818 protein-coding genes, 5 tRNA genes, 7 pseudogenes and 3 riboswitches (1 of these 833 running past the window's edge) are annotated in these 903,248 nt (G+C 69.5%); of the genes and pseudogenes, 398 read left to right on the top strand and 432 right to left on the bottom strand.

The features are described from left to right. The 4 genes from ACT541_RS07950 to ACT541_RS07935 form a co-directional block, all read left to right on the top strand. On the top strand, window positions 1-28 hold the 3' end of the coding sequence (locus ACT541_RS07950) for a DMT family transporter (RefSeq protein ID WP_476135683.1). The gene continues 869 nt to the left of window position 1, outside the view; only the last 28 of its 897 coding nucleotides appear in the window; its start codon lies beyond the left edge, outside the window; the stop codon is at window positions 26-28. Window positions 29-133: 105 nt separating this feature from the next. Further along, a complete protein-coding gene (locus tag ACT541_RS07945) occupies window positions 134-1,210 on the top strand; it encodes a DUF475 domain-containing protein (RefSeq protein ID WP_476135681.1) in 1,077 nt (358 codons plus the stop codon). A 185-nt stretch (window positions 1,211-1,395) separates the two neighbouring features. Beyond that, window positions 1,396-2,001: a TRAP transporter small permease subunit gene (locus ACT541_RS07940; protein ID WP_476135679.1), complete on the top strand. Its 606-nt coding sequence runs from the start codon at window positions 1,396-1,398 to the stop codon at window positions 1,999-2,001. Between the two features lie 67 nt (window positions 2,002-2,068). Continuing rightward, complete coding sequence (locus ACT541_RS07935) at window positions 2,069-4,069, top strand: TRAP transporter large permease (RefSeq protein ID WP_476135677.1); 2,001 nt, start codon at window positions 2,069-2,071, stop codon at window positions 4,067-4,069. A gap of 75 nt (window positions 4,070-4,144) precedes the next feature. Here ACT541_RS07935 and ACT541_RS07930 read toward each other — a convergent pair whose 3' ends face one another. The 3 genes from ACT541_RS07930 to mobA all read right to left on the bottom strand — a co-directional run bounded on the left by ACT541_RS07930 (window position 4,145) and on the right by mobA (window position 7,408). Next, window positions 4,145-5,239 carry a TRAP transporter substrate-binding protein gene (locus tag ACT541_RS07930; RefSeq protein ID WP_476135675.1) on the bottom strand — a complete coding sequence of 365 codons (1,095 nt, stop codon included), beginning with the start codon at window positions 5,237-5,239 and terminating at the stop codon, window positions 4,145-4,147. A gap of 273 nt (window positions 5,240-5,512) precedes the next feature. Further along, entirely contained in the window at window positions 5,513-6,607 is a 1,095-nt protein-coding gene (locus ACT541_RS07925; protein ID WP_476135674.1) for a TRAP transporter substrate-binding protein, read from the bottom strand. A 147-nt stretch (window positions 6,608-6,754) separates the two neighbouring features. Next, complete coding sequence (gene mobA, locus ACT541_RS07920) at window positions 6,755-7,408, bottom strand: molybdenum cofactor guanylyltransferase MobA (protein WP_476135672.1); 654 nt, start codon at window positions 7,406-7,408, stop codon at window positions 6,755-6,757. A 167-nt stretch (window positions 7,409-7,575) separates the two neighbouring features. Between mobA and dusA the strand changes: the two genes are divergently transcribed. Continuing rightward, complete coding sequence (gene dusA, locus ACT541_RS07915; RefSeq protein ID WP_476135671.1) at window positions 7,576-8,598, top strand: tRNA dihydrouridine(20/20a) synthase DusA; 1,023 nt, start codon at window positions 7,576-7,578, stop codon at window positions 8,596-8,598. Here dusA and ACT541_RS07910 read toward each other — a convergent pair. Then, entirely contained in the window at window positions 8,575-8,817 is a 243-nt protein-coding gene (locus ACT541_RS07910) for a DUF1289 domain-containing protein (RefSeq protein ID WP_476135669.1), read from the bottom strand. The two genes, dusA and ACT541_RS07910, sit on opposite strands and share 24 nt — an antisense overlap. A 149-nt stretch (window positions 8,818-8,966) precedes the next feature. On the opposite strand from ACT541_RS07910, the gene ACT541_RS07905 reads away from it, so the two are divergent. Beyond that, window positions 8,967-10,544: a hypothetical protein gene (locus tag ACT541_RS07905; protein WP_476135667.1), complete on the top strand. Its 1,578-nt coding sequence runs from the start codon at window positions 8,967-8,969 to the stop codon at window positions 10,542-10,544. A gap of 43 nt (window positions 10,545-10,587) precedes the next feature. Here the strand turns inward: ACT541_RS07905 and ACT541_RS07900 are convergent, their stop codons facing one another. After that, window positions 10,588-11,415, bottom strand: a complete 828-nt coding sequence (locus tag ACT541_RS07900; RefSeq protein WP_476135665.1) for an adenosylcobinamide-GDP ribazoletransferase — start codon at window positions 11,413-11,415, stop codon at window positions 10,588-10,590. 131 nt (window positions 11,416-11,546) lie between these two features. Here ACT541_RS07900 and cobT point away from each other — a divergent pair, with 131 nt between their 5' ends. Next, entirely contained in the window at window positions 11,547-12,557 is a 1,011-nt protein-coding gene (gene cobT, locus ACT541_RS07895) for a nicotinate-nucleotide--dimethylbenzimidazole phosphoribosyltransferase (RefSeq protein WP_476135664.1), read from the top strand. 217 nt (window positions 12,558-12,774) lie between these two features. Here the strand turns inward: cobT and ACT541_RS07890 are convergent, their stop codons facing one another. Next, complete coding sequence (locus tag ACT541_RS07890; protein ID WP_476135663.1) at window positions 12,775-13,380, bottom strand: LysE family translocator; 606 nt, start codon at window positions 13,378-13,380, stop codon at window positions 12,775-12,777. A gap of 103 nt (window positions 13,381-13,483) precedes the next feature. Between ACT541_RS07890 and ACT541_RS07885 the strand changes: the two genes are divergently transcribed. After that, a complete protein-coding gene (locus ACT541_RS07885) occupies window positions 13,484-14,845 on the top strand; it encodes an aminotransferase-like domain-containing protein (protein ID WP_476135661.1) in 1,362 nt (453 codons plus the stop codon). Window positions 14,846-14,872: 27 nt separating this feature from the next. On the opposite strand, the gene ACT541_RS07880 is transcribed toward ACT541_RS07885, so the two are convergent. Next, window positions 14,873-16,429, bottom strand: a complete 1,557-nt coding sequence (locus tag ACT541_RS07880; protein ID WP_476135659.1) for a sensor histidine kinase — start codon at window positions 16,427-16,429, stop codon at window positions 14,873-14,875. A 95-nt stretch (window positions 16,430-16,524) separates the two neighbouring features. On the opposite strand from ACT541_RS07880, the gene ACT541_RS07875 reads away from it, so the two are divergent. The 4 genes from ACT541_RS07875 to ACT541_RS07860 all read left to right on the top strand — a co-directional run bounded on the left by ACT541_RS07875 (window position 16,525) and on the right by ACT541_RS07860 (window position 19,609). Further along, window positions 16,525-17,115 (top strand): thermonuclease family protein, encoded by a 591-nt coding sequence (locus tag ACT541_RS07875; RefSeq protein ID WP_476135657.1) that lies wholly within the window; start codon window positions 16,525-16,527, stop codon window positions 17,113-17,115. After that, a complete protein-coding gene (locus ACT541_RS07870; protein ID WP_476135656.1) occupies window positions 17,112-17,774 on the top strand; it encodes a uracil-DNA glycosylase family protein in 663 nt (220 codons plus the stop codon). Before ACT541_RS07875 ends, ACT541_RS07870 begins: the two co-directional genes overlap by 4 nt. 98 nt (window positions 17,775-17,872) lie before the next feature. Then, the gene (locus tag ACT541_RS07865; protein WP_476136066.1) at window positions 17,873-18,364 is read left to right on the top strand and encodes an Lrp/AsnC family transcriptional regulator; all 492 of its coding nucleotides are present in this window, start codon (window positions 17,873-17,875) and stop codon (window positions 18,362-18,364) included. Between the two features lie 72 nt (window positions 18,365-18,436). Continuing rightward, window positions 18,437-19,609, top strand: coding sequence for an alpha/beta hydrolase (locus ACT541_RS07860; protein WP_476135655.1), 1,173 nt, complete (start codon window positions 18,437-18,439; stop codon window positions 19,607-19,609). Window positions 19,610-19,661: 52 nt separating this feature from the next. On the opposite strand, the gene ACT541_RS07855 is transcribed toward ACT541_RS07860, so the two are convergent. Continuing rightward, window positions 19,662-20,303 (bottom strand): ParB-like protein, encoded by a 642-nt coding sequence (locus tag ACT541_RS07855; RefSeq protein ID WP_476135653.1) that lies wholly within the window; start codon window positions 20,301-20,303, stop codon window positions 19,662-19,664. 104 nt (window positions 20,304-20,407) lie between these two features. Between ACT541_RS07855 and ACT541_RS07850 the strand changes: the two genes are divergently transcribed. The 10 genes from ACT541_RS07850 to purU (ACT541_RS07805) all read left to right on the top strand — a co-directional run bounded on the left by ACT541_RS07850 (window position 20,408) and on the right by purU (ACT541_RS07805) (window position 32,107). Beyond that, complete coding sequence (locus ACT541_RS07850) at window positions 20,408-21,184, top strand: transporter substrate-binding domain-containing protein (protein ID WP_476135651.1); 777 nt, start codon at window positions 20,408-20,410, stop codon at window positions 21,182-21,184. A gap of 35 nt (window positions 21,185-21,219) precedes the next feature. Continuing rightward, window positions 21,220-22,095, top strand: coding sequence for an NAD(P)-dependent oxidoreductase (locus ACT541_RS07845; RefSeq protein WP_476135650.1), 876 nt, complete (start codon window positions 21,220-21,222; stop codon window positions 22,093-22,095). 301 nt (window positions 22,096-22,396) lie between these two features. Beyond that, entirely contained in the window at window positions 22,397-23,107 is a 711-nt protein-coding gene (locus ACT541_RS07840) for an HAD family hydrolase (protein WP_476135648.1), read from the top strand. After that, complete coding sequence (locus tag ACT541_RS07835) at window positions 23,104-24,018, top strand: LysR family transcriptional regulator (protein WP_476135646.1); 915 nt, start codon at window positions 23,104-23,106, stop codon at window positions 24,016-24,018. The genes ACT541_RS07840 and ACT541_RS07835 overlap by 4 nt, the downstream gene beginning before the upstream one ends. Before the next feature lie 188 nt (window positions 24,019-24,206). Next, on the top strand, window positions 24,207-24,680 hold the full coding sequence (locus ACT541_RS07830; RefSeq protein WP_476135644.1) for a formate dehydrogenase subunit gamma: 474 nt from the start codon (window positions 24,207-24,209) through the stop codon (window positions 24,678-24,680). Further along, a complete protein-coding gene (locus ACT541_RS07825) occupies window positions 24,677-26,230 on the top strand; it encodes a formate dehydrogenase beta subunit (protein ID WP_476135642.1) in 1,554 nt (517 codons plus the stop codon). The genes ACT541_RS07830 and ACT541_RS07825 overlap by 4 nt, the downstream gene beginning before the upstream one ends. 7 nt (window positions 26,231-26,237) lie before the next feature. After that, window positions 26,238-29,078: a formate dehydrogenase subunit alpha gene (fdhF, locus tag ACT541_RS07820; RefSeq protein ID WP_476135641.1), complete on the top strand. Its 2,841-nt coding sequence runs from the start codon at window positions 26,238-26,240 to the stop codon at window positions 29,076-29,078. 4 nt (window positions 29,079-29,082) lie between these two features. Beyond that, window positions 29,083-29,316: a formate dehydrogenase subunit delta gene (locus ACT541_RS07815; protein ID WP_476135640.1), complete on the top strand. Its 234-nt coding sequence runs from the start codon at window positions 29,083-29,085 to the stop codon at window positions 29,314-29,316. Between the two features lie 122 nt (window positions 29,317-29,438). Then, on the top strand, window positions 29,439-31,109 hold the full coding sequence (locus ACT541_RS07810; protein WP_476135638.1) for an OFA family MFS transporter: 1,671 nt from the start codon (window positions 29,439-29,441) through the stop codon (window positions 31,107-31,109). A gap of 140 nt (window positions 31,110-31,249) precedes the next feature. After that, a complete protein-coding gene (gene purU, locus ACT541_RS07805; RefSeq protein WP_476135637.1) occupies window positions 31,250-32,107 on the top strand; it encodes a formyltetrahydrofolate deformylase in 858 nt (285 codons plus the stop codon). A 6-nt stretch (window positions 32,108-32,113) separates the two neighbouring features. Here the strand turns inward: purU (ACT541_RS07805) and ACT541_RS07800 are convergent, their stop codons facing one another. Both ACT541_RS07800 and ACT541_RS07795 read right to left on the bottom strand, forming a co-directional pair. Further along, entirely contained in the window at window positions 32,114-32,629 is a 516-nt protein-coding gene (locus ACT541_RS07800; RefSeq protein ID WP_476135635.1) for a hypothetical protein, read from the bottom strand. Between the two features lie 73 nt (window positions 32,630-32,702). Continuing rightward, window positions 32,703-34,112: a mannose-1-phosphate guanylyltransferase/mannose-6-phosphate isomerase gene (locus ACT541_RS07795; protein ID WP_476135633.1), complete on the bottom strand. Its 1,410-nt coding sequence runs from the start codon at window positions 34,110-34,112 to the stop codon at window positions 32,703-32,705. A gap of 222 nt (window positions 34,113-34,334) precedes the next feature. Between ACT541_RS07795 and uvrB the strand changes: the two genes are divergently transcribed. Further along, on the top strand, window positions 34,335-37,064 hold the full coding sequence (gene uvrB, locus ACT541_RS07790) for an excinuclease ABC subunit UvrB (RefSeq protein ID WP_476135631.1): 2,730 nt from the start codon (window positions 34,335-34,337) through the stop codon (window positions 37,062-37,064). A 247-nt stretch (window positions 37,065-37,311) separates the two neighbouring features. On the opposite strand, the gene ACT541_RS07785 is transcribed toward uvrB, so the two are convergent. Then, on the bottom strand, window positions 37,312-38,292 hold the full coding sequence (locus tag ACT541_RS07785) for a PQQ-dependent catabolism-associated beta-propeller protein (RefSeq protein ID WP_476135629.1): 981 nt from the start codon (window positions 38,290-38,292) through the stop codon (window positions 37,312-37,314). 68 nt (window positions 38,293-38,360) lie between these two features. After that, window positions 38,361-38,705 carry a hypothetical protein gene (locus ACT541_RS07780; protein ID WP_476135627.1) on the bottom strand — a complete coding sequence of 115 codons (345 nt, stop codon included), beginning with the start codon at window positions 38,703-38,705 and terminating at the stop codon, window positions 38,361-38,363. A gap of 370 nt (window positions 38,706-39,075) precedes the next feature. On the opposite strand from ACT541_RS07780, the gene ACT541_RS07775 reads away from it, so the two are divergent. Both ACT541_RS07775 and ACT541_RS07770 read left to right on the top strand, forming a co-directional pair. Next, on the top strand, window positions 39,076-40,272 hold the full coding sequence (locus ACT541_RS07775; RefSeq protein WP_476135626.1) for an FIST N-terminal domain-containing protein: 1,197 nt from the start codon (window positions 39,076-39,078) through the stop codon (window positions 40,270-40,272). Continuing rightward, window positions 40,269-41,666, top strand: a complete 1,398-nt coding sequence (locus tag ACT541_RS07770; RefSeq protein WP_476135624.1) for an ATP-binding response regulator — start codon at window positions 40,269-40,271, stop codon at window positions 41,664-41,666. The genes ACT541_RS07775 and ACT541_RS07770 overlap by 4 nt, the downstream gene beginning before the upstream one ends. Here ACT541_RS07770 and ACT541_RS07765 read toward each other — a convergent pair. After that, window positions 41,629-42,303, bottom strand: a complete 675-nt coding sequence (locus ACT541_RS07765) for a response regulator transcription factor (RefSeq protein ID WP_476135622.1) — start codon at window positions 42,301-42,303, stop codon at window positions 41,629-41,631. The genes ACT541_RS07770 and ACT541_RS07765 overlap by 38 nt on opposite strands. A 255-nt stretch (window positions 42,304-42,558) precedes the next feature. Between ACT541_RS07765 and ACT541_RS07760 the strand changes: the two genes are divergently transcribed. From ACT541_RS07760 to ACT541_RS07750, 3 genes are read left to right on the top strand one after another with little or no spacing between them, the layout of a single operon-like run. Beyond that, on the top strand, window positions 42,559-43,563 hold the full coding sequence (locus ACT541_RS07760; protein ID WP_476135620.1) for an ABC transporter substrate-binding protein: 1,005 nt from the start codon (window positions 42,559-42,561) through the stop codon (window positions 43,561-43,563). After that, window positions 43,550-44,353 (top strand): ABC transporter permease, encoded by an 804-nt coding sequence (locus ACT541_RS07755; RefSeq protein ID WP_476135619.1) that lies wholly within the window; start codon window positions 43,550-43,552, stop codon window positions 44,351-44,353. Before ACT541_RS07760 ends, ACT541_RS07755 begins: the two co-directional genes overlap by 14 nt. Then, the gene (locus tag ACT541_RS07750; protein ID WP_476135617.1) at window positions 44,328-45,041 is read left to right on the top strand and encodes an ABC transporter ATP-binding protein; all 714 of its coding nucleotides are present in this window, start codon (window positions 44,328-44,330) and stop codon (window positions 45,039-45,041) included. Before ACT541_RS07755 ends, ACT541_RS07750 begins: the two co-directional genes overlap by 26 nt. 247 nt (window positions 45,042-45,288) lie before the next feature. On the opposite strand, the pseudogene pqqE reads toward ACT541_RS07750, so the two are convergent. The 5 genes and pseudogenes from pqqE to pqqA all read right to left on the bottom strand — a co-directional run. Further along, window positions 45,289-46,371: pseudogene (pqqE, locus tag ACT541_RS07745) on the bottom strand (pyrroloquinoline quinone biosynthesis protein PqqE); the annotation flags it as partial. Then, the gene (gene pqqD / locus ACT541_RS07740; RefSeq protein ID WP_476135616.1) at window positions 46,368-46,649 is read right to left on the bottom strand and encodes a pyrroloquinoline quinone biosynthesis peptide chaperone PqqD; all 282 of its coding nucleotides are present in this window, start codon (window positions 46,647-46,649) and stop codon (window positions 46,368-46,370) included. The pseudogene pqqE and the gene pqqD, both read right to left, overlap by 4 nt. A gap of 1 nt (window position 46,650) precedes the next feature. Continuing rightward, the gene (gene pqqC / locus ACT541_RS07735; protein ID WP_476136064.1) at window positions 46,651-47,424 is read right to left on the bottom strand and encodes a pyrroloquinoline-quinone synthase PqqC; all 774 of its coding nucleotides are present in this window, start codon (window positions 47,422-47,424) and stop codon (window positions 46,651-46,653) included. 5 nt (window positions 47,425-47,429) lie between these two features. Then, window positions 47,430-48,344, bottom strand: coding sequence for a pyrroloquinoline quinone biosynthesis protein PqqB (gene pqqB, locus ACT541_RS07730; RefSeq protein ID WP_476135615.1), 915 nt, complete (start codon window positions 48,342-48,344; stop codon window positions 47,430-47,432). A 29-nt stretch (window positions 48,345-48,373) separates the two neighbouring features. Next, window positions 48,374-48,451 (bottom strand): pyrroloquinoline quinone precursor peptide PqqA, encoded by a 78-nt coding sequence (gene pqqA, locus ACT541_RS07725; protein ID WP_476136062.1) that lies wholly within the window; start codon window positions 48,449-48,451, stop codon window positions 48,374-48,376. Window positions 48,452-48,737: 286 nt separating this feature from the next. On the opposite strand from pqqA, the gene ACT541_RS07720 reads away from it, so the two are divergent. From ACT541_RS07720 to ACT541_RS07710, 3 genes are all read left to right on the top strand, one after another. Next, on the top strand, window positions 48,738-49,505 hold the full coding sequence (locus ACT541_RS07720; protein WP_476135613.1) for an ABC transporter ATP-binding protein: 768 nt from the start codon (window positions 48,738-48,740) through the stop codon (window positions 49,503-49,505). Continuing rightward, the gene (locus ACT541_RS07715; protein WP_476135611.1) at window positions 49,502-50,323 is read left to right on the top strand and encodes an ABC transporter permease; all 822 of its coding nucleotides are present in this window, start codon (window positions 49,502-49,504) and stop codon (window positions 50,321-50,323) included. The genes ACT541_RS07720 and ACT541_RS07715 overlap by 4 nt, the downstream gene beginning before the upstream one ends. Before the next feature lie 160 nt (window positions 50,324-50,483). Further along, window positions 50,484-50,876, top strand: a complete 393-nt coding sequence (locus ACT541_RS07710; protein WP_476135609.1) for a c-type cytochrome — start codon at window positions 50,484-50,486, stop codon at window positions 50,874-50,876. 78 nt (window positions 50,877-50,954) lie between these two features. Here the strand turns inward: ACT541_RS07710 and ACT541_RS07705 are convergent, their stop codons facing one another. Beyond that, entirely contained in the window at window positions 50,955-52,142 is a 1,188-nt protein-coding gene (locus ACT541_RS07705) for an ABC transporter substrate-binding protein (RefSeq protein WP_476135608.1), read from the bottom strand. A 224-nt stretch (window positions 52,143-52,366) separates the two neighbouring features. Here ACT541_RS07705 and pedF point away from each other — a divergent pair, with 224 nt between their 5' ends. From pedF to ACT541_RS07685, 4 genes are all read left to right on the top strand, one after another. Then, on the top strand, window positions 52,367-52,846 hold the full coding sequence (pedF, locus tag ACT541_RS07700; protein WP_476135607.1) for a cytochrome c-550 PedF: 480 nt from the start codon (window positions 52,367-52,369) through the stop codon (window positions 52,844-52,846). 1 nt (window position 52,847) lies between these two features. Next, window positions 52,848-53,708 (top strand): substrate-binding periplasmic protein, encoded by an 861-nt coding sequence (locus tag ACT541_RS07695; protein ID WP_476135606.1) that lies wholly within the window; start codon window positions 52,848-52,850, stop codon window positions 53,706-53,708. Window positions 53,709-53,985: 277 nt separating this feature from the next. After that, complete coding sequence (locus ACT541_RS07690; protein WP_476135605.1) at window positions 53,986-55,764, top strand: PQQ-dependent methanol/ethanol family dehydrogenase; 1,779 nt, start codon at window positions 53,986-53,988, stop codon at window positions 55,762-55,764. Window positions 55,765-55,865: 101 nt separating this feature from the next. Continuing rightward, complete coding sequence (locus ACT541_RS07685; RefSeq protein ID WP_476135603.1) at window positions 55,866-56,546, top strand: response regulator; 681 nt, start codon at window positions 55,866-55,868, stop codon at window positions 56,544-56,546. Window positions 56,547-56,562: 16 nt separating this feature from the next. On the opposite strand, the gene ACT541_RS07680 is transcribed toward ACT541_RS07685, so the two are convergent. From ACT541_RS07680 to ACT541_RS07625, 12 genes are all read right to left on the bottom strand, one after another. Further along, window positions 56,563-57,588, bottom strand: coding sequence for an FAD:protein FMN transferase (locus tag ACT541_RS07680; protein ID WP_476135601.1), 1,026 nt, complete (start codon window positions 57,586-57,588; stop codon window positions 56,563-56,565). Beyond that, complete coding sequence (locus ACT541_RS07675; RefSeq protein WP_476135599.1) at window positions 57,585-59,723, bottom strand: 4Fe-4S binding protein; 2,139 nt, start codon at window positions 59,721-59,723, stop codon at window positions 57,585-57,587. Before ACT541_RS07675 ends, ACT541_RS07680 begins: the two co-directional genes overlap by 4 nt. A 167-nt stretch (window positions 59,724-59,890) precedes the next feature. Continuing rightward, complete coding sequence (locus tag ACT541_RS07670) at window positions 59,891-61,912, bottom strand: methyl-accepting chemotaxis protein (protein ID WP_476135598.1); 2,022 nt, start codon at window positions 61,910-61,912, stop codon at window positions 59,891-59,893. 232 nt (window positions 61,913-62,144) lie between these two features. Continuing rightward, window positions 62,145-62,861: a DVU_1556 family methyltransferase gene (gene trsM / locus ACT541_RS07665; RefSeq protein ID WP_476135595.1), complete on the bottom strand. Its 717-nt coding sequence runs from the start codon at window positions 62,859-62,861 to the stop codon at window positions 62,145-62,147. 405 nt (window positions 62,862-63,266) lie between these two features. Then, window positions 63,267-64,103: an XdhC family protein gene (locus tag ACT541_RS07660; RefSeq protein ID WP_476135594.1), complete on the bottom strand. Its 837-nt coding sequence runs from the start codon at window positions 64,101-64,103 to the stop codon at window positions 63,267-63,269. Between the two features lie 70 nt (window positions 64,104-64,173). After that, window positions 64,174-64,371, bottom strand: a complete 198-nt coding sequence (locus ACT541_RS07655) for a 4Fe-4S binding protein (RefSeq protein WP_476135592.1) — start codon at window positions 64,369-64,371, stop codon at window positions 64,174-64,176. A 59-nt stretch (window positions 64,372-64,430) separates the two neighbouring features. After that, the gene (locus tag ACT541_RS07650) at window positions 64,431-65,540 is read right to left on the bottom strand and encodes a hydrogenase large subunit (RefSeq protein WP_476135590.1); all 1,110 of its coding nucleotides are present in this window, start codon (window positions 65,538-65,540) and stop codon (window positions 64,431-64,433) included. Further along, entirely contained in the window at window positions 65,537-66,166 is a 630-nt protein-coding gene (locus ACT541_RS07645; RefSeq protein WP_476135589.1) for an NADH-quinone oxidoreductase subunit C, read from the bottom strand. Before ACT541_RS07645 ends, ACT541_RS07650 begins: the two co-directional genes overlap by 4 nt. Further along, window positions 66,163-66,660: a 4Fe-4S binding protein gene (locus ACT541_RS07640; protein ID WP_476135587.1), complete on the bottom strand. Its 498-nt coding sequence runs from the start codon at window positions 66,658-66,660 to the stop codon at window positions 66,163-66,165. Before ACT541_RS07640 ends, ACT541_RS07645 begins: the two co-directional genes overlap by 4 nt. Before the next feature lie 10 nt (window positions 66,661-66,670). Beyond that, the gene (locus tag ACT541_RS07635; protein ID WP_476135585.1) at window positions 66,671-67,108 is read right to left on the bottom strand and encodes an NADH-quinone oxidoreductase subunit B family protein; all 438 of its coding nucleotides are present in this window, start codon (window positions 67,106-67,108) and stop codon (window positions 66,671-66,673) included. A 10-nt stretch (window positions 67,109-67,118) separates the two neighbouring features. Further along, entirely contained in the window at window positions 67,119-68,078 is a 960-nt protein-coding gene (locus ACT541_RS07630) for a respiratory chain complex I subunit 1 family protein (protein WP_476135583.1), read from the bottom strand. A gap of 14 nt (window positions 68,079-68,092) precedes the next feature. Continuing rightward, entirely contained in the window at window positions 68,093-71,896 is a 3,804-nt protein-coding gene (locus ACT541_RS07625) for a proton-conducting transporter transmembrane domain-containing protein (RefSeq protein ID WP_476135581.1), read from the bottom strand. 169 nt (window positions 71,897-72,065) lie between these two features. On the opposite strand from ACT541_RS07625, the gene hypA reads away from it, so the two are divergent. Then, a complete protein-coding gene (gene hypA / locus ACT541_RS07620) occupies window positions 72,066-72,428 on the top strand; it encodes a hydrogenase maturation nickel metallochaperone HypA (RefSeq protein WP_476135579.1) in 363 nt (120 codons plus the stop codon). Between the two features lie 174 nt (window positions 72,429-72,602). On the opposite strand, the gene hypB is transcribed toward hypA, so the two are convergent. From hypB to ACT541_RS07595, 5 genes are all read right to left on the bottom strand, one after another. Further along, complete coding sequence (gene hypB / locus ACT541_RS07615; protein ID WP_476135577.1) at window positions 72,603-73,253, bottom strand: hydrogenase nickel incorporation protein HypB; 651 nt, start codon at window positions 73,251-73,253, stop codon at window positions 72,603-72,605. Window positions 73,254-73,352: 99 nt separating this feature from the next. Further along, complete coding sequence (locus tag ACT541_RS07610; protein ID WP_476135575.1) at window positions 73,353-74,018, bottom strand: Crp/Fnr family transcriptional regulator; 666 nt, start codon at window positions 74,016-74,018, stop codon at window positions 73,353-73,355. A 330-nt stretch (window positions 74,019-74,348) separates the two neighbouring features. Beyond that, window positions 74,349-76,226, bottom strand: coding sequence for a sigma-54-dependent Fis family transcriptional regulator (locus tag ACT541_RS07605; protein WP_476135573.1), 1,878 nt, complete (start codon window positions 76,224-76,226; stop codon window positions 74,349-74,351). A gap of 148 nt (window positions 76,227-76,374) precedes the next feature. Beyond that, entirely contained in the window at window positions 76,375-77,433 is a 1,059-nt protein-coding gene (locus ACT541_RS07600) for a methyltransferase domain-containing protein (RefSeq protein ID WP_476135571.1), read from the bottom strand. Window positions 77,434-77,507: 74 nt separating this feature from the next. Continuing rightward, complete coding sequence (locus ACT541_RS07595) at window positions 77,508-78,767, bottom strand: NAD(P)/FAD-dependent oxidoreductase (protein WP_476135569.1); 1,260 nt, start codon at window positions 78,765-78,767, stop codon at window positions 77,508-77,510. Window positions 78,768-79,058: 291 nt separating this feature from the next. Between ACT541_RS07595 and ACT541_RS07590 the strand changes: the two genes are divergently transcribed. Next, window positions 79,059-80,417 (top strand): sodium-dependent transporter, encoded by a 1,359-nt coding sequence (locus ACT541_RS07590; RefSeq protein WP_476135568.1) that lies wholly within the window; start codon window positions 79,059-79,061, stop codon window positions 80,415-80,417. Between the two features lie 83 nt (window positions 80,418-80,500). Here ACT541_RS07590 and ACT541_RS07585 read toward each other — a convergent pair whose 3' ends face one another. Next, a complete protein-coding gene (locus tag ACT541_RS07585; protein WP_476135566.1) occupies window positions 80,501-82,441 on the bottom strand; it encodes a potassium transporter Kup in 1,941 nt (646 codons plus the stop codon). A 184-nt stretch (window positions 82,442-82,625) separates the two neighbouring features. Between ACT541_RS07585 and ACT541_RS07580 the strand changes: the two genes are divergently transcribed. From ACT541_RS07580 to ACT541_RS07565, 4 genes are all read left to right on the top strand, one after another. Next, entirely contained in the window at window positions 82,626-84,170 is a 1,545-nt protein-coding gene (locus ACT541_RS07580; RefSeq protein ID WP_476135565.1) for a sensor histidine kinase, read from the top strand. Beyond that, complete coding sequence (locus tag ACT541_RS07575) at window positions 84,167-84,874, top strand: response regulator (protein WP_476135563.1); 708 nt, start codon at window positions 84,167-84,169, stop codon at window positions 84,872-84,874. Before ACT541_RS07580 ends, ACT541_RS07575 begins: the two co-directional genes overlap by 4 nt. Window positions 84,875-85,010: 136 nt before the next feature. Then, window positions 85,011-87,656 (top strand): aminopeptidase N, encoded by a 2,646-nt coding sequence (gene pepN, locus ACT541_RS07570; protein ID WP_476135561.1) that lies wholly within the window; start codon window positions 85,011-85,013, stop codon window positions 87,654-87,656. A gap of 169 nt (window positions 87,657-87,825) precedes the next feature. After that, window positions 87,826-90,201: a sensor histidine kinase gene (locus ACT541_RS07565; protein WP_476135559.1), complete on the top strand. Its 2,376-nt coding sequence runs from the start codon at window positions 87,826-87,828 to the stop codon at window positions 90,199-90,201. Between the two features lie 84 nt (window positions 90,202-90,285). Here ACT541_RS07565 and ACT541_RS07560 read toward each other — a convergent pair whose 3' ends face one another. The 24 genes from ACT541_RS07560 to ACT541_RS07445 all read right to left on the bottom strand — a co-directional run bounded on the left by ACT541_RS07560 (window position 90,286) and on the right by ACT541_RS07445 (window position 117,835). Next, window positions 90,286-90,930, bottom strand: coding sequence for an EF-hand domain-containing protein (locus ACT541_RS07560; RefSeq protein ID WP_476135557.1), 645 nt, complete (start codon window positions 90,928-90,930; stop codon window positions 90,286-90,288). A gap of 148 nt (window positions 90,931-91,078) precedes the next feature. Continuing rightward, window positions 91,079-94,057 carry a bifunctional [glutamine synthetase] adenylyltransferase/[glutamine synthetase]-adenylyl-L-tyrosine phosphorylase gene (locus tag ACT541_RS07555; RefSeq protein ID WP_476135555.1) on the bottom strand — a complete coding sequence of 993 codons (2,979 nt, stop codon included), beginning with the start codon at window positions 94,055-94,057 and terminating at the stop codon, window positions 91,079-91,081. Window positions 94,058-94,282: 225 nt separating this feature from the next. Then, on the bottom strand, window positions 94,283-94,999 hold the full coding sequence (locus ACT541_RS07550) for a carbonic anhydrase (protein WP_476135554.1): 717 nt from the start codon (window positions 94,997-94,999) through the stop codon (window positions 94,283-94,285). Window positions 95,000-95,113: 114 nt separating this feature from the next. After that, window positions 95,114-96,556 (bottom strand): sensor histidine kinase, encoded by a 1,443-nt coding sequence (locus tag ACT541_RS07545; protein WP_476135552.1) that lies wholly within the window; start codon window positions 96,554-96,556, stop codon window positions 95,114-95,116. Then, entirely contained in the window at window positions 96,553-97,233 is a 681-nt protein-coding gene (locus ACT541_RS07540; RefSeq protein ID WP_476135550.1) for a response regulator transcription factor, read from the bottom strand. Before ACT541_RS07540 ends, ACT541_RS07545 begins: the two co-directional genes overlap by 4 nt. 120 nt (window positions 97,234-97,353) lie before the next feature. Continuing rightward, the gene (locus ACT541_RS07535) at window positions 97,354-98,916 is read right to left on the bottom strand and encodes a Do family serine endopeptidase (RefSeq protein ID WP_476135549.1); all 1,563 of its coding nucleotides are present in this window, start codon (window positions 98,914-98,916) and stop codon (window positions 97,354-97,356) included. Window positions 98,917-99,062: 146 nt separating this feature from the next. Continuing rightward, complete coding sequence (locus tag ACT541_RS07530) at window positions 99,063-99,572, bottom strand: cytochrome c-type biogenesis protein (protein ID WP_476135547.1); 510 nt, start codon at window positions 99,570-99,572, stop codon at window positions 99,063-99,065. 5 nt (window positions 99,573-99,577) lie between these two features. Beyond that, window positions 99,578-101,563 (bottom strand): heme lyase CcmF/NrfE family subunit, encoded by a 1,986-nt coding sequence (locus tag ACT541_RS07525; protein WP_476135546.1) that lies wholly within the window; start codon window positions 101,561-101,563, stop codon window positions 99,578-99,580. Between the two features lie 27 nt (window positions 101,564-101,590). Continuing rightward, window positions 101,591-102,049: a cytochrome c maturation protein CcmE gene (gene ccmE / locus ACT541_RS07520; RefSeq protein ID WP_476135544.1), complete on the bottom strand. Its 459-nt coding sequence runs from the start codon at window positions 102,047-102,049 to the stop codon at window positions 101,591-101,593. 31 nt (window positions 102,050-102,080) lie between these two features. Beyond that, the gene (gene ccmI / locus ACT541_RS07515; RefSeq protein ID WP_476135543.1) at window positions 102,081-103,193 is read right to left on the bottom strand and encodes a c-type cytochrome biogenesis protein CcmI; all 1,113 of its coding nucleotides are present in this window, start codon (window positions 103,191-103,193) and stop codon (window positions 102,081-102,083) included. Between the two features lie 169 nt (window positions 103,194-103,362). Next, window positions 103,363-104,766: a hypothetical protein gene (locus ACT541_RS07510; protein ID WP_476135542.1), complete on the bottom strand. Its 1,404-nt coding sequence runs from the start codon at window positions 104,764-104,766 to the stop codon at window positions 103,363-103,365. A 176-nt stretch (window positions 104,767-104,942) separates the two neighbouring features. Then, a complete protein-coding gene (locus tag ACT541_RS07505; RefSeq protein WP_476135539.1) occupies window positions 104,943-105,416 on the bottom strand; it encodes an RT0821/Lpp0805 family surface protein in 474 nt (157 codons plus the stop codon). A gap of 108 nt (window positions 105,417-105,524) precedes the next feature. Then, window positions 105,525-106,901, bottom strand: a complete 1,377-nt coding sequence (locus ACT541_RS07500) for a sensor histidine kinase (RefSeq protein WP_476135538.1) — start codon at window positions 106,899-106,901, stop codon at window positions 105,525-105,527. Further along, entirely contained in the window at window positions 106,898-107,575 is a 678-nt protein-coding gene (locus tag ACT541_RS07495) for a response regulator transcription factor (protein WP_476135537.1), read from the bottom strand. Before ACT541_RS07495 ends, ACT541_RS07500 begins: the two co-directional genes overlap by 4 nt. Before the next feature lie 43 nt (window positions 107,576-107,618). Then, complete coding sequence (locus ACT541_RS07490) at window positions 107,619-107,936, bottom strand: PepSY domain-containing protein (RefSeq protein WP_476135535.1); 318 nt, start codon at window positions 107,934-107,936, stop codon at window positions 107,619-107,621. Between the two features lie 48 nt (window positions 107,937-107,984). Further along, entirely contained in the window at window positions 107,985-108,170 is a 186-nt protein-coding gene (locus tag ACT541_RS07485; protein ID WP_476135533.1) for a hypothetical protein, read from the bottom strand. 25 nt (window positions 108,171-108,195) lie between these two features. After that, entirely contained in the window at window positions 108,196-108,555 is a 360-nt protein-coding gene (locus ACT541_RS07480; protein WP_476135532.1) for a hypothetical protein, read from the bottom strand. Beyond that, entirely contained in the window at window positions 108,552-109,907 is a 1,356-nt protein-coding gene (locus tag ACT541_RS07475; protein WP_476135530.1) for a phage head spike fiber domain-containing protein, read from the bottom strand. Before ACT541_RS07475 ends, ACT541_RS07480 begins: the two co-directional genes overlap by 4 nt. 8 nt (window positions 109,908-109,915) lie before the next feature. Then, window positions 109,916-110,266 (bottom strand): spike base protein, RCAP_Rcc01079 family, encoded by a 351-nt coding sequence (locus tag ACT541_RS07470; protein ID WP_476135528.1) that lies wholly within the window; start codon window positions 110,264-110,266, stop codon window positions 109,916-109,918. A 43-nt stretch (window positions 110,267-110,309) separates the two neighbouring features. Further along, window positions 110,310-111,638 carry a DUF2793 domain-containing protein gene (locus tag ACT541_RS07465; protein ID WP_476135526.1) on the bottom strand — a complete coding sequence of 443 codons (1,329 nt, stop codon included), beginning with the start codon at window positions 111,636-111,638 and terminating at the stop codon, window positions 110,310-110,312. A 309-nt stretch (window positions 111,639-111,947) separates the two neighbouring features. Further along, the gene (locus tag ACT541_RS07460; RefSeq protein ID WP_476135525.1) at window positions 111,948-115,829 is read right to left on the bottom strand and encodes a baseplate multidomain protein megatron; all 3,882 of its coding nucleotides are present in this window, start codon (window positions 115,827-115,829) and stop codon (window positions 111,948-111,950) included. Between the two features lie 4 nt (window positions 115,830-115,833). Beyond that, window positions 115,834-116,304: an NlpC/P60 family protein gene (locus tag ACT541_RS07455; protein WP_476135523.1), complete on the bottom strand. Its 471-nt coding sequence runs from the start codon at window positions 116,302-116,304 to the stop codon at window positions 115,834-115,836. Between the two features lie 2 nt (window positions 116,305-116,306). Continuing rightward, on the bottom strand, window positions 116,307-117,188 hold the full coding sequence (locus tag ACT541_RS07450; RefSeq protein WP_476135522.1) for a DUF2163 domain-containing protein: 882 nt from the start codon (window positions 117,186-117,188) through the stop codon (window positions 116,307-116,309). Continuing rightward, window positions 117,185-117,835: a phage distal tail protein, Rcc01695 family gene (locus tag ACT541_RS07445; RefSeq protein WP_476135520.1), complete on the bottom strand. Its 651-nt coding sequence runs from the start codon at window positions 117,833-117,835 to the stop codon at window positions 117,185-117,187. Before ACT541_RS07445 ends, ACT541_RS07450 begins: the two co-directional genes overlap by 4 nt. Before the next feature lie 87 nt (window positions 117,836-117,922). Between ACT541_RS07445 and ACT541_RS07440 the strand changes: the two genes are divergently transcribed. After that, on the top strand, window positions 117,923-118,180 hold the full coding sequence (locus ACT541_RS07440) for an HP1242/YdcH family protein (RefSeq protein ID WP_476135518.1): 258 nt from the start codon (window positions 117,923-117,925) through the stop codon (window positions 118,178-118,180). A gap of 23 nt (window positions 118,181-118,203) precedes the next feature. Here the strand turns inward: ACT541_RS07440 and ACT541_RS07435 are convergent, their stop codons facing one another. The 15 genes from ACT541_RS07435 to ACT541_RS07365 all read right to left on the bottom strand — a co-directional run bounded on the left by ACT541_RS07435 (window position 118,204) and on the right by ACT541_RS07365 (window position 127,351). Further along, on the bottom strand, window positions 118,204-118,797 hold the full coding sequence (locus tag ACT541_RS07435; protein ID WP_476135516.1) for a phage tail tape measure protein: 594 nt from the start codon (window positions 118,795-118,797) through the stop codon (window positions 118,204-118,206). Then, window positions 118,784-118,966, bottom strand: a complete 183-nt coding sequence (locus ACT541_RS07430; RefSeq protein WP_476135514.1) for a phage tail assembly chaperone — start codon at window positions 118,964-118,966, stop codon at window positions 118,784-118,786. Before ACT541_RS07430 ends, ACT541_RS07435 begins: the two co-directional genes overlap by 14 nt. Beyond that, on the bottom strand, window positions 118,966-119,379 hold the full coding sequence (locus tag ACT541_RS07425; protein ID WP_476135512.1) for a gene transfer agent family protein: 414 nt from the start codon (window positions 119,377-119,379) through the stop codon (window positions 118,966-118,968). Before ACT541_RS07425 ends, ACT541_RS07430 begins: the two co-directional genes overlap by 1 nt. Window positions 119,380-119,389: 10 nt before the next feature. Next, window positions 119,390-119,803, bottom strand: coding sequence for a phage major tail protein, TP901-1 family (locus ACT541_RS07420; protein WP_476135510.1), 414 nt, complete (start codon window positions 119,801-119,803; stop codon window positions 119,390-119,392). Window positions 119,804-119,817: 14 nt separating this feature from the next. Next, a complete protein-coding gene (locus tag ACT541_RS07415) occupies window positions 119,818-120,219 on the bottom strand; it encodes a DUF3168 domain-containing protein (RefSeq protein WP_476135509.1) in 402 nt (133 codons plus the stop codon). Further along, window positions 120,216-120,536 (bottom strand): phage head closure protein, encoded by a 321-nt coding sequence (locus tag ACT541_RS07410; protein ID WP_476135507.1) that lies wholly within the window; start codon window positions 120,534-120,536, stop codon window positions 120,216-120,218. The genes ACT541_RS07415 and ACT541_RS07410 overlap by 4 nt, the downstream gene beginning before the upstream one ends. Then, complete coding sequence (locus ACT541_RS07405) at window positions 120,533-121,108, bottom strand: head-tail connector protein (protein ID WP_476135505.1); 576 nt, start codon at window positions 121,106-121,108, stop codon at window positions 120,533-120,535. The genes ACT541_RS07410 and ACT541_RS07405 overlap by 4 nt, the downstream gene beginning before the upstream one ends. A 142-nt stretch (window positions 121,109-121,250) precedes the next feature. Continuing rightward, the gene (locus ACT541_RS07400) at window positions 121,251-122,537 is read right to left on the bottom strand and encodes a phage major capsid protein (RefSeq protein WP_476135503.1); all 1,287 of its coding nucleotides are present in this window, start codon (window positions 122,535-122,537) and stop codon (window positions 121,251-121,253) included. 3 nt (window positions 122,538-122,540) lie between these two features. Beyond that, window positions 122,541-123,104, bottom strand: a complete 564-nt coding sequence (locus ACT541_RS07395) for an HK97 family phage prohead protease (RefSeq protein ID WP_476135501.1) — start codon at window positions 123,102-123,104, stop codon at window positions 122,541-122,543. Between the two features lie 2 nt (window positions 123,105-123,106). Next, entirely contained in the window at window positions 123,107-123,244 is a 138-nt protein-coding gene (locus tag ACT541_RS07390; protein WP_476135500.1) for a hypothetical protein, read from the bottom strand. Window positions 123,245-123,288: 44 nt separating this feature from the next. Then, window positions 123,289-123,477 (bottom strand): hypothetical protein, encoded by a 189-nt coding sequence (locus tag ACT541_RS07385; protein ID WP_476135498.1) that lies wholly within the window; start codon window positions 123,475-123,477, stop codon window positions 123,289-123,291. After that, window positions 123,474-124,691 (bottom strand): phage portal protein, encoded by a 1,218-nt coding sequence (locus ACT541_RS07380; protein ID WP_476135497.1) that lies wholly within the window; start codon window positions 124,689-124,691, stop codon window positions 123,474-123,476. Before ACT541_RS07380 ends, ACT541_RS07385 begins: the two co-directional genes overlap by 4 nt. Before the next feature lie 29 nt (window positions 124,692-124,720). Beyond that, window positions 124,721-126,034: a DNA-packaging protein gene (locus ACT541_RS07375; protein ID WP_476136061.1), complete on the bottom strand. Its 1,314-nt coding sequence runs from the start codon at window positions 126,032-126,034 to the stop codon at window positions 124,721-124,723. Next, window positions 126,006-126,569, bottom strand: coding sequence for a hypothetical protein (locus ACT541_RS07370; protein ID WP_476135496.1), 564 nt, complete (start codon window positions 126,567-126,569; stop codon window positions 126,006-126,008). The genes ACT541_RS07375 and ACT541_RS07370 overlap by 29 nt, the downstream gene beginning before the upstream one ends. A 290-nt stretch (window positions 126,570-126,859) precedes the next feature. After that, window positions 126,860-127,351, bottom strand: a complete 492-nt coding sequence (locus ACT541_RS07365; protein ID WP_476135494.1) for a YcgN family cysteine cluster protein — start codon at window positions 127,349-127,351, stop codon at window positions 126,860-126,862. A 272-nt stretch (window positions 127,352-127,623) separates the two neighbouring features. On the opposite strand from ACT541_RS07365, the gene ACT541_RS07360 reads away from it, so the two are divergent. The 3 genes from ACT541_RS07360 (at window position 127,624) to ACT541_RS07350 (ending at window position 131,098) form a co-directional block, all read left to right on the top strand. Beyond that, window positions 127,624-129,813 (top strand): transglycosylase domain-containing protein, encoded by a 2,190-nt coding sequence (locus ACT541_RS07360; protein WP_476136060.1) that lies wholly within the window; start codon window positions 127,624-127,626, stop codon window positions 129,811-129,813. Window positions 129,814-129,977: 164 nt separating this feature from the next. Beyond that, the gene (locus ACT541_RS07355; RefSeq protein ID WP_476135492.1) at window positions 129,978-130,547 is read left to right on the top strand and encodes a DUF1214 domain-containing protein; all 570 of its coding nucleotides are present in this window, start codon (window positions 129,978-129,980) and stop codon (window positions 130,545-130,547) included. Further along, window positions 130,544-131,098 (top strand): DUF1254 domain-containing protein, encoded by a 555-nt coding sequence (locus tag ACT541_RS07350; protein ID WP_476135490.1) that lies wholly within the window; start codon window positions 130,544-130,546, stop codon window positions 131,096-131,098. The genes ACT541_RS07355 and ACT541_RS07350 overlap by 4 nt, the downstream gene beginning before the upstream one ends. 6 nt (window positions 131,099-131,104) lie before the next feature. On the opposite strand, the gene ACT541_RS07345 is transcribed toward ACT541_RS07350, so the two are convergent. Then, a complete protein-coding gene (locus ACT541_RS07345; protein WP_476135488.1) occupies window positions 131,105-131,914 on the bottom strand; it encodes a hypothetical protein in 810 nt (269 codons plus the stop codon). 414 nt (window positions 131,915-132,328) lie between these two features. On the opposite strand from ACT541_RS07345, the gene ACT541_RS07340 reads away from it, so the two are divergent. After that, window positions 132,329-133,660: a hypothetical protein gene (locus ACT541_RS07340; RefSeq protein WP_476135486.1), complete on the top strand. Its 1,332-nt coding sequence runs from the start codon at window positions 132,329-132,331 to the stop codon at window positions 133,658-133,660. A 19-nt stretch (window positions 133,661-133,679) separates the two neighbouring features. Here the strand turns inward: ACT541_RS07340 and ACT541_RS07335 are convergent, their stop codons facing one another. The 3 genes from ACT541_RS07335 to ACT541_RS07325 are packed head-to-tail and all read right to left on the bottom strand — an operon-like array spanning window position 133,680 to window position 136,954. Further along, entirely contained in the window at window positions 133,680-134,081 is a 402-nt protein-coding gene (locus tag ACT541_RS07335; RefSeq protein WP_476135484.1) for a DUF1491 family protein, read from the bottom strand. 19 nt (window positions 134,082-134,100) lie between these two features. Further along, the gene (locus tag ACT541_RS07330; protein ID WP_476135482.1) at window positions 134,101-135,123 is read right to left on the bottom strand and encodes a peptidoglycan-binding domain-containing protein; all 1,023 of its coding nucleotides are present in this window, start codon (window positions 135,121-135,123) and stop codon (window positions 134,101-134,103) included. Window position 135,124: 1 nt separating this feature from the next. Then, window positions 135,125-136,954 carry a PAS domain-containing sensor histidine kinase gene (locus tag ACT541_RS07325; protein ID WP_476135481.1) on the bottom strand — a complete coding sequence of 610 codons (1,830 nt, stop codon included), beginning with the start codon at window positions 136,952-136,954 and terminating at the stop codon, window positions 135,125-135,127. 319 nt (window positions 136,955-137,273) lie between these two features. On the opposite strand from ACT541_RS07325, the gene ACT541_RS07320 reads away from it, so the two are divergent. Both ACT541_RS07320 and ACT541_RS07315 read left to right on the top strand, forming a co-directional pair. Then, window positions 137,274-137,672 carry a hypothetical protein gene (locus ACT541_RS07320; protein WP_476135479.1) on the top strand — a complete coding sequence of 133 codons (399 nt, stop codon included), beginning with the start codon at window positions 137,274-137,276 and terminating at the stop codon, window positions 137,670-137,672. 88 nt (window positions 137,673-137,760) lie between these two features. Next, entirely contained in the window at window positions 137,761-138,183 is a 423-nt protein-coding gene (locus tag ACT541_RS07315) for a SufE family protein (protein ID WP_476135477.1), read from the top strand. Between the two features lie 13 nt (window positions 138,184-138,196). On the opposite strand, the gene ACT541_RS07310 is transcribed toward ACT541_RS07315, so the two are convergent. After that, window positions 138,197-139,006 (bottom strand): DUF6456 domain-containing protein, encoded by an 810-nt coding sequence (locus ACT541_RS07310; protein WP_476135475.1) that lies wholly within the window; start codon window positions 139,004-139,006, stop codon window positions 138,197-138,199. Further along, window positions 139,003-139,452: a helix-turn-helix domain-containing protein gene (locus ACT541_RS07305; protein ID WP_476135473.1), complete on the bottom strand. Its 450-nt coding sequence runs from the start codon at window positions 139,450-139,452 to the stop codon at window positions 139,003-139,005. The genes ACT541_RS07310 and ACT541_RS07305 overlap by 4 nt, the downstream gene beginning before the upstream one ends. Window positions 139,453-139,649: 197 nt before the next feature. Between ACT541_RS07305 and ACT541_RS07300 the strand changes: the two genes are divergently transcribed. Further along, window positions 139,650-139,964: a hypothetical protein gene (locus ACT541_RS07300; protein WP_476135471.1), complete on the top strand. Its 315-nt coding sequence runs from the start codon at window positions 139,650-139,652 to the stop codon at window positions 139,962-139,964. Between the two features lie 34 nt (window positions 139,965-139,998). Here the strand turns inward: ACT541_RS07300 and ACT541_RS07295 are convergent, their stop codons facing one another. Continuing rightward, window positions 139,999-140,415, bottom strand: coding sequence for a Ros/MucR family transcriptional regulator (locus tag ACT541_RS07295; protein ID WP_476135470.1), 417 nt, complete (start codon window positions 140,413-140,415; stop codon window positions 139,999-140,001). A 481-nt stretch (window positions 140,416-140,896) separates the two neighbouring features. On the opposite strand from ACT541_RS07295, the gene msrB reads away from it, so the two are divergent. Together msrB and ACT541_RS07285 are read left to right on the top strand one after the other, a co-directional pair. Beyond that, complete coding sequence (gene msrB, locus ACT541_RS07290) at window positions 140,897-141,289, top strand: peptide-methionine (R)-S-oxide reductase MsrB (RefSeq protein WP_476135468.1); 393 nt, start codon at window positions 140,897-140,899, stop codon at window positions 141,287-141,289. Further along, window positions 141,286-143,397, top strand: coding sequence for a S9 family peptidase (locus ACT541_RS07285; RefSeq protein ID WP_476135466.1), 2,112 nt, complete (start codon window positions 141,286-141,288; stop codon window positions 143,395-143,397). The genes msrB and ACT541_RS07285 overlap by 4 nt, the downstream gene beginning before the upstream one ends. Before the next feature lie 101 nt (window positions 143,398-143,498). Here the strand turns inward: ACT541_RS07285 and ACT541_RS07280 are convergent, their stop codons facing one another. The 5 genes from ACT541_RS07280 to ACT541_RS07260 form a co-directional block, all read right to left on the bottom strand. After that, window positions 143,499-143,702, bottom strand: coding sequence for a YgaP family membrane protein (locus ACT541_RS07280; protein WP_476135464.1), 204 nt, complete (start codon window positions 143,700-143,702; stop codon window positions 143,499-143,501). Between the two features lie 122 nt (window positions 143,703-143,824). Further along, a complete protein-coding gene (locus ACT541_RS07275; RefSeq protein ID WP_476135462.1) occupies window positions 143,825-144,499 on the bottom strand; it encodes a Crp/Fnr family transcriptional regulator in 675 nt (224 codons plus the stop codon). A 73-nt stretch (window positions 144,500-144,572) separates the two neighbouring features. Further along, a complete protein-coding gene (locus ACT541_RS07270) occupies window positions 144,573-145,190 on the bottom strand; it encodes a response regulator (protein ID WP_476135461.1) in 618 nt (205 codons plus the stop codon). Window positions 145,191-145,329: 139 nt separating this feature from the next. Continuing rightward, complete coding sequence (locus tag ACT541_RS07265) at window positions 145,330-145,929, bottom strand: superoxide dismutase (RefSeq protein ID WP_476135460.1); 600 nt, start codon at window positions 145,927-145,929, stop codon at window positions 145,330-145,332. Between the two features lie 142 nt (window positions 145,930-146,071). Then, window positions 146,072-146,938 carry a branched-chain amino acid aminotransferase gene (locus ACT541_RS07260; protein ID WP_476135458.1) on the bottom strand — a complete coding sequence of 289 codons (867 nt, stop codon included), beginning with the start codon at window positions 146,936-146,938 and terminating at the stop codon, window positions 146,072-146,074. Window positions 146,939-147,137: 199 nt separating this feature from the next. Here ACT541_RS07260 and ACT541_RS07255 point away from each other — a divergent pair, with 199 nt between their 5' ends. Continuing rightward, the gene (locus tag ACT541_RS07255; RefSeq protein WP_476135456.1) at window positions 147,138-147,800 is read left to right on the top strand and encodes a haloacid dehalogenase type II; all 663 of its coding nucleotides are present in this window, start codon (window positions 147,138-147,140) and stop codon (window positions 147,798-147,800) included. Window positions 147,801-147,888: 88 nt separating this feature from the next. Then, complete coding sequence (locus tag ACT541_RS07250; protein ID WP_476135454.1) at window positions 147,889-148,920, top strand: CorA family divalent cation transporter; 1,032 nt, start codon at window positions 147,889-147,891, stop codon at window positions 148,918-148,920. On the opposite strand, the gene ACT541_RS07245 is transcribed toward ACT541_RS07250, so the two are convergent. The 3 genes from ACT541_RS07245 to ACT541_RS07235 are packed head-to-tail and all read right to left on the bottom strand — an operon-like array spanning window position 148,910 to window position 152,264. Continuing rightward, the gene (locus ACT541_RS07245) at window positions 148,910-149,335 is read right to left on the bottom strand and encodes a hypothetical protein (protein ID WP_476135453.1); all 426 of its coding nucleotides are present in this window, start codon (window positions 149,333-149,335) and stop codon (window positions 148,910-148,912) included. The genes ACT541_RS07250 and ACT541_RS07245 overlap by 11 nt on opposite strands. Window positions 149,336-149,346: 11 nt before the next feature. After that, a complete protein-coding gene (locus tag ACT541_RS07240; RefSeq protein ID WP_476135451.1) occupies window positions 149,347-150,729 on the bottom strand; it encodes a M20/M25/M40 family metallo-hydrolase in 1,383 nt (460 codons plus the stop codon). An 11-nt stretch (window positions 150,730-150,740) separates the two neighbouring features. Then, on the bottom strand, window positions 150,741-152,264 hold the full coding sequence (locus tag ACT541_RS07235; RefSeq protein WP_476135450.1) for a helicase HerA-like domain-containing protein: 1,524 nt from the start codon (window positions 152,262-152,264) through the stop codon (window positions 150,741-150,743). A gap of 324 nt (window positions 152,265-152,588) precedes the next feature. Between ACT541_RS07235 and ACT541_RS07230 the strand changes: the two genes are divergently transcribed. Continuing rightward, entirely contained in the window at window positions 152,589-153,062 is a 474-nt protein-coding gene (locus ACT541_RS07230; RefSeq protein WP_476135448.1) for a hypothetical protein, read from the top strand. 153 nt (window positions 153,063-153,215) lie between these two features. Continuing rightward, window positions 153,216-153,620, top strand: coding sequence for a DUF4332 domain-containing protein (locus tag ACT541_RS07225; protein ID WP_476135446.1), 405 nt, complete (start codon window positions 153,216-153,218; stop codon window positions 153,618-153,620). 138 nt (window positions 153,621-153,758) lie between these two features. On the opposite strand, the gene ACT541_RS07220 is transcribed toward ACT541_RS07225, so the two are convergent. After that, window positions 153,759-154,505, bottom strand: a complete 747-nt coding sequence (locus ACT541_RS07220) for a helix-turn-helix transcriptional regulator (RefSeq protein WP_476135445.1) — start codon at window positions 154,503-154,505, stop codon at window positions 153,759-153,761. Between the two features lie 362 nt (window positions 154,506-154,867). Between ACT541_RS07220 and ACT541_RS07215 the strand changes: the two genes are divergently transcribed. The 3 genes from ACT541_RS07215 (at window position 154,868) to ACT541_RS07205 (ending at window position 159,839) form a co-directional block, all read left to right on the top strand. Next, the gene (locus ACT541_RS07215) at window positions 154,868-156,697 is read left to right on the top strand and encodes a methylmalonyl-CoA mutase family protein (RefSeq protein ID WP_476135443.1); all 1,830 of its coding nucleotides are present in this window, start codon (window positions 154,868-154,870) and stop codon (window positions 156,695-156,697) included. Window positions 156,698-156,831: 134 nt separating this feature from the next. Next, a complete protein-coding gene (gene scpA, locus ACT541_RS07210) occupies window positions 156,832-158,997 on the top strand; it encodes a methylmalonyl-CoA mutase (RefSeq protein WP_476135441.1) in 2,166 nt (721 codons plus the stop codon). 209 nt (window positions 158,998-159,206) lie between these two features. After that, on the top strand, window positions 159,207-159,839 hold the full coding sequence (locus ACT541_RS07205) for a DUF1131 family protein (protein WP_476135440.1): 633 nt from the start codon (window positions 159,207-159,209) through the stop codon (window positions 159,837-159,839). Window positions 159,840-159,885: 46 nt separating this feature from the next. On the opposite strand, the gene ACT541_RS07200 is transcribed toward ACT541_RS07205, so the two are convergent. Together ACT541_RS07200 and ACT541_RS07195 are read right to left on the bottom strand one after the other, a co-directional pair. Continuing rightward, a complete protein-coding gene (locus tag ACT541_RS07200; protein WP_476135439.1) occupies window positions 159,886-160,251 on the bottom strand; it encodes a nuclear transport factor 2 family protein in 366 nt (121 codons plus the stop codon). A gap of 82 nt (window positions 160,252-160,333) precedes the next feature. Then, on the bottom strand, window positions 160,334-160,789 hold the full coding sequence (locus ACT541_RS07195) for a cupin domain-containing protein (RefSeq protein WP_476135437.1): 456 nt from the start codon (window positions 160,787-160,789) through the stop codon (window positions 160,334-160,336). A gap of 342 nt (window positions 160,790-161,131) precedes the next feature. On the opposite strand from ACT541_RS07195, the gene gloA reads away from it, so the two are divergent. Next, a complete protein-coding gene (gene gloA / locus ACT541_RS07190) occupies window positions 161,132-161,650 on the top strand; it encodes a lactoylglutathione lyase (RefSeq protein WP_476135435.1) in 519 nt (172 codons plus the stop codon). Window positions 161,651-161,678: 28 nt separating this feature from the next. Here gloA and ACT541_RS07185 read toward each other — a convergent pair whose 3' ends face one another. Further along, on the bottom strand, window positions 161,679-162,662 hold the full coding sequence (locus tag ACT541_RS07185; RefSeq protein ID WP_476135433.1) for a helix-turn-helix domain-containing protein: 984 nt from the start codon (window positions 162,660-162,662) through the stop codon (window positions 161,679-161,681). A gap of 429 nt (window positions 162,663-163,091) precedes the next feature. Here ACT541_RS07185 and meaB point away from each other — a divergent pair, with 429 nt between their 5' ends. Continuing rightward, on the top strand, window positions 163,092-164,111 hold the full coding sequence (gene meaB / locus ACT541_RS07180; protein WP_476136059.1) for a methylmalonyl Co-A mutase-associated GTPase MeaB: 1,020 nt from the start codon (window positions 163,092-163,094) through the stop codon (window positions 164,109-164,111). Window positions 164,112-164,127: 16 nt separating this feature from the next. On the opposite strand, the gene ACT541_RS07175 is transcribed toward meaB, so the two are convergent. After that, window positions 164,128-164,610 (bottom strand): MarR family winged helix-turn-helix transcriptional regulator, encoded by a 483-nt coding sequence (locus ACT541_RS07175; protein WP_476136057.1) that lies wholly within the window; start codon window positions 164,608-164,610, stop codon window positions 164,128-164,130. Window positions 164,611-164,711: 101 nt separating this feature from the next. On the opposite strand from ACT541_RS07175, the gene ACT541_RS07170 reads away from it, so the two are divergent. Next, window positions 164,712-165,554 carry an EamA family transporter gene (locus ACT541_RS07170; RefSeq protein ID WP_476135432.1) on the top strand — a complete coding sequence of 281 codons (843 nt, stop codon included), beginning with the start codon at window positions 164,712-164,714 and terminating at the stop codon, window positions 165,552-165,554. On the opposite strand, the gene ACT541_RS07165 is transcribed toward ACT541_RS07170, so the two are convergent. Then, entirely contained in the window at window positions 165,544-166,548 is a 1,005-nt protein-coding gene (locus tag ACT541_RS07165) for an asparaginase (RefSeq protein WP_476135431.1), read from the bottom strand. The two genes, ACT541_RS07170 and ACT541_RS07165, sit on opposite strands and share 11 nt — an antisense overlap. 334 nt (window positions 166,549-166,882) lie before the next feature. Here ACT541_RS07165 and pyc point away from each other — a divergent pair, with 334 nt between their 5' ends. Further along, the gene (pyc, locus tag ACT541_RS07160) at window positions 166,883-170,332 is read left to right on the top strand and encodes a pyruvate carboxylase (RefSeq protein WP_476135429.1); all 3,450 of its coding nucleotides are present in this window, start codon (window positions 166,883-166,885) and stop codon (window positions 170,330-170,332) included. Window positions 170,333-170,623: 291 nt separating this feature from the next. Further along, a complete protein-coding gene (locus ACT541_RS07155) occupies window positions 170,624-170,929 on the top strand; it encodes a hypothetical protein (RefSeq protein WP_476135427.1) in 306 nt (101 codons plus the stop codon). A 10-nt stretch (window positions 170,930-170,939) separates the two neighbouring features. On the opposite strand, the gene ACT541_RS07150 is transcribed toward ACT541_RS07155, so the two are convergent. The 4 genes from ACT541_RS07150 to ACT541_RS07135 all read right to left on the bottom strand — a co-directional run bounded on the left by ACT541_RS07150 (window position 170,940) and on the right by ACT541_RS07135 (window position 174,458). Continuing rightward, a complete protein-coding gene (locus ACT541_RS07150; RefSeq protein WP_476135426.1) occupies window positions 170,940-172,262 on the bottom strand; it encodes an ATP-binding protein in 1,323 nt (440 codons plus the stop codon). Next, on the bottom strand, window positions 172,262-172,978 hold the full coding sequence (locus ACT541_RS07145; protein ID WP_476135424.1) for a response regulator: 717 nt from the start codon (window positions 172,976-172,978) through the stop codon (window positions 172,262-172,264). Before ACT541_RS07145 ends, ACT541_RS07150 begins: the two co-directional genes overlap by 1 nt. Window positions 172,979-173,101: 123 nt before the next feature. Next, a complete protein-coding gene (locus ACT541_RS07140; RefSeq protein ID WP_476135422.1) occupies window positions 173,102-173,782 on the bottom strand; it encodes a Crp/Fnr family transcriptional regulator in 681 nt (226 codons plus the stop codon). Window positions 173,783-173,792: 10 nt separating this feature from the next. Then, entirely contained in the window at window positions 173,793-174,458 is a 666-nt protein-coding gene (locus ACT541_RS07135; RefSeq protein WP_476135420.1) for a Crp/Fnr family transcriptional regulator, read from the bottom strand. A 282-nt stretch (window positions 174,459-174,740) separates the two neighbouring features. Here ACT541_RS07135 and ACT541_RS07130 point away from each other — a divergent pair, with 282 nt between their 5' ends. The 4 genes from ACT541_RS07130 (at window position 174,741) to ACT541_RS07115 (ending at window position 179,762) form a co-directional block, all read left to right on the top strand. Continuing rightward, window positions 174,741-175,298 (top strand): SCO family protein, encoded by a 558-nt coding sequence (locus tag ACT541_RS07130; protein ID WP_476135419.1) that lies wholly within the window; start codon window positions 174,741-174,743, stop codon window positions 175,296-175,298. Further along, window positions 175,295-176,038, top strand: a complete 744-nt coding sequence (locus ACT541_RS07125; protein ID WP_476135417.1) for a class I SAM-dependent methyltransferase — start codon at window positions 175,295-175,297, stop codon at window positions 176,036-176,038. Before ACT541_RS07130 ends, ACT541_RS07125 begins: the two co-directional genes overlap by 4 nt. Before the next feature lie 244 nt (window positions 176,039-176,282). Beyond that, the gene (locus ACT541_RS07120) at window positions 176,283-177,911 is read left to right on the top strand and encodes a long-chain-fatty-acid--CoA ligase (RefSeq protein ID WP_476135415.1); all 1,629 of its coding nucleotides are present in this window, start codon (window positions 176,283-176,285) and stop codon (window positions 177,909-177,911) included. Window positions 177,912-178,136: 225 nt separating this feature from the next. Further along, window positions 178,137-179,762, top strand: coding sequence for a hypothetical protein (locus ACT541_RS07115; protein ID WP_476135413.1), 1,626 nt, complete (start codon window positions 178,137-178,139; stop codon window positions 179,760-179,762). A gap of 3 nt (window positions 179,763-179,765) precedes the next feature. Here ACT541_RS07115 and speB read toward each other — a convergent pair whose 3' ends face one another. The 3 genes from speB to ACT541_RS07100 form a co-directional block, all read right to left on the bottom strand. Continuing rightward, entirely contained in the window at window positions 179,766-180,818 is a 1,053-nt protein-coding gene (gene speB / locus ACT541_RS07110) for an agmatinase (protein WP_476135412.1), read from the bottom strand. 62 nt (window positions 180,819-180,880) lie between these two features. After that, window positions 180,881-182,068, bottom strand: coding sequence for an iron-containing alcohol dehydrogenase (locus tag ACT541_RS07105; protein WP_476135411.1), 1,188 nt, complete (start codon window positions 182,066-182,068; stop codon window positions 180,881-180,883). A gap of 93 nt (window positions 182,069-182,161) precedes the next feature. After that, on the bottom strand, window positions 182,162-183,076 hold the full coding sequence (locus ACT541_RS07100; RefSeq protein ID WP_476135410.1) for a LysR family transcriptional regulator: 915 nt from the start codon (window positions 183,074-183,076) through the stop codon (window positions 182,162-182,164). A 119-nt stretch (window positions 183,077-183,195) separates the two neighbouring features. Between ACT541_RS07100 and ACT541_RS07095 the strand changes: the two genes are divergently transcribed. The 4 genes from ACT541_RS07095 (at window position 183,196) to ACT541_RS07080 (ending at window position 187,080) form a co-directional block, all read left to right on the top strand. Then, on the top strand, window positions 183,196-183,654 hold the full coding sequence (locus tag ACT541_RS07095) for a YybH family protein (RefSeq protein ID WP_476135409.1): 459 nt from the start codon (window positions 183,196-183,198) through the stop codon (window positions 183,652-183,654). Window positions 183,655-183,697: 43 nt separating this feature from the next. Then, window positions 183,698-185,158, top strand: a complete 1,461-nt coding sequence (locus ACT541_RS07090; RefSeq protein WP_476135407.1) for an aldehyde dehydrogenase family protein — start codon at window positions 183,698-183,700, stop codon at window positions 185,156-185,158. 33 nt (window positions 185,159-185,191) lie between these two features. Continuing rightward, on the top strand, window positions 185,192-186,694 hold the full coding sequence (locus ACT541_RS07085; protein ID WP_476135405.1) for a purine-cytosine permease family protein: 1,503 nt from the start codon (window positions 185,192-185,194) through the stop codon (window positions 186,692-186,694). A 200-nt stretch (window positions 186,695-186,894) separates the two neighbouring features. After that, complete coding sequence (locus tag ACT541_RS07080; RefSeq protein WP_476135404.1) at window positions 186,895-187,080, top strand: hypothetical protein; 186 nt, start codon at window positions 186,895-186,897, stop codon at window positions 187,078-187,080. A gap of 10 nt (window positions 187,081-187,090) precedes the next feature. Here the strand turns inward: ACT541_RS07080 and ACT541_RS07075 are convergent, their stop codons facing one another. Beyond that, entirely contained in the window at window positions 187,091-187,897 is an 807-nt protein-coding gene (locus ACT541_RS07075) for an IclR family transcriptional regulator (protein WP_476135402.1), read from the bottom strand. 184 nt (window positions 187,898-188,081) lie between these two features. On the opposite strand from ACT541_RS07075, the gene ACT541_RS07070 reads away from it, so the two are divergent. The 4 genes from ACT541_RS07070 to pta all read left to right on the top strand — a co-directional run bounded on the left by ACT541_RS07070 (window position 188,082) and on the right by pta (window position 194,087). Next, window positions 188,082-189,689: a GMC family oxidoreductase gene (locus tag ACT541_RS07070; RefSeq protein WP_476135400.1), complete on the top strand. Its 1,608-nt coding sequence runs from the start codon at window positions 188,082-188,084 to the stop codon at window positions 189,687-189,689. Between the two features lie 45 nt (window positions 189,690-189,734). Next, the gene (locus tag ACT541_RS07065; protein WP_476135398.1) at window positions 189,735-191,018 is read left to right on the top strand and encodes an MFS transporter; all 1,284 of its coding nucleotides are present in this window, start codon (window positions 189,735-189,737) and stop codon (window positions 191,016-191,018) included. Window positions 191,019-191,180: 162 nt separating this feature from the next. Further along, the gene (gene xsc, locus ACT541_RS07060) at window positions 191,181-192,962 is read left to right on the top strand and encodes a sulfoacetaldehyde acetyltransferase (protein ID WP_476135397.1); all 1,782 of its coding nucleotides are present in this window, start codon (window positions 191,181-191,183) and stop codon (window positions 192,960-192,962) included. 165 nt (window positions 192,963-193,127) lie between these two features. After that, the gene (gene pta / locus ACT541_RS07055) at window positions 193,128-194,087 is read left to right on the top strand and encodes a phosphate acetyltransferase (protein WP_476135395.1); all 960 of its coding nucleotides are present in this window, start codon (window positions 193,128-193,130) and stop codon (window positions 194,085-194,087) included. A gap of 25 nt (window positions 194,088-194,112) precedes the next feature. Here the strand turns inward: pta and ACT541_RS07050 are convergent, their stop codons facing one another. Continuing rightward, window positions 194,113-194,373, bottom strand: coding sequence for a DUF3297 family protein (locus ACT541_RS07050; protein ID WP_476135394.1), 261 nt, complete (start codon window positions 194,371-194,373; stop codon window positions 194,113-194,115). Between the two features lie 175 nt (window positions 194,374-194,548). Between ACT541_RS07050 and ACT541_RS07045 the strand changes: the two genes are divergently transcribed. Further along, on the top strand, window positions 194,549-195,328 hold the full coding sequence (locus tag ACT541_RS07045; RefSeq protein WP_476135392.1) for a DUF1499 domain-containing protein: 780 nt from the start codon (window positions 194,549-194,551) through the stop codon (window positions 195,326-195,328). Window positions 195,329-195,332: 4 nt separating this feature from the next. Here the strand turns inward: ACT541_RS07045 and ACT541_RS07040 are convergent, their stop codons facing one another. From ACT541_RS07040 to ACT541_RS07020, 5 genes are all read right to left on the bottom strand, one after another. Next, the gene (locus tag ACT541_RS07040) at window positions 195,333-196,250 is read right to left on the bottom strand and encodes an MBL fold metallo-hydrolase (RefSeq protein WP_476135391.1); all 918 of its coding nucleotides are present in this window, start codon (window positions 196,248-196,250) and stop codon (window positions 195,333-195,335) included. 11 nt (window positions 196,251-196,261) lie between these two features. Further along, window positions 196,262-197,089 carry a sulfite exporter TauE/SafE family protein gene (locus tag ACT541_RS07035; RefSeq protein WP_476135389.1) on the bottom strand — a complete coding sequence of 276 codons (828 nt, stop codon included), beginning with the start codon at window positions 197,087-197,089 and terminating at the stop codon, window positions 196,262-196,264. A 22-nt stretch (window positions 197,090-197,111) separates the two neighbouring features. Continuing rightward, window positions 197,112-198,353 carry an MFS transporter gene (locus tag ACT541_RS07030; protein WP_476135388.1) on the bottom strand — a complete coding sequence of 414 codons (1,242 nt, stop codon included), beginning with the start codon at window positions 198,351-198,353 and terminating at the stop codon, window positions 197,112-197,114. Between the two features lie 152 nt (window positions 198,354-198,505). Then, complete coding sequence (locus tag ACT541_RS07025) at window positions 198,506-199,948, bottom strand: lipopolysaccharide biosynthesis protein (protein ID WP_476135386.1); 1,443 nt, start codon at window positions 199,946-199,948, stop codon at window positions 198,506-198,508. Window positions 199,949-200,104: 156 nt separating this feature from the next. After that, window positions 200,105-201,382: a cellulase family glycosylhydrolase gene (locus ACT541_RS07020; protein WP_476135384.1), complete on the bottom strand. Its 1,278-nt coding sequence runs from the start codon at window positions 201,380-201,382 to the stop codon at window positions 200,105-200,107. Between the two features lie 155 nt (window positions 201,383-201,537). Between ACT541_RS07020 and ACT541_RS07015 the strand changes: the two genes are divergently transcribed. Beyond that, complete coding sequence (locus ACT541_RS07015; protein WP_476135383.1) at window positions 201,538-203,226, top strand: serine aminopeptidase domain-containing protein; 1,689 nt, start codon at window positions 201,538-201,540, stop codon at window positions 203,224-203,226. Here the strand turns inward: ACT541_RS07015 and ACT541_RS07010 are convergent, their stop codons facing one another. Then, window positions 203,227-204,507, bottom strand: a complete 1,281-nt coding sequence (locus ACT541_RS07010) for a VpsF family polysaccharide biosynthesis protein (protein ID WP_476135382.1) — start codon at window positions 204,505-204,507, stop codon at window positions 203,227-203,229. Between the two features lie 292 nt (window positions 204,508-204,799). Here ACT541_RS07010 and ACT541_RS07005 point away from each other — a divergent pair, with 292 nt between their 5' ends. After that, entirely contained in the window at window positions 204,800-205,555 is a 756-nt protein-coding gene (locus ACT541_RS07005; protein ID WP_476135380.1) for a WecB/TagA/CpsF family glycosyltransferase, read from the top strand. Between the two features lie 4 nt (window positions 205,556-205,559). Here ACT541_RS07005 and ACT541_RS07000 read toward each other — a convergent pair whose 3' ends face one another. After that, entirely contained in the window at window positions 205,560-206,648 is a 1,089-nt protein-coding gene (locus tag ACT541_RS07000; RefSeq protein ID WP_476135379.1) for a glycosyltransferase, read from the bottom strand. 74 nt (window positions 206,649-206,722) lie between these two features. Between ACT541_RS07000 and ACT541_RS06995 the strand changes: the two genes are divergently transcribed. The 3 genes from ACT541_RS06995 to ACT541_RS06985 all read left to right on the top strand — a co-directional run bounded on the left by ACT541_RS06995 (window position 206,723) and on the right by ACT541_RS06985 (window position 211,884). After that, on the top strand, window positions 206,723-208,258 hold the full coding sequence (locus tag ACT541_RS06995; RefSeq protein ID WP_476135377.1) for a glucosamine inositolphosphorylceramide transferase family protein: 1,536 nt from the start codon (window positions 206,723-206,725) through the stop codon (window positions 208,256-208,258). Between the two features lie 165 nt (window positions 208,259-208,423). Continuing rightward, window positions 208,424-210,838: a GumC family protein gene (locus ACT541_RS06990; RefSeq protein ID WP_476135375.1), complete on the top strand. Its 2,415-nt coding sequence runs from the start codon at window positions 208,424-208,426 to the stop codon at window positions 210,836-210,838. Then, window positions 210,838-211,884, top strand: coding sequence for a glycosyltransferase (locus ACT541_RS06985; protein WP_476135373.1), 1,047 nt, complete (start codon window positions 210,838-210,840; stop codon window positions 211,882-211,884). The genes ACT541_RS06990 and ACT541_RS06985 overlap by 1 nt, the downstream gene beginning before the upstream one ends. 3 nt (window positions 211,885-211,887) lie before the next feature. Here ACT541_RS06985 and ACT541_RS06980 read toward each other — a convergent pair whose 3' ends face one another. Both ACT541_RS06980 and ACT541_RS06975 read right to left on the bottom strand, forming a co-directional pair. Continuing rightward, window positions 211,888-212,127 (bottom strand): hypothetical protein, encoded by a 240-nt coding sequence (locus ACT541_RS06980; RefSeq protein WP_476135371.1) that lies wholly within the window; start codon window positions 212,125-212,127, stop codon window positions 211,888-211,890. Between the two features lie 290 nt (window positions 212,128-212,417). Beyond that, window positions 212,418-212,494, bottom strand: a tRNA-Pro gene (locus ACT541_RS06975). Between the two features lie 174 nt (window positions 212,495-212,668). On the opposite strand from ACT541_RS06975, the gene ACT541_RS06970 reads away from it, so the two are divergent. From ACT541_RS06970 to ACT541_RS06950, 5 genes and pseudogenes are all read left to right on the top strand, one after another. Further along, window positions 212,669-212,743: transfer RNA gene (locus ACT541_RS06970), tRNA-Gln, on the top strand. A 789-nt stretch (window positions 212,744-213,532) separates the two neighbouring features. After that, window positions 213,533-215,308, top strand: coding sequence for a DEAD/DEAH box helicase (locus ACT541_RS06965; protein ID WP_476135370.1), 1,776 nt, complete (start codon window positions 213,533-213,535; stop codon window positions 215,306-215,308). A gap of 70 nt (window positions 215,309-215,378) precedes the next feature. Next, window positions 215,379-216,136 (top strand): annotated as a pseudogene (locus ACT541_RS06960) (IS5 family transposase). A gap of 170 nt (window positions 216,137-216,306) precedes the next feature. After that, window positions 216,307-216,942 (top strand): plasmid pRiA4b ORF-3 family protein, encoded by a 636-nt coding sequence (locus ACT541_RS06955; RefSeq protein ID WP_476135368.1) that lies wholly within the window; start codon window positions 216,307-216,309, stop codon window positions 216,940-216,942. Window positions 216,943-217,349: 407 nt separating this feature from the next. After that, complete coding sequence (locus tag ACT541_RS06950) at window positions 217,350-218,618, top strand: reverse transcriptase/maturase family protein (protein WP_476135366.1); 1,269 nt, start codon at window positions 217,350-217,352, stop codon at window positions 218,616-218,618. A 10-nt stretch (window positions 218,619-218,628) separates the two neighbouring features. Here the strand turns inward: ACT541_RS06950 and ACT541_RS06945 are convergent, their stop codons facing one another. The 4 genes from ACT541_RS06945 to ACT541_RS06930 all read right to left on the bottom strand — a co-directional run bounded on the left by ACT541_RS06945 (window position 218,629) and on the right by ACT541_RS06930 (window position 221,926). Next, window positions 218,629-219,018 carry a sunset domain-containing protein gene (locus tag ACT541_RS06945; RefSeq protein WP_476135364.1) on the bottom strand — a complete coding sequence of 130 codons (390 nt, stop codon included), beginning with the start codon at window positions 219,016-219,018 and terminating at the stop codon, window positions 218,629-218,631. Window positions 219,019-219,204: 186 nt separating this feature from the next. After that, window positions 219,205-219,933: an IS21-like element helper ATPase IstB gene (gene istB, locus ACT541_RS06940; protein WP_476135362.1), complete on the bottom strand. Its 729-nt coding sequence runs from the start codon at window positions 219,931-219,933 to the stop codon at window positions 219,205-219,207. Next, window positions 219,933-221,432, bottom strand: a complete 1,500-nt coding sequence (gene istA / locus ACT541_RS06935) for an IS21 family transposase (RefSeq protein ID WP_476135360.1) — start codon at window positions 221,430-221,432, stop codon at window positions 219,933-219,935. The genes istB and istA overlap by 1 nt, the downstream gene beginning before the upstream one ends. 59 nt (window positions 221,433-221,491) lie before the next feature. Continuing rightward, a complete protein-coding gene (locus ACT541_RS06930) occupies window positions 221,492-221,926 on the bottom strand; it encodes a phospholipase D-like domain-containing protein (RefSeq protein WP_476135359.1) in 435 nt (144 codons plus the stop codon). Here ACT541_RS06930 and ACT541_RS06925 point away from each other — a divergent pair. The 4 genes from ACT541_RS06925 to ACT541_RS06910 all read left to right on the top strand — a co-directional run bounded on the left by ACT541_RS06925 (window position 221,925) and on the right by ACT541_RS06910 (window position 224,562). Beyond that, complete coding sequence (locus tag ACT541_RS06925; protein ID WP_476135357.1) at window positions 221,925-222,116, top strand: hypothetical protein; 192 nt, start codon at window positions 221,925-221,927, stop codon at window positions 222,114-222,116. The two genes, ACT541_RS06930 and ACT541_RS06925, sit on opposite strands and share 2 nt — an antisense overlap. A 69-nt stretch (window positions 222,117-222,185) precedes the next feature. Continuing rightward, on the top strand, window positions 222,186-222,884 hold the full coding sequence (locus ACT541_RS06920) for a hypothetical protein (RefSeq protein WP_476135356.1): 699 nt from the start codon (window positions 222,186-222,188) through the stop codon (window positions 222,882-222,884). A 140-nt stretch (window positions 222,885-223,024) separates the two neighbouring features. Continuing rightward, window positions 223,025-223,504, top strand: a complete 480-nt coding sequence (locus ACT541_RS06915) for a hypothetical protein (protein WP_476135355.1) — start codon at window positions 223,025-223,027, stop codon at window positions 223,502-223,504. Continuing rightward, window positions 223,501-224,562, top strand: a complete 1,062-nt coding sequence (locus ACT541_RS06910; protein ID WP_476135354.1) for a protein kinase domain-containing protein — start codon at window positions 223,501-223,503, stop codon at window positions 224,560-224,562. The genes ACT541_RS06915 and ACT541_RS06910 overlap by 4 nt, the downstream gene beginning before the upstream one ends. A 63-nt stretch (window positions 224,563-224,625) precedes the next feature. On the opposite strand, the gene ACT541_RS06905 is transcribed toward ACT541_RS06910, so the two are convergent. Then, window positions 224,626-226,149, bottom strand: coding sequence for an argonaute/piwi family protein (locus ACT541_RS06905; protein WP_476135352.1), 1,524 nt, complete (start codon window positions 226,147-226,149; stop codon window positions 224,626-224,628). Next, on the bottom strand, window positions 226,146-227,537 hold the full coding sequence (locus ACT541_RS06900; protein WP_476135350.1) for a toll/interleukin-1 receptor domain-containing protein: 1,392 nt from the start codon (window positions 227,535-227,537) through the stop codon (window positions 226,146-226,148). The genes ACT541_RS06905 and ACT541_RS06900 overlap by 4 nt, the downstream gene beginning before the upstream one ends. A 701-nt stretch (window positions 227,538-228,238) precedes the next feature. On the opposite strand from ACT541_RS06900, the gene ACT541_RS06895 reads away from it, so the two are divergent. The 7 genes from ACT541_RS06895 to ACT541_RS06865 all read left to right on the top strand — a co-directional run bounded on the left by ACT541_RS06895 (window position 228,239) and on the right by ACT541_RS06865 (window position 237,685). Next, a complete protein-coding gene (locus ACT541_RS06895; protein WP_476135348.1) occupies window positions 228,239-228,484 on the top strand; it encodes a hypothetical protein in 246 nt (81 codons plus the stop codon). A 119-nt stretch (window positions 228,485-228,603) separates the two neighbouring features. Beyond that, a complete protein-coding gene (locus ACT541_RS06890) occupies window positions 228,604-228,927 on the top strand; it encodes a DUF6634 family protein (protein WP_476135346.1) in 324 nt (107 codons plus the stop codon). A 2-nt stretch (window positions 228,928-228,929) separates the two neighbouring features. Next, a complete protein-coding gene (locus tag ACT541_RS06885; protein WP_476135345.1) occupies window positions 228,930-231,023 on the top strand; it encodes an AAA family ATPase in 2,094 nt (697 codons plus the stop codon). Window positions 231,024-231,242: 219 nt separating this feature from the next. Further along, window positions 231,243-231,974, top strand: coding sequence for a hypothetical protein (locus ACT541_RS06880; RefSeq protein ID WP_476135344.1), 732 nt, complete (start codon window positions 231,243-231,245; stop codon window positions 231,972-231,974). Next, a complete protein-coding gene (locus ACT541_RS06875; protein ID WP_476135343.1) occupies window positions 231,971-234,376 on the top strand; it encodes an integrase catalytic domain-containing protein in 2,406 nt (801 codons plus the stop codon). The genes ACT541_RS06880 and ACT541_RS06875 overlap by 4 nt, the downstream gene beginning before the upstream one ends. After that, window positions 234,363-235,358, top strand: coding sequence for a TniB family NTP-binding protein (locus ACT541_RS06870; protein WP_476135342.1), 996 nt, complete (start codon window positions 234,363-234,365; stop codon window positions 235,356-235,358). The genes ACT541_RS06875 and ACT541_RS06870 overlap by 14 nt, the downstream gene beginning before the upstream one ends. A gap of 5 nt (window positions 235,359-235,363) precedes the next feature. Next, window positions 235,364-237,685 (top strand): TniQ family protein, encoded by a 2,322-nt coding sequence (locus ACT541_RS06865; RefSeq protein ID WP_476135340.1) that lies wholly within the window; start codon window positions 235,364-235,366, stop codon window positions 237,683-237,685. A 311-nt stretch (window positions 237,686-237,996) separates the two neighbouring features. On the opposite strand, the gene ACT541_RS06860 is transcribed toward ACT541_RS06865, so the two are convergent. Further along, window positions 237,997-238,323, bottom strand: coding sequence for a hypothetical protein (locus ACT541_RS06860; protein WP_476135339.1), 327 nt, complete (start codon window positions 238,321-238,323; stop codon window positions 237,997-237,999). A 467-nt stretch (window positions 238,324-238,790) separates the two neighbouring features. Between ACT541_RS06860 and ACT541_RS06855 the strand changes: the two genes are divergently transcribed. Both ACT541_RS06855 and ACT541_RS06850 read left to right on the top strand, forming a co-directional pair. Next, complete coding sequence (locus ACT541_RS06855; protein WP_476135338.1) at window positions 238,791-238,952, top strand: hypothetical protein; 162 nt, start codon at window positions 238,791-238,793, stop codon at window positions 238,950-238,952. A gap of 112 nt (window positions 238,953-239,064) precedes the next feature. Continuing rightward, entirely contained in the window at window positions 239,065-240,033 is a 969-nt protein-coding gene (locus ACT541_RS06850; RefSeq protein WP_476135336.1) for a magnesium transporter CorA family protein, read from the top strand. Window positions 240,034-240,078: 45 nt separating this feature from the next. Here the strand turns inward: ACT541_RS06850 and pdxH are convergent, their stop codons facing one another. Next, window positions 240,079-240,720 (bottom strand): pyridoxamine 5'-phosphate oxidase, encoded by a 642-nt coding sequence (pdxH, locus tag ACT541_RS06845; RefSeq protein ID WP_476135334.1) that lies wholly within the window; start codon window positions 240,718-240,720, stop codon window positions 240,079-240,081. Window positions 240,721-240,890: 170 nt separating this feature from the next. Here pdxH and ACT541_RS06840 point away from each other — a divergent pair, with 170 nt between their 5' ends. The 3 genes from ACT541_RS06840 (at window position 240,891) to ACT541_RS06830 (ending at window position 243,192) form a co-directional block, all read left to right on the top strand. Next, window positions 240,891-241,244: an RT0821/Lpp0805 family surface protein gene (locus ACT541_RS06840; RefSeq protein ID WP_476135332.1), complete on the top strand. Its 354-nt coding sequence runs from the start codon at window positions 240,891-240,893 to the stop codon at window positions 241,242-241,244. A gap of 136 nt (window positions 241,245-241,380) precedes the next feature. After that, window positions 241,381-242,346, top strand: coding sequence for a DnaJ C-terminal domain-containing protein (locus ACT541_RS06835; protein ID WP_476135330.1), 966 nt, complete (start codon window positions 241,381-241,383; stop codon window positions 242,344-242,346). Window positions 242,347-242,670: 324 nt separating this feature from the next. Then, the gene (locus tag ACT541_RS06830) at window positions 242,671-243,192 is read left to right on the top strand and encodes a DUF4760 domain-containing protein (protein WP_476135328.1); all 522 of its coding nucleotides are present in this window, start codon (window positions 242,671-242,673) and stop codon (window positions 243,190-243,192) included. 221 nt (window positions 243,193-243,413) lie between these two features. Here ACT541_RS06830 and ACT541_RS06825 read toward each other — a convergent pair whose 3' ends face one another. Then, the gene (locus tag ACT541_RS06825; protein WP_476135327.1) at window positions 243,414-244,196 is read right to left on the bottom strand and encodes a crotonase/enoyl-CoA hydratase family protein; all 783 of its coding nucleotides are present in this window, start codon (window positions 244,194-244,196) and stop codon (window positions 243,414-243,416) included. A gap of 153 nt (window positions 244,197-244,349) precedes the next feature. On the opposite strand from ACT541_RS06825, the gene ACT541_RS06820 reads away from it, so the two are divergent. From ACT541_RS06820 to ACT541_RS06805, 4 genes are all read left to right on the top strand, one after another. After that, the gene (locus tag ACT541_RS06820) at window positions 244,350-245,378 is read left to right on the top strand and encodes an L-threonylcarbamoyladenylate synthase (RefSeq protein WP_476135325.1); all 1,029 of its coding nucleotides are present in this window, start codon (window positions 244,350-244,352) and stop codon (window positions 245,376-245,378) included. Window positions 245,379-245,703: 325 nt separating this feature from the next. Continuing rightward, window positions 245,704-246,633, top strand: a complete 930-nt coding sequence (locus ACT541_RS06815; protein WP_476135323.1) for a histone deacetylase family protein — start codon at window positions 245,704-245,706, stop codon at window positions 246,631-246,633. A gap of 112 nt (window positions 246,634-246,745) precedes the next feature. Then, a complete protein-coding gene (locus tag ACT541_RS06810) occupies window positions 246,746-247,207 on the top strand; it encodes a hypothetical protein (RefSeq protein WP_476135322.1) in 462 nt (153 codons plus the stop codon). Window positions 247,208-247,314: 107 nt separating this feature from the next. Further along, window positions 247,315-247,569: an exodeoxyribonuclease VII small subunit gene (locus ACT541_RS06805; RefSeq protein WP_476135320.1), complete on the top strand. Its 255-nt coding sequence runs from the start codon at window positions 247,315-247,317 to the stop codon at window positions 247,567-247,569. Between the two features lie 205 nt (window positions 247,570-247,774). Here ACT541_RS06805 and ACT541_RS06800 read toward each other — a convergent pair whose 3' ends face one another. Next, window positions 247,775-248,227, bottom strand: coding sequence for a MaoC family dehydratase (locus tag ACT541_RS06800; RefSeq protein WP_476135319.1), 453 nt, complete (start codon window positions 248,225-248,227; stop codon window positions 247,775-247,777). Window positions 248,228-248,334: 107 nt separating this feature from the next. On the opposite strand from ACT541_RS06800, the gene ACT541_RS06795 reads away from it, so the two are divergent. The 5 genes from ACT541_RS06795 (at window position 248,335) to ACT541_RS06775 (ending at window position 252,793) form a co-directional block, all read left to right on the top strand. Then, window positions 248,335-248,955, top strand: coding sequence for a TetR/AcrR family transcriptional regulator (locus ACT541_RS06795; protein ID WP_476135318.1), 621 nt, complete (start codon window positions 248,335-248,337; stop codon window positions 248,953-248,955). Between the two features lie 119 nt (window positions 248,956-249,074). Further along, window positions 249,075-251,003: a 1-deoxy-D-xylulose-5-phosphate synthase gene (gene dxs / locus ACT541_RS06790; protein ID WP_476135316.1), complete on the top strand. Its 1,929-nt coding sequence runs from the start codon at window positions 249,075-249,077 to the stop codon at window positions 251,001-251,003. Further along, window positions 250,903-251,634: an SCO family protein gene (locus ACT541_RS06785; RefSeq protein ID WP_476135314.1), complete on the top strand. Its 732-nt coding sequence runs from the start codon at window positions 250,903-250,905 to the stop codon at window positions 251,632-251,634. The genes dxs and ACT541_RS06785 overlap by 101 nt, the downstream gene beginning before the upstream one ends. A 2-nt stretch (window positions 251,635-251,636) precedes the next feature. Further along, the gene (locus ACT541_RS06780; RefSeq protein WP_476135312.1) at window positions 251,637-252,272 is read left to right on the top strand and encodes a LysE family translocator; all 636 of its coding nucleotides are present in this window, start codon (window positions 251,637-251,639) and stop codon (window positions 252,270-252,272) included. Further along, window positions 252,269-252,793: a GNAT family N-acetyltransferase gene (locus ACT541_RS06775; protein WP_476135311.1), complete on the top strand. Its 525-nt coding sequence runs from the start codon at window positions 252,269-252,271 to the stop codon at window positions 252,791-252,793. The genes ACT541_RS06780 and ACT541_RS06775 overlap by 4 nt, the downstream gene beginning before the upstream one ends. 77 nt (window positions 252,794-252,870) lie before the next feature. On the opposite strand, the gene ald is transcribed toward ACT541_RS06775, so the two are convergent. Then, window positions 252,871-253,989: an alanine dehydrogenase gene (gene ald / locus ACT541_RS06770; RefSeq protein ID WP_476135309.1), complete on the bottom strand. Its 1,119-nt coding sequence runs from the start codon at window positions 253,987-253,989 to the stop codon at window positions 252,871-252,873. Between the two features lie 162 nt (window positions 253,990-254,151). Here ald and ACT541_RS06765 point away from each other — a divergent pair, with 162 nt between their 5' ends. Continuing rightward, the gene (locus ACT541_RS06765; protein WP_476135308.1) at window positions 254,152-254,610 is read left to right on the top strand and encodes an Lrp/AsnC family transcriptional regulator; all 459 of its coding nucleotides are present in this window, start codon (window positions 254,152-254,154) and stop codon (window positions 254,608-254,610) included. A gap of 73 nt (window positions 254,611-254,683) precedes the next feature. On the opposite strand, the gene ACT541_RS06760 is transcribed toward ACT541_RS06765, so the two are convergent. Further along, complete coding sequence (locus ACT541_RS06760) at window positions 254,684-255,103, bottom strand: winged helix-turn-helix transcriptional regulator (protein ID WP_476135306.1); 420 nt, start codon at window positions 255,101-255,103, stop codon at window positions 254,684-254,686. A gap of 54 nt (window positions 255,104-255,157) precedes the next feature. On the opposite strand from ACT541_RS06760, the gene ACT541_RS06755 reads away from it, so the two are divergent. Continuing rightward, on the top strand, window positions 255,158-255,484 hold the full coding sequence (locus ACT541_RS06755) for a nuclear transport factor 2 family protein (protein ID WP_476135305.1): 327 nt from the start codon (window positions 255,158-255,160) through the stop codon (window positions 255,482-255,484). Then, entirely contained in the window at window positions 255,481-256,263 is a 783-nt protein-coding gene (locus tag ACT541_RS06750; RefSeq protein WP_476135303.1) for an SDR family oxidoreductase, read from the top strand. Before ACT541_RS06755 ends, ACT541_RS06750 begins: the two co-directional genes overlap by 4 nt. 448 nt (window positions 256,264-256,711) lie before the next feature. On the opposite strand, the gene ACT541_RS06745 is transcribed toward ACT541_RS06750, so the two are convergent. From ACT541_RS06745 to ACT541_RS06735, 3 genes are all read right to left on the bottom strand, one after another. After that, entirely contained in the window at window positions 256,712-257,062 is a 351-nt protein-coding gene (locus tag ACT541_RS06745; protein ID WP_476135301.1) for a hypothetical protein, read from the bottom strand. Between the two features lie 137 nt (window positions 257,063-257,199). Then, the gene (locus ACT541_RS06740) at window positions 257,200-257,994 is read right to left on the bottom strand and encodes a tRNA1(Val) (adenine(37)-N6)-methyltransferase (protein ID WP_476135299.1); all 795 of its coding nucleotides are present in this window, start codon (window positions 257,992-257,994) and stop codon (window positions 257,200-257,202) included. Then, a complete protein-coding gene (locus ACT541_RS06735) occupies window positions 257,991-258,224 on the bottom strand; it encodes a putative signal transducing protein (protein WP_476135298.1) in 234 nt (77 codons plus the stop codon). Before ACT541_RS06735 ends, ACT541_RS06740 begins: the two co-directional genes overlap by 4 nt. A gap of 240 nt (window positions 258,225-258,464) precedes the next feature. Between ACT541_RS06735 and ACT541_RS06730 the strand changes: the two genes are divergently transcribed. From ACT541_RS06730 to ACT541_RS06715, 4 genes are all read left to right on the top strand, one after another. Then, window positions 258,465-259,484, top strand: coding sequence for a polyprenyl synthetase family protein (locus ACT541_RS06730; protein ID WP_476135297.1), 1,020 nt, complete (start codon window positions 258,465-258,467; stop codon window positions 259,482-259,484). An 89-nt stretch (window positions 259,485-259,573) separates the two neighbouring features. After that, entirely contained in the window at window positions 259,574-259,978 is a 405-nt protein-coding gene (locus ACT541_RS06725; RefSeq protein ID WP_476135295.1) for a DUF350 domain-containing protein, read from the top strand. A gap of 1 nt (window position 259,979) precedes the next feature. Continuing rightward, window positions 259,980-260,426, top strand: coding sequence for a hypothetical protein (locus tag ACT541_RS06720; protein ID WP_476135293.1), 447 nt, complete (start codon window positions 259,980-259,982; stop codon window positions 260,424-260,426). Further along, window positions 260,423-261,580, top strand: coding sequence for a glutathionylspermidine synthase family protein (locus ACT541_RS06715; RefSeq protein WP_476135291.1), 1,158 nt, complete (start codon window positions 260,423-260,425; stop codon window positions 261,578-261,580). The genes ACT541_RS06720 and ACT541_RS06715 overlap by 4 nt, the downstream gene beginning before the upstream one ends. Window positions 261,581-261,583: 3 nt before the next feature. On the opposite strand, the gene ACT541_RS06710 is transcribed toward ACT541_RS06715, so the two are convergent. Beyond that, window positions 261,584-262,429, bottom strand: coding sequence for a 4-(cytidine 5'-diphospho)-2-C-methyl-D-erythritol kinase (locus ACT541_RS06710; RefSeq protein WP_476135289.1), 846 nt, complete (start codon window positions 262,427-262,429; stop codon window positions 261,584-261,586). Then, window positions 262,426-264,363, bottom strand: coding sequence for a tetratricopeptide repeat protein (locus tag ACT541_RS06705; RefSeq protein WP_476135288.1), 1,938 nt, complete (start codon window positions 264,361-264,363; stop codon window positions 262,426-262,428). The genes ACT541_RS06710 and ACT541_RS06705 overlap by 4 nt, the downstream gene beginning before the upstream one ends. Before the next feature lie 387 nt (window positions 264,364-264,750). Between ACT541_RS06705 and ppdK the strand changes: the two genes are divergently transcribed. Beyond that, window positions 264,751-267,420 (top strand): pyruvate, phosphate dikinase, encoded by a 2,670-nt coding sequence (gene ppdK / locus ACT541_RS06700; RefSeq protein WP_476135287.1) that lies wholly within the window; start codon window positions 264,751-264,753, stop codon window positions 267,418-267,420. A gap of 99 nt (window positions 267,421-267,519) precedes the next feature. Here ppdK and ACT541_RS06695 read toward each other — a convergent pair whose 3' ends face one another. From ACT541_RS06695 to ACT541_RS06675, 5 genes are all read right to left on the bottom strand, one after another. After that, window positions 267,520-267,963 (bottom strand): hypothetical protein, encoded by a 444-nt coding sequence (locus ACT541_RS06695; RefSeq protein WP_476135285.1) that lies wholly within the window; start codon window positions 267,961-267,963, stop codon window positions 267,520-267,522. After that, a complete protein-coding gene (locus tag ACT541_RS06690) occupies window positions 267,956-268,759 on the bottom strand; it encodes a hypothetical protein (RefSeq protein WP_476135283.1) in 804 nt (267 codons plus the stop codon). The genes ACT541_RS06695 and ACT541_RS06690 overlap by 8 nt, the downstream gene beginning before the upstream one ends. 178 nt (window positions 268,760-268,937) lie before the next feature. Further along, complete coding sequence (locus ACT541_RS06685) at window positions 268,938-270,245, bottom strand: class I SAM-dependent RNA methyltransferase (protein ID WP_476135281.1); 1,308 nt, start codon at window positions 270,243-270,245, stop codon at window positions 268,938-268,940. A gap of 85 nt (window positions 270,246-270,330) precedes the next feature. Continuing rightward, complete coding sequence (locus tag ACT541_RS06680) at window positions 270,331-271,071, bottom strand: TlyA family RNA methyltransferase (RefSeq protein ID WP_476135280.1); 741 nt, start codon at window positions 271,069-271,071, stop codon at window positions 270,331-270,333. A gap of 13 nt (window positions 271,072-271,084) precedes the next feature. Continuing rightward, a complete protein-coding gene (locus tag ACT541_RS06675) occupies window positions 271,085-271,267 on the bottom strand; it encodes a hypothetical protein (RefSeq protein ID WP_476135278.1) in 183 nt (60 codons plus the stop codon). 155 nt (window positions 271,268-271,422) lie between these two features. Between ACT541_RS06675 and ACT541_RS06670 the strand changes: the two genes are divergently transcribed. Further along, window positions 271,423-271,641 carry a hypothetical protein gene (locus ACT541_RS06670; protein WP_476135276.1) on the top strand — a complete coding sequence of 73 codons (219 nt, stop codon included), beginning with the start codon at window positions 271,423-271,425 and terminating at the stop codon, window positions 271,639-271,641. Window positions 271,642-271,696: 55 nt separating this feature from the next. Further along, window positions 271,697-273,019: a nicotinate phosphoribosyltransferase gene (locus ACT541_RS06665; RefSeq protein WP_476135275.1), complete on the top strand. Its 1,323-nt coding sequence runs from the start codon at window positions 271,697-271,699 to the stop codon at window positions 273,017-273,019. Window positions 273,020-273,035: 16 nt separating this feature from the next. On the opposite strand, the gene ACT541_RS06660 is transcribed toward ACT541_RS06665, so the two are convergent. Further along, entirely contained in the window at window positions 273,036-274,982 is a 1,947-nt protein-coding gene (locus ACT541_RS06660; RefSeq protein ID WP_476135274.1) for a methyl-accepting chemotaxis protein, read from the bottom strand. Between the two features lie 131 nt (window positions 274,983-275,113). Between ACT541_RS06660 and ACT541_RS06655 the strand changes: the two genes are divergently transcribed. Next, window positions 275,114-275,602 (top strand): YaiI/YqxD family protein, encoded by a 489-nt coding sequence (locus tag ACT541_RS06655; RefSeq protein WP_476135273.1) that lies wholly within the window; start codon window positions 275,114-275,116, stop codon window positions 275,600-275,602. On the opposite strand, the gene ACT541_RS06650 is transcribed toward ACT541_RS06655, so the two are convergent. The 10 genes from ACT541_RS06650 to ACT541_RS06605 all read right to left on the bottom strand — a co-directional run bounded on the left by ACT541_RS06650 (window position 275,603) and on the right by ACT541_RS06605 (window position 285,502). Then, window positions 275,603-276,304 carry a DsbA family protein gene (locus ACT541_RS06650; RefSeq protein WP_476135271.1) on the bottom strand — a complete coding sequence of 234 codons (702 nt, stop codon included), beginning with the start codon at window positions 276,302-276,304 and terminating at the stop codon, window positions 275,603-275,605. Then, on the bottom strand, window positions 276,301-277,647 hold the full coding sequence (gene ribB / locus ACT541_RS06645; protein WP_476135270.1) for a 3,4-dihydroxy-2-butanone-4-phosphate synthase: 1,347 nt from the start codon (window positions 277,645-277,647) through the stop codon (window positions 276,301-276,303). The genes ACT541_RS06650 and ribB overlap by 4 nt, the downstream gene beginning before the upstream one ends. Before the next feature lie 126 nt (window positions 277,648-277,773). Beyond that, window positions 277,774-279,459 (bottom strand): methyl-accepting chemotaxis protein, encoded by a 1,686-nt coding sequence (locus tag ACT541_RS06640; protein WP_476135268.1) that lies wholly within the window; start codon window positions 279,457-279,459, stop codon window positions 277,774-277,776. A gap of 249 nt (window positions 279,460-279,708) precedes the next feature. Next, on the bottom strand, window positions 279,709-280,812 hold the full coding sequence (aroC, locus tag ACT541_RS06635; RefSeq protein WP_476135266.1) for a chorismate synthase: 1,104 nt from the start codon (window positions 280,810-280,812) through the stop codon (window positions 279,709-279,711). Window positions 280,813-280,898: 86 nt separating this feature from the next. Then, window positions 280,899-281,720, bottom strand: a complete 822-nt coding sequence (locus ACT541_RS06630; protein WP_476135264.1) for a dienelactone hydrolase family protein — start codon at window positions 281,718-281,720, stop codon at window positions 280,899-280,901. Between the two features lie 72 nt (window positions 281,721-281,792). Beyond that, window positions 281,793-282,386, bottom strand: coding sequence for a histidine phosphatase family protein (locus ACT541_RS06625; protein ID WP_476135263.1), 594 nt, complete (start codon window positions 282,384-282,386; stop codon window positions 281,793-281,795). 127 nt (window positions 282,387-282,513) lie between these two features. Beyond that, window positions 282,514-282,921 (bottom strand): hypothetical protein, encoded by a 408-nt coding sequence (locus tag ACT541_RS06620; protein ID WP_476135261.1) that lies wholly within the window; start codon window positions 282,919-282,921, stop codon window positions 282,514-282,516. 1 nt (window position 282,922) lies between these two features. Further along, a complete protein-coding gene (locus ACT541_RS06615; protein WP_476135260.1) occupies window positions 282,923-283,471 on the bottom strand; it encodes a hypothetical protein in 549 nt (182 codons plus the stop codon). 386 nt (window positions 283,472-283,857) lie between these two features. Beyond that, window positions 283,858-284,676, bottom strand: a complete 819-nt coding sequence (gene fabI / locus ACT541_RS06610; protein ID WP_476135258.1) for an enoyl-ACP reductase FabI — start codon at window positions 284,674-284,676, stop codon at window positions 283,858-283,860. 112 nt (window positions 284,677-284,788) lie between these two features. Next, window positions 284,789-285,502, bottom strand: coding sequence for an SOS response-associated peptidase (locus ACT541_RS06605; RefSeq protein WP_476135257.1), 714 nt, complete (start codon window positions 285,500-285,502; stop codon window positions 284,789-284,791). 104 nt (window positions 285,503-285,606) lie between these two features. Here ACT541_RS06605 and ACT541_RS06600 point away from each other — a divergent pair, with 104 nt between their 5' ends. From ACT541_RS06600 to ACT541_RS06585, 4 genes are all read left to right on the top strand, one after another. Beyond that, a complete protein-coding gene (locus ACT541_RS06600; RefSeq protein WP_476135255.1) occupies window positions 285,607-286,137 on the top strand; it encodes a hypothetical protein in 531 nt (176 codons plus the stop codon). A 5-nt stretch (window positions 286,138-286,142) separates the two neighbouring features. Continuing rightward, complete coding sequence (locus ACT541_RS06595) at window positions 286,143-286,646, top strand: NUDIX hydrolase (RefSeq protein WP_476135254.1); 504 nt, start codon at window positions 286,143-286,145, stop codon at window positions 286,644-286,646. Next, on the top strand, window positions 286,630-287,043 hold the full coding sequence (locus ACT541_RS06590) for a TIGR02301 family protein (RefSeq protein WP_476135252.1): 414 nt from the start codon (window positions 286,630-286,632) through the stop codon (window positions 287,041-287,043). The genes ACT541_RS06595 and ACT541_RS06590 overlap by 17 nt, the downstream gene beginning before the upstream one ends. Window positions 287,044-287,271: 228 nt before the next feature. Next, complete coding sequence (locus ACT541_RS06585) at window positions 287,272-287,532, top strand: hypothetical protein (protein WP_476135251.1); 261 nt, start codon at window positions 287,272-287,274, stop codon at window positions 287,530-287,532. Here the strand turns inward: ACT541_RS06585 and ACT541_RS06580 are convergent. After that, on the bottom strand, window positions 287,524-288,165 hold the full coding sequence (locus ACT541_RS06580; protein ID WP_476135249.1) for a LysE family translocator: 642 nt from the start codon (window positions 288,163-288,165) through the stop codon (window positions 287,524-287,526). The two genes, ACT541_RS06585 and ACT541_RS06580, sit on opposite strands and share 9 nt — an antisense overlap. A 141-nt stretch (window positions 288,166-288,306) precedes the next feature. On the opposite strand from ACT541_RS06580, the gene ACT541_RS06575 reads away from it, so the two are divergent. The 5 genes from ACT541_RS06575 (at window position 288,307) to ACT541_RS06555 (ending at window position 292,615) form a co-directional block, all read left to right on the top strand. Further along, complete coding sequence (locus ACT541_RS06575; protein ID WP_476135247.1) at window positions 288,307-289,044, top strand: hypothetical protein; 738 nt, start codon at window positions 288,307-288,309, stop codon at window positions 289,042-289,044. A 397-nt stretch (window positions 289,045-289,441) separates the two neighbouring features. Then, window positions 289,442-290,314 (top strand): CAF17-like 4Fe-4S cluster assembly/insertion protein YgfZ, encoded by an 873-nt coding sequence (gene ygfZ, locus ACT541_RS06570; protein ID WP_476135246.1) that lies wholly within the window; start codon window positions 289,442-289,444, stop codon window positions 290,312-290,314. A 73-nt stretch (window positions 290,315-290,387) separates the two neighbouring features. Beyond that, entirely contained in the window at window positions 290,388-290,999 is a 612-nt protein-coding gene (locus ACT541_RS06565) for an HD domain-containing protein (protein ID WP_476135244.1), read from the top strand. A 105-nt stretch (window positions 291,000-291,104) separates the two neighbouring features. Continuing rightward, a complete protein-coding gene (locus ACT541_RS06560) occupies window positions 291,105-291,629 on the top strand; it encodes a tyrosine phosphatase family protein (protein WP_476135242.1) in 525 nt (174 codons plus the stop codon). Further along, on the top strand, window positions 291,626-292,615 hold the full coding sequence (locus tag ACT541_RS06555) for an NUDIX hydrolase (RefSeq protein ID WP_476135240.1): 990 nt from the start codon (window positions 291,626-291,628) through the stop codon (window positions 292,613-292,615). The genes ACT541_RS06560 and ACT541_RS06555 overlap by 4 nt, the downstream gene beginning before the upstream one ends. On the opposite strand, the gene ACT541_RS06550 is transcribed toward ACT541_RS06555, so the two are convergent. The 3 genes from ACT541_RS06550 to ACT541_RS06540 form a co-directional block, all read right to left on the bottom strand. Next, window positions 292,604-293,551, bottom strand: a complete 948-nt coding sequence (locus ACT541_RS06550) for a hypothetical protein (RefSeq protein ID WP_476135239.1) — start codon at window positions 293,549-293,551, stop codon at window positions 292,604-292,606. The two genes, ACT541_RS06555 and ACT541_RS06550, sit on opposite strands and share 12 nt — an antisense overlap. 73 nt (window positions 293,552-293,624) lie before the next feature. Next, window positions 293,625-293,975 carry an arsenate reductase (glutaredoxin) gene (gene arsC / locus ACT541_RS06545; protein WP_476135237.1) on the bottom strand — a complete coding sequence of 117 codons (351 nt, stop codon included), beginning with the start codon at window positions 293,973-293,975 and terminating at the stop codon, window positions 293,625-293,627. A 79-nt stretch (window positions 293,976-294,054) separates the two neighbouring features. After that, complete coding sequence (locus ACT541_RS06540) at window positions 294,055-295,290, bottom strand: MFS transporter (RefSeq protein WP_476135235.1); 1,236 nt, start codon at window positions 295,288-295,290, stop codon at window positions 294,055-294,057. A gap of 301 nt (window positions 295,291-295,591) precedes the next feature. Here ACT541_RS06540 and nadA point away from each other — a divergent pair, with 301 nt between their 5' ends. The 3 genes from nadA to nadC all read left to right on the top strand — a co-directional run bounded on the left by nadA (window position 295,592) and on the right by nadC (window position 299,425). Further along, window positions 295,592-296,848 carry a quinolinate synthase NadA gene (gene nadA / locus ACT541_RS06535; protein ID WP_476135233.1) on the top strand — a complete coding sequence of 419 codons (1,257 nt, stop codon included), beginning with the start codon at window positions 295,592-295,594 and terminating at the stop codon, window positions 296,846-296,848. 76 nt (window positions 296,849-296,924) lie between these two features. Next, window positions 296,925-298,550: an L-aspartate oxidase gene (locus ACT541_RS06530; RefSeq protein WP_476135231.1), complete on the top strand. Its 1,626-nt coding sequence runs from the start codon at window positions 296,925-296,927 to the stop codon at window positions 298,548-298,550. Further along, entirely contained in the window at window positions 298,547-299,425 is an 879-nt protein-coding gene (nadC, locus tag ACT541_RS06525; protein ID WP_476135230.1) for a carboxylating nicotinate-nucleotide diphosphorylase, read from the top strand. Before ACT541_RS06530 ends, nadC begins: the two co-directional genes overlap by 4 nt. Before the next feature lie 70 nt (window positions 299,426-299,495). Here nadC and ACT541_RS06520 read toward each other — a convergent pair whose 3' ends face one another. Both ACT541_RS06520 and ACT541_RS06515 read right to left on the bottom strand, forming a co-directional pair. Continuing rightward, window positions 299,496-300,521, bottom strand: coding sequence for a hypothetical protein (locus ACT541_RS06520; RefSeq protein ID WP_476135228.1), 1,026 nt, complete (start codon window positions 300,519-300,521; stop codon window positions 299,496-299,498). 187 nt (window positions 300,522-300,708) lie between these two features. Beyond that, the gene (locus ACT541_RS06515) at window positions 300,709-301,671 is read right to left on the bottom strand and encodes an ArgK/MeaB family GTPase (protein WP_476135227.1); all 963 of its coding nucleotides are present in this window, start codon (window positions 301,669-301,671) and stop codon (window positions 300,709-300,711) included. 152 nt (window positions 301,672-301,823) lie between these two features. Here ACT541_RS06515 and ACT541_RS06510 point away from each other — a divergent pair, with 152 nt between their 5' ends. The 4 genes from ACT541_RS06510 to ACT541_RS06495 all read left to right on the top strand — a co-directional run bounded on the left by ACT541_RS06510 (window position 301,824) and on the right by ACT541_RS06495 (window position 305,450). Further along, on the top strand, window positions 301,824-302,351 hold the full coding sequence (locus ACT541_RS06510) for a DUF3124 domain-containing protein (RefSeq protein WP_476135226.1): 528 nt from the start codon (window positions 301,824-301,826) through the stop codon (window positions 302,349-302,351). 308 nt (window positions 302,352-302,659) lie between these two features. Next, window positions 302,660-303,775 carry a branched-chain amino acid ABC transporter substrate-binding protein gene (locus ACT541_RS06505; protein ID WP_476135224.1) on the top strand — a complete coding sequence of 372 codons (1,116 nt, stop codon included), beginning with the start codon at window positions 302,660-302,662 and terminating at the stop codon, window positions 303,773-303,775. Between the two features lie 202 nt (window positions 303,776-303,977). Beyond that, window positions 303,978-304,910, top strand: a complete 933-nt coding sequence (locus tag ACT541_RS06500; RefSeq protein WP_476135222.1) for a ZIP family metal transporter — start codon at window positions 303,978-303,980, stop codon at window positions 304,908-304,910. Window positions 304,911-304,967: 57 nt separating this feature from the next. Continuing rightward, entirely contained in the window at window positions 304,968-305,450 is a 483-nt protein-coding gene (locus tag ACT541_RS06495) for a Dps family protein (protein ID WP_476135220.1), read from the top strand. A 63-nt stretch (window positions 305,451-305,513) separates the two neighbouring features. Here the strand turns inward: ACT541_RS06495 and hutU are convergent, their stop codons facing one another. From hutU to hutI, 4 genes are all read right to left on the bottom strand, one after another. Next, the gene (gene hutU, locus ACT541_RS06490; RefSeq protein ID WP_476135218.1) at window positions 305,514-307,193 is read right to left on the bottom strand and encodes a urocanate hydratase; all 1,680 of its coding nucleotides are present in this window, start codon (window positions 307,191-307,193) and stop codon (window positions 305,514-305,516) included. Window positions 307,194-307,471: 278 nt separating this feature from the next. Continuing rightward, window positions 307,472-308,287 (bottom strand): N-formylglutamate deformylase, encoded by an 816-nt coding sequence (hutG, locus tag ACT541_RS06485; protein WP_476135216.1) that lies wholly within the window; start codon window positions 308,285-308,287, stop codon window positions 307,472-307,474. Beyond that, window positions 308,284-309,840: a histidine ammonia-lyase gene (gene hutH, locus ACT541_RS06480; protein WP_476135214.1), complete on the bottom strand. Its 1,557-nt coding sequence runs from the start codon at window positions 309,838-309,840 to the stop codon at window positions 308,284-308,286. The genes hutG and hutH overlap by 4 nt, the downstream gene beginning before the upstream one ends. Window positions 309,841-309,843: 3 nt before the next feature. Continuing rightward, window positions 309,844-311,055: an imidazolonepropionase gene (gene hutI / locus ACT541_RS06475; protein ID WP_476135212.1), complete on the bottom strand. Its 1,212-nt coding sequence runs from the start codon at window positions 311,053-311,055 to the stop codon at window positions 309,844-309,846. Window positions 311,056-311,165: 110 nt separating this feature from the next. On the opposite strand from hutI, the gene ACT541_RS06470 reads away from it, so the two are divergent. Further along, on the top strand, window positions 311,166-312,533 hold the full coding sequence (locus ACT541_RS06470) for a formimidoylglutamate deiminase (RefSeq protein WP_476135210.1): 1,368 nt from the start codon (window positions 311,166-311,168) through the stop codon (window positions 312,531-312,533). A gap of 3 nt (window positions 312,534-312,536) precedes the next feature. On the opposite strand, the gene ACT541_RS06465 is transcribed toward ACT541_RS06470, so the two are convergent. Both ACT541_RS06465 and ACT541_RS06460 read right to left on the bottom strand, forming a co-directional pair. Next, entirely contained in the window at window positions 312,537-313,271 is a 735-nt protein-coding gene (locus tag ACT541_RS06465) for a UTRA domain-containing protein (protein ID WP_476135209.1), read from the bottom strand. A 91-nt stretch (window positions 313,272-313,362) separates the two neighbouring features. Continuing rightward, complete coding sequence (locus ACT541_RS06460; protein WP_476135207.1) at window positions 313,363-313,683, bottom strand: NIPSNAP family protein; 321 nt, start codon at window positions 313,681-313,683, stop codon at window positions 313,363-313,365. Window positions 313,684-313,898: 215 nt separating this feature from the next. On the opposite strand from ACT541_RS06460, the gene ACT541_RS06455 reads away from it, so the two are divergent. Then, window positions 313,899-314,474 carry a DJ-1/PfpI family protein gene (locus tag ACT541_RS06455; protein WP_476135205.1) on the top strand — a complete coding sequence of 192 codons (576 nt, stop codon included), beginning with the start codon at window positions 313,899-313,901 and terminating at the stop codon, window positions 314,472-314,474. 83 nt (window positions 314,475-314,557) lie between these two features. Continuing rightward, entirely contained in the window at window positions 314,558-314,887 is a 330-nt protein-coding gene (locus tag ACT541_RS06450; RefSeq protein WP_476135203.1) for a ribbon-helix-helix domain-containing protein, read from the top strand. 255 nt (window positions 314,888-315,142) lie between these two features. Here ACT541_RS06450 and glyS read toward each other — a convergent pair whose 3' ends face one another. Together glyS and ACT541_RS06440 are read right to left on the bottom strand one after the other, a co-directional pair. Then, window positions 315,143-317,263 (bottom strand): glycine--tRNA ligase subunit beta, encoded by a 2,121-nt coding sequence (gene glyS, locus ACT541_RS06445; RefSeq protein WP_476135201.1) that lies wholly within the window; start codon window positions 317,261-317,263, stop codon window positions 315,143-315,145. A gap of 137 nt (window positions 317,264-317,400) precedes the next feature. After that, entirely contained in the window at window positions 317,401-318,072 is a 672-nt protein-coding gene (locus ACT541_RS06440) for an NAD(P)-dependent oxidoreductase (RefSeq protein WP_476135200.1), read from the bottom strand. 166 nt (window positions 318,073-318,238) lie between these two features. Between ACT541_RS06440 and ACT541_RS06435 the strand changes: the two genes are divergently transcribed. Further along, the gene (locus tag ACT541_RS06435) at window positions 318,239-318,634 is read left to right on the top strand and encodes a winged helix-turn-helix transcriptional regulator (RefSeq protein ID WP_476136054.1); all 396 of its coding nucleotides are present in this window, start codon (window positions 318,239-318,241) and stop codon (window positions 318,632-318,634) included. A 16-nt stretch (window positions 318,635-318,650) separates the two neighbouring features. Here the strand turns inward: ACT541_RS06435 and ACT541_RS06430 are convergent, their stop codons facing one another. Then, window positions 318,651-319,085 (bottom strand): DoxX family protein, encoded by a 435-nt coding sequence (locus ACT541_RS06430; RefSeq protein WP_476135198.1) that lies wholly within the window; start codon window positions 319,083-319,085, stop codon window positions 318,651-318,653. Window positions 319,086-319,262: 177 nt separating this feature from the next. Continuing rightward, the gene (locus ACT541_RS06425) at window positions 319,263-320,174 is read right to left on the bottom strand and encodes a glycine--tRNA ligase subunit alpha (RefSeq protein WP_476136053.1); all 912 of its coding nucleotides are present in this window, start codon (window positions 320,172-320,174) and stop codon (window positions 319,263-319,265) included. A gap of 216 nt (window positions 320,175-320,390) precedes the next feature. Here ACT541_RS06425 and ACT541_RS06420 point away from each other — a divergent pair, with 216 nt between their 5' ends. Then, complete coding sequence (locus tag ACT541_RS06420) at window positions 320,391-320,723, top strand: hypothetical protein (protein WP_476135197.1); 333 nt, start codon at window positions 320,391-320,393, stop codon at window positions 320,721-320,723. A gap of 107 nt (window positions 320,724-320,830) precedes the next feature. Here the strand turns inward: ACT541_RS06420 and ACT541_RS06415 are convergent, their stop codons facing one another. Then, window positions 320,831-321,109, bottom strand: coding sequence for a hypothetical protein (locus ACT541_RS06415; protein ID WP_476135195.1), 279 nt, complete (start codon window positions 321,107-321,109; stop codon window positions 320,831-320,833). 280 nt (window positions 321,110-321,389) lie between these two features. Here ACT541_RS06415 and ACT541_RS06410 point away from each other — a divergent pair, with 280 nt between their 5' ends. Beyond that, a complete protein-coding gene (locus ACT541_RS06410; protein ID WP_476135193.1) occupies window positions 321,390-321,716 on the top strand; it encodes a hypothetical protein in 327 nt (108 codons plus the stop codon). A gap of 84 nt (window positions 321,717-321,800) precedes the next feature. Here ACT541_RS06410 and ACT541_RS06405 read toward each other — a convergent pair whose 3' ends face one another. Further along, a complete protein-coding gene (locus ACT541_RS06405) occupies window positions 321,801-322,742 on the bottom strand; it encodes a uracil-DNA glycosylase (RefSeq protein WP_476135192.1) in 942 nt (313 codons plus the stop codon). 325 nt (window positions 322,743-323,067) lie between these two features. Here ACT541_RS06405 and ACT541_RS06400 point away from each other — a divergent pair, with 325 nt between their 5' ends. After that, a complete protein-coding gene (locus ACT541_RS06400; RefSeq protein WP_476135190.1) occupies window positions 323,068-324,744 on the top strand; it encodes an electron transfer flavoprotein-ubiquinone oxidoreductase in 1,677 nt (558 codons plus the stop codon). A gap of 57 nt (window positions 324,745-324,801) precedes the next feature. On the opposite strand, the gene ACT541_RS06395 is transcribed toward ACT541_RS06400, so the two are convergent. Beyond that, window positions 324,802-325,461 (bottom strand): DedA family protein, encoded by a 660-nt coding sequence (locus ACT541_RS06395; protein WP_476135188.1) that lies wholly within the window; start codon window positions 325,459-325,461, stop codon window positions 324,802-324,804. Window positions 325,462-325,535: 74 nt separating this feature from the next. After that, window positions 325,536-326,222, bottom strand: a complete 687-nt coding sequence (locus ACT541_RS06390) for a glycosyltransferase (protein WP_476135187.1) — start codon at window positions 326,220-326,222, stop codon at window positions 325,536-325,538. A gap of 163 nt (window positions 326,223-326,385) precedes the next feature. On the opposite strand from ACT541_RS06390, the gene ACT541_RS06385 reads away from it, so the two are divergent. From ACT541_RS06385 to ACT541_RS06375, 3 genes are read left to right on the top strand one after another with little or no spacing between them, the layout of a single operon-like run. After that, window positions 326,386-327,516, top strand: a complete 1,131-nt coding sequence (locus ACT541_RS06385; protein WP_476135185.1) for a PA0069 family radical SAM protein — start codon at window positions 326,386-326,388, stop codon at window positions 327,514-327,516. An 11-nt stretch (window positions 327,517-327,527) separates the two neighbouring features. Further along, window positions 327,528-327,971, top strand: a complete 444-nt coding sequence (locus ACT541_RS06380) for a VOC family protein (protein ID WP_476135184.1) — start codon at window positions 327,528-327,530, stop codon at window positions 327,969-327,971. Then, window positions 327,958-328,686 carry a ribonuclease HII gene (locus ACT541_RS06375; RefSeq protein WP_476135182.1) on the top strand — a complete coding sequence of 243 codons (729 nt, stop codon included), beginning with the start codon at window positions 327,958-327,960 and terminating at the stop codon, window positions 328,684-328,686. The genes ACT541_RS06380 and ACT541_RS06375 overlap by 14 nt, the downstream gene beginning before the upstream one ends. Window positions 328,687-328,845: 159 nt before the next feature. On the opposite strand, the gene ACT541_RS06370 is transcribed toward ACT541_RS06375, so the two are convergent. The 8 genes from ACT541_RS06370 to ACT541_RS06335 form a co-directional block, all read right to left on the bottom strand. Continuing rightward, on the bottom strand, window positions 328,846-329,337 hold the full coding sequence (locus ACT541_RS06370; RefSeq protein ID WP_476135181.1) for a F0F1 ATP synthase subunit B family protein: 492 nt from the start codon (window positions 329,335-329,337) through the stop codon (window positions 328,846-328,848). A gap of 10 nt (window positions 329,338-329,347) precedes the next feature. Beyond that, window positions 329,348-329,890, bottom strand: coding sequence for a F0F1 ATP synthase subunit B (locus tag ACT541_RS06365; RefSeq protein WP_476135180.1), 543 nt, complete (start codon window positions 329,888-329,890; stop codon window positions 329,348-329,350). A 121-nt stretch (window positions 329,891-330,011) separates the two neighbouring features. After that, entirely contained in the window at window positions 330,012-330,236 is a 225-nt protein-coding gene (locus ACT541_RS06360; RefSeq protein ID WP_131311877.1) for a F0F1 ATP synthase subunit C, read from the bottom strand. Between the two features lie 58 nt (window positions 330,237-330,294). After that, the gene (locus tag ACT541_RS06355) at window positions 330,295-331,053 is read right to left on the bottom strand and encodes a F0F1 ATP synthase subunit A (protein WP_476135178.1); all 759 of its coding nucleotides are present in this window, start codon (window positions 331,051-331,053) and stop codon (window positions 330,295-330,297) included. Window positions 331,054-331,196: 143 nt separating this feature from the next. Next, window positions 331,197-331,625, bottom strand: a complete 429-nt coding sequence (locus ACT541_RS06350; RefSeq protein WP_476135176.1) for an AtpZ/AtpI family protein — start codon at window positions 331,623-331,625, stop codon at window positions 331,197-331,199. A gap of 327 nt (window positions 331,626-331,952) precedes the next feature. Next, on the bottom strand, window positions 331,953-335,408 hold the full coding sequence (locus ACT541_RS06345) for a chromosome segregation SMC family protein (RefSeq protein ID WP_476135174.1): 3,456 nt from the start codon (window positions 335,406-335,408) through the stop codon (window positions 331,953-331,955). A 40-nt stretch (window positions 335,409-335,448) separates the two neighbouring features. Beyond that, entirely contained in the window at window positions 335,449-336,075 is a 627-nt protein-coding gene (locus tag ACT541_RS06340) for a DsbA family protein (RefSeq protein WP_476135172.1), read from the bottom strand. A 160-nt stretch (window positions 336,076-336,235) separates the two neighbouring features. Continuing rightward, window positions 336,236-336,712 (bottom strand): DUF721 domain-containing protein, encoded by a 477-nt coding sequence (locus tag ACT541_RS06335; protein WP_476135170.1) that lies wholly within the window; start codon window positions 336,710-336,712, stop codon window positions 336,236-336,238. A 181-nt stretch (window positions 336,713-336,893) separates the two neighbouring features. On the opposite strand from ACT541_RS06335, the gene mutY reads away from it, so the two are divergent. Continuing rightward, window positions 336,894-337,967, top strand: a complete 1,074-nt coding sequence (gene mutY, locus ACT541_RS06330; protein WP_476135169.1) for an A/G-specific adenine glycosylase — start codon at window positions 336,894-336,896, stop codon at window positions 337,965-337,967. Between the two features lie 123 nt (window positions 337,968-338,090). Here the strand turns inward: mutY and ACT541_RS06325 are convergent, their stop codons facing one another. Further along, complete coding sequence (locus tag ACT541_RS06325; RefSeq protein ID WP_476135167.1) at window positions 338,091-339,245, bottom strand: DNA methyltransferase; 1,155 nt, start codon at window positions 339,243-339,245, stop codon at window positions 338,091-338,093. A 183-nt stretch (window positions 339,246-339,428) separates the two neighbouring features. Here ACT541_RS06325 and ACT541_RS06320 point away from each other — a divergent pair, with 183 nt between their 5' ends. Beyond that, a complete protein-coding gene (locus tag ACT541_RS06320; RefSeq protein WP_476135165.1) occupies window positions 339,429-340,106 on the top strand; it encodes an HAD family hydrolase in 678 nt (225 codons plus the stop codon). Window positions 340,107-340,156: 50 nt separating this feature from the next. Then, window positions 340,157-341,659, top strand: coding sequence for an AMP nucleosidase (locus ACT541_RS06315; RefSeq protein ID WP_476135163.1), 1,503 nt, complete (start codon window positions 340,157-340,159; stop codon window positions 341,657-341,659). Window positions 341,660-341,941: 282 nt separating this feature from the next. Here ACT541_RS06315 and ACT541_RS06310 read toward each other — a convergent pair whose 3' ends face one another. From ACT541_RS06310 to ACT541_RS06270, 9 genes are all read right to left on the bottom strand, one after another. After that, entirely contained in the window at window positions 341,942-342,919 is a 978-nt protein-coding gene (locus tag ACT541_RS06310) for a DUF4424 family protein (RefSeq protein ID WP_476135162.1), read from the bottom strand. A gap of 133 nt (window positions 342,920-343,052) precedes the next feature. Further along, a complete protein-coding gene (locus ACT541_RS06305; protein WP_476135160.1) occupies window positions 343,053-344,429 on the bottom strand; it encodes a M16 family metallopeptidase in 1,377 nt (458 codons plus the stop codon). A 20-nt stretch (window positions 344,430-344,449) separates the two neighbouring features. Continuing rightward, window positions 344,450-345,967, bottom strand: coding sequence for a M16 family metallopeptidase (locus ACT541_RS06300; RefSeq protein ID WP_476135159.1), 1,518 nt, complete (start codon window positions 345,965-345,967; stop codon window positions 344,450-344,452). A 59-nt stretch (window positions 345,968-346,026) separates the two neighbouring features. Next, window positions 346,027-346,656: a hypothetical protein gene (locus ACT541_RS06295; RefSeq protein WP_476135158.1), complete on the bottom strand. Its 630-nt coding sequence runs from the start codon at window positions 346,654-346,656 to the stop codon at window positions 346,027-346,029. 95 nt (window positions 346,657-346,751) lie between these two features. Next, window positions 346,752-347,258, bottom strand: coding sequence for a signal peptidase II (lspA, locus tag ACT541_RS06290; protein ID WP_476135156.1), 507 nt, complete (start codon window positions 347,256-347,258; stop codon window positions 346,752-346,754). Beyond that, a complete protein-coding gene (ileS, locus tag ACT541_RS06285) occupies window positions 347,255-350,200 on the bottom strand; it encodes an isoleucine--tRNA ligase (RefSeq protein WP_476135155.1) in 2,946 nt (981 codons plus the stop codon). Before ileS ends, lspA begins: the two co-directional genes overlap by 4 nt. A gap of 339 nt (window positions 350,201-350,539) precedes the next feature. Further along, window positions 350,540-351,235, bottom strand: coding sequence for an outer membrane protein (locus ACT541_RS06280; protein ID WP_476135153.1), 696 nt, complete (start codon window positions 351,233-351,235; stop codon window positions 350,540-350,542). 121 nt (window positions 351,236-351,356) lie between these two features. Further along, window positions 351,357-352,277, bottom strand: coding sequence for a DMT family transporter (locus tag ACT541_RS06275; protein WP_476135151.1), 921 nt, complete (start codon window positions 352,275-352,277; stop codon window positions 351,357-351,359). Next, a complete protein-coding gene (locus tag ACT541_RS06270) occupies window positions 352,274-353,284 on the bottom strand; it encodes a bifunctional riboflavin kinase/FAD synthetase (RefSeq protein ID WP_476135149.1) in 1,011 nt (336 codons plus the stop codon). The genes ACT541_RS06275 and ACT541_RS06270 overlap by 4 nt, the downstream gene beginning before the upstream one ends. Window positions 353,285-353,716: 432 nt before the next feature. Between ACT541_RS06270 and ACT541_RS06265 the strand changes: the two genes are divergently transcribed. Together ACT541_RS06265 and ACT541_RS06260 are read left to right on the top strand one after the other, a co-directional pair. Then, window positions 353,717-354,100, top strand: coding sequence for a response regulator (locus tag ACT541_RS06265; RefSeq protein WP_476135147.1), 384 nt, complete (start codon window positions 353,717-353,719; stop codon window positions 354,098-354,100). 67 nt (window positions 354,101-354,167) lie between these two features. Next, a complete protein-coding gene (locus tag ACT541_RS06260; RefSeq protein WP_476135146.1) occupies window positions 354,168-354,833 on the top strand; it encodes a protein phosphatase CheZ in 666 nt (221 codons plus the stop codon). Between the two features lie 84 nt (window positions 354,834-354,917). Here the strand turns inward: ACT541_RS06260 and ACT541_RS06255 are convergent, their stop codons facing one another. Continuing rightward, entirely contained in the window at window positions 354,918-356,477 is a 1,560-nt protein-coding gene (locus tag ACT541_RS06255; protein WP_476135145.1) for an EAL domain-containing protein, read from the bottom strand. A 248-nt stretch (window positions 356,478-356,725) separates the two neighbouring features. Between ACT541_RS06255 and ACT541_RS06250 the strand changes: the two genes are divergently transcribed. From ACT541_RS06250 to groL, 7 genes are all read left to right on the top strand, one after another. Further along, on the top strand, window positions 356,726-356,920 hold the full coding sequence (locus tag ACT541_RS06250; protein WP_476135143.1) for a heavy-metal-associated domain-containing protein: 195 nt from the start codon (window positions 356,726-356,728) through the stop codon (window positions 356,918-356,920). Between the two features lie 322 nt (window positions 356,921-357,242). Beyond that, the gene (locus ACT541_RS06245) at window positions 357,243-359,000 is read left to right on the top strand and encodes a glucan ABC transporter ATP-binding protein/ permease (protein WP_476135141.1); all 1,758 of its coding nucleotides are present in this window, start codon (window positions 357,243-357,245) and stop codon (window positions 358,998-359,000) included. Between the two features lie 108 nt (window positions 359,001-359,108). Continuing rightward, on the top strand, window positions 359,109-359,744 hold the full coding sequence (locus ACT541_RS06240; protein WP_476135139.1) for a cupin domain-containing protein: 636 nt from the start codon (window positions 359,109-359,111) through the stop codon (window positions 359,742-359,744). Window positions 359,745-360,280: 536 nt separating this feature from the next. Further along, a complete protein-coding gene (locus ACT541_RS06235) occupies window positions 360,281-360,427 on the top strand; it encodes a hypothetical protein (protein ID WP_476135137.1) in 147 nt (48 codons plus the stop codon). A gap of 246 nt (window positions 360,428-360,673) precedes the next feature. Continuing rightward, complete coding sequence (locus ACT541_RS06230; RefSeq protein WP_476135135.1) at window positions 360,674-360,967, top strand: co-chaperone GroES; 294 nt, start codon at window positions 360,674-360,676, stop codon at window positions 360,965-360,967. A 22-nt stretch (window positions 360,968-360,989) separates the two neighbouring features. After that, window positions 360,990-361,145, top strand: coding sequence for a hypothetical protein (locus tag ACT541_RS06225; protein WP_476135134.1), 156 nt, complete (start codon window positions 360,990-360,992; stop codon window positions 361,143-361,145). 1 nt (window position 361,146) lies between these two features. Further along, a complete protein-coding gene (groL, locus tag ACT541_RS06220; RefSeq protein WP_476135132.1) occupies window positions 361,147-362,790 on the top strand; it encodes a chaperonin GroEL in 1,644 nt (547 codons plus the stop codon). A 198-nt stretch (window positions 362,791-362,988) separates the two neighbouring features. On the opposite strand, the gene ACT541_RS06215 is transcribed toward groL, so the two are convergent. Beyond that, entirely contained in the window at window positions 362,989-363,858 is an 870-nt protein-coding gene (locus ACT541_RS06215) for a TIGR01459 family HAD-type hydrolase (RefSeq protein WP_476135131.1), read from the bottom strand. A gap of 150 nt (window positions 363,859-364,008) precedes the next feature. On the opposite strand from ACT541_RS06215, the gene mutL reads away from it, so the two are divergent. Next, window positions 364,009-365,907 (top strand): DNA mismatch repair endonuclease MutL, encoded by a 1,899-nt coding sequence (gene mutL / locus ACT541_RS06210; protein WP_476135129.1) that lies wholly within the window; start codon window positions 364,009-364,011, stop codon window positions 365,905-365,907. Window positions 365,908-366,034: 127 nt separating this feature from the next. On the opposite strand, the gene ACT541_RS06205 is transcribed toward mutL, so the two are convergent. From ACT541_RS06205 to ACT541_RS06195, 3 genes are all read right to left on the bottom strand, one after another. Continuing rightward, window positions 366,035-367,711: a methyl-accepting chemotaxis protein gene (locus ACT541_RS06205; protein WP_476135127.1), complete on the bottom strand. Its 1,677-nt coding sequence runs from the start codon at window positions 367,709-367,711 to the stop codon at window positions 366,035-366,037. Between the two features lie 221 nt (window positions 367,712-367,932). After that, window positions 367,933-368,484, bottom strand: a complete 552-nt coding sequence (gene rsmD / locus ACT541_RS06200) for a 16S rRNA (guanine(966)-N(2))-methyltransferase RsmD (protein WP_476135125.1) — start codon at window positions 368,482-368,484, stop codon at window positions 367,933-367,935. Then, a complete protein-coding gene (locus ACT541_RS06195; RefSeq protein ID WP_476135124.1) occupies window positions 368,481-370,448 on the bottom strand; it encodes a pseudouridine synthase in 1,968 nt (655 codons plus the stop codon). The genes rsmD and ACT541_RS06195 overlap by 4 nt, the downstream gene beginning before the upstream one ends. A gap of 161 nt (window positions 370,449-370,609) precedes the next feature. Between ACT541_RS06195 and ACT541_RS06190 the strand changes: the two genes are divergently transcribed. Beyond that, window positions 370,610-371,038 carry a nucleoside deaminase gene (locus tag ACT541_RS06190; RefSeq protein ID WP_476136051.1) on the top strand — a complete coding sequence of 143 codons (429 nt, stop codon included), beginning with the start codon at window positions 370,610-370,612 and terminating at the stop codon, window positions 371,036-371,038. 4 nt (window positions 371,039-371,042) lie between these two features. Here ACT541_RS06190 and ACT541_RS06185 read toward each other — a convergent pair whose 3' ends face one another. The 3 genes from ACT541_RS06185 to purD form a co-directional block, all read right to left on the bottom strand. Next, complete coding sequence (locus tag ACT541_RS06185) at window positions 371,043-371,888, bottom strand: patatin-like phospholipase family protein (protein WP_476135122.1); 846 nt, start codon at window positions 371,886-371,888, stop codon at window positions 371,043-371,045. Window positions 371,889-371,941: 53 nt separating this feature from the next. Beyond that, on the bottom strand, window positions 371,942-372,859 hold the full coding sequence (locus ACT541_RS06180; RefSeq protein WP_476135120.1) for an alpha/beta fold hydrolase: 918 nt from the start codon (window positions 372,857-372,859) through the stop codon (window positions 371,942-371,944). Window positions 372,860-372,934: 75 nt separating this feature from the next. Beyond that, the gene (purD, locus tag ACT541_RS06175) at window positions 372,935-374,212 is read right to left on the bottom strand and encodes a phosphoribosylamine--glycine ligase (protein WP_476135118.1); all 1,278 of its coding nucleotides are present in this window, start codon (window positions 374,210-374,212) and stop codon (window positions 372,935-372,937) included. A 186-nt stretch (window positions 374,213-374,398) separates the two neighbouring features. On the opposite strand from purD, the gene ubiA reads away from it, so the two are divergent. After that, on the top strand, window positions 374,399-375,352 hold the full coding sequence (gene ubiA / locus ACT541_RS06170) for a 4-hydroxybenzoate octaprenyltransferase (RefSeq protein WP_476135117.1): 954 nt from the start codon (window positions 374,399-374,401) through the stop codon (window positions 375,350-375,352). A 70-nt stretch (window positions 375,353-375,422) separates the two neighbouring features. Here ubiA and ACT541_RS06165 read toward each other — a convergent pair whose 3' ends face one another. Continuing rightward, complete coding sequence (locus tag ACT541_RS06165; RefSeq protein WP_476136049.1) at window positions 375,423-376,019, bottom strand: DUF6101 family protein; 597 nt, start codon at window positions 376,017-376,019, stop codon at window positions 375,423-375,425. Window positions 376,020-376,289: 270 nt separating this feature from the next. On the opposite strand from ACT541_RS06165, the gene ACT541_RS06160 reads away from it, so the two are divergent. The 6 genes from ACT541_RS06160 (at window position 376,290) to lpxK (ending at window position 381,923) form a co-directional block, all read left to right on the top strand. Beyond that, complete coding sequence (locus ACT541_RS06160; RefSeq protein WP_476135116.1) at window positions 376,290-377,633, top strand: TldD/PmbA family protein; 1,344 nt, start codon at window positions 376,290-376,292, stop codon at window positions 377,631-377,633. Beyond that, a complete protein-coding gene (locus ACT541_RS06155; protein ID WP_476135115.1) occupies window positions 377,620-378,417 on the top strand; it encodes an inositol monophosphatase family protein in 798 nt (265 codons plus the stop codon). The genes ACT541_RS06160 and ACT541_RS06155 overlap by 14 nt, the downstream gene beginning before the upstream one ends. 55 nt (window positions 378,418-378,472) lie before the next feature. After that, window positions 378,473-378,709 (top strand): DUF4170 domain-containing protein, encoded by a 237-nt coding sequence (locus ACT541_RS06150; protein ID WP_476135113.1) that lies wholly within the window; start codon window positions 378,473-378,475, stop codon window positions 378,707-378,709. Window positions 378,710-378,905: 196 nt separating this feature from the next. Then, on the top strand, window positions 378,906-379,601 hold the full coding sequence (locus ACT541_RS06145) for a lysophospholipid acyltransferase family protein (RefSeq protein ID WP_476135111.1): 696 nt from the start codon (window positions 378,906-378,908) through the stop codon (window positions 379,599-379,601). Beyond that, on the top strand, window positions 379,594-380,895 hold the full coding sequence (locus ACT541_RS06140; protein ID WP_476135110.1) for a 3-deoxy-D-manno-octulosonic acid transferase: 1,302 nt from the start codon (window positions 379,594-379,596) through the stop codon (window positions 380,893-380,895). The genes ACT541_RS06145 and ACT541_RS06140 overlap by 8 nt, the downstream gene beginning before the upstream one ends. Then, window positions 380,892-381,923, top strand: a complete 1,032-nt coding sequence (gene lpxK, locus ACT541_RS06135) for a tetraacyldisaccharide 4'-kinase (RefSeq protein WP_476135108.1) — start codon at window positions 380,892-380,894, stop codon at window positions 381,921-381,923. The genes ACT541_RS06140 and lpxK overlap by 4 nt, the downstream gene beginning before the upstream one ends. A 7-nt stretch (window positions 381,924-381,930) precedes the next feature. Here the strand turns inward: lpxK and ACT541_RS06130 are convergent, their stop codons facing one another. From ACT541_RS06130 to ACT541_RS06110, 5 genes are all read right to left on the bottom strand, one after another. Further along, on the bottom strand, window positions 381,931-382,152 hold the full coding sequence (locus ACT541_RS06130; protein WP_476135106.1) for a DUF2093 domain-containing protein: 222 nt from the start codon (window positions 382,150-382,152) through the stop codon (window positions 381,931-381,933). Window positions 382,153-382,615: 463 nt separating this feature from the next. Further along, window positions 382,616-384,493, bottom strand: a complete 1,878-nt coding sequence (locus ACT541_RS06125) for a monovalent cation:proton antiporter-2 (CPA2) family protein (RefSeq protein WP_476135104.1) — start codon at window positions 384,491-384,493, stop codon at window positions 382,616-382,618. Window positions 384,494-384,655: 162 nt separating this feature from the next. Next, window positions 384,656-386,083, bottom strand: coding sequence for a metalloprotease TldD (gene tldD, locus ACT541_RS06120; protein ID WP_476135102.1), 1,428 nt, complete (start codon window positions 386,081-386,083; stop codon window positions 384,656-384,658). A gap of 201 nt (window positions 386,084-386,284) precedes the next feature. Next, entirely contained in the window at window positions 386,285-387,040 is a 756-nt protein-coding gene (locus ACT541_RS06115; protein WP_476135101.1) for a hypothetical protein, read from the bottom strand. 274 nt (window positions 387,041-387,314) lie between these two features. Continuing rightward, window positions 387,315-387,833, bottom strand: a complete 519-nt coding sequence (locus tag ACT541_RS06110) for an invasion associated locus B family protein (RefSeq protein WP_476136048.1) — start codon at window positions 387,831-387,833, stop codon at window positions 387,315-387,317. Window positions 387,834-388,263: 430 nt separating this feature from the next. Here ACT541_RS06110 and coxB point away from each other — a divergent pair, with 430 nt between their 5' ends. The 8 genes from coxB to ACT541_RS06070 all read left to right on the top strand — a co-directional run bounded on the left by coxB (window position 388,264) and on the right by ACT541_RS06070 (window position 394,678). Next, window positions 388,264-389,157: a cytochrome c oxidase subunit II gene (gene coxB, locus ACT541_RS06105; RefSeq protein ID WP_476135100.1), complete on the top strand. Its 894-nt coding sequence runs from the start codon at window positions 388,264-388,266 to the stop codon at window positions 389,155-389,157. 34 nt (window positions 389,158-389,191) lie between these two features. Beyond that, window positions 389,192-390,856: a cytochrome c oxidase subunit I gene (gene ctaD / locus ACT541_RS06100; RefSeq protein WP_476135098.1), complete on the top strand. Its 1,665-nt coding sequence runs from the start codon at window positions 389,192-389,194 to the stop codon at window positions 390,854-390,856. Window positions 390,857-390,918: 62 nt separating this feature from the next. Continuing rightward, window positions 390,919-391,845, top strand: coding sequence for a heme o synthase (locus ACT541_RS06095; protein WP_476135097.1), 927 nt, complete (start codon window positions 390,919-390,921; stop codon window positions 391,843-391,845). Between the two features lie 10 nt (window positions 391,846-391,855). Beyond that, entirely contained in the window at window positions 391,856-392,032 is a 177-nt protein-coding gene (locus ACT541_RS06090; protein WP_476135095.1) for a hypothetical protein, read from the top strand. Continuing rightward, the gene (locus ACT541_RS06085; RefSeq protein ID WP_476135093.1) at window positions 392,029-392,655 is read left to right on the top strand and encodes a cytochrome c oxidase assembly protein; all 627 of its coding nucleotides are present in this window, start codon (window positions 392,029-392,031) and stop codon (window positions 392,653-392,655) included. The genes ACT541_RS06090 and ACT541_RS06085 overlap by 4 nt, the downstream gene beginning before the upstream one ends. After that, window positions 392,648-393,520: a cytochrome c oxidase subunit 3 gene (locus tag ACT541_RS06080; protein WP_476135091.1), complete on the top strand. Its 873-nt coding sequence runs from the start codon at window positions 392,648-392,650 to the stop codon at window positions 393,518-393,520. Before ACT541_RS06085 ends, ACT541_RS06080 begins: the two co-directional genes overlap by 8 nt. 10 nt (window positions 393,521-393,530) lie before the next feature. Continuing rightward, entirely contained in the window at window positions 393,531-393,932 is a 402-nt protein-coding gene (locus tag ACT541_RS06075) for a DUF983 domain-containing protein (RefSeq protein ID WP_476135089.1), read from the top strand. Beyond that, window positions 393,929-394,678: an SURF1 family protein gene (locus tag ACT541_RS06070; RefSeq protein WP_476135087.1), complete on the top strand. Its 750-nt coding sequence runs from the start codon at window positions 393,929-393,931 to the stop codon at window positions 394,676-394,678. The genes ACT541_RS06075 and ACT541_RS06070 overlap by 4 nt, the downstream gene beginning before the upstream one ends. Window positions 394,679-394,682: 4 nt before the next feature. Here the strand turns inward: ACT541_RS06070 and ACT541_RS06065 are convergent, their stop codons facing one another. The 5 genes from ACT541_RS06065 to ACT541_RS06045 form a co-directional block, all read right to left on the bottom strand. Then, window positions 394,683-397,532, bottom strand: a complete 2,850-nt coding sequence (locus ACT541_RS06065) for an EAL domain-containing protein (protein WP_476136047.1) — start codon at window positions 397,530-397,532, stop codon at window positions 394,683-394,685. Window positions 397,533-397,620: 88 nt separating this feature from the next. After that, on the bottom strand, window positions 397,621-398,283 hold the full coding sequence (locus ACT541_RS06060; RefSeq protein WP_476135085.1) for a GNAT family N-acetyltransferase: 663 nt from the start codon (window positions 398,281-398,283) through the stop codon (window positions 397,621-397,623). 17 nt (window positions 398,284-398,300) lie between these two features. Continuing rightward, the gene (locus ACT541_RS06055; protein WP_476135083.1) at window positions 398,301-399,569 is read right to left on the bottom strand and encodes a M16 family metallopeptidase; all 1,269 of its coding nucleotides are present in this window, start codon (window positions 399,567-399,569) and stop codon (window positions 398,301-398,303) included. A gap of 22 nt (window positions 399,570-399,591) precedes the next feature. Continuing rightward, on the bottom strand, window positions 399,592-400,992 hold the full coding sequence (gene thrC, locus ACT541_RS06050; protein ID WP_476135082.1) for a threonine synthase: 1,401 nt from the start codon (window positions 400,990-400,992) through the stop codon (window positions 399,592-399,594). 135 nt (window positions 400,993-401,127) lie between these two features. Then, window positions 401,128-401,721 (bottom strand): YqgE/AlgH family protein, encoded by a 594-nt coding sequence (locus ACT541_RS06045; RefSeq protein WP_476135080.1) that lies wholly within the window; start codon window positions 401,719-401,721, stop codon window positions 401,128-401,130. Window positions 401,722-401,905: 184 nt separating this feature from the next. Between ACT541_RS06045 and ACT541_RS06040 the strand changes: the two genes are divergently transcribed. After that, the gene (locus ACT541_RS06040) at window positions 401,906-402,724 is read left to right on the top strand and encodes a protein-disulfide reductase DsbD domain-containing protein (RefSeq protein WP_476135078.1); all 819 of its coding nucleotides are present in this window, start codon (window positions 401,906-401,908) and stop codon (window positions 402,722-402,724) included. Between the two features lie 42 nt (window positions 402,725-402,766). Further along, window positions 402,767-403,252 (top strand): redoxin family protein, encoded by a 486-nt coding sequence (locus tag ACT541_RS06035; protein WP_476135077.1) that lies wholly within the window; start codon window positions 402,767-402,769, stop codon window positions 403,250-403,252. Between the two features lie 203 nt (window positions 403,253-403,455). Here ACT541_RS06035 and rnhA read toward each other — a convergent pair whose 3' ends face one another. From rnhA to ispH, 3 genes are read right to left on the bottom strand one after another with little or no spacing between them, the layout of a single operon-like run. Next, on the bottom strand, window positions 403,456-403,920 hold the full coding sequence (gene rnhA / locus ACT541_RS06030; RefSeq protein WP_476135075.1) for a ribonuclease HI: 465 nt from the start codon (window positions 403,918-403,920) through the stop codon (window positions 403,456-403,458). Next, window positions 403,917-404,888: a homoserine kinase gene (locus tag ACT541_RS06025; RefSeq protein WP_476135073.1), complete on the bottom strand. Its 972-nt coding sequence runs from the start codon at window positions 404,886-404,888 to the stop codon at window positions 403,917-403,919. Before ACT541_RS06025 ends, rnhA begins: the two co-directional genes overlap by 4 nt. 4 nt (window positions 404,889-404,892) lie before the next feature. Beyond that, window positions 404,893-405,861, bottom strand: a complete 969-nt coding sequence (gene ispH / locus ACT541_RS06020; protein WP_476135071.1) for a 4-hydroxy-3-methylbut-2-enyl diphosphate reductase — start codon at window positions 405,859-405,861, stop codon at window positions 404,893-404,895. Window positions 405,862-406,058: 197 nt separating this feature from the next. Here ispH and ACT541_RS06015 point away from each other — a divergent pair, with 197 nt between their 5' ends. From ACT541_RS06015 to ACT541_RS05985, 7 genes are all read left to right on the top strand, one after another. Then, window positions 406,059-406,700: a hypothetical protein gene (locus tag ACT541_RS06015; protein WP_476135070.1), complete on the top strand. Its 642-nt coding sequence runs from the start codon at window positions 406,059-406,061 to the stop codon at window positions 406,698-406,700. 141 nt (window positions 406,701-406,841) lie between these two features. Next, window positions 406,842-406,942, top strand: a riboswitch (glycine riboswitch). Continuing rightward, a riboswitch (glycine riboswitch) is annotated at window positions 406,943-407,064 on the top strand. It abuts the riboswitch before it with no gap. A gap of 55 nt (window positions 407,065-407,119) precedes the next feature. Then, window positions 407,120-408,250 carry a glycine cleavage system aminomethyltransferase GcvT gene (gcvT, locus tag ACT541_RS06010; RefSeq protein ID WP_476135068.1) on the top strand — a complete coding sequence of 377 codons (1,131 nt, stop codon included), beginning with the start codon at window positions 407,120-407,122 and terminating at the stop codon, window positions 408,248-408,250. A gap of 21 nt (window positions 408,251-408,271) precedes the next feature. Next, window positions 408,272-408,640, top strand: coding sequence for a glycine cleavage system protein GcvH (gene gcvH, locus ACT541_RS06005; RefSeq protein WP_476135066.1), 369 nt, complete (start codon window positions 408,272-408,274; stop codon window positions 408,638-408,640). 252 nt (window positions 408,641-408,892) lie between these two features. Next, a complete protein-coding gene (gene gcvPA / locus ACT541_RS06000; protein WP_476135065.1) occupies window positions 408,893-410,236 on the top strand; it encodes an aminomethyl-transferring glycine dehydrogenase subunit GcvPA in 1,344 nt (447 codons plus the stop codon). A 14-nt stretch (window positions 410,237-410,250) separates the two neighbouring features. Beyond that, window positions 410,251-411,816, top strand: coding sequence for an aminomethyl-transferring glycine dehydrogenase subunit GcvPB (gene gcvPB / locus ACT541_RS05995; protein WP_476135063.1), 1,566 nt, complete (start codon window positions 410,251-410,253; stop codon window positions 411,814-411,816). A 333-nt stretch (window positions 411,817-412,149) separates the two neighbouring features. Further along, complete coding sequence (locus ACT541_RS05990) at window positions 412,150-413,568, top strand: bacteriohemerythrin (protein WP_476135061.1); 1,419 nt, start codon at window positions 412,150-412,152, stop codon at window positions 413,566-413,568. A 17-nt stretch (window positions 413,569-413,585) separates the two neighbouring features. Further along, window positions 413,586-414,659, top strand: a complete 1,074-nt coding sequence (locus tag ACT541_RS05985) for an acyltransferase (RefSeq protein WP_476135060.1) — start codon at window positions 413,586-413,588, stop codon at window positions 414,657-414,659. A 28-nt stretch (window positions 414,660-414,687) separates the two neighbouring features. Here the strand turns inward: ACT541_RS05985 and hisG are convergent, their stop codons facing one another. The 3 genes from hisG to hisS are packed head-to-tail and all read right to left on the bottom strand — an operon-like array spanning window position 414,688 to window position 418,435. Then, complete coding sequence (gene hisG, locus ACT541_RS05980) at window positions 414,688-415,653, bottom strand: ATP phosphoribosyltransferase (protein ID WP_476135058.1); 966 nt, start codon at window positions 415,651-415,653, stop codon at window positions 414,688-414,690. Beyond that, complete coding sequence (locus ACT541_RS05975) at window positions 415,650-416,933, bottom strand: ATP phosphoribosyltransferase regulatory subunit (protein WP_476135056.1); 1,284 nt, start codon at window positions 416,931-416,933, stop codon at window positions 415,650-415,652. Before ACT541_RS05975 ends, hisG begins: the two co-directional genes overlap by 4 nt. A 14-nt stretch (window positions 416,934-416,947) precedes the next feature. Next, a complete protein-coding gene (hisS, locus tag ACT541_RS05970) occupies window positions 416,948-418,435 on the bottom strand; it encodes a histidine--tRNA ligase (protein WP_476135054.1) in 1,488 nt (495 codons plus the stop codon). Between the two features lie 278 nt (window positions 418,436-418,713). Here hisS and ACT541_RS05965 point away from each other — a divergent pair, with 278 nt between their 5' ends. Then, entirely contained in the window at window positions 418,714-419,835 is a 1,122-nt protein-coding gene (locus tag ACT541_RS05965; protein WP_476135053.1) for a glycosyltransferase, read from the top strand. Window positions 419,836-419,839: 4 nt separating this feature from the next. After that, the gene (locus ACT541_RS05960) at window positions 419,840-421,333 is read left to right on the top strand and encodes a glycosyltransferase family 39 protein (RefSeq protein ID WP_476135051.1); all 1,494 of its coding nucleotides are present in this window, start codon (window positions 419,840-419,842) and stop codon (window positions 421,331-421,333) included. A 10-nt stretch (window positions 421,334-421,343) separates the two neighbouring features. On the opposite strand, the gene ACT541_RS05955 is transcribed toward ACT541_RS05960, so the two are convergent. The 3 genes from ACT541_RS05955 to ACT541_RS05945 form a co-directional block, all read right to left on the bottom strand. Beyond that, complete coding sequence (locus ACT541_RS05955; protein ID WP_476135050.1) at window positions 421,344-422,150, bottom strand: dienelactone hydrolase family protein; 807 nt, start codon at window positions 422,148-422,150, stop codon at window positions 421,344-421,346. A gap of 110 nt (window positions 422,151-422,260) precedes the next feature. Next, the gene (locus ACT541_RS05950; RefSeq protein WP_476135048.1) at window positions 422,261-422,902 is read right to left on the bottom strand and encodes a DNA-3-methyladenine glycosylase I; all 642 of its coding nucleotides are present in this window, start codon (window positions 422,900-422,902) and stop codon (window positions 422,261-422,263) included. Window positions 422,903-422,997: 95 nt separating this feature from the next. Further along, entirely contained in the window at window positions 422,998-423,702 is a 705-nt protein-coding gene (locus ACT541_RS05945) for a protein phosphatase CheZ (protein ID WP_476135046.1), read from the bottom strand. 275 nt (window positions 423,703-423,977) lie between these two features. Between ACT541_RS05945 and ACT541_RS05940 the strand changes: the two genes are divergently transcribed. After that, window positions 423,978-424,715: a L,D-transpeptidase gene (locus tag ACT541_RS05940; RefSeq protein WP_476135044.1), complete on the top strand. Its 738-nt coding sequence runs from the start codon at window positions 423,978-423,980 to the stop codon at window positions 424,713-424,715. 86 nt (window positions 424,716-424,801) lie between these two features. On the opposite strand, the gene ACT541_RS05935 is transcribed toward ACT541_RS05940, so the two are convergent. Next, window positions 424,802-425,533 (bottom strand): DUF2189 domain-containing protein, encoded by a 732-nt coding sequence (locus tag ACT541_RS05935; RefSeq protein WP_476135042.1) that lies wholly within the window; start codon window positions 425,531-425,533, stop codon window positions 424,802-424,804. Between the two features lie 424 nt (window positions 425,534-425,957). Here ACT541_RS05935 and ACT541_RS05930 point away from each other — a divergent pair, with 424 nt between their 5' ends. Then, window positions 425,958-426,347, top strand: a complete 390-nt coding sequence (locus ACT541_RS05930) for a hypothetical protein (RefSeq protein WP_476135040.1) — start codon at window positions 425,958-425,960, stop codon at window positions 426,345-426,347. Between the two features lie 88 nt (window positions 426,348-426,435). Here the strand turns inward: ACT541_RS05930 and ACT541_RS05925 are convergent, their stop codons facing one another. After that, window positions 426,436-427,746 carry a DUF3422 family protein gene (locus tag ACT541_RS05925; RefSeq protein ID WP_476135038.1) on the bottom strand — a complete coding sequence of 437 codons (1,311 nt, stop codon included), beginning with the start codon at window positions 427,744-427,746 and terminating at the stop codon, window positions 426,436-426,438. A 298-nt stretch (window positions 427,747-428,044) separates the two neighbouring features. Here ACT541_RS05925 and ACT541_RS05920 point away from each other — a divergent pair, with 298 nt between their 5' ends. From ACT541_RS05920 to ACT541_RS05895, 6 genes are all read left to right on the top strand, one after another. Continuing rightward, a complete protein-coding gene (locus ACT541_RS05920; RefSeq protein WP_476135037.1) occupies window positions 428,045-428,833 on the top strand; it encodes a (Fe-S)-binding protein in 789 nt (262 codons plus the stop codon). After that, complete coding sequence (locus ACT541_RS05915) at window positions 428,830-430,266, top strand: LutB/LldF family L-lactate oxidation iron-sulfur protein (protein ID WP_476135036.1); 1,437 nt, start codon at window positions 428,830-428,832, stop codon at window positions 430,264-430,266. The genes ACT541_RS05920 and ACT541_RS05915 overlap by 4 nt, the downstream gene beginning before the upstream one ends. Continuing rightward, on the top strand, window positions 430,263-430,931 hold the full coding sequence (locus ACT541_RS05910) for a LutC/YkgG family protein (RefSeq protein WP_476135034.1): 669 nt from the start codon (window positions 430,263-430,265) through the stop codon (window positions 430,929-430,931). The genes ACT541_RS05915 and ACT541_RS05910 overlap by 4 nt, the downstream gene beginning before the upstream one ends. 13 nt (window positions 430,932-430,944) lie before the next feature. Then, window positions 430,945-431,430, top strand: coding sequence for a hypothetical protein (locus ACT541_RS05905; RefSeq protein WP_476135032.1), 486 nt, complete (start codon window positions 430,945-430,947; stop codon window positions 431,428-431,430). Window positions 431,431-431,544: 114 nt separating this feature from the next. After that, window positions 431,545-432,483, top strand: coding sequence for a DMT family transporter (locus ACT541_RS05900; protein WP_476135030.1), 939 nt, complete (start codon window positions 431,545-431,547; stop codon window positions 432,481-432,483). 167 nt (window positions 432,484-432,650) lie between these two features. After that, on the top strand, window positions 432,651-433,046 hold the full coding sequence (locus tag ACT541_RS05895; RefSeq protein ID WP_476135029.1) for a hypothetical protein: 396 nt from the start codon (window positions 432,651-432,653) through the stop codon (window positions 433,044-433,046). A 12-nt stretch (window positions 433,047-433,058) separates the two neighbouring features. Here ACT541_RS05895 and ACT541_RS05890 read toward each other — a convergent pair whose 3' ends face one another. Continuing rightward, window positions 433,059-433,943: a LysR substrate-binding domain-containing protein gene (locus tag ACT541_RS05890; RefSeq protein WP_476135028.1), complete on the bottom strand. Its 885-nt coding sequence runs from the start codon at window positions 433,941-433,943 to the stop codon at window positions 433,059-433,061. 181 nt (window positions 433,944-434,124) lie between these two features. Here ACT541_RS05890 and ACT541_RS05885 point away from each other — a divergent pair, with 181 nt between their 5' ends. Next, on the top strand, window positions 434,125-434,502 hold the full coding sequence (locus ACT541_RS05885) for a DUF1127 domain-containing protein (protein WP_476135027.1): 378 nt from the start codon (window positions 434,125-434,127) through the stop codon (window positions 434,500-434,502). Here ACT541_RS05885 and ACT541_RS05880 read toward each other — a convergent pair. Beyond that, complete coding sequence (locus ACT541_RS05880) at window positions 434,484-435,314, bottom strand: DUF937 domain-containing protein (RefSeq protein WP_476135026.1); 831 nt, start codon at window positions 435,312-435,314, stop codon at window positions 434,484-434,486. The genes ACT541_RS05885 and ACT541_RS05880 overlap by 19 nt on opposite strands. 172 nt (window positions 435,315-435,486) lie before the next feature. Here ACT541_RS05880 and ACT541_RS05875 point away from each other — a divergent pair, with 172 nt between their 5' ends. Continuing rightward, window positions 435,487-436,860 (top strand): glutamate--cysteine ligase, encoded by a 1,374-nt coding sequence (locus tag ACT541_RS05875; RefSeq protein ID WP_476135025.1) that lies wholly within the window; start codon window positions 435,487-435,489, stop codon window positions 436,858-436,860. A 43-nt stretch (window positions 436,861-436,903) separates the two neighbouring features. Further along, the gene (locus ACT541_RS05870; protein WP_476135024.1) at window positions 436,904-438,220 is read left to right on the top strand and encodes a hypothetical protein; all 1,317 of its coding nucleotides are present in this window, start codon (window positions 436,904-436,906) and stop codon (window positions 438,218-438,220) included. A 2-nt stretch (window positions 438,221-438,222) separates the two neighbouring features. Here ACT541_RS05870 and ACT541_RS05865 read toward each other — a convergent pair whose 3' ends face one another. Further along, window positions 438,223-438,969 (bottom strand): 16S rRNA (uracil(1498)-N(3))-methyltransferase, encoded by a 747-nt coding sequence (locus tag ACT541_RS05865; RefSeq protein ID WP_476135023.1) that lies wholly within the window; start codon window positions 438,967-438,969, stop codon window positions 438,223-438,225. A gap of 151 nt (window positions 438,970-439,120) precedes the next feature. Here ACT541_RS05865 and xseA point away from each other — a divergent pair, with 151 nt between their 5' ends. Next, window positions 439,121-440,593 (top strand): exodeoxyribonuclease VII large subunit, encoded by a 1,473-nt coding sequence (xseA, locus tag ACT541_RS05860; RefSeq protein WP_476136045.1) that lies wholly within the window; start codon window positions 439,121-439,123, stop codon window positions 440,591-440,593. A 20-nt stretch (window positions 440,594-440,613) separates the two neighbouring features. Beyond that, window positions 440,614-441,393, top strand: coding sequence for an SDR family NAD(P)-dependent oxidoreductase (locus ACT541_RS05855; RefSeq protein WP_476135022.1), 780 nt, complete (start codon window positions 440,614-440,616; stop codon window positions 441,391-441,393). A 20-nt stretch (window positions 441,394-441,413) separates the two neighbouring features. Here the strand turns inward: ACT541_RS05855 and ACT541_RS05850 are convergent, their stop codons facing one another. Continuing rightward, complete coding sequence (locus ACT541_RS05850) at window positions 441,414-441,545, bottom strand: hypothetical protein (RefSeq protein ID WP_476135021.1); 132 nt, start codon at window positions 441,543-441,545, stop codon at window positions 441,414-441,416. On the opposite strand from ACT541_RS05850, the gene ACT541_RS05845 reads away from it, so the two are divergent. Next, window positions 441,529-442,389 (top strand): universal stress protein, encoded by an 861-nt coding sequence (locus ACT541_RS05845; protein WP_476135020.1) that lies wholly within the window; start codon window positions 441,529-441,531, stop codon window positions 442,387-442,389. The two genes, ACT541_RS05850 and ACT541_RS05845, sit on opposite strands and share 17 nt — an antisense overlap. Window positions 442,390-442,574: 185 nt before the next feature. Further along, window positions 442,575-445,301 carry a bifunctional acetate--CoA ligase family protein/GNAT family N-acetyltransferase gene (locus tag ACT541_RS05840; protein ID WP_476135018.1) on the top strand — a complete coding sequence of 909 codons (2,727 nt, stop codon included), beginning with the start codon at window positions 442,575-442,577 and terminating at the stop codon, window positions 445,299-445,301. Here ACT541_RS05840 and ACT541_RS05835 read toward each other — a convergent pair. Continuing rightward, the gene (locus ACT541_RS05835; RefSeq protein ID WP_476135016.1) at window positions 445,295-446,914 is read right to left on the bottom strand and encodes a bifunctional aminoglycoside phosphotransferase/ATP-binding protein; all 1,620 of its coding nucleotides are present in this window, start codon (window positions 446,912-446,914) and stop codon (window positions 445,295-445,297) included. The genes ACT541_RS05840 and ACT541_RS05835 overlap by 7 nt on opposite strands. Window positions 446,915-447,050: 136 nt before the next feature. Between ACT541_RS05835 and ACT541_RS05830 the strand changes: the two genes are divergently transcribed. The 3 genes from ACT541_RS05830 to ACT541_RS05820 all read left to right on the top strand — a co-directional run bounded on the left by ACT541_RS05830 (window position 447,051) and on the right by ACT541_RS05820 (window position 450,857). After that, window positions 447,051-447,422 (top strand): hypothetical protein, encoded by a 372-nt coding sequence (locus tag ACT541_RS05830; RefSeq protein WP_476135014.1) that lies wholly within the window; start codon window positions 447,051-447,053, stop codon window positions 447,420-447,422. Window positions 447,423-447,521: 99 nt separating this feature from the next. Continuing rightward, window positions 447,522-449,198, top strand: coding sequence for a thiamine pyrophosphate-binding protein (locus ACT541_RS05825; protein ID WP_476135012.1), 1,677 nt, complete (start codon window positions 447,522-447,524; stop codon window positions 449,196-449,198). Window positions 449,199-449,318: 120 nt separating this feature from the next. Then, entirely contained in the window at window positions 449,319-450,857 is a 1,539-nt protein-coding gene (locus ACT541_RS05820) for an MDR family MFS transporter (protein ID WP_476135011.1), read from the top strand. A gap of 237 nt (window positions 450,858-451,094) precedes the next feature. Here ACT541_RS05820 and ACT541_RS05815 read toward each other — a convergent pair whose 3' ends face one another. The 16 genes from ACT541_RS05815 to ACT541_RS05740 form a co-directional block, all read right to left on the bottom strand. Then, window positions 451,095-452,327, bottom strand: a complete 1,233-nt coding sequence (locus ACT541_RS05815) for a M20/M25/M40 family metallo-hydrolase (protein ID WP_476135009.1) — start codon at window positions 452,325-452,327, stop codon at window positions 451,095-451,097. Window positions 452,328-452,355: 28 nt separating this feature from the next. Next, window positions 452,356-453,657 carry a guanine deaminase gene (gene guaD, locus ACT541_RS05810; protein ID WP_476135008.1) on the bottom strand — a complete coding sequence of 434 codons (1,302 nt, stop codon included), beginning with the start codon at window positions 453,655-453,657 and terminating at the stop codon, window positions 452,356-452,358. Further along, complete coding sequence (locus ACT541_RS05805) at window positions 453,654-454,919, bottom strand: allantoate amidohydrolase (protein ID WP_476135006.1); 1,266 nt, start codon at window positions 454,917-454,919, stop codon at window positions 453,654-453,656. Before ACT541_RS05805 ends, guaD begins: the two co-directional genes overlap by 4 nt. Beyond that, window positions 454,916-455,428, bottom strand: a complete 513-nt coding sequence (gene uraD, locus ACT541_RS05800) for a 2-oxo-4-hydroxy-4-carboxy-5-ureidoimidazoline decarboxylase (protein ID WP_476135004.1) — start codon at window positions 455,426-455,428, stop codon at window positions 454,916-454,918. Before uraD ends, ACT541_RS05805 begins: the two co-directional genes overlap by 4 nt. 9 nt (window positions 455,429-455,437) lie before the next feature. Then, the gene (locus ACT541_RS05795; RefSeq protein WP_476135002.1) at window positions 455,438-456,616 is read right to left on the bottom strand and encodes a urate hydroxylase PuuD; all 1,179 of its coding nucleotides are present in this window, start codon (window positions 456,614-456,616) and stop codon (window positions 455,438-455,440) included. A gap of 253 nt (window positions 456,617-456,869) precedes the next feature. Continuing rightward, complete coding sequence (locus ACT541_RS05790; RefSeq protein ID WP_476136043.1) at window positions 456,870-457,922, bottom strand: BMP family ABC transporter substrate-binding protein; 1,053 nt, start codon at window positions 457,920-457,922, stop codon at window positions 456,870-456,872. 118 nt (window positions 457,923-458,040) lie between these two features. Then, window positions 458,041-458,967: an ABC transporter permease gene (locus ACT541_RS05785; RefSeq protein WP_476135000.1), complete on the bottom strand. Its 927-nt coding sequence runs from the start codon at window positions 458,965-458,967 to the stop codon at window positions 458,041-458,043. Continuing rightward, a complete protein-coding gene (locus tag ACT541_RS05780) occupies window positions 458,964-460,043 on the bottom strand; it encodes an ABC transporter permease (protein WP_476134998.1) in 1,080 nt (359 codons plus the stop codon). Before ACT541_RS05780 ends, ACT541_RS05785 begins: the two co-directional genes overlap by 4 nt. Further along, the gene (locus ACT541_RS05775) at window positions 460,033-461,646 is read right to left on the bottom strand and encodes an ABC transporter ATP-binding protein (protein WP_476134996.1); all 1,614 of its coding nucleotides are present in this window, start codon (window positions 461,644-461,646) and stop codon (window positions 460,033-460,035) included. The genes ACT541_RS05780 and ACT541_RS05775 overlap by 11 nt, the downstream gene beginning before the upstream one ends. Then, window positions 461,643-462,635, bottom strand: a complete 993-nt coding sequence (xdhC, locus tag ACT541_RS05770; RefSeq protein WP_476134995.1) for a xanthine dehydrogenase accessory protein XdhC — start codon at window positions 462,633-462,635, stop codon at window positions 461,643-461,645. Before xdhC ends, ACT541_RS05775 begins: the two co-directional genes overlap by 4 nt. Next, entirely contained in the window at window positions 462,632-464,971 is a 2,340-nt protein-coding gene (xdhB, locus tag ACT541_RS05765; RefSeq protein WP_476134993.1) for a xanthine dehydrogenase molybdopterin binding subunit, read from the bottom strand. The genes xdhC and xdhB overlap by 4 nt, the downstream gene beginning before the upstream one ends. Beyond that, entirely contained in the window at window positions 464,964-466,448 is a 1,485-nt protein-coding gene (xdhA, locus tag ACT541_RS05760) for a xanthine dehydrogenase small subunit (RefSeq protein ID WP_476134991.1), read from the bottom strand. Before xdhA ends, xdhB begins: the two co-directional genes overlap by 8 nt. A 5-nt stretch (window positions 466,449-466,453) precedes the next feature. Continuing rightward, a complete protein-coding gene (uraH, locus tag ACT541_RS05755; protein WP_476134990.1) occupies window positions 466,454-466,810 on the bottom strand; it encodes a hydroxyisourate hydrolase in 357 nt (118 codons plus the stop codon). Window positions 466,811-466,981: 171 nt separating this feature from the next. Next, window positions 466,982-467,911: a LysR family transcriptional regulator gene (locus tag ACT541_RS05750; RefSeq protein ID WP_476134988.1), complete on the bottom strand. Its 930-nt coding sequence runs from the start codon at window positions 467,909-467,911 to the stop codon at window positions 466,982-466,984. Window positions 467,912-468,009: 98 nt separating this feature from the next. Further along, the gene (gene murJ, locus ACT541_RS05745) at window positions 468,010-469,398 is read right to left on the bottom strand and encodes a murein biosynthesis integral membrane protein MurJ (RefSeq protein WP_476134986.1); all 1,389 of its coding nucleotides are present in this window, start codon (window positions 469,396-469,398) and stop codon (window positions 468,010-468,012) included. A gap of 80 nt (window positions 469,399-469,478) precedes the next feature. Continuing rightward, the gene (locus ACT541_RS05740; protein ID WP_476134984.1) at window positions 469,479-469,976 is read right to left on the bottom strand and encodes a response regulator; all 498 of its coding nucleotides are present in this window, start codon (window positions 469,974-469,976) and stop codon (window positions 469,479-469,481) included. A 318-nt stretch (window positions 469,977-470,294) separates the two neighbouring features. Here ACT541_RS05740 and hemA point away from each other — a divergent pair, with 318 nt between their 5' ends. After that, the gene (hemA, locus tag ACT541_RS05735; protein WP_476134983.1) at window positions 470,295-471,581 is read left to right on the top strand and encodes a 5-aminolevulinate synthase; all 1,287 of its coding nucleotides are present in this window, start codon (window positions 470,295-470,297) and stop codon (window positions 471,579-471,581) included. 437 nt (window positions 471,582-472,018) lie between these two features. Here the strand turns inward: hemA and ccoS are convergent, their stop codons facing one another. From ccoS to ccoN, 8 genes are all read right to left on the bottom strand, one after another. After that, on the bottom strand, window positions 472,019-472,198 hold the full coding sequence (gene ccoS / locus ACT541_RS05730) for a cbb3-type cytochrome oxidase assembly protein CcoS (RefSeq protein WP_476134981.1): 180 nt from the start codon (window positions 472,196-472,198) through the stop codon (window positions 472,019-472,021). Window positions 472,199-472,218: 20 nt separating this feature from the next. Continuing rightward, the gene (locus ACT541_RS05725) at window positions 472,219-474,441 is read right to left on the bottom strand and encodes a heavy metal translocating P-type ATPase (protein WP_476134980.1); all 2,223 of its coding nucleotides are present in this window, start codon (window positions 474,439-474,441) and stop codon (window positions 472,219-472,221) included. Between the two features lie 52 nt (window positions 474,442-474,493). Further along, entirely contained in the window at window positions 474,494-475,021 is a 528-nt protein-coding gene (locus tag ACT541_RS05720) for a FixH family protein (RefSeq protein ID WP_476134978.1), read from the bottom strand. Window positions 475,022-475,073: 52 nt separating this feature from the next. Then, window positions 475,074-476,516 carry a cytochrome c oxidase accessory protein CcoG gene (gene ccoG, locus ACT541_RS05715; RefSeq protein WP_476134977.1) on the bottom strand — a complete coding sequence of 481 codons (1,443 nt, stop codon included), beginning with the start codon at window positions 476,514-476,516 and terminating at the stop codon, window positions 475,074-475,076. A gap of 239 nt (window positions 476,517-476,755) precedes the next feature. Next, a complete protein-coding gene (gene ccoP / locus ACT541_RS05710) occupies window positions 476,756-477,616 on the bottom strand; it encodes a cytochrome-c oxidase, cbb3-type subunit III (protein ID WP_476134975.1) in 861 nt (286 codons plus the stop codon). A 3-nt stretch (window positions 477,617-477,619) separates the two neighbouring features. Beyond that, a complete protein-coding gene (locus ACT541_RS05705) occupies window positions 477,620-477,769 on the bottom strand; it encodes a cbb3-type cytochrome c oxidase subunit 3 (protein WP_476134973.1) in 150 nt (49 codons plus the stop codon). A gap of 16 nt (window positions 477,770-477,785) precedes the next feature. Next, window positions 477,786-478,514, bottom strand: coding sequence for a cytochrome-c oxidase, cbb3-type subunit II (ccoO, locus tag ACT541_RS05700; protein ID WP_476134972.1), 729 nt, complete (start codon window positions 478,512-478,514; stop codon window positions 477,786-477,788). Between the two features lie 12 nt (window positions 478,515-478,526). After that, window positions 478,527-480,182: a cytochrome-c oxidase, cbb3-type subunit I gene (gene ccoN, locus ACT541_RS05695; protein WP_476134970.1), complete on the bottom strand. Its 1,656-nt coding sequence runs from the start codon at window positions 480,180-480,182 to the stop codon at window positions 478,527-478,529. Window positions 480,183-480,959: 777 nt separating this feature from the next. On the opposite strand from ccoN, the gene hemN reads away from it, so the two are divergent. Beyond that, on the top strand, window positions 480,960-482,312 hold the full coding sequence (hemN, locus tag ACT541_RS05690) for an oxygen-independent coproporphyrinogen III oxidase (protein ID WP_476134968.1): 1,353 nt from the start codon (window positions 480,960-480,962) through the stop codon (window positions 482,310-482,312). Between the two features lie 69 nt (window positions 482,313-482,381). On the opposite strand, the gene ybaK is transcribed toward hemN, so the two are convergent. From ybaK to mscL, 7 genes are all read right to left on the bottom strand, one after another. After that, on the bottom strand, window positions 482,382-482,858 hold the full coding sequence (gene ybaK / locus ACT541_RS05685; RefSeq protein WP_476134966.1) for a Cys-tRNA(Pro) deacylase: 477 nt from the start codon (window positions 482,856-482,858) through the stop codon (window positions 482,382-482,384). A 122-nt stretch (window positions 482,859-482,980) separates the two neighbouring features. Continuing rightward, a complete protein-coding gene (locus tag ACT541_RS05680) occupies window positions 482,981-483,685 on the bottom strand; it encodes a Crp/Fnr family transcriptional regulator (protein WP_476134965.1) in 705 nt (234 codons plus the stop codon). A gap of 294 nt (window positions 483,686-483,979) precedes the next feature. After that, complete coding sequence (locus ACT541_RS05675; RefSeq protein ID WP_476134963.1) at window positions 483,980-484,360, bottom strand: response regulator; 381 nt, start codon at window positions 484,358-484,360, stop codon at window positions 483,980-483,982. 194 nt (window positions 484,361-484,554) lie between these two features. Continuing rightward, the gene (locus tag ACT541_RS05670; protein ID WP_476134962.1) at window positions 484,555-485,178 is read right to left on the bottom strand and encodes a response regulator transcription factor; all 624 of its coding nucleotides are present in this window, start codon (window positions 485,176-485,178) and stop codon (window positions 484,555-484,557) included. A gap of 63 nt (window positions 485,179-485,241) precedes the next feature. Continuing rightward, on the bottom strand, window positions 485,242-486,384 hold the full coding sequence (locus ACT541_RS05665) for a two-component system sensor histidine kinase NtrB (protein ID WP_476134960.1): 1,143 nt from the start codon (window positions 486,382-486,384) through the stop codon (window positions 485,242-485,244). A 106-nt stretch (window positions 486,385-486,490) separates the two neighbouring features. Beyond that, on the bottom strand, window positions 486,491-487,684 hold the full coding sequence (locus ACT541_RS05660) for a pyridoxal phosphate-dependent aminotransferase (protein WP_476134959.1): 1,194 nt from the start codon (window positions 487,682-487,684) through the stop codon (window positions 486,491-486,493). A gap of 133 nt (window positions 487,685-487,817) precedes the next feature. Continuing rightward, window positions 487,818-488,243, bottom strand: coding sequence for a large conductance mechanosensitive channel protein MscL (gene mscL, locus ACT541_RS05655; protein WP_476134957.1), 426 nt, complete (start codon window positions 488,241-488,243; stop codon window positions 487,818-487,820). 241 nt (window positions 488,244-488,484) lie between these two features. Between mscL and ACT541_RS05650 the strand changes: the two genes are divergently transcribed. Both ACT541_RS05650 and ACT541_RS05645 read left to right on the top strand, forming a co-directional pair. Continuing rightward, entirely contained in the window at window positions 488,485-492,012 is a 3,528-nt protein-coding gene (locus tag ACT541_RS05650; RefSeq protein ID WP_476134955.1) for a hybrid sensor histidine kinase/response regulator, read from the top strand. 34 nt (window positions 492,013-492,046) lie between these two features. Continuing rightward, window positions 492,047-492,811, top strand: coding sequence for an SDR family oxidoreductase (locus ACT541_RS05645; RefSeq protein WP_476134953.1), 765 nt, complete (start codon window positions 492,047-492,049; stop codon window positions 492,809-492,811). Between the two features lie 66 nt (window positions 492,812-492,877). Here ACT541_RS05645 and ACT541_RS05640 read toward each other — a convergent pair whose 3' ends face one another. Then, window positions 492,878-493,546: a response regulator transcription factor gene (locus ACT541_RS05640; protein WP_476134951.1), complete on the bottom strand. Its 669-nt coding sequence runs from the start codon at window positions 493,544-493,546 to the stop codon at window positions 492,878-492,880. Between the two features lie 345 nt (window positions 493,547-493,891). Here ACT541_RS05640 and pip point away from each other — a divergent pair, with 345 nt between their 5' ends. Further along, window positions 493,892-494,869 (top strand): prolyl aminopeptidase, encoded by a 978-nt coding sequence (gene pip, locus ACT541_RS05635; protein ID WP_476134949.1) that lies wholly within the window; start codon window positions 493,892-493,894, stop codon window positions 494,867-494,869. On the opposite strand, the gene ACT541_RS05630 is transcribed toward pip, so the two are convergent. After that, entirely contained in the window at window positions 494,850-495,332 is a 483-nt protein-coding gene (locus tag ACT541_RS05630) for a secondary thiamine-phosphate synthase enzyme YjbQ (protein ID WP_476134948.1), read from the bottom strand. The two genes, pip and ACT541_RS05630, sit on opposite strands and share 20 nt — an antisense overlap. 189 nt (window positions 495,333-495,521) lie before the next feature. On the opposite strand from ACT541_RS05630, the gene ACT541_RS05625 reads away from it, so the two are divergent. Beyond that, window positions 495,522-496,181 (top strand): invasion associated locus B family protein, encoded by a 660-nt coding sequence (locus tag ACT541_RS05625; RefSeq protein ID WP_476134946.1) that lies wholly within the window; start codon window positions 495,522-495,524, stop codon window positions 496,179-496,181. Between the two features lie 55 nt (window positions 496,182-496,236). Here ACT541_RS05625 and ACT541_RS05620 read toward each other — a convergent pair whose 3' ends face one another. After that, window positions 496,237-496,677: a MerR family transcriptional regulator gene (locus tag ACT541_RS05620; RefSeq protein WP_476134944.1), complete on the bottom strand. Its 441-nt coding sequence runs from the start codon at window positions 496,675-496,677 to the stop codon at window positions 496,237-496,239. A gap of 413 nt (window positions 496,678-497,090) precedes the next feature. On the opposite strand from ACT541_RS05620, the gene ACT541_RS05615 reads away from it, so the two are divergent. Next, the gene (locus tag ACT541_RS05615) at window positions 497,091-500,855 is read left to right on the top strand and encodes a peptidoglycan-binding protein (RefSeq protein ID WP_476134942.1); all 3,765 of its coding nucleotides are present in this window, start codon (window positions 497,091-497,093) and stop codon (window positions 500,853-500,855) included. Here ACT541_RS05615 and ACT541_RS05610 read toward each other — a convergent pair. Then, window positions 500,827-502,185: an MATE family efflux transporter gene (locus ACT541_RS05610; protein ID WP_476134940.1), complete on the bottom strand. Its 1,359-nt coding sequence runs from the start codon at window positions 502,183-502,185 to the stop codon at window positions 500,827-500,829. The two genes, ACT541_RS05615 and ACT541_RS05610, sit on opposite strands and share 29 nt — an antisense overlap. Next, window positions 502,182-502,460: a DUF6460 domain-containing protein gene (locus ACT541_RS05605; protein ID WP_476134939.1), complete on the bottom strand. Its 279-nt coding sequence runs from the start codon at window positions 502,458-502,460 to the stop codon at window positions 502,182-502,184. Before ACT541_RS05605 ends, ACT541_RS05610 begins: the two co-directional genes overlap by 4 nt. A gap of 139 nt (window positions 502,461-502,599) precedes the next feature. Here ACT541_RS05605 and ACT541_RS05600 point away from each other — a divergent pair, with 139 nt between their 5' ends. The 5 genes from ACT541_RS05600 to pdeM all read left to right on the top strand — a co-directional run bounded on the left by ACT541_RS05600 (window position 502,600) and on the right by pdeM (window position 508,000). Further along, window positions 502,600-503,538 carry a class I SAM-dependent DNA methyltransferase gene (locus tag ACT541_RS05600; protein ID WP_476134937.1) on the top strand — a complete coding sequence of 313 codons (939 nt, stop codon included), beginning with the start codon at window positions 502,600-502,602 and terminating at the stop codon, window positions 503,536-503,538. 138 nt (window positions 503,539-503,676) lie between these two features. Next, window positions 503,677-504,123 carry a hypothetical protein gene (locus ACT541_RS05595; RefSeq protein ID WP_476134936.1) on the top strand — a complete coding sequence of 149 codons (447 nt, stop codon included), beginning with the start codon at window positions 503,677-503,679 and terminating at the stop codon, window positions 504,121-504,123. Window positions 504,124-504,214: 91 nt separating this feature from the next. Then, window positions 504,215-504,571, top strand: a complete 357-nt coding sequence (locus ACT541_RS05590) for a hypothetical protein (protein WP_476134935.1) — start codon at window positions 504,215-504,217, stop codon at window positions 504,569-504,571. A 133-nt stretch (window positions 504,572-504,704) separates the two neighbouring features. Continuing rightward, window positions 504,705-507,248, top strand: a complete 2,544-nt coding sequence (locus tag ACT541_RS05585; protein WP_476134933.1) for a ligase-associated DNA damage response DEXH box helicase — start codon at window positions 504,705-504,707, stop codon at window positions 507,246-507,248. Next, window positions 507,245-508,000 (top strand): ligase-associated DNA damage response endonuclease PdeM, encoded by a 756-nt coding sequence (gene pdeM, locus ACT541_RS05580; protein WP_476134932.1) that lies wholly within the window; start codon window positions 507,245-507,247, stop codon window positions 507,998-508,000. Before ACT541_RS05585 ends, pdeM begins: the two co-directional genes overlap by 4 nt. Here the strand turns inward: pdeM and ACT541_RS05575 are convergent. From ACT541_RS05575 to ACT541_RS05560, 4 genes are all read right to left on the bottom strand, one after another. Next, window positions 507,960-508,754, bottom strand: a complete 795-nt coding sequence (locus ACT541_RS05575) for a TIGR02186 family protein (protein WP_476134930.1) — start codon at window positions 508,752-508,754, stop codon at window positions 507,960-507,962. The two genes, pdeM and ACT541_RS05575, sit on opposite strands and share 41 nt — an antisense overlap. Beyond that, on the bottom strand, window positions 508,751-509,683 hold the full coding sequence (locus tag ACT541_RS05570) for a sulfite exporter TauE/SafE family protein (RefSeq protein ID WP_476134928.1): 933 nt from the start codon (window positions 509,681-509,683) through the stop codon (window positions 508,751-508,753). Before ACT541_RS05570 ends, ACT541_RS05575 begins: the two co-directional genes overlap by 4 nt. A 104-nt stretch (window positions 509,684-509,787) precedes the next feature. Then, window positions 509,788-510,885 (bottom strand): quinone-dependent dihydroorotate dehydrogenase, encoded by a 1,098-nt coding sequence (locus ACT541_RS05565; RefSeq protein WP_476134926.1) that lies wholly within the window; start codon window positions 510,883-510,885, stop codon window positions 509,788-509,790. Next, a complete protein-coding gene (locus ACT541_RS05560; RefSeq protein ID WP_476134925.1) occupies window positions 510,882-511,226 on the bottom strand; it encodes a DUF952 domain-containing protein in 345 nt (114 codons plus the stop codon). The genes ACT541_RS05565 and ACT541_RS05560 overlap by 4 nt, the downstream gene beginning before the upstream one ends. A gap of 228 nt (window positions 511,227-511,454) precedes the next feature. Here ACT541_RS05560 and ACT541_RS05555 point away from each other — a divergent pair, with 228 nt between their 5' ends. Beyond that, window positions 511,455-512,030, top strand: a complete 576-nt coding sequence (locus ACT541_RS05555) for a S24 family peptidase (RefSeq protein WP_476134924.1) — start codon at window positions 511,455-511,457, stop codon at window positions 512,028-512,030. A 176-nt stretch (window positions 512,031-512,206) separates the two neighbouring features. After that, the gene (locus tag ACT541_RS05550) at window positions 512,207-512,908 is read left to right on the top strand and encodes a thermonuclease family protein (protein ID WP_476134922.1); all 702 of its coding nucleotides are present in this window, start codon (window positions 512,207-512,209) and stop codon (window positions 512,906-512,908) included. A gap of 40 nt (window positions 512,909-512,948) precedes the next feature. Here the strand turns inward: ACT541_RS05550 and ACT541_RS05545 are convergent, their stop codons facing one another. Next, entirely contained in the window at window positions 512,949-514,598 is a 1,650-nt protein-coding gene (locus tag ACT541_RS05545; RefSeq protein WP_476134921.1) for a lysine--tRNA ligase, read from the bottom strand. A 168-nt stretch (window positions 514,599-514,766) separates the two neighbouring features. On the opposite strand from ACT541_RS05545, the gene ACT541_RS05540 reads away from it, so the two are divergent. Next, complete coding sequence (locus tag ACT541_RS05540) at window positions 514,767-515,180, top strand: tellurite resistance TerB family protein (protein WP_476134919.1); 414 nt, start codon at window positions 514,767-514,769, stop codon at window positions 515,178-515,180. Here the strand turns inward: ACT541_RS05540 and ACT541_RS05535 are convergent, their stop codons facing one another. Then, entirely contained in the window at window positions 515,181-515,831 is a 651-nt protein-coding gene (locus ACT541_RS05535; protein WP_476134917.1) for a response regulator transcription factor, read from the bottom strand. Continuing rightward, the gene (locus ACT541_RS05530; RefSeq protein WP_476134916.1) at window positions 515,828-517,819 is read right to left on the bottom strand and encodes a sensor histidine kinase; all 1,992 of its coding nucleotides are present in this window, start codon (window positions 517,817-517,819) and stop codon (window positions 515,828-515,830) included. The genes ACT541_RS05535 and ACT541_RS05530 overlap by 4 nt, the downstream gene beginning before the upstream one ends. A 147-nt stretch (window positions 517,820-517,966) precedes the next feature. On the opposite strand from ACT541_RS05530, the gene ACT541_RS05525 reads away from it, so the two are divergent. The 4 genes from ACT541_RS05525 to ACT541_RS05510 all read left to right on the top strand — a co-directional run bounded on the left by ACT541_RS05525 (window position 517,967) and on the right by ACT541_RS05510 (window position 521,602). Continuing rightward, the gene (locus ACT541_RS05525) at window positions 517,967-518,953 is read left to right on the top strand and encodes a TRAP transporter substrate-binding protein (protein ID WP_476134914.1); all 987 of its coding nucleotides are present in this window, start codon (window positions 517,967-517,969) and stop codon (window positions 518,951-518,953) included. Window positions 518,954-519,053: 100 nt separating this feature from the next. Beyond that, complete coding sequence (locus ACT541_RS05520) at window positions 519,054-519,665, top strand: TRAP transporter small permease (protein ID WP_476134913.1); 612 nt, start codon at window positions 519,054-519,056, stop codon at window positions 519,663-519,665. Continuing rightward, window positions 519,662-520,987, top strand: a complete 1,326-nt coding sequence (locus ACT541_RS05515; RefSeq protein ID WP_476134912.1) for a TRAP transporter large permease — start codon at window positions 519,662-519,664, stop codon at window positions 520,985-520,987. The genes ACT541_RS05520 and ACT541_RS05515 overlap by 4 nt, the downstream gene beginning before the upstream one ends. A gap of 132 nt (window positions 520,988-521,119) precedes the next feature. Then, window positions 521,120-521,602, top strand: coding sequence for a GNAT family acetyltransferase (locus ACT541_RS05510; protein WP_476134911.1), 483 nt, complete (start codon window positions 521,120-521,122; stop codon window positions 521,600-521,602). A 10-nt stretch (window positions 521,603-521,612) separates the two neighbouring features. Here ACT541_RS05510 and ACT541_RS05505 read toward each other — a convergent pair whose 3' ends face one another. From ACT541_RS05505 to ACT541_RS05495, 3 genes are all read right to left on the bottom strand, one after another. Beyond that, window positions 521,613-522,611, bottom strand: coding sequence for a TerC family protein (locus tag ACT541_RS05505; protein WP_476134909.1), 999 nt, complete (start codon window positions 522,609-522,611; stop codon window positions 521,613-521,615). A 152-nt stretch (window positions 522,612-522,763) separates the two neighbouring features. Then, complete coding sequence (locus ACT541_RS05500) at window positions 522,764-523,441, bottom strand: DUF2076 domain-containing protein (protein WP_476134908.1); 678 nt, start codon at window positions 523,439-523,441, stop codon at window positions 522,764-522,766. A 150-nt stretch (window positions 523,442-523,591) separates the two neighbouring features. After that, on the bottom strand, window positions 523,592-524,701 hold the full coding sequence (locus ACT541_RS05495) for a 2'-deoxycytidine 5'-triphosphate deaminase (protein ID WP_476134906.1): 1,110 nt from the start codon (window positions 524,699-524,701) through the stop codon (window positions 523,592-523,594). Window positions 524,702-524,854: 153 nt separating this feature from the next. Further along, a riboswitch (SAM riboswitch) is annotated at window positions 524,855-524,934 on the top strand. 72 nt (window positions 524,935-525,006) lie between these two features. On the opposite strand from ACT541_RS05495, the gene ACT541_RS05490 reads away from it, so the two are divergent. Next, window positions 525,007-526,206 carry an O-succinylhomoserine sulfhydrylase gene (locus tag ACT541_RS05490; RefSeq protein WP_476134905.1) on the top strand — a complete coding sequence of 400 codons (1,200 nt, stop codon included), beginning with the start codon at window positions 525,007-525,009 and terminating at the stop codon, window positions 526,204-526,206. Window positions 526,207-526,301: 95 nt separating this feature from the next. Beyond that, a complete protein-coding gene (gene apaG, locus ACT541_RS05485) occupies window positions 526,302-526,694 on the top strand; it encodes a Co2+/Mg2+ efflux protein ApaG (RefSeq protein ID WP_476134903.1) in 393 nt (130 codons plus the stop codon). 141 nt (window positions 526,695-526,835) lie between these two features. Here apaG and ACT541_RS05480 read toward each other — a convergent pair whose 3' ends face one another. Beyond that, window positions 526,836-527,867 (bottom strand): glucokinase, encoded by a 1,032-nt coding sequence (locus ACT541_RS05480; RefSeq protein WP_476134901.1) that lies wholly within the window; start codon window positions 527,865-527,867, stop codon window positions 526,836-526,838. A gap of 223 nt (window positions 527,868-528,090) precedes the next feature. Between ACT541_RS05480 and ACT541_RS05475 the strand changes: the two genes are divergently transcribed. From ACT541_RS05475 to ACT541_RS05435, 9 genes are all read left to right on the top strand, one after another. Then, window positions 528,091-529,083 (top strand): BMP family lipoprotein, encoded by a 993-nt coding sequence (locus ACT541_RS05475; protein ID WP_476136041.1) that lies wholly within the window; start codon window positions 528,091-528,093, stop codon window positions 529,081-529,083. 61 nt (window positions 529,084-529,144) lie between these two features. Then, on the top strand, window positions 529,145-530,677 hold the full coding sequence (locus ACT541_RS05470) for an ABC transporter ATP-binding protein (protein ID WP_476134900.1): 1,533 nt from the start codon (window positions 529,145-529,147) through the stop codon (window positions 530,675-530,677). Next, a complete protein-coding gene (locus ACT541_RS05465) occupies window positions 530,674-531,783 on the top strand; it encodes an ABC transporter permease (protein ID WP_476134898.1) in 1,110 nt (369 codons plus the stop codon). Before ACT541_RS05470 ends, ACT541_RS05465 begins: the two co-directional genes overlap by 4 nt. Further along, the gene (locus ACT541_RS05460; protein WP_476134896.1) at window positions 531,780-532,766 is read left to right on the top strand and encodes an ABC transporter permease; all 987 of its coding nucleotides are present in this window, start codon (window positions 531,780-531,782) and stop codon (window positions 532,764-532,766) included. Before ACT541_RS05465 ends, ACT541_RS05460 begins: the two co-directional genes overlap by 4 nt. A 13-nt stretch (window positions 532,767-532,779) precedes the next feature. Then, complete coding sequence (locus ACT541_RS05455; RefSeq protein ID WP_476134895.1) at window positions 532,780-533,202, top strand: cytidine deaminase; 423 nt, start codon at window positions 532,780-532,782, stop codon at window positions 533,200-533,202. 8 nt (window positions 533,203-533,210) lie between these two features. Next, window positions 533,211-534,023 carry a purine-nucleoside phosphorylase gene (locus ACT541_RS05450; RefSeq protein ID WP_476134893.1) on the top strand — a complete coding sequence of 271 codons (813 nt, stop codon included), beginning with the start codon at window positions 533,211-533,213 and terminating at the stop codon, window positions 534,021-534,023. Next, window positions 534,020-534,784 carry a deoxyribose-phosphate aldolase gene (gene deoC, locus ACT541_RS05445; protein ID WP_476134892.1) on the top strand — a complete coding sequence of 255 codons (765 nt, stop codon included), beginning with the start codon at window positions 534,020-534,022 and terminating at the stop codon, window positions 534,782-534,784. The genes ACT541_RS05450 and deoC overlap by 4 nt, the downstream gene beginning before the upstream one ends. Window positions 534,785-534,805: 21 nt before the next feature. After that, window positions 534,806-536,116 (top strand): thymidine phosphorylase, encoded by a 1,311-nt coding sequence (gene deoA / locus ACT541_RS05440; RefSeq protein ID WP_476134891.1) that lies wholly within the window; start codon window positions 534,806-534,808, stop codon window positions 536,114-536,116. A gap of 23 nt (window positions 536,117-536,139) precedes the next feature. Further along, window positions 536,140-537,354, top strand: coding sequence for a phosphopentomutase (locus tag ACT541_RS05435; RefSeq protein ID WP_476134889.1), 1,215 nt, complete (start codon window positions 536,140-536,142; stop codon window positions 537,352-537,354). A 26-nt stretch (window positions 537,355-537,380) separates the two neighbouring features. On the opposite strand, the gene putA is transcribed toward ACT541_RS05435, so the two are convergent. After that, complete coding sequence (gene putA, locus ACT541_RS05430; RefSeq protein WP_476134887.1) at window positions 537,381-540,515, bottom strand: bifunctional proline dehydrogenase/L-glutamate gamma-semialdehyde dehydrogenase PutA; 3,135 nt, start codon at window positions 540,513-540,515, stop codon at window positions 537,381-537,383. A gap of 113 nt (window positions 540,516-540,628) precedes the next feature. On the opposite strand from putA, the gene ACT541_RS05425 reads away from it, so the two are divergent. Next, complete coding sequence (locus ACT541_RS05425; RefSeq protein WP_476134886.1) at window positions 540,629-541,126, top strand: Lrp/AsnC ligand binding domain-containing protein; 498 nt, start codon at window positions 540,629-540,631, stop codon at window positions 541,124-541,126. A 70-nt stretch (window positions 541,127-541,196) separates the two neighbouring features. On the opposite strand, the gene ACT541_RS05420 is transcribed toward ACT541_RS05425, so the two are convergent. After that, window positions 541,197-542,744, bottom strand: coding sequence for a vWA domain-containing protein (locus tag ACT541_RS05420; RefSeq protein ID WP_476134884.1), 1,548 nt, complete (start codon window positions 542,742-542,744; stop codon window positions 541,197-541,199). Between the two features lie 268 nt (window positions 542,745-543,012). Between ACT541_RS05420 and ACT541_RS05415 the strand changes: the two genes are divergently transcribed. From ACT541_RS05415 to ACT541_RS05370, 10 genes are all read left to right on the top strand, one after another. Continuing rightward, window positions 543,013-544,539 (top strand): UbiD family decarboxylase, encoded by a 1,527-nt coding sequence (locus ACT541_RS05415; protein WP_476134882.1) that lies wholly within the window; start codon window positions 543,013-543,015, stop codon window positions 544,537-544,539. Beyond that, window positions 544,536-545,129, top strand: a complete 594-nt coding sequence (locus ACT541_RS05410; RefSeq protein ID WP_476134880.1) for a UbiX family flavin prenyltransferase — start codon at window positions 544,536-544,538, stop codon at window positions 545,127-545,129. The genes ACT541_RS05415 and ACT541_RS05410 overlap by 4 nt, the downstream gene beginning before the upstream one ends. Continuing rightward, window positions 545,126-546,304 (top strand): NnrS family protein, encoded by a 1,179-nt coding sequence (locus ACT541_RS05405; protein ID WP_476134879.1) that lies wholly within the window; start codon window positions 545,126-545,128, stop codon window positions 546,302-546,304. The genes ACT541_RS05410 and ACT541_RS05405 overlap by 4 nt, the downstream gene beginning before the upstream one ends. A 434-nt stretch (window positions 546,305-546,738) precedes the next feature. After that, window positions 546,739-548,022 (top strand): tyrosine-type recombinase/integrase, encoded by a 1,284-nt coding sequence (locus ACT541_RS05400; protein ID WP_476134877.1) that lies wholly within the window; start codon window positions 546,739-546,741, stop codon window positions 548,020-548,022. A 178-nt stretch (window positions 548,023-548,200) separates the two neighbouring features. Beyond that, window positions 548,201-548,695: a hypothetical protein gene (locus ACT541_RS05395; protein WP_476134876.1), complete on the top strand. Its 495-nt coding sequence runs from the start codon at window positions 548,201-548,203 to the stop codon at window positions 548,693-548,695. 213 nt (window positions 548,696-548,908) lie between these two features. Then, the gene (locus tag ACT541_RS05390) at window positions 548,909-549,157 is read left to right on the top strand and encodes a hypothetical protein (RefSeq protein WP_476136040.1); all 249 of its coding nucleotides are present in this window, start codon (window positions 548,909-548,911) and stop codon (window positions 549,155-549,157) included. A 159-nt stretch (window positions 549,158-549,316) separates the two neighbouring features. Beyond that, window positions 549,317-549,781: a hypothetical protein gene (locus tag ACT541_RS05385; RefSeq protein ID WP_476134875.1), complete on the top strand. Its 465-nt coding sequence runs from the start codon at window positions 549,317-549,319 to the stop codon at window positions 549,779-549,781. A gap of 105 nt (window positions 549,782-549,886) precedes the next feature. Beyond that, a complete protein-coding gene (locus ACT541_RS05380; protein WP_476134873.1) occupies window positions 549,887-551,359 on the top strand; it encodes an MBOAT family O-acyltransferase in 1,473 nt (490 codons plus the stop codon). Between the two features lie 10 nt (window positions 551,360-551,369). Next, complete coding sequence (locus ACT541_RS05375; protein ID WP_476134871.1) at window positions 551,370-552,458, top strand: alginate O-acetyltransferase AlgX-related protein; 1,089 nt, start codon at window positions 551,370-551,372, stop codon at window positions 552,456-552,458. Window positions 552,459-552,578: 120 nt separating this feature from the next. Next, window positions 552,579-553,202, top strand: a complete 624-nt coding sequence (locus ACT541_RS05370; protein ID WP_476134869.1) for a recombinase family protein — start codon at window positions 552,579-552,581, stop codon at window positions 553,200-553,202. 12 nt (window positions 553,203-553,214) lie between these two features. Here ACT541_RS05370 and ACT541_RS05365 read toward each other — a convergent pair whose 3' ends face one another. After that, the gene (locus tag ACT541_RS05365; RefSeq protein WP_476134868.1) at window positions 553,215-554,252 is read right to left on the bottom strand and encodes a hypothetical protein; all 1,038 of its coding nucleotides are present in this window, start codon (window positions 554,250-554,252) and stop codon (window positions 553,215-553,217) included. Next, entirely contained in the window at window positions 554,249-554,509 is a 261-nt protein-coding gene (locus ACT541_RS05360) for a helix-turn-helix transcriptional regulator (protein ID WP_476134867.1), read from the bottom strand. The genes ACT541_RS05365 and ACT541_RS05360 overlap by 4 nt, the downstream gene beginning before the upstream one ends. 83 nt (window positions 554,510-554,592) lie before the next feature. Here ACT541_RS05360 and ACT541_RS05355 point away from each other — a divergent pair, with 83 nt between their 5' ends. From ACT541_RS05355 to ACT541_RS05320, 8 genes are all read left to right on the top strand, one after another. Further along, entirely contained in the window at window positions 554,593-554,967 is a 375-nt protein-coding gene (locus ACT541_RS05355; RefSeq protein WP_476134865.1) for a hypothetical protein, read from the top strand. A gap of 39 nt (window positions 554,968-555,006) precedes the next feature. Continuing rightward, complete coding sequence (locus ACT541_RS05350; RefSeq protein ID WP_476134863.1) at window positions 555,007-555,531, top strand: hypothetical protein; 525 nt, start codon at window positions 555,007-555,009, stop codon at window positions 555,529-555,531. A 194-nt stretch (window positions 555,532-555,725) separates the two neighbouring features. After that, the gene (locus ACT541_RS05345) at window positions 555,726-555,929 is read left to right on the top strand and encodes a helix-turn-helix domain-containing protein (RefSeq protein ID WP_476134862.1); all 204 of its coding nucleotides are present in this window, start codon (window positions 555,726-555,728) and stop codon (window positions 555,927-555,929) included. Next, window positions 555,926-556,591, top strand: a complete 666-nt coding sequence (locus ACT541_RS05340; RefSeq protein WP_476134860.1) for a hypothetical protein — start codon at window positions 555,926-555,928, stop codon at window positions 556,589-556,591. The genes ACT541_RS05345 and ACT541_RS05340 overlap by 4 nt, the downstream gene beginning before the upstream one ends. After that, complete coding sequence (locus tag ACT541_RS05335; RefSeq protein ID WP_476134859.1) at window positions 556,588-558,393, top strand: phage tail tape measure protein; 1,806 nt, start codon at window positions 556,588-556,590, stop codon at window positions 558,391-558,393. The genes ACT541_RS05340 and ACT541_RS05335 overlap by 4 nt, the downstream gene beginning before the upstream one ends. Beyond that, window positions 558,393-558,791 (top strand): hypothetical protein, encoded by a 399-nt coding sequence (locus ACT541_RS05330; protein ID WP_476134857.1) that lies wholly within the window; start codon window positions 558,393-558,395, stop codon window positions 558,789-558,791. Before ACT541_RS05335 ends, ACT541_RS05330 begins: the two co-directional genes overlap by 1 nt. A 13-nt stretch (window positions 558,792-558,804) precedes the next feature. Next, window positions 558,805-559,122, top strand: a complete 318-nt coding sequence (locus ACT541_RS05325; protein WP_476134856.1) for a hypothetical protein — start codon at window positions 558,805-558,807, stop codon at window positions 559,120-559,122. After that, window positions 559,109-561,313 (top strand): DUF6371 domain-containing protein, encoded by a 2,205-nt coding sequence (locus tag ACT541_RS05320; RefSeq protein WP_476134855.1) that lies wholly within the window; start codon window positions 559,109-559,111, stop codon window positions 561,311-561,313. The genes ACT541_RS05325 and ACT541_RS05320 overlap by 14 nt, the downstream gene beginning before the upstream one ends. 892 nt (window positions 561,314-562,205) lie before the next feature. Here the strand turns inward: ACT541_RS05320 and ACT541_RS05315 are convergent. Continuing rightward, window positions 562,206-562,280: transfer RNA gene (locus tag ACT541_RS05315), tRNA-Gly, on the bottom strand. Between the two features lie 15 nt (window positions 562,281-562,295). Continuing rightward, window positions 562,296-564,062 (bottom strand): glycosyltransferase, encoded by a 1,767-nt coding sequence (locus tag ACT541_RS05310; protein WP_476134853.1) that lies wholly within the window; start codon window positions 564,060-564,062, stop codon window positions 562,296-562,298. Window positions 564,063-564,278: 216 nt separating this feature from the next. On the opposite strand from ACT541_RS05310, the gene ACT541_RS05305 reads away from it, so the two are divergent. The 3 genes from ACT541_RS05305 (at window position 564,279) to ACT541_RS05295 (ending at window position 566,776) form a co-directional block, all read left to right on the top strand. Then, complete coding sequence (locus ACT541_RS05305) at window positions 564,279-565,106, top strand: transporter substrate-binding domain-containing protein (RefSeq protein ID WP_476134852.1); 828 nt, start codon at window positions 564,279-564,281, stop codon at window positions 565,104-565,106. 10 nt (window positions 565,107-565,116) lie between these two features. Next, window positions 565,117-565,803, top strand: a complete 687-nt coding sequence (locus ACT541_RS05300; protein ID WP_476134851.1) for an alpha/beta family hydrolase — start codon at window positions 565,117-565,119, stop codon at window positions 565,801-565,803. A 175-nt stretch (window positions 565,804-565,978) separates the two neighbouring features. After that, complete coding sequence (locus ACT541_RS05295; protein ID WP_476134849.1) at window positions 565,979-566,776, top strand: sulfite exporter TauE/SafE family protein; 798 nt, start codon at window positions 565,979-565,981, stop codon at window positions 566,774-566,776. Window positions 566,777-566,780: 4 nt separating this feature from the next. Here ACT541_RS05295 and ACT541_RS05290 read toward each other — a convergent pair whose 3' ends face one another. After that, complete coding sequence (locus ACT541_RS05290; RefSeq protein WP_476136038.1) at window positions 566,781-568,166, bottom strand: leucyl aminopeptidase family protein; 1,386 nt, start codon at window positions 568,164-568,166, stop codon at window positions 566,781-566,783. A gap of 217 nt (window positions 568,167-568,383) precedes the next feature. On the opposite strand from ACT541_RS05290, the gene ACT541_RS05285 reads away from it, so the two are divergent. After that, window positions 568,384-569,208 carry a tetratricopeptide repeat protein gene (locus ACT541_RS05285; protein WP_476134847.1) on the top strand — a complete coding sequence of 275 codons (825 nt, stop codon included), beginning with the start codon at window positions 568,384-568,386 and terminating at the stop codon, window positions 569,206-569,208. Window positions 569,209-569,281: 73 nt separating this feature from the next. On the opposite strand, the gene ACT541_RS05280 is transcribed toward ACT541_RS05285, so the two are convergent. From ACT541_RS05280 to ACT541_RS05230, 11 genes are all read right to left on the bottom strand, one after another. Beyond that, window positions 569,282-569,635, bottom strand: coding sequence for a carboxymuconolactone decarboxylase family protein (locus ACT541_RS05280; RefSeq protein ID WP_476134845.1), 354 nt, complete (start codon window positions 569,633-569,635; stop codon window positions 569,282-569,284). Window positions 569,636-569,782: 147 nt separating this feature from the next. Beyond that, on the bottom strand, window positions 569,783-570,751 hold the full coding sequence (locus ACT541_RS05275) for a type II secretion system F family protein (protein WP_476134843.1): 969 nt from the start codon (window positions 570,749-570,751) through the stop codon (window positions 569,783-569,785). A 9-nt stretch (window positions 570,752-570,760) separates the two neighbouring features. Further along, entirely contained in the window at window positions 570,761-571,756 is a 996-nt protein-coding gene (locus tag ACT541_RS05270) for a type II secretion system F family protein (protein ID WP_476134841.1), read from the bottom strand. 23 nt (window positions 571,757-571,779) lie between these two features. Then, window positions 571,780-573,261, bottom strand: coding sequence for a CpaF family protein (locus ACT541_RS05265; protein WP_476134839.1), 1,482 nt, complete (start codon window positions 573,259-573,261; stop codon window positions 571,780-571,782). A 23-nt stretch (window positions 573,262-573,284) separates the two neighbouring features. Continuing rightward, window positions 573,285-574,541, bottom strand: a complete 1,257-nt coding sequence (locus ACT541_RS05260) for a CpaE/TadZ family protein (RefSeq protein WP_476134837.1) — start codon at window positions 574,539-574,541, stop codon at window positions 573,285-573,287. After that, window positions 574,538-575,275: a CpaD family pilus assembly protein gene (locus ACT541_RS05255; RefSeq protein ID WP_476134835.1), complete on the bottom strand. Its 738-nt coding sequence runs from the start codon at window positions 575,273-575,275 to the stop codon at window positions 574,538-574,540. Before ACT541_RS05255 ends, ACT541_RS05260 begins: the two co-directional genes overlap by 4 nt. 11 nt (window positions 575,276-575,286) lie before the next feature. Then, a complete protein-coding gene (locus ACT541_RS05250) occupies window positions 575,287-576,771 on the bottom strand; it encodes a type II and III secretion system protein family protein (RefSeq protein WP_476134834.1) in 1,485 nt (494 codons plus the stop codon). Window positions 576,772-576,824: 53 nt separating this feature from the next. Continuing rightward, on the bottom strand, window positions 576,825-577,631 hold the full coding sequence (gene cpaB, locus ACT541_RS05245; RefSeq protein WP_476134833.1) for a Flp pilus assembly protein CpaB: 807 nt from the start codon (window positions 577,629-577,631) through the stop codon (window positions 576,825-576,827). 158 nt (window positions 577,632-577,789) lie between these two features. Beyond that, window positions 577,790-578,302, bottom strand: a complete 513-nt coding sequence (locus ACT541_RS05240; RefSeq protein ID WP_476134831.1) for an A24 family peptidase — start codon at window positions 578,300-578,302, stop codon at window positions 577,790-577,792. Window positions 578,303-578,480: 178 nt separating this feature from the next. Continuing rightward, window positions 578,481-578,654 carry a Flp family type IVb pilin gene (locus ACT541_RS05235; RefSeq protein ID WP_476134829.1) on the bottom strand — a complete coding sequence of 58 codons (174 nt, stop codon included), beginning with the start codon at window positions 578,652-578,654 and terminating at the stop codon, window positions 578,481-578,483. A 142-nt stretch (window positions 578,655-578,796) separates the two neighbouring features. Beyond that, window positions 578,797-578,970 (bottom strand): Flp family type IVb pilin, encoded by a 174-nt coding sequence (locus tag ACT541_RS05230; RefSeq protein WP_476134827.1) that lies wholly within the window; start codon window positions 578,968-578,970, stop codon window positions 578,797-578,799. A gap of 302 nt (window positions 578,971-579,272) precedes the next feature. Between ACT541_RS05230 and ACT541_RS05225 the strand changes: the two genes are divergently transcribed. The 4 genes from ACT541_RS05225 to ACT541_RS05210 all read left to right on the top strand — a co-directional run bounded on the left by ACT541_RS05225 (window position 579,273) and on the right by ACT541_RS05210 (window position 582,577). Continuing rightward, window positions 579,273-579,740 carry a pilus assembly protein N-terminal domain-containing protein gene (locus tag ACT541_RS05225; RefSeq protein ID WP_476134826.1) on the top strand — a complete coding sequence of 156 codons (468 nt, stop codon included), beginning with the start codon at window positions 579,273-579,275 and terminating at the stop codon, window positions 579,738-579,740. 119 nt (window positions 579,741-579,859) lie between these two features. After that, a complete protein-coding gene (locus ACT541_RS05220) occupies window positions 579,860-580,453 on the top strand; it encodes a TadE/TadG family type IV pilus assembly protein (protein WP_476134825.1) in 594 nt (197 codons plus the stop codon). Then, the gene (locus tag ACT541_RS05215; RefSeq protein WP_476134823.1) at window positions 580,447-581,031 is read left to right on the top strand and encodes a TadE/TadG family type IV pilus assembly protein; all 585 of its coding nucleotides are present in this window, start codon (window positions 580,447-580,449) and stop codon (window positions 581,029-581,031) included. Before ACT541_RS05220 ends, ACT541_RS05215 begins: the two co-directional genes overlap by 7 nt. Window positions 581,032-581,158: 127 nt before the next feature. After that, window positions 581,159-582,577 (top strand): bifunctional enoyl-CoA hydratase/phosphate acetyltransferase, encoded by a 1,419-nt coding sequence (locus ACT541_RS05210; protein WP_476134821.1) that lies wholly within the window; start codon window positions 581,159-581,161, stop codon window positions 582,575-582,577. A 19-nt stretch (window positions 582,578-582,596) separates the two neighbouring features. Here the strand turns inward: ACT541_RS05210 and ACT541_RS05205 are convergent, their stop codons facing one another. The 4 genes from ACT541_RS05205 to upp all read right to left on the bottom strand — a co-directional run bounded on the left by ACT541_RS05205 (window position 582,597) and on the right by upp (window position 585,915). Continuing rightward, window positions 582,597-583,583: a phosphate/phosphite/phosphonate ABC transporter substrate-binding protein gene (locus ACT541_RS05205; RefSeq protein WP_476134819.1), complete on the bottom strand. Its 987-nt coding sequence runs from the start codon at window positions 583,581-583,583 to the stop codon at window positions 582,597-582,599. Window positions 583,584-583,686: 103 nt separating this feature from the next. Further along, window positions 583,687-584,250: a retropepsin-like aspartic protease family protein gene (locus ACT541_RS05200; protein WP_476134817.1), complete on the bottom strand. Its 564-nt coding sequence runs from the start codon at window positions 584,248-584,250 to the stop codon at window positions 583,687-583,689. A 71-nt stretch (window positions 584,251-584,321) separates the two neighbouring features. Continuing rightward, window positions 584,322-585,239 carry a PfkB family carbohydrate kinase gene (locus tag ACT541_RS05195; RefSeq protein WP_476134816.1) on the bottom strand — a complete coding sequence of 306 codons (918 nt, stop codon included), beginning with the start codon at window positions 585,237-585,239 and terminating at the stop codon, window positions 584,322-584,324. A gap of 40 nt (window positions 585,240-585,279) precedes the next feature. Further along, window positions 585,280-585,915, bottom strand: a complete 636-nt coding sequence (upp, locus tag ACT541_RS05190; RefSeq protein ID WP_476134814.1) for a uracil phosphoribosyltransferase — start codon at window positions 585,913-585,915, stop codon at window positions 585,280-585,282. 199 nt (window positions 585,916-586,114) lie between these two features. On the opposite strand from upp, the gene ACT541_RS05185 reads away from it, so the two are divergent. Both ACT541_RS05185 and ACT541_RS05180 read left to right on the top strand, forming a co-directional pair. Continuing rightward, the gene (locus tag ACT541_RS05185; protein WP_476134812.1) at window positions 586,115-587,374 is read left to right on the top strand and encodes a GTP cyclohydrolase II; all 1,260 of its coding nucleotides are present in this window, start codon (window positions 586,115-586,117) and stop codon (window positions 587,372-587,374) included. Between the two features lie 69 nt (window positions 587,375-587,443). Beyond that, complete coding sequence (locus ACT541_RS05180) at window positions 587,444-588,703, top strand: URC4/urg3 family protein (protein ID WP_476134811.1); 1,260 nt, start codon at window positions 587,444-587,446, stop codon at window positions 588,701-588,703. Between the two features lie 36 nt (window positions 588,704-588,739). Here ACT541_RS05180 and ACT541_RS05175 read toward each other — a convergent pair whose 3' ends face one another. From ACT541_RS05175 to ACT541_RS05165, 3 genes are all read right to left on the bottom strand, one after another. Further along, window positions 588,740-589,735, bottom strand: a complete 996-nt coding sequence (locus tag ACT541_RS05175; RefSeq protein WP_476134809.1) for an Hsp33 family molecular chaperone — start codon at window positions 589,733-589,735, stop codon at window positions 588,740-588,742. Between the two features lie 124 nt (window positions 589,736-589,859). Next, window positions 589,860-590,795, bottom strand: a complete 936-nt coding sequence (gene argF / locus ACT541_RS05170) for an ornithine carbamoyltransferase (protein WP_476134807.1) — start codon at window positions 590,793-590,795, stop codon at window positions 589,860-589,862. Then, on the bottom strand, window positions 590,792-591,988 hold the full coding sequence (locus ACT541_RS05165) for an acetylornithine transaminase (protein ID WP_476134805.1): 1,197 nt from the start codon (window positions 591,986-591,988) through the stop codon (window positions 590,792-590,794). The genes argF and ACT541_RS05165 overlap by 4 nt, the downstream gene beginning before the upstream one ends. A gap of 580 nt (window positions 591,989-592,568) precedes the next feature. On the opposite strand from ACT541_RS05165, the gene ACT541_RS05160 reads away from it, so the two are divergent. Next, a complete protein-coding gene (locus tag ACT541_RS05160) occupies window positions 592,569-593,087 on the top strand; it encodes a GcrA family cell cycle regulator (protein ID WP_476136036.1) in 519 nt (172 codons plus the stop codon). Between the two features lie 105 nt (window positions 593,088-593,192). Here ACT541_RS05160 and phoB read toward each other — a convergent pair whose 3' ends face one another. From phoB to ACT541_RS05140, 4 genes are all read right to left on the bottom strand, one after another. Next, window positions 593,193-593,891, bottom strand: coding sequence for a phosphate regulon transcriptional regulator PhoB (phoB, locus tag ACT541_RS05155; RefSeq protein ID WP_476134803.1), 699 nt, complete (start codon window positions 593,889-593,891; stop codon window positions 593,193-593,195). Between the two features lie 25 nt (window positions 593,892-593,916). Further along, entirely contained in the window at window positions 593,917-594,630 is a 714-nt protein-coding gene (gene phoU / locus ACT541_RS05150) for a phosphate signaling complex protein PhoU (RefSeq protein ID WP_476134802.1), read from the bottom strand. Window positions 594,631-594,748: 118 nt separating this feature from the next. Next, window positions 594,749-595,834: an ATP-binding protein gene (locus ACT541_RS05145; protein WP_476134801.1), complete on the bottom strand. Its 1,086-nt coding sequence runs from the start codon at window positions 595,832-595,834 to the stop codon at window positions 594,749-594,751. A 168-nt stretch (window positions 595,835-596,002) separates the two neighbouring features. Further along, window positions 596,003-596,368: a hypothetical protein gene (locus ACT541_RS05140; RefSeq protein WP_476134800.1), complete on the bottom strand. Its 366-nt coding sequence runs from the start codon at window positions 596,366-596,368 to the stop codon at window positions 596,003-596,005. Between the two features lie 287 nt (window positions 596,369-596,655). Here ACT541_RS05140 and ACT541_RS05135 point away from each other — a divergent pair, with 287 nt between their 5' ends. Both ACT541_RS05135 and ACT541_RS05130 read left to right on the top strand, forming a co-directional pair. Continuing rightward, a complete protein-coding gene (locus tag ACT541_RS05135; protein ID WP_476134798.1) occupies window positions 596,656-598,050 on the top strand; it encodes a cation diffusion facilitator family transporter in 1,395 nt (464 codons plus the stop codon). Between the two features lie 292 nt (window positions 598,051-598,342). Further along, on the top strand, window positions 598,343-600,022 hold the full coding sequence (locus ACT541_RS05130; RefSeq protein WP_476134796.1) for a methyl-accepting chemotaxis protein: 1,680 nt from the start codon (window positions 598,343-598,345) through the stop codon (window positions 600,020-600,022). A gap of 79 nt (window positions 600,023-600,101) precedes the next feature. On the opposite strand, the gene ACT541_RS05125 is transcribed toward ACT541_RS05130, so the two are convergent. The 5 genes from ACT541_RS05125 to ACT541_RS05105 all read right to left on the bottom strand — a co-directional run bounded on the left by ACT541_RS05125 (window position 600,102) and on the right by ACT541_RS05105 (window position 605,938). Beyond that, window positions 600,102-601,007: an SMP-30/gluconolactonase/LRE family protein gene (locus ACT541_RS05125; protein WP_476134795.1), complete on the bottom strand. Its 906-nt coding sequence runs from the start codon at window positions 601,005-601,007 to the stop codon at window positions 600,102-600,104. Beyond that, a complete protein-coding gene (edd, locus tag ACT541_RS05120; protein WP_476134794.1) occupies window positions 601,004-602,818 on the bottom strand; it encodes a phosphogluconate dehydratase in 1,815 nt (604 codons plus the stop codon). The genes ACT541_RS05125 and edd (ACT541_RS05120) overlap by 4 nt, the downstream gene beginning before the upstream one ends. 93 nt (window positions 602,819-602,911) lie before the next feature. Then, complete coding sequence (zwf, locus tag ACT541_RS05115; protein WP_476134792.1) at window positions 602,912-604,390, bottom strand: glucose-6-phosphate dehydrogenase; 1,479 nt, start codon at window positions 604,388-604,390, stop codon at window positions 602,912-602,914. Window positions 604,391-604,617: 227 nt separating this feature from the next. Continuing rightward, window positions 604,618-604,788 carry a DUF1127 domain-containing protein gene (locus tag ACT541_RS05110; RefSeq protein WP_476134790.1) on the bottom strand — a complete coding sequence of 57 codons (171 nt, stop codon included), beginning with the start codon at window positions 604,786-604,788 and terminating at the stop codon, window positions 604,618-604,620. Between the two features lie 514 nt (window positions 604,789-605,302). Continuing rightward, a complete protein-coding gene (locus tag ACT541_RS05105; RefSeq protein WP_476134788.1) occupies window positions 605,303-605,938 on the bottom strand; it encodes a transglutaminase-like cysteine peptidase in 636 nt (211 codons plus the stop codon). A gap of 254 nt (window positions 605,939-606,192) precedes the next feature. On the opposite strand from ACT541_RS05105, the gene ACT541_RS05100 reads away from it, so the two are divergent. Further along, a complete protein-coding gene (locus tag ACT541_RS05100; protein ID WP_476134786.1) occupies window positions 606,193-607,074 on the top strand; it encodes an undecaprenyl-diphosphate phosphatase in 882 nt (293 codons plus the stop codon). Window positions 607,075-607,152: 78 nt separating this feature from the next. Here the strand turns inward: ACT541_RS05100 and def are convergent, their stop codons facing one another. Together def and ACT541_RS05090 are read right to left on the bottom strand one after the other, a co-directional pair. Further along, window positions 607,153-607,695 (bottom strand): peptide deformylase, encoded by a 543-nt coding sequence (gene def, locus ACT541_RS05095; RefSeq protein WP_476134784.1) that lies wholly within the window; start codon window positions 607,693-607,695, stop codon window positions 607,153-607,155. A 113-nt stretch (window positions 607,696-607,808) separates the two neighbouring features. Next, window positions 607,809-608,282 carry an SRPBCC family protein gene (locus ACT541_RS05090; protein WP_476134782.1) on the bottom strand — a complete coding sequence of 158 codons (474 nt, stop codon included), beginning with the start codon at window positions 608,280-608,282 and terminating at the stop codon, window positions 607,809-607,811. Between the two features lie 135 nt (window positions 608,283-608,417). Between ACT541_RS05090 and ACT541_RS05085 the strand changes: the two genes are divergently transcribed. Further along, a complete protein-coding gene (locus ACT541_RS05085; protein ID WP_476134780.1) occupies window positions 608,418-609,572 on the top strand; it encodes a DNA recombination protein RmuC in 1,155 nt (384 codons plus the stop codon). Window positions 609,573-609,588: 16 nt separating this feature from the next. Further along, window positions 609,589-610,536 (top strand): 2-hydroxyacid dehydrogenase, encoded by a 948-nt coding sequence (locus tag ACT541_RS05080; RefSeq protein WP_476134778.1) that lies wholly within the window; start codon window positions 609,589-609,591, stop codon window positions 610,534-610,536. Here ACT541_RS05080 and ACT541_RS05075 read toward each other — a convergent pair. From ACT541_RS05075 to rpmH, 12 genes are all read right to left on the bottom strand, one after another. After that, window positions 610,530-611,405 carry a C40 family peptidase gene (locus ACT541_RS05075; protein ID WP_476134777.1) on the bottom strand — a complete coding sequence of 292 codons (876 nt, stop codon included), beginning with the start codon at window positions 611,403-611,405 and terminating at the stop codon, window positions 610,530-610,532. The two genes, ACT541_RS05080 and ACT541_RS05075, sit on opposite strands and share 7 nt — an antisense overlap. A gap of 13 nt (window positions 611,406-611,418) precedes the next feature. Continuing rightward, a complete protein-coding gene (locus ACT541_RS05070) occupies window positions 611,419-612,000 on the bottom strand; it encodes a hypothetical protein (RefSeq protein ID WP_476134775.1) in 582 nt (193 codons plus the stop codon). Further along, window positions 611,997-613,172, bottom strand: coding sequence for a succinyl-diaminopimelate desuccinylase (gene dapE, locus ACT541_RS05065; RefSeq protein WP_476134773.1), 1,176 nt, complete (start codon window positions 613,170-613,172; stop codon window positions 611,997-611,999). Before dapE ends, ACT541_RS05070 begins: the two co-directional genes overlap by 4 nt. 64 nt (window positions 613,173-613,236) lie before the next feature. Beyond that, a complete protein-coding gene (locus ACT541_RS05060; RefSeq protein ID WP_476134771.1) occupies window positions 613,237-613,569 on the bottom strand; it encodes a TM2 domain-containing protein in 333 nt (110 codons plus the stop codon). Window positions 613,570-613,805: 236 nt separating this feature from the next. Further along, complete coding sequence (gene dapD / locus ACT541_RS05055) at window positions 613,806-614,663, bottom strand: 2,3,4,5-tetrahydropyridine-2,6-dicarboxylate N-succinyltransferase (RefSeq protein ID WP_476134770.1); 858 nt, start codon at window positions 614,661-614,663, stop codon at window positions 613,806-613,808. 134 nt (window positions 614,664-614,797) lie between these two features. Next, window positions 614,798-615,535: a pyrimidine 5'-nucleotidase gene (locus ACT541_RS05050; protein WP_476136034.1), complete on the bottom strand. Its 738-nt coding sequence runs from the start codon at window positions 615,533-615,535 to the stop codon at window positions 614,798-614,800. Next, the gene (gene argB / locus ACT541_RS05045) at window positions 615,535-616,437 is read right to left on the bottom strand and encodes an acetylglutamate kinase (protein WP_476134768.1); all 903 of its coding nucleotides are present in this window, start codon (window positions 616,435-616,437) and stop codon (window positions 615,535-615,537) included. The genes ACT541_RS05050 and argB overlap by 1 nt, the downstream gene beginning before the upstream one ends. A gap of 19 nt (window positions 616,438-616,456) precedes the next feature. After that, window positions 616,457-617,194 (bottom strand): GTP-binding protein, encoded by a 738-nt coding sequence (locus tag ACT541_RS05040; protein ID WP_476134766.1) that lies wholly within the window; start codon window positions 617,192-617,194, stop codon window positions 616,457-616,459. Beyond that, on the bottom strand, window positions 617,191-617,856 hold the full coding sequence (locus ACT541_RS05035) for a CatB-related O-acetyltransferase (RefSeq protein WP_476134765.1): 666 nt from the start codon (window positions 617,854-617,856) through the stop codon (window positions 617,191-617,193). Before ACT541_RS05035 ends, ACT541_RS05040 begins: the two co-directional genes overlap by 4 nt. Window positions 617,857-618,010: 154 nt before the next feature. Then, window positions 618,011-619,855, bottom strand: coding sequence for a membrane protein insertase YidC (gene yidC, locus ACT541_RS05030; protein ID WP_476134763.1), 1,845 nt, complete (start codon window positions 619,853-619,855; stop codon window positions 618,011-618,013). Further along, a complete protein-coding gene (gene rnpA / locus ACT541_RS05025) occupies window positions 619,852-620,280 on the bottom strand; it encodes a ribonuclease P protein component (protein ID WP_476134762.1) in 429 nt (142 codons plus the stop codon). Before rnpA ends, yidC begins: the two co-directional genes overlap by 4 nt. Before the next feature lie 84 nt (window positions 620,281-620,364). Next, the gene (gene rpmH, locus ACT541_RS05020) at window positions 620,365-620,499 is read right to left on the bottom strand and encodes a 50S ribosomal protein L34 (RefSeq protein WP_476134760.1); all 135 of its coding nucleotides are present in this window, start codon (window positions 620,497-620,499) and stop codon (window positions 620,365-620,367) included. 324 nt (window positions 620,500-620,823) lie between these two features. Between rpmH and ACT541_RS05015 the strand changes: the two genes are divergently transcribed. Together ACT541_RS05015 and ACT541_RS05010 are read left to right on the top strand one after the other, a co-directional pair. Further along, entirely contained in the window at window positions 620,824-622,326 is a 1,503-nt protein-coding gene (locus ACT541_RS05015; RefSeq protein ID WP_476134759.1) for a sensor histidine kinase, read from the top strand. Window positions 622,327-622,476: 150 nt separating this feature from the next. Beyond that, a complete protein-coding gene (locus tag ACT541_RS05010) occupies window positions 622,477-623,424 on the top strand; it encodes a sugar-binding transcriptional regulator (RefSeq protein WP_476134757.1) in 948 nt (315 codons plus the stop codon). Here the strand turns inward: ACT541_RS05010 and nosD are convergent. The 3 genes from nosD to ACT541_RS04995 form a co-directional block, all read right to left on the bottom strand. After that, window positions 623,369-624,673 carry a nitrous oxide reductase family maturation protein NosD gene (gene nosD / locus ACT541_RS05005; protein WP_476134756.1) on the bottom strand — a complete coding sequence of 435 codons (1,305 nt, stop codon included), beginning with the start codon at window positions 624,671-624,673 and terminating at the stop codon, window positions 623,369-623,371. The two genes, ACT541_RS05010 and nosD, sit on opposite strands and share 56 nt — an antisense overlap. A gap of 170 nt (window positions 624,674-624,843) precedes the next feature. Continuing rightward, window positions 624,844-625,488, bottom strand: a complete 645-nt coding sequence (locus ACT541_RS05000; RefSeq protein WP_476134755.1) for a CoA transferase subunit B — start codon at window positions 625,486-625,488, stop codon at window positions 624,844-624,846. Window positions 625,489-625,501: 13 nt separating this feature from the next. After that, a complete protein-coding gene (locus ACT541_RS04995) occupies window positions 625,502-626,206 on the bottom strand; it encodes a CoA transferase subunit A (protein WP_476134753.1) in 705 nt (234 codons plus the stop codon). 302 nt (window positions 626,207-626,508) lie between these two features. Between ACT541_RS04995 and ACT541_RS04990 the strand changes: the two genes are divergently transcribed. From ACT541_RS04990 to ubiV, 9 genes are all read left to right on the top strand, one after another. After that, window positions 626,509-628,914 carry a Tex family protein gene (locus tag ACT541_RS04990; RefSeq protein ID WP_476134752.1) on the top strand — a complete coding sequence of 802 codons (2,406 nt, stop codon included), beginning with the start codon at window positions 626,509-626,511 and terminating at the stop codon, window positions 628,912-628,914. Between the two features lie 319 nt (window positions 628,915-629,233). Beyond that, window positions 629,234-631,033, top strand: coding sequence for an NAD(P)H-dependent oxidoreductase subunit E (locus tag ACT541_RS04985; RefSeq protein ID WP_476134750.1), 1,800 nt, complete (start codon window positions 629,234-629,236; stop codon window positions 631,031-631,033). Between the two features lie 10 nt (window positions 631,034-631,043). Beyond that, window positions 631,044-631,763, top strand: coding sequence for a 2Fe-2S iron-sulfur cluster-binding protein (locus tag ACT541_RS04980; protein WP_476134748.1), 720 nt, complete (start codon window positions 631,044-631,046; stop codon window positions 631,761-631,763). A 5-nt stretch (window positions 631,764-631,768) separates the two neighbouring features. Beyond that, on the top strand, window positions 631,769-632,332 hold the full coding sequence (locus ACT541_RS04975) for an NADH-quinone oxidoreductase subunit B family protein (protein WP_476134747.1): 564 nt from the start codon (window positions 631,769-631,771) through the stop codon (window positions 632,330-632,332). Between the two features lie 13 nt (window positions 632,333-632,345). Further along, window positions 632,346-633,824 carry a Ni/Fe hydrogenase subunit alpha gene (locus ACT541_RS04970; RefSeq protein WP_476134745.1) on the top strand — a complete coding sequence of 493 codons (1,479 nt, stop codon included), beginning with the start codon at window positions 632,346-632,348 and terminating at the stop codon, window positions 633,822-633,824. Then, window positions 633,821-634,492 (top strand): hydrogenase maturation protease, encoded by a 672-nt coding sequence (locus ACT541_RS04965; RefSeq protein WP_476134743.1) that lies wholly within the window; start codon window positions 633,821-633,823, stop codon window positions 634,490-634,492. Before ACT541_RS04970 ends, ACT541_RS04965 begins: the two co-directional genes overlap by 4 nt. A gap of 89 nt (window positions 634,493-634,581) precedes the next feature. Next, window positions 634,582-635,142: a ubiquinone anaerobic biosynthesis accessory factor UbiT gene (gene ubiT, locus ACT541_RS04960; RefSeq protein WP_476134741.1), complete on the top strand. Its 561-nt coding sequence runs from the start codon at window positions 634,582-634,584 to the stop codon at window positions 635,140-635,142. Further along, window positions 635,139-636,140, top strand: a complete 1,002-nt coding sequence (gene ubiU, locus ACT541_RS04955; RefSeq protein ID WP_476134739.1) for a ubiquinone anaerobic biosynthesis protein UbiU — start codon at window positions 635,139-635,141, stop codon at window positions 636,138-636,140. Before ubiT ends, ubiU begins: the two co-directional genes overlap by 4 nt. A 5-nt stretch (window positions 636,141-636,145) precedes the next feature. Continuing rightward, a complete protein-coding gene (ubiV, locus tag ACT541_RS04950; protein ID WP_476134738.1) occupies window positions 636,146-637,075 on the top strand; it encodes a ubiquinone anaerobic biosynthesis protein UbiV in 930 nt (309 codons plus the stop codon). 194 nt (window positions 637,076-637,269) lie between these two features. Here ubiV and grpE read toward each other — a convergent pair whose 3' ends face one another. The 8 genes and pseudogenes from grpE to ahcY all read right to left on the bottom strand — a co-directional run bounded on the left by grpE (window position 637,270) and on the right by ahcY (window position 651,767). After that, window positions 637,270-637,923, bottom strand: coding sequence for a nucleotide exchange factor GrpE (grpE, locus tag ACT541_RS04945; RefSeq protein ID WP_476134736.1), 654 nt, complete (start codon window positions 637,921-637,923; stop codon window positions 637,270-637,272). A gap of 181 nt (window positions 637,924-638,104) precedes the next feature. Next, window positions 638,105-638,431 (bottom strand): annotated as a pseudogene (gene trxA, locus ACT541_RS04940) (thioredoxin); the annotation flags it as partial. 111 nt (window positions 638,432-638,542) lie between these two features. Next, a complete protein-coding gene (gene addA / locus ACT541_RS04935) occupies window positions 638,543-642,073 on the bottom strand; it encodes a double-strand break repair helicase AddA (RefSeq protein ID WP_476134734.1) in 3,531 nt (1,176 codons plus the stop codon). Then, a complete protein-coding gene (addB, locus tag ACT541_RS04930; protein ID WP_476134733.1) occupies window positions 642,070-645,291 on the bottom strand; it encodes a double-strand break repair protein AddB in 3,222 nt (1,073 codons plus the stop codon). Before addB ends, addA begins: the two co-directional genes overlap by 4 nt. 28 nt (window positions 645,292-645,319) lie before the next feature. Continuing rightward, a complete protein-coding gene (locus ACT541_RS04925; RefSeq protein WP_476134731.1) occupies window positions 645,320-646,054 on the bottom strand; it encodes a nucleotidyltransferase family protein in 735 nt (244 codons plus the stop codon). Between the two features lie 25 nt (window positions 646,055-646,079). Next, window positions 646,080-647,621, bottom strand: a complete 1,542-nt coding sequence (gene tsaE, locus ACT541_RS04920) for a tRNA (adenosine(37)-N6)-threonylcarbamoyltransferase complex ATPase subunit type 1 TsaE (protein WP_476134730.1) — start codon at window positions 647,619-647,621, stop codon at window positions 646,080-646,082. Window positions 647,622-647,656: 35 nt separating this feature from the next. Further along, window positions 647,657-650,170, bottom strand: a complete 2,514-nt coding sequence (locus ACT541_RS04915) for a sensor histidine kinase (RefSeq protein ID WP_476134729.1) — start codon at window positions 650,168-650,170, stop codon at window positions 647,657-647,659. Between the two features lie 196 nt (window positions 650,171-650,366). Next, window positions 650,367-651,767 carry an adenosylhomocysteinase gene (ahcY, locus tag ACT541_RS04910; RefSeq protein ID WP_476134727.1) on the bottom strand — a complete coding sequence of 467 codons (1,401 nt, stop codon included), beginning with the start codon at window positions 651,765-651,767 and terminating at the stop codon, window positions 650,367-650,369. A 245-nt stretch (window positions 651,768-652,012) separates the two neighbouring features. On the opposite strand from ahcY, the gene ACT541_RS04905 reads away from it, so the two are divergent. Continuing rightward, entirely contained in the window at window positions 652,013-652,597 is a 585-nt protein-coding gene (locus ACT541_RS04905) for a DUF4337 domain-containing protein (protein ID WP_476134726.1), read from the top strand. Here ACT541_RS04905 and ACT541_RS04900 read toward each other — a convergent pair. Beyond that, window positions 652,590-653,480, bottom strand: a complete 891-nt coding sequence (locus tag ACT541_RS04900; protein WP_476134725.1) for a LysR family transcriptional regulator — start codon at window positions 653,478-653,480, stop codon at window positions 652,590-652,592. The two genes, ACT541_RS04905 and ACT541_RS04900, sit on opposite strands and share 8 nt — an antisense overlap. Before the next feature lie 101 nt (window positions 653,481-653,581). On the opposite strand from ACT541_RS04900, the gene ACT541_RS04895 reads away from it, so the two are divergent. From ACT541_RS04895 to ACT541_RS04885, 3 genes are all read left to right on the top strand, one after another. Then, window positions 653,582-654,196 carry a cysteine hydrolase family protein gene (locus ACT541_RS04895; RefSeq protein WP_476134723.1) on the top strand — a complete coding sequence of 205 codons (615 nt, stop codon included), beginning with the start codon at window positions 653,582-653,584 and terminating at the stop codon, window positions 654,194-654,196. 129 nt (window positions 654,197-654,325) lie between these two features. Continuing rightward, complete coding sequence (locus ACT541_RS04890) at window positions 654,326-655,222, top strand: DMT family transporter (protein WP_476134722.1); 897 nt, start codon at window positions 654,326-654,328, stop codon at window positions 655,220-655,222. A gap of 451 nt (window positions 655,223-655,673) precedes the next feature. Continuing rightward, window positions 655,674-656,186 carry an Rrf2 family transcriptional regulator gene (locus ACT541_RS04885; RefSeq protein ID WP_476134720.1) on the top strand — a complete coding sequence of 171 codons (513 nt, stop codon included), beginning with the start codon at window positions 655,674-655,676 and terminating at the stop codon, window positions 656,184-656,186. 3 nt (window positions 656,187-656,189) lie between these two features. Here the strand turns inward: ACT541_RS04885 and ACT541_RS04880 are convergent, their stop codons facing one another. Beyond that, window positions 656,190-656,594, bottom strand: coding sequence for an Rrf2 family transcriptional regulator (locus ACT541_RS04880; protein WP_476134719.1), 405 nt, complete (start codon window positions 656,592-656,594; stop codon window positions 656,190-656,192). Between the two features lie 216 nt (window positions 656,595-656,810). Here ACT541_RS04880 and ACT541_RS04875 point away from each other — a divergent pair. Next, window positions 656,811-658,814: pseudogene (locus ACT541_RS04875) on the top strand (YgiQ family radical SAM protein); the annotation flags it as partial. 340 nt (window positions 658,815-659,154) lie between these two features. On the opposite strand, the gene ACT541_RS04870 reads toward ACT541_RS04875, so the two are convergent. The 3 genes from ACT541_RS04870 to hrpB all read right to left on the bottom strand — a co-directional run bounded on the left by ACT541_RS04870 (window position 659,155) and on the right by hrpB (window position 663,792). Then, window positions 659,155-660,084 carry a trypsin-like serine protease gene (locus tag ACT541_RS04870; protein WP_476134718.1) on the bottom strand — a complete coding sequence of 310 codons (930 nt, stop codon included), beginning with the start codon at window positions 660,082-660,084 and terminating at the stop codon, window positions 659,155-659,157. Between the two features lie 52 nt (window positions 660,085-660,136). Beyond that, window positions 660,137-661,219 (bottom strand): acyltransferase family protein, encoded by a 1,083-nt coding sequence (locus ACT541_RS04865; protein WP_476134717.1) that lies wholly within the window; start codon window positions 661,217-661,219, stop codon window positions 660,137-660,139. Window positions 661,220-661,311: 92 nt separating this feature from the next. Beyond that, the gene (gene hrpB / locus ACT541_RS04860) at window positions 661,312-663,792 is read right to left on the bottom strand and encodes an ATP-dependent helicase HrpB (protein ID WP_476134715.1); all 2,481 of its coding nucleotides are present in this window, start codon (window positions 663,790-663,792) and stop codon (window positions 661,312-661,314) included. 203 nt (window positions 663,793-663,995) lie between these two features. On the opposite strand from hrpB, the gene ACT541_RS04855 reads away from it, so the two are divergent. After that, on the top strand, window positions 663,996-664,346 hold the full coding sequence (locus ACT541_RS04855; protein ID WP_476134713.1) for a MarR family transcriptional regulator: 351 nt from the start codon (window positions 663,996-663,998) through the stop codon (window positions 664,344-664,346). Window positions 664,347-664,352: 6 nt separating this feature from the next. Here the strand turns inward: ACT541_RS04855 and ACT541_RS04850 are convergent, their stop codons facing one another. The 4 genes from ACT541_RS04850 to ACT541_RS04835 form a co-directional block, all read right to left on the bottom strand. Further along, window positions 664,353-664,820 (bottom strand): low molecular weight protein-tyrosine-phosphatase, encoded by a 468-nt coding sequence (locus ACT541_RS04850; RefSeq protein WP_476134711.1) that lies wholly within the window; start codon window positions 664,818-664,820, stop codon window positions 664,353-664,355. Between the two features lie 27 nt (window positions 664,821-664,847). Continuing rightward, window positions 664,848-665,588 carry a tRNA pseudouridine(38-40) synthase TruA gene (gene truA, locus ACT541_RS04845; RefSeq protein WP_476134709.1) on the bottom strand — a complete coding sequence of 247 codons (741 nt, stop codon included), beginning with the start codon at window positions 665,586-665,588 and terminating at the stop codon, window positions 664,848-664,850. Beyond that, window positions 665,588-666,520 (bottom strand): methionyl-tRNA formyltransferase, encoded by a 933-nt coding sequence (gene fmt / locus ACT541_RS04840; RefSeq protein ID WP_476134707.1) that lies wholly within the window; start codon window positions 666,518-666,520, stop codon window positions 665,588-665,590. The genes truA and fmt overlap by 1 nt, the downstream gene beginning before the upstream one ends. 89 nt (window positions 666,521-666,609) lie before the next feature. Continuing rightward, the gene (locus tag ACT541_RS04835) at window positions 666,610-667,458 is read right to left on the bottom strand and encodes a fumarylacetoacetate hydrolase family protein (protein WP_476134705.1); all 849 of its coding nucleotides are present in this window, start codon (window positions 667,456-667,458) and stop codon (window positions 666,610-666,612) included. Window positions 667,459-667,821: 363 nt separating this feature from the next. Between ACT541_RS04835 and ahpC the strand changes: the two genes are divergently transcribed. The 4 genes from ahpC (at window position 667,822) to ACT541_RS04815 (ending at window position 673,315) form a co-directional block, all read left to right on the top strand. Then, window positions 667,822-668,385 (top strand): alkyl hydroperoxide reductase subunit C, encoded by a 564-nt coding sequence (ahpC, locus tag ACT541_RS04830; protein ID WP_476134703.1) that lies wholly within the window; start codon window positions 667,822-667,824, stop codon window positions 668,383-668,385. A 169-nt stretch (window positions 668,386-668,554) separates the two neighbouring features. Continuing rightward, window positions 668,555-670,108, top strand: coding sequence for an alkyl hydroperoxide reductase subunit F (ahpF, locus tag ACT541_RS04825; RefSeq protein WP_476134702.1), 1,554 nt, complete (start codon window positions 668,555-668,557; stop codon window positions 670,106-670,108). 223 nt (window positions 670,109-670,331) lie between these two features. Next, on the top strand, window positions 670,332-671,966 hold the full coding sequence (locus ACT541_RS04820; protein WP_476134701.1) for an alpha-amylase family glycosyl hydrolase: 1,635 nt from the start codon (window positions 670,332-670,334) through the stop codon (window positions 671,964-671,966). Window positions 671,967-672,085: 119 nt separating this feature from the next. Beyond that, entirely contained in the window at window positions 672,086-673,315 is a 1,230-nt protein-coding gene (locus ACT541_RS04815) for a Bcr/CflA family efflux MFS transporter (RefSeq protein WP_476134700.1), read from the top strand. On the opposite strand, the gene ACT541_RS04810 is transcribed toward ACT541_RS04815, so the two are convergent. Then, on the bottom strand, window positions 673,316-675,496 hold the full coding sequence (locus ACT541_RS04810; RefSeq protein WP_476134698.1) for a glycoside hydrolase family 3 N-terminal domain-containing protein: 2,181 nt from the start codon (window positions 675,494-675,496) through the stop codon (window positions 673,316-673,318). A 112-nt stretch (window positions 675,497-675,608) separates the two neighbouring features. On the opposite strand from ACT541_RS04810, the gene ACT541_RS04805 reads away from it, so the two are divergent. Further along, window positions 675,609-677,426: an ABC transporter ATP-binding protein/permease gene (locus tag ACT541_RS04805; protein WP_476134697.1), complete on the top strand. Its 1,818-nt coding sequence runs from the start codon at window positions 675,609-675,611 to the stop codon at window positions 677,424-677,426. Here the strand turns inward: ACT541_RS04805 and ACT541_RS04800 are convergent. From ACT541_RS04800 to ACT541_RS04790, 3 genes are all read right to left on the bottom strand, one after another. Then, window positions 677,386-677,634: a hypothetical protein gene (locus ACT541_RS04800; protein WP_476134695.1), complete on the bottom strand. Its 249-nt coding sequence runs from the start codon at window positions 677,632-677,634 to the stop codon at window positions 677,386-677,388. The genes ACT541_RS04805 and ACT541_RS04800 overlap by 41 nt on opposite strands. A gap of 103 nt (window positions 677,635-677,737) precedes the next feature. Further along, window positions 677,738-679,345: a GMC family oxidoreductase gene (locus ACT541_RS04795; protein ID WP_476134693.1), complete on the bottom strand. Its 1,608-nt coding sequence runs from the start codon at window positions 679,343-679,345 to the stop codon at window positions 677,738-677,740. Window positions 679,346-679,689: 344 nt separating this feature from the next. Further along, entirely contained in the window at window positions 679,690-681,186 is a 1,497-nt protein-coding gene (locus tag ACT541_RS04790; protein ID WP_476134692.1) for a CoA-acylating methylmalonate-semialdehyde dehydrogenase, read from the bottom strand. Window positions 681,187-681,332: 146 nt separating this feature from the next. On the opposite strand from ACT541_RS04790, the gene ACT541_RS04785 reads away from it, so the two are divergent. Next, window positions 681,333-682,235 (top strand): LysR family transcriptional regulator, encoded by a 903-nt coding sequence (locus ACT541_RS04785; protein WP_476134691.1) that lies wholly within the window; start codon window positions 681,333-681,335, stop codon window positions 682,233-682,235. Window positions 682,236-682,251: 16 nt separating this feature from the next. Here ACT541_RS04785 and ACT541_RS04780 read toward each other — a convergent pair whose 3' ends face one another. The 4 genes from ACT541_RS04780 to ACT541_RS04765 form a co-directional block, all read right to left on the bottom strand. Then, a complete protein-coding gene (locus tag ACT541_RS04780; RefSeq protein WP_476134689.1) occupies window positions 682,252-682,569 on the bottom strand; it encodes an ArsR/SmtB family transcription factor in 318 nt (105 codons plus the stop codon). A 204-nt stretch (window positions 682,570-682,773) separates the two neighbouring features. After that, entirely contained in the window at window positions 682,774-683,391 is a 618-nt protein-coding gene (locus tag ACT541_RS04775) for a TetR family transcriptional regulator C-terminal domain-containing protein (RefSeq protein ID WP_476134687.1), read from the bottom strand. 46 nt (window positions 683,392-683,437) lie between these two features. Next, entirely contained in the window at window positions 683,438-683,863 is a 426-nt protein-coding gene (locus ACT541_RS04770; RefSeq protein ID WP_476134685.1) for a hypothetical protein, read from the bottom strand. A gap of 32 nt (window positions 683,864-683,895) precedes the next feature. Further along, a complete protein-coding gene (locus ACT541_RS04765; protein ID WP_476134684.1) occupies window positions 683,896-684,882 on the bottom strand; it encodes a 2-hydroxyacid dehydrogenase in 987 nt (328 codons plus the stop codon). Between the two features lie 218 nt (window positions 684,883-685,100). On the opposite strand from ACT541_RS04765, the gene ACT541_RS04760 reads away from it, so the two are divergent. Both ACT541_RS04760 and ACT541_RS04755 read left to right on the top strand, forming a co-directional pair. Beyond that, window positions 685,101-685,691 carry an SH3 domain-containing protein gene (locus tag ACT541_RS04760; RefSeq protein WP_476134682.1) on the top strand — a complete coding sequence of 197 codons (591 nt, stop codon included), beginning with the start codon at window positions 685,101-685,103 and terminating at the stop codon, window positions 685,689-685,691. A gap of 148 nt (window positions 685,692-685,839) precedes the next feature. Next, window positions 685,840-686,361: a MarR family winged helix-turn-helix transcriptional regulator gene (locus ACT541_RS04755; protein WP_476134681.1), complete on the top strand. Its 522-nt coding sequence runs from the start codon at window positions 685,840-685,842 to the stop codon at window positions 686,359-686,361. Window positions 686,362-686,458: 97 nt separating this feature from the next. Here ACT541_RS04755 and ACT541_RS04750 read toward each other — a convergent pair whose 3' ends face one another. After that, window positions 686,459-687,580: a TRAP transporter substrate-binding protein gene (locus tag ACT541_RS04750; RefSeq protein WP_476134679.1), complete on the bottom strand. Its 1,122-nt coding sequence runs from the start codon at window positions 687,578-687,580 to the stop codon at window positions 686,459-686,461. 209 nt (window positions 687,581-687,789) lie between these two features. On the opposite strand from ACT541_RS04750, the gene ACT541_RS04745 reads away from it, so the two are divergent. The 4 genes from ACT541_RS04745 (at window position 687,790) to cysK (ending at window position 691,288) form a co-directional block, all read left to right on the top strand. After that, the gene (locus ACT541_RS04745; protein ID WP_476134677.1) at window positions 687,790-688,539 is read left to right on the top strand and encodes an SDR family oxidoreductase; all 750 of its coding nucleotides are present in this window, start codon (window positions 687,790-687,792) and stop codon (window positions 688,537-688,539) included. Between the two features lie 127 nt (window positions 688,540-688,666). Then, window positions 688,667-689,644, top strand: coding sequence for an iron exporter MbfA (gene mbfA / locus ACT541_RS04740; protein ID WP_476134675.1), 978 nt, complete (start codon window positions 688,667-688,669; stop codon window positions 689,642-689,644). Between the two features lie 14 nt (window positions 689,645-689,658). Next, window positions 689,659-690,117 carry a dUTP diphosphatase gene (dut, locus tag ACT541_RS04735; RefSeq protein WP_476134674.1) on the top strand — a complete coding sequence of 153 codons (459 nt, stop codon included), beginning with the start codon at window positions 689,659-689,661 and terminating at the stop codon, window positions 690,115-690,117. A gap of 211 nt (window positions 690,118-690,328) precedes the next feature. Next, entirely contained in the window at window positions 690,329-691,288 is a 960-nt protein-coding gene (cysK, locus tag ACT541_RS04730; RefSeq protein WP_476134672.1) for a cysteine synthase A, read from the top strand. Window positions 691,289-691,409: 121 nt separating this feature from the next. On the opposite strand, the gene ACT541_RS04725 is transcribed toward cysK, so the two are convergent. Together ACT541_RS04725 and ACT541_RS04720 are read right to left on the bottom strand one after the other, a co-directional pair. Then, window positions 691,410-691,733, bottom strand: a complete 324-nt coding sequence (locus ACT541_RS04725) for a hypothetical protein (RefSeq protein WP_476134670.1) — start codon at window positions 691,731-691,733, stop codon at window positions 691,410-691,412. Between the two features lie 66 nt (window positions 691,734-691,799). Beyond that, window positions 691,800-692,360 (bottom strand): MerR family transcriptional regulator, encoded by a 561-nt coding sequence (locus ACT541_RS04720; RefSeq protein WP_476134668.1) that lies wholly within the window; start codon window positions 692,358-692,360, stop codon window positions 691,800-691,802. A 206-nt stretch (window positions 692,361-692,566) separates the two neighbouring features. On the opposite strand from ACT541_RS04720, the gene ACT541_RS04715 reads away from it, so the two are divergent. Continuing rightward, entirely contained in the window at window positions 692,567-695,704 is a 3,138-nt protein-coding gene (locus ACT541_RS04715; RefSeq protein WP_476134667.1) for a PAS domain S-box protein, read from the top strand. Here the strand turns inward: ACT541_RS04715 and ACT541_RS04710 are convergent. Continuing rightward, the gene (locus ACT541_RS04710) at window positions 695,671-696,387 is read right to left on the bottom strand and encodes a response regulator (protein ID WP_476134665.1); all 717 of its coding nucleotides are present in this window, start codon (window positions 696,385-696,387) and stop codon (window positions 695,671-695,673) included. The genes ACT541_RS04715 and ACT541_RS04710 overlap by 34 nt on opposite strands. Before the next feature lie 162 nt (window positions 696,388-696,549). On the opposite strand from ACT541_RS04710, the gene ACT541_RS04705 reads away from it, so the two are divergent. Beyond that, the gene (locus tag ACT541_RS04705) at window positions 696,550-697,317 is read left to right on the top strand and encodes an IclR family transcriptional regulator domain-containing protein (protein WP_476134664.1); all 768 of its coding nucleotides are present in this window, start codon (window positions 696,550-696,552) and stop codon (window positions 697,315-697,317) included. 19 nt (window positions 697,318-697,336) lie between these two features. On the opposite strand, the gene coaA is transcribed toward ACT541_RS04705, so the two are convergent. The 8 genes from coaA to ACT541_RS04665 form a co-directional block, all read right to left on the bottom strand. Then, window positions 697,337-698,332, bottom strand: coding sequence for a type I pantothenate kinase (gene coaA / locus ACT541_RS04700; RefSeq protein ID WP_476134662.1), 996 nt, complete (start codon window positions 698,330-698,332; stop codon window positions 697,337-697,339). A 110-nt stretch (window positions 698,333-698,442) separates the two neighbouring features. Further along, entirely contained in the window at window positions 698,443-698,766 is a 324-nt protein-coding gene (locus ACT541_RS04695) for a phosphoribosyl-ATP diphosphatase (RefSeq protein ID WP_476134660.1), read from the bottom strand. Between the two features lie 54 nt (window positions 698,767-698,820). Further along, the gene (hisF, locus tag ACT541_RS04690) at window positions 698,821-699,597 is read right to left on the bottom strand and encodes an imidazole glycerol phosphate synthase subunit HisF (protein WP_476134658.1); all 777 of its coding nucleotides are present in this window, start codon (window positions 699,595-699,597) and stop codon (window positions 698,821-698,823) included. 109 nt (window positions 699,598-699,706) lie between these two features. Beyond that, window positions 699,707-700,393 carry a ZIP family metal transporter gene (locus ACT541_RS04685; RefSeq protein WP_476134656.1) on the bottom strand — a complete coding sequence of 229 codons (687 nt, stop codon included), beginning with the start codon at window positions 700,391-700,393 and terminating at the stop codon, window positions 699,707-699,709. Window positions 700,394-700,475: 82 nt separating this feature from the next. Next, window positions 700,476-701,798, bottom strand: coding sequence for a solute carrier family 23 protein (locus ACT541_RS04680; RefSeq protein ID WP_476134655.1), 1,323 nt, complete (start codon window positions 701,796-701,798; stop codon window positions 700,476-700,478). Between the two features lie 143 nt (window positions 701,799-701,941). Further along, the gene (locus ACT541_RS04675) at window positions 701,942-704,665 is read right to left on the bottom strand and encodes an ATP-binding protein (RefSeq protein ID WP_476134653.1); all 2,724 of its coding nucleotides are present in this window, start codon (window positions 704,663-704,665) and stop codon (window positions 701,942-701,944) included. Between the two features lie 211 nt (window positions 704,666-704,876). After that, window positions 704,877-706,844 carry a phosphoenolpyruvate carboxykinase (GTP) gene (locus tag ACT541_RS04670; RefSeq protein ID WP_476136032.1) on the bottom strand — a complete coding sequence of 656 codons (1,968 nt, stop codon included), beginning with the start codon at window positions 706,842-706,844 and terminating at the stop codon, window positions 704,877-704,879. A 317-nt stretch (window positions 706,845-707,161) separates the two neighbouring features. Next, window positions 707,162-707,893: a HugZ family pyridoxamine 5'-phosphate oxidase gene (locus ACT541_RS04665; RefSeq protein WP_476134651.1), complete on the bottom strand. Its 732-nt coding sequence runs from the start codon at window positions 707,891-707,893 to the stop codon at window positions 707,162-707,164. Window positions 707,894-708,170: 277 nt separating this feature from the next. On the opposite strand from ACT541_RS04665, the gene ACT541_RS04660 reads away from it, so the two are divergent. The 8 genes from ACT541_RS04660 to ACT541_RS04625 all read left to right on the top strand — a co-directional run bounded on the left by ACT541_RS04660 (window position 708,171) and on the right by ACT541_RS04625 (window position 715,315). Further along, window positions 708,171-708,872, top strand: a complete 702-nt coding sequence (locus ACT541_RS04660) for a response regulator (protein WP_476134650.1) — start codon at window positions 708,171-708,173, stop codon at window positions 708,870-708,872. Window positions 708,873-708,879: 7 nt separating this feature from the next. After that, window positions 708,880-710,670, top strand: a complete 1,791-nt coding sequence (locus tag ACT541_RS04655) for a stimulus-sensing domain-containing protein (protein WP_476134649.1) — start codon at window positions 708,880-708,882, stop codon at window positions 710,668-710,670. Window positions 710,671-710,701: 31 nt separating this feature from the next. Beyond that, window positions 710,702-711,154 carry an HPr kinase/phosphorylase gene (locus ACT541_RS04650; protein ID WP_476134647.1) on the top strand — a complete coding sequence of 151 codons (453 nt, stop codon included), beginning with the start codon at window positions 710,702-710,704 and terminating at the stop codon, window positions 711,152-711,154. A 148-nt stretch (window positions 711,155-711,302) separates the two neighbouring features. Beyond that, entirely contained in the window at window positions 711,303-711,701 is a 399-nt protein-coding gene (locus ACT541_RS04645) for a PTS sugar transporter subunit IIA (RefSeq protein ID WP_476134645.1), read from the top strand. Between the two features lie 22 nt (window positions 711,702-711,723). Next, complete coding sequence (locus tag ACT541_RS04640; protein ID WP_476136031.1) at window positions 711,724-711,996, top strand: HPr family phosphocarrier protein; 273 nt, start codon at window positions 711,724-711,726, stop codon at window positions 711,994-711,996. 27 nt (window positions 711,997-712,023) lie between these two features. Continuing rightward, on the top strand, window positions 712,024-712,437 hold the full coding sequence (locus ACT541_RS04635; protein ID WP_476134643.1) for an HIT domain-containing protein: 414 nt from the start codon (window positions 712,024-712,026) through the stop codon (window positions 712,435-712,437). An 11-nt stretch (window positions 712,438-712,448) separates the two neighbouring features. Then, on the top strand, window positions 712,449-713,396 hold the full coding sequence (gene nudC / locus ACT541_RS04630; protein ID WP_476134641.1) for an NAD(+) diphosphatase: 948 nt from the start codon (window positions 712,449-712,451) through the stop codon (window positions 713,394-713,396). A 134-nt stretch (window positions 713,397-713,530) separates the two neighbouring features. Beyond that, window positions 713,531-715,315, top strand: a complete 1,785-nt coding sequence (locus tag ACT541_RS04625) for a putative bifunctional diguanylate cyclase/phosphodiesterase (protein ID WP_476134639.1) — start codon at window positions 713,531-713,533, stop codon at window positions 715,313-715,315. 14 nt (window positions 715,316-715,329) lie between these two features. On the opposite strand, the gene aptA is transcribed toward ACT541_RS04625, so the two are convergent. Continuing rightward, a complete protein-coding gene (gene aptA, locus ACT541_RS04620; RefSeq protein ID WP_476134637.1) occupies window positions 715,330-716,652 on the bottom strand; it encodes an omega-aminotransferase AptA in 1,323 nt (440 codons plus the stop codon). Between the two features lie 105 nt (window positions 716,653-716,757). On the opposite strand from aptA, the gene ACT541_RS04615 reads away from it, so the two are divergent. Next, window positions 716,758-717,306 (top strand): cupin domain-containing protein, encoded by a 549-nt coding sequence (locus tag ACT541_RS04615; RefSeq protein ID WP_476134635.1) that lies wholly within the window; start codon window positions 716,758-716,760, stop codon window positions 717,304-717,306. A gap of 122 nt (window positions 717,307-717,428) precedes the next feature. After that, window positions 717,429-718,673 (top strand): GGDEF domain-containing protein, encoded by a 1,245-nt coding sequence (locus ACT541_RS04610; RefSeq protein WP_476134633.1) that lies wholly within the window; start codon window positions 717,429-717,431, stop codon window positions 718,671-718,673. Here the strand turns inward: ACT541_RS04610 and ACT541_RS04605 are convergent. After that, a complete protein-coding gene (locus ACT541_RS04605; RefSeq protein WP_476134631.1) occupies window positions 718,652-719,665 on the bottom strand; it encodes an adenosine kinase in 1,014 nt (337 codons plus the stop codon). The genes ACT541_RS04610 and ACT541_RS04605 overlap by 22 nt on opposite strands. A 240-nt stretch (window positions 719,666-719,905) precedes the next feature. On the opposite strand from ACT541_RS04605, the gene ACT541_RS04600 reads away from it, so the two are divergent. The 3 genes from ACT541_RS04600 (at window position 719,906) to ACT541_RS04590 (ending at window position 723,396) form a co-directional block, all read left to right on the top strand. Continuing rightward, a complete protein-coding gene (locus tag ACT541_RS04600; protein ID WP_476134629.1) occupies window positions 719,906-721,273 on the top strand; it encodes an NAD(P)H-dependent oxidoreductase in 1,368 nt (455 codons plus the stop codon). A 2-nt stretch (window positions 721,274-721,275) separates the two neighbouring features. After that, window positions 721,276-722,007 (top strand): sulfate transporter family protein, encoded by a 732-nt coding sequence (locus ACT541_RS04595; RefSeq protein ID WP_476134627.1) that lies wholly within the window; start codon window positions 721,276-721,278, stop codon window positions 722,005-722,007. A gap of 96 nt (window positions 722,008-722,103) precedes the next feature. Then, window positions 722,104-723,396 (top strand): TadE/TadG family type IV pilus assembly protein, encoded by a 1,293-nt coding sequence (locus tag ACT541_RS04590; RefSeq protein WP_476134625.1) that lies wholly within the window; start codon window positions 722,104-722,106, stop codon window positions 723,394-723,396. A gap of 76 nt (window positions 723,397-723,472) precedes the next feature. Here the strand turns inward: ACT541_RS04590 and ACT541_RS04585 are convergent, their stop codons facing one another. The 7 genes from ACT541_RS04585 to ACT541_RS04555 form a co-directional block, all read right to left on the bottom strand. Then, a complete protein-coding gene (locus ACT541_RS04585) occupies window positions 723,473-725,260 on the bottom strand; it encodes an acyl-CoA dehydrogenase C-terminal domain-containing protein (protein WP_476134624.1) in 1,788 nt (595 codons plus the stop codon). A gap of 16 nt (window positions 725,261-725,276) precedes the next feature. Next, entirely contained in the window at window positions 725,277-727,610 is a 2,334-nt protein-coding gene (locus ACT541_RS04580; protein ID WP_476134622.1) for a 3-hydroxyacyl-CoA dehydrogenase/enoyl-CoA hydratase family protein, read from the bottom strand. After that, window positions 727,610-728,749 carry a thiolase family protein gene (locus ACT541_RS04575; RefSeq protein WP_476134620.1) on the bottom strand — a complete coding sequence of 380 codons (1,140 nt, stop codon included), beginning with the start codon at window positions 728,747-728,749 and terminating at the stop codon, window positions 727,610-727,612. Before ACT541_RS04575 ends, ACT541_RS04580 begins: the two co-directional genes overlap by 1 nt. 82 nt (window positions 728,750-728,831) lie before the next feature. Further along, window positions 728,832-729,227: a MerR family transcriptional regulator gene (locus ACT541_RS04570; protein ID WP_476134619.1), complete on the bottom strand. Its 396-nt coding sequence runs from the start codon at window positions 729,225-729,227 to the stop codon at window positions 728,832-728,834. Between the two features lie 231 nt (window positions 729,228-729,458). Continuing rightward, complete coding sequence (locus ACT541_RS04565; RefSeq protein WP_476134617.1) at window positions 729,459-731,150, bottom strand: long-chain-fatty-acid--CoA ligase; 1,692 nt, start codon at window positions 731,148-731,150, stop codon at window positions 729,459-729,461. An 18-nt stretch (window positions 731,151-731,168) separates the two neighbouring features. Next, window positions 731,169-732,374, bottom strand: coding sequence for an OmpP1/FadL family transporter (locus ACT541_RS04560; protein ID WP_476134615.1), 1,206 nt, complete (start codon window positions 732,372-732,374; stop codon window positions 731,169-731,171). A 227-nt stretch (window positions 732,375-732,601) separates the two neighbouring features. Continuing rightward, window positions 732,602-732,904, bottom strand: a complete 303-nt coding sequence (locus ACT541_RS04555; RefSeq protein WP_476134614.1) for an SCP2 sterol-binding domain-containing protein — start codon at window positions 732,902-732,904, stop codon at window positions 732,602-732,604. Between the two features lie 164 nt (window positions 732,905-733,068). Here ACT541_RS04555 and ACT541_RS04550 point away from each other — a divergent pair, with 164 nt between their 5' ends. From ACT541_RS04550 to ACT541_RS04525, 6 genes are all read left to right on the top strand, one after another. Then, complete coding sequence (locus ACT541_RS04550) at window positions 733,069-734,160, top strand: endonuclease/exonuclease/phosphatase family protein (protein ID WP_476134612.1); 1,092 nt, start codon at window positions 733,069-733,071, stop codon at window positions 734,158-734,160. Continuing rightward, entirely contained in the window at window positions 734,157-734,915 is a 759-nt protein-coding gene (locus tag ACT541_RS04545) for a hypothetical protein (RefSeq protein ID WP_476134610.1), read from the top strand. Before ACT541_RS04550 ends, ACT541_RS04545 begins: the two co-directional genes overlap by 4 nt. Continuing rightward, window positions 734,912-735,841 carry a PhzF family phenazine biosynthesis protein gene (locus tag ACT541_RS04540; protein WP_476134608.1) on the top strand — a complete coding sequence of 310 codons (930 nt, stop codon included), beginning with the start codon at window positions 734,912-734,914 and terminating at the stop codon, window positions 735,839-735,841. Before ACT541_RS04545 ends, ACT541_RS04540 begins: the two co-directional genes overlap by 4 nt. A gap of 251 nt (window positions 735,842-736,092) precedes the next feature. Next, a complete protein-coding gene (locus tag ACT541_RS04535; protein WP_476134606.1) occupies window positions 736,093-738,462 on the top strand; it encodes a methyl-accepting chemotaxis protein in 2,370 nt (789 codons plus the stop codon). Window positions 738,463-738,865: 403 nt separating this feature from the next. Next, on the top strand, window positions 738,866-740,458 hold the full coding sequence (locus ACT541_RS04530; RefSeq protein WP_476134605.1) for a 2-isopropylmalate synthase: 1,593 nt from the start codon (window positions 738,866-738,868) through the stop codon (window positions 740,456-740,458). Between the two features lie 170 nt (window positions 740,459-740,628). Continuing rightward, window positions 740,629-740,704 (top strand) — tRNA-Lys (locus tag ACT541_RS04525). A 75-nt stretch (window positions 740,705-740,779) separates the two neighbouring features. Here ACT541_RS04525 and ACT541_RS04520 read toward each other — a convergent pair. Next, the gene (locus tag ACT541_RS04520; RefSeq protein ID WP_476134603.1) at window positions 740,780-741,490 is read right to left on the bottom strand and encodes a methyltransferase; all 711 of its coding nucleotides are present in this window, start codon (window positions 741,488-741,490) and stop codon (window positions 740,780-740,782) included. 159 nt (window positions 741,491-741,649) lie between these two features. On the opposite strand from ACT541_RS04520, the gene ACT541_RS04515 reads away from it, so the two are divergent. Genes ACT541_RS04515 through ACT541_RS04505 form a run of 3 tightly spaced genes read left to right on the top strand, consistent with a single transcriptional unit; the run spans window position 741,650 to window position 743,978 of the window. Continuing rightward, window positions 741,650-741,952, top strand: a complete 303-nt coding sequence (locus ACT541_RS04515) for a DUF4242 domain-containing protein (protein ID WP_476134602.1) — start codon at window positions 741,650-741,652, stop codon at window positions 741,950-741,952. Window positions 741,953-741,964: 12 nt separating this feature from the next. After that, window positions 741,965-742,669, top strand: a complete 705-nt coding sequence (locus ACT541_RS04510) for a Crp/Fnr family transcriptional regulator (protein WP_476134601.1) — start codon at window positions 741,965-741,967, stop codon at window positions 742,667-742,669. A gap of 25 nt (window positions 742,670-742,694) precedes the next feature. Continuing rightward, window positions 742,695-743,978, top strand: a complete 1,284-nt coding sequence (locus tag ACT541_RS04505; RefSeq protein ID WP_476134599.1) for a cytochrome-c peroxidase — start codon at window positions 742,695-742,697, stop codon at window positions 743,976-743,978. Window positions 743,979-744,013: 35 nt separating this feature from the next. On the opposite strand, the gene ACT541_RS04500 is transcribed toward ACT541_RS04505, so the two are convergent. Further along, window positions 744,014-747,607, bottom strand: coding sequence for a bifunctional diguanylate cyclase/phosphodiesterase (locus ACT541_RS04500; protein WP_476134597.1), 3,594 nt, complete (start codon window positions 747,605-747,607; stop codon window positions 744,014-744,016). A gap of 587 nt (window positions 747,608-748,194) precedes the next feature. Here ACT541_RS04500 and modB point away from each other — a divergent pair. The 4 genes from modB to ACT541_RS04480 all read left to right on the top strand — a co-directional run bounded on the left by modB (window position 748,195) and on the right by ACT541_RS04480 (window position 751,729). Beyond that, window positions 748,195-748,884, top strand: coding sequence for a molybdate ABC transporter permease subunit (gene modB, locus ACT541_RS04495; protein WP_476134595.1), 690 nt, complete (start codon window positions 748,195-748,197; stop codon window positions 748,882-748,884). After that, a complete protein-coding gene (modC, locus tag ACT541_RS04490; protein ID WP_476136030.1) occupies window positions 748,884-749,999 on the top strand; it encodes a molybdenum ABC transporter ATP-binding protein in 1,116 nt (371 codons plus the stop codon). The genes modB and modC overlap by 1 nt, the downstream gene beginning before the upstream one ends. After that, a complete protein-coding gene (gene modD, locus ACT541_RS04485; protein WP_476134594.1) occupies window positions 749,996-750,853 on the top strand; it encodes a ModD protein in 858 nt (285 codons plus the stop codon). The genes modC and modD overlap by 4 nt, the downstream gene beginning before the upstream one ends. An 81-nt stretch (window positions 750,854-750,934) precedes the next feature. Then, window positions 750,935-751,729 carry a TOBE domain-containing protein gene (locus tag ACT541_RS04480; protein WP_476134593.1) on the top strand — a complete coding sequence of 265 codons (795 nt, stop codon included), beginning with the start codon at window positions 750,935-750,937 and terminating at the stop codon, window positions 751,727-751,729. Window positions 751,730-751,918: 189 nt separating this feature from the next. Here the strand turns inward: ACT541_RS04480 and ACT541_RS04475 are convergent, their stop codons facing one another. Both ACT541_RS04475 and ACT541_RS04470 read right to left on the bottom strand, forming a co-directional pair. After that, complete coding sequence (locus ACT541_RS04475; protein ID WP_476134591.1) at window positions 751,919-752,344, bottom strand: MerR family transcriptional regulator; 426 nt, start codon at window positions 752,342-752,344, stop codon at window positions 751,919-751,921. A gap of 157 nt (window positions 752,345-752,501) precedes the next feature. Then, a complete protein-coding gene (locus ACT541_RS04470) occupies window positions 752,502-752,723 on the bottom strand; it encodes a hypothetical protein (RefSeq protein WP_476134589.1) in 222 nt (73 codons plus the stop codon). A gap of 317 nt (window positions 752,724-753,040) precedes the next feature. Between ACT541_RS04470 and ACT541_RS04465 the strand changes: the two genes are divergently transcribed. The 5 genes from ACT541_RS04465 (at window position 753,041) to pyk (ending at window position 759,068) form a co-directional block, all read left to right on the top strand. Beyond that, the gene (locus ACT541_RS04465) at window positions 753,041-754,966 is read left to right on the top strand and encodes a BTAD domain-containing putative transcriptional regulator (RefSeq protein ID WP_476134588.1); all 1,926 of its coding nucleotides are present in this window, start codon (window positions 753,041-753,043) and stop codon (window positions 754,964-754,966) included. A 28-nt stretch (window positions 754,967-754,994) separates the two neighbouring features. Then, on the top strand, window positions 754,995-755,276 hold the full coding sequence (locus ACT541_RS04460; RefSeq protein WP_476134587.1) for a hypothetical protein: 282 nt from the start codon (window positions 754,995-754,997) through the stop codon (window positions 755,274-755,276). A gap of 3 nt (window positions 755,277-755,279) precedes the next feature. Beyond that, window positions 755,280-756,584, top strand: a complete 1,305-nt coding sequence (locus ACT541_RS04455) for a YcaO-like family protein (RefSeq protein WP_476134585.1) — start codon at window positions 755,280-755,282, stop codon at window positions 756,582-756,584. Next, window positions 756,581-757,324: a TfuA-like protein gene (locus tag ACT541_RS04450; protein WP_476134583.1), complete on the top strand. Its 744-nt coding sequence runs from the start codon at window positions 756,581-756,583 to the stop codon at window positions 757,322-757,324. Before ACT541_RS04455 ends, ACT541_RS04450 begins: the two co-directional genes overlap by 4 nt. A 334-nt stretch (window positions 757,325-757,658) precedes the next feature. Then, complete coding sequence (gene pyk / locus ACT541_RS04445; protein WP_476134581.1) at window positions 757,659-759,068, top strand: pyruvate kinase; 1,410 nt, start codon at window positions 757,659-757,661, stop codon at window positions 759,066-759,068. Between the two features lie 80 nt (window positions 759,069-759,148). On the opposite strand, the gene ACT541_RS04440 is transcribed toward pyk, so the two are convergent. Continuing rightward, on the bottom strand, window positions 759,149-759,997 hold the full coding sequence (locus ACT541_RS04440) for a MurR/RpiR family transcriptional regulator (RefSeq protein WP_476134579.1): 849 nt from the start codon (window positions 759,995-759,997) through the stop codon (window positions 759,149-759,151). A 284-nt stretch (window positions 759,998-760,281) separates the two neighbouring features. On the opposite strand from ACT541_RS04440, the gene ACT541_RS04435 reads away from it, so the two are divergent. The 4 genes from ACT541_RS04435 to eda all read left to right on the top strand — a co-directional run bounded on the left by ACT541_RS04435 (window position 760,282) and on the right by eda (window position 764,711). Then, the gene (locus tag ACT541_RS04435) at window positions 760,282-761,646 is read left to right on the top strand and encodes a GntT/GntP/DsdX family permease (RefSeq protein WP_476134578.1); all 1,365 of its coding nucleotides are present in this window, start codon (window positions 760,282-760,284) and stop codon (window positions 761,644-761,646) included. Between the two features lie 10 nt (window positions 761,647-761,656). Beyond that, window positions 761,657-762,154: a gluconokinase gene (locus tag ACT541_RS04430; protein WP_476134577.1), complete on the top strand. Its 498-nt coding sequence runs from the start codon at window positions 761,657-761,659 to the stop codon at window positions 762,152-762,154. Beyond that, window positions 762,151-763,971, top strand: a complete 1,821-nt coding sequence (gene edd / locus ACT541_RS04425; protein WP_476134576.1) for a phosphogluconate dehydratase — start codon at window positions 762,151-762,153, stop codon at window positions 763,969-763,971. Before ACT541_RS04430 ends, edd (ACT541_RS04425) begins: the two co-directional genes overlap by 4 nt. A 104-nt stretch (window positions 763,972-764,075) precedes the next feature. Continuing rightward, on the top strand, window positions 764,076-764,711 hold the full coding sequence (gene eda / locus ACT541_RS04420; protein WP_476134574.1) for a bifunctional 4-hydroxy-2-oxoglutarate aldolase/2-dehydro-3-deoxy-phosphogluconate aldolase: 636 nt from the start codon (window positions 764,076-764,078) through the stop codon (window positions 764,709-764,711). Between the two features lie 18 nt (window positions 764,712-764,729). Here eda and cowN read toward each other — a convergent pair whose 3' ends face one another. Further along, window positions 764,730-765,038 (bottom strand): N(2)-fixation sustaining protein CowN, encoded by a 309-nt coding sequence (cowN, locus tag ACT541_RS04415; protein WP_476134573.1) that lies wholly within the window; start codon window positions 765,036-765,038, stop codon window positions 764,730-764,732. A 116-nt stretch (window positions 765,039-765,154) separates the two neighbouring features. Continuing rightward, entirely contained in the window at window positions 765,155-765,889 is a 735-nt protein-coding gene (locus tag ACT541_RS04410; protein ID WP_476134572.1) for a LytTR family DNA-binding domain-containing protein, read from the bottom strand. Window positions 765,890-766,142: 253 nt separating this feature from the next. On the opposite strand from ACT541_RS04410, the gene ACT541_RS04405 reads away from it, so the two are divergent. After that, a complete protein-coding gene (locus ACT541_RS04405; RefSeq protein ID WP_476134571.1) occupies window positions 766,143-766,391 on the top strand; it encodes a hypothetical protein in 249 nt (82 codons plus the stop codon). A gap of 66 nt (window positions 766,392-766,457) precedes the next feature. On the opposite strand, the gene ACT541_RS04400 is transcribed toward ACT541_RS04405, so the two are convergent. From ACT541_RS04400 to ACT541_RS04380, 5 genes are all read right to left on the bottom strand, one after another. Beyond that, window positions 766,458-767,558, bottom strand: coding sequence for a CaiB/BaiF CoA transferase family protein (locus ACT541_RS04400; protein WP_476134569.1), 1,101 nt, complete (start codon window positions 767,556-767,558; stop codon window positions 766,458-766,460). A gap of 13 nt (window positions 767,559-767,571) precedes the next feature. Next, a complete protein-coding gene (locus tag ACT541_RS04395) occupies window positions 767,572-768,702 on the bottom strand; it encodes an acyl-CoA dehydrogenase family protein (RefSeq protein WP_476134568.1) in 1,131 nt (376 codons plus the stop codon). Window positions 768,703-768,722: 20 nt separating this feature from the next. Further along, window positions 768,723-769,913 carry an acetyl-CoA C-acetyltransferase gene (locus ACT541_RS04390; protein ID WP_476134566.1) on the bottom strand — a complete coding sequence of 397 codons (1,191 nt, stop codon included), beginning with the start codon at window positions 769,911-769,913 and terminating at the stop codon, window positions 768,723-768,725. Window positions 769,914-769,938: 25 nt separating this feature from the next. Further along, on the bottom strand, window positions 769,939-770,706 hold the full coding sequence (locus tag ACT541_RS04385; RefSeq protein ID WP_476134565.1) for an SDR family NAD(P)-dependent oxidoreductase: 768 nt from the start codon (window positions 770,704-770,706) through the stop codon (window positions 769,939-769,941). 266 nt (window positions 770,707-770,972) lie between these two features. Beyond that, window positions 770,973-772,649 (bottom strand): AMP-binding protein, encoded by a 1,677-nt coding sequence (locus ACT541_RS04380; RefSeq protein WP_476134563.1) that lies wholly within the window; start codon window positions 772,647-772,649, stop codon window positions 770,973-770,975. Between the two features lie 92 nt (window positions 772,650-772,741). Between ACT541_RS04380 and ACT541_RS04375 the strand changes: the two genes are divergently transcribed. Further along, the gene (locus ACT541_RS04375; RefSeq protein ID WP_476134562.1) at window positions 772,742-773,845 is read left to right on the top strand and encodes an AraC family transcriptional regulator; all 1,104 of its coding nucleotides are present in this window, start codon (window positions 772,742-772,744) and stop codon (window positions 773,843-773,845) included. A gap of 7 nt (window positions 773,846-773,852) precedes the next feature. Here ACT541_RS04375 and ACT541_RS04370 read toward each other — a convergent pair whose 3' ends face one another. Beyond that, complete coding sequence (locus tag ACT541_RS04370; protein ID WP_476134561.1) at window positions 773,853-774,284, bottom strand: organic hydroperoxide resistance protein; 432 nt, start codon at window positions 774,282-774,284, stop codon at window positions 773,853-773,855. Window positions 774,285-774,507: 223 nt separating this feature from the next. Here ACT541_RS04370 and ACT541_RS04365 point away from each other — a divergent pair, with 223 nt between their 5' ends. The 8 genes from ACT541_RS04365 (at window position 774,508) to ACT541_RS04330 (ending at window position 782,195) form a co-directional block, all read left to right on the top strand. Next, on the top strand, window positions 774,508-774,987 hold the full coding sequence (locus ACT541_RS04365; RefSeq protein WP_476134559.1) for a MarR family winged helix-turn-helix transcriptional regulator: 480 nt from the start codon (window positions 774,508-774,510) through the stop codon (window positions 774,985-774,987). Between the two features lie 331 nt (window positions 774,988-775,318). After that, window positions 775,319-775,480 carry a hemin uptake protein HemP gene (gene hemP / locus ACT541_RS04360; protein WP_476134558.1) on the top strand — a complete coding sequence of 54 codons (162 nt, stop codon included), beginning with the start codon at window positions 775,319-775,321 and terminating at the stop codon, window positions 775,478-775,480. A 405-nt stretch (window positions 775,481-775,885) separates the two neighbouring features. Beyond that, the gene (locus ACT541_RS04355) at window positions 775,886-778,252 is read left to right on the top strand and encodes a TonB-dependent receptor (protein WP_476134557.1); all 2,367 of its coding nucleotides are present in this window, start codon (window positions 775,886-775,888) and stop codon (window positions 778,250-778,252) included. Window positions 778,253-778,345: 93 nt separating this feature from the next. Continuing rightward, the gene (locus ACT541_RS04350; RefSeq protein ID WP_476134555.1) at window positions 778,346-779,029 is read left to right on the top strand and encodes a Fe2+-dependent dioxygenase; all 684 of its coding nucleotides are present in this window, start codon (window positions 778,346-778,348) and stop codon (window positions 779,027-779,029) included. A gap of 10 nt (window positions 779,030-779,039) precedes the next feature. Further along, window positions 779,040-779,819: a tonB-system energizer ExbB gene (exbB, locus tag ACT541_RS04345; RefSeq protein ID WP_476134553.1), complete on the top strand. Its 780-nt coding sequence runs from the start codon at window positions 779,040-779,042 to the stop codon at window positions 779,817-779,819. Window positions 779,820-779,824: 5 nt separating this feature from the next. Beyond that, entirely contained in the window at window positions 779,825-780,295 is a 471-nt protein-coding gene (gene exbD / locus ACT541_RS04340; protein WP_476134551.1) for a TonB system transport protein ExbD, read from the top strand. Continuing rightward, a complete protein-coding gene (locus ACT541_RS04335) occupies window positions 780,292-781,104 on the top strand; it encodes an energy transducer TonB (RefSeq protein ID WP_476134549.1) in 813 nt (270 codons plus the stop codon). The genes exbD and ACT541_RS04335 overlap by 4 nt, the downstream gene beginning before the upstream one ends. Before the next feature lie 74 nt (window positions 781,105-781,178). After that, a complete protein-coding gene (locus ACT541_RS04330; protein WP_476134547.1) occupies window positions 781,179-782,195 on the top strand; it encodes an alpha-hydroxy acid oxidase in 1,017 nt (338 codons plus the stop codon). Here ACT541_RS04330 and ACT541_RS04325 read toward each other — a convergent pair whose 3' ends face one another. From ACT541_RS04325 to chvE, 6 genes are all read right to left on the bottom strand, one after another. Further along, a complete protein-coding gene (locus tag ACT541_RS04325; protein ID WP_476134546.1) occupies window positions 782,196-782,945 on the bottom strand; it encodes a sulfite exporter TauE/SafE family protein in 750 nt (249 codons plus the stop codon). A 401-nt stretch (window positions 782,946-783,346) separates the two neighbouring features. After that, window positions 783,347-784,387 (bottom strand): UDP-glucose--hexose-1-phosphate uridylyltransferase, encoded by a 1,041-nt coding sequence (locus tag ACT541_RS04320; RefSeq protein ID WP_476134544.1) that lies wholly within the window; start codon window positions 784,385-784,387, stop codon window positions 783,347-783,349. Beyond that, complete coding sequence (galK, locus tag ACT541_RS04315) at window positions 784,384-785,559, bottom strand: galactokinase (protein ID WP_476134542.1); 1,176 nt, start codon at window positions 785,557-785,559, stop codon at window positions 784,384-784,386. Before galK ends, ACT541_RS04320 begins: the two co-directional genes overlap by 4 nt. A gap of 79 nt (window positions 785,560-785,638) precedes the next feature. Beyond that, window positions 785,639-786,850: a multiple monosaccharide ABC transporter permease gene (gene mmsB, locus ACT541_RS04310; protein ID WP_476134540.1), complete on the bottom strand. Its 1,212-nt coding sequence runs from the start codon at window positions 786,848-786,850 to the stop codon at window positions 785,639-785,641. Next, window positions 786,847-788,382, bottom strand: a complete 1,536-nt coding sequence (gene mmsA, locus ACT541_RS04305) for a multiple monosaccharide ABC transporter ATP-binding protein (protein WP_476134539.1) — start codon at window positions 788,380-788,382, stop codon at window positions 786,847-786,849. Before mmsA ends, mmsB begins: the two co-directional genes overlap by 4 nt. A 157-nt stretch (window positions 788,383-788,539) precedes the next feature. Then, on the bottom strand, window positions 788,540-789,607 hold the full coding sequence (chvE, locus tag ACT541_RS04300; RefSeq protein WP_476134537.1) for a multiple monosaccharide ABC transporter substrate-binding protein: 1,068 nt from the start codon (window positions 789,605-789,607) through the stop codon (window positions 788,540-788,542). Window positions 789,608-790,274: 667 nt separating this feature from the next. On the opposite strand from chvE, the gene ACT541_RS04295 reads away from it, so the two are divergent. Further along, window positions 790,275-791,315, top strand: a complete 1,041-nt coding sequence (locus ACT541_RS04295) for a LysR family transcriptional regulator (RefSeq protein ID WP_476134535.1) — start codon at window positions 790,275-790,277, stop codon at window positions 791,313-791,315. Here ACT541_RS04295 and araC read toward each other — a convergent pair. Further along, the gene (gene araC / locus ACT541_RS04290; protein ID WP_476134533.1) at window positions 791,225-792,151 is read right to left on the bottom strand and encodes an arabinose operon transcriptional regulator AraC; all 927 of its coding nucleotides are present in this window, start codon (window positions 792,149-792,151) and stop codon (window positions 791,225-791,227) included. The two genes, ACT541_RS04295 and araC, sit on opposite strands and share 91 nt — an antisense overlap. Before the next feature lie 295 nt (window positions 792,152-792,446). Between araC and ACT541_RS04285 the strand changes: the two genes are divergently transcribed. The 3 genes from ACT541_RS04285 to ACT541_RS04275 are packed head-to-tail and all read left to right on the top strand — an operon-like array spanning window position 792,447 to window position 796,223. After that, window positions 792,447-794,072 carry a ribulokinase gene (locus ACT541_RS04285; RefSeq protein ID WP_476134532.1) on the top strand — a complete coding sequence of 542 codons (1,626 nt, stop codon included), beginning with the start codon at window positions 792,447-792,449 and terminating at the stop codon, window positions 794,070-794,072. A gap of 11 nt (window positions 794,073-794,083) precedes the next feature. After that, window positions 794,084-794,785 (top strand): L-ribulose-5-phosphate 4-epimerase AraD, encoded by a 702-nt coding sequence (gene araD / locus ACT541_RS04280; RefSeq protein ID WP_476134530.1) that lies wholly within the window; start codon window positions 794,084-794,086, stop codon window positions 794,783-794,785. 31 nt (window positions 794,786-794,816) lie between these two features. Next, window positions 794,817-796,223 (top strand): L-fucose/L-arabinose isomerase family protein, encoded by a 1,407-nt coding sequence (locus ACT541_RS04275; RefSeq protein ID WP_476134529.1) that lies wholly within the window; start codon window positions 794,817-794,819, stop codon window positions 796,221-796,223. Window positions 796,224-796,416: 193 nt separating this feature from the next. On the opposite strand, the gene tal is transcribed toward ACT541_RS04275, so the two are convergent. Continuing rightward, entirely contained in the window at window positions 796,417-797,373 is a 957-nt protein-coding gene (gene tal / locus ACT541_RS04270; RefSeq protein ID WP_476134528.1) for a transaldolase, read from the bottom strand. A 430-nt stretch (window positions 797,374-797,803) separates the two neighbouring features. Between tal and ACT541_RS04265 the strand changes: the two genes are divergently transcribed. After that, complete coding sequence (locus ACT541_RS04265; RefSeq protein ID WP_476134527.1) at window positions 797,804-798,631, top strand: Cof-type HAD-IIB family hydrolase; 828 nt, start codon at window positions 797,804-797,806, stop codon at window positions 798,629-798,631. A 3-nt stretch (window positions 798,632-798,634) separates the two neighbouring features. Here ACT541_RS04265 and ACT541_RS04260 read toward each other — a convergent pair whose 3' ends face one another. From ACT541_RS04260 to ACT541_RS04245, 4 genes are read right to left on the bottom strand one after another with little or no spacing between them, the layout of a single operon-like run. Next, a complete protein-coding gene (locus tag ACT541_RS04260) occupies window positions 798,635-799,375 on the bottom strand; it encodes an SDR family oxidoreductase (protein WP_476134525.1) in 741 nt (246 codons plus the stop codon). Window positions 799,376-799,383: 8 nt separating this feature from the next. Then, complete coding sequence (locus ACT541_RS04255; RefSeq protein WP_476136028.1) at window positions 799,384-800,718, bottom strand: FAD-binding oxidoreductase; 1,335 nt, start codon at window positions 800,716-800,718, stop codon at window positions 799,384-799,386. After that, window positions 800,718-801,182: a GtrA family protein gene (locus tag ACT541_RS04250; protein WP_476134523.1), complete on the bottom strand. Its 465-nt coding sequence runs from the start codon at window positions 801,180-801,182 to the stop codon at window positions 800,718-800,720. Before ACT541_RS04250 ends, ACT541_RS04255 begins: the two co-directional genes overlap by 1 nt. 10 nt (window positions 801,183-801,192) lie before the next feature. Continuing rightward, on the bottom strand, window positions 801,193-802,641 hold the full coding sequence (locus tag ACT541_RS04245; protein ID WP_476134522.1) for a UbiA family prenyltransferase: 1,449 nt from the start codon (window positions 802,639-802,641) through the stop codon (window positions 801,193-801,195). Between the two features lie 225 nt (window positions 802,642-802,866). Here ACT541_RS04245 and ACT541_RS04240 point away from each other — a divergent pair, with 225 nt between their 5' ends. The 12 genes from ACT541_RS04240 to ACT541_RS04185 all read left to right on the top strand — a co-directional run bounded on the left by ACT541_RS04240 (window position 802,867) and on the right by ACT541_RS04185 (window position 813,963). Then, on the top strand, window positions 802,867-803,754 hold the full coding sequence (locus tag ACT541_RS04240) for a cation diffusion facilitator family transporter (RefSeq protein ID WP_476134520.1): 888 nt from the start codon (window positions 802,867-802,869) through the stop codon (window positions 803,752-803,754). Window positions 803,755-803,852: 98 nt separating this feature from the next. Further along, window positions 803,853-804,272, top strand: coding sequence for a DUF2946 domain-containing protein (locus ACT541_RS04235; protein ID WP_476134519.1), 420 nt, complete (start codon window positions 803,853-803,855; stop codon window positions 804,270-804,272). A gap of 44 nt (window positions 804,273-804,316) precedes the next feature. Then, complete coding sequence (locus ACT541_RS04230) at window positions 804,317-806,512, top strand: TonB-dependent siderophore receptor (protein ID WP_476134517.1); 2,196 nt, start codon at window positions 804,317-804,319, stop codon at window positions 806,510-806,512. A gap of 55 nt (window positions 806,513-806,567) precedes the next feature. After that, window positions 806,568-807,272, top strand: coding sequence for a nitrous oxide reductase accessory protein NosL (locus ACT541_RS04225; protein WP_476134515.1), 705 nt, complete (start codon window positions 806,568-806,570; stop codon window positions 807,270-807,272). Between the two features lie 148 nt (window positions 807,273-807,420). Next, complete coding sequence (locus tag ACT541_RS04220; protein ID WP_476134513.1) at window positions 807,421-807,777, top strand: hypothetical protein; 357 nt, start codon at window positions 807,421-807,423, stop codon at window positions 807,775-807,777. Window positions 807,778-807,856: 79 nt separating this feature from the next. Next, a complete protein-coding gene (locus ACT541_RS04215) occupies window positions 807,857-808,489 on the top strand; it encodes a nitrous oxide reductase accessory protein NosL (protein ID WP_476134512.1) in 633 nt (210 codons plus the stop codon). Window positions 808,490-808,546: 57 nt separating this feature from the next. Further along, a complete protein-coding gene (locus ACT541_RS04210) occupies window positions 808,547-809,083 on the top strand; it encodes a nitrous oxide reductase accessory protein NosL (RefSeq protein WP_476134510.1) in 537 nt (178 codons plus the stop codon). After that, window positions 809,080-809,424, top strand: a complete 345-nt coding sequence (locus tag ACT541_RS04205) for a hypothetical protein (protein ID WP_476134508.1) — start codon at window positions 809,080-809,082, stop codon at window positions 809,422-809,424. The genes ACT541_RS04210 and ACT541_RS04205 overlap by 4 nt, the downstream gene beginning before the upstream one ends. Before the next feature lie 3 nt (window positions 809,425-809,427). Beyond that, window positions 809,428-810,573 (top strand): ABC transporter permease, encoded by a 1,146-nt coding sequence (locus tag ACT541_RS04200; protein ID WP_476134507.1) that lies wholly within the window; start codon window positions 809,428-809,430, stop codon window positions 810,571-810,573. 7 nt (window positions 810,574-810,580) lie between these two features. Continuing rightward, entirely contained in the window at window positions 810,581-811,270 is a 690-nt protein-coding gene (locus tag ACT541_RS04195) for an ABC transporter ATP-binding protein (protein ID WP_476134505.1), read from the top strand. Next, complete coding sequence (locus ACT541_RS04190) at window positions 811,267-812,262, top strand: hypothetical protein (protein ID WP_476134504.1); 996 nt, start codon at window positions 811,267-811,269, stop codon at window positions 812,260-812,262. Before ACT541_RS04195 ends, ACT541_RS04190 begins: the two co-directional genes overlap by 4 nt. A 78-nt stretch (window positions 812,263-812,340) precedes the next feature. Next, window positions 812,341-813,963 (top strand): ABC-F family ATP-binding cassette domain-containing protein, encoded by a 1,623-nt coding sequence (locus ACT541_RS04185; protein WP_476134503.1) that lies wholly within the window; start codon window positions 812,341-812,343, stop codon window positions 813,961-813,963. Between the two features lie 12 nt (window positions 813,964-813,975). On the opposite strand, the gene ACT541_RS04180 is transcribed toward ACT541_RS04185, so the two are convergent. The 3 genes from ACT541_RS04180 to ACT541_RS04170 form a co-directional block, all read right to left on the bottom strand. After that, window positions 813,976-815,019: an ABC transporter ATP-binding protein gene (locus tag ACT541_RS04180; RefSeq protein ID WP_476134501.1), complete on the bottom strand. Its 1,044-nt coding sequence runs from the start codon at window positions 815,017-815,019 to the stop codon at window positions 813,976-813,978. Next, complete coding sequence (locus ACT541_RS04175) at window positions 815,016-816,752, bottom strand: ABC transporter permease (protein WP_476134500.1); 1,737 nt, start codon at window positions 816,750-816,752, stop codon at window positions 815,016-815,018. The genes ACT541_RS04180 and ACT541_RS04175 overlap by 4 nt, the downstream gene beginning before the upstream one ends. Window positions 816,753-816,813: 61 nt before the next feature. Further along, the gene (locus tag ACT541_RS04170) at window positions 816,814-817,839 is read right to left on the bottom strand and encodes an extracellular solute-binding protein (RefSeq protein WP_476134498.1); all 1,026 of its coding nucleotides are present in this window, start codon (window positions 817,837-817,839) and stop codon (window positions 816,814-816,816) included. Between the two features lie 302 nt (window positions 817,840-818,141). On the opposite strand from ACT541_RS04170, the gene ACT541_RS04165 reads away from it, so the two are divergent. The 4 genes from ACT541_RS04165 (at window position 818,142) to ACT541_RS04150 (ending at window position 823,422) form a co-directional block, all read left to right on the top strand. Beyond that, window positions 818,142-820,121, top strand: a complete 1,980-nt coding sequence (locus tag ACT541_RS04165) for a methyl-accepting chemotaxis protein (RefSeq protein WP_476134496.1) — start codon at window positions 818,142-818,144, stop codon at window positions 820,119-820,121. 312 nt (window positions 820,122-820,433) lie between these two features. Further along, complete coding sequence (glnT, locus tag ACT541_RS04160) at window positions 820,434-821,735, top strand: type III glutamate--ammonia ligase (protein WP_476134494.1); 1,302 nt, start codon at window positions 820,434-820,436, stop codon at window positions 821,733-821,735. An 83-nt stretch (window positions 821,736-821,818) separates the two neighbouring features. Then, complete coding sequence (purU, locus tag ACT541_RS04155) at window positions 821,819-822,685, top strand: formyltetrahydrofolate deformylase (RefSeq protein ID WP_476134492.1); 867 nt, start codon at window positions 821,819-821,821, stop codon at window positions 822,683-822,685. Between the two features lie 113 nt (window positions 822,686-822,798). Further along, window positions 822,799-823,422, top strand: a complete 624-nt coding sequence (locus ACT541_RS04150; protein ID WP_476134490.1) for a helix-turn-helix domain-containing protein — start codon at window positions 822,799-822,801, stop codon at window positions 823,420-823,422. Window positions 823,423-823,613: 191 nt separating this feature from the next. Here ACT541_RS04150 and ACT541_RS04145 read toward each other — a convergent pair whose 3' ends face one another. The 4 genes from ACT541_RS04145 to ACT541_RS04130 form a co-directional block, all read right to left on the bottom strand. Next, window positions 823,614-826,106 (bottom strand): FAD-dependent oxidoreductase, encoded by a 2,493-nt coding sequence (locus tag ACT541_RS04145; protein ID WP_476134489.1) that lies wholly within the window; start codon window positions 826,104-826,106, stop codon window positions 823,614-823,616. 2 nt (window positions 826,107-826,108) lie between these two features. Then, on the bottom strand, window positions 826,109-828,067 hold the full coding sequence (locus ACT541_RS04140; RefSeq protein ID WP_476134487.1) for a glutamate synthase-related protein: 1,959 nt from the start codon (window positions 828,065-828,067) through the stop codon (window positions 826,109-826,111). Then, window positions 828,049-828,954: a class II glutamine amidotransferase gene (locus tag ACT541_RS04135; RefSeq protein WP_476134485.1), complete on the bottom strand. Its 906-nt coding sequence runs from the start codon at window positions 828,952-828,954 to the stop codon at window positions 828,049-828,051. The genes ACT541_RS04140 and ACT541_RS04135 overlap by 19 nt, the downstream gene beginning before the upstream one ends. Window positions 828,955-829,244: 290 nt before the next feature. Beyond that, on the bottom strand, window positions 829,245-830,240 hold the full coding sequence (locus ACT541_RS04130; RefSeq protein WP_476134483.1) for a GlxA family transcriptional regulator: 996 nt from the start codon (window positions 830,238-830,240) through the stop codon (window positions 829,245-829,247). Window positions 830,241-830,352: 112 nt separating this feature from the next. Between ACT541_RS04130 and ACT541_RS04125 the strand changes: the two genes are divergently transcribed. Genes ACT541_RS04125 through ACT541_RS04110 form a run of 4 tightly spaced genes read left to right on the top strand, consistent with a single transcriptional unit; the run spans window position 830,353 to window position 835,409 of the window. After that, window positions 830,353-831,606 carry a sarcosine oxidase subunit beta family protein gene (locus tag ACT541_RS04125; RefSeq protein WP_476134482.1) on the top strand — a complete coding sequence of 418 codons (1,254 nt, stop codon included), beginning with the start codon at window positions 830,353-830,355 and terminating at the stop codon, window positions 831,604-831,606. Beyond that, window positions 831,606-831,878: a sarcosine oxidase subunit delta gene (locus ACT541_RS04120; protein ID WP_476134481.1), complete on the top strand. Its 273-nt coding sequence runs from the start codon at window positions 831,606-831,608 to the stop codon at window positions 831,876-831,878. The genes ACT541_RS04125 and ACT541_RS04120 overlap by 1 nt, the downstream gene beginning before the upstream one ends. After that, window positions 831,875-834,835, top strand: coding sequence for a sarcosine oxidase subunit alpha family protein (locus ACT541_RS04115; protein WP_476134479.1), 2,961 nt, complete (start codon window positions 831,875-831,877; stop codon window positions 834,833-834,835). The genes ACT541_RS04120 and ACT541_RS04115 overlap by 4 nt, the downstream gene beginning before the upstream one ends. 1 nt (window position 834,836) lies before the next feature. Next, window positions 834,837-835,409: a sarcosine oxidase subunit gamma gene (locus tag ACT541_RS04110; RefSeq protein WP_476136027.1), complete on the top strand. Its 573-nt coding sequence runs from the start codon at window positions 834,837-834,839 to the stop codon at window positions 835,407-835,409. 37 nt (window positions 835,410-835,446) lie between these two features. On the opposite strand, the gene ACT541_RS04105 is transcribed toward ACT541_RS04110, so the two are convergent. Next, a complete protein-coding gene (locus ACT541_RS04105; RefSeq protein WP_476134478.1) occupies window positions 835,447-835,665 on the bottom strand; it encodes a hypothetical protein in 219 nt (72 codons plus the stop codon). Between the two features lie 53 nt (window positions 835,666-835,718). Then, window positions 835,719-835,997, bottom strand: coding sequence for a 30S ribosomal protein S21 (gene rpsU, locus ACT541_RS04100; RefSeq protein WP_476134477.1), 279 nt, complete (start codon window positions 835,995-835,997; stop codon window positions 835,719-835,721). Between the two features lie 458 nt (window positions 835,998-836,455). Between rpsU and ACT541_RS04095 the strand changes: the two genes are divergently transcribed. Then, window positions 836,456-836,665 carry a cold-shock protein gene (locus ACT541_RS04095; protein WP_476134475.1) on the top strand — a complete coding sequence of 70 codons (210 nt, stop codon included), beginning with the start codon at window positions 836,456-836,458 and terminating at the stop codon, window positions 836,663-836,665. Between the two features lie 244 nt (window positions 836,666-836,909). Then, window positions 836,910-837,134 (top strand): hypothetical protein, encoded by a 225-nt coding sequence (locus tag ACT541_RS04090; RefSeq protein ID WP_476134473.1) that lies wholly within the window; start codon window positions 836,910-836,912, stop codon window positions 837,132-837,134. Between the two features lie 52 nt (window positions 837,135-837,186). Here the strand turns inward: ACT541_RS04090 and ACT541_RS04085 are convergent, their stop codons facing one another. After that, window positions 837,187-840,051 carry a S8 family serine peptidase gene (locus tag ACT541_RS04085; protein WP_476134471.1) on the bottom strand — a complete coding sequence of 955 codons (2,865 nt, stop codon included), beginning with the start codon at window positions 840,049-840,051 and terminating at the stop codon, window positions 837,187-837,189. A gap of 108 nt (window positions 840,052-840,159) precedes the next feature. Continuing rightward, on the bottom strand, window positions 840,160-841,068 hold the full coding sequence (locus tag ACT541_RS04080; RefSeq protein ID WP_476134470.1) for a hypothetical protein: 909 nt from the start codon (window positions 841,066-841,068) through the stop codon (window positions 840,160-840,162). A 289-nt stretch (window positions 841,069-841,357) separates the two neighbouring features. On the opposite strand from ACT541_RS04080, the gene ACT541_RS04075 reads away from it, so the two are divergent. Continuing rightward, on the top strand, window positions 841,358-843,820 hold the full coding sequence (locus tag ACT541_RS04075) for an ATP-binding protein (protein WP_476134468.1): 2,463 nt from the start codon (window positions 841,358-841,360) through the stop codon (window positions 843,818-843,820). Beyond that, entirely contained in the window at window positions 843,817-844,491 is a 675-nt protein-coding gene (locus tag ACT541_RS04070) for a response regulator transcription factor (RefSeq protein ID WP_476134466.1), read from the top strand. Before ACT541_RS04075 ends, ACT541_RS04070 begins: the two co-directional genes overlap by 4 nt. A gap of 22 nt (window positions 844,492-844,513) precedes the next feature. Here the strand turns inward: ACT541_RS04070 and arsB are convergent, their stop codons facing one another. The 5 genes and pseudogenes from arsB to ACT541_RS04045 form a co-directional block, all read right to left on the bottom strand. Further along, window positions 844,514-845,536, bottom strand: a complete 1,023-nt coding sequence (arsB, locus tag ACT541_RS04065) for an ACR3 family arsenite efflux transporter (protein ID WP_476134465.1) — start codon at window positions 845,534-845,536, stop codon at window positions 844,514-844,516. Window positions 845,537-845,545: 9 nt separating this feature from the next. Beyond that, window positions 845,546-845,944: pseudogene (arsN2, locus tag ACT541_RS04060) on the bottom strand (arsenic resistance N-acetyltransferase ArsN2); the annotation flags it as partial. A 27-nt stretch (window positions 845,945-845,971) separates the two neighbouring features. Beyond that, window positions 845,972-846,373, bottom strand: a pseudogene (gene arsC / locus ACT541_RS04055) (arsenate reductase (glutaredoxin)); the annotation flags it as partial. Between the two features lie 8 nt (window positions 846,374-846,381). Next, entirely contained in the window at window positions 846,382-846,906 is a 525-nt protein-coding gene (locus ACT541_RS04050; protein WP_476134463.1) for an arsenate reductase ArsC, read from the bottom strand. After that, window positions 846,899-847,261, bottom strand: coding sequence for an ArsR/SmtB family transcription factor (locus ACT541_RS04045; protein WP_476134461.1), 363 nt, complete (start codon window positions 847,259-847,261; stop codon window positions 846,899-846,901). The genes ACT541_RS04050 and ACT541_RS04045 overlap by 8 nt, the downstream gene beginning before the upstream one ends. A 982-nt stretch (window positions 847,262-848,243) precedes the next feature. Between ACT541_RS04045 and ACT541_RS04040 the strand changes: the two genes are divergently transcribed. From ACT541_RS04040 to ACT541_RS04030, 3 genes are read left to right on the top strand one after another with little or no spacing between them, the layout of a single operon-like run. Beyond that, window positions 848,244-848,525 carry an ArsR/SmtB family transcription factor gene (locus tag ACT541_RS04040; RefSeq protein ID WP_476134460.1) on the top strand — a complete coding sequence of 94 codons (282 nt, stop codon included), beginning with the start codon at window positions 848,244-848,246 and terminating at the stop codon, window positions 848,523-848,525. Beyond that, complete coding sequence (locus ACT541_RS04035; RefSeq protein ID WP_476134458.1) at window positions 848,522-849,586, top strand: permease; 1,065 nt, start codon at window positions 848,522-848,524, stop codon at window positions 849,584-849,586. The genes ACT541_RS04040 and ACT541_RS04035 overlap by 4 nt, the downstream gene beginning before the upstream one ends. 24 nt (window positions 849,587-849,610) lie before the next feature. Continuing rightward, on the top strand, window positions 849,611-849,850 hold the full coding sequence (locus tag ACT541_RS04030; protein WP_476134456.1) for a thioredoxin family protein: 240 nt from the start codon (window positions 849,611-849,613) through the stop codon (window positions 849,848-849,850). 90 nt (window positions 849,851-849,940) lie between these two features. Here ACT541_RS04030 and ulaG read toward each other — a convergent pair whose 3' ends face one another. Next, the gene (gene ulaG / locus ACT541_RS04025; protein ID WP_476134454.1) at window positions 849,941-851,005 is read right to left on the bottom strand and encodes an L-ascorbate 6-phosphate lactonase; all 1,065 of its coding nucleotides are present in this window, start codon (window positions 851,003-851,005) and stop codon (window positions 849,941-849,943) included. Window positions 851,006-851,020: 15 nt separating this feature from the next. Between ulaG and ACT541_RS04020 the strand changes: the two genes are divergently transcribed. Continuing rightward, window positions 851,021-851,179 (top strand): hypothetical protein, encoded by a 159-nt coding sequence (locus ACT541_RS04020; RefSeq protein WP_476134453.1) that lies wholly within the window; start codon window positions 851,021-851,023, stop codon window positions 851,177-851,179. Between the two features lie 111 nt (window positions 851,180-851,290). Here ACT541_RS04020 and ACT541_RS04015 read toward each other — a convergent pair whose 3' ends face one another. The 3 genes from ACT541_RS04015 to ACT541_RS04005 all read right to left on the bottom strand — a co-directional run bounded on the left by ACT541_RS04015 (window position 851,291) and on the right by ACT541_RS04005 (window position 854,042). Further along, window positions 851,291-852,112: a pyridoxal phosphatase gene (locus ACT541_RS04015; RefSeq protein WP_476134452.1), complete on the bottom strand. Its 822-nt coding sequence runs from the start codon at window positions 852,110-852,112 to the stop codon at window positions 851,291-851,293. Window positions 852,113-852,172: 60 nt separating this feature from the next. Continuing rightward, window positions 852,173-852,454 carry a PTS sugar transporter subunit IIB gene (locus tag ACT541_RS04010; RefSeq protein WP_476134451.1) on the bottom strand — a complete coding sequence of 94 codons (282 nt, stop codon included), beginning with the start codon at window positions 852,452-852,454 and terminating at the stop codon, window positions 852,173-852,175. A 133-nt stretch (window positions 852,455-852,587) separates the two neighbouring features. Continuing rightward, window positions 852,588-854,042 (bottom strand): PTS ascorbate transporter subunit IIC, encoded by a 1,455-nt coding sequence (locus tag ACT541_RS04005; RefSeq protein WP_476134450.1) that lies wholly within the window; start codon window positions 854,040-854,042, stop codon window positions 852,588-852,590. A 481-nt stretch (window positions 854,043-854,523) separates the two neighbouring features. Between ACT541_RS04005 and ACT541_RS04000 the strand changes: the two genes are divergently transcribed. Next, a complete protein-coding gene (locus ACT541_RS04000; protein WP_476134449.1) occupies window positions 854,524-855,306 on the top strand; it encodes a DeoR/GlpR family DNA-binding transcription regulator in 783 nt (260 codons plus the stop codon). A gap of 31 nt (window positions 855,307-855,337) precedes the next feature. Here the strand turns inward: ACT541_RS04000 and ptsP (ACT541_RS03995) are convergent, their stop codons facing one another. The 6 genes from ptsP (ACT541_RS03995) to ulaC all read right to left on the bottom strand — a co-directional run bounded on the left by ptsP (ACT541_RS03995) (window position 855,338) and on the right by ulaC (window position 860,210). After that, complete coding sequence (ptsP, locus tag ACT541_RS03995; RefSeq protein WP_476134447.1) at window positions 855,338-857,107, bottom strand: phosphoenolpyruvate--protein phosphotransferase; 1,770 nt, start codon at window positions 857,105-857,107, stop codon at window positions 855,338-855,340. A gap of 4 nt (window positions 857,108-857,111) precedes the next feature. Beyond that, complete coding sequence (locus tag ACT541_RS03990; protein ID WP_476134445.1) at window positions 857,112-857,372, bottom strand: HPr family phosphocarrier protein; 261 nt, start codon at window positions 857,370-857,372, stop codon at window positions 857,112-857,114. 24 nt (window positions 857,373-857,396) lie between these two features. Further along, entirely contained in the window at window positions 857,397-858,101 is a 705-nt protein-coding gene (locus tag ACT541_RS03985; protein WP_476134444.1) for an L-ribulose-5-phosphate 4-epimerase, read from the bottom strand. Continuing rightward, a complete protein-coding gene (locus tag ACT541_RS03980; protein WP_476134442.1) occupies window positions 858,098-858,964 on the bottom strand; it encodes an L-ribulose-5-phosphate 3-epimerase in 867 nt (288 codons plus the stop codon). The genes ACT541_RS03985 and ACT541_RS03980 overlap by 4 nt, the downstream gene beginning before the upstream one ends. A gap of 2 nt (window positions 858,965-858,966) precedes the next feature. Then, on the bottom strand, window positions 858,967-859,620 hold the full coding sequence (locus ACT541_RS03975) for a 3-dehydro-L-gulonate-6-phosphate decarboxylase (protein WP_476134441.1): 654 nt from the start codon (window positions 859,618-859,620) through the stop codon (window positions 858,967-858,969). A gap of 137 nt (window positions 859,621-859,757) precedes the next feature. Continuing rightward, window positions 859,758-860,210: a PTS ascorbate transporter subunit IIA gene (ulaC, locus tag ACT541_RS03970; protein ID WP_476134440.1), complete on the bottom strand. Its 453-nt coding sequence runs from the start codon at window positions 860,208-860,210 to the stop codon at window positions 859,758-859,760. 311 nt (window positions 860,211-860,521) lie between these two features. On the opposite strand from ulaC, the gene ACT541_RS03965 reads away from it, so the two are divergent. Further along, entirely contained in the window at window positions 860,522-861,238 is a 717-nt protein-coding gene (locus ACT541_RS03965) for an HAD-IA family hydrolase (RefSeq protein WP_476134439.1), read from the top strand. A 34-nt stretch (window positions 861,239-861,272) separates the two neighbouring features. On the opposite strand, the gene ACT541_RS03960 is transcribed toward ACT541_RS03965, so the two are convergent. Beyond that, entirely contained in the window at window positions 861,273-861,704 is a 432-nt protein-coding gene (locus ACT541_RS03960; protein WP_476134438.1) for a MerR family transcriptional regulator, read from the bottom strand. A gap of 71 nt (window positions 861,705-861,775) precedes the next feature. On the opposite strand from ACT541_RS03960, the gene ACT541_RS03955 reads away from it, so the two are divergent. Further along, window positions 861,776-862,819: an SDR family oxidoreductase gene (locus tag ACT541_RS03955; protein WP_476134437.1), complete on the top strand. Its 1,044-nt coding sequence runs from the start codon at window positions 861,776-861,778 to the stop codon at window positions 862,817-862,819. A gap of 45 nt (window positions 862,820-862,864) precedes the next feature. On the opposite strand, the gene ACT541_RS03950 is transcribed toward ACT541_RS03955, so the two are convergent. From ACT541_RS03950 to ACT541_RS03935, 4 genes are all read right to left on the bottom strand, one after another. Beyond that, window positions 862,865-863,860 (bottom strand): ABC transporter substrate-binding protein, encoded by a 996-nt coding sequence (locus tag ACT541_RS03950; protein ID WP_476134436.1) that lies wholly within the window; start codon window positions 863,858-863,860, stop codon window positions 862,865-862,867. Between the two features lie 33 nt (window positions 863,861-863,893). Further along, a complete protein-coding gene (locus tag ACT541_RS03945) occupies window positions 863,894-865,969 on the bottom strand; it encodes a TonB-dependent receptor plug domain-containing protein (RefSeq protein ID WP_476134434.1) in 2,076 nt (691 codons plus the stop codon). 160 nt (window positions 865,970-866,129) lie between these two features. Then, complete coding sequence (locus tag ACT541_RS03940; RefSeq protein WP_476134432.1) at window positions 866,130-866,930, bottom strand: ABC transporter ATP-binding protein; 801 nt, start codon at window positions 866,928-866,930, stop codon at window positions 866,130-866,132. After that, window positions 866,930-868,042, bottom strand: coding sequence for a FecCD family ABC transporter permease (locus ACT541_RS03935; RefSeq protein ID WP_476134430.1), 1,113 nt, complete (start codon window positions 868,040-868,042; stop codon window positions 866,930-866,932). Before ACT541_RS03935 ends, ACT541_RS03940 begins: the two co-directional genes overlap by 1 nt. Window positions 868,043-868,260: 218 nt before the next feature. Between ACT541_RS03935 and ACT541_RS03930 the strand changes: the two genes are divergently transcribed. After that, on the top strand, window positions 868,261-868,992 hold the full coding sequence (locus ACT541_RS03930) for a hypothetical protein (protein ID WP_476134429.1): 732 nt from the start codon (window positions 868,261-868,263) through the stop codon (window positions 868,990-868,992). 240 nt (window positions 868,993-869,232) lie between these two features. Beyond that, window positions 869,233-870,039: an energy transducer TonB gene (locus ACT541_RS03925; protein ID WP_476134427.1), complete on the top strand. Its 807-nt coding sequence runs from the start codon at window positions 869,233-869,235 to the stop codon at window positions 870,037-870,039. 103 nt (window positions 870,040-870,142) lie between these two features. On the opposite strand, the gene ACT541_RS03920 is transcribed toward ACT541_RS03925, so the two are convergent. From ACT541_RS03920 to ACT541_RS03895, 6 genes and pseudogenes are all read right to left on the bottom strand, one after another. Then, complete coding sequence (locus ACT541_RS03920; RefSeq protein WP_476134425.1) at window positions 870,143-871,111, bottom strand: hydroxyacid dehydrogenase; 969 nt, start codon at window positions 871,109-871,111, stop codon at window positions 870,143-870,145. An 85-nt stretch (window positions 871,112-871,196) separates the two neighbouring features. Continuing rightward, window positions 871,197-872,501, bottom strand: a complete 1,305-nt coding sequence (locus tag ACT541_RS03915) for an MFS transporter (protein WP_476134423.1) — start codon at window positions 872,499-872,501, stop codon at window positions 871,197-871,199. A 155-nt stretch (window positions 872,502-872,656) separates the two neighbouring features. Beyond that, a complete protein-coding gene (locus ACT541_RS03910) occupies window positions 872,657-873,547 on the bottom strand; it encodes a dihydrodipicolinate synthase family protein (RefSeq protein WP_476134421.1) in 891 nt (296 codons plus the stop codon). 78 nt (window positions 873,548-873,625) lie between these two features. After that, window positions 873,626-874,756 (bottom strand): iron-containing alcohol dehydrogenase, encoded by a 1,131-nt coding sequence (locus ACT541_RS03905; RefSeq protein WP_476134420.1) that lies wholly within the window; start codon window positions 874,754-874,756, stop codon window positions 873,626-873,628. Window positions 874,757-874,768: 12 nt separating this feature from the next. Further along, window positions 874,769-875,797 carry a 4-hydroxythreonine-4-phosphate dehydrogenase PdxA gene (pdxA, locus tag ACT541_RS03900; RefSeq protein ID WP_476136025.1) on the bottom strand — a complete coding sequence of 343 codons (1,029 nt, stop codon included), beginning with the start codon at window positions 875,795-875,797 and terminating at the stop codon, window positions 874,769-874,771. 63 nt (window positions 875,798-875,860) lie between these two features. Next, window positions 875,861-876,961: pseudogene (locus tag ACT541_RS03895) on the bottom strand (four-carbon acid sugar kinase family protein); the annotation flags it as partial. Window positions 876,962-877,335: 374 nt separating this feature from the next. Between ACT541_RS03895 and ACT541_RS03890 the strand changes: the two are divergent. Further along, the gene (locus tag ACT541_RS03890; protein ID WP_476134418.1) at window positions 877,336-878,115 is read left to right on the top strand and encodes a FadR/GntR family transcriptional regulator; all 780 of its coding nucleotides are present in this window, start codon (window positions 877,336-877,338) and stop codon (window positions 878,113-878,115) included. A gap of 381 nt (window positions 878,116-878,496) precedes the next feature. Here ACT541_RS03890 and ACT541_RS03885 read toward each other — a convergent pair. Next, window positions 878,497-878,573 (bottom strand) — tRNA-Arg (locus ACT541_RS03885). A 311-nt stretch (window positions 878,574-878,884) separates the two neighbouring features. Between ACT541_RS03885 and ACT541_RS03880 the strand changes: the two genes are divergently transcribed. Continuing rightward, entirely contained in the window at window positions 878,885-879,778 is an 894-nt protein-coding gene (locus ACT541_RS03880; protein ID WP_476134416.1) for a DMT family transporter, read from the top strand. Window positions 879,779-879,797: 19 nt separating this feature from the next. On the opposite strand, the gene pbpC is transcribed toward ACT541_RS03880, so the two are convergent. Both pbpC and ACT541_RS03870 read right to left on the bottom strand, forming a co-directional pair. After that, window positions 879,798-881,921, bottom strand: a complete 2,124-nt coding sequence (pbpC, locus tag ACT541_RS03875; RefSeq protein WP_476134415.1) for a penicillin-binding protein 1C — start codon at window positions 881,919-881,921, stop codon at window positions 879,798-879,800. A gap of 38 nt (window positions 881,922-881,959) precedes the next feature. Then, window positions 881,960-887,221, bottom strand: coding sequence for an alpha-2-macroglobulin family protein (locus ACT541_RS03870; protein ID WP_476134413.1), 5,262 nt, complete (start codon window positions 887,219-887,221; stop codon window positions 881,960-881,962). Between the two features lie 262 nt (window positions 887,222-887,483). Between ACT541_RS03870 and ACT541_RS03865 the strand changes: the two genes are divergently transcribed. The 8 genes from ACT541_RS03865 (at window position 887,484) to ACT541_RS03830 (ending at window position 895,713) form a co-directional block, all read left to right on the top strand. After that, window positions 887,484-888,923 (top strand): peptidoglycan-binding domain-containing protein, encoded by a 1,440-nt coding sequence (locus ACT541_RS03865; protein ID WP_476134412.1) that lies wholly within the window; start codon window positions 887,484-887,486, stop codon window positions 888,921-888,923. 22 nt (window positions 888,924-888,945) lie between these two features. Then, entirely contained in the window at window positions 888,946-889,860 is a 915-nt protein-coding gene (mutM, locus tag ACT541_RS03860) for a bifunctional DNA-formamidopyrimidine glycosylase/DNA-(apurinic or apyrimidinic site) lyase (protein WP_476134411.1), read from the top strand. Window positions 889,861-889,988: 128 nt separating this feature from the next. Then, window positions 889,989-890,759 carry an enoyl-CoA hydratase gene (locus tag ACT541_RS03855; RefSeq protein ID WP_476134409.1) on the top strand — a complete coding sequence of 257 codons (771 nt, stop codon included), beginning with the start codon at window positions 889,989-889,991 and terminating at the stop codon, window positions 890,757-890,759. 275 nt (window positions 890,760-891,034) lie between these two features. Further along, window positions 891,035-891,301: a 30S ribosomal protein S20 gene (gene rpsT, locus ACT541_RS03850; protein ID WP_476134407.1), complete on the top strand. Its 267-nt coding sequence runs from the start codon at window positions 891,035-891,037 to the stop codon at window positions 891,299-891,301. A 558-nt stretch (window positions 891,302-891,859) separates the two neighbouring features. Beyond that, window positions 891,860-892,423, top strand: coding sequence for a rhodanese-like domain-containing protein (locus ACT541_RS03845; protein WP_476134406.1), 564 nt, complete (start codon window positions 891,860-891,862; stop codon window positions 892,421-892,423). A 169-nt stretch (window positions 892,424-892,592) separates the two neighbouring features. Continuing rightward, window positions 892,593-894,032 carry a chromosomal replication initiator protein DnaA gene (gene dnaA / locus ACT541_RS03840; RefSeq protein WP_476134404.1) on the top strand — a complete coding sequence of 480 codons (1,440 nt, stop codon included), beginning with the start codon at window positions 892,593-892,595 and terminating at the stop codon, window positions 894,030-894,032. 220 nt (window positions 894,033-894,252) lie between these two features. Further along, window positions 894,253-895,071 (top strand): 4-hydroxy-tetrahydrodipicolinate reductase, encoded by an 819-nt coding sequence (dapB, locus tag ACT541_RS03835; protein ID WP_476134402.1) that lies wholly within the window; start codon window positions 894,253-894,255, stop codon window positions 895,069-895,071. 24 nt (window positions 895,072-895,095) lie between these two features. Then, window positions 895,096-895,713, top strand: coding sequence for a 2,3-bisphosphoglycerate-dependent phosphoglycerate mutase (locus ACT541_RS03830; protein WP_476134401.1), 618 nt, complete (start codon window positions 895,096-895,098; stop codon window positions 895,711-895,713). 72 nt (window positions 895,714-895,785) lie between these two features. On the opposite strand, the gene ACT541_RS03825 is transcribed toward ACT541_RS03830, so the two are convergent. Beyond that, a complete protein-coding gene (locus ACT541_RS03825) occupies window positions 895,786-896,769 on the bottom strand; it encodes a LacI family DNA-binding transcriptional regulator (RefSeq protein WP_476134399.1) in 984 nt (327 codons plus the stop codon). Between the two features lie 166 nt (window positions 896,770-896,935). Here ACT541_RS03825 and ptsP (ACT541_RS03820) point away from each other — a divergent pair, with 166 nt between their 5' ends. The 3 genes from ptsP (ACT541_RS03820) to ACT541_RS03810 are packed head-to-tail and all read left to right on the top strand — an operon-like array spanning window position 896,936 to window position 902,181. Continuing rightward, the gene (gene ptsP / locus ACT541_RS03820; protein WP_476134397.1) at window positions 896,936-899,440 is read left to right on the top strand and encodes a phosphoenolpyruvate--protein phosphotransferase; all 2,505 of its coding nucleotides are present in this window, start codon (window positions 896,936-896,938) and stop codon (window positions 899,438-899,440) included. Continuing rightward, entirely contained in the window at window positions 899,437-900,393 is a 957-nt protein-coding gene (gene pfkB, locus ACT541_RS03815) for a 1-phosphofructokinase (protein WP_476134395.1), read from the top strand. The genes ptsP (ACT541_RS03820) and pfkB overlap by 4 nt, the downstream gene beginning before the upstream one ends. Before the next feature lie 54 nt (window positions 900,394-900,447). After that, on the top strand, window positions 900,448-902,181 hold the full coding sequence (locus ACT541_RS03810) for a fructose-specific PTS transporter subunit EIIC (protein WP_476134394.1): 1,734 nt from the start codon (window positions 900,448-900,450) through the stop codon (window positions 902,179-902,181). A gap of 108 nt (window positions 902,182-902,289) precedes the next feature. Here ACT541_RS03810 and ACT541_RS03805 read toward each other — a convergent pair whose 3' ends face one another. Continuing rightward, window positions 902,290-902,964: a TetR/AcrR family transcriptional regulator gene (locus ACT541_RS03805; RefSeq protein ID WP_476134392.1), complete on the bottom strand. Its 675-nt coding sequence runs from the start codon at window positions 902,962-902,964 to the stop codon at window positions 902,290-902,292. Window positions 902,965-903,248: the final 284 nt, after the last annotated feature.

Genomic DNA, 903,248 nt, shown 5'->3' with positions numbered 1-903,248 from the left:
GGAGAGGCGCGCCCGCGGAACGGCGTGACGGTCCTCGCCGGTCGATGCCGCAATGCGGCAAAAAGCGGGGCCTCGCCGTCTTGACGAAGGCGCGCCGGCACCCGACATGAGAGCGACCCCGCCGGAGACCGTGATGCCCGAGACGACCGCCGCCCGCTCGACCGTGAGCTACTTTCTCTGGGCCTTCGCGGTCACCGCCTTCGGGCTGGCGCTGGGGGCATGGCTCGGGTGGCGCACCACCGGCACGCTCTCCGGTGCCGCGACGCTGTTCTTCATCTGCGCGGTGCTGGCGGTCCTCGAGATCTCGCTCTCCTTCGACAACGCCATCGTCAACGCCAACAAGCTGAAGTCCATGACGCCGATCTGGCGCCGACGCTTCCTCACCTGGGGCATCGTCATCGCCGTCTTCGGCATGCGGATCGTCTTCCCGCTCGCCATCGTGGCCGCCGCCGCCCACATCGGGCCGCTCGAGGCCCTGCGGCTGGCAGCCGCGCGGCCGGAGGAATACGCCCGCATCATGACCGACGCCCATCTGCCGATCGCCGCCTTCGGCGGCACGTTCCTGATGATGGTGGGGCTGACCTATTTCTTCGACCAGGAGAAGGACGTCCACTGGATCGTCGGCCTCGAGCGGAACATGGCGCGCTTCGCCACGGTCGAGGGCATCGAGATCGCGGTCGTGCTCGCCTTCCTGCTCGGCTTCTCCGAGCTGCTCGACCCGGCCGCCCAGCCGGTGTTCCTGCGGGCCGGGCTCTACGGGCTCCTGACCTTCCTCGCCGTCGAAGTGCTCGGCGGCCTGATCGACGCGACGCAGCGCACGCTCGGCGAGGCGGCCAAGGGCGGGCTCGGCGCCTTCCTCTATCTCGAGGTGCTCGACGCCTCGTTCTCCTTCGACGGCGTCATCGGCGCCTTCGCGCTCAGCCAGAACCTCTTCGTCATCGCCATCGGCCTCGGCATCGGCGCCATGTACGTGCGCTCGCTCACCATCATGCTGGTCGATCGCGGCACGCTGACCGCCTACCGCTACCTCGAGCACGGTGCCTTCTACTCGGTCTTCGTACTCGCCGTGGTGATGTTCGCGCAGGTGTTGATCCACATCCCCGAGGTGGTCACCGGGCTCGGTGGCGCGGCGCTGATCGGCCTGTCGCTGATCTCCTCGATCCGCCACAACCGAAGGGTCGATGCAGGGCAGATTCCCGCCGACGATTGAGCGTCCGGCCGTTTTTCGCGGCCCTCCCGCATCACGAACGATCGTTCTTTTTTCGAGACCTTGTCCAAAGGCTAGGACTCCGTCCAACGCCTTGCTATAGGTGGCAGGGATCCGAAACGGGCCTGCCACCGGGGAGAACGCGCGAGCGTCGGAGCAAGGCTCGAAGGACGAGGGAGGACGTCTCTTTGAACGCACTCATTGCCTTTTCGCGCAAGGTCGACCAAGCGACCGCCGCGCTCGGACGCTGGGCCGCCTGGCTCATCGTCGCCGCCGTGCTGGTCTCCACGGTCAACGCGATCATCCGCAAGATCTTCGACGCATCGTCCAACACCTGGCTCGAGCTGCAATGGGTGCTGTTCGGTGCCGTCTTCCTGCTCTGCGCCTCGTGGACGCTGCAGGCCAACGAACACATCCGCATCGACATCGTGAACTCGACCCTGTCGAAGACGACCCGCAACGTCATCGAACTGGTCGGCCACATCTTCTTCCTGCTGCCGATGGTCGGCATCTTCCTCTACACCGGCGTCCCGTTCTTCCTGCGCTCCTGGCGGATCAACGAGCAGTCGTTCTCGGCCGGCGGGCTGCCGCAGTATCCGGCCAAGGCGCTGATCGTCCTCGGCTTCGCGGTGCTGCTGGTGCAGGCGATCTCGGAACTGATCAAGCGGGTCGCCGTGATGCGCGGCCTGATCGAGGACGCCCACGCGGCCGGCGGCCATCACGCCTCGGCCGAGGCGGAAGCCGAACGTCTGCTCGCCCTCGCCGAGGCCGAAAAGGCCGCGGCGAAGCACTGATCTCGCCCGCAGCGTCGATCGCTTCCTGCGATCCGCTCAACGCGCACTCTCATTTCGGACGGGACACATGGCCGAGTTCATCGCGCACAACATCGCCCCGATCATGTTCGCATCCCTCGTGATCTTCCTGCTGCTGGGCTACCCGGTGGCCTTCGCGCTGGCGGGATGCGGACTGTTCTTCTTCGTCGTCGGCGTGGAGCTCGCTCCGCTGTCGCACGGCACCATCCATCTCGACTGGGTCCTGCTGCAGACGCTGCCGGAACGCGTCTACGGCGTCATGAACAACGACGTCCTGCTGGCGATCCCCTTCTTCACCTTCATGGGCCTGGTGCTCGAACGCTCCGGCATGGCCGAGGACCTGCTCGACACCATCGGCCAGCTGTTCGGCACGGTGCGCGGCGGCCTCGCCTATGCCGTCATCTTCGTCGGCGCACTGCTCGCCGCCACCACCGGCGTCGTCGCGGCCTCGGTGATCTCGATGGGCCTGATCTCGCTGCCGATCATGCTGCGCTACGGCTACGACCGGCGGCTCGCCTCGGGCGTCATCGCCGCCTCCGGCACGCTCGCCCAGATCATCCCGCCGTCGCTGGTGCTGATCGTCATGGCCGACCAGCTCGGGGCCGACGTCGGTTCGATGTACGAGGGCGCCTTCGTGCCGGGCCTCGTGCTGTCGGCGCTCTACGCCGTCTACGTCTTCATCGTCACCGTGATCTACCCGAAGGCGGCGCCGGGCCTGCCGGCCGACGCGATCGCCTTCCGCGAGGACAATCCGCGCTCGGCGGCGATCCTCGCCCGCACCAACGCGCTGTTCATCCTCGCCGGCCTCGCCGCCGCGACGGTGGGCTTCGCGCCGGCGATCCGGGACTCGATCGTCGGCGGCTTCACGCACGGCATCTCGGGCGTGCTCGGCTCGCTGGTGTTGCTCGCCATCGTGCTGGTGCTCGCCTGGTTCGCGATCCGCGTCGCCCTCGTCCTCAAGTCGGGCGACGAGAACCGCGGCCTGCTGTCGCTCGCCTTCCTGGTGATCGTCTCGGGCATCGTCGGCTGGTGGACCATCCGGCGGAGCGGCATCGACGGCGGAGCGGACTTCGTCATCCTGTCGATGTCGGTGGCGGTCGCCTTCTCCTTCGCGATCGCCGTGGTCAACTGGATCTGCGACCGCTTCCTCGGCTTCCGCTTCCTGTCACGGATCGCACAGCAGACGACCTTCGTCATGGTGCCGCCGCTGGCGCTGATCTTCCTGGTGCTCGGCACCATCTTCATCGGCGTCGCGACGCCGACCGAAGGCGGCGCCATGGGCGCCTCGGGCGCCATGCTGCTCGCCGCGGTCAAGCGCTACATCGACAAGGACCCGGGCCGCTTCAACTTCCAGATCGTGCGGCAGGCGGCGGAATCGACCGCCAAGCTCTCCGCCTTCGTGGTCTTCATCCTGATCGGCGCCCGCGTCTTCTCGCTGACCTTCTACGGCGTCAACGGCCACGTCTGGGTCGAGGAACTGCTGTCGTCGCTGCCGGGCGGCCTCTACGGCTTCCTGATCGTCGTCAATCTGGCGGTGTTCCTGCTGGCCTTCTTCCTCGACTTCTTCGAGCTGGCCTTCATCATCATCCCGCTGCTGAAGCCGGCGGCGGAGAAGATCTTCACCACCGACCCGACCGCGCTCGCCATCGCCGCCCAGTTCGGCCTGGCGACGCCGGAGGACATCACCAAGACGATGATCATCTGGTTCGGCGTCATGCTCGGCGTGAACATGCAGACCTCGTTCATGCACCCGCCCTTCGGCTTCGCCCTGTTCTTCCTGCGCTCGGTCGCGCCGCGCAACAGCTACAAGGACAAGGTGACGGGCAAGACCATGGAGCCGGTCAAGACCAGCCAGATCTACTGGGGCGCCGTGCCCTTCGTGTTCATCCAGCTGGTCATGGTGACGCTGGTCATGACCACCCCCGGTCTGGTGATCTCGGCCAAGCCGCAGGTGAACGCCGCCGATCAGGCGAAGGCGCTGCAGCAGCTCGACAACATCCCCTCGATCGACATCCCGGGCCTCGACCTCGGCGGCCCGCCGAAGTTCTGATCCCACGAGGGTCGGCCAAATCGAAAGGCCCCGGCGATCGCTCGCCGGGGCCTTTCTCGTTTCTCGCCTCTGGTATCACGAACGGCGCGAGCGGATCATGAAGGCGTCGTAGCCGAACTCGGCGATCTGCCACCACAGATACTCGTCGTTGCGGAAGGCCATGACGGCGTCGTGCATCTTGCGGAAGGCCTCGTTTTCCTTCGAGATCTCGGCATAGAGCTCCTGCGAGGCCTTGAGGGAGGCTTCCATCACGTCGTTGGGGAAGGGATGGAGCTGGGCGCCGGCCTGGGCGAGACGCTTCAGCGCCGCCGGGTTGCGGGCGTCGTACTTGGCCTGCATGTCGACGTTGGCCATCGCCGCGGCCGAGGTGACGATCGCCTGATAGTTCTTCGGCAGTTCGGCCCACTTGGCCTTGTTGATGAAGAACTGCAGCGAGGCGCCGCCTTCCCACCAGCCCGGATAGTAGTAGTGCGGCGCGACCTTGTAGAAGCCGAGTTTCTCGTCGTCGTAGGGGCCGACCCATTCGGCGGCGTCGATCGTGCCCTTCTCCAGGCTCGGATAGATGTCGCCGCCGGCGATCTGCTGCGGCACGGCGCCGAGCTTGGTGATGACGCGACCGGCGAGACCGCCGATGCGCATCTTGAGGCCGCTCATGTCGGCGACGGTCTTGATCTCCTTGCGGAACCAGCCGCCCATCTGGGTGCCGGTGTTGCCGCCGGGCAGGCCGTGGATCTGGTAGCGGCCGTAGAACTCGTTGAGCAGGTCCATGCCGCCGCCGTGGTAGAACCAGGCGTTCAGCTGGCGGGCGTTGAGACCGAAGGGCACCGCCGTGCCGAAGGCGAAGGTCGGGTCCTTGCCGACGTAGTAGTAGGGCGCGGTGTGGCACATCTCGACGGTGCCGGCGGTCACCGCATCGGCGGCCTGGAGGCCGGGGACCAGCTCGCCGGCGGCGAAGACCTGGATCTGGAAGTTGCCGTCGGTCGCCTCCGAGATCGCCTTGGAGAGAACTTCGGCGGCGCCGTAGATCGTGTCCAGCGACTTGGGGAAGCTCGAGGTCAGACGCCAGCTCACCTTGGGCTGGGTCTGGGCGATGGCCGGGGCGGCCAGGGTGGTCGCCGCGGCCGCGGCGGTGCCGATCGAAGCGGATTTCAGGAATTTCCGGCGTTCCATGTCGCATCTCCTCCCAGAGATCACGCGTCGCCGGCATCTTCGGCCGGTCGACGCCTCCGCCCCTCTCGCAGGCGGCCCCTCGCCGGCCCGGGCAGCGGCGGGGCGCCGTGCCGAAGTCGCGGAGAGGTATGCGTCTTACGCTACTCTGCCATTCCGAAAATGCCAGTCCTTTTCACCCGTCTCCCGCCGGAAGAAGCCTCCGAGGCAGCGGTCGCGACAAAGAAAAGGGCCCGGTGGAGAACCACCGGGCCCGATGCTCGCGAGAGCCGTCGATCAGCCGCGACGCGCGCGGATCATGAAGGCGTCGTAGCCGAACTCGGCCACCTGCCACCACAGATACTCGTCGTTGCGGAAGGCGATGACGGCGTCGTGGATCTTCTTGAACCACTCGTTCTCCTTGCCGATCTCGGCATAGAGCTCGAGGGCGGCCTTGTAGCAGGCGTCCATGACTTCCGCCGGGAAGGGATGGAGCTGCGCGCCGGCCTGGACGAGGCGCTTCAGCGCCGCCGGGTTGCGGGCATCGTACTTGGCCTGCATGTCGACGTTCACGTAGCCGGCGGCCGCGGTCAGGATCGCCTGGTAGTTCTTCGGCAGCTCGGCCCACTTGGCCTTGTTGATGAAGAAGTGCAGCGCGGCGCCGCCTTCCCACCAGCCCGGATAGTAGTAGTGCGGCGCCACCTTGTAGAAGCCGAGCTTCTCGTCGTCGTAGGGACCGACCCACTCGGCACCGTCGATGGTGCCCTTTTCCAGCGCCGGATAGATGTCGCCGCCGGCGATCATCTGCGGCACCGCACCGAGCTTGGCCAGCACGCGGCCGGCGATGCCGCCCATGCGCATCTTGAGGCCGTTGATGTCGGCGACGGTCTTGATCTCCTTGCGGAACCAGCCGCCCATCTGGGTGCCGGTGTTGCCGCCGGGCATGCCGATGAAGTTGTACTTGTCGTAGAACGAGTTCAGCAGCTCGTTGCCGCCGGCATGGTAGAACCAGGCGTTGAGCTGACGGGCGTTGAGGCCGAAGGGCGCGGCGGTGCCCCAGCAGAAGGTCGGGTCCTTGCCGACGTAGTAGTAGGAACAGGTGTGGCACATCTCGAGCGTGCCGTTGGTCACCGCGTCGGCGGCCTGCAGGCCCGGGACCAGCTCGCCGGCGGCGAAGACCTGGATCTGGAAGTTGCCGTCGGTCGCTTCGGAGACGGCCTTGGCGAGCACTTCGGCGCCGCCGTAGATCGTGTCGAGCGACTTCGGGAAGCTCGACGTCAGACGCCAATTCACCTTGGGCTGGGTCTGCGCGATCGCCGGAGCGGCGAGCGTGGTGGCGGCAGCGGCGGCGGTGCCGACGCTCGCAGCCTCGAGAAACTGACGGCGCTTCATGAATGGCTCTCCTCGTACCAGACGTCCCCGCGGCCCATGCGTCTGACGCGCAGCTCCCTTGCCGCGGAGCATGACTCGGTTAGACAGGATCGCCGGGCCTCTGGCAAGAGGCCAGATGGGTCCGAAAGGGGCTCGTCGAACGAATGTCTAACGAGCCTGCGACGGCGCGATTCCGCCGTCCCGACGCATCGCGCCGAGATCTTCGGGGCGATTGAGATTGAGGAAGGGATCGACGCCGTCCACATCGTCGAAATCGACGAGAACGACGCCGCGGCGCTCGATCCAGTTCATCACGCGACGGACCGACCCGTCGGCGAGACCGGTGATCAAATCCTCGAGATCGTCGCGTCGATGCAGCGCCGCGACCGGGTGGACGCGACCGCGCGAGCGCGAGACCACGACGCGCGCGTCGGGCCGTGCGGCGAGCGCACCGGCGAGGCGGGCGACGAGATCGCGCGGCAGGCAGGGGCCGTCGACGGCGACGGTGGCGATGAAGCGCGCGTCGGACCGAACGGTCTCCAGCCGGCGATGGGCGGCGGCGAGGCCGGCGAGCGGCCCCATCGGTTCGGCGAAGAGATCGGCGACGACATCGAGCCCGAAGGCGGCGAAGCGGGCGGAATCACCGTTGGCCGAGAGCATCAGCCGATCGACCTGCGGCGCGAAGCGTTCGACCACATGGGCGAGGAGCGGCCTTCCCTCGTATTCGACCAGCGCCTTGTCGACGCCCCCCATGCGTCGCCCCTGCCCGCCGGCGAGGATCACGCCGGCGATCGGTTCGAGGGGGCGTGTGACGTCGATCATCGCGGGCTCTCCGGTCGGGCGGCGATGATGCGTCGGCTACCGCGACCGAGGCAAGGGTGCCCGGCGGGTCGTCCCCCGCTCGCGCGCTTTCCCGTCGCGCACGTCCAAGGGTCGCGCGAGGCGCGCGAAAACGCTAGAAGGGCCGTCTCGCGATCCTTGGAGCCCCGATGTCCACGTCCGAAGCCGCCCTGCGTTTCTCCGTCGCCCCCATGATGGAATGGACCGATCGTCATTGCCGGTACTTCCACCGGCTGATGACGAAGCGGGCGGCGCTGTTCACCGAGATGGTGACGGCGCCGGCTATCATCCACGGCGATCGCGCGCGGCTCCTCGGCTTCGATGCCGCCGAACACCCGATCGTCTGCCAGCTCGGCGGCTCGGATCCGGCCCAGCTCGCGGAAGCCGCACGGATCGTCGCGGACTTCGGCTACGACCGCATCGACCTCAACTGCGGCTGCCCGTCGGATCGCGTGCGCTCGGGGCGTTTCGGCGCCTCGCTGATGGACGAGCCGGATCTCGTCGCCGACTGCGTCGCGGCGATGCGTGGCGCGGTGGCGCTGCCGATCTCGGTCAAGTGCCGCATCGGCATCGACGACGCCGAGCCGCGCGAGATGCTGCCGGTCTTCCTCGAAAAGGTCGTCGCCGCCGGCGTCGCCTCGCTGACCATCCACGCCCGCAAGGCCTGGCTGCAGGGCCTCAGCCCGCGCGAGAACCGCACCGTGCCGCCGCTCGACTACGACATCGTCTTCGACATGAAGCGGCGCTGGGCGACGATGCCGATCGCCATCAACGGCGGCATCGCCGACATCGACCAGTCCGTGGCGCTGCTCGAGCCGCACGAGGGCGTGGCGCTGGATGGTGTGATGCTGGGGCGCGCCGCCTACGAGACGCCGGCGATCCTGGGGCAAGTCGATCGCCGGATCTTCGGCGAGGCGGTCGAGGACGCCGATCCCTTCGCCGTGGTCGAGGCGATGGAACCCTACATCGCCCGCCATCTCGAGGAGCCGGGTGCCAAGCTCAATCAGGTGGTGCGCCACATGCTCGGCCTCTTCGCCGGCCGGCCGGGCGCGCGCGGCTGGCGGCGGATCCTGACGGTGAAGTCGATCTCGCCCGACGCCGGGCTCGAGGTGCTGCGCGAGGCGCTCGACGCGGTGCGTCGCCCGGCCTCAGCCGACCGCGCCTCCGCGTGAGGCGGCCTCGCGCCGCGCCGCCAGCGCCGCTTCGCGCATCTCGCGGGCCTGCCGACGGGCGGGGAGTTCCGCCATGATCGCCTGCCGCCGGGCGTCGGAATACCGCGTCCAGCGGCCGATCTCGTCGATCGTGCGGAAACAGCCGAGGCAGAGTTTCTCGATCGGATGCAGCTGACACTGTTTGAGGCAGGGCGAGGCGACGGGCGGCGGCAGGGGCATCGGCGGTTCCGGCGGAAGGTGACGCCCGACAGATGGCGCGGCGCAGGCGTTTCGGCAAGACGCGTTCGCCGAGCTTCGATTCCAAGTTGTAGCGTTACGCAATACACCGTACAATGCACCCTCCATCGATCGAACTCGGGAGGGTTGCGATGGGCATCCTCGCACAAATCGGCATGGCCACCGCGGTGTCCCTGGTGCTGGCGGTCCTGTTGCCGCTGGTCCTGATCTTCGTCCAGCACGAGGTGCGCATCCGACGCATCCGGCTGATCGAGGAGTTCCGCCGCAACTTCTTCTACGATCCGCTGGCGAACGACCAGACGAACGGCGACCACGACGATTGTCGCAGGCCCGCCGGTCGCCGACGCCGGCCGGAACCGCCGACCAAGTCGCCGTCCTTCGAGTTCGTGGTGACGAAATACATCATCGATCTCTTCGACCTGTGCACCGATGCCCAGCGCGAGACCATCCGAGAGCAGGGCGCTTCGGCCCTGTCGTCGGAAGAACTCTACGCACTCGTCGGTCGGACGCGGATCTGGCGGCTGGCGACCAACTGGTATCTGCTGCTCGCCTTCCTGCCCTATGCGATCGTCGTCACCGGGGTCACCTTCTTCGTCCTCGATGGAATCGGTGCCAAGGAGGTCGTCGCGCTCGGCGGCAAGGATCTGCCGACCTATCTCGCCGCCGGCCTGCTCGGCGCCACCTTCTTCACCCTGCGCCTGCTGATCGGCTCGGCGATCAACTTCGACCTGACACCGCGGGTGCCGGTCCGGGCCTTCGGCCAGTTCGTGCTGGTCACCGTCGTCATGGCGGTCTACGGCCGGATCGCCCCGCCGCTCGGCGACGTGACGCCGGAGGGCGGCTGGGGGCACGTGCAGGCCCTGTGGGGACTGGCGGTGCTGGCCGGCGCCTTCGTCATCGGCGTGCAGCCGGAAGCCGGGTTCCAGTTCGTCTACACGGTGGGGCGCCAGCTCGCCGCCAAGTCGCCGTTGCGCGGCGTCTTCGCGCTGATCAAGCGGACCGACAACCGCTTCGACGACCATGTCGGCATCGTGCCGCTCGAGGTGCTCGACGGCATCGACTTCGGCACGCGCTACCGGCTGGAGGACGTCGGTCTCTGCGACGTGCAGAACCTCGCCACCGCCAACCCGATCCTGCTGCACATCGAGACGCCCTACGGCATCTACCAGACGATCGACTGGGTGGCGCAGGCGCAGCTCTGCACCATCGCCGGGCTGGAGCGTTTCATGATCTTCCAGCAGTTCAACGTCCGCACGATCTTCGATCTCGAGAGGATGGTGCTGTCGCGGCGGTCGACCCACGCGCTGCGCCAGTTCGTCGGCGCCATCCTGTTCACGCCGAATGCCCGGCTCGACGCCGTGCTGAAGGCGGCGGCGGAGCCGAAGTCGCCGGCGCGGACACTGGCGCCGTTGCCCGACCCGACGCGGGCGTCGCCGCTGCCGGCCGACTTCGCCGCCGCGGTGCTCGCGACGGTCGCCGAGACGGCCGACATCGAGGAAGAGGTCTGCGACGAGGAGGACCGCGAACCGGTCTGGCGGAAGGCCGAGGGCGTGCCGGACGCCTCGATCATCCACGCCGTGCGTGTCATGGTCGACGATCTGCACGTCCACCGGCTGCGCGAGATTTGGGAACGGATCGGCCGGTCGCTCGGCCGCGACGCCGAACATCTCGACGACACGGTCGACGCCGCGCCGCCGCGTGACGACTGACGGAGCGAAGGCGCGGCGGATCGGCGTCCGTCGCGCCCGCGGCTCACAGCGCGAGGCCGAGCAGCAGCGCGATCTCGGCGACCAACACCCCGGCGCCGATGACGTCACCGGTGACGCCGCCGATCTTCGCCCGCGCCAACGCCGCGAGGCCGGCGAGCGCGGCGAGCGCCAGACCCAGCGCCATCAGCGCCTCGGCGGGGCCGGCGACGGTCGTCGCGATCACCAGGAAGAGCGCCAGCGCCGTACCGAGGCCGATCGCCAGCGGCACCGTCTCGGGTCGGCCGACGGCATGGGCGAGCCCGTCGGCGCGGGCATTGGGCAGCAGCCAGGCGAGACCGAGCGCGGCGGTGCGGGCGAGCGCCGCGACGACGAGCACCAACAGCCCGGCGCGCGGGCCGACGACCTCGATCAGATCGGCGAGAAACGCCGTGCGCAGCACGAACTGGGCGGCGAGTGCGGTGCCGCCATAGGCGCCGATACGGCTGTCCTTCATGATCTCGAGCCGCCGCGCCGCGTCGCGACCGCCGGCGAAGGCGTCGGAGACGTCGGCGAGGCCGTCCTCGTGGAAGGCCCCTGTGGCGAGCGTCATCGCCGTCACCGTCACCGCCGCGGCGGCGAGCGAGGAGAGCGGGCTCGCGGCGAGAAGCGCCGCGACCAGCGCCGCGGGTGCGGCGATCACCACGGCCGCGAGCGGCAGCATGCGCAGGGCGCGGGCGAAGGGCGGCGGGCAGGCCGGATCGTCGGCCTTGCCCAGGCGCGGCAGCGGCAGGCGCGAGAAGAAACGCGTCATCGCCGCCGCCTCTGCGAGGAGGAGCGGCACATGGTCGCCGACGAGGGCGACGAGACGGGCGAGCGGCGCGGGGACGTTCATCGGAGGCTCCGACGCGAGGGGATCGGCGGCGGCACATACGGAGCGGAGACGGAAGGCCCCCCCTTGCCGCACCGATGCGCGAGGTATAGACGGCCGCACGAGAGCCCAGCATCGCCTGCGAGAGGATTCCCATGGCCGCTTCTCCCTTCGACGACTTCCGCGATCTCGTCAATCTCCTGCCGGAGCCGGAGACCGCCGCGGTCGAGGCCTATCGCGCCCGCGACGCGCAGCTGACCAAGATCCCCGGTTCGCTCGGTCGGCTCGAAGAGATCGCCGAATGGCTGGCGGCCTCGACCGGCAAGATCCCGCCGAAGGTGGAAAAGCCGCTGGTCGCGGTCTTCGCCGCCAATCACGGCATCACCGCCAAGGGCGTCTCGGCCTTTCCGGCGGAAGTGACCAAGCAGATGGTCGCCAACTACGGCGCCGGCGGCGCGGCGATCAACCAGATCTGCATGGCCTCCGACATCGGCCTCAAGGTGTTCGAGCTGGCGCTCGACCACCCGACTCCGGACATTTCCGAGGAAGACGCCTTCGACGCCCAGGGCTGTGCCGCCACCATGGCCTACGGCATGGAAGCGCTGGCCGGCGGCGTCGACCTCCTCTGCCTCGGTGAGATGGGCATCGGCAACACCGCCGTCGCCTCGGCGATCTACCTCGCCCTGTTCGGCGGCACCGCGGCCGAATGGGTCGGTCCCGGCACCGGCGTGCAGGGTGCGGCGCTCGCCAACAAGGCGGCCGTGGTCGAACAGGCCGTGCTGCGCATCGGCGGCGAGATGGACCCGTTCGAAATCCTGCGTCGCCTCGGCGGCCGCGAGATCGCGGCCATGGTCGGCGCGATCATCGCCGCGCGGCATCAGAAGGTGCCGGTGGTGGTCGACGGTTTCGTCACCTCCGCCGCGGCGGCGATCGTCCATGCGATGAACCCGCGGGCGATCGACCACTGCATCTTCGCCCATGTCTCGGCCGAACCGGCGCACCAGCGCGCGCTCGCCGCGATGGGCAAGAAGCCGCTGCTCGATCTCGGCATGCGGCTCGGCGAAGGCACCGGCGCGGCGGTCGCCGCCTCGATCGTGCGTGCGGCCGCCGCCTGCCACGCCGGCATGGCGACGTTCGCCGAAGCGGGCGTGTCGAACAAGGAATGAGGGCGGCCGGAAGGCATTCCGGCTCTCTCTCGTAGTTCGGCCTGTCGCAGAGGCCCTTCATGCTGAGGTGCTCGCGAAGCGAGCCTCGAAGTGCGAAGGGCCGAGAGGCACGGCCCGTCGACGACTTCGCCCTTCGAGGCCCGGCCGGTGGCCGGGCACCTCAGGGTGAAGCCGAACGGAAGGAAGGGCGTCGGCCCATCGCCACCCCTCCCCCGCCTCACCGCCCGTCGAAGACGATCGGCACGATCGAGGCGACCAGCGCCAGCGCCATGGCGAGGTTGAAGATCGCCAGCCGCCGCGGGTCGGCGAGCACCCGACGCAGGCCGGCGCCGAGCGCCGCCCAGGTGGCGATGCAGGGCGCACCGACCAGGATGAAGACGAGCGGGATCACCATCGTCGCGGCGAGCCGGCCGTCGCCGCCGCCATAGGCCGCGACCGCGCCGATCGCCATCACCCAGGCCTTGGGGTTCACCCACTGGAAGGCGACCGCCTCGTGGAAACGCATCGGCCGGGCGCCGGCGCGGGTCGTCTCGCCGATCGGACCGGCGCGGGCGAGGAGCCAGGCCAGCCGCAGCATCCAGACGACGCCGACCCAGCGCAGCACCTCGTGCAGCGCCGGCCAGGCGACGAGGGCGGCAGCGAGGCCGAGCCCCATCACCGCGACCATCAGGGCGAAGCCGAGGCTGATGCCGGCGAGATGCGGCAGCGTCCGCACGAAGCCGAAATTGGCGCCGGAGGCGAGCAGCATCGTGTTGTTCGGCCCCGGCGTGATCGTCGTGACGAAGGCATAGGTGGCGAGCGCGAAGAGCATGTCCATCGTCATCGGCGGGCGGTCCTTCTTGCGGATTGCGATGGACCGCAGCCTAGAAACGTGACACTTTGAAGGAAAGTCAAATAGCGTCACGTGACACTTTTCGAGATCACGCATGAAACTCGACAGTCCCTGGAGCCCCCGTCTCGCCGAAGGCGACGGCTCGCCGGTCGACCGGCTGGTGGCGGCGCTCACCGAGGACATCGGCAGCGGCCACGTCGCCCCGGGGGCGCGGCTGCCGGCGCATCGCGACCTCGCCTGGCGCCTGTCGGTCGGGCTCGGCACCGTCACCAAGGCCTATGCGGCGCTCGAACGGTTGGGGCTGGTCGCCAGCGCGCGCGGGCGCGGCATGTTCGTCGCCGGCATCGCGCCACGGCCGATCGAGACGATCGATCTCTCGGTCAACGTGCCGCCGCGGCTCCTCGCCGACCGGGTGCTCGCCGCGACGCTCGCCGATCTCGCCCGCACGCTCGACGCCGACACGTTCGGCGCCTATGCGCCGGCGGCCGGCCTTCCCGAGCATCGCGCGCTGATGGCGCGACGGCTCGGCGAATTCGGGCTCGACGTGCCGGGGCGGCGGGTGATCCTGACCAACGGGGCGCAGCACGCGCTGGCGATCGCCCTTTCGGCCACCTGTCCGCCCGGTTCGGTGCTGATCACCGAGGCCGCCACCTATCCCGGCGCCCTCGTCTGGGCGCGGCGGGCGGGTGTCGAGGTCGCCGGCCTTCCGACCGACGCCGAGGGGTTCGTCCCTGCCGCACTCGAAGAAGCGTTGGCGCGGCGCGTCCGGCGCGGTCGGCCGGTCGTCTATCTGACGCCGACGCTGCACAACCCGACGGGTGCGACCATGGGCGCCGCACGGCGGCGAGCGATCGCGCGCCTCGCCGAGGTCCACGACGCCATCCTGATCGAGGACGACGTCCACGCGATCTTCGCCCCCGAGGGGCTTTCACCGATCGCCGCGCTGGCGCCGGATCGGACGCTGCACGTCTCCGGCCTCTCCAAGGCGCTGAGCCCGGGCGTGCGCATCGGCGCGCTGGCGGTGCCCGAAGCCTTCGTCGAGCCGGCGCTGCTCGGGCTGCAGGCGACCTCGACCACCGCCTCGATGCTCGCCTGCCGGATCATGGAACGCTGGCTCGCCGACGGCACGGCGCGGGCGGTCGGCGCGGCGATCCGGGCGGATGCCGAGAAGCGGCGGGCGCTGGTCGAGGCGATCCTGCCGGAGGATGCGGTGGCGCCGAGTGCTGCCGGGCTGCACGTCTGGCTGCCGATGACGGCGGAGGCGGCGGAGCGTTTCGTCGCGCGGGCGGCGGCGGCCGGCGTGGTGCTGATGCCGGCGGCGGCACCGCTCGCCGATCCGCGGGCGCGCATGGGCGGCGTCCGCGTCTGCCTCGGCGCACCGCCGATCGCGACGCTGGAGCGGGCGTTGCGGGTTCTCGCAGAGCTCTTCGGCCGCGAGCCGCGGACGGCGATCTGACGGGCGACGATCCGGCGGGCGGGCGGGTCAGCGCCGTTGGCCGGCGGCCTTGCGGTCGGGGCGTTCGTCGAGGCGCGGCATGACCTCGAGCACACGGGAATGCGGGATGGTGACGGTCACTTCCGTCCCCTCGCGCAGTTTCGAGCGCAGGTCGAAGGTGCCGCCGTGCATGCCGATCAGCGCCTGGACGATCGACAGGCCGAGGCCGGTGCCCTGTTCGGCCGACTTGATGGCGATCGAGCCCTGGCCGAAGCGAGAGAGGACGATCGGGATCTCCTCTTCCGGAATGCCCGGGCCGGTGTCCTTGATCGCCACGTACTGGCCGCCGCCGGCGGTCCAGCCGACCTTGACGGTGACGGTGCCGCCGGTCGGCGTGAACTTCACGGCGTTGGAGAGGACGTTGAGCACGATCTGGCGCAGCGCGCGCTCGTCGGCCCAGATCTTCGGCATCGCCGCTTCGTACTGCTCGACGATGGTCAGGCCCTTCGATCGGGCTCTGAGGCCGATCATGTGGGCGCAGTCCTCGACGATGTAGGGCAGCGTCACCGACTCCTCGTTCAGCGTGTAGCGGCCCGCCTCGATGCGGGAGATGTCGAGGATCTCGTTGATCAGCTCGAGCAGATGCCGGCCGCTGTCGTGAATGTCGGAGATGTAGCCCTTGTAGGTCTCGTTCTCGAGCGGCCCCATGATCTCGTCGCGGATCACTTCGGAGAAGCCGAGGATGGCGTTCAGCGGCGTGCGCAGCTCGTGGCTCATGGTGGCGAGGAAGCGCGACTTGGCGAAATTCGCCTCCTCCGCCTTGCGCCGGCTCTCGTCGGAGAGCGCATTGGCGTGTTCCAGCTCGACGATCAGCCCGTCCTTCTCGGCGCGGGCCTCGATCTCGGAGAGCGAGGAGCGGTAGAGCCGATGGCCGAGGGCGATGAAGAAGGCCTGCGTCACCATCGCCATCAGCGCGAAGATCACCGCCGGCGACGGCGCCGGCGCGAACGTCGCCTCGGGGCGCTGGATGTAGCCGGCGACGGTCATCACGGTGATCGGCAGGGTCGAGGCGAACATCGCCGCCGGCAGGTTGGCGGAGAGCACCGAGCAGACCGCCACCAGGATCATCATCGAGGAGAACTGGAAGACGTCGGTGACCAGCCCGCCGTAGCCGGGCAGGATGAAGAGCGAGCCGAGCGTCAGGCCGAAGGCGGCGTCGAGCGCGGCGAAACGCCGGCGCCAGGCCATCAGGTTCGCTTCCTGCCGGTCGAGCGCCAGGAACCGGCCGGCGAAGAACAGCGCCGTGGTGTGGGTCACCAGGATGCAGACGACCCAGGCGGCGAGCAGGATGCGGTCGGTCCACAGGACGCCGACCACCGCGAGAACGCCGATGAGGAGGCCGAGCCAGGGCGAGGCCGAGCGCCGCAGCCGGGCGTGCTCGACCATCAGTTCCCAGTCGAAGGCCGGCTTGATCGCCGAGCCCGATTCGAGCTGTTCACGGACGTCCTTGACGGTGCGCACGAGCGTATGCCGGCGCGCCGAGCGCGCGGCATTGACGGCCGTCTTGCCGTCGCTCCTGGGGATGGGCGTTTCCGCCTCCACCACGCCGTCCTCTTCCCTTGGGTAAGTTTGCAATTCCCCCTCGACGGACGCTACGGAGGAATGCTCAACAAAGCCTTCACGGCTTTGGTTAACGCTGCGTGAGGACGACGCCGATTCCGAGGTTTTCCCCCGTTCCGACGCGACGCATCGGCTATGTTCTCGGCTTCGCCGCGGCGATCGGCGCGGCGAGCCTCGCCGATCGTGCATGGCACGACTGGACGAAGGGCGCTTGGCGCTCGGACCACGCGGTCGAGGCCCACGGCGAACGGCGCGGGCGGGTCCACGTCGCCGACGGCGACAGCGTGGCGATCGGCGACACGCGGCTCCGCCTCGCCGGCATCGACGCGCCGGAACTCGCCCAGACCTGTCTCGCCGACGACCGCCCCTTCGCCTGCGGCGAGGCGGCCAGGGCACGCCTCGCGGCGCTGATCGACGGGCGGCCGGTCGAGTGCAGCTGGAGCCGGCTCGACAAATACGGCCGCGGGCTCGCCACCTGCCGGGTCGGCGCGGTCGATCTCGGGGCGACGATGGTGCGCGAGGGCTGGGCCGTCGCGTACGGCGGTCACGAGGCGGAAGAGGCGGAGGCGCGACGCAACCGCCGCGGCCTGTGGGCGATGCGTTTCGAGTGGCCGGAGGATTTCCGCCGCCAGTCGCGCGGTCATGGCTTCATCGGGGTGGAGGAGCGATGACGTACGTTCCCGATCACGATGCCGTCGCCCCGCTCGAGGCGGAGATCGCGCTCTGCCGGCTCTGCCGCGACGCGCCGCGCGGGCGGGCCCTCCCGCACGAGCCAAGGCCGGTGACGCGACTGTCGGCGACGGCGCCGATCCTCGTCGCGGGGCAGGCGCCGGGCGTCCGGGTCCATGCCTCGGGGCTGCCCTTCACCGACCCGTCGGGCGACCGGCTGCGCGCCTGGATGGGGGTCGACGCCGAGACCTTCTACGACCGCTCCAAGGTGGCGGTCGCCGCCATGGGCTTCTGCTTTCCCGGCCACGACGCCAAGGGCGGCGATCTGCCGGCGCGGCGGGAATGCGCGCCGGCCTGGCGCGCCCGCGTCATGGCGGTGATGCCGCAGGTCCGGCTGATCCTGGCGGTCGGCCGGCCGGCGCAGCTCTGGCATCTGGGGCCGGAGGCCGGGGCGAGCCTCACCGAAACCGTCGCCCGCTGGCGCGAGATCGCCGAACGGTCGGGGGCGCCGATGGTCTTCCCCCTGCCCCATCCGTCGTGGCGGAACTCCGCCTGGTTGAAACGTCATTCCTGGTTCGAGGCCGAGGCGATACCGCGACTGCGCGCCGAGATCGCACGAGCCCTCACCCATGCTCCGGAAGCGCCGGCCATTGGGAACTGATTTTTATTTTTCCCGCATGATTGACCGCAACGGCAAATTCGATCACGTCTGAATGGAGAGAAATTGGAAAATAATGCTCCATACGGAGACACACCGTGATCGACCGCATCGACCGTAAGATCCTCCAGGTCCTGCAGGAGGACTGCACCGTTCCCGTCGCCGAGATCGGCCGCCGGGTGGGGCTCTCGACGACGCCGTGCTGGCGCCGCATCCAGAAGCTCGAGGAGGACGGCGTCATCCAGCGCCGGGTCGCCGTGCTCGATCCGCGGCAGGTCAACACCAAGGTCACCGCCTTCGTCTCGATCACCACCTCTACCCATTCCGAGGACTGGCTGAAGCGCTTCGCCGAGATCGTGGCGCAGATGCCGGAAGTCGTCGAGTTCTACCGCATGGCCGGTCAGGTCGACTATCTGCTGCGCGTCGTCGTGCCCGACATCGAGGCCTACGACGCCTTCTACAAGCGGCTGATCGCCAAGATCGACATCGCCGACGTTTCGACGACCTTCGCGATGGAGCAGATCAAGTACACGACGGCGCTGCCGCTGCAGTACGTCCAGACCGAGAAGACCACGGAGAAGTCGCAGGGCTGAGCGCGGGACACCTTGCCCGCGCAGCGCCTCTCGACCAGAATGCCGGCGACCAGACGAGGCGCCGGCAGAGCCATGGCGAGCGACGTGACCCGAACCCATCCCACCCTTCGCCGCGGCGCCGCGGCGCTGATGCTCGTCGCCGTGCTCGCGGGCTGCAGCGGCCGCAGCGAGGGCGTGCTCGGCTTCGTCGGGCCGAAGCCCGAAGGGGCGGCGACCGTCGACATGCTGGTGGTGACGACGCGGGCGAGCGACCCCGACCCGACCAAGCTCTATTCCGGCGAACGCGACTCGGCGATGCATCAGACCGAGCTCGTGATCTCGATCCCGCCGGTTCCGACCCGCAAGGTCGGCGAAGTGATCTGGCCGTCGTCGTCGCCGCCCGATCCGACGCGCGAGTTCGCCGTGGTCGGCGGCGATCGCGACGTCGACGTCGCCGAGGCCAAGGCCTGGTTCCACCGGGTCGGCAACGGACGGGCGCTGATCTTCGTCCACGGTTACAACACGCGCTACGACGACGCGGTCTTCCGCTTCGCCCAGTTCGTCCACGATTCCGGCACCGACTTCACGCCGATCCTCTTCACCTGGCCGTCGCGCGGCGAGGTGACGCAATACGTCTACGACCGCGAGAGCACCAACTATTCCCGCGACGCCTTCGAGGCGCTGCTGCGCGCCGCCGCCGCCGCACCGGACGTCAAGGAGATCTCGATCCTCGCCCATTCGATGGGCACGTGGCTGACGATGGAGACGCTGCGCCAGATCGCCATCAAGGACGGCCGCGTGCCGGCCAAGATCCACGACGTGATCCTCGCCTCGCCCGACATCGACGGCGACGTCTTCCGCCGTCAGGTCGCCCGCCTCGGCCAGCCGCGGCCGCGGCTGTCGCTGTTCGTGTCGCGCGACGACAAGGCGCTCGACTTCTCCAAGGTGATCGCCGGCGACGTCGAGCGCGTCGGCGCGATCGATCCCAAGTCGGATCAATGGAAGTCGATGCTGGAGAAGGAGAACATCCACGTCTTCGACCTGACCGACGTGAAGACCGCCGACCGTCTCGCCCACGGCAAGTTCGCCGACGACGGCGACGTGGTCCGTCTGATCGGCGGGCGGCTGGTGGCGGGGCAGCCGGTGTCGGATCCGCGCGTCGGCCTCGGCGACCGGGTCGGCGGCGCGGTCTCGGGCACCTTCGGCGCGGTCGGCGGTGTCGCGGGCTCGGTGGTCGGCGCGCCGTTCTCCGTCATCGGGCAGTGAGGGCGGAGGAGGGGCGCCGCCCAGTCCCCGAAAGCACTTCGGGCGCGCCGGCTCAGTCGTCTTCCTTCGCCTTCTTGCCGTTGCCGTTGGGACGATCCTCGTCGTCGCCGCCCTTCCAGCCGGGCAGGTCGCGCGCCTCGTCGAGGCGGGCGAGGCGCTTGGCCAGATCGGCGGCGATCTCGATGTCGGTGTCGATCAGGCGACGGCTCATGAAGGAGCGGAAATAGTCGCCCCACATGAATTCCTGGAACGGCGTGTCGTCGTCGGCGAAGGCCTTGCCGCGGACGCGACGCGCCAGCGTGCGCCAGGGGTTGTCGGTGAGCTTGGAGACGTGATCGGGGATGGCGGCGAAGGGGCGGCGGTTGCCGTCGGCGTCGATCGGCCAGCACAGCGCCTCGTCGTCCATCCGTGCCCAGAATCGCCTGTCGTCGAGATGCGACCAGTCGGCGACGCAGAGGCCGAGTTTCGCTTCGGGGCGCCCCTCCTCCCACAGCGCCCGCACCAGATGATGATGGTCGGTCATGAAGACCGCGCCGCCGGGTCCGATGACGTGGGGAACCGCCTTGCGCTCGAGATAGTCGGCGAAGTCGGCGGCCTCCATCCGGGCGATCTTGGCACGACGGCGGGTGACGTCGTCGTAGCCGAGGGTGAGCTGGGTCGGGCGCAGGCGATCGACCGAGATGCGTTCCGACATGGGGGAGTTCCTTCGAGAGGAGGACGCGCGGGCCGACCCATGATATAGGACCGGTCCGGCGACGGGGAGACACTCCGACCGCCCGCAGGACCAGAGATTGCGACATGGCCCTTCGCCCGCCTTTCCTCGCCGCCCTCCTCGCCGCGCTCGTGATCGCCGGCCCCGCCGCCGCGCGCGACTGGCCGCGCATCCGGATCGGCGTCGACGGCGCCTATCCGCCCTTCAGCCGCACCGAGGCGGACGGCAGGCCCGCCGGCTACGACGTCGACGTCGCCCGCGCCCTCTGCCAGAAGCTCGCGGCGGACTGCGAGATCGTGGCGGTCGGCTGGGACGGGCTGGTGCCGGCGCTCGACGGCAAGCGCGTCGACGCGCTCGTCGCCTCGATGCCGGTCGTCGACACCTCGCGCCGGACCTACGACTTCACCCGCCGCTATCACCGCATCGGCCCGCGCTTCGTCGCCCGCGTCGGCGAGATGCGCGCGAACCCGGTGACGGCGACGCTCGCCGGGATGCGGGTCGGCGTGCGCGCCGGCACCGCCCATGCCGCCCAGCTCGCCGCCGCCCATCCGAAAGCGGTCGTCGTGCCCTTCCCCAACGAGGCGGCGGCCGGCGCCGCGGTCGCCGATCGCTCGGTCGACCTCGCCTTCGGCGACACGCTCGCCCTCTATCGCTGGCTCGACGGCCCGGCGCCGCGCGGCAAGGTGCAGTTCGTCGGCGACGAGGTGCTCGACGCCGAGCGCTTCGGCGACGGCGCCGGCATCGCCTATCGCAAGACCGACCGCGACCTCGGCCTGCTCGTCGACCGGGCGCTCGCCGAGCTCGCGCGCGACGGCACGCTCGACCGCATCGCCGGGCGCTGGTTCCCCTTCGCGATCCAGTGAACGGATCGCGTCCTTCCAAATCGACGGAGAAGACGATGGCCAAGGTCGCATTTCTGGGTCTGGGCGTGATGGGCGGCCCGATGGCGCGCCATCTGAAGGTCAAGGGCGGCCACGACGTGACCGTCTACAACCGCACCGCCGCCAAGGCCGAGGCCTGGGTCGCGGCGAACGGCGGCGCCTTCGCCGCCACCCCGGCGGAAGCGGCGAAGGGCGCCGAGATCGTCTTCGCCTGCGTCGGCAACGACGACGATCTGCGTCAGGTGACGATCGGCCCCGACGGCGCCTTCGCCACCATGAGCAAGGACGCGATCTTCGTCGACCACACCACGGCCTCGGCCGACGTGGCGCGCGAGCTGGCGGCGGAAGCCGAAGCGCGGGGCCTCGTCTTCCTCGACGCGCCGGTCTCCGGTGGTCAGGCGGGTGCGGAGAACGGCGTGCTCACCGTGATGGTCGGCGGCGATGCCGCGGCCTTCGCGAAGGCCGAACCGGTGATCGCCGCCTTCGCCCGCGCCTGCACCCACATGGGTCCGGCCGGCGCCGGTCAGCTCGCCAAGATGTGCAACCAGATCTGCATCGCCGGCCTCGTCCAGGGTCTCGCCGAGGCGATCCACTTCGCCCACAGGGCGGGGCTCGACGTCGAGAAGGTGATCACCACCATCTCCAAGGGCGCGGCGCAGTCCTGGCAGATGGAGAACCGCTGGAAGACGATGGATCAGGGCCAGTTCTCCTTCGGCTTCGCGGTCGACTGGATGCGCAAGGACCTCGGCATCGTCCTCGACGAGGCGCGGCGCAACGGCGCCCGCCTGCCGGTCTCGGCCCTGGTCGACCAGTTCTACGGCGAGGTCCAGGACATGGGCGGCGGCCGCTGGGACACGTCTTCGCTGATCGCCCGGCTCGAGCGGAAGTCGTGACGATTTTCGACGAATTCTCGAAGACGGCGTAGTTCGACTTTCACCGCGTCTGCAATGACGGGTGCGACCCAGCGTCTCGGCGATTGCATACGAAAGGTCGGAAGTGTAGACCAGTATTCGCACACGGAATACGGGCCGCGGCCAAAAGAAAAGAACAACAGCGCACGACGGTCGACGGGTGAACGCCTCCTCGCGTTCACCCGTTTCGCGTTTCCGGCCCCGTCTCGCCCCCGCACGCCGCGCCTTGCGTTTCCCCTGCCCTCGCCCCTAGGCTGTCTGTCCCCAAGACGGGACGGGACACATGACGATCGGCATCATCGGCTTCGACGCCGACGACACGCTCTGGCACAACGAGACGATCTTCCGGCTCAGCCACGATCGCTTCGTCGAACTCCTCGGCAATCACGCCGATTCCGACGGGCTGACCGCACGGCTGGAGGCGACCGAGCGGCGCAACCTCAGGCTCTACGGCTACGGCATCAAGGGCTTCACCCTGTCGATGATCGAGACGGCGCTCGCCGTCTCCGACGACGCGCTGCCGCCTTCCGTGATCGCCGAGCTGCTGGCGATCGGTCGCGACATGCTGGAACACCCCGTGGAGCCGCTGCCGGGCGTGGTCGAGACGCTCGACACGCTGGTCGAGGCCGGCCACCGGCTGGTGCTGATCACCAAGGGCGACCTGCTCGATCAGGAACAGAAGATCGCCCGATCCGGCCTCGCCGAGCGTTTCTCGTCGATCGAGATCGTCTCGGAGAAGACCGCCGCCACCTACCAGCGCATCTTCTCGCGGGCGGGCGCCGGCGAAGGCGAGGCGGTGATGATCGGCAATTCCGCCGTCTCCGACATCCTGCCGGCGCTGACGGCGGGCTACTGGGGCCTGCACATCCCCTATCACGTCACCTGGAGCCACGAGGTCGCCGAGGTGCCCGCCGACGCGCCGCGCCATCGAAGGCTGGAGACGATCGGCGAAGTGCCGGCCGTGATCGACGAGATCTTCGGGCGGCGGCGATGATCGACAAGCTCGAGTTCCTGATCGCGCTCGCCCGTGAACGGCATTTCGGCCGGGCGGCGGAGGCCTGTGGCGTGTCGCAGCCCACGCTCTCCTCTGCCATCCGTCAGCTCGAGGACATTCTCGGCGCGCCGCTGGTCGAACGCGGCTCGCGCTTCAAGGGCTTCACGGCGGAGGGCGAGCGGGCGCTGGAATGGGCGCGGCGCATCGTCGGCGACACGCGGTCCTTGAAGGAGGACCTCGTCTCGATGCGGCGCGGCCTCACCGGCCACCTCAAGCTCGCGGTCATCCCGACGGCGCTGCCGATGGTGTCGCGGCTGACCACCGCCTTCACCGAGCGCTGGCCGGACGTGAAGATGTCGATCTTCTCGCGCAATTCGTCCGAGGCGCTGCGACTGCTGGAAAACCTCGAGATCGACGCCTGCCTCACCTATCTCGACAACGAGCCGCTCGGGCGCGTCGCCACCGTGCCGCTCTATCGCGAGCGCTATCACCTCGTCACCGGCGCCGACGGGCCGCTCCGCAGTGCCCTCAAGGGCCGCGACACCATCACCTGGCGCGAGGTCGGGCGCATTCCGCTGTGCCTGCTGACCCCCGACATGCAGAACCGGCGCATCATCGACCATCTCTTGGCCGAGGTCGGGCAGACGGCGCAGGCCAAGCTCGAATCCAATTCGATCATGGTGCTCGCCGCCCACGTGCGGACCGGGCGCTGGTCGTCGGTGATGCCGCGAATCCTCGCCGAGGCGCTGGGGCTCTCCGATCCGTCGATCGCCATCCTGCCGATCGTCGAGCCGGAGGCCGACCACACCATCGGCCTCGTCACCACGGCACGTGAACTGCGCCCGCCATTGGTCGAAGCACTTGCAGTGGAAGCACGCCGGCTGGCGCCGTCGATCGGCGACGCCGGCTGAGAAAGCCCTGAAATTCCGGTACTTCCGTTGTGCTCGATCGGGTCTCGGCGCCCGAACGCGCATCGTCGATTTGGTTTTCCAATCGTTCCACGGAAAAACGATATTGAAACCAGATCGTCGCCGAGGCGGAATGCCGCACCATCGAACCGATTTGAATTTCCCGCGACAGGCATCCGGAACGGAGACCCATGACGGCGCCCCAACCCTTCGAGGCCACCCGCGCGAGCGAGATCATCGCGGCCCATCTCCATCTCGAGGGGCCGGCGCTGCCGATCCTGCACGCCATGCAGGACGTCTTCGGCTGCGTGCCGAAACAGGCGGTGCCGCTGATCGCCGAGGCGCTCAACGTGTCGCGCGCCGAGATGCACGGCATCGTCACCTTCTACCACGACTTCCGCGAGGAGCCGACCGGGCGCCACGTGATCAAGGTCTGCCGCGCCGAGGCCTGCCAGTCGCGCGGCGGCCGCGAGATCGGCGACCGTATCGCCAAACTCCTCGGCATCGACTGGTACGAGACCACCGCCGACGGGCGGGTGACGCTCGAGCCGGTCTATTGCCTCGGCCTCTGCACCCACGGTCCGTCGGCGATGGTCGACGGCAAGCCCTTCGCCCGGCTCGACAAGGTCGGTGCCGAGCGTCTGGTCGAGGAGGTCGCCCGATGAGCCGGATCTTCGTTCCCCGCGACGTGACCGCGCTGGCGCTGGGCGCCGATGCCGTGGCCGAGGCGATCCTGGCGGAGGCCGCCGCCCGCGGTCTGGAGGTCGAGATCGTCCGCAACGGCTCGCGCGGCGCCTTCTTCATGGAGCCGCTGGTCGAGGTCGAGACGCCCTTCGGCCGGGTCGGCTATCGCGAGATTACCCCCGACGACGTCGCCTCGCTGTTCGACGCCGGCTTCATCCACGGGGCCGAGCATCCGACCTGCATCGGCAAGACCGAGGATCACCCCTGGTTCGCCGGCCAGACCCGGCTGACCTTCGCCCGCTGCGGCATCGTCGATCCGCTGAGCCTCGAAGACTATGCCGTCCACGGCGGCTGGAAGGGGCTGGAGCGGGCGGTCAAGCTCGGCTCGATCGGCACGCTCGAGGAGGTCTCGATGTCGGGCCTGCGCGGCCGCGGCGGCGCGGGCTTCCCGACCGGCGTCAAGTGGAAGACCGTCGCCATGGCGCGCGCGACACGCAAATACGTCATCTGCAACGCCGACGAGGGCGACAGCGGCACCTTCGCCGACCGCATGATCATGGAAGGCGACCCCTTCTCCCTCGTCGAGGGCATGGCGATCGCCGGCCTCGCGGTGGGCGCCACCAAGGGCTTCGTCTATTCGCGCTCCGAATACCCCCACGCCAACGCGACCTTCGCCGCCGCCATCGAGGTGGCGCGTGCCGCCGGTTACCTCGGCGAGAACGTGCTGAGCTCGGGCCAGACCTTCGAGCTGGAACTGCGTGTCGGCGCCGGGGCCTATGTCTGCGGCGAAGAGACGGCGCTGATGGAGAGCATCGAGGGCAAGCGCGGCATCGTGCGGGCAAAGCCGCCGCTGCCGGCGATCGCCGGTCTCTTCGGCAAGCCGACGGTGATCAACAATCTCCTGTCGCTCGCCACCATCCCGACCATCCTCGCCGACGGGGCGCAGGCCTATGCCGACTACGGCGTCGGCCGCTCGCGCGGCACCATGCCGATCCAGATCGCCGGCAACGTGAAGAACGGCGGCCTCTACGAGACCGCCTTCGGCCTGACGCTCGGCGCGATCGTCGAGGAGATCGGCGGCGGCACGGCGAGCGGACGTCCCGTCCGCGCCGTCCAGTGCGGCGGGCCGCTCGGGGCCTATCTGCCGGTCTCGCTGTTCGAGACGATCTACGACTACGAGGCCTTCTCGGGCGTAGGCGCGATCGTCGGCCACGGCGGCATCGTCGTCTTCGACGACACCGTCGACATGGCGGAGCAGGCGCGTTTCGCCTTCGAGTTCGGCGCGATCGAGAGCTGCGGCAAGTGCACGCCCTGCCGCATCGGCGCGGTGCGCGGCCGCGAGGTGATCGAGAAGATCATCGCGAAGGGCGGTACGCCGGGCGACTTCGAACTGGTCGAAGATCTCTGCGAGACGATGAAGTTCGGCTCGCTCTGCGCGCTCGGCGGCTTCATCCCCTATCCGGTGACGTCGAGCCTGACCCATTTCCCGGAAGACTTCCGTCGCGCGGGTCTCCGCGTCGCCGCCGAGTGAGGATCCCATGACGCTCGTCCACGAGATCGACTACGGCACCCCGGCCTCCAAGGCCACCAAGACCGTCACGCTCACCATCGACGGCCGCGCCGTCACGGTGCCGGAAGGCACCTCGATCATGCGCGCGGCGATGGAGATCGGCACCGAGATCCCCAAGCTCTGCGCCACCGACATGGTCGACGCCTACGGCTCCTGCCGTCTGTGCATCGTCGAGATCGACGGGCGCAACGGCACGCCGTCGTCCTGCACCACGCCGGTCGCGGACGGTCTCGTCGTCCACACCCAGACCGAACGGCTGAAGAAGCTGCGTCGCGGCGTGATGGAACTCTACATCTCCGACCACCCGCTCGATTGTCTCACCTGTGCGGCCAACGGCGACTGCGAGCTGCAGACCCAGGCCGGCAAGGTGGGCCTGCGCGACGTGCGCTATGCCAAGATCCCGGAGATCGAGACCCATCTCGACCTCGGGAAAGACGAATCGAACCCCTATTTCACCTTCGACAGTTCGAAGTGCATCGTCTGCTCGCGCTGCGTCCGGGCGTGCTCGGAGGTCCAGGGCACCTTCGCGCTGACCATCGCCGGCCGCGGCTTCGAGAGCCGGGTGTCGCCGGGCATGGGCGAGGCCTTCCTCGACAGTGAATGCGTCTCCTGCGGCGCCTGCGTCCAGGCCTGCCCGACGGCGACGCTGTCGGAGAAGAGCCTGATCGCGATCGGTCAGCCGGAACATTCGGTCGTCACCACCTGCGCCTATTGCGGGGTGGGGTGCACCTTCAAGGCGGAGATGCGCGGCGAGGAAGTCGTGCGCATGGTGCCGTGGAAGGACGGCGAGGCCAATCGCGGCCATTCCTGCGTCAAGGGCCGCTTCGCCTGGGGCTATGCCACCCATCGCGAGCGCATCCTGAAGCCGATGATCCGCGAGACAATCACCGATCCGTGGCGTGAGGTGACCTGGGACGAGGCGATCGGCCGGGCGGCATCCGAGTTCCGCCGCATCCAGGCGAAGGCCGGCAAGCGCGCCATCGGCGGCATCACCTCGTCGCGCTGCACCAACGAGGAGACCTTCCTCGTCCAGAAGCTGATCCGCGCCGGCTTCGGCAACAACAACGTCGACACCTGCGCCCGCGTCTGCCATTCGCCGACCGGCTACGGGCTGAAGGTGGCGTTCGGCACCTCGGCCGGCACACAGAACTTCGACTCGGTGGAGAAGACCGACGTCGTCATCGTCATCGGCGCCAACCCGACCGACGGCCATCCGGTCTTCGGCTCGCGGCTGAAGAAGCGGCTGCGCCAGGGCGCCAAGCTGATCGTCATCGATCCGCGTCGCATCGATCTGGTGAAGAGCCCGCGCATCCAGGCCTCGCACCACCTCGCTCTGAAGCCCGGCACCAATGTCGCGATCCTGACGGCGCTCGCCCATGTCATCGTCACCGAAGGGCTCGTCGACGAGGCCTTCGTCAAGGAACGCTGCGACTGGGACGACTTCTCGGCCTGGGCCGAATTCGTCGCCGATCCGCGCCATGCGCCGGAGGAGGTCGAGAAGATCTCGGGCGTTTCGGCGGACGAGATCCGCGGCGCCGCACGGCTCTATGCGACCGGCGGCAACGGTGCGATCTACTACGGCCTCGGCGTCACCGAGCATTCGCAGGGTTCGACCTCGGTGATGGCGATCGCCAATCTCGCCATGGCGACCGGCAACATCGGCCGCGAAGGCGTCGGCGTGAACCCGTTGCGCGGGCAGAACAACGTCCAGGGCTCCTGCGACATGGGTTCGTTCCCGCACGAGTTCTCGGGCTATCGCCACGTCTCGGACCCCGCCGTGCGCTCGCTGTTCGAGGAACTGTGGGGCGTGCCGCTCGACGACGAGCCGGGCCTGCGCATCCCCAACATGTTCGACGCCGCGCTCGAGGGCTCGTTCCTCGGCATGTACATCCAGGGCGAGGACATCCTCCAGTCCGACCCGAACACCACCCATGTGGCGGCGGCGCTGTCGGCGATGGAATGCGTCGTCGTGCAGGATCTCTTCCTCAACGAGACCGCCAACTACGCCCACGTCTTCCTGCCGGGTTCGACCTTCCTCGAGAAGGACGGCACCTTCACCAATGCCGAACGCCGCATCCAGCGGGTGCGCAAGGTGATGACGCCGAAGAACGGCAACATGGCCGACTGGCAGATCACGCAAGCCCTCGCCCGCGCCCTCGGCCTCGATTGGGCCTATGCCCATCCGAGCGAGATCATGGACGAGATCGCCCGGTCGACGCCGACCTTCGCCGGCGTGAACTACGAGCGGCTCGATCGCGAGAGCCTGCAGTGGCCGGTCAACGCCGCCCATCCGGACGGCTCGCCGATCATGCACGTCGACGGCTTCGTCCGTGGCAAGGGCAAGTTCATGCTGACGGAGTATGTCGCGACCACCGAGAAGGTCGGCCCGCGCTATCCGCTCCTGCTCACGACCGGCCGGATCCTGTCGCAGTACAACGTCGGCGCCCAGACGCGGCGGACCGAGAACGTCGTCTTCCATTCCGAGGACGTGCTCGAGATCCATCCGCAGGACGCGGAGGATCGCGGCGTGCGCGACGGCGACTTCGTCCGGGTGAAGAGTCGGGCGGGCGAGATCTCGCTCAGAGCCGTCATCACCGACCGCGTGGCGCCGGGCGTCGTCTACACGACGTTCCACCACCCGGCGACCCAGGCCAACGTGGTCACCACCGAGAACTCGGACTGGGCCACCAACTGCCCGGAATACAAGGTCACCGCCGTGCAGGTCTCGCCCTCCAACGGGCCGAGCGAATGGCAGGTCGACTACGAGCGGCAGGCGGCGGAATCGCGTCGCATCCGGGCGGCGGAGTGAGACGATGAGCGACGAAAACAGGCTCGTGACCATGGCCAACCAGATCGCCGGCTTCTTCGCCGTGCAGGGCGACGGCGCGGTCGCCGCGACGGCCGATCACATCGTCAAGAACTGGGATCCGCGCATGCGGGCGGGTCTCGCGGCGCATCTCGAGGCCGGCGGCGACGGTCTCTCGGAGGTGGCGCGCGCCGCCGCCGAGACGATCGCCGCGGCGGACCGCGCCCGCAAGGCGGGGTGAGGGGAAACGAATTCGGTCGGCGGGGGGTCTCGCGGGCCGCGGGAAGACCGGGAGGACCCGGGAACGAAACGGCGGGTCTGCCCGCCAACCAGAGCCGGAGACAACGGCCAGGGGGGAATGACATGACCACCATCGATGCAACGGGGCAGGCGACTGCCCCGACGGGAGCGCTCGGCTTTCTCGACCGCTCGCACACGATCGCCAAGCCGGGCTTCAACCGCTGGCTGGTGCCCCCGGCGGCGCTGGCCATCCATCTGTGCATCGGCATGGCCTACGGCTTCTCGGTGTTCTGGCTGCCGCTCAGCCGCGCCGTCGGCATCTCGGCGCCGGTCGCCTGCGCCAAGGACATGACCTGGCTCGCGACCGTCTTCGCCACCGGCTGTGACTGGAAGATCTCCGACCTCGGCTGGATGTACACGCTGTTCTTCGTCTTCCTCGGCTCGTCGGCGGCGATCTGGGGCGGCTGGCTCGAGCGGGCGGGTCCGCGCAAGGCGGGCGTCGTCTCGGCGCTGTGCTGGTGCGGCGGCCTGCTGATCTCGGCCTTCGGCGTCTATGTCCACCAGATCTGGCTGCTGTGGCTCGGCTCCGGCGTGATCGGCGGCATCGGCCTCGGTCTCGGCTACATCTCGCCAGTGTCGACGCTGATCAAGTGGTTCCCCGACCGGCGCGGCATGGCGACCGGCATGGCGATCATGGGCTTCGGCGGCGGCGCGATGATCGGCGCCCCGCTCGCCGACCTCTTGATGAAGAAGTTCGCCACCCCGACCTCGGTCGGCGTGTGGGAGACCTTCGTGGCGCTCGCCGTGATCTACTTCGTCTTCATGATGAGCGGTGCACTCGGCTACCGCGTCCCCGCCGACAACTGGAAGCCGGCCGGCTGGACGCCGCCGCCGGCCTCGCAGAACTCGCTGATCACCTCCAAGAACGTCCACCTCGACGTCGCCTGGAAGACCAAGCAGTTCTGGTTGGTGTGGGGCGTGCTCTGCCTCAACGTGACCGCCGGCATCGGCATTCTCGGCATGGCCTCGCCGCTCCTTCAGGAAGTCTTCGGCGGCAAGCTGATCGGCATCGACGCCACCTTCGCCCAGCTCGATGCGGCGCAGAAGGGCCAGATCGCCGCGGTGGCGGCGGGCTTCACCGGCCTCCTGTCGCTGTTCAACATCGGCGGCCGCTTCTTCTGGGCCTCGCTCTCCGACAAGCTCGGGCGGAAGCTGACCTACACGATCTTCTTCCTGCTCGGCCTCGCGCTCTATGCCGCCGTTCCGACCGCGGCGAAGTCCGGCGCGCTCGCCGTCTTCGTCGGCATCTTCTGCGTGATCCTGTCGATGTACGGCGGCGGCTTCGCCACGGTTCCGGCCTATCTCGCCGACATGTTCGGCACCAAGATGGTCGGCGCCATCCACGGGCGGCTGCTGACGGCGTGGTCGACGGCCGGCGTGCTCGGTCCGGTGCTGGTCAACTACATCCGCGAGTACCAGCTCGACCACGGCGTGGCGCGGCAGGACGCCTATTCGATCACCATGTACATCCTCGCCGGCCTGCTGGCGCTGGGCGCGCTGTGCAACTGGCTGGTGACGCCGGTGGCCGAGAAGCATCACATGCCCGAGGACGAGGCGGCGGCCGAGAAGCGGGCGGCCGACGACACCCACCAGCACTTCGTCTCCGACGTCGCGGCGCTGGGCGGTGAAGTCGTCCACTCCTGGAAGGTGACGCTCGCCTGGGCGATCGTCTGGATCCCGCTCGGCTGGGGCATCTGGATCACGCTGACCAAGGCGCTGGTGCTGTTCCGCTGAGGTGATCACGAAGGCATGAGGAAACGGGCTCGGAACGCGGTTTCGAGCCCGTTTTCGCATTCCATCCTCGACAGCCGGCGCGTGACGGGCTAATCGCAACGCGCGCCCAGAGCGCTTCCTGCCGAGGTTCGAAGCATCCCATGCCCGTCCGTTCCTACGTTCTCGCCCTCTCCTGCCGCGACCGTTCCGGCATCGTCGCCGCGGTGTCGATGCACCTGTTCGAGATGGGCGCCAACATCACCGAGGCGCAGCAGTTCGACGATCACCTGTCGGATCGCTTCTTCATGCGGGTGATGTTCGAGGTCGGCGGCCTGTCGGTCGAAAAGCTGGTCGAGAGCTTCGCCGAGATCGTCGCGCGCTTCGAGATGGATCTGCGCATCCGCGACCGGACCATCCCGCGCAAGGTGATGATCCTCGTCTCCAAGTTCGATCACTGTCTGGTCGACCTGCTCTATCGCAAGCGCATCGGCGAGCTGCCGATGGAGGTGACCGCGGTCGTCGCCAACCATCCGCGCGAGACCTATGCCCACGTCGAGTTCACCGACACGACGTTCCACTACATGCCGGCCGACAAGACCAACAAGGCCGAGCAGGAGGGCAAGATCCTGCGGCTGATCGAGCAGACCGGCACCGAGATCGTCGTGCTCGCCCGCTACATGCAGATCCTCAGCCACGACTTCGCCGCGGCGCTGCAGGGTCGCTGCATCAACATCCACCACTCGTTCCTGCCGGGCTTCAAGGGCGCCAAGCCCTATCATCAGGCCCACGAGCGCGGCGTGAAGATCATCGGCGCCACCGCCCATTTCGTGACGCCGGACCTCGACGAGGGTCCGATCATCGAGCAGGACGTCGAGCACATCAGCCACCGCGACACGCCGGACATGCTGGTGACCAAGGGCCGCGACATCGAACGCCGCGTGCTCGGCCGGGCGCTGTCGCATCTGCTCGAGGATCGGGTGATCCTGAACGGTCACCGCACGGTGGTGTTCAAGGACTGAGCCGCCTCACCGACCGCCGAGGAGGCGTGTCAGGGCGAAGGCGAAGGCCAGCGCGAAGGCGTTGCGCGGGCGGGCGACGGCGAAGGCCGACGCGCTCGCCGTGCGGCCGAGCAGGGCCGAGACCTCCGGCACCGCCAGCGCACAGAAGATCGCCGAGACCGGCACCATCGCCACCCGGATCGCCGGCGAGGCGAGGACGTGCTCGGGCATGAGCCACAGCGACAGCCAGCCCGCGGCGATGCCGAGGGCGGCGTTGAAGGCGAGGCCGAGCACGACCCGGTCGTCGCCGTCGCCGCGCCGCACCACCGCCCTCTCGGCGGACGGGGGCATCGCGGGTGCGGGGACGGGTTCGGGCGTCTCGGCCGGCACGGACCCGGCGGCGGCGCGGTTGCCGCGCAGGGTGCGCCAGAGCCATTGCACGGTGTCGACGGCCAGTTCGAAGATGGTGACGGCGACGCCCTCGAGCACGGCCCAGAGCAGGCCGCCGACGATCTCGAACAGGATCTCGATCAGGACTTCCATCGCCCGCCGCGCCCCCTCGCCGCCACGGACGGCATGCGGGCGAGGCCCACATGCCGCAGGTCCGTCCGCCGGCTCAGCCGCGGTTGTAGACGTCCTCGTAGCGGACGATGTCGTCCTCGCCGAGATAGCTGCCGACCTGCACCTCGATCAGGTCGAGCGGGATGCGGCCGGGGTTCTCCAGCCGATGCGTCGCGCCGAGCGGGATGTAGACGCTCTCGTTCTCGGCCGCGACCGTCACCGTGTCGTCGACCGTGATCCGTGCCGTGCCGGAGACCACCACCCAGTGCTCGGCGCGGTGGAAGTGGCTCTGCAGCGACAGTTTCGACCCCGGATTGACGGTGATGCGCTTGACCTGATGGCGACCGCCGACGTCGATCGACTCGTAGGAGCCCCAGGGCCGCCACATCTTGACGTGCTCGCGCGCCTCCTTGCGGCCCGAGGCGGTCAGGCGGGCGACGAGGCCCTTGACCTTCTCGGCCTGCGCCCGGTCGACCACCAGCACCGCGTCGCGGGTCGTCACCACGACGATGTCGTCGAGGCCGACCACGGTCGTCAGCCGTCCCGGCGAATGGACGTAGCAGTTCTTGGCATCGAGGAAGGCCGCCTCGCCGCGGGAGCCGTTGCCGTTGGCGTCCTTTTCGGCGAGGTCCCAGATCGCGTCCCAGGCGCCGACGTCGGACCAGGCGAAGTCGGAGGGAACGACGGCGGCATGGGCCGTCTTCTCCATCACCGCGTAGTCGACCGACTTCGCCACCGCGCGGCCGAAGGCCTCGGGCTCGAGGCGGAGGAAGTCGAGGTCCTTGGTCGCCTTGTCGACGGCCTCGGCGACCGGGCGGCCGATTTCGGGCGCGAGCGCGTCGAGTTCGTCGAGGAAGACCGACGCGCGGAAGAGGAAGTTGCCGGAGTTCCACAGGCACCCTTCGGCGACGTATCGCTCGGCGGTCGCCTCGTCCGGCTTCTCGACGAAGGCGGCGATGGCGTTGACGCCGGGCTGCGCCAGCGCTTCACCCGGACGGATGTAGCCGTAGCCGGTCGCGGGCCGGGTCGGGTGGATGCCGAAGGTGACGATGCGGCCCGCTTCCGCCGCGGCGCGGCCGGTCGCGACATGGGCGAGGAAGCCGGCGACGTCGGGCATCGCGTGGTCGGCGGCGAGCACCAGCACGAGGGCCTGCGGATCGCGCGCCAGCGCGAGGCGCGCGGCGGCGGCGATGGCGGCGCAGCTGTCGCGGCGGAAGGGCTCGAGGACGATGTCGCCGGTCACACCCGCCGCCCGCATCTGCTCGGCGACGAGGAAGCGATAGTCCTGGCCGGTGACGACGACGGGGGCGTCGAAATCGGCGCCGGCGACGCGCTTCAGCGTCGTCTGGAACAGCGAGTCGTCTCCGGTGAAGGCGAGGAACTGCTTGGGGTAACTGTCGCGCGAGGCCGGCCAGAGGCGCGAGCCGGAGCCACCACACAGAACGACGGGAACGATGAGCGCCATGAGGCTCCACTCCAGAGACGGGATCGGCGGGACGGGGTCCCTCGGGGTCGCGACAAACTAGCCGACAAACACCAAGAAATCGAAAATTCGACGAGACGACGGCGTGTCGCGGCCGGGGCGACGCCCTCACGCCCGTCGCCACCGTCGCGGGGGCAACGCAAATGCGCACGAAAGGCGAACATCGCCCTTTCCCCGCGCCGCGTCCCGCGCCATATTCGGCGCATGGCTCGCTCTCCCCGCTCCCCCGATTCCGGTTCCTCCTCCCCGGCGAAGCATCGCCGCGGTCCGCTGACCGAAGGGCTCGACGCCTCGGCGCCGCTCGATCCGCCCTGGGCGGGCGACGAAGAGGCGGCACCGACCGGCTTCGCCGAGGCGCCGCAGGCGGGCTACGACGTCGGCGCGACGCCGCTCTCCGGCTCGATCGGCGACTGGGCGGAGGAGATCGCGCGTGCCGCCGCGGCCCCCTCCCCGGCCCAACCCAAGCCGCGCGGCCGGCCGAAGAAGGACGACGGGACCGCCACCGCCACGGAGCGCGTGGCGAGCGGCCTCAACGCCGTCTCCGGCCTCGAGATCGGTCTCGAGGAGGCCGCCAGCGCGCCGAAGGGCGGGGCGACCGCCACCGTCGAGGCGCTGTCGGCGCTGATCGCCTCGGGCAATCCGCTGTTCAAGGACGGCAAGCTGTGGACGCCGCATCGCCCCGAGCGCCCGCCCAAGTCCGAGGGCGGCATCCGCTTCGAACTGGTCTCGCCTTACGAGCCCAAGGGCGACCAGCCGCAGGCGATCGCCGAACTGGTCGAGGGCGTCGAGCGCGGCGACCGCTGTCAGGTGCTGCTCGGCGTCACCGGTTCGGGCAAGACCTTCACCATGGCGCAGGTCATCGCCCGCACCCAACGCCCGGCGCTGATCCTGGCGCCGAACAAGACGCTGGCGGCGCAGCTCTACGGCGAGTTCAAGTCGTTCTTCCCGAACAACGCAGTGGAGTATTTCGTCTCCTACTACGACTACTACCAGCCCGAGGCCTACGTGCCGCGGACGGACACCTACATCGAGAAGGAATCGTCGATCAACGAGCAGATCGACCGGATGCGCCACGCCGCCACCCGCTCGCTGCTCGAACGCGACGACGTCATCATCGTCGCCTCGGTCTCCTGCATCTACGGTATCGGCTCGGTCGAGACCTATACCGCCATGACCTTCTCGATCGAGGTCGGCGAGCGCATGGACCAGCGCCAGCTACTGGCCGATCTCGTGGCGCTGCACTATCGCCGCAACGACGCGTCCTTCCAGCGCGGCGCCTTCCGGGTGCGCGGCGACACGGTCGAGGTCTTCCCCGCCCACTTGGAAGATCGGGCGTGGCGGATCTCCTTCTTCGGCGACGAGATCGAGGCGATCGACGAGTTCGATCCGCTGACGGGGCAGAAATCGCAGGCGCTGAAGTTCGTGAAGGTCTACGCCAACTCGCACTACGTCACGCCGAAGCCGACGCTGCAGCAGGCGATCCAGTCGATCAAGAGCGAGCTGAAGCATCGCCTCGTCGAGCTGGAGCAGGCCGGCCGGCTGCTCGAGATGCAGCGGCTGGAGCAGCGCTGCACCTTCGATCTCGAGATGCTGGAGGCGACCGGCTCCTGCGCCGGCATCGAGAACTACTCGCGCTATCTCACCGGCCGGCGGCCGGGCGAGCCGCCGCCGACGCTGTTCGAATACCTCCCCGACGAGGCGCTGGTCTTCGCCGACGAGAGCCACGTCACCATTCCGCAGATCGGCGGCATGTATCGCGGCGACTTCCGGCGCAAGGCGACGCTGGCCGAATACGGCTTCCGCCTGCCCTCCTGCATGGACAACCGGCCGCTGCGCTTCGAGGAATGGAACGCCATGCGGCCGCAGACCGTGGCGGTCTCGGCGACGCCGTCGGCGTGGGAGATGGAGGAGGCCGGCGGCGTCTTCGTCGAACAGGTCATCCGTCCGACCGGCCTGATCGATCCGCAGATCGACATCCGCCCCGCCACCAAGCAGGTCGAGGACCTGCTCGGCGAGGTGCGCGAGGTCGCCGCCCGCGGCAATCGCGTGCTGGTGACGACGCTGACCAAGCGCATGGCGGAAGACCTCACGGAATACTTCCACGAGAACGGCGTGCGCGTCCGCTACATGCATTCCGACGTCGAGACGCTGGAGCGCATCGAGATCATCCGCGACCTCAGGCTCGGGGCCTTCGACGTGCTCGTCGGCATCAACCTGCTGCGCGAGGGTCTCGACATCCCGGAATGCTCGCTGGTCGCCATTCTCGATGCCGACAAGGAGGGCTTCCTGCGCTCGGAGACCTCGCTGATCCAGACCATCGGCCGCGCCGCGCGCAACGTCGACGGGCGGGTCATCCTCTATGCCGATCACATGACCGGCTCGATGGAACGCGCCATCGCCGAGACCAACCGCCGCCGCGAGAAGCAGGAGACCTACAATCTCGAACACGGCATCACGCCGGAATCGATCAAGCGCAACATCTCCGACGTGCTCTCGTCGGTCTACGAGCAGGACCACGTCACGGTGGAGGCGGGCTTCGCCGAGGCGGGCCATCTCGTCGGCAACAACCTCGCGGCCCATCTCGACGACCTGCGCGCCCGCATGAAGGCGGCGGCGACCAACCTCGAGTTCGAGGAGGCGGCACGCCTGCGCGACGAGATCAAGCGGCTGGAGGCGACCGAACTGGTGCTGGCCGACGATCCGCTGGCGCGCCAGGCCGCCGTCGACGACGCCACGGGCGGCTATGCGGGCGAGAAGAAATACGGCCGCGCCGCCAATCTGCCGCCGACGAAGGTGCGCAAGAACGCGCTCGACGAGATGACGGTGGGGCGGACGGAGGTGCCCATGGGCGGCCCGGCGCCGAAGCGCCCGCCGCCCTCGACCGCCGCCGGCACGGCCGGGTCGAAGGGCAAGGGGCGGTTCCGGAAGCGGTGAGGCGCCCCGCAAGACGGACGAAGATCCGAACGCTCGTCTGTTCGGCTTCATCCTGAGGCCCCTCTGTTCGGCTTCACCCTGAGGTGCTCGACCGCCAGGTCGGGCCTCGAAGGGCGAAGCCTCGACGGGCCGTGCCACTCGGCCCTTCGCGCTTCGAGGCCCGGCTACGCCGGGCACCTCAGCATGAAGGGCCTCCGCTGGAGACCCTCGGAGGTCGCCGGACTGCGAAGGTGTCGTGCCACTCGGCCTATTTCGTCGGCCGGATCGCCGCGCCCCAGGGGTAGCGGCCGACGCGCACCGTGCGCAGTGCGGTCAGCGAGGCGACGTCGATCTCGGTGACGTCGCCGGAGACGCCGTTGGTCACCCACAGGCGGTCCTCCTCGGGCGTCAGGTCGAGCTGCCAGACGCGTTTGCCGACGAGGATGTACTTCTTCACCTTCAGCGTCTTCTGATCGACCACCGCGACGTGGTTGGCCGGGCCGAGGGCGACGAAGCCCCAGCGGCCGTCGGCGGTCAGGCGCATGCCGACCGGCTGGATCTTGTCGCGCGGCACGCCGGGGATGGCGAACTCGACCTTGCCGACCGGGGCCTTCGTCGCGCTGTCGATCACGGTGACGGTGCCGCCGATCTCGGAGGAGACCCAGAGCCGGCTGTCGTCCTTGGTGAAGACCGCGAAGCGCGGACGCGGGTCGACGGGGATGTCGGCGACGCCGGTCTTGGTCGCGACGTCGATCCAATGGGCCATGTTGGTGGTCTCGGCGGTGACGACCACCGACTTGCCGTCGTGCGAGAAGCCGACGCCCTCGGGTTCCTCGCCGACCGGGACCTGACCCACCACGGCGCGGGTCTCGACGTCGACGAAGGTGGCGATGGCGTCGTTCTCGTTGGAGATCACCAGCGTCCGCCCGTCCGGCGACAGGGCGAAGAGTTCGGGATCGGCGCCCGACGGCAGATCGTGCAGCAGCTTGCCGCTCGCCACGTCGAAGACCTGCACCGTGTCGCTGTCGGAGGCGCAGACGTAGAGCCTGGTGAAGTCGGTCGAGAAGACGATGCCGCGCGGCCGCTTGCCGACCTTCAGCGTGTCGACCACCTCGCCCTTGACCGTATCGACGATCGAGATCGTGTTGTCCTTCTCGTTGGAGACGTAGAGGAGATGGGCCTCGGCCGCGCTCGCGAGGAGCGGCAGGGCGAGGGCGGCGGCGAGGAGCGGCGTGCGACGGTGCGACATGGTTCTTCCCGCGATCGACGGTCGAGACGGAGAGCGAGCCGCAGCCTCGGCGCGGCTCGCCCGCGACATCACTTGCGGCAGCCCTTCAGCTCCTTCTCCTCTATCGAGAAGACCTCGCCTTCGGTGACCTTGACGCCCTTGACCATGCAGGAGCGGCCCTTCACGTCGGTCAGCTTGGCGTCGTAGGTGCCCGACTTGACGCCGACGATCTTCAGCCGCTCGTCGTGATCGACGGTCTTGTCGTTGTCGTTGAGCGCCTGGTTGGCGCCCCATTCGGTGGTGCCGGCCGGCGCCAGCCACAGACCGTTGACGGTGTTGTCGGTGAGGTTCCAGAAGCGGGTGCGGGCGGCGGCGTCGGCGGTGGCGACGGCGGCGAGGACCGCGAGGACGGTCGCGGCGATGGTGCGGTACATGGGTCTTCCCTCCCTGATGGTGCGGACGGGGGCGTCGGCGGCGACTAGCCTTCGCGCGGCCTCGGATGCGGGGCCGCGTGTTCCGTTCGGGACGCAGGAGATCCGTGGCACGCGCTCGCGCGCCGGCCTCGATGCGGGCATGTGCTTCCTCCCCGGGATCGGCGATCGACGTCGCCCTGCCTTTTCGGCTGTTCCCGAAGCGAGTGAAGCAGGCGACGCGCGGCGACGTCCATTGTTCCTAGGTGCAGAATCGGGCCGGCGGCGCGCCAGTCGCGAGTCGGTCGCGCTTGCCGAAGCGATCGCGGGCCGGGATAATGCGGCATCCGGCAAAGACCGAAAAACGAACGAACCGGACAGCGGAGGGGCAGTCGTGGCGATCGAACAACCGGACGCGCGCGGGCGCGAGCCGAAGAGGTCGGCCGGCTCCGAGAGCGTACGCGTCGCCGTGTCCGAGGCCTCGAACGCGGCCGACGCCGTCGCGGAGATCGCGGCGAAGCTCGGCGATCCGGCGGAGATCGCCTTCCTCCTCGTCTTCGTCGCCGCCCGCCATTCCGCCGAGGCCGTCGCCGCGGCGCTGACCGAGACCTTCCCCGACGTGCGCCATGCCGGCTGTTCGACGGCCGGCGAATTCGCGCCGGTCGGCCCGGTCGATGCGGGCCTCGTCGCGGTCGCCTTCCCGAAGGCCGACTTCGCCATCGCCTGCGCGCCGCTGCGCGGGCTCTCGACCTTCGGGCTGGAGGACGGCGGCGGACGGCTCGCCGACCTCTGCCGCACGCTCGAGGCCGACCTCGGCCGCGGCGAGGGCGACACCTTCGCCCTGACGCTGCTCGACGGCCTGTGCCGCCGCGAGGAGGTGATCCTCGCCGCCCTGCAACAGGCGATGCCCGGCCTACCGATGGTCGGCGGATCGAACGGCGACGATCTGTCGTTCCGCTCGACCTTCGTCATCGCCGACGGCGAGGTGGTGCGCGACGGCGGGCTCCTGCTGCTGATCCGGACGCCTCTGCCGTTCCGACCCTTCGCCCACGACCATTTCGCCCCGACGGCGCGCAAGCTGGTCGTGACCGGCTGCGACGCCGACCAGCGGCGCGTCACCGAGATCGACGCCGAACCCGCCTGGGACGCCTTCACGGCGGCGACACTGGTCGACCCCGGCGACACCGACTGCGACGTCTTCGCCGCCCATCCCCTGCTCGTCCGAATCGGCGGCGAGTACTACTGCCGCTCGATCCAGCGCCGCAACGACGACCGCAGTCTGTCGTTCTATTGCGCCATCGGCACCGGTGTCGTGCTGACCGTCGCCGAGACGCGCGAGATGGTCGGAGCGCTCGAACATGCCCTCGACGAAATCGACCGTGACCTCGGCGGCATCGACTTCGTGCTCGGCTTCGACTGCGTCCATCGCCGCATCGAGGCGGCGGGACGGCAGGTCGCCGATCGCATCTCCGACGTCTTCCGTCGGTTCAAGGTGGTCGGCTTCAACACCTACGGCGAGCAGTTCGACGCCATCCACCTCAACCACACCTTCACCGGCGTCGCCTTCGGCCGCAGGCAGGAGACGCCATGACGCTGCGAGAGGACCTTCGCGACGCCGAGACCGCACGCCTGCGCGACCGGATCGCCAAACTCGAGAAGATCAACGCGGTGCTGATCGAGCGCGCCGAGACCAGTCTCGACGGGAGGGCCGACGCCTTCTCGCTGTTCCAGACCACCATCGGGCTGGAACGGCGCGTCCGACGGCGTACCGACGAACTGACGCACGCGCTGCGTCGGCTCGAACAGTTGAACGAGGAGCTGGTGGAGGCGCGCGACCGTGCCGAGCGGGCCGATCTCTCCAAGACGCGATTCCTCGCCCAGGCCGGCCACGACCTCCTGCAGCCGCTGGCCGCCGCCCGCCTCGCCTCGGCGGCGCTCGCGGAAATGCAGGCCGAGAGCGACGGCCGTCGCCTGTCGGCGCAGGTCGAGCGGGCGCTCGCCTCGATCGAGGGGCTGCTCAAGACCATCCTCGACATCTCGCGGCTCGACGCCGGCGTGATGGTGCCGCGGATCGGCGCGGTGGCGCTGGCACCGCTGATGGAGGATCTGGCGACGGAATTCGCCCCGACCGCCGAACGCCGCGGCCTGCGTTTCGACGTCGTGCCGTCGAGCGCCCATGTCGCGACCGATCCCCTGATGCTCGAGCGCATCCTGCGCAACCTCGTCGGCAACGCGTTGCGTTACACCGAGAGCGGCCGGGTCCTCGTCGGCGTCCGACGGCGCGAGGCGATGCTGCGGATCGACGTGATCGACACCGGTCCGGGCATTCCCGACGATCGCCACGAGGCGATCTTCGAGGAGTTCCACCGCGAGCAGCGCCGGGTGCCGGACGGCGAGGTCGCGCTCGGGCTGGGCCTGTCGATCGTCCGGCGCCTCGCCGAGGTACTCGGCCATCGCATCGCGGTGGAGTCCGAGCCCGGGCGTGGCAGTCGCTTCTCGGTCGAGCTGGCGATGGTGGAGGCCGACGTCGCGGCGGCGGCGCAGGTCGTCGTCGGCGCACGGCCGACCGGCGATCTCGCCGGCTCGCTGATCGCCGTCGTCGACAACGACCCGGCGGTGCGCGAGGCGACCGTCGAACTGGTCGGACGCTGGGGCTGTGCGACGATCGCAGCGGGAGCGGCGGAAGAGGCGATCGAGCAGGTCGCGGCCCTCGGGCGCCGGCCCGATCTGCTGCTGGTCGACTATCACCTCGACGAGGGCACCGGCCTCGATGCGCTGGAGGCGATGACCGCCGTCTGGGGTCCCGGCATTCCGGCGATCGTCGTGACCGCCGACCACGGGCGCGAGATCGAGGAGCGGTTGGCGGCCAACGGCCTCGAGCTGATGCGCAAGCCGGTCCGTCCGGCGGAGCTGCGCGCCCTCGTCGCCCACATGCTGGCGCGCGGCATCAACGGCGCAGCGTCGGAACGCTCGTCGGTTCGCTGAGCTGGGCCGGGTCGATGCGCGCGGCCTCGATCACGGCCTGCGTGCGCGAGAAGACGCCGAGCTTGCGCAGGATCTCCGAGACATGCGCCTTGACCGTCGTCTCGCCGACATCGAGCTCGTGGGCGATCTGTTTGTTGAGCTTGCCCTGCCTGAGCATCTGCAGCACGCGGAGCTGTTGCGGCGTCAGGCTCGACAGGCGGGCCGCGACGTCGTCGCCGCCCTGCGCCCGGGCGGGCGCGGCGCGCGACGGGGCCGCCGGCCAGGTGCCGCCGGCGAGCACGGTCGAGATCGCCTTGGCGATCTCGTTCTTCGGCGCCGACTTGGAGACGAAACCGGCCGCCCCGAGGGCGAGCGCGTCGCGCACGATGGCGGGGTCGTCGTGGGCCGAGACCACCAACACCGGCAGCGAGGGGAACTTCCGGCGCAAGAGCGCGATGCCGTCGAAACCGGTGGTGTCGGGCAGCGTCAGATCGACCAGCGCGAGATCGTACCCGAGCCGCCGTTCGGCGATCGTCTCGATCGCAGCGGCGAGTTCGGTCGCCTCGTGGATGTCGGCATTCGGCGCGACCGCGCGCAACGCGATCTGGATCGCCTCGCGAAACAACGGATGATCGTCGACGATCAGAAAGGCCGTCATGGTCTTCGTCTCTCCCCGCGCCGGCACTCTCGTGGTGCTCGTTCACGCGATCCTGAACCGCTTCGCCTCCCGCGGCAACGCCGACCCTCGTCCAATCGCCCTTCGTCGGGGCCGAGTGCCGACGCCGTGGCCCTGCGACGTCGCGATCTTCTCCCTGTTGGCAATGTCACGAAGCCGGCGACGCGTCTAGGCTCGAACGACATCCGTCCAGGAAGAGAGCCGCCCGAGCGGCCCGGCGGAGGGGAGGAAGTCTCGATGTCAGCCATCCCGCCGCGGCAATCGGCCGCCGCGCGCGTCTTCGCGTTCGCCCTCGCCACACTGGTCCTCGCCGCCCTGCCGGCGACGGCCGCCGATCGGCTGCGCGTCGGTCTGCTGGAGTTCGGCACCGTGTCGTGGCTGGTCGAGACCATGCGCGCCGAAGGGCTCGACACCGCGCGCGACGTCGCGGTCGAGACGACGTCCTTCGCCTCCAACGATGCGGCACGGATCGCCTTCCAGACCGGCGCGGTCGACGTGATCGTCTCCGACCTCGTCTTCGCGGGACGACGTAGGGCCGAGGGACGGCCGACGGTGTTCCAGCCGCAGTCGGCCTCGGAAGGCGCGATCGTCGTCGCCGCCGCCTCGCCGATCCGGACGCTCGCCGATCTCTCGGGCCGCAAGATCGGTGTCGCCGGCGGAGCGCTCGACAAGAGCTGGCTCATCCTCCTCGCCGAGGCGAAGCGTCGCCACGGCATCGACCTCTCCCGCGCCGCCGAGCCGGTCTTCGGCGCCCCGCCGATGCTGGCGCGCAAGCTCGAGACCGGCGAACTCGACGCCGCGCTCCTCTACTGGACCCAGTCGACCCGGCTCGAGGCCAAGGGCTTCCGGCGGCTGGCGAGCGTCGGCGAGCTGGCGCGCGGCTTCGGTACCAGGGGCGACGTGGCGCTGGTCGGCTGGCTCTTCCACGGCGAGGACGTCGCGGCGCGACCCGCCGTCTACGACCGCTTCGTCGACGCGGTCGAGGCGACGGCGACGCGGATGGAGGATCCCGCCGTCTGGCCGCGCATCCGCCCGCTGATGCGGGCCGAGGACGACGCCACCTACGAGGCGCTGCGCCGGACCTTCCTCGCCGGCCGACCGAAACGGCCGATCGCCGAGGAGGAGGCCGACGCTCGCATCCTCTGGGCGGCGCTGGCGGCGGCCGGTGGGCCGGAACTCGTCGGCAAGGCCACAGAACTGCCTGCCGGGCTCTATCGGACGCGCCGCGATGGCCGTCCCTGACACCTCCCTCGCCCGATCGCGCGAGGTCGCCGACGAACCGGGAACCGCGGTGCGGGCCCTCGCCCGGCTCGCCTCGCTCGCGGCGCTGGTCGCGCTCTGGCAGGTGGCGGCGGTCGTCGTCGCCTCGCCCGATCTCCCTTCCCCCGCCGCGGTTGCCCGCTTCGTCGGCGAGATCGCGGCGAGCGGCGAACTCGCCCGCCATCTCGGCGCGACGCTCGGCCGGGTCGCGCTCGCCTTCGCCGCGACCATGGTCGTCGGCACGGCGATCGGCGTGGCGCTGGGGCGTGCGCCGCGGGCCGATCTCTTCTTCGGTGGCTGGCTGATCGCCGGGCTGAACCTGCCGGCGCTGCTCGTCGCGGTGCTCGCCTATGTCTGGCTCGGGCTGACGGACACCGCGGCGATCGTCGCGGTGGCGCTGAACAAGATCCCGTCGGTCGCGGTGACGATGCGCGAGGGCGCCCGCAGCCTCGATCCGAAGCTCGACCAGATGGCCCGTGTCTTCGCCTTCGGCCGCATCACCCGTCTGCGCCACGTGATCCTGCCGGCGCTCGCGCCCTTCGCGGCGGCGGCGGCGCGGAACGCGCTGGCGCAGGTGTTCAAGATCGTCCTCTTCGTCGAACTCCTCGGCCGGTCGACCGGCGTCGGCGCGGCGATCCACACCGCCTTCCAACTCTTCGACCTGCGCGCGGTGATGGGCTGGTCGCTCGCCTTCGTCGTCGTCGTCCTCGTCGTCGAACAACTGGTCATGGAGCCGCTCGAACGTCATGTCTCCCTCTGGCGCCGTCGTTGAACTCGACATCCGCGAGAAGCGGCACGGCCACGGCGCGTCGCGCCGCGTGGTCCTCGCCGACATGTCGCTCGCGGTGAAGCCGGGCAGATGCGTCTGCATCATGGGGCCGTCGGGGGTCGGCAAGACGACGCTGCTCGCGATCCTCGCCGGGCTCGACGACGATTTCGACGGCGCGCGGGCGCCGATCGACGGCCGCCTCGGCATGGTGTTCCAGGAGCCGCGCCTGCTGCCCTGGCGCAGCGTCCGCCGCAATCTGGCACTCGCCGCGCCCGACGCCGGACCCGAGCGGATCGAGGCGGCGCTGCGGCGCTGTCGGGTCGACGAAGGGCTGTTCGACCGCATGCCCGAGACGCTGTCGCTCGGCGAACAGCGTCGCGTCGCGCTCGCCCGGGCGCTGGCGGTCGAGCCCGCCCTGCTCGTCCTCGACGAGCCGCTCGCCTCGCTCGACGAGGCGACGACGCGCGATCTGCGGGCCGTGATCGCCGCGATCCCTTCCGACGAGACGACCGCCGTGGTGATGGTGGAGCACGATTTCGAGAGCGCGCTGGCGGTCGCCGACCGCATCGTCCGGCTGGAGGGCTCGCCGGGGCGGATCGCACGCCGCGCGGCGATCGAGCGCCCGCGCGGGGACCGCGACGCCGCGTGGCTCGCGGCCGAGGCCGAGCGGCTGCGTGGGCTCGGGTTCTGAGACCGACGCACGAATCTCCACCGATCGACCTGTTGCAGAGGCCCTTCATGCTGAGGTGCCCGGCGCAGCCGGGCCTCGAAGCGCGAAGGGCCGAGTGGCACGGCCCGTCGACGACTTCGCCCTTCGAGGCCCGGCCGGAGGCCGGGCACCTCAGGGTGAAGCCGAACGGTAGGCAACGAATCCGAGTTTCATCGGACAGACACGACCCGGCTCAGCGCCCGCGCCAGAGGATCTCGACGTCGCGACCTTCGGCGGCGGCTTCGGCCGCGGCGAGGGCGGCGACGCGGGCGTGGGCGGGCGACTTGTGGCAGGCGGGATCGGCGGCGGCGGCATCGCCGACCAGCGCCAGCGCCTGGCAACGACAGCCGCCCCAGTCGATCTCCTTGCGATCGCAGGACGAGCACGGCTCCGGCATCCAGTCGGTGCCGCGATAGGCGACGAAGGCCGGGCTCTCGCTCCAGATCTCGGCGAGCGGGCGGTCCTTGACGTTCCAGAACTCGAGATGACGGATCGTCTCGGCGGCGTGGCAGGGCAGGACCTTGCCCGACGGCGTGACGTTGAGCGAACGCCGACCCCAGCCGCCCGAGCAGGGCTTGGGGTGACGGGCGTAATAGTCGGGGATCACCATGTCGACGACCATCCGCCCCTCGAGCCGGGGACGGGCGGCCTCGACCACCGCGATCGCCTCGTCGACGGCGGCGCGCGACGGCATCAGCGCGGCGCGATTGGCCAGCGCCCAGCCGTAATACTGGGTGTGGGCGACCTCCAGCCGCTTGGCGCCGAGATCGAGGGCGAGGTCGATCATCGCGCCGACCTCGGCGATGTTGCCGCGATGGATCACCGCGTTGACCGTGAGCGGCAGACCCGCCTCGGTCACCATCGCCGCCACCACGCGCTTCTTGTGATAGCCGCCGTCGTAACCGCCGAGCCGGTCGTTGGTCTCGCCCCGCGCGCCCTGGAAGGAGAGCTGGACGTGATCGAGCCCGGCCGCGACCAGCGACGCGAACAGCGTCTCGGAGACGCCGATGCCGGAGGTGATGAGGTTGGAATAGAGGCCGATCTCGGCGCAGTGCCGTGTCAGTTCGACGATGTCGCGCCGCGCCGTCGGCTCGCCGCCGGAGAGGTGGACGTGCAGCGCGCCCATCGCGGTGGCCTCGGAGAGCACGCGCTTCCAGGTCTCGGTGTCTAGTTCGGCGCCGCGCTGCTCGAGCGTCAGCGGATTGGAGCAATGCGGGCAGGCGAGCGGGCAGCGGTGGGTCAGCTCGGCGAGGATGCCCATCGGCGCCGGGATCGCGGCGGTGGGGCGGAAGGGCGTGGCCACGGCGGTCATGTCTCGAGCACTCTCTTGGCGGCGAGATCGCCGAGCATGGCGGCGACGTCGGCCTCGACTTCCGGTGCCGGCGCGCCATAGCGCTCGGCCAGCGTCGCGGCGATCGCCCGGACGTCGCGCTCGCCGTCGCAGAGTTCGACCACCGCGGCGGCGATCTCGTCGACGCGGAAGGCGCGTTCCGGGGCGAGCAGCATCCAGCCGCCGCGCACGTCGTCACGCCGCAGCTTGACGCCGCGCGGCAGGCGGGGTCGGGCGACGAGGGCGAGCGGCGTGCTCATCTCAGGCCCCCGAGATCGTCGGGCGGAAGGCGCCGGGCGGGATCAGACCGGGGGTGACATAGGCATGATGCAGCGCGTCGAGCTGGGCCCACAGGACCTCGGTCTTGAACGTCAGCGCGTCGAGCACCGCCTGTTGCTCGGCTGCCGTCCGGGCATGGCGCTTCACCCAGTCGAGGGCGAAATCGGCGTCGCGCGGCGCCTGATCGAGGCGGCGGCGGAAATAGGCGACGACCTTCTCGTCGATGAAGTCGTAGTTCGCCAGCATGCCGTCGATGCGGCGGCGATGGATCGACGGGGCGAAGAGTTCGGTGAGGCTGGAGGCGACCGCCTCCAGCAGCGTGTTGTCCTGGACGAAGCGGACATAGGCCTCGACCGCGAAACGGGTCGCCGGCAGCGCGCCCTTCGTCGAGATCACGTAGTCGCGCGGCAGGCCGAGACCGTCGGTCAGCACCAGCCAGCGCTCGATGCCGCCGGCGTCCTCGCCGAAACCGTCGTGGTCGGTGATGCGGTGCAGCCATTCGCGACGCAGTTCGCGATCGGTGCAGCGGCCCATCAGCGCCGCGTCCTTGCGCGGGATCGCCGCCTGATAGCAATACCGATTGAGCGCCCATGCCTGGACCTGACCCTTGTTCAGGTGCCCGCCGTGCAGCAGGTCGTGGAACGGGTGGAGATCATGGTAGCGGGCGGCGCCGATGGCGCGCAGCGCGGCTTCGAGGCCCTCGGGGCTCAGCGGTTCGGCCAGGGGGGCGGCGAGCGGCGGCTGCGGGGTGATCATGGCGTTCATGGGACGACCTCCATGCCGTCGTGTCCGATCTCCCAACCCGCGGCCGCGACGCGTGCCGCCTCGGGCGATCCCTCGATCAGCGCGGGGTTGGAATTGTTGATGTGGACGAAGATCTTGCGCACGCCGACATGGTGCGCGAAGGCCTCCGTCGTCGAACCTTCTCCGGTCATCGGCATGTGGCCCATGCGACGGCCGGTCTTGTCGCCGAGCCCCTCGCGGATCATCTCCTCGTCGTCGAAGAGCGTCCCGTCGAAGAGCACGGCATGGGCACGGGCGATCCGCGCCTCCAGCGCCGGCGTCATGCGGGCGCAGCCGGGCACGTAGAGCAGGCGCCGGCCACCACCCTCGATCGCCACGCCGACCGTCCCTTCCGTCTCCGCGTCGGTGACGACCTCTGCCTCCTCGAGCCAGAGCGGCACCTTGCCGGGGACCATGAAGAGCTCGACCGACAGCCCGTCGAGCGGCTCGAAGGCCTCGCCGAGCGGCACGACGCGGCGTTCAACGACGTCATGGGCGACGACGTCGAAGATCCGGTTGGCGGCGAGCGTGTCGAGCGTCCGCTTGGTGCCGAACAGCGTCAGGGGTTGCCGCTCACGCAGGGTGAGCAGGCCGGTGACGTGGTCGACGTCGGTGTTGGTCGGCAGGACGGCGGCGATCGGCGAATGCCGGTCGTCACCGCGCGGACGAAGCGCGGGCGTGTCGGTGATCTGCCGGCGCAGATCGGGCGAGGCGTTGAGCAACAGCCAGCGCTCGCCGTCGACGGAAACCGCCAGCGAGGACTGCGTGCGATGGCGAACCCGCGGGTCGCCGGCCCAGGCCAGGCGACAGACGCGGCAGCGGCAGTTCCATTGCGGCACGCCGCCGCCGGCGCCCGATCCCAACACGATCGCGCGAAGAGCAGGCCCGGTCATGGGCGCCTCGCGCAATGGGACGTGGTCGATCAGTATTCCGGCGGGAAATAGCCGTTGATCTCGAGGCCGACGCAGATTTCTTCGACGCGGGGCTTGGTCCAACGCATGTGAGTATCCTCCCGTTTGTGTCGCTCGCCACGGTATTGTTTTGCCGGTCACATCGAGGCGACCGGTCGGCGAGCATGACGGAAAGGGTGACTTCGCGCCGTCTCGTCGTCAACGCTTCCCGCGCGGTTCCGACCGAAAGGAGGAGGCGCAGCCCATTTCGCGATCTTTCCCAAGGGCTTCGGCGCTATTGCGCGATCCGGCACCGGGGCAGGCCACGACGGCGGCGTTGACCGGCCGGCGGCGATGCGTGCAGCCTTCGAAAAAACAACGAGCCGGGAGGGGCCGATGACGAGGGAGGGGACGGGCGACGTCCGCGCCGACGAGGCGCTGGTGGTCGCCCATGTCGCGCATGCCTACGGCGCACGCAAGGCGCTCGACGACGTGTCGCTCACCGTCTCCCGCGGCCGCTTCGTCGCGCTGCTCGGGCCGAACGGCGCCGGCAAGTCGACGCTCGTCTCGCTGATCTCCGGCCTCTTCCACGCCCGCGTCGGATCGGTGGCGATCGCCGGCCACGACATCCGCCGCCGCTCGACGTCGGCGCTGGCCCGGCTCGGCATCGTCTTCCAGAGCCGCACGCTCGACCTCGATCTCTCGGTCGCCGGCAATCTCGCCCACCACGCGGCGCTGCACGGCATGGCGCGGGGCGAGGGCCGCGCGCGGGCCGAGGCGCTGCTCGCCCGCTTTGGCCTCGCAGACCGCGCCCGCGATCCGGTGCGGGCGCTGTCGGGCGGCCAGCAGCGGCGGGTCGAGATCGCCCGGGCGCTGCTGCACGCGCCCGACCTCCTGGTGCTCGACGAGCCGACCGTCGGCCTCGATCCGACCTCGCGCGCCGACCTCATCGCGCTCGTCCGCCGTCTCGTCGCCGAAGACGGGATCGGCGTGCTGTGGGCGACGCATCTCTTCGACGAGGTGATGCCGCACGACGACGTCGTCGTGCTCCATCGCGGCATCGTCCGCTTCTCGGGGCCGGCCGCGGCGCTGGAAGCGAGCGACGGATCGCTCGCCGCCGGCTTTGCCCGATTGACCGAAGCGACGGCGGAGACGGCGGCATGAACGGACGCCCCCTCCGCGACAAGGATCCGGCCGATCGGCCGATCGCCTGGATGCGCTGCTTCCTCGGCATCGTGCGGCGCGATCTCGCCCGTTTCGTGCTGCAACGGGGGCGCTTCTTCTCGGCGCTGGTGAGGCCGCTCGTCTGGCTCTTCGTCTTCGCCGCCGGCTTCCGCTCGGTGCTCGGCGTGTCGATCATCCCGCCCTACAAGACCTACGTGCCCTACGAGGTCTATGTGACGCCGGGGCTCTGCGCGATGATCCTGCTCTTCGGCGGCATGCAGGCGTCGCTGTCGATGGTCTACGACCGCGAGATGGGCTCGATGCGGGCGCTGCTCGTCAGCCCCTTCCCGCGCTGGTTCCTGCTGTTTTCGAAACTCGTCGGGGGCGTCGTCGTCTGCGTCGTGCAGGTCTACGTCTTCCTTGGCGTTGCTTGGGCCTGGGAGGTGCGGGCACCGCTCATGGGCTATGTCACGGTCTTCCCGGCGCTGGTGCTCGGCGGGGCGATGCTGGGGGCGATCGGGCTCGTGCTCTCTTCCGCCATCCGTCAGCTCGAGAACTTCGCCAGCGTGATGAACTTCGTGATCTTTCCGATGTTCTTCACCTCGTCCGCGCTCTACCCGCTGTGGAAGGTCGAGGAATCGAGCCCGCTCCTCCATGCGATCTGCCTCGCCAATCCCTTCACCCATGCGGTCGAACTGATCCGCTTCGCCCTCCACGGCCGGTTCGAGCCGCTGGCCTTCGCGGTCGTGGCGGGCGTGACGATCGTCGCCTGCGTCATCGCCGTCGCCGCCTACGATCCGATGCGGCGGAAGGCCTGATGAACCGGACTTCGGTTCATCTTGCACCAAAGCAGAAGCCGCCGGGATCGCGGCTTCCGACCTAGGTCGAAAGCGCGGGGGCACCGCCCCGCGTATGCTCGATCTCAACGAACGGACATCGTCGAGAAACGACGAGCCATCGAAAAACGGGAGGAAGCACATGGATTTCCGTCATTCGACCGCAGCAGCGACGCTCGCGCTCGGTCTTCTCGCCATCCCGCTCGCAGGTGCCCGCGCCGACGACGGCCTGCCGGGCGCCGGCAAGCATCTCTTCGAGACCCATTGTCGGATCTGCCACGCCGACGATCTCGCCAAGAAGTCCTACGGCCCGCCGCTGGTCGGCGTGATCGGCCGCAAGGCCGGCAGCTACCCGGGCTTCGCCTATTCCGACGCGATGAAGGCCGCCGGCTTCACTTGGACCGACACGGCCGTCAAGGCCTGGATGGCCGACAACACCCACATGCTGCCGGGCACCAAGATGCGCCACGTCGGCGTCACCGATCCGGGCGAGCAGGAGCTGATCGTCGGCTATCTGCGCTCGATCTCGAAGTAAACGTCTCACCGCGCGAGACCGCGCCGCCTCGGCCGACCCTCCCCAGGGGGTCGGCCGTCTTTCTTTCGCGCCCGCCGCTCAAGGGCGGGACGAGGGATGCGGGCAGAGGTTCTCGGGCTCGTCGATACCGAGCGTGTCGAGTTCGGTGACGCGGTGGGCATAGCCCTCGACGGGTGCGAAGGCGGCGACGCCCTCGCCGTGCGCCAAGGCGATCGGCTGACGCATCTGGCGGTTCCACGGGCGGAAGGTCGCCTTGGCGCCCTTGAAGCCGCCGAGCCCGTAGTCGGGCGAAACCAGCGCCGCCGCCACCTCGGCCGGATCGCTCGACTTCGCCCGCGTCACCCCTTCGGCCAGCGCCCGCACGGCGATCCACGAGGCGTAGTCGTAGGCATCCATCGGCCGGCGCTCGACCTTGACGAAACGGTCCTGCAGCTGCGCCGCGCCCCAGCCGCGCAGGCGGTCGTTCCAGCCGGTCGGGATCAACCCGTGACTGCCGACCACGGGGCGCGGCAGCCAGGTGGCATAGGGAAAGGCCCGGCCGAAGTCGCCGCCCTCGTCGGCGATCACCACTGCGTCGTAGTCGGCCCCTTGGGTGAAGACCGGCACCTCTTGGGCGATCGTCCGTCCGTCGGTCGGGTCGGCCCAGGTCTTGTCGGCGACGATGCGCAGGCCGAACTTGGCGGCGGAGGCCCGATAGGCCTCGGCGGCGAGGCGGTCCTCGGGAAGGGGTCCGACGACCAGCATCAGCTTCGACCAGCGACGCTTGCCGAGATACTGCATCACGGCGTCGGCGAGCATGTCGCGCGAGGGCAGCGTGTGGAAGAGCGAGGCGCGGCAGTCGGCGCGACGCAGCCGGTCGTCGGGGCTGCCGGTATCGAAGACGATCGCGCCGCGCGCGGCGGCGAGATCGGCGGCGAGCAACGTGTCCTCGGCGCCGGCCCGCACCACCAGGAAACGGATGCCGCGATCGAGCGCGGTGCGGACGGCGGCGGCGAAGTCGCCGTCGGGTTCGACCACGACCTCGTCGAGCCGATAGCTCTGGTCGCGGAAGCGGCCGGCGGCGTTGATCTCGGCGACCGCCAGACGCGAGCCGGCGAGGCCGCCGGGCGCGGCCAAGGGCGGCGTCTCGGCCTCGAAGCCGGGCGGGTCGATGCGGCGTTCGACATGGGCGAGCGCCGTCTCGAGCGCGGCGGCGGGCGCCGACGACGCCACGCCGGCGAGGGCCGTCGCGGCGAGAAGCATCGAAGCAGCGATGGTGCGCGCCATGCGGTCTACCTCCCGTTTTGTTTTTGCCGTCACAAGTCTAGCACCATGAACAGACCGTAGTGCTCAGTCCAGTTTGGTACGAAGGTACGACTTCGCGACAGTCACCCGGATCGATTTTGCACCAAAGGACAATTCAGTCCTCCGGTCCGTGAAACTACCATCACAGTCAATCAAAGAGGTCGCGCAAGACGACCGAAAACGACGTAATCGGGAGGAATTCGCCGATGACACGCAACGTGTCCCATCGAACGCATCGTCATGTCTTCGCGCTCGCGCCGATCGCCCTCGCGGCCTTCGCCGCGCTCGCCGTCTCGACGCTTTCGCCGCGTCCCGCCGGAGCGCACGGCGACGTCACGCCCCAGGCGGTCGACACCACCGGTCTCGATCCGGTCGGCACCGAGTGGCTGAACGAGAACCCCTATCGCCTCAAGGGCGGCGACCAGTACAAGAAGGCGATCGACGTCGGCAGCCACGGCTATGCCGCCAACTGCGCCCGCTGCCATGGTCTGCAGGTGGTGTCGGGCGGCATCGCCCCGGACATCCGCTATCTCGAGGACGAGAAGGACGGCGACGTCTGGTTCCTCGGCCGCATCCGCAAGGGCTTCTCGCAGAACGGCGCCTACAAGATGCCGCCCTTCGAGGGTATCCTCAGCCAGGAGGCGATGTGGGCGATCCGCTCCTACATCGAAACCCGCGAGAAGTGACATGAGACGCGCTCGCCCCCTCGTCGGTCTGAGATGGATGGCGGCGACGGTGGCGCTCGTCATGGCCGGCGCCATGGCGCCGGCGGCGGCGCGGCCGATCGACAAGGTCCGCGAAAGCGGCGTGCTGGTCGTCTCGGTCTATCGCGACTTCGCCCCCTGGGCCTTCGAAGAGGACGGGAAGGCGAAGGGCATCGACGTCGAGATCGGCGAGCTGCTCGCCGCCGAGCTCGGGGTCAAGGCGGAATTCATGGTGCGCATGGCCGGCGAAGATGTCGACGGAGACCTGCGCGCCAACGTCTGGCGCGGCGACATCGTCGAGCGCAAGGTCGCCGACGTGATGATGCACGTGCCGCTCGACCCGGAACTGGCGCGACGCAACGACAACGTCGCCTTCTGCTGCCGCTACGCCCAGGAGCGGATGGCGATCGCCTTCGATCCGGCGACGATCACCACCCGCAGCTTCGCGATCTTCCGCTCGCGCAAGGTCGCGGTGGAACTCGATTCGACCGCCGACATCTGGCTGTCGGCGGCCTTCAACGGCATCCTCGGCCCCAATGTCGAGCGCGCGCGGACCTTCGCCGCGGCGGCCGAACGCTTCCGCGCCGGCGCGGTGCCGGCGCTGGTGGCTACGCGGGCCCAGGTCGAATGGGCGTCGCACGGGCTCGATCGCCCGGTCGCCGTCGAGGAATGGCCGATGCCCGGCATCGTGCGCACGTCCTGGCCGATCGGGCTCGCCGTCAAGGTCGGCTCCAACGACCTCGGCCACGCGCTCGACGCGGCGATCGAGAAGGCCGCAGCCGACGGCCGGCTCGCCGCGATCCATGCGAAATGGGGGACCACGCGGTCGGCGCCGACCGAGTGACCGTCAAGCACAGGCACCGACCCGATCGGGCCGAGCACTCGGTCGTGCGACGCATTCGCACGGCCGCGACTTCGTCATGCCCCGAGAACCACAATGAACCGGACACCGCGAGACGCGCGAATACTGCAGCGCAACAGACGGAATGCGGCGAGTTTGTACCTATTGGCAATAAGAATACGCAGTACCCCCGATTAGGATCGCAGTCGCATAATCCAATCAGAAGAATTCATCCGGCCGTCCCTCGCGGAGCGGCCGGAGGCACGGGAGGAAAAATCAGATGGATCTGCGCGCATTGTGTTTCGCGACGGTCAGCGGCGTCGCGCTGCTGGCGGCGACCGTTCCGGGCCATGCCGGTGGCCCGACGATCGACGACCTGATGAAGGATCAGGATCAGACCAAGAGCGTCCTGACCTACGGCATCGGCACGCAGGGCCAGCGCTTCTCGCCGCTGGCGACCCTCAACAAGGCCAACATCAAGAGCCTGACCCCGGCCTGGGCCTTCTCCTTCGGCGGCGAGAAGCAGCGCGGCCAGGAATCGCAGCCGATCATCTACGACGGCATGATCTACGTCACCGGCTCCTACAGCCGCATCTGGGCGGTCAACGCCAAGACCGGCGAGAAGGTGTGGGAGCACGAGGCGCGGCTGCCGGAAGGCATTCTGCCCTGCTGCGACGTGATCAACCGGGGCGCCGCCATCCTCGGCGACAAGATCTATTTCGGCACGCTCGACGCCAAGCTCGTCGCGCTCGACCGCATGACCGGCAAGGTTCTGTGGCGCAAGACGATCGACGAATACGACGCCGGCTATTCCTATTCCGCCGCGCCGCTGATCGTGCCCTCCAAGCGGGGTCCGCTGCTGGTCACCGGCCTGTCGGGCGGTGAATTCGGCGTGGTCGGCCGCGTCGAGGCGCGCAACCCCGACACCGGCGAACTCGTGTGGTCGCGTCCGGTGATCGAAGGTCACATGGGCATGCTCGACGGCAAGCCCTCGACCATGACCGGCAAGCAGAACGAGACCTGGCCGGGCGACATGTGGAAGACCGGCGGCGGCGCCACCTGGCTCGGCGGCACCTACGACCCCGAGACCAACTCGATCTTCTTCGGCACCGGCAACCCGGCGCCGTGGAACTCCTACACCCGCCCCGGCGACAACAAGTGGTCGTCGTCGCGCCTGGCGCTCGATCCCGACACCGGCGAGATCAAGTGGGGCTTCCAGACCACGCCGCACGACGGCTGGGACTTCGACGGTGTCAACGAGGTCGTGTCCTTCGACCTGAAGAAGGACGGCAAGGTCACCAAGGCGGCCGCCACCGCCGACCGCAACGGCTTCTTCTACGTCCTCGACCGCACCAACGGTAAGTTCCTCAACGCCTATCCCTTCGTGAAGAACATCACCTGGGCCAAGGGCATCGATTCGAACGGCCGACCGATCTACGTCGAGGAGAACCGTCCGGGCGATCCCTCCAAGGCGGCGACGGGCGAGAAGCAGGGCAAGTCGGTCTTCTCGGTGCCGTCGTTCCTCGGCGGCAAGAACTGGATGCCGATGGCCTATTCGAAGCAGACGGGCCTGTTCTACGTCCCCTCCAACGAGTGGGGCATGGACATCTGGAACGAGGGCATCGCCTACAAGAAGGGCGCGGCCTATCTCGGCGCCGGCTTCACCATCAAGCCGATCTTCGAGGACCACATCGGTTCGCTCAAGGCGATCGATCCGGCGACCGGCGCGATCAAGTGGGAATACAAGAACAAGGCGCCGCTGTGGGGCGGCGTCCTGACCACCGCCGGCGGACTGGTCTTCACCGGCACGCCCGAGGGCTATCTCAAGGCCTTCGATGCGGAAACCGGCGAAGAGCTCTGGAAGTTCAACACCGGATCCGGCATCGTCGGTTCGCCCGTCACCTGGGAACAGGACGGTGAGCAGTGGGTCGGCATCGTCTCCGGTTGGGGCGGCGCGGTTCCGCTGTGGGGCGGCGAGGTCGCCAAGACCGTCAAGCACATCTCCCAGGGTGGATCGCTCTGGGCCTTCCGGCTGCCCAAGCAGCTCGCCGCGAAGTGACCCGGTGATCGGTCGCGGCGGGGTCAGCGCCGCGGCCGATCACGACAGACCGCGGGCGGCGCCGGTTTTCGACCGGCGCCCCCGCCATTCGGACGAAAGCCATGCTCAAGTTCCTGATCATCGACGACCATCCGCTCTTCCGCGAGGCCATGCAGGTCACCATCCGTTCGATCTACCACAAGGTGGAGATCCACGAGGCGACCGGGATCGACGCGGCGGTGAACATGCTGACCGGGCTGCGACGCGGCTACGATCTGGCACTGGTCGATCTGTCGATGCCGGGAACGACCGGGTTCGACGGGCTGCTGCTGCTGCGAACCCAGTTCTCGCGGCTGCCGGTCCTCGTCGTCTCCGGCCTCGACGATCCGCGCATCGTGCGCGAGGTGCTGTCCTACGGCGTCTCGGGCTTCGTCTCCAAGGCGGCGCGCAAGGCGGAATTCGCCTCGGCCATCGCCACCGCTCTGTCGGGTTCGGTCTATCTGCCGGACTGGTTCGAGCGAGAGGCGCCGCGGGTGCTCGATCGCGACACCGCCGACTTCATGGAACGCCTGTCGACACTGACGCCGCAACAGATGCGCGTCCTGCAGATGCTGCGACAGGGCAAGCTCAACAAGCAGATCGCCCACGAGCTCGAGGTCGGCGAGACCACGGTCAAGGCGCATGTCTCGGAAGTGCTGAGGAAGCTCGGCGTGCTGTCGCGCACGCAAGCCGTGATCGAGGCCTCGCGCATCGACTTCGACAAGTTCATGCCCGACCCGGCGACGGCCTTCGCGCGGCGCTGAGGCCTCCCCTCCCCGCTCAGCCCTCGAGCGTCGGGAAGGCGCCGAGCACCGTCGTCTCGCCCGTCTTTGCGATCACCAGCGCGCCTGCATCACCCGCCGCGGCGACGAGACGACGTCCCGCTTCACCCGGCCCGACGACCATCAGCGCGGTCGACAGACCGTCGGCGACGAGGCCGGAGGCGGCCGTCACCACCACTTCCGCCACGCCACGCGGCGAATGGCCCGACCACGGCTCGACGATGTGGTGCTCGGAGAAGTCCGGCCGCCAGAACGTCCGGTCGTCGGCCGAGGTCGCGACGAAACGGGCGTCGGTGACGGCGATCCGCCCCATCAGCCGGTCGCGGGCATGGGCCTCTTCGACCCCGACCCGCCACGGCCGGCCGGCTGCGCGGCGGCCACGGACGCCGATCTCGCCGGTGTCGACGAAGGCGTCGGCGATGCCGTGATCGCGCAAGACCGCCGCCACCCGGTCGGCGGCATGACCCTGCGCCAAGGCGTTCAGTGTCATCGCCATGCCGGCGCGCTCGTAACGGATCTCGCTTTCGGAAAGATGCACCGCGCGGAAGTCGACCAGTGCGCGGGCACGGACGAGGTCGGCCTCGTCGGGGCGGCCGTCGGCGTCGCTCCATGCCCGCCAGATCGGCTGCACCGTCGGGTCGAAGGCGCCGTCGCTCGCCTGCGCCAGAGCGAGGGCATGATCGACCAGCGCGACGAGGTCGACGGAAGGCGCCTCGAGCCGACCGTCGCGGTTGAGGCGCGAGAGCTCGGACTTCGGATCGAAGAGATCGGCCGCCTTCTGCACCGCACGGATCGCGGCGAAGGCGTCGTCGAAGACGCGGGCGAACCCGGCCGCACCGCGGCCGTCGTCGACCGCGGCAACCGAGACCGTGGTGCCGAAGGCGAGGCCGGAACGGCGTACGACCGGCGCCTCCCGCCCCTCCCCGGCCAGAGCGACGCCGAGCGCGCCGGCACCGGTCGCGCCGAGGGCGAGGAGCGCGAGGGCGTCGCGCCGCGACGGCTTCGTCGATCGATCGGATCTCATGCGGCCTTCTCCTCGCGCGTCGCCCGGCGCGCCGCCAGAACCAGCGGCACGCAGGTCTTGGCGTCCTCGTGGACGACGACGCAGTCCATGCATTGGAAACACTCGGCGTAGTCGATCACACCGTCGCGGGCGATGGCGCCGTAGCGACAGGTGCGTTCGCACAGCCGGCAGGGCGAACCGCATTCGACCCGCCGGGCGATCCAGTCGAAGCGGCGCAGCCGGCCGAGGACCGCGACGAAGGCGCCGAGCGGGCAGAGCCAGCGGCAGAAGGCCTTGTAGACGAAGAGGTTGGCGGCGAGCAGCACGACCACCCAGAGCACCGCCGGCCAGGCGCGCTGGAAGATCAGCGTGATCGCCGTCTTGAAGGGCTCGACCTCGGCGGCGACCTCGACCTTTCCCGGCGCGAAGGCCGCGACCGCGACGAAGCCGAGGAGCACGAGATACTTCAGCCGTCGCAGCTCCGCGTCGAGCCGCTCGGGCACGCGCAGGCGCGGAAGGCGCAGCCGGGTGCCGATCGCCGCGACGAACTCCTGCAGCGCACCGAAGGGGCAGAGCCAGCCGCAGAAGGTGCCGCGGCCCCAGACGATCGCGGTGACGATCACCACGGCCCAGAGCACGAGGCTCGGCGGATCCCACAGGAGGAAGACGAAGTCGTGGGTGACGAGCACCGCCTTGACGAGGCCGCCGAGGGTGACGATCGACAGCTGCGCCTGGAAGATCCAGCCGATCACCACCAGGGTGAAGGCGAGATAGGCCCAGCGGAAGGCCGCGACGAGGCGCGGGCGGCGCATGGTTCTCGGCTGCATCGTCAGCACGACGAAGAGCAGCGCCAGCGACGCGCCGAGCACCGCGAGATCGGCACGGCGATCGACCCAGATCGAGCGCCAGCCGGTGGCTTCCGTCGATTCCACGCCGGCCTCGAACCACTTCTCGGGCCACTTCACCGTCAGGGCGACGTCGGCGGGGATGCGCTCGGGATAGACCTGCCCCTTCTCGCGGACGATGCGATGGGCGAATTCGAAGGGGCGGCCGGGGTCGAAGCCGGCGCCCTCGAAGACCTCGAGCACCACGAAGGGATCGCTCGGCGCGTCGGGGGCGGCGAGGTCGTGCTCGTAGACGACGTCCTTCAGATCGAGCGCGAGCCCGTCCTGCGACAGACGGAAGACGTCGGGTGTCGCGCCGTGGACCCAGCCGTCGTCGAAGGGCCGGGCACGGCCACCCATCGAGACGAAGAGGAGATGCGAGCCGGGCCGGCGCTCCAGCAGATGCTGCCAGCGCGCCCGGCCGAGGAGGTTGACGCCGACCGTCGGGACGTTCAGCAGCGCCACGCGCAGGTCGGCGTGGACGGCGTCGGGCGTGGCGCGCGCGACCGGGTCGAGGCCGGCGCCCGACGTGCCGGCGAAGGCGGCCTCGACGTCCTTCTCGCGGAAGACGCCGCGGGCGACGAGGCCGTCGCGTTCGAGCTCGGCGAAGGTCTTCGGCTCGAACCGGTCGCTCGGTCGAGCCGCCGGGCCACGGGCGCCGCCGGCCATGCCGAGGCGGGCGCGAGCGACGATCAGGGCGGCGGCGAGCACGCTCTCGTTGACGATGCGGACCGACGCCGTCGCCTTGGCGATGCCGTCGATCCGGGCATTGGTGCCGCCGGCGCGCGGCCTGTCGGCGCGCGGCGGGCCGACCTTGACGTTCTGGGCGAGCGACTTGCCGGCATATTGCTCGACGAAACGGTCGAGCGGCTCCTGGCCGAGACCGTCGACGAAGACCGGTTCGTGCTGCGACACGACCGAGACGCGGCGGAAGCGGCCGTCGGCGTCGAGCTGGACGAGGAGGTTCGGCGGCGTGCCCGAAAAGCCCGGCATCGGCGCGAGATCGGCGCTCTCGAAGAGATAGCCGGCGAGCCTGTCGCGGCCGCCCTCGGCGCGGAAGACCGGCCAGACCGGCAGATCGGGTTCACGCTCACCGAGCACGAAGGGCGGCGACAGGCGCCCCGCCAGTTCCTCGCGGCCGAGTTCGCCGGCCCGCGCCGACGGCGCGACGAGGGCGGCGGCGAGCAGGGCCACCACCGCGATCACGGCGCGCAGGACACGACCGACCGACGCGCGGCCTCGCCCGCGTCGTCCGTCTCTTTCCCGAGGCATGTTTCGTCCCGATTTGCTCTTGTTCTTGTCAATCGATTGAAATTCCCGAAAGACGAGACGGCAATCGTACTTTGGGCCGGAAAGTCGACCGGACGGAAAGGGTGAGCGCGCGCGAAACGGCGACGGGCGCCGAAGGCGCCCGTCTGGTTCGGATCGTTCGGCGCGGCTCAGCCGAGGCGCTTCAGCCGGTCGATCGAGCGGTCGATCTCGGCGGAGACCGTGGTCTGGGTGGCGACGAGACGGGCGAGACCGGAGAGCGTCTTCTCGATCACGCCGGAATGGTCGAACATCGTCTCGACCGTGTCGATCGTCTGCTTGTAGCGCGCCTCCTCGTCCTCGAAGCGGCGGCGGGTCGCCTCGATGATGCCGCCGAGCACACCGAGCGAGGATTCCATGCCGCCGATCGCGTCCTGGGTGCGCGACAGCGTCGACTTGGTGTCGGAGGCGAGCTTCTTCACCTCCTGGGCGACGACGGCGAAGCCGCGGCCCGCCTCGCCGGCGCGCGCCGCCTCGATGGTGGCGTTGAGGGCGAGGAGATTGGTCTGGCTGGTGATGTTGTCGATGATCGACAGGATCTCGCGCAGGCCGGACATCGACTTCGACAGGCTCTGGAACTCCTCGGCGAGCTGCACGGCGTTCTGCTGGGCGCCGCCACCGTCGGCGCTGCCGCCACGGTCGAGCGAACCGCGCACCCGCTCCATCGCCTCGCCCATGTCGCGGGTCTCGGCGAGAGTCGATTCCACCTGATGGATGAAGTCGAGCTGATCGACCAGCCGCGTGATGATCGACGAACGGAAGCCGTTCATCATCTCGGCACGCTTCAGGGCGCAGCGCGTGAAGTAGTTCTGGAAGCGCGCGTAGTGGACGGGGAAGTTGTCGAGGAAGGGATCGTGCAGATCCTTGACGTCGACGGCGAAGAAGACGATCGCCGACAGCGTCTCGTTGACGTTGATGCCGAAGAGCTCGCCGAAGGTGGAGAAGCCGGCGGCCGGCGCCTTCCACAGGCCGTCGAGACGGGCGAGCGTCTTGTCGTTGTTGAGGCGACGCAGAATGCAGTCGTTGAGGATGGCGCCGATCGGTGCCGGCTTGCCCGAGAGGAAGGTGGCGACGTCGCGGCCGGTCTGGTCGGCGAAGTCGGTCGCCTCGAGCAGCAGCAGTTCGTCGCCCGGATTGACGTCGCAGAAGAAGGCGACGGTGCCCTTCTCGGCGTCGGTGCCGGCGACCGAACGAACGAAGAGTTCGCCGTCGATCTCGATGCCGAAGGTGCGCCCGGCGAGCTTGGCGGCGGCGCCGCGCGCATCGGTGCCGAAGGTGCGGCCGATCGCCTCCATGAAGGGGACGACGTCGCCGGAGGTCGGATCGATCGCGCCGGCGACGAAGCGGCGGTCGGGATCGGCCTCGGCGACGCGGAAGCTCTTGCCGGAGGCCTTGAAGTTCTGGCTCTTGAAGACGCCGAAGGCGCGGCCCGGCGCCATGCGGGCGAAGGCGATCACCGCATGGTTCTCGTGGACGCGCGTGCCGTCGAAGATCTTGGTCGTGGCGAAGTCGAACTTGCCGCCGGCCGAGCCGCCGACGAAGAGGCAGGGATAGCGGCCGGCGCGATAGACCGCCTCCATCAGGTAGTTCTCGCTCGCCGACAGGCCGTCGACGAAGGTCAGCGCGAAGGTCTCGCGCGCGTCGATCGGGAAGGGCGGACGCACCGATTCCAGTGAACGGGCGATGGCACTGATGCGGCTCTCGCGATCCTTCTGCGGCCGGCCGGCGCGGATGTCCTCGCAATGGAGCGGAACGGCGTGGATCGACACGGCGGCGAAGAGGTCGGGCGGGAACACCTGGACGGTGACCGTCGACCACGCCTGCCCGGTCGACCGATAGAGGCCGCCGCCGCCGATGTTGCAGAGCTCGCCGGCGGTCGTCATGGCGACGACCGGCACGGAGCCCGCGACCTGCTTCAGCGCGCGCGTCGCGGTGTCGAAGTCGACGTGGGGTGAGACGAAGGCGAGCGCCAGGGCGGCCGGACGGCCGCCGAAAGCGAAGGCCGAGGCGTCGACGCCGGTGAAGCGGGCGTCGCATTCGAACACGCGGATCTCGCCGACCGCGGCCACCGCGGGAGGCACGTCCGGCACGGCATCGACCTTCTGCACGGCCACCTGCATCACGACGTCTTCCTTGCGCTTGCGAGAGAACATGTCTGTTGTCCGTTCGTATGATTCCAGACCGAATTGCCCTCGATCTCCAAGTCGCGAGCCTCGATCCCTTCGGTTAATTCGCGCTTAAATCGAGCCCCAATACTCGACCTTATTACGATTTCGCCACCGGAATCGCGTCATTTCGGCGACGACTGCGACACCACGGCACAGGACGGCGAAAGCCGAAGGCCCGTTCGAGAGGGACCGACGCGACGACTACGGTCGGTCGCGATCACGGAACCGCGGGCGCGGCGTCCGGGCGATCGGCGAGCGCGAGGAAATAGCCGGGGCGGGAGACCTGGATGGAGCCCAGCGCCGTGTCGTCGAACGCCGCCCGCGCGATCCCGCTCGCCTCGGCCGCGAGGACCAGATCGCCGATGTCCTCGCACAGGACGTCGGAGCGATCCTCGAACCACTCGACCCGGAATCCGACCGCCGCGAGATCGTCGGCGACGCAGCGCCAGCCGGCGAAGGGCGAGCCCTCGCCGTCGTCGGAGCCGTCGGCGCGCCGGTAGACGTCGGCGATCGCCAGACGTCCGCCGGGACGCAGCACCCGATGCCACTCCGCCAGCGCGAGGCGGCGATCGGCGATCGTCGAGAGCGAGCATTCGGCGAGCAGTCCGTCGACGCTGCGCGAGGCGAAGGGCAGTCGTCCCGCCTCGCCGAGCACGAAGACGGTGTCGCGGTGGGCGGCGCGGGCACGGGCGACCACGTCTTCGGCCCTGTCGACGCCGACGGCGCAGAGCCCGCGCCGCGCCATGGCGACGACCCCGGCGCCCTGGCCGCAGCCGACGTCGACCACCAGCGAACCGGGCGGGAAGGCCGCCCGGTCGAGCAGGGCTTCGGTCAATTCCAGGCCGCCGGGACGCAACGGCCCGCCCGCGGCGTCGCGGAGGAGGCAGTCGCCACGGAGACCGTCGGCATCGCCGGCGGTGACATGCGTGGACATCGATCATCCTCCATGACCTGTTCGACCGCGCCCGACCGGCGGGACGAGCTCTCGGGGTGACCCCTCGGCGGGGGACCGCCGCGGGGGTTCGTGGAATGGCCCCCGGCGGAAGGCCGCCGGGGAGATCCCTTGGGGAAATGGCCCCCGGCGGAAGGCCGCCGGGGGCCGGGGGGACGCGCCACCTCGGGGAGAGGCGGCGCGGGGCAGCTCGTGCGTTCGCCTCGCGATCGCGGGTCACGACGGGGCGCGCGATCGCCGGCGATGCCGTTCGCTCGGTTCGCTTCGCGCTCGTCAACGTCCGTTCGCCGTGCGGACGAAGCCGCCGTCGTCTTCGGGACGCGAGAGGTCGAGGCGTTCAGACGTGAATTCGGCGCGAACGGCCGAAGGCGTGGTCGAAGCGTCGTTTCAACTGGCCTCCTTTCTCGCCGCACCGACGATTGCGGGGTCGGCGACGCGCATGATCGAGCGGACCGGCTCGGCGCCGCGGCGCCAGGCGATCATCTCGGCGAGGATGGAGATCGCGATCTCCTCCGGCGTCTCCGCTCCGATGTCGAGACCGATCGGGGCGTGGACCCGATCGAGCGCGTCGAGGGAGACACCTTCGCCCTGCAACCGGGCGAAGATCTTGGCCGCCTTGCGCTGCGAGCCGACCATGCCGATGTAGCCGGCCTCGGTCCCGAGCGCCCATTTCAGCACGGACGCATCGCGTTCGTGGCAACGCGTGTCGATGAAGACGGCGGAACGACGGTCCGGCTTCAGGGCCACCATCGCCGTCTCCAGCGGTTCGACCCGGATGTCGAGCGCGTCGGGGAAGCGTTCGGCATTGGCGAAGCGGGCACGGTGATCGACGATCACCGTCTTCCATCCGACGGCATGCGCCGTTCGAGCGGTGACGAGGCCGATCTCGCCGGCACCGAAGAGATGCAGAACGGGCGTCGGCAGAATCGGTTCGACATGCACGTCGAGCCGTCCGCCGCGGACCATCCCGGCATCGAGCCGGGGGTCGTCCAGCGAGAAGGAGACCGTCCGCGGGCGCCCGGTCGCAACGGCTTCGCGGGCGACGAGGACGACCTCGTCCTGGGCCGGACCACCACCGACGCTGCCGACGACCGAGCCGTCCTCGTGGACGACCATACGGGCGCCGCCTTCGGCGGATGCGACCCTCTTGGCGGTGACGATGGTCGCCAGGGCGCAGGCCCTGCCTTCTCGTCTCTCGTGGATGAGGTCTTCGAAGACGTCCATCGGATGTCATCCGTCGCGAGGCGACGGCCGGCCGGTTCTCCCGGCCGGCGTCGAACGGCGTCGATCGGCGTCAGGCCGCGATCTTGATACAGGAGCCCGACTGGCAGACGTCGACGCACTGCGGCTCGTCGAAGTCGCCTTCGCAGTCCTTGCACTTCTTGGCGTCGATCTTGAAGATCTTGCCCTTGTGGCTGATGGCCTTGTTCGGGCAGACGTCTTCGCAGGAGCCGCAGGCGGTGCAGGTCTCGGTGTCGATCATATGGGGCATGGTTCTTCTTCCTTCCTCGGTTTCGCGACGCCGGGCCTCCCCCGGCGTCGTCTGCGGGCTCAACGCTCCGTGCAGGAGATGCACGGATCGATGGAGTTCACGATGATCGCGATGTCCGCGACCTTGGCACCGGCGAGCATGAAGCGCAGGGCATCCCAATTCATGAACGTCGGCACGCGCCATTTGACGCGCTCGGGGTTCGCGGTCTCGTTGGTCTTCAGGTAGTAGACCAGCTCGCCGCGGGGGGCCTCGACCTTGGCCATCGCCTGGCCGGGCGGGATGTCGGGGCGATCCTCGAGATGGATCTCGCCGTCGGGCAGCCGATCGAGCGCGCGCAGCACGATGTCGATCGCATCGCGGGCCTCGTAGAGGCGGACCATGGCGCGCGACCACACGTCGCCGTCCTCGAAGGTGCGGATCTGGACGTCGAGGTCCGGATAGGCCGCATAGGGCGCCGCCAGACGGACGTCGTAGGCGATGCCGGCGCCACGCGCCACGGGACCGACGACGCCGGTCGAGAGCGCCTGCTCGCGGGTCAGCACGCCGACGCCGCGGGTACGGCGCAGGATCGAACCGTTGGTGCGATAGGTCTCGATCAGCTCGTCGACCAGCGGCGAGATGCGCTTGAGGCGAGCCTTGAGATCGGCGGTGATCTCTTCGTCGAGATCGTAGCGCACGCCGCCGATGCAGATCGCACCGAGGTCCATGCGGTTGCCGAAGACGCCTTCCTTGATGTCCTGGGCGATCTCGCGGACCTGCATGACGTGCATGAACAGGGTCTCGAAGCCGACCAGATGCGCCAGGATGGCGACGTTGAAGAGGTTCGACGCGATGCGCTTCACCTCGCCGGCGATCACGCGCAGGTACTTGGCCCGCGGCGGGATCTCGAGCCCGGCGATGGTTTCGGCGGCCATCGCGAAGCTCTCGGGATGGCTGGCCGAGCACAGCGAGCAGATGCGTTCCGTCAGCACCACCGTCTGGGTGATGGAGCGATGGGTCGCCAGATACTCGATGCCGCGATGGACGTGGCCGGCGTTGATGTCGACCGCGCCGACGGTCTCGCCGCGGACGTCGATCTTGAAGTACATCGGCTCTTCGAGCGCGACGTGCAGGGGCCCGACCGGGATCGTGTAGGTCTCGGGGACCTGGGTCTCATGAGGCGTGGTCATGCCGCGTCCTCCTTGCGTGCAGCGGCGATCTTGTCCCAGAGCCCCTTGGTCGACGCGGCGTTGACCAGCGTCGAATAGGGGATCAGGCGCTCGAAGACGGCGGGTTCGATCGCCGGATCGATGAAGAGACGGCGCGGATCGGGATGGTCGCGGATGACGATGGCATAGAGTTCCATCATCTCGCGCTCGCCCCAGTCGGCGGTGCGATAGAGCGGCGTCAGGCTGACCACCTCGCCGCCGTGCGGCACGTGGACGATCACCGTCAGCGTGTCGCCCTCGAGGTCGAAGTGATAGGCGAGCTCGTAGGAGGTGCCGTCGAGCGGCGTGCCGCCGAAGCTGGTGGGAACCGGCTTCGCGGGCTTCTCCGCGGCTTCCTCGCCCTCGGCGACCTCTTCCTCTTCTTCCTCTTCCTCCTCCTCGGGAGCCGGCGGCTGCGAAGCGGTGGTCATCGAGAGACGAGCACCCAGTTCGAGCATCAGGCGACCGACGGCGAAGAGTTCGTCGCGATCGGCGAGTTGGGCCCAGGCGGTCGTCACGCCGTAGTCGTCGGTCTTCGCCTCGTAGGCGATGCCGGCGGGCGCGACCGCGGCCAGACGGGCCTCGAGATCTTGCGGCAGGCGGGTCATGGCTTTTTCCGATTCTTCATGAACTTGGCGCGGCACTTCGGGCACATCGGCCGGAGCGTCGCGACCTCCTCGTCGGTGAGCGGCGGGCGCGTGTTGCGCATCGGCGCGGTGTCGAGCGCGGTGGCACCGCATTCGGAGCAGGTCATGTTCGGGATCAGGCCGTGTTCGACCATCCGATACTTGTCTTCCTGCAGGTGGGCGAGCGACCAGTCGTCGGTCTGATGGATCGAACCGGTCGGGCAGTAGAACTCGCAGGTGCCGCAGAACACGCAGGTGGCGTGCCAGCAGTCGAAGGCGAGACCGCCCGGATCCTTGGTGAACTTGATCGCGCCCGATGGGCAGACGCGTTCGCACAGCTTGCACCCTTCGCAGGACGGCGCGTCGAACTCGATGCGACCGCGGAAGCGCTTCTGGGTGACGGTCGGGCCGAACGGATAGGGATCCGTGGCCGGGCCGTTGACGAGGTTGCGCCAGAAGAGGCCGAGAACGTTCATGGCTTTCTCCTCACAGCCGCTGGCGCCAGACGGCGATGGCTTTGGCGACGCCGTCGAGGATGGCCTGCGGACGCGGCGGGCAACCCGGGATGTTGACGTCGACCGGCAGATACTGGTCGATCGGCGCGCAGGTGGCGTAGCTCTCGCGGAAGATGCCGCCCGAGATCGGGCAGACGCCGACGGCGACCGTGACCTTGGGGTCCGGGATTTCCTCGAAGAGGCGCAGAGCGGCGTCACGCACGTGACGGGTGAGCGGACCGGTGATCAGCACGATGTCGGCGTGGCGGGGGCTGCCGCAGTACTGGCAGCCGAGGCGCTCCACGTCCCAGCGCGGGATCAGGGCGGTGGTGGCGAGCTCGACGTCACAGCCGTTGCAGGAACCGGCGTTGATCCGGTAGAGCCACGGCGAGCGCGAGGCGACGTCCTTGAATTTGGTCAGGATGTTCATGTCTCACTCCTCACGCCGCGACCACGACGGCAAGACTGGCGAGGGCGGCGACCAGCGGCCACTTCAGGAAGAAGGAGACCGCCTGGTCGATGCGCATGCGGCCGATGCCGACACGCAGGGCGGTGACGCCGAGGAGCATCAGGACGAAGTCCTCGAGCAGCCAGACCACCAGACCGAGCGGGCCTTCCGGGACGATCGGGAAGAACAGGGTGAGACCCAGTCCCAGCACGACCACCGACTTGACCGCCGACATCAGCTTGAAGAGGCCGAGCGCCGGGCCGGAATATTCGACCAGCGGTCCTTCCAGCACTTCCGTCTCGGCTTCCGGGATGTCGAAGGGGATGATCCCGAGGTTGGCCGGATAGAAGAACAGGAAGGCGATCAGGGCCGGCCACAGCATCGGGTCGAACAGGTTCGCCCCGTGGATCTGCTGGTGGCGGACGATCTCGCTCAGCGACAGGACCGCGAACTGTCCTTCGGCGGCACCGGTGCGGAGCGCGACGGCGGCGACGACCAGGACGATCGGTCCCTCGTAGGCGAGCATCAGGGCCATCTCACGGGAGAAGCCGATGGCGCCGTAGGTGGAGCCGGAGACCGAACCCGCGATCATCAGGGCGACGCCCGGGATGGCGAGCAGGTAGACCAGCACCAGTACGTTGCCGAGCTGCGGCGAGGGCGACGGCATCCACGGCACCGGGATCATCGCGGCGGCGTAGAGCATGGCGACCAGCGCGACCAGCGGCGTGGCCAGGAAGACCAGCTGCGAGGTGACGGTGAGCGGCACCATGGTGCGCTTGAAGCCGAGCTTGACCAGGTCGTAGAGCGGCTGCAGGAGCGGCGGTCCGACGCGAGCCTGGAGGCGCGCGGCGAAGCGACGATCGGCACCCTTGAGGCCGAGGCCGAGAGCGAGAGCGAAGAGACCGCCGGGGAAGAGAAGGACCGAGGTCAGGAGAGCTGCTTGGGAGGACATGATTTCCACTCTCCTCAGGCGTGCTTTTCAGTCGAGCCGTCCTTCGCGCTCTCCCGGGGGAGAAGGCCGCGAACGATGGCGTCGGGGGTTTCGAACAGGCTCGAGGCGCGCATCCGGATTTCTTCGGCGACGAGGTGGTCGGCACCGGCCTGGTGGACCCGGATCCTCTGGATACCGGCACCACGATAGGCGAGACGGAGGTACGGAACGAGCGGGAGTGCCACGATCAGGAGCAGCACGGACACGAGTCCGGGATGCCATCCGTCGGGGCCCGGCAGACCGCCGGTGAGCGTGGCGACGATCGGAGTCATGCCGAGTTCGGCCTGGATCGCGGCGATCGGAACCAGGATGAGGCCCGGCATCACGCCGACGACGAGGCTGGCGGCCGCGAGGATGCCCATCGGGATCCGCATGGCGAGCGGGGCCTCTTCGGCGGCGAGCGCCTTGGCGGTCGGCGCGCCCATGAAGGCGGCGTGGGCGAACTTGAGCACCGCGGCCAGCGTGAACAGCGAACCGATCATCGCCGAGATGCCGAGCGCCCAATGGCCGGAGGTGAAGCACGCCTGGAAGATCATCCACTTCGAGGCGAAGCCGTTCAGCGGCGGGATGCCGGCGAGCGACAGACCCGCGAAGAGGAAGACGCCGAAGGTGAAGGGCATCTTGCGGCCGAGACCACCGAGTTCGTCGAGCATCGTCGCATGGTTGGCGACCATGATCGCACCGGCCACCAGGAACAGCGTGTCCTTGAGCAGCATGTGGTTGACGAAGTGGGCGAGACCGGCGGCGACGCCGTCCGAGGTGCCGAGCGAGACCGCCATCATGACGTAGCCGAGCTGGCAGACCGTCGACCAGATGAGCACCAGCTTGATGCCGTTCTGGATGAAGGCCTGGGCGCCGGCGACCAGGATGGTGATCGCGCCGATCACGGCGATGACTTCCAGCATGGTCGGCAGACCGACCAGGGTGCCGCCGACGCGAGCGAAGACCGCGGCGCCGCCGAACAGGGTGAAGAGCTTCAGCACGCCCCAGGGGCCGGACTTCAGCAGGACGGCCGAGATGTAGCCGGACACCGGGGTCGGAGCCGCGGCGGGGTGCATCTGGACGTCGATGCGGACGGGCAGCTGGGCGGCCTTCATCACCAGTCCGAGGAAGACGGTGACGAGACCGGTGGCCAGAGCCGGCAGCGGCATGGAGGCCGCGGCCCGACCGATACCGGCGAGATCCGTGGTCCCGGCCGTCGTGGCGAGCACGCAGAGGCCGAGGAACATGAAGCTGGCGCCGATGGTGTTGAAGAAGAAGTACTTGAAGCCTTCGCGGCGGGCTTCCGGGGTCTCCTCGTGGACGATCGCCGCCCACAGCGCCCAGGAGGACATGACCTCCCAGAAGCCGAAGAAGGAGAAGACGTCGCGCGCCGCGGTGAGGCCGACCAGACCCGCGATCATCAGGCCGAAGGCGGCGAAGAAGCGGCCCTGGGCATGGTTGTGCGCGAGATAGGCGGTGGCATGCAGCATGTTGAGCACGCCGACGCCGGTGATGAGCAGCGCGAAGGCGAGCGACAGGGCGTCCCACCGGCCGCGTTCCATCAGGATCGCGGCGAAGGCGGCGACCAGCACCAGGACGGCCAGGCGGCCGGCCCAGGTGACCGAGCGACGGCCGACCAGCCAGACCACGCCGGCGCCGACGAAGGCGACGATCGCGGCGGCGGGCCACACCATGGCGAGGTTCGGCAGGACCGCGTCGGCGATGCCGGCCTGGGCGGCGAAGGCGGTGCCGACCGGCAGGACGAGAGCGAGCGGCCAGGCGGGGACGATACCGCCGGCGACGATCACCACGGCGAGCACCGAGACGGCGATCAGCATGGAGAGCGGCGCCTCGCGGACGTCGTCCGAACCGGTCCACGGCTCGAAGAACAGCTTGGCGACGACACGCAGGTAGTAGACGGCACCGGCGAGACCACCGAGCAGCAGCAGCGTCGCGATCTCCCAGTGACCGGCGTCGACCGCCGCCCACACCATCAGGAACTTCGAGACGAAGCCGTTGAAGGGCGGCAGGCCCATGACGGCGATGGAGGCGAGCGCATAGGCACCCGCGGTCACCGGCATCTTGCGGCCGAGGCCGGCGAAGTCGGCGATCATGTGATGGCCGGTGCGCAGAATGAAGGCGCCGGCCGCGAAGAAGAGAAGAGTCTTCATCGCGGCGTGGTTCAGCACGTGCAGCAGCGAGGCGTCGACGGCGAGCGCGGTGCCGAGGCCGAGGATGGCGACGATCTCGCCGACCTGAGCCAGCGTCGAGAAGGCGAGCATCCGCTTCAGCTCCTTCTCGAACAGCGCCTTGACCTCGCCGTAGATCACCGTGATCGCGCCGAGGACGACGAGGACGGTGGCGAGATCGACGCCGTGGAAGGCGAAGCGCTTCAGCGACGCGGCGCCGATCACGATCATCAGGATCTTCACCAGACCGAAGACGCCGGCCTTGGTGAGGATGCCCGACAGCGGACCGGAGACCGAGGCGGGAGCGACCGGATGGGCGAGCGGCAGCCAGGCCTGCAACGGCACGAGGCCGGCCTTGACGGCGAAGCCGACGAGGAAGCAGGCGACGATCGCGGCGCCGACCATCGGGGCGGCCTGCGGCAGCCCGGCGGTCATGGCGGCGAACTCGAAGGAGCCGACCTGAGCGTGGGTGAGCAGGATGCCGAGATGCATGACGTAGGCACCACCGGCGCACATCACGAAGTAGACGAGACCGGCCTTGAGAGCCTTCGGGGTCTGTTCATGGACGACCAGCGCCCAGGACGACCAGGTCATCAGCTCCCAGAACAGATAGAAGTTGCCGAGTTCGTGCGCCGTCGAGAGACCGACCAGAGAGCCGATCATCAGGAAGGCGAAGAACCAGTAGCGGTCGCGCGAATGGCTGGCGGCGATGTAGTCGACCGAGTAGATCGCCATCACCGCGCCGATGCCGGCGAAGATCAGACCGAAGAGGCGCGAAGCCGCGTCGAGGCTCGGGTCGAGGGCGACCAGAACCACCGTCGCGATCGCCAGCACCACGGCGGCGACGTCGCGCAGCCGGGCATTGACGCGGCCGAGGGCGAAGATCGCGAAGGCGCCGACCCACGGCACCAGGACGATCGGCGACCACGGCGCCTCGAAATGCGGAATGCTGCCGACGGCGACGCCGGCGGCATGGGCGGAGAGATCGACCAGCGGTTCCGGCCAGACGCCGAGGACGGCGGTGACCACCGCGAGCACCCAGGCGATCGGCATGGCCGCGGCCGGGCCGGGCACCAGGTCGAAGGCGCGGGTCGGCGTCTCGAAGCACAGGCGCTGGACGACCCGGACGTAGTAGACCGAGGCGACGATCGCCGCCGCCGTGCCGACCAGGGCGATGACGATGCGGCCCTGTTCGATCGCGGCGTAGAGGATCAGGAAGCGCGAGAACGAGCCCTTGAACGGCGACAGGCCCATCGTGGCGAAGAGGCCGAAGGCGAAGAGCGTCGCCGCCACCGGCATCACCGAGACGATGCCGGAGAGATCGTCGAGCCTCGAGGTGCGGGCGCGGCGGACGATGTGCCAGCCGACCACCAGGACGAGGCCACGCATCACGAGCTGGTAGCCCAGATGCATGAAGGCGCCGGTCGTCCCGGCGTCACCGCCGAGGCCGAGACCGACGAGGAGCCAACCGATTTCGGCGATCGTCGAGAAGACGACCACCCGCATCAGGTTGGGCAGGGCGAGTAGTGCCGCGACCTCTCCGAAGAAGAGGAAGATCGCCCCCATGGAGGCGAGAACGGCGGGATCCATCGATGCTAGCAGTGACATGGCGACAGGCCTTCCCGTGACCGACGTCCGGAATTACGTTGATGGTACCCTAGGGCGACAGGTCGTCCGGGGCTGTCGGGGAGCCGACAAATACGCATTTGTGCGGGTCGGAATTCGTCACGACGCGGCCCACCATCGCGCGAGCCCCACTCGACCAGGATCATCCGTCATGCATGAAACAGCCGTCGTCGCCGGAATTCTCGGCATTCTCGAACGCTCGGCGACAGCCGAGAGCATCGCACGAATCACCACCGTCCGCATCAAGGTCGGACGCCTGCGCGGCCTCGACGTGCGACAATTGGTCGGAGCCTTCGAGGTGATGGCGGAGGGCACGCGGGCGGAAGGCGCGCGCCTCGAGATCGACGAGGTCCCGGTCTCGGCGCGGTGTCCGGCCTGCGAGGTGACCTTCGAGACCAAGGGCTGGAACCTCGCCTGCCCGAGCTGCGGATCGACCGAGACGGAGATCGTCGCCGGCCGCGAGCTGCACGTGGAGGACTTCCAGGGCACCCGCGAGACGGCCGAAGGCGCGTGAGAACGACGATCGGACGGCGCCGGAGCGGTGCCGTCCGATCGCGTCGCACGATGCGGGGCACGAAGACGACTACGGGCCGGACGCGGCACGAAGGCAGCGTCCGGCCCGCTGCACACGGGACGGCCCCTCGTCGGGGAGAGGGACAGGGGCAGGGCCGGCCCGGGGCGATCTCGGTCAGGCAACGCGATCGCGCTGAGCGAAGTGGCCGCGCATTTCCGCCAGCAGCCAGTCGACCCACCGGTCGAGTCCGGACTCGCTCTTGGCGGAGACCTCGAGGATGGCGCCGCGTCCGCGGACCCCTTCGATGGCGCGACGGGCGCGGGCCACGTCGAAGTCGTCGAAATGCGGCAGCAGATCGGTCTTGGTGATCGCCACCAGATCGGCGTTGCGGAAGATCACCGGATATTTCGACGGCTTGTCGTCGCCCTCGGTGACCGAGAGCAGGACGACGTCGCGATGCTGGCCGATGTCGAAGTCGGCCGGGCAGACGAGGTTGCCGACGTTCTCGACGAAGACCAGATCGAGGTCGTCGAGCGCCAGGCGGTCGAAGGCGGTCTCGGTCATCGCCGCGTCGAGGTGACAGGCGACGCCGGTGGTGATCTGGATGGCGACGATGCCGTGCCGACGGATGCGGGCGGCGTCGTTCTCGGTCTCGAGGTCACCCTCGATCACCGCCACCCGGAGATTGGGCGGCAGCGCGGCGAAGGTCGCCTCGAGCAGGCGCGTCTTGCCCGAACCGGGCGACGACATCAGGTTGACGACGAAGACGCGATGACGGTCGAGCCGCTCGCGCAGGCGCGCCGCGGTGCGATCGTTGTCCGCCAAGATGTTCTCGAAGACGGCAACCGTCGCAGGGTCGGCGGTCGGGCCGCCGCAACCGCATTCCTGGCACATGGGAACTTCCTCGTTGATGTTCCGACCGGCTCAGCAGGCCTCGCCGGCGCGCAGTTCGCGACGGAGGCGGCCGATGTCGGAGATGACCATGGAGCGCTGGCCGAACCGCCGCAGGATACCACTGCGGGCGAGATCCGCCATGACGGTGGAGACCGACTGGCGCGTCGCGCCGATCTCGGTGGCGAGATCCTCGGCGTTGGGCGGCGAGGTCAGGACGATGCCGTCGTCGCCGCGACGGCCCTCACGGTCGGCGGTGTCGCACAGGACGCGGATCAGGCGATGCTTGACGTCGGCGAAGACCATGTCCTCGACCAGACGCAGCGAGCGCTCGAGCAGCTTGTCGAGCACAGGCATCGCCCACAGCAGCAGTTCGGGGTCGGTGCGGGCGAGATCGCGGATCGCCTTCATCGGAACGAAGACGATCTCGCTGTCGCGCCGCGCCTCCAGGGTGGAGCCGGCACGGACGCGGACGGTGTCGCCGGCACCGAGCACGAAGAGGGTCAGCTCGCGACCGTCGCGCGAGACGAAGGCCCGCAGGCAGCCCGAGCGGACGACCAGCAGGCCGTCGGCCTCGTCCTCGTCGTCGGAGCCCAGCCAGAGCTCGCCGGCCGGGATCTTCCGGCGGGAGGCGAGCCCGGCGAAGGCCCCTTCCGAGAGGCGCCGCTGGAGGAGATGGTTCGGGTCGTCGTGGTGCATCGCAACGCTCTCGATCGCATGTCCTGGGGCCGGAATGCCGATCGCCGTGCGATTCGGAAGGCCGGCCGGCCGTTGTTCGATGAGGTCATTTTAGAAGCTTTCCGGCCTGCCACATCCGGAAAACCGCGCGATTTCAACGTATCAGACCTGATGTCGCATCCACTTCGGGCGTGTCGCAACATGCGACACATGTCTTCGTTGTGCTATGATCGACATAGCGGAAGACAATCGATGCATACGTTATGTAAGTGAATTACACTTCGAGCCGATTTCCGAGGCTAGTCTCGGACACCTCGTTCGCCGACGCGCCGCGCGCTGCGCGCGACATTCTCAATCCTTGCTCGAGGAACCGTTGAGATGGCGATAGAGTGTCGAACGATGGATGCCGAGCCGACGCGCGGCGCGCGCGACATTGCCGCCCTCGGCCTCGAGCGCGGCGCGCATCGCCGTCAGCATGATCGAGTCGAGCCCTTCCTCGACGTCCACCGCGAGAACCGGCTCGGCGTCGACCGCACCGACGTCGGCGATCTCGCGCGGCAGGACGCCGGGCGACAGCGTCTCGCCGGCCTCCGCCAGCACCGCCAGCGCCCGCAGGGTCGAGATCAGCTGACGCCGATTGCCGGGCCAGGCGTAGGCGGTCAGCACCGCCAACGTCTCCTCGGGCAGGTCGCCCGGCGGACGGCCGCGCGCCACCGCTTCCCAGGTCTCGAGGATCAGGGCACGGCGATCGGGATGGCGGCGGATCGGCAGCAGATCGACGGCATGGGCGGCGACGCGCACCATCAGATCGGGCGAGAAGCCGCCGGCGGCGACACGGTCGGCGAGACCGAAATGGCTGGAGGAGACGAGGTTGAAGCCGCGCCCGCCCGGTGCGTCGTGACGCAGCGCGTCGGCGAGACGCGCCTGCAGGCGCAGCGGCAGGGTCTCGACCAGATGCAGATAGAGCGTGCCGCCCTCGGCGCCCGCCGTCGCGCCGGGCCTGTCGCCGTCGCCGAAGAGCTCGCGCTCGACGTCGGCGATGTCCTCGGCGGAACAGTCGACGACGACATAGGGACCGCCCGCGAAGCGGCTGCGGTCGTGGATCTCGCGCGCAATGGCGGCCTTGCCGCAACCGATCTCGCCGACCAGCAGGATCGAGATGCCGGCATCGACCAGCCGGACCGACCGCTCCAGCAGCGTCCGCGTGCGGACGTCGAAATGCGACCGGCCGACCTCGATCGGCCCGGTGGCACGCGGCAGCGGCGGCATGCGGGTGGGCACGTCGGCGGCGACCTGACGGCGGCCGTAGAGAATCGAGCCGCGCAGGGTGCGGATCCGGCTGCGCTCGATCGGCGCGTCGACGGCGATCTGGTCGTGCCGCGTCTCGAAGATCTGTTCGTAGCCGATGGCGCCGAGCGCCGCCCAGTCGATGCCGAGCAGGTCGAGCGCCTGACGGTTGGCGCCGACGAGACGCGAGCCCTCGAAGGCGAGGAGGCCCTCCAGCGGGCTCATCACCAGATCGGGGTCGGAGTGGAAATGGATGCGCTCGTGGCGGCCGAAGCGCTGTTCGAACAGCCGCCGCTCGATCTGCTCCACCGCGCGGCGCACCAGGGCGAGCGCGTGCGAGCCGGCCTCGCCGACGTTGCTCGACAGGTCGAGCACGCCGATGATCGCGCCGGCCGGGTCGAAGATCGGCACCGCCGAACAGCCGAGAATGGCGTGGACGGGAAAATAGTGCTCGGCGCCGTCGACCGACACCGGGCCCATCTCGGCGATGGCCGTGCCGATGGCGTTGGTGCCGATGGCCGCCTCGCTCCACTCGACGCCGGGGCGCAGGGCCACCCGCGAGGCCCGCTCGGCGAAGTCGATCGAACCGACGGTGGCGAGGATGACGCCGGCGGGATCGGTCAGGATGACGATCGAGCCGGTCGAGCGCGCGTCGGCGTGCAGCGCCTCGAGCTCGCCGCGCGCGGCGCGCAGCAGCATCTCGTTGCGTTCGCGCAGATCGCGCAGCTGGGCGTGGGAGAGCACCTCCAGCGCCGGGCGCTGGTCGAGGTCGAGCCCGTGCTGCTGAGAGCGCCGCCAGGAACGCAGAATCGTGTCGGAGACGGTGCGCCCCGTCTCCGCGCCTTCGTTCAGGTAGCTGCGCCTCAGCTCGATCAACGCCTTGCGCCGATCGGAGCGTGACTTGCCCTGTTCTCCTCGTCCCCGTCCAGAAGAGGAATTCATCAGACTGCCTCGCACCATTCGGTAGCTCCGCCGATGGTACCTCGACCGCGGCGAAAACCACAGTGCGCGATCGGGGTACTTTCGACCATTTTCGTCACGGGAACGGTGTGACGGTGAACGAATGCCGAAAACGGCCGCGAAGTGTTCGTCAGCAGCACGTGCAGCCGCCGTCGACCGTGGCCGCCGTCCCCGGAGCCGAGCCGGAACAGGCGAAGGCTCCGAAATGCTTCGTGCGGTCGCCGATCACCCTGAAGTGCGAGGCGAACCGCGTCTCGCCCACCATCGCGGCGGTGTTGCCGCACACCGGCATCGGCTTGCCGGTGAAGAAGGTGTGGTGGTCGTCGAGATCGAAGCGATGGGGGTGGTCGGGGATGGTGCCGAGATAGATCGCCACCTGACCGTAGTCCTCGCAGGCGTCTTCGAGGGTGTCGAGTGCGAAGGCGCGCACCGTCATCGCGGAGAAGCCGACGTTGCCGACCCGCGCCTCGATCTCGGCATTGTCGATCGACACGGGGCGACGGGCGACGACGCGGTGATCGGCGAAACCGACGCCGACCATCAGGCGACGGAAGTCCTCGACATAGAGCGCCCCGCCCATGCATTCGCCGAGCAGAACGGGATCGCGGGCGAGCGCGGCGGGCAGGCGCCGGTCGGCGAAGACGTCGGAGAAGAGGAGTTCGCCGCCCGGCTTCAGCACGCGGCGGATCTCGGCGAAGACGCGCTTCTTGTCGTCGGACAGGTTGATGACGCAGTTCGACACGACGACGTCGATCGAGCCGTCGGCGATGCCGGCGGCGGCGAGATCCTCGATCGCGCCGAGGCGGAAGTCGACGTTGGAATGGGGGAGGCCGATCCGCTCGGCCTGGACGTCGCGGTGGCGGCGGGCGACGTCGAGCTGGGCGGCGGTGAAGTCGACGCCGATCACCGAGCCGTTCGGCCCGACCAGCGCCGACAGGAGGAAGGCGTCGCGGCCGGCGCCGCAGCCGAGGTCGAGGACGCGCCTGCCGGCGATCAGCGGCGGGATCGGCGAGCCGCAGCCGTAGAAGCGGTCGAGCACCTCCTCGTCGAGCGTGGCGAGGACGGCGCGATGGGCCGGCGGGATCGTCTCGTTGCAACAACAGGCGCCGGTCTTCAGATCCGCGGCCCCCGACAGGACCGACCCGTAGTAGCCCTTGACCAGATCGGCATGCGCGCTGTTCTCGGCCATGGCCTCGGCCTCCTGGGGTAGGGTCGGGGGCCGGCCGCGACGACCGCCCCCGACGCCGGTGTCATGCGATGGTCTCAGGCGACGGGCGCGGCGGCGCGAGCCCACTTGCCGATGTCGAAGGTCGGGTCGGCGACCTGCTCCGGCGACAACGTCAGACCACGATCGAGAATGCGACGGGCGGCGTTGTGGTCCTGCACGGCGTTGAGGCTGTCGGCACCGAGGAAGGTGTCGCCGCGGAAATAGAACGCCGAGAAGCGATAGTTGGCGACGTCGCCGCGCAGCACGTGGCGATCGTGATCGCCGGAGCGACCGACCGAGCGCATCTTGATGTCGTACTGATCGGACCAGAACCACGGCGGGGCGACGAAGGGCTTCTCGCGGCCCATCAACGCGGCCGCGCCGGCCTTGGCCTGTTCGACGGCGTTCTGCACCGACTCCAGCCGGTGGAGCGGCTGGCCGGGGGCATGGGCGGTCGCGGTGCAGTCGCCGACGGCGACGATGTCGGGATCGGCGGTGCGGGCGCAGGTGTCGACGATGATGCCGAGCTCGCAGGCGAGACCGGCCTCCTTGGCGAGGCGGTCGTTGGGCACCAGACCGATGCCGGCGACGATCAGGTCGGCTTCGAGCACCCGCCCGTCGGCGAGGCGCACGCCGGTGGCGCGACCGTCCTTGGACAGGACCTCGACCACCGAGGCCTCCATTTCGAGCGTGACGCCGCGTTCGCGGTGGAGACGGGCATAGATCTCAGAGATCACCGGCGCGACGGCGCGGGCGAGCACGCGAGACTCGCGTTCGACCACCGTGACCTGCTTGTCGCAGAGGCGGCAGCAGGCGGCGATCTCGAGACCGACGAAGCCGGCGCCGACCACCAGCACCGTCTCGGCGCGGCCGAGGGCGGCGGCGAACTTGTAGGCGTCGTCGATGGAGCGCAGCGAGGAGATGTCGGGCAGGTCGCCGCCGGGAACCGGCAGGCGGCGGTTGTGGCCGCCGGTGGCGATGACGAGGCCTTCGTAGGCGAGCGTGCTGCCGTCGTCGAGCGCCACGGTGCGGGCGGCGCGGTCGATCGAGAGGGCGTGGATGCCGGGGCGGAAGTCGATGCCCTTGGCGGCGATCGCCTCGGGGCCGCGCAGCTGGATGTCGGCGAAGTCGAGCGTGTCGAGCAGCGCCTCCTTCGACAGCGGCGGACGGTGATAGGGCGGATGCGGCTCGTCGCCGACGAGGACGATCTCGCCTTCCCAGCCTTCGTCACGCAGCGATTCCGCCGCCTGAATGCCCCCCTGCCCCGCTCCGACGACGACCATCGGGCGGTCGGTCCTGTTCGCGCGCGCTTTCATGTCGTTCCTCCGTTCGATCGTCGCGCCCGCGCTCGAGACGCGAGGCGCGCGATGGTCGCACTCTAGTGTCGGCGCGACACCCGTGCTGTCGGCTGGCCGACAGTCGTGGCCCCGACGAAAGACGAAATGCGGCGCATGCGGCGAAATCGTCGCGGCATACGCGATGAAACGGAAGGCGTTTGCGGTATTCACCGATTGGCGCGAAAGGTGATTGCTGGTATCAGCCCATCCTCGAACGAAACCACCGGCGGAGCCACGCTCGGGCAGCCGCCGCGACAGCGGGGCGACGGCATGACCGGGAACAATCGCGACGCATTCACCACCACCTTCGGCGCGTTGCTCGCGACGCTCGGTTCGGCGGTCGGCCTCGGCAACATCTGGAAGTTCCCCTCGCTCACCGGCTCGAACGGCGGCGCGGGCTTCCTCGTGGTCTATCTCGGCGCGACGCTGCTGGTCGGCCTGCCGGTGATGATCGCCGAGACCATGCTCGGGCGCACGGCACGGGCCGACGCGGTGACGAGTTTCGACCGGCTGGCGCCGAAGGGCCAGGGCTGGTGGAAGATCATCGGCTGGATGGGCTTCGCCGCGGCGCTGCTGATCATGGCCTTCTATTCGGAGGTCGCCGGCTGGGTCTATGCCTATGTCTTCAAGGCGATGACCGGCGAGATCGCCACCGTCGACCCCAAGGTCGCGGCGGTCGCCTTCGGCAAGCTCGTCTCCGATCCGGTCGCTTCGCTGGTCTGGCAATGGGTGGTGCTGGCGATCACCGGCACGATCATCGCCTTCGGCGTCTCCAAGGGCATCGAGGCGGTGGCGCGGCGGCTGATGCCGCTGCTCTTCGTGCTGCTGGTCGTGCTCTGCGTGCGGTCGCTGACGCTCAACGGCGCCGGCCAGGGCCTCGCCTTCCTGTTCGACCCGGACTTCGCCAAGATCACGCCGGCGGTCGTCCTGACCGCGCTCGGCCTCGCCTTCTTCAAGCTGTCGCTGGGCATGGGCACGATGCTGACCTACGGCAGCTATTTCCGCCCCGAGCAGAACATCCCGGCGACCGCGGCGCGCGTCATGTTCGCCGACCTGTCGGTGTCGCTGCTCGCCGGCATCGCCATCTTCCCGGCGGTCTTCGCCTTCGGCTTCGAGCCGGCGGCGGGTCCGTCGCTGGTCTTCATGACGATCCCGGCGGTCTTCACCTCGATGCCGGGCGGCACGATCTTCATGACGGTGTTCTTCGTGCTGACGGCGATCGCCAGCGTCGGCGCCATCCTGTCGCTGCTCGAGGTGCCGGTCGCCGTGCTGATCGAGCGCTTCGGCATGCGCCGCAAGACGGCGGCGGTGACCACGATCGTCATGATCGGTCTCCTCGGCGTGCCGGCGGCGCTGTCGCAGAGCCTGACGGCGGAGACCAAGATCTTCGGCATGAACCCGTTCGATCTCTTCGACTTCCTGTCGTCGAACGTGCTGCTGCCGGCCGGCGGCATCCTGATCGCGATCTTCGTCGGCTGGGTCCACGGCCTCGCCGAACCGGAGAAGCGCATGGCGGCGGAGGGCTCGCCGCTCGCCCGGGCGTCGATCCGCACCGCCTTCTTCCTGGTGCGCTGGGTCGCTCCGGTGGCGATCGCGATCATCCTGCTGAACGGGCTGAAGGTGTTCTGAGGCCGGGTTCGACGGGACGGAAAAAGCGAACGGAGCGGTGGCGATGCCCCGCTCCGTTCTTCGTTTCGGCGGATGCCCCGCGATCACACCGTGATCTGCGCCCCGAGGTCGACGATGCGGCCGGCCGGGATGCGGTAGTACTCGGCCGGATCGGCCTGGTTGCGATAGAGGAAGACGAAGAGGCCGCGCACCATCGCCCAAGGGCCGGTCGTCTCGCCTTCGACGAGATGGGCGCGCGAGACGAAGAAGGACAGGTCCTTGCGGTCGACGTGGACGCCGAGCGCCTGCGCCCCGGCCAGCACCTCGGGGATGTCCGGGGTCTCCATGAAACCGAAGGCGACGTCGAGACGGGCGACCCCGTCGGCGAGCTCGTGGACGGCGATGCGCTGTTCGTTCTCGAGCCAGGGCTCGTCGACGGTGCGCACCGACAGGAAGACGATCTGGCGGTGGGCGCACTTGTTGTGCTTCAGGTTGTGGAGGAAGGCGCGCGGGGCGAGCAGCGGGTCTTCCATCAGATAGACGGCGGTGCCGCGCACCGCCTCGACCCGCGGGCTGCGCAGGGCGCCGAGCGCCACGGCGACGGCGACGCCCTCGTAGCGGCGGCGGGCGGCGAGCCGCAGGCGGCCGGCACGCCAGGTCGCCATGATCAGCACCAGACCGGCGCCGATCACCACCGGCAGCCAGGCGCCGTGCAGGATCTTGGTGGCGCAGGCGACGAAGAAGGCCGAGACGACGGCGGTGAAGACCGCGACGACGGCGAAGGCGTGCAGCCGGCCCCAGCCCCAGACGCCGCGGGCGACGAGGTAGGCGAGCAGCGTCGTCACCACCATGGTGCCGGTAACGGCGAAACCGTAGGCCTCGGCGAGGCGTTCGGACTTCTGGAACAGCACGACGATGGCGATGACGCCGACGAAGAGCAGCGCATTGACCGACGCGACATAGACCTGCCCGCGTTCGGCGGCCGAGGTGTGATGTGCCCGGATGCGCGGCCAGAAGCCGAGATGGGCGGCCTGATGGGTCAGCGTGAAGGCGCCGGAGATGACCGCTTGGCTGGCGATGACCGTCGCCACGGTGGCGATGAGGATCAGCGGCATCACCAGTGTCTCGGGCACCAGATGGAAGAAGGGTCCGTCGACCGAGCGGCCGGCGGCGGCCTCGTTCAACGCCCAGGCGCCCTGGCCGAGATAGTTGACGATCAGCGCCGGCGCGACGACGAAGGCGAAGGCCTTGCGCGTCGCGGTGCGGCCGACGTGGCCCATGTCGGCGTAGAGCGCCTCGCCGCCGGTCACCGCGAGGACGACCACCGCGAGGATGCCGAGGGCGAGCGGACCGGCCTCCATCAGGAAGGCGAGACCGGCGCGCGGGTCGAGCGCGGCGAGGACCTCGGGACGGGCGGCGATCTGGATCGCGCCGGTCACCGCGAGGACGGCGAACCAGACGAGGATGATCGGACCGAACCAGCCGCCGACCTTGGAGGCACCACCCTTCTGCACGGCGAAGAGCGCCGTCAGGATGACGATGGCGAGCGGCAGGACGAAGCTCTCGAGCGACGGTGCCAGCACCTCCAGGCCCTCGACCGCCGAGAGCACCGAGATGGCCGGAGTGATGACCGCGTCGCCGTAGAAGAGCGAGGCGCCGATCACGCCCGCCGCCGCGACGAGTGCGGCCTTGCCCGGGGCCGCGCGACCGGCGAGCGCCATCAGCGCGAAGATGCCGCCTTCGCCGTGGTTGTCGGCCCGCATCACCAGCGTCGCGTACCAGATGCCGACGACGACGATCAGCGACCAGACGATCAACGACAGGAAGCCCGTGACCTGCGCCGGTTCGGGGGCGAGGACGCCGGACTTGAAGGCGGTGTCGAGCGTGTAGATCGGCGAGGTGCCGATGTCGCCGAAGACGACGCCGAGGGCAGCGAGCATGCCGGCTTGGCCGAGCACATGGCCGGGCGCGGCGACGGGCGCGGTATCCGTCGGGGCGACGGGATCGGCGGGGTGGAGGATTTCGCCGGAGGGGATCGACGTCATGGTCGGGGTCTCGCGAGGAGGGAAGGGTCCGACCGTCGAGATGCGCCGTCGGGCGTAAGGATGCGATGGCGAAGCGGGGGCGGCGCCATAAGGATTTCATAAGGACGCCGGGTTCGACCGCCTCCCCGGTTCCCCTTCGCCGCCGTCGCGATCAAGATGGGGCCGACTCGCCGAGGAGATGCCCTTGCCACCGCCCGACTTTCCGCGTCTGCCCGCCGACCGCCCCCGCACGCCGGGCGCCGGACCGGTCCTGGCACTCGTCGGCACGCTCGGAATCCTCGGCGCGGCCACCTGGATCGGCCTGCATCTCGGCACGGTGCTGCCGCCGGCCTACGTGATCTCGGTCTTCCTCGTCGCGGTGCTGGCGGCGGCGGCCTTCTTCGGGCCGCTCGCGGGACTGCTCGCCGCCTTCTCCGCCTTCTTCGCCTTCGACTTCGGCTTCGTCGAACCGAAGGGCACCTTCGCCGTCGACGACCCGCGCGAGGTCTTCGCCCTCGGCGTCTTCCTCATCGCCGCGATCGTCACCGGCAGCCTCGCGGGCCGGCTGCGCGAGGCGGCGGACGACGCCCGGCGGCGGGCCGACACGCTGGCCATGCTCAAGGACTTCGCCGAACGGGTCGGCGCCACCGGCGACGGCGCGGCGATCCGCAGCCTCGTCGTGCGTCACGTCGCCGCCCGCGTCGACGGCGCCGTCGTCCTGCACGACCGCGACGAGACCGGCCGGATCCGCACCGACGGCTGGCCGGAGGCGGTCGCGCCCGACGCGGCCGAGGTGAACGCGATCGCCGCGATCTTCGCCGAGGCGCGGCCGGCGGCGCGTCTGGTCGGCGCCCGCCGGCTGCGACCGCTCGCCACCGCCGACGGGGTGGTCGGCGTGATCGGCCTCGACGCGGCGGTGCGCGAGGAGGACGATCCCGGCCTGACGGCGCTGCTCGAACAGGCGGCGATCGCGCTCGAGCGCCTGCGTCTCGCCGAGGAGCGCGCCACGGCGACGGCGGCGGCGGAGCAGGAACGGCTGCGCTCGGCGCTGCTCTCCTCGATCTCGCACGACCTGCGCACGCCGCTCGCCACCATCCTCGGTTCCGTCACCAGCCTGCGCCAGCTCGGCGACCGGATGGAGCCGGAGGACCGCGCCGACCTGCTCGAGGCGATCGAAGAAGAGACCGACCGGCTCTCCCGCTTCGTCGGCGACCTGCTGGTGCTGACCCGGCTGGAGGCCGGGCTCGACGTGCGGCGCGACTGGATCGATCCCGGCGACGTCGGCGTCGCGGCGGCCGACCACCTGCGCCGCGTCCATCCCGGCCGAACCGTCCGCGCGGCGCGGCCTGCCGGCGGGGCGAGCGTGCGCGGCGACGCCATCCTGCTCGAACAGGTGATCTTCAATCTCGGCGCCAACGCCTGCGAAGCCTCGCCGCCCGACACGCCGATCGACATCGTCGTCCGGCGCGACGGCGATGCGATCGCCATCGACGTGGTCGACGCCGGGCGCGGCATGTCGCGGGAGGAAATCGCGAGACTGTTCGAGAAGCGCCTGCCGGAGACCAGCGGCGGGGGCGGCAAGCGCCTCGGCGGCCTCGGGCTCGAGATCGCGACGCGGGTGGTCGCGGCGATGGGCGGGACGATTGCGGTGGAGAGCCGCACGCAGGCCGTACCGGGCACGCGTGTCACCATCCGCCTCGCCGCCGAAATGCCCACGACACCCGCCGAGACGGGAGGGACACGCACGTGACGCGCCGACCGCAGATCCTCGTCGTCGACGACGAACCCCAGATCCAGCGCTTCCTCAAACCCGCGCTCGCGGCGGCGGGCTACGACGTCATCCGCGCCATGGACGGGGCGGAGGGGCTGGCGGCGGCGCGCGCCCACGCCCCCGACGTCATCGTGCTCGACCTCGGTCTGCCCGACATGGACGGCAAGGAGGTCATCACCCTGATGCGGCGCCATTCCGAGACGCCGATCATCGTGCTCTCGGCGCGCGGCGAGGAGATCGAGAAGATCGCCGCCCTCGACCTCGGCGCCGACGACTACGTCGCCAAGCCCTTCGGCATCGGCGAGCTGCTCGCCCGCATCCGCGTCGCGCTCCGGGCCGGGGCCGGCGGGCGCGGCGAGACGGTGGCGAACGTACTGCGCTGCGGCGACCTCGAGGTCGACGTCGACGCCCATCGCGTCACCCGTGCCGGCGAGGCGGTGAAGCTGACGCCGAAGGAGTTCGACCTGCTCGTCGCCCTGATGCGGGCGGGCGGGCGCGTCCTGACCCATCGAGCGCTGCTCGCCCGGGTGTGGGGTGCCGGCCATGTCGAGGACACGCAGTATCTGCGCGTCTTCATCGGCCAGCTGCGCCAGAAGCTCGAGGACGATCCCGCCGCCCCGGCGGCGATCGTCACCGAACCGGGCGTCGGCTATCGCATGAACGTCGCGCCCGACCGGGTGTGAGCGAAACCGATCCGCGCGATGATCGACGTCAACGACGGGGGGCGACCGGCGGATCCATGGTGCGCCGCAGGACGAGATCGGGTATCGAGACCCTTCGCATCGGCGAAGCATTCGGAACGACGACGGAGAAGACGACATGAGCGGCGCGAGCGAACAGCGGGCGGACGGAATGGTCAGGCTCGCCGACTATCGGCCGACGCCCCATCGCATCGACGGCGTCTTCCTCGACTTCCACCTCGACGAGGCGGAGACGATCGTCACCGCCGAGATCGGCTTTTCCGCCCGTCCCGAGACCCCGGCCGGCACCGCGCTGGTGCTCGACGGCGACGAGATCGATCTCGTCTCGGTCGCCCTCGACGGCGCGACGCTCGCCCCCGAGGCCTACGAGGCGAGCCCCACCGGCTTCACGCTGAAGGCGCCGCCGACCGCGCCCTTCCGCCTGACCTTCGTCACCCGGCTGAAGCCGGCCGAGAACACCAAGCTGATGGGCCTCTACCGCTCGTCCGGCAACTGGTGCACCCAGTGCGAGGCCGAGGGTTTCCGCCGCATCACCTATTTCCACGACCGTCCCGACGTTCTCGCGGTCTACCGGACCCGCATCGAGGCGCCGAAGGCGTCGGCGCGTCATCTGCTGGGCAACGGCAATCCGACCGAGACGGGCGACGTCGGCGCCGATCGCCACTATGCGATCTGGGACGACCCCTTCCCCAAGCCCGCCTATCTCTTCGCCATGGTGGCCGGCACCTTCGACGTCGCGGAAGACACGTTCGTCACCGCCTCGGGGCGGACGGTGGCGCTCGGCATCCATGTCGAGCACGGCCGCGGCGAGAAGGCCGGCTGGGCGATGGATGCGCTGAAGCGCTCGATGCGCTGGGACGAGGAGGCCTTCGGGCGCGAGTACGACCTCGACGTCTTCAACATCGTCGCCGTGTCCGACTTCAACATGGGTGCGATGGAGAACAAGGGTCTCAACATCTTCAACGACAAATACGTGTTGGCGAGCCCCAGGACGGCGACCGACACCGACTACGCCAACATCGAGGGCGTGATCGCGCACGAGTATTTCCACAACTGGACCGGCAACCGCATCACCTGTCGGGACTGGTTCCAGCTCTGCCTCAAGGAGGGCCTGACGGTCTTCCGCGATCAGGAGTTCTCGGCCGACCAGCGCTCGCGTGCGGTCAAGCGCATCGCCGACGTGCGGCTCCTGAAGAGCCATCAGTTCCCCGAGGACGCAGGCCCCCTCGCCCACCCGTGCCGGCCGAACGTCTACAAGGAAATCAACAACTTCTACACGGCGACCGTCTACGAGAAGGGCGCCGAGGTGGTCCGCATGCTGAAGACGCTCGTCGGTGCCGACGACTTCCGCGCCGGCATGGACCTCTATTTCGAGCGCCACGACGGCGAGGCGGCGACCGTCGAGCAGTTCGTCGCCTGTTTCGCCGAGCGGACGACGGTCGATCTCTCGCGCTTCATGCTCTGGTACACCCAGTCGGGCACGCCGGAAGTGATCGCCCAGATCCAGTGGGACGCCGCGAGCGGCCGCCTTTCGATCGCCTTCGACCAGACCGTGCCGCCGACGCCGGGACAGCCGGTGAAGTCGGCGATCCCGATCCCCGTGCGCTTCGGGCTGGTCGGCCCCGACGGCACCGACATGCATGCGGCGCGCATTTCCGGGGCGACGGTCCGGGGCGACGTCATCGTCCTCGACAAGCCGCATCACGACGTGGTCTTCGAGGGACTGACCGCCCGCCCGGCGCCGTCGCTGCTGCGCGGCTTCTCGGCGCCGGTCAGGCTCTCGACCAATCTCGACGTCGCCGATCAGGCACATCTGGCGGCGACCGACGTCGATCCCTTCAATCGCTGGCAGGCGATCCAGGGGCTGGCGCTCGCCGGCCTGATGGAGGCGACCGCCACGATCCGCGCCGGGCGCGAGCCCGGCTTCGATCCGCGCATCGTCGAGGCGATCGTGCGGACCGCCGGCGAGCCGTCGCTCGAGCCGAGCTTCCGGGCGCTCGCGGTGGCGCTGCCGACCGAGGCCGACGTCGCCCGCGAGATCGCCGTCGACGTCGATCCGGACGCGATCTTCGCGGCGCGCCGGAGCCTTCGTGGGCTGATCGCCCGCGAAGGCCGCACCGTCTTCGCCGACGTCTGGGCGAAGACCACCGCGAGCGGCCCGTTCTCGCCCGATGCCGCCGCCGCCGGCCGCCGCGCGCTGCGCAATGCCGCGCTCGACTATCTGGCGATCGAGGACGAGGGTTCCCTCGTCGCCGAGGCCTACGACGTGGCCGACAACATGACCGACCGGCTGGCGGCGCTCGCCATCGCCGTCGGTCGCGGCCAGCCCCGCGCCGACGAGCTCCTCGCCGACTTCCACGCCCGCTTCGTCGACGACCCGCTGGTGATCGACAAGTGGCTGATGGTGCAGGCGACGGCGCCGCTTGCCGGCACGCTCGACCGGGTGAAGGCGCTGACCGGCCACCCCTCCTTCGCGATCACCAATCCGAACCGGGTGACGGCGCTGATCACCACCTTCGCCTCGGGCAACCAGACCCAGTTCAACCGTCCAGACGGCGCCGGCTACGTCTTCGTCGCCGACCGGGTGCTGGAGCTCGACCGGCTCAATCCGCACCTCGCCTCGCGGCTGCTGTCGACCTTCCGGTCGTGGCGCGCGCTGGAGCCGCGGCGGCGGGCCTGGGCGGAGGCGGAGCTGAAGCGGGTGGCGGCGACGGCGGGTCTGTCGCGCGACGTCGCCGACATCGCCGAGCGCTCGCTCGGCTGACTCTACGTCGCCGGAAAATTGCGGTTTTCCACGGGATTCGGGAAACTCCCCATGCCGCGTGGAAGCACTGGACAACCCGATTCCGGTCGATTCAAATGAGGGTGATTCGAGCGACGCGTGGGGGTTTTCGCCGCTCGATTTCACTCCAATCGACCGGGGGGTTCCCACCATGGCGCAGGCCGGCTCTGCCCGTGCATCCGCATGGATTCCGTTTGCCTGGGGTACGCTCGCGCGGCCCCCACGCCTCGAGGGACACGCCCACCATCTCGCCAGTCCCACCTATCGGCAGGTGCTCAAGGCCGAGCCCTGGCTCCGACGTTCGATCCCGGTCCTGATCGTCACCTTCGTCGCGATGATGACGCTGACGCGCCTCGTCGGGATGATGGAGACGCGGCAGGCGCTGGAAGACGCCGCCCGCGACCAGACCGCCCTCGTCGCTTCGACGCTCGCCCGCGGCATCGATCAGGCCAAGGACCGGATCGCCGACGCCGGATGGGACGCGATCGTCCGCCCGCTCGTCGCCGAACTTCCCGTCCATGCCACCGCGGACGGCCGCCGCATCCTGGTCGCCGACGCCGAGGGCCGCATCCGCGTCGCCCATCCCGCCGACAAGCGGCTCGAAGGCAAGCCCCTCGACGACGTGCTCGGCACCGCGCAGCCGTTGACGACGCTCGGCGCCAAGGCCGGGGCGATCGGCCTGACGCTCGCAGACGGCAGCCGCGCCATCGCCGCGCTCGCCCATGCCGAAGGCGCTTCCGCGAGCGTCGCGGTGCATCAGCCGGAGGAAGGCATCTACGAGGACTGGCGGCGCAACCTGCGCTCGACGCTGACGCTCTTCGCCTTCACCGCCGTCATCCTGCTCGTGCTCACCTACGCCTATTTCGCCCAGGTGATCCGCGCCAATTCCGCCGACGCGCTGCATGCTCTCGCCACCGCCCGCACCGAGACCGCCTTCAAGCGCGGCCGCTGCGGCTTCTGGGACTGGGATCTGGCGCGCGGCCGCTTCTACTGGTCGGCCTCGATGTTCGAGATGCTCGGCCTCGACAACGCCGACGGCTCCGGCCTCGTCGGCTTCGGCGACGTCGCCAAGCTGGTCCACCCGGAAGACGTCGATTTCGCCAGCTTCGCCGGCGGGCTTCTCACCGGCGAGATCCACACGCTCGACCGCGCCTTCCGCATGAAGAAGGCCGACGGCAGCTGGCTGTGGTTCCGCGTCCGCGCCGAGGTGGTCGACCGCACCGAGACCGGCTCGCGCCATCTCGTCGGCATCGCCGCCGACATCACCGAGCATCGCCGGCTGGTCGAGACCACCGTCGCCGCCGACCTGCGCCTGCGCGACGCGATCGAGACGATCTCGGAAGCCTTCGTGCTGTGGGACGCCGACAACCGCCTCGTCATGTGCAATTCGAAGTACCAGCAGCTGCACGGCCTCGGCGAAAGCGACATCCGCCCCGGCGCGCCCTATTCGCAGGTGATGGAGATCGCCCGCCAACCGCTGGTGCGTCACCCGCCGGCGGAGGAGGCGACGGAGGACGGCTCGTCGTCCTTCGAGGCCGAACTGGAAGACGGCCGCTGGCTGCAGATCTCCGAGCGGCGCACCAAGGACGGCGGCTTCGTCTCGGTCGGCACCGACATCACGCCGCTGAAGCGCCACGAGGAGAAGCTCGTCGAGAGCGAGAAGCGGCTGATGGGCACGGTCCTCGACCTGCGCTCCTCGCGTCGCAAGCTCGAGATCCAGGCGCAGCAGCTGGTCGAACTCGCCGAGAAATATTCCGAGGAGAAGGTGCGCGCCGAGGAGGCCAACCGGATCAAGTCCGACTTCCTCGCCAACATCTCCCACGAACTGCGCACGCCCCTCAACGCGATCATCGGCTTCTCCGAGATCATGAGCCAGGGCGGCATGATGGGCGCCTTCGGGCCGGACAAGTACGCCGAATACAGCCGTGACATCCACCACTCGGGGATGTTCCTGCTCAACGTCATCAACGACATCCTCGACATGTCGAAGATCGAGGCGGGCCGCATGGAGCTGGCGCACGAAGAGGTGCCGCTCGACGAGATCCTGGCCGAGGCCGGCCGCATCATCGCGCATGCCGCCGACGACAAGAAGATCGAGGTCGCCCACGACGTCCAGCCGGGCCTCGCGCTCGACGGCGATCGCCGCGCGGTGAAGCAGGTGGTGCTGAACCTCCTCTCCAACGCCATCAAGTTCACGCCGGACGGCGGCCGGGTGTCGCTCACCGCGCGGTCGGACGGCACGGCCATTCGCATCGCCATCGTCGACACCGGCATCGGCATCTCGGCCGAGCACATCGCCCGGCTCGGCCAGCCCTTCGTCCAGGTCGAGAACCAGTTCACCAAGACGCACAAGGGCTCGGGCCTCGGCCTCGCCATCGCGCGCAGCCTGGTCGAGCTGCAGGGCGGCACCATGACCATCGCCTCGACGCCCGAGGTCGGCACGACGGTCGAACTGACCTTCCCGCTCGGCGGCCGGACGGCGGCGAAGACCGAAGGCGCGAGCAAGGACACCTCGCGCGCAGCCTGACCACACCGAGGTCGACGGGATCGACATGCGAAACGGCGCCGGGGTTGCCCCCGGCGCCGCTTTCTCGTGTGCAGACGTGATCGTTCACTTGGCCGGAGCGGGCGGCACCGTAGCGCCGGGGCCCTGGCCGGCGCCGGGCATCGGCGGCTGGCCGTCCTGGTTCCAGCGCATGCCGGGGCCCTGCATGCCCCAGCCGTGATGGCGACCGGGACCGCCCATGCCGAAGTCGCCGTGCATGGCGGCCATGGCGAGCTTGGCCTCGTCCTTGGTGATCTTGCCGTCGTCGTTGCGGTCGAACAGGGCGAAGCGCTTCTTGAAGGGCTTCTCGAACTCGGCCTTGGTGACCTTGCCGTCACCGTCGAGGTCGTGGATCTCGAGGAAGCGGGTGACCGCCTTCTCGCCGCCGCGGCGGCCGATCCAGCTCTCGATCTCGGCCTTGTCGAGGGTGCCGTCGTGGTTGGCGTCGATCTTGTCGAAGCGCTCGTCGACCATCTTCATCGCCTCGGCGAGGGTGACGGTGCCGTCCTTGTCGGCGTCGAGGCGATCGAACAGCTTGTCGAGGAAGGCGCCGCGCATCGGACCCGCGCCGGGTCCGCCCATCGGGCCACCCATCGGACCGGCCATCGGGCCGTCCGGTCCGCAGCCCATCGGCCCGCGGGCATAGGCCGCGCCGCCGGCCGCGGTGGCGAGGAGGCCGGCGCCGAGGAGGATCTTGGTCAGGGTCTTCATGGTCGTCTCCGTGGCGAGGGAGGGGGAACGTTTCGCCCCGGGGGGAGAGGGCGCCCTCGCTTCGAAGATCACACTAGAGGCCGCAACCTTTCGGGCACTTTGCGGCCGGATTAAACTTCGTTCATACGAGAAGGCTCCCGCGCGGGTGTCACTTCCGCCCGCGCTTCCTCGCCTTGCCGACGATGCGTTCGTGGACCTCGTGGACGGCCTTCTCGGTCTCGGCCAGATGGGCTGCGAGCGTGCCGAAATCCGGCAACTCGCCGACCCGCGTCAAGAGGTCGATCAGGCCGCGCGGTGCCTCCTTCGGCACGAAGGCGCCGTCGGAGGCGAGGCGCAGCGTCTGGGTCAGGCCCTGATAGAGCCGCAGCGCCGGGCCGACGAGATCATGGTCGGTCGCCGAGAGGTGGCCCGCCGCCGCCAGCCGATCGAGGGCGACGCCGGTGTTGGTCGAGAACAGCGCCGGATCGTCGGGACCGTGCAGCAGCATCAGGAACTGGGCGAGGAACTCGACGTCGACCAGACCGCCGGGGATCTGCTTGATGTCCCAGGGGTCGGTCGTGCCCTTCTCCTCGGCGATCAGACCGCGCATCTCGACGACGTCGGCGCGCAGCTTGTCCGCGTCGCGGCGGCGGACGAGGGCGGTGCGGATCGCCGCCTCGACGCGGGTGGCGAAGGCGGCATCGCCGGCGACGACGCGAGCGCGGGTCAGCGCCATCGCCTCCCAGGTCCAGGCCTCCTCGGCGTGATACTGCTCGAAGCTCGACAGACGCGTCGCCATCGGCCCCTTGTTGCCGGAGGGGCGGAGGCGGAAGTCGACCTCGTAGAGGAGCCCCTGCGCCGTCGGGGCGGAGAGTGCGGCGACGAGGCGCTGGGTCAGGCGGATGTAGTACTGCGACGGGGCGAGCGGCCGCTCGCCGTCGGACATGTCGCAGCTCTCGTCGAAGTCGTAGAGCAGCATCAGGTCGAGGTCGGACGACGCCGTCATCTCGCGGCCGCCGAGCTTGCCCATGGCGACGACCACCGCGGCACCGCCGGCGACCCGGCCGTGCGCCTTGGCGAATTCCGCCTCGACGGCGGCGAGCAGTCCGCGCACCAGCACGCCGGCGAGCGTCGCATAGGCGGCGCCCGCCTGGATCGCCGAGAGCGTGCCGGTCAGGACGCGCACGCCGATCAGGAAGATCTGCTCCTGGCCGAAGACGCGGGCGCGATCGAGCAGGTCCTCGTAGTCGCGCGCCTCCTCGAAGGAGGTGGCGAGGCGGCGTTCGAGATCGGCCTCCTCGGGGACACCATCGTAGAAGGCGGGTTCCATCAGCGCGTCGAGCACACGCGGGCGGCGGCCGATGGTCTCGGCGAGCTTGGGGGCTGCGCCCATGATCGCGGCGATCAGATCGAGCAGCGAGGGGTGGGAGACCAGCAGCGAGAAGATCTGCACGCCGGCCGGCAGCTTCGCCACCAGCCGGTCGAAGGCGAAGAAGGCGGCATCCGCATTGTCGGTGCCGGCGAGCGTCGCCAGCAGCACCGGCGTCAGCTCGGTCAGGCGCTCGCGCGCGACCGTCGAACGGGTCGCGGCATAGCGGCCGAAGTGCCAGGCGCGGATCGCGGCGGTGACGTCGGGGGCGCGGCGATAGCCGAGGCCCGACAGGGTCTCCAGCGTGCCGGGGTCGTCCTGATCGCCGGTGAAGACGAGATTGCCCATGTTGGCGGAGAGCTCGGGGGCGTTCTCGAACAGGCGGGAATAGTGCCGCTGCACCGTCTCGAAACGCAGGCGGAGCGCGGGGGCGAAGTCCTTCAACCCCTTGAAGCCCATCATCCGGGCGATGCGGTCGACGCCCTCGTCGTCCTCGGGCAGCGCATGGGTCTGCTCGTCGGCGACCATCTGGATGCGGTGCTCGACGTTCCGCAGGAAGAGATAGGCCTCGGTCAGCTCGTCGCGGACGCGGGCCTCGATCCAGCCGGTCTCGACCAGCCGCTCGAGCATGGCGAGCGTGCCGCGGCCGCGCAGCGACGGGTCACGACCGCCGGCGATCAGCTGCTGGGTCTGGACGAAGAACTCGATCTCGCGGATGCCGCCGCGGCCGAGTTTGACGTTGTGACCGGCGACGGCGATCTCGCCGTGGCCCTTGTGGGCATGGATCTGGCGCTTGATCGAATGGACGTCGGCGATCGCGGCGTAGTCGAAATACTTCCGCCAGACGAAGGGGCGGATCTCCTTGACGAAATAGTCGCCGGCGGCGATGTCGCCGGCGCAGGCGCGCGCCTTGATGAGGGCGGCGCGCTCCCAGTTCTGGCCCATCGACTCGTAATACTGGAAGGCCGCATCGAGGTTCATGGCGATCGGCGTCGCGCCGGGATCGGGGCGCAGGCGCAGGTCGACGCGGAAGACGTAACCGTCGGCGGTGCGCTCCTGCATGATCTTCGACATGCGCCGCGTCAGCTTGACGAAGAGATCGACCGCCTCGTCGGGCTCCGCGAGCCGGGCCGTCGAACGATCGAAGAAGACGATGAGGTCGATGTCGGAGGAATAGTTGAGCTCGAAGGCGCCGTATTTGCCCATGGCGAGCAGGATCCAGCCGGAGCCCTTTTCGGGGTCGGCGGGATCGACGAGCTCGATCTTGCCGCGTTCGGCGGCGTCGCGCAGGCAGAAGCGACAGGCGGCCGACAGCGTCGCGTCGCCGAGGCGGGTGAGAGCCCCGGTCACCTCCATCGTGCCCCAGACGCCGCCGAGATCGGCGAGGCCGATCGCCAGCGCCGCCTCCTGCTTGGCCTTGCGCAGGCGCATCATCAGCTCCGCCTCGTCGGCGGTGTCGAGCGCCCGCACCTCGGCGACGAGGGCGTCGATGCGCTCGGCCGGATCGGAGGCGAGCACACGGGCGAGGCGGGCGAGATCGCGGGTGGCGAGGTCGGCGAGGTGGCTCGAGTTGGCGAAGACGCCTTCGAGGAAGGTCTTCGTCGCCGGGCTCTCGCGCAGCAGCTCGGTCAGGGCGCCGTCGTCGCTGGCGAAGCGCGACTGGTCGACGACCCGGGCGAAGGCCTGGGTCCCCGCCTTGCGGTTCGGCGGGCGGATGTCGACGCGAATGCGGGAATGGAGCGGTCCGGCGGCGGTCTTCTCGGCGTTTCCTGCGCTCATTCTTCTTCTGTCTCGCCTCGCGGGGCCGGGTCGCCCGGCGCGACGAGGCGTGCGCCGCCGGGTGCCCAATGGATAGGCAGTCGGGCGGGAGGGTCAAGCGCGGGGAAAGTCGTAAGACCCGCGTCGACGAACGCAGTCGTCAGACGCGGCACGGACGCGCGGAAGCGCGCACCGCGGACGGCGCGCGATCATCGCGAAGAACCGGAAGATCGGATCGAGCGCGCCTCAGACGGCGAAGTCGACCGCGCCCGAATCGAGATCGTAGAAGGCGGAGACCACCTTCACCTTGCTCGACTGGACGAGGCCCGAGACGATGGGCGAGCGCTCGACGAGGCGGGCGGCCTGACGCCTGGCGTTCTCCTTGACCGCATTGGTCACGATGTCGCCGGGCACGTCCTTGACCGCCAGCGCGGAGGGGACGATCGGCTCGATCATCTGGCCGATCGATCCGGGGAAGGTGGCGTTCTTGATCGCCGTGTCGCAGGCGGCGGCGACCGCGCCGCAGCGCTGATGGCCCATCACCACGATCAGCGGCGAACCGAGCACGGCGGCACCGTATTCGACCGTGCCGACGACATCGAGGTCGATCAGGTTGCCGGCGTTGCGGATGACGAAGATCTCGCCGAGGCCGAGACCGCCGAACAGCAGTTCCGGCGGCACGCGGCTGTCGGCACAGGCGATCACGGTCGCCCAGGGCGCCTGCCCCGCCGTGACATGATGGCGCTGGCCCGACAGGTCGGCGGCGCAGACCTGCGCGTCGGTGACGTAGCGGGCGTTGCCGGCCTTCAGCTTCTCGAGCGCCTGATCGGCGGTGAGGTCCGTCTTGGGACCGCCGGCGGCATGGGCCGGGCTCGCCATGAAGCCCCCCGCCAGACCGGCCACGGCGGCACCCGCCAGACCCAGAAACGCCCTTCGACCCATTCCCGTGCAACGTTCACACATGACGATCCTCCCGGCGCGGCGGCGCGCCCCGACGCACCCCGCCCGTCGAGCCTATCGCAGCGGAAGGGCGGTGCAAGCGTTTCCGTCGTATTTCTACTAAGGAAACGTCTCGGATCAGGCGGAAATCGGCAGCGAAACGACGATCGCCAGCCCCGGCCGGGCGTCCTCGACCGCGATCGTGCCCTTGTGGAGGCGGACGACGGCGGCGACGAGGGCGAGACCGAGGCCGGATCCCGGCGTGGTGCGGGAGGCCTCGAGCCGGGTGAAGCGCTCGAAGATGCGGGCGCGATCGGCCTCGGGCACGCCGGGGCCGTCGTCGGCGACGCGGATCACCGCCCGGCCCGCGACCGCACCGACGGAGATCGTCACGGCGGGGGCGTGGTCGCCGCGTCGGCCGTGTTTCAGGGCGTTGTCGACCAGATTGGTCAGCGCCTGGGCGATCAGTTCGCGGTTGCCGCTGACGGCGAGCGGCCCGGAGGCGGCGAGCGTCAGGCTTCCGCCCTCGTCCTCGGCGACCGGCTCGTAGAGTTCGGCGACTTCCGCCGCGACCTGCGCCACGTCGACCGGGTCGGCGGCGGTGAAGGCACGGCCGGCCTCGACGCGGGAGATCATCAGCAGCGCGTCGAAGGTGCGGATGAGCGCGTCGGATTCCTCGAGCGTCGCTTCCAGCGCGTCGCGATGGGGGCCGGTCGCGTCGGAGGCGAGCAGCGCCTGTTCGGCGCGATTGCGCAACCGGGTCAACGGCGTCTTGAGGTCGTGGGCGATGGCGTCGGAGACGCCCTTCACCCCGCCCATCAGCTCGCCGATGCGCTCCAGCATCTCGTTGAGGCCGACGGCGAGGCGGTCGAACTCGTCGCCCGATCCGGTGACGGCGAGACGGCCGGAGAGATCGCCCTCGACGATGCGGCGCGAGGCGGCGGAGACCTGATCGATGCGCTTCAGCACCCGCCGCGACAGGAACCACCAGGTCAGGCCGGCGATCACCACCATCAGGCCCGCGACATAGCGGAAGGCCTTGCGGAAGACGCCGCGCAGCCGCTCGCGCTCGCCGATGTCGCGGCCGACCAGCACGCGGAAGCCGTTGTCGAGCGCGAAGGCGCGCACCAGCGCGACGTGGCGGATGTCGCGGCCGTCCTCGATGCGGACGTAGTCGATCGCATGGGGATCGTCGGTGAGGTCGGCCAGCGCCGACGGCGGCAGTTCGGCGACGTTGCCGGCGATCGGATTGCCGGAAGGGTCGACGACGTAGAAGAGACCGGCGTCGGGGCGGCGGGTTCGGATGTCGAGAGCATCGATCAGGCGCAGAATGCCGCCGTCGCGGTACTGGTCCTGCAGCGCGTCGACGTCGGCGTCGATCGCCTCGTGGATCTGCCGCGTCAGCACGCGCGTCGCGTCGTGGGTGACGGCGACCACCAGGAACAGCGAGAAGGCGGTGAAGACCACCAGATAGAGCAGCGACAGGCGCACCGCCGTGGTGCGGAACAGCCGCTTCAGCGCCGCCCAGCGCCCGGGGGCCTCCGTCGGGGGCGGGATCGCGGTCACGGCCGCGGCGCTCACTTCGCCGCCTCGCGGACCATGTAGCCGGCGCCGCGCACGGTGTGCAGCAGCGGACGGTCGCGGTCCTTGTCGATCTTGGCGCGCAGCCGCGACATGTGGACGTCGATGACGTTGGTCTGGGGATCGAAGTGATAGTCCCAGACGTTCTCGAGCAGCATGGTGCGGGTCACCACCTGCCCGGCGTTCTTCATCAGATATTCGAGCAGACGATATTCGCGCGGCTGCAGCACGATCTCCTCGCCGCCGCGGGTCACCGTGTGGGAGAGCCGGTCGAGCACCAGATCGCCGACGCGGTAGCTCGTCTCGACGTCGCCGGGGCGACGGCGGCGGGCGAGCGCCTCGACGCGGGCGAGGAGTTCGGTCACGGCATAGGGCTTGGCGAGATAGTCGTCGCCGCCGGCCTTGAGCCCGTCGACGCGGTCGTCGACCTGGCCCAGGGCGGAGAGCACCAGCACCGGCGTGTCGTCGCCGCGGCCGCGCATCTCCTGGACGATCGACAGGCCGTCGCGCTTGGGCAGCATGCGGTCCATCACCACGACGTCCCACTCGCCGGTCTCGACCGCATGGGCGCCGTCGTCGCCGTCGCCGGCGTGCTCGACGACGTGACCGGCCTCCCTGAGGGCCTTGACGAGATAGGTGGCCGCTTCGCGGTCGTCTTCGACGATGAGGATTCGCATGGGGGATACTCTAGCTGAAAAGGGGTCGGCGGCGGAGCCTTCGCTCCACCGCCGACCGGACCTCCGACCCGAGGAAACGGGGTACACGGGGGGAAGAGTTCCCCCGGGCGGAGGATCGCGTCAGCGCACCGCCAGCGGCAGCGGCACGAAGCGGACGCCGTCCTGCGTCTTGACGCGCAGCAGCACGGCCTTGCGACCCTCGCTGCGGGCGGCACGGATCGCCTCGTTGACGTCGGCGACCGTCGCGACGGTGCGGCCCTGGACGTCGAGCACCACGTCGCCCGGCTTGATGCCGCGCTGGGCGGCGGGGCCGTCGGGATCGACGTCGACCACGGCGACACCGCCGCCGGAGACGCCGACCTCGGAGGCCGGCGCGAGCGCCAGACCGAGGGCGGCGAGCGAGGTCGCCGCCGCGCCGTCGTCGGGCGCCGACTGGCCGATCTTGGCGCCGAGATCCTTGGGCATGCGGCCGAGTTCGACCTCGACGGTCTGCTCCTTGCCCTTGCGGACGATGCCGAGCTTGACCTTGGCGCCGGGTTCGTAGCCGGCGACGACGCGGGCGAGGTCGCGCGAGTTCTTCAGCGGCCGGCCGTCGAGCGTCAGGATGGCGTCGCCGGCCTCGAGACCGGCCTTGGCGGCCGGGGTCCCGGGCTGGATCTGGGAGACCAGCGCGCCGCGGGCGTCCTTCAGGCCGAGGCTGTCGGCGACGTCGCGGTTGATCGGCTGGATGGCGACGCCGAGCCAGCCGCGCACCACCTCGCCGCCCTTCTCGAGCTGGGCGATGACCTTCTGCACGGTGGCCGAGGGAATGGCGAAGCCGATGCCGACCGAGCCGCCGGAGGGCGAGAAGATCGCGGTGTTCATGCCGACGACGTTGCCCTGGAGGTCGAAGGTCGGACCGCCGGAATTGCCGCGGTTGATCGGCGCGTCGATCTGCAGGAAGTCGTCGTAGGGGCCGGCGCCGATCTCGCGGCCGCGGGCCGAGACGATGCCGGCGGTGACCGAACCGCCGAGGCCGAAGGGATTGCCGACCGCCAGCACCCAGTCGCCGGGACGGACGTCGCCGGCGGCGAAGGGAACGGTCGGGAAGTCCTTCTTGTCGCCCTGGATCTTGAGCAGCGCGACGTCGGTCTTCTCGTCGGAGCCGACGACCTTGGCGTCGTATTCGGCACCGTCCTCGGTCACCACGGTGACGGAGGTGGCGCCCTTCACGACGTGGAAGTTGGTCACGACCTTGCCGTCGGCGGCGATGATGAAGCCGGAGCCCTGCGACACGACGCGTTCGCCGCCGTGGCGGAAGCCCTTGCCGGGGCCGTGACCCCAGCCGCGGCTGCCGGGGCCGTATTCGCGCGGGCCGCCGAACTCGCGGAAGAAGCGATCGAGCGGGCCGCCCTCGGGCAGGTCGGGGAAGGTCTCGGCGAGGCTCTCGCGCGGGGTCGCCTCGGCCTTGACGCGGATCGAGACGACGGCGGGGCGGACCTTGTCCACGACCGGCGCGAAGGAGAAGGAGAGGAGATTGGGGGCGACGACCGGCGTCTCGGCATGGGCGACCGGCGTGCGGCCGAGAAGCGGGACGGAGGCGAGCATGCCGACCACCGCCAGCGACGCGGCGCCGGCGGCAATGGTCTTGCGACGTGCGGTACGATCGAAGATCGGCGAGGACTTGGGGGCGAAGTCGTTCATCGGGGGTGCTCTCATCGAATTCGAAGTCTCGTCGGAGGGCCGGGGGGGAAGCCTTCCGTGCTTCGAAAGATGGGAGCCGTCGCCTTACCGCGCCATGGCGCCGGGATTAAATCTCGGTAATGAAGCCGCCGCCGCGTTTCGTCGTCTCAGGAGCGATCCTTCGGCTCCTCGGCGAGGATGCGGGCGAGACGCTCGCTCTCCTCGGCGCTGAGCGGCGCCTCGGCGGTGGCCCCGCGGGCGCCGCGGCGGCGGATCGTCCGCATCGCGACGACGCCGCCGATCGCCAGAATGGCGAAGGGCGACAGCCAGAGGATCAGGTTGTGCGGCGAGAAGCTCGGCTTCAGCAGCACGAACTCGCCGTAGCGGGAGACCAGCCAGTTCTTCACCGCGCGATCGTCGTCGCCGGCCATGATGCGCTCGCGGACCAGGATGCGCAGATCCTTGGCGAGTGGCGCGTCGGAATCGTCGATCGACTGGTTCTGGCAGACGAGGCAGCGCAGCTCGGCCGAGACGGCGCGGGCACGGGCCTCGAGCGCCGGATCGGCGAGCATCTCGTCGGGCTGGACGGCGAGCGCCGCGCCGCCGACGATCATCGGCAGGGCGAGCGACAGGGTCAGGAGCGGGCGGCGCAGCGCGTTCGAGAGCATCGTGGACATCTCCCTCACTCGGCCGCGGCGGGCATGGCGCCGCTCGCACGCCGGGTCGGCGTCGGTGCGCCGATCCTCAGGCGCCGGTCGGTCAGCGAGATGGTGCCGCCGATCGACATGACGAGGCAGCCGATCCAGATCAGCAGCACCAGCGGCTTCCAGTAGATGCGCATGGCCATGCCGCCGCCCTGCGGCTCGCCCATGGCGAGGTAGAGCTGGGAGAAGCCGTCGAAGGTGGCGATGGCGGTCTCGGTGGTGGGCATCTTGCGGGTGCGATAGGTGCGCTTGGCCGGCTCGAGGACGGCGACCTCGTGGCCACCCTGTTTCACCACGAAGCGGCCGACGACCGCATCGAAGTTCGGCCCCGTGATGTCCCGCTGCTCGGTGAAGGTCACGTCGAAGCGAGCGATCTGGACGGTGTCGCCGGGCTTCATCACCAGGACGTGCTCGATCTTCCAGGCGCTCTCGGCGACGATGCCGAAGATCATCAGGCCGAGGCCGAGATGGCCGAGCGTCGTGCCCCAGGCCGAGCGCGGCAGGCCGCTCGCGCGGCGCAGGGCGACGGCCGGTTCGGCGAAGAGCTTGACGCGGAAGGCGAGTTCGGCGAGCGCGCCGAGCGACAGCCAGAGCCCGAGACCGATGCCGAGCGGCGCCAGAACCGGGCCGCCGCGGGTCGCCCACCAGGTGACGAGCGTGCCGACGATGGCGACGGCGAAGACGACCGCCAGACGCTGGGCGACGGCGGCGAGATCGCCGCGCTTCCAGGCGAGGAAGGGTCCGAGCGGCACGGCGAGCAGCAGCGGCACCATGAGGGGACCGAAGGTCATCTCGAAGAAGGGCGCGCCGACCGAGATCTTCGCTCCCGTCGTCGCCTCGAGCAGCAGCGGCCACAGCGTGCCGACGAAGACCGCGGCGGTGGCCGCCGTCAGGAACAGGTTGTTGAAGACGAGCGCGCCCTCGCGGCTGATCGGGGCGAAGAGGCCGCCCTTGGTCAGCGTTCCGGCCCGCGCGGCGAAGATCGTCAGCGAGCCGCCGACGAAGAGCACCAGGATGCCGAGGATGAAGACGCCGCGCGCCGGATCGGTGGCGAAGGCATGGACCGAGGTCAGCACGCCCGAACGCACCAGGAAGGTGCCGAGCAGCGACAGCGAGAAGGTGAGGATGGCGAGAAGGATGGTCCAGACCTTCAGCGCGTCGCGCTTCTCCATGACGATCGCCGAATGCAGCAGCGCCGTGCCGGCGAGCCAGGGCATCAGCGAGGCGTTCTCGACCGGGTCCCAGAACCACCAGCCGCCCCAGCCGAGCTCGTAATAGGCCCAGTAGGAGCCCATGGCGATGCCGAGCGTCAGGAACACCCAGGCGGCGAGCGTCCACGGCCGCACCCAGCGCGCCCAGGCGGCGTCGATGCGGCCTTCGATCAGCGCCGCGACGGCGAAGGAGAAGGCGATCGAGAAGCCGACGTAGCCGAGGTAGAGCAGCGGCGGATGGATGGCGAGGCCGGGGTCCTGCAGGATCGGGTTGAGGTCGCGACCCTCCATCGGCGCGCGCATGATGCGGGCGAAGGGGTTCGAGGTCAGCAGCACGAAGAGGTAGAAGGCGAGCGCCACCCAGGCCTGGACGCCGAGCACCGTCGCGTAGAGGCCGCGCGGCAGGTTGCGGCCGAACCAGGCCACCATGGCGCCGAAGAAGGCGAGGATCGCCACCCACAGCAGCATCGAGCCCTCGTGGTTCCCCCAGACGCCGGAGATCTTGTAGATCATCGGCTTCTGCGAGTGGGAGTTCTCGAAGACGTTGGCGACCGAGAAGTCGGAGGTGACGTGCGCCCAGGTCAGCGCCGCGAAGGCGATCGAGACGAAGAGGAACTGGCCCCAGGCGGCGGGACCCGCCACCGCGGCGAGCCGCTCGTCGCCGCTCTTCACGCCCCAGATCGGGACGATCGACTGGACGATGGCCAGCGCCAGCGCCAGGACCAGCGCGTAGTGTCCGACTTCGACGATCATGCCGTTTCCTCCTCGCACCCGAAGACCTCAGTTGGTCTTCGGCATGCCCTTTCCGGCTTCTTCCTGCCAATGGCCCGACTTCTTGAGCGCGTCGGCCACTTCCTTCGGCATGTATTTCTCGTCGTGCTTGGCGAGCACGCTGTCGGCGACGAAGAGCCCGTCCGGGCCGACCTTGCCTTCCGCCACCGTGCCCTGACCCTCGCGGAAGAGGTCGGGCAGGATGCCGGTGTAGCTGACCGGGATCGACTTCGCCCCGTCGGTGACGCGGAAACGCACCGTCGAGCCCGTCCGCTCGACCGAACCCTCCTCGACGAGACCGCCGAGACGCAGGCGCTGACCGGGCTTCACCATGCCCGATGCCACGTCGGAGGGCGAGGTGAAGAAGGTGATCTTGTCGTCGAGCGCGAAGAGCACGAGGCCGACGGCGACCACCAGCACGGCGCCGGCGAAACCGATCAGGCTCAGTCGCTTCTGTTTGCGGGTCATGTCGGGCCGTCCTTCCCCGTTTCCCTGTCGTTCACTTCGCCGCGCCGAGCGCGTCGAGACGCGCGGCGGCGGCGGGGTCGGCGGCCAGCGCCGAGCGGGCACGGGCGAGCGCCGCGTCGGCATCGGCCGTCCGGCCCATCACGCGATAGGCGCGCACCAGTCGTTCCCATTCGTCGATCGAGCCGCCGGAGGTCTTCAGGCGCTCGTCGAGACGGCCGACCATGTCGGCGACCATCTTCTCGCGATCGCCGGCCGTCATGCCCTGCGCCGCCTCGACGTCGGCGGTCGACGGGCCGGGCGCGGCGGGCACCGGCTTGCCGGAGGCGGCGGCCTCGACCTTGGCGAGTTCCTCCCGCGCCGTCTCCAGCCACGGGTCGGCGTCGGTGCCGGAGGCGACCAGCGCCTTCCAGGCGGCGACGGCCTCGGCGAGCCTGCCTTCCTGCGACAGGGCGGCGGCGAGATACATGCGGGCGAGCACCGACTTCGGCTCGATCGCCAGCGCGGCGCGGAAGCTCTCCTGCGCGTCGGCGCCGATGGTGCCGTCGGCGGCACCGACCTGGGCCTCGGCGAGACCGACGAGGCGGCGTTCGCTCGGACCACCGATGCGGATGGCGGTGCGCCAGGCACGGACGGCGTCGTCGAAACGGCCGACCCGCATGTAGACCGGTGCCACCACCTCGAAGCCGCGGACGTCGTCCGGGTTGGCGGCGAGATGGGCCTCGACGCGGCCGATCAGCGCCTCGATCGACTGGTCGCCGGCGCCGGCGGCGATCCGGGCGGCGAGCGGCGCGTCGGGCATGTCGGGGCGGCCGACGAGGAGATAGCCGCCGACGGCGATCGCCGGCACCAGCACCACCGCGAGGGCGGCGGCGACGCGCGAGCGCCGGCTCGGCGCCCCGTCGGCGGCGGCATCGGTGCGGGCGGCGGCGCGCAGCAGGCGGCGGGCGATCTCGGCGCGGGCGGCTTCGGCTTCGGCTTCGCCGACGAGCCCGGCCTCGCGGTCGCGATCGACCTCGGCGAGCTGGTCGCGATAGACCGCGACGTCGCCGTCATCGGTCGTGGCGACGCGGCCGCGCGCCAGCGGCGCGAGCAGGAGGAGCACGGCGACGGCGGTCAGGCCGGCGAACAGAATCCAGATCAACATCGGGCCGACAACCGCTCCTCGTTCCACCGGCCGCGCGAGAGTTCGTCAGGCGCTCTCTTCCGATCGGTCGAAGGGAGATACCCGCGGCGACCGGAGACGGCAATGGTCCGAGTGCGTAACCCATCGTCGCGCACGAGATGTTGACCGTGGTCAAACGGTGGAACGAATCTCAGCCGGCGGCGCGCAGCGTCTTTTCCGCCGCCAGATCGCGGCTGCGCCGCAGGACGGCGGCGTGGTCCTCGCCGAAGACCAGGGCGCAGAGACGGATCGCGGCCTCGACCGCCCGATCGAGGTCGGCGCGGTCGCGATGGGCCGGCGAGCGCATCTCCTCGAGCAGACGCGACGAGACGAGTTCCAGCGTCGCCTCGATCTGCTTGCGGCAGCGGCCGACCAGTTCGTGCAGCGCGAGGCTGTCGCTGGCGGCCTTGGCCTCGAGGGCGATGCGGACGGCGAATTCGGCCTCGGCGACGTCGGCGGCATCGAAACGACCGCCCCAGCTGCCGCGATCGTCGAGCATCAGGGCGCGGCGGACGAGGCCCGGCGCGGTCTCGAGCCGGCCGGCGACGGTCTGCGACATCACCGTGCGGGCATTGGCGAGACGGCGGAACCAGGCGGCGACGTTGTCGACCGGCATCGCCAGTTCGAGCATGCGGGTGAGGTCGTGATAGGCGCGCAGGTCGGCGACGAAGGCCTCGCGGGCGGCCTCGTCGTTGCCGCGGGCGGCGGCGCGGGCGGCGTGGCGATCGATGCGGCCGACCACCGCCTCGACCAGCGGCGCCCAGCGGCTGCCGGAGACGAGGCGCGGATCGTTGGAGCCGGCGAGCCGGCAGGCGAGATGGGCGAGCACCGCCGGATTGGTGGTGCGGGTCAGGACGGAGGCGGCGATCCAGTCGCCGCCGAGCAGGCCCTGCTCGAGCGAGACGCGCACGGCATCGAACAGGCGCGAGGATTCGGTCGCGTCGTGGACGGTGAGATTGCCGGGAATCTGGCCGAAGAGATTGGCGAAGGCGGCCTCGTGCTGGAGCACGTGGGCGACGTCGGTCACGGCGCGGAAGCCGGCCTCGCCGCCGAACTGGCCGGCGAACTTCTGGCGCGCCTTGGCATCGGCGGCGATCCGACGCAGCGTCTCGGCGAGCGCGGTCGCGACCTCGCGGCGCAGCTTGCGGGCGATCGGCGCGGCATCGGCGGTGGCGTCGAGCGGATCGGCGGCGAGCGCGCGTTCCCAGGCGGCGGGGGCGAGATCGCGGCGGATCCAGGCCCAGATGCGGACGACGGCGCGGCGGGGGATGCGGCAGACCGGCAGCGCGACGATGTCCTCGTCCTCGACGAAGGGGGCGACGGGGGCGAAGAAGGCGCGCTCCAGGCGCACGGCCCAGGGCTCGCCGCCGGTCGCGACGGAGACCTGGGGTTCGCCCACCGCCTCGAAACCGTCGATCGCCTTCAGCACGATCTCGGCGGCGCCTTCCAGCCGATCGGAAGCGCGCAGCGAGCGGCCCAGCATGGCGCGGGCCTGCGGCGACAGCGCGTCCATGTAGGTGCGGACCTTGGCAGTGAGGAGCCCCGGATCGGGCATCGCGCTCTCCGTCGATCGTCGGAACCGCCGGGCGGGCGGCCAGCCACCGGAGACCCGCGCATCAGCGGGCGATGCTCGCGGCAAGGCGAGGATCGGGACGCACGCACGAGATCCGGTCGGACCGAAGATCGGCCGAAGCGCTTAAGATTTGATTGAGGTTGACGAAGCGTCGACGCTCACGAGATCGGGCGCCAGCTGCCGTCGGGTTGACGGCAGGCGGTGGAGCGCCGCGTCTCCTTGCGGCCGTCGATCGCCACCACGTCGACGTAGTCGCGGCAGGTGTACTGGTTGACCGCGTAGGCGGCACCGGGGGTGACCTGACCGCGCCGGCCGGTGGCGGGGTTGTGCCAGTCGCGCACGACGCCGGCGGCGCCCTGCTCGAGCGCCACGAAGTCGGCCTCGGCGGCGACGCGGCGATCGCCGTCGTCGAGCTGGCGGCCGAGGTCGTCGACCGACCACGCCGTGTAGAGCGCACCGGCGCCGGCCGAGATGGCTTCGGCGGAGGCCGCCTGCGCCTTCGACTTGCCGCCGATGAGGCCGCCCGTCAGCTTCGCGGCCACGCCGCCCGATTCGGATTGCGACGAGGTCTCGATGCAGCCGCCGAGGAGGGCGCAGAGGATTCCGATCGCACCGAACGTCCCGAGTTTCATTGCCGCCTTCCGCTCGCAACCGTCATCGTCGAGGGGCGTCGCCATCGATCGCCCGCGCTCCCTATGGTGCGGCATCATGGCCGAAATGGGTCGAAAGGTCAGCCTCGGTCACAGCGACGGCAGCACCAGCCGACAGGCGAGCCCTCCCATTTCGGAGGCCTCGAGGGCGAAGCTGCCACCGTAGAGCCGCGCCGTCTCCTCGACGATCGACAGACCGAGGCCGGAGCCCGGCACGGTCTCGTCGAGCCGGCGGCCGCGTTCGACCGCGACGGCGCGTTGTTCGGGGGGAAGGCCGGGGCCGTCGTCCTCGACGACGAGCAACAGGCGGGCGGGGGCGTCGCGAGCGACGGCGGGATCGTGCGTCGCGGTCAGCAGCACGCGGCCGTCGCACCACTTGCAGGCGTTGTCGACGAGATTGCCGAGCGCCTCCTCGAAGTCCTCGCGTTCGCCGCGGAACTTCAGGCCCGGCTCGACCGAGACGTCGATCGCCACGCCCTTGTCGGCATGGATGCGGCGCATGGCGCGGGCGAGACGTTCGATCACCGGTTCGACCTCGGTGACGACGCCGATGACACGGCGTTGGGCGGCGATGCGGGCGCGGTCGAGGTGGTGCTGGACGTGCTCGCGCATCAGCTCGGCCTGTTCGACGACGTGGCGGGCGAGCGGTTCGTCGGAGCCGCGCGCCTCGTTGACGAGGACGGCGAGCGGCGTCTTCAGCGCGTGGGCGAGATTGCCGACATGGGTGCGGGAGCGTTCCATCGCCTCGCGGTTGGCCTCGACCAGGGCGTCGAGTTCGTGGGCGAGCGGGGCGATCTCGGCGGGAAGGTCGGCATCGAAGCGCGCGGCCTCGCCGGTGCGGATGCGAGCGAGCGAGGCGCGCATGCGTTCGAGGGGCGCGAGCGCGAGGCGGACCTGGAAGAGCGCGGAAGCGACCGAACCGAGGCCGACCAGCGCCAGCACCGTCACCGCGCGCCAACGGAAGCCGGCGATGTCGCGGTCGAGTGCGCCGGCATCCGCCGCGACGGCGAGGCGAAACTCGCGCAGGCCGTCGAAGTCGACGATCCGTTCGAGCACGCGCAGGCGTTGGCGATCGGGACCCTCGACATAGGCGGTGGCGGGCACGCGGCGGGTGACGGTCTCGCCGGCCTCGCTCGGCAACGGCAGGATCTCGCCGATCAGCGAGGGCGAGGCGAGGACGACGTTGCCGCCGTCGACGCGACGCACCACCCAGTACCAGCCCGACAGCGGCAGCTCGAATCGCGGCTCGCCGAGGTCGTCGGGCATGCGGAAGCTGCTGCCGGCATCGGCCTGGTCGGCGAGCGCGGCGACCAGCGTCTTCATGTGGATGGCGATGCGGTCGTCGAAGGCGCGTTCGACATGGCCGCGATAGACCGCGATCAGGACGAAGCCCGCGACCGCCAGCGCCACCGTGCTCCACAACGCGGCGAGCACGAAGAAGCGGCGGGCGAGCGATCCGCCGGTCATGGGCGGCCCGTGGGTCGTTCGGGGCCGACCGAATAGCCGAGGCCGCGCACCGTCTCGATCACGCCGTCGCCGAGCTTCTTGCGCAGGCGCCCGACGAAGACCTCGATCGTGTTGGAATCGCGATCGAAGTCCTGATCGTAGAGGTGCTCGACCAGCTCGGTGCGGGAGACCACCCGGCCCTGGTGCAGCATCAGATAGGCGAGCAGGCGATACTCGTGAGAGGTGAGCTTGACCGGCGAACCGGCGAGCGTGACGCGGCCGGCGCGGGCATCGACGATCAGTTCGCCGAGGACCATCTCGTTGGAGGCGCGGCCGGCGGCACGGCGCACCAGCGCGCGGACGCGGGCGAGGACCTCTTCCATGTGGAAGGGCTTGGCGACGTAGTCGTCGGCCCCGGCGTCGATGCCGGCGACCTTGTCGGACCAACGATCGCGCGCGGTGAGCAGCAGCACCGGCATGGAACGGCCGGCGCGGCGCCATTTCTCCAGCACGGAGATGCCGTCCATCATCGGCAGGCCGATGTCGAGGATCACCGCGTCGTAGGGTTCGGTGTCGCCGAGGTGATGGCCCTCCTCGCCGTCGAAGGCGGTATCCACCGCGTACTCGGCTTCGCGGAAGGCCTCGGCGATCTGGCGATTGAGATTGCGGTCGTCCTCGACGATCAGCACGCGCACGGTCCCGCGCTCCCCTCTTTCCTCGTCCGGCGCGCGGCCGGAGTCATTTGCGGCCATCGTATAGCAGACGACCCGAGCGTGCATCGAGCCCCGCGCGACGCACGCCGCCGGAAGCGTCGAACAGGATCAGGCGATAGACGAGCGCGTCGTCGCTGCGGCAGAGCCGGGCGCGCAGAATCTCGCGACCGAGCGGTCCGGCGATCGTCGCCAGGGGGCGGATGCGCCCCTCGCGCACCGCGAGGTCGGCCTGAGCCGGGGTCAGGCACTCGACCTCGCGCGGCACGTCCTCGGCCGCGGCCGGGGGGGAGCCGGCGGCGAAGAGCGCCACGAGAAGGGCGAGAGCGAGGGGCATGCGGTCCATGGGGCGACCTTGCGCCCCTCGCCCTGAACCGGGGCTGAACGGCCCCGATCAGCCGCGTTCGCCACCGCCGACCGGACCGTCGGTGAGGAAGCGCAGCACGGTGTTGGCGACGCCGAGCCCGCCGACCACCAGACCGGCGGTCTTCGGGTCGGCGACGGAGAGCCAGTCGGTGGTCATCAGCGCGCCGACGACGGCGGCGGCGACGTTCAGTCCGATGGTGCGATAGCCTTTCATGGGGATGCTCCTCTCGTGGATACCGTCAGGCGGCGAAGATCTGGCCCGGCGTCTCGGGGTGGATGCGGGCGGCGCCGAAGTCCGGGAGATCGCCTTCGTCGCCGTGCCAGAGCAGGTTGAGATGGAAGCCCGGACGCGGGTCGAACCGCGGCGTCTCGACGGGGCCGATGCCGTCGATCTCGACCGTCTCGATGCCGGCGGCGACGCGCAGGACGCCGTCGCCGCCCACGGGGGCGAGGTCGAAGCGGATACCGGCGGCGGTGTAGCCCATCGAGACGATCTCGCCGGGCACGAGCCCTTCGGCGACACTCGGTTCGAGCAGCCGGGAGCGGACGGCGGCAGCGGCCTCGTCCGCGTCGGCGAAGCGCAGGAAGACGGTGATCATGCCCAGGCCCTCGCTTGCGATCGGAGACCGGCCTCGGACCCCGCGAGGGGCCAGACCATCAGTTCGTCGAGGAACCCGTCGACGGCATTGGTGCCGTCGACGCAGGCGAAGAACCGCACCTGGGTGGGGGCGAAATAGGCGGTGACGAAGGTCGCGCTCGTCGCCACCGCGCCACCGCCGAACGCCAGCCGGACGGTGCCGGCACCATGCGCCTCGACCGCGCCGAAGGCGTTCCAGCTTCCGGACGCGGCCGTCGCCGAGATCGCCGTCGCGCCGTCGTAGGCGACGACGGAATTCGCGTTGGCGTTGGACATGACGAGAGGCGACAGCGCGCCGCCCTGATATCCGACGATGCGTCCGTTGCCGGCGTAGGTCGTCGAACCGCGGACGGCGATCGTCGCTCCACCGGCGTCGGCGATCTGCGCGAGGACCGCCGCCGAGGGGCGCACGTCGTCGGCGATGCGGGTGACGGCGGCGGTCGACGGGATCGTCACATAGGACGAGGGCGGCTCGTTCGCCGCGGCGACCTTCTCGACATTGGCGTAGCCGAAGTGGATCGAGGAAATGCCGTCGCCGGTATAGAAGTCGGTGTTCGTCGCCGTCCCCGACAGGAAATAGGCGGAATGGACGATCGCACCGGCCTGGGTCGTCGTCGCCGTCATCTCGATCCGCCAGCACGGGCCGACACCCGGGACGGCCATCGCCACGACGACGACGCGGCCGGCATTGGCGGACGAGACGATCGCGCCGGTCGCGAGGTTGACGCAGACCTCCGGGTAGGCTCCGACGTAGGCGCTGCCGATGCTGCGGATCTTGACGTTCCGGGCGCCGACGCCGCGCCGCACGACGATCTGGTGGGCCCAGTGCTCGCCGGCGGCATTGGCGTTGGCGACGGTCCAGGACCACCAGTTGTGGGCCGCGCCGGAGGCCGTGTTCTCGACGATCTCGCGCATGCCGTTCGTGCCGTCGGGGCCGAGCGAGGCCGCGCCCTGCGACACGTTGCCGAGACCGTAGCCGGTGCCGCCGATCGCCTCGGAACAGGGCCCGTACTTGGTCGCCGCCTTGGCCTCGACGAGCAGGCGCCGCCGGCCGGCCGAGGCGTCGAGGGCGGGAGTGTCGGCGGCGATCGTGTCGAGCGTGCCGGTCGGACCGACGACGCGCTTGGAGGCCGAGGAGACGGCGAAGAGGTCGGCGAGCGTCGCCGCGGCGCCGGCGAGCATCGCGCCGCCGATCGGCATGGATACGGCAACGCCGGGGTCGACGCCGTCGAGGCGACGATCGGGGTTGCGCCACCAATCGGTGCCGGCCGCGCGCCGCTGCGGCACGCCGACGGCGAGAGCGAAGGCGAACATGGCGGACCTCAGGCGATCAGGAGGAGGACTTCGACGGTGCCGGCGGAAAGCGCGGCGGAAAGGCCGGTCGATCCGGTCGCCCAGATGCGGCGCACCGAGATCGGCTCGTAGCCGACCGAGCCCGCCGGAATGGTGATCGGCACCGCCGCGGCGGCGAGGTCGGACGCGGCGGCGAGCGGCGTCACCATGACGGTCAGCGCCGTCGCCGTGCCGTTCCAGATGCGCAGGGCCTTGGCGTAGGTCGCGAGATCCGCCGTGTCGGAGACCATGGCGGCAGTCAGTTTCACCGCCTCGACCGCCGGCGACTGGCGGGTGGAAGCAGCGGCGCCGAAGCGGTCGGAGGCCTTGTCGTAGCTCATGGGATGGTCCCTTTCGGTGGTGTGGCGAGGCGCGCGCGGCGGCTCATTCGAATTCCCAGATCCACAGGAAGCCGGCGCCGCCCGCCCCGCCGGCCTGGCCGGTCGCGGACGAGGCGACCACGCCGCCGGAGCCGCCGGCACCGACGGACGAGGCGACCGAGCCGGCGACGTTGCCGACGTTGCCGCGGGCACCGCCGCCGAAGAACGCGGCACCGCCGGAGCCGGAGAGGACGTTTCCGGCATCGAAGCGCAGACCGGGCGAGCCGGGCTCGCCGGCGAAGGCGGGATCGCCCGCCGAGGTCGTACCGCCGAGGCCGCCGGCGACCGCCGTGCCCCAGGTGCCGGCCGCCATGCCGGTACCGCCGCCGCCGCCCTGCGCGACCGCGTCCGAACCGAAGGAGGTGGCGCCACCGGCCCCGCCGTTGCCGCCGGTCGCAGCCCCCGCGGTGCCGCCGGTACCGATCGTCACGGCGCGCGAGGCGACGGCCGAGACGTCGAGGAAGCGTAAGGCCAGACCGCCCGCCCCGCCCCCGCCGCCCGCAGCCCCCGACGAAGCCGCGCCGCCGGCCCCGCCGCCGCCGCCGCCCGCGCCGAGGGCGAAGACGAGGACGAAGCGGACGCCGCTCGGCCGGGTCCAGGTGCCGGAGGTGGTGAAGCTGCGGGTGGAGAGCAGGCGCCCTCCCCCGGCGAGTGCGCCGGTCGGCACGGTGACGCGGCCGGTGGCGGCGGCGACGCGCAGCGCCTCGGTCCAGCTCGAGCCGTTCGACGAGACCTTGATCGAGAAGTCGTCGTCGCCGAGGAGGCCCATCAGCGCGCGACCGCTCCAGCCGGTCTCGAACAGCAGCGCGGCGTCGCGGGCGGGCAGCGCCTTCTCCACCGCGATCCGCATGTGGCCGGAGCCGGAAGCGTCGTCGCAGGCGAAGAGCGCGGCGTCGGACTTGACGGCGAAGCGGTTGGTGGCGTCGGGCGTGGTCGAGACGCCGACGCGGGGCACCGATCCGTCGGCGAGCGCGGCGGCCTTCACGAGCCCGGCCTTGCCGGCGAAGTCGACCCAGGCGCTGCCGTCGTGGATCAGCAGACGCGCCTCGTCCTCGACCCAGCAGAGCCAGCCGGCGCGCGGGGCGAGGAACATCCAGCCGCCGTCGCGCTCGCAGGCGATCTTCCCCGCCGCTCCGGCCCAGGCGCCGGAGGCACCGGCGGCGACGAGCCATCGGCCGCCGGCGACGGGGCTCGTCGGCGGGGCGGCCAGATCGCGATCGGCGACCGAGAGCTGGACGGCGCCGTCGAGCCGCATCAGCGCCTCGTTGTGGGTGACGTGTTTCTGCGCCTGCGACGCCTCGATCAGCGGCAGGTCGAGCCGGGTGGTGGTCATGGAGGTCTCCGGAAGGCGGCATCCCGCCCGGTCGTGGGTGAACGTGGCCGGCGGCGAGCCGCGCAGCGGGCGGACGCGCCCGGATCAGAGAAGGTCCTCTCGCCCCGCACGTCTCGATCCGAGGGCGCTCTCCTCCGGTACTCTCCCCCTCGGAGGGGGAGAGACAGAGAGGGGGGGCTCTGCGTCGCGGTCGGGATTCACGTCGACGAGGAAACGCCGTTGCCCCCCTCCCTGTCCCTCCCCCTCGCGGGGGGAGGGGACGATGGGGCAGCCGCCGGTGTCGAAGCGCGAACTTCCCAGATTTGACGGTCAGACGGTCAGAGCGGCGCTGCGCGTCGTGCCGGGGCCGAGCTCCGGGTCGATCTGCGCCACCGTCACGGTGACGGTGGCGGGTGCGGACCCGAGGGCGGCGTCGCGCGCCGCCTTGGACCAGAGCCAGCCGGGCGTCGTGGTCTCGGCCGAGGCGACGACGGTCGAACCCAGAGCGACCACGATCGACCAGCGTTCGGCAGATGCCCCGAGCGGTACCTCGAGCAATGCCCAGGAATCGGCCCCCGCGACCCGCGACCGCCGCACCCAGCCGAAGGCGACGTCGCCGCTCGCGGTGTCGACGCTCGCTTCCAGATGCGCCGGGCTCCACGGCTTCAGGCCGCGTGCCGCAGGCGTGGCGACGACGTCGACCCAGGTCGCGGCGGTCGGCGGGTCGGCGGCGGGGCCGACCTTCAGCGTCACGGCACGGCCGATGTCCTCACGGCCGATCGGCAGAGTGATCAGCCGATCGTCGAGCAGCACGAAGGCGCTGCCGGCGGGGATGGTCGCGGCGCCGGCGTCGTCGGAACCGCCCTGCCGACGCAGGAAGCCGGAGAGCCGCCAGGTCGACGGCGCCACCAGCTCCGCCTCGCGGAACTGCACCACTTCCCAGTCGCCCGAGGGCCCGCGGATCGCGGCGCGGTTGGCACCGTCGAGGACCAGCGCCTCGGAGGCGGCCGAGAGCGTGCCGCCCGAGAGGCGCACGTCGAGCCGGGCGGCGAGGTCGAAGACCGCCGTCGGGCCGGGGGGGAGATCGGTCAGTGTCTCGCCGAGGATCGCCGGCCGGTCGACCGTGGCGATGGTCGCGACCGTCGCGGCATCCCTGACCCGCGCGACGGCGAGCGAGCCCGACCAGGGCGAGGCCCAGGCGGCGAGGTAGGGGCGATGGATGTCGCCGTCCTCGTTCGGATGGGCGACGTCGACGACATGGACGACCGGCCGGCCACGCACCGTGGCGAGCAGCCCGCCGCGATCGCGCCGTCCGCCGCGCACCGGCCGGCGCGCGCTCGGGTCGATCGTGCGGACCTCGATCAGCCGATCGGTACCGTCGGTCGCCGCCTCGACCATCACCCGCGTCGTCCGCCCCTCGATGGCGAGGGCGAGGACGTCGCCGGGCTCGATGTCGAGCCGGGTCGGGGGGAGCCGGACCTTCGCCGTGGTGCGACCGGCCCAGAGGTCGGCGAGCCAGCCTTCCGCGAGCGAGCACATCGCCTCGACGGGTGCGACGACGGCGAGATCGGCCGAGGTCGAGCGCCGCGTTCCGCCGATGCGGCGGCCGGCGGTGACGGTGGTGCGGCGATGGTCGAGCAGCGCGTCGGTGAAGGTGACGGAGATCTCGGCCGGGAGCTCGGTCTCCTGCGTGCGCCGGATCTCGACCACCGCACCGCGCTCCGGTTCGACGAGGTCGTCGAGCATGATCGCCGCGTCGATCCGGCGATCGCGGCCGGCGAAGCGGATCGCCGTGCCGACGTCGAGCGCGTCGATGCCGAAGGCGGCGAGGAGCGGCTCCAGCGCATCGCGCGCCGACATGCGGCGATCGATGACGAAGCCGTCGACATGGCCGGTCACGGCGCGGAAGGCGACGTCGGCGAAGCCGGCCTCCGCCAGGATCGCGGCGATCAGCCCCTCGACCGAGGTGCCGCCGAGCCGGCCGGTCAGCCAGTGACCGGTGACCCAGGCCGAACCGTCGGCCCAGACCGACGCGGCGCTCGGAAAGGCCGGATAGGGGCGTGCGTCCCAGGCCCAGAGATGGATGCCGTCGAGGGCGACCATGCGTTTCCCTGCCGGCGACAGCGGATTGCGGGTCGGGTTCACCGCCGGGTCCCAGTGATCGAGCACTGCCTCGAGGGTGCGGCGCTGGACGAAGTCGTCGCGCACGCCGGATGAGAAGACGGGCAACCGCGCCTCCGCCGACTTGGGGTCGGGGAAGGCGGCGGGCTCGTTGGCGCCGAGATCGACGGCGGGGCAGCCGAGTTCGGTCAGCCAGATCGGCTTCGACTTCGCCACCCAGGCGGTCGGCGTCGCCGAACGCACGCCGCCGGGGCGGTCGTGATGGGCGTTCGACCACCAGCCGGCGAGGTCCTTGGGGCGGAAGACCCAGTGCTCGCCGTGGGCCCCGTCGACGATCGGCGTGCGGATCTGCGCCAGCCGCGCGGCGTCGGAGGCGTAGTACCAGTCGAAGTTCTCGCCGCCCTCGACGCGGGCGTCGAGATGGGCGCGATCGGTCGGCCGATCGGCGATCGCGGCGTCGAGATGATCGCCGTCGCGCCAGTCGGTCAGCGGGAACCACGCATCGATGCCGACGACGTCGATCGCCGGGGTCGCCCACAGCGGATCGAGGTGGAAGATCACGTCGCCCGAACCGTCGTCGGGGTGATGGCCGAACCACTCGCTCCAGTCGGCGCCGTAGGTCAGGATCGTCGACGCTCCCAGCACCGAGCGCACGTCGGCGGCGAGCGTCACCAGCGCCTCGACGAAGGGGTGGGCGCCCGTCGCGTCGCGCAGGCGGGTGAGGCCGATCAGCTCGGAGCCGACGAGGAACGCGTCGACGCCGCCGGCCGCCTTCGCCAGATGCGCCATGTGCAGGATCATCCGGCGGAACGACCATTCCGAGCCCGCGCTGCAGACGACGGCGTCGCCGGCGATCGAGAAGGCGGAGACCGCGACCGAACCGACGAAGGCGGCGATCTGGTTGCGCGCCGCCGCCGTGCGATCGGCGCTCGACGGGCGACCGGGGGCGGGATGGGCGGTGATGCGGCCACGCCAGGGGAAGGCCGCCTGTTCCGCCGCGCCCCAGGGATCGGGCCGACCGTTGCCGGGTGGGATGTCCATGGCGAGGAAGGGATAGAGCGTCACCTTCAGCCCACGCGCCCGGATCTCGCGGATCGCCTCGACGATGGTCGCGTCGGACGGCGTGCCGCCCCAGGCGGGGCGTCCGTCGACGCGCGACACGATGCGGGCCTCGCCGCGCGAGAGCCCGGCGACCGACCAGGCCGGCCCGCCCGTGACGGTCTTCGCCACCACCTCGACGCCGGGGCGCAGGCGGCATTCGCCGGCCCTGAGATCGTCGCCGAACCACGCCACCACAAGGGCGACGCGTTCGAGGTTGGGGCAGAGTTCGATCGCCTCGTCGAGGGCGGCGAGGAAATCGGTGCGGGCGGTCGTGACGTGGCGGTTCTCGGCCGCCGAGACCCCGTCGGCGACCGCGGTGACCGGCGTCGTGCCGTAGCCGTGTTCGGTGGCGCCGGGGATGAAGGTCAGCGCGCGGACCTTGGCCTCCAGCGTGTCGACGACGCGGATCACCTCGAAGGTCAGCTGCGGGATGCGGTTGCCCCATTCGTCGAGCGGCAGACGCTCGAAGACGACATGGGCGAGGCCGCGATAGGCCGGCGCGACGCCGCCCTGGCGGGCGAGGATCAGCGCGTCGGGCTCCTGATCCTCGGCGCCGAGGTGGACGCGCATGGTGACGGCGTCGAGATCGAGCAGCACGCCGTCGGCCCAGACGCGGGCGACGCGGTCGATCGGTCCCTCGCACAGGCCGACGGCGAAATTGGCGAAGTATTTCCAGCTGGTCGAGGTCGACGAGCCGCCCTTGCCGCCGCCGGTCTCCTGCACCACCGCCTGTTCCTCGTGGCGGGTCGCCCAGATCACCTGACCGGCGATGCGGACGCGACCGAAGACGCGCGGGATCGGCTCGCCCTCGGTCGAGGCCTGGACGTCGAGATCGGAGAGGCGCGGACCCTCGACGTCGCGCGAGGTCCTGAGCAGGGTGCGGTCGATCACCGCGCCGGCGACGGCACCGACCGCCTGACCGATGGTCGCGCCGATGCCGATCGCGCCGCCGAGCGCGGAGCCGGCAGCGGCGAGGAGAAGCGTGGCCATGGGATCACTCCGTGGGGGACGCGGCGTCCGACCCGTCGAGGCCGGGGAAGGCGAAGGCGCGGGAAAGCCGGCGCCGCCACCAGGGGCCGAGCGGGCTCTCGACCACCGCGGCGCCGTCGTAGGCGTGAACGAAGCGCGCCGGCTCGACGAGGACGCCGACGTGTTTCGCCGGCAGATCGGGCCGCCAGCGGAAGAGGGCGACGTCGCCGGGGCGGGCGGCATCGAGGGCGATCGGCACGAAATGGCGTTCGCCGACGGCCGCCAATGCCTCGACGCCGCCGGCCTCGGCCCATTCGGGTGCATAGGGCGGCAGCGCCTCCGGCTCGTCGCCGTAGAACTCGCGCCACAGGCCGCGCACCAGACCGAGACAGTCGCAGCCGACGCCCTCGAGGCTGGCGCGATGGCGATAGGGCGTGCCGATCCAGCGGCGTGCCGCCGCGACGATCGCGGCACGGGTGACGGGCGGGCGTTCCATGATCACGACACCCAGGCGCCGCCGTCGTTGACGACGGCGCTCAGAGCCGGCGAGGCGACGAGGAAGTCGTTGCCGGGGATGTGGGGGAAGCCGCGGAAGGACCGCCAGTTGGCGAAACGATCGCGGCAGGTCTCGAAGCGGCGGTCGCAACCGGGGCGGACGGCGAGCGCATCGCCGACCGCGAGGTCTCCGGCGATCGGTTGCCACAGATCGAGCACGACGCCGCGAGCATCGACGCCGTGGAAGCGGATCTCCGAGGCGCGACCTTGCGCCCCACCGGTCGAGACGGTGGCGAGCCCGCGGTCGAAGTCGCCGGCGGTCGCCGCATCGAGCCCGGCGACGCGGACGCGATGGGCGTCGAGCACGGCGGCGACGGTCGCGGTCGTCGCGACGATCGCGAGGCCGCAGCGCGCATCGCCGAGTTCGGCGTCACAGCGGTGCTGGAAGAGGCGGCCGCGGGTCTCGTCGAGGACATGGGCGAGCGAGCGGATCTCGGCGGTGAAGGCGCCGTCGAGCCGCGCGATCTCGCCGAGCACGCCCTTGCGCATGGCGACGCGGCGGCTGGTGTCGGACCAGTCGACGACGTCGATGGCGACGCGGGCGCCGTCCCAGAGACCCGCCTCGACGTCGGCGACATCGATGGCGGCAGAGACCAGCGCGCCCTCCACCTCGAGCCCACCGACCGAGAGATCGGCCCGCGCCGTCGCCTCGGAAGCGGAGAGACCGGTCGCGGCGGCGTGGATCACGCCGTCGAGGACGATGTCGCGGTCGTGGTCGGTGAAGCCGAAGACGGCACCGTCGGCGCGGGTCAGCCGCCAACAGGTGGCGAGCGTCGTCACGCCGCCGGCGAGGGCTGCGGCGAAGTCGGGCGAGAGCGTCTTCACGACACGATCTCCACGATCGGGATGGTCGGGATCTCGCCGGCGAGGAAGGCGGTCAGGTCGACCCGGATCTCGTCGGCATCGAATCGGGCCGGCACCAGGAACCGGAACCCGGCGGTGACGGCGGCGCCGGAGGCCGGGATCCGGCCGGCGAGGAAGGTCACGCCGCCGTCGGTCTCGGAGACCGAGAAGTCGGTGCCACGGGTCTTCTCCACCCCCGCCACCGCGACGCGGACGGTCGTCGCGATGGGCCGAGTGATCGGGCGGGTCCAGGGGCGCAGCGGCGCGCCGTAGGTCTTGGCGAGCTGGAAACGTGCCGTCGCCCCGTCGCCGGTGCCGATCGGCTGGTCGAGCGGGCCGGGCGCGCGCGAGGGAAGCGAGGAGCGGTCGTCGAGCGGGTCGCGGAAGAGGAACCCGTGCAGCCGGCCGCGGCGCGCCTCGAAGAAGGCGATGACCTCGGCGAGGTCGTCGAGCGAGCGGACGCCGGAGCCGGCATCCCACCGCCTGCGGCTTCCCCCCCAACGGGCGTTGCGCACTTCGCGGCCCGATCCCAGCGCGACGATCTCGGTGCGCCGCTCCGGTCCGCCGGTCGCACGCAGAGCGACGGCGAGCGGAAATTCCGCCGCATCCACCGTGACGATGTCGGTCATGAACGTGTCCCTCGGAACATTTGATTTTCCTCAACGACGGTGTTTCGCGGGGCGGGTAACCATCGCGACGAGGAGGACGAGAGCGAGATGAGCGTTCATTCTACCCACGACCTCGCGGAGGAATTCCCCGAACATGCCGAGCGAATCCGTTCGCTCGTGCTGACGGACGGAAAGTTCTCCAAAGCTGTCCAGGCGTACGGCGAAGCGAACCTCGAGATCCTGCGGATCGAGAACGAGTTGGAGCCTGCCGCGGACGACTATCTCGAGACGCTGAAGAAGAAACGACTTCATCAGCTCGACGTGATTCAGCAGGCACTCCTGCACCCGGAACGCACCGGAACCTGAGCCCCTCCTCGTTGGGTCCGGTGTCAGAGCCCGCGCCGTCCCCGTCCGACGGCGCGGGCCAACATACTCGTCATCTGGGCCTCCGACCGGCGGAACGACGCCGCGTCGGGGGTGGTGACGTTGAAGGTGACGTGGGTCGTCCCCGCCGTGTTCTGCGCGGCGATGCCGAGGCGACCATCGGGGCCGCGGGCGAGAGGCATGATGGCCTCCGCCCCGGCTTCCCCCATCAGCCCCGCTCCACCGCGCATCGGGAAATAGGTCGGCGTCGAGACGACGCCGCCGTCGGCGAAGGGCGTCACCCGTCCGGCCGAGAAGACGCCGCCGTGCGAGAAGCCGAGGGCGGCGACGAGCGATCCCGCCATCTTCGACAATCCGGTGCCGATTCCGTCGGTCAACGGCGACAACGCCGCGTCGAGCGCCTTGCTCGACAGCCGTTCGGCGACCGAGCGCAGCACGACGTCGAGCGCCTTGCCCTGGACCACCGCGCCCTTGAAGGCGGTGTTGAGCGACGAACCGACCGACTTCGACAGGCCGTCCATCTCGGAAAGCCGTTCGGACAGCGTCTTGGTGGTCTCGTCGAGCCCGGCGAGGGTGTCGGCGGCGTCATTGCTGGCCATGGGTCGTCTCCGGCGGCAGATCGGGGTGAAGGCGCATCAGGCGGTCGAGGACGGTGCGGTTCGGCGCTTCGGACGCCCGGCCGGAACCGAGGGCGGCGGCGAGTTCGCGGGGGCTCATCGACCAGAAGGCGGCGGGCGACAGCCCCCAACGGGTGAAGGCGAGACGCATCATCTCGTCCCAGGGGAAGGCGGCTCGTCCGCCCCCGGGACCACCGGAGGGGACGCCGCGGCGTCTCCCTCGGGTGCGCGGAGAGTGCCCGCCCCCTCCCCCGCCTCGCCACCGAAGGTCAGCGCGAGAAGGTCGGAGACGACGGCGACGGCGCCGAGAAGACCGCCATCGACATGCATCGCGAATACATCTTCCGACGTCGTCGGGGAGCCACCTCCGGTCAGGCCGGCGGCGAAGATCCGGGCGACGTCGCGGGCCGAGAGGCGGCCTTGCGCGAAGCGTTCGGCGAGGCGGGCGAGATCGTCGACGGCGAAGGCCGCCTCGAGTTCGCAGAGCGCGCCCAGCGTGAGGCAGAGCGTGACCGGGCGACCGTCGACGATCGCCGCCACCTCGCCGCGACGGCGGTTGGCCATGGCGACACCCTCAGATCGCGGTGAAGGTCAGGGCGCCGGCCGATTCGAGAGTCAGCTCGAAGGTCAGCTCGCCGTCGTGGGCGCCGGAGAATTCCAGCGCGGCGATCTGGAAGGCGCCGGCGATCACCCCGAAGTCGGGGATCACCACCTGCCAGGTCTTGAGCGCACCGGAGAAGAAGGTCGAACGCACCGCGGCGTCGGAGGCAGCATCGCGGAAGACGCCGGAGCCCGAGACATGGGCGCGGCGGACACCGGCGCCGGCGAGCAGCTCGCGCCAGCGATCGACGCTGTCGGCGGAGGTGACGTCGACCGCCTCCTCGGCGAAGGCCAAGCGGCGCGAGCGCAGGCCGGCGACGGTGACGAAGGTGCCGTTGCCGGCGTCGTCGAGCTTGAGGAGGAGGTCCTTGCCTCTCTGAACGGCCATGGCGATCTTCCCAATCAGACGGGTTCGAGGAGCGCGACGAAACGCACCACCGCACGGGCGGTGACGCGGTCGCGCAGGATGGAGGTCTCGGTCGTGTCGCGGCGCAGCAGCGCGACGCGACGGCCGGCCGGCGAGAGGTCGGCGGCGAGAAGCACGGTCTCGACCCGCTCGGCGAGGCAGGCGGCTTCCGCCCGACCGCCGGCGCGGGAGAAGATCTCGAGCGTCGCCCGCGCCTCCTCGAGCGTCGCGTCGACGCCCGAACGATCCCGCACCGTCACGTCGGCGACGACGAGATGGGGGAAGACCGGGTCGCGCGAGGCGGCGTCGTGGATGCGAGAGCTGAGATCGGCGGCGAGCGTCGCGTCGGCACGCAGCGCGGCGAGCATCGCCGTCACGAGGCTCTGGGCGGCACTCATCGGTTCTCCTCCTCGGCATCGACGATCAGCCGGGCGCGGCGTTCGTCGAGATCGCGGGTGGCATGGATGCGGAAGATCCGCTCGCCGAGGCGCAGGCGGTCGCGGCTGGAGAGGTCCGACCGCCACCGCATCTCGATGCGATGGGTGACGCTACCGGTCAGGCCGCCGCCGGCTTCCGCCGAGGTGCCGCCGCGCGGTTCGATCGCCGCGAGCACGGTGCCGTCGGCGGTCCAGGTGGTGGAGCCGTCGGCGGCGGTCGTTGCGCGTTCGATGGTCAGGCGATGGCGCAGGGCGCCGAGGGGGGCGGGCGTCGTCATGCCAGCCTCAGGGCGCGGAAGGGGGCGACGAGGGCCTCGACCTGATCGGAAACGGACGCGGGGACGACGCCGTAGCGCGCGCCCTCGCGGTTCTCGTACCAGCGGGCGACCAGCGTCATGATCGCCAGTTTCAGCGGCTGCGGCACCGAGATGCCGGAAGGGCCGAAGCCGGCGACGAGATCGATCTCGATGCCGTTCAGCACCCGCCCCGGCGTCGGACCGGTGCCGAGCAGGGCGAGGCGGGCGGGCTGCGAGGCGGCATCGAGCCGCCAGGCGACGGACGACAGCAGCTTGGGATCGCCATCGGCATCGTAGACGGTGATCGACGCGATCGAGCGCACCGGGCCGACGGGAAGTTCGACCACGCCGTCGCACGGCCAGGCGTCGAGATAGACCCGCCAGGTCTGGTCGACCAGGACGCGGCGGATCGCGGTCTCGACGTGGAGACGGGCGGCGACGATCAGGGCCGAGACGTAGTCGTCCTCGGCCGTCGTCTCGAGGCGCAGATGGGCCTTGGCGTCGGCGAGCGAGACGGGCTCGACCGCCGGCGGCGTGATCAGGAGTACGGTCATCGTCGACCTCGATCGGGGGGAGGAAAGACGAGACCCGGCGACGGGGCGAGATCGCCGCCGGGTCTCTTCGGCAGACCGGGCCGGACGGGCGGACGGGGAGGAGCGTCCGGCCGGCGACGGCGGGGAGACCCGCCGCGGGCCGTCAGGCCGTGCCGAACTTCAGGAGCTTGATGGCGTCGAAGTCCTGGACGCCGCCGCCGACACGCTTGGTCGTGTAGAAGAGTACGTAGGGCTTGGCGGAATAGGGATCGCGCAGGACGCGGACGCCGACCCGGTCGACCACCAGATAGCCGCGGCGGAAGTCGCCGAAGGCGATCGGGCAGGCATCGGTCGCGATCGTCGGCATGTCCTCGGCCTCGACGACGGGGAAGTTCATCAGCGTCGCCGGCTGGCCGGCGGTCGCCGGCGGCTGCCACAGATAGTGACCCTGACCGTCCTTCAGCTTGCGGATCTCGGCCTGCGTCCTGCGGTTCATCACCCAGCTGGCGTTCTGGCGATAGCCGGCGCGCAGGGCGTAGACGAGATCGACCAGCTTGTCGGACGGGTTGGACGACGGCAGGCCACCGGCGACGCCGGTCGCGACGTAGCCGAGGCTGCCCCAGGCCCAGGAGGCGTTGTCGACGCGGCCGTAGGCCATGAAGCCCTTCGGCTTCGACACGCCGTCGCCGTTGACGAAGGCGGCGCCCTCCTGCTCGGCGAAGGCCTGTTCGACCTCCTCGGCGATCCAGGCCTCGACGTCGATGGCGGCATCGTCGAGCAGCGCGCCGGTCGCCGCCGGCATGGCGTAGAGCTCCATCGTCGGGAAGGCGAGCTGCTGCAGCGTCTGCGTGGTGGTCTGGGCGCGGGCGCCGGTCTCCGCCACCCAGCCGACGGTCGCGCCGACCGGCGAATAGGGCTTGTTGAAGACGTTGCCCGAGACCTGGCGGTTGCCGGCGATGGCGCGGATCGGCGAGGCCTGCGACAGGCGCAGCATCACCTGACGCTCGAGCTCGGGCGGGGCGACGTAGCCGCCATCGGCCGAGGAGCCGACCGACAGCGCCTTCTCCTCCAGCCGGGCGAGGCGGCCGGCGTCGCCGGTGCGGACATAGGCCTCGAAGGCGGCCTTGCGGTCGAGATCGACGACCGAGGTCCCGGCCCCCTCGAGGCCGAGGCGCGGCCGCGCCGCCTTCAGCGCCAGCGCCTCGGCTCGGCGGCGGCCCTCGTCGACGGCGGCGTCGAGGCGGGCGAGCTTCTCCTCGATCAGCGGATCGACGTGGCCGCGCCGCTCGATCTCGCCGAGGCGGCGGTCGTTCTCCTCGCGCCAGCCGGCATAGTCGCGCATGAAGCCTTCGAAGGCCCCACCGACGTCGGCGTTCGGGGTGCCGCTCGGGGTCGCGGCCTTGGTCTCCGGCGCCGGGCCGGTCTCGATGGGCATGTGGACTTCGGTCATGATTCACCTCTCGGGGTGGAAGAGCGCGGCGGCGCGCCGGATGATCGCCGTCAGGTCGGCGGCGGAGATGTCGCGGCCGAGCCCCCGTGCCGCCTCGACGGAGGCGACGCGAGCGGCGGGCTGCATCGGGAAGGTGACGAGCGAGATCTCCCACAGGTCGATCTCGGCGAGGCGGCGGATGCCGGAACGGGCGTCGCGACGACCCTTGACGGCGCGAAAGCCGATCGACAGGCCGTCGAGGACGCCGCCGCGCATCAGCGCCAGCGCCTCGCGACCACGGGCGACGTCGGTCAGGATGCGGCCGCGGACGAAGAGGCCGCGATCGTCCTCGCGGATCTCCAGCCAGCGGCCGATCGGTTCGGCCGGGTCGTGATGCCACAGCATCTTGACGCCGCTCGCGCCGCGGCGGGCGAGCGTGGCGCGGAAGGCGCCGGGCTCGACCACGTCGCGGGCGAGATCCTCGACGCCGAAGAGGCAGGCGTGGCCGGTGAAGGCGCCGTCGGCCTCGACCCGGTCGAGTTCGGCGACGAGGCGTTTCACCTCTGGCGCGGCGAGAGCGGTCGTCATGGTCACACCTCCCGGACGCGCGGCAGGCCGACACGGGCCGAACGGGCGGCGAGCGCCGCGGCGAAGCGGGAGAAGACGGTCCGGTGATCGGGGCGCGCGGACGGGCGGCCCGTGGCGAGACGAGCGATCCAACGGGGCATGGGTGAGGTCCTGTGGTTTCGGGGGACGGCGAGGCGCCGGCGCCTCAGTCGGGGTCGGCGAAGAGCCGTTCCAGCCGGGCGATTTCGGTGACGAAGTCCTCGAAGCGGCGGTTGGAGGCGGCGATCTCCTTCAGCGCCCAGACCAGCAGTGCCGAAGCACCGCTCGCCCAGAGGAAGAGCGCGAGATGGCCGAGGTCGCCGCGTTCGGCGAAGGTGGTGGCGAGGTCGGTCATGCCGGCAGTCCCGGATCGGCCGAGGCCCGCGGGCCGTAGCCGGCGGCGGCGCGCTTCTCGTCCTCGGTGAGGAAGGAGGCGGCGCCGATGCGGTTCCACAGCGCCTCGCGTTCCAGCGCCAGCGCATCGACCCGGTCGGTGTCGACGTCGAGGCGCAGCCCGTCGCCGAAGAGCGGCGCGAGCCACCCTTCCAGCGCGGCGGCGGTGCGGGCGACCAACGGCATCACCGTCAGCCGCCAGAAGGCGCGATTGGCCTCGGCATAGTTGGAATAGGTGTTGTCGCCGGGGATGCCGAGCAGCATCGGCGGCACGCCGAAGGCGAGCGCGATCTCGCGCGCCGCCTCGCGCTTCGCTTCGACGAAGTCCATGTCCTTGGGGCTGTAGCCCATCGCCTTCCAGTCGAGCCCGCCCTCGAGCAGCAGCGGCCGGCCGGCGTTGGCGGCGCCCTGGAAGCCCTCCTCCAGCTCCTTCTTCAACCGGTCGAACTGCTCGTCCGACAGGTTGCCGCCGGTGTCGGCGCGATAGACCAGCGCACCGGAGGGCCGCGCCGAATTGTCGAGCAGCGCCTTGGTCCAGGCCGATGCCTGATTGTGGACGTCGAGCGCGGTCTGCGCCGCCTCGAGGGGGGCGAGGCCGTAGTGGTCGTCGAGCGGGTGGAAGGTCTTGAGATGCAGGATCGGGCTCGGCCGGTCGGGATCGACACGGAAGCGCACCGCACCCGCGCCGGTGCCGTAGTCCCAGCCCTCCGGCCAGCCGTCGACGCCGACCAGGACACGCATCCGGTCGGGGCGCAGCGCATGGAGTTCGCGTGGGGTCCCGTCGACGGCGACGAGTTCGACATAGGCGTTTCCCGACACCGAGAGGTGGCCATAGACCTCCTCCATGAAGGCGCGGCCGGCCTGTCGCGGATTGGGGCGGCCGAGGAGATCGAGCAGCGGATGGGTGGCGAGATCGCGGTCGTGGTCCCACAGGAGCCACGGCACCGAGGCCGCCGCCTCGCCGACCAGACGCACGGCGCGGTGGACGATCGGGTTGCGCAGGTAGCCGGCGCGGGCGAGCGTCGCATAGTCGCGCGCCGTCCACACCGGGCGGCCGAAGCTCTGCCAGGCGACGAAGGCGCCGGTCGCCGAGGCGCGCGTCTCGGGCGCGGCGGTCGGCCGAAAGGGGCCGCCGACGGGGGCGGCCCGTCGCCGGAGACGATCGAAGAGAGTCATGGGATCCTCGCGATCGGGGCGTCCGCCCCTCAGAAATTGCGCACCTTGGGCCGACCGCGGCCCTCGAGCATCAGCGCGGCGAGCGCCCAGACGAGCGCGTCCATGCGGTCGGGCGAACGGCCCGACGACAGCCCTTCCGGGCCAAAGTCGCAGAGTTCGTCCTCGAGCTCGGGAAACGAACCGACGTGGCGCACCCGCCCCTGCGCATAGAGCGCTGCGACGGGCTCGGCGCGGGTCCACTTGCCCCGGCTCGCCCGGACGGGCTTCACCGGCAGATCGGGCGCGACCTGCCGCAGCACGGTCTCGACCATCTCGCCGCCCTGGTTGACCTCGACGACCAGAGCATCGGCCTCGAGCCCCTCGAAGAGGGCGACGGCGCGCGCCGCCCATTCGTTGGGGCGCAGACCGCGGCACGAGGCATCCGCCAGGACATGGCCGATGCCGGCCTCCGAAATCCCCGCCGCGACGATGCCGCAGGCATCCGCCGTGGCGCCCGAGGTCGCCGGCGGGTCGACCGCGACGACGATGCGGACGAGGTCCGGAGCGACGTCGATCCGCGATCGGTCGATCTCGTCGCGCCGCCACAGCGCGTCGTCGCGATCCTCGATCAGCTCGCCGTCGAGTTCCTGCCGCCCGAGCCGGGTGCCGGCATAGCGGCCGACCACGGCGTCGAGGAAACGCGGCGCCAGATTGAAGGCGTTCGCCCGCGTCGAGGCGCGCGCCACGGCGCAGTCCGGATCGGCGACGAGGCGTTTGACCAGCGGCACCGGGCGCGGCGTGGTCGTCGCCACCTGACGCGGCCGATCGCCGAGGCGCAGGCCGAACTGCAGCATGTCCCAGACCTCCTCGGCATGGCGCCACTTGGCGATCTCGTCGGCCCAGGCGATCTCGAACTGCGGCCCGCGCAGCGCCTCCGGATCTTCCGACGAGAAGGCCTGCGCCACCGCGCCGTTCGGCCATTCGAGCCGGCGCAGCGAGGGTTTCCAGGTCGGGCGCTCCGCGCTGCGGTGAATGCGCAGCAGGCCGGAGACGCCCTCGATCATCACGTCGCGGACGTCGGCGAAGGTCTCGCCGACCAGCGCGATGCGGCCGGCCGGGGCCTCGGCGAAGGGCGGCCGGCCGAGCGCCGTCGCCTTCACCCATTCGGCCCCGGCGCGGGTCTTGCCGGCACCGCGGCCGCCCATCAGCAGCCATGTCGTCCAGTCGCCGGCGGGCGGCATCTGATCGGCGCGCGCCCACAGCGACCAGTCGTCCCGAAGACGTTCCCGCTCCTCCGCGGTCAACGCGAGGGCGAGGCGATCGAGCGTGCCGGCTTCATCCGCCGCCCGGAGCGCGGCGCGCAGAGAGGCTGCGGTGGAGGTCGCCTCCCCTGCCCTGGCCGAGGTCGGCCCCGCCGTCGGCGCGACGCAGGCTTTCGAGGCGGCGGGCGAGATCGAGGCGGAACTCATCGATGTCGCCCTCCGGTTCGGCGGTCTCGCGGCCGGCCTGCTTCTCGAGGCCGATGAGCAGTTCGAGCGTGCGGGCGAGCGCGCCCAGCGTGCGGGCGTCCTTCTCCTCGAGGCTCGGCGGGGCCGAACCCTCGAAGCGGCGCTCGACCTCGGCGATCTGCCGTTCGACCGCCCGGAAGAGGCGGGCGACCAGCGTCGAGCGATCGAGCGGCGCCTCGGCGCGGGTGCCGCTCTTGTCGCGCCGCTTGCGCCAGCCGTCGCGGCGGGCGCGGCGCCAGATCCGATCGGTGGCGATGCCGTAGGCCCGGGCGATGGCGGCGACCGCGAGGTCGGAGCCCTCGTAGGCGGCGCGGATCTCGGTCCAGGGCGGATCGACCGCCGCGCGATCGGCGGCCGACGGCAGGGGTTCGTCGCTCGGCGAGAGGGGCACGCGCGCTCCGTCGGTCGGCCGCGGCCGATCACCCGCGTCGGTGTCCCGCGGCGGAGGGCGCGCGGCGACACCGCGGCGAGGCGGTCGGATCCGGGGTGATGTTGCGAAGACGATGTCGGGTGATCGCGGAGCCCGAGGCCCCTTCCGTGTCCGGCGGCTGCGCCATCGACACGTGTTCGATCATGGGAAGAGACTGCCCGCCGAGCGTGACGCCGTCAAGCATGCAATCGAAGATTTTGTGAAAATTTTCCTATCCGCCGTCCGGGAGACCGATCAAGTCACTGATCGGGTTACACCTTCACCCGCGGCTGGCGGGGCGGACGCGGCCGCGGATCCTCGCCCGGCCAGTCGCAGAGGTGGTCCTCGTAGCTGTCGGGGGGGATATCCTCGTCGGAAATCACACGGCGGCGGACCGAGATGCCGGCGGCGTGCACCGTGTCGGGATCGCCGGAGACCAGCGGGTGCCACCAGCGCAGTTCCTCGCCCTTGGCCAGCAGCCGATAGGCGCAGGTCGGCGGCAGCCACGTGTAGGTCTGCGAGACGACCTCGTCGAGGTCGAGCTCGACGCAGTCGGGCACGAAATCGTGACGGTTCGGATAGGACGAGCAGCGGCAGGTCTCGGGATCGAGCAGGCGACAGGAGACGTTGGTCCAGTAGATCTCGCCGGTCTCCTCGTCCTCGAGCTTGTTGAGGCAGCAGCGGCCGCAGCAGTCGCAGAGGCTCTCCCACTCCGCGCGGCTCATCTCCTCGAGGCGCTTGGTCTTCCAGAAGGGCTCGCTCACGACCGTCTCTCTCCTTGCCGGCGCCGAGGCCGACGCGGGAGGAGCGTCGATCGCCCCTCGACCGAGGCATGGCGATTGCTTAATGTCTCGTCAACCCTTTCGCGCGTCCCGAGCCGGGACGTGGCGACGCGATCGACACGGGACCGAACGAGACGGACCGAGCCTTGGCCACCGACGAAACGCCCACTCCGGACGGGCAGGACGCCCCCGCGTCCCCGCCGCCCGCCCCCGAATCGACCGGCGGACGGCGCCGTCGCTTCGCCGATCGCGCCATGGCGGTCGACGCCTGGCTCGACACGACCCTGTGGAAGAGCTTCAACTGGGCGGTCGAATCCTGGCGGCGCTACGCCACGGCGCTCCGGGCGTTCCGCGTGCGCGGGCCGGCGCGGGCCTTCTTCGAACTCGTCGGCGACGCCGCCAATCTCGGCGCGGGCGGCGTCGTGCTGCTCCTCGCCCTCGCCCTGCCGGCGCTGGAGGCGACCAAGACCGACTGGCGCGCCAAGGCCGACTATTCCGTCACCTTCCTCGACCGCTGGGGCAACGAGGTCGGCCGTCGCGGCCTGATGCTCAACGATTCGGTGCCGCTGACCGAGTTCCCCGATCACCTGATCAAGGCGCTGATCGCCACCGAGGACCGGCGCTTCTTCGAGCACTTCGGCATCGACGTGCTGGGCACGGCGCGCGCCATCGTCGCCAACATGCGGCAGCAGAAGGTGCGGCAGGGCGGCTCGTCGCTGTCGCAGCAGCTCGCCAAGAACCTCTTCCTGACCAACGAGCGCACGCTCGAGCGCAAGATCAAGGAGGCCTTCCTCGCGGTCTGGCTCGAGACGCACATGACCAAGCAGGAGATCCTCAAGCTCTATCTCGACCGCGCCTACATGGGCGGCGGCACCCACGGCGTGGCGGCGGCGAGCCAGTTCTATTTCGGCAAGTCGGTGCGCGACATCGATCTCGCCGAGGCGGCGATGCTCGCCGGCCTGTTCAAGGCGCCGACGAGCTACGCGCCTCACGTCAACCTGCCGGCGGCGCGCGCCCGCGCCAACGACGTGCTGTCCAACATGGTGGCGGCCGGCTTCATGACCGAGGGCCAGGTGCTGGGCGCCCGGCGCCACCCCGCCACCCCGGTCGATCGCGCCCGCACCAACGAGCAGGCCGACTACTTCCTCGACTACGCCTTCAACGCCATCCGCGACATGGCGCCGGCCGAGCACACGCTGATCGTCCGCACCACCATCGATCCGGAGGTCCAGAAGAAGGCGGAAGAGGTCGTCGAGAACGCGCTGCGCCAGAACGGCGAGGAGCTCGACATCTCGCAGGCCGCCGCCGTCTTCATGACGCCGGACGGTTCGGTGCGCGCCATGGTCGGCGGTCGCGAATACGGCGCCAGCCAGTTCAATCGCGCCACCGACGCGGCGCGCCAGCCGGGATCGTCGTTCAAGCCCTACGTCTATCTGGCGGCGCTGATCGGCGGCAAGAAGCCGAGCTCGCTCGTCACCGACCAGCCGGTCTGCATCGGCAACTGGTGCCCGAAAAACTACGGCGGCGGCTACTACGGCCGTGTCACGCTGATGGAGGCGATCGCCCGGTCGCTGAACTCGATCCCGGTGCAGCTCACCGAGCAGCTCGGTCGCGAGAAGGTCGCCGCGGTCGCCCGCGCCGTCGGCATCGACCTGCCGGTCAAACCGGACTGGCCCTTCGTCATCGGCTCGTCCGAAGTCCACATGATCGACCATGCCGCCGGCTATGCCGCCTTCGCCAACGGCGGCTACAAGGTGCTTCCGACGCCGATCGATCAGGTCGTCGCGTCGAGCGACGGACGGGTGTTGTACGATCGGTCGCGCGACGCGACGCCGCCGCAGCGCATCTTCCCGCCCGACAAGGTCGCCGAACTGAATTCGATGCTGAACAACGCGGTGGAGACCGGCACCGGCGCCCGCGCCAAGCTCGACGGCATTCCGGCCGGCGGCAAGACCGGCACCACCCAGTCGTCGCGCGACGCGTGGTTCTGCGGCTTCACCGGCAATCTGGTCGGCGTCGTCTGGGTCGGCAACGACGACTACCGACCGATGGAACGGGTCACCGGCGGCATGGTGCCGGCGCCGATCTGGCACGACGTCATGGAATTCGCCCACAAGGGCATCGAGCTGAAGCAGGCGCCGGGCTTCCCGCCGCCGCGCGGCGTCGGTTCCGGTGCCAAGGTCGCGGCGACCGATCCCGCCAAGGGGCTCCAGCCGGTGCCGGTGTCGCAGGAGGCGGCGCGCCAGAAGGTGCTCTCCGCCAAGGCAACCAACACCATCGGTGGTCTCGCCGACCGGCTGCGCAACGCCGCCCCGGTCGATGCGATGACCAAGCCCCCGGCTCGTTCGGGCGCGCTCCTGCCGCTCTCCGGCGGGGGACGTATCCGCCTCGCCGCGCCGGCGACCGGGCTCGCCGCCGGCGGGCTCACGCCGATCGGGCGCTGACGGCGGCCGAAACGCCGTTCGGCCAGCCGCGGCATTGACGCGGGGGCCTCGCACGAACAGGATCCGCCTCGATCGGACGGGGCGAATCCGAAGTGTCCGTCCGCGTCCGGCGGTCGCTCCGGCCGCTCCGATGCCCGGGCGGTGTCGTCTTTCGTAGGTGTGAATTGCGCTTCCTGCTTGCCCTCCTCGCCGCCATGGTCGCGAGCCTCGCGCTGGGGCTCGGTTCGGCGTGGTACATGGTGACGGCGCCGCGGACCAACACGGTCGAGGTCGGCACCTGGCGCGCCTTCCCGCCGAGCGACGCCGCCACCGCCGATCCCTATCTGCGCGCTCGCGTCGCCCGCAGCGGCGAGTTCGGCATGGGCACCGGCACCGGCCTGACCTTCGTGGCGGCGAACGACACGAACGGGCGCGGCCTGACCGCGACCTGCGACTACGTGATCGCCGGCAAGGGACTTCAGGCGCGGCTGTGGACGCTGACCGCCGCCACCCGCGACGGCCGTTCCGGCGTGACGCCGGAGGGCCGCGCCCATGTCGACAGCCACAATCTGGTGCGCGACGCCTCCGGGCGGTTCGAGGTCGTCGCCGCCGCCAAGGCGCGGGCCGGCAACTGGCTGCCGCTTCCCGCCGGCGAGGACTTCGTCCTGACGCTCCGCCTCTACGACACGCCGCTCGCCCTCGGCACGGGGATGCAACCGGAACTTCCGACCATCACGCGGGGGACCTGCCGATGATCGCGCGTCTCGCCGTCTGGGCACTCGGCGTCGCCATGCTCGCCGGCATCGTCCACATCGTGGTCGTGCTCGGTGTACCCGGCCACTCGGTCAACGATTCGTGGAACGCCATCGCGCGGCTCGGGCCGACCGGCACCTTCGTCGCCCTGCCGCGTCCGACGGCCGGTGTTCCTTCGCTGCCCGGTCTCGACCCGGCGATGGCGCAGGCGACCTGCCGCTTCGAACTCGACGCCGCGCCGGTGCGCATCCGCGTCGCCGCCCCCGACGTCTACTGGTCGCTGTCGCTCTACGACCGCCAGGGGCTCCATGTCTGGGGTCTCGACAACCGCGGCTCGGGTCAGAAGGCGGCGGACGTGCTGGTGGCCGGCGACGTCCACGTGGCGCAGCTGCGCGAGAACCCGCCCGAGCAGCTCGAAGACGTGGTGATCGTCGACTGGAAGGGCCGTCAGGGCATCGCCCTGTTCCAGATCTTCCGCCAGCAGCCCTCGCTCGACGGCGAGATCAGGGCCGCGCTCGAGGCGGCCGAGTGCAAGGCGACGCCGCTGCAGTGAGGCGCGTCACTTCTGTGGAACCGGGATGTTGATCGAGCCGGCTTCGCCGTAGCGCGAGCGACGGCCGTTCGACGGCGTGCCGCGGCGCGTTCCGGCCGGGAAGTCGGCCTCGGCGATGTCGATCGCCGACTTCAGTGCGCTCCAGGCCTGATTGGCCTCCCAGATCCGGTCCGACGGCGTCTCGACCTGCATCCGGTCGATCGCCATGCGATAGGCGGAGAGGCGGAAGCGCATCATGCGCCACGCCCAGTCGACGACGCGGGCGTTCTCGTCGATGCGGGCGTAGGCATCCTTCAGTTCGTGTGCGGCGAGATCGGCGCGACCGTCGGCGGCACGCAGGCGCAGGGCGTCGTCGTCGCGCACCTTGCGGGCCTCGCGCCAGAAGGGGCCGACGAGTTCGGCGTCGGTGTGCATGTCCAGAATCAGCCGGGCCCAGCGGGTCTCGCTGGAGCGATAGGGATCGCGCCGCAGACGGGCATAGTAGCCGGCGGGGTCGAAACGCGAATCGATCTCCGGCAGGATCCGGGTGCGCTGGCCCTCGATCAGCATGTTGCCGAACCAGTCGTCGGCGTGCGGCGCCCGAACGATGCCCCAGGCTCGGTCGCGCAGCGTGCCCTCGCTGTCGGTGCGATTGAAGTCGGAGACGAGTTCGTCGCGTCCGTGGGCGGCGATCTTGTCGCCGACGAAGGGCAGGACACCGTCGTTCCAGGCATTGGGCTTGGCACGGCCGAAGTCGCCGGTCTCACGGCCGCAGCCGGTCAGAGCCGTCGCGAGGACGAGGAGCGTGGCGACGGCGCGGACCCGATTCGAGAGCATGGGTGCGCGTTTCCTTCCGCGACCGAGGTGTCTTCACTTGCCGCGTCGGCGCGGACGCCCGGGACGGGAGGGCCGCGGGGCGTCGCGTTCGGTCGGCGACGGCTCGTTCCAGCGTTCGACCCGAACGCCGGTGAAGAGCGCGATCTCTCCGCGCCGGTCACCGTCCTCCGCGTGCCGTTTCGGTACCCGGCGGCGGACGGTCGTCAGGAACACGACGTCACCCATCGATCTCTCCTCGTGCCTCCGGGCCGAGAGCGGAACGCGGGGATCGCGGCATGCGATCCGGAACGATGACTCGAGCGGCTCCGACGGACCGCTCGCGATCGAGCCTTGCGCCAACATGGTTAACGGAGTCTTAACCGGTCTGGTCGATACTGATCGAAACGCAGTGTCTGCGGTTGCGAAGAGACGACGATGGAACGACCCGAGCCGGCTGCCTCGACGAAAGACCCGATCGTGCTGCAACGCCGCTCGGCCCGCGACGTCCTGAACGACGCCGTCGATCTCTATCTCGTCGCACCCTCCCACGACCGCAGCGAGATCGCCGCCTTCGCGGCGCTGGTCGGCGGCCTGCTCGACGTCGCCGACGCCGAACGCCGCCGTCAGGTCGCCGGGCTCCTGGCCCGCCGCCCAGACGCGCCGCCGGAGATCGCACGGCGGCTGGCGCTCGACGAGATCGAGATCGCCGAGCCGATGATCCTGCATTCGCCGGTGCTGACCTCGAGCGACCTCATCGTCATCATGCGGCGCGGACCCGATCACGTGCGTTGTGTCGGGCGTCGTCTCGACCTCGCCCCGGACGTCGCGGCCGTGCTGATCGACGCCACCGTCGTGCCGCCCTCGACCGCGCCCCACGTCGAGGCGCGACGCCGTCGCACCGATCTCGAGGCGCCGATGCCGATCGCGGCGACGCGGACAGAAACCGCGCGGCCGATGCTGCCGCCGCGCCCGGCCGAGCCGGCGGCGGAGACCGCGCCGCGGATCGCCCCGCCGGTGCTCGCACCCCGCGACCTGCCGCCGCCGCCGCTGTTCGACGTCGCGCCCCGTCCGGCCGCACCGCGCCCCGCGGCGCCGCAGCCGGCGATGCAGGCAGCACCGCCGATGCCGGCCCGCCCCGCCGTACCGACGGCGCCGGTCATGCCCGCCGTGGCCGCCCTCGACGCACCGGCCCGCCGCGACGAAGGGCTTCCCGAACTCTCGATCTGGCTCCGCCTCGACGCGGCGGCGCGTTGGCGGGCGCTCCAGGCGGCGACGATCGAGGCGGCGCTCCGACCGGCTCCGGCGCGGTCGAGCGGCCATGATCCGTCGGTGCTCGCCGATCGGCTGCTGTCCGGTGCCGTCACGGGGGATCGGGCCTTCCTGGTGACCGCCTTCGGCGAACATCTGGCGCTGGCGCCGGACGTCGTCACGATCGCCCTCGACGATCCGACCTGCGAGACGCTGGCGATCCTGCTGCTCGCCGGTGGCGTCGGCGAGATCCGCGCCACGTCGATCCTGCTGCACCATCTCGGCGTCCAGGCCGACGTCGGCCAGCTCCAGGACCTCGTCGCCCTGCTCGAGCGGACGCCGCGGCGCACCGCCGAGCGGCTGGTCACCGCCTGGCGCGACGACGAAGCGCGTTCACGGCCGAAGACCGTGCTGCGCCAGACCGACGCGGCCGAGCGGCGCGAGGCGGCGGGCCGGGCGCGCGACATGGGCACCGGCGAGGCGCGGCGTCCCGCGACCACGACGACGCGGCGCGCCTGAGGTCTCCCGAGAGAGGCGTTCAGAGCTTCGGCGGCCAGACCGGCAGGATCTTCTCCGGCGCGTTCGGATCGCGCGGCGGCGGCTCGATGAAGGAGCGGCCGGCGCGGTCCTCGATCTCGATCACCCAGACGTCCGGATCGAAGCGGGTCTCGGAGGCGATGCGCGCGTCGATCGCCGCCGGCGCGACGCCGGCGAGCACCGTCTCGAAGCGGCGCGTTCCCGCCTCGCCCTCGGCGACGTCGCTCTGCGGCAGGGGGGCGTGGAGATCGGCGGTGCCGTCGAGCCGGTCGACGACGACGAAGATGGCACCTGCCGTCTCGTCGCCGCGGCGGCGCAGGACCGCCATCGCGCCTTCCGCACGGGCGCGACGCAGCAGCGCCGAGACCCAGAACTCCGAAGTCGGACGTCCCGCCGCGCTCATGGGCAGGCCCTTTCGGCGATCACTGTCGCGTGGAGCCGGGATCGCCGAGATTGGCGAGCAGACGCTCTGAGACGCGGCCGGTGGCGATCCAGCCGTGATCGATCTCGAAGCGACGGATCGCCGTACCGGTCTTGTCGTCGAAGCGGCCGTCGGCCTTCAACGGGCCGTAGCCGGCGGCGACGAGGCCGCGCTGGGCGCGCTGGATGCGCACGTCGCCGCCCTGGGCGAGCGGCTCGCGCAGGGCACGGCGGATCGCGCCGGTCGGAACGACGGCGCTCGTCTCCTCGACCAGCGGCACGTTGGCCGCCTCGTCGGCGCCGACCGGGCTCGCGACGGTCTCGACCGCGGCCATGCGGGCGGGCATGGCTGCGACCGGCGTGTTGGCCGGCGCGGCGGCGATCGGGGCCGGCTGGGCGAGCGGCGCGGGATCGGCGCGACGGGCGGCGGCCTGCGCCTTGAGCGAGCCGGTCGCCGTGGTGTCGGGGGTGCGGAGCGCGCGGGCGGAGGCGAGCAGCAGCTCGCTCGGCTCGCCGGTCTGCGGCGCGCCGATGCGGCGTTCGAAGGCGCGGATCGCCTCGACCGTCGCCGGTCCGAGAATGCCGTCGAGCGGGCCGGAATAGAGGCCGTGGTCGCGCAGCGCCACCTGCAGCTCGGCGAGGCCGGCGGGCTGCTCGAGCGCGCCGACCGGGCGCGGGCGCGGCACCGGCGTCGCCGCGGGCGCTGCGGCGGGTGCGGCCTGGGGCGCGGCGGCGGCGGCCGGGTTCTGCGGCGCGGGCTGCGGCAGCGGCACGGCGGCGGGGCGCGCGGCCTCGGCCGTCGAGCGGGTCTGGAAGAACGGGTGGGGATGGCGCGCCGGCTGGTTGCCCAGCGCGTTGCCGAAGATCACGCCGATCATCGCCAGCGACAGGAAGGCGCCGGCCGAGGTCACCGGATGGCGCAGGGCCGTCTCGGCGAGGCGAATCGGCAGGCTGCCGGGCGGGGCCGGGCGGTCCCGGACCTCCTCTGGACGATGGCGAGCGTTTGAGCGTTCGGATCGGGTCATGTCAGGCACGCTTCTGCTCGAGCCGGAGCCGCGGTTCGGCGGCGGCGAGTTCGACGACGCGAGTGTCGGCACGGGTTTCGGGACGGGCGGCGCGCGGCGCCTCGGGATCGAGCGGCAGACGGACGGTGACGCAGGTCCCCTCGCCCAGCCGGCTCTCGATCTTCATCGTGCCGCCGTGCAGGCGCGTCAAGCCCTTGACCACCGACAGGCCGAGACCGGTGCCCTCGTGGCGACGGTCGTAGCCGCAGTCGGCCTGGACGAAGGGCGTGCCGAGGCGCTCGATGTCCTTCTCGGCGATGCCGATGCCGGTGTCGCGGACGAAGATGGCGATGTCGCCGCCCTCGACGCGGGCGCCCAGCGTCACCGTGCCGAAACGGTCGGTGAACTTCACGGCGTTGGAGACGAGATTGATCAGGATCTGCTTGCAGGCGCGGCGATCGGCGACGAGCTCGGGCAGGCGCGGCGGCAGATCCAGGCGGAACGCGAGCCCGCGCTCCTCGGCCTGCAGCGCCATCAGGCTGCGGATGCTCTCGATCAGCGCCGCCGGGTCGAAGGGCTCGGCGACGACGTCGAAGGAGCCGGCCTCGATCTTCGACATGTCGAGGATGTCGTTGACGACCTGCAGCAGGTGCTTGCCCGATTCGTTGATCAGCTCGACGTACTCGCGCTGACGCGGATCGCCGAGCGGCCCGAAGATCTCGGCGCCGAGCATGTCGGAGAAGCCGATGATGGCGTTGAGCGGCGTGCGCAGCTCGTGACTGACGTTGGCGAGGAAGCGCGTCTTGGCCAGGCTCGCCTCTTCGGCGATCTCGCGGGCGCGCATCAACTCGTCCTCCTGCGCCTTGCGCAGGGTGATGTCGCGGGTGACGGCGACGACCTTGGCGGACCGGATCATCGGATCGCCGTCGTCGAGCGGGCGGCAGCGCAGCTCGAGCCACAGCCAGTGATGGCGGCCGTCGACACCGTCGACGCGGACGCGGAACTCGACCGAAGCCGAGCGGCCGAAGGCGGCGGCATCGGACAGGGCGGTCAGGTAGGCCGGGCGATCGCCGACGTGGATCATGCGGAAGAGACCGTCGCCGCTCGCCGCCTCGGCGGTGATGCCGAGCACGCGCTCGACCGCCGGGGTGACGAAGACGATGTCGCCGTCGGCGCCGTGGCCGGTGACGATGTCGGTGATGTTCTCGGCGACCAGACGGAAGTGATCGGCGCGGCGCCGGGCGATGGCGTCGCCGGCACGGGTGACCAGTTCCATCCGCATGGCGAGGCCGCCGGCGTAGAGAATGGCGAGTGCCGGCACCGCGAAGGCGAGCGCCGGGCCGAGCCGGGCGGCATCGACCGCCGGCAGCCGGCCGGCGAGGCCGATCGCCACCACCGTTACGAAGGCGAGCGCGGCGAGGCCGAGAGCGATGCGGGTGACCATGCGGCGGCCGATCAGTGCGGCTTCCATCGGCACGATGCCGAGGGCGAGCAGCGCCGGCGAAGCGACACCGCCGGTGAAGAGGGCGATCCAGCCGAGCACGAAGGCGGCGACGGCGGAAGCGGCGAGCTGGGCGCGGCCGATGTCGCCGCCGTGGGAGACCCACAGCGCGATCGGCGCGGGAGCGACGAGACCGATCAGGGCGACCGTCTCGACGAGGCCGGTCGGACCGACCAGCGCCCACCACGGCGGCACCAGACCGAGGGCGGCGAGGCCGGCGGCGAGATTGGCGGCGATGAAGGCCCGGTGGCGGCTCCATTCGAGCCGATCGCCGGCCACCCCTTCCGGGACGAGACCGTCGACGAACCGACCGATCGGCGCTAGCGGGCCTTGATGACGATACTCGGACACTCGATCAACTCACCACCGATGTGGGCCGCGACGAACGCTCGGCGACGGGGACATGATGGCAGCGGCGACTTAACAGGCTGTTGAAGAGCGGGCGATACACGCAGCGCGGAAGCCTCTGAAAACGCGCGCGAAATGCGGGTTTCCTCGGATTTTGTGCGATCGTGCCCGGCCAATCGCTTTCATGGTGAACGGAGGGCTAACGGAAATCGGACAATTCGAATGCCCCACTGAACCCGACCTTCAACCGGGCATGCCATGATCCCCGACAGATCCGACGACAGTGGGACGTTCGTCGGACGAAGCTCTCGGGGAGGCTTCGATGTTCTTCATTTTCCGCGCCGTGTTCTGGATCTCGCTGGCGCTGCTGCTGGTGCCGGCCGACTGGCGCAAGGCGGTCGATTCGCTCGGCACGCCGCACCTCGCGTCGCGCAGCGTGACCGACCACGGCGACCGTATCGTCGAGACCGCCGTCGGCACGGCGCAGGCGACCCTGCGCGAGGCCGGTGCCTGGTGCGCCGACAATGCGATCGCCTGCGCCGCCGGGCGCGTCGCGGTCGACGGTGCCACGGCGCAGGCCGGACGCTGGGTGCAGGAGAAGTTCGAGGCGCCCGCCACCACGGCTTCGACCGTCGCCGCCCCGACCGCGCCGCGCGCGACCGATGCCGAGCGTCGTCGCGCCCAGGTCGTCCCCCTGCCGCACGCCCGCCCCGTCTCCTGATCCGCCCCACGCGACACTACGCCGTCGGTTCGGTTTTGCGATGCCGCGACGCACGCGCTAGAACGGTCGCGAGCAGGAGGCCGGACCCTTGGCGACCATCGACGACATCATCGCGGACTTCGACGTCATCGACGACTGGGAAGAGCGCTATCGCTACGTGATCGAACTCGGCAAGGCGCTCGAGCCGATCGACGAGGCCGATCGCACCGAGGCCAACAAGGTCCGCGGCTGCGCCTCGCAGGTCTGGCTGGTCACCCGCGTCGAACCCGGTCCCGACGGACCGCGCCTGATCTTCACCGGCGATTCGGACGCCCACATCGTCAAGGGCCTGGTCGCGGTGATGCTGGCGATCTTCTCCGGCCGCACGGCCAAGGAGATCCTGACGCTCGATCCCGAGCCGATCTTCACCGCCATCTCGCTGCGCGACCACATCACCCCGCAGCGCGCCAACGGCGTCAACTCGATGATCGAGCGCATCCGCGCCGAGGCCCGCAGGGCGCTCGAGGGCTGATCGCCCGCGCCGTTCACGGCGGTGAGCGGCGCTCGTCCGGGCGATGGTCGGACGTGCCCCAGTGACGCAGCCGGCCGGGCGCATCCCGCCCGCGCGCCTCGTCGGCGAGGCCGTAGTGGTCGGCGAGCCGGCCGAGCGCGATGTCGAGCACCACCTTGGCGGAGCGCGCCGGCCAGCGGCGTTCGCTCTCCACCCGCTCGAGCCCTTTGAGGAAACAACAGACGTCGACCAGCAGACCGCCGAGGTCCGAACCGGTCGCGGCCAGCGCCGCCTGGACGCGGTCGCGCGCGGCGATCGACCGGTCGGTCAGGTCGGCGAGACCGCCGGTTCCCGAGCCGCCGGTGATCCGGCCGGTCGACCAGTTCGAGGTCACCGTCGGCATCATCCGGGCGAGGGTGAAGTCGCCGCGCAGCCTCTCGCCGGCGGCGACGCGGGCCGGCGAGAGATGGGCCCTGCCGTCGCGGTCGCGGCGGCGGGCGAGCCAGGCGAGCGGGCTCTCGGCACCGTCGACGACCGCCGTCTCGCCCTCGCCGATCACCCGGCACGCGACCTCGCCGTGTTGCAGGCGGAAGCCGTCGAGATCGCCGAGACGCTCCCGGCGGGCGAGCCGGGCGCGGCCGGCGGCGGTGACGGCGAGACGATCGCGAGCCTCGCCGCGGACCTCGATCTCGCCGCGTTCGGCGAGCGTGCGCAGGATGTCGCCGTCGGGCTTCAGCCGGCGCAGACCATCGGGGCCGACGACGCGCAGGACGCCACGGTCGTCGAGTGCGCCCTCGGCGACGGCGAGCAGGCGCAACAGGCGCAGTTCGGCGGCCTCGCTCATCGCCCCGCCTCCAGATCGCAGGCGAAGTCGATCCACAGATCGGCCGCGGCCTCGACGGCGGCGACGATGCGGTCGACGGCGGGATCGTCGCGCCGTTCCTCGACGACGCGGCAGGCGTGGGAGACGGTGGTGCGGTCGCGACCGAAGCGGCGACCGACCTCGCTCAGCGACAGGCCGAGCCAGACGTGGGCGACGTACATCGCCACCTGGCGGGCGAAGGCGATCGGCGCATGGCCGCGCGAAGCGCTCCGCAGTTCCGCGAGATCGGCGCCGAAGGCGCGAGCGACGACCGTCTCGAGGCAACGGCAATCGGCGGCGACGTGATCGCGGTCGCAACGCCGCCGCCGTCGTGGCATCGGCCGCCGCCGTTCGACGATGCTCGGCCTCGCGACCGGCGTGCCGACGTACCCCTTCACGATCCTGTTGTGCGTGACGTGCTCGAGCATCCTTCGATCCCCCTCGGTCCCGACCTGTCGATAGGAATAAATGCCTCTCGATTATGGGGGCGCGTGAGGGGATGGGGATAACTTGTGATATATATGGTGAACTTGACCAATTTTTCGTTGCGTCAGAAATGTCGCGAGTTGTCCCCGGGCCGGCGGGCCCGGGCGACGATGTGGGGTCTCGACGAAGGACCCCCGACATGCCCGATGACCGACGCCACTGCACCCCACCGCCCGTCTCTGCTGCCGCAGCCGAACCCTGGAGACGGGGCGAGCGCGACCGGATTCTGCCGCGGCTGGTGCCGGTGACGCCGGCCGATCTGGCGGATCGTTCGCCCGCCGGGCTCGCGCACATCCGCGCCGCGCTGGCGCGGGCGCTGGCCGGCGAGCGGCGGCGGGCACGGGCGCGGCACTGGAGCTACAGCCTCGCCCGCCACGTCGGCCTGATCGAGGCGCTGGCGGCCGAAGAACGGCTCGGCGCCGAGAGCAAAAACGAACGCCGCCGCGAACGCTGAGTTCGCGGCGGCGTCGAAAGCGATCGGGACGAGATCAGCGGGCGCCGCGGCGACGCTGCTGGCCGAGGCCCATCTTCTTGGCGAGGTCGGAACGAGCCTGCGCGTAGTTCGGGGCGACCATCGGATAGTCGGCCGGCAGGCCCCACTTTTCGCGGTACTCTTCCGGGGTCATGTTGTACTGGGTGCGCAGGTGGCGCTTCAGCGACTTGAACTTCTTGCCGTCCTCGAGGCAGACGATGAAGTCCGGGTTGACCGACTTCTTCACCGGAACCGCCGGCTTCAGCGGCTCGGGCGCCGGCTCCGGCGCGACACCGGCGGAGGTGCGCTGCAGGGCGGCGTAGACCTCGGCGATCAGGCCGGAGAGTTCGGCCGCGGGCACGGTGTTGTTGCTCACGTAGGCCGAGACGATCTCGGTGGCCAGTTCGATGAGGTTGGTGCTGGAATCGGTCATTTTTCACCTGTCTTGCCGGAGGGGAACCCCTCGGATTTCGGTCACTCGAGGAACGATCGAGTCATTGCCGAGATTCGAATCGCGCCGGATTCATCTCTGACAAATGTCGCTTGAATCACTTCGACCCCCAATCGACATCTTCCTATAGGCAGAGTTCGCGAGATGCACAAGATCTCGTCTGCAACTTTCATCTTCGTCACGCAGTCGACGCGAGTTGCGAACTTCGCCGCATTCGCAGAAACATCGCGGAGAAACGCCTCTCGCGAGCAACCGTGACGACATGGTGAACATGCTGCGGCATCATGGCAGTTCGAACGCCTTCTGGAAGAGTTCCGAGATCGCGCGAGTTCTCGGGCAGCCGGCGGCGACGGGGCGCGCGACCACGGCGGAGACCCCGATTGTCGGCGATCGAGGTCGCACTAGCTTTCCTCCTCGCCGCCGCCCATGATCGGCGCGGCGATGCGTGCGGGAGGACAAGACGATGGACGACGACACCCTGAAGCGGCGCCTGACCCCGGAACAGTACCGCGTCACCCGCTGCGCCGGCACCGAACGCGCCTTCACCGGACCGTATTGGAACGAGAAACGCCCCGGCACCTATGCCTGCGTCTGCTGCGGTCGCCCCCTGTTCGACGCGGCGACGAAATACGATTCGGGCAGCGGCTGGCCGAGCTTCTGGGCGCCGATCGCCGAGGCCGGCATCGCCGAACACCGCGACGTCTCCCATGGCATGATCCGCACCGAAATCCGTTGCGCCGAATGCGAGGCCCATCTCGGCCACGTCTTCGACGACGGGCCGCAGCCGACCGGCCTGCGCTACTGCCTCAACGGCAACGCCCTCGACTTCCAACCGGACGAAGAACCGAAAGCATGATCGCTTCCCGCCTGTCGCCTCTCGCCGACCATCCCGCCCCGACGATCGAGGCGAGACCGGTTTCCCGAACCCTCCACGGCGTCGAGATCGTCGACGACTTCGGCTGGCTGCGCGCCGAGAACTGGCAGGCGGTGATGCGCGATCCGGGCGTGCTCGATCCCGCCATCCGCGCCGTGCTGGAGGCCGACAACGCCCATGCCCGCGCCATCATGGCGCCGACCGCGGCGCTGCAGACCCGCCTGTTCGAGGAGATGAAGGCGCGCATCAAGCAGGACGACGCGTCCGTTCCCGCCAAGGACGGTCCCTACGCCTATGCCGCGCGCCATCGCCCCGGCGGCCAGCACCCGATCCACGTCCGCACGCCTCGCGACGGCGGCGACGAGGAGGTGCTGCTCGACGGCGACGAGCGGGCGGCGGGGCTTTCCTATTTCCGCCTCTCCGGCGTCGTCCATTCGCCCGACCATCGGCGGATCGTCTGGGGCGCCGACGAGAACGGCTCGGAATATTTCACGCTGCGCGTCCGGGATCTCGTCCGCGGCCTCGATCTCGAGGACCGGGTCGAGGCGACCGGCGGCGAGGCGGTCTTTTCCGCCGACGGCGAGAGCTTCTTCTACGTCCGGCTCGACGACAACCATCGCCCGTCGAAGGTCTTCCTGCACCGCATCGGTTCGCCGGCGCTCGAAGACGTGCTGGTCTACGAGGAGGCCGACCCCGGCTTCTTCGTCGGGCTCGGCAAGACGCTGTCCGGCCGCTTCGTGGTGATCGCCATCCACGACCACGAAACCTCGGAGGTGCGTCTGATCGACGCGGGCCGCCCGACGGCGGCACCGCGGCTGGTCGCGCCCCGCGTCACCGGCGAGGAATACGAGGTCGAGGATGCCGGCGATCGCTTCACCATTCTGACCAACAACGGCGGGGCGGAGGACTTCCGCATCGTCACGGCGCCGATCGAGGCACCGGGGCGGGAGAACTGGGAGACGCTCGTCCCCCATGTCGACGGTCGGCTGATCCTGTCGCAGACGGCGACGAAGCATCACCTCGTCCGCCTCGAGCGGGTCGAGGGCCTGCCGCGCATCGTCGTGCGGCGCCTGTCCGACGGGGCGGAACATGCCGTCGCCTTCGACGAGGAGGCCTATTCGCTCGGTCTCCTCGGCGGCTACGAGCACGACACGACGAACCTGCGCTTCTCCTATTCGTCGCCGACCACGCCGGTGCGGGTCTTCGACTACGACATGGAGAGCCGCGAGCGGGTGCTGCGCAAGGAGCAGGAGGTGCCGAGCGGCCACGATCCGGCGGCCTATGTGGCGCGGCGGATCTTCGCCCCGGCGGCCGACGGCGAGACCGTGCCGATCACCCTGATCCATGCCCGTTCGACGCCGATCGACGGCAGCGCGCCCTGCCTCCTCTACGGCTACGGCGCCTACGGCATCACCATTCCGGCGGCCTTCTCGACCTCGATCCTGTCGCTGGTCGATCGCGGCTTCGTCTATGCCATCGCTCACATCCGCGGCGGCAAGGACAAGGGCTTCCGCTGGTATGCGCGAGGCCGGCGCGAGTTCAAGACCAACACGTTCGACGACTTCGTCGCCGCCGCCCGCCATCTGGTGGCGGAAGGCTTCTCGGCGCCGGATCGGCTGGTCGCGCAGGGCGGATCGGCCGGCGGCATGCTGATGGGGGCGGTCGCCAACCGGGCGGGCGGGCTCTTCGCCGGCATCGTCGCGGAAGTGCCCTTCGTCGACGTGCTCGCCACGATGTGCGACCCCGACCTGCCGCTGACCCCGCCGGAATGGCCGGAATGGGGCAATCCGATCGAGGACGAGGCGGCGTTCCGCACCATCCTCTCCTACTCGCCTTACGACAACGTCGAGGCCAAGGCCTATCCGCCGATCCTCGCCCTGGCGGGTCTCACCGATCCGCGCGTGACCTATTGGGAGCCGGCGAAGTGGATCGCCCGGCTCCGGGCGAAGGCGAGCGGCGGGCCGTTCCTGATCGAGACCAACATGGACGCCGGCCACGGTGGCGCCTCCGGCCGTTTCGACCGACTGAAGGAGGTCGCCAAGGTCCAGGCCTTCGCCATCGCCGTCACGGGGACGCCGGATCTGCCGTGAGGCGGAGGGCGTCGCGCAGCACACCAAATGCCGAAGGCCGGAGGCGTCACCGCCTCCGGCCTTCTCCGTTCATGCGCCGACGATCGCGCCGGGCGCGGCGGTCACTTCTTCGCCGGGCAGGTGTTGATGCCGAGAAGGGTGTAGGCCGGGCAGAAGCCGAAGATCGCGGTGGCGAGCGGCACCACGCCGATCCAGCCGATCCACTTCCAGGAGATCGTCGCCGGGCCGAGCAGGGCGAAGGCGATCAGGGCCAGGCCGACCACGATGCGCAGGATCTTGTCGATGCCACCGACGTTGGCGTTCATGGGAATTCTCCTCGTGTGTGTCGCGGGCGGAGGGGACGCGGGGGGTACGCCCCGTCTCCGATCGCGACCACCATAACGCCGCGGCAGGCCGGCGTCGGTGACCTAGTCACACGGCGGCCTCATCAGAAAGACGCGCCCTCGACCGCCTCGGCCAGCCGATCGAGCCCGGCGCGGTCGACGACCTCGACGGTGCCGCGGCCGAGGCGGACGAGGCCGCGCTTCTCGAAGGCGGAGAGGTGACGGCTCACCACCTCGCGGGCGGTGCCGAGTTCGGCGGCGAGATCGCGGTGGGTGACGGCGAGGACGTCGCCGCCGCGACCGACGAGATGGCGGGCGAGGCGGGCATCGACGCGGTGGAAGACCGCCGACTGCAGCGTCGCCAGGAGATCGGCGACGCGGCGGCCGTAGCCGGTGAAGACGAAGCGGCGGAAGCCCTCGGACCGCGCCATCAGCGTGTCGAACAGCGCCGTCGGCACGGCGACGCCGGCGGTCGGCTCCTCGACGATGCCGTCGGCGGCATAGGCGTCGCCGGCGAGCAGGCAGGCGGTCGTCAACACGCAGGTCTCACCGCGGCGGACCCGGTAGAGCACGATCTCGCGGCCGGTATCGGCGATCATCTGGACGCGTACCGAACCGTCGAGCACCAGCAGATAGGCGGTACAGGCCCGGCCGGGCGAGAAGACCACGGTGCCGGTCGGGAGATCGACCGTGCGGGCTCCGGCGAGGAGCGCCGCGCGATCCTCGGAGCCGAGGCCGCCGAGGCCGGGAATCCGTTCGGTCCAGTCGCTCGCCGTCACCCCATGCCCCCGATCGTCACGAACCACCCCCGCGGGAGGACGGCGACAGGCTACTCCCCGCCGGTGGCCGGGATCAATCGAGGAAGGCGGTGTCGTCGCCGTCCTTCGGTGTCTTTCGGGGAGTGATGCCGACGTCGAAACCGGGCAGGCCGCGCGGCAGACGCGGGCGTTCGGCGGCGGGCGCCAGCGTCGCCAGCCGGCGGGCCGCCGCGCCCTTGGCGAAGTTCATGCGCAGGCGGGTGCGCAGCTGGTCGGGGCCCCAGTAGCCACCGGGGCCGGAGACGTAGGCATGACGGGCACCGAGCGCGCGGCGGGCGTGGCGGGCGACCGTCTCGGGCGCGAAGGGGCGCACCAGCAGGCTGTCGATGCCGGCGCCGACCGCCGGTTCCAGCGTCGAACGGACGACGCAGGACGACATCATCACCACCGCCATGTCGGGATTGGCGATGCGGATGCCGCGGCGGACCGACTTCACCCAGTCGATGCCGGAGATGCCGGTCAGAGTCTGATCGACGAAGACGAGGTCGATCGGCGTGTCCATGACCCGCGCCAGCGCCTCGTCGGCATCGCCGAAGACCTCGACGCGACGGAAGCCGAGATGGCGCAGCATGGCGCGCATCATCGACTGGAAGGTGCGGTTGGGGTCGAGGACGACGACACGGGCCTCGGCGAAGGAATCGGCGGCGAACATCGGACGCCTCCTTTCCCTTGCGTCATTCTCGTCGGCCCGACTGTCCACCCCGGCCGGTTGAGAAAGCGTTCACACGGAAACGCAAAACGGCCGGACACGAGGTCCGGCCGTTCGATGTGTCGTCGATCGCGCGCGCCGATCAGACGGCCTTCTCGTAGCACTCCAGGACGTAGTCCCAGTTGATCAGGCTGTCGACGAAGGTCTCCAGGAACTTCAGACGCAGGTTGCGATAGTCGATGTAGTAGCAGTGCTCCCACACGTCCGCGGTCAGGATCGGCTTGGCGCCGACGGTCAGCGGGTTGTCGGCATTGCCGGTCTTGGAGATGACGAGCTTGCCGTCCTTGACCGAAAGCCAGGCCCAACCGGAGCCGAACTGGGTGACGCCGGCCTGCACGAAGTCGGCGCGGAACTTGTCGTAGCCGCCGAGGTCGGCATCGATCGCGGCCTGGAGCTTGGCCGGGATCTTCTTGCCGCCGCCGTCCTTCTTCATGAACTTCCAGAACTCGGCGTGATTGAAGTGCTGGGCGGAGTTGTTGAACACCGCGACGTTCTTGCCGGCCGAGGCGACGATGATCTCCTCGAGCGACTTGCCCTCGAACTCCGTCCCCTTCACCAGATTGTTCAGGTTGGTGACGTAGGTCGCGTGATGCTTGTCGTGGTGGAACTCGAGCTGCTCGACCGAGAAATACGGAGCGAGCGCGTCGTAGGCATAGGGCAGCGGGGCGAGTTCGAAAGCCATCGGAAGGACTCCTGCGGAATGGCGGGCGCCGGCGTCTCGGGTGAGCGGCGACCGGGAAGGGCCACGTGCAACATAGGGAGGACTACGGACCTCGGCAACCGCCGCGCCCGAATTCTTCCAGTTCGAAGCACCCTACGCCGCATCACGCGTGGGCGAAATCCCAATAGAGTCGGCGCGCCAGACGATAGACCGGGCCGGGCTCGAGTTCGCGGTTCTCGAAGCGGACGATCGGCATCACCTTGGTGTAGTTGCCGGTCGAGAACATCTCGTCGGCGCCGAGGAAATCCTCGTAACGCAGCGTCTTCTCGACGACCGGCGTGCCGGCCTTGCGCAGGAGGTCGATGGTGCGGGCCCGCGTGATGCCGGCGAGGAAGGTGCCGTTGGGCACGGGCGTCATGGCGACGCCGTCCTTGACCATGAAGACGTTGGCGGAGGCGAGCTCGGCGACGTTGCCGAGCATGTCGAGGACGAGGGCGTTGTCGAAGCCCTTGTCGCGCGCCTCGCGGGCGGCGCGCGCGTTGTTGGGATAGAGGCAGCTCGCCTTGGCGTCGGTCGGCATGCATTCGAGCGTCGGCCGGCGGAAGCGCGACAGCGTCACGGTGATGCCGGTCGGCGGCAGCATCGGCGCCTCCCACAGCGTCAGCGCGAAGCGGGTGGAGGCCGGATCGGCGCCGATCACGAGATTGGGATGATCGTGCTCACCCCAGTAGCTCGGACGGATGTAGAGCTCGGCGTCGCGGGAAAAGCGCGTGAGGCCGTCCTTGGCGAGTTCGAGGATCTCCTCGTCGCGCATGGTCGGCTCGAGGCCGACGGCGCGGGCCGAACGGTTGGTGCGGGCGCAATGGCGATCGAGATCGGGCGTCACGCCCTCGAAGGCGCGGGCGCCGTCGAACACCGAGGTGCCGAGCCAGAAGGCATGGCTGCGCGGCCCGATCAGGGGCGGATTGCCCTCCAGCCATTCGCCGTCGAACCACGTCCAGGTCTTCGGGTTCTCGATGCCGTGCGCCATGATGCCGCCTTTCGGGTGATGAGTGGGAACCCCACCGATACGACCGTACAGCAAGCAATGCAAGGATCGGCGGCGGCGACGGCCGATCCGCCTGTGACGCGGTGCGTCGGGCGAACGGCGGAGGGGCGCGGCGATTGCCCCCTTTTCCTCGGCGGTCGGTTCGGTCCATTGTCGCCACTCCCGATCCACGGAGCGACGCATGTCCCACGCGATCTACGTCTTCGACGCCTATGGAACCCTGTTCGACGTCCATGCGGCGGTGCGCCGCCATGCCGACGAGGTGGGCCCCGAAGGACAGCTCCTGTCGGCGCTGTGGCGCGCCAAGCAGCTCGAATATTCGTGGATGCTGACCATGATGGGCCGCTACAAGGACTTCTGGACGCTGACCGAGGAGGCGCTCGACTATGCCTTCGCCCGGGTGCCGCAGGCCAATCGCGCCTCGCGGGCGGCGCTGCTCGACAGCTACCTCACCTGCGACGTCCACCCGGACGTGCCGGAGGTGCTGAAGCAGCTGAAGATGCGCGGCGCGAAGATCGTCATCCTGTCGAACGGCACGCCGAAGATGCTCGCGGCGGCCTGCCGCTCCGGCGGCATCGACGAGGTGGTCGACGACATCGTCTCGGTCGACGAGATCAAGATCTACAAGCCCGACCCGCGCGTCTACGACCTCGTCACCACGCGCTATCGCTGCTTCCCCGAGGCCGTGTCGTTCCAGTCGTCGAACCGCTGGGACGCGGCCGGCGCCACCGCCTTCGGCTTCCGCTCGGTCTGGGTCAACCGCAACGACCTGCCGGAGGAATACAACGAGTTCCGCCCGGCCGCCGTGCTGCCGAGCCTCACGGGTCTGCTGACGCTGGGCTGATACGACACCCCGTCATCGAACCGTCGCACGCCCCCTCCAAAGGTTGGGGCGACGCGAAGCTCACCGTCGCGCCTCCCTCGGGGGAAACATGACCGTCGCCGACAGGACCCGCGCCCTCTCCGCCCTCGAAGGGCTCGCCGAACCGATGCCGGGGCTGGTCTTCGCTCACGCCTTCGACGAGGTCGGCCACGCCCATGTCCTCGCCGATGCCGAGGCGATCGGCGCGGCGCTCGCCGCCCGCGACGGCTGGGTCTGGCTCCACTTCAACCTCGCCGACGTTCGGGCCGGCGAGTGGATCGGCCGATCGAGCCTGCCGGAGACGGCGCGCGATCTGCTGCTCGATCCCGACGACCACCTTCGGCTCGCCGCCGAAGACGAGGCGCTGTTCGGCGTCTTCGCCGACTTCCGCCGCGAGTTCGCCCGCGACACCCGCGGCGACATCGCCCATCTGAAATTCGCCCTGCACGGCCGTCTGCTCGTCACCGGACGGCGCCAGTCGCTGCGCTCGATCGAGGGCGTGCGGCGGGCGATCGCCCGCGGCGAAGCCTTCGAGACCGGCGAGGCGTTGCTCGAATGGGTGTTCGACACCTTCGCCGACGAAGTGACCGCCACGGCGCGCGAACAGGCCGAGAAGCTCGAGGTGATCGAGGAGCGCGTGGTCGAGGACCGGGTCGATCCGGAGGATCTCCGCGTCGGACCGATCCGGCGCATGGCGCTGCGCCTGTCGCGTCAGGTCGGCGCGCTGCGCATCCACTTCGCCGCCCTCGTCGACGACCGCGAACGCGATCTGCCCGAGGACGTCTTCGCCATGGCCGAACGGGTGGCGCTGCGTCTCGCCTCGGTGGCGCGCGACGTCGAGGCGATCCAGGAGCGGGCGCGGATCATCCAGGAAGAAGCCTCCGCCAAGGCGGCCGACCACATGAACCGGCAGCTGTCGACGCTCTCGGCGCTGACCGCCCTGTTCCTGCCGGCGACGCTGGTGACCGGCGCCTTCGGCATGAACACCAAGGGGCTCCCCTTCGGCGACGACGAGACCGGCTTCTTCCTCGCCTGCCTCGTGGCGCTGATGGGATCGGGCGCGGTCTATCTGATCCTGCGCCGGATCGGCATCATGAAGTGAGCGCCGCCTCGAGATCGGCCTGCACGGCCGGTTCGAGATCGAGTTCGAGATGCAGCCAGACGAGCCCCGAGGGCGCGATCCGCACGACGTTGGCGGCAACGATGATCTCGAGCTCCAGCCCCTCGCCCGCGGTCTCGTCGACGCGGGTCACGATCTTCGCCCGATCTTCGGGCTTCACCAGCCCCGCCGCGAAGGCTTCCATCCGGGCGCGATGCTCGACGGGCGTGCCCTCGGGCAACCGCCACCAGAACCAGATCCGCGCATGATCGCCGATCCGCCGCGGTGGCTCGAAGCCGGAGCGCACCACCTCGACATCGGCGGCCACGAGGACCGCGTCGAGCACCGCCCGCGGACGCGCCTCGTCGGAGGCGGCGAGCACGGCGGCGCAGGGCACGATCGGGCGGGAGAGCGTCATCCGCCCTCCCCTCACGCCAGGTTCTTGAGGATCCGCGCCCACGACCGGATGCCCTTGTGGAAGCTCTCGAGGTCGTACTTCTCGTTCGGCGAGTGGATGCGGTCGTCGTCGAGGCCGAAGCCGACGAAGAGCGTCGGCATGCCGAGATACTTGGCGAAGGCGTTGCCGACCGGGATGGTGCCGCCCATGCCGGTCATCAGCGCCGGCACGTTCCATTCGTCGCCGAGCGCGCGGCGCGCCGCGTCGAGGACCGGGCTGTCGAAGGGCATGGTGAAGCCGGCCGAACCGCCGTGGGCGTGGAAGGTCACGGTCGCATCGGGCGGCAGCATCTCGGTGACGCGGGCGCGGAAGGCGGCGCGGATCTTCTCCGGGTCCTGACCGCCGACGAGGCGGAAGGAGACCTTGGCCGAGGCCTTGGCCGGCAGCACGGTCTTGAAGCCGTCGCCGGTGTAGCCGCCGGTGACGCCGTTGAACTCGCAGGTCGGCCGCGCCCAGATCTGCTCCAGCACCGAACGGCCCCGTTCGCCGGCCGCGGTCTTCAGCCCGACCGGGCCGAGGAAGCTCTCCTCGGTCGCCCCGAGCGCCCGCCAGGAGGCGTCGACCTCCGCCGGCAGATCGTCGACGCCGTCGTAGAAGCCGGGCAGCGTGACGCGGCCGGTGTCGTCGTGGAGGCTGGCCAGGATCTTGGTCAGGACGCGGATCGGGTTCCAGGCGGGGCCGCCGAAGAGGCCGGAATGGAGGTCGCGATCGGCGCAGGCAATCTTCACCTCCTCGCCGACGAGGCCGCGGAGGCTCGTCGTGATCGCCGGGCGGCCGCGCGCCCACATGTTGGTGTCGCAGACCAGCGCGAGGTCATGCGAGAGCTCGGCGGCATGGGCCTCGAGGAAAGGCTCGAGCGAGGGCGAACCGCTCTCCTCCTCGCCCTCGAGCAGCACCGTGACGCGGACCGGCAGACGGCCTTCTTCGGCCAGCAGCGCCCGCATCGCCTCGATGAAGATCAGCAGCTGGCCCTTGTCGTCGGCCGAGCCGCGGCCGGTGACGACCTCGACGCCGTCGCGCTCCTCGACCTTGGGGTCGAAGGGATCGGCGTGCCACAGCTCCAGCGGGTCGACCGGCTGGACGTCGTAGTGGCCGTAGAAGAGGACGTGGCGGGCGTCGTTTTCGACCGCGCCCTTCCAATGGGCGACGACGATCGGGTGGAACGGCGTCTCGCGCAGGGAGGCCTCGAAGCCTAGATCGGCGAGGAGCTTCACGCAGTGCTCGCCGGTCGCGCGCACGTCGGCGGCGAAGGCGGGATCGGCGGAGATCGACTTCAGCCGGACGAGATCGAACAGACGGGCGAGGCTCGCGTCGAGATCGGCGTCGACGCGGGCGAGAACGGGATCGATGGACATGGCTTCCAATCTCACTTCAGGAGCGAACCGAGCACGCCGCGGACCAGCGCATTGGTGATCTGGCGGCCGGCGGCGGAGGCGGCGGAACGGGCGGCGGACTTGATCACCGCCTCACCGAGGGTCTGCGAGCGCGGACCACCGGTCTTCATGCTCGCGACGCCGCCGACGGTCGACAGGATGCCCCCGAGGACGCCGTCGAAGAAGCCCCCGCCGGTCGGGGCAGGGTTGTCGCCACCGGGCTGCGCAGGGCTCGCCTCGATCTTGCCGCGCAGCTTCTCGTAGGCCGAGATCCGATCGACCGTCTCGTCGTACTTGCCGGCGACCGGCGAGGTGTTGACGAGGGTGGCGCGCTCTTCCGCCTTCAGCGGTCCGACGCGGGCCTCGGGCGGGCGGACGAAGGTGCGCTGGACGATCGAGGGCACGCCCTTGCCGTGCAGCATCGAGACCAGCGCCTCGCCGACCGCCAGCTCGGTGATCGCCGTCTCGGTCTTGAAGGCCGGGTTCTGACGGAAGGTCTCGGCGGCGGCGCGCACCGCCTTCTGCTCGCGCGGCGTGAAGGCGCGCAGCGCGTGCTGGACGCGGTTGCCGAGCTGGGCGGAGACGGTGTCCGGCACGTCGAGCGGGTTCTGCGTCACGAAATAGACGCCGACGCCCTTGGAACGGATCAGGCGGACGACCTGCTCGACCTTCTGGATCAGCGCCGGCGGCGCCTCGTCGAACAGCAGATGCGCCTCGTCGAAGAAGAAGACCAGCTTGGGGCGGTCGATGTCGCCGACCTCGGGCAGTTCCTCGAACAGTTCGGAGAGCAGCCACAGCAGGAAGGTCGCGTAGAGCCGCGGGTTCGACATCAGGTCGTCGGCGGCGAGGATGTTGATGCGGCCGCGGCCCTGCGCGTCGGTCGCCATGAGATCCGAGATCGCCAGAGCGGGCTCGCCGAAGAAGGCGTCGCCGCCCTGCTGTTCCAGCACGAGGAGCTGACGCTGGATGGCGCCGACCGAGGCCTTGGAGACGTTGCCGTAGTCGACCGTCAGCTCGTCGGCGCGCTCGGCGACATGGGCGAGGACGGCGCGCAGGTCCTTGAGGTCGAGGAGCAGCAGGCCCTCTTCGTCGGCGAGCTTGAAGACGATGTTGAGCACGCCCTCCTGCACGTCGTTGAGGCCCATCAGGCGCGCGAGCAGCAGCGGCCCCATCTCGGTGATGGTGGCGCGGACCGGGTGGCCCTGGACGCCGAAGACGTCCCAGTAGACGGTGGTGAACTTCTTCGGCTCCCACTCGGTGAAGCCGATGTCGGCGCAGCGCCTGGCGATCCAGTCCTTCTCCTCGCCCTTGGCGCCGATGCCGGAGAGATCGCCCTTGACGTCGGCGGCGAAGACCGAGACGCCGGCCTCGGCCAGGCCTTCGGCGAGCACCTGCAGCGAGACGGTCTTGCCGGTGCCGGTGGCGCCGGTGACGAGGCCGTGGCGATTGGCGAGCTTCAGCTCCAGCCACTCCGGCTCGACGCTCTTGCCCAGATAGACGCCGCCCTCGATGTGCATCGGATTCTCCCCGGAAATCGACATGCCCTTCCTTAGCCCGCGCGCGCTCGCTTGGAAACAGAGCCGGGACATGACGTTGGGGCAGAGAAGGGTCGGGGAGGCCCTTGTTCGATCCCCTCGCCTTGTGGCAGGTTCGGCCGCCGACGGACTTCAGGGTGGATCCCGCAGAGCGCGCGACGCCAGATCGAGCGCGGCGGGAATGGAGCCTCCGGCAGCCATGCCGCGGCCGTTCGGTCGCGGAAGGGGGGATGAGTCCACGAGCCACCCCTCCGACGACATTCGACCGGCGTCTCCCGACGCCGTGGCCTTTCGAGGACAGGTCCCATGCAGGAAATCATCGACAAGATCGCCGCCCAGGTCGGCATCGACCCCGCCACCGCCGACAAGGCCGTGGCGATGATCGTCGACTTCATCTCGAGCCATGCTCCGGCCGAATACGTCGACATGGTCAAGCAGTACGTTCCCGGCTTCGACCAGATGGCGACGGCGGGCGCGGCCCATGCCGAAGCGGCGGCGGCCGAGGCCGGTGGCGGCGGCGGCCTGATGGGCGCGCTCGGCGGTCTGATGGGCGGCGGCGGCATCGCCGGTGCGCTCGGCAGCCTGATGGGCGGCTCGGAAGGCGGCGGCATGGGCGCGGGCCTGGCGCTGCTCGGCAACCTCCAGAAGGAGGGGCTCGACATCGGTCAGATCAAGGAGATCGGCAGCAGTCTCGTCGGCCAGCTGAAGCAGGTCGCCGGCGACGAGAACGTCGACAAGCTGCTCGCCAACATTCCCGGCGCGTCGCATCTGATCGGCTGACGGCGTCCGTCCGGACAATATCGCGCCCGATCCTCTCGACTTCCGCTCGGGGGGATTGTGGAATCACGGTTTTCGGGATCAAATCCCCGACCATAATCTCTCGAGCCGACGCCGGTTTCAGTCCGGCGCGGCGATCCAGCGAGGAACCGCGCAATGACCAACATCGTGGACATCGAAGGCATCGGCCCGGCCTACGCCGCCAAGCTGACGGCGATCGGCCTGAAGACCGTGGAGGCCTATCTCGAGGCCGCCAAGGACCCGAAGGGCCGCAAGGACATCGCCGAGAAGACCGGCATCTCCGACAAGCTGGTGCTGGCCTGGGCCAACAAGGCCGACCTCTTCCGCATCAAGGGCGTGGCTTCGCAGCTCTCCGACCTGCTCGAGGCCGCCGGCGTCGACACCGTCAAGGAGCTCAAGCACCGCAACGCCGCCAACCTCCATGCCAAGATGCTGGAAGTGAACGCGGCCAAGAACCTCGTCAACCACGTCCCCGGCGAGAACCAGGTCGCGGCTTGGATCGAGGAAGCCAAGACGCTTCCGGCGATGCTCACCTACTGAGGTTCGACGCGAGCGCGGCCCCCCGGGCCGCCGCCGCGCGCGACATGCGGGCCGGATCGGGCGACCGATCCGGCCCGTTCGCGTCTGTGGCCCGTTCGCGTCCTGCCCGTTCGCGCTTCCCGGTCCGCCCGCGGGCGATCACAGGGTGATCTGGCCGTGGCGCAGCGCCTCGATGACCGTGTGGGTCTTGTTCGAGGCGTTCATCTTGTCGGCGGCGTTCTGGAGATGGGCGTGGACGGTGCGCTGCGAGATCGCCAGAAGCTCGGCGATCTCGCCGGCGGTCTTGCCGATCGCCGTCAGCGACAGCACGTGGCGTTCGCGATCGGAGAGGTCTCCCGGGCGGGCACGTTCCAGCCAACCGATGCGCGCAAGACTCTGCAGGGCGGCCTTGCAGAAAAAGGAGAGCTCGTCGAGGGCGTCGGGCGTGATCGCGAGGGCGGCTCCGGCGAGCATCACGCAGCCCTGCCAGGGACGCGGCTCGCGCATCGGCAGCACCACCACCGAAGCGTCGGCGCCACCCGCCGCGGCGAGCAGATCGGAACCCGCGAGGGCCGGCGGAGGGGCCGCGGCTCCATCGGCAGAGAGCGGGTGGAGACCGCCGTCGCGGACGACGAAGGGCCGGTCGCGCGTCAGACACCACGACAGCAGCGGATCGCTCGGCGCGATGTCCAGGAGGTGGCCGCCGGAGCGCATATCAGGCCAGTTCAAGCGGACGACGAGCTTCGCCATGCCCCGCCGCGGCAGGGGCAGTCCGGTGATCAGCACGTGCGTGGCGCCCAGTCGGCGCAGACGGCTCTCGAGCGCCTCCAACACCCGACCGCCGTCGCCCTCCACGGAAAAGCGAGCCGCCTCTCCGTAGAGCCCTTCAGACTCTCCCCTGCCCATTCCTCTGGTCTCCCCCTCGAAAGGACACTGAGACCGTTCCCCAAATCGTTCAATTGTCGGTTTTACGAGGGGTTGACGTAAGCGTCACCCTACGAAGGTTTCACGGCGGAAAGGGCCGATTTCGCGCCTCCCTACCATCGTCTAATTCCAGATTCCGCGGAAATCCCCCCTATCGGGACAGCGATCGAGGCGCGACAATGTCGCGCGGGCGGAAGCGCTCTCGGGAGGCGACCTTCGTCCTTCCGTGACGCTACGGATACCGACGATCGCGCCGGGGAACCATCGTTCGTCGTCGACGGACGAGGGTTCCGATGAAGACGCCGTGTCCCCGCGAGGGGCCGCGTCAGACGTGGGAGACGACGGTGAGCGCGAAGGCTACGGGACTGATGGGGTCTTTCGACCCGCGCGGCTGGGACGACTGGGTCGGCGTGGCGACCAAGGCCTTGAAGACGGTGCCGTTCGATCGGCTGAAGTCCTCGACCGCCGACGGCATCACGATCGAGCCGATCTACGAGGGCAACCCGACCCCGGCGCCGCTCGGCGCGCGCACGGCGGGCAAGCCCTGGACCGTCATGGCCCGCATCGACATCCCCGGCAACAAGACCGCCAACGCCCAGGTGCTCGACGATCTCGTCGGCGGCGCCTCCGGCCTCGACCTCGTCTGTGCCGAGAGCCCGAACGCCTACGGCCACGGCCTGACGATCTCCTGCGACGGCTGCGTCAAGACGTTGCTCGGCGGTGTCCATCTCGACCTGATCCCGATCCGGCTCGACGCCGGCCATCGCAGCGCCGACGTCGCCGACATCCTCCTCGGCGTGGCGCGCGAGCAGGGCAAGACGCTCGATCTCTCGGTGATCAACGATCCGGTCGGCCTCCTCGCCGCGACCGGCAAGATCGGCACCAAGGCGGAGGACGCCATCGCCGCCGCCGCGGAGGCCGCCAAGCGCTTCCCCGGCACCGCGCTCGAGGCCGACGGCCGCGTCTGGCACGCCGCCGGCGCCTCCGAGGTGCAGGAGCTCGCCGGCCTGATCGCCACGGCCGTGACCTATCTGCGCGCGCTCGAGGCGGCCGGCTTCGACGTCGCGGATGCCGCGTCGAAGATCGGCTTCACCGCGGTCGCCGACCAGAACCAGTTCCGCTCGATCGCCAAGCTGCGCGCACTGACGCTCTTGTGGGCCCGCGTGCTCGAGGCCTGCGGCGTGGCCGCCAAGGCGCCGCGCATCCATGTCGAGACGGCCCGCCGGATGATGGCGCGGCGCGATTCCTTCACCAACATGCTGCGTACCACCATCGCCACCTTCGCCGCCGGCGTCGCCGGCGCGACCTCGGTGACGGTGCTGCCCTTCACCCAGGCGATCGGCCTGCCGGACGCCTTCGCCCGTCGCGTCGCCCGCAACACCCAGTCGGTGCTGATCGAGGAATCGAACCTGCACCGCGTCGCCGACCCGGCGGCGGGCTCCGGCCTCGTCGACACCGAGACGGCCGAGATGGCCGAGCGCGCCTGGGCGCTGTTCCAGGTGATCGAGGCGGAAGGCGGCATCGTCGCGGCGCTGCGCTCCGGTTCGCTCCATGCCAAGGTCGCCGGCGTCGCCAAGACCCGCATCGACGCCATCGCCAAGCGCCGCGAGCCGGTGACCGGCGTCTCCGAGTTCCCCAACATCGCCGAGGGCACCGTCGCCGTGATGGACACGCCCGCGCCGACGCCGCGCACCGTGCCGCCGGTCGAACACGTCACCGCCTTCGTGCCCCATGCGCTGGGCGAGGCCTTCGAGGGCCTGCGTGATCGTGCCGACGCCGCCGGCATCCGGCCGACGGTCTTCCTCGCCAATCTCGGCCGCATCGCCGACTTCACGGCGCGGTCGACCTGGGCCAAGAACGTCTTCGAGGCGGGCGGCATCCAGGCGCTGACCAACGACGGCTTCGCCTCGATCGAGGCGCTGTCGGCGGCCTACAAGGCGTCCGGCGCCCAGGCCGCGGTGATCGCCTCTTCCGATGCCGTCTACGACGAGCAGGCGGTGAAGGCGGCGACCGCGCTGGCGGATGCCGGCTGCGAGATCCTCTATCTCGCCGGCAAGCCCGCCGACGCGGAGAAGAAGGCGGCCTACGCCAAGGCCGGTGTCACCGGCTTCGTCCATGTCGGCATCGACGTGGTGGCGACGCTCTCCGACGCGCTCGACAAGCTCGGCGCCTGATCGACCCCGAGGGGCGGACGACGCCCCTCGCCTTCCGATCGTCGATCTTGCGCGAAGCCGGATCGACGGGAATTCTTCCCCGCGGGGCCGTGGGCGCGCAGCGCGACCCGGAACCGGAGACCGAGGAGAGGCCGATGAGCCGCATCCCTGACTTCAGCAGCGTTCCCTTCTCCACCGTCGCCGTGCCGGCCTCCGCCGAGGGCGCCGAGGTGTGGACGACGCCGGAAGGCATCGACGTCAAGCCGGTCTACGGCGCGAGCGACCTCGAGGGCCTCGACTTCCTGAAGACCTGGCCGGGTCTGCCGCCGTTCCTGCGCGGCCCCTACCCGACCATGTACGTCAACCAGCCCTGGACGATCCGCCAATACGCCGGCTTCTCGACGGCCGAGGATTCCAACGCCTTCTATCGTCGCAACCTCGCGGCTGGTCAGAAGGGTCTGTCGGTCGCCTTCGACCTCGCGACCCATCGCGGCTACGACTCGGATCATCCGCGCGTCACCGGCGACGTCGGCATGGCGGGCGTGGCGATCGATTCGATCTACGACATGCGCACCCTCTTCTCGGGCATCCCGCTCGACCAGATGAGCGTGTCGATGACGATGAACGGCGCGGTGCTGCCGATCCTGGCGCTCTTCGTCGTCGCGGCCGAGGAACAGGGCGTCGACCAGTCGAAGCTCTCGGGCACCATTCAGAACGACATTCTGAAGGAGTTCATGGTCCGCAACACCTACATCTATCCGCCGATTCCCTCGATGCGGATCATCGCGGACATCTTCGCCTACACGTCGCAGAACATGCCGAAGTTCAACTCGATCTCGATTTCCGGCTATCACATGCAGGAAGCGGGCGCGACGGCGGACCTGGAACTCGCCTACACGATCGCCGACGGCATCGAATACATCCGCGCCGGCCGCGCCGCGGGTCTCGACGTCGACGCCTTCGCCCCCCGCCTGTCGTTCTTCTGGGCGATCGGCATGAACTTCTTCATGGAAGTGGCGAAGCTGCGCGCCGCCCGCCTGATCTGGGCGAAGCTCGTCCAGCAGAACTTCCAGCCGAAGTCGGACAAGTCGCTGAGCCTGCGCACCCATTCGCAGACCTCGGGCTGGTCGCTGACGGCGCAGGACGTCTTCAACAACGTCGTGCGCACCGCGATCGAGGCGATGGCGGCGACGCAGGGCCACACCCAGTCGCTCCACACCAATGCGCTCGACGAGGCGCTGGCGCTGCCGACCGACTTCTCGGCCCGCATCGCCCGCAACACCCAGATCCTGCTGCAGCAGGAGAGCGGCACCTGCAAGACGATCGACCCGTGGGGCGGCTCGGCCTATGTCGAGCGGCTGACGGCCGAGCTCGCCGAAAAGGCGATGGCCCACATCGCCGAGGTCGAGGAACTCGGCGGCATGGCCAAGGCGATCGAGGCCGGCATCCCGAAGCTCAGGATCGAGGAAGCCGCCGCCAAGACCCAGGCGCGCATCGACAGTGGCTCGCAGACCGTCGTCGGCGTCAACAAGTACAAGCCCGAGAGCGAAGCCGCCATCGACGTGCTCAAGGTCGACAACTCGGCCGTCCGCGCGGCGCAGATCGAGAAGCTGAAGCGCCTCAAGGCCGAGCGCGTCGAGGCCGACACCCAGGCGGCGCTAGCGGCGCTGACCGCCTCGGCGGCGTCGGGTGAGGGCAACCTGCTCGACCTCGCGATCAAGGCGGCGCGCGCCAAGGCGACCGTCGGCGAGATCTCGATGGCGCTCGAGCAGGTGTTCGGCCGGCACAAGGCCGAGATCAAGTCGATCCAGGGCGTCTACAAGCGCGAGGTCTCCCGCATGAGCGATGCCGTCGAGAAGGTGCAGCAGCTCGTCGCCGAGTTCGAGACGAACGACGGCCGCCGTCCGCGCATCCTGGTCGCCAAGATGGGCCAGGACGGCCACGACCGCGGCCAGAAGGTGATCGCCTCGGCCTTCGCCGACCTCGGCTTCGACGTCGACATCGGACCGCTGTTCGCCACCCCGGAAGAGGCCGCTCGTCAGGCGGTGGAGAACGACGTCCACATCGTCGGCGTGTCGTCGCTCGCCGCCGGCCATCTGACGCTGGTGCCGGCGCTGAAGGCGGCGCTGGAGGCGGAAGGCCGCGGCGACATCATGATCGTCGTCGGCGGCGTGATCCCGCCGCAGGACTTCCAGGCGCTGATCGACTTCGGCGCCGCGGCGATCTTCCCGCCCGGCACGGTCATCGCCGACGCCGCGGTGAAGCTGATCGCCGACCTCAACGCCAAGCTCGGCTACGGCCCGGCCGCCGCGGCGGAGTGATCGGCAGGCATCGACCTCGCGGACGAGACATCAGGCCCGTCGGGTTCGCCCGGCGGGCCTTCGTCGTCTTCGGGCCCCACCGTACGAGGGCGGGAACCCCGCGACCGGCGCGGGTCTCGGCGATCCGAAAGGTGCGGGCGTGACAGCGCCGCCGCGTCGCCTTATTCGACATTCAAAGCAAGACGAACGTTGATTCGAAAGGGTATCGAATGGCGAACCAGCCTGTCGATCGGAGCGGCCTGCGCCTCGGCGCGGCCTCGGTTCTCGGCCTGACCCTGGCGGCGCTGGCCGCCTGTGCCCCGACCGGCGACAGTTTTGGCACCGGCCCCTCCCGCCCCGCCTTCCAGGCGACCGGCGACACGTTCCTGCAGATCACGGCGCAGGGTGCCGGCCCGATCGGCGCGGCGACGCCCTTCTCCTCCAAGGCGGTCACCGCCCAGCTGCCCGGCTATTCGACCGGCACCGTCACCATCGGCCTCGAGACCTCGACGCCGGAGGCCATGGTTCTGTTCAAGGACGCCTACGGCGGCCGCATCCAGGTGCTGCACATCCTCGGCCAGGGCGGGCGGATCGCCCAGATCCACGGCGTCACCCATCACGTCGTCGGCCCGGCCGGCGAGCGCGCCGGCATGACCTTCCGCGAGACCGGCACCGATCCCTCGACCTGCCGCATCGGCACCGACCTGTGGCTCGGCATGGCGATCTGCAAGTCGCGCGGCGCCTCGAACGTGACGCTGACCTTCTCGTTCCAGGGCGAGGCGGCGATGAGTTCGCAGCTGCCCCCGCGCCAGATCCTCGACACCGGCATGCTCCAGAGGATCATCTGGACTCCGCCGGGCTGAGGCGCGGCGTGGTGTTCGCGCCGGAACGAGACGTTCCGGCGCGACTTCAGGGGTACGAGGTGAAGGTGTGCACGGCGATCTTGCCGTCGCGGACCACCAACGTGTCGGTCGCCAGCGTCACCGTCGGCTCCGAACGCCAGGTGAAATAGGCGACCTCGCCGTGGACGCACTTGGCGAGAAGCGTGAACGCCTCCCAGAACTGCGGCGTCGCACCGTCGAGGAACGCCTGGAAGAAGGCGCGGATCTCGTCGCGGCCACGAAACGCCCTGTCGTGCATGATCAGCACGGAATCGTCGCCGTAGTCGGCGAGGATCGCGTCGATGCCCTCGGCGAAGGCGCCGAGATGGTGGGCGAACACGTCGGCCGTGGTCGCGACGGCGTCTCGCGCCGAATGATCTGCTGTACTGGTCACGGGGGTCTCCCTCGATCGGGTCTCGTCGATGTCGGGGCGAGGCGACCGGCGCACGGCTTCCGCCGCGGCCGGCCACCGGGCCTCAGGCGGCCTTCGCGGCGTCGAGATGGGCCTGCCAGGCGCCCTGCGCCTCGTTCCAACCGATGTTGGCGATGACGGTGGCATCCGGCCGGATGAAGGCGAGCGGACCGGAGAAGGTCATGTAGAAGGCGCTGTCGACCGGGAAGCTGGTCTTGTCGTGACGGGCGCCGGAGGACTCGAAGCCGTAGCCGGGCGCCACCGCCGTGTCGCCGCCGGCCGCCTTGCCGCCGCGCACGTCCATGCGGCCCTTGTAGAGGAAGTACTCGCCCGGGCCGGTGTGGAAATGCGCCGCGAAGGACGACCCGGCCGGGCATTCGAAGATCGCCGTCCAGGTGCCGGCCTCCGGCGACACGTGCAGCAACCGCCAGGTGATGCCGCCGGCCGAGAAGGCGTCGGGGAAGGGCGCCCACGGACCGTCGTCGATCTGGACGTATTCTTCGGGAGTATGGGGCTTCATGGGGTTTCCTCTCTCGCGTTTCGTTTTCGAGATCTCCGCGGCGCTCGCGCCGACGAAGACGTTCCGGGGCCGTTCGCCGGCCTTCTCTTTCGGAAACGGTAGGGCGGGCCGTCCGATTACGCATTTCCACTGATGCACACCGACGCGACCGCCCGTGCATCCCGCGGCCGCTCGCATCGATCGGATCGCTTCGAAATCATAAAATTCGTCAATACCTTGCGGGCCGGCGACGCGATCGGAGTGCACGCTCGGTGGCGCCGGAGTGCACGCAGGGGCAGATCGCGGGGCACGCGCAGTTGCTATTCGGTGGGCGATCAGCCGTCACCGACCGACGAGGCCCCCATGGACACCACCGACCGCGCCGCCACCGACGGCTTCGTGTTCAATCAGACGATGCTGCGCGTCCGCGATCCCGAGACCTCCGTCGCCTTCTATCGCGACGTGCTCGGGATGACGCTGCTCGACCGTTTCGATTTTCCCGACATGCGCTTCTCGCTCTACTTCATGGCGCATGTCCGGCCGGGCGACGGCCCGGTTCCCACCGACGATCTGGAGCGTGCGCGCTGGGTCTTCCGGCGTCACGCGACGCTCGAGCTGACCCACAACTGGGGCACCGAGAGCGACCCGACCTTCGCCGGCCATCACGACGGCAACACCGAGCCGCGCGGCTTCGGCCACATCGGCTTCTCGGTTCCCGACGTCCATGCCGCCTGCGCCCGTTTCGAGGCGATGGGGGTGCGGTTCGTCAAGCGGCCGGACGAGGGTCGGATGAAGGGGCTCGCCTTCATCCGGGATCCCGACGGCTATTGGATCGAGATCCTCTCCGCCCCGTCGCTCGCCGCGATGCTCAGGGGGGCGTGAGCGACGGACGCCGCGCGCCGCGCCGTCCTCACGACCGCGCGGCGGGATGGCCCGCGCCGGCGATCAGGTCGGCGCGGAACGCCTGGGGCGAGACGCCGAATTCCGCCTTGAAGCGGCGACTGAAATGGGTGGAGTTCTGGAAGCCCCAGCCATAGGCGATGTCGGTGATGGTCCGACCCGCCATCTTCGGGTTCTCCAGCTCGCGGCGGCAGCGGATCAGGCGCTGACGGATGATGTACTGCTGCACCGTCGTCCCCTCGCCTTCGAAGAGCGCGTGCAGGTAGCGCAGCGAGACGCGCTTCGCCTGGGCGATCAGTACCGGCGACAGGTCGGGATTGCCGAGATTGGCGTGGATGTGGTCCTTGACCGTCGCGAGCCGCGTTTCGCGCAACGTCGTCGGCCCGTCCTCGCGGTCGATGCCGAGCACGTTGACCAGGATGCCGAGCACGGCTTCCGTCAACGCCTCGCTGTGGCGCAGGTCGCCCGCCAGGAACGACGGCGAGAGCGAGCCGACGATCGAGGACAGGAGCCCGGCGCCGGCGGAGCCGCGCGGCAGACACCCCTCGATCGAATGCCACTCGCTCGGCAGCCAGCTGCGCAGCCGCGCCAGCGGCATGGTGACGGAGATCTTGCGGAGCCGCTCCGTCACCTCGAAACGCATCGGCCGAATGGAGTTCCACAGGAGCACGTCCCCCGGGCCGAGATCGACGCGCTTCTCGCCGATGGCGAAGGTCTCACGACCCGAGAGAACCAGCTGGACGGTGATGGATTCGCGGCCGTCGACGCCGATCTCGGCGCGGGTGCGCCGGGCGCCGCAGGGGTCGCAGGCACAATCGACGATCTGGAAGCCGCCGACGGCGCGATGGGTCAACTGTGCGTCGAAACCGGAGCCGGTCGGACGGTCGACGTCCCAGGCGCCGTAGACGCGCTGCAGAATGTCCTGCCAGGCATCGTAGCGATGCGTGGCGGCGATGTCGCGCGTATCCCACCGCGCTCCCGCCTCCGTCGGCATTGCCCGTCCTCCCGATTATTATTGTTTCGTGATCGTCGAGCACTCGACATGTAGAATATCGGAGGGCGTCGTCAAAGCGAAAGTCGAAGACGAGGGCGGTCGATCGACCTGCGCTCGGCAAGAAGCGGGGCGCTCGACCGCCGTTCGCCATGGTCGTCGCGGCGCGAACGACGTTGGCCGCATCCCATTCGTCTCGCCGGAGCAATGACGAGCGGCGCCGGGCGACGCATTCATACCCTTGAGTTACAAGGCGTTTTTGCAACTCGTTCGAAAATCGTCTGGACACCGCCGGGTCGATGGTGGCAGGGAGAATGACGCCGTCCCGCCGGTCGCCCGACGCAGAGAGCATCGCCGATGTCCACATCCTCCTTCGCCCCGCCGACGGCGGGCCTCGCCCATGTCTCGGTCGATGCCGCAGGCGACGTCTCGATGACGCCGCCCGAGGCTCGGCCGACGCCGGTCCATGCCGCGCGCGACGTGCCGGTCGAGGAACTCGCCGCCCGGATCGTCGCCGGCGACCGCTCGACGCTCGCCCGCGCCATCACGCTGGTGGAGAGCCGCAAGCCGGAGCATCAGGCGAAGGCGCGTCTTCTCGTCCAGGCGCTGCTGCCGCACACCGGCAAGGCCCATCGCGTCGGCATCACCGGCGTGCCCGGCGTCGGCAAGTCGACCACCATCGATCAGCTCGGCGCCAATCTGACCGCCGCCGGCCACAAGGTGGCGGTGCTGGCGGTCGATCCGTCCTCGACGCGGACGGGCGGCTCGATCCTCGGCGACAAGACGCGCATGGCGCGACTGGCGGTCGATCGCAATGCCTTCATCCGCCCCTCGCCCTCCTCCGGCACGCTCGGCGGCGTCGCCGCCAAGACGCGCGAGACGATGCTGCTGTGCGAGGCGGCGGGCTTCGACGTCATCCTGGTCGAGACCGTCGGCGTCGGCCAGTCGGAGACGACGGTCGCCGGCATGGTCGACTTCTTCCTCGTCCTGATGTTGCCCGGCGCCGGCGACGAGTTGCAGGGCATCAAGAAGGGCGTGCTCGAGATCGCCGACATGATCGCGGTCAACAAGTCGGACGGCGACAATGCCGTGCGCGCCCGTCAGGCGGCGTCGGAATATCGCGCGGCGCTCAACATCATGGCGGCCAAGTCGGCCGCCTGGACGCCGCCGGTGGTGCTGATCTCCGGCCTCGCCAACCAGGGCCTCGACGCCATGTGGGAGCAGGTCGAGACGCATCGCACCAAGCTCGAGGCGACCGGCGAACACGCCGAACGCCGCCGCGTGCAGCAGGTCGCCTGGATGTGGTCGATGCTGGAAGAGCGCGTGATGCAGGCGCTGCGTCACGACACCCGCGTCGCCGGCCGCCTGACCTCGCTCGAGGCCGGCGTCCGCGACGGCACCGTCTCGGCTTCGCTGGCGGTCGACGAGATCGCCGGGGCGCTGGGGATCTGATTCCCCGGCACGCGGTTCACTCGAAGGCGGCGAGGAACTTCGCGAGCAGCGTGTCGAGGGCGCGACGTTCGTCGTCGGAGAGCGCGCCGACCAGCGCGACCTGCGTCGCCACGTGATCGGTCACCGCCGCCTCGACCCGCGCGAGCCCGGCCGGCGTCAGCGCGACCAGCACGCCGCGACCGTCCTGCGGATTGGCGAGACGTTCGACCAGACCGGCGCGCTCGAGCTGATCGATGCGGTTGGTCATCGTTCCCGAGGTGACCATGGTCGTGGCGAGGAGATCGCCGGGCGACAGGCGATGGGGCGCTCCGGCGCGGCGCAGCGTCGCCAGGATGTCGAAACTCGACGGCGACAGGTCGTGACGGGCGAGCGTGCTCTCGATGGCGTGGCGCAGATGGGTGGTCAGACGCGTCATGCGTCCGAGCAGCCCCATCGGCTCGACGTCGAGGTCGGGCCTTTCGCGCCGCCATTGGGCGAGGATCGCATCGACATGGTCCATGGCGCGACGTGACAACGAAGCCCCGATCGGGTCAAGCGTCGAGATATCTCGACATCGAGATATTTTCATCTATCTTGACGTCGAGACAAATGGAGCGACCGATGAAACTCGGCGACCTCGCGACGACGGCCCTCGCACCCGCGATCTGGGGCAGCACCTATCTCGTCACCACCGAATGGCTGCCGCCGGATCGGCCGCTGACGCTGGCCTTCCTCCGCGCGCTGCCCGCCGGGCTGATGGTGCTGGCGCTGACGCGGCGGCTGCCGTTCGGCGTCTGGTGGGGGCGCGTCTTCGTGCTCGGCGCTCTGAACTTCACGATCTTCTGGGCCTGCCTCTTCGTCGGCGCCTATCGCCTGCCCGGCGGCGTCGCCGCGACGCTCGGGGCGGTGCAGCCGCTCGTGGTGATCGTGTTGCAGCGCGTGATCGCGGGCACGGCGATCAGCCCGGCGCGGGTGGCGATCGGCGTCGTCGGCATTCTCGGCGTCGGCCTGCTGGTGCTCGGCCCGAAGGCGGCACTCGACGGGGTCGGCATCGTCGCCACGCTCGCCGGCGCACTGTCGATGGCGCTCGGTACCGTGCTGACCAAGCGCTGGCAGCCGCCGGTCTCGGCGCTCGCCTTCACCGGCTGGCAGTTGCTCGCCGGCGGGCTGATGCTGGCGGTGCCGGCGCTCCTGCTCGAGCCGACGCTGCCGATGCCGACGGCGTGGAACCTCCTCGGCTTCCTCCACCTCGGCCTGATCGGCGGGGCCTTCACCTACTGGCTGTGGTTCCGCGGTCTCTCCCGGCTGGAGCCGGCGGCGGTGGCGCCGCTCGGCTTCCTCAGCCCGCTGACCGCGGTGCTGCTCGGCAGCCTCGTGCTCGGCCAGATCCCGACGGCGATGCAGGCCGTCGGCATGGTCCTGGTGCTCGGCAGCGTCTGGGCGACGATGCGGGTCAGGGCCTGAGGGGTCGGAACCCCTCCCCGGCCCGGACCTCGCCGACGAGCTGCCCGTTCCAGTCCTTGATCTCCTGCCTGAGGAACCCCGCGAGCGCCGGGTCGTCCATGCGGCCGAGGAGCGCTGCGACCAGGGTCGCGACCGCCACTTCCGCGGCGCGGGTGGTGCCGTCGAGGCACTTCAGCGCGAGCGCCAGACCGAGCGTCGGCAGGGTCGCGACATAGACGCCCTCGGCGCCGATCTTCACATAGGCAGCGCCGTCGAGCGCCCGCGAGAGGTCGGTGCAGAGGCGGCCGGTGCCGGCGATCATGAAGGGCTCGGCGCGGGCGGCGTCGAGCAGCCGGCGCGCCGCCTTGGCCCGTTCGGGCGCGAGGCCGGTGCCGGTCTCGAGCTTCGCGAAGCCACGGGCGATCGCCGCCAGCGGGATCCCCCAGACCGGGATCGAACAACCGTCGATGCCGCGCGGCATGGTCGCGAGATCGACGCCGGTCACGTCCTCGAGCGCGGCGGCGATCTGGCGATGGAGCGGGTGGTCGACCTGTTCGTAGCCGGCCGGGTCCATGCCCTGATGGCAGGCGGCGCAGACGAAGCCGGCGTGCTTGCCCGAGCAGTTGTTGTGGAGGCGCGTCGGGCCGAGGCCGGCGCGGTGGAGCGCGCCGCGGTCGGCCTCGCGGCCGGGCCACTGCGGGCCGCAGGCGAGGCAGGTCTCGTCGCGGCCGGCGGTGGCGAGCATGGCACGGGCGGTCTCGACGTGATCCGTCTCGCCGGAATGCGACGCGGTGGCGAGCGCCAGTTCGCGGACGCCGAAGCCGAGGGCGTCGGCGGCGCCACTCTCGACCAGCGGCAGCGCCTGGATCACCTTGATCGACGACCGCGGATAGATCACACGGGTCGGATCGCCGGCCTGGGCGACGATCGCGCCCGCAGCATCCGCCACCACCCAGTCGACGGGATGCCGGCTCTCGACGAAGCCGCCCCGCACCACTTCGATCGTCGCCGTCACGCGTCCCTCCCCGCGATGTGCCCGGACACGCCCCTTCGGCGGCCGGAGCGCGATCCTTCCCCCATTCGTCCGGTCCGATCAACCCGCGAAGGCCCGGAAAACCGCCGACGAAGCGCAAGACCTTTCGCCGTCGCGCATCCTTTCGCATTGCGTGCAGTTTTCTGTCGCAGTGCAGCGAAAGTGCTTTTCCGGCGCCGACAACTAGGCCATTGTGCTGACGACGTTCGTCTAATTCACCGCGACATCGCGGAACGGGCGTCCGTCGTCGGGTCCTCCGGAGTGGATCCGCGGCGAATTCTAATCGTTTCGATCGCCTGTTGGGGGGCCCTCGTCCGTGCCGAAGATCAAGAAGTTGCTCGTCGCCAACCGTTCGGAAATCGCCATTCGCGTCTTCCGGGCGGCCAATGAACTGGGGCTCGCCACCGTCGCCGTCTTCGCCGAAGAGGACAAACTGGCGCTCCATCGCTTCAAGGCCGACGAAGCCTATCAGGTGGGCAAGGGGCTGGGGCCGATCGAGGCCTATCTGTCGATCCCCGAGATCATCCGCGTGGCGAAGCTCTCGGGTGCGGACGCGATCCATCCCGGCTACGGCTTCCTGTCGGAGAGCCCGGAATTCGCCGAAGCCTGCGCCGAAGCCGGCATCACCTTCGTCGGCCCGTCGTCGGACACGATGCGCCGGCTCGGCAACAAGGTGGCGGCGCGCAACCTCGCCATCTCGGTCGGCGTGCCGGTCATGCCGGCGACCGAGCCGCTGCCCGACGACATGGAACTGGTGAAGAAGGCCGCCCTCGCGATCGGCTACCCGGTGATGCTCAAGGCGTCGTGGGGCGGCGGCGGACGCGGCATGCGCGTCATCCGCGACGAGGCCCAGCTGATGCGCGACGTGGTCGCCGCCAAGCGCGAGGCCAAGGCCGCCTTCGGCAAGGACGAGGTCTATCTCGAGAAGCTGGTGGAGCGCGCCCGTCACGTCGAGGTGCAGATCCTCGGCGACACCCACGGCAACGTCGTCCATCTCTTCGAACGCGACTGCACCGTCCAGCGCCGCCACCAGAAGGTCGTGGAACGGGCGCCGGCGCCCTATCTCTCCGACGCCGAACGGGCGGAGCTCTGCGGCCATGCGGTGAAGATCGCGCAGGCGACGAGTTACGTCGCCGCCGGCACCGTCGAGTTCCTGATGGATGCCGACACCGGCAAGTTCTACTTCATCGAGGTGAACCCGCGCATCCAGGTCGAGCACACCGTCACCGAGCAGGTGACCGGCATCGACATCGTCAAGGCGCAGATCCACCTGATCGAGGGCGAGAAGATCGGCGTCCCCGGTTCCGGCGTGCCGCCGCAGGGGGCGATCCGGCTGAACGGCCACGCGCTGCAGTGCCGCATCACCACCGAGGACCCGGAGAACAACTTCGTTCCCGACTACGGCCGGATCACCGCCTATCGCGGTGCCATGGGCTTCGGCATCCGTCTCGACGGCGGCACGGCCTATTCCGGCGCGGTCATCACCCGCTTCTACGACCCGATGCTGGAGAAGATCACCGCCTGGGCACCGACGCCGGGCGAGGCGATCGCCCGCATGGACCGCGCGCTGCGCGAATTCCGCATCCGCGGCGTCGCCACCAACCTGACCTTCGTCGAGAACGTCGTCTCCCATCCGAAGTTCCGCGACTGCAGCTACACCACCCGCTTCATCGACGAGACGCCGGAGCTCTTCCGCGGCGCCCGTCGCCGGGACCGGGCGACCAAGCTCCTGACCTTCATCGCCGACGTCACCGTCAACGGCCACCCCGAGGTGCGCGGCCGCGCCACGCCGCCGACCGATGCGGCCAAGCCGATCGTGCCGGTCTTCGATCGCGAGATCGTGCCCGGTACCAAGCAGATCCTCGACGCGCGCGGCCCGAAGGGGCTGGCGGACTGGATGCTCGGCGAGAAGCGCGTGCTGGTCACCGACACGACCATGCGCGACGGCCACCAGTCGCTGCTCGCCACCCGCATGCGCAGCCACGACATCGTCCGCATCGCCGAGGCCTATGCCAAGGGCCTGCCGCAGCTGTTCTCGCTCGAATGCTGGGGCGGCGCGACCTTCGACGTCGCCATGCGCTTCCTCACCGAGGATCCGTGGGAGCGTCTCGCCCAGGTGCGCGAGAAGGCGCCGAACATCCTCCTCCAGATGCTGTTGCGCGGGGCGAACGGCGTCGGCTACGCCAACTATCCCGACAACGTCGTGAAATTCTTCGTCCGCGAGGCGGCGAAGGGCGGCGTCGACGTCTTCCGCATCTTCGACGCGCTCAACTGGATGGAGAACATCCGCCCGGCGATCGACGCCGTGGCGAGCGAGAACAAGGTGGCCGAGGCCGCCGTCTGCTACACCGGCGACATCCTCGACCCGGATCGGGCGAAGTACTCGCTGAAGTACTACGTCGAACTGGCCAAGGAGATGGAGAAGGCGGGCGCCCACATCCTCGGCGTCAAGGACATGGCCGGCCTCCTCAAGCCCGCCGCCGCGCGCGTCCTCTTCAAGGCGCTGCGCGAGGAGATCCAGATTCCGATCCACTTCCACACCCACGACACCTCCGGCATCGCGGCCGCGTCCGTTCTGGCGGCGGTGGATGCGGGCGTCGACGCGATCGACGCGGCGATGGATGCCTTCTCCGGCCTCACCTCGCAGCCCTGCCTCGGCTCGATCGTCGCGGCGCTGAAGGGCTCCGAGCGCGACGCGAACCTCGACGCGGCGACCATCCGTAAGCTGTCGTTCTATTGGGAAGCGGTGCGTGCCCAGTATCGCGCCTTCGAGAGTGATCTGCGCTCGGGGGCGTCCGAGGTCTATCTCCACGAGATGCCGGGCGGCCAGTTCACCAACCTCAAGGAACAGGCCCGCGGCCTCGGCCTGGAGGCCAAGTGGCACGACGTCGCCCAGGCCTATGCCGACGTCAACCGCCTCTTCGGCGACATCGTCAAGGTGACGCCGACTTCCAAGGTGGTCGGCGACATGGCGCTGGCCATGGTCGCGGCCGGGATCACGGCCGAAGAGGTCGCCGATCCGGCCAAGGACGTCGCCTTCCCCGATTCGGTCGTCCAGCTCTTCCGCGGCGACCTCGGTCAGCCGCCGGGCGGTTGGCCGAAGGCGCTGCAGGCGAAGATCCTCAAGGGCGCGCCGGCCTATACCGATCGCCCGGGTTCGCTGATGGCGGCGGCCGATCTCGAGGCCGTACGGGCGGACGCGGCGAAGAAGACCGGCCGGGAGGCGGCGGCGATCGGCGACACCGACCTCGCCAGCTACCTCATGTACCCCAAGGTCACCACCGACTTCTTCCGCATGCAGGACCTCTACGGCCCGACCTCGGCGCTGCCGACGCCGACCTACTTCTACGGCATGCAGCCGGGCGAGGAGGTCGCCGTCGACATCGAGAAGGGCAAGACGCTGGTGATCCTGGCGCAGGCCATCGGCGAGACCGACGAGACCGGTCAGGTCAAGGTCTTCTTCGAGCTCAACGGCCAGCCGCGCATCGTCAAGGTGCCGAACCGTGCGGCCTCGGCCAAGATCGTCGCCCGTCGCAAGGCGGAGGAGGGCAACGACGCCCATGTCGGCGCGCCGATGCCGGGCGTGGTCTCGACCGTGGCGGTCAAGGCGGGGCAGGAGGTCAAGGCCGGCGACGTGCTCCTCTCCATCGAGGCGATGAAGATGGAGACCGCGCTGCACGCCGAACGCGACGGCAAGATCGCCGAGGTGCTGGTCAACGCCGGCTCGCCGATCGATGCCAAGGACCTGCTGGTCGTCTACGGCTGAGGCCGATCGACGACCCGAACGACGACGAGGAGGCCTTCGGGCCTCCTTTTTCGTATTCGAGACAATTTCCCCGCCGGGCGCGCGACATTCGTTCACGCTTCTCCTCGAAGCGCGTGGAACGTACGATGATCTCGAGACTTCCTTAGGAGAGGAGGTCGATTCTCGCGAGCCGAACCGATAGATCGCGCAGTCGACGCGACCGGTCGACGAGGTCGATGCGAAGCGCGCGTCAACCATTCGGTAACGATCACGGCGCGAGGATCACGGGCAATGTTGCAGGGAGATGGATTCGTGTCGCTGCTGGTCTGCCTCGCGGTCCTCGTCGGTCTGGTGACCGGGCTGCGCTTCAACGTCCGAATGCTGGTCTGGCTCTGCCTGGCGGCGATGATCTGCGGTCTCGCCGCGGGCATGGCCGGCTACGCCGCGCCCGGACGCACGGTGCTGACGACCCTGGTCTCGCTGGTCGCCCTGCAGGTCGGCTATTTCGTCGCTCTGGTGATCGGCGCCATGCGGCTCGCGGAGAACCCGGCCCCGGCCGGCGAACACGCCGGCGTGCACGATCGACACGGTGAAGCCTCGCGTCCGACCGGCGCCTGACGCGCTCCGATCACGCCGGCAACGGCGGCAGTTCGATCGTCACGGCGAGACCGCCGGACGGCGCGTCGCCGAGGATCAGGCGCCCGCCCTGCCCTTCCACCACCGCTCGCGCGATCGCCAGACCGAGACCGAAACCCGATCCGGCATTGAGATTGCGCGACACGTCGCCGCGCACGAAGGGACGGGTCATCGCCTCGCGCTCCGCTTTCGGAATGCCCGGGCCGTCGTCCTCGATCTCGATCACCGCGGTCTCCTCGCGCAACGAGAGGCGCACGCGGGCGCGCTGGCCGTATTTCACGGCATTCTCGACGAGATTGGTCAGTGCGCGGGTGGTCGACTGCGAGCGCAGGCGACGTGACAGATGGTTCGGCCCTTCGTAGGCGACGTCGCCGCCGAGATCGACGGCGTTGTCGCAGATCGTCTCGATCAGCGACGCGAGATCGACCAGCGACGGCTCCTCGGCATGGCGCCCCTCGCGCAGATAGGTCAACGCCCCCTCGATCATCTCGCCCATCAGGTCGAGATCGCGGCGGAACTCCGTCTGCAGCACCTCGTCCTCGACGAACTCGGTGCGCAGGCGCATGCGGGTGATCGGCGTGCGCAGGTCGTGTCCCATGGCGGCGAGCATGCCGGTGCGGTCGGCGACGAGGTCGCGGATGCGGCGGCGCATGGCGTCGAAGGAGCGGGCGGCGACACGTACCTCCTCCGGCCCCTCGAGCGCCAGCGGCGATCCTTCCTTCTCGACGTCGAAGGCACGCGCGGCGGCGGCGAGCTCGCGCAGCGGCCGGACCAGCGCGACCGCGGCCCACAGCGCCAGCAGGAGCGACGTCACCAACGCGAGGCCGACCACCACGGTGGGAACCGCGATCTTGGGCGGCATCGGCGGCGGCAGGCGTGGCATCATGACCAGCCATTCGCCGCCGGTCAGACCGACGGCGAGGCGCATGACCTCGCCCGAGGGTCCCGCCGGCACGATCCGGATCGCCTGGACCCAGGGACTGATGTCGTCGATCAACGGACCGAGGTAACGGCCCGCGATCATGTTGGTCCCCGCCGGCTCGGCGTCGGGCGGCGGATTGCGATCGAGATCGAGCCCCAGCTCGGGAAAGATCGCCGCCATCTCCTCGATGCGGGCCTCGCGCGTCTCGCCCGGCGGCAGGCCGGCGATGTAGCGGACGATGGCATCGATATGGACGCGGACGATGCGCGGCGGCGGTTGAAAGATCAACGAACCGGCCACGACGATGATCTGCACCAGGATCGCCGAGGCGATCGCCACCAGCACCAACTGCCCGGCGAGCCGTCGGGGCCAGAAGTGCCAGGGAATCCGCATCAGGAACTCTCGACCTCCGCGGCGAAGAGATAACCGCCGGCGCGGACCGTGCGGATGATCTCGGGATGGTGCGGACTCGTCTCGATCTTGCGGCGAATGCGGCTGATCAGGATGTCGACCGAACGCTCGAAGGGACCGGCGACGCGGCCCTGCGTCAGTTCGAGCAGGCGGTCGCGCGACAGTACGCGACCGGGACGTTCGACCAGCACGCGCAGGAGGTCGAACTCGGCCCCGGTCAGGGCGACCTCGGCACCGTCGGCATTGACCAGCCGGCGCGCCGCGACCTCGAGGCGGTGGCCTTCGAAGACGTGGACGGCGAAGCGGGCGGTCTCGCTCGGACCTTCGCCCGCGGTCCGCCGCAGCACCGCGCGGATGCGGGCGAGCAGTTCACGCGGGGAGAAGGGCTTGCCGAGATAGTCGTCGGCGCCGAGTTCCAGCCCGGCGATCCGGTCGCCCTCGTCGGAGCGGGCCGTCAGGATGACGATCGGGATGCGACTGCCGCGCCGAAGGCGGCGGCAGATCGACATGCCGTCCTCTCCGGGCAGCATCAGGTCCAGCACGATCAGGTCGACGGTCTCGTCGGCCAGGCAGCGATCCATCTCGCCGCCGTCCGCCACCACCGTCACCCGACAATCGTTGGCGCGCAGGTAGCGCGCGACCAACGTGCTGATCTCGCGGTCGTCCTCGACGACCAGAATGTGAGGCGTCGGATACATTGCCCCGTCTTGCCATGGAAGGGACGATTCGCGCGCGATTATTTTGTTTCCGATCGATGTCGGGGACAAAAAACCTGAAGCTCCGCCGGTATCGCTTCGAATTGTTCCGAGCCGCGAACGGCCTCAGACGTCGCCGCGGGCGAGCGCCCTGAGCGCCTCGACCCGCGCGATCACGACCCTTTCGCGATCGACGCCGACGCCGTGCTCGCGCAGCTTGGCGAGACCGCGCGAGAAGCTCTCGGGCGTCATGCCGAGGCGGCCGGCGATCAGCGTCTTCTCGTAGGGAAACTCCAGCGTCGCACCGCCGCGGGCGCCGCCGGCGAGATCGGCGAGGAAGCCGGCGATGCGGCGGGTGGCGGGCAGGCTCTTCAGCCGCTCCAGTTCCTCCACCATGACGCGCAGATGGGCGGAGGCCGAGGCGAGCATCGGGAAGGCGAGGTCGGGGTCGGCGGTGAGGCGCGATCGCAGGCGGTCGGCGTCGAGCGCCAGCACGCGGCAGGGCGCGGCGGCCTCGGCGCCCGCGTGGGTCGGGATGCCGAGCAGGGCGGCGGCCTCGCCGAAGCTCTCGCCGGCACCGTTGATGGCGACGACGGTGTCGACGCCGTCCTCGGAGGTGCGCATCAGCTTCACCCAGCCGGAGACGACGAGGAAGAGCGTGTCGATCCGGTCACCCTCGAGGAACAGCACCTGCCCCTTGGCGAAGGCGCGCGGCGTGCGATCGCCGACGATGTCCCGGGCGAGCGCCTCGTCGATGTTGCGGAACAGCATGTTGCGGCGAACGACGGCGAAATCGGCAGCATCCATGGCGGTATCCTCAGAGACGGTCGCTCGCCTCGCGGGCGAACTGGGCGAGACGGGAGAGCGAGGCGATCTCGACACTGTCGCGTTCGACCGCGACGCCCTCGGCGCGCAGGGTGGCGAGCGCGCGCGAGAAGCTCTCGGGCGTCATGCCGAGGCGGCGGGCGATCAGCGCCTTGTCGTAGGGCAGCCGCATCCGCAGGCGGCCGGAAGCGCCTTCGCCCTGCACGCGCCGGGCGCAGGTGACGAGGAAGTCGGCGACCCGCTGGGGCGCGGCGTGCGCCTTCATCAGGCGGACCTGTTCCGACAGCGTCGTGGTGTGGTGGGCGATCGAGGCGAGGAGCGCGGTGGCGACGCGGCCGTCGGCGCGCATGGCGGCGCGCAGCGTCGCCGCCTCGATGCGCAGGAGCCGCGCCTCGGTCACCGTGTCGGCGGCGACGGGGAAGCGCCCGCCCATGAACATCACCGCCTCGGCGAAGCTCTCGCCGGCGGTCATCACCGACACCACCGCCTCGGACCCGTCGGGCAACAGGCGGTAGAGCTTCACCCAGCCGTCGAGGATGACCCAGAAGGCATCGGCCGGATCGCCCTGGCGCACGACGCTCGCGCCGCGGTCCCAACGCCGCGGCACGGCACCGGCGAGGACGGAGGCAGCGACTTCCGGATCCATGTGACGGAACATCGGTACCTCGCGAACGCGCGCGAGGTCGCCTGCGTCGATCTGAAACAGGGGACGGGGCTGGCCGGTCAAGCAGTGTCTCCATCGATCGCCTCGGTCGCGGGGGGAGCCCCTCGCGGACCGAAGACCGCGATCGTTATAGCGGAGGACGCGTCGCGTTCCATGCCTCTGCGTCGCATTTCGACGAATCCTCGGGTGTGCCACCGACACGCGGGCGAAATCGGTCAAGGACATTCGGCCGACGCGGCGCGAGAATGCCGGCTCCCGATCCGCCGGAGCCTCGCGATGATCACCCGCCGTACCGCCCTCTCGCTCCTCGCCGGTCTCGCCGCCGCCTCGGCGTCGGCACCGGCGCGAGCCGCGGCCCTGCCGATCTTCGGGCGCCGCCACGACGGGCGCGACGCCCGGCCCGACGACTTCCCCGAATGGCGGCTGGTCTATTTCGGTTACACCCATTGCCCCGACGTCTGCCCGCTCGGTCTCCAGACCATGGCCGACGCCATCGAGACGCTGGGCCCGCTCGGCGCGCATGTCTCGCCGGTCTTCGTCACCGTCGACCCCGCCCGCGACACGCCGGCGGTGATGGCCGACTACGTCGGCTTCTTCCATCCCCGCCTCGTCGGCATCACGCCGAGCGAGGAGGAACTCCGGGTGATGGGCAAGGCCTGGCGCGTGAAATACGCCAAGGTGGAGGTCGGCGAGGGCCGACCCTATCTGATGGACCACACCGCCAGCCTGCTGCTCGCCGATCCGGCGGGCGAGCCGGCCGGGCGGCTCTCCCACGATCTCGGCGGCGCGCGTTCCGCCGAACGGATCCGCGCCGCGATGGAGGCACGCAGTTGACGAGCGAGACCGGTCAGGGCGATCCGCTCGCCACGCATTTCGGCCGCCGAATCGTCTCGACCGACGAACGCCGGCGCCTGGTCCGATCGACCTTCGAGGCCGTGGCGCCGCGCTACGACCTGATGAACGACCTGATGAGCCTCGGCATCCACCGCCTGTGGAAGCGGCGATTCGTCTCGCTCGCGGCACCGCGTCCGGGCGAACGGGCACTCGACCTCGCCGGCGGCACCGGCGACGTCGCCTTCGCGCTCGCCCGTGCCGGCGCGACCGTGGCGGTGGCCGATCCCTCGATCGCGATGATGACGGTGGGCATGCAGCGGCCCGGCGGCGAGGCGATCGCCTGGGTCGAGGCGGAGGCCGAGGCCCTGCCCTTCGACGACGCCACGTTCGATCTCGTCACCATCGCCTTCGGCATCCGCAACGCGACGCGGATGGACGCGGCCCTCGCCGAGATCCGCCGCGTGTTGCGCCCCGAGGGGCGCTTCCTCTGCCTCGAGTTCTCGACGCCACGACCCTGGCTCGCGCCCTTCTATGGCCTGTGGTCGCGCACCGCGATCCCGGCGCTGGGCGCCGCCGTCTCCGGCCGGGTCGAGGCCTATCGCTACCTCGTCGAATCGATCGGCCGCTTCCCCGACCAGCCGACCTTCGCCGGCCAGATCGAAGCAGCCGGCTTCGCCGACGTGCAGTGGCAGGACCTCTCCTTCGGCATCGCCGCGATCCACGGCGGCCGGTGGCACTGAGCTCCGCCGTCGAGGTCGGATCGTCGATCGACGCATACGTCCACCGTCTTCCCCGCGCGTCGCGGCACGCCGCGGGAACGGAGGTTCGCGCGCCGGCTTCGCGCCCTGCGACTGCCCCGATCGCACGGTGTCGCACCGTCGAAGGACCGACTGGACATGACCCTTCCCTTCGGCTCAACATCCGGACCAATACGTCAAGATGAAGCCCTCGAGGTCATGCCATCGGGGGACGAGGGAGGACACGATGCTCGGATCGATGCAGGACTGGCCGCTGCTGTGCACCAAGATCATCGACCACGCGGCGCTGCTGCACCCGGGTCGGACGGTGCTGTCGCGCTCGGTCGAGGGGCCGATGCACGAGACGACCTGGGCCGAGATCCGCCGGCGCTCGCTCAAGGTCGCCAAGCGGCTGGACAGGCACGGTATTCGTCTCGGAGACCGGGTGGCGACGCTCGCCTGGAACACCTGGCGCCATCTCGAGGTGTGGTACGGCCTGCTCGGCCTCGGCGCGATCTACCACACCGTCAATCCGCGGCTCTTCCACGATCAGATCGTCTGGATCGTCAACGATGCCGCCGACCGGCTGCTGTTCGTCGACCTGACCTTCCTGCCGATCATCGAGAAATACATCGCCGAGATGCCGACGCTCGAGCAGGTGATCGTGCTGACCGACGCCGCGCACATGCCGGCGACGACGCTCCCCAACGCGGTTCCTTACGAGGACTGGATCGCCGAGGTCGACGAGGACTTCGCCTGGAAGGCCTTCGACGAGAACACCGCCGCCGGCCTCTGCTACACCTCGGGCACCACCGGCAACCCGAAGGGCGTCGTCTACTCCCACCGCTCCAACGTGATCCACGCCTTCCAGGCGGCGCAGGTCGACATGTTCGGCTGCGGCTCGCGCGACGTGATCATGCCGGTCGTGCCGATGTTCCACGCCAATTGCTGGTCGCTCGCCTTCACCGCGCCGATGGTCGGCGCGAGCCTCGTCATGCCGGGGCCGAAGCTCGACGGCGCCTCGATCCACGAGATGCTGGAGGTCGGCAAGGTGACGCTGACCGCCGCCGTGCCGACCGTCTGGCAGATGCTGTTGCAGCACATGGAGGCGAAGCAGGTCCGGCTCTCCACGCTGAAGCGGGTGATCATCGGCGGCGCCGCCTGTCCGCGCGCCATGACCGAGAAGTTCGAGAAGGTCTACGACGTCCGCGTCGCCCATGCCTGGGGCATGACCGAGACGAGCCCGCTCGGCACGATCTGTTCGCTGAAGCCCGAGACCGCCGACCTCGACCTCGAGGCGCGGCTCGATCTCCAGGTGAAGCAGGGCATTCCGCCCTTCGGCGTCGAGATGAAGATCACCGACGACGCGAACAACGAGCGCCCGCGCGACGGCCGTTCCTTCGGTCGCCTCAAAGTGCGCGGACCGGCGATCGCCGGCGGTTACTTCAAGGGCGCGGGCAAGGAGGCCTTCGACGCCGACGGCTTCTTCGACACCGGCGACGTCGCGACGATCGACCCGAACGGTTACATGCAGATCACCGACCGCTCCAAGGACGTCATCAAGTCCGGCGGCGAATGGATCTCGACGATCGATCTCGAGAATCTCGCCATCTCACACCCCGACGTGCTGGAGGCCGCGGTGATCGGCATCGCCCACCCGAAGTGGGACGAGCGGCCGCTGCTGGTGGTGGTGCCGAAGCCCGGCACCTCGCCGACGCGGGAGGGTTTGCTCGCGCACTACGAGGGCAAGATCGCCAAGTGGTGGATGCCCGACGACGTCGTCTTCATCGACGAGATCCCGCACACCGCCACCGGCAAGATCCAGAAGATGACGCTGCGCGAACGCTTCCGCGACTACAAGCTGCCGAGCGCGTGATCGGGGCGGCGGACCGCCGCCGCGCGGAACCGGGGACGGCCGGAGATTGTCGTCGACAGCCGCGTGCGGCCGGTGCAGGCTCCGGTGGATCGACATTCGCATGCGTCGCCGCCGGTCACCGGCGGCGCGCGGAGTTGCCTTCATGACGTTCGCCGCGCCGGCACCGCCCCACCGCTCCTCGCAATCCTCCCGAGCCGGCGGCGACCGGACCGGGGCTCGGGCGTCATGACGGCGGCACCGGACACGACCGTCGACGGCTCGCAAGGGCGGTGGACCGCGATCGCCGCCCGTCCGGTCGTCCGGGCGGGCGCGGTCGTCCTCTTCCTCGTCACGGTGATGGTGGTCCGCCGGCTGGTCGATCCGCGCGGCTTCTTCTTCCTCGAAGACGACGCCTGGTACTACCACCGGATCGCGCTCAACATCGCCCGCCACGGCTTCAGCTCCTTCGACGGGCTGGTCGCCACCAACGGCTATCATCCGCTCTGGCAGATGGTGATGGCCGGCGCGGTCTTCCTCTTCGACGTCGGCGTCCGCGGCGTGATCCTGTTGCAGCTCGCCCTGCTGGCCGCGGCGGTATGGATCTTCCTCGGCTCGCTGCGCCGGATCGGGCCGCTGCACCTCGCCCTCGTCGCACTCTTTCTGCCGCTGCAGGTCCAGGGCATCGTCGCCCACGGCATGGAGGTCGATCTCGCCTTCCTCGCCGTCGCGACGTGGTTCGTGGCGATGGCGCGCCATGCCGACGGACGCGACGGCGGCTCCGTCCACTGGCTCGGTGTGACCGTCGCGTTCTGCTTCCTGGCACGGATCGAGGCGATCGTCTTCGTCGCGCCGGGGGCCCTCCTCCTGGTGCGGTCGAACCGGGCACGCGCCGTGCTCCTCGCCGAGATCGTCGCGGTCGTCGGCCTCTACGGCGCGATCAACATGGCGCTCTTCGGCCTGCCGATGCCGATCTCCGGTGCGGTGAAGTCGCTCGGTGGGCTGCAATGGAACGCGGCGCTCGCCGAACAGCTCTTTCCCCTCGGGATCAGTCCGAAGAAGATCATCCAGGCGCAGCATGTCGGGCGGCAACTGCCGCCCTACGTCGCCGCCGCCGTGCTCGTCGCCGTCTTCGCCCGCCGCGACCGGCTGCTCGGCGCGATGGTCGCGTCGGTCGGCCTCGGCCTCGTCGTCTACTGGGGCAAGCTCTTCTTCTTCTCGTCGTGGCAGGTCTGGCCCTGGTACGACTTCCCGACGATCGTCGTCGTCCTCCTCCTGGCGGTGGCGGTCGACCGCGTCGCCGCGCGCCTGCGGACGGAACCGGGCCTACTCCCTCGCATCGCACGCCTCGGCGAGATCGTCCTCGCCGCCGGCCTCGTCGGCTTCGTCGGGGCGGCCGCCCATCGCGACGCCTGGCGGACCGGACCGGGCCTCGACACCGACTTCGAACGGATGAACGCCTTCGCGGCGGCGGAGGTGATGCGGCGGCTCGGCCCGGTGCCGATCGCCATGGGCGACCGCGCCGGCTCCTTCGCGGCGCTCCATCGCGGGCCGGTCGTCCAGCTCGAGGGTCTCGTCTCCGACAAGGCCCATCTCGCCGCGTTGCGGCCGGGCGCCGACCTCGAGGCCCGGCTGTGCGGCCTCGGCGTCCACCACGTGATCTCCTACCAGCACGATCTCGGCGACTACCGGGAACGCGACATCCCGGCGATCCGGCCGGAGCTCTCGGGCTACCGCTCGTCGACCTATCGCGCGCGGAAGGAGAACGAGGTCTTCGTCCTGAAGCGGCCCGACCTCTTCGACAATTCGGCGACCCGTGACGGCGATCCCGTCGTCTATCTCTGGGCGATCGACTGCGGCCGGGCGGCGCGGTGACCGTCAGCGACCGGCGATCGACGGCGAGAAGGTCATCAGGGCGAGGATCTCCAGCATGATCTGGGCGGCGGCCTGGGCGGTGTTGGTGGTGCCGTCGTATTGCGGCGCCACTTCGACCACGTCGCCGCCGATCAGGTTCACGCCGGCGAGCCCGCGCAGCAGATCGAGCGCCTCGCGTGTGGTCATGCCGCCGATCTCCGGCGTGCCGGTTCCGGGCGCGAAGGCGGGGTCGAGGCAGTCGACGTCGAACGAGAGATAGGTCGGTCCGTCGCCGACCACGGCGCGGGCCCGGGCGACGATCGCCTCGATCCCGAGTTTCGAGATCTCCTCGGCGTGGATCACCGTCATGCCGCTGTCGCGGGAGAATTCCCAGAGATATTCCGACGCACCGCGGATGCCGATCTGGATCGTCCGCGTCGGGTCGAGCACGCCGTCGAGCACCGCCTGACGGAACGGGCCGCCGTGGTGGAACTTGGTGCAGTCGAAGGGCCCGCCGGTGTCGCAGTGGGCGTCGAAATGGATCAGCCCGACCGGGCGTTCCCGCCCCAGCGCCCGCAGGATCGGCAGCGTCACCGAATGATCGCCGCCCGCCCCCAGCGGCGCGACGCCCGCGGCGACGATCTTCGCCACGTGGGCCTCGATGTCTTCGTGCGCCATGGCGAGGTCGAAGCGCGAGCGGAAGGGCACGTCGCCGATGTCGGCGACCTTCAGATCGCGGGTCGGAACGCATTTCAGCACGTGTTCGTAGGGCCCGATCCGCTCGATCGTGCGCATGGCGCGCGGTCCGAATCGGGCGCCGGAGCGGTTGGAGACGCCGAGATCCATCGGGATGCCGTAGAGCGCCACCTGCAGGTCGGCGAGGTCGGGCGTCGCCGGATCGACGGCACGGTGCGGTGCGGCGCACAGGGTCGAGATACCGGCATAGGGCGCCGCACGGGTGCCGGCGGCGTCGAACACCATGGCGGCGATGCGGGCGAAGGCCGGGTCGTGGATGGTGCCGCCGGCGGCATCGCCGTATTTCGCGCGCAGTCGCTCGAGATCGTCGGGAGTGAACATCGTCGCAGTCTCCGAATGCAGATGGGGGACGTCGCGGCCACCGCAGGGGGCGCGTCGCCCGCTCAGTCGGCCGCGAGGCGACCGGCGACCGCGGCGCGATAGATCCGCGCATAGTCGTCGGCCGTCAGCGGCCGGGCGTTGGTCTCCGACGAGGAGATGTCCTCGACCGCCTTCTCGCCGACCCAGGCGGCATCCGCCCCGTCGAGACCGAGGGCGGCGAGATCGCCGGGAATGCCCACCTCTGCCCGCAGTGCCATGATCCAGGCGAAGACGGCATCGAAGCCGGGTTCGGCGAGGCCGAGCCAGCGGCCGAGGCGGATCATCCGCTCCTCGATCGCCGGACGGTTGGCGAGGACGACGTAGGGAAGCAGCACCGCGTTGAGCAGGCCGTGGTGCAGTCCGTGGCGGGCGCCGAGCGGGTGGGCGAGCGCATGGACGCCGCCGAGGCCCTTCTGGAAGGCCACCGCCGCCATGGCGGAAGCGACCAGCATGCCCTCGCGCGCCGCGACGTTGCCGCCGTCTCGACAGGCGACCGGCAGGTGAAGGCCGACGAGGCGGATGCCCTCGAGAGCGATCGCCTCCGACATCGGATGCGCCAGCGGCGAGGTGAAGGCCTCGACGTGGTGGACCAGCGCGTCCATGCCGGTCGCGGCGGTCAGATGCGGCGGCAGGCCGACGGTGAGCAGAGGGTCGAGCAGCACGGCGAAGGCGAGCAGCTCGACGTGGGTGATCACGCGCTTGACGTGCTGCGCCTCGTCGACCAGCACCGCCTCGCGGCTCAGTTCGGACCCGGTGCCCGCCGTGGTCGGCACGACGATCAGGCGCGGCAGACCGAGGCGGGGAAAGTCCGACAGGGTCGGAAAGGCCTCGAGCGCCTTCGACCATTCGAAGGTCGCGAGCCGGTCGGGGCCTCCGGCGGCGAGTGCGATTCCCTTCGCCGCGTCGATGGCGCTGCCGCCACCGATCGCGACGACGAGATCATGCCCCTGCGCCGTGAAGGTGGCCGCACCGCGCGCCACGTCGGCGAAGGTCGGGTTGGCGCGGACGTCGGAAAAGACCGCCGAGCGCGGGAAGGCGGCCGCGAGATCGGCGGCGAGCGCGGCGAAGAACGGCAGTGCCGCGACACCCGGATCGGTGACGACCAACGGCGCTTCGCCGCCGGCGCGGCGGCACCAGGCGGCGAGATCGGCGGTCACACCCGCACCACAGACGATCTCGGTCGGATAGTTCCAATAGGTCGCAGTCGACATCGCTCCCCCTCGACCCGTTCGCGAGACATCGGTCGAGATGACCGTCCTTCCCATCGACGAACAAGCCGCGAGAGGAGATGCGAACATCGATGTTCAGCGATGCATCTCGCCCGAGAGATGCACCGTGCGCAGATCGTCGACGAAGGCGCGGGCGATCTCGGTCAGATGCCGGCGCTGGCGGGTGACGAGGTGGAAGGTCACCTCGTAGCGCAGCATCGCGGGGTTGAGCGCGGCGAGCAGCCCCTTCTCGACCAGCGGCGCCGCGAAGTGCTGCGGCAGATAGCCGAGGTGATGGCCGGAGAGCACCAGCATCGCCGTCGCCTCCATGTTGTCGGCGACGGCTCCGATGTGGCGCGGCATCTCGGTGAGCCCGGTCTCCGGCAACGGATAGCTGCGCCAGGCCCAGTCGTGGTCGTGGACCTCGGCCGGCGTCAGGTTGCCGGCGCGCTCGAACAGCGAATGGGCACTGCCGCAATAGGCCACCTGCCGCTCGATCAGCAGCGGCGTGAACTGCAGCGTCGGGGCGCGATGCCAGAAATAGCCGATCGCCACGTCGATCTGGCCGGCGAGCAGGCGCTCCTCGAGTTCCTGCGGCGAGCGGACGATGATCGAGATCTTCACCGCCTCGTCGCGACCGCGGAAGAGGGCGATCGCCTCGCTGACCCGGTTGATCTGGTCGAAGGGCGTCTGGCCGATCATGCCGATGCGCAGATTGCCGACCAGCTTGCGGTCGAGGTTGCGCGCCGCCATGCCGAAGTCGGCGACCGAACTCATCAGCGCCCGGGCGAGGTCGGTGAAGGCCTCGCCCTTGGGGGTCAGGCGGAAGCCGCCGCGGCCGCGTTCGCACAGGCGGAACCCCAGCCGCGTCTCCAGGGTCGCGAGCTGGGTGCTGATCGTCGACTGGCCGACGTTGAGCGTGGTCTGGGCGAGCGAGACGCCGCCGGCCTCGACCACCGCCAGGAAGACGCGCACCAGTCGCAGATCGAGGTCGCTCAGATTGCCCAGCATGCGGAGACCTCTCATATCGATGGAAATCGATGTGAAGGTTTTATTTTGGAAATTTGCGATGTCAACGAGATGCGCGATCGTCTCGATATCGGGGCCGAACGCCATCTCGGGGGAGATTGATGAAAACGACGCGATCCGCATCTTCCGGTTTCGACGCCGCCGTCGGAGCGCGTTCGGTTGCAGCCCGCGAGGCCGACCGGCAGGCCGTGCTCGAGGCCGCCGCGGCTCTGGTCGCCCGCTTCGGCTCGCACGACACCGAAGGCTATTTCGCCGCCTTCGCCGAGGACGCCGACTTCGTCTTCCACACGACGCCGGAGACGCTGCCGAACCGGGCCGCCTATCGCGCCCTGTGGTCGCGCTGGGAGGCGGAAGGCCTGCGCATTCTCGCCTGCCGCTCGATCGATCCGAGCGTCCGGCTCCTCGGCGACACGGCGGTCTTCGTCCACCGGGTCGAGACGTGCCTCGCCTTCGGCGCCGACGAACAGACGGCGAGCGAACGCGAGACCATCGTCTTCCGACGCGATGTGGACGGCCGCTGGCTCGCCGTGCACGAACATCTCTCGACCATCACCGCCTGATCCTCGCCCGAGGATCGTGTCGACCACGAACGAGGACCTGCCCATGACGTCGCAACCTGCCGCCCGGCTGCTGCCCGGTCTCTGCATCGACGGGGTCTGGGAGCCGGGCGAAGGCCCGGTGCTCGACATCGTCGATCCGTCGACCGAGGCGCTGCTGGCACGGGTCGCCGCCGCCGATGCGGCGGCGGTCGATCGCGCCGTGCGGGCGGCGAGGCGGGCGGCGCCGGCCTGGCGGCGGACCGCCCCCGACGAACGCGCCACGATCCTGCGGTCGGTCGCCCGGGCGATCGAGGCGTCGGCCGAGACGCTCGCCGCCATCCAGTGCGCCAACAACGGCAAGCCGCGCGGCGAGGTCGAGTTCGACATCGCCGACGCCGTCGCCACCTGGGACTACTACGCCGATCTCTGCACCGGCGAGCCCGGCCTCGCCGGGGCGCCGGTCGCCCTGCCCGACCCGGCCTTCACCGCCCGCGTGGTGATGGAACCGGTCGGCGTCATCGGCCTGATCGTGCCGTGGAACTTCCCCCTGGTCACGACCGCCTGGAAGCTCGCCCCGGCCCTGGCTGCGGGCTGCACGGTGGTGCTGAAGCCGTCGGAACTGACGCCGCTGGCGGAGAGCGAGCTCCTGCGCATCCTCCATGCGGCCGGCGTACCCACCGGCGTGGTGCAGATGGTGATCGGCACCGGCGCGGAGGTCGGGGCGGCGCTGGCGGCCCATCCGCTGGTCGACAAGGTCTCCTTCACCGGCTCGACGGCGGTCGGGCGCACGATCATGGCGACGGCCGCGACCGACATCCGCCGCGTCGGCCTCGAACTCGGCGGCAAGTCGTCGCTGATCGTCTTCGACGACGCCGACCTCGACCTCGCCGTCGATCTGGCGGTCAAGGGCGCCTTCTTCAACGCCGGACAGATGTGTTCGGCGACCTCGCGCGTCCTCGTCCAGCGCGGCCTCGCCGATCGCTTCGTCGCGCGCTTCGTCGCCGCGACCGAGGCACTCGTCGTCGGCGGGCCGTCGGAGGGCGCCGACGTCGGCCCGCTGATCGGCCGGGCGCAACGCGACCGGGTCGAGGCGCTGGTCGAACGCGGGATCGCCGAGGGCGCACGCGTTCTCGTCGGCGGCGCCCGTCGACCCGGGCCGGGCTGGTTCTGGCTGCCGACGATCCTGACGGACGTCGCCGCGACGAGTGCGCCTTGGCGCGACGAGATCTTCGGGCCGGTCGCCTGCGTCCGCGTCTTCGACGACGAGGCGGAGGCGACGGCACTCGCCGAGGACACGATCTACGGGCTGGTCGCGAGCGTCGTGACCGCCGATGCGGCACGCGCCGACCGGATCGCCGAGGCGCTGGGCGTCGGCATGGTCTGGGTCAACGCCCCGCAGGTGATCTTCCCCGCCACAGCCTGGGGCGGGTTCCGGCAGAGCGGCATCGGCCGCGAGCTCGGACCCTGGGGGCTTCGCGCCTTCCAGGAAGTCAAACATGTCGTATCGGCCGTGCCGACACGCTGAACGCATCATCACGGGACATCGACGGAGGGCATCATGGCGGTTGGCGAGGCAATGATCGAAGCGGGTCGAGGGACCCGGCCGACGGGGATCGAACGACGTTCGATCGACTATGTGCCGGCGAGCGAGCGGCACGGCAAGGTCGCCGACCAGGGACCGTTCTGGTTCCTCGGCAACTTCCAGTTCTTCACCATCGCCATCGGCTTCGTCGGCCCGTCGATGGGCCTGTCGCTCGCCCACACCGCGCTCGCCGGGGCGATCGGCATCCTGTTCGGCACGCTGTTCATGGCGTTCCACGCCTCGCAGGGCGCCGAACTCGGCCTGCCGCAGATGATCCAGTCGCGGGCGCAGTTCGGTTACCGCGGCGTCGTCGTGGTGCTGATCGGCACGCTCGTCACCTTCGTCGGCTTCAACGTCGTCGATTCCGTGCTGATCTCGACCGGCCTCAACGGCATCTTCGGCTGGGACGCGACGACGGTCGTGCTGGTGATCACGGTGATCGCGACGCTTCTGGCGATCTACGGCCACGACTGGCTGCATCTGATCTTCAAGATCTGCTTCGTGGTGTCGCTGCCGCTCTATCTGGTGCTGACCGGGGCGATCCTGACGGGGCATGCCGGCGGGCAGGCACCGTCGGACTCGAGCTTCACCTGGGTCGCCTTCGTCGCCCAGATCGCGGCCGGCGCCAGCTACAACATCACCTACGCGCCCTATGTCTCGGACTATTCGCGCTATCTGCCGCGCGACACCAGGCCGTCGTCGATCATCGCGGCGGTGATGGTCGGGGCGTCGTCCTCGGCGATCTGGCTGATCGCGCTCGGCGCCTGGCTCGCCACCCGTCTCGGCGCCTCCGACGGGCTCGTGGCGCTGCATCAGGCCGGCGACGCGATCGCCCCCGGCTTCGGCTCGGTGATCGCGCTCGCCTCGATCGCGGCGCTGGTCGCCACCATGGGGCTCAACGCCTACAGCGCCATGCTCACCATCCTGACCGGGGTCGACGCGCTGCGGAAGGTTCATCCGACCCGCGCCTCGCGCATCGTCACCATCGTCGTGACGGCGGTGCTGTGGACCGGGCTGTCGCTCGCCGTCAGCTCCGACGCCATCGCCCTGCTCTTCGCCATGCTGACGGTGATGCTCTACCTGCTGGTGCCGTGGACGGCGATCAACCTCGTCGACTACTTCGTCGTCCGGCGCGGTCGCTACGCCATCACCCACATGTTCACCACCGGCGGCATCTACGGCAGTTGGGAGTGGCACGGGCTCGTCGCCTATGCGGTCGGCTTCGCCTCGACCATCCCGTTCTTCGTCCTCGCCGGCTTCTTCACCGGCCCGGCGGCGGAAGCGCTGGGCGGCGTCGACATCGGCTGGCTGGTCGGTCTGGTCGTCGCCGGCGGCGTCTACTGGTTCCTGACCCGCGGCGTCGACCGGACGGCCGAAGACGCCGCGATCCGCGAGAGCGAGGCCGAGCTGCGCGAGATCGAGGCCCAGCCGGCGGTGCACCACTCGACCGTCCCGGTCGGCTCCGACACCTGGGAATGATCACGCCACGACGGCGACGCATCGATCGCGACCGATGAGACGTCACGGGCCCCTTCGCCGGCGAGGGGGCCCGTGATCGCGTCCGGCGGGACGCCGCGGTGTCGCGGCACGATACGTAAGGATTCCGACGACGTGGCCTCGGCGGCGGTATGCCGGTAAAGGTGTGCCGTCTTGGAACAGATCACCCCGAGCTCGCGACCATGGACTTCGACGACACGCTGCGCATGATGATCGGCCCGCTGATGGCGGTGACGATCGCCGTCGCCATCCTGGGCCACCCCGGAAGGGCGACGCCGATGCAGGCCCCGCGCATCACCGCCGAGGCGGCGGCGCTGTGGCAACACGCCTGGAACGAGGCCGCGCCGATGCTCCAGTCGGGCAACTGACCGACCGCCGTCACTCCCCGAAGGTCGCCGCCATCTCGGCCGCGGCGGCGACGAAGACCGGCACCAGCGACACCGCCTTGTCGAGGCTCATCCGCGCCGTCAACGCGTGGCAGGCGATGGCGGCGAAGACCCGCCCGCGCGGATCGCGCACCGGCACCGCGACCGCCACCAGACCACTCAGGAACTCCTCGTCGTCGACGGCGTAGCCCTGGCGGGCGATCGTCTGCAACTCGCGTTCGAGCACCGCGCGGTCGACGATCGACTTCGGCGTCTCCCGCGTCAGCGTCAGACCGTCGAGGATGCGGTCGCGCTTCGCCTTGGGCTGGGTGGCGAGCAGCAGTTTGCCACTCGCCGTGCAGTGGAGCGGCACGCGCGAGCCGGGTTCCAGCGACAGACGCAGCGGCCAATGGGTCTCGACGCGGTCGAGATAGACCACACCCTGCCCCGACAGGACGGTCAGGTTGCAGGTCTCGCCGACCCGCTCGACCAGGTCGGCGAGGATGCGATGGCGCGCCGCCGAGGCGCCCGACTGGCGCACGATGCCGAGACCGAGACGCTGCATGCGTGGGGAGAGGGTGAACTTCTTCGAACCGCCCTCGCGCTGGACGAAGCCCTCCTCCTCCAACCGGTGGCAGAGGCGATGCGCCGTCGCCTTGGGCAGGCCGATCTCCAGCGCGACGTCCGTCACCGTCGCCGAACCGCCGTTCTCCACCAGGAACTCGAGCACTTCGAGGGCGCGGGCAACCGCCGGTCGCTTCGCTCGCCCGGCCTGCTCGCGCTGATCATCGGTGCCTGCAACCACGTCGAGATCACCCACCTCGTCACCCTCCACTGCGCGTCCCGAATTTCCGAACACGGATCGAGATTCGTCGCCATGATTGCATGTTTTCCCGTTAAACGGAACAGATAATTGCGTTTAATCGATTGACTCGAAGATCGTTGATCGTAATTCTACGCATCGAGAGGTCGCCGATCGAAGCGACCCCGCTGGGGAGGTCCTCGTGGATCGAGAGGTTTACGATTTCGTCGTCGTCGGCGCCGGATCGTCCGGCTGTGCGCTCGCCGCGCGCCTGAGCGAGAACGGACGCCACACCGTCGCCCTGCTCGAGGCCGGGCCGCGCGACACCAATCCATGGATCCACGTTCCGATCGGTTACGCCAAGACGATGTGGAACGAGCGGGTGAACTGGTGCTTCCGCACCGAGCCCGATCCCGGCATGCACGATCGCCGCATCTACTGGCCGCGCGGCAAGGTGCTCGGCGGCTCGTCGTCGATCAACGGCCTGATCGCCATCCGCGGCCAGCGCGAGGACTACGACCGCTGGGCCGAACTCGGCAACGAGGGCTGGTCCTTCGCCGACGTCGAGCGTTACTTCGTCCGCCTCGAGAGCAACGATCTCGCGGGCCGCGAACCCGGCCACGGCGCCGACGGTCCGCTCAGCGTGTCGAGCATCGGCGCCCGCCACGAGCTGATCGAGGCGGTCATCGGCGCCGGCGAGAAGCTCGGCATCCCGCGGACGCGCGACTTCAACGGCGTGAAGCAGGAAGGCGTCGGCTACTACCAGCTGACCACCCGCAACGGCCGGCGCTGTTCCACCGCACAGGCCTATCTCAAGCCCGCCCGCCGCCGCGCCAACCTGCGCGTCGTCACCGAGACGCGGGCCGAACGGGTGCTGATCGAAGACGGCCGCGCCGTCGGCGTCGTCTGTTCCTCGAACGGCCGGCGCTTCGAGATCGGCGCGCGGCGCGAGGTGATCCTGTCGGCCGGCGCGCTGCTGTCGCCGCAGCTGCTGATGCTCTCCGGCATCGGCGACGGTGCGGAACTCGCCCGCCACGGCATTCCGGTCCGCGTCGATCGCCCGGCGGTCGGCAAGAACCTGCAGGACCACCTCCAACTCCGCCTGATCTACGAGGTGAAGCGGCCGATCACCACCAACGACCAGCTCCGCAGCCTCGTCGGGCGGGTGTCGATCGGTCTGCAGTGGCTGCTCACCCGCACCGGACCGCTCGCGGTCGGCATCAATCAGGGCGGCATCTTCACCAGGGTGCTGCCGGAATCGACGCGGCCGGACGTGCAGTTCCACGTCGCGACCCTTTCCGCCGACATGGCGGGCGGCACGCCGCACCAGTTCTCCGGCTGCACGCTGTCGGTCTGTCAGTTGCGGCCCGAGAGCCGCGGCGAGGTGAAGCTCGCCTCGGCCGATCCGCTCGCGGCACCGCTGATGTATGCCAACTATCTCTCGACCGAGACCGATCGGCGCTGCGCCAAGGCGGCCCTCGCCTTCGCCCGCAGGCTGGCGTCGACCGAGCCGCTCGCCGGCGAGCTGGTGCGCGAGCATCTGCCCGGCCCCGCCGCCGTCACCGACGACGACCTGCTCGAATTCGCCCGCGAATACGGCGCGACGATCTTCCACCCGAGCGGCACCTGCCGGATGGGCGTCGATGCCGACGCCGTCGTCGACCCGCGCCTCAGGGTGCGCGGCGTCGCCGGGCTGCGCGTCGTCGATTGTTCGATCATGCCCGAGCTGGTCTCGGGCAACACCAACCTTCCCGCGGTGATGATCGCGGAAAAGGCATCCGACATGATCCTGGAAGACCTGAACTCATAAAAAACGGAGGGAGGAAACATGTCGACGAAACCAGACAAGGGGGAAATGAGGAAGGTAGTCTTTGCCAGTCTGATCGGTGCGACGATCGAGTGGTACGACTTCTTCCTCTACGGTGCGGTCGCAGGCATCGTCTTCAACAAACTCTTCTTCCCGGCGAGCGACCCGGTGGTGTCGATCCTGCTGGCCTACACGACCTTCGCCATCGGCTTCGTGGCGCGACCGCTCGGCGGTCTCGTCTTCGGCCATCTCGGCGACAAGACGGGGCGCAAGAGCGTCCTCGTGGCGACGCTGATGATCATGGGCGTCGCCACCATGCTCGTCGGCTTTCTGCCGACCTACGATCAGATCGGCATCCTCGCGCCGATCCTGCTGGTGATCCTGCGTCTGGCGCAGGGCATCGGGCTCGGCGGCGAGTGGGGCGGCGCGGTGCTGATGACCTACGAATACGCCGCACCCGAAAAGCGCGGCTTCTACGCCTCGATCCCGCAGATCGGTCTGGCGATCGGCCTGTGCCTGTCGTCCGGCGTGGTGGCGCTGCTGTCGCGTCTGCCCGACAAGGACTTCCTGTCCTGGGGCTGGCGCATCGCCTTCATCGCCTCGTTCCTCCTGGTGCTGGTCGGTCTCTACATCCGTGTGAAGATCGTCGAGACGCCGGAGTTCCGGAAGGTCAAGGAACAGAACGCCGAGGTGAAGGTCCCCGCCGCCGAGATGATGCGGCTCTATCCCGGCAACGTGTTGCTCGGCATGGGCGCCCGCTACATCGACGGCGTGTTCTTCAACGCCTTCGCCGTCTTCTCGATCGTCTACCTGACCCAGCTCGCGCCGGTGAAGGTGTCGCGCGAGGTGGCGCTGTGGGGTGTCTCGGCCTCGGCGCTGGTGATGGTGGCGACGATCCCGTTCTTCGGCTGGGTCTCCGACAAGCTCGGGCGCCCGAAGACCTACGCGATCGGATCGGCACTGCTGGCGCTCTCGGCCTATCCCGCCTTCGTGCTGCTCGGCTCGGGTGATCCGGTCCTGATCTTCGCCGCGCTGATCATCCCCTTCGGCGTGATCTACGCGATGTGCTACGGCCCGGAGGCCGCGCTCTTCGCCGATCTCTTCGATCCGCGCGTGCGCTACAGCGGCATCTCCTTCGTCTATCAGTTCTCCGGCATCTTCGCCTCGGGACTGACGCCGATCATCGCCACCTATCTGATCGAGGCCAACGGCAAGCAGCCCTGGTACCTGATCGGCTACGTGGTCTTCGCCGCGCTCGTCTCGATGCTCTCGGCGCTGGCGATCCTCAAGCGGCAGACGGTCGGCTACGGCCAGCTGCAACGGGCGACCTGAGCCCGCCCCGGACGTGGGGCGCAGGCCATGGCCGGCCCCACGTCCACCCCTCGATTTCGGGCCCGTCCCGACCAGACCACGAGCGGCCGCCCACAGAGGCCGCCGCGCCGGGATCGGCGTCGCGCGCAGGCGCGGCGTCCCCGCTGCCAGGAGAACACGACGATGAAGATGACGACCGAAGAAGCCTTCGTGAAGGTTCTTCAGATGCACGGTATCGAACACGCCTTCGGCATCATCGGTTCGGCCATGATGCCCGTCTCCGATCTCTTTCCGAAGGCGGGCATCACCTTCTGGGACTGCGCGCACGAGACCAATGCCGGTCTGATGGCCGACGGCTTCACCCGTTCCACCGGCAAGATGTCGATGGCGATCGCCCAGAACGGACCGGGCGTCACCGGCTTCGTCACGCCGATCAAGACCGCCTACTGGAACCACACGCCGCTGCTGCTGGTCACGCCGCAGGCCGCCAACCGCACCATCGGTCAGGGTGGCTTCCAGGAGATGGAGCAGATGCGGCTCTTCGCCGACTGCGTCTGCTATCAGGAAGAGGTGCGCGATCCGACCCGCGTCGCCGAGGTGCTGAACCGCGTCATCCTGAAGGCCCGCCGCGCCAGCGCGCCCGCCCAGATCAACGTGCCGCGCGACTTCTGGACCCAGGTGATCGACATCGAGCTGCCGCAGATCGTCCGGTTCGAACGCCCCGGCGGCGGCGAGGACGCGCTCGCCGAGGCCGCCAAGCTCCTCAGCGGTGCCGCCTTCCCGGTGATCCTGTCGGGCGCCGGCGTCGTGCTCTCGGGGGCCATCGCCGACGTGGTGGCGCTCGCCGAACGGCTCGATGCCCCGGTCTGCTCCAACTACCAGCACAACGACAGCTTCCCCGGCTCGCACCGTCTCGCCATGGGACCGCTCGGCTACAACGGCTCGAAGGCCGGCATGGAGATCATCGCCAAGGCCGACGTCGTGCTGGCGCTCGGCACGCGCCTCAACCCGTTCTCGACCCTGCCGGGCTACGGCATCGACTACTGGCCGAAGAACGCCCGGATCATCCAGGTCGACATCAACCCCGACCGCATCGGCCTGACCAAGAAGGTCGACGTCGGCATCGAGGGTGACGCCGGCAAGGTGGCGCGCGGCATCCTCGCCCGCCTCTCGCCGGCCGCCGGCAACGTCGGCCGCGACGACCGCAAGGCGCTGGTGTCGCTCACCAAGTCGCGCTGGGCGCAGGAACTCTCCAGCCTCGACCACGAGGACGACGATCCGGGCACCGTCTGGAACGCCGAGGCGCGCAGCCGCGACGCCGATCTCATGAGCCCGCGTCAGGCGTGGCGCGCCATCATGCGCTCGGTGCCGAAGGATGCGATCGTCTCCTCCGACATCGGCAACAACTGCGCCATCGGCAATGCCTATCCGAGCTTCGAGACGGGGCGGAAGTATCTGGCGCCGGGCCTGTTCGGTCCCTGCGGCTACGGCTTCCCGGCGATTCTCGGGGCCAAGATCGGCAATCCCGACACGCCGGTGATCGGCTTCTCGGGCGACGGCGCCTTCGGCATCTCGATGAACGAGATGACGGCCTGCGGCCGTGACTGGTGGCCGGCGATCACCATGGTGATCTTCCGGAATTACCAGTGGGGCGCGGAGAAGCGGAACACGACGCTCTGGTACGACAACAACTTCGTCGGCACCGAGCTCGACCGCGAGACGACCTATGCCGGCATCGCCCGGGCCTGCGGCGCCGAAGGCGTGGTGGTCAGGTCGATGGAGGAGCTGTCGGATGCGCTGGAGAAGGCGGTCGAACGGCAGATGAAGGAGAAGAAGACCACCTTCATCGAGGTCCTGCTCAACCAGGAACTCGGCGAGCCCTTCCGTCGCGACGCGATGAAGAAGCCCGTGGTGGTCGCCGGCATCGACCCGGCCGACATGCGGCCGCAGCAGGGCGCCGTCTGAGACGGAAGCGACGCTTCCCACAGGTGACGAAGTCCCCCGGCGCCCTCGCGGGCGCCGGGCGGGCGAACGCGTCCTTCGAAAGACAGACGAGGGCCTCCCCGTGACGCTTCCATCCGGCCTCGCAGACCAGAGCCGCTCTCCTCGCCCTCCCGTCGTGGTGCGGTGATGCGGGCGCTCGACCATCTCTTCGACCGGGCGCGCGACCTCCGCCGCCACATCGTCCTGCCGGAAGGCGGCGATCCGCGCGTCGCCGCTGCGGCGGCGATCGCCGTCCGCGAGGGCCTCGCCCGGATCACGCTGATGGACGGCGAGGCGCCCGGCGCGACGACGCTCGCAACCGCGACGGCCCCCGACCTCGACGATCTCGCCGCCACCTATCACGCCCTGCGCGGCCATCGCGGCGTGACGGCCGAGGAGGCGCAGGCGACGATGCGCGATCCGATCGGGCAGGCCGCCATGCGGGTGCGGCTCGGTCAGGCCGACGGCACGGTCGGCGGCGCGGTGGCGACGACGGCCGACACCGTCCGCGCGGCGCTCAGGATCATCGGCCGGGCGGGCGATGCCGATCTGGTCTCGAGCTTCTTCCTGATGCAGCCGAAGGCGGCGGACGCGCCGATCGCCCACGGCATGATCTTCACCGACTGCGGGCTGGTGATCGCGCCGAGCGCCGAGGAACTCGCCGGCATCGCCATCGCGGCGGCTGGCTCGTGCCGCACGCTGCTCCGCGAGACGCCGCGCGTCGCGCTGCTGTCGTTCTCGACGGCGGGTTCGGCGGAACATCCGAGCCTCGACCGCGTCCGCACGGCGCTGAGAATCGCGCGCGAGAAGGCGCCCGACCTCGAGATCGACGGCGAGATCCAGATCGACGCCGCCCTCGACGGGGCCATCCGCGCCCGCAAGATGCCGCTCAGCCGTCTGACCGGCCCCGCCAACGTGCTGGTCTTCCCCGACCTCGCCGCCGGAAACATCGGCTACAAGATCGCCGAGCGGATCGGCGGTCTCGCGGCGATCGGTCCGCTGCTGCAGGGGCTGGCGCGACCGGCGAACGACCTGTCGCGCGGCTGCTCGGTCGACGACATCGTCGCCGCCATCGCCATCACGGCGGTGCAGTCGGCCCCGACTTGACCGGGGCCGAACACGGCGCCGGACCTCAGTCCTTGAACCAGACCTCGACCTCGCCGGTCAGCTTGATCGTCAGCGGACGGCCGTGACGGTCGAGCGAGCGGCCGGCCGGCACGCGGATCCAGCTCTCGGAGATGCAGTATTCCTCGACGTTGAACTTCTCGACGCCCTTGAAGCGCACGCCGATGCCGCGCTGCAGGATGTCGCCGTCGAAATAGGGGCTCGACGGGTCGATCGACAGGCGATCGGGGAGCGCGGGGGCGGCGGCGGGCGTGGTCTCTTCGGTCATGGTCGTCCTCGGCGGATGATGGGCGCGTCCGCGAGGGGCCGCGCCGAAACGGTCGCCACGACATGCACCGTTTCGCGCGACGGGTCAAACCCGTCGCCCCTCCCCGACCGGGACCGGGCGTGCTAGAGGTGGGCGTTTCCCGCGAACCGCCGATCCGACGGACCCGATCCCGACCATGCTCCACCGCCCGCCCCTGCGCCGATCCCGCCTCGCCGGATGGAGCCGGAACCTGGGCGGCTTCGCGTTACCGCTGCTGATCATCGCCGTCGCCGGCCACCGGCTCGGCTGGATGGAGACGGAGCACGCGGTGGCGATCATGCTCGCCGCCTTCGGCTTCGCCGCGCTGGCGCTCCTCGGCGGGGCGGCGGCGGCCGCGGTCATCTGGCACGACGGAAGGCTCGGCGCGCGTCTGGCGGTCGGCGGCATGCTGTGGTCTCTCGTCACGCTGGCGCCCGCTGCCTGGCTCGCCTTCGAGGCTCTCACCCATCCGGTGGTGCTCGACGTCTCGACCGACGCGACCGATCCGCCGATGTTCCGCGCCGCCGCCTTCGCCCGCGTCGGCCGCTGGAACACGCCGACCCCGCCGTCGCTCGAAGAACGCACCCGCATCCGCGCGCTGACGCCGGAGATCGGGCCGCGGCGCTATTCGATCGGTTCGGACCTCCTGTGGAGCGTGGCGCGCAAACGCGTCGAGGCGGCGGGCTGGACCATCCTCGACCAGTCGCAGCCTGCCGGCGACGGTGACCGCGGCCGCATCGAGGCGATCGCGCGGTCGATCGTTCTCGGCCTGCCCGACGACGTGGTGATCCGCATCCTGCCGGAGCCTTCGGGCGCGCGCATCGACATGCGCACCTCGCCGCGCTGGGGCGGGCTCGACTTCGGCCGCGGCGCGGCGCGCATCCGCGCCTTCCTCGACGACCTCGATCAGGCGGTGATCGACACCTACGGCCGCTGAGCCGTCAGATCCGCTTCAGCCGCGCGGAGAGCCGCACCGGTCCGTCGACCGCGGCGATGACGCCGCGCGCCGCCAGATCCTCGGCATGGGCGAGCAGCGACAGCGCCGCCGCGCCGTGCAGGCTGCGATCGACCGCGGCATAGATCGTCGCCACCATCTCCGGAATGGTCTTCTCGCCGTCGCCGAGTTCGGCGAGCAGCGACGCCTCGCGCCCCAGCCGATGCGCCTCGAGCCCGCGCAGGAACGGCAACGGATCTGCGATCGAGGCGCCGTGGGCCGGGTGGAGCACCCGGTCGTCGCGCGCCATCAGCCGGCGCAGCGAGGCCATGAAGTCGGCCATGGCGCCATCGGGCGGGGCGACGATCGTCGTCGACCACGCCATGACGTGGTCGCCGGTGAAGAGCGCCGCCTCCTCGGCGAGCGCGAAGCAGAGGTGGTTGGCCGTGTGGCCGGGCGTCGCCACCGCCTCCAGCGTCCAGCCGGCGCCCGCGACGACCGCGCCGTCGGAAAGCGCCACGTCGGGGACGAAATCGGTCTGCGACGAGGCGTCGAGCGGGTTGACCTCGCCGATGTCGAGCGGTCGGGCGGAGCGATGCGGGCCCTCGCCGAAGACCGTCGCGCCGGTCGCCGCCTTCAGCGCCGCGGCGGCGGGGGAATGGTCGCGGTGGGTGTGGGTGACGAGGATCGCACCGACGCGGGCGTCTCCCACCGCGTCCAGGATCGCCGCGACATGGGCCGGATCGTCGGGACCGGGATCGATCACCGCCACCTCGTCGGCGCCGACGAGGAAGGTGTTGGTGCCGTGGAAGGTGAAGGGACCGGGGTTCTTCGCCACGACGCGACGGACGAGCGGCGACAGGCGCACCGCCTCGCCGTGGCGGGGATCGAAGGCGCGATCGAAGACCAGCGGCGTGTCGGCCATGACGGCACCTCTCAGACGAGCGAGACGACGAAGCGCAGCCCCATCACCCCGAGGAACAACGCGAAGACGATCTCCAGCGTGCGCTTGTCGAGCCGGTGGGCGAGACGCGCGCCGATCGGGGCGACGAAGACGCTGGTCGGCATGATCAGCGCCGCGCCGATCAGGCTGACGAAGCCGATCGACAGCGGCGGCAGCAGGGCGGTGCGCGACCAGCCCGCCGCCATGAAGCCGATCGCGCCGGGGATCGAGATCAGCACGCCGACGCCCGAGGCGGTGGCGACCGACTGGAGGATCGGGCGGTTGCAGAAGCTCATCACCAGATTGACGATCGAACCGCCGCCGATGCCCATCAGCGCCGACAGCACGCCGGTGACGACGCCGATCACGGCGCGCCAGGGTTCGCCGGGAACGTCGTCGGCGACCTTCCACGAGGCCTTGCCGAAGCCGAGCTTCGCCGCCGTGACCCAGGCGACGAGGACGAAGACCAGCTTGAAGACCGCCGGCGGGGCGAAGGAGGCGAGCCACGAGCCGATCACCACGCCGCCGACGATCGGCAGCGCCCAGGCGCGCAGCAGCGCCTCGTCGACGGCGCCGCGGGCGCGGTGGGCGAGGAAGGAGCGGATCGAGGTCGGCACGATGACGGCGAGCGAGGTGCCGACCGCCAGTTGCATCTTCAGCTCCTCGGGCACGCCGACGACGCCGAAGAGCTGATAGAGCACCGGCACCATGACGGCGCCGCCGCCGACCCCGAAGAGGCCGGCGAGCAGACCGGAGAGCGCACCGGCGCCGAGCAACACGCCCGCCAGTTCCGCCCATTCCATCATGCCGATGCCGCCCATCGCGTGCCCCCGGTTCCGTCGTTCATTCGGCGAGTTTGTCGCGCCGGCGCAGCTCCGGGAAGAGGTGTGCCCAGAGACCGGCGACGAGGAGCGTGCCGACGCCGCCGATCACCACCGCGCCGACCGGCCCGAGAAGCGCGGCGAGCAGCCCCGATTCGAACTCGCCGAGTTCGTTGGAGGCCCCGATGAAGACCGAATTCACCGCCGAGACGCGACCCCGCATTTCGTCGGGCGTGTCGTGCTGGACGAGCGTCTGGCGCACGAAGACCGACACCATGTCGGAGGCGCCGAGCACCGTCAGGAAGCCGACCGCCGGCACCAGTGCCGTCGACAGGCCGAAGCCGATGGTGGCCAGCCCGAAGGCCGCGACGGCGGTGAACATGGTGACGCCGGAGCGCCGACGCAGCGGCCGGTGGGCGAGGAAGATCGCGGTCGCCGCCGCCCCGAGCGCCGGCGCCGAGCGCAGCAGGCCGAGGCCCCAGGGGCCGGTCGCCAGGATCTCGCGGGCATAGATCGGCAAGAGCGCCGTCGCCCCGCCGAGCAGCACGGCGAAGAGATCGAGCGAGATCGCCCCGAAGATCGCCGGGCGCGAGCGGATGAAGCGGATGCCGGCGAAGAGCCGATCGAGCGACGGCTTCTCCGGCGGCACGACCGGCGGGCGCGGCGTGACGCGGAAGATCGAGGCGGAGGCGACGGCGAAGGCGGCGACCGCCGAGCCGAAGGCCGCCTCCGGGCCGATCGCATAGAGGATGCCGCCGAGCGCCGGGCCGGCGATGGTGGAGACCTGCCAGGCCGACGAGCCGAGCGCCACGGCATTGGCGAAGAGTTCGCGCGGCACCAGCGTCGGCAAGAGCGCCTGGGTCGAGGGGTTGCCGAAGGCGCGCGCGGTGCCGAGCAGGGCGGCGAAGGCATAGATCGGCGTCGCCGAGCGGACGTCGAGGACGACGCAGACGAGCACGCCGAGCGCCGCCGTTGCCATCGTGGCGAAGGCGATCGAGGAGACGAGGCGGCGATCGAAGCGATCGGCGACCTCGCCGCTCGCCAGCGCGAAGACGAGATTGGGCACGAAGACCGCGAGCCCGACCAGACCGAGCGCCAGGGCCGAGCGGGTGACGTCCCAGACGTGCCAGCCGAGGCCGACGTTGTAGGCCTGGATCGCCAGTCCACTGAGGAAACGGGCCGCCATGAAGAGGCGGAAGTCGCGATGGCCGAGCGCGGCCAGTCCGCCGCGGCGGGGAGCGGGCGGGGAAGCCGCTTCGGCCATGGTTCTCTCCGTCCCCGCCGGCCCCTCGCCGACGGTCGAACGTCGCCTCTAGCATGCGAGACGCATTCCTGTCGTCACATGAACGTGCGTGGCCGCTCTCGGCCTCGGCGGGCCGGCGTTCGTCCGCGATGCGAACGACGCGGGGTGCCGCCTCAGCGCGGGCGGCGGAAGCGGGCCGGCAGGAGCTCGTCGAGCGGCGCCGGGCGCACCACCCAGGCGACGGAGCCGAAGACGACGACGCCGAGAACGATCGAGCCGACGAGTTCGAGCGGCAGCGGCAGCAGCGACAGCGGCCGGGCGGCGAGAGCCAGCACGGCCGCCATGGCGAGCGTCGCGGCGGCGGTGCGGGCGAGATCGTGCCAGGGGATGGCGAAGGCCATCAGACGGCGGGCGACGACGAAGTTCACCGCGAAGAGCGCGAAGTTCTGGATCAGATAGGCGATCGCGCAGCCCCACACGCCCCAGCGCGGCACCAGCACCGCCATGGCGGCGAGGCCGACGAGGGCGGCCGGCAGCGTCACCAGCCCGCCGAGGCCGGTGCGCTTCTTCATGTGATAGACCTGCTCGAGCACGAAGGTCTTGTAGCCGATGAAGACGGCGGCCAGCACCGCCGGCGGCAGAACCCGGACCGCGGCGGCGGCATAGTCGGGCGACAACAGCAGGCGGCTCATCGGATCCGCGACCATGACGATGCCGACGGCGGCCGGCAGCGCGATGAAGGAGACGCCGGAGACCAGCTCCGACATGCGGCCGCGGGCGGCGGCGTCGCCGTCGCGCTCGTAGGCCTCCATCAGCAGCGGGAAGGTGCGCACGCCGACGAGGCTGAAGAGGAAGTCGAGCGGCTGGCGCGCCAGCATCACGCCGGCGGCATAGACCGCCACCGCCTCGGCGCCGACCGCCTGATCGAGGAAGATCCGGTCGGAGGAGTTGGCGACCGCCGCGACGATCGCCGCCGGGATGATCGGCAGGCCGTAGGCGAGATAGGACTTCAGCGGCTCCAGCGCACCGGCGTGGAGGTCGAGCCGGGCGAAGGCGCGGCGCGCGCCCCACAGGCCGACCACCGCGGTGATCGCCACGTAGACCAGCGTCTGGGTGAAGAAGGACGGCCAGATCCAGGCCGCCGCGATGCCGACGACGAGCAGGCCGAGGGCGCGGATCGCCTCCATGGCGACGATGCCGTTGCGATCGTTCTGGACCGACATCAGCGTCGAGGGGAAGCGCATGACGCCGGTCGCCGCCAGATAGAGCACCACGGCGACGACGAAGATCGCCTCGTCGGCGTCGTCGCGCATCACGATGCCGGCGATCGCGGCGAGGGCGAAGGCGGGAACCAGCGTGGCGGCGTAGATCCAGAAGCTGCGGACGGCCTCGTGGCCGAAGGCCTCCGGGCGGCCGGAGGCGAAGCGGGCGAGTGCCAGCCGAACCCAGTTGCTGATCGTGCCGTCGATCGCCTCGGCCACCGTCATCACCAGGACGAAGAGGCCGTACTCCTCCTTGGAGATCAGACGCGTCAGGATCAGGACGAGGACCAGCGACACGATCCGCGGCAGAACCACGGCAGGCGCATAGCCGACGAGCGAGCGAACGATGGACATGCGATCTCCCGAGCGGCCGTCCGGCGACGGCAGCGGAACCAATGACCGGCGTGAAAGACCTCCCCCGGTGTGGCATCGCACGCGGGATCGATCATCGCCCGAGGGTATTGCGATTTGGTTGTCGCAAGCCCCCTCGCGCATAAAGATTCCGTTGCGTCACTTCAAGCCCAACGCCCGCGCCATGCCGGCTTCGACGCGCAGCGTCGCGGGGTCTTCGACGATGCCGAAGGAGTGGTTCGGCCGGGTCAGTTCGGCGGTGTAGATCGCCCAGGCGAAACCGGCCTTCTCCGCCGCCCGGCGGGCGATGCCGACGACCTCGGCGCGCACCCCCGGCGCCATGCCGGGGCCGTAGCCGCCGAATTCGCCGAGCAGGATGCGCCGCGGCGGGATGCCGTGGACCCTGGTCCAGTCGGCGACCTTGGCGAACTCCGCCTCGATCGTCGCCGCGCTCGCACCGGAGGCGACGTACTTGTCGAGATGGGCGGCGACCGCCGTCTCCATCGCCGCGCGGGCCTGCGGATCGGCGACCTCGGCGTCGATGCGCGCCTTCGCGTCGGCGAGGATCGCCGTGCGGGCGGCGGCGTCGATCTTGGCCGCCGGGAAGGGCAGGCCGGGCAGGAAATGCGCCGGCCCGGTCTCCCACGGCAGGCCGGCATGGGTCAGTGCCATCGGCTCGTAGGCGTGGAAGCTCCAGATCACCCGATCGTCGCCGGCGAAGCGCGAGGGATCGAGCCGCAGGAGCCCCTCGACGCCGCCGCCGCGGGCGCCCGAGAGCACCAGCGCCAGATCGGGAGCGACGCGGCGGGCGGCGCCGTGAAGAGCCACGAGCTGGCCCGGCCAACGATCGGTCAGGGCGAGGTGCGAGTTCCAGTCCTGATCGGGCTCGTTCAGGAGTTCGAGCGCGACGCGGTCGCCCGGCAGGGTCTTCAGCCGGTTGGCGACGGTGCGCACCAGACCGAGATGACGGGAGAAGCCCTCGCCCGCCCGCATGCCGCCGGTGCCGAGCACCCAGTGCAGGCCCTGCGGCCTGTCGTTCGTCTCGGGCACCAGATGGAGATCGACGATCACGCGGAAGTCGGCGGCGATGAGCCGCTTCGTCGCCCGCAACACGCCGTCGAGAAGGCGCTCGGTCCCGAGATCGTCCCAGAAGAACGGCGAGGGATCGACGTTGAGGCGGACGAAGTCGAAGCCCTGACGGCGGAGCGCGGCGAGGCGATCGTCGGGGACCGCCTTCGACCAGTCGGGGAAGTTCGAACGGTCGTATCCGGGTGCGAGGAAGGCGTCGCGGCCGGTCCAGGTCTGCCAGAGTTCGAAGTTGATGCCGCGCCGGAAGGCGGGCGCCTCGGCCGCCGCGAGCGGCGCGGCGAGCAGCGCGGCGAGCACGGTCGCGGCGAAGACCCGGACGAGACGCCCGACGGTCGATGAAAACGGCATGCGGTGCCCTCGCCCCTGTTCGCGCGCGATGATGCAGGCTCCGCCCGTCGCGGTCCAGTACGGGCAACGGATCCTTCACCGATCGCGACTAGGCTCTCACGCTCACGACCATGTCTGCGGGCGGGGGGAACGGCTTGGCGGATCGACGTCCGATCGTGTTCGACGGTTGCTTCGGCTGGATCCACGCGGGCACGCGTCCGCGCGGCGTCGTGCTGTGTTCCGCCCTCGGCTTCGAGGGTGTCGCCGCCCACCGCGCCTGGCGCGACCTCGCCGAACGCCTCGCCGACGCCGGCCTGCCGACCCTGCGTTTCGACTGGGCCGGCACCGGCGACGGGCTCGGCGACGATCGCGATCCCGGCCGCCTCGCCGCCTGGGAGGCGAGCCTCGTCGCGGCGATCGAACGGCTGAAGGAAGAGACCGACGTCGCCGAGGTCGCCCTCGTCGGCCTGCGTCTCGGCGCCACCATCGCCGCCCGCGTCGCCGCGGTGCGCGACGACGTCGCCCTCCTGGTCGCGTGCGGCCCCGTCGTCTCCGGCCGTCTCCTCGTACGCGAGCAACAGAGTTTCGCCCGCATGCTGCGGGTGCGCGGCGACGACGATCCGCCGGATGCCGACGAGATCGACGGCCATGCGCTCAACGGCTTCTTCATGTCCGAGGAAACCGCAGAAGCGATCAGGGCGATCGACCTGCGCAAGGCCGAGGCGCGGCCGGCCCCGCGCGTGGTGCTTCTCGCCCGCGAGAACGACGCCGCCTGCGGCGCGCTCGCCATGCGGCTGCGCGACCTCGGTGCCGCCGTCGAGGAGCGCCCCTTCCCCGAACTCGACAATCTGATCGAGAACCCGACCCGCAGCCGTATTCCCGCGGCGCGCTGGGAGGCGATCGTCGCCCATGTCCTTTCCGGCGCCGGAGAACCGCGCGCCGCCCTGCCCGCGCCGCTCGACGAGGCGCCGCGCCTCGAGGACGAGGCCTGGGTCGAGGAGCCGTTGTGCTTCGGCCGCGACGATCGGCTCTTCGGCATCCTCTCCCGGCCGAAACGCGCCGTGGGCGCACGGCCGGTGGTGGTGATCCTCGACGCCGGGCGGGTGTCGCACGTCGGCTGGGGGCGCGGCGCGGTGGAACTGGCGCGGCGTCTCGCCGTCGCCGGCCATCTCGTGCTCAGGATGGACCCGGCCGGCATCGGCGACAGCGACGCCATGCCCGACGGGCCGGCCGAGGTGCTCTATTCGAAGGAGGCGGTCGACGACGTGATCGCCGCCTTCGATCGGCTGGAGGGCGAGGCGCCGGCCGGCTTCGTGGCGATCGGTACCTGTTCGGGGGCGCATTTCGCCTGGCACGCGGCGATCCGCGACCCGCGCGTCGTCGGCGTCGCGCTGATCAACCTGCAGCGTTTCGTCTGGAAGGACGGCGACAGCCTCGAGATCGCGATGCGCAACCAGATGCGCGCGACCGGGGCCTATCGCGCCATGGCGCTGCGCGCCGACACCTGGAAGCGGCTCCTGACCGGCAAGATCCACGTCCTGGCGATCTCGCGCGAACTCGGCCGGCGGATCCTCGGGCGGATCGCCGGCAAGATCCGGCGGCTGGTCACCACCGATCCGGCGGTGCGCGCGTTGAAGGGGCTCGCCGCCCGTCGGACGCGGGTGCTCTTCGTCTTCGGCGAGGACGACGGCGGGCGCGACGAGTTCGCCGCCCATGTCGGCAAGGAGGCGGCGCTCGAAGACATCGCCGCCACCGCGAGCCTCGAGATCCACACGGGTGCCGACCACAACTTCTCGCAGCGCGATCCGCGCCGGAAGCTCCACGCCCGGCTCGTCGCCTTCCTCGGCGAGATCGCGCGGCGCTGATCAGTCGGCGTCGCGGCGCGGCGTCAGGACGAGGGTGAAGATCACCCACATCGCCAGGACCGAGCTCTTGGCGGCGACGCCGAGCGACGACGACATCACCGCGACGAAATAGGCCACCGACCACAGCGCCTGGAGCGAGGTCTCACGCACCACCTCGCGCATGAAGGCGGCGAGCGCGGCGAAGAAGACGATCGAGACGAGCACCCCGTAGGCGGCGGCGAAGCCGATCTCGGAACTCTCGATGCCGAGGCGGATGGCGTATTCGCGCTGCGCCTTGGCGATGATGTCCGGATCGGGCCAGAGCCAGAACTGCTCGCCGCTCAGATCGCCGAAGATGCGGAACATCGACAGGCGGGTCTGCGCCGAGCCGTGGTCCTGGCTGAAACGTTCGAGGAAACGGTCGGCACCGCCGCCGTCGACGAAGATCACGACGAAGATCGTCGCCAACGACAGGGCCGCGACCGCGAAGATCGCATGGCCGATCGAGAAGCGTCCGCCGATCAGCAGGCGCCCCAGACCGATCACCGCGGCGAGCCCGACCATGACCAGCGCCAGCACCATGGCGACGCGGCCGCCGAAGGCGATCATCGACAGCGAGGCGAGCCCCATCGCCGCGAAGCGCCAAGGCAGCGTCAGGCGCGGTGCGGCGCCGAAGGCGAGCGCGACGATGTAGTTGCCGGTGACATAGGCGTCGATCAGCGGATGGCCGAAGAGTGCGGTGGCGCGCCATTCGTAGGTGATGAGCTTGCCGTCGGCCTCGTACATCGGCGTCAGGCGCCGGCCGCCGGCATATTCCCACAGCGCCATCAGCGAGTTCGCTGCGACGATCAGGTGCAGCAGCGTCTCCAGCCGGGCGCGCTCGGCGGCGTCGAGTTCGGCGATCGCGACGAAGAGCATCAACGGCAGCAGGAAGGTGTCGAGCGTCGCCGCCAGGGGCAGCTTGACCACCACCGCCGCCTGGAACAACAACAACGCGATGCCCAGACCGAAGGCGACGAGCCCCGGCCATCGCGTCGCGACGCGACCGAAGAGGCGGCCGACGCCGCCGTTCGCCCAGCCCCAGATCAGCACCACGACCAGCGACAGGAAGGTCGCCGGATGGATCTTGGCGAGCGCCGATCCGCCGGCGACGGCGTAAGGGATGCCGACCGCGGTCAGGAGCAGGGCCGAGACCAGCAGGACGACGAGGACCAGCGCGAAGGTCGCCGCCACCGCGACGCGACGGCGGTTCGCGCCGGGGCGCGGCCGCGCTGCGAGGGTCTCGGCGATCGGATGCGCCACGGCGTCGAACTCCCCTGGCCGACGGCACGGGCCGCCGCGGCGACGGCGGCAGGCGCCGCGATCGGTCCACCATGGTGGCGAAACAGGGTTAACGCCCGGTTGGCGCCGGGGCGCAGGCGGGACGAAGGGCTGGCGTTTTACCTTTCGAAAACATCGGCGGGTTATGGATGGAGGCGGTGTCGACGAAACGGACGGGAGCCGCCCGCCGTCGGTCGCGCGCATCGGGGTCGTTTTCGTGATCATGGCCGCCTGTCACAGCGATTTGGAGTCGACGACCGAGCGCCCGGCGACGGTGATCGACATCGATTCCTGGCGGATCAACGTCGCGACCCAGCAGGACCTGATCGCGCGCGTCGTCGCCGACGTCCGCGGCGGCATCGCCGGCACGGTCTTCACCATCAATCTCGACCATCTCTCCAAGTTGCGCCGCGACGAGGCCTTCCGTGCCGCCTACGGCCGGGCCCGCCACGTCTCCGCCGACGGCTTCCCCGTCGTGCTGCTGGCGCGCGCCGAGGGCGTGAGGATCGATCGCGTCACCGGCGCCGACCTCGTCGTGCCGCTCGCCCGCGCCGCGGCCGAGGCCGGCATCGCGGTCTATTTCTTCGGCACGTCGCCCGAGGTGCTCGACGCCGCCATCGCGCGGCTGAGGGCGACGATTCCCGGTCTCGTCGTCGCCGGAGCGGAAGCGCCGCCGATGGGCTTCGACCCGCGCGGCCCCGCCGCCGCGGACGCCGCCCGCCGGATCGTCGCGTCGGGCGCCGGCATCTGCTTCCTGGCGCTCGGCGCGCCAAAGCAGGAGGTCTTCGCCGACTTCGCGGTGGAAACCACGGCCAAGGGTTCGTGGATCGGCGTCGGCGCGGCGCTCGACTTCATCGCCGGCCACCGCACCCGGGCGCCGAAGTTCTTCCAGCGCGTCGGCCTGGAATGGGCGTGGCGCGCCTTCCAGGAACCGCGCCGGCTGCTGCCGCGCTATGCCGAGAACGTCGGCTGGCTGGCGAGCCACCTCGCCGGTCTCCTCCTCGGCACGCGTCGCCCGCCGCGCGGCTGAGGCGTCACGCCCGACCCGCCGCGGCGTCGACCAGACGCGCCCATTCCACCATTCCCGCCTCGAAGCCGAAGACCTCGGCACGTTCCGATCGCTCGACCGGATCGCCGGGCGCGTCGAGCGCCGCCTCGATGCCGCGTGCCATGGCGTCGGCGTCGCCGATCGGCACGATCCGGCCCCAGCGTCCCTCGCCGAGGATCTCGCGCGGACCGCGACAGGCGGTGGCGACGATCGGCAGGCCGTGGGCGAGCGCCTCCACCAGCACCAGACCGAAGGCTTCCGTGCGCGAGGGTACCGCGACGACGCGGGCGCGGGCGTACCACGGCTCGGGATCGACACGGCCGAGCAGCTCGACCCGGTCGGAGAGACCGAGGGCGGCGATGCGCGCCTCGAGCCGGCCGCGTTCAGGTCCTTCGCCGGCGATCGCCAGCCGAGCGTCGGGGCGAGCGACGCGGGCGAAGGCATGGACGAGGTCGACCATCCCCTTCTCGACGCCGAGGCGGCCGACCGCCAGGACGAGCGGCGAGCGGCTCGCCAGATCGGCGGCGCTCGCGCGGGCCGCCGCGAAGTCGACGACGACGGGGTTGTAGATCCGCCGCGTGCGCGCCGGATCGGCACCCCACTGGGCGATCAGGTCCTCGACCAGCCCGTCGGAGACGCCGACAATGTGGTCGGCGATGCGGTCGAGGAAGGGCATGCCGAAATAGGCGCAGGCCGAGAGGCGGCCGGTCCGCCACTCCTCGAAGCCGTGATAGGAGACGATGGTCGGGGTCCGACGGCGCGACATCGCCACGGCGGCGGCGAGCTTGACGCAGGAGCCGGAGACGGCGGCGAGCGCCACGTCCGGCGGATCGGCCCCGACCAGGCGGGTCAGCCGGGCGAGCGAGACCGCATGCGCGCAGCCGAGCACCACCAGGCGCGGATTGGTCGTCGCGTCGAGGTCGAAGCCGGGCGGCGGGGCCTGATCGACGGCCAGGGTGACGCGGTCGCCGCGCGCGGCGAAGCCCCGGGCGATCGACACCCAGACCTTCTCGGCGCCGCCGTCGCCGACCGCACGTGTCGTCAGCAGAAGATTGAGACTTTTCGAATAGGACATGAGCCCGAGAACACTGCCGATCGACCATCGCCCCGGACGAGAGGCCCGACGCAGCCGCGCGAGGATAGACCACCATGGCGAGCGATGACAATTTGCGGCTGGGTCTGCGCATCGCCGCAGGCAGTGCGCGTCGTTGGCAGGCGGCGGTGGCAGGTCGACTGGCAGTGCGCGGAGACGTCGTCGTCGTCCGTCTCGACGGGGTGCCCGCGCCGGTCCCGGCCGGGCTCGAGGCGCTCTTCGCCTTCGATCGCGCCGTCGGAAGGGCACTCGGCGAAACGGCGGCCGATCGGGTCGGGGCGCTCGATCTCGCCGAAGCCGGACCCGACCTCGACCTGATTCTCGATCTCGACGGGTCGACCGCCGAGGCCGGCGCGACGCCGGTGCTCGCCGCGACCTGTCTCGGTCTACCGCCGCTCGACGGCGCCGTGACGGCGGTGCTGGAGACCCGCGTCCCGGTGCTGGAGATCACCCGCCACGCCGCGGGCGAGGCACCGCGCCTCGTCGGGCGCTGGCGCGTCGCGGTCGAGGACAGCCGGTCGACGCTGGCCGCGGTGTCGCAGATCCTCGGTCGGCTCGCCCACATGGCGGCGCTGGCGGTGACCGCCGCGGCGCGCGGCGAGACGCTCGCGATCGCCCCCGCCGATCCGCAAGGCGCGACGCTCTCGCCGCTCGCCCCGGCGCGGCTCTTCCTGCGTTCGCTCGAGGCGCGGATCGCCGGAAAGCTCGAGCGGCTGGTACGCCGGCCGGCCGACTGGCGCACGATCTGGCGGCGACGGACGCCGGGCAGCGATCCCGTCCGGCCGCAGAGCGACGACGCGCCCTTCCACCTGCTCGCCGACGACGGCGCGCGCTTCTATGCCGACCCCTTCCTGTGGTCGGTCGGCGGGCGCGACGTCCTCTTCCTCGAAGAGTTTCCCTATGCCACGGGCAAGGGCATCCTGTCGGCGGTCGAGATCGGGCCGGAAGGGCCGATCGGCACGCCGCGACCCTTCCTCGAACAGGACTGCCATCTCTCCTGGCCGCAGATCTTCGAGGCCGACGGCACGGTGTGGATGATCCCCGAGACCTCGGGGCGACGCACCGTCGAGCTGTGGCGGGCAGTCGACCTGCCCCACCGTTTCGAGAAACACGCGGTGCTGCTCTCCGACATCGACGTCGGCGACGCGACGCCCGTCCGGACCGCCGACGGCTGGTTCCTGTTCGGCACGGTGCGCGAGCGCTGGTGCTCGAGCTGGGACGCGCTGTGCATCTGGCATGCGCCGACGCTCGAGGGACCGTGGACGCCGGTCGGCGACGGCCCGGTGGTGGTCGACCCGGCGACGGCGCGGCCGGCGGGGCGGCCGATCGCGCATGCCGACGGGCTCCTCCGGCCGGTGCAGGATTCGACGCGCGGCTACGGCTGCGGTCTGGCGCTGACGCGGATCGACCGGCTCGACGCGCAGGGTTTCGCCGAAACGACGCTCGCCCGTTTCGCCACGCCGGCGCCGCTCTCCGGGCTCCACACCTGGAACCGGCTCGCCGGGGCGAGTGGTCTCCTCGAGGTGATGGACGTCTTCGCCCGCGCGGACGACTTCGGAGCGTCGCGGCGGCTGGATCTGACGCCGCCGTGACGCCGATCGGGGCGGTCGGACCGGCCCCGCGGGCGTTTTCGAAACATGATTTATCGTTCGTTAAACGCTTTCACGTCTTCTGACAGACGGGCTCGACGGCGTTTCCGACGACGGCGCGCGAGCCCGCGAGATCGGCCCGAAACGGGCCGTCGAAGGCGGTGCACGATGTCCAGGACGACGACCAGCGCGACGACGAACGACGGCGGCACGAGCGCCGCCGCACGAGCGGAGGGAGCCGATCAGGTCGATCTGGCTCTGGTGCTGCGCATCCTCAGGTCGCAATGGACGATCGTCGCGCTCTGCCTCGCCGTCTTCCTCGGCGCGGCCATGGCCTATTCGGTGGTCTCGCCCAAGGTCTGGCGCGCCTCGGCCCGCGTGCTGCTCGATCCGCGCGACAAGCAGATCGTCGGCAACGACGTCTCCCGCCAGATGCAGGGCACCGAGCTCGGCTGGGTCGAGACCCGCCTCGAGCTGGTGAAGTCCTACGACACGCTCGCCGCCGCCGTCGCCAAGGAGAAGCTCGTCGACGACGACGAGATCGTCTCGGCCGGCGAACGCGCCTCGGCCGACCCGGTCGCCGCCGCGGTGCGCAATCTCGCCGAGCGGGTGCTGGTCGAGCGACCGAAGGAGAACAATCTGATCGACGTCACCGTGTCGTCGAAGACGCCGGACAAGGCGGCGCGACTGGCCAATGCCGTCGCCCAGGCCTTCGTCGAGGGGCTCGCCCGCGCCAAGGTCGATCAGGTCGAGCATGCCAACGACCTGCTGTCGCGGCAGATCGACGAGATGCGTTCCAAGATGCTCGAGGCCGAGGCCCGCGTCGAGGAGTACAAGCGCAACAACGGCATCGCGATGACCCGCGGCAACCTCGTCGAAGAAGAGACGATGCGCCAGTCGAACGAGATGCTGGTCGCCGCCCGTACCAAGACGCAGGAGGCGCGCGAGCGCTCCGAGCGCCTCGCCCAGTTGCTCAAGAGCGGCGATCCGACCATTCTCTCCCAGACCGACTCGATCGGCTCGGCCGTCATCTCGCGCCTCAAGATCGAGGCCGCCACCGCCATGCGCCGCAAGTCGGAACTGGAGCAGACGCTCGGCCCGCGCCATCCGCGCGTCGCCGCCGCCACGGCGGAAGTCGACCGCGCCCGCCAGCAGGTGGCCGACGAGGTCAAGTCGCTCGCCGCCACCGCGGCGCTCGACTATCAGGTCGCCCGCGCCAACGAGGACAATGCCCGCAAGGCGCTGGAACGGGCGCAGGCGCATCTCGCCGACGCCTCGCAGGCGACGGTCGGCATGCAGGAGCTCGAGAACGAGGCCAACGCCCGCCGCGAACTCTACAAGAGCTTCGTGTCGCGGATGGAGGAGACCACCCTCCAGCGCAACACCCAGGTCTCGGACGCCCGCGTCGTCTCGCCGGCGCAGATCCCGCTGAAGCCCTTCTCGCCGCGCACCACGCTGGCGCTGGCGCTGGCCGGCGTCGCCGGTCTCGGTCTCGGCATCTCGCTGGCGCTCTATCGCGGCCGGTCGGTGCTCGCCACGGCGACGGCCACGGCCGCCCCCGCGGTCGAGACCGCGCCCGTGATCGCGCCGGTCGTCGCCGAGGTCGCGTCGATCCCGGCGGAGCCCGCACCGCCCGCCGCCGAGGTCGTCCCCTCCACCCCTCCCACTCCCGTGGCCGCGATCGTCGCGCCGGTCGTTCCGACGGCGGTTCCGGCCGAGGTTCCGGTGACGGCCGAGCCGGCGGAGGCGCCCCGCACCACGCGCCGCGCCCGTTCGACCGACGATGCCGCGACCGACCATCCCGCCCGCCGCCGCGCCCGGCGCGCCACCGCCGGCTTCCGCGAGGCGACCTTCGCCATCGGCCTCGACGCCATCGCCCGGCTCGGTGCCGACGACGGTCCCGGCGCCGGCATCGGCGCGCTCAGCGAGGCCGCCGACGGCCATCCCGACGAGGCGGCCCTCGAGCGTCTCGACGCGCTCGGCCACACGCTCGGGGCGAGCGATCGCGCCGGCGTCTGCGTCGTCTTCTCCAACACCGTGCCGACGCTGGTCACCGCCTCGCTCTGCCTCGGGCTGGCGCGCGCGGGCGCACCGGAGGCGGCGACCGACACCCTCGTCGACCTCGCCCACGAGGCGGCGCCCTTCGACGTGCTGTTCGAGCGCGGACGTGCCGTGGCGCCGATCGGACTGCCCGGCGAAGCGGAGTGGGAGCGCGTCGGCGACGCGGCGACGACGCTGCTGCGCCCGCTCGATCCGCCGATCGAGGGCGACGGCGAGAGCCATCCCGAAGGGCTCGCGGCCTTCCTCGCGGCGCTGCGGCGCCACGGCGACCGGGCGATCGTCCATCTCGGGCGTCAGCCGACGGCGGCGCTTCTCTTCGAGGCGGCCGAGGTCGCCGACCACGTCTTCCTCGTCGCCGACGCCACCGATCTCGAAGATCGCCGGTCGGCCGACGAGATCGCGGTGATGAAGTCGTTGCTGCCGCATTTCGACGGCATGGTCGTGCTCGGGCGCGACGCGAGCGAGGATGCCGTGCTGCGGCGGGCCGCGCGCCGCCGCCGGGCCGTGCCGACGGAGGCGTGATGATCTACGTCGACCATACCCATCTCGGACGTGCCGTCACCGGCCTCGAGCGGATCACGCTGGAGCTGTTCGGCGCGGAGGCGCTGGCGCCGCTCCAGATCCGGCCGATCCGCTCCAAGGGCACGCTGGGGCTGATCCTCGCCCAGCAGATCGGCATTCCGGCGCGGCTGGCGCTGAACCCGGGGTCGATCCTGCTCGCACCGGGCTTTCCGCCGTCGATTCCGGCGAGCCTCTTCGGCGCCCGCGTCGTGCCCTACATCCACGACTGTTTCCTGCTGACGAGGCCTCAGGACCTCAACCGGCGGGCGGCGCTCTACATGGCGCCGGCCTTCCGCCGGGCGGTCGAGACGCTGCCGTGGTTCCTGGTGAACTCGCAGACGACGGCGGGCGAGCTTTCGGCCTTCGCCCGCCCCGATGCCGAGATCACGCTCTATCGCCCCCAGGTACGCGACGTCTTCGCCATCGGCGCCGAGGCCTCGGCGCGGGCGGCCAACGCGCGGCGGGCGGAGAAGGGCGGCAGGCTCGACCTGATCGCGCTCGGCACCATCGAGCCGCGCAAGAACCTCGCGGCGGCCGCCGACATCGTCGAGGTGCTGAGGCGCGTCCACGGCTGGGACGCGCGACTCAATCTGGTCGGCCGGGCAGGCTGGGGCGGCGAAGCCGAGAAGCTCGCCGGCCGCGAGGGCGTGGTGATGCACGGCTATGCCGAGCCCGCGCGGGTGCGCGAGCTGCTCGCCTCCGCCCACGTCTTCCTGTCGACCTCGCACGACGAGGGCCTCGGTCTGCCGCTGCTCGAGGCGCAGCATGCCGGCCTGCCGGTCGTGGCGCCGGACAAGGCGGTGTTCCGCGAAGTCTTGGGATCGTCGGGGCGGCTGGTCGACACCGCCGATCCGCGTCGCGCGGCGGCGATCGTCGACGCGATGGTGACGACGCCGGGCATCTTCGTGCAGGCGGCGGCCGACGCCATGGCCAACGTCGCGCGCTGGAACGCCGAGGCGAGCGCCGACCGCAAGGCACTGATCGAACGATTGGCGCGTTTTTCCTGAGGCTCAGGCGACCCGCTTGCCGCCGGTCCGGCGCGGGCCGGCGTCGTGGGCGCGCACCATCTTGGCGACGCAGGGCTCCAACGTGTCGGGACGGCCCGCCTCGATCGCCGCCCTGCAGGCGCTGATCCGCGGGTCGGACGCCATCATCCGATCCGCATCCTCGACGCTCAGGCCCTGCAACAGCGGGCAGCGCGTCGGATCGAACGCGGCCGCCATTCCCGGTCCCTGCTGATCGGTGCACATGCTTCTCTCGCCCCGTCCGACGCGGCCGTTGATCGGCCGTCTCTGTGGCGAGGCTCGCGGGTTTTCCCGTCGTTGCCCTCGCCTTCGACTCGTTCGCCGACGCCGGCGCGATCCGCGCGACCTTCGACTTGCAAGAATTCTACCCGGTTTGTCGCCCGTCTCCAAGGACGAGACGCGGCCATGGAGACGCCATGACGCCGCGGACGCAAACGCGCGACGACGCGCTCGCAGGAGCACGTTCGAATCCCATCTCTCGGATGAATGAGCCCGTCGGGACCGGGCTTGAGCGGTGGTCGGAGTGGCAGGATTTGAACCTGCGACCCCCTCGTCCCGAACGAGGTGCGCTACCAGACTGCGCTACACTCCGTGACCGCGAGGCGCTGTATATAGACCTCGGCCGGTCGCCGCAAGGGGCCAATCGCACCCCTGTGGACAGAAATGTCGATCCGACGATTTCGAGCGCGGAACGCCGCGTCGGTTGCCGGGCGTTGCGGGAATCGCTATAGGGAGCCCGACGCGCCGGCCCGGCCGGCAGCCGTCCTGGGGCGTCGCCAAGTGGTAAGGCAGCGGATTTTGATTCCGCCATTCACAGGTTCGAATCCTGTCGCCCCATCCAATTCCTTCTGTTGTGGAGCCATGAATCTGAGATTCACCGCGAATATCTGAGATTCGATCTTCCTGAAATTAAAAGGTATTTTCTGAAATTAAATATTTCGAAGTATAGCGGTCCTTGGGTTGGTGGCGTTCCAAACGCTGGTTAGCATCACTGCTTTCGCTATGATCCGTGGCAATCCCGCCACGACGCGATACGATCTCCGGTGATTGGTGTCGGTCATGCGACCGCGCGAAACGATGACTCAAAGCTGACGGACAGCGTCGGCCGGTGTCGTTCCGATGCGGTGTTGGGGCGGGGCTCCGCTCTCGATTGTTATCGTGCCCTGTCAGCGACCACCTCATGTACGAACCGCTCGTATCCGATTCGAGTTTGAGTATTTCGAGCCGGGGATATGGCGTCGGGTGGATGCTGTGGAGCCTTTCATATAGTATTCACAAGTTTCACATGGAAACAGTAGATATTTTACTAATAATTACATATCAGATTTTCAGAAAAATGTCCGCGTATATCTAAATTATATATTTTATATCCCTAATATTGGTAAATAAAAAAGTAATATATATCTCTATAATTGACCTTGATGATCAGTGCAATGCTATAACGATCGCCTCTAGGCGGGAATTCCATTGTGAGTTTGGCGCTCCCTCAGGTGGAGTCCTTGCGGCAACGCAGATCCATGGACCGGCAAGTGCTAAAAGCCCTATTCGTATAATTTCGTAGTTTCTTGTTGTCCCACCAAAGGTAGGATGAATGTTATGAGAATGACGCCTGATAGCAGGAGTTGAATCTATGGATATTATTTCGGTGATTGTTGACGCGGTGATATTGGGAGCAACAAGCGCAACAAAAGACACTGCTAATGCCCTTGTTAAAGGAGGGTTTGAAAAGTTGAAATGCGGACTAAAGCAAAAGTTTAACATAATATTTAAGGGCGATACAAATAGAAAAGAATTGGAGGATTCACTAAAATCTGTTGGAGTAGAAAAATCTCCAGAAATTACGAAGGACGCCGAAGAGCTTCTTGTCGCAATTTCTGATTCATTAAAAGATGCGAGCGTTTCAGAGCGCGAGTACGTGGTTCAGGCTGGATTTTCAAATCTGTTGGAGGCCGAATCGAGCGAAGAATTTTCAAGCGCTATTAGCGAATACTTTTCTGGTGTTGGTCTTGCGATAAAGAAACTTACCGATGATCAGTATCAACTCTTGTGGAAGATGCGCTTCGTAAAGAGGCTGCGTATCTCCGGTTGCGCGGGTTCAGGAAAAACACTTGTCGCCGCTGAGAAGGCAATTCGCCTAGGTAATGTTGGTTTAAAAACACTATTTCTATGTCACAGCCCTCTTCTTGCAGAGTATGTGGAGCGATTGACGAGGGGAACCTGCGTCGAAGTTCGATCCTTTTCGCAGTGGTGTCACGAATTGAGTTATTCGAATATAAATAAAACATCCGAATATTGGAGTAATTATGACGAGCCAATAGCTGATGAATTGATTGCTAGCGCGCTTTCTATAGAAGGATCCGAGCGTAGATATGATGCCATAGTTGTTGATGAAGGGCAGGATTTTCGTGAGGATTGGTGGGCTTTGGTCGAGCTTGCGCTTTTTAGCAAAGACGCTGGGATTTTATATGTATTTCACGATGATGCTCAATCTTTGCTTCCGCACAGATCCCGCTATCCGATAGCGGATCCCGTTGTTGATCTATCAAGAAACTGCAGAAATGCTGGTGAGATATATAATATAATTAAAGCCTTTTACCCGCATGCACCCGATGCAGAGGGGGAACTGCAGAACAAGGGGTTCGTTCAATTTTATAGCGCTACGAGTAAATCCCAGTCAAAGACATTGAAAACTGCGATCTCCCAGCTTATAGATCTTGGTCTAATAAATGATACGGTGGTACTTCTTGGTGGGTCCGCTTCCACAGAAACATCTAACGTAATTGGAAGTACAATATCGATTCCTGAAAGGCGCGGTTGGCAAGAGGCTGTCAGAAATTACGTATCTGGATTGCGTTCATTTAACTCGACAGGAGTTACCTATCCGTCAGGGTTCTCAGCTTCGTTCCTTAGCGCGCTCAGTGAAGAAATTAGACCGACAGGTGATGATGTAAAACTGATTCAGGGCGGCTTGAAAGAAATCTCCATCGACCCTGATCTTCGAAGAAAAATAGAAAAATCAAAATTTAACCAAAGAAGTTGGCGTCGGGATGCGTCGGGCCGCCTTGTGTTCTCCAGGCCAGTTAATACATCCGTCTGGGCGGCAGAGTTGGTATTGTTTTTTGTAAGCGATGATTGGGTGACCACGCTACCTGATACGGTCTTAAACATTACGCTTAAGAGACATCACGAGAAAAGAGACAAAACCTCAATTCCGGTATATGACCTATCGTCGTTTAAGGGGCTGGAATCGGAGGCCGTTATACTTCTTATTCTTGGATACCCTGAGTCAATAAAACAATCTTTATATGTTGGCGTGTCTCGTGCTCGCCAGGCGTTAATTGTAATATCGGACATACAAAGCACGATAACTGATATTTGCCCAGCACTTGAATCGAAAATAGTTTAGGGTCTGGACCCATAAAATGGTTGTCAGTTCAGAGTGAAGTGTGATTCACGATTTCCGAGAGGAGATCGGCATGAATCGCGACCTGTTTTGGCTCTCCGATGAGCAGTTCAACCGGATTTCGCCGCATCTGCCGCGCGATACGAGAGGAAAGCCGAGGGTCGACGACCGCCGTGTCATCAGCGGCATCGTCCACGTCCTGAAGTCGGGCGGGCGTTGGGTCGACGCGCCTGCCGACTACGGGCCGAGGAAGACCCTCTACAACCGCTATGTCCGATGGGCTGCCAAGGGAGTCTGGGAACGCCTTTTCCATGCGCTCTCGGCCGCCGCCGGCGCACCGGCGCACGTCCTCATCGACAGTTCCGCCGTGAAGGCCCATCGGTCGGCCTCCGGAGGAAAAGGGGGGAGAAGACGCAAGCCATCGGGCGATCGCGCGGCGGCCGGACGACCAAGATCCACGCCCTGACCGACACCGCCTGCCGTCCGATAGCCTTCCTGCTGACGGCTGGACAAGTCGCTGATTGCACAGCGGCTTCGGTTCTGCTCGAACGCCTTCCGAAGTGCCGCATCCTGCATGCGGACAAAGGCTACGACACCAACCACATCCGCCGAACCGTCGAAGCCAAGGGCACGATGCCGAACATCCCACCCAAGGCGAACCGGATCTGGAAGAACTGTTTCTCGCCCTACCTCTATCGCGACCGCAATGCCATCGAGCGGATGTTCTGCCGCCTGAAGGACTTCCGACGTGTTGCCACCCGATACGACCGTCTCGCCGTCAACTTCCTCGCCGCAGTTCATATCGTGGCGACGGTCGCCTACTGGTTATGAGTCTGGACCCTAGTGTTTCCTTTGAGTAGTTACCATTTCAACTGGTGGGGAATCGTCTATGCTCGTACGGCCATGTTGGGTGGCGCTGGTATTTTTGCTGCAAACTCCTCGCACGATAGTGCGATCGGAGTGTGCCGGTGGCCCGACGGCTTCAATTTGATCATCGTGCAATGACAGCGACCGCCTCATACACCAATCGAATCGCTCGTATCCGAATCGAACTCGAGCATTTCGAGCCGAGGATATGGCGTCGTGTGGAGGTGCCTCTCTCCACGAGCCTTCGTGGGCTGCACGACCTCATCCAGGCGGTCTTCCCATTCGAGAACTACCACCTCTTCCAATTTCGGGTGGGGGGTGACGAGGAGCCGAGGCGATACGGCGTCCCCAACATCGATGGCATCGACTGGGTGAAAATCTACGACGCCAGAAATCTGAAGATTGGAACGCTCGTCGATCGCGGCGTGGTGGCGTTCGCCTACAACTACGATTTCGGCGACAACTGGGAATTCAAGGTCGACCTCGAGGAGGTCTCCGATCTCGATCACGCCCGTGACTACCCGAGGTTCATCGATGGCGAACACCGTGCGCCCCCTGAGGACGTCGGTGGCATCACCGGCTTCGAGGAGTTCCTCGACGCCATGGCAAAGCCACGGAGTCGGAATCATCACCGCATGGTGGCCTGGTACGGCAGCGTGTTCGATCTGAACGATCTCGACAAAGGGACCATCGCCAAGGGAGTCGAGATGTTGGTCAGGCGTCATGCCGTAGGGAAAAGCAGCTACGCGAAGAGTCGCGGTGAGATTTGAGCGACCGAGAATCTCGTGTACGACGACATGGGAAAGATGGGTAAGGCTGCGAACCAAGGCTTGTAAGGTTGCGTCCCTCAATCCATATTGGAGACGCCTCTCGGAAATGGCCGAGTGGTCGGACTGTTGAGACTGTCAACCTCGAAAGTGGCTGCCGGCAACACGATGCTGATCAGCATCGCGACGACCGCGACCCAATCGAATGAGACACTGAGCATAGCTCGGACCTCCACGGTTACATTATACCGCCTCGCGTTTTTAGACCCGTGTTGGATAGAAGTTCGAAGCTCAGACACATCGAACCGAAGCTGACAGATGGCGGCGTGCGTTCGGGGGATGTCCGGTCAACCGCCGGGGCTCAGGGTCAGAGCTAATCCCCCGAACTCTGCGACTGCGAGGGCGCTCAGTTGAATCTGGATTGGTTTCGACCAAGAGGCTACAAGCACTTCGATCGTCCCGTATGTGAGAAGTTTGCTCTCAAGGCGACTGACCCAAAATTTGTTTCGCGACATGCCTTCAGTCCGATGATCCGGTACATCAAATCGGAAAAGCGGTACCGCAAGACAAAGGGCGCGGAAAGAGGCAAAACAAAATACAAAGACAGACCAATCATGTATGCCTCGCATAGGGATGCATGCATTTTGTCTTACTATTCATTCTTGCTTGGAAACGAACTCAACGATTTTTATATTAAGCGCGGCATTAGTGAGAACGTCATTGCTTATAGGCCGCTGGGCAGGGGTAACTATCACTTCGCTGCTGACGTCTTTGAATTTGCAAAGACCAATTCTCCGGTCACCATTCTTGCGTTCGATGTGACCGGCTTCTTCGACAATCTGGATCATGGGCTGCTGAAGACGCGTCTGAAGAGAATGCTGAATACGGTCAGCTTGAGTGATGATTGGCTGCGTGTTTTCCGACATATTTCACGTTTTCACTACGTCGAACTCGATGAACTCCGAGCGAATCCCAAATATGCCAAAATTTTAAAGGCGAAGGGGGCAGAACCAATTGCGACGGTTGCCGATTTGAAGGCGTCGGGTATTGCCTTCAAGTCGAATCCCACTCCAGGCGTGGGAATTCCGCAAGGCACGCCAATCAGCGCCACGCTCTCGAATCTCTATATGATCGATTTCGACGTGGCAGCGAAGGCATATTGCGACGACATAGGTGGACTATACCGTCGATATTCCGACGACATCCTCGTCATATGCAAAGATGAATTCGCTGCCCAAGCCGAGGCAACAATTGGCGGGCTCGTCCGTGCAGAAAAATTGGAACTGAGCATAGCAAAAACGGAGCGAACGCGCTTTGATCATACAGCTCCTGCTCATTTACCAAAGAAGGCAGCTCAATACCTCGGGTTCAATTTCCATCCCGATGGGGTGTACATCCGAGCAAGTTCGCTCTCCCGCCAGTGGCGGAAGATGAAGCGAGCGTTCAAGAGAACGCAGCGCGTTGCAGAAGAGGCAATCGCGAAGGGGCGCTCGAGTAAAGTCTACACGAAGCGCTTGCGGAGGCGTTTTACGCCGCTTCAGTTTCGGAACTTCTCATCCTATGCTCGACGAAGCGCAAATGCATTTGGGCAGGGGGAGAAAATATCTCGACAATTGAAGAGATTCGAGAGGGCAGTATTCGAGAAATTGAAATTACTCGACACCGTTGGTGAGGATTGATGCGGGTCTATCAATTTGCGGAAGAGCGCCAGCCAGCCTCTTGCGCCTCATGCTCGGAACAGAACCACCGTTTCTTCGGATCTGTCATCGTCACCCTTTCATAGTCTCGTCCCCCGGGCAGATGATAGATGCGCTCGCCCTTCCGGTTGACGTTGCCCTTGATCATGCAAGCGGTGGACGAGGTCGGCTGACGGGTCGTGGAGGCGGGTGCAGCGGGCGGCATGGCGAGAGAGACTGGTTGCGCCCCGGACCACATCCGTTCGAAGTTTTCTGTGAATGACCGGACAGTTGCGCCATCCGATGAGACGATCAGATCGTTGTCCTGCTGCTTCAAGCCGCTCGCTGTGAAGTTCGCCGATCCCGATCGGATAACGGTCCCGTCCACGAGATAGGATTTCAAGTGCATGATTGTCAATCGGCGCGGAACATTGACCCCGGATCGGCGTCCAACTTTGACCCCCTGTTATGGTGCTGAAGGTCGCCGCCTGCATTTCGGCACGTCGGTTATTTCGGGCGTGTCGTTGGTGTCGTGACGGAGGGAGGGCGTAGCCCGACCGTAGGCACGATACCGACGACGGCGCCGATCTCAGGCCCGGTGTTTGAAGCGCCAGCTGTCGTTGCCGGTCTCGACGATGTCGCAGTGATGCGTGAGCCGGTCGAGCAGCGCGGTCGTCATTTTGGCGTCGCCGAACACCGACGGCCATTCGCCGAAGGCCAGGTTGGTGGTGACCACGATCGAGGTGCGCTCGTAGAGCCGGCTGATCAGGTGGAACAGCAACTGACCACCGGATTGGGCGAACGGCAGGTAGCCCAACTCGTCGAGGACGATGAAGTCGAGGCGGCAGAGGTAATCCGCCATCCGGCCTTGCCGACCGGCTCGGGTCTCGGCCTCGAGCTTGTTGACCAGGTCGACGACGTTGAAGTAGCGCCCACGCATGCCGCCCCTGATGCAGGATCGCGCGATGGCGATGGCCAGGTGGGTCTTGCCCGTGCCGGTGCCGCCGATCAACACGACGTTGCGCTGTTGGGTGACGAAGCCGCCACCGGCGAGGTCCGCAACCAGGTTCTCGTTGATCGGCGTGCCGTCGAAGGCGAACTCGTCGATGTCTTTGGCGAGCGGCAGCTTGGCCACGCCCATCTGATAGCGGATCGAACGGGCCTGCTTCTCGGCGATCTCGGCGGTGAGCAGAGCCGCGACGACGCGCTGAGGGTCGTGGTTGCGCTTCAAGGCGGTGGCGACGATCTCGTCATAGGCCGCCTTCATGCCGAACATCTTCAACTCGGCCATCGTGCTGAGGATCTGGGTGCGGTCCATCAGCCGGCCCTCCGCAGCGCGTCGTAGCGCGCGCAGTCGGCGATCGGCTCGTGCCGGAGCTTCAATGCGTCCGGGGTCAGGATGGTGATTGCTTCTCCCGCCGGACGCCGTCGCGCCAGGATGTTCAGCACCACGTCGGCGGAGTGCACGCCCTCGCCGAGGGCCTCGGCACAGGCGGCCTCGACGGCCACCAGGCCGTCGTCGAGCACCGCCGCAAGGATGTCGACCATCTGTCGGTCACCGTCGTTCGACCCGGCGAGCTTGCGGCGGATCCGATCGAGGGCACCGGGCAGCACCCAGTCCTTGAACGGGGCACCGTTGCGCAGCGCCCCGGGCTTGCGTGCGAGCACCGGCACGTAGTGCCAGGGATCGTAGATCGTCTCGCCGCGGCCGAAGGAGCGTTGGTGTTCCGCGACCATGCGCCCATCCTGGCGGACGACGAGCCGGTCGGCATAGGCGCGGATCTCCACGGGGCGGCCGACGGCGCTCGCCGCGACGGAGTACTTGTTGTTGTCGAAGCGAACGAGGCAGGTCTTCGATACCGACGCGGTCACCGCGTGGAACCCGTCGAAGGGGCCGCGATAGGGAACCAGCGACGCTCGCTCGTCCTCGAACACCTCCCAGGTGGTCCGATCGGGGAACTCCGGGTTCCGATGCGCCTTGGCGTAGGCGACGCAGCGGTCGAGCAGGAGGGCGTTCAACTCGTCGAACGACCGCAGCCGCAGGCGCGGGGTGAAGAACCGCTCACGCACCAACCCGACCTGGTTCTCGACCTGTCCCTTCTCCCATCCCGAAGCCGGCGTGCAGGCCACCGGGTCGACCAGGTAATGCCCGCTCATCTGCAGGAAGCGGCGATTGTAGGCGCGCTCCTTGCCGACGAAGATCGTCTCCACGGCGGTCTTCATGTTGTCGTAGATGCCGCGCGTGCAGGTGCCTTTGAAGAAGGCGAAGGCCCGGTCGTGGGCGTCGAACACCATCTCCTGGCTCTCGCGGGGATAGGCGCGGACGAACATCATGCGGCTGTGGCAGAGCCGGACGTGTGCCACCTTCACCGTCATCGGCAGGCCGTTCATCAGAACGATCTCGTGGCTCCAGTCGAACTGGTAGGCCTCGCCCGGCGCGAAGGAGAGCGGCACATAGGCATCGACCTTGGCCGCCGCCGTCTCCACCGCCCAGGCCCGAGCGTAACGCCGCACCGCGTCGTAGCCGCCCTGGTAGCCCACTCCGCGCAACTCCTCGAAGAGCCGCACCAACGTCAGCCGTTCACGCGTCGATACCGCCGCATTCGCCGCCAGAAGCCGGTCGAGTTCCGTTTTCCACGGACCGAGCTTGGGCAACGGCTGCTTGTCGCGGGAGTACGCGAAGATCGTCTCGCCCGACCGGATCACCTTCCGGACCGTGTTCCGGGCGACATGCAGTTCGCGCGCGATCTCCTTGATCGACCGATCTCGAACGAAGAAATCGCGGCGTATCCGCGCAATCGTATCCACTGACTTCATCCCCCGACCGCCGCCTCCAAACAAGGGCTGGCAGTCTGCTCGCGGTTGCGTTCAGGGGGTCAAAATTGGACGCCGATTACCCCCTCAAGGGGGTCAAAATCCCACGCCGAAACACATGCATGATGGGACCAGGGCGTTTCATCCGTGCGTCCGCCAGTAGCGGAGTGAGCCTCGCCAGGTCGTGTTTCTGTGTGGGATCGAGAACGGACCCGGATGACCACGCCGCGCGCCTTGGCGGCTATCAGGGCGTCGATGACGGGGCGGTCGGTGAGGGCGTACGCCGCCAAGTCGATCGTATCGCCAGCCTCGTCCAGAAGCCCTACGTCGACATGCTCGAGATTTTCCGTGGGCGCGTAGTGGATGACGAAGTCGCCCGCCAACGCGGCCTGCGCCCCAATGCCGCCGACGACCACCCTCAACCCGAGCAGGAAACTTATCCCCACTCGCGCCAGCCGTGGCAATATGTGTCGGTTGGTGATGGAGACGACGGCCATGTCCGAGGAATCCGAATCTGCAGCACGAGTGATCACGGTAGCGCTGAAGGAGTTGGTTCGTATCGCCAATGAGGGCAATCTGCCGATGCTTGCCTACATGCTCGACATGGCGCTGGTCGAGGCCAAGGCGCAGACGAGAGAGTTGTCACCCGAACCAACAAACGTCATCCCATTTCAAACAGCCCATTGATTAAGCGAACTGTTGGACCGACCAGCAAATAAGCGTAGACAACCAATTGTGTTTACGGATCATGGTACGATGAAAAAGGAAGTAATCGGATCCCTCGCAATCGGCCTCATTCTCATATCCTCGCAGGCATTCGCCTGGTCATGGAGCGGAGATCCCGCAGGTCAAAAGCTCGATCAGGAGGCAAGGCACTTTCTGACGACGCAAAACGTATGCGGGGTGCGCCTGAAGACCTCGTACCTAATCGACCTGGATCGCCGCATCACGGCGCACCACAAGGGTTGGAAGGTCTATGAGGACTTTCTGATCGACTCCGTGACGAAATCCAACGCCGAGTACATGGCTTCGACGCCTGCCGAAAAGGTGAAAGCCGAGTGCGCCGAACGGCTGGACGAGGTCGTGGCAAAGGGATTGTTGGAGCCCAAGCCGAAGGACGGCAAGCCGCAGAACCGGGGGCGATTCGATATCAACTCGTGGGTCGGGGTATGGAGCGCAGATCCCAAGTGGTGCGCTTTCGCCGAAAAGATCGGCGAGCACGATCCCGCCCCGATCCGCATCAAGCCCGATCGCATCGTCGGGCTGGAAAACCAATGCCGAATAGCTGCTGTCCGAACTTCCTTCTCCCCTGACACATGGAACGTCCGCGCGGAATGCGAAGGGGAAGGAATGACGTCGTCAGAACGGCGTGTGCTTTCGATCAGTCCGAACTTCCAAGTTCTCAACATGACCTTCGAGAATGGCAGCGTCGTCAAATTCACGAGATGCCCGTAATCTGCCCCGATCGAGTATCCGGTCTCGTCTTCGAACGCCGAACCCAAGTTGACATCAATGTCGCCCATACAGGATAGAGTTGAATTTTGTGTTGCCTACCCGTTCAATGCCTTCAGCGTCCGATTCGAATGGAAACTCACATGGCAGTTATCGGCTTCGAATTGAAATCCGAGCAGGTTCGTTTTTGTGTATTGCAGGGAACGCGCGTTGCGCCAACCTATGTCACCCATGGTATCCGGGACTTTCGTAATCCAGTCGAAACGCCCGAACTCATGAATTTCATGAGGCAGACCTTCACAGAGTTATTTGATCAATACGCGCCGGACGCCGTTGGCTTTCGCTTGGCGATGTCCGCGCATCCATCAATCAAGAAAGCAGAACAGTATCCGAGCCTGTATTTCAGTTACGGAATATTGAATTTGATTGCTTATGATCGACGAATACAGGCAATAATGTTTAATAATAATAGTTTTACTTCATCGTTCTTTGGAAAAAAGTCAGAAAAAGGGGAGAGAATCGATAAGAACAAGATGTGTGACGACATCCTCGGCCAGCACGCTCCGCACTGGGACGATGCAACTCGTCTTGCCGCCCTTTCCGCTTGGGGTGTCCTGAAATGATCTTACCTAGCGTTATCGTTCCACCATTTCGCCCGGAGGAACTCGCACTAAAGAAATACATCAACGTGCAAGAGATCGCCTCGGGTCAATTCGGCACCGTATATCGTGCAAGCAACATTTTCTCTGCTCAAGAAGTCGCCCTAAAAGTCATTGAATTACCTCCGGGTTCTGAGCTGTCAAAAATAATCGAATCTCGTTCGCAAAGTCTTTGTGATCACACAAATGTCGTTCGGTTCCAGTCCGGCGAAATATTTTCGGCCAATGGAAAACAGTATCTAGCCATAGAAATGGAATTCATAGCAAACGGTTCGCTTTCAGATCGCATAAAAACTGAGTTTGTGCCTGTATCAGATTCAGTATCCGTAATGAAGGATATATTGTTCGCTGTAGAAAGAGCCAACGGTCTTGGTATAATACATAGAGACATCAAGCCCGGTAACATCATGCTTTCAAAGCCGAATGCCAAACTTTCAGATTTTGGCGTTGCTTTGGACATTTCATCTGGAGCGGAAGTGTCTCCCGGACTTTTCTACCGCCCTCATGGAGCCCCCGAGACGCATGGTGCAGGCATGTTCGGTCCACAGTCAGATGTCTATTGTGCTGGGATGGCTTTATTTTCAGCAGTCAACAATATTCCGTCGATAACATTAACCTGTGGTGCGCGCATATCAGCGGCAGACTTCGATTCGGCGATCAAGAACGGCACACTTATTGATGCAATTGGATTTGAACCGTACATTCCCAATCAGGTTAAGACAATAGTTAGCCGCGCCTGCTCTCCAGATCTTTCTAGGCGGTATAAAGTAGCGTCTGAATTCCGTAATGCTCTCGAAAAGCTGAGCTTCCAACATGCGTGGGTTCCAACCGACTCAAGCCGGACGCAATGGAAGTCCAAACTCACATGCGATGCAGAGATCGTCTTGCGAACTGGAAAAAAATTTGAAGTGGACTTTCTAATTGGAGGGCGAAGGAGGAGATCAGACTGCACTGTTCATGATAAAGAAATTAGCGCAAAAAAAGCCATGTATGCACTGATCCGAAACACATCACTTCGATGAACAAGGAGGCTTCTCCATTTTGGATTCAAAAGTCTTGAGAGGAAACGTCCATATGGCAGAATATTATATATAATATTTGAAAGGCAACGGGGCGGTGGCGCTCACGGGGCCAGCCGTGAGGATTTCGCCAACAAGGTCGGCAAACCTCAGCGTCACGGGAGATCCATCGGAAAACCCGGAATTATTGTAGTTCAATTTCGTGAGCGCCAAGAGATCGTTCAAGATCGTTTCCATGCCGACCAGCCCTGACGGACGGACAACATCGATCGTCAAGGGGTTGGGCACTTCGCGACCCGGATAAGTCGCCAAGCGCGGTGTGTAGCCGACCGTCCAAAGGTAAGCCTTTCTCTCCGAGGCGATGATCGCGGTGCCTCGGAGGACCGGGTTCTGACCATAGCGATACAACTTCACCTCAGACTGCCGGCGGATCCGTATTCCGACCACCACAGTCTCGGCGGGGGCAGCACTCCTGAATCCATCCCATTCGCTGTCCGAAAACTCGATCTTTCCATGTATGAAAAGTTCTTTTGGCGCATAACCGTGGATATCCCGATAAGAGTCCACGACCATGCGCATCAACTCGGCGGCTTTATCTCGCGATAGGTGATAGGTCTTGTCGGTTTGTGAGTACCAAGGACCGACGGCTCCCCGAAATACGACGCCCTCACCCGTCGACAGAAACATCTGTGCACCACAGCATGCATTATCTGTTCCCCGAGCGTTTTCGATCTTCTTGAAGACCAGCCCGACGTAGCAGACCCCATCACGTATGTCGGCAACGCGCCAAGGGCGAGCCCCAGTCTTATAGAAGCTCGTCGTGCTAAGGTTCCACGCGACCGATGCGGGATCCTGCAGTGATCTCCTCGTCGACTCTCCCTCAGCGTCAGGGGACAATGTCGTCTCTCTCACGACTTGGAGTACCTGGCCCGTATCAAGAAGCTTCGCTTTGAGTTGATTATGAAAATTCAATTCGTATTCGTAAAGAGCAGCGGCCTCCATCTCCTCGATGAACAGAGAGCCTTTCGACAATATCGACTGAGCACCGCGTTTGCTGAGAGCGAGCGTCGACTTCTCCTGTAAGAGCTTCGGCACCCGTGACTTCGGTCTACCATAAAGAAACACCTCTTCAGGCACGACGACAAACCACAAGAGTGGCGGTCTGGCGTCTTCCTGCCGAAGATATTTTCTCACCGCCGTATCGAATAGTTCGACTGCCCTTGAAATGCCCTCGTGGCGATTTTCACTCCTGATGCGACGACTCAATTCGGCCTCATCGATCTCGACGAACGCGAACGGCTTCTCGGGCCATTCGACATTGAACACCGCCTGAAATCCCGGCCAGAGCAGCTTGTTTTCGGGTTTGCCTTTTTCCGGAGGCAGAATCGGCTTCCTGATGCCGGCGACCCAGGAGCGGTATTTCTCCGCCCCACCCGCAGTGCCGATTACTCCAACGTCCATGCGCGCGGGATTCTGGTTCGAGGCGAGGGGACCAAAGAGGAACAAGCCGTCCTTCGGATGCTCGGCGGTCTGGTTGTATCCGAACGTCAGGAGCGGCTCTTTCAGTTGGACGGTCTGATAATCCTTCATTCGCCGTCCTCCTCGTCCAAATCTGCAAGATCGTCGAGGCCATCATCAGGTTCTGGTGGATCCAGCGCATCCGCAATCAACGCCAGGTCGCTCGGAATGCGGCAGGCCGTCTTCAAGACCATCGGCTTGGCCGAGACAGAGAAGGATCCCGCGCTGCCGAGATCGATGGCGACCCGGTCATTCCCATCCCCGAAAAAGGCAGCGAACGCCTCGAGCAATTGCCGCCAATGGGGATTCCACCAGCTTCGGCAGAATCGCTTCCGCAAGCCAGAGGTCCGTTTCGGGTCATTGATGGCGGTCCTTCCATCATCCGAGAAGCAGACGTACGGCTTCAGCCTGACGACCTCGTCGCTGCCGAGGACGATTGTCATCTTCATGGCCAAATGCCAGTAGACCGAATACTTTTCACTTCGTCCGACAACCTTCTTTCGGGCTTTCTTGCCGTCCAAGGTCGTATAATTGATCCAATCTGATCCATCGATCAAACCAAGTGGGAAATAGTGAGCCACCCCCGAGGATGTCTCATATGGAATGAGCCCACGTGACTCGAGATACCCCTCGAGGTGTTGCCGCAAGAAGCTGGTGGCAATGTTCGATGCATCTTGCCGCTGAGGACTATAGGGATCGATGATCTTTCCCGACAAAAAATCATTGAATTCGACGGTCGCACGTGAAGAGAGTGTAATGCCCGACGGGGTCTCCAGTTGCAGCGCTGCAATGTCGGAGAATGTCAATATCAAAGTACCCCATAAATTTTGAGGGATTCGGCAACCTTCGAGAACTTTCTTCATTTCATCCTTTGAGCACGAATATTGAAAATAGTTCATCGCTTTTGGCAATCTGCTTATCGGCAGCAAATTCGTCATGACGGGTTCGGGTTGAAACTCAACTTCGGTTCCCACACGACCGACGGCCGATCGCCAGTTTTCGAACGCGGCCGACTGATCGGTCTCCGCACGAGGGACGCGGGCTTCCTCCAGAAGCGCCAGCAATTCGTTGAGTTTCTCGCCCCACCCTCTCGAAAAATCGATCGCGTTCAATCGATGCACCTGAATCGGAAAATCCGAGTATGAGACGTCGTCAATTCGGAGCGGAACGATGAATTCTGGGTCGCCAATCTTCTTCTTGGTCGCAGCAGCGACAGATAGCTCGTCTTGAACGCCCGACCTCTCGAGGGAAACACTATTCTTCGAGGCAACAAAAAGAAATTTGATTGCCCCCTCACTGATGGCCTCCTGAATAGTTGCCCAAAAAGGAGTGCCACCCTTCAAATCGAAGATGTCGGCCCAAACCCTATAGCCGTTGCCGACCAGCCGTGTGCCCAGCCATCTGACGAAATCGTTGTCATCAGGCGTTGCGTGACTGATGAAAACCATATCTCGCGACATTGAGACCTCGAATCGATTCCGCCAAACAATCTTGGCAGCGAAAGATCGTAGCCTAGAATCGTGCGAGCAGCGTCGTCATACTAAACGTCTGCCTCAAGCGAAAAGGCTATCCGCACCAAGCATGGCTCACGACCTGCCTTGGGGCGTTCGCGGGCACAGTGGCACGCATCTGTATGGAAGCTATTAAATAAACGAACCCGCGCTTGGAAGCTTTTGGCTATTACATAGCCCAAACATAGGCCCCATATTTCTGATAGAAATCACGCCACAATTAAAACCGCTTCGATTTGGTCTAACCGGAACTGATGTTGAGTTTCTTTATAAATGTAAACCCTATCTGCATCAACGGTCAAATTATAGCGCATCGATATGGAGCGATGTTGATACTGTGGACCATGTTTGCTTACACGCACGGTGAAATCAGGCAGTCCGGTGCTCACCTCCTGTGATCTTTCGTCCCCTGTTAACCATGGTTACGAACTCTTCAGAATTCGTTCCCGGTTTGTATTGCAACCTATCCGGGTGTCCGGCATCATTCATTCATGATTACGATATTCACCCGTCGGGCCTGGAGCCCTACCGTTCGGACGAAACCCGCAGCGTTGCGGTGTCCGTCGGTGTGCCTCGCCCGCTCACGCATCGGCTGACACCGCACCCCTGAAGGGGAGGACTCGAGAGCGGCATCCTCAAGAGCTTCTGCGATGTCTACGTCCTTCGAACTCCATCTCATCAGCGCACGTCGTGTCGACGTTTGTTCGGCGGTTGCCGCTCGTGCCGTCGCCACCATCTCGCTGCTCGCCGACCACGGTAAATGCCGTCATGGCAACCCGGTTTCCTATCTCTTTGGCGGCGTCCCCGTCGCCTTCAATGCAATCCTCAAATATTTCAAGCCAGAGGTTCGGGTCAAAAAACGTGTATTCCCTTTCATCGAGTGTCACCACGAATAGAGGCCAAGGCATCATGTATAAAAAGCCGGATCACACATCATCAATGATGCACACACAATTCAATTCACCGTCCTGAGACGCGAAGAGTGCGATCTCGGGACACGACTTCCGAGATCGCCATGACCATTCGTTTCATTTCCGACCCTTCAGCGGTCGTCCTGCATCTTCGCTGCCTCGCCGACGACATCGAAAGCCTCGTCCTCGAGGGTCGGCCTTCTGCATCGGCTTTGGCTTCGGCTCCCGTTCTCGATGATTGGGAGGCCAGCCCTCGCCTCGACGTCTGCCTCACGGGGGAGGTCAGTCGTCATCCCCGGTTCGGCATGCATTCGGAAATCGCCACTTCGGGCCTTTGGGCGATCGACGAAGCAGCCGGGTGGGCGCGGACGCTCTCTCGGTATTACCGTCTCGGTCGTCGTGTCACCTCCACGCATGGGGAGGCATGACCATGGCCAAGCGGATCTTTGATGTGATCATCGATTCCGGTGATGAATCCGGTGACGATGAATTCGCGCCCGATGCTGGTGGTGATCACCCCGGCGTCACCGCGCCTGCACGCCCTTCCGTCTCGTCCGTCTTACCCGACCTCCTGTTGGGTGCGGCCCTCGACAAGGCGACCAGACGCCGGATCGCACAGCGCGGGGCCACTTGTTTTGTCGTTATTGTGCCGTCGTCTGATTACGTCGGGGCGATCAAGAAGGCGGTTATTCACACGACGCCGTTCGGTGCCGGCACCTACCACATCGTCACCCGCGACGGCACCGAACGGCGGAGCCCGGGTGCGCTGGCAGAGGCGGAGGCGGAGTCTCTCGACGCGCTCGCCGACGGCAAGATCGTCATCGGCATCACCGCCGACGTGGCAGCGTTACCGGCGATTCTCGCCTCGGCAGCCGACGTCTCCATTCGTGTTCCCACACCCAGCGCACGCATCATTCGTCGTGTCGTGAGTGTGTGTTTGTCCGGTCGACCGCCGCGTGATTTTTGTGACGCCGACGTTTTAGGGTTGTCCTATCGACAGGTGCTGTCAGCCCTCCGTCCGACGGGGTCGGCTGCCGATGCTGCGTTTCGTCTCCGCGCCCTACGAAATACAGTGTTTCGTGTCGGGGCTGACGACCGCCTCCCCGACCTGCGTTCGATGCGGGCCTTCGGTGACGCGCGCACTTGGGGTCTGACACTGGCGCGCGACATCGCCGACGTGAGGGCGGGAAAGATCGGGTGGCGCGACGTCGACCGTGGTGTCGTTCTGCATGGCCCGCCCGGTGTCGGCAAGACTTTGTTCGCCAGAATATTGGGAAATGCCTGTGGTCTTCCGACAATCGTCTCATCCATCGGTGAGTTCTTCTCGTCGACCGACGGACATCTCGGGGCGGTGATCAAGGCCCAGCGTGACCTTTTTGCTCGCGCCAGGGCTCTTGCGCCTTGTATACTCTTCCTTGATGAAATCGATTCACTTCCAAATCGTTCGACGTTGGATTCCCACAATCGGGATTGGTGGGTGTCACTCGTCAATGACTTTCTGTCATTGGTCGACGGTGCCGTCGCGTCGACGGAGGGCATCATCATCGTCGGGGCGACAAATTCGATAGAGCGTGTGGACCCCGCCGTGCTTCGACCCGGACGTCTCGAAAAGGCGATCTTCCTCGGCCCGCCCGACGCCGCTGGCCTCGCCGAAATTCTGCATCACCACCTCGGTTCAGATCTTGTCGATACCGATCTCTTGCCGTGGACGCGGATGGCGGTGGGTTTGACTGGAGCCGATGCCATGGACGCGGTTCGCCGTGCTCGCAGGGCTGCACGCCATGAGGGTCGGGCGATCACCATCGAGGATCTGGTCGGCACCCTTTTGCCTCCCGACACGCGCGCCCCGGAAACGATTCATCGGATCGCCGTACACGAGGCCGGTCACGCTGTCTTGGCCCACGTGCAGCCGGCGACAGCCGTCTTGTCGGCGAGTCTTCAGCAGACAGCGGTCGGCGCGGGATCGGCTCGTCTACATGCGTTGCCGGACCTCGTCGATCAGGCGACGATCGATCAATTCGTAATCGCCCTTTTGGCAGGCCGCTGCGCCGAGGCGGTCCTGATCGGAACGGTCTCCTCGGGTGCAGGAGGCTCGGAAACTTCGGATTTGGCGCAGGCAACGACTATACTTTATGCAGCGCACGCGAGTTGGGGGCTTGGAAAGCAAATCCTTTTCCGTGCTGCCTTGGCTCAAGCTCCCCAACTCGGCAATTTCGATCCTGTATTGCGGCTCACAATCGAGACAGATCTTCGACGTCTCGAAGTCACGGCCCTGCGTCTCGTTCGTCGCCATCGGCGGGTAATCGAGCGTGTCGCCGCAGCCCTCGAGGCTCGTCGGTATCTGGACGCTGCCGAAATCGCCGCCCTCATTTCCTGTCGACGCCGATCACCCGCAGTCGATCGTGCAGCTTCTCTGGACCTCACTACGCAGCGGGCCAGGTTGGAGCACTGTCGAAATCTCCTAGAACAAATGGGGATTCCCCACTCGATTACAAAGCGTACCGGGAGCGATGAAACGACTTAACGCTGGGTTGCCGGTTTTTTCCAAATATTTTTGCGAATACGCTTGACACGTGCCGGAATACCCTGGTAGCCGGGTCTGGTACACGATCAGCTAGTGAAAATCCCTGGCGTATTCCTCGCCTCTGGGATCGGTCGTACGGCAGCGCTTGGTCTGCTGACGATCGATCTCGACAGAACGACCCGGCCCCTTGGTGCTCGGGTCGACACGAGGAAGATCGGTATGCCTCCTCTGTCCACCATCAGCCCTGCCGACCTCGGCCTGCATGCCAATGCGGTGCCGATGCGGAACCCGCCGTTGTGGAATCGCGGACGGGCTCTCGACGGCGTGGGTGGGGATTACAAGTGCCTTGGACGCTCGCTTTTTCGCAGCATCCTCGAATTACGGTGCCGCCGCCATCTCAGCGCCGACAAGAACGTGCTCGAATTCGCGGTCGAATCTCATCAATTGAAGTATTTCATACCTACGAGTCCGCACGATCACAGGTCCGCGATCTATACGCCCGACATCACGGTTCGTTATCGTGACGGTCGGATCGTCGTTGTCGAAGCAAAGGCGGAATTCTTCGCCAAGCAGCCATATTGGAAGAGCCACCGCCCCTTCATTCAAGAAGCCTATGAAGTCGATCATGGGATCGAATTCATCGTGAAGACGGAGTGGGATATAAATGCTCAGCCGGCGCTGTCGAACGCCGAGATCCTGTTGCGTTATCGCTATAGGTACCGCTCGGCAGACGGTGAAAACGCCCTGCGTCGCATGCGCATGGTGCTGGCGGCATATCAGCCGCCGTCCACCATCCGTGAATTGATCGCCGTTTCCGGCATTCGGAGCCCCGCCTGCCAGGATCTCGGTTTTGCCGCCCTGATGAATCTCGCTCTGTGGGGGGAGATCGATTTCGATCCGACCTTGCCCATCACCTACGAGACCCGTGTGATCTGGGGGGCGACCGAATGAACGCGCTCATCCCCTACTCATACAACTTCGTCGAGGAGAAGATCGAGCCGGTACGCTTCGATCTCAGGCAACACGACCGTGTCAAGTTCAATGAACAAGTCCATGTCGTGATGTGTCGTTACGAAAAGAAGGTTTCCTTCATCTCGATCGACACCGGGGTTCCTGTCGACCTCTCCGATCAGGAAATCGCGCGATTGTGGTGGAAGGGAGACCTCGCCTTCATCAACACGGGCGTACGTGCCGAACCGTTGGAGGGGGTCACAAGAGTTCTGACAACATCGGATACACACAAGAAGAGTTTCCATCGGAAGCTCTATTACATCAATGCGGTGATCTATGGGACGCCCGTGTCGGATGCCGGTGTCCGCCCGGGGTACGTGCTGACCAGAACCGCAAAGGGTGTGAAGCCGATCATCGATGCTGCCCACGCGGCGCTCCGTGACGGGAGCAGCGCTCCTGCGCCCAGTACGGTGCTCCGATGGTTGAATACCTACGAACGCACCGAGCGGGCTTTCGTGGCGGAAAAGCTGATCGATCGGCGGGCCTTCAACCCGGGGCGCGCCGTGACCTACCATCCGTTGGTTCGGACAGAAATACAAAACGCCGTAGCCGTATGGATGCGGTCGAACGTCAGTGTGAATCGCGCATATGCGTCGCTCTGGACGCGGCTCGATGATGCCAAGAAGGCCATTCTGGCTGAAAACCCGCAAGCAGATGTCACAAATCTCAATGCACCACACGCGAAGACGTTCGCGACGTACTGCAAGGCAGTCAATCGGTTTGCTCGAGATAGTTTCCGAGTTGGACAGCGTTGGGCAGAGTTGCGTTATCGGACCTATCAACAGACGATTCGGCCGTCTCGAGTCTTGCAAGAGGTGGAGATCGATCACGGTCTACTGGACATCATCGTCATCGGCTATGGCGGTATCTATCTCGGGCGTCCATATCTGACGTCGGTCATCGACCGTGCCAGCGGGATGATCATCGGACGGTACCTCGGTTTCGAGGCTGCATCGACGGCCTCCGTGGTGGCAGCCCTCCTCGATGCAATGTCACCAAAGGATCTGACCCGGTTCAAGGCACTCGGTGAAGCTTATCAGTGGCCCTGTTACGGCACACCCGAGTGCCTGATCGTCGACAACGGCCGAGAGTTCGTCGGGCCATCATTACAGGTGTCCTGCGAAGCTCTCGGCATATCTCTCATTACGATGCCGCCGGCCTATCCACACATGAAGGGTGGCGTCGAAAGGGCATTCAAGACCTTCAATGACGACATCCTGCACAGCCTGCCCGGTACGACCTACTCAAATTCCATAGAACGGAAGCTTTACGAGTCAGGGAATCCCGCAAGGCCCAATCTTCCGGCGGTGACGCTCGAGGAGTTGGACGGGTTGCTCCTCCACTGGATCGTCGCCGTGCACAGCAGACGCCCAACGGAAGTGCTCGGTAGCGTTCCGGGCGCGGCTCGCACGCGTATTTCGGTCTGGAATGAGAAGGTAAAGTCTTATCCGATTGCGCCACCACCCCCTGCGGATCAAATAATGGCGTTCCTTGGAGAGGTAGAAAAGAGAACAATACAAAATATTGGTATTCAGTGGAGCCATATTCACTACGACGGGCCGGGATTGGCCGCTCTGAGAGGTCACGCGGATCATCGTCTCGGTGGTGAAAAGGGTGGTGGCACCGAATACGTCTGCGTCCGCAATCCGTTGGATCTCGGCTCGATTTATGTCGTGAACCCCCACCGTCAGCACGGTGGCGTCGGGGAGCGCATCGAGGTCGTGGCGTCCCCCCGATACCGCGAGTACGCGACCGGGCTCCATCGCCACGTTCACAATGTCACCGTCACGCGGGCTCGTGAATTGTACGGAAACGAACCCGACGTCGAGGCTTTGATGCGCGTGAAGTCCGGACTCATCAAGACCGGAATCGCTTTCGTGAAGGAACGGGGGGTCAAGAAGACACATAAGCATGTCGCGAGATTCTTGGAAGGCTGCGGATATACCCGCATGGAGAGCAGCATTTCGACTTCGAATGCTCCTTTCCAGAAGGATCCCCTCGCAGAGGCGGGGTACCGGATGCCCTCTTCTGTCGTCGAGATCACGCGGGCTGATCCGAATGCGATGTCCGAGCCCCGTGTCGAGCCGGACAAGCCCCTCGGACGGAAGGGGGGACCAAAGGTGCGTTCGAAGGCGTCCAAGTTCACTGCCGCCGTCCCTCGAGACGCCGTTGACGCAGAACGGCAGCAAGCACCGTCGCTCTCCAATGACCGTGGTCCCGATCGCGTCGATCCGGATGCTCGTCGACAGAAGATAGAGGAGAGGAAGCGGGCGCTTTCGGCAAAAGCATCGCGGACACTTTCCACAATAAATCAAGAGGATTTGCGACATGACGGAGAATGATAGATCCATATACAAGACGATGTCGCGTTATGATCGCCAGTCGCAAGTCAACAGAATGGAGATACTGTCGCCACGTTACCTCGATGCGATGGAGGCCATTTCATCAATGCACTGCCCATGTCGTGGTGGCCCGCCCAGTCTTGGTACCATCGGGGCCGTCTATGGTGACCCGCGTTCCGGGAAGACCTACGCCCTCAAGAGCTATGCGAGCCGTTTTCCTCGTAAGCTCGGCGACGAGGGCATGATCAGCCCGGTCGTCTATATGGCGGTCGCCAGTGACAGCACCGTGCGAGGTGTCATGGACACTCTGGCGAAAGGACTCGGGCTGGCGGTCTCGAGCCGGATCAATACCCATGCGGCAACCGACAGGCTGATCGATACGCTACAGCAGCAGCAGGTGCAGTTGGTCATCATGGACGAATTTCATCGTATTTCCGATCATGGTGGCCTGCGAGTCGAATTGCCGTTCAGGGGGCTGCTTCGTCAACTCCTCGACGAGGCGAACATATCAATAATCGCTGCCGGAATGGGTTCGATCTACACGTGGATACGAAAGGATGGTCAACTCGAAGGACGGGGAATGCTGCCACATCACTTGATTCCCTACTACGATTACCGCAGTGAGGCGGATCGGGAGGAGTTCGAGTTGGTCTGCTCGTCGATCGATGACGCGTTGCCGTTCGTGGAGCGGTCGGGGCTCGAGGATCCGTCCTTCTGTACCTCCCTGCTCACGGTGTCGCGGGGTTCGATCGGGCGTCTCGCGGCGTTCATGCGGAGGGCAGCCGGCGAAGCCCTCACCGACAACGCCCGTGCGATCGGCGCTCGGCATTTCGCTCGCGCATGGGACCGCGTCAAGGCTCCCGGCGTGCGGGTGACTTTCAATAACCTCGATCCCGCTGATCCGCCGAAGGGTAAGGATGCTCTGGACGAGGATGACGATCCGAATTTCGCGGACCATCACGCGCCCTTCAACAGGCGGTGACGACAATGAACAGCAACCAGATACTCATCGAAAATCGACAGGCGGCTCCGATGATTCATCGGCCCGTCCTCCAAAACTACCGCATCCCCTACGAAGGGGAGGCGGCACATCGATTCTTCGAAGCGCTCGCGGACCTCAATGGCTACTATTCCCCCGCCACGATGGCTTTGCGCTTCGATCTCAACGCTCGACGGTGCGATCCGCAGGAGTGTCTCCAGTTCGTGTCGAGGCTGCCCATTTCCGATGAGGGCAAGCGTCGATTGGTGGCGGCGACCCCGAGTTTCGGTGCCGACCAACAGGTCACCCTGCTCGGGCAGACCTTCTGGCGGGACCAGTGGTCCGCGACCCCGAGGCGCTTCTGCCCCGCATGCTGGACCGAAGCCCATTATCAGAGAACTTGGTGGGATCTCCGGCAGTTTCGGTGCTGCCCGATCCATGGGCGTGACCTGGTGAGTACGGACACCGGCGACAGGGTCGTCCCTGATGACGCGTATCTGCGCATCGTATCGCCGTTCGGTCATCGAACAACCGTCGACGATATGCGCCATATTCCTGCACACACGTCCTCACTGGAGAGGTATACGCTGGAGAGAATGGGGATTTTGGATCCGCATGACTCGCCATTTCTCGATGAAATTCCAATGCTCGGAGATATTTTTGATGTTATTGATACTTTGAGAGAAGTATCAATAGAAAATAATATTCAGGAAACCGTCATAGATAGCTATGGGGTACTCGCTGGAGGTCCAATTGCACTCACGGCATTTCTCGATCGAGTGGCGATGTCAAACTTGGTGTCTGGCAAGACGCGGGCTTGGGGGTTGTTCGGGCAGACGCTGAGGGGAGTGCTCGATAGGAGATCGGGCGGGGTCTGGGAGATCTTGCGCGACGCGGTGACCCTGACTGCCAGTCGGAGAGGCGTATTCTGGAGGGGCAATCGGGCAGTTTGGCGCAGCGAAACTGTTTCCACCATTAATAGAGACAACCTCGCTCGTGAGGTTGGGCTTGATCCCCGTCTGGTCAGGCGGATTGCGGATGAGTTGGGAGTTCGTACTCGCTCCAGAGGGCCGGGTTCCAACCCCTATGAGACATTCAGCGCGGCTGACGCGAATCAGATTCGGACATTTGCCGCGTCTTTGATGAATCGAGATGAAGCTGCGAAATATTTCGGGGTCTCGCCAGCGTTGTTAACTTTGATCGTGAAGGAGGCGATCATCCTCCCCTACGCCAAGATCGTGAAGAACAGTGTTTACGCAGATCATTTCATTCGCGATGACATGGACGCTGTCTCAGAAATTGGGCGGGGTCTACCGTGGATTAATCCCGAGTCCATACCGGACGGGCACATGCGGATCGGTGATATACGCCCGACATCGCGCTGGAACCCTGCGCCCCAGTTGAAGGCGCTGGCGGCTGGCGTCGGCTGTGCCGTGGCCCGTACCGGTGAACGGTTTGGCGATATCGTACTCGATATGGCCGTTCTTTATCCGGAGAGGTTTGGCGTTGTTCGTGCAAAGCGGTCGCGGCGGAGGGCTGCCGGCGAAGGTATTTCACTGTTTCAAGCCCGGGCAATTATTGGATTGAATAATAATTCGACCCGTTGTCTCGTCGAGGCGGGGCTGATTAAGGTGCTCCGAGCCGGCTGCACTAGGTCGAAGATCTCTGAGGCTTCAGTAGAGGAGTTTTCCACAAAGTGGGCAAGCGCCAGGCTGTTTGCCGATTACGTTAATGAAACGCCGGGTGTATTTGTCGGTCGCCTCGCTGCCCGATCCATCCTACATAAAGAGATATTTATCACGCGGAACTGCCCGGCGCTGTTCATTGTAGATAGAGAGAGCGCGAAGAGGGCGCTCAACTTGAACTGTTGCCCCGACGAACAGGGAGGCGACCCGATCGTCAATTTCATGAAGGCGCTGACCCGAGAGGTTGTGGCTCGAATTAATCTCGCGCCCGTGCACGGGCTTGCTGCGTCGGCTCGCAATCGAACCATCACTTATGAGGATGCTGCCCACGAGGTGTCGATCGATGTCGTCTTCGATATGGAGGCCAAGTCGATCCGTATTGTGCGTCGTTTGGAGTCTACGCCGATCGGTTCGCCGTCGCAGATCGCCGCGTCCAGCGCCGTCGATGCGAGGTTCGAGATCGAACGGCGATTCCTTGCGCCGTTGGAATGGGGAATTACTGAGGATGCCGTAACGGTCTCGACCGAGTGGAGCCCTGTTGCGCTGGATCCAATCCACTCGGCGGAAATTGTAGAGAGGGTCGTTCCGATCTTGGCGTTCTTCAGGGCCAACTTTTCCGTTCGGCTTAGGCACCGTGGTAGGTAATGTCCAAATTTTAAAAGATGCATTCGAAATATTGTGCCACGATACCTATAACACAGATTGTTGACCCGCGCTCAAATCATTAAATATTTATTTCTCGGATGAGATCGGTGGTAATTACAAATATATTTGTAGATGAATTGATCTTCATTCTATTTTGTTGGCTCTGGAATCTCAAATTCATGACTCCATAATCTCAAATTCACGCTCAAAATCTCATAATTAAATTCTAAGTCATTGATTTTATTGGGGTAAGAATCTCACAATCACGGCTCCCCAACACCTTCGATTCGTCGATCCACCCTCGCCGCGCCTCAACCGAAGCGGAGGCGGAAGCGCCGGCGTCCGAGCACGCCCTCGCCATGGCCGGAGAAGCCGCGCAGGCGGAAGGCGAAGGTGCCGGTCTGACCATTCGAGCAGTCGACCGTGCCGCGACCCAGCCCCTCGAGGACGAAGGAAAAGCTTCCCGAGCAGCGGATGCCGCGATCGGACACGACCGCGACCGTGCCCTCGCCGTTCCAGTGGCCGGTGGTGGTGCCGACGAAGGTCTCGTCGCCGGTCTCCGACAGGCCCTCGACCGGCACCGTCAGGCCGAAGCCCGCGAGGCAGGGCACGAGCGCGACGATCGCCAGACGACGCATGAATCACTCCCGAGGCGGTCCGATCCCCGAGGAAGCGCCGCGACCGGCGCCGTCCCGGCAGGCCAGCGTGCCACTTACCACCGCAGCCGGCAACGCTCCGCCACGGGCAGGATCGAGTCGGCTGGACGAAGCAGTCGCCGCCGACGACGACCCGCGACCGGCATTTCACGTAGAGTCATGCAGCAAATGCAAGCCCGCCCCAACCATCATGCACGCATGTCGGTGTGGCATGCTTGCGTCTCTCCAGGGAATTCTGTCGTGCGTGACAAATATCGCGCAAGATTTCGCTGGGCCGTCCGACGAATTCATTCGAGTATGTATTTTCCGGCTTGCGACAGACACCGAAGTGCCGCAATCCGGTAGCAACCGGGAGGAAGCGAGGGCGCAATCAAAGACGCCCCGCACCCGCGGCGACGGCCGAAGAGCCGAACGTGTCGACGCGGGAGAAATGCAATCGAGGTCCCACGATGTCCAACGAGAAGCCGCAGACCCAGCAATACACCCAACAGGCTCCGGTCCGTCCCCAGGCCGACAGCCTCGACGCTCAGTACAAGCCGATCGGCATCTCCGCCGTGACGGCAGCGCTGCAGCCGTCGCACCGGAAGGTCGACGACGGCCAGATGGGCTGATCGTTCCTTCGGGGGCCATCGTCGAAGCACGTCGACGCGACGCAGGGAAACGGATATCGAAGGCAGCCGTCCATCCGGACATGCCTTCGTCTCCTCATCCCACGGTCTCGCCATGCTGACGATCCACGGTCTCGTCGAATCCCGCCTCGTGACGGCCGCGATCTCTTCCGCGCCGCCGCCGGAGGGCCGTGCCGTCTGGTACGATCTGATCGAACCCTCGGAAGAGGAGGATCATTTCGTCGAGGACGAGCTCGGCATCGCCGTGCCGACGCGCGACGAGATGGTCGAGATCGAGGAATCGAGCCGCCTCTACGAAGAGGGCGGCGTGCTCTACATGACGGCGCTGGTGCCGCTGCTGTCCGACACGGACACGCCGCGCGTCACGCCGGTGACCTTCGTGCTGACGACCGACCGGCTGGTCACCGTCCGCTACGAACGCCCTCGCTCCTTCGAGATCTTCCGCCAACGTGCCGAACGCGGTGCGGTCGTGCTCGCCGACGGCCGTTCGGTGCTGATCGGCCTGCTCGAGACGGTGATCGACCGGCTCGCCGACACGCTGGAACGCATCGGCGGCGACATCGAGCGGCTGTCGAACGACGTCTTCCGCCCTCGCCTGGAGCGCGAGAAGGGGCTCGAGGAGGCGATCACCGCGATCGGCCGCAGCGGCGGCACGCTGGCGCGGATCGACTCGAGCATCGTCTCGCTGACGCGGCTCTTCCACTATCTCGGCGAGGAGAACCGCCACGACCGGCTCGACCGCGACGGCCGCGCGCGGCTCGCGACGCTGGAGCTCGACGCCCGCTCGCTCGCTGAACACGTCAAGTCGATCGACACGCGGGTGAACTTCCTGCTCTCCGCGACGCTCGGTCTGGTCGGCGTCGAGCAGAACACGATCGTCAAGATCTTCTCGGTTCTCGCCGTCGTCTTCATGCCGCCGACGCTGATCGCCTCGATCTACGGCATGAACTTCCACGCCATGCCCGAACTGGACATGCCCTGGGGCTATCCCATGGCGCTCGGGCTGATGCTGATGTCGGTCGGCACGACCTTCGCGGTCTTCAAGTGGAAGCGGTGGCTGTGACCACCGCTCCTCACGAGCCCCTCGGTCGATCGATCGGCGTACGGCTCACGGGTAGAGCCGCACCTTGTCCCACGGCGCGCCGGGCGCGGCGCGGGTGAACTCGATGCGATCGTGCAGGCGGAAGGGGCGGTCGTGCCAGAACTCGATCGTCTGCGGCACCACGCGGAAGCCCGACCAGTGGGGCGGACGCGGCACCTCGCCAACGGCGTGGCGCAGGCCGTATTCGGCCACCGCCTTCTCCAGCGCGAAGCGGCTCTCGAGCGGCCGCGACTGTTTCGACGCCCAGGCGCCGATCCGGCTGGCGCGGGCGCGCGAGGCGAAATAGGCGTCGGCCTCGGCGTCGGTGACGATCTCGACGGCGCCGCGGATGCGGATTTGCCGACGCAGCGTCTTCCAGTGGAAGAGCAGCGCCGCCTTGCGCGAGGCGAGCAGCTCGACGCCCTTCTTGGATTCGAAATTCGTGTAGAAGACGAAGCCCTTCTCGTCGAATCCCTTGAGCAGGACCATGCGGACGTCGGGCAGGCCGGTGTCGTCGACCGAGGCCAGCGCCATGGCGTTGGGGTCGTTCGGCTCCTTCGCCTCGGCGTCCTTCAGCCATTGCGCGAAAAGACGAAACGGCTCTTCGGCGCCGGAAAAGTCACCCGTCGTTAACTCCGATGGGAGATCGTTCTGAAATTGGTCGGTCATCGCTTTCGGAGGAACCCTTGGCCGGTCTTCGGTCCCCAACCCTAACCGAGCTTCGTCGTCATGGCCAACGCGCTCGCGCGCGGATCGGCCGTGCGATCACGGCATCGGTCGTCGTCTGCGGGCTCGGCGCGCTCGGCGGTTGCGGCATCGTCGTGCCGCTTTCGTCGCTGATGTCGTCGTCCCCCGAGCCGCCGCCGGCGCCCGCCGAAGTCACCGGCTCGATCCCCACGACCGCCGCATCCGCACCCGCGCTCCCCGACGGCGACGCCGATTCGGTGCGTCGGGCGCTCGAGATTTCGGTGGCACGCGGCGTCGAGGCGCCGATCGCCTGGAAGAACGAGACGAACGGCCACGCCGGCACCGTCACCGCCTCGCACGCCACGCGGGCGCCCAACGGCGCCCCGTGCCGCGACTTCGAGACGACGCTGACGACCGTCTCCGGCGTCGACCTGCATTCCGGCCGGATCTGCCAGGGCTTCACCGGCGGCTGGGAAGTGCTGCGTTTCGAACGCGTCGGCGGTTGACGGCAGCGCGTCGAGCCGTCATTCCCTCTTCAATTCCATCGCGTCGCACACCACATCATGCGACGACACCACGACAATCTCCGATGGGCCGACCGCGCGTCGCGCGGGTCCGGGGACCGGAGAGCGGGAGAGGACGATGCGCAACCCCTACGACGTTCTCGGCGTCGGCAAGACGGCCGACGCCGACGACATCAAGAAGGCGTTCCGGCGGCTGGCGAAGAAGCACCATCCCGACCAGAACCGCGACGACCCCAAGGCGAAGGAAGCCTTCGCCGAGGTCAACGCCGCCTACGAGATCCTCGGCGACGCCGCCAAGCGCGGCCAGTTCGACCGCGGCGAGATCGACGCCGAGGGCAAGCCGCGCTTCACCGGCAATCCCTTCGGCGCCGGCGGCGGTCCCTTCGGCGCGGGCGGCGGACCGTTCGGCGGTCGCGGCGGCGGGCGGACCGCGCACGGCGGCGGGCCGGAGTTCGACGACTTCCTCACCGACATCCTCGGCCAGGCCTTCGGCGGCCGCGCCCGCAGCGCCGGTGCCGGCGGCAATCCCTTCGGCGCCGGCATGGGCGGCGGGCCGCGCGGCGGCGCCGGTCCGGGTGCCGGCGCACGCGCCCGCGGCGAGGACGTCGAGATCGACGTCCGCGTCAGCCTCGAACAGGTCGCCGAACGGGCCAAGATCCGTGTGGACCTGCCGACCGGCAAGACGCTCGACGTGGCGCTGCCGGAGGGCGTCTCCGACCGGCAGAAGATCCGCCTCGAGGGCCAGGGCCACCCCGGCGCGCCGGCGGGCGACGCGATCGTCACCGTGGTGTTCGAGCGCCATCCGCAGTTCCGCTGCGTCGGCCACGACCTCGAGACCGATGTGCAGATCAGCCTCGAAGACGCCGTGCTCGGCGGCCGCATCCGCGTTCCGACGCTGTCGGGCGCGGTCGAGCTCAACCTTCCCGCCGGCACGACCGGGGGCAAGGAACTGCGGCTCAAGGGCAAGGGCCTGCCGACCAAGGCGGGCGGCCACGGCAATCTCTACGTCAAGCCGCGCATCGTGCTGCCGGAGGGCGGCGATGCCGAGCTCGAGGCCTTCCTGAAGGCCCGCCGCGCGCGGTGAGGGCGGCGGCCGATCCGTTCGGTCGCCGTTCATGTGGTTTCTGCGATGATCCTCCGGAGCGTCGGGGACGACGCGACTTCGGGAACGAGGCCATGATCCGCACCATCATTCACGCCCTTTCGGTCGCAGCCCTGCTCTGGACGGTCCAGGCGGAGGCGCAGACCCGGCCGCCCCAGCCCAACCGTCCGCCGTGGCAGGACGTGTGCTGCGGCGGGCCGTGCTGCAAGCCGCGCCCCGGCCGGTGAGAGACGACAGGTGGAGACAGCCCGCGACGACTCCCCGCCCCTTCGACCGACGGCCCGCACGGCCGCCGGTCCTCGCGCCGTGGCCGTGGTCGCGCTGATCGGCGCGGTCGGCTGGGGTCTCGCGGCGTGGGAGCATTTCGTCGCGGTGCCGGCGGCGGCGAACACCGCGCGCGTCGCCTTCGCGCTCGATCTCGTCGACCGCTTCGACGACACCCCCGCCCACAAGGCCTATGTCGAGCTCGCCGCCGACATGAAGCCGTGGTGGAGCGCCATCGACGGTCTGCAGCACCGGCTGCAGGGCGCGACGAGCGACGAGGAGCGCGACCGGCTGATCGCCGAGCGCGACGCCTCGCTGGTCGCCTTCATCCAGGACAAGAAGATCGCCGAGAAGATCGACCTGCTGATCGGCTCGTTCGACACCTTCACGCGCTGCCTCGCGGCTTCGGTGTGCGACGGCGACATCGTCGAACGGTCGATTTCGATCGACGTCAAACGGATCTGGCGCACCTTCCGCCCCTGGGTCCAGCATCGCCGCGAGGTCGACGGCGACCGCGGCTACGGGCGGGATCTCGAAGAGCTCTACTTCCGCTTCGTCGGGTGACGGCGGCGCCTCGGCGGGCGTGCCGCGTCCGAAGACGTGGCGATGCCGTGCGCGATGCTTCGAGACGGGCGCCGATGGGCGCCCTCCTCAGCATGAGGCGCTTTTCATATTCGATACAAATACATACGCCTCATGCTGAGGAGGCGTTCGAAGAACGCCGTCTCGAAGCATCGCGCACCCACGCCGCCGCGAAGACCATCGTCGCGAGCGCCACGCACCCCTCACTTCTTCTTCGACACGAAGGCGGCGAAGGCCGCCTGAGCCTCGGCCGACTTCAGGCGGCGAGCGAACTCTTCCGCCTCCGCCTCGATGCGGGCGATGATGTCGGCACGGCCGAAGCCGGGGACGTCGCGCAGCAGGCGGCGGGAGGCGGCGAGTGCGGCGCGCGGCTTCTTCGCCAGATCCTTGGCAACCGCCAGCGCCGCCGCCTCGAGTTCGTCGGTCGGTACCGTGTCGTTGACGAGGCCGACCTTCAGGGCGCGGGCGGCGTCGAAGGGGCGGCCCATCGCCAGAAGCTCGAAGGCGACCGCGTCGCCGAGGCGGCGGGGGCCGAGCAGGCTCGACGCCGCCTCCGGCACCAGACCGAGATCGGTGAAGGGCGTGCGGAAGAGCGAGGTCTGCGAGGCGACGACGTAGTCGGCATGGAGCAGCGCCGTCGTGCCGACGCCGATCGCCAGACCGTCGACGCCGATCACCAGCGGCTTGTCGAGGCTCGCCAGCGTGTGGAGGAAGGCGAGGATCGCGCCACCGAGCGTGCCGGAGCGCGCCGCGGCGACGAAGTCCTCGATGTCGTTGCCGGCCGAAAAGGCCCCCGGCACGCCGAGCCAGAGGTGGACGGCGACCGAATCGTCGGCCTCCGCCGCCCGCCACGCCGCCGTCATGGCGCCGTACATGGCGCCGGTCAGGGCGTTCTTCTTGTCGGCGCGCGTCATGCGCATGACGGCGACGGCGCCGTCGCGCTCGCTCGTCACCGGCGCCGCGGCGATCTCGGTCTCGTCGGCCATGGTCGTCTCTCCCCTCGTCGTTTCGACGGTTTCGTGATGTTTCGGCCGCATTGTGCAGATCTCGGCACCCAACGGCAACCCCGTCGCTCCGGCACGCCCGATCCGCACGGGAAGGGGTGCCATCGCAGCCGCTTCTCGGCTAGAGAAGGCGCCATGGAGATCCTGGCGACGACGACGGACGAGGAACGGGAAGCCGCGATCGCGGGCGCGGTCGCGGCGCTGGCGGCCGGCCGGCTGGTGGCGCTGCCGACCGAGACGGTCTACGGCCTCGGGGCGGACGCGACCGACGGGCGCGCCGTCGCGGCGATCTATGCCGCCAAGGGGCGGCCGAGCTTCAACCCGCTGATCGCCCACGTGCCCGACCTCGCCAGCGCCGAGGCGCACGGGGTGTTCGACGCCGACGCGCGGCGGCTGGCCGAGGCCTTGTGGCCGGGACCGCTGACGCTGGTGGTGCCGAAGCGGGCGGAGAGCCCGATCGCCGATCTCGTCACCGCCGGGCTCGACAGCGTCGGCCTGCGCGTGCCGGCTCCGGCGACCACCCGCGCCATCCTCGCCCGGCTCGGCCGGCCGGTGGCGGCGCCGAGCGCCAATCGTTCCGGCCGGATCAGCCCGACCTGCGCCGCCGACGTCGCCGACGATCTCGGCGACAAGGTCGCGGTGATCGTCGACGACGGTCCGTCGCCGGTCGGGGTGGAATCGACCATCGTCGCCGTGCTCGACGGCACGGTGCGGCTGCTGCGCCCCGGCGGCGTGGCGCGCGCCGAAATCGAGGCGGCGATCGGCCGACCGCTCGACGGGGCGGACGAGGCCGCGACGGCCGTCGACGAGATGACGACGGATGCCGCGCCGCTCTCGCCGGGTCTCCTGACCTCGCACTATGCGCCGAACGCAAGGGTGCGGCTCGGGGCCGTCGACGTGCGGCCGGGCGAGGCGCTGCTGACCTTCGCCGACGCGCGGCCCGAAGGCACCGAGCGAGCCGTCGCGATCGTCGACCTCAGCCCCGCCGGCGACATCGCGGAGGCCGCCAGCCGGCTCTTCCGGTCCTTGCGCGATCTCGACGCCTGCGGCGCCGAAGCGATCGCGGTCGTGCCGATCCCCGAGGACGGGCTCGGCGAGGCGATCGTCGACCGCCTGCGCCGCGCCGCCGCCCCGCGCCCGGCCGCCGGACCCGCGAAGCCCTGACATTTCGCCGGAACCGAAACGCACGCCTTCGCCCCGCACCGTCATGCGCGCGACGCATGGCGCGGGGGTGCGCACCGACGAAGGTATGACGGCAACATTGATTTCGGTCACGGTCTCGGCGTGACGAGCCGCGCACGATCGGTCAAGGTGAGACCGTGTCCAAGGCGTGGACGGGGCCCGTTCCCGTTCGGCGCGAGGATCACGGAAGTCGGAATACCGAAGCGATCGATCCGCATGCGCGATCGAACGACCGGAAAAGTCGCCGGAAAGGCGACGGCCGCGGAGAAACCGCGGCCCGGTCGAGGGAGGAAGGACGGACTCTTCGATGTCGACGCTGCTCATTCATCACCCGGCCTGTCTGGGTCACGCGACGCCGCTCGGCCATCCCGAGCGCGCCGATCGGATGCGGGTGATCGATCGCATTCTCGAGCACGAACGCTTCCAGCCGCTCGAGCGCGAGGCCGCCCCGCGCGGCACCCGCGCCATGGTCGAGATGGCCCATCCCGGCACCTACTTCGACGAGATCGCCGAAGCGGTCCCGGAAGAAGGCCTGCTGCGTCTCGACGACGACACGACGATCTCGCCCGGCAGCCTCGAGGCGGCGCTGCGGGCCGTCGGCGGCGCCTGTCAGGCGGTCGACGAGGTCTTCGAGAAGAAGGTCAAGAACGCCTTCGTCACCGTGCGCCCGCCGGGGCACCACGCCGAATCGAAGCGCGCCATGGGCTTCTGCCTCTTCAACAACGTCGCCATCGCCGCCCATTGGGCGCGGGTGACGCACGGCGCCGAGCGGATCGCGGTGATGGACTTCGACGTCCACCACGGCAACGGCACCCAGGACATCTTCTGGAACGATCCGAACCTGATGTACGCCTCGACCCACCAGATGCCGTTCTATCCCGGCACCGGCGAGGTCTCGGAGACCGGTATCGCCGACAACGTCGTCAACGCGCCGCTGTGGGCGGGCGCCGGCGGCGCCGACTTCCGCGAGGCGATGGACATCGCGGTGCTGCCGCGCATCGAGGCGTTCAAGCCCGATCTCGTCATCATCTCTGCCGGGTTCGACGCCCATACCCGCGACCCGATGAGCCAGATCAACCTCGTCGAGGCGGATTTCGCCTGGGCGACGTCGCGGCTGATGGACATCGCCGATCGCTGCTGCGATTCGCGGCTCGTCTCGGTGCTCGAGGGCGGCTACGATCTCGAGGGTCTGGCGCGTTCGGTCGCCGCCCACGTGATGACCCTGATGAAGAATTGACGCGGTTCCGTCGCGACGACGGAGGCGCTACCATCATGGTTCGGGCGGCGCGTGTGGCCGCCGATCGTCGCCGTCGTCCGGCGGCGCGTTCAGTCGTTGTTCGGAGGTTTCGATGTCGGGTCGTTTCAGCCTGATCGCCGGTTTCGCTCTCGCCACCTGTCTCGCCATTCCCTCGGCCCGGGCCGACGACACCATCGCCAAGCGGCTGTGGCTCGCCTCGGGCACGGGCAAGACCGTGACGGTCGACAGTTTCCGCGAGATGCGCGAGGACTGCTCGCTCGCCCCGGCGCCGGAGGTGACGGTCACCCAGCAGCCGGCCTTCGGCAAGTTGACGGTCTCCAAGACCAAGGCGCCGGGCAAGACCGATCCGAACGGCCCCTATGCCGCCTGCAACGGCAAGCCGTTCAACTGGGCCGTGGTGAAGATCCCCTCGCCGTCGAAGGCCGAGGGCACCGACGGCGCGGTCGTCCGGGCGCAGGAGAGCACCGGCGAGGTGACGACCTACGAGATCGAGATCGTCTATGCCAAGAAGCTCCCGGCGGGGAAGTCGTCGGGTCTGCTCGAGGACCGCTGAGTCCCATTCCACGCGAAACGTGGCACACTGACGCCGCGCCCGACGAGTCGGGCCGCGGCGTCGTGCGTCTCGACGCCTCTCGTCCTGCCCGATGGAGCCTCGATCCCGTGACGTCGACCGCGCTTTCCGAACCCGCGACCCTCACCTTCGAGCAGGCGCTCGCCGAACTCGAGACGCTGGTGCAGCGGCTGGAGAGCGGCAACGTGCCGCTCGAGGAATCGATCGCGGCCTACGAGCGCGGCGAGGCCCTGAAGAAGCGCTGCGCCGATCTGCTCGACGTCGCCGAGAAGCGGGTCGAGAAGATCCGCGTCGGCAGCGACGGCCGCGCCATCGGCACCGAGCCGCTCGACCCGGACGCGTGAGGCGACCCGGCCGGCCGAATTCCCTTTTCGCTGCCTGCTGTTCGACTTCACCCTGAGGTGCGAGCGCAGCGAGCCTCGAAGGGCGAAGTCGTCGACGGGCCTCGCCACTCGGCCCTTCGCGCTTCGAGGCCCGGCTTCGCCGGGCACCTCAGCATGAAGGGCCTCTGCAAGAGGCCGAGCAGGTCGACGGCGCCGACGCGCGACCTCACCCCTGCCCTCCCCGGGCCGGGACGACCAGATTGGCCTTCAGGATCTGCACCACCTCGCCCGCCTGATTGCGGGTCTCGTTGCGGACCGTGACGATGCCGCGGTCGGGGCGCGACTTGGAACGCGTCACCTCGACGATCTCGGTGTGGACCGTCAGCGTGTCGCCGGGACGGGTCGGGCGCGGCCAGGAGATCTCGCCGCCGGCGCCGACGATGCCCCAGGCGAAGGGGACGCCGTCTTCGGTCAGGAGCCGCATCGACAGCGCCGCCACCTGCCAGCCTGAGGCCGCCAGTCCGCGGAAGAAGGTCGCCTTCGCCGCCTCCTCGTCGAGGTGGAAGGGCTGCAGGTCGTAGGCGCGGGCGAAGGCCTTGATCGCCTCGGCATCGAGCGTGACCGACCCGGTCGTCCAGGTCTGACCGACGGCGCAATCCTCCAGATAGTGGTCGTTCACGGCCTTCTCCCTTTTCCCACCGCTCGATGCGGTTTATGATGATCGTCGTCATCTATTCAAGCATCGATGATGGCCATCATCAATATCCCTTCGCGACGGAGGCGGGCATGGCGCGGGTATCGCGGGAGACGGCGGCGTCCCATCGCGCGGCGATCGTGGCGGCGGCGAGCCGACTGTTCCGGGCGCGCGGACTGGCGGCCGTCGGGGTCGGCGAGATCACCCGGGCGGCGGGGCTCACCCACGGCGGCTTCTACGGCCACTTCGCCTCGAAGGAGGCGTTGGCGGCCGAAGCGGTGACGACCGCCTTCGCGGAAGGCCGCGCGCGGATCGCGGCGAAGGGTCTTCACGGATATTTGCGCGGCTATCTTTCCCGCACCCACCGCGACCGGCCCGAGGACGGCTGCCCGCTGGTCGCCTTCGCCGGCACCTCGCTCGCCGGCGCCGACGAGGTGCGCGAGGCGCTGGCCGAAGGGACGGCGAGCCTGGTCGAGGCGATCGCGGCCGGGCTCGACGACGACCTCGAGCCGGGCGCGCGGGCGGCGGAAGCGCTGCGTCTCGCCGCGCTCGCGGTCGGAGCCCAGGTGATCGCGCGGGCACTCGCGAAGACCGATCCGGCGCGGTCGGACGCGGTTCTGATGGCGGCACGCGCGGCGCTCGGCCCCCATGCGGGTGACGGCGACGCCGCGCCCGCCCTGCGCGCGGCGGACGGCGCCCCCGCGAAAGGGTGATTTGCAGCCCGGCGGCGGCTCATGTATCGATGACCGAAGACCCTCGACCCGAGGGACGGACGCGTGACGGCCGAGACGGCGAACCCGCGCAGGTGGTTTCGATTTCGAGAGACTCGATTTTGCCGCAGCCCCCCCTGACCCCGCTCCTCGACACGATCGCCACCCCCGAGGATCTCCGCAGGCTCCCCGACGCCAAGCTCAAGCAGCTGGCCGACGAGGTGCGTGCCGAGACCATCGACGCGGTGTCGCAGACCGGCGGCCATCTCGGCGCCGGCCTCGGCGTGGTCGAGCTGACGGTGGCGCTGCATCACGTCTTCGACACGCCGCGCGACGTGCTGATCTGGGACGTCGGCCACCAGACCTACCCGCACAAGATCCTGACGGGGCGGCGCGACCGCATCCGCACGCTGCGCCAGCCCGGCGGTCTCTCCGGCTTCACCAAGCGCGAGGAGAGCCCCTACGACCCGTTCGGCGCGGCCCATTCCTCGACCTCGATCTCGGCGGCGCTCGGCTTCGCCGCGGCGCGCGACCTCGACGGACGCGACAATGCCGTCGTCGCCGTGATCGGCGACGGCTCGATGTCGGCGGGCATGGCCTACGAGGCGATGAACAACGCCGGGGCGCGCGACGAACGGCTGATCGTCGTGCTCAACGACAACGACATGTCGATCGCCCCGCCGACCGGCGCGATGAGCGCCTATCTGGCGCGACTCGTCTCGTCGCGGACCTTCATGCAGCTGCGCGACATCGGCAAGCAGATCACCCGTCGCCTGCCGAAGTTCATGGAAGTGGGCGCCAAGCGGGCGGAGGAATTCGCCCGCGGCCTCGCCATGGGCGGCACGCTGTTCGAGGAGATGGGCTTCTACTACGTCGGGCCGATCGACGGGCACAATCTCGACCACCTCCTGCCGGTGCTGCGCAACGTGCGCGACGCCAAGGAAGGGCCGATCCTCGTCCACGTCGTCACCCGCAAGGGCAAGGGCTACGCCCCGGCGGAAGCCGCGGCCGACAAGTATCACGGCGTCGGACGTTTCGACGTCGTCACCGGCAAGCAGGACAAGCCCAAGGCCAACGCGCCGTCCTACACCAAGGTCTTCGCCAACGCCCTGGTCGACGAGGCCGGGCGCGACGACAAGATCCTCGGCATCACCGCCGCCATGCCGTCGGGCACCGGCCTCGACATCTTCGGCGAGGCCTTCCCGCACCGCATGTTCGACGTCGGCATCGCCGAGCAGCATGCCGTGACCTTCTCGGCCGGTCTCGCCGCCGACGGCTACAAGCCGTTCTGTGCCATCTATTCGACCTTCCTGCAGCGCGGTTTCGACCAGGTGGCGCACGACGTGGCGCTGCAGTCGCTGCCGGTGCGCTTCGCCATCGACCGGGCCGGCTTCGTCGGCGCCGACGGGGCGACCCATGCCGGGTCCTACGACCTCGCCTTCCTCGGCTGCCTGCCCAACATGGTGGTGATGGCGCCGGCCGACGAGGCCGAACTCGTCCACATGGTGGCGACCGCCGCCTCGATCGACGACCGGCCCTCGGCCTTCCGCTTCCCGCGCGGCGAGGGCGTCGGCGTCGAGCTGCCGAGCCGCGGCGAGGTGCTGGAGATCGGCAAGGGGCGGATCCTGCGCGAGGGCGACAAGGTCGCCATCCTGTCGCTCGGCACCCGGCTCTCCGCCGCGCTCGAGGCGGCCGAACGGCTCGAGGCGCAGGGGCTCTCGACCACCGTCGCCGACGCGCGCTTCATGAAGCCGCTCGACCGCGACCTCGTCCGCCGCCTGGCGCTCGGCCACCGGGTGCTGATCACCGTCGAGGAAGGCGCCGTCGGCGGCTTCGGCAGCCACGTCCTGCACTTCCTCGCCGAAGAGGGCCTGCTCGACGGCGGCCTGCGCGTCCGCGCCCTGACCATGCCCGACCAGTTCCTCGACCACGGCGACCCGGAGAAGACCCATGCCGCGATCGGAATCGACGCCTCCGGCATCGTCCGGCGGGCCTTCGAAGCGCTCGGACGGGCGGAAGTCGCGGGCAGCGAACCGGCCCGCCTCGCCTGAGGGCCAGACGGCACTGCTGCGCGTCCTGCGTCACGCCCTGTGGGTGCTGATCGCCGTGCTGGTGATCGGCCTCGGCGTCTTCGTCGCGCTGCGCGAACCGGTCGCCACCAAGCCGGCGGGCGACGCCGCGAAGCTCGAGCCGATCGCCGGCATCGGCGGCCCCTTCGACCTCGTCGACCAGAAGGGCCAGCCCTACACCCAGGCGTCGCTGCAGGGTCATCCGACGCTGCTGTTCTTCGGCTACACCTTCTGCCCCGACGTCTGCCCGACCACGCTGATCGAGGCCGAGGGCTGGATGAAGGAACTCGGCGCCGACGCCGACCGGATCAAGGTGGTCTTCGTCACCGTCGATCCCGAGCGCGACACGCCGGCGAAGCTCGAGGACTATCTGAAGAGCTTCGATCCGCGCTTCGTCGGCCTGTCGGGCCCGCGCGCCGAGATCGATCGGATCATCAAGGCCTACCGCGTCTTCGCCCGCAAGGTCGACGGCAAGGACGGCGAATACACCATGGACCACACCGCCGCCGTCTACCTGCTCGATGGTCACGGCCGCTTCGTCGGCATGATCAACTACCAGGAAGAGGCGACGAAGGCGCTCGTGAAGATCCGCCGCCTGCTGGCGATGCCCTGACGATGGATCTCGCAGCCCTCCTCTCCGCCGCCGTCGCCGGCTGCCTCTACGTGGTCTCGCCCGGCCCCGCCGTGCTGGCACTGGTCGGCATCGGCGCCGCCAAGGGACGACGGCCGGCGCTGCAGTTCCTCTTCGGCCACCTCGCCGGCGACACGCTGTGGTGCACGCTCGCCATCACCGCGCTGGTCGGGGCCAAGGTGTTCGATCCGCTGCTGTTCGAGCTGGTGGCGCTGGCCTGCGGCCTCTATCTCGGCCATCTCGGCCTCAAGGGCGTGCGCTCGCGCTCGGCCGAAGGTGCCGACGATCTGATCGGCGATCGACCGTGGATGCGCGGCATCGCCTTCGGGCTCACCAATCCGAAGAGCTACCCGGTGGCGCTCGCCATGTACACGGCGCTCTTCGCCGGCCGCACCGAGGCACTGACCTTCGCCGCCATGCCCTGGCTCTTCGCCGCCTCCCTCGTCGGCTTCCTCGCCGGCGACGCCATCCTCGCCTGGGTGGTCGGCACCGGCTTCATGCGGCGGCTCTATCTGTCGCACGCCGTCACCATCGTGCGGGTGACCGGCGCGCTCTTCTGCCTCTTCGCGATCTCCACCCTGTGGGAGGCCGTGCCGAAGCTGCTGGCGCGGCTGACATGAGCACGCCCGAGACGATCACGACCGAACGGCTGATCCTGCGTCCCCATCGCCCCGACGATCTCGACGGCTACGGGCTCCTGTGGCTGCCGCCGACCGACGGGCCGGCCCGCGTGCCGGTGCTCGACCGCGAGGGCGCCTGGGCGCGCCTGCTGCGCCTCGTCGGCCATCGCGCCGTCTTCGGCTTCGCGCCGTGGCTGGTGACGGAGGCCGCGAGCGGCGCGATCCTCGGCGAGGCCGGTTTCGCTCGGTTCGAGCGCGGCATCGGCCCCGGCTTCGACGATGCCGCCGAGGCGATGTGGACGTTGCGCCCCGAACATCGTGGCCGCGGCCTCGCCCACGAGGCGATGGCGGCGGCCGTCGCCGACTTCGATGGCCGGTCGGGCGCATCGCGCAGCGTCTGCATGATCGAGCCCGACAACGCCGCCTCGCTCGCCCTCGCCACCCGCCTCGGCTACCGCCGTTACGGCGAGGCCCTGCGGCACGGCCGGGCGATCGATCTCCTCGAGCGCGTCGCCGGCTGAGAAGCCCGACAAACAGAACCCCCGCGCCGTCGCCGACGCGGGGGGGTCAATCTTTCCGGGTCGATCGAGCTGCTCGATCAGGCGGCCAGCGCCTTGCTCAGCGGCAGCAGGTCGTAGCCCAGCGCCTCGGCGACGGCGGCGTAGGTGACGCGGCCGGCACAGACGTTGAGGCCGGCGGCCAGATGCGGGTCCTCGGCGATCGCCTTGCGCCAGCCCTTGTCGGCGAGCGCCAGGGCGAAGGGCAGGGTCGCGTTGTTGAGCGCGAAGGTCGAGGTGCGGGCGACGCCGCCCGGCATGTTGGCGACACAGTAGTGCACGACGCCGTCGACCACGTAGGTCGGCTTGGAATGGGTCGTGGCACGCGAGGTCTCGGCGCAGCCGCCCTGGTCGATCGCCACGTCGACGATGACCGAACCGCGCTTCATGGTCTTGAGCATCGGCCGGGTGATCAGCTTCGGCGCGGCGGCGCCGGGGATCAGCACGGTGCCGATGACGAGGTCGGCGCCGGCGACGAGCTCGGCGACGGTCTCGCGGGTCGAGGCGGCGGTCTTGACGCGGGCGCCGAACTGCTGGGTCAGGCGACGCAGCACGTCGAGCGAGCGGTCGACCACGGTGACGTCGGCGCCCATGCCGAGGGCGATGGTGGTGGCATGGGTGCCGGAGACGCCGCCGCCGAGGACGACGACCTTGGCCGGCGCGACGCCGGGGACGCCGCCCATCAGGATGCCGCGGCCCTTGGAGGCGTTCTCGAGCGCATGGGCACCGACCTGAGCGGCCATGCGGCCGGCGACTTCCGACATCGGGGTGAGGAGCGGCAGGCCGCCGGTCGGCGAGGTCACCGTCTCGTAGGCGATGCAGGTGGCACCCGAATCGACGAGATCGCGGGTCTGGGCCGGATCGGGTGCGAGGTGAAGGTAGGTGAAGAGCAGGTGATCGGCGCGCAGCTTCTTGCGCTCGACGGCCAGCGGCTCCTTGACCTTGATGATCATCTCGGCCTCGCCCCAGACGGCGTCGACGTCGTCGACGATTCTGGCACCGGCCTTGACGTAGTCGCGATCGGCGATGCCGGCTCCCTTGCCGGCCCCCTTCTCGATCAGCACGGAATGACCGTGCGCCACCAGTTCGGCGACCGACGCCGGCACCAGACCGACGCGGTCTTCATGGTCTTTGATCTCGCGAGGAACTCCGATGCGCATTGTCCATCTCCCGAACCGGATCGGCACCGGCCTTCCCGAGCCGAATAATCTGTCGATCATGCGCGCGATCCCACGCAATTTTTCGCCGGACTTTGGATTTCAATCCATTCGATAAGACAGGAAATTGTTTTAATCACGGAAATCGTCGAATATCATGCGGCCATGTTGTTGGACGATCGTGACCGCCAGATTCTGAGCGAGCTGCAAGGCGACGGCCGGCTGACCAATGCCGAGCTGGCCGAGCGCGTGCACCTGTCGCAATCCGCCTGTCTGAGGCGGGTGAACCTCTTGATGGGGAGCGGGCTGGTGGCGGGCACCCATCTGGTGATCGACCAGAAGACGGCGGGTTTCGCCGGCACCGCCTATGTCTCGATCACCCTCGACAGCCAGGACCGCGCCCGCCTCGACGCCTTCGAGGCGAAGGTGCGGCTCGTCTCGCAGATCCAGGAGTGCCATCTGCTGGCCGGCCAGTCGGACTATCTGCTCAGGGTGATCTTCCGCGACATGGCCGACCTCGAGCGCCTGCATTCGGAAGTGCTGACGCGCCTGCCCGGCGTGGTGCGCGTGCAGTCGCAATTGACGCTGCGCACGGTGAAGCGGACGACGCGGGTGCCGGTGTGAGGGGGGATCGAGTGGCCGCGAACGCTCGCCGGAGGTCACTGTCCTCATCGCGCCGATTGCGGCCTCGCGCTCATCAGGCAGGATCATCCGGGTCCGGATGAGAAGACGAAACTGCCGGAGCCGGGGCTTCCTTGCGGAGAGCAGCCCAGGTCAGCAGGGCGTCGAGAGCCGGACAGAGGGCCTGCCCCCACTCGGTCAAGCGGTACTCGACCTTCGGCGGCACCTGATGGTGCACGATGCGGTGCACGATGTCGTCCTTCTCCATCTGCCGGAGCTGCTGGACGAGCATCTTCTGGGAGATCGCCGGGATCGCCCGTTCGAGATCCGAGAAGCGCAGCGTGCGGCCGCCGAACAGGTGAAACAGGATCACCAGCTTCCAACGTCCCTCGATGAGCTTCAGCGCCTGTTCGACGCCTTCCGCTGCGGTCTCGCGGGTATGGCCGTGCGGCTTACCTTCAGGTGAGTACCTGACTTTTTCGTGCGTACTTGTCATTATCTCAGGATAGGGCCAACTCTCTCGAGGTGCAATGCACTTGGGAGATGGGTAATGGCCACGGATCTACCGAAACCGATCGCCGACTATTTTGCTGCGGAGGGAAAAGACGGTGCGGCCACCGCGCGCTGCTTCACCGAAGATGCCGTCGTCGTCGATGAACGAAGGAACCACGTCGGTCGCGTGGCAATCGAGGCGTGGAAGACCGAAGTCTCGACGAAATACCACGCCGTCGCCGAGCCGATGGCCGTCGTCGAAGAGGGCGGTCGCGTCATCGTGACCTGCCGCGTCTCCGGCGACTTTCCAGGCAGCCCCCTCGACCTGCGCCATGCCTTCGTCCTCGAAGCCGGTGCCATCGCGCGACTGGAGATCGTCCCATGAGCCATGATCTCGATCTGCAGGGGCGCCGAGCCCTGGTGACCGGGGGGACCCAGGGCGTCGGTGCGGCCATCGTCGAAGTGCTGCGGGAAGCCGGCGCCCGGATCGTCACCACGGCACGCAGCGTACCCGAGATCTCGCCCCCGGATCTCCACTACATCGCCGCCGATGTCGCAACCGCGGAAGGGTGTGCAAAGGTCGCGAGCTTCGCCCTCGAGCAGCTCGGCGGTGTGGACATCGTCGTCAATGTCGTGGGTGGTTCGACCGCCCCGGCCGGTGGCTTCTCCGTCCTCGACGACGACGTGTGGATGCGCGAACTGAACCTCAATCTGATGACGGCGGTTCGCCTCGACCGAGCCCTGTTGCCCTCGATGATCGCACAGGGCTCCGGTGTCGTCGTCCATGTCACGTCCATTCAGGGAAGACTGCCGTTGCCGGAGTCGACCACGGCCTATGCTGCGGCGAAGGCGGCTCTCTCGACCTACAGCAAGAGCCTGTCGAAAGAGGTGTCGCCGAAGGGCGTCCGAGTGGTGAGGGTGTCACCGGGCTGGGTGGAAACGGCAGCGGCGGTCGCCTTGACCGAACGTCTCGCCGAGCAGGCGGGAACCGACTACGCCGGCGGCAAACAGATCATCATGAACTCGCTCGGCGGCATTCCCCTCGGGCGGCCGGCGAAACCCCGGGAGGTCGCCGATCTCGTCGCCTTTCTCGTGTCCTCGCGCGCCGGTGCGATCACCGGCAGTGAGTTCGTCATCGACGGCGGCACGGTCCCGACCGTGTGACGGGCCGCGCGCAGCCGCCGGTCCCGGATCGACACGCCCCGCCGTTTCTGCCCGCCGTGCCCGCAGTCGTCGACGAAGCCACCCACCGAATTGCGGTGGGTGGTCGCGACGTCACCTCGTGTCGCAAGTCGCCGGAGTGCATCGGACGCGGTCGCAGCCCCCACGCCCCTTCCGAGATTGCGGGTGGGGCGGAGGCGTGTGGGCGTCGGCCTGTCTCCAGCCCGGCGATCGCTTCAAGTCGATACGCGCCCGGCCAAGTGGCCGCTTCGGATCGGATACGGACGGTCCCCGAGATCTCCCATCCCCCCGGCGAGAAGACATCCATCCATATCCATTAAAATGCATGATACATGCATTCAAAACGCACAGATCACGTCCACCTCCCCGCCCGAACGCCGCCGGCAGGCGCCGCCGCGCGGCTGCCCGCCGGACCGAACGCCACCCCGCCTCAGCGGTTCAGGTCGACCGAGCCCCAGCAGTCCGGGCCCTTCCAGGTGCCGGCAACGTTGCGGGACGTCACCTTGCCGGCGAAGTGGACGTCGCCCTTGGGCGAGGCCATCACCGCGGTGAAGGAGCCGTCCGACTTGACCGTGCCCGAGGCGCGCTCGCCCGAGCCTTCGTAGGCGTAGCCGATCAGCTCGATCGAGCCGCCCGAGACGTTGGCGTTCATCGGCGTGACGCCGGCGCAGGCCGCGCTGCGACCGCCGGCGACCGACGAGGCGCCCGAATAGCTGTCGGCGAACGCCGGAGCGGCGGAGGCGGCGAGAGCGAGGGCGAAGATCGGGGCGAGAAGGCGCATGACGAAACTCCGAATGCACGAGCCGTCCGAGCGACGGCGAGGCGCACGTTAGACGAGGCGGCGCGGGCTGGAAACCACTTCGCGGCAACACTCCGACGAAACCCGTCGCGGTGCGGCGACCCGCCCCGTCGATCGCGTCAGCCGACCTCGCCGCCCGCGAGATCCGCCCGGCCGCGCAGGATCGCGTCGGCCTCCGGCAGATAGAGATCGGAGCCGGCGGGGTGGAGCACCAGCCCCGGCAGGATCGACGGCCGCGCCCGCGAGCCCTTGGTCGCCGTCACCAGCAGGCGATGGGCGGGGGCGTCGGCGCGCGGGTGGACGGGGCGGACGGCGACGTCACCGAAGCGGCCGGAAAGGGCCGTGAGAATCTCGTCGAGCCCGTCGCCGCGGAAGATCAGGCCGAGCCGGCCCTTCGGCGCGAGCACCGAAGCGGCGACGCGCATCCAGTCGGCGAGCGTGCCCTCGGCGAAGACATGGGCGGCGGCACGGCGCGCGTCGGGCGAGGGGCGGACGCTGCCGGGGGCGAAGAAGGGCGGGTTGACGATCACCCGGTCGAAGCTCTCGCGCGGCAGCGCGGCGTCGCGGATCGCGCCCCGGCGCAGCACGTCGACGGTCGCGACGGTGACACGGGCGCCGAAGGCGGCGTTCTCCCCCCGCGACGCATTGGCGCGGGCGAGCGTCGCCGCTTCCTCGTCGCGTTCGGCGAGGACGACGGCGAGGCCGGGCGCGCGGGCGGCGGCGAGGAGCCCCGCGGTGCCGACGCCGGCGCCGAGATCGACGAGACGGCCGGTCGCAGCGCTCGGCACCAGGGCAGCGAGCAGCACGGCGTCGAGGCCGGCGCGGTGGCGGCCCTTCGCCGGCTGTTCGATCACGACGCGGCCGTCGTGGAAACGGTCGAGCGTGGTCGCGGGCCCGGTCGTCGGCGCGGTCATCGGCGGTTCTCGGCCACCAGTTCGCCGCCGAGGCCGGCTTCGACGAGCAGGCGGCGGGCGGTCGCCTCGTCCTCGTCGGCGACGAGGAGGCGGCGCGGGAAGGCGCCGATCGCCCCTTCGAGGGTGGAGATCGCGGCGTCGGCCACCAGCACCGGCACGTCGATGCCGGCGAGCAGCGCCTCGACCGCCGAGATCAGAACCGGATCGTTGCTCCTGACGATTTCGCGCATGGCTCGCCTCCCTCCCCTCCTGCCTAGGCCCTGCGGCGGACGGGGGCAAGCCTACGCCCGCCCAGAGCACGACTTGAGGCGGCGGCGGCGGTTGCCTATTCTCCGACCGCGACGTGAAAACGTCGGCGCGAAAGAGATTCGAGGCCGTCTTGCCTTCTGGTATCGACGGCGCCGGAGGGGGATGCTACGCCCCTCGAGGGATTTGGGACCGATCTGTCGGTCGATGACGAGGTGTCGGTGGTGGGCGTCGTGGTTTCTCTCGAGGACGGCAAGAAGCGTCCGGAAGCATCGGTCGAACCGCTGGTGCGGCTGGTGGCCGCCGACATGGACCGCGTCAACGCGCTGATCCTGTCGAAGGCCGGCTCCGACGTGACGATGATCCCGGAGGTCGCCAACCACCTGATCTCGTCGGGCGGCAAGCGGCTCCGGCCGATGCTGACGCTCGCCGCGGCCCAGATGTGCGGCCATTCGGGCGACGGCCACGTCAAGCTCGCCATGGCGGTCGAGTTCATGCACACCGCGACGCTGCTGCACGACGACGTCGTCGACGAGAGCGACATGCGGCGCGGCAAGCTCGCCGCGCGCAAGCTGTGGGGCAACCAGGCGAGCGTGCTGGTCGGCGACTTCCTGCTCGGCCAGGCCTTCCGCGTCATGGTCGAGGTCGGCTCGATGCAGGCGCTGGGCGTGCTGTCGGACGCCGCCGCGATCATCGCCGAGGGCGAGGTGATGCAGCTCGCCGCCGCCAAGAACATGGCGACGACCGAGGACGAATATCTCGCCGTCATCCGCGCCAAGACCGCCGCGCTGTTCTCGGCCGCGGCCGAGGTCGGACCGATCATCGCCGGCTCGGGCCGCGACGCCGAGGCCGCCTTCCGCTCCTACGGCACCAATCTCGGCCTCGCCTTCCAGCTGGTCGACGACGCGCTCGACTACGGCGGTTCCTCCGCCCAGCTCGGCAAGAACGTCGGCGACGACTTCCGCGAAGGCAAGATCACACTTCCCGTCGTGCTCGCCTATCGCCGCGGCTCGGACGAGGACCGTGCCTTCTGGAAGCGCTGCCTGCAGGACGGCGGCGCGGTCGAGGGCGATCTCGAGAGCGCCATCGAACTGCTGAAGAAGCACGACGCCATCGCCACGACGGTCGAACGCGCCCGTCACTACGGCGCCATGGCCAAGGACGCGCTCGCACCCTTCAAGGACGGCGCCCACAAGCGGGCATTGGTCGAAGTGGTGGATTTCTGCATCAGCCGGGTGCACTGAGCCCATGACGAAAGGCGTGCCGGCGGCCGATTGAATCGGGTCGCCGCCGCCCCTACTCTTCTCGCGTCCCATCGACGCGAGGCGAAGCCGTGCCCGACCTGATCGCGAATCTCGTCTCCTTCTTCGCCTATTTCGTCGGCGCGCTGGTCTACGGCCTGTTGTTCGGGGCGATCTACACGCGGCTGACGTCGCATCGCGAGTTCCATCTCATCGTCGGCGAACGCAACGCCACGGCGGCGATCGCCTTCGGCGGCAGCCTCGTCGGCTACGCGCTGGCGGCCTCGGCGGCGATCCACAATGCCCGATCGATCGCCGAATTCGCCGTGTGGGGCCTGGTCGCCGTGGTGACGCAGGTCGTCGCCTATCTGGTGGCGCGGCTCTTCCATCACGATCTGCCGGATGCGATCGAGCGCAACGTGCTCTCGGCCGGCGTCTGGGTCGCGGCGGTGTCGATCGCCGTCGGCCTCGTCTCCGCCGCCTGCATGAGCCCGTGAGATGGCGAGGCGCACCACCCCTCCCCCGGACGGGCGACCGCCGCGCAAGGCGTTCGGCCGCCGCGGCGTCGCACAGCCGCCGGTCATGCAGGAGGCCGCCCCGCCCGAGCCCCCGGGGCGACGGCGCATCCGCCGCATCGCGCTCGGCGTGACGGCGGCGACGGCGATCTCCGCCTATGCCTGGGACAGCGGCTGGTTTTCCGCCATGCCGAACTGCGACCCGAGCGACCCGATGGCCGCGGCCGAGCCCGAATGCCGCGACCGCAAGGACGAGGCGTCCCACGCGACGAGCCGTTCGAGCGGCGGCGGCTGGCACTATTGGAGTTGGTCGTCGTTCTCGCGTTCGTCGAACGCGGTGACGCACGTCTCGACGTCGACGCCGTCGTCCTCGGTTCATTTCGGCGGCTTCGGCAAGACCGGCGCCGCCTTCCACGGAGGCGGATCATGAGGCGCGAGTCCTCGCCCGTCAGGCCCGATGCGGCGACGCGTTTCGCCGCGATCGGCTTCGACTTCGCCACCATCGACGGCGAGCCCTATTGGGACGAGAGCGCGCGCTACCTCTTCACCCTCGACCAGATCGAGCAGGGACCGGAGGCGGCGACCGAGGAACTGGCGGCGCTGTGCGACGAGTTGGTCGACCGCGTGGTGCGCGACGAGGCGGCGCTCGCGCGGCTGAAGATCCCGGAACACGCCTGGGGTCCGATCGCCGAGAGCCGACGGCGGGGCGATCCCTCGCTCTACGGCCGTTTCGACTTCTCCTGGGACGGCGCGGGCCCGCCGAAGCTCCTCGAATACAACGCCGACACGCCGACCGGGCTGCTCGAGGCGGCCGTCGTGCAGTGGCAGTGGCTCGAGGACATGGTGGCGCGCGGGGCGCTGCCGGAGGAGGCCGACCAGTTCAACTCGCTGCACGAGAAACTGGTCGAACGCTGGCGCACCATCGCCGGGGCCGGACCGCTGCATCTCGCCTGCATGCGCGACAGCCGCGAGGATTCCGGCACGACCGACTATCTCGAGCATTGCGCCGGTCTCGCCGGCATCGAGACGATCGGCCTCGACATGGGCGACGTCGGCCACGACGGTTTCCGCCTCGTCGACCGACGGGCGATGCCGATCGATCTGCTGTTCAAGCTCTACCCGTGGGAATGGGCCTTCGCCGACGAATTCGGCCGCTCGGAGGCGGTCGGGCGCACGCGCTTCTTCGAGCCGCCGTGGAAGCTGATCCTGTCGAACAAGGGCATGCTCGCGCTGCTCTGGGAGATGGCGCCGGGCCACCCCAACCTGCTGCCGACCTTCTTCGAGGACGATCCGAAGTCGCGCATCCTCGGCGATCGTTACGCCCGCAAGCCGCTGTTCTCGCGCGAGGGCGCCGACGTCCGCCTCGTCGACGGGGCCACCCGCGCGGAGGGACCGGCCGGCGGCTACGGCGCGGAGGGATGGGTGCGGCAGGCGCTGGCGCCGCTGCCGCGCTTCGGCGAGCGTTTCCCGGTGATCGGCTCCTGGGTGGTGGGCAATGAGGCCGCCGGCATGGGGATCCGCGAGGACGTCTCGCCGGTCACCACAGACCGGGCGTGGTTCCTGCCCCACGTCATCCTCGACTGACCGTCAGGCCGCGAAGATCCCGAAACAGGTCGCCCCCGAGCCCGACATGCGGGCGAAGAGGCAGCCGGGGCGGGCGCGCATCTCCGCCAGCGTCTCGGCGATCGGCGGAGCGATGGAGATCGCCGCCGCCTCGAGGTCGTTGCGGGTCGTACCGAGCCAGGCGACGAGGTCATGGACATCGGCGAAGCGCTCGGGGAGCGGCGGCAGCGGCGGGTTCTCGCGGGAGGCGAGCGCGCGGAAGACCGCCGGCGTCGAGACCGGCACGCCGGGGTTGGCGAGTTCCAGCCGGAAGGGCGGCAGGGGCGCGATCGGCGCGATCTCGTCGCCGATGCCGCGGGCACGCAGCGGTTCGCCGATCACGCACATCGGCACGTCGGCGCCGAGCGGCAGGGAAAGCGCCGCCAGACGCTCGCGGCCGAGGTCGAGGCCCCAGAGCCGATCGAGCAGACGCAGCGTCGCCGCCGCGTCGGACGAGCCGCCACCGACGCCCGAGGCGACCGGCAGATGCTTCTCCAGCCGCAGATCGACCGGGAAGACCGGTCGGCCGAGGCGGGCGGCCTCGTCGGCGAGGAGGCGGGCGGCGCGCAGGACGAGATTGTCGTCGCCGGCCGAGAGACCCGCCGCGTGGGGGCCGTCGATCGCCAGCGACGCGCGCGCGCCGGTGCCCGCGGCGCGGGCGGCCGAGACGGTATCCGACCAGCCGCCGTGGACGACCAGCGTGTCGAGCAGGTGATAGCCGTCGGCGCGACGGCCGGTGACGTGCAGCGCCAGATTGACCTTGGCGGGCGCCGCCTCGACCGCGATCGAAGCGGAGCCTTCCCGTTCCGGCGCGGCGGCCGGGGCCGTCACTTGGCTTCCGGTGCCGGCGTCGCGGGGGCGGCGGGCGCCGGGGCTTCGGGCGCCGGAGCCGCCGGCGTCGTGGCGGCGGGAGCGGGAGCGGCGGGGGCAGCCGGGGCGGGCGTGGCGGCGTCGGGTGCCGGCGCAGCGGCGGCAGGCGCCGGAGCAGCGGGCGCCGACGCGGCATCGGCGGCCTTGGCGGGGCGCGAGGCGGCGTCGTCGATCCAGCCGTTCTTCAGCTTGGCCTCGATCTTCGCCTTGTCGTCGGGCTCCGGCTTCATGTCGAGGGCGTGGCGCCACTGGAACGTCGCCTCGAGCGTGCGGCCGACCTTCCAATAGGCATCTCCGAGATGGTCGTTGATGACCGGATCGTCGGGCTTCAGCAGGATCGCCTTCTCGAGCTCGGCCACCGCCTCGTCGTAACGGCCGAGCTTGAAATAGGCCCAGGCGAGACTGTCGACGATGTAGCCGTCGTCGGACTTCAGCTCGACCGCCTTCTTCACCAGGTCCAATCCCTTGTCGAGATTGATCCCCATGTCGATCCACGAATAGCCGAGATAGTTGAGCACGTGCGGCTCGTTCGGCATCAGTTCGAGCGCCTTGTAGAAGTCGGCCTCGGCCTTCGGCCACTGCTTGGTGCGCTCGTAGGCGATGCCGCGATAGTAGAAGAACGACCAGTCGTTCTTCGACGGCTTGTCGATCAGGTCGATGGCGCGGGTATAGACCTTGGCGGCTTCCTCGAAGTTCTTGGCGGCGCGCAGCACGTCGCCGAGCGCGACGATCGCCTCGAGGTCCTTTGGCGTGCGCTTGATCACCGCTTCGAGGTGACGCGTCGCCTCGGCGTGGTTCGACAACAGCGTGTAGTAGCGGCCGACCTGGATGTCGGCGACCGGACGCAGACGCGAAGCGTCGGGGATGCGCTCGAGCAGGGCGATCGCCTTCTCGTACTGCTTCATCTGGCCCTCGAGGCCGGCGAGCGAGACGAGCGGCAGTTCGGCCGTGGGATCGAGCCACAGCGCCAGCTGGAGATACATCGCGGCGATGTCCTCGCCGCCGTCGCGCGCCAGCGCCGACCCGATGCCGTAGAGGAATTCTGCGGCGCCGGCCTGCGGCGTCGTGATCATCGCCGCCGGTTTGCGGCCGGCCTCGATGTCGGCGCGCAGCGCGGTCATCACCGGGTGATCCGGCACCTTGGTCGCGAATTCGGAGAGCACCGCCAGCGCGTCGTCCCTGCGGCCGATGCGGGCGAGGTGGCGCGCCCAGGCCTCGACGATGCGCAGCGCGTTGCGATCGGCCTCGAAGGCGGTCTTCAGCCGCTTCGTCGCCTCGTCGGTCTTGCCGGCGCGATCGGCCATCAGGCCGACGTGGTAGTTCTTGAAGACGCCGTACCAGTCGAGGCCACCGACCTTGTCGACCACCCGGGCGGCACCGGGGAAGTCGCCGCGGCCGCTCTCGGCCCAGCCGGTCAGGACGGCGACGGTCAGATCGGAGAGCGGGCGCGGCTGGATGGCGCCGAGATTGGACTTCACCCGGTCCCAGCGGCCGCGCTTCAGCGCGTCGACGCCGAGGACGAGACGGGCGAGCGGATGCTGGCGGCTGGTGCGCACCAGCCCCTCGGCAAGGCCGACGGCCTCGGCCATCCGCCCGTCGGCGAGCAGCAGTTGGAAGGTGCGCTCGGCGAGCGCCAGATTGCCGGGATCGAGCGCCAGCGCGTTGTCGAGATAGGTGGCGGCGGCGGTCACGTCGCGCGACTGGCCGGCGAAGCGGCCGGCGAGATAGGAGCCGGCCAGCGTCGGCGGCGTCTGGATCGACAGGAAGTCCGGTTCGCCCTGCGCGGCTTCGGCGAGAGCGCCGGAGAGAACCAGCGCGAGGCCGGCGAGAGCCGCCCGAGACCGGGCACGACGAAGACCCGAGACGGCGCGGAGGATGACGGTGCCGGACGACATGCGCATGAAACTCTTTCGATTTCCCGCGAGCGCGGGCTCGCGTCCTTGACTGGCGATACGATCCGACACGCCGGGAGCGGGGACCGGGAGACTGAAAGATGACCGAGGGATGTGGCTTTCCCGAGACGCGTCCGGCCGGTTCCTGCGGCCGGGCGAGAATGGCCTTTTCCCGCCGCGATGTGAAGCAGCTTTCGCCCCGGCGACCCGAACCGCGACGTTTCGGTGGATTATTCGGGCAAGAGACGTGCCGATCCCGACGCGACGTTTCGCCATTCGTGCGACTTGGGACTTGCGTCGGGGGGTAACCGGATGCAAAGCATCGAGGATCGCCGAGGACCGTCGGAGAGGGCCCACGTTCACTCGGGGACGGAGACGGGAGTGGTCCTAATGACGAAGTGGGTGTACTCGTTCGGCGGCGGTTCGGCCGACGGAACGGCTGAGATGAAGGCGCTGCTCGGTGGCAAGGGCGCCAATCTGGCGGAAATGTCCAACCTCGGCATCCCGGTGCCGCCCGGCTTCACCATCACGACCGAGGTCTGCACCGCGTTCTACGCCGGCGGTCGCACCTACCCGGCCGAACTGGCGGCCCAGGTCGACGCCGCGCTCGATCGCATGAGCGCGATCACCGGCAAGCGATTCGGCGATCTCGCCGACCCGCTCCTCGTCTCGGTGCGCTCCGGCGCCCGCGCCTCGATGCCGGGCATGATGGACACGGTCCTCAACCTCGGCCTCAACGACACGACGGTCACGGCGCTGGAGACGGTGGCGGGCGACGCCCGCTTCGCCTGGGACAGCTATCGCCGCTTCATCCAGATGTATTCCAACGTCGTGCTCGACCTCGAGCATCACGAGTTCGAGGAGATCCTCGAGGAGTACAAGGAGCTGAACGGCTACGTCCTCGACACCGACCTGACGGCCGACGACTGGAAGAAGGTCATCGTCTCCTACAAGGCGCTGGTCGAGCGCGAGACCGAGAAGCCCTTCCCGCAGGATCCGCGCGAGCAGCTGTGGGGCGCGATCGGCGCCGTCTTCGGCAGTTGGATGAACGCCCGCGCCATCACCTATCGCCGGCTCCACGACATTCCGGAGAGCTGGGGCACGGCGGTCAACGTCCAGGCCATGGTCTTCGGCAACATGGGCGAGACCTCGGCGACCGGCGTCGCCTTCTCGCGCAATCCGTCGACCGGCGACAAGCGGCTCTACGGCGAATTCCTGGTCAACGCCCAGGGCGAGGACGTGGTCGCCGGCATCCGCACGCCGCAGAACCTGACCGAGGCGGCGCGCCTCGAGGCGGGTTCCGACAAGCCGAGCCTCGAGACGGTGATGCCGGCCGCCTATGCCGAGTTCGTCGCCATCTGCGAACGGCTCGAGAAGCACTACCGCGACATGCAGGACGTCGAGTTCACCGTCGAACGCGGCAAGCTGTGGATGCTCCAGTGCCGAATCGGCAAGCGCACCACCAAGGCGGCGCTGAAGATGGCGGTCGACATGGTGGCCGAAGGCCTGATCACGCCGAAGGAGGCGATCGGCCGGATCGATGCGGCCGGGCTCGACCAGCTGCTGCATCCGACCATCGACCCGAAGGCGGAACGCAAGCTCTTCGCCCACGGTCTGCCGGCCTCGCCGGGGGCGGCCTGCGGCGAGATCGTCTTCACCTCGGAAGAGGCCGAAGCCGCCACCCAGGCCGGCCGCAAGGTCGTGCTGGTGCGCGTCGAGACGAGCCCGGAAGACATCCACGGCATGCATGCCTCGGAGGGCATCCTGACCACCCGCGGCGGCATGACCAGCCACGCGGCGGTCGTCGCCCGCGGCATGGGCAAGCCCTGCGTCTCCGGTGCCGGCTCGATCCGCATCGACTATCACGCCGGCACGATGACCGCCGACGGCGTCACCCTGCGTCGCGGCGACAAGATCACCATCGACGGCGCCGCCGGTCAGGTGCTCGTCGGTCAGGTTCCCATGCAGCGGCCGGAACTCTCCGGCGACTTCGCCACCCTGATGGGCTGGGCCGACGAGGTCCGTCGCATGGGGGTGCGCGCCAATGCCGAGACCCCGGCCGACGCCAAGGTCGCCCGGTCCTTCGGCGCCGAAGGCATCGGTCTGTGCCGGACCGAGCACATGTTCTTCGACGAGGGCCGCATCGTCGCGGTGCGCGAGATGATCCTCGCCGACACCGAGAAGGAGCGGCGCGAGGCGCTGGCGAAGCTGCTGCCGATGCAGCGCGCCGACTTCGTCGCGCTGTTCGAGATCATGCACGGGCTTCCCGTGACGATCCGTCTGCTCGACCCGCCGCTGCACGAGTTCCTGCCCAAGACCGACGAGGAGATCGCCGAGGTCTCCGCCGCCATGGGCGTGCCGGCGGCCAAGCTCAAGGAGCGGGCCGAGGCGCTGCACGAGTTCAACCCGATGCTCGGCCATCGCGGCGTGCGTCTCGCCATCTCCTATCCCGAGATCTACGAGATGCAGGTCCGGGCGATCTTCGAGGCGGCGATCCAGGCCGCCAAGGAGACCGGCGAACACGTGGTGCCCGAGATCATGGTGCCGCTGGTCGGCATCAAGTCGGAGCTCGACTTCGTCAAGGCGCGCATCGACGCCGTGGCGAAGGAAGTGGCGGAGAAGACCGGCGTCGCGCTCGACTATCACGTCGGCACGATGATCGAGCTGCCGCGTGCGGCGATCACCGCCGACAAGATCGCGGAAGTCGCGGAGTTCTTCTCCTTCGGCACCAACGACCTGACGCAGACGACCTTCGGCCTGTCGCGCGACGACGCCTCGAAGTTCCTGAACACCTACCTGCGCGGCGGCTTCCTCGAGCACGACCCCTTCGTCACCATCGACAAGGAGGGCGTCGGTTCGATGATCGAGCTGGCGGCGGAGCGCGGGCGCAAGACGCGCCCGAACATCAAGCTCGGCATCTGCGGAGAGCACGGCGGCGACCCGGCCTCGGTGCGCTTCTGCGAGTCGGTCGGCCTCGACTACGTCTCCTGCTCGCCCTTCCGCGTGCCGATCGCGAGGCTCGCGGCGGCCCAGGCGGCGTTGCTGCACGCCAAGGGGTGAGACCCCGATCGGTCGTTTGAGACGAAGAGAGGCCCCCGCGAGGGGGCCTTTCTATTTTTGCTCGGACGGCGCGTCGGAGGCGCGTCGTCCGACGCGGTGTCATTCGTTCCCATTCCCCGGAATCGACCGCTTCCATCGTTCGAAGTACTCGGAACAGTCCGCCGCCGATTGGGCGAGACTGGCGCGCTGCTCCGCCGTGTTCATGCGCCACACGCCCCAGTCGGGATCCGGCATGCCCGACGCGACCCAGTCTGCGACGACGCCGTCGGCGATCTCGCGCGGCGTGTCGGCACCGAAATGGACGAGGCCGAACGGGTTGTCCGGCGTCACGAAGCGGTCGTCCTGTGGCGTCATTCCCCCGTTGGCGAGGCCGAAGATCACCCCGTGAACAAAGGCGACGAGATCCTCCCCCTCGAGGTGATGGTCCAATCGCCCGGTCTCGGCGATGCCGCCGAGGCCGATCCCTATATGGTCTATGCTCAGATAATAGAGCCATTCCCGGACGAAGGTCTCGATGGCCGATGTGATGTCGACGTCACTCATGTCCGTCTCCCCGGAAATGGATCTTGGTGTTTCGACTGATCAGACCATCGCCGTGCAGGACCTCGATCGTCACGTCGGACCAAGGGCTGTGGCGAATGCCGATCACCGTCTCGTCCCGGCGGGTGAATTGCGGATTCGGATAATTGGGATTGTACACCTCCCGCTTCGCGCCACCCAACAACCGCGCCCCGACATCGAGAAACGTATCGCGGTCGACCGTCCGGATGTTGCCGTCGGAGTTGCGAAATCGCTCGCCGATCAGGGCGCCGTCGCGCATCAGGCACTGTTGCAGCGCTTCGCCGCGGACGTCGGGGTCGCCGAGTTCGCGCAGGCGTGTCAAAGCCGCATCCAGGCGATACCGATCGGCGGCAATCTCGCCTCGGATCGTTTCCGTCAGGCTGTCTCGCCAGGTCGGTCGCCAATCGCGATCGAACCGCCTGACGGCGGCGACCGCCGCATCCGCCTGCATGCGCGTGACCGCGAGTTCGGTGATCTCGCCTTCCGTTCCGACGAGCGGACGTCCGGTGAGCCGCGTCGTCCGGAGTTGAAGCGAAGGCCGAAACGGCCCGTTCTGCGCGACCCGCACGAGGCCGTCGCCATATCCCGATCCGTCGGTCCAACGACCGGCGCCCGGTTGCCCGGCTGGGATGCGCGGTTGCGAAGGCGCGTATTTGCGATGAAGCAGAACGAAACGGAGAAAGGCCAGTTCGACCCGTTGCCCGAGGAGCTCCGATCGCAGCCACCTGTTCCGAATATCTCGTTCCCGCAGAACTCGCCCACGTTCGACGCTGTCCATGTGTCGTCTCCGAACCAATCGGCAGACACCATCATGACGCGACTTCAAATACGGGAGATCAACCTTCGAGATATGCCCGGCAAACCTGGAAAGCGCAATGTCGTCAGCCAGTCACGCGGGGAGGTTCGGCCTGTCATCGCAGCGCCGGGCATCATGGAGAACGAAATCCCCCTCCCCCTCACGCCTTGCGCGTGAAGACCACCACCGCCTCGACGTGATGCGTCCACAGGAACTGGTCGATGGGGGTGACCTCGCCCATGGTCCAGCCGGCGTCGATCAGATAGCGGGCGTCGCGGGCGAGCGTCGCCGGGTTGCAGGAGACCGCCACGATCACCGGCACCGACGACTTCGCCAGTTCCTTGAACTGCGGTGCGGCGCCGTCGCGCGGCGGGTCGATCACCACCGCGTCGAAGGCCAGTTCCTTGCCCATCAGCGGGCGGCGATAGAGATCGCGCACCTCGACCGTCACCGGCTTCAGGCCCTGGGCGTGGCGGGCGGCGAAGGAGAGGCTGTCCAGCGCCGAGCGCTCGCTCTCCACGGCGTGGACCTGGACCTTGCGGGCGAGGCGCAGCGCGAAGGTGCCGCAGCCGGCGAAGAGATCGGCGACGCGGGCCGGGCCCTTGGCGCGCTTCGGGCGGGTGGCGAGCGCCTCGTCGATCGCCTTCTCCACCAGCTTCGCCATGGCCTCTTCGGCCTCCGGCACCGCCTGGAGGAAGGCGCCGGGCTGGGGCATCACCGGGATGGCGCCGAAACGGACGACCGGCGGCGTCGCCTCGACGACGATCTCGCGCTCGATCGCGAAACGGGCGAAGCCGAGTTCGAGGGCCAGCGCGATCGCCTGCTGGCGGCGTTCGGGGGCGAGCGTCGCGTCGCCGGCGGAGACGTCGAGGCCGGTCTCGGTGTCGATCACCGTGAAGACCGCGCCCTTGGCGCCGAAGGTCAGGAGATGGGACATCTTGGCGAGCTTCGGCATGGCGGCGCGGATGCGCGGCGACACGACGAGGCAGGCGGAGGCGTCGACGACGCCGTGCGACAGCCGGGCGCGGAAGCCGACCGCCGGGGCGCCGGTGCGGCGCTGCACCGCGATCACCGCGCGGCGGCGCGAGGCGGGGCCGGTGGCGATGGTCTCGGCGACTTCCGGTTCGAGGCCGCGATCGGCGAAGGCGGCGCGCACCTGCGCCCGCTTCCAGGCGAGATAGGGCGTCTGGTCCCAATGCTGCAGCGAGCAGCCGCCGCAGGCGGCGAAGACCGGACAGGCCGGTTCGACTCGGTCGGGGCTCGGCGTCAGCACCTCGACGACTCGGCCGCGCTCGGTCGGGCCCTCGCCGTCGACGACGATCGCCACCGTCTCGCCCGGCAGCGCACCGCCGACGAAGAGCTTCTTCTCGCCCGCTTCCGTCTCGAAGACGGCGAGGCCGTCGCCCTTGTGGGCGATGTCCGATATGGCGACGGTCAGCCGGTCGTCGCGGGGCGCAGAGGCGTTCACGGGGGTATCGTCCTCGAATGTCACGGGCGCCCTTTTGCACGAAGTGGCGACGATTAGCGATAGGGAACCGCGCGTATGCCGCGCTTCAGTCCCCGTCTTTCACCGCGGCGAGCACGTGCTCGCGGTTGCCGTCGCCGCCGGCGATGGCCGCTTCGGCCCGGCCGAGGACGCGCCAACCCTCGGTGGCGAGGAGATCGGCGATGCGGTCGACGGTAGCCAGTGCCGCCGCCTCGTCGCGGACGATACCGCCCTTGCCCAGCCCTTCGCGGCCGACCTCGAACTGCGGTTTGACCAGGAAGACACCCTTCGCCCCCGGTGCGGCGAGCCGCAGGGCGGGCGGCAGGGCGAGCGTCAACGAGATGAAGCTGACGTCGGCGACGACGAAGTCGGGCCGCTCGGCGAGATGTTCGGGGCCGAGATCGCGGGCGTTCAGCCCCTCGATCGAGCGGACGCGAGGGTCGGCGGCGACCACTTCGGCCAACTGGCCGTGGCCGACGTCGATCGCGGTGACGTGTTTGGCACCCCGATCGAGCAGGACCTGCGTGAAGCCGCCGGTCGAGGCGCCGACGTCGAGGCAGACGCAGTCTTGCGGCGACAGCGCGAATCCGTCGAGCGCGCCGACCAGCTTCAGCGCCGCGCGCGACACCCAGCGCGCCGCGGGGTCGTCGAGGGCGATCACCGTGTCGGCGGCGACCGGGGAGGCGGGGCGCGTCTCGATGCGGCCGTCGACGGTCACGGTGCCGCGGGCGACGGCGTCACGGGCCCGCGCACGGGTCGGCGCGAGGCCACGTTCGACGAGGGCGAGGTCGAGGCGCTGGCGGGTCATGGTCGGGGATGGCTCACAGGCACGCGGCCATGCCGCCGGCGATCGTGTCGAAGAAGACGCCGTCGCCGAAACGCCCCCAGGCCCACAGCGCCACGCCGACCAGCACGGCGAGCGTCGGCACGCCCAGCCACAGGAGCGGGCGCGGCACGGCGGGTGCGGGCGTGCGGGGTTCGGCCCCGAGGGCGACGTCGTTCATGGGCGTCAGTCTACGCCATCGGGAGGCCGCGGCAAAGCGGGCGGCACGGCCTTTGCCTCTACACCTCAGTCGACCGACACGGGTGCCCGAGTCCGTCCGGTTTGCGACAGGGAGCGTCGTCGTGTCGACGCGTTTGTCGAACGAAGGGGAAAAGCATGGCCACACACATGGTGAAGGTCGCCTACGAAGGCGCGGTGACCAAGGCGCTGAAGAATGCGGAAGCCGGTCTGACGAGCGGCGGCGCCGTCGTCTACGAGGTCGAGGGCGTGCCGCCGGCGCTCACCATCGACGACGTCGTCGAGGCGGTGAAGCGCGCCGGTGGAAAGCCGACCCACAAGGACCACGTCGTCAAGTGGGCCGATCTCGCCGCATGAGACCCGTGACGACAGCGGTGGTTGCATCGTCGAGGGTCGCGGGTAATCTCCACCCATGACCCTCGACATCGCCACCCGCGTCTACGACCACGGCTTCCGCATCGACCCGATCGTGCGGACGCTGCTCGACACCGATTTCTACAAGTTCCTGATGGTGCAGTTGATCCGCAAGGTGGCGCCGACCACGCGGGCGACCTTCGCGCTGCAGAACAGGACGAGGAGCGTGCGGCTCGCCGACATCGTCGACGAACGCGAGCTGCGCGATCAGCTCGACCATGCCCGCACCATCCGCTTCCAGAAGAACGAACTGATCTGGCTCGCCGGCAACACGTTCTACGGCGTGCGCCAGATCTTCTCGGCCGACTTCCTCGACTGGCTCGCCCGCTTCCGCTTACCCGAGTACGAGCTCGCCCGCACCGACGACGGGCAGTACGAGCTGACCTTCGAGGGCGACTGGGCCGACGTCTCGATGTGGGAGATCCCGGCGCTCGCCATCGTCAACGAGCTGCGCGCCCGCGCCGCGATGAAGGGCATGAACCGCTTCGAGCTCGACGTGCTCTATGCCCGAGCCAAGGCCAAGGTCTGGGCGAAGATCGAACGGCTGCGCACGCTCGAGCGCGAGATCGGCGCGAGCGTGCCGGTCGCCGAGTTCGGCACCCGCCGCCGCCATGGCTTCCTGTGGCAGAAGTGGTGCGTCGATGCCCTGAAGGAGGGGCTGGGGGCGAGCTTCTCGGGCACGTCGAACGTCAAGATGGCGATGGACGCGGCGCTGGAGGCGATCGGCACCAATGCCCACGAGCTGCCGATGGTCTACGGCGCGCTCGCCCGCGACGACGCGGAGCTCAGGCAGGCGCCCTTCCGCGTGCTGGAGGACTGGGCGCGAATGTATCACGGCAATCTGCTGGTGATCCTGCCGGACGCCTTCGGCTCGACCGCCTTCTTCCGCGACGCGCCCGACTGGGCGGCGGACTGGAAGGGCGTGCGCCCCGACAGCAAGGAGCCGATCGCCGCCTGCGACGAGATCATCGCCTGGTGGCAGGCGCGCGGGCGCGACCCGAAGGAGAAGCTGATCGTGCTCTCCGACGGCATGGACATCGACACGATCGAGAAGGCGGCACGCCATCTCGTCGGCCGCTGCCGCTTCTCGATCGGCTGGGGGACGCATCTGACCAACGACTTCGCCGGCTGTGCGCCTGCCGGCAGCCATCCCGACCTCGAGGCGATCTCGATCGTCTGCAAGGTGGTCGCCGCCGACGGACGGCCCGCAGTCAAGCTCTCCGACAATCCGGAGAAGGCGACGGGCCCGGCCGACGAGGTCGCGCGCTACCTGCGCATCTTCGGCGCGGAAGGCTTCGAGCGGCAGGCGGTCGTGGTGTGAGCCCCCGCGCGGGCGATCACGCCCGCCGCAGGTCTTCGATGTAGGCGTGGATCTCGCGGTCGAGCTCCTGGCGGAAACGCCCGAGTTCGCGTGCCGTGGCGACCACGCCTTCGGAGGCTCGGTCGGTGGCGGTGGCGTCCTCGCGCACCGCGGCGACGGCGATCGAGACGGTGCGGGCGCCACCGGCGGCGCGCTGGACGTTCTCGGCGATCTCGCGGGTGGCACTCTCCTGGTCGACCATGACGCCGGACATCTCGTGGGCGAGCGCCGACAGATCGCGGATCGTCCCGCCGATCGAGGCGATCGCCTCGACGACGCGGCGGGTCTCGCCCTGGATGTGGGAGACCTGGGCGGCGATCGCCTCGGTGGCGCCGGTCGTCTGGTTGGCGAGCTGCTTCACCTCCGCCGCGACGACGGCGAAGCCCTTGCCCGCCTCGCCGGCGCGCGCCGCCTCGATGGTGGCGTTGAGGGCGAGGAGGTTGGTCTGGGCGGCGATCGAGTTGATCAGCGAGACGACCTCGCCGATCGTGTCGCCCGAGGCGGCGAGCGTGCGCACCACCTCGTCGGTGCGGCCGGCCTCGTCGAGCGCGCGGCCGGCGATCTCGGCGGAATGGTCGACCCGGCGCAGGATCTCGCGGACCGAACTCGCCAGTTCCTCGGCGGCGGCGGCGACGGCACCGACGGTGGTCGAGGTCTCGTCGGCATCGTGCAGGGCGACGCTCGAGCGCTCGGTGGTGCGTTCGGCGACCGAGTGCATGCCGGCGGCGGTCTCTTCCATCCGGGTGGCGGCCTGATTCATCTCCTCGAGCAGGCGGCCGATGGTGGAGACGAAGGTCTCGGTCATCACCTGACGACGGCGACCACGCTCGTGGCGGGCCTCCTCCTCGCGGTGGACCTGCTGTTCGACGCCGGCCTCGGTCTTCAGGGCGAGCTTCAGCGCATCGACGGAGCGGGTGAGCGCGGCGATCTCGTCGATGCCGTCGACCTGCGGCGTCGCGGCGTCGACGTCGCCCGCGGTGATGCGCGCCACCGCCTCGGTCAGGCGGACGACCGGCCGGCCGATGTCGCGCTCGAGCCACCAGATCAGAGCACCGCCGATGACCAGCAGGACCGCGCCGATGGCGGTGAAGACCGCGATCATGCCGTCGCGGGTCGCCTCGAGCGGCGTACGGTCGGCGGCGAGGATCGCCCGGCCGATCGGCTTGCCGGAATAGTCGGAGAGAACGCGCGATTCGACCGACCAGTTGCGACCGTCGATCGTCACGGTGCCGAGCCGGGTCTCGCCGGAACGCGCCGCCGCGGCGGCATCGAAACTCGCGGGGAAGCCGGAGGCGAACACCTCGGACGCGGCGCCGGGCTTGGTCGGATCGATCACCAGCGCGATCTCGAGGCCGGTGCGGGCGGCGAAGTCGCGCGCGAAGGCCTTGCCGAAGGCGACGCCGACTTCGACCGTACCGGCCGGCTTGGCGTCGACGCGGACCGGTACCACGGCGCGGATGCCGATACCCTGGACACCCGACTCGAGCCCCACCACCTCGCGACCGTCGCGATTGGCCTCGACCACGGTGTGGCGGAAGGTGGAGAGATCGTCGCCGAACTTGTCGAGCTTGTGGAGCCGGAGGAAGGAGGTCGCCGGGGCGAGATGGAACTGGAACTGATCGAAGCCGTCCTGCTTCATCGCCTCGAAGGCGGGGGTCAGACGGGCGGCGAGATCCTCGCGATCACGCCCGGCGAAGGTGGCGGCGACGTCGGGCTGGGCGGCGACGAAGCGGGCGAGCGAACGGGCGCGCTGACCCTGGGCGGCGATCTCCGCCGTCAACTGCCGCGCCCCGCTCTCCAGTTGACGGGCGGTGCCGACTTCGACGAAGTGTCCACCGAACCACAATCCGGCGGCGACGCAACCGGCCGCAGCGATCGCCATGCCGGTACCGATGCCCATGATCAGGCGCGTCTTCAGATGCATGAACGTTCGCTCCATCCGTTCTCCGCCGGAATGGTGCATATTCGTGATTAACGAAGTGTTCTTGGCCGCCTGAAATGTCGTAGTGCCGGACGTGCGAAACGATCCGGTGGAGTTCGTCCAAGGTGAATCCGATGGCATTACGCAACATCCCCGAGGTCTTCGTCGACGCCGACGCCTGTCCGGTCAAGGACGAGACCTTCCGCGTGGCGACACGCTGGAAGGCGAAGACCCATGTGGTGGCCAACAGCTGGATGCGCATCCCCGACGATCCGTCGATCGAGCGGGTGGTGGTGGCGCAAGGGGCGAACGTCGCCGACGACTGGATCGCCGAGCGCGTCGGACCGGGCTCGGTCGTCGTCACCAACGACGTGCCGCTCGCCGATCGCTGCGTGAAGGCGGGGGCGCGGGTGGTGACGCCGTCGGGACGGGTGTTCGACGCCGCCTCGATCGGCATGGCGCTGGCCACCCGCGATCTGATGGAGGATCTGCGTTCGGCCGGTGAGACGACCGGCGGGCCGCGCCCCTTCGGCCCGCGCGAACGGCAGGCCTTCCTGCAGTCGATGGAGCGCGAGATGCGACGGGCGGCGCAGGATCTGGCGCGACGCCCGCCCGAGGGCTGATCAGGCGTCGCCGGCCGCGGGCACCAGACGGGCGACGAGGCCGTCGACGTCTTCGAAGATCGCGCGCGGCTCGACCGGCTCGATCCCCATCTGGGTGACGCGCAGCACCGTCGGGACGCCGCGGGCACCGACCGCCGACATCAGCTCGCGGGCGAGGCCGGCGCGCTGGTTGAGGAGGTCGATGGCGCCGTCCTCTTCCGCCAGGAAGGCCTCGACGACGTCCTCGGCGATGCCGGTCTCGCGCAACACCGCGGCGCAGGTCGCCTCGTCGGTGACGTTGCGGCCGTCGACCCAACGGGCGGCCTGGAGGGCATGGAGCACGGCGAGCGCCTTCGCGGGCGCGCGCAGCTGCACCGTCGCCAGCGCCAGCGTCGCCGGGCCGCTGTCGAACTTGCTCTCGAAGTCGCCGAGCACCTTGTCGCGATAGGCCTCCGAGAAGACCTGCCCGGTCAGCTCGGCGATGCGTCGGTCGTTCTTCCAGGCGTAGTCGGCGAACTCCGGCGTCATCGGCCGATCGCCGATGAAGAGGCCGGAGGCGAGCACTACCAGCGGCAGGCCCGCCGCCTCGATCCGGGCGAGCGCCGGGGCCGCACCCCAGCACCAGCCGCAGAGCGGGTCGACGATGGCGACGATCGTGCCGGGAGCGAGGATCTCGACCTCTTCCGAGGTCTCGACCGCGGGACGGGTCTCGGTCTCGCTCATCGCGCGCGCTCCAGCGTCTCGGTGCCTTCGATGGCGATGCCGAAGCCCTCGAGGCCGACGTAGCGGCGCTCCTTCGAGGCGATCAGGCGGATCGAGGAGACGCCGAGGTCCTTGAGGATCTGGGCGCCGACGCCGATCTCGCGCCAGTTCTCGGCCCGGCTCGAGGCGGAGACATGGGCCTCGACCTCGGCGGCGGCGAGCGGATCGGCACCGGCCTCGGGCTCGCGCACCGGCTTGGCGACACCGACGGAGCCTTCGCGCAGGTAGACGACGACGCCGCGGCCCTCGCGCGCCATACGCGCCATCAGCGCGTCGACGGTGCCGGACTTGCCGAAGACGTCCTCGACCACCGATTCCAGATGGAGGCGCACCGGCACCGAGCGGCCGTCGCGGATGTCGCCGAAGACGATGGCGAGGTGATGCATCGGGTCGAAGGGCGTCGAATAGGAAATGGCGCGGGCGCGGCCGGCCGGGGTCTCGACGTCGAATTCGGCGATGCGCTCGACGAGGCGCTCGTTGCGCTGGCGATAGGCGATGAGGTCGGCGACGGAGACGATCTCGAGGCCGTGCTCCTCGGCGAACTTGGCGACGTCGGGGCCGCGCTTGACGGTGCCGTCGTCGTTGACCAGCTCGCAGATGACGCCGACCGGCGGCAGATTGGCGAGGCGGCAGAGATCGACCGCGGCTTCGGTGTGACCGGAGCGGACCAGCACGCCGCCGTCCTTGGCGATCAGCGGGAAGACGTGGCCGGGACGGACGAAGTCCATCGGGCCGACGTTGGGATTGGCCAGCGCCCGGGCGGTGTTGCAGCGCTCCTCGGCCGAGATGCCGGTGGTCAGCCCGTGGCGATAGTCGATCGTCACCGTGAAGGCGGTGCCGAGCGGGGCGTCGTTGGCGGCGATCATCGGCTCCAGATGGAGCTTGCGGGCGAGTTCGCGCGGGATCGGCGTGCAGACGATGCCCGAGGTGTGGCGCACGATGAAGGCCAGCTTCTCGGGCGTGGCGTGGACCGCCGCGACGATCAGATCGCCTTCGTTCTCGCGATCGTCGTCGTCGGTCACGACCACGATCTCGCCGCGCTCGAAGGCGCGCAGGGCGGCGGCGACACGGGACTGGTTCATCATCGTCTCCTCACGGGCGCGGGACCTGGTGTCCAGCCCCAGAAAGTCATCGGGCGTCACCGCGCCGCGGGTGGCGGTCGCGATCTTCTCGGCGGTCTCGCGCGAGACCCAGACGCCGGGATCGTTGCACAGCGCCGTGATCGCCGCCGGCGACAGGCCGACGCGGCGGGCAAAGCCGCTGCGGGTCTCTTTCGTACGGGCGAGCCATTGATCCAAGCGCATGACGACGATGAATAGCGCTGCACCATTTCAGTGGCAATGAAAATGCGGTCGCGATTTCATCACATGAACGCGAAAGACCGTCGCCGATTTGGCGACGGTCTCCTCGTTTCTGCGGCGATCGTTCGATCAGGCAGCGCGGATACCGGCGACGAAGCCGTCGATGTCGGACCGCAGGCGTTCGGAGTGGCGGGCGAGTTCGCCGGCCGAAGCGAGGACCTGGGAGGCGGCGGCGCTCACCTCCTCGGCGGCGCGCGATACGCCGACGATGTTGGAGGAGACCTCTGCCGTTCCTGTGGCGACCTGATCGATCGCCTCGGCGATCGCCTCGGTGGTCGCCTCTTCCTCGACGACGGCGCCGGCGATGGCCGACGAGATCTCGTTCATCGAGACGATGGTGCGGCCGATCTCGGCGATCTCGGTCGAGGCGAGCCGGGTGGTCGACTGGACGCTGTCGATGCGGGCGGCGATCTCGGCGGTCGCCTTGGCGGTCTGTTCGGCGAGCCCCTTGACCTCGGCGGCGACGACGGCGAAGCCGCGGCCCGCCTCGCCGGCCCGCGCCGCCTCGATGGTGGCGTTGAGGGCGAGGAGATTGGTCTGCGCCGCGATGTCCTCGATCAGGCCGACGATCGAGCCGATCTTCTCGACGGTCTGGGCGAGTTCGGCGACGCGGCGATTGGTGACCTCGGCCTCCTGCACCGCCTTGCCGGCGATCTCGGTCTGGCGACCGACGCGCTCGCCGACGTCGCGGGCGGCACCCGCCAGCGCCTCGGCGGAGGCGGCGACGGTGCGGACGTTCTGCGTCGCCTCTTCCGACGCGGAGGAGACGGCGAGCGACTGGTTGGTGGTCTCTTCGGCCGAAGCGGTGAGCGTCGAGGCGGTCGCCTGCAGCTCGGTGGCGGCGGCGGCGACCTGTTCGACGACGCCGGAGACCGAGGCCTCGAGGCGATCGGCGAGCTCGACCATGGCGCGATGGCGTTCGGCGGCGAGCCGCGAGGCGGCCTCGGCGCTCTCGGCCTCGAGCCGGCGCTTGGCGATCGCGTCGTTGCGGAAGACCTCGACGGCGCGAGCCATCAGGCCGACCTCGTCGCCGCGATCGGCGCCGTCGACCGCCGTATCGGCATCGCCGGCGGCGAGGCCATCCATACGATCGGCGAGGCGGCGCAGAGGACGCGACACGCCGGCGATGGCGACCCACAGGGCGAGCGCGAAGACCAGCGCGGCGGCGGCGCCGACGGCGATCTCGTTGACGAGGATCGCCGCCTCGGCGCGTTCGTCGGCGGCCTTGGCGGCGGCGATCGCCTCCCGCGTCATGGCGTCGATGGTCTTGGCGACGTCGTTCTTCAGCGTGTCGAGGGGACCGTCGAAACGGCCGATCAATATGGTCAGCGCCTCGTCGCGACGGCCGTCGGCGGCGATTTCGCCGGCGCGGCGGCCGGTCGCCACCACCTTGTCGAAGGCGGCGACGAAGCCGTCGATCTCGGCGGCCCGGCTCGGGAGGGCGGCGGCGGCCTCGCGAGCGAGCCGGTTGAATTCCTCGCGGGCGCCCTCGAAGCGACCGAAGAACTCGCGGACCATCGCGGGGTCTTCGCGCGACAGGCCGCGATAGGCGATGTCACCGGAACGGAAGGCCTGCTGGTTGGCGCGGGCGAGCAGGGTCGCGGCGAGCGATTCTCCCATGGTCACCGCCTGCGCCCGTTCGGACACGTCCCGGGCGGTGCGGGCTCCGAAGAACACGGCCCCTCCGGCAACCAGCGCCATCACCACCAGACCGGTCACGATCTTCTTCGGAATGGCCACGTCGACGATGCGCATGTTCAGCTCCCGATACACAATTCGAGTTGCGCCGAAGCTGGTCCACAATCGTCAATAAAAACTTACTTACGTGAAGTCACTTCAGTCAAACGCTACGACTTTGGTATTGCTACGTATGATCATCATGCAGAAGAAATAGATCAGCCATCCACAAATGCATCACTCATCTTGACATCGGATATATCAGACTTCTCGCATGTAAATGGAAAGGCATTTGTATCCTGCTTCGTCCGGATGCATCCGGCCGACTCAGCGTCCGGTCTGGCCGCGATGTCTCAGGGCGTGGTCGACGAGCGTGATCGCCATCATCGCCTCGACCACGGGCACGGCACGAATGCCGACGCAGGGATCGTGGCGGCCCTTGGTGATCAGCTCGACGTCGTGTCCGGCGCGATCGATCGTGCGGCGCGGCGTCAGGATCGACGACGTCGGCTTGACGGCGAGGCGGGCGACGATCGGCTGGCCGGTCGAGATGCCGCCGAGGATGCCGCCGGCGTGGTTCGACAGGAAGATCGGCCCGTCGTCGCCCATGCGCATTTCGTCGGCGTTGTCGATGCCCGTCAGTTCCGCCGCCTCGAAGCCGGCGCCGATCTCGACGCCCTTGACGGCGTTGATCGACATGAGGGCGGACGCGACGTCCTGATCGAGCTTGCCGTAGAGCGGCGCGCCCCAGCCGGCCGGAACACCTTCGGCGACGACTTCGAGAATGGCGCCGATCGAAGAATGCGCCAGACGAATACCATCGAGGTATTCTTCGAAACGGGCGACGCTGTCGGCATCGGGCGAGAAGAACGGATTGCGGTCGACCTCTTCCCAATCCCAGTTGGCGCGATCGATCGCTTCCGTGCCGATCTGCACGAGGGCGGCGCGGATGGTGACGCCGCCGGGGACCAGCGCGTTCAGCACCTGACGCGCCACCGCGCCGGCCGCCACGCGCGACGCGGTCTCGCGCGCCGAGGAGCGCCCGCCGCCGCGATAGTCGCGCAGGCCGTATTTGGCGTCGTAGGCCCAGTCGGCATGGCCGGGGCGATACTTGTCGCGGATGTCGCCGTAGTCCTTGGAGCGCTGGTCGGTGTTGCGGATCATCAGCGCGATCGGCGTCCCCGTCGTGCGCAGACCGTCGGTGGCATCGTCCTCGAAGACACCGGAGAGCACCTCGACGCGGTCGTCCTCCTGGCGCTGGGTGACGAACTTCGACTGGCCCGGCTTGCGGCGATCGCATTCGGCCTGCAGCGCCTCGAGGTCGAGGCGGATGCCGGGCGGGCAGCCGTCGACCACCGCGCCGATGGCGGGACCGTGGCTCTCGCCCCAGGTGGTGACGCGGAACAGGTGACCGAAGGTGTTGTGCGACATCGCGGCGAAGATCCCCAGAACGTGCTCGACGTCTAGGGGATCGCCGGGTGTCGGTCAAATCGCGGAGCGTTCGGCGCGCTCGCGGCTCAGCCGAGGTTGGCCTTCAGGAAGGCGAGCGTCCGCTCCCAGGCGAGCGCGGCGTCCTCGGCGTCCCAGCGGGCGCCGGTCGGATTGGCGAAGGCGTGGTCGGCGTCGTACCAGTAGACGGTGAGGCGATCGGACTTGCCGGCCTCCTTCATCGCCTGCTCGAAGTCGGCGACCATGGCGGCGTTGATCGACTGGTCACGGGTGCCGAAGTGGCCGATCACCGGGCCGACGAGCTTCTTCAACTGCTCGGCCGGCTTGCGGACGTTGCCGTAGTAGATCACCGTCGCGTCGACCGGCGTGGCGGTCGAGGTCTCGAGCGACCAGCCGCCGCCGAAGCACCAGCCGCAGGTGCCGACCTTGCCGGTGGAACGGGCATGGCCACGGGCGAAGGCGACGGCGGCGACCATGGCGGCGGTGGCGCGCACCGGATCGAGCGAGGCCATCTGCGCCTTGGCCTCGTTGGCGTCGGCGGCGACCTTGCCGAAGAGATCGACGGCGATCACCAGATGGCCCTTGGCGGCGAACTCGCTCGCCACCGCCTTGATCTGGTCGTTGAGGCCCCACCATTCGTGAACGATCACCAGCGCCGGCGCCTTCTCGGCGGCCGGGTACGCGATCGCGGCCGACATCGGCGCACCGCCCTCGACCGGGATCTGGATCATCTCGACGCCGGAAGCGGCGGCCGCCGCCAGCTTCGGGTCGAACAGAACCGCCGCGATGGGCAGACCGGCGAGTCCCATGAGGAAGGCGCGACGATCGGCATCCGGGATCACCGGGGGCGGCATATGGGCGTGGCTTCCGCAGCCTTCGAGCGTGCACATGAGGCAACCATCCGACGTTTGCGACCCTCTGGCGGGGTCGGTTCCTCCGCGCCCGTCAAGCGGGCGGGACGATCATAACCACGAACCGGCGCGGTCTCGCCACACGAATACGCGATCTTGCGGCACCATGAGATGGGCCAGTTCGTGGTCGTCGTTCGCCTCGATCACGTGGCGCAGGGCACGGAAGACGCCGCCGTGCGAGACGATCACCATGTCGCCCGAGGTGCCGGCGAACCAGCGGGCGATCCGGGCGGAGAGCTGGACGTAGTTCTCTCCCGCCGGCGGCACGAAGTTCCACTTGTCGGCGCGCACCGCCTCGTAGCCTTCGGGATCTTCACGGGCGACCTCGTCGTAGGTCTTGCCCTCCCACAGGCCGAAGGTGACCTCGCGCAGGTCGGGAACGATCGTGTAGGCCTCGGGATCGAGCCCGCCGGCGATCCGCACGCGCTCCATCGTCTCGCGGGTGCGCCCGAGCGGGCTCGCGAACCACGAGAGCGACGCCGGATCGATGTCGTTCGCGGCGAAATGGGCGGCGAGCGCGCGGCCGTTGCCGTCGGCCTGGGCGCGGCCGGTCTCGTTCAGCGGAATGTCCTGGACACCCTGCAGGCGACCGGCGGCGTTCCAGTCGGTCTGGCCGTGGCGGATGTGGAAGATGGTTCTCGTCACGTCGTCCTCGTCGGCCTGCCCGTTCGCGCCTGCGAGAAGATCTAGCGCGGATGCGTGACGGTCTCAACGAGGATGCCGGCCGATCGACGCGGAGCCGACCGGCGCGAGGCGCGGAGGGGGACGCAGATCACGTCGTCTTCGGAGGGAACGTGGCGTAGGCATCGGCCAGCCGCGCGCGGTTGCGGTCGGTATTGAGATGCCAGTCGCCCCACTTCGGATCGGGCATGCCGTCGGCGATCCAGGCGGCGAGAATGCCGTCGGCGACCTCCCTCGGCGTGTCGGCACCGAAGTGGGTGATGCCGAAGGGATTGTCGGGCGTGACGAAGCGTCCGTCCTCGGGCGTGGCGCCACCGGCCGCCATCCCCTCGATCACGCCATGGACGAAGGCGAGCAGATCCCGACCTTCGAGATGGAAGTGGATGCGCCCGATGTCGAGGAAAGCACCCAGCCCGGAGCCGATCTCGTCGCTTGCCAGATCTTCCAGCCGCCACCGGACGACTTGCGCGATCACTGATTTCAAATCGGCTTCGGTCATCTCAGTACCCCTGAAAGTGAACTTTGAATCCATCCTCGACGATGGCTCCATCCCCGTGCAACACGTCGAACGACACATCCGAGTCCCGACTGTGACGAACGCCGATCACGGTTCCATCGCGACGAAGGAATTGAGGAAACGGGTATCGCGGATTGTACTCGGTTCGAACCGCACCCGCGAGAAGCCGGGACCCGATCTTGAGGAAAGTCTCGCGATCGACCGTTCTGATCGTGGGATCATCGGTACCTCGGTACTGCCGGCCGATCGGTTCTCCATTCGGAGCAAGGCATTGCTTCAGGAGTTCCCCTCGGACATCCGGTCTACCGAGTTCACCCAAGCGAGCCTCCGCCGCTTCGAGACGCGCACGCTCGGCAGCGGTCTCGCCCACGACCGTCTCCGTGAGACTGTCGCGGAACAGGGGGCGCCAATTCCGATCGACACGCCGAACAGCGGCGACCGCCGCATCGGCCTGCATGCGGGTAACCGCCAACTCGGTGATCTCCGCCTGCGTGCCGACCAGCATACGACCGGTGACGCGCGTCGTCGCCATCCCCGTACGAGCACGTGGGGGCCCATTCTGTGCGACACGGACGAGGCCGTCGTCCCACCCTTCGCCGTCGGTCCATCGACCACCACCCGGCTGCCCGGCGGGGATACGAGGCTGAGACGGAGCATATCTGTGCTGGAGGAAAAGGAAGCGCCGCAGCGACGCCTCGGCCCTCAGGCCTAGAAGTTCCGCCCTGACACGACGAATTTCGAGATCGAAACTCCGATGTACACAGTATGCCATGTGGCGTCTCCGACCGAATGGACGACATCATCATGGCACGGCTCGACAAGGGGGCGCGTTACTTCTTGTTTGTCCCCGGATACACGAAGGGCGCGGCCGTTTCCGGTCGCGCCCTCGCGAAGTCTTCGATCAGGTCGGGGAAAAGATCACTCTTTCACCACCGAAATATCCGGGGCATCGACCGCCTTCATGCCGACGACGTGGTAGCCGGCGTCGACGTGGTGGATCTCGCCGGTCACGCCGCGGCCGAGGTCGGAGATGAGGTAGAGCGCGCTCGCGCCCACTTCCTCGATCGACACCGTGCGCTTCAGCGGGGCGTTGTACTCGTTCCACTTCAGAATGTAGCGGAAGTCGCCGATGCCGGAGGCGGCGAGCGTCTTGATCGGGCCGGCGGAGATCGCGTTGACGCGGATGGCCTTGGCGCCGAGGTCGACGGCGAGATAACGCACCGACGCCTCAAGCGCGGCCTTGGCGACGCCCATGACGTTGTAGTGCGGCATGACCTTCTCGGCGCCGTAATAGGTCAGCGTGACGATCGAGCCGCCGTCCGGCATCAGCTTCTCGGCGCGCTGGGCGATCGCGGTCAGCGAATAGACCGAGATGTTCATCGTGCGGTCGAAGTTCGCCGCCGTGGTGTCGACGTAGCGGCCGGTCAGCTCGTCCTTGTCGGAGAAGGCGATGGCGTGGACGAGGAAGTCGATCTTGCCCCACACGCGCTCGACCTCGGCGAAGACCGCGTCGATCGTGGTCGGGTCGGTGACGTCGCAATGGCCGACGACGATGCCGCCGAGTTCGGCGGCGAGCGGCTCGACGCGCTTCTTCAGGGCATCGCCCTGGTAGGTGAGCGCGATCTCCGCACCCGCGTCGCGCGCCGCCTTGGCGATGCCCCACGCGATCGAGCGGTTGTTCGCCACGCCCATCACCAGACCACGCTTGCCGGCCATCAGGCCCTTGGTGTCGGCCATCGAATTGCCCTTCGTTCGTTCCGTTTTCGTGGCGGGTTCTATGACACGGGCGTCCGGGAGCCGCAAGCAGGCGGGTGCCGCGCGATGACGCGAGCGGTGGTGGCGACACGACTCAGAAGAGATCGAGCTGGCCGCCGCCGGACGCACCGTCCTCCCCGCCCCCGTTCGTCGGGCGTCGCGGCGCGACGGCGCGCGGTGGACGCGGAGGGCGCGGCGGCGGGGCGATCTCGACCAGATCGAAGAGCTCGTCGGGCGCCGGCACCAGCAGGCGACGGGCGACCTCGACGCCGACGGTCGGGTCGAGCCACGCGGCGAAGTCTTCCGGCGCGATCACCGCCGGCATGCGGTCGTGGATGGCGCCGACGGTGGCATTGGCGTCGACCGTCAGGATCGCCGTGGTGTCGACCTCGGACCCGTCGGGCGACGACCAGGTCTCGGTGAGGCCGGCGAAGGCGACGATGCCGCCGTCGCGCGGCACGAGGTGGAACGGCGTCCGCCGATTGCCGTCGCGGCGCCATTCCATGAAGCCGGTCGCCGGAACCAGGCAGCGGCCGTGGCGCATGGCACCGCGGAACGACGGCTTGTCCGCCGCGGTCTCGGCACGGGCGTTGATCAGCAGCGAGAAGGCGGCGGGGTCCCTCACCCAGGACGGCCAGAAGCCCCAGCGCACCAGACGGAAGTGGCGTCGCCCCTCGGAAAGCACGACGACGGCGATCGGTTCGGTCGGACGGATGTCGTCGCGGGCGGGAAAGTTGGGCCGCTCTTCGTATTCGAACAGCCGGCGAACTTCCTCGGGCGGCGCGGCGAGCATGAAGCGTCCGCACATGTCGTTCTCTCCTCGACGGAATCTCGATCGGACGGATGTCCGCGTAAGCGAAATGGTAACGCCTGGAAACCAAAATCAGAAACAGAACGACCGAGCAGGAAGACATGGGACCGGCACACGCGACCATCGACGAGGATCCGACCGACCGTCTTCGGCCGGAGAGGCTCGCCGCCGCGAACATCAACCCGGTGACCCGGCTCGCGACCGACTATCTCAATCATTTCAACGACGTCGTCATGATGCTCGAGCTCGTTCCGGACATGCCGGAATGCATCGAGGACGTGGTGGGCTGGGTACCCGTCACCTACGACGACTATTTCCGCAACTCCCATTTCCGCGAGCGCGAATTGGCGGTTCTGGCCTGGGAGCATGCCGATCCCGACGTGCGTTCGGAATTCGACGCCGCCGTCACCCACCTCGACTGCGCCATGGCGGAGGCGATCTGCCTCGCCGAGCGTTGCGACGGCACCGACGGGGAAGCCGGCGAACGGCTGCGCGACTGCGTCGTCGGCCGCCTCAAGCCGCTGATCGCCACCGCCTCGGCCATCGTCAACGGCACCGCCGCACAGCGGGCGGGCTTCGACGACGGCACCGATCCCGGCGCGCAGGCGGCGATCGACGAACTCTTCCACTGATCGCCGTGAGCGAAGACACGCCCCTCCGCCGCGACGCCGTCTCGGTCGTCGTCTGTCGCGACGAGACGGTTCTGCTCGTCCGGCGCGGCCGGGCGCCCTCGGCCGGGCGCTGGGCGCCGCCGGGCGGGCGCATCGAGGCCGGCGAGACGGCACGCGACGCCGCGATCCGTGAACTGCGCGAGGAGACCGGCCTCGTGGCCGAGATCATCGGCGACCTCGGCATCCGCGAGGTCGCGAGCCGCGACGCCGACGGTACGCCGACGCTCTTCGCCATCGCCGTCTTCGTCGCCGTCGCCGGCCCCGAGGAACCGGTTCCCGGCGACGATGCGGCCGAGGCGCGCTTCGTCCCCCGCGCAGCAGCAGCCGACCTCGATCTCGTCGCCGGGCTGATGCCCTGGCTGACACGCGCCTTTCGCCTCCACGATGGATATCGCGTCGCGAACGGGGTAAGGAACGCGGAGTCCGGCGGGGCGGCCGAGGGACGAGGGCGAGATGGCGAAGACGGCTGAGGGCACCACGAGCTTGCGCCGACGGGCGGCACGTTGGGCGGCGGGTCTCCTCGTCGTGGTCTCGACGATCGGACCGGCCGGCGCGGCGGAAGAGGCCTCGCTCGACGACACGCTCGCCAATCTCGCGGAGACGCTCGGCGCGCTGCAGCACCTGCGCCCGCTGTGCGGCGCCCAGGACGGCACCGCCTGGCGCGACCAGATGAACGCCGTGCTCGATGCCGTCCAGCCGACGCGCGAGAAGCGGCTGGCGATCGTCGACCGCTTCAACCAGTCCTATCGCGGCAGCGTCGCGGCGCAGCGCAGCTGCACCTCCGCCGCCCGTCTCCTCGCCGAGACCTACCGCAAGCGCGGCGAGGCGCTGGGGCGCGACATCCTCACGCGTTGGGGCCACACCTGACCGCGCGTCGGACGGTTCCGTGGCATTCGAACCACGGTGTTAACCATTTCGACACGAATTTTAACACTCGTTAAGAATATGGCCCCTGACGGCGCGACCGCAGGGTAACGCCGTGCTATTTCTCGTGTCGGGAGGGGATGCCGACGAAGCATCCCGAGGGACACGCCGCCGGACCCGTTCACGGCGGCAATGGTCGGCTGCATGCCGACGGCACACGACGAGACCGACATGCTCGACGAGACGAGCCTTCACGAGATCGAGCCTTCGCTGGCGGAGAAGAAGCGCGCCGCCTACGAGATGGTCGCCGACGCCATGGCGGAGGCCGAGGCCGAAGGCATCGATCGCGACATCGTCGCCCAGGCGGCGCTGTTCGCCGTGGTCTCCGATCTCGTCGCCACCTGGGGCGAGGTCGAGGTCGCCGATTTCGTCGAGCGCATGGTCGACCGTGTGCTCGCCGGCGAGTTCACCATCAACCGCTCGCTACAGTGACGGCAGGCCGCCCAAGGCCAGCCGCGCCAGCACCAGAACACCGAAGACCACCAGGATCGACCCCGCCACGAGGTTGATTCGCGCCAGCATGGCGTCGGTCATGCGATCGCGCAGCGCCGCCACCGCGGTCGCCACCAGGAGCCACCAGCCCGAACCGCCCGACACGACGCCGAGCACGAACATGCCGGCGGCGAGCCAGTCGCCGGGTTGCGGCGCCCAGCTGCCGAGCGAACCGAACAGCGCCAGGAAGCCCAGCACCGTCGCCGGATTGGTGATGGTCATGCCGAAGGTCGCCGCCGCGGTCGCCCAGAGCGTGCCGCTCTCACCGGCACCGTCGTCGAGATGGGGATGGGCGAGGGCGGTGCGGATGCCGAAGGCGATCAGCAAAAGCCCGCCGATCAACTGCAGCCAGAACGAATGACCCTCGACGAAGCCCGAGACCGCGGTGATGCCGAAGGCGGCGACGGCGGCGAAGAGGCCGTCGGCCGTGACGGCGCCGAGACCGGCGGCGAGACCGGAGAGGAAGCCCGAGCGGAAGGCGCGCTGGACGCACAGGATGTTGACCGGACCGACGGGGGCGGAAAAGACGACGCCGACACCGAGACCGGTGAGGAGGAGCGGCAGGCTCGACATCGCGGCGCGGTCCCTCTTCTTCGGTTTCGGTTCGACGGTCGCTTGTGCGGCCGCCCCTCATGGATAACATGCCGGCCGGTGCTTCGGCACCGAAGCGGGTTCGACCACGAGCCCGCGTCACGGTCAAGCGGGTCGGTTTTCATGACGTTGCACAGCCATACGACCGGTTCACGACGGCGGCGCCTCCTCGCGGCGGCCCTCGTCGCCGCGCTGGCGTCCGTCCCGGCCCTCGCGTCGAGCGTCCTCGCGCAGGACGCCGGCCCGGCCAAGAAGGTCGGCACCGAGCGAATCGTCGTCACCCCGCCCGCCCCCGCCGCCCCGGCGACGCCCGCGGCGCCCGCTCCGACGCCGGCACCGAGCGGCACCGCCGCGCCTGCGGCCCCCGCGACCGCCCCGGCCCAGCCGGGCGCGCCGCTGCCGGAGGTGCACAAGGGCGAGGCCGATCTGCCGCCGGCGGTCGCCAAGATGCGCAAGCGCCTGCTCGACGCGGCCTATTCCGGCGACATGCAGCGGCTGAAGATGGTCATCCAGTCGAACGAGATGCCGCCGGTCTTCTCGGTCAACGAGATCGGCGACCCGATCGACTTCCTCGAGAAGCAGTCGGGCGACGGCAAGGGTCTGGAGATCCTGGCGATCCTGACCGACGTGCTCGAATCGAGCTGGGTCCACGTCAACGCCGGCAAGCCGCAGGACATGTACGTCTGGCCGTCCTACGCGGCGTTGCCGGTCGACAAGCTCGAGCCGGCGCAGCTGGTCGAGCTCTACAAGATCGTCACCTCCTCCGACTTCGAGGAGATGAAGGGCTCGGGCCGCTACACGTTCTATTCCGTCGGCATCGGCCCCGACGGCACGTGGCACTGGTTCCGCCCGGCCGACTGACGGCCGGGACGGGGGCACCGGTTCCGCCCGGCCGACCGACGGCCGGGACGGGGGGCACCGGTTCCGCTCGGCCGACCGACGTTCACGAGAGAAGCTCCCTGTTCGGCTTCACCCTGAGGTGCTCGCGTGAGCCGAGCCTCGAAGGGCGAAGCCAAGACGGGCGAAGCCACGGGGCTGACCCACGACGGGCCTTGCCCATCGGTCCTTCGCGCCTCACGAGGCCCGGCTCCGCCGGGCACCTCAGGATGAAGGACCTCCGCACGGAACGGGGAAGACCCCGAACGGCCTGAAGGATGCCCCCCTCCCCCGCTCGCAAATCTCTCGCGATGCACCATATTTGCTCTCGCCTCCCCGCCGCCTTCGGGCGATCCTCGGGGAGAACGAGAGGAGCGGCGGAATGAGCGGGAAGATCGCGCGACGGGACGATCGCGGCGTGGTTCGGGTCTCGGGCGAGGAGGCGGCGGCCTTCCTCCACGGCGTCGTCACCTGCACGACGAAGACGCTCGCCCCCGGCGAGGGACGGCTCGGCGCGCTCTTGACGCCGCAGGGCAAGATCCTCTTCGACTTCTTCCTCACCCCCCATGACGACGGGTTCCTGATCGAGGTCGACCGCGCGATCCTCGCCGACTTCGTCAAGCGCCTCGGCTTCTACCGGCTGCGCGCCAAGGCTACGATCGCCGACGTCTCCGCCGACTGGGCCGTGGCGATCGCCTTCGACGGCGACGCGCCGACGATCCCCGGCGCCGTCGCCTTCGCCGATCCGCGGGTGGAAGGGCTCGGCACGCATCTCCTCGTCCCCGCCGCTGCGGCACCGACCGCGACCGCGGCGCTCGACGACTGGCATGCGCTCCGCATCGGCCTCGGCGTGCCGGAGAGCGGCCGCGACTTCCCGCTCGGCGACGTCTTCCCGCACGACGTCGACATGGACGACCTCGACGGCGTCGACTTCAGGAAAGGCTGTTTCGTCGGCCAGGAAGTGGTGTCGCGGATGAAGCACCGCGGCACGGCGCGGAAGCGCATCGTCCAGGTCGTGGCCCGCGAGGCCCGCCCCGCCTGGCCCGACGCCGGTACCGAGATCACCTGCGGCGACAGGGCGATCGGCACGCTCGGATCGTCGTCCGGCACCGCCGCGCTGGCGCTCGTCCGGCTCGACAAGGCCAAGGCGGCGATCGATTCCGGCGACGCGATCGAGGTCGGCGGCGTCACCGTGGCGCTCGCGATCCCGGATTTCGCCAGCTTCGACTGGCCGGTGGAAGCGGCCGCCGACTGAGGGCATCGGTGCCTCTGGCGGGTCGGCGCGACCCGGTCTATGGATCGGCCTCGACACTTCACGGACGACTCGGATGCCGCCCCGTTCCACCCCGCCGCGCGCCTGGCAGCGCATGCTCTCGGGCCGCCGGCTCGATCTGCTCGACCCCTCGCCGCTCGACGTCGAGATCGACGACATCGCCCACGGCCTCGCCCGCGTCGCGCGCTGGAACGGCCAGACCTTCGGCGAGCATGCCTTCTCGGTGGCGCAGCACTGCGTGCTGGTCGAGGAGCTGGCGCTGCGGCTGGAGCCGAAACTCGAGCCCAGGTATCGCCTGACCGTGCTGCTGCACGACGCGCCGGAATATGTCATCGGCGACATGATCTCGCCCTTCAAGGCGGTCGTCGGCGGCGGCTACAAGACGGTCGAGGCCAGGCTCGAGGCGGCGATCCACATCCGCTTCGGCCTGCCGGCGACGCTGCCGGCAGCCATCAAGGCGCTGACCAAACAGGCCGATCACGTCTCGGCCTATTTCGAGGCGGTGGAGCTCGCCGGCTTCGGCGCCGAGGAGGCGGCCAAGATCTTCGGCCGACCGAAGGGCTTTCCCGAACGGCTCGGGCTCGATCCCTGGCCGGTCGGCGAGGCGCAGGCGCGCTTCCTCGCCCGCTTCCGCGAGCTCGACGCACTGGTCCACCCGCCGAAGTGAGGGGGTCGCCGGAGTGACGGTGGTCGCCTAAGTGAGTGGGTCTGACCGTCTTGCGACCGACATCCGGCGGGTTCAGGATTTCTCATCCTCCAAACGGGAGACCGCATGCCGAGCCTTCACGTCTGTTCGCTGTCGAAACTCGCCGACACCGTCACTGCCTGCGGGGCGAGCCATGTCGCCACGCTGATCAACGCCGGCACGCCGGTCACCCGGCCGGCGTCGATCCCGGAGGCGAACCATCTGTTCCTCGGCTTCAACGACATCGTCGAACCGATGGCCGGGATGATCCCGGTCGGCGAGGCGGAGATCCTGCGCCTCTTCGACTTCGTCGACGGCTGGGATCGTGCCCGGCCGATGGTGTTCCATTGCTGGGCCGGCATCTCGCGTTCGACCGCCGGGGCCTATGTCGCCGCCTGCCGGCTGATGCCGGACCGCGACGAGGCCGACATCGCCCGCGAACTGCGCGTCAAGTCGCCCTCGGCGACGCCCAATCTCCGCCTCGTGCGCCTCGCCGACGCGCTGCTGCGCCGCGACGGCCGCATGGTCGCCGCCATCGAGGCGATCGGCCGTGGCCGCGACGCCTTCGAGGGCCAGCCCTTCGTCCTGCCGATCACGGACGGCGCGCCATGAGCGAAGCCGGCGGCGGCATCGAGATCGGCCTCAACGCGGCGATCGTCGCGGTCGTCGAGGGCGAGCCTTCGGTGCTGACGCTCGGGCGCGGCCCGAGCGATGCCCCGACCGACGCCCTGCCCTTCGGCCCGTTCGATCCCGTCCGCCACCGCACGCTGGAGCTCGGCCTGCGCGCCTGGGTCGAGGCGCAGACGGCGCTGCATCTCGGTCACGTCGAACAGCTCTACACCTTCGGCGACCGCGGTCGGCTGGCGCGGGCCGGCGACCAGAGCCCGCACGTCGTCTCGGTCGGCTACCTGGCGCTGACCCGGCTCGAGGGCGCGCCCGACAACGCGGCGCGGGCGGTCTTCGCCGCCAACGCCGCCGAATTCCGCCCGTGGTACGACCATTTCCCCTGGGAGGACTGGCGCCACGGCCGGCCCTCCGTGCTCGACGAGGCGATCCTGCCGGCGATGCGGGCGTGGCGGGCGGAAGACCCGCGCCATCGCGACATCGGCCGGGCGCTCGACCGGGCGGAACGGCTCAGCCTGTTCTTCGGCGAGGACGGCAGCCCGTGGGACGAGGAGAAGGTGCTCGAGCGCTACGAGACGCTCTACGAGGCCGGTCTCGTCGCCGAGGCGCGGCGCGACGGGCGTACCGGCGGCGCCTGCCCGCCGCTCGGCCGCGCCATGGCCTTCGACCACCGCCGCATCCTGGCGACCGCGATCTCGCGGTTGCGCGCCAAACTCAAGTATCGTCCGGTGGTCTTCGAGCTGATGCCGGAGAGCTTCACCCTGACCGAGCTGCAGAAGACCGTCGAGGCGATCTCCGGCCGGCATCTGCACAAGCAGAACTTCCGCCGGTTGGTCGAGACCGCCGCCCTCGTCGAGGCGACCGGCGAGACCTCGCTCGTCACCGGCGGGCGGCCGGCGAGCCTCTATCGCTTCCGCCGCGAGGTGTTGCGCGAGCGCCCGGCGCCGGGGCTCCGGCTCGGCTCACGGGGCTGACGCGCGATCGGGCACCAGGATCTCCCGCACCACCTTCGTCACCGGCACGTGGCCGACGAAGTCGGTGTTGGTGTGGTGCCAGGCCTCGAGTTCGACGGCCGGCGGCGCCTTGCGGCGATGGGCGAAGTCGCCGATGCGGTCCCAGGTGCCGATGACCTCGACGACATGGGCGCAGGCGCGCGGCATCTTCACCCGCGCCGAGATCGAGACGATCCGCAACGCGGCGCAGAGCGCCTCGGAGCGCGCTCGGTCGGTGCGCTGGAGCGCATGGAGCGCGTCGGCGATCACCAGATTGCCCTTGGAATGGCCGACCAGCGCGTCGAGCTTCAGCCGCTCGTCGCGCAGCAGCGCCAACAGCGTCTCCGAGTCGCGATGGTCGTGCGGCGGCTGTTCGCCGAAGGCGCCGGTCTCGAGGCCGCGGATCCAGTCGAGCGAGCGGTCGACCTGTTCGCGCAGGCGGTAGCGGCCGTCGAGCCCCGCCGCCCAGGCGAAGCCGCCGGAGGCCTCGGTCAGGAGGTCGGCGAGACCCCAGCCGGAGACGAGTGCCGCGACCGGCCGGCCGAGCGCGTCGGCGACGTTGCGGCCGAAGGCGGCGGTGCCGAGCGCCGAGCCGCCGACGCCGGCGACCGCGATCGTGTCGACCGAGGCGCCGCCGGCCGCCATGAAGGCCTCGACGTCGGCGCAGACCACGAGACGGCCTTCGCCGGAGGGCGGCACGAGGAGGATGGTGCCTTCGCAAGCCGCGGACGGCGCGAGGTCGATCGCCTCGTCGCGGGTGACGACCTTGACGTCGTAGAAGAGCGCGTCGAGCAGGACGTTGCGACGACGGAAGACGTCGAGCAGCGCGGCGCTCGACGGGCGGCCGAACAGCCGCCACGGCAACGTCATCGCATCCGTCCAGCGCGCGATGCCGGCGGAGATGAAGTCGTCTGCCACGTCTCGTTTCCTCCCGTTTCGCCGATCATAGACCCGCGACGGCGCAGGGCCAACGGCGACCTCGGGCGTAGCCTCAGAGCAGCTCGCGCACGCTCTCGACCGGACGGCAGAGCCGCGCGCCTTTCGGCGTCGAGACGATCGGGCGGTTCATCAGGATCGGATGGGCGAGGATGGCGTCGATCAGCTCGTCGTCGGTCTTGGCCGGATCGCCGAGGCCGAGTTCGGCGTAGGGCGTGCCCTTCTCGCGCAGGATCGAGCGCACCGGCACGCCCATCTTCGCGACGAGGGCGACCAGTTCCTCGCGCGTCGGCGGCGTCTTCAGATAGAGCACGACCTTCGGCGCGGCGCCGGCTTCCTGGAGGATCGCCAGCACGTTGCGCGAGGTGCCGCAGGCCGGATTGTGCCAGATGGTGACGTCGGACATGGGGTCTCCTCGCGAACGTGGGTGTCCGCGAGGGATAGCCGAGGCGACCGTCCCGGGCAATCGCGCCGGGACGACCCTCTCATTCCGCCGGAGCGGGCACCGCGGCGGGTTCGCGGTCGACCGGGCGCTCGCGGATCGGCAGGTGGACGAGGCCGGCGAAGATGCCGAGCGCCACGCCCATCCACCACACCGGATCGTAGCTCTTGTTCAGGTCGTAGAGCGCGCCGCCGAGCCAGACGCCGAGGAACGAGCCGACCTGGTGGGAGAAGAACACCAGACCGCCGAGCATGGCGAGGTAGCGCGTGCCGAACATCAGCGCGACCAGCGCGTTGGTCGGCGGCACGGTGGAGAGCCACAGGATGCCCATGGTGGCGGCGAAGAGCACCACCGTCACCGGCGAGGCCGGCGCCATCAGGAAGAGGACGAAGACCACCGAGCGGGCGAAATAGATGAAGCTCAGGATCCAGCGCTTGGGGATGCGCATGCCGAGGATGCCGGAGCCGAGCGAGCCGACGACGTTGAAGGCGCCGATCAGCATCAGCGAGATCACGCCCCACTTCGGCTCCATGCCGATGTCGCGCAGATAAGCCGGGAAATGGGTGGTGATGAAGGCGACCTGGAAGCCGCAGACGAAGAAGCCGGCGACCAGCAGCACGTAGGAGCGATGGCCGAGCGCCTCCTTGAGCGCCTCGCCGATCGACTGGTCGTGGCCGTGGAACATGCGCGCGCCGGGCTTGCCCTGCAGCGGGATCGCCAGCAGCGGGATCAGGCCCATGATCGCGGCGAGGATGGTCAGGCTGTCGTGCCAGCCGAAATTGACGATCAGCCCTTGCGTCAGCGGCGAGAAGAAGAACTGGCCGAAGGAGCCGGCGGCGGTGGCGAAGCCGAAGACGAGGCTGCGCTTCTCCTGCGTCACGACGCGGCCGAAGGCGGCCATGACGATGCCGAAGGCGGAACCGGCGACGCCGAAACCGACCATGACGCCGGCGAGATGGAAGGAGAGCGGCGTCGAGGCCCAGCTCATCCACTGGATGCCGATCGCATAGATCACGGCGCCGACGGCGAGCGTCTTGGCGGTGCCGAAGCGATCCGCCGCCGCGCCGAAGGCCATGGCGCCGACGCCCCACAGCAGGTTCTGCCAGGCCATGGCGAGGGCGAAGGTCTCGCGTCCCCAGCCGCGTTCGGCGGTGATCGGCGTCAGGTAGAAGCCCATCGACGAGCGCGGGCCGAAGTTGATCGCGGCGATGAGGCAGCCGCAGACGACGATCAGCCAGAGGGGGAAATGCCGCCCCGCGGGGCGCTCGCTGCCGGTCATCGGAATTTCCTCCTCCGCCGGGGCCTCGCGCGCGACGCGGACGGTCCCTCTCTTCGTAGGAATACGCAGGCCGGACACGTTCGAAAAGTCAAAAGAGATGCGGTGATCGATCTACGGAGCTGATGGATCCCGCCGCCTCGTCGATTTTCATGACGGACATGCGACGGGGGTCTGTTCAAGCCGGAGCGACGCCCCTATATTTCAGCCGTCCGCGTAACGGGACGAACGCCGGGTGTTCGCCGGTGTTTTTTCGGGTCTCATATATGCTCAAAATGAGCATAAGACCTCGGGGAGAAACGGAATGACGGATGCGGTCGAGGCCAAGGTGACGGCCGGCGAGGCGATCTCGAAGAAGGCGAAGGCCCCGCGCCGCGCCGCCGCGAGCACGCGCACGAAGTCCGGCGCCGCCGAGAAGGTCGCGGGCAAGCCCGCCCCGCGCGCCAAGGCCGCGACCAAGGCGACCGCCAAGGCCGCGCCCCGCAAGGCGAGCCCCCGCAAGCCGGCGGCGAAGGTTGCGAAGCCGCAGACCGCCGCCGAGCGCTTCGGCGTGCTGCCGATGCCCACCCTCGAGTACACGCCCGAGATCGCCGAGGCGACGGCCCATCTCTACGCCAAGGTCGCCCACGTGATCCCCGAGATCGAGTGGCCGTTCCATGCGCCTTACGTCCACGCCATCAACGAGCTGAAGAAGATCCGCAAGGCGGTCGTGCTGGCGCACAACTACATGACGCCGGAGATCTTCCACTGCGTCGCCGATTTCGTCGGCGACAGCCTGCAGCTCGCCCGCCTCGCGGCGAAGACCGACGCCGAGGTGATCGTCCAGGGCGGCGTCCACTTCATGGCCGAGACCTCCAAGGTGCTCGCGCCGGAGAAGACCGTGCTGATCCCCGACGGCAAGGCCGGCTGCTCGCTCGCCGCGTCGATCACGGCAGAAGACGTCCGTCTGCTGCGTCGCCGTTTCCCCGGCGTGCCGATCGTCGCCTATGTCAACACCTCGGCCGAGGTGAAGGCGGAGGTCGACATGACCTGCACCTCGTCGAACGCCATCGAGGTGGTCGAGAGCTTCGGCACGGACCGCGTCATCTGCCTGCCCGACCAGTATCTGGCGCGCTGGGTGGCGGCCAATTCCAAGGTGAAGATCATCACCTGGAAGGGCGCCTGCGAGGTGCACGAGCGCTTCACCGGCGCCGAGCTCGAGGCCTACCGCGCCGACGATCCGAACGTCACGATCATCGCCCATCCGGAGTGCCCGCCGGACGTGATCGGCGCCGCCGACTTCGCCGGCTCGACCGCCAAGATGATCGACTACGTCAAGACGCTGCCGCAGGGCGCCCGCGTGGTGCTGATCACCGAATGCTCGATGGCCGACAACGTCTCCTGCGAGGCGCCGGGCATCGAGTTCGTGCGGCCGTGCAATCTGTGCCCGCACATGAAGCGGATCACCCTGCCGAAGATCCTCGACGCGCTTCTGAACATGACCGAGGAGGTCGTCGTCGACCCCGCGGTCGGCGAGCGCGCCAAGGCGGCGGTCGAACGCATGATCAACCTGAAGAACTGACCTCGCCAGAGGCCGCAGGGGAGGCTCGCGCCTCCCCCCTCGTCCGGACGCACGCGCCGGACCGGAGGGCCCGCCGTTGCCGCAGACCACCACCCATTCCCACGAACTCGCGAGCCCCCGCACGCAGGACGGCATCGACGACGTCGTCATCATCGGCGGCGGGCTCGCCGGCATCTTCTGCGCCCTGATGCTGGCGCCACGGCCGGTGACGGTGCTGACCGCCGCACCGCTCGGAGGCGGCGGCTCGTCCTATTGGGCGCAGGGCGGCATGGCGGCCGCGGTCGCCGACGGCGACCATCCCGACAAACACCTCGCCGACACGATCGCCGCGGGTGCCGGCACGGTCGACGCCAAGATCGCCGGGCTGATGACGCGCGAGGCGGCGGCCCGCATCGCCGATCTCCTCGCCTTCGGCGTGCCCTTCGATCGCGACGGCGCCGGCAAACTCGCCGTCGGCCGCGAGGCGGCCCATTCGGAGCGGCGCATCGTCCATGTCCGCGGCGATGCAGCCGGCAAGGAGATCATGGCGACGCTGGTCGAACGCGCCAAGGCGACGCCGTCGATCCGCATCCTCGAGGGTTTCGTCGCCGAGAGCCTGACCCGCGACGGCCGCTCGATCCGCGGCGTGGTGGCGCGGCCGAACGAAGGGCGCGCACTGACCACCGTCGAGTTCCCGGCCCACGCCGTGGTGCTCGCCTCCGGCGGCATCGGCCATCTCTACCGGGTGACGACCAACCCGCCGCAGGCCAACGGCCACGGGCTGGCCATGGCGGCGCGGATCGGGGCGATCGTCGCCGATCCGGAATTCGTGCAGTTCCACCCGACAGCCATCGACATCGGCCGCGACCCGGCGCCGCTCGCCACCGAGGCGCTGCGCGGCGAAGGCGCGATCCTGATCGACCGCGACGGCCGGCGCTTCATGGCCGACTATCACAAGGACCTCGAGCTGGCGCCGCGCGACGTCGTCGCCCGCGCCATCCATGCCGAGCGCATGGCCGGCCGCGGTGCCTTCCTCGACGCACGCGAGGCGGTGGGCGAGGCCTTTCCGAAGAAGTTCCCGACGGTGTGGGAGACCTGCACCTCGGCCGGGCTCGACCCGCGCGTCGCGCCGATCCCGGTCGCGCCGGCGCAGCACTACCACATGGGCGGCGTGCTCTCCGACGCCAACGGCCGCACCTCGGTCGACGGGCTGTGGGCCTGCGGCGAGGTCGCCTCGACCGGCGTCCACGGGGCGAACCGGCTGGCCTCGAACTCGCTGCTCGAGGCCGTGGTCTTCGCCGCCCGCATCGCCCGCGACATCCAGGGCCTGCTGCCCTCGCCGAAGGTCGCCCGCTGGGCGATCGACCGCGGCGAGGCGGAGGCCGAACTACCCGGCGGCGGCACCTCCGACGTCGTCGAGACGGTGCGCGACGTGATGGCGACCCATGTCGGCGTGATCCGCACCGGCGAAGGACTCTCGACCGCGCTGACGCAGATCGACGCGCTCGCCAGGGGCCGGCTCGACGTCGGCACGCTCAACACGCTGACCGCCGCGCGGCTGGTGACGGCGGCGGCGCTCGCCCGCACAGAGAGCCGCGGCGGGCACTGGCGCTCGGACTTCCCCGAAACCGATCCGGCGCAGGCGCGCCGCACCTATTTGACGCTCGACGAGGCCAAGGCGATCACCGCCGGCGCCGTCGCGCGGGAGGCGGAGACCGCATGACGACCAAGCCCGAGACGCCCGCCTTTCTGCCCGAACTGCCGCGCCTGCTGGTCGACCGCGCCGTCGAGGCGGCGCTGCTCGAAGATCTCGGCCGCGCCGGCGACATCACCGCCCAGGCGACGATCCCGCCGTCGGCCAAGGCGGTCGCCACCTTCGTGACGCGCAAGACCGGCGTCGTTGCCGGCATCGACTTCGCCCGCCGCGCCATGGCGATGATGGATCCGGCGATCCGCTTCTCCGAACTCGCCGGCGACGGCACCCGGGTTTCGCCCGGCGACGTCATCGCCCGCGTCGAGGGCTCGGCCCGCGCCGTGCTCTCGGCCGAACGGGTGGCGCTGAACTATCTCGGCCGCCTGTCGGGCATCGCCTCGGCCACCGCGATGTTCGCCGACCGCATCGCGCACACGAAGACCAAGATCGTCTGCACCCGCAAGACGACGCCGGGTCTGCGTGCCTTCGAGAAATACGCGGTCAAGTGCGGCGGCGGGGCGAACCACCGCTTCGGCCTCGACGACGCGGTGCTGATCAAGGACAACCACATCGCCGTCTGCGGCTCGGTCGCCGAGACGATCCGGCGCGCGCGCGCCTTCGTCGGTCATCTCGTCAAGATCGAGGTCGAGGTCGACACGCTCGATCAGCTGCGCGAGGCGATGACCGAGCACCCCGATGCGGTGCTGCTCGACAACATGGGGCCGGACGTGCTGCGGCAGGCGGTCGCCATCGTCGCCGGTCGCGCGGTGACGGAAGCCTCCGGCGGCGTCGGCCCCGACACGGTGGCGGCGATCGCGGAATCGGGCGTCGACCTGATCTCGACCGGCTGGATCACCCATTCCGCCCCGGTGCTCGACATCGGCCTCGACATCGACGTGCGCTGAGCACAACGACGACGGAACACGAGAAAGGGGGCCGCGAGGCCCCCTTGGTCTTTCAGCGCGTCGATCGCGATCACGGCGGCAGCTGGTCGTCGCCGGTCTTGGCGGCGGCATCCGCCTCGTCGTCGCCGAGCAGCGACTTGAAGCGATATTCGACGTCGTTGGAGTTGGCATAGCCCATCATCGGCACGTCGGGCTGAGCCCAGATGCGCGAGCGCGGCGGCAGCTGCGCCACCTGGCCTTCCGGCACCGGCGGCAGCAGCACGCGGTTGTGACCGGGTTTGCCGACCGAGACGGTGGCGACCACCGACGGCGTCACGACGCGGCCGGGGCCGGAGCGCACCATGGCGACGACGATCGGCTCGCGATCGGTCTCCGGCGTCTTGACGATGGCGACGCGCGGCAGGGACTTCTCCGACTGTGGCGCGGTCCAGGAGGCGATGGTGGCGACCGGCGGCCAGCCGTCCTGCGACGGCGGCACGACGGCGAGCGTCGGCTTGGTGAAGATGTCGCGATCGGTGGTGCGGCCGAGTGGGGCCGGCGAATAGAGGCGATCGGACTTGCCGCCGCGGTTGATGGTCGGCGGCACGCGGCGCTGGTCGGCCGGGGGCACCTGCCGGGCCGAGGGCACCGAACCGGTCACGTCGGGATCGATGACGTTGTCGGGCACCACCTTGGGCACGTCGCGCGGCGGCTGATCGGCCTCGGCGACGACGATCGGCTTGACGTCGACGGTGGCGACGACGACGGGCTTCACCTCGGTGGCGGCGACCGCGGTCGGCTTCGCCTCGGCCTCGTCGCGGGCGGCGACCATCGGCTTGGGCGCGACCACCGCGCCGTCCATCGAGAGCGGCAGCTGGTTGGCGGCCTGATGCACCGCGGCGGCGGCGGCGGCGAGGCGCACGTCGCGCACACCGTCCCAGTCGGCCATCCAGACGTCGGCGTTGCGGTTGGCCCAACGCAGCGGCGGCTCGCCCGACGGGGCATTGCCCAGCACGGCGGCGGCGACGAGACCAAAGAAGAGGACGGGGGCCACCCGCATGCGCGAGGCGGACTTCACCCGACGGGCCTTGTGACGGCCACGGCGATCATTCGGCATACGCGATACCAGCTCCGAACAACGCGTCGGAAACCCGCCCGTGACAGTCCTGCCACGGTCCACGGATTCCCTCCGGATCGAAGTCATGATCGCCGGGTAACCTCGAGAAAGCGTTAAAGGCGGGAGGGGAGCCGCGAATTTCCTCGCGTTCGCCCGTCCGCGCCCCGCTCGGCCCGGCACGACATGGTTACGAAGGACGCGAGACTTCGGCCGAAAGTCGCCCGGAGAGCGTGCCGTCGAGCCGGCGGATGGCGCCGAAGGGGCCCTCCCCCGGGCGCTCGAGATCACGCGCGACCACCGCGAGCCCGCGCGCCCCGAAGCGGACGCGGATCGCGTCCTCGACCCAGTGGCGGGCCTGCGCGCCACGCCGTGCCGCCTTGCGCCCGGCCTCGGCGAGCCAGCTGCGATGGCTCGCGACCGCCGTGGCGAGATCGTCGAGGCCGGTGCCGGCGGTCGAGGAGACGAGCACGACGGGGGCGATCCAGTCGCCCGGCCGATGCGAGGCGAGCGTCAGCGCGCCGGCGACGTCGGCCATGGCGCGGCGCGCGGGGTCGCCCATGTCGGCCTTGGTGACGCAGACGACGTCGGGCAGCTCCATCACGCCGGCCTTCATGAACTGAAGACTGTCACCCGATCCGGGCTGGATGCACAGGAGCACCGTGTCGGCGACGAAGGCGATGTCGCCCTCCGACTGGCCGATGCCGACGCTCTCCACCACCACGAGGTCGTGGACCGCCCGCATCAGCACGATCGCCGCGACCGCATGGTCGGAGAGGCCGCCGAGCCGGTCGCGCGCCGCCATCGAGCGGACGAAGACGCCCTGGTCGTCGGGATCGGTGCGCAGCCGCGTGCGGTCGCCGAGCAGCGCGCCGCCGGTGAAGCGCGACGAGGGATCGACCGCGACGACGCCGACGGTACGGCCCGCCGCGCGCGCCTCGCGGATGAGGGCATTGGTCAGCGTCGACTTGCCGACGCCGGGCGGGCCGGTGAGACCCAGCACGTCGCCGGCGCCGTCTTCCGCCGCCTCGTCGAGGAGACGAGCGAGTTCGGCCGAGCCGTGCGCCGTCTCCACCAGCGTCAGGGCGCGGGCGAGGGCCGGCTTGCCGCCGGCGCGGATCGTGGCGAGGGTGGGGAAGGCGCGCGCGTTCATGCCTGCTTCATGGCCCGGCGCGGGGGCCGCGTAAAGGCGGCGGTTGGTCGAAGGCGGCGAATGCCCCGGTTCGTCTATGGCGGGAATGCCCGCATGGACGGCGGCGGTCGACATGCTAGACAGGAGGGCGACGAAACCATCGGAGGCCGGCCATGCACGGAACATCGAAGAGGCTCGCCACGGCCCTCGTCTTCCTCGCGCTCGCCCTGCCGGCGCGGGCGCAGCAGGCGACCGACCTTCCCCCCGCCCTCGCCCCTTTCGCCGCGTCGATCGAACCGGCGCCGGCGAGCGTCTCCGGTCTGCCGGGGCGGACCTACGTGCCGGTCTATTCCAGCGTCATGGCGATGGGCGGCGGCACGCGGATCGACTTCTCGATCACCCTGTCGATCCACAACGGCTCGGCCACCCGGTCGATCGTGATCGAGCGGATCGACTATTTCGACACCGCCGGCAAGCTGGTCGAGGCCCATCTCGACCGGCCGGTCTCGCTCAAGCCCTACGGCACGATGCAGGTGGTGGTCGCCCAGCCCGACACTCGCGGCGGGCTCGGCGCCAATTTCGTCGTCGACTGGACGGCGCCGACCGCGACGATCGAGCCGATCGTCGAGGCGGTGATGCTCGCCTCCCACGGAACCCAGGGCTACTCGTTCCTCGCCACCGGCCGCAAGGTCGAGCGCTGACGGCCGATTTCGGCCGGAAACCGGGTCCGCAAGGCTACGGACCCGGTCGCTCGACCATGGCCGCGACGGCGTTTCGGGGCTCGGGTAAATTTCCCTGCGAACGGCGATTTTCCGGCCCGAATGCACTGGTTTCTTCCCCGTTCGGCCCCAATATGGAGAAATTGCGCGCGAAACGGGCCGAGTGCCCATGTCTCGAGCGCATTTCTCCCCTGCGACGACGGCGCTTCTCGAGCGCTCGTCCAGGCGTAGGGAAGCGACGAAGACGACGGCCGAGGAGGCCGCGACGAAGAAGAAGGACGTCCCGAGACATGAAGACCCGCCTCATCCTCGCCGGCCTGGCGCTGGCGCTCGCCACCGGCACCGCCCATGCCCAGGTCAAGATCGGCGTCGCCGGCCCGATGACCGGTGCCCTCGCCGTCTACGGCCAGCAGCTGAAGAACGGCGCCGAGATGGCGGTCGCCGATCTCACCGCCAAGGGCGGCGTGCTCGGCCAGAAGCTCGAGCTCAAGGTCGGCGACGATCAGGCCGATCCCAAGCAGGGCGTCTCGGTCGCCAACAAGATGGCGGGCGACGGCGTCAAGTTCGTCGCGGGTCACCTGAACTCGGGCGTGTCGATCGCCGCCTCCGACGTCTACGCCGAGAACGGCATCATCCAGATCTCGCCCTCGACCACCAACCCGAGCTACACCGAGCGCAAGCTCGCCAACGTGTTCCGCACCTGCGGCCGCGACGATCAGCAGGGCAAGGTGGCCGGCGCCTATCTCGCCAAGGCCTTCGCCGGCAAGAAGGTCGCCGTGCTCGACGACAAGACCACCTACGGCAAGGGCCTGTCGGACGAGACCCGCAAGGCGCTCGAGGCGGCCGGCATGAAGCCGGTGCTGGTCGAGTCGGTCAACGGCGGCGACAAGGACTACGGCGCGCTCGTCTCCAAGATCAAGGCGGCCCAGGCCGACGTGGTCTATTTCGGCGGCACCCATGCCGACGCCGGCCTGATCATCCGCCAGATGCGCGATCAGGGCGTCAAGGCACCGCTGATGGGCGGCGACGGCATCAACTCGGCCGAGCTCGCGGCGATCGCCGGCGATGCGGGCATCGAGGGCACGCTGATGACCTTCTCGCCCGATCCGCGCAAGATCGCCGGCGCCGCCGAAGTGATCGCCCGCTTCCGCGCCAAGCAGATCGAGCCGGAATCCTTCACGCTCTACACCTACGCCGCCGTCGAGGTGTGGGCGCAGGCGGTGGAAGCCGCCAAGTCGACCGACGTCGCCAAGGTCGCCGCCGAGATCCACTCCGGCCGCACCTTCAAGACCGTCGTCGGCCCGCTCTCCTACGACGCCAAGGGCGACATCACCACGCCGGCCTATGTCGTCTACCAGTGGAAGAAGAACGCCGACGGCAAGATCGACTACGCCGAGGTGCAGTGAGGCCGACCGGCGCGCCGCCCCGGGCTGCGCGCCGACGTCTCTCTGTCGGGCCGCTCGGCCCGGCCGCATGACCGACACGACGAGGGCGGGGAGCGCGCAGGCGTTTCCCGCTCTCGTCGTTCTTGCTCTTGCACATTATTCGCAATAAAGTCGGAACAGGATCGCCGCGGAGCCATCGGGCGCTTCGCGCGGGAAGGATGTCATGTCCATGGAATCACGGATCGAGAACGCGCCCTGGACGGCCTCGCTCGGGGCGCACGTGCGGCGCAACCCGGGGACGGCGGCGGGCCTCGGTCTGGCGCTGGCGGCGGTGCTGGTGCTGCTCGGGGCGAGCCTGCGCGACCTTCTGGCGGGCGAGGCCTCGGACGGACTGAAGCTCGGCATCGTCGGCGGCTTCGCCGGTTTCGCGGCGACGGCACTCGGCGCCCTGCCGGCGCTGATGCTGCGCGAGATGCCGCAGAAGCTCTCCGACGTGCTGCTCGGCGGCGCGGCCGGCATGATGCTGGCGGCGTCCGCCTTCTCGCTGATCATTCCCGGCCTCGAGGCCGGCACCACGTTCTCCGGCTCGAAGTCGATCGCGGCGCTGATCGTGGTCGCCGGCATGGGGCTCGGCGTGCTGCTGATGCTCGGCCTCGACGCCTTCACCCCGCACGAACACGAGACCGTCGGTCCCTGTGGCCCGGGCGCCGAGCGTTTCGGCCGGGTCTGGCTCTTCGTCTTCGCCATCGCGCTCCACAATCTGCCGGAGGGCATGGCGATCGGCGTCGGCTTCTCCCATGCCGACATGGCGGTCGGCCTGCCGCTGACCACCGCCATCGCGCTGCAGGACATTCCGGAGGGCCTCGCCGTCGCGCTGGCGATGCGCGGCGCCGGCTTCTCGGCGGGGCGCTCGGTCGTCATGGCGGTCGCGACCGGCCTGCTCGAGCCGATCGGCGCGGTGCTCGGCGTCGGCCTGACCGGTGGGCTCGAGATCGCCTATCCGACCGGCCTCGGGCTCGCCGCCGGCGCCATGCTCTTCGTCGTGTCACACGAAGTCATTCCCGAGACCCATCGCAACGGCCACCAGACCCCGGCGACGGTCGGACTGATGGCCGGCTTCGCCCTGATGATGGTGCTCGACACCACCCTCGGCTGATCCCTTTCACGGCCGACGGCGACGCATCGCCGCGGCCGCCCAACCAGGAGACAATGAATGTCCGGCATTCCGCAGATCAACATCGGCATCGACGAGGCCACCCGCAAGACGATCGCCGACGGCCTGTCGTCGCTCCTCGCCGACAGCTACACGCTCTATCTGATGACGCACAATTTCCATTGGAACGTGAAGGGGCCGATGTTCAACACGCTGCACCTGATGTTCATGGGGCAATACACCGAGCAGTGGACCGCCCTCGACGCCATCGCCGAACGCATCCGCTCGCTCGGCTTCCCGGCGCCCGGCACCTACAAGGAGTTCGTGGCGCGCGCCTCGATCGCCGAGGTCGAGGGCGTGCCGAAGGCGCTCGACATGGTCCGCCATCTGGTCTCCGCCCAGGAGGCGACCGCCCGCACGGCGCGGGCGCTGTTCCCGGTGGTCAACGCCGCCGACGACCAGCCGACGGCGGATCTCCTGACCCAGCGCATCGACGTCCACGAGAAGACCGCCTGGATGCTGCGTTCGCTGCTCGAGGAGTGAGGCGAGACGCACGGAACGAAACGCGGCGCGGCGCGGCGGGCTCCCCGTCGCGCCGTCGTCGTTTCAACCCAGGATGCCGGGCAGATCGAGCCCCTTCTGGCGCGCCCAGTCGCGGGCGATGTCGTAGCCGGCGTCGGCGTGGCGCATGACGCCGGTCGCCGGGTCGTTCCACAGCACGCGGCCGAGACGGGCGGCTGCCGCCTCGGTGCCGTCGGCGACGATGACCATGCCGGCGTGCTGGGAGAAGCCCATGCCGACGCCGCCGCCGTGGTGCAGCGACACCCAGGTCGCGCCCGAGGCGCAGTTGAGCAGCGCGTTCAGGAGCGGCCAGTCGGAGACGGCGTCGGAACCGTCCATCATGGCCTCGGTCTCGCGGTTGGGCGAGGCGACGGAGCCGCTGTCGAGGTGATCGCGGCCGATGACGATCGGTGCCTTCAGCTCGCCTCGCGCCACCATCTCGTTGAAGGCCAACCCCAAGCGATGGCGATCGCCGAGGCCGACCCAGCAGATCCGCGCCGGCAGGCCCTGGAACCGAATCCGCTCTGCCGCCATGTCGAGCCAGTTGTGGAGATGGGCGTCGTCGGGGATCAGCTCCTTCACCTTGGCGTCGGTCCGGGCGATGTCCTCGGGGTCGCCGGAGAGTGCCGCCCAGCGGAAGGGGCCGACGCCGCGGCAGAACAGCGGGCGGATGTAGGCCGGGACGAAGCCCGGGAAGGCGAAGGCGTCCGCGACGCCCTCCTCCAGCGCCATCTGGCGGATGTTGTTGCCGTAGTCGGTGACCGGCACGCCGTCGCGCCACCAGCCGAGCATCGCCTCGACATGGATCGCCATCGCGGCGCGGGCGGCCTTGGCGACGCCCTTCGGGTCGCTCGCCCGGCGGCTCTCCCACTCCTCCAGCGTCCAACCGGCCGGCAGATAGCCGTTGACCGGGTCATGGGCCGAGGTCTGGTCGGTGACGAGGTCGGGGCGGATGCCGCGGCGGCGCATCTCGGGCAGGACCTCGGCGCAGTTGCCGAGCAGGCCGACCGAGATCGGCCGCCCGTCGAGGCGGGCGCGCTCGATCATCGCCATCGCCTCGTCGAGCGTGTCGGCGCGGGCATCGAGATAGCCGGTGCGCAGGCGGAAATCGATGCTCGACGGCCGGCATTCGACCGCGAGGCAGGAGGCGCCGGCCATGGTGGCGGCGAGCGGCTGAGCGCCGCCCATGCCGCCGAGGCCGCCGGTCAGGATCCAACGGCCCTGCCACGAGCCGCCGTGATGGCGCCGCGCGGCTTCCGCGAAGGTCTCGTAGGTGCCCTGAACGATGCCCTGGCTGCCGATGTAGATCCACGAGCCGGCCGTCATCTGGCCGTACATCATCAGACCCTTGCGATCGAGCTCGTCGAAATGCTCCCAGGTCGCCCAGCGCGGCACCAGATTGGAGTTGGCGATGAGGACGCGCGGCGCGTCGGCATGGGTGCGGAAGACGCCGACCGGCTTGCCCGACTGCACCACCAGCGTCTGATCGTCCTCCAGCCGACGCAGCGTCTCGACGATGCGATCGAAGCTCTCCCAGTCGCGCGCAGCCCGGCCGATCCCGCCGTAGACGACGAGATCGGACGGCCGCTCGGCGACCTCAGGATCGAGATTGTTCATCAGCATCCTGAGGGCGGCCTCGGTCTGCCAGCTCTTGGCGGACTTCTCGGCCCCGCGCGGGGCTCGGACGACGCGGGCATTGTCGATGCGGGTCTTTGGGCCGGTCATGGGGGCGTTTCCTCGGGCAGGTTCGTCGGATGACTCGTCGTGATGTGCGTCGGTCGGGGAGACGTCCAGCCCCCCTCCCTGGCCCTCCCCCTCGAGGGGGGAGGGAAGAATCGTGGCGCTCGCCGAAATCCCGACCGCGCGCCGTCGTCTCGGCTGCGGCGGCGGCAGCGCCGGCAGAGGCGGCGGAACGGCGGCCTCGCCTCCTGCGTCCCCTCCCCCCTCGAGGGGGAGGGACAGGGAGGGGGGCAACCGCGGCTCGCCGAGAGCCGCAGGCCCCGTCACCCCCGCGCGAAAGCGAGCGCGCCCGCGAGCACGCTGCGCAGGGTGTCGGCGACGGGTTCGGCCCAGGTCTCGTCGAAGGACGGCGGCCAGTTGGTCGGATCGATCGCCACCGGCTCGCGCAGGTAGCCCCGCATCGCCAGTTCCATCTGGATGGCATGGACGCCCGTCTCGGGCCGGCCGCGGCTGCGGGTGATCCAGCCGCCCCTGAACCGACCGTCGACGACATGGCCGAGGTTGCTCGCCGCGCAAGGGGCGGCGACCGCCGCGGTCAGCGCCGGATCGCAGGCCACCCCGCCGTTGGTGCCGATGTTGAACTGCGGCAGACGGCCGTCGAAAAGGCGCGGGATCGTCGAGCGGATCGAGTGGCAGTCGTAGAGGACGACGCGCTCGTGGAGCACGCGGAGCCGCGCGATCTCGCCGTCGAGGGCGGCGTGCCACGGGTCGAACCAACGGGCGCGACGCTCTTCGATCTCGGCGGCGTCGGGCTCGGCGCCGGGGGAATAGAGCGGTTCGCCGTCGAAGGTCTCGGTCGGGCAGAGGCCGGTCGTCATCTGGCCCGGATAGAGCGAGGCACCCGACGGATCGCGGTTGAGGTCGATCACCGAGCGCGACACGGTCGTGCCGATCAGCGCCGCGCCGAGCGAGCGGGCGAAGGCATAGAGCCGATCGACGTGCCAATCGGCGTCGCGCCGGGCGCGCCAGGGCGAGACGAAGCGATCGTCGAGGCCGGCGAGGCCGGTGCCGGCGTGCGGGAAGGTCAGGATCAGCGGCGCCGTGCCGCGCTCGATCGTGACGAAATCGGCTTCGGTCATGGCGCCACGTCCAGTTCGGGGAGATCCACGGAGGCGGCGGCGGCCTCGATCGTGCCGTCGAGGATCATCGCCGTCGCCGCGGCGATGTCGGGGGCGAAGAAGCGGTCGTCGTCGAGCGTCGGCACGCGGGCGCGCACCGCGGCGCGGACGCGCTCGAGCACCGGGCTCGAGGTGAGCGGCGCGTGGAAGTCGCAGCCTTGCGCGGCGGCGAGCAGCTCGATCGCCAGCACGTTCGCCACGTTGCGCACCATGCGATGCAGCCGATAGGCGCCGTGGGCGGCCATCGAGACGTGGTCTTCCTGATTGGCCGAGGTCGGGATCGAATCGACGCTCGCCGGATGGGCCATCTGCTTGTTCTCGGAGACCAGCGCCGCCGCCGTCACCTGCGGGATCATGAAGCCGGAGTTCAGCCCCGGCCGCGGCGTGAGGAAGGCCGGCAGGCGCGACAGCACCGGGTCGACCAGCAACGACACGCGGCGTTCGGCGATCGAGCCGATCTCGCACAGTGCCAGCGCGACGATATCGGCGGCGAAGGCGACCGGCTCGGCGTGGAAGTTGCCGCCGGAGATCGCCTCGGGCCGGCCGTCGGCATCGACGAAGATCAGCGGATTGTCGGTGACGCCGTTCGCCTCGCGCTCCAGCGTCACGGCGACGGAACGCAGGATGTCGAGGGCGGCGCCCATCACCTGCGGCTGGCAGCGCAGGCAATAGGGGTCCTGGATGCGGTCGTCGCCGGTGCCGTGGCTGGCCCGAATGGCGGAGCCGGCCATCAGCGCGCGCAGCGTCGCCGCCGTCTCGATCTGGCCGGGGTGGCGGCGCAGGCTCTGGATGCGTATGTCGAAGGGACCGTCGGAGCCCTTGGCCGCGTCGGTCGTCAGTGCGCCCACCACCAGCGCGGCGCGCAGCACCCGCTCGGCGCCGAAGAGGGCGTGGAGGGCGTTGGCGGTCGAGAACTGGGTGCCGTTGAGGAGCGCCAGACCCTCCTTCGGCCCGAGCACGACGGGCGCGAGGCCGGCACGCGCCAGCGCGTCCGCCGCCGCCATCCGCTCGCCGCGGAAGAAGGCCTCGCCGACGCCGATCATCGCCGCCGTCATGTGGGAGAGCGGCGCGAGATCGCCCGAGGCGCCGACCGAGCCTTGGGCCGGGACGAGCGGCAGCACGTCGCGCGCCAGCATCGCCTCGAGCAGGCGGGCGGTCTCGAGCCTCACGCCCGAGGCGCCCTGACCGAGATTGGCGAGCTTCAGCGCCATCATCAGCCGGACGATCGCCGGGGCGAGCGGTTCGCCGACGCCGGAGGCGTGGCTGATCACCAGATTGCGCTGGAGTTGCTCGAGATCGGCGTCGTCGATCCGGACCGAGGCGAGTTTGCCGAAGCCGGTGTTGATGCCGTAGACCGGCGCGCCGGCGGCGACGATCGCAGCGACCGCCCGCGCCCCCGCCTCGATCGCCGGCACGGCGGAGGCATCGAGCGAGACCGCGGCGCCGGCCGAGACGGCGCGCCATTCGGCGAGCGTCACGTTGCCGGGTACGAGGGTCACGGAGTTCGTCGTCATGGGTCACCGTCCGTTGCGGATGCGTGCGTGAAGGGGAAGGGCGCCGAGCGCCTCGACGAGGGCGGCGAGGCTCTCGACCGACCAGATCGCCAGATCGCAGGCCTTGCCGGCCTCCAACGTGCCGATCGTGTCCGCCCGCCCCAGCGCGCGGGCGGCGTGGCGGGTGACGCCGAGGAGGCATTCCTCGACCGTCAGGCCGAAGCGCACCGCGGCAAAGTTCATGGCGAGCAGCAGCGAGGTCATCGGCGAGGTGCCGGGGTTGCAGTCGGTCGCAACCGCCATCGCCACGCCGTGACGGCGGAAGGCCGCGATCGGCGGCAGGCGTGTCTCGCGCAACATGTGGAAGGCGCCCGGCAGCAGCACCGCGACCGTCCCGGCCGCCGACATGGCCGCCGCGCCGGCCTCGCCGGTCCATTCGAGATGATCGGCCGAGAGCGCCGCAAACCGCGCCGCGAGCCCGGCGCCGCCGAGGTTCGACAGTTGGTCGGCATGGAGCTTCACCGGCAGGCCGGCGCGCGTCGCGGCTTCGAAGACGCGGGCGACTTCGTCGGGCGAGAAGGCGATCGTCTCGCAGAAGGCATCGACCGCATCGATCAGCCCTTCGCCGGCGAAGGCCTCGATCATGGCGACGACGGTGTCGAGGTACGCCGTCTTGTCGCCCTTTGCCTCCGGCGGCAGGGCGTGGGCGCCGAGGAAGGTGGTGGCGACGCCGACGTCGCGGATCGCGCCGAGCCGGCGGGCGGCCTCGAGCATGCGTCGCTCGGCGGCGGGTTCCAGTCCATAGCCGGACTTGATCTCGACCGTGGTGACGCCGTCGGCGATCAGCCGATCGAGGCGCGGCAGGCTCTCGGCGACGAGGGTGTCGAGGCTCGCCGCCCGCGTCGCCCGCACCGTCGCGGCGATGCCGCCGCCGGCGGTGGCGATCTCGGCATAGGTCGCGCCCTCGAGCCGGGCCTCGAACTCACGCGCGCGGTTGCCGGCATGGACGAGATGGGTGTGGCAGTCGATCAGGCCGGGGGTGATCCAGCGGCCGTCGCAGTCGACGGTCGACGTGGCCTTCAGATCCGCCGGCAAATCGGCGCGCGGTCCGACGAAGGCGATGCGGCCGGCCCGCGCGGCGACGGCGCCGTCGGCGATCACACCGAGGCCCGACCGATCCGCCGCCATGGTGGCGAGGCGGGCGTTGATCCAGAGCGTGTCGACGTCGAAGGCCATGGGCATGCCGCCGGTTGGAGGACATCCGATTTCAATCGATCAGGACCTTGCTCCGGGTCGCCGCTTCTGTCAATATGTCTAGACATAATATTCGCGAGAGGACGCCGACGATGGAGACCGCGATCTTCGAACGGGCTCTGACGCCGCAGGGCTGGCGCGACGACGTCCGCGTCTCCTGGCGGGACGGCCGCATCGTCGCGGTCGCCCCCGGCGCGGAGGCGGGCGAGGCGCCGCGCGTCGCCGGCGTCATGGTGCCGGGCGTCGGCAATCTTCATTCCCACGCCTTCCAACGCGGCTTCGCCGGCCTCGCCGAGCGGCGCGGGTCGGGGGCGGAGGATCACTTCTGGACCTGGCGCGAGGCGATGTACCGCTTCGCCCTCGCCATGACGCCGGAGCACCTCGCGGCGCTCGCGGCGATGGCGCAGGTCGAGATGATGGAGAGCGGTTTCACCGCCGTCGCCGAGTTCCACTATCTCCACCACGCCGCCGACGGCCGGCCCTACGACGAGCCGGCGGAAATGGCCTTCGCGGTGGCGCAAGCGGCGGCGGCGACCGGGATCGGCCTGACGCTGCTGCCGGTCTTCTATGCCCACGGCGGCTTCGACGACCGGCCGACCGGACCGGGCCAGCGGCGCTTCGCCAGCGATCTCGACCTCTTCGCCCGACTGCACGAAGGCGCCGCCCGCGCCGTGGCGCCGCTCGCCGGGGCCTGCGTCGGCATCGCACCGCATTCGCTCCGGGCGGTGAACGGGCCGGAGCTCGCCGCGCTGCTGGCGGCCCATCCGGCCGGGCCGGTGCACATCCACGTCGCCGAGCAGGTGGGCGAGGTCGAGGACTGCCTCGCCGCGACGGGGCGGCGGCCGGTCGAACGGCTGTTCGATCTGGCCGAGGTCGACGCGCGCTGGTGCCTCGTCCATGCGACCCACGTGACGGACGAAGAGATCGGCCGCATCGCCGCTTCGGGCGCGGTCGCCGGCCTCTGCCCGATCACCGAGGCCGATCTCGGCGACGGGGTCTTCCCCGCCGTCGATTTCCGCGCCCGTGGCGGTCGCTACGGGGTCGGCAGCGATTCCAACGTGTTGATCTCGCTGCCGCAGGAGCTGCGTCTGCTGGAACAGAGCCAACGCCTCGTCGATCGCGCCCGCAACCGCCTCGCCGAGCCGCCGCGGTCGACCGGGCGCTCTCTGTTCGACGCGGCGCTCGCCGGCGGCGGGCGGGCGCTGGGGCGGGGGCTGAGCGGGCTCACCGTCGGCGCCGCCGCGGACTTCGTGGTGCTCGACGCCGACCACCCTGCCCTCTTCGGCCGCCGCGACGATGCGGTGCTCGACGCCTGGATCTTCGCGTCGGCGACGAACCCGGTCCGCGCCGTATGGGCCGCGGGCCGGCAAGTGGTCACCGACGGCCGCCACGTCGCCCGCGGGCAGGTCGAGGCGGCGCATCGGCGCACGGTCGAGGCACTGGCGGAGATGGCCGGGTGAGGCTCACCCTGCACCCGAGCGAAACCGGCCGACGAGGCGACGCTTGTCGCCGGGGTGGACGAAGCGCGCCCAGGTGATCGGCACGCCGTCGCGCCAGGTGCGGCGCTCCACCACCAGACAGGCGGTGCCGGTCTTCACCGTCAGCAAGGCCGCCGTCTCGCGGCTCGCGCCTTCGGCCGAGATGACGTGCTCGGCGTCCGACCACGGCACGTGGGCGAGCAGCCAGGCGCTCGGCGGGCGGGTGGCGAAGGGCTCGTCCGCCGCTTCCGGCACGGCGGCGAGATTGATCAGCCGTTCCTCGATCTGCAGCGCCGCGCCGTCCGACATGTGGCGGACGAGGAGGCGCAGCACCGGCGCGCCCTCGTCGAGGCCGAGGGGGGCGGCTTCCGGGTCGTCGGGCTCGAGGCGGGCGCGGTCGAGGATCTCGAAACCGTAGGTGCCGCCGAGCCGTTCGACCTCGGCGACGATGTCCCAGATCTCCAGCAGCGGCCGCTCCGGCGGGCGATCGGCGACGACTGTGCCGGCGCGCTTCTTCCGCGTGACGATGCCCTCCGCGGCGAGGCTGCCGAGCGCACGGTTCACCGTCATGCGGGCGGCGCCGTAGCGCTCCATGATCTCGAGTTCCTTCGGGATCTTGGCGTGCGGCTTCCAACGGCCGTCGCGGATCGGCTCGAGCAGGGCTCGGCGGATCTGCTGCCAGAGCGGCCCACGGCCGTCGAGGTCTCCGAGTTGCTGCATGCGTCGCGTCGCCGTTGCCGTGACGACCCGAAGGGCTTTCGAATCGCGCTGCGATCGTCGCCCATCGGGTCGGTCGATGGCAAACGGCGCCTCACTTCACCGGCGAGAAGGCGGTGGGCGACAGGATGCGGTTCTCCATGTCGACCAGCACGTCGGCCTCGGCCATCGCCTTCAGATAGACGGCGAAGGCCGGATCGGCGGCCATCTCCTTGCGGCGCGCTTCGCGGTCGGCCTGGCTGTCGAAGCCCCACATGTGGACCACCGTGTTGAGCCGCCCCTCGAGGCCGGTGTACCAGCCGAGGCAGCGGCCGAGATACTTCTGCTGCAGCGGCCAGGCGAGCGTCTCGTAGATGGCGACGAAGTCGGCGACGCGGCCGGGCTTGCAGGTGTAGATGCGCAGGTCGACGATCATGGGGCTGCTCCTCGGCTCGTGCCGCGACATTGGCGGGATCGAGCGAGACTAGCGGATTCGCCAACCGCGGTGGGCGCGGGCCTCGAATGGCTCGGCCGCGCGGCGCGCGTAGTAGCGGAGTGTTACCCGACCGTCGCGGTTTCGGCCGATGCTCTCCACAACCCTCCGGCCGTCTCCCCCCGAGACGGCGACAGAGAGGGTACGGGAGAGATGTCATGTCCAAGAAGATCCTGTTCCTCGTCGGCGACTTCGTCGAAGACTACGAGGCGATGGTGCCGTTCCAGACGCTCGCCGCGGTCGGCCATTCCGTCCATTCGGTCTGTCCGGGCAAGAAGGCGGGCGAGAGCATCGCCACCTCGATCCACGACTTCGAAGGCCAGCAGACCTATTCGGAGAAGCGCGGCCACAACTTCGCGATCAACGCCGACTTTCCGGCCTCGCACGAGGGTTGGGACGCGCTGGTCGTTCCGGGCGGTCGCGCGCCGGAATATCTCCGCCTCGACGCCGGGGTGATCGCGCTCGTCCAGGGCTTCGCCAAGGCCGGCAAGCCGATCGCCGCGATCTGCCACGGCGCCCAGATCCTCGCGGCGGCCGGGGTCATCGGCGGACGCAAGGTCTCGGCCTATCCGGCCTGCGCGCCGGAGGTCAGGCTCGCCGGCGCCGAATATGCCGACATCGCCATCGACGGCGCCTACACCGATGGTAATCTGGTGACGGCGCCCGCCTGGCCCGCCCATCCGGCATGGATGGCGCAGTTCCTGGCGGTGCTCGGCACCCGCATCGCGCACTGAGGCGGGGCCGTGGCCGAGCGCCGGGACGAGAGATCCCCTCGAGGGGACGTGTTCCGGCGCGGTTCGGGAGGAGACCGAAACCGATGTGCCATGTCTTCGCATCCACCGATCCGGCACTGTTCGAGCCGGCGACGCGCTCCGTGCGCATCGCCGGCGTCGTCACCAGCCTGCGTCTCGAGGCCGCCTTCTGGCGGATCGTCGACGACATCGCCCGCGCCTCAGGACTCACGACCGCGCGGTTCCTCTCCACGCTCCACGACGAGGTGGTGGAACTGCGCGGCGAGGTCGGCAACTTCGCCTCGCTGCTGCGGGTGATCGCGCTCAGATGGGTCTCCGGCGAGGTCAACGGCGTCGCCGATCCCGGCGTCTTCGCGCGGCCGGCGGCGCTGGCAGCCTTCGTCGCGGATGCGTGAGGCGGAGTGCGTCCTCGATTCCGTGCGGACTGGATTCCGTGCGCGATGCTTCGAGACGCGGGCCTCCGGCCCGCTCCTCAGCATGAGGCGCTATTCATATTCGAAACAATTACAGACGCCTCATGCTGAGGAGGGCGACCTTCGGGCGCCCGTCTCGAAGCATCGCGCACCCGCGCACAGAACCTGCCGCAGCCCGAAAACGCAAAGAGCCCGCCGGATCGCTCCGACGGGCTCTCGATGTTCGTGTCCGCTCGATCAGCCGATGCGCGAGAAATCCGCGACGGTGGCGCAGGCGGCGCGGATGGCGGCGAGCAGCTTCAGCCGGTTCTCGCGCACGCCCTTGTCGTCGGCGTTGACGAGGATGCCGTCGAAGAAGGCGTCGACCGGACCGCGCAAGCCGGCCAGCGCCGTCATGGCGGCGGCGAAGTCCTCGCCGGCCACGGCCTTGGCGGCGGCGGCGGTCGCGGTCTCGACCGCGGCGGCGAGCGCCTTCTCGGCCGGCTCGGCGAGGAGCGCCGCGTCGATCGCGCCCGAATAGGCGCGACCGTCCTTCTTCTCCTCCTTGTCGAGGATGTTGGCGGCGCGCTTGTAGCCGGCGAGCAGCGAGGCACCGTCCTCGGTGGCGAGGAAGGCGCCGAGCGCGTCGACGCGCTTCACCACGAGGACGAGGTCGTCCTGCGGGTTCTCTGCGGTGCCGAGCGCGAAGACGGCGTCGACGAGGTCGTGACGCGCACCCTGGTCGCGCAGCTGCACCTTGAGGCGATCGGCGAAGAAGGCGAGGAGGTCGGCGGCGATGCCGTCGCCCGATTTCGGCAGGGCGGTGAGCGCGGTGGCGAAGGCGGGCACCAGCTTCAGCCGCACGCCACCCTCGAGCAGGATGCGGATCACGCCCAGCGCGGCGCGGCGCAGCGCGTAGGGGTCCTTGGAGCCCGTCGGCTTTTCGTCGATCGCCCAGAAGCCGGTCAGCACGTCGAGCTTGTCGGCGAGCGCGACGGCGATCGACACCGGGTCGGACGGCACGCGGTCGGACGGACCCTGCGGCTTCCAGTGATCCTCGATCGCCGCGGCGACCTCGACCGGCTCGCCCTGAGCCATCGCATAGGTGCGGCCCATCAGGCCCTGGACCTCGGGGAACTCGCCGACGACCTCGGTCATGAGGTCGGCCTTGGCGAGCTCGGCGCCGCGGCGCGCCTTGCCGACGTCGGCGCCGACCAACGGCGCCAGTTCGCCGGCCAGCCGGATCAGACGATCGACGCGCGCTCCTTGAGTGCCGAGCTTCTCGTGGAAGACCACGTTCAGCGCGCGCAGCTTGGCCAGACGCTGGTCGAGGATCTTGCCGGCGTCCTTGTAGTCCGGCAGGTCGGCGAGGTCGGTGTGGAAGAAGTGGCGGGCATCCGACAGGCGGGCGCGGATGACGCGGCCGTTGCCGGCGACGATCTTCTTGCCGCCGTCCTTGGCCTCGAGGTTCGAGACCAGCAGGAACTTGTTGGCGAGCTTCTGGTCGATGTGATGCGAGCGCAGCACGAAGCACTTCTGATTGGCGCGGATGGTGGCGCGGATCACCTCCGACGGAACCTCCAGGAACTCCTCCTCGAAGGTGCCCATCAGCGTCACCGGCCATTCGACCAGACCGGCGACCTCGTCGAGCAGGCCGTCGTCCTCGACCAGCTCGAGCCCCTGCGCGAAGGCGAGCGACTTGGCGTCCTCGAGGATGATGTGCTTGCGGCGCTCGGTGTCGAGAATGACCTTGGCGTTCTGCAGCTTCTGGACATAGTCGTCGAAGCGCTTCACCGAGAACGGCGCGGGCGCCAGGAAGCGATGGCCGCGGGTGATGTTGCCGGCATGGATGCCGTCGACCTCGAAGGGGACGATCTCCGGCTCTTCCAGATCGGTGCCGAAGGTGCAGACGATCGAGTGGAGCGGACGCACCCAGCGCAAGCTTCCCGAACCCCAGCGCTGCGACTTCGGCCAGGGGAAGGCGCGGATCGTCGCCGGCACCAGTTCGGCCAGCACGTCGATCGCCTTGCGGCCGGGCTTCACCGTCTCGGCGACGTAGTAGTCGCCCTTCTTGTCGGAGACGACGGTCGCCTGGTCGAGCGAGGCGAGGCCGGCGCCCTTGAGGAAGCCCTGGATCGCCTGATCGGGGGCACCGACGCGCGGGCCCTTCTTCTCCTCGCGCACGTCGGCGCCCTTGGCGGGCACGCCGACGACGTGCAGCGTCAGGCGGCGGGGCGTCGCATAGGCGCTGGCGCCCTCGTAGTGCAGGCCCGCGGCGACCAGCCCGTCGGTGATCATCTTCTTCAGATCCTCCGACGCCTTCTTCTGCATGCGGGCGGGGATCTCTTCGGAGAACAGTTCGAGAAGCAGTTCGGGCATGGTCGGCTCTGGTCCGGCTCGGAAAACGGGTCGCGTCGAGGCATAGAGCCGGGGCGCGACGGTGTCCAGCCCGAGACGCGCGAAAGGCCGGATCGCTCCGGCCTTTCGGTTGCTTCGAGGCGCCATCCGAGGCGCCGTCAGGCGGCCGCGACGGTGAAGCGGACGCGGATGTGCGCCGGCTTCTCGATCTCGTCGAGGATCGCCACCGCGAGGTCGGCGCGCGAGATCGTCGCGGGGGCGGGGCCGGCGAAGAGGACCTCGTCCTTGCCGACGCGGTACTTGCCCGTGCGCGGGGCATCGGCGGCCGGGTCGTAGGGGCCGTAGCCGGCGGGCGGCGACAGGAAGGTCCAGTCGAGGCCGTTGCCGGCGCGACCGGCGACATAGTCGGAATGGATATCACGGGCGGCCGAGGCGGCGGCGCGGACGAAGTCGGGGAACTCCGGCGTGTCGACCAGCTGCACGCCCGGTGCGACGAAGAGCGAGCCGGCACCGCCGACCACCAGCAGGCGCTTCACGCCCGAGGCGATCACGCCGGCGTCGATCGCCTTGGCGCCGACGGTGAACTTGGGCGCGATCTCGGGATCGGTCCAGCCGGGATTGAAGGCGGAGATCACGGCATCGGCGCCCTTCACGGCAGCCGCGACGGAAGCGGCGTCGTAGGCATCGGCCTTCACCACGGTCAGGCCGGCGCGCGGGGTGAGCTTGGCCGGATCGCGGGCGAGCGCCACCACGGTGTGGCCGCGCGACAGGGCTTCTTCCAGGACGGGGGCGCCGACGAAACCGGTGGCGCCGATCAGGGCGATCTTCATGCTGGATCCTCCTTCGGATCTAGGGACGGCACGATCGAAGGGTAGTTCGATTGTGCGATCAGGTTACGAATGGTAACTTGATGGCATGAAGTGACTTCACGCGGAAGGACGCATGTTCATGAATGCAAGGCACCCAGAGGGAACCGCCCCGGTCGGCGACCGCTCGATGGCCGAGATCCGGGTGATCGCCGGCGTGACCGGTCCGGTCGCCGACGCGCGCGTGCTCTGCCCGGTCCGCGACGTGCTCGATCGGCTGGGGGATGCCTGGAGCGTCCTCGTCATCCTGCGGCTCGGCGACGGGCCGCTGCGCTTCAACGCGCTGAAGCGGGCGGTCGGGGCGATCTCGCAGCGGATGCTGACGGTGACGCTCCGCAGCCTCGAGCGCGACGGACTGATCAGCCGCACCGTCCGGCCGACCAACCCGCCGCAGGTGGAATATGCCCTGACCGACCTCGGTCACTCGCTCGCCGGACCGATCGGGGCGCTCGCCGACTGGGCCGTCACCCGACAGGCCGAGATCGGCGAGAACCGCCGCCGCTTCGACGCGGCGGCGGAGCTGTGAGCGGCGATCGCCGCGATCACTCGGCCGCGGCGGGGACCGGGGCGGCGGCGAAGCGGGCACGCAGCACCGGCATCCATTCCTTGGTGGTGATGGCGAGGCAGATCAGCGCCCAGAAGATCGGGTATTCGAAGCCGCCCTTGTTCCACAGCCACTTGAAGCCGCCGACCTCGAACAGCGCCGCTGCCGCGACGAAGAGCGCGCCGGCCGCCGCGGGTGCCGCGAAGCGGGTGAAGAGGCCGAGCACCAGGCAGAGGCCCGACAGTCCTTCGACCGCCGCCGCCAGCCAGAGGAAGAACTCCGGCGCCGGGAAACCCGCCTTGGTGAAGAAGCCGAGAATGGCGGCGTGGTCGACGAACTTGCCGGCCACGTGCGGGAACATGAAGAGCCCGGCCGTGATGCGGACGATGTTGTCGCCGTCGGTGAGATCGTAACGCGAAAGATCGATGGACATGGTTTTCTCCTCGTCGATGGGACGATGAGACCATCGACGGCGGCGAAGAGCCTTGATCTGATTTCGCGAAGATCGGCGCACTCATCGTTCGACGATGGGAAACACCCTACGAGAAAACCGAAACGCCGCGCTCGGGGGAGCGCGGCGTTCGAAGATCCGTGTCGGTCGGGGTGCGCCTCACGCGGCGCCGCCGCCGGCGGTGGCCAGCCAGGCCTTGCCGCAGGCCTTGGCGAGTTCGCGGACGCGCAGGATGTAGCTCTGGCGCTCGGTCACCGAGATGACGCCGCGGGCGTCGAGCAGGTTGAAGACGTGGGAGGCCTTGATGCACTGGTCATAGGCCGGCAGCGCCATCAGGTGACGCTTCTCCTCCGGCGTCTCCCAACCGGCGGCGAGATACTTCTTCGCCGCGGCTTCGGCCATGCGGAACTGCTCGAAGAGCATGTCGACGTCGGCATGTTCGAAGTTGTGGCGGGAATACTCCTGTTCGGCCTGCAGGAAGACGTCGCCGTAGGTGACCTTCTCGTGGCCGTCGCGGCCGTTGAAGTTGAGGTCGTAGACGTTGTCGACGCCCTGCACGTACATGGCGAGGCGCTCGAGGCCGTAGGTCAGCTCACCCGAGACGGGCGAGCACTCGAAGCCGGCGACCTGCTGGAAATAGGTGAACTGCGACACTTCCATGCCGTCGCACCAGCATTCCCAGCCGAGACCCCAGGCGCCGAGCGTCGGGCTCTCCCAGTCGTCCTCGACGAAGCGGATGTCGTGGGTCGCCGCGTCGACGCCGATCGCCGCGAGGGACTTCAGGTAGAGGTCCTGGAGGTCGGCGGGCGACGGCTTCAGGATCACCTGGAACTGGTAATAGTGCTGCAGCCGGTTGGGGTTCTCGCCGTAGCGGCCGTCCTTGGGGCGGCGCGAGGGCTGGACATAGGCGGCGCGCCACGGCTTGGGGCCGAGCGCGCGCAGCGTCGTCGCCGGATGGAAGGTGCCGGCGCCGACCTCCATGTCGTAGGGCTGGAGAACCACACAGCCGTAATCCGCCCAGAAGCGCTGGAGGGTGAGGATCAGCCCCTGGAAGGAGCGATCGGGGCGCATGTGGGCGGGCGTGTCGGAAGCGATCATGGGGCCAATCCGGGGAGAAAATCGTGCCGGACCCTAGCCATCGGCGGCGGCTCGCGTCAACCGACATCGCGCCCCTCGATTTTTTTCCATTCGTTTCCATCTTTATGTGAACCGGCTCGCGGGCCGCAACGACAGACGAGCAAGAACGGCTCGATGGTCGGGCCGGTGAGAGAACCCGGGGAGGTTCCCATGTCCAACGCGATCCGCAACAGCTTCGTCGCCCTCGCTGCCATCCTCGCCGTCGCCGGTACCTCGTTCGAGGCTCAGGCTCAGCGCGCGGCCGTCAGCCGCAGCACTCCGTCCACCACCGGCTCGACCGGCACCGACGGCGGTGGCGGCGGCGGTCAGGTCATGCTGCTCGGCCAGCCGGGCAACTGCCCGCCCACCATCGCCTGCGCGCCGAACCAGCCGCGCGAGCCCGAGCGTCCGCGGACGCCGAAGCACTCCCGCGCCAAGCAGATCTGCGACGTCGCCACCATCAACAGCACCGGCGAGCGCGTCCGGCACTGCATCGATCGTTGAGATCGATCGCACCCTGCTCGCGGCTTCGGCCATGACGACGAAAGAGGCCCCGCGCGTTGCGCGGGGCCTCGTGCGTTTCGGGAGCACCGATGGCGGTCGGGGCGCCCTCAGGCGCGCGAATAGGCCTTCGAGGCGTCCTGCGACGAGACGTTGGGCCGCGACGTGGCCTCTTCCTGGGCCGCGACGAGGCGGCCGATGGCGGTCGAGTCGAGCTTCTCGGCGGCGACCTCGGAGGCCGTCCGGGGCAGCCAGTCCTGGGACCCGCCGGCGTCGCCGTCGACCGATGCGGTCGCAGCCTCGGCGACACGCGCGGAAGCCGCGGTCTCGCGCGCGGCGCGGACGGGCTGGATGACGTTGAAAGAAGAACCGACGGACGAGATGGACATGACCCGACCTCCCTAGTCTTGCCTCCCTTGTTCCCGACTGGACATGATCGGCCCCGTCTCTTGCGGATCGCTTGCCGGATTATTTCGAATTATTTCCAAACGTCGTACCGCTTGCACAATCGTCGCGAATACGCAATCAAGTACCTCAAACAAAAGTATATTAGTTAACGCTTTATGTATAAATACACATTGAATTCAGTAGTAATCGAGAGCATCTACGCGTCATGCCTCGATGAAGACTCCGTGCGTAGTGACGGGTCCGAGGCAGAAGGAGGCGTCCATGTTCACGACGCTCCGCAAAAACATCGGCATGACGGTTCTTCTCTCGACACTCGCGTTCAGCGGCAGTGCCTATGCCGACGGCGACCTCATCCCCTTCGGAACCATGGGCAACTGCGCGGCCGGTCAGACCTGCACGGTCGGCGTGGTCTACTTCCTGGGCTTCGGCGGCTCGGGCGGCGGCCTCGGCGGCGGTGGCGGCGGCTTCGCCAGTGCCGGCGAGCAGAAGCCGGCCCCGCCGGCGCACCACGGCGGCCCCGGTCATCACGGTCATCATGGCCACGGCGGCCACCATGGCCATCGCGGCGGCGGGGGCATGGACAACTGATCCGCCCCCCCTCGCGCATGACGCGGATCCGGGCCGGAGGGCGACCTCCGGCCCGGATAGCGTTTCGGCAGCCGACGACGGACTTCAGCCGAAGGAATCGAGCCGGCGGCGAATGGCGAGGAGATCGCGCCAGGCGAAACGCTTCTGCGCCGGCTGGCGCAGCAGATAGGCCGGATGCAGCGTCGGCATGGCCGGGATCTCGCCGGTCGAGGTGGCATAGGAGAGCCAACGTCCGCGCAGGCGGGTGATGCCGAGCGTGGTGCCGGTCAACGCCGCCGCCGAGGCGCCGCCGAGGAAGACCAGCACCTCGGGGGCCACCAGTTCGATCTGCCGCATGACGAAGGGCTTGCAGATCTCGGTCTCCTGCGGCGTCGGCGTGCGGTTGCCCGGCGGGCGCCAGGGCACGACGTTGGCGATGTAGACCTCGGAGCGCTTCATGCCGATCGCCGCCAGCATGCGGTCGAGCAGATGGCCGGAGCGGCCGACGAAGGGGATGCCCGCCTCGTCCTCGTCGCGGCCGGGCGCCTCGCCGACGAACATCACGCGGGCGCCGGCGGCGCCGTCGGAGAAGACGAGCCGACGGGCGGTGAGGCGCAGATTGCAGCCCTCGAAACGCTCCATCGCCTCGCGCAGCGCCTCGAGACTCGGGGCGCGGGCGGCCAGTTCGCGCGCGGCGACGACGCCGGCATCGCCGGGCACCGCGGCGCCGAGGCTCGGCCGGGCGACCGGCTGGGCCGGCGGCTCGAAGCGGCGCTCGGCGGCGGGCGGCGGCATGCGCGAGCGGTCGGGGGCGGTGCGATCGGGCGCAGGCGCGGCCGTCTCGGCCGCCGCGGCATCGGGACGCGGGGCGGGGCGGCCGGCGAAACGCTCGGCGACGGCGGCGGCGCGTTGCCGACGCTCCTCGGCCTCGCGCGCCGTTTCGGCGAAGCGATCGACCGGATCGTCGCCCAGGCAGACGTCGACGCCGACGGCCGAATACCAATCGACCAGCGCGACGAGTTCGGCGTGGGAGAGGGGCGACGGCATGGGGATGCGGCGACTTTCCCAATACGACACTTTCTTCTGCCTTGGCGGAAGGTTCGAAAGCGTCTAAGTGGTCTTCGGAGCCTGCGGCTGCGCGCGAGCGCGGAATCCCGGGCATGATAGACCGTGGATCGCCGTCACGCGATACCGCGGCACGGACGGGACGGAATTTTCGCGGCGCCGATCGCCGGCCGTCCCCCGAAAAGAGGGCATGCGGCGGCGACGTCGCGAGGGGCGGGCATCGACGTCGGGGGGCCGGCGACGAGGTCCGTTCGGGGAGATCGCAGCGCGGGCAGGCCCCGCGCCGAGCTTTGAGGAGTTTCGAGGAATGAGCGCGGCAGCCGAGCTTCCCGAGCGGGAGAGCATGGAATTCGACGTGGTGATCGTCGGTGCGGGCCCTGCGGGCCTCGCCGCCGCCATTCGCCTGAAGGAGATCGCCGCCGAGAAGGGCGAGGAAATCTCCGTCGTGGTGCTCGAGAAGGGCTCCGAGGTCGGCGCCCACATCCTCTCCGGCGCCGTGGTCGATCCGATCGCCGTCGATCGCCTCGTTCCGGGCTGGCGCGAGGAGGCGGATCATCCGTTCAAGACCCCCGTCACCGAGGACCAGTTCCTGGTGCTGACGCCGGGCGCGAGCATCCGCCTGCCCAACTTCGCCATGCCGAAGCTGATGAACAACCACGGCAACTACGTCGTCAGCCTCGGCAACGTCTGCCGCTGGCTCGCGGCCAAGGCCGAGGCGCTGGGCGTCGAGATCTATCCGGGCTTCGCCGCCTCCGAGATCCTCTACGACGATGCGGGCGCGGTGATCGGCGTCGCCACCGGCGACATGGGCGTCGGCCGCGACGGCGAGCCCAAGGACAGCTTCACTCGCGGCATGGCGCTGCTCGCCAAGTACACGCTGATCGGCGAGGGCGTGCGCGGCTCGCTCGCCAAGCAGCTGATCGCCAAGTACCAGCTCGACAAGGATGCCGACGTGCCGAAGTTCGGCATCGGCATCAAGGAGCTGTGGCAGGTCGATCCGGCGAAGCACAAGCCGGGCCTCGTCCAGCACTCCTTCGGCTGGCCGCTGGATCTCAAGACCGGCGGCGGCTCGTTCCTCTACCACATCGAGGACAATCAGGTCGTCGTGGGCTTCGTGGTCCATCTCAACTACGAGAACCCCTACCTGTCGCCCTTCGAGGAGTTCCAGCGCTTCAAGACGCATCCGAAGATCCGCGGCGTCTTCGAGGGTGGCAAGCGCATCGCCTACGGCGCGCGCGCCATCACCGAGGGCGGCTGGCAGTCGGTTCCCAAGGTGTCGTTCCCGGGCGGCGCGCTGATCGGCTGTTCGGCCGGCTTCCTCAACGTGCCGCGCATCAAGGGCAGCCACAACGCCATGCTGTCGGGCATGCTGGCGGCGGAGAAGATCGCCGAGGCGATCGCCGCGGGCCGCGCCCACGACGAGCCGATCGAGTTCGAACGCGCCTGGCGCAGCTCCGACATCGGCAAGGACCTGAAGAAGGTCCGCAACGTCAAGCCGCTGTGGTCGAAGCTCGGCACCATTCTCGGCGTGTCGCTCGGCGGTCTCGACATGTGGACCAACGAGCTCTTCGGCTTCTCGCTGTTCGGCACGCTGAAGCACGGCAAGACCGATGCGGCCTCGCTGAAGCCGGCGGCGGAATGCACGCCGATCGTCTATCCGAAGCCCGACGGCAAGATCTCCTTCGACCGGCTCTCCTCGGTGTTCCTGTCGAACACCAACCACGAGGAGGATCAGCCGATCCACCTGAAGCTCGCCGACCCGGCGTTGCAGAAGTCGTCCGAGCTCGGCACCTTCGCCGGTCCGTCGACGCGCTACTGCCCGGCGGGCGTCTACGAGTGGATGGAGAAGGACGGCGACATGACCTTCGTGATCAACGCGCAGAACTGCGTCCACTGCAAGACCTGCGACATCAAGGATCCGAACGGCAACATCACCTGGACGACGCCGGAAGGCGCCGGTGGGCCGAACTATCCCAACATGTGATCGACGCCGATCGAGACGACACAGAGCGCCCGGGGGAGACCTCGGGCGTTTCGCGTTTCAAGGCTCGCCGGCACCCTCCCCCACACCCCGTTTGAGCAGACGCGGCAGCAGGCGGCGGGCGACCAGCACGGTGCCGACCAGCACCACCAACAGTGCCGCCGCCACGGCGATCGCCGCCTCGCGGTCGCCCTCGCCGAAGAGCTTCCAGGCCCAGGCGCCCATCGAGCCCGGCGCGATCAGGACCGGGATCCACAGGATCGCCGAACCGAAGTTGGCGATCTGGAAGGGGATCACCGGCATCGCCGACATGCCGGCGACCGTCGGCACGCTGGCGCGCAGGGGGCCGATGAAGCGGCCGATCAGGATCGCCGTCCAGCCCCAGCGGGCGAAGACGTTGCGCGCCGCCGCCAGTGTCTCGGGATGGCGCGAGAACGGCCAGATGCGCTCGACGTGCGGCCCGAGGCGCAGGCCGACCCAATAGGAGATCGCGTCGCCCAGCGCCGCGCCGAGCGCGCCGCCGATCCAGATGTCGAGGAAGGGCAGTTGCCCGGTGCCGATCAGGGCGCCCGCCGCCATCATCACGCCGGTCGCCGGGACCAGCACGCCGACGACGACCAGCGATTCGCCGAAGGCCATCAGGCCGAAGACGAGACCCGCCCAGGCCTGGTTGCGCTCGACGAAGGCGAGAAGATCTGTGAAGGCCTGCGCGATGTCCATGGCCTCATGATCGCAGAGAGATCATGGCGACGTCGAGACGGACGCCCGAAAGATCCGATCGATCGGACCGCGGCTCAGCGATCGGCCGACAGTCCGTCCGGTCCGACCGGCAGGCCGACCGCCGCCAGCGCCAGCGCCGCGAGGCCGGCGGCCGAGGGCACCGAGGCGCCGCCGCTCGCCGGCGGCAGCACGACCGCCTCGACCCGCAGCACGCGCCGCGTCGTCCGGCCGAGCGCCGCGACGAGGGCGCGGTGATCGCCGCGGCCCGCCGCCCTGACCGCCTTCTCCAGCCGGTCGCGCGCCACCAGCAGGCCCTGCTCGCGCAAGGGGGAGCCGAAGAGGCGCTGCGACAGGGTGACGAGGTGTTCGGCGAGGCGGGCGCGCCAGTCGAAGTCGTCCCAGGCGAGGCGGAAGACGGCGACGGTGTCGTCGGCGCGTCCGGTGCGCTCGACCCGGTCGACGAAGCTCGCCGCCTCGCGGAACCAGTCGCCGTCGAGGAAGACGTCGGGCGGCAGGATCAGGAACCACGGCGCCCGCCGCGCCGCCGCCACGCCCGCCGCGACCCGGCCGGCCCAATCGGCCGGCCCGTCGACCAGCGTGCAGCCGGCGGCATCGGCGACGATGCGGGTACCGTCGGTCGAGGCGTGATCGACCACGATCACCTCGCGCACCACGCCCTCGGCCGCCGCCGCCACCAGCGACGACAGCGTGCGGGCGAGGCCCTCCTCGGCGTTTCTCGTCGGAATGACGACGGACAACATGGGCTCGACGACCTCGTCCCCGGCGGATCGCCCCCGCGATCGCCATTTTCGCAGATCCGTCATACACGCGCGCGGCGCCGCCTGCCAGCGCGGGAAAGCCGCGGGCGGGCACAGGATGAAGGATGTTCTTGTCTTGTTCTCGCTTCCGACGCATGATCGGGGCATGAATCGGATCGAGCCCACGCCCCCCTCCCCCGTTGCCGCCGGCGTCTCGGCGGAAGGCGCCGTCGTCGCCGATCGGCGGCGCGGGCGCGGCGCGACCGCCAATGCCTCGGGCCGCTACGAGCGCGAGCGGCGCGAGGCCTTCGACGACGGTTGGGGCGATCTCGACGATCTGCCGGCCTTCGCCACCACCGTGACGATCGAGAAGCCGAAGACGATCATCACGCGGAATTCGTCGCCGGACATCGGATTCGACCGCTCGATCAACCCCTATCGCGGCTGCGAGCACGGCTGTTCCTACTGCTATGCCCGGCCGACCCATGCCTACATGGGCCTGTCGCCGGGGCTCGACTTCGAGAGCCGCCTCTTCGCCAAGCCCGACGCGGCGCGGCTGCTCGAGCGCGAGCTCGCGGCGCCCGGCTATCGGCCGAAGCCGATCGCGCTCGGCACCAACACCGATCCCTATCAGCCGATCGAACGGCGCTGGCGGATCACCCGCGAGGTGCTGGAGGTGCTCGCCCGCACCGACCATCCGGTGACGATCGTCACCAAGTCGGCGCTGGTCGCTCGCGACATCGACATTCTGGCACCGATGGCGGCCAAGGGCCTGGCGCGGGTGGCGATGTCCGTCACCTCGCTCGACCGCCGCCTGTCGCGCTCGATGGAGCCGCGGGCGTCGAGCCCGGAGAAGCGGCTCGCTGCACTGAAGGCGCTGTCGGAGGCCGGCATTCCGACCGGCGTGCTGGTCGCGCCGATCATTCCGGCGCTGAACGATCCCGAGATCGAGGCGATCCTCGAGGCGGCGGCCGCCGTCGGGGTCGGCGAGGCGGGCTGGGTGCTGCTGCGCCTGCCGCTCGAAGTCACCGAAATCTTCAAGGGCTGGCTCGTCGAACACCATCCCGACCGCTATCGTCACGTCCTGTCGATCCTGCGCGCCATGCGCGACGGCAAGGACTACGACGCGGCCTGGGGGCGGCGGATGCGGGGCAGCGGGCCCTACGCCGACCAGATCCGTCGCCGTTTCGAACTGGCGCTGAAGCGGCTCGGCATCGCCAAGCCGAAACGCGACGCGCTCGACTGCACACGGTTTCGCCAGCCGGAAGTCGCCGGCCGGCAACTGTCGCTGTTCTGAAGGAGATCCCGATGTCGATCCGCCTGTCGATCGTCACCCTCGGCGTCGCCGACGTCGCCCGGGCGACCGCCTTCTATGTCGCGCTCGGCGCGCGGGTGGGCGCGGCGAGCAACGAACACGTCACCTTCTTCGACATGAACGGGGTGATCCTCGCCCTCTACGGTCGCGCCGCGCTGGTCGACGACGCGGCGGTGGCCGCCGACGGCACCGGCTTTTCCGGCATCACGCTCGCCTGGAACCGCGACAGCCGCGAGGCGGTCGATGCCGGGCTGACGCAAGCCATCGCGGCCGGCGGGCGGCTGGTGAAGCCGGCGAAGGACGTCTTCTGGGGCGGCTATTCCGGCTATTTCGCCGACCCCGACGGCCACCTCTGGGAGGTCGCCCACAATCCGTTCTTTCCGATCGATGCCGAGGGCGTCACCCGCCTGCCGGAGGGCGATCATGGCGAAGCGTGAGGCGAAGGCGAAGGTCGCCACGACGGCGGGGCCGGACGATTCGCTGGAGCGTGCCCATGGCGCACCCGGCTCGCGGATCGCCGGCGTCGACGAGGCGGGGCGCGGACCGATCGCCGGGCCGGTCGTCACCGCCGCCGTGGTGCTCGACTGGGCCCGTGTGCCGGCGGGGCTGAACGATTCGAAGAAGCTGACGGCGGCCAGGCGCGAGGCGCTGTTCGAGGCGATCCTCGCCGACCACGGCGTGGCGATCGCGCTCTCCTCGGTCGAGCGGATCGACGGGACCGACATCCGCGCCGCGACGCTCGACGCCATGCGGCGGGCGGTGAAGGGGCTCGCGGTGCCGCCCGACCACGTGCTGATCGACGGCATCGACGTGCCGCCGGGCCTGCCGTGTCCCGGCACGGCGGTCGTCGAGGGCGACGCGCGGTCGCTCACCATCGCCGCCGCCTCGATCGTCGCCAAGGTGTTGCGCGACCGGCTGATGGAGAAGGCGGGGGCCGAGCATCCCGGCTACGGGCTCGAGCAGCACAAGGGCTACGGCACCGCCGACCACATGGCGGCCCTCGCCCGTCTCGGCGCGACGCCCCTCCATCGCCGCAGCTTCGCCCCGGTCGCCCGCGCCCTCGGCCTGCCGCCGAAGGAGAAGCCGACGCCCAAGGCGAGACCCGCGCGGCCGAAGACCGCGGGCGGGTCGCAGGGCGATCTCTTCGGGTGAGGTGGCGCGCCGGGCCCTGCGGGGGCCGGAGACGAAGCATTGCGCATCATGGCTCGGAACCGGGTATCTCGAACGCCTTCCCCCCTCACCGCCCCCGCCAACGAAAAACCCGCGCCTCTCGCGAGACGCGGGTCGAATTCGTTGCGAAGTGCTGCCGGCTCAGTTGAGCTTGGCGGCGACCTCGGCGATGCCCTTGGCGACCAGCACGTCACCCGACGGGCCGGCGACCTTGGCGGCCATCAGCTTCTCGGCGGCGGCGACCGCGAGGTCGGTGGCGCGCGAGCGGACTTCCGCCACCGCCTGGGCTTCCGCCTGGGCGATCTTGGATTCGGCCGCCTTGGTACGGCGGGCGATCAGATCCTCGAGCGCCTTTTCGGCCTCGGTGGTGGCGAACTCGGCCTGAGCCTTGGCTTCGGCCACGATCGACTGGGCTTCGAGTTCGGCGTCGGCGGCCTTCTGCTTGTAGGCAGCGAGCAGCGCGCCGGCTTCCTCGCGCAGGCGCTTGGCCTCGGCGAGTTCGGCCTCGATCGCGGCGACCTTGCCGTCGAGCGCGGCGCCGATCTTGCCCGGAACCTTCAGGGCGACGATGACGCCGAAGAAGATGAGAAGCGAGATGAAGGCCCAGAGAGAGGCGAGAGACGTCGCGTCCATGAGTTTCTCCTCACTTCGCCGCGGCGACGGCAGCGGCGATCTCGTCACGCGAGACACCGTCACCGATCAGCGACGAGACCAGGGCTTCGGCGGTGTCGACCGCGATGCCGTCGACCTCGGCGAGCGCCTTGGTCTTGATGTCGGCGATGCGGCTCTCCGCCTCGGCGATCTTGGCGGCGAGCCCGGTCTCGGCATCGGCGCGCTTGGCGTCGATCGAGGCGGTCAGCGCCGCACGGGTTTCGGAGGCGATCTCCTGGGACTTCTTGCGAGCCGTCGCCAGCGAGGCTTCGTAGGCGGCGCCGGCCGCTTCCGAATCCGCCTTGAGGCGGTTCGCCTCCTCGAGGTCGGCGGCGATCTTGCCGTGACGCGTCTCGAGGATGCCGCCGATGCGCGGCAGAGCGACCTTGGCCATCAGCACGTAGAAGAGGCCGAAGGTGATCGCGAGCCAGAGGAGCTGCGAGGCGAAGGTCGAGCTGTCGAACGGGGGGAAGGCCCCGCCGTGCTGCGCGCCGCCGTGCTGCACCTCTGCCGTGGTGTGGACTTGTTCCGCCATCTCGACCGTCCTGGGATGAACCGAAGTCACCACCGCCGGGAAGACGGCGGCAGTGGGGTCGCATGCGTCACCGGCCGCCCGACGGACGGCCGGTGAACCCGAATTCGTGCGTCTTCGCCGATCAGGCGAAGAGCAGGATCAGGGCGACGAGGAGCGAGAAGATGCCGAGAGCTTCGGTCACGGCGAAGCCGAAGATCAGGCGGCCGAACTGGCCGTCGGCAGCCGCCGGGTTGCGCAGCGCGCCGGCGAGGTAGCTGCCGAAGATGGTGCCGAGACCGATGCCAGCACCGGCCATGCCGAGGGTGGCGATACCGGCGCCGAGGTACTTTGCAGCTTGCGGATCCATCTGAATGCTCCTTCGGGTAGTCGACTGTTGGGATGGGTACTTCCGCGATCTCCCGGCCTCAGTGGCCGGGGTGGATCGCGTCGTTCAGGTACATGCAGGTCAGAACGGTGAAGACGTAGGCCTGCAGGAAGGCGACCAGGAACTCGAGCGCGGTCAGCGCCACCGCCATGGCGAGCGGCAGGACCGAGCCGACCATGCCGACGGTGCCGGCGGCCGAGAGCGTCACGACGAAGCCCGCGAAGACCTTCAGCGTGATGTGGCCGGCCAGCATGTTGGCGAAGAGACGAACCGAGAGGCTGATCGGACGAGAGAGAAACGAGATGATCTCGATCATCGTCACCAGCGGGATCAGGGCGCCCGGCACGCCCGACGGCACGAAGAGGCCGAAGAAGTGGAAGCCGTGCTTCCAGATGCCGTAGACGATCACGGTACCGATGACCAGGATCGCCAGGGCGAAGGTCACGATGATGTGGGAGGTGATCGTGAAGAAGTAGGGGACCATGCCCAGCAGGTTCGCGACCAGCACGAACATGAAGAGCGAGAACACCAGCGGGAAGAACTTCATGCCGGCCTTGCCCGCGGCGTCGCGCAGCGTGCCGGCGACGAAGGAGTAGGCCATCTCGGCGACGAGCTGCCAGCGGTTCGGCACCAGCGAACGACCCGACGAGGCGAGCACCAGGAACGCCGTCGCCACGATCACCGTCACCGCCATGAACAGCGACGAGTTGGTGAAGGACACGTCGTAGTGGCCCACCTGGATCGGAAGGATCTTGGTGATGTGGAACTGATGGATCGGATCGACCTTGTCGGCTGCCACCTGTCAGTCTCCGCTTCTTTCGTCCCGGCCGAACCGGCCGAACCCCGCCCGCGCATCACGCGCCAACTGCCCGCGGGCTCACGCCCTCGGACCCTCGATTCCCGTTTCGGCCCCTCGCATAGCACGCCGCGTCGCCGCGCGCTCTACGCCCTTGGACCATGATCGTCGTCCGGAGATGCCGGCCGCGATCCGGAATTTCCCTTCTCGCGCAGCCGTGCCCCCGCATCGGCCACCACGCCTTCGGCTCGCAGGACGTTGAGCACGCCGGCCGCGAAGCCGAGAAGAAGGAGGATGATCAACCCGAAGGGAGCGGTGCCCAGCGCCCGGTCGACCACCCATCCGAGGCCGCCGCCGACGATCACGCCGGCCACGAATTCGGAGGCGATCTTGGTCGCCTGAGCGAAGCCGGAAGACCTTGCCTTCGCCTTCGCCGCCTCTTCCGCCGCCCGTCTCGCCTCGAGGGTCTCCCCCAGCCGATCCAGACGTGCGGCGAGCGCCGCTTCCTCGGCGGATGCCGCGGGTCGCTTTGCTGCCCCGTCCGCCGGATCCCGTCCCTCAGATCCATCGATCATGGTCGAGATCCCTCGCTCGAGGCAATGCTTCCCGCAGGCTCGGCCATGGCCGATCCCACCTTCGAAACCGGGCGCACCATAGTGGCCGGGGAAAAGCCTGTCAAGGATACCAGACTTTAGTTTATCGCCATGAAATCAATGGGATAATCGAGCTTGCACGATGTTTTTGCGTATCCGCCGCCGATGCCCGCGTCCCCTCGCGCGGGCGCGGGCCGTGCGATCGCTCGCGGGCGATCCCTTCAGCGTCGTGATGTGCGCCGAAGACGGGGGATCGGGGACCCGAGAGAATCGCTCGTGAGCCCGCGAGAATCGCCGGGGCGTCGGGCGTCACGCGGGCTCGACGATGCGGGCGGCGACCTCGAGGTCGACCGAGACGAGGCGGGAGACGCCGCGCTCCGACATGGTGACGCCGAAGAGCCGGTTCATCCGCGCCATGGTGATCGGATTGTGAGTGATGACGACGAAGCGGGTGTCGGTCAGCCGCGTCATGCGGTCGAGCAGGTCGCAGTAGCGTTCGACGTTGGCGTCGTCGAGCGGCGCGTCGACCTCGTCGAGGACGCAGATCGGCGCCGGATTGGTGAGGAAGACGGCGAAGATCAGGGCGAGCGCGGTCAGCGCCTGTTCGCCGCCGGAGAGCAGCGTCAGCGTCGCCGGCTTCTTGCCGGGCGGGCGAGCGAGGATCTCGAGGCCGGCTTCGAGCGGATCGTCCGATTCGACCAGCTGCAGCTCGGCGTCGCCGCCGCCGAAGAGATGGGTGAAGAGCTCGCGGAAATGACCGTTGACCCGGTCGAAGGCGCCGAGCAGGCGCTCGCGGGCCTCGCGGTTGAGCGTGCCGATCGAGGCGCGCAGGCGCCGGATCGCCTCGACCAGTTCGTCGCGCTCGCCGGCCAGCGCCTCGCGGCGGGCCTCGACCTCGGTCAGTTCCGCCTCTGCGGCGAGATTGACCTGGCCGAGCTTCTCGCGCTCGACGCGCAGACGCTCCAGGCGCCGCTCGGTCGCGGTCTCGTCGGGCGGCGGCGCGTCGGGCGCGAGGCCGAGACGATGGGCGAGCGCCTCGGGTTCGATCGAGAAGGCCTCGGCGATGGCGTCGGCGATCTCGGCGCGGCGGGAGGCGGCGGCGACGAGCCGTTCCTCGGCGCGGCCCTTGGCCTCACGGGCGGTCGACAGCGCCTCGAGGGCGGCGCGGGCGAGATGATCGGCCTCGGCCTGGGCGCGCTCGCCGAGCGTCAGGGCATCGGAGGCGGCGGCACGCGCCGCCTCGGCGGTCGCGATCTCGCCGGCGAGACGGACGCGGGCGTCGTCGAGATCGGCGGGGCGATCGAGAAGTTCGTCGCGCTCGGCCTCGGCCTCGGCGCGGCGTTCGGCGACGAGGGCGGCCTGACGCTCGGCGCTGGCGGCGCGCGCCGCCCAGCCCTGGCGTTCGGTCTCGATGGCGCGGCGGCGGCGTTCGCGCGCCTCCGCCTCGCGCAGATGGGTCTGGCGGGCGGCGCGGGCCTCGGCGACCGAGGCGCGTTCGATCGAGACGCGGGCGCGGGCCTCGGCGAGATCGATCTCGAGGACGCGGGTCTCGGGCAGATCGGCGGCGTCGGCGCGGGCCGCCTCGGCGCGGGCGGTCGCCTCCTCGCGCTCGGCCTCGAGGCGCGCGGCGGTCTCGACGAGACGGGCGAGCGCCGCGGCGCGGGTCGCCGCCTCGCGCTCCAGGCGTGTGAGGAGTTCGCGCGCCGTCGTCTCGTCGCGGCGGGCGAGGCGCAGCGCCTCGCGGGCGGCGGTCGCGGCGCTCGCGGCGCGGGTCTCGGCGGCGGTCGCGGCCTCGCGGGCGAGGCGGGCGGCCTCGACGGCGTCGCGGGCCGCCGCGATCAGTCCATCGAGTTCGGCGAGGCGATTGCGGGCGGAGAGGCGGCGCGCCGCGGCGGTCGGGGCGTCGGCGGCGACCGTCAGGCCGTCCCAGCGCCAGAGGTCGCCCTCGCGCGAGACGAGGCGCTGGCCGGGCACGAGGGCGAAGCGCAGGCGGGCGCCTTGCGATCGCTCGACGAGGCCGATCTGGGCGAGGCGGCGCGACAGCAGCGCCGGCGCGCGGACGTGCTTCGCCAGCGGCTCGGCGCCGGGCGGCAGGGCGGGATCGGCGGTTCCCGGGCCGGGATCGCGCCAGTGGACGGGGGCGCCTTCGTCGGCGGAGATCTCGAGATCGTCGCCCAGCGCTGCGGCGAGGGCCGCCTCGAGGCCGGGGGCGACGGCGATGTGCTCGACGATCGGCGGCCACAGCTGTTCGGCGGCGACGTCGAGCATGCGGGCGAGCGTCTTGGCCTCGGCCTCGAGCCGGGAGAGGTCGCGTTCGGCCTCGGCGAGCGCGACGCGGGCGGCCTCGGAGCCGCTGCGTGCCGCGCCGATCGCCTCTTCGGCCTCGGCGACGCGGTCCTCGGCCTCGACCACCGCGGCGGTCGCGGTCTCGCAGTCGTCGCGGGCGATCTCGAGCGCCTCGTCGTCGCCGGTCGCTTCCAGCGCGGCACGGTCGCGGGCGCAGGCGGCGGCTTCCGTCGCGAGACGGGCAAGCCGCTCCTCGGCGGCACGGCGGGCCTCGTCGAGGGCGCGGCGGCGCGCTTCCGCCTCGGCGAGACGGGCCTGGCGATCGGCGAGATCGCTCTCGGCGACGGCAAGGCGCGCCTCGGTCTCGGCGAGACCGTCCTCGGCATCGGCGAGGATGGCGGCGCTCTCCTCGGCTTCCGCCGCGAGATCTTCCTCTTCGTCGGCGAGACGGGCGAGCGCCGAGGTCATGTCCTCGGCGAGGCTCGCCTCGCGGGCGGCGTCGGCGGCGAGCTGGGCGAGGCGGCGCTCGAGATCGGCGAGGCGATCGCGGATGCGGCGTTCCTCGGCATCGATCTCGGCCGAGGCCATGCGCAGGCGTTGCAGCGTCGCGCCGGTCTCGGCCTCGACACGGCGCAGTTCGGGCAGGTCGTGGGCGGCGACGGCCGCATCGCGGGCGGACCGGGCCTGCGCCTCGGCGCGTTCGTCGGCGCCTCGCGTCGCCTCTGCGAGGGCGGCGGCGGCCTCGTCCTCGCGCACCACCGCCTCGCACCAGCGCAGCCAGCCGATGGTCGCCTCGGCGTCGCGGATCTCGGCGGAGAGGTTGCGATAGCGCACCGCCTGACGGGTCTGGCGCTTGAGGCTCTCGACGCGGGTCTCGAACTCGGTCAGCACGTCCTCGACGCGCTCGAGGTTCTGCTCGGCCGCCTTGAGGCGGATCTCGGCCTCGTTGCGGCGGGAATGGAGGCCGGAGATGCCGGCCGCCTCTTCCAGCACGGCGCGGCGCGCCGTCGGCTTGGCGGCGATCAGCTCGCCGATCTGGCCCTGACGCACCATCGAGGGCGAGCGCGAGCCGGTCGAGGCGTCGGCGAACAGGAGCTGGACGTCGCGGGCGCGGACGTCGCGGCCGTTGACCCGGTAGGTCGAGCCGGCCTCGCGTTCGATGCGACGCGACACTTCGAGCAGGTCGGCGTCGGCGAGCGGCAGCGCCACCGTGCGGTCGGAGTTGTCGAGGGTGAGCGTCACTTCCGCGGAGTTGCGGCCCGGGCGGCGGCCCGAGCCGGCGAAGATGACGTCGTCCATGCCGGAGGCGCGCATGGACTTCCAGGAGTTCTCGCCCATGACCCAGCGAAGGGCCTCGACGAGATTGGACTTGCCGCAGCCGTTCGGCCCGACGACGCCCGTCAGCCCCGGTTCGATCCGGAACTCGGTCGGCTCGACGAAGGTCTTGAAGCCCGAGAGCCTCAGCCGAGTGAACCGCACCGTCCCCTCCCCCGTTCGGGCGAAGGCCGCCCGCCCCGCCTCACTTGAGGAAGGGCGCCAGCGCCTCGTCCATCTCGGCGATCGTGCCGATGCCGACGATCTTCTTGCCGTTGACGAAGAAGGTCGGGGTGCCGTCGATCTTGAAGTCCTTGGCGGCGCGCTCGCGGCCGGCGGTGATGCCGTCGAGGAGCTTCTGGTCGGTCAGACAGGCGTTGAACGTGTCGCGGGTGAAGCCGGACTGCTTGGAGAGCTGGAACAGCGCGTCGACGGGGTTCTCCGCCCGCGCCCAGTCCTTCTGCTTGGAATAGAACAGGCCGTTGACGTCGAAGTAGCGGTCGCCGGGGGCGCAGCGCGACAACATCGAGACGGCGGCGGCGAGCGCGTCGAGCGGGAACTCGCGATAGACGAAATAGACCTTGCCGGTCTTGATGTACTTCTCATCGAGATGCGGGAACACCGCCTCGTGGAAGTGGGCGCAGTGGCCGCAGGTCATCGAGGCATATTCGATCACCGTGACCGGCGCGTTCGGGTCGCCGAGCGCCTTGTCGGGCAGCACGCCCGGCTGCTTCAGCGCCGTCGTGTCGAACGTGCCCTGGGCGGCGGCGGGAGCGAGCCCCGCGGCGAACACGGCGGCGGAGGCGAGAAGGAGGCTGCGGCGGGTCTGCATCGGGGAGGATCCTCGAAGGGCGGGTCGCGGCGAAATCGGCCGATCTTCCCCCTTCAATAGCCCGAATGTGGCGAGACGTCGCCCCCGCGCGCCCGTTCACGTCATCGTCAACGGTGGACAACCCGGCGGATATCAACGGCTTTGTGCAGGATTCGACGTTTCAGCGACGCCGCGAGGCGACGACGGCGTGACCGAGACGGGAGAGCGCCGCCCTGAGGCCCTCGTCCTCGATGCCCTCGACGAGGGTGGCGAGATAAGCCTCCTCGCTCGCCGCCAACGCGCGCAGGCGCGGCGGGCGGGTGATGCGCGGGCGCTCGATCGGCTTCTGCACGATCTTCAGCCGCGCCACGGCGGGAAAGCCGAAATGGGCGTTGATGCGTTCGAGCACGCGCGGCGCGTCGTGCTGGAGGAGAAGGGCGCGGGCGCCCTCGCAGCGCACGATCAGCGTCGCCGGTTCGAAGCCCTCCTCGCCGCCGTCCTCGAGCCGACGCGGCCAGGAGAGACGCTCCGGCTGGGTCGCCTCGGCATGGGCGGCGCCGACGATCTCGGCCCAATGGGCGAAGAGATCGGTCGAGGCGAAACCACGCTTCTTCGCCGCCGGCTTCAGCACGTCGCCGAGCGCCTCGGCGACCGACACGGGTCCGCGCCGGCGGTGGGGCCGGGAGCCTTGGGACGAGAAACGGGTGTCGGGGGCGTTCGCCATGGCGCCACCATGGCGAAGCGGGCGGGCGGAAACAAGGCGGGGAAACGCGCGTTCCGCCGGACCTTGCGCCGGCGCGGGCTTTTCTCCCCGCCATCCCCACGCTAGGTGAGGAGGCATGGATGCTGCCCTCGCCCTCCCCGCCCCACGCGCCGCCGATCTCCTTTCCTGGTACGACCGGCACCACCGCCGCCTGCCGTGGCGGGTGACGCCGCCGGAACACGCGGAGGGCGTCGTCGCCGATCCCTATCGGGTGTGGCTCTCCGAGATCATGCTGCAGCAGACGACCGTCGCCGCGGTGAAGAGCTATTTCGAGGCCTTCACCGCGCGCTGGCCGCGGGTCGTCGATCTCGCCGCCGCCGACGAGGCCGAGGTGATGAAGGCCTGGGCCGGGCTCGGCTACTATTCCCGCGCACGCAATCTGCACGCCTGCGCCAAGGCGGTCGTGGCCGAACACGGCGGACGCTTCCCCGCGACCGAGGACGCGCTGCGGGCGCTGCCCGGCATCGGCGCCTATACCGCAGCGGCGATCGCGGCGATCGCCTTCGATCAGCGCGCGACCGTCGTCGACGGCAACGTCGAGCGCGTCGTCGCCCGGATCTTCGCGGTGGAGGAGGAGATGCCCGCCGCCAAGCCGGCGCTGCGCAAACTCGCCGCGACGCTGACGCCGGACGTCCGGCCGGGCGACTTCGCCCAGGCCACGATGGATCTCGGCGCGACGATCTGCACGCCGCGCAAGCCCGCCTGTGCGCTCTGCCCGTGGACGGCGTCCTGCCGGGCCCGCGCGCTCGGCATCGCCGAGAGCCTGCCGATGCGGGCGGCGAAGACGGCGCGGCCGGAGCGGGTCGGGGTCTGCCACGTCGCGGTGCGCGAGGACGGCGCGGTGCTGCTGCGCCGGCGTCCGCCGAAGGGCCTCCTCGGCGGCATGAGCGAGCCGCCGGGTGGCGACTGGGGGGCTGTCGGGACGATCGCCGAGGTGGCGCCTCCGGTCGCCGGACGCTGGCGCAGAATCGCGACGCCGGTCGTCCACGTCTTCACCCATTTCCGGCTGGAGCTGACGGTGATGCGCGGCGACGTCCCGCGCTCGACCCCGGCGCCGGCGGGACACTGGTGGTCGGCTCCGAAGGACCTTCCCGGCGAGGCGCTGCCGAGCGTCTTCCGCAAGGCGGTCGACGCGGCACTCGAGGGCTGAGGCGCGGGGCATCGTCCCCGACCGACACCCGCGAACGAAAGCGCCCCGGGATCGCTCCCGGGGCGTTTCGTCGAGCAACGTGCGCCACAGGGGGGGACGGCGCGTCGTTCTCGGAACGATGGGTCAGGCGGCGTCGCCGTGGCGGGCGCGCCATTCCTTGCGCAGCTCGTCGATCACCAGCGGCCGGCCATCGCGCGAGGCGTGCCAGAAGGTCCAGCCGTTGCAGGCCTCCGCGCCCTGGACGAGCGCGCCGACCCGGTGGATCGAGCCGGCGGCATGGCCAGGCGCCTCGAGGCTGCCGTCGATGCGGACGGTGGCGAGATGGCGGCCCTTGGCGTCGAACAGCACTTCGCCGGGGGTGATCAGGCCGGTCTCGATCAGGGCGCCGAAGGGGATGCGCGCCTCGGCGCGCTTGCCCTTGACCAGCGACAGGGCCGTCGCGTCGAAGGGCTCGACCGCGGCGATGCGGGCCTCCGCCGCCGCGGCATAGGTGCGGTCGCGCTCGACGCCGACGAAGCGGCGGCCGAGGCGCTTGGCCACCGCCCCGGTCGTGCCGGTGCCGAAGAAGGGATCGAGCACCACGTCGCCGGGGTTCGACGAGGCGAGCAGCACCCGGTGCAGCAGGCCTTCCGGCTTCTGGGTCGGGTGGACCTTGTCGCCGGCGGAGTCCTTCAGACGCTCGCCGCCGTTGCAGATCGGGATCGTCCAGTCCGAGCGCATCTGGGTGTCTTCGTTGAAGGCCTTCAGCGCGTCGTAGTTGAACGTGTACTTCTTGGCGTTCTTGTCGCGACCGGCCCAGATCAGCGTCTCGTGGGCGTTCTGGAAGCGCTTGCCCTTGAAGTTGGGCATCGGGTTGGTCTTGCGCCACACCACGTCGTTGAGGATCCAGAAGCCGAGGTCCTGGAGGATGGCGCCGACGCGGAAGATGTTGTGGTAGCTGCCGATGACCCACAGCGTGCCGTCGGGCTTCAGGACGCGCCGCACCGCCAGCAGCCAGGCACGGGTGAAGGCGTCGTAGGCCTCGAAGCTCTCGAACTGGTCCCAGGCGTCGTCGACCGCGTCGACCAGGCTCTGGTCGGGACGATGGAGGGCACCGGCGAGCTGCAGATTGTAGGGCGGGTCGGCGAAGACCAGATCGACCGAGGCCGACGGCAGTTTCTCGAGCTCCGCGACGCAGTCCCCGATCAGGATCCGATCGAGGAAATCGGCGCGCGCATGCGGCGTCGAGAGAGAGGCAGGCGAGCCCGTTCGGGCCGTCCGGATACGCGACTGGGACATGAACACGCTCGCCTGAGTTACGCGGCTACTCGATGGCGTCATGGTTACCGATCGCGGTAAAGGCGAGGTAAAGAGCATCGGGCACGGCGCCGCGGGAGGCCGGGGTGCGCGGCGCGCTCTTCCAACCGTCGCATCGCCCCCCTACAAAGGAACGAGACATCCACCCCCGACTCGGGACCAGACATGCTCGTCATCTTCGATTGCGACGGCGTCCTCATCGACAGCGAGGTCGTCGCCGCGCGCCTCGAGGCGGAAGCCGTGACCGAACTCGGCCTGCCGATGACCACGGAAGAGATCTGCCGCCGCTTCGCCGGCGTCACCACCCGCGAGGTGTGGGCGACGCTCGAGAAGGAACTCGGTAAGCCGCTGCCGCCCGGCTTCTTCGAGGCCTTCCTCGTTCGCGTGCGCGAGGTCTTCGCCGACGATCTCGAGGCGATCCCCGGCGCGCGCAAGGCGCTCGAGGCGATCCGGGCGCGGTCGATCCCCTATTGCGTCGCCTCGTCGACGCAGATGCATTCGCTCGTCACCAATCTCGGCACCGCCGGGCTGGCCGACCTCTTCGACGGCAACGTCTTCTCGGCGAGCCTGGTCAAGCGGCCGAAGCCGGCGCCGGACGTCTTCCTGCTCGCCGCCTCGCAGATGGGCGCCGACCCGGCCGACATCGTGGTGATCGAGGATTCGATCGCCGGCGTCACCGCGGCCCGGCGGGCCGGGATGGCGGTCGTCGGCTTCGTCGGCGGCAGCCACGTCACCCCCGGTCACGACGAGCGGCTGACGGCGGCGGGAGCGCGGGCGATCTTCTCGCGCATGGACGACCTCGCGGCGGTGCTGGCGGCCCAGGGCTTCGCCGTCGCCGCCTGAGGAAACACGACACGCGAGGCGGCGGGAGACCGCCCGCGGAAGGAGGAGCGATGCAGACGATCGGTCAGGGCGTTCCCTTGGGGACGACCGTCGAGACCCCGGCGGTGCCGGCGCCGGCCTTCTTCACCGACGCGGTCGCCGCCGTGGCACGGCTCGAGGCGCTCTACGGCGAGGCGATCGCCTTCCTCTCGCGCCGCTTCCGCGAGGTGGCGGAGAGCGGCGAGGTGAGCGCGCGCATCCGCGCCTTCTACCCCGAGATCCGCATCGCCATCGACACCCATGCCCGGCTCGATTCCCGCCTCGCCTTCGGCTACGTGCAGGGACCGGGGCGCTATGCCACCACCGTGACGCGGCCGAATCTCTTCCGCCGCTACCTGACGATCCAGATCGAGCAGCTGCTCGCCAATCACGGCGTTCCGGTCGAGATCGGCGTCTCGGAACAGCCGATCCCGCTGCATTTCGCCCTGACCAGCGACGTCTCGATCAACGGCGACGTCGAGGAGAAGATCGGCCGGCCCCTGCGCGACGTCTTCGACGTGCCGGATCTCGCCGTCACCGACGACGCCATCGTCAACGGCACCTGGACGGCGAAGAACGGCGAGGCGGCGCCGCTCGCGCCCTTCACGGCGCCGCGCATCGACTATTCGCTCGCCCGCCTGCAGCACTACACCGCGACGGCGCCGCTGCATTTCCAGAACTACGTGCTCTTCACCAACTACCAGTTCTACGTCGACGAGTTCGTCGCCTTCGCCAGGCGCGCGCTCGACGAGCCCGAACGCGGCTTCACCGCCTTCGTCGAGCCGGGCAACGTCGTCTGGCGGCCGGGCGAGACGGTGCCGGAGGGCACCCAGCCGCCGCGGGCGCCGCAGATGCCGGCCTATCACCTCGTCCGGCCCGGACACGCCGGCATCACCATGGTCAACATCGGCATCGGCCCGTCGAACGCCAAGACGGCGACCGACCACGTCGCGGTGCTGCGGCCGCACGCCTGGATCATGCTCGGCCACTGCGCCGGCCTGAGGAACACCCAGAAGCTCGGCGACTACGTGCTCGCCCACGCCTATGTCCGCGACGACCACGTGCTCGACGCCGACCTGCCGCTGTGGGCCCCCGTCCCGGCGCTCGCCGAGATCCAGGTGGCGCTCGAGCAGGCGGTGGCGGAGGTGACCGGGCTCGCCGGCTTCGAGCTGAAGACGATCATGCGGACGGGCACCGTCGCGACGATCGACAACCGCAACTGGGAACTGCGCGACCAGCAGGAACTGGTCGAGCGCTTCTCGCAGTCGCGCGCCATCGCCCTCGACATGGAATCGGCGACGATCGCCGCCAACGGGTTCCGCTTCCGCGTGCCCTACGGCACGCTGCTCTGCGTCTCCGACAAGCCGCTGCACGGCGAGCTGAAACTGCCCGGCATGGCGAGCGAGTTCTATCGCCGCCAGGTCGGCCAGCACCTCGAGATCGGCATCCGCGCCATGGAGAAGCTCCGCTCGCAACCGGCGGAGAAGATCCACTCCCGCAAGCTCAGGAGCTTCGAGGAAGTGGCGTTCCAGTGAGGGGCGGCGCCCGCGCCGCGGCAGGGCCCCCTTCTCCCCTAGCGGGACCTTCGCGCAATTCCGCCGAGCCGAATTCGACGCTGTGCGCGATGCTTCGAGACGGCGCGCACGGCGCGCCTCCTCAGCATGAGGCGCTCGTGTTTGCAGAGGAAATCTCCGACGCCTCATCCTGAGGAGCGCCGCAGGCGCGTCTCGAAGGATCGCGCACGGACGTCGACCGAACCTCCGTCGGACAGCGCAGAGGTTCCCTCGCCGGAGAAGGGAACCTCCGCGGCGCCCCCCTCAATACGTGATCGCCGGCTTGACGATCAGCACGTTGACGTCCCGCTTCGGCGTGAAGTTCTGGTAGCGGACCTCGAAGCGGGTCGGGGCGATCTTCTTCACCCCGGTGCCGCAGAAGGACACCAGATTCTTCGGGTCGCCCTTGTCGATCACCATTCGGAAGTCGCCGATCGGGCCCTTCCAGTTCGCGCCCGACGTCAGCACGTAGGCGATCCAGAGATCGGGGCGATAGCTGTCCTTCCTGGTCACGCCGGCGTCGAAGCCGCGGACGAAGTCGTCGTCGATGCAGAACTTGGCGCGGTAGGCGGCGACGTCCCCGGCGAAGTCCTTCACCGTGCGCAGATCCTTCTTGAGGATCGAGCCGACCGAGCCGCCGACGAAGGGCTTGTAGGCATGCGACACCCGGATCGGGCGCCCGGCCGGGAAGACCTGGGTGCGGCTGACGGCGGTCTTCGTCGTCCACAGCGGCGTCCAGCTCGGCGGGGTCGACTGACCGTCCTCGATCAGGCCTTCGGCGACCAGCGCCTCGCGCTCGGCGGGGGTGAGCGCCTTCACCGCCGCGTCGTATTTCTCCCAGACCGGCATCAGCGGGATCTTCGCCGCCTTCAGCCGCTCGGTGACGTCGCGCCCCTTCAGCACCGCGGTCTGGGTCAGCGTCAGATCGGCCGGCTTGCCGTCGACCAGCGTGCGGAAGCCGAGTTCGCCGGTGAAGTCGTAGGCCGGCTTCTCGATGCCGTTCTCGATGTCGGGCAGCGGGAAGGCGACCACCGTCTCGATGTCGGCGGACGACGTGTTGAGGAAGACGTAGTCGACGGTGACCTTCTCTTCGGAGATGAAGAGATCTTCCGACTGCATGACGATCGCGTCCGACTTCGTCAGGACCAGGCCGCCGAGGCCGAGTTCCGCGGTACTGTCGTTGGCGAGCGCCGGCACGGCGACGGCGGCGAGAAGAGCGGCGAGCGCAATGCTGCGAGACATGGTGTCCTCCGACCCGGATCGGAGGGCAACCGGCCCTCCCCGTCGGAGTAGAGCCGCAACCGCGCGGCGAGGCAACGGGGATCGCGCATGCGGCCGGGCAAGGCCCGTTGCGGACGCCGGCCCCCGGCTCCGCTCACTTCTTCGCCGGATCGGCGGGCTTCGGCGTCGGGACCGGCGCGGCGCCGGCGGGGGTCGAGACCGGGCCGACCACGACGACGCTCGGGGCCTCGGCGAGGATGCGCCTGGCCGCCCGCTTGACGTCGTCGAGCGTCACCGCCTCGATCATCGCGTTGCGCCGGTCGATGTAGTCGATGCCGAGATCCTCGATCTGGATGCCGAGGACGGCGCCGGCGATCTTGTCCGACGTGTCGAAGCGCAGCGGATAGGAGCCGATCAGATAGGCCTTGGCGGCGGCGAGTTCGGCGACCGTCGGCCCCTGATCGCGCATCCGTTCGAGTTCCTTGCGCACGATCGCCATCGTCTCGTCGACCTTGTCGGCCGAGGTGCCGAGGGCGCCGACGAACTGGCCGGCGTGCATCTGCGGCGCGAGGCCGGTCGCCACCGAATAGGCGAGACCGCGCTTCTCGCGGACCTCCTGGTAGAGCCAGGACGAGAAGGTGCCGCCGCCGAGGATGTGGTTCATCACATAGGCGGCCATGAAGTCGGGATCGGCCCGCTTGAGCCCCGGCCCGCCGAAGCGGACGGCGGCCTGCGGCACGTCCATCGCCTCGCGCGCCGTGACGCCGGCCTTCGGCACCACGTCGGCGACGGCGACGAGCTTTCCCTCCGCCGGCAACGCGCCGAAGATCCTGTCGAGCGCCGGGGCGAGCGTCGCCGCGTCGATGTCGCCGACGACGGCGATCTTCAGACCCTTGCGGGTGAAGATCTCGGCATGGGCCTTCTTCAGATCGGCGACCGAGATGGTGGCGACCGAGGCCTCGGTACCCTCGCCCGGACGGGCATAGGGGTGGTCGGGGAACACGGTCTTCGCCCAGGTCCGGGCGGCGACGGCGTCGGGATTGCGCGCGGCGCGGCGGATGCCGGTGATCGTCTGGACCCGCATGCGCTCCACCGCTTCGGCGTCGAAGCGCGGCTTGGCGAGCGCCAGGGCCAGCAGATCGAAGGCGGCGGCGCGGTTCTCCGACAGGACCTTCATCTCGCCGGAGAAGCGGTCGAGCTCGTCGGAGAAGGAGAGGTCGATCGACAGTTCCTCGAGGCGCTTCTGGAAGGCCTGCGAGGGGATGTCGCCGGCGCCCTCGTCGAGCAGGCTCGACAGGAGGTTGACGGTGCCCTCCTTGCCCGGTGCGTCCTGGGTCGAGCCGCCGAGGAAGGAGAAATCCAACGCGACGATCGGAACCGCGTGTTCCTCGACCAGCCAGGCCTCGATGCCCGAGGGGCTGACGACGCGCTGGATGCGGCCGGCCGAGGCGGGGGTCGCGGCGGCGAGAAGACCGAGGCCGACGACGAGGGCCGCCGTGGCGTACCGCAGGCGGGAGGCGAAGAAGGTCATGATCGCGATCCTCGTGCGGTTCAACGGAGGGCGTCGAGCGTGGCGAAGCCGGCCGGCGGCTCGGCGTAGCGGATCGGTCCCCCGCCCATCGGGCCGCCCCCGACCGGGAAGGCGGCGCGCGGCCGCGGCTTGCCGGAGGGCGGCGCGCTCTTCAGTTCGCCGGTGACGGCACCCTGCGGTGCCAGCCACTTGGCCGCCGCCGCCTTGATCGCTTCCGGTTCGACCGCGCGGATGCGCGAGGGCCAGTTGCGGACGAGGTCGACGTTGCCGCCGGTCGCCATCTCGGCGCCGAACAGGCGGGCGAGCGAGGCCTGGTTGTCCTGCACCTTGATCGCCTCGGCATAGACCTTGGACTTGGAGCGGGCGACCTCCTCGTCCGGCACGCCCTTCTCGGCGACGTCGGCGATCACCGCCTCGATCGCCCTCGACAGCGCGTCGAAGGAGACGCCGTCGCGCGGGCTGGCGGCGACGACGAAGCGGCCGTCGTCGAGCGCGTCGCTCTGGTAGAAGGCGCCGACGTTGCTGGCGAGCTGCTTCTCGATGACGATGGTGCGGTAGAGCCGGCTGGTGGCGCCGCCGCCGAGCGCGTCGGCGAGCAGTTCCAGCGTCTCGGACTGGCCGGGCTCGGCGGTGTGGCTCGACGGCACCCGCCACATCCGCCGCCACGACGGCTGGTTGACCAGTTCGTCGGCGAGCGACACGGTGATCGAGGCGACCGCCTCCGGGTCCTTCGGGCGCGACCGCTTCGGCGGTTCGGCGCGGCGGGGCACCCGACCGTAGTGGGTCAGCGCCAGATCGCGCACCGCCACCTCGTCGACGTCGCCGGCCACCACCAGCACCGCGTTGTTGGGCGTGTAGAAGCGATCGTAGAAGGCCTTGGCGTCGTCGACCGTCAGCTTCTCGATCTCCGAGCGCCAGCCGATCACCGGGATGCGGTAGGGATGGCCGGGGTGCAGCGCCGCGTCGACCGCCTCGCCGAGTTTGGCGGAGGGATCGTTGTCGGTGCGCATCGAGCGCTCCTCGAGCACGACCTTGAGTTCGGGCGCGGCGGTCGCCGGATCGAGCGCGAGGTTCTGCATCCGATCGGCCTCGAGGCTCATGACCAGCCCGAGATGCTCCTTGGCGACCCGCTGGTAATAGGCGGTGTAGTCCCACGAGGTGAAGGCGTTCTCCTGGCCGCCGATCGCGGCGACCTTGTTGGAGAAGGTGCCGCCCGGGTTGGCCTTGGTGCCCTTGAACATCAGATGTTCGAGATAGTGGGCGATGCCCGACTTGCCGGCCGGTTCGTCGGCCGAGCCGGCGCGGTACCACACCATGTGGGTCACGACCGCGGCGCGGCGGTCGGGGATGACCACGACGGTCAGCCCGTTCGGCAGCTGGAAGGTCGAGACGTTGGCGCCGATGACCGGGGCGGCGGCGGAAGCGGCCGGCGCGGTCGTGGCGGGCGGGGGCGTGACCGGACCTTCGGCGAACGCCGGTGCGGCGAGCGTGGCGGCGAGGACGGAGACGGCGACGAATCGCCCGAGCGAGCGCGGCAAGAACCGAACCTCCTGGAACAGATGCAGGGCGGCCGGCGATCCGACCGCCGTCGTCTCGATCAGAACGGCAGCCAGGACGGCTTCCAGGAGGACTTCTCCTCCGGTGCCGCGACCGGGGCGTTGGGCGAGGGCTTGCGATACTGGTCGGGCGGCTCGATCAGCGTCTTGCGACCGCCCGGATTGGCGGCGCGCTTGATCGCCTCTTCGTTGGCCATGCCCTGACCACGCAGTTCGTCCGGCTTCAGCGGGCGGCTGGTGTCGACCGACGCCGAGGTCGGACCGGCGGCGCCGTTCTGCATGCGCCAGCGGGCGAGTTCCTCGGGCGACATGATGCGGCCGTCGGTGCCCTTGTCGCCGTCGCGCGCGGCACGGCGCTGCTCGTCGGCGACGTCTTCCGGGTTGCGCGGGAAGCGCGGGTCGCCGACGGCGGCGGTGCGCGGCGAGGGCAGCGCCTTGGTCGGCGGCACCACGAGCGGCGCGCGCGGCTTGTACTCGACCGGACGTTCGTTGGTGTCGATCGCGCCGAGACCCTGCATGACGCCCTTGATGGCGTTCTGCTCGAGCGTCGTGTCCTCGTCGGCGCCTTCGGGCACGAAACCGTCGGAGGAACTGGCGCAGCCGCTCGTCAGAGCGGCGAGGAGGAGGACGACTGGCGCGCCGACGGCGCCGGACCGATACTTCGTCGACACAGAACACCCTCTCCCTGTCGACCGGCCGCGCGCCGGTCGCCCGCGACCCTGCGGTCGCCATCTGACTTGCCCGGCGACCGCCGGGCTTCTTCGGCTCAGGAAGAGCCTGACTTTGTGGCATCCTCGGGGCCGGAACGGAACGCATCGATCAGAAGACCGACCACGCCCGCCACGATCCAGACGTCCGCCGCGTTGAACACGTACCACGAACGCGAGCGATCGGGCAGGAAGAGATGCACGAAATCGACGACCGCCCCCGCCCAGGCCCGGTCGATCGCGTTGCCGATCGCCCCGCCGATCAGCAGGCCGAGCGACAGCGCCAGCAGAATCGACGTCGAACGCCACAGCCAGACCGTCATCACCACGGAGGCGACCAGCGCAAGGGCCACCAGAACCCAGCGTCCCCACGGATTGTCCTGCTGGAACAGTCCATAGGAGATGCCGTAGTTCCAGACGAGGCGGAACTCGGCGAAGGGCGCGAGGCGCACGGGACCGTTCTCGGCCAGCCCGTAGCCGTAGACCAGCCACAGCTTGGAGATCTGGTCGACGGCGAGGCCGAGCCCCGCCGTCACGAGACCGAGGGTGCGGGCCGACACGGTCATGCCGAGGCGGCCTCCGCGGCGAGCCACTCGCGATAGGCGGCCGCGTCGCGGGCCGAGAGATCCGGGAACTCCGGATCCGAGCCCACATCCGCGACGATCCGCCACGAGCGGGCGCAGCGCGTGCCCTCGAGCTTGACCGGCACCACCGCGACGCCGGCGACGTCGGCGAGGCGGAAGGCCTCGGCCGGGCCTTCGTCGACGCGGATCACGATCGACGAGGTGATCGCCACCTCGGCGAGGTCGATGCCGTCGAGCGCCGCCATCAGGTCGGCGTCCGTCACATGGACGACCGGGCCGGCCTCGAGGCTGGAGCCGATGCGCTTGGCGGCACGCTCGATCTCGAGCGCGCCGGTGACGACGCGACGGACATCGCGGATCTTCGCCCATTTCGCCGCGAGCGCGTCGTCGCGCCAGGTCTCCGGCACGTCGGGGAAGAGCTCGAGATGGATCGAGCCGGCACCGGGGAAGCGATGGCCCCAGGCCTCTTCCATGGTGAAGGGCAGCATCGGCGCCAGCCACTTGGCGAGCGCGTCGAACAGCCGATCGACCACGAAGAGCGCGCCGCGGCGCTTGGCCGAGGACTTGGCCTCGCAGTAGAGCGCGTCCTTGCGGACGTCGAACCAGAAGGCCGAGAGATCGACCACCATGAAGTTCAGGACGGCGCCGACGACCTTCTTGAAGTCATAGGCCGCGTAACCCGCCTTCACCGCGTCGGAGACCTCGACGAGGCGATGCAGGATCAGCCGCTCGAGTTCCGGCAATTCGCCGAAGGCCGGATCGCCGGCCGCATCGTGATGGGCCAGCGTGCCGAGCATCCAGCGGATGGTGTTGCGGATCTTGCGATAGCTCTCGACGTTGGTCTGGAGGATCTCCTTGCCGATGCGCAGGTCGTCGGCATAGTCGGAGGTCATCACCCACAGACGCAGGATGTCGGCGCCGGACTGCTTGATGACGTCCTGCGGCGCGACGATGTTGCCGAGCGACTTCGACATCTTGCGGCCGTCCTCGGCCATGACGAAGCCGTGGGTGAGCACGGCGTCGTAGGGCGCGCGACCGTTGGTGCCGCAGCTCTCGAGCAGCGAGGAATGGAACCAGCCGCGATGCTGGTCCGAACCCTCGAGATACATGTCGGCCGGCCACTTCAGGTCCGGACGCTTCTTCAGACAGAAGGCGTGGGTCGAACCCGAATCGAACCAGACGTCGAGGATGTCGCGCACCTGTTCCCAGGGGCCGAGATCGTCGACCAGCCCGCCGAGGAAGCGCTCCTTGGCGCCGGCCTCGTACCAGGCGTCGGCGCCGTGGGCGAGGAAGGCGTCGTAGACGCGCTTCTGCAGCTCGTCGTTCTTGGCGAACGTCGGTCCCGGCGCCAGTTCGCCGGTCGCGGTGTTGCGGAAGACGGCGATCGGCACGCCCCAGGCGCGCTGACGCGACAGAACCCAATCCGGGCGATTGGCGATCATGCCGTTCAGCCGGTTCTGGCCCGCCGGGGGATAGAAGGTGGTCTCGGCGATCGCCTTGAGGGCGCGGGCGCGCAGCGTGTCGGGCTCGTTCGAGCCCGCTGCTTCCGCGTCAGTCCCGCGGATCTGGCGGTCCATGTAGACGAACCACTGCGGCGTGTTGCGGAAGATCACCGGCTTCTTGGAGCGCCAGGAATGCGGATACTGGTGCTTCATCCGCCCACGCGCGATCAGCGCGCCGGCCTCGACCAGCGCGGCGATGACGCGGGGGTTGGCGTCGCCCTTGTCGCCCTTGTCGGTGATGACCGAGGCGCCGACGAAGCCCGGCGCGTCCTCGGTCAGGAAGCCGCCGTCGTCGACGGTGAAGGGGATCGCCGGATCGATGCCGCGCAGCTCGAGAGCGCGGGCATTGTGCATCCAGATCTCGAAGTCCTCGCGGCCGTGGCCCGGCGCGGTGTGGACGAAGCCGGTGCCACTGTCGTCGGTGACGTGGTCGCCGTCGAGCATGGGGACGGTGAACGTGTAGCCGAGATGGGCGAGCGGATGGGCGAGCGTCAGACCGGCCAGCGTCGCGGCCGGCACGTCGCAGACCTTGGCGAAGCTCTCGACCTTGGCCGCCTTCATCACCTCTTCGGCGAGCTTGTCGGCGAGGATCAGCCTGTCTTCGACCTTCGCCCAGTTCTCGGCCGGCGCCGCGGTCACTTCATAGAGACCGTATGCGATGCGGTTGGAGAAGGAGACGGCGCGGTTGCCGGGGATGGTCCAGGGCGTGGTCGTCCAGATGACGACCGAGGCGCCGGCGAGGTCGCCGCCCTGCACCGGGAACTTCACGAAGATCGTATCGGACTGATAGTCCTGATACTCGACCTCGGCTTCCGCCAGCGCGGTGCGCTCGACGACCGACCACATCACCGGCTTGGAGCCGCGATAGAGCTGGCCGGAGACGGCGAACTTCTGCAGCTCGCCGGCGATCACCGCCTCGGCCTCGTAGGCCATGGTGAGATAGGGGTTCTCGAAGTCGCCGATCACGCCGAGGCGCTGGAACTCGGCCGACTGCACGCCCACCCAGTGCTCGGCAAACGCCCGGCACTCGGCGCGGAACTCGTTGATCGGCACCTCGTCCTTGTTCTTGCCCGCGGCGCGATACTTCTCCTCGATCTTCCACTCGATCGGCAGACCGTGGCAGTCCCAACCCGGAACGTAGTTCGAATCGAACCCTTCCATCTGCTTCTGGCGGGTGATCACGTCCTTGAGGATCTTGTTCAGCGCGTGGCCGATGTGGAGGTTGCCGTTGGCATAGGGAGGGCCGTCGTGCAGCACGAACTTCGGCCGACCGGCGGCCTCGGCACGCTGGGCGCGATAGAGATCGGCGTCCTTCCACTTGGCCAGGATCTTCGGCTCGTTCTCCGGCAGGCCGGCGCGCATCGGAAAATCGGTCTTGGGCAGGAAGAGAGTCTTGGAATAATCGACGGTCTTGTCGGTCATCTCGGGTCCTCGAGAGAGCGCTCGTGTCTGGGGCAGGCCCGCGCCTCGTGAGCCGAGGGGGCCTCTGGGGCGGGTGTCGCGCGGGGACACGCGACGTCGTTCCCGAACCGGCGGCGTCGCGTCAGGCGCGCGCGCGCAGGTCCGGGCCGATAATTCGCGCGATCGGGCGCGGGGACGGAAGCGCCGTCCGGTCGGTTCGCCGCTGGGTCATGGCCCGCGTTCTAACAGGAGACGCCGAGGATCGGAAGAGGCGAAGGGCCGCGCGCGGGCACGAACGACGACCCCCGCGGACCCGGCAGGGCACGCGGGGGCGAAACCGGCGCGAGGGCGCCGCGCGCCTCAGAAGCGATAGTTGACCTTGGCGAGCACCGCGTCCGAGGTCGAACGGAAGCGGATCGACGGCGGATTGTTGCCGGCGACCGTCCGGGTCTCGGCGCCGAAGTCGTAGTGCTTCCACTCGATGCCGGCCGACCAGTTGTTGGTCACGGCATATTCGAGGCCGAGACCGGCGGTCCAGCCGACGCGCGAGGAACCGCCCCAGCTCTGGACGACGCCGATGGTCTGGTCGTTGCGGGTCTCGGAGAAGGCGACACCGCCGGTACCGTAGACCAGCAGCCGGTCGAAGGCGTAGCCGGCCTTCAGACGGGCATCGACGATCCAGTTCTGCCGCGTCCGGCATTCGGTGGCGGCCGTGGTCGAGCACTGGCCCTTGGCCGACAGGTCGAGGGCGCTGACGCCGACCTCGCCGCCGAGCACGAAGGCATTGATCTGGTAGTTGTAACCGGCCTGGACGCCGCCGATCACGCTGCCGCCGTCGAGGTCGAAGGCCGCGCCGGGGAAGTCGCTCCAGTGCGTCTTCGACCAGATGCCGCCGAGATGGGCGCCGGCATAGAAGCCGGTCCAGTTGTAGGCCGTCGCGGCCGGCTCCATCATCGCCGCCGACGGGGCCGGACGATAGAGATCGGCGGCCGAGGCCGAGCCGACGATCAGGGCGGCCGGCAGGACGATCGTTGCAAAGACGAACGATTTACGCATGACGTAATCCCCCCAAACGCAGTTCTGCGTATCCAAACGTCACGATTGCATGTTTTCGTGGAAATGCAATCAGGGATTCGAACACGAAGTCTCGAGCGGGAAGCTCTGTGGCCGCTTTGCTTCACTCCGTCGGCGGCAACACTCGCGACATGCCGCGAATGCGTTCGCGGTGCACGATGTAGAGACCCGAGGCGACGATGAGCGCGATGCCGGCCCAGGTCGGACGATCGGGAAAATCGCCGAAGACGAGATAGGACAGCGCCGTCGCCGAGACGATCTCGAGATAGCCGAAGGGCGCCAGCACCGCGGCCGGGGCATGGCCGAAGGCGGTGACGATCATCCCGTGGGTGACGAAGGAGATGACGCCGATCGACAGGAAGATCGCCCAGCTCCAGCCCGTCGGCCACACCACCGGACCGGAGAGCCAGCCGGCACCCGAGGAGACCGCGAGTCCGATGCCGAGCGCCACGGTGCCGATCAGCCCGGTGGTGAACTGCACCGCGGTCAGCGTCCCCTGCCCCGACAGGCGCCGCGTCATGACGTGATAGCCGGCGAAGGTGAAGGCGGCGGCGAGCGGCAGGAGCGCCGTGGCACCGAACTGCTCGAAGCTCGGCCGAATGATGACCAGCGTGCCGAGGAAGCCGACGCCGCAGGCCGCCCAGCGCCGCCAGCCGACCGTCTCGCCGAGGAGCCAGGGCGACACAGCGGTCAGGATCATCGGCTCGGCGAAGGCGATGGCCAGCGCGTCGGTCAACGGCATGGTGGCGAGCGAGGTGAAGAACAGCAGCGACGTCGCCGCCAGGAACAGGCCGCGCAGCAGATGGCCGGCGGGCTTGGGCGGCATCAGCCGCCGCCCTTCGCCGATGGCGAGGCCGACGAGCGTGGCGACCAGGAGCTGGCCGACGAAACGGGCGAAGGCCACTTCCATCGCCGGCATCGAACGGGTGAGGACCTTGGCCAGCACGTCCATCGACGGGACGATCAGCATCGCCGCGGTCATGATGGTGATGCCGCGGACGATCGAGGAGGAACCGGGGGTCACGCGATCTCTCCCGCCAGAGCCCTGTCGAGCGCGGTGCCCGGCGACATCGAGGAGAGAACGGCGCGCGCCTCGGCGGCGTCGAGATGCATCTGCGCCACCAGCGCGTCGACCGAGGCGAATCTCGCCTCCGGCCGCAGGAAGGAGACGAAGCCGACGTCGACGCGTTTGCCGTAGAGATCGCCGGAGAAGTCGAAGACATGCGTCTCGAGCACCGGCGCGCCGTCGTCGAACTGCGGCCGGCGGCCCCAGTTGGCGACCCCGTGTCGGGTCAGACCGTCGACGGTGAAGGTCACCGCCCACACACCCTGCTTCAGCCGGCAGTTCTCGGGCAGCCGCATGTTGGCGGTCGGGAAGCCGAGCAGGCGGCCGCGGGCGTCGCCGTGGACGATCTCGCCCTCGACGAACCAGCGATAGCCGAGCAGCCCGTGCGCCTCGGCGAGATCGCCGGCCTCGAGCGCGGCACGGATGCGGCTCGACGACACCGGCTCGCCACCCTCGCAGGCGAAGGGCTCGACGACGTCGACGCCGAAGCCGTGGCGTCGTCCCGCCTCGTGCAGGAAGCCGGGCGTGCCCTGGCGGTCGCGGCCGAACTGGAAGTCCCAGCCGATGGTGACGCTGGAAGCGCCGAGCCGGCCGATCAGCACGTCTCTGACGAAGTCCTCGGCCGAGAGTGCGGCGAAGGCGGCGTCGAAACGCCCGACCACCAGCCCGTCGAGCCCGAGGGCGTCGACGATCCGCGCCTTGGCTTCCGGCGGCGTCAGGCGGAAGACCGGCCGGTCGGGCGCGAAGAAGGTGCGCGGATGCGGTTCGAAGGTCAGCGCCAGGGCAGGCTTCCCCTCGGCCCGCGCCCGGTCGAGAGCCGCGCCGAGCACCGCCTGATGGCCACGATGGACACCGTCGAAGTTGCCGATGGCGACGTGCCCACCGCGGAGGCGGTCGGGCAGGGACTCTGCGAGATCGAACGGCTGCGGCACCACGTCGGCGCGGCGCTCCACTTCTTGCGACATCGGACCACGTTCTTTCGGAGGCGGCGAAGGCTCGGAGACGATGAATCGACGCCTCGGCGCCCTGATCGTCGCGCCGACCGTGCCGTGCCCGCCCCGGCGGGTCAAGACCGATGCCGAAAGGCCGCTCTGCACGGGAAGGAGAACAGGGTTAATCTTCGGTATCTCGAAGAACCACAGAAAAACTGCGGAAATTCGCGGTCGTTCGACCTCGCCGCCGCCGTCCGGGACGTCGTTTCGCAAACCGTCGCGGGTTTTCCGGCAGTTTCATTGGCTTCCCGGCGGGTTCCATTAACGGAATGTTCGAAACTGGTGCCTAGATTGCGGTAAAGGCCGGTGATCGACGTCGCGAGTGCATGTGACGGCGGTGGGACCGGAGAGTGCGGAAGGGGGCATCCTCGCCGGGATGCCGCGCAATGTTCGGAGTACCCACTCATGGCGCTTGATCTTTCGATGCCGGTTCTCGTGGTCGACGACTACAAGACGATGATCCGGATCATCCGCAACCTCTTGAAGCAGCTCGGCTTCGAAGACGTCGACGAGGCGTCCGACGGCACCGAGGCGCTCGGCAAGATGAAGGAGCGCCGCTACGGCCTCGTCATCTCCGACTGGAACATGGAGCCGATGACCGGCTACGAGCTGCTCAAGCACGTTCGCGCCGACGGCGGTCTGTCCAAGACCCCGTTCATCATGGTCACGGCCGAGTCCAAGACCGAGAACGTGATCGCCGCCAAGAAGGCCGGCGTGAACAACTACATCGTGAAGCCGTTCAACGCGCAGACGCTGAAGGGCAAGATCGAGGCGGTCTTCCAGGACTGACGCACCACACCGCCGGCGAGGGAGGGGATGCCCGCGCCGGAACGGATGCAACGCAAGGGGACGTATCATGGCTCCGGTCAGACCGGAGCAGCTGGCCCGGATCGTCGAGTTCCTCCAGACGGAACGTCGCGATCTGTCGCTCGACGACGTCATGGCGCTCGCCGAACGCATGGCCGAGACGCTGGACGACACCGTCGCCAGGGTCGATGAGCTGCTCCACGACGAATTCCGTTCGATCGTCGGCGAAATCGCCTCGCTCCGTCGCGACATCGGCGCCTTCCGGCCCGGCCAGATCCGGTTCCAGAAGATTCCGGAAGCCGGCCGCGAACTCGACGCCGTGGTCGAATCGACCGAAGCCGCGACCAACGCCATCATGGAATCCGCCGAGGCCATCATGGCCGCCGACGGTTCCGACCCGGAAGCCTTCAAGGCGCTGGTCGACGAGAAGATGGTGACGATCTTCGAGGCCTGCTCGTTCCAGGACATCACCGGCCAGCGCATCCGCAAGGTGGTGCGCACGCTGGGCTGGATCGAGGAACGTCTCGCCGGCCTCGCCAAGACGCTGAAGATCGACGACGCCGAGGGCGAAGCCGAGGAGAGCGAAGAGGAACGCCGCATGCGCGAGCTGATCCTCCACGGTCCGCAGCACGCCGGCGAGGGCGTCGACCAGAACTTCGTCGACGACGTCATGTCGACGTCCGACCAGGACGACATCGACGCGCTGTTCCGCTGATCCCATCCGCACCGGAAATCAGAGCCGCCGTCCGGACCCCTCCGGGCGGCGGTTTCGCGTCTCCGGCTCTCGACGTCGGTCGGCTCAGGGATTGCGGCGGGCGGGCGCCGGCGCGCCGGCCGGTACGATGCGTATGCCGGGACGCGGCGGCTCCTCGGCGACCGGAGCGCCGGAGCGCGCGGGCGCGGGCCGCTTCGGTGCCGCCGATCGCGCCTCGGCCATCCTCGCCTCGGCCTGACGCGGGGCGGCGATACGTGCGGCGACGGCCTGCGGCGACGTCTCCGGGGCCGGCGGCGGCTCGGGCGGGCGGGTCGCGGCGGCGGCACGGGCGAGCGCGCTCGGTTGCGGCTTCTCCGCCATCGCCTCGACCCGGACGGGCCGCGGCGGGGCGAAGAGATTGCCCTGGCCGAGGCGGACGCCGTAGTCGAGCACGTCGACCACCTCGGTCTCGCGTTCGACGTGGTCGGCGATCAGCTCCATGCCGAAGCGGCGGAAATAGTCGGTGAGATCGACCGGATGGATGTCGGTGCCGAGCTCGTCGCCCTTGTGCAGCAGCCGTTCGGCCGAGATCTTGGCCCAGCGGAAGCCGCGGTCGGAGAGGTTCTGGAACGAGATCTTGAGGTCGGTCATCTGGTCGACCGAGAAGCGGAAGCCCAGCTCCTTCAGCGCCTTCATGCCCTCGCTCTCGATCGGCCCCATGGCGCGCACCGAGGCCTGCGGGAATTCGAGCACCAGCATGTCGGCGAGGTCGCGGTTCTTCTCCATGAACTGGAGGAAGTCGCGGAAGAAGCCGGCATGCGACAGGCTCGCCGAGGAGAGATTGAGGAAGACGCCGATGTCGCGCGAGCGTTCGGCGAGGCGGCGCAGGATCGCCACCGACTTGATCAGGATCTGCTCGTCGATCGACGCCATCAAACCGCGCGCCTCGGCGATCGGGATGTAGTCGGAGGGGTGGATCACCTCGCCGTCGTCGCCGCGCAGCCGGGTCAACGCCTCGTAGAAGCGCACCTTGCGCTGCGGCAGCGAGACGATCGGCTGGAGATGCAGGTCGATGCGGTCGGCGTCGATGGCGCGCCGGACGTAGGCGAGGAAGCCGTCCTCGTCGAGATCGGCGAAGCGATCCGGCACCAGTTCGGAGCGCGACGGGGCCGCGGCCGCCGGACGTCCGGCGGCGAGCGCCGAGGGACGTTCGCCGAGACCGCGGCGCGGCTCCTGACGGATGTCGCCGCGGATCAGCGCCGAGCGCGTCTCGGTGAACTGCACCTCGAGATCGGCGACCGCCTCGATCACCTGCCGGGTCAGCGTGCCGATCACCTCGACCTCGGCGACGACCTGGTCGATCTCCTCGCGTCGCGCCCGCGCGCCGCCTTCCTCGAGCATCAGCAGCCGGCGTTCGACCGCGCCGACGTCGGCGGCGACGTCGGCGATGCGGCGGACGAGGAACTCCAGCCGGTCGTCCTCGGCGGCACGCCGACGCCGGATGCTCGTCGCCCAATGGATACCCGTCAACGCCAGCAGCACGATCGCGCCCGAAGCCGCCGCCCCCGTCGCCGACGCCGCGAACTGCCAATAGGCGATCGCGCCGACCGAGAGGGCGACGATCGGGATGCAGATCGCGATGAAGAGGTCTGCGAAACGGCGCATGTGACGGGCCCGGCGCGACGATCGTCGCTCGTGTTCGCGCCACCATGCCTGATTCACCATCGCCGAGCCAATCGCCTCGCGCCCCGCCACGCGCGATCATTCGGCGCCGAGGCGGGTTATCCACGGATCGCCGCATCGCGCGGCCGTGAAGGCGCCGGCTCTTGACCCTCGCCGGGGGCGCCGCCAAATGGTCGACGAGAGCGAACGGGCGCCGGCGTCGCGCCGCGCCCCGCGAGAGGATCGACGACATGATCACGCTGAAGATCGAAGGCATGACCTGCATGGGCTGCGTCCAGTCGGTGGAGCGCGCCGTGCTCAAGGCCGATCCGAACGCCAAGGTGACGATCGACCTCGCCAGCGGCCGCCTCGACCTCGACGGCAGCCTCGATCGCGACGCCGCCCGCAAGGTGGTCGAGGCGACCGGCTTCGACGTCGTCGACTGATTTCGGACGAACGAAGTTCTGTCGGACCTCCGACGGAGGCCCTTCATCCTGAGGTGCTCGCGCAAGCGAGCCTCGAAGGGCGAAGGGCCGAGTGGCACCGCCCGTCGACGACTTCGCCCTTCGAGGCCCGACTTTGTCGGGCACCTCAGGGTGAAGCCGAACAGTGGGACAGACCCGAACGGCGCACCTCCGGCATGACGCAGCGTCGGCCGAGGCCGTCCCGCCCGTTGCAACCGGCGATCCGCCGGTGCATGACGAGGTCGTTCGCGCTCGCGGAATCGGTCCGCGAACCCGACGCGTTCGACCAGCGGGCCGCCTGCCGATGAGTTTCTTCCGTCTCTATCTCCGTGCCGTCGGCCTCGTCGGGCCCGATCGCGGCCTCGCCTTCGGTCTCGGCTTCGCCGGCATCGTGCTGGCGCTGCTCGGCTTCGCCGAACCGATCCTGTTCGGTCGCGTCGTCGACGCGCTGACCCACGACCGCCCGGCCATGGGGCTGGTGGCGCTGTGGGCCGGCCTCGGTTTCGTCGGCATCGCCGCCGGCATCTTCGTCTCGCTCCATGCCGACCGGCTCGCCCATCGCCGCCGGCTCGAGGTGATGCGGAACTTCTTCGAGCACGTCATCCAGCTGCCCGCCTCGTTCCATTCCGACGAGCAGTCCGGCCGGCTGATCGGCGTCATGCTGCGCGGCACCGACCATCTCTTCTCGCTGCTGCTCGCCGTCTTCCGCGAGCATCTGACGGCGGTGGTGATGCTGGTGTCGCTGATCCCCGTCTCCCTCTACATGAACTGGCGCATGGGCCTGCTGCTGATGGCGCTGATGGTGGTCTACGGCACGCTCTCGACCGTCGTCGTGCGCAAGACCCGCTTCGGCCAGGAACGTGCCGAAGCGTATCACTCCGAGCTCTCCGGCCGCGTCGTCGACGTCATCGGCAACGTCTCGGTGGTGCAGAGCTTCTCGCGCCTGCAGGAAGAGGCCCGCGCGCTGCAGGCGATCATGGGCAACCTGATCGCCGCGCAGTTCCCGGTGCTGAACTGGTGGGCGCTCGCCTCGGTGCTGACCCGGGCGGCGGCGACGATCACCATCGTCTCGCTCTTCGCGCTCGGCACCGCGCTCCACGCCAAGGGCGAGATCTCGGTCGGCGAGATCGTCTCCTTCGTCGGCTTCGCCGGCATGCTGATCGGCCGCCTCGACCAGCTGACGCAGTTCCTCTCGTCGCTGGTCTTCGAGGCGGCGGGCATGCGCCAGTTCTTCGACGTGCTCGACCAGACCTCGACCCTCGTCGAGAAGCCCGGCGCTCCGGCCTTGAGGGTCACCGGCGGCCGCGTCGTCTTCGATTGCGTCAGCTTCCGCTATCCGCGTTCGAATTCCGGCCTCACCGACGTCTCCTTCGTCGCCGAGCCGGGCAAGACGACGGCGATCGTCGGCCCGACCGGCTCGGGCAAGTCGACCGCCATCGCGCTGCTCCAGCGCGCCCGCGATCCGTCGAGCGGCTCGATCACCATCGACGGCCAGGATCTGCGCGACGTGACGATCGACAGCATCCGCAAGTCGATCGGCGTCGTCTTCCAGGATCCCGGCCTGTTCGACCGCTCGATCGTCGAGAACCTGCGCATCGGCCGGCCCGAGGCCACCGACGACGAGATCCGCGAGGCCGCCCGCCTCGCCGAGGCCGACGCCTTCGTCGAGAGCAAGTTCGGCGGCTGGGACGCGCGGGCCGGCGAACGCGGTCGCGGCCTCTCGGGCGGCGAGCGCCAACGTCTCGCCATCGCCCGTGCGATCCTCAAGAACGCGCCGATCCTCATCCTCGACGAGGCGACCTCGGCGCTCGACAACGAGACCGAGCTGAAGATCAAGCGTGCGCTCGATCGTCTGGCGAAGGACCGCACCACCTTCGTCATCGCCCATCGCCTGTCGACCGTGCGCAACGCCGACCAGATCCTCTACATGGAGGCCGGCCGCATCGTCGAACGCGGCACCTTCGACGAGCTGGTGGCCGCGGGCGGCCGCTTCGCCGCGCTGGTCGCGGCCGGCGAGCTGCAGGACGAGGAGGAGGAGGCCGCGGCGACTTCCCCTGCGTGAGCCTTCGATAAAATTCGAGCGATCGGAAAAACCGCGTCTCGAGGCGGCTCTGATAGGACGGTGAGACGGGCACGATCGCCCGACCTGCCACAGGAGATCCGTCCGATCATGGCTTCGAACGCTCTTTCCGCCGCGACCGGCCCCGCGAAGGGTGCCCCCGTCTTCTCCGACGACGACCGCGACGACTGGCAGGACTGCCCGATCGCCTCCTCCTGGATCCTCGAAGGCGCGCCGCAGGCCCGCATCGTCGCGCTCGCTTCCGGCGCCGACGGCTTCGCCACCACGGCGCTGTGGGACTGCACGCCCGGCACCTTCCGCTGGCAGTTCCACTGGGACGAGACCGTCCACGTCATGGAGGGCGTCGTCGCCGTGACCATGCCCGACGGCAGCGAGCACGTGCTGCGCGCGGGTTCCGTCGCCTTCTTTCCCGGTGGTTCGCACGCCGTCTGGCGGGTGGTCGAGCCGGTCCGCAAGCTCGCGGTCTGCCGGCGCACCGTGCCGGCGCCGCTCGCGCGGATCATGACGACCGGCGATCTCGCCCGTCGCGCCCTGCGCTTCCTGAAGCGCGCCGCGCACATCATCTTCATCGGCACCGTGCCGGAGAATGCGACCCTTCCGAAGAGCGAACCCGCACTCGTCCCGATCCCGGTCCGTGTCGCCGCGCCGAGACGCGTCGCCGCCGTCGCCGGTATCGCCGCCGCCGCCGCGGCTGCCGCCACCATGGCGGCGCTCGACTTCGTCTGAGCGCGTCGCTCGCGTCGTCCGCCCTCCCCGTTCGACAAACCGCCACGGCGCCGTCGGCCTCTCACCCTGGGGCCGGCCGCGCCGTCGCGCGTCATCACGGCACGTGCCCTCGCGCGCGGCCAACTCGCCCTCGCCCGGCGCCGGAAGAGGTTCTTTTCCCGCGCTCGTCCACATCGAGGCATGTAATTTTTGCAGTTCAGGTTTGCAAAACTGCCTCAGATGCCACACGCAAAAATGGCAAAGACGCTGCGTTATGTTTGACTAAGCATAACTAACGGATGGTTTATGACCCTGGGTTAATTAAATCACGCCCGAAATATTACGAAAAACGCGATTTGATATGCGTATTTTGCCTGAGTTATTGTGTTTTCAGATAGTCCTCGTACACCAACTTTCCGGGCTATCCAGAAGCGAAGATGTTCTTCCGGGTGGATACGATGGCCGACGACGACAGTTCTCACAACAGAGCGCCAAGCGTCACCTATGGAACAGCCGGGAATTGCCCCGACGGTATCTCCTTCATCGAGCATTTCCTGGTGGACGACGCACCGCCGGAACTCGAGGAGGTCGAGGCGGCGATCGACGCCGAGCCGCGACCCTGGTGGGTCCGTTGGGTGCGACTGGGTGCCCTCGCCCTGTCGCTCGGCTTCTGGGCGCTGGTGATCCACGTCCTCTTCTGGTGAGGGCGCCGGGGTTGCCGGCGCCCCGCCGCGCCGGATCGACCGGACGGCGGCGGCCCGAACGGCGGAAAACGTCCTCCGCCTTGACTCGCGCCGCCTTCGTCCCTATCTCCGAGCGACCCTGTTGGCACTCGATTTCGACGAGTGCCAACAGGTCGATTTCCCGGCATCGCCCGCCCCGATCCATCCATCGCGAGGTCGGATCACGGGCGAGAGCCGAACGAACGTGTTCCAGAGAGGATCGCATCCATGTCCATCTCCTTCCGTCCGCTCGCCGACCGCGTCGTCGTCAAGCGCATCGAAGCCGAGCAGAAGACCGCCGGCGGCATCATCATCCCCGGCACCGCGCAGGAGAAGCCGCAGGAAGGCGAGATCGTCGCCGTCGGCCCCGGCGCCCGCGACGACGCCGGCAAGCTGATCGCGCTCGACGTCAAGGTCGGCGACAAGGTGCTGTTCGGCAAGTGGTCGGGCACCGAGATCAAGCTCGGCGGTCAGGATCTCCTCATCATGAAGGAGAGCGACATCCTGGGCATCGTCGGCTGATCCGACCCACGCGGAGACGACCATGCTCGGAACGCCGGGACATCCGCTGATCACCGCCGAATGGCAGATCGGCCTCGTTCTGATCCTGGGCGTCGTCGTCGCCGCCATCCTTCACCGCATTGCCCGTCGCATGGTCGCGCGCGACAAATCCCGCGACCACGACGATCGAGGAGACTGAAATGGCTGCCAAAGACGTCAAGTTTTCCGCCGATGCCCGCGAGCGCATGCTGCGCGGCGTCGACATCCTCGCCAACGCCGTCAAGGTGACGCTCGGCCCGAAGGGCCGCAACGTCGTCATCGACAAGTCCTTCGGCGCCCCCCGCATCACCAAGGACGGTGTGTCGGTCGCCAAGGAGATCGAGCTCGAGGACAAGTTCGAGAACATGGGCGCCCAGATGGTGCGCGAAGTGGCCTCGAAGACCGCCGACCTCGCCGGTGACGGCACCACCACCGCGACCGTGCTCGCCCAGGCCATCGTCCGCGAGGGCGCCAAGGCGGTCGCCGCCGGCATGAACCCGATGGACCTCAAGCGCGGCGTCGAGCTCGCCGCCGCCACCGCGGTCAAGGACCTCGAGGGCCGCTCGCGCAAGATCAAGACCTCGGCCGAGGTCGCGCAGGTCGGCACGATCTCCGCGAACGGCGAGAAGGCGATCGGCGAGATGATCGCCGAGGCCATGCAGAAGGTCGGCAACGAGGGTGTCATCACCGTCGAGGAAGCCAAGACCGCCGAGACCGAGCTCGACGTCGTCGAAGGCATGCAGTTCGACCGCGGCTACCTGTCGCCCTACTTCATCACCAACGCCGACAAGATGGTGGCCGACCTCGAGGATCCCTACATCCTGATCCACGAGAAGAAGCTCTCCAACCTGCAGGCGATGCTCCCGGTCCTCGAGGCCGTGGTGCAGACCTCCAAGCCGCTGCTGATCATCGCCGAGGACGTCGAGGGCGAGGCTCTCGCCACCCTGGTGGTCAACAAGCTGCGCGGTGGCCTGAAGATCGCCGCCGTCAAGGCGCCGGGCTTCGGTGACCGTCGCAAGGCCATGCTCGAGGACATCGCCATCCTGACCAACGGTCAGGTCGTGTCGGAAGACCTCGGCATCAAGCTCGAGAACGTCACCCTCGACATGCTCGGCCGCGCCAAGAAGGTCACGATCGCCAAGGAGAACACCACGATCGTCGACGGCACCGGCGCCAAGGCCGAGATCGAGGCGCGCGTCGCCCAGATCAAGGCCCAGATCGAGGAGACCACCTCCGACTACGACCGTGAGAAGCTCCAGGAGCGTCTCGCCAAGCTCGCCGGCGGCGTCGCGGTCATCCGCGTCGGCGGCGCGACCGAGGTCGAGGTCAAGGAGAAGAAGGACCGTGTGGACGACGCGCTCGCCGCGACCCGCGCCGCGGTCGAAGAAGGCATCGTCCCCGGTGGCGGCGTGGCTCTGCTGCGCGCCAAGAAGGCGGTCGAGGCCCTGTCGTCCGACGTCGCCGACGTCCAGGCCGGTATCAACATCGTGCTGAAGGCCCTCGAGGCCCCGATCCGTCAGATCGCCGAGAACGCCGGCGTGGAAGGCTCGATCGTGGTCGGCAAGCTGCTCGAGAACCCCGACGCCGAGATCGGCTTCGACGCTCAGACCGAGCAGTTCGTCAACATGGTGTCGGCCGGCATCATCGACCCGACCAAGGTCGTCCGCACGGCGCTCCAGGACGCGGCTTCGGTCGCCGGCCTGCTGATCACCACCGAGGCGATGATCGCCGAGAAGCCGCGCAAGGAATCCGCCCCGGCGATGCCGGGCGGCGGCATGGGCGGCATGGGCGGCATGGACTTCTGATCCGACAGGATCGGAAGGCCGTGAAGGCCGCCCATCACTGAGAAGTGCCGAAGTCGGGCAAGCCCGACTTCGGAGGGCGGCATGGACTTCTGAGGAAGTTCCCCCGACGAAAACACGAGAGGCGGCCTTCGGGCCGCCTCTTTCGTTTCGGGTGATGGTTTGCTCGGGACGATGTCGGGGCGCGGGAGGCGCCGACGCTCACCAGCGCAGGCGCGGCACGAAGGCGGTGGCGCCGAGCTTCTCGGCCTCGAGGCGCGCCGAGACGCGGGTGGCGTCGGGGTCGTCGATCGGGCCGAAGTCGGCGGCGTGGATGCCGCCGGTGACGAAGAGCGTGTCGATCTTCTGCAGGAAGGCGCCGCGCACGTCGGTCGCCAGGCCGTCGCCGATCGCCAGCGTGCGCACCTCGGCGAAGGGCTTGCCGTAGAGTTCCGAGATCCGCATCCGCGTCTCGTCGTAGACCGGGCCCCAGGGCTTGCCGACCAGGGTGATGTCGCCGCCGAGCTCCTCGTAGAGGCGGGCGAGCGCGCCGGCGCACCAGACGCGCTGGTGGCCGCGTTCGACCACGATGTCGGGATTGGCGCAGACCAGCGGCAGGCGGCGTTCGGCCAGCACCGCGAGGCGGGCGCGATAGTCCTCCGGCGTCTCGACCGTGTCGTCGAAGAGGCCGGTGACCAGAACGATCTCGGCATCGGCGTCGCCGACGCGCAGCATGTGCAGGCCGTCGATGAGCGGCAGGTCACGCGGCGGGCCGACGTGGAGCACGCGGCGCTCGGTGCGGCGGCGCAGGATCTCGCGGGTGACGTCGCCGGAGGTCAGCAGGTCGTCGTAGGCCTCGCGCGGCACGCCGAGCTTGGCGAGCTGTTCGTGGATCGGCGCCGACGGCCGCGGCGCGTTGGTCAGGAGCAACACCCTGCCGCCCGCCTCGCGCCAGCGCACCAGCGCGTCGCAGGCCGGGCCGAAGGCCTCCACCCCGTTGTGGACGACGCCCCAGACGTCGCAGACGAGGGCGTCGTAGCGTCCGACGAAGGCGGCGAGACCGTCCACACGGGGCGGCGAGTTGGTGAGCATCGAGGACCTCTGGCTTGTGTGCACGACGACATTACCCTTCCCCATGCTGCACCGCAACAACCAGCCTTTCGGTGGACGGCAGACATGCATCCGTCGACGCGGGGCGCCGAATCCGCGAAAATGATCGTTCGAACCCGCGAAAGGCAGCGCATGATCGTTCGCCAACTCTCCGAGACGACCGTCAATCGCATCGCCGCCGGCGAGGTGATCGAACGGCCGGCGAGCGTCGTCAAGGAGCTCGTCGAGAACGCGCTCGACGCTGGCGCCACCCGCATCGAGGTGGTGACGGCGGGCGGCGGCAAGACGCTGATCCGCGTCACCGACGACGGTTTCGGCATGACGCCGGAGGATCTGGCGCTCGCCGTGCAGCGCCACTGCACCTCCAAACTCGCCGAGGACGACCTCTTCCGCATCGAGAGCCTGGGCTTTCGCGGCGAGGCGCTGCCGTCGATCGGCGCGGTGGCGCGGATGGCGATCGCCACACGGCGCGCCGACGACACCAACGGCTGGGAGATCGGCCTCGACGGCGGCCGCGTCTCCGACGTCCGCCCGGCGGCGATCTCGCGCGGCACGCGGGTCGAGGTGCGCGATCTCTTCTTCGCCACGCCGGCGCGGCTGAAGTTCCTGAAGTCGGACCGCGCCGAGACGGCGGCGATCACCGAGACGGTGAAGCGGCTGGCACTCGCCCGCCCCGACGTGCGCTTCTCGCTCACGGGTTCCGACCGGTCCTCGCTCGACTTCCCGGCCTCGCGCGCCGAGGACGCGCTCGCCGCGCGGGTGGCGTCGATCGTCGGCGACGACTTCGTCGAGAACTCGCTGCTGGTCGACGCCGAACGCGAGGGCGTGCGGCTCTTCGGCCGGATCGGCCTGCCGACCTATCATCGCGCCGCCTCGACGCATCAGTATCTGACGGTCAACGGCCGGCCGGTGCGCGACAAGATGCTGTTCGGGGCGATCCGCGGCGCCTATGCCGACGTCATGTCGTCGGATCGCCACGCCGTCGTCGTGCTCGACGTGGCGCTCGATCCGACCGAGGTCGACGTCAACGTCCACCCGACCAAGGCCGACGTGCGCTTCCGCGACGCCGGGCTGGTGCGCGGCCTGCTGGTCGGGGCGATGCGTCAGGCGCTCGCCGCCGCCGGCCACCGCGCCACCTCGACCGGCGGCGCGGCCACCCTCGCCGCCCTGCGCTCCGGCCTCACCGCGGCGACCGGCTCGGCGCCGCACGCCTCGGGCTGGACGCCACCGTCGGGACCGCTGTGGCGGGCCGCCGATCGGCCGTCGTCGCCCTTCGACTGGCGCCAGGACGCGGCACGGCCGGCGGACGTGCCCGCCTTCGATCTCGGCTCGCCGCATGCGATCGCAGGCCGGGTGCTGTCGGAAGGCGGCGCCTCGCCCTTCGACGCGGTGACCCTGCCGTCCGCCGACGCCAGTGCCTACGCCGTGCCGCTCGACGAGGCGGCGGAGGCGCGGCCGCTGGGGGCGGCGCGGGCGCAGGTCCATGCCAACTACATCGTCGCCCAGACCCGCGACGGGCTCGTCATCGTCGACGCCCACGCCGCGCACGAACGGCTGACCTACGAGAAGCTCAAGGCACAGCTCGCCGAGACCGGCATCGCCCGGCAGGGCCTGCTGATCCCGGAAGTGGTGGAACTGCCGGAGGAGGACGTCGCGCGGCTCCTCGCCCGCGCCGAGGATCTGGCGCAGGTCGGGCTGGTGGTCGAGAGCTTCGGCGGTCGCGCCGTGGCGGTGCGCGAGGTGCCGGCGATCCTGCGGAACGGCGACGTCGCCGGCCTCGTGCGCGACATCGCCGACGATCTCGCCGAATGGGAGACCTCGGACCGGGTCAAGGCGCGGATCGACGAGATCCTCGCCACCATGGCCTGCCACGGCTCGGTCCGGACCGGCCGTCGCCTGAAGCCGCAGGAGATGGACGCCCTGCTTCGCGAGATGGAGGCGACGCCCAATTCCGGCCAGTGCAATCACGGCCGGCCGACCTGGGTCGAACTCAAGCTCTCCGACATCGAACGGCTGTTCGGGCGAAAGTGAGCCCGGGCACCTCAGGACGAAGCCGAACACGGGTGGAGAGGCGCGACTTCGTCCGTGCAGTTCGACGCGGAAACGCGAACGGCGCCCCTCGCGGCGGCGCCGTCCATGATCTTCGCTGCGCCGCGGCTCAGGCCGAGCGCAGGGTGCGGACGAAGTCCTCGACCTCGTGGGTCAGGCGGTCGGCCTGGCCGGAGAGCCCTTCGGAGAGCGTCATCAGCTGGGTGGCGGCGGCGCCGGTCATCTCGGCGGCCTGGCCGACGCCGGCGATGTTGGTCGTCACCTGGGTGGCGCCCTGCGCGGCGCGATGGGTGTTGCCGGAGATCTCCTCGGTGGCGGCACCCTGCTGGGTGACCGAACCGGCGATCGAGGTCGACATCTCGCGGATCTCGGCAATGGTCGAGACGATGCGGGTGATCGAGTCGACCGTGTCCGAGGTCGCCGACTGGATCTCGCCGATCTTGGCGCCGATTTCGTCGGTGGCGCGTGCCGTCTGGGCGGCGAGCTGCTTCACTTCCGCCGCGACCACCGCGAAGCCCTTACCGGCCTCGCCGGCGCGGGCCGCTTCGATGGTGGCGTTGAGGGCGAGCAGGTTGGTCTGACCGGCGATGTCGCGGATCAGATTGACGACGTCGCCGATCTTCTCGGCCGCTTCCGTCAGGCTGCGGACGTTGGTCTGGGTCTGCGCCGCTTCGTCGGCGGCCGACGAGGCGATCTTCGACGACTGGTCGACGCGCTGGTTGATCTCGCGGACGGAGGCCGCCAGTTCCTCGGTCGAGGCGGCGACGGTCTCGACGTTGGCCGAGGCTTCCTCGGCGGCCTCGGCGACCGACTGGGCCTGGCGCGAGGTCTCTTCCGCGGTGGCGGAGAGATTGCGGGCGGAATCGGCGACCTCGCCCGAGGAGTGGACGAAGCTCTGGGCGAGAGCCCCCATGGTGCGCTGGAAGCTGTCGGCGATGCGGTTGCGCTCCTCGACCATGTGCCGCGCGTTCTCTTCCTCGCGGCGGGCCTGCTCGGCACGCAGGTTCTCGGTCTCGGCGAGGCCGTCGCGGAAGACCACCAGCGTGCGGGCCATGTCGCCGATCTCGTCGCTGCGCTCACGGCCCGGGATCTCGGTCCGGAGATTGCCGGCCGAGATGGTCGCCATGGTCGACGTCAGCTGCTCCAGCGGCCGAGTGACCCGAACGACGACGAAGACACCGGCGGCGATGCCGAGTACCAGCGCGAAGCCGATGAAGCCGAAGATGACCGTGCGCGCCTGCGAATAGACGTGATCGGCGAGCGTGCCGGCATCGGCGGCGCCCTTGTCGTTGAGATCCACGTCACGATCGATTGCGGTCAGCGCGGTGTCGAACAGCGGCGTCGACTTGTTGAAGAAGACGGCGGCCTGCTCGTTCTCGTTCTTCCGGCTGTGGTCGAGAGCCTTGTCCTGCACGGGCACATATTCGTCCCAGGCCTTGCGGAAGTTCTGCCAGATGCCACGCTCTTCCTCGCTCGAGATGAGCTTCTCGTAGGCCACGAACTGGTCGGCGAGCACCTTGCGCATACCGTCGATCTGGTCGTCGAGCCGCTTCATCTCGGTCGCGTCGGTGCTCAGGACGTGACGCGTTCCACGCAGGCGGAAGCGCGTGATCTCGTATTTGATCTCACCCAACGCCTTGACCGACGGCAACCAGTTTCCGGTGATGTCGGCTCCCGCCGCATTCATCGACTCCAGCCGAGAGACAGCCAACCAGCCCTGACCGGCCAGCATGACGACGAGAAGCGCGACGATCGCCACCAGCGACGCCTTGACCGAAATCCGCATGTTTTCCTCCGAGCCCGACGCGGTTCCCCACGCACGTCTTCTTGACCGCGACACACGCGGCTACATGCGGACATGATGATATATATTCATCAACGAGTGCTTAACGCGACGTATTCGCCAACAAATTGCACCAGTAACCTGAACAATTATAATTTTATATGTATTGTCACGAAGAAGTTCTGCGGAAATACAGCCACATCCTCGTCTATGATGTCAATGTATCAGGCACGCAGGAAGTGCAGACGCGTATCGCCCTGCACGCGTTCGTCGATTTGCTCCCAGCCTTCGGGCAGGGCGAGGTCGGCGCTCGCGACCTCCTCGACGACGACGACGCCGCCCGGCTTCATCCAACCGCCGCTCCGCATCGCGGCCATGGCGCGATCGGCGAGACCCTTGCCGTAGGGCGGATCGAGCAGGGCGAGGTCGAAGGGCTCCATCGGCGCGCAGCGGCCGAGGTCGGTGGCGTCGCGGCGCCAGATCTTGGTGGCGCCGGTGAGGCCCAGGCGTTCGACGTTGGCGCGGATCACGCCGCGCGCCTCCGCCGCCTCCTCGACGAAGAGGCAGAAGCGGGCACCGCGCGACAGGGCCTCGAGGCCGAGCGCGCCGGTACCGGAGAAGAGATCGAGGACGCGGCCGTCCTCGATCGTGTCACGATGGCCGTGCCACAGGATGTCGAACAGGCGTTCGCGCAGCCGGTCGGTGGTCGGCCGGGTGTCGTCGGATTTCGGGGTCGCGAGGTTCGTCCCGCGAAAGCGACCGCCGACGATCCTCACGAACGCTCTCCGCCGCCTCGCGGACCGCGGTTGCCGCCCTTGGGACCGCCCTTCGAACCGCCGCCACCGCCACGCGGGCCGAACTTGGCACCGCCGCCGCCGCGCGGACCGTCGCCACGGGGCGCGAACTTGCCGCCACCACCACCACCGCGCGGACCGTCGCCCCGAGGACCGAAGCTCTTGCCGCCACCCTTGGGGCCGTCGCCGCGAGGGCCGAAGCTCTTGCCGCCGCCCTTCGGACCGGCGCCACGCGGGCCATCGCCCTTGGGACCGGCGCCGGCCGGCGCATTGCGACCGCCGGGGCTCATGCCGCGCGGACCGCGCGGACCGAAGCCCTCGGAACGCGCCGGCTTCGGACGATCGCCCTCGGGACGATCGCGGAAGCCGCCGGAACGCGGACGCTCGCCGTCGGGACGGCCACGGAAGCCCTCGGAACGCGGACGATCACCCTCGGGGCGATCGCGGAAACCGCCGGAACGCGGACGCTCGCCGTCGGGACGACCGCGGTAGCCTTCGGAACGGGGACGATCACCCTCGGGACGGCCACGGAAGCCTTCCGAACGCGGACGGTCACCCTCGGGACGGCCACGATAGCCCTCGGAGCGCGGACGATCGCCCTCGGGGCGACCGCGATAGCCTTCCGAACGGGGCTTGTCGCCCTCGGGACGGCCGTGACGGCCTTCCGAGCGGAAGCCGCCGCCTTCGCCGCGCGGGCGCTCGGGGCGCTGGCCGCGCGAGGGCAGATGATCGCCGAAGCGCTCGCCGGTCTTGCCGCCGGGGCCGCGCGGACCCCGCGGGCCGCCTTCACCCGAGCCGGGCCGATCGCGGAAGCCGCCGGAGCGCGGGGCATCGCCCTCGGCGCGGCCGCGGAAGCCTTCCGAACGGAACTTGCCGCCGGGCCCACCGCGGAAGCCCTCGGAGCGGAACTTGCCGCCGGGGCCGCGCGGACGCTCGTCGCCGCCGTCGCGATCGCGGGTGCGCTTCTCGCCGGTGCCGACGAACTCCATCCTGGTGCGCGGGGCGCGACCGCCCTTGGCGTCGCGTCCGCCCTTGCCGCGGGTGTCCTCGGCCGGGTCGAAGTTGCGGATCCTCCGCTTCTCGCCCTCGTCGGCCTCGCCGTGGAGGTGATGGATCAACGGCGCGTCGAAGTCGGCGCCCGATTCCTCCACCAGCCGGTTGCCCAGCTGATCGCGCAGCACGCGGCCGCGGATCTCGCGGATCTCGCCTTCTTCGAGGTCGGCGAGCTGGAACGGGCCGAAGGAGACGCGGATGAGGCGGTTGACGGTCAGGCCGAGCGAGGCGAGCACGCGCTTGACCTCGCGGTTCTTGCCTTCGCGCAGACCCAGCACCAGCCAGATGTTGGAGCCCTGGACGCGTTCGATCACCGCCTCGATCGGGCCGTAGTCGACGCCGTCGAGCGACACGCCGTTGGCCAGTTCCTTCAGCGCCGCCTCTTCGACGTTGCCGTAGGCGCGCACGCGGTAGCGGCGCAGCCAGCCGGTCGAGGGCAGTTCGAGCACGCGAGCGAGGCCGCCGTCGTTGGTCAGCAGCAGCAGGCCTTCGGTGTTGATGTCGAGGCGGCCGACGGTGACGACGCGCGGCATGTCTTCGGGCAGAACTGAGAAGATGGTCGGGCGACCCTCGGGGTCCTGGTTGGTGGTGACGAGGCCGCGCGGCTTGTGGAAGAGCCACAGGCGGGTGCGCTCCTTCGTCGGCAGCGGCTGGCCGTCGACCACCACGCGGTCGGACGGGGTCACCGTGAAGGCCGGGCTTTCCAGCACCTTGCCGTTGACGGCGACGCGGCCGGCGGTCACCCAGTCCTCGGCCTCGCGGCGCGAGCAGAGGCCGGCGCGGGCGAGCACCTTGGCGATGCGCTCGCCGGCGGCGGGGGTGGCGGGATCGGCGGCAACGCCGGTGTTGGCGCGCTGCTCGGGCGCGTCGTCGTGATTTCGCTTCTCGGTCATGGCGCCTTACTAGACGAAAGCGCCGAGACATGTAAGCGGTGGAGGTGAAAATCCGCGCATGTTCGGCGGATTTCGCCGCCTCGACCACCGTCCGGGCACTCCGCCCGCCCCCGTCGCCCTCAAGGAGACCCGACGTGACCGATCTGCGCTATCGCTCCTTCATGGACGAAGCCCTCGCCGAGGCACGTCTCGCGGCGGCGGCGGGCGAGGTTCCGGTCGGCGCGGTCGTCGTGAAGGACGACCGGATCGTCGCGCGCGGGCGCAACCGCACGCTGGAGAAATGCGACCCGACCGCCCACGCCGAGATCGAGGCGATCCGCGCCGCGGGCGCGGCGCTCGGCTCGCAGCGGCTGATCGACTGCGACCTGTGGGTCAGCCTCGAGCCCTGCCCGATGTGCGCCGGCGCGATCTCCTTCGCCCGCATCCGCCGCCTCTACTACGGCGCCGCCGACCCCAAGGGCGGCGCGGTGGAGAACGGGGTGAGGCTCTACGCGAGCCCGACCTGCCATCACGTGCCGGAGGTCTATTCGGGCATCGGCGAGGGCGAGGCGGCGGAGTTGCTGAAGGGGTTCTTCGCGGAGAGGCGGTGAGCTCTCACCACGCCTCGATCAACCGTCCCAGCTTGCGTTTGACTTCGTCCTTCACCGGTTCGGCGGCGGCGAGGATCTTTTCGGCGCCGAGGAAGTCGAGGACGTGGACGTCGTTGACCGGGGGGCGGATCAGCACGTCGGGGCGGCGGGTCTCGAACTTGTAGGCGGCGATCTGCTGCTGCATCAGCTGGGTCGCGCCGATCACCGCCTGCAACGCGCCGGGCAGGGCCTTGCCTTCGCCGGGCTCGGGATAGGAGACGACGTCGACGGCGACGACGAGGTCGACCTCGCCGGGCAGCGCGTCGACCGGCACCGGGTTCATCACCCCGCCGTCCATCAACACGCGGCCGTCGATCACCACCGACTTGAAGATCGAGGGCAGCGCGATCGAGGCGGCCACCGCGCGGCGCAGGTCGCCGCTCGACAGCACCGCCTCGCGGCCGCCCCAGAAGTCGGTCGCCACCACGGCGAGCGGGATCGAACAGTCGGCGAAGGTCGCCGCGAAGGCCTCGGGCACGAAGATGTCGAGCACGGTCTCGGGCGACAGCTGGCCGAGGCTCCAGCTGCCGGAGAAGAGGTCGCCGAACTTCTTCGGCCGGCGGTTCCACAATTTGGCGAAGGCGGCGGAGCGATCGCCGAAGCTCTCGAGCGTACGGGCGCGCAGGCTCGCGCCGTCGAGGCCGGAGGCGCGCGCGGCGGCGTAGATCGCGCCGATCGAGGTGCCGGCGAGCGCCGTCGGCACGATGCCCATCTCGTCGAGGGCCTCGATCACCGCGACATGGGCGATGCCGCGCGCGCCGCCGCCGCCGAGCGCGAGGCCGACGCGAGGGAGGGTACGGAGCTCTTGCATGGGGATTCCTCGGGCAGGGACAAGGGCGAAGATCGGATGTGTCCGCCCCGTATTCAACCCATGAGAAACGGCAGGATCGCGGCGAGCGTCTCCTCGGGCGCCTCCTCGGGGAGGAAATGGCCGGCGTCGACCGCCGCCCCCGTGAGCAGCGCCGGATCGGCCATGAAACGCGCCCAGGCGTCGAGCGGCGACAGGCCGGTCTTGGCCGGGAAGCCACCGGCACCCCAGAGCACCCGGGTCGGGACCGTGATCCGCCGCCCGGCCGCGAGATCGGCCGCGTCCGCCGCACGGTCGAGCGTCGCCCCGGCGCGATAGTCCTCGCAGGTGGCCGAGAGGCGTTCGGGCACGGTGAAGAAGGCACGGTAGTGCGCCAGCGCCTTGCCGCCGAAGACCTTGGGGTCCTTCGACTTGGTCCAGGCGAGCAGCGTCTCGCGCTGCCACTGGCCGGCATCCTCCGCCGCGATGCGGGTCTCGGGCGCGGGTGCGGGTTCGGCGAGCCATGTCCAATGGGGGGCGAGGTCGACGCCGGCCTCCATCTGCTCCCACATGACGAGCGTCGGCACGATGTCGAGCAGCGCCAGCCGGTGCAGCCGATCGGGATGCTCGAGCGCCAGCCGGTAGCCGACGCGGGCGCCGCGGTCGTGGCCCATCAGGGTGAAGCGGGCGTGGCCGAGCTCGTCCATCAGCGCGACGACGTCGGCGGCCATGGCCGACTTCGACATCTGGGCGTGATCGGGGAGGACCTTCGCCACCGACGACCAGCCGTAACCGCGCAGGTCGGGGACGATCACGCGGAAATGGTCGGCGAGCTTCGGCGCGATCTTCGCCCACATGACGTGGCTCTCGGGGAAGCCGTGCAGGCAGACGAGCGGCGGGGCATCCTCGCGGCCGCCGATGCGGGCGAAGATCTTCACCTCGCCGACGTCGACGGTCTCGGCGGCGAAGCCGGGGAAGAGATCGGCGAGATCCATGGGCAGCCTCCTCGTGTCGTTCCCGCGAGGCTAACGGGCGGCGGGCGGATTGGCGAGGGGGAGTGCCCCCTCCCCTCACGCCGTCTCGCGCGCCACCGCGCGCCAGCCGATGTCGCGGCGGCAGAAGCCTTCCGGCCAGTCGAGGGCGTCGACGCCGGCGTAGGCGCGGGCCTGGGCCTCGCGGACGCTCGCCCCCCGCGCCGTCACGTTGAGGACGCGGCCGCCGGCGGCGACGATGCGGTCGCCGTCGGCCCTGGTGCCGGCGTGGTAGACGGTGACGCCCGGAAGCGCCGCGGCCTTCTCGAGCCCGCGGATTTCGGAGCCCTTCTCCACCGTGCCGGGATAGCCCTTCGCCGCCACGACCACGGTCAGCGCGGTGTCGGGGGAGAGCGTCACGGTCTTGTCGGCGAGGGTGCCGTCGGTGGTGGCCAGCAGCAGCTCGAGCAGGTCGCTCTCCAGCCGCTGCATCATCACCTGCGTCTCGGGATCGCCGAAACGGGTGTTGTATTCGATGAGTTCGGGGCCCTTGGCGGTGATCATCAGGCCGGCGAAGAAGACGCCGGTGAAGGGGCAGCCCTCCGCGATCATCGCCTCGACGGTCGGGCGGACGATCTCGGCCATGACGCGCTCGGTCAGTTCCGGCGTCATCACCGGGGCGGGCGAATAGGCGCCCATGCCGCCGGTGTTGGGGCCGGTGTCGCCGTCGCCGACACGCTTGTGGTCCTGCGCCGAGGCGAAGGCGAGCGCGGTCTTGCCGTCGCAGAGCGCGAAGAAGCTCGCCTCCTCGCCCTCGAGGAAGCCTTCGATCACCACTTCGGCGCCGGCCGAGCCGAAGGCGCCGGCGAAACAGTCGGCGAGGGCTGCTTCCGCCTCGGCCATGGTCATGGCGACGGTCACGCCCTTGCCGGCGGCGAGCCCGTCGGCCTTGACGACGATCGGCGCGCCGACGCGTGCCAGGTATTCGCGCGCGGAGGCGAGATCGGAGAAGCGCCCGTAGGGCGCGGTCGGGATGCCGTAGCGAGCGCAGATGTCCTTGGTGAAGCCCTTGGAGCCCTCGAGCCGGGCGGCGAGCTTCTTCGGGCCGAAGGCCGGGATGCCGGCGGCCTCGAGATCGTCGACGATGCCGGCGACCAGCGGCACCTCGGGGCCGACCACCACGAAGCCGATGCCGTTCGCCTTGCAGAAGGCGACGACGGCGGCATGGTCGGCGACGTCGAGGGCGAAGCACTCGGCGACCTCGGCGATGCCGGGATTGCCGGGGGCGGCGAAGAGCTTCGTCAGGCGGGGCGAGCGGGCGAGCGCATGGGCGAGCGCATCCTCGCGGCCACCCGAACCGATCAGCAGAACCTTCATCGCGCGCACTCCCTCGCCTCACCCTTCCGGTGGCGCGATCTAGCAGCGCGGGGGGCGCCAAGTCCACCATCGGCTTCGCCGCGCGCGGGGATTTCCGCGACCGACCGACCGCCGGCCCCGCCGTCGACGCCCTTGACGGCGGGCGCGTTTCGTCTCACCTCGGGGCGACGCCAACCGAGAGCGACCATGTCCCGACCGACCAGCCCCGATCCCACAGCCTCCGTGGTCGCCGATGCCGAGCGCGGCCATTGGGCCGACACGCTGCTACCGCCGTGGCTGCGCCCCTATGCCCGGCTCGCCCGCTGGGAACGGCCGATCGGCTGGTGGCTGCTGCTCTGGCCGTGCTGGTGGTCGGCGGCGCTGGCCTCGGATGCCGCCGGCAGGGCGCTGCCGAACCTCTGGCATCTGGTGCTGTTCTTCGTCGGCGCGGTCGCGATGCGCGGCGCCGGCTGCACCTGGAACGACATCGTCGATCGCGACATCGACGACAAGGTCGCCCGCACTCGGTCGCGGCCGATCCCCTCGGGTCAGGTCGACGTCGCCCGCGCCCGGATCTTCCTCGTCGCCCAGGCGCTGGTCGGGCTCGCGGTGCTCTTGCAGTTCGGCGCCTTCGCCGTCGTGCTCGGCTTGTCGTCGCTCGGCATCGTCGCGGCCTATCCCTTCGCCAAGCGGATCACGGACTGGCCGCAAGCCGTCCTCGGCCTCGCCTTCTCCTGGGGCGCGCTGATGGGCTGGGCGGCGGCGCGTGGCGAACTGGCGCTGGCGCCGGTCGCGCTCTACCTCGGCGCCATCGCCTGGACGATCGGCTACGACACGATCTACGCCCATCAGGACAAGGAAGACGACGCCGTGGTCGGCGTGCGCTCGACGGCGCTGCTCTTCGGGGCGAAGACGCGGATCTGGGTCGGCGGGCTCTACGGCGGAACGATCGTCTGCTTCGCGGTGGCGCTGTTCTCCGCCGGCGTCGGCCCCCTCGCCTTCCTCGGGCTCGCCGCCTTCGCCGTCCATCTCGGTCGGCAGGTCGTCCGGCTCGACATCGACGACCCCGATCTCTGCCTCGCGCTCTTCCGCTCGAACCGCGAGGCGGGCGCGCTGTTCTTCGCCGGGCTGATCCTCGACGGGCTCGTGCGCGCGCTCTGAATGCAGAAGACCCCACGCCGGGGTCGCGACGCGGGGTCAAGTCGACAGGGGGACTTCGTTTTCTCCTCGGTCAGTCGCGACCGAAGATCTCGTGCTTCTCGATCACCACCGTCTGGCCGGCGAGGCCGGGCTTGCGGCGGGTGAGGAACCGGGGGCGACGGTCGGCCAGCACCGTGCGGCGACGGCGCGGACGGACCGGAGCGATCTCGACGGCGCCGAGGCGGGTCTCGACCGAATGCCAGGAGCCGTCGGCTTCCACCACCAGCTTCGGCAGCATCAGGACGCGCGACCAGGCCTTCCAGTCGGCCACCACGTCGGCGAGATCGTCGGCGACGGAGAGCGGCAGCGACAGATGCGGGTCGCGGTGAAGGAGTTCCAGCACGACGCGCGGTTCGGCCTCGGGCCGCGCCGGGTCGACGCTCATGCGGACGGCGACGCCTTCGAAGGCCGCCATCGGGAAACGCAACGCCATCGGGATGCCAGAAGGCAGGCGACGGCACACCTGCACCATCGATGCCTCGAGGATCACCGCGGCCTCGCCCATCGGGCGGCCGCTGCGCGGATCGACGCCCGTGTCGTAGCGAAACCGCTGCGGCAGCGTCATCGGATCGAGGCGCACGGTTGCGCCGGCTCGAAGATCGACATCGCTGCCGATCTTCGAGGTCATCATGGCTCGATGCCTCACGATAGCCTCCTGCGGGTCTCGATTCTTCTGCCGAGAACCTCGCCTTGGACTGGAGATTGACTCGTCGACCCCCAGAACCGGCTTAAGAAACGCGGTTGAGAAACCGTTGATCTGCATAGGGTTTACGGCCGGTCACGAAACGCGGTTGAAAAGTCGTGACCATCTCGCCGGGAGGCGCGCGCCGTGCCACCCTTGTCGCCGGCGGATTCGACGCCTAAACCCGAAGTCGCCGCATCATCCGAGGGATCTTCCATGACCGACGTGCTCGACCAGTCCGCCCTCGAAGCCGCCGCACGGCGGCTGGTGGAGGCGGCGCGGAAGGCCGGCGCCGACAAGGCCGATGCGGTCGCGGTGCGCGGCGTGTCGATGTCGGTCGGCGTGCGGCTCGGCGCGGTCGAGGACAGCGAGCGCGCCGAGGGCGACGACTTCGGCCTGCGCGTCTTCGTCGGCCGACGCACCGCCACGGTCTCCGCCAACGTCTTCTCCGATCCGACCGTGCTCGCCGAACGCGCCGTCGCCATGGCCCGCGTCGCACCGGAGGATCCGTGGGCCGACCTGATCGACGAGGCGATGCTCACCCGCCGGATCGCCGATCTCGACATGGTCGATCCGTCGACGCCCGACGCGGCCGAGCTGACGGCACGGGCGCTCGCCTGCGAGGACGCGGCGCGGGCGGTCGCGGGCGTCACCAATTCGGGCGGTGCCTCGGCCTCGTGGTCGCTCGCCGGCCTGGTGCTCGTCACCTCGCACGGCTTCTCCGGCGGCTGGCTCAGGACCTCGCATTCGCTGTCGGTCTCGGCGGTCGCCGGAACCGGCACGGGCATGCAGCGCGATTGGGACGCCTCGTCGAAGATCTTCGGCGCCGATCTCGATCCGGCCGAACTCGTCGGCCGTCGGGCGGGCGAGCGCGCCGTCGCGCGTCTCGCCCCGCGCAAGATGGAGACCGGCACCGCCACGGTGATCTGGGAGCCGCGGGCGGCGACCGGGCTCGTCGGCCACTTCGTCTCGGCGATCAACGGCGCGGCGATCGCCCGCAAGACGTCGTTCCTGAAGGACCGCCGCGGCGCCCGCGTCTTCGCGCCGGGCATCACCATCCTCGACGATCCGCGCAAGGTCCGCGGCCTCGCCTCGCGTCCCTTCGACGGCGAGGGCGTGGCGGGCGCACCGCTGACGCTGGTCGAGGACGGCATCCTGCAGGACTGGCTGCTCGACGGCGCCTCGGCGCGCGAGCTCGGCCTCGTCTCCAACGGGCGCGCCTCGCGCGGCACCGGTTCGCCGTCACCGGGCTCGACCAACGTCACGCTGAAGCCGGGCAGCCGCTCGCGCGAGGAGATGATCGCCTCGATCGACCGCGGCCTGCTCGTCACCGACATGATCGGGTCGGGCGTCAACGGCATCACCGGCGACTATTCCCGCGGCGCCTCGGGCTTCCTGATCGAGAAGGGCGAGATCGGCCCGGCGGTGTCGGAAGTCACCGTCGCCGGCAATCTCTCCGACATGTTCGCCCGGCTGGTGCCGGGCTCCGACCTCGAGAGCCGTTTCGCCATCGCTGCGCCCTCCGTGATGATCGAGGGCCTCACCATTGCCGGACGCTGAGCCAGACCGCGCCGAGGATCTTGCCCTGCTCGAGGCGGCGGCCCTGGAGGCCGGCGCCATCGCGATGCGATATTTCCGGCAGGACCCCGAGGTCTGGCACAAGCAGGGCGGCTCGCCGGTGAGCGAGGCCGACATCGCCGTCGACCGGCGGCTCGGCGAGATGCTGCGCACGGCTCGGCCGGACTACGGCTGGCTGTCGGAGGAATCCGTCGACGACCCGACCCGCCTCGAATGCGCCCGCGTCTTCGTCGTCGATCCGATCGACGGCACCCGCGCCTACCTGCGCGGCGAGGAGGACTGGGCGGTGTCGCTCGCCGTGGTCGAGAACGGACGGCCGGTCGTCGCCGCGCTCCTGCAACCTTCGACGGGGCGGCTGATGACGGCGGTCGCCGGTCTGGGTGCCCATCTCGAAGGCAGGCGGATGCGGGTCGGTCACCCCGGCTCGCTCGCCGGGGCGCGGCTCGGAGCGCCCTCCAAGTATCTGGAACGACGGGAAGTTCGCGAGATCGGCTTTGCCGCGCGGCGGACCGTTCCGTCGCTGGCGCTGAGGATCGCCGCGGTCGCCGACGGCAGCCTCGACGTCGCCTATGGAACGGGCAATGCCCATGATTGGGATCTTGCGGCAGCCGACCTGTTGGTGCATGAAGCCGGCGGGCGATTTTGCAATCGCCGCGGCGAAGCGCCGCAGTACAACAGGCCCGTACCGCGCCACCCGGCGCTGGTCGCCGCCACGCCGGATCTCTTCGACGACGCGCTCGCGCTGCTCGAACGTCTGGCGGGGTGATCGATCCAGCCGGCGCGACGCGAGGCTCGGCCCACCATCGGTTCGGTAGATCGACATGAGCGCGAAACCCAAGAAGTCCTTGCCCCACCTCGTTCTCGGCGGCGAACTCGAGAACCTCGACGGGCATGAATTCCGCGATCTCTCCAAGGTCGATCTCGTCGGTCTCTTCCCCGACTACGAATCGGCCAAGACCGCGTGGAAGGCCAAGGCACAATCGACGGTCGACAATGCGCACATGCGCTACTTCATCGTCCACCTGCACCGCCTGCTCGACCCGGATCATCAGCACTGATCACCATCGCGTCGCTGCGACACCGTGTTGAAATGTCGAGGGTGACGCGACGAGAGATCGGCGCTATGGAGTCTCTCCGAAATCGAGTTCGGGGGCGAATTCCTGCGATGATGCGCGACATGACCACGGCGAGACCGATCGCCGTGACGAGAGGCATGCTCGCACCCGCTCGGCCGGGTGAACCGGGAGCGGCGGCATGCTGAAGAAACTCGTCGAGAAGCCGGCCTTCCGCCGCTTCGTCGCCGGCTTCATCGCCGCCTATTTCCGTCTCGTGAACCGCACCTGCCGCCGCATCCAGGAACCCGCCGACTTCTTCGAGCGGTTCGAACCGCGCGGCCTGATCGCCACCACCTGGCACGGCGAGCACTTCATGTTCCCCTTCGTCGCGTCGACGAAGACGTGGAAACTCGCGGCGATGATCTCGCGTTCGCGCGACGGCGACCTCAACGCGCTGGTGGCCGAGAAGCTCGGCGCGGCGACGATCCGCGCCTCCGGTGGGCGCGACGGCGCGGAAGTAGCGCGGCGCGGCGGGGTGCGCGGCTTCGTCGAGGCGGTCCGCATGCTGCGCGACGGCTATGCCATCACCATCACCGCCGACGTGCCGAAGGTCGGCAAGGTGGCGGGCGAGGGCATCGTGCAGATCGCCCGGCGCGCCGGCGTGCCGATCCTTCCGATCGCCGCCGTCACCTCGCGACGCATGCGGATGCGCTCGTGGGACCGCGCCGCCTTCAATTTGCCGTTCGGGCGGTTCGTGGTGGTGTTCGGCGAACCGATCGACGTTCCCGAAGATGCCGACGAAGCGACGATCGAGACCATACGTCGCGAACTCGGCGAGACACTCGATCGCCTCTTCCGCCGCGCCTACGAGATCGCCGGAGGCAAGGATGCCTGACATGCTGGGCGAAGCCGCCCTGACGCTCTACCGTGCGACCGGCCGTTTCCTGCGGCCGGGGCTCGGGCTGGTGCTGGAATGGCGCGCCCGCCACGGCAAGGAAGACCGCTCGCGCCGCCACGAGCGGCTCGGCAGTCCCCGCCGCCGACGCCCCTGCGGACCGCTGGTGTGGGTCCACGCCGCGAGCGTCGGCGAGACCGTCGCCGTTCTGCCGCTGGTCGAGCGGCTGACCCAGGAAGGCTTCGTCGTGCTGACGACGACCGGCACCGTGACCTCGGCGCGGATCGCCGCCGACCGTCTGCCGGTCGGCGCCATCCACCAGTTCGTGCCGCTCGACGTCGACGTCAACATCGACCGCTTCCTCGACCACTGGCGCCCGGGCGCGGCGCTCTTCGTCGAGTCCGAGATCTGGCCGGCGACGGTCGATCGGCTGCGTCGGCGCGGCATTCCGCTGGTGCTGGTCAACGCCCGCATGTCGGAGCGCTCGCACCGCCGTTGGGCGCGGCTCGACGGCATCGCACGAGCGCTGTTCGGCCGGCTCGACGGGGCGCTGGCGCAGAACGACGGCGACGCCGAACGGCTGAAGGCGCTCGGCGTCGGCCAGACCGTCGTCACCGGCAATCTCAAGTTCGACGGTGCCGCGCTCGGTCACGACCCGCGCGAGCTGGCGCGCCTCACGGGGGTGATCGGTCAGCGCCCGACCTGGGCGGCGGCCTCGACCCATCCGGGCGAGGAACTGATGGCGGCGGAGGCGCACCGCATCGTGCGCCAGCGCCTGCCGCGCGTCCTCACCGTGATCGCGCCGCGCCATCCCGAACGCGGCGACGCGCTCCGGGCCGATCTCGCCGATCTCGGTCTCTCGGTCGCCTCGCGCTCGCACGGCGAGATGCCGGGGCCGGGCACCGACATCTATCTCGCCGACACGATCGGCGAGATGGGCCTCGTCTACCGGCTGGCGCCGATGGCCTTCGTCGGCGGATCGGTGACGCCGCGCGGCGGGCAGAACCCGATCGAACCGGCGCGGCTCGACTGCGTCGTGCTGCACGGACCCTCGACCCACAATTTCGCGGAGATCTATGCCGATCTCGACGCCTGTGGCGGCGCCGTGACGATCGACGGGGCGGCCGATCTCGCCGCGGCGATCCTCGACCTCCACGCGACGCGCGAGCATCGCGAGACCATCGCGGGCGCCGCGCGTTCGGTCGTCGACCGGTCGACCGGCGCGCTCGGCCGCACGCTCGACGCGCTGGCGCCGGTGCTCGAGGCGGCGCGGAAACGGGAGCCGGCGGCATGAATCGTTGGCACGCGCGGATCTGGGCCGAAGACTGCGCGCTGACACGGGTGCTGGCGCCGCTCGCCGCCCTCTACGGCATGATCACCGGCGCACGGATGATGCGGCCGCCGGCCGGCCGGGTCGGCATTCCGGTGATCGCGGTCGGCAACTTCACGGTCGGCGGCGCCGGCAAGACGCCGACCGTCGACCACATCGTCCGCCTGACACGCGAGGCGGGTCTCGCGCCCTTCGTCGTCACCCGCGGCTACGGCGGGCGCGAACGCGGGCCGCTACGGGTCGATCCGTCGCGCCACGACGCCGGCGACGTCGGCGACGAGGCTCTGCTGCACGCCCGCGTCGCCCCGACGATCGTCGCCCGCGATCGTCTGGCCGGCGCGCGTGAGGCCGAGCGGATGGGCGCGAACCTCGTCATCCTCGACGACGGGTTCCAGAACCCGCGGCTCGGCAAGGATCTGTCGCTGGTGGTGGTCGATCGCGCCTCCGGCCTCGGCAATGCCCGGGTGATGCCGGCGGGGCCGCTCAGGGCGCCGCTCGAGGTGCAGTTCGCCAAGGCCGACGCGCTGATCGTCGTCGACAACGGCGAGGGCATTCACCCGACCACCGAGGGGCTGATCGCCGGCGCGACGGAGGCCGGCATTCCGGTCCTGACGGCGCGGCTCGCCGCGCGCAATCCGGAAGTGGTCAAGGGTCGACGCATCGTCGGCTTCGCCGGCATCGGCCGGCCGGCCAAGTTCGCCGCCACCCTCGAGGCCTGCGGCGCACTGGTCGCCGACTTCGTCGCCTTCCCCGATCACCACACCTTCAGCGGCGAGGAGGCGGCCGACCTGATCCGTCGCGCCACCGCCGTCGACGGCGATCTCGCCACCACGGCCAAGGACGCGGTCAGGCTGGTGCGCGGTCAGGGGCCGCTGGCACGGCTCGCCGCGAAGATCCGGGTGGTGGAGATCGGCCTCGTCTTCGACGACGAGATGCGGCTGGCACATCTGATCGCCGCAGCGCTCGGCCCGGCCGGTTCGCCGACGCGCTGAGACGGTCTCAGCCGCGGCCGACGATCTGCAGGTGACGACGCAGCGAGGCCTCGGCGTCGACGTAGGGCTCCTGGCGATCGACGTTCCAGTAGCGCAGCTCGTCGAGCGGGATCGTCGCCCCGGTCACGGCGCAGACGACGTGAGAACCGTTGGAGATGATCTGGAAATCGCCGTCGAGATAGCGGATCTGGGCTTCGCCGCCGCGGCGGGAGGGCTCGAAACGGTTCATGTCGGTGGTCGTGTCCTGAAAAATCGAAGACCCATCCTAGCGACAAGACGCGGTCGCGTCACCTCTCGAGACGGTGAAGCGCCGTCCGGGGCGCGATCCGCCGGCCGCATGGACGAAGAGAGCCGCTCATACGGAAAGAGCGGCACCGGCGTCGCCGGTACCGCTCTTCCGAAAGCAATGTCGTCGCGTCACGGGGCCGGGCGAGCGCCCGAACCCGCTTCGCCCACGAGCATCAGCCCTTGACGACGGCCGGAGCCGGAGCCGGGGCCTTGGCGCAACCGGCGACGGAGAGGCCGGCAGCGGCGACGAGGGCGAGAACGACGATACGAACGGTCTTCATGGGTAATCCCCCTGGAATGTGTTGCGAATCGGAATCTAGCACGTTCGGTCGCTCTGTGAATCCCCTATCGGTGCGCGCAACGACTGCGACGCTGCGGCAGGACATTCACCGAGGTGCTGTTGCTCAAATACCACTCGCGACGCGTACATCCGCCGGCGGATTCTCGTCGTCTTCCGTCACGTCGCGGGTCTCTTCCGACAGCGCACGCGCCGGCCGGCGCGGCGGTTCCAGCGGCTCGGGCCGCGGCGGGGTGCGCTGGTGGACCATGGCGGCGCCGGCGAGGAGGCCGTCGGTCTGCTGCAGGGCGAGCCGGGTCAGGTCGCGACGGCGGACGTCCTCCTCGATCGCGGCGGCGCGTTCGGCGTCGATGCCGAGGGCCTGGAGCGTCTCGCGGCCTGCGAGAACCGCCGATTCGTAGGTCTCGCGCACCAGGAAGTCGGCGTTGCGATCGAGCAGCTCGAGCGCATGGGCGCGGTCGAAGGCGCGGGCATGGACGCGGGCGAGCGGGAACTCGGCCTTGACCAGTTCGACGATGCGGTTGGTGACCGCCGGGTTCTCGGTCGCCACCACCACCACCCGGGCCCGATCCGCGCCGACCGAGCGCAGCACGTCGAGGCGGGTGCCGTCGCCGTAGAAGATGCGGAAGCCGAAACGGCCGGCCGAGCGGATCATCGACGGGTCCTTGTCGATGATGGTCAGGTCGATGCCCTCGGCGAGCAGCATCTGCGACAGGATCTGGCCGAAGCGGCCGAAGCCGATCAGCACCACCGTGCCGTCGGCCTGCGAGTAGTCCTCCTCCATCGCCGGCACCGCCTTCTTGCGGCCGAGCATGGCGTTGCCGGCGGCGACCACCAGCGGCGTCAGCGCCATCGAGAAGGTGACGACGGTGATCAGTACCGAGCCGAGCTCCTTCGGCATGACGCCGGCGCCGACCGCGGCGGAATAGAGCACGAAGCCGAATTCGCCGCCCTGCGCCAGCACGAAGGCGACGCGGATGGCGTCGACCCGCGGCACCCGGGCGAGGCGGGCGATCGCCCACAGGACGCCGATCTTGACCAGGACGAGGGCGAAGAGGCCCTCGAGCATCTGATCCCACCAGCGTCCGACCACGCCGACGTCGATGGTCATGCCGACCGACATGAAGAACAGACCGAGGAGCAGGCCGCGGAAGGGTTCGATGTCGACCTGGAGCTGGTTGCGGAAGTTCGATTCCGCCAGCATCACGCCGGCGAGGAAGGCGCCCGTCGCCATCGACAGGCCGACCAGCGAGACGAGGCTCGCCGCCCCGATGACCACGAAGAGCGCCGCCGCCGTCATGATCTCGCGGGCACCGGCCGCCGCCAGCATGCGGAAGAGCGGATTGAGCAGCCAACGGCCGACCGCCACGACGATCGCCACCGCGCCGAGCACCTCGGCGAGCGCGGTGAGGAACGAAGTGCCGCCGAGCGCCGGTTGCGGCGACAGGAGCGGCAGCAGCGCCAAGAGCGGCACGATCGCCAGATCCTGCATCAGCAGGATGGCGAAGGCCTTGCGGCCGAAGGCGCTCTGCGTCTCGTTCTTCTCCTCGAGCAACTGCATCACCAGCGCGGTCGACGACAGCGCGAGGCCGGCGCCGGCGACCAGCGCACCCTTCCACGGCAGGTCGAAGACCAGAATGGCGAAGCCGGCGATCGCCGCCGCCGTCACCACGATCTGGGCGAGGCCGAGGCCGAAGATGTCGCGCCGCATCGCCCACAGCCGCGACGGCTTCAGCGACAGGCCGATCAGGAAGAGGAAGAGCACGATGCCGAGTTCGGCGTAGTGCATGATCTCGGCCGGGTCGTCGAAGAAGCCGAAGACCGCCGGGCCGACGAGAATGCCGGCGGCGAGATAGCCCAGCACCGAGCCGAGGCCGAGACGCTTGAAGATCGGCACCATCACCATCGCCGCGCCGATCAGGATCAGCGGCGCGGCGAAAGGGATGGTGGAGGCGATGCGCGCGACGCCCGCGTCGACGGCCATGAACCCGCTCCCGGCAGAATGATCGGATTTCGGCACCGCGAAGCGAGACCCCCGCCGACGTGCCGACGGGGGGAAGACTGGCCAGCCGATGTGGCGACGAGAAGGCGGCGGCGGGATCATCTCGGGGCAATCGGGGAGCCCGCGACGAGCCCGCCCTCCGGGTCAGACCCGCGTGCCGCCGATGGTGATGCCGTCGAGGCGCAGCGTCGGCTGGCCGACGCCGACCGGCACGCCCTGGCCGCCCTTGCCGCAGGTGCCGATGCCGGGGTCGAGCATCAGATCGTTGCCGATCATGCGGACGCGGGTCAGCGCGTCGGCGCCGTTGCCGATCAGCATGGCGCCCTTGACCGCCGGGCCGATCCTGCCGCCCTCGATGCGGTAGGCTTCGGTGCATTCGAAGACGAACTTGCCGGAGGTGATGTCGACCTGACCGCCGCCGAAGTTGACGGCGTAGATGCCGTCCTTCACCGACGACAGGATCTCGGCCGGGTCCATCTCGCCGGCCTTCATGTATGTATTCGTCATGCGTACCTGCGGCTGGTGCGCATAGGACTGGCGGCGGCCGTTGCCGGTCGGCGCGACGCCCATCAGGCGGGCGTTCTGGCGGTCCTGCATGTAGCCGACGAGGATGCCGTCCTCGATCAGCGTGGTCGACGACGTCGGCGTGCCCTCGTCGTCGAAGGAGAGCGAACCGCGCAGGTTGGGCAGCGTGCCGTCGTCGACGATGGTGACGCCGGGGGCGGCGACGCGCTCGCCCATCAGGCCGGCGAAGGCCGAGGTCTTCTTGCGGTTGAAGTCGCCCTCGAGACCGTGGCCGACCGCCTCGTGCAGCAGCACGCCGGTCCAGCCGGGGCCGAGGACCACGTCGAAGGTCCCGGCGGGCGCGGGCACCGCCGAGAGATTGACCAGCGACTGGCGCAGCGCCTCGTCGACGGCATGGCGCCAACGGTCGGGCGAGACGAAGCGGGCGAAGCCCTCGCGGCCGCCGAAACCGTGGGAGCCGGCCTCCTGCCGATCGCCCTCGCCGGTCACCACCGAGACGTTGAGGCGGACGAGCGGGCGGACGTCACGCACCCGGTATCCGTCGGGCCGCAGGATCTCGACCACCGACCAGGTGGCGGCGAGCGAGGCGGTGACCTGACGCACGCGCGGGTCGGCTGCCCGCGCATAGGCGTCGATCTCGGCGAGCAGCTTCACCTTCTCGTCGAAGCTCGGCGCGCCGATCGGGTTCTCGTCGGTGTAGAGGCGGGTGTTGGTGAGGCTCGGCGCATCGGCCCAGGTGCCGGCGCGACCGCCGCGCACGGCGGAGACGGCATCGGCGGCGCGGCGCAGCGCCGGTTCCGAGATCTCGCCGGAATGGGCGAAGCCGGTCAGCTCGCCGGTGACGGCGCGCAGGCCGAAGCCTTGAGAGGTGTTGAAGGAGGCGCCCTTGAGGCGACCGTTGTCGAAGGTCAGCGCCTCGGACTGGGCATATTCGACATAGAGCTCGCCGTCGTCGGCCCCGTCGAGCGCCGCGCTCGTGATGCGCCGCGCCACCTCCGGATCGAGGCCGGAAAGGGCGAAGAGATCGGTCTTGTCGGTCGCGGCCATGGGCGGGGGATACTCCGGAGCGATGCGGGTTCGTCCGGTCAATCTAGGGCGCGACGGGGCGGATGGCGAGAGCGGAGGGAGGAGATCGATAGATCCGACCCAGTCGCCGATGATTGACCAACGCAGGTCACGGCGGTTGGCAAACTTGATCGCAGGCATCCATTGCAAGAATCGAGAGAGCGAGTTCCGCAGCGATTGCCATCACCTCTTCTCGTCAGAGCAAATAGAAATCGATAAATCGCTGGCCGTCACGCGTTCAATTTGCGTATAGTCTTTCGCAAATTCGTGTTTTGCGCGTAAAAGACCCAATCTCTTGCATCCAACGGGTTTGAGCCAAGGCAACGCCTTCTCGACGTTTCGCGTCGGTGGATCGTCGGTGATGGCGATCGTGACCTCTCTCAGCCTCACGCCCTCGCCGAAGCTCGCCGCCAAGTTCGCCGGGTCGACCAGTTCGAGGCTCTCCGGATCGGCCTCGTCGCGGAAGCGGACGAACAGGGGGAAGTCGCTCGGCAGGAGGGGGATCGGCGTCCGGTAGGCGGCGATCGCCTTGCTGCGGCGTCGGTACTCCGCCGCTCCGCCGCCGCCTTCCTTCGGGATGACCCCGGCGCGCGCGTAGAGCGTTCCGGCCAGATTGCCGAGGAAGGAGTCGGGATAGGCCGGCGGGCGCGTCATCACCATCCACAGCCGTCCGCGCGGGCCGAGGTCGACCCCGACCGCCTCGCCGCGCACGCGCGACCAGCCCTTGAGCCGGGCACCGAACCACTGTGGGGCCATTCCGCCGGCGATGTTGAGGACCGAATGGCCGGAGACGACCCGATCGCCGACCTCGACTGCCACGGTCAGCCGGTAGTTCGCCGAGTCGCTCGGATACGACCACCGGAACCAGCCGACGAAGGCAGCGACCAGAGCGATGAGCGCGATGACGACGAACGCCGCCCACTTCAGAAACGTCGTCATGCCGCCAACCTCTCGCCGAGGCGATAGACCACCGTGCGCGGGCGCGACCCGCAGCCGGCGAGGGCCAGCGCGAGGCTCGGGAGGCCGAGGAGGAAACCGCGTCTCAGCATGGGATCGCTCCGATCGTTCGTCGGCCGGCGCCGAGGATCGCGCACCACATGCGATATGACGAGGAAACCGTATCCTTTCGGTTGCAGAGCGCACGAAAAAGGGCGGCGCCTCGCGGCACCGCCCTTCGAAATCGTGTCGCATCGTGGCGGGGGCGCGCCCCGCCTCACGGCAGCTTGTCGAAGCCTTCGCCGAAGCCCTTGAGGGCGATCGGGATGCCGATGCCCTCTTCCGGGGTCTGGAAGACGATGAAGGTGGCGTTGGTGCCGGCCTTCAGCTGGTCGAGCAGCTTGTCGTCCATCACCACTTCGGCGACGCAGCCGTTGGGCAGGCAGCGCACGAAGGGGGTGCGGCCGATGTCGGTCTGGTCGATCTTCAGGCCGAGGCCCGAGGGCAGCAGCACGCCGAGGGGCGCGAGCACGCGCAGGATGCGCTGCTTCTTGTCGGCGGTCTTCAGCACGATCACCGAGAGGCCGACGTTGGGACGGTCCTCGGCGGTGACGTTCTGCACCAGCGCGCACTGCTCGGCCTTGGCGCCCGGCGGGGTGTCGCAACGCACCTGCCAGTCGCCGTGGGCGGACTTCACCGCACCCTGGGCAAAGGCGGGGGCGGCGGTCGCGAGGCCCAGGGCCAGCACCGCACCCGAAAGAGCGGCGGCGCGACGGACGATCCATCCGGCCGGCATCACGGTCATGCTTCGTCTCTCCTCGTGTCGCGGAAGGGTCCGCGAATCGACGTCAAAAGGTTCGCCCACGTTGCCCGACGCGGGGTGCCTGCGCCAGTGGGGCGGCCCCTTGTCGCCCGCGATCGTGGCGGTTCCGTGAGCGTTCGCGACGGCGCGTCGACGCGGTGGAAACCCCGTTGCCGCTGCGTACGGGTAAATCCGTAGAAGGCCATTGCCACTCGTCGAATTTCGGGCGTAGTCTATCTAATCGATTGGAGCCGCGCGTCTTCCGGCTCGGTCGAGGCATCCGGGATCGACGCCCTCAGGGGCGTGCGGAACCCGGATCCGCCGACGCTTCGAGGGGAAGCGCCGGCAACACGATGAAGGACGCGGACGGACGTCGCCCTCGGACGGGAGGGCGGCGAACCGTCGGGAAGGGGGGTGTCGAACGATGACTTCGACGAAGGTTCCGCCGTTCCGCATTCGGTCGCTCGCGGCCGCGCTGCTCTCTCTGCCCGTGTTCGCCGCCCCGGCTCTCGCCGACGGGCGCGCCGAGCCGTGGCAGATCGGCATGCAGGCGCCCAACACGATCGTCCATCAACACATCCACGGCTTCGCCGCCTTCACCTTCTGGATCGTCATCCCGATCACGCTGTTCGTGCTGGCGCTGCTCGTGGTGGTGGCCATCAAGTTCAACGCCAAGGCCAATCCGGTGCCGTCGCGCACCACCCATCACACCGGCCTCGAGGTCGCCTGGACCGTCGTGCCGATCCTGATCCTGGTGGCGCTGGCGATCCCCTCCTTCCGCCTCCTCTACGAGGAGATGGTGATCCCGCCGGCCGACGTCACCATCAAGGTCACCGGCTACCAGTGGTACTGGGGATACGAATATTCCGACCTCGTCTCCGACAAGCAGAAGCCGGTCGCCTTCGACGCGGTGATCCTGAAGGACGAGGATCGCAAGGACCCGGCGAAGCAGCCGCGGCTGCTGGCGGTCGACAACGAGGTGATCGTGCCGGCCGGCAAGGTCGTGCGCCTCCAGATCACCGCCGCCGACGTGATCCATTCCTGGGCGATGCCGTCCTTCGGCGTGAAGATGGACGCCATGCCGGGCCGGCTCAACGAGAGCTGGTTCAAGGCCGACAAGACCGGCGTCTTCTACGGCCAGTGCTCGGAACTCTGCGGTCGCGATCATGCCTTCATGCCGATCGCGGTCCGCGTCGTCACGGCCGAGCAATATGCGGCCTGGTCCGAGACCGCCCGCAAGGATCTCGACGCGGCGCGCGCCCGGCTCGCCGCCCTGATCGAGGCCGACGAAGCGCGCCAGCGCCTCGCCGCCCGCTGAACCCCGCCCGTCCGTTCCCGAAAGGGAGGCCCTCATGGCCGTCGTCGATACCCATTCCGACTTCAAATCGATTGATGATGCGACCGGACACGGTCATGCCGGAGCCCATGCCGATCACGGGCCGCCGAAGGGCATCAAGCGCTGGCTGTTCTCGACCAATCACAAGGACATCGGCACGCTCTACCTGATCTTCGCGATGCTCTCGGGCGTCGTCGGCGGGGCGCTCTCCATCGCCATCCGCATGGAGTTGCAAAACCCGGGCATGCAGATCTTCACCGATCCGCACACGTTCAACGTCTTCACCACGGCGCACGGCCTCGTCATGATCTTCTTCATGGTGATGCCGGCGCTGATCGGCGGCTTCGCCAACTGGTTCGTGCCGATCATGATCGGCGCGCCGGACATGGCCTTCCCGCGGATGAACAACATCTCGTTCTGGCTGTTGCCGCCGGCGCTGACGTTGCTGGTGATGTCGATGTTCGTGGAAGGACCGCCCGGCGCCAACGGCGTCGGCGGTGGCTGGACGATCTATCCGCCGCTGTCGTCGACCGGCCAGCCGGGGCCGGCGATGGACTTCGCCATCCTGTCGCTGCACATCGCCGGCGCCTCGTCGATCCTCGGCGCGATCAACTTCATCACCACCATCCTCAACATGCGCGCGCCGGGCATGACGCTGCACAAGATGCCGCTCTTCGCCTGGTCGGTGCTGGTGACGGCCTTCCTGCTGCTGCTGTCGCTGCCGGTTCTGGCGGGCGGCATCACCATGCTGCTCACCGACCGCAACTTCGGCACGGCCTTCTTCAAGCCGGAGGGCGGCGGCGATCCGATCCTGTTCCAGCATCTGTTCTGGTTCTTCGGTCACCCCGAGGTCTACATCCTGATCCTGCCGGGCTTCGGCATCATCTCCCACATCGTCGCGACCTTCTCGAAGAAGCCGGTCTTCGGCTATCTCGGCATGGCCTATGCGATGGTGGCGATCGGTGTCGTCGGCTTCGTGGTGTGGGCGCACCACATGTACACGGTCGGTCTCGACGTCGACACCCAGGCCTATTTCGTCGCCGCCACCATGGTCATCGCGGTGCCGACCGGCGTGAAGATCTTCTCGTGGATCGCCACGATGTGGGGCGGTTCGATCGAGTTCAAGACGCCGATGGTCTTCGCCATCGGCTTCATCTTCCTCTTCACCATCGGCGGCGTCACCGGCGTGCAGCTCTCCAACGCCGGTTTCGACCGCGTGCTGCACGACACCTACTACGTCGTCGCCCACTTCCACTACGTGCTGTCGCTCGGTGCCGTCTTCGCGATCTTTGCGGCCTGGTACTACTGGTTCCCGAAGATGAGCGGCTACATGTATTCGGAGGCGATCGGCCAGATGCATTTCTGGATCGCCTTCATCGGCGTCAACATGATCTTCATGCCGCAGCACTTCCTCGGCCTCGCCGGCATGCCGCGTCGTTACGTCGACTATCCCGACGCCTATGCGGGGTGGAACCAGATCTCGTCCTACGGCTCCTACATCTCGGGGCTCTCGGTGCTGATCTTCTTCTTCGGCGTGTGGAAGGCGTTCCGCGACAAGATCCCGGCGGGCGACAATCCGTGGGGCGTCGGTGCGACGACGCTCGAATGGACGATCTCGTCGCCGCCGCCCTACCACCAGTTCGACACCCTGCCGGTCATCGCCGAGGACGCCGAACACTGAGAACGCCGGCGACGGGGCCGCGAGGCCCCGCCACCGCCGATCCCATCCGAGGAGCGTGGACCATGACCGACATCGGCCTTTCGAGCCCGGCACGGCTCTCGACGGCGACGAGGCTCTCGACGGCGACGCCGGGCGACTATTTCGCCCTGCTCAAGCCGCGCGTCATGTCGCTCGTGGTCTTCACCGCGCTGGTCGGCATGATCGTGGCGCCCCACGCCGCCCATCCGCTCATCGACGCGGTGTCGGTCTTCGCCATCGCGCTCGGGGCCGGGGCGTCGGGCGCGCTGAACCAGTGGTGGGACGCCGACATCGACGCGGTGATGAGCCGGACGAAGAACCGGCCGATCCCCGCCGGCCGCATCACCGCCGATCAGGCGCTCGCCTTCGGCATGGTGCTGTCGGTCGGCTCGGTGCTGTTGCTCGGGCTCTCGGCCAACTGGTTCGCGGCCTTCCTGCTGGCCTTCACGATCTTCTACTACGTCGTCGTCTATTCGATGTGGCTGAAGCGGCGGACGGTCGAGAACATCGTCATCGGCGGCGCGGCCGGCGCCTTGCCGCCGGTCGTCGGCTGGGCGGCGGCGACCGGGTCGATCGCGCTTCTGCCGGTGTTGCTCTTCGCCGTGATCTTCTTCTGGACGCCGCCGCACTTCTGGGCGCTGGCGCTGCTCAAGTCCGAGGACTACATGCGCGCCGGCGTGCCGATGCTGCCGGTCGTCGCCGGCACCGCGGCGACGCGGCGGCGGATCCTCGCCTATGCCGTGCTGATGCTGCCGGTGTCGCTGGCGCCTTTCGCCCTCGGTCTCGCCGGCCTCGCCTACGGCCTCGTCGCCGGGATCGGCGGCGCGCTCTTCGTCGGGCTGGCGGCGCTGGTCTTCACCCGTCGCGAAGGGGCTGCGGGACGGCAGGCCTGCGGACGGCTCTTCGCCTTTTCCATCCTGTGGCTGACGGCGCTCTTCGCGGCGATCGCGGCCGAACGCCTCTTCGCCTGAGGGCCACCCCATGAACGCACCGACCGGATATCCCCGCCGCTTCTTCCACGAACCGACCGCGGCCGAACTCTCGGCCCGGCGTGCCCGCAACATCGCCCTCGGCGTCGTGCTCGCCGGGCTCGTCGTGCTGTTCTACGTCGTGACGCTGGCCAAGCTCGGCCTCCGGCTGCCGGGGGTCACGGGATGACCGGCGCGGCGGACGATCGGGCGAGAGCGGCCAGGGCCAACGGACGCGTCGGGATCGCGGCCGCCGGCCTCGCCGTGGTCATGCTCGGCGCCGCCTTCGCCGCCGTGCCGTTCTATCGCTGGTTCTGCGCCACCACCGGCTACGGCGGCACGCCGCTCGTCGCCACCGCCGCGCCGACCGAGGCACCGGGACGGCCGATCGAGGTGCGCTTCGACACCAACGTGCGCGGCGCGCTGACCTGGTCGTTCCATGCCGAGAAGAGCACGGTGACGGTGCCGCTCGGCGAGACGGTCACGGTCAATTTCCGCATCGAGAACACGTCGACCCAAGTCCAGCGCGGCGTCGCCGCCTTCAACGTGACGCCGGCGCTCGCCGCGCCGCATTTCATGAAGCTCGCCTGCTTCTGCTTCGAGGAGCAGACGCTGAAGCCGGGCGAGGTGCTGGAGGCGCCGGTGACCTTCTGGGTCGACCGCGACATCGACACCGACAAGAACGTCGCCGGGCTCTCCGCGCTGACGCTCTCCTACTCGTTCTTCCCCGTCGGCGAGCCGCAACGCGCCGCCGAACAGGGGAAAACCCGACCCGAGACGACGACACCGCCCAGGGAGGACGGCCATGGCTGACGCCCACGCCCGCAATCACGCCTACCACATCGTCGACCCGAGCCCCTGGCCGCTGGTGACGTCCTTCGCGGCACTGGTCACGGCGATCGGCGCGATCGGCCTCTTCCGCTGGCGGATGGGCGACCATCTGGTGATCGCCGGCCTCGACATCGCCACGCCGTGGATCTTCGTCGCCGGCTTCGTCCTGCTGCTCTACGCCATGGGCTCGTGGTGGGCGGACGTGGTGTCGGAGGCCCATGCCGGCCATCACACGCCGGTCGTCGGCCTGCACCTGCGCTACGGCATGATCCTGTTCATCGCCTCGGAGGTGATGTTCTTCGTCGCCTGGTTCTGGGCGTGGTTCGATGCCGCGCTCTTCCCCGGCGAGGCCACGCAGTATCTGCGTGCCGCCTTCACCGGTGGGGTGTGGCCGCCGCACGGGGTCGAGACCTTCGATCCGTGGCACCTGCCGCTGCTCAACACGCTGATCCTGCTGCTCTCCGGCACCACGGTGACGGCGGCGCACCACGCCCTGATCGACGACGACCGCGCCGGCTTCCGCCAGGGGCTCGCCGCGACCGTGGTGCTCGGCATGCTCTTCACCTGCCTGCAGGCCTACGAATATGCCCACGCCCATTTCGGCTTCTCCGGCTCGATCTACGGCGCGAGCTTCTTCATGGCGACCGGGTTCCACGGCTTCCACGTCATCGTCGGCACGATCTTCCTGGCGGTCTGCCTGATCCGCGCCGAGAAGGGCCACTTCACGCCGAAGCAGCACTTCGGTTTCGAGGCGGCGACCTGGTACTGGCACTTCGTCGACGTGGTCTGGCTGTTCCTCTTCGTCGTGGTCTACGTGCTCGGCCGCGGCGTCGTCGGAGCCCATTGAGGAGAATCCGTTGGCCGTCGACCACGCAGATCCCGCGACCCCGTCGCTTCTGCGCACCGTCCTCCTCGCACGCTGCCCGCGCTGCGGGGAGGGTCGGCTGTTCGCGGGGTGGCTCGCGGTGGCACCGGCCTGCACCGTCTGCGGCCAGGACCTGAAGCGCGCCGACACCGGCGACGGGCCGGCGGTCTTCGTCATCCTGATCGTCGGTGCCGTCGTCGTCACGGCGGCGCTGGTGACGGAGGTGAAGCTCGCCCCGCCCTACTGGGTCCACGCGGTGCTGTGGGTGCCGTCGGTGATCGGCCTGTCGCTGCTGCTGCTGCGACCCGTCAAGGCGCTCGCCGTGGTGCTGCAATGGAAGAACAAGGCCGCCGAGGGCCGCACGCGGGCCGCAACCGAGGAGGATCGGCCATGACCAACCGTGGTCGGTGGATGGCGGGCGCCGCGACGCTCCTCGTCTCGGGCGTTCTCGCCGGTCTCGGCACCTGGCAGATGCAGCGCCTCGCCTGGAAACACGCGCTGATCGAGACGATCCGCGCCCGCACCGCCGCCCCGGCGATCCCGGCACCGCCGCTCGGCGCGGCGCTGGCGAGCGACGACGAGGCGGTCGACTACACGCTGATGCGGGTCGAGGGGCGTTGGCGCGGCGATCTCGAGGTGACGGTCGATGCCCTGGTCGGTTCACCGCGTGGCCGCTTCGGCGGACCGGGCGTCTGGGTGGTGACGCCGGTGGAACGCGCCGACGGCAGCTTCGTCTGGGTCAACCGCGGCTTCGTGCCGGCCGGCCGAAGGGCCGAGGCGGCGCCGGCCGCAGGCACCGCGGTGATCGAGGGCCTGGCCCGTCGGCCGGAGACGCGCGGTTTCTTCATGCCGCCGGACCAGCCGGCCAAGCGCAGCTTCTTCGTGCGCGACGCGCGATCTCTGTCGGCGGCGGTCGGGCTGCCGGTCGACCGGACCCTGCCCTACTCGATCGACGCCGGCGTCGGCGCGACGCCGCCCTCCGGCCTGCCGCAGGCGGGCGAGACGCGGCTCGCCTTCTCCGACAACCACCTCGGCTACGCGATCACCTGGTACGGCCTGTCGATCGCCTCGCTGGTGGTCTTCTGGTTCCGCCTGCGCGCCGAGCGCCGGCGCGACGAAGGATTCGCGGCGGCGGAGTGAGGCCTCACTGCGCCGCGACGCGCGAGGTCCGGGAGATGAAGCGGCGGGCTTCCTCGGCGGTCATCGGTTCGCCCCAGACGAAGCCCTGCGCCGACTCGCAGCCGAGACGCTGCAGCATCTCGACGTCGGCGCGGGTCTCGGCGCCCTCGGCGATGACGCTCATGCCGAGGTCGTGGGCGAGCGTCACGATCGAACGCAGCAGCACCGGCTGGTCCTTGGCCGCGCCGCGAACGAAGGACTGGTCGATCTTGATGCTGTCGAAGGGGAAGCGCTGCAGGTAGGAGAGCGAGGAATAGCCGGTGCCGAAGTCGTCGAGGGCGAGGCTGGCGCCGAGCTCCTTGATGCGCTCCAGCACCTTGGCGGCATATTCCGGGTTCTCCATGACGAGGCTCTCGGTGACCTCGATCTTGAGCGTGCCGCGGGTGACGTCGACGCGGGAGAGCACCGCCTTCACGTCGTTGATCAGGTCGTGACGCAGCAACTGGCGGGACGACACGTTGACCGAGACGAAGATGCCGAGGTCGGAGCCGAACTCCTCCTGCCAGTGGGAGAGCTGGCGGGCCGCCTTCTCGAGCACCAGCAGGCCGAGCGGGATGATCAGGCCGGAGCGTTCGGCGATCGAGATGAACTCGCCGGCGCCGAGACGGCCGCGCTTGGGGTGATCCCAGCGCACCAGCGCCTCGAAACCGGCGATCGACTCGTCGGCGAGCGCGATGATCGGCTGGAAGAGGACCTTGATCTCCTCGCGCTCGAGCGCGCGGCGCAGGTCGGACTCGATCGCCAGCGTGTCGACGGCGTGCTGGCGGAGCGAGGGCCGGAAGACCTCGATGCGGTCGCCGCCGAGGCGCTTGGCGTGATACATGGCGATCTCGCCGTCCTTGACGAGATCGTCCTCCTTCTTCGCCGTGCCGTCCCAGATGGCGACGCCGATCGAGGTGGTGAGGAAGACCTCGCGTTCGCCCAGCGTGATCGGCGTCTTCAGCGCGCGGCGGATGCCGTCGGCGAAGGCGGCGATGCGCTCCGGCTCGGTCTCGGAGATGACGACGACGCCGAACTGGTCGCCGTCGATGCGGGCCAGCGTGTCCTGCGGCTTCATCTGGCGGGCGAGGCGGCGGGCGACGGTCAGCAGCATCGAATCGCCGATCGAGAGCCCCAGGCTGTCGTTGACGTTCTTGAAGCGGTCGATGTCGACGATGATGATCGACGGACGGCCGATGCCCTCGGCGCGGGCGCGGACGATCGCCGAGGAGATGCGGTCGAAGAACAGTTCGCGGTTGGGCAGGCCGGTCAGGTTGTCGTGGACGGCGTCGTGCAGCAGCCGTTCCTCGGCATTGTGCACGTCGGTCTCGTCGAGCAGCGTGCCGACGCAGCGCACCACCTCGCCGTCGGAACCGACGACCGGCCGGGCGCGCAGCTTGAACCAGCGGAAATGGCCGTCGCGGGCGCGCAGGCGGAAGGTCACCGAGACACGGCCGCGACGCTGTTCGACCACTGCGTCGAGGGTCGAGCGGAAGGGATCGCGGTCCTTGGGATGCAGGATCTCCAGCCAGTCGCGCGCCGCGCTCTCCAGCGCGCCGGGCTCGAGGCCGAGCAGGTCCTCCACCTCCGGGCTCGCCCAGATGTGGTCGCGCATCACGTCCCAGTCCCACACCATGTCGCCGGAGCCGACCAGCGCCAGCGCCCGTCGCTCGGTCTCGCCGGTCGCCCCTTGGGCGACGACGCCGCCGGCGAAGGCGTGCTGCATCACGGTGAAGCCGATCAGCATGACGATCAGCACGAGGCCGGCGGCGAGCGCCGGCTGGACCGCGTCGTTGTCGATGCCGCCCGACACCGCGAGGCCGGCGGCCATCAGCCAGGCGATCAGCAGCACCCAGGTCGGGATCAGCATGATGGCGCGGTCGTAGCCGTGGGCGGCGAGCCAGGCGACGAGGCCGGCGCCGATCACCGCGAGGACGGCGAGCACGATGCGGGCGAGGCCGGCGGCGATCGACGGGTCGATCACCGCGACGCCGAGCAGGCCGAGCAGCACCAGCACGGCGGCGGCCACCATGTGGCTGTAGCTGACGTGCCATCGGTTGAGATTGAGATAGGCGTAGAGGAACAGCACCAGCGTCGTCGCCAGCATCACCTCGGCGCCGGCGCGATAGACCTGATCGGCGCCCGGTTGCAGGCGGAACAGTTTGTCCCAGAAGCCGAAGTCTATGCACAGATAGGCCAGCACCGCCCAGGCCATGGCGGCGGTCGCCGGGAACATGGCCGAGCCCTTGACCACGAAGAGGATGGTCAGGAACAGCGCCAGCAGCCCCGAGATCCCGAGGATGATGCCGCGGAACAGCGTGTAGGCGTTGACGCTGTCCTTGTAGGCCTCGGGCTCCCACAGCACGAGCTTGGGCAGGCGGGGGCCGCGCAGTTCCATCACCACCGTCACCACCGCGCGCGGGTCGAGGGTGATGAGGAAGGAATCGGCCTCGGCGTTGATCTGGCGTTCCGGCGCCAACCCTTGCGACGTCGAGATCGAGGCGATGCGCGACGAACCGAGATCGGGCGACAGCACGCCGGAGCCGGCGAGACGGAAGAAGGGCGCGACGATCAGACGGTCGATCTGTTCGTCGGAATTGTTCTTGAGTGCGAAGACGACCCAGTCGGTGTCGCCGGCCTGCGTGGCGCGCACCTCGATACGGCGGACGATGCCGTCGGCGCCGGGGGCGGTGGAGACCTGGAGACGGTCGCCGGCGCCGAGCCGCATCTCGACGGCATGGGTCAGGTCGAGGGCCGGAACATCCTGCGGAACGGTGATGGCTTCGACGGCGAGAGCCGACGGGGCGTGCGCGAGCACGACCACGAGAGCCGCCATCAGCACGAAGGCGATCGTGCGCAGGACCTTCAAGGACCGTTCCTTCCCTCGCCCATGCGCCCCAGCGCGCGGGAATCTCATGCGAGTGTTACCGACCGGAGGTTCGGTCGACAAGCGATTCGCGCCCGATACCCACCGAGGAGAGGTCGGCGGGGTCTTCGGCGCGGGCGGGCACCGGATCGTCGTGCAGCAGTCCCCACAAAACGTGGTCGCGCCAACGGCCGGCGATGCACAAATAGGCACGCGCCAGACCTTCACGGCGAAATCCGACCTTTTCGAGGAGCCGAATCGAGCGGGTGTTCTCGGGCAGGCAGGCGGCTTCGAGACGATGGAGGCCGAGCGTGCCGAAGGCGTGGCGGGCGAGCAGCATCACCGCCTCGCTCATGTGGCCGCGGCCGGCATGGGCCTCGCCCATCCAGTAGCCGATGGTGCCGGCCTGGGTGACGCCGCGACGCACCTGCGCCAGCGTGACGCCGCCGAGCAGCTCGCCGGTCACCCGCGAGAACAGGAAGAAGGGCTGGGCGGTGCCGTCGCGGATCTCGTTCGACCAGCGCACCAGACGGCGGGCATAGGCGCGGCGCAGCAGGTCGTCCTCGCCCCAGGTCGGTTCCCACGGCTCGAGGAAGGTGCGCGAGGCGTGGCGCAGCGCCCGCCATTCCGCATGGTCGGCGACGTCCGGCCCGCGCAGCGTCACGGTCGGACCGCGGAGCGTCGGCAGGAGTTCGGACGGATCGACGCGGAAGAGGCTCATGACCCGCCCTCCCCGTCTCAGGCCCGCCCGGCGAGGCGTGCGGCGAAGGCGCTCGCGTCCATGGCGCCGTCGACAGGACCGACCAGCGCCAGCGTCGGCGCCGCGCCGAGGAAGATCTCGGCGGCGAGGCGCGAGACGCGTGCCCGGTCGACAGCCTCGATGCGATCGAGCGTCTCGCGGGTAGTCAGCGGGCGGCCCCAGATCAGCATCTGACGGGCGATCTGCGAGGCGCGCGACACCGGGCTCTCGAGGCTCATCAGCAGCCCCGCGCGCATCTGCGCCTTGGCGCGGGCGACCTCGGCGTCGTCGATCGAGGCGACGGTGCGGGCGATCTCGTCGGCGACGCCTTCCATCAGGCGGCCGAGGTCGTCCTCGCCGGTGGCGGCGTGGATGCCGAAGAGGCCGGTCTCGCGATAGCCCCAGTGGAAGGCCGAGATCGAGTAGCAGAGACCGCGGTTCTCGCGGATCTCCTGGAACAGGCGGCTCGACATGCCGCCGCCGAGCACCGTCGCCAGCACCTGGGCGGCGTGATGGTCCTCGCTGGCGTAGCGGCGGCCCTCGAAGGCGAGCGTCATCTGCGCCTCGGAGAGATCGCGCACCTCGCGCACCTCGCCGCCGGTCCAGGTCGCCGGCTCGTCGCCCGGCGTCGCGCCGGTCGGCAGATCGGCGAAGCGCTCCGTCACCAGCCGCACCACCTCGTCGTGATCGACGCGGCCGGCGGCGGCGACGACCGCGTTCTCGGTGCGGTAGTGGCGGTCGAGATAGGCGGCGAGATGGTCGCGGCCGAAGGAGGCGACGGTCTCGGGCGTGCCGAGGATCGGGCGGCCGATCGGCTGGCCCTGGAAGGCCTGTTCCTGGAGGAGGTCGAAGACCAGATCCTCGGGCGCGTCGTCGGCGGCGCCGATCTCCTGGAGGACGACGTGGCACTCGCGCGTCAGTTCTTCCGGGTCGAAGACCGAGCGGGTCAGGATGTCGGCGAGAATGTCGACCGACAGCGGCAGATCGTCGGCGAGGATACGGGCGTAGAAACAGGTGTTCTCGATCGAGGTCGCGGCGTTGATCTCGCCGCCGACCGCCTCGATCTCCTCGGCGATGCGCCGGGCAGAACGGGTGGTCGTGCCCTTGAAGGCCATGTGCTCGAGCAGGTGCGAGATGCCGTGTTCGTGCGGACGTTCCGATCGCGAGCCGGCGCCGACCCAGACGCCGAGCGTCGCGGTCTCGAGATGGGGCATTCGCTCGGTGGCGACGGTGAGCCCGCTCGCCAGTTTCGTCACCTCGACGGTCATGCTCGGCCCGGCCCTCCTGCGATCAGACGTGCACCGCGCGCGAACGTTCCTCGACGAAACGCTCCACGGCGAGGAGGTCGGCGGCGACGACCTCGAACTTCTCGGTCCGCTCCATCAGGTCGGCGAGCCAGACCGGCAGACCCGGCCGGACGCCGCTCGCCGCCTCGACCGCGTCGGGGAACTTGGCGGGATGGGCGGTCGACAGCGTGATCATCGGCACGTCGTCGGTGAGGAACCGCTCGGCGACGGCGACCGCGACCGCGGTGTGCGGATCGATCAGCTCGCCGGTGGTGGCGCGGATGCGGGCGATGGTCGCCGCGGTCTCGGCCTCGTCGGTGCGGCCGGAGGCGAAGTCGGCGCGGATGGCGGCAAGCGCCGCCTCGGGCACCGTGAAGGAGCCGGCCTGACCGAGCCCGCCGAGCAGCGCACCGACGGCGGCGCCGTCGCGGTCCATCGCCTCGAACAGCAGACGCTCGAAGTTCGACGACACCTGGATGTCCATCGACGGCGACTGCGAGGCGATCACCTCGCGCAGCTCGTAGACGCCGGTCTCGAGGGTGCGGTGGAGGATGTCGTTGACGTTGGTGGCGATGACGAGCTTCTCGATCGGCAGGCCGATCTTCTTGGCGACGAAGCCGGCGAAGATGTCGCCGAAATTGCCGGTCGGCACCGTGAAGGACACCTTGCGGGTCGGCGCGCCGAGCGCGCAGGCGGCGTAGAAGTAATAGACGACCTGCGCCACCACCCGCGCCCAGTTGATCGAATTGACGCCGGTCAGGCGGATCCGATCGCGGAACGAGAAGTGGTTGAACATCCCCTTGAGGATGCCCTGGGCGTCGTCGAACGTACCTTCCAGCGCGATCGCGTGGACGTTCTCGTCGCCGACGGTCGTCATCTGCCGGCGCTGGACGTCGGAGACGCGGCCGTGCGGATACATGATGAAGACGTCGACCCGCTCGCGGCCGCGGAAGGCCTCGATGGCCGCGCCGCCGGTGTCGCCGGAGGTGGCGCCGACGATGGTGGCGCGCTCGTTCTTCAGCCCCAGCACGTGGTCCATGACCCGGCCGAGGAACTGCATCGCCACGTCCTTGAAGGCGAGCGTCGGCCCGTGGGAGAGCTCGAGCAGGAAGTGGTTGGCGGCGAGCTGGGAGAGCGGCGTCACGGCGGCGTGGTGGAACGAGCCGTAGGCGTCCTCGATCATCGCCCGCAGCACGTCGTGGGGAATGTCGTTGCCGGTGAAGCGCGAGATGACGCGGAAGGCGACCTCGGCGTAGCTCTTGCCGGCGAGGTCGGCGATCTCTCCGAGCGCGAAGGTCGGCCAGGTCTCGGGCACGTAGAGGCCGCCGTCGCGGGCGAGGCCTGCGAGCAGCACGTCGGAGAAACCGAGGCCGGGGGCCTCGCCGCGGGTGGAGACGTAACGCACGGATCGAACTTCCTCGTCGAATTCGCCGAGCCGCGACGCTCGTCGGCGGCGAGGCGGGACACTAGGCCGCGCCCCGCCGTCGGGCAAGCGCGGCGTGATCCATGAGACGGCGAAATCGACGGAAGGGCGCGAAAATCAGCCGTGGCCGGCTTCGCGCGACAGGAGGCCGATGTCGATGCCGATCGACTTGAGTGCCCGGTCGTACTTGTGGTCGAGGTCGGGATCGAACACCAGTTCGGGCTCGGCGGCGCAGTGCAACCAGCCGTTCCACTGGATCTCGCTCTCGAGCTGACCGGCCGACCAGCCGGCATAGCCGAGCGCCAGCATCGCCTTCTTCGGGCCGCGCCCCTCGGCGATCGCCTTCAGGACCTCGAGCGTGGTCGTCAGCGAGAAGCGCTCGTCGATGGTCAGGGTCGAATCCTCGACCTGCCAGTCGGAGGAATGCAGGACGAAGCCGCGGGTGGTCTCGACCGGGCCGCCGGTCTGCACCTTCATGGCGCGGACCTGATCGGGCAGGCCAATGCGCTCGGCCTCGTCGACGATCTGGAGCTGGACCAGGAGATCGGGGAAGGAGGCATGGTCGGCCGGGCGGTTGATGATCACCCCCATCGCGCCCTCTTCGGAGTGCGCGCAGAGGTAGACGAGCGTGCGCTCGAAGCGCTCGTCGCTCATCCCGGGCATGGCGATCAGGATCTTTCCGCCGAGAAACCGGCTCTCTTCGACCGTCATGAACCTCGTCTCGCTGCGATCGCCGGCGGCGACCCATGCCGCGAATCTAACCTCGCGACCGGGGCGGAACAAGGGCAGGCGGACCGAGGGACGATCACGTCGCCTCGCGCCTCTCCCGCGACGACGTGAGGAGACGCGAGCGCGGCGACGCGCTAGGGTCCGCGACCGATCATGCAGAGTGTCCATGCCCCGCTTCCTCCGCCTCGCACTCCTCCTCGCCCTCGCCTCCCCATCCGCCGCGCTCGCCGCCGAGGCGAACGTGCGCCTGCTCGTCGCCGGCATCGCCGGAGGGAAGATCTCGGCCGGCATCGCCGTCGACCTGCCGGAGGGCTGGAAGACCTATTGGCGGACACCCGGAGACGCCGGCATTCCGCCGACCTTCGACACCGGCGGCTCGACCGGGCTCGCTCCGGTCGCGGTGCGCTATCCCGTGCCCGAGCGCTTCGACGAAGCGGGGCTGACGGCGATCGGCTACACGAAGTCGGTGGTGCTGCCGATCGACACGGCGCTCGCCGATCCCTCGAGGCCCGGCAAGCTGGTGATCGAGGTGATGATCGGCCTCTGCCACGACATCTGCATGCCCTTCGAGACCCGGCTCGAGGCGACGATTTCCCCGAATGCCGCGCCCGATGCGGCCGCCGCCGCGGTGATATCGGCGGCGATGGCGCGGGTGCCGGTCGCGGCCGATGCGGGAACCCTGCCGCGCGTCGTCTCGGCCCGCCGCGAGGCCTCCGGACAACGCGAGACGGTCGTCGTCGAGGTCGCCATGCCGCCCGGCGGCGGCGAGGAGGACGTGCTGGTCGAAGGGCCGACCGCCGAATGGGCGCTGCCCCTGCCGCGCCGCGACGGGTCGACGGGGACACGCGAACACTGGCGCTTCGTCGTCGACGGCGTGCCGAAGGGGGCCTCGATCGCGGCGACCGACCTGCGCTTCACCCTGCGATCGGGCGCGCGCGCCGTCGAACAGATGGTGCGGCTGGACGGCGGCGGGGGTGCGCCCTAGGTCCAACGCATCTTCCGATACTTTGCCCGAGAGGAGACACCCATGACCATCGCCGTCGGCGACCGACTGCCCGCCGTGACCTTCAAGACCATGATCGACGGCGTACCGACCGCCATCACCACCGACGAGGTGTTCAAGGGCAAGACCGTGGCGCTCTTCGCGGTGCCCGGCGCCTTCACGCCCGGCTGCTCGAAGACCCATCTGCCGGGCTATCTCGCCAATCACGACGCGCTCAAGGCCAAGGGCGTCGACACCATCGCCTGCACGGCGGTCAACGACGTCTTCGTGATGGATGCCTGGTCGAAGGCCAATGCCGCCGACGGCAAGATCCTGTTCCTCGCCGACGGCTCCGGCGTCTTCGCCGACGCGGTCGGGCTGACGCTCGACGCCATCGCCGCCGGCCTCGGCCTGCGCTCGCAGCGCTATTCGATGCTGGTGGTCGACGGCGTGGTGAAGGACCTCGCGCTCGAGGAGAAGCCCGGCACGATCGAGCTCACCGGCGGCGCCTGCATGCTCGGCAAGCTCTGAGACGGGGCGGACGGCGTTCCCGTCCGTCACCTCTGTTCGGCTTCACCCTGAGGTGCCCGATCGCAAGATCGGGCCTCGAAGGGCGAAGCTCCGACGGGCGGTGCCACTCGACCCTTCGCCCTTCGAGGCCCGGCTCTGCCGGGCACCTCAGGATGAAGGGTCTCCGCGACAGGCAGAGAGCATCGGCCTCCGGTCCGCCCCGCTCACCGCGGCGTCTTGTAGGGCGCCATGCCTTCGCGGGCGAGTTCGTCGGCACGCTCGTTCTCGGCGTGGCCGGCGTGGCCCTTGACCCAGTGCCAGCTGACACGATGGCGCTCGATCGCCGCCTCGAGGCGCTGCCACAGGTCGACGTTCTTGACCGGCTTCTTGTCGGCGGTCTTCCAGCCGTTCTTCTTCCAGCCGTGGATCCAGCCGGTGATGCCGCCCTTGAGGTAGTTGGAATCGGTGGTCAGCTCGACGGTGCAGGGGCGCGTCAGCGTCTCCAGCGCGGCGATGGCGGCCATCATCTCCATACGGTTGTTGGTGGTGTCGGCCTCGCCGCCGCTCAGCTCCTTGACCCTGCCCCGCCATTCGATCAGCGCGCCCCAGCCGCCCGGGCCGGGGTTGCCGGAACAGGCGCCGTCGGTGTGGATGCGCACCACGTCGGTCGCGGTCTCCGCCTCGCTCATCGTTCGAGCCCGTAGCCGGCGGCGCCGGAGATCGAACGGTGGAAGCGCAGCTTGCGATGGTATTCGAGCGGGTCCTTCGGCTTGACCAGCGCACCGGGCGGCACGTTCAGCCAGTCGTAGAGCCGGGTCAGCAGGAAGCGCAGCGCCGAGCCGCGGGCGAGCAGCGGCAGTGCCTCGACTTCCGCCGGCTCGAGCGGCCGCACCGCCTGGTAGGCGGCGAGGAAGGCGCGGCCCTTGGTCAGATTGAACGACAGATCCTGCTCGAAGCACCACGAGTTCAGGCACACCGCCACGTCGTAGGCGAGCGCGTCGTCGCAGGCGAAGTAGAAGTCGATCAGGCCCGACAGTTCGTCCCTCAGGAAGAAGACGTTGTCGGGGAAGAGATCGGCATGGATGACGCCGAAGGGCAGCGCGCTCGGTTTCGGCCAGTCGTGCTCGAGCACGGCGAGTTCGGCCTCGATGTCGGCGCCGAGCCCGGCCGAGACCTCGTCGGCCCGCGCCGCCGAGCGCTGCCACAGCGGCCGCCACGACGGCATCGACAGGGCGTTCGGCCGGCGCAGACCGAAGTCGCGGCCGGCGAGATGCATCTTCGCCAGTGCCTCGCCGAGCAGGCCGCAGTGGCGCGCCGTCGGGCGCCGCACCCACTGACCCTCGAGGAAGGTGACGATCGCCGCCGGTCGGCCGGCGAGCTCGCCGAGCGTCGCGCCGGAGCGGGCATGGACGGGCAGCGGACAGCCGAGGCCGCGGGCGGCGAGATGGTCCATCAGCCCGAGGAAGAAGGGCAGATCGTTCGGATCGACCCGCTTCTCGTAGAGCGTCAGGATGAAGTTGCCGCTCTCGGTGTGGAGCAGGTAGTTGGAGTTTTCCACGCCCTCGGCGATGCCCTTGCAGGAGAGCACCCGGCCGATGTCGTACCCGGCGACGAAGGCGTCGAGATCCTCGTCGGAGACTTCGGTGTAGACGGCCACGGGATCAGTCCTCGGCACCGGCCGCGTCGTCGCGCAGGCCCTTGGGGAGATTGAAGACGACGGTCTCTTCGGCCGCCACCACGGTTTCCACGCGGACCTCGCGGCGCGCGGCGAAGGCGTCGATCACCTCCTCGACCAGCACTTCCGGCGCCGAGGCGCCGGCGGTGATGCCGAGGCGGTCGACGCCCTCGAAGACCGACCAGTCGATGTCGGCGGCGCGCTGGATCAGCACGGCGCGGCAACCCTGGCGCTCGGCGACCTCGCGCAGGCGCTGCGAGTTCGACGAATTGGGCGCGCCGACGACGATCATCGCCTCGACCCGCGGCGCCACCGCCTTGACCGCCTCCTGGCGGTTGGTGGTGGCGTAGCAGATGTCCTGGCGATGCGGCCCGTGGATCGCGGGGAAGCGGCGGCGCAACACGTCGACGATCGCCGCGGTGTCGTCGACCGACAGCGTCGTCTGCGTCGTGTAGGCGATCTCACGGCCCGCGGGCGGCACGACGGTCTCGGCATCCTCGGTCGAGGTGACCAGCGTCACCGCGCCCTCGGGCAGCTGACCCATGGTGCCGATCACTTCCGGGTGACCGGTATGGCCGATCAGGAAGACGTGACGGCCGCGCTCGTGGTGCTGTTCGGCGGCGCGATGGACCTTGGTCACCAGCGGACAGGTGGCGTCGAGCGAGAACAGGCCGAGCCGTTCCGCCGTCTCCGGCACCGACTTCGGGACGCCATGGGCGGAGAAGACCACCGGGCGGCTGCGATCGGGAATCTCGTCGAGTTCCTCGACGAAGATGGCGCCGCGGCGCTTCAGCCCGTCGACGACATGGCGGTTGTGGACGATCTCGTGGCGGACGTAGACCGGCGCGCCGTGGATGGCGAGCGCCCGCTCGACGATCTGCACGGCGCGGTCGACGCCGGCGCAGAAACCGCGCGGGGAGGCGAGAAGAATCTCCAGCGGGGGCTCGGTCGCCATGCGGATCTCCGACGGGGCGGGAAGGTCCCGGGAATAGAGGGAGCGGGCGCCCCGCTGTCAAGGACACGCCGGGTCGCTTCGGGACGATCCGAAGACCGACGACGTGCCTTCGCGGCGAATGACCGTGGCGAGGCCGGCGCGGCGATGCTATGGAAGGCGTCCTCGCCCTTCCAAGCGACGAACGGGAGCCGCGTATCATGTCTCTCCGGCACAAGACGATGTTCGGTCGTGCCCGCATTCTCCTCGCCTCTCCGGCGCTCCTCGCCGTGCTGGCGCTCTCGGGCTGCGGCACCAGCGACAGCATCGGCTCGAGCTTCTCGCCCGCCAAGATGCTCTCCGGCACACTGAACCAGCCGAAGGAGGTCGACCCCGCGCTCTTCGCCGCGACGCCGGTCTGCCCCGAGGCGATGGTGCGCGAAGGCACCGAGTTCATGCCGATCTTCGAGGCCGGCAAGCCCGGCAACCTCGACGCGGTCCGCTTCCAGGCCTCGGTCCAGCGCGTGGCGCGCGACTGCGAGGAGGCGCCCGGCGGCGGCATCAGGGTGCGCGTCGGTGTCGCCGGCCGCGTGCTCGCCGGCAAGAGTGCGGCGACCGGCACGGTGACCATCCCGGTCCGCGTCGCCGTCACCGCGGGTGACAAGGTGTTCTATTCCAAGCTCACCACCACCCAGGCGACGGTGCAGGCGCCCGACTATTCGGCGCTGTTCTCGATCGTCGACGAGGGAATCACCCTCTCGGTCGCGGAGAGCCAGGCCGTCACCATCTACGTCGGTCTCGACGGCAAGGGCGACGTCGGCGGCAAGCCGAAGAAGCCGGCGCGCGTCCCGACGAAGGGCTGAGCCGAAGCGACGGGCGTAATGCCGCGAAAATGCGCGACGCCCGACGGATCGGGCGTTGACGCAAGGCCCGCGCTTCTCTATCGCTCGATGGATCGGGGTCACGTCGCGCCCCGTGGCGAACGGGTCTTCGGACCCGCGCGCACTGCCCCGGCGGGAGAGCCCGGAACCCTCGCGAGAGGATGTCCGGCGCCGAAGGAGAAACCGCCCCGGAAACTCTCAGGCCCAAGGACCGCGGGGGCGAGCGACACTCTGGAAAGCAGGCACGGGTTCGCCCGCTGCCTCACCGAAGGCGTAACCGGAAAGCCCTGCCTCACGAGGCACTGGCCGCCGGGAAACTCTCAGGTCGTCCGACAGAGGGGGCGCGAGCGGATCGTTCGATCCGATCGCCGCCCCACGAGTCGAATTCCGGAGTGCGCCCGATGGCTTCTTCCGCCGATACCGCCGTTCTCGAGACCCCGCTCGCCGCCTCGCACGTCGCCCTCGGCGCGCGGATGGTGCCCTTCGCCGGCTATCTCATGCCGGTCCAGTACCCGACCGGCATCATCGCCGAGCACGCCTGGACCCGCGAACACGCCGGCCTCTTCGACGTCTCCCACATGGGCCAGGGCGCCCTCGTCGGCCCCGACCACGCCACCACCGCCAAGGCGCTCGAGGCGCTGGTGCCGGCCGACGTGCTGAACGTCGGCGAAGGCCGCCAGCGCTATTCGCAGCTGCTCAACGCCGAAGGCGGCATCCTCGACGACCTGATGTTCTCGCGCGAGACCGGCGCCGACGGGCGGATCCTCCTCGTCGTCAACGCCGCCTGCAAGGCGGCCGACTGGGCCCACATCGCCGCGAACCTGCCGGCGAACGTGCGGCTCGAGACCTACGACGACAAGGCGCTGCTGGCCCTCCAGGGCCCCGAGGCGGAAGGCGTGCTCGAAGCGCTCGGCGCCGAGGTCGGCGCGATGCGCTTCATGGACGTCGCCGCCCACACGATCGCCGGCGTGCCGATCCTCGTCTCGCGCTCGGGCTACACCGGCGAGGACGGGTTCGAGATCTCCGTCGCCGGCTCCGACGTCGTCCGCCTGTGGGATCTGCTGCTTCAGGATCCGCGGGTGAAGCCGATCGGTCTCGGCGCGCGCGATTCGCTCCGCCTCGAGGGCGGGCTCTGCCTCTACGGCCACGACATCGACACCACCACCTCGCCGATCGAGGGCGGGCTCTCCTGGTCGATCCAGAAGCGCCGCCGCGTCGAGGGCGGCTTCCCGGGCGCGGCGCGCATCCGGCGCGAACTCGCCGAGGGGCCGTCGCGGGTGCGCGTCGGCCTGCTCGTCGCCGGCCGTCAGCCGGCGCGCGAGGGGGCGGAGATCGCCACGAAGGACGGCACGGTCGTGGGCGTCGTCACCTCCGGCGGCTTCGGGCCGACCGTCGAGGGGCCGGTCGCCATGGGCTACGTGCCGCTGACGCAGTCGATGCCGGGCACCGATCTCGATCTCATCGTACGCGGCAAGGCTCTGCCGGCCCGCGTCGTCGCTCTTCCCTTCGTCCCGGCGCGTTTCCGCCGCTGACACCTCCACCGGAGAACATCCATGAAGCTCTACACCAAGGACCACGAGTGGATCGTCATCGACGGCGACGTCGCCACGGTCGGCATCACCACCTATGCCCAGGAACAGCTCGGCGACGTGGTCTTCGTCGAACTGCCGGACGCCGGCAAGATGCTCTCCAAGGGCGGCGAGGCGGCGGTCGTCGAGTCCGTCAAGGCGGCGAGCGAGGTCTATGCGCCGCTCGACGGCACGGTGATCGAGGCGAACACCCGGCTCGCCGACGATCCGGGCCTCGTCAACCTCGAGCCGGAGACCGACGGCTGGTTCCTCAAGATGAAGCTCGCGGCGGGTGTCGACACCTCCGAGCTGATGGACGAGGCGGCCTACGAGGCCTTCGTCCAGACGCTGTGAGGACGAGGGGCGATCGTCTCGTTCGTGCCTTTCGCGGAGGCCCTTCATCCTGAGGTGCGAGCGCAAGCGAGCCTCGAAGGACGAAGGGCCGAGTGGCAGGGCCCGTCGTCGCCTTCGCCCTTCGAGGCCCGGCTCTGCCGGGCACCTCAGGGTGAAGTCGAACAGGGGTGATCGATCGCCCCCCATTCCCTCGGAAACACCGGCCGCGGCTCCCCGCCCGGTCCTCCTCATTCGAGCCGCAGAGGCCCTTCCATGCGCTACCTGCCCCTGACCGACGGCGATCGTGCCGAGATGCTGGCGCGGATCGGCGTCGAGACCATCGACGCGCTCTATGCCGACGTGCCGGCCGACGAGCTCATCGCCGCCCTGCCCGACCTTCCCCGCGCCAAGGGCGAGATGGAGGTCGAGCGCATCATGGCCCGCATGGCGGGCCGCAACGTCGTCGCCGGCTCGGTGCCGTTCTTCTGCGGCGCCGGCGCCTACCGCCATCACGTGCCGGCCACCGTCGATCACCTGATCCAGCGCTCGGAGTTCCTCACCTCCTACACGCCGTATCAGCCCGAGATCACCCAGGGCACGCTGCAGGTCCTCTTCGAGTTCCAGACGCAGGTGGCCAATCTCCTCGGCATGGAGGTCGCCAACGCCTCGATGTACGACGGCTCGACCGGCACCGGCGAGGCCGTGCTGATGGCCCATCGCGTCACCAGGCGCCGCAAGGCGGTCGTCTCGGGCGGGCTGCATCCGCACTATGCGGAGGTCATCGCCACGCTCTCCGACATGGCCGGCGACAGCGTCGTGCGGCTCGCGCCGGACGTCGGCGGCGGCGAGGATCTCCTCTCGGCGATCGACGGCGAGACCTCCTGCGTAGTGGTCCAGTCGCCCGACGTCTTCGGCCGCATCGTCGATCTCGCCCCCGTCGCCGAGAAGGCGCATGCGGTCGGCGCGCTGCTGGTGGCGGTCGTCACCGAAGTCGTCTCGCTCGGCGCGATCGAGCCGCCGGGGGCGCAGGGCGCCGACATCGTCGTCGCCGAAGGGCAGTCGCTCGGCAATCCGCTCGGCTTCGGCGGTCCCTACGTCGGCCTCTTCGCGACGCGTCAGAAATACGTCCGCCAGATGCCGGGCCGGCTCTGCGGCGAGACGGTCGACGCCGAGGGCAAGCGCGGCTTCGTGCTGACGCTGTCGACCCGCGAGCAGCACATCCGCCGCGAGAAGGCGACGTCGAACATCTGCACCAACGCCGGGCTCTGCGCGCTGGCCTTCTCGATCCACCTGACGCTGCTCGGCGAAGCGGGCCTCACCCGGCTTTCGACGCTGAACCACGAGGCGGCGATCGAGGTCGCCGATGCGCTCGGCAACATCCCCGGCGTCGAGGTGCTGAACGACACGTTCTTCAACGAGTTCACGGTGAAGCTGCCGACGAACGCCGCCGCTCTCGTCGAGAAGCTGGCGAAGGACGACGGCATCATCGCCGGCGTGCCGGTGTCGCGGCTGATGCCGGGCGCCGGGCTCGACGATCTGCTGATCGTCGCCGTCACCGAGACCACCACCGCCGACGACCGCGCCGCGCTCGTCGCCGCGATCTCCGAAGCGATCTGAGAGGGGAACGAGACATGGCGCTCAACGACAAGGGCCGTCCGACCCGCCCCGAAGAGGTCAGCGAAACCGCCGCTCCGGTCGGCACCTTCACCGGCAACCGCGCCCTCGACGTCGAGGAGGGGCTGATCTTCGAGATCGGCCGTCCGAACGTCACCGGCGTCGACCTGCCGGCGCCGAAGGGCGCGAAGTCCCGCCTCGGCACCCATGCCCGCAGGCTGCCGCTCGATCTGCCCGGCCTCGCCGAGCCGGAGGCGGTGCGCCACTACGTGCGGCTGTCGCGGCGGAACTATTCGATCGATGCCGGGCTCTATCCGCTCGGCTCCTGCACGATGAAGCACAATCCGCGGCTCAACGAGAAGATGGCGCGGCTGCCGGGCTTCGCCGACGTCCATCCGCTGCAGCCGGTCTCGACCGTCGAGGGCGCGCTGGAACTCGTCGCCGAGGTCGGCCGTTGGCTGGTCGAGCTGACCGGCATGAAGGCCGTCGCCATGAGCCCCAAGGCGGGCGCCCACGGCGAACTCGCCGGCATGATGGCGATCAAGGCGGCGCTGCGGGCCCGCGGCCTCGACAAGCCGGTCGTCCTCGTCCCCGAGAGCGCCCACGGCACCAATCCGGCGACGGCGGCCCTCATCGGCTTCGAGGTGAAGGCGGTTCCGGCGCGTGCCGACGGGACGGTGGCGGTCACCGACGTGAAGGCGGCGATCGACGACCGCGTCGGCGCGATCATGCTGACCAACCCCAACACCTGCGGCATCTTCGAGCCGGAGGTGGCGGAGATCGCCGCGGCGATCCACGAGGCGGGCGGCTACTTCTACTGCGACGGCGCGAACTTCAACGCCATCGTCGGCAAGGTGCGCCCGGGCGACTTCGGCGTCGACGCCATGCACATCAACCTGCACAAGACCTTCTCGACGCCGCACGGCGGCGGCGGGCCGGGTGCCGGTCCGGTGGTGCTCTCCGAGCGGCTCGCCGCCTTCGCGCCCTATCCCTTCGTGCGGATCGAGGGCGGGCGGCCGAAGCTGGTCGAGGATCCCTCCTCGGTGGCCGCCGGCGAGACGCCCTACGGCCGGCTCACCGCCTTCCACGGCCAGATGGGCATGTTCACCCGCGCCTTCGCCTACATGCTCAGCCACGGCGCCGACGGGCTCCGGCAGGCGTCGGAGGACGCGGTGCTGTCGGCCAACTATCTCAGGGCATGCCTTTCGGACCTGATGACGGTCGCCTTCCCCGATCATCCCTCGATGCACGAAGTGTTGTTCGACGACCGCTTCCTGGAAGGGACCGGTGTGACCACGCTCGACTTCGCCAAGGCGATGATCGACGAGGGTTACCACCCGATGACCATGTACTTCCCGCTGGTCGTCCACGGCGCCATGTTGATCGAGCCGACCGAGAGCGAATCGAAGGCCTCGCTCGATCTCTTCGCCGCCACGTTGCGCGACCTCGTCATGGCGGCGAAGCGCGGCGAGACGGCGCGATTCGCCCAGGCGCCGCGCTTTGCGCCGCGCCGCCGTCTCGACGAGACGCGGGCGGCCCGCGCGCCGAAACTCAAGTGGGACAAACCTGTCGTTGCAGGGTGATCCCGACCAGTCACGACTTTGAGGCGAGTGGCGGCGGCGACGCCGCCACTTTTTCATTGCTGAAGTCAACACACTGACGCGAAGTAAATCGAGTTTCGATCAATGCCGTTTCTGGACGTATGCGCAAATCCGTCGGATAAAGTCTTGCGCCGTCGCTGAAATCAGCGCGGCACGTGACATTCCGCGACAGCGCGTCGCAGCCCAAACACGTCGAAAACTAGATTGTCGCCTTTCGCGACAAGGAATTGGCAACTCTCCGGCACCAAGATCGCTCATCGACCGATCGACGACGAGGGGCGACCCACCTCGAACCGACCGGGGAGGAATGACGTCGTGGAGTTCTTCTATTGGAATGCCAGCTTCGAGATCGGTATTCCGCTGATCGACGAGCAGCATCGCAAACTGGTGGATCTGATCAACCGTCTCGCCACCGCCATCGCGGAGGGGGGGCGGCTGCCGCACGTCGAGGCGTTGATCGGCGAACTCACCGACTATGCGGCGCAGCATTTCGAAGACGAAGAACAGATCATGGCGGATGCTCCGCTCTCCGAGAGCGAGAAGGAGCGCCACCGCAAATCACATCGCGGCTTCGTCGAGAAGGTGCGCGAGATCGCCAAGCGCGACGACCTCCTGCGCGCCGACGTCTCGGAGCAGGTGCTGGAGTTCCTCGTCACCTGGCTCGTCTCCCACATTCTCGGCTCCGATCGCAAGATCAGCCAGGCGCTGAAGGCCGAACACGACGCCCACGACCCGACCGCGGGGCCGAGCATCGAACAGGTGTTGATCGCCGCGCTCGGCGAGACCGAGCGACGCTTCCGTCTGGTCTCCGACTATGCGCCGGCGATGATCTGGATCTGCGACCCCAAGGGCACGCGCGGTTACGTCAATCGCGCCTGGTCGAGCTTCGTCGGTCTCGAAGACGGCGACGCGCAGGACTGCGAGTGGTGTGCCTACGTCCACCCGGACGACCGCGAGGCCTATCACGACCGCATCGGGACGCTGGTGGCCGTCCGTGGTTCGGGCGAGATCGAATACCGTCTGCGACGGGCGGACGGCGAATGGTGCTGGGTGCTCGAGCGCGTCCTGCCGCGCTGGGATTCGGCCGGCACATTCATGGGGCTGATCGCCTCGGCCGTCGACATCACCGCCATCAAGCGCTCGGAAGAGATGCTGAGCATCGCCAACCGCGAGCTCGAGGCGGAGGTCGCGCGCCGCACCGCCGAGCTCGAACAGTTGATGCAGACCGACCCGCTGACCGGCATCGGCAATCGCCGCCTGCTCGGCGAGCGTCTGGGCTCCGCCATCGAGCGGGCCGGCCGCGAAGGCACGGCGCTGACCGCGGTCTTCATCGATCTCGATCACTTCAAGCGCATCAACGACGCCTTCGGCCATCCGATCGGCGACCGGGTGCTCGCCCGCGTCGCCGGCGTGCTGCGCGCCAATGTGTCGCGTCACGACACGGTGGCACGCTACGGCGGCGAAGAATTCGTCGTCCTGCTCGACGAATGCACCCTCGACGACGCTTTCCGCGTCGCCGAGCGGCTCAGGGCGGCGATCGGGCGCATCCGGCTGCGTGAAATGGACGGAACCGTCTCGGCCAGCGCCGGCGTCGCCCAGTGGCATCCCGGCCAGTCGGCCGACGGATTCCTGGCGGCGGCCGACAAGGCGCTCTATCGTGCCAAGAAGAACGGGCGCGATCGCACCGTCCTCGCCGACCCCGAGGCCGAAGCCGAGACCGCCGAAGCCGCCTGAACGCGATGGCGTCCGCCATGTCCGACGACGTACCCTCCCCGCACGCGCGCGACGACGCCGTCGATGCGACGCGGTTCCTCGGCTTCACGGCCGTGGTCCTGCTCCACGTCATGCCCAATCGCTATTGCGACGCGACGCTCTGGCACTTGGCGATCGACGGCACCAGCCGCTTCGCCGTCCCCGCCTTCTTCATGATCGCCGGCATGATGCTGGCGCATTCGTCCCGCCGGCCGTCGGAGGACATCCGGCGACGCGTCGTCCATCTGGTGCCGGTGTTCCTGTTCTGGGAAGTCGTGTTCCAGGCGATGCGGGCGGCGGCGGCGTGGAAGCGCGGCGACGCGCCCTTCGGCGCCGACTTCCTGCGCGAGCTCGCGCGGATCCCGATCGACGGCGGTTTCGCCTTTCATCTCTGGTACATCCCGTGGATGCTGGCGACCTGCGCCGTCTTCCTCCTCGGCATGGCGGTGATGCGGCGTCCGGTGGTGCTGACGGTGGCGGTCGCGGCCCTTCTCGCCGGGCTGGCGATCGGGCCCTACGATCTGCTGCCCGGGCCGATGGCGGCGATCGGCGCGGAGGCCCCGGCGACGCGGCTGCCGATGCTGCGCGACAGTCCGGTCTACTGGCTGTTCTTCCTCTGCCTCGGCCACGTCCTCGGCTCGACGACGGCGTGGCGACGGATCGGCGCGCCGACGCTGATCGCGCTGGCGGCCGCCGGATGGGCGTTGCAGCTCGTCGAGCGGTCATATGTCCAGAGCGCACTGTGGGCCGACTGCCCGCCGCAGCAGGCCGGCGTCGACATGGTCTTCGGCACCGTCCTGTGGTCGGTCGCCGTGACGATGCTGGCGATCGGCCACATGCCGGCCGGGCTCGCGCGGCGGCTGGCGCCGATCGGGCGCTGGACGCTCGGGCTCTACTGCGTCCACGGCGTCTTCATCATCGTCTTCGACACGCTGAGCCGTCACCGCTCGCTCGGCGAGGGCACGGCCGGGCTCCTGCCGCGCATCGCGGCGGCGGCGGTGATCATCGCCCTGTCGGTCGGCGTCGTGTGGGGTATGACGCGGCTGCGCCCGCTCCGCCGCTTCGTCGGCTGAAGCGGCGGGCGTCACACACTCCGGGCGATCAGCCGAGCGCCGCCTCGAGCGCGTCGGCCATCTCGTTTTCCGGCGCGAAGATCCAGTCGACCGCCGCCACCGTCACCATGGTCGCCCCCTCGACCCGCAGCGCGTCGGCCAGTGCCGCCACCTGCTTGGCGGGCACATGGAGGACGAGCGGGCTGCCCGCCGCCGGCACGCCGAAGGGCGCGGTGGCGCCGAAACGGGCGGCGGTCGCCACCGCGACGGCGGCGTCGCTCACGGCGCAGCGCAGCTCGCGGGTCCGCCGGGCGCGGGCCTCGGAGGCGACGCGATCGAGGATGGTGCGGGCGCGGGCGCGGTGATCGTCGGTCCACGCCGCCGTCTTGGAGGCGACGAGATGGGCCTGGCTCTTCAGGATCACGCCGTCGGTCAGGATCTTCAGGGCGTTGGCCTTCAGCGTCGAGCCCGTCGTGGTGATGTCGACGATCGCTTCCGCCGCGCCGGAGGCCGGCGCGCCCTCGGTGGCACCGAGGCTCTCGACGTTGCGATAGTCGGAGATGCCGTGTTCGGCGAAGAAGCGGCGCGTCGTGTTGAGATACTTGGTCGCGATGCGCAGCTGGTGGCCGTGGCGGGCGCGGAACTCGGCCGCGACGTCGCCGAGGTCGGCCATGGTCACGACGTCGATCCAGGCCTGCGGCACCGCCACCACGACGTCGGCGAAGCCGAAGCCGAGCTCGGCGACGAGATGGACCTTGGACGACCAGTCGGCGACGTTCTCGTGGACGAGGTCGAGGCCGGTGACGCCGAAGTGGACGTTGCCGGCGGCGACTTCCTTGGTGATCTCGGAGGCCGAGAGGAAGGCGATCTCGACGCCGTCGATGCCGCCGAGGCGGCCGCGATAGTTGCGCTCGCCGCCCGGCTGCAGCACGGCGAGGCCGGCGCGCTGGAAGAAGCCGTTGGTGTTTTCCTGCAGCCGGCCCTTGGAGGGCACGGCGATGATCAGATCGGTCACGGGCGATCTCCCAGTTCCTGGCCGTAGCCGCCGATGCCGAGGCGATCGAGCCACATCGAGAAGCCGCAGGCGGCGACCGGCGTGGTCGATCCCAGCCGCTCCAGCAGGCCGTCGTAGCGACCGCCGCCGATCACCGGCTTGTCGGCGCCGACCGAGCCGGCGCGATCGGGATCGCGCATCTCGAAGACGAAGCCGGTGTAGTAGTCGAGGTTGCGGCCGAAGTCGGCGCGGAACGTCGGACGGTCGAGGCCGATGCCGCAGTCGCGGAAGGCCTCGTTGCGGCGGGCGAAGAGGTCGATCGCCGGCGCGATGTCGAGGCCGACCTCGCGCTGGAAGGCGTCGAGCGCGTCGACCGCGCGTTCCGGCGAGGTCTCGAGCGCGAGATAGCGCGTCAGCACCCCCGCCGCCTCCGGCGTCAGGCCGCCGGCCGAGGCGACCGCGGCGCGTTCGAGGAACCGCTCGGCGATCTCGTGGGCGGTGCGGCCGCCGACGGTGGCGATGCCGGCGAGGCCGAGCAGATCCTCGACGAGGCTGCGCGCCTCCTCGGGCTTCGAGCCCGCGAGCGCGCCGAGGATGCCGGCATGGCGGATCGCCTCGTCGGCGCCCTCGCCCGCCGACAGGCGACGGATGGTGGCGACGAGCCGCTCGGGCGTGCCGAAGAGGCCGCGCAGGCGACGGCGCAGCGGAGCGGCGAGGCCGAGCCCGTCGAGCAGCGCCAGGAACAGACCCTCGTCGCCGATCTTGACGATCGGCTCGTCGAGGGCGAACAGCGTCGCCGCCTCGAGCGCCAGCGCCAGCACGTCGGCGTCGGCCGCGGCGCGATCCTCGTTGCCGAAGAGTTCGATGCCGGCCTGGAGGAACTCCGCCGGTTCGTCGGCGCGCTGACGGAACACCGGACCGAAATAGCCGAGTGCGGCCTCACGGCCGGCGGCGCCGGTCTCGAGATAGTGGCGGCAGATCGGAATGGTGAAGTCGGGACGCAGGCAGAGCTCTTGGCCCTCCGCGTCCGTCGTCAGGAACAGGCGGCGGCGGATGTCCTCGCCGGCGGTGTCCAGGAAGAGATCGGCCGGCAGCAGGATCGACGGCTCGACCATCTCGGCCTCGGTCTCGCGCTGGAACAGCGCGACGAGTTCGGCGGTCGGGTCGAAGGCGGAAAGCTCGTCGCCGGCTTCGGCGTCGGCGCCTCCGAGCAGCTCGGCGAGCGCCTCGGGCGTGTCGATGCCGACTTCCGCCAGCAGGCGGAGCATCTCGGCGGCGTTGGGATCGGTCGGGGTCGCCATGGGGATCTCCCGGATCAGGCTTGACGGGCGAGGATGTCGCGCACGGTCGCGACGAGGTCTTCGACCTTCGCCTCGACCTGGGCAGGGCGCGCGGCCTTCCACTCGGCGTTGGATTCGATCGACTTGGCGGCTTCGGCACCCGCCACCAGATCCTTGATCTGGACGATGCCGGCGTCGCGCTCGTTGGAGCCCTGGATGATCACGCAAGGCGCCTTGCGGCGGTCGGCGTATTTCATCTGCGCCTTCATGCCGGACGAGCCGAGATAGCACTCGGCGCGGATACCGGCGTCGCGGAGCGTCTTGGTCAGCGCCAGGTAGTCGCCCATGCGGTCTTCCTTATCCATGGCGAGGACCAAGACCGGGCCGACTGTGTCGGCTTCCGCGAGGATCGGGCTCTTCACCGCCTTCAGCGCCGAGACGAGGCGCGAGACGCCGATCGAGAAACCGGTCGCCGGCGCGGGTTCATTGAGGAAGCGCGAGACGAGACCGTCGTAACGGCCGCCACCGCCGACCGAGCCGAAGCGGACGATCTCTCCCTTTTCGTTGGGCACTTCGAAGGTGAGCTCGGCCTCGTAGACCGGGCCGGTGTAGTACTCGAGGCCACGGACGACGGAGGGGTCGATGCGGATTCGATCGGGACCGTAGCCGGCGGATCGGACCAACTGTTCAATCTCGCGCAGTTCTTTCACACCGTCCTGACCGACATTGCCAGAAAACAGGTGTGCCTTGGCCTGATACAACTCGTCCCAAGTCGCTTCTACGAAGTCGACGACAAGCTGGATATCGGTAGGCGCCAGCCCCGCGCCCTTGGTGAAGTCGCCGGACTTGTCCTTCGGATTCTCCCAACGCCCCTCGCCGAGGAGATCGCGAACGCCTTCGGGTCCGATCTTGTCGAGCTTGTCGATGGCCCGCAGCACGGTCAGGCGCTCGGCCGCGTTCTCGTCGCCGGAGAGGCCGATCGCTTCCATCACGCCGTCGAGAACCTTGCGGTTGTTGACCTTGACGACATAGTCGCCGCGCTTCAGGCCCACCGCCTCCATGGCGTCGGCCATCATCATGCAGATCTCGGCATCGGCGGCGACGCTGCCTGCGCCCACAGTGTCGGCGTCGAACTGCATGAACTGGCGGAAGCGGCCGGGGCCGGGCTTCTCGTTGCGGAAGACCCAGCCGCAGCGATAGCTGCGATAGGGCTTCGGAATCTGCGTCCAGTTCTCGGCGGCGAAGCGGGCGAGCGGCGCGGTCAGGTCGTAGCGCAGGCTCATCCACTGCTCGTCGTCGTCCTGCAGCGAGAAGACGCCCTCGTTGGGACGGTCCTGGTCGGGCAGGAACTTGCCGAGCGCGTCGGTGTATTCGAGCAGCGGCGTCTCCACCGCCTCGAAGCCGTAGAGCTCGTAGATCTCGCGGATCTTCGTCAGCATCGCCTCGGTGGCGCGCACGTCGGCGGGGCCACGATCGGCCAACCCGCGGGGCAGCCGCGCCTTCAACTTCTGATCCGATGCCATGACCCGCTCGCTTCCCGTCTCGCCAACACGAAAACCCGCCGAAACGGGGCGGGCGCCACGGTTCCTAGACCGGATCGCCGGCAGGGACAAGCCGAGAGGCGCGCTCCGACGTCGCGGGACTGCGCAGATCGTTGCGCATTACGTCGAATTCACGCTGCCACCAGTTGCCAACCCCTCACAATTCCGCCACGTTGCGGCTCCATCGGGCAGGGGCTGCACGCGGACGCGTCCTCGGTGCGCCGCCCGACTTCCGCCGAGCATCGAAAGGCTCCGCCCGCATGGATTCCGCCCGTCCGGACTTCGCCCAGTCCGCCGTGTCCCCCGAGCTTTCCATCGTCGTTCCGACCTACAAGGAGAGCGCCAACGTTCCGCGCCTCGTGGAGTTGCTGGACGCCGCGCTCGTCGGCATCGCCTGGGAGGTGATCTTCGTCGACGACGACAGCCCCGACGGCACCTCGCAGGTCGCCAAGGCGATCGCCGCCTGCGACGCCCGCGTGCGTTGCCTGCGTCGCGTCGGCCGTCGCGGTCTGGCGGGCGCCTGCATCGAGGGCATGCTGTCGTCGGCGGCGCCGGTCGTCGCCGTGATGGACGCCGACCTGCAGCACGACGAGACCATCCTGCCGCAGATGTATGCCGCGATCCGCGGCGGCGCCGATCTGGTGGTCGGCAGCCGTTACGTCGACGGCGGTTCGTCGAACGAGGGCCTGTCGTCGATCCGCCAGTGGGGGTCGGAGACGGCGACGTCGCTCGCCCGTCGCTTCCTGCGCATCGAACTCTCCGACCCGATGAGCGGCTTCTTCATGATTCGCCGCGAGCGGGTCGAGGCGATCGCCGGCGAACTGTCGCGCGAGGGCTTCAAGATCCTGCTCGACATCGTCGCCTCCTCGCCGGAGCGGCTGAAGACGGTCGAGGTGCCCTTCACCTTCCGCGAGCGGCAGGCGGGCGAATCCAAGCTCGACACGCTGGTGACGGCCGAATATCTCGGCCTCCTCTTCTCCAAGCTCTCCGGCGGTCTGGTGCCGGTGCGCTTCCTGATGTTCCTTCTGGTCGGCGCCTCGGGCATCGTCATCCATCTGGCGACGCTGAAGGTGGCGCTCCACGTCTTCGAGACGACGTTCTTCACCGGCGAGCTCTCCGCCTCGGTCGTCGCCATGACGTGGAACTTCATTCTCAACAACCAGCTGACCTACCGCGACCGCCGTCTGACCGGCCTGTCCTTCGTCTGGGGTCTCTTCACCTTCTATCTGGTGTGCAGCCTCGGCACGATCGCCAACATGGGCGTCGCCACCGGCCTGTTCGAGATGGCCGAGACGGGGCCCTGGATCGCCGGTTTCGCCGGCGCGGTGATGAGCGCGGTGTTCAACTACACCGTCTCGGCCGTGCTGACCTGGCGCAAGTGAGACCATGAGCGAGGCGGCGGCGCGCGCGACGACGACCGGGGGGGCCACCGCCCGGATCGTCGCCCTGCTCCTCGGTCTGACGGCGCTGCGGCTCGCGGTCGCCGGTGCGACCGGGCTCGTCGACGACGAGGCCTATTACCGCCTGTGGTCGGAACATCTCGCCCCCGGCTATCTCGACCACGCGCCGATGATCGCCTGGATGATCGCCGCCGGCCGCGCGATCGCCGGCGACGGGCCGCTCGGCGTACGCTTCCTCGCCCCCTTCGCCACGCTCGTCGGCTCGCTGCTGCTGTGGCGCGGCGCCGCGCTGCTGTCGGGCCGGGAGATCGCCGACCGCGCCGTCGTCTGGTTCAACGCCATGCTGCTGATCGGCGCCGGCTCGGTGCTGGTGACGCCGGACGGGCCTTCGGTGTTCTTCTGGGGCGCGACGGTCTGGGCGATGGCGGAACTCGTCGCCTCGCGCGATCCGCGCTGGTGGCTGATGGTCGGTGTCACCGCCGGCTGCGGCCTCGCCTCGAAATATTCGGTGCTGTTCCTCGGTATCGGCATCCTGATCTGGCTCGCCGCCATGGCGGAGAACCGGCGCTGGTTCAAGTCGTGGCAACTGTGGGCGGGCGGGGCGATCGCAGCGGCGATCTTCGCGCCGGTGCTGCACTGGAACGCCACCCACGAATGGGTCTCCTTCGCCAAGCAGTTCGGCCGCACCGTGCCGCACGGTTTCCGGCCGGAGAAGTTCGGCGAGTTCGTCGGCGTCCAGCTGCTGCTGATCGGCCTGCCGATGGTGCCCTTCGTCGTCATCGGCCTGCGCGCGGCGGCAAAGGCACGCGACGCGGCCGGGCTCCTCGTGCTCGCCACCAGTGCGCCCTTCCTCGCCTATCTCGTCTTCCACTCGATGCACGGCGGCATCGAGGGCAACTGGCCGGCCCCGCTCTATGCCGGCATCGCCTGGCTCGCGGCACGCGGAGCGGGCGAGATCGGCACGCTCTCGGACGCATGGCACGGCCGGCTCGCACGGTTGCGGCCATGGGTGGCGCCGGTCGGCTTCGCACTGACCGGCCTCGTCTATCTCCACGTGCTGGTGCCGCTGGTGGTGCTGCCCGCCAATCGCGATCCGACGGCGCAGATGAAGGGTTGGCCGGCCTTCGGCCGGGCGCTCGAGGCCAAGGCGGCCGAGGTCGGCGCGACGGTCTTCGCGGGGCCGAACTACACGCTCGCGTCGCAACTGGCGGCGACGCTGGGGGCACGCCGCGTCATCCCCTTCGACGAGCGGGTGCGCTACATCGACCTGCCGGTGCTCGATCCGACGACCGTCTGCGCCACCGTCCTCGACGTCGAACGGCCCGGCCGCGAGCCGACCGCCGAGGTGCGGGGGCTGTTCGGCACGGTGACGCCGCTCGGCACGCTGGCGCGCACGGCCGGCGGGCGGGTGGTCGAGGACCATCCGCTGTTCCTGCTCTCCGATGCGAAGGCCTGCGCGAGGGCGACGCCGGCCGGCTGAGCGGCGCTCGTCAGGCCGGTACGACGAGCCAGCGGCGCAGGAAGAAGGCGGTGCGCTCGTAGGCGCTGTCGGTCGCCTTCTGGTCGTAACGGCGTGGGTCGGGGTCGGTGGCGAAGCCCGACGTGACGCCGGAATAGAGGTAGGCCTCGAACACCTTGCCCGTACCGATCAGTCGTTTCTCGATCGCGTCGACCAACGGCGCGGTGCGCGGGTCGTTGTCGGCCCAATGGAAGAGGATCGGCACGCGCGTCCCGGCGATGCGCTCGGGCGACGGCGGCACGGCATAGAACGACACCGCCGCGCGGATGCGCGAGCCGGCCGCGGCGAGCTGCAGCGCGAAGGTGCCGCCCCACGAGAAGCCGACGGCACCGACCGCGCCGGTGCATTCGGGATGTTTGGCGACGAGATCGATCCCGGCCTCGAGCGCCGCGATCACCTCCGCCGAAGCGAGGCGGGCGAGTGCACCCTGAATCTCCTCGACCTGATCGGGCGAGAGGCCCTGCGGCGAGGCGAGGTCGGGCAGGAGCACGATGAAGCCGTCGAGCGCGAGCCGGCGGGCGAAGGCGCGATGGAGGGCATCGGCGCCGCGCTGGCCGTGGATCAGCAGCACGCCGGGCCGGCGACCGCCGCTGCGCAGTCGGCTCAGCTGTCCCTTGAAGACCTGCCGGCGGACCTGGAAGGTCACCGTCTCCACCGTCAGGCGCGGGTCGGGCTGCTCGGCCTCCTGCGCCGCGGCCGTCCCGGCGCCGAAGGCGGCGACCGACAGGCCGGCGGCGAGGGCGAGAAAGCGGCGGCGGTCGGGCGTCTCGGCGGTCATCGCGACGGCGGTTCCTGTGGGCGGGCGACGGCGCCGTCGAATCGACGGCGTCCGCGGGGGTCCACCATGACAGCGCGCGAGGTCGGCGAAAAGACGGCGTCGCGCCCCGGTCAGCGGCGCGGCCGGACGAAGGCGTTCCGCGCCGCTTCGACCACATCGCGCACGGCACAGCCGTGGACGTGGTCGTTGACCAGCCCCATCGACTGCATGAAGGCGTAGCAGGTGGTCGGCCCGACGAAGGCCCAGCCGCGCCTGCGCAGTTCCTTCGACAGGGCGGTCGATTCGGACGTCACCGAGGCGGCGCAGAGCTGCGCCTTGGTCGGCTGCGTCGGGCGGGTCGCGGGGTCGGGCTCGTAGCTCCAGACGAAGGCGGCGAAGGAACCCTCGCGATCGCGCAGCTCGAGGAAGCGGCGGGCGTTGTTCAAGACCGCCTCGATCTTGCCGCGGTGGCGGACGATGCCGGCGTCGGTCAACAGCCGGTCCATGTCCTGCTCGTCGAAGGCGACGATCGCCTCGGCGTCGAAGTCGGCGAAGGCGCGGCGGAAGTTCTCGCGCTTCCTCAGGATGGTGAGCCAGGACAGACCCGACTGGAAGCCCTCGAGGCAGATCTTCTCGAAGAGACGGCGATCGTCGGCGACGGGGCGGCCCCATTCCTCGTCGTGATAGCGGCGATAGAGGTCGTCGTCGCCCGGCCACCAGCAGCGGTCGAGCCCGTCCGGCCCCGTGATCAATCCGTCGACCTTTCCGTCCATCGCGCTCTCCCTCGGTTCGGCGGGAGCCTAGCAGAGCGTGAACAAAAAGGAAACGGGCGCCGAAGCGCCCGCCGTCGCGTGCCGTGGATCGCCGCTCAGGAGAAGAGGGCGTCGATGTCGTCCTGGCTGGCGATGCCCTGGTCGGAACCGAGCGCCGGACCGTTGAGCAGGGACTGGTCGCCGAGACGGTGTTCGAGCTCGATCTCGATCTCCTTGAAGCTCTCCACGCCGCCCCAGATGTCCATCATCTTGATGATGCGCTCCTCGACGAAGCGCAGCGTGCCGACGACCTTGGAGATGCGCTGGCCGGTGAGGTCCTGGAAGTTGCAGGCCTCGAAGATCTGGACGGTCGCCTCCTGGATGTCGGCGGCCATGCCGCGATCGGAGCCCTTGAGCTTGGCGGAGAGCGCGCCGGCGCGCTCGTCGATCAGTTCGGCGGAAGCCAGAATGACCTCGGTGGCGTTCTCGGTGCCGAGCACGACGGCGTCGAGCTCGTTGGAGACGCGCGACAGTTCCTGACCGTTGCAACCGGAGACGTGGAGGGTGGCGATCTCGCGCTTGGTGCGGTTGATGGCCTCGTAGATCAGGTCCATCTCGGCCTTGATCTTGCGGGCTTCCGCCTGATCGCGGCGCAGCTGTTCGAGCGCCTTCTCACCGAGTTCCTGGGTCGGCTGGACGAGAGCACGCAGGGCGCGGATCTCGTCGATGACCTCGCGGTGACGGTCCTCGTCCCGGCCACCCGCAGGTCCCGTCGCGGCGGAGCCCATCGCCTCGATGCGGAAGAGCTTTCTGGCGGCCATGAATGAATGCCCTCGTCGTCTTGCGGGTCGTCGTTTCCGGATCATGGCCCGTCGTCCTTAAGGAATGGTTTGCCGACGAGGTCGCGTCGAAGCGATCGCGGCGGAATTCCCGCCGATGCGGAAGTGCAACCAAACGGTAACCATGACGAAAGGTTTCCGACTTCCCGAGAAACGGTGGCGATCTCGTTCACCATTCGGTTGCGGGGACGCGCCCAAGATACGGGAAGGACCGGATCCGAACGGAGGCCGGGCTTCACGACGACCGAGTGTGTGCCATGTATCGATCGTTTCTCTCCGCGGCGCTGATCGCCGGCGGGATCGCCGGGGCGACGACGCCCGCCGCCGCCTTCGACCGCTATGTCGACCGTCCGCCGGTGATGCTGTCGCCCAACGCCGTCGACCCGTGGGTCAACCAGCTGCGCCAGCGGCCCGTCTCCTATCGCGACGTGACGGGTCCGGTGGTCTACGGCACCCGCACCGACATGTCCGCCCCGCCGAGCCGCTTCGCGCCGCAGTCGGCCCACACCGCGGCGCTGGCGCCGAGCGAGGGACCGGGCCGCGACGAGATCGATCCGCGCTTCCTGCCGACCGAGGTCGACTACAAGACGGCGCAGGCGCCGGGCACGATCGTCGTCGACACCTCCGAACGGCGGCTCTACCTCGTGCTGCCCGGCGGCAAGGCGCGGCGCTACGGCGTCGGCATCGGCCGCCCCGGCTTCCAGTGGGCCGGCACCCACACCATCACGCGCAAGGCGGAATGGCCCGACTGGACCCCGCCGCCGGCGATGCTGAAGCGCAAGCCCGACCTGCCGCGCCACATGGAGGGCGGTCCGGACAATCCGCTCGGCGCCCGCGCCCTCTATCTCGGCTCGACCGAATACCGCATCCACGGCTCCAACGAACCGTGGACGATCGGTCAGGCGGTCTCCTCGGGCTGCATCCGCATGCGCAACCAGGACGTCACCGACCTCTACGGCCGGGTCAAGGTCGGCACCAGGGTCGTCGTCATGTGACGCGGTCCGCGACCGCGAAAAACGAGAGAGCCCCCCGGAAGTGACCTTCCGGGGGGCTCTCTCGTTTCGGCGCTTCGGGTCGTCCGTCAGGCGCGGGGGACGGCGCGGCGATAGAGGTGCCAGGTAGCGTGGCCGAGCCAGGGCAGGACCACGACGAGGCCAAGGAACATCGGCACGATGGCGATCAGCAGCATGGTGGCGACGAAGATGCCCCAACCGATCGTCACCTGCGGCGCGGCGAGCACGGTGCGGATCGAGGCGATCATCGCGGTGACGAAGTCGACGTCGCGGTCGAGCAGCAGCGGATAGGCGACGATCGACACCGAGAAGATCGCGGTGGCGAGCACGGCGCCGAGCAGATTGCCGGTGACCAGGAAGAAGACGCCGCGCGGGGTCGAGAACAGCATGTTCAGCACGTCCTCGGTCGGCAGCGGTCGCACGCCGAAGAACAGCGCCCAGCTGAAGCCGGCGGCATAGACCCAGACGATCATGCCGAAGAGCGTGACCAGCGCCATGTAGCCGAGCTCGCGCCGGGCATGGGGCGGCACGGAGCCGATCAGATCGGCGATCCTGAGGCTCTCACCGGTCTCCATGCGGCGGCTGGTCTCGTAGATCCCGACCGCGGCGAAGGGGGCGATCAGGGCGAAGCCGGCGGCGAGCGGATAGACGATGAAGATCATGTCGAAGGACATCGCCGCGGAGAAGACGGCGAGACCGCCGATCGCATAGACGAGCCCGACCAGCAGGCCGAAGGTCGGCGCGGCGCGGAAGTCTCTCAGGCCGTCGGCGAGGGCGGCGGAGAGATCGTCGACGGTCAACGCGCGGACGTCGATCGCCGCGGTTGCCGAATGGGATGGTCCCGTTCTCGACGGGACGGTGTCTGCCACGATCGTCATGCGCGCCTCCTCGACCCGACGGTCCGCGTACATGGCGCGGACCACTGCGTCAGAGTGCCACAGAATGGCGAGATTTCAACCGATTCAATCAATGTTCCTTGGGTATTTTCACGTAAGCTTGACCGCAAGGACGTCCCGAGAGGGCGTCGGGAGGCGCCCCAAACCTCGATCCCTCGTCCAATTTCGGGGCAGGGAGGTCATTTTCCGGTGACGACTCGGCCGAGGTCGGGGGGTGCCCCGGCGGAATGATCTCGATTTGGTCGAATTTCCCGGTAGGACTCGGAACCGCGGTCGTTTAGACACGTTCTCGGGTAAAACCGATGACCACGCCCAGCGGAGATCCGAAATGAAGAAAGTCGTCCTCCTCGCCGCCCTCGGCCTCGTCGCTTCGACCGGCGCCTCCTTCGCCGCCGATGCCGCCAACGGCGAGAAGCTGTTCGCCAAGTGCAAGATCTGCCACGCCGTCCCCGGCCCGGAAGCCACCACCAAGCCGACCGGCCCGAACATCACGGGCGTGCTCGGCCGCAAGATGGCGGGCGACGAGAAGTACGAGAAGTACGGCGACGACCTGAAGGCCATGGGCGCGGCCGGCAAGACCTGGGACGAAGCCCAGCTCGCCCAGTATCTCGCCAACCCGAAGGCGTTCAACCCGGGCACCAAGATGGCCTTCGCCGGCTTCGGCGAGGACAAGGCCGCTGCCGAGGACGTCATCGCCTTCCTCGCTTCGAAGAAGTGATCGGCGCCGCGAGCCTCTCGCGGTCGCATGTGGAAAGGCCCCGGGAAACCGGGGCCTTTTTCGTTCATCGACGAAGGCGCCGCGGCGCTCAGTGCTCGCCGTCGGGCGCGTGTTTCCGTCGGATCGAACGCACCACCCAGAAGACGCAGGCGATCACCACCGGCACGACGAGACCGGTGGCGAGCCCCGGGTCGATCGGCAGGAGATGCGCCTCCTTGGCCGCCTTGAAGAGATAGCCGAAGAGGCCGACGACGTAGTAGCTCACCGCCGCCACCGACAGGCCCTCGACCGTCTGCTGCAGCAGGAGCTGCTGGCGCGAACGGGCATTCATCGAGGAGAGCAGATCGCGGTTCTGCTGTTCGAGGTCGATGTCGACGCGGGTGCGGAGCAGCTGCGCGGCACGGGCGAGCTTGCGCGACAGGTCGTTCATCCGCTCCTGGATCGACACCACCGTGCGCATCGCCGGATCGGAGCGGCGGGCGAGGAAGTTGGTCCAGGTGCCGTAGCCCGGCACGTGATGCTCGTGCAGCAGCACGATCAGGTCCTTGACGATCTGGTCGTAGGCCCGCGTCGCGCCGAAGCGGTAGGAACACTCGGCGACGTGGGCCTCGAGATCGGCGGTCAGCCCCGACAGGCGCTCCAGCAGTTCGCGGTTGGCGGCCAGCCCTTCGGTGGTGCGGATGGCGGCGGCGATCGCGGCGAGTTCGCGCTCGATGCGACGGACCTCGGGGCCGACGCCCTGCGCCACCGGCAGGCCGAGCATGGCGAGCGTGCGATAGGTCTCGATCTCGACGAGGCGCTGCACCAGCGCGCCGGCCTGCTGCTCGTTGAGGCCGCGGTCGAGGCAGAGGATGCGGGTGTGGCCGTCGCCGTCCTGACGGAAGTCGGTCAGCGCCACCCCGGCGCCGCCATAGGCCTCGGAGACGCAGCAGCTCGCCGCATCGAACAGCGCGGCGGCCGCCGCGAGGTCGCCGCGATCGGCCATCAGGTCGAGGCGGATGGCGACCATCAGCGGACCGGGCTGGACGAACTCGGTGCCGAAGGGGTGGGTGCTCGGCAGCTCGGCGAAGACGCGCTCGCCGTCGGTCGCCGGACCGTCCCAGGTGTAGCCGACGAATTCGGCGTGGCGTTCCCACTTGAGCCAGCCGCCGCCGACCGCCACGACGTGATGGCGTGTCTCCGGCCCCGGTCCGGCGAGACCGCGGGCGCGGCAGAAGCGCTCGAGGAACAGCCGGTCGGCCTCGATCGCCTCGCGGGTCACGAGGAAGGCGTAGTGCAGGAACACCCGCGGCGCGACCGCCGGCCGGAAGGGGCGGGCATGGACCTCGCCGAGGATCTCGGCACGGCGGGGATGGAGCACGAAACCGCGCGACAGGACGGTGGGAGCGTCGGTCGTCATCGGGCACTCCTTCGTCGACGGCGCGGGACTCATCTCGGCGGAGCGGAGGCCGCCGGTCAAGCCCGCCCGCCCATGCCGCACTGCGGAAAAACACATAGGCCGAAGCGGCCGGCGCCACCACTGCTCATGGTGCGACGCAACATCGCGGCAGCGCGCTTGCCAGCCGGACGGCGACGCACGCGGCACGCGGGCACCGGCCGGCGGCCGAGACGGCTTGACGATCGTGGTTCGACGGGTTCGAACTCGGCGGACCGAACGGCGCGCGCCGCTTCGGCGTCGCATCGGAGTATCCGCCCGCATGTCCGCCCCCTCCCCTCGCCGCCCGCGCGTCGGCCTGTTCGTGACCTGCCTCGTCGACACGATGCGGCCGACCGTCGGCTTCGCCGCGGCGAAGCTGATCGAGGATGCCGGCTGCGATCTCGTCGTGCCGGCCGACCAGACCTGCTGCGGCCAGCCGAACTTCAACGCCGGCGACCGCGACGGTGCCCGGACCATGGCGAAGCGGGTGATCGCCGCCTTCGAGGGCTGCGACTACACGGTGGCGCCGTCGGGCTCCTGCGCGGCCATGATCGCGCGGCACTATCCCGAGCTCTTCGAGGCGTCCGACCCGTGGCGCGGCCGCGCCGAGGCGCTCGCCGCCAAGACCCACGAACTCACCGCCTTCCTCGTCGACGTCATGGGCGTGACGGCGACCGCGGCGCGGTTCCAGGGCAAGGTGGCGCTGCACGATTCCTGTTCGGGCCTGCGTGAACTGGCGGTGCGCGATCAGCCGCGCCGGCTGCTCTCCGCCGTCGAGGGGCTGGAGCCGGTCGAGATGCGCGATCCGCAAGCCTGCTGCGGCTTCGGCGGTACCTTCGCGGTCAAATATCCCGACATATCGGGAGCGATCGTCGCCAAGAAATGCGCCGACGTCGCCGCCTCGGGCGCGACGACGCTGGTGGCGGGCGATCTCGGCTGCCTCCTCAACATCGCCGGCAAGCTCACGCGCGAGGGCTCGGACATCGAGGTCCGCCACGTCGCCGAGGTGCTCGCCGGCATGACCGACGAACCGGCGATCGGCAGGTCGGCCGAGGAGGGCACGCGATGAAGGTCACCTCGCCCGCCTTTCCCGAGAATGCCGCCCGCGCCATGGCCGATCCGGTGCTGCGCAAGGCGCTCGGCAACGTCGAGGTCGGTTTCATGGCCCGCCGGCGCATGGGCGTCGCCAGCCTTCCCGAGTTCGAGGCGGTGCGCGACGCGGCGCGCGACGTGAAGGTCCACGTGCTCGCCCATCTCGACCTCTATCTCGAGGAATTCGAGCGCAAGGTCGCGGCCTCCGGCGGTCATGTCCACTGGGCCGAGACGGCGGAGGACGCACGGACGATCGTCGCCGACATCTGCCGCCGGCTGGATGCGAAGACCGTCACCAAGGGCAAGAGCATGATCTCGGAGGAGATCGCGCTCAACGAGCATCTCGAGGCGCTGGGGATCACCCCGGTCGAGACCGATCTCGGCGAATACATCATCCAGCTCCGCGGCGAGCATCCCTCCCACATCATCGCGCCGGCGATCCACCTCACCAAGGATCAGGTGGCGGAGGATTTCCGCGCCGCCCACGACCATCTCTCGCCGACGCGCGATCTCTCCGAGCCCGCGACCCTCATGGCGGAAGCGCGCGCGGTCCTGCGCGACCGTTTCGCCGCGGCCGACGTCGGCATCACGGGGGCGAACTTCCTGGTGGCGGAGACCGGCTCGTCGGTGATCGTCACCAACGAGGGCAACGGCGATCTCACCCAGACGCTGCCGAAGGCCCACGTCGTGCTCGCCTCGATCGAGAAGATCGTGCCGACGCTCGAGGATCTCGACACGGTGATGCGGGTCTTGGCGCGCTCGGCGACCGGGCAGGAGATGAGCGTCTACACGACGATCTCGACCGGCCCGCGCCGCGCCGACGACCCCGACGGGCCGGGCGAATATCACGTCGTCCTGCTCGACAACGGCCGCTCGGCGATGCTCGGCACCGAGTTCGAGGACATGCTGCGCTGCATCCGCTGCGGCGCCTGCATGAACCACTGCCCGGTCTATCATCAGGTCGGCGGCCACGCCTACGGCTGGGTCTATCCCGGCCCGATGGGCTCGGTTCTGACGCCGACGCTGGTCGGCATCGACCGGACCGGCCATCTGCCCAACGCCTCGACCTTCTGCGGCCGCTGCGAGGAGGTCTGCCCGATGCGCATCCCGCTGCCGCGGATGATGCGGGCCTGGCGCGGGCGCGAGTACGAGAAGGCGCTGAACCCGGCGACGCAGCGCCTCGGATTGAAGCTCTGGGCGGCGCTCGCCACCCGGCCGGCGCTCTATCGGCTGGCCACCCGGATCGGCCGGGCCGGCCTCGCGCTCATCGCCCGTGGGCGCGGGCGCATCGCCCGGCTGCCCTTCGGCGACGGCTGGACCAGACATCGCGACATGCCGGCGCCGCAGGGCGCCACCTTCATGCAGCGTTGGCAGGCCGGCGAACGGCCGCAGCGGGGAGAGACGCGATGAGCGGACGCGACGCCATTCTCGGCCGCCTGAAGCGCGGCATCGCCGGCGACGAGGCGACACGACGCACCGCCGTCAGCGAACGCCTCGCGGCGCGCGCGCCGGGACCGATCGCGGCCAAGGCGAAGCTCGAGGGCGCGGCGCTGGTCGATCACTTCGTGGCGCAGGCCGAGAGCGTCGCCACCACGACCGAGCGCGTGGCGAGTGCTGCCGAGGTGCCGGCAGCGATCGCGGCCTATCTGCGATCCCGCAACCTGCCGCAGGCGGTCCGGCGCGGCGCCGATCCGCGTCTCGCCGCCCTGCCGTTCGAGACCGAGGCGCAGCTCGAGGTGACGGTCGGGCCGTCGAGCGGGCGCGACCTCGTCGGCCTGTCGGCGGCGCTCGCCGGCGTCGGCGAGACCGGGACGGTGGTGCTGGTGTCGGGGCAAGACAACCCGACGACGCTCAACTTCCTGCCCGATCATCATCTCGTCGTGGTCTTCGCCGAGGATCTGGTCGGCAGCTACGAGGACGCCTGGGCGCGGATCCGGGCGCGGTGGGGCGAGGGCGTGATGCCGCGCGCCGTCAACATGATCACCGGGCCGTCGCGCTCGGGCGACATCGAACAGACCATGCTGCTCGGCGCCCACGGGCCGCGGGCGCTGCATCTGATCGTGGTCGGGGCATGAGAGCGAGGGCGGCATGATCCGGTTCTTCAAGCACATCTTCGGCCGTCGGCCGGCGCGCCGACCGGCGACGCCGAGCGAGGCGAAGACCGAGGAGGCGATCGCCGCCGACGCCGGCGCGTCGGCTTCGCCGGCGACCTCGGCCGGAGCCGCGAGCCAGGCCAATGCCGCCGCGGCGGCGGCCGCCGGCGCCGCCTTCGTGCTCGGCACGGCGATGAGCGCACGCCCTGCCGCCGCGGGCGACGACGCCCCGGCCGCGGCGCCGAGCGCCGAACCGTGGAAGCCGGAGACCGAAGCGAAAGAGGACGCCGACGCCGCGCCCGATGGCGGCGCGACCGACCATGCCGCTTCGGACGATGCGCCCGACGACGCCACTGACGCCTCCGACGTCGGTCCGGGCGACGCCGCTCTCGCTCCGTCGCACGGCGACGGGGACGCAGCAGGCTCCGACGCCGGCATGGACGGCGGCGGCATGGACGGCGGCGATTCCGGCTCCGACTGACGATCGATCGACCCCGTCGATCGAACCGATCAGAACTATTCGCTGGACCGAGGCGCCGCGTCGCACGATCGTGCAACGAGCCGTCGCGACCGACGCATCCGCCAACGAGGCCCCATGACCGAGACCACCGCAGCGTCGACCACGGCGCCGGCCGCGAGCCCGATGCCCGCCGCCCGCTTCGGTGCCTTCGACGCCCTGCTCTACGGCGTGACGATGTTCGGCTGGTCGACCAGCTGGATCGCCATGAAGGAGCAGGTGTCGGCTCCGGTCTCGCCGGAGGCTTCGCTGTTCTGGCGCTTCGTCATCGCCACCGTGGCGATGTGGATCTGGGTGAGCTTCGGCGGACTGCGGATGCGCTTTCCGCTGCGCGCCCATGCCGGCTTCGCGGCGCTCGGCTTCTTCATCTTCTCGACCAACTTCGACCTCTTCTATCACGGCGCCAAGGGGCTGCCGTCGGGTCTGCTGTCGGTCGTCTTCTCGCTCGCCTCGGTCATCAACCTGCTGATGGGGCGGGTGTTCTTCGGCCACCGGATCTCGGGGCGGGTGCTCACCGGCGGCCTGCTCGGCTTCGCCGGCGTGGCGGCGATGTTCTGGCCGACGATCGCCGGCGCCGACTTCGACCGGAGCGCCGCGATCGGCCTGTTGCTCTGCATCGCCGGCACGACCTGCTTCTGCGCCGGCAACATGATCTCGGGCGTCCTGCAGAAGCGCTCGATCCCGGTGCTCTCGGCCACCGCCTGGGGCATGACCTGGGGCAGCGGTATCATGCTCGTCTACGTGCTGGTGGGCGGCGAAGGCTTCCGCTTCGACCCGTCCGCTCCCTACGTCGCCTCGCTGGTGTGGCTGGCGCTGGTTTCGTCGGTCGCCGCCTTCTGGGCCTACCTCACCCTGCTCGGCCGGATCGGCGCGGCGCGGGCCGGCTATCTCACGGTGATGTTCCCGGTCTTTGCACTGGCGATCTCGACCGTGGTGGAGGGCTACGTCTGGACCTGGCCGGCGATCGTCGGCCTCGCCGCGGTGCTCGGCGGCAATCTCTTCGTGCTCAGGCGCTGACGCGAAAGGCGAGGCAAAGCCTTAACCGATCCTGAAGGGTCGGTGTGGGAAGATGGCGACGAGAGAGGTTCGAGATGACCGCCGTCGCCCGTCCACCGCCCCGCCCCGCGCCTGCCGCCCACGTCGGCGGACGACCCGTGCCGCAGCGACCGGCGTCGAAGCCCCCGATGCACGCCGGCAAGGCCGATGCGGCCCATGGCCACGGCCACCATGCCAAGGCGCCGAACTACCTGCTGATCGCGGCGGCCCTCGCCGTGGTGTTCGTCGCGGGCGCCGTCGCCGTCTGGGGCGGCGGAACGGCCCGTGGCTTCCGGTTCTTCGGCGGCGCCGAGGTCGGCGAGCCGCGGCGTGACGCCGACACCACCATGCTCTACCGCGACCTCAAGAACGGCCGGCTGATGGTGATGGAGGTCGGGAAGAACGGCACCAAGATGAAGGGCACGATCGACAAGAAGACCCTGCCCCTCGCCAACGACGAGGCCGCCAATCAGCAGTCGTCCCGCGGTTCCGCCGAAATCACCTCCTTCGACCGCGTCCAGGCGCTCGGCGCCGCCTTCCGCTGATCCGCCGCTCGTTCAACCGAGCAGCGCCCGCCCCGATGCAGACAGGTTGTCGAGCGACGAGACGATGTGGCCGGTGAGCGCATCGACCACCGGCAGGCTCGCGCCGCGGGCACGCAGCAGGCCGATCTCGACGTCGGGCAGACGCGGCAGACCCTCGCGTTCGCCGAGTACCCGCATGCCGGGGCGCAGCGCCGATTCCGGCAGCACCGACACCGCCAGCCCCGCCAACACGGCGGCGCCGACCGCGGTCGAGTTCCACGACACGTAGAGCAGGCGATGGCGACGGCCGACGAGTTCCAGCCCGTCGAGCGCGGCGCGGCGCCAGTTGCAGTTCGGCCGCCCCAGCGCCACCGGCAACGGGTCGATCTCGTGGGCGGCATGGCGCTGCGAGCCGACCCACAGCAGCGGCTCGCGTCGAATGATCTCGGCCGGCCCCTTCTCACGCACATGGGTGATGATGGCGACGTCGAGATCGCCCGCCGACATGGCCTCGACCAGCGTCGGGGTGGGGGCACAGACCACCGTCACCTCGGCCCGCGGGTTGGAGGCGGCGAAGCGGGCCAGGATCTCCGGCAGGAAGCGATCGGCGTAGTCGTCGGGCGTGCCGAGGCGGACGCGGCCGGAGAGCTCGGCCTCTTCGAAGGCGGCCAGCGTCTCGTCGTTGAGCCGCAACATCCGCCGGGCATAGGCGAGCAGCCGCTCGCCGTGCTCCGACAGGCGCGACTGGCGGCCGTCGCGCGAGAAGATCGGCTTGCCGACCCGCTCCTCCAGTCGACGCATCTGCATCGACACCGCCGACTGGGTCTTGGCGACGCGGTCGGCGGCACGGGTGAAGGACCCGCTCTCGGCGATCGCCACGAAGGTCTTCAGCTGATCGAGGTCCAGGGTCGCGGGCATCGGATCGATCCATCGATTTCGTTGATGCTCACGATTACCAACATTCGTTTGATCGATCAATCGACCCGAGGCACCTTGGGGACATTCCGGTCTCACCCTCGAACGCACCGCCGAATCACCCGATTCGGCGGATTTTCGTCGCGAGATCGGCCTTTCGGGACCTAAACCGCAGGAGAGCGCCATGTCCCCCGTCGTCGATCGCTTCGCCCTCGCCCCTCTCGCCGGCGCGCTTCACCGCGCCGTCGTCGCCGTGGCGAAGTCCTGGGCGCGCGCATGGACGAAGCGGCGAAACCGCCGCGCCGTGGTGACGCTGCTCGACCTCGACGACCGCATGCTCGCCGACATCGGCCTCAGGCGCGGCGACGTGCTGGCGGTGCTGGCCGGGTCCGGCCACGACGATCCATCGTCGCGGCTCCGCATCCTCTCCGTCGAACGGCGTGCCGGCCGGCGGGCGATGCAGCGCGAGGCGCTGGCGGCGATGAACCCGGCATCGGTCCTCCCCCCGCCGATGCCGAAGCCGACCGCATCGCGGTCGGCGCCTCAGGGCTCCGTCGCCTGAGGCGGCTCGGCCGCCGCCGGAACCCCTCCGGCGGCGGCCGCAGCCTCGCCGGCGTGGGCCGCGGCGATCTCGGCGGCATCCTTCCAGAAACGATCGAAGACCGCCTCGAGGGCGCGCGCCTGTTCGTCGCCGGCGGCGCGCGACGCCTCGAACAGATGACCGACGGCCCGCGATGGCGGCGGCACCGCGTCGTGCGCGGCGACCGGTTCGTCGTGCGGCGGGCCGCCGTTGTTGAAGCCGCGCATGAACTCGCCGAGGATCTCGCCGAAGACGTTGCCCGGTCCGATCGGATTGGGCGTCTCGCGCAGGGTCTTGCCGACCAGACGCGAGGTCGCCGGGCCGAAGCTGTCGGTCAGGATCTCGTCGAGAGTGGGCGCGGCCCGCGGCTTGGGCTCGGCGAGATCGGCGAGCCCCTCGGTCAGCGGATTGGCCCGGAGCGTCTCGGCGAGCGCCGCCATCGCGCCCTCCGCGGCGAGCGGCAGGGCCTGTTCCAGCACCCGTCTGTCGACCCCGGAACCGGCCGCGACCGCGTCGATCACCGCGGCGGTGACCGCCTGCGAGCCGAAGAGCCGTCCCAGCGCCTCGCCGCCGGGCAGGCTGGCGGCGAAGTCGGGCTTGGCCTTCACCAGACCCATCATCTCGGCGAGACCGCGCGGATCGGCGGCGCGACGTCGCATCGCCGCCGAGACCGCCGGCCCCAGCGCCTCGAGCGCGGCGCGCGCGTCCGTCGTACCGAGACCGGCCGTCGCGAGGCGCTCACCCAGCGCCGCGGGGTCCCAGAACTGGCGAAGGGCTTCCAACGTATCCTTCATCGGCGTTCGTCCCCCGGCATCGAATCGATCTTCGCGCGTGCCGAGGAAGCCGTCAAACCATCGTCACCACCGACGATCGGTCAGAAACGCTGAGCCATCCTTTCGGTATTTCGCATTTGTCCGGTCATCGACGGGCCTATAATGTGCGCCGCCCGACCAACCGGAACCGCCCATGGCCCGCGATACGATCGACGAACGCCCCATCGAGAGCCGCGACGACCTCGTCGCCTGGATCGCGGCCGGCGAGAAGCCGGCGGATCGCTGGAAGATGGGCACCGAACACGAGAAGTTCCCCTTCCGCCGCGCCGACGGTTCCCCCGTCGCTTACGAGGGCGAGGCGGGCATCCGCGCGGTGCTCGAGGGGCTCGAAGCGCGCACCGGCTGGGAGCCGATCCACGACGGCGAGGCGATCATCGGCCTGGCCGACGACGTCGGCGGCGGGGCGATCAGCCTCGAGCCGGGCGGCCAGTTCGAACTCTCCGGCGCACCGGTCGACGACGCCCATGCGACCGCGGCCGAACTCGACCGCCACCTCGCCGACGTGAAGGCGGTCGCCGACCCGCTCGGCCTCGGCTTCTCCGGGCTCGGTACCTCGCCCGGCTGGTCGATGGCCGAGACGCCGGTGATGCCCAAGTCGCGCTATCGCATCATGATGAACTACATGCCGAAGGTCGGCACGCGCGGCCTCGACATGATGTTCCGCACCTCGACGGTGCAGGTGAACGTCGACTACGGCTCGGAGGCCGACATGGCCGCCAAGATGCGGGTGGGCCTGGCGCTGCAGCCGATCGCCACCGCGCTCTTCGCCGCCTCGCCGCTGCTCGACGGCAGGCCGACCGGGTTCCTGTCGACCCGCTCGGCGATCTGGCTCGACACCGACGGCGACCGCACCGGCATGCTGCCGCAGGCCTTCGAGCCCGGCTTCGGCTATGCCGACTACGTCGAATGGGCGCTCGACGTGCCGATGTATTTCGTCAAGCGCGGCGCGACCTATCACGACGTCACGGGCACGACCTTCCGCCGGTTCATGGCCGGGGCGCTCGCGGACCGCATCCCCGGCGTGGTGCCGGAGATGGGCGACTGGACCAACCACGTCGGCACGCTGTTCCCGGAAGTGCGGCTGAAGCGCTACATCGAGATGCGCGGCTCGGACTGCGGCCCGCGCTCCCACGTCCCGGCGATGCCGGCCCTGTGGGCGGGCCTCCTCTACGACGCCGAGGCGCTCGAGGCGGCCTCCCGGCTCATTGCCGACTGGACGGCCGAGGAGCGTCAGGCGCTGCGCGAGACCGCGCCGCGGCTGGCGCTGGCGACGCCGTTCCGCAAGACGACGCTGCGCGAGGTGGCGCGCGAGGTCCTGGCGATCGCCCGCGAGGGATTGAAGCGCCGCCGCCGGATCGATCCGGCGAGCGGGCGCGACGAGACCGTCCATCTCGAGGTGCTCGACGAGATCGTCGCCTCGGGCAAGACCTTCGCCGAGCGGCTCCTCGCCGACTTCGCGGCGAACGGCGGCGACGCGGCGGCGATCCTGCGCGCGACGGAGATGTAGTACGATTGAGCCTCACCAGAGATTGAGTCGCTCAGAGGCATCCATGTCAAACCGTATCGTGAAAACTCTATTGAAGCTGTCCGATGCAGAAATTGTATTGCTTTTTGATGAAATCGCCAAATCAACTACTCCGGAATCCAACGCGACAATATCGTACAAATCAGGACAATTATCAATAGACAAAGCGAGTTTTGCAAACAGTGAGTTTCGAGACAGTCAAATAATTACAAATGCTACAATTTATTACCAATCCATCTCCCTCGAGATATTAATTCTACGCGGCATTAATCATATAGATAAAAATGGAAACATTGACTATATAGGGCAATCTTCGCCAGTATATGATGAAATCATTATCGATACAACACCACAGCACGGGCGTCGCACTTTATCTACCGCGGAATTACTGACTATTGATTCAATCATTGAACAACGAAAATCCTCTGTCTCAAAGGAGATACTAAACGCGCCAAAAGATCTTGCCGACTTACTTGCGACCCAAATTCGCGAACTCGGGTCACTGAATACTAAAATAATCAGAGAGAACATCCGTGCACGGCAGCAATTCGAGGCCGAGATGGATGAAGTTCGCGCCAAGATGAAAATCGAGCTCGCAGCCGAGCGCGACCTCATTGCCGAAGAGCAATCAATCATAAATCAAAAGCTTATCGCAGAGGCCAATCGACTTGATGAACTAAAGAAATCCATCGACGATAGAAACTACATGCACGCCCGACGCGACTTGCGTGAAAAAATAACACAAGATGTCAACGTTCTATCTCGCAGAACAGTAACGCCGCCAAATATTAGCTTTATTGGATATCTCGTTCTAATTATTAGCTTGGCAATCAGCGTTGGTTGCGGCCTTTTTGCCTCAGAGAGCTTTGTTGCACTTAATATTGAACTATCAAAGTCAAAAGAGATCACATCTTCTCTATTTTTTGGTGCACACGTCATCCTCCTGGTTCGAGGAGTCTTGTTTTCATTTGCTTGTTTAGGGTTTGCTGCCTATGCGCTCAGCTGGTTGCGTCAAACCTATCTGGAAGGCGCCAGATCAAGCGCAGCGCTTCAGAGATATGGGCTGGACATTAACAGATCCAGCTGGATCATTGAAACTGCAATGGAGTTTAAGAGCAAAGATGATCGGCCACTTCCAGATGCGTGGATAAATGGCGTCTGCAATGGTCTTTTTCTTTCACCAAACCAAGATCAACAAGAAAACACATCAGCGAGCATTTTGGCGACTCTTCTTGGACTGTCGGCCAGAGCAGAATTTGGTCCCAACGGACCGAAGCTAGAGTTCGAGAAAGGCCAAGTCAAAAAACTCGCCAAAGAAATTGAAGGCAGCCAACCTCAATAACATCACCAATCGCCGAGCACCGCCTGGACGATCGTCAGCGCCGCGACCGCGGCGGTGTCGGCGCGCAGGATGCGGGGCCCGAGGGGGATCGGCGTGACGAAGGGCTTGGAGCGCAGCACCGCGCGCTCTTCCTTGGAGAACCCGCCCTCCGGCCCGATCAGCACCGCCAGCGGGCCGCGCTCGAGGCCCGACAGGATCGCCATCGGGTTGGTCGTCTCTTCGTGCTCGTCGCAGAAGAGGATGCGGCGGCCGGCCTCGTGGACGTGCCAGGTGTCGAGCAGGTGTTCGAGCGCGACGGGTTCCTCGACGCTCGGCAGCGAGATCACGCCGCACTGTTCCGCCGCCTCGACGACGTTCGACTGCATGCGTTCGACGTTGACGCGGCCGACCTGGGTGTGGCGGGTGACGACGGGGCGCAGGCGGCCGACGCCCATCTCCACCGCCTTCTGCACCATGTAGTCGAGCCGGGCGTGTTTCAGCGGCGCGAAGAGCCAGTCGAGATCGGGCCGCGGCGTCTGCGGCCGGGTCTGCTCGACGATCGACAGATGGCAGGCGCGCCGACCGGCCGGCGCCACATGGGCGAGCCATTCACCGTTCTCGCCGTCGAAGACGAGAAGGCGGGCGCCCTCCTCCATGCGCAGCACGTTGAGGAGATAGTTCGCCTGCTCGCGATCGAGATCGATGTCGGCGCCCTCGCGCAGATGGGCGCGGACGAAGAGGCGCTGGAGGCGAAAATCGTAACGGGCCATGGGCTTCGGAATCGCGAGAGGTCGGTCGAACCGTCATACCACGCCACGGGGGACGGCGTCAGGGCGGGCGACGCCGCGGGACGGGGTCGACCCCTGCCTTGACGGCCGCGACCCGCCCGGCCACCCTCGCCGCTCGACATCCCAGAGAGGAATCGCCTTGTCCGAGCCGGTCGCCAACGTCGTCGAATTCTCCGTCTCGGAACTGTCGCAGGCGGTCAAGCGGGCGATCGAGGACGGGTTCGGCTGGGTGCGGCTGCGCGGCGAGGTGTCGGGCTGGCGCGGGGTGCATTCCTCCGGTCACGCCTATTTCTCGCTCAAGGACGCCAACGCCAAGATCGACGCGGTCGTCTGGCGCGGCTCGTTCCAGAAGCTGAAGTTCAAGCCGCAGGAAGGGCTGGAAGTGGTCGCCACCGGGCGGCTCACCACCTTCCCCGGCTCGTCCAAGTACCAGATCGTCATCGAACAGCTCGAGCCCGCCGGCGTCGGCGCGCTGATGGCGCTGCTCGAGGAGCGGCGCAAGCAGTTCGCCGCCGAAGGCCTGTTCGACGCCGCGCGCAAACAGCCGCTGCCGCGTCTGCCGAAGGTGGTCGGCGTCGTCACCTCGCCGACCGGCGCCGTCATCCGCGACATTCTCCACCGCATCTCCGACCGTTTCCCCGTCCACGTCGTGGTCTGGCCGGTGCGTGTCCAGGGCGAGACCTCGGCGCGCGAGGTGGCCGAGGCGATCGCCGGCTTCGACGCGCTGCCCGCCGACGGATCGGGCGCGGTGCCGCGACCCGACGTCGTCATCGTGGCGCGCGGCGGCGGCAGTCTCGAGGATCTGTGGAGCTTCAACGAGGAGATCGTGGTGCGCGCCGTCGCGGCCTGCACGATCCCGCTCGTCTCGGCGATCGGCCACGAGACCGACTGGACGCTGATCGACCTCGTCGCCGACCTGCGCGCGCCGACGCCGACGGGTGCGGCCGAGATGGTGGTGCCGGTCCGAGCGGAACTGCTCGACCAGACCGAGGCGCTGGGGATGCGGCTCGGTCATGCCATCCGCCGCTCGCTCGAACAGCGTCGCGCCGAACTGCGCTCGGCGGCGCGCGCATTGCCCTCGGCGCGGGCGACGCTGGAGACGGCGCGCCAGCGGCTCGACATCGCGAGCGGCAAGCTCGGCCGGGCGCTCGACGCCGCCACCCGCGTCCATGCGACGCGACTGGCGCGGGCCGCCGGGCGGCTGTCGCCGAACCTGGTGACCACGAGGCTGACACGCGAACGCGATCGGCTGGCGCGGGCCGGCGAACGGCTCGACCACGCGACCGCCATCGCCGCGACGCGGCGGCGCGATCGGCTCGACGGACTGTCGAAGCTGCTCTCGGCGCTCTCCTATCACGGGGTTCTGGCGCGCGGCTTCGCCGTGGTGCGCGACGCGGCCGGCCGACCGATGCCGCGCGCGGCGGGGGCGACGGCCGGGGCATCGCTCTCGATCGAATTCGTCGACGGACGGGTCGGCGTCACCGTCGGCGAGGGGGCACCGCCCGCGGCGGTCGAGGCGCCCTCTGCCGCCCCCGCACCGGCCGCACCGGCGCCGCGCGCCAAGCGGCGGCCGGCATCGTCGGGCGATCAGGGATCGCTGTTCTGAACCACCGGAGGGACGACGCCATGGATCTCGGGATCGCCGGCCGCAAGGCCATCGTCTGCGCCGCCTCCAAGGGGCTGGGACGTGCCACCGCGCTGTCGCTCGGCCGCGCCGGGGTCGATCTCGTGATCGTCGCCCGCGGCCGCGAGGCCCTGGAAGCGACCGCCGAGGACATCCGCCGCGAGACCGGCGCGCGCGTCGCGACGCTCGCCGCCGACGTCACCACCAAGGAAGGCCGCGCGGCGATCGTCGCGGCACGGCCCGATGCCGACATCCTGATCAACAATGCCGGCGGCCCGCCGCCCGGCGACTTCCACGACTGGGACGAGGAGACCTGGCACGCCGCGGTCGAGGCCAACATGGTGGCGCCGATCATGCTGACGAAGGCGCTCGTCGACGGCATGGCGGCGCGCGGCTTCGGGCGGATCGTCAACGTCACCTCCGGGGCGGTCAAGGCGCCGATCCCGGTGCTCGGGCTCTCCAACGGCGCACGTTCGGGGCTGACCGGCTTCATGGCCGGGCTCGCCCGGCAGATGGCGGCGAAGGGCGTCGTGATCAACAATCTGCTGCCCGGCCAGTTCGACACCGATCGGCTCGCCGCGACGATGCGAGCGGAGGCCGCGCGCACCGGCGTCTCCGAGGACGAGGCACGGACCAGGGCGCGCGCGGCCATCCCGGCGGGGCGGATCGGCGACCCGGCCGAATTCGGCGAGGTCGCCGCCTTCCTGTGCTCGGTGCAGGCCGGATTCCTCGTCGGACAGAACATTCTTCTGGACGGCGGCAAGTATCCGGGAACGTTCTGATCGAACGATCTTGCGCTCGATCAAAGCCCGACCGAACGTGCCATGCGAAGGTCGAACATCCCCGGCGTGAACCGCCGGTCCGACGCCGCGGTCGGGGCCCCGAATCGCGGCAGGCGAACAACGAAGGAGGCCGCCATGACGATCAGGGACATGCTGGTTCTCGTCGACAACGGCTCGGCCGCGCCCTCGGGCGCGACGCCGCGCCCGCTCGGCCCCGCCCCAGCGGCGGCATTGGAACTCGCCGCGAGGCTCGGCGCCCACGCCACCGGCGTGGCGCTGGCGGTCGATCCGATCGTGCCCGGCTTCGTCGTGGCGCCGCTGCCGGTCGAAGTGATCGAACAGGCCCGCCGTCAGGCGATCGCCGTCGCCGACGAGGCCGCCGCCGCCTTCTCGGCGGAGGCGAAGCGGCTCGGCGTCGGCCACGAGACGCGGATCTCCGAGATCCTGATGGGCGGGGTGCCGGAAGGCTTCGCCGCCGCAGCCCGCACCACCGATCTGGTGGTGATCGGCCAGGACGATCCCGACCATCCCGAGCCGATGCGCGAGGCGATGATCGAGACGGCGCTCTTCGAAGGCGCCGCGCCGATGCTGCTGGTGCCCTACATCGTCAAGGCGCCGCTGTCGTTCGACCGGGTGATGATCGGCTGGGACGGCGGACGCACCGCGGCGCGCGCGGTCCATGCCGCGCTGCCGATCCTGAAGCTCGCCAAGAAGATCTCGGTCGTGATGATCGACCGGGCCGGATCGCAGCCGGGACAGCCCGGCGCCGATCTCGCCGAATGGCTGGCGCGCCACGATCTGAAGATCGACGTCGAGCAGATCGAGGCGGGCGACGTCGCCGTCGCCGACGCGCTGCTCGATCACGCCGCCGACCGGTCGTTCGACGTGCTGGTGATGGGCGGATACGGGCACAGCCGGGTCAGGGAGTTCCTGCTCGGCGGCGCCACCCGCGGCATTCTCGCCTCCATGACCCTGCCGGTCCTGATGGCGCACTGAACGACCACGCCCCGTCGAAGGAGACGGTGGGGCGACGGTCGACGAGACGCGGCGAGACGGCGCAAGACCGCCCGCCGCGGCGGACTCGAGGGAGGAGACGCTCGGGTCGAGGCGAACCCGCAACCCGACGCGTGCCCATTCCGAGGAATGGCCGCGTCCCGCTGCCGCGCATCCCGAGGAATTTCATGGCCATTCGCAATCTCGACGGCATCTTCCAACCCCGATCGATCGTGATCATCGGACCGGAGCACATCGGGGCGGGGGCGCTCGACGTGTTCTTCCGCAACTTCCTGCGCGCCGGCTTCAAGGGCCGGACGACGCTGGCCGGCATCACGCCACCGGCCGACTGGAAGGGCGACGTCGTCGCCTCCTTCGCCGACTTCCAGGGTGCGGCCGACCTCGCGGTCGTGCTGTCGGGGGCCGACAGCGCGCTGAACGTGGTCGAGGCGCTGGGGGCGCGCGGCATGAAGGCGGCGCTGTTCCTGTCGCGCGGCTACGACGAATGGCCCTTCGGCGTCACCCGCCAGGTGCTGGCGGCGGCGCGCGCCCATGGCATCCGTCTGGTCGGGCCGGGCAGCCTCGGCGTCGTCAGCCCGCATGCCGGGCTCGACCTGTCGCTCGCCGCGCGTGCGGTGAAGAAGGGCGAGCTGGCGCTGGTGTCGCGCTCGGGCGCGGTGATCAACTCGACGCTCGCCTGGGCCGAGGCCAACGGTATCGGCTTCTCCTCGGTCGTCTCGCTCGGCCAGAAGGTCGACGTCGACATCGGCGACCTGCTCGACCACTTCTGCGCCGACTATCGCACCCGCGCCGTTCTGGTGCAGCTCGAGGCGATCTGGTCGCCCTCGAAGTTCCTGTCGGCGGCGCGTGCCTGCGCCCGCACCAAGCCAGTGATCGTCATCCGCTCGGGCACCAGCCGCGACAACCGGATGGTCGGCAACACCCATTCGACCCGGCTCGCCACCACCGACTGGGTCTACGACGCCGCCTTCCGCCGCGCCGGGCTGGTGCGCGTCGACAGTATCGACGAGCTGTTCGACGCCGCCGAGACCATCACCCGGGTCAAGCCGGTGCCCTGCCGCAAGGTGGCGGTGATCGCCAACGGCCGCAGCCTCGCCACCATCGCCATCGACCATCTCGCCAAGAACGGCGGCGAGCTCGCCGCCTTCTCGCCCGAGACCGTCGAGGCGCTGTCGCCGCTCGTCCGGCTCGGCCGCGAGGCGGGCAACCCGCTGACGCTGCCCGACGACGCCGATGCCGAGACCTTCGGCAAGGCGATCGAGGCGGTCGTCGTCGACCCGGCGGTCGAATCCGTCATGGTGCTGCATGCGCCGTCGGTCTTCGTCGACGCCACCGAGGTCGCCAAGCGCATCGCCGGGATCGCCCAGGCGCAGGCCAAGAAGATCGGCCGCAAACGGCCGATCACCACCTCGTTCCTCGACCTCACCGAGGAGGCCGACGCCATCCTCCATGCCGCCGGCGTGCCCTTGCACCCGACGCCGGAGGAGGCGGTGCGCTCCTTCGGCCATCTGGTGCGCTACATCCAGGCGCAGGAACGGCTGATGGCGATCCCCGAGCGCCTGCCGGAGAGCTACCAGCCGCGCCGCGACGTGGGCCGCGCGGTCGTCGAGGCGGCGCTGGCGGAGGGCCGCGAGTGGCTGTCGCCGGTGCAGGTGCGCGATCTGCTCGCCGCCTACGACATCCCGGTTCTGCCGACGGTGCTCGCCCCGGACGCGGCGGCGGCGGTGGCGGCGGCACGGCCGCATCTCGCCGAAGGCAAGCGCGTCGTCCTGAAGATCGCGTCACGCGAGATCGCCTTCAAGTCGGACGTCGACGGCGTCAAGCTCGGCCTGCGCTCGGAGGCCCAGGTCGAGGCCGCCGCGGTGGAGATGATCGAGCGCATCCGCGCCCGCTTCCCCGACAAGCATGTCGACGGCGTCATCGTCATGCCGATGGTCGAGAAGCGCTTCGGCATCGAGCTCCTCGCCGGCATCGCCGACGACTTCGTCTTCGGACCGGTGGTGGTGTTCGGTCAGGGCGGCACCTCGGTCGAGGTGGTGGGCGACCGCGCGCTCGACCTCGTGCCGCTCGACATGAACCTCGCCACGGCGCTGATCGCCGAGACCCGCGTCTCCAGGCTGATGGCGGGCTATCGCAACCGGCCGCCGGTCGACGGCCACGAGGTGGCGCTGACGCTGTGCAAGCTGTCGCGGCTGGCGATCCATCTGCCGGAGATCCGCGAACTCGACCTCAATCCCCTCGTCGCCGACCACGAGGGCGTCATCGTCCTCGACGCGCGGGTCCGGATCCAGCCGATCGTCGAGCGCACCGGCAAGATCGGCCATCCCCGTCTCGCCATCCGCCCCTATCCGAAGGAATGGGAGCGCGAGACGCAGCTGAAGGACGGCCGTGCCGTGCTGATGCGACCGATCCGGCCGGAGGACGAGGCGCTCTATCCGGAGTTCTTCACCGAGGTGACGCCGGAGGATCTGCGCCTCAGGTTCTTCGCACCGATCAAGGACTTCTCCCACGCGTTCCTCGCCAAGCTGACACAGCTCGACTACGACCGCGCCATCGCCTTCGCGGCGATCGAGAAGCAGTCGGGCAAGCTGCTGGGCGCCGTCCGGCTCCATGCCGACCCCGACCACATCACCGGCGAATACGCCATCCTGCTGCGCTCCAACCTCAAGGGTCAGGGGCTCGGCTGGAAGCTGATGAAGCTGATGATCGAATGGGCCAAGGCCGACGGCCTGTCGGCGGTGAAGGGCGAGATCCTGCGCGAGAACCGCACCATGATCTCGATGTGCGAGGCGCTCGGCTTCAAGGTCCAGTCCTCGCCCGACGACGAATCGGTGGCGCTCGTCACCCTGCCGATCGACAAGGTCGACGACCCGGCGGCACTGCCGGGTCAGTGATCGCGCGCCGCTCGTGCGCGAGCGAGGGCTTCCCGTGCGGCGGCCTGCGTCTCCTCGGGGGTGCCGCCGGCGGGGACGCGGTACCAGTCGATGGCGCCGGGATCGAGTGTCGTCTGGAAGGCGACCACCGCGGCATCGGCGTCCGAGGCGTCGCCGACGCGGGCGCCGACGCGGGTCGCGGCGATCGCCGGATCGACGTCGAGCCAGAGGCCGACGAAATCGGCCTCGGCCGCCTCGGCGATGGCGGCGAAGCGCGAACGCTCCTCCGGATGCAGCGCCACGGCGTCGGTGACGACCGAGCGGCCGGCGGCGAGCGCGGCGGCGGCGGCGGCGACCAGCAGACGATAGACGCGATCGGAGGCGGCGCGGGTGTAGAACTCCGGCCCCAGCCGCTCGGTCTCGTCGACGCCGGCGAGGATCTTGCGGATCTCGTCGGTGCGCAGCAGCAGCGCGCCGGGCGAGGGCGCGAAGTCGGGGGCGAGCGCCCGGGCGAGCGTCGACTTGCCCGCCCCGGAGAGCCCGCCGAGCGCCACCAGACAGGGCCGCGCCGGCTCGACGTAGTCACAGGCGGCGGCGAAGAAGCGACGGGCCGAGGCCTCGGCCTCCGCCCGCGCGGCGCCTTGCAGATGGGTCGACGTGGCGGCGGCGATCTTGGCGCGCAGCGACGCACGCATCGACAGCCAGGACGGCAGGGCGGAGAGCGCCCGGACCTCCGGCAGGAAGATCTCCTCGAGGTCGGCGAAGCGCGGTCGCATGCTCTCGTGGCGCACCACCTCGACCAGCCAGCGGTCGAGCAGGCGGCGGGCGGCGGGGCGATCGCCGCGCACCTCGAGATCCATGATCAGGAAGGCGACGTCGTAGAGCATGTCGCCGGTGGCGATGGCGTCGTCGAACTCGATCGCGTCGAAGAGCTGGGCGCGGCCGTCGATCACCGCGATGTTGGCGCAGTGCAGGTCGCCGTGGCCGATGCGGATGCGGCCGAGGCGACCGCGTTCGATCACCAGATCGGCGACGTCGGCGAGCCGTTCCTCCGCGAGCCGGGCGAGGCGCTCGGCCGCCGCCGGCGGGAAGAGGTCCGGGCGATCGGCGAAGGCGGCGCGGTTCTGCGCGAGATAGCCGCGCACGTCGTCGAGCCATGCCTCTGCGTCGCGCAAGGTCGCGCGGGCCTGGGCCTCGGCGATCTCGGCGGCGAGCGCCTCGACGAAGTCGCGCGAGAGCGGTTCGCGGCCGACGACGCGGTCGAGCGTCGCGGTCTCGTCGAAGCGGTTCATCTCGACCGCCCATTCGACCGGCTCGCCGGCCCCGCCGATGGCGAGCGATCCGTCGGCCTGCCGCGTGATCGGCACGACGCGGCGATAGATCGTCGGGGCGATCGGCCGGTCGACGTCGATCTCGCGGCGGCAGGCGCGCTGCCTCAGCGCCAGCGTCGAGAAGTCGAGGAAGGGGAAGCGTGCCGGGCGCTTGATCTTGTAGGCGAGCGGGCCGGCGAGAAAGACCACCGCGGCATGGGTGTCGATGCGCACCACCGCGTCGTCGCGCCCGTGAGTCGCGGGATCGGCGAGGAAGGCGGCGACCTTCTCCCAGGTCTCGAGATCGGTATCGGTCGGCGCCATCGCGGTCGGTCCTTCACGGGCTCCGTCCCTGCCCCATCTCCCACCGACAGGGTGGCCGCGTCGTTGATGGAGGTCAATGTCGTTCGGCGCGAAGCCGAGATAGATTTCAACGTGTTGCCGGGGAGGACCGCAGACGATGCCCGCGCTGAAGAAGATCCGCCTGAATCTCGCCCGCACCAAGGCCCATCCGGCCGGATCGGCGCGGCACGGCTACGAGTTCGTGGCGCCCCTCGACGAGACCGGCCACATCGACGCCGAAGCCTGGAAGAAGGTGCGCGACAAGTGCCGCGTCCGCCGCTTCTGGGGCGACGAGGCCGAGGATCTCGGCCATCTCGTCCATCGGCCGGGCGGCAGCTGGGCCTTCCGTTGGGACATCACCGGCGACGACGACGACGAGGCCGGCTATCGCTTCGGGGCGCATGCCTTCGGCGTCGGCGAATACGTCTCGATCCGCGACGAGGACGGCGAGCTCAACACCTTCACCGTCGTCACCGTCCTGCCGGTATGATGCCTCCCGCACCGGCCGCATGGCGGCTCGGCGCATCCCCCCTTCAAAGGCGGGCGCGGGCGTGAGATGACCGTTTCCGAGAACAATCGGGAGCGGAACATGACGATCGAGAAGAGCGGAGCGCGGTTGCTGGTCGACACCCTCGAGGCCAACGGCGTCGAACGGGTCTTCCTCGTGCCCGGTGAGAGCTATCTCGCCGTCATCGACGCGTTGTCCGAGAGCCCGATCGTCACCGTCACCGCGCGCCAGGAATCGGGCGCCGCCTTCATGGCGGAGGCGACCGGCAAACTCACCGGCCGCCCCGGCATCGCCATGGTGACGCGGGCGCCGGGCGCCACCAACGCCTTCGCCGGCCTCCATGTCGCCGAACACGATTCGACGCCGATGATCCTCTTCGTCGGCCAGATCGAGCGCTCGTTCCGCGAGCGCGGCGCCTTCCAGGAGATGGACTTCCGCAAGGTCTTCGGCTCGGTCGCCAAGTGGGTGGCCGAGATCGACGGGCCCGATCGCGTGGTCGAGATGGTCAACCGCGCCTTCGCGGTGGCGACGAACGGGCGGCCGGGGCCGGTCGTGCTGGTCCTGCCCGAGGACATGCTGGTGGAGACAGCCGCGGCTCCCGCCGAGATCCGCCCCGCGCAGATCGTCGAGACCCATCCGGGTGCTGCGCAGATGTGGGACCTGCAGAAGCGGCTGTGGGCGGCGAAGAAGCCGCTCGCCATTCTCGGCGGCTCGCGCTGGAGCGAGAAGGCGGTCCGCCAGTTCGCCCGCTTCGCCGAGAAGTTCGACCTGCCGGTCGCCTGTTCCTTCCGCCGTCAGATGCTGTTCGATCACGCCGATCCGCACTACGTCGGCGACATCGGCTTCGGCATCAACCCGGCGCTCGACGCGCGCATCCGCGAGGCCGACCTGATCCTGATGGTCGGCGGCCGCTTCCAGGAAGTGCCGAGCCAGAGCTACGCGCTGCTCGACGTGCCCTTCCCGAAGCAGAGCCTCGTCCATGTCCATGCCAGCGCCGAGGAGCTCGGCCGGGTCTATCGGCCGGATCTGGCGATCCATGCCTCGAGCGCGGCCTTCGCCGCTGCCGCCGAAGGTCTCGAGCCGCCGCCGGCCGGCGTCGCCTGGGCCGACTGGCGCGCCGCGGGGCGGGCCGACTGGGAGGCCTGGACCGGCACGATCGCGCCCAATCCGGGCGCGGTGCAGCTCGCGGCGGTGTGGGAGCACATGCGCGCCGTCCTGCCCGACGACGCGATCTTCACCAACGGTGCCGGCAACTACGCGATCTGGCTGCATCGCTTCTGGCGCTTCCGCAAGTTCGGCACCCAGGCGGCGCCCTGCTCCGGCTCGATGGGCTACGGCCTTCCCGGCGGCATCGGCGCCAAGCTCGTCCATCCCGACCGGCCGGTGATCGTCTGCGCCGGCGACGGCGACTTCCAGATGACCTCTCAGGAGTTCGCCACCGCCTGCCAGTTCGGCGTCGCGGTCGTGGTGATCGTCTTCGACAACGGCATCTGGGGCACGATCCGCATGCACCAGGAGCGCGAGTTCCCCGCTCGCGTCCATGCGACGAAGCTGGTGAACCCCGACTTCGCGGCGATCGCGAAGGCACACGGCGCATACGGTGCGACGGTGACGACGTCGGAGGGCTTCGGCCCGGCCTTCGACGCGGCGTTGGCCTCCGGCGGGCCGGCGCTGATCCACGTCCATCTCGATCCGGAAGCCATTACCCCGCGCACGACGCTCGCCAAGATCCGGGCTGCGGCGCAGACGCAGGGCTGAGGCGGCGGCGCGGTCACTTGCGAGTGATCCCGGCGGGATCGATCTCGACATCGGCCGCGGGCGCCCGCAGGGTCGCCGCCGCGATGCGGCGCGCGGGCGCGCGAGACGGGAGACTTGCGGTTGGCAGACGGGACGACGACGAACGAGCGGGACGCGGCGAGCGAGGCCCCGACGACGGCGACCGCGCCGCGGCTGGCGCTGGTGCTGTCGGGGGCGCTGCTGACGATGATCCTGGCGGCGCTCGACCAGAACATCGTCAACACCGCTCTGCCGCGCATCGTCGGCGATCTCGGCGGCATGGCCCATCTGTCGTGGGTCGTCACCGCCTTCATGCTGACCTCGACCGCCACGACGACGCTCTACGGCAAGCTCTCCGACCTGTTCGGCCGGCGCCTGCTGATCTTCGTCGCCGTCGGCCTCTTCCTCGCCGGGTCGCTCGCCTGCGGTTCGGCAGGCTCGATGGGGGCGCTGATCGCCTTCCGGGCGCTGCAGGGGCTCGGCGCCGGCGGCCTCCTGGTGCTGGCCCAGTCGGTGATCGGCGACGTCATCTCGCCGCGCGAGCGGCCGCGCTATCAGGGGCTCTTCACCGGCACCTTCGCGCTCGCCTCCGTCGCCGGGCCGGTGCTCGGTGGCGCCATCACCCAGATGTTCTCGTGGCGCTGGGTCTTCTACATCAACCTGCCGATCGGCCTGCTGGCGCTCGTGATGATCGCCGTCTCGCTGCCGCGCTCGCCGCGGCGCGAGACGATGCCGATCGACTGGATCGGCGCGGCGCTGCTGACAGGCGCGACCGCGAGCTTCCTGCTGCTGCTCGCCTGGGGCGGCAACGAATTCGCCTGGATGTCGTGGCCGGCGGCGGGGCTCCTCGGCCTGACGGTGCTGCTCGCGGTCGGATTCCTCGCGCAGGAGCGGCGCGCCGACGATCCGCTGATCCGCCTGACGCTCTTTGCCAACGTCGTCTTCCGCCGCGGCGTGATCGTCGGCGGCATGATGGTCTTCGCCATGATGGGCTCGACCGTCTTCCTGCCGCTCTATTTCCAGCTGGTGCTCGGCATGGCGCCGGCGACCGCCGGGGCGATGCTGCTGCCGCAGGTCGTCGGCATGGTCACGACCTCCTTCGTCGGCGGCACGCTGGTGTCGAAGAGCGGGCGGAACCGGCCGTTCCTGCTGACGGGCATCGGGCTCGAGGCGGTGGCGCTGGCGAGCCTCGCGGTCTTCGCCTGGATGGGCGCGCCGCCGATGGTGTTCCTCGTATCGATGGCGCTGCTCGGCCTCGGCATGGGCATGGGCATGCCCAACATCACGGTCGCGGTGCAGAACGCCGTCGCCCATCGCGAACTGGGAGCGGCGACCGGCGCCATGACCTTCGCCCGCTCGCTCGGCGGTGCGCTCGGGGTGGCGACCTCCGGCACGATCATGACGCAGAGCCTTTCCGGCGCCTTCGGCCACATCGGCGGCATCGACGTCGCCGATCTGACGGCACACGGCGTCGAGGCGCTGGCGCGCTTCACGCCGGTGCAGCAGGCGATGGTGTCGGACGTCTATCGCGGCGCGCTGACCGGCTGCTTCCTGCTCTCCGGCGTGGTCATGACCATCGCCTTCGTGCTGGTGTGGGGCCTCCCCGACACGCTGCTGCGCGACGCGATCTCGGAGGAGTGAGCGCAGGCGGCCGGGCCGTACACCGTGTGCGTGGCATTTGGCCGTGCGCGATGCTTCGAGACGGGCCGCCGTCGGCAGCCCTCCTCAGCATGAGGCGCTTTTCATATTCGATACAACCACATGGGCCTCATGCTGAGGAGCGCCGAAGGCGCGTCTCGAAGCATCGCGCACCGTCATGCAAAACGCCGAGGCCCCCTCGCGGGGGGCCTCGTTCGTCTCGTCATCGATGAACCGGCCTCACGCCAGCAGATCGGCCAGCGCCAGCGCCACCACCTTGGTCGCCTTGCGCAGGTCTTCCAGCGGCAGGCGCTCGTCGGCGCGGTGGGCGTTGGCCTCGGTGATGGTGCGCGGGCCGGCGCCGTAGAGGACGATCGGCACGCCGGCATCGGAATAGTGGCGGGCGTCGGTGTAGAGCGGCACGCCCTTCACCCCGATCTCCTCGCCGAAGATCGCCGTCGCGTGCCTCGTCAGCGCCGCCGAGAGCGTCTCGGAACCGGCGAGCGGGGTCAGCGGGCGGGCGAGCAGGATGCGGTTGATCGTGACGCGGGCGCCGGGCACCGCCGTCACGGCCTGGGCGATCAGCGCGCGCAGGCCTTCCTCGACGGTCTCGGCATTCTCCTCCGGGATCATGCGGCGATCGAGGCGGAGCTTCACCTTGTCGGGGACGACGTTGGTGTTGATGCCGCCCTCGATCAGACCGACCGTCAGCTGCGGGCTGCCGATGCCGGGCGTCGCCGAGACGGTCGAAGCCAGCGTCTCGCGGTGGGCGTAGAGCGCCACCAGCACGCCGGTCGCGGCCTCCAGCGCATCGACGCCGGTGAAGGGCATCGCCGCATGGGCGGATTTGCCCTCGACGACGACCTCGAGATGGAGACAGCCGTTGTGGGCGTCGACCACGGCATAGGAGAAGCCGGCGGCGATCGCATGAGTCGGCTTGGAGAGGCCTTCGTCGAGCAGCCACTTCGGGCCGATCTCGCCGCCGGCCTCCTCGTCCCAGGTGCCGTGGATCTCGAGCGTGCCGTTCAGCGCGACGCCGGCCTTCTCGAGCGCCAGAAGCGCGAAGGCATAGGTGGCGAAGTCGCACTTCGACACGGCGACGCCGCGGCCGTACATCCAGCCGTCGCGGATCTCGGCGCCGTAGGGGTCGGCGGTCCAGCCCTCGCCCGGCGGCACGACGTCGCCGTGGGCGTTGAGCGCGATCACCGGGCCGCCCTTGCCGAAGGTCTTGGCGGCAATGATGTTGGTCGCCGAGATCATGCCGTTGGCCTTCACCAGCGCCTCGGGCACCGGGTGACGCGAAACCGCGAAGCCGCGGGCCTCGAGTTCCTTCGCCGTCACCTCGGCATGGGGGGCGCAGTCGCCGGGCGGGTTGTCGGAGGGGCATTTCACCAGCGCCGCCACCATGGCGACCTCGTCGTCGAAGGCCTCGTCGACGAGAGCGGAGATACGGGCGGCAAGATCGGCGGTCATGGGTCTGTCCGGTGTTCTGGGCGGGTGATCAGGGCTTGGAATGGAGCCTGCGGCCGGCGACGCGGGTCTCGCGCACGCAGCGGTCGTCGGCGAGGATGGCGAGGGCGAAGAGCCGGTCCTCGAGCGTCTCGGAAAGGTCGTCGCGGGCGGCGAGCAGGTCGGTCGCGCGCGGATCGAGCACCACGAAGTCGGCGAAACGGCCCGGCTCCAGCGAGCCGATCTCGGCCTCGAGGCCGAGGGCGCGGGCATTGCCGAGCGTCGCCCAGTAGAAGCCTTCGGTCGCCGTCATGTCGGATCCGCGCAGCCGCGCGATCTCGATCGCCCGGCCGATGGTCGCCGGCATCGAGAAGGACGTGCCGCCGCCGATGTCGGTGGCGAGCGCCAGACGCACCGGACGGTCGGGGTTGGCGAGCCCGGCACGGTCGAAGAGGCCGGAGCCGAGGAAGAGGTTCGAGGTCGGGCAATGGACCGCGACCGAACCGCTCTCCGACAACCGCCGCCGCTCCGTCTCGTCGAGGTGGATGGCATGGCCGAAGAGCGAGCGGGGGCCGAGGAGGCCGAAACGGTCGTAGACGTCGGTGTAGCTCGCGGCCTTGGGGAAGAGCGCGCGGACGGTCTCGATCTCGCGCGGGCTCTCGGAGAGATGCGTCTGCATCAGCACCGTCGGGTTGGCGCGGACGAGTTCGCCGGCGAGCCTGAGCTGCGTCTCGGTCGAGGTGATGGCGAAGCGCGGCGTGACGACGTATCGCGCACGGCCGCGGTCGTGCCACTGGGCGATCAGCGCGGCGCTCTCGGAAAAGCCCCGCTCCGGATCGTCGCGCACGGCTTCCGGGCAGGCGCGATCCATCAGCGTCTTGCCGGTGGCAATCCCCATGCCGCGCGTCTCGGCCGCGGCGAAGAGCGCGTCGGCGGCGACCGCGTGGGACGAGGAATAGGCGACGGCGAAAGTCGTGCCGTGGGCGACGAGGCGATCGAGAAAGGCTTCGGCCGAGGCTTCCGCATGCATGCGGTCGGCATATCGCGCCTCTTCCACGAAGGTGAAGCGCTCGAGCCATTCGAGCAGATCGCGCCCCGGGGCGGCGAGCATCCGCCACTGCGGGAAATGCACGTGGGTGTCGATGAAGCCCGGCATCAGGATCGCCGCGCCGTGGTCGACGCGGGCCGCGCCGCGATGGCCGCCGGGCAGATCCGCCGCCTCGCCGACCCAGGCGATGCGGCCGTCGTCGCCGACGATCACCGCGCCGCGTTCGTGGAAGCGCACGGCGGCGGGGCCGGCGACCGCCGGATCGTCGACGAAGGAGAGGACGCGGGCGAGATGGATCTCGGTCATGCCGCGCGCTCCTTCTCGGCCAGATCGAGGATGGTGCGCGTCAGCGCCTCGATGCCGAGGCCGATGTCCTCGGGGTCGGACCATTCCAGCGGATTGTGGCTGATGCCGGCCTTCGATCGCACGAAGAGCATGGCCGAGGGGATGGTCCGCGCCATCGCCATGGCGTCGTGGCCGGCACCCGAGGGCAGACGGCGGACGTCGAGACCGAGCGAGGCGACCGATCGGGCGAAGGCCGCCTGCAGATCCTCGTCCATCGGGCAGGTCGGCACGTCGACGTGGCGCTCGAGCGTGAAGCCGAGACCGCGGCGTTTGGTGATGCGCTCGGCCTCGTGGCGGATGCGGTCGAGGGCGACGAGGCGCGACGTGTCGACCGCGGCGCGGACGTCGAGGCTCGCCTCGACCCGGCCGGGCACGACGTTGCCGGCACCGGGATGGACGGCCACCCGGCCGATGGTGGCGACGAGATCGTTGGTGCCCTGGCGGCCGACGCGTTCGACCGTCAGGGCGATCTCGGCGAGGCCGGCGAAGGCGTCGCGGCGCAGGTCCATCGGCACGGTGCCGGCGTGGCCGGCCATGCCCTCGAGCCGCATCACCATGCGGGTCTGGCCGGCGATCGAGGTGACGACGCCGAGCGGCAGGCCCCAGTGTTCGAGGCGCGGGCCCTGTTCGATGTGGATCTCGAGGAAGCCGATCGCGGTCGCGGGATCGATCCGCGCCGCTTCGATCGCGTTCGTGTCGCAGCCGAAGGCGGTGAGCGCCTCGGCGAGGCTGACGCCGTCGCGGTCCTTCACCTCGAGCCATTCGCGGCGATAGGTGCCGGTCGCCGCCGAGGACGACGACAGCGGCGAAGGAAAGCGCACACCCTCCTCGTCGCCGAAGGCGAGGATCTCGACGTCGAAGGGAAGCGAGAGACCGCGGCGGGCGATCTCTTCCAGCGCCAGGATGCCGCCGACGACGCCGAGGCAGCCGTCGAGCTTGCCGGCGTCGACCACCGTGTCGATGTGGGAGCCGATCAGCAGTATCCGCCCCCGTCCGGGCGCATCGGCGGTGCGGCGACCGCGTAAGGTGGCGACGGCGTCGACCGAGGTCGCGAGGCCGCGGTCGCGCATCCAGCCGCCGACGAGGTCGATCGAACGGGCGTGCGACGGCGAGAGATAGGTGCGGGTGACGCGGCCGGGCTCCTCGGTGACGAGGGCGAGCTCGTCGAGGAGGGCTTGCGCGAGGTGGCCGAGTTCGGCGGGCGAGCGGGGGACTTCGGTCACGGTTCGACGCGATCCTCGAGGCGGAAACGAACGATGCGGGCTATCTGGCGGATCGCCTCGGCGGTTTCGACGGCCGGCTCGTTCGGCAGACGTGCCTCGAAGGCATCGAGGATCGTCGCCTTGGTGGCGCCCTTCACCGCGAGGATGAAGGGGAAGCCGAACTTGGCGCGCCAGGTGTCGTTGAGCCGGGTAAATCGTTCGAACTCGACCTCCGTCAAGGTATCGAGCCCGGCGCCGGCCTGTTCCTTCTTCGACTCGTCCGCCATGGTGCCGGCCCGCGCCGCCCGGCCCGCGAGGTCGGGATGGGCGCGGATCAGCGCCAGCTGCGCGTCGAGCGAGGCCGCGGTGATCGCCGTGACGAAGGCGGAGATCATCGCCTCGCGGCTCGCATAGGGCCGCACCGCCGCGGCGGTCTCGGCGACCCAGGGCGAATGCTCGGCGACGTCGCCGAACAGCGCGACGAAGTCGGCCGGGCCGAGGGCGTTCACCGTGGCGAGCGTCGTTGCCATGGGCATTCCTCAGTGGGCGGCGAGCCAGGCGCCGAGCCGGGCGCGATCTTCGGGCGTGAAGCCGGTCTCGTTGCCGAGCGGCATGGCGTCGGTATCGACGGCCTGCGTCTTCACCAGAGGCGCGAAGCGCAGGATCTCCTCGACCGACCGCAGGGTGACACCCTTCGGCGGTTCGGAGAAGGCCTCGTGGGTCGGCTTCGGCGAATGGCACATGGTGCAGTGCTTCGCCGTCAGCGCGACGATCTCGGCATCGGTCACGGAGCCGCCGACGACGGTCGCGGCCTTGGGCGCGGTCAGGATCAGCGCCGCGATCAGGCCGACGGCGGCGACGCCCGGCGCCCACAGGATCTTCGCCAGCGGATCGCCCGCCTCGTGACGGACGATGAAGTGGCGGATCGGGCCGCCGACCACCAGGATCAGCGCGGCGAGCAGCCAGGACTGCGGGTGGTTCGACAGGATCGGATAGTGGTTCGACACCATCATCAGCAGCACCGGCAGCGTCAGATAGGTGTTGTGGACCGAGCGCTGCTTGGCGACGGCGCCGAGGCGTCCGTCAGGCGTCTCGCCGGCCATCAGCTGGCCGACCATCTTCCTCTGGTTCGGAATGATCACGCGGAAGACGTTGGCCGCCATGATCGTGCCGACGAAGGCGCCGACATGGAGGAAGGCGCCGCGACCGGAGAAGACGTGGGTGAAGACGAAGGCGGCGCCGACGATCAGGGCGAAGACCACCGCGGCGAGCGGCAGCGTGGTGCGGCCGAGGGCCGAACGGCAGATCGCGTCATAGGTGAACCAGCCGCCGGCGAGCATGCCGATCGACAGCGCGATCGCCTGCCACGGCTCGAGCGGCAGCACCTTCGGGTCGATCATGTAGGCGCGGGCGTTGAGCCAATACTGCACCGCCATCAGGACGATGCCCGAGACGAAGGTCAGATAGGCGTCCCACTTGTACCACTTGAGGTCTTCGGGCAGCCGCTCGGGCGCCACGACGTATTTGTCGACGTGATAGAAACCGCCGCCGTGGACCAGCCAAGCGGTGCCGTAGACGTCGGAGGGCGTCTTCGGATCCTTGCGGAAGGACACGTCGAGGGCGATGAAGAAGAAGGACGTCCCGATCCAGCCGATGCCGACGATCAGGTGGAACCAGCGCGTCAGGATGTTCATCCAGTCGGCGGCATAGGCGAGCATCGCATGTCCCTCGTTGGCTCGAGAACCGATCGGCGACGCCCCATCGCCGATCCGGACACGTTAGCGCGGCGCGATATTGTATACAATCACCGGCATGCGACTCCGGTCGCCGAAAATGCACGAATGAAAGGCACGCCTCATCGGACGGCACGGGCGCGCGGCGGGAAACGGCCGGCCCGAGCGCCGTGCCGCCCGCAGGCGACACGGCGAAGGTGAGCCGCGCCCCGGCGACCCGGGACGCGGCGGTCGGGGATCAGCCCGGCAGCTTGTCGTCGATGCCCTTGACGTACCAGTTCATGCCGAGGATGGCGCCGTCGTCGAGGTTCTCGACCACCGTGCCGTCCTGCTTGGTGATCTTGCCACCGAAGGGCTTGATCGAACCGTCCTTGATGCCGGCCATGGTCTTCTCGGCCATCGCCTTGACGTCGTCGGGGACGTTGACGATCGGCGGCAGGACGACCATGCCCTTGGCCATGCCGTCCCAGACGTCGGTGGACTTCCAGGTGCCGGCGAGGACCTGCTTGACCTGGTCGACGTAGTAGCCGTCCCAGTCGTCGGTGATGGCGGTGATCTGCGCCTTGGGGGCGAACTTGGCCATGTCGGAGGACTGACCGAAGCCGAGGATGCCCTTTTCCTGCGCGACCTGGAGCGGCGCGGTGGAATCGGTGTGCTGGGTCAGGATGTCGGCGCCCTGGCCGATCAGCACCTTGGCGGCGTCGGCTTCCTTGCCCGGATCGTACCAGGAGTTCACCCACACGATCTTGACCTTGACGTTCGGGTTCACCGACTGGGCGCCGAGCATGAAGGCGTTGATGCCGGAGACCACTTCCGGGATCGGGAAGGAGACGATGTAGCCGATGGTGTTCGACTTGGTCATCTTGCCGGCGATCTGGCCGATGACGTAGCGGCCTTCGTAGAAGCGGGCCGAGAAGGTCGAGACGTTGTCGGCACGCTTGTAGCCGGTGGCGTGGACGAACTTGATGTTCGGGAACTTCTTGGCGACCTTGATGGTCGGGTCCATGAAGCCGAAGGACGTCGTGAAGATGATCTGGTTGCCGTCGCGGGCGAGACGCTCGATGGCGCGCTCGGCGTCCGGGCCTTCCGGCACGTTCTCGACGTAGGAGGTCACGACCTTGTCGCCGAGCGCCTTCTCGACCGCCTTGCGGCCCTGGTCGTGCTGATAGGAGTAGCCGAAGTCGCCGACCGGGCCGACGTAGACCCAGGCGGCCTTCAGCTTGTCGGCGGCGCGGGCGTCGCCGGCCTTGCCGGCCACCACGGCCACCGAGCCGAGAAGGGCGGCCTTCATCGCGTCACGACGAGTGAGCGCGGACCAGTTGTTCATGGGATTTCCTCCAATCGAGGCGCGGTCGAGCGAGGTGCCGCGACGGGCTCGACCGCGAACGGGCCCGTCACGAAAGCGAGAATCAGCGGTCGGGTACGAAGGATCGCCCGAGACAGGCCGGTGCGTCACCACCCCGCCCGCGACGGCGCGAGATGATCACCAGCGCGACGACCGTGACGAGATAGGGCAGCGACGACAGGAACTGCGCCGGCAGGCCGATGCCGGCCCCCTGGGCGTAGAAGCCGAGGATCGTCACCGCGCCGAAGAGATAGGCGCCGATCACCAGCCGCCCCGGGAACCAGGACGAGAACACCACCAGCGCCAGCGCGATCCAGCCGCGCCCCGCCGTCATGTTCTCCACCCACTGCGGCGTATAGGCGAGCGACAGGTAGCCGCCGCCGAGCCCGGCGAGCGCGCCGCCGAAGAGCACCGCCCCCCAGCGCACGCCGATCACCGAATAGCCGAGCGCATGGGCGGAGGCATGGTTGTCGCCGACCGCGCGCAGGACGAGGCCGAGGCGGGTGCGGAAGATCACCCAGGAGACGACGATCGCCAGCGCGATCGACAGATAGACCAGCGCGTCCTGACCGAAGAACAGCGGGCCGACGAAGGGAATGTCGGAGAGGCCGGGCACGTGGATCTTGGTGAGGCGGACACCCGGCTGGCCGACGAAGGCCTCGCCGATCAGGCCCGAGAGGCCGAGGCCGAGCAGCGTCAGCGCGAGACCGGTCGCCACCTGGTTGGTGACGAGGTTCAGCGTCAGGAAGCCGAAGGGCACGGCCAGCGCCGCGCCGGCGAGGGCCGCGGCGACGATGCCGAGATAGGGCGAACCGGTGGTCAGCGCGACGCCGAAACCGGCGACGGCACCCATCACCATCATGCCCTCGACGCCGAGGTTGAGAACGCCGGCGCGTTCGGTGACGAGTTCGCCCAGCGCCGCGAGCAGCAGCGGCGTCGAGGCGGTGACGATGGTGAGGACGACGGCCTCGAGGGCGCTCGCGTCGATCATCGGGCGGCCTCCGCGGTCGAGCCGCGCACGAGGCGGGGCCGGTAGAGAATGAGCGTGTCGCAGGCGAGAACCCAGAACAGCAGGATGCCCTGGAAGACGCGCGCCGCCTTGTCGGAGATGCCGAGCGCCACCTGCGCCGCCTCGCCGCCGAGATAGCTCGCCGCCAGCATCAGCGCCGCGAGGATCACGCCGATCGGATCGAGCCGACCGAGGAAGGCGACGATGATGGCGGTGAAGCCGTAGCCGGGCGAGATGTTGGGCTGGAGCTGACCGACCGTCGAGGCGACCTCGATCACCCCGGCGAGGCCGGCGAGACCACCCGACAGCAGGAAGGCGAAGAGCACCATGCGATCGTGCGAGAAGCCGGCGAAACGGCCGGCGCGCGGCGCCTCGCCCAGCACGCGGACCTCGTAGCCCTTGATCGTGCGGCGCATCAGCACCGCCAGCGCCACCGCCGCGGCGACCGCCAGCAGCACGCCGAGATTGAGGCGGCCGTCGCCGATGGTCGGGATGGTCTGCCAGCCCTCGAAGCCGACGGACTTGGGGAAGTTGAAGCCGTGCGGATCGCGCCAGGGACCGCGGACCAGCCAGTCGAGCAGCAGTTGCGCGACATAGACCAGCATCAGCGACACCAGGATCTCGTTGACCCCGGCCTTGATCTTCAGGAGCGCCGGCACGAGGCCCCAGATCATGCCGCCGATGGCGCCGAGCACCAGCATGGCGAGGAGCGTCGCCGGGGTGTTCCAGCCGTTCGCCAGCACAGGAACCGCGCCGCCGAGCAGGGCGCCGAAGGTCAGCTGGCCTTCCGCGCCGATGTTCCAGACGTTGGCGCGATAGGCGACCGACAGGCCGACGCCGATCAGGATCAGCGGCGTCGCCTTGACCACCAGTTCCTCCAGCGACCAGAGGCTGGCGAAGGGTTCGAAGAAGAAGATCCACAGCGCCTTGAACGGCGGCTTGCCGATCAGCGCGAAGACCAGACCGCCGGTGATCATGGTGGCGACGATCGCGACGATCGGCGAGGCCCAGGCCATGACCTTCGAGCGCTCGGCGCGCTTTTCGAGTTCAATACGCATGGCCGTCGCTTTCCCTGAGCTGCCGCGCCTCGTCGATGGCGTCCGATCCGCCGTGTGCCCCGCCCATCAGCAGGCCGATCTTCTCGAGGGTGAGGACATGGGCGTCGTAGCTCGGCGACAGGTGGCCGCGCGAGATCACGGCGATGCGGTCGGCGATCTCGAAGATCTCGTCGAGGTCCTGGCTGATCACCAGCACGCCGGCACCGTCGGCGGCGAGGTCGACCAGCGCCTGACGGATCAGCGCCGCGGCGCCGGCGTCGACGCCCCAGGTCGGCTGATTGACGACGAGCAGGATCGGCTTGCGGTCGAGCTCGCGGCCGACGACGAACTTCTGCAGGTTGCCTCCCGACAGCGAGCGCGCCTCCGGATCGGGGCGGCCCTTGCGCACGTCGTAGGCCTGCGACACGCGCGAGGCGGTCGAGCCGGCGTTGTCGAAGTCGACGAAGCCGGCGAAGCGGCGCAGCGCGTCGGGGAAGACCGTGTCGCGGGTGAGGATGACGTTCTCGGAGAGCGAGAAGGCCGGCACCGCGCCGTGGCCGAGGCGTTCCTCCGGCACGAAGGCGGCGCCGAGCGCGCGGCGGGCGGCGATGCCGAGCTGGCCGGCGATGGTGCCGTCGACCACCACCGCGCCGGCGCGCGCGTTGCGCCGCTCGCCGGAGATGGCATCGAAGAGTTCCGACTGGCCGTTGCCGGCGACGCCGGCGATGGCGAGGATCTCGCCGGCGCGGACCTCCAGCGACACGGCCTCCAGCGACACGGCGAAGGGACCGTCGGCGGGCTGATCGAGGGCGTCGAGATAGAGCCGGGTGGCGCCGCCGGAGCGTGCCTTCTTCGGCCGGATGGCATGGACGTCGGCGCCGACCATCAGGCGGGCGAGGCTCGCCGCGGTCTCCTTGCGCGGGTCGACGCGGTCGACGACCTTGCCGTGGCGCAGGATGGTGGCGGCGTGGCAGAGGCGCTTCACCTCCTCGAGGCGATGCGAGATGTAGAGAACGGCGCAGCCTTCCGACGCCAGCCGCTCCAGCGTCAGGAAGAGCTGGTCGGCCTCCTGCGGCGTCAGGACGGCGGTCGGCTCGTCCATGATCAGGAGCTTCGGTTCCTGGATCAGGCAGCGGACGATCTCGATGCGCTGGCGCTCGCCGACCGAGAGATCGACGACGGTGGCGCGCGGCTCGAGCGGCAGGCCGTAGTCGCGGGAGAGATCGCGGATGCGCTTCGACAGCGCCTCGAGATCGAATCGGCCGGGCAGCGCCAGGGCGATGTTCTCGGCGACGGTCAGCGCCTCGAACAGCGAGAAGTGCTGGAACACCATGCCGATGCCGAGATGGCGGGCGGCGGCGGGGTCGGTGACGACGATCGGCTGGCCCTTCCAGCGGAAGTGGCCCTCGGTCGGCTGCAGCGAGCCGTAGATCATCTTGACCAGGGTCGACTTGCCGGCGCCGTTCTCGCCGAGCAGCGCGTGGATCTCTCCGGGACGGATCGCGAGGTCGACGTGATCGTTGGCGGTGAAGGCTCCGAACCGTTTGACGATGCCGCAGGCTTCGACGAGATACTCGCCGCCTGCCGCCGTCGCACCATTCGCCGCCGCGGCGCTGTCGTTCATGCCCCCACTCCACTCGACCAGGACGACGCGGTGGATGCAAGACCCGCGCCGTTCCGTACTTGCTCGTCGGCGACCAGCAGTTCCACCGCGACCGAGGCCGCGATCGCCGCGGGATGCCTGGACTTGGGCCCCCCGGCCCCGACCGGCATGACCATACGACGGATCGTGTCGTCCGCACGTCCCATTTCGCGAAGTTTGCCCAAGAATCGAGCACGCTTGGTCGCCGACCCGATGACGCCGAGCCACGGCAGGTCGGGCCGATCGAGCGTCGCGGCGGCGATCGCCAGGTCCTGCGCGTGGTCGTGGGTCATGGCGAGAACGAAGGATCCCGCGGGCGCGGCGACGACCGCGGCGGTCGGATCGGCGAGGCGGCGGCAGGTGGTGTTGGCCGGCGTCGCGGCCGGGAAGGCGTCGGCGCGGGTGTCGATCCAGTCGACGCGGAAGGGCAGCGGGGCCAGCGCCAGCACCAGCGCGCGGCCGACGTGACCGGCGCCGAAGAGGAGGAGCGGCCGACGGTCGTCGCCGAATCGCTCGACGAGGCGACCGTCGCGGGCGAGGCCGAGTCGGCTCGCCCCGTCCGGAACGATCGACCGGGCGAGGCGCCCCTCGCCGGTCTGCGCCTCGGTCGTGAAGGCACCGCGCCGTTCGGCCTCGGCGAGGGCGCGGATGGCGGGTAGATCGTCGCGATCGAAGGCCTCGATGCCGAGGGTGACGCGGCCGCCGCAGCACTGGCCGAGTTCCGGGCCGAGGGCGACGTCGCGGGTCGAGAAGCCGGCGCGGTCGTCGCAGAGCGCGGCGTCGGCGAGCTTCAGCCCGTGCCACTCCAGCGCGCCGCCGCCGATCGAGCCGCGGAAACCGAGGTCGCGGCGGACCACCATCGATGCGCCGACCTCGCGAGGAGCCGAGCCGCGCACCGCCGCGACGAAGACCCGAGCGACCCGGCCCTCGATCTCCAGCGCTTCGAGGATGCGGGCCCAATGATCGATCACGCCTGCCCCCCGTTCGCCGGATGGCGCAGAGCACGGGCGGCGCGGGCGACGGCCTCGGGCGTCGCCGGCAGATCGAGCGGCGGCAGGCGACCCGGCGCTAGGCTCTCGAGCGCCCTGAGGATCGCCGAGTGGACCGACAGCGCCAGCATGAAGGGCGGCTCGCCGACCGCCTTGGAGCGGTGGATCGTGTCGGTGTCGCCGGCGCTCTCCCACAGGCGGACGCGGAAGTCGGCCGGCACGTCGAAGGCGGTCGGGATCTTGTAGGTCGAGGGCGCGTGGGTGCGCAGGCGGCCCTGCGCGTCGTGGACCAGTTCCTCGGCCGTGACCCAGCCCATGCCCTGCACGAAGGCGCCCTCGATCTGGCCGATGTCGAGCGCCGGATTGAGCGAGCGGCCGACGTCGTGGAGGATGTCGACGCGGGCGACGCGGGTCTCGCCGGTCAGCGTGTCGACCACCACTTCCGAACAGGCGGCCCCCTGCGCGAAGTAGAAGAACGGCCGGCCATGCGCCGCGGCGCGGTCCCAGACGAGGTTCGGCGTGGCGTAGAAGCCGGTCGCCGAGAGCTGGACGCGGGCGAGATGGGCCGCCTTGGCGATCTCGGCGAAGCTCTTCGACGCCTCGCCGCCGGCATGGACCCGGCCGCCCTCGAAGCGGACCGCCTCGGGCACGGCGCCGAGCAGGGTGGCGGCGACCGGCAGCATCCGGTCGCGGATCGTCTCGGCGGCGGCGCGCGCCGCCATGCCGTTGAGGTCGGAGCCGGAGGAGGCCGCGGTCGGCGCGGTGTTCGGCACCTTGGCGGTCGAGGTCGCGGCGATGCGGACGCGGCCGAGCGGCAGACCGAAGGTGGTCGCCACCACCTGCAGGATCTTGGTGTGGAGCCCCTGCCCCATCTCGGTGCCGCCGTGGTTCACCGCCACCGAACCGTCGGCATAGACGTGGACGAGGGCGCCGGCCTGGTTGAGGTGGGTCAGCGTGAAGGAGATGCCGAACTTGACCGGCGTCAGGGCGATGCCGCGCCGCAGGAACGGACTTCCCATGTTGAAGGCGGCGATCTCGGCGACACGGGCGCGATAGTCGGAGGTGCGCTCCAGCTCGCCGACCAGCGACTGGAGGATGCCGCCGTCGACCTCCTGGCCGTAGGGCGTCACGCCGTGGGCGGGGGACGCCGCGTCGGGGTAGAGATTGGCGAGCCGCACGTCGAGCGGGTCGATGCCGAGGCGGAAGGCGACGGCATCCATCATCCGCTCGGCGAAGGCGACGCCCTTCGGCCCGCCGAAGCCGCGGAAGGCGGTGTTGGAGACCGTGTCGGTCAGCAGCCGGCGCGAGCGGATCGCCGCGGCCGGGTAGTCGTAGGCGTTGTCGGCATGGAACATCGTGCGGTCGACGACGCCCTGCGACAGGTCGGCGGAATGGCCGCAGCGGGCCATGAAGTCGACGTCGACCGCCAGCACCCGGCCGCTGGCGTCGAAGCCGGCCCGCCAGTCGACGCGCATGTCGTGGCGCTTGCCGGTCATGATCATGTCGTCGTCGCGATCGAGGCGGATCTTGGCGGTGCGACCGGTGACGCGGGCGGCGAGCGCGGCGATCACCGCCCATTGCGTGGCCTGAGATTCCTTGCCGCCGAAACCGCCGCCCATGCGACGGCAGCGACATTCGATCATCGCCTCCGGCAGCCCCAGCACGCGGGCGGCGACATGGGCGATCTCGGTCGGATGCTGGGTCGAGGCGTGGATCAGGATCTCGCCGCCCTCGAGCGGCTCCGCCATCGCCGTCTGGGTCTCGAGGTAGAAATGCTCCTGACCGCCGACAAAGAAACTGTCGGAGACGGCGTGCGGCGCCTCGTCGAGCAGAGCTTCGGGATCGCCCTTGTGGAAGGCGTAGGCGGGCAGCACGTCGGTGTCGCGGGAAAGCGCGTCGACGACGGTGACGGCGGGCTTCTCGGTCTCGACGGTGAAACGGGCGAGACGGGCGGCGGCGCGGGCCGCGGCGCGGGTCTCGGCGACGACGGCGAAGACGACCTGACCGTGGAAGCGGATCTCGCCGGTGGCGAAGACCGGGTCGCCGCCGATCGAGGGCGAGCAGTCGTTGACCGCCGGCACGTCGGCGGCGGTGAGCACCGTCACCACGCCGGGGTAGGCGGCGACGGCGGCGAGATCGACGCCGACGAGGCGCCCCTTGGCCGCCTCGCGGCACCAGCCGGGGGCGATGTGCAGCGTGCCCTTGGGCTCGGGCAGATCGTCGATGTAGGGCGCGGTGCCGGTGACGTGGCGAACGGCGGCCTCGTGCGGCAGGGCGCGGCCGACCGCGGCGGCGGGACGGGGCGAAGCGTCAACCATGGGCGGCCTCCTCGCGACGGGCGAAGACCCGGGTCTTGGTGGTCGCCGTGCCGGCGATCTCGGCCAGCGCCTTGCCGAGCAGCGCCACCGCCGTCTCGGTGCGATAGTCGGCGCTCGCCCTCATGTCGGAGAGCGGAGTGAAGTCCTCGCGCAACGCGTCGAGCGCGGGGCGCCAGCTCGCGGCCTCGGCGAGCGAAGCCCCGACCAGCGCCGCCTCGGCGCCGCTCGCCCGGCGCGGCGTTCCCGCCATGCCGCCGAAGGCGATGCGCGCCTCGACCACCTGCCCGCCGGCGACGGTCAGACGGAGTGCCGCGAGCAGCGCCGAGATGTCCTGATCGTGGCGCTTGGAGATCTTGAAGGCGCGGAAATGCTGGCCCGGCCCGAGGCGCGGCACGTGGATGCTGGTCAGGATCTCGCCCGGGCTGCGGTCCTGACGGCCGTAGTCGATGAAGAAGTCCTCGAGCTCGATCGTCCGGGTGGCGTCGCCCCTGGCGAGGGTGATCGAGGCACCGAGCGCGATCAGCATCGGCGGCGTGTCGCCGATCGGCGAGCCGTTGGCGATGTTGCCGCCGAGCGTGCCCGAGGCGCGCACCTGGGCGCCGGCGATGCGGGAGAATACGGCGGCGACGTCCGGATCGAGACGGCCGAGCACCTTGCCGGCGCGCTCCAGCGAGACGGCGGCGCCGAGCGTCACCGACCCCGCCTCCTCGACGACGGCGTCGAGCCCCTCGATGCGGGAGAGATGGATGATGCGCGGCAGATCGCGGCCGGCCTTGGTGACCCACAGGCCGACGTCGGTGGCGCCGCCGAGCAGCACGGCGTCGGGGAAGGCCTCGGCCAGCGTCAGCGCGGTCTCCAGTCGGCGCGGAGCGGCGAAGAAGCGGGTCTCGTCGCCGAGGAAGAGATCGGTCCCGTCGTCGAGGGCGGCGAGCGCCTCGGCGGTCGAGGCCATGCGGTCGACGAAGGCGAGCGGCGGGCGGGCATCCGCGCGGGCGTCGCAGGCCTCGAGCGCGGCGTCGACGATCGGGCGATAGCCGGTGCAGCGGCAGAGGTTGCCGGCGAGCCGGTCGAGCACGGCGGTGCGGTCGACCTCGCCCTCCCCCGCCCACAGGGTGAAGAGGCTCATGACGATGCCCGGGGTACAGAAGCCGCACTGCGAACCGTGGTGGCGCACCAGCGCCTCCTGGATCGGATGCAGCCTTCCATCGGCGGCGAGGTCCTCGACGGTGACGATCTCGCAGCCGTCGACGGTCGCGGTCGGGCGGATGCAGGCGCAGATCGGCTCGTAGACCAGACGGCCGCCCTCGAGACGGCCGATCGCCACGGTGCAGGCACCGCAGTCACCCTCGCCGCAGCCTTCCTTGGTCCCGGTCAGGCCGCGAACGAGGCGGAGATGATCGAGCAGCATGTCGGTGGGGGCGACGTCGGCGACTTCGACCACCCGTCCGCGGGAGAGATACTTCACCGTCCCGCGCATGCCGATCAACTCCCTCGATAGGTCGAATATCCGAAGGGCGAGACGAGCAGCGGCACGTGGAGATGGCCGCTCGCGTCGCCGACCCCGAAGCGGATCGGGATCTCGTCCAAGAATGCCGGATCGGTGAGGTCGAGGCCAAGCCCCCAGAAATAGGCACCGACGTGAAAAATGATCTCATAGGTGCCGACACGGAAGGCCGAGCCCTCGAGCAGGCCGCCGTCGACCCGTCCGTCGGCATTGGTGCGGACCTCGCGCAGCAGTTCGCGTCCGCCGTCGGGCTCGAGCCACCACAGGGCGATCGACAGATCGGCAGCCGGAAGGCCCGTCGAAGTGTCGAGAACATGCGTCGTCAATCGGCCCATCGGTCCTCTCCGTGCGGCGCCCCGCCCGGCGCCGGCGACGATCGTTTCGGTTGTCGTTTGTGTGACAATGCGCGAACCGCGTTATAGGAAACAGCGCAGAATTTCGAGCACTCCGTTCGCATTACGGCATCGATCCGAAACCACGACCGCGCGTTGTGCAGATTATCGGCTCTATTGCCCGGTTTTCGGGCCGTCCGAACCCCAGGCTTCTTCGACCAGATCGACGAAGGCGGCGACCGCGAGGCTCGGAATGGCACCCGCCCGTGCCACGACCATCAGTCGATCGAGCGCCAGATCACCGTCGGCGAGGGGAATCCAGACCAGTTCGCCCGACCGCAGTTCGCCTTCGATGCCGACTCGGGTCAGGAAGGCGACCGAATCGGAGCGGCGGACGAGCGCCGACATCAGCCGCAGCGAGTTGAGTTCGGCACGCACCTTGAGCATCCGCCGACGCGGCGCGATCAGGGGTTCGAGCGCCGCGCGCAGCGACAGGCCGCGGGCCGGCAGGACGAGGTTCTCCTCGACGAGATCGTCGAAGCGCAGCGTCTCGCGGCCGGCGAGCCGGTGGTCGGCGGCCATCAGCGCGCCGATCGGGTGGGGCTCCTCGTGGAGCAGGCGGAAACCGTCGAGGTCGTGGGTGGAGAAGGCGAAGCCGACGTCGGCCTGCCCCTCGTCGACCAGCCGCGTGACGGTGTGGGCGCCGGCGACGGTCAGCACCACCTCGATGCCCGGATGGCGGCGCCAGAATTCGGCGAGCAGGTCGGGCAGGCGCTCGATCGAGATGCTCTCGACCGTGACGATGCGGATACGGCCGCGGCGCAGGCCGCGCAGCGTGTCGAGCTCGGTGACGACGTCGTCGTAGCGGTCGAGCGTCTCGCGCACCTGCCGGACCAGGATCTGCCCCGCCTCCGACAGGCGCAGGCCGCGGCCGACGCGGTCGAACAGGCGGATGCCCATGCTCTCCTCGAGCAGCAGGATCTGCCGGTTGACGGCGGAGGAGACGATGTTGAGTTCGCGCGCGGCGGCGCGGATCGAGCCGGCATCGGCTACCGCCATGAAGTAGCGGAAGGCGGTGGAGAGAATCGCCGTGTCGTTGCGCAAGCTCTACCCCCCTGACGTCGCCCCCCCGGCGACGGCGAACGACTGTCACCTCCCGCGGCCCGGGCGGCAAGAGGGTTGCGGGCGGACCGGTCCTGCGATCATCGCGGGTCGGACGCTGGGGCAGGCGGTTCGGCGGGCGGGACGGCGGCACGGCGGCGGTCGACGACGACGAGGGCGAGGAGGTTCACCCAGGCGCCGACCGAGGTGGCGAAGGCGAGACCGGCGACGTCGAACCGGTCGGAGAGCACGAACTTCAGCGCCACGTTGACGCCGATGCCGAGGAAGGCGATCCACATCGGCGTGCGGGTGTCGCCGCGGGCGTGGAAGCCCGGCACCACCGAGCGCAGCAGCACGATCGCCAAGAGGCCGACGCCGTAGGCGCGCAGCGTCGCCGCCGAGCGCAGTGCCGCCGTCTCGTCGAAGGCGCCGCGGGCGAAGACCAGCTTCACCAGCTGTTCGGGGAAGGCGACGAAGGCGACGACGAAGGGCGCCGTCAGCACCGTCGACCAGAAGATCGCCCGCTTCTGCGCCCGCCGCGCGCCCGGCTCGTCGCCGGCGGCGAGGCGGCGCGACAGTTCGGGCAGCAGTACGGTGCCGATGGCGATGGCGATCACGCCGATCGGCAGCTGGTAGAGGCGGTCGGCGTAGTACATCGCCGAGATCGCGCCGAGCGGCAGGGCGGCGGCGAGGATCGTGTCGACGAACATGGCGATCTGCGACGCGCCCGAGCCGATCGTGGCCGGCCCGAGCCGCTTCAGGAAGGTGACGACCTCGGCATCGAGCACCGGTCGGGCCGGTGCGAGCGAGAGGCCGGCGGGCCGCATCGCCCACAGGAGCAGCGCCAGTTCGGCGAAGCCGGCGACGGCGACGCCGATCGCCGCGCCGTGGACCGGGCCGTTCGGCCAGGTCGCGGCGAAGGGGGCGAGGCCGAGCACGCCGACGACGATCGCGACGTTGAAGAGGATCGGCGCGCCGGCCGCCGCCGCATAGCGGTGATGGGCGTTGAGGACGGCGCCGTAGACCGTCACCAGCGTGACGCAGGTGAGGTAGGGGAAGGTGATGCGGGTGAGCCGCACCGTCAGCTCGCCGAGCGCGCTCGCGCCGGCGAAGCCGGGGGTGAGCAGGCGCAGCAGCGGCTCGGTCCAGATCTCGGCGGCGGCGAGCAGCACCAGCTGCACGACGAGCAGCGCCCCGAGCACCCGGGCGGCGAAGACCAGCGCCCGCTCGGCGCCGTCGCGTTCGAGGCAGCCGGCATAGGTCGGCACGAAGGCGGCGTTGAAGGCGCCCTCGGCGAAGAGGGCGCGGAAATGGTTGGGGATGCGCAGCGCGATGAAGAAGGCGTCGGCGATCGGGCCGGCGCCGATCAGCCAGGCGAGCACCACGTCGCGGACGAAGCCGGTGAGGCGCGAGGCCATGGTGAAGCCGGAGACGGTGCCCACGCGGGCGAGGAACTTTCCGGCGGGGCCGGACAGGGCGAAGCGCGGCATCTCTTCCTCGGCGGGATCGGCGACGGGATTGCCTTATGCGGGAACCGCCGCCACGACAAGCTCGACCGCGGCGCGCCCGCTCACGCCGCTTCGTTCGGCGAGCCGGGGCGGGTCTGCCAGATCTTCTGGCGATTGCGCACGGCGCGCGGCGCCGGACCGAAATAGGTCGGCGTCTTCACGAATTCGCGCGGATGCAGGATCACCGAGGCGATGCGCTGATAGAGCGCCTTGGCCGAGATCGGCTTGCACAACAATTCGTGAATGCCGAGCTTGCGCGCCTCCAGGATGCGCGAGCGCTCGGTGTGGGCGGTGACCATGATCACCGGCACGTAGGCGAAGGGGTTCTGCGGATTGCGGATCATCCGCACCATGTCGGCGCCGTCGAGGATCGGCATCACCCAGTCGAGGATCAGGATGTCCGGATTGGCGCGATCCATCGCCTCCAGACCGGAGGCGCCGTCTTCCGCCTCGACGATACGGCGCGCGCCGAACCCCTGCAGCATGGTGCGCAGGATGGTTCGCATGTAGGCGCTGTCCTCGACGACGAGGAAGGTCAACGACGAAAGGTCGAGGTTCACGAGGCTCTCCTTGGAGCCTCAGAATCTCCCAGAAAGGTGAACGAGCGGTTTCTCGCCCCCCACTGCGACGACGGACCACGCTCCGCAAATCCCCTTAGGAGCAAATGGCGGCGGGTTGATCATGGTCAAAGTGCTTCGAAGTCCTGTAAGTCTATATGCGATGGACGAGAGCTCGCGACGGTCGCCGTCCGTCTCGACCGATCGTCGGTATGAAAGTCGTGCGACCCGTGTCGCGGAGGGGACGCCGCCGGGCCCGTGGGGCCTGTGGCAGTCGGATGCGGGACGCCTCGGAGAACGAGTCACAGCTCGAGGACGGACATGAACTATCAGTCGATTTTCGAGGGCGCGATCGACCAGCTGAAGGCCGAGAAGCGCTACCGGGTCTTTGCCGACCTCGAACGCATCGTCGGCCGCTTCCCGCACGCGATCTGGCGCAAGGGCGATCAGACCCGCGAGGTCGTGATCTGGTGCTCCAACGACTATCTCGGCATGGGCCAGCATCAGTCGGTGCTCGGCGCCATGGTCGACACCGCGCTCGGCATGGGCACCGGCGCCGGCGGCACCCGCAACATCTCGGGCAACAACCATCCGCTGGTCGAGCTCGAGGCCGAACTCGCCGACCTGCACGGCAAGGAGGCGGGTCTCGTCTTCACCTCCGGCTTCGTGTCGAACGAGGCGGCGATCTCGACCATCGCCCGGCTGCTGCCCGACTGTCTGATCCTCTCCGACGAGCTGAACCACGCCTCGATGATCGAGGGTATCCGCCGCTCGGGCTGCGAGAAGAAGCTGTGGCGTCACAACGACGTCGAACACCTCGAGGAACTGCTCGCCGCCGCCGAACCCGGCCGCGCCAAGCTGATCGTCTTCGAGAGCGTCTATTCGATGGACGGCGACGTCTCGCCGATCGCCAAGATCTGCGATCTCGCCGAGAAGTACGGCGCGCTGACCTACATCGACGAGGTCCATGCGGTCGGCATGTACGGCCCGCGCGGCGGCGGCATCGCCGATCGCGAAGGCCAGATGCACCGCATCGACGTGATCGAGGGTACGCTCGCCAAGGCCTTCGGCACGCTCGGCGGCTACATCACGGGCACCAAGGCGATCTGCGACGCGGTCCGCTCCTATGCGCCGGGCTTCATCTTCACGACCGCCCTGCCCCCGGCGATCGCCGCGGCCGCCGCCGCCTCGATCCGCCACCTCAAGCGCTCCTCGGCCGAACGCGACATGCAGCAGCGTCAGGCGAGCCGTGCCAAGGAAGTGCTCGGCGGCGCCGGCCTGCCGGTGATGCCGTCGGAGACCCACATCGTGCCGATCTGGGTGGGCGACGCCGACCTGTGCAAGCGGGCCTCCGACCTGCTGCTGGAGGAACACGGCATCTACATCCAGCCGATCAACTACCCGACCGTGCCGCGCGGTACCGAGCGTCTGCGCATCACGCCGACGCCGTTCCACGACGACGATCTGGTCGAGAAGCTGCGCGTCGCCCTCGTCGACGTCTGGGGCCGCATCGGCCTGCCGCTGTCCGGCCCGGTCGATCTCGCCGAGATCGCCCGCCTGCAGGAAAAGCCGGTCGCCCGCGTCGCGGTCCCGCGCTCGGGCGGCTGAGAGCGATCCGCTTCGAATGTGAAGAGAGCCCCGACGGCGACGTCGGGGCTCTCTTCGTTTGGGGATCGGGTCCGGGTTGCCGGCTGCACCGCGCTTCCCCTCCCCTCGGGAGATCTCTGCGCTACTCCGAGGGCGTTCGGATCGAGTCCGTGCGCGATGCTTCGAGACGGCGTTCTTCGAACGCCTCCTCAGCACGAGGCGTTTGTCTTTGCCGAGGAAACATACAGCGCCTCATCCTGAGGAGCGCCGCAGGCGCGTCTCGAAGGATCGCGCACGGATGTCGATCCGCAGCTCTGAAACGGGGCAGGGATCCAGGGAGGGGCGAGGGTGGGGTGTTCTGAGCTCGCGCCGGATGCGGCGCCCGTGTCGGAGAGTGGCGTCGGAAGGCGAACGAGCACGCGCCTCGCGGTGCCGGACCGCCGTGCCGTCGGTATCTATCAGGCCTTGTCGCCGCCCGGGCCGCCCTTGCCCTTGGGCAGGTCGTCGTCGTCGAGGATGCGCCAGGCGGCCCCTTCGAGGTCCTCGTACTGACCCGACTTCAGCGTCCACATGAAGGCGAAGAGGCCGAGCAGGCCGAGGCCGATGGCGATCGGGATGAGGAAGATCAGGACGTCCATCGTCGGTTCCTACTCTCGGATCAGGGTTCGGCGAAGAGGCGCAGGCGCAACGCGTTGAGCGTCACCAGCACCGACGAGCCGGACATCGCCAGCGCGGCGATCAGGGGCGTCACGAAGCCCGCCACCGCCACCGGCACGGCGATGAAGTTGTAGATCACCGACAGCCACAGGTTCTGCACCATCGCCGTCTTGGCCGAGCGCGACACCTCGATCGCCACCGCCACGGGGGCGAGGCGGTCGCCGAGGAAGACGGCGTCGGCGGCGGCCTGCGACAGGTGGACGGCGGTGACCGGCGACAGCGAGACGTTCGCGGCGGCGAGCGCCGGGGCGTCGTTGAGGCCGTCGCCGACCATCAGCACCCTGTGGCCGGCGGCCTTGAGCTCTTCGATCCGGGCGATCTTGTCGGCCGGCTTGACGCCCGAGCGCCAGGACGTGACGCCGCATTCGGCCGCCACCGCGGCGACCGCGGCCTCGCGATCGCCCGACAGGATCTCGACCGCGACGCCGTCGGCGGCGAGGCGGCGCATGACCTCGGCCGCATCCTCGCGCAGGCCCTGGCGCAGGGCGCAGACGACGACGTCGCCCGTGGCGTCGCGATGGGCGACCAGCGAGGCGCCGGGATAGGCCTCGTGCAGCGCCGCGACCATGGCCGGATCGGCATCGCAGAATGCCGGGCTGCCGAGACGTTCGATCGTCCCCTCGGCCGTCGTCTCGATGCCGTGGCCGGGAATCTCCCGCACGTCGACGGGTGCGGCGACGGCGCGTGTCGCCTCGGCCAGCGCGACGCCGAGCGGGTGGCGGCTGGCGCGTGCCATGCGGCCGGCGGCCATCAGGCGCTCGACCGAGAATTCCTCGGCATTGAGAAGACGCGCCTCGGGCAGGGTCAGCGTGCCGGTCTTGTCGAAGACCACGGTGTCGACCACGGCGAGACGCTCGATGGCGTCACCGGCATGGACCAGCACGCCGGCGCGGAAGAGGATGCCCGAAGTCACCACCTGGACCGCCGGAATGGCGAGTGCCAGAGCGCAGGGGCAGGTGATGATCAGCACCGACACGGCGATGATGCCGGATTCGGCGACGCCGCGCCCGCCGATCAGCCACCAGCCGAGGAAGGTCAGCGCGGCGGAGGTATGGACGACCGGCGCATACATCGAGGCGGCACGGTCGGCGAGGCGCATGTAGCGCGACTTGGCCTGGGCCGCCGCCTCGAGCAGACGGTTGACCTCGTCGAGCAGGGTGCCGGCGGTGGCGGCGGTGACGCGGATCTCGAGCGAGCCGGAGGTCGAGAGCGTCCCGGCATAGACCCGATCGCCGACGCCGACGCCGACGAGATCGGTCTCGCCGGTGATCAGGCTCTGGTCGATGTCGGAGCCGCCGCGTTCGACGACGCCGTCGACCGACACCCGTTCGCCGGCCCTCACCAGCACCAGAGCGCCGGGCTCGACCTTGGAGAGCGGCACGTCGCGCACGCTGCCGTCGGGAAGCACCAGCGAAGCCGCCTCGACCCGGAGGGCGGCGACGTTCTCGGCGACCGAACGGGTGCGGCGGCGCATGTTCTGGTCGAGATAGCGGCCGACCAGCAGGAAGAACAGCAGCATCGTCACCGAGTCGAAGAAGGCGTGATGCGCCGAACGCAGCGTCTCGATGATCGACAGGGCGAGGGTCAGCACGACACCGATCGAGATCGGCACGTCCATGTTGGTGCGCAGCACCCGGAGCGCCCGCCAGGCCGAGCGGAAGAACGGTCGGGCCGAATAGGCGACCACCGGAATGGCGATCAGGGCGGAGACCCAGTGGAAGAGATCGCGCGTCAGATCGTCGATGTCGGTGACGTTGCCGGCCCACACCGAGACCGACAGCAGCATGATGTTCATCGTGCCGAAGCCGGCGACGCCCATGCAGCGCAGGAGTTCCCTGGCCTCGGCGTTCTCCTCGGCGCTGCGGCGACCCGGATCGAAGGGATGGGCGCGATAGCCCAGCCGCTCGAGCCTTCGGACGATGACGCCCGGCTCGACCTTCGCCGGGTCCCAGTCGACGGCGAGGCGGCGCGACGTCAGGTTGACGCGGGCCTGATCGACGCCGTCGAGCCCCTTGAGGCCGCGCTCGATGGTCGACATGCAGGCGGCGCAGGTGATGCCCTCCACCGCCAGATCCATGTGCAGACGACCGTCCGGCGCCGCCGTGGCGAAGGCGGACCAGTCGTTCTCGCGCGGGGCGTCGAGCGGCGTCGCGGTGGCGTTCATGGTCCGTCGGCTCCGATCGGGCCCGGCGACGGCATCGCCGTCACCGGTGGCCTCACTTGAAGAAGAGCGTGTTGTGCGACTGGAACAGGCGGCCGCCGGCGCCGTCGCCCTCGATCGCCATGCCCCACTTGCCGGGCGACACGCTCTTGGCCTCGCCGGTCCAGCGGTCGGAGGAGCCGGCGACCGGCTGCAGTTCGACCACGTGGTCGAGAGTGCGCTGGGCGGGATGCTCGAGGCGCATCTTGAAGGTCACGCCGGAGAGCGCCACGCCGTCCTTGCCGCGGGCGTCGAGCACCACCTTGACCGTGCCGTCGTCGGCGCGGGTGGCGTTGGCCTCGACGGTCCAGCCGCGCTCGGTCTGGGCGGCGGCGGCGGCGAGCTCGGCGTTGAAGCGCTGGCTGTCGCGGAACGAGCTCTCGGTCACCGTGCCCGGGTGCGAGCCGATGGCCTTGTAGATCATGAAGCCGTTCACCGCGAAGACGACGCCGAAGGTGCAGATCAGGATGATCAGCACCCGGCGGCCGGTGAGGCGGAAGCCCTCTTCCTGCGGTTCCTTCGAAGTCTCGAGCGTGGTCGGCATGTCTCTCTCCGATGGCTTGCGGTCGGTGCGCCCCGGCGAGCGGGGCGTCCGATCAGGGCGACTTGAAGAAGTCCCTGGTGTTGACGATCTCGCCGTCGGGCGAGCGCAGCACGAAGGTCAGGTCCTGCGAGGCCGACAGCGGGGCGCCGGCCGGGGTGGTGACGAGGACGCGCACCTCGCGCGTCTGATCGGAATCGACCGGCAGCAGCAGCGCGCCGCCTTCGGTCTTCGCCGGCGAGGAGGTCTCGAGCCGTGTGCCGGCCGGCATGCCGTCGATCGCGAGAGCGAGTTCGCGGCGCTCCGCCTTCTTGTTGAGGAGGCGGACGGTGAAGCCGTTGCGCACCGAGCCGTCGGAGTTCTGCACATATTGCGGGTTGCGATCGTGCAGGACGTTGAGGCCGATCGTCGCGCGGGTGCCGAGGCGCCAGGCCATCACCGAGGCGACCACGGCGATCAGCACCACGTAGACCATGGTACGGGCGCGGAAGAACCTGAAGACCGGGGCCTCGCCGCGCTCGCGACGCTCGATGTTGATGTCGGTGTCGTAGCCGATCAGGCGGATGTCCTGACCGGTCTTGCGCATCACCGCGTCGCAGGCGTCGATGCACAGGCCGCACTGGATGCAGCCCATCTGCAGGCCTTCGCGGATGTCGATGCCGGTCGGGCAGGCGGCGACGCACTGGCCGCAGTCGACGCAGTCGCCGGCCTTCTCGCCGGCCGCGCGCAGCTTCTTGTTGGCCTTGAGCGAGCCGCGCGGCTCGCCGCGATCGACGCGGTAGGAGACGTTGAGCGCCCATTCGTCGGTCAGCGCCGCCTGGATGCGCGGCCAGGGGCACATGTAGAGGCAGACCTGCTCGCGGGTGAAGCCGGCCAGCAGATAGGTGGTCGAGGTCAGGATCGCCACCCAGACATAGGCGGTCATGTCCGCCTGCAGGGTGAAGAGTTCGACCAGCAGGGTCGGCGCGTCGGCGAAGTAGAGCACGAAGGCGCCGCCGGTCAGCATGGCGATGACGATCCACGTCAGGTGGGTCGCGGCCTTGCGCCAGATCTTGTCGAAGGTCCAGGGACCCCGGTCGCGCTTCATCTGCTCGCGACGTTCACCCTGGAAGATGCGCTCGACCGCGAAGTAGAGGTCGGTCCACACCGTCTGCGGGCAGAGGTAGCCGCACCAGATGCGGCCGGCCAGCGCGTTCATCAGGAACAGCACGAAGGCGGCGATGATCATCAGGCCGGTGACGTAGTAGACTTCCTGAGGCCAGATCTCGACGAAGAAGAAGTAGAAGCGTCGGCCGGGAAGGTCGAGCAGGATCGCCTGGTCCGGCTGGCCGGGCGCACGCGTCCAGCGCAGGAACGGCAGCAGATAGTAGATCGCCATGCCGGCGACGAGGATCGCCCACTTCAGGCGGCGGAACGTGCCCGACACCGTCGCGGGATAGATCTTCTTCTGGTCCTCGTAGAGGCCGACGCCGCCATCGGCGTCACTTTCGACACTCATCGCATTCCGTCCTTGCGTCGAGGCCCGCAACAGATCCGGCGGATCGAACGGTCGACCGCGCACGTCCTAGGTCCGTGCGGGCGTCGGAGCAAGCCCGATCCGACTGCCCGGGATCAAATGGAAGAGAGATCGGTCGCTGCAATCCCCTCAGAATGCGGGCGACCCATCCGGACGTTCACACGTCCCAAAAAAGAAAGGGAGGCGGTTGCCCGCCTCCCTTCCGAGAGATCCTCATCGGATCACTTGCCGCCGCCCAGCGAGTGGACGTAGACGGCCAGGGACTTAATGGTGATCGGGTCGAGACGACCTTCCCACGCCGGCATGACGCCGTGCTTGGGATCGGTGACCTGCGCCACGACCTTTTCGACACCGGCGCCGTAGAGCCAGATCTTGTCGGTCAGGTTCGGGGCGCCCATCTCCTGGTTGCCCTTGGCGTTGTCGCCATGGCACGAGGCGCAGTTGTCGGCGAAGAGCTTCTTGCCGCTGTCGGTGCCCTTCACGGAAGAGTCGGAGAGAGAGACGACGTAGGAAGCCACGTCGGCGATCTCTTCCTTCTTCAGGATGGCGTCCTTGCCGAAGGCGGGCATGACCTGGTCACGCGCCTTGGCATGGCCCGAACGGACGCCGAACTGAAGGGTCTGGTAGATGTCGGCGAGCTTGCCGCCCCAGATCCAGTCGTCGTCCTGCAGGTTCGGATAGCCCGGACCACCCGTCGCACCCGAGCCGTGGCACGGAGCGCAGTTGTCGCCGAAGGCCGCCTTGCCGTTCGCCATGGCGAACTCGAGGTAGGCCGGCGTCGACTTGATCTTCTCGAGCGGCGCCTCGGCGAGACCGACCGCGTCGGCGACGCGCTTGGTCTTGCCGGCTTCGTACTCGGCGATCGCCGTCGTGCGGATCTGAGCACCGATGATGCCCTTCGTGTAGTCGGAGACCAGCGGCCACGACGGATACACGAACCAGTAGCCGACCGACCAGATGATCGTCGCGTAGAACACCCAGAGCCACCACTTCGGCAGCGGAGTGTTCAGTTCCTTCAGACCGTCCCACTCGTGACCAGTCGTCGACTGGCCCGACAGTTGGTCGAGTTCCTGTTTTGCCATGGATCAATCCTCCCGCAGGGGGATGTGCGAGGCGTCGTCGAAGGACCGCTTGTTGGACGGCCACAGAGCGTAGACGAGCGCCCCCGCGAAGATGACGAAGAAGTAGACCAGACCCCAAGTCTGAGCGAACTTGGCCAGAGATTCGTATGTCATGTGACAGACGCCTCCCTCAGCGCACGTTCGCCTTGTCGTCGTACTTGGAGAAGTCCACCAGGGTGCCGAGCATCTGGAGGTAGGCGACGACCGCGTCCATCTCGGTGACCTTGGCGGGGTTGCCGTCGAAGTCACGCGACTTGGCCGAGGCGCCGTACCGCTTCGCGACCGTCGTGTCGTCGGCGGTCGCCTGAGCGACCACGTCCTTGGCGACGTTGGCGATCTGGTCCTCGGTGTAGGGCACGCCGACGAGGGCGTGGGTCTTCACCATGGAATCCAGGTGCTTGGTATCGAGCTCGTTCTTCGCCAGATGCGGGTAGCCCGGCATGATGCTGTCCGGAACCACCGCACGCGGGTTGATCAGGTGTTCGACCTGCCACTTGTCGGAATACTTGTTGCCGACGCGAGCCAGATCGGGACCCGTACGCTTGGACGACCACTGGAAGGGATGGTCGTACATGGACTCGGCCGCGAGGCTGAAGTGGCCATAGCGTTCGATCTCGTCGCGCATCGGACGGATCATCTGGCTGTGGCAGTTGTAGCAGCCTTCACGGATGTAGATGTTGCGTCCGGCCAGTTCGAGCGGGGTGTAGGCACGCATGCCCTCCACCTTCTCGATCGTGCTCTTCAGATAGAAGAGGGGCACGATTTCGACCAGACCACCGATCGCGACTGCGATCAGGATGCCCACGAGCAGAACGATCGAGTTCTTCTCGAAAATGGCGTGCTTTTCGATCAGCGACATGGATCGTTCTCCTCACTCGGCCGGAGCCGGGACCGGGGTGGCAGCGCTGGCGCCTTCGGCGTCTTCACCGGCAACGACGGTCATCCAGAGGTTGTAGACCATGATCAGAGCGCCGACGACGAACAGGAGGCCGCCGGTGGCACGGATCACGTAGTAGGGGTGCATCGCCGCCACGGTCTCGATGAACGAGTACTCGAGGAAGCCGAGCTTGTCGTAGGCACGCCACATCAGACCCTGCATGATGCCGGACACCCACATGGCGCAGATGTAGAGCACGATGCCGATCGTCGCGGTCCAGAAGTGCCACGAGACGAGCTTGAGAGAATACACACCCTTCTTGTTCCACAGCCACGGGAAGAGGCAGTAGAGCGCGCCGAAGGACACGAAGCCGACCCAGCCGAGAGCGCCGGAGTGGACGTGACCGACGGTCCAGTCGGTGTAGTGCGAGAGGCCGTTGACGGCCTTCACCGACATGAGCGGACCTTCGAAGGTCGACATGCCGTAGAAGGCGACCGACACGACGAGCATGCGGAGCACCGGGTCGGTGCGCAGCTTGTCCCAGGCGCCGGAGAGCGTCATCAGACCGTTGATCATGCCACCCCACGACGGCATCCACAGGATGACCGAGAAGGTCATGCCGAGGGTCGAGGCCCATTCGGGCAGCGCCGTGTAGTGCAGGTGATGCGGGCCGGCCCAGATGTAGGTGAAGATCAGCGCCCAGAAGTGGACGATCGAGAGCCGGTACGAATAGACCGGACGCTCGGCGCGCTTCGGGACGAAGTAGTACATGATGGCGAGGAACGCTGCGGTCAGGAAGAAGCCGACCGCGTTGTGGCCGTACCACCACTGGACCATGGCGTTCTGGACACCCGAGAAGGCCTGCACCGAGTGGTGCGAGAAGGGCGAGACCGGAACGCGGACGTTGTTGCCGAGGTGCAGCATGGCCACGGTGACGATGAACGACAGCGTGAACCAGTTCGCCACGTAGATGTGGGGCTCCTTACGCTTCCACAGGGTGATGAGGAAGGTGAAGAGATAGACGACCCACACGACGGTCAGCCACAGGTCGGCGTACCACTCGGGCTCGGCATATTCCTGGCCCTGGGTGATGCCCAGCAGGTAGCCCGTGCCGGCAATCACGATGAAGGCGTTGTAGCCCAGCACCACGAACCACGGCGTGACGATGCCCGGGAGACGCGCCTGACAGGTGCGCTGCACCACGTAGAGCGACGTCGCCAGCAGCACGTTGCCGCCGAAGGCGAAGATGACCGCCGAGGTGTGCAGCGGACGCAGTCGGCCGAACGCGATCCACTGGAAATCGAAGTTCAGCATCGGGAACGCGAGCTGCGAAGCCGCGATCACGCCGACCAGGAAGCCGGCCACGCCCCAGAACATCGCGGCAATCGACGCGAACTTGACCGGGCCGTAGTTGTAGTTGGGCCTGCCGTCGATTTCCTGCGCCGGATTGCCGACGCGGGACTGGTAGCCCTTGATGATCAGGAACACTCCGAGCGCCGCGAAGATCGCGCCGACGATCGCGTGAAACGCGAATTCCGGTTCCCAAGCCTTGCCTGCGAGAATCACGCAGACGACGGCGAGAAGCGCGAGGACGATCGAATAAGCGATCTCCTCGAGCGTGAATGCCTTTGTCTCGACTGGTCGAGCCATCGTTCGCCCCGTTTCTTTAAGTCGATACGCCCCCGGACGGCTCGTCTCGCCTCCCCCGCTCGCGAAGCCCTTCGCCTGCAGGAACCGCGAGACGCCCGTCCGCCTCTTTCCTCGTCGATCCGACGACGTCCGCCGAGTTTCCCCCCCGGCGAGCGGCGTCGGAGCGCCGATCGGGTATCGGTCCGACCCTAAGGCCGACCGTCTCCCGCCACTTTGATTCAGGTCAACGGACCCGAACCGGTTCGGTAGACGTTCGACCCAGCTGGAGCGGACGCGGGGCGGAGAATACCCGCGCAGGCGCCCCATCAGCAGCCGGTCGAAATACCTACAGCCGAATGTCCAACTCCTTAGACCCACAGGGTTACCCGAGCAATCGACAATGCGTTGGATCAAGCGCGACACCCTGCCGCCGGGATCTGGAATCCTACGGTTTTCAAAGTGTTCCGGGCGGCGTAGAGTGCCGCCTTCGATCGACGGTCGAAACCCGTGACGGCCCGTGACGCGCAAGATGCTCGGCCTCTTGCTCGAACGAGGTGGGTTTTTCGCCGCGACGGAGAGAATCGGAGGGGTGAGGCGCAGCGGCCGTGTCGGCGGCGTGCGCATTGGTCGCGCCGACCGGGAAACGTGCCGCGTGCCGAACCCGGCGCCCGGTCCCGGCATCGGATCCCTCCTTCTGACAACACGACCGCCCGCGGCGTCGGGGGCGATCGGCTCGCACGGTCACCCATTTGATCGGGGTCAAGGCCGGCGGGGAGGGATGACGCCATGGTGAGCCGCATGTCCCAGACCATCGAACTCAAATACGCCACGCGCAGCGTGCCCCGCTACACGAGCTATCCGACGGCGCCGCACTTCGGCGACGGCGTGGACGGGGCGACGCTGGCCACCTGGCTCGCCGCCCTGCCGGACGATCGGCCGTTGTCGATCTATCTGCACGTGCCCTACTGCCGGGCGATCTGCCACTACTGCGGCTGTCACACCAAGGCGGCGCTGCGCGACGATCCGGTGATCGACTATGCGCAGGGCCTGGTCCAGGAGATCGGCCTCGTCGCCGCGGCGATCGGCCGGCGCCTGCCGGTCGGCCACATCCACTGGGGCGGCGGCACGCCGAGCCTGCTGCCGGTCGATTCGTTCCGCGCCGTGGTGGCGAAGCTGAACGCCTGCTTCGACATCCTGCCGACCGCCGAGCACGCGATGGAGCTCGACCCGCGCACCGTGACGAAGACGCTCGCCGCGGCGTTGGCGGAGGCCGGCATCACCCGCGCCAGCCTCGGTGTGCAGGACTTCGACGCCACGGTGCAGAAGGCGATCGGCCGCATCCAGCCGATCGAGACCGTCACCGCGGCGGTCGAGGCGCTGCGCGGCGCCGGCATCGCGGCGATCAACTTCGACCTGATGTACGGCCTGCCGCACCAGAACGCCGAGACCATCCGCAACACCGTGGCGCTCGCCCACGGCTTCGGCCCGTCGCGCATCGCGCTCTTCGGCTATGCCCACGTGCCGTGGTTCAAGAAGCATCAGCGCCTCATCGACGAGGCGGCGCTGCCGGGTGCGGGCGAGCGCATCGCGCTGGAGCGCACCGCGCGGTCGATCCTCGCCGAGTACGGCTACGAGGCGATCGGTCTCGACCACTTCGCGCTGCCCGACGACGAGATGGCGGTAGCGGCGAAGAGCGGCGATCTCCATCGCAACTTCCAGGGCTACACCACCGACGCCTGCGACACGCTGATCGGCATCGGCACCTCGTCGATCGGTCAGAGCCATGGCGGCTTCGCCCAGAACGATCCCGACATCGGCCGCTGGCGCAAGGCGGTCGAGGCGGGACGCCTGCCGGTCTCCAAGGGCAAGGCGCTCGACGACGACGACCGGCTCCGGGCGGCGATCATCGAGCGGGTGATGTGCGACTATGCCGTCGATCTCGACGCGGTCTGCGCCGCCCACGGCGTCACGGTCGACGCGGTCGCCGATGCCTTCGAACGGCTCGCCGAACCGATCGCCGACGGGCTCGCCACGCTGGAGGGCCACCACCTGACGGTGACCGAGCTCGGCCGGCCGCTGGTGCGCATCGTCGCCGCCGCCTTCGACGTCTATCTCGCCCGTGCCGCCGCCCGCCATTCCGTGGCGGTGTGAGCGACCGACCCGCGACACGCGATCCGGCCGGCCCGTCCTCGACGTGGCCGGCCGTTTTCGTCTTCGGCCTCAGTCCACCGCGATCGCCGCCACGGTGGCGCCGAGGACGGCGACCAGATCGGCCGGGGCGATGCGGATCTCGAGACCGCGGCGGCCGCCGGAGACGTGGACCAGATCGGGCAGGAGCAGCGCCTCGTCGACCACCACCGGCAGCGGCCGCTTGGTGCCGAAGGGCGAGATGCCGCCGAGCACGTAGCCGGTGAGGCGCTGGGCATCCGCCTTGTCGCCCATCTCGGCGCGCTTCCAGCCGAGCGCCTTCGCCGCCAGCGGCAGGCCGAGCTTGCGGGCGACCGGCACCAGGGCGAGCGCATGGGCCTTCGCCCCGTCGGTCGTCACCAGCGTCTTGAACACCGAATCGGGATCGAGCCCGAGCTTCTCCGCCGCCTCCAGGCCATAGCCTTCCGCGCGCGGGTCGTGGGCGTATTCGAGGAGGTCGAAGGCGATCGTCTTCGTCTTCAGGAAAGTGGTGGCGGGGGTGGCGGCCACGAGTCGGCTCCGGATCTTCGGTCGATCGCGGCACCCTATCGCCACGGGAGGACATGAAAAAGGCCCGCCGTCACCGGCGGGCCGAGTCGGGCCTCGGGAGAGACCCCATGAAGGGAGCCGCGTCAGTGCGTGCCGGTGAGGTGGCAGATGCCGCAGACGTCGGTGATGCGGATGCGGTCCTGCTTCTCGATGGCGACGAGGCCGCGGCGCTTGAGATCCGAGATCACCCGGCTGACCGTCTCGATGGTCAGGCCGAGATAGTCGGCGATCTCCTGGCGGGTCATCGTCAGCTCGATCAGCTGTTCGTCCTTGTCGCCCTGGGGGCCGAGGCAGCCGGCCTGGCCGCGCGAGGGGACGAAGCGCATCAGAAAGGTCGCCACCCGCTCGAAGGCCGACTTGCGGCCGAGCAGGACGGCGTGGTCGTGCAGACGCTCGATCTGGCGGCGCAGGCATTCGGCGACGTGGCTCTGGAACTTGTCGGAAGCCTCGAGGTCGCGGCGGTCGAGGATGCGCACCACCGAGGGCGTCAGCGTCTCGGCGTTGCAGTCGTAGAGCTTGCCGCCGACGACACCGAAGAGTGCCTCGGGCGCGATCACCTCGACCACCTGACGGCGACCGTCGGGCAGGAGCTTGAACAGCATCACCGCGCCTTCGATCAGCTCGTAGACGCGGTCGGCGGGATCGCCCTCGTAGAAGATGGCGTCGTGTTCCGCCACACGTTGGGTCTTCACGCGCTGCGAGCGCGCGAATTCCGACCAGTCGGCGTCGGCTCCCACCACTCTCGGTGGCGCGCCGGCGATTCCGATGCCGCGATCCGAATAGGCCATGTCTCGTCCCTCCTCGCCGATCGCCCCCCACCCGTCACGGAATCCGTGACGGTCGTCCGTGGAAAGGCCGACCGGGTTCGCCGGGCAGATGTCGCTCCGACGATCCATGCTGTCGACGAATGCCATCTCTCCGCTCCACCAGTTTTCGGTGCCGGCCCGTCTCCGGCAACCGAAAGGACGCGGAAAGATCGCGATCCTCGACGACGAAAAGCTAAAAAGAAGCACCGGACACCACAATCCCGGTCCGCTACGTACATCGAAGGGTCAAGGGCGCCGGCCGACGCCCGCGCCGCTTCAGAGGACGGAGACCAGCGTGTCGCCCGACAGCGGCTTGCGCAGGACCGGCACGTCGTCGAGATCGCGCAACTCGTCTTCGATGGTCTTCTGGGCCTGTCCGGAGATGGCGATGATCCGCGGCATCGGCGTCAGGCGATGCAGCCAGCGGATGACGTGCGAGCCGCGAATGCCCGGCAGGCCGAGGTCGACGATGATCACGTCGCGCTCGCCGGGCGGGCTGCACTCGAAGAAGCTCTCGGCGTCGGGATGCGACACCACGTCGTGGCCGAGCGCCTGCAGCAGGAAGCGCAGGCTGTCGGACACGCCCGGATCGTCTTCGACGATATGGATGGTTCCGCCGTACGCGTCGGGCGCGCCCGGGGATCTGGATGCGTTCATGCTGGTCACTCGGCCGTGTGGATCTGCCCACTGTGGCGGAAACCGACTTCGGTCACATCCGTATTGTCCCGAGCGAACCGCTCGAGAAAACGTCATCGCCGGCGATGGCGCGCATTTGTTCGCATTCGTCCCGTCGCCGCGGCGGACCGCGGCGACCCGTGGGATCGATCGGATCGACGGGCGATGGCAAGGTCTCAGCCGTGCTCGCCGGTCAGGACGATGCGCACCAGATCGGCGGCGTTGCGGGCGCCGAGCTTCTCCATGATGCGGGCGCGATGCACCTCGATGGTGCGGGGCGAGATGCCGAGATGACGACCCGCCTCCTTGTTGGAGGCGCCGGCGGTGATCTGGCCCAGCACCTCGATCTCGCGCGGGGTCAGGAGCTCGCGGCCGGGGAAGTCGGCGATGGCGCCGTGACCGTCGGCACGGCGGGCCTGGGCGGCCAGCGTCTCCCGGACGCGGTCGACGATCTGGCCGGCGTCGAACGGCTTCTCGATGAAGTCGAAGGCGCCGTACTTGATGGCGGTGACCGCCATCGGAATGTCGCCCTGGCCGGAGATGATGAAGATCGGCGCCGGCCAGTGGTCGGCGTTGAGGGTCTTCAGGATGTCGAGGCCGGAGCGGCCGGGCATGTGGACGTCGAGGAAGACGCAGGACGGCGTCTGCGTCCGTGCCGCCTCGAGGAAGGCATCGCCCGATTCGTAACCGGTGACCGAGAAGCCCTCCATCTCGAAGACCACGGACAGGGCATCGCGAACGGCGGGCTCGTCGTCGACGACCCAGATCGTCTGTTCGGTCTTCTGTGTGCGGCCAATCATGTCGTCACCTCGATATGTCTCATCCGCGCCTGCCCGTGGGCCGACACGAACGCGGGTCGAAACTCATTCGGCTCGCGCCAGCGGCGTCGCCTCGAGCGGCAGGGTGAGAACGAAGGTGGCGCCGCGACCGGCCCCACCGGGTTCCACCAACAGGTCTCCACCGTGGTTCTGAGCGATCGAGCGGGAAATCGCAAGGCCCAGACCCAGACCCGACTTCTTCGAGGTCGCGAAAGCCTTGAAGAGATCGCGGACGGTGTTCTTCGGAATGCCGGGACCGCTGTCCTCGATCTCGATCAGCAGGCGGCCGTCGTCGGCATGGGCGGCGATGCGGATCCAGCGGTCCTCGCGCTCGCGCACCGCCTCGATGCCGTTGCGGATGAGGTTGATCAGCACCTGCTGGATCTGCACCGGATCGACGTCGAGGGCCGGAAGATCGGCGGCGATGTCGCGCACCACCTCGATGCCGGCGCCGTCGTGGCCGAGCATGGTCAGCTCCAGCGCCTCGTCGACCAGCTTGGCGACTTCGACCGGCTGTCGGTCGGGTTCGCGCTTCTCGACGAAATGGCGCATGCGCTGGATGATGGCGCCGGCGCGTTCGGCCTCGCGGCGGGTCTTGGCGACGATCTCGACGGTCGCGGCCTCGACCGAGCCGTCCTCGACGCCGGCCTCGAGCTTGCGGCCGAGCGCCTGGAGATAGAGCATCACCGCGGTCAGCGGCTGGTTGAGTTCGTGGGCGATCGCCGCGCCCATCTCGTCCATGGCGTTGACGCGGGCCATCTGGACGAGCTGCGCCTGGAGCTGGTTGAGCCGCTGCTCGACCGCCTTGCGGGAGCGCAGGTCGCGGATGATGCCGATGAACTGGCGCCCCTCGGGGGTGCGGCACTCGCCGACCGACAGTTCGATCGGGATGATGGTGCCGTCGGCATGGCGACCGCGCACCTCGCGGCCGATGCCGATGATCTTCTTGACGCCGGTCGCCATGTACTGGTTGACCCAGAAGTCATGGCCGTGGGCGAACTCGGGCGGCATCAGCACCGAGATGCCCTGGCCGGCCACTTCCGCCGCGGTCAGACCGAAGAGTTCTTCGCACGCCTTGTTGAAGATCAGGATGCGGCTCTTCTCGTCGATCACGACGATGCCGTCGACGGCCGTATCGAGCACACTGAGGAGACGCGCCTCGGAAACGGTCGGCGACTGGGTGGACACGTGTGGCGGCTCCCGACGAACAAAGTCTGATTTGAGGTACTCGCATACCTTTGCTGCTCCGGTCTGCCCGGAGCAGCTTCCATATCAGACAAAATCCGTATGATTCTCAAGCCCCGACGGGACGATGGAGCCATTCGGCGAGACGACCGGCCGCCTCGGCGATGCTCGCCGGGCCTCGGGCGAAGCACAGGCGCAGGAAACCCTCACCCGCCGGACCGAAGGCGGTGCCGGGCGCGAGGCCGACGTTGGCCTCGTCGACGAGGGTGAGACCGAGCCGTCCGGTCTCGTTCCAACCCTCGACGCCGAAGAACAGATAGAAGGCGCCGACCGGCGGCGAGAGCCGCACCCGGCCGGTGGCGGCGAGCGTGTCGATCAGGATGCCGCGGCTCTCGCGGATGCGCTCGATCTGGAAGGCGAGGAAGTCCTCGCCCTGTTCGAGCGCGGCGACGGCGGCGCGCTGGACGAAGACGGCGACGCCGGAGGTCGAATACTGGATCAGGTTCTCCAGCACGTCGCCGAGCACCGACGGTGCCTCGATCCAGCCGATGCGCCAGCCGGTCATCGCCCAGTTCTTGGAAAAGGTGTTGACGAAGACCACCCGGTCGTCGGGGCCGGCGACGTCGTGGAACGAAGGCGCGCGCGCCGAGCCGTCCCAGACGAAGCGGCCGTAGACCTCGTCGGCGACGATCCACAGGCCGTGGCGGCGGGCGAGATCGAGCACGCCAGCGAGTTCGTCGCGCGTCGCGGTCCAGCCGGTCGGGTTGCAGGGCGAATTGAGGAAGATCACCTTCGTCGCCGGCGTCACCGCGGCGGCGAGTTGCTCGACGTCGAGCACCCATCCGGCATTGCCGAAGGTCATGGCGACCTCGACGACCTTCGCGCCGCGCAGACCGGCGGCGGCGGCGAAGTTGGGCCAGGCCGGGGTCGGCACGATCACCTCGTCGCCCTGACCGGCGAGCGCGGTCAGCGCGATCTGGATCGCCTGCATGCCCGAGGCCGTGACGAAGAAGCGCTCGGGCGAGAAGCTGCCGCCGTAGAGCCGGCCGTGATAGGCGGCGAGCGCGGCGCGCAGCTCGGGGATGCCGCGCTGCCAGGTGTAGAAGGTCTCGCCGGCGGCGAGCGAGCGGGCGGCGGCCTCGCAGACGAAGGCCGGCGTCGGCAGATCGCCCTCCCCCGCCCACAGCGGGATCATCCCCTCGCGCGTGCGGCCGTAGTTCATCACCTCGACGATGCCGGAGGGCGGCGCGGCGAGCGCTTCGGGCCGGAGGGAGACGAGGGGATCGACAGGCGGCGTGGTCATGAAACGGCGGCTCCGAGGATGCGAAGCGGTCAGTCTAGCCGCTTCGCGTCCGTCGGGGCATGAAAAGCCGTGACACGATCGATCGACGATCCTGATGAATCGCGCGCCGACGGAGCCGCCGACGCATCCGACGTCACTTCTTCAGGAGATCGCGGATCTCTTCCAGGAGCAGCTCCGAGCGGGTCGGCTCGGGGGCCGGCACCGGGGCTTCCTCTTCCTTCTTCTTCAGCGTGTTCATCGCCTTGACGACGAGGAACAGGACGAAGGCGACGATCAGGAAGTTGAGCGTCACGGTGAGGAACTGGCCCCAGCCGAGCGTCGCGCCGACCGCCTTGGCGGCGGCATAGGTGGCGGGGGCCTCGGCCGATCCGGTCAGCGCCTTGAACAGCACGAACTTGTTGGAGAAGTCGAGCCCGCCGGTCACCGCGCCGACCACCGGCATGATGACGTCGGCGACGAGACTGTCGACGATCTTGGAGAAGGCGGCACCGATCACCACGCCGATCGCCAGATCGACGACGTTGCCGCGCAGGGCGAACTTCTTGAATTCCTCGAGCATGGGCCGTCTCCTCGTCGGCCGCCGTCACGCGACGGCGGGCATGGGCTTCTCTATCGCGACACCGTCACTTCCGCCACGTCACCGGAGCAAATCGCGTCGGGCTCATCCGGATGGACCCGGATGGGGGTGGATGGAGGGTGCGCGCATGCTCGCCATGGTGGACATACGCCTTTCGTCGGGGCTATGAAGTCATGTCCGTTCGCGAAGGCCCGCGCGACATCGAGAAGAAGGCCGCCGAACCATGATCCACGGATGGCTCGTCCTCGTCGTCGCCATCGCCTACATCGGAGCGCTGTTCGGCATCGCCCACTGGGGCGACCGCCGCCTCGGACGCGTCTCGCCGACGGTCGGCCGGCCGACGATCTACGCGCTGTCGCTCGGCGTCTACTGCACGTCGTGGACCTTCTTCGGGTCGGTCGGTCAGGCCGCGGTCAAGGGCCTCGACTTCCTGACCATCTACATCGGGCCGATCCTGCTCTACCTGTTCGGCTACGGCATCCTCGAGCGGATGATCCGTCTGGCCAAGGCCGAGCGCATCACCTCGATCGCCGACTTCATCGCTGCGCGCTACGGCAAGAACCAGCGGCTCGCCGCCGTCGTCACGGTGATCGCGCTGATCGGCATCGTCCCCTACATCGCGCTTCAGCTGAAAGCGGTGTCGACCTCGGTCACGACGCTCGTCCACCACATCGACTTCGGCCTCGCCCCGTCGCAGTTCCGACCCGACGTGCCGCTCGGCGTCGCCGCCGCGATGGCCGCCTTCGCCTGCCTGTTCGGCACCCGCCACATCGACGCCACCGAACATCAGCAGGGACTGATGCTGGCGATCGCGGCGGAATCGGTGGTCAAGCTCTTCGCCCTGTCGCTGGTCGGCATCTACGTCACCTTCGTGCTGTTCGACGGGCCGAGCGACCTGATGGCCTCGATCGTCGACAATCCGGTCGGGGCGCACGTGCTGTCGGGCAACCTCTCGGGCGGCAACTGGATCGTGATGACGACGCTGTCGTTCTTCGCGATCCTGATGCTGCCGCGGATGTTCCACGTCGCCGTGGTCGAGAACCACACCCCGGCCGAACTCAAGCGCGCCCGCTGGCTGTTCCCGCTCTATCTCGTCGCCATCAACGTCTTCGTCGTGCCGATCGCGCTCGGCGGCCTCGCCCGCTACGGCACCGCCATCGACGCCGACACCTTCGTGCTGCGCCTGCCGCTCGACGCCGGCGCCGACTGGGTGACGCTCTTCGCCTTCGTCGGCGGTCTGTCGGCGGCCACCGCGATGGTGATCGTCGCCTCGGTGGCGCTGTCGATCATGATCTGCAACGAGCTCGTGGCGCCGGTTCTGGTCAAATGGGCCGGACGCGACGGCGGCGATCAGCCCGACATGATGCGGACGCTGCTGATCGTGCGGCGCATCGCCATCGTCGTGGTGCTGCTGCTCGCCTATCTCTATCTGCGGCTGGTCGCCGACGCCTCGGCGCTGGCCGAGATCGGCCTGCTCGCCTTCGCCGCCATCGCCCAGTTCGCACCCGCCTTCTTCGGCGCGCTGTTCTGGCGGCGCGGTACGGCGCGCGGCGCCATCGCCGGCATCGTCGCCGGCTTCGTCGTCTGGATCTACACGCTGGCGCTGCCGACCTTCGTCGAGGCCGGTTACGGCACGACGTCGTTCCTGCTCAACGGGCCCTTCGGTTTCTGGTTCCTGAGGCCGCAGGCGCTGTTCACGCTGGCCTTCGACCCGCTGTCGCACGGCGTGTTCTGGAGCCTCGCCTTCAACACCGCCGCCTTCGTGTCGATCTCGATGATGCGGCCGCCGGAGCCGATCGAGCGCCTCCAGGCCAACGTCTTCGTGCCGTCCGACTTCGCCCCCGCCCCGGCGCTCCGGCGCTGGCGCACCGCGGTGACGGTCGACGATCTCGTCTCCACCGTCGCCCGCTATCTCGGCGAGGAGCGCACCCAGCGCGCCTTCGGCGAGTTCGGCCGCTCGCATTCGATGCTGCTGACCGGCGACCGGCCGGCCGACCTGCATCTGCTGCGCTTCGCCGAACAGCTGCTCGCCTCGGCGATCGGCGCCGCCTCGTCGCGGCTCGTCCTGTCCCTGCTGGTCAAGCGGCGCGATCCGTCGACCAAGGCGGCGATGAAGCTGCTCGACGACGCCTCCGCCGCCATCCAGTACAACCGCGACCTCCTGCAGATCGCGCTCGATCAGGTCGGCCAGGGCATCTCGGTCTTCGATCGCGAGCTCGGCCTCATCTGCTGGAACCGCCAGTTCCGCCAGATCCTCGACCTGCCGCCGGGCTTCGCCCAGGTCGGCGTGTCGCTGCAGGCGATCATCCGCGACCGCTCCGAGCACGGCGAGTTCGGCCCCGGCAATCCCGAGCGGATCATCAAGGACCGCATGGATCGCCTCGTCCGGCGGATGGAGACCTATCACGAGCGTCTCGCCTCGACCGATGCGGTGATCGAAGTCCGCACCTCGCCGATGCCGGACGGCGGCATCGTGACGACCTGGACCGACATCACCGAGCGCGTCTCCTCGGCCGAGGCGCTGGCACGGGCCAACGAGACGCTGGAACGGCGCGTGCGCGAGCGCACCGAGGAGCTGACGCGGCTCAACGGCGAGCTGTCGCGCGCCAAGGCGGAGGCCGACGAGGCCAACATCGGCAAGACGCGCTTCCTCGCCGCCGCCGGCCACGACATTCTCCAGCCGCTCAACGCGGCGCGGCTCTACGCCACCTCGCTGGTGGAGAAGACCGAGCATTCGCCGCTCGCCACCCACGCGGTCAACATCGACCAGTCGCTCGACGCGGTCGAGGAGATCCTCGGCGCGCTGCTCGACATCTCGCGGCTCGACGCCGGCGCGCTCAAGCCCGAGTTCACCGTCTTCCGCATCGACGAGATCCTGAAGCCGCTGACCATCGAGTTCGAGCCGATCGCCCGCGACCGCGGCCTGAAGTTCCACGTCCTGCCGTGCTCGCTGTGGGTGCGCTCGGACCGGCGCCTGCTGCGGCGGCTGATCCAGAACCTGATCTCCAACGCCATCAAGTACACGCCGCGCGGCAGCGTGCTGGTCGGCGTCAGGCGGCGGCGCGGACGGCTGGCGGTCGAGGTGCTCGACACCGGTCTCGGCATCTCGCCCGATCAGCAGAAGGTGATCTTCCAGGAGTTCCAGCGGCTCGACCAGGGCGCCAAGATCGCCCGCGGCCTCGGCCTCGGCCTGTCGATCGTCGAGCGCATCTCGCGGGTGCTGTCCCATCCGATCGGGCTGACCTCCGAACCCGGCAAGGGCTCGCGCTTCCACGTCGAGGTGCCGACGGCCGCCGCCATGCCCAACGTCGCGCCGACCGACGGCACGCCGCGGCCGACCGCCGCCAAGTTCGACGGCATGACCGTGCTCTGCCTCGACAACGAGGAGACCATCCTCGACGGCATGGAGGCGCTGCTGGTCGGCTGGGGCGTCAAGGTGGTCAAGGCGCGCGACCAGAAGGACGCCTCCGAGCAACTGGCCAATCTCGTCAAGGAGACCGGCCAGGGGCCGGACATCCTCTTGGTCGACTACCATCTCGACGACGGCAACGGCATCGACGCCGTCGTCCAGTTGCGCTGGCGCTTCGGCTCCGACCTGCCGGCGGCGCTGATCACCGCCGACCGCGGCCCGCAGGTGCGCGAGGAAGCGACCGAGAAGTCGATCACCGTGCTCAACAAGCCGGTGAAGCCGGCGGCGCTGCGCGCCGTCCTCACCCAGTGGCGTAGCGCCAAGTCCGCCGCGGCGGAGTGAGCCGAGCGCCGATCCGACGATCCGGAGATCCCCGATGACAGACGCTCCCGCCTCCCGCATCGCGCTCGTCACCGGGGCCGGCAGCGGCATCGGGCGGGCGGCCTCGACCGCGCTGGCCGCCGACGGCTGGACCGTGGTGCTGACCGGACGCCGCGTCGAACCGCTCGAGGAGACGGCACGGCTGATCGAGACGGCGGGCGGCCGGGCGCTGGTGGTGCCGGCGGACGTCGGTGATTCCGCGGCCGTCGAGGCGCTGTTCGCGACGATCGAGGCGACCTACGGGCGGATCGACTTCGTCTTCAACAACGCCGGGCGCGGCACCGGCGCCATCCCGATCGACGAACTGAGCGACGCCGACTGGGCGGCGACGGTGGCGGTCAACCTGACCGGCGTCTTCAACGTGACGCGCGCCGCCTTCCGGCTGATGAAGCGCCAGGTGCCGCAGGGCGGTCGGATCGTCAACAACGGCTCGATCTCGGCCCATGCGCCGCGGCCGAACTCGGTGCCCTATACCGCGACCAAACACGCCGTCACCGGCCTCACCCGCTCGATCGCCCTCGACGGACGGCCCTTCGACATCGCCTGCGGCCAGATCGACATCGGCAACGCGGCGACCGAGATGACGGACCGGATGACGCTCGGCGTGCCGCAGGCCGACGGCTCGGTCCGGGCCGAACCGCGGATGGAGGTCGCCGACGTCGGCCGCGCCGTCGTCCACATGGCGAGCCTGCCGCCGAGCTCCAACATCCTGTTCATGACGGTGATGGCGACCAAGATGCCCTTCGTCGGGCGGGGGTGAGGCAAACGAAAAAGGCGACGCCACCGGCGTCGCCTCGTGTCTCGTCGGCCTCGACCGCGGCGGGGTTCACACCCCGACGGAACTCCACTGACCGGCTTCGATCTTGGAGGCGGCGATGACCGCCTGGGTGCGGCTCTCGACACCGAGCTTCTGCAGGATCGCCGAGACGTGCGCCTTGACGGTCGCCTCGGAGACGCCGAGCTCGTAGGCGATCTGCTTGTTGAGCAGGCCTTCCGACAGCATCATCAGCACCCGCACCTGCTGCGGCGTCAGCGTCGACAGACGCTGCACCAGCTTGGCGGTGTCGTCGACCGGCACGGCCGAGAGGTCGATGTCGGCGGGCGTCCAGACGTCGCCGTTCATCACGGTCGACAGCGCCTCGCGGATCGAATCGGTGCCGAGCGACTTCGGCACGAAGCCGGCGGCGCCGAACTCCATGCAGCGCCGGATGGTCCCCGGGTCTTCGTTGGCGGAGACCACCACCACCGGAACCGCCGGGAACTGGGCACGCAGATACATCAGGCCGGAGAAGCCGCGCACGCCGGGCATGTTCAGGTCGAGCAGTACGAGATCGACTTCCTCGCCCTCCTCGAGAATCTTGGAGACCGCCTCGAGCGACCCCGCCTCGGCGATCACGACGCCCTCGAACAGGCTCTCGAGCGTCTGACGCAATGCACCGCGAAAGAGCGGATGATCATCCGCGATCACGAACCGATAACCCGGATTGGTGGCCAATCCCCTTCTCCTTTAGGTTCGTCCGGCGCGCCCCGAGCGGACTCGCGGATTTTCGTGCGGCGACGGGTCGGCGACGATCCCCCAATCGTGCCGGTCGCGGTCGGCTGGACGCCGACGAGTGAATTATCGATCCCGCAACGCAACTTCGCAAGCGTCATCCGAAAGGATGAGGCCGAATAAGCTTCATTACTAGGGCAAAATTGGCGAATTCCGTCGATTTCTTGCAAATTGGAATTTTCTTGCCCCGCATCGAGCGCCGAGCCGCCTTGCGACGACGGGCTAGGCAGCGGGCGCACCTGCGATACTCTCGCACCTTTCGCCCCCCGTTCCACATCGGAGCCCACCGTGAACGACACCGCGTCACCCCGCCGCCACGCCCTCTTTCCCGACATCGCACCGCATCGCAGCGGCCGCCTGAAGGTCTCCGACCTGCACGAGATCCATTGGGAAGAAAGCGGAAATCCGGACGGAAAGCCGGTGATCTGCCTGCACGGCGGCCCCGGTGGCGGCATCACGCCGACCATGCGCCGGCTGCACGATCCGGCCGCCTATCGCATCGTCGCCTTCGACCAGCGCGGCTGCGGACAGTCGACGCCGCATGCCGAACTCGCCGAGAACACCACCTGGGATCTCGTCGCCGACATCGAGCGCATCCGCGAGCACCTCGGCATCGAGCGCTGGCAGGTCTACGGCGGGTCGTGGGGCTCGACGCTGGCGCTCGCCTATGCCGAGACCCACCCGGAGCGGGTCAGCGAGATCATCCTGCGCGGCATCTTCATGCTGCGGCGCAAGGAACTCCTGTGGTTCTACCAGGAGGGTGCGAGCCTGATCTTCCCCGATCTCTTCGAGCCCTTCCGCGACCTGATCCCGCGCCACGAGCAGCACGACCTGATCGCCGCCTATCACCGCCGCCTGACCGGGCCGGACGAGGCGCTGCGGCTCGAGGCGGCGCGGCGCTGGGCGACCTGGGAGGGCTCGACCCTGTCGCTGCTGCCCGACCCCGAACGCGCTGCGGCCTTCGGCGGCGACGCCTTCGCCCTCGCCTTCGCGCGAATCGAGTGCCACTTCTTCATGAACGGCGGCTTCTTCGAGGTCGAGGACCAGCTGCTGCGCGACGTCCACCGCATCCGCCACATCCCGGCGGTGATCGTCCACGGCCGCTACGACATGTGCACGCCGATGTTCAACGCCTGGGACCTCAAGAAGGCCTGGCCGGAGGCGGATCTCCGGATCATCGACGACGGCGGCCACGCCGTCACCGAGCCGGGGCTGGTCGCCGAGATGGTCGCGGCCTCGGAGGCCTTCAAGCACCGGCCGGCGTGAGCGCCCGCGTGCCGAGGAAGTGGAGCGCCGCCTCGCGGGTCGAGCCGCGGTCGCGATGCTCCATCACATAGACCGTCTGCCAGGTGCCGAGCTCCATCCGCCCGGCGCGGACGGGAACGGCGAGCGACACGCCGGTCAGCGTCGCCTTGACGTGGGCCGGCATGTCGTCGTCGCCCTCGAGGGCGTGGCGCCAGTGGCGGCCGCGCGGCGCGAGCCGGTCGAGGGCGTCGACGAGATCGGGCAGGACCTCGGGCGAGGCGTTCTCCTGGACGGTCAGCGACGCCGAGGTGTGGCGCAGGAAGATCGTCAGCAACCCGTCGCCGGCGCCGATCTCGGCGAGCCAGCCGGCGAGGTCGTCGCCGACGTCGACGAGGCTGCGCCCGCGCGTGGCGACCGACAGTCGCGCCGTCGCCTGGAACAGCGCCTCGCCCGTCGCCTCGGTGCCGTGCCGAATGGTCGCCATCGTCTCTTCTCCCCACGCGCGTCGAAGGTCGTGTCGATCGGGTCACCGTATCGCCGCAATGAAGCGACACGACCGTTTCCCGCGAAGACGCGCGATCCGCCCTCTCTCCCATTGAACCGGGCCCGAGGGAAGGCTATGACGTCGTCACGCTCCACGCTTCCGAATTACCTTCAAGAAACGGGAATGACGATGTCCGCCATTGTCGCGAATTTCGCAGCGAACGCCGTTCGCGCCCCGCTTTCCGGCGTCGCGACGCTCGCCGCAGTCGCCCTGGCGACGGTCCTCGGCGTCTCGTCGGCCCAGGCGCAGGCCGCCAAGGCCTCCGCCGCCGACAGCTGGATCAAGGTCTGCCGCAACGACGACAAGGCCAAGCGCGAGTTCTGCAAGACCGCCTACGACCTGCGCACCAGCGGCGGCCAGTTCCTGGCCTCGGTCGCGGTGGTCGAAGTCGGCGGCGAGGCCCGCAAGGTGGTCGAGATGATCCTGCCGACCGGCCTGCTGCTGCAGCCGGGCCTCAAGGTCCAGGTCGACCAGAACAAGGCGGAAGACGCCAAGTACGGCATGTGCGCGCCCGACGGCTGCGTCGCGCAGATGGTGTCGAACGAGGCCTTCGTGACCTCGCTCAAGTCCGGCTCGACCATCACCATCACGGCGCAGGGCCAGGCCTCCAACCCGGTGGTCTTCACCTTCCCGCTCGCCACCTTCAAGGCGGCGAACGAGGGCAAGCCGCTGGACGAGGCGGCGCTGAAGAAGCGCGAAGAGGCGATCAACGCCGAGATCCAGGACAAGCAGAAGTCGATCGAGGAGCAGCTGCGCGAGCAGCAGCGCAAGGCCTCGCAGGGCAAGTGATCGCCCGCGCCGATCGAGACGAAACGAACGGGCTTCCTCGGAAGCCCGTTTTTTTTCACGCCCCGCGCGGCCCGGCGCCGGCGGGCGAGGCGCGCTCCAACGCTGCGATCTCCAGCGCGATGCGCTCCAGCGTCCGCTCGGTCTCGGCGCGTGCCGCCAACGTCTCGCGTTGCCTGAGAGCGAGCCGCTCGCCGAGGTCGGCGAGCCGGGCGTCGAGCGGGGCGCGCCGCCGCAGGTCGAGCATGGCGTGGATCTCGGCAAGACCGAAGCCGATGCGCTTGGCGGCGACGACGATCTGCAGCCGGCGCACGTCCTCGGCGCGATAGCGCCGCGTCTGACGTTCGCGCACCGGCTCGAGCAGACCCTTGGCCTCGTAGAAGCGCAGCGCGCGCAGGGTCACGTCGCACCGGGCGGCGAGATCGCCGATCGACCAGCGGCGATCGGTATCGTCGGAGGTGTCGGCGAGCAGCGAGGCGAGATCGTCGGCGACGTCCATCGTGCTGAGGGTCCATCCGAAGCGAGGTGGGTGCGGGATCGCGGCACCGGCGGCGGCCGGCACACCCGCGTCGAACGCGGGTCGGACCAGTCAACGGACCGCACGTGAACGTCGGCTTGCCGCGACGACGGCAATCTTAGCGATCGGCTCTTCTCGGTCGGGCGCGACAAACACCACGTCGCCTCCAAACGAGGTGCCGCGAACCCGCAACATCAAGGAAACATCGACGAAGATTACGATTCTCTCACTTCCCGAGCCCTGCCTTAACGACTTGTTTACCCTGTTCGAAAAATCTGTCGTCGAAGCTCCGGTCGGATGATCGTCCGAGTCGGCGAACCGTGTGGACGGTTCCACGACCCCACGATCGTCCTGGAATTGCCGACCGGACGAGCTTCTGCCGGCGGAGGTAGGACATGTCTCGCAGCGGACGCGGGTTCGAAGACGAAGCCCGACAGCGCGTCTTGGATGCGGCTCGGCGATCGGGTCTCTCGGTCGGTGAGCTCGTGCAGGCGCTGCAGGACGGCCCGCGTCGCGGGCGCACCGCCGAACCCACCGGAGCGGGTCTCGGCGCGCTCGACCGCCGCCTCGACGCGCTCGGCGACCGCATGCGCCGCCCGACCGCCGACCGTACCGCCTCCCGTCTCGACCGCACCGCCGCCGCCGAAGCCCAGCTCGACGAGATCGCCGCCACCGTCGACCGCCTGTCGGGCGCGGCGCGTTCGCGCGGGGTCCGCCGCGACGGCGACGCCGGTCACATCCTCGACACGCTGGAAGCCATCGACCGCCGCGTCCGCGACCTTTCCGACGACCGTCCGCGCGGTCGCGCCGCGGCGCTCCTCGACGACGATCTCGACGTGCCGCGCGCCGCCCCCCGTGGTCGCGCCGCGCTCGACCTCGATCCGCCGCGGGTCCGCCGCGACGAATCCGCCCTCGTCGTCTCCGAGATCCGCGCGCTGCGTGCCTTCCTCGAGAGTCGCGCCGGCGAAGGCGCCGACGTCTCCGGCGAGATCCGCCGCCTCGCCGCCAAGATCGACCGGCTGGCCGAGACGCGGCCGGACGGCGAGGAGATCGAATCGCTGGCGACCGAACTCGGACGCCTGCGCGACGTGGTGCTGCAGTCCAACGTCGAGGGCTCGCTGAAGAGCCTCGAGGCGGGCTACGGGCAGATCGTCGACCGGCTCGACGGGCTCGAGCGCGGCCTCGGCACCCCGCGCGACGGCGCCGACATCTCCGAGATCCGCAGCCTGCTCTCGGCGGTGCCGCAGGCCGGTCACCTGACGGCGCTCGAGCGCAATCTCGACCGGCTGACCGACAAGTTCGAACGTCTCGCCGCCCGCGACGAGAACCCCTACGCCCAGCAGATCGAGCGCCGCCTCTCCGACCTGCGCACCCAGATCGAGAGCTTCGATCCGGGCAAGGTCGTGGTCTCGCTCGACCAGCGCCTGAAGGCGGTGACCGACAAGCTCGACGCGCTGGAGCGCTCGACCAAGGTGCCGGCGTCGGGCGACCGCGTCGTCAAGATGCTCGAGGAGCTGCGCACGCTGGCGGCCGGCAACCGCGCCGCCGACGAGCTGCGCGCCATCGAGGCCCGCATCGCCGACATCGGCGAGCGCATCGCCGAATTCGAGAAGCGCCGGCCGTCCTTCGAGGACACCGACCGCATCCACGACCGCATCGCCGAGCTCGCCGGACGGCTCGAGCGCATCCCCGATCCCGACGAGGGTCGCCGCACGGTGCGCGCGCTCGAGGCCGCCGTGGCGCGGCTCGACGCGGCGATCGCCGATGCCGCCCGCCCGGCCGAGAACGAGAAGCTCGACGCGCGGCTCGACCAGATCATCGACCGGCTCGACCGGCGCCCGCCGGCCGCCCCGGACGCCACCGCCGAGGTCGAGAAGCTGACCCGCGAGATCGCCGCGATGCGCCGCGAACTCGCCGCGCCGCGCCAGAGCGACGACCTCGAGGCGCAGATGCGCCTGCTCGCCGAACGGCTCGACCGCTCGACCACGCACGAGGGCGACGACGAGACGCTGTCGCAGATCGAGGAGCAGCTCGGCCAGATCTCGCGCCAGATCGAGGCGACCCAGAGCCGCGTGCCGGATCTGTCGTCGATCGAGAACCACATCGTCGCGCTCGCCGACCGCATCGAGACGACCCATGTCGATTCCGTCGTCGCCGCCCGCGAGGCGGCGCGCGAGATGGTGCGCGAACTCGCCGAGAGCCGCGGCGACGGTCTGCCGTCGGCGGCGCTCGACGCGCTCAAGGGCGACCTGCGCGCCCTCAAGGACGCCGCCCGCGAGACCGAGGACCGTACCAACGGCACGCTCGTCTCGTTGCACGACGCGCTGACCGGCATCGTCGGCCGCCTCGCCGCGATCGAGAAGATCGCGCAGGGCTCGGCCCGCAACGCCGCCGCCCAGCGCGGCGGTTCTCCCGCGCCGGAGCCGGCGCCGCAACCGGTCGTCCAGGCGCCGCAGCGCGCCGTCCATCAGGCCGCCCCCGCGCCGGCCCAGCCGGTGCGCATGCCGGCCGCGCCGAGCGTCGCCGAACCGGCGATCGCCGAAGAGGACGTCCGCCCGGCCGCCGCGCGTCCGGCGACCAATCCGATCGCCCGGGCCCGCGAGATGCTCGCCGCCGGGGCCGGAGCGGACGACAACCGTCCGCTCGAGCCGGGCTCGGGCAAGCCGACGCCGCGGTCGCTGATGCCGTCGGAGGCGCGTGCCCAGGCCAATCCGGACGAGCCCAATCCGGCGACGGCGCGCAAGGCCGAGTTCATCGCCGCCGCCCGCCGCGCCGCGCAGGTCGCCGCCACCACGGCCGCCGCCGCGCCGACCGTGACGCCGGACGACCGCACCCCGACCCCGGAGCCGACCGCCGAGGGCGGCGCGCTGTCGCGCATCGGCCGGGTGCTCAAGACCCGCCGCCGGCCGCTGGTGCTCGCCACCGCGGCGCTGGTGCTCGCCATCCTGACGCTGCAGGTGATGCCCGGTCGCAAGCCGGCGCCCGAGCAGACCGCCGACGCCGGTGCGCGGATCGAGCAGACCGCGCCCGAGGCCCATTCGACCGTCGCCCAGCGCGACGTGCCGCCGGTCGACGGCTCGCTGCTGTCGAAGGCGCCGACCGCCGAGGCGGCCCCGGGCTTCTCGATGCCGTTGGCGACCGACGGATCGGCCAAGCCTCAGGCCGAGGCCGACAAGGCCCCCGTGCCGCAGCGCACCAGCGCGCTCCAGGGCGTGCCGCTGGCCGGGGAGCCCCTCACCACCGGATCGATCCCGTCGTCGGCCGCCACGTCGGCGGTGCCGACCGAAGAGCCGCCGCGTCCGGCCGTCGCCGATGCCACCCTGCCCGAGCAGATCGGGCCGGAGACGCTGCGTCGTGCCGCGGCGAGCGGCGATGCCCGCGCCGCCTTCGAGGTCGCCCTGCGCTTCGCCGAAGGCAAGACGGTTCCCGCCGACCTCGCCAAGGCGGTCGCCTGGTACACCGCCGCCGCCGAGAAGGGTCTGGCGCCGGCGCAGTATCGGCTCGCGGTCGCCTACGAGAAGGGCCTCGGCGTCACCCGCGACGCGGAGAAGGCGCGGACCTGGTACACCGCCGCCGCCGAGCAGGGCAACGTCCGCTCGATGCACAATCTCGGCGTGCTCTACGCCAACACCCGCGACATGGCGAAGGCCGTGCCGTGGTTCCAGAAGGCGGCCGACTACGGCCTGCGCGACAGCCAGTTCAACCTCGGCATCATCCATGCCCTGGGTTCGGGCGTGAAGCAGGACCTCGCCGTCTCCTACAAGTGGTTCGCGCTCGCCGCCCGTCAGGGCGACGCCGAGGCCGAGAAGAAGCAGAACGAGGTCGCCGCCCATCTCGACAAGGTCAATCTCGCCGCCGGTCGCATGGCGGTGCAGACCTGGGTGCAGCGGTCGATCGACCGCGCCGCCAACGAGGAGACGCGCGGCTGGGCCGATCCGGTCTCGGCGGCGGCGCCGTCCGGTCCGGCGGCACAGGCCGACATGATCCGCCAGGCGCAGCAGCTCCTGAAGACGCTCGGCTTCTACAACGGTGCGATCGACGGCAATGCCGGCGCGACCACCAAGACGGCGATCCGCACCTATCAGAAGAAGGCCGGCCTGCCGCAGACCGGCGAGGCGGACGCGGCGCTGCTCAAGGCGCTGTCGGGCCGTCAGCTCTGAGCCGCCCCCCGCCGCCCAGCGCGGCGCGGGCCCGGTGCGGCATCACGGCGGCGAGCGTCAGCCCGCGCACCGACAGGAAGGCGACGAAGGCCGCCCACAGGCCGTGATTGCCGTAGGCGGGGAAGAGCACCGCCCACAGCGCGAAGAAGACGACGAGCGAGGCGACCATCATCGCCGCCATGTCGCGCGTCCAGCCGGCGCCGATGAAGACCCCGTCCATCTCGAAGGCGAGCACGCCGGCGAGCGGCGTCACCGCCGCCCAGACGAGGTGCTCGCGCGCGGTCGCGGCGACCTGGACGTCGGCACTCATCAGGTCGATCGCCGCCGAACCCGCCAGAAGCACGACGAGGGCCGCGACCAGCGCCAGCACCACGCCGCCGGCCGAGGTCAGCCAGAGCGCGCGGTCGAAGCCCACCCGGTCGCGGGCGCCGACCGCCCGGCCGACGAAGGTCTCGGCGGCGGCGGCGAAGCCGTCGAGGAAATAGGCGGTGGTCAGGAAGAACTTCTCCAGCACCGCGTTGGCCGCCAGCACCACCGCGCCCTGCGCCGCGCTCTGGCGCGAGAAGAAGGTGAAGGCGGCGAGCAGCACGAAGGTGCGGATCATGATGTCGCGATTGACCGCGACGAGGCCCGAGAAGGCGGCGCGATCGAAGATCCGGGCGCGGTCGGGCCGCACCCCGCGGCGCCATTCGCCGGCGACCAGCGCGGCGCCGAGCAGGCTCGCGACGATCTCGGCGACGACGCCGGCGATCGCCGCCCCCTGCGGCCCGAGGCCGAAGCGACCGACGAGGATCAGCGCGAGGGCGATGTTGGTGGCGTTGAGGACGGTCTGCAGCAGGAGGCCGATGCCGGCGCGGCCGCGGCCGAGGTACCAGCCGAAGACCGCCTGACCGAAGAGGATCGCCGGTGCCGACCACAGGCGGACGCCGGCATAGGCCCGTGTCGCCTCGCGCACCGCCGGTTCGCCGCCGACGATCGCCATGCCGAGATCGACGATCGTGCCGGAGAGAAGCGCGACGGCGGTGCCGAAGACCAGCGCCACGGCCAGCGCCCGCACCAGCACGGCGCGCAGCTCGGCGACGTCGCCGGCGCCGGTGGCACGGGCGGCGAGGCCGGTCGTGCCGGCGCGCAGGAAGTAGAAGAGCGAGAAGACGAGATCGCAGACGATCGCCCCGAGCGCCACACCGCCGACGGCGGCGGCATCGCCGGTGCGGCCGACGACGCCGATCGCCACCACGCCGACGAGCGGCGTGGAGAGATGGCCGAGCGTCATCGGCACGGCGATCGAGAGGACGTCGGAGAAGGAGAGCGGGCGGCTCGCCGCGGTCACTTCGCCCGCCCGGTCAGGCGCAGGATCAGCCAGACCGGCACCACCAGCACGGCGCCCCAGACGAGATAGCGCAGCATGCGCATGATCGTCTCGGTGCCCATGTGGAGGACCCAGTCGAAGAAGCGGTCGATGTTGCCGATCAGGCGGCCGACGAAGGTCACCGGATCGAGACCGATGGTCTCCAGCACGAAGCCGACGACGATCGACAGGAACACCAGCCAGAGGACCGTGCGCAGCGGCGAGCCGGCGGAGAAGCGGGTCAGATCGGTGGCCATCGAGATCCTCGCGGGCGGGAAGCGGACGTCCCTCGGCTCTAGCACGCGATGTCGGCGCGGTCGAGGCGAAGCGGCGGAAAGTGCTTGATCGCGAGGCGGGTTGCCCCCATCACCAAGGCCCCGACGCCGGACCCTCGCGATGACCGAACAGACCCACACCCCGAGTTCCGCCTCCCTGCTCTCGGGCGACGACGTCGCCGACCGGCGGCTCGACCATGCCCGCGGCTATGCCGCCGCCGGCGAGCCGCAGGCCGCCGCCGAGCTGATGGAACAGGCGCTGGAGCGGGTGCCCGGCTGGGCGGTCGGCTGGTTCGTGCTCGGCGAGTTCCGCGAGGCGGCCGGCGACCGCGACGGGGCGATCGCCGCCTGGGAACGGGCGACGGCGCTCGATCCCGACGACCGCTGCGGCGCCGTGCTGCGGCTCGCCCGGCTCGGCGCCCGCCCCGCTCCCGACGCGCCGCCCGCCGCCCATGTGCGCGATCTCTTCGACGGCTATGCGCCGCGCTTCGAGGCGAGCCTCGTCGGCAGGCTCGGCTACAGGACGCCGGAACGGCTGGCGGCGGCGATCGAGGCGCAGGCGCCCGGCCGGGTCTTCGCCGAGGGGCTCGATCTCGGCTGCGGCACCGGGCTGATGGCACGGGCGCTCGGGACCCGCGTCGGCGCACTCGACGGCGTCGATCTGTCGCCGGCGATGATCGAAGTGGCGCGGGCGAGCGGGCTCTACCGCAGCCTCGTCGTCGACGGGCTCGACGCCGAACTCGGACGGCGCGAGGCCGGATCGGTCGATCTCGTCACCGCCGCCGACGTCTTCTGCTACCTCGGCGATCTCGGTGCGGTCTTCGCGGCGGTCGCCCGGGTGCTCGCCCCCGGCGGGCTCTTCGCCTTCTCGGTCGAGAAGGCGGGCGAGGGCGCGGAGGTGGTGCTGCGCGACAGCCTGCGCTACGGCCATGGCCGCCGACATGTCGAAGACACGGCGACGAGGGTCGGATTGACGGCCCTCGCGCTCGAGGAGACAGTGTTGAGGCGCGACCGCGATGCCGAGGTGGCGGGTCTTCTGGGTGTCTTCACGAAGTCGTGAACACCTGGACGGCGAGATGAACGGCGGCTGAACGACGCACTCAGCCTCCATGCATCTCGTCCGATGCATGATCCCGCCAACGTCGATCGAGACGGGCGCGAAGCGCGACCCCGACGACGAGAAGGAACGGATCGACCGATGAAACCGCTGTCCATCGCCCTGGTGCTCGCCTCGTCGCTCTCGGCGCTGGGTCTGGCCGGCTGCCAGACGACCGAAGACGACGGCTACTATTACGAGTCGAGCTATCGTGGAACCTACGCGAGCACGCCGCGTTACGTCTACGAAGACAGCTACGTCGTGCGTAATCCGCCGGCGCGCCAATACGGCTGGGCTCCGCCGCCGCCGCGTTACGCTCCCCCGCCGCCGCCGCCGCGTTACGGCTACAACCCGCCGCCGCGTTGGCAGCATACGGCACCGCCCCCGCCGCCCCCGCCGCAGGCCGGACCGCCGCCGCCGCGTCACGCTCCGCCGCCGCCTCCGCCGCAGCAGTCGGGCGGACCGCCTCAGGGCCAGCCGGCCTTCGTGCCGTCGAGCCGCCCCCCGGCGACCTCGTCGTCCGGCAACCGGCCGCCGTGGCAGCAGTGAGATCCCCCGCTCCTCCGGCGCGACGACGCGTCTCCAGGGGCGAAGCACTCGACAGAACAACGACCGCCCACCGGCGGCATGGAGGAAGACCATGAAAAAGCTCGTCACCGGCCTGATGATCGCCGCGACGCTCGGCGGTGCCCTCGCCGTTTCCACCGGCGCCGAAGCCCAAGAGTGGCGGCGCCATCACCACCACGGCGGTGGCGGCGGCGATGCCGCGGCGGCCGCGGCGCTCGGCGTCGTCGGTGGCCTGATCGTCGGCTCGGCGATCGCCAACGCCAACCAGCCGGACTATTACGACGACGAGTACGTCGTCCGCCGCGCCCCGCCGCGTCGCGTCTACTACGAGGACGACTATCGTCCCGCCCGTCGCGGTGCGCACTGCCGCACGCTGATCAAGTACGACATGTACGGCAAGCCGTACGAGTACAAGGACTGCGATCCATGATCGCCGTCCCGGGCGCCGACCGCCATCGGCCGCCCGGGAGCGACCTTCGCCGAGGGCCGGATCCCGAAAGGGTTCCGGCCCTTCGTCGTTTCGCGGCCTCGACGGCGCGGCCGGCGACGTCTACCTCTGGAGCGTGACCGCGACCGCCGCCCCCTCCCCCGACGTGCCTCTGCCGGAGCCCTTCGCCGGCTGGTTCGCCGCGCGCGGCTGGCGGCTCCGCCCGCATCAGACGCGCCTCGTCGACGCCGGGCACGACGGCCGCTCGGTCCTCCTCGTCGCCCCGACCGGTGCCGGCAAGACGCTCGCCGGCTTCCTGCCGTCGCTGATCTCGCTCGCCGGGCGGCCGAAGCAGAAGCTCGTCGCCGAGGGCCGCGGCGTGAAACGGCGGGGCATCCACACGCTCTACGTCTCGCCGCTCAAGGCGCTCGCCGTCGACGTCGCCCGCAACGTCGAGACGCCGATCGCCGAGATGGGCCTGCCGATCCGGGTCGAGACGCGCACCGGCGACACCTCCGCCCACAAGCGGCAGCGGCAGAAATACGATCCGCCCGACATCCTGATGACGACGCCGGAACAGGTGGCGCTGCTTCTGGGCTCGCGCGAGGCGGACGATCTCTTCGGCTCGCTCGAATGCGTGATCTTCGACGAGCTGCATGCGCTGGTGACGTCGAAACGCGGCGATCTCCTCGCCCTCGGCCTCGCTCGGCTCCGCGCACTCGCGCCGGGGCTCCGGGCGGTCGGGCTGTCGGCAACCGTCGCCGATCCGGCCGAGCTCGCCGCCTGGCTGGTAGCGCAGGCCCCCGACGGTCCGCGGCGCGAGGCCGATCTCGTGATGGCGCCGCCCGGCGCTCCGGCGATCGTCGAGATCCTCGATCCCGACGTGCGCATCCCGTGGTCCGGTCACCTCGCCCGCCATGCCATCCCGTCGGTGCTCGAGGCGATCGGCAAGGCAAAGACCTCGATCGTCTTCGTCAACACCCGCGCCCAGGCGGAACTGGTGTTCCAGGACCTGTGGGCGGCGAACGACGCGGGGCTCAGGATCGCGCTGCATCACGGCTCGCTCGACGTCGCCCAGCGTCGCCGGGTGGAAGCGGCGATGGCGGCGGGCGGCGGGCCGAAGGGCCTCGACGCGGTCGTCGCCACCTCGACGCTCGATCTCGGCATCGACTGGGGCGACGTCGATCTCGTCATCCACGTCGGCGCGCCGAAGGGCGCGAGCCGCCTCGCCCAGCGCATCGGCCGATCGAACCACCGGCTCGACGAGCCGAGCCGGGCGCTGCTGGTGCCGGCCAACCGCTTCGAGGTGCTCGAATGCCTCGCTGCCCGCGAGGCCAATGCGGAAGGCACGCAGGACACGCCGGCGATCCGGGCGGGGGCGCTCGACGTGCTCGCCCAACACGTCCTCGGTCGCGCCGTCGCCTCTCCCTTCGCCGACGACGCCTTCTTCGCCGAAGTCACCTCGGCGCTGCCCTATCGCGGGCTGACGCGCGCGCGTTTCGATCGGGTGGTCGACTTCGTGGCGACCGGCGGCTACGCGCTCCGCGTCTACGAGCGCTACGCCAAGATCCGGCGGACGAAGGAAGGTCTGTGGCGCGTCGCCAATCCGCAGGTGGCGCAGCAGTGGCGGCTCAACGTCGGCACCATCGTCGAGATGCCGATGGTCAAGGTCCGCCTCGTCTCGGGCGACAAGGGCCGGATGCCGCGTTTCGGCGGCAGGGTGCTGGGTGAGATGGAGGAGTATTTCTTCGAGACGCTGACCTCCGGCGACACGTTCCTCTTCGGCGGCGAGGTGCTGCGTTTCGTCGGCCTGCGCGAGAACGAGGCTCTGGTCGCCCGCGCCAAGGGGCGCGATCCGAAGATCCCGTCCTATTGGGGCGGCAAGTTCCCGCTCTCGACCCATCTCGCCGAGCGGGTGCGCGGGCTCCTCGCCGATCCCGGCCATTGGGGGGCGTTGCCCGAACAGGTCCGCATCTGGCTCGAGCTGCAGCGCGAGCATTCGCGTCTGCCGTCGAAGACCGAGCTGATGGTCGAGACCTTCCCGCACGGCGACCGCTTCCACATGGTCGCCTACGCCTTCGAGGGCCGGCTCGCCCATCAGACGCTCGGCATGCTGCTGACGCGGCGGATGGAGCGGGCGGGGCTCCGCCCGATGGGCTTCGTCGCCAACGACTATTGCCTGAGCGTCTGGGCCGCGGTCGATCTCGGCCAAGCCTTCGAACGCCGTCGCCCATCGCTCGCCGAGCTCTTCGACGAGGACATGCTCGGCGACGATCTCGAGGCGTGGCTCGGCGAATCGATGATGCTGAAACGCACCTTCCGCAACTGCGCCATCATCGCCGGCCTCGTCGAACGCCGGCATCCCGGCAAGGAGAAGAGCGGGCGGCAGATGACCGCCTCGACCGATCTCGTCTTCGACGTGTTGCGCGCGCACGAGCCCGACCACATCCTGATCGAAGCGACTCGCGCCGATGCCGCCCACGGGCTGCTCGACGTTCGGCGTCTGGCCGACATGCTGGCGCGGGTGGCGGGCAAGGTGCGGCACGTGCGCCTCGACCGGATCTCGCCGCTCGCCGTGCCGGTGCTCTCCGAGATCGGCCGCGAGCCGGTGCCGGGGTCGGCGGGCGAGGACATGTTGGCGGAAGCGGCGGAAGCCCTGATGCGGGAGGCGACGGAATGACGGGCGCGGCGAAGCCCTTCGGCGACAGCCGGATCGAGGTCGCGGGCGAGGTTCTCGTCGGCCTGCCCTCGGGCGCGGCCTGGTGGGAGGCCGCGCGAACGCTCATCGTCGCCGATCTGCATTTCGAGAAGGCCTCGTCCTTCGCCCGGCGCGGTTCGCTGCTGCCGCCCTTCGACACCCACGCGACGCTCGCCCGGCTCGAGGCCGACGTGGCAGCACTCATGCCCGCCCGCGTGATCTCGCTCGGCGACGCCTTCCACGATCCCTTCGCCGTCGAACGGATCGAAGAGGGGGCGCGGGCGCGGCTCTCGGCGTTGCAGATGGGCCGCGAATGGCTGTGGGTCGACGGCAATCACGACGCCGCACTGGTCGGCGCAATCGGCGGCGAGCGGATCGCCGAACTGGCGATGGGCGCCCTCGTCTTCCGTCACGAACCGCGGCCGGGCGCGGACCCGGCTTCCGCCGGCGAACTCGCCGGCCATCTCCATCCGGCGGCGCGGGTGAAGGTGGCGAGCGGCACGGTGCGGCGGCATTGCTTCGCCGGCGACGGACGGCGGCTGATCCTGCCGGCCTACGGCAGCCTCGCCGGTGGGCTCGACGTCGCCTCGCGCGCCTTCGCCGGACTGTTCGAACGACCGAACCTCGTCGTCCATCTCCTCGGCGAGGGCCGTGTCCACGCCATGCCGGCGCGGTCGATCGTCGGTCTCGGCGTCAGTCGCGGCGGAAGAGAACCCCACCGAGCCAGCCGGTGAGGAGCGCGATCACCACCGAGGCGATGCCGTAGAGCACAGGACGGTGGGCGGCGAGATCGGCGACCGTGCTCTCGAAACCGCTCTTGGCGACCTCGATCGCCGTCTCGCCCTCGGCGATCTGGCCGCCGTCGGCAAAGAGGATCGCCCGGACGCGATAGGCGCCGACCGGCACGTCGGCCGGGATCGGCAGGGTCGTCGCCCAGAGCGTCGCGCCCATGCGGCGGATGCCGCCGGGATATTCGGCATAGTGACCGGCGGTGCGCTGGAGGCGGAGGAAGGCCTCGCGGAAGTCGCGCGAGCCGGCCATGATCTCGACGCCGCCGGGGATCGACTCCGGCAGGATTAGCGCGTCGAGACCGACCTGCGCGCCCTTCAGCGCCTCCGGCGTCGCCAGTTCGGCGATCGGCCGGGTGGTGGCCACCGCGTAGTAGGAGGGCGCGACGTAGGTGCGGCCTTCACGGTTGATCCAGATGCCGAGGGTGCGTTCCTTGCGGCGGGTGACCAGCGTGCGGTTCGGCCCGACCAGCGTCACCGCCAGTTCCCAGCCCGCCGAACGGCCGACGGTCGCGGCGTCGCGTTCGATGGTGCCGAAGACGGTCAGCGTCGTGCCGGAGAAGTTCGAGGTGATCTCGACCTGGCGGGTCGAGGGTTCGAACACCAGCGCCTCGGCCGCCGCGGGAGGCGCGCAGACGGTCGCTGCGAGCGCGAGGAGCCCGAGCACGGCGGCGCGGCGGCGCGGCGTTCCCCCCGTCATGGCGTCGCTCCCCCGAGGATGACGCGCAGCGTATAGGGATCGGCGGGCGGCAGCACCAGTTCGACGGCGAAGCGGATGCCGACCGCCAGGATCAGGAGGCCGAGCAGGGCGCGCAGCTGTTCGCCGCGCAGGCGCTGGCCGATCTGCTGGCCGAACTGGGCGCCGATGACGCCGCCGACCATCAGCAGGAAGGCCAGCACGATGTCGACCGTGCGGGTGGTCGCCGCCTGCAGGAAGGTGGCGAAGACCATGGTCGCACCCATCTGGACGAGCGAGGTGCCCACCACGATCGAGGTCGGCACCTTGAGCAGGTAGATCAGCGCCGGCACGATCATGAAGCCGCCGCCGATGCCGAGCAGCGTGCCGAAGAAGCCGACGATCACCCCGAGCGCCACCACCGGGATCGCCGAGACCACCAGCCGCGAGCGCGGGAAGACCACCTTGAGCGGCAGCGACTGCATCCAGCCGTCGGGCCGACGCACCGGCGGCGGCGGCGGAACCGGGCCGCGGTTGGCGAGGATGGTGCCGATCGCCTCACGCGTGGTGAAGGCGCCGATGAAGCCGAGCAGCACGACGTAGCAGAGAGCGATCACCAGATCGAGCTGGCCGATGCCGCGCAGGGCCGAGAAGACGACGACGCCGATGGTCGATCCCACCATGCCCGACAGGAGCAGCCAGGTGGCGAGCTTCCAGTCGATCGACTTGCGCCGCCAGTAGCCGAGCGCGGCCGACGCCGACGACGCCGCCACCTGGGCCGAGACCGAGGCGACCGCCACCGCCGGCGAGATGCCGGAGAAGACGAGGAGCGGCGTCAGCAGGAAGCCGCCGCCGACGCCGAACATGCCCGAGATGAACCCCACCGCCGCGCCGACGCCGAAGATCATGAACATGTTCACGGGCCATTCGGCGACGGGCAGGTAGAGCAGCATCGGTCACACCGGGCGGGCGGGATGGAGCGGAGCCGGCGACGCGCCCGCGGGGACGCGCACCGAATCCGTCGTCATGGTGACACGAAGCCGGCCCCCAGGCGACCTCATCGGCCGGCGTCCGGGTCGCGCGCCGCCCAGTCGTCGGTGCGGGTGCCGACGAGGTCGGAGAGGCGCTTCAGCCCGGCGCGGGTCAGATGGGCCGAGAGGCCGGCGAGGATGCGCTCGACCAGCTGCGGCCCCTCGTAGACGAGGCCGGAATAGACCTGCACGAGGTTGGCGCCGGCGGCGATCTTCTCGATCGCGGTCTCGGGCGAATCGATGCCGCCGACGCCGACGATCGGCAGATCGGGGCCGACGAGTTTGCGCATGCGGGCGAGCATCACCGTCGAGCGATGGAACAGCGGCCGGCCGGACATGCCGCCGGTCTCGGCCGACTGGGCCGAGCGCAGGCCCTTGCGGTCGAGCGTGGTGTTGGAGACGACGAGACCGTCGACGGCACGGGCGAGCGCCACCTCGGCGACGTCGGCGAGGCCCTCTTCCGTCATGTCCGGGGCGATCTTGAGCAGCACCGGCACGCGGCGGGCACCGGTCGCGGCGATCTCGTCGCGGGCGGCGGCGACGCGGCCGAGCAGGTCGTCGAGCTGGTCCCTGGCCTGGAGATCGCGCAGGCCCGGCGTGTTGGGCGAGGAGACGTTGACGGTGAACCACGAGGCGAGATCGGCGAAGGCGCGGATGCCGGCGACATAGTCGGCGATGCGGTCCGGGCTCTCCTTGTTGGCGCCGATGTTGACGCCGACGAGGCCGCCGCGGCCGCGGCGACGCATCAGCCGCGCGCGCATGGCGGCGTGGCCCTCGTTGTTGAAGCCGAAGCGGTTGACCACCGCGCGGTCCTCGACGAGGCGGAAGAGCCGCGGCTTCGGATTGCCGGGCTGGGCGAGCGGCGTCACCGTGCCGACCTCGACCGCGCCGTAGCCGAGCGCCAGCAGGCCGTCGGGAGCCTCGGCGTTCTTGTCGAGACCGGCGGCGATACCGACCGGATTGGGGAAGGCGAGATCCCAAAGTCGGGTCTCGAGCCGGAGATCGGCCGGGCGGTTGCACTTCGGCACGACGCCGGTCGCCAGCGCCTTGATGGTCAGCGTGTGGGCGATCTCGGGATCGAGGCGGAAGACGAAGGGACGGGCGAGGCCGTAGAGGTCGATCACGGTTCGAGCTCCGGGAAGAGGTGGCGGCCGTCAGGGCCGAGCGGCAGGTCGACGACCCGCAGTGCATCGCCCGGCGCGAAGGTGCCGTAGAGATGGGGGAAGAGCGCGCCGCCGCGCGACGGCTCCCACTTCAGCGCGGCGCCGAAGGGGGTGTCGGCGAGCGCCACGAGGAGGAGATCGGTGCGGCCGGCAAAATGGCGCGCCGCCGTCTCGGCGACCTGCGCGGCGGTCGAGAAATGAATGAAGCCGTCGGCGAGATCGACGGGAGCGCCGGCGAAGACGCCGCGCGTCACGGCCTCGGCCCATTCGTCGCGTCCGGTGATCTTGTAGAGCGTGGGCATCGGGCGCCATCCTCGCTGCCGTCGGGCACCGCGGCGGCGTCGCCGGAGCCGTGGAACGGGCGAGGCGGACCCTAGTCGCCGCGCGTCGCCGCCGCAAGTCGCGACATCCGAAGGGAACCGGGAGGAGATTCAACCAGCGATTGATTACTCACTATCGGCGGAGCCTGCGAATCGGTCAATGATGGCGCTCCCGTTCGGTGCGCGGTGGAAAACGAGGCGGAGAGACCGATGGAACGGTCCAGGACCAGACACGAACGGCTTTGGGCGGCGATCGACGCGATCGCCGCGCGCCATGGTCTGAGCCCGTCGGGGCTCGCCCGGCGCGCCGGCCTCGATGCCACCGCCTTCAACCGCTCCAAGCGCTTCACCGCCGACGGACGACCGCGCTGGCCCTCGACCGAGTCGATCGCCAAGATCCTGACGGCGACGGGTTCGCCGCTGTGGGAGTTGGTCCACCTGATCGACGGCGAGACGATCCGGCCGGACGAGGCCGCCGGCTTCAGTGAGGAGGCGGGGCCGATGCTCGCGACCGAGCCCCTCGGCCGTTCGGCGCTGCGCGTCGCCGACGACGCCATGCTGCCGCTCTACCGGGCGGGCGACGTGCTGATCGTCTCCGACGGCGAACCGATCCGCCCGGGCGATCGCGTCGTGCTGCGGATCGATCGCGGCCCGCCGGTCGCCCGCGTCTTCGCCGGCCACGCCGAGGACGGTCTCGCCTTCGCTCCGATCGTCGGCGGCGACGCCGAGGTGCTCGCCGCCGGCCGCATCGCCGGCCTCGCCCGCATCCTGTGGGCGAGCCAATGAGGGGGGCCCTCGCGATGCTCAGCGCTATCGGAGCCTCGCGGAGGCCCTTCATCCTGAGGTGCGAGCGAAGCGAGCCTCGAAGGGCGAAGGGCCGAGAGGCACGGCCCGTCGAGCCTTCGCCCTTCGAGGCCCTCCCTTCGGTCGGGCACCTCAGGGTGAAGGCGAACGGTGGTCGCGTGACATCGATCACCATCCCGGCCATCCGTCCGCTCGCCCTCCTCGTCCTCCTCGCCGCAACGCTCCCAGTCTCGGCGGGCGAGGTGCGGATCATCGGCGGGCCGGGGATCTCGCCGCCGCCGCGTTTCGACGCGCCGCCGCAACGCATCGAGCTGCCGAAGAAGCCGAAGCCACCGCCGGGCGCGCCGGTCGATCGGCGGCTCGGGCCGGTGGTGGTGGAGAGCGCCGAGGAGCTGCGGGTCGGCGGCATCCGGGTGCACCTCGCCGGCGTCGCGGCGCTGCCGCTCGACGAGACCTGCACCGACGCCGTCGGCGCGCGCTGGGCCTGCGGCCGACGGGCGCTGCTGGCGCTGCGGCTTCTCGTGCGGATGAAGGCGGTCGTCTGCCCGATCCCGCCGGAGGCACGGTCGGGGAGCTTCGAGGCGTCGTGCCGCTTCCTCGCCGGCGGCGACGTGGCGGAGCGTTTCGTGGCGAGCGGCTGGGCGCGGGCGGGCGACGACGGTCGCTTCGCCGAGGCGGAGAAACAGGCGCGCGAGGCCGGCCTCGGCATCTGGGGCTCGGCGCCGCCGCCGGCGGCGACGCCGGTCTACGAATGGCGCGGCGGCGTGCCGCCCGATCCGACGAGTGCGCCGCTCGCCGAAGGCCGCGACGAAACGACGACGCCGGCCGCCCCGCCCCGCGGAACGACCGGCGCCGAATGAGAGCGCAACCGGCGGCACGAAGCCTCCGCCGGATCCGACGTCACGCCTCGAGCGTGCCGGCGAGCGCCTTGGCGATCAGGGCGCGGGTCTCGGCGATGCCGTAGAGCGCGACGAAGGAGCCGAAGCGCGGGCCCTTCTCCTGACCGAGCAGGATCTGGTAGAGGCCGGCGAAGAAGTTCAGCGACACGCCGGGTCCGCCGTCCGGGCCCTTCTTGGCCGGGTCGGGGAAGTGGGCGCGGCCGACGTCGAACACCGCCGTCTGGATCACGTCGGCTTCCGCCTCCGCCGGCAGCGCCGCGAGTGCGGCGTCCAGCGCCGCCAGAGCGCCGCGCTCGGCGTCGTCGGGGGTGCGGAAGACCTTGGTCGGCTTCACGAAGTCGTGGAAGTAGCGGATCGCGTAGCCGACCAGACGGTCGAGTTCCGGCGCGTTCTCGGGCGTGACGTCGGGCGCGGTACGCTTGATGAAGCCCCACAGCACGTCGCGATCCTCGGCGTTGGAGGCCGAGACCAGATTCATCAGCATCGAGAAGGACGCCGGCATGTGCTTCCTCGGCGGCTCGCCCGAATGGATGTGCCACACCGGGTTGGAGAGCTTCTGATCGATCGTCTGGCGGTCGAAGGCGTCGAGGAACTGGTAGTACTCGTCGACGTTGCGCGGGATGACGTCGAAATAGAGCTTCTTCGCCGCCTTCGGCTCGCGGAACATGAAGAGCGACAGGCTCTCCGGCGAGGCATAGGTCAGCCACTCGTCGATCGTCAGGCCGTTGCCCTTGGACTTGGAGATCTTCTGGCCCTGGTCGTCGAGGAAGAGCTCGTAGTTGAAGCCTTCCGGCGGACGGCCGCCGAGCACGCGACAGATCTTGCCCGAGGTCTTGACGTTGTCGATGTGGTCCTTGCCGGACATTTCGTAGTCGACGTCGAGGGCGGCCCAACGCAGCGCCCAGTCGGGCTTCCACTGCGCCTTGCAGCCGCCCGACAGGATCGAGGTCTCGTACTTCTTGCCGGTGTCGGGGTCGGTCCAGACGATGGTACCCTTCGAGGCGTCGCGCTCGTCGATCGGCACCTGCATGACGACGCCGGTCTCGGGATGGACGGGCAGGAAGGGCGCGTAGGTCTTCTGCCGCTCCTCGCGCAGCGTCGGCAGCATGATCGCCATGACCTCGTCGTAACGGGCGAGCATGACCATCAGCTTCTCGTCGAGAACGCCGCGGGCGTAGTAGTCGGAGGCCGAGGCGAACTCGTAGTCGAAGCCGAAGGCGTCGAGGAAGCGCCGCAGCATGGCGTTGTTGTGGTGGCCGAAGGACTCGTGCGTGCCGAAGGGATCGGGCACCACGGTCAGCGGCTTGCCGAGATTGGCGTGGAGCAGCGCCTGGTTCGGCATGTTGTCGGGCACCTTGCGCATGCCGTCCATGTCGTCGGAGAACGACAGGAGCTTGGTCGGCACCTGGTTCTGCGTCAGGACATGGAAGGCATGGCGCACCATGGTGGTGCGGGCGACCTCGCCGAAGGTGCCGATGTGCGGCAGGCCCGAGGGGCCGTAACCGGTCTCGAAGAGGACTTCTTTCTTCGGATGTTTCTCGAGCCGGGCGACGATCTTCCGCGCTTCCTCGAAGGGCCACGCCTTGGTCTTGGCGGCGGCGGCGAGAAGCTCGGGGGAAAGGTCGGTCGCGCGCGGGGGCCGAGCGGTCATCTGTCATCCTCTTCGGGGGGGTGGAAAGGCGGAAAGCCTCGCGAAAACGAGGGCGGACACTAGACCCCGCGACCGGGAGCGTCAACGACGACGCCGCTTCGCCTTGAATCCGCTCGTCTCGCACCCTAGCTTGCGGCGAACCCCAGACGCACGAGCGCCGGAGACCCCATGCCGAAGACCTTTTCCGCCCACGAAGCCCTCATCCACCTGATGGTGACGGTCTCCATGGCCGACCGCACCATGAGCGAGAGCGAGATCGGCGAGATCGGTCTACTGGTCGAGACGCTGCCGGCCTTCGAGGGCTTCGACCGCGCCCGCCTCGGCGACATCGCCGCCGAGACCGCCAAGATCCTGGAGTCCTCCGAAGGCCTCGTCCACATCATCGAGCGCGCCAAGGCGGCGCTGCCCGACAAGCTGCTCGAGACCGCCTACGCCCTCGCCGTCGAGGTCGCCGCGGTCGATCTGGTGGCGGGACAGGAAGAGCTGCGCTTCCTCGAGATGGTCCGCGACGCCTTCGATCTCGACCCGCTGGTCACCGCCGCGATCGAGCGTTCGGCGCGGGTGCGCTATCGGAGGATGTGATCACCCCTCGTCACGGCGCATCGCGGCGAGGAGACCGGCGAGCTCGACCGCCGAGCGCACGGAGAACTTCTCCAATATGCGTGCGCGATGCACTTCGACGGTGCGCATGGCGATGCCGAGATCGTCGGCGATCTGCTTGTTGAGCTGACCGCGCAGCATCAGGTCCATGACCTCGCGCTCGCGGCCCGACAGGGTGGCGAGGCGGCGTTCGACCTCGCGGGCAGCGGAGACGGCGCCGTGGCGGCGGCGTTCGAGGTCGAGCGCCTGGCCGACGCGATCGACCAGATCCTCGGCCTCGAAGGGCTTCTCGACGAAGTCGACGGCGCCCTTCTTCAGCGCGTGCACCGCCACCGGCACGTCGCCGTGGCCGGTCAGCACGATCACCGGCAGGTGCGAACCCATCTCCTCCAGCCGGTCGAGCACCTCGAGCCCCGACATGCCGCCCAGCCGCACGTCGAGCAGGACGCAGCCGCGCAGCCCCCCCGTGGCCATGCCTTCGAGGAAGGTCTCGCCGCTCTCCCAGGCGGCGACCTCGAAGCCGCGCATGCGGAACAGCCAGACGAGCGAATCGCGCACCGCCGGGTCGTCGTCGACGACGTGCACGGCGGAGGCCGTCGAAGGCGTGCGGGTCTGGTCGGCGGTCTCGCTCATCGGGGGGCCTCGTCCGCCTCGGCGGGCAGCGTGATCGAGAACACCGTACCCCCTCCCTCGCGCGGCGCAAACTCCAGGCGGCCGCGGTGGAGTTCGACGATCGAGCGGCAGATCGCCAGCCCCATGCCCATGCCCTCCGGCTTGGTCGAGAAGAAGGGCGAGAAGAGCTTCTCGGCCACCTCCGGCGCGATGCCGCCACCGCGATCGGCGACGGTGACGAGGACCGTGTCGCCGTCGGCGCCGGCGTGGCGCTCGGCCTCGACCTCGAGCCGGCGGGTGGCGGGCTCGGCCTGGGCCATCGCCTCCATGCCGTTGCGCATCAGGTTGAGCAGCACCTGTTCCATCAGGATGCGGTCGGCACGCACGGCGAGCGGGCCGTCGGGCAGCGCCGTGACGATCTCGACCTTCTGCTTGCGCGCGTCGGGGGCGACGAAGGCGGCGAGCGAGGCGACCAGTTCGGCGAGGTCGATACGGGCGAAGGCCGGTTCCCGCTTGCGCACGAAGTCGTGGACGCGCCGGATCACCGCGCCGGCGCGTCGCGCCTGGGCGTCGAGCTTCTCCAGCGGCGCCACCAGTTCCTCGCGCGGCTGGCCGGTGCGCAGGATGTGCAGGCAGCCCGAGGCATAGGAGGCGATGGCGGCGAGCGGCTGGTTGAGCTCGTGGGAGATGGTCGAGGCCATCTCGCCGAGCGAGATCAGGCGGCCGGTGCGGGTCAGCTTCTCGGCCTGCAGGCGCTCGCGTTCCTCGACGCGCTTGGCCTCGGAGATGTCGATGATCGAGCCCATCCAGCCGCGATGGACGCCGGAGGCGTCGATCAGCGGCGCCTCGTAGACCTGGACGTCGAAGACCTCGCCGTCGCGGCGGCGGAAGCGGGTCTCGAAGGAGATCGCATCGAGCGCGCCGCGACCGAGCGCGCGATGGCGCTCCAGCGTCTCGTCGACGAGTTCGGGCAGCCAGTAGGGCTGCGGCGGCTCGTGGCCGACCAGTTCCGACGCGTCCCATCCGACCATCCGGCAGAAGGCCGGATTGACGTAGATGATGCGCTCCTCGAGGTCGCGGGCGCGCATGCCGACGGTCAGGCTGTCCTCCATGGCGCGACGCAGGGCGAGCGCCTCGCCGAGGCTGTGCTCGGCGGCCTGACGGCGGCGATAGTGCAGCATCAGGCCGAAGAGCGAGACCACCGCCGCGGCCGCCAGTCCGATGACGCCGGCGCCGAGCAGGTTGCGCAGGAAGGTCGAGCCGCCGCCGTGGGCGATCAGCACCAGCTGCACGCCGGGCAGCGGCGGGTCGAAGGAGAGGCCGTGGCGGGCGGCACCGCGCTCGGTCTTCATCGCCGTCTTGCGGGCGAGCGCCGTGCCGTCGCGGTCGACCAGCGAGACCTGGTTGTGCTGCGAGATCCACCAGGGCACGTGCAGCGCCAACAGCCGGTCGAGATGGACGTGGGCGGTCAGCCGACCGATGCGGACGTCGTGGTCGAAGACCGGCACGGTCAGGTCGGCGATGCCGCCGGCCGGGCCGTGGCGCGGTTCGGCGAAGCCGCGCAGCAGGCCGGCGGTGCGCGCGTCGCTGGTCATCGGCGGCGCGTCGGGCGGCACCGCGACGCGGACGGCACCGAGATCGTCGCGCCATTCGACCTCGCCGATCTCGGGATGCGTCGCAATCAGGGTGCGCAGACGGGCGGCGACCACGTCCTCGTTCGGCCGCGCCGCGCCCATGTCGATGCCGATGCGCTCCAGCGCGTCGCGGGCGGCGTCGAGCTGGAAGCGCAGCGCCTGCTCGACCCACAGCGCGTCGCGGATCAGCGCCTCGCCGGCATCCTCGCGCTCGCGCCGGTCGGCGACCCAGACGAGGGCGGCGAGGAGGGCGACGATCAGCGCGACGACGACCAGCGGCGCGGTCTCGACGAACAGGTCGCGACGGCGCCGCACCGCACCGGCGGGTCGATCGACGGCGCTCGGTGGCGCGGGAGAGAGCGTCTCGTCGGTCAAACCGGGCCTCGAACGAAAGTCGTGCGGCGAGAGGTCCGCGCGCGCATTGCGGAAAACCACGATAGCCTCGCCCGGCTCCGTTGCACTACCTTCTCGGACGGAAGTCCCACGCAGAGGGGACGGCAAGGAACATCAGGGAGAGAGACAATGAAGCGTTTCGCCATCGCGCTGGCTTTCGTCGCGCTCGTCGCGGCACCGGTCAAGGCCGAAGACATCGTCATCAAGTTCAGCCACGTCGTGGCGCCCAACACGCCCAAGGGCAAGGGCGCCGACCGCTTCAAGGAACTCGCCGAGAAATACACCGCCGGCAAGGTGAAGGTCGAGGTCTATCCGAACTCCCAGCTCTACAAGGACAAGGAAGAGCTCGAGGCGTTGCAGCTCGGCGCCGTCCAGATGCTCGCGCCCTCGCTCGCCAAGTTCGGCCCGCTCGGCGTCAAGGAGTTCGAGGCCTTCGACCTGCCCTACATCCTGCCCGACCGCGCCGGACTCCGGAAGGTGACCGAAGGCCCGATCGGCAAGAAGCTGCTCTCCCTGCTGGAGCCCAAGGGCATCACCGGGCTGGCCTACTGGGACAACGGCTTCAAGATCATGAGCGCCAACAAGCCGCTCAGGATGCCCGACGACTTCCTCGGCCTGAAGATGCGCATCCAGTCGTCGAAGGTGCTCGAGGCGCAGATGAAGGCGCTCGGCGCGCTGCCGCAGGTCATGGCCTTCTCGGAGGTCTATCAGGCGCTGCAGACCGGCGTCGTCGACGGCACCGAGAACCCGCCCTCGAACATGTACACCCAGAAGATGAACGAGGTGCAGAAGTTCGCGACGCTCTCCAACCACGGCTATCTCGGCTATGCGGTGATCGTGAACAAGAAGTTCTGGGACGGCCTGCCGACGGAGACCCGCGGCCAGCTCGAGAAGGCGCTGGCGGAGGCCACCACCTACGCCAACGACATCGCCGAGAAGGAGAACGCCGACGCGATCGCGGCGATGAAGGCGGCCGGCAAGACCGAGTTCATCACGCTCACGGCGGAGCAGACCAAGGCCTGGCGCGCCGCGCTGAAGCCGGTGTGGGACGAGATGGGCAGCCGCATCGGCAAGGATCTGATCGTCGAGATGGCCAAGACCTCCGGCGCTCAGTGATCCCCGGCGGGCGGCCGCGCGCGGTCGCCCCCTCCCCTTTCCTCCAGGCGTCGAGCACGCGTCCCCGCGGCGCGATCGCGGCGACGCATTCGAGGCCGCCATGCTCCGACTTCTCGACCGTCTGGAGGAGGCGATCATCGCCTTCCTCATCGCCGCCGCCACCACCATCGTCTTCGTCGCGGTGGTCCATCGCTACGGCTTGTCCTCGGCCGCCAAACTGCTCGGCCTCGCCAACGCGATGGAGTGGACCACGCTCGCCGGTGCGATCCGCTCGATCTACAAGTGGATGGCCGGGTTCAGTCTGACCTGGGCACAGGAACTGTGCATCTACATGTTCGTGTGGATGGCGAAGTTCGGTGCCGCATACGGCGTGCGCACCGGCATCCACGTCGGTGTCGACGTGCTGATCAACGGCCTCGGGGCGCGCGCCCGCACCGCCTTCATCCTGTTCGGCCTCTTCTGCGGCGCGCTCTTCACCGGCATCGTCGGCGCGCTCGGCGCGCGCTTCGTCACGGAGATGTATGCGACCGGCCAGACCTCGGCCGATCTCGAGATCCCGATGTGGATCGTCTATCTCTGCGTGCCGCTCGGCTCGTGGCTGATGAGCTTCCGCTTTCTCCAGGTCGCGGTCTCGTTCTGGATGACCGGCGCCCTGCCCAAGCACGACCACGGCCACGTCGCCGGCCTCGAGGACGAAGGAGCCGCGGCATGAGCGCCCTCATCATCTTCGCCCTGCTGATCGCCCTGTTCCTGACCGGCATGCCGATCTCGATCGCGCTCGGCCTCACGGTGCTGACCTTCCTCTTCACCATGACGACGGTGCCGATCGAGAGCGTCGCGCTGAAGCTCTTCACCGGCATCGAGAAGTTCGAGATCATGGCGATCCCGTTCTTCATCCTGGCCGGCAACTTCCTCACCCACGGCGGCGTGGCGCGACGCATGATCCGCTTCGCCTCGTCGATGGTCGGCCATTGGCACGGCGGCCTCGGTCTCGCCGGCGTCATGGCCTGCGCCCTCTTCGCCGCGGTCTCCGGCTCGTCGCCGGCGACCGTGGTGGCGATCGGCTCGATCCTCCTGCCGGCGATGGTCAAGCAGGGCTTCCCCAAGCGCTTCGGCGCCGGTGTCATCACCACCTCGGGCGCCCTCGGCATCCTGATCCCGCCGTCGATCGTCATGGTGATGTATGCGGTGGCGACCTCGGGGCAGCTGGCGATCGGGCCGAACGGCGAGACCGTGACCTCGGCCTCGGTCGGTCAACTGTTCATCGCCGGCGTCATCCCCGGCCTGATGCTGGCCACCCTGCTCGGTCTCACCACCTGGTATCGGGCGTGGAAGAACGACTATCCGCGTCTGCCCAGAGCGACGTGGCGCGAACGGGGCAAGGCGCTCGGCGAGAGCTTCTGGGGCCTGTTCCTGATCGTCATCGTCATCGGCGGCATCTACACCGGCGTCTTCACGCCGACGGAGGCCGCCGCCATGAGCGCGGTCTATGCCTTCGTCATCGCCGTCTTCGTCTACAGGGACATGCGGATCCGCGACGTCGGCAAGGTGCTGCTCGACAGCGCCTCGATGTCGGCGATGCTGCTCTACATCATCACCAACGCCGTGCTGTTCTCCTTCCTCATGACGAGCGAGAACATCCCGCAGGCGATGGCGGGGTGGATGGTCGACCAGGGGCTCGGCTGGATCGGCTTCCTGCTCTTCGTCAACATCCTGCTGCTGCTCGCCGGCAACGTGATGGAGCCCTCGTCGATCGTGCTGATCATGGCGCCGATCCTGTTTCCGGTGGCGGTGCGACTGGGCATCGATCCGGTGCATTTCGGCATCCTGATCGTGGTCAACATGGAGGTCGGCATGTGCCATCCGCCGGTCGGCCTCAACCTCTACGTCGCCTCGGGCATCACCAAGATGGGCATCACCGAGCTGACGGTGGCGGTGTGGCCGTGGCTCCTGACCATGCTCGGCTTCCTCGTGGTGGTGACCTACTGGCCCGGTCTGTCGCTGTTCCTGCCGCGGATGCTCGGCATGATGTGAGCCCGCGGACGAGCGGACGAAACGGGAGGGGCCGGCGGCGACGCCGGCCCTTTCTCTTCACGGCACCGCGCCGTCATGGACGTGTCGCACGGCGCGGTATAGATCGGGCGCTTTCCGACGGGAGAGCCTCTCATGAGCGACGCCATCACCCTCGCCCCGATCACCGACGGCGACATCCCCGCCGTGGTCGACCTGTGGGCGCGTTGCGGTCTCATCAGGCCGTGGAACGATCCGATCGAGGACATCCGCATCGCCCGCGACAGCGGCCACGGCACGGTGGTCGTGGCGCGTGACGGGGAGATGATCGTCGGTGCCGTGATGATCGGTCACGACGGGCATCGCGGCGCGGTCTACTACCTCGCGGTCGACCCCGACCGGAGGCGCGGCGGCCTCGGCCGGCGGCTCGTCGGCGAGGCGGAGGCGTGGTGCCGGGCGCGCGGCGTGCCGAAGATCAATCTCCTGGTGCGCAAGGAGAATGCCGGCGTCCTCGCCTTCTACGAGGCGCTCGGTTTCGCCGACACCCATTCCGTCTGCCTCTACCGCACGCTCGATCCCGACAAGGTCGAGCGCGAGAAGGCGCAGAAGGCCGCCTGGGCGGCGAACCTTCCGCGCTGATCGGGACGTCTCACTCCTCGATCGTCGCCGCCGGGCGCCGCCGCGTCTCCCACAGGCTCCACACCACGCCGAGGCCGAGCAGGCCGATGGTGACGCCGAGCGACAGCGCGGCGGGCACCTTCTCGATGCCGGCGAGGTCGGCGCCGATCACCTTGGCGCCGATGAAGATCAGCACCAGCGCCAGCGCCGTCTTGAGGCGATGGAAGCGATCGAGCGTCGCGGCGAGCGCGAAATAGAGCGCGCGCAGGCCGAGGATGGCGAAGATGTTCGAGGTGTAGACGATGAACGGGTCGGTGGTGACGGCGAAGATCGCCGGCACGCTGTCGACGGCGAAGACGACGTCGGCGAGTTCGATCGCCACCAGCGCCAGGAACAGCGGCGTCACGTGCAGGCTCGGCCGTCCGCTCTTCTCGTGCGGTCGGCGCACGAAGAAGCGGCCGGGTTCGCCGTCGCGGGCGACGGGGAAGAGGCGGGAGACGAAACGGACGATCGGATCGTCGCCGAGATCGCGCTTCTCCTCGCCGACGAAGAGCATCTTCACGCCGGTGAAGAGCAGGAAGGCCGCGAAGAGCGTCAGGATCCAGGCGAATTCGGCGACCAGCGCCGCGCCGAGGCCGATCATCAGGCCGCGCAGCACGACGACGCCGACGATGCCCCAGAACAGCACGCGGTGGCGATGCTCCGGCGGTACGGCGAAATGGGCGAAGATCAGCGCGATGACGAAGATGTTGTCGAGCGCCAGCGCCTTCTCGAGGGCGAAGCCGGTCATGTAGGCGAGGCCCGTGTCGGCGCCGCGCCAGGCCCAGACGGCGACGCCGAAGGCGAGACCGAAGGCGATGTAGAAGGCGGAGAGGCGGACGCTCTCGGCGATGCCCATCGCCCGGTCGGAACGATCGTTCAGGCCGAGATCGAAGGCGAGGAGGCCGACGACGACGGCGAGGAAGCCGAGCCAGGCCCACAGCGGCGTGCCGAGCCAGAGCGTGAACAGCGGGGACGCGAATTCGAGCATGATCTCTCCTCCGGTCGGCTACGGGAGGAGAGATCCGACATCATGGACGCGCCGACGACGTCCACCAGAGGGGCCCGGATCGATGATGGAGACGGCGGGCGCGGACGTCCGCCGGATGCGTGGGCCGCGGGCGGAAAGGCCCGCGGCGAAACTCAGAACCAGCCCTCGTCGTCGCCGCCGGCATCGAAGCCGCCGTCGCCGTCGAAGAGACCGCCGCCGCTCGAGGCCGGGTCGGCACCCGGATCGACCGGCTGGCCGCGATCGCCGCCCTGGAAGACGTTGACGGTCTCGTTGATCACCGTGGTCGGCTGGTCGAAGAGGCCGGCACCACCGGTCGCGGCATGGGCGCCGGAACCGCCGAAGAGACCCTTGACCGCCTCGAAGGCGAAGAGACCACCGGCGACGCCGGCACCGGTGCGGAGCGCCGAGCTCCAGAAGCCGCCGCCCTGCGGCTGCGCCTGTTGGCCTGCATCCCACGGACCGGGCTGCGGGCCGCGGCCGCCCCAGGGGCCGCCCTGCGGAACGGGCGCCTGCGGCTGGGCCGGGGCGCCCCACGGGCCGCCGAAGAGACCGCCGCCCTGCGGGGCGGGGGCGCCCTGCGCATGCACGGCGTCGAGTTCCTGCTGCAGCGCCGCGGCTTGGGCCGCGGCGGCCTGGCGGGCGCGCTCGGTCACGACCAGCGCCTGGACGAGGCCGACGCCCGCCTGCGGATCGGCCTTCATCAGCGCCTCGACCAGCGCCTCGGCCTCCGCGTCGCGGGGCGCGTTCGCGCCGGTCGCCTTCAGGCGATCGAAGACGGAACGGATGATCTGGGATTCCTCGGGCGTCATGGACGTGATCCTCTCGCACCGCGCGGTCGCGGTCCCCGGGAGATGGGGAGCCGATCCGCGTCCGACAAGAGTTCGAACCATGAAGACGGCACGATCGTGACGATCGCCCGCCTCGGCGCCGTCGGGCGCCGAAATGCCCGGAGGGCGCCGTCAGGACCGGAAGTGCTTGGAGAGCTTCAGGCCCTGCGCCTGATAGTTCGACCCGGTCTCGCCGTAGAGCGCCTCGGGCCGCGCCCGCATGCGCTCGTAGACGAGGCGGCCGATGATCTGGCCGTGGTCGAGGATGAAGGGCACCTCGTGGCTGCGCACCTCGAGCACGGCGCGGGCACCGGCGCCGCCCGCTCCGGCATGGCCGAAGCCGGGATCGAAGAAGCCGGCGTAGTGGACGCGGAACTCGCCGACCAGCGGGTCGAAGGGCACCATCTCGGCGGCATAGTCCGGCGGCACGTGGACCGCCTCGCGCGAGACGAGGATGTAGAACTCGTCGGGATCGAGGATCAGCGAACGGCGGCCGCGGTTGTCGATCGGCTCCCAGAAGTCGAGCACGTCGAGACCGTTCTTGCGGTCGACGTCGACGACGCCGGTGTGCCGCTTGGCGCGATAGCCGACGAGATTGCCCTCGCCGCCGGCGAAGGGGGCACGGCCCTCGAGGTCGATCGACAGCGTCAGGCCGCCGTGGATCACCGCGTCGTCGCCGGAGACGATGGTCTCCTTCGCATGGACCGCCTCGAGCTCGGCGTCGGTGAGGCGGGCGTCGCCGCGGCGGAAGCGGATCTGCGACAGGCGCGAGCCGGCGCGGGCCAGGATCGGGAAGGTGCGCGGGCTGACCTCGAGGTAGAGCGGCCCCTCGTAGCCGGCCGGGATCGTGTCGAAGGCGCGGGCGCGATCGCAGATGACGCGGGTGAAGATGTCGAGCCGGCCGGTCGAGGACTTCGGGTTGGCCGAGGCCGAGACGTCGGCGGGAAGCTTCAGCGCCTCCATCAGCGGCACGATGTAGACGCAGCCGGTCTCGAGCACGGCGCCGTGCGTCAGGTCGATCTCGTGCAGACGCAGCGCCTCGACCTTGTCGTCGACCGACTGGTCGGGACCCGGCAGGAAGGAGGCGCGGACGCGGAAGGCGGTGCAGCCGAGCCGGAGGTCGAGGCTCGCCGGCTGGATCTGGTCGGCATCGAAGGCCCGTTCGGCGGTGACGCCGCCGGCCGCGGCGAGTGCCCGAATGTCCTGCACCGCGAGGATGCCCGCCCCTACTTCCGCACGCATGACGCCGACCCGATCCCCGGAAAACCTCGATCCAGCTTCCTAGCCGATCTGCCGGGCGGACGCCACAGGGGGCAAACACCGGGGCCCGCGTCGGCGCCCGCCTCCATCAGCATTTCCTGATTTGACGGGGCCGCGCGACGGGATTATGCACGACCCCGATACCGTGGTCATTTGAGCCGGCCGGCTTGCCGCCACGTAAAACAACGCGCTAAAAGGGTCGGGATGGGAAAAACCCGGACCGCACCCGTCGGCCGGGTTTTTGCGTTTCCGGGGCTCGTCCGCCGGAGACGGATCGGAGAGACACGATGACCGAAACGCCCCGCCGCCGCCGTCCCGCCACCGAACTCGTCCACGGCGGCGTGCTGCGCTCGCAGTATGCCGAGACCTCCGAGGCGCTGTTCCTGACGCAGGGCTTCGTCTACGCGAACGCGGAAGAGGCGGAAGCCCGCTTCCTCGGCACCTCGCCGGGCTACCAGTATTCGCGCTTCGGCAATCCGACCGTCTCGATGTTCGAAGACCGCATGGCCGCCTTCGAGGGCGCCGAGGCGGCCCGCGCCACCGCGACCGGCATGGCCGCGGTCACCGCCGCCATCCTCTGCCAGCTCTCGGCCGGCGACCACGTCGTCGCGGCGAAGGCGCTGTTCGGCTCGTGCCGCTACATCGTCGAGGACCTCTGTCCGCGCTTCGGCATCGGCTGCACCCTGGTCGACGGCTCCGACCTCGACCAGTGGAAGGACGCGGCGCGGCCGAACACCAAGGTGTTCTTCCTCGAGAGCCCGACCAACCCGACGCTCGAGATCTACGACATCGAGGCGATCGCGAAGATCGCCCATGCGGCCGGCGCCCGTCTGGTGGTGGACAACGTCTTCGCCACCGCGCTGTGGCAGTCTCCGCTGGCGCTCGGCGCCGACGTCGTCGTCTATTCGGCGACCAAGCACATCGACGGCCAGGGCCGCTGCCTCGGCGGCGTGGTGCTCGCCTCGAAGAAGTTCGTCGAGGACCATCTCCAGGTCTTCATCCGCCAGACCGGCCCGTCGCTGTCGCCCTTCAACGCCTGGGTGATGCTGAAGGGGCTGGAGACGCTCGCCGTTCGGGTCGAGAAGCAGACGGCCAATGCCGCCCGCCTCGCCGACGTGCTCGCGGACCTTCCCGGCATCGCCAAGGTGCTCTACCCGGGCCGCGCCGACCATCCCAACGCGGCGATCGCCGCGAAGCAGATGCGCGGCGGGTCGAATCTGATCGCCTTCGAGGTCGAGGGCGCCAAGAAGGGGGCCTTCGCCTTCTCCAACGCGCTGGAGATCATCCGCATCTCCAACAATCTCGGCGACGCCAAGAGCCTGATCACCCATCCGGCGACGACGACGCACCAGCGGCTGAAGCCCGAGGTGCGCGCCGAGCTCGGCATTTCCGACGGCCTTCTGCGCCTCTCGGTCGGTCTCGAGGACATCGAGGACCTGATCGAGGACGTGACGGCCGCCGTCGCGGTCGCCCGCAAGGCGATCTGACGAACACCCATGTGACGCCCCGAATTGCGCCCGGCTCGCAATTCGGCATGATGGCGGCGGCGACGGCGACGTCGCCGCGTGCCGGAGGCAAGAGAATGTACGAGGCCGTGACGCGGGACATCCGCGTGACCGTGACGCCCGAGTATCAGGCCGACAAGTCGGAACCGTCGGAGAACCGGTGGTTCTGGGCCTATACGGTCGAGATCGCCAATCTCGGCGCCGAGCCGGTCAGGCTGCGCGCGCGCCACTGGCGCATCGTCGACGCCAACGGCCGCATCCAGGAAGTCAACGGCCCCGGCGTCGTCGGCGAACAGCCGCTGATCGGTCCGGGCGAGCGCTTCGAATACACCTCGGGCTGCCCGCTGACCACGACGTCCGGCTTCATGACCGGCCATTACCGCATGGAAGCCGGTGCCGGCGTCTATTTCGACGTCGAGATCCCAGCCTTCTCGCTCGACCTGCCGCAGGCGACGCGCGTGCTCAACTGATGCCAAAGGCCGGAGGTGCTCACGCACCCGGCCTTTGAAGACACGCGAATTTCCCATGTGCATCGAGGCAATGCGAAACGCGCGTGCGGAATGCCATCGGTCATTTCCAATGCCCGATGGTATGAGGCCGCGCGAGGGCCGTCAGCGCCACAGTCGCCCGTCGAGGGCGACGGCGTGGCCGGCGGGATCGCGCGCGAAGGCGGCGAGGCCGACGAAGGCCGGCAGCGGATGCATCACCACCGAGGTGGCGAAGCCCGACATCAGCTCGCGATAGGGCCACTTGTCCTCGAAGGCGGCCCGGAAGCGGCCGTCGGCGAGGAGGGGGACGAGGCGCGGCGGCACGCCGCCGCCCAGAAAGACACCGCCGTAGGGCAACGACAGCAGGGCGAGATCGCCGGCGACGCGGCCGAGGGCCGCGGCGAAGAAGCCCATCGTCTCCACCGCCGCCGGCTCGCCCCGCGCCGCGGCGTCGGTGACGCCGGCCGGGTCGAGCTCGACCGGCGCCTCGCCGCGCAGCGCGCGAACCGCGCGGTGGACGCGGGTGAGACCGGGACCGGCGAGTACGGTCTCGACGCTCACCCGGCCGTCGCCACCGGCGGCGGTGAGGTCGTGCGACACCGTCTCGACGATCGCCGCCTCGCGGGCGCCGCGGGGCGCATAGTCGACGTGGCCACCCTCGCCGGGGACCGGCACCCAGACGCCGCGGGCATGGACCATCAGGCAGACGCCGATGCCCGTGCCCGAACCGATCACCGCCATGGTGGCGTCGGGGCGCGGCGTGCCGCCGCCGATCGGCGCGAGATCGTCGACACCGAGATGCGGCAGGGCGAGCGCCTGGGCCTCGAAGTCGTTGACCACCACCACCGCGTCGAGGCCGAAGCCGCGACGCAGGTCGTCGGGCCGGAGCACCCAGGGCGAGTTGGTGAAGGGGATGGCGTCACCCTCGATCGCCGCGGCGACCGCGAGAATCGCCGATCGCGGCGGCGCCGAGAGCTTCGGCAGGACGAAGCGCTCGATCGCCGCCATCGGATCGGGATGATCGGCGGTCGGTGTGCGGCCGAGATCGCGGAACGGCGCGCCGGGCGTCTCGACGACGGCGAATCGGGCGTTGGTTCCGCCGATGTCGGCGAGAAGGACGGGATGGGCGAAGGCGTCGAGGAGGGAGGCGTGCATGACGGATCCGGTGGTTCGGCGACCCGATGGTCGACCCTTCGGGCGCGCGACGCAAGAGGGCGGAGCCCGCCACCGCATCCCTCGGTGGACGATCCGCGAACCATACGAAAAACGAGGTGCGGTCGTCACGGGGCCGTGCCAATCTCGCCGGCGGCATGCCCTTCATGCGGCGGGGCCGGCACGCCGACGGCGGCGGCCCCCAGGCGAACGAGGTGACGAGATGTTGAAGACGACCCTCGCAGCGACCTTCGCGGTCGCGTTCTCGGCCGGTATCGCGGCTGCGGCCGACATCCAGCCCGCCGTGCTCTACGACCTCGGCGGCAAGTTCGACAAGTCGTTCAACGAGGCGGCCTACGCCGGCGCCGAGATGTTCAAGAAGGAGACCGGGGTCGACTATCGCGACTTCGAGATCCAGAACGACGCCCAGCGCGAACAGGCGCTGCGCAACTTCGCGCGCAAGGGCTTCTCGCCGATCGTCGCCATCGGCTTCACCCAGGCGACCGCTGTGGAGAAGGTCGCCAAGGAGTTCCCGAAGCTCCAGTTCGCGATCGTCGACATGGTCGTCGATCTGCCGAACGTGCGCTCGATCGTCTTCAAGGAGCAGGAAGGCTCCTGGCTGGTCGGCGTGCTGGCGGCCTCGGCCTCCAAGACCCACAAGCTCGGCTTCGTCGGCGGCATGGACATTCCGCTGATCCGCAAGTTCGCCTGCGGCTACGTCGGCGGCGCCAAGTCGATCGACCCGAAGATCGAGATCTTCCAGAACATGACCGGCACCACGGGCGCCGCCTGGAACGACCCGGTCAAGGGCAGCGAGCTCGCCAAGTCGCAGATCGATCGCGGCGCCGACGTGATCTATCACGCCGCCGGCGGTACCGGCCTCGGCGTGCTGCAGGCCGCCGCGGATGCCGGCAAGCTCGGCATCGGCGTCGATTCGAACCAGAACCATCTCCATCCCGGCAAGGTGCTGACCTCGATGACCAAGCGCGTCGACGTCGCCGTCTACGACGCCTTCAAGGCGGCGAAGACCGACGCCTGGAAGTCGGGCGTGACCGTGCTCGGCCTCAAGGAGAACGGCGTCGGCTGGTCGCTCGACGACCACAACAAGGGCCTGATCACGCCGGCGATGAAGGCCGCCGCCGACAAGGCGCGCGACGACATCCTGTCGGGCAAGGTGGTCGTCCACGACTACATGGCCGACAAGACCTGCCCCTATTGATCGGCACACGGCCGGGGGGCGACGTCCCTCGGCCGTCGCCCAGACCGGACGACAGGCCCCCATGAACGGTACCCGCCCGCCGGCCGTCGAATTCATCGGCATCGACAAGCGTTTCGGCGCGGTCCACGCCAATCGCGACGTCGATCTCGCGATCGAGGCCGGCACCGTCCACGGCCTCGTCGGCGAGAACGGCGCCGGCAAGTCGACACTGACCTCGATCCTCTACGGCTTCTATGCCGCCGACCGCGGCGAGATCCTGATCCACGGCCGGCGCGTCGACATCCGCAGCTCGGCCGACGCCATCCGGCTCGGCATCGGCATGGTCCATCAGCAGTTCATGCTGGTGGAGACGATGACCGTGCTCGAGAACGTGCTGCTCGGCGCGGAAGGCGCCTGGCTGATCGGCGCGGCGGAGAAGCGGGCGCGCGCGCTGCTCGCCCGTCTCGCCGCCGACTACGACCTCGCCGTCGATCCCGACGCGCTGGTCGGCGATCTGTCGGTGGGCGAACAGCAGCGGGTGGAGATCCTCAAGACGCTGTTCCGTGGCGCCGAGATCCTGATCCTCGACGAGCCGACCGCCGTGCTGACGCCGTCGGAGGCGACCCATCTCTTCCGCATCCTCCGCCGCCTCGTCGAGGAGGGGAAGACGGTCCTGCTCATCACCCACAAGCTCAAGGAGATCATGGCGGTGACCGACCGGGTGTCGGTGATGCGGGCCGGCGAGATCGTCGCCAACTTCGCCACCGCCGCGACCTCGATCGAACATCTCGCCGAGGCGATGGTCGGCAGGCGCGTGCTGCTGTCGGTCGACAAGGCACCGTCGGTGCCGGGCGCGCCGCGGCTCACGGTCGAGGCCCTCACGGTCACCGACGGGCGCGGCATCGCCGTCGTCGACGACGTCGGCCTGACGGTGCGCGCCGGCGAGATCGTCGGCATCGCCGGGGTCGCCGGCAACGGCCAGTCGGAGCTGCTGGAGACGATCGCCGGCATCCGCCATCCGACCCGCGGGCGCATCACCATCAACGGCGAGGACGCGACCGGGCTCCACCCGGACGAGATCCGCGCCCTCGGCCTCGCCCACGTGCCGGAGGACCGCCACCGCGCCGGCCTCGTGCTGTCGTTTCCGGCGCGCGAGAACATGCTGCTCGGCCATCAGGCCGATCCGGCCTTCGCGCGCGGGCTCCTCCTCGACATCGGCGAACTGACCCGCGAGACCGAGGAGGCCTTCGCCGACTACGACGTGCGGCCGGCCGATCCGACGCTGCGCACGGCGCTCTTCTCCGGTGGCAACCAGCAGAAGATCGTGGTGGCGCGCGAGGTGTTGCGCGACCCGTCGGTGCTGCTGGTCGGCCAGCCGACCCGGGGCGTCGACATCGGCGCGATCGAGGCGATCCATCGCCGGCTGATCGACCTGCGCGACCAGGGCCGGGCGATCCTTCTGGTCTCGGCCGAGCTCGACGAGATCCGGTCGCTCTCGGATCGGGTGATCGTCATGTGCCGCGGCCGGATCGTCGGCGAATGCCGGCCGGAGACGAGCGAGACGGCGATCGGCCTGATGATGGCCGGCGCCTCGGACGAGGAGGCGCGCCCGTGACACCTGCCACGCACCGCGACCTGCCGCGCTTCGTCGACTGGGTGGTCGTCCCCGCCCTCAACCTGACCGTCGCCTTCCTGGTCGCCGGCCTCGTCGTGCTGGCGATCGGCGAGAACCCGCTCGAGGCGATCGCGATCATGATCCGCGGCGCTCTCGGCTACCCGGAAGGCATCGGCTTCACGCTGTGGTACGCGACCGACTTCGTCTTCACCGGGCTCGCGGTCGCCGTCGCCTTCCATGCCGGGCTCTTCAACATCGGCGCCGAAGGACAGGCCACGCTCGGGGGCCTCGGCACCGTGCTCGTCTGCCTCGCCTTCGACGGGGCGCCGTGGTGGCTGGTCGCGCCCTTCGCGCTCGCCGCCGCCATGGCCTTCGGCGCCGCCTGGGCCTTCGTGCCGGCCTGGGCGCAGGCGCGGCGCGGCAGCCACATCGTCATCACCACCATCATGTTCAACTATCTGGCGGCGACGCTGATGGTGTGGCTGCTGGTCGAGGTGATGGGCAAGCCCGGCGCCATGAGCCCGGAATCGCGCTCCTTCTCCGAGCCGACGCGGCTGCCCTTCCTGCGCGATCTCGTCGCCCCCTTCGGCATCGATCTCGGTCAGTCGCCGCTCAATCCGATGGTCTTCGTGGCGGCACTCGCCGCCCTCTTCGTCTGGGTGCTGATCTGGCGGACGCGGCTCGGCTTCGAGATCCGCACCGTCGGCGCCAACCCGCGCGCCGCGGTCCACGGCGGCATCGACCCGGCTCATGTCACGATCGTCGCCATGCTGATCTCCGGCGGGCTCGCCGGTCTCCTCGCGGTCAACGAGGTGATGGGGACGCAGCATCGGCTGCTGATCGAATTCGTCGCCGGCGCCGGCTTCGTCGGCATCGCAGTCGCCTTGATGGGGCGGTCGCATCCGGTCGGCGTGGTGCTGGCGGCGCTGCTCTTCGGCATCCTCTACCAGGGCGGCGCCGAACTCGCCTTCGAGAAGCCGAAGATCAGCCGCGACATGATCGTCGTCATCCAGGCGCTGGTGATCCTCTTCGCCGGCGCGCTCGAACACATGTTCCGTCCGGCCCTCGTGCGGCTCTTCGCCGGTGGAAGGGAGCGCGCGCGATGACCGACGCCTTCGCCTTCCTCGACGTCGCCGCCCCGGTGCTCGGATCCGGCCTCCGCCTCGCGGTGCCGCTGCTCTTCGCCTGTCTCGCCGGCCTGTGGTCGGAGCGCTCGGGCGTCGTCGACATCGGCCTCGAGGGCAAGATGCTGGCGGCCGCCTTCGCCGGCGGTGCGGCGGCGGCGCAGTTCCATTCGCCCTGGGCGGGTCTTCTGGCTGCGATCCTCGCGGCGGTCTTCCTGTCGCTGGTGCACGGCTTCGCCGCCATCACCCAGCGCGGCAACCAGATCGTCTCCGGCACCGCCATCAACTTCCTCGCCGCCGGCCTCACCGTGCTGCTCGGACAGGTGTGGTACGGCGAGGGCGGACGCACGCCGCAGCTCGGCGCCGGCGACCGCTTCCTGGGCGTGGACCTCGACTTCGGCATTTCCCGCGCGCTCGGTCACGACGGGATCGGCGCGCTGTGGGGCGAGGTGATCGTCGGCCACAACATCCTCGTCTATGCCGCGCTCGCCGCGGTGCCGGCGACGTGGTGGGTGCTGTGGCGGACGCGCTTCGGACTTCGGCTCCGGGCGGTCGGCGACAATCCGCATGCGGTCGACACCGCCGGCGTCTCGGTCGCGGGCCTGCGCTATCGGGCGGTGATCGTCTGCGGCGTGCTCTGCGGCTTCGCCGGCGCCTATCTGGCGGTCGCCCAATCGGCCGGCTTCGTCCGCGACATGACCGCCGGCAAGGGCTTCATCGCACTCGCCGCCCTCGTCTTCGCCAAGTGGAAGCCGTTCAACGCGCTCGGTGCCTGCCTGCTCTTCGGGCTGCTCGACGCCGTCGCCATCCGCCTGCAGGGGACGCCGATCCCCGGGATCGGCACCGTCCCCGTCCAGGTCTTCCAGGCGCTGCCCTATGTCCTGACGGTGGTGCTGCTCGCCGGCTTCATCGGCCGCGCGATCCCGCCGAAGGCTTCGGGCATTCCCTATACCAAGGACCGTTGAGAGGAGACCTTTCATGTCCAAGGAAAAAGCCGCGCTCGACGCGCTGTTCGAAGCCGCCGCCGACGTGCGGGTGCGGGCGCATGCCCCCTATTCGAACTTCTTCGTCGGTGCCGCGATCCTCGACGAGGAGGGCCGCATCCATGTCGGCTGCAACGTCGAGAACGCCGCCTATCCGCAGGGCACCTGCGCCGAGGCCGGCGCGATCTCGGCGATGGTGGCGGCAGGGGGCGCGCGGCGCATCTTCGCCGTGGCGATCGTCGGCGGCCCCGCCGAAGGCGCCGAGGTGCAGTGTCCGCCCTGCGGCGGCTGCCGCCAGAAGATCCGCGAATTCGCCGCCGAGACCGCCTCGATCCACCTGCGCGACGGCGACGGCGAGGTGACGAGCATCCCGCTCGGCGAGCTGCTGCCGCTCTCCTTCGGCCCCGGCCACCTGTGAGGACCGCGATGACGCCCGACGCTCTCGCCGACATCATCCGTGACCACTGCCCCGGCCTCGCTCCCCGCGTCGCCCTGGTGCTCGGCTCCGGCCTCGGCGACTTCGCCCGCGTGGTCGAGGACGCGGTCGTCGTGCCTTACGCCGACCTGCCCGGCTTCCCGCGTTCCGGCGTCTCCGGCCATGCCGGCGAGCTGGTGCTCGGGCGGGTCGAGGGCACGCCGGTTGCCGTCCTGTCGGGGCGGGCGCACTACTACGAGCACGGCAATCCGCGCGAGATGGCGGTGCCGATCGAGACACTCGCCGCCCTCGGCGTCGAGGCGCTGATCCTGACCAATGCGGCCGGATCGCTGCGCGCCGACGTCGGGCCGGGGTCGCCGATGCTGATCACCGACCACATCGCGCTCGGTCCGAACCCGCTGATCGGCACCAGCGGCGACGGCCGTTTCGTCTCGATGGTCGGGGCCTACGATCCGGCGCTGCTGAAACTCGCACGGGCGGCGGCGAAGGCGGCACGCGTCGAGCTCGACGAGGGCGTCTACATGTGGTTCACCGGCCCGTCCTTCGAGACGCCGGCCGAGATCCGCATGGCGCGCGTCCTCGGCGCCGACGCCGTCGGCATGTCGACCGTGCCGGAGACGATCCTCGCCCGCCACGTGGGATTGAAGGTCCTGGCACTGTCGATGATCACCAACCTCGGCGCCGGCATGACCGGCCGCCCGCTCTCCCACGCCGAGACCAAGCACGAGGCGGCGCAGGGCAGCGAACGCATGACCCGTCTCGTCGGTGCGATCCTCGGCCGATGGCACAAGGAGACCGAATGACTGCCGATCCCGCATCCGTCGCGCGCCGTGCGCTCGGCCTTCTCGACCTGACCGACCTCGCCGACGACGCGACCGAAGCCGGTGCGCGGGACCTCTGCACCCGCGCCGTGACGTCGCACGGATCGGTCGCCGCCGTCTGCCTGTGGCCGCGTTTCGTGCGCGTCGCGAAGACGGCACTCGCCGGAACGGGGGTGAAGATCGCCACCGTCGTCAACTTCCCCGAAGGCGGCGAGGACACCCGCGCGGTCGAGGCCGAGACGGAGACGGCGATCGCCGACGGTGCCGACGAGATCGATCTCGTCATGCCCTGGCGAGCCTTCCTCGCCGGGCGGCCCGGCTTCGCCGAGACGCAGATCGTGCGGGTGAAGCGGATCTGCGACGGCCGCGCGCGGCTCAAGGTGATCCTCGAGACCGGCGAGATCGGCGACGGGGGCAAGATCCGGGCGGCGGCCGATCTGGCGCTCGGCGCCGGCGCCGACTTCGTCAAGACCTCGACCGGCAAGGTCGCGGTCAACGCCACGCCGGAGGCGGCCGAGATCCTCATCGCGGCGGTGAAGGCGAGCGGTCGGCCGGCCGGCTTCAAGGCGGCGGGCGGGGTGCGCAGCGTCGAGGACGCGGCGACCTACCTCGCCATCGCCGACCGCATCATGGGGCCGGACTGGGCGGCGCCTGCGACCTTCCGCTTCGGCGCCTCCGGTCTTCTCGACGCGCTGCTCGCGACGATCGAGGGCCGCGACGGACCGGCCACGGCCGGATACTGAGAAGAACCACGAGGAAACGTCATGCTGCTGCCGCAGGAAACGATACGCCGCAAACGCGACGGCGGCCGGCTCGAGGCCGGCGAGATCGCCGCGCTGGTCGCCGGCCTGACCGATGGGTCGTGGACCGACGCCCAGATCTCCGCCTTCGCCATGGCGGTGTTCTTCCGCGGGCTCGACCTCGCCGAACGCGTGGCGCTGACCACCGCGATGCGCGACAGCGGCACCGTGCTCGCCTGGGATCTGCCGGGGCCGGTGGTCGACAAGCATTCGACCGGCGGCGTCGGCGACGACGTCTCGCTGATGCTCGCGCCGATGCTCGCGGCCTGCGGCGCCTTCGTGCCGATGATCTCGGGCCGCGGCCTCGGCCACACCGGCGGCACGCTCGACAAGCTCGAGGCGATCCCCGGCTACAGCGCCCAGCCGGGGCTCGACCTCTTCCGGGAGGTCACCGCCGAGGTCGGCTGCGCGATCATCGGCCAGACCGGCGACCTCGCGCCGGCCGACAAGCGCTTCTACGCCATCCGCGACGTCACCGGCACGGTCGAGAGCATCGATCTCATCACCGCCTCGATCCTGTCGAAGAAACTCGCCGCCGGTCTCGGCGCGCTGGTGCTCGACGTCAAATGGGGCAGCGGCGCCTTCATGGGCACGCTCGAACAGGCGCAGGACCTCGCCCGCACGCTGACCAGCGTCGCCAACGGCGCGGGGCTTCGAACCACCGCCCTCGTCACCGACATGAACGAGCCGCTGGCGCCCGCCGCCGGCAATGCGCTCGAGGTGATCCACGCCGTCGACTTCCTCGCCCGCCGCCGCATCGACCCGCGCGTCGAAGGCATCACCGTGGCGCTCGGTGCCGAGCTGCTGGTGGCGACCGGGCTCGCGGCCGACACCGCGGACGCCGAAGGTAGGCTGACCGCCTGCCTCGACGACGGCCGGGCGGCGGAGGTCTTCGACCGCATGGTCGCCGCCCTCGGCGGGCCGGTGGACTTCGTCGCCGAGGCTCCCATCTATCTGGCGAAGGCGCCGGTCGTCCGCGACGTCTTCGCCGCCGAAGACGGGTTCGTCGGTGCCATCGACACGCGGGCGATCGGCGTCGCCGTCGTCGAACTCGGCGGCGGACGGACGAAGCCGACCGACACGATCGATCCGGCCGTCGGCTTCTCCGATCTCGTCGGACGGGGCGCGAAGGTCGATCGCCGGACACCGATCGGCCGGGTCCATGCCGCGAGCGAGGCGGCGGCCGAGATCGCGGCCGCGCGGCTCGTCGCGGCCCTTCACATCGCCCCGGAAAAGCCGGGCGCCCTGCCGCTCGTCGCCGATCGCATCGGCTGACGAAGGCCGGATCGGGAGACGACATGACGCGTGCCATTCTTCTCGTGCTCGATTCCTTCGGCTGCGGTGCGGCGGCGGATGCCGCGCGCTTCGGCGACGAGGGATCCGACACGTTCGGTCACATCCATGCCGAATGCGCGGCCGGCCGCGCCGATCGGGCGGGCCTGCGCGCCGGGCCGCTGGTGATCCCCCATCTCGCCCGCCTCGGGCTCGGCCGGGCGCATGCCGCCTCCACCGGCGGGCCGGACGTCTTCGGCGTCGTGCCCGATCTCGGCGCCCACGGCTTCGCGGTCGAGACCTCGCGCGGCAAGGACACGCCGTCGGGCCACTGGGAGCTGATGGGGGTGCCGGTCACCTTCGACTGGGGCTATTTCCCCGAGACGAAGCCCTGTTTCCCACGCGATCTGATCGCCGCGCTGGTCGCGGAAGCGGGACTTCCCGGCGTGCTCGGCGAGGAACATGCCTCGGGCACCGAGATCATCGCCCGGCTCGGCGAGGAACACGTCCGCACGGGGAAGCCGATCGTCTACACCTCGGCCGACTCGGTCTTCCAGATCGCCGCGCACGAGGAAGCCTTCGGGCTCGAACGACTGTTCCGGACCTGCGAGATCGCCCGCCGCCTCGTCGATCCGCTCGGCATCGGCCGGGTGATCGCCCGGCCCTTCGTCGGCGGAAGCGCGGCCGACTTCCGGCGCACCGCCAACCGCCACGACTACGCCGTACCGCCGCCCGCCCCGACGCTGCTCGAACGGGCGAAGGAGGCGGGGCGTGCCGTGGTGGCGATCGGCAAGATCGACGACATCTTCGCCCATGTCGGGCCGACCGAGGTGGTCAAGGCCGCCGGCAACGCCGCTTTGTTCGACGCGACATTGGCCGCCCTCGACAGCGCTCCCGACGGGGCGTTGATCGTCTCGAACTTCGTCGACTTCGACATGGAATGGGGCCATCGCCGCGACGTCGCCGGCTATGCCGCCGGGCTCGAGGCCTTCGATCGGCGCGTGCCGGAGTTGCTGGCGCGGCTGCGGCCGGGCGATCTCGTGGTGGCGTCCGCCGACCACGGCTGCGATCCGACCTTCCGCGGCACCGACCACACCCGCGAGCACGTGCCGGTGCTCGCCTTCGGCCCCGGCATCGCGCCGCGTGAGCTCGGCCGGCTGGGCTTCGCCGACGTCGGGGCGACCTTCGCCGCCCATCTCGGCCTCGAGGGCGGAGATCACGGGCGGACCTTCGCGGTCTGAAGCGGGGCCGCGGCCCCGCCCTTCCCTCAGTCCTCGCCGAGCGAGAGCAGCGCCGCATTGCCGCCCGAGGCGGCGGTGTTGGTGGCGACCACCTGTTCCAGCGCGAAGCGGGGCAGGTAGCTCGGCCCGCCCGCCTTCGGCCCGGTGCCCGAGAGGCCCGAACCGCCGAAGGGCTGCACGCCGACCACCGCGCCGATCATGTTGCGGTTGACGTAGACGTTGCCGACCGCGAGGCGCTTCTCGATCGCCCGGATCGTCGACTCGATGCGCGAATGGACGCCGAGCGTCAGGCCGTAGCCGGTCGCGGCGATCGCATCGCAGACCGCGTCGAGTTCCGAGGCCTTCCAGCGCACCACGTGCAGGATCGGCCCGAAGTGCTCTCTGTCGAGGTCCGAGGCCTTCTCCAGCGTGATCACCGTCGGGGCGACCCAGGTGCCGCCGGCGAGCGCGCCCTTCGGCGTCTCGCCCTCGAAGGCGACACGACCGGCGGCGCGTGCCTCGTCGACATGGGCGGCGAGGCGATCGCGCGCCTCGGCGTCGATCACCGGGCCGACGTCGGTCGCCGGATCGGACGGCAGGCCCAGCCGCAGCTCCTTCGCCGCGCCCTCGATCATCGCGACCATGCGGTCGGCGACGTCCTCCTGGACGAAGAGCAGGCGCAGCGCCGAGCAGCGCTGGCCGGCCGAACGGAAGGCCGAGGTCACGACGTCGTCGGCAACCTGTTCGGGAAGCGCGGTCGCATCGACGATCATGGCGTTGATGCCGCCGGTCTCGGCGATCAGCGGCACGATCGGGCCGTCCTTGGCGGCGAGCGTGCGGTTGATGATGCGGGCGACCTCGGTCGAGCCGGTGAAGGCGACGCCGGCGACCGAGGGATGCGCCACCAGCGCCGCGCCGACCGCGCCGTCGCCGGGGACGAACTGCAGCACGCCGCCGGGGATGCCGGCCTCGTGGGCGAGCTTCACCGCGAGGGCGCCGACGAGCGGCGTCTGTTCCGCCGGCTTGGCGACGACCGTGTCGCCGGCGGCGAGCGCGGCAGAGATCTGGCCGAGGAAGATCGCCAGCGGGAAGTTCCACGGGCTGATGCAGACGAAGGGACCGCGGCCGCGATGGACCAACCGGTTCTCCTCGCCGGTCGGGCCGGGGAGGATCTTGTCGGCACCGAAGAGACGACGGGCTTCGCCGGCGTAGTAGCGGCAGAAGTCGATCGCCTCGCGCACTTCCGCCAGCCCGTCCGGCAGGGTCTTGCCGGCCTCGACCGCGAGCAGCGCCATGAAGCGCTCGCGGTTCGCCTCGAGCGCGTCGGCGAGCTTCTCCAGCGCCGTGGCGCGGATCTCGACCGGGGTCGCGTCCCAGCCGCGGAAGGCGGCAGCCGCGCGATCGACCGCCTCGCGGGCGATCTCCGGCGTCGCCTCGCTCACGCTGCCGGCGACCGTCTTGCCGTCGACCGGCGAGACGACGTCGCGGGTGCTACCGGGACGGCCCTTGCCGTCGATCACCGGGGCGGCGTCGTAGACGGCGCCGCGATGGGCGGCGATGGCGGCCACCAGCGCGTCGCATTCGGCGGCGACGCCGAACTCGAGGCCGCGCGAGTTCGGCCGCGTGCCATAGAGCGCGGCGGGGCGGGGAATACGGGCATGGCGCGGCCTGGTGCCGCCCGCCAGTTCCTCGGAGGGCGTGACGAGGAGGGATGCGACGTCGACCGCCTCGTCGCCGACCTTGGCGACGAAGGAGGAGTTGGCGCCGTTCTCGAGCAGGCGGCGCACCAGATAGGCGAGCAGGTCGCGGTGACCGCCGACGGGGGCGTAGATGCGGCAGGGCCAGCCGTCGACCTCGACCACGGTGCGATGCAGCGCGTCGCCCATGCCGTGCAGCTTCTGGAACTCGAAGCCCGGGTCACCGTCGCCCTTGGGACCGGCGATCTCGCGCACCTCGGCGATGGTCACGGCGTTGTGGCCGGCGAACTGCGGATAGATCCACGGCCGCGCGGCGAGCAGGCGCCGGGCGCAGGCGAGATAGGAGGCGTCCGTCGCCGCCTTGCGGGTGAAGAGCGGGAAGTCGTCGAGGCCGCGCTCCTGGGCGCGCTTGATCTCGGTATCCCAGTAGGCGCCCTTGACGAGGCGCACCATCAGGCGACGGTCGTGGGCCTTGGCGAGGTCGACGATCCAGTCGCAGACCGCGGCGGCGCGCTTCTGATAGGCCTGGATCGCCAGACCGAAGCCGTCCCAGCCGGCGAGCGACGGGTCGGCGAGCGCCGCGGCGAAGACGTCGAGCGACAGTTCCAGCCGATCGGCCTCCTCGGCGTCGACGGTGAAGGCGAGGTCGTATGTCTTGGCGGCGCGGGCGAGATCGATCAGGCGCGGCACCAGTTCGCGCATCACCGCCTCGCGGTTGACCGCCTCGTAGCGGGGATGCAGCGCCGAGAGCTTGACCGAGATGCCGGGCCGCGCCGGCAGCGGCGCCTTGCCGGCGGACGCGCCGATGCGCTCGATCGCCATGGCGTAGGAGGCGAAATAGGCTTCGGCATCGGCCGCCGTGCGGGCGCCCTCGCCGAGCATGTCGTAGCTGTGGCGCCAGCCCTTGGCCTCGAGGCTCGAGGCACGGGAGAGCGCGCTGTCGATCGTCTCGCCGAGCACGAACTGGTAGCCCATGACGCGCATCGCCTGCCGCGCCGCGGTGCGGATGGTCGGGCGGCCGAGGCGCTTGACCATGCCGGAGAGGATGCCGGTCGGCGTCTCGCCGGGGCGGAAGACGCGGGCGGTCAGCCCCATTGCCCAGGCCGAGGCCGAGACCAGCCAGGCGTCGGAGACGCGCTCGTGGTTCTCGAATTCGGCTTCCGCCAGCTTGTCCTCGATCAGCCGATCGGCGGTGGCGGCGTCGGGCACGCGCAAGAGCGCCTCGGCGAGCACCATCAGCGCCAGACCCTCGCGGGTCGTCAGCGCATATTCGCGCAGGAACTCCTCGACGCCGAAGCCGCCCTTCTCGGAGCGGATCGCGCCGATCAGGCGGGTGGCGTCGGCGTTCACCCGGGCGCGGGCCTCGGGGGTCAGCGTCGTCTCGGCGAGGAAGGCGCGGACGAGATCGCCGTCGTCGGGGGCGAAGGGGGCGCGGAAGGGCTGATAGGCGGCGTCTTTCGGCGCGATGGCGGCCAAGGCGGACATGGACGTTCTCCCGATGGTGCGAGCTGCATCGAAGGGCGGCGAGCGTCGGCCGCACTTTCATCAGGATAGCAGTCGATCTCCCGTCTTTTTCGTCGAACTCGTGGCATCTCTCGATGTTTTTCTCTATCCTCATGGCCATGGGCGAAGAAAACGACGACATCGACCGAATCGACCGCAAGATCCTCGGCGTGCTGCAGGACGACGGGCGGATCACCGTGACCGATCTCTCCGAACGGGTCGGCCTCTCCGCCACCGCGACGGCCGAGCGCATGCGGCGCCTGACGCGCGACGGCTACATCCTCGGCTACCGGGCGGAGCTCGATCCGGTGAAGCTCGGGCGCGGGCTGCTGGTCTTCGTCGAGGTGCTGCTCGACCGCACCTCGCCCGACGTCTTCGACGCCTTCGCCCGGCAGGTGAAGCGGGCGGGCGAGGTGCTCGAATGCCATCTGGTGGCCGGCGGCTTCGACTATCTCATCAAGGCGCGGGTGCGCGACATGGCGGCCTATCGGCGCTTCCTCGCCGAGGTCATCCTGCCCTTGCCCGGCGTGCGCGAGACGCGGACCTATGCCGTGATGGAAGAGGTCAAGGCGACCCAGGCGCTGCCGCTGTGAGCACGAACGACGACGGCCCTCGTGGCCTATCGGGCGGAGGGCCGTCGATCGCGTCGCGGGCCGCGATCGCTCAGCTGGAGATGCGCAGCTTGACGATCTTGGTGGCGATGGAAGTGAAGATCGCGTCGAGCTGGGACGCCGACGGCGAGTTGAAGTAGTAGTCGGCGCCCGACGAACAGTCCGACAGCAGCTGCTGGCCGGCGGCATCGTCGATCATCAGGCCGATCGTGTAGATCTGGATGCCCTTGGCCTTGATGGCGCTGCAGGCCGTGCGCGTCTTGGCGTCGAGGCCGTCGCGCAGGTTGGTGCCCGGATTGCTGCCCAGCCGGCTCGAATAGGGATAGCCCCAGCTCGAGTAGGCACCGCCGAGCGGCGTCGAGAAGGTGTTGATGGCATTGGTGCCGTCGGTCAGGATCACCAGGATCTTGGCGACGCCGGCGCCGTAGTCCTTGCCGTCGGCGAAGGGCCCCTTGGGCGACAGCATGCGCCAGCCCCAGGCGACGCCTTCCGGCAGATTGGTCGAACCGGCGACGGTCAGCGCGTTGATCTGGTTGACGACCGACGTCGTGTCGGTGGTCAACCGCTGCACCGGCTTGGCGTCGCAGCCGAAGCCCGGCCCCTTGGGGACGTGGTAGTTGCTGTAGAAGTTCGAGTTGGAGAAATCCTTGTTCTTCAACGCCGTGTATTTCGACGCGTTCAGCATCTCCGTCAGCTGATCGGTCGTCGACGGCGAACAGAAGAAGAAGAAGCAGTTCTGCGGGATGTCGTCGTCGAGATAGTTGTTCGGGTAGCTGCCGTCGTCGGGCTCGTCCGGATTGAAGGCCGGCACGAAGAGCGTCGCGGGATTGGCGGCGGTCGGCGCGGTGTCGTCCATGTCGTAGGGCGAGGGGCGCGTCTCGACGCAGCCCGGCCAGGTCTTGCCCAGCGCGGTGTAGAGCGAGAAGCGGTTCTTCGACACCGAGAAGTAGCTCGAGTGATTGGGCGAGGCGGCGGCCGTATCCATCCACGCCGCATTCTTGTAGGTCGAGCCGACGTTGACGAAGTTCGAGAAGGGCACCAGCGCGAACTTGATCGAGTTGCCCGAGGTCGCCTTCGCCGCGATCGAGTTGACGAAGGACGTGCCGGCCGTCTTCAGCGCCGCGAGTTTGCCGCTGTCGGCCATCGAGCCGGTGGTGTCGAGCACCATCGAGATCTCGAGGCCGGTGTCGCCCCAGGTCACGGTCGAGGTGGCGGAGGCCACCATGTTCGTCATGCCGATCAGCGACAGGAAGTTCGACTTGGTCGTCAGCTTGGCCGAGACGGTCAGCGTGGTGCCGGTCGTCGTCGCCGCGACGTCGGACAGCGTGCCCTGTTTGGCGTCGACGACCGAGGAGAGCCGCGCCTGGGCCTTGCTCTGGATCGAGCCGGCATTGGAGGCGTTGAGGCCGTTGGCGACATAGAGCGCGGTCGCGTCGACCCGCTCCTGCAGGTAGTTGCGGTTGGAGGTGATGGCCATCAGGTCGAGGGCACCGCCGCCGATCAGAACCACGCTCGACACGGTCAGGGCGAAGACCACCGCGACGTTGCCTCGTCGATCGGCCGCCCAACCCGTCCAGAGGTCACGCTTCGCTTTCGTCATCTCGAATGCTCGGCTCCTGCCCTTGGGTCACCGTAGGGTCGGCACCTGTCACGGGCGATTTTGGGACTTCGGCCGAGACTACGCGCGAATTCTTACGGAACTCCTCCGAAGATCGATGAAACTTCGAGAAATCGCGGGGCGCGGACCACGACGAATCGGCCCTTTCGCCAGCGCCGCTTCGCCGCAGTCGAGGCTCCGTTGATCGAGGTCAATCGCTCCGCGCCGCGATCCGGCTAGATGTCGTCCATATCAGACGAAAGACGCATTCGTGCCCCATCGCGACCTCCCCCGCTTCGCCGATCTCTCCGCCTTCGTGGCCTTCCTCGAGGCGCGGGGGCAGCTCGTGCGCATCACCGAGCCGGTTTCGACCGACCTCGACATGGCGGAGATCCACCGCCGTGTCCTGCGGGCCGGCGGACCTGCCCTGCTGTTCGAGAACCCGGTGCTGCCGTCCGGCGCGATCTCGGACGTGCCCGTTCTGGTCAACCTGTTCGGCACCGTCGAACGGGTGGCGCTCGGCCTCGGCATCGAGCCGGCCGGGCTCGACCGGCTGGGCGAGGAACTCGCCGCGCTGCGCGATCCGACCCCGCCGGAGGGCATGCGCGACGCGCTCTCCAAGCTGCCGCTGCTCGCCGCTGCCCTCAAACTCCGTCCGAAGCGGGTCGGCACCGCCCGCGTCCAGACCCGCGTGCTGACCGGCGACGACATCGATCTGACGCGTCTGCCGATCCAGACCGCCTGGCCGGGCGAGCCGGCGCCGCTGATCACCTGGGGCATGGTCGTCACCCAGCCGCCGGACAGCGTCGCCACCGCGCGCGCCAACGTCGGCGTCTACCGTATGCAGGTCGCCGGTCGCGACCGGCTGATCATGCGCTGGCTCGCCCATCGCGGCGGCGCGGCGCATCACCGGGCCTGGGCGAAGACCGGGGCAGACATGCCGGTCGCCATCGTCGTCGGCGCCGATCCCGGCACCATCCTCGCCGCCGTCATGCCGCTGCCGGAGAACCTCTCGGAGCTGCATTTCTCCGGCCTGCTCAGGGGCGAGCGGGCGAAGCTCGTGTCGTGCCGCACGGTGCCGCTGTCGGTGCCGGCCGACGCCGAGATGGTGATCGAGGGCTTCGTCTCGGCGACCGAGACCCTGCCGGAGGGTCCCTACGGCGACCACACCGGCTACTGGAACGCCGTCGAGCCCTTCCCGGTGATGCGGGTCACCGCCATCACCATGCGCGAGAAGCCGATCTGGCTCTCGACCTGGACCGGCCGGCCGCCGGACGAGCCGTCGCGGATCGGCGAGGCGATGAACCGCCTGTTCATGCCGATCCTCAAGAAGCAGTTCCCGGAAGTCGTCGCCTTCCACCTGCCGCCGGAGGCCTGCTCCTATCGCATCGCCGTCATCGCCATCGACAAGCGCTATCCCGGACAGGCGCGGCGGATCATGATGGGCCTGTGGTCGATCCTGCCGCAGTTCACCATGACCAAGCTCGTCATCGTGGTCGATGCCGAGATCGACGTGACCTCGTGGGAGGACGTGATGTGGGCGGTCTCGACCCGCTCCGATCCGGGGCGCGACGTCATGCTGGTCGACCGCACGCCGATCGACCATCTCGATTTCGCCTCGCCCAAGACCGGGCTCGGCGGCAAGATGGGCATCGACGCCACCACCAAGATCGGCACCGAGACCGAACGCGACTGGGCCGAGGTGCTCGCGGTCGACGAGGCGACCATCCGCCGGGTCGATGCGCTGTGGCCGAGCCTCGGCCTCGACCCCGCGGCGAAGAAGGACGACGGGCGATGAGCGAGCCGAGGCCGACCCGCGTGGTGCTGGGCATTTCGGGCGCATCGGGCGCCGCGATCGGCGTCGCGATCGCCGAGAGGCTCGCCGCCGCCGCGATCGAGACCCATCTCGTCGTCTCCCGCGCCGGCGAACGCACCCTCGCCCACGAGGTCGGACCCGACGCGCTCGCCCGGCTCGGCCGGCTCGTCCACGCCGTCCATCCGATCGAGGACATCGGCGCATCGATCGCCTCGGGCTCCTTCGCCGGCGCCGGCATGATCGTCGCGCCCTGCTCGATGCGGACGCTGGGGGCGATCGCCGCGACCATCCCGTCCGACCTGCTGACGCGGGCCGCCGACGTGCATCTCAAGGAACGCCGGCCGCTGGTGCTCGTCACCCGCGAGACGCCGCTGCATCTCGGCCACCTGCGCGCCATGACGGCCGTGACCGAATACGGCGCCATCGTCATGCCGCCGATGCCGGCCTTCTACCTGAAGCCGGGTTCGGTCCAGGCGATCGTCGAGGAGATCGCCGGCCGGGCTCTCGCCCTGCTGCGTCTCCCCGGTGTCGCGCCGCCGGCCGAATGGACGGGCGAAGGCGGGACGCCGTGAGACCGCCCCATGCCCGGCTGCGGCCCTACCGGGTGTTCTTCCCGCTGGCGGCCCTCGGCGGGTCGGCGGCGGCGCTCGTCGTCGTGCTCGACCGCCTCGGTGGCGGCCTCGGGCTCGGCCCCGGCGCGAGCCTGTTGCACGCCCACGAGATGCTGCACGGCCATTTCCTCGCGGCCTTCCTCGGCGTGATGCTGACCGCCCTGCCGCGCTGGACCGGCGCGGCGCCGATCCGGCCGCCCGTGCTCCTCCTGCTCGCCGCCGGCTGGCTCGCCGCCCGTATCGCCATGCCGCTGACGGCGACGATCGCGGTGCCGCTCGCGCCGCTCGGCCTCGCCCTGTCGGCGGCGGTGACGGCGGCGGCGGCGATCGGCGCGGGTGCCGTCATCCTCGGGCACGGCGACCGGCGCGATCGGATCGTGCCGTTGCTCCTCGGGGTTCTCGCGGCGGCCGACCTCGCGCTCATGGCGGGTCTCCTCACGCCGGAAGCGGCGATGCGGCTGGGGCTTTCCGGTGCGCTCGGGGTGGCGACGCTGATGGCCGGGCGGATCGCCCCGGCGCTGACCCGGCATCTGGCGCTGTCGCGCGGCGTGACGATCGACGCCACCGCGCCGCCGGCGCTCGAACGGCTGGTCGGCGTCGCCACCGCCGCCGCCCTCGCCGGCTTCGTCTTCGCCCCCGGCCGGGTCGCGGCGGTGCTGCTCATCGTCGCGGCGCTCGTCCATTGCGCCCGCATCGGCCGCTGGCACGGCACGACGACGCTGTCGCGCCCTTCGATCGCGGCGATCCATGTCGGGGCGCTGTTCCTGCCGATCGGGTTCGGTCTCGCGGCCCTCGGCATGGTCCTCGACGACGCCCGCTTCGCCGATGCGGCGCTGCACGCCTTCGGCAGCGGCGTCCTCGGGCTGATGTGCGGGGCGGTGCAGGCGAGCGTGCTGCGCAGCCACGACGGCCGGGCACTCGGCATCGACCGGTCGAGCGACCTCGCCGCCGGCCTCCTCCTCGCCGCGACGGCGGTCCGCCTCGCCGCGCCCTTCCTCGCCGAACCGGCCCAGGCGGCCGCCCTCGCCGGCCTCTTCTGGCTCGTGGCGCAGGGACTCCTCGTCTTCGCCGTCGCGCGCGGCGTCGCGGCCGGCACGCGCACGCCGACCGATCGCGGCGACGTCTTCGCGGCCTGAGACGGCGACAAAGCTCTGGTTTCCGAGGGGAAACTGGAGCGGGCGATGGGGATCGAACCCACGACATTCAGCTTGGGAAGGCGAAAAGTGCCCTTCCCATCGGCTTCCGTCGAACACCGTTCAATTCGATTGTCTACGATATAACAGATACCTATGCAATCACCGCTCTTCGTCCCACTACCGGCGAGTTTGGTGACTTTCTTGCTCTTCTGGTGACTTTATGGTGACCTGGAATCGGGTCCTGACCGAGGGGCCGACGGCTTGGAATGGTTTTTCGGCCTCCTGAAGCGGTGGTGTCGAAGGCCCCATATGGGGCGCGATGCGCCGTCCAGCCGCCCAACGCCGTCCAAGACTCGTGATTTCAATGTGTTGGCGCGGACGGCGCGCCCTGGCTTCCCGTCCATCCGGACGGCAGCCCGTCCGACGAGTGCATCATGCCGAAGATCACCAAACGACTGGTCGACGCAGCCGCGCCGACAGACACCAAGCGGTTCGTCTGGGATGACGAAATCCCCGGCTTCGGCCTCGTCGTGATGCCGACGGGCGTCAAGTCCTACGTGCTGCGCTATCGCACCGCCGAGGCGCGCGACCGCCGTCTGACCCTGGGGCGCCACGGGGTGCTCACGCCCGACCAGGCGCGGGCGAAGGCGCGCGAAGTCATGGTCGCGGTCCAGTCGGGCGCCGACCCTCTCGCCGACCGCCGCAACCGGAGAGCCGGCGCGACGATGGGCGAGCTGTTCGACCGCTACGAAGAGGAGCATTTGCCTCGCCTCTCGCGGACCACCGCCGCGGAACAGAAGCGCCTGATCACGAAGCATCTGCGGCCGGAGGTCGGCGTGCTGAAGGTCGAGAGCTTCAACACGCAGGACGCCCGCCGGGTCCACTTCCTGATGCGCAAGACGCCGCGACAGGCGAACTCCGTCATCGTGGTGCTGTCGAAGGCGCTGGCGCTCGCCGAGGAGTGGGGAATGCGCGCCGAGGGCCTGAACCCCTGCGCCAAGGTGAAGAAGAACCCCGAGACAGCACGCGACCGCTTCCTGTTGCCCGAGGAGATCGGCCGCCTCGGCGCCGCGCTCAACGAGGCCGAGACGATCGGCCTGCCGTGGGAGGTCGACGAGACCAAGCCGAAGGAGAAGGCGAAGCATCTGGCGAAGCCAGAGAACCGGTTGACGCCCGTCGATCCGACGACGGTCGCGGTGGTGCGGGTGCTCCTGCTGACCGGCGCGCGGCTCTCCGAAATCCTCGAACTCGAATGGGAGCACGTCGACTTCGCCGCTGGCACGCTGGCGCTCCCCTACCAGAAGGGGCGCGGGCGCAAACCGCATCCGGTGGCGACGTCCGCGCTCGAGGTGTTGGGGCGATGGGGGCGGGTGCAGGGGTCTCGGTGGGTGTTCCCTCGCCTCGGCGACCCGACGCGGCACCTCGCCGCGCCCGTCATGCAACGAGCATGGCAGCGCATCCGAAAGCGTGCCGGGCTCAACGACGTGCACTTGCACGACCTGCGGCACACCTTCGGCACCACCGCCTCGCGGACGGGCGGGAACGCGTTTCAGATTCGCGACGTGCTCCGGCATTCGGATATCGCGATGTCTGCGCGGTATGTGAACGCGGATGAAGGGCCGACGCGCTCGCTCGCGGAATCCGTCGGGCACTCACTCTCTGCATCGCTCGATGGTCGGACGGCGGATGTGGAGCCGATCAACGGTTGGAACCAATAGCAGTCGTCGTGAGCGTTCTCACCGCTTGGCCTCGGTGTCGGCAAGCCGCAGCAGGATGCGCTGGCGTCCCGATCTGCGTCTTCTCGATGGCATCGTCTCCTCTCCGCCTCTGTGCTCAACCTCTCGACATGCGTCGGCCACAAACCTATCGTTGGTCGTATTTTCCTGGAGATCGACCATGCGCAGACCTGTCCTGTTCGCGATGCTGCTGCCCCTGTTGTGCGTCTCACCAATGGTCAGCGCAGCGCCTTCCCTCGTCCTGTCGGGGGATGGATACACGCGGGAAGAGGTTTCCCGGGCAATCGAGCTGTTCCGACAGTCCTGCAAGCCCCTCGGTGACGAACGGTATTGGTCGGAGCTTGTCGAGATCAAGGTCGAGAGCGGCGTCGAATATGCCCCGCATCGCCTCGCGCGAGGCTGGTCGACCGGACTTCATCTGGCGCTTCGCATTCCCGATCGGCCGACGCGCATCCCCGCTCATGACGACCGCACGGGCGTCATCGCCGGACATACGCTCCACTACGACCTCGGAGGCGGAAAGACGCCCGGCTTCCTCTCGTCGAAACGCGTTTCACAGTTCCTCTGCGGTGCTCCTGTGAGCCAGGAGGGAAGTGACACGTTCAAGGCGGTCCCAGCGTTGAGCATCCTGACGTCGAAGGGCCGCGGGGGCTGAAGGGCGCCGCCTCAAGTTCGAGGTTCTGCGGACGGAGATCCAGCCGGCACGGTCTGCACCCAGTTCGACCCTCGACGAGTGCCCGCCGATGTGGCTGGCGGCGTTGGAAATGGACGCGACGCGCAAGGCGGCATGACCAGCGCGAGCGGACGGCACCATACCGATATTGGACAGCATCGTAGGCTGGGAGGAGCTCGAATGCCCCGTGCTGAGATGAAATCAGACGCCATCGCATGGGCTCCCCGCGGGCTCTCCCGCGAGATGGCCGCGCGGTATATCGGCGTCGGCACGACGAAATTTGACGAACTTGTCACCCGGCACCTCATGCCGAAGCCGAAAAAGATCGACAGTCGCAAGGTATGGGATCGCCATGCGATCGATTTGGCTTTCTCCGATCTTCCGGACGACGGCGCGAGCAATCCATGGGACCGCACCTTGTCGAAGCGCGCACCGGTATTGTGATCCTAGGCCATATGCCTCACTCGTAGCCCGCCACCATCTTGCCGAGGATGTAATCGATACCGTCTCGGCCAGAGAGAAATGCAGCAAGGCAGCGCGTAAACGCCCGCCGCGCCTGGCGCGAGGGCAGGCTCGCCGAAGAGTATCCCGACCACGGCTTCCATGGTGCTGCTCCTGCGGGCCGTGCCGTCGGACTCGCCGGAGTGGTCGACGGCCCTCGCTCAGATCCTGCTCGATCTGGAATTGCTCGGTCGCTCGGCCGTCGCCAACCTGCCCGTCTACGACGATCGCGCCGAGGGCGGTGAACTCGTCGAACTCTATCGGGATTGGCTCGCCCTCCGGGCGACCGACCTGTCGAACAACGAGGCGATCACCGAGTGGTCCGTCGCGATGGCGACCGTCGTCGATCGGATCATGCTGGCGCCCGCCTGGACGTCCGCCGGTCGCCGCCTCAAGTTCGAAGTGCTGCGGACGGAGATCGCGCCGGCACTTTCGGCGCCCGGATCGGCCCTCGACGAGCGCCTGCCGATGTGGCTGGCGGCGTTGGAGGTGGACGCGACGCGCAAGGCGGCGTTAGAACCGTCGCGACTGTCACACATGCGAGCCTTCAACGAACACATCGATTGATATCGACAGTGCCGAGATGCAACAATAAATACCCCAAATCCGCCAATCGTCAGCCCGCTCGGACGATGCCAGCCTCCCGCAAAGACTCCCACATGGAGTGCACGCGTGGTCTTCAGTTCCCCGGTCTTCCTCTTCTTGTTCCTACCGCTGGTGCTCGCCGCCCATGCGCTGGCGCCGCGCAGAGCGCGCAACACGGTGCTGCTCGCCGCCTCGATCGCCTTCTATGCTTGGGGCGAGCGCCTGTTCTTCCTGGTGATGATCGCCTCGATCGTCGTCAATTGGGTCTTCGGCCTCGCGATTGAGGCGACGACGTCGCCGGCGCGCCGCAAGGTCGTGGTGGCGGCGGCGGTGGCCGCCGACATCGGCCTCCTCGGCTTCTACAAGTACTCGGGCTTCCTCGTCGCCAATCTCGCCGCGCTCATCGCTCCCCTCGGCGTCAGTCCGCTCGTCTTCGAGGCACCGCACCTGCCGCTCGGGATCTCGTTCTTCACCTTCCACGCGCTCTCCTACGTCGTCGACGTCTACCGTCGTGACGCCGTCGCCCAGCGCAATCCGATCGACTTCGCACTCTACATCGCCTTCTTTCCTCAGCTCATCGCCGGACCGATCATCCGCTACCACGACATCTACAGGCAGTTGACCAAGCGACGCTTCCGGCTCGATCTCGCCGCCTCCGGCATCGAGCGCTTCATCGCCGGCCTCGGCAAGAAGACGATCCTCGCCAATCCGCTCGGCGAGGTGGCCGACGGTGTCTTCGCGCTCTCGCCCGAACGACTGTCGCCTGAGGTCGCCTGGATCGGCGTCGTCGCCTACGCGCTGCAGATCTATCTCGACTTCTCCGCCTATTCCGACATGGCGATCGGGCTGGCCCGCGTGTTCGGCTTCAACTTCCTGGAGAATTTCGACTATCCTTATCGGGCGAGATCGATACGCGAGTTCTGGCGGCGCTGGCACATCTCGCTGTCGAACTTTCTGCGTGACTATCTCTACGTGCCGCTCGGCGGTAATCGCGTGGGGGAATGGCGGATCTGGTTCAACCAGTTCTTCGTGTTCTTCGTCTGCGGCCTGTGGCACGGCGCCGCCTGGACCTTCGTCATCTGGGGGCTGCTCCACGGCCTCTTCCTCGGCCTCGAACGCACCGCCTGGGGTCGCTTCGTCGATCGTCTGCCACCGGCTCTGGCGCGGGCCTACGTGCTCACCGTCGTTGGCTGCGCCTGGGTCTTCTTCCGCGCCGCCGACATGAACGCCGCCTTCACCCAACTCGCCGCCATGGTGCGCCCAGCGGCAGGCGCCGACCCGGCGAGCCTGTGGGAGTTCGTCGATTCGCAGGTTCTGGTGACCTTCGCGATCGCGGTGCCGGCCGCCCTAGGCCTCTTCACGCGGCTGACCGCCGATTGGCGTTGCCGGGCCGGTCAGCGGCGTGGCGAACTCGATCCACCGATCGAGAGCGTCGACATGGCGGCGATATCGCCCGGTATCCTCGCCCTGCGCTTCATCGTTCTCACGGTGATCGCCGTCGCCGCCGCCGCGCGGATCGCGGCCGGGACCTACAATCCCTTCATCTATTTCCGGTTCTGAGGATCTGGCGATGCGCATCGGACGCCTCTACGGCCTCACCCTCATCGCCCTCCTGGCGATCGGCACCGGCCTGCCGCCCCTCGTCACCCTGTTCGGACGGGTCGAACTGCCCGGGACGGAAAAGCGACAGATCGCCCCCGCACCGGCCCTGCCGACGACGGCGGCCGCTTGGGAGGCGTTCCCGCCCGCCTTCGAGTCGTTCTGGCGCGACGTGTTTGGCCTGCGCAAGCCACTTATGCATCTGGACTTCACGCTGAGCCGCAAACTGGGACGACTGCCGACCAACCAGGTCATCGAGGGGGGGGACGGCTGGCTCTTCTACACGGGTGACAACTCGCTTGATCTCTATCGTCGTGTTCTGCCCTTGAGTACGGACGAACTCCACATTCTCATCGACGAACGTCACCGCCGCGCCTCTCGCCTCGCCGCGCGCGGCATCGCCTATCTGATGGTGATCGCGCCGGACAAGCACACGGTTCGACCCGATCTGATGCCAAAGCGCCTGCGGCGCCGGGCCGGGCCCTCGCAGCTCGATCAGGTGGCGGAGCGGATGAAGGCGGCAGGCATCCCCTTCCTCGATCTGCGCCCGGCACTCCTCGACGCTCAGCGTCAAGAGCAGGTCTATTATCGCCAGGACACCCATTGGAACGCTGCAGGAGCCTGGGCAGGGCATGTCGCGATTCTCGCGGCCCTCGGCCGCCGACCCATAGTCCGCCCGACCTTCGTCGAGACCGCGCACGAGGGCGATCTCGCGATTATGGCCGGCCTTCCTGCCGTCGAACGCACGCTCAGTCCGCCACCGAGCGGCATCGGGACCTGCGACCCAGTGATGGAGCCTCCGACGAATCGAGGCGACCCGATCCACTTCCATTGCACCGGCGCGACCGGACGCCTCCTCGTCTATGCCGATTCCTTCGGCCAGGGACTGGTCCCGTGGCTGTCGCGCGCCTTCGCGGAAACAAGCTTTGCCGGCTCCACTCCGCTCTGGAAGACGCTTCTCGCCGACGTTGAGCGCGAACACCCAGACGTGGTCGTCGAGTTACGCGTCGAACGCTTAATTTCAACTGTCGTCGATGCGTCGATCCGCTCGGACGATTGAGTTCGCTATAGGTATACCCCAACGAAACCACCGCGAGCCCGGTTCAAAAATACCGTATTGACCATTCAAAATGAACTGATAGGATAAAACCATCCTAAGTGAACCGATGGATGGTTTCCGATGCTCGCCCGCTCCTACCTCCGCGCCTCGACCGACGAACAGGACGCCACCCGCGCCCGGGCACAGGTCGAAGCCTTCGCCGCCGAGCATGGGCTCACGATCGCCGCGACCTATGTGGAGAACGAGAGCGGCGCCAAGCTCGCCCGGCCGGAGCTGTTCCGCCTCCTCGGCGACTGCCGACCCGGCGACGTGCTGCTGATCGAACAGGTCGACCGGCTCTCGCGCCTCACGGCGGCCGACTGGCAACGTCTGCGTTCCGAACTCGACGCGCGACAGGTCCGCGTCGTCGCTCTCGATCTCCCCACGTCGTGGATGCTCGCCGCGCCGGCCGACGAATTCACCGCCCGCATGTTCGCCGCCGTCAACGGGATGATGCTCGACGTCCTCGCCGCCGTCGCCCGCAAGGATTACGACGATCGCCGCCGCCGGCAGGCCCAAGGACAGGCGAAGGCCAAGGCCGAGGGGAAGTACAAGGGCCGCGCCGAGAACATCGCCAGAAACGACGGCATCGCCGCCATGCTGCGCTCCGGCGCCTCGTGGTCGACCATTCAGGCGGCGACGGGGTGTAGCCGAGCGACCGTGGCGAAGATCGCGAAGCGGACGGCGGAGGTGACCACCGCGTGATGCGCGGTGGTCCTATTCGCCGCGGCGGCCAAGCCGGCCGATTCCCGCGAACCTCGTCCCGGGGTGCTCGTATGCTTCCTCGCGCGTTTCCGGCGGGCTCCGAACGTCGAGACCGACGTCGATTTCCAGGCCGGTGGCGGGCCAGCTACCGACCTCGATCGACCACAGACCGAGCGGCGCTTGGTCGGCAAGCCAACGGACGCGACCAACGTCCCCCATGAGGTCGTCCTGTCGGGCGTGATTCAGAATCGAATTGACCTGCTGATCGCCCCTGATCTCGGCGACGTCTAGGGCCGCCTTGATCAGGTCGTGCCAGCACCTTTTCTCCGGTCGCTTGCGTTGTCCGTGGTCGTCGTGCGCGTCATCATCGTTCCCACCGTCGAACTGCGGCACGTCTCCCGTCAGAACGGCATAGGCGGCGGCGATCCGAAGGACGAAGTGCGTCCGAGCGACGACGCGTGGTCGCCCGCGCGGGTTGATGCTCGCCGCCAACCCCTTCGCGATCGTTTCGTATTGCTCAAGAGTTTCCGCCGCCCTGTTGAGGTCTGCTACCCAATCCCCGGGGAGTTCATTGCCGGCCCTGTGCTTGAGGATCGTCTCGGGTAAGTCGGTACAGAACGTCAGGTCGAGGAGTGCATTGCGACATCGCGCCATGTCCTCCGCCTTCTCGGCCAGATAGCGACCATCCCCGCGCCTGTTGCCTTCACACCATGCGACGGCGTCGGCACGCGCGAAGGCCCGCGAGACGATCGCTCTCCACCGTCGTTCGGTGGCGACATCGCAGCCCAAGGCGAAGCGAAGCGCCGGGTCGCGGTGGTACCCGATCTCGCGCGAGCGCGCGGAATTCACCGGACACAGTGCGGCGGCTTCGTCGAGACGCGCGATCGCATCGACCAGCCGATTTGTGAGCATCGGCGGCTCGTCGGCGGTGGTCGGGTCGGGGTCGAGGACGACCGCGAGTTCTGCAGCGATCGGTGCCGCGTCGTAACCGATCAGGCGGAACCCCGACGCCGGCCGGCCCAACGGATCGAGACCCGCATTCGGGCTCATGGCGAGGAGGCCTTGTCACCCTCGGCACGGTCGCGCAACCGAACGCCGGGGCCGGCGCCGTTCTGGTCGATGAAGAGAACACCACCGCCCTCGAGCGCCGCACGGATGTCGGCGAGTGTGCGGTCGTAGGGCTGGCGCTTGCCGGTTTCGAAGTCGGCTATCGTCTTCTTCGCAACCGCGGCCTTGGTGGAAAGATCGTCTTGCGTCCACCCCAAGAGGGCGCGAGCGGCGCGGCATTGCCCGTCAGAGATGGACATTTTCTAGCTACCTTACACTAAAAATGTTGACTTTCTACGCGCAACGTTATACCAAAATGGTGACTTGAACAAGGTTCCTCACCATGCGCCTCTCGATCGCAACTCGCTCGCTGATCACCACCGCCGGCACCTTCGATCGGGCCGCGATCATGGCCGACGCCTGGGTGGTCTACCGCAAATGGTACCGGCATGAGCCGGCGCGGTTGCGCGAGCGGCTCGCGAACATCCTCCGCCGTCTGTGGGACGATGCCCGCGAGCAGCGCGCCGCATTCCTGTGCCGCGAAGCCGAGCGCGCCGCGTTCGACGCCGCCCGTGCGCGTCGCGCCGCGGCCGAAGCCTCCCCCGCCGGCCAAGCACTGCTCCATGAGCAGGCGATGCTCACCTATTGCGACGACTGGCGCTTTGCCCGCCGCCGCGCGGCCGAAATCGACGCCGCACTCGACCGTTTCGCAGCGTGAACGGGCCATCGACCCCGTGTCCAGCAAGGAGGAAGAGCCATGACGAACACCGATCCCACGTCCACCGCCGCCGAATGGCGCAACGGAATCGTCGTCACCCTGACGAGCGCAGACGATGCTCGTTTCCACAGGCTCACTTCCGGCGAAGTCGTCGACGATCAGGGCCGGGTCGGCGCCGACTTCGTGCCGGCCTGGGTCGTCGACAGCCTGACGCCCAACGTCAGGCCGGCGACCCCGACCGAGATCGAGGCAGCGCTCGCCTCGTCCGGCACGTTCGGCGGCGGGTTCCTCGACCTTCTTCGTTACCGCGCCGCGGTGGTGGAGACCGTCACGGGGCCGTCCTGGGACGATGACGTGCCGCGGCTCGAACAGATCGCCGACCTCGAGCGTCGGATGATTGCCAGCCCACCGCGGGCGCCTGATGAAATCGCCGGGGCGTTGGCGGTGGTTCGTGCCGAAATCGCCGACGGCTTCCTCGGGTCGGACACCATCGAGGAATTTCTCGTTGCGATCGTCGAAGCCGCCGCCGAGTTCGTGGCCGGTCATGCGGCGCGGCACGCATGACCACCGCCCTCGCACCCGCCGGTCGGTGATGACCCGTGTATCGGTCAACCGGGTCAACACGCTTCGGAGGAAAACCCCGTCACCTGTGGCGGGGTTTTTCTTGGAAGCAAATTCGTTGTCTGGCACGCATTTTCCTCGTTCCTTTGAAGGCGAGAGACGACTTTTCATGTCGCTAGACTTCGAGGAGAATGAAAATGAACTCACTCACACTCTTGATGAACGAGAAGGCCGCAGCGGAAAAGCTCTGCGTGAGTCATCGGACCTTGCAGGCGTGGCGCGTGACGGGCGGTGGTCCGACCTATCGCAAAGTCGGACGCCGCGTCGTCTACGCCGAGGCCGATCTCGTCTCCTTCGTCGAGGCCGGCGCGCGGTCGCACACTTCGGAGGCGCGCCGATGACCACCGCCACTCCCTCTTTCCGCGCCGCGGTGGTCGCGCCGCTCGGCGAAGAGGCCACACAGTTCGGCTTCTGGTGTCCCTGGTGCGAGACGGCACACGCGCACGGTCTCGCCGGCATGACCCCCGCCGAGGCTCGGGGGAAGACCACGAATCTGGGTTCGCACTGTCTGCCACGCCGCTCACCGCTCGCCGGCCGCGGCGTCGACCTGACCATCGATCGCCTGGTGCGGTCGTGGGATCACATCGAGCCGCCCGGCCCCTTCCTCGCCGTGGCGGGCGATCCGCTCAACACCCGCGTGCGGCTCGGATCGGTGCTCGAGCACGGCCGTCTCGCGCTCGCGCTGATACGCCTGGTCTTCGGCAAGAACCGCGCCGCCGCCGGCTTCGACGCCCGTCTCGTCGGTGGATGGGCTCAGGTCTGGGGTGGTGGTTCTCACTGGTACGTCCAGAATCAGAACCGCGACACCCTCGCCCAAGGCCACAGCCTCGGTCGGCTGCTCGCCCGCCTGTTCGGCGTGCCGATCGGCGTCGTCGGCGTGCGGGTGCTCGAGGATGCCCTCGGGCTCGCCCTGTCGTCGGACGCCCGCATCAACCTCGCCCTGGCCATCGAGCGCGCGGCTTCCCGCACCACCGCGAAGAACGAACAGGAGATCGGCGCATGACTAGGGTCGTCGAAGCAAAGTTGCGGCTCTCCGCCGAAGACAAAACCGCCGCCGGGCTCAACTCGGCAGCGGCGCGCCTCAAGGCCTTCGAAGCGAAAGCTGCCGCGCTGGATCGTGCGGCGGGCGCCGCGGCGCAACGACGCCGCATCGACGAGAAGGCCCAGCAGATCACGGCTCGGTACCATCGAGCGCAGGTGGCCGGCGCGATCACCGCCGGTGCCCGCGTGGCCGCGCCCTACATCGGTGCCGCTGCCGTGGCGAAGTCTTTCACCGACTTCGCCAAGTTCGATCGGCAGATGACCAACATCGGCATCATCGCCGATGCCACCCGCGAGGAGATGGAACGGGCCGGAGAAGCGGTTCGCAAGATCGCCTCCGATGCCGCGACGCCGATCGGTGACGTTGCCGGCGGCCTGGAAACCCTGGTCGCTGCCGGCCGCAAGCTCCCCGAGGCGATGGCGTTCCTGCCGACCGTGACGAAGACGGCGCTCGCCACCAATGCCGCGGTGGACGACATCGCGAAGACGGCCGACGCCATGGGCGCATCGTTCAAGATCGCGGGCGGCGACATGGAGCGCGCCTTCGACGTGGCGGCCTTCCTCGGCAACGAAGGCCGCTTCGAGCTGAAAGACCAGAGCCGCTATCTGCCGTCGATCGCGCCCCTTGCGGCGACGCGCGGCCTGCTCGGAATCGAGGGGTTGACCCACGTCGGCGCCGCTCTTCAGGTCATTCAGAAGAACGCCGGCACGGCCGAAGAAGCCGCCGCCAGCATGACCGACGTGCTCGGCAAGATCGACACGGACGAGACCATCAAGCGCATGTCCAAAGAGTTCGGCGTCGACCTTCCCAAGGCTCTCGCCAAGGGGAAGAAGGCCGGTCAGAACACGTTCGACACGTTCATCGACCTCGCCGAGCGGGCCGTCGGCGGCGACATGGAAAAAGTGAACAGGATCTTCGGTGACAAAGAGGCTCGTCGCGGCCTCACGGCCCTTCTGCAACACCGCGAAATCTATCGGCAGCTGATCGCCAAGGCGGCCGAAGCCGGCGGCACCATCGCGAGCGGAGCGGCCCGCAAGGTCACCGATGCGCAGGCCGCCGTCGACCGGCTCGGCAACGCCTTCAACTCCGCAGCGGTCGCGACAGGGCGCCTCCTCGACGCAGCCGGCGTCACCACCTTTCTCGAGGGTGTCGCGACGAAGGCGGGTGAGGCCTCCGTCTCCCTCCAAGACCTCTCCGAGAAGGTCCGGGACCTCGGCACCGTCGATGGTGTGGTGCAGTGGCTGGCGGTCGGCCCCTCGGCGACGTCGCCCGAGGCGAAGGCCGCGCTCGCGACCTCACAGACCGACCCCAACAGCTTCTTCGCCGCCCGGTATCACTCCGCTCCGACCGCTTCTTATGGCGTGTGGGGATGGAACGACCCCGCGTCGCGAGAGGTGGAAGAACTGCGGCGGCGACAGGAAATCGCGCGATCGTACCCGTTGCCGGACTGGGTTCCCTCCCCCGGCATCCCCGACTCCGATCTCCAGCCGCTCCGTCACTACATGATGCCGCAGCCGCGGCCCCGCCGTCCTGGCGAGCGGGGCGGAATTCCGCCGCTCCCCAGAGAGAGACCCGACCCGTTCGATATCAAGGTCCAGCTCGACGACGCCTCAATGGACGCCGAGGTCATGCGCATGCGGGCTCGCCTGCAGTCGAGCCTCGACGCTCAACCCCTGATCATCCGTACCCGTGCGGAACCGGCCAAGGCTCCGCTCGACACCGGCCGCTCGTTCAAGGGCGGTGACTTCTCGGGGGCGCCGTGATGACCACCCGAAACCGTCGACCCGGTTCCCTTCCGCGCGGATTCAAGGCCGGCGCCGCGCTGGCGCCCTCTTCCACCGTGATCTCCGGCCTCTACGCCGAGCGCGTCGCCCTGTTCGATCGCCTGGCCGAGCGCTTCGGCTCGGTTCCGTCGAACGACGATGAGCTGACGACGGCGATTTTCGCGTTGGATCGCCAGATCCTCGCCGCCGCGCCGGCACGCCTCGGCGACCTCGGCGCCAAGGCGCGAATCCTCCGCACCCTCTGCGCCGGCCTTCCGCCCGACGGCGACATCGCCGTCCGCGTCGGCTTCGAGACGCTCGTCGCCGACTTCCTCCTCGAAATCGAGCGCACCCTCGGCTCCCCCGTCGATCGTGCCGCCGGTCTCGCGGCGAACTGACGAGGGACGCACCATGCCGAAATCACATCGTCGCATCGCCTTCGCCCGGATCGCCGAGGCAGCGCTCGACCGCGCCGATCAGATCGTCACGCGGTGGTTGCCCGACGGGCGCCGCGAAGGCGCCGAATGGGTCGCGCGCAACCCGACCCGCGCCGACCACCGCCCGGGCTCGTTCAAGGTGAACCTGCGCACCGGTCGGTGGGGTGACTTCTCGACCGGCGACAGGGGCGGCGATCTCGTCGCCCTCGCCGCCTTCCTCTTCTGCGGTGGCGACATGGGCGAGGCTGCCAGACGTGTAGCCGAGATGGTGGCATGCGATGTCTACGAATAATCCGTTCGCCCCGCTCGTCGCCACCACCGCCCCCGCTCCGAAGAAACGCGCCGACGGCTGGCGCTGCCTCACGCCGGTTCCCGACGACGCTCCGGCGCCGCCGGAGGCACACCCTAGCCTCGGCAAGCCGTCGGGGCGGTGGTTCTATGCCGATGCCTCCGGCGCGCTCCTGGGGCTCGCCAATCGCTTCGACGCGGCCGACGGATCGAAGCAATTCCGCCCCGTCACTCTGTGGGAGCGCGACCGCGACCACCGCCGCGAATGGCGGTGGGAGGCATGGCCGTCGCCGCGCCCGCTCTACGGCCTCGACCGCCTCACCGAGCAGCCGAAGGCACCCGTCGTCGTCACCGAGGGCGAGAAGGCGGCGGATGCCGCCGCGCGGCTTCTCCCCGGTCACGTCGTGGTGACCTCGCCGAACGGGTCGAAGAGCGCTGCGAAAGCCGACTGGTCGCCGCTCTCCGGCCGGCGCGTCGTGATCTGGCCGGATGCCGACGCGGCCGGAGGCGCCTATGCCGACGCCGTCGCCTCGATGGTCCGAGATGCCGGCGCGACGTTCGTTGCAGTCCTGACGCCTCCGGATGGCGTCAGCGAAGGGTGGGATGCAGCCGACGCCGAGGCAGACGGGTGGACCACCGCGCGCGCCGACGCATTCGTCGCAACGGCGCGACCGGTGGCGGTGGTGAAGCCCGAGCCCGTGCGCGCGCCGACGAAGACCACCGCGCGGGCGAAGCCCAAGACCGAAGACGACGAGGCGAACGCCGCCGGCCGCCAGCGCCGACCGGCACAGCGCGACCAGCTCATGAGCCTCTGCACCTTCGTCGACCTGTGGCACGACGAGGCGGGCGAGTGCTTCGCGACGTTCCCCGTCGGCGGCCACCGCGAGAGCTGGTCGCTGTCGTCGAAGGCCTTCCGGCGGTGGTTGTCGGTGAGGAGCTACGAGGAGACCGGCCTAGCACCAGGCGGACAAGCCCTCGACGACACCATTCGCGTCCTCGAGGCCCGTGCCTATTCCGAGGGGCCGGAGCGGGTGCCGTGCCTCCGGGTCGGCGAGGCGGACGGGCGGGCCTATCTCGACCTCGTCGATTCCACCTGGCGCGCGATCGAGGTCGACGCCGACGGCTGGCGCATGGTCGATCGCCCGCCCGTCGCCTTCGTGCGGTCCGGCCAAATGTGGGCGCTGGTCGAACCCGAAGCGGGCTACGGCATCGAAGAGCTTCGCCGGTTCGTCAATGTCGAGCGCGAGGAAGACTTCCTACTTCTCGTCGCCTGGATCGTTGCGGCGCTGCGCTCTTCCGGCCCCTATCCCGTCCTCGTCTTCGCGGGCGAACAGGGTACGGGCAAGTCGACGATCTCGCGCTTGGTGCGCTCTCTCGTCGATCCGAATGCCTCTCCAATCCGCGCCGTGCCGAAAGACGACCGCGATCTTGTGGTCGGCGCCGTCAATTCCCACGTGCTCGGCCTCGACAATCTGTCGAGCGTGCCGGCGTGGCTCTCGGATGCCCTCTGCCGCCTCTCAACCGGCGGCGGCTTCGCATCTCGCATGTTGCACACCGACCGAGACGAGATGGTTCTTCAGGCCATTCGACCAATCATTTTGAACGGGATTCCGAGCCTGACCGACCGTCCCGACCTCGCCTCGCGTGCCGTGACGGTTCGCCTGCGGCCGATCGCCGAGGACGAGCGCCGTTCGGAGCGGGATTTCTGGGCGGATTGGGCCGTCGTTGCACCGCGCGTGCTCGGTGCGCTCCTCGACGCCTTCTCGACGGGCTTGCACCGCCTGCCGTCGGTGAAGCTCGATCGCTTGCCCCGCATGGCGGACTTCGCCGAGTTCGCGGTCGCCTGCGAGCCGGGCTTCGGCTTCGAGCCCGGATCGTTCCTCGCTGCCTATCAGGCGAACCAAGAGGACGCGACCGAGACGACATTCGAGGCCGATCCGGTTGCAGTCGCCATCGTGAACTTCATCCGGAACGACTACCCGACAGGTTGGAACGGGTCGGCGACCGATCTTCTCGCCGCCCTCAACACCCGCGCCGCCGAGTTCATCAAGCGGACGAAGCTATGGCCGGCGACGGCCTCGTCTCTCGGAAACCGGATCGACCGCATCGCGCCCGTGCTTCGTGCGCGTGGTTTCGCCGTCGAGCGCCGGCACTCCGGAACGCGAACGATCTCGATCGCTCCCGCCGCGCGCTGAACCCTGCTCGACCGGCCAGCCTCCCCGCGCCCCTCTGTCCGCTGGAAGGCACCACCGCCCGACACTGCCCATGACGGGGCCGGCGGGCGGTGGTGGCGCCCCCATGGCACCCCCCCCACCAAGGGACCGTACGACCCAATCGACCAGGGCACGGGGCCGCGGCCCGCCGAGTTTGGGCAGTGCAGCGGCGCACACCCGGTACACGGGTCGGTTCGCCGCACGCGTCGATCCGTGCTGCTCGCACACATCGCCCAGCCCCCCCCCGGTCTAGGGACCGTACCCCATCCTGGCGGTGGTGCGGGTGCCCGCAGCCGCTGGAAACCGTCAGTTGGTTTTTGCCGGATGACGGTTGACGAGGTTGACGGCTACCGACGTCCGGCACCCGCAACGGTTGCCCTTCTCGTCAACCGACCAATCGGCCCCGGCATTTGCTGCGACCTACTACCGGCGACCACCGCCCCAAGGTCAACCAAGGCCGGGGCGTGCGCGATCGGTGGACGGCGTTGGACGGCAGGCGGACAGCAAGCGGTCGTTTTCGCGACGGTTCAACTCATTGATAAAATTGATGATGGACGGCGTTGGACGGCTTGGACGGCTCTTTTCCTCATAGAAGAAAAGGATGCTACGGCAGAGCAAGGGGCGACGCCCTCGGACGTCGTGCCGTGGAATGGATTGCCAAGGGGAAAGGGGTTTTCGAAGGGGAGTGGGCCGAAATCGCGTCCAGCAACCTCGAAAGGCCACCTCGGCAGGGGGCGGGCGCCGCAGGTCGTCGAGCCGCGACTCGTGGTGACCTCGCTCCGTTTGGTGACCTATTGGTGACCCGAGCAGACAACCAACCCCAGGCTTCGACCATGGCCGAAGCTGAAAACTCAACAGTTTCAATGTGATGAACTGGAGCGGGCGATGGGGATCGAACCCACGACATTCAGCTTGGGAAGCTGACGTTCTACCTCTGAACTACACCCGCTCGAGGCAACCTCTCTTACCCTTCGGCGGGGGCTCCGTGCAAGCCCTCGCGGGCGTCGGTCGGCTGCGGCGTCGTCGCCTCCCCGTCTTCGGCGAGGCGGGCGGCGAGGCCGTGCGGCGTCTTGTTCCAATGCGCGGGGTCGCGCAGCAGCTCGACGATCGCGGCGTAGGTGGCGAGGGAAATGGCGCACCAGTAGACCGGCATGGTCGCCAGATCGACGAGGCGGAAGCGTCGGCCGACGCGAGACGCCACCGTCAGGGCGAGGATCAGCGCCCCGACGAGGCCGGTGGCGAAGGCCGTCAGCGCCGCGAACGTCAAGACGTCCTCGTCGATCCCCGAATCGTGGAGGAGCGGCAGCACCCCGGCGAGCTGCAGTCCCACCAGGACGAGGCTCGGCAGGAAGGTCGCCGCCGACAGGACCTGACCGGCGAGCACGATGTGGACGGCGACCGCGTCGCGCAGGTCGAGTTCGGTATGCAGCCGCCGCGGCCGGCGCATGTGGGTGAGCCAGGTCTGCATCCAACCCTTCATCCAGCGGGTGCGCTGGGCGAACCAGGCGGCGAGATCGGTCGGCGCCTCCTCGCGGGTGGCCGAGGCGACGACGCCGGCATGCCAACCGGCGCGGACGAGGCGCACGGCGACGTCGGCGTCCTCGGTGACGTTGTGCGGATCCCAGCCGCCGACGGCGAGGAGCGCGTCGCGGCGGAAGTGGTTCGAGGTGCCGCCGAGCGGCAGGAACAGGCGACGCTCGGCGAGCCACGGCAGGAGACCATGGAAGAGCATGGCGTATTCGATCTCGAACTGGCGCACCAGCCAGGGCCGCGCGTCGGCGGCATGGTCGATCTCGAGCGCCGCCTGGACGACCGCGAGATCGTCGGACCCGCGGGCGAAGACGGCGGCGGCGCGGCGCAGCTGGTCGGGGTCGGGGCGATCCTCGGCGTCGTAGACGGTGACGAAGTCGGCATCGACGGTGGCGAGCGCGAAGTCGAGCGCCTTCGGCTTGGTGCGCGGCAGCGACGGCGGCACGATCACCATGTCGACCGCGGTGCCTTCGACCGCACGCTCGGCGGCGGCACGGGTGGCGAGGTCGTCGGCTTCCACCACCAGCCGCAGGTCGAGGCGGTCGGCGGGATAGTCGAGCCGCGACAGCGCCGCCACCAGATCGGCGACGACGGCCTCCTCGCGATGGATCGGCACCAGCACGGCGAAGCGTGGCAGATCGCCGTCGGCGAGTGGCGGGGGCGGGGGCGGCTGGCCGGTCTCGGCGACGAGCAGGCGGAAGAGACCGATCATCAGGAAGACGAAGGTCCAGGTCGCCGTCACCGGCCCCGGCGAGCCGAGCGCCGTCGCGCCGAGGGCGAGGAAGCCGGCGACGGCGAGGAGCGGCCGACCGAGGCTCGGCAGGCATGCCGCCGACAGCAGCGGGTCACGGTCGAGCATCGCCCGGACCGCGCGCCGGCCGAGCGCTTGGGCCCAGCGTTCGATCAGGGCGCGGCGGATCACCCGCGGCGCGGCGACGGCGATGCGGCGGCGTTCTGCCGGATGGGCGGCGAGGAAGGCCGCGGTGGCGGCGCGTTTCTCGGCGCTCGGCGCGATCACCATCACCGCCGGCCCGCCCTCGGCGCCCGGAACCATGATCGTGTCGGCACGGGCGAAGACGGCCGGCGGCGGCGGAACGACATCGTCCGGTTCGGGATCGACGGCGATCGCCTCGAGGTGGGCGACGCCGAGGTCGCGCGCCACCTGCCGCCAGTCGTCGCGGCGCGGGCGGAAAGGCAGCACCGGGACCGGCGCGGGGCGGCCGATCGGGTGGTCGTCGCTCGAAGGACTTGAATCGAAGTGCCGAATGGCGCTTTCTCCCCAACACGAGGGCCATGGGAATCGAAGCCTTCGCGCGACGCGCCCACCGACACCCGTACCCGCAACCCGAGACGCGCCATGATTGCAAATTCCCGACGCCCTGTCGCTCTCGGATTGTTGCTGATCGCGATGCTCGCATTGCGCGCACCAGCGGTTACCGCGGCGGAAGCCACGCCGGCGCCGAGCGCCGCGGCGACGGCCGAGGCGATCCCGTTCCGACCGCTGTTCTGGGATCCGGACGTGCGGCCGGCGAAGCCGATCGGTGAGGTTCAGTCGATCCGCTTCCTCGTCACCGGCGACCACCCGCCCCTGTCCTTCCTCGACGCCAGCGGCCGGCTGATGGGCTATCACGTCGATCTGGCGCGGGTGCTGTGCGAGGAGATCGGCGCGACCTGCGCGATCCAGATGCGGCCCTTCGGCGATCTGGTTCCCGCCCTCATGGACAAGCGCGGCGACGCGATCATGGCCGGGCTCGCCGTCGGCCCGGAGCTGCGCGATCGGCTCGACACCACCGACGCCTATCTGACGACGCCGGGCCGATTCGTCGCGCTGAAGGACGAGGCCGTCACCCCGACGCCGGAAGGGCTCGAGGGGCGATGGATCTCGGTCGTCTCCGGCTCGGTCCACGAGGCCTATGCGCTCTCCCATTTCCCCAAGGCGCGGATCGCCGCCTATCCGGACGAGACGGCGGCGCGCGAGGCGGTGCGGGAACGCCGTGTCGTCGCCCATTTCGGCGACGCCATCGGCCTGTCGTTCTGGCTCGACGGCGCGAGTTCCAAGGGCTGCTGCGCCTTCGTCGGCGGACCGTGGAACGAGCCGGCGGTGTTCGGCGAGGGCTTCCGCATCGCCGTGCCCAAGGCCAATCCACGCCTCAAGCGCCATCTCGACTGGGCGCTGCGCAAGGCGGCGACCGACGGCCGGCTCGCCGAACTCTATCTGCGCTGGTTCCCGCGCGGCTACTACTGAGAAGAGACACGTGACCGATACCGCGACCACCCTGCTCTGGACCGTCGGCGACAGCCCGCGCGCCACCGTCCTCCTCGCCCACGGCGCCGGCGCGCCGATGGATTCGGCCTTCATGAACCGGATCGCCGAGGGCCTCGCCGCCCACGGGTTGGCGGTCGCCCGCTTCGAGTTCGCCTACATGGCGAAGCGGCGGACGACGGGGAAGAAGTTCCCGCCGCCGAAGGCCGAGAAGCTCTCGAGCGAGTTCCGCGCCGCGGTCGAGGCGGTGCTCGCCGCGCCCGAACGGGTCGGCCCGATCGTCGTCGGCGGCAAGTCGATGGGCGGCCGCGTCGCCGCCATCACCGCCGGCGAGGCGCTGCCGGAGGCGGTCGCCGGCGTCGCCTGCCTCGGCTATCCCTTCCACGGCCCCGGTCGGCCGGAGGAGATCCGCCTCGCGCCCCTGCAGAACGGGCTCCTGCCGACGCTGGTCCTCCAGGGCGAGCGCGACGAATTCGGCTCGCGGATCGAGGTCGAGGCACTGCCGGTCGGCGACAGGACCCGCTTCGAATGGATCGAGGACGGCAGCCACGACTTCGGGCCGCGCGGGGCGTCGCCGGCGACGCTGAAGACCAACGTGGCGCATGCCTGCGAGGCGCTCGCCGCCTTCGCGCTGGGCTTCGCCGCCGTCGACTCGGCCGACGCCGCCGAACCGACCTGACGGGTCGGCATTCCTCCGAGGGGCGCCTGCGCGCAATTCGCTTCCGACGACGAGGCGATCGACGCGACGCCTTGGCTTGTTCGGCGCGGCCGGACATCGGATAGTCGCGCGAGCCGATCGTCGTGGAACATCATGCTCCACGGCCCGGTTCGCCGCGTCTCTTCGAGGAAAGCCATTGTCGCTCCTGTCGTCGATCGAACCCGCTTTCGCCCTGTCCGGGCTCGGTGTCGGCCTGCTGGTCGGCATGACCGGCGTCGGCGGCGGGTCGCTGATGACGCCGCTGCTGGTGCTGCTCTTCGGGGTTCATCCGGTGACGGCGGTCGGCACCGACCTCCTGTTCGCGGCGGCGACCAAGACCGTCGGCATGGGCGTGCACGGTTTCAACAAGACGGTCGACTGGACGGTGACGCGACTGCTCGCCACCGGCTCGATCCCGGCGACGATCCTGACGCTGTGGGCGCTGGCGCATGTCCAGGCGTCGAGCGGCGGCAACGCGAAGCTGGTCTCCGACGTGCTCGGGGCGATGCTGATCGTCACCGCCTGCGCTCTGATCTTCCGCCGCGCCCTGCGGCGCTTCGCCGATCGCCGCGTCGGCGCCGCCCCGCTCGACGAGAGGCTCGGCGGCTGGGGCACGATCGGGCTCGGCGCGGTGCTCGGCGTCGTCGTCTCGATCTCGTCGGTCGGTGCCGGGGCGATCGGCATGACGGCGCTCCTGGTGCTGCATTCCCACCGCCCGATCGCCCGGCTGATCGGCGCCGACATCGCCCATGCCGTGCCGCTGACGCTGATCGCCGGAGCCGGTCACTGGCTGATCGGCTCGGTCGACCTCGGGCTGCTGGCGACGCTGCTGGTCGGCTCGGTACCGGGGGTGATCGTCGGCTCGATGATCGGCCCGCGCCTGCCGGAACCCGCCCTGCGCCTCGCGCTGGCGGCGATCCTGGCGATCGTCGGCGTCAAGCTGATCGCCGCCTGAAGCCTCACACCTTCGGCCAGCGCGCCGCGATCACCGCGAAGAGGGCGCGGATCGCCTGCGCCTCGCCGCCTTCCGGGCGGCCGGGCTTGGCCGACGGCGTCCAGGCGTAGATGTCGAAATGCGCCCAGGCGGTGGTGTTCTCGACGAACTTCTGCAGGAACAGCGCCGCGGTGATCGAGCCGGCGAAACCGCCCGAGGAGACGTTGTTGGTGTCGGCGATCCGGCTGTCGAGCATCGCCCGATAGCCCGGCCACAACGGCATGCGCCACAGCGGATCGAAGACCGCAACGGACGCCGCCGCGACGTCGGCGGCGAGCCCCTCGTCGTCGGTGTAGAAGGGCGGGATCTCCGGCCCGAGCGCGACGCGGGCCGCGCCCGTCAGGGTGGCGAGGTCGACCAGCAGGTCGGGCGCCTCCTCGTCGGCGAGCGCGAGAGCGTCGGCGAGCACGAGGCGTCCCTCGGCGTCGGTGTTGCCGACCTCGACCGTCAGCCCCTTGCGCGAGGGCACCACGTCGCTCGGACGGAAGGCGCGGCCGGAGACCGAATTCTCCACCGCCGGCACGATCAGGCGCAGCCGCACGGGAAGCCCCGCCTCGATGATCATCCTGGCGAGCGCCAGCGCGTTGGCCGCACCGCCCATGTCCTTCTTCATCAGCAGCATGGCGCTGTCGGGCTTGATGTCGAGGCCGCCGGTGTCGAAGCAGACGCCCTTGCCGACCAGCGTCACCTTCGGGTGCGACGGATCGCCGAAGGTCGCGTCGACGAGGCGCGGCGCGCGGTCCGATCCCTTGCCGACGGCATGGACGAGGGGGAAGTTCGCCGCGAGGAGATCGTCGCCGACCACCTCCGAGACCTTGCCGCCGACCGGCTCGAAGACGGCGCGGATCGCCGCGGCGAGCTCTTCCGGCCCCATGTCGTTGGCCGGGGTGGTGACGAGATCGCGGGCGAGGCGGACGGCCTCCGCCGTGCGCGCCACCGCGGCGAAGTCGACGTCGGGGCCGGCGACCAGCCGCACCTCGCGGTCGGGCGCCGCCTTGTAGCGGCCGAAGCGCCATGCCTCCAGCGCGAAGGCGAGCGTCGCCAGGCCCTCGTCCTCGAGCGGGCCGGCGAAGGCCCAGACGCCGGCGGGCAGCAGGCTCGCCGCCCTGCCGGGCAGGAAGGGGGTGCGCGCCGCCTCGCCGCGCCGACCGAGGCCGAACAGGGCGCCGGCGATCGCGCCGTTCGCCTCCGGCAGCAACAGCACCTGCCCGGCCTTGCCCTCGAAGCCGCTGGCGCGGGCGAAGGCGGCGACCGGCTCGCCGAGCGCATCGAGCCGCGTGGCGAGGCCGTCGGGCGTCACGAGATGGATCGGCAGCGTGGCGAGCGAGGCGTCGTGCGGCAGGATCGGCATTTCGGCGGCGGAGAGCGACACGGGGCAGGTCCTCGGCAGTTCGGGGGGAGGATGCGAATGCACCACGCTCGCGAACCGCTGTCCAGCGCGTCGACGTCGACGGAGCCCCGCGCAGATGGCCGTTTAACCCCTCGTTAGGGTTAACGTGAGATGACTGGACCGTCACCCTCGTCGCCCCGTCCGTCGCGCGAGGGGCGTCGCGTTCGGAGGTCGGATCATGTCTCGCCCCATCGGCATCACGCCGCACGGAGCCCTGCTCGCGAAGGGTCGCCTCGCGGGCCGCGCACTGACGCTGGCCGCGGTGCTCGGCGCCTCCCTCGCGCTCGGTGCCTGCGCCAAGCCGCAGTCCGGCGACCCGGCCACCACCGGTTCGATCGGCACCGCGCCGGATCTCGGCCCGATCGGCTCGGCGGCCGAATGGACGGACCGCTACAAGCAGAACCCCGACGATCCCTCGACCGCCCTCGCCTTCGCCCGCGCGCTGCGCAACGAAGGCCGCGCCGCCCAGGCCGTCGACGTGCTGCAGAAGACCATGCTCCAGCGCCCGGACGATCCGGCGGTGGCCTCGGCCTACGGCAAGGCGCTCGCCGACAAGGGCGACTTCGACACCGCACTCAAGGTGGTGCGCGCGACCAACTCGCCGCGCACGCCCGACTGGCGCCTGACCTCGGCCGAGGGCGCCATCCTCGACCAGATGGGCGATCCGCGCGGCGCCCGCGAGCGCTACGAGACGGCTCTGCAGCTGGCGCCGGAAGAGCCGACCGTGCTCAACAACTACGGCCTCTCCTTCGTGCTGACGAACGAGCTGCCGGAGGCCGAACGCATCCTGCGCCGCGCCGCCGGTCGGCCGAATGCCGACGGTCGCGTACGCCAGAATCTGGCGCTGGTGATCGGTCTGCAGGGCCGCTTCGAGGAGGCGCGCACCGTCGCCACCCAGGCGCTGCCGAAGGAGCAGGCGGACGCCAACATCGCCTATCTGCGTTCGATGCTGAGCCAACCCAACACCTGGAAGCAGATCGAGAAGGCCGGCAAGACCGGCTGAACGTCGCGACCCGGAATGCGCGAGAGGGGCCTTTCGGCCCCTCTCTTCGTTTCGTCGCGGATCTCGTCGCGGCTCACTCGGCCGCGGGGGTCTCGCCGAACTGGTCGAAGGCCTCGACCGCCTGGGCGGCATACATGTAGGCGGGACCGGCACCCATGTAGATGGCGGTCGCCACCGTCTCCATGATCTCCTCGCGGCTCGCGCCCGCCGCCCGCGCCGCCTTGGCGTGGAAGGCGATGCACGGGTCGCAGCGCACGGTGACGGAGATCGCCATGGCGATCAGTTCCTTGGTCTTGGTGTCGAGCACGCCCGGCTTCAGCGCGCCGGCGGCCAGCGCCGAAAAGCCCTTCATCGCGTCCGGCGCACCGGTGCGCACCTCCTTGAGGAGGACGGTCATGTCGGCGGCGATCTTCTGCCAGTCTTTCATCGTGAGGTCTCCCGGTCTCGGCGGCGCACACGTCGCGCGGCCGCCCGATCCGTCGTTGTCGTCAGAGCCGGTGGTATCGCGACCCAATATATTCGTCAATTCTAATATTGCACGGGTGCCCCGCGCCTCGTGCTCGTCGGCGCGGGCTCACTTCCAGCCGAAGAGCTGGATCATGGCGGGGCCGATGATGACGATGAAGAGCACCGGCAGGAAGAAGATGATCATCGGCACCGAGAGCTTGGGCGGCAGCGCCGCCGCCTTCTTCTCGGCTTCCGAGAGGCGCTGGGCGCGGCTCTCGGCCGACAGGACGCGCAGCGCCTGACCGAGCGGCGTGCCGTATTTCTCGGCCTGGATCAACGCCGTGGTGACGGCGCGGACCGGCTCGAGCCCGGTGCGCGAGGCGAGGTTCTCGTAGGCCTTGCGCCGCTCCTGGAGGTAGGAGAGCTCGGCCGCCGTCAGCGACATCTCCTCGGCGAGCGGCAGCGACTGCGCGCCGATCTCGTCGGCGACGCGACGGAAGGCGGCCTCCGCCGACATGCCGGACTCGATGCAGATCAGCATCAGGTCGAGCGCGTCCGGCCAGGCGCGGCGGATCGACTTCTGCCGCTTGCCGATGGCGTTCTGGACGTAGAGGTTCGGCAGATAGAGGCCGAGGCCCGCAGCACCGAGCGCGTAGATGAACTTGATGTTGCCCGGCGTCGCGAGGTTCGTCAGCACGAAGAGATAGAACATCGCGAAGGCGAAGGCGGCGAAGGGCAGCACGAAACGCGCGAACAGGAACACCGTCAGCGGCGCCTGACCGCGGAAGCCGGCCTGACGCAGGCGGTCGGCGGTCTTCTCGTCGGCCAGCGCGTTCTTCAGCTGCAGCTTCTCGACGAGGTTCTTCATGTAGGTCTTGGGCTCGACGCGCAGCGTCTTGCCGCGGTCGATGCCGAGACGGGCGCGTTCGCGGGCACGGAGGCGCTCGCGCTCGCCCGCCACCGCCTTCATGCGGGACGCCATCTCGTTGCGCTCGAGCATCGAGGAGCCGACCGTCAGCACCGTCACCACGACGCCGGCCGCCACCGCCCCGGCGAGCAGGGTCTGCGGATCGGCGAAGGTTTCGAGGAGCGACATGGCGGGCCCTCAGAAGTCGAAGTTGATCATCTGGCGCATCACGAAGATGCCGATCACCATGTAGAGCATCCCACCGATCAGGATCAGCTTGCCGCTCGTCGCGACGAAGAGAATGGTGATGTAACTCGGACTGGTGAGGAAGACGAGACCGCCGACGACGAACGGCAACGAGCCGATGATGGCGGCGGAAGCCTTGGCCTCCATCGACATGGCCTGGATCTTTTCGGCCATCTTCTTGCGCTCGCGCAAAACGTTGGACAGGTTGGCGAGCGCTTCGGAGAGATTGCCGCCCGCCTTCTGCTGGATGGCGACGACGATGCCGAAGAAGTTGGCCTCCTGCAGCGGGATGCGTTCGTAGAGCTTGAGACAGGCCTCGCCCACCGGGATGCCCATCTGCTGGGACTCCATGATGGTGCGGAACTCGCCCCGGACCGGGTCCTTGGTCTCGGTCGCCACCATCCGCAGGCAGTCGCCGAGCGGCAGACCGGAGCGGATGCCGCGCACGATCAGGTCGATCGCGGTCGGCAGTTCGGCGATGAAGGCCTTCTGCCGTCGCTTGGCGAGATGATCGAGCAGCCAGGCCGGAACGCCGATGCCGCCGACGACGGCGCCGCCGAGTGCGACGAAGAGCTGTCCGGACAGGAAGAGCAGGCCGAAGCCCATCACCGCGCCGATGCCGATCGACACCAGGGTGAAGGTCTTGCGATCCCAGCCGAGACCGGCGCGCGCCAGTCGCATGGCGAGTGTCGGCTTGGTGCCGGCGGTCTTGGCCTTCTGCTTCTCCTCGAATTCCTTGAGGGCGGACTGGACCGAGCGCTTCGAGCGCTGGTTGGCCGCCGCCTGCGCCTCGGCCGACTTGGCGGCGCCGAACTCGACGATGCGCTCGAGCCGTTTGGCGGCGACGTCGTCGGCGACCTTCTCGTAGAAGACGGCATAGATCACGCCGCCGACCGAAAGGGTCACCAGCGCGACGAGAGCCAGGGTCACGACGTCGAGTCCGAACACGTTCGCCCCTCCTTTTCGGCCGCTCAGGCCTCGCGGACCTCGGCGCGGTCGAGCGCCTCGGCCAGACGCCGCTCTTCGCCGAAGTAGCGCGCGCGCTCCCACATCTTCGGCCGGCCGATGCCGGTCGAGCGGTGTCGGCCGACGATGCGGCCGAGTTCGTCCTCGCCGAGGATCTCGTAGACGAAGAGGTCCTGGGTGGTGATGACGTCGCCTTCCAGGCCGATCACCTCGGTGATGTGGGTGATGCGGCGCGAACCGTCGCGCAGGCGCGCCGCCTGGACGATGATGTCGACCGATCCGGCGATCATCTCGCGGATGGTCTTGGCGGGCAGGCCGTAGCCGCCCATGGTGATCATCGATTCCATGCGCGAGAGCGCCTCGCGCGGGGAGTTGGCGTGCAGCGTGCCCATCGAGCCGTCGTGGCCGGTGTTCATCGCCTGCAGCAGGTCGAAGGCCTCCGGTCCGCGCACTTCGCCGACGATGATGCGTTCGGGGCGCATGCGCAGGCAGTTCTTGATGAGTTCGCGCATGGTGATCTGGCCCTCGCCCTCGATGTTGGGCGGGCGGGTCTCCAGACGCACCACGTGCGGCTGCTGCAGCTGCAGTTCGGCGGCGTCTTCGCAGGTGATGATGCGCTCGGTCGACTCGATGTAGAGGGTCAGGCAGTTGAGCAGCGTCGTCTTGCCCGAGCCGGTACCGCCCGAGACGATGACGTTGCAGCGCGACTTGCCGATCACCTGCAGCACCTGCGCGCCTTCCGGCGACACCGAGCCGAAGTTGACGAGCTGATCGAGCGTCAGCTTGTCCTTCTTGAACTTGCGGATGGTCAGGGCCGGCCCGTCGAGCGCCAGCGGCGGGGCGATGACGTTGACGCGCGAGCCGTCGGGCAGACGGGCGTCGCAGATCGGCGAGGACTCGTCGACGCGGCGGCCGACCTGGCTGACGATGCGCTGGCAGACGTTCATCAACTGCTGATTGTCGCGGAAGCGGACGTTGGTCAGCTGCACCTTGCCGTTGACTTCGATGTAGGTCTTCTCGGCGCCGTTGACCATGATGTCGGCGATGTCGTCGCGGGCGAGCAGCGGCTCGAGCGGACCGTAGCCGAGGACGTCGTTGACGATGTCGGCGAGCAGTTCCTCCTGCTCGGCGATCGACATCATCAGGTTCTTGAGATGGATGATCTCGTTGATGACGTCCGAGATCTCCTCACGCGCCGATTCGGGATCGAGGCGGGCGAGCTGCGACAGGTCGATGGTGTCGATCAGGGCGGAAAAGATCGACGACTTGATGTCGTAGTACTCTTCCGAGCGCTGACGCTCCTGCTGCTGGCGGCCGGGCGGCAGCGGCAGGTTGGGATCGGCACCGGCCGGTGCCGACGGCCGCGACGGCGGCGCGGGCGCGCGAGCAGGCGCGGACGTGCGAGCAGATGCGGCGGGCGCCGGAATCGCCGGTTCCGCCCGTCCGAACCCTTGCGTCGTACCACCCGAACCTCGGCGACCGAACATCTCTCACGACCTCGCTCGAACGATCAGGACGCCTTGACGACGCCCAGCTTGGCCAGGAGCGGCGCGATGTCGAACGCGCCGCGCTTGCCCTTGCGGATTTCCTTGCGCCCGGTCGCCACCATCGCCAGCCGTGCGAAGGCCTCGTTGGCGGCGTGCTTGGCATCGAGTTCGCCGATCATCAGGCCCTTGTTGGCGGCGTTGCCGAAGGCGACCGCATCGAAGGGGATGGTGACGTGCGTCTCGAGTTCCAGCGCCTTGGCGAATTCCTCGGGCTTGATCTCGGGCCGCTTCGGCATGCCGACGGTGTTCAGCACCAGATGCGGCGGCGCGTCGTTGGGGCGGGCCCCCTTCAGCGCATCGACCAGAGCGCGGGCGTTGCGCAGACTGGCGAGATCGGGGGTCGCCACCAGGAAGACGTCGTCGGCCTCGCAGGTCTGGCGCCGGACCCACGACGACCACTGATGCGGCAGGTCGAGGATGACCAGCGGCACGATCGAGCGGGCGACCTCGACGATCGTGTCGTAGTCGTTCTCCCGCTGGTCGTAGGTGCGGTCGAGCAGCGCCGGCGCCGCCAGGATCGACAGGCGGTCGGAACACTTGGTCAAGAGGCGGTCGAGGAACACCTCGTCGAGACGCTCGGGCGAGTTCAACGCCTCGAGCATGCCCTGCGTCGGATCCTGGTTGAAGTCGAGCCCGGCGGTGCCCCACGCCAGATCGAAGTCGGCGATCATCACGTCGTTGGCGAACTGCCGGCCGACAGCCCAGGCGACGTTGTGGGCGACCGTCGACGACCCCGAGCCGCCCTTGGCGCCGATCACCGCGACGGTGCGGCCGAGCGGCGTCGAGGCGTGCTCGTAGAGCTCGCCGATGGCGCGGACCACGTCGAACATGGTCAGCGGCATGACGATGTATTCGCTGACGCCGCGGCGGACGAGGTCGCGGTAGAGCACCACGTCGTTGACGTGGCCGATCACCATGACCTTGGTGCCGGGATCGCAGACGTCGGCGAGACCGTCGAGCTGGGTGAGGATGTCCTGCGCCCGCCCGCGCGATTCCACCAGGACCAGATTGGGCGTCGGCGCCGAGGCGTAGAACTCGACGGCCGCCGGCAGACCACCCATCTGGATCTTCAGATGGGCACGCGACATGCGGCGGTCCTCCGCCGTGGCCTCGAGCAGCTGGGCGACGTCGGCGGTCTCGCAGAAGGCCTGGATGGCGATGCGCGGGACCGGGCGAACGTCGTCCGGGTTTGCGCCGTGTGTATCGTGGCCGAGGGTCATCCGCCGCTGCCTCCATTCACCTGACCGACGCTCGGCGACGGCAGGTCGAACTGCGATTTGGTCTTCTCGCCCTTGCGATAGGCCTGCAGGACGCCGGCCCGCCGCGTGGCATCGGGTGCGCCGATCTGGGCCGGCGCGACGAAGTCGGCCGGGTTGTCGGCCATCGCCGCCATGTTGGCCTGGGTGGCGCAACCGAAGTTCCAGTAGTCGCCGTTGCCGAAGTCGGACGTGGCCGGGGCCGGCCACTCGCCGCATTCGTGTGGAACGCGGGCGACGATGCGGGGATAGGCGACACGGATCGGCGCCACGTCCTCGGGACCCTCCGCGGGATAGGGGCGACGCTCGACGAGATGGGTCGGCACGCCACCGCGCCCGAGCGCCCGTACGACGTCGTCGGACAGCCGCTTGGCGCCGACTTCGTTGGCCGAGCCCGACGGGACCAGCACGACCACGCCGCGCGCGCCCTTGCGCCGCGCCTCGCGGGCGAAGCCCTCGACCGAGTTGGCCGTCTGCGCCGTCAGTCGGTCGGAATGGATGCCGACGGGAATGTCCAGCGTCTCCATGCCCTCCTCGACGACGATCGGATGGCGCGTGCGGTAGCCGTCGACGTCGACCGTGCCGGTCGTCTCGGGCTGAGGGCGGGCGCAGCCGGCGAGACCGCCGGCGAGCGTCAGCGCGCCGGTCACGAGGACCGCGTAGCGCAGGGCGGGATGGTTTCGGACGAACGGGACCATGACCTCTGCCCTCAATCGAAGATGTAGCCGACGCGACCCGCCCAGCCGCCGCCGGGCGACTGACCGTTGGCGCGATAGACGCGGTTGAGCCGTCCCATGAACATCGCCGCGGCGTCGCCGGCGGGGCGGAAGTTCTGGTCGGGCCGCTGGAGCTTGTTCGCCGCGACGGGACGCACCACCATCGGCTGGATGAAGATGACGAGTTCGCTCTGCGACTGCTGGAAGTCGCGCGAGCGGAAGAGCGTGCCCAGGATCGGCAGGTTCATCAGTCCCGGCATGCCGGTGAGCGCCTGGCGGACGTCGTCCTTGATCAGGCCGCCGAGCACCATCGCGCCGCCCGACGGGATCTCGAGCGTCGTCGAGGCGCGCCGCACCCGGAGCGCCGGGATGGTCAGCGTACCGATGGTCACCGCACCGTCGGAGGTCAGCTCGGAGACTTCGGTCTTGACCGTCAGGTTGATGCGGTCCTCCGCCAGCACGATCGGCTGGAAGTTGAGCGCGATGCCGTAGGTCTTGAACTCGACGCCGATCGTGCTGCCGGACGAACCGGACGACTGGCTGACCGGGACCGGATATTCGCCGCCGACCAGGAACTGGGCCTGCTCGCCCGACAGCGCCGAGAGATTCGGCTCGGCGAGCGTCTTCATCAGGCTGTTCTGTTCGAGCGTCCGGAGGTTCGCCGACAGGGTGTAGCCGCCACCGGTGTAGGTGCCGCCGATCGTGTTCGGGGTGGTGCCCGAAGTGATCGGGAACGTGGCGGTCTGGTTGAATGCGGAGGCCCAATGCGACGGTCCGCCGCTGGCGCTGACGTCGATGCCGAGCTTCTTCACCGCCTCGCGCTGGACCTCGGCGATGGTGACCTTGAGCATCACCTGGTCCTTGCCGCCGATGGTCAGGGCGTTGACGACCTGGACCGACGAACCGGAGGCATCCGAACCCGACGCGCCGCCGGTCGAGCCGGTGGTGGTGGCGCCGAGCTTGGGATCGGCGCCGACAAAACGGCTCGCCACCTCGTGCGCCTGGATCGCGTCGGTGCTCGAGGCCACCGTGCCCGACAGGACGACGGTGCCGCGCACCGCCTCGACCTTGATGTTGCTCTTCGGCATGAGGCGGCGCAGCAGCGTCTCCAGCGCGCCGGTGTCGATCTCGACCTGGATCTCGAGGTTGGCGACCGCCCGTCCGTTCGCGCCGAACACCACGACGTTGGTGGTGCCGAACTTGTTGCCGATCAGATAGAGGCGCCTGGAGGAGCGCACGACGGCGTCGGCGATCTTCGGATCGGACACCAGGATGTCGCGGATCTCCTCGTCGAAGTCGAGGATCTTCGACTTCGACAGGGCGAGATGGACGACGCGGTCCGGCCGTTCCTCCGAGGAGACGATGCGCTGGGTCGCCTGGGCGCGGACGGGTGCCGGCACCGCGACGAGAGCGGCCACGGCGGCCGCGAACGCCAGCGCGGCGACGGTCGGACGTGGGAAGGCCAATCTGGCGAACATGCGATCACCTCGATACGCGCCGCCGCTCGGGCGGGGTCGAAACGGCGCCCGCCTCAGCGGCGGACGGAAACGGTCGAACTCACCCCGTAGCGGACGATTTTCACCGTCGAGCCGCTGCCGGCGCCGGCGTCGTCCTCGACGATGGGCTCTTCGCGATCACGCAGGGCGCGCAGCGCCAGCGAGATCGTGCCGAGCTGCTGCGACTGGGCGACGATCTCGGCCTGGCGCGGGGTCAGCTCGAGGGTCACGGTGTCGCGGGCCAGCATGGAGGGCGCGTCCTTGCTGTCGTTGACCTGCTGGTCGACGGCCAGGATGCGGATGTTGGTCAGGATGGTCTCGGTCACGAAGGGATCGCCACCGGCCGCCTTGGCCGCCGCGCGGGTCAGGAGGATGTCGACATGGTCGTTCGGCAGCACGAAGCCGCCGGCCGACGACACCGCCTTCACCTCGACCGCCGTCGCCCGCATGCCGGGCGTCAGGATCACCGACATGAAGCCGCGATCGGCCTTCATCAGACGCTGCTCACGGATCGGCTCGCCCTTGACGAAGGCGGTGCGGACGGCCCAGTCGACGAAGTCCTGCTGTGCGTTGGGACGCGACGCCTTGGTGACGTAGGCCTCGACGATGCCGGCCTTGGGGAAGGGCTGCCAGACGAGATCGCCGGCGCCGATGCGCCGGCCCATGCCGATGTCGGCGGCCGCCACCAGCACGTCGATCGTCTCGAGTTGCGGCACGGCCGGAGCCGCCGCCACCGGCTCGGGAACGGGTTCCGGCCGGTGCGACATCTTCACCGCGATCATCGCCGCCAGGATGCCCGCGAAGAGCGCGACCACCAGTACGACCAGACGAGAGACCTTCATGACACGACCCGAGGACAGGTTCGGACGCCGACGACGCCCATCTACCCGGACTTTCGGGGGCAATTGGTTCAGGTATGGTTAACGACGGGTGATTTTGTGTAGTGAACCGGAGGTAAACGTCCATGACGTCTACGGTTCGCGCCCTTCGGGCGTCGCCCTCAGAGCAGCGGCAGCAGCGCCATCCACGGCGTCGAGGGGAAGATCTGCAGTCCGGCCGCCGCCAGCGCCAGCCCGTAGGGGACGTGGCGATGCTCGGGAAAACGGGCGAGGAAGCCGATCCGGAGAATCGGCAGCGGCGCCAGCACCCGGTCGGTCAGGAGGACGAGCAGCGTCAGGACGCCGCCGTAGATCGAGAAGGTCAGCACGAAGTCGGAGAGATGGCCCCAGCCGAGCCACAGCGCGACGGCGCTGGCGAACTTGACGTCGCCGCCGCCCATCCAGCCGAGCGCGAAGAGCGCGAAGCCGGCGGCGAAGACCACCGCGGCGGCGGCCAGATGAAACCCCGCCACCGTCCATCCCGGCGCGGTCAGCGCCAGCGCCGCGACGCCGGCGGCGAAGAGGCCGAGGGTGACGCGGTTGGGAATGGTCATCGTCAGGAAGTCGGTCGACGCCCCGAAGACCGTCAGGAGCGGGAACGATGCGACGACGACGATGGTCAGGGCATGGATCATGCGACGGTCTCCCGAGGCGCCTCGCGCCGCGCGAGGCCATCATCCCGGAGGGACGTTGAGGGAAGGTGAACGGCGCCCACGAACGAAGACGGGCAGGAACCGGAGGTTCCCGCCCGACGGAAACGTGTCGCCGCGGCGCCGTGACGCCCGACCGGCCGGGGCCGCATCGGCGGCGGGATCAGCCGGCGTTGGCGCCGACCGTGTCCGCGATCGTCTTGAACGCGGCGTTGATCTGCGTGCCGACGGCGGTGGCCCCGGCGATGATCGCCAGAGCGATCAGGGAGGCGATCAGACCGTATTCGATCGCGGTCGCGCCGGACTCGTCCCGAAGAAGGCGAACAAGCTTGTTCATCGAAAGCTCCTGAATTGCGCGTCGACGGCGATCGTCGTCGCACGGGCGTCGTCCTGCCCGAAACGACCGGCGCAACGGCCGATGTCCGACGGGCAGGCCGAGGCCCGCCCGCGGTCGGTTCCGCGCCGGTCGCTGCGCGGCATCAGCCGGCGTTGGTGCCGACCGTGTCCGCGATCGTCTTGAACGCGGCATTGACCTTGCTGCCGACGGCAGTGGCGCCGGCGATGATCGCCAGAGCGATGAGCGAGGCGATCAGGCCGTACTCGATCGCGGTCGCGCCGGACTCGTCCTTGAGAAAACGATTGAAGATGGTCATCGATAGGCTCCTCGTACGCACACGGTTTTGACTTCGCATCACGTCGACCGACACGTTGGCCGTTCGAAGTCTGACACCGACACTACGGGGCGCGACCTAAATTGGGGTAAATCGAGATGGTTAGCGAAAGGTTCCGTAGGGGGAATGCCGACATGGTGAGCAAAGGGTTACACCGGTGTGCCGAAACGCGGCTTAAGCGATCGTTCACCAAAACGCTTCAGTATCTCGTCGACTGAACGCGTGCCCCGCCCGCCTCGCGCGTGCGACGCGGGCGCGCCGCCATCGAGACAGAGGTACGTGCCGTGCGCCATCCCGCTCTTCTCGCCGCCCTCGTCGCGGCCGCCGCGTCGCTCGGCGCCGCGACCCCGTCGGCGGCCAAGGACCCGATCGCGGTGATGATCGATCGCGCCAAGGTCATGCGCATCTCCGCGCCCGCCGCGACGATCGTCATCGGCAACCCGGCGATCGCCGACGCCTCGATCCAGGACCGCCAGACCCTGGTGATCACCGGCAAGATCACCGGCGTCACCAATCTCGTCATCCTCGACGCCAAGGGCGAACTGATCGCCGACGAGCTGATCGCCGTCGAGAAGCCCGATCGCGGCATGGTGACGGTGCAGCGGGGTGTCCAGCGTTCGACCTATTCCTGCACGCCCAACTGCAACGTGGCGCTCGAGCCCGGCGACGCCCCCGAGTTCTTCTCGCAGGCCCAGGGTCAGCTCTCCGGCCGCAACGGCTTCGTCGCCGGCGCGGTGACACCGCCGCAGTGAGGCGGAAGGGCCGCGTCCGACCACCGAGGGAACCGAATGTTCAGTCTTTCGCGCGCAGGTTCGACCTCGAAGCGAGGCGAGCCTCGTCGTTTCGCGACGATCGGAACGAGGAAAGCGACATGAGCGATCGCCGGAAGGGGTCGAACGACGTGCAGACGCACCGGCGTGGCGCCGTCGTCCGACGCTTCGTCCGCGCCGAGAACGGTGCCGCCGCCGTCGAATTCGCGATGATCGCGGCGCCCTTCGTCTTTCTGCTCTGCGCCATCTTCGAACTGGCGATCATGTTCCTCGCCGGTCAATTGCTCGACACCGCGACCAACGACACGGCGCGCCTGATCCGCACGGGCCAGGCCTCGACCTCCGTGCCCTCGGCGAGCGCCTTCGCCACCCAGGTCTGCAATCGGCTCTACGTCCTGTTCGACTGCAACCAGCTCGCGGTCGAATCCAAGACCTACGCCAACTTCGCGGCGGTCGGCGATCTGTCTTCGGCGTCGGCCTACAAGGACTCCGACGGCAACTTCGACCAGACCAAGGTGACGAGCTACCAGACCGGCAACGGCTCCTGCATCGTCGTGGTCCGCGTCTTCTATCCCTATCCGGTCTTCTTCAAGTCGCTCTTGTGGGACGCCGCGAGCGTGCCCGGCGGCAAGGTGCTGATGACCGGTGTCGCCGCCTTCCGCAACGAACCCTTCCCCGGAGGTGGCTCATGCTGAAGGCTCCTCCCCGGCTCCGTTCCCGCCGCCGCTCGCTCTTCGGCGACACGCGCGCCGCCGCGGCGGTCGAGTTCGCGCTGCTGCTGCCGCTGATGGTGACGATCTTCATCGGCGGCAACGAGATCTCGATCGCACTGTCGATCTTCCGCAAGGTCGGTCACACGTCCTCGACGCTCGGCGACCTCGTCGCCCAGGCGAGCACCGTCTCTTCCTCCGAGATGACGGACATCATGGCTGCGGCCTCATCGGTGATGACGCCGTGGCCGTCGAGCGGAACCAAGATGATCATCTCGGCAGTGAAGTACAAGACTTCGACGGGCAACAAGGTATGCTGGAGCGCGACGCAGAACGACACCGCCTGGACGGCCGGTTCGGCGCCGCCGATCACCATCCCGACCGGCATGATTGCCGACGGCGAGGAAGTGATCATCACTCGCGTGCGCTATTCCTACACCTCGGTGTTCTCCTCGGTGATGAAGGACATCTGGGGAACGGGCGCGATCACGCTCGAGGACATCTCCTACTTCCGCCCGCGCCTGTCGACGACCATCGTCTACAACAGTCAGGACTGCACCTGATCCGGGTCGCCCGTGCCGCTCTCACGGGCCTACATACGCGGGAACCGCGACGCAAGAACGCCGACGACGTGCCGTGCACCGAAGCGAGGCGGCGGGCGTCCGCCGGTCCGTTCGAAGGGGGACAGCCATGATCGAGAACAAGCTGCGCGACGAGATCGCCACCGGTGCGGGGGCGGCCGTCACCCGGCGCATCCGCGCCGACGATCTCTTCCTCTTCTCCCGCCTTTCCGGCCATCACAATCCTCTGACGCTGCCCGCCGGCGTTCTCGGTGCCGACGGTCACGCGGCGGCTTCGACGATCCCGGCCTTCCTGATCGCCTCGATCCTCTCGGCGGCGGTCGGCAACCGCATGCCCGGCCCCGGATCGGTCTGGCGTTCCGTCGCCATCACCTTCCTCGCCCCCGTGGCCCCCGGCGACGAGATCACCGCCGCCGTCACCATCACGGCGAACTGTCCCGACGGCACCGTGGCACTCGCCTTCAAGGCGGCCAAGGCCAACGGCGAGGCGGTGCTCGACGGTCACGGCGTCGTGGCCGCGCCGATCGCCCGCATCGTTTTGCCGCACATCGACATTCCCGAGGTGATGGTCGAGCGCCACGTCGCCTTCGATCGCCTGCTGTCGGCCGCGCGCACCCTGCCGCCGCTGCCGACCGCGGTGGTCCGGCCCGACGACGAGGCCTCGCTCGGCGGCGCGCTCGAGGCCGCCGCGGCCGGGCTGATCGATCCCGTCTTCGTCGGCTCCCGCGCCCGTATCGAGGCCTGCGCCGCCCGCCACGGTTTCGACATCGCCGGCATCGCCATCGAGCCGGCCGAGGACGACGACCGTGCCGCCGCCCGCGCCGTCGCCCTCGTCCACGAGGGCCGCGTCCGCTCGGTGATGAAGGGGCATCTCCACACCGACGCGCTGCTGCACCACGTCGTCAAGCGCGACGGCGGTCTCAGGACCGCCCGGCGCCTCTCCCACGTCTTCGTCCTCGACCTGCCGGGCCGAGCGACGCCGCTCCTGATCTCGGACGCGGCGATCAACATCGCCCCCGATCTCGACGCCAAGGTCCACATCGTCCAGAACGCCATCGACCTCGCCCGTGCCATCGGCATCACCCTGCCCAAGGTCGGCGTGCTCTCGGCGGTCGAGACGGTCAATCCGGCGATCCCGTCGACGATCGACGCGGCGGTGCTCTCCAAGATGGCGGAGCGCGGCCAGATCCTCGGCGGCATCGTCGACGGGCCGCTCGCCATGGACAACGCCATCGACGCCGGCGCCGCCGCCACCAAGGGCATCGTCTCGCTGGTCGCCGGCCATGCCGACGTGCTGATCGCCCCCAATCTCGAGAGCGGCAACATGCTGGCCAAAGAGCTGGTGTTCCTCGCCTCGGCCGAGACCTCGGGTCTGGTGGTCGGCGCCCGCGTGCCGGTGACGGTGACGAGCCGCGCCGACGACCGCCGCGCCCGCCTCGTCTCGGCGGCGCTCGCCGTCCTCCACGCCCGTTTCGTCGAGACCGGCGAGAGCGTCGTCGCCGCGATGGAACCGGCGAGCGAACCGTGAGGCCGATCGGCGGACGAGGTCACCCCCGTCCCGGCGCCGTGCCGGTCGTCGTCGGCTTGTCGGGGCCGGCGTCGTCGGGCGCCAGAAGGTCTATGAACGGCCGATAGGCGGGCGTGCCGACGCGGACGAAGCCGCCGGAATTCTCCCGTTCGATCGCCTCGTAGAGTTCGGGATCGGTGTCGAGCTGGATCAGGAGTTCGCGCAGCCGCCGCTTGGTCGCCTCGTCGAGCGCCGCGCGCACCGTGTGGGGGCCGAGCGGCAGCGTCGGCGACGACCATACCACGCGATAGTCCGAAGGCTTGACCAGACCGGCCGCGACCATCTCGGCCGGCGTGCCGCGGCTCCAGCCCTCCTGCGGGTCGCCGTCGAGGCTCGACCAGACGACCGCGGCGTCGGCGCGGCCCTCGACCAGCGCCGTCAGCGCCTCTGTCGGACCGGCGGTCTCGACCAGGACCGGCGCCTTGTCGCCGGTGAGGCCGAGACGTGAGAGCAGCATCAGCGGCAGCCGCCGCGTGCCGATCGCATCCCCTTCGGTGACGGCCAACCGCAGGCCGGCGAGATCGCCGACCTTGGCCGGGGCGGCGCCGGGTCTGCCCAGCACGACGGCATGCCAGCCGGCGGCACGATCGGCGGCGCGTGGGGCGGCGAGCGGCTCGACGCAGTCGCAGCGTCGGCTCGCCACGGCGAAGCCGAGCGCCGACAGGGGGGCATAGTCGATCCGGCCGGCGACGAGCGCGCCGACGAGGGCGGTCTCGTCGTCGAAGGTCTGGACCGTGACGGAGGTGTCGAGCGAACCGGCGAGATGGGCGCGGAAGGGCTCGACCCGGGCCAGCGCCGCATCGCGGCGGACCGGGGCGACGATGCCGAGGCGCAGCACGCGCAGCTCGCGCGTCTTCGCCGACCTGTCGGATCTGGGGGCCTTGCCGACCTCGACGAGCTGCGCCGCGGCCGGGGCGGCCAGGGCGAGCGCCGCGAGGAGCAGCATCGAGGCGGAGGCGCGTCTCATGGCGGATCGTCTCGAACGAGGAGCGGCCCGACCCGCCCGATTCGGCAGGAGGATGACGTCGGGGGAAGCGCGACGCAAGTCCCGCCCCGTCACGCCGCGTCCTTCACTCCACGAACGTCAGGCGGCCGTCGGCCATCTCGACGTTGGAGAGCCGCCGCATGAAGCTCATGCCGAGGAGATTGGTGCCGAGCGCCCGCTCGGGCATCACCAGCGCCTCGACCTTGCGCACCTTGACGCCGCCGATCCGGACCTCGTCGAGGATGACGCGCGCCGCCTTGGCCTGACCGTTGGCGGTGGCGATCGGCACGGTGTAGTCGGACGGCATCGGCTGCCGGAGCCCGAGACGGGAGATGTCTTCCTGGCGCAGCGCGACCGAGGTCGCGCCGGTGTCGATGAGGACGGGGACGGTGCGGCCGTTGATCGCCGCGTCCGTCTGGAAATGACCGCGGCCGTCGGATTCGATGGTCACGCGCCGGCCGGAGCCCGAGCGCATCGCCGCCATCGGCGCCGCGCCTTCCTCGACGCGATAGCCGGTCGCGCGCCCGTCGACCGCCACCGGGCGATCGGTGACGAAGGCGACCAAATGGAGCAGCTTCGGCACGTAGATCGGCGACATCAGCACCGCCAACGAGCCGAACAGCGCGAAACGGAGAACCCTGCGCAGCATGCGACCTCATCCTTCGAGGTCGCCATTCTCGGTCGATTCTCCTAACAGGCCCTGAACCGGCCGGGTCGCCCTCAGCCGATGCACCGGATCGTGATCGTCTTCGCCAGCGCCTCGATCTCGTGCCGGTCGCCGAGGCTCGATCGCGCACCGGCCGCCCGGCAGGCGAGCGCCCCCGCGGCGAGGCCCTCGGCGAGCACGGTCTCGATCGCCGCACCGCGGTCGAAACCCGCCGCCAGAGCGCCGATCAGCGCGTCGCCCGCCCCGGTGGTGTCGACGACAGCGAGCGGTGGCGGTGCGCCCTCGAAGAGCGCGCCGTCCGGCGTCGCGGCGACGAGACCCCGCCCGCCGAGCGTCACCACCACGGTGGCGAGGAACCGCGCCGCAGCAGTGCGGGCGAAGTCGGCCGGCGCCTCGGGCAGGCCGAAGAGCCGCGCCGTCTCGGCCGCTTCCGGCGCGTTGACGATCACCACGTCGGCGGCGGCGAAGCTCGCCTCGGCGAGCGGCAACACGGGGGCGGCGTTGAAGACGATGCGGGATCCCGCCATCCGCGCCCCGGCGAGCGCCGCCTCGGTCACGCGGACCCCGAGCGAGTTCTGCACGACGAGCGTCGTGTCGCGCCCGAGCCGACGCAGGAGCGCCGTCGGCGAGGCATCGCCGTTGGCGCCGATCGAGCCGATCATCAGGTTCTCGCCGCGACCGTCGACGGCGATGGTCTGGAGCCCGGTCGGCCGGTCGGAGCGGGCGACGCCGGAGACGTCGATGCCGGCCTCCGCGAGACCGGCGAGCGCGGTGGCGGCGAAGGCGTCGCGGCCGACGGCGCCGACCAGCGCCACCCGGCCGCCGGCGCGGGCCGCGGCGAGCGCCTGGTTGGCGCCCTTGCCGCCGGAGAAGAGCTGGTGATCGCCGCCCTTCACCCCCTCGCCGGGGGCGGGCAGGCGGGCGACCGCCACCACGAGATCGACGTTGAGCGTGCCGAAGACGACGATCAAGCCCGACGCCTCCCCGGTTCGCCCGTCCGCCCGCTCGGGCTCACTTGGTGCCGTAGATCCGGTCGCCGGCGTCGCCGAGGCCGGGGACGATGTAGCCGTGGTCGTTCAGCCGCTCGTCGATCGCCGCCGTGGTGATCGGCACGTCCGGGTGTTCGCCGCGCAGCTTGGCGATGCCCTCGGGAGCGGCCAGCAGGCAGACGAAGCGAAGGTTCTTGGCGCCCGCCTCCTTCAGCCGCTCGATCGCGGCGGAGGCGGAGTTGGCGGTCGCCAGCATCGGGTCGAGCACGATGACCAGACGGTCCGCGAGATCCTCCGGCGCCTTGAAGTAATATTCGACCGCCGTCAGCGTCTTGGGGTCGCGGTAGAGGCCGACGTGGGCGACGCGGGCGGAGGGCACCAGTTCGAGCATGCCTTCGAGCAGGCCCATGCCGGCACGCAGGATCGGCGCGAAGACCAGCTTCTTGCCGGCGAGCGTCGGGGCGTGCATCGGCTGCAGCGGCGTCTCGATCTCGACCGTGGTCAGCTCGAGATCGCGCGTCGCCTCGTAGGCGAGGAGCAGCGAAATCTCCTTCAAGAGCGTCCGGAAGCCCTTCGTCGAGGTCTCCTTCTTGCGCATGATCGTCAGCTTGTGCGCGACCAGCGGATGGTCGACCACCGTCACTCCTTCGAACGCCATCACCGTACTCCTTCGCGGATCTCGTCTCTTTCCCGCACCTTAGCCCGGTCCGCGCCGCCCGCAAGGCCCGCGGGACCGCCCTCCACCGCCGATCGGCGCCGGAGCCCCGCGGTGACCGCGAGACCGGTTTGCACTGCGCGAATTATCTGACAGTCTGGTCCTTTCCGGCGACGCCCGCGTCGACCTCGGAGGCCTGCCCGTGACGACACCCGAAAAGCCCGGCCACATCCGTCTGACGTCCCATCCCGGCGCCTCGCGCCCCCTGCGTTTTCCGCTGAACTGGGGCGCCGCCGACCCGCGCGAGCGCGGTCCCGTGGTGGCGACGGTGACGCGGACCTCGCATCGCAACGCCATCGGCACCCACGGCGGGTCCTACGCGGTCTATCGCGCGCTGGCGGTGGCCTCCGGCGCGCTCGATCCGTTGCAGCGCCCGGATCTCACCAACACCACGCCGCCGATCGACATCGGGCCCCATCCCTCGTGGTCGCGGCCCGGCGAGATCGTCTCGCTCGATCCCTTCGGTCACGAGGTGCAGAAGATCTTCGCCGCGGAGATCGCCGACGGTGTCGACATCCGCCCGACCATCGCCGTCACCAAGGCGCGGCTGACGCTGCCGGAACTGACGCCGGAGTTCGAGAAGGGCCGCATCCGCGTCGACGGCGACATCGTCCGGCCGCAGGGCGACATCGCCGTCACCAAGATCGCCATCGATCCGGTGTGGTGGCTGCCCGGCATCGCCGAACGTTTCGGCGTCAAGGAGGACATCCTGCGCCGGGTGCTGTTCGAACAGACCGGCGGCATCTATCCCGAACTCGTCACCCGCTCCGATCTCGAGGTCTTCCTGCCGCCGATCGGAGGCCAGACGGTCTATGTCTTCGGCGATCCGGCGGGGCTGTCGGATCGGTCGAAGCGGCTCACCTGCCGCGTCCACGACGAGTGCAACGGCTCCGACGTCTTCGGCTCGGACATCTGCACCTGCCGGCCCTATCTGGTGCACGGCATCGAGGAATGCGTGAAGGAGGCCCAGGCCGGCGGCGTCGGACTGATCGTCTACAATCGCAAGGAAGGCCGCGCGCTCGGCGAGGTGACGAAGTTCCTCGTCTACAACGCCCGCAAGCGCCAGGAAGGCGGCGACCGCGCCGCGACCTATTTCGAGCGCACCGAATGCGTCGCCGGCGTCCAGGACGCCCGCTTCCAGCAGCTGATGCCCGACGTGCTGCACTGGCTCGGCATCACCCGCATCGACCGCTTCGTCTCGATGTCGGACATGAAGTACGACGCCGTCACCGGTTCGGGCATCGAGATCGGCGAACGGGTGGCGATCCCCGACGATCTGATCCCGGCGGACGCCCGCGTCGAGATGGAGGCGAAGAAGGCCGCCGGCTATTACGCTCCGGAAGGTGCACCCAGCGGTGAAGATCTCGACAAGACGGTGGGTCGAGGGCTCGACCATTACTGAAAATCGGACCACGCTGGCCACGAATCGGTCGTCCGACCGGTTCGCCCCCCAGACGGAGACGCTGCCCGCATGACGACCGATGCCGCCGCGCCCTCGCCGGAAGACGTCGCCGCGGCGCGACGCCTGCTCTCCGCCGACGCGGTGCGCGAGCGTGCCAACCACCTGTTCGATCTGGCGTTGATGGAGCGGCTCGACCATTTCCGCGTCGACCTCGCCCGCCTCGATCCGGTCGCCGAATGGGTGACGCGGCTGATCCGCTCCGAACATCCGACCCTCGAGGTGCCGCCGCATTCGCGCTGGCGCAACTTCGAGGTCGGCGGCATCGACCGCTGGGGCTCGCTCGCCGCCGGCCGCGAGTGGATGGACGCGCGCGAGTTCGCCCGCGCCTCGATCGACCTCGCCGTCGTCTCGGTGCTGCTCGACGCCGGCGCCGGCCCGCGCTGGTCCTATGCCGAGGCGGTGACCGGCGAGACCTTCGCCCGCACGGAAGGCTTGGCGGTCGCCTCGCTCGCCATGTTCGCCTCCGGCATCTTCTCGACCGAGCCCTTCGACCCGCTGCGCGCCGATGCCCGCGCCCTCGCCGGGCTGACGCTCGAGGAACTGGCCGACGGTCTGCAGGTGTCGCATTCGAACCCGCTGGTCGGGCTCGAGGGGCGGCTCGGCCTGATCAATCGGCTGGGCCAGCAGATCGCCCATCGCCCCGACGTCTTCGGCACCGCCGACGGCGCGCGGCCCGGTGGGCTCGTCGACCATCTCGCCCAACGCTTCCCCGACGGCCGGGTGCCGGCTCCGGCGGTGCTCGAGACCCTGCTCGACGCGCTCGGGCCGATCTGGCCGGGCCGCTGGTCGCTCGCCGGGGTGCCGCTCGGCGACACCTGGATACACCACAAGCTCGAGACGTCGGACGCCACCCGCCACCTGATGCCGATCCACAAGCTGTCGCAGTGGATGACCTATTCGCTGATCGAACCGCTCTCCTGGGCGGGGTTCGAGGTGACGCGGCTCGACGGACTGACCGGCCTCGCCGAATACCGCAACGGCGGCCTGCTGATCGACGGCGGCATCCTGGTGCTGCGCGATCCGGCCGCGGCCAAGCGCTCGCATTCGGTCGAGGACGAGCTGGTGGTGGAATGGCGGGCGCTGACCATCGCGGTCGTCGACCGGCTGGCGGCGATCATCCGCCAGAACCTCGGCCGCAACGCGCTGAACTTCCCGCTCGCCTGCGTGCTGGAAGGCGGCACCTGGCTCGCCGGCCGCAGGCTCGCCCGCGACCGCCGCCCCGACGGCTCGCCGCCGCTGACCATCGTCTCCGACGGCACGGTGTTCTGAGGAAGCGAGGAATGCGCGGGGTGGCCCCCGCGCGCCTCAGCCCTCGCCGCGCATCGCGTGGACCGCCGCCGGATCGAAGTGATACTTCGTCGAGCAGAAGTCGCAGGTGACCTCGATGGCGCCGTCGACCGTCATGTCGTCGACCTGTTCGGCCGAGAACTGCGACAGCATGCCCTCGACCCGCTCGCGCGAGCAGCGGCAGCGCTCGACCATCGCCAGCGGCTCGAAGACGCGCACGCCGCGCTCGTGGAAGAGGCGATAGAGCAGCCGTTCCGACGACACGTCGGTGTCGGTCAGCTCGACGTCCTCGACGGTGCCGACCAGCGCCTCGGCCTCGGCCCAGGCGTCGTCGATCTCGACCTCGTGGGCCTCGGTGCCCTCCGGCGCGTCGCCGGGGTGGAGGTCGCGGGCCTTCACCCGGTCCTCGCTCTCGGGCAGGAACTGCACCATGACGCCGCCGGCGCGCCAGGCATGGCGCGGGCCGCCGTTCGAACGGGTCAGTTCCTCGGCGACGGCGAGGCGGACCTTCGTCGGGATCTGCTCCGACTGCTGGAACCAGACGTGCGCGACCTCCTCGAGGCTCTCGCCCTCGAGCGCGACGACGCCCTGATAGCGCTGCATGTCGGGACCCTGGTCGACGGTCATGGCGAGATGGCCGCGGCCGAGCAGGTCGGGCGGCGAGACGCGGCCTTCGGCGATGGCGCGGGCGACGCCGTCCTTGTCGAAGCTCGCATAGGCGCGGATGCCGTCCGGCGTCTGGAAGTCGACGACCAGCATCGACACCGGCCCGTCGGTGCGGGTCTGGAGGATGAAGCGGCCCTCGAACTTGATCGACGAGCCGAGCAGCGCCGTCAGCGCGATCGCTTCGGCCAGCAGGCGGGCGACCGGCTCCGGATAGGCGTGGCGGGCGAGGATCGCGTCGAGGCTCGGGCCGAGCCGCACGGCACGGCCGCGCAGGTCGAGCGCGGGCACGGTGAAGGGCAGGACCACGTCCTGGGTGGCGGTGGCCGGGATGGTGTCGGCTTGCGTCATGGCGGGCTCGTCTTCGAAAGCGGCGAGCCGACGGCGCGGGGTGCGGCCGTCGGCTCCAATTCGTCATCTATCTGGTGCGCCGAGGCACGTTTCGCCAGTGGCACCCCGAAAGACGGTCTCGCGATCAGGCGCCGACGCGACCGAGGCACCACGCCAGCACGCCCTTCTGGGCGTGGAGACGGTTCTCGGCCTCGTCGAAGACCACCGAACGCGGACCGTCGATGACCTCCGCGGTCACCTCCTCGTCGCGGTGGGCCGGCAGGCAGTGCATGAAGATCGCGTCGGGGTTGGCCGCCGACATGAGCTTCTCGGTCACCTGATAGGGCTTCAGGAGGTTGTGGCGGCGCTCGCTCTCGTCGTCGCCCATCGACACCCAGGTGTCGGTGATGACGCAGTCGGCGCCGGCGACCGCCTCGTAGGGGTCCTCGGTCCACACCACCGAGGCGCCGGCCTTGCGGGCCCAGGCCATGATGTCGGTCTTGGGGGCGAGTTCCGGCGGCGTGGCGATGCGCAGCTTGCAGTCGAAGCGCTCGGCGGCGTGGATCCACGAGGCGAGCACGTTGTTGTCGTCGCCGACCCAGGCGATCGTGCGCCCGGCGATCGGGCCGCGATGTTCCTCGAAGGTCATCACGTCGGCCATGATCTGGCAGGGATGCGACAGCTTGGTCAGGCCGTTGATCACCGGAACGGTGGCGTTGTCGGCCAGTTCCTTCAGCGCGCCGTGATCGAGGATGCGGATCATGATCGCGTCGACGAAGCGGGAGAGCACGCGCGCGGTGTCGGCGATGGTCTCGCCGCGGCCGAGCTGCATCTCGTCGCCGGTCAGCATCAGGGTCTGGCCGCCGAGCTCGCGCATGCCGACGTCGAAGGAGACGCGGGTGCGGGTCGAGGGACGCTCGAAGATCATCGCCAGCACCTTGCCGGCGAGCGGGCCCTCGCCCTCGAAGGCGCCGCGGCGGACGCGCTTCAGGCGGGACGCCTCGTCGAGGATGGCACGGAGCTCGGCCTTGGAGACGTCGGGCAGATCGAGGAAATGGCGCTTGCCGGAAGTAAGTGTCACGCAGCGGCCCCCTTTTCGGCCTCGAGAAGCGCATGGGCGGCGGCTTCGACACGCGCCACGGCTTCGTCGATCTCTTCGTCGCTCACCACCAGAGCCGGCAGGAAGCGTACAACGTCGTCACCGGCGGCGACCGCCAGCAGTTTCTGGTCCCGCATCGCGGCGATCACACCGGCGGGCGGGCGGCGGCACTTGAGGCCGAGGATCAGGCCCTCGCCGCGCACCTCCTGGAAGATCTCGGGATGGAGATCGACCACGGCGGCGAGCTTCTGCTTGAGGCGCAGACCCTTCTGCGCGACCGCGTCGAGGAAGCCGTCCTCGAGCACCACGTCGAGCACCGCGTTGCCGGCGGCCATGGCGAGCAGATTGCCGCCGTAGGTCGTGCCGTGGGTGCCCGCCGTCATGCCGGCGGCGGCCGCTTCGGTCGCGAGGCAGGCGCCGAGCGGGAAGCCGCCGCCGATGCCCTTGGCCGAGGCCAGGATGTCGGGGGCGACGCCGGCGACCTCGTAGGCCCACAGCTTGCCGGTACGACCCATGCCGCACTGGACCTCGTCGAAGATCAGCGACAGGCCGTGCTCGTCGCAGACGCGGCGCAGGAAGGCGAGGAAGGACGGCGGCACCGGGCGGATGCCGCCCTCGCCCTGGATCGGCTCGATCAGGATGCCGGCGGTCTCGGGACCGATGGCGGCGAGGACCCTGGCCTCGTCGAAGCCCTCGACCTTGTCGAAACCGTCGACCTTGGGACCGAAGCCCTCGATGTACTTCTCCTGGCCGCCGGCGGCGATGGTCGCCAGCGTGCGGCCGTGGAAGGCGCCTTCGAAGGTGATCAGGCGATAGCGCTCCGGCCGACCCTCGTGGAACTGGCGGCGACGCGCCGTCTTGATCGCACATTCCAGCGCCTCGGCGCCGGAATTGGTGAAGAAGACGCGGTCGGCGAAGGAGGTCTCGACCAGACGACGGGCGAGCTTCTCCTGATGCGGCGCGGCGAAGACGTTCGACACGTGCCACAGTTTCTCGGCCTGTTCGGTGAGCGCCGCGACGAGATGGGGATGGCAATGGCCGAGCGCGTTGACGGCGATGCCGCCCATCATGTCGAGCCATCGTTCGCCCGAAGCCGTCTCGAGCCAGACCCCACGGCCGCGGACGAACTCGAGGTCGACGCGGGCGAAAGTCGAATAGAGCGCGGTTTCGGTCATTCTCTCGTCTCCGGACGCCGCCGGCCGCGTTTCGAGCGCGGAGAAGGCGGACGCCCCCGGGTTCCTGCAGGCAGGGGCGGACGTTCGCGACGGGCCCCCAAAACGAACGATGCCGCCCTCCGGGCGGCACCCGCGACGACGATCGAAGTGCCTTTGGGGCACCTTTCGTCGAGCGCGCGGATAATGGGGGCGGAAGGGTCGAATTGTCAACGTCGCCGGCCGAAAACCGCGGTCGCGGCAGACCATCGGCGACGACATACGCAAGTCCACGGATCGCAACCGTCGCGCGAAGCGCGCGATCTCGGCGGTACGTGTCATCCCCTGTTGCAGATCGGACTCAACGCTGGGGAAAAGACATCGTTCATCCACCGAAACGATTCCTCGCCGCCTTGCTCGCGAGTCTACGGCTAGTGTAGTTTACGACTTGTTAAACACGACATCTCGTGCGACGGATCGTCCGATCCCATACCTCTCGTCTTGCGTCGACGCCTCGGAAACGAGGCGGCCCCGGAGGGATTCCTCCGGACGAGAAGGGATTCGGAAGGTTCGATCGCCGGCCACGACTGCGAGGGTAGCGATGATCTCCTGGACCGACGAGCGGGTCGAGCTTCTCAAGAAGCTCTGGGGCGACGGACTGAGCGCCAGCCAGATTGCCGGCGAACTCGGCGGCGTCACCCGCAACGCGGTGATCGGCAAGGTCCATCGGCTCGGCCTGTCGGGCCGGGCCAAGGCGCCTCAGCCCTCCGCCAGCCGCCCGAAGAAGCCGGTCACCCGTCCCGCGACCTCGACCGGGCGCTCGGAAGGCGGCCCGGTCAGCGTCGGCGCCACCGCGCTCAAGGCCGAGACCCGGCCGGAGGAACGCCGTCACGCCCAGCCGGCGCCGCAGCTGGTGTCGCTCTCCGACGAGCCGCTGATCCCCAACGCCTCGGTGCTGCAGATCAACGAGCAGACCTGCAAGTGGCCGATGGGCGATCCGTCGGCGTCCGACTTCCACTTCTGCGCCCGTCGCTCCGACGTCGGCATCCCCTATTGCGCCTATCACGCGCGGCTGGCCTATCAGCCGGTCGCCGACCGCCGCCGCGACCGCCGTCGCGCCTGAGGCGAGAGGCCCGAGAAACGCAGAGAGCCCGGCGAGCGATCGTCGGGCTCTCTGCATTTCGGGATGTCGGAACGGCGCGGCGATCGCGCGCCGGTCGCGACGGCCTCAGGCCATCGCGCCGAAGCGTTCGTCGAAGGAATAGCCGGAGCCGCGCACGGTGCGGATCGGGTCGCGTTCGCGCGGGCGGTTGACCGCCTTGCGCAGGCGGCCGACGTGGACGTCGACGGTGCGTTCGTCGACATAGACGTCCATGCCCCAGACGCCGTCGAGCAGCTGCTCGCGGGTGAAGACGCGGCCGGGCGACTGCATCAGGAACTCGAGCAGGCGGAATTCGGTCGGTCCGAGATGGATCTCGCGGCCGGCGCGGCGGCAGCGCTTGGTCTCGCGATCGAGCTCGAGGTCGCCGGAACGCAGCAGGGTGGAGACCAGCTCCGGCCGGGTCCGACGCAGCATGGCGCGGACGCGGGCCATCAGCTCGGCGGTGGAGAAGGGCTTCACCACGTAGTCGTCGGCGCCGGTGGAGAGGCCGCGGATGCGCTCGCTCTCCTCGCCGCGTGCCGTCAACATGATGATCGGCAGGCGTTCGGTCTCGGAGCGGGCGCGCAGGCGGCGGCACAGTTCGATGCCGGAGAGCCCCGGCAACATCCAGTCGAGGATGAGGAGATCGGGAACGCTCTCCCTCAGGCGCGTATCGGCCTCGTCGCCTCGGGCGACGACTTCGACGTCGTATCCCTCGCTCTCGAGATTGTAGCGCAGGAGGAGACCGAGGGCCTCCTCGTCCTCGACGATCAACACGCGGGCCATGTCGTCCCTCGTTCCTCGGGCCGGCTCAGACGCCGGCCTCGAACTTCATCTGCTCGGCGTCGTTGCCCTTCGGACGCTCGCCGATCACCTGCTCGCCGGTCACCAGATAGTGGACCTGTTCGGCGACGTTGGTGGCATGATCGCCGATGCGCTCGATGTTCTTGGCACAGAACAGCAGGTGGGTGCAGAAGGTGATGTTGCGCGGGTCTTCCATCATGTAGGTGAGGAGCTCGCGGAACAGCGACGTATAGAGCGCATCGATCTGCTCGTCGCGATCGCGCACGACGATCGCGGCTTCGGAGTCCTGCGCGGCATAGGCGTCGAGCACGGCCTTGAGCTGCTCGAGCGCGATCTCGGCGAGGTGTTCGACGCCGATCAGCACGCTCTTCAGACGGACACCGCCGTTCATGGCGATGACGCGCTTGGCGATCGACTTGGCGAGGTCGCCGACCCGCTCGAGGTCGCCGGCGAGACGCATGGCGACGAAGATGTGACGCAGATCGAGCGCCATCGGCTGGCGCTTGGCGATGATGACGATCGCCTGCTCCTCGACGATGTGCTGGAGGCGGTCGAGCCGGGCGTCGGTGGCGACCACCTTCTGCGCCAGCGTCGTGTCGCCGCGAACGAGCGCGGTGACGGCGTCGGTCACGAGACCTTCGGCGAGCCCGCCCATCTCCGCGATGCGGCCGGCGAGTTCCTTCAGTTCCTGATCGTAGGCGACGACGGTATGGTTGGTCATCGAGCGAACCTCGTTCCACTGGCGCGAACCGTCCGGCGGAACCGGCCCGGGTCGCCCCGTTTCTATGACGCGGAGACGTCAGTTTGATGACGCTCCAAATTGTTGATTTCTTAGCGCTTCACGACTTCCAGCGGTCGAGCGCGACGGTGAAGGCGGAGCCCTCGCCGCGCCGACTCCAGATGTCGAGCCGCCCGCCGTGGCGGGTGACGATGTGCTTGACGATGGCGAGGCCGAGGCCGGTGCCGCGGCGCGAACCGGCGCCGTCGGAATGGCCGCGGTAGAAGCGCTCGGTCAGGCGCGGCAGGTGGACCGGGTCGATACCGTCGCCGTGGTCGCGCACGGTCGCCAGCACCAGATCGCCCTCGGTCCGCACCGTCACCTCGACCGAGCCGCCGGCGCCGCCGTACTTGACGGCGTTCTCGACCAGATTGGTGAAGACCTGGACCAGTTCCTCGCGATCGCCGCGCACCGCGCGGGCGGTGTCGCAGCCCTCGAGCGCCAGGGTGACGCCCTCGGTGCCGGCGGCCGGGCGGGCGAGGTCGAGGACGCGGGCGAGCACCTCGCAGAGGTCGACCTCGGCCTCGGGGCGCAGATGCGCCTTCATCTCGATGCGCGACAGCGACAGGAGGTCGTCGATCAGCCGCTTCATCCGCCCCGCCTGTTCGGCCATGACGCCGAGGAAGCGCGCGCGGGCGGCGCCGTCCTCGCGCGCCGGACCCTGCAGCGTCTCGATGAAGCCGGAGAGGGCGGCGAGCGGCGTGCGCAGTTCGTGGCTGGCGTTGGCGACGAAGTCGGCGCGCATGCGCTCCATCCGGCGCGTCTCGGTCAGGTCCTCGATGCGGATCATGAGGAAGGGCGCGATGCCGGGCACGATCAGCGGCGCCACGTGGGCGCGCGACCAGCGTTCGGTCGGCACCTTGTCGTGCCATTCGACGATCTCGGCCGCCAGCCGGTCGCGGGCGGTGTCGACGGCGTCGTAGAGCTGGGTGACGCGCACGCCGAAGGACAGCGGGAAGCCCTCCGACAGGGCGGGGAAGCGCAGCGCCGCGTCACGGTTGAACCAGCGCACCTCGTGAGTGCCGTCGACCACGATGCAGGGTTCGTCGACGGCATCGATCACCGCCCGGACCAGTGGTCCGACCGCCGTGTCTCCGGAGAGGAGGATGCCGGACGATGCCGTTTCCCGCCGATCGTCGATGCTCATGGAACCCTCGCCAGCGCGCGCCTCTCGCGCCTGTCCCGATCGGTTGCCACCGTCACGGACGAAACGCAACCGTCGCGTCGCGCGACCGACGGTCGAGCCGCGAGAATGGCGATTCCACACGACGGATTTGCGAAGGTCGACGAGGATACGCGCGAAAGGCGCGATCGATCAACGGATGTTGGCGGCGAGAAGGGCGCGGTAGTTGCGCGCACCGTCGCCGGCGCAGATCTTCTCGAAGCCTTCGGCCTCGAGCGCGGCGTCGACGTCGCGGTAGAGCGCGTCGGCGGCGTCGGGCGAGAGGTTGGTCTCGGCCAGCGCCCGGTTCATCGCCTTGCCGAGGTTGGTCGCCTCGCGCTGGCCCATCGGGAAGCCGCACATCTCGGCCGAGATGGCGATGCGATAGAGCGTCTTCAGCGTCTCCTCGCCCCCTTCCTCGGCGCCGGCCCGACCCACGGTGCCGCCGACGAACGCCGCCACGAGGGCGCCGACGAGGGTGGTGCGGGAGAAGACGCGCAGGAAACGATCGGCGCCCATGGGCCGTCCTTTCGGGGTCGGAGTGTCGTCGAGACGGGCCGGGTCCAGCGACGCGGACGAACGGCGGATCACCATGATGCCGCGATGCGGCGGAACCACGTCCAGCGGATAGACCGCGTCCGGAGCCACGTCCACCCGAAATCGCGCCGGCCGTGCGCTCGCCGACCGGGGTGTGGCCTCAGGCCCACACCGACGAAGGTCGTCACCGCCGGTGTCGGCAAGGCGCTTGCCCCTCCGGACCGCACGACCTAGGGATGCCGCACGTCCCGGCGATCGGAGCCAAGTCCATGACTGCAAATGAGAATGTCTCGCACGGCGAGCAGAAGGAAGCCGCCGCGCTCGGCTCCATCGTCGCTTCGACGGGCCTGACGATCGCCAAGGCGATCGTGGCGGTCATGACCGGCTCGCTCGGTCTCCTGTCGGAGGCGATCCACGGCCTGCTCGACGTCGGGGCCACGGTGATGACCTGGTTCGCGGTGCGCATCGCCGACGAGCCCGCCGACGAGATGCACCACTACGGCCACGCCAAGATCGAGAGCGTCGCGGCGCTGGCCGAGACCGGGCTCCTCTTCGTCGCCTCCGGCTGGATCGCCTGGGAGGCGGTGCAGCGCATCCTCGGCCACGGCGGCGAGCCGGAGGCGAGCCTCGTCGCGGTCGGCGTCGTGGTGGTGTCGATCGTCGTCGACTTCTTCCGCGCCCGTCACCTGCTGAAGGTGGCGCGCGAGACGGGCAGCCCGGCGCTCGAGGCCGATGCGCTGCACTTCTCCTCCGACATGTGGAGCTCGGCGGTCGTGCTCGTCGGCCTCGGCTTCGTCTGGGCGGGCTGGCCGCTCGGCGACGCGCTGGCGGCGATCGGCGTCTCCGCCTTCGTCTGCCTCGCCGGCTGGCGGCTCGGCCGGCGCACCATCGACTCGCTGATGGACGCCGCCCCCCACGGCGTCGCCGAAGGCATCCGCACGATCGCCGAAGGGGTCGCCGGCGTCGTGGCGATCGAGCGGATCCGGGCGCGGCCGTCGGGCGCCACGATCTTCGTCGATCTCGACGTCGCGGTCGCCCGCATCCGCTCGCTCGACGAGACGGCGGCGATCAAGGCCGAGGTCAAGGCGGCGGTCGCCCGTGCCATGCCGGAGGTCGACATCGCCATCGCCGTCCATCCGATCGCCCTCGACGACGAGACGATCCACGAGCGCATCATGGTGATCGCCCGCAACCGCGGCGTCGCCGTCCATCACCTCTTCGTCCAGACGCTCGCCGACGAACGCATCTCGGTTTCGCTCGACCTCGAGGTCGACGGCCGCATGCCGCTCGCCGAGGCCCATGCGGTGGCGAGCGGGCTCGAGACGGCGATCGAGGCGGAACTCGGCCCCGGCTCGGAGGTCGAGACCCACATCGAACCGATCACCGTCGATCGTCTGACCGGCCTCGATCTCGACGAGCCGTCGCTCGCCGAGATCCGCGGCGACCTCCAGGCGGCGGCGGAGCGCGGCGGCATCGTCGGCGAGGTCCACCACGTGCGGGCCCGCGCCACCGCCGAGGGCGTGGTGGTCAACTTCCACTGCCTGGCCGAGCCGTCGATCGGCGTCGCCGAACTGCACGCGGCGATCGACGACGTCGAACGCGCCGTCCGCGCCCGTCATCTCGGCGTCCGCCGGGTGATCGGTCACGGAGAACCGAAAGCCTGACGTTAGGTAATTCGACTGTAGTCGGAGGCGCGAAATCTGGACTCCGTCCAAACCCAGACCGGTCGAAAACCATTCGATTTCGTATACGATTTCAATCGTTTCCGAAATCATCGGTATACCGACTTTCTTCCGGTGAAATTTCGCAGTCCGAATTGCTTTCCGTTTCCCTTTTCTTAAGGCGGACGCAACGACACTCGCCGAAGTGAAAAGTCGGCTTCCACCCCCGCATGCCCGCTCGGGCAACCGCACGACCCACGTGCGGAACGGTAGGCGAGCCGTCGGAGAGCGGACCATGGCGATCTTCAATCGAGGTATTTCTTCGCGGCTGTTTCTCGTCGCCGGCCTGGCCGTCGTCGGTCTGGTCGCGGTGACGGTGCTCGGCCTCGTGACGCTGCATTCGAACCTCTACCAGAGCCGGCTCGACGAGCTGCGCCGCATCGAGGAGACCGCGGCGAGCCTGGCGCAGTCGTCCTTCGACAAGGCGAAGCGCGGCGAGATCACGATGGAGGAGGCGAAGGCGCGCGCCGCCGACGAGATCGGCCGGCTGCGCTTCGACGACAACAACTACATCTTCGTGATGACGGCCGACGGTCTGATGGTCGTCCACCCTTCCGAGAAGATGCGCGGCGTCTCCGGGCTCGACATGAAGGACGCCGACGGCGTGCTCCTGTTCCGCGAGATGCTCGCCGTCTCCGCCGCCAAGGGTTCCGGCACGGTGGCCTATCGCTGGCCGAAGCCCGGTGCCTCCGAAGCGCTGCCGAAGGTCTCGCATGTCGGCGCCTTCAAGGCTTGGGGCTGGGTCATCGGTACCGGCATGTGGATCGACGACGTCGAGGCGCAGTTCCGCGCCGTGGCGTTGCGTTCGGGCCTGCTGTCGCTGGTCTTCGGCGGCGCGATCGGCCTCATCGCCTTCCTGGTGGTGCGCTCGGTGACGCGACCGCTCGCCGCCATCCGGCAGGCGATGGTCGACCTCGGCCACGGCAATCTCGACGTCTCGGTCGACACGAACCGCAAGGACGAGCTCGGCGACATGGCCGAGGCCGTCATGGTCTTCCGCCGCCAGGAGGTCGAGCGCCGCGAACTGACGGCGGCGACCTCGTCGGCCGCCGAGGCCAAGCGGGTGCGCGAACAGGCGATCGATCGCCTCGTCGGCGAGTTCCGTCGCCGCGCCACCGCCATGCTCGGCGCCGTCGACGCCGAGATGCGGTCGATGACCGCCACCGCGACCGACCTCGGCCGCAACGCCGCCACGACGTCGCAACGCTCCGACGATGCCGCCGACGCCTCGCGCGAGGCGTCGGAGAACGTCGTCACCGTGTCGGCCGCCGGCGAGGAGCTCATGCATTCGATCGACGAGATCGCCCGCCAGGTCTCCCGCACCACCGACGTGGTGGCCGAAGCGGCCAAGGTCTCGCGCGACACCAACGTCACCGTCGGCGACCTCGCCCAGGCGGCCGGGCGCATCGGCGCCGTGGTCGGGCTGATCCGCGACATCGCCGAACAGACCAACCTGCTCGCCCTCAACGCGACGATCGAGGCGGCGCGTGCCGGCGAGAGCGGCCGCGGCTTCGCCGTCGTCGCCGCCGAGGTCAAGACGCTCGCCGGTCAGACCGCCAAGGCGACCGAGGAGATCTCCGCCCAGATCGGCGCGATCCAGAGCACCACCGGCGCCGCCGTCGAGGCGATCGGCCGGATCGTCGACACGATGGGCGAGGTCGACACCTTCACCTCGGCGATCGCCGCCGCGGTCGAGGAACAGGGCGCCTCCACCGCCGAGATCGCCCGCAACGTGTCGCTCGCCGCCGAGCGTACCCGCCACGTCGCCGAGAACATCGGCGGTGTCAGCGCCGCCGCCGGCGAGACGACCCGCGCGGCCGGCGAGATGACGGATGCCGCGGGCCGCGTCGCCACGACGGCGGAAGATCTGCGCGCCGTGGTCGACCGCTTCCTCGCCGACGTCGCCGCCGCCTGAGCGGTACGCGCATCGAACGAAAAGAAGGCCCGGACGGATGTCCGGGCCTTCTTCGTTTCGGCAATGCCCCGCGGACCACTCAGCCCTTGGGATCGGGCATACGGAAGGGCGGGAAGCCGGCGATCTGGGCATCGAGGGCGATCACCGAGCCGGCCGGCGCCAGCGACGGACGGCCTTCCTCGCCGGGCCGGAGCAGCGACGTCACGAAGAGCGTGCGCAGGCCCTCGCCGCCGAAGCACGGCATCGTCGGATGGTCGACCGGCAGGTTCCAGTGCTCGAGCAGGCGGCCGTCGGGGGCGAAGCGGTTGATCTGCCCCGAGGTGATGCCGGCGCTCCAGTAGTGGCCGATGGCGTCGCAGCAGCCGCCGTCCGGGCGGCCGAGGCCGTCGTCGAGGGTGGCGAAGCGCGAGCGGTTGGAGATCTCGCCGGTCGCCGCGTCGAAGTCGAAGCGATCGATCCACGGGCCGCGGCTGTCGGAGAGATACATGGTGCGACCCGAGGGATCCCAGGCGAGGCCGTTGGAGGCGCGCAGGCCGTCGATCTTCTTCTCGACGGCGCCGTCGGCGGTGACGCGCCACAGGCAGCACACCGGCGGCCGCTCGGGCGTCTCGTCGATCGAGCCGACCCAGAAGGCACCGTCGGGACCGACCTTGCCGTCGTTGAGGCGGGTGGTGGAGCGGCCGACGTCGATCTCGGCGAGCGTGTCCCAGGTGCCGGCGTCGGGGTCGAAGAGCACGACCGAGCGGGTCAGCGAGACGACGAGGCGGCCGGTGGTGGTCAGACCCAGCGCGGTCGGACGCTCCGGCGGCGGCGCCGGCCAGACGCGATGGGACGAGCCCTCGGCGGTGACGTGATGGATCTCACCGGAATCGATGTCGACGAAGAAGAGCCGATCGCGGCGGTCGTCCCACAGCGGACTCTCACCGGTGCGGCATTCGTGATCGAGGAGACGACGGGGATCGGGGACGATGCGGATGACGTTCATAGCGAGGAGGCCCCCTCTTCGGCCGAGCCGACGGTGTTGCGGAAAGTTGCGAAGAGCTCCCGTCCGGCGCCCCAACCGGATGCGGAGAGATCGGCCGTCGCGGCCGGCCGCGACGACCATTCCGCCGGATCGACCAGGACGTCGAGGCGTCCCGTCGTCGCGTCGAGGCGGACCACGTCGCCGTCGCGGATGCGGGCGATCGGTCCGCCGTCGGCGGCTTCCGGCGAAAGGTGAATGGCCGCCGGCACCTTGCCGGAGGCTCCCGACATGCGGCCGTCGGTCACCAGCGCGACCTTCTGGCCGCGATCCTGCAGAACGCCGAGCGGCGGCGTCAACTTGTGGAGTTCCGGCATGCCGTTGGCGCGCGGCCCCTGGAAGCGGACGACGGCGACGAAATCGCCGGTGAGTTCGCCCGCCCGGAAGGCGCGCTGGACGGCCTCCTGATCGTCGAAGACGCGGGCCGGCGCCTCGACGATCCGGTGTTCGGGGGCGACCGCCGAGATCTTGATCACCGCGCGGCCGAGGTTGCCGGTGAGCAGCTCGAGCCCGCCGACCGCCTCGAAGGGGCGGACGATCGGTCGCACCACGCTCTCGTCGCCGCTCGCCGCCCGCGCAGGCGCAAAGACGAGGGCGCCGGACGCGTCGAGGCTCGGCGTCTGCGTCTGCTCGGCGAGGCTCGCGCCACCGACGGTGCGGGCGTCGGCATGGAGCAGCCCCTCGCCGAGGAGTTCGCGGATGACGAAGGGCACGCCGCCGGCCTCGTGCAGCGCGTTGACGTCGGCGGCGCCGTTGGGATAGGCGCGCACCAGCAGCGGCGTCACGGCGGAGAGGTCGGCGAAGTCGTCCCAGTTCAACGCGATGCCGGCGGCGCGCGCCATGGCGACGAGATGGAGCGTGTGGTTGGTCGACCCACCCGTCGCCATCAGGCCGACGATGCCGTCGACGAAGGCGCGTTCGTCGAGCACCTCGCCGATCGGCGTGAAGCTGCTCCCGCGCGATCCGATCTCCAGCACCCGGGCGACGGCGGCGCGGGTCAGCGCGTCGCGGAGCTCGGTGTCAGGCGGCACGAAGCTCGCGCCCGGCAGATGCAGACCCATGAACTCCATCAGCATCTGGTTGGAGTTGGCGGTGCCGTAGAAGGTGCAGGTGCCGATGCCGTGGTAGGACTTGGATTCGCTCTCCAGCAGATCGGCCTTCGTCGCCTTGCCCTCGGCATGGAGCTGGCGGACGCGGTTCTTCTCGCCGTTGGAGATGCCGGTCGTCATCGGGCCGGACGGCACGAAGATCACCGGCAGATGGCCGAAGGCGAGCCCGCCGATGACGAGGCCGGGCACGATCTTGTCGCAGATGCCGAGCATCAGCGCGCCGTCGAACATCTGGTGGGAGAGCGCCACGCCGGTCGCCATGGCGATGACGTCGCGGGAAAAGAGCGACAGCTCCATTCCGGCCTCGCCCTGCGTGACGCCGTCGCACATGGCGGGCACCCCGCCGGCGACCTGCGCCGTGGCGCCGAGTCGCTCGGCCTCGGCCCGGATCAGCGCCGGATAGCGCTCGTAGGGCCGATGGGCGGAGAGCATGTCGTTGTAGGCGGTGACGATGCCGATGTTCGGCGTCTCGCCCGCCGCCAGCCGCGCCTTGGCCTCGGGGCCGCAGGCGGCGAAGCCGTGGGCGAGGTTGGCGCAGCCGAGCTTGGAGCGGGTCGGGCGTTTCTCCACCTGGGCGGCGACGTGTTCGAGATAACGGGCACGAGTGTCGCGGGAGCGGGCGCGGATGCGCTCGGTGATCTCGCCGACGCGGGCGTCGAGGGCCATGTCTTCCTGCCTTTCCCGGCGCGGCCGCGGCCTCGCCGAAGTCTTCCCTGCCCGATGGGCCTCCTTCTCCCGCCAGGGAGAAGGGACGTGCCGTCAGGCGCCGTCCTCGTGCCACGCGCGGCCGTCGCGCTCGATCAGGGCGACGGCGGCGGACGGACCCCATGTGCCGGAGCGATAGGGCTTCGGCGCGTCACCGGAGGCCGCCCAGGCCTCGAGGATCGGGTCGATCCAGGTCCAGGCCGCCTCGACCTCGTCGCGGCGCATGAAGAGCGTCTGGTTGCCACGCACCACGTCCATGATCAGCCGCTCGTAGGCGTCGGCATGGCGCTCGGCGAAGGCCTCGGCGAAGCTCATGTCGAGCGGCACCGACTTCAGCCGCATGCCGCCGGGACCAGGGTCCTTGATCATCAGCGAGAGCTTGACGCCCTCGTCGGGCTGCAGGCGGATCACCAACTCGTTGCGGCGGATCGGGCCGGCGGCGGCGTCGAAGACCGAATGGGGGATCGGGCGGAAGCTCACCACGATCTCGGAGACCCGGTCGGCGAGGCGCTTGCCCGAGCGCAGATAGAAGGGCGTACCGGCCCAGCGCCAGTTCTCGACCTCGGCCTTGAGGGCGACGAAGGTCTCGGTGTTGGAGGTCGGCTTGCCCAGTTCCTCGAGATAGCCGGCCACGGCGCCCTCGGCGCTCGCGCCCTTCTCGTACTGGCCGCGCACGGTGACGCGGTCGACGTCGGCGGGGCCGATCGGCTTCAGCGACTTCAGCACCTTGAGCTTCTCGTCGCGCACCGCGTCGGCGTCGAGCGTCGCCGGCGGCTCCATGGCGACGAGGCAGAGGAGCTGGAGGAGATGGTTCTGCACCATGTCGCGCAACGCGCCGGCGCCGTCGTAGTAGCCGGCGCGGCCCTCGACGCCGAGGCTCTCGGCGGCGGTGATCTGGACGTAGTCGATGTGCGCGGCGTTCCACAGCGGCTCGAACAGCGAGTTGGCGAAGCGCAGCGCCATCAGGTTCTGCACCGTCTCCTTGCCGAGATAGTGGTCGATGCGGAAGATCTGCGCCTCGTCGAAGGCGGCGCCGACGGCGGCGTTGACCGCGCGGGCCGAGGCGAGCGACTTGCCGATCGGCTTCTCGACCACGACGCGCGAGCAGGGCGTCACCACGCCGGACGCCTTCAGCCGGTCGCAGATGCCGCCGAAGAGATCGGGGCTGGTCGCCAGATAGAAGACGCGGATGCATTCGGGGCGGGTGGCGAGGAAGGCGGCGAGATCGGCCCAGCCGCGCTCGCCGGTGGCGTCGACGGCGACATAGGACAGGCGGGCGACGAAACGTTCGATCACCGCCTCGTCGCGCTCGTGCTCGGGCACGTGGGCGTCGAGCGCCTCGCGGGCGAAGGCGCGGAAGGCCTCCACCGTCATCTCGGCGCGGGCGACGCCGAGAATGCGGGTCTCGTCCGGGATCTGGCCGACCCGGTCGCGATGGTAGAGGCCCGGCAGGAGCTTGCGACGCGCAAGGTCGCCGGTGCCGCCGAAGGCGACGAAGTCGAAGGGATCCACCGTGATGACGCGGCTGACCATGCACACCCCCGAACGGGACGGCGCCGCGCGACGCTCCTCGCGAGCGCGCATCGTCGTCGTCCTCAGAATCTAGGGCGGATCATAGTCACAGCAAACGGCAATTCAATGTCGTTTCTGCAAAATATTTCATTGCAACGCAGCGAAGGACGGCAACGACGAAAGGGGCGGCCAACGGGCCGCCCCTTTCGAGAAGAGCGTCGGATCGGCGCGGGGCCGATCGTCCCCGATCAGTGGAGCGCGCCGCGCGCCACTTCCTCGATGCGGCTGCGCACGAGGCCGATGTCGCAGAGCTGACGGTCGTCGAGAGCGGAGAGCTCGCGGACGGCGCGGCGATAGTTGCGATAGCGCTCGACGGAGGAACGGAGCTGGTTGGCGATGGTGTAGAACGACATGATCATATGAGGACCTTGTCGGTCCCCTCCCTTCGATGCCCCGTCGTCGTCTTCGGTCTCTCTCCCGGCGACGATGGAGCGTTCATCCATGAACGATGAAATAATCGGCGGATTGCCTATTTTGAAGGCGGCCGCCCCACCCTCTGACCTGCGATTTCCGCATGGCTCGCCGGGTTGCAATTCATCATTCGTCAACAAAGCGGAGTCCGCGTCGCCACCGATTCAGCCGCACTACGGTTCGATTGTGGAAAGGGTACGGGTTCCCCCGTGGAACGTGGCCGAAAGGGGGCGAAGTCTCGTCAGGCATGCGGCGAGCGCGGATCTTACGCCGGCTTCGACCATGCGCCCGGACCAATGCAGCTCTGCACTCCACGCGGGCATGGAGGCCTCCGTCGCCTTTTCCGCGGGTTTTCACCCTGCGACCGAGCGGCGCAGGGCGCGGGGCAGCCCTGAAACGTACGGATGCCGCCCCTCGCGCGCGGCGAGGAGCGGCCCCTGACGAAGGAGAGATCGGTTCGGCTCAGCGCGCCGAAGCGGTGGCCGGGATCTGGACGCCGTCGTCCAGCGCGACCCAGCGGTTCTGTTCTTCCTGCGACTGGCGCTTGACGAAGCGATAGCCGGTCTTCACCCAGGCCAGGATGTCGTCGCGCATGTTGTCGAGGACGAAGTCGCCGTGATCGGTCTTGACGGTCAGCACGGCATGGCCGGCGCCCTTGGTGTCGATGACGACGGTGACGAGCAGCGACGACCGCGGGAAGCCGCGCTCGGTCAGGACCTTGCGCTTCAACAGCACGTAGTCCTCGCAGTCGCCCTTGCCGTCGGTCGGGATGTCCCACCGATCGGCGACGCCCCAGTGCTCCTCGTCGGTGATCGGCTCGATCGCCGTATTCACCGAGCGGTTGACCTCGACCAGCGTCTGCCATGTGCGGGCATCGAGGCGGATTTCGCGCGCCTGGGTGCGGGCGCCGTCGCATTCGGTCGGGTTGCGGCGGCAATAGTCCACCCAACCCCAGACCGGACGCGCCTCGCCCACCGGCAGCGCGCTGGTGGTCTCCGGCAGGCGCGCCAGAGTGATCGCTTCACGCGCACCGGCCTGGCCGGCGATCAGCGAGACAGCAAAGAAAGCAGCAAATCCCCAGATCTTCGACTTGGTCATGACGAAAGTAACTCCCCTTCCCAGTGAAGCCACCTTCGCACATGCGGATTTCAGCCAAGTCAAACTTTGAATGTGTTTTTACGAGATCGAATTTACTCTTGGTTTATCTACATGATTACTTTGTTGAGAAAATCGCTCGAATTTGCTGGTGGGTGGGTAAGGCTTCGGTAACCGTCCCGGAGGCAGTCTCGACGGCAGATCCACCCTCGCCGGCGTCTCCGCCTCGCGCCCCGCATTTCCGGGAGTTTTCCGCCATGGCCAGCGTCTGCACCAACGGCATCGACACGGGCTTCGTCGCCCTCGGCGCCACCAAGGTGGCGATCCTCGGCGTCGTCCAGGGCATCACCGAGCTGCTGCCGATCTCCTCGACCGCCCACATGCGGGTGGTGCCGACCTTCCTCGGCTGGCCCGATCCCGGCTCCGCCTTCTCCGCCGCCATGCAGCTCGCCGCGCTCTTCGCGGTCGTCACCTATTTCTGGCGTGACATCTGGCGGGTGGGGGCGGGTTCCTGGAAGGCGGCGCAGGAAGGCGACTACCGCGCCTTCGAGTTCCGCATGGCGGTCGGCATCGTCGTCGCCACGATCCCGATCGTGATCGGCGGCGTGCTCCTGAAGAAGCAGCTCAACGCCTGCGGCTCGCCCTTGCGCGAACTCTGGGTGATCGGCGCCGCCTCGATCGGCATGGCGCTGCTGCTGGCGCTCGCCGAGCTCGTCTGCCGCCACAAGCGCACGTTCGAGGAGATCCGCCTGCGCGATGCGGTCGTCGTCGGCCTCGCCCAGGTCGGCGCGCTGATCCCGGGCGTGTCGCGTTCCGGCTCGACGCTGACGGCGGCGCTGTTCATGAACCTGAAGCGCGAGGACGCCGCCCGCTTCTCCTTCCTGCTCGGCCTGCCGGCGATCACCGGCGCCGGCGTCAAGGAACTCTTCGAGCTGAAGAAGGCGGGGCTCGACGCCGCCGGCTGGGAAGTGCTCGGCATAGGCCTCGCCTCCGCATCGCTCTCCGCCTTCGTGGCGATCTGGACCTTGATGAAGGTGATGGAGCGCTTCTCCTCCTGGCCCTTCGTGATCTACCGGTTCCTGATGGGCGCCTTCCTGCTGCTCGTCGTCTATCTCGGCGTGCTCGACCCGTCGGTGTGATACGCCCACCCCCGAAACGCGGAAGAGCCGGCGGGTCGCCCCGCCGGCTCTTCGTGCATCTTCCATCGGCGATCGGCCTCAGCCCATCGACGGGCGCCAGCCGGTCAGGCGGGAGCGGACCTTCGCCACCTTGGAGAACTTCTTGGTCACCCGTTCGCGCTTCAGCCGCGACAGGTGGTCGATGAAGACGACGCCGTTCAGGTGGTCGATCTCGTGCTGCAGGCAGGTGGAGAGCAGGCCTTCGGCCTCGATCTCCCGCGGCTTGCCGTCGCGATCGAGGAACTTCACCTTCACACGGGCCGGGCGCTCGACGTCGTCGTAGTGCTCGGGCACCGAGAGGCAACCCTCCTGATAGGTGTTGGTCTCTTCCGAGGTCCAGACGATCTCCGGATTGATGACGAAGAGCGGTGCCCGTTCCTCGCCCTCGCGCGAGAGGTCGATGGTGAGCATGCGCTTCGCCACGCCGACCTGGATCGCCGCCAACCCGATGCCGGGGGCGTCGTACATGGTCTCCAGCATGTCGTCGAGGATCCGGCGGATCTCGTCGTCGACGACCGCCACCGGCTCGGAAACGAGCTTCAGGCGGGGGTCGGGCAGGGTGATGATGTCGAGTATGGCCATGAGCCGTCAGATAGGCGAGGGCCGCCCGCCGGTCAATCGAAACGACGTCGAAATTTCGCTCGTTCACGGCGGAATCTGCGCCGCGGCGGTCGATTTCGATCGAGAGAACGGCCTCAGAGCCCGGCGGCGAGGGCATCGAGCTGGGCGAGGCAGATGCCCCACCCTTCGGCGAAGCCCATCGCGGCGTGGCGCTCGGTATCCTCGATGCTCTCGTGCAGGCAGCGGGCGCGATAGAGCGTGCCGCCGTCGGCCGCGTCCGCCATCGTGATCACCGCTGTCATGGCGAGCCACGGACGCTGCGGCGCCCAGCCCGGCCCGAGCGCCGTGGTGAAGACCACCCGCTCGGCCGGGACGATGTCGAGGAAACAACCCGGCATGTCGCTTTCGCCCGTTTCACCCTCCGGCGCGCGCATGCGGGCATGGAAGGCGCCGCCGGGGCGCATGTCGAAGGCGATGACCTCCGTCGTCCACGGCTTCGGACACCACCAGAGTGCGAGCAGCTTCGGATCGGTCCAGGCCCGCCAGATCGCGGCGCGCGGCGCCGTCATGTGGCGCTCGATCTCGAGAGTGCGGGCGTCGTCGGTCATGATCGTTCCTCCGCACGGCCCTTGTCGCCGGCCGTTCGGACGATCTGGGGCCGAAGGACGACCCGGCAAGGTCCGCGCGCCTCGCTCGTGAGAACAAAACATGATCTCTTAAGAGAATCGTGCGAAGGTTCGCCCATGCAGGACACGGCCCTCACCATCGCCGGCTTCGCCGTCGGCCTCCCCCACCTCCTCTTCGCCGCCGGTGGCTTCGGCCTCGGCCTCCTCGTCGCGGGGGTCTCCCGCAGACGGGGACAGGCGGAGCGGATCGCGGCCGAGACCTTCGCCGCCGATCAGGCGATGGAGGTCGAACGCCGCCTCGTCGAGATCGGCCGGCTGCAGGCCGAGATGACCGGGCGGATGAAGGCGATGGCGGAGGTCTTCGGCTCGCGTCAGGCCGATCTCGCGCGCGGCCTCTCCGAACGGCTCGACGGGCTCGGCGCCCGGCTCGGTACGACGCTCGGCGACACGACGCGGGCGACCGCCGAGAGCCTGTCGGCGCTGGCCGAACGGCTCGCGGTGATCGACCGGGCGCAGCAGGGGATCACGGCGCTGTCGAGCGGCGTCGGCCGGCTCGAGGCGATCCTCTCCAACAAACAGGCGCGGGGCGCCTTCGGCCAGGGGCGGATGGAGGCGATCGTCGCCGACGCGCTGCCGATCGGCGCCTACGAGTTCCAGGCGACGCTCTCGACCGGCGTGCGGCCCGACTGCCTGATCCGCCTCGGCGGCGAGGCGCCGCCGCTGGCGGTCGACGCCAAGTTCCCGCTCGAGGGCTGGAGCGCGATGCGCGAGGCGGGGAGCGCCGAGGCGCGCGATCGGGCGATGCAGCTCTTCCGCCGCGACGTCATCCGCCATGTCGCCGACATCCGCGAGAAGTACCTCCTGCCGGGCGAGACCCACGACGTCGCCTTCCTCTTCGTGCCGTCGGAGGCGATCTTCGCCGATCTGCACGAGCACTTCTCCGAAGTGGTGCAGCGGGCGCATCGGGCGCGCGTCGTCATCGTCTCGCCGTCGCTGCTGCTGCTCGCCATCCAGGTGGTGCAGTCGATCGGCCGCGACGAGGCGATCCGCTCGCAGGCCCATGCGATCCAGCGCGAGGTGGGGGCGCTCGGCGACGACGTCGCCCGCCTCGTCGAGCGGGTGGCCAAGCTCCAGGCGCATTTCGCCCAGACCACGCGGGATCTGGACCAGATCGCGATTTCGGCCGACAAGGTGGTGCGTCGCGCCGGACGGATCGAAGCGCTCGATCTCGAGGCCGACGCCCCTGCCCTGCCCCGCCTCGTCGGCGAATGACCCTGCCGGAGTTCCCATGTCGCTTCTCGTCGCCGTCGAGCATTGGACGCCCGATCCGTGGATCGAACGGTTCCGCCGCCTCGCCCCCGATCTGACGGTCGTCGACGCGCGCGCGCCCTACGACCCGGCGTCGATCCGCTTCGTTGCCGCGTGGCGGCCGAAGCAGGGGCTTCTCGCCGCGTTGCCGAATCTCGAGGCGGTGTTCAATCTCGGTGCCGGCGTCGATGCGCTCCTGACCGACCCGACGCTGCCCGACGTGCCGATCGTCCGCATCGTCGATCCCGATCTCACCGCCCGCATGACCGAGTGGGTGGTGATGAACGTGCTGGCGCAGCATCGCCAGATGGACGGCCACCGCGCGGCGCAGGCCGCAACCCGCTGGCGCAGCGTCCATCAGCCGGCGGCGCGCGCCGTGACGGTCGGCATCATGGGGCTCGGCGAACTCGGCCGCGACGCCGCCGAGGTGCTCGGCCGGCTCGGCTTCACGCTCGTCGGCTGGAGCCGGTCGAAGCGCGCGGTCGCCGGCATGGAGACCTTCGCCGGAGAGGCCGGGCTCGACGCCTTCCTGGCCCGCACCGACATTCTCGTCGTGCTGCTGCCGGCGACGCCGGAGACGCGCGGCATCCTGAACCGCTCGCTCTTCGCCAAGCTGCGCGGCGCCGAACACATCGGCGGGCCGGTGCTGATCAACGCCGGGCGCGGATCGCTCCAGGTCGAGGCCGACATTCTCGCCGCGCTCGATGCCGGGGAACTGGCGGCCGCCGTGCTCGACGTCTTCGAGGTCGAACCGCTGCCCAGGACCTCGGCACTGTGGGCGCATCCGCGCGTGACGATCACGCCGCACTGCGCCGCCGATTCCGATGCCGATGCTCTGGGCGAACGCATCCTCGCCGGCATCCGCACGCTGATGGCGGGCGGGCGGATCGATCCCGCCCACGTGGTCGACCGGACGCGGGGTTACTGAGGCAGGCGGACGCGGCGGACGGTGCGCAGCGGCGTCCCCGAGGCTTCGATCCGGGCCAAGCCCTCGGCGAGGCCTTCGATCGTCACCGTCATCGTGTGGGCGGTCGCGTGCACGAAGCTCTCGGTGTCGCGCACCAAGCCGACGTGGCCGGCCCAGAAGAGCAGGTCGCCACGCCGCCAGCCGGCGGGATCGAGGCCGATCGGCTCACCGAGCGACATCTCCTGCAGGTCGGTGTCGCGCGCCGCGGGCACGCCGCAGGCGGCGAAGGCCGTCTGGACGAGGCCGGAGCAGTCGATGCCGAGGCTCGAGCGGCCGCCCCAGAGATAGGGGATGCCGAGGAAACGCTCGGCGACGGCGACGGGGTCGCTCTCGCGCGTGTCGATCGGAACCAGATGGCTCGCGACGATCACCCCGCCCTCGGGGGTGAGGCAGAATCGCCGGCCGTTCGGCGCCTCGCGTTCGCCGATCACCCGGACGGGGGAACCGAAGGAAAGGCGCGCCGAGGGCGGATCCTTGATGCCGATGGCCGGGTAGACGAAGGTCGCCAGCGCCGCGACCCGGTGGGTCGCGGGCGGCGCCTCGCCCTTCAGGATCGCGTGGCTCGGCATCCAGCCGACGTAGCCGTCGCGGTCGAACTGCACCCAGCTCCAGCCCTCGTCGTCTTCGTCGTAGACGCGCAACGTCTCGCCGTGGAGGCCTTCGGTGTCGAGGCCGGCGTCGGGACGCGGCAGGCGACGCAGCGGCGCCACCGCCTCGAGGATGCGGGCGGGCGTGCCCTCGACATAGCGCTCGGCCGGAACGATGCCCTTCAGATGTGCCGCCGCGAGGTCGGGGCGGGCGGGCGTCAGGCGCGGATCGAAGGCATCCATCGGATCGTTTCCCTCAGAGACCGAACAGCCGATCGGCGCCGGCCTCGATCAGCAGGCCGAGCAGGAAGTCGACCAGCGTGAAGGCGACCGCCGCGCCGGCCGGCCGTTCGCCGGCGATGACCGCGACGCGCCAGCCGCAGAAGAGCGAGAAGCCGAGCGCGCCGAGCGTCAGCGGCCCGAGCAGACGCGTCGGCATCAGGCCGACGAGCCACAGCACCACCACGAGGACATAAGGCAGCGATGCCGGAACGCCCGTCCAGTTGCGCGCCACCATCCACGGCACGAAGACCCGGCCGACGCCGAGCATGTTGCCGAAGAGGGCGAGGAAGACCGGGAAGGCGATCCAGCCGAGCACGTAGTTGATCACCCCGGCGACCATCACCGCGGCCGGCGACAGCGAGCGGGCCGAGCCGATCTCGGCGGCGAGCCGCAGATCGGCGAAGATCGCCAGCGCCACCGCCGGGACGAGCCACGCCATCACCCGGAACGAGGCCCAGAAGCCGTCGAGGGTCAGGTCCATACGCTCGAGGCCGCGCCGGTCTCCACCGAGAAGGCGCAGGGCGCCGGCCAGAGATGCGGCGAGCGTTCCGCTCATGGCGCCACCCCGAACCAGCGCTCGAGGAAGGCGACGTAGACCTGCGTCAACACCTCGAGATCGGCGACCGGCACGCGCTCGTCGACCTGATGCATGGTCTGGCCGACGAGGCCGAACTCGACCACCGGGCACCAGTCCTTGATGAAGCGGGCGTCCGACGTTCCGCCGTTGGTGGAGAGGCCCGGGCGGCGGCCGACGACACTCTCGACCGCGTCGGCGAGCTTGCCGATCAGCGCCTCGTCGCGGGTGAGGAAACTGTCCGACGACGGGCTCTCGAGCACCAGCGTCCACTCGACGTCGTTGCCGGCGGCGGCCGCGAGACGGCGGCGCAGCTCCTCGTCGAGCGTCGCGCGCGACCACTGGTCGTTGAAGCGGATGTTGAAGCGGGCACGCGCCTCGCGCGGGATGACGTTCCACGACGGATTGCCGACGTCGAGCGAGACGAGCTCGAGGTTCGACGGCTGGAAGCGGTCGTTGCCGGCGTCGAGCGGGGTGGCGACCAGCGCATTCGCCAGCCGCATCACCTTGGGGATCGGGTTGTCGGCGAGATGCGGATAGGCGACGTGGCCCTGCCGGCCGGTCACCGTCACCGTGCCGGAGAGCGAGCCGCGGCGGCCGACCTTGATGGCGTCGCCGATCGCCTCCGGGTTGGTCGGCTCGCCGACGATCGCCGCATCGAAGCGATGGCCGCGCTCGGCCGCCCAGGCGAGCAGCTTGACCGTGCCATTGATCGAGGGGCCTTCCTCGTCGCCGGTGATCAGCAGCGAGACCGAGCCGGGCAGCGTCACGCCGCGCGCCTTCAGTCGGCCGAGGGCGGCGAGGAAGCTGGCGATGCCGCCCTTCATGTCGACCGCGCCGCGGCCATAGAGCACGCCGTCCTCGATCGTTCCGGCGAAGGGATCGTGGGTCCAGCGGCTCGCATCGCCCGGCGGCACCACGTCGGTGTGGCCGGCGAAGACGAAGTGCGGACCGTCGGTGCCGAGCCGCGCGAAGAGGTTCTCGATGTCGGGCGTGCCGTCCTCGGTGAAGACCGGGCGATCGACGGCGAAGCCGAGTTCGGCGGCGATTCCCGCGACGAGATCGATCGCGCCGCCCTCCGCGGGCGTCACCGAGGGACAAGCGAGCAGGGCGCGGGCGATGGCGACGGGATCGTCGAGGCGGGGAAGCGACATGGTCATGCTTCGCCGATTAGGACGCCCCGCCTCGCCGGTCAATCACCTTCTCCGCGACACGCTCTCATCCGAGGCTGTGCGCAAGGAGCAAGTTGTGATTGCGGATCCAGCCGGGAATGAGGAAGGCATCCACGAACACCCAGATCAGGAGCGGAATGAGCAGGATTGCCCCGAAGCCACCGACGGGAAGGAGCACCATCCCGACAATGAGCATGAGAATTTGGGCGACGCCGCTGCCGGTGCGACCACCGTAGAAGCGATGCGCGCCGAAGCCGCCCAGGAAGAACCATAGAAGATAGGCGACGACATTCGACTTCTTGTTGGCCTCGAACAGCATCATCGCCTTGGCATCGTTCGAGATCCCGGTAGGCCGGGCACCTTCCTGCTGAATCGTCATGAAATCCCCCGACGCAGACATGAAAATGATACTGCAGCCAAAGGCCGAATCCAGGAGCGCCTGCAACTCCTCCGTTCAACCAAATCCGCGACGCCGGAAAATGCAACGAAAATTTGAACACCCGCAGTGGGCCACCAGAAAACGCACCGAGGCCCGACGGCGGGCGTCGGGCCTCGGCAAAGAGCATCGAGACGTGGGCGGCGGACCCGACCGGAGGGCTCGCCTCGTCGTCGCGATCAGTCGCGCAGCAACTCGTTGATGCCGGTCTTGGAGCGCGTCTGCGCGTCGACCGTCTTGACGATGACGGCGCAATAGGTCGACGGGCCCCAGTTCTGGCCGGGCAGCGGCTTGCCGGGAATGCTGCCGGAGACGACCACCGAATAGGGCGGCACGTAGCCGACGTGGATCTCGCCGGTCATCCGGTTGATGACCTTGGTCGAGGCGCCGATGAAGACGCCCATCGAGATCACCGAACCCTGGCCGACGACGACGCCTTCGACCACTTCCGAACGGGCGCCGATGAAGCAGTCGTCCTCGATGATGGTCGGGCCGGCCTGCAGCGGCTCCAGCACGCCGCCGATGCCGACGCCGCCGGAGAGGTGGACGTTCTTGCCGATCTGGGCGCAGGAGCCGACCGTCGCCCAGGTGTCGACCATGGTGCCGGTGTCGACGCGGGCGCCGAGGTTGACGAAGGAGGGCATCAGCACGACGTTCGGCGCGATGAAGGCCGAGCGACGGACGACGCAGCCGGGAACGGCGCGGAAGCCCGCCTTGTCGAACTCGTGGGCGCCCCAGCCGTCGAACTTCGAGGGCACCTTGTCCCACCAGGTGGCGGCGCCGGGGCCGCCCTTGACGATGCTCATCGGGGTGAGGCGGAAGGACAGCAGCACCGCCTTCTTTAGCCACTGATGCACCACCCAGGCGTCGCCGACCTTCTCGGCGACGCGGACCTTGCCCTTGTCGAGCAGGTCGAGCGCGGTCTCCACCGCCTCGCGCACGGCGCCCTTGGTGGAGACGTCGATCTCGGCGCGACGCTCGAAGGCGTCGTCGATGGTCTTTTCGAGGGCGGCGAGGTCGGCGGTCGTGACGGCCATCGGGCGGTTCCCTTCGGTTGGGTTCGAAACTCGGGCCGCGACCATAAAGCGACGAGACGGGGTGTCAATCGCGCGGCTGTCGCGCCAGCCGGCTTTCCGGTCGCAGTCTCGGGCCTTCGTCTTTCGAGGCGGCCTCAGGCCGCCGGGGCGATGCGCTCGAGGAAACGAGCGAGGTCGTCGGTCACCCACTGGACGTGGGGGGCGTCGCGGCCGTCGAATTCCCAGCTCTCGCGCACCACCGTCTCGATGCCCGACGGCACCACCAGGACGGTCGCCATGCCCATGGCGTCCGGCACTTCGAGATTGCGCGACAGATCCTCGAACATCGCCGCCCGCGTCGGATCGATGCGGGCCTCGGCGAAGAACTTCTCGTAGGTGGCACGGTGGGGCTTCGGCAGCAGGTCGGCGGCGACGATGTCGAAGACGTCCTCGAAATGCTCGGTGATGCCGAGCCGATCGGCGACCGCGGCGGCATGACGGCGGGTGCCGTTGGTCATGATGAAGCGCCGGCCGGGCAGCGCCGCGATCGCGGCACCGAGGCGCGGATCGGGCGCGACGACCGAATGGTCGATGTCGTGGACATATTCGAGGAAGCCGTCGGGCGAGATGCCGTGTTCGATCATCAGCCCGCGCAGCGTCGTGCCGTAGCGGCGGTAGTAGTCCTTCTGCAGCCGATGCGCCTCGTCGGGCGTCGCGCCGATCAGCTTGACGACATAGTCGCGGATGCGCACGTCGACCTGGGCGAAGAGGTCGGTGGAGGCCGGATAGAGCGTGTTGTCGAGATCGAAGACCCAGGTCTCGACGTCGGCGAAACGGGCGATCAGGGCGGCCTCGTCCAGGCCGCCGCCACGGGTGCGGTTCGGTCCCGCGATCACGGCGTGATCAGCGTGCCGGCGCCGTGCTCGGTGAAGAGCTCGAGCAGGACGGCGTGGGGCACCTTGCCGTTGAGGATGACCGCCGCCTCGACGCCGCGATCGAGCGCCTCGAAACAGGTCTCGACCTTGGGGATCATGCCGCCGGTGATGACGCCGCGGTCGATCAGACGCTGGGCGTCGGCGCGCGACAGTTCCTTGATCAGCTGCTTGTTCTCGTCGAGGACGCCGGGCACGTCGGTGAGGAAGAGGACGCGGGTCGCCTTCAGCGCGCCGGCGATGGCACCGGCGAAGGTGTCGGCGTTGACGTTGTAGGTCTCCCCGTCCTCGCCCGGGCAGACGGGCGCCAGAACCGGGATGATCTCGGACTTCTTCAGGACCTCGAGCACCTCGGTGCGCACGATCTTCGGTTCGCCGACGAAGCCGAGGTCGACGACCTTCTCGATGTTGGAATCGGGATCGACCACCGTGCGCTTCAGCCGCTCGACGGTGACCATGTTGCCGTCCTTGCCGGTCAGGCCGATGGCGCGACCGCCGGCCTCCTGGATGGTCTGGACGATCTCCTTGTTGATCGATCCGGCCAGAACCATCTCGACGATCTCGACCGTCTTCTTGTCGGTGATGCGCATGCCGGCGGCGAACTCGGACTTGATGTCGAGCTTGGCCAGCATGGCATTGATCTGCGGACCGCCGCCGTGGACCACCACCGGGTTGATGCCGGCGAGCTTCAGCAGCGTGATGTCCTCGGCGAAGGCCTTGCCGAGTGCCGCGTCGCCCATGGCGTGGCCGCCGAACTTCACGACGACGGTCTTGTCGTCGTAGCGCAGCATGTAGGGCAGCGCCTTCGACAGGATCTCGGCCTCGGCGATCATCTCGGCTTCGGGCTTCGGCGTGGTCGGCATGTCGGTCTCCGGGACGCATTCAGACGGCGAAGTAGGCGATTTCCGAGCGGAGCGTGTCGACGCCCCAGCCCTTGTCGGACGAGGTCACCAGGATGACCGGATGCGCGGCGGGGCGCTTTCGGATCGCCTCCGCCGTCGCCGCCACCATCGCCGCGACCGGCTTGCCGGTCTCCTCGCGGGCGATCTTGTCGGCCTTGGTGAGCACGATCTGATAGCTGACCGCGGCCTTGTCGAGAAGATCGAGCACGTCGGTGTCGACCTTCTTCAGCCCGTGGCGGCTGTCGATCAGCAGATAGACGCGGCGCAGGTTGGGCCGGCCGCGCAGGTAGTCGAAGACCAGCCGCGTCCAGTCGTCGACCTGGGACTTCGGCGCCTGGGCGAAGCCGTAGCCGGGCATGTCGACGATCGACAGGCCGACGTCGACGGCCTCGCGCGGCGCGCCGGAGGTCAGCCGCTCGGTCTTCTTCGACCGCTCGTTCAGCACCGCCGGGACGAAATAGTTCAGTTCCTGGGTGCGGCCGGGCGTGTTGGAGGTCCGCGCCAGACCCTGCTGTCCGAGGACGGCATTGATCAGCGACGACTTTCCGACGTTGGAGCGGCCGGCGAAGGCGACCTCGGCGCCGTCGTCGATCGGCGGCAGCCGGTCGAGGGCGACCGCGCCCATGGCGAAGGCCCAGGGACGCGCGAAGAGGAGGCGGGCCTTCTCGGCCGCCGCCTCGGCGCGGGGGTCGACGGCGTCGTCACGGGTCTCGGTCATGCGGCGGATACCTCGGCTGCGGCCCGTTCGAGGGCATCGAGATCGGCGCCACGGATGGCGTCGAGACGGGCGGTGATCGCCTCGACCGGCCAGTCCCACCAGGCGATCGACCGGAGGCGGGCGACCTCTTGCGGCGAGAAGCGCGAGCGGATCACCCGGGCGGGGTTGCCGCCGACGATCGCGTAGGGGGGCACGTCGGAGGCGACGACGGCGCGGGCCGCCACGATGGCTCCGTCTCCGATTGTCACGCCCGGCATGATCATCGCCTCGGTTCCGATCCACACGTCGTTGCCGACGATCGTGTCGCCCCTGAGGCCGGCGCGAATCGTCTCGAAGTCAAAGCCCTTCTCCCAGCCGTGCCCGAAGATCTGGAACGGAAAGGTGGAGAGCCCGGTCATGGCGTGGTTGGCGCCGTTCATCATGAAGCGGACGCCGGACGCGATCGCCGTGAAGCGACCGATCACCAGCCGGTCGCCGAGGAAGTCGTAATGGTGAAGCACGCACTCGTCCAGAAAACGTTCCGGGGCGCGTGGATCGTCGTAGTAGGTGAAGTCGCCGATCTCGACGTTGGGTCGGTCGACCAGCGGCTTCAGGAAGACGACGCGCGAGTGCGCGGGCAGTGGATGGATCACGTTCGGGTCGGGATGGGGAAGCACGGGCATCGTCGGGTCTCGCCGATGAGAGGAGAAGGGCGCGGGAGGCCGCGAGCCCCCGCGAAACGCCGTTCCTTTCGTTCCGGCCGGAACGGCGGCGTCACGCCGCCGTCCTCGCCGGTGCCTCATGCGACCATCGACGTCTTCCCCCGAACGGATCGCCTCACGCCTTGCCCGGCGCCTTGCTGAACATCCCCTTGACGTTGTCCCAGAGTTCCACCTTCACGCCGTTCTTCGACATGATGTACCACTGCTGGGCGATCGACAGGAGGTTGTTCCAGGTCCAGTAGATCACCAGGCCGGCCGGCATCGACGCGAGCATGAAGGTGAAGAGGACCGGCATCCAGTCGAACATCATCTTCTGCGTCGGATCCGGCGGCGGCGGATTGAGCTTCATCTGGACGAACATCGTGACGCCCATGATCAGCGGCCAGATGCCGACCATCAGCATGCTCGGCGGCGTGAAGGGAATCAGGCCGAACAGGTTGAACAGCGACGTCGGATCGGGCGCCGAGAGGTCGTGGATCCAGCCGTAGAACGGCGCCTGACGCATCTCGATGGTGATGAAGATCATCTTGTAGAGCGCGAAGAACACCGGGATCTGGATCAGGATCGGCAGACAGCCGGCCAGCGGATTGATCTTCTCGCGCTTGTAGAGCTCCATCAGCGCCTGCTGCTGGGCGGTGCGGTCGTCCTTGAAGCGCTCCTGCAGCTCCTTCATCTCGGGCTGCACCTTCTTCATCTTGCTCATCGAGTCGTAGGACTTGTTGGCAAGCGGGAAGAAGACGGCCTTGACGATCACCGTCACGATGAGGATGGCGATGCCGAAGTTGCCGACGAGATGGTTCAGGAAGCTGATCAGGTGGAACAGCGGCTTGGTCAGGAAGTAGAACCAGCCCCAGTCGATCAGACGGTCGAAGCGAGCGATGTCGAGCGCCTTGGCGTAACCGTCGACCGCGCCGACCTCCTTGGCACCGGCGAAGAAGTGCGTCGTCGCGGCGACCTCGGCACCGGCGGCCAGCGCCACGCCGTCGGCCAGCATGAAGGTGCGATAGACGTCGGGCTGGTTGCCGACGGCGGGCGTCGCGGCGAAGCGCGGCTGCACCGAGACGGCCTTCTGCGGGATCAGCGCCGCGGCCCAGTACTTGTCGACGAAGCCGATCCAGCCGCCGGCGACGCGGGCGGGCTCGATCTTCAGCTTCTCCTTGAGGTCCTTGTAGGAAACCTCCTTCAGGCCCTCGTCGCCGAAGACGCCGATCGCGCCCTCGTGGAGGATGTAGTAGCCCGAGGTCGTCGGCGTGCCGAAGCGGGAGAGCGCCGAATAGGGGTAGAGCGTGGTGGCGCGGTCGCCGGTGTTCTTCGCCTTGTCGGTGACGGTGAACATGTAGCGGTCGTCGACGGCGATGGTGCGCTCGAAGGTGATGCCCTCGCCGTTGTCCCAGGCGAGCACCACCGGGGTCGACTGGGTCAGCCTGTCGTTGCCCTTGACGGTCCACCGGGTCTCCGGACCCGGAACCTTGACCGGGGCGCCGGCATCCGCCAGCCAGCCGAAGTCGGCGAAATAGGCATGCTCGGCGCCGGCCGGGTTGAGCAGCGCGATCTCCGGGCTCTTCGGATCGATGGTCTCGCGGTACTTGCGGAACGAGACGTCGTCGATGCGGGCGCCGACCAGCGAGATCGAGCCCTCGAGCGTGTCGGTCGTGACCTTGACGCGCGGCGTCTGGGCGAGCGCCTGATCGCGGGTCAGCGCAGAACCGACCACCGCGTTGCCGACGGCACCGGCGACGGCGGGCGTGGCACCCGGTCCGACCGGGGTGGCGGCCGGCGCACCGGCCGGCGCGGCGGTCGTGCCGGCGGCGGCCGGGTTCGCCGCCTGGCGAGCGGCCTCGGCGACCTGCTGCTCGTGGCGCTGGGCCTCCATGCGCGGCGCGGCGACGAAATACTGCCAGCCGAGCAGGACCATGATCGAGAGCGCGATCGCGACGATGTAGTTCTTGTTGTCGGTCATCCGGCGGATCCAGGGGTTTCGTCGCCGCGGGGAAGAGCGGCGGGCGTTTCGGCCGAGGCGGCCGGCGCGGAGATCTCGGCGAGAGCCCTGCGGGCGAGGGCCTTGCGGCCTTGAGCGAAGGCGCCGACGAGGTCGGCACGCAGCGTCGCGAAGGAGAGCTCGAGGCTCTCGCGGCGTCCGATCAGGACGTGGTCGTGGCCCGGCCGGGCCACGCGGTCGGCCTCGAGGCGCAGCGCCTCGCGCAGACGGCGGCGGACGCGATTGCGGACGACCGCGTTGCCCACCTTCTTGGTCACGGTGAAGCCGCAGCGCGGCTCCGCCTTGTCGTCTTCGACCGCGAGGGTCTGCAGAACGAAGCCGCGCCGAGCCGACCGCTGCCCCTTGGCGACGGCCAGAAACTCGGCGCGTTTCTTCAATCTGCGCATCGCGTCCCGGTCCTCGAGCTGCGAGCGCTCAGGCTCGATGCCTCGCGCCGCGGCGGGCGGGCGCGGACGGTCCGCTCGGCCGGATCAGGCCGAGAGACGCTTGCGGCCGCGAGCGCGACGACGGTTGATCGCCAGACGGCCGCCGACGGTGGCCATGCGCGTACGGAAGCCGTGGCGGCGCTTACGCACGATCTTGGAGGGCTGATAGGTGCGCTTCATGGGTCGTCGCCGCCTCGAGAGCGGCCCCCTTCAACTACGAGTGGCCTCGCCCGCCCCGAGGGGCGAACACGATGGGTTTGGGAAGCCCTTCCGCCGTCCGATCCCGTGGGAAGCACGAAATCCGACCGCTACCGACGACGACGACGCCGACGATGGACGCGCGCCCTTGCGCGGCCCGAAGGGACAGGTGTCCCGGTCGAGGGGGCTTATAGGTGGCGAAGGGCGATGCTGTCAACGCGAAGCGCGATCCACGGCTGCGATTTCCTGCCTTTTCGCCGCCACGACGCAAGATTAGCATGTCCGTTCGCGAAGGACGGAGCGACCATGGCGCGCACCGGGGAAGACGACACCACGGAGGAGACGGCCGCCGCGCACCCGGCACGCGGGGGTATGCGGCTGACCTCGAAGCTGGTCGCCCTGACGCTGCTCTTCGTGGTGGTCGCCGAGATCCTGGTCTTCGTGCCGACCATCGCCCATTTCCGCGTCAATCGCCTGCAGGAGGCGATCCGGCGCGCCGATCTGGTGGTGCTGGCGCTGTCGGGCACCAGCGATCTCGACCGCGGCGTGCAGAACCGCCTGCTCACCGAGATGAAGGCCTCGGTGATCTCCGTGCGCCAGGGCAACGTGCGCCGCCTCGTCGCCAATTCGGAGACGCCACCGGCCCGGATCGACGCCGTCCTCGATCTCGATCGGCCCGACGTCCTGCAATGGTCGATCGCGGCGATCGGCATGCTCGTCGACGACCGCGAGGAGACGCTGCGCGTCCTCGGCGCGCCGGGGCCGAACGGCGAGGTGATCGACCTCGTGATGTCGTCGACGCCGATCCGCGCGGCGACCATGCGCTTCGCCACCAACGTGTTGTGGGTCTCTGTCGGCCTCCTGGCGATCGTCTCCACCGTCGTCTTCTTCGTGCTGCGCCACATGTTCCTGCGGCCGCTCGGACGGATGACGCGGGCGATGGCGCGGTTCGCCGAAGACCCCGAAGACACCGATCGGATCATCCGCCCGAGCCCGCGCGACGACGAGATCGGCGACGCCGAGCGCCGGCTCGCGGCGCTCCAGGCCCAGGTCGCCGGCTCGCTCGGACAGAAGAAACATCTCGCCGATCTCGGCGTGGCCGTCTCCAAGATCAACCACGACCTGCGCAACATGCTGGCCGCCGCGCAGCTCGTCACCGACCGCCTGCTCGCCATCCCCGATTCCACCGTCCAGCGCTTCGTGCCCAAGCTGGTCGCCACCCTCGACCGCGCCATCGGCTACTCCCGCGCCGTGCTCGAATACGGGCGCACCGGCGAGGCGCCGCCGGCCCGGCGCCTCGTCTCGGTGCGCCGTCTCGCCGAGGACGTCGGGGAGATGCTGGGGCTCTGCCGCGAGGGCGAGGAGTGCTGCGACGAGTGCGGCATCCGCTATCTGATCGACGTCGAGCGTGGGCTGGAGATCGACGCCGACCCCGACCAGATCTTCCGCGTCCTGCTCAATCTGGTGCGCAACGCCCGCCAGGCGCTCGAATCCGACGACGACCCCACCGTCGTCCGCCGCATCGTCGTCTCCGGCCGGCGCGAGGGGACGGTGGTGACGCTCGCGGTCCGCGACACCGGGCCGGGCGTGCCGGCGCGGGCGCGCGAAAACCTCTTCCGTCCCTTCCAGGGCGGCGTGCGCAAGGGCGGCACCGGGCTCGGCCTCGCCATCTGCGCCGAGCTGGTGCGGGCCCACGGCGGCACCATCGAACTGGCGACCGGTGGTGTCGGCGCGACCTTCGAGATCGCCATCGCCGATCGCGTGATCGACCTCGCCCACGTCGACCGCCGCCGCCGTTCGCCCTCGTGACATCGTCGAAATGCGGAACGAACTACCGCTCGAGGTGCGTAAGTCACCTCGAGGGAGGGCGAAAGGACGCGCCTCGAGCGGTGCTTACCCCTGTGCCGGCGCAATTTCGTGTGTTATCGAATTTCTTTCACATCACGCTTCAGAGACGTCATGGCCCGGCATCGAAGAGACGACGAAACGATTCTGCGCATCGCCCAGATGCGTTACGATCAGCGCCTTCCGCAGAACGAGATCGCCCGCGCTCTCGACATCTCCGAATCGACCGTCAGCCGCGCCCTGAAGGCGGCGATGGATCTCGGCTTCGTCGAGATCCAGATCTCGCCGACCGGCCTGCGCGACTTCTCCCTCGAGCGCCGCCTCACCGCCGCCTACGGCATCGACCTCGCGGTCGTCGTCCAGCCGCGTTCCGGCGGCACCCAGACCGCCGACGTGCTCGGTCGTGCCGTCGCCCGCGTCATCGAGGAACGGGCCCAGGCGGGTGCCGTGATCGGCGTGTCGGACGGCGACACCGCCGCCGCGGTCGCCGCCGCGGTGCGCCGGGCGCGCTCCACCGACGTCGACGTGGTGTCGCTGATCGGCGGCGTCGGCGCGCCGCAGATCCCGTCGCATTCGAGCGAGGTCTGCCGCACGCTCGCCAACGGTCTCGGCGGTCGCGCCTGGCAGCTGCCGGTGCCGGCGATCGTCGACAGCGCCGAAGCGGCCGCCCACCTCAAGGCGACCTCGACGGTCGGCGCCGTCTTCGACCTGATGGGCCGGGCCAATCTGGCGCTGGTCGGCATCGGCGCCATCTCGCCCTTCGCCTCGGTGTTCCGCCACGGCGTGATCCCGGGCGAGAAGACCGAGGCGATCGCCGCCGCCGGCGCGGTCGGCACGATCTGCGGCTGGTTCTTCGGCCCGCGCGGCGAGCTGATCTCGACCGAGTTCGACGACCGCACCCTGTCGGTCGCCCCCCGCGTGCTCCAGCGCACCCCGCTGCGCCTCGGCGTCGCCATGCATGCCGTCAAGGCGCCGGCGATCCGCGCGGCGTTGGTCGGCGGCTGGGTCAACGCGATCGGTCTGGATTCGGAGACGGCGGAAGAGCTGCTGCGGATCCGCTGATCTTCGGCGTCTCGTCGACCAGCAGCAGGCGCGGTTCGACGAAGGGGGCGAGGCGCTCGACGAAGTCGACGAGCGCCACCGCCGGGCTCGCCCGGAAGAGCTGGGCCGCCGGCACGTCCATCCACAGCACGTCCGACCACGCCCACACCTCGTGCGGGGTGTCGCCGATCCCGTCGCCGTCGCGATCGAAGCCGACGAAACCGTCCCAGGCATTGCCCCGCCAGACGGCGCGCCGCGCCGTGCCGCCGCCCTCCACCGCGACGTCGGCGTGATTGCCGTCGAAGCGGTTGGCCTCGAAGCGGTTGCCGACGAGGTCGGAGTGGAAGGTGATCGCCGTGCCGTTGAAGGCGATGCGGTTGGCGAGGAAGACGTTCTCGGCCTCCGGATCGGTCGGCGAGGCGTCGAGATAGAGCCCGCGGGCCGAGGCGAAGAGGTCGTTCTCGATCACCCGGATGCGGTTGGAATCCTTGAGCAGGATGGCCTGCCCCGCGACGTCGCGGCCCGAACGGACGGCGTTGCGGGCGATCGTCACGTCGTTGGAGCCGATCGCCATGACGCCGACGGCATTGCCGAAGAAGCGGTTCTCGACGAGCTCGGTGCCGTCGCCGTAGAGCAGCAGCGCGCCGTAGCGGCTGTCGGTCACCCGATTGGCACGCACCCGATTGCCGACCGCCTGGACGGCGACGCCGTCGCGCACGCCCGCGATGTCGTTGTCCTCGACCAGATTGCCGGTCGAATACCAGATGCGCACGCCGTCGCCGCGGCGGGCTTCCGGCAGGTCCTGCGAGCCGATGCGGTTGCGGCGGACGATGTTGGCGTCGGACTGCTGGATGCGGACGCCGTAGAGGCAGTCCTCGATCACGTTGTCCTCGACCAGCGCGCGCTTCCCCTCGAGGGCGATCGCCGCATCGATGCCGTCGTTGCGGTCGCCGGAGCGGGTGAAGTGCAGCCCGACGATCGCCACGTCGTCGGCGCGGACCGTCAGGATGGTGCCGGAGCGCCGCCCGTCGACCATCGCCCCTGCCCGCCCCTCGATCCGCATCGGCCGATCGACCAGCGCCGGACCGACGTGGAAGCCGGCCTCGAGCACCAGCGTGCCGCCGGTCGGCGTGGTGTCGATCAGTTGCTGCAGGCGGATGGGCGTCAGCGGATGGGCGCGCGGCACGGCGATGCCGGCGGCGAGCACGAGGAGAACGCCGAACGCGATGCGCGCCGACGGTCGCGACCGATCGTTTCGTCCAGCCAGCATGCTCTTCCCTCGCTCGACGGGAAGAGTGCCCGCGTGGACGACCGCGCGCCTCGACATCGGTCAAGTCGGCGAGGGAATGAAATTCCACGTCATCCGGCCCATCCCGGCGACAGACGAAACGGGCGGCCCGAAGGCCGCCCGCCGCATCCGTTCGTCTCTCGCCGAACCGCTCAGTCCTCGACGTCCGAGAAGTCGAGCGGCACGCCGGTGGCGCCGGTGAGATCCGAGATGGTGACGCCCGGCGCCATCTCGATCACCTTGAGGCCCTTGTCGGTCACGTCCATCACCGCGAGATCGGTGACGATGCGGTCGACCACACCCTCGCCGGTCAGCGGCAGGGTGCATTCCGGGACGATCTTGTGCACGCCGCCCTTGGCGACATGCTCCATCAGCACGATGACGCGCTGGACGCCGGCGACGAGGTCCATCGCGCCGCCCATGCCCTTGACCATCGAGCCGGGGATCATCCAGTTGGCGAGGTCGCCCGACTTCGACACCTGCATGGCGCCGAGAATGGCGAGGTTGACGTGGCCGCCGCGGATCATGCCGAAGCTGTCCGCGGAGGAGAAGAAGGAGGCGCCGGGCAGCGCCGTCACGGTCTGCTTGCCGGCGTTGATCAGGTCGGCGTCAACCTCGTCGTCGGTCGGGAAGGGACCGATGCCGAGCAGGCCGTTCTCCGACTGCAGCCACACGTTCATCCCTTCCGGGATGTAGTTGGCGACCAGCGTCGGCAGGCCGATGCCGAGGTTCACGTAGAACCCGTCCTGCAGTTCACGGGCGGCACGCGCCGCCATTTCGTCACGCGTCCAGGGCATGGGGCGTCTCTCCTCAGGCGGGCTTGCGCGTGGTGCGCTGTTCGATGCGCTTCTCCGGCGTCGCGTTCAGGACGAGACGCTGCACGAAGATGCCGGGGGTGTGGATCTGGTCGGGGTCGAGACTGCCTACCGGCACGATCTCCTCGACCTCGGCGATGGTCACCTTGCCGGCGGTCGCGCACATCGGATTGAAGTTCCGCGCGGTCTTCCGATAGATCAGGTTGCCGGCCTCGTCGGCCTTCCAGGCCTTGACCAGCGCCACGTCGGCGACGATGCCGCGCTCCATCACGTATTTGCGGCCGTCGAACTCGCGCACTTCCTTGCCGTCCGCCACCACGGTGCCGACACCGGTCGCGGTGAAGAAGGCCGGGATGCCGGCGCCGCCGGCGCGCAGACGCTCGGCGAGCGTGCCCTGGGGGGCGAACTCGAGTTCGAGCTCGCCGGAGAGATACTGCTGGGCGAAGAGCTTGTTCTCGCCGACGTAGGACGAGATCATCTTCTTGATCTGCCGCGTCTCGAGCAGCAGGCCGAGGCCGAAACCGTCGACGCCGGCGTTGTTGGAGACGCAGGTGAGGCCCGTCACGCCGGTGTCGCGCAGGGCGGCGATCAGCGCCTCGGGAATGCCGCAGAGGCCGAAGCCGCCGACCGCGAGCGTCTGGCCGTCGGCGACGACGCCCGCGAGCGCGGACGCCGCACTCGGATGGATCTTGTTCGTCATGGAACCCCGTCTTCTCGTGTGATGGACCACGGAACGGACGCGGGACGGCTCGAAAGGACGAACGTCGCGGCCCGGTCGAATCGGTTCGACCCGGGTCGGCGCGCCTCCCTTCGCTCTCCTCCCCCTTCGTCTCCCGGCTCAAGATAGCCGGGCCTTCCGGCGAGCGAAACCCTCCACCGCCTCGAACTTCGGTCGGGGACGGCGGGGGCTCGTCGTGGAGAACGACGCGGGAAAGGCGATCGGGTCTCGCCTCGTGACGGCGTCCGCCTTAAGTTCCCTGCCCGACCACAAGGAGACCGACCATGGCCAACGCCCTCGACCCCGCCGTCGCGACCCGCATCACCGCGGCGATCGCCGCCGAGATCGGTTGCCGACCGCAGCAGGCGCAGGCGGCGATCGATCTCCTCGACGAGGGCTCGACGGTTCCCTTCGTCGCGCGCTACCGGAAAGAGGCGACCGGCGGTCTCGACGACGGCCAGCTGCGCACGCTCGAGGAGCGGCTCGGCTACCTGCGCGAGATGGAGGCCCGCCGCGCCGCGGTGGCCGAGAGCATCCGCGCCCAGGGCAAGCTCGACGACGCGCTCGCCGCCCGTCTCGCCGCCGCTTCGACCAAGGCCGAGATCGAAGACCTCTACCTGCCCTACAAGCCGAAGCGGCGCACCCGCGCCGAGATCGCCCGCGAGCGGGGGCTCGGACCGCTCGCCGAGACGATCCTTTCCGATCGCTCGGTCGACCCGAAGGTGCTGGCCGAACGCTTCGTCACCGGCGAGGTCGCCGACGTGAAGGCGGCGCTCGACGGCGCGCGCGACATTCTCGCCGAGCAGTTCGCCGAGAACGCCGATCTGGTCGGCCGTCTGCGCGGCCACATGCAGGCGCGCGCCCGGCTGCGCGCCAAGGTCGTGGCGGGCAAGGAGGCGGCGGGCGAGAAGTTCGCCGACTATTTCGATCACGTCGAACGCTGGGCCGAGGTCCCCTCGCACCGCGCGCTCGCCATGCTGCGCGGTCGCAACGAGGAGGTGCTCGACCTCGAACTCGAGGTCGACGCGGATACGACCGATCCGGTGAAGCCGGTCGAGAAGATCGTCGCGGATGCCTTCGCGATCCCGGTGCCGACCGCGGCGCGGGTGCTCGCCAAGGCCGACGCCTTCCTCTTCGACGTGGCGCGCTGGTGCTGGCGGGTGAAGCTGTCGCTGTCGCTCTCGGTCGAGCTGATGGGCACGATGCGCGAGAAGGCGGAGGAAGAGGCGATCCGCGTCTTCGCCGCCAATCTCAAGGACCTGCTGCTCGCCGCACCCGCCGGCACGCGGGCGACGCTGGGGCTCGACCCCGGCATCCGCACCGGCGTCAAGGTGGCGGTCGTCGACGCGACCTCCAAGGTGGTCGCCACCACCACGGTCTATCCCTTCCCGCCGCGCCAGGACGTCCAGGGCACGATCGCCACGCTGAAGCATCTGATCCAGAAGCACCGCGTCGAGTTGGTCGCCATCGGCAACGGCACGGGCAGCCGCGAGACCGATCGCCTCGTCTCGATGCTGATCGGCGAGATGGCGCCGCCCAAGCCGATCAAGGTGGTGGTGTCGGAGGCCGGCGCCTCGGTCTACTCCGCCTCGGCGCTGGCCGCCGCCGAGATGCCCGATCTCGACGTCTCGCTCCGCGGCGCCGTCTCGATCGCGCGGCGTCTGCAGGACCCGCTCGCCGAACTCGTCAAGATCGAGCCCAAGGCGATCGGCGTCGGCCAGTACCAGCACGACGTCGACCAGACCCGCCTCGCCCGCGCGCTCGACGCGGTCGTCGAGGACGCGGTGAACGCCGTCGGCGTCGACCTCAACACGGCGTCGGCGTCGCTGCTCGCCCGCGTCTCGGGCCTCGGCACGGCGCTCGCCGAAGCCATCGTCGCCCACCGCGACGCCAACGGGCCGTTCCGCAATCGCAAGCAGCTGCTCGACGTCGCCCGGCTCGGCCGCAAGACCTTCGAACAGGCGGCGGGCTTCCTGCGCATCCGCGACGGCGACGAGCCGCTCGACGCCTCTTCCGTCCACCCGGAGGCCTATTCGGTCGCCAAGCGCATCGTGAAGGACTGCGGTCGGGATCTCCGCTCGCTGATGGGCGACGCGACGGCGCTGAAGGCGCTCGATCCGCGCAGGTTCATCGACGAGACCTTCGGTCTGCCCACCGTGCGCGACATCATCGCCGAACTCGAGAAGCCCGGCCGCGACCCGCGCCCGGCCTTCAAGACCGCCGTCTTCGCGGAGGGCGTCGAGAAGATCGAGGACCTGAAGCCCGGCATGGTGCTGGAAGGCACCGTCACCAACGTCGCCGCCTTCGGCGCCTTCGTCGACATCGGCGTCCATCAGGACGGGCTCGTCCACGTCTCCCAGCTCGCCGATCGCTTCGTCAAGGATCCGCGCGAGGTGGTGAAGGCCGGCGACGTGGTGAAGGTCCGCGTCGTCGAGGTCGACGCCCGGCGCAAGCGCATCGGCCTCACCATGCGCAAGGACGACGGCGGCGCCCGCATGGGCGCGCCGGGCGGCCGTTCCGAAGGGGCCGGCGGACGGTCCGCCGCACCCGCCGCAGGCCGCGACGATCGCGGCCGGGGTGCGACGCCGGGGCCCGATCGCGGCCGCGGCCGCGACGGCGGAAACGCCGCCGGAAACGCCGCGCCGGGCGCTCTCGGCGCGGCTCTTCTCGATGCACTGCGGAAAAAGTGACGCCGCACGCCGGCGTCAACCGTCCGGCCGACACTTGCGTGCAAATCGTTTAGCGACACTTCGAAGCGGACACGTCGCTTCCAATGTCGTCTGCTGACATTTCATGGACGAAAGTCGCAGATCGCGACGCAGCCATCGCTCCCGATACCGCGTTGCGAAAGGAGAGTTCGGAGCGACGTCGTCAGACCAAAGTCTGATCTTTTCACTTCCACCGCGAAATGCGTCGGCGACACGGCTCGTCGGCGGTTGACGCAGATCAGCGACCCTGCGGCCTTTGCGGGGCATCACCGAGCGCTCCATTTCCGTGAAGGAGAGTCAGGTGACGAAGGCCGACAAAACCAGAAAGACGGATCTCGACGCCATTCTCGCCGCGCACGGGCGCGACGGAAGCCGTCTCGTCCAGATCCTGCGCGACGTCCAGGACATCGAAGGTTGGATCCCGCCCGCGACGGTGGCCGCGGTGGCGGAAGGCCTCGGGCTCGAGATCGGCGCCGTGCAGTCGACCCTCGAGTTCTACACCTTCTTCTACCGGACCCCGCGGGGACGCTACGTCGTCCTCTTCTCCGACAACATCACCGACCGGATGGCCGGCAACCAGGCGATCTTCGATCACATGGCCCGCCGCTTCGCCGTCGCGCGCGGCGAGGTCTCGGCCGACGGCCGCGTCAGTCTCGACTTCACCTCCTGCACCGGCATGTGCGACCAGGGTCCGGCGATCCTGGTCAACGGCATGGCCATTCCGGCGATGACACTGCGCAAGGCCGACCGGGTCTGCGATCTCATCCGCTCCGACGTGCCGCTCGCCGAATGGCCGCAGGACCTCTTCGTCGTCGAGCACAACATCCGCCGCGCCGACATGCTGCTCGGCTCCGACTTCGTGCCGGGTTCGGCGCTGAAGGCGGCGATCGCGCTCGGGCCGGAGGCCTGGCTGGCGGAAGTGAAGCGGTCGAACCTGCGCGGCCGCGGCGGCGCCGGCTTCACCACCGGCGTCAAATGGGAAGCCGCCAAGAAGGCCCCCGGCGACGAGCGCTTCATCGTCTGCAACGCCGACGAGGGCGAGCCCGGCACCTTCAAGGACCGGGTGCTGATGCAGTTCTACCCCGAACGCGTGTTCGAGGGCATGGTGCTCGCCGGTTGGGCCACCGGCGCCCGCCTCGGCCTCGTCTATCTGCGCGGCGAGTACCTCTATCTGAAGGCGCCGCTCGAGGAGAAGCTGTCGGAGATGCGGGCCGGCCGCCTGCTCGGCAAGTCGGTGGCCGGCGTCGCCGGCTTCGACTTCGACATCGAGATCCACATGGGTGCCGGCGCCTACATCTGCGGTGAAGAGACGGCGCTGATCGAGAGCCTCGAGGGCAAGGCGGGGCGTCCGCGCATCCGCCCGCCGTTCCCGGTCACCTGCGGCTACAAGAACAAGCCGACGGTGGTCAACAACGTCGAAACGCTGTGCAAGGTCACCGAGATCGCGCTGCAGGGCGGTGCCGCCTACGAGGGCTACGGCACCAAGCAGTCGACCGGTACGAAGATCCTGTCGGTCTCCGGCGACGTCGAGCGCCCCGGCATCTACGAGTATCCCTTCGGCGTGCGCGTCAATCAGGTGCTCGAGGACGCCGGTGCCCGCAACACCCGCGCCGTGCAGATCTCGGGTGCCGCCGGCACCTGCCTCGGCCCGCGCGAGTTCGGCCGCCGTATCGCCTTCGAAGACGTGCCGACCGCCGGTTCCTTCATGGTGTTCGGCGAGCGTCGCGACATGTTCGAGGTGGCGCGCAACTTCGCGCATTTCTTCGAGCACGAGAGCTGCGGCTTCTGCACGCCGTGCCGGGTCGGCACGACCATCCAGGCCAAGCTGATGGACAAGATCGCGGCCGGTCACGGCACGCAGTACGAGATGAGCGAGCTCACCCATCTGCGCGAAGTGATGAAGGCGGGCGCCCATTGCGGTCTCGGCCAGACCGCCGGCTCGGCGATCGCCGACACCATCGGCAAGTTCCGCGAGGACTACGAGAAGCGCCTCGCGCGCAAGGACTTCGAGCCCTCTTTCGACCTCGACGCGGCGCTCGCCAGGGCGCGTGCCGTGACCGGTCGCGAGGACGCCGACAGCCACATGCTCGACCACGCCTGAGGAGGGAACGATGAGCGAATATGAAACCTTCCTCCTCGACGGCCGTCCGGTTCAGTTCGAGCGGGGGCAGTCGATCCTCGAGGCGGCGCTGAAGTCGGGGCACTTCATCCCCAACCTCTGCCATCACCCCGAGTTCAAGCCGCACGGCTCGTGCAAGCTGTGCACCGTCAAGGTCAACGGCCGCTTCGTCTCGGCCTGCACGGTCAAGGCGATGCCGGGCCAGGAAGTGGCCTCCAACACGCCTGAGCTCAACGGCAATCGCCGCGTGCTGCTGCAGATGCTGTTCGTCGAGGGCAACCACTTCTGCCCCGGCTGCGAGAAGAGCGGCAACTGCAAGCTCCAGGCGCTCGCCTACGACCTTGAAATGCTGACGCCGCACTACGAGCACTTCTATCCGGTCCGCGGCATCGACGCCTCGCACCAGGACGTGGTGATCGACTTCAACCGCTGCATCATGTGCGAGCTCTGCGTGCGTGCCTCGCGCGACATCGACGGCAAGGACGTCTTCGCGCTGGCCGGCCGCGGCACCGAGAGCCACATCGTGATCAATTCGCCGACCGGCAAGCTCGGCGACACCGACTTCGCCCTCTCCGACAAGGCGGCGAGCATCTGCCCGGTCGGCGCGATCCTGCCCAAGCGGGTCGGTTTCGCCGTGCCGATCGGCGAGCGCATCTACGACGTCGACGCGATTTCCACCCAGGCCGAGAAGCGGGCCACCGAGGAGGCGTGAGTCCAATGTTCCATGTCCCCCCCACCGTCCGCAAGACCAAGGTCCGGATCGCCACGACGTCGCTGTCGGGCTGTTTCGGCTGCCACATGTCGCTGCTCGACATCGACGAACGCCTGCTGGCGCTCGCCGAGATCGCCGAGTTCGATCGCTCGCCGATCACCGACATCAAGCACTGCGGCCCGGTCGACATCGCCATCGTCGAAGGCGGCGTCGCCAATGCCGAGAACGTCCACGTGCTGCGCGAGTTGCGCGCCAACGCCAAGGTCCTGGTGGCGCTCGGCGCCTGCGCGGTCAACGGCGGTCTGCCGGCGCAGCGCAACCACCTCGACGTCGGCGAGTGCCTGAGCCGCGTCTATTCCGATCGTGCCGGCAACGGCATGGGCACGGTGCCGAACGATCCCGAGCTGCCGCTGCTGCTCGACAAGGTCCACCCGATCAACGAGGTGGTCCGCGTCGACTACTTCATCCCCGGCTGCCCGCCGTCCGGCGACGCCATCTGGAAGTACCTGACCGATCTCATCGACGGCCGCATTCCGCGCCTCGAGCACCCGATGCTGCGCTTCGATTGAGGAGAGCCGACACATGTCTCGTCTGGAAACTGCCGCCAATCCTCAGAAGCTGAAGCGCATCGCCATCGACCCCGTGACCCGCGTCGAGGGTCACGGCAAGGTGACGCTGCTGCTCGACGACGCCAACCGCATCCATCAGGTGCGGCTCCACATCGTCGAGTTCCGCGGCTTCGAGGTCTTCATCGAAGGGCGTCCCTTCTGGGAAGTGCCGGTCACCGTGCAGCGGCTCTGCGGCATCTGCCCGGTCTCCCACCATCTCGCCGCCGTCAAGGCGATGGACCTGATCGCCGGTTACGGGCAGTTGCCCTCGACCGCGGAGAAGCTGCGCCGGCTGATGCACTACGGGCAGATGGTGCAGAGCCATGCCGTCCACTTCTTCCACCTCGCCTCGCCCGACCTGCTGCTCGGCTTCGACAGCGAGCCGACGCGGCGCAACATCGTCGGCGTGGCGCTCGACTTCCCCGAGATCGCCAAGCAGGGCGTGCTGCTGCGCAAGTACGGTCAGGAAGTCATCCGCATGACCGCCGGCAAGCGCATCCACGGCACCGGCGCCATTCCCGGCGGCATGAACAAGGCGCTGACGCGGGCCGAGCGCGACGAGATGCGCAAGGACATCGACCAGATGATCGAATGGTCGCTGGGCGCCGTCCACATGGTCGCCTCGCTCCACCGCACCAAGCCCGAGTTCTACAACACGTTCGGCGAGTTCCGCTCGAACATGATGGGCATGGTCGATGCCGACGGCACGCTCGACTACTACCACGGCGGCCTGCGCGCGGTGACCGCCGACGGCGACACCATCTTCGACCACGTCGACTACGCCGGCTACGACCAGGTGCTCGAGGAAGAGGCCAAGACCTGGTCCTACATGAAGTTCCCGCACATCCGCTCGCTCGGGGCGGAGAACGGCTGGTACAAGGTCGGCCCGCTCGCCCGCGTCCAGTCGGCGAGCCGCATGTCGACGCCGCTCTCGGAGATCGAGCGCAAGAAGATGATGCAGCTCGGCAACGGCAAGCCGGTGATGGGCACGCTGTTCTATCACTGGGCCCGTCTGATCGAGGTGCTGAACGCCTGCGAGATGATCCGCGATCTGCTCGACGACCCGGAGATCCTCGGCACCGACCTGATGGCCGACAAGGGCGATCGGCGCGGCGAGGCGGTCGGCGTCATCGAGGCGCCGCGCGGCACCCTCTTCCACCACTACCGGGTGAACGAGGACGATCAGGTCACGTTCTGCAATCTCATCGTCTCGACCACCAACAACAATCAGGCGATGAACGAGGCGATCCGCTCGGTGGCGACCCAGTATCTCGACGGCCGCGAGGTCACCGAGGGGCTGCTCAACCACATCGAAGTGGCGATCCGCGCCTATGACCCCTGCCTGAGCTGCGCCACGCACGCGCTCGGCCAGATGCCGCTGGAAGTCGATCTGGTCGACGCGAGCGGTGCTCTGGTGCATCGTGCGAGACGCAACATGGCGGGGATCGCGTGAGCGAAGACACGACGGAAGAGAGCGACGGCGCGGAGACGCGCCCGAGCGAAGGATCGAACGACATGGGGAGCGGCGCCGACGCCGCTCCCTTCGGCTTCGGCGGACGATCCGCCAAGGCGACGGGGGCCGTCCCGACGGACGGCTCCGGGGGAGCGGCCGAGCCCGAACGCCCCGCCCGACCACGCGTCGTCGTGCTCGGATGGGGCAACGCGTCGCGTGGCGACGACGGGCTCGGACCGGCTCTCGTCGAGCGGGTCGAGGCGCTCGGCCTCGACCACGTCACCGCGCACGAGGACTTCCAGCTCCAGCTCGAACACGCGCTCGACCTGACGGGGGCGGACATCGCCCTCTTCGTCGACGCCAGCCTGATCGCGCCGGATCCCTTCTCCTTCGAGGAGATCGGCCCGCGCGAGGGGCTGACCCACACCTCCCACGCCATGGCGCCGGAGGCGGTGCTCGACGTCTATTCGCGCGTCATCGAACGCACGCCGCCGCCCTCCTTCGTGATGGGCATCCGCGGCGAGCAGTTCGCGCTCGGCACCGACATGGGCGAGGCGGCGCTGGCCCGGCTCGATGCGGCTTGGGACTTCCTGCGTCCGCTCCTGGAAGAACCGGACGTCGCGGCGTGGCGCGAGGCCACCGCCGGGCGGCATGCGACGAAGGATTGATCGACCGCAAGGACGGGCGGGGGCGGAGTATGAGACTTAGTCCCCGACCGCCTCGCCCTCCGGCGCGGCCCCAGCATGCCGGCACGATCATGACCGATACGCTCATCCCGCGCTTTCCAAGGCTCATCGACCGGATTCTCGGGCGATTGCCGACCCTGCCGCTCGACGTGGCGCTCGAGCGATTCGTCACTTCGCTGACCGATCGCCATCCCTCGCTGTTCTCACGGCTGGGCGACTACGCCTCCAAGCGCTTCCTGATCGAGCCGACCGATCTCTCCTTCGGCTTCCTGCTCGCCCCCGACGCGATCCGGCCGCAGCTCCACGCGGTCAAGCGCAATGCCGCCGGCACCATCGACGCCGACCACGACGCCCGCATCGCCGGACCGCTCGCCGCCCTCGTCGGCATGGTCCACGGGGCGCTCGACGGCGACGCGCTGTTCTTCTCGCGCGACATCGTCATCGAGGGCGACACCGAGGCGGTGCTGGCGCTGAGGAACGCCGTCGACGATGCCGAGATCGACTTTCCCGCCGAGATCGCCTCGATGACCGGTCCGGCCGCCTCCTACGTGTCGCAGGTGCTGGAGGCCGTGCGGCCGCTGGCGGAGAAGGTGACGGGCGTGGCGCTCGGCCGGCCGGGGGCGCCGGCATGAACGCGCCCGTGAAGGTCCGTCCCGAACTCGTCTGTCCCGCCGGTACGCCGGCCGCGCTGCGCACCGCCGTCGAGGCGGGGGCCGACGCGGTCTATTGCGGCTTCCGCGACGAGACCAATGCCCGCAACTTCCCCGGCCTGAACTTCGACGAGCGCGAGCTGATCGACGGCGTGAAGTTCGCCCATGCCCGCGGCGCCAAGGTGCTCGTCGCCATCAACACCTTCCCGCGCGCCGGCGGGGCGAAGGTCTGGCACGACGCGGTCGCCCGCGCCGAGGGGGCCGGCGCCGACGCCGTCATCCTCGCCGACATCGGCCTCGTCGCCCATACCGCCGAGAAGCACCCGAACCTGCGCCGTCATCTCTCGGTGCAGGCGGCGGCGGCCAATCCGGACGCGATCCGCTTCTGGGTCGAGACCTTCGGCATCCGCCGGGTGGTGCTGCCGCGCATCCTGACCGTGCCGGAGATCGCGGCGATCAATGCCGAAATCGCCTGCGAGACCGAGGTCTTCGTCTTCGGCGGGCTCTGCGTCATGGCCGAGGGGCGCTGCTCGCTCTCCAGCCACGCCACCGGCAAGTCGCCCAACATGACCGGCGTCTGCTCGCCGCCGAGCCACGTCCAGTACCACGAGGAGGGCGACGAACTGGTCGCCCGGCTCGGCGACTACACGATCGACCGCACGCCGAAGGGGGTCGCGGCGCCCTATCCGACGCTGTGCAAGGGCCGCTTCACCGCGGGCGACTATTCCGGCCACGTCTTCGAGGATCCGGTCAGTCTCGACGCGGCGAACCTCATCCCCGGCCTGATCGAGGCGGGCGTGACCGCCTTCAAGATCGAGGGCCGGCAGCGCAGCCGCGCCTATACCCAGGCCGTGGTGCAGGCCTTCCGCAAGGCGGTCGACGACTGCATGGCCGGCCGGCCGATCGCATCGGACATGACCCGGCGTCTCGCCGAGGGCCAGACGACGACGACCGGCGCCTACAAGAAGACCTGGCGGTGAATGCGATGACGACCGAGACGAAGTCCCCGGCGCTGGTGATGGGGCCGGTGCTGTTCAACTGGTCGGCGGATCACCTCTCCGACTTCTACGCCCGCGTCGCCGACGAGGCGGAGGTCACCCGCGTCCATGTCGGCGAGGTGGTCTGTTCCAAGCGCGAACCCTTCTTCGCCGACCGGCTGCCCGACGCCATCGAGCGGCTGACGCGGGCCGGCAAGACCGTGGTGGTCGACGCCCTCGCCCTGCCGACGCTGAAGCGCGAACGCCAGCTGGTGAAGGATCTCGCGAGCCTCGAGGGCGTCGAGTTCGAGATCAACGACATGACGCCGCTCGCCCATCTCGGCGACGGCCGGCGCTTCGCGGTGTCGCCGCTGGTCAACGTCTACGACGAGGGCACGCTCGGCTTCTTCGCCCGGCGCGGTGCGTGGTCGGTGGCGCTGCCCTACGAGCTGCCGATGGCTTCGATCGAGCGGCTGGCGGCGGAGGGCAATCGCCTCGGCGTCGAGATCCAGGTCCATGCCTTCGGCCGTCTGCCGCTGGCGATCTCCGGGCGCTGCTATCACGCCCGCATCCACGGGCTCGCCAAGGACAGCTGCCAGTTCGTCTGCAACCAGGACCCGGACGGGCTCGAGGTCGACACGCTCGACGGCGAGGCGTTCCTCGCGATCAACGGCGTCCAGACCATGTCGCGCGACTGCGTCGCCGTGCTGGACGAATGCGAGCGGCTGATCGCGGCGGGGGTCGGGGCGTTCCGCCTCTCGCCGCACGACTGCGACATGATCGCGGTGGCGGCGATCTTCCGCGCCCGGCTCGACGGCCGGATCTCGGCGGCGGAGGCCCGCGCCAAGCTCGGCGAGGCCGGGTTGAAGGTGCCGCTCGGCATCCCGATGATGAGCGGCGTCTGGCCGGCGACGGCGACGAGTGCCGCGCGGGCGTGAGGGCTCGCAGAGACGCCGTGCGCGGGTGCGCGATGCTTCGAGACGGGCCGCCGTCGGCGGCCCTCCTCAGCATGAGGCGCTTTCTATTCATCGCGTAAAAACAAGCGCCTCATGCCGAGGAGGGCGCCCATCGGGCGCCCGTCTCGAAGCATCGCGCACGTCGGCGAGGCCGCGGCAGAACCGCGGCCCCCGCCTCACACCGTCTTGTCGACGCCCGCCGGGGCTTCCGTCGGAGCGGCGGCCGGGGCTTCCTTCGGGCCGCCCTTGGCGACGCCGACGAGGGCCGGGCGCAGCACGCGGCCGGCGATGGCGAAGCCGTCCTGCATCACCTGCAGCACGGTGCCGGCTGCGACCTGCGGGTTGGGGATCTCGAACATCGCCTGATGCAGGTTCGGATCGAACTTCTCGCCGAGCGGGGAGAGCTTCTTGACGCCGTGCTTGTCGAGCGTCTTCAGCAGTTCGCGGCCGGTCAGCTCGACGCCTTCGACCAACGCCTTGCCGCCGGTCGCCTCGTCGGCGCGCAGCTCGGCCGGGGCATGGGACAGCGCCCGGTCGAAGTTGTCGCAGACCGAGAGCAGGTCGCGGGCGAAGCCGGTCACGGCATAGTCGCGGGCGTCCCTGATCTCCTTCTCGGTCCGCCGGCGCAGGTTCTCCATCTCGGCGAGCGTGCGCAGGAGACGGTCCTTGAGCTCGGCGTTCTCGGCGGCGAGCGCCGCGGCCGGATCGACCGGGGTCTCGGGCGCGGCTTCCGCCGCGGTCTCGCTCGGCTGGGCGGCGTCGGCCTTCGGGTCGATCGCGTTCTCGTCGGTCATGGCGTCCTCGGATCGCTGGTCCGCGGGAGCGGACAATCGTTCGAATTCCGCGGCTTGCGCGGACGGTCTGGCGTTCCCGCGGGGAGCGGAAAACGGTTCGGTCGGGATTTGCGATTTCCCGGCGCGGATTTCAAGGCCGAATCGCGTCTTTCGAAACGAAAGACCCGGCCGACGTCGCCGCCGGCCGGGTCGATCGATGCGTCATGGGATCGGGCGATCAGGCGACCGAGCCGTTGATCCACTCGACGAGCTTGCCCTTCGGCGCCGCGCCGACCTGCATCGACGCCGCCTCGCCGCCCTTGAAGGCGATCAGGGTGGGGATCGAGCGCACGCCGAACTTCATGGCGGTGTTGGGATTCTCGTCGATGTTGAGCTTGACGATCTTGACCTTGCCGGCCATCTCGGCCGAGATCTCCTCGAGCGCCGGGGCGATCATGCGGCAGGGGCCGCACCACTCCGCCCAGAAGTCGACGACCACCGGCTCGGCGGACTTCAGGACGTCGGTTTCGAAGGATGCGTCGGTGACTTTCTGCGTCGCCATGGAAGGCCTCGTCTTTCCTGCGACCGGACGTGGTCGCGTGCTTCGTCGCCAAACGTAGGAAGCCGGCAACCGAGCGTCAAGATCTCGGGGGTGGTCGGCAGGCCGGCTACCAGATCATAGAAGCGTGAGCCGGCGTGCCGCCGCGTCGAGTCGCGCCGCCTCGATCTCGTCGAGCCGCGGGAGCGCCGTCCAGAGAATCGCGCAGCGCACCCGTCGGCCGGGGAAGATCTCGCCGAGAAGCCGGCGATAGAGCGCGAGCTGGGCGACCTGCGCCTCGCTCGCCCGCGCCCGTTCCGCGTCCGTCCGTTCGCTCTTGAAGTCGACGACCAGAACCTCGGTCGCCGTCACCGCCAGCCGGTCGATCCGGCCGGCGACCGAGACGAGGCCCCCCTTGGCGTCGACGATCTCGCCGGCGATCGGCGCCTCGGCGCGCGAGCCCTCCGCGAAGACCGCGGCGAAGGCGGGATCGGCGAGGATCGCCTCGACTTCCGCGACGATCTCCTCGCGGGTCTCGGCGGCGAGCCGCGCGCCCTCCGCCGCGACGTGACGGCGGGCGACGTCGGCGCGCATCACTTCCGACACGTTCGGCAGCACTTCGAGCAGGCGATGGGTGAGGATGCCGCGCAGCCGTTCCGGGCTCTCGGGCGCCAGCGCCGCGTCGAGCACGTCGGCGGCGCGCGGCCGACGGTCGGATGCCTCCTCCTCGCCGACGCTCGACGGCGTCAGGCGACGCGGCACCGCGGGTGTCGGCGGCGGCCGGTCGACCCATCCGGGGCGCGCGGCGGCGAGCATCGCGGCCTCCGCCGGCTTGTCGGCCTCGAGGGCCACCGGTGCCGTCGGTCCCTCGCGCCAGACCAGCACCTCGCGCCCGTCGGCGGCGGGGACCGCCTCGGCCCTCTCCCGGAGCGCGGAAGCGGCGAGCGAATGCCAGCACGCCGGATCGGCACCGCGGGCGCCGGCATGGCCGCAGATCACCAGCCGGTCCTTCGCCCGCGTCATGGCGACGTAGAGGAGGCGGAGATATTCGTTCTCGGCGGCATCGCGGGCGCACGCCTTGGCGGCGTCGAAGGCACTCGGATCGGCCTTGCCCCGGCTCCAGGCGAGCGCGGGGTGCCGCCCCGGTACCGGGTGGGCGAGACGCAGGAGCGGCGGGGCATGGGTGGCCGAGGTCGGCGGCGCACCGCCGTCGACGAGGAAGACGACCGAGGCCTCGAGCCCCTTGGAGCCGTGCACGGTCATGACGCGTACCTCGTCGCGCGCCTCGTCCATCTCGCGCTTGATCTCCGGGCTGTCCGCGGCGAGATCCTCGATGAAACGCGACAGGCTCGGCGCCGGGCCGCGATCGGCGTCGAGCGCCTGGGCGAGGAACTCGTCGAGCACGTCGTCCGCTTCCGAGCCGAGGCGGGCGACGAAGGCGGCACGTCCCCCGTCGGCCGAGAGCACGCGGGCGAAGAACTCGTAGGTCGGCAGCCGCGCCGCCAGATCGCGCCAGCGGGCGATGCGGGCGGCGACCGCGGCGAAGCGCGGATCGCCCGCCGCCCGGCGCGTCAGCGCCTCCGACAGGCTCTCGGACCGCGCGCGCCGGCCGTCGCCCTCGCCGATCGCCGCGAGTTCGGTCAGCGCGTCCTCGTCGAGCCCGACGAGCGGGCTCTTCAGCAGCGCCGCCAGCGACAGGTCGTCCTCCGGCATGGCGACGACCCGGCCGAGCGCGACGAGATCGAGCACGGCGATGTGGTCGGCGAGTTTCAGCCGGTCTTGCCCTGCGACCGGGATGCCGCGTTCCTTCAGCACCCGGTTCATCGCGTCGACGAAGGGGCCGCGCTTGCGCACCAACACCATGACGTCGCGATACTCGACCCGCGCGCCGGTGCCGGCGAGGCGGAAGCCCGGGGCGGTCAGGCGGCCGATCTCGTCGGCGATGGCGCGGGCCAGCCGGACATGCGGCTGGGTGGCGGCGACGGCATCGAGCGGCGCGGTCCAGTCGGTCGGCTCCTCGAGCGTGTCGGGCAGTTCCATCGGCCAGACCGCGACCTCGCCCGGTGCATCGGCACGCAGCGCGGTGTGGGTGGTGTAGTCGGTGGCGTCCGACAGGATCTTCGCTCGCGTCGCCGGCTCGGCGAAGACCGCGTCGACCGCCGACAGAACCGCCGGCACCGAGCGGAAGCTCATCACCAGATCGACCCCGGCGAAGGGCTCGTCGGCACCGCGCGCCGCCGTCTCGAACTGCCGCCGGCTCGCCGCGAAGGTCTCCGGTGCCGCGCCCTGGAACGAATAGATCGACTGTTTCTCGTCGCCGACGGCGAAGATCGTCCGCCGCTTCGGCCGGGCGCCTTCGCCGGCGAAGAACTCTTCGGCGAGGCCGGAGACGATCCGCCACTGGCGCGGATTGGTGTCCTGCGCCTCGTCGATCAGGATGTGGTCGATGCCCTTGTCGAGCTTGTACTGCACCCAGGCCGCCGCCGAGCGGATCGACAGGAGATCGGCGGTGCGCGCCACCAGATCGTCGAAGTCGACCACCGAGCGCGCCCGCTTCGCCGCCTCGTAGGCCTGGATCACCCGGTCGCCGAGGACGAGCAGCGCGGCCGAGGCGCGGTGAGAGGCGAGGGCCGCGAGTTCGTCGAAGAGCGCGTCGAGCCGCGCCGCTTCCGCCGCCGCACGGTCGAGGAAGTCGGGGCGGGCATCGAGGATCTTCTTCGTGCCGAGGCTGCGCGCGGCCTTCGGCGTGCCGCTCTTGGTGAAGAAGACCGCGCGCCAGGCGGCGACGCGGTCGGCGATCGGCGCCGTCTCGTCGAGGGCGGCGAAGAGCCTCGCCGCCTGCTCCTGATCGGTCTTGGCCCCGGCGACGCTCGCCTCGGCGTGGGCGCGGGCGTAGGCCGCTGGAAGGTTCGGCGACGCGAGAATCTCGGCGCGGATGCCGGCTTCGTCGCGGCCGTCGCGAAGCCCCGTCAGGCGGCCGAGTTCGGCGATCGCCGCCTCGAGGTCGCCGGCCTCGCGGATCCAGCGGGCGAGATCGTCGCGCGCGCCGATCAGCGCCGAGAGCGCCCGTTCGAGCCCCATCTCGCCGCCCGCCTCGAGCGCGGTGGCGAGCGCCCGGCCGAGCGGGCCGGTTGTGCCTTCCGCACTCGCCGCGACCAGCACGCCCTCGCGCGCCCGCTGGACGAGTTCGCGCGTCCGCCGGTCGTCGAGAATGTCGAAGCCGCCACCGAGGTCGGCCTCGAGCGGGAACTGCTTGAGGATCGACTCGCAGAAGGCGTGGATGGTCTGGATCTTCAGCCCGCCCGGCGTCTCGATCGCCTCGGCGAAGAGCCGGCGGGCGCGGGCGAGGCGCTTCGGCGGGACGGCGTCGGCGCGGCCGCCCTCGGCCTCGGCGATCTTCTTCGCCAGTGCCCCATCGTCGGCCGTCGCCCATTCGCCGAGCGTGGCGAAGACGCGGTTCGACATGTTGGCCGCCGCCGCCTTGGTGAAGGTCAGGCAGAGGATACGATTGGCCGGCGTGCCGGCGAGCAGCGTGCGGATGACGCGCTGGGTCAGCACCCAGGTCTTGCCCGAGCCGGCATTGGCCGAGACCCAGGCCGAAGTGCCGGGGTCGGAGGCACGGTTCTGCCGCGACACGGTCTCTGCGGGGGGGACGAGACGGCGGCTCATGCCTCGCCTCCTTCGCCCGCCTCGCCGGCCGCCCATTCGGCGACGCGCGCGAGGTGATCGTAGGGGCCGGTGCGCGCCTTCTCGAACTGCACCCGCGGTCGCGACGGATAGCCGGTCGCCGGATCGCGATACTTGCGGACGAGCTTCGCCAGCGCATCCTCGGCGGCCTCCGCGAGGCCGGCGGCATCGAGCGCGTCGTCGCCCTTGGCCTTGGCGCGCTCCTGCCAGTCGCCGCCGTCGCGCCCGCCCTTGAGGTGGAGATAGGCGATCTCGGCGATGGTGCGGCCGGCGAAGGTGGTCGATCCCTCGTGATCGAAGCCGCCGGCGATCAGCATCGCCGTCTCCAGCGCCAACTGCGGCGAGAGGAGGCTCTGCACCTGTTTCTCGCTCGGCGGCGTGCCGGTCTTGTAGTCGAGCAGGCGGACCGAGCCGTCCGAGAGAAGATCGATCCGGTCGGCGCGGCCGGTCAGGGTGAAGACCTCGCCGTCGACGAGCGTGTCGCGGCGGCCCTTGATCTCGGCATGGCGCTCGACGACGAGGGCGCCGTGCTCTTCCTCCGCCTCGAGCCACCACGGCGCGATCGCCGCCAGCCGCGCCCGCCACAGCGCCACGGCTTCGGGGAAGGCGTCGAAGGCGGCGAGCTTCTCCTCGCCGATGGCGATGAGGCGTGCGAGCGCCGCCGGTCCCGCCTTGGCGCCGTCCTTCTCGACGAAGTCGGCGAGCACCTCGTGCAGGAAGGTGCCGCGCTCGGCGGCGCCGATCTCGCGGCCGATCGGGTCGATGGGATCGAGGCCGAGGATGCGACGGGCATGCACCGCGTAGGGGTCGCGGATCCAGGTCTCGATCTCGGTGACCGAGGCCTGTTTCGGGCGCACGTCGAGCGGCGGCTTCGGGTTCGGCCGGCCGATCGGCCGTGCCGTGCCGTCGCCGCGGTCGATCGTCCGCGCGAGGGCCAGATGCGGTTCGGCACGGGTGGTGAGCGTCGCGATCCCGCCCTTGCCCACCACCGTCGCGAGCCGCTGCAGCCAGCGCGAGGGGACCGTCGGCGTGCCGCCGGACCGTGCCGCGCGGGCGAGCAGGACGCGCGGGCTCGCGGCGCCCTGCACGAAGTCGTGGGCGGCGAGGCCGACGCGGCGTTCCGGCGCCTCGAGGGCCATGTGGCGACGCATGGGGCGCGACAGCCACGGGTCGGAGCGGGTGGCGATCGGCCAGATGCCCTCGTCGAGCCCGGCGAGCACCAGGAGATCGAAGGAGAGGAGACGGGCTTCGAGCGGACCGAAGACGAAGAGCCGCGCCCCCGGCGCGGTGCGCCGGTTGACCGGTCGGCTGCCGACCAGCGCGTCGAGGAAGCCCGGCCAGGTCGACCCGTCGAGGGCGATCTCGGCGGCGGGCGCCGCGGCGGCGGCGACGAGGTCGGCGAGGGTGCGGGCGAGCGCCTCGCCCTCCTCGTCGGCGAAGAGACGGGCGTCCGACCCGTCCTCGTCGCGGGCGAGGCGGCGGGTCGCCTCGATCTGGGCGGCGACCCAGTCGGCGAGCGGATGGTCGCCCTTCGCCCCGAGCGCCTCGAGCGGCGCCAGGATCGCGGCGAGGTCGACGAGCAGGGCGCGGGCGGCGACGCGCGTCTCGGCGCCGATGCGGCGACGAGGGGCGGCGGTGCGTCCCGGGTTGGCCTCGATCGCGGCCGAGGCCTCGTCGAAGGCGGCGATCAACCCCGCCATGCCGGGGGCGGGGCGCGGGCCGCGCAGCGCGATCAGCTCGATCGCGCGGCCGAGCCGTCGCGCCTCCGCGCCGTTGCGGCCGAAGCGAGCGAGCGGATGGGAGAGCAGGGTCGCCACCGCGATCGGATCGCAGCCGGAGAGCGCCACCTCGCCGGCGAGGCGGAAGAGCGTGCCCGGCGCGGTGTGGCCGAGCGGGCGGCCGGCGGAATCGTCGATCTCGATGCCCCAGCGGGCGAGTTCGGCGGCGACGCGGCGGGCGAGGTTGCGGTCGGGGGTGACGAGGGCCGCCGTGGCGCCCGGCACCTCGATCGCCTCGCGCAGGGCGAGGGCGACCGCGACCGCCTCCTCCGCCTCGTTGCGCGCCTCGAGCAGCGACAGGCCGGAGAGCGCACCGCCGAGATCGAAGGCGCCGGCGACCGCCGCTTCGGCGAAGCCGCGCCAGTGCTCGGTGGTCTCGGCCGGCCGCATCGCCTCCGACAGCAGCCGCCGGCGGGCGACCGCGTCCACCCCGCCGTCGCCGCCGATGCGCGCGACGTCGGCGCGCGTCAGGCCCAAGCGGTCGAGGAGCAGGCGGAGGCCGTATTGCGGATGCGACGGGACGGGGTCCGCCTCGCTGCCCACGTCGGGTTCGAGGCTCGCCCAGGCCTCGTCGTCGAGGTCGAAGTCGAGGCCGGGCAGCACGGCGATGCCGCGCGGGCTCAGCGCCACCGCCTCGATCAGATCGGCGGTCGAGGGCACCGAACCGGTGGAGCCGGCGGCGATCACCGGCCCCTTGGGCGGATTCTCGGCGATCCGCCGTGCCGCCGCGCGCACCGCCTCGTGGCGGCGCACGGTCGGGTCGGCCCGGCCGATCTCGGCGAGATGGTGCGGCCAGGCCTCGGTGACGATCGTCAGGAACGACCGCGTCAACTGCCAGTAGAGCGCATGGTCTTCGGGAACGAGCGTCGCGAGCCGGCTCCAGTCGACGCCCTGCGACACGACCTGGTCCATCAGCGTGATCAGCGCGTCGGCGAGCTTCACCGCGTCCGCCGGGCTGGTCGGCAGCGTCGGCATGGTCCCGGTCAACGGATGGGCCGTCGCCGCGCCGAGGAGCTTGGTCCAACCCATGACCAGCCGCGTCATGGTGAGGCGCCGTTCGAGCGGGCCGACGACGGGTTCCAGATCGAGGTCGACGTCGACCAGTTCGCCGTCTCCCTCGACGTCGCCGAAGGGGCGGATGTCGGGCAGCAGCACCGCCCGGCCGAAGCCGCGGGCGGCGACGGCGGCGACGATCGCGTCGGCCGCGGCGCGGGCCGCGCGCCGGGTCGGCACCAGCAGCGTGACGGAGGCGAGCGCCGCCGGATCGGAGCCGTCGAAGCGGAAGTCGGGGAAGAGTTCGCCGTCGAGCAGCGCGTCGACCAGCGTCGGCAGGAAGGGGCGCCCGGCCGCAATCGAGGCGACGCGCGGCGTCCCGCCGGAGACCCGATCGGAGATCGCGGGAGACGTCGCTTCGCCGCTCATGCCGCCTCCGTGGCGCCGGTCCGGCCGATCAGTCGGCGCTCTCGGCGATCGCCGCCTCGGCTTCCCTTATCGCTTGCGGGGTACCGACGTGCAACCACTGCCCGTTCATCCGCTGGCCCCACAGCCGGCCGGCGTCGAGGGCGCGATCGAACAGGAGGTTGAGCGAGAAGCGGCCCTTCGGCGCATCGGCGAAGAGGCGCGGCGACAGGATCGCGGCGCCGGAATAGACGAAGGGCGCGACGCGCGGCGAGGTGCGGCGCGACAGGCGCCCCGTCTCGTCCATCAGGAAGTCGCCGGCGCCGTCGTAGCCGATCGAGCCGACGGTGGGGGCCAGCAGCAGCAGCGCGTCCATCGCCGCCTCGTCCCAGCGCGCGGCGAGGAGGTCGAGATTGGGGCTATAGCCCTCGATCCAGAAACTGTCGGAGTTGATCAGGAAGAAGGGCTTCTCGCCGAGGAGCGGCAGCGCCTTGACGATGCCGCCGCCGGTCTCGAGCAGTTCGGCGCGCTCGTCGGAGAAGACGATCGCGGGCGTCTTGCACTTGGCGACGTGGACCTCGACCAGATCGGCCAGCCAGTGGACGTTGACCACGGCGGTCTCGACGCCGGCGGCGCGGAGCTTCTCCAGCCCGTGGTCGATCAGCGAGCGGCCGCCGACCTCGACCAGCGGCTTCGGCGTGGTCGCGGTGATCGGGCGCATGCGCTTGCCGAGGCCCGCGGCGAGCACCATGGCGTGGGTCGGGCGGAACGGCTTCGATGCGGTCATGCGAGACTTCCGAACCTCTGAGGAATCACGGGGCGACGCGCCGGTCCCCCGGCACGACGTCCTCATACCAGAGCTTCAGGCCCTGCAACACCGGCTCGGCGAACACACGATCGAGATAGTTCCACAGCCGCGGCATGTGGGCGAGGTAGTGCGGTTTGCCGTCGCGATGCTTCAGCCGGGCGAAGACGCCGAGGATGCGGGTGTTGCGCTGGGCGGCGAGAATGGCATGGGCGCGGCGATAGGCGCCCTCGTCGAAATCGGGATCGGCGGCGCGGCGGGCGGCGACGTAAGCTCCGACGAGATCGGCCTCGAGCGCCGGGGCGACGTCGACGCGGGCATCCTGGGCGATCGAGACGACGTCGTAGGCGGGATGGCCGAGGATCGTGTCCTGGAAGTCGAGAAGGCCGATGCGGGCGAAGCCTGCGCGATCCTCGAGCCACAGGATGTTGGGCGAGTGGTAGTCGCGCAGGCACCAGGTGCGCGAACCGGCGAGGATCTCGTCGAAGAGCGGCGCCCACAGCGCTAGGAACGACGCGCGCTCCTCCACGCTCGCCGGCCGGCCGAGGAGATGCGGCACGCCCCAGTCGAGGAAGACCGAGACCTCGGCCTCGAGATTGGCGCGGTCGTAGGCGGGCAGCGCATAGGCACCGCCGTCGCCGTCGTCGATCGTCTCGGGCAGCGGCGCCCCATGGAGATGCGCCAGCAGATCGACGGCGGCGCGGTAGCGATCCGGGATCGGCAGCGGCGGCTCACCTGCGACGCAGAACTCGGAACCGAGATCCTCGAGCAGCATCAGCCCGGCATCGAGATCGTGGGCGAGAATCTCCGGTACCGAGATGCCGCGCTCGGCGAGCGCCAGACCGAGCGCCAGGAAGGGCCGCGGCCCCTCGGCGAGCCTGGCGGCGGCGCGCGCCGCAACCCGGGCGCGGCCGGCGGCGTCGTCGGGCTCGGGCGGATGGTTCATCAGCACGGTCGAGCCGGTCTCGTCGTGAATGCGCTCGTAGGAGCGCGACGAGGCATCACCCTGCAGGTGGCGGCGATGACCGCGGGGCGAGCCGGCGGTCTCGAGGAAGGCACGGATCTCCAGCGTGCGGGCGATGCGTGCTCCCCAGGCGGCCGCGGGGCCGGTCAGGCGGACGACGCGTTCGTCGGCGTCGGCGCCGGGGCCGATGGCGACGACCAGCATCGTCGCCGGCAGCCGGTCCTCACCGCGATCGGGCCATTCGACCAGCGCGGCGCCTTCCCCGATCGCCTCGTCGAAGCCGAGTTCGTCGAGTTCGGAGCCGTCGGAGAGGCGGTAGAGGTCGTAGTGAGCGACCGGGAAGCGCGGCAGGTCGTAGCTCTGCACCAGCGTGAAGGTCGGGCTCGGGACCTCGAGCCGATCGTCGTCGGCGAGGGCGCGCAGCACGGCACGGGCGAAGGTCGACTTGCCGGCGCCGAGATCGCCGACGAGCGCGACGACATCGCCACGCCGCAGGATCGCGGCGAGATCCTCGGCGAGGGCGACGGTCGCCCTCTCGTCGTCGAGCGTCAGCCGGAGGTCGAGGACGGCGGGTTCGGCGCTCATGGTCGGGCCTTCGGGTGTCGGTGCGGGGGCGCCGATCACTCTCCGGCGAGGCCGAGCGGCGTCGGCTCGACCGTCGCGGACGGGCGTTCGGCGGGGGCGAGCGGCATGCGGCAGACGACCTCGGTGCCGCGTCCCTCGGTCGAGGTGATCGCGACCGTGCCGCCGTGCAGTTCGACGAAGCTCTTGACGATCGACAGGCCGAGACCGGCGCCGCCGCGGTGGGGGCCGCGGCGCTTGGTGTAGAAGCGGTCGAACACCTGGGCGATCTGCTCCTCGGGGATGCCGACACCCTCGTCGGCGACCGACAGCATCACCTCGCCGCCGTCGCGGCGGGCGCGGATGCGGACCTCGCCGCCCTCGGTCGAGAAGGAGACGGCGTTGGAGAGCAGGTTGAAGAGGATCTGACGGATGCGCTTCTCGTCGGCGGCGACGATGCCGAGATCGTCGGCAATGTCGGTGACGAGACTGAGGCGGTTGGCGGTCAACCGATCCTTGATGCCCTCGAGCGCGCTCTCCACCGTGCGGGCGAGATCGACCGGTCCGAGCTCGAGCCGCATGATGCCGGCGTCGATGGTGGCGAGGTCGAGAATGTCGTCGACGATCGCCATCAGCGCCTGGCTCGACGACATGATGTGCTGCGTGTAGTCGCGCTGCTTGTCGTTGAGCGGGCCGGTGCGGGTCTGGTCGGCGAGGAGATGGGTGAAGCCGACGATGTTGGTCAGCGGCGAGCGCAGCTCGTAGGAGACGAGGCCGACGAAGTCGGTCTTGATGTGGTCGGCCTCCTCCAGCGCCTCGTTCTTCTCGACGAGGGCGCGCTCGACGTTCACCGTGTCGGTGACGTTGACGAAGGTGACCAGCGTCGCGCCGTCGGGCAGCGGCACCGAACCGTATTCGACCACCATGCCGTCGCGCCGCTCGAGCGCGCCGGTCAGCCGCTCGCGGTCGTCGACGAGGCCGGTCACCGCCACCTTGAGGCGGTTCCAGGTCGCCGGATCCTCGTGGACCAGCGACATGCGCAGCACCACGTCGGCGATGTGCGGCTTGCAGTCGAGATCGGTCTCGGCGAGACGCCACATGCCGGCGAAGGCCGGGTTCCACAGCCGCAGGCGGCCGTCGGAGCCGAACACCGCGACGCCTTCGGAGAGATGGTCGAGCGTCTCGCGCTGGACACGGACGAGCGCGTTGTTGCGTTTCTCGAGGTCGATCTTCTCGGTGACGTTCTCGTAGACATAGGTCACGCCGCCCTGCGGATGCGGGTTGGCGATGACGCGGATGGTCTGGCCGTCGGGCAGATGCCACCAGTGCTCGCGGGCGTCGAGGCTCTGGTAGGCGGCCTGCATGTCGCGCTTCCACGAGCGCCAGTCGGCCTGCTCCGGCAGCTTGCGCGAGGCGCGCAGCCGGTCGAGCACGGCACCGTCGTCAGGCGAGGACTCGAGGAAGGCCGCGTCGAGGCCCCACAGCGAGCGGAAGGCGGCGTTGTAGAACTGCAGCCGCTTGTCGCCGCCGAAGATGGCGACGGCGGTCGCCAGCTGGTCGAGCGTGCGGGCGTGGAAGTCGATGGTGCGGCGGAGCTCGGCCTGGATGCGCTCGAGATTCGAGACGTCGATGGCGATACCGGCCTCGCCGTGGGCGGAGGCGACGTCGACGACGTCGTAGGTCAGCCGTTGGCCGCCCACCACGACGGGCAGACGCAGGTCGACGGCGAGCGCGGCGTTGCGCCCCTGCGCGATCGCCTTGCGGCCGGCGGTGTCGAGCAGTTCCAGCCCGTCGGCGACCGCCTGGTTGGCGTCGAGCGCGTCGACCGCCCGGGCGTAGGCCGGGTTGACCCAGGCGAGCCGGCCGTCGAGGCCGCGCAGCCACACCGGGCTCGGCATCGCCTCGAACAGCGCCCGCATCGCCTCGACGTCGGCCATCAGCCGGCGATGACGCTCGGCGAGTTCGGCATGCGCCCGGCGTTCGCGACCGAGGTCGGAGAAGCGCACGAAGGGCCGCCCGCCGGCGACGCGACCGCGCGCCTCGACATGGGTGCCCGAACGGGTGGCGATCTCGAGATCGAAGGGCGAGCCGCGTTCGCGCAGCGCCTGCGTCGCCCGGTCGAGGTCGCCGGCCGAGGACGGCATCAGCCAGTTGCCGAAGGCGAGGAACTCGGCCCGCGTGCGCGGTGCGCCGGCCTCCGGGCCGAGATTGCCGAGGAAGGCCGGCGCCTCGCCGGTCTTGCCGAAGGCGAGAATGATCTGATCGTCGGCTTCGAGCAGCGCCTCGGCGCGATCGACCTGCGCCTTGAGGTCGGCATTGTCGGCACCGAGCGCGGCGATCGTGTCCTCGGACCGGGCGCGGGCACGCATCATGCCGGCGGCCGAGGCGACGGCGACGGCGACCGCGCCGATCATCGAGGCGGTGAGCATGATCTGGTGGGTCGAGGTCACATCGGCGAGTTCGGCCGCCCGCGCCACGTCGAAGGCCCAGCCGCAGCCGGCGGCGGCGATCACCCAGCGGGAGACCGACCGTCGGAGCGACGTCGGAATCCGCCCTCTCCTCCGCCCCACCATGTCGAAGGTCCTCTCCACGCGCGAAATGACTGGCTTTGTGATCGGACTTCGAAGACGTGACGCGGTCGAAGCCCCCCGAATCACGATCAAGATACCGATCGACGGCAGGCTTCGGGAGAGTCCGAAACGAGAACATGAAAATGGCGCGACAGAAATTCTGTCGCGCCCAAGATATTGTGTTTCGATCGACTTCGAATCAATACCGGTAGTGGTCGGGTTTGAACGGACCTGCGGCGGTGACCCCGATGTAGTCGGCCTGCTCCTTCGACAGGGTCGAGAGCTTCACGCCGAGCTTGGCGAGGTGCAGGAAGGCGACCTTCTCGTCGAGCTTCTTGGGCAGCGTATAGACGCGGTTCTCGTAGGCGCCGCCGTTGGTCCACAGCTCGATCTGGGCCAGCGTCTGGTTGGTGAACGAGGCCGACATCACGAAGGACGGATGACCGGTGGCGTTGCCGAGGTTCACCAGACGACCCTCGGAGAGAACGATCAGACGCTTGCCGTCCGGGAAGACCACATGGTCGACCTGCGGCTTGATGTTCTCCCAGGTGTAGTTCTTCAGCGCCGCGATCTGGATCTCGGCATCGAAGTGGCCGATGTTGCAGACGATGGCGTTGTTCTTCATCGCGCGCATGTGCTCGATGGTGATGACGTCCTTGTTGCCGGTCGCCGTGACGAAGATGTCGCCCTTGGGGGCGGCGTCTTCCATGGTCACAACCTCGTAGCCTTCCATCGCCGCCTGCAGGGCGCAGATCGGGTCGACCTCCGTGACGAGCACGCGGGCGCCGCCGTTGCGGAGCGAGGCGGCCGAGCCCTTGCCGACGTCGCCGTAGCCGGCGACGACCGCGATCTTGCCGGCGAGCATGACGTCGGTGGCGCGGCGGATGCCGTCGACCAGCGATTCACGGCAGCCGTAGAGGTTGTCGAACTTCGACTTGGTGACGCTGTCGTTGACGTTGATCGCCGGGAAGGGCAGACGGCCCTGCTCGGTGAGCATGTAGAGGCGATGGACGCCCGTGGTGGTCTCCTCCGAGACGCCCTTGATCGAGGCGCGGACCTTGGCGAACCAGCCCGGCTGGGCGGCGAGGCGCTTCCTGATCTCGGCGAAGAAGACGATCTCTTCCTCGTTGCCCGGGTTGGCGAGGACCGTGATGTCCTTCTCGGCCTCGGCACCGAGGATGACGTACATGGTGGCGTCGCCGCCGTCGTCGAGGATCATGTTCGGCACGCCGCCGTCATGCCACTCGAAGGTCTTGGCGACGAAGGCCCAGTACTCCTCCAGGCTCTCGCCCTTGTGGGCGAAGACCGGGATGTTCGCGGCCGCGATGCCGGCGGCGGCGTGGTCCTGGGTGGAGAAGATGTTGCACGACGACCAGCGCACCTCGGCGCCGAGCGCCGTCAGGGTCTCGATCAGGACCGCCGTCTGGATCGTCATGTGCAGGCAGCCGGCGATGCGGGCGCCCTTCAGCGGCTGGGCCGGGCCGTACTCGGCACGGACCGCCATCAGACCGGGCATCTCCGTCTCGGCGATGGCGATCTCCTTGCGGCCCCAGTCGGCGAGGCTCATGTCCTTGACGGCGTAGTCGGTGAACTTCGTCATGTCGATCTCCGAAAGGTCGCGAGGGCGTCTCCCCTCGACGGGGCGCGCCGAGGCGCGCGCGGGCGCACCGCCCTCGAGGCGGTGCCGGATGGCGCCTTGTAGACGAGCGGCGCCACCATGGCAATAAGGATATAAAGATTTCTTTATATCATCGTGACAAGGCGCGACCTTCGATCTCGTTCACGAGATTGCCTTGATCGGCGTCAGAGTGTGTCTCTTCCGTATCGGGCCTTCCGGGAGGGACCATGGCCGAGTTCGAAATTCCGCAGGCTTCGTCGAGTGGCGAGAACGATGCCAGCCGCGACCGCTTCAACAACTGGATCGCCATCGCGGTGGCCGTCATTTCGGCCTTCATGGCGGTGTCGAAGATCAAGGACGACAACATCGTCCAGGCGATGCAGAAGGCCCAGGCCGAGACGGTCGACTTCTGGAACGAGTATCAGGCGCGCCGCCAGCGCCAGTTCGGCATCGAGCTGGCGATCGAGCAGACGAAGGCGACGCAGCCCATGACGCCGGAGCTCGAGGCGAAGCTCGGCGAGTGGAAGAAGCAGGCCGACGCCTACAAGGCGCGGGCCGACGAGTCCGCCGCCAAGGCCAAGGCCCGCGACGCCGCCTACAACGCCGGCAACGATCGCGACGATCTCTTCGATCTCTCCGACGCCATGCTGTCGATCGCCCTGGCGCTCTTCGCGGTCACCGCGCTGACGCGGGTGCGCTGGCTCTTCGGCGTCGCCACGGCGCTGGGCTCGGGCGGCATCGTCTTCGCCATCGCCGGCTTCAACGGTTGGACGGCGCTGCACCCCGACTTCCTGGTGGCGATCCTCAACTGACGCCATCGGGGCCCGTGTCGGCGCCCATGTCGGCGCGGGCGGCGAAGGTGGCGGCGAGCCAGTCGACGGTCGCCGCCACGGAAGGGTCGCGGCGCCGCTCGGGATGGACCAGCAGCCAGATCTCACGCGTCGGCAGCGCCGCCTCGGTGGCGATCGGCGCCAGCCGTCGGTCGGCCGCGGCGAGGAAGCGCGGCAGCACCGCGCGATGCCCCGCCACCGCCGCCTCGAGCAGCGCCGCCGCGGTGTCGGCGCGGAAACTCGGCACCACGCCGCCCATGTGTTCGGCGAGCCAGCGGCTCTCCGGCACGTGGGCGAGTTTCTCGCCGTAGGCGGCGAGCGGCAGGCGGTCCGGCGCCTCGGCGTCGGCCGGCCCGTAGAGACCGAAGGCGAGCCGGCCGATCCGCCGGGCGAGCGCGTCGTCCTCCGCCGGCCGGGCGAGGCGCACGGCGATGTCGGCCTGCCGCGCCGCGATCGAGACGTTGGCGTCGGTGAGATCGAGCGACAGGCGGACACCGGGATGGGCGCGGCGGAAGTCGGCCAAGGCCGGCGCTATGATCCGCGTCGCGAGGAGTTCCAGCGTCGAGACCGAGACGTGACCGTCGAGCCGCAGGCGCTCGCCGACGAGCCGCGTCTCGACCCGCCGCGCCGCCTCCGCCATGGCGCGCAGCTCGCCGACGACCTCCGTCACCGCGGGCAGCGCGACGAAGCGGCGGTCGATCCTGTCGAAGAGGCGGAGCCCCAGCCGTTTCTCGATGCGGGCGAGACGGCGCGAGGCGGTGGTCTGGTCGACGCCGCGCCGGCGAGCCGCCGCCGACAGCGTGCCGAGGTCGGCGAGATCGAGGACGAGGCGGAGGTCGTCCCAGTCGAGGGTGGGGTTCGGCATGATCGTCCCTGCGTTTTTGCAGTCTCGAGACCGATCATCGCCGATTTTCCTGCGAATGTCGCCGTGCGATCGATGGGCATGGTCCAGACAAGGAGCCCCCGATGACCGCTTCCTCCCCCAAGACCCTCCTCGCCATGGCCGGCGCCGTGCCGCCGCTGCCGCGCCTCGCCGACGCCACGCTGGTGCTGATCGACGTGCAGAACGAGTATCGCGCAGGTCCCCTGCAGCTCGCCGCGGTCGAACCGGCGATCGCCAAGGCCGTCCGCCTCGTCGCGGCGGTGCGCGCGGCGGGCGGACGGGTGATCCACGTCGCCCATGCCGGCCGCGCCGGCGGTGCCTTCGACCGGGCCGCGCCGCGCGGCGCCTTCGTCGACGAGATCGTGCCGGCGCCGGGCGAGGCGGTGGTCGAGAAGACCCGCGTCTCCGCCTTCGTCGGTACGACCCTGCTCGATCACCTGCCGGCGTCGGGCACGGCGCCGCTGATCGTCGCCGGCTTCATGACGCACAATTGCGTCTCCTCCACCGTGCGCGAGGCCTCCGACCGCGGCCACGCCGTCACCGTCGTCGCCGATGCCTGCACCACCCGCGACCTGCCGACGCCTGCGGGCGGCGTGCTGGCGGCGGCCGACCTCCATGCGGCGAGCCTCGTCGCCCTCTCCGACCGCTGCGCCGCGATCGTCGATCTCGACGTGCTGCTCGCCGCGAACGTCGGGTGACGTCTCCGCCTCGCCGCTCGCTCGGCCGCTCTTCGGGGACGGCGGCGTGGCCGCCGCCTCTTGGGGCGGGCGGCGAGGCGTGTTAGACGATCGTCCAGTCGGGCCGTTCCGACGGGTGTCGGAGGCCAGATGTCGTCGGTTCGTCCTGCGCGGGATCATCTCATCGGCGTCGTCCTGGTGACGGCGGCGACGGTCAGCTGGGCGCTGACCGGCTTCTTCACGCGCGTGCTCGGCACCGACCTCTTCACCACGCTCGCCGGCCGCTCGGCCTTCGGCCTCGCCTTCCTCCTCGCGATCTTCTTCGTGCGCGAGGGGCGCGGCGCGGTCACGGCCTTCCGTTCGATGGGGCGGATGGGCGTGGCCCAGGCCGCCGCCGCGGTCGTCTGCGCCTTCGCCACCATCGCCTCGCTCTACCACACGTCGGTCGCCGACAACGCGGTGATCGGCGCCGCCTCGCCCTTCGCGGCGGCCCTCCTCGCCCGTGTCTTCCTCGGCGAGCGGGTGCCGCGGCGCACCGTCGTCGCCGGCTTCGTGTCGCTGGTCGGCGTCGGGATCGTCGTCTCCGGCTCGCTCGGCCACGGGCGGCTCTTCGGCGACGCACTGGCGGTCGTCATGATGCTCGCCTTCGCCTCGATGATCGTCATCGCCCGCGCCGCCCCCGACATGCCGGTCGCCCCGCCCAACATCCTGGCGGTCGCCGCCAATCTGGTGCTGGCCGCGCCCTTCGCCTCGCCGCACGGCGTGGCGCCGGTCGACTGGGGGCTGCTCGCCGCCTTCGGCTTCACCAACTTCGTGCTGGCGGGCACGCTGTTCCTCGCCGGATCGCGGCGCATCCCGGCGGCCGAGAGCGCACTGATCGTCGCCCTCGATCTGGTCTTCGGCCCGGCGGTGGTCTGGGCGACCTTCGGCGAGGCGCCGACCCGCGAGGGCCTGATCGGCGGCGCCATCGTGCTCGCCGCGGTCGTCGGCCACGTCGTCGCCGGCATCCGCGCTGCGCCACCGGCGCCGCCCGCCTGTCGCACGTAGAAACCGCAAGGGCGGGTCGCGTCGACGAAAGACATATTGCGTATATAACTTTAGGCCGCTAGGGTGCCGCCATGCCTCGCGGTCGTCCCGTGCGACCGAAAGGCCCGCGACGCGGCGCGTCGCGGTGTCGGCGGCTGCCGGGTCCCGTCCCTTGCTCTCAATGGGGCCCGGCGGCCGCCGGCCGCCTACGGAACAGCGACTTCGGCCGCCGGCCACCATCGAAACAGGGGATTCGGACGTCGGCCGCCTTGTCTCGGGCGCGAAGGCTTCGGCCACCGACTGCCTTCGACGCCGCCGCCCACGCGGGGCGACGCGGTTCGTCCGCCGGAACCGCGGATTTCAGCCGGTTTCAGCCGATTTCCGGCAAACCACGGATGGCGGGCGGGGGCCGCCCGTGAGATGACGGATGGGCCGCGACGACGGTCCTCGGGCGCGCCCGGCGGGAGTGACCATGCGACTGACGAGCTACTCGAACTTCTCCCTGCGCACGCTGATGGTGGCCGCCATGCGGGCGCCGAAGCTGTCGACCGTGCAGCAGGTGGCGGATGCCTTCGGCATCTCGCGGGCTCACCTCGTCAAATGCGTGCACCAGCTCGGCCAGTGGGGCTATCTCGAGAACCTGCGCGGCAACCACGGCGGCTTCCGCCTCGCCCGTCCGGCCGCCGAGATCACCATCGGCGAGATCGTCCGGCGCACCGAGGAGGGCTTCGACCTCGTCGAGTGTTTCTCGCCAGAGACCGCGTCGTGCCCGCTGGTCGGCCGTTGCCGCCTGTCGACGGCGCTGGAGAAGGCGCGCGACGTCTTCCTCGACGAACTCGACGGCGTCACCATCGCCGACATCACGACGAACGGCGGCGAGGTCCTGTCGATCCTCGATCTCGACGGCAGCGACGCCACGGCGAGCGAATGTGATGCCCTGCGCGCCGCGGCGGCGGCGGCCGATGTGGTCGAACGGCTCTCGTGAGCCTCAGGCCTCGAGCGCGATGTCGGCGACGCTCCAGCCCTTCAGCTCCGCCTTGAAGGCGTCGTAGGCGCGCTCGCAGGCCTTGCGCAGCCGGCAGGCGGCGACGATGCGGCACTGTTCCTCCTGCCGGAGCCGGCAAGGGAAGAGGTTCTCCTCGCCCTCGAACAGCTCGACGATCTCCATCACGTCGATCGCCTCGGCCGGCCGCGCCAGGCGATAGCCGCCGCCGTTGCCGCGGCGTCCGCGGATGTAGCCGGCGCGCATCAGCTCGTGACACGACTTCACCACCAACGATTCCGTCAGCCCCAGATCGCGCGACATCTCCGGCATGGTCACCGGGCGCCCCTGGTTCTTCTGGCAGATCATCAGGATGCGCAGCGCGCCGTTGGTCGAGGGGTTGAGATGCATGCGTCGTCCCGTGGCCTGTCGCGGAAATTGCCGTCGTCGCGGCCTTGCACCCTAACCCGGATCGCGGGCGGCGAGATCCGCAGTGATACGCAAAGTTCGATTTCCTGCGTCACTTTGGCCACGCCGCGCGTCGACATGGCCCGGCACACGCCTCGGCGCGGCTTTCCGCGCGCATCTTTCCTTGACGGCGCCGGCGTTCGCCCTATGGATCGCCCGATGACTCAGACCGCTCCCCTCTTTTCGCACCGCAAGTACTGGGCCCAGCGTTTCGGCACGGCGCCCTTCCTGCCGATGTCGCGCGCCGAGATGGACGCGCTCGGCTGGGACGCCTGCGACGTGATCCTGGTGACGGGCGATGCCTATGTCGACCATCCGAGCTTCGGCATGGCGGTGGTCGGCCGCGTGCTGGAGCGTCAGGGCTTCCGCGTCGGCATCATCGCCCAGCCCGACTGGACGAGCCCCGAGCCCTTCCGTGCCCTCGGCCGCCCGACGCTGTTCTTCGGCATCACCGGCGGCAACATGGACTCGATGGTCAACCGCTACACCTCCGACAAGCGGCTGCGCCACGACGACGCCTATACGCCCAACGGCGAGGGCGGCAAGCGCCCGGACCGCGCCGTCATCGTCTATTCGCAGCGGGTGCGCGAGGCGTACAAGGACGTGCCGATCGTGCTCGGCGGCATCGAGGCGAGCCTGCGCCGCATCGCGCACTACGACTACTGGTCCGACAAGGTCCGCCGTTCGATCCTGGTCGACGCCAAGGCCGACATCCTGCTCTACGGCAATGCCGAACGCGCGCTCGTCGACGTCGCCCATCGCATCGCCAAGGGCGAGGAGCCCTCGACCTTCGACGACGTCCGCGGTGTCGCCCTGATCAAGCCGGCGGTGCCCGAGGGATGGACGGTCGTCCCCGCCGACGATCTCGACAGCGCCGACGACGGCGCCCGCAAGTCCGGGCCTTCGTCGGTCGTCCGCCTTCCCGCCTTCGAGCAGGTGGCGACCGATCGCGAGGCCTATGCGCGCGCCTCCCGCGTGCTCCATCGCGAATCGAACCCCGGCAACGCCCGGCCGCTGGTGCAGCGTCACGGCGACCGCGAACTGTGGCTGACCCCGCCGCCGATCCCGCTCGAGACGCCCGAGATGGACGCGGTCTACGAGCTGCCCTACGCCCGGGCGCCGCATCCCTCCTACGGCGACGCCAAGATCCCCGCCTGGGAGATGATCCGCTTCTCGGTGACGATCATGCGCGGCTGTTTCGGCGGCTGTTCCTTCTGCTCGATCACCGAGCACGAGGGCCGGGTGATCCAGTCGCGGTCGGAGAAGTCGATCGTCGAGGAGATCGGCAAGGTCCGCGACAAGACCGAAGGCTTCACCGGCATCATCTCCGACATCGGCGGCCCGACCGCCAACATGTGGCGCATGGCCTGCAAGGACAAGGAGACGGAGGCGCTGTGCCGCAAGCCGTCCTGCGTCTTCCCCGACGTCTGCCAGAACCTGAACACCAGCCACGACGACCTGATCAAGCTCTATCGCAAGGCACGCGAGGTGCCGGGCGTGAAGAAGGTCTTCGTCGCCTCGGGCGTGCGCTACGACCTCGCGGTGAAGTCGCCGGCCTACATCAAGGAGCTGGTGACCCATCACGTCGGCGGCTATCTCAAGATCGCGCCCGAGCACACCGAGGAGGGCCCGCTCTCCAAGATGATGAAGCCGGGCATCGGCACCTACGACCGCTTCAAGCAGTTGTTCGACGCGGCGGTGCAGGCGGCGGGGAAGAAGTATTTCCTCATCCCCTATTTCATCGCCGCCCATCCCGGCACCACCGACGAGGACATGATGAACCTCGCGCTGTGGCTGAAGAAGAACGGCTATCGCGCCGATCAGGTCCAGACCTATCTGCCCTCGCCGATGGCCCTGTCGACGGCGATGTACCACACCGGCGTCAACCCGCTGAAGGGCGTGCGCCACGGCGGCTCGGAAGAGGTCGACACGGTGAAGGGCCTGCGCCAGCGCCGTCTGCACAAGGCCTTTCTGCGCTACCACGACGCCGAGAACTGGCCGCTGCTGCGCGAGGCCCTGAAGGCGATGGGCCGCGCCGATCTGATCGGCCCCGGCAAGCACCATCTCGTCCCCAACTGGCAGCCCGCCGGCACCGGCAATTCCGGCGGCGAAGGCATGCGCATGGGCCGCAAGAAGGGCGAGCAGGTGTTCCTGACCAAGGGCGGCGACAAGGCGGTGCTCGGCCGCTCCGGCGGCGAGGGAACGGCGGGCAAGCGCCCGGCGGCACCGGCCCGTCCGGGGGCGCCGTCGCGTCCCGGCCGCCCGGCGCCCGCCGGTGGGCCGAAGCGGCGGGGCTGAGGTCCGCGGAAGTCGGGAAAATCGATCTGCCGGACCTGCGGCAGAGGGCCTTCATCCTGAGGTGCCCGGCCGGAGGCCGGCCTCGAAGGGCGAAGGCCCGAGTGGCAAGGCCCGCCGTGGCTTCACCCTTCGAGGCCCGGCGTTGCCGGGCACCTCAGGATGAAGCCGAACAGAGAAGGGGGCGCCGTCGCGTCGTCCGCCGCTGTCACTCCGCGAAGCGGGCCACCGGCACATGTCCCGCGATCCAGTCGCGATGCGGCGAGACGCAGGCGAACCACGAGCTGTCGCCGTACTGCGCCTTGCCGGAGCCGTTGGAATTGATGCCGACGATCCGCCACTGGCCGCCGATCTCGAGCCAGGCCGATCCGCCGCTGTCGCCCGAGCCGAGAAGGCCGACCATGCGGTCGGCGGGCTCGTTCGAGCCGCCGTAGGGGTTCTCGATCGAACCGTCCTCCTTGGGCAGGAAGACGCCCATCCAGTTGCCGAGGTCGCCCTTCTTCTTCTTCGGGCCGGCCGGATCGACGTACTGGTCGACCAGCCCACGCGCCGCCGCCTTGTCGGAACCCTCGTAGAACTTCGCCTGCTCGCCCTTCGAGCCGATGCCGCGATTGCCGTAGCCGACGAAGGTCAGGAGCTTGCCCGCCTCGCTGCCGCCGGCGTGGATCAGCGGCGGCTCGCCGAGGCCCTCGATCGGCTTCTTCAGCCGGATCAGCGCGAGGTCGAAGCCGGTGCGGGTCTCGGTGTCGCCGTTCCACTTCGGATGGATCACCAGCCGGTCGGCCTTGAGGATCTCGCCCTTCGGCCCGCGCACGACGTAGTCGTCGGTCGAGCCGGGCAGTTCGAAGATGTGGGCCGCGGTGAGGATCCAGGCATGGCCCTCGACGTTGCCGATCCAGGTGCCCGAGGCCTCGCCCCAGGCGCCGTCGGGTGTGGCGAGCGCCAGCACGGCGCGGAACTGCGGCTCGGCGGCGAGTTTCAGATGCGCCTTGAAGCCCGCGGTCTCACGTCCCTTGGCGCCGCCCTCGGCCTTCCAGGTCGAATCGAGGATGACCACCGCGGAAGCGGGCGACGCTGCGAGCCCGAGCGCGACGAGTGCCGCCGCCATCCCTCCGAAACGTCCCGTCGATCGATCCATGCCGTCCATCCCTCGTTGGTCGTCCGATGTCTCCCGGTGGTACCCGGCTCCCTCAGCCTCGCCGCAGACGGTCCTTGAGCGCGAGAACCTTCGCCTCGAAGAGGTACCAGGAGAGGCTGGCGAGCCCGACCGACACCGGCGCCATCACCGCGAAGTCGACGACGTTCTTCGGCAGGCCCGTCGCCTCGCTCCAATGGGCGAGCGGCAGCCACGCCTCGGCGAAGACGCCGACCGGCAGATGGATGACGTAGAGCCCGTAGGAGATCAGGCCGAGATACTTGAACGGGCGCAGCTCGAGCACGCGAGTCAGGCCGCTCTCGGGGTTCTGCAGCACATGGATCATCACCACCGACAGCGCCGCGACCGAGGCGAGTTGCAGCACGACGTAGGGCAGATGGAAGCCGACGGTGCGCTCGGCGATCGGATAGCAGGCGAGCGCCACGATCACCGGGGCGGCGGCGAGGAGCATCGCGGTCGAGCCGATCCAGCGCGGCGTGCGGCTGCGCTCGAGCGTCATCAGGGCGCCGGCCGCCATGAAGACGAAGCCGTTCGCCGGCGAGGTATAGAGCGTGATCATCTCGTAGCCGAGCGCCTGGAGCCCGGCGATGGTGGCGAGGCACAGGAAGATCGTCGCGATCATCAGCCGCGTGTGCAGGCGCGTCGGCAGGAGCACCACCAGCGGCGCGAAGAAGACGTAATACTGCTGCTCGACCGCGAGGCTCCACACGTGGGTGAAGTCGCCCCAGCGGTAGGTGACGAAGCCGAGCAGGAAATTCTGCAGATAGGCGAGATACCACCAGAGCTCGCCGACGAGCTCGCCCTTGCGGAACGTCACGTCGAGGACGACGAAGACGCCGAGCCAGAGATAGTAGGCGGGGAAGATCCTGAGCGCCCGGCGGATCCAGAAGTCGGTCAGCGCCGGCCCGATCGCCAGCCTGCCCGCCTCGATCGCCTCGCGCGAGCGGTGCAGGATGCCGGTGATGAGGAAGCCCGACAGGATGAAGAACAGGAACACCGACAGGCCGCCGATGTCCGTTCCCATGATCAGCGAGTGATGGATGACGACGGCGAAGGAGGCGATGCCTCTGAGCCCGTCCAGTCCGAGATATCGCCCGTCGGTCTTCGTCCCGCTCATCGTCGCCCCGTCATCCCGCGTCGCGGCAAGCCGTGCACGATCGGCGCGGCGAGTTCAAGGCGGCAATCGGGTGAAGACGCGACGCGATCGCCTCACGTGCCGCGCGGCTTCGCACGCGTCGTCGGCGCTGCGGCGGCCGGATCGTCGGGCCAGACGTGGCGGGGATAGCGGCCCTTCATCTCGATCTTCACGTCGCGCCACGAGCCGCGCCAGAAGCCGGGGAGATCGCGCGTCACCTGGATCGGCCGATGCGCCGGCGACAGCAGTTCGACCAGCAGCGCGACGCGGCCGTCGCAGATCGCGGGATGGCGATCGAGGCCGAAGAGTTCCTGCACCCGGATGGAGATCGCCGGACCGTTCTCGACCTCGTAGTCGATCGGCACGTGGGAGCCGGTCGGCGCGGTGAAATGGGTCGGCGCCTCGCGGTCGAGAAGGCGCCGCGCCTCCCAGTCGACCAGCGCGTCGAGCCCGTCGAAGACGTCGCCCTCGGTGATGTCGGCGGGCGAGGTGCGCCCCAGCACATGGGGGGCGAGCCAGTCCTCGAGCGTGGCGAGAAGCGTCTCCTCCGAGAAGTCCGGCAGGCCGGGAAGCCCGGCGCGGCGGACATATTCGACGCGGTGGCGCAGGCGTTCCGCCGCCTTCGACCACGGCAGGCTCGCGAGCCCCTTCGCCCGCACCGCCTCCATCAGGGCGCGGGCGACCAGCGCCCGGTCGGGCTTCTCGATCGGCTTTTCCGACAGGATCACCCGGTGGAAACGGCGGACGCGGCGCGCCTTGACCCGCGACGCGGCGGCATCGAAGCGCACCTCGTCCTCCTCGACGACGTGCGCGGCGAAATCGGCCTCGATGTCGGCGGCGGTGAGCGGCGCGGCAAGCAGAATGCGCGCCTCGCGCGCCGCGCCCTGCATCTCCGCGACGGCGAGGAACGACTGGCGGGCGAGCGCCTCGTGCGCCTCCATCTTGCCGCCGCGGCCGTTGGCGAGGCGGAAGGCGCCGGTCGCGCCGCGCGCCTGGGCGACACGGTCGGGATAGGCGAGCGCCAGCAGGCGGCCGCAGTCGGCGAGATCGCCGGAGAAGTCGTCGCTCTCGGCGCGGCCGGCGAGCGCGGTCCAGCGCGCGGCGAGGCGGCGGGCGTCCTCGGCGCGAGGGGCGCGATCGGCCCGGAGCCGCCGGACCCGCTCCTCGAGATCGACCGACGAGCCGCCGAGGCCGGGGTCGGAGACGATGGCGGCGATCTCGGCGGCGAGCTTTCCCGCCCCGCCGGCGACGCCACGGCGCACCATGTGGGCGAGGCGCGGGTGGAGCGGCAGACGACGCAGGCGCCGGCCTTCGTCGGAGATGCGGCCGTCGGCACCGAGCGCGTCGAGATCCTTCAGCAGCGCCACCGCCTCGTTCCACGCCGGCTCCGGCGGCGGATCGAGGAAGGCGAGCGCCGCCGGATCGCTCACGCCCCATTCGGCGAGATCGAGGACGAGGCCGGCGAGATCCGCCTCGAGGATCTCCGGTCGGTCGAAGGCGGCGAGCCCGACGGTCGCCGCCTCCGGCCACAGCCGCCAGCAGACGCCCGGCTCGGTGCGCCCGGCGCGGCCACGGCGCTGGTCGGCGGAGGCGCGCGAGACGCGCACCGTCTCGAGCCGCGTCATGCCGGTGTCGGGCTCGTAGCGCGGCACCCGCGACAGACCCGCGTCGACGACGATGCGCACGCCCTCGATGGTCAGCGAGGTCTCGGCGATCGACGTCGCCAGCACCACCTTGCGGCGGCCGGGGGCGGCCGGGCGGATGGCGCGGTCCTGCTCGGCGGGCGGCAGCGCGCCGTAGAGGGGGGCGAGGTCGACGTCGGCGCCGACCTTGCCCGAAAGCGCTTCCAGCGTGCGGCGGATCTCGGCCTGACCGGGCAGGAAGACCAGCACCGAGCCCGGGTCCTCGTCGAGGGCCCGCAGCACCGCCGCCGCCACTTCCGCCTCGAGCCGGGCATCGGTGCGGCGGGGGAGATGCTTGGTCTCGACCGGGAAGGCACGGCCCTCCGAGGTCACCAGATCGGCATCGCCGAGGAGATCGCGGACGCGGGCGCCGTCGATCGTCGCCGACATGACGAGGATGCGCAGATCGGGCCGGAGCGCCCCCTGCGCGTCGAGCGCCAGGGCGAGGCCGAGATCGCCGTCGAGGCTGCGCTCGTGCGCCTCGTCGAAGATCACGCAAGCGATGCCGGCAAGCTCCGGATCGTCGAGGATCATGCGGGTGAAGACACCCTCGGTGACGACCTCGATCCGAGTCTTGGCCGAGACCTTGGCGTCCATCCGCACTCGATGGCCGACGGTCTCGCCGACCGCCTCGCGAAGCGTCGCGGCCATGCGGGCGGCGGAGGCACGCGCGGCGAGCCGGCGCGGCTCGAGCATGACGATGCGGCCGTCGCCGCGCCATGGGGCGGACAGCAGATCGAGCGGCACGCGCGTCGTCTTGCCGGCGCCGGGCGGGGCGACCAGCACGGCATTGGGCGCACGCGCGAGGGCTTCGCGCAGCGCCGGCAGCGCGGCCTCGATCGGCAGGTCGGACGGGGGGACGACGACGGACATGGTGTTTCTCTAGAGCATGTTCCGATCGGGCTGAACCAGCCCGATCGAAAAGAATTTGCTCGAAGGAGAAGCGAGAGGCGCGGCGCGGTCGAGGGGCGCGGCACCCACGTAAACCACGTTCGCAGATCGTTCCGCCGCGTCGTTGTGGCGTCGTGCCGGCACGACTATCATTCCGGCCTCGAAACGATGGATCACCCCCCTCGATGCCGGTCGACCTTCGACCCTCTCAGGCGCTGAAACTCTGGCACGACGTCACGCTCGATCTGGTGCGCGACGGCGATACCGATCTGACGGCGCGGCAGACGGCGATCCTGCTCACGGTCTATCTCGAGCCGCCGCCGCACACGGTGCGCGGCCTCGCCGCCAAGCTCGGCGTGACCAAGCCGGCGATCACCCGCGCCCTCGACACGCTGGGCGAACGCGGCCTCGTCGATCGCCGTCGCGACGAGAAGGACAAGCGCAACGTGCTGATCCAACGCACGGTCGACGGCGCGCTCTTCGTCGAGAAGATCGGCGACGACATCGTCAAGCGGGCGAAGAACCTGCCGCGCTGAGGCCGCTCATTTCGTCAGCCGGGCGAGAATGCCGCGCGCGCCGGCGACCGCCATCTCCCAGGTCCGCTCGAAGCCTTCCGGCCCGCCGTAATAGGGATCGGGCACGTCCTCGCCCTCGCGGCCGGGGACGTGATCGAGCAGCAGCGACAACCGCGCCGTGGCGTCGCGCGGCGCGATGCCGGCGAGATCGGTCAGGTTCTGCCGATCGAGCGCGACGATCTCGTCGAAGCGGTAGAAGTCCGCCGCCTCGACCTTGCGGCCGGCGTAGGTGTCGATCGACACCCCGTGCCGCCGCGCCGTCGCCCGCGCGCGATGGTCCGGCGGCTCGCCGATGTGCCAACCGGACGTGCCGGCACTGTCGACCGACACGGCGACGCCTGCCGCCTCGGCCTCCAGCCGCAACGCGGCCTCGGCCAGCGGCGACCGACAGATGTTGCCGAGACAGACGAAGAGGACGGAGGGGGATTTCGTCATCGTGGGGCGTCTCCTCGATCCGTCGCCTCAGTAATCCACCTTCACCAGATACAACCCCGCGCTCGGGGCGACGGCGCCGCAGGCGGTGCGGTCGGCGGCGGCGAGCGCGGCGGCGAGGCGGGCCTCGTCCCACTTGCCTTCGCCGACCAGCTTCACCGAGCCGACCATCGAACGCACCTGATTGTGCAGGAAGGAGCGGGCCGAGGCGCGGATCTCGATCAGGTCTTCCGACACGCGGGCGACGTCGAGCCGGTCCAGAGTCTTCAGGGGGCTCTTCGACTGGCAGTGGGTCGAGCGGAAGGTGGTGAAGTCGTGGTGGCCGACGAGGATCTTGGCGGCGCGGTCCATCGCCTCGGCGTCGAGCCGGGTCGGCACGTGCCAGGCACGGTTCAGCTCCACCGCCAGCGGCGCGCGGCGGTCGATGATGCGATAGAGATAGTGGCGCGCCTTGGCCGAGAAGCGGCTGTCGAAGTCGGGCGGCACGATCTCGACCGCGATCGCCGCGACCGGCGCCGGCTTGAGGTGGAAGTTGATCGCGTCCATCAGCTTCGAAGCAGGCCAGTCGCGATCGACGTCGACGTGGATCACCTGACCGGTCGCGTGCACGCCGGTGTCGGTGCGGCCGGCGGCGCGCACGGTGATCGGGCCGGCGTGGAGCTTGGCGAAGGCGTCCTCGAGCGCGCCCTGCACCGAGGGGCCGTTCGCCTGTCGCTGGAAGCCGACATAGGGCGTGCCGTCGTATTCGATCGTCAGCTTGAAACGGGGCATCAGAGCAACCGGGCGCCGGGGGCGAGTTTCATCGCGTCGAAGGCCTGACGGGCGGGCTGCGGCCGTCCGCCGGCACGCTGGACCTCGACGAGGCGGATCGCGCCGTCACCGCAGGCGACGACGCCGTCGCGGTCGAGGATCTCGCCGGGGGCACCAGAGCCGGAAGCGAGCGTCGAGCGCAGCACCTTCAGCCGTTCGACCTTGCCGCCGACCGTCGCCTCGCACCACGCGCCGGGGAAGGGCGAGAGGCCGCGGGCGGTGTCGTGGACGAGCTTGGCCGAGGCCGACCACGCGATCCGCGCCTCGGCCTTGTCGATCTTCCTGGCGTAGGTGACGCCGTCGTCGGCCTGCGGCCGGGTCGTAAACGTGCCGGCCTCGAGCGCGGCCAGCGCCGTCACCATCAGGTCGGAGCCGAGGGCGGCGAGGCGGTCGTGGAGGTCGAGCGTGGTCTCGTCGGCGCCGATCGGCGTCTCGGCGCTCATCGCGACGGGGCCGGTGTCGAGGCCCTTCTCCATCTGCATCACCTCGACGGCGGTCGCTACGTCGCCCGCCATGATCGCCCGCTGGATCGGTGCGGCACCGCGCCAGCGCGGCAGTTTCGAGCCGTGCAGGTTGAGGCAGCCGAAGCGCGGCGCGGCGAGGATCGCCTCGGGCAGCAGCAGGCCGTAGGCGACGACCACGCCGACGTCGGCGCCGTGGGCGCGGAAGGCTTCGGCCGCCTCCTCGCCCTTGAGCGAGACGGGATTGAAGACCGGGATGCCGAGCGCCTCGGCGCGGGCATGGACGGGCGAGGGCGTCAGGGCCATGCCGCGGCCGGCGGGGCGCGGCGGCTGGGAATAGACCGCGACGACGTCGTGACCGGCGGCATGGATCTTCTCCAGCGTCGGCACGGCGAAGTCGGGGGTTCCCATGAAGACGATCTTCAACGGCATGGCGGCCTCTCGAGCGATTTCGCCCACGGGAATGCCCCGCGCGCCCGCCGGGGTCAAGGACGGGCGGCGTCGCGGGGGTCCCCGGCCGCTCAGCGCGGGGCGACGACGGTCTGGACCTGCTCGCCCAGCCCTTCGACGGCGACGCGCATGGTCTCGCCGACCTTCAGGAAGATCGGGTCGGGCTTGGCGCCCATGCCGACGCCCGGCGGGGTGCCGGTGGTGATGACGTCGCCGGGCTCGAGCGTCATGAACTGCGAGACGTGGGAGACGATCTCGGCGACGTCGAAGATCATCGTTCTGGTCGTGCCGTTCTGGCGGACGACGCCGTCGACGGTGAGCGTCAGGCGCAGGTCCTGCGGGTTCGGCACCTCGTCCCTGGTCACCAGCCAGGGGCCGATCGGGCCGAAGCCGTCGCAGCCCTTGCCCTTGTCCCAGGTGCCGCCGCGCTCGAGCTGGAACGAACGCTCCGAGATGTCGTTGATCGTGCAGTAGCCGGCGACATGGGCGAGCGCGTCCTCGCGCGCGACGTAGGAGGCGCGGGTTCCGATCACCACGCCGAGTTCGACCTCCCAGTCGAGCTTGGTCGAGCCGCGCGGCATCGGCACGTCGTCGTTCGGGCCGGCGATGCAGGAGGTCGCCTTGGTGAAGAGCACCGGCTCCTTGGGCAGCGGCATGCCGGCTTCCGCGGCGTGGTCGGCATAGTTGAGGCCGATCGCCAGGAACTTCGGCACACGGCCGACGCAAGCGCCGATGCGGACACCGTCGGGGGCGAGCGGCAGGGTCGCCGGATCGACCGCGGCGAGGCGGGCGAGGCCCTCGGGGGCGAGCACCGCGCCGGCGATGTCGTCGACTTGCCCCGAGAGGTCGCGGATGCGCCCCTCGGCATCGAGAAGGCCGGGCTTTTCCTGGCCCTTCGGGCCCCAACGCAGAAGCTTCATGTCGGATCTCGCCTCGTTCGATCGCTCCCGGCACGGCGGTGCCTCCGGGTTCGCGTCATCGATAGCACGCCCGTCGGCCGGCGCCAGCGGCGCCCGCGCGCAGGCGGACCGCAGGAAACGGGGATCGGAAATTTCGATAGGTCTCGCCGATGGAAAAAACAGAGACAATCTATTTGAACGATGTCGTGGCGGACGTTAGCCTGCTGTCACTCGGCGATGGGATGCTCTCGCCGCCGAGCCGGAAAACGTGGCCCTTCGCCGCCGATTCCCCTGCCTTCGGCGGGGACGGGGCGATCGACCGTGAGGCGGGTTTCACCCGCCGTGCCCGACCCGGCCGTATCGAGGCCAAACTGGAGAAGACACATGCCGATCATCAACTCGGAACTCAAGCCGTTCAAGGCCACCGTCTATCACAACGGCAAGTTCTCGGAGATCACCGAGGCCGACCTCAAGGGCAAGTGGTCCGTGGTCGTCTTCTACCCGGCCGACTTCACCTTCGTCTGCCCGACCGAGCTCGGCGACCTCGCGGACGTCTATCCGGAGTTCCAGAAGATCGGCGTCGAAGTGTACTCGGTCTCGACCGACACGCACTTCACTCACAAGGCCTGGCACGACGCCTCGGACACGATCAAGAAGATCAAGTACCCGATGGTCGGCGACCCGACCCATGCCATCGCCCGCAACTTCGACGTCCTGATCGAGGAAGCCGGTCTCGCCCTGCGCGGCACCTTCGTCATCGACCCGGAAGGCAAGATCAAGGTCGCCGAGATCCACGACCTCGGCATCGGCCGTGACGCCAAGGAGCTGCTGCGCAAGGTCCAGGCGGCCCAGTACGTCGCCTCGCATCCGGGCGAGGTCTGCCCGGCCAAGTGGACCCCGGGCGAGGCGACCCTCGCCCCGTCGCTGGAGCTCGTCGGCAAGATCTGATCGACCGCATCGACAGGGTCGTCCGGGGCGCACGCGCCCCGGACGCACCACTCGGCCGCGCGCCGCCCCTTCCCTCCCCAGACATCGAAGGCGACGACGAGCCGTCGGGGCACACCGCTCCCGACGCTTCCTCCTCACGTTCGAAATTTCATCCTTCCGGAGACGCGTCATGCTCGACGACGGCATCAAGGCCCAACTGACCGCCTACCTCGAGCGCCTGAAGCGCCCGATCGAACTCACCGCCTCGCTCGGCGACGACGAAGGCTCGCGCCAGACGGCCGAGCTCGTCGCCGACATCGCCGCCTGCTCGCCCCTCGTCACCGCCCGCACCGACGGCACCGACGCGCGCAAGCCGTCCTTCTCGATCGGCCTCGCCGGCGAGGCTCCCCGCATCCGCTTCGCCGGCCTGCCGATGGGCCACGAGTTCACCTCGCTGGTGCTCGCCCTGCTCCACACCGGCGGCCACCCGCCGAAGGAGGCGGAGGCGACGCTCGATACGGTCAAGGCGCTCTCGGGCTCCTTCGACTTCGCCACCTACGTGTCGCTGACCTGCCAGAACTGCCCGGACGTCGTCCAGGCGCTGAACACCATGGCGGCGCTCAACCCGAACGTCCGCCACACCATGGTCGACGGCTCGATGTATCAGGCCGAGGTCGAGCGCGAGAAGATCATGGCGGTGCCGACCGTGATGCTGAACGGCGCCCCCTTCGGCCAGGGCCGGATGAGCCTCGACGAGATCGTCGCCAAGCTCGACACCGGCGCTGCGGAACGCGCGGCGGCCGAGATCGCGGAGAAGGACGTGTTCGACGTCCTCGTCGTCGGCGGCGGCCCGGCCGGCGCCGCGGCGGCGGTCTATGCGGCGCGCAAGGGCATCCGCACCGGCGTCGTCGCCGAGCGCTTCGGCGGTCAGGTGCTCGACACGATGGCGATCGAGAACTTCATTTCGGTCGCGCACACCGAAGGGCCGAAGCTCGCCGCGGCGCTCGAGGCGCATGTCTCCGACTATGCCGTCGACATCATGAAGCTGCAGAAGGCGACGGCCCTGATCCCGGCCGCCTCCACCGCCGACCCGATCGAGGTCAAGCTCGCCTCCGGCGCCTCGCTCAAGGCGAAGTCGGTGATCCTCTCGACCGGCGCCCGCTGGCGCGAGATGGGGGTTCCTGGCGAGGCCGACTACAAGGCCAAGGGCGTCTGCTTCTGCCCCCACTGCGACGGCCCGCTGTTCAAGGGCAAGCGCGTCGCGGTGATCGGCGGCGGCAACTCGGGCGTCGAGGCGGCGATCGATCTCGCCGGCATCGTCTCGCACGTCACGCTGATCGAGTTCGATTCCAAGCTGCGCGCCGACGACGTGCTGCAGAAGAAGCTGCGTTCGCTTCCAAACGTCACCATCCACGTCTCGGCGAAGACCACCGAAGTGATCGGCGACGGCGAGAAGGTGACCGGGCTGCGTTACGAGGACCGCACCACCGGCGAGATCCACGATCTGGCGCTCGAGGGCATCTTCGTGCAGATCGGCCTTCTGCCCAACACCGAATGGCTCGACGGCAGCGTGCGGCTCTCCAACCGCAAGGAGATCGAGATCGACGCCCGCGGCGCGACCTCGGTGCCCGGCGTCTTCGCCGCCGGCGACGCGACGACCGTGCCCTACAAGCAGATCGTCATCGCCGTCGGCGCCGGCGCCACCGCCGCGCTCTCGGCCTTCGATCACCTGATCCGCAACTGACGGTCCTCCGTCGTCGCGACGCAGAGGGCGCCTCCGGGCGCCCTCTTTCGTTTGTGCGGCCGGCGGCCTCCGACATGAAATGTTCACCTTCCGCGCGATGATCGGCGGGGGTACGCCCCTCTACGACTGTCGGTCGGGGGCGGTCCGTGGCAGAATGTTACCGTCGATGGGCTCGAGACCCGGCCGACACCGGAGGCGAGCCCCTCGCATGGGAGGTCTCCGCATGACCCTCGTCGCTTCGCCCCGTCCGCTCGCCCCTCCCGCCGCCGTCGTCGATGCGCCGTGGTGGAAGAAGGGCGTCGTCTATCAGGTCTATCCGTGGTCGTTCCAGGATTCGAACGGCGACGGCATGGGCGACATTCCGGGCATTCTCGCGCGGATCGACCATCTCCATGCCCTCGGCGTCGACGCCGTCTGGCTGTCGCCGGTCTATGTCTCGCCGATGGCCGACTTCGGCTACGACGTCGCCGACTATTGCGACGTCGACCCGCGTTTCGGCACGCTCGCCGACCTCGACCGGCTGATCGCCGAGCTGCACGCCCGCGACATGAAGCTGATCATGGACTTCGTGCCGAACCACACCTCGAACCAACATCCGTGGTTCCTGGAGAGTGCCTCGTCGCGCGACAACCCCAAGGCCGACTGGTACATCTGGCACGATCCGGCGCCCGACGGCGGGCCGCCCAACAACTGGCGCTCGATGTTCGGCGGCATCGGCTGGGAATGGTCGCCGGCGCGCGGCCAGTGGTACTACCACGCCTTCCTGAAGGAGCAGCCGGACCTCAACTGGCGCAACCCGAAGGTCGTCGCCGCCATGCACGACGTCCTGCGCTTCTGGCTCGACCGTGGCGTCGACGGCTTCCGCGTCGACGTGATCTGGCATCTGCTCAAGGACCCGGATTTCCGCGACAACCCGCCCAATCCCGACTGGACGCCGGACGAGCCGGAAGTCCGCCACATCCTGCAGATCATGACCTGCGACCAGCCCGGCATCATCGATCTGGTGAAGGGCTTCCGCAAAGTCCTCGACGAGTTCGACGACCGGGTGCTGATCGGCGAGATCTATCTGACCATCGAGCGCATGTGCGCCTATTACGGCGACAACCTCGACGGCGCCCATCTGCCCTTCAACTTCCATCTGCTGATGGACCCGTGGAAGGCCGAGGTGGTCGGCGGGCTGATCGACGAATACGAGCGCATGCTGCCGGCGGGTGCCTGGCCGAACTGGGTGCTCGGCAACCACGACAACGGCCGCGTCGCCTCGCGCTTCGGCGAGGGACAGGCGCGCGTCGCGGCGATGTATCTCCTGACCGCCCGCGGCACGCCGACGCTCTTCCAGGGCGACGAGATCGGGCTGACCAACGGCGTTATCCCGCCCGACCGGGTGCGCGATCCGCAGGAGAAGAACGAGCCGGGTCTGCCCGGCCACAACCGCGACATCGCCCGCACGCCGATGCAGTGGGACACGACGGACAACGCCGGCTTCTCGACCACCGAGCCCTGGCTGCCGCTGGTGCCGGGCTGGGAGACGGTCAACGTCGAGCGCGAACTCGCCGATCCGGCCTCGATGCTGACGCTGCACAAGCGGCTGATCGCGCTCAGGCGCGCCCATCCGGCGCTCGCGGTCGGCGGCGTCCGCGTGCTGGCGGCGGAGGGCGATCTGCTGGCCTACGAGCGCAGCCACGGCGACGAACGCTTCGTCGTCCTCCTCAACCTCGGTCACGAGCTGATCGAGGCGCAGGTCGATGCGGCGAGCGGCGGTCAGGTCGTGCTCTCGGCCAAGGGCGGACGCGACGGCGAGATCCTCGGCAAGCGCATCACGCTCGCCGCCGACGACGGGCTGGTGGTCGCCTTCTGACGGCGCGCGCCGAGCGCGAACAACCGTCGCGGTCGGCGATCGGCCGGTGCGCGCGGGCGCGAAAGCGGCTATCAGGAGGGGGCGGTGCCCTCCGGCGCCGCCTTCTCCCCGAGTGACCGATGACCGCGCACCACCGTCCCGACCTGCCGCCGGCCGCCCGTCCGACCGCCGACGGCGCCTCGCCGACCATCACCCATGTCGCTGCGGGTCTCCTCGGCATCCTGCCCTTCTCGACCGACGTCTATCTGACCGCCATGGTCGATCTCGGCCGCGACTTCGGCGTCGAGGTGGCGGGCGTGCAACGCACGATGCTCGCCTTCACCTTCGGCTTCGCCCTCGCCCATCTCTTCGTCGGTCGTCTCGCCGACCTGTTCGGACGACGGCCGGTGGCGATCGGCGGCACCGCGATCTATCTCGTCGCGGCGATCGCGGCGATCCTCGCTCCGAACCTCGACACGCTGGTCGCCGCTCGCCTCGTCCAGGGCGCCGCCGCGGCGGCCGGGCCGATCGTCGCCCGCACCCTCATCCGCGACACGGTCACGCCGGAGAACGCCGGGCGGGCGCTCTCCAAGGTCGGCGTGCTCTTCGGCATCGCGCCGCTCGTCGCCCCCTTCGTCGGCACCTTCGCCGCCGGCCATTTCGGCTGGCGCGGGGCGCTCGGCACCCTGGCGATCTATGCCGCGGTGCTGCTCGTCGCGCTGCTCCTGCGTCTGCCCGAGACACGGCCGCAGCACGTGCACGGGGCGGAGCGGGTGTCGATCATGAAGGCGCTGCGGCATTGCATCCGTACCCGCGCCTTCGTCGTCGGCTGTCTGGCGCTCGGCATGGGCTACGGCGCGCTCTATTCGTGGCTCACCACCTCGGCCTTCCTGATGGTCGGCAAGCTCGGCTACACCAAGGTCGAGGCATCGTGGGTCTATACGGCGGGGGCCTTCGGCTTCCTCGCCGGCGGCATGATCGCCATGCGGCTCGCCCGTGTCCTCCTGCCGCGCCACGTGCTGCGCATCGCCGCCGCGACGATGATCCTCGGCACCGCCGTGCCGCTCGCGCTGGTGGTCTCCGGCGACGTGCACTGGTGGGGGCTGATGCTGGCGCTCTTCCCCTATTACATCGGCTGGGGCCTCGCCCAACCGATGGCGACCGCCATCGGCATGCGGCCCTTCCCGGAGATGGCCGGTCAGGCCTCGGCCTGGCTCGGCATCGCCCAACAGGTCGGCGGCATGAGCTTCGCGGTCGTCGCCGCCTCGCTCGGCGGCGGCACGGCGACACTGGTGATCATGACGATCTCCGCCCTCGCCTTCACCGGCTCGGTGTTCCTGCCCGTGCAGAAGGCGCCGCCGACGGCCTGATCACGCCACCAGCGGCCCGGTCGCGACCGCCTCGACCCGCACGGTCTTCAGCGCCGTGCGCTCGGCCGAGAAGCCGACGGACAACTCGAACACGCCCGGTTCGACCACCGGCTCCAGTGCCGCGTCGAGCACGGCGAAGTCGGCCGGCGCCAGCGCGAAGGCGAGGTCGCGGCTCTCGCCGGGGGAAAGAGCGACGGTCTCGAAGCGGCGCAGCTCGATGATCGGCCGCGCGGTCGAGGCGACGACGTCGCGCAGGAAGAGGAAGACCGTGGTCGAGGCCGCGACCTTCCCTTCGTTCGTCACCCGCGTCGTCACCGTCACCCCCTCGCCGGGTGCGAAGGTCGGCGCCGACACGGCCGGTTCGTCGAGGGCGAAACGGCTGTAGGACAGGCCGTGGCCGAAGACGAACTGCGGCGCGTTGGGAATGTCGAGATACTGCGTGGTGAAGTGCTCGCCGGCGACGAAGGGGCGGCCCGACGGCCGCGCGGCGTAGAAGACCGGGATCTGGCCGACGTCGATCGGCCAGGAGACCGGCAGCCGCCCCGAGGGCGAGCGCTTGCCCGCGAGCACCGCGCCGACGGCGTGACCGCCCTCCGAGCCCGGGAACCAGGCGACCAGCGTCGCGTCGATCTTCTCCAGAAGGTCCTTCTCGACCAGCGGTCGGCCGCAGGTCAGCACGCAGACGGTCGGCTTGCCGAGCGCCAGGATCGCCTCGGCGAGGTCGCGCTGGCGGCCGGTCAGCCGCGGTTCGGCGCGGCTCGCCGCCTCGCCGGTGATCTCGCCCGGCTCGCCGAGCAGGAGGACGACGACCTCGGCCGTCTCGGCCGCTGCGACGGCTTCCGCAATCAGTCGGCGGTCGTCGGTGTCGTCGGCGGCCGCGTCGGGATTGCAGCCGCGGGCGACGACGATCTCGCGGCCGGGGAAGGCCGCCTCGATGCCGGGGCGCAGCGTGACGATCTCGTCCTGATCGCCGAGCCCGTACCACGAGCCGAGCATCTGCATGCGCTCGTCGCCGAAGGGGCCGACGAGGGCGATCGGCCCGCCGGTCGCCGCCAGCGGCAGCACGTCGTTCCTGTTGGTCAGCAGCGTCAGCGTCGCCTCCGCCGCCTCGCGCACCGCGGCGCGGCGCTCGAGCCGGGTCGAACGGGCGAGGTTCTCCGGCCGGCCGCGGCCGAAGGGGTCGTCGAAGAGGCCGAGACGTTCCTTGACCGCGAGGACGCGCAGCACGGCGACGTCGACGTCGGCCATGGTGATCAGGCCGCGCTCGAGCGCGACCGGGATGCCGGCATGGTAGGCGCCGCTCATCATGTCGAGGTCCATGCCGGCCTTCAGCGCGATGGCGGCGGCCTCGACCGGGTCGGCGGCGACGCCGTGGGCGATCAGCTCGCCGATCGCGTCGTAGTCGGAGACGTAGATGCCGTCGAAGCCCCAGCGGGTGCGGACGAGGTCGGTGAGCCAACCGCGATCGCCCGACATGGGGCGGCCGGCGATGTCGACGAAGGCCGGCATGATGGCGATGCAGCCGGCCTTCACCGCCGCCTCGAAGGCCGGCAGATAGACCTCGTGCAGGGTGCGGTCGGAGAGCTCGACCGAGGCGTAGTCACGCCCGGCGATCGAGGCGCCGTAGGCGGCGAAGTGCTTGGCCGTGGCGGCGAGCGACGACGGCGCGGCCGTGTCGGCGCCCTGAAAGCCCGCGACCTTGGCGCGTGCCATGGCGCGGCCGACGATCGGGTCCTCGCCCGGACCCTCGACGATGCGGCCCCAGCGGGGATCGCGGGCGACGTCGAGCATCGGTGCGAAGGTGAGCGCGAGACCGGCATCGGTCGCCTCCTCCGCGGCGACGCGGGCGGTCTTCTCCCAGAGATCGGGGCGGAAGCTCGCCGCCTCGCCGATCGGCGCCGGGGCGGCGGTGAGGTAGCCGTGGATGACGTCGAGGCCGAAGAGCAGCGGGATCTTCAGCCGGCTCTCCTCCACCGCCACCTTCTGCAGCGCGTGGATGCGCTCGACGCCGACGAGGTTCAGGACCGAGCCGAAGCGGCCGGCGCGGACGTCCTCGACGGTCGGTTCGGTCGCGGCCTTGGGTCCGGTGACGATGGTCTCGGCGCCGAGCGATTCCATCACCAACTGGCCGACCTTCTCCTCGAGGGTCATGGCGGCGAGAAGCGAGCGGATCCGGGACATGTCTCGTGCCTTCGTCTCATGGGCGGGACGGGACGCCTCGCCGCAGGATATGATCGTCGAAGCACCATGTAAGATCCGCTTCTCGCCACTGGCAATCCGTCGGAAACCGCTCATGTCAGAACCCGCAGGGACCGCCGAGAACAAGGAGACCCCGCTCTTCGGCGCGCCGCTTTCGCCCCATGGCGGGACCTTCACGCAGGTCGCTCAGGTGATTCGCCGCATGCGCGGGGCGCCCGAGCGCAAGGCGCTCGCCTGGCTGGTGCTGGGTGTGGTGGCGATGATCGTCTCCAACAACCTCATGCAGATCAAACTCAACGACTGGCAGGGCCTGTTCTACGACGCGCTGGAGCGGCGCGACTGGCCGGGCTTCGTCGGCGAGGCACTGCACTTCCTCGAGATCGCCGGCACGCTGCTCGTCCTCGTGGTGTTCCAGACCTGGGGCGTCGAGATGATCAAGGTGCAGATCCGCTCCTGGCTGACGCGGCATCTGCTCGACGACTGGTTGACCGCCAACCATTCCTGGCTCCTCACCTTCGCCGGCGAAGTGGGCGCCAATCCCGATCAGCGCATCCACGAGGACACGCGACACCTCGCCGAACTGACCGCCGACCTCGGCGCCAGTCTGGTGCAGGCGACGCTGCTGCTCGTCTCCTTCATCGGCGTGCTGTGGGTTCTGTCGGAGCAGGTCAAGTTCGACATCGGCGGCAAGCTCGTCGGCATCCCCGGTTACATGGTGTGGTGCGCCATCGCCTTCGCGCTCGCCGGTTCGGCGCTGACCTTCCTCGTCGGCCGGCCGATGGTCGGCGACAATGCCGCCCGCTATGCCCGCGAGGCCGACATGCGCTTCGCCCTCGTGCGGATCGGCGAGCAGGCGGAAGGCATCACCCTCTACGGCGGCGAGGTGGACGAGCGGCGTTCGATCGACATGCTGTTCGACCGGGTGCTCGGCGCCATGCGGCGGCTGGTCGACGACCTCGCCCGCCTCACCTGGGTCACCTCCGGCTACGGCTGGCTCGCCCTCGTCGTGCCGGTGATCGTCGCCTCGCCCGGCTATTTCTCCGGCGCCATGTCGCTCGGCGGGCTGATGATGGTGGTCAACTCGTTCAACCAGGTGCAGTCGTCGCTGCGCTGGTTCGTCGACAACTTCTCGCGCATCGCCGACTGGCGGGCGACGCTCGGCCGCGTCGAGGCGCTGCACGAGGCGCTCGCCGCCCTCGACCGACCGCAGGGCGCCGACGGCCATTTCGACTGTATCGAGGACGCCACCGACGGCATCCGCTTCGAGGGCTTCGAGCTGAAACTCCCCGTCGGCCGCTCGGGCTTCGCCACGCCGGACGTCGCGATCGAACGCGGCGAGCGGGTGCAGATCGTCGGCGACGCCGGCACCGGCAAGAACACGCTGTTCCTCGCCATCGCCGGCCTGTGGTCGCGCGGCCAGGGCACGATCCGCCATCCGCCGCGCGGGCGGATGATCTTCCTGCCGGAGCGGCCCTATTTCCCGATCGGCACGCTGCGCGCTGCGCTCGCCTATCCCGATCAGAGCGGCACGGTCGCCGACGACGACGCGACGGCGATGCTCGACGCCGTCGGGCTGCACCGGCTGACCGCGTGCCTCGACGAGACGCTGCGCTGGGATCGCGATCTCGCCATCGACGAGCAGCAGCTGCTCGCCTTCGCCCGCGCGCTGCTCCATGCCCCCGACTGGGTGATCATGGAGGACGCCACCTCGGCGCTGTCGGCCAAGGCGCAGCGGCGGGTCTTCGGCCTTCTCACCGCCCGCGAGACGTTGTCGGTGGTGGCGCTGGTCAAGGCGGCCGACGACGACCCGTTCTACGGCCGCACGCTCACCCTCGAGCGGCGCGGCAACGGCCGGCGCGTCAAGAACGGCCTCAGGACGCGGAACGGTCCCGCGTCGGCGAACGGCCGTTGAGGCCGGTGCCGCCGCGACGCTCGTCGGGGCGGCCGGGGCGCTGGGCCTGCCGCCGCAGGGCGCGTTCGGCCGACCAGGGGTCGGAGAAGCGCGCGCCCTCGAAGGCGCGGAAGCGGCCGGCCAGTGCGTGGAAGGCGTAGGCTCCGTCCTCGCGGACGAGGATGCCCGCCTCGACGTCGTCGATCTCGATCAGGTAACGGTCGAACATGGGGCGCTCCGCAACTTCGTGGCGCGCCTCTTCCACCAGACTTCGATGCCATCCGCATGACGGTTCGCCCAACCCGCCGTGACGGGGTGGACATGTCCCCCGCTCAGCCGCGGCGGCGATCCTCGCGGATCATCGCGGCACCCTTGTCGGCGATCATGATGGTCGGCGAATTGGTGTTGCCGGAGACGATCGTCGGCATCACCGAGGCGTCGACCACGCGCAGGCCCGAGACGCCGCGCACGCGGAGGCGGGCGTCGGTCACCGCCGTCGGATCGCCGTCGACGCCCATCTTGGCGGTGCCGACGGGGTGGAAGATCGTCGTGCCGATGTCGCCGGCGGCCTTCGCCAGTTCCTCGTCGGTCGAGAGCCGCGCGTCGGGCAGATGCGCGGTCGGGCGGAAACGGGCGAGCGCCGGGGCCTCCACGACGCGACGGGCGAGGCGGATCGAATCGATGGCGACGCGACGGTCCTCGTCGGTCGAGAGATAGTTCGGCCGGATCGCGGGTGCGGCCGCCGGGTCGGTCGAGCGGGCGTGGATCGAGCCGCGGGCGGTCGGGCGCAGGTTGCACACCGACACGGTGAAGGCGCCGAACGGGTGCATCGGCTCGCCGAACCTGTCGAGCGACAGCGGCTGGATGTGGAACTCGACGTTGGGCGTCGCGTGGTCGGGCGACGAGCGGGTGAAGGCGCCGAACTGCGACGGTGCCATCGCCATCGGGCCGCGGCGGAAGAGGGCGTATTCGATCCCCATCCAGGCGCGCTCGAGGAGCTTGGGATACATCGTGTTGAGGGTGCGGGTGCCCTCGACCCTGAAGATCGTCCTGAGCTGCAGGTGATCCTGCAGGTTCTCGCCGACGCCGGGGAGGTTCGCGACCAGCGGCACGCCGAGTTCCGAAAGCCTCGCGGCATCGCCGACGCCGGAGCGCTCGAGGATCGCCGGCGAGGCGACGGCACCGGCCGAGAGCACCACCTCGAGGCGGGCGCCGACGCGCTCCTCGCGACCGTCTCGGCGATAGGCGACGCCGCTCGCCCGCGTGCCGTCGAAGAGGACGCGATCGGCGAGTGCACCGGTGACGACGGTGAGATTGGGTCGGTCGAGCGCCGGCTTGAGGAAGCCGCGGGCGGCCGACCAGCGCCGGCCGCGCTTCTGGTTGACCTGGAAATAGGCGGAGCCCTCGTTGTCGCCGCCGTTGAAGTCGGCGACCCTGGGGATGCCGCACTGGGCGGCGGCACCGGCGAAGGCGTCGAGGATCTCCCAGCGCATGCGCGCCTGGTCGACCCGCCATTCGCCGCCGGCGCCGTGGTTCGGCGAGGCGCCGAGGAAGTGGTCCTCGTGACCCTTGAAGACCGGGAAGACGTCGTCCCAACCCCAACCATCGAGGCCGGAGGCGCGCCAGCGCTCGTAGTCGGCCTTCTGGCCGCGCAGGTAGAGCATGGCGTTGATCGCCGAGGAGCCGCCGAGCACACGGCCCCTCGGGTACTTCAGCGACCGGCCGTTCAGCCCCGGATCGGGCTCGGTCTGGAAACACCAGTCGGCGCGCGGGTTGCCGATGGCGAAGAGATAGCCGACGGGGATGTGGAACCAGATCCAGTCGTCCTTGCCGCCCGCCTCGAGCAGGCAGACGCGGACGTCGGGGTCCGACGACAGCCGGTTGGCGAGGACACAGCCGGCGGAGCCACCGCCGACGATCACGTAGTCGTAGGTTTCCATCGGTTCCTCCCGAAGGTCGCGCGTCGATTGCCGGACTTTCTGGTCAGCCCGGTCGACCGTTGTCGCGAAGGCGATCCCCCCTCCCCTCAGGGGAGGGGTCGGGGGTGGGGTTGGGCATCGCGGATCGCGTGTCGGTGACGGACGCCAGGGCCCGTCGTCATTTCGGGATGGAGCGTGCGGGACCTCCTCCGCCCCGCATACACCCCACCCCTGCCCCTCCCCCGAGGGGAGGGGTCGGTTCGTGCCGATCCGGAAGGCTGCGATCTGTCGAGAGGGAGAGCCCCCTCATCCGGCCCTGTGGGCCACCTTCCCCCGCGAGGGGGGAAGGGAAAGACCGCGTTCGCTCACTTCATCGTCGGGATGGCGAAGTCGGCGCCGGCGCGGATGCCGGAGGGCCAGCGCGAGGTCACCGTCTTGGTCTTGGTCCAGAAGCGGAAGCCGTCGGCGCCGTGCTGGTTGAGGTCGCCGAAGGACGAGCGCTTCCAGCCGCCGAAGGTGTAGTAGGAGAGCGGCACCGGGATCGGCACGTTGATGCCGACCATGCCGACCTCGACACGCGCCGCGAAGTCGCGGGCCGCGTCGCCGTCCTGGGTGAAGATGGCGGTGCCGTTGCCGTATTCGTGGGCGTTGATCATGCCCAGCGCGTCTTCGTACGTGCCTGCGCGGACGATCGACAGGACCGGGCCGAAGATCTCTTCCTTGTAGATCGTCATGTCGGTCGTGACGTGGTCGAAGAGACAGCCGCCCATGTAGAAGCCGTTCTCGTAGCCCTGCATCTTGAAGCCGCGGCCGTCGACGAGGAGCTTCGCGCCCTCCTTCACGCCGGCGTCGACATAGGCCTTCACCTTGGCGAGATGGGCGGCGGTGACGACCGGGCCGAAGTCGGCCGACGGATCGGTCGAGGGGCCGATCTTCAGGCTCTCGACCCGCGGCACCAGCTTGTCGAGCAGGCGCTCGGCGGTGCCGGCACCGACCGGGACCGCGACCGAGATCGCCATGCAGCGCTCGCCGGCCGAGCCGTAGCCGGCGCCGATCAGCGCGTCGACGGCCTTGTCCAGGTCGGCGTCGGGCATCACCACCATGTGGTTCTTGGCGCCGCCGAAGCACTGGGCGCGCTTGCCGTTGGCGGTGGCGCGGGCATAGACGTACTGGGCGATCGGGGTCGAGCCGACGAAGGACACCGCCTTGATGTCGGGATCGTCGAGGACGGCGTCGACCGCTTCCTTGTCGCCGTTGACGACGTTGAAGATGCCGGCCGGCAGACCCGCCTCGATCCACAGTTCGGCGATCATCATCGGCACGCCGGGGTCGCGCTCGGACGGCTTCATGACGAAGGCGTTGCCGGCGGCGATCGCGGGGCCGCACATCCACAGCGGGATCATGGCGGGGAAGTTGAACGGCGAGATGCCGGCGACGACGCCGAGCGGCTGGCGCATCGAATAGAGGTCGATGCCGGGGCCGGCGTCGGAGGTGAACTCGCCCTTCAGCATGTGCGGGGCGCCGATCGCCACCTCGACCACCTCGAGGCCGCGCTGCAGGTCGCCGCGGGCGTCGGGCACGGTCTTGCCGTGCTCGCGGGCGAGCAGGTCGGCGATCTGGTCGGCGCGGGCGTTGCAGAGATCGAGGAACTTCATCAGCACGCGGGCGCGGCGCTGCGGGTTGACCGCCGCCCATTCGGGCTGGGCGGCCTTGGCGTTCTCGACGACGGCGCGGACCTCGGCGGCGGTGGCGAGCGAGACGGTGGCGATCTGTTCGCCCGTCATCGGCTGGAAGACCGGCGCGGTGCGGCCGGAGGTTCCGGCGATCGGCTTGCCGCCCGCGAAGTGACCGTAAGTGCGCATCGAGTGCTTCCTCCCGTTTGGTGGGCTTGTTTCGTGGTGGCGGAGAGTAGGATGGACAAATCGCCACATCCAGAGATCATCACGCCCATGCCCCGTGGCAAAATGCCCATACGAAACAGTCCGGGGCGAAGGCGAGCGGTGACGACATGCGACGCGGATTCGACTGGAACGACCTGCGCTATTTCCTCGCCGTGGCGCAGGTCGGCACGCTGACCGGCGCGGCGCGGCGGCTCGGCACCGACCATGCCACCGTGTCGCGACGGATCTCCGCCCTCGAGGCGGCGATCGGGGCGAAGCTCTTCGAGCGCACGCCGCAGGGCTATCTGCCGACGCTGTCGGGCGAACGCCTCGTCGCCCACGCCGAGGCGATGGCGGCGGAGGCGGAGGCGGCGACCGAAGGGCTCGGACGTCCCGAGGCCGGGATCACCGGCACGCTCAGGATCAACACGCTCGAGGGTTTCGGCAACTTCTTTCTCGCCCCCCGCATCGGCCGATTCGTCGCCCAGCATCCCCGGCTCCGGGTCGAGCTGGTGATGATCCAGCAGATCGTCGCGCTGTCGCGGCGCGAGGGCGACGTGGCGATCGGCATCGAGCCGCCGAAGGAGAACCGTTTCGTCACCGAGCGGCTGACCGACTATCGCCTCGGCCTGTGGGCCTCGCCCGCCTATCTCGCGGGCCGGCCGGCGATCCAGCGGCGGGCCGATCTCGCCGGCCACGTCTTCGTCGGCTATGTCGACGACCTGCTCTTCACCCGCGGCCTCGACTATCTCGACGACGTGCTGCAGGGGCTCGAGGCGCGGATCCAGACCTCGTCGCTGGTCACCCAGCGCGCCATCACCGAGGCCGGACACGGGATCTGCGTGTTGCCGAACTTCATGGCGCGGGGACGGCCGGGGCTCGTCCCCGTGCTTCCCGACGACGTGCGGCTGACCCGCAGCTACTGGCTCTTCACCCACGGCGACATCGCCGACAGCGCGCGGGTGCGCGCCGTCGTCCGATTCGTGCGCGAGGAAATCGCCGCGGCGGGAGACTGGTTCGGCGCGGCGTGAGCCGGCACGCGAGCCCTCAGGCGGCGCCGGGGCCGCAGTCGGCGCGGCAGTAGAGGCCGTGCAGCGAGGTCAGGATGGTGCGCGCCTCGTCGCCGTGCAGCGAATAGTAGATCATCTGGCCGGCGCGGCGGGTCGAGACGTAGCCCTTGTGGCGCAGCACGGCGAGATGCTGCGACAGGGCCGACTGCGACAGGCCGACCGACTTCTCGAGTTCACCGACCGATTTCTCGCCCTCCACCAGCTGACACAGAATCAGCAGGCGGCGCGGACTGCCCATCGACTTCAGAAGAGAGGCGGCTCGTTCGGCGTTGGCTTCCAGTTGCGCGATGTCCATCGGACGACGTTCCTTCCCGGCCCTCCCTGCGGGGCGGAGAGCCCGCCCGGAGGCCGACGCGGCGATCGCGCCCGAGAGGCGCGGCCGAATTCGTGGCGACTGTGCCAAAGCACTTCGCGGGTTGCAAGCATCACGGTTCCGTGAACGGAGCGAAAACACCCCGAAACGGCTCCGATACTTCAAAAATGCCGCCCGCCGGCGACGTCATCCTTGACGGGTGGCAACCAGTGCGTCGTCGACGAAACGCTCGGCGAGCGCCACCCCGACCTCGGCGGCATAGCAGCCGGGATCGAGGCACCACTGCAGCCACAGGCCGTCCATCAGCGCCGCGAGCCCGAGCGCGACGCGCTCGACGTCGAGGCTGCGGCCCGACGGCACGCAGGCGGCGAGCTCGACCTCGAGGGTGCGGCGGTAGTCGACCCAGGTGCGCTTCTGGATCCCCTTCAGCACGTCGACGTGCGGCAGCAGCGACCAGAACACCACCCAGACACGGAGCAGCGCCGGATCGAGCACGGCGGGCGAGAAGCTCGCCTCGATGAAGGCGGAGAGACGGGCGCGCGCCCCGACGACCGGCTCCACACGGGCGAGAATCGCCGCCATGACGTCGCGCGAGACCTTCTCGTAGGCGGCGGCGACCAGCGCCTCGATGCCGTCGAAATGGTGGTTGACGAGGCCGGCGGAGACGCCCGCCTCGACCGCGATGCGGCGCACCGAGACACCGGCATGGCCCCATTTGGCGAGGCAGCGCAGCGTCGCCGCCACGAGATCGTCGCGGCGGTCCTCGGGCAGGGCCCGACGATATTTCGGTCGATGTTCCGCCATCGGCGCTCCCTCCCCCCTGCGGTGGCGCTACGCGGACCGGCGGGCCTCAGGGGCGCCGCCAGGTGGCCACGACCTGCTGCCCGAAGCGCACGACGACGTCGTTGCCTTCCGGGCTCTTGCGCACGTTGAAGCACTTCTCGCGATTGTTGCCGGTCCAGCGCGAGCAATAGCCCTCGGCGATGACGCGCCAGAAGCCGGAGGTGGCCTTGGCGCGCTTGGCGCCGATCTGGGTGCGGCTCGACTTGCCGTCGGGCGTGAAGACGATCTCGAACTGGGCACCGTCGGGCGAGATGGCCAGCACCTTGCGGCCGTCGAACCAGTTCGCCTTGATCTCGTCGCCCGAGAGCTTTTCCGGCAGGCCGGAGAAGTCGGTCTGCGGCGGCTTGGGCTGGGCGACGGCGGGCGCGGCGGCCACCGTCGCGGCGACGACGAAGGCGAGCGGGGCGAGAGACATCTGAACGGCGCGGCGCATCGGCATCTCCGGGCGAGGTCGGACGACCGACCTCAGAGCATCGAGGGCAGGACGCGATCGGGCGGGCGATGGCCGTCCTGGTAGGTCTTGATGTTGATGATCACCCGCTCGCCCATGTCGATGCGGCCCTCGAGGGTCGCCGAACCGAGGTGCGGCAACAGCACGACGCGGCTCGAGCGGGCGAGCTTGGGGTTCACCGCCGGCTCGTGCTCGAACACGTCGAGACCGGCACCGGCGAGCTCGCCGGCATCCAGCATGCGGGCGAGCGCGTTCTCGTCGATCACCTCGCCGCGGGCGGTGTTGACCACATAGGCATCCGCGCGCAGCAGCTTGAGGCGGCGAGCGGAGAGCAGGTGGTAGGTCGCCGGCGTGTGCGGGCAGTGGATCGAGACGACGTCCATGCGGGCGAGCATCTGGTCGAGGCTCTCCCACCAGGTCGCGTCCAGCCCCTCCTCGACCGAGGCCGGCAGGCGGCGACGGTTGTGGTAGTGGATCGACATGCCGAAGGCCTTGGCGCGGCGGGCGACGGCCTGGCCGATGCGGCCCATGCCGATGATGCCGAGGCGCTTGCCGTTGATGCGGTGGCCGAGCATCCAGGTCGGCGACCAGCCGCCCCATTCGCCCGACTGCATCACCGCGATGCCCTCGGCCATGCGGCGCGGCACGGCGAGGATCAGCGCCATGGTCATGTCGGCGGTGTCCTCGGTGAGGACGCCGGGGGTGTTGGTGACGGTGATGCCGCGGTTGAGCGCGGTCTGCACGTCGATGTTGTCGACACCATTGCCGTAATTGGCGATGAGGCGCAGCTGCGGTCCGGCCTGGGAGATGACGGCGGCGTCGATCGTGTCGGTCACGGTCGGGACCAGAACCTCGCAGGTCTTCACCGCCTCGACCAGTTCGGCCTGGGTGAAGGGACGGTCCTCGACGTTGAGGCGGGCGTCGAAGAGTTCCCGCATCCGCGTCTCGATGACGTCGGGCAGCCGGCGGGTGACGATCACCGAGGGTTTGCTCTTCGTCATGGTACTCACGCTCCCGCCCATTTTTTCCGTTCTTCTCGCGATCGTCGACCGTGGGGCTTCGCCCCGACGACGGTGCGATCGCGCTCGAACCTCGCTCGCCCGCGACCATCTTCCGCGCGACCATCGTCGCCGATCGTTGATGGCTCGTTAACCGCGCCGCTCCCACACTCGGTGGCGAAGCGTCGGGTCCTTCGTTCTCTCTATCAGAAGCCTCGCAAATGACAATTCGTCGTGGAACCTACCTTTCGTCGCGGTCCTGGCACGAGACCGCAGCGCGGGCCCGTCGCGCCCTCGGTGCGGCGACGGTCGCCGCCGCCGTGGCGCTGGCCAGTTCCCTCGTGCTCGCCGACGGCGCGTCGGCCCAGTCGCAGCAGATCGGTCCGAGCGGCCTGCCGCTGCCGCGTTTCGCCTCGACCAAGTCGAGCCCGGTCAACGTCCGCATGGGGCCGAGCCGTGACCACGACGTCGCCTGGACCTTCGTCAAACCGGGCGTACCCGTCGAGATCACCCAGGAATTCGACGTCTGGTTGCGCATCCGCGACAGCGAGGGCGCCGAAGGCTGGGTGCAGAAGACCCTGCTCTCGGGCAAACGCACCGCCCTCGTCGCCCCCTGGGAGAAGACGGGAACCACGCCGATCCGTCAGGCGGCGGAAGCGAGCGCGCCGATCGTCGCCCAGATCGGTCCCGGCGTCCTGGTCGACGTCGCCGAATGCACGGGCCGGTGGTGTCGAATCCAGGCCTCGGGCGCCCGGGGATGGATCGAACAGGGTCGCGTCTGGGGGGCCTATCCGGACGAAGTCTTCCGTTGAGGAAAACGGACGCGCCGCGCTCTCGAAGGGTCGTGTTCACCACGCGCCGATCAAATCGACGATTCGCCATGTCGGCGCCGTTTTTTCGCGCTTCCACCACCGAATCGACCGTTGCTCCCGTCGGCCCGGCATGCCATGCATTGTGCCCATGCCGGAAACAGTTCTCGCCAACCGTCTCGCTGCGCTCGCGACCGCCATCGACGATGCCGTCCATGCCGACACGGACGAGCTGTCGGCGAGCGCCGTCGCGGCCCTGCAGGCCATCCGTCAGGAAGGTCCGCTGGCCATCCAGCAGGTGGCGAAGACCATCGGCCTCACCCATTCCGCCACCGTCCGGCTGATCGATCGGCTGGAGAAGGACTGGCTGGTGCGTCGCCTGTCGCGCAAGGGGCGCGAGGTCAAGGTCGAGGCGACGGCACGCGGCAAGCGCCGCGCCGCGCAGTTCCAGGAACGCCGTCTGTCGGTGGTCGACGGGCTGCTCGCGTGCCTCGACGAGGCCGAACGCGCCGCGCTCGGACCGATCCTCGACCGCCTGCTCGAGGCGAGCGTGCTCGATGCCGACGGCGCCGAGCGCACCTGCCGGGCCTGCGAGCGCGACGGTTGCCGCAAGGCCGGCTGTCCGGTCTCCCGCACCGCCGCCGCCCTGCCGCCGGCCGCGCCGGGGGCGTGAGGCCACCCGACCGGTGGACCGGTTCGTCGAACCCGCCGAAATGCGAAACGGGCGCCCGAGGGCGCCCGTCGCGTCTTCGCAGTTCGCCCGCGCGATCTCAGCCTTCGCCGACGTCGCGCATCTGGTAGGCGGCGAGATCCATCACGCGGGCATAGGTCACGCACTGCTTGCGATAGGCCTCGAAGCTCTCCCAAGTCTCCTTGGCCATCGGCGAGGCGGCGGCGATCTCCTGCATCACCGCGACCGTCTCCTTGGCCAGCACCTTGACGATGTCGTCGGAGAGGGTGCGGACCTGGACGCCTTCCTTCTCGAGCAGCGGCTTCAGCGACGTCACGTTGTGATAGCTGAAGTCGGCGTAGCTCTCGGCGGCGGAGGCGAAGGCGGCGCGCTTGACGATGTCCTTCAGGTCCTGCGGCAGCTCGTCGTAGAGCTTCTTGTTGACCATCAGCTCCAGCGCCGGGCCGAACTCGAAGAAGGACGGCATGTAGTAGTTCTTGGCGACGCGGAAGAGACCGAAGGCGAGATCGTTCCACGGGCCGATCCACTCGGCCGCGTCGATCGTGCCCGACTGCATCGCCTGGAACACCTCGCCCGGCGGCAGCAACACGACGTTGACGCCGAGCCGGCGCAGCACCTCGCCGCCGAGGCCGGCGATGCGCATCTTGAGGCCCTTGAAGTCGTCGACGGTCTTGATCTCCTTGCGGAACCAGCCGCCGGCCTGCGGGCCCGACGAGCCGCAGTAGAAGGGCTGCACGCCGAAGGGGGCGTAGGCCTTCTCCCACAGCGCCTGACCGCCGCCGTACCAGATCCAGCCCATGTGCTCGTTGGCGAAGAGACCGAATGGCACGCCGGTGAAGAAGTGGAAGGCCTTGTCCTTGCCCTGCCAGAAGTAGGGCGAGGCATGCGCCATCTCGGCGGCGCCGGAGGAGACGGCGTCGAAGCACTCGAACGGCGGCACCAGTTCGCCGGCGGCGAAGAGCTGCACCGTCAGGCGGCCGCCCGACATGGCGGTGATCGAATCGGCCAGGCGCTGGGCGTTGACGCCGACGCCGGGCGAGTTCTTCGGCCAGGAGGTCACCATCTTCCAGGTGAGCTTGGTGTCGGCGCGGACGATCGCCGGGGCGGCGAGCGTGCCGCCGGCGAGCGCGGCGGCGCCCAGCCCGAGGAGGCCGCGGCGTCCGACGCCGGCTTCGGTGTTCTTCGTCGTATCCCTGGTCATCGCGATCTCCCGAGGCCTTCCATGTCCGTCGGCTCGGCACCCTACACCCGAGCGTGGCGCAAGGTAGTCGTGAGACCCCCGATCGGGCAACCCGTCCGACGGGGACGAAGCGCCGCGAAGCGACGATCCGACGGGTACGGTCGAAAATCGGGTGGCCGCGGCGCGGTCGCATCGGTCTTCTGGGGGCAGCTCAGCCCCGGGAGGACCCCATGTTGCTTCTCGAAGACAAGGTCGCGATCGTCACCGGCGCGTCGTCCGGCATCGGCCGGGCCGCCGCGCGGCTCTTCGCCGCGCAGGGTGCGGCGGTCGTCGTGTCGGCCCGCGACGCGGCGTCGCTCGAAACCGTCGTCGACGAGATCCGCGCGAGCGGCGGCCGGGCCGGCTTCGTCTGCGGCGACGTCCGCGACGAGGCGCTCCACGCCCGTCTCGTCGCCACCGCGATCGAGGATTTCGGCGGGCTCGACGTCGCCTTCGACAATGCCGGCATGTCCGGACCGTTCGCCCCGCTCGCCGACGTCTCGCCCGCCCGATGGCACGAGACGCTCGACACCAACCTGACGGCGGCGTTCCTCGCCGCCCGTCACCAGATCCCGGCGATGCTGGCGCGCGGCGGCGGCTCGATCGTCTTCACCTCGAGCTTCGTCGGCTCGAGCGTCGGGCTGCCCGGCATGGCGGCCTATGCCGCCTCGAAGGCCGGGCTCGCCGGTCTGGTCAAGGGCATCACCGCCGACTACGGCGCCCGCGGCATCCGCGCCAACGCGCTGCTGCCGGGCGGCACCGACACGCCGATGGCCGGCGACGCGGTGAACAAGGCCTGGGCGGCGGGGCTGCATGCGATGAAGCGCATCGCCGCGCCGCAGGAGATCGCCCAGGCCGCGCTGTTCCTGGCGAGCCCGATGGCGAGCTTCGTCGCCGGCTCCTCCCTCTGGGTCGACGGCGGCAATGCCGCGGTGAAGTGAAGCGGCGGCGCCTGCCGCAGCGGCTGCGGGGTGGTCGCCCGGCCGTCCTCTGCTATTTTGTCTGGAACGATTCCAATCCAGACGAACGGGACCGACACGCCGTGTCGCCGACCCGCGAGAGGACGACATGGCGATCTTCGGCTTCGGCAAGCGGCCCTTCTCCGACCTCGACGAGCGCGAGATCCTGGCACTGGCGATCTCGGCGGAGGAGGACGACAGCCGCATCTATCAGGCCTATGCCGACATGCTGCGCGAGCGCTATCCCGCCTCCGCCGCCGTCTTCGACGAGATGTCGGAAGAGGAGAGCACCCATCGACACTGGCTGATCGACCTCTACACGCGGAAGTTCGGCGACCGCATCCCGCTGATCCGGCGCGAGAACGTCACCGGCTTCTACGATCGCCGGCCGTCGTGGCTCGCCAAGCATCTCAGCCTCGAGACCATCCGCAAGGAAGCGCTGGTGATGGAAGCCGCCTCGCGGCGCTTCTATCTGCAGGCCTCCAAGCGCACCGAAGACGCCGCCATGCGGAAGCTGCTCGGCGATCTGGCGGAGGCCGAGGGCGGGCATCTGTCGCTCGCCCATCGCCTCGGCCTCACCCATCTGCCGGCCGACGTGAAGGCGGAGGAGAACGAGGCGGCGCATCGCCTGTTCGTGCTGCAGTATGTCCAGCCCGGGCTCGTCGGCCTGATGGACGGGTCGGTGTCGACCCTGGCGCCGCTCTTCGCCGCCGCCTTCGCCACCCATTCGACCTGGGAGACCTTCCTGGTCGGCATCGCCGCCTCGATCGGCGCCGGCATCTCGATGGGCTTCGCCGAGGCGCTGTCCGACGACGGCGCGCTGTCGGGCCGCGGCTCCCCGTGGATCCGCGGCGTGACCTCGGGCGCGATGACGATGATCGGCGGCCTCGGCCACGCGCTGCCCTATCTCATCCCCGACTTCGCGCTCGCCACCGCCGTCGCCGTGGTGCTGGTGATCGTCGAACTGTGGGCGATTTCCTGGATCCGCTGGAAATACATGGACACACCCTTCCTGCGTGCGGCATTCCAGATCGTGGTGGGCGGCGCGCTGGTGTTCCTCACCGGCATATTGATCGGCAGCGCCTGACGAGAGCCCGTTCCATGACCCGCACCATCACCATCGGCGTGCAGCGCCTCGCCCATGCCGACGGCCTTCCCCTGCCGGCCTATCAGACGGCGGAGGCCGCCGGCTTCGACCTCGTCGCGGCCCTTCCCGAAGGCGAGGAGATGGTGCTGGCGCCGGGCGCCCGCGCGCTGGTGCCGACCGGGCTGGTGCTCGAGATCCCGTCGGGTCACGAGGGGCAGGTGCGGCCGCGCTCGGGTCTGGCGCTGAAGCACGGCGTCACCGTGCTCAACGCGCCCGGCACGATCGACGCGGACTATCGCGGCGAGGTCAAGGTGATCCTCGTCAACCTCGGCGAGGCGCCGTTCCGCATCGTCCGCGGCGAGCGCATCGCCCAGTTCGTCGCCGCGCCGGTGACGCGGGCGGAGCTGGTCGCGGTCGACGCGGTCGGCGACACGGCGCGCGGCGCCGGCGGCTTCGGCTCGACCGGGCGCTGAGGCACCCGTTGCCGGAATGACTTTTCGCGATCCGGCCGACGGGCGGCGACGAGGGGCCGCATTTTGCGCCTCACTGCCATGTGCGAGCAAAATTTTTCTATCGTGATGGCCAACTCGGCATGGCGACGCCTGTCGGGGCGGGGCGTCCTCGGCTAGAGTCCGGGCAATGGCGCTCCTCTCGGGCGCTCCCGCCATCGTTCGAGGTTCCGACATGTCCGACAAGAAGCCCGGCCGCGGCCGCATCTATTCCTCGATCACCGAAACGGTCGGCGACACGCCGCTGGTCCGCCTCGACAAGCTCGCCGCCGCGCACGGCGTGAAGGCCGAGATCCTCGCCAAGCTCGAGTTCTTCAACCCGCTCGCCTCGGTCAAGGACCGCATCGGCGTGGCGCTGGTCGACGCGCTCGAGGCCGAGGGCAAGATCAAGGAAGGCACCACCCTGATCGAGCCGACGTCGGGCAACACCGGCATCGCGCTCGCCTTCGTGGCGGCCGCCCGCGGCTATCGCCTGATCCTCGTCATGCCCGAGACCATGTCGATCGAGCGGCGCAAGCTCCTCAAGTTCCTCGGCGCCGAACTCGTCCTGACCGAAGGGCCGAAGGGCATGAAGGGCGCCATCGCCAAGGCGCAGGAGCTCGCGGCCGAGATTCCCGGATCGGTCATTCCGCAACAGTTCGAGAACCCGGCCAACCCGGCGATCCACCGCGCCACCACCGCGGAGGAGATCTGGAACGACACCGACGGCGGCGTCGACATCGTCGTCTCGGGCATCGGCACCGGCGGCACCATCACCGGCGTCGGTCAGGTGCTGAAGGCGAAGAAGCCGGGCGTGAAGATCATCGCGGTCGAGCCGTCGGCCTCGCCGGTCCTCTCCGGCGGCCAGCCGGGCCCGCACAAGATCCAGGGCATCGGCGCCGGCTTCGTGCCGGGCGTGCTCGATACCCACGTCTACGACGAGATCGTCACCGTCACCAACGAAGACGCCGTCGCCGCCTCGCGCGAGGTCGCCCGTCTCGAGGGCGTTCCGGTCGGCATCTCGTCGGGTGCGGCGCTGACGGCGGCGCTGGCGGTCGGCGCGCGGCCGGAGAACGCCGGCAAGAAGATCGTCGTGGTGATCCCGTCCTTCGCCGAGCGCTATCTCTCGACGGTGCTGTTCGAAGGGCTCGACTGATCGGCCTCCGGCACGCGTGCCCACGGACGAGACGAAAGAGGCGACGGAGCCGGGTGCTCCGTCGCCTCGTGTCGTTTGCGTTCGGTGGAACGGATGTCGTCGGCGTCGCGGCCTCGGTGCCTCAGGGGCTCTCGTCGGACGACGACGTCTGCAGGACGACCGGGCGCTGCGGCGGTGACATGAGGCGATCGACGGCGCGGACGAAGCGGTCGAGCTCGCCGATCAGCAACCGCGAGCGTTCCTCGTTCCTCCCCTCGGCGAGCAGACGGGCGCGGAAACGCGCGATCTCCTCGAGGACCGGTTCGGCGAAGAACCCGGCGTCCTCGGCGGGAAGCAGTCGCAGGTTCTCCGCAAATCGCGCGATCCACTGCAGGAATTCGCGATCAGCCGGCGTCAGGTCGTCGAACCGCCCCGCCAGCGTGATGCCGAAAGTGACATCGTCCATCGATCCACTTCGCCCCCGAATGGATGATCGGGGCGACGGAGCGCCGCCCCGCCGTCAGGTCGCGTCTCAGACGGCGCCCCCGATGCGACCGATGGCGTCGGAAAGCGAGCGATCGAGATTGTTCAGTTCGGCGATGCGATCACGCACGTCACCGACCAGGGCGACCAGAAGGCCCTCGAGGCGAGCGACCACCGCGGCCTCTTCGGCACGACCGTCGATCAGGTCGAGGATGGTACGGATCGCCGGCAGCGAGGCCTCGTAGGCGCGCAGGGCGACGATGAGGCGAATCCGGTGGAAATCGCGCCGCGAATAGACGCGCTGCATACCGCGGCGACGCGGCTCGAGCAGACCGCTCTGCTCGTAGAAGCGCAGGGCGCGCAGAGTGACGCCGAAATGCGCCGCGAGTTCGGAGATCGAGGCACGGTCGACGTCGAGATCGACCGGAATGCCGCTCTTGCCCGAGACCAGCGAGGCGATACGCGCGAGGCGATCCTCTTCCGCCGCGGCGGCGGCAACGCCCGGACGCAGGCCGGGCGAGGGGCGCCCCCGCTCGGTTCGCGACATTCCGTTGTGGAGGTCGACGGCGGCTTCGGCCGAACCTTCCGTGTTCTGGCTGCGATACGTCATGGTGTCATCCGAAGAAAAACTCGTATGCCGCCACAAGACACGCCTTGCGTCACCGTTGTTTGCCGCGTTCGCGACGTTGCGTTACATTATGTGACGAGAGATCGAAATTTCTGGTTGAGTTCTCGGCGCACGACAAGGACGCGACGAGCGGCGGTCTCGACGAGACGAGTGCGCAGGAGAGGGCATGTCCCTCGGGGGAGGCACGGATGGCGCCCGCTACGCCTGACGGCAACGGTCGAGACGGCGTCGTCGGTCGGTCCGCCCGTTGGCTCGGGCGTCTCGTGGGCCGGTTCCGCAAGGCGTGTTCGGACCCCGCTCTCGCCGTCCTGGTGACCGTGGTGATCGGCGCGATCGCGACGCTCGGGCGCATGGCGATCCCCGACGGCCAACCCCGCTTCATCACCTATTATCCGGCCGTGGCCTTCACCGCGCTGTTCGTCGGCGTGTGGGGTGGGCTGCTGCTGACGGTCCTGTCGACGGCCTTCGCGACATGGGCCTTCGTCAAGCCCTACTACGAATTCGCGGTCGAGAACCCCAACGACTGGATCTCGATCGGCATCTTCTTCGGCACCGGCGTGATGATTTCCGTCCTGGCGGCGCTCGATCGGCTGCGCGAGGAGGCGCTGCGCCGTGGCGATGCGTTCGATCTCGCCTCGAGCCGGGAGCGGCAGGCGACGATCGTCGAATCGCTGCGCGAGGGCGTGATCGAATTCTCCGCGACCGGCGCGATGCTCGACTGCAACCCGTCGGCCGAGCGCATTCTCGGGCGCAGCCGGGCACGCCTCGTCGCCGAGAAACGCAGCGTCGCCGACTGGGACGTGCGCGACGCCCGGGGCCAGCCGATGGACATCGCCGAACACCCGCTGACCCGGGTGTTGGCCACCGGCCAACCCTGTTGGGACACGGTGATCGGCCTGGCGGTGGACGGTCGCATCCTGCGCCTCCTCGTCAATTTCAATCCGATCCGCCGTCCCGGCGAGGAGGAGGTCTCCGGCGTCGTCGTCTCCTTCTCCGACATCACCGACCGCATCGCCCGCGAACGCGAACTGTCGGAGAGTCGCGCCCGCTTCGTCTCGATCGTCACTTCGGCGATGGACGCCATCGTCTCGGTCGACGACGAGGGTCGCATCCTGCTGTTCAACGCCGCCGCCGAACGCATGACCGGCTGGAGCGCCGACGAGATGATCGGCCGGACCTTCGAGGCCCTGGTCCCGGACAGGGAGCGCGGCGGACACATGCTGCGTTTCCACCATCGGCAACGCGAGGAATCGTCGGACTTCAGGAAACGCGACCTCGCCGTCTCGATCCTCCACAGGAACGGCGGTGAGATTCCGGTCGAGGCCTCGGTGTCGCGGGTCGAGACGGCCGGCCGGACGATGTACACGGTGATGATGCGCGACATTTCCGAGCGACTGGCCGCCCAGCGGCTCGACGCCCGGCTGGCGACGGTGGTGCGCTCGTCGCCGGACGCGATCATGACGATCGATCGCGAGGGGCTCATCCTCACCTGGAACGACGCGGCCGAGCGGATGTTCGGCTATTCCGAAGCCGAGGCTATCGGCATGCCGATCGAGCGGCTGTCGTTTCCCGACCAGCCGAAGGACGGCCGCTGGGTCACCGCGCGCATCGCCGCCGGCGAGAGCGTCAAGATCGAGGCCCTGCGGCGGCGCGCCGACGGAAGCGGCATCGAGGTTCTGTCCTCCGGTGCGCCGCTGCGCGACGCCGCGGGCAACGTGGTCGGCGGCGTTGCGATCATGACCGACATCTCCGAGCGCAAGCGCGGCGAGCGCAGGCTCGCCGAGCGCGACGCGGAACTGCGCCACACGCTGGCGGCCGCCGGTCTCGGCGTGTGGTGGTGGGACGTCGCCACCGGCGAGATCCACTGTGACGAACGCAGCCGCGTCCTGTTCGGTGTCGACGAGACCGCGACGGTCGAAGCGATCGCCGCGCGACTGACCGCACCGGGGCGCGACGCCTTTCCGGCTCTCGCCCGCGACCTCGTCGACGAGACCGCGGCGCGAACGCTGGAGCTCGAGATCGCCGGGCCGGACGGATCGGGCGAGCGCTGGCTGGTCGCCACCGCGCGGCCGCGCCGGATCGAGGGCGATGCGCGCGAGATCTGGGGCACCGTCGCCGACGTCACCGAGCGGCGGCAGGCGGAACGGGCGCTCAAGGCGGTCGAGTCCAACCGCCGCCTGGAGGCGCTCGGCCGCATGACCGGCGGCATCGCCCACGACTTCAACAACCTGCTGACGATCATCTCGGGCAATCTGCAGCTGCTCGAGAGCGTCGTCGACGACGAGGCCGGCCGGCGCTGGCTCGAGGAGGCGCTGCGCGCCACGACGGCGGGCACCGACCTCAACGCGCGGCTGACCACCTTCGCCCGCCAGCGCCGGCTCGAGCCGGTGGTCACCGACCTGCGCGACCGGGTCGGGCAGATGATCGGCATGATCCGCCGCTCGGTCGGCAAGACCATCACCGTCGACTACGTCTCGGCCCAACCGGACTGTCTGGTGCGCATCGACGCGGCCGAGATCGAGACGGCACTGCTCAATCTGGTGTTCAACGCCCGCGATGCGCTGCCGGAGGGCGGTCACGTCGCGATCGAGGTGCGCGGCGTCGACGTCGTCGACGGACCCGACCTGCCGCTCCACGCCAAACCCGGCCGCTACGCGCGGCTGACGGTCAGCGACGACGGCGTCGGCATGAGCGAGGACGTCCGGGCGCGGGCCTTCGAACCCTTCTTCACCACCAAGGCGATCGGGCGCGGCACCGGCCTCGGCCTCGCCACGCTGCACGGCTTCGTGCGGCAGTCCGGCGGTTTCGTCACGCTGTCGAGCGAACAGGGCCGCGGCACGAGCGTCGCCATCCACCTGCCCTGCGCGGGGTCGAGCAGCGGCACGGCGGTCGGCGGGGCAGCGGGCGGCATGGCGCGGGGTGAGGGTCTCGTCGTGCTGGCGGTCGAAGACGATGCCGGCGTGGCCAAGGTGACGCGGCATCGCCTGGAGGAACTCGGCTACACGGTGATCCAGGCCGGCGACGCCCGGACGGCGCTGGAGCGGCTCGCCGAAGGCGAGAAGATCGACCTCGTCTTCTCCGACATCGTCATGCCCGGCGGGTCGAGCGGCATCGATCTGGCGCGCCGGCTGGCGCACGAGCGTCCCGACCTGCCGGTGCTGCTGACCACCGGCTTTGCCGAGGAACTGTCGGGGAGCGAGGGAAGCGACCTGCCGCCGGTGCTGCGCAAACCCTATTCGCGGGTTGAACTGGCGAGCGCTCTGGCCGGTGCCGTCGCACGACACGCCGCGCCTCAGCCGGCCGAGACCTCGGCGGTGAAGACGTAGCCGACGCCGCGCACCGTCTTGATCAGGGTCGGAACCTCGGGGTCGGCCTCGATCTTCTTGCGCAGCCGGGCGATCTGGGTGTCGATCGAACGATCGAAGGGCGACCACGCGGCGCCCTTGGTGAGATCGAGGATCATGTCGCGCGACAGAACCCGCTTCGGCCGCTCGACGAAGATCGCGAGAAGGTCGAACTCCGCCGTGGTGAGGTCGACGATCGTGCCGGTCGGGTCGACGACGCGGCGCTCGGCGCGGTGGAACGACCAGCCGTCGAAGGTGCGGCGGTCGGTGTCGGCGCGGGCGTCCTGCGCCGGTTCGCTCCGGTAGCGGCGCAGCACCGCGCGGATGCGGGCGAGCACCTCGCGCAGATTGAAGGGCTTGGTGATGTAGTCGTCGGCGCCGAGTTCGAGGCCGACGATGCGGTCGACGTCGTCGGCCTTGCCGGAGATCATGACGATCGGCAGGTCGCAGCGTCGGCGCACCTCGCGGGCCAGCGCCAGACCGTCCTCGCCGGCGAGGTTGAGGTCGAGCGTCATCAGCGCCACCGAACCGCCCCCGAGCGCTTCCCACATGGCCCGTCCATCGGCCGCCTCGCGCACGTCGAAGCCCTCGCGTGTCAGGAGTTCCCTGAGCAGCGTGCGGACCTGCGATTCGTCGTCGACGACGAGGATGCGCTTGTCGTTCACCGGTCGGCTCCCATGTCGGCTCGACGGCGCGGAGTATCCGGTATCACGCTCCCGGGTGCAATCGCTCTCGAGGCGGAGGCGTCGCGCCTCTCCACTGGACAGATCGTGGCCGCCGACGGTATGTAACGGTCCTGTTGTTCGCATGACGTACGAGTATTCGACATGGCTCCCCGGATCGAAACCGTCGCCTCCTTCGCCAAGGGGCTCGATGTCATCCGCTCCTTCGGCGTCGACGCGCGCCGCCAGACGATCACCGAGGTTGCCGCGCGCACGGGCATGACCCGCGCCGGGGCGCGGCGTTTCCTCCACACGCTGGTGGAGAGCGGTTATGCGCGGACCGACGGCAAGCACTTCGAACTCACCGCCCGCGTGCTCGAGCTCGGCAATTCCTATCTCTCGGGCATGAGCGAGCTCGAGACGGTGCGCGACATCCTCCAGGATCTGACGCGCGAACTCGGCGAGAGCGCCTCGGCGGCGACCCTCGACGGGCCGGACATCATCTATGTCGCCCGTTCGCCCGCCCGCCACCGGCTGATGAGCATCGGGCTCTCGGTCGGCACGCGCTTCCCCGCCCATGCGACCTCGATGGGTCAGGCGATGCTCGCCCAGCTGTCGCAGAACGAGTTCGACCGTTTCATGCGCGAGAGCCGGATGGAGGCCTTCACCCCCAACACGCTGACGACGCGCGACCAGTTGCGCGCCCGCCTCGCCGAGGTGCGGCGGCGCGGCTTCGCGCTGGTCAACGAGGAGCTCGACTACGGCGTGCTGTCGCTGGCCGTGGCGATCCCCGGCCGACCGGCCAACGCGCGGCTGGCGATCAACCTCTCGGCCTCGGCCGCACGCACCAGCGAGGAGACGATGGTCGAGCAGTTCCTGCCGCGGCTGGAGCGGGCGGCGGCGCAGATCGCCATGGGCGGCAGCGCGCGCTGAGGCGCCGCCGCGGGTCGCCTCACAGCTTGCGCAGGTCGACCGAGACGATGCGGTGATCGGCTCCCTTGGTCAGCACCAGGTCGGCGCGCGGGCGCGTCGGGCGGATGCTGTCGTGCAGGTTCACCAGGTTGATGTTGGTCCACAGATCGAGCGCGGTCTTCAGCGCCTCGTCGGCGGAGATCTGCGCATAGCGGTGGAAGTAGCTCTCCGGCTTGCGGAAGGCGGTCTCGCGCAGGCGCATGAAGCGTTCGACGTACCAGGACTCGAGCAGGGCGTCGTCGGCGTCGAGATAGATCGAGAAGTCGAAGAAGTCGGAGACGAAGGGCAGGCCCTGGCCGTTCTTCGGCAGTTTCGACGTCTGCAGGACGTTGAGCCCCTCGAGGATCAGGATGTCGGGCCGATCGATCACCACGTGCTCGTCGGGCATGACGTCGTAGACCAGATGCGAATAGACCGGGGCGGCGACGCCCGCCTTGCCGGCCTTGACCGCGGCGAGGAACTCGAGCAGCGCGCCGATGTCGTAGGACTCGGGGAAGCCCTTGCGCCGCATCAGGCCTTCGCGCTGGAGCACGGCGTTCGGATAGAGGAAGCCGTCGGTCGTCACCAGATCGACCTTGGGGCTCGACGACCAGCGCGACAGCAGCGCCTTGAGGATACGCGCCGTGGTCGACTTGCCGACGGCGACCGAACCGGCCAGCCCGATGACGAAGGGCACCTTGGAGCCCTCGCCGCCGAGGAAGCGCTCGGTGACGCGGAAGAGCTCCTGCGTCGCCTCGACATAGTGCGAGAGCAGGCGCGACAGCGGCAGGTAGATCGTCATGACCTCGTCGAGGTTGATCGGATCGTTGAGACCGCGCAGGCGCACCAGATCCGTCTCGTCGAGGGTCATGGGCGTGTCGGCGCGCAGGCCCGCCCATTCCTCGCGACCGAAGCGGCGATAGGGCGAGAAGTCGCCGGAGGACGCCTCGCCGTGATGCGAGGCCCCGCGGGAACGGGCGTTCGAACGTTGGTCCACCGAGACCTTCCCCTGCGGGGCGCACGGAGGCTCCCGCTGTTTGCCCGGGCGGATCGCACCGCGATCCGTCGGACCCCTCGTCGGCGGATCGCGCCGCGATCCGTCCGCCCTCAATCCTTCGGGCGGGAGGCCTTCTCCTCGAGGCCCGTCTGCCCGGTGCGGCCCGCGAGGACCGTCATCACGTCGTCGACCGAGACGCCGCCCGCCTTGAGCACCACCAGCAGGTGGTAGAGCAGGTCGGCGGACTCCGCCGCCAGTTCCTCGCGACTGCCGACGACGGCCGCGAGCGCCGTCTCCACCGCCTCCTCGCCGAGCTTCTTGGCGCAGACGGGCATGCCCCGGCCGAGAAGCTTGCGGGTGTACGACTTGTCGTCGTCGGAGGCCGCGCGCGCCGCGATGATGGCCTCGAGGGTCGAAAGAGTGAAGTCCGACATAGGTTTGACCTCGCGAGGCACGAACGGCAAGCAATGCCGTCGGCGGCACGGCTTTCAGTGATCGAGACGCATCGGAATGCCGGCGCGGGCCATGTGTTCCTTGGCCTCGCGGATCGTGTGGGTGCCGAAGTGGAAGATCGAAGCGGCGAGCACGGCGCTGGCGCCGCCCTTCAGCACGCCGTCGACCAGATGGTCGAGATTGCCGACGCCACCGGAGGCGATCACCGGCACGGTGACGGCGTCCGAGACCATGCGGGTCAGTTCGAGATCGAAGCCGATCTTGGTGCCGTCGCGGTCCATCGAGGTGAGCAGGATCTCGCCCGCCCCCAGCGCCACGACCTCGCGGGCGTAGTCGATGGCGTCGATGCCGGTGCGGTTGCGGCCGCCGTGGGTGAAGACCTCGAAGCGGGGCGCCTCGCCCGGCTCCGACACGCGCTTGGCGTCGACCGCCACGACCACCGACTGGCCGCCGACCTGACGTACCGCGTCGGCGACGAACTGGCGGTCCTTCACCGCGGCGGTGTTGATCGACACCTTGTCGGCGCCGGCCTCCATCAGGCGGCGGATGTCGTCGAGCGTGCGGATGCCGCCGCCGACGGTGACCGGCATGAAGCAGACCTCGGCCGTGTGGCGGACGACGTCGAGGATGATGCCGCGGTTCTCGTGGCTCGCGGTGATGTCGAGGAAGCAGAGTTCGTCGGCCCCGGCGGCGTCGTAGGCGGCGGCGGCCTGCACGGGATCGCCGGCGTCGATCAGATCGACGAAGTTGACGCCCTTGACGACGCGGCCGTCCTTGACGTCGAGACAGGGAATGACCCGGTTCTTGAGCATGGGAAGCGGCAACCCTCGTACGACCACGCCGACGCGCGGCGGATTTCGCGGCCTCTCATAGCGAAATGCGCGCGAAAGCGCCATAGGCGAGGCGGCCGGCTGCGCCGATTCAGATCGCTTCCTCGAGCAGCAGCAGCATCAGGAAGCCGACGAAGAACAGGCCGGTCGCCCAGGGCGAGTCTTCGACCGAATGGGCCTCGACCAGCAGTTCCTCGGTGACGAGATAGAGCAGCGCCACGAGGCCGAAGGCGAAGGCGCCCGTCACCACCGCCGGCGACGCCATGGCGAGCGGGGCCGAGAGGAGGACGCCGACCGGCAGCATCAACGCCAGAGCCGCGGTCGTCCCCACGTCGCGCAGCCGTGCCTTGCCGCCGTCGCCGAGCTCGACCGAGACCGACAACGCGAGGAACAGGATCTCGATGGTCAACGCGACGGTCAGCAGCAGACCCGCCTTGTCGCCGGCCCGGAAGGCGAGGCCGAGCACGACGCCGTCGATCAGGATGTCGGCGCCGATCAGCGAGACGAGGCCGGCCTTGCCGTGAACCCGCTCGCCGACGACCTTCAGCCCGAGCATGGCGAGCGTGCCGAGGCCACCGCCGATGACGATCGGCCAGATCGCGCCCTGATGCTTGACGTGCGGCAGGATCTCGACCGCCGCGGCCGAGAACACGATGCCGGCGGCGAAGTGCTGGATCGCCGAGACGACCCCGTGGGACGGCCGCCGGATCAGGGTGAGGATCCCGCCGAGGATCGCCGCGAGAATGGGGATCAGCGTGTAGCCGAGGGCCGTGGTCATCGGGTCGCTCCGTACCTCTGCACGATCGACGGCGGCGAGGTCGCCCCCGCCGCCGCTTTCCGTCGTTCGCTCGCAGCCCGCCTCAGGGCGCCGGCATCGCCGTGGTGTCCTCGTCGTGGCCCTTCCGGTTGAGCAGGGCGTAGAAGAGGATGGCGCCGAAGGTGGCGGTGCCGATGCCGCCCAGCGTGAAGCCGCCGAGCTTGAGCGTCAGGTCGCCGGCGCCGGCGATCACCGCCGCGGCGGTGGTGATCAGGTTCTTGGTCTTGGAGAAGTCGACCCGGTTCTCGACCCAGATGCGGCCGGCGGTGGCCGTGATCAGGCCGAAGATCACCACCGACAGGCCGCCGATCACCGGCACCGGGATGGTCAGGATCAGCGCGCCGAACTTGGGCGAGAAGCCGAGCAGGATGGCGATCACCGCCGCCACCACGAAGACGATGGTGGAGTAGATCTTCGTCACCGCCATCACGCCCATGTTCTCGGCGTAGGTCGTGACACCCGTGCCGCCGAAGAAGCCCGACAGGATGGTGGCGAGACCGTCGCCGACGAAGGCGCGGCCGACGTAGGGGTCGAGGTTGCGGTCGGTCATGGCGCCGATCGCCTTGATGTGACCGAGGTTCTCGGCGACCAGGATGACCGCGACGGGGGCGATCAGGGCCATGGCGCCCCATTCGAAGGTCGGCGTCACGAAGTGCGGCGCGCCGAACCAGTCGGCCTTGCCGAGGCCGGAGAAGTCGATCGGCTTGCCCATGCCGAAGGCGCCGGCACCGATCGCGTAGAAGAGGTAGCCGGCGGCGCCGCCGATCAGCACCGGGATGCGGCGGAGCACGCCGGGAGCGTAGACCGCCGCCGCACCGACCGCGACGATGGTGACGAGGCCGACCATGCGATCGAACTCGGAGCCCGACATGTTCTTGACGGCGATGGGCGCGAGGTTGAGGCCGATCGCCGCGACGATGCCGCCGGTGACGACCGGGGGCATCAGCTTCTCGATCCAGTGGTAGCCGGCCTTCATCACCGCCAGGCCGATGGCGAGATAGACCACGCCCGCCGCGACGATGCCGCCGAGGGCCACCGCCATGCCGGTGTTGGCGCCGGCGCCGGAATAGGCCGAGGCCGCGATCACCACCGCGATGAAGGAGAAGGACGAGCCGAGGTAGGAGGGCACCCGGCCGCCGACGATCACGAAGAAGATCAGCGTGCCGATGCCGGAGAACAGCACCGCGACGTTGGGGTCGAAGCCCATGATGATCGGGGCGAGGACGGTGGAGCCGAACATCGCGACCACGTGCTGGAAGCCGGCGATCATCGTCTGCGTCCAGGGCAGGCGCTCGTCGGGGGCCACGTGGTCGGCGGTCGTCAGTGTCCACTTCGGAAACCAGCCGGTGGTGCGTTCGTCGGTCATGGGGACCTCGATCTCGTGCGGGAAGGGGCCGACTCGCCGCGCGCGACGGCCGGATCGGCGGCCACTATTCCATGCATGTCGCGGAAGAAAAGGCCGCCGCCCCGGTCAGGAGGTCGCGGTGGAAAACCATGCACCGATTCTTTTCACGCCTCGGCGCCGCCGCCGCTTCGATCGAGCTCGGCGCGGATCGCCACGGCGAGTTCGTACTGGGTGTAGGGTTTGCGCAGGACGCGGAACTCGGTCTCGCGCCGGGCGCCGGGGTCGTCGATCTCGGGCGAGTGGCCGGTGGTGAGCAGGATCGGCGTCGTCCGCCCACTCACGCGCAGACGGCGGGCGAGGTCGAGGCCCGACAGGCCACCGGGCATCACGACGTCCGACAGCACGAGGTCGATCGCCTCGCCCGCCTCGAGCCGGGCGAGGGCGACGACCGCGTCGGCCGCCTCGACGACGTCGTAGCCGAGGGCGGCGAGGCGCTGGCGGGTGATCGCCAGAACGTCGGGATGGTCCTCGACCAGCAGGATGCGTTCGCCCCGACCGGCCGGCGGCTCGCGCGTGGCGAGCGCGTCGCCGCTGGTCGTGCCGACCCAGCGCGGCAGGTGGATCGACACGGTGGTGCCGCGCCCCGGCTCGCTCGTCAGCCGCACGAAGCCGCCGGACTGGCGCACGAAGCCGTGCAGCGTCGCGAGCCCCAGACCGGTGCCGCGACCGACCTCCTTGGTGGTGAAGAACGGGTCGAAGGCGCGCGCCTGGACCTCGGGCGACATGCCGACACCGGTGTCGGAGACGCGGATCACCACATAGTCGCCGGTGCGCGGCCGGTCCTCGCCGACCACCGGCTCGTCGACCAGCGACACCACCGAGGTCTCGATCTCGATCGTGCCGCCGGCGGGCATGGCGTCGCGGGCATTGAGCGCGAGGTTGAGGATGGCGTTGTCGACCTCGGTCGGGTCGACGAGCGCGATCGCCGGTTCGCTCGAGGCGGCGACGCGGATGACGATGTCGGGGCCGACGGTACGCTCGAGCAGCAGGGCGACCGCGCCGACGCGGGCGGCGACGTCGGTCTCGGCCGGCGCCAGCCGGCGACGGCGGGCGAAGGTGGCGAGCCGCTGGTTGAGATTGGCGCCGGCCTCGGTCGCCTTGAGCGCCGCCTCGATCAGGGCATGGGCGCGATCGGAGGTCGGCGCCATCTCGAGCAGCTGGAGATTGCCGGAGATGATCGTCAGCAGGTTGTTGAAGTCGTGGGCGATGCCGCCGGTCATCCGGCCGAGCGCCTCCAGCCGGCGCGACGCCTCGATCTGCTTGATCAGCACCTCGGCATGACGGCGCGGCGTGATGTCCTCGACGGTCGCGACCACATAGGGCGGGTCGGAGGAGCGCACCACCGAACCGGAGAGCATGATCGGCACGATCGTGCCGTCGGGCCGCAGCAGGCGCCGCTCGGCCGAGATCGTCTCGACCTCGCCGGCGGCGAGCCGCCGCAGCGAACGCAGGACGGCCTCGGCGTCGTCGGCCGGCATCACGTCGCGAATGCCGACCCGGCCGAAATCGTCCGGCGGCCGGCCGGCGATGCGCGACAGCGCCGGGTTCGAGCGCAGCCAGCTGCCGTCGCAGCCGAGATGGACGATGCCGAGATCGACCGCCTCGAAGGTGGCGCGATAGAGCGTCTCGGCCGCCTGGGCACGACGACTCTGCTCGAGTTCGGCGCGGGCGGCACGCACCGTCTGGCGCTGCCACAACAGGAAGGCGACGACGATGCTGGTGCCGAAGGCCACCACCAGCGAGGCGCCGGCGGTGAAGAGCAGGACCTGCAGATCGCTCGCAGCCGCCGATTCCTCGATCGCCGCGACGGCGAGCCAGTCGGTCCCGGCGATCGGCGTCGCGGCGGCGAGCCAGAGGCGGTCGCGATAGGTGATGGTGGTGATCGCGGTCGTGCCGGTGGCGGCATCGCGGCCGAAGGTCGTCCCGGTGAAGCGCTGGCCACCGCCGACCGGAATCGCCTGCTCGCGATCGAAGAAGGTCACCCACTCGTCGCCGTCGCGCCGCACCAGCAGCGTCGTCTCCTTGATGCCGGGCGACAGCAGGGTGCGCAGGAAGACGAAGAGCGTGTCGTCGAGCCGCATGTCGGCGACCACCATCGCGTCGAGCGGCGTGTCGCCGGTCTGACCACCGGAGATGCGGGCACCGAGCGTGATGATCAGGCCGCCGTCCCGACCGATCCAAGTGATCGGCCGCACGGCGGCATCGGGGGTGTCGGGCAGCGGATCGGGTCGCGGAGCCGCCGACGAGCCGCAGGGCGAGGAGCCGTCGTCGCGCAGGATGCGCATGTCGACGAAACCGAGGACGCGGGAGCCGCGTTCGCGCTGACGCATGATCTCGGCGCAGGCGCTGGCCGGCGCGTTGCCCGGGATCTGGGCGACGATGCGCACCAGCGGCAGACCGGCGATGGTGCGCAGCGCCCCGGCGCGCCCGGAGAGCCAGGCGATGGCGGCATTGGACTCGATGTGGGCGGCGATCCGCAGATCTTCCCGTGTCCGATCGCGAGCACCCTCGACCTCGGCACGATAGACGAGGTGGAAGACCGCCAGGACCGTGGCCGCCACCAGCGTCACCGCGATCAGTGGCGTCCAGTACTCGCGCCTGCGGATGACCGGGCTCTCGACGTCGCTGGCGGCGATGCGCCCGAGCACGACTTGGAGCAACGTGCCGGTGACGGCGATGAAGAGCATGCCCTTGGCGGTGCCCGCCCAGGCGGCGTCCACCGAGGAGGGAAGGAAGCTCAACATCCGGTCGGAGAAGAAGATCCACGCGCTCGCGCAGGCCACGTAGCCGAAGACGATCGTCGCGACGCGCCCCGTGGACTTGGTCATCGATGCGTATCCGAATTCATCTGCAGCCCGGCTCCGTGGTCGCGCGCATCGTCCCGCCCGATCGAGGACGACACAAGACCCCTATCAGTCGACGCCCCCCGGACCAACTGCGACGCCCCGACGTCAGCGGGTGCGATCTTCGGGCATGGTGAAAAAGACGAGGCCCCGGAGGGTCGTTCCTCCGGGGCCTCCGATCGGACGGACGGGTGGATCAGGCCACCAGTTCCCACACCTGCGGCGAACGCTCGAGACGGGCGACGAGCAGCTGGCGCTCGAGTTCCATCTCCTTGGGCAGCTTGTCGCCGAACTGGGCGAAGTGGGCGACCTGATCGGCGGCCTCGGCGAGGCCCTTCTCACGGTCGACCTTGACGATCTCGTCGTACTTCGCCTTCGGGAAGTCGAGACCCTTCCAGTTCAGATCGGCGTAGCGCGGCACCCAGCCGTAGGGGCTCTCGACGGCACCGGCGCGGCCCTTGACGCGGTTCACGATCCACTCGAGCGCGCGCATGTTGTCGCCGAAGCCCGGCCACACGAACTTGCCGTTCTCGTCCTTGCGGAACCAGTTGACGCGGAAGATGCCCGGCGCTTCCGGCAGCGAGCGGCCGATCGACAGCCAGTGCGCCCAGTAGTCGCCCATGTTGTAGCCGCAGAACGGCAGCATGGCGAAGGGATCGCGACGCATCGCGGCCTGGCCGACGGCGGCGGCGGTGGCCTCCGAGCCCATGGTGGCGGCGAGGTAGACGCCGTGCGCCCAGTCGAAGGACTGGAACACCAGCGGGAACGCCTTGGAGACGCGACCGCCGACGATGAAGGCCGAGATCGGCACGCCGGCCGGATCTTCCCAGGCCGGGTCGATCGAGGGCACCTGAGAGGCCGGCGCGGTGAAGCGCGAGTTCGGGTGCGCGGCGGGACGGCCGCAGCCCGGGGTCCACTCCCGGCCGGTCCAGTCGATGAGGTGCGACGGCGCCTCGTCGGTCAGGCCTTCCCACCACACGTCGCCGTCGTGGGTCAGCGCCACGTTGGTGAAGATGCAGTTGGCGTGCAGCGTGGCGAGCGCGTTCGGGTTGGACTTCTCGTTGGTGCCCGGGGCGACGCCGAACAGGCCGTTCTCCGGGTTGATCGCGTGCAGGCGACCCATGGCGTCCGGCTTGATCCAGGCGATGTCGTCGCCGATCGTCGTGACTTCCCAGCCCTCGTAGCCCTTGGGCGGGATGATCATGGCGAAGTTGGTCTTGCCGCAGGCCGACGGGAAGGCGGCGGCGACGTAGGTCTTCTCGCCCTGCGGGTTCTTCACGCCGAGGATGAGCATGTGCTCGGCGAGCCAGCCCTCGTCACGCGCCATCACCGAGGCGATGCGCAGCGCAAAGCACTTCTTGCCGAGCAGCGCGTTGCCGCCGTAGCCCGAACCGAAGGACCAGATCTCGCGGGTCTCGGGATAGTGGACGATGTACTTGGTGTCGTTGCAGGGCCAGGTGCTGTCCTTCTCGCCGGCGGCGAGCGGGGCGCCGACCGAGTGGACCGCCGGCACGAACTCGTCGTCGCCGAGCACGTCGAGCACCTTCTGACCCATGCGGGTCATGATGCGCATGTGGACGGCGACATAGGCACTGTCGGTCAGTTCGACGCCGATGTGGGCGATCTTGGAACCGAGCGGGCCCATCGAGAACGGGATGACGTACATGGTGCGGCCGCGCATGCAGCCGTCGAAGAGACCGGAGAGCGTCTTGCGCATCTCGTCCGGGTCCGCCCAGTTGTTGGTCGGGCCGGCGTCTTCCTTGTTCTTCGAGCAGATGTAGGTGCGATCCTCGACGCGCGCCACGTCGGACGGCGCGGAACGGGCGAGGAAGGAGTTCGGACGCTTCTCCGGATTGAGGCGGGTGAACACGCCCGCGTCGACCAGTTCCTGGCAGAGGCGATCGTATTCTTCCTGCGAACCGTCACACCAATAGATGCTGTCGGGCTTGGTCAGCGCAGCGACCTCTTCGACCCAGGCGATCAGTTTGGCGTTCTTGGTGGGAGCTCGAGACATCAAGGGTTCTCCGGTGGACGTGTCGCGCTCCTCCCGGTCCGCCCTCCGGCCGCCGGTCGCTCGCGCATGACTTTCGGTTCCGTTGTGATGCGGCGGCCGAGCGGCCGCCGTCGGCGGAAGGGATCTCCTGCCGGGCCGATCGCTGCGGATCGGTTCGGCTTGGGGTCGGCGCCTCCCGAGGGAAGCCGTCGACCGGCGGTGGGGTTCGTTTCGCTGCGGGCGCCGTCGCCCGAAAGGGCTGCCGACGACCGGTCTCGATCAAATCCGCGACTCCGCCGCATGCGAACTCCCGGCCATGCCCCCCGCCTGCAACATCGTGCAGAACGGGGCACCCGTCCGGAAGGACGGTCAACTCGGGTTCCGTTCTGGTTCCCACGAGCCGGCGCAAATTACTACACGGCCACCGTTGTGAACAAGTCTGTCTAAAGTCGGATCGTGCTTGTTCTCAATATAACGATTTAAGAAATTTATTGCAGCGGGACGGATTCTTCCCAGCGAAGCAAAAGGCCCATGAATTCGTCCGGCGAGGTCGCACGTCCCGGCAGGACGAGGCGGCGATAGGCGCGGATTTCCGCCCCCGTCGAGGCGAGATCCAGCCCCTCCGGGTCGAGCCCGATCGCCGTCCAGTCCTCCCCTTCCCCGCCGAGCCGGCGCGCGAGCGCGGCGAGACGGGCGGGATCGGCGGCGAGTGTTTCGAGCAGATCCGGCTCGGCGGCGAGCAGGGCCTCGCAGCCCGCGAGGTCGAGCAGGAGATCGTCGCGGCGGACATGCATCGCCCGGCCGAAGCCGGCGACGAGATGGGCCTCCTCGACCACCAGACGGAAGAAGGCGAAGTCGGCGAAGCCGGCATAGAGCGAGGCTTCGGGCAGGCGGGCGAGATAGCGCCGCGCCGCCGTCGCCGGATCGGCGATCTTCTCGACGCGGCCGACCACGGTGACGCGGGCACCCTGCTGCGGGTCGGGCGCGGTGCGGTCCTCGAACAGCAGCGAGGCACGCGGGTCCTCGGCGAGGTTGCGGGCGTGGGCGGCAAGCGTCGAGACCAGCAGGATCGGCGTGCCGTCGGCCTCGCAGGCGACCGAGACCATCGAGCCGAAGGGATGCCCGGTGCGCCGGGCGATGGTGGCGAGCGCCGCGGTGCGCGCCTGACGCAGCAGGCGGCGGGAACACGCCACGGGAGAAAAGTCGTCGTCCTTCGCCATGATCGCCTCCGCTGCTTCGCCGGTCCACGCGATGGACGCCCGGCGCGTCGTCGACGTCAACCCGGCGCGGAATGCCCCGTCGTCGCGGGCGGCCGTCGCCGGCATCGTCGCAAGGGCGTCACGGACGACGGAAGGGTCGCGGCACCCGGCGGAAATACGGGTCCACAATCGCCTCGCGAGCGGTATATGATCGCCGCCATGATTTGCGCGCAATCACCGTGCGAAAAGGCGCGGTGATCCCCCCGCGGCGATCCCCACCCGGAGACAGGCATTCCCCATGCCCACCATCGCCCTCGTCGACGACGACCGCAACATCCTCACCTCCGTCTCGATCGCCCTCGAGTCCGAAGGCTATCGCGTGCAGACCTACACCGACGGCGCCTCGGCGCTGGACGGGCTGAAGGCCAGTCCGCCGGACCTCGCGATCTTCGACATCAAGATGCCGCGCATGGACGGCATGGAGCTGCTGCGCCGCCTGCGCCAGAAGTCCGAGCTGCCGGTGATCTTCCTGACCTCGAAGGACGACGAGATCGACGAGCTCTTCGGCCTGAAGATGGGCGCCGACGACTTCATCCGGAAGCCGTTCTCGCAGCGCCTGCTGGTCGAGCGCGTCAAGGCGGTGCTGCGCCGCGTCGCGCCGAAGGGCGAGGGGCCGGCCAAGGTCACCGACGCCCAGCGCGTGCTCGAGCGCGGGCCGCTGGCGATGGACCAGGAGCGTCACACCTGCACCTGGAAGGGTGAGCCGGTGACGCTGACGGTCACCGAGTTCCTGATCCTCTACGCGCTGGCGCAGCGCCCGGGCGTGGTGAAGAGCCGCAACGCGCTGATGGACGCCGCCTATGACGATCAGGTCTATGTCGACGACCGCACCATCGACAGCCACATCAAGCGGCTGCGCAAGAAGTTCAAGGCGGTCGACGACGACTTCGAGATGATCGAGACGCTCTACGGCGTCGGCTATCGCTTCAAGGAGATCTGACGCGACCGTGTCGGAGGCTTCGGACATCGACGAGGGCACCGGCCGCCCCCCGCGCGGCCGGCGCGGCAGTCGCTACCTGCGGCTCGCCGGAAGAAGGCTCAACCGCCTCGCCGGCGCCACCGCCTTTTCGAGCCTGACGCGACGCATCGTGCTGCTCAATCTCGGCGGCCTCGTCACGCTGGTGCTCGCCGTCCTCTATCTCAACCAGTTCCGCGCCGGCCTCACCGACGCGCGGATCGAGAGCCTCGAGACCCAGGGCGAGATCATCGCCGCGGCGATCGGCGCCTCGACGATGAAGGAATCCGGGGCGACCGGCATCGACCTCGACGCCCTGCTCAGGGCCGAGGCCGGCGACAAGGCCGAGAAGGACCCCGACACCGGCGACGATCTGTCGACGCTCGAATTCCCGATCGACCCGATGCGGGTGGCGCCGATCCTCAGGCTGCTCGTCTCGCCGGCCAAGACGCCGGCACGGGTGTGGGACCGCGACGGTTTCCTGGTGCTCGACAGCCGCACGCTCTATCGCACCGGCGCCTTCTTCCCGCCCGACGCGCCGCCGGCGCCGGCACCCGATCCCGGCCTGTTCCACCGGGCGATCGAGGTCGTGTCGCGGCTGATGCGCGGCGGCCACGACCTGCCGATCTATCGCGAGGTCGGCATCTCCGCCGGCAAGGACTATCCGGAAGTCGCCGCGGCGCTCTCGGGCACGACGACGCCGATCGTGCGGGTGACGCGGTCGGGCGACATGATCGTCACCGTGGCGGTGCCGATCCGGCGCGGCGGCAAGGTCCTCGGCGCGCTGCAGCTCTCGACGCCGGGCGGCGACATCGACGCCATCGTGCGGGCCGAGCGCATGGCGATCCTGCGGGTCTTCCTGGTCGCCGGCGCCGTCATCATGCTGCTCTCGTTCCTGCTCGCCGGCACGATCGCGGCGCCGCTGCGCCGGCTCGCGGCCGCCGCCGATCGGGTGCGGCGCTCGGTCAAGGCGCGCGAGGAGATCCCCGACTTCTCGGACCGTTCCGACGAGATCGGCCATCTGTCGCGGGCGCTGCGCGACATGACCAACGCGCTCTACGGCCGAATGGACGCGATCGAGAGCTTCGCCGCCGACGTCGCCCACGAGCTGAAGAACCCGCTGACCTCGCTCCGCAGCGCGGTCGAGACTCTGCCGTTGGCCAAGTCCGACGCCTCGCGTGGGCGCCTGGTGGAGATCGTGCAGCACGACGTGAAGCGGCTCGATCGCCTGATCACCGACATTTCCGACGCCTCGCGGCTCGACGCCGAACTGGCGCGGCAGGATTCGGCGCCGGTCGACCTGCAGGCGCTGGTCGAGGCGGTGGTGTCGCTGCAGAACGACCTCGCGGAGAAGCGCGGCCAGAGCGTGAAGCTCACCACCCGGCCGCTGGGCGCGCCGCATCTCGCCTTCGTGGTGATGGGTCACGACAGCCGGCTGGGTCAGGTGATCACCAATCTCGTCGACAACGCCCGCTCCTTCTCGGCCGAGGGCGCCGAGGTCCGGGTCGATCTCGCCAAGCTCGGCAGTTGGATCGAGATCGCCGTCGACGACGACGGACCGGGCATCCGGGCCGAGAAGATCGACCGCATCTTCGAGCGCTTCTACACCGATCGGCCGGAGAGCGAGGGCTTCGGTAACAATTCGGGCCTGGGCCTCGCGATCTCGCGCCAGATCGTCGAGGCGCACGGCGGCACGCTCCACGCGGAGAACCGCAAGGCGGCCGACGGGTCGATCCTGGGCGCCCGCTTCGTCGTGTCGCTCCCGGCCGGTTCGGTGACCTGATAGGATCGCTTCGACCGAGAGGACGAACATCATGGGCCATCCCGTCACCATCCATGCTTCCGCGCTGATCTACGAGGGCCGCGGCGTCCTGGTGCGCGGGGCGACGGGGGCCGGCAAGTCGCGGCTGGTGTTCGATCTGGTCGAGGACGCCTCCGCCCACGGCCACGACGCCGCGCTGATCGCCGACGACCGGGTGACGATCGAGGCCCATCACGGCCGCCTCGTCGCCCGCACGCCGGCCACCATCGCCGGCAAGATCGAGGTGCGCGGCATCGGCATCGTCGACATGGCGCACGAGCCGGCCGGCGTCGTCGCCCTCGTCGTCGACATCGAGGAGGTCCAGCCGCCACGGATGCCGGAGGAGGACGCCCGCTACGCCGTGATCGCGGGGGTGCGGCTTCCCGCCATCAGGCTGTGGCGGGAGGACCTGCGCGGGGTGCGCCGGGTGCGCAGCGCGCTGCGCACCATCGCGGGAGAAGCGTGACGCAATGCAGGAATTTGCAAGTTCCACAAATTAGAGACTTGAAGTTCGTCGCGGCCACGCCCATTTTTGCGCGCTACCCACGTGGGACGCGGTCATCCGTCGCAAGAACGGACGCCGGCCCGGACGTAGGCCCGCAGGAGCATACTCGATGATCGGTCTCGTCCTCGTGACCCACGGGGATCTCGCAAAAGAGTTCGTCAAGGCTCTCGAGCACGTCGTCGGCCCCCAGCGGCAGATCGCGACGATCTGCATCGGACCGGAGGACGACATGGAAATGCGACGCGGCGACATTCTCGCCGCCGTGACCTCGGTGGACACCGGGGACGGCGTCGCCATTCTGACGGACATGTTCGGGGGCACGCCCTCCAACATGGCGATCTCGGTGATGAACGGCGACGCGATCGAGGTGGTCGCCGGCATGAACCTGCCGCTGCTGGTCAAGCTCGCCAAGGTGCGTTCGGAGCGCAAGCTGATCGACGCCGTGATCGAGGCCAAGGAAGCCGGCCGGAAGTACATCAACGTGGCCAGTCAGGTCCTCCAGGGCTGAGAAAGGCATGGGTTTCGACGGAATGGCGAGCTTCGAACGCAATCTGCCGATCACCAACAAGCGGGGGCTGCACGCACGGGCGTCGGCCAAGTTCGTCCAGACCGTCGAGAGCTTCGACGCCGAGATCGAGGTCTCCAAGGACAACCAGACCGTCTGCGGCACCTCGATCATGGGGCTGATGATGCTGGCGGCCTCGATCGGCACGTCGATTCACGTCAAGGCGTCCGGTCCACAGGCCGCCGAGGCGCTCCAGGCGATCGCCGACCTCGTCGAGGCCCGCTTCCACGAGGAGTGAGGCCGCCCCTTCCCCGGAGCGTTCGCCATGTCCGGCTTCGAACTCGATTCCCGTCTCGCCGCCGACACGTTCACCGTCGCCGATCTCGCGCTCTGCCGGATCCTGGCGATGCGGAAGACCGATCACCCCTGGCTGATCCTGGTGCCACGCCGCGCCGGCCTCGTCGAGATCCTCGACCTCGCCCCCGACGAGCGCGCCCTGATGCGTGCCGAGATCGACGCCGTCGCCGAGGCGCTGCGCGCCGAGACGAAGGCCGACAAGCTCAACGTCGCGGCGCTGGGCAACGTCGTCTCCCAGCTCCATGTCCACGTGATCGCCCGTTTCCGCGACGATCCCGCCTGGCCCGCCCCGGTGTGGGGACGCGGAGCCGTCCGCCCGATCCCGCGCGGCGACCTCGACGCTCTCGCCGCCCGCGTGATCGCGCGCCTCGGTCCCGCCTGAAGGAGCCCGCGATGCCGCCGCGGATCGATCTGGAACCCTCGCTCGGCTTTCGCTTCGTCGTGAACGGTCTCGATCGCGCCGCCGAGCTGCGCGAGGATCGCGAACGGCTCGCCGCGCTCGCCGCCGACCCGCGCGCCCGTTTCCTGGTGATCTGCGGCAGTCGCGTGGTGGTCGCCCGCGACGCCGACGGACGTCCCGTCGCCGCCCACGCCCGCGCCACGGCGGAAGCGCTCGCCGCACGGGTCGACGAGCGAATCTTCCTCGGACTGGCGACGGACGACGGTGAGGCGGTCGGCTGGTTCGCCTTCGCCGGTCCCACCGATCCCGATTCGCTCGCCCCCGATTTCGAAGCGATCGAGCTGCGCCCGCTGGCGATCGCCGGATCGCTGCCGGCCGAGCACTACGGCGCCGTCGCGATCGCCCGCAGCCTCCTCGCCTGGCACACCAGCCACCGCCACTGCGCCCGCTGCGGCGCACCCTCGGACATGGCGACGGCGGGGTGGCGACGGCTCTGTCCGGCTTGCGGCGCCGAGCATTTCCCGCGCACCGATCCGGCGGTGATCATGCTGGTCCGGCGAGGCGACCGCTGTCTGCTCGGCCGCGGCCACGCCTTTCCGCCCGGCATGTGGTCCTGCCTCGCCGGCTTCGTCGAGCCGGGCGAGACGATCGAGGGGGCGGTGCGCCGCGAGACCTTCGAGGAGGCCGGCATTCGCGTCGGCACCGTCGCCTACGTCGCGTCGGAGCCCTGGCCCTTCCCCGGCTCGCTGATGATCGGCGTCGTCGCCGAGGCGGACGACGAAGCGATCCGGGTCGATCCGGCGGAACTCGAAGACTGCCGTTGGTTCACCCGCGACGAAGTCGCCACCCTGCTCGCCGGCGATCATCCCGACGGGATCTTCGCGCCGCCGCCGATCGCGATCGCCCATCATCTGCTCTCGACCTTCGTCCGGAGCGCATGAACCTTTCCTAAACCATGCGGGCCGCGCGGGTCGGCGGGGGGAAGCACGGAAAGGCCTCCTTAAAACTCGGCGGGTAGAGTGTCCGGTACATTGGTCTCGGTCCGCCTCGGGCCGTGCGTTCCGGAGTCCGCTCGATGGCAGGTCTGAAATCCGCTCTCAAGCCGAACGGTAGGCGATCGCTGACGCCTACGGGCGAGCGGATCGTCCTCTTCGGCATCATCGGCCTGTTGTTCTTCGTCGACTACCGCTTCGGCGTCCTCCACCAGACCGTGGCCATCCTGCAATCGGCCGATTCGACGCTGGGATCGGCGGCACTGGCGCTCGCCGTGGCGTCGTGGGTCGGCGTCTTCGCCTATGCGTTCCGCCGCCGTGTCGAGGTTCGCCAGATGCGCGTCGCCAAGGCCGAAGCGGAAGAGACCGCCGAGACCGCAGCCATCATCGATCCGCTGACCGGCCTGCCCAACCGCGCCGGCCTCAAGGCCGAACTCAACCGCCGTCTCTCCGACGGCGTCTCCAAGACCGCGGTCGGCGCGCTGATCGCCATCGACATCGAGCGCTTCAAGTCGCTCAACGAGGTCTTCGGCCATCTGGTCGCCGACCATGTGCTGATCGAGTTTTCCGACCGCCTCGCCATGGCGGTGGGCGCCTCCGACTTCGTCGCGCGCATCGGGCCCGACGAGTTCCACGTCATCACCCAGGTGCGCGACGCCGAAGCGGCCGAGATGCGGGCGCTGCAGATCGTCCATTCGGTCGCGATGCGGCTCGAGGAATACGATCCGCCGGTGCCGATCATGGCCGACGCCGGCATCGCCATGTTCGGGCCGGAGTGCTCGGTCGGCGACCTCGACGCCATCATGCGGCATGCCGACATCGCCCTCGACGACGCCAAGAAGCGCGAAACCTCGGTCGCGCTGTTCCAGCCGTCGATGGAGGAAGCCATCCGCGAGCGCGCCGAACTGGAATCGGCGCTGGAATCGGCGATCGAGAACGGTCAGGTCATGCCGCACTTCCAGCCGGTGATGGACCTCGCCTCGGGCAAGCTGACCGGCTTCGAGGTGCTGGCGCGCTGGCGCCATCCGACCCGTGGCCAGATCCCGCCGTCGACCTTCATTCCGATCGCCGAAGAGACCGGCCTGCTGTCGCGCATGACGACGTCGCTGCTGCGCCAGGCCTGTCAGGCGGCGCGCGACTGGCCGTCGCACATCAAGATCGCCGTCAACATCTCGCCGGTCGACTTCAAGAACCCCTGGCTCGCCCAAGAGATCCTGCAGATCCTGGTCGAGGTCGGTTTCCCGCCGCAGCGCCTCGAGATCGAGATCACCGAGAGCGCCCTGGTGGTCGATCACGAGCAGGCGACGCAGACGCTGATGTCGCTGAAGAATCAGGGCATCTCGATCGCCCTCGACGACTTCGGCACCGGCTATGCCTCGCTGCACCAGCTGCGCATGCTGCCGTTCGACAAGATCAAGATCGACCAGTCCTTCGTGAAGACGATGCGCGAGAACGTCGACAGCCGCATGATCGTCAAGGCGATCATCGGTCTTTCCGGCTCGCTCGGCCTGCCGACCACCGCCGAAGGCATCGAATCGGCCGGCAACGCCGACATCCTGCGCGACTTCGGCTGCACGCTCGGCCAGGGCTTCCTCTATTCGGAGGCGGTGCCGGCGGGATCGGTGCCCGATCTGCTGCGCGTCATCGAGTCTCACGCCCTGCCCTTCGCCGACGAGAGCGGCCAGCGGGCGGTGGTCCTGCAGCGCGGCGACATCGCCGGCCTGCTCGCCGGCCAGATCGGCGCGTCCGAGGTCGCCGTGACGGAAACGGCGGCCGAGGAGGCCGCCGCCGACGTTCCGGTCGCGGCGGAGGCGGAGCCCGCCCCCGCCCCCGAACGGCCGACCCGTTCGCGCCGTCGCAGCGCCTGACGGCGCCGCGCGCCTCAGGCGGCGCGCTTCAGCACCGCGGCGAGCTTGCCGAACAGCTCGTCGATGTCCGACTTCTCGATGATCAGCGGCGGCGACAGGGCGATGATGTCGCCGGTCGTGCGGATCAGCAGGTCGTTGTCGAAGGCGTCGAGGAAGCAAGAGAAGGCCCGTTTGGTCGGCTGGCCCTCGATCGACTCCAGCTCGATCGCGCCGATCAGGCCGGTGTTGCGGATGTCGACGACGTGCGGCAGGCCCTTCAGCGAATGCAGCGCGTCCTCCCAGTAGGGCGCGAGCTCGGCGGCGCGGGTGAGCAGCCCGTCCTCGGCATAGGTGTCGAGCGTGGCGATGCCGGCGGCGCAGGCGATCGGGTTGCCCGAGTAGGTGTAGCCGTGGGCGAACTCGATCATGTGCTCGGGGCCGGTCATGAAGGCGTCGTGGATCTTCTTCTGCACGAAGACGCCGCCCATGGGGATGACGCCGTTGGTCATGCCCTTGGCGATGGTGAAGAGGTCGGGCCTCACGCCGTAGAAGTCGACGGCGAAGGGCGTGCCGAGACGGCCGAAGCCGGTGATGACCTCGTCGAAGATCAAGAGAATGCCGTGCTTGTCGCAGATGGCGCGCAGCCGCTCGAGGTAGCCCTTGGGCGGCATCAGCACGCCGGTCGAGCCGGCCATCGGCTCGACCATGACGGCGGCGATGGTCGAGGGATCGTGCAGCGCGCAGAGCCGCTCCAGCTCGTCGGCGAACTCGGCGCCGTGCTCGGGCTGACCGCGGGTGAAGGCGTTGCGGGCCGGATCGTGGGTGTGGCGCAGGTGGTCGACGTGCGGCAGGAGCTGGCCGAACATCTTGCGATTGCCGCCGATGCCGCCGACCGACATGCCGCCGAAGTTGACGCCGTGATAGCCGCGCTCGCGGCCGATCAGGCGCACCCGCTGCGCCTCGCCGCGCACCCGATGATAGGCCAGCGCCATCTTCAGCGCGGTGTCGGCGCTCTCCGAGCCCGAGTTGGTGAAGAAGACGTGGTCGAAGCCCTCGGGCGCGATGCCGACCAGTCGGTTGGCGAATTCGAAGGCCTTCGGATGGCCCATCTGGAAGGCCGGGGCATAGTCGAGCTCGCCGGCCTGGGCGCGGATCGCCTCGACGATCTTCGGCCGGTTGTGACCGGCGTTGCAGCACCACAGACCCGCCGTGCCGTCGAGAACCTTGCGGCCGTCGTCGGTGACGTAGCGCATGCGGTCGGCGGCGACGAACATGCGCGGCGTCTGCTTGAACTGCCGATTGGCGGTGAAGGGCATCCAGAAGGAGGCGAGATCGTTGGGGCGCGGGTGGGCGGTCATCGGGGCCTCGGCGGTTCGGTTGATATTGCGAACGTTACGGCCGCAAACCCGCCACGCCAACCCCTGGACCGTGTTCGATCCGTTTCGTATTCTGAACACATGAACATGGATATCGACGTCGGCCTCAGGCTCAAGGAACTGCGCGTCGCCCACGGGCTGTCCCAGCGGGCGCTGGCGCGGCGCGCGGGCGTGTCCAACGCCACGATCTCGATGATCGAGGCCAACCGGGTCAGCCCGTCGGTGGCGGCGCTGAAGCAGATCCTGGCGGGCTTCCCGATCGCGCTGTCGACCTTCTTCTCGCGCGCCGACGGGGAGCGCGAGAAGGTCGTCTGGCGGGCCTCGGAACTGACCGAGATCGCCGGCGGGCCGATCAGCTACCGGCAGGTCGGCGGCGACCTCGCCGGCCGTTCGCTGCAGATGATGCACGAGCGCTACGAGAAGGGAGCGGCCTCGGGGCGGGCGCTCCTCACCCATCAGGGCGAGGAGGCCGGCATCGTCATCCGCGGCCTGCTCGAACTCGAAGTCGACGGCGAGCGCCATGAACTGAGGCCGGGCGACGCCTACCTCTTCGACAGCCGCCGCCCGCACGCGTTCCGCAACGTCGGCGACGGCGAACTGGTGATGGTCTCGGCCTGTACGCCGCCGAGCTTCTGACTCGGCGTCAGGCGAATGACGCTGCGTAATTTCGCGTCGCCGGGATGGACTCGCCTCCGCCGAGGCCTTATCGACGACTCCGGAAGCAGACAGTCGATCCCCCTCCCGAAAAGAGCCTTTCCATGTCGCCTCCTCCTCGCGACGCGCTCATCGCCGAGGTCCTCGCAAACCTGGCGAAGCCGATCGGTCGTCTGACCTTCACGCCGGTGCTCGAGGAGCACTACCGTGCCTCGATCGCCCCCGACAAACGGCGTTCGATGATCATCGGCACGATGATCGGCCTGGCGGTTCTGGTCTCCTTCGTGCTGATGCGCTCGCTGGTGCTGGAGATCGACGATCACGAGCGATTCCTCGCCTGGCTCGGTGCCATGGCGGCGATCACCGCGGTCTGTGCGGTCGGTCTGGTGATCACCGCGGCGACCTACGATCACCGCGTGATCGACGCCACGACGATGTCGGCGATCATCGTCGTCTCGGGGCTGGTGTGTTTCAGCTTCCGCATCGAGCCGGCGCCGGTCTCGACCATCGGCATGTTCTCCTACGTGATGGTGCCGCTGGCGCCCTGCAGCCTCGCGACCCTGCACTTCCGCCAGGCGCTGGCGACGACCGTGGCGGTGTGGGTGCTCTTCGTCTTCATCGTCGCCGGCATGACGGATCTGGCGTCGGTCTACCGATGGCCGGCGGTGCTGCTGGTCTTCTCGGTCGGCGCCATGGCGCTGTGGGGCAACTACCGCTCCGACCGCGACCACCGCATCCTGTTCCTGTTCCTCGCCCGCGAGAAGCTGATCGGCGAGATCTCCGAGGCGCGCAACGCCGAGCTGCGCGAGATGACGCGGCTCGATCCGCTGACCGGCGTCGCCAACCGCCGCGGCTTCGAGGAACGGATGACGACGCTGACGACCGACGAACGGCAGACGCCCTTCGCGCTGGTGATGATCGACATCGACCACTTCAAGGCCTTCAACGACCGTTTCGGTCACCCCGAGGGCGATCGTTGCCTCACCGCCGTGGCGATGGCGCTGGCCGACGGGCTGCGCGACGACGCCGACCTGCTGGCACGGCTCGGCGGCGAGGAGTTCGCCCTGCTGCTGCCGGGCGTCGATGCCCGCGCGGTCGGTCCGATCATGGAACGGTTGCGGCGGTCGATCGAGAAGCTCGGCATCCCGAGCGGACCGGGCGAGGCGATCCCGCCCGGCGTGGTGACGATCTCGCTCGGCGCCTCGATCGTCGAGCCGACCTCACCCGCGCCGCGGCGCGAGGCGCTGGAACAGGCCGACCGGGCGCTCTACCGCGCCAAGCGGGACGGTCGCAATCGTTGGCAGATCCAGGAAGCCGACACCTTCGCTCAGACGGCGAACCCGGCCTGACGGGCGAGGCCGACGAGGTCGGTCTGGGAGCGGGCTCCGATGTGGCCGATGATCTCGGCGGCGAGCAGCCCGCCGAGCTCGGCGCAGGCGGCGAGGTCGTAGTCGCGGGTCAGGCCGAAGAGGAAGCCGGCGGCATAGAGATCGCCGGCGCCGGTGGTGTCGACGACTCGGGTGACCGGCGAGGCGGCGACGCGGACGGTCTCGTCGCGGGAGACGACCAGCGAGCCCTCCTCGGACAGCGTCACCGCGGCCATGGCGACGTCGGCGCGCAGCGCCGCGATGCCGGTGTCGATGTCGGCGGTCTCGTAGAGCGCCTTGACCTCGGCCTGGTTGGCGAAGATCAGGTCGACCATGCCGGTGCGCATCAGATCGAGGAACTCGGCGCGCCAGCGGTCGACGCAGAAGCTGTCGGACAGCGTCAGCGCCACCTTGCGGCCGTTGGCATGGGCGATCCGCGAGGCCTCGCGGAAGGCCGCCTTGGCGGCCGGCGGATCCCACAGGTAACCCTCGAGATAGACGACCTGCGAGGCGGCGACGACCGCCGGGTCGACGTCGGCCGGGGTGAGATGCGTGCAGGCGCCGAGAAAGGTGTTCATGGTGCGCTCGCCGTCCGGCGTCACCAGGATCATCGAGCGGGCGGTCGGGGCGTAGTCCGGGCCGATCTTGAGCAGCGGCGCCGTCTCGAAATGCACGCCGACGGCGCGGATGTCGTGGGAGAAGGTCTTGCCGAGATGGTCGTCGGCGACCTTGCCGAAATAGGCACCGCGGCCGCCGAGGCCGGCGAGCGCGGCGATGGTGTTGCCGGCGGAGCCGCCCGAGATCTCCTTGGCCGGGCCCATGCTCTCATAGAGGCGTTCGGCCTCGCCCGCGTCGATCAGGCGCATCGAGCCCTTGATCAGCCCTTCGCGCACCAGGAAGTCGTCCTCGGTGCGGGCGATCACGTCGACGATGGCATTGCCGATCGCCAGGACATCGAAGCGGGTGTCGGACATGCGCGAGCCCTGCCGGCGTGGGTGGCTCGTCGCCCGAGGGCGCCGGCGGCGACGATCGTCCGAGCCGGAGCGACGATCGCATCTGGTCGTGGTACAAGGTGACCGTGCCCGATGCAACGGCCGGCGGGATGCGGCCGACGAAGGTGGAAGGCGGACCACACTCGCACGGCGAGACGTTGAGTTCGCCACCGGACTGCCCTATCGGAGGGCGGAACGATCGAGATCCGAAGGAAGCCGATCATGGGAAGAGAGGGCTCGAGCCCCACGCCGGACCTCGCGCAGCGGTTCGTCACGCCGACCGGCCTCGCCGCCGAACTCGCCGCCCACGAAGCCGCGGGCAAGGCGATCCGCATCGGCCTCGTCGGGGTCGGCGAGATGGGCACCGACATCGTCACCCAGATCGCCCTGATGAAGGGCCTGAAGATCACCGTCATCGGCGTGCGTGATCCGGGCAAGAAACACGCGGAACACGCCTTCCTGATCGCCGGGCTCGATCCCGAGCGCATCCGCGTCTGCGAGAGCGCGCCGGCCGTCGCCCGCGCCGTCGAGGCGGGCTACACCGCGGTGACCCCCGACGTCGAGGCGCTGATCACGAGCCCCCACGTCGACGTGGTGATCGATGCCACCGGCAAGCCGGAGATGGGCGCGGTCATCGGTCTCGGCGCCATCGAGGCGGGCAAGCACGTGGTGATGATGAACGTCGAGGCCGACGTCACCATCGGCGCGCTGCTGCAGAGCCGCGCCCGCGAGGCGGGCGTGGTCTACACCGTCGGCGCCGGCGACGAGCCGTCCTCGACGATGGAGCTGATCGAGTTCGTCACCGCGCTGGGCTATCCGGTGATCGCCGCCGGCAAGGGCAAGAACAACCCGCTCGACATCGACGCCACCCCCGACCAGTTCGTCGAGGAGGCGACCCGCCGCAACATGAACCCGCGCATGCTGGTGGAGTTCATCGACGGTTCGAAGACCATGGTGGAGATGGCCAACATCGCCAACGCGACGGGGCTCGTGCCCGACGTCGCCGGCATGCACGGCCCCGAGGCGACGCTCGAGAACCTCCACACCATCCTCTGCCCGAAGGCCGACGGCGGTATCCTCTCGCGCAAGGGCGTGGTCGACTACACGATCGGCAAGGGCGTGGCGCCCGGCGTCTTCGTCGTCGCCGAGCTGAGCCATCCCCGGCTTCGCGAGCGCCTGAACGACCTCAAGCTCGGACCGGGCCCCTACTACACCTTCTATCGGCCCTATCACCTGACCAGCCTCGAGGTGCCGCTGTCCGCGGCGCGCGCGGTGCTGCACGGCCGCGTCGACATGCGGGCGCTGGCCCGGCCGTCGGCCGAGGTCTCGGCCCTCGCCAAGAAGGACCTGGCGGTCGGCGAGCGGCTCGATGCGATCGGCGAATACTGCTACCGCGCCTTCACCCTCGAATACGAGGCGGCGCGGGCGGCCGGCGCCATGCCGATCGGCCTGATCGAGAACGGCACGGTGACCAAGCCGATCCGCAAGGGCGAGCTGCTGACCCGCGCCAACGTCGCGCCGCTCGCGGGCTCGAAGATCGTCGAGCTGCGCCGCCTGCAGGACCTCATGGTCCACGGGGCGGAGGCCTGACGATGGCGCGGCCTTCGGGTATCGCTCTGGTCGCGGCCTCGATCCGGGCCGGCGTCGCCGACGTCGTCTCGCCGCCCTTTCGCGGCGTGGCGCTGAAGTCGCTCGGCGCGACGCTGCTGATCGTCGTCGTCCTGTGGGCGATCGGCACGCGCTTCTTCACCCATCTGGCGGGCGAGACGGCGGGTGCCCATCCGCTCGACGTGCCGTTCTTCCTCGACGGGGTGTTCTGGATCGCCGGCATCTTCTCGGGCCTCGCCCTGATGATCGGCCTCTCCTTCCTGATCGCGCCGATCACCGCGGCGATCGCCGGGCTCTTCCTCGACGACGTCGCCGACACCGTGGAGCGCACCCACTATCCGGCCGACCCGCCGGGGCGGGCGATGCCGCTCGGCGAGAGCCTGCGCGAGGCGCTGCGCTTCACCGCGCTGTCGCTCGTCGTCAACGTCGTCTGTCTGGTGCTGCTGCTCCTGCCGGGCGTCAACATGGTCGCCTTCCTGATCGGCAACGGCTGGCTGATCGGCAAGGAATACTACGGCTTCGCCGCCCGCCGGCTGATGAGCGCGGACGAGGCGAAGCGGCTTTCGACCGCCTGGAGCGGCCCGGCGATGCTGGCGGGCGTCGCCGCGGCGGGCGTGCTGATGGTGCCCTTCGTCAACTTCCTCGCGCCGCTCTTCGCGGCGGCGACGATGGTCCATCTCGTCAAGCGGACGGCGGCGCTCACGCCGCACCCGTGAACCGGCCGTTTCCCGCCGTCGTCACGTCGTCGCGGTCAGGCTTTCTTATGAATTGGCGCCTAGGCTTCGGGCGTCTTCACGTTGGGAAAGCTCGAGATGACGTGTCGTGAGAACGGTCGGCGACGGCTCGACCTTTCGCAGTTCCTTCGATGCGAGAGGGGCAATGCCGCGCTGGTCGCCGCACTGATCATCCTGCCGCTGATCGTGGTGGTCGGCGGCGGGCTCGACTTCTACACGATGATGGGCGTTCGCTCGCGCCTCTCGGCCGCTGCCGACGCGGCGGTGCTGGCCGCCACCAACAAGGTGGCGATGGCGATGACGACGGCGGACGCCCGCACGCGCGCCGACGCCACGTTCCGCGCCGCGCTCTCCTCCGACATCGTCGACGACATCAAGACCGGCACGGCGACCGTCACCGAGAGCGGCGGCGTCAGGACCGCGACCTACACCTACGACGTCAAGACGCATCCGGTGTTCCTGCCGATGGTCGGCATCGCCGCCCCGGAACTCTCGGGCACGGCGACCGCCTCGGCCCAGCTGCCGACCTACATCGACTTCTACATGCTGCTCGACAATTCGCCGTCGATGGGCGTGGCGGCGACGACCGCCGGCATCGCCACCATGGAGGCCAACACGTCGGAGCCGTGCGCCTTCGCCTGCCACGACATGTCGACCTCGCCGAACGACAATTACGGCGTCGCCAAGAAGCTCGGCGTGGCGATGCGCATCGACGTGGTGCGCAGCGCTACGCAGCAGCTGACGGACACGGCGACCACAACGCAGGCGGTTCCCAACCAGTTCCGCATGGCGGTCTATACCTTCGGCACCAAGGCCGAGGCCGTGGCCCTGACCACCGTGGCCTCGCTCAGCAGCAATCTCTCGTCGATCAAGACGGCCGCCGCCGCGATCGACCTGATGACCATCCCGTTCCAGGGGTACGACAGCGATCAGCAGACCAACTTCAACTCGATGCTGACGCAGATGAACACACTGATCCCGACGCCGGGGCCGGGCAGCAGCCCCTCGGCGACGCCACAGAAGGTGTTGTTCTTCGTCTCCGACGGCGTCGCCGACTACAACAACACCACGACCTGTTCGAAGCCGACCTGGGGCGGCTATCGCTGCCAGGAGCCGATCGACGTCTCGAAGTGCACTACGATCAAGAACCGCGGCATCAAGATCGCGGTGCTCTACACCACCTATCTGCCGCTGCCGACCAACGGCTGGTACAACAGCTATATCGCGCCGTTCCAGTCGCAGATCGCCACCAAGATGCAGGCCTGCGCCTCGCCCGGCCTCTATTTCGAGGTGAGCCCCTCGGGCGGCATCTCGGAGGCGATGAACGCGCTCTTCACCAAGACCGTCCAGAGCGCCCGCCTGACGCAGTGATCGCGTCGGCCGCCGCGAAAACGACGAAGGGCGCCCTCGCGGGCGCCCTTCGCGTGTCTCGTCGCCGTTCGAGGCCTCAGAAGGCGTCGTCGGGGAACTCCATCATCGAGCGGCCGCCGGCCATCACCATGGCGAAGCGGGCGCCGGTGTCGGGCAGCAGGCGGTCCATGAAGAAGCGCGCCGTGGCGATCTTGCCCTCGTAGAAGCTGTCGCCCTCGCCGCCGGCGATCTTGGCCTTGGCGACCTCGACCTGACGGCACCACAGATAGGCGAGCGCCACCAGACCGAAGAGGCGGAGGTAGTCGACGGAAGCCGCACCCGCCTCGTCCGGCCGGCCCATGCCGACGCGCGCCACCTGGGCGGTCGCCTGCTGCAGGCGAACGAAGGCCTTGGCGAGCGGCTGGACGAACTCGCCCATCGCCTCGTCCTCGACCTTGGCGGCGATGTACTCGGAGACCGGGTGGAAGAAGCGGCGCAGCAGACGCCCCGCGCCTTCCGGCATCTTGCGGCCGACGAGGTCGAGCGACTGGACGCCGTTGGTGCCCTCGTAGATCTGCGCGATGCGTGCGTCACGCACGTACTGCTCCTGGCCGTGCTCGCGGATGTAGCCGTGGCCGCCGAAGACCTGGACGCCGATGTTGGCGACCTCGGAGCCGAGGTCGGTCATCAGCGCCTTGACGATCGGCGTCATCAGCGAGACGAGATCGTCGGCCTCGGCGCGGGTCTGCGCGTCGGGGTGCTTCTTGGCGACGTCGAGCGACTTCGCCACCCACACCGCCAGCGAGCGGCAGCCTTCCATGTAGGCCTTCTGGGTCAAGAGCATGCGGCGGACGTCGGGATGGACGATGATCGGGTCGGCCGCCTTCTCCGGGTACTTGGCACCCGACAGCGAACGCATCTGGATGCGTTCCTTGGCGTAGACGACCGCGTTCTGGCGCGACACCTCGCCGAGGCCGAGGCCCTGGACGCCGACCGCCAGGCGCTCGGTGTTCATCATGGCGAACATGGCGCGCAGGCCCTTGTGGGCCTCGCCGATCAGCCAGCCCTTGGCGCCGTCGAAGTTCATGACGCAGGTGGCCGAGGCCTTGATGCCCATCTTGTGCTCGATCGAGCCGCAGGCGACGGCGTTGCGCTCGCCCGGGGTGCCGTCGGCACGCGGCAGGAACTTCGGCACGAGGAAGAGCGAGATGCCCTTCACGCCCTTCGGCCCGCCGGGGATCTTGGCCAGCACCAGATGGATGATGTTCTCGGTCAGGTCGTGCTCGCCGGCCGAGATGAAGATCTTGGTGCCGGTGATGGCGTAGGACCCGTCGTCCTGCGGGATGGCGGCGGTCCGGAGCAGGCCGAGGTCGGTGCCGCAGTGCGGTTCGGTCAGGCACATGGTGCCCGACCAGGTGCCGTCGACGAGCTTGGGCAGATAGGCCGCCTTGAGCTCGTCCGAGCCGTGCGAGGCCAGCGACACGTAGGCGCCGTGGCTGAGGCCCGGATACATGCCGAAGGACAGGTTGGCCGAGCAGATCATCTCCTCGACCAGGGTGTTGACCACCGCCGGCATGCCCTGACCGCCGTAGTCGGGATCGCAGGCGATCGACGTCCAGCCACCCTCGCGGAACAGCGTGTAGGCTTCCTTGAAGCCCTTGGGCGTGCGGACGACGCCGTTCTCGAAGGTGCAGCCCTCCTCGTCGCCGGAGCGGTTGAGGGGGAAGAGGACCTCCTCGCAGAGCTTCGCGGCCTCGTCGAGGACGGGGTCGATCAGATCGCGGGTGAAGTCCTCGTAGCCCGGCAGCGACGCGATGTCGTCGCCGCCGAAGACGTCGTAGAGGTTGAAGCGCATGTCGCGCAGGGGGGCCTGATAGCCGGGCATCGGTTTGTCCTCGCGATCAGTTGCGCAGCGGCTTGCCGGTCGTGAGCATGTGCTCGACGCGGGCCAGCGTGCCGGGGTGGCGGACGAGCGCCATGAAGTTCTCGCGCTCGAGGTCGTAGAGATCGTCCTCGGTGAGTTCGATCAGCATGTCGGCCCCGTCACCGCCGGAGAGCACCTTGGCGACGGCGGCGGAGACGACGCGGTCGTGGTCGGTCGCCTTGCCCTGGCGCCAGAAGCCGTCGACGGCGAGGCCGAAGGCGGTGGCGGCGGTGCGGCCGGGCAGCCGGTAGACCGGCGGGGTCGGCGGCTGGTAGCCCTCGACCAGCGACAGCGCCTTGGCCTTGGCGTCGGCGAGGAGGCGATAGCGGTTCATGGTGATGCCGTCGGCCGGACGCAGGATCTGCATCTCCTTCGCCTCGGCGGCGGACTTCGCGACCTTGGCGGTGGAGATCATCTCGAAGACCTGCGCCAGCGCCGGCATCGGACCCTTGGGCATCTTCGGCATGGCCTGCCAGCGGGCGATCATCTCCTTGCAGCCGCCCCAGCCGGGCAGCAGGCCGACGCCGACCTCGACGAGACCGGTGTAGGTCTCGGCATGGGCCTGGATGGCGTCGGAATGCAGCAGAATCTCGCAGCCGCCGCCGAGCGCCATGCCCGAGGGCGCGGCGACGACCGGGAAGGGCGCGTATTTCAGCGACTTGTAGACCTGCTGGCCGGAGGCGATCAGGTTCTCGATCTCGGGCCAGGCCGCGATGTTGGCGGCGAAGAGCGCGAGGCCGAGATTGGCGCCGACCGAGAACTGCGAGCCCTCGTTGTAGATGACGAGCGCCTTGTAGCTCTTCTTGACCAGCGACACGGTCTTCTGGAGAAGGCCGATGATGTCGGGGTCGAGCGAGTTCATCTTGGAGGTGAACTCGAAGCAGAGGATGCCGTCGCCGATGTCCCAGACCGAGGCCGAGCCGTTCTTCAGCACCGGCTGCGAGGTCAGCTTGACGTCCTCGAGCATGAGGACGCCCTCGGGGCGCTTCACTTCGCGGTAGGTGCCGTCGAGGCCGAGGACCTCGCGACGGCCGTCGACCACGCGGTAGAAGGGCCGGCCGGCGGCGACCTTCAGGATCGGGGCGACCGGGAGACCGGCCTTCTCGAGACGGGCGACGAAGTCGGCCGTGCCGATCTGGTCGATCAGCTCGAAGGGGCCCTTCTTCCAGTTGTAGCCGAGGCGCATGGACTCGTCGAAGGCCTCGACCTCGTCGGCGGCGTCGCCGACCAGGAGGGCGGCATAGGCGAGCGTGCGGCCCATCACGGCGAAGGCGTAGCGGCCGGCTTCGCTGTCGTGGTCGAAGAGCTTGGCGAGCGACTTCGCGCCGACCTTGACGGCCTCGACGTCGGCCCGCTTCTGGGCGCGGTATTCGCCGGTGGCGAGATCGATCGCCTCCTTGGCCTTGTTCTTCTCGCGGTTGACCCGGTAGAAGCCGCCCTTGCCCTTACGGCCGGTGTAGCCGTCGGCGATCATCTTCGGCACGAGCGGAACCGGACGGTTCATCTCGTGGAACATGTCGCCCTGCGGCAGCGCGGCGGCGAGGCTGGCGTTGACGTGGGGCATCAGGTCGAGGCCGACGAGATCGATCAGGCCGAAGACGCCGGTCTTCGGGATGCCGAAGGGGCGGCCGATGATCTGGTCGACGTCCTCGATGTCGAGGTGCCGCTCGAAGGCCTCGACGACGGCGGCCTGCATCCACAGGACGCCGAGGCGGTTGGCGATGAAGCCGGGGCGGTCCTTGCAATGGACCACCGACTTGCCGAGCTTGACGTCGGCGAAGGCGGCAATGTCGGCGATTGTCTCGGCGCGGGTCTTGTCGCCCTTCACCACCTCGAGCAGCCGCATGTAGCGCGGCGGATTGAAGAAGTGGGTGATGCAGAAGTCGCTCGCGAAACGGTCGCCCATGCCGCCGGTCAGCGTGGCGAGCGGGATGGTCGAGGTGTTCGACGACACGATCGAGCCATCCTTGCGGACCGCCTCGATCTTCGCATAGAGGCCCTGCTTCAGGTCGAGACGCTCGACGATCGCCTCGACGATCCAGTCGGCATCGGCGAGGAGACGCAAGTCGTCCTCGATGTTGCCGATGGTGACGAGCTTCGCCGCGGCCTTCGACATGAAGGCGGCCGGCTCGGTCTTCAGCATCTTCTCGACCGCGCCGCGGGCGATGGCCGAGCGATCGCCGCCCTCCGCGAGATCGCGGGGGACGATGTCGAGGAGCACGACGGGCGTGCCCGAATTGGCGACCTGGGCGGCGATGCCCGCGCCCATCACGCCGGCGCCGATGACGGCGACCTTCTTGATGTCGCCCATCACAGCGCCTCCAGGATCGTGGCGATGCCCTGGCCGCCACCGATGCACTGGGTGGCGAGGCCGAGCTTGCCGCCCTCGCGCTTCATCAGCGCGGCGGCCTTGCCGACGATGCGGGCGCCGGTGGCGCCGAGCGGATGGCCGAGGGCGATGGCGCCGCCGTCGAGATTGACGCGGGCCGGATCGAGGCCGAGATCGCGGATGCAGGCGAGGGCCTGGCTGGCGAAGGCCTCGTTGAGCTCGACCACGTCGATCGCCTTGACGTCGACGCCGGCACGCGCGGCGGCCTTGAGCGAGGCGCCGACCGGGCCGATGCCCATGATCTCGGGATCGCAGCCGGCGACCGCGAAGGACTTGATCGCGGCGAGCGGCTCGAGGCCGTTCTTCTCGGCGTAGTCGAGCGAGCAGATCAGTGTCGCCGAGGCGCCGTCGGTGAGCGGCGACGAGGTGCCGGCGGTGACGACGCCGTCCGTCTTGAAGGCGGGCTTGAGGCCGGCGAGGCCCTCGGCGGTTGTCTCGGGACGGATGCAGCCGTCCTGCGTCACCATCTTGCCCTTGGGGTCGGTGATCGGCACGATCTCGTCGACGAACTTGCCGGCCGCGCGGGCGGCGGCGGCCTTGGCGTGCGAGGCGACGGCGAAGGCCTCCTGCTCGGCGCGCGAGATGCCCCAGCGGGCGGCGACGTTCTCGGCGGTGTCGCCCATGCCGATGTAGGCGCCCGGCATGGCGGCGGCGAAGTCCGGATCGGGCAGGACGTTGTAGCCCATCATCGGCACGCGGCTCATCGACTCGATGCCGGCGCAGACGAAGGCTTCACCCGCGCCCATCTGGATGGCACCGGCGGCGGCGTGGATCGACTGCATCGACGAGCCGCAGAAGCGGTTGATGGTCTGGCCACCGACCGAACGCGGCAGACCGGCCATCAGCACCACGAGGCGGGCGAGGTTGAGGCCCTGCTCGCCTTCGGGGAAGGCGCAGCCGAGGATCAGGTCCTCGAGGTCGTCGACCTTGACGCCGGTCTTGGCGACGAGGCCGGAGACCACCGCGGAGGCGAGGCGGTCGGGGCGGACGAACGCGAGTTCGCCCTTCTTGGCGAGCGTGAACGGCGAACGGGCATAGCCCGCGACGACGACCTTCTTCATCGACGTGTCTCCTGGAGAGAACTCGGAACTCGAGTTGTGCTCGGGGAGACGAACGTCGCGCGGCGGGGAACGCCCGCAGCCTTCAGACCGTCTCCGCCGTCAATCCGCGACCGGCCAGCGTCTCGAGGCTGAGCCGTTCGATTTCCTTCAGTTCCTGCAACGTGGTCTTGACCGCCTGGGCCTGCGCTTCCAGCTGGACGATGCGCTCGCGCGCCTTCTTCACCAGATGCTGCAGCTGCTCCGACTGGGTCGTGTCGACGACGTAGAGGTCGAGGTATTCCTTGATGTCGCGCAGCGAGAAGCCGAGCTGCTTGCCGCGCAGGATGAGGATCATCCGCGCCCGGTCGCGATGGGTGTAGACCCGCGTGTTGCCGGCGCGCTGGGGCGAGATCAGCCCCTGGTCCTCGTAGAAGCGGATGGTGCGCGGGGTGACGCCGAGATCGCGGGCGAGCTCCGTGACCGAGAAGATCTTGTCCATGGAAGAAAAGCTCCGCGAGATGCAGGCGACGACATTCAGGGCCGGATATTGCCCTATACGTCACTTTGATGTCACGCGAAATCGTCATCGACGGGCCCGGGTCTTCCAAAGGCTGTGGACGGAGCGCCGTTTCCGAGGGAAACGGCGGCGAACGGTCGGGCCAACCCCGGCCGGAAGACGGCCCCGCGAGGGCCGGAAGCGGGGCCACGCAGGACGCGCGGCCCGGACGGATCAGCCGCGATCGGAGAGATCGACGGTATCGGCGGTGTCGCGGGCGATGATCTCCGCGACCAGTTCCTTCTTCGACAGCTTGCCGACCATGGTCTTGGGCAGCGCGTCGCGAATTTCGATCGCCTTGGGCATCTCGATCTTCGAGACCCAGGTCGAGAGGTGCTTCATCAGGTCGTCCGGCGTCGCCTCGTGGTCGGCGCGGAGCTTGACGAAGGCCATCGGCGCCTGGCCGCGATAGGTGTCGGGCACGCCGATCACCGTCGCCTCCTCGACCGCCGGATGCTGGTAGAGCGCCTCTTCCAGAACCCGCGGATAGACGTTGTAGCCACCGCAGATGATGATGTCCTTGAGGCGGTCGACCAGGAAGATCGCGCCGTCGGGATCGCGCCAGCCGATGTCGCCGGTGCGGAGCCAACCGTCGTGGAACTGCTCGGCGGTCGCCTCGGGACGGTTCCAGTAGCCGAGCATGACCTGCGGACCCTTGACGCAGATCTCACCCTTCTCGCCTTCCGGCACCGCCGTCTCGCAGGTGACGGGGACGCGGATCGACACTTCCGTCTCGGCGACGGTGATGCCGATCGAGCCGACCTTGTCGAAGTCGACGACCGGGTTGCAGGTGACGACCGGCGAGGCCTCGGACAGGCCGTAGCCCTCGATCAGCTTGCACCCGGTCAGCTCCTCGAAGCGGGCGCGCACGTCGCCGGGCAGCGGCGCGCCGCCGGAGATGCAGACCTGCATCGAGGTGAGGTCGAGCTTGCGCTCGGCCGCGGCACGGTTGATCGCGGTGTAGATCGTCGGCACGCCGGGGAAGAGCGTCGGCTTCTTCTTCTCGATGACGTCGATCACCTGCGCCAGTTCGAAGCGCGGCAGGAGGATCAGCTCGGCGCCGATGCGGATGCCGAAGTTCATCACCGCCGTCATGGCGAAGACGTGGAAGAGCGGCAGCACGCCCAGCATGCGCTGGTCGCCCTTCAGGAAGCCGTCGGGCACGAAGGCGGCGACCTGGGTGGCGTTGGCCGTCAGGTTGGCGTGGGTGAGCATCGCCCCCTTGGGCACGCCGGTGGTGCCGCCGGTGTACTGCAGCACCGCCACCGTCGTCTTCGGGTCGAAGGGCGCGCGGGAAACGGGCGTCTTCTCCGCCGTCAGCGCGGCGAAGGAGACGTTGGCGGCGTCGTTCGGCACCTTGGCCACGTCGCCGCGCTTGAACAGGCGGAACAGCCAGTTCTTGGGGAAGGGCAGGATCGCCGCCATGGGGCAGACGACGATCGTCTTCAGGCAGGTCTTGCCGAGGAGCTTCGCCACCTTGGGGTACATGACCTCGAGATCCATGGTGACCATGATCTCGCTGCCGCTGTCGTTGACCTGGTGGATCAGCTCACGCTCGACATAGAGCGGATTGAAGTTGACGACGATGCCGCCGGCCTTCAGCACCGCGAAGTAGCAGACGACCGAATAGGGCGTGTTCGGCAGGCAGAGGCCGACGCGCGTCCCCTCGACCACACCGAGACGACGGAACCCCGCGGCGGCGCGATCGACGAGATCGCCGATCTCGCCGTAGGTCCACTTGGCGCCGAGAAAGTCGACGCAAGGGGCACCCGGACGACGCGCCACCGCGTCGTCCAGAAGGTCGGTCAGAGGGCGGAGTTCCACCGCCCCCCGGCCGGATGTCCCGCCGGGGTTGCCATTCGTCATCACGATTTCGGTTCCGTCTCAGAACTTGTAGGTGAAGCTCGTCGAGAAGATGTCGACCGAGGCCTTGTAGCTGCCGGTCAGCGGCGTCGGCGAAGTCAGCACGACGTCCGCAGAGGAAGCGAACAGATGGGCGTAGGCGAGGTTCAGGCGAAGCTTCTCCGAGTAGTCCCAGCTGTAGCCGGTCGACAGCCAGTAGCGATCCGCGTCGGGAACACGCACGCCGCGATGCTGAGCATCCTTGATGGCGCCCATGTCGTAGGCGGTGCCGACGTGGATGGTGTGACCCTTGGTCCACTGGTAGTCGGCGCCGACCGAGAAGAACCAGGTGTCGCGCCAGCTGAAGTCGGTGATCGGAACCGCGAGCGAACCGTTCGTGCCGTAGACCGCGAGGTCCTTCAGCACCGACCACTGGGTCCACTGGGCGTCGGCCATGATGGCCCACTTGTCGTCGAACGCGTGATAGAACGACACCGTCGCGGTGCCGGGCAGCGTCAGGTCGGCCGTGATGTCCATGGTCGACAGGACCGCCGGGATCGACGAGGTGCGCTGACCCTCGAGGCCGTGGCGGATGTTCGAGCGATAGGCCACGCCGATGCGGGTCTGCGGCGAGAACTCCCACAGGGCGCCGACGTTCCAGCCGAAGCCGATGTCGCTGCCCTTCAGGCGACCGAGGAAGCCGGCGGGTGCGGCCGGGTTGCCGAAGGTCAGGTCGGCCTCGGCCCAGTCGCCGGTGATGCCGACGCCGATCGAGAGGTTCTTGTTGATGCGGTAGGCGACGTTGCCGTTGATCGCGATGTCGGTGATCGCGGAGGCGACGCCGTGGGCGCGGGCGTTCCAGTTGCCCGGATAGCTCGAGCGCAGGCCGAAGGGCGAGACCACGGCGAGACCGAACTTGATGTCGTCGCTGATCGAATACAGAGCGAAGGTCGAACCGACCGCAGCGTCGGAGATCGCATCGCCGGTGGAGACGGCGGCGCCGCCGAGACCGCGACCGTCGAAGCGCGCCTGCGGGGCGATCCAGGTCAGCGAACCGGCGATCTGGTTGCCGTGCAGCAGGGTCATGCCGGCCGGGTTGTACCAGATGGTGGCCGGCGAGGACGCCTTGGCGGCCGAACCGGCGAACGAATTGCCGAGATACTCGGAACTCTGCTCGCGCAGCATGAAGCCGGCGGCGGAAGCCTCACCGGCGATGCCGACAAGAGCCAGACCGGCGACGCTCGCCATGAGCCAATTCTTCTTCGACGCCTTCATCGTTCCCCCCGAGCCTTTTCGGCTCACTTCTCGCTTCCACGCCACGGATTGACCCGACGACACCCCGTCGTGGCACGGAGCACGGGCCGATTGTGGCGAAAAATTAACGAACCGTTTTGATCACGTCAACCGGACCAGATTGACGTAATGGTAAACCGTGTCGCTGCGGACACACGTCCGACGCGACACCCGCGCGCATCTCACGCGATGGCGCCGACCAGCTTCATGGCGATGCCGAGCGAGCCGGCGACGCGGATCTTGCCGAGGCCGTAGGCGAGCATCGGGTCGAGCTTGCCGTCGAGCAGTTTCAGCAGATTCTCACGCGTCATCGTGATGGTGCAGTCGGCCGGCTCGTCGGACTCGGTCTCGAGGACCGCCGTTCCGGAGCGCGCGTCGAGAAAGGCGCGGCCGTCGGTGCCGAGGTCGAAGCGCACCAGGGCGCCCAGACGCGACAGCGAAGGCAGGGTGGCACGGAGCCGATCCTCGAGGGTCTCGTCGATCACGTTCGTCATTCCTCCCGACGACATTCGTATTTGCACGCAGTCTCGCATCGCCTTCCCAATACGTCAAGTACATTCCCTATTAGACATGTGTCGAGTCGCCGCCCGCCGTGGCGCTCTCGCGGCGCGACGCGTTTCGCGCTAGTTGTTCGGGCGAGGAGCCGCGCATGGTCGTCAGGGTCGCCACCTTCAATGTCGAGAACCTCGTCCGCCGTCTAGGCGAGGCGCGCGACCGGCGCACCGGCGCCTGGGTGCCGGATCCCGCCGTCGGCCTCTGGGACCACGCCAGCGAGAGCGAGGGCCGCCTGATCGAGCGGGCGCTGCAGGTGGCGATCTCCGACGACCAGCGACAGGCTACCGCCCAGGCGATTCGCGACTGTGACGCCGACGTCGTCTGCCTGCAGGAGGTCGACGGGCTCGAGGCGCTGCGCTGGTTCCACGACCGCTACCTGCGCCGCGCCCTCGACGAGCCCTACGAACACTTCGCCCTGCTCGAGGGCAACGATCGCCGCGGCATCGACGTCGCGGTGATGAGCCGGCGCGGCCTGCCGATCCGGGTGATGAGCAACGCCGCCCTCACCTATCGCGACCTCGACCTGCACGACGAGGACCTGCGCCGCTGGGGCGCGCAGCCCGACGACCGGATCTTCAAGCGCGACGCGCTGGAGGTCGAGGTCGAGACGGCGGCCGGGGTCCTCACGCTGTGGATCTGTCACTTCAAGTCGATGAACGAGGGCCGCGACCGCACCATGGCGGTGCGCCGCGCCGAGGCCCGCGCCGTCCGCCGGCTGGTCGAGGCGAAGTTCGGCGAAAGGACCGCGCGGGCGAACTGGGCGGTCCTCGGCGACTTCAACGACCACCGCCAGCGCATCCGTCTGGTCAAGGCCGCCGACGGCATGCTCGACGCCACGGTCGAACGGGTGGAGGCCTCGGCGCTCGATCCGTTCCATGCCGACCATTTCGCTCACGATCTCGTCGAACGCCTGCCGCCGATCGAGCGCTGGACGCACTACTGGGCCGAGGGGCGCGAGCTCTCGGCGCTCGACCACGTCTACGTCTCGCCGGCGATCGCCCGGGCCGATCCGCGCGCGGTGCCGCGGGTGATCCGCTCCGGTCTGCCCTTCCGGGTGCCGGTCGAACGAATGCGGCCGCGGCCCGCCCTCTTCGAGCGCTACCCGCGCATCGGCTTCGACCGGCCCAAGGCCTCCGACCATTGCCCGGTGGTCGTCGACATCACGCTCGCGGAGACCGCGCCTTGACCATCGTGCCCTCGTGCCTCGACCGTCCCGTCCGTCTCGACGCGATCGAGATCGCGGTCGGCGACCCGCTGGTCCTCGACGCCGCCCGCGAGGCGGCGGTCCGGGACCACTGGTCGGCGGCGACCGCGGCCAATCCGACGCTGTGGAACGGCTCGGCCTTCCTGTTCGAAGGAACGACGGTCGCCGGCGGCGTCTTCTCGGCGACGGCACGGCCGACCGACTACGCGACGCTGCTCCACGCGCTGCGCCGCGGCTTCGACCGCGCCGATCTGCTGCACGTCTTCCCCGTCCCGGCGGTGACCAGCGCCGACGGTGCGCTGCTCGTCGGCCGCCAGGGGGCGACCACCGCCAATGCCGGGCTCGCCTATCCGCCCTCGGGCTCGTTCGACGCCGACGACCGCGTCGGCGACCGCATCGACCCGGTCGCCAACATGGCGCGCGAGCTGGCGGAAGAGGTCGGGTTGGCGATCGACGCCTTCGTCGCCGATCCCGGCTGGTGGATGATCCCGTCGGGCCCGTCGCGGCTCGCGCTCGTCCGGCGGCTGCGCTCGCCGCTTCCCGCCGCGGCGCTCGCCGAGCGGATCGCGGCGATCGATCACGACGATCCGCACGGGGAAATCGAGCGCATCGCCTTCCTTCCCTTCGATGCCCCTCTCGCGGGAGAGAAGACTGTGCCCTACGTACCCCGTCTGCTCGCCCTCCTCGCCGCCGAGGAACGCGGCGAGACGCTCCGTCATTTCGAGGAAACGCCATGACCCGCCGCCGCCACGTCGTGCTCGACGTCTTCACGACCCAGGCCTACGCCGGCAATCCGCTCGCCGTGGTGCTCGACGCCGAAGGGCTCGACACGGCGGCGATGCAGACGATCGCGCGCGAGTTCAACCTGTCCGAGACGGTCTTCGTGCTGCCGCCCGACAAGCCGACCCATTCGGCGAAGCTCAGGATCTTCACGCCGACGCGCGAGTTGCCCTTTGCCGGCCATCCGACCGTCGGGGCGATCGCACTGATCGCCGAGGAACGCTTCGGCCGTCCGGCCGACGGGCTCGACGCCGTCGTGGTGGTCGAGGAGACGGTCGGCGTCGTCCGCGCGGCGGTGCGGCTGTCGGAGAGCGATGCGACCTGGGTCGAGTTCGACGCGCCGCGCCTGCCGGCCCCGGTTCCCGGCGACATGCCGCCCAAGGGCGAGATCGCCGACGCGCTCGGGCTCGGCGTCTCCGACATCGGTTTCGAGAACCACGTGCCCTCGCAGTTCGAGGCCGGCGTCGCCTTCGCCTTCGTGCCGGTCTCCGGCCTCGACGCGATCGGCCGAGCCCGGCTCGACTCGCGCCGCTGGAGTGCCGCCTTCGGCAAGGCCGACGCCTTCTCGGTCTTCGTCTACTGCCGCGAATGCCGGCGCCACGACGGCGACTTCCACGCCCGCATGTTCGACCACGGTTTCGGCATCGGCGAGGATCCGGCGACGGGCTCGGCGGCGGCGGCCTTCGGCGGCGTGGTCCACCGTTTCGACGCACCGACCGACGGAACCCACCGGCTCAGGATCGAACAGGGCTTCGAGATGGGTCGACCGAGCCTGATCGACCTGACGCTGGAGATCGAGAAGGCCCGTCCGGTCGCCCTGCGCATCGGCGGCAGCACCGTTCGGGTGGCCGAGGGTGCGCTGATCGCCATGCCGCGATGTTGAACGATCGATCACCAATTCGCGGTCGTCGAGTCGGAACTGACGCACGGGAATTTCTGCGGAATTCGTCTTACGTAACGTAATTTTCTTGACGATCGTCAAGTGAAGGCTCGGATAGACGATCCGACATCGAGAAATGTCACGAAATCCATACGGAGTGCCCCTGTAGTTCTTACATTCTACGCGGCAATATACGTCCGATTAAGGAATACTATCCACGCTGAGCGAGGTTCACCGAAAGGGATGCCTCGCCGATGCAGTCGCTCAAGATCCTCGAACGCCTCGCCCTCGCCATCCTTCCGGCGCTCGCGGTCGTCGCCGCACTCAGCCTGCTCCTGGTGCTCGAGCACCGCGTCGAGATCGGACAGGCCGATCGGCTGATCGCGCAGACGGACACGTCGCGGGCGATCGCGGCGCTCGTCCACGAGCTGCAGCGCGAACGTGGCGCCTCGGTCGGTCATCTCGCCGCCAAGGGCGAGAAGCCGGAGGCGCGCGACCTGCTCGTCGCCCAGCGCCGCAAGACCGACGCGGCGCTCGAGGTCTATCGCGGCGTTCGTGCCGCCAACCGCGCGCCGGCCGGCGCGGCCGACCGGGTCGAGACGGCGCTCGTCGCCGCGGACGAGCGGATCGCCGCACTTTCCGCCACCCGTGCCGCGGTCGATGCGCTGAAGATCGCGCCGGCGGCGGCGATCGCCTGGTACTCGGGTTCGATCGTCGCCTTCTTCACCTCGACGACGGAAGTGATGAAGAGCGTCGAAGAAGGATCGGTGACCGTCGGCCTCCTCACGCTGCAGGCGCTGATGGCGGTCAAGGAACAGGCGGGCCAGGAGCGGGCGACCGGCAACGGGCTGGTCTCGGCCGGCTCGATCCAGCCCGATCGCTGGCAGGCCTTCGTCGAGGTGGTGGCGCGCGAGGACGACCGGCTCGCCGAGTTCGTCGCCCTCGCCTCCGGCATCCACGACGATCTGGCCAAGCGCGCCGGGGGCTCGCCGAAGCTCGCCGAGGTGCAGCGCATGCGCCGCGTGCTCTCCGCCGCGCTCGACACCGGCCTCGTCGTCGGCGTCACGCCGGCCGACTGGTGGCGGGCGGCCTCGGCCTGGATCGACGAACTGAAGTCGTTCGAGGACGCGCTCAACGCTTCGGTCGCCGAACGCGCCGCCCGGATGTCGGCCGACGCGCGGTACGACTTCGTCCTATTCGCGATCGTCGGCATCGCCGCGATCCTCGTCGCCGGCGGTCTGGGTCTCGTCGTCGCCCGTTCGATCGCCGCGCCGGTCGGCCGGATCGCCCGGATCATCGACGCGGTCGCCGACGGCGACACCGGCATCGCACCGCCGGCGCCGCTGCCGGCGCGCTCCGAGATCGGCCGAGTGTCGAACGCCATGCGCGCCTTCGTCGAGGCGGTCGAGGAACGACGCCGACACGAGGCCGAGCGCGGCGAGGCCGAGGCCCGCGCCGAGGCCGAGCGTCGCGCCGTCCTGCTGTCGATGGCCGAGGAAGTGTCCCGCGCCACCGAGAACGGCATGGGCGAGATCGTCGCCGGCTCGGCCGACGTCGAGGACCGGGCGCGCGACATGCTCGCCTCGCTGCGCGACGTCCGCCTCGCCGCCGACGAGGCTTCGGCCTCGGCCGAGACGACGCGCGCCCTCAACGCCGACGCCGCCGCCATGACCACCCAGGTCACCCATTCGATCGCCGAGATCGCCGACCAGATCGGCCGCTCGACCGCCCTCACCCGCGACGCCGTCGCCCGCGCCGACCAGTCGCGCGAGGCGATCGACGGGTTGTCGCGGGTCACCGCCGACATCGAGACCATCGTCTCGGTGATCACCGACATCGCCGGGCAGACCAATCTCCTCGCTCTCAACGCCACCATCGAGGCGGCGCGGGCGGGCGACGCCGGCCGCGGCTTCGCCGTGGTCGCCGCCGAGGTCAAGGGGCTCGCCGGACAGACCGCGCGCTCGACCGACGAGATCGGCCGGCGGGTCGCCGAGATCCAGGCCGCCACCCGCCGCGCGGTCGAGGCGATCGGCGCGGTGACCGAGCAGATCTCGACGCTCGACGGCGTCTCCTCGGCGATCGCCGCGGCGATGGAGGAGCAACGCACCGCGATGAACTCCTTCTCGCAGTCGATCGGCCGCACCAACATCGCGGTCGACGACGTGGCGCGACGGATGTTCGACATCGCCGAGCGGGTCTCCGGCTCGACCGAATCGGCGGAACGGGTGACGCAGGTCTCCGACACCATGCGTCACGCCTCCGAACGCGTCCGTTCGGAGATCCCGGCGATCGTCGAAGCCGCCACCCGGAAGGCGGAACGGCGCGGCGAGGACCGCTGGTCGGCGGCGATCGCCGTGTCGGTCGAGGTCGACGGGCGGACCGTTGCGACGCGGATGACCGAGATCTCGCGCGACGGCGCGCGGCTGGCGCCGATCGCCGGCCTCGCCGAGGGCCGCCGCCTCGTCCTGCGGCTCGAGGGTCGGGCGATCGAAGCCGCGGTCCGGTGGATCGGCGAGGACGGCACCGGCGTGCAGTTCGCCCGGCCGATCGAGCAGACCCTGGTCGAACGGCTCGGCGAGACGTTGGTCTCGCGCGGCCGAAACGCGAGCGCCCGCGCCGCCTGACGACAGGAAGCACTTGCGTCTCGGCGCGACGAACGGTATTTCGGAAGGAGCCTCGCGCATTCGACGCGTGGCGGCGTGCGCGTATCCGGCGACGATGTCCGGAACGGCGCCGAGCGGGAACCGCCCGGGGGCGTGTTCCGAGGGACTGGACGGACGGGTATGATCGCGCGGACCGCATCATCGCCGACGATCGAAGCGCCTTTCGGCGCCACGGCCACCCGCGCCCTTCTTTCCTCGCTTCTTCTCCTTATCGGCCCCTGAGCGCCGACCGCCCTCGCATGGCCGAGGCGGGCACTCAGGGGATGAGCAGCGAACCGGCAACCGAACCCATTTCGGCGCCGAAGGCGGACATCCAACCATCGCTTCCGCCGGCGCGCCCGACCGATACCCGAGGACGAGACCCATGAACGTATCCACCCCCGCCGCGGCCCGCGAACGCGTCAAGATCTTCGACACCACCCTGCGCGACGGCGAACAGTGCGCCGGCGCCTCGATGACCTTCGAGGAGAAGATCCAGGTCGCCGAACTGCTCGACGCGCTGGGCGTCGACGTCATCGAGGCCGGCTTCCCGATCGCCTCCCAGGGCGACTTCGAGGCGGTCTCCGAGATCGCCCGCCGGCTGCACACCGCCGTGCCCTGTGGTCTGGCGCGCGCCGCCGTCAAGGACATCGATCGCGCGGCGGAAGCGCTGCGCAACGCCCATGCCTTCCGCATCCACACCTTCATCTCCACCTCGCCGGTGCACATGAAGTACAAGCTGCAGATGGAGCCCGACGCGGTCCTGGAGAAGGTCTTCGCCTCGGTCGCGCGCGCCCGCAGCCACACCGACGACGTCGAGTGGTCGGCCGAGGACGCCACCCGCACCGAGTTCGACTTCCTGTGCCGCTGCGTCGAGGCCGCGATCAAGGCCGGCGCCACGACGATCAACGTGCCGGATACCGTCGGCTACACCACGCCGGAGGAATACGCCTCGCTGTTCCGCCGCCTGATCGAGGCGGTGCCGAACTCCGACAAGGCGATCTTCTCGACCCATTGCCACAACGATCTGGGCATGGCGGTCGCCAACTCGCTGGCCGGCATCACCGGCGGTGCGCGTCAGATCGAATGCACCATCAACGGCCTGGGCGAGCGCGCCGGCAACGCCGCGCTGGAGGAGGTCGTGATGGCCATCCGCACCCGCGCCGACGTGCTGCCCTTCACCACCGGCATCAAGACGCCGATGCTGATGCAGGCCTCGAAGCTGGTCTCCACCGTCACCGGCTTCCCGGTCCAGTACAACAAGGCGATCGTCGGCAAGAACGCCTTTGCCCACGAGAGCGGCATCCATCAGGACGGCATGCTGAAGCATGTCGAGACCTACGAGATCATGCGTCCCGAGGACGTCGGCGTGCGCGAGACCAATCTGGTCATGGGCAAGCACTCCGGCCGCCACGCCTTCCGCGAGAAGCTGAAGGACCTGGGCTACGAACTGGGTGACAACGCCTTCGAACAGGCCTTCGACCGGATGAAGGCGTTGGCCGACCGCAAGAAGCACGTCTACGACGAGGACATCGAGGCGCTGGTCGAGGACGGCATCGCCGGGGCGGCCGAGGGCGCCAAGGTGATCGCGCTGACGGTCATCGCCGGCACCGGCGGGCCGCAGAAGGCGATCATCACCATGGACGTCGACGGCACCCACATCACCAAGGAAGCCAACGGCACCGGCCCGGTCGACGCCTGCTTCAACGCCATCAAGGCGATCCTGCCGCACGAGGCGCGGCTGTCGCTCTATCAGGTCCATGCGGTGACCGAGGGCACCGACGCGCAGGCCGAGGTCTCGGTGCGTCTGGAGGAGGACGACCGGGTCGCCACCGGCCGCGGCGCCGACGTCGACACGCTGGTTTCGTCCGCCAAGGCCTATGTCGCGGCCCTCAACAAGCTGTCGATCCGCCGCGAGAAAGCCAACGCTCCGGGCGTCGAGGGCTCCGAGCCGGTGCGCGTCGGCGAGCGGGTCTGAGGCGAGAAATCTGCGAAAAAGCGCCGTCGGAGACCCCTCCGGCGGCGTTTTCGCGTTTATCCACAAGCCGTTGCGGCGGCGCGAAGAAATTTTGCCGCCCCTGTTGCATCTCGCGATCCGCCCCGCTATACGGATCGCACTTCGCCGACGGCGTCAGCCGCCGGAGAGAAGGGCGCTTAGCTCAGTTGGTAGAGCAGCTGACTCTTAATCAGCGGGTCACAGGTTCGAATCCTGTAGCGCCCACCACTCCTCCCTCGGGAGGCGAAAACGAAAAGGCCGCCTCCGGGCGGCCTTTTCGTTTTTCATGCCCTCGTTCATCGCTCACCGCGTCGCGGCGACCACCGCGCGCCAGAAGCCGTCGTCGAAGATCTCGGCGCGGACGACGCGACAGGCATGGGCGTGGTCGTCCAGCACCTCGAAGGCGGTGTTGGAACAGAGGCCGAAGAGCGCCACGCCGCCCTCGACCAGATGATCGGCCCCTTCCGCCAGGAAGCGCGAGAGGATGCCCCCGCCCGGATCGCTCAGCGACTGGCGGTCGATCGCGGCGTCGAAGGGGGCGTCGATCAGCGGGTTGTTGAAGACGACGAGCCCGTGGCGCCGGCCGCGGCAGGCCGAGAAGAGATCGCCCCGCGTCACCGTCACCGGGCGGCGCAGGCGGTCGGCATTGCGGGCGACGTTCGCGCGCGCGGCGACGACCGAGGCCTCGGAAATGTCGCAGGCCTCGACCGGCCGATCGAAACGCGCGGCCATCGCCAGGGCGATCGCCCCGGTGCCGGTGCCGATCTCGAGCAGCGGCGCCTCGTCGGGGATGGTCAGGTCGGCGAGCGCGTCGATGAAGAAGCGTGTGCTGGAGCCCTCCGCCGGGTGGTAGACGCCGGCCGGGGCGTGGATCGTGAACCCTTCGACCTCGAACGTCGCCGCGACGGTCTGCGCCGCGACATGGGCGCGGTGGGCGTCGGCGATGTCGCGCGGCTCGGCGGTGCCGGGCAGGCCCAAGCGGCGATGAATGGCCTTGCGGCGTGCGTGGTCCATCGCCCGTCCCTCCCCCCGGCGTCGATCGAGGGTCGACGATGACGGCGATCGAGGCAAGAGGGGTCGCGCGCGTGACTTTGGTTCCAGCCTCGCGGCCGCCCGCCATGGCAGGCTCGCCTCCGTCGGTCCCTTTCGGGATCATCACGCGGAGGAACCCCCATGGCCCCCCTGAAGTTCTTCATCGACACCCACGACGCGGCGAACGAGACGTTCCCGGCCGGCATCTCGCCGGAGGCCTTCGCCGGCTTCCATGCGCAATACGCGGAAGCCTGCCGCGCCGAGGGCGTGGTGTCGCTGCGCATCCACGTCGGCTTCGCGGAAGGCCGCGCCTTCTGCTTCACCATGGCGCCCGACGCCGAGGCGGTGAAGCGGGTGCACCAGCGGGTCGGCCTGCCCTTCGACCAGATCACCGAGGTCGTCACCTCGACGCCCGGCGATCTCTTCTTCGTCCGGGCCGCCTGAGGAGGCTGCGACATGGCGACCGTGTCGGTCCTGACCTCGCGGCGTTACGATCGGAGCATGTCGATCACGCCTTCCGCCGATCTCTTCCCCACGCTCGCCGAGCTCTCCGAGGAGAGCCGTCGGCTGGTCGCCGGGTCGGTGAAGAAGATCGCCTGCGCCGGCGGCACGCCGCTCGTCGCCCGTGGCGATCTCGTCACCGGCGCCTATCTCGTCGAGAAGGGGGCGCTGCGCGTCTACTACGTCAGCGCCGAGGGGCGCGAGGGCACGCTCTATTGGGTCGAGCCGGGGCAGTCCTGCATCCTGGCGCTCAACTGCATGTTCTCCCGCCTCGCCTATCCGGCCTGGGTGGAGAGCGAGGGCGAGACCGAGGTGTCGATCGTGCCGGGCGACGTCTATCGCCGCCTCTTCGCGGCCGAACCGGCGATCCAGAGCTTCACTTTCGAGGTGCTCTCCGGCCGCCTGTTCGAGCTGATGGCGCTGATCGAGGAGACCGCGAGCCAGGGGCTCGAGGCCCGTGTCGCCGCCTTCCTCATCCGCCGTGCCAAGGGCGGGACGACGGTCACCGTCACCCAGGAACAGATCGCCCGACACCTCGCCACGTCGCGTGAAGTCGTCTCGCGGGTGCTGCGCGGTCTGGTCGCCCGGCGGCTGGTTGCCACCACCCAGGGGCGGATCGACCTCCTCGCGCCCGAGGCCCTGCGCGCCCTCGTCGAATAATCTCCGTCGTTCGAAAGCAACCCCCATGTTCGACACCCTGTCCGTGCTCCCGGTCGGAGCGGCGGCGGTCGCGTGCGGCTTCTCGGCCGCGGCGCTGATCGTCTGGCGCGACCTCGGCCCCTTCGCCCGCCTCTCCAACGTCCAGCGCATCGGGCTCGCCTCGGCGCTCGGCGTCGGCGTCATCGCCTTCTCCATCAAGCTGACGGTCATCGGCACCTTGTCGATGCTCGACCGCTCCACTCTCGCGCCCGTCATCACCGACCCGGAGACCGATCAGGTCGACCGTTCGGTCGTGGTCGGTCGGCCGGTGTGGCAGGCGCTGCCGGAGGTCTCACCGGCACCCGACGACAATCCGACGACACCGGAGAAGGTGGCGCTCGGCCGGCGGCTCTTCTTCGAAAAGGCGCTGTCGCGCGACGGCACGCTCGACTGTTCGTCCTGCCACGACCTCTCGAAGGCGGGCGGCGCCGACGCCCGCACCACGGCGGTCGGCATCGACGGTCAGGTCGGGTCGCGCAACACGCCGACGGTCGTCAACGCCGCCTTCCAGGCGCGCCTGTTCTGGGACGGGCGGGCGCGCAGCCTGGAGGAACAGGCACTCGGGCCGATCGCCAACCCGATCGAGATGGGGGCGGATCTCGGCGAGGTGGTGGCCCGATTGTCGGCCCGCCCCGATTACGTGGCTGCTTTCGACCGCGTCTTCGGGGCGGGTCCGATCGACGCCGATCGGATCGCCAAGGCGATCGCGGCCTTCGAGCGGACGCTGATCACGCCGGACGCGCCCTTCGACCGCTTCCTGCGCGGCGACGTCACGGCGCTCTCCGAGCGACAGCTGCGCGGCATGGCGCTGTTCGAGGAGGTCGGCTGCATCGTCTGCCACGCCGGCCCGGGCTTCAGCCGGGCGAGCCTGCTCGCGCCGGAGGCCGGCGCCTCGGGCATCCGGCTCTTCCCGTCGCTGCCGTCGGACTACGAGAAGACCTATCGGCTGACCGAGGACCTCGGCGCGGCGAAGGGCGGACGTGCCGGCCTGTGGCGGGTGCCGTCGCTGCGCAACGTCGCGCTGACCGGACCCTATTTCCACAACGGCTCGGTCGCGACGCTCGCCGAGGCGGTTCGGGTGATGGCGACGGTGCAGGCGGGCCGGGTGGTCGGCGACGGACGGGTCGAGACGCGGATCGAATGGTCGCCGGAGACCGGCCGCATCACCCGGCGCACGCCGTCGCCCCTCGGCGAGGCCCAGGTCGCCGACCTCGTCGCCTTCCTCGAGAGCCTGACGGGAACCGTCCCGAACATCGTGACGGGAGAATAGAGGCGCATCGCCCGCGCCCCGCGTCGACCGAACCGTCAGGCGGAGGCGGCGCGTGGGCGAGGCATGTCCGACAGGTCGCGACCGGTCAGCATCAGCGGCACGTCGCGGGCCGGCAGGGCGCGCGAGAAGAGCCAGCCCTGGACGGTGTCGCAGCCGAGCCGTTCGAGCACGGCGAACTGGTCGGCCGTCTCGACCCCTTCCGCCAGCACCTCGAGGCCGAGCGTGCGGGCGAGCTGGACCACGGTGGCGGCGATCGAGGCCGCCGTCTGGTCGTCGGCGACGTCGCGAATGAAGCTGCGGTCGATCTTGAGCTTGTCGATCGGCATGCGCCGGAGATAGGCGAGCGACGACCAGCCGGTGCCGAAGTCGTCGACGGCGAGGCGGATGCCGTGGCCGCGCAGGGCGGCGAGCTTCTGGTCGAGCGCCGGCCCCTGCTCCATCAGCGCGCCTTCGGTGATCTCGATCTCGAGACGGCGCGGATCGAGGCCGACCTCGGCGAGGACCGCGGCGACCCGTTCGGCGACGTCGACGCGCTGGAATTCGCGCGGCGACAGGTTGACCGCCATCAGTTCGATCGGCAGGCCGGCATCGAGCCATTGCCGCATCTGACGGCAGGCGGTCTCGAGCACCCATTCGCCGATCTGCAGGATCAGGCCGGTCTCCTCGGCGACGGGCAGGAAGGTGTCGGGCGGGACCAGACCGCGGACGGGATCGCGCCAGCGCAGCAGCGCCTCGACGCCGACGATCCGGCGATCGGTCACACGGACCAGGGGCTGGTAGTGCAGCTCGAACTCGTCGTTGTCGAGGGCGCGGCGGATGCCGGCTTCGAGGTCGAGGCGGCGCGAGGCCGCCGCCGTCATGGTCTCGTCGTAGAAGCGATGGGTGCCGCCACCGGCCGCCTTGGCCTCGTAGAGCGCGGCGTCGGCGTGCTGGAGGAGCGTGTCGGCGACGACGCCGTGGGTCGGGAAGCAGGCGATGCCGACGCTGCCGGAAACCCAGAGCTCGCGACCGTCGGAGAGATCGAACACCGTCTCGAGCCGCCGGACCCATTCCCGGGCGATCGCCGCGGCGTCTTCCGCGCCGGCGATCGAAGGCAGCAGGCCGACGAACTCGTCGCCGCCGAGCCGCGCCAGCGTCGCGCCGTCGGGCAGGGTCGCGAGCAGTCGGCGGGCGACCGCGTGCAGCAGTTCGTCGCCGACGGCATGGCCGAGACTGTCGTTGACCGTCTTGAAGCGGTCGAGATCGAGAAACAGCACGGCGCCCATGCCGTCCCAGCCGACCTGCTCGATGGCGCGATCCAGCCGCTCGAGCAGGAGCAGGCGATTGGGCAGGTCGGTCAGGTGGTCGTGCAGCGCCAGATGGGTCAGCCGCTCCTGCGACTTCTTCAGCGGCCCGATGTCGGTGAAGGTGCCGACGCGATGGATCACCTCGCCGGCGGCGTCGTGCACGGTGGAGATGGTCAGCCACTGCGGGAAGACCTCGCCGTCGCGGCGGCGGTTCCACACCTCGCCCTGCCAGTGGCCCTCGGTCTTCAGCTGACTCCACATGGCGCGGTAGAAGGCCGCGTCCTGCCGTCCCGACTTGACCAGGCTCATCGAGCGGCCGATGACCTCTTCGCGGGGCCAGCCGGTGATGGCGGTGAAGGCGGGATTGACCTCGACGATCATGCCGTCGGGGTCGGTGATGACGACGCCCTCGCGGGTGTCGGAGAACACGGCGGCGGCGCGACGCAGTTCGATTTCGTCGTGCTTGCGCTCGGTGATGTCGACATGGGTGCCGACCATGCGGACCGGCCGGCCGGAGGCGTCGCGGACGACGAAGGCGCGCGACAGGATGTGGCGCCAGTCGCCCGACTTGGCGCGCATGCGGAACTCGCAGGCATAGGATTCGGTCCGCCCCTCGATGATGTCGTGGAGCCGCCCCTTGGCCTTCTCGAGATCGTCGGGATGCACCAGCGCCTCGTGGCTCTCCAGCCGATCGGGGATCTCGTCGGGATCCCAGCCGAGCATGGTCTTCCAGCGCGGCGAGAAATAGACCGACCCGTCGAGCAGGTTCAGGTCCCACAGGCCGTCGTTGGCGCCGCGCATGGCGAGATCGAAACGCTCTTCGGAGATCCGCAGGGCGTCCTCGATCGCCCGACGCTCGGTGATGTCCTCGACCACGGCGACGAGATAGGCGCCGTCGTCGACCAGCGTCGCCGAGATCCGGACGAGGACGATCGTCCCGTCCTTGCGGGCAACTCGCCGCTCGGCGATGCAGTTGGGGGCGAGGCCGGCGAAGAGCCGTTCGACGGACGCGGCGGCGGCGGTGCGGTCGTCGCCGACGAAGATCGCCAGCGCCGGCATGCCCATGAGTTCCTCGGCGGTGTAGCCGGTGATCGCGGTGAAGGCGGGATTGAGACGCAGCCAGCGGCCTTCCTGCGACAGATGGGCGATGCCGACGGCGACGTCCTCGAAGGTGGCGCGGTAGCGATCCTCCGCGGCGGCGGCGAGCTTCTGCTGGCGCAGCTCGCGCAGGCTCGCCGTGAGCGTCTGGCGCTGCCAGAGGAAATAGGCGAGGCCGACGCAGGCGAGGAAGGCGGCGGCGAGCGAGATGCCGACGGCGAGCGCGAAGTGGCGCAGACCGGCGAGCGCGACGTCCTCGTCGATGCGCGACACCAGCGTCCAGCCGGTCGAACCGATCACGTGGGACGCGGCGATGAGGGCGCGATCGGGGGCGGCGTCCCGCACGACGACGTCGGCGACCATCGCCGAGGCGAGGCTGTCGGGCACCTCGATCTTCGACCGGTCGATCGGGCGGACAGGCGCGCGCAGCAGGACCGTGGTTCCGCTCGGCGCGACGAGAAGGGTCTCGACCTCGCCGTCCGTCGCCGCCAGGAAGCGGCCGATGTCCTTTTCGAGGTAGAGGGCGAAGACGCCCACGGCGCGCGTCTCGCCGTCTTCCGCGATCGGCGCGGCGACGACGGCGCCGAGCCGGCCGTCGGGCGTACGATCGAGCGCATGGGCGGCAGGCTCACCGCCGGCGACCGCCCGCAGGACGGCCTCGCGCGCCGACGGCGAGACGATCCGCCCGACGTCGCCGAACACCGTGTGGCCATCGGCCGCGACGACCTCGGCGGCGCCGAAGCCGTGCAGCATGCCGTGCCAGGAGACCTCCTCGATCACGCGCTCGCGCTCGTGCGGCGCGATCGCCCCGGCGGTCCAGGCCAGCGGGCCGGTGTCGGCGAGGATGGCCCGGGCGTCGGTCTCGCGATCGCGCAGCCAGGCCGAGAGCCCCTCGGCCTCCAGCGTCGTGATCACCCGCAGCTTGGCGGCATGGTCGTCGCGCTGTGTGGCGAAGACCACGCGATAGGCGACGTGCGAGATCACCAGGAGCGCCACCAGGGCGAAGGTCAGCGCGATCAGGGGTGCGCGCGACGGGCCGATGCCGTCGACCGCCGGGGCGACCGTCGACGCGGGGGCATTGCGCAGCACGACGTGGATCAACGCCGCCGACATGATGACGTAGAGCAGGCCCTTGAAGGTGGCGAGCTCGGTCATGGTCGCCGGATCGGCGATCCGCGCCAACATGGCATCGGAGAAGAAGATCCAGGCCGCGGACGCCAGCACGTAGCCCAACGTCGTCCGCAACGCGTAGGATCGATTTGCCGAACACGAAGGCGTCTTGCGTTCCTCGGATGTCATGAACTCCGTCTCGACCTCGCGATGATCCCGCCGACACATCGACAGTTGGTTGCATGATCACGCTTTCGGCGCGGCGGTATTCCTCTCTGGGCGAGACATAACCCGAAGTCCGTAAAGATCTGCTTTCATGACAAAGAAAAACGCCGACTCTTTCGACTCCAGGGGGCAAAAAGTCGGCCGTTTCACCCTCGATGAAAGGCGGATCGACTCGACCGACCGGAGGCTTCGATCCGAGCACGGCAGAACTCTGACGTGCAGACACGCGATCGATCGCCGTCTTCATCGTGCCGTCGATACTGGAATTCTACTTTTGCGACAGGCGACGACGCGGAAGGCACGTCCAAGGGCCCGTCGTCGTGGCGCAGGCGCGATCGACCGGTCCTCCGCCGCGCCGCATCGCGCGCCGCCGCGACGGAGGACCGCACGAGCGTTGTGCAATCGCGCTATATTTCGCCATTGAATTCGGCGGTCTCCTCTCCCAAGATCGCGCCGCCGCGGCGGATCGCGGCGGACAAGAGAAGGCGACGAACGGCGTGTTCGAACCACAGGAATGGACGGCCATCGGCCTGTCGCTGAAGATCGGAACGATCGCGACCGTCGTCTCGTTGCCCTTCGCCGTCGCCGTCGCCTGGGTGCTGGCGCGGCGGCGCTTCCCCGGCAAGGCGCTGGTCGACGGGCTCGTCCACATGCCGCTGGTCCTGCCGCCGGTGGTCACCGGCTGGATCCTGCTGGTGGTGATGGGGCGACGCGGCGTGGTCGGGTCGTTCCTCGCCGACTGGTTCGGCCTGGTCTTCTCGTTCCGCTGGACCGGCGCGGCGCTGGCGGCGGGCGTCATGGGCTTTCCGCTGATGGTGCGCGCCATCCGCCTGTCGCTCGAGACGATCGACCCGCGGCTCGAACAGGCGGCGGCGACGCTCGGTGCCTCGCCGCTCTGGGTCTTCGCCACCGTGACGCTGCCGCTCGCCCTGCCCGGCATCGCCGCCGGCGCGGTGCTCGCCTTCGCCAAGGCGCTCGGCGAATTCGGCGCGACGATCACCTTCGTCTCCAACATTCCGGGCGAGACCCAGACCATCCCGGCCGCCATCTACACCTATACCCAGACGCCCGGCGGCGATCTCGGAGCGCTGAAACTGTCGCTGGTGGCGGCGGTGATCGCGCTTGCCGCGCTGGTCGCCTCCGAGGTCATGGTGCGGCGGGCCGGCCGCGGGGGAGGCTTCGAATGATCGAGGTCGCGGTCCAACTCGCCCGCCGCGACTTCGCCCTCGAGGCGCGCTTTGCCGGCGACGGCGGCGTCACCGCGCTGTTCGGCCCGTCGGGCTGCGGCAAGACGACGGTCATTCGCCTCGTCGCGGGCCTCGAGCGGCCGGACGTCGGCCGGATCGTGCTGGGCGACCGGGTGCTGGTCGACACCGAGAAGCGGATCTTCGTCGCCCCCCATCGCCGCCGCATCGGCCTCGTCTTCCAGGACGCGCAGCTCTTTCCCCATCTCTCGGTCGCCGGCAACCTCGGCTACGGCCGCTTCTTCACGGCGGAGACGTCGCGGCGGATCGAGCGCGACGCGGTGATCGCTGTGCTGGGGATCGGCCATCTGCTCGACCGGCGGCCGGCGACGCTGTCGGGCGGCGAGCGCCAGCGGGTGGCGATCGGCCGGGCGCTGCTCACCTCGCCCGACCTTCTCCTGATGGACGAGCCGCTCGCCGCACTCGACGAGGAGCGCAAGCTGGAGATCCTGCCCTTCGTCGAAGGGCTGCGCGACGAGTTCGGCATTCCGATCCTCTACGTCTCCCACGCGGTGGAAGAAGTGGCACGCCTCGCCTCGATCGTCGTCAGGATGGACCGCGGCCGCGTCACGGCGATCGGCGCGCCGGAGGACGTCATGGCGCCGGCGGCGCTCGCCCATCCGGTCGGCCGCTTCGACACGGTGTCGGTGCTGACCGGACGCATCGCTTCGACCGATCGCACCTACGGCGTCACCCATCTCGCCCATCCCGCCGGCTCCCTCGTGCTGCCGACGGTGATCGACGACCACGGCGGCCCGATCCGCCTCGCGGTGCGGGCGACCGACGTGACGCTGGCGCGCGAGGCGCCCGGCGGCATTTCCACCCGCAGCCACATCCGCGGCCGCGTCGCCGCCGTCGAGGCGGGCGGCGGCGCCTTCGTCCATGTCCGGCTCGAGCTCGCGGGCGGCGAACATCTCGTCGCCTGGGTGACGCGGCTCGGCTGGGACAGTCTGAAACTCGAGACCGGCGACATGGCCGTGGCGCTGATGAAGTCGGTGTCGATCGACGAGCGCGGTGTCACCGATCGCGTGCCGCGACCGGTAGGAGACATGCGATGACCACCTTTCGACCGACCTGCGAGGAAGCCGACCGGCTGGCGCTCGAGGACGTGCCCCACGCCGACCTCACCACCGAGGCGCTCGGCATCGCCGATCGGCCGGCCCGCATGCGCTTCGCCGCCCGCGATGCGCTGGTGGTCGCCGGCATCGGCATCGCCGAGGCGCTGATCGCGCGGGCCGGCGGGACCGTCACGCGCCTCGTCGGAGACGGCGACACGGCGGCGCCGGGGACGGTGCTCCTGACGGCGACCGGACCGGCGGGCGCCCTGCATCGGACCTGGAAACAGGCGCAGACCACGGTCGAGATCCTCTCCGGCGTGGCGAGCGCGGCGCGCGAGATGGTCGAGGCGGTCGCCGCGACCGGCCGGGCCGTGCCGGTCGCCTGCACCCGCAAGGCCTTCCCCGGCGGCCGACGGATGCTCGGCGCGGCGATCCGGGCGGGCGGCTGCGTCGTCCATCGCCACGGGCTCTCCGACACGGTGCTGGTCTTCGCCGAACACCGCGCCTTCCTCCCCGACGAACCGCTCGGCGGGCTCGCCGCACGGCTGAGGGCGGCGGCACCGGAGAAGAAACTGGTGATCGAGGTCGCGACTCCCGAGGAGGCGCTGGCGGCGGCGCGGGACGGATTCGACGTCATCCAGACCGAGAAGTTCACCCCCGCCGATCTGGCGCGGGCGGTCGCCATGGTGAAGGCGGAGCGGCCGGCGACCGTCATCGCCGCGGCGGGCGGCATCCACCCCGGCAACGTCGGCACGCACGTGGCGGCCGGTGCCGACGTGATCGTCACGTCCTGGCCCTACGGCGCCCGGCCGCGCGACGTCGCCGTGACGCTCACGCCCGACCATGACGGATGAACGACGCGTCGCGACTTCCCGGCCGCGCGTCGGTCGGATAGACTCGAACCGTTCCCTCACGCGATTGCACCGAGCCCCCCGATGACCGACGGCAAGATCGACGCCCTCCTCGCGATCCGTTCGAGCGAAGGACGACTGCTGGTCGGACGCGAACGCATCCGCCTGCTGGAGGCGGTCGTCGAGCACGGCTCGATCACCAAGGCCGCCAAGGCGACGGGCTTTTCCTACAAGACCGCCTGGGAGGCGGTCGACGCGATCAACAACCTCCTGCCCACCCCCGCCTTCGTGACGCGGGCCGGCGGCCGGGTCGGCGGCGGCGCCGAGGTGACGGAGGCCGGACGGCGGCTGATCGACACGTTCCACCGGCTCGAGGACCGGCTCGCGGCGATCTCCTCGGCGATCGCGGAGGAGGGAATCGACGGGCTCGAGGACGCGCTTCTCTGGGCGGTCGGGCGCAAGATCTCGGCGCGCAACGTCTTCCAGACCGAGGTGACGGCGCTGAAGCGCTGGCCGGTCGACGTCGAAGTGACGCTGGCGGTGTCGTCGACCGCCGCCATCCGCGCGGTCGTCACCAATGCCTCGGTGGAGGAACTCGGGCTCGAGCCGGGCCGCCGCGTGGTGGCGCTGGTCAAGGCCTCCTTCGTCCATCTGATCCCGCCGGAAGAGGCGACCGGGCTCCGGCGCAACGTCTTTCCCGGCACGGTGCGTGGGCGCATCGACGCGGAGGTCAACTCCGAGATCCGCATCGACATCGGCGACGGCAAGACCATGGTCGCCGTGGTGCCGCGCGAGACGGCGGAGGATCTCGGCATCGTCGAGGGCGGGCCGGCGGTCGCCACCTTCGACGCCGACCACGTCATCCTGGCGGTCGACTGAACGACTGCGATCCACATCGAATCCCAATGCCGGCAGGCGGAAATCCCGATCGATCCCTGATGCGGTTCGGCGCAGACGTCGTGCGTCGCAACCGGCCGAGGGACGTCGCGATGTCGGATTGGACGTGCTTCGTCGGCGCGATCGCGCTCGTCTTCGTCGCCGCCCGGTCGCGTGGACTGATCTGAGGCCTCAGGCCTCGGTCGGTGACGGTGCGATGTCGTCGATCCACAGGCGCAGGTCGTCGCGCAACACCTCGAGTCGCTCGATCTCGGCGCAGAGCCCGGCGTGGCGCGCCTCGAGGCGGCGGGCGAGATCGACGCGGGACGCCTCCGGTCCGACTTCGTCGCGCAGCACCAGGAGTTCCGCGATCTCCGGCACCGGCAGATCGTATTTGCGCAGCGACACGATGAAGGCGATGCGGGCCACGTCGGTCAGATCGTAGAGCCGGTAGCGCGAGGCGGTGCGCCGCGGCTTGATCAGCCCGAGCTGTTCGTAGAAGCGGATGGTACGCAGTGAGATGCCGAAGCGGTCGGAGATCTCGCGAATCTGATGTTCGCGGTTCTCGATCTCGCCGCTGGCCAACGAGAATTCACAATCGAGAGGACCGAGCAGCATTCGCTTCTCCCTTTGTGCAACTGTCGTCGGTCGTGCCGAGATGGGATCGGGTGTCCGGGGGGGGACGGCGTCGCGACGCGGTGCCGGGGGGGGGGGCACCGAACTTCCGCGAGCGACCCGGGGGGCCGCGCGGAGAGGCGTGAGAGGCGGAGGGCGGTCAGTCGCGCGAGCGCGCCGGCGCCTCGAGATTGGATCGGTGCTCGACGACGGTCTGGGCGATCATGCGGAGCATGTAGACGAGAAAGTCGTCGTCCAGCCGCTTGGCCCGATCGATGTTCGACAGGACCTCGCGATAGAGAACGTCGAGTTCCCTGGCGCGATCGAAGGGCGGAGCGACGATCTCCGATCGCGCGTACTGTTCGGGTCCGACATTCAGCATGCGACCACCTCCATTTCGGGTTCGTATCACACGAGCATATCGCGACCCCCGTCACGAGCCGGTAGTTGAGACGTAGCGTAACTGCAACCAAATCCTCCGGCGAGAGACGCCTTCGCGATCCGGCACGTCGCCGCGATGCAACGTATGGTTTTCAATCCAATTCATAGGGTTGTCGGTAATTCCGGAAATCGCGCGAAAGCGTCACAGACCCCCGTCACACACCATAGCCGGGAGGCGTCGATGCGGTTTCGCGGTTCGGTCGACTGCGTTATCGTCCACATCCGTCGCGTGAAGTCCGAGAGGTGCGCGGAAACCGCATGAAGGCGTCGCTGACCCTTCTGGGAAGACCCCGTCTCGAGAGGGCCGACGGCACCGCGGTGGTGCTGCCGGCCAAGGCTTTCGCGTTGGCCGCGCAGATCGTGCTCGACTGTCCGAGCCGCGAGACGACGCGCGGCACCGCCGCCGCCTTCCTGTGGGAGGCCGCGAGCCAGCAACGTCGGCGCTCGGGCAATCTGCGACAGCTGATCCAGCGCATCCTGACCGCACAGAGCGAGAGCGGCGTCCGCGTCTTCGTCTTCGAGGACGACCGTATCCGTCTCGACGGCGCGGCGGTCGGGATCGATCTCGACCGCCTGCCGACCGAGAGCGCGCCGATCGACGGCGACGGCGTCCATGCGCTCGGGCGCCTCTATCGCGGCGACCTGCTCGCCGGCATCGACGAGGACGGACCGGAATTCGCGCAGTGGCTGATGGCGCGGCGCGAACGGCTTCGCGACCTCTTCGTCAGGACCGTGGCGCCGCTGGTCGACGCCGATCCGCCGCGGCTGACCGACGAACAGACCGCCTATGTCGCCCATCGCCTCGCCGAGATCGACCCCTGCGAGGAGGCCGGCTATCGCGGCCTGATCCGGCTCCACGGCCGGCGCGGCGACGCCGAGGCCGTACAGCGCACCTTCCGCCAGTTGCAGAGCGAGCTCGAGCGCATCGTCGACGCCAAGCCGTCGGAGACGACGCGGGCCGTCTACCTGGCGGCGACGCGGCGCCTCGCGCCGAGCCGCGAGGCCGGGTCGGCGCTCGCCGGCATGGCGCCCGCCTTCGCACCGCTGGTCGGCCGCATCCGCCCGCTGATGGCGGTCCACATCCGCATCGCCTCGTTCCTGAGCGACGCGGAGGCCGAACGGGCGCGTTCCCACGTCGACGAATGCGTCGATCTCCTGTGGCGGTCGCATTCGGTGACGGTGATGCGGTCGGACGACGAACCGGGCATGCCGTCGCGCCCCTTCGCCGGCTGCGACTATCGCCTCGATCTCGGCGCCAGCCGCGCCGAGGACCGTCTGGTGCTGCGCTTCCAACTGCGCGCGACGACGACCGGCGAGGTGCTGTGGTCGTCGAAGGCGGCACCGGACCAGTCGCCCGCCGCGCTGACGCGGGCGGTCGAGGACATCCAGCGCTACGTCGAGATCGGCGAACTGGCGGCGGGCGATCACCCGGCCAGCGTCGAACGGCAGGTCCATCGCCTGACGCTGCAGGGCGAACGCTGGCTGAAGAACATCGAGCTGCCGTCGGTCCGCCGCGCCAAGTCGCTCTTCCGCAACGCGCTCACCAGCCGCGGCGAGCACGCCCCGGCGATGGCCGGCCTGTCGCGCGCCTTCCGGATGGAGTGGCTGCTGCTCACCCGCGGCGACATGACCGAGCTCGAAACGGCGGAGAGCTGGGCCAAGAAGGCGATCGCCGCCGACCCCGACGACGCCCGCGGCGCCCACGAGATGGGGATCTGCCAGATCTATCGCCGCCGCTTCGATCACGGGCTGGAGCTGCTCGAGCGCGCCGCCCGCAGTGCGCCCTCCAGCGTCACCATCGCCGAGGATCTCGCCGACGCGCGGGTGATGAACGGGATGATCGATCAGGGCATCGCCCAGTTCGACGCGCTGCTCGCCCGGCTGCACCATCCCAGCGACCAGCTGCTGTGGTATGCGGCCGGCGGCTTCTATCTCGCCGGCGACTACGACCGGGCGATCGACCTGCTCGACCGCATGGTGATGCCCGACACGGCCTTCCATCTGCGCGCCGCCTGCCACGCCATGCTCAACCAGCGGGCCGAGGCCGACCATTTCGTCCGGGCGATGCGCGACCGCCTTCCCGACTTCAGAATCGGCTCGCGTTCCCACATGGCGCCGCTCAGGCGACCGGAAGACCGGGAACACTTCGAGGCGGGGCTGGTGTCGGCCGGGTTCGATCGATGAGCGATCGAAGAACGAAGAGGAGAAGCCAATGGCCAATACCGTCGTACTCAAGGTGACCGGCGACGACCGCACCTTCGTGGTGGATCTCGAGACCCTCACGGTCCAGGTGGCCGACGCCGATCTCGTCGCGACGGGCGACGAAGCCACGGTCGAGGGCATCGAATGCGCCGTGGCGCTCGACGTCCGCGCCGAGGGCGCCTCGCATGCGCTCTTCGCCAATTCCCACGCGCTCTTCGCCAACTCGCATGCGCTGTTCGCGAACTCGCATGCGCTCTTCGCCAACTCGCACGCCCTCTTCGCGGCGCGCTGAGCCATGACGACCCCCGCGCGCGCCGTCGCGCCCGAGATCGCCTCGATCTTCGCCGTCGGCGCGCGCGGCTTTCCCTCCGACTACCTCGACCGAGCTCGCGATCCGGAAGAGACCGTCGCCCTGATGTGGCCGCGTGCCGCCGAATTCGGCCTCACACGTCTCGCCGCCGTCACCGGGCTCGACCGCATCGGCATCCCGGTCTGGGCGGCGATGCGGCCCAATTCCAAGAGCCTGGCGCTGTGTCAGGGCAAGGGCGTCTCCGACGCCGCCGCTCGCGCCTCGGCACTGATGGAGGCGGTGGAGGTGGCGACCGCCGAACAGGCGACCGTGCCCAGCCGGATCGCCACGACCGCCGAACTCGCCGCCGAGGGCCGCGCCTTCGACCTGCTCGAGACCCTGCTGCTGCACGGCGCGACGCCGCCGGCCGCCGACGAGCCGATCGCCTGGTTCGAGACCCACGATCTCACCGGCGCCGGCACGCGGCTGGTGCCGCTCGAGGCGATCCGCCTCGACGACGCGACGACGCCCAATCGCTGGTGGCAGTCGACCGACGGTCTGGCTTCCGGCAACACCGTGTGGGAGGCGACCTTCCACGGTCTGTGCGAACGGATCGAGCGCGACGCGCTGGTGCTGTGGTCGCTCAAGGGCGACGCCGACGTCGCCGCCGCCTGTTTCGACCCGCGCGAACTGGGCGATCCGGTGCTCGACGGCCTCGTCGACCGGATCGAGGCGGCCGACATGCGGATCCGCCTGTTCGACACCACCTCCGACCTCGGCCTGCCGACCCACATGGCGATCCTGTCGCGTCACCCGAGCGGTCACGAGGACAAGTGGAAGCACTTCGACCTCGCCTCGGGCAGCGGCTGCCATCCCGATCCGGTGCGCGCCGCGATCCGCGCGGTGACGGAGGCGGCGCAGTCGCGCCTCACCTCGATCGCCGGCGCCCGCGACGACTTCGCCCCCGAGATCTACGGCGCCGGCATCAACCGGGCGCTGCTGCCCTACGTCCGCGCCGAGCCGCGCGCGGGTGCCGCGCTGGCGACCGGGCGGCGGCTGGCGCGCGACGCCTATCTGCCCGAGATGATCGCCCACATGGCCGAGCGCGGCGTCGGCGACGTGACCGTGGCGGTGCTCGCCGACGGGTCGCAGGGCCATGCGGTCGTCAAGGTGATCGCGCCGGGGCTCGAGAACCCGCCGGGCGAACGCCGCGTCCGCTTCGGACGCCGGGCGCTCTCGGCAGCGCTCTCGGCGCGGATCGCCGCGGCCAAGGCGGCGGGGTCCGCGAAGGTTCCGGAGACGGTGTCATGAAGATCCTCTTCTCCGGCCCCACCCTGCACGGCCTCGTCCGCGACGGCCGGATCGACGCGGCACCCGATCTCGTCTGCCGCCCGCCGGCCCGGCAGGGCGACATCTTCGCCGCGGTCGAGGAGGGGGCGACGGTGATCGGCCTCGTCGACGGCCGCTTCGACGACGTCGCCGCCCCCTGGCACAAGGAGATCCTGCACGCGCTGTCGCTCGGCTGCACCGTGCTCGGCGCCGGCAGTCTCGGGGCGCTGCGTGCGGCCGAATGCGCCGCCTTCGGCATGATCGGCATCGGCCGGGTCTACGAGAGCTATGCCTCGGGCGCCCGCTTCGACGACAGCGACGTGGCGCAGGTCCACGGACCCGACGAGATGGAGCATCTGCCGCTGTCCGAGCCGCGGGTGAACGTCGAGGCGACGCTCGATGCGCTGCGCGAGACCGGGGCGATCGATGCCGCGACCCATGCCCGCCTGCGCGAGGCGGCACGGCGCATCCATTTCGCCGACCTGTCGATGGACGCGGTCGCGACGGCGGCGAGCGACGATGCGCACGAAGTCCGGCGGATCACCGATCTGCTGGTCGCGGCCCGGGTCGACCGGAAGCGGCTCGACGCGCTGGAGCTGGTCGCGGCGATGGCCGAGCTGCCGGCCCGCCGCGGCGCGGCGCCGGGCGACTGGACGCTGGCGCTGCCGCATCGCTGGCTGCAGTTCACGGCCAGGGCACGGGTGGCGGCCGGGGCGGCGTGAGATCGGCCTCGGTGCGCGATGCTTCGACACGGGCGTCTTCGACGCCCTCCTCAGCATGAGGTGCCTTCCATAATCAATACAAATACATACGCCTCATGCTGAGGAGCGGGCCGAAGGCCTGCGTCTCGAAGCATCGCGCACGGCCGCCTACACGGTCCCGCACGGGAACGCGTCGAACGCCGCCTCTGTCCATGTCCCGCGACACGCCCGACGCGGCGAAAACACCCCGTCGGATGACCTGCGGCACCGGTGAAGCTCGATTTCTTCATACTTTCGTCGTATACGACTGGCACGACTCGTTCCTGCCCGCCCCGCAACGAAGGATGCCCGCCCCATGCGCCGCCACCGCCGCGCCAAGATCGTCGCCACCGTCGGTCCCGCCTCGTCTTCTCCCGAGATGCTGAAGAAGCTGCATCTGGCCGGCGTCGACACGTTCCGCCTCAACTTCTCGCACGGCTCCCACGCCGACCACGAGAAGGTCTTCCGCGCCATCCGGGCGCTCGAGGCCGAGGTCGGCAGCCCGATCGGCATCCTGCAGGACCTCCAGGGTCCGAAGATCCGCGTCGGCAAGATCGCCGGCGGTCGGTTCGAAACCAAGGCCGGCGACCGGCTGCGCTTCGTGCTCGGCACCGCCGAGGGCGGCCCGGACGCCGTTCCGCTGCCCCATCCCGAGATCTTCGCCGCCGTCGCGCCGGGCCACGACCTGCTGATCGACGACGGCCGCGTCCGCGTCCGCGTCGTCGGGCTCGAGGCCGAGGTGATCGAGGCGGAGGTGATCGTCGGCGGCACGATCTCCGACCGCAAGGGCGTCAATCTGCCCGGCACCATGCTCGACCTGTCGCCGCTGACCGAGAAGGATCGCGCCGACCTCGCCTTCGGGCTCGAGCTCGGCGTCGACTGGGTGGCGCTGTCCTTCGTGCAGAAGCCGGCCGACGTGATCGAGGCCAAGGCGCTGATCGACCGGCGCGCCGGCCTCGTCGCCAAGATCGAGAAGCCGCAGGCGCTCGAGCACCTCGACGACATCATCCGTCTCTCCGACGCGATCATGGTGGCGCGCGGCGATCTCGGCGTCGAGATCCCGCACGAGGACGTCCCCGGCCGTCAGAAGGAGCTGGTGCGCGCCTGCCGCCGCGCCGTGACGCCGGTGATCGTCGCGACCCAGATGCTCGATTCGATGGTCGCCTCGCCGACCCCGACCCGCGCCGAGGCTTCCGACGTCGCCACCGCCATCTACGACGGCGCCGACGCCGTCATGCTGTCGGCCGAATCGGCGACCGGTCAGTGGCCGGTCGAGACCGTGTCGATGATGGACCGCATCATCCGCGCCACCGAGAGCCACTCGCTCTACCGCTCGATCGTCACCGCGACGCAGCCGCCGGAGGAGGACACCCCGCCGCACGCGGTCGCCGCCGCCGCCGCCGATCTCGCCGAGGCGATCCGTTCGCCGGCGATCGTCGCCTATACCGCCTCGGGCAACACCGCCGGCCGCATCGCCCGCAAGCGCCCGGCCCTGCCGATCCTGGCCATGACGCCGTCGGAAGCGGTGTCGCGCCGGCTGACGCTGATGTGGGGCGTGCATTCGGTGCTGTCGGGCTCGGCGACGAGCGTGCAGGAGATGGTCGACCGCGCCTGCCGCGTCGCCAAGACGCTCGGCTTCGCCACCGCCGGCCAGCCGATCGTCGTGGTCTCCGGCCGCCCCGATGCGCCGGGCACCACCAACAATCTGCGCGTCGCCGAGGTCTGAGCGGCGCGCCCCCTCGCGAAGACGAGAACGGCGGCCGAAAGGCCGCCGTTTGCATGTCGGGGTGCCCGATGCGGACCGCCTCAGGGCCGGCGGCGGCGCACCGCCTGTTTGGTGCGCTCCAGCTGCAGGCGGGCGATGTCGCCCTCGAGCAGGGCGACCGCCACGGTCAGCATGTCGCCGATCACCAGATGGGCGAGGCGTGAGGCCATCGGCGCGTAGACCTCCGAATCCTCCGACACCGCGACCGCGATGGTGACGGAGGCGAGGTCGGCGAGCGGCGAGCCGTCGCGGGTGATGGCGATCACGTCGGCGCCGGTCGCGCGTGCCTCGCGCACCGCTTCGAGCACGTCCGAGGTGCGGCCTGAGTTGGAGATCGCCACCACCGCGTCGCCGGCACGAAGCGTCAGCGCCGACATGCAGAAGACGTGCGGATCGGTATAGGCGACCGTCGGCATGCCGAGGCGGAAGAACTTGTGCTGGATGTCCTGCGCGACGATGCCGGAGTTGCCCGAGCCGTAGAACTCGATCCGCCGCGCCTTGGCCAAGACGCGCGCCGCCGCCGCCACGGCTTCGGCCGGCAGCCGCTGGCGGACCTCGACCAGCGCCGCGATCGCGCCGTCGACGATCTTGCGTGCCACCACGTCGGAGGTGTCGTCGGGGTCGACGTCGGGGTGGGCGAAATGGACCGCCTGACCGCGATCGCGGGCGAGCCGCAGCTTGAAGTCGCGGAAGCCCTTGCAGCCGACGGCGTTGCAGAAGCGCACGACCGTCGGCGCGCTCACCTCGGCGCGGGCGGCGATCTCGTCCATCGTCCATTCGACCGCCGCGTCGGGCGCGGCCAGCACCAGATCGGCGAGTTTCTGTTCCGACGGCCGCATCGCCTCGCGCGCGGCCTGGAGACGGACGAGGAAGGAGGGATCGGCGATCACGGACGTCTCCTCGAACGACAAGCCGGGCGCCGATCCGCGGGCGCGCGGCGACCCTGTGACGGCATCCGACCAGCCATGTAGTTCTTATACACGAACGCCTCCGGAACGGGCGGGAAATTCGGTCGCATACGGAAAAATCCGCTTGTGACGGTCGACTTTCGGCGTAGTTGTGTAGTAAACCTACATGGCAGGGCGCCGCTGGTCGATCACGCGCTCCATCCCATGTCAGGGACACGGGATATCGGCAAGCCCCGAGAGAGGGCGCCGAGATCATGGAGGACATCATGCCATCCGCAGCCGCCGTCGCGGGACCCCAGCTCCTGCTCTACGCTCTTCTCGCCATCGTCGCGCTGATCGTCATGATCGCGCGCTACAAGGTCAATCCCTTCGTCACGCTGGTGATCGTGTCGCTCGCCATGGGCGTCGCCGCCGGCATGCCGCTCGACAAGGTCGTCGGCTCGTTCCAGACCGGCGTCGGCGGCGTGCTCGGCTTCATTGCCGTCGTCGTGGCACTCGGCACCATGCTCGGCAAGCTCCTGGCCGAATCGGGCGGCGCCGAACGCATCGCGCTGACGCTGATCGGCGTCTTCGGCGAGAAGCGCGTCCATTGGGCGATCATGTTCGTCGCCTTCATCGTCGGCATGCCGGTGTTCTTCCAGGTCGGCTTCGTGCTGCTGGTGCCGCTGGTCTTCGCCATCGCCAAGCGCACCGGCACCTCGCTGATCATGCTCGGCGTGCCGCTGGTCGCCGGTCTTTCGATCGTCCACGGCCTGGTGCCGCCGCATCCCGCCGCCATGCTCGCCGTCGGCGCCTTCAAGGCGGACGTCGGCCTGACCATCATCTATGCCGTGCTCGTCGGCCTGCCGGCCGCCGCCCTCGCCGGCCCGATCTACGGCAAGTGGATCTCCCCGAAGATCGTCCTGCCGGACCACAATCCGCTGGCCGAGACCCTGTCCGCGACCGGCACCCGCGAGGATCTGCCGAGCTTCGCGACCTCGGTCCTCACCATCATGCTGCCGGTCTTCCTGATGATCGGCTCGTCGATCGCCGACCTGACGCTCGCCGCCGGTACGCCGTCGCGCCAGATCCTCGACTTCATCGGCAACCCGGTGATCTCGCTGCTGATCGCGCTCGTGGTGTCGTTCTGGACCTTCGGTTTCCATCGTGGCTTCGACCGGGCGAAGATCCTCTCCTTCACCACCGACTGCCTCGCCCCCACCGCCACCATCCTGCTGGTCATCGGCGCCGGCGGCGGCTTCAACCGGGTGCTGCTCGACAGCGGCGTCGGCAAGGCGATCGCCGATCTCGCGGTGCAACTGCACGTGCCGCTGCTGGTCCTGGCCTTCGTCGTCGCCGCGGTCATCCGTGTCGCCACCGGCTCGGCCACCGTGGCACTGACCACCGCCGCCGGCATCGTCGCCCCGATCGCGGCGGCCGCGGGCGCGGGCGCCGTGCGGCCGGAACTGCTGGTGCTCGCCACCGGCGCCGGCTCGATCATCCTCAGCCACGTCAACGACTCGGGCTTCTGGTTGATCAAGGAATACTTCAACATGTCGGTCGAGCAGACGCTCAAGACCTGGACCGCGCTCGAAACCATCCTGGCGCTCGCGGCCTTCGGCCTGACGCTTCTCCTGTCCACCATCGTCTGAGGACAAATCCATGATCATCGTGCTGATGGGCGTCTGCGGCTCGGGCAAGACCACGATCGGCGAGAAGCTCGCCGAGACGCTCGGCTGCGGCTTCTCCGACGCCGACGGGTTCCACCCGGTGGAGAACGTCGAGAAGATGCGGGCCGGCATCCCGCTGACCGACGACGATCGCTGGCCCTGGCTGCGCGCCCTGCGCGCCGCCATGGAGGGCTGGCAGGCCGAGGGCAAGAGCCACGTCTTCGCCTGCTCGGCGCTGCGCGAGGTCTATCGCGAGGTGCTGTCGCCGAAGGGGGACGTCGTCTTCGTCTACCTCAAGGGCTCGCCGGAAGTGATCGGGCCGCGGCTTCGGGCGCGGCAGGGTCACTACATGAACCCGGCGCTGCTCGACAGCCAGTTCGCCACGCTGGAGGAGCCGAAGGACGCGCTCACCGTCGACATCGGCGGCACGCCGGAGGAGATCGTCGCCGACATCCTCGGCCGGCTCCCGACCGAAGGAGCGGCGGCATGAGCGTTCGCGACGCCATCTCCGCCGTCACCGAACGGATCGAGCGTCGCTCCCGCGACGCTCGGGCCGCCTATCTCGACGAGATCCGCGCCGCGGCGGCCGATCGCCCGGCACGGCGGCGGCTGCCGTGCTCGAACCTCGCGCACGGCTTCGCCGCCTGCCCTTCCTCCGAGAAGGACCGGCTGGTGGCGGCGGACGCGCCGAACCTCGCGATCGTCACCACCTACAACGACATGCTGTCGGCGCATCGGCCCTACGAGCGCTATCCGACGCTGATCCGCGACGAGGCCTTCCGCCTCGGCGCGGTGGCCGAGGTCGCCGGCGGTGCGCCCGCCATGTGCGACGGCGTCACCCAGGGCCGCGCCGGCATGGAACTGTCGCTCTTCTCGCGCGACGTCATCGCCCAGTCGACCGCCATCGCCCTGTCGCACGACATGTTCGACGCGTCGCTGATGCTCGGCATCTGCGACAAGATCGTGCCCGGCCTCGTCATGGGCGCGCTCTCCTTCGGCCATCTGCCGACGGTCTTCGTGCCCTCCGGGCCGATGGGATCGGGCATGACCAATGCCGAGAAGAACGCCGTGCGTCAGGCCTTCGCGGCCGGCAAGGCGACCGAGGCGGATCTGCTCGACGCCGAGTCGAAGTCCTATCATTCGGCCGGCACCTGCACCTTCTACGGCACCGCCAACACCAACCAGATGCTCATGGAGATCATGGGCCTGATGCTGCCGGGTTCGGCCTTCGTCTCCCCCGACACGCCGTTGCGCGATGCGCTGACCCGCACCGCCGTGGCGCGCGCCATCGACATCGCGCGGCCGGGGGCGAAGCTGCCGATCGGCGAGATGCTCGACGCCCGTGTCTTCGTCAACGGCATGGTCGGGCTCTGTGCCACGGGTGGGTCGACCAACCTGACGATCCACCTGATCGCCATGGCGCGCTCTGCCGGCCTCACCATCGACTGGGACGACTTCGCGGCGATCTCCGCCGTGGTGCCGTTGCTGGTGCGCGCCTATCCCAACGGTCAGGCCGACGTGAACGGCTTCCGCGACGCCGGCGGCATCCCCTTCCTGGTGCGCGAACTCGTCGGCGCCGGCCTGCTGCACCCCGACGTGACGACCGTCATGGGCGAGGGGCTCACGCCCTACGCCCTGACGCCGAAGCTCGACGAGGCCGGCGGTCTGGTCTTCGCCGAGACGGTCGCGACGACCCGCGATCCGGGCGTGGTGCGGCCGGCGAGCGAGCCCTTCCGCCCGACCGGCGGGCTCGAACTGGTCACCGGCAATCTCGGCCGGGCGATCGTCAAGTCGTCCGCCGTGGGCGACGCCCATCTGGTGGTCGAGGCTCCGGCGAAGGTCTTCCATTCGCAGGAGGACCTGCTCGCGGCCTTCAAGGCCGGCGCGCTCGACGACGGCGACTTCGTCGCGGTCGTCCGCTTCCAGGGGCCGAAGGCGATCGGCATGCCGGAACTCCACAAGCTGACGCCGCCGCTCGGCGTGCTGCAGGACAAGGGCCGCAAGGTGGCGCTGGTCACCGACGGCCGCATGTCGGGCGCCTCGGGCAAGGTGCCCGCCGCCATCCACGTCTCGCCGGAAGCCGCCGACGGCGGGCCGATCGCCCGCGTCCGCGACGGCGACAGGATCCGCCTCGACGTGACCAAGGGCACGCTCGAGGTTCTGGTCGCGGCGGATGAATGGGCGGCGCGCCCGCTCGCCACCGCCGATCTTTCGGCGCATGCTCGCGGCACCGGACGCGGCCTCTTCGGCATCTTCCGCCGGGCCGTCGGCTCGGCCGAGGAAGGGGCGAGCGCCGTCCTCGGATGATCTTCGCCCGGCGCCTTCGGGCGCCGGGAATTCTATATCGCCGCCCTCGGGCGCCGGGACTTCGCCGCCCGCCGACGGGCGAGCGCCATCATACGGAGCATTTCATGGCCCAGGACGTCGCCGCCATCGATCGCGTCATGACCCTCGCGCCGGTCATTCCGGTGCTGATCCTCGACGATCCGGAGACCGCGGTCTCGGTCGGCCGAGCGCTGGTCGCCGGCGGTCTGCCGGCGCTCGAGGTGACGCTGCGCACGCCGCGGGCGCTCGACTGCATCGCCGCGCTCGCCGGTCTGCCCGGCGCCGTCGTCGGTGCCGGCACCATCCTCGAGGGCGCGCAGGCGGAAGCCGCCAAGCGAGCGGGCGCGACCTTCCTCGTCTCGCCGGGCGCGACGGCCAAGCTCGTCGCCGAGGTCGAGGCGCACGGCGTGCCGCTCTTGCCGGGCGTCGCCACCGCCGGCGAGGCGATGGCCATGCTGGAGCGCGGCTACGAGCGGCTGAAGTTCTTCCCGGCCGAATCGGTCGGCGGTGCCGGTCACCTGAAGTCGCTCGCCTCGCCGCTGCCGAAGCTCCGCTTCTGCCCGACCGGCGGCATCGATCTCGCCAAGGCGCCGACCTATCTCGCCAGCCCCAACGTGACGTGTGTCGGCGGGTCGTGGGTGGTGCCGGCCGACGCGGTCAAGGCCGGCGACTGGGACCGCATCGAGCGGCTCGCCCGCGAGGCGGCGGCCCTGCCGCGCTGAGGCGCGTTGCGGTTCGCCTCAGAAGCACTCTTCCTCGAGCTTCTTCAGATCGGCCAGCGCGACCTCGTCGTCGTGGTCCTCGAAGAGCTCGACCATGTAGTAGACGTGGGAATGGAGCAGCAGCAGCCGATCCTGGATCGAGGCGGCGCCGGCTTCCGCCGTCGCCAGCCGCGCTTCGAAGCGCTGCCAGAACGGGTTGTTCTTCTCAGGGTCGGCGAGATGGCGGCGCAGGTGGCCGAGCACCACCGCCATGTTGCCCTCGAAGTCGATGTCGCGGAACGTGACGTAGCGGTCCGGCCGCGCCGCTTCCTTCCCGATCGCCGCCATGGATGCCCTCCCTCGTTCGACCCCGACATGGTCCGTGTCCGGCGCGAAGGGCGCAACGTCGACCGCTCGGGCCGCGCGAACCTCGCACGAACGGCATTCATGTTGCACGAACGGCATCACACCGCCAGTCGTGCCCGGAGTTCGGCGACGACACGGCGGCCGACCGGCACGCTCGTGCGGGCCACGTCGTCGAGCGTCAGCATCCAACGGCCGTCGACGCGCTCGACGGCGCGGACATGGGCGAGATTGACGAGATGACCGCGATGGACGCGGAAGAAGCGCGCCGGATCGAGCCGCGCCTCGAGGTCGGCGAGCGAGCGCGGGCAGAACAGCCGGCCCTCGTCGGTCAGCGCCTCGGCATAGTGGCCGCGGGCGGAGAGGACGAAGACGCGGTCGACGTCGACCAGCGAGATGGGGCCTTTCACGCCGCGCTCGACCGGCAGCTTGGCGAGCGGTGCGCCCACCGGCTCCGGCCGCGCCTCGGCCGGCGGCAGCGTGAAGCCGAGCGGCACGAAGAGCAGGGCGACGCCGGAGGCGGCCGGATCGGCCGAGGCGAGCCGCGACGCCTTGGCGAGGAAGTTGCCCATCGGGGTGGCGACCAGGGTCGAAGCCTCGCCGTCGGCGCCGCGCGCATCGTCGATCAGACGGCGGATGCGTTCGCGCGCGGCGGGGGGATGGAGATCGAGCAGGTCGCGGCCGAAGACCTCGCCGGAGCGCACGGCCAGCGCCCGTTCGGCGACCGCGTTGGCGGCGATCACGCGACCGCCGGAATCGAGCACCGCCACGCCGACGGCGAGACGTTCCAGCCGATATTCGAAGGGTGGCTCGCGCTCCGTCTTCCGTCCCGTCACGCCCGATGCTCCCGTCACCGATGTCGTCGCATCGTCATAACGCCATGCGGCGGCCCGGTTCGTCGAGCCCCGATCGTCGTCGCCGAGCAGTGCCACGGTATCGCCGTGCCACCGATGCCGAATGGCCACATCTTGCAGGATCCGGTCCGAGTTGCAGATTGAGTATATCTTCTCACCGACTTTAGTCGTATGATGACCTTTCCGGCACTCGACATGCCGGGAACGATCCGGCAACTCCGGAGCGACAGAGAGCATGAACACACTGTTGAAACCCAATTGGCGCCAGATCGACGCCGGCATCTGGAGCCGCCACGGCGGCCGAGGGCACGTCGAGATCTGTTTCGCCACCGCGGGCGACTACATGCCGATCTACGAGATCGCCGTGTATGACGAGCGTGGACGATCGATCGCGGCAGAAGGCCCGACGGTCTTCCGGAGCCTCGACGAGGCCCGGCGCCACGCCGAGACGCACCACCTGCCCGCTCTCGCGAAGGCGGCCTGAGACCGCCTCACGACCCGTTTCGATGACTCTCGCGACCGGCCGTCCGCGGCCGGTCGCGTCCGTGCGTCACGAGACGCGAGGTCCGCCGAGCCATTCGGCGAGCGCCTCCGCACCGCCCTCGCCGAGGCGCGGCGCAGAGCGCGGCCGTGCGGGCACGTCACGGGAGAAGCGCGGCGCCGGTGCCGGCTGAACGCGGCCGTCGATCTCGACGAAGGTGCCGCGTGCGCGGTTGTGCGGGTGCTCCGGCGCCTCGTCCATCGACAGGACCGGGGCGACGCAGGCGTCGGAACCTTCGAAGAGCGCGCACCATTCGTCCCGCGACCGCGTCAGGAACAGTGCGGCGAGGCGGGCGTGCAGGCGCGGCCAGACGGCGGGATCGAGATGGTTCGGCCATTCGGCCGGATCGAGCCCCATCCGGCCGGCGAATTCCACGAAGAACTTGCGCTCGAGCGGCGCCACCGCGACGTGGCGGCCGTCGGCGCAGACGTAGGTGCGATAGACCGCCGCCGCGCCGTCGAGAAGGTTGGCGGCACGCGCGTCGCGCCATTTCCCTTGCGCCCTCATCGAATACATCATCGCCATCAGCAGCGCCGCACCGTCGGTGATGGCGGCGTCGATCACCTGGCCGCGGCCCGACGTCTGCCGCGCGAAGAGCGCGGCGAGAATGCCGGTGACGAGCATCATCGAGCCGCCACCGAAGTCGCCGACGAGGTTCAAGGGCGGCACCGGCGCCTCGGCCCCGCCGATCGCGTGCAGCGCGCCGGTCAGGGCGATGTAGCCGAGGTCGTGGCCGGCGGTGTCGGCGAGCGGCCCGGTCTGGCCCCAGCCGGTCATGCGGGCATAGACGAGGCGTGGGTTGATCGCGGCGAGTGGTTCCGGACCGAGGCCGAGGCGCTCCATCACGCCCGGGCGGAAGCCCTCGACCAGCACGTCGGCGACACCCGCGAGATCGCGGGCGGTTCGACGGCCGTCTTCCGATTTCAGGTCCAGCACCAACGAACGGCGGCCGCGATCGAGCACGTCGCGGTCGAGGCCGAGCAGGCTGTCGCCGCCGGCCCGGTCGATGCGCAGCACGTCGGCGCCGAGATCGGCCAGCACCATGCAGGCGAAGGGCGCCGGGCCGAGGCCGGCGAATTCCAACACGCGCAGACCGGCGAGCGGACCCATGGGCTTTCCTCCCTCACGCCACCGCGCGGGCGATGACCAGACGCTGGATGTCGCTGGTGCCTTCATAGATCTGACAGACGCGGACGTCGCGCCAGATGCGTTCGACGGGGAAGTCGCGGGTATAGCCGACGCCGCCGTGGATCTGGATCGCGGCGGAGGCGACGCGTTCGGCCATTTCCGAGGCGAAGAGCTTGGCCATGCAGGCCTCCGTCAGGCACGGTTCGCCGGCCTCCCGCAGGGCTGCCGCATGCAGGACGAGCTGGCGCGCCGCCTCGATCTCGGTCGCCATGGTGGCGAGGCGGAAGGCGATCGCCTGATGCTCGGCGATCGGCTTGCCGAAGGTCTGCCGCTCGCGGGCATAGTCGCGCGCCGCCTCTAAGGCGGCACGGGCCATGCCGACCGCCTGGGCGGCGATGCCGATGCGGCCGCCCTCGAGGTTGGCGAGCGCGATCTTGTAGCCTTCGCCTTCCGCGCCCAGCCGGAGTTCGGCCGGAATGTGCAGCCCCGTGAAGGCCAGTTGGCAGGTGTCGGAGGCGTGCTGGCCGATCTTCTCCTCGACCCGGATCACCTCGTAGCCGGGCGTGTCGGTCGGCACGACGAAGGCGGAGATGCCCTTCTTGCCGGCCGACGGATCGGTGACGGCGAAGAGGATGATCACGTCGGCATTCTTGCCCGAGGTGATGAACTGCTTCGTGCCGTCGATGACGTAAGTGTCGCCGTCGCGGCGCGCCCGCGTCTTCAGATCCGAGGCGTCGGAGCCGGCGTGCGGCTCGGTCAGCGCGAAGCCGCCGATCCATTCGCCCGACGCCAGTTTCGGCAGGAAGCGGCGCTTCTGCTCTTCGGTGCCGAACTTGACGATCGGGCCGCAGCCGACCGAGTTGTGCACCGACAGGATGGTTGAACAGGCGCCGTCGCCGGCGGCGATCTCCTCGAGCACCGCGGCATAGGCGACCGCGCCGACGTCGCAGCCGCCCCATTCCTCCGGCACCACCATGCCGAGAAAGCCGAGGGCGCCCATCTCGCGCAGTTCCTCGCGCGGGAAGGCATGGTCGCGGTCGCGCGCCGCCGCCGTGGGGGCGAGGCGTTCGCGCGCGAAGTCGCGGGCCATGTCGCGGATCGCCGCGCGGGTCTCGTCGAGACGCATCGGATCTCTCCTTCGTCGGCTCAGGACATCAATTCGACGGCGACGGCGGTGGCTTCACCGCCGCCGATGCAGAGCGAGGCGACGCCGCGCTTCGCACCACGCTCGGCCAGCGCCGCCATCAGCGTCACCAGAATGCGGGCACCGGACGCGCCGATCGGGTGGCCGAGCGCGCAGGCGCCGCCGTTGACGTTGACCTTGTCGTGCGGCAGGTCGAGATCGCGCATCGCCGCCATGGCGACCACGGCGAAGGCCTCGTTGACCTCGAAGAGATCGACGTCGGCACTGCGCCAACCGGTCTTCTCCATCAGCTTTCGGATCGCGCCGATCGGCGCCGTGGCGAATTTCGACGGTTCCTGCGCATGGGTGGCGTGGCCGGCGATGCGGGCGATCGGCGTCAGGCCGCGCTTTTCGGCCTCGGACGCACGCATCAGCACCAGCGCCGCGGCGCCGTCGGAGATCGACGAGGAGTTGGCCGCCGTCACCGTGCCGCCGGCGCGGAAGGCGGGCTTCAGCGTCGGGATCTTGTCGAGCCGGGCCTTGCCGGGCTGCTCGTCGATCGAGACGACGCGCTCGACCTTGCCGGACTTCACCGTCACGGGGACGATCTCGCCGGCGAAACGGCCCTCGCCGATCGCCTTCTGGGCGCGGGTCAGCGAGGCGATGGCGTAGGCGTCCTGTTCCTCACGGGTGAACTGGTAGGCTTCGGCGCAGTCCTCGGCGAAGGTGCCCATCAGACGGCCCTTGTCGTAGGCGTCCTCGAGCCCGTCGAAGAACATGTGGTCGATCACCCGGCCGTGGCCGAGGCGGTAGCCGCCGCGGGCGCGATCGAGGAGATAGGGGGCGTTGGTCATGCTCTCCATGCCGCCGGCGACGACGATCGAGGCGGAGCCCGCGGCGATCAGGTCGTGGGCGAACATCGTCGCCTTCATGCCCGAGCCGCACATCTTGTTGACGGTGGTGGCGCCGGCCGAGAGCGGCAGCCCCGCCTTCAGCGCCGCCTGACGCGCCGGGGCCTGGCCGAGACCGGCGGGCAGGACGCAGCCGAAGACGATCTCCTCGACGGTCGTGGGATCGAGCTTCGCCCGCTCCAGCGCGGCGCGGATGGCGGTGGCGCCGAGTTCCGGCGCCTCGACGTCGGCGAGATCGCCCTGGAAGCCGCCCATCGGCGTGCGGGCGGCGGAGACGACGACGATCGGATCGTGGTTCGACATGGGGTTCCTCCTCGTTCTTGTCCGATCAGCGCGGCGCCATGCGCAGCGCGCCGTCGAGGCGAATGACCTCGCCGTTGAGCATGTCGTTCTCGACGATGTGGGCGACCAGAGCGGCGAATTCGTCGGGGCGCCCGAGCCGCGCGGGGAAGGGCACGCCGGCGCCGAGGCTCGCCTGTACCTCCTGCGGCAGGCCCGCCATCATCGGCGTGGCGAAGATGCCGGGGGCGATGGTGACGCAGCGGATGCCGGAACGGGCCAGTTCGCGCGCCACCGGCAGGGTGAGCCCCGCCACGCCCGCCTTGGAGGCGGCATAGGCGGCTTGACCGATCTGGCCGTCGAAGGCGGCGATCGAAGCCGTGTTGACGATGACGCCGCGACGGCCCTCGTCGTCGGCCGGCTGCTTCGACACCGCGTCGGCGACGAGGCGCAGCATGTTGAAGGTGCCGATCAGGTTGATCGTCACGGCGCGGGCGAAGCTTTCGAGCCCGTGCGGGCCGTTCCTGCCCACGACCTTCTCGCCCGGCGCGACGCCGGCGCAGTTGACGAGACCGTCGAGCCGGCCGAAGGCGGAAAGTGCCGCGGCAACCGCGGCCTCGCCGTCGGCGGCCGAGGTCACGTCGGTCTTCTGGAAGCGGGCGACGGCGCCGAGTTCGGCGGCGACGCGCTCACCGGCTTCCGCATTGACGTCGGCGATGAGCACGCGGGCGCCGTCGACCACCAGCCGCTTCGCCACCGCCGCGCCGAGGCCGGAGCCGGCACCGGTGACCACGAAGACTCGATTTGCGATCTGCATCGATCGTCCTTTCTCAGGGCGCGGCCCCTCGGCGCGCGGATGTCGTTTCGTTCGTCGCCCTGCAGGCGGTCTTCTGACGGAGCCCCTTCATCCTGAGGTGCCCGGCGCAGCCGGGCCTCGAAGGGCGAAGGGGCGATGGGCAGGGCCCGTCGGGTTCGTCTCTCGGTCGTCTCGTTTCCCGGCCCTTCGCCCTTCGAGGCTCGCGTTGCTCGCACCTCAGGATGAAGGGCCTGCACGGATGCAGCGGATTGGGGGTGTTTTCCCCCTCACGCCGCCGGCTTGTCCATCGCCCGGAGCACGAAACGCTGGAGCTTGCCGGACGGGGTCTTGGGTAGTTGCTCCATGAACTGGATCTCGCGCGGATAGGCATGCGCCGACAGGCGCTTGCGGACGTGGACACGCAGTTCCTCGGCGAGGTCGTCGCCGCCGGAGACGCCCGGCTTCAGCACGACGAAGGCCTTGACGATCTCGGTGCGCTCCGGGTCCGGCTTGCCCACGACGGCCGCCTCGATCACCGCCGGGTGCTCGATCAGCGCGCTCTCGACGTCGAAGGGGCCGATGCGGTAGCCCGACGAGGTGATGACGTCGTCGTTGCGGCCGACGAAGGAGATGTGGCCGGAGGGCTCGAGCTCGGCGACGTCGCCGGTGCGGTACCACTTCGGTCCGAGCGACGGGGTCTCCTGGTTCAGATAGCCGCCGAACCAGAAGAGCGGCGAGGCGGTCACGTCGACCGCCAGTTCGCCCGGCATGTTGGGCGGCAGTTCGGTGCCGTCGATGTCGATCACCCGGACGCGGTGGCCGGGCATCGAGAAGCCGGCGGATCCGGCGCGGACGTCGTGGGCGAGGCCGTGGTGGTTGTTGACCACCATGCCGAGTTCGGTCTGGCCGTAGTGATCGGCGATCGGCGCGGCGAGCGCGGTGTCGAACCAGCGGATGACTTCCGGATTCAGCGGCTCGCCGGCCGAGGAGACGACGCGCAGTTGCCCCTCGATCGAGGCCGCGGCCTCGTCGCCCGCCGCCATCAGCAGGCGATAGGCGGTCGGCGAGCCGGCGAGATTGGTGATGCCGTGCTCGCGGATGATCCTGTAGGTGCTCTCCGCCGTGAAGCCGCCTTCGTAGAAGGTCGTCGCGTGGCCCATCATCAGCGGGCCGGTGACGGCATAGTAGAGCCCATAGGCCCAGCCCGGATCGGCGATGTTCCAGAAGCGGTCGGAGGGGCGCAGGTCGACCGCCCGTTCCATGTAGACGCGGAAGCCGAGCAGCGCGCGGATCGGCACCGGCACGCCCTTCGGCAGACCGGTCGTGCCCGACGTCGACATCATCAGGAAGGCGTCGGTGCCCTTGCGCATCACCGGCGCGAAGCTCGGCGCGGCGGCGGCGAGGGCCGCGGCGAAGTCGAGATCGCCGGGCGCGACGCTCTCGCCGCGGGCGGGGCGCGCCACCACGGCGATCACCGGCTTCACCGCGACGTCGTCGAGCTTCGGCCGGTTGGTCGGGTCCGTGACGACGAAATTCGCCCCCGAGGTCTGGAGGCGATGCTCGATCGCCTTGGGGCCGAAGGCGGTGAAGAGCGGCTGGTAGACGCCGCCGACCCGCCACGTCGCCAGAATGGTGACGAGCAGCTCCGGGCAGCGCGGCAGCATGCCGGCGACGACGTCGCCGGGCTTCACGCCGTGGGCGGAAAGGACATTGGCGAAGCGGGCGGCGCGATCGGCGAGGTCGGCGAAGGTCAGCGTCTCGCGTTCGCCGCGGGCGCCTTCCCAGTAGAGCGCCACGCCGTCGCCGGATGCATGCGAGTCACAACATTCGACGCAGACGTTGATGCCGGTCTCGAGGTCGCCGGAAAGCGTCTTCGCCACGTCTTCCGAGCTGAAGGCGGCGTGAAACGCGGCGTAGTCGGGGCGGGTCGAGACGGATTCCGGGCGTCGATCGGTCGGGCTCATGTCGGGGCATCTCCTCCGGACGGGCGCCGTTTCTTGTCGCGAACGTGCGCCCGTCGTCGATGCGATCGAACACCCGGGCGACATGGCCGTCGATGACCCGACTGGCGAGATTTCGCCGGCGGTTTTACCATGTCGCGGAAAGCGCCGCGCGAGACGGCGCCGCGGGGGCGACGATGTCCGAGAATGCCGAACGGCGGATGATCCGGCCGAGCTTCGTCGAGGAGGCGCTCGAGGCGCTGCGCCGCAAGGGCCTGCCGACCGCCCCGGTGCTCGAGGCCGCGGGATTGCCGGCCCGAGTCGACGAGCCGGTGTCGGCGGAGGCCTATGGGCGGATGTGGCTGGCGCTCGCCGCCGCCATGGACGACGAGTTCTTCGGCCTCGGCGCGCGGGCGATGCGGCCGGGCAGCTTCGTCATGTTGTGCCACGCGCTGCGCGACACGGGCACGCTGGAGCGCGCCCTGCGGCGGGCTCTCCGTTTCCTCGCCGTGCTGCTCGAGGATCCGCGCGGCGAGCTCGTCGTCGCCGACGGGCTGGCGCAGGTGATCCTGCACGACGCCGGTGGGCCACGCACCGCCTTCGCCTATCGCACCTTCTGGATCGTGCTGCACGGCATCCTGTGCTGGCTGGTCGGGCGGCGCATCCCGTTGCGGCTCGTCGACTTCCGCTGCGCCGAGCCGGCGGGCGTCGCCGACTATCGCCAGTTCTTCGGCGCGCCGGTCGACTTCGGCCGACCGGTGAGCCGCATCGCCTTCGACGCGCGGCATCTGGCGCTGCCGATCGATCGGTCGGAGAAGGCGTTGAAACAGTTTTTGCGCGCCGCGCCCGCCAATCTGCTGGTGCGCTATCGCTACGACGCCGGCGTCGTCGCCCAGGTCCGGGCGAAGCTCAGGGCCCTGCCGCCCAGCGCCTGGCCGGATTTCGAGGCGACGGCGCGGGCGATGCGGATGTCGCCCTCGACGCTGCGCCATCGGCTGCGCCAGGAGGGGCAGAGCTGGAACACGGTGCGCGACGACATTCGCCGCGAACGTGCGATCGCGGCGCTGACGACGACGGGCCGCGGCGTCGCGGAGATCGCCGGCGACCTCGGCTTCGCCGAGCCGAGCGCCTTCCACCGCGCCTTCCGCAAGTGGACGGGCAAGAGCCCCGGCGCCTTCCGCCGCGAGGTCGCGGGGCGGGCGCCGGGGCGTGAGGCGTGAGCGCCGATCAGCCGCGGGTGGTGGTCGGCACCGGCACCGAGGCGCGGATGGCGTTGGAATAGGGGCAGATGCCGTGGGTCACTTCGACCAGCTTCGCCGCCTCGTCCGCCGGCATGCCGGGGAGAAGCACGTCGAGCGCGGCGGTGATGCCGAAGCCGCCTTCCGAGCGCGGGCCGATGCCGATGGTGGCGGTGACGGTGGTGCCTTCCGGCAGCTTGGTCTTCAACTGCTGCGCACCGACGCGGAGCGCGCCGAGGAAGCAGGCGGAATAGCCCAGCGCGAAGAGCTTCTCCGGGTTGGCGCCGTCGCCGCCGGGGCCTCCGAGTTCCTTCGGCACCACCAGATCGAAGGCCAGGGTGCCGTCGGCCAGTGCCGTCCTGCCGTCGCGGCCGCCGCCGCTCGCCGTGGCCGTAGTGGTGTACTTCGCATCGACGGACATGGGTCTTCTCCTCTTTCGTCGGGATCGGTTCGGGTGCCCGCCCGTTCGATGTCGAACGGCGACGGGCCGGGACAAGGGGCGACGACGTCACGCTCACGTGTCCGCCGTCGGTTCCAATTCTCATCGCCAACGATTGTATCGTGTGCGATCTTTGTCCGAGATAGACCCGCCGCGACGAGATGTCAAGCTTGCGATCATATCGCGTGCGATTTATATTGAACTCATGACCGAACGCACCGTTTCCGCTTCTGACGCCGCCTGCGCCCGCCTGCCGGGTCTCGACGACTTCCTCTGCTTCGCCGTCTATGCGACGGGGCTCGCCTTCAACCGCGCCTACAAACGGCCGTTGGAGCGCCTGGGGCTGACCTATCCGCAGTATCTCGTCATGGTGGCGCTGTGGGAGGAGGACGGCGTCGCCGTCGGTCGGCTCGGCGAACGGCTGTCGCTCGACACCAACACGCTGACGCCGCTCCTGAAGCGGCTCGAGGCGATGGATCTGGTGGTGCGCCGCCGGGCGGTCGAGGACGAGCGCCGCGTGCTGGTGTCGCTCTCCGACAAGGGCCGCGCCCTCGCGGAGGCCCGCGGCGAGGTGATGCGCTGCATCGTCGAGGCGACGGGCATGAGCCTTTCGGAGATCGAACGCATCGCCGGCGACATGCGCCGCCTGCGTGCCAATCTCGAACGGGCGACCGAGACGGTCTGAGCCGGCGCGGACACCGGGACACCGGGACACCGGGACACCGGGACAGGGCGATCACACACCCGGATCGCATGGCAACCCCGTTCGCGCCGCGCCCGGCGCCGGCCGGCTCTTCGCCACACCCCGCACGCCTCTTCCCCACTCCCTACACCCCGCCCCTACGCCACGCCCCGTTCCCGTCGCCCCTCCCCGCCTCCCCTCCAAGCGATCGCCGCCCTCTCCCCCTGTCATGCGCCTCGAACTCTTGCGAGTCGGTCGCATTTGCAATACTGGTCACGAGATCATGCACGGGGACGGCCGGGGGGCCGATCGTCGCGTCGCACGAGGAGGGGGCATGCAGGCACCACCGGACACCGAAGACGAACGCCGCGCCGCACCGCCGGTCTGGCCGATCGAGAAACTGGTCGGGACGGGCCGCGAGGCGCTGATCCGCCACGACGAACAGCTCTACCGCCTGCGGATCACCGCACAGAATCGCCTGATCCTCACCAAGTGACGCCCGCGCGGGAGCGGCCTCGCAGGCCGGTCGCGGGGGCGGCCGGGCGAGACGCGGGAAAGGCGCCTCCTTGCCGGGCGGACCTCCTCGAAGCATCGCGCACGGCCTCGACGCACCTCTTCGGCGTCGACCGGAGGCCTCCGCCGGCAGGGGCGGCGCATCGCGACCGACCTGTCCAATTCGCAAGTGCGAAGAGTCGCTTGACACGATTTTGCGACTGATTATCATTACCATCACTCGACCAGGCAGCCCACGGACGGTCCGTCCAGCCACCCAAGATCGAGCGTCGTCGGCGGAGCGCGCATCGCGCCCCGCTTCCGATCGATCGCAGGGTCGGGTGCCTCGTGCCGCCCGACCATGGACGGCGAGCCACGTGCTCGCGCTTTGGGGGGCAGTATTCACGTCATGAGCAATCAGGTTCTTTCTCCCGCGTCCCTGAGGGCGCGGCTGGCGGCGCCGCGCGCCGTCTCGCGGCCCGAGATCGCGGTGCCGGTCGCCGTCGCCACGATGGTGGCGATCGCAGGCGGCGCGCAGGCGCAGAGCGCGCCGCAGGAACTGCCGGCGCTGACCGTCGAGGCGTCGAAGGAGACCAAGAAGGCGCCGCCGAAGAAGAAGGCCGCCGCCACCCGTCCGGCACCGGCCGCGCCGCAGGCCGCGGCGCCGACGCCGGCCGCTCCCGCACCGACGCCGGTGGCAGGCGCCGGCGGCAGCAATCCCAATGCCGAGCCGGGCGCGCCCTGGAAGATCAACACGTCGACCAACTCCAAGCTGGTTCGGCCGATCGCCGAGACGCCGCGCACCATCGTCGCCATCCCCAAGGAGGTGATGGAGGACAAGGCGGCGACCTCGTTCCGCGAGCTCGTGCGCACCACCGCCGGCATCACGCTGGGCTCGGGCGAAGGCGGCAACCCCTTCGGCGACCGCATCTTCATCCGCGGCTTCGACGCCCGCAACGACGTCTTCGTCGACGGCCAGCGCGACGCCGGCGTGGCGGTTCGCGAGAACTTCGCCACCGAACAGATGGAGATCCTCAAGGGTCCCTCGGCGACCGTCGCCGGCCGCGGCACCGCCGGCGGCGCCGTCAACATCGAGACCAAGAAGCCCTTCTTCGCCGATCACTACGAGGCGACGACGACCGTCGGCACCGACCAGACCCGGCGCGTCGAGATCGACGTCAACAAGAAGATCTCCGACGCCTTCGCCATCCGTGCCGACGGCATGTGGCAGAAGGCGGAGGTCGCCGGCCGCAAGTACGGTCGCGACGATCGCTGGGGCGGCCTGATCGCGGCGACCATCCGGCCGAACGACACGTTCAAGACGACGATCGACTGGTATCACCTCGACATCGACCAGCTGCCGGACTACGGCGTGCCCTTCATGGCCGGCACCAACAAGCCGGTGACCGAGTTCGGCGTCAACCGGGACACCTATTTCGGCCTGCCCGACCGCGACTGGCTGAAGAACCGTCAGGACATCGTCTCGGCCAAGACCGAGGTGCAGATCTCCGACAGCGTGCTGTGGACCAACCGTCTGCGCGCCGCGACCTCGGAATATTCGCTGGTCGTCGCCAAGCCCGGCGCCACCAACGCCACGACGCTCGCCGGCAACTCGTCGACCGCGACCTCCTATCGCGAGAACGAGTCGGTCGCGATGACCAACGATCTCAAGGTCACCTTCGACGCCTTCGGCATGAAGCACACCGTGGTCGCCGGTACCGAGATCTCGCGCGAGCATCTCTTCATGGGCACGGTCGGCTGCACCATCGGCTCGACCGGCGTGACGACGACCTGCGCCGGCGCGACGGAGGGCATCAACCGCTTCTCCTACACCAACGTCAACAACGTCGACTTCTCCGGCATCGTCCCGGCGGTCGGCTATCCGGTGACGCGGCAGGGCGTCGTCGGCATCGACACCCGCAGCCTCTATCTCTCCGACGCAATCGACCTGACCGACCGCTGGAAGCTCGATCTCGGCGCCCGCATCGACGACTATTCGGTCGATCGCGACGGCACGATCTCGCGGCACGACACGCTCCTCAACTGGAACGCCGGCCTCACCTGGCAGTTCTGGTCGAACGCCAACGTCTATGCCGCCTTCGGCACCTCGTCGAACCCGATCGGCGCCGAACTCGACGTGTCGTCCGCCTCCTACGGCGGCATCGACGCGGCGACCTCGGTGCTGCCGCCGGAGCTCAACCGCTCCTACGAGGTCGGCACCAAGTGGCAGTTCTTCGACAGGAAGCTGCTCGCCTCGGCCGCGCTCTTCCGCACCGAGAAGGACAACGCGCGCGAGTCGGTCAACAATCGCTGGGCGAGCTCCGGCGCCTACACGGTCCAGGGCGTCGAGTTCAACGTCGCCGGCAACATCACCGAACGCTGGTCGATCTTCGGCGGTGCGGTCTTCATGAACTCGGAAGTGACCAAGTCGGCGAACGCCTCGAACGTCGGCAAGCGGCTCGGCCGCAACGCCCACCAGACCTTCAACGTGCTCTCCAAGTACGAGATCTTCGACGGCATCTCCGTCGGCGGCGGCGCCACCTACAAGAGCGCGGTCTACGGCGGCACGCTGGCGGAGGCAGCGTGGTCGGTGCCGGGCGGCTGGCGCTTCGACCTGATGGCGGAGTGGAAGATCCGCCCGAACATGACGCTCAAGGCCAACGTCAACAACGTCTTCGACACGGTTCTCTACGAGACGCCCTACGAGAACGCGGCGCAATACGCCCACATCGCGCCGGGTCGTGCCGCCTATCTGTCGCTCAACGTCAAATATTGAGCGCCCCCGGATGACGACGGGCCGCCCCGCTCGCCGTCATCCCCTCTCTTCACCCACGGGCCGAACCGATGGCCCCAGGCAGGATGGAAGACGATGCTGATCACCATTCCCGATCTGCTGACGCCCGACGAGGTCGCGTGGTGTCGCGACCGCCTCGCCAAGGCGATGTGGGTCGACGGACTGACCACGGCCGGGCCGATCTCGGCGATCGTGAAGAACAATCGCCAGCTCGATCCGACCTCGGTCGACGCGATCGAGATCGGCGAACTGGTGCTCGCCGCGCTGCATCGCTCGCCGACCTTCCTCTCGGCGGCGCTGCCACTCCGCATCCTGCCGCCGATGTTCAACGCCTATCGCGGCGGCGAGCACTTCGGCATCCACGTCGACAACGCCATCCGCAACGCGCCGGGCAGCGCCACGCGCATCCGCACCGACGTGTCGACCACCGTCTTCTTCTCCGAGCCGGACGAATACGAAGGCGGCGAACTGACGATCGAGACGCCGTTCGGGGCGCAGGCCGCCAAGCTGCCGGCCGGCTCGGCGATCGTCTACCCTTCGACCTCGCTGCACGAGGTGACGCCGGTGACGGCGGGCGAGCGCGTCTGTTCCTTCTTCTGGACCCAGAGCCTCGTCCGTGACGAGGGCGAGCGGACGCTGCTCTACGACCTCGATCAGGTGATCCAGGATCTGCGCGAGACCCACGGCGAGGGAGATCCCCATGCGCTCAGGCTGTCCTTCGTCTACCACAACCTCGTGCGCCGCTGGGCCGAGACCTGAGGAGGCACCCATGACGCTCATCCCCCGCCTGCCGCTGTTCGGCGCCGTAGCCGCGCTGATCGGCGTCTTCGCCGGCCCCGCCTCGGCGGCGACCGGCACGGCCGATCTGTCGCCGCTCGCCATGTTCCTCGGCGCCGACTGGGTGGTGAAGACGGTGATGGGCGTGCTCTTCGCCGCCTCGCTGCTCTCTTGGACCATCTTCGTCGCCAAGATGCTGGAGCTGCGCGCCGCCAATGCCCATGTCGCCGAGACGATCGAGGCGCTGACCCGCGCACCGCGTCTCGCCGATGCCGCCGCGGCGCTCGGCGCCGACCGCGGACCGGGCCGCGCCATGCTCGACGCGGTCGCCCGCGAGATCGAGCTCTCGGGCGAGACGGTCGATCGCGCCGGGCTCGAGGAGCGCGTCGCCTCGCGGCTCGCCCGTATCGAGGCGGCGGTCGCGGCGCGGATCTCCTCGGGCGTCGGCCTCGTCGGCACGGTCGGCTCGACCGCCCCCTTCGTCGGCCTGTTCGGCACGGTCTGGGGCATCATGAATTCCTTCGTCGGCATCGCCAAGGCGCAGACCACCAATCTCGCGGTCGTCGCCCCGGGCATCGCCGAGGCGCTCTTCGCCACGGCGATCGGCCTCGTCGCGGCGATCCCGGCGGTCGTGCTCTACAATCGGCTGGTGCGCGCCGTCGGCCTCCACCGCAACGCCGTCGCCGATGCCGGCGCCGCGGTGCGCCGCATCCTGTCGCGCGAACTCGACCGCGGCGCAGCCGCGTGCCCGCTGGCACGCGCGGCGGAGTGACGGCGATGGCGGGCGGGCTCCTTCCTTCCGGCGGCGACGATCATCTCGGCGAGATGTCGGAGATCAACGTCACGCCCTTCATCGACGTGATGCTGGTGCTGCTGATCATCTTCATGGTGGCGGCGCCGCTCTCCACGGTCGACGCCCCCGTCGATCTTCCCGTCTCCACCGCCAAGCCGGAGCCCCGGCCCGACAAGCCGGTCTTCGTGACGATGAAGACCGACCTCTCGGTGCTGATCGGCGAGGAGACCGTCTCGGCCGAGGGTTTCGAACTGGCACTCGGCCGGGCGACCGGATTCGACCACGGAAAGCGCATCTTCGTGCGCGCCGACAAGGCGGTGCCCTACGGCGAGGTGACGCGGCTGATGAACATGCTGCGGGCTGCCGGCTTCCTCAAGCTGGCCCTGGTCGGCACCGAGGGCAGCTCGGTCGCGGCGCCGCCGGCCGTACCGTCGAGCGGAGGGACGACGCCGTGAGCGAGACGCTGCTCGCCGATCCGGACCATCGACGTCGCCTGATCCTCGGCGCGCTGGCGGCGATCGCGCTCCACGTCGCGCCGGCCGGGGCGAGCCTCGCGGTCTTCGGCCGCGCCGAACAGGTCTTCGAGGACGAGGGCGTACAGATGATCGCCGAGTTCGCCGACACCGTCGCCGCCGCCGAGCGCTCCGACAGCGAGGCCGAGGCGGCGGAGGCGGAGGCCGCACAGTCGACGCCGGAGGTGAAGGAATCGCTCTCCGCCAAGTCGACCGACGACCTGCCGGAAACCGACGCCTCGACCGCCCGGCCCGACGATCCCGAACTGCTCCTGTCCGAGAAGAAGACCGTCGAACGCACCGAGGACGCCGCCGAGCAGCAGACGACGGAGGCGATGAAACCCACCGAGAGCGCCGCCGACAGCGCCGCCTCGCAGGCCGCCGCCGCCCCTTCCGCCATGGACCAGACCGCTTCGGTGACCGCCGCGCCGGCGGAAGGCAGCGTGCGCGAGGCACCGCCGACGCCGGCCTCCTGGACCAAGGCGGTGATGGCGCATCTCGGCCGTCACAAGAGCTATCCGCGCGAGGCGCGCGCCGCCGGCGACGAGGGCGACGTGCAGGTGGCGATCACCATCGGCCGCGACGGCCGGGTGGTGGCGCGGCGGCTGCACCGCTCCGGCGGCACGGCGACGCTCGATCGCGCCGCGCTCGATCTCGTCGATCGTGCCTCCCCTCTGCCGGCGCTGCCGGCGAACTTCCTGATGGAGCGGGTCGAGGTGGTCGTGCCGATCCGCTATCGGCTGAAATCGTGAGCGGCGCGGCCTCCCCCGCCGCTCCGGCGGCGCCTGACGACGCCGATGTCTTCGGACGGGTGCCGGAAGGCGTCGTGGCGCTCGACGACTGGACGGACCACGCCCGCGCCGCCCTGCCGCCCGACCGCTGGGCCTATCTCGCGGGACACGCCGGCGACGGCCACGCCGCACGCCGCAACCGCGAGGCCTTCGCCCGCGCCGAGATCGTGCCGCGCCTCCTCCTCGACGACCGCGTCGCCGACACGGGGACAGTGCTCCTCGGCCGGCGGATCGCCTTTCCCGTCCTGGTGGCGCCGGTCGCCCATCAGGGGCTCTTCCACCCGCTCGCCGAACGCGCCACGGCGATGGCCGCCGCGGCGGTCGACACGGTCTTCGTGGCCTCGACGCTGGCGACGCTGAGCCTCAAGGACATCGCCGAGGCGCGTGACGGCGGCGGCCAGTGGTTCCAGCTCTATGTCCAGCCCGATCGCGGGGTGACCGACGATCTCGTCGCCCGGGCCGAGGCGGCGGGATACGAGGCGCTGGTGATCACCGTCGACGCGCCGGTCTTCGGCATTCGGAACGTCGAGCAGCGGGCGGGCTTCCGCCTGCCGGCGGATCTGGCGCCGGCCAATCTCGCGGGGGCTCAGCCGCCCGATACCGCCGGCGGCGACGGGATCGCGGCGCTGCTCGCGCACAGGCCCACCTGGGCCGACGTCGAGCGGATCGCCGCACGGACGCGGCTTCCGGTGATCCTCAAGGGTATTCTGCATGCAGACGACGCCGTGCGGGCGATGGCGTCGGGGGCCGTGGGCGTCGTCGTCTCCAACCACGGCGGCCGGGTGCTCGACGCCGCACCCGCCGCGCTCGATCGGGTGGCGCCGATCCGCGAACGTCTCGGCGACGGCGCGACCGTCCTGATGGACGGCGGCATCCGCCGCGGCTCGGACGTGTGGACGGCGCTCGCGCGCGGCGCCGACGCGGTGATGGTCGGCCGGCCGATCGCCGAGGCGCTGGCGGCGGGCGGGCCGCTCGGCGTCGCCCATGCGCTGACGACGCTGGGCGAGGAATATGCCGTGACGATCGCCCTGGCCGGTCGGCCGCGGCCCTGATCAGGCGAAGCGCTTCCAGAAGACCACGGCGACGATCACCGCGTTGAGGCAGGTGATGACGATGCGCGCCACGGCGGGATCGAGGCGGCGGCCGAAATGGCCGGTGACCCAGCCGCCGACCGTGGCGCCGATCAAGAGCGCCGCCATCTCGTGCCAGTGGACGAGACCGGTCGCCACGAAGAGGATCGAGGCGGTGGCGTTCATCGAGGCGTTGAGGATGTGGCGGGTCGCCTGCATCGTGTTGATCGAGGCGGTCGTCAGCACCGACCAGGTCGCCAGCATCATCACCCCGACGGCGCCGCCGAAATAGCCGCCGTAGACGCCGAGGAAGAACTGGGCGACCGGCAGGGCATGCGGATGGACGTCGATCCGGGTGCGCAGCCAGTCGCCGAGCCTGCGGCCGAAGGCGAAGACGGTGACGCCGAAGAGCAGCAGGAAGGGGAAGATCGCATCGAAGAAGCGCTGCGACGTCACCGTCAGCAGCACAGCGCCGATGATGCCGCCGACGATCGACACCGCGATCATCGTCTTCATCGACACGCTCTCGAAGCCCAGTCGATCGCCGCGATAGGCGTAGGCGGTGGCGAGCGCCGAGGGCACCAGGGCGACGGTCGAGGTGGCGTTCGCCTGCAGCGCCGGCACGCCGACGGCGACCAGTGCCGGCAGGGTGACGAAGGAGCCGCCCCCGGCGATGGCGTTCATGGCACCGCCGAGGAGGCCGGCGGCGGCGACGATCACGAGGTCGTTCATGGTCGATGCGTGCCCCGACTGACGGCGGGTCATTCGCCCGCGCGGGCGACGAAACTGACCGGACGCGACGGCGGGGTCAAGCGGGACGGAAGCGGCGCAGCGACGATGTTCGCAGCATGGCGAGGAGCGCCCCATCTACCCGAGAGGGAACCTTTGCGTCGTTCCCGTAGAGGCGCGGATCGACGTCCCTGCGCGATCCTTCGAGACGCGCCTACGGCGCTCCTCAGGATGAGGCACTTTCAATCTTCGAAACGAGAACAAACGCCTCATGCTGAGGAGGGCGTCGAAGACGCCCGTCTCGAAGCATCGCGCACGGTGTCGAACTCGGCTCGGCCGCATTCGGCAGAATTCCCCTCAGCGATAGGGAGGGGCCCGAACGCCTGGCCCCGGCCGCCGCCCCCTCAGAGGTCCCCGAGGAAATGCTCCGCGGAGACCGCCCGCAGCCGTTCGGCGGCGGCTTCCGCCGTAATGTCGCGCTGGGGCGAACCGAGCATCTCGAAGCCGACCATGAACTTCTTCACCGTCGCCGACCTGAGCAGCGGCGGGTAGAAATGGGCATGCATCACCCATTCCGGATGGTCTCGCCCGTCGAGCGGCTTCTGGTGGAAGCCCATCGAATAGGGGAAGGAGGTGCGGAAGAGATTGTCGTAGCGCACGGTGATCGCCCGCAAGGCTTCCGCGAGCGCTTCGGCATCGCCCGGCTCGAAGTCGTCGAAGCCGGCGATCGGCCGGCGCGGCAGGACCATGGTCTCGAAGGGCCAGACCGCCCAGAACGGCACCAGCACGACGAAGCGATCGTTGGCGTGGACGATGCGGGTGCCCTCGGCCAACTCGCGCGCGAGATAGTCGGAGAGCAGCGGCCGGCCGTGCGTCGCGAACCACGCGCGCTGGCGCTCGTCCTCCTTGGCCGGCTCGTTCGGCAGGTGCCGGCTCGCCCAGATCTGGCCGTGGGGATGCGGGTTGGAACAGCCCATCACCGCGCCGCGGTTCTCGAAGATCTGCACCGAGGTTATGTCGTCGCGGGCACCGAGTTCGGCGACCTGGGCCTGCCAGGTCTCGACCACGCGGGTGATGTCGGCGACCGACATGCGCGCCAGAGTCACGTCGTGGCGCGGCGAGAAGCAGACGACGCGGCAGAGGCCGCTCTCGGGCTCGGCGATCAGGAGATCGTCGCTCGAGGCGGGACCGGCCGCGGTGTCGGGCAGCAGCGCGGCGAAGTCGTTGTCGAAGACGAAGGTGCCGTCGTAGGCGGGATTGGCGATGCCGCCGGCGCGCGTGTTGCCGGGGCAGAGGTAGCAGGTCGGGTCGTGCGCCGGCATGGCGTCGACCGCCACCGCCTCCATCTGGCCCTGCCAGGGCCGCTGGGTGCGGTGGGGCGAGACCAGGACCCAGTCGCCGGTCAGCGGATTGAAGCGGCGGTGCGGTGCGTCGGGCTTGGTCACGCGGGGCCCCCCTCGTGGATCTCGCCGGCACCGGCACCGGGCGCGCAGGCGAAGACGTCGCAGGTGATACCGGTCGCGGCGCGATAGGCCGTCTTCAGCGTCGCGGCGAAGGCCTCGACCGCTTCCACCGCGACCAGCGACACGGTGCAGCCGCCGAAGCCGCCGCCGGTCATGCGGGCGCCGTGGACGCCGGGAAGGGCGCGGGCGAGATCGACCATCACGTCGACCTCGGCGCAGGAGATCTCGAAATCGTCGCGCATCGAGACGTGCGAGGCGTCCATCAACGCGCCGAAGCGGGCGACGTCGCCGATCTTCGCGGCCGCTTCCGCCGCGAGCACCCGGTCGTTCTCGGTGACGATGTGGCGGCAGCGGCGGTAGGTCTCGTCGTCGAAGAGGCCGCGGTGGGCCTCGAGTTCGGCGATCGTCACGTCGCGCAGCGCCGTGACCGGATGGCCGAGGACGGGGGCGAGCAGGCGCACGCCGGCCTCGCAGGAGGCGCGGCGGGCGTTGTATTCGCCGCCGCCGGCGAGCACGTGGTGGACCATCGAATTGGCGATGACGATGCGGCTGCCCGGATCGATCGCGACGGGGCGCGCCTCGAGGCTGCGGCAGTCGATGAGGAGCGCGTGGCCGGCGACGCCGCAGCTCGCGGCATACTGGTCCATGATGCCGCAACGCATGCCGACGTGTTCGTTCTCGGCCTTCTGGGCGATCTTCGCCGCCTCGATCTTGCCGATCTCCAGACCCGAGACGGCGGCGAGCGCGCGGACGGTCGCGACTTCCAGCGCGGCGGAAGACGACAGCCCCGAGCCGATCGGCACGGTCGAGGTCAGCGTCAGGTCGCAGCCGGTCAGGCGGTGGCCGGCCTCTTCCAGCATGCGGGCGACGCCGAAGACGTAGTCCGTCCAGTCGCGACGCGGGACGATCGGCCCGGCGTCGAGATCGAGCGTCGCCGTCTCGCCGTTGCGGCGCGAATGGACGACGATGGTGCGATCGGCACGCGGGGCGATGGCGACCGCGGTCGCGTGTTCCAGCGCCGCCGGCATGACGAAGCCGTCGTTGTAGTCGGTGTGCTCGCCGATCAGGTTGACGCGGCCGGGGGCGCGGAAGACGCGCGGAGGCCGGCCGAAACGGGCGGTGAAGTCGGCGGCGATCTCGCCGAAGACGATCATGCAGGGTCTCCCGGCGGAAGAACCCCGCGCGGGCGGTGCCGCGCGGGGTGGGTCGAGGGGCAGGCCGAGGCGCGGGGCTTCAGCGCTTGACCTTGTTGTAGACGTCGAAGAACACGGCGGCGAGCAGGACCAGGCCCTTGATGACCTGCTGCCAGTCGATGCCGATGCCGAGGATCGACATGCCGTTGTTCATCACGCCCATGATGAAGGCGCCGATCACCGCGCCCGTCACCTTGCCGACGCCGCCGGTCGCCGAGGCGCCGCCGATGAAGCAGGCCGCGATGACGTCGAGCTCGAACGACACGCCGCCCTTCGGCGTCGCGGTGTTGAGGCGCGCGGCGAAGACGAGGCCGGCGAGGCCCGCCAGCATGCCCATGTTGACGAAGGTGTAGAAGGTCAGCCTGCGGGTGTCGATGCCCGACAGGCGGGCCGCCTTCTCGTTGCCGCCGAGCGCGTAGATGCGGCGGCCGATCGTCGTGTGCTGGGTGACGAAGGCATAGAAGACGATCAGCACGAACATCACGATCAGGACGTTCGGCAGACCCTTGTAGGTCGACATCTGCCAGCCGATGGCGATCAGTGCGGCGGCGAGCGCCGCCTGCTTGCCCCAGAACACCACGCCCGGCTCGACCTCGACGCCGAAGTGCCGGCGCTTGGCACGGTCGCGGATGGCGTTGAAGACGAGGATCGCGGCGGTCGCCACCGCCAGCACGATCGTCAGGACATGGAGGCCCGGAACGCCGAAGACGTCGGGGATGAAGCCCGACGACAGGCGCTGGAAGGCGACCGGGAAGGGGCCGACCGACTGACCGGCGAGCAGCGCCAGACACAGGCCGCGGAACACCAGCATGCCCGCCAGCGTCACGATGAAGGACGGGATGTGCATGTAGGCGACGAACCAGCCCTGGGCCGCGCCGATCAGTGCACCGGCAGCGAGGCTGACGATGGTCGTCGTCACCGGGTCGATGCCCCAGGTCACCATCATGGTGGCGGCGAGCGCGCCGATGAAGCCGACGACCGAGCCGACCGACAGGTCGATGTGGCCGGCGACGATCACCAGCAGCATGCCCAGCGCCATGATGACGACGTAGGAATTCTGCAGCACCAGATTGGTGAGGTTCAGCGGCTGGAACAGCGTGCCGTTGGTCATCCACTGGAAGAAGACCATGATGAACACGAGCGACATCAGGATGCCGTACTCGCGCATGTTCCTCGAGATGAAGGTCAGGAGCGAGGTGCCCTCGGGGGCGTGGTGGGGCTCCTGCGGGCGGTCGAGGGTTTCGGTGCTCATCGGGCCAACTCCCGGGACGACATGATCGCCCTCATGATCTTTTCTTGTGAAGCGTCTCGGGCCGGCATCTCGGCCACCACCGCGCCCTCGTCCATGACGTAGATGCGATCGGCGATGCCGAGCAGTTCCGGCATCTCGGAAGAGATGAGCAGAACACCGCGGCCTTCGGCAACCAGCTTGTTGATGATGCCGTAGATCTCGTACTTGGCGCCGACGTCGATGCCGCGCGTCGGCTCGTCGAGGATCAGCACCTGCGGATCGGCGAACAGCCACTTGGCGAGCACCACCTTCTGCTGGTTGCCGCCCGACAGGTCGAGCGTCTCCTGGAAGATGTTGCGGCAGCGGATGCGCATCGACTTGCGATAGTCCTCGGCGACGCCGATCGAGGCGACGGCATCGAGGACGCCGCGGCTCGACACACCCTTCATGTTGGCCATGACGGTGTTCTCGCGAATGTCCTGGCCGAGCACCAGACCGTAGGTCTTGCGGTCCTCGGTGGCATAGGCGATGCCGGCATCGACCGCCCGCGACACCGACGAGACGTCGATCTCGCGGCCGTCGAGCCTGGCCTTGCCCTTGACCCAGCGGCCGTAGGAGCGGCCGAACAGGCTCATGGCGAATTCGGTGCGCCCGGCGCCCATCAGGCCGGCGATGCCGACCACCTCGCCCTTGCGGACCTCGATCGACACCGACTTGGAGATCCGCCGGCCCGGAATGATCGGGTCGTCGACCGTCCAGTCGGAAACCTCGAGCAGCACCTCGCCGACGTGCGACGTGCGCTTGGGATAGCGGTCGGTGATCTCGCGTCCGACCATGCCGCGGATGATGCGGTCCTCGTCGGCGCGCCCGCCGGAGCAGTCGAGCGTCTCCACCGTGGTGCCGTCGCGCAGGATGGTGATGCGGTCGGCGACGCGGGAGACCTCGTTGAGCTTGTGGCTGATCAGGATCGAGGCGATGCCGTGCTGCTTGAACTCGAGCAGGAGATCGAGCAGCGCGTCGGAATCGGCCTCGTTGAGGCTCGCCGTCGGCTCGTCGAGGATGAGGAGGCGGACCTCCTTCGACAGCGCCTTGGCGATCTCGACCAGCTGCTGCTTGCCGACGCCGAGGTCGCCGACGATGCGCGAGGGATGTTCGCGCAGGCCCACCTTCTTGAGGAGTTCGCCGGTGCGGCGGGCGGCCTCGAAATGGTCGACGATGCCGAAACGCCCGGGCTCGGCGCCGAGGAAGATGTTCTCGGCGATCGAGAGGAGCGGCACCAGCGCCAGTTCCTGATGGATGATGATGATGCCGACCTTCTCGCTGTCGGCGATCGAGGCGAAACGGCGGACCTCGCCCTCGTAGACGATGTCGCCCTCGTAGGAACCGACGGGATAGACCCCCGACAGGACCTTCATGAGGGTCGACTTGCCGGCGCCGTTCTCACCGACCAGAGCATGGATCTCGCCCGGCATCACCTCGAGATTGACGTCGGAGAGCGCCTTCACGCCCGGGAACGTCTTGGTGATGTGGCGCATCTCGAGAATGGGGGTCATCGGCGACCTCCTCGTCGAAACCCGGGACCGACGGTGCCGGCGGGGGCATCTTCGCCCTCTCGTCCCGGCACCTTCGGGACGAACGCCCCGCCTTCGACGAGCGCGGCGGCGACGGAGACCGGCCGGAGCGAACCCCGGCCGGCCGATCGGGAGCCGATCACTTGATCTGGCTTTCCTTGTAGTAGCCGCTGTCGACCAGGATCTGCTTCCAGTTGGTCGCATCGACGCTGACCGGCTTCAGCAGGTAGGAGGGAACCACCTTCTTGCCGTTGTCGTAGGTCTTGGTGTCGTTGATCTGCGGCTGGGTACCGGTGAGGACCGCGTCGACCATGGAGACCGCGACCTTGGCGAGTTCGCGGGTGTCCTTGAAGACGGTCGAGCGCTGCTCGCCGGCGAGGATCGACTTCATCGACTGGACTTCCGCGTCCTGGCCGGTGACGACCGGAAGCGGCTGGTCCTTGGTGCCGTAGCCGACGCCCTTGAGCGACGACAGGATGCCGATCGACAGGCCGTCGTAGGGCGACAGGACCGCGTCGACACGCTTCTTGGTGTAGAAGGCGGAGAGCAGGTTGTCCATGCGGGCCTGGGCGACGGCGCCGTCCCAACGCAGGGTCGAGACCTTGTCCATGCCCAACTGGCCGGACTGCACCACGAGCTTCTTCGAGTCGATGTAGGGCTTCAGCACCGACATCGCGCCGTTGTAGAAGAAGTAGGCGTTGTTGTCGTCCGGCGAGCCGCCGAACAACTCGATGTTGAACGGACCCTTGCCTTCCTTGAGGCCGAGCGCCTGTTCGATGTAGCCGCCCTGGATGACGCCCACCTGGAAGTTGTCGAAGGTCGCGTAGTAGTCGACGTCCGGCGAGTTCCGAATGAGGCGGTCGTAGGCGATGATCTTGACGCCCTTCTCGTGCGCCTTGTGCAGAGCATCGGTCAGGGTCGTGCCGTCGATGGCGGCGATGACGAGGACGTTGACGCCCTTGGTCACCATGTTCTCGATCTGAGCGAGCTGGTTGGGGATGTCGTCGTCGGCGTACTGGAGATCGGCCTTGTAGCCCTTGGCCTCCAGATACTTGACCATGTTGTTGCCGTCGTCGATCCAACGGGCCGAGGACTTGGTCGGCATGGACACGCCGACGTACTTGTCGGCGGCGGAAGCGCCAAAGGCGGCGAGGCCCATGGCCGCGGCAACGGCGGTGCCGATCACGTATTTCGCGAGCTTTTGCATCGCGTCGTCTCCCTGACTGCGGTGCCTTCGACCGGGTCCGTCTGTCGCGTCGTTCCGGTTCTCGTTGCGGGAGCGTGCCCGTGAGGGCGACGACCCAGACCGTTGCGTACGCGCCGGTTCCGGCGAGACGTTCTTGCTTGCAGGCCGAACCTCAGTCCGATTGCCAATACAGTCAAGTTCCATGTTCCATAAAATCCATATCGAAAACGATATGCCTCAGTGATCGACACGAAACATTCCAACGTAATGACATCGAGCTACATCGTATCACAGCCCCATCATCCGCCACAAGATCGCGCCTCTTTCGTTTCGTTTTTGTTGATTGCATGTATGGAGTCGATTCATATCAGACGAACTGAAATCTTACGATCTACACCTACGCGCCACACCGAACTCTCTACGCACTATGATGGCCATGCGACGCAGCATTTTCGTCGAAAATCGCGAGATCGCAAGATTTCGTCTCGCGAATTTCGTCGAGCGGTAGCATGTTCCCGGGGAATGCGTTGCGGTTTTGACATGTAACCGTGATCGTGCCATTCGATAGGCGGGAGTATTGGACCCGGTCGAAACTGCGCCATCCATGCCATATGCGCATCGGTCGGCACCGGCCGGACCAGCGCGGGGAGCGGATCGCGCGACGACGGGCGGATCGGAGGGTCGGGCCATGACCGACGTGAACGGGATCGACAGGGCGATCGTCGGACGCCGGGCGACGCGCGGACCTTCGCTCGAGCAGCTCGTGACGATGCGGCTGAAGCTGCGCCATCTCCGGCTGATCGTCGCCCTCGACGACCACCGCAAGCTCAATCGCGCGGCGCAGGAGATGGGACTGTCCCAGCCCGCCGCCTCGAAGATGCTGTCCGAGATCGAGAAGACCGTCGGCGTGCCGTTGTTCGAGCGCCGCCCGCGCGGCATCGAGCCGACCCGTTACGGCGAGGCGCTGGTGCGGCGCACCCGCGCCATGCTCGCCGAACTCGGCCATGCCGGCGAGGAGATCGAGGCGCTCCGTTCGGAGACCGGCGGCGCGGCCTCGGTCGGGGCCCTGATGGCGCCGGCGGCGGAGTTCCTCGCCGAGGCCGTCGGCGTGGCGCGGCGGCGCCTCGCCCGTCTGCAGGTCTCCGTCGACGTCGACACGTCGGACACGCTGATCGCTCGCCTCCTCGCGGCCAAGCTCGACTTCGCCATCGCCCGCATTCCCGAGGGTGTCGATCCGGGACCGTTCGAATACGAGGAAATCGGACGGGAAAGTGTCGAACTGCTGGTCCGTCGCGGCCATCCGCTGGCCGGACTGGGTACCGTCGCACCGGCCGATCTCGCCGAACGCGAATGGGTTCTGCCGCCGCGCGGGTCGCTGGTCCGACGCTCGATCGAAGCGCTGTTGCGGCGCCACGGCCTGCCACCGGCCGACCGCGTGCTGAACTCCGGCTCGGTGCTGATGTCGCTGGTGATGGCGGGCCGCACCGACGCGATCGCGCCGCTCTCCTCGCCGGTCGCCGAGCTCTTCGCGCGGTCGGGCGATCTCGTCCGCCTCGAGCTCGCCGAGCCGCTGACGGTCGAGCCCTATGGGCTCATCTCGGTGCGCGGTCGGCCGATGTCGCCGGCGGCACGCATCCTCTACGACGTGGTGCGCGGGCGGGAATACGTGCCTTCGCCAATCGGCGCGACGGTGCGCACCGCCGGTACGGTCCATTCCCCCCGTTCGTGACGCCGGCCGTGTTCGCCGCGAAAGGCGCGCGGGCTGCAGCCGGTGTAGCGACGGAAGACGCGGCTGAAATAGAGCGGATCCTCGAACCCGACCTGAGCGGCGATCTGCTTGACCGGGCTCGGCGACACCAGCAGCAGCTGGCAGGCGAACTGAATCATCTGCTCTTCCCGCCACTTCAGGATCGAACGCCCGAGCGTCTGGGTGAAGAGATGGGCGAGGCGCGAGGGCGACAGGCAGACCTTCTGCGCGATCTCGGCGACCGACAGAGGCCGATGCAGGTTGTCGGTGATGAACTTGCAGGCCATCAGCAGCCGCTCGTCGAAGCGATTGGCCGGCGCCTCGGCGCGATCGTTGCGGGCGATCAGCAGGATGATCCTCTCGAGATCGTTCATCGCCAGTTCCATCGACAACAGGTCGTTGTTGACGGACCAGGCGGCGACCTCGGCGAAGAGCCGGTCGAGTTCGGCGAGGCGGCGCGGTTCGGAACCGCGCTGGAGGAAGAGGGGGCCGCGCACCTCCTTCCAGGAAAGCCACGTCGTCCATGAGGCGCGCGGCTGGAAATAGATCCAGCGATGCCACCAGGCATCGGCATCGGCGGCACGGCCGTAGTCGTGGATCGCGCCGGGCGGAAGAAGCACCAGATCGCCGGTCTCGACGCGGAAATGGCTGGTTCCGTCGAAGACCTCGCCGGCGCCGCGCACCGTCAGGTTGACGATCCAGCCGCGCATGCCGTCGTCGCGGACGATGGGGAAATCGAGCGGGCCGTCGCGTTCGATCGGCGTGATGCCGGCGACCAGACGGGTGTCGAAGCGATAGCCCGGAAACAGCGGCGCCATCTGCGGATCGACACTGCCGTCGCCGGCCGCGCGCAGCAGGGAGAGGCGCCGAATGATGCTGTCGACTTCCGCGGAAGTCGACGAGGACGTAGCAGAATCATCCATGTAAAAAGCCGTATCAGCCCTGTGGGTACCCAGCGGGCGCCACTATAATCCATGCTACCAACTCGAACAACAACAACGGCCATAAACGGCCGCTGCGGGAGGATGCGACGACGGGCCGACGGCTTGCCCCGGCCGAACGGTTGCTGGTCGATCGCGCTCTCCCGCCGACCGGGAGATCGGTCTCATGTCCATGTCGAATCCTCGTCGCGTCGTCGGTCTCGACTTCGGCTCCGACAGCGTCCGTGCCGTTCTCTTCTCGGCCGACGACGGCTCGGAACTGGGCCGCTCGGTCGTCGCCTATCCGCGCTGGGCGACCGGTGCGTGGTGCGATCCGGTCACCAGTCGTTACCGCCAGCACCCGCTCGACCATCTCGAGGCGATGACCGAGGCCGTCCGCGGTCTCTTCCGCGCCGCGCCGGAGGAAGCCGCGCGCGTCGTCGGCATCGGCGTCGACACCACCGGCTCCAGCCCGCTGCCGCTCGCCGCCGACGGTCGGGCGCTCGGCCTCCATCCCGAATTCGCCGACAATCCCAACGCGCTCTGCGTGCTGTGGAAGGACCACACCGCGATCGCCGAGGCCGAGGAGATCAACACCCTCTGCCATTCCGGCGCGATCACCGACTACACCCGCTACGTCGGCGGCATCTACTCGTCGGAATGGTTCTGGGCGAAGATCCTCCACGTCCATCGCGCCGATCCGGCCGTGGCGAAGGCGGCTGCGACCTGGGTCGAGTTCTGCGACTGGATCCCGGCGGTGCTCGCCGGCGTCACCGACCACACCAAGATCGTGCGCGGCCGCTGCGCCGCCGGTCACAAGGCGCTGTGGCATCCGAGCTGGGGCGGTCTGCCGGGTCGCGAGTTCCTGGAGAAGCTCGATCCGCTGCTGCTGTCCCTGCCCTATCCGCTGTTCGAGAACCCGCTGCCCGCCGACGCGGAAGCCGGCCGCCTCTCGGCCGAATGGGCCGAGCGGCTGGGTCTGACGGCGGGCATCGCCGTCGCGGTCGGCGCCTTCGACTGCCACATGGGCGCCGTCGGCGCCGGCGTCGAGCCCTATGATCTCGCCCGCGTCATGGGCACCTCGACCTGCGACATCCTCGTCGCCCCGCCCGGCGAGGTCGGCAACATCCTGGTCGACGGCATCTGCGGCCAGGTGCCCGACAGCGTGCTGCCGGGGCTCACCGGCTTCGAGGCGGGACAATCCTCCTTCGGCGACGTCTTCGCCTGGTTCAAGCGCCTGCTCACCTGGGGCGACGACGATCCCGCGCGCGCGGCGCATCTCCTCGCCTCGCTCGAGAAGGCGGCGGCCGAACTGCCGCCCGGCGGATCGGGCGAGATCGCCCTCGACTGGTTCAACGGCCGGCGCACGCCGGACGCCGACCAGCGGGTCAAGGCGATCCTCGGCGGTCTGCATCTCGGCTCCTCGGCGCCGGCGGTCTATCGCGCGCTGGTCGAGGCGGTCGCCTTCGGCACCCGCGCCATCGTCGACCGTTTCGAGAGCCGCGGCATCGAGGTCCGTCGGATCGTCGCCCTCGGCGGCATCCCGCAGAAGTCGCCGCTGGTCGTCCAGACCTGCGCCGACGTGCTGAACCGGCCGATCTCGGTGGTCGCCTCGGAGGAATGCTGCGCCCGTGGCGCGGCGGTCTTCGCCGCCACCGCCGCCGGCTGCCACGGCTCGGCCGAGGCCGCCAAGCAGGCGATGAAGAGCGGCATCCTGCGCGACTACACGCCGAACCCGGACGCCGTCGCCGCCTATGCCCGGCTCTACGAGCGGCGCGAGCGCTTCGCCCGCTTCGGCGAAACCGACACCCGGTCCTGAGGAGGCCAACCGTGCTCGAAGAGCTGAAGAAGGCCGTCTGCGAGGCCAATCTCGAACTGGATCGACGCGGCATCGTCGTCCACACCTGGGGCAACGTCTCCGGCATCGACCGGGGGCGTGGGCTCGTGGCGATCAAGCCGTCGGGCGTCTCCTACGACGAACTGACGCCCGACAAGATCGTCGTCGTCGATCTCGACGGCAACCGCGTCGAGGGCGATCTCAACCCCTCGACCGACACCCGCACCCATCTGGTGCTCTACCGGGCGTTCCCGACGATCGCCGGTGTCGCCCACACCCATTCGGCCCATGCGGTCGCCTGGGCGCAGGCGCGGCGCGAGATCCCGTGCTTCGGCACGACGCACGCCGACTACTGCCACGGCTCGGTGCCGCTGACCGCGGCGCTGACGCCGGACGAGGTGGCGCGCGACTACGAGGGCGAGACCGGTCACGCCATCGTCCGCCGCCTCGGCAACGACGATCCGCTCGCCCGGCCGATGGCGCTCGTCGCCGGCCACGGGCCGTTCACCTGGGGAAAGAGCCCGAAGGACGCGGTGCTCAACGCCGTCTTCCTCGAGGAGATCGCCCGCATCGCCACGGCGACGGTGACCATCGATCCCGCCGCCCGTCCGGTCGAAGAATACGTCTCCGACTATCACTACCAGCGAAAACACGGCCCCGGCGCCTGGTACGGCCAGGGCAAGAAGGGTTCGTGATCCCCCATCCGCCAGCACGAGGAAACACGCGATGTCTCTCGACGTGGTCACCCGCAAGCCGAAGATCGGCCTGCTCGGCATCATGCAGGAACTCTACGACAAGATGCTGCCCGGCATCACCGAGCGGCAGGAGGCCTATGGCCGTGACGTCGCCGGCCGGCTCTCGGGCGTGGCCGACGTCGTCTTCCCCGGCGCCGTGCGCTGCCGTGACGACATCGAACGCACCATGGCGGGCTTCGCCGCCGAGGGCGTCGACGGCGTCCTGATCGTCATGCTGACCTACGGGCCGGGCCTGCGGCTGGTCAACGCCTTCCGCGACTGCTCGCTGCCGCTGATGCTCGCCAACATCCAGCCCGAGCCGCAGGTGACGACCGCCTGGGACATGGGCGACCTGACCTACAATCAGGGTGTCCACGGCGCGCAGGACACGGCCAACACGCTGATCCGTCTCGGCAAGAAGTTCACCGTCTTCTCCGGCGACTGGAAGAGCGACGCCTTCGTCGCGGCCTTCGAGACCTTCGCGGTCGCCGCCCACACCGTCACCGCGATGAAGCAGGCCAAGGTCGCCGTCTTCGGCCGCATGCCGGGCATGGGCGACATCCTGACCGACCCGCACACCTTCATGCGCAAGCTCGGTCCGCAGATCGACCACATCGGCATGGGCTCGATCGTCTGGCACATGAACCAGACGACGCAGGCCGAGGTCGACGCCGTGCTCGACTTCTGCCGGGCGAACTTCGAGATGGATCCGCGCCTGAAGCCGGCCCAGCTCGAGGAAGCCGCCAAGATCCAGATCGGCATCACCAAGCTGCTCGAGGCCGGCGGCTACGACGCCTTCTCGCTCTACTTCAACGAGATCGGCTTCGACGGGCGCTTCAGCCAGATCCACATGATGGCGGCGTCGAACCTGATGGCGGCCGGCTACGGCTATTCGGCCGAAGGCGACACCAACTGCGCCTCGCTGATGGTGGCGGCCCGGTCGATCGCGCCCGATCCGCACTTCACCGAGATGTACGCCATGGACTTCGAGCGCGATGCCGCGCTGCAGAGCCACATGGGCGAGGGCAACTGGAAGGTCGCCCGCAAGGACCGCAAGCCGAAGCTGATCGATCGCCCGCTCGGCATCGGCGGCCTCGACAACCCGCCGACCGTGCTCTTCATGGCCGAGCCGGGCCCGGCGACGCTGGTCAGCCTGCTCGATCCGGGCGAGGGCAAGTATCGCCTCGTCGTCGCCCAGGGCACGATCCTCGACACCGAGGAACTGCCGACGGTCGAGATGCCCTACTTCTTCTTCAAGCCCGACACCGGCGTCGCCGAGTGCCTGAACGGCTGGCTGAGGAACGGCGGTACCCACCATCAGGTCCTGCACCTGGGCGACGTGCGCCCGCGCTGGAAGGCGTGGTGCGACCTGGCCGGCGTGGAATACGTCGAGGTCTGAGCGGGAGCGGCGGCGCGGCGCCGAGGGTCGGCCTCCTGTCCCCTCCGGCGCGCGCCGTCCGTCGACCGGCGGGCGAGATCGAAAGGTCTCGCCCGTTTTTTTGTGCGCAGCATCCGGAGGAGTTCGAGCGTCCGGACACGAAAACACCGCCGAACCCCTCTCCGGGATTCGGCGGCGCGAAGAAGACACCCGCTCAGAGCGCCGCGGCGATCGTGCCGAGGTGAGCGACGAGCTTCTCGGTGTCGGCGTTGAAGAGGCGCAGGCCTTCGGCGAGCTTCTCGTTGGCCATCGGGTCGGTGGCGAGCGCCCAGCGGAACGAGGCCTCGTCGACGGCGATGCGCGCGACGTCGGACGTCGCCGCCTCGGCCGCGTCGAGGCGGCGCGGCACCTCGCCTTCGGCCGCCGAGAGCTCCTCGAGCAGGGCCGGCGACACCGTCAGGCGGTCGCAGCCGGCCAGCGCCTCGACCTCGCCGGCGGAGCGGAAGCTCGCGCCCATGACGACGGTCGAATAGCCGAACTTCTTGAAATAGCTCCAGATGCGGCGGACCGACAGGACGCCCGGATCGTTCTCCGGCGCGAAGGTGCGGCCCTCGGCCTTGACGTGCCAGTCGAGGATGCGGCCGACGAAGGGCGAGATCAGGAAGGCGCCGGCCTCGGCGGCGGCGACCGCCTGGGGCAGGCCGAAGACCAGCGTGACGTTGGTCTGGATGCCGCGTTTCTCCAGGATCTCGGCGGCGCGGATGCCTTCCCAGGTGGCGGCGAGCTTGATCAGGATGCGGCCGCGCGGCACGCCGGCGGCCTCGTAGAGGGCGATCAGACGCTCGGCGGCGGCGACGGAGGCCGTCGTGTCGAAGGAGAGGCGCGCCGGCACCTCGGTCGAGACGCGGCCGGGGACGATCGCCGAGAGTTCGCGACCGATGGCGACGGTCAGATACTCGACGGCGCGCTCGAGCGGCGCATCGCCGCCCTCGGCGACGGCGCGGGCGACGGCGTCGCGCACCCGTTCGGCGTTGGTCGGCAGCAGAGCCGCCTTGAGCACCAGCGAGGGATTGGTGGTGCAGTCTTGCGGCGCATGGGCGCGGATCGCCTCGACGTCGCCGCTGTCGGCGACGATGACGGTGGAACGGCGCAGGGAATCGAGCTTGGTCACGGGTCTTGCTCTTCTCTTCGGGTTCTTCTTGTCGGGCTCGCATCGCCGCCGGCGACGCGGGAACCTTGCGCGGCCCTCGCCGCGGCCGGTTCGACCCTTCGACGAGAGCATAACCACGAAATCGGAAAGGACACCCCTCCCGATGATGTCCGAGTTTCGTGCAATTTCTTTCGCGACGCCATCCGGAGAACCCCTCCCACGGGCTTTCCAGTCGGTACTTTGTCGCATATCCTCTCGGAATCATTCGAAGGAATGGCCGAACGATAAATCAGAAATTTCTTGCAGTCACGCTGTGATTCCTGCTTTTCCATGGAACATCCTGCTGATCGCCCCGCGCGGGCGAGCCGCGCGTCCGGACGTCTCGACGCCGGGCGCGCGACATGCGACTTTCGTCCAATGGGCGCCGACGATTGGGGAAGGACGAGACTTCATGACGGGTAAGACGATCAGACTGGTGGCGCTCGATCTCGACGGCACCTCGCTCGACGGCGCCGGACGGTTCCGCGACAGCACGCGCGAGGCGGTGGCACGGGCGCGCGCGGCGGGGGTCGAGGTGGTGGTGGTGACCGGCCGCCATCACGTGCTGACGCGGCCGCTCCATGCCGAGCTCGGGCTCGACAATCCGGCGATCTGCTGCAACGGCACCTATGTCTGGGACTTCGCCGAGGGTCGACCGGTGGTCGGCGAGCCGATGGCCAAGGATCAGGCGCGGCGGATGGTGGCGCTCTGCCGTCGCCGCGGCGTCCACATGCTGGTCTACCTGCGCGACGCCATGACCTACGAGGTGGCGACGCCGCATCTCGACGGGCTCTCGGCCTGGGCTTCGAGCTTCCCCGAGCCGATCCGGCCGCGGCTCGAGCAGATCCCCGACTTCGAGGCGGCAATCGCCGCGGCGCCGCTGGTCTGGAAGGTCGTCGTCTCGTCGCCCGATCCGGACGTGCTCGCCGCGTGGCGCGCCGAGGCCGGGACCTTCGAGGGCTTCAACATCGAGGCGTCGTGGATCGACCGTTTCGACGTGATGGTGGCGGGCGCCTCCAAGGGCCCGCGGCTGATCGAATGGGCCGCCGCCAAGGGCATCGCCGCCGACGAGATCCTCGCCTTCGGCGACAATCTCAACGACGTGACGATGATCTCCGCCGTCGGCCACGGCGTCGCCATGGGCAATGCCGCCGATGGCCTCAAGGCGGTCGCCGACGAGATCATCGGCGACAACGACGGCGACGACATCGCCGCGGTGATGCGACGGATGATCGCCTGAGGCTCAGAGCTTCGTGCGCTTGAAGATCGGCTCGGGCAGGGCGCGGATGACGGTCATCACCCAGCGCCACACGCCCTTGACCCAGACGACGTCGCGCTTCTTCTCGACCGCCGCGAGGATCGCCGCCCCGACCATGTCGGGCTCGGCGGTCAACGCGCCGGGCAGCTCCAGATGCGCCGTCATCTTGGTGCGCACGAAGCCGGGCTGGACCGAGACGACGTGGACGCCGGCCCGGAAGCAGCGGTTGCGGAGCCCCGAGAGGAAGGCGGTGAAGCCCGCCTTCGCCGCGCCGTAGACGTAGTTCGAGGCGCGTCCCCGCTCGCCGGCGACCGAGGAGACGCCGACGATCGTACCCGAGCCGCGCGCCACCATCCGCTCGGCGAAGAGGCCGAGGATCAGCGCCGGACCTTCGAAGTTGGTGCGGAGAACCAGGCTCGCATGGTCGAGATCGGTCTCGGCGCGGCGCTGGTCGCCGAGCAGGCCGACCGTCGAGACGACGGCATCCGGCAGGGCTGCGAGCGCGTCGACGAAGCCGGCGAAGGATCCGCTGTCGAGCGCGTCGAAGCGCAGCGTCGCGACCTCGCGGCCGGTACGGGTCGCCACGTCGGCGGCGTCGCGGGAAAGCGCCTGGGCATCACGGGCGGCGAGCGTCACGCGCCAGCCGGCGCGGGCGAAGGCGATCGCCGCGGCGCGGCCGATGTCGGAGGTGCCGCCGAGGATCAGGACGGATCGTGGTTCGGTCATGGCGGGTCTCACAGGCCGAGGCGGAGGGATTGGCGCGACGCGACGCGGCCGGTCGGGTCGAGGCTGCGCCGGAGCGCGCGGAAACGATCGACGGCCTCGCCGTAGCCGGCCTCGAAGGTGGCACGCGACTGGCGGGCGTCCTTGGCGAGGTAGAGCCGGCCGCCGGCCTTCACCACGATCGCATCGAGCTCCTCGAGGAAGTCGAGGAGGCCGGGCGTCACGGGGAAGTCGAGCGCCAGCGTCCAGCCCTCGAGCGGGAAGGAGAGGAGGCCGTTCGCCCGGCCGAGCTTCTTCAGCACGGCGAGGAAGGAGGCATCGCCGCGCGCGGCGATGCGGTCGAGCATCTCGGCCAAGGCCGCCGGGCCGGTCGCCGTCGGCAGCACGCACTGGTGCTGGACGAAGCCGCGGCGACCGTAGATGCGGTTCCAGTCGCCGACACCGTCGAGCGGGAAGAAATAGGGCCCGGCCGCGACGGTGAAGGGCGCGCCGGCCCTGCGGGCGCCGAGGCGGAAATAGGCCTCGTTGAAGGCGGCGACGCTCCAGTGCGCCAGCGCGAAGCCGGGCGCGTCGATCGGCACGGCGAGGCGCGGTGCCGGGATCGGCGGGAAGGGATCGCGCGCGGCCGACGCGTCGAGATCGGCGCGGGTGGCGTGTTCGCCGAGGAAGACGAGCGAACGGCCGAGCGCCGCGCCGCGGGCGACGCAGTCGATCCAGGCGACCGAATAGGTCGTGGCGTCGGCCCCGTCGAGGGCCGCGATCGCGGCGGCGAGATCCTGCGCCACCACCGTCGTCTGGCGGATCCAGCCGGTCTCGACGGCGCGCAGGCGGATCGTCGCCTCGAGGATGGTGCCGGTCAGGCCCATGCCGCCGACGGTCGCGGCGAAGAGTTCGGCGTTCTCCTCGCGCGAACAGGTCACGACGTCGCCACTCGCCGTCGCCAGCACCAGCGAGACGAGGTGATCGCCGAAGCCGCCGTCGCGGTGATGGTTCTTGCCGTGGACGTCGGCGGCGATCGCCCCGCCGATGGTGACGAGGCGGGTGCCGGGCACCACGACGGGGAAGAAGCCGCGTGGGCCGAAGGCGTCGACGACGTCGGAGAGGAGGACGCCGGCCTCGAGCGTCAGCAGCCCGGTCGCGGCGTCGAAGGCGATCATCCGGTCGAGGCCGCGGGCCGAGAGCGTCGCCCGGGCGCCGATCGCGGCATCGCCGTAGGCACGACCGTTGCCGCGCGCCACCACGCCCTCGGTCGCGGCGAGCGCGGCGCGGGCATCCTCGCGGCGGGCGGGGGCGAGCCAATCGCTCTCCACCACCGGCCAGCGGCCCCAACCGGAAAGGCGGCGCATCATGACGACCTCCCGAAGACCCAGTGCTTGTCCATCAGGTACTTGATCCAGTTGCCGAGCGCGAGGCCGACGGCGGCGCCGGCGTATTTCGCCTCGACGGTCTGCCACAGGTGCCAGGCGCCGAGTTCGATCGCCCAGAAGAGCAGGGTCGTGCCGACGCCGAAGAGGCCGTAGACGGTGATCTTGCGCAGCTCGGCGGCGTGGCTCTCCCAGGCGTCGAAGAAGATGAAGCGCTTCTCGAGCCAATATTTGACGAAGAAGCCGACGCCGGTGCCGGCGAGCACCGAGACCATCAGCGGCCAGGCCGGCCCGATCCGGACCGTCGCCTCCTGGGCGCCGAGATTGGCGAGGCCGGCGATCACCGCGAAGAGCACGTAGCGCACGAAGACCGCATGGGCGGCGAGGAAGGGGCGGGTCGCCGCCTCACCGGCTTCGGTCGTCTCGCGCTCGGTCGCTTCGCTCATGTCGGCCTCCTCACACCACCGCCGCGACGACGATCGCGCCGATCAGCGCGAAGGCGAGGAGGCTGTTGCGATCCTTCAGGGCGAAGAGGATCGGGTCGTCGGCCATCTCGCGGCGATGGGCGAGCATCAGGGCGCGGCCGAGCCAATACAGCAGGATCGGGCAGACGAGCCAGAGCAGCGACGGGTGGCGATAGAGCCGATGCACCGTCTCGGAGGAGACCCAGAGGGCGAAGACGGTCACGGCATTGAAGGCGGCGGCGGCGGCGAGCGCCGAGACGACGGGCAGGTCGGCCTTGCGCCAGTCGCGGTTCTCCGGGTCCGGCAGGTCGCCGTCGATGCGGGCGGCGAGCTCGACGTAGCGCTTGATCAGGGCGAGCGCGGTGAAGACGAACATCGAGAAGCCGAGCAGCCATTCCGACACCGGCACGCCGATCGCCACCGCGCCGCCGATGACGCGGAACGTGTAGAGCCCGGCGAGCGCCAGCACGTCGACCAGCATCTTGCGCTTGAGCCAGAAGGAATAGGCCGTGGTCACCGCCAGATAGACGGCGATCACCCCGGCGAAGAACGGCGAGACCATCGCCGCGGCCAGGAGCGCCGCGACGACGAGCAGGGCGGCGGCGGGCAGGGCGGCGAGGATCGGCACGCGGCCGGCGGCGAGCGGCCGGCGCTTCTTGGTCGGATGGCCGCGATCGGCCGAGAGGTCGACGAGATCGTTGAAGACATAGACGGCGGAGGCGGCGAAGGAGAAGGCGAGGAAGGCGACGATCGCCTCGACGAGCGCCGTCGTGCCGAACTTCTGCGCCGTGATCAGCGGCAGGAAGACCAGCGCGTTCTTCACCCACTGGTGCGGCCGGAAGAGCGCGACCCAGGCCTCGGCCCGGCCGGGCAGCGGCGGCACGATCGTCACGTCGGGACGCGTCAGGGCAAGGCGGGCGCGGGTGGCGCGCGACGGCTCGATGGCGATGCCGCGGCGGCAGACCGCCCAGACCGGCAGATCGACCGCACCGTCGCCGACATAGTCGAAGCCCTTCTCGCCGAAGGTCTCGACCAGCCGGCGGGCCTTGGCCTCGCCGGTCAGGTTGACCGTGTCGTCGGAGGCGAGCCAGCCGTCGAGGCCGAGATGGGCGGCGACCGCGGCGACGTGACGCTCGTTGGAACCGGAAGCGAGCCAGACCGGTCGGCCGGCGCCGCGCGCCGCCTCGATCATCGCCAGCACGCGGACGTCCCAGGGCAGACGCGTCGGATCGACCGGGGTCGCTGCGGCGATCGTCGCCTTCAGCGCCGCCTTGCCGCGGCGGGCGGCGGCGATCAGGCCGCCGATCCGGCCGGGGTGGGTGGCGACATGGGTGGCCGCGGCCTCGACCAGGAGATCGGAGGCGACGAGCGTGCCGTCGAGATCGAGGACCAGCGGGATCGGCGCGGCCGCCGTCGCGGGGTCTTCGACTGGGTCGCTCATGCGGATCTCCGGGCAACGATGCGTCGGGCCGCGACGCGGGCGCAGCGACCGATTCGCGATCCTAGCACCGCATCCGCCGGGCGGCACCTCGTCGGCGTGCCGCGCCCGACTGCAACCGGCGCCCGCAGAGCCGCGACGCTCCCCTCCGAACGGCGACTGTCGCCGTCGCGGCGTTCATGACAGGGTGGCGCCGCTCGTCGGAACCTCCGCTCGATGGAGCCGTGCATGTCCTCCACCCACCAGATCGCCATCGGCAGCATCGTCGTCGGCCTCGTGGTGCTCGGGCTGAAACTGGTCGCCTGGGCGGTCACGGGATCGGTGGCGCTGCTCTCCGACGGGCTCGAGAGCATCGTCAACGTCGCCACCGCGATCGCCGCGCTGGTGGCGATCCGCATCGCCGCGCGTCCGGCCGATGCCCGCCACCCCTACGGTCACCACAAGGCCGAGTTCTTCTCCGCCGCGCTCGAAGGAGCGATGATCGTCGTCGCCGCGGCGCTGATCTTCCGCGAGGCCTGGGCCGGGATCCTGGCGCCGCGCGCCATCGACGCGCCGTTCGAGGGCCTCGCGATCAACGGTCTGGCGAGCGTGATCAACGCGGTCTGGTGCCGGGTGCTGATCGTGCGCGGGCGGCGGCTGCGCTCGCCGGCGCTGGTGGCGGACGGCCATCATCTCCTCTCCGACGTCGTCTCCTCGGTCGGCGTGGCGGTGGGCGTCGGACTGGCGGTCGTGACCGGCTGGATGATCCTCGATCCGCTGCTCGCCGCCGCGGTGGCGGTCAACATCCTGTGGTCGGGCTGGAAGGTGATGCGGGATTCGCTCTCCGGCCTGATGGACGAGGCGGTCGGCGACGACATCCTGGCGAAGATCGCCGAGATCATCGCCGTCGAGGCGACCGGCGCGCTCGAGGCCCATGCCCTGCGCACCCGGCACGCCGGCCGCGCCGTCTTCGTCGACTTCCATCTGGTGGTGCCGGGCGACATGGCGGTGCGCGATGCGCACGCCATCTGCGATCGCATCGAGGCGGCGCTGGCGACGGCGATCGAGGACGCGATCGTCACCATCCACCTCGAGCCCGAGGGCGAGGCCGAACACCGCGGCGTCCTCGTCCTCTGACGAGCGGCGCCTCGTCACTCCGTCGTACGTAGATCGACGCCGATTGACTCTCTCCCACTGAAATGTCGTCTGTGACGCGGGGCAAGGGGAGATTGTTCTTGCGAAGGTTGCGTATCGCCTTCGAAGCACTTCTGATCGTACTGGCGCTGATCGTGCAGATCCTGGCGCCGGTCGGTTCCAGTGCGGCCAGTATCCGCCTCGCCTTCGATCCCCTCGTCGACATCATCGTCTGCGCCCAGGACCAGGAGGCGGTCGAGCGTCGCGACGCGACGAGCCCGGCAGCACTCCATCACGGCGACGCCTGCGGCCTTTGCCGGCTCGCAGCCCCCGGCGGTTTCGCTCCGCCGGTCGAGATCGGCCTCGCCCCGCCGCCGGTCGAACGATTCCGCCCGGCCGAATGGCGCATCGCCGTCGAGGCGATCGTCCTGCCGCGGCTCCTCGACCGCATCCGCGCCCGCGCGCCCCCTTCCCTCTCCCGAGACGACGTCCGAACCGGCGCGATCCTCCTCGCCGCCTGATCTCGTCCACGAGGCGCCTCGACGCGCTTTCGGGAGAAGAAACCATGCAGTCCATCCCCACCCTCGCGAGGGGCTCCGGCCTCGTCGCGCTCGCGCTCGTGCTCGCGTCCTCGACGGCGCTGGCCGAGCCGGCCAAGAAGCAGAAGAAGGCGAAGACGCCGCCGCAGGAGCAGGGCCAGACGGTCGACGCGCCGCTGCCCGAGGTCGTGGTCTCGGCCGACCGACCGCAGCGCAACGCCGCCACCACCGACGGCACCGGCTCCTACACCTCCGGCGCCGTGACCACCGCCGGCAAGATCCCGATGAAGCGCATCGACGTGCCGAACTCGGTGTCGGTGATGACGCGCCAGCAGATCGAGGACCAGCACCTGACGACGGTCGACCAGGTCCTCGCCCGCACGCCGGGCGTGACGATGATCTCGAACGATCCGGCGCAGAGCCAGTACTACGTCCGCGGCTATTCGCCGGAGGCGATGGTCGACGGCGCGCCGGCGCTCTCCGGCTTCGGCGGCTACCAGCAGTTCGACACGGCGATCTACGACCGGCTCGAGGTGCTCAAGGGACCATCCGGCCTGCTGATGGGCCAGGGCAGCCCGGGCGGCGTGGTGAACTTCGTCAAGAAGACGCCGAAGGACGTCTTCGGCGCCTCGCTCATCACCAGCTACGGCTCGTGGGCCAACAAGCGCGCCGAGCTCGACGTCACCGGTCCGCTCGGCGAGGAGAAGCGCATCCGTTGGCGCGGCGTGCTCGCCGGCACCGATCGCAACTACTTCTACGACCGCTCCCACGACGCCAAATGGGTCGGCTTCGGCACGGTCGAGGTCGACCTGACCGACAGGACGCTGCTGACCGTCTCGGCCGCCCACCAGGACGCCCGCACGCCGTCCTATTCGGGTCTACCTGCGAACATCGCGACCGGTGCCTTCCTGGACGTGCCCCGCTCGACCAATCCCGATCCGTCGTGGTCGCGTTATCACTGGTTGACGGACGAATATGCCGCCTCGCTCGAACATCGCTTCGACAGTGGCTGGATCGCGAAGGCGTCGTTCGCCACGCGGCGCCAGCACTACGTCCTCAAGGACGCGTATACTTGGACCGGCGCGAATGCCTCCGGGGGCGCCGATTACGCGCGCCGTTCATGGCTCTACGACTTCGAGCGCAACTCGGCCGACGCCTTCGTGCGCGGTCCGATCGAGCTGTTCGGCCGCACCCACGAGGTCCTGCTCGGAACCAACTACGCCTTCTGGGGCTCGGAAGGCGTCGGAATGAACGCCGCGAACGTCACCGGCAACATCTTCAACCCCGACGCCACGGTTCCCGAACCGGCCTTCGTCTTCAACTCCGGTTCGCGCAGCGAGCAGAAGCAGGTCGGCATCTACGGCCAGGGCAAGATCAAGATCCTCGATCCGCTGACGCTGATCGTCGGCTCGCGCGTCTCCTGGTACGACTCGCGCTCGCGCACCATCCCGCCGGGCGCCGCGACCGGCTGGTCTCAGGGCTCCAAGGCCGACGGTCGGCTCTCGCCCTATGCCGGTCTCGTCTACGAGATCGTCAAGGGCATCAACGCCTATGCGAGCTACGCCGACATCTTCGTGCCGACCACGTCCAAGAAGTGGGACGGCGGCGCCGGCACGATCCTCGATCCGCGCACCGGCGCGCAATACGAGGTCGGCCTCAAGGGCGAGTTCTTCGGCGGCAAACTGCAGACCTCGGCTGCGGCCTTCTACATCGACGACTACAATCGGACGATGTCGGACCTCAGTCATCCGGGCTTCTATCTCAACGCGGGCAAGGCCAAGAGCGAGGGCGTGGAACTGGAGGTGACCGGCGAGGCGATGCCGGGTTGGCAGATCGCCGCCGGCTACACCTACAACCACACCAAGGTCCTGTCGGCGAGCCCGAACACCGGCAATCCGATCACCACCTGGCAGCCGAAGCACTCGTTCAAACTGTGGACCCAGTACACCGTCCAGGACGGGCGCTGGGCCGGCGTCTTCGGCGGTCTCGGCCTGCAGGCCTATTCGGATTCGGGCTTCGGCAATCCGCCGGCGCGCGTGCAGAACCCCTACACGGTCGTCGATCTCCAGGCCGGCTACGAGATCAACAAGCATCTGAAGGCGACCTTCGCCGTCAACAACGTGTTCGACACCGTCTATCGCACCCGTGTCGGCGGCACCTCCTCCTACAACACCTACGGCGACCCGAGGAACTTCCTCGTGACGCTGAAGGCGACGTTCTGAGCCTCGTCGGGAGGGCTCGGGCCCTCCCGCCTTCCCTCTTTTCCTCGAGGACATCATGACGACATCTCCCGATCGCCGCGCCGTGCTCGGCGCCGCAGCCCTCGCCGCGCTCTTCGCCGCCCGCCCCGCGAGCGCCGAGGACAAGCCCGCCGCCCCGGCGGCTCCCGCACCCGCGCCGGCCGCCCAGACGCCGTGGGAATGGACCGCCGCCAACGGTCCGCTGCGCGGTCTGCCCAAGGACCCCGATCCGCTGACCAACGAGTTCGAGAAGCAGCCGCGGTGTCGCTACTGCGGCATGGACCGGCGCAAGTTCTCGCACAGCCGCCATCTCGTCTCCTACGAGGACGACGGCATGGACGGCACCTGCTCGCTGCGCTGCCTGGCGGTCGGCCTGTCGCTCGGCATCAATGCCGACATCCGCGGCCTGTGGGTCGGCGACGCCGGGTCGGATGCCGAGGTCAAGCCGCTGGTTCCCGTCGACAAGGCCTTCTACGTGCTCGATCCGTCGCGCCCGGGCACGATGACGCGGGTCTCCAACTTCGCCTATGCCGACCGCGCCAAGGCGGATGCCGCCGCCGCGACCGAACTCGCCAAGACCGCCGGCGCCCGCGTCGTGCGGTTCGAGGAGGCGCTGAAGAACGCCCATCTGGTGATGGCCGAGGACAACGCGACGAACCGTCGCTGGCGGGCCGAAATGCGGCGCAGATCGGAGAAACTGAAGCAGGAACTGACCGGGCAGGCGCCGGCCAAGGCGCCGTGACGGTGCGATCGTCCCGGCATCATTGACCATGATCAAGGCGCAGATATCAGCAAAGCGCGATGGATCGATCCTCGACACGTCCCTCGCGGGAGATCGCATGACCGAAGAGAGAGCCCCGTCGTCGCGCGCGTCTCGGAACGCTCGTCCGATGCGGTGGCTCGCCCTCTTCGCGATGCTGCTGCAGGTCCTGCTGACCGCGGATCATCTCGGCGCCACGGCGGCCTCCTCGGTCTCCTCCGATGTCGCCGCCGCGGGCATTCTCTCGCTCTGCCACGGCGAGGCCGGCGATCGCACCTCGCCGATCGACACGGTCGACGACCCTTGCGTGCTCTGCGCCTCGGCGGCGGTGACCGGCAGCGGTCCGGCGCCGCAGGGGCCGGTCGTCGTCGGCCCGGCGGTCGTCGCCGAAGCCCGGGTCTCCGAGATCGTCATCGCCTTCCTGGTGTCGCGGCCGGCGTCGCGCTTCGGCGTCGTCCGCGGGCCTCCGCTCTCCCTTCGCGCCTGATCGACCGAAGACACGACGACGCCGGCGCAGACCGTGTCGCGTCGTGTCTCCTCAGCCCATGCACGAAGGAATCCATCCCATGACCGATTTCCCGATCGATCGTCGCGCGCTGGTCGCCGGCGCCGCCCTCGCCTCGCTCTTCGCCACGCAGACGGGTGCCCAGGAACAGCCGATGGCGCCCTGGGCCTGGACCGACGCCAACGGCCTGATCAAGGATCTGCCGAAGGACAAGGACCCGACCACCGACGACACCAAGAAGTTCCCGCGCTGCCGCTACTGCGGCATGGTGCGCGCCAAGTTCTCGGCGACCCGCCACCTCATCCACTACGAGGACGACGCGGTCGACGGCACCTGCTCGCTGCACTGCGCGGCGATCGGTCTGTCGCTCAACATGGACAAGGGTCCGAAGGCGATCTGGGCGGGCGACGCCGGTGCCGACGGCGAGATCAAGCCGCTCGTCAACGTCGACAAGGCCTTCTACGTCGTCGACCCCTCCAAGCCCGGCACGATGACGCGGGTGTCGAACGCGGCCTATGCCGACAAGGCGAAGGCGGAGGCCGCCGCCAAGGCGGAAGCCTCGGCCAAGGCCGGTGCCGAGGTCGTCGACTTCAACGGCGCGCTGCGCAAGGCCTATCTGGTGATGGCCGACGACACGATCATGCTGCGCACCCGCCGCGGCGAGATGCGCAAGAAGGCCGCCAATCCGCAGTGATCGGTCATCGCATCCCGGTCGGGCGCACGCCCGGCCGGGGTCGCCCGGAGACATGCCATGATCCGACATCGCCGTCCCGCACGCCTCGGCCGCCGTGCCTTCGTCGCCGGCCTCGCGACCTTCGCGTGCCTGCCCGTCGCGGAGGCCGCCGACGCCGACAAGGCCGCCGCCGTCGCTCTGCCCAAGCCCGGCGAGCGCGACGTCTGCCCGGTCTGCGGCATGTTCGTCGCCAAATACCCCTATTGGATCGCCTCGCTGCGCTTTCGCGACGGCCACATGGAGCATTTCGACGGGGCGAAGGACCTCTTCAAATATCTCCGCGACGTCGGCCACTGGTCGCCCGGCCGCAAGGCGGAGGAGATCGAGGCGGTGGGCGTCACCGCCTACTACGAGGGCAGCCTCGTCGCCGCCGAGACCGCCTGGTACGTGATCGGCTCGGACGTGCTCGGCCCGATGGGCCACGAACTGGTGCCCCTCGCGACCAGGGCCGACGCCGAGGAATTCCTCACCGATCACAAGGGCAAACGCATCCTGAAGGCACCCGAGGCGACGCTCGCGCTCACCGCCGCCCTCGACGACGGACGTTTCGAATGACCGCGTCCGCCCCCCACCCGCCGCGGCGCCCGCGCGGCTCGACGATGGCTGCCCTCCTCTTCGGCGGGCTCCTCCTCGTCGGCGCGGCGCTGGTGGCGGCGGTCGTCGTCCGCGACGATCCGGCGGGGCGACGGGCGCGGGCCTCGGCGATCGCCGCGGAACTCGCGCTGAGCGATCCGGCACTCTTCACCGAGGCGCGCTACACCCGCCATCCGTCCCTCGCCGACATCCATTCGGCGTTCCAGGACGGGCCGGCGAGCCTCGATCATTTTCCCACCGCCTCGCTCGTCGTCGCGCCGCGCGCCTTCCCCGCCGGCCGGCTCGAAGCCGGGCAGGAGTGACCCATGCGCGCCGCCTTCGAACGCCGCCGCCAACTTCTCGACTTCGCCGTACGCTCGCTGATGCGTCGACCGACCAAGAACATCGGCCTGGTGGCGATCTACGCCCTCGTCGTCTTCCTGCTCGGCTCCGTCATGCTCTTCGGCTCGGCAGTGCGCCGCGAGGCCTCAGCACAGCTTTCGAGCGGACCGGAGATCACCGCCCAGGCGATGGTGATGGGCCGCCACGACCTGACGCGGACGGACGAGGTCGCCGCACTCGGCACGCTGCGCGGCGTCCGCCGCATCGAGCCGCGGCTGTGGGGCCATCTGTGGGACAGCGCCGGCGCCGCCAACTACACGCTGATGGTGCCGCCGGCCGCCGACGGCGCGCTGAAGGTCGGCAAGGGCGAGACGATCGTCGGCGAGGGCGTGGCGCGGGCGCGCCGGCTCGAGGTCGGCAAGCCGCTCTTCCTCGTCTCGCCCGCCGGCAAGTTCCTGCGCAGCCGGGTCAAGGCGATCCTGCCGTCGGACTCGGCGCTGGTCTCCTCCGATCTGGTGCTGGTCGAGGAGAGCGACTTCCGCGCCTTCTTCGAACTGCCGGCGGACGTGTGGACCGACGTGGCGATCACCGTCACCAACCCGCGCGAGGTCAAGACCATCGCCGAGAAGGCCGGCATCAAGCTGCCGCGCCACCGTTTCGTCACCCGCGACGACATGGGCCGCAGCGTCGAGGCGCTGTTCTCGTGGCGCGAGGGGCTGACGCTGGCGCTGCTCGCCGGCGCGCTGATCGCCTTCGCGCTGCTCGCCTTCGACCGCGCCTCCGGCCTCTCGGCGGAGGAGAAGCGCGAGATCGGCATCCTCAAGGCGATCGGCTGGGAGACGCGCGACGTCGTCGCGGTGCGGCTGACGGAAGGCGCGCTGATCTCCGGCCTCGCCTTCGTCCTCGGGATGATCGGGGCGTGGCTGCACGTCTTCTTCTTCTCGGCCGGGCTCTTCGCCCCTGTCCTGACCGGTTGGGCGACGCTCTACCCGCGCTTTCCCCTGTCGCCGAGCGTCGACGCGCTCGAGGTCTTCACCCTCGCGATGCTGACGGTGGTGCCCTACATGGCGGCGATTCTCGTTCCGGTGTGGAAGACGGCGTCGGCCGATCCCGACGCGGTCATGCGGTGAGGCGGCGATGATCCAACTCGAAGACGTCACCAAGCTGCACAATCAGGGCCGTCACGACGAGGTCGTCGCCGTCGGCGGCGTCGATCTCACCATCGACGACGGCCGCATCACCGTCCTGCGCGGGCCGTCGGGCTCGGGCAAGACCACCCTCCTCACCGTGATCGGGTGCCTCGCGCGGCCGACGACCGGCCGCGTCCGCATCGACGGCGAGGTGGTCTCGGGACTGCCCGAGCGTTTCCTCACGGAAGTTCGCCGGCGAACCTTCGGCTTCGTCTTCCAGCGCTTCAATCTGGTGCGCGGGCTCTCGGCGCTCGACAACGTCGTGCTGCCGGCGGTGCCGATGGGGCTGCCGCATCGCGCCCTCGAAGAGCGCGCCTTCGGACTGCTCGACCAGTTCGGCCTCGCCGACCGGGCGCGGCTGTCGGTCGAACATCTCTCCGGCGGCGAGGCGCAACGCGTCGCCATCGCGCGCGCCCTGATCAACGATCCCGCCGTGATCGTCGCCGACGAGCCGACCGCCAGCCTCGACGCCGAGCGGGTGGCGCAGTTCCTCGTCATCGCCGACGTGTTGAAGCGGGCCGGCAAGACGGTTCTGATCACCAGCCACGACCCGCGCATCACCGAGGCGGCGATCGTCGATCGGCTGGTGACGATGATCGACGGGCGGATCGACGAGGACGAGGAAGACATCCGATGATCTTCCACCCGCCGATCCTGGCGCTGATCCTCGCCTCGACGCTCGCCGGCCTGGTGCTGCTCGGTGCGGCGGTCTTCGCGCTGCGCCTCCTCGCACACTGGGACGCGACGAGCGGATCGCAGCGTCAGATCGGGCTCGAGAAGACGACCGGCCTCGTCTCCACCGTCGTCGCCTTCGTGCTGGCGCTCGAGGCGGCGAGCCTGATCCTCTTCGCCTTCAACGCCGACCGCATGGCGCCGCTCTTCGTCGGCGCGATGTGCGCCGTCGGCACGCTCAACGCCAGCGTCTGGGGCTTTCCGGCGCTGTGGGCGAAGATCGTGGTGTTCTTCGCCGCCTTCGTCTGGCTCGCCGTCGACCGCGCCGACGCCGCGACCCGCGACCGGGCACTGGTCAGGCAGAAGCACGTCGGCCTGCTGGTGCTGGCGCCGCTGGTGCTGGCGGAAGGCGGCATCGAACTCGCCTATTTCCTCGATCTGAAGGCCGACACGATCACTTCGTGCTGCGGCAAGCTCTTCGGCGAGGGCAAGGCGGATGTCGGCGGCGATCTCGCCTCGCTGCCGCCGCTCGACGCGATGATCGCCCTCGGCGTCGGCCTCGCCGTCTCCGGCGTGACGGGGCTCGCGGCACTCCGGTGGCGGCGCGCGGCCCTCCTCCTCGGGCCGGCGTCGCTCGCGGTCTTCGGGCTGGCGCTGGCGGCGATCGTCTCGGCGATCGCGCCCTGGGTCTACGAGCAGCCGCACCACCACTGCCCGTTCTGCATCCTGAAACGGGAATACGGCCACGTCGGTTTCGCGCTCTATCTGCCGCTCTTCGCGGCGACCGGCGCCGGCCTCTCGGCGAGCGTGCTCGCGGCCTTCCGCGGGCGGCTGACGCGGGCGGGGCCGGCCGATCCGGCGCGATGGGCGATCGTCACGATGCTCGTCGGCGATCTCCTCTTCGCGGCCGTCGCCATGGTGTTGGTGGCGCGGTCGCATCTCGTGCTGATCGGCTGAAGCGCGGCGTTTTCGGCTTGCCGCGACCGGAGGGGCGTGCGACAGACGCCGCTTCTCCAGCCGGAAACCACCCGCGCCATGATCCGCATCGACTCCGTCTCCAAGCAGAACAGCCACCAGCTCCTCTTCGTCGAGGCCTCCGCCGCGCTCCTCAGGGGCGAGAAGGTCGGCCTCGTCGGACCGAACGGGGCGGGCAAGTCGACGCTCTTCCGCATGATGACCGGCCGCGAGATCCCCGACGAGGGTCAGGTTCTGGTCGATCGCGGCATCACCATCGGCTATTTCGATCAGGACGTCGGCGAGATGTCCGGCCACTCGGCGGTCGCCGAGGTGATGAACGGCGCCGGCCCGGTCAGCGAGATCGCGGCGGAACTCCATGCGCTCGAGCAGGCGATGGCCGATCCCGAGCGGCTCGACGAGATCGACGCGCTGGTCGAGGCCTATGGCGAGGTGCAGCACCGCTTCGAGGAACTCGACGGCTATGCCCTCGAGGGCCGGGCACGCGAGGTGCTCGCCGGCCTCTCCTTCTCGCAGGAGATGATGGACGGCGACGTCGGTCGGCTCTCGGGCGGCTGGAAGATGCGCGTGGCGCTCGCCCGCATCCTGCTGATGAAGCCCGACGTGATGCTGCTCGACGAGCCGTCGAACCATCTCGACATCGAAAGCCTGATCTGGCTCGAGCAGTTCCTGCGCGGCTACGAAGGCGCGCTGATGATGACGTCGCACGACCGCGCCTTCATGAACCGGATCGTCAACCGCATCCTCGAGATCGACGGCGGCCAGCTCACCTCCTATTCCGGCGACTACGAGTTCTACGAGACGCAGCGCGCGCTGTCGGAGAAGCAGCAGCAGGCGCGTTTCGAGCGCCAGCAGGCGATGCTCGCCAAGGAACTCGCCTTTATCGAGCGCTTCAAGGCGCGCGCCTCTCATGCCGCCCAGGTGCAGAGCCGGGTCAAGAAGCTCGACAAGATCGACCGGGTCGAGCCGCCGCGCCGCCGCCAGACGGTGCGCTTCGACTTCCCGCCCGCGCCGCGCTGCGGCGAGGACGTCGTCTCGCTCGAGGGCGTCGACAAGGCCTATGGCGCCAAGGTGATCTATCGGGGCTTCGACTTCGCCGTCCGCCGGCGCGAGCGCTGGTGCGTGATGGGCGTCAACGGCGCCGGCAAGTCGACGCTCCTGAAGCTCGTCGCCGGCGCCTCGACGCCCGACACCGGCACGGTGAAGACCGGCGCCAGCGTCAAGATGGGCTATTTTGCCCAGCACGCCATGGACCTGCTCGACGGCGACGCGACCATCTTCGAATGGCTCGACGCCAAGTTCCCGCAGGCCGGCCAGGGCTCGCTGCGCGCGCTCGCCGGTGCCTTCGGCTTCTCGGGCGACGACGTCGAGAAGCGCTGCCGGGTGCTGTCGGGCGGCGAGAAGGCGCGACTGGTGATGGCGGCGATGCTCTACGATCCGCCGAACTTCCTCGTCCTCGACGAGCCGACCAACCACCTCGATCTCGCCACCAAGGAGATGCTGATCGAGGCGCTCGGCGACTACGAGGGCGCCATGCTCTTCGTCAGCCACGATCGTCACTTCCTGTCGGAACTGTCGAACCGGGTGCTGGAACTGACGCCCGACGGCATCCACGCCTTCGGCGGCGGCTACAAGGAATATGTCGCGCGCACCGGCCACGAGGCGCCGGGCGTCGGCGGCTGACGGCCGCCCGTCTCAGCCTTCGGGAAAGACGAAGGCCTGGGTGCGGTCGATGCCGACGGCGACGCGGGCACCGATCTCGATCGGGTGACGGGCGTCGACATGGGTGTCGATCGGCCGCTCCAGCCCGTCGATCGCCAGCCGCACGGTGCGGTGCTCGCCGATGAAACGGGTCGAGACCACGGTCGCGGCGAATTCCGCGTCTTCCGCCGCGAGATCGAAGGCATCGCGCCGCAGGCAGACCAGCGCCGGGCCGTCGACGAGCCCGTGTGCGGCGAAGGAGCCGAGCGGCGTCTCGGCGCGGCCGTGGCGCACGACGGCGTGCATCTCCTCGAGATCGGCGAAGAAGGCTGCCGCCCAGCGGTCGACCGGGCGATGCCAGACCTCCTCCGGCGTGCCGATCTGGACGATGCGACCGCCCCTCATCAGCGCGATGCGATCGGCGACCGCCATGGCGTCGTCGGGGTCGTGGGTGACCATCAGCGCCGCCGCGCCCGAGGCGCGCAGAAGGCCGACGGTCTCGGCCCGCATGCCACGGCGCAGGCGTTGGTCGAGGTTGGAGAAGGGCTCGTCCATCAGCAGGACCGCCGGGCGCGGGGCGAGCGCGCGGGCGAGGGCGACGCGCTGCTGCTCGCCGCCCGACAGCATGTGCGGATAGGCGGCGCCGCGGCCGGCGAGGCCGACGCGGGCGAGGAGATCGGCGACGGTCGCCCGCGCCTCCGCCGCCGGCCGGCCGGCGAGGCCGAAGGCGACGTTGGCGGCGACGTCGAGATGGGGGAAGAGCGCATAGTCCTGGAACATCAGGCCGATGCCGCGCTGCTCCGGCTCGACGAAGAGACCGTCGGCGACGAGGCGGCGGTCGCCCGCGCTCACCGTGCCGGCGAGCGGGCGTTCGAGGCCGGCGGCGATGCGCAGCAGCGTGGTCTTGCCGCAGCCGGAGGGGCCGAGCAGGGCGACGACCTCGCCGGGCTCGAGCGCCAGCGACACGCCGTCGAGGGCCAGGGTGCGGCCATAGGCGTGACGAATGCCTTCGAAAGAGAGGGCGGGGGTCGCGGTCACGCGCGGTCTCCTTCGAGGACGGGGACGGGGGCGGAAACGGGGGCTTCGGTGGCGACGGGCTCTTCCGGCGCGGGCTCGCCGGGCGTCGCGGTGAAGCGGCCGACGCGCGTCATCAGGACGATCGGCAGGAGGCCGAAGGCGACGATGAGACAGGCGGCGAGTGCGCCGTTCTCATAGGTTCCGCGCGCCGCCTCGCCGTAGAGCCGGGTCGACAGCGTCTCGAACCCCATCGGGCGCAAGAGCAGCGTCGCCGGCAGTTCCTTCATGCAGTCGACGAAGAAGAGCAGCGCCGCCGCGGCGTAGGCCGGCGCCAACAGCGGCCAATGGACGGCCCGCATGGCGCCGAAGGGCGTCCGGCCGAGCATGCGGGCGGACTGTTCGAGCGAGGGCGACAGGCGCTCGAGCCCGGCCTCGATCTTCGAGGCGCCGAGGCGGAAGAAGCGCAGGACGAGGGCGATCACGAGGCCCGCGAAGGAGGCCGACAACACCAGCCCCGGCGGGGTGAAGCCGAGGCCGGCGGCGAGGGCGCGCAAGCCCCCGTCGAAGGCGCCGTAGGCCACCAGCAGGCCGATCGCCAGAACCGTTCCGGGCACGGCGTAGCCGACCGAGGCGATGCGCGGGGCGAGGCCATGCAGCCGCGAGCCGGGGTGGAGCCGGCGGCCGGAGGCGAGCACGGCGGCCAGCGCGACGCCGACGATGGTGGCGCAGGCGGCGAGGCGAATGGTGTCGACCGTCTCGGCGACGATCTCCTCGGCGAGGCCGGCGAAGGCGAGCCGCATCCAGGCCTGCCGGACGAGATGGGCCGCCGGCAGGACGAAGCCGATCAACGCCGGCAGCGCGCAGAGGACGAAGAGGCCGAGACCGCGCAGGCCCGTCGAGGGCCGCGGCGCCAGCCGGCGGCTCGCCCGGCCGAAGACGGCATAGCCGCGCCCGCCGCGGGCCAGCCGCTCGAGCAGCAAGAGGCCGAGGACGAAGGCGAGCATGGCGATGGCGATCTGCGCCGCGCCGGGGAGATCCGAACGGTTGACCCAGGTCGACCACACGGCGGCCGTCAGCGTGTTGACCGACAGGAACTCGGCGGCGCCGACGTCGTTGAGCGTCTCCATGATGGCGAGCGCCGCGCCGCCGGCGATCGCCGGCCGGGCGAGCGGCAGGGCGACGCGGAAGAAGACGCGCGCCCGCGAGGCGCCGAGCATCCGTGCCGCCTCGATCATCGTCGTGGTCTGGGCGAGGAAGACGGCGCGGGTGGCGACGTAGACATAGGGGTAGAGCGCGAAGCCGAAGACCAGGATGGCGCCGGGCAGGCTGCGCAACTCGGGCAGGCGGAAGTCGGCGGGGCGGGTGTAGCCGAGCGCGGCGCGGAGCGCGTTCTGGATCGGCCCGAGCGGATGGGTGAGGTCGAGCCAGGAATAGGCGAGCACATAGGCCGGGAAGGCGAGCGGCAGCAGCAGCAGCACCTCGACCAGACGCCGGCCGGGGAACTCGCGGGTGGCGACGATCCAGGCGGTGCCGGTGCCGACCACGACGACGAAGACGGTGACGCCGCCGGCCAGGATCGCCGTCTCGGCCGCGGCGCGCGGCACCACGGTCGAGAACAGATGATGCCAGAGCGCGCCGTCGCCGCTCGCCGCGATGGCGAGGAGGGCGACGATCGGCGCCAGCGCGGCGAGCGCAGTGACGGCACCGAGGAGGCCGAAGCCTCCCGGCAGCGCAATGGTTCGCCGTCCTCGCACCGCGTCTCGTCCCTCCGCGGACCGGCCGCCGGCCGGTCCCATGTCCTCGCGTCGACCGATGTTACTGGTCGAAGCCGACTTCGTCGACGACGAGGCTCGCGTCCTTGCGATGCTTGGCGATCTCGGCGATCGGCAGGGAGTCGACGGTCAGCTTGCCGAGGCCGGCGATGGTCGGTTCGGCCGCGGCGCCGAGGACGACCGGATATTCGAAATTCTGCTCGGCATAGACCTTCTGGCCTTCCGGCGAGACGAGATATTCGACCAGCTTGCGGGCGGCCTCGGCATGGGGGGCGTTCCTGGCCAGCGCCGCGCCGGTGATGTTCACGTGGGTGCCGCCGCCGGCGAAGGTCGGCAGCAGGACGTCGACGCCGTCGCCCCAGACCTTCTGCTCCGGCCCGCCCTTGCCCGAGCGCATCAGGCCGACATAGTAGGAATTGCCGACGCCGATCTTGCAGAGGCCGCCGAGGATGTCGCGCGCGACGTCGCGGTCGCCGCCCGAGGGCTTCTTGGCGAGGTTGGCCTTGACGCCGGCGACCCAGGCCTTGGCCTTGTCGCGGCCGTCGTGGGCGATCGTCGCGGCGATCAGGGCGGTGTTGTAGGGGTGCTGGCCCGAGCGGATGCAGAGCTGGCCCTTCCACTTCGGATCGGCGAGATCGGCATAGCCGATCGACTTCAGCCCGAGCGACTTGTCGGCCCAGACGAGGCGGGCGCGCAGCGACAGCGCCGTCCACGAACCGTCGGCGGCGCGCAGGTTGGCCGGCACCGCCTTCTCGGCGGCTTCCGACTTCAGGGGCTGCGTCACGCCCTTGTCGACCAGTTCGGCGAGCACACCGACGTCGACGGTCATCAGCAGGTCGGCCGGCGAGGCGGCGCCCTCGGCGGCGACGCGCTCGGCGAGGCCGTCCTTGACGAAGACGGTGTTGACCTTGATCCCGGTCTTTTCGGTGAAGGCCTTGGCGAGCGGCGCAAAGAGACCGGGCTCGCGGGTGGTGTAGACGTTGACCTCCTCGGCGGCGAACACGGGCGCGGCCACGAGGCCGAAGGCGGCGGTGGCGAGAAGGGTCTTCATCTTCCGGGAAAGCATCATCGAAAGGTCCTCGGTGGTCGCAGGGTCGCGCCCATCCGAGCCGATATTGCGAGTGATTGTCAATCTCGTTTTTCTGCCGATGACGGACACGGCGTGACGCTCGCGCTGTCGAGCGACGCCCGGGACGCCCCTCCGGTGCGGCATGGGCACTCGCCGACCGGCAGAATCCGACCATGCGTCACCCGTAGTCGGCTGCGCCGCATGAGCTCAACCGAAGATTATGTGCGTATTTATTGATATTTCAATCGATCGTTAACCACGGCGACAGATCCTCCGTTCGACGCATGTCGGCAGGATCTCCCATGACAGTCGAAGCCCTGAGCGCCCAATACGCCTTCATCCGCTCCGCCGCTTCCGCCGAGGAGCGGGCCGACGCGGTGTTCCCGGTCTTCGACGCGGAGATCGAGCGACGGCTCGATCGCTTCTACGACCGGCTCGCGAAGACCCCCGAGCTCGCCGCCCATGTCGCGGCGCCGGGGCTGGTCGAGCAGTTGAAGAAGGCGCAGCGCCGTCACTGGTCGCAGGTCTTCGCCGAGCGGATGCCGCCGGATCTCGCCGAAAAGTCTGCGATCATCGGCGCCACCCATGCCGAGTTCGGACTGCCTTCGGGCTGGTACACCAGTGCCTATGCCTGGATGCTGATCGGCCTGATCGAGCCGCTGGTCGCCGCCCATCGCTTCCGGCCGGGCAAGCTGGTGGCGGCGCTCGAGACGCTGCTCGCCCGCGCCTTCCACGACATGATCGCCTCGACGACGGCGTGCGACGCGGCGCTCAACCGCATCAACGGCGAAGACACGACGCGCGAGAACAACCTGAAGAACCTCCGCAACCTCTCCGGCACGGTGGCGGACGTGAACGAGGTGGCGGTGGAACTCGCCTTCCTCGCCCGCAACTCCCGCGAGCTCAACAGCTCGGCCCAGACGATCGCCTCGGCGGTGACGCAGATGGTCACCTCGGTCGACGAGATCGCCCGCTCGAGCGAGGGCGCGGTCGCCGACACGCAGGCGAGCGACGGCGCCGTCTCCAAGGGGCGCGCCGCGGTCGAACAGGTCCATGCGGCGATCAGCAACATCGCCCGGGCCGTCGAGGAGACGGCGGCGAGCGTCGACGAGCTGTCGCGGGCCTCCGAGCAGATCGGCCAGATCCTCGGCGTGATCGAGACCATCGCCTCGCAGACCAACCTCCTCGCGCTCAACGCGACGATCGAGGCGGCGCGCGCCGGCGAGGTCGGCCGCGGCTTCGCCGTCGTCGCCGCCGAGGTCAAGGGCCTGTCGAACCAGACGTCGCGCGCGACCGAGGACATCACCGCCCGCATCGGCTCGCTGCGCGAGGGCATGACCGCGATCCTGACGACGATGCGGCATTCCAAGAGTGCCGTGGTCGAGGGACAGCACTCGATCGTCGAGGCCGGACGGACGATGGACGACATCTCGGCGAAGATCGCCGGTGTCGGTACCAAGATGCGCGCCATCGCCTCGGTGCTCGGCCAGCAGACGGCCGCCACCGGCGAGATCGGCCGCTCGGTCGGTCAGGTCGCCGCAGCGGCGGAAGCGAACGAGACGCTGCTCGGGCGGATGTCGAACAAGCTGCACGAGAGCAACGACCGCGTCTCCGACAGTGCCAAGACCTGGTTCGAGGCCGACAGCCACCGCGCGCTCGTCGAGATGGCCAAGATCGACCACGTCCTCTTCAAGAAGCGCGTCGTCGACGTGCTGATGGGGCGTGGCACGTGGCAGGTCGCCGAGGTGCCCGATCATCACGCCTGCCGCCTCGGCAAGTGGTACGACGGCCTGACGATCCCCGAGATCCGCAACGACCCCGCCTTCGCCGCGCTGGTCGCGCCACACGAGGCGGTCCACGCCGAGGCCCGCCGCACCCTCGCCCTCCATGCCGAGGGCCGCGTCGACGAGGCCGCCGAGGCGCTGGCGGCGATGAACACGGCGAGCGAGGCGGTACTCGCCCGACTCGGCGAGCTCTCCGACAACCTCTTCCGCGATCTCGCCGCGATCGACCGCCGCCGACAGGAACGCCGTCGCGCCCGCGGCCGGATCCGCGCCAAGGTCGGCGGCGCCGAACGCATGCTCGAGGTCAAGGACATCTCGCCCGGAGGCGCCCGCCTCGACGGTCTGACCCGGCACGACCTCGGCAAGGAGGTGCGGTTTCTCGACGACGGCGTCGACTGCTGTTCCGGCACGGCCGTCTGGGCGAACGACCGCGAGGGCGGCATGAAGTTCTCGACCCGCCCGACGGCGAGCAAGATCCGCCGCTTCGTCGCCGACTGACGCGGCGTCGGACGTTCCGTTCACTGCGAATGAACACGTCGAACGCGCGATCGGGTTCCCCGGCCGCGCGCTCGACGTCGTTTCGCTCGCCCGCCGCCCCACGGCGTGGCGCATCGATCGGCGCAGGAACGGCGCATTTCGCGGCCTGGACGGTCGCATCGCACAGCCCCGCGCACGCCCCCGCGACCGCACGTCACGTATATCATGAGCGGAAATTAAATTTCTCGACGGTTGATTCAATTTCGCGCATGCCGTATTTCTCGACATGGCCAATTAACGGGCACAGGGGTGCCGGGCAGCAGGGGTTCGAACATGTCCGTCGATCTCGCCGACGTCGCCGCCGAGCGCGGCATCAAGTATTTCCTGATCTCCTTCGTCGACCTCTTCGGGCACCTGCGGGCCAAGCTGGTTCCGGCCGCGGCGATCGCCGGGATGCAGAAGAACGGCGCCGGTTTCGCCGGCTTCGCCACCCACATCGACCACACCCCCGCCCATCCCGACACGCTGGCCCGGCCCGACCCCGCGAGCCTGATCCAGCTGCCGTGGAAGAAGGAAGTGGGCTGGCTCGCCGCCGATCTCTATTGCGCCGGCGAGCCGGTCGCGGACGCGCCGCGCAACGTGCTGAAGGCGCAGATCGCCAAGGCGAAGGCGCTGGGTCTGCAGATGAAGACCGGCGTCGAGTGCGAGTTCTTCCTGCTCACCCGCGACGGCAAGGCTCTGGCGGACGGCGCCGACGAGTATCCCAAGCCCTGCTACGACCAGATGGCGCTGATGCGTCAGTACGATCTGATCTCGAAGATCTGCGATTCGATGCTGGAAATGGGTTGGAAGCCCTACCAGAACGACCACGAGGACGCGAACGGCCAGTTCGAGATGAACTGGGAGTACGACGACGCCCTGGTCTCCGCCGATCGCCACGTCTTCTTCAAGTACATGACCAAGGCACTGGCGGAGGAGGCCGGCTACCGCGCCACCTTCATGCCCAAGCCGTTCAACGACCTGACCGGCAGCGGTTGCCACATGCACGTCTCGGTCTGGCGCGACGGCGTCAACCTGTTCGACGATCCGGCCGGCGAACTGGGGATGAGCGCGCTCTCCTACGAGTTCCTCGGCGGCGTGCTGCATTCGGCCGCCGACCTCTGCGCGATCTTCAATCCGACGGTGAACTCGTTCAAGCGGATCAACGCCGCGATCACCGCCTCGGGCGCGACGTGGTCGCCGGGCACCATCACCTACACCGGCAACAACCGCACCCACATGGTGCGCATCCCGGAGGCGGGGCGCTTCGAGTTCCGTCTGATGGACGGCGCGACCAACCCCTATCTCGCCCCCGCCGCCATCCTGATGGCCGGCCTCGACGGCATCGCCGGCAAGCGCGATCCGGGCAAGCGGCTGGACATCAACATGTACACCGACGGCCACAAGGTGAAGAACGTCAAGCGCCTGCCGCTCAACCTGCTCGACGCGCTGCGGCTGTTCTCGGCCTCCAAGGTGGCGCGCGCCGGCTTCGGCGACGCCGTGGTCGACAGCTACGTCAAACTGAAGATGGAGAGCTGGAACCAGTTCATGTCCCATGCCTCGGCCTGGGAACGCCTGCACACGCTCGACGTCTGACGCCTCCCCTCCCCCCGCACGCCCCGACCCGCCGTCGCTCGACGGCGGGACCGGCCGCGCTTCGCCGATCGACGGTCCATGCCATGTCCGAGACCAAGAAGACCTACGTCCTGACGATCTCCTGCGCCGACACCGTCGGCATCGTCGCCGCCGTCGCCGGCTTCCTCTCAGGCCTCGGTCTCTTCATCACCGAGTCCTCGCACTACGGCGACACCGAGACCGACCGCTTCTTCATGCGCACGGTCTTCGAGGTGGCGCCGGGCGGACCGGCCAAGGCGGCGCTCGAGGCGGCCTTCGCCGAGATCGCCGGCCGCTTCGGCATGGACTGGCGGATGCACGACACGAGCGTCAAGCCGCGGGTGCTGATCCTCGTCTCGAAGTTCGATCATTGCCTGAACGATCTGCTCTACCGCTATCGCACCGGCGGTCTCGCCATCGACATTCCGGCGGTCGTCTCCAACCATCCCGACCTGCAGCGCGTGGTCGAATGGCACGGCATCCCCTATCACCACCTGCCGGTGACGAAGGAGACCAAGGCCGAGCAGGAGGGGAAGATCCTGGAGATGGTCGATCGGCTGGGGATCGATCTGGTCGTGCTCGCCCGCTACATGCAGGTCCTGTCGCAGGACATGTGCGCGGCGCTGGCGTGGCGGACGATCAACATCCACCACTCGTTCCTGCCGAGCTTCAAGGGCGCCAAGCCCTATCATCAGGCGCACAAGCGCGGCGTGAAGATCATCGGCGCGACCGCGCATTACGTGACGACCGACCTCGACGAGGGCCCGATCATCGAGCAGGGCGTCGAGCGGGTCGACCACACGCTGACGGCGGAGGACTTCGTCGCCATCGGCCGCGACATCGAGAACGTCGTGCTCGCCCGCGCCGTGCAGGCCCATGTCGAACATCGCGTCGTGCCGAACGGCTCGAAGACCGTCGTCTTCCGTCGCTGAGAGCGGCGAAGACGCGGGCAATGGGGGAGCAAATCCATCGGCACGTTGATCCGGATGGCCGTTCCCTCGTAACGTCGGGCGAGAAGACACGGATCGCGGAGCCAGATGTCGCCATGAAGGCCGGCCAGCAGAACCCCCACGCCACCACCGGAGCCCGGGAGAACCGGCTCGAGGTGGCGATCGGCCGCCAGGTGCACGAGTATCGCCAGAAGCTCGGCACGACGGTCGCCGAGCTCGCGCGCCAGGCGGGGCTCTCCGCCGGCATGCTGTCGAAGATCGAGAACGGCCAGACCTCGCCGTCGCTCGCCACGCTGCAGGCGCTGTCCGGCGCGCTCAACGTGCCGGTCACCGCCTTCTTCCGCAAGTTCGAGGAACAGCGCGACGCCACCTACGTCAAGGCGGGCGAGGGTCTGGCGATCGAGCGGCGCGGGACGCGCGCCGGCCACCAGTATCACCTGCTCGGCCATTCGATCGGCAAGTCGCTGGTGGTCGAGCCCTACATGGTGACGCTGACGGAGACCTCCGACGTCTTCCCGATCTTCCAGCACGCGGGCCAGGAGTTCATCTACATCGTCGAGGGCGAGGTCGGCTATCGCCACGGCGACAAGCTCTACGACATGCACCCCGGCGACAGCCTGTTCTTCGATGCCGACGCGCCGCACGGGCCGGAAGAGCTGCGCAAACTGCCGATCCGGTTGCTGTCGGTGATCGTCTACAATCGCAACGGCGAGGCCTGAACGGGCTCGTCCGCTCTCTCGAGTTGTTCGCTCCGTTCGGCTTCATGTCGAGGTGCTCGGCAAAGCCGAGCCTCGAAACACGAAGCCATGACATGACGGGCCCTGCCCCTCGGCCCTTCGCGCTTCGAGGCCCGGCCGTTGGCCGGGCACCTCAGCATGAAGGCCTCCGCGAGAGGCCGGAGAGCCAACCCTCAGGCGATCTTCTTCCGGCCCGCCATGACGATGCCGAAGGCGGACTGGGCGCGCAGCGAGATCGTCCGCAGATCCTCGGGCTCGAGGTTGTGGACGTTGGTCTTGCCGGTGCAGCGGGCCATCATCTTGGCCTCGGACACCGCCGCCTCGAGGAAGCGGGCGAGCGACGTCTCGGCGTCCGCCGGGTCGATCCCGTCGAAGTCCGGGCCGTCGACCCCGAGCCCCGCGCCCATGGCGAGGGCGGCGGCAATCTCGATCGCCCCGGCATTGGCGCCGAGCGCCAGCGCCTTGGCGAGGTCGGTACCGGAACGCAGGCCGCCGAACCAGATCAGCGGGAAACGCTCCTCGGCACCCAGCCGCCGCAGTTCGGCGACGACGCGCGGCAGCAGCGTCGGATCGGGCGCACCGGAGAGGTCGCCCCAGCTCTCGCCGAGATGGCCGGAGCCGTCGAGCACCAGGAGATCGACGCCGAGGGCGACGATCTCGGCGAGCGCCGACGTCGGCACTTCCGGCGTCACGACGAAGCCGCGGAGCCGGTCCGCCTCGACCTTCGGCAGCACGAGCGGGCTCGTCGCCGTCAGGCGGGCGAGCGCCGCCTGCGCCGACGGATCGGCCGTCTCGCCGGGTTCGACCACCGCGATCCACGGCACGCCGGCCCCGAGAGCGGCGCGGCCGATATGGGCACCGCCCGCCGCCTTCACGGCGGAGGCGGCAGCCGCCCGGATCGCCGCCGGCGCGCGCTCGAAACCGGCGAGCAGCATCGGCTGGGCGAGCTCGAGGCCGGCGCCGAGATCGGTCTTCGCCTTGCAGTCCTCGCGATAGGGATCGATCACGAGGCGTGTCAGGTTAGCCGGCAAAAAGACCAGCTCGTCGAAACTCGCGGGGCCCGATACGGCCCCGTGCGGCCGGGCGGCGAGGCGCTCGCGGGTGATGCGCATCAGGTCGATCGGCGTCGCGTCCGGCCGCGCCATGGCGAAGATCGCCTCACGGGCCTTGACCGAATAGTCGACCGAACCGGTCTCGGTGTCGCAGCGATAGCAGCGGGCGGCCTGCTGCTTCGCCGTCAGGTCGTCGTAGTTCGCCTCCGCGTCGGCGAAGGGCGCCTTGCCGATGCCGAGGAAGGCCGGCTCGACATGGGGGAGCTTCTCCCAGGCCGGGTCCTGTGCCACCACCACGGAGCGCGTGCGATAGGGCGTGCGATAGGGCACCGGCCGGGCCTCGCCCTTGAGCGCTGCGAGCACGTAATAGGCCGCCTTGTGGCCCTGGAACATCGCCTGGACGATGGTCGACGAGCCGAAGGCAGCGTCGCCGGCAGCGAAGACGCGATCCATCCGCGTGCCCATGTCGGAGGCGCGGGTGGCGATCTTGTCGCCGTCCATCAGGCCGTGCTCGGCGAGCTCGAGGCTGACCGACTTCTGGCCCACCGCCGCGATCACCAGACCACAGGGGATGTCGAAATCGGAGCCGGCGATGGTCGAGAAGGCGCGGCGACCGTCGGCACCGGGGGCGCCGAGCGCGGTCTTCACCGCCTTCATGACGAGGCCGCTCGCGGCCTCGACCACCGCGGTCGGGGCGACGTTGTAGACGATCTCGATTCCTTCCGCGATCGCCGCCTCGAGCTCGTATCTGCGCGCCGGGATCTCGTCGGGACCGCGGCGGTAGACCACCGTCACCTTCTCGACGCCGGGCAGGCGACGGGCGGTGCGGCAGGCGTCCATGGCGACGTCGCCGCCGCCGACCACCACGACATGGGCCGGCAGGATCGGCCGTTCGCCGCCGTTGACGCGGTTGAGGAAGCTCACGCCGTCCATGACGCGGGAGAGATCGTCGCCGGGCACGCCGAGAGTCTTGCCGGCCGAGGCGCCGATCGCCAGCAGCACGGCGTCGTGGCTCTTGGCGAGATCGGCGAGGCGGACGCCGTCGCGGCCGAGCGGGGTTCCGAGATGCTGCGTGATGCCCGGGCAGCGCTTCAGGATGCGGGCGACGTCCTCTTCCACCACCGAAGCCGGCAGGCGGAAGTCGGGGATGCCCCAGAGCGCCATGCCGCCGGGCTTCGACTGGGCCTCGTAGAGGTCGACGGCGTAACCGGCGAGCGCGATGTCCTGCGCCGCCGTCAGGCCGGCGGGGCCGGCGCCGATGATCGCCACGCGCTTCGTCTCGGTGACGGGCACCGGCGGCAACTCGAACGTCGGGCCGAGGGCGTCGAGCACCCAGCGCTTCAACGCGCGGATGGCGACCGGGCCGTCGGAGGCGGCGCGGCGGCAGGCGGGTTCGCAAGGCGCGTCGCAGACGCGGCCGCAGATCGCCGAGAGCGGGTTGGTGGCGGTGATCGCCTCGAGCGCGGCTTCCTTATTCCCCTCCCAGATCAGGCCGACGTAGGAGGCGACGTCGGTGCCGATCGGGCAGGCGACCTGACAGGGCGGCGGCTCGTAGTGCGGCAGATCGGACTGATCGGCGGCGAGATCGAGCGAGAAGGGCTTGCAAGCGGCCATGATCACGCCACCTCGGTCAGGAGCTGTTCGATCTGGGTTCCCCAGGTCGGATCGTAGGGAAGGCCGGTGACGGCGGCGGCTTCCGGCGTCAGGGCGACGAGGTCGTCGCGCGACAGGGCGCGGTAGTCGTCGTGGCCGAGCGCCTTGGTCAGCGTGGCGATCTGCCAGCGCACCACCTCGAAGAAGCGACCGATGGCGGCGGCCTGGAGGTCGATCTTGTAGCGGGCCTCGTGCTCGGGATCCTGCGTGGCGATGCCGACGACGCAGTTGCCGACGTGGCACTGCATGCAGGAGATGCAGCCGCCGGCGATGATCGCCGCCGTGCCCATCGCCACGGCGGAAGCGCCGAGCGCCAGCGCCTTGACCGCGTCGACGCCGTCCTTGATGCCGCCCATCAGGACGATCGGCATGTCGGGGCCGGCGTCGATCTCCTTCAGACCGTCGAGCGCCTCCTGGATGGCGGCGAGCGTCGGGATGCCGACGTTCTCCAGCACCTCGGTCGAGGCGGCGCCGGTCGAGCCCTGAAGGCCGTCGAGCTGGACGAAGTCGAAGCCGTCCTTGTAGGCGATCTTGATGTCGTCGCGGACGCGGCCGGCGCCCATCTTGATCGAGATCGGCTTCTGGTAGGCGGTCGCCTCGCGGAACTCCTCGACCTTGATGACGAGATCGTCGGCACCCATGATGTCGGGGTGGCGCGAGGGCGAGCGCAGGTCGATGCCTTCGGGAATGCCGCGGACGCGCGCCAGTTCCTTGGTCACCTTCTTGGCCATCAGCTGGCCACCGAGGCCGGGCTTGGCGCCCTGGCTGATGTAGATCTCCAGCGCGTCGGCGCGCTTCATGTCGTGGATGTTCCAGCCGAGACGGCCGGAGAGGCACTGGTAGATCAGTTGGCCGGCCTCGGCGCGCTGCTCGTCGAGCATGCCGCCCTCGCCGGTGTTCTCGACGATGCCGGCGAGCCTGGAGGCCCGCGCCAACGCGATCTTGGTCGACTTCGACAGGGCGCCGTAGCTCATCGGCGCAACCAGCACCGGCATGGAGAGGGAGAGCGGCTTCGCCCCGTGGCGATCGCCCAGCGTGGTGGCGAGCTTCACCGTCGCCAGCGCGTCCTTGACCGCGGCGAGACGGGCGGGGTCGATCTTCAGCGCGATGTCGCCGAAATGCGGCACGGGCTTGGAAGCCCCATAGCCACGGATGCGGTAGCGGCCGATCAGGCTCTTGGCGCGGATGTCCTCGGCGACCTTGGCGTTCCACCAGGTGCCGCCTTCCGAGAAGACCGTGTGCGGCAGCGGCCGGGAGACCGGCTCGTTGACGCCGTAGCGCAGCTTGGTGCCGGCGTTGACGATCTTCTTGAAGGTGCCGGTAAAGGCGATGCCCTGCTCGGCGAGGAAGGCCTGGACGGAGGCGATGTCCTCCGCCGCCGGCTCGACCAGCTTGGCGTCCGACCCCAGACTCTGCACCTCGCCGCCGACGAAGATCTCGCCGGCCGACATGTCCTCGCCGACCCGTTCGCCGGAGTTGCCGAGGATGACGATGCGGCCGCCGTACATCATGTAGCCGGCGAGGAATCCGGCCGAGCCGCAGCACAGCAGCGTGCCCGCCTTCATCACCTGACCGGCGCGCGAGCCGAGGTTGCCCTTGACGATGACCGTGCCGCCGCGCAGGCCGACGCCGGCGATGGCGCCGGCATTGCCGCCGACGACGACGGTGCCCGCGTAGAGGCTGTCGCCGACGCCCCAGCCGACGTTCGAGTCGATCTCGAAACGGGCGCCGTGGGAGAGGCCGGCGCAGAAGTAGCCGGCCGAGCCGCGCACCTTGACCGTGACGGGGGCGACGAGGCCGACGCCGATGTGGTGACGGGCATCGGGGTTCACCACCTCGATGTCCTCGCCGCGTTCGGCGGCGGCGCGCAGCGCCGTGTTGCCTTCGCGGACGGAAAGCCGGCTCAGATCGATCGTGACCACGTGCGGAACGTCCCCGGCGCAGGCTCGGTGGTGGAAAGGGGGCGGCCCGGAAAGAGCCGGTTGAGCGACACTTCTTCGGACGCGATGGCGACCAGGGTGTCGTCCTCGTACATGACCATCGGCTTGGCGGCGAGGCGGTCCTTGGCGAAGCCGATGCCGTCGCGGGTCGAGACCAGGAAGGAGAAGGTGCCGTCGAGATCGTCGACGGATTCCTCGAGCGCCGCCTCGAGCTTGACGCCCTTGGCCAGCTTGTCGGCGACGTAGACGGCGATCAGCTCGCTGTCGTTGTCGGTGCGGAACTCGAAGCCGCGCGCCTCGAGACGGCGGCGCATCTTCCAATAGTTGGTGATCTGGCCGTTGTGGACGATCGCCACGTCGGCGAAGCCGGTCGCCCAGAACGGGTGCGCCGCCTCGGGCTTCACCTCGGATTCGGTCGCAAGCCGGACGTGGCCGATGCCGTGGGAGCCGCGGATCTCGCCGATGCGATAGGTGGCGTCGAGATCGTGGCTCGTCCCGACGTCCTTGACGATGTCGAGCGCCGTGCCGATCGAGACGAGCTTCGCCGCGTGTTCCATCGCATAGGCGAAGGGGCGGATCTCGCCGTCATACTGGACGTCGACGACATAGGTCGCGCCCTCGCGGCTCTCCTTGGCGATCGTCGCGCCCTTGTCGGCGAGCGCCGCCTTGATCCGGGCGATCTGGGCGTCCGGGTCGTCGCCGTCGACGATGAAGCGCAGGCGCAGGCCGGCGATGTCGTCTTCGTAGAGGGCGAAGCCGGTCGAATCCGGCCCGCGATGCTGGCAGCCGTCGAGCATGTCGACCAGCGCCTTGCCCAGGACCTGATTGGAGCCCTGCGTCTTGAAGAAGATCCCGGCGATGCCGCACATCGGGCGCGTCTCCCCTGTCCGCGGTGAATGTCCGAGGACTCTAGGCAGGGGGTGCGGTCCACGTCAACAAGGGGAATGAAAATTTCCTTCCATTAAATTTCCGCCGGTAGACGACATGAACGGCCGGATGGACGGCAGGTCGCTGTTTTCCGCCATTCTCGAGGCTCCGGCACCTCGTGCATGGGTCCCATTCCGACGAGCGTACCGACCCGCACCCGCGCAACGACGCCTCTCCGAGGCTCGGTCGCCCGTCGATCCGTTCCCGGTAGGAAACGACGAGCGATCGCCATTCAACGCGTCGCCACACCCTCGATCGCCCCGTCGGTGCCCCTCTCACGAGCGCGCTCGGCGCGCGGCGGCAGGCCGAAACGGGCGCGGTAGAGGCGGGAGAAGTGGCTCGAGGTGGCGAAGCCGCAGGCCATGGCGACCTCGACCACCGGCAGGCCGGTCTGGCGCAGGAGCTTGCGGGCGCGATCGAGCCTGAGATCGCGATAGTGATCGGCGAGCGAACGGCCCATGTGGCGGGCGAAGAGCCGTTCGAGCTGGCGCAGCGTGACGCCGGCGGCCTCGGCCAGCGCCTCGCGGGCGAGCGGCTCCTCCAGCCGTTCCTCCATCAGCGCCAGCACCTTGAGGACGCGCGGGTTGGCGACGCGGCTGCGTTCGCGCAACGCGATGCGCTGGTCGTCCTCGCCGGAGCGGGTGCGGGTGGCGAGGTACCATTCGCCGACGGCCAGAGCGAGGGCCGCGCCGTGGCGGCGGCCGATCAGGTCGACCATCATGTCGAAGGCGGCGAGGCCGCCGGCGCAGGTCGCCCGGTCGCCGTCGAAGACATAGAGCGAGCGCTCGAGCATCAGCTCGGGGAATTCCTCGACCAGCCCCGGGATGTGCTCCCAGTGGATGGTGCAGCGCCGCCGCTCGAGCAGACCGGCGCGCGCCAGCACATAGGCCCCGCCCGACATGCCGCCGACCGCGACGCCGGCCGCGGCGAGCGCCCGCAGGCGGGCAAAGGTCGGCCGGTGGTCGAAGGCGGCCGGATTGCCGCCGGCGCAGACGAAGAGCTGGTCGAGGCCGACCGCCGCGTCGAGCGTGCCGTCGGCCGGCACCACGACGCCGACCGACGCGCGGGCGGGCGCGCCGTCGAGGGTGAACTGGCTCCAGCGATAGAGCGTGCGGCCGGCGATGACGTTCGCCGCGCGCAAGGGTTCGACCGCCGAGGCATGCGACATCAGCGGGAAGTCGGGCAGCAGCAGAAAGCCGACGTGGCGGGGAGCGGTGTCGTCGCTCATGGGTCTTCGTGTCGCATTTCGATCCATAATGGTCGTGAATGGACATGAAGTCGAGGGCGACGCGAGCGCATCCTTTCCCTCGGCGGCGGTCGGCCGCGTCGAGACGGAAACCATGCGCTATTCTCTCTTCAAGGTGATCCTCGACGGGTTGACGAAGAACCGCTTCGCCGAACCCGCCTGGCGCGATCCCGATCCCAAGCCCGAATACGACGTGGTGATCGTCGGCGGCGGCGGCCATGGGCTGGCCACTGCCCATTACCTCGCCGAGAACCACGGCATCCGCAACGTCGCCGTGGTCGAGAAGGGCTGGATCGGCTCCGGCAACGCCGGGCGCAACACGACGATCGTCCGCTCCAACTATCTGCTGCCGGGCAACGAGCCCTTCTACGAGTGGTCGATGAAGCTCTGGGAGAACCTGGAGCAGGCGTTGAACTACAACGTGATGGTGAGCCAGCGCGGCATCGTCAATCTGATCCACTCCGACGCCCAGCGCGACGCCTACGTGCGCCGCGGCAACGCCATGAAGCTCGCCGGCGCCGACGCGGAACTGATCGATCGCGACAGGGTCAAGGCGCTGGCGCCCTTCCTCGATCTCGACAATTCCCGCTTCCCGGTGAAGGGCGGCCTCCTCCAGGCGCGCGCCGGTACCGCACGCCACGACGCGGTCGTCTGGGGCTATGCCCGGGCCGCCGACGCGCGCGGCGTCGACATCCTGCAGAACTGCGAGGTGACCGGCTTCCTGCGCGATGCCACTGGAGGCGTGACGGGCGTGGAGACCACGCGCGGCACGATCCGGGCGAAGAAGGTGGCGCTGGCGGTCGCCGGTTCGACCTCGAAGCTCGCGGGCAAGCTCGGACTTCGCCTCCCGATCGAGAGTTTCGCGCTGCAGGCCTTCGTCTCCGAGGCGATCAAGCCGCTCGTCCCCGGCGTCGTCACCTTCGGCGCGGGGCATTTCTACATCTCGCAGTCCGACAAGGGCGGCCTCGTCTTCGGCGGCGACATCGACGCCTACAATTCCTACGCCCAGCGCGGCAACCTGCCGGTGATCGAGGACGTGCTCGAGGGCGGCATGGCGGTGATGCCGATGATCGGCCGCCTGCGCCTGCTGCGCCAGTGGGCCGGCCTCTGCGACATGACGATGGACGGCTCGCCGATCTTCGAGATCGGGCCGCTGCCGGGCCTCTATCTCAACGCCGGCTGGAACTACGGGGGCTTCAAGGCGACGCCCGCGTCGGGCTGGTGCTTCGCCCACATGATCGCCCGCGACGAGATCCATCCGCTCGTCGCCGCCCTGCGGCTCGACCGTTTCCGCTCCGGCCGGATCGTCGACGAGAAGGGAGTCGGCGCCCAGCCGAATCTGCACTGATGCTGATCACCTGTCCCTATTGCGGCGCCCGCGACGCCCAGGAATTCGCCTATCGCGGCGATGCGACCAGCCGCCGCCCCGACCCGACCGCGCCCGACGCGCTCGATCGGTTCCACGAGCACGTCCACCTGCGCGACAACCCGGCGGGGGTCCATCGCGAGCTCTGGTATCACGCGAGCGGCTGCCGCCGCTGGATCGAGGTCGAACGCGACACCACGACCCACGCGATCACCGCCACGCGCTTCGCCGCCGACCGGGAGGACGTCGCATGAGCCGCCTCGCCAGCTCCGGTCTCGTCGACCGTTCGCGCCCGCTGTTCTTCTCCTTCGACGGCAAACCTTGTGCCGGTTTCCAGGGCGACACGCTCGCCTCGGCGCTGCTCGCCAACGACGTCAAGCTGGTCGGTCGGTCCTTCAAGTATCACCGCCCGCGCGGCATCGTCGGCATCGGCACGGAGGAGCCCAACGCGCTGGTCGAGCTGCGCTCGGGCGCGCGGCGCGAACCCAACAGCCGCGCCACCACGACCGAGCTCTTCGACGGGCTGGAGGCGCGGAGCCAGAACCGTTTCCCCTCGCTCGCCTTCGACCTGATGGCGGTCAACGGGCTCTTCTCGCCCTTCTTCGGCGCGGCCTTCTACTACAAGACCTTCATGTGGCCGAAGGCCTTCTGGGAGAAGCTCTACGAGCCGGCGATCCGTGAGGCCGCCGGCCTCGGCCGGGCGGCGGAAGGCGAAGATCCCGACACCTACGACAAGGCCCATGCCTTCTGCGACGTGCTGGTGGTGGGCGCGGGTCCGGCCGGTCTTGCGGCGGCGCTGGCGGCGGGGCGTTCGGGCGCCCGCGTCATCCTCGCCGACGAGGACTTCCGTTTCGGCGGGCGGCTGCTCAGCGAGAAGACCGCGATCGACGGCGACGCGCCGCTGGCCTTCGTCGAGAAGACGATCGCGGAGCTTTCGGCGCTCCCCAACGTGCGGCTGATGCCGCGGACCTCGGTCTTCGGCGTCTACGACGACTGCATCGCCGCGGTCGAGCGGGTCGGCGATCATCTCACCACCCCGGCGCCGTTCCAGCCGCGGCAGATCCTGTGGCGGATCGCGGCGAAGCGCACGGTACTCGCGGCCGGCGCGATCGATCGGCCGATCGTCTTCGGCGGCAACGACCGCCCCGGCGTGATGCTCGCCGCTGCATTTCAATCGTACGTCAACCGCTTCGCCGTGGCGCCGTCGAAGGCGACCGCCTTCTTCGGCAATCACGACGCGCTGTGGCAGGCGGCCTTCGACGCGGCCGACGCCGGTGCCGGCGTCGCGGCGATCGTCGACACGCGCGGTGCGGTCTCGGCAGAGCTTGCGGCGGGCGCGCGCGAACGCGGGCTCCGCACCATTCTCGGCGGCGAGATCTTCGCCACCCGGGGCAAGGTCCTGAAGGCGATCGACGTCTTCGTCGACGGCAGGGTCGAGCGGCTCGCGGTCGACGGCGTCGCCATGTCGAGCGGCTTCTCGCCCAACGTCCACCTCACCTGCCACCACGGCGGCAGGCCGGTCTGGCGCGACGACATCGCCGCCTTCGTGCCCGGCAAGTGCCCGCCGGGCATGGGCGTGGTCGGAGCGGCTGCGGGGTCCTACGCGCTCTCGGCCTGTCTTTCGGAAGGCGCCGCGGAAGGCGCGCGGGCGGCGAGCGATCTCGGCTTCGCCGCTCCGACGATCGACGTTCCGAAGACCGCCGATGCGCCCTTCTCGATCACGCCCTTCTGGTACGTGAAGCGGTCGCAGGGCATGGCCTTCCTCGACTTCCAGAACGACGTCGCCGCCAAGGACGTGGCGCTGTCGGTCAAGGAGGGCTTCCGTTCGGTCGAACATCTGAAGCGCTACACCACGCTCGGCATGGCGACCGATCAGGGCAAGCTCGCCAACGTGCCGGCGATCGCGCTCCTGGCAGAAGCGAGCGGCCGCTCCATCGCCGAGACCGGCACCACGATCTTCCGGCCGCCGTGGTCGCCGGTGGCGCTCGGCGCCTTCGCCGGCCACCACCGCGGCAAGGACTTCCGCCCCGCCCGGATCACGCCGACCCATGCGCTGGCGGAAGAACTCGGCGCGGTCTTCGTCGAGACCGGTGCTTGGCTCAGGGCGTCGTATTTCCCACGGGCGGGCGAGACCGACTGGTTCGAGACCGTGACGCGCGAGGTGACGACCGTGCGCTCCGCCGTCGGCATCATCGACGTCTCGACCTTCGGCAAGATCGAACTCGCCGGCCCCGACGTCGGGCAGCTCCTCGACCGGGTCTACGTCAACACCTTCTCGGCGCTTCCCGTCGGCAAGGCACGTTACGGCGTGATGCAGCGAGAGGACGGTTTCGTCATGGACGACGGCACCACCAGCCGGCTTTCCGACGATCGCTGGATCATGACGACGACCACCGCCAATGCCGGCAAGGTCTACGAACACCTCGAACACTGCCTGCAGGTGACCTGGCCCGACCTCGACGTGCGGATGGCCTCGGTCTCCGAACAATGGGCACAGATCGCCGTCGCCGGCCCCCGCGCCCGCGATCTGCTGGCCCGCGTGCTCGACGATCCGTCGCGTGCGACCAACGACGCCCTGCCCTTCATGGGAGCGATCGAGACGACCGTCCTCGGCGGCACGGCGGCGCGGGTCTTCCGCCTCTCCTTCTCCGGCGAACTCGGCTACGAGATCGCGGTACCGGCCTGCGAAGGTGAAGCACTGGCGCGAGCGCTGATGGCGCGCGGCGAAGACCTCGGCGTCGCCTTCTACGGGCTCGAGGCGCTGGCGGTGATGCGGATCGAGAAGGGGCACGTCTCCGGCCCCGAACTCGACGGCCGCACCACCGCCGCCGATCTCGGCTTCGCCCGCATGGTGTCGTCGAAGAAGGACCACGTCGGTGCCGTCATGGCGAAACGGCCGGCGTTGCAGGAGGCGGGCCGTCACGGCTTCGTCGGCTTCCGCCCGGTCGACCGGACGCAGATCCTGCGCTCCGGTGCCCACATCCTCGAGAAGGGCGCGGCGGCGGTGACCGAGAACGACATCGGCCACGTCTCCTCCGTCACCCGCTCGCCGACGCTCGGCCATGCGATCGGCCTCGGCTTCGTCGCCGGCGGCGCGGCGCGCATCGGCGAGATCGTCAGGGCCTGGGACGGCCTGCGCGGCGCCGACGTCGAGGTCGAAATCTGCGCGCCCGTGTTCCTCGATCCGGAAGGAGCCCGTCTCCGTGGCTGACATGCTCGCAAACCTGCCGCTCGGCACGCCCCTCCCCCTCGGCCGTCATGGGCGACCGGGGCCGGCCGGGATCGTCCTCGAGACCGTCGCCTGCCATGCCGCGACGCTGGTCGCCGGACGCGATCCGGCGGCCGTCGTGGCGGGGCTCTCGGCCGCCTTCGGGGCGGCGATCGTCGACGCGCCCTGCCGGGTCGAAGCCGGCGACGTCGCCTTCGTCGGCATCGCTCCGGGACGATGGCTCGTCACGTCGACGACGGACGGCCTCGCCGCCCGCCTCGCGGCGGCGGTCGGAGCGACGGCTTCGGTCTTCGAACAGAGCGGGGGGACGGTGGTGATGCGGGCGAGCGGGCCGGCGCTGCCGGACTTCCTCGCGCGTCTGGTGCCGCTCGACCTCGACGCGGCGGTCTTCCCCGCCGGCAGGGCGGCGACGACGACGCTCGCGCATGTCAACGCCACGCTGTGGCGGGAGGCGGACGACGCCTTCGTCTTCGCGGTCGGGCGGTCCCATGCGCCCGCCTTCCTGCGCACGGCAGCGCACATTGCCGCGCCGTTCGGTCTCGATCGGCGCGGCTGAAGGCTCGTGGGAGCGGAGCTGAGCGGTTCGGTCGGCCTCAGGCCGACCGCTTCACCGACTTGATCACCGGCATCGGCCGACCGGAACGGTCGGCGATCTCGCGGTCCTGCTCTTCGAGGTAGGGGCGCGCGGGATCGTCACCGTCGAGCCCGTCCAGGAGCTCGCGCGGCACGCGACGATTGGAGCGGCGGCTGTCGTCGTCGTAGAACACGTCGAAGAGCACGAACTCGCTCTTGGTCGCGGGCTTGCGGGCCATGGGGGCCTCCTGGGCAACGCATCGCGAGGTCGGAGCGTGTCCGACCCTTCCGCTCACTCGGCGGCGGCGGGCGCCACGACGGGAGCCGGACGCGGACGCGCGACGCGTTCCTTGCGCTTCGGCGCCGGCAGCAGACCTTCGCGCTGCGCCTGCTTGCGGGCGAGCTTGCGGGCGCGACGAACGGCCTCGGCCTTCTCGCGGACGCGCTTCTCCGAGGGCTTCTCGTAGGCGCTGCGCTGCTTCATTTCACGGAAGACGCCTTCACGCTGCATCTTCTTCTTCAGGACGCGGAGCGCCTGATCGACATTGTTGTCGCGGACCAAGACCTGCACGGATTATCCGATCACAAGAGAGAGGACACCCTCCCGCGCGGCTTCCGGCCTACGGGAGGAAAGGGTACGACCGCCTTCGGCCTCGACGGCGCGAGCCACGAGGCCGAAGACTCGAATGCATGGGATCGCGGGCTGACGCCCGAGCGAACTCGCGCCCCTCTGTAGGGCATCACGGCCCGCAACGCCAGTGTCGAAACGCGGCTTCGTCACTTTCCTCACCGACGCAGGCCACCGCGACCGGCCGAAACGGCCTCTTTCCGACGACGATCGCGTCAGGCCTTGTTTCGAACACGATTTGCCTGTATCTCACTTGCTATCGAGTTTTGGCCGAATTGGCCGGCACCGCACGGCGCGATCGAGCGCAGCGGTCCGTTTCTGACATCCACGACATCGATGACAACCGGCGGAGCGCTTTTGGCGCTCGCCTCTACACTCGCGTCCACGAAAGGACCACACCCATGAACACCGGCACCGTCAAGTGGTTCAACGCCACCAAGGGCTTCGGCTTCATCGCTCCCGACGCCGGCGGCCCCGACGTCTTCGTTCACATCTCCGCCGTCGAGCGTTCGGGCCTGATGGGCCTGAGCGACGGGCAGAAGGTGACCTACGACGTCGTCGCCGACCGTCGTTCGGGCAAGAGCTCGGCCGAGAACCTGCGCGCGGCGTGATCGCCCGCGATCGCGATGCGGGGCCCCGCATCGCGGTTCTCGCCATTTCGGACAACGAGGCCTTTCCTCACGCCGACCGCGGATGTACCGGCGCGCGAGGGGTGAGGGCTCGAACCGGACGTGAAGACCCCGGCCGTGAGGTTCGCCCTCGCGGCCGGGGTCTTCTTTTCATCGTACCCACCGTCGACGCCCGGCCATCCAGGCCGCCGAGCGCACGGCGAGGAACCTCCCGGAGGGAGCCGACATGTCCATGATCCATACGTTCTCGTCGACCAGCGGCTCCGGTCTCTTCGCCTTCGCCGGCGATGCCGACGGCGCGCGCCTGCCCGCCCGCCACGGCCCCTGGCAGCACGTCGGTCTCGTCGCCGCCGGCGAGGCGATGCCGCACGGCATCGATCGCGCCGCGGTCGAGACGGCGATCGAGGCCCAGGGCTTCCAGATGTGGCGCCGCCGCGAAGCCCAGGGCTGACCGCCCGTTCCGCCGCCCGCGTCCGCCGCGCCGAGACGCGGCGGCGCTTGGCTCAGAAGCTGACGCGCAGACGGGCCGAGCCGGTGACGCGGCGGGCGTTGGCGGCGAACTCGCCGTCGAAGGCCGTCGTCAGCGTGACGTTCTCCATCAGCTTGGTGTCGAGGCCGAGGGCGACGATCGCCGCGTCGGGCTTCGCCTTGGCGCCGCCGATCTCGAAGTCGGAGCCGGAGACGTCGGTCAGCGACACCGCGATCGACGAGCCCTGCGCATAGGCATGGGCCCAGCCCGCCCGGGCGAAGCCGTTCACCGCGAACCCCCACAGATCGACACCGCCGCGCAGATCGACGCCGACGACCGAGCGGGTGTTCAGCACGCCGGAACGCCCGGTGACGGTGAGACCGCCGGAGGCGGCGTCGCCGGCCAGCGTCTCGCGCTCGACGAAGCCGGGCGTGTTCATCGTCTGCGCCTCGAAGGCGGCGAAGGGCGAGATGCCGACGTCGGCGAACCGCACCGCCTCGAAGGCCGCCTCGATGCGACCGCTCCACAGCGTCGGACGATAGCGCGCGGCGACGTCGGGCATGTCGAGGATCGCGATGGAGCGGTGGGTCGTGACGTCCATCCAGGAGAAGGCCGCGGCACCGGCGAGCGACAGTGCGCCCGACCGGATCGCCGCGTAGGTGCCGGCCTGGACCACGTCGGCCGACGCCGAGCCGAGACCGTCGGAGAGACGGCCGCCGGCGTTGCCGGCCGACAGCGCGACGCCGAAGAGCATCGTCGGGTTCAGCCGCACGTCGAAGCCCGTGACCACCTGCGAGGCATGGGTGGTGGCACGGCTGGTGCCGATCTCGGCATCGCCGTCGATGCTGCCGAGCGAGCCGAGCAGGCTCCCCCACACCGAATAGACCGGCCCGGCGGCGGACGGCGCGGCGACGCCCTTGCCGGCGAGCGTGCGGCCGGCGCGGTGGATGTCGGTCATGGCGCCGAGGAAGAGCCGCGACGACTGCACGCCCATCTCGTCGACCGTCGTGTGGATCTCGCCGACCAGCTGCTCGAGATCGTCGCCGATGTCGTCGGACGCGGCGTTGTAGACCTTGAAGACCGGGGTCGCGTCGGCGCCGCCGGCGACGGCGTTGTCGATCGCGGTGGCGACCCGCACCCGGTCCGAACGATCGCCGACGCCGGGCGTGGTCGGCGCGGTGACGGTCGTCGTGGTCGAACCGCCGGTGGTGGTCGTGGTGACCGCGGCGGCGGAGGGGTTCTCCGCGAGGCCCGCGAGCTTGCCGGGGGTCAGGACCAGCTGCACAGTGTTGCCGGAATAGCTGACGGTCGTCACGAGGCCGGCGCCGACCAGCGACCGGTCGAAGGTGGCGAAGGTGCCGATGATGCCGGCCGCCGCGTTCAGGATCGTGTGGGGGGTGTTGAACGTGTAGGTGCCGCCGAGCGTCTGCGGCCTGAGTGTGCCGGCGAGCGTCGCACTGCCGGTGACCTCGATGCGATCGGCGACCGGACCGCGGATGCCGGCGCGATAGACGCCGGTCGAGGTGAAGACGAGATTGCCGTCGACGGTGAGCGTCTGCGGCGTGCCGAGACCGAGCGTGCCCTCGACCGTGGTCGCGCCGACCCGACCCGAGCCGCCGAGAGCGCCGCCGGTCGCGACCAGGACCTGCGACACGATCGAGCCGGTGACGGCGAGGGCGCCGCCGTTGATCGTCGTGGTGCCGGTATAGGTGTTGGTGCCGGAGAGCGTCAGCGTGCCGGCGCCGGTCTTGATCAGACCGCCGGGGCCGTAGATGTCGTTGGAGAAGGTCGAGCTCCAGCCGAGCGTGTCGAGCGTCGTCATGCCGACGAAGCCGCCGTAGCCGCGCACCGCCCGCCCGGCATTGACCAGACCCCAGCCGTAGATCGCGTCGGGCGTGATCGAGCCGGCGGTGCGGCTGCCGAGCGGCGTCGCGGTCGTCAGCAGGGTCTGCTGCAGATCGTAGTTGGTGAACCAGGGGAAGGCCTGTTTGGCCAGCGCCGCCACGCCGGCGGCGACCGGCGAGGCATAGGACGTGCCCTGGCCGGAGGTGTAGTTGCCGCCGCCGTCACCGGCGCCGACCGTCACCGTCGAGACGTCCTCGCCGGGGGCGACGAGGCACCATTGGGCGGCGACGCCGCAGCGGTTGGAGAAGCTCGAGATGACGTTCGAGGCATCGACCGAGGCGACCGCCAGCCAGCCGCGCTGCAGGTCGGTGACGCGATAGGGCAGACCCGCCCAGTAGTCGGGATTGGCCTGGGCCTCGTTGCCGGTGGCGAAGACCAGCAGCGTGTTGGCCTGGACCGCCGCGCGTGCCGCCGTGATGCCTTCGGGATAGGTGGCGATCGCACTGGCCGTGGTGTAGTCGACGATCGAGCACTGCGGCGTCGGGTCCGGCTTGCCGGGCCGGCAGTCGTTGAGGCCGAAGCTGTTGTTGATGATCGGGACGCCCATGCGGACCATCGCGTTCCAGCTCTCGGCGATGTAGGCCAGCGTCGTCATCGAGACGATGCCCGCGTCGTAGGCGACGCCGTGCATGCCGACGCCGTCGCGCGAGGCCGCCGCCAGACCGGCGACGAAGGTGCCGTGATGGAAGGTCGTGTCGGTCTCGCCGTTCTGTCCGGGCAGGATCTGCTGCCTGGTGGCGAAGTTGTAGCCGCCGACGAACTTGCCCGGCGCCGTGAACTCCGGATTGCGCGCGTCGATGCCGCTGTCGACGATGCCGATCACCACGCCGCGCCCGGTGTAGCCCAGGGCGTAGGCGGTCGCCGCGTCGATCGGGCCGAGCGCGCCGGAGGCGTCGTACTCGGGCGTCCTGAAGGAGGCGGCCGTCTGGGCCTGCGCGGCGCTCGCCGCGCACAGGGCGACGAGCAGACCCGACAGGGCCGTGGAGGTCCGCAACCATCGCCGAGACCGCTTCGCCATCGAAAACTCACGCATCATCTCTCCGTCCCCCTCGGGCACGTTCTCTCGTCACGTCGATGAAAAGTGGATCGCCCCGCCGGCGGCCTATTTCGCCGCCATCGCCTCGGCCAGTGCCCGCGCCTGGGCGGCGGCGGCGACATAGCCCGGCCGGGTGGCCGAGCGGGTGGCGAAGCAGGTGCGGAAGGCCGTCGCCGTCTGATGGCGCAGCGCCCGCAGGGCGGCACCGATCTTGGCGTTCTTGCGGCCGCTCGCGGCGAAGGCGTCTTCCTTGGCGGCGATCGCGGCCTCGCCCTTCTTGCGGATGCGCGAGCACTCGGCGACCGCGGGGATCGCGGCGCGCAGCGGCACTTCGGCGATCATCGTCCGGCCGTCGACGTCGAGCGACACGATCAGTTCGCTCGGGCTCGTCGGCGTCTCGTCCTGACTGCGCGCCACCAGCAGGGCGACGGCGGACGTCGCCCGCGGCGGCGTGGCGAGCGGCATTTCCGAGATCACGCTCAGCGCCGCATCGGAGGAGAAGCCGACGGCGCGGAAATAGTAGCCTTCCGACCGCAGCATCGCCTCGCGGCCGGCCGCGGCGCCGTCGGGGAACTCGTCCGCCCAGGCGTCGGCGTTGGCGGCCGCCCAGCGGCGGGCGAGCGATTCGGTCGTGACGACGAGCGCCGCTCTGTTGTCGGCCGTGAGGAAGCTCAGCGCGTCGAGCGATGCGGACCCCTGGTCGCCGGCGACGAGGCTCTCGGTGTTGAGCGTGGCGGGGCCGGCGAAGCCCTCGACCTTGACCGGGCCGACCAGAGCCGACAGCCGCTTCACCAGATCGACCTTGGCCTGATCGTGAGGCACGGAGAAGGCCTCGCCGGCCGCCTGATCGACCTCGACCAAACGCGTCATGCGCTTCACGGCGGCATCGCGCGCGGCGATGTAGTCGTCCTCGGGCGAAGCGGCGAGCGCGGCGGTCGACGACAGGAGGAGGGCGGCGGCGAACAGGGACTTCATGGGTTCCTCGCGGAAGCTGCGGCGGTCGGCCGGGGCATGGCCGGCGCGGCGCCTACGATCCCGGGGGAAGGCCGACGGCGCCGCGTCCTCCTAGGTAATATCTCGGATGATCGCTTGTTTCTCGGGAAACACGGCCGGTTTCGGCCAACATCAACGGCGGTTGATGATCGCGCCCACGGGGCGGCCAGACGGTGGAGGCCTCCGCCTTGCGAGGCCGAGGCGCGGACCTATACTGGCGCCGTCGAGCCGGGCGATCGTGCCCGGTGCCAGAAGGATCGTCGCCCCGCAGATGTCGGAACCCGGAACCTCGGCCGTCGACGAACGCGATCCGATGGACTTCGTCGGCGAGTTCCGCGACCCGCGGACCGAGGCGGCGTTCTCGGCGGCGACCCGACGGCAGACCACGGCGAACGCGACGATCTGCATCGTCGCCACGACCTTCGCGGGCCTGTCCTTCGCGCCGCTCGACGTGATGCTGATCGCCCCGCCGGAGCTCTTCGTCTTCCTCGGCGTCCGAGCGCTCTTGGCGATCGTCTGCGTCGTCGCCATGGTGGTGCTCGGCCGACGGAGGACGAGCCGCGGCATCGTCGTGACGACGCATGTCCAGCAGTTCCTGTTCTTCACGCTCAACGCACTGATCTTCGATCACCCGTCGCTGCCGCGGCACGGCGGGCTGCTGCTGCCGCTGATCGCCATCGCGCTGCCGATGTTCCTGCCCGGCCGGTTCCGCGCCGTGGCGCTGACGAGCGCCTATGCACCGACGATCAGCCTGCTGTTCTGGGGCGTGCTCAGGCCGCAGCCGGAGGCGCCGCTCGATCTGGCGGTGATCGTCCTCGTCACCACGATGGCCTTCGTCGTCGGGCTCGCCGCCCGTCGCCAGTGGAACCGCATGCGCCGCGAGGAATTCCTGCGGATCGCCCGCGAACGGCGCACCAACCGGGCGCTGCGCGAGGCCAAGGAGGCGGCCGAGGCCGGCGCCCGCGCCAAGGCCGACTTCCTCGCGGTGATGAGCCACGAGATCCGCACGCCGATGAACGGCATTCTCGGCATGGTCCGCCTCGTGCTCGACGACGTCGCCGCGCCGCGGACCCGCGAACGGCTCGACGTGGTGCTGCATTCGGCCGAGGTGCTGCGCACCATCCTCGACGACGTGCTCGACCTGTCGCAGTTGGAACTGGGGCGGCAACAGTACGAGCGCGTGCCGGTCGATCTCGCCGGCGTGGTCGGCGACGTCGTCGACCTCGTCCGGCCGCAGGCCGACGAGAAGGGCATCGCGCTGGTCGTCGAGATCGCCGACGACGTGCCCGAACGGGTCTCCGGCGACCCGGCGCGGCTGCGCCAGATCCTGATCAACCTCGTCGGCAACGCGGTGAAGTTCACCCAGGCCGGGCGGGTGGCGATCGCCGTCCGGCGCGTCGACGACGGCTCCGACCGGTTGGAATTCTCCGTCTCCGACAGCGGCATCGGCATCGCGCCGGCCGACGTCGAGCGGCTCTTCGCCCCCTTCACCCAGGCCGACGCCTCGATCCGCCGCCGCTTCGGCGGCACCGGGCTCGGCCTCGCCATCTCGCGGCGGCTGGTCGAGGGCATGGGCGGCGACATCGGCGTCGAGAGCCTGCCGGGCGTCGGCAGCCGCTTCCATTTCCGCATCGCCGCCCCCGGCGTCGCCGCGCCGACGCCGGTCGCCGCCGAGACGATCCGACCGACGCGGTCGCTGCGGCTGCTCCTCGTCGAGGACAATCCGATCAACCGGCTGGTGGCGCAGGGCCTCCTCGAACGGGCCGGCCACGTCGTCACCGCGGCGGCGAGCGGCGAGGAGGCGCTGGCGCTGGTCGAAGCGGGCGGTTTCGACGCGGTGCTGATGGACCTGCAGATGCCGGGGCTCGACGGGTTCGAGACCGCCCGGCGCATCCGCGTGCTGGCGGGACCGGTCGGTGCGGTGCCGATCGTCGCGCTCTCCGCCAACGTGCTCGAGGTCGACGTCGCCCGGACCCGCGAGGCCGGCATGAACGGCCACGTGGCCAAGCCGATCGACCCCGCCCGGCTCGAGGCGGTGCTCGCCGGGGCGACGGCGCCGGCCGATCCGGCGACGCGACGCCCGCCCGCCCCCGGCGACGACGTGCTGCTGGTCGCGGCACGCGACGAGGGGACGGCGGGGCGGCTCGCCGCCGCCGGTCTCCGAGTGTTTCCGACGCGCGGTCTCGCCGCGGCGGCCAACATGCTCGAGGTGCGCACCTTCGCCGGCCTCGTCGTCGTCGCGCCCGATCCCGCCGATCACCCGCGGCTGCGCGCCCTCGCCGGCCGGGTACCCTTCGTGATGGCGATCGGCGCGGCGACCCGCGACGACGGCATCGCCGACGTCTGCCTGCCCGCCGATGCCGACGAGGCGGCGGTGATCGGCGCCCTGACGGCGATGCCGACGGGCGACGGCGGCGAGCGTCCGCCGCTCGAGGCGCTGTTCGCGCCCGATGTCCTTCGCCGGCTCAGGAGCGAGTTCGCCGAGCATCTCGACCGACAGGCCGAGCGCCTGCGCGGCGGTGTGCCGACGCCGGACGAACTGCGGGCGATCGCCCATGCGATCAAGGGGAGCGCCGCCAACATGGGCCGCGAGGACCTCGCGGTGATCGCCGACGCCGTCGGGAGCGCCGCCGACGAAGACACGGCCGCCGCGGCAGAGCGGCTGGCGGCGGCGATCGAGGCGACGGCGGTGGATCTCGCGCGGGCTGCGACCGAGGAAGGAGAGCGTCGATGACGGCGACGGTTCTGGTGGTCGAGGACGCGCCGGAGAGCCTGGCGATGATCGCCGAGTTCCTGGAGAGCCAGGGCCTGCGGGTCGTCCGCGCCGCATCGGCGGCGGAGATGCGGGCGCGGCTGGAGACGATCCGACCGGAGATCGTGCTGCTCGACGTCGACCTGCCCGACGCCGACGGTATCGCGCTGGCGCGCGACCTGCGGCTCGGCGAGCGCCACGGGCTCATCTTCGTCACGGCGCGCGATTCCGACACCGACGTGCTGGCCGGGCTCGAGGCGGGCGGCGACGACTATGTCGCCAAGCCGATCAACCTCGTCACTCTGCTCGCCCGCATCCGCTCGGTGCTGCGGCGGACGCGCGAGCCGGTCGTCACCTTCGACGGCTGGATCCTCGACATGGTCCGGCGCGAGCTCTTCCGCCCCGACGGTCGCCTGCAGGAGCTGACGACCGGCGAGTTCAACATCCTCGCCGCGCTCGCCGCGCATCAGCGCCGGCCGCTGTCGCGCGACTTCCTGCTCGACGTGATCTCCAACCGCGATCCGCGCTCGATCAGCGGCCACACGGTCGACAATCTGATCGTCCGCCTGCGCCGCAAGATGATGCACGACGGTCGCCCCGCCCCGATCGTCACGGTGCGGGGCGAGGGCTACGTCCTGATGCCGACGCGCTGAGCGCGTCGGTCGCGGTCGAGGTTCAGGTCGCCTCGTACCAGCCCTTCGAGCGGTTGACGATCCACACGACCGACAGCATCACCGGCACTTCGATGAGCACGCCGACGACGGTGGCGAGCGCCGCGCCCGACTGGAAGCCGAAGAGCGAGATCGCCGCGGCGACCGCCAGCTCGAAGAAGTTCGAGGCGCCGATCAGCGCCGAGGGGCCGGCGACGCAATGCGCCTCTCCGGTCGCCCGGTTGAGCAGATAGGCGAAACCGGCGTTGAAATAGACCTGGATCAGGATCGGCACGGCGAGGAGCGCGATCACCATCGGCTGCGCCAGGATCTCGTTGCCCTGGAAGCCGAAGAGCAGGACGAGGGTCACTAGGAGCGCCACCAGCGACAGCGGCTGCAGGGTCTCGAGCAGACGGGCGAGCGCCGCCTCGCCGCCGGTCGCCAGCAGACGACGGCGAAGCGCCTGCGCCACGATCACCGGCACGACGATGTAGAGCACCACCGAGAGCACCAGCGTCGCCCAGGGCACGGTGATCGCCGAGAGCCCGAGCAGGAAGCCGACGATGGGGGCGAAGGCGAAGACCATGATCGTGTCGTTGAGCGCCACCTGGGAGAGGGTGAAGTGCGGCTCGCCCTTGGTCAGGTTCGACCAGACGAAGACCATGGCGGTGCAGGGGGCGGCAGCGAGGATGATCAGGCCGGCGATGTAGCCGTCGATCTGGTCGGCCGGCAGATAGGGCCGGAACAGGTGGCCGATGAAGAACCAGCCGAGCGCCGCCATCGAGAAGGGCTTCACCGCCCAGTTGATGAAGAGCGTCACGCCGATGCCGCGCCAATGTTCCTTGACCCGGCCGAGCGCGGCGAAGTCGATCTTGATCAGCATCGGTACGATCATCAGCCAGATCAGCGCCGCCATCGGCAGGTTGACCTTGGCGACCTCGGCGGCGCCGATCAGATGGAAGACGCCCGGCACGACATGGCCGAGGGCGATACCGACGACGATGCAGAGCGCGACCCAGAGGGTCAGCCAACGTTCGAAGAGCGACATGGGGGTACCTCAGAGCTTCAGTTTGCGCGCGAGGAGCGCGGCGGAGGACGGACAGAGGCCCGCCGCCTGTCGCGTCGCGAGGATGACCGCCGGGGCGTCGGCGCGCGCGACGCGGGCAAAGCCCTTCTTCTCCAGCCAGTCGGCGACGGTCGTCGTCAGCACCCAGGCCCGGCGCGCGCCGGCATCGAAGGCGCGGCGACCGAGGCGGGCGAGGATCGCCGCACCGTAGCCCTGCCCGCGCGTCTCCGGCAGCACGACGAGCGAACGCAGCAGCGCCTCCTCGCCGTGGCATTCGAAGCCGGCGAAGCCGACGACGTCGCCCGAGAGCGTGACGAAGGCGAAGAAGCTGCGGTTCGGCTCGGCGAGATCGTCGACCGGGAGGCCCGCCGCGGCGAGTGCCGCGACGAGCGCGGGATCGTCGCCGGCGATCGGCCGATCGCGCAGCGCCGGCTCACCGTCGGCCTTGACGAAATCGGGCAGGGGCGCGTCGGGCAGGAGATCGAGCACGACGTCGGAGGGCCGGCAGAGCTTCACGCCGGCCGGCGTCACCACGATCGGCCGGTTCATCAGGATCGGATGGGCGGCGACGGCGTCGAGGATCTCGGCGTCGGTCTTGGCCGGATCGGCGAGCCCGAGTTCGGCGAAGGGCGTGCCCTTCTCGCGCAGGATCGTCCTGAGAGGCACGCCCATGCGGGCGGCGAGAGTGACGATCTCGTCGCGCGACGGCGGCGCCTTCAGGTATTCGACGACCGTCGGCTCGATCCCGGCATGCCGGATCAGCGCCAGAGTGTTGCGCGAGGTGCCGCAGGCGGGGTTGTGGTAGATCGTGACGTCCATCGCCGGCCTCACTTCGAACCGCCGAGCGGCGAGGCGCCGTCGAGGCGGCCGATCTCGCGCAGGCTGTTGCCGAGCGCCATCTTGTCGATGCTCGCCATCGGCAGGGCGGCGAAGGCGGCGATGCGGTTCTTCATGAAGCGCAGGGCGGTGACGAAGGCCGCTTCCTTCTGGATGTCGCTGCCTTCGACGGCCGCCGGATCCTCGATGCCCCAGTGCGCGGTCATCGGCTGCCCCGGCCAGACCGGGCAGGCCTCGCCGGCGGCGCTGTCGCAGACGGTGAAGACGAAATCCATCACCGGCGCGCCGGGGGCGGCGAACTCCTCCCACCCCTTCGAGCGGAAGCCTTCGGTCGGATAGCCGGCCTTGTCGAGCACCTTCAACGCGAAGGGATTGACGACGCCCTTGGGCCGGCTTCCGGCGGAGAAGGCGCGGAACCGTCCGGCGCCGTCCTTGGTCAGGACGCTCTCGGCGAGGATCGAGCGAGCGGTGTTGCCGGTGCACAGGAACAGCACGTTGTAGACGCGATCAGGCATGGGGGACCTCGGTGGAACAGGTTTCGTGCACGCAGCCTTCGGGCGAGACCTCCGCCGCGCAGGCTTCCGGATGACCGCCGCAGCAGTCGCGCATGAGATAGTCGGCCAGCGCCCGAACGCTCTCGGGCTGCGCCCGGTAGATGATCGACCGGCTGCGGCGCTCGGCCTCGATCAGCCCGGCGCGCGCCAGCACCGCCAGATGGGACGACAGGGTGTTCTGCGGCACCTCGAGCGCACGGGCGACCTCGCCGGCGGGCAGCCCCGTCGGCTCGTGGGTGATCAACAGCCGAAAGACCGCGAGCCGGGTCGACTGGGAGAGCGCCGCGAAGGCGAGCAGAGCGTCTTTCTCATCCATATATCGACGAATATCGAAATGTTGACATGAGCGCAAGTGGCAACGAGTGCGGCACGGTGGCCGTGGGAGGGGCAGGGCGACGGCGGACGGACGAGGGAGCACCACGCCCGACGCGAGTTCCGCCCCTCGTCGGCCTTCGAGCGCCTTCTCCCGCGAGAGAACCTTCGCGCAGTCCGGCAGAGGTTCGGATCGACATCCCTGCGCGATCCTTCGAGACGCGCCTGCGGCGCTCCTCAGGATGAGGCGTCGGAGATTTCATCGGAAAACAAGCGCCTCATGCCGAGGAGGCGCGCGTCGCGCGCCGTCTCGAAGCATCGCGCACGGCGTCGAGCTCGGCTCCACCGAGTCACGCGAGAGGTCTCGCGGAGCGAGAATGGGGCCGGCGGGGCGATGCTCGGGCATCCGGCCCGATCCGTGCGCCGTGGACACGGCCTCGTCGCGCTCATCCGGACGACCGAGCGAGGGCGTGCGGAGCGGCGCCTTCGGGCGGACGCCGTCCCTGTTCGCGGCAGGAACCGGCGCGGATCTCGGTGAGCGCCTCACCGTCCTTCGCCCGTGGCGGGTAAGGGCGCCGCAGTGCGGCCGGCGGAGGAACCGCGACGCTGTGTCGGACGACGTGGCGGTCGGACGAGGCGGCTTCGACCATCGGTCTCGTCCGAGGCTCTGGCGAGCCCGCGCCCGCGCAGCCGCGCTCGGGTTCCCTACCCTTCCTCTCGTTCCCGCTCTCTCGCACCCGCCTTCCTCCGCGCCGCTCCCTCGGACCCCGGCCGTCACCCTCCCGGCCTCTCCGCGCCCCGTCGTTCCACCTCCCCGCACCTCTCCGCCTTGTCGCCCCTTCCTAGACCTCCCGCCACCGACTCCCTTCTCCCTCTCCCGCCCCCTCCCCGCACCTCTCCTTGACCACCGCTCGCGCTCGCCCTATTATGCGCATGTCCGCATTTGCATGTGTGAGGATGAGATCGCGATGCACCCGACGAACCTCATGTCCGCGCTCTCCGATCCGACGCGTCTCGAGGCGTTGCGTCTCCTGTGGGACGGCGAGGAGCACTGCGTCTGCGAGCTGATGCGCAAGCTCGGGGCGAGCCAGTCGCGGATGTCGCGCCACATGGGGGCGCTGAAGATCGCCGGGTTGGTGACCGATCGGCGCGATGCCCAGTGGGTGCGCTATCGCCGAAGGCCGCGGCTCGATGCCGCCGTCGTCGCCGTCGTCGACGCGGTGCTGGCGCTGCCGGTTCCCGCCCTCGAAGAGGAGGACGCGGCATGACCACCTGTTGCGCCGTTCCCAAGGTCGCGCCCCGACCGAAGCCCAACACCGCGCTCTGGCTCGCCGGGACGGCCGCCTTCGTCGCGGTCTGGTTCGTCGTCTACGGGCAGTTGCCGACCTTCGCCGCGGCCGTGACCGCACTCGCCCCGATCGAGCCGGGTAGCCACGCCGCCGACGCCCTCGCCTTCTTCGTCTACGACACGCCGAAGGTCCTGATGCTGCTGACCCTCGTGGTCTTCGCCATGGGGCTGGTGCGCAGCTTCTTCTCGGCCGAACGGACGCGCGCCCTGCTCGCCGGTCGGCGCGAAGGGATCGGCAACGTCGCCGCCGCGAGCCTCGGCATCGTCACGCCCTTCTGCTCGTGTTCGGCGGTGCCGCTGTTCATCGGCTTCGTCTCGGCCGGCGTGCCGCTCGGCGTGACCTTCTCGTTCCTGATCGCCGCGCCGATGGTCAACGAGGTGGCGCTCGGCCTGCTCTTCGCCCTGGTCGGGTGGAAGGTGGCGCTCGCCTATCTCGTCTTCGGGCTGGCGATCGCGATCGTCTCGGGCTGGGTGATCGGCCGTCTGCATCTCGAAGGCTGGCTGCAGGACTGGGTCCGCAACGTCCGCGCCGGGGCGATCGACCTGCCGGTCGAGACCGTCACGGTCGTCGACCGCATCCGCGCCGGCATCGAGGCGGTGAAGGACATCGTCGGCAAGGTTTGGCTCTGGGTCGTCCTCGGCATCGCCGCCGGCGCCGCCATCCACGGCTGGGTGCCGGTCGATCTGATCGCTTCGATCATGGGGCGCGAGGCGTGGTGGTCGGTCCCGGCCGCCGTGGCGATCGGCATCCCGATGTATTCCAACGCCGCCGGCATCATTCCGGTCGTCGAGGCGCTTCTCGCCAAGGGCGCGGCGCTCGGCACCGTGCTCGCCTTCATGATGAGCGTGATCGCGCTCTCGGCGCCGGAGATGATCATCCTGCGCAAGGTGCTGACCGGGCGCCTGATCGCCGTCTTCGTCGCCGTGGTGGGGCTCGGCATCCTCGCCGTCGGCTTCCTCTTCAACGCGCTCTTCGCGTGAAGCATCGACAGAAGGACAGATCCCATGAAGGACGTGAAGATCCTCGGCCCCGGCTGCAAGCGCTGCCAGACGACCGCCGAGATGGTCCAGGCGGAGGCCGACAGGCTCGGCGTCGACATCGCGCTGGAGAAGGTCACGGACTATGCCGCGATCGCCGGATGGGGCATCGCGGCGACCCCCGGCATCGTCGTCGACGGCAAGGTCGTCCATGCCGGCGGCCTGCCGAAGAGCGAGGACATCCCCGGCTGGCTCGGTCGGCCGTGAGGCCGACGGCCCGGCCGGCTCGGTCGACCGTGACATCGACGACGCGGCGGATCGCCCGGCCGAAGGGCCGGCGAACCGCCGCGGTCGCGATCACAGGAACGAGGGGAAGGGCAGATCCGGCTCGTTGGTGAAGACGTCGTCGAAGCCGCGCGGATAGTGATAGTCGATCACGTCCTTGTCGGCCGGATAGACGAACTTGCCGCCGACCTGCCAGATGAAGGGCGTGAAGCCGTAGCGCAGGCGCCGGCGCCGCATCTCCCACAGCGCGGTGATCTCGTTCGCATCCGCCTGGAAGTTCGACCAGATGTCGTGGTGGAACGGGATGATCACCTTCGTGTTCAGGCATTCGGCCATGCGGAGGATGTCGCAGGCGGTCATCTTGTCGGTGACGCCGCGCGGGTTCTCGCCGAAGGAGCCGAGCGCCACGTCGATGCGGTTCTCGTTGCCGTGCTTGGCGTACATGTTCGAATAGTGCGAATCGCCCGAGTGATAGACGTTTCCGCCCGGCGTCTTGATCAGATAGTTGACGGCGACGTCGTCCATCTCCTGCGGCAGCTTGCCCTTGGCGGTCTCGCCGTCCTTGAGCGTCACCGCCATGGTGCGGTCGAAGGATTCCAGCGCCAGGATCTCGGCATCGCCGATCTTCACCGACTGGCCGGGACGCATGGTGATGCAGCGCTCGGCCGGAACGCCCCACTTCTTCCAGAGATCGGTGCAGCTCTTCGGGCCGATGAAGGGCACCGACGGGTCGCAGTTCTTCAGCACGGCCGCGGCGACGTTGATGTCGATGTGGTCGTTGTGGGTGTGGGTCGAGACGATCGCGTCGACCTTGCGGATGGCGAAGGGGTCGATGACGAAGGGCGAGACGCGCAGGTTCTGCTGCAGCTTGCGGCAGCCGGTCATGCGGGCCATCTGGTGACCCTCGGCCATCAGGCCGTTGCCGTGGCTGCGCTTGCCGGTGCCGACCCACAGGTCGATGCAGAGGTTGGTCGCGCCTTCGGTCTTGATCCAGATGCCGGTGCAGGCGAGCCACCACATGGCGAAGGTGCCCGGCGCCACCACCTCGGCCTCGATCTCCTCGTTCAGCCAGGTGCCCCACTGCGGGAAGGTGCCGAGGATCCAGGATTCGCGGGTGATTTGGTCGATCTGGCTCATGGTTCGATCCTTTCGATGATCCGTCCGCCCGCCGTGGCACGCGATCGGCCCGGCGCGGTCGCCGGCGGCGTGGCGGCGGTGATCGATCTCGGCGACTGGGGCCCTGCGATCGATCGTTCGACGAACAATATGGACGTCAATTTTGCTCGTGTCGATCTTTTTTCGAACACATAAGCAACATTACCGAAGATAAAACAAACAAAACGAACATCATGGCGGCTGAAACGCCGCGGTCCCGAGCGGCCTCCGCCGGTTCGGGTTCCGCGGCCGTCGGTCGACGCCGGATCAGGCGAAGAAGACGCGCTCGATGGCTTCGGCGACGCCGTCGGCGTCGTTGCCGGCGACGATCAGGTCGGCCACCGCCTTGACCTCGTCCTCGGCGTTGCCCATGGCGATGCCGAGGCCGGCGCCCTCGATCATCGAGAGATCGTTGTGGTTGTCGCCGACGGCGACGATGCGCGCGGCCGGGATGCCGCGCTCGGCAGCCCATTCGATCAGCCGCCGTCCCTTGGTGTTGCCGGCGGCGACGACGTCGAGCCGGTTGCGCCAGGAGAACTCGACCGAGAGCCCGCCCTCGGCCTCGGCGTCCGCGGTCCAGGCGGCGAGCACCGCCGGATCGTCGTGGGAGACGACGAACTTCCACAAGACCGGCACCGTCTCGATCACCGCGCCGAGGTCGTCGACCCGTTCGATCGTCGGGCGGATCGGCTCGGCGATGCCGGCGGCCCAGGCGGTGAGCGCCTTCATGTGGGCGTTCTCGACCTCGTAGTTCATCGCCCGATCGCAGTAGACCAGCGTGTGGACGCCGTGGCGGCGGCAGAGCGCGAGGAGCGTGCGGGCGCGTTCGCGCGAGAGCGGCGCGCCTTCGATCACCCGGTCGCCGGCATAGTCGTAGACATAGGTGCCGTTGCAGCAGATCGCCGGCGTGTCGAGCCCCAGCTCGGCATGGAACGGGCGAGCCGCCACGTGGTGGCGGCCGGTGACCAGCACGACCTCGACGCCGCGGGCGCGGACGGCGGCGATCGCCTGGGCCGTGCGCGGCGAGACGAGGCCGGCGCGGTCGAGCGTGGTGCCGTCGAGATCGAGGGCGAGGATGTCGTAGGGCATGGAAGTCTCCTCGGAACGGGCGATGACGTCGCCCTTCCCGAGGGCGCGACGACGGGGACGTCAGGCGAGCCCGGCGTCCTTCACCTTGGTCTCGATCTCCTGCTCGGAGAGCAGGTTCTTCAGCCCGATGATCTTGGTCTTGGGGGTGGCCTTGAAGGTCCCCGCGAGCGAATCCGAGCAGAAGACCACGTCGTAGTTCTGCGCCTGGCCGAGCGCCTCGCCGACCGACATGTGGCCGACCTCGACGGGAATGCCGAGCTTCTTGAACACGTTGCCGATCTTCATCTTGATGATCTGCGAGGTGCCCATGCCGTTGCCGCAGGCCGCGATCACTTTCAACATCGTCGATCTCCCTGTCTTCGGATCGGAGCCGTCGGTGCGGCCCCCGTCGTCCGGAAGGGGCCGCGGTGGCGGTCCCCCTGTGCTGCGAGCGCTCTCCGCCCGGACGGTGTCGCCCGGGCGGAGGCGGTGTTCCTCATTCGGCCGGCTGGCCGTGGGTGAAGTAGGTGTCGCGCGAGCGGCGATACTGGAACTGCGGGATGGCCAGCATGGCGAGGGTCAGCACCACGATCGCCGGCAGGCCGAAGGTCTGGAACGCCCAGGCGTTGAAGGTCCACAGCGTGTCCCAGTCGATGTTGCCGTGATAGCCGCCGAACTCGTAGAGGCCGGTGAGGCTGGCGGCGAGGGCGCCACCCAGGACCTGCAGGATACCGCAAGAGAAGCAGATGATCACCAGAGCCCTGAGACCGCCGAAGCGATTGGCGAAGACGCCGAGGGTCGCGTTGTCGAAGAACACGGGCACGAAGCCGGTGATGATCATGATCGGCGAATGGAAGACCAGCAGGCCCATGATGGCGACGAACTGGCCGATGGCGCCGCAGACGAAGCCGAACAGCACCGAGTTGCCGCCCGCCTTGTCGAAGCCGTAGGTCGCGGCGCAGTCGATCGCCGGCAGCGAGCCCTTGAGCAGGCGCTCGGAGATGCCCTGGAAGGAGGTCGCGAGTTCGGCGACGAACATGCGAACGCCCGACTGCAGGATGAACAGGTAGACCGCGAAGTGGATGGTGGTCTTGAAGACGTACTTCAGGAACCACTCGCCCGAGGCCGGATTGTAGAACTTCTTGGCGGCCAGATATTCCGGTCCGAGGATGAACAGGATGGTGCCGAAGAAGACGAGCATCAGCGTCGAGGCGGCGACGACGTTGTCGTTGAAGACGTTGAGGAAGCCGGGGAGCTTGAGGTGCTCGACGCTCTTCTCGCGGTTGCCGATCACCGGGGCGATCTTGGAGGCGACCCAGATGGCGCCCATCTGCTGATGGCCGACGGCGAAGCCGGCGCCTTCGGTGAGTTCCTGGGTCGGCTCGAGCGTCAGGTTGGAGAAGACCGCCCAGTAGGTGCCGAGCATGATGCCGCAGGCGACGATGCCCCAGACGTTGTTCTGCAGCGCCGGGACGGCGATGAAGATCATCCACAGGCTGGTGTTGGCCTGCTGGATCATCACGTGGCCGGTCAGGAACAGCGTGCGCACCTTGGTGAAGCGGCTGAAGGCGACCAGGATGATGTTCCACAGGAAGGCGATCAGCAGCGCCATCATGATCAGCGAGGTGGTCCAACCCGCCTTGGTGAAGGCCGCGGTGACCGCGTTCCAGCCGAAGTAGGGGTCGATCACCGCCGCCTTGATCTGGAAGCGCTCGGCGAGGCCGGCCAGGATCGGACGGAAGTTGTTCACCAGACCGCCGGAGCCGACCAGCAGGATGTAGAAACCGACCACCGTCTTGATGAAGCCGGCGAAGCACTCGTGCGCCGGTCGACGCAGGAGGATGTAGCCGACGAGCGAGACCAGGCCGATGAAGAGGGCCGGCTCGGCCATGATGTTGTTGAAGAATCCTTTCCAGATCTCCAACAGGGGGGTGATCAGCGTCTGGTCCATGGGGACTCCTCCGTGGGCGAACATTCCCGCCGCGGCACAGGCCGGTTGGTCGAGCAGTCGGTCACGATCGTCAAGTCGATTCGTACCGATCGGGCGGCGTTCCGCGCCGTCCGGCATCAGCGCCGGGACATCTCCGTTCCGGGCGCATCGACCTCCTCCGGGCCGCAACCGTCACAGGACTTCGAGATCGAACATCGCGATCGCTCGAATGGAGGGATGGATGTACTTATTGATCTCGTAATACCGCATCCTATGTCTGTTTTGCCGCAAAGCAATCGGTATTAGACCCTATTTCGGCCATTTTTCGCACATGAATTTGTTCGTTATGTTCTTTTCGAATGGATTGTGCGATTCATCGCATCGGGCTAATAGTGTGTCCGAGAGTGTTCGCGCGGGAGTCGTCGGATCGACCCGCCGCCGGTTCCCCCGAGGGCGCCGGTCGACGACGGAGCCGACTTCGCGGCTCCGCATGGAGATGAGGATGGCCAAGACCGGTCGTATTTCGGCATCACGCCACCAGAAGCTCCTCGAACTGCTGGCCTCCCGCGACTTCGTCCGCGTCGCCGATCTCGCCGAGACGTTCCGCGTCGCCGAGATCACCATCCGGCGCGACCTCGACGAGCTGGCCGAACAGGGCGTGGTCGAGCGCTTCCACGGCGGTGCCCGGCTCGTCGCCCCGCCGCTGCCGATGGCCTTTTCCGAGACCTCGCTCGGCCGCGACGCCGAGAAGCAGCGCATCGCCCAGATCGCCGCCGGCTACGTTCGGCCCGGCGATACCGTCCTGCTGTCGGGCGGCACGACGACGCTCGCCGTCTTCCGCGAGATCGCGCACATGGACGTGCGCATCATCACCAACAACGCGATGATCATCGGCGAGCTCGACGACGACACCACCGCCGAGCTCTTCGTGCTGGGCGGCGAGTACAATCGCCGCACGAGGGCGCTCAACGGCGACCTCACCAATCTGACGCTGAACCAGATCCACGGGACGATCTCGTTCCTCGGCACCAATGCGATGAGCCAGACCAACGGGCTCACCTCGTCGATCTATGCGGCGGCCTCGATCAACCGGTTGATGGCGGCGCAGAGCAACGGCAACGTCGTCGTCGTCGCCGACGGCTCGAAGGTCGGCCGCACGTCGCATTTCGTCAGCCTGGCGCTGTCGCAGGTCCGCACCCTCGTCACCGACGAGAGCGCGGATCCGGCCGAACTCGCGGCCTATCGTTCGATCGGCATGGACGTGGAGATCGCACCGACGCCGTGAAACCGGCGCCGGGAGACCGGTGCGCGGTGCCTCACGCGGCGGCTAGCGCCGCGGTGAGGGCCCGCGTGGCGATCGCATGGGCCGCCTCGGCGGTGGCGGCCGTCAGCATCTCCGCGGCGACGGCCTTCGCGGTCGCGACGTCGGTCGCCCGGAGGATGCGCTTGATGCGCGGCAGCGACGGCGCCGACATCGAATATTCGTCGAGACCGAGACCGACGAGCGGGATCGCCGCCTCCTCGATGCCGGCGAGTTCACCGCACATGCCGACCGGGATGCCGTGGGCATGCGCCGCCTCGATCACCATGGCGACGAGCTTCCACACCGCCGGATGGAACGGCTGGTAGATCCGCGAGACGCGCTCGTTGCCGCGGTCGGCGGCGAGCGTGTACTGGGTCAGGTCGTTCGAGCCGATCGAGAAGAAGTCGACCTTCTCGGCCAGCCGATCGGCGATCAGCGCGGCGCCGGGCGTCTCGATCATCACGCCGATCTTCGGCGAACCGAAGGGCTTGCCCTCGCGGGCGAGGCGTTCCTTCTCCTCCTCGACGATGCCGGCGAGGACGTCGACCTCCTCGGCGCAGGCGATCATCGGATACATCATCCAGACGTCGCCTTCGGCCGAAGCGCGCAGGATCGCGCCGATCTGGGCGCGGACGTGCTCGACCACCTCCGGCTCGCGATTGGGCGCGGTGCCGTTCGGGCCGTAGACGAAGATGCGGGCGCCGCGCCAGCCGAGGAAGGGGTTCTCCTCGGCGGCGAAGCCGAGGCCGGCGACCGGCTTGTCGCCGCCGACGTCGAGCGTGCGGATGATCACCGGCTTGCCGGCCATCCGGCGGACGACCGAGAGATAGGCGCGGTACTGCTCTTCCTCGCCCGGCAGGTTCGGTCGGTTCATGAAGAGGAATTCGGTGCGATAGAGCCCCACCCCGTCGGGGTTCCAGGGCAGCGCGGCTTCGGCATCTGCCGGGGTGCCGATGTTGACGCCGAGGGCGATCGGCCGGCCGTCGCGGGTCACCGCCGGCAAGGGCGCCAGCGCCCGCATCGCCTCGACTTCCGCCGCATAGGCGGCGCGGCGGCGGTCGAAGTCGGCGTGGGTCTCGGCGTCGGGGGCGATCACGACGCGGCCGGTCGAACCGTCGAGCGCGAGATCGGCCGCACCGGCGACCGCCTCGAGGATGCCGGGGCAGCCGACCACGGCCGGAATCTCCAGCGTCCGCGCCATGATGGCGACGTGACTGGTGCGACCGCCGCAGGCGACGACGAAGCCGCCGACGCGGGAGGGATCGAGCCGGGCCGTGTCGGACGGGGTCAGGTCGTCCGCCACGATGATCGCCCCCTGCGGCGCGGTCTCGAGGCATGTCTCCTCGATCCCGGCCATCGCCAGCATGAGACGGCGGGCGATGTCTTCGATGTCGTCGGCGCGCTGACGCATGTAGTCGTCTTCGAGCGCCAGGAATTCGGCCTTCTGCGCCGCCATGACGTCGCGGGCGGCGGCGAGCGCGGGCAGTCCGTCGTCGCGGATCGCCGCCTCGATCGCAGCACCGAGGTCGTCGTCCATCAGGATCTCGGCATGGCCTTCGAAGACCTCGGCGAGATCGTCGCCCTTGGTGGCGCGGACGGTCTCGGTGAGCGCCTCGAGGCCGAGGCGGGCGCGTTCGCGCCCCCCGCGGAAGACCTCGATCTCGGCGTCGCGTCGGTCGTCGGCGATGCGCCCCTCGGGGATCGCCAGCCGGGCCGGCACGTGGACGTGGACCGGGCCGACGGCGATGCCCGGCGAGGCGGCGATGCCGGTGAGGGTGGACATGGCGTCAGTCCTCGAGGGTTGCGACGAAGGCGGCGAGCCCTTCACAGGCGGCGACCTCGTCGGCGCCGGTGGCCTCGATCACGACGCGGTCGCCCATCGAGCAGCCGACCTTCATCAGCGACAGGAGGCTCTTGGCGTTGGCGCGCCTGTCGCCCTTCACCACGGCGATGTCGGCGGCGAATTCCTTCGCCTTCTTGACGAAGGCATTGCCGGGACGGGTGTGGAGGCCGGTGGGGTTGACGATTTCGACTTCGACGGTGTGCATGGCGTCCTCCCGGACAATCCTGCTTCAGTGATCGGTTCCCTGGCCGTAATAGGCGCCGGGACCGTGTTTCCGTTTGAAGTGACGATCGAGCAGATCCTGCGAGATCGGTTGCGGATCGGCCACCATGCGCGACAGGATGGCGATGCGCGCCACCTCCTCGAGCACGACGGCGTTGTGGACCGCGGCACCCGCGGTCGCGCCCCAGGTGAAGGGGCCGTGCCCGTGTACCAGAGCGGCGGGCATCGACAAGGGCGCAATATTCCGGGTCTTCAGCGTCTCGACCACCACTGCACCGGTCTCGTGCTCGTAGGCGCCGCCGATCTCGGCCTTCGTCAGCAGCCGGGTGCAGGGGACGGCGCCATCGAAATAGTCGGCGTGGGTCGTGCCCTCGCAGGGCAGGTCGACGCCGCTCTGCGCCCAGGCGGTCGCGTGGGTCGAATGGGTGTGGACGACGCCGCCGATCTCGTCGAAGGCGCGATAGAGCGCGAGGTGCGTGGCGAGGTCCGACGAGGGCTTGAAGCGGCCTTCGACCGTCTTGCCGTCGAGATCGACGACGACCATGTCGTCGGCGGTCATGACGTCGTAGGCGACGCCCGAGGGCTTGATCACCACGAGACCCTTCGCCCGGTCGATCGCCGAGGCGTTGCCCCAGGTGAAGAGCGCCAGGTGATGGCGGGCGAGATCGAGATTGGCGGCGAGAACATCGCGCTTCAGGGCGTCGAGCGTCATGCGAGGCCTCCCTCGGCCATCTTGTCGAGAACGAAGCGGCGGGCGGCGGCGACCTCGGCGAGCGGATCGGCGGCCTCGCCGCTCCACATCTCGACCAGGAAGGAACCGGAGTAGCCGAGCCGCTTCAGGGCATGGAAACAACGGACGAAGTCGACGCAGCCGGTGCCGAAGGGCACGCCCTTGAACTTGCCGGGGAAGTCCCGCGTCACCGCGAGCGTGTCCTTGACGTGGACGGCGACGATGCGGTCGATGCCGAGGGCGAGCTCCGCCTCGACGTCACTGCCCCAGGCCGAGAGGTTGCCCAGATCCGGATAGACCTGGAACCACGGGCTGTGGATGCGGTCGGCCCAGCACTTCCACTTGGAGATCGAGCCCATCAGGGGCGTGTCCATGATCTCCACCGCCAGCATCACCTGTGCGGCGGCGGCACGATCCGTCGCCCAGGCGAGGCCTTCGGCGAAGCGCTCGAGGCTCTCGGGGGTCGAGGGCTCGTAATAGACGTCGTAGCCGGCGAGCTGCAGCGTGCGCACGCCGGTTTCGACGGCGAGGTCGATCGCCTTCTCCATGATCGCCTGCGCCTCGGCGCGGATGCCGGCGTCGGCGCTGCCGAAGGGGTAGCGCCGATGACCGGAGAGGCAGATCGACGGCACTTCGATGCCGCTCGTCGCCACCGCCGTGCGGAAGGCCGCGCGCTCGGCCTTCGACCAGTCGAGCCGGGCGAGCCGGTCGTCGGTCTCGTCGATCGACATCTCGACGAAGTCGAAGCCGAGGGCACCGGCGACCGAGAGACGGCGCGTCCAGTCCCAGGGGGCGGGCAGCGCCTTCTCGTAGAGGCCGAGACGGGGGTGGGTCCGCGCGGTCATGCTCAGCCCCAGAGTTCGGCGATCTTGGCCTTGAAGGCGCGGGCGGCGGCGGCCGGATCGGCGGCGTCGCGGATGGCGCGGCCGGCGATGAAGACCTTGACCGGCAGGCCGGCGAAGAGCGGCAGATCCTCGATGGTCAGGCCGCCGGTGATCGACAGTTCGAAGCCCATCTCGGCGAGGCGGCGGATCTTCGCGAGATCGTCGTCCGACCACGACTGGCCGGCGGCCTGGGCGTCGCGACCGCGATGGTAGACGACCTGGGTCAGGCCGCTCGCGCGCCAGGCTTCCGCCTCCTCCCACGACCACGAGCCGGTCAGCTCGATCTGGACGTCGCGATCGCCGCGCTTCTTCGCTTCGGCGAGCGCGGTCTGGACCGTGGCGATCGGAGCGCAGCAGATGACGGTCATCCAGTCGGCGCCGTTGGAGAAGCACATGTCGGCGAGGATCGAGCCGGCATCGGCGGCCTTGATGTCGGCGAGCACGATCCGGTCGGGATAGAGCGCCTTGAGGCAGCGCACCGCCTGCATGCCCTCGGCGCAGACGAGGATGGTGCCGGCTTCGAGCACGTCGACTTCGGCCGCCAGGATGCGCGTCGCCTCGAGGGCGGAGGGAAGCGAGCGATTGTCGAGCGCGAGCTGAAGGAGGGGGAGAGCCATCTTCGAAAACCTCTGGACTGTGTGGCCGGGCACGACGGGGCGATCCGAGGGCATGCGCCGTCGGTTGCCCGCTCCGTCGAGCGGGGGCGGTCTCGGGGAAAGGGCGGGGCGGCGAAGCGTCCCGCGGGAGGGAAGCGTCAGATCTCGGCGAAGATCGCTTCGAGATCGGCGCGGGTCTTCGCCGCGCGGATGCGATCGATGCGGGCGTCGTCGTCGAAGAGCGTCGCGACCTGGACGATCGATTCCTCGTTCATGGTCTTGGCGTCGGTCGCCGCGAGCGTGATCAGGATGTCGATCGGGTCGTTGTCCTCGGAGCCGAAGGCGACCGGCGTCTTCAACGTCACGAGGGCGAAGCCGTCGCGCTTCACGCCCTCCTCGGGGCGGGCGTGCGGCATGGCGAGGCCGGGGGCGAGCACGTACCAGGGGCCGAGCTCTTCCGTCATCGAGACGACGGCGTCATAGTAGCGCGGCTCGACCAGGTCGGCGCCGATCAGCAGGTCGACGCCGAGTTTGACGGCTTCGCGCCAGTCGGCGGCCTCGGCTCCCAGCCGGATGGTGTTCGCCGTCAGCAGATGCTCCGTGAGCTTCATCGCGCCGTTCCTCCGACGATCGTTTTGTCCGTCTCTATTGCGCGTATTGTGCTTTTATGTTCATTTCAATGCAAGAGCTCTCTTGCCGATCCGGGTTCACCCCTATGCGAAAAGGCGGGATGGCCGGTCGCTCGGTTCGAAGATTCGCTGTTTCTCGTTGTAAATCAATTGACTGTCGGAATTATCAAGACGGCCACCGGTCGACGGCCGATCGGACATCTGGACGCAGACCACATCGAAAAACGATCAAAAAGAACAAATTCGATCCCCTCCGCGCCGTCGAACGGCCATCACCGACATCGGGAGACACCATGGATTCGCTCGCCTGTCTGATCTTCGACGTCGACGGCACGCTCGCCGAGACCGAGGAGCAACATCGCATCGCCTTCAACGAGGTCTTCGCCGCGGAGGGACTCGACTGGTCGTGGGACCGCGACCTCTATCGCCGCCTGCTCGGCGTGACCGGCGGGCGCGAACGGATCCGTTACTGGCTGGAACTCTCGGGCGAAGGACAGGCCGCCTTCGGCGACGACCGCCTCGAGACGCTGCACGCCGCCAAGAACCGGCGATTCGCCGAGCGGATCGTCGCCGGCCACTGCCCGTTGCGACCGGGCGTCGCCCGGCTGATCGAGGCGGCGCGCGCGAGCGGCCTGCGTCTGGCCGTCGCCACGACGACGTCGCGGGTCAACATCGCGACGCTGGTGCGCACCGCCTTCGGGCACGAGGCGAACGCGTTCTTCGACACGCTGGTGACGGGCGAGGACGTCCGCACCAAGAAGCCCGACCCGGAAGCCTATCTGACGGTGCTCGAGCGGCTGTCGCTGAGGCCGGAGCAGTGCCTCGTCTTCGAGGACTCTGCGATCGGCCTCGCGGCGGCGCAGGCGGCCGGGCTGACGACGATCGTCACCCCGAGCGCCTACACGCTCGACGACGACTTCGCGGGCGCACAGGTCGTGCTCGACGATCTGACCGCGGTCTCGCTCGACGATCTCCGCGCCTTTCACGCGGTCGCGAGAGCCCGTGCATGACCGGCCGGCGCCGGATCGTCGGCGAACGACCGGCTCAGGCCTCGCGGGGCGATGCCGCGATCGCCATGAGACAGGGCTCGTCGTCGGCGAACCGGGGTTCGTCGGCGGACTTGCCGCGCGCCATCCAGTCGCGCTTGACGCGCAGATAGTCGAGCATCCTCGCCAGATCGGCCGCCTTCCGTTCGAGCCCGGCGATCTGCGTGTCGATGATCTCGAGTTCGCGCTCGGGCGACAAACCGTCGCGACGGAGTTCGCCGACGATCGCCGCGATCTCCTTGAGCGGCATGCCGATCGACTGCGCGAACCGGATCATCACGGCGGTGGAGACGTCCCGTTCGTCGAAGATCTGGTAGGGATTGCGACCGCCCCGCGCACCGGTTTGCGGGGCCAGGAGGCCTTTTCGGACATAGAAGCGGACCGTATCCGGGCTGAGGCCGGTGCGGCACGCGAACGCTCCGATCAACATCGACGGGCTCCTTGACCATGGACCATGGTCCAGCCTTATAGATCTGGCTCCCTCGATTGTGGAGCGCGATCATGACGGACACGGCAGACCATCGGAACCAGGCCCCCCTCGCCTTCGTGACGGGCGCGACCGGGCTCCTCGGCAGCAATCTCGTGCGCGAGCTGATCGCCGCCGGCTGGCGGGTGCGGGCGCTGGTGCGCTCCCCCGACAAGGCGCGGCGGCAGTTCGACGGACTCGACGTGGACGTCGTGCGCGGCGACATGCTCGATGTCGCGGGCTTCGCGACGGCATTCGCGGGTGTCGACACGGTGTTCCACACCGCCGCCTATTTCCGCGATTCCTACAAGGGCGGTCGGCATCGCGAGGCGCTGCTGGCGACCAATGTCGAGGGCACGCGCCGTCTGCTCGAGCATGTCCACGACGTCGGCGTTCGGCGCTTCGTCCACGCCAGCTCGATCGCCGTGCTCCGCGGCCCGCGCGGCGCCGTCATCGACGAGACCATGCTCAGGGACGAGCGCGACGCCGACGACTACTACCGCAGCAAGATCCTGTCGGATCGCGTCGTGCTCGCCTTTCTCGACCGGCATCCGGACTTCTGGGCGGCCATGGTGCTGCCCGGCTGGATGCACGGGCCGGGCGACGGCGGGCCGACCGCGGCGGGGCAGACGGTGATCGACACGGCGCTCGGACGTCTACCGGGGGTGCCGCCGGGCTCCTTCTCGGTGGTCGACGCGCGCGACGTCGCACGGGCGATGATCCTGGCGGCCGAACGGGGACGGCGGGGCGAACGCTATCTGGCCGCCGGACGGCACATGACGATGGCCGACCTCCTGCCGCTGATCGCGCGCGCGGCGGGCGTGAATCCGCCGCGTCGTCGCGTCCCGTCGTGGCTGATCCACCTCTTGGCCGCCGGCTACGAGCTCCGGGCGCGGCTCACCGGACGCCCCGTGCTGCTGAGCTGGGCGATGGCACGCGCGATCGCCACCGAGAACGATCGCTCGCGCTACGATCCCACCAAGAGCGAACGCGAACTCGGCCTTCGCTTCCGTCCGGTCGAGGAGACGCTGCGCGACGCGGTCGCCTGGTTCCGTGCCGACGGCCTTCTTCCGGGGTGAGCGACGGCGGGGCGGAGCACGTCGCCCTCCCCTCTCGGGGGTCCGTCACGGCTCGCCGAAGAACAGGCGGAAGAACTCGGTCCTGGCGGCGGCGATCTCCGACGCACCCTGCTCCGGCGTCTGGTAGAGGACCGCGTGGACCCAGGTCAGGCCGAGCAGGCGGGTGAAGAGCGGCGGCTTGTCGATCCAGCCGCCCATGTCGACCGGCGCGACATGGACGCGACCCTCGGCGACCGCCTTGACCACCTGCCAGCGCGGGTCTGAGCGGACGGCCTCGGCGAAGGCCCTGTCGGTGGCGAAGATCACGTCGGGTTGCAGGGCGATGACCTCGTCGAGCGCGATCGCCCGCCGCCCCTTGCGTCCCGGACCGACGCCGCAGGGCACCACCGGCACGCCGCCGGCGCGCACCGTCACCTCGAGCTGCGTACCTTCGGCGCAGACCGTCTCGAGGCCGTCCGAGCCCTGGGCATAGTAGACCCGGGGCCGGCGCTCGTGCGGAATGGCCGCGACGCGGGCGTCGATGGCGGTGAGCCGACCCTCGGCCCAGGCGGCGAGGGCCTCGCCGCGTTCGCTGCGGTCGGTCAGCCGGCCGAGGAAGCGGAAGAGCGGCGCGATGTCGTCGAGCCGGTCGTAGCGCACGTGGGCGGCGGCGATGCCGAGCGTCGCCAGCTCGCTCTCGGCCTGCCTGGCGACCGATCCCTTGGGCTCGATCAGCACCACGTCGGGGCGCAGCGCGACCAGCGCCTCCTTGTTCATCCGGTCGAACCAGCTGCCGATCACCGGCAGGGCGAGGAGCCGTGCCGAGAGGTGGCGCCGCTCGTCGGCGGTCGGATCGCGGTTGAGCGCCACCAGGGCGTCGGGCGCGACGACCGCGACGAAATAGGAGATCGGCGGATTGTAGCCGACGACGCGGACGGGGCCGTCGGGAACGGTGACGGTCGCCCCCGCCATGTCCGTCACCTGACGCGCGGAGGCCGGGCCGACGCCCGCAATGGACAGGGCCACGCAGGCGGCCGCGACGACACTCCTCAGGCGCACCATCTCGTCACTCCCGCCGGGCCGGGCTCGGTTTCGTCAGAAGGTCGCCTTCATGCTCAGCATGATGGTGCGTCCGGGCGAAATGTTGCCGCTGGTCAGCGCATATTCCCGATCGAAGATGTTGTTGACCGCGGCGTCGATCTCCAGATTCTTCGAGAACTCGTACTTGGCCATGAAGTTCGCCAGCGTGTAGGCGCCGGTCTGGACGTAGGCCGACGAGACCTGATCCCAGCGATTGGCGGCGAACTCGACGCTCGGAACCAGCGTCACCTTCTCCATCGGCACCCAGCTGGCGTAGACCATACCCTTGTAGTTGGGGACGCCGGTCGGCTTGATGTTCGGATCCGACGGCACCGTCAGGTGATTGTCGATGAGCGAGAGGTTGCCGCCGACCGCGAGACCCTCGCGGAGCATGTAGTCGATGCCGAGATCGACGCCGACGCGATAGCCGTCGCCGACGTTCTGGTTCCAGTTGTTGCCGGTCGCCGGATTGACCACCGTCTGCATCATGTCCTGGACGGCCGAGTAGTAGACGTCGACCGAGATCTGGCTCTTGGGCGCGAACTCGTTCGACCAGCCGATCTGCACCGAGGTGGCGCGCTCGGGCCGCAGCGTCGGGTTGGGATCGGAGGAGCCGAACTTGCTGCCGTAGAGGTCCCAGAGCGTCGCGAAGCGCGAGCGATGCGAGATGTCCGCGTGGACCTTGCCGGTGTCGGAATAGCGCCAGATCGCGGCGCCCTGCCAATCGAAGCTGGAGCGATCGTTGAGCGCGTAGTCGATCAGCCTGTACCGGCCGCCGGTGACGACATAGTCCTGCGCCTTGATCTGGTGCTGCCAGTTGTAGGCGATGCCCTGGACCAGATCGACGGACGGCGTCAGGTGGTAGGTGTTCTCGAGTGCCAGCGAATAGAGGTCCTGCGCCGCGCCCTGGTGGGGTTCGGTGAGACAGACGACGTTGTTGCGGCAGCCCGAGGTCGTACCCGAGGCGTTGACGAAGAGGTCGCGCCACTCGACGTGGTTGTTGCGCTGATAGTGGAACGACCCCTTCAGCGTGTCCTTCGACCCGAAGTCGTGACCGACCTCGAGAGCGCCGCCGGGAGCCCAGTCGTGGGCATAGGTGTTGAACGAGTTCTTGCCCGTCTTCTGCAGCGTCCGCGCCGCGTCCTCGTAGGCGCTCATGGCTTCGTCGAAGCTCTGGATGAAGGCCTGCGTCTTGACGTAGGTGACGTCGTCGATCGCCGTCCGCGACGAGAAGGCGAGCGTCTGCGTCCGCCACTCCGACCACGAATAGTTCTTGGACGAGATCCCGGTCGTCGTCGGCGGGGTGTATTTGTCGCGGCCCTGGATCGAATAGCTGACGACGTATTCGTCGCCGCCGTTCGGGGTGAAGCCGGCCTTCACCGTGCCGTTGGCGTTCCAGAACTTCGACCAGTCGCGGCGCCCGCCGTTCTCGGTCGCCGTCGGCCGGTAGGAGTCCGGCAGCTCCCAGCCCTCGAACTTCGCGAAGGTGCCGCTCGCCTGGAGGAAATAGTTCTCCTGCTTCGTCCCGACGCGCAGATATGTCTGGGCACCGTCGTAGCGACCGCCGTTGCCGAACTGGAACGTCGTGCGGGCTTCCGCCTCGAAGGCCTTCGTCGGGCGCTTGCTCACCAGATTGATCGCGCCGCCGAGCCCGTCCGGTCCGTCGAGGACGGAGACGTAGCCCTTGGCGATCTGGATCGCCGCGTAGTCGTCGGTGAGCAGCGAGGGGAAGGCGAGCTGATTGCTCGCCGGATAGTAGGCGCGGATGCCGTCGACGTAGAGCGGAACCTGATAGCGATTGAAGCCGTGGACGTAGATCTCCTGCTCGTTGCGCGAACCGCCGTCGGGCGCCGAGACGACGCCGGGCGCCAAGTTGACGGCGCGGTCGAGCGTCAGGGCGGTGAAGGTCTCGATCTGGCTCGAGGAGACCGCGCTGCCGCTGAAGGAGTTGAACGTCTTGGTGATGGCGTCGGCCGCCAGGATGTGGATCTCGCCGAGATCGTAGACGGTGTCCTTGCCGGCCGCGCATGCCGCAGACACGTGCGCGATGACGGCCGTTCCGGTCGCCAGCCTCGCGAACAGCTTGATCATGTCTCGTCCTCGGCCACTCGACGCCGATCGCCGGGCGTCCGACCCGAGGCGATGCGACTGATTTCACCCGGGCGACGGACTGGAACAGTCATGTCCGTCGCCACACAACGGCCAAAAACTAGCCGTGCGTGTCGGGTCGGTCCATCCGTGCGGTATTGGCCTAAGGAACAATATTCACACCGTTTTCCCGCAGGCCGTCGCGGCATTTTGCCTCGAATTCGGGCAGAACCACTTCGACTCCGTAGAGTTCCCAAAGGTTCTTCGGCGTCATGACAATCGACGGTTGTCCGGCCGCGAGGACCCGATTCCGCGCCAGCAGGATCGTCGCATCGGCATAGCGCAGCGCGTTGTCGGGGAAGTGCGACGACAGCAGAACGGCACGGCCGGCGTCGGCGAGACGCCGCAGGAGATCCATCAGGCGTTGGCGGTGGCCGACGTCGAGGCCGGTCTCCGGCTCGTCGAGGATCAGGATCCGGGCTTCCTGCGCCAGCGCCCGGGCGATCAGCACGAGCTGTCTCTCGCCGCCGCTGAGCTTGGTGTAGGGCCGGTCGGCCAGGGCCTCGGCCCCGACCAGCCGCAGCATGTCGAACGAGGTCGCCCGATCCGCTTCGCCATATCCCCTCAACGCCGAAGAATGCGGCCATCGCCCCATCAGCACGACCTCGTGGACGGGAAAGGGAAAGACCGGCCGGTGGGATTGCGGAAGATAGGCAATGCGCCGCGCCCTCATTCGCGCGGTCAATCCGTCGAGGGGCTGGCCGTCGACGGCGATGGTTCCGGCGTCGACCGGGATCAGGCCGGCGCAGGCCTTGAGCAGCGTGGTCTTGCCGGCGCCGTTGGCCCCGAGCAGCACGGCGAGGCTGCCCGCGGGCACGGCGAGATCGACGGCATCGACCACGGTTCGCCGTCCGAGGCGGAGCGTCAGGCCGCGTGTCGCGAGGGCGGGGGGCAGATCGGTCATCAGTGCCATCCTCGCCCGACGCCCCAGCGCATCAGCACCGCCAGAAACGGAATGCCGATCAGCGCCGTCGCGATGCCGAGGGGGATCTCGGCCGACAGAAGGCTCCGGCAGGTCGTGTCGACCACCATCAGGAAGACCGCCCCCAGCGCGGCGGATGCCGGCAGGACGCGCCGGTTCATCGAGCCGAAGAGGCCGCGCGCGACGTGGGGCACGATCAGGCCGACCCAACCGACGATGCCGGCGAGCGACACCGACAGCGAACCGGCGAGCGTGGCGAGCAGGATGGCGACGATCCGCAGCCGCTTCACCCGGAGGCCCAGCGAGGCGGCCTCCTCGTCGCCCATGGCGAGGAGATCGAGCGAGCGGCCGTACATCGACAGGGCGAGGATCGCCGCCAGCATGAAGGGCGCGGCGATCGCCAGCGATCCGACGGTGACGTGGCTCAGGCTGCCCATCAGCCAGAACACGATGGCCGGGAGCTGACTGGTCGGATCTGCGACCATCTTGACCAGCGAGACCAGCGCCGTGAACAGCGCGCCCGAGACGATGCCGCCGAGGACCAGCGCCAACACGCCGTTGCCGGCGACGCCGCGCGCCAGCAGCAGGGCGAAGCCGCTGGCGGCGATGCCGAAGGCGAAGGACGAGGCCTGGACGATCGGCCAGGCGAGATCGTTGAGGATCGCCAGAGCCGCGCCGAAGGCAGCACCCGCGAGCACGCCGAGGATGCCCGGCGAGACGAGGGGATTGGCGAAGACCGCCTGGAACGCCGCGCCGGACGTCGACAGTGCCGCGCCGACGATCGCCGCCGCCATCATCCGCGGCAGGCGGATGTCGAGGATCACGACGGCCGCCGTGGTGCCGCGCACGTCGGGCGCCGCCGCGCCGGTCAGCCGCAGCCGGATCGCCTCGAACACGTCCGCCGGCGAGAGGTTCATCGGGCCGATGGTCAGGCCGAACAGGAGGACGAGCAGGCCCGAGACGATCAGGCCGACGAGCGCCAGGCGCGAGCGCCGCGCCGTCGCGCGCAGCACGTCGCGCGGCGAGCGCTCGATCGACGGTGCCGGATCGCCGGATTCCTCCGCTGCGGCAGGACGTTCGAGACTGGCGGACAAGGACGGCTCCTCCCGGAGGGATTCCTGCGGCGGGGCATGGCGGACGGGGCCGAACGCGCGGCGAGATCGGGTGTACTGTCGGCGATCGCCGGGCGATCGACAACCTCTCGTCCTTCAGTCGGAAGACGGCGCTGCATGCGGATTCGCCGGATGGACAGGTCTCGGACCGCGTGACATGTCTCGCCCGAGGCCCATCGCGCCCCGGTCAGGAGAGATCCATGAAGGTAATTCTCGGCTTCGACGACACGGATGTCCTCGGTTCGGAAATCGGAACCGGCAAGCTGGTCCGGATGTTCGACAAGAAGTTGCCGGCCGGCGTCCGTCCCTGGGGCGTGTTGCGGCACCAGCTCCTGGTCGATCCGCGCATTCCCTATACTTCGCACAACAGTCCGGCCTGCTCGGTCGTCGAGATCGACGACCCGGATCGGCTTCCCGAACTGATCGATGCGGCGGCCCGGCACCTCGAGGCTCTTTCGAGCGTCGGCAGCGATCCGGGCCTGTGCGTCGCCCGCGAGGACGCCGATTTCGCCGGGCTGATCGACTTCGCCCTGAAGTGCACGCGCGACATCTGTACGCAGTCGGAGGCGATCGCAGCCGCGGCCGGCGCGGGTGTGCACCTCTCCGGTCACGGCGGCACCAACGACGGGATCATCGGCGCGGCGGCGGCCGTCGGCCTGACCGTCTACGGCTGGTCCGGGCGCTTCCTCGAGTTCGGCGGCCTCCGCGATCTGCCCTCGACGGTCAGCGTCGGTCGGCTCGCCGATCAGGGCATCCTCGTCGTGCCGCTCGATCACGATGCCAGCGTCCTCGCGCCCGACGTCGACATCCACACCGGCAGCTGGGTGAGCCCGCGGCTCTGGGGCGGTCGTCCGGTCGTGTTCGTGACCAGGGACGGCGACCGCTGGGTCGCGCCGGCCAAGCGCGCCCGCGACGCCGACGTCGCCGAGTGACACTCCGGGTCGCCCGTCGAGGGCGACCCGCAACGTGGTGGAACGGCGGACGCGGGCACGATCGTCTTCGCGGACCGCCTCCGGATCAGGTGGCCGATGACGAGAGCTGCCCTTCGGACCCTACCGGCCCCGCTCCGCGTCGAACCGACGGTCGACGAGGTCGCCTCTGCCTTCGGACACGATCCGAGGCCGAGACGATCGGCGCTGCGGTGGATCCCGATCGTCGCCTCCGTCGTCGCGGTGCACCTGGCGATCCTGTCCGATTGGCACGTCCTCCTGCCCCCAAGCGACGACGCGCCACGATCGATCGCCGTGGCGATCGTTCGTGCGGGCGACGATTCGCCCGTCACGGTCGCCGCCGAGGTCGCGTCGCCCGCCGCGAACGGCGAGACCGACTTGCGCGACCGCGCAACGGATCGGGGCGCCGACCGAGCCGACACCACCGCGCCGACGACACCGCTTCGGCCGGAGAACCCTCCACCCGCGATCGAACCGCCGCGGCCCGAGACGTCACCGCCGAGCGCCGTCGCGCGACCGTCCCCGGCGGGCGAGGCGACCACCGCGTCGACCGTTTCGCAGGCCGACCGTCGGAACGGTCCGACGCGGCGTCGGGCGAGAGACGGGTCGGCGCACGCCCCGGCCCCGGGCCACGAGACGGCACGCGACCATGCGCGATCGCCCGTCGCCGCGGAGACGGCCGACGGACGCGGCAATCGGACGACCGCGGCGGCCCGCGCCGGCGCCTCGGACGGGCAGGGTGAGGTCTCGCGCGCGTCGGCGGCGTCCTACGCCGGCCTGGTCGTCGCCGAGCTCGCGCGCCGCAAGCACTATCCGGAGGCCGCTCGGAAGCAGCGCATCCAGGGGACCGTCGGCGTCTCCTTCACGGTCGACGCCGGCGGCCGGATCGCGAACCATACGATCACGCAATCCTCCGGACACGACGTGCTCGACGCCGCCGTCCACGACATGATGGCGGCGACCCGCCTGCCGCCTCCGCCCGCGGGATCGTTTTCGGGACGCTATTCGGCCGTCTTCTCGATGAGATGATTCCGTCTCCGGACGAACGGTCGGATCGTTCCGCCGTCCGACCGGACGTCCGCGGGCCGACGTCTCCCTCCGCGTGTCCGCGAAGGGAGACGCCGATCGGCGTTCACTTCGGCCGCACGAAGCAGCGCGGCGGCACGGTCTCGCCCTTCAGCAGGGCGACCACGTTGCGGCAGGTCATCAGCGAGACCTCGCGGCGGGCCTCCTCGGTGACGCCGCCGACATGCGGGCTGACGATCACGTTGGGCAGAGCCCACAGCGGATTGTCGACGGCCGGCGGCTCGGGCGCGAAACTGTCGAGACCGGCGGCGGCGATGGTGCCGGAGGTCAGGGCCTCGACCAGCGCCGCCTCGTCGACGACCTCGCCGCGCGCCGTGTTGATCAGCACCGCGGTCTTCTTCATCAGCCCGAGGGCGCGGGCGTCGATCAGCTTCTCGGTCGCCGGCGTCAGCGGGCAGTGGAGCGAGACGACGTCGGCCGTGCAGAGCAGGGCGTCGAGCTCGTCGACGCGCGCCGCGTGCGGGCCGAAGGCGTCGTCGGGGGCGAAGGGATCGTAGGCGATCGTCTTCATGCCGAGCGGCTCGACCATGGCTGCGAAGGCACGGCCGATGGCGCCGATGCCGACGAGGCCGAGGGTGCGGCCGCGCAACTCGTGACCGCGATAGACCTTCTTCTCCCAGCCGCCGCCACGGACGAAGGCGTCCTGGTTGCGCAGGTCCTTGGCGAGCGCCAGCAGGAGCGCCAGCGCATGCTCGGCGACCGAATGGGCATTGGCGCCGACGGCGGCGAGGACCGGGATGCCCAGCGCGGCGGCCGCGGCGACGTCGATGTCGTTGGTGCCGGCGCCGTGCTTGGCGACGACCTTGAGGTTCGGCGAAGCCTTCATGATGTCGGCGTCGACGCGCTCGACGAGGCGGACGACCAGGGCATCGGGCTTCTTCTCGGCGAGCAGCGCCAGAAGGTCGGCCTTGGCGGGATAGGGGCCGGTGGCGAGCGAGGTGACGCCGGCGGCGCGGAAGATTTCTTCGCCTTCGGGGGCGACCGGGCCGCCCAGGCTGATGACGGTGAAGGACATGACGTGGCTCCGTCGGGGCCGACCGGCCGTGCCGATCGGCGGAGAGGGGGCCGGCGCACCACGGTGGCGCGCCGGCGGGTGATCGTTACGCGGACTGGATCGGCTCGACGCGGCCCAGCAGGAACAGGTAGTTCAGGATGCCCAGCACGCCGAGGAAGGCGGAGAAGAGCAGCGCGGCGGTGAAGGAACCGGTCGCGGCGACGATGAAGCCGGTGACGATCGGACCGATCACGCCGCCGAAGTTCGACACCATGTTCTGCAGGCCGGCGACGGTACCGGTCATGTTCTTCGGCGCGACGTCGCCGGGCAATGCCCAGACCTGCGAGGCGGCGATGGTGGTGCCGGCCTTGGCGATGCAGAGCAGCGCCACGGTGAAGACCACCGACTTGGCGAGCGGGGCGAGACCGATGCACAGCGCCATGGTCAGACCGGTGACGAGGAAGATCTTGCGGGTGGTGGTCAGGCTGAAGCGGCCGGAGCGCACGACGCGGTCGGACAGGAAGCCGGCGAGGATCTCGGCGACGAGGCCGGAGATCAACGGCAGCGCGGCGACGAAGCCCATCGTCAGCATCCCCATCCCCTGCTCCTTGACCAGATAGGTCGGCAGCCAGGTGATGAAGAAATACGAGATGTAGTTGATGGTGAAGAAGCCGAGGCACATCGCCCAGATGTTGCGATAGCGCAGCAGCTCGTACCAGCGCATCGGCATCTCGGAGTCGGTGCCGTGCTTGCGCACCTGACCGTCGCGGATGTAGGCGACCTCGGCCGCGTTGGCACCGCGATGGGTCTCCGGGTTGTCGGAGAAGTACCACCACCAGACGACGGCCCAGACCACGCCGACCAGACCGATCGACACGAAGGTCATGCGCCAGCCCATCAGCGCGATCATCCAGACGATCAGCGGCATGGCGACGGCGCCGCCGAACTTCGAGGCGCTGTCGAACAGGCCCGAGACCGTGGCGCGCTCCTTGTCGGGGAACCACTTCGAGGCGATGCCGGCGTTCGAGGGATAGGCACCGGCCTCGCCGACGCCGAGGGCGACGCGCAGGCCGAAGAGCGACAGGAAGCCGGTGGCGAGACCGGTCGCCGAGGTCGCGACCGACCACCACAGGACCGAGGCGCCGAGGCCGATCTTCTGGCCGTAGCGGTCGGCGAACCAGCCGGCCGGGATCTGCAGCATGGCGTAGGACCAGAAGAAGGCCGACATGATCAGGCCCATCTCGGCGACCGGGATGGAGAGTTCCTTCTGCAGGAAGGGTGCGGCGGCCGACAGCACGGTGCGATCGACGTAGTTGATCGCGATGGCGAGCCACATCAGGCCCGCGATGACCCAGCGGACGTTGCTCCGCGGCGCCACGGTCGCGACCGCGGCATCGGTGATGGTGGACATGTCTTCTCTCCCTGAGGCGACTTCGCGTCGCTCTGATGGCCCCGGCCGCGCCCCCGCCGCCGATCGACCGATACGTCGCGGCGGGAAGCCCCGCCGAGACAGGGGCCGCACGGCCCCTGCCGGTGGAGGGGCGTCCGTCGGACGCCCGCCCGGTCTCACGCCGTGGCTTCGGCGAAGGTCTTCGACACGACCGCGACCTTGTCGTTGACCTCGTCGGAGACCAGCGCCGGGCCGCGGCTCCGGCCGACGTCCGGCATCGCCAGGAAGAGCGCGCGCTTCACCATGGTCGGTGGGAAGCCGTGGGCATAGAGCGCCTTGCGCAGCTCGCCGTAGTGCGTCTGGGCCGCTTCCGCCGCCGCGGCGTCGCCGGCGACGTGCGAGGCGTGGATCTTGTTCAGCGTCACCGGGGCGATGTTGCCGAGGCCGGAGATGCAACCGCTCGCGCCGTTCTTCAGGCCGTGCAGGATCAGGTGATCGGGGCCGACGAGGACGTCGAAGTCGTCACGGGTTCGCGCGATCTCGAGGAAGCCGTCGAGGCTCTCCTGCGAACCGGCGCTGTCCTTGATGCCGATGATGTTGGGATGGGCGGCGAGCGTGGCGGCGGTCGCCGGCTCGATCTTGTTCCCGGTCCGGGCGGGGATGTTGTAGAGGTAGACCGGTACCGACAGCGCGTCGGCGACGCGGGTGTAGTAGACGATCAGCTCCTCCTGCGAGCAGGCGATGAAGGACGGGGTCACGACCGACACCGCCTTGACGCCGAGCGTCTCGATCGCCTTGCCGAGCGCGATGGTCTGATGGGTCGAGATCTCGCCGATGTGGGCGAGGACCGGGACCCTGCCGGCGGCGGCCTCGACGCAGGTCTTCGCCACGGCGACCTTCTCGTCGAAGGACAGCGTGTAGAACTCGCCGTTGGTGCCGGCGCAGAAGATGCCGTTGCCGGCGCCCGCCTGGCGCTTCACCTGACGGGCGAGGGCTGCGAGGTTCAGTTCTTCGTTCGCATCGAAGGGCGTGACGATGGCGACGAAGGGTCCGGTGATCTTGGCCATGGGAAGTTCCCCATCTGGTTCGAGAGCCGCGAGGCGTGATTGCGTCGGGGCCTGCTTGGGAAGAGGAGATCGTCGCGGTCAGGCCGCGGCGCGATAGATCGCGAGGATGTCGGCTTCCGACAGGTCGCGCGGGTTGTTGTCGAGCAGGCGGCGGATGGCATGGGCCTCCTTCGCCATGATCGCCATGTCGGCCTCGCCCACCCCGTGGGCGGAGAGGCGCATCTCGCAGCCGAGGTCGACGCACCAGCGATGGGCGGCGTCGAACACGGCGACCGGATCGGACGAAGCCGGCAGACCCAGCGCCTCGAGCACGATCGCGGTGCGTTCCGGCACGGCGGGCGCGTTGAAGGCGAGGACGTGGGGGAAGATCAGCGCGTTGGCGGCGCCGTGCGGCACGTGGAAGCGCGAGCCGAGCGGATAGGCGACGGCGTGACCGGCGGCGGTGTTGACCGGGCCGAGGCAGTAGCCGCCCCACAGCGAGGCGAGCGCCATGCCGGCGCGGGCCTCGCGGTCGTCGCCGTCGGCGGCGGCGCGGGCGAGCCAGCGGCCGACGAGGCGGATGCCGTCGAGGGCGTAGGTGTCGATCAGCGGATGGGCCTTGCGGTTGGTGAAGGCCTCGACGCAGTGCGCCAGCGCGTCGACGCCGGTCGCCACCGTGATCGCCCGCGGCATGCCGAGCGCCAGGTCGGGATCGACCACGGCGAGATCGGCCAAGAGATGGATGCTCTGCACCGCGCATTTGGCCGAGGTCGCCTCGTCGGTGACCAGCGCCCGGATGCCGGCCTCCGAACCGGTGCCGGCGGTCGTCGGCACCTGCACCAGGAAGGCGCCCTTGCGGGCCACCCGGTCCGGGCCGATCACCTCGGCGAAGCGCTGGCCGCTGCCGGGCAGGACGGCGGCGAGCTTGGCGAGGTCCATCGCCGAACCACCACCGAAGCCGATCACCGCCTCGGCATCGGCCGCCTCGGCGACCGCGAGCAGACGGGCGAGGTCGGCGGTGTTCGGTTCGCCGGCGAAGTCGCCCCAGACGGTCGGGGCGGCCGCGAGGCCGAGACGATCGACGCGGGTGGCGTTGAAGGGGTCGGTGACGACGAGGACGCGCGACAGGCCGCGCTCGGCGAGGAGCCTGCCGACCTGCGAAACCGTCGCCGATCCGAAGATCAGGCGGCCGGGCTGCGGCAGGTCGATGGGCGTCGAAAGTGGATTCATCGAAATTCTCCCTCAGGCCACGGCGACGCGCGCGGCGGCGAGCTTCTCGGCATAGTCGATCGCCTCGAGCAGGCTCAGCTCGTTGGCCAGCCCCTTGCCGGCGATGTCGAAGGCGGTGCCGTGATCGACCGAGGTGCGGATGATCGGCAGGCCGAGCGTGATGTTGACGCCGGAGAGCGATTCCCACGTTCCGGTCTTGGGGTCGACGTTGAAGCCGAGCAGCTTCACCGGGATGTGCCCCTGGTCGTGGTACATGGCGACGACCGCGTCGTACTGGCCGGCGTGCAGCTTGACGAAGACGGTGTCGCCCGGCACCGGGCCGACGACGTCGCGGCCGGCGGCGACACATTCGGCGATGACCGGGGTCGAGACCTCGATGTCCTCGCGACCGAAGAGACCGCCCTCGCCGGCATGCGGGTTCAGCGCCGCCACCGCGATGCGTCGACGCGTCAGACCGAGACCGGCGAGCGTCTCCTCGGTCAGGTCGAGGACGTAGCGCAAGCGTTCCTTCGTCAGCTTCTTCGGCACGTCGGCGAGCGCGATGTGGGTGGTGACGTGGCTGACGCGCATGCCGCCGTGGGCGAGCATCATCACCGAGCCCTTGGCGCCGGTGAGATGGGCGAGCATGTCGGTGTGGCCGGCGAAGTGGAAGCCGGCCTTGTTCAGCGCTTCCTTGTTGAGCGGCGCGGTGACGATGCCGTGGATGCGGCCGGCGAGCGCCAGACGCACGCCGACCTCGACCGCGTGGTAGGCGAAGCGGCCGCCGTCGGTCGACAGGACGCCCGGCAGGATCGGCGCGCCCTCGTCGCAGGCCTGGAGGGCGGCGAGCGCCGGCCAGTCGCCGGCCTCCTCGACGCCGGGAATGGCGAGATCGGGGGCGAAGGCGCGGCGGGCCTCCTCCAGTGCGGCGTTGGAGCCGATGATCAGCAGGCGCAGCGCGCCGGCGTCGATGCGCGGCTTCAACGCCTTGCAGGCCTTGACGATGATCTCCGGGCCGACGCCGGCGGGATCACCCATGGTGATGGCGAGTTGGGGTATCACGACGGTACCTCGCGAGAGTGGGATGGCGGAGGCGCGACCGAACAGCCGCAGCAGGAAATCGGATTGCCCGAAGGCTCCGGACTTGGAGACGACGCGCAGACCGTCGAAATGGCCGCCGCGGAAGCGGGAGACCGGAACGCCGGGAACGATCTGGCCCTCGAGCGCCAGCCCTTCGGCGCCGAGCGCCTCGCAGAGGCCGCGCAGGGTCTCGCCGCCGGCGACGACCAGCGTGCCGGGGCGATCGAGCCGCTGGGCGAGTTCGGTGAAGACGGCGTCGATCCGGCGCGCCGCCGAGTCACGGGCGATCCCTTCGGGCAGATCGACGCGGACCGGCACGGCGCCGCGTTCGGCGAGACGGCGGGCGATCGCCTCGGCACTCTCGGCACCGCCGTCGGTGATCGTCAGGGCGAGATCGCCACAGCGATCGATCTGCTCGGCGGTCACCGGATGGTCGGTGCCGAACAGGCCGAGGACCGGCGCTTCGATGCGCGGCAGGACATCCGTCGTCGTCCGGGTGGCTTCGGCGAGTACCGCGGCGAGGCCGCCGCTGCCGCACCACAGCACGGTTCCGGGAAAGGCGCGGCCGGCGGCGACGATCGCGGCGAGATCGTCGTCGGTCGCGGCGTCGAACATCGTCACGCCGGCCGACACCGCGTCGCCGGGGCGGGCGCGGGCGACGGCGATGCCGAAGCCTTCGAGTTCGGCGACGAGATCGCAGGCGACGGGGACGGGACGGCCGTCGACGACGCGATGCTGGCGGCCGTCGATGGTGACGCGGCCCTGGAAGGGGAAGGCGGGGGCGACGATGCAGGCGTCCGGCTGCAGCGCCTCGAGCCAGACGGCGAGTTCGGCGGCGGCGTTGCCGCGCAGCAGGCTGTCGAGCTTGGCGTAGAACAGCGTCTCGCCGACCGGCGGCAGATGGCGCAGGCGTTCGGCGAGGGCGACCCGAGCGGCGTCGGGCGAGACTTCGCGGGTGCCGGAATCGAGGGCGAGGGCACGGGCCGGCACACCCACCGGCGCGCTCCAGGCCACGGCGACGGGTGCCGCGGGCGAGGCGAAGCGGGCGGCCGCGTCGAGCGCTCCGGTGAGATCGTCGGCGACGAGGAACAGGTGATCGCGCCCGCCCCGCTCGACGATGGATCCATTTCGACCGGTGACCGCCATGGTCCGGCGTCCTTCTCGGTTCCCTGGCCGCGCCGTTGATCGGCGTCGTTCCTTCGATGGAGGGCACCCTAAGCGACCCCGAAGCAATTAGTCAATATGTTGTAATTTAGATTCTCCCAGGGCCCACATCGAAGGCAACCCGCGGTCACATCCGGGCGCTCGGCAATCTACGATTTATTATAGTAAAAACAATGCATTGACCGATTTTTTCGCGCTCCTTCATCCCACTTTCCGTCGACGGCATCCGCTGTATACCGGATCAGATTCTGACTTATATGAACATATAATGCTGACAAGTTGACAACTTGTGCCGAATGGTGTCTGGTGCGGTCGACCGGCCCGGAACGGCCGCGAGTCGAAGGGAAGGCACAATCATGGCGGTGGACGCTGCGGCGAACGACACGGCGTTCGTGGACGACGCGAGCGACGACGACCGGCCGAAGGCGGGCCTCGGACCGCTGGCCGAGCGCGTCTGGCGGCGACTGTCGTCGGACATCGAGACCGGACGCCTCGCGGTGGGGCAGCGGCTGCCGAGCGAGGTCGAACTGGCGACCCGGTTCATGGTGTCGCGACCGGTGGTGCGCGATGCCTTGCAGCGGCTGCGCGACGAGGGGACGATCTATTCCCGCCGCGGCTCCGGCAGCTACGTCGCCGCGGCGCCGAAACGCGAGCAGGCGAGCGGCGTGCTGAGCTTCGCACCGGTCGAATCGATCGCCGACGTCCAGCGCTGCTACGAATTCCGCCTGACCATCGAACCCGAGGCGTCCGCCTGGGCGGCGCGGCGCCACGATGCCGAACGGCTGCGGGTGATCGAGGCGGCGCTCGAGGAGATGCATGCGGCGACGCTCGACCATCAGCACCGCGAGGACGCCGACTTCAACTTCCACCTCGCCATCGCCGAGGCGGCCAACAACCACTACTACGCCTCGTCGATGCAGGCGCTGAAGGAGCACATCGGCGTCGGCATGAAGTTCCACGGCCAGTCGCTGATGGGTCCGGGCGGGCATCTCGAAGACGTCTATGCCGAGCACGTCGGCATCTGGACGGCGATCCGCAGCCGCGATCCCGACCGGGCGAGCCGCCTGATGCAGCTCCATCTCGAAGGCTCGCGCGATCGCATCTTCGGCGGGCGGACGCTCGATCTCTCCTATTGAGGGCCGACGGCGGCGGCCGGTCGGGTCGACCGCTCCGCGACGTCGCGGCCATCTCGGCCAACTCACTCGCCGTGTAGCCGGCAATCTCACCCGGAAAGTTCAGAATCGGATCGACGGCGGCGGGAGCGACGGGGCCACGCGAAGACGGCGTCATCCCCCATCGAATCGGTCCATCCCGATACGTGTCCACCGACGAACAGGACGGACCATCCGATATCGGGACGGCGCCATCGATCGGAAGAGACCATCATCGTGTGATCGGAGAAGTGACGGCGAACGAACGAGCGATCCGGATCGGCCGGCCGAAGGCGACACTCGCCCGATGCACGGCCGAGCTTCCGGGCGAAGCTCTGCCCGCGGATCTCTCTGCTTGTTCAGGAATGGCGCGCCCGAAAGGATTCGAACCTCTGACCCCCAGATTCGTAGTCTGGTGCTCTATCCAGCTGAGCTACGGGCGCCTGCCTGTCGGCGGGAGGAGCTTGCCCCCCGCGTCGGAGGCGTTCTCTAAACGGTTCCGACGCGGGGGGCAAGCCCCCTCGTCGTCGATCGACGCGATTTTTCCCCAGGGGTGGAAAAGACGACGGGACGGCGCCCGGTTCGCCGACCGAAGACGGAGCGCGCGGACGGCGAACATCGCTCCCGCGCAGACGAGACCGGCTCGCCGCGCACTGGGCGCGGCGAAACGGCACGGATATACAGGGGCGCTCCGGCCGAACGATCCTGCGGTTCCGATCGGCGCCATGCCTTCCAGACACGCGAAAGACCACCGATGTCGGCCCTGCTCGGCCCCCTCTTCAAGATTCTCTCGACCCTCGCCTTCGCGGCGATGCTCGTCGGGGTGAAGATGCTCGGCCAGCGCGTGCCCGCCGGCGAGGTGGTGTTCTTCCGCTCGTTCTTCGCGCTGGTGCCGGTGCTCGCCATGGTCTCGTGGCAGGGTCAGCTGCGCCATGGCCTCAGGACGGACCGACCCGGCGGCCATCTGATCCGCTCGGTCGTCGGCGTCACCGCCATGGGTTTCTGGTTCGCCGGCGTACAGCGGGTGTCGCTCGCCGACAGCCTCGCCATCACCTATGCCGCACCGCTCCTCACCGTGGCGCTCGCCGCGCTCGTCCTGGGCGAAGTGGTGCGCATGCATCGCTGGATGGCGGTGGCGGTCGGCTTCGTCGGCGTGCTGGTGGTGCTGTCGCCCCACCTCGGCGATCTCGACCATCTGACGGACGGCGGGGCGGCGACGGGCGCGGCCTTCTGCTTCGTCTCGGCGATCTTCATGGCCTTCGCCCAGATCCAGATCCGCAATCTCGCCGGCACCGAGAAGCCGGGCGCCATCGTCGTCTATTTCTCGCTCGGCAGCGCCGTCGCCTCGCTCGCCACGGTGTCGTGGTGGGTGATGCCGTCGTCGTTCGATCTGATGCTGCTGGTCCTGACCGGCCTCTTCGGCGGCATCGGCCAGATCTTCCTGACGCTCGGCTATCGCCATGCCGACGCCTCGGTGATCGCGCCGCTGGAATATTCGTCCATGCTGTGGGCGATCGGCACCGGCTGGTGGTTCTTCGGCGAATGGCCGAGCGTGACGGTGCTGGTCGGCTCGGCGATCATCGTCGCCTCGGGCATCGCCATCGTGCTGCGCGAACGCGCGCTGGGGCTGAAGCGCCCCGAGGCGTGAGCCCCGAAGGGCGCGGCCCTCACTCCACCCGCACTTCCACGCTCGCCGAGGCCCCGGTCGCGTCGATGACCGAGAGCCGCGAGAAGCCGCGCCCCGAGGGCAGCCACAGGCCCTTGCGCCGCCCGTCGGCGGCGGCGAGCGGGCGGCCGTCGACCAGCCAGACGAAGGGCGGCACGCCGCCGTGCGCCTCGAGCGACACCGGATCGGCGCCCGCGCCATCCGCGAATCCGACGTCGAGCCGGGCGCCGTCGGGCGGAAACGTGATCTCGAGGCGGGGCCGCGTCACCGCGGCGAGGGTCTTGGGCACGTCGCGGCGCAGATGGCGCAAGGGCGGCGGCAGGGTCGCCGTGGTCGCCTCGAGCACGCCGCGAGGCTTCGCGATGCCCTCGGGCTGACCGCCCATGCGCTGCCAGGCGTCGAACAGCAGCGGTGCCGCCACCATGCGGCCGACGAGGCCGGGCACCGGGCGGCCGTCGGGGCGGCCGACCCAGACGGCGATCACCCGGCGGCGGTCGAAGCCCACCGCCCAGGCGTCGCGGTAGCCCCAGGAGGTGCCGGTCTTGAAGGCGAGCCGGCCCTGCAGGGCATTGGGTGGAGGCGGAGCGCCGCGCAGCACGTCGGCGACGTACCAGGCGGCGACCGGATCGGTCAGACGGCGACGGACGGGAGCGGACTTCACGTCCTCGAGCCGGCGAACGATCGGGGCGGTCGTGCCGCCGCGGGAGAAGCCGCCGTAGAGCATGGCGAGGTCTTCGAGCCGGATGCCGACGCCGCCGAGGCCGACGGCGAGGCCGGCCGGGCCGTCGCGGCCGGTCACCAGATCGGCACCGGCCGAGCGCAGACGCGAGATCAGCGCCTGCGGGCCGATCGCCTCGAGCAGTTCCACCGCCGGCATGTTGAGCGACTGTTGCAGCGCGCGGCGCGCCGTCACCGTGCCGACCCAGCCCTGATCGAAGTTCTCCGGCGCCCAGGCGCCCCAGCGGGCGGGGCGATCCTCGAGGATGGTCTCGGGATGGGCGATGCCGTCCTCGAAGGCACGGGCATAGACGAAGGGCTTCAGCGCCGAGCCGGGCGAGCGCACGGCGCGCGTCAGATCGACCGCACCGGCGCGGTCCTTGGCGAAATAGTCGGGACCGCCGACCGAGGCGAGCAGCGCGCCGGTGGCGGTGTCGAGCACGACGATCGCCGCCGACTGCTCCGCCCCCCAGGTCTCGACCCGCTCGCGCGTCAACGCCTCCAGCGCCTTCTGCAGGCCTGCGTCGATCGTCGCGCGGATGATGCCGGCGTCGGGCGTCTCGGCGACGAGGTCGTCGGCGGTATGCGGCGCGAGCGTCGGGAAAGGCCGGCGCTCGGTCGGGATCGGCTCGGCGCGGGCGTGGTCGACGTCGGCGGCAGACGCGATGCCGGCGGAAAGCGCCCGGGTGAGCACCCGATCACGGGCCTTGCGCAGCGCCTCGGGGAAGCGGTCGGGGCGCCGCGTCTCGGGCGACTGCGGCAGGGCGACGAGGGCGGCGGCCTCGCCGAGCGACAGGCGCCTCGGCTCCTTGCCGAACCAGGCGAGGGAGGCGGCGCGCACGCCCTCGAGGTTGCCGCCGTAGGGGGCGAGGGCGAGATAGAGCTCGAGGATCTCGCGCTTGGTGAAGCGGCGCTCGAGGTCGAGGGCGCGCAACGCCTGCGTCGCCTTGGCGGCGAGATCGCGGGTCTCGCGCGGCTCGAGCAGGCGGGCGACCTGCATGGTCAGCGTCGAGGCGCCGGAGACGACGCGGCGCGTGACGAGCGCCTGGCCCGCCGCGCGCAGCACGGCGCGGGCGTCGACGCCGCCGTGGCTCTCGAAGCGGCGGTCCTCGAAGGCGAAGAGCAGCGCGACGAAGCGTGGATCGACGTCGTCGAGGCGCACCGGCAGGCGCCAGCGGCCGTCGGCGGTGAGATAGGGGCGCAGCAGGCGTCCCTCGCGATCGACGACGACGGTCGAACGGCCATGGAGGAGACGGGCGTCGAGCGGCGGCAGCCGGTCGAGCGGCGTCCGGAGCGTACCGAGCCCCCAGCCGACGAGGGCGAGCACGAAGGCGGAGGCGAAGAGCAGGCGCGCGACGAGGGGTTGGGCGTCGCGACGCCCGCCTCCGTCGTTGCTCGTTTCGCTCACGCGCGTCACCGGCCGAGCCTCCTACACATCGCCCGCCCTCACTTGCGCGGCGCCACCTCGATCGTGCCGAAGCCGGTGCGGCCGAAGCGCTCGGGCCGGTACATGTCCTCGACCACCGCCGGCGGCTGGACGAAGCGGCCGGGCGAGACGGCACGCACCGCGTAGGCCACCTCGAACACCGCCTGCTGATCGGGCGAGCGATCGAAGGCGGCGACGAAGCGGTCGTCGCGGAACTCGGTCGTCGTCGCGGCGGGCGCCTCGGCGAGCCAGGCGAAGGCGTCGGTGTCGCCGCTCGCCACCAGCTTGGGATCGGCGATCTCGAAGCCGGCAGGCAGGCGGTCGGTGACGACGATGCGGGCGTTCTCGGCCTTGGGCTCGGTGATCCTCAGCACCACCACCAGCCGGTCGGTCTGGCGGATCTTGGAGAGATCCGCCTTGGCGCCGTCGGGCGTGTGGAGGGTGCGGGTGATCGTGTAGCCGTTCGAGGCGGGGCCGTCCTGGGCGATCGGATGGCCGGAGGTCGTCACCACGACGCGGGTCGGCACCTTGGCCTCGCCGGTGGTCGCGGCGGCGATCTTGACCGGGCCGGCGGCGAGTTCCTCGGCGCGGAAGGTGCGGAAGAAGGGACCGGTCGTCTCCTTCGTCGCCCCGCGCGCCTCGACGCTCACCTTCTGGCCCTTGGCCTGATCGGCGACGGCGGAGGCCGCCAGCACCGCCCAGGCCTGTTCCTGGGTCGAGGTCTGCGGCCGGGCATCGCGCATGCGCTCGATCGCCGCCGCCACGTCGGCCCATTCGGCCGGCGGACGGCGGCTCTCGGCCATCAGCGCCAGCGTCATCGCGCCGTCGCGGAAGGGCGTGCCGTAGTCGGTGCGCCAGACGCGGGTCTTCTCGTCGGCCGTGAGCTTCGCCACCGCCGCCCTGAACAGCGGTTCGGCCCGCGTCGTGTCGCCGAGCAGCGCCAGACCGGCGGCGAGCTGGGCGCGCGCGGAAGCCGTCTGGAACAGGTCGAGCTTCTGGTCGGAGAGCCAGCGCAGGTCGCCCATCACCGGGCGGCCGTTGCGGGCGAGCACGTAGAGCGCATAGGCGGTCTCGGGTGCGTTCTTGGCCTCGGGCTCGTTGGAGCCGGTGACCGAGTTGCGCAGGCGGTCGAGCGCCTGATCGAAGGCCTTCTGCGGCACGGCGTGACCGGCCTCGCGGGCCCGCGTCAGGAAGTCCGTGACATAGGCGTCGAGCCAGAGATCGTCGTCGCCGGCGGCACTCCACAGGCCGAAGCCGCCGGTCGAGGTCTGACGCGCCAGCAGCCGGTCGATCGAGGTGCCGATCCGCGCCTTGGCGTCCTCGTCGAGGGCGAGGGCTTCGGAGGTGGCCAGTTTGTCGACGTAGAGCAGCGGCAGGGCGCGGCTGACGACCTGTTCGGAACAGCCGTAGGGGTAGCGGTCGAGCGCGCGGAGCAGTGCGGGTACGTCGAGCGCCGACCACGGCGTGACCGCCACCGACACCGCGCCGGTGCCCGGCAGGAAGTCGGTGAGCAGCGCGTCCGAGATCTCGACCGAGCCGCCGGCGGGCAACGGCCTGACGCTGCGGCGATAGACCTCGGTCGTCGGCGGGGCGACGGGGAAGCTCGCCGTCTGGGTGGCGTCGATGCCGGGGCCGGTCAGGCGCACCGCGACCGAGGCCGGGCCGATGCCGGCGGCCGTCACCGGCACGGTGAAGGCGGCGCGGCCCTTCTCGGCCAGTTTCACCGTGGTGGCGAGGCTCTCCGCCGGGACGAGCAGCGAGCCGCGCAGGTCGAGTTCGACCCGGTAGTCGCCCGCCTTGCCCTCGACGTTGTCGAGCGCGAAGTGGAACTGCGAGCGGTCGCCGAGCGCCAGGAAGCGCGGCACGGTCGGCTGGATCACCACCGCGTCGCGCACGATCACCTCGCGGTCGGCGTGGCCGGTCTTCTCCGCCGTCCAGGCCATGGCCATGACGCGGACGGTGCCGTTGAAGGCGGGGACGTCGAAGGCGACCTCCGCCTTGCCGTCGGGGCCGACCTCGACCACGCCGGAATAGCGGGCGAAGGGCGCCTCGCGCGGCGGCGCGGTGAAGTCGCCCGCACCGCCGTCGCCGCCGACGCGGATCTCGCCGCGGGCGCCCTGCATGCCGTCGATCAGGAAGCCGTAGAGGTCGCGCAGATCGAGCGGCAGCTGACGCTGGCCGGAGAACCAGCGATCGGGGGCCGGCGTCTCGAAATGCGTGAGGTTGAGGATGCCGACGTCGACCGCGGCGACCACGACGCGGGCGGACTTGCCCTCCGCGCCCTTGATCGTCAGCGGGATCTTCAGGCTCCCGCGCGGCCGGATCATCGCCTCGGTGCCGATCTCGACGCCGAGCACATGGGCGGCGGGCTCGACCTGGAACCACGCCACGCCGACGGCGCGGCCGGGCATGCGGCGGGCCTTGGTGTCCATCGGCCGATGGGCGATCGCCACCACATGGGCGCCGGAACCCCAGGCCTTGTCGGCCTGGAAGGTCACGGTGGTGCCGGCGGGATCGGCGTCGACCACCTTCATCGCCTCGACCCGGTCGGTGACGATCGCCACGGTGGCGGTGCCGGCGAAGCGCGGCTTCAGCCGCACCGAGACGGTCTCGCCGGCGCCGAAGGCGGTCTTGTCGAGCGCGACATCCAGAACATCCGGGCTGTCGGCCTTGTCGGCACCGGACCAGCCGACCGCAAAACCGAGCGAGGTACGGGCGCCGTCGGCGGTCTTCAGCTCCAGGCGATAGGCGCCCCAGTCGACCGGGAGCGAGAGGCGGGCGGGGTCGCCGATGCCGACGTCGATGGTGCCGTCGGCGATGCGGCGGTGGGTCTTGACCACCTGCGACGACCACTTGCCTTCCGACATGAACCACTGCCAGCGGCGATCCTCGGCGAGGAGCTCCCACTTCACGCCCTTCGTTTCGCGGCGGGCGCCGTCGGGCAGGGCATAGGCGAGATCGAACTCGGCCTTGGAGCCGGCGGAGAGACCGCCGGGGGCGAAGCGGGGCTTGGCGGCGATCACCGGCCCGGCGGGCAGGATCGGCAGCGTCACGACGCGTTCGACCTGACGGCCGCCGGCCTCGGCGACGGCGATGTCGATCTTGGCCTGGAGTGGTCGCGACACGGTCGTCGGCGGGATCGGCACGGTGATGCGCGCCTCGCCCTTCTCGTCGGTCGAGCCGGTCTCCTCGAGTTCCTTGGAGACCGCCTCGAAGCTCTCGTCGTCGAGGCCGACGCTCCAGCCCTCGAGGCCGGGGACGGTGGCGGACGGGGCGAGTTCCACCGAGACGTCGCCCTTGACCTCGAGTTCGGCGCCGGGGGCGCCGTAGAGATGGTCGGCGCGCACCGAGACGATCGCCGGCTCACCGGCGGCGAGCAGCGGCTTCGCCGGCGTCAGCGTCACGTCGATGCGTTCGGGGACGTAGTCGGCGACGAGGAAGGTGGTCTCGCCGATCGGCGGGCGCTTGGGATCGGCATGGACGCGGATGCGCCAGGTACCGGTCTGGAGGCCCGAGAGCAGCGGCAGCGACCAGGCGCGGCCGCCCTCGCCCTGATCGGCGACGGAGGCACGACGATATTCGACGCCGTCGGGGCGCTGGACGACCAGCGTCAGCGGCACGTTCGGCACCGCGACGCCGCGGGTGTCGCGCAGCAGCGTCGTGACGTTGACGGTCTCGCCGGTACGGTAGACGCCGCGCTCGGTCGAGACGAAGGCGTCGAGCCCCTTGGGCGGCAGACGGCCCTTCACGCCGCGATCGGTCAGGTCGAAGGGTTCGCGGACGAGATCGAGGAAGCCGTAGTCGCCCTTGCCGTCCTCGGCCACCACCACGCCGGGGGCGAGGCCGCCGGAGCCGCGGGCGAGACCGGCGTCGAAGTTGGCGCGGCCGTCGGCTTCCGTCGTCGCGGTCGCCAGAACGTCGTTGTTCTTGGCGAGCAGCCGCACGGTCAGGCCGGCGACGGGCTTGGCCGTACCGAGCGAGCGGGCGAGCACGACGAGACCCTCGTCGCCGGAAAACGCCGTCAGGCCGAGATCGGAGACGACGAACCACTGGGTGGCGCGGCTCTCGTAGGCGTCCGGATCGTCCTCGCCGGCGGCCGTCTTCGGTCCGGGCAGCCGGGCGGTCATGACATAGAGGCCGGGCTCCATCTTGCCGACGGCCTGGGCGACCGGGAAGGCGGTGACCGTGTCCTTGTTGAGTTCGGTCTTGACGTCGAGCGTACCGGTCCAGACGAGACGGCCCTTCTCCTCGGTCAGCTTGCGGGTCTGGTAGCCGTCGAGCGCACCGAGGAAGGTCTCCTCGCGGATCGCGGCGCCGAGCGAACGGTCGCCGATGCGGTGGATCGCGACCTCGACCGAGGGCGTGTTGACGGAGACGACCGGCAGGCCTTCCTGGCCGGTCGAGGGCAGGACGTAGTTGCGGCCGGTGAAGCGGACCTGCGGCGAGCGATCGCGGACGTAGATGTCCCAGTCGAGCGACTTCGGCAGGTCCTCGCCGACGGTCGAGGGGAGGCCGGCGCGCAGCACGATGCCGTAGCGCTTGCCGTGTTCGAGCCCGTCGACGCAGAGCTGGCGGGTCTCGACCGTCACGGCCGGATTGGCGAGGCCGGCGACGGCGACGAAGGGCGTGTAGTCGACCTTGCCGCCGGTCTTCAGGTCCTCGGTGAAGGTGAAGCAGACGCGCGGGCTCGCGGCGTCGTTGTCGACCTTGTACTCGTCGACCTTGAAGCCGAATTCCGGGCGCAGGCGATCGTAGAGCGCCACCGCCTCCGGGATCTGCGAGATGCGCACGGCGCGGCGGACGACCTCGATGGCGGCGCGCGGTTCCTCGGCGCGGACATAGGTCTCGGCCAGCGTGGTCAGCGCCACCGCCTCCTCGCGCGGGCCGGGCGCCAGACGATAGGCCTGATAGGCGGCGGCGTGGGCGTTGCGCCGCGCCTCGAACTTCGCCTGCCAGTCGGCGGGTTGCAGAGAGGCCAGCGCGATCGAGTACCGCTGCCAGGCCTGCCAGTCCTTGGGCAGCACGGCGACGAGGCGGGCGGTCACCTCTTCGAGCAGGACGACGTTCTTGGCGGCGAAGGCGGCGTCGGCCTCCTTGCGCAGCTGGACGGGGTCGCTGGTCGTGCGCGGCCGGGTCTTGACCGCGGCCTCGAGACGGACGGCGTCGCTGGCCAGTTCGTCGCGGACGAAGGTCTTCTCGGCGGCGAGGCTCGAAGGGGTGCCGGCCGCGAGCGACAGACAGAGTGCGGCGGCGATCGCGAAGGTCTCGAGGAAGTGACGCACGGCTTGTCCTCCCACCCGTCCGGCACCCGCGGTCGCGGGGCCTTGCAGATCGCAGCGAGGCGGCGATCCGGGGGCGGGATCATAGCACCGGCATGTGACGGCGGCGCGAGCGAAATGAGGATGAGACGGTGTGCGAAAGCGTCATCGAAACGTGATCTTCGCGGCCGATCGCCTCCATCGCCGGTCCGCCCCCTCGACGCGGCGGCGGCCGTCTGAGAAGATCGCGTCGACCGATCGCCGGATCGAGGAAGGACGCCGCGCCATGACCCCCGCCAGGACCCCGAGATCGTGCCGCGCGCCGACCGCCGCCTCGTTCCTCGCCGCCGCGCTCGCCCTCGCCCCCGCCCTCCCCGTCTTCGCCCAGGACGCGCAGAACACGCCGAAGGCCACCGCACCGGCGACGCCGGCCGCGAGCGACCTCGAGACCGCGCGCGCCGACTGGGACGCACGCCCCGAGGCGGAGCGGCGGGCGATCCAGTCGGGGCTGCAGTGGACCGGCGACTACACCGGCGCGATCGACGGCACCTTCGGCCGCATGACCTTCGAGGCGATCCGCGCCTTCCAGACCCGTCACGGCTTCACCGCCGACGGCATGCCGACGCCACCGGCGATCGCCCGGCTCGCCGACACCGAGAAGAAGAAGCGCGAGGCGGTCGGCTTCGCCCTCGTCGACGATGCCGCGACCGGTATCCGCCTCGGCATGCCGGTGAAGCTCCTCGGCAAGGGCGCCAAGGCGGAGGGCGGCACGCGCTGGACCTCGAAGGACGGCAAGATCGACTATCGCGCCTATGCCGTGGCGAAACAGGACCTCGCCCAGCTGTTCGAGCGGCTGAAGCAGGAGGGGCCGACCCACAAGGTCGGCTATGCCGTGCTCAGGCCGGACTGGTTCGTCATCACCGACACCGTCGGCACCAAGCGCGGCTATGCCCGGTTCGAACGCTTCGGCGACGGGGTGCGCGGCTTCATCGTCTATTCCGACCCGTCGGTCGGCGGCGAGTTCGACCGCGTCGTGCTGGCGACCGCCTCGTCCTTCCGCCCCGACTTCAAGACGCCCGATCCGCGCGACACGATCGCCGCCGCGGCGCCGAAGTCGACGGCGACACCGGCCGAGGCGCCGAAGATCGCCCCGCCCGCCGCCCCGGCGGCCCTCTCGGCGACCGGCCTCCTGGTCGCGCCGGGCCGCGCCATCGTCGCGGCCGCCGCGGTCGCGGCCTGTCGCGAGGTCAAGGTCGCCGGCCGGCCGGTCGCCGTCGCCGGCCTCGACGACGGCAAGGTGCTGGCACTCGTCTCCTGGGCCGAGACCGGGACCGTGCCGCCGATCCGGCTCGCCGAGGCGCCGCCGACGCCGGGCGAACCGGAGATCGTGGTGATGCGCGGCGCCTCGGGCACCACCGTCGTCTCCGGCCGGGCGACCGCGACCGGCGTCGGCGCGGCGCTGCAGCCGGGCGGCTTCTCGGCGCCGGTGGTCGACGGCTCCGGCCGCCTCGTCGGCCTCGTCGCCGACCGGCCGGACGAGAGCCGTTCGATCGCCGGCGTCCTGCCTGCGGCCGACTACCGGCTGATCCCGGCGGCGGCGCTGAGCGACTTCGTCGGCAAGGCCGGCGGCGGCATCGAGCCACCGGGGCCGACCCAGACGCTCACCAGCGCCGGCGCGGTCGCGACGCTCGGCGCCCGACTGGTCGCCGTCGTCTGCGAGAAGTGACGAGCGACTGCGAGGAGACGCGATGCCCGAACTGCCCGAGGTGGAAACCGTCCGGCGCGGCCTCGCACCGGTGATGGAAGGTGCGCGGATCGCCGGCGTCGAACAGCGCCGCGCCAATCTGCGCACACCATTCCCGCCCCGTTTCGTCGAACGGCTCGAGGGCACGACCGTCACGGCGCTCGGGCGGCGGGCGAAGTATCTGCTGGCCGATCTCTCCTCCGGCGAGGTGCTGATCGCCCATCTCGGCATGTCGGGCTCGTTCCGCATCCGCGGGGGCGACGACGAGGCGGTGCCCGGCGTCTTCCACCACGGCCGCGACAAGGCGGCGGCGCACGACCACGTGGTCTTCCATCTCGAAGGGCCCCACCTGCCGAAGGGCGCCAGCGTCACCTACAACGATCCGCGCCGCTTCGGCTTCATGGATCTCGTGCCCCGCGCCGATCTCGCCGCCCATCCCTCGATCGCCGGGCTCGGCATCGAGCCGCTCGGCAACGCGCTCGACGGCGATCTGCTCGGACAATTATTTGCCGGCAAATCGATGCCACTGAAGGCCGCGCTCCTCGACCAGAAGCTGATCGCCGGGCTCGGCAACATCTATGTCTGCGAGGCGCTGTGGCGGGCGAAGCTCGATCCGCGGCGGCAGGCGGGCACGACCGTCACGGCGACGGGCGCCGCGACCGCATCGCTCGCCACGCTCGCCGAAGCCATCCGCGCGGTGCTCGGCGAAGCGATCGAGGCCGGCGGCTCGTCCTTGCGCGACCATCGCCAGGCGAACGGCGAGCTCGGCTATTTCCAGCACGCCTTCGCCGTCTACGACCGCGAGGGCGAGCCCTGCCCGCGCCCGACCTGCGACGGCGTCGTCGAACGCGTGGTGCAGTCCGGCCGGTCGACCTTCTTCTGCCCGCGCTGCCAGCGCGCGAGCGGGCGGCGGCGCTGAGGCGGGCGCCACGCGGATTTCCGCAGAGGGGTCGTGCGAAAGAGGGCGTTGCCCGTCGCCGCCCGCTCCGCTAGCCCTTGGGACCACGAGGTGGCCGCGACGCGCCGCCCGACGGGAAAGGACGCCCCATGGCCTACGAGAACATCCTGGTGGAGACCCGCGGTCGGGTCGGCCTGATCACGCTCAATCGCCCCAAGGCGCTCAACGCGCTCAACTCCGCCCTGATGGCGGAGGTCGGCGCGGCGCTCGACGTGTTCGAGGCGGATGCCGGGATCGGCGCCGTCGTCATCACCGGGTCGGAGAAGGCCTTCGCGGCCGGCGCCGACATCAGGGAGATGCAGCCGCTCACCTATCCCGAGACCTATGTCGACGACTTCATCACCTCGTGGGACCGCGTGGCGCGTGCCCGCAAGCCGGTGATCGCCGGCGTCGCCGGCTTCGCGCTCGGCGGCGGCTGCGAGCTCGCCATGATGTGCACGACGATCTATGCCGCCGAGACGGCGAAGTTCGGCCAGCCCGAGATCAAGCTCGGCGTGCTGCCGGGCGCCGGCGGCACCCAGCGGTTGACCCGCGCCGTCGGCAAGGCCAAGGCGATGGATCTCTGCCTCACCGGCCGGCTGATGGATGCGAAGGAGGCCGAGGCCTCCGGTCTCGTCGCCCGCGTGCTGCCGGCCGAGGGCTTCGTCGAGGCCGTGGTGGCGATCGCCACCGAGATCGCCGAGTTCGCGCTGCCGGCGGTGATGCTCACCAAGGAATGCATCGATCGCGCCTTCGAGACGACGCTCTCGGAAGGTCTGCGCTTCGAACGGCGGGTGTTCCAGGGCATCTTCGCCACCCCCGAGCAGAAGGAGGGCATGGCGGCCTTCCTCGAGAAGCGGAAGCCGAACTTCCGCCCCTGAGGCCCGTCGTCGCCGGTTCTTCGCCGCCCGCGAGGCGGCTCGCCGCCGATCGTTCGCCGACAGGGCGAGAAACCCGTCGCGTTCCCGGCCGAAATGGGCCTCGCGCCCGTTGACGGGCCGGGACGCCGCGGTTATAAGCTCGCCCACTCGGTGGCGGCTCGTTCCGCCGCCCACATGTTCAATTCGTGTCGGCCCGCCCGCGGCCGCTCTCCCCGCGGGGAGAACGGCCAGGCTCTCGAGGTCGGGCACGGTCGAGATCCAGGAGAGGCTCGTCCATGGCCAATACGCCGTCCGCCAAGAAGGCGGCCCGCAAGATCGCGCGTCGCACCGCGGTCAACAAGTCCCGCCGTTCGCGCGTCCGCACCTTCGTGCGCAAGGTCGAGGAAGCCATCGCTTCGGGCGACCAGGCCGCCGCCGCCGCCGCCCTCAAGGCGGCCCAGCCGGAGCTGCAGCGCGCCGCTTCCAAGGGCATCGTCCATCGCAACACGGCCTCCCGCAAGATCTCGCGTCTGGCCAGCCGCGTGAAGTCGCTCGGCGCCTGATCGGGCCGCCTTCGAGCGTCCGTGAAATCCTCGAAACCCGGGTCTCGTGACCCGGGTTTTTTGTTTCTACCTGCGGTTGGACAGCGTCCAGACGCGGTACCCGATCTCGTCCGAAAGCGCTTTCCGGACGGCTTCGACAGCTTTTCCGCCTGCCAAGAAATACCACGACAATTCAATGACTTGATGGCAGGTCATCACGAGCCCTCGCGTGCATCGACGATTCTTCGCCGTCTCGCGTGAAACGTGACGTGGCGTCCTTGATGGAATGTCGCAGATCGGGGTTTTCCGAATCCGGCGCCGAACTCGATTGAGTCGGAAGGACTTGTCGGAGGTCGGCGGGCGGTGGGGTGTTGCATGCATGCGTCGAGGGGCCGCGACGGCGTTTTGAGACGTTGCGTCGGTCGCGGGGGGTGTGTACATATTGGCCATCGGGGCACGGGGACCCCGCTCTCACGAGAAGAACGGAGGGTATCTTTCGCGACACGACGTCGTTTCGAAGCCGCAACAAGCAGAGAAGCGAGACGTTCGCGTAAAAAGAGATACCCGATCGGGCTTGGCGTGCAGATCTACTTCCGCGTGACGGGCAATAGTCGGCCACAGGAAGAACTCCACGAACATCAGCTGGAAATTTTCGGGACCTTCCGGACAAAAACCGGAAGCTTGGGGGTTTTTGTCATGTCGATTTCGGACACGGGAGGCTACGCCGGTGACGTGGCGCCCGAGGAGGCTTGGGCGTCGCTGTCTTCGGACCCGCGTGCCGTCCTCGTCGACGTCCGTACGACGGCGGAATGGTCCTTCGTGGGCCTGCCCGACCTGAGGGACATCGGCAAGCGACCGGTCACCATCGAGTGGCAGGTCTTCCCCTCCATGGCGGCCGACCCGAACTTCGTCGCGAAGCTCTCGGAGCTTTTCGCCGGAGACGGCGTCGAGACCGATGCACCGGTCTATTTCCTCTGCCGTTCGGGCGTTCGCAGCAAATATGCCGCGATCGCCATGACCGAAGCCGGATGGAGCCGTTGTCTCAACGTCTCCGGCGGCTTCGAGGGCCCGCCGGACCGGACCGCCCATCGCGGGACCGTCGCCGGCTGGAAGGCCCGCGGGTTGCCCTGGACCCAATCCTGATTGCGTGCGACCGGCTTCGGCCGGAACGAGTGGACCTCCGGAGGGCACTCCGGGGGACGGCGTTTCGTCGCCTCGTCACGGACGAGCGAGGCACCGGGACCCTCCGAAGTCGGCATGCGCCGGTTTCGACAGAAGAGCAGAGAGGCGGACGACGATGGAGGCACGTGCGATGACCCGGGAGACCGATCCTCGCGACGAATGGGATCGCATCAAGGTGCGTCTCAGGGTCGAGCTTGGCGAGGACGTGTTCACCAGCTGGTTCGCCCGCGTCGAATTCGAGGCGCTCGCCGGCGACACGGTGCATCTGTCGGTGCCGACCCGCTTCCTGAAGAACTGGCTGCAGGGGCGCTATCGCGACCGGCTGCTGGCGCTCTTCCGCGAGAGCTTCGGTCAGGTCACGCAGATCGACTTCGCCGTCCGCTCCGCCATGCGTCCGACCGCAGGGGCCCGCGAGGCCGCCGAGGCGCCGAAGCGTCCGGCGCCGACGCTGGTCGCCTCCAATTCGTCCGAACCCCGCCCCGCCACGCGCCCGGCGACCGCCTCCGCCGCGCGGTCCGACGACGAGCTCGCCGGCAGCCCGCTCGACGCGCGCCACACCTTCGACAGCTTCGTCGAGGGCCGCTCCAATTCGTTGGCGCTCGCCGCCGCCCGCCGCGTCGCCGACGTGCGTCCGGGCGAGACCGTGCCCTTCAATCCGCTCTACATCCACGCCTCGGTCGGGCTCGGCAAGACGCATCTCCTCCAGGCAGTGGCGAACGCCGCCCGCGCCCAGGGTCGCAAGGTGCTCTATCTCACCGCCGAGCACTTCATGTACCGCTTCGTGCAGGCGCTGATGGCCCAGTCGGCGATCGCCTTCAAGGAAGCGCTGCGCGGCATCGACCTGCTGCTGATCGACGACATGCAGTTCCTGCAGGGCAAGCAGGTGCAGCAGGAGTTCTGCCACACGCTGAACTCGCTGATCGACGGTGCCCGTCAGGTGGTGATCGCCGCCGATCGCCCGGCCGCCGACCTCGAGACGCTCGACGAACGGGTGCGCTCGCGCCTCGCCGGCGGTCTGCTGGTCGAGATCGCCGCGCCGGACGTGGAGCTTCGCCGGCGTATCGTCGCCCACCGGGTCGACGCCGCCAAGCGCGCCAATCCGGGCCTCGAGATCTCCGCCGCCGTGGTCGACTGGGTCGCCGAGAACGTCGCCTCCTCGGGCCGCGACCTCGACGGTGCCGTCAACCGCCTCGTCGCCCACAACCAGCTGACCGGCCGTCAGGTCGATCTCGAGATGGCCGAGGCGGCACTCCGCGACCTGCTCAGGGCGCGCGAGCCGCGCAAGATCAAGATCGAGGACATCCAGCGGGTCGTCTCCAAGCATTTCAACGTGACCAAGGCCGACCTCCTCTCGGCCCGCCGCACCCGCACGGTGGTGCGTCCGCGTCAGATCGCGATGTATCTCGCCAAGTCGCTGACGCCGCGCTCGCTGCCGGAGATCGGCCGCCGCTTCGGCAACCGTGACCACACCACGGTTCTCCATGCGGTGCGCAAGATCGAGGAGATGGCCGGCGCCGACCGCGCCTTCGCCGACGAGATCGAAATGCTGAAGCGCCTGCTCGACGTCTGATCGGGCACGCGAATTTCCGTTCGGCGAGGGGCTGCGGGCGACCGCGGCCCCTCGTCGTCTCACGCCCTCCCCCACCCGCTCATGCATCCGGGGGAGCGCTGATCGACGTTTCGGGCGCTTGCACGCGCCGGGCGCGTGACGTATCCGAGGCTCGGGATCGACGGTACGGCGGCGCGGGACAGCGCGGGAACGGCCGGAGCGATCGCGGGAGACTTTGCACATGGCGGACATGCGTCTCGTCGTGGTCGGTGCGTCCGGCCGCATGGGCCGGACCCTGATCCGGGCGGTGACCGAGACCGAGGGCACGATGCTCTCGGGCGCGATCGAGCGTGCCGGCTCGCCCGACATCGGTCGCGACGCCGGCGAGATCGCCGGCATCGACAAGCTCGGCGTCCAGATCACCGACGATGCGCTCTCCGCCTTCGCCCATGCCGACGGCGTGCTCGACTTCACGGTGCCGACGGCGACCGTCCATTTCTCCGAACTGGCGGCCCAGGCGCGGATCGTCCACGTGGTCGGCACCACCGGCTGCTCGGCCGCCGAGGACGCCAAGCTCGCCGCCGCCGCCCGCCACGCGGTGCTGGTGAAGTCCGGCAACATGAGCCTCGGCGTCAATCTGCTGGCCCAGCTGGTGCGCGAGGCGGCTCGCGCGCTGGGGCCGGAATACGACGTCGAGATCGTCGAGATGCATCATCGCGCCAAGGTCGACGCGCCCTCGGGCACGGCGCTCCTCCTCGGCCAGGCGGCGGCGGAAGGCCGTCGCGTCGATCTTTCCGCGCATTCGGTGCGCTCGCGCGACGGCCACACGGGCCCTCGCCGCATGGGCGACATCGGATTCGCGACGCTCCGGGGCGGTACCGTCGTCGGCGACCACATGGTGGTGCTGGCGGGGCCGCACGAGCGCATCGAGCTCACGCATCGCGCGGAGGATCGTTCGATCTTCGCGCGTGGCGCCGTCAAGGCGGCGTTGTGGGGCATGGGGCGAAAACCCGGCCTCTATTCCATGGCCGACGTACTGGGCCTTTCTCCGAAGGCCTGACATCCTTTCCAGGGAGCCATACGCATGGAACGACTGCTCGTCCTCTGCCGCCACGGCGAGAGTGAATGGAACAAGCTGAACCTCTTCACCGGTTGGAAGAACCCCGACCTGACCGAGAAGGGCGTCGCCGAGGCCAAGGCCGCCGGCCAGAAGCTCAAGGCCAAGGGCCTGGTCTTCGACCTCGCCTACACCTCGGCGCTGACGCGTGCCCAGCACACGCTCGACCTGATCCTGACCGAGCTCGGCCAGACCGATCTGCCGATCACCCGTGATCAGGCGCTGAACGAGCGCGACTACGGCGATCTCTCCGGCCTCAACAAGGACGAGGCGCGGGTGAAGTGGGGCGAGGAACAGGTCCACATCTGGCGCCGCTCCTTCGACGTTCCCCCGCCCGGCGGCGAGAGCCTGAAGGACACCGCGGCCCGCGTGCTGCCCTACTGGGACGCCCACATCCTGCCGGACCTCAAGGCCGGCAAGCGCATCATCGTCGCCGCCCACGGCAACTCGCTGCGCGCGCTGATCATGAAGCTCGAGAAGCTCACTCCCGAGCAGATCCTCAAGCGGGAACTGGCGACCGGTGCGCCGATCGTCTATCGCCTCGACGCGAACGGCGAAGTGATCTCGGGCGAAGACCTCGCCTGAGGCGACACCCGACCCGAAACGCGAACGGCGGCCGGAGCGATCCGGCCGCCGTTTTCGTGTCTGCGAGCGACGTCAGACGCGGACGGACGAGCCGCGCACCACCAGCCGGCCGGAGAGAACGATCTTGCGCGGCGCCATCTCCGGCGTGCGCAGGCGTTCGAAGAGCAGTTCCATCGCGGTGCGGCCGATCTCGGTGACCGGCTGTTCCATCACGGTGAGGCCGGGCCCGACCAGTTCCGTCCAGGTCTCGTTGTCGAAGCCGGCGAGCGCCAGATCGCGCGGCGTCTCGAGGCCGGCGGCGCGGATGGCGCGATAGGCGCCGAGCAGCATCAGGCCGTTGGAGACGACGACGGCGTCGGGACGCAGGCCGCTCGCCAGCCGTTCGGAAAGCGCCGCGGCGGCGGCCTGGTCGTTCGGGGCGACGAAGACGGCATCGGGCTCGAGGCCGCGGGCGGCCATGGCGGCGCGATAGCCGTCGTGGCGCTCGACGGCGGTCGAGGAGGTGTTGCCGAAGAGACCGAGGATGCGACGGTGGCCCTGGTCGGAGAGATGTCCGACCAGCTGTCCGGCGGCGCCGGCATTGTCGATCACCACGGCGTCGTGGGCATCGAGCGGGCCGGCGCGGTCGACGAGCACCACGGGAAAGTCGAAGTCGAGCGACCCGAGCGTGCCGGCGGCGGCGCGAGTCGGGGCGTAGATCAGGCCGGTGATCCGCTCCTCCTGCATCAGACGCAGATACATCGCCTCGCGCTGCGGGTTCTCGTCCGTATTGCAGAGCACCACGCGCATCTCGGCGCGGTAGGCGGCGTCCTCCACCGCCCGCGACAGGGTGGTGAAGAACGGGTTGCGGATGTCCGAGACGATCAGACCGATGGTGCGGGAATGCTGCGAGCGAAGGCGCCGGGCCGAGAGGTTCGGGCGATAACCGGTTGCTCTCACGGCCGCTTCGACCTTCTCGCGCAGGTCGGCGCTGACCGGGCCGTTGCCGAGCACCCGCGACACGGTGGCAGCCGACACGCCTGCGGCCTTTGCGACGTCCTTGATCCCGACCGACATACGTGAAATCGTTCCTGTGGCGTTTTCTGAAACGCACCTGAATCATGGTGCAGCGCAGCACGTATATTTGCAGAAAAATTGCGAAATTGCAATGCATTGCCTGTTGACGAATGATGTGAAAACGTTTTCAATACACATCAAGAACCCGGGAGGAAGGGGTCCGAAAATGACCAATGCGCCGTCGCTCATCACCGCCGAGCTGGTCCGCCTCGGCGCGACCCCGGCCACCAAGGAAGCCGCCATCCGCGAGGCGGCTCAGATGCTGGTCGCGACCGGCCGGATCGACCCGGCCTATGTCGAATCGATGCTTCGCCGCGAGACCGTCGCCGAGACCTATCTCGGTCACGGCGTGGCGATCCCCCACGGCATGGTCGAGGATCGCGGCCTGATCCGCGACAACGGCCTCGCCGTGCTGCAGATCCCGAACGGCGTCACCTGGAACGACGGCCAGACCGTCCGCCTGCTGGTCGCCATCGCCGCCCAGTCCGACGCCCACATCGCCATGCTGCGGCGGCTGACCCGCCTGTTGCAGGACGATGCGGCGCTCGCGGCGCTGACCACCACCACCGATGCCGGCGCCATCCTGCGCGCCCTCGACGAGAACGCCGTCGTCGCTCCGGCCGCCGACGCGGCGCCGGCGACCGATCTCGCCGAACGCTTCACCTGGGTCTGCGACTACCCCAACGGCCTCCACGCCCGCCCCGCCGCCCACTGGGTCGACACGTCCCGCCGCACCCCGGCCCGGCTCCGCATCCGCGTCGCCGATCGGGTCGCCGATCCGAAGAACCTCGTGTCGCTGCTCCAGCTCGGTCTGATGGCCGGCGAGACCGTCGTGGTCTCGGCCGAAGGCACCGACGCGAGCGCCGCACTCGCCGCCCTCCAGTCGGCGATCACCGGCCTCACCGCGCAGGAGAAGGCCGACGCCGCCAAGGCCGCGGCCAAGGCGGCCGTGGCGCAGGGCTGGACCCCGCCGTCGACGCTGCCGTCGATCGTCGGCATCTCGGCCTCGCCCGGTCTGGCGCTCGGCCGCGTCCATGTTCTGAAGCCGGCGACGATCGTCGTCCCCGACGTGCCCATCGGCCTGATCGAAGGCGGCGCGGCGCTCGATGCCGCGATCACCGAGACCCGTCAGGCCCTCGCCGTGCTCGCCGACGACACCCGCCGCCGCATCGGCGGTTCCGAGGGCGGCATCTTCGAGGCGCAGGCCGAGTTCCTCGCCGACACCGATCTCGTCACCCTCGCGTGCCAGCTGATGGTCGAAGGCCACGGCCCCGCCTGGGCGTGGCACGAAGCGGTCGAACGCACCGCCGCGTCGCTCTCGGCGCTGGGCAATCCGCTGCTCGCCGCCCGCGCCGTCGACCTGCGCGACGTCGGCCGCCGCGTGCTCGCACGTCTCGCGCCGGAGACCGCCGACGGCGGCATCTCGCTGCCCGAGGGCCGGATCGTCCTCGTCGCCCCCGACCTCACGCCGTCGGACACCGCCGGCCTCGACACCGCCAAGGTGGTCGGGCTCGCCACCGCTCAGGGCGGTCCGACCTCGCATACCGCCATTCTCGCCCGCACGCTGGGTCTCCCCGCGCTGGTCGCCGGCGGCAATGCCCTGCTCGACCTCGCCGACGGCACCGAGGTGATCGTCGACGGCAGCGCCGGCCGGCTGTGGATCGGCCCGGACGAGGCCGCCAAGGCGGCGCTCGAGGCCCGTCTCGCCGAGGACCGCGCCCGCGCCGACCGCGAGGCGGCCGATCGCGCCGCCCCGGCGGTGACGACCGACGGCCATCGCGTCGAGATCGGCGCCAATGCCAACACGCCGGAACAGGTGGCGCTGGCGCTCGACATGGGCGCCGAGGGCGTCGGCCTGATGCGGACGGAGTTCCTGTTCCTCGAGCGTTCGGCGAGCCCGAGCGAGGACGAACAGGCCGAGATCTATTCCGCCATGGCCGCGGCACTCGGCGGTCGCCCGCTGATCGTGCGCCTGCTCGACATCGGCGGCGACAAGCAGGTCGCCCATCTCGACCTGCCGCACGAGGAGAACCCGTTCCTCGGCGTGCGCGGCGCCCGCCTGCTGTTGCGCCGTCCCGATCTGCTCGAACCGCAGCTGCGTGCGATCTATCGCGCCGCCAAGGCCGGCGGCCGGCTGTCGATCATGGCGCCGATGATCACCTCGCTCGGCGAAGTGCTGCAGCTGCGCGCCGCCTGCGAGCGCATCCGCGCCGAGCTCGACGCCCCCGTGGTGCCGGTCGGCATCATGGTCGAGGTGCCGGCCGCGGCGCTGATGGCCGACGCGCTCGCGCCCCAAGTCGACTTCTTCTCGATCGGCACCAACGATCTGACCCAGTACGCCCTGGCGATCGACCGCCAGCATCCCGACCTCGCGGCGGAAGCCGACGCGCTGCATCCCGCCGTGCTGCGGCTGATCGAGCGCACCGTCGCCGGTGCCGCGGCGCACGACCGCTGGGTCGGCGTCTGCGGCGGCATCGCCGGCGATCCCTTCGGTGCGGCGCTGCTCGCCGGCCTCGGGGTCGACGAGGTGTCGATGACGCCGCGCGACGTGCCGGCGGTCAAGGCGCGGCTGCGCTCGGCGAGCCGGGCCGATCTGCGGGCGCTCGCCGCAAAGGCGCTCGCCTGCGAGAGCGCCGATCAGGTCCGCGCGCTCGACGGAGGCCGGTCATGACCCGTCCCTCCATCGTCACCGTGACGCTCAACCCGGCGATCGATCTGACGATCACCGTCGACCGGCTCGAACTCGGGCGCGTCCAGCGCGCCCGCACCGCCCAGTCGAACGCCGGCGGCAAGGGCGTCAACGTCGCCGGCTGCCTCGCCGACTGGGGCGTCGAGGTCACCGCGACCGGCGTGCTCGGTCGCCACAACGACGACGTCTTCGTCGAGTTCTTCGCCGCCAAGGGCATCGTCGACCGCTTCGTGCGGGCGCCCGGCGAGACCCGCACCAACATCAAGATCGCCGAGACCGGCGTCGGCGAGACGACCGACGTCAACCTGCCCGGCCTCGTCGTCGATGCCGGCCTCGTCCATGCGGTCTGGGCGGCGGCGCTGCGCGATCTCGACCCCGGCGCGCCGGTCGTCCTCGCCGGTTCGCTGCCGGAGGGGCTTCCCGCCGACACCTGGGCGCAGATGGTCGCCGATCTTTCGGACGAAGGCGCCCGCGTCGTGCTCGACACCTCGGGCGCGCCGCTCGCCGCGGCGCTGGCGCCCGCCGTCACACGCCTGCCGCATGCCATCAAGCCCAATCGGGCGGAACTCGAGGCGCTGCTCGATCGCGCCCTGCCGACGACGGCCGACCTCGTCGCCGCGGCGCGCGAGCTGGTCACGCGCGGCATCGCGCTGGTCGTCGTCTCGCTCGGCGCCGAAGGCGCGCTCTTCGTCGACGCGACGGCGGCACTCGCAGCCCGCGTCGCCCCGAAGACCCCGGTTTCGACCGTCGGCGCCGGCGACGCCATGGTCGCCGGCATGGTCGCAGCCCTCGCCGAAGGCGGGTCGCTCGACCGTATCGCCGCACTCTCGGTCGCCTTCGCGACCGCCAAGCTCGACCGCATCGGCCCCCATCTCGGGGATCCGGCCGCGGTGGAAGACATCGCCCGGCGGGTGGACATCCGCCGGTTCGACTGAACGGACGATCCGCATTCATCGAGAAGCGGGGGCGAGCCCCGACAGGAGGAAGGCATGACGAAGCTCATCGCAGTCGTCGCGGCGGAAGGCCGCGGCACCCAGACACTTCTGGCGATCGAGGCGCTGAAGAAGGCCGCGGCCGCGGCCGGCGCCACGCTCGTGGTCGAGACCCGCGCCGGCGGCCAGTCGGCCCAGCCGCTCTCGGCCGAGGACATCGCGGACGCGAGCGGCGTCCTGATGGTCGGCGACGGCGATGCCGGCGCCGATCGCTTCGCGGGCAAGAAGACCGTGGCCGTGTCGCTCGACGCGGCGCTGGCGGATGCCGCCGGCGCGCTCGCCGGCCTCGGCCTCGCCACGGCTGCGCCCGCCGCCGCCCCGGCCGCGAAGTTCATCGTCGCCGTCACCTCCTGCCCGACCGGCATCGCCCATACGTTCATGGCCGCCGAAGGCGTGGAGAACGGTGCCAAGGCGTTGGGTCATGCGGTCAAGGTGGAGACTCAGGGCTCTGTCGGTTCGCAGAACGCGCTGACGGCCGAGGAGATCGCCCGCGCCGACCTCGTGATCATCGCCGCCGACACCAACGTCGACCTCGCCCGCTTCGCCGGCAAGCGCGTCTTCTCCTCCTCCACCAAGGCCGCCATCGGCGACGGCAAGGCCCTCGTCCAGAAGGCCTTCGCCGAGGCCACCGTCCAGGGTGCCGCCGCCTCCGCCGCCACGCCGCTCGCCGACCGCGTCGCCGCCGAGAAGGCCGCCCGCTCCGCCGATCGCACCGGCGTCTACAAGCACCTGATGACCGGCGTCAGCTACATGCTGCCCTTCGTCGTCGCCGGCGGTCTCCTGATCGCCATCGCCTTCGCGCTCGGCGGCATCTACGTCTACCAGCCCGAACATGCCGGCACGCTCGGTCAGGCCCTCTTCCAGATCGGCGCCAAGTCCGGCTTCGCCCTGATGGTGCCGATCCTCGCCGGCTTCATCGCCTATTCGATCGCCGACCGTCCCGGCATCGCGCCCGGCGCCATCGGCGGCATGCTCGCGGGCACCATCGGTGCCGGCTTCCTCGGCGGCATCCTCGCCGGCTTCCTCGCCGGCTACGTCGTCAAGTTCCTCAACGACAACATCAAGCTCGGCCGCAATCTCGACGGTCTGAAGCCCGTCCTGATCCTGCCGCTGCTCGGCTCGACCATCGTCGGCCTGCTGATGATCTACGTCATCGGTGAACCGGTCGCCGCGGCGCTGTCGGCGCTCACCGCCTGGCTCAAGGGCATGCAGACCGCCAATGCGATCGTCCTCGGCGCGATCATCGGTGCGATGATGGCCTTCGACATGGGCGGCCCGGTCAACAAGGCGGCCTACACCTTCGCCACCGGCCTGATCGCCTCGGCCGACAACGCCGTCTACGGCCCGATGGCCGCCGCCATGGCCGCCGGCATGACCCCGCCGCTGGCGCTCGCGCTCGCCACCAAGCTCTTCGCCGATCGCTTCAACGAAGACGAGCGCGAGGCCGGCAACGCCGCCTTCTTCCTCGGCATCTCCTTCATCACCGAGGGCGCGATCCCCTTCGCGGCCAAGGATCCGCTGCGGGTGATCCCGTCGCTGATGGCGGGTTCGGCTCTGGCCGGCATGATCTCGATGGGCGTCGGTGCCGAACTCAAGGTCCCGCACGGCGGCATCTTCGTCCTGCCGATCCCGAATGCCGTCACCCATCTGATGGGCTACGTCATCGCGATCGTCGCCGGCACCATCGTCTCCGCCGTCATGCTCCGCATCCTCAAGCCCAAGGCCGCGTGAGGACGGACGGGTCGACCCGCGCGCCGCCCCCGCCCGCGGGTTCGACCCCGAAAATGCAGAAGGCGCCCGTGCGAACGGGCGCCTTCTTCGCGTCTCGGGTGCGGAAAATCAGCCGCGCGGGCCGTGCGCCGCCATGAAGACGTCGACGGCGGCCCCGACTGCCGCGTCGATCTCGGCCTCGTCGAAGCCTTCGACGACGGCGAACATCAGCCGGCTGAAGAGATCGCCGACGCAGAGCTGGATGAAGTGGACGGCGGCGCGACGCGGGTCGGCGATCGGCGCGAGCCGGCCGGCCGCGACGAGGCGGCCGAGAAGCTCGGCGAAACGGGCATGGCCCCAGGACGGACCGGTCTCCCAGAAGGCGCGGCCGATCTCGGGGAACTTCGGCGCCACCGCCATGACGGTGCGGACCTGGGCGACGTTGTCGGCGTGGGTGATCTTGCGCAGCAGGCGACGGCCGGCGGCGGCCAGCGTCGTGCGGGCGTCGGCCTCGGGCTCGAGATCGGTCCAGTGGCAGGTCTGCTCGGCCTGTTGGCGCTTGTCGTGGCGGATCAGCGCGGCGAAGAGCTGGTCCTTCGACTGGAAGTAGACGTAGAGCGTGCCCTTGGAGACGCCGGCGACGCGGGCGATGTCGTTCATCGAGGCGCCGTCGAAACCGTCGCGCAGGAAGACCGCGCGGGCGCCGTCGAGGATCTGGCGCGCCTTCTCGTCGGAATGACCGTGGGTCTCGCAGGGTTCGTCCGGCGCGACCGTCGGGGCGGCCGGGGCATGGGATCGCGACATGGCACTCCTTTCGCGGGACGCGTCGACGACGCGCCCGGACCTCGCCGAACGTCGGCCGCCGCTTCGTGTCGGCGGCGACCGACCACGGTCGATCACCGGACCTGCACGACGCCCGGCGCGACGGCGCCGTGAAGCCGCCGCGCGGCGCCTGCGGATCGTCGCCGCGGCCGTTTCACGATTCTTTGACCGAACCGTTCGGTTCGATCTTGAAATAGGCACGATGGCACGGTATGTCAATCCGTAATGACCGAACCGTTCGGTTCGATCGTATGATCGATCGTCGC

It is taken from the genome of Pinisolibacter sp. DMC100 (assembly GCF_056313705.1).
This window is presented reverse-complemented; position numbering and strand designations above follow the sequence as displayed.

What these genes read in the sequence shown, in the direction of transcription:
- ACT541_RS07945 (WP_476135681.1), top strand. Translation starts at nt 134, where the DNA reads ATGCCCGAGACGACCGCCGCCCGCTCGACCGTGAGCTACTTTCTCTGG.
- ACT541_RS07935 (WP_476135677.1), top strand. Translation starts at nt 2,069, where the DNA reads ATGGCCGAGTTCATCGCGCACAACATCGCCCCGATCATGTTCGCATCC.
- ACT541_RS07930 (WP_476135675.1), bottom strand. Translation starts at nt 5,239, where the DNA reads ATGGAACGCCGGAAATTCCTGAAATCCGCTTCGATCGGCACCGCCGCG.
- ACT541_RS07925 (WP_476135674.1), bottom strand. Translation starts at nt 6,607, where the DNA reads ATGAAGCGCCGTCAGTTTCTCGAGGCTGCGAGCGTCGGCACCGCCGCC.
- mobA (WP_476135672.1), bottom strand. Translation starts at nt 7,408, where the DNA reads ATGATCGACGTCACACGCCCCCTCGAACCGATCGCCGGCGTGATCCTC.
- dusA (WP_476135671.1), top strand. Translation starts at nt 7,576, where the DNA reads ATGTCCACGTCCGAAGCCGCCCTGCGTTTCTCCGTCGCCCCCATGATG.
- ACT541_RS07910 (WP_476135669.1), bottom strand. Translation starts at nt 8,817, where the DNA reads ATGCCCCTGCCGCCGCCCGTCGCCTCGCCCTGCCTCAAACAGTGTCAG.
- ACT541_RS07905 (WP_476135667.1), top strand. Translation starts at nt 8,967, where the DNA reads ATGGGCATCCTCGCACAAATCGGCATGGCCACCGCGGTGTCCCTGGTG.
- ACT541_RS07900 (WP_476135665.1), bottom strand. Translation starts at nt 11,415, where the DNA reads ATGAACGTCCCCGCGCCGCTCGCCCGTCTCGTCGCCCTCGTCGGCGAC.
- cobT (WP_476135664.1), top strand. Translation starts at nt 11,547, where the DNA reads ATGGCCGCTTCTCCCTTCGACGACTTCCGCGATCTCGTCAATCTCCTG.
- ACT541_RS07890 (WP_476135663.1), bottom strand. Translation starts at nt 13,380, where the DNA reads ATGACGATGGACATGCTCTTCGCGCTCGCCACCTATGCCTTCGTCACG.
- ACT541_RS07885 (WP_476135661.1), top strand. Translation starts at nt 13,484, where the DNA reads ATGAAACTCGACAGTCCCTGGAGCCCCCGTCTCGCCGAAGGCGACGGC.
- ACT541_RS07870 (WP_476135656.1), top strand. Translation starts at nt 17,112, where the DNA reads ATGACGTACGTTCCCGATCACGATGCCGTCGCCCCGCTCGAGGCGGAG.
- ACT541_RS07860 (WP_476135655.1), top strand. Translation starts at nt 18,437, where the DNA reads ATGGCGAGCGACGTGACCCGAACCCATCCCACCCTTCGCCGCGGCGCC.
- ACT541_RS07855 (WP_476135653.1), bottom strand. Translation starts at nt 20,303, where the DNA reads ATGTCGGAACGCATCTCGGTCGATCGCCTGCGCCCGACCCAGCTCACC.
- ACT541_RS07850 (WP_476135651.1), top strand. Translation starts at nt 20,408, where the DNA reads ATGGCCCTTCGCCCGCCTTTCCTCGCCGCCCTCCTCGCCGCGCTCGTG.
- ACT541_RS07845 (WP_476135650.1), top strand. Translation starts at nt 21,220, where the DNA reads ATGGCCAAGGTCGCATTTCTGGGTCTGGGCGTGATGGGCGGCCCGATG.
- ACT541_RS07840 (WP_476135648.1), top strand. Translation starts at nt 22,397, where the DNA reads ATGACGATCGGCATCATCGGCTTCGACGCCGACGACACGCTCTGGCAC.
- ACT541_RS07835 (WP_476135646.1), top strand. Translation starts at nt 23,104, where the DNA reads ATGATCGACAAGCTCGAGTTCCTGATCGCGCTCGCCCGTGAACGGCAT.
- ACT541_RS07830 (WP_476135644.1), top strand. Translation starts at nt 24,207, where the DNA reads ATGACGGCGCCCCAACCCTTCGAGGCCACCCGCGCGAGCGAGATCATC.
- ACT541_RS07825 (WP_476135642.1), top strand. Translation starts at nt 24,677, where the DNA reads ATGAGCCGGATCTTCGTTCCCCGCGACGTGACCGCGCTGGCGCTGGGC.
- fdhF (WP_476135641.1), top strand. Translation starts at nt 26,238, where the DNA reads ATGACGCTCGTCCACGAGATCGACTACGGCACCCCGGCCTCCAAGGCC.
- ACT541_RS07815 (WP_476135640.1), top strand. Translation starts at nt 29,083, where the DNA reads ATGAGCGACGAAAACAGGCTCGTGACCATGGCCAACCAGATCGCCGGC.
- ACT541_RS07810 (WP_476135638.1), top strand. Translation starts at nt 29,439, where the DNA reads ATGACCACCATCGATGCAACGGGGCAGGCGACTGCCCCGACGGGAGCG.
- purU (WP_476135637.1), top strand. Translation starts at nt 31,250, where the DNA reads ATGCCCGTCCGTTCCTACGTTCTCGCCCTCTCCTGCCGCGACCGTTCC.
- ACT541_RS07800 (WP_476135635.1), bottom strand. Translation starts at nt 32,629, where the DNA reads ATGGAAGTCCTGATCGAGATCCTGTTCGAGATCGTCGGCGGCCTGCTC.
- ACT541_RS07795 (WP_476135633.1), bottom strand. Translation starts at nt 34,112, where the DNA reads ATGGCGCTCATCGTTCCCGTCGTTCTGTGTGGTGGCTCCGGCTCGCGC.
- uvrB (WP_476135631.1), top strand. Translation starts at nt 34,335, where the DNA reads ATGGCTCGCTCTCCCCGCTCCCCCGATTCCGGTTCCTCCTCCCCGGCG.
- ACT541_RS07785 (WP_476135629.1), bottom strand. Translation starts at nt 38,292, where the DNA reads ATGTCGCACCGTCGCACGCCGCTCCTCGCCGCCGCCCTCGCCCTGCCG.
- ACT541_RS07780 (WP_476135627.1), bottom strand. Translation starts at nt 38,705, where the DNA reads ATGTACCGCACCATCGCCGCGACCGTCCTCGCGGTCCTCGCCGCCGTC.
- ACT541_RS07770 (WP_476135624.1), top strand. Translation starts at nt 40,269, where the DNA reads ATGACGCTGCGAGAGGACCTTCGCGACGCCGAGACCGCACGCCTGCGC.
- ACT541_RS07765 (WP_476135622.1), bottom strand. Translation starts at nt 42,303, where the DNA reads ATGACGGCCTTTCTGATCGTCGACGATCATCCGTTGTTTCGCGAGGCG.
- ACT541_RS07760 (WP_476135620.1), top strand. Translation starts at nt 42,559, where the DNA reads ATGTCAGCCATCCCGCCGCGGCAATCGGCCGCCGCGCGCGTCTTCGCG.
- ACT541_RS07755 (WP_476135619.1), top strand. Translation starts at nt 43,550, where the DNA reads ATGGCCGTCCCTGACACCTCCCTCGCCCGATCGCGCGAGGTCGCCGAC.
- ACT541_RS07750 (WP_476135617.1), top strand. Translation starts at nt 44,328, where the DNA reads ATGTCTCCCTCTGGCGCCGTCGTTGAACTCGACATCCGCGAGAAGCGG.
- pqqD (WP_476135616.1), bottom strand. Translation starts at nt 46,649, where the DNA reads ATGAGCACGCCGCTCGCCCTCGTCGCCCGACCCCGCCTGCCGCGCGGC.
- pqqC (WP_476136064.1), bottom strand. Translation starts at nt 47,424, where the DNA reads ATGATCACCCCGCAGCCGCCGCTCGCCGCCCCCCTGGCCGAACCGCTG.
- pqqB (WP_476135615.1), bottom strand. Translation starts at nt 48,344, where the DNA reads ATGACCGGGCCTGCTCTTCGCGCGATCGTGTTGGGATCGGGCGCCGGC.
- pqqA (WP_476136062.1), bottom strand. Translation starts at nt 48,451, where the DNA reads ATGCGTTGGACCAAGCCCCGCGTCGAAGAAATCTGCGTCGGCCTCGAG.
- ACT541_RS07720 (WP_476135613.1), top strand. Translation starts at nt 48,738, where the DNA reads ATGACGAGGGAGGGGACGGGCGACGTCCGCGCCGACGAGGCGCTGGTG.
- ACT541_RS07715 (WP_476135611.1), top strand. Translation starts at nt 49,502, where the DNA reads ATGAACGGACGCCCCCTCCGCGACAAGGATCCGGCCGATCGGCCGATC.
- ACT541_RS07710 (WP_476135609.1), top strand. Translation starts at nt 50,484, where the DNA reads ATGGATTTCCGTCATTCGACCGCAGCAGCGACGCTCGCGCTCGGTCTT.
- ACT541_RS07705 (WP_476135608.1), bottom strand. Translation starts at nt 52,142, where the DNA reads ATGGCGCGCACCATCGCTGCTTCGATGCTTCTCGCCGCGACGGCCCTC.
- pedF (WP_476135607.1), top strand. Translation starts at nt 52,367, where the DNA reads ATGACACGCAACGTGTCCCATCGAACGCATCGTCATGTCTTCGCGCTC.
- ACT541_RS07695 (WP_476135606.1), top strand. Translation starts at nt 52,848, where the DNA reads ATGAGACGCGCTCGCCCCCTCGTCGGTCTGAGATGGATGGCGGCGACG.
- ACT541_RS07690 (WP_476135605.1), top strand. Translation starts at nt 53,986, where the DNA reads ATGGATCTGCGCGCATTGTGTTTCGCGACGGTCAGCGGCGTCGCGCTG.
- ACT541_RS07685 (WP_476135603.1), top strand. Translation starts at nt 55,866, where the DNA reads ATGCTCAAGTTCCTGATCATCGACGACCATCCGCTCTTCCGCGAGGCC.
- ACT541_RS07680 (WP_476135601.1), bottom strand. Translation starts at nt 57,588, where the DNA reads ATGAGATCCGATCGATCGACGAAGCCGTCGCGGCGCGACGCCCTCGCG.
- ACT541_RS07675 (WP_476135599.1), bottom strand. Translation starts at nt 59,723, where the DNA reads ATGCCTCGGGAAAGAGACGGACGACGCGGGCGAGGCCGCGCGTCGGTC.
- ACT541_RS07670 (WP_476135598.1), bottom strand. Translation starts at nt 61,912, where the DNA reads ATGTTCTCTCGCAAGCGCAAGGAAGACGTCGTGATGCAGGTGGCCGTG.
- trsM (WP_476135595.1), bottom strand. Translation starts at nt 62,861, where the DNA reads ATGTCCACGCATGTCACCGCCGGCGATGCCGACGGTCTCCGTGGCGAC.
- ACT541_RS07660 (WP_476135594.1), bottom strand. Translation starts at nt 64,103, where the DNA reads ATGGACGTCTTCGAAGACCTCATCCACGAGAGACGAGAAGGCAGGGCC.
- ACT541_RS07655 (WP_476135592.1), bottom strand. Translation starts at nt 64,371, where the DNA reads ATGCCCCATATGATCGACACCGAGACCTGCACCGCCTGCGGCTCCTGC.
- ACT541_RS07650 (WP_476135590.1), bottom strand. Translation starts at nt 65,540, where the DNA reads ATGACCACGCCTCATGAGACCCAGGTCCCCGAGACCTACACGATCCCG.
- ACT541_RS07645 (WP_476135589.1), bottom strand. Translation starts at nt 66,166, where the DNA reads ATGACCCGCCTGCCGCAAGATCTCGAGGCCCGTCTGGCCGCGGTCGCG.
- ACT541_RS07640 (WP_476135587.1), bottom strand. Translation starts at nt 66,660, where the DNA reads ATGAACGTTCTCGGCCTCTTCTGGCGCAACCTCGTCAACGGCCCGGCC.
- ACT541_RS07635 (WP_476135585.1), bottom strand. Translation starts at nt 67,108, where the DNA reads ATGAACATCCTGACCAAATTCAAGGACGTCGCCTCGCGCTCGCCGTGG.
- ACT541_RS07630 (WP_476135583.1), bottom strand. Translation starts at nt 68,078, where the DNA reads ATGTCCTCCCAAGCAGCTCTCCTGACCTCGGTCCTTCTCTTCCCCGGC.
- ACT541_RS07625 (WP_476135581.1), bottom strand. Translation starts at nt 71,896, where the DNA reads ATGTCACTGCTAGCATCGATGGATCCCGCCGTTCTCGCCTCCATGGGG.
- hypA (WP_476135579.1), top strand. Translation starts at nt 72,066, where the DNA reads ATGCATGAAACAGCCGTCGTCGCCGGAATTCTCGGCATTCTCGAACGC.
- ACT541_RS07610 (WP_476135575.1), bottom strand. Translation starts at nt 74,018, where the DNA reads ATGCACCACGACGACCCGAACCATCTCCTCCAGCGGCGCCTCTCGGAA.
- ACT541_RS07605 (WP_476135573.1), bottom strand. Translation starts at nt 76,226, where the DNA reads ATGAATTCCTCTTCTGGACGGGGACGAGGAGAACAGGGCAAGTCACGC.
- ACT541_RS07600 (WP_476135571.1), bottom strand. Translation starts at nt 77,433, where the DNA reads ATGGCCGAGAACAGCGCGCATGCCGATCTGGTCAAGGGCTACTACGGG.
- ACT541_RS07595 (WP_476135569.1), bottom strand. Translation starts at nt 78,767, where the DNA reads ATGAAAGCGCGCGCGAACAGGACCGACCGCCCGATGGTCGTCGTCGGA.
- ACT541_RS07590 (WP_476135568.1), top strand. Translation starts at nt 79,059, where the DNA reads ATGACCGGGAACAATCGCGACGCATTCACCACCACCTTCGGCGCGTTG.
- ACT541_RS07585 (WP_476135566.1), bottom strand. Translation starts at nt 82,441, where the DNA reads ATGACGTCGATCCCCTCCGGCGAAATCCTCCACCCCGCCGATCCCGTC.
- pepN (WP_476135561.1), top strand. Translation starts at nt 85,011, where the DNA reads ATGAGCGGCGCGAGCGAACAGCGGGCGGACGGAATGGTCAGGCTCGCC.
- ACT541_RS07565 (WP_476135559.1), top strand. Translation starts at nt 87,826, where the DNA reads ATGGCGCAGGCCGGCTCTGCCCGTGCATCCGCATGGATTCCGTTTGCC.
- ACT541_RS07560 (WP_476135557.1), bottom strand. Translation starts at nt 90,930, where the DNA reads ATGAAGACCCTGACCAAGATCCTCCTCGGCGCCGGCCTCCTCGCCACC.
- ACT541_RS07555 (WP_476135555.1), bottom strand. Translation starts at nt 94,057, where the DNA reads ATGAGCGCAGGAAACGCCGAGAAGACCGCCGCCGGACCGCTCCATTCC.
- ACT541_RS07550 (WP_476135554.1), bottom strand. Translation starts at nt 94,999, where the DNA reads ATGTGTGAACGTTGCACGGGAATGGGTCGAAGGGCGTTTCTGGGTCTG.
- ACT541_RS07540 (WP_476135550.1), bottom strand. Translation starts at nt 97,233, where the DNA reads ATGCGAATCCTCATCGTCGAAGACGACCGCGAAGCGGCCACCTATCTC.
- ACT541_RS07535 (WP_476135549.1), bottom strand. Translation starts at nt 98,916, where the DNA reads ATGAACGACTTCGCCCCCAAGTCCTCGCCGATCTTCGATCGTACCGCA.
- ACT541_RS07530 (WP_476135547.1), bottom strand. Translation starts at nt 99,572, where the DNA reads ATGTCCACGATGCTCTCGAACGCGCTGCGCCGCCCGCTCCTGACCCTG.
- ACT541_RS07525 (WP_476135546.1), bottom strand. Translation starts at nt 101,563, where the DNA reads ATGATCGTCGAAGTCGGACACTACGCGCTGGTCCTGGCGCTGGCGCTG.
- ccmE (WP_476135544.1), bottom strand. Translation starts at nt 102,049, where the DNA reads ATGACCCGCAAACAGAAGCGACTGAGCCTGATCGGTTTCGCCGGCGCC.
- ccmI (WP_476135543.1), bottom strand. Translation starts at nt 103,193, where the DNA reads ATGTTGATCTGGATTCTGTTCGCCGGCCTGACCGCCGTCGCCGTGCTC.
- ACT541_RS07510 (WP_476135542.1), bottom strand. Translation starts at nt 104,766, where the DNA reads ATGCCCGATCCGGGGCTCCTCACTGCCAAGGTCCGCACCTACATGGAC.
- ACT541_RS07505 (WP_476135539.1), bottom strand. Translation starts at nt 105,416, where the DNA reads ATGAAACTCGGGACGTTCGGTGCGATCGGAATCCTCTGCGCCCTCCTC.
- ACT541_RS07500 (WP_476135538.1), bottom strand. Translation starts at nt 106,901, where the DNA reads ATGACCGGCGGATCGCTCGCCCGCCGCTTCTTCGTGCTCGCCGCGTTG.
- ACT541_RS07490 (WP_476135535.1), bottom strand. Translation starts at nt 107,936, where the DNA reads ATGGACCGCATGCCCCTCGCTCTCGCCCTTCTCGTGGCGCTCTTCGCC.
- ACT541_RS07485 (WP_476135533.1), bottom strand. Translation starts at nt 108,170, where the DNA reads ATGAAAGGCTATCGCACCATCGGACTGAACGTCGCCGCCGCCGTCGTC.
- ACT541_RS07480 (WP_476135532.1), bottom strand. Translation starts at nt 108,555, where the DNA reads ATGATCACCGTCTTCCTGCGCTTCGCCGACGCGGACGAGGCCGCTGCC.
- ACT541_RS07475 (WP_476135530.1), bottom strand. Translation starts at nt 109,907, where the DNA reads ATGTTCGCCTTCGCTCTCGCCGTCGGCGTGCCGCAGCGGCGCGCGGCC.
- ACT541_RS07470 (WP_476135528.1), bottom strand. Translation starts at nt 110,266, where the DNA reads ATGAGCTACGACAAGGCCTCCGACCGCTTCGGCGCCGCTGCTTCCACC.
- ACT541_RS07465 (WP_476135526.1), bottom strand. Translation starts at nt 111,638, where the DNA reads ATGACCACCACCCGGCTCGACCTGCCGCTGATCGAGGCGTCGCAGGCG.
- ACT541_RS07460 (WP_476135525.1), bottom strand. Translation starts at nt 115,829, where the DNA reads ATGGCCACGCTTCTCCTCGCCGCTGCCGGCTCCGCGCTCGGCGGCGCG.
- ACT541_RS07455 (WP_476135523.1), bottom strand. Translation starts at nt 116,304, where the DNA reads ATGGAACGCCCGCCCGTCACCCGTGCCGCGATCGTCGCGGCGGCACGC.
- ACT541_RS07445 (WP_476135520.1), bottom strand. Translation starts at nt 117,835, where the DNA reads ATGACCGACATCGTCACGGTGGATGCGGCGGAATTTCCGCTCGCCGTC.
- ACT541_RS07440 (WP_476135518.1), top strand. Translation starts at nt 117,923, where the DNA reads ATGAGCGTTCATTCTACCCACGACCTCGCGGAGGAATTCCCCGAACAT.
- ACT541_RS07435 (WP_476135516.1), bottom strand. Translation starts at nt 118,797, where the DNA reads ATGGCCAGCAATGACGCCGCCGACACCCTCGCCGGGCTCGACGAGACC.
- ACT541_RS07430 (WP_476135514.1), bottom strand. Translation starts at nt 118,966, where the DNA reads ATGCGTCTCGCCTTCACCCGTTGGGGGCTGTCGCCCGCCGCCTTCTGG.
- ACT541_RS07425 (WP_476135512.1), bottom strand. Translation starts at nt 119,379, where the DNA reads ATGGCCAACCGCCGTCGCGGCGAGGTGGCGGCGATCGTCGACGGTCGC.
- ACT541_RS07420 (WP_476135510.1), bottom strand. Translation starts at nt 119,803, where the DNA reads ATGGCCGTTCAGAGAGGCAAGGACCTCCTCCTCAAGCTCGACGACGCC.
- ACT541_RS07415 (WP_476135509.1), bottom strand. Translation starts at nt 120,219, where the DNA reads ATGAGTGCCGCCCAGAGCCTCGTGACGGCGATGCTCGCCGCGCTGCGT.
- ACT541_RS07410 (WP_476135507.1), bottom strand. Translation starts at nt 120,536, where the DNA reads ATGACGACGCCCGCCCCCCTCGGCGCCCTGCGCCATCGCCTGACCATC.
- ACT541_RS07405 (WP_476135505.1), bottom strand. Translation starts at nt 121,108, where the DNA reads ATGACCGTACTCCTGATCACGCCGCCGGCGGTCGAGCCCGTCTCGCTC.
- ACT541_RS07400 (WP_476135503.1), bottom strand. Translation starts at nt 122,537, where the DNA reads ATGACCGAAGTCCACATGCCCATCGAGACCGGCCCGGCGCCGGAGACC.
- ACT541_RS07395 (WP_476135501.1), bottom strand. Translation starts at nt 123,104, where the DNA reads ATGACGACCGCTCTCGCCGCGCCAGAGGTGAAACGCCTCGTCGCCGAA.
- ACT541_RS07390 (WP_476135500.1), bottom strand. Translation starts at nt 123,244, where the DNA reads ATGCCCCGTTGGATCGCTCGTCTCGCCACGGGCCGCCCGTCCGCGCGC.
- ACT541_RS07385 (WP_476135498.1), bottom strand. Translation starts at nt 123,477, where the DNA reads ATGACCGACCTCGCCACCACCTTCGCCGAACGCGGCGACCTCGGCCAT.
- ACT541_RS07380 (WP_476135497.1), bottom strand. Translation starts at nt 124,691, where the DNA reads ATGACTCTCTTCGATCGTCTCCGGCGACGGGCCGCCCCCGTCGGCGGC.
- ACT541_RS07360 (WP_476136060.1), top strand. Translation starts at nt 127,624, where the DNA reads ATGGCGGTCGACGCCTGGCTCGACACGACCCTGTGGAAGAGCTTCAAC.
- ACT541_RS07350 (WP_476135490.1), top strand. Translation starts at nt 130,544, where the DNA reads ATGATCGCGCGTCTCGCCGTCTGGGCACTCGGCGTCGCCATGCTCGCC.
- ACT541_RS07345 (WP_476135488.1), bottom strand. Translation starts at nt 131,914, where the DNA reads ATGCTCTCGAATCGGGTCCGCGCCGTCGCCACGCTCCTCGTCCTCGCG.
- ACT541_RS07340 (WP_476135486.1), top strand. Translation starts at nt 132,329, where the DNA reads ATGGAACGACCCGAGCCGGCTGCCTCGACGAAAGACCCGATCGTGCTG.
- ACT541_RS07335 (WP_476135484.1), bottom strand. Translation starts at nt 134,081, where the DNA reads ATGAGCGCGGCGGGACGTCCGACTTCGGAGTTCTGGGTCTCGGCGCTG.
- ACT541_RS07330 (WP_476135482.1), bottom strand. Translation starts at nt 135,123, where the DNA reads ATGACCCGATCCGAACGCTCAAACGCTCGCCATCGTCCAGAGGAGGTC.
- ACT541_RS07320 (WP_476135479.1), top strand. Translation starts at nt 137,274, where the DNA reads ATGTTCTTCATTTTCCGCGCCGTGTTCTGGATCTCGCTGGCGCTGCTG.
- ACT541_RS07310 (WP_476135475.1), bottom strand. Translation starts at nt 139,006, where the DNA reads ATGAGCGAGGCCGCCGAACTGCGCCTGTTGCGCCTGCTCGCCGTCGCC.
- ACT541_RS07305 (WP_476135473.1), bottom strand. Translation starts at nt 139,452, where the DNA reads ATGCTCGAGCACGTCACGCACAACAGGATCGTGAAGGGGTACGTCGGC.
- ACT541_RS07300 (WP_476135471.1), top strand. Translation starts at nt 139,650, where the DNA reads ATGCCCGATGACCGACGCCACTGCACCCCACCGCCCGTCTCTGCTGCC.
- ACT541_RS07295 (WP_476135470.1), bottom strand. Translation starts at nt 140,415, where the DNA reads ATGACCGATTCCAGCACCAACCTCATCGAACTGGCCACCGAGATCGTC.
- msrB (WP_476135468.1), top strand. Translation starts at nt 140,897, where the DNA reads ATGGACGACGACACCCTGAAGCGGCGCCTGACCCCGGAACAGTACCGC.
- ACT541_RS07285 (WP_476135466.1), top strand. Translation starts at nt 141,286, where the DNA reads ATGATCGCTTCCCGCCTGTCGCCTCTCGCCGACCATCCCGCCCCGACG.
- ACT541_RS07280 (WP_476135464.1), bottom strand. Translation starts at nt 143,702, where the DNA reads ATGAACGCCAACGTCGGTGGCATCGACAAGATCCTGCGCATCGTGGTC.
- ACT541_RS07270 (WP_476135461.1), bottom strand. Translation starts at nt 145,190, where the DNA reads ATGTTCGCCGCCGATTCCTTCGCCGAGGCCCGTGTCGTCGTCCTCGAC.
- ACT541_RS07265 (WP_476135460.1), bottom strand. Translation starts at nt 145,929, where the DNA reads ATGGCTTTCGAACTCGCCCCGCTGCCCTATGCCTACGACGCGCTCGCT.
- ACT541_RS07260 (WP_476135458.1), bottom strand. Translation starts at nt 146,938, where the DNA reads ATGGCGCACGGCATCGAGAACCCGAAGACCTGGACGTGGTTCGACGGC.
- ACT541_RS07255 (WP_476135456.1), top strand. Translation starts at nt 147,138, where the DNA reads ATGTCCCACGCGATCTACGTCTTCGACGCCTATGGAACCCTGTTCGAC.
- ACT541_RS07250 (WP_476135454.1), top strand. Translation starts at nt 147,889, where the DNA reads ATGACCGTCGCCGACAGGACCCGCGCCCTCTCCGCCCTCGAAGGGCTC.
- ACT541_RS07245 (WP_476135453.1), bottom strand. Translation starts at nt 149,335, where the DNA reads ATGACGCTCTCCCGCCCGATCGTGCCCTGCGCCGCCGTGCTCGCCGCC.
- ACT541_RS07240 (WP_476135451.1), bottom strand. Translation starts at nt 150,729, where the DNA reads ATGTCCATCGATCCCGTTCTCGCCCGCGTCGACGCCGATCTCGACGCG.
- ACT541_RS07235 (WP_476135450.1), bottom strand. Translation starts at nt 152,264, where the DNA reads ATGCACATCGAGGGCGGCGTCTATCTGGGCAAGAGCGTCGAGCCGGAG.
- ACT541_RS07230 (WP_476135448.1), top strand. Translation starts at nt 152,589, where the DNA reads ATGCAGGAAATCATCGACAAGATCGCCGCCCAGGTCGGCATCGACCCC.
- ACT541_RS07225 (WP_476135446.1), top strand. Translation starts at nt 153,216, where the DNA reads ATGACCAACATCGTGGACATCGAAGGCATCGGCCCGGCCTACGCCGCC.
- ACT541_RS07220 (WP_476135445.1), bottom strand. Translation starts at nt 154,505, where the DNA reads ATGGGCAGGGGAGAGTCTGAAGGGCTCTACGGAGAGGCGGCTCGCTTT.
- scpA (WP_476135441.1), top strand. Translation starts at nt 156,832, where the DNA reads ATGAGCCGCATCCCTGACTTCAGCAGCGTTCCCTTCTCCACCGTCGCC.
- ACT541_RS07205 (WP_476135440.1), top strand. Translation starts at nt 159,207, where the DNA reads ATGGCGAACCAGCCTGTCGATCGGAGCGGCCTGCGCCTCGGCGCGGCC.
- ACT541_RS07195 (WP_476135437.1), bottom strand. Translation starts at nt 160,789, where the DNA reads ATGAAGCCCCATACTCCCGAAGAATACGTCCAGATCGACGACGGTCCG.
- gloA (WP_476135435.1), top strand. Translation starts at nt 161,132, where the DNA reads ATGGACACCACCGACCGCGCCGCCACCGACGGCTTCGTGTTCAATCAG.
- ACT541_RS07185 (WP_476135433.1), bottom strand. Translation starts at nt 162,662, where the DNA reads ATGCCGACGGAGGCGGGAGCGCGGTGGGATACGCGCGACATCGCCGCC.
- meaB (WP_476136059.1), top strand. Translation starts at nt 163,092, where the DNA reads ATGACGCCGCCCGAGGCTCGGCCGACGCCGGTCCATGCCGCGCGCGAC.
- ACT541_RS07175 (WP_476136057.1), bottom strand. Translation starts at nt 164,610, where the DNA reads ATGGACCATGTCGATGCGATCCTCGCCCAATGGCGGCGCGAAAGGCCC.
- ACT541_RS07170 (WP_476135432.1), top strand. Translation starts at nt 164,712, where the DNA reads ATGAAACTCGGCGACCTCGCGACGACGGCCCTCGCACCCGCGATCTGG.
- ACT541_RS07150 (WP_476135426.1), bottom strand. Translation starts at nt 172,262, where the DNA reads ATGCGGATTCCCTGGCACTTCTGGCCCCGACGGCTCGCCGGGCAGTTG.
- ACT541_RS07145 (WP_476135424.1), bottom strand. Translation starts at nt 172,978, where the DNA reads ATGTATCCGACGCCTCACATTCTGGTCGTCGAGGACGACCGCGAGATC.
- ACT541_RS07140 (WP_476135422.1), bottom strand. Translation starts at nt 173,782, where the DNA reads ATGGATGCTGCCGATTTCGCCGTCGTTCGCCGCAACATGCTGTTCCGC.
- ACT541_RS07135 (WP_476135420.1), bottom strand. Translation starts at nt 174,458, where the DNA reads ATGTTCCGTCACATGGATCCGGAAGTCGCTGCCTCCGTCCTCGCCGGT.
- ACT541_RS07130 (WP_476135419.1), top strand. Translation starts at nt 174,741, where the DNA reads ATGATCACCCGCCGTACCGCCCTCTCGCTCCTCGCCGGTCTCGCCGCC.
- ACT541_RS07120 (WP_476135415.1), top strand. Translation starts at nt 176,283, where the DNA reads ATGCTCGGATCGATGCAGGACTGGCCGCTGCTGTGCACCAAGATCATC.
- ACT541_RS07115 (WP_476135413.1), top strand. Translation starts at nt 178,137, where the DNA reads ATGACGGCGGCACCGGACACGACCGTCGACGGCTCGCAAGGGCGGTGG.
- speB (WP_476135412.1), bottom strand. Translation starts at nt 180,818, where the DNA reads ATGTTCACTCCCGACGATCTCGAGCGACTGCGCGCGAAATACGGCGAT.
- ACT541_RS07105 (WP_476135411.1), bottom strand. Translation starts at nt 182,068, where the DNA reads ATGTCGACTGCGACCTATTGGAACTATCCGACCGAGATCGTCTGTGGT.
- ACT541_RS07100 (WP_476135410.1), bottom strand. Translation starts at nt 183,076, where the DNA reads ATGCTGGGCAATCTGAGCGACCTCGATCTGCGACTGGTGCGCGTCTTC.
- ACT541_RS07095 (WP_476135409.1), top strand. Translation starts at nt 183,196, where the DNA reads ATGAAAACGACGCGATCCGCATCTTCCGGTTTCGACGCCGCCGTCGGA.
- ACT541_RS07090 (WP_476135407.1), top strand. Translation starts at nt 183,698, where the DNA reads ATGACGTCGCAACCTGCCGCCCGGCTGCTGCCCGGTCTCTGCATCGAC.
- ACT541_RS07085 (WP_476135405.1), top strand. Translation starts at nt 185,192, where the DNA reads ATGGCGGTTGGCGAGGCAATGATCGAAGCGGGTCGAGGGACCCGGCCG.
- ACT541_RS07080 (WP_476135404.1), top strand. Translation starts at nt 186,895, where the DNA reads ATGGACTTCGACGACACGCTGCGCATGATGATCGGCCCGCTGATGGCG.
- ACT541_RS07065 (WP_476135398.1), top strand. Translation starts at nt 189,735, where the DNA reads ATGAGGAAGGTAGTCTTTGCCAGTCTGATCGGTGCGACGATCGAGTGG.
- xsc (WP_476135397.1), top strand. Translation starts at nt 191,181, where the DNA reads ATGAAGATGACGACCGAAGAAGCCTTCGTGAAGGTTCTTCAGATGCAC.
- pta (WP_476135395.1), top strand. Translation starts at nt 193,128, where the DNA reads ATGCGGGCGCTCGACCATCTCTTCGACCGGGCGCGCGACCTCCGCCGC.
- ACT541_RS07050 (WP_476135394.1), bottom strand. Translation starts at nt 194,373, where the DNA reads ATGACCGAAGAGACCACGCCCGCCGCCGCCCCCGCGCTCCCCGATCGC.
- ACT541_RS07045 (WP_476135392.1), top strand. Translation starts at nt 194,549, where the DNA reads ATGCTCCACCGCCCGCCCCTGCGCCGATCCCGCCTCGCCGGATGGAGC.
- ACT541_RS07040 (WP_476135391.1), bottom strand. Translation starts at nt 196,250, where the DNA reads ATGGCCGACACGCCGCTGGTCTTCGATCGCGCCTTCGATCCCCGCCAC.
- ACT541_RS07035 (WP_476135389.1), bottom strand. Translation starts at nt 197,089, where the DNA reads ATGGGCGGCATCGGCATGATGGAATGGGCGGAACTGGCGGGCGTGTTG.
- ACT541_RS07030 (WP_476135388.1), bottom strand. Translation starts at nt 198,353, where the DNA reads ATGGCCGAAGCGGCTTCCCCGCCCGCTCCCCGCCGCGGCGGACTGGCC.
- ACT541_RS07025 (WP_476135386.1), bottom strand. Translation starts at nt 199,948, where the DNA reads ATGTCCATCGTTCGCTCGCTCGTCGGCTATGCGCCTGCCGTGGTTCTG.
- ACT541_RS07020 (WP_476135384.1), bottom strand. Translation starts at nt 201,382, where the DNA reads ATGCCGTTTTCATCGACCGTCGGGCGTCTCGTCCGGGTCTTCGCCGCG.
- ACT541_RS07000 (WP_476135379.1), bottom strand. Translation starts at nt 206,648, where the DNA reads ATGTCCTATTCGAAAAGTCTCAATCTTCTGCTGACGACACGTGCGGTC.
- ACT541_RS06995 (WP_476135377.1), top strand. Translation starts at nt 206,723, where the DNA reads ATGGCGAGCGATGACAATTTGCGGCTGGGTCTGCGCATCGCCGCAGGC.
- ACT541_RS06990 (WP_476135375.1), top strand. Translation starts at nt 208,424, where the DNA reads ATGTCCAGGACGACGACCAGCGCGACGACGAACGACGGCGGCACGAGC.
- ACT541_RS06985 (WP_476135373.1), top strand. Translation starts at nt 210,838, where the DNA reads ATGATCTACGTCGACCATACCCATCTCGGACGTGCCGTCACCGGCCTC.
- ACT541_RS06980 (WP_476135371.1), bottom strand. Translation starts at nt 212,127, where the DNA reads ATGTGCACCGATCAGCAGGGACCGGGAATGGCGGCCGCGTTCGATCCG.
- ACT541_RS06965 (WP_476135370.1), top strand. Translation starts at nt 213,533, where the DNA reads ATGGATATTATTTCGGTGATTGTTGACGCGGTGATATTGGGAGCAACA.
- ACT541_RS06955 (WP_476135368.1), top strand. Translation starts at nt 216,307, where the DNA reads ATGACAGCGACCGCCTCATACACCAATCGAATCGCTCGTATCCGAATC.
- istB (WP_476135362.1), bottom strand. Translation starts at nt 219,933, where the DNA reads ATGGACCGCACCCAGATCCTCAGCACGATGGCCGAGTTGAAGATGTTC.
- istA (WP_476135360.1), bottom strand. Translation starts at nt 221,432, where the DNA reads ATGAAGTCAGTGGATACGATTGCGCGGATACGCCGCGATTTCTTCGTT.
- ACT541_RS06925 (WP_476135357.1), top strand. Translation starts at nt 221,925, where the DNA reads ATGTCCGAGGAATCCGAATCTGCAGCACGAGTGATCACGGTAGCGCTG.
- ACT541_RS06930 (WP_476135359.1), bottom strand. Translation starts at nt 221,926, where the DNA reads ATGGCCGTCGTCTCCATCACCAACCGACACATATTGCCACGGCTGGCG.
- ACT541_RS06920 (WP_476135356.1), top strand. Translation starts at nt 222,186, where the DNA reads ATGAAAAAGGAAGTAATCGGATCCCTCGCAATCGGCCTCATTCTCATA.
- ACT541_RS06915 (WP_476135355.1), top strand. Translation starts at nt 223,025, where the DNA reads ATGGCAGTTATCGGCTTCGAATTGAAATCCGAGCAGGTTCGTTTTTGT.
- ACT541_RS06910 (WP_476135354.1), top strand. Translation starts at nt 223,501, where the DNA reads ATGATCTTACCTAGCGTTATCGTTCCACCATTTCGCCCGGAGGAACTC.
- ACT541_RS06905 (WP_476135352.1), bottom strand. Translation starts at nt 226,149, where the DNA reads ATGAAGGATTATCAGACCGTCCAACTGAAAGAGCCGCTCCTGACGTTC.
- ACT541_RS06900 (WP_476135350.1), bottom strand. Translation starts at nt 227,537, where the DNA reads ATGTCGCGAGATATGGTTTTCATCAGTCACGCAACGCCTGATGACAAC.
- ACT541_RS06895 (WP_476135348.1), top strand. Translation starts at nt 228,239, where the DNA reads ATGTCTACGTCCTTCGAACTCCATCTCATCAGCGCACGTCGTGTCGAC.
- ACT541_RS06890 (WP_476135346.1), top strand. Translation starts at nt 228,604, where the DNA reads ATGACCATTCGTTTCATTTCCGACCCTTCAGCGGTCGTCCTGCATCTT.
- ACT541_RS06885 (WP_476135345.1), top strand. Translation starts at nt 228,930, where the DNA reads ATGGCCAAGCGGATCTTTGATGTGATCATCGATTCCGGTGATGAATCC.
- ACT541_RS06880 (WP_476135344.1), top strand. Translation starts at nt 231,243, where the DNA reads ATGCCTCCTCTGTCCACCATCAGCCCTGCCGACCTCGGCCTGCATGCC.
- ACT541_RS06875 (WP_476135343.1), top strand. Translation starts at nt 231,971, where the DNA reads ATGAACGCGCTCATCCCCTACTCATACAACTTCGTCGAGGAGAAGATC.
- ACT541_RS06870 (WP_476135342.1), top strand. Translation starts at nt 234,363, where the DNA reads ATGACGGAGAATGATAGATCCATATACAAGACGATGTCGCGTTATGAT.
- ACT541_RS06865 (WP_476135340.1), top strand. Translation starts at nt 235,364, where the DNA reads ATGAACAGCAACCAGATACTCATCGAAAATCGACAGGCGGCTCCGATG.
- ACT541_RS06860 (WP_476135339.1), bottom strand. Translation starts at nt 238,323, where the DNA reads ATGCGTCGTCTGGCGATCGTCGCGCTCGTGCCCTGCCTCGCGGGCTTC.
- ACT541_RS06855 (WP_476135338.1), top strand. Translation starts at nt 238,791, where the DNA reads ATGTCCAACGAGAAGCCGCAGACCCAGCAATACACCCAACAGGCTCCG.
- ACT541_RS06850 (WP_476135336.1), top strand. Translation starts at nt 239,065, where the DNA reads ATGCTGACGATCCACGGTCTCGTCGAATCCCGCCTCGTGACGGCCGCG.
- pdxH (WP_476135334.1), bottom strand. Translation starts at nt 240,720, where the DNA reads ATGACCGACCAATTTCAGAACGATCTCCCATCGGAGTTAACGACGGGT.
- ACT541_RS06840 (WP_476135332.1), top strand. Translation starts at nt 240,891, where the DNA reads ATGTCGTCGTCCCCCGAGCCGCCGCCGGCGCCCGCCGAAGTCACCGGC.
- ACT541_RS06835 (WP_476135330.1), top strand. Translation starts at nt 241,381, where the DNA reads ATGCGCAACCCCTACGACGTTCTCGGCGTCGGCAAGACGGCCGACGCC.
- ACT541_RS06825 (WP_476135327.1), bottom strand. Translation starts at nt 244,196, where the DNA reads ATGGCCGACGAGACCGAGATCGCCGCGGCGCCGGTGACGAGCGAGCGC.
- ACT541_RS06820 (WP_476135325.1), top strand. Translation starts at nt 244,350, where the DNA reads ATGGAGATCCTGGCGACGACGACGGACGAGGAACGGGAAGCCGCGATC.
- ACT541_RS06815 (WP_476135323.1), top strand. Translation starts at nt 245,704, where the DNA reads ATGTCGACGCTGCTCATTCATCACCCGGCCTGTCTGGGTCACGCGACG.
- ACT541_RS06810 (WP_476135322.1), top strand. Translation starts at nt 246,746, where the DNA reads ATGTCGGGTCGTTTCAGCCTGATCGCCGGTTTCGCTCTCGCCACCTGT.
- ACT541_RS06795 (WP_476135318.1), top strand. Translation starts at nt 248,335, where the DNA reads ATGGCGCGGGTATCGCGGGAGACGGCGGCGTCCCATCGCGCGGCGATC.
- ACT541_RS06785 (WP_476135314.1), top strand. Translation starts at nt 250,903, where the DNA reads ATGCCGCGATCGGAATCGACGCCTCCGGCATCGTCCGGCGGGCCTTCG.
- ACT541_RS06780 (WP_476135312.1), top strand. Translation starts at nt 251,637, where the DNA reads ATGGATCTCGCAGCCCTCCTCTCCGCCGCCGTCGCCGGCTGCCTCTAC.
- ACT541_RS06775 (WP_476135311.1), top strand. Translation starts at nt 252,269, where the DNA reads ATGAGCACGCCCGAGACGATCACGACCGAACGGCTGATCCTGCGTCCC.
- ald (WP_476135309.1), bottom strand. Translation starts at nt 253,989, where the DNA reads ATGCGCATCGGAGTTCCTCGCGAGATCAAAGACCATGAAGACCGCGTC.
- ACT541_RS06765 (WP_476135308.1), top strand. Translation starts at nt 254,152, where the DNA reads ATGTTGTTGGACGATCGTGACCGCCAGATTCTGAGCGAGCTGCAAGGC.
- ACT541_RS06760 (WP_476135306.1), bottom strand. Translation starts at nt 255,103, where the DNA reads ATGACAAGTACGCACGAAAAAGTCAGGTACTCACCTGAAGGTAAGCCG.
- ACT541_RS06755 (WP_476135305.1), top strand. Translation starts at nt 255,158, where the DNA reads ATGGCCACGGATCTACCGAAACCGATCGCCGACTATTTTGCTGCGGAG.
- ACT541_RS06750 (WP_476135303.1), top strand. Translation starts at nt 255,481, where the DNA reads ATGAGCCATGATCTCGATCTGCAGGGGCGCCGAGCCCTGGTGACCGGG.
- ACT541_RS06745 (WP_476135301.1), bottom strand. Translation starts at nt 257,062, where the DNA reads ATGCGCCTTCTCGCCCCGATCTTCGCCCTCGCTCTCGCCGCCTCCGCC.
- ACT541_RS06740 (WP_476135299.1), bottom strand. Translation starts at nt 257,994, where the DNA reads ATGACCGCGCCGACGACCGGGCCCGCGACCACGCTCGACCGTTTCCAC.
- ACT541_RS06735 (WP_476135298.1), bottom strand. Translation starts at nt 258,224, where the DNA reads ATGCGCGAAATCGTCAGGAGCAACGATCCGGTTCTGATCTCGGCGGTC.
- ACT541_RS06720 (WP_476135293.1), top strand. Translation starts at nt 259,980, where the DNA reads ATGGCGAGGCGCACCACCCCTCCCCCGGACGGGCGACCGCCGCGCAAG.
- ACT541_RS06715 (WP_476135291.1), top strand. Translation starts at nt 260,423, where the DNA reads ATGAGGCGCGAGTCCTCGCCCGTCAGGCCCGATGCGGCGACGCGTTTC.
- ACT541_RS06705 (WP_476135288.1), bottom strand. Translation starts at nt 264,363, where the DNA reads ATGTCGTCCGGCACCGTCATCCTCCGCGCCGTCTCGGGTCTTCGTCGT.
- ppdK (WP_476135287.1), top strand. Translation starts at nt 264,751, where the DNA reads ATGACGAAGTGGGTGTACTCGTTCGGCGGCGGTTCGGCCGACGGAACG.
- ACT541_RS06695 (WP_476135285.1), bottom strand. Translation starts at nt 267,963, where the DNA reads ATGAGTGACGTCGACATCACATCGGCCATCGAGACCTTCGTCCGGGAA.
- ACT541_RS06690 (WP_476135283.1), bottom strand. Translation starts at nt 268,759, where the DNA reads ATGGACAGCGTCGAACGTGGGCGAGTTCTGCGGGAACGAGATATTCGG.
- ACT541_RS06680 (WP_476135280.1), bottom strand. Translation starts at nt 271,071, where the DNA reads ATGACCCGCCAGCGCCTCGACCTCGCCCTCGTCGAACGTGGCCTCGCG.
- ACT541_RS06675 (WP_476135278.1), bottom strand. Translation starts at nt 271,267, where the DNA reads ATGAACGACGTCGCCCTCGGGGCCGAACCCCGCACGCCCGCACCCGCC.
- ACT541_RS06670 (WP_476135276.1), top strand. Translation starts at nt 271,423, where the DNA reads ATGGCCACACACATGGTGAAGGTCGCCTACGAAGGCGCGGTGACCAAG.
- ACT541_RS06665 (WP_476135275.1), top strand. Translation starts at nt 271,697, where the DNA reads ATGACCCTCGACATCGCCACCCGCGTCTACGACCACGGCTTCCGCATC.
- ACT541_RS06660 (WP_476135274.1), bottom strand. Translation starts at nt 274,982, where the DNA reads ATGCATCTGAAGACGCGCCTGATCATGGGCATCGGTACCGGCATGGCG.
- ACT541_RS06655 (WP_476135273.1), top strand. Translation starts at nt 275,114, where the DNA reads ATGGCATTACGCAACATCCCCGAGGTCTTCGTCGACGCCGACGCCTGT.
- ACT541_RS06650 (WP_476135271.1), bottom strand. Translation starts at nt 276,304, where the DNA reads ATGAGCGAGACCGAGACCCGTCCCGCGGTCGAGACCTCGGAAGAGGTC.
- ribB (WP_476135270.1), bottom strand. Translation starts at nt 277,647, where the DNA reads ATGCGCTTGGATCAATGGCTCGCCCGTACGAAAGAGACCCGCAGCGGC.
- ACT541_RS06640 (WP_476135268.1), bottom strand. Translation starts at nt 279,459, where the DNA reads ATGCGCATCGTCGACGTGGCCATTCCGAAGAAGATCGTGACCGGTCTG.
- aroC (WP_476135266.1), bottom strand. Translation starts at nt 280,812, where the DNA reads ATGTCGCACAACACCTTCGGTCACCTGTTCCGCGTCACCACCTGGGGC.
- ACT541_RS06630 (WP_476135264.1), bottom strand. Translation starts at nt 281,720, where the DNA reads ATGTGCACGCTCGAAGGCTGCGGAAGCCACGCCCATATGCCGCCCCCG.
- ACT541_RS06620 (WP_476135261.1), bottom strand. Translation starts at nt 282,921, where the DNA reads ATGACCGAAGCCGATTTGAAATCAGTGATCGCGCAAGTCGTCCGGTGG.
- ACT541_RS06615 (WP_476135260.1), bottom strand. Translation starts at nt 283,471, where the DNA reads ATGGCGACGACGCGCGTCACCGGTCGTATGCTGGTCGGCACGCAGGCG.
- fabI (WP_476135258.1), bottom strand. Translation starts at nt 284,676, where the DNA reads ATGGCCGACACCAAGGGCCTGATGGCCGGCAAGCGTGGTCTGGTGATG.
- ACT541_RS06605 (WP_476135257.1), bottom strand. Translation starts at nt 285,502, where the DNA reads ATGTGCGGACGCTTCATGCTCGCCGCGCCGCCCGAGGAAGTTCGCCGG.
- ACT541_RS06600 (WP_476135255.1), top strand. Translation starts at nt 285,607, where the DNA reads ATGGGACCGGCACACGCGACCATCGACGAGGATCCGACCGACCGTCTT.
- ACT541_RS06590 (WP_476135252.1), top strand. Translation starts at nt 286,630, where the DNA reads ATGGCGAAGACGGCTGAGGGCACCACGAGCTTGCGCCGACGGGCGGCA.
- ACT541_RS06585 (WP_476135251.1), top strand. Translation starts at nt 287,272, where the DNA reads ATGCTCGACGAGACGAGCCTTCACGAGATCGAGCCTTCGCTGGCGGAG.
- ACT541_RS06580 (WP_476135249.1), bottom strand. Translation starts at nt 288,165, where the DNA reads ATGTCGAGCCTGCCGCTCCTCCTCACCGGTCTCGGTGTCGGCGTCGTC.
- ACT541_RS06575 (WP_476135247.1), top strand. Translation starts at nt 288,307, where the DNA reads ATGACGTTGCACAGCCATACGACCGGTTCACGACGGCGGCGCCTCCTC.
- ygfZ (WP_476135246.1), top strand. Translation starts at nt 289,442, where the DNA reads ATGAGCGGGAAGATCGCGCGACGGGACGATCGCGGCGTGGTTCGGGTC.
- ACT541_RS06565 (WP_476135244.1), top strand. Translation starts at nt 290,388, where the DNA reads ATGCCGCCCCGTTCCACCCCGCCGCGCGCCTGGCAGCGCATGCTCTCG.
- ACT541_RS06560 (WP_476135242.1), top strand. Translation starts at nt 291,105, where the DNA reads ATGCCGAGCCTTCACGTCTGTTCGCTGTCGAAACTCGCCGACACCGTC.
- ACT541_RS06555 (WP_476135240.1), top strand. Translation starts at nt 291,626, where the DNA reads ATGAGCGAAGCCGGCGGCGGCATCGAGATCGGCCTCAACGCGGCGATC.
- arsC (WP_476135237.1), bottom strand. Translation starts at nt 293,975, where the DNA reads ATGTCCGACGTCACCATCTGGCACAATCCGGCCTGCGGCACCTCGCGC.
- ACT541_RS06540 (WP_476135235.1), bottom strand. Translation starts at nt 295,290, where the DNA reads ATGACCGGCAGCGAGCGCCCCGCGGGGCGGCATTTCCCCCTCTGGCTG.
- nadA (WP_476135233.1), top strand. Translation starts at nt 295,592, where the DNA reads ATGACGGATGCGGTCGAGGCCAAGGTGACGGCCGGCGAGGCGATCTCG.
- nadC (WP_476135230.1), top strand. Translation starts at nt 298,547, where the DNA reads ATGACGACCAAGCCCGAGACGCCCGCCTTTCTGCCCGAACTGCCGCGC.
- ACT541_RS06520 (WP_476135228.1), bottom strand. Translation starts at nt 300,521, where the DNA reads ATGCCGAATGATCGCCGTGGCCGTCACAAGGCCCGTCGGGTGAAGTCC.
- ACT541_RS06515 (WP_476135227.1), bottom strand. Translation starts at nt 301,671, where the DNA reads ATGAACGCGCGCGCCTTCCCCACCCTCGCCACGATCCGCGCCGGCGGC.
- ACT541_RS06510 (WP_476135226.1), top strand. Translation starts at nt 301,824, where the DNA reads ATGCACGGAACATCGAAGAGGCTCGCCACGGCCCTCGTCTTCCTCGCG.
- ACT541_RS06505 (WP_476135224.1), top strand. Translation starts at nt 302,660, where the DNA reads ATGAAGACCCGCCTCATCCTCGCCGGCCTGGCGCTGGCGCTCGCCACC.
- ACT541_RS06500 (WP_476135222.1), top strand. Translation starts at nt 303,978, where the DNA reads ATGTCCATGGAATCACGGATCGAGAACGCGCCCTGGACGGCCTCGCTC.
- ACT541_RS06495 (WP_476135220.1), top strand. Translation starts at nt 304,968, where the DNA reads ATGTCCGGCATTCCGCAGATCAACATCGGCATCGACGAGGCCACCCGC.
- hutU (WP_476135218.1), bottom strand. Translation starts at nt 307,193, where the DNA reads ATGACCGGCCCAAAGACCCGCATCGACAATGCCCGCGTCGTCCGAGCC.
- hutG (WP_476135216.1), bottom strand. Translation starts at nt 308,287, where the DNA reads ATGACCGAAGCCGATTTCGTCACGATCGAGCGCGGCACGGCGCCGCTG.
- hutH (WP_476135214.1), bottom strand. Translation starts at nt 309,840, where the DNA reads ATGACGACGAACTCCGTGACCCTCGTACCCGGCAACGTGACGCTCGCC.
- hutI (WP_476135212.1), bottom strand. Translation starts at nt 311,055, where the DNA reads ATGGCCTTCGACGTCGACACGCTCTGGATCAACGCCCGCCTCGCCACC.
- ACT541_RS06470 (WP_476135210.1), top strand. Translation starts at nt 311,166, where the DNA reads ATGGAGACCGCGATCTTCGAACGGGCTCTGACGCCGCAGGGCTGGCGC.
- ACT541_RS06465 (WP_476135209.1), bottom strand. Translation starts at nt 313,271, where the DNA reads ATGCAGCAACTCGGAGACCTCGACGGCCGTGGGCCGCTCTGGCAGCAG.
- ACT541_RS06460 (WP_476135207.1), bottom strand. Translation starts at nt 313,683, where the DNA reads ATGATCGTCGACCTGCGCATCTACACCTGCAAGCCCGGCCGCGTCGCC.
- ACT541_RS06455 (WP_476135205.1), top strand. Translation starts at nt 313,899, where the DNA reads ATGTCCAAGAAGATCCTGTTCCTCGTCGGCGACTTCGTCGAAGACTAC.
- ACT541_RS06450 (WP_476135203.1), top strand. Translation starts at nt 314,558, where the DNA reads ATGTGCCATGTCTTCGCATCCACCGATCCGGCACTGTTCGAGCCGGCG.
- glyS (WP_476135201.1), bottom strand. Translation starts at nt 317,263, where the DNA reads ATGCCCGAACTGCTTCTCGAACTGTTCTCCGAAGAGATCCCCGCCCGC.
- ACT541_RS06440 (WP_476135200.1), bottom strand. Translation starts at nt 318,072, where the DNA reads ATGAAGATCGCCCTGATCGGCGCCACCGGTTTCGTCGGCGCCCCCGTC.
- ACT541_RS06435 (WP_476136054.1), top strand. Translation starts at nt 318,239, where the DNA reads ATGGCCGAGATCCGGGTGATCGCCGGCGTGACCGGTCCGGTCGCCGAC.
- ACT541_RS06430 (WP_476135198.1), bottom strand. Translation starts at nt 319,085, where the DNA reads ATGTCCATCGATCTTTCGCGTTACGATCTCACCGACGGCGACAACATC.
- ACT541_RS06425 (WP_476136053.1), bottom strand. Translation starts at nt 320,174, where the DNA reads ATGCGCCCCGATCGCTCCTTCCAGGGGCTGATCCTCACCCTCCAGCGC.
- ACT541_RS06420 (WP_476135197.1), top strand. Translation starts at nt 320,391, where the DNA reads ATGTCCAACGCGATCCGCAACAGCTTCGTCGCCCTCGCTGCCATCCTC.
- ACT541_RS06415 (WP_476135195.1), bottom strand. Translation starts at nt 321,109, where the DNA reads ATGTCCATCTCGTCCGTCGGTTCTTCTTTCAACGTCATCCAGCCCGTC.
- ACT541_RS06410 (WP_476135193.1), top strand. Translation starts at nt 321,390, where the DNA reads ATGTTCACGACGCTCCGCAAAAACATCGGCATGACGGTTCTTCTCTCG.
- ACT541_RS06405 (WP_476135192.1), bottom strand. Translation starts at nt 322,742, where the DNA reads ATGCCGTCGCCCCTCTCCCACGCCGAACTCGTCGCGCTGGTCGATTGG.
- ACT541_RS06400 (WP_476135190.1), top strand. Translation starts at nt 323,068, where the DNA reads ATGAGCGCGGCAGCCGAGCTTCCCGAGCGGGAGAGCATGGAATTCGAC.
- ACT541_RS06395 (WP_476135188.1), bottom strand. Translation starts at nt 325,461, where the DNA reads ATGGACATCGCGCAGGCCTTCACAGATCTTCTCGCCTTCGTCGAGCGC.
- ACT541_RS06390 (WP_476135187.1), bottom strand. Translation starts at nt 326,222, where the DNA reads ATGTTGTCCGTCGTCATTCCGACGAGAAACGCCGAGGAGGGCCTCGCC.
- ACT541_RS06385 (WP_476135185.1), top strand. Translation starts at nt 326,386, where the DNA reads ATGAATCGGATCGAGCCCACGCCCCCCTCCCCCGTTGCCGCCGGCGTC.
- ACT541_RS06380 (WP_476135184.1), top strand. Translation starts at nt 327,528, where the DNA reads ATGTCGATCCGCCTGTCGATCGTCACCCTCGGCGTCGCCGACGTCGCC.
- ACT541_RS06375 (WP_476135182.1), top strand. Translation starts at nt 327,958, where the DNA reads ATGGCGAAGCGTGAGGCGAAGGCGAAGGTCGCCACGACGGCGGGGCCG.
- ACT541_RS06370 (WP_476135181.1), bottom strand. Translation starts at nt 329,337, where the DNA reads ATGGACGCGACGTCTCTCGCCTCTCTCTGGGCCTTCATCTCGCTTCTC.
- ACT541_RS06365 (WP_476135180.1), bottom strand. Translation starts at nt 329,890, where the DNA reads ATGGCGGAACAAGTCCACACCACGGCAGAGGTGCAGCACGGCGGCGCG.
- ACT541_RS06360 (WP_131311877.1), bottom strand. Translation starts at nt 330,236, where the DNA reads ATGGATCCGCAAGCTGCAAAGTACCTCGGCGCCGGTATCGCCACCCTC.
- ACT541_RS06350 (WP_476135176.1), bottom strand. Translation starts at nt 331,625, where the DNA reads ATGATCGATGGATCTGAGGGACGGGATCCGGCGGACGGGGCAGCAAAG.
- ACT541_RS06340 (WP_476135172.1), bottom strand. Translation starts at nt 336,075, where the DNA reads ATGCAGACCCGCCGCAGCCTCCTTCTCGCCTCCGCCGCCGTGTTCGCC.
- mutY (WP_476135169.1), top strand. Translation starts at nt 336,894, where the DNA reads ATGGATGCTGCCCTCGCCCTCCCCGCCCCACGCGCCGCCGATCTCCTT.
- ACT541_RS06325 (WP_476135167.1), bottom strand. Translation starts at nt 339,245, where the DNA reads ATGTCCCAGTCGCGTATCCGGACGGCCCGAACGGGCTCGCCTGCCTCT.
- ACT541_RS06320 (WP_476135165.1), top strand. Translation starts at nt 339,429, where the DNA reads ATGCTCGTCATCTTCGATTGCGACGGCGTCCTCATCGACAGCGAGGTC.
- ACT541_RS06315 (WP_476135163.1), top strand. Translation starts at nt 340,157, where the DNA reads ATGCAGACGATCGGTCAGGGCGTTCCCTTGGGGACGACCGTCGAGACC.
- ACT541_RS06310 (WP_476135162.1), bottom strand. Translation starts at nt 342,919, where the DNA reads ATGTCTCGCAGCATTGCGCTCGCCGCTCTTCTCGCCGCCGTCGCCGTG.
- ACT541_RS06305 (WP_476135160.1), bottom strand. Translation starts at nt 344,429, where the DNA reads ATGACCTTCTTCGCCTCCCGCCTGCGGTACGCCACGGCGGCCCTCGTC.
- lspA (WP_476135156.1), bottom strand. Translation starts at nt 347,258, where the DNA reads ATGACCGTGTCGGCCCGCACCCTCGGTCTCGTGACGGCGGGGCTCGGC.
- ileS (WP_476135155.1), bottom strand. Translation starts at nt 350,200, where the DNA reads ATGACCGACAAGACCGTCGATTATTCCAAGACTCTCTTCCTGCCCAAG.
- ACT541_RS06280 (WP_476135153.1), bottom strand. Translation starts at nt 351,235, where the DNA reads ATGCGTAAATCGTTCGTCTTTGCAACGATCGTCCTGCCGGCCGCCCTG.
- ACT541_RS06270 (WP_476135149.1), bottom strand. Translation starts at nt 353,284, where the DNA reads ATGTCGCAAGAAGTGGAGCGCCGCGCCGACGTGGTGCCGCAGCCGTTC.
- ACT541_RS06265 (WP_476135147.1), top strand. Translation starts at nt 353,717, where the DNA reads ATGGCGCTTGATCTTTCGATGCCGGTTCTCGTGGTCGACGACTACAAG.
- ACT541_RS06260 (WP_476135146.1), top strand. Translation starts at nt 354,168, where the DNA reads ATGGCTCCGGTCAGACCGGAGCAGCTGGCCCGGATCGTCGAGTTCCTC.
- ACT541_RS06255 (WP_476135145.1), bottom strand. Translation starts at nt 356,477, where the DNA reads ATGCGCCGTTTCGCAGACCTCTTCATCGCGATCTGCATCCCGATCGTC.
- ACT541_RS06250 (WP_476135143.1), top strand. Translation starts at nt 356,726, where the DNA reads ATGATCACGCTGAAGATCGAAGGCATGACCTGCATGGGCTGCGTCCAG.
- ACT541_RS06245 (WP_476135141.1), top strand. Translation starts at nt 357,243, where the DNA reads ATGAGTTTCTTCCGTCTCTATCTCCGTGCCGTCGGCCTCGTCGGGCCC.
- ACT541_RS06240 (WP_476135139.1), top strand. Translation starts at nt 359,109, where the DNA reads ATGGCTTCGAACGCTCTTTCCGCCGCGACCGGCCCCGCGAAGGGTGCC.
- ACT541_RS06230 (WP_476135135.1), top strand. Translation starts at nt 360,674, where the DNA reads ATGTCCATCTCCTTCCGTCCGCTCGCCGACCGCGTCGTCGTCAAGCGC.
- ACT541_RS06225 (WP_476135134.1), top strand. Translation starts at nt 360,990, where the DNA reads ATGCTCGGAACGCCGGGACATCCGCTGATCACCGCCGAATGGCAGATC.
- groL (WP_476135132.1), top strand. Translation starts at nt 361,147, where the DNA reads ATGGCTGCCAAAGACGTCAAGTTTTCCGCCGATGCCCGCGAGCGCATG.
- ACT541_RS06215 (WP_476135131.1), bottom strand. Translation starts at nt 363,858, where the DNA reads ATGCTCACCAACTCGCCGCCCCGTGTGGACGGTCTCGCCGCCTTCGTC.
- mutL (WP_476135129.1), top strand. Translation starts at nt 364,009, where the DNA reads ATGATCGTTCGCCAACTCTCCGAGACGACCGTCAATCGCATCGCCGCC.
- ACT541_RS06205 (WP_476135127.1), bottom strand. Translation starts at nt 367,711, where the DNA reads ATGCGGATTTCGGTCAAGGCGTCGCTGGTGGCGATCGTCGCGCTTCTC.
- ACT541_RS06195 (WP_476135124.1), bottom strand. Translation starts at nt 370,448, where the DNA reads ATGACCGAGAAGCGAAATCACGACGACGCGCCCGAGCAGCGCGCCAAC.
- ACT541_RS06190 (WP_476136051.1), top strand. Translation starts at nt 370,610, where the DNA reads ATGGACGAAGCCCTCGCCGAGGCACGTCTCGCGGCGGCGGCGGGCGAG.
- ACT541_RS06185 (WP_476135122.1), bottom strand. Translation starts at nt 371,888, where the DNA reads ATGCAAGAGCTCCGTACCCTCCCTCGCGTCGGCCTCGCGCTCGGCGGC.
- ACT541_RS06180 (WP_476135120.1), bottom strand. Translation starts at nt 372,859, where the DNA reads ATGGATCTCGCCGATCTCTTCCCCGGCTTCGCCGCCGAGACCGTCGAC.
- purD (WP_476135118.1), bottom strand. Translation starts at nt 374,212, where the DNA reads ATGAAGGTTCTGCTGATCGGTTCGGGTGGCCGCGAGGATGCGCTCGCC.
- ubiA (WP_476135117.1), top strand. Translation starts at nt 374,399, where the DNA reads ATGTCCCGACCGACCAGCCCCGATCCCACAGCCTCCGTGGTCGCCGAT.
- ACT541_RS06165 (WP_476136049.1), bottom strand. Translation starts at nt 376,019, where the DNA reads ATGACCTCGAAGATCGGCAGCGATGTCGATCTTCGAGCCGGCGCAACC.
- ACT541_RS06160 (WP_476135116.1), top strand. Translation starts at nt 376,290, where the DNA reads ATGACCGACGTGCTCGACCAGTCCGCCCTCGAAGCCGCCGCACGGCGG.
- ACT541_RS06150 (WP_476135113.1), top strand. Translation starts at nt 378,473, where the DNA reads ATGAGCGCGAAACCCAAGAAGTCCTTGCCCCACCTCGTTCTCGGCGGC.
- ACT541_RS06145 (WP_476135111.1), top strand. Translation starts at nt 378,906, where the DNA reads ATGCTGAAGAAACTCGTCGAGAAGCCGGCCTTCCGCCGCTTCGTCGCC.
- ACT541_RS06140 (WP_476135110.1), top strand. Translation starts at nt 379,594, where the DNA reads ATGCCTGACATGCTGGGCGAAGCCGCCCTGACGCTCTACCGTGCGACC.
- lpxK (WP_476135108.1), top strand. Translation starts at nt 380,892, where the DNA reads ATGAATCGTTGGCACGCGCGGATCTGGGCCGAAGACTGCGCGCTGACA.
- ACT541_RS06130 (WP_476135106.1), bottom strand. Translation starts at nt 382,152, where the DNA reads ATGAACCGTTTCGAGCCCTCCCGCCGCGGCGGCGAAGCCCAGATCCGC.
- ACT541_RS06125 (WP_476135104.1), bottom strand. Translation starts at nt 384,493, where the DNA reads ATGGCCGTCGACGCGGGCGTCGCGCGCATCGCCTCCACCATCCCTTTC.
- tldD (WP_476135102.1), bottom strand. Translation starts at nt 386,083, where the DNA reads ATGGCCGCGACCGACAAGACCGATCTCTTCGCCCTTTCCGGCCTCGAT.
- ACT541_RS06115 (WP_476135101.1), bottom strand. Translation starts at nt 387,040, where the DNA reads ATGACGACGTTTCTGAAGTGGGCGGCGTTCGTCGTCATCGCGCTCATC.
- ACT541_RS06110 (WP_476136048.1), bottom strand. Translation starts at nt 387,833, where the DNA reads ATGCCGGCCGGATGGATCGTCCGTCGCGCCGCCGCTCTTTCGGGTGCG.
- coxB (WP_476135100.1), top strand. Translation starts at nt 388,264, where the DNA reads ATGACTTCGACGAAGGTTCCGCCGTTCCGCATTCGGTCGCTCGCGGCC.
- ctaD (WP_476135098.1), top strand. Translation starts at nt 389,192, where the DNA reads ATGGCCGTCGTCGATACCCATTCCGACTTCAAATCGATTGATGATGCG.
- ACT541_RS06095 (WP_476135097.1), top strand. Translation starts at nt 390,919, where the DNA reads ATGACCGACATCGGCCTTTCGAGCCCGGCACGGCTCTCGACGGCGACG.
- ACT541_RS06090 (WP_476135095.1), top strand. Translation starts at nt 391,856, where the DNA reads ATGAACGCACCGACCGGATATCCCCGCCGCTTCTTCCACGAACCGACC.
- ACT541_RS06085 (WP_476135093.1), top strand. Translation starts at nt 392,029, where the DNA reads ATGACCGGCGCGGCGGACGATCGGGCGAGAGCGGCCAGGGCCAACGGA.
- ACT541_RS06080 (WP_476135091.1), top strand. Translation starts at nt 392,648, where the DNA reads ATGGCTGACGCCCACGCCCGCAATCACGCCTACCACATCGTCGACCCG.
- ACT541_RS06070 (WP_476135087.1), top strand. Translation starts at nt 393,929, where the DNA reads ATGACCAACCGTGGTCGGTGGATGGCGGGCGCCGCGACGCTCCTCGTC.
- ACT541_RS06065 (WP_476136047.1), bottom strand. Translation starts at nt 397,532, where the DNA reads ATGGCGGCTCTCGTGGTCGTGCTCGCGCACGCCCCGTCGGCTCTCGCC.
- ACT541_RS06060 (WP_476135085.1), bottom strand. Translation starts at nt 398,283, where the DNA reads ATGAGCCTCTTCCGCGTCGATCCGTCCGAACTCCTGCCGACGCTCCGC.
- ACT541_RS06055 (WP_476135083.1), bottom strand. Translation starts at nt 399,569, where the DNA reads ATGACCGTCGAGGTGACGAAACTGGCGAGCGGGCTCACCGTCGCCACC.
- ACT541_RS06045 (WP_476135080.1), bottom strand. Translation starts at nt 401,721, where the DNA reads ATGACGGTCGAAGAGAGCCGGTTTCTCGGCGGAAAGATCCTGATCGCC.
- ACT541_RS06040 (WP_476135078.1), top strand. Translation starts at nt 401,906, where the DNA reads ATGCCCCGCTTCCTCCGCCTCGCACTCCTCCTCGCCCTCGCCTCCCCA.
- ACT541_RS06035 (WP_476135077.1), top strand. Translation starts at nt 402,767, where the DNA reads ATGACCATCGCCGTCGGCGACCGACTGCCCGCCGTGACCTTCAAGACC.
- rnhA (WP_476135075.1), bottom strand. Translation starts at nt 403,920, where the DNA reads ATGAGCGAGGCGGAGACCGCGACCGACGTGGTGCGCATCCACACCGAC.
- ispH (WP_476135071.1), bottom strand. Translation starts at nt 405,861, where the DNA reads ATGGCGACCGAGCCCCCGCTGGAGATTCTTCTCGCCTCCCCGCGCGGT.
- ACT541_RS06015 (WP_476135070.1), top strand. Translation starts at nt 406,059, where the DNA reads ATGTCTCTCCGGCACAAGACGATGTTCGGTCGTGCCCGCATTCTCCTC.
- gcvT (WP_476135068.1), top strand. Translation starts at nt 407,120, where the DNA reads ATGGCTTCTTCCGCCGATACCGCCGTTCTCGAGACCCCGCTCGCCGCC.
- gcvH (WP_476135066.1), top strand. Translation starts at nt 408,272, where the DNA reads ATGAAGCTCTACACCAAGGACCACGAGTGGATCGTCATCGACGGCGAC.
- gcvPA (WP_476135065.1), top strand. Translation starts at nt 408,893, where the DNA reads ATGCGCTACCTGCCCCTGACCGACGGCGATCGTGCCGAGATGCTGGCG.
- gcvPB (WP_476135063.1), top strand. Translation starts at nt 410,251, where the DNA reads ATGGCGCTCAACGACAAGGGCCGTCCGACCCGCCCCGAAGAGGTCAGC.
- ACT541_RS05985 (WP_476135060.1), top strand. Translation starts at nt 413,586, where the DNA reads ATGTCCGACGACGTACCCTCCCCGCACGCGCGCGACGACGCCGTCGAT.
- ACT541_RS05975 (WP_476135056.1), bottom strand. Translation starts at nt 416,933, where the DNA reads ATGGCGACCCCGACCGATCCCAACGCCGCCGAGATGCTCCGCCTGCTG.
- hisS (WP_476135054.1), bottom strand. Translation starts at nt 418,435, where the DNA reads ATGGCATCGGATCAGAAGTTGAAGGCGCGGCTGCCCCGCGGGTTGGCC.
- ACT541_RS05965 (WP_476135053.1), top strand. Translation starts at nt 418,714, where the DNA reads ATGGATTCCGCCCGTCCGGACTTCGCCCAGTCCGCCGTGTCCCCCGAG.
- ACT541_RS05960 (WP_476135051.1), top strand. Translation starts at nt 419,840, where the DNA reads ATGAGCGAGGCGGCGGCGCGCGCGACGACGACCGGGGGGGCCACCGCC.
- ACT541_RS05955 (WP_476135050.1), bottom strand. Translation starts at nt 422,150, where the DNA reads ATGACCGCCGAGACGCCCGACCGCCGCCGCTTTCTCGCCCTCGCCGCC.
- ACT541_RS05950 (WP_476135048.1), bottom strand. Translation starts at nt 422,902, where the DNA reads ATGGACGGAAAGGTCGACGGATTGATCACGGGGCCGGACGGGCTCGAC.
- ACT541_RS05945 (WP_476135046.1), bottom strand. Translation starts at nt 423,702, where the DNA reads ATGGCCGCCAGAAAGCTCTTCCGCATCGAGGCGATGGGCTCCGCCGCG.
- ACT541_RS05940 (WP_476135044.1), top strand. Translation starts at nt 423,978, where the DNA reads ATGTATCGATCGTTTCTCTCCGCGGCGCTGATCGCCGGCGGGATCGCC.
- ACT541_RS05930 (WP_476135040.1), top strand. Translation starts at nt 425,958, where the DNA reads ATGAAGAAAGTCGTCCTCCTCGCCGCCCTCGGCCTCGTCGCTTCGACC.
- ACT541_RS05925 (WP_476135038.1), bottom strand. Translation starts at nt 427,746, where the DNA reads ATGACGACCGACGCTCCCACCGTCCTGTCGCGCGGTTTCGTGCTCCAT.
- ACT541_RS05920 (WP_476135037.1), top strand. Translation starts at nt 428,045, where the DNA reads ATGTCCGCCCCCTCCCCTCGCCGCCCGCGCGTCGGCCTGTTCGTGACC.
- ACT541_RS05915 (WP_476135036.1), top strand. Translation starts at nt 428,830, where the DNA reads ATGAAGGTCACCTCGCCCGCCTTTCCCGAGAATGCCGCCCGCGCCATG.
- ACT541_RS05910 (WP_476135034.1), top strand. Translation starts at nt 430,263, where the DNA reads ATGAGCGGACGCGACGCCATTCTCGGCCGCCTGAAGCGCGGCATCGCC.
- ACT541_RS05905 (WP_476135032.1), top strand. Translation starts at nt 430,945, where the DNA reads ATGATCCGGTTCTTCAAGCACATCTTCGGCCGTCGGCCGGCGCGCCGA.
- ACT541_RS05900 (WP_476135030.1), top strand. Translation starts at nt 431,545, where the DNA reads ATGACCGAGACCACCGCAGCGTCGACCACGGCGCCGGCCGCGAGCCCG.
- ACT541_RS05895 (WP_476135029.1), top strand. Translation starts at nt 432,651, where the DNA reads ATGCACGCCGGCAAGGCCGATGCGGCCCATGGCCACGGCCACCATGCC.
- ACT541_RS05890 (WP_476135028.1), bottom strand. Translation starts at nt 433,943, where the DNA reads ATGCCCGCGACCCTGGACCTCGATCAGCTGAAGACCTTCGTGGCGATC.
- ACT541_RS05885 (WP_476135027.1), top strand. Translation starts at nt 434,125, where the DNA reads ATGTCCCCCGTCGTCGATCGCTTCGCCCTCGCCCCTCTCGCCGGCGCG.
- ACT541_RS05880 (WP_476135026.1), bottom strand. Translation starts at nt 435,314, where the DNA reads ATGAAGGATACGTTGGAAGCCCTTCGCCAGTTCTGGGACCCCGCGGCG.
- ACT541_RS05875 (WP_476135025.1), top strand. Translation starts at nt 435,487, where the DNA reads ATGGCCCGCGATACGATCGACGAACGCCCCATCGAGAGCCGCGACGAC.
- ACT541_RS05870 (WP_476135024.1), top strand. Translation starts at nt 436,904, where the DNA reads ATGTCAAACCGTATCGTGAAAACTCTATTGAAGCTGTCCGATGCAGAA.
- ACT541_RS05865 (WP_476135023.1), bottom strand. Translation starts at nt 438,969, where the DNA reads ATGGCCCGTTACGATTTTCGCCTCCAGCGCCTCTTCGTCCGCGCCCAT.
- ACT541_RS05855 (WP_476135022.1), top strand. Translation starts at nt 440,614, where the DNA reads ATGGATCTCGGGATCGCCGGCCGCAAGGCCATCGTCTGCGCCGCCTCC.
- ACT541_RS05845 (WP_476135020.1), top strand. Translation starts at nt 441,529, where the DNA reads ATGACGATCAGGGACATGCTGGTTCTCGTCGACAACGGCTCGGCCGCG.
- ACT541_RS05850 (WP_476135021.1), bottom strand. Translation starts at nt 441,545, where the DNA reads ATGTCCCTGATCGTCATGGCGGCCTCCTTCGTTGTTCGCCTGCCGCGA.
- ACT541_RS05840 (WP_476135018.1), top strand. Translation starts at nt 442,575, where the DNA reads ATGGCCATTCGCAATCTCGACGGCATCTTCCAACCCCGATCGATCGTG.
- ACT541_RS05835 (WP_476135016.1), bottom strand. Translation starts at nt 446,914, where the DNA reads ATGGCGCCGACCGATACCGATCTCGAGACCTGGGAGAAGGTCGCCGCC.
- ACT541_RS05830 (WP_476135014.1), top strand. Translation starts at nt 447,051, where the DNA reads ATGCCCGCGCTGAAGAAGATCCGCCTGAATCTCGCCCGCACCAAGGCC.
- ACT541_RS05825 (WP_476135012.1), top strand. Translation starts at nt 447,522, where the DNA reads ATGACGATCGAGAAGAGCGGAGCGCGGTTGCTGGTCGACACCCTCGAG.
- ACT541_RS05815 (WP_476135009.1), bottom strand. Translation starts at nt 452,327, where the DNA reads ATGACCGCCGATCTTGCCGCCCGTATCTCCGCTCTCGTCGACGAGGCC.
- guaD (WP_476135008.1), bottom strand. Translation starts at nt 453,657, where the DNA reads ATGACCGAGATCCATCTCGCCCGCGTCCTCTCCTTCGTCGACGATCCG.
- uraD (WP_476135004.1), bottom strand. Translation starts at nt 455,428, where the DNA reads ATGGCAACGACGCTCGCCACGGTGAACGCCCTCGGCCCGGCCGACTTC.
- ACT541_RS05795 (WP_476135002.1), bottom strand. Translation starts at nt 456,616, where the DNA reads ATGCTCGCCTATGCCGCCGACTGGATGAACATCCTGACGCGCTGGTTC.
- ACT541_RS05790 (WP_476136043.1), bottom strand. Translation starts at nt 457,922, where the DNA reads ATGAAGGCCGCCCTTCTCGGCTCGGTGGCCGTGGTGGCCGGCAAGGCC.
- ACT541_RS05785 (WP_476135000.1), bottom strand. Translation starts at nt 458,967, where the DNA reads ATGATCGACGCGAGCGCCCTCGAGGCCGTCGTCCTCACCATCGTCACC.
- ACT541_RS05780 (WP_476134998.1), bottom strand. Translation starts at nt 460,043, where the DNA reads ATGCGTATTGAACTCGAAAAGCGCGCCGAGCGCTCGAAGGTCATGGCC.
- ACT541_RS05775 (WP_476134996.1), bottom strand. Translation starts at nt 461,646, where the DNA reads ATGAACGACAGCGCCGCGGCGGCGAATGGTGCGACGGCGGCAGGCGGC.
- xdhB (WP_476134993.1), bottom strand. Translation starts at nt 464,971, where the DNA reads ATGGTTGACGCTTCGCCCCGTCCCGCCGCCGCGGTCGGCCGCGCCCTG.
- xdhA (WP_476134991.1), bottom strand. Translation starts at nt 466,448, where the DNA reads ATGCGCGGGACGGTGAAGTATCTCTCCCGCGGACGGGTGGTCGAAGTC.
- uraH (WP_476134990.1), bottom strand. Translation starts at nt 466,810, where the DNA reads ATGGGCCGATTGACGACGCATGTTCTCGACACTTCGACGGGCCTTCCG.
- murJ (WP_476134986.1), bottom strand. Translation starts at nt 469,398, where the DNA reads ATGCCGCGCTTCGCCCTGTCCGGCCCCGCCGGAAAGTTCCTCGCCCGC.
- hemA (WP_476134983.1), top strand. Translation starts at nt 470,295, where the DNA reads ATGAACTATCAGTCGATTTTCGAGGGCGCGATCGACCAGCTGAAGGCC.
- ccoS (WP_476134981.1), bottom strand. Translation starts at nt 472,198, where the DNA reads ATGGACGTCCTGATCTTCCTCATCCCGATCGCCATCGGCCTCGGCCTG.
- ACT541_RS05725 (WP_476134980.1), bottom strand. Translation starts at nt 474,441, where the DNA reads ATGAACGCCACCGCGACGCCGCTCGACGCCCCGCGCGAGAACGACTGG.
- ACT541_RS05720 (WP_476134978.1), bottom strand. Translation starts at nt 475,021, where the DNA reads ATGCCGACCACGCTCGAGACTTCGAAGGAACCGCAGGAAGAGGGCTTC.
- ccoG (WP_476134977.1), bottom strand. Translation starts at nt 476,516, where the DNA reads ATGAGTGTCGAAAGTGACGCCGATGGCGGCGTCGGCCTCTACGAGGAC.
- ccoP (WP_476134975.1), bottom strand. Translation starts at nt 477,616, where the DNA reads ATGGCAAAACAGGAACTCGACCAACTGTCGGGCCAGTCGACGACTGGT.
- ACT541_RS05705 (WP_476134973.1), bottom strand. Translation starts at nt 477,769, where the DNA reads ATGACATACGAATCTCTGGCCAAGTTCGCTCAGACTTGGGGTCTGGTC.
- ccoO (WP_476134972.1), bottom strand. Translation starts at nt 478,514, where the DNA reads ATGTCGCTGATCGAAAAGCACGCCATTTTCGAGAAGAACTCGATCGTT.
- ccoN (WP_476134970.1), bottom strand. Translation starts at nt 480,182, where the DNA reads ATGGCTCGACCAGTCGAGACAAAGGCATTCACGCTCGAGGAGATCGCT.
- hemN (WP_476134968.1), top strand. Translation starts at nt 480,960, where the DNA reads ATGTCCCAGACCATCGAACTCAAATACGCCACGCGCAGCGTGCCCCGC.
- ACT541_RS05680 (WP_476134965.1), bottom strand. Translation starts at nt 483,685, where the DNA reads ATGGCCTATTCGGATCGCGGCATCGGAATCGCCGGCGCGCCACCGAGA.
- ACT541_RS05675 (WP_476134963.1), bottom strand. Translation starts at nt 484,360, where the DNA reads ATGAACGCATCCAGATCCCCGGGCGCGCCCGACGCGTACGGCGGAACC.
- ACT541_RS05670 (WP_476134962.1), bottom strand. Translation starts at nt 485,178, where the DNA reads ATGATTGGCCGCACACAGAAGACCGAACAGACGATCTGGGTCGTCGAC.
- ACT541_RS05660 (WP_476134959.1), bottom strand. Translation starts at nt 487,684, where the DNA reads ATGACCACGCCGCCTGTCGATCCCCTCGTCTCCCTCCGGCCCGAAGCG.
- mscL (WP_476134957.1), bottom strand. Translation starts at nt 488,243, where the DNA reads ATGCTCGAGGAATTCAAGAAGTTCGCCCTGCGCGGCAACGTCGTCGAT.
- ACT541_RS05650 (WP_476134955.1), top strand. Translation starts at nt 488,485, where the DNA reads ATGATCCACGGATGGCTCGTCCTCGTCGTCGCCATCGCCTACATCGGA.
- ACT541_RS05645 (WP_476134953.1), top strand. Translation starts at nt 492,047, where the DNA reads ATGACAGACGCTCCCGCCTCCCGCATCGCGCTCGTCACCGGGGCCGGC.
- ACT541_RS05630 (WP_476134948.1), bottom strand. Translation starts at nt 495,332, where the DNA reads ATGGCGACCATTCGGCACGGCACCGAGGCGACGGGCGAGGCGCTGTTC.
- ACT541_RS05625 (WP_476134946.1), top strand. Translation starts at nt 495,522, where the DNA reads ATGTCCGCCATTGTCGCGAATTTCGCAGCGAACGCCGTTCGCGCCCCG.
- ACT541_RS05620 (WP_476134944.1), bottom strand. Translation starts at nt 496,677, where the DNA reads ATGGACGTCGCCGACGATCTCGCCTCGCTGCTCGCCGACACCTCCGAC.
- ACT541_RS05615 (WP_476134942.1), top strand. Translation starts at nt 497,091, where the DNA reads ATGTCTCGCAGCGGACGCGGGTTCGAAGACGAAGCCCGACAGCGCGTC.
- ACT541_RS05605 (WP_476134939.1), bottom strand. Translation starts at nt 502,460, where the DNA reads ATGGCCACCGATCTGACCCGCTTCTCCGCCGGCTCGCCGCTGCGCACG.
- ACT541_RS05600 (WP_476134937.1), top strand. Translation starts at nt 502,600, where the DNA reads ATGACCGAACAGACCCACACCCCGAGTTCCGCCTCCCTGCTCTCGGGC.
- ACT541_RS05595 (WP_476134936.1), top strand. Translation starts at nt 503,677, where the DNA reads ATGAAACCGCTGTCCATCGCCCTGGTGCTCGCCTCGTCGCTCTCGGCG.
- ACT541_RS05590 (WP_476134935.1), top strand. Translation starts at nt 504,215, where the DNA reads ATGAAAAAGCTCGTCACCGGCCTGATGATCGCCGCGACGCTCGGCGGT.
- pdeM (WP_476134932.1), top strand. Translation starts at nt 507,245, where the DNA reads ATGACGGGCGCGGCGAAGCCCTTCGGCGACAGCCGGATCGAGGTCGCG.
- ACT541_RS05575 (WP_476134930.1), bottom strand. Translation starts at nt 508,754, where the DNA reads ATGACGGGGGGAACGCCGCGCCGCCGCGCCGCCGTGCTCGGGCTCCTC.
- ACT541_RS05570 (WP_476134928.1), bottom strand. Translation starts at nt 509,683, where the DNA reads ATGCTGCTCTACCTGCCCGTCGCCGAATGGCCCGTGAACATGTTCATG.
- ACT541_RS05560 (WP_476134925.1), bottom strand. Translation starts at nt 511,226, where the DNA reads ATGCCCACGCTCTACAAGATCACCGGACGCGACGAATGGGCCGAGGCC.
- ACT541_RS05555 (WP_476134924.1), top strand. Translation starts at nt 511,455, where the DNA reads ATGGAACGGTCCAGGACCAGACACGAACGGCTTTGGGCGGCGATCGAC.
- ACT541_RS05545 (WP_476134921.1), bottom strand. Translation starts at nt 514,598, where the DNA reads ATGACCGCTCGGCCCCCGCGCGCGACCGACCTTTCCCCCGAGCTTCTC.
- ACT541_RS05540 (WP_476134919.1), top strand. Translation starts at nt 514,767, where the DNA reads ATGCCGAAGACCTTTTCCGCCCACGAAGCCCTCATCCACCTGATGGTG.
- ACT541_RS05535 (WP_476134917.1), bottom strand. Translation starts at nt 515,831, where the DNA reads ATGAGCGAGACCGCCGACCAGACCCGCACGCCTTCGACGGCCTCCGCC.
- ACT541_RS05525 (WP_476134914.1), top strand. Translation starts at nt 517,967, where the DNA reads ATGAAGCGTTTCGCCATCGCGCTGGCTTTCGTCGCGCTCGTCGCGGCA.
- ACT541_RS05520 (WP_476134913.1), top strand. Translation starts at nt 519,054, where the DNA reads ATGCTCCGACTTCTCGACCGTCTGGAGGAGGCGATCATCGCCTTCCTC.
- ACT541_RS05515 (WP_476134912.1), top strand. Translation starts at nt 519,662, where the DNA reads ATGAGCGCCCTCATCATCTTCGCCCTGCTGATCGCCCTGTTCCTGACC.
- ACT541_RS05510 (WP_476134911.1), top strand. Translation starts at nt 521,120, where the DNA reads ATGAGCGACGCCATCACCCTCGCCCCGATCACCGACGGCGACATCCCC.
- ACT541_RS05505 (WP_476134909.1), bottom strand. Translation starts at nt 522,611, where the DNA reads ATGCTCGAATTCGCGTCCCCGCTGTTCACGCTCTGGCTCGGCACGCCG.
- ACT541_RS05500 (WP_476134908.1), bottom strand. Translation starts at nt 523,441, where the DNA reads ATGACGCCCGAGGAATCCCAGATCATCCGTTCCGTCTTCGATCGCCTG.
- ACT541_RS05495 (WP_476134906.1), bottom strand. Translation starts at nt 524,701, where the DNA reads ATGCGTGCGGAAGTAGGGGCGGGCATCCTCGCGGTGCAGGACATTCGG.
- ACT541_RS05490 (WP_476134905.1), top strand. Translation starts at nt 525,007, where the DNA reads ATGACCGAAACGCCCCGCCGCCGCCGTCCCGCCACCGAACTCGTCCAC.
- apaG (WP_476134903.1), top strand. Translation starts at nt 526,302, where the DNA reads ATGTACGAGGCCGTGACGCGGGACATCCGCGTGACCGTGACGCCCGAG.
- ACT541_RS05480 (WP_476134901.1), bottom strand. Translation starts at nt 527,867, where the DNA reads ATGCACGCCTCCCTCCTCGACGCCTTCGCCCATCCCGTCCTTCTCGCC.
- ACT541_RS05470 (WP_476134900.1), top strand. Translation starts at nt 529,145, where the DNA reads ATGAACGGTACCCGCCCGCCGGCCGTCGAATTCATCGGCATCGACAAG.
- ACT541_RS05460 (WP_476134896.1), top strand. Translation starts at nt 531,780, where the DNA reads ATGACCGACGCCTTCGCCTTCCTCGACGTCGCCGCCCCGGTGCTCGGA.
- ACT541_RS05455 (WP_476134895.1), top strand. Translation starts at nt 532,780, where the DNA reads ATGTCCAAGGAAAAAGCCGCGCTCGACGCGCTGTTCGAAGCCGCCGCC.
- ACT541_RS05450 (WP_476134893.1), top strand. Translation starts at nt 533,211, where the DNA reads ATGACGCCCGACGCTCTCGCCGACATCATCCGTGACCACTGCCCCGGC.
- deoC (WP_476134892.1), top strand. Translation starts at nt 534,020, where the DNA reads ATGACTGCCGATCCCGCATCCGTCGCGCGCCGTGCGCTCGGCCTTCTC.
- deoA (WP_476134891.1), top strand. Translation starts at nt 534,806, where the DNA reads ATGCTGCTGCCGCAGGAAACGATACGCCGCAAACGCGACGGCGGCCGG.
- ACT541_RS05435 (WP_476134889.1), top strand. Translation starts at nt 536,140, where the DNA reads ATGACGCGTGCCATTCTTCTCGTGCTCGATTCCTTCGGCTGCGGTGCG.
- putA (WP_476134887.1), bottom strand. Translation starts at nt 540,515, where the DNA reads ATGTCCGCCTTGGCCGCCATCGCGCCGAAAGACGCCGCCTATCAGCCC.
- ACT541_RS05425 (WP_476134886.1), top strand. Translation starts at nt 540,629, where the DNA reads ATGTTTTTCTCTATCCTCATGGCCATGGGCGAAGAAAACGACGACATC.
- ACT541_RS05420 (WP_476134884.1), bottom strand. Translation starts at nt 542,744, where the DNA reads ATGACGAAAGCGAAGCGTGACCTCTGGACGGGTTGGGCGGCCGATCGA.
- ACT541_RS05410 (WP_476134880.1), top strand. Translation starts at nt 544,536, where the DNA reads ATGAGCGAGCCGAGGCCGACCCGCGTGGTGCTGGGCATTTCGGGCGCA.
- ACT541_RS05400 (WP_476134877.1), top strand. Translation starts at nt 546,739, where the DNA reads ATGCCGAAGATCACCAAACGACTGGTCGACGCAGCCGCGCCGACAGAC.
- ACT541_RS05395 (WP_476134876.1), top strand. Translation starts at nt 548,201, where the DNA reads ATGCGCAGACCTGTCCTGTTCGCGATGCTGCTGCCCCTGTTGTGCGTC.
- ACT541_RS05390 (WP_476136040.1), top strand. Translation starts at nt 548,909, where the DNA reads ATGAAATCAGACGCCATCGCATGGGCTCCCCGCGGGCTCTCCCGCGAG.
- ACT541_RS05385 (WP_476134875.1), top strand. Translation starts at nt 549,317, where the DNA reads ATGGTGCTGCTCCTGCGGGCCGTGCCGTCGGACTCGCCGGAGTGGTCG.
- ACT541_RS05375 (WP_476134871.1), top strand. Translation starts at nt 551,370, where the DNA reads ATGCGCATCGGACGCCTCTACGGCCTCACCCTCATCGCCCTCCTGGCG.
- ACT541_RS05370 (WP_476134869.1), top strand. Translation starts at nt 552,579, where the DNA reads ATGCTCGCCCGCTCCTACCTCCGCGCCTCGACCGACGAACAGGACGCC.
- ACT541_RS05365 (WP_476134868.1), bottom strand. Translation starts at nt 554,252, where the DNA reads ATGAGCCCGAATGCGGGTCTCGATCCGTTGGGCCGGCCGGCGTCGGGG.
- ACT541_RS05360 (WP_476134867.1), bottom strand. Translation starts at nt 554,509, where the DNA reads ATGTCCATCTCTGACGGGCAATGCCGCGCCGCTCGCGCCCTCTTGGGG.
- ACT541_RS05355 (WP_476134865.1), top strand. Translation starts at nt 554,593, where the DNA reads ATGCGCCTCTCGATCGCAACTCGCTCGCTGATCACCACCGCCGGCACC.
- ACT541_RS05350 (WP_476134863.1), top strand. Translation starts at nt 555,007, where the DNA reads ATGACGAACACCGATCCCACGTCCACCGCCGCCGAATGGCGCAACGGA.
- ACT541_RS05345 (WP_476134862.1), top strand. Translation starts at nt 555,726, where the DNA reads ATGAACTCACTCACACTCTTGATGAACGAGAAGGCCGCAGCGGAAAAG.
- ACT541_RS05340 (WP_476134860.1), top strand. Translation starts at nt 555,926, where the DNA reads ATGACCACCGCCACTCCCTCTTTCCGCGCCGCGGTGGTCGCGCCGCTC.
- ACT541_RS05335 (WP_476134859.1), top strand. Translation starts at nt 556,588, where the DNA reads ATGACTAGGGTCGTCGAAGCAAAGTTGCGGCTCTCCGCCGAAGACAAA.
- ACT541_RS05330 (WP_476134857.1), top strand. Translation starts at nt 558,393, where the DNA reads ATGACCACCCGAAACCGTCGACCCGGTTCCCTTCCGCGCGGATTCAAG.
- ACT541_RS05325 (WP_476134856.1), top strand. Translation starts at nt 558,805, where the DNA reads ATGCCGAAATCACATCGTCGCATCGCCTTCGCCCGGATCGCCGAGGCA.
- ACT541_RS05320 (WP_476134855.1), top strand. Translation starts at nt 559,109, where the DNA reads ATGTCTACGAATAATCCGTTCGCCCCGCTCGTCGCCACCACCGCCCCC.
- ACT541_RS05290 (WP_476136038.1), bottom strand. Translation starts at nt 568,166, where the DNA reads ATGCCGATCCTGCCGCACGACGCCTCGCTCGCCACGCTGCCGATCCAT.
- ACT541_RS05285 (WP_476134847.1), top strand. Translation starts at nt 568,384, where the DNA reads ATGTCTCGCCCCATCGGCATCACGCCGCACGGAGCCCTGCTCGCGAAG.
- ACT541_RS05280 (WP_476134845.1), bottom strand. Translation starts at nt 569,635, where the DNA reads ATGAAAGACTGGCAGAAGATCGCCGCCGACATGACCGTCCTCCTCAAG.
- ACT541_RS05275 (WP_476134843.1), bottom strand. Translation starts at nt 570,751, where the DNA reads ATGTCGCTCCTCGAAACCTTCGCCGATCCGCAGACCCTGCTCGCCGGG.
- ACT541_RS05265 (WP_476134839.1), bottom strand. Translation starts at nt 573,261, where the DNA reads ATGTTCGGTCGCCGAGGTTCGGGTGGTACGACGCAAGGGTTCGGACGG.
- ACT541_RS05260 (WP_476134837.1), bottom strand. Translation starts at nt 574,541, where the DNA reads ATGACCCTCGGCCACGATACACACGGCGCAAACCCGGACGACGTTCGC.
- ACT541_RS05255 (WP_476134835.1), bottom strand. Translation starts at nt 575,275, where the DNA reads ATGGTCCCGTTCGTCCGAAACCATCCCGCCCTGCGCTACGCGGTCCTC.
- ACT541_RS05250 (WP_476134834.1), bottom strand. Translation starts at nt 576,771, where the DNA reads ATGTTCGCCAGATTGGCCTTCCCACGTCCGACCGTCGCCGCGCTGGCG.
- cpaB (WP_476134833.1), bottom strand. Translation starts at nt 577,631, where the DNA reads ATGAAGGTCTCTCGTCTGGTCGTACTGGTGGTCGCGCTCTTCGCGGGC.
- ACT541_RS05240 (WP_476134831.1), bottom strand. Translation starts at nt 578,302, where the DNA reads ATGATCCATGCCCTGACCATCGTCGTCGTCGCATCGTTCCCGCTCCTG.
- ACT541_RS05235 (WP_476134829.1), bottom strand. Translation starts at nt 578,654, where the DNA reads ATGAACAAGCTTGTTCGCCTTCTTCGGGACGAGTCCGGCGCGACCGCG.
- ACT541_RS05230 (WP_476134827.1), bottom strand. Translation starts at nt 578,970, where the DNA reads ATGACCATCTTCAATCGTTTTCTCAAGGACGAGTCCGGCGCGACCGCG.
- ACT541_RS05220 (WP_476134825.1), top strand. Translation starts at nt 579,860, where the DNA reads ATGAGCGATCGCCGGAAGGGGTCGAACGACGTGCAGACGCACCGGCGT.
- ACT541_RS05215 (WP_476134823.1), top strand. Translation starts at nt 580,447, where the DNA reads ATGCTGAAGGCTCCTCCCCGGCTCCGTTCCCGCCGCCGCTCGCTCTTC.
- ACT541_RS05210 (WP_476134821.1), top strand. Translation starts at nt 581,159, where the DNA reads ATGATCGAGAACAAGCTGCGCGACGAGATCGCCACCGGTGCGGGGGCG.
- ACT541_RS05205 (WP_476134819.1), bottom strand. Translation starts at nt 583,583, where the DNA reads ATGAGACGCGCCTCCGCCTCGATGCTGCTCCTCGCGGCGCTCGCCCTG.
- ACT541_RS05200 (WP_476134817.1), bottom strand. Translation starts at nt 584,250, where the DNA reads ATGCTGCGCAGGGTTCTCCGTTTCGCGCTGTTCGGCTCGTTGGCGGTG.
- upp (WP_476134814.1), bottom strand. Translation starts at nt 585,915, where the DNA reads ATGGCGTTCGAAGGAGTGACGGTGGTCGACCATCCGCTGGTCGCGCAC.
- ACT541_RS05180 (WP_476134811.1), top strand. Translation starts at nt 587,444, where the DNA reads ATGACGACCGATGCCGCCGCGCCCTCGCCGGAAGACGTCGCCGCGGCG.
- ACT541_RS05175 (WP_476134809.1), bottom strand. Translation starts at nt 589,735, where the DNA reads ATGACGCAAGCCGACACCATCCCGGCCACCGCCACCCAGGACGTGGTC.
- ACT541_RS05165 (WP_476134805.1), bottom strand. Translation starts at nt 591,988, where the DNA reads ATGACCGAAACCGCGCTCTATTCGACTTTCGCCCGCGTCGACCTCGAG.
- phoB (WP_476134803.1), bottom strand. Translation starts at nt 593,891, where the DNA reads ATGGCCCGCGTGTTGATCGTCGAGGACGAGGAGGCCCTCGGTCTCCTC.
- phoU (WP_476134802.1), bottom strand. Translation starts at nt 594,630, where the DNA reads ATGACCAACCATACCGTCGTCGCCTACGATCAGGAACTGAAGGAACTC.
- ACT541_RS05145 (WP_476134801.1), bottom strand. Translation starts at nt 595,834, where the DNA reads ATGAGCATCGACGATCGGCGGGAAACGGCATCGTCCGGCATCCTCCTC.
- ACT541_RS05140 (WP_476134800.1), bottom strand. Translation starts at nt 596,368, where the DNA reads ATGGGCGCCGATCGTTTCCTGCGCGTCTTCTCCCGCACCACCCTCGTC.
- ACT541_RS05135 (WP_476134798.1), top strand. Translation starts at nt 596,656, where the DNA reads ATGACTGCAAATGAGAATGTCTCGCACGGCGAGCAGAAGGAAGCCGCC.
- ACT541_RS05130 (WP_476134796.1), top strand. Translation starts at nt 598,343, where the DNA reads ATGGCGATCTTCAATCGAGGTATTTCTTCGCGGCTGTTTCTCGTCGCC.
- ACT541_RS05125 (WP_476134795.1), bottom strand. Translation starts at nt 601,007, where the DNA reads ATGAACGTCATCCGCATCGTCCCCGATCCCCGTCGTCTCCTCGATCAC.
- edd (WP_476134794.1), bottom strand. Translation starts at nt 602,818, where the DNA reads ATGGCCCTCGACGCCCGCGTCGGCGAGATCACCGAGCGCATCCGCGCC.
- zwf (WP_476134792.1), bottom strand. Translation starts at nt 604,390, where the DNA reads ATGGTCAGCCGCGTCATCACGGTGGATCCCTTCGACTTCGTCGCCTTC.
- ACT541_RS05110 (WP_476134790.1), bottom strand. Translation starts at nt 604,788, where the DNA reads ATGATCATGTCGTTCTACACCATCGCCAACCAGCTCCGTTCCTCCGTC.
- ACT541_RS05105 (WP_476134788.1), bottom strand. Translation starts at nt 605,938, where the DNA reads ATGACCAAGTCGAAGATCTGGGGATTTGCTGCTTTCTTTGCTGTCTCG.
- ACT541_RS05100 (WP_476134786.1), top strand. Translation starts at nt 606,193, where the DNA reads ATGGCCAGCGTCTGCACCAACGGCATCGACACGGGCTTCGTCGCCCTC.
- def (WP_476134784.1), bottom strand. Translation starts at nt 607,695, where the DNA reads ATGGCCATACTCGACATCATCACCCTGCCCGACCCCCGCCTGAAGCTC.
- ACT541_RS05090 (WP_476134782.1), bottom strand. Translation starts at nt 608,282, where the DNA reads ATGACCGACGACGCCCGCACTCTCGAGATCGAGCGCCACATGACGGCG.
- ACT541_RS05085 (WP_476134780.1), top strand. Translation starts at nt 608,418, where the DNA reads ATGCAGGACACGGCCCTCACCATCGCCGGCTTCGCCGTCGGCCTCCCC.
- ACT541_RS05080 (WP_476134778.1), top strand. Translation starts at nt 609,589, where the DNA reads ATGTCGCTTCTCGTCGCCGTCGAGCATTGGACGCCCGATCCGTGGATC.
- ACT541_RS05075 (WP_476134777.1), bottom strand. Translation starts at nt 611,405, where the DNA reads ATGGATGCCTTCGATCCGCGCCTGACGCCCGCCCGCCCCGACCTCGCG.
- ACT541_RS05070 (WP_476134775.1), bottom strand. Translation starts at nt 612,000, where the DNA reads ATGAGCGGAACGCTCGCCGCATCTCTGGCCGGCGCCCTGCGCCTTCTC.
- dapE (WP_476134773.1), bottom strand. Translation starts at nt 613,172, where the DNA reads ATGTCGCTTCCCCGCCTCGACGATCCCGTCGCCATCGCCCGCGCCCTG.
- ACT541_RS05060 (WP_476134771.1), bottom strand. Translation starts at nt 613,569, where the DNA reads ATGACGATTCAGCAGGAAGGTGCCCGGCCTACCGGGATCTCGAACGAT.
- dapD (WP_476134770.1), bottom strand. Translation starts at nt 614,663, where the DNA reads ATGGCCGTCACGACCGCCGACCTCGCCGCCCTCGAAAAGACCATCGAC.
- argB (WP_476134768.1), bottom strand. Translation starts at nt 616,437, where the DNA reads ATGCCGACCACGCCGAAGCCCGAAGCCGAGATGATCGCCGAGGCCGAG.
- ACT541_RS05040 (WP_476134766.1), bottom strand. Translation starts at nt 617,194, where the DNA reads ATGACCGAGACCCGTGACGACGCCGTCGACCCCCGCGCCGAGGCGGCG.
- ACT541_RS05035 (WP_476134765.1), bottom strand. Translation starts at nt 617,856, where the DNA reads ATGCCCGTGCTTCCCCATCCCGACCCGAACGTGATCCATCCACTGCCC.
- yidC (WP_476134763.1), bottom strand. Translation starts at nt 619,855, where the DNA reads ATGACCGACAACAAGAACTACATCGTCGCGATCGCGCTCTCGATCATG.
- rnpA (WP_476134762.1), bottom strand. Translation starts at nt 620,280, where the DNA reads ATGCGCAGATTGAAGAAACGCGCCGAGTTTCTGGCCGTCGCCAAGGGG.
- rpmH (WP_476134760.1), bottom strand. Translation starts at nt 620,499, where the DNA reads ATGAAGCGCACCTATCAGCCCTCCAAGATCGTGCGTAAGCGCCGCCAC.
- ACT541_RS05015 (WP_476134759.1), top strand. Translation starts at nt 620,824, where the DNA reads ATGGCGCGCACCGGGGAAGACGACACCACGGAGGAGACGGCCGCCGCG.
- ACT541_RS05010 (WP_476134757.1), top strand. Translation starts at nt 622,477, where the DNA reads ATGGCCCGGCATCGAAGAGACGACGAAACGATTCTGCGCATCGCCCAG.
- nosD (WP_476134756.1), bottom strand. Translation starts at nt 624,673, where the DNA reads ATGCTGGCTGGACGAAACGATCGGTCGCGACCGTCGGCGCGCATCGCG.
- ACT541_RS05000 (WP_476134755.1), bottom strand. Translation starts at nt 625,488, where the DNA reads ATGCCCTGGACGCGTGACGAAATGGCGGCGCGTGCCGCCCGTGAACTG.
- ACT541_RS04995 (WP_476134753.1), bottom strand. Translation starts at nt 626,206, where the DNA reads ATGACGAACAAGATCCATCCGAGTGCGGCGTCCGCGCTCGCGGGCGTC.
- ACT541_RS04990 (WP_476134752.1), top strand. Translation starts at nt 626,509, where the DNA reads ATGGCCAACGCCCTCGACCCCGCCGTCGCGACCCGCATCACCGCGGCG.
- ACT541_RS04980 (WP_476134748.1), top strand. Translation starts at nt 631,044, where the DNA reads ATGAGCGAATATGAAACCTTCCTCCTCGACGGCCGTCCGGTTCAGTTC.
- ACT541_RS04975 (WP_476134747.1), top strand. Translation starts at nt 631,769, where the DNA reads ATGTTCCATGTCCCCCCCACCGTCCGCAAGACCAAGGTCCGGATCGCC.
- ACT541_RS04970 (WP_476134745.1), top strand. Translation starts at nt 632,346, where the DNA reads ATGTCTCGTCTGGAAACTGCCGCCAATCCTCAGAAGCTGAAGCGCATC.
- ubiT (WP_476134741.1), top strand. Translation starts at nt 634,582, where the DNA reads ATGACCGATACGCTCATCCCGCGCTTTCCAAGGCTCATCGACCGGATT.
- ubiU (WP_476134739.1), top strand. Translation starts at nt 635,139, where the DNA reads ATGAACGCGCCCGTGAAGGTCCGTCCCGAACTCGTCTGTCCCGCCGGT.
- ubiV (WP_476134738.1), top strand. Translation starts at nt 636,146, where the DNA reads ATGACGACCGAGACGAAGTCCCCGGCGCTGGTGATGGGGCCGGTGCTG.
- addA (WP_476134734.1), bottom strand. Translation starts at nt 642,073, where the DNA reads ATGAGCCGCCGTCTCGTCCCCCCCGCAGAGACCGTGTCGCGGCAGAAC.
- addB (WP_476134733.1), bottom strand. Translation starts at nt 645,291, where the DNA reads ATGAGCGGCGAAGCGACGTCTCCCGCGATCTCCGATCGGGTCTCCGGC.
- ACT541_RS04925 (WP_476134731.1), bottom strand. Translation starts at nt 646,054, where the DNA reads ATGACCGCATCGAAGCCGTTCCGCCCGACCCACGCCATGGTGCTCGCC.
- tsaE (WP_476134730.1), bottom strand. Translation starts at nt 647,621, where the DNA reads ATGAGCGCCGAACCCGCCGTCCTCGACCTCCGGCTGACGCTCGACGAC.
- ACT541_RS04915 (WP_476134729.1), bottom strand. Translation starts at nt 650,170, where the DNA reads ATGGTGGGGCGGAGGAGAGGGCGGATTCCGACGTCGCTCCGACGGTCG.
- ahcY (WP_476134727.1), bottom strand. Translation starts at nt 651,767, where the DNA reads ATGACGAAGTTCACCGACTACGCCGTCAAGGACATGAGCCTCGCCGAC.
- ACT541_RS04905 (WP_476134726.1), top strand. Translation starts at nt 652,013, where the DNA reads ATGGCCGAGTTCGAAATTCCGCAGGCTTCGTCGAGTGGCGAGAACGAT.
- ACT541_RS04900 (WP_476134725.1), bottom strand. Translation starts at nt 653,480, where the DNA reads ATGCCGAACCCCACCCTCGACTGGGACGACCTCCGCCTCGTCCTCGAT.
- ACT541_RS04895 (WP_476134723.1), top strand. Translation starts at nt 653,582, where the DNA reads ATGACCGCTTCCTCCCCCAAGACCCTCCTCGCCATGGCCGGCGCCGTG.
- ACT541_RS04890 (WP_476134722.1), top strand. Translation starts at nt 654,326, where the DNA reads ATGTCGTCGGTTCGTCCTGCGCGGGATCATCTCATCGGCGTCGTCCTG.
- ACT541_RS04885 (WP_476134720.1), top strand. Translation starts at nt 655,674, where the DNA reads ATGCGACTGACGAGCTACTCGAACTTCTCCCTGCGCACGCTGATGGTG.
- ACT541_RS04880 (WP_476134719.1), bottom strand. Translation starts at nt 656,594, where the DNA reads ATGCATCTCAACCCCTCGACCAACGGCGCGCTGCGCATCCTGATGATC.
- ACT541_RS04870 (WP_476134718.1), bottom strand. Translation starts at nt 660,084, where the DNA reads ATGGATCGATCGACGGGACGTTTCGGAGGGATGGCGGCGGCACTCGTC.
- ACT541_RS04865 (WP_476134717.1), bottom strand. Translation starts at nt 661,219, where the DNA reads ATGAGCGGGACGAAGACCGACGGGCGATATCTCGGACTGGACGGGCTC.
- hrpB (WP_476134715.1), bottom strand. Translation starts at nt 663,792, where the DNA reads ATGTCCGTCGTCGTCCCCCCGTCCGACCTGCCGATCGAGGCCGCGCTG.
- ACT541_RS04855 (WP_476134713.1), top strand. Translation starts at nt 663,996, where the DNA reads ATGCCGGTCGACCTTCGACCCTCTCAGGCGCTGAAACTCTGGCACGAC.
- ACT541_RS04850 (WP_476134711.1), bottom strand. Translation starts at nt 664,820, where the DNA reads ATGACGAAATCCCCCTCCGTCCTCTTCGTCTGTCTCGGCAACATCTGT.
- truA (WP_476134709.1), bottom strand. Translation starts at nt 665,588, where the DNA reads ATGCCCCGTTTCAAGCTGACGATCGAATACGACGGCACGCCCTATGTC.
- fmt (WP_476134707.1), bottom strand. Translation starts at nt 666,520, where the DNA reads ATGCCGTTGAAGATCGTCTTCATGGGAACCCCCGACTTCGCCGTGCCG.
- ACT541_RS04835 (WP_476134705.1), bottom strand. Translation starts at nt 667,458, where the DNA reads ATGAAGCTTCTGCGTTGGGGCCCGAAGGGCCAGGAAAAGCCCGGCCTT.
- ahpC (WP_476134703.1), top strand. Translation starts at nt 667,822, where the DNA reads ATGCCGATCATCAACTCGGAACTCAAGCCGTTCAAGGCCACCGTCTAT.
- ahpF (WP_476134702.1), top strand. Translation starts at nt 668,555, where the DNA reads ATGCTCGACGACGGCATCAAGGCCCAACTGACCGCCTACCTCGAGCGC.
- ACT541_RS04820 (WP_476134701.1), top strand. Translation starts at nt 670,332, where the DNA reads ATGACCCTCGTCGCTTCGCCCCGTCCGCTCGCCCCTCCCGCCGCCGTC.
- ACT541_RS04815 (WP_476134700.1), top strand. Translation starts at nt 672,086, where the DNA reads ATGACCGCGCACCACCGTCCCGACCTGCCGCCGGCCGCCCGTCCGACC.
- ACT541_RS04810 (WP_476134698.1), bottom strand. Translation starts at nt 675,496, where the DNA reads ATGTCCCGGATCCGCTCGCTTCTCGCCGCCATGACCCTCGAGGAGAAG.
- ACT541_RS04805 (WP_476134697.1), top strand. Translation starts at nt 675,609, where the DNA reads ATGTCAGAACCCGCAGGGACCGCCGAGAACAAGGAGACCCCGCTCTTC.
- ACT541_RS04800 (WP_476134695.1), bottom strand. Translation starts at nt 677,634, where the DNA reads ATGTTCGACCGTTACCTGATCGAGATCGACGACGTCGAGGCGGGCATC.
- ACT541_RS04795 (WP_476134693.1), bottom strand. Translation starts at nt 679,345, where the DNA reads ATGGAAACCTACGACTACGTGATCGTCGGCGGTGGCTCCGCCGGCTGT.
- ACT541_RS04790 (WP_476134692.1), bottom strand. Translation starts at nt 681,186, where the DNA reads ATGCGCACTTACGGTCACTTCGCGGGCGGCAAGCCGATCGCCGGAACC.
- ACT541_RS04785 (WP_476134691.1), top strand. Translation starts at nt 681,333, where the DNA reads ATGCGACGCGGATTCGACTGGAACGACCTGCGCTATTTCCTCGCCGTG.
- ACT541_RS04780 (WP_476134689.1), bottom strand. Translation starts at nt 682,569, where the DNA reads ATGGACATCGCGCAACTGGAAGCCAACGCCGAACGAGCCGCCTCTCTT.
- ACT541_RS04775 (WP_476134687.1), bottom strand. Translation starts at nt 683,391, where the DNA reads ATGGCGGAACATCGACCGAAATATCGTCGGGCCCTGCCCGAGGACCGC.
- ACT541_RS04770 (WP_476134685.1), bottom strand. Translation starts at nt 683,863, where the DNA reads ATGCGCCGCGCCGTTCAGATGTCTCTCGCCCCGCTCGCCTTCGTCGTC.
- ACT541_RS04765 (WP_476134684.1), bottom strand. Translation starts at nt 684,882, where the DNA reads ATGACGAAGAGCAAACCCTCGGTGATCGTCACCCGCCGGCTGCCCGAC.
- ACT541_RS04760 (WP_476134682.1), top strand. Translation starts at nt 685,101, where the DNA reads ATGACAATTCGTCGTGGAACCTACCTTTCGTCGCGGTCCTGGCACGAG.
- ACT541_RS04755 (WP_476134681.1), top strand. Translation starts at nt 685,840, where the DNA reads ATGCCGGAAACAGTTCTCGCCAACCGTCTCGCTGCGCTCGCGACCGCC.
- ACT541_RS04750 (WP_476134679.1), bottom strand. Translation starts at nt 687,580, where the DNA reads ATGACCAGGGATACGACGAAGAACACCGAAGCCGGCGTCGGACGCCGC.
- ACT541_RS04745 (WP_476134677.1), top strand. Translation starts at nt 687,790, where the DNA reads ATGTTGCTTCTCGAAGACAAGGTCGCGATCGTCACCGGCGCGTCGTCC.
- mbfA (WP_476134675.1), top strand. Translation starts at nt 688,667, where the DNA reads ATGGCGATCTTCGGCTTCGGCAAGCGGCCCTTCTCCGACCTCGACGAG.
- dut (WP_476134674.1), top strand. Translation starts at nt 689,659, where the DNA reads ATGACCCGCACCATCACCATCGGCGTGCAGCGCCTCGCCCATGCCGAC.
- cysK (WP_476134672.1), top strand. Translation starts at nt 690,329, where the DNA reads ATGTCCGACAAGAAGCCCGGCCGCGGCCGCATCTATTCCTCGATCACC.
- ACT541_RS04725 (WP_476134670.1), bottom strand. Translation starts at nt 691,733, where the DNA reads ATGGACGATGTCACTTTCGGCATCACGCTGGCGGGGCGGTTCGACGAC.
- ACT541_RS04720 (WP_476134668.1), bottom strand. Translation starts at nt 692,360, where the DNA reads ATGACGTATCGCAGCCAGAACACGGAAGGTTCGGCCGAAGCCGCCGTC.
- ACT541_RS04715 (WP_476134667.1), top strand. Translation starts at nt 692,567, where the DNA reads ATGGCGCCCGCTACGCCTGACGGCAACGGTCGAGACGGCGTCGTCGGT.
- ACT541_RS04705 (WP_476134664.1), top strand. Translation starts at nt 696,550, where the DNA reads ATGGCTCCCCGGATCGAAACCGTCGCCTCCTTCGCCAAGGGGCTCGAT.
- ACT541_RS04695 (WP_476134660.1), bottom strand. Translation starts at nt 698,766, where the DNA reads ATGTCGGACTTCACTCTTTCGACCCTCGAGGCCATCATCGCGGCGCGC.
- hisF (WP_476134658.1), bottom strand. Translation starts at nt 699,597, where the DNA reads ATGCTCAAGAACCGGGTCATTCCCTGTCTCGACGTCAAGGACGGCCGC.
- ACT541_RS04685 (WP_476134656.1), bottom strand. Translation starts at nt 700,393, where the DNA reads ATGACCACGGCCCTCGGCTACACGCTGATCCCCATTCTCGCGGCGATC.
- ACT541_RS04680 (WP_476134655.1), bottom strand. Translation starts at nt 701,798, where the DNA reads ATGACCGACGAACGCACCACCGGCTGGTTTCCGAAGTGGACACTGACG.
- ACT541_RS04675 (WP_476134653.1), bottom strand. Translation starts at nt 704,665, where the DNA reads ATGACCAAGTCCACGGGGCGCGTCGCGACGATCGTCTTCGGCTACGTG.
- ACT541_RS04665 (WP_476134651.1), bottom strand. Translation starts at nt 707,893, where the DNA reads ATGGCGAAGGACGACGACTTTTCTCCCGTGGCGTGTTCCCGCCGCCTG.
- ACT541_RS04660 (WP_476134650.1), top strand. Translation starts at nt 708,171, where the DNA reads ATGCCCACCATCGCCCTCGTCGACGACGACCGCAACATCCTCACCTCC.
- ACT541_RS04650 (WP_476134647.1), top strand. Translation starts at nt 710,702, where the DNA reads ATGGGCCATCCCGTCACCATCCATGCTTCCGCGCTGATCTACGAGGGC.
- ACT541_RS04645 (WP_476134645.1), top strand. Translation starts at nt 711,303, where the DNA reads ATGATCGGTCTCGTCCTCGTGACCCACGGGGATCTCGCAAAAGAGTTC.
- ACT541_RS04640 (WP_476136031.1), top strand. Translation starts at nt 711,724, where the DNA reads ATGGCGAGCTTCGAACGCAATCTGCCGATCACCAACAAGCGGGGGCTG.
- ACT541_RS04635 (WP_476134643.1), top strand. Translation starts at nt 712,024, where the DNA reads ATGTCCGGCTTCGAACTCGATTCCCGTCTCGCCGCCGACACGTTCACC.
- nudC (WP_476134641.1), top strand. Translation starts at nt 712,449, where the DNA reads ATGCCGCCGCGGATCGATCTGGAACCCTCGCTCGGCTTTCGCTTCGTC.
- ACT541_RS04625 (WP_476134639.1), top strand. Translation starts at nt 713,531, where the DNA reads ATGGCAGGTCTGAAATCCGCTCTCAAGCCGAACGGTAGGCGATCGCTG.
- aptA (WP_476134637.1), bottom strand. Translation starts at nt 716,652, where the DNA reads ATGACCGCCCACCCGCGCCCCAACGATCTCGCCTCCTTCTGGATGCCC.
- ACT541_RS04615 (WP_476134635.1), top strand. Translation starts at nt 716,758, where the DNA reads ATGGATATCGACGTCGGCCTCAGGCTCAAGGAACTGCGCGTCGCCCAC.
- ACT541_RS04610 (WP_476134633.1), top strand. Translation starts at nt 717,429, where the DNA reads ATGTCGCCTCCTCCTCGCGACGCGCTCATCGCCGAGGTCCTCGCAAAC.
- ACT541_RS04605 (WP_476134631.1), bottom strand. Translation starts at nt 719,665, where the DNA reads ATGTCCGACACCCGCTTCGATGTCCTGGCGATCGGCAATGCCATCGTC.
- ACT541_RS04600 (WP_476134629.1), top strand. Translation starts at nt 719,906, where the DNA reads ATGGGAAGAGAGGGCTCGAGCCCCACGCCGGACCTCGCGCAGCGGTTC.
- ACT541_RS04595 (WP_476134627.1), top strand. Translation starts at nt 721,276, where the DNA reads ATGGCGCGGCCTTCGGGTATCGCTCTGGTCGCGGCCTCGATCCGGGCC.
- ACT541_RS04590 (WP_476134625.1), top strand. Translation starts at nt 722,104, where the DNA reads ATGACGTGTCGTGAGAACGGTCGGCGACGGCTCGACCTTTCGCAGTTC.
- ACT541_RS04585 (WP_476134624.1), bottom strand. Translation starts at nt 725,260, where the DNA reads ATGCCCGGCTATCAGGCCCCCCTGCGCGACATGCGCTTCAACCTCTAC.
- ACT541_RS04580 (WP_476134622.1), bottom strand. Translation starts at nt 727,610, where the DNA reads ATGGGCGACATCAAGAAGGTCGCCGTCATCGGCGCCGGCGTGATGGGC.
- ACT541_RS04575 (WP_476134620.1), bottom strand. Translation starts at nt 728,749, where the DNA reads ATGAAGAAGGTCGTCGTCGCGGGCTATGCCCGTTCGCCGTTCACGCTC.
- ACT541_RS04570 (WP_476134619.1), bottom strand. Translation starts at nt 729,227, where the DNA reads ATGGACAAGATCTTCTCGGTCACGGAGCTCGCCCGCGATCTCGGCGTC.
- ACT541_RS04565 (WP_476134617.1), bottom strand. Translation starts at nt 731,150, where the DNA reads ATGACGAATGGCAACCCCGGCGGGACATCCGGCCGGGGGGCGGTGGAA.
- ACT541_RS04560 (WP_476134615.1), bottom strand. Translation starts at nt 732,374, where the DNA reads ATGGCGAGCGTCGCCGGTCTGGCTCTTGTCGGCATCGCCGGTGAGGCT.
- ACT541_RS04550 (WP_476134612.1), top strand. Translation starts at nt 733,069, where the DNA reads ATGGTCGTCAGGGTCGCCACCTTCAATGTCGAGAACCTCGTCCGCCGT.
- ACT541_RS04540 (WP_476134608.1), top strand. Translation starts at nt 734,912, where the DNA reads ATGACCCGCCGCCGCCACGTCGTGCTCGACGTCTTCACGACCCAGGCC.
- ACT541_RS04535 (WP_476134606.1), top strand. Translation starts at nt 736,093, where the DNA reads ATGCAGTCGCTCAAGATCCTCGAACGCCTCGCCCTCGCCATCCTTCCG.
- ACT541_RS04530 (WP_476134605.1), top strand. Translation starts at nt 738,866, where the DNA reads ATGAACGTATCCACCCCCGCCGCGGCCCGCGAACGCGTCAAGATCTTC.
- ACT541_RS04520 (WP_476134603.1), bottom strand. Translation starts at nt 741,490, where the DNA reads ATGGACCACGCACGCCGCAAGGCCATTCATCGCCGCTTGGGCCTGCCC.
- ACT541_RS04515 (WP_476134602.1), top strand. Translation starts at nt 741,650, where the DNA reads ATGGCCCCCCTGAAGTTCTTCATCGACACCCACGACGCGGCGAACGAG.
- ACT541_RS04510 (WP_476134601.1), top strand. Translation starts at nt 741,965, where the DNA reads ATGGCGACCGTGTCGGTCCTGACCTCGCGGCGTTACGATCGGAGCATG.
- ACT541_RS04505 (WP_476134599.1), top strand. Translation starts at nt 742,695, where the DNA reads ATGTTCGACACCCTGTCCGTGCTCCCGGTCGGAGCGGCGGCGGTCGCG.
- modD (WP_476134594.1), top strand. Translation starts at nt 749,996, where the DNA reads ATGACCACCTTTCGACCGACCTGCGAGGAAGCCGACCGGCTGGCGCTC.
- ACT541_RS04480 (WP_476134593.1), top strand. Translation starts at nt 750,935, where the DNA reads ATGACCGACGGCAAGATCGACGCCCTCCTCGCGATCCGTTCGAGCGAA.
- ACT541_RS04475 (WP_476134591.1), bottom strand. Translation starts at nt 752,344, where the DNA reads ATGCTGCTCGGTCCTCTCGATTGTGAATTCTCGTTGGCCAGCGGCGAG.
- ACT541_RS04470 (WP_476134589.1), bottom strand. Translation starts at nt 752,723, where the DNA reads ATGCTGAATGTCGGACCCGAACAGTACGCGCGATCGGAGATCGTCGCT.
- ACT541_RS04465 (WP_476134588.1), top strand. Translation starts at nt 753,041, where the DNA reads ATGAAGGCGTCGCTGACCCTTCTGGGAAGACCCCGTCTCGAGAGGGCC.
- ACT541_RS04460 (WP_476134587.1), top strand. Translation starts at nt 754,995, where the DNA reads ATGGCCAATACCGTCGTACTCAAGGTGACCGGCGACGACCGCACCTTC.
- ACT541_RS04455 (WP_476134585.1), top strand. Translation starts at nt 755,280, where the DNA reads ATGACGACCCCCGCGCGCGCCGTCGCGCCCGAGATCGCCTCGATCTTC.
- ACT541_RS04450 (WP_476134583.1), top strand. Translation starts at nt 756,581, where the DNA reads ATGAAGATCCTCTTCTCCGGCCCCACCCTGCACGGCCTCGTCCGCGAC.
- pyk (WP_476134581.1), top strand. Translation starts at nt 757,659, where the DNA reads ATGCGCCGCCACCGCCGCGCCAAGATCGTCGCCACCGTCGGTCCCGCC.
- ACT541_RS04435 (WP_476134578.1), top strand. Translation starts at nt 760,282, where the DNA reads ATGCCATCCGCAGCCGCCGTCGCGGGACCCCAGCTCCTGCTCTACGCT.
- ACT541_RS04430 (WP_476134577.1), top strand. Translation starts at nt 761,657, where the DNA reads ATGATCATCGTGCTGATGGGCGTCTGCGGCTCGGGCAAGACCACGATC.
- edd (WP_476134576.1), top strand. Translation starts at nt 762,151, where the DNA reads ATGAGCGTTCGCGACGCCATCTCCGCCGTCACCGAACGGATCGAGCGT.
- eda (WP_476134574.1), top strand. Translation starts at nt 764,076, where the DNA reads ATGGCCCAGGACGTCGCCGCCATCGATCGCGTCATGACCCTCGCGCCG.
- cowN (WP_476134573.1), bottom strand. Translation starts at nt 765,038, where the DNA reads ATGGCGGCGATCGGGAAGGAAGCGGCGCGGCCGGACCGCTACGTCACG.
- ACT541_RS04405 (WP_476134571.1), top strand. Translation starts at nt 766,143, where the DNA reads ATGAACACACTGTTGAAACCCAATTGGCGCCAGATCGACGCCGGCATC.
- ACT541_RS04400 (WP_476134569.1), bottom strand. Translation starts at nt 767,558, where the DNA reads ATGGGTCCGCTCGCCGGTCTGCGCGTGTTGGAATTCGCCGGCCTCGGC.
- ACT541_RS04395 (WP_476134568.1), bottom strand. Translation starts at nt 768,702, where the DNA reads ATGCGTCTCGACGAGACCCGCGCGGCGATCCGCGACATGGCCCGCGAC.
- ACT541_RS04390 (WP_476134566.1), bottom strand. Translation starts at nt 769,913, where the DNA reads ATGTCGAACCACGATCCGATCGTCGTCGTCTCCGCCGCCCGCACGCCG.
- ACT541_RS04385 (WP_476134565.1), bottom strand. Translation starts at nt 770,706, where the DNA reads ATGCAGATCGCAAATCGAGTCTTCGTGGTCACCGGTGCCGGCTCCGGC.
- ACT541_RS04380 (WP_476134563.1), bottom strand. Translation starts at nt 772,649, where the DNA reads ATGAGCCCGACCGATCGACGCCCGGAATCCGTCTCGACCCGCCCCGAC.
- ACT541_RS04375 (WP_476134562.1), top strand. Translation starts at nt 772,742, where the DNA reads ATGACCCGACTGGCGAGATTTCGCCGGCGGTTTTACCATGTCGCGGAA.
- ACT541_RS04370 (WP_476134561.1), bottom strand. Translation starts at nt 774,284, where the DNA reads ATGTCCGTCGATGCGAAGTACACCACTACGGCCACGGCGAGCGGCGGC.
- ACT541_RS04365 (WP_476134559.1), top strand. Translation starts at nt 774,508, where the DNA reads ATGACCGAACGCACCGTTTCCGCTTCTGACGCCGCCTGCGCCCGCCTG.
- hemP (WP_476134558.1), top strand. Translation starts at nt 775,319, where the DNA reads ATGCAGGCACCACCGGACACCGAAGACGAACGCCGCGCCGCACCGCCG.
- ACT541_RS04355 (WP_476134557.1), top strand. Translation starts at nt 775,886, where the DNA reads ATGAGCAATCAGGTTCTTTCTCCCGCGTCCCTGAGGGCGCGGCTGGCG.
- ACT541_RS04350 (WP_476134555.1), top strand. Translation starts at nt 778,346, where the DNA reads ATGCTGATCACCATTCCCGATCTGCTGACGCCCGACGAGGTCGCGTGG.
- exbB (WP_476134553.1), top strand. Translation starts at nt 779,040, where the DNA reads ATGACGCTCATCCCCCGCCTGCCGCTGTTCGGCGCCGTAGCCGCGCTG.
- exbD (WP_476134551.1), top strand. Translation starts at nt 779,825, where the DNA reads ATGGCGGGCGGGCTCCTTCCTTCCGGCGGCGACGATCATCTCGGCGAG.
- ACT541_RS04325 (WP_476134546.1), bottom strand. Translation starts at nt 782,945, where the DNA reads ATGAACGACCTCGTGATCGTCGCCGCCGCCGGCCTCCTCGGCGGTGCC.
- galK (WP_476134542.1), bottom strand. Translation starts at nt 785,559, where the DNA reads ATGATCGTCTTCGGCGAGATCGCCGCCGACTTCACCGCCCGTTTCGGC.
- mmsB (WP_476134540.1), bottom strand. Translation starts at nt 786,850, where the DNA reads ATGAGCACCGAAACCCTCGACCGCCCGCAGGAGCCCCACCACGCCCCC.
- mmsA (WP_476134539.1), bottom strand. Translation starts at nt 788,382, where the DNA reads ATGACCCCCATTCTCGAGATGCGCCACATCACCAAGACGTTCCCGGGC.
- chvE (WP_476134537.1), bottom strand. Translation starts at nt 789,607, where the DNA reads ATGCAAAAGCTCGCGAAATACGTGATCGGCACCGCCGTTGCCGCGGCC.
- ACT541_RS04295 (WP_476134535.1), top strand. Translation starts at nt 790,275, where the DNA reads ATGACCGACGTGAACGGGATCGACAGGGCGATCGTCGGACGCCGGGCG.
- araC (WP_476134533.1), bottom strand. Translation starts at nt 792,151, where the DNA reads ATGGCGCCGCTGTTTCCGGGCTATCGCTTCGACACCCGTCTGGTCGCC.
- ACT541_RS04285 (WP_476134532.1), top strand. Translation starts at nt 792,447, where the DNA reads ATGTCGAATCCTCGTCGCGTCGTCGGTCTCGACTTCGGCTCCGACAGC.
- ACT541_RS04275 (WP_476134529.1), top strand. Translation starts at nt 794,817, where the DNA reads ATGTCTCTCGACGTGGTCACCCGCAAGCCGAAGATCGGCCTGCTCGGC.
- ACT541_RS04265 (WP_476134527.1), top strand. Translation starts at nt 797,804, where the DNA reads ATGACGGGTAAGACGATCAGACTGGTGGCGCTCGATCTCGACGGCACC.
- ACT541_RS04260 (WP_476134525.1), bottom strand. Translation starts at nt 799,375, where the DNA reads ATGACCGAACCACGATCCGTCCTGATCCTCGGCGGCACCTCCGACATC.
- ACT541_RS04255 (WP_476136028.1), bottom strand. Translation starts at nt 800,718, where the DNA reads ATGCGCCGCCTTTCCGGTTGGGGCCGCTGGCCGGTGGTGGAGAGCGAT.
- ACT541_RS04250 (WP_476134523.1), bottom strand. Translation starts at nt 801,182, where the DNA reads ATGAGCGAAGCGACCGAGCGCGAGACGACCGAAGCCGGTGAGGCGGCG.
- ACT541_RS04245 (WP_476134522.1), bottom strand. Translation starts at nt 802,641, where the DNA reads ATGAGCGACCCAGTCGAAGACCCCGCGACGGCGGCCGCGCCGATCCCG.
- ACT541_RS04240 (WP_476134520.1), top strand. Translation starts at nt 802,867, where the DNA reads ATGTCCTCCACCCACCAGATCGCCATCGGCAGCATCGTCGTCGGCCTC.
- ACT541_RS04230 (WP_476134517.1), top strand. Translation starts at nt 804,317, where the DNA reads ATGCAGTCCATCCCCACCCTCGCGAGGGGCTCCGGCCTCGTCGCGCTC.
- ACT541_RS04225 (WP_476134515.1), top strand. Translation starts at nt 806,568, where the DNA reads ATGACGACATCTCCCGATCGCCGCGCCGTGCTCGGCGCCGCAGCCCTC.
- ACT541_RS04220 (WP_476134513.1), top strand. Translation starts at nt 807,421, where the DNA reads ATGCGGTGGCTCGCCCTCTTCGCGATGCTGCTGCAGGTCCTGCTGACC.
- ACT541_RS04215 (WP_476134512.1), top strand. Translation starts at nt 807,857, where the DNA reads ATGACCGATTTCCCGATCGATCGTCGCGCGCTGGTCGCCGGCGCCGCC.
- ACT541_RS04210 (WP_476134510.1), top strand. Translation starts at nt 808,547, where the DNA reads ATGATCCGACATCGCCGTCCCGCACGCCTCGGCCGCCGTGCCTTCGTC.
- ACT541_RS04205 (WP_476134508.1), top strand. Translation starts at nt 809,080, where the DNA reads ATGACCGCGTCCGCCCCCCACCCGCCGCGGCGCCCGCGCGGCTCGACG.
- ACT541_RS04200 (WP_476134507.1), top strand. Translation starts at nt 809,428, where the DNA reads ATGCGCGCCGCCTTCGAACGCCGCCGCCAACTTCTCGACTTCGCCGTA.
- ACT541_RS04195 (WP_476134505.1), top strand. Translation starts at nt 810,581, where the DNA reads ATGATCCAACTCGAAGACGTCACCAAGCTGCACAATCAGGGCCGTCAC.
- ACT541_RS04190 (WP_476134504.1), top strand. Translation starts at nt 811,267, where the DNA reads ATGATCTTCCACCCGCCGATCCTGGCGCTGATCCTCGCCTCGACGCTC.
- ACT541_RS04185 (WP_476134503.1), top strand. Translation starts at nt 812,341, where the DNA reads ATGATCCGCATCGACTCCGTCTCCAAGCAGAACAGCCACCAGCTCCTC.
- ACT541_RS04170 (WP_476134498.1), bottom strand. Translation starts at nt 817,839, where the DNA reads ATGATGCTTTCCCGGAAGATGAAGACCCTTCTCGCCACCGCCGCCTTC.
- ACT541_RS04165 (WP_476134496.1), top strand. Translation starts at nt 818,142, where the DNA reads ATGACAGTCGAAGCCCTGAGCGCCCAATACGCCTTCATCCGCTCCGCC.
- glnT (WP_476134494.1), top strand. Translation starts at nt 820,434, where the DNA reads ATGTCCGTCGATCTCGCCGACGTCGCCGCCGAGCGCGGCATCAAGTAT.
- purU (WP_476134492.1), top strand. Translation starts at nt 821,819, where the DNA reads ATGTCCGAGACCAAGAAGACCTACGTCCTGACGATCTCCTGCGCCGAC.
- ACT541_RS04150 (WP_476134490.1), top strand. Translation starts at nt 822,799, where the DNA reads ATGAAGGCCGGCCAGCAGAACCCCCACGCCACCACCGGAGCCCGGGAG.
- ACT541_RS04145 (WP_476134489.1), bottom strand. Translation starts at nt 826,106, where the DNA reads ATGGCCGCTTGCAAGCCCTTCTCGCTCGATCTCGCCGCCGATCAGTCC.
- ACT541_RS04135 (WP_476134485.1), bottom strand. Translation starts at nt 828,954, where the DNA reads ATGTGCGGCATCGCCGGGATCTTCTTCAAGACGCAGGGCTCCAATCAG.
- ACT541_RS04130 (WP_476134483.1), bottom strand. Translation starts at nt 830,240, where the DNA reads ATGAGCGACGACACCGCTCCCCGCCACGTCGGCTTTCTGCTGCTGCCC.
- ACT541_RS04125 (WP_476134482.1), top strand. Translation starts at nt 830,353, where the DNA reads ATGCGCTATTCTCTCTTCAAGGTGATCCTCGACGGGTTGACGAAGAAC.
- ACT541_RS04120 (WP_476134481.1), top strand. Translation starts at nt 831,606, where the DNA reads ATGCTGATCACCTGTCCCTATTGCGGCGCCCGCGACGCCCAGGAATTC.
- ACT541_RS04115 (WP_476134479.1), top strand. Translation starts at nt 831,875, where the DNA reads ATGAGCCGCCTCGCCAGCTCCGGTCTCGTCGACCGTTCGCGCCCGCTG.
- ACT541_RS04110 (WP_476136027.1), top strand. Translation starts at nt 834,837, where the DNA reads ATGCTCGCAAACCTGCCGCTCGGCACGCCCCTCCCCCTCGGCCGTCAT.
- ACT541_RS04105 (WP_476134478.1), bottom strand. Translation starts at nt 835,665, where the DNA reads ATGGCCCGCAAGCCCGCGACCAAGAGCGAGTTCGTGCTCTTCGACGTG.
- ACT541_RS04095 (WP_476134475.1), top strand. Translation starts at nt 836,456, where the DNA reads ATGAACACCGGCACCGTCAAGTGGTTCAACGCCACCAAGGGCTTCGGC.
- ACT541_RS04090 (WP_476134473.1), top strand. Translation starts at nt 836,910, where the DNA reads ATGTCCATGATCCATACGTTCTCGTCGACCAGCGGCTCCGGTCTCTTC.
- ACT541_RS04080 (WP_476134470.1), bottom strand. Translation starts at nt 841,068, where the DNA reads ATGAAGTCCCTGTTCGCCGCCGCCCTCCTCCTGTCGTCGACCGCCGCG.
- ACT541_RS04075 (WP_476134468.1), top strand. Translation starts at nt 841,358, where the DNA reads ATGTCGGAACCCGGAACCTCGGCCGTCGACGAACGCGATCCGATGGAC.
- ACT541_RS04070 (WP_476134466.1), top strand. Translation starts at nt 843,817, where the DNA reads ATGACGGCGACGGTTCTGGTGGTCGAGGACGCGCCGGAGAGCCTGGCG.
- arsB (WP_476134465.1), bottom strand. Translation starts at nt 845,536, where the DNA reads ATGTCGCTCTTCGAACGTTGGCTGACCCTCTGGGTCGCGCTCTGCATC.
- ACT541_RS04050 (WP_476134463.1), bottom strand. Translation starts at nt 846,906, where the DNA reads ATGCCTGATCGCGTCTACAACGTGCTGTTCCTGTGCACCGGCAACACC.
- ACT541_RS04045 (WP_476134461.1), bottom strand. Translation starts at nt 847,261, where the DNA reads ATGGATGAGAAAGACGCTCTGCTCGCCTTCGCGGCGCTCTCCCAGTCG.
- ACT541_RS04040 (WP_476134460.1), top strand. Translation starts at nt 848,244, where the DNA reads ATGTCCGCGCTCTCCGATCCGACGCGTCTCGAGGCGTTGCGTCTCCTG.
- ACT541_RS04035 (WP_476134458.1), top strand. Translation starts at nt 848,522, where the DNA reads ATGACCACCTGTTGCGCCGTTCCCAAGGTCGCGCCCCGACCGAAGCCC.
- ACT541_RS04030 (WP_476134456.1), top strand. Translation starts at nt 849,611, where the DNA reads ATGAAGGACGTGAAGATCCTCGGCCCCGGCTGCAAGCGCTGCCAGACG.
- ulaG (WP_476134454.1), bottom strand. Translation starts at nt 851,005, where the DNA reads ATGAGCCAGATCGACCAAATCACCCGCGAATCCTGGATCCTCGGCACC.
- ACT541_RS04020 (WP_476134453.1), top strand. Translation starts at nt 851,021, where the DNA reads ATGATCCGTCCGCCCGCCGTGGCACGCGATCGGCCCGGCGCGGTCGCC.
- ACT541_RS04015 (WP_476134452.1), bottom strand. Translation starts at nt 852,112, where the DNA reads ATGCCCTACGACATCCTCGCCCTCGATCTCGACGGCACCACGCTCGAC.
- ACT541_RS04010 (WP_476134451.1), bottom strand. Translation starts at nt 852,454, where the DNA reads ATGTTGAAAGTGATCGCGGCCTGCGGCAACGGCATGGGCACCTCGCAG.
- ACT541_RS04005 (WP_476134450.1), bottom strand. Translation starts at nt 854,042, where the DNA reads ATGGACCAGACGCTGATCACCCCCCTGTTGGAGATCTGGAAAGGATTC.
- ACT541_RS04000 (WP_476134449.1), top strand. Translation starts at nt 854,524, where the DNA reads ATGGCCAAGACCGGTCGTATTTCGGCATCACGCCACCAGAAGCTCCTC.
- ptsP (WP_476134447.1), bottom strand. Translation starts at nt 857,107, where the DNA reads ATGTCCACCCTCACCGGCATCGCCGCCTCGCCGGGCATCGCCGTCGGC.
- ACT541_RS03990 (WP_476134445.1), bottom strand. Translation starts at nt 857,372, where the DNA reads ATGCACACCGTCGAAGTCGAAATCGTCAACCCCACCGGCCTCCACACC.
- ACT541_RS03985 (WP_476134444.1), bottom strand. Translation starts at nt 858,101, where the DNA reads ATGACGCTCGACGCCCTGAAGCGCGATGTTCTCGCCGCCAATCTCGAT.
- ACT541_RS03980 (WP_476134442.1), bottom strand. Translation starts at nt 858,964, where the DNA reads ATGACCGCGCGGACCCACCCCCGTCTCGGCCTCTACGAGAAGGCGCTG.
- ACT541_RS03975 (WP_476134441.1), bottom strand. Translation starts at nt 859,620, where the DNA reads ATGGCTCTCCCCCTCCTTCAGCTCGCGCTCGACAATCGCTCGCTTCCC.
- ulaC (WP_476134440.1), bottom strand. Translation starts at nt 860,210, where the DNA reads ATGAAGCTCACGGAGCATCTGCTGACGGCGAACACCATCCGGCTGGGA.
- ACT541_RS03965 (WP_476134439.1), top strand. Translation starts at nt 860,522, where the DNA reads ATGGATTCGCTCGCCTGTCTGATCTTCGACGTCGACGGCACGCTCGCC.
- ACT541_RS03960 (WP_476134438.1), bottom strand. Translation starts at nt 861,704, where the DNA reads ATGTTGATCGGAGCGTTCGCGTGCCGCACCGGCCTCAGCCCGGATACG.
- ACT541_RS03955 (WP_476134437.1), top strand. Translation starts at nt 861,776, where the DNA reads ATGACGGACACGGCAGACCATCGGAACCAGGCCCCCCTCGCCTTCGTG.
- ACT541_RS03950 (WP_476134436.1), bottom strand. Translation starts at nt 863,860, where the DNA reads ATGGTGCGCCTGAGGAGTGTCGTCGCGGCCGCCTGCGTGGCCCTGTCC.
- ACT541_RS03945 (WP_476134434.1), bottom strand. Translation starts at nt 865,969, where the DNA reads ATGATCAAGCTGTTCGCGAGGCTGGCGACCGGAACGGCCGTCATCGCG.
- ACT541_RS03940 (WP_476134432.1), bottom strand. Translation starts at nt 866,930, where the DNA reads ATGACCGATCTGCCCCCCGCCCTCGCGACACGCGGCCTGACGCTCCGC.
- ACT541_RS03930 (WP_476134429.1), top strand. Translation starts at nt 868,261, where the DNA reads ATGAAGGTAATTCTCGGCTTCGACGACACGGATGTCCTCGGTTCGGAA.
- ACT541_RS03920 (WP_476134425.1), bottom strand. Translation starts at nt 871,111, where the DNA reads ATGTCCTTCACCGTCATCAGCCTGGGCGGCCCGGTCGCCCCCGAAGGC.
- ACT541_RS03915 (WP_476134423.1), bottom strand. Translation starts at nt 872,501, where the DNA reads ATGTCCACCATCACCGATGCCGCGGTCGCGACCGTGGCGCCGCGGAGC.
- ACT541_RS03910 (WP_476134421.1), bottom strand. Translation starts at nt 873,547, where the DNA reads ATGGCCAAGATCACCGGACCCTTCGTCGCCATCGTCACGCCCTTCGAT.
- ACT541_RS03905 (WP_476134420.1), bottom strand. Translation starts at nt 874,756, where the DNA reads ATGAATCCACTTTCGACGCCCATCGACCTGCCGCAGCCCGGCCGCCTG.
- ACT541_RS03890 (WP_476134418.1), top strand. Translation starts at nt 877,336, where the DNA reads ATGGCGGTGGACGCTGCGGCGAACGACACGGCGTTCGTGGACGACGCG.
- ACT541_RS03880 (WP_476134416.1), top strand. Translation starts at nt 878,885, where the DNA reads ATGTCGGCCCTGCTCGGCCCCCTCTTCAAGATTCTCTCGACCCTCGCC.
- ACT541_RS03865 (WP_476134412.1), top strand. Translation starts at nt 887,484, where the DNA reads ATGACCCCCGCCAGGACCCCGAGATCGTGCCGCGCGCCGACCGCCGCC.
- mutM (WP_476134411.1), top strand. Translation starts at nt 888,946, where the DNA reads ATGCCCGAACTGCCCGAGGTGGAAACCGTCCGGCGCGGCCTCGCACCG.
- ACT541_RS03855 (WP_476134409.1), top strand. Translation starts at nt 889,989, where the DNA reads ATGGCCTACGAGAACATCCTGGTGGAGACCCGCGGTCGGGTCGGCCTG.
- rpsT (WP_476134407.1), top strand. Translation starts at nt 891,035, where the DNA reads ATGGCCAATACGCCGTCCGCCAAGAAGGCGGCCCGCAAGATCGCGCGT.
- dnaA (WP_476134404.1), top strand. Translation starts at nt 892,593, where the DNA reads ATGACCCGGGAGACCGATCCTCGCGACGAATGGGATCGCATCAAGGTG.
- dapB (WP_476134402.1), top strand. Translation starts at nt 894,253, where the DNA reads ATGGCGGACATGCGTCTCGTCGTGGTCGGTGCGTCCGGCCGCATGGGC.
- ACT541_RS03830 (WP_476134401.1), top strand. Translation starts at nt 895,096, where the DNA reads ATGGAACGACTGCTCGTCCTCTGCCGCCACGGCGAGAGTGAATGGAAC.
- ACT541_RS03825 (WP_476134399.1), bottom strand. Translation starts at nt 896,769, where the DNA reads ATGTCGGTCGGGATCAAGGACGTCGCAAAGGCCGCAGGCGTGTCGGCT.
- ptsP (WP_476134397.1), top strand. Translation starts at nt 896,936, where the DNA reads ATGACCAATGCGCCGTCGCTCATCACCGCCGAGCTGGTCCGCCTCGGC.
- pfkB (WP_476134395.1), top strand. Translation starts at nt 899,437, where the DNA reads ATGACCCGTCCCTCCATCGTCACCGTGACGCTCAACCCGGCGATCGAT.
- ACT541_RS03810 (WP_476134394.1), top strand. Translation starts at nt 900,448, where the DNA reads ATGACGAAGCTCATCGCAGTCGTCGCGGCGGAAGGCCGCGGCACCCAG.
- ACT541_RS03805 (WP_476134392.1), bottom strand. Translation starts at nt 902,964, where the DNA reads ATGTCGCGATCCCATGCCCCGGCCGCCCCGACGGTCGCGCCGGACGAA.